This window comes from Streptomyces sp. NBC_01006 (assembly GCF_045162725.1).
Lineage (GTDB): Bacteria > Actinomycetota > Actinomycetes > Streptomycetales > Streptomycetaceae > Streptomyces.
In genome coordinates, this window is the sequence record NZ_CP108700.1 from 6,034,110 (window position 1) to 6,956,855 (window position 922,746).

752 protein-coding genes, 4 tRNA genes, 11 pseudogenes and 4 riboswitches (2 of these 771 running past the window's edge) are annotated in these 922,746 nt (G+C 72.0%); of the genes and pseudogenes, 433 read left to right on the forward strand and 334 right to left on the reverse strand.

What is annotated here, in order from left to right; all coding sequences use genetic code 11:
- From OG509_RS27725 to hflX, 5 genes are all read left to right on the forward strand, one after another.
- On the forward strand, positions 1-360 hold the 3' portion of the coding sequence (locus OG509_RS27725) for a hypothetical protein (RefSeq protein WP_406187704.1). Its footprint begins 177 nt before the window's first position; only the last 360 of its 537 coding nucleotides appear in the window; its start codon lies beyond the left edge, outside the window; its stop codon occupies positions 358-360.
- Between the two features lie 67 nt (positions 361-427).
- Complete coding sequence (gene dapF / locus OG509_RS27730) at positions 428-1,303, forward strand: diaminopimelate epimerase (RefSeq protein ID WP_389013382.1); 876 nt, start codon at positions 428-430, stop codon at positions 1,301-1,303.
- Between the two features lie 140 nt (positions 1,304-1,443).
- Entirely contained in the window at positions 1,444-3,528 is a 2,085-nt protein-coding gene (locus OG509_RS27735; protein WP_406185229.1) for a RelA/SpoT family protein, read from the forward strand.
- Between the two features lie 118 nt (positions 3,529-3,646).
- A complete protein-coding gene (locus OG509_RS27740; protein WP_406187705.1) occupies positions 3,647-5,092 on the forward strand; it encodes a M1 family metallopeptidase in 1,446 nt (481 codons plus the stop codon).
- Between the two features lie 169 nt (positions 5,093-5,261).
- Positions 5,262-6,767 (forward strand): GTPase HflX, encoded by a 1,506-nt coding sequence (gene hflX, locus OG509_RS27745; RefSeq protein ID WP_406185230.1) that lies wholly within the window; start codon positions 5,262-5,264, stop codon positions 6,765-6,767.
- Positions 6,768-6,880: 113 nt separating this feature from the next.
- On the opposite strand, the gene OG509_RS27750 is transcribed toward hflX, so the two are convergent.
- Complete coding sequence (locus OG509_RS27750; protein WP_406185231.1) at positions 6,881-8,059, reverse strand: hypothetical protein; 1,179 nt, start codon at positions 8,057-8,059, stop codon at positions 6,881-6,883.
- Positions 8,060-8,378: 319 nt separating this feature from the next.
- Between OG509_RS27750 and OG509_RS27755 the strand changes: the two genes are divergently transcribed.
- The 5 genes from OG509_RS27755 to OG509_RS27775 all read left to right on the forward strand — a co-directional run bounded on the left by OG509_RS27755 (position 8,379) and on the right by OG509_RS27775 (position 16,421).
- Entirely contained in the window at positions 8,379-9,743 is a 1,365-nt protein-coding gene (locus OG509_RS27755) for a diaminobutyrate--2-oxoglutarate transaminase family protein (RefSeq protein WP_406185232.1), read from the forward strand.
- Positions 9,744-9,759: 16 nt separating this feature from the next.
- On the forward strand, positions 9,760-11,715 hold the full coding sequence (locus OG509_RS27760; RefSeq protein WP_406185234.1) for an IucA/IucC family protein: 1,956 nt from the start codon (positions 9,760-9,762) through the stop codon (positions 11,713-11,715).
- A gap of 6 nt (positions 11,716-11,721) precedes the next feature.
- A complete protein-coding gene (locus OG509_RS27765; protein ID WP_406185235.1) occupies positions 11,722-12,435 on the forward strand; it encodes a GNAT family N-acetyltransferase in 714 nt (237 codons plus the stop codon).
- Positions 12,436-12,517: 82 nt separating this feature from the next.
- On the forward strand, positions 12,518-14,398 hold the full coding sequence (locus tag OG509_RS27770) for an IucA/IucC family protein (RefSeq protein ID WP_406185236.1): 1,881 nt from the start codon (positions 12,518-12,520) through the stop codon (positions 14,396-14,398).
- Positions 14,399-14,450: 52 nt separating this feature from the next.
- Complete coding sequence (locus tag OG509_RS27775) at positions 14,451-16,421, forward strand: ATP-dependent DNA helicase (protein WP_406185237.1); 1,971 nt, start codon at positions 14,451-14,453, stop codon at positions 16,419-16,421.
- A 152-nt stretch (positions 16,422-16,573) separates the two neighbouring features.
- Here OG509_RS27775 and lexA read toward each other — a convergent pair whose 3' ends face one another.
- Positions 16,574-17,365 carry a transcriptional repressor LexA gene (gene lexA / locus OG509_RS27780; protein ID WP_406185239.1) on the reverse strand — a complete coding sequence of 264 codons (792 nt, stop codon included), beginning with the start codon at positions 17,363-17,365 and terminating at the stop codon, positions 16,574-16,576.
- Between the two features lie 473 nt (positions 17,366-17,838).
- Here lexA and nrdR point away from each other — a divergent pair, with 473 nt between their 5' ends.
- The 7 genes from nrdR to OG509_RS27815 all read left to right on the forward strand — a co-directional run bounded on the left by nrdR (position 17,839) and on the right by OG509_RS27815 (position 26,403).
- Positions 17,839-18,351: a transcriptional regulator NrdR gene (gene nrdR / locus OG509_RS27785; RefSeq protein ID WP_030154281.1), complete on the forward strand. Its 513-nt coding sequence runs from the start codon at positions 17,839-17,841 to the stop codon at positions 18,349-18,351.
- Positions 18,352-18,483: 132 nt separating this feature from the next.
- Positions 18,484-21,372, forward strand: a complete 2,889-nt coding sequence (locus OG509_RS27790) for a vitamin B12-dependent ribonucleotide reductase (protein WP_406185241.1) — start codon at positions 18,484-18,486, stop codon at positions 21,370-21,372.
- 114 nt (positions 21,373-21,486) lie between these two features.
- Positions 21,487-22,338, forward strand: coding sequence for an arylamine N-acetyltransferase (locus OG509_RS27795; protein WP_406185242.1), 852 nt, complete (start codon positions 21,487-21,489; stop codon positions 22,336-22,338).
- 32 nt (positions 22,339-22,370) lie between these two features.
- On the forward strand, positions 22,371-22,976 hold the full coding sequence (locus OG509_RS27800) for a YdbC family protein (RefSeq protein WP_383502104.1): 606 nt from the start codon (positions 22,371-22,373) through the stop codon (positions 22,974-22,976).
- A 72-nt stretch (positions 22,977-23,048) separates the two neighbouring features.
- The gene (locus tag OG509_RS27805) at positions 23,049-23,708 is read left to right on the forward strand and encodes a histidine phosphatase family protein (RefSeq protein ID WP_385588713.1); all 660 of its coding nucleotides are present in this window, start codon (positions 23,049-23,051) and stop codon (positions 23,706-23,708) included.
- A gap of 11 nt (positions 23,709-23,719) precedes the next feature.
- A complete protein-coding gene (locus tag OG509_RS27810; protein WP_387286671.1) occupies positions 23,720-24,637 on the forward strand; it encodes an ADP-ribosylglycohydrolase family protein in 918 nt (305 codons plus the stop codon).
- 158 nt (positions 24,638-24,795) lie between these two features.
- Entirely contained in the window at positions 24,796-26,403 is a 1,608-nt protein-coding gene (locus OG509_RS27815; protein WP_406185243.1) for a DUF4173 domain-containing protein, read from the forward strand.
- Positions 26,404-26,478: 75 nt separating this feature from the next.
- Here OG509_RS27815 and OG509_RS27820 read toward each other — a convergent pair whose 3' ends face one another.
- Positions 26,479-28,032, reverse strand: a complete 1,554-nt coding sequence (locus tag OG509_RS27820; protein WP_406185244.1) for an MFS transporter — start codon at positions 28,030-28,032, stop codon at positions 26,479-26,481.
- Positions 28,033-28,174: 142 nt separating this feature from the next.
- On the opposite strand from OG509_RS27820, the gene OG509_RS27825 reads away from it, so the two are divergent.
- The 3 genes from OG509_RS27825 (at position 28,175) to OG509_RS27835 (ending at position 30,270) form a co-directional block, all read left to right on the forward strand.
- On the forward strand, positions 28,175-28,777 hold the full coding sequence (locus tag OG509_RS27825) for a TetR/AcrR family transcriptional regulator (protein WP_406185245.1): 603 nt from the start codon (positions 28,175-28,177) through the stop codon (positions 28,775-28,777).
- Between the two features lie 69 nt (positions 28,778-28,846).
- Positions 28,847-29,557 (forward strand): ribonuclease HII, encoded by a 711-nt coding sequence (locus tag OG509_RS27830; protein WP_406185246.1) that lies wholly within the window; start codon positions 28,847-28,849, stop codon positions 29,555-29,557.
- 59 nt (positions 29,558-29,616) lie between these two features.
- Positions 29,617-30,270, forward strand: a complete 654-nt coding sequence (locus tag OG509_RS27835; protein ID WP_406185247.1) for a hypothetical protein — start codon at positions 29,617-29,619, stop codon at positions 30,268-30,270.
- Positions 30,271-30,458: 188 nt separating this feature from the next.
- Here the strand turns inward: OG509_RS27835 and OG509_RS27840 are convergent, their stop codons facing one another.
- Positions 30,459-31,091: a hypothetical protein gene (locus tag OG509_RS27840; protein ID WP_406185248.1), complete on the reverse strand. Its 633-nt coding sequence runs from the start codon at positions 31,089-31,091 to the stop codon at positions 30,459-30,461.
- Between the two features lie 369 nt (positions 31,092-31,460).
- On the opposite strand from OG509_RS27840, the gene OG509_RS27845 reads away from it, so the two are divergent.
- Positions 31,461-33,620: a RecQ family ATP-dependent DNA helicase gene (locus OG509_RS27845; RefSeq protein WP_406185249.1), complete on the forward strand. Its 2,160-nt coding sequence runs from the start codon at positions 31,461-31,463 to the stop codon at positions 33,618-33,620.
- A gap of 33 nt (positions 33,621-33,653) precedes the next feature.
- Here OG509_RS27845 and OG509_RS27850 read toward each other — a convergent pair whose 3' ends face one another.
- The 9 genes from OG509_RS27850 to OG509_RS27890 are packed head-to-tail and all read right to left on the reverse strand — an operon-like array spanning position 33,654 to position 46,913.
- Positions 33,654-38,693: a hypothetical protein gene (locus OG509_RS27850; protein WP_406185250.1), complete on the reverse strand. Its 5,040-nt coding sequence runs from the start codon at positions 38,691-38,693 to the stop codon at positions 33,654-33,656.
- Between the two features lie 14 nt (positions 38,694-38,707).
- The gene (locus OG509_RS27855) at positions 38,708-40,015 is read right to left on the reverse strand and encodes an NADase-type glycan-binding domain-containing protein (RefSeq protein WP_406185252.1); all 1,308 of its coding nucleotides are present in this window, start codon (positions 40,013-40,015) and stop codon (positions 38,708-38,710) included.
- Positions 40,012-40,575, reverse strand: coding sequence for a phage tail protein (locus tag OG509_RS27860; RefSeq protein WP_406185253.1), 564 nt, complete (start codon positions 40,573-40,575; stop codon positions 40,012-40,014). Before OG509_RS27860 ends, OG509_RS27855 begins: the two co-directional genes overlap by 4 nt.
- Positions 40,572-42,530, reverse strand: coding sequence for a putative baseplate assembly protein (locus OG509_RS27865; RefSeq protein WP_406185254.1), 1,959 nt, complete (start codon positions 42,528-42,530; stop codon positions 40,572-40,574). The genes OG509_RS27860 and OG509_RS27865 overlap by 4 nt, the downstream gene beginning before the upstream one ends.
- Positions 42,530-43,024 carry a GPW/gp25 family protein gene (locus OG509_RS27870; protein WP_406185255.1) on the reverse strand — a complete coding sequence of 165 codons (495 nt, stop codon included), beginning with the start codon at positions 43,022-43,024 and terminating at the stop codon, positions 42,530-42,532. Before OG509_RS27870 ends, OG509_RS27865 begins: the two co-directional genes overlap by 1 nt.
- 37 nt (positions 43,025-43,061) lie before the next feature.
- A complete protein-coding gene (locus OG509_RS27875) occupies positions 43,062-44,966 on the reverse strand; it encodes a VgrG-related protein (RefSeq protein ID WP_406185256.1) in 1,905 nt (634 codons plus the stop codon).
- On the reverse strand, positions 44,966-45,697 hold the full coding sequence (locus OG509_RS27880; RefSeq protein ID WP_406185257.1) for a LysM peptidoglycan-binding domain-containing protein: 732 nt from the start codon (positions 45,695-45,697) through the stop codon (positions 44,966-44,968). The genes OG509_RS27875 and OG509_RS27880 overlap by 1 nt, the downstream gene beginning before the upstream one ends.
- A 16-nt stretch (positions 45,698-45,713) precedes the next feature.
- Complete coding sequence (locus tag OG509_RS27885) at positions 45,714-46,139, reverse strand: phage tail protein (RefSeq protein WP_385584931.1); 426 nt, start codon at positions 46,137-46,139, stop codon at positions 45,714-45,716.
- Between the two features lie 36 nt (positions 46,140-46,175).
- Complete coding sequence (locus tag OG509_RS27890) at positions 46,176-46,913, reverse strand: extensin (RefSeq protein WP_406185258.1); 738 nt, start codon at positions 46,911-46,913, stop codon at positions 46,176-46,178.
- Between the two features lie 391 nt (positions 46,914-47,304).
- On the opposite strand from OG509_RS27890, the gene OG509_RS27895 reads away from it, so the two are divergent.
- Together OG509_RS27895 and OG509_RS27900 are read left to right on the forward strand one after the other, a co-directional pair.
- Entirely contained in the window at positions 47,305-47,523 is a 219-nt protein-coding gene (locus OG509_RS27895; protein WP_406185259.1) for a hypothetical protein, read from the forward strand.
- Between the two features lie 1,344 nt (positions 47,524-48,867).
- The gene (locus OG509_RS27900) at positions 48,868-49,395 is read left to right on the forward strand and encodes a hypothetical protein (protein WP_406185260.1); all 528 of its coding nucleotides are present in this window, start codon (positions 48,868-48,870) and stop codon (positions 49,393-49,395) included.
- Between the two features lie 168 nt (positions 49,396-49,563).
- On the opposite strand, the gene OG509_RS27905 is transcribed toward OG509_RS27900, so the two are convergent.
- From OG509_RS27905 to OG509_RS27920, 4 genes are all read right to left on the reverse strand, one after another.
- Positions 49,564-49,722 (reverse strand): DUF6760 family protein, encoded by a 159-nt coding sequence (locus OG509_RS27905; protein WP_385584940.1) that lies wholly within the window; start codon positions 49,720-49,722, stop codon positions 49,564-49,566.
- Positions 49,719-50,234 carry a hypothetical protein gene (locus OG509_RS27910; protein ID WP_406185261.1) on the reverse strand — a complete coding sequence of 172 codons (516 nt, stop codon included), beginning with the start codon at positions 50,232-50,234 and terminating at the stop codon, positions 49,719-49,721. Before OG509_RS27910 ends, OG509_RS27905 begins: the two co-directional genes overlap by 4 nt.
- Complete coding sequence (locus OG509_RS27915) at positions 50,234-50,677, reverse strand: phage tail protein (RefSeq protein WP_385584945.1); 444 nt, start codon at positions 50,675-50,677, stop codon at positions 50,234-50,236. The genes OG509_RS27910 and OG509_RS27915 overlap by 1 nt, the downstream gene beginning before the upstream one ends.
- 70 nt (positions 50,678-50,747) lie before the next feature.
- Complete coding sequence (locus tag OG509_RS27920; RefSeq protein ID WP_406185262.1) at positions 50,748-52,334, reverse strand: phage tail sheath subtilisin-like domain-containing protein; 1,587 nt, start codon at positions 52,332-52,334, stop codon at positions 50,748-50,750.
- A gap of 169 nt (positions 52,335-52,503) precedes the next feature.
- Between OG509_RS27920 and OG509_RS27925 the strand changes: the two genes are divergently transcribed.
- Complete coding sequence (locus OG509_RS27925) at positions 52,504-53,949, forward strand: RICIN domain-containing protein (RefSeq protein ID WP_406185263.1); 1,446 nt, start codon at positions 52,504-52,506, stop codon at positions 53,947-53,949.
- Positions 53,950-54,033: 84 nt separating this feature from the next.
- On the opposite strand, the gene OG509_RS27930 is transcribed toward OG509_RS27925, so the two are convergent.
- The 3 genes from OG509_RS27930 to OG509_RS27940 all read right to left on the reverse strand — a co-directional run bounded on the left by OG509_RS27930 (position 54,034) and on the right by OG509_RS27940 (position 57,576).
- Complete coding sequence (locus tag OG509_RS27930; protein ID WP_406185264.1) at positions 54,034-56,055, reverse strand: ATP-binding protein; 2,022 nt, start codon at positions 56,053-56,055, stop codon at positions 54,034-54,036.
- On the reverse strand, positions 56,052-56,732 hold the full coding sequence (locus tag OG509_RS27935) for a DUF4255 domain-containing protein (protein WP_406185265.1): 681 nt from the start codon (positions 56,730-56,732) through the stop codon (positions 56,052-56,054). The genes OG509_RS27930 and OG509_RS27935 overlap by 4 nt, the downstream gene beginning before the upstream one ends.
- Before the next feature lie 229 nt (positions 56,733-56,961).
- A complete protein-coding gene (locus OG509_RS27940) occupies positions 56,962-57,576 on the reverse strand; it encodes a response regulator transcription factor (RefSeq protein WP_406187706.1) in 615 nt (204 codons plus the stop codon).
- A gap of 317 nt (positions 57,577-57,893) precedes the next feature.
- Between OG509_RS27940 and OG509_RS27945 the strand changes: the two genes are divergently transcribed.
- The 8 genes from OG509_RS27945 (at position 57,894) to OG509_RS27980 (ending at position 71,168) form a co-directional block, all read left to right on the forward strand.
- Positions 57,894-60,776, forward strand: coding sequence for an AAA family ATPase (locus tag OG509_RS27945; protein ID WP_406185266.1), 2,883 nt, complete (start codon positions 57,894-57,896; stop codon positions 60,774-60,776).
- A gap of 153 nt (positions 60,777-60,929) precedes the next feature.
- Positions 60,930-62,192 carry a DUF4192 domain-containing protein gene (locus OG509_RS27950; RefSeq protein WP_406185267.1) on the forward strand — a complete coding sequence of 421 codons (1,263 nt, stop codon included), beginning with the start codon at positions 60,930-60,932 and terminating at the stop codon, positions 62,190-62,192.
- A 233-nt stretch (positions 62,193-62,425) separates the two neighbouring features.
- The gene (locus OG509_RS27955; RefSeq protein WP_406185268.1) at positions 62,426-64,393 is read left to right on the forward strand and encodes a glycogen debranching N-terminal domain-containing protein; all 1,968 of its coding nucleotides are present in this window, start codon (positions 62,426-62,428) and stop codon (positions 64,391-64,393) included.
- 69 nt (positions 64,394-64,462) lie between these two features.
- The gene (locus OG509_RS27960; protein ID WP_385584969.1) at positions 64,463-65,209 is read left to right on the forward strand and encodes an NUDIX domain-containing protein; all 747 of its coding nucleotides are present in this window, start codon (positions 64,463-64,465) and stop codon (positions 65,207-65,209) included.
- A gap of 116 nt (positions 65,210-65,325) precedes the next feature.
- Positions 65,326-67,101: an ATP-binding cassette domain-containing protein gene (locus tag OG509_RS27965; RefSeq protein WP_406185269.1), complete on the forward strand. Its 1,776-nt coding sequence runs from the start codon at positions 65,326-65,328 to the stop codon at positions 67,099-67,101.
- Between the two features lie 151 nt (positions 67,102-67,252).
- A complete protein-coding gene (locus OG509_RS27970; protein WP_406185270.1) occupies positions 67,253-68,194 on the forward strand; it encodes a FadR/GntR family transcriptional regulator in 942 nt (313 codons plus the stop codon).
- Between the two features lie 267 nt (positions 68,195-68,461).
- Positions 68,462-70,045 carry an RNA polymerase sigma factor gene (locus OG509_RS27975; RefSeq protein WP_406185271.1) on the forward strand — a complete coding sequence of 528 codons (1,584 nt, stop codon included), beginning with the start codon at positions 68,462-68,464 and terminating at the stop codon, positions 70,043-70,045.
- Between the two features lie 142 nt (positions 70,046-70,187).
- Positions 70,188-71,168 carry a serine protease gene (locus OG509_RS27980; RefSeq protein WP_406185272.1) on the forward strand — a complete coding sequence of 327 codons (981 nt, stop codon included), beginning with the start codon at positions 70,188-70,190 and terminating at the stop codon, positions 71,166-71,168.
- A gap of 109 nt (positions 71,169-71,277) precedes the next feature.
- On the opposite strand, the gene OG509_RS27985 is transcribed toward OG509_RS27980, so the two are convergent.
- Complete coding sequence (locus tag OG509_RS27985) at positions 71,278-71,511, reverse strand: hypothetical protein (RefSeq protein WP_030154305.1); 234 nt, start codon at positions 71,509-71,511, stop codon at positions 71,278-71,280.
- 444 nt (positions 71,512-71,955) lie between these two features.
- Between OG509_RS27985 and OG509_RS27990 the strand changes: the two genes are divergently transcribed.
- The 3 genes from OG509_RS27990 (at position 71,956) to OG509_RS28000 (ending at position 76,313) form a co-directional block, all read left to right on the forward strand.
- On the forward strand, positions 71,956-74,076 hold the full coding sequence (locus OG509_RS27990; protein ID WP_406185273.1) for a type IIA DNA topoisomerase subunit B: 2,121 nt from the start codon (positions 71,956-71,958) through the stop codon (positions 74,074-74,076).
- A 150-nt stretch (positions 74,077-74,226) separates the two neighbouring features.
- Positions 74,227-74,724 carry a DUF485 domain-containing protein gene (locus OG509_RS27995; protein WP_406185274.1) on the forward strand — a complete coding sequence of 166 codons (498 nt, stop codon included), beginning with the start codon at positions 74,227-74,229 and terminating at the stop codon, positions 74,722-74,724.
- A complete protein-coding gene (locus OG509_RS28000) occupies positions 74,721-76,313 on the forward strand; it encodes a cation acetate symporter (RefSeq protein WP_406185275.1) in 1,593 nt (530 codons plus the stop codon). The genes OG509_RS27995 and OG509_RS28000 overlap by 4 nt, the downstream gene beginning before the upstream one ends.
- A gap of 26 nt (positions 76,314-76,339) precedes the next feature.
- Here the strand turns inward: OG509_RS28000 and OG509_RS28005 are convergent, their stop codons facing one another.
- Both OG509_RS28005 and OG509_RS28010 read right to left on the reverse strand, forming a co-directional pair.
- Entirely contained in the window at positions 76,340-77,047 is a 708-nt protein-coding gene (locus OG509_RS28005) for a response regulator (protein ID WP_406185276.1), read from the reverse strand.
- Positions 77,044-78,660 (reverse strand): ATP-binding protein, encoded by a 1,617-nt coding sequence (locus OG509_RS28010; protein ID WP_406185278.1) that lies wholly within the window; start codon positions 78,658-78,660, stop codon positions 77,044-77,046. The genes OG509_RS28005 and OG509_RS28010 overlap by 4 nt, the downstream gene beginning before the upstream one ends.
- 215 nt (positions 78,661-78,875) lie before the next feature.
- Between OG509_RS28010 and OG509_RS28015 the strand changes: the two genes are divergently transcribed.
- The 6 genes from OG509_RS28015 (at position 78,876) to OG509_RS28040 (ending at position 89,396) form a co-directional block, all read left to right on the forward strand.
- Positions 78,876-83,165, forward strand: coding sequence for a discoidin domain-containing protein (locus OG509_RS28015; protein WP_406185279.1), 4,290 nt, complete (start codon positions 78,876-78,878; stop codon positions 83,163-83,165).
- A 102-nt stretch (positions 83,166-83,267) separates the two neighbouring features.
- On the forward strand, positions 83,268-84,278 hold the full coding sequence (locus OG509_RS28020; protein WP_406185281.1) for a LacI family DNA-binding transcriptional regulator: 1,011 nt from the start codon (positions 83,268-83,270) through the stop codon (positions 84,276-84,278).
- A 202-nt stretch (positions 84,279-84,480) separates the two neighbouring features.
- Positions 84,481-85,881: an ABC transporter substrate-binding protein gene (locus tag OG509_RS28025; protein WP_406185283.1), complete on the forward strand. Its 1,401-nt coding sequence runs from the start codon at positions 84,481-84,483 to the stop codon at positions 85,879-85,881.
- Between the two features lie 12 nt (positions 85,882-85,893).
- A complete protein-coding gene (locus tag OG509_RS28030) occupies positions 85,894-86,823 on the forward strand; it encodes a carbohydrate ABC transporter permease (RefSeq protein WP_406185285.1) in 930 nt (309 codons plus the stop codon).
- Positions 86,824-86,837: 14 nt separating this feature from the next.
- On the forward strand, positions 86,838-87,713 hold the full coding sequence (locus OG509_RS28035; RefSeq protein WP_406185287.1) for a carbohydrate ABC transporter permease: 876 nt from the start codon (positions 86,838-86,840) through the stop codon (positions 87,711-87,713).
- Between the two features lie 66 nt (positions 87,714-87,779).
- Positions 87,780-89,396, forward strand: a complete 1,617-nt coding sequence (locus OG509_RS28040) for a glycoside hydrolase family 13 protein (RefSeq protein WP_406185288.1) — start codon at positions 87,780-87,782, stop codon at positions 89,394-89,396.
- Positions 89,397-89,444: 48 nt separating this feature from the next.
- On the opposite strand, the gene OG509_RS28045 is transcribed toward OG509_RS28040, so the two are convergent.
- Positions 89,445-90,686 carry a citrate/2-methylcitrate synthase gene (locus OG509_RS28045; protein WP_406185290.1) on the reverse strand — a complete coding sequence of 414 codons (1,242 nt, stop codon included), beginning with the start codon at positions 90,684-90,686 and terminating at the stop codon, positions 89,445-89,447.
- A 55-nt stretch (positions 90,687-90,741) separates the two neighbouring features.
- On the opposite strand from OG509_RS28045, the gene OG509_RS28050 reads away from it, so the two are divergent.
- Both OG509_RS28050 and OG509_RS28055 read left to right on the forward strand, forming a co-directional pair.
- Positions 90,742-91,908 carry a citrate synthase/methylcitrate synthase gene (locus tag OG509_RS28050; protein WP_406187707.1) on the forward strand — a complete coding sequence of 389 codons (1,167 nt, stop codon included), beginning with the start codon at positions 90,742-90,744 and terminating at the stop codon, positions 91,906-91,908.
- A 14-nt stretch (positions 91,909-91,922) separates the two neighbouring features.
- Positions 91,923-93,119, forward strand: a complete 1,197-nt coding sequence (locus OG509_RS28055) for a CobW family GTP-binding protein (RefSeq protein ID WP_406185292.1) — start codon at positions 91,923-91,925, stop codon at positions 93,117-93,119.
- A gap of 17 nt (positions 93,120-93,136) precedes the next feature.
- Here the strand turns inward: OG509_RS28055 and OG509_RS28060 are convergent, their stop codons facing one another.
- Positions 93,137-95,227: a restriction endonuclease gene (locus OG509_RS28060; RefSeq protein WP_406185293.1), complete on the reverse strand. Its 2,091-nt coding sequence runs from the start codon at positions 95,225-95,227 to the stop codon at positions 93,137-93,139.
- Between the two features lie 100 nt (positions 95,228-95,327).
- Positions 95,328-97,784 carry a DNA topoisomerase (ATP-hydrolyzing) subunit A gene (locus OG509_RS28065; protein WP_406185294.1) on the reverse strand — a complete coding sequence of 819 codons (2,457 nt, stop codon included), beginning with the start codon at positions 97,782-97,784 and terminating at the stop codon, positions 95,328-95,330.
- A 251-nt stretch (positions 97,785-98,035) separates the two neighbouring features.
- Between OG509_RS28065 and OG509_RS28070 the strand changes: the two genes are divergently transcribed.
- The 4 genes from OG509_RS28070 to OG509_RS28085 all read left to right on the forward strand — a co-directional run bounded on the left by OG509_RS28070 (position 98,036) and on the right by OG509_RS28085 (position 102,755).
- Positions 98,036-99,394, forward strand: a complete 1,359-nt coding sequence (locus OG509_RS28070) for a M16 family metallopeptidase (RefSeq protein WP_385585022.1) — start codon at positions 98,036-98,038, stop codon at positions 99,392-99,394.
- A 20-nt stretch (positions 99,395-99,414) separates the two neighbouring features.
- On the forward strand, positions 99,415-100,782 hold the full coding sequence (locus OG509_RS28075; protein ID WP_406187708.1) for a M16 family metallopeptidase: 1,368 nt from the start codon (positions 99,415-99,417) through the stop codon (positions 100,780-100,782).
- Positions 100,783-100,966: 184 nt separating this feature from the next.
- A riboswitch (cyclic di-AMP (ydaO/yuaA leader) is annotated at positions 100,967-101,126 on the forward strand.
- A gap of 12 nt (positions 101,127-101,138) precedes the next feature.
- On the forward strand, positions 101,139-101,933 hold the full coding sequence (locus OG509_RS28080; RefSeq protein WP_406185295.1) for a M23 family metallopeptidase: 795 nt from the start codon (positions 101,139-101,141) through the stop codon (positions 101,931-101,933).
- Between the two features lie 156 nt (positions 101,934-102,089).
- The gene (locus tag OG509_RS28085) at positions 102,090-102,755 is read left to right on the forward strand and encodes a GntR family transcriptional regulator (protein WP_406185296.1); all 666 of its coding nucleotides are present in this window, start codon (positions 102,090-102,092) and stop codon (positions 102,753-102,755) included.
- Positions 102,756-102,939: 184 nt separating this feature from the next.
- On the opposite strand, the gene OG509_RS28090 is transcribed toward OG509_RS28085, so the two are convergent.
- On the reverse strand, positions 102,940-103,221 hold the full coding sequence (locus OG509_RS28090; protein ID WP_030859537.1) for an HPr family phosphocarrier protein: 282 nt from the start codon (positions 103,219-103,221) through the stop codon (positions 102,940-102,942).
- Between the two features lie 184 nt (positions 103,222-103,405).
- Here OG509_RS28090 and OG509_RS28095 point away from each other — a divergent pair, with 184 nt between their 5' ends.
- From OG509_RS28095 to OG509_RS28110, 4 genes are all read left to right on the forward strand, one after another.
- Positions 103,406-106,192, forward strand: a complete 2,787-nt coding sequence (locus tag OG509_RS28095; protein WP_406185297.1) for a GNAT family N-acetyltransferase — start codon at positions 103,406-103,408, stop codon at positions 106,190-106,192.
- Positions 106,193-106,265: 73 nt separating this feature from the next.
- Positions 106,266-106,862, forward strand: a complete 597-nt coding sequence (locus OG509_RS28100; protein WP_030154328.1) for a DUF5998 family protein — start codon at positions 106,266-106,268, stop codon at positions 106,860-106,862.
- Entirely contained in the window at positions 106,862-108,064 is a 1,203-nt protein-coding gene (locus tag OG509_RS28105) for an alkaline phosphatase family protein (RefSeq protein ID WP_406185298.1), read from the forward strand. Before OG509_RS28100 ends, OG509_RS28105 begins: the two co-directional genes overlap by 1 nt.
- Before the next feature lie 63 nt (positions 108,065-108,127).
- On the forward strand, positions 108,128-108,778 hold the full coding sequence (locus OG509_RS28110) for a thymidine kinase (RefSeq protein WP_385585036.1): 651 nt from the start codon (positions 108,128-108,130) through the stop codon (positions 108,776-108,778).
- Between the two features lie 12 nt (positions 108,779-108,790).
- Here the strand turns inward: OG509_RS28110 and OG509_RS28115 are convergent, their stop codons facing one another.
- On the reverse strand, positions 108,791-109,588 hold the full coding sequence (locus tag OG509_RS28115; protein ID WP_406185299.1) for a VOC family protein: 798 nt from the start codon (positions 109,586-109,588) through the stop codon (positions 108,791-108,793).
- Positions 109,589-109,763: 175 nt separating this feature from the next.
- Between OG509_RS28115 and OG509_RS28120 the strand changes: the two genes are divergently transcribed.
- Positions 109,764-110,618 carry a sulfurtransferase gene (locus OG509_RS28120; protein ID WP_406185301.1) on the forward strand — a complete coding sequence of 285 codons (855 nt, stop codon included), beginning with the start codon at positions 109,764-109,766 and terminating at the stop codon, positions 110,616-110,618.
- Between the two features lie 53 nt (positions 110,619-110,671).
- On the opposite strand, the gene sepH is transcribed toward OG509_RS28120, so the two are convergent.
- Complete coding sequence (sepH, locus tag OG509_RS28125; RefSeq protein WP_406185302.1) at positions 110,672-111,700, reverse strand: septation protein SepH; 1,029 nt, start codon at positions 111,698-111,700, stop codon at positions 110,672-110,674.
- A gap of 537 nt (positions 111,701-112,237) precedes the next feature.
- On the opposite strand from sepH, the gene OG509_RS28130 reads away from it, so the two are divergent.
- Positions 112,238-113,065, forward strand: coding sequence for a hypothetical protein (locus tag OG509_RS28130; protein WP_406185303.1), 828 nt, complete (start codon positions 112,238-112,240; stop codon positions 113,063-113,065).
- Between the two features lie 7 nt (positions 113,066-113,072).
- Here the strand turns inward: OG509_RS28130 and OG509_RS28135 are convergent, their stop codons facing one another.
- Together OG509_RS28135 and OG509_RS28140 are read right to left on the reverse strand one after the other, a co-directional pair.
- Positions 113,073-114,410 (reverse strand): D-arabinono-1,4-lactone oxidase, encoded by a 1,338-nt coding sequence (locus tag OG509_RS28135; protein WP_406185304.1) that lies wholly within the window; start codon positions 114,408-114,410, stop codon positions 113,073-113,075.
- Positions 114,361-115,617, reverse strand: a complete 1,257-nt coding sequence (locus OG509_RS28140) for an MFS transporter (RefSeq protein WP_406185305.1) — start codon at positions 115,615-115,617, stop codon at positions 114,361-114,363. Before OG509_RS28140 ends, OG509_RS28135 begins: the two co-directional genes overlap by 50 nt.
- Positions 115,618-115,838: 221 nt before the next feature.
- Here OG509_RS28140 and OG509_RS28145 point away from each other — a divergent pair, with 221 nt between their 5' ends.
- On the forward strand, positions 115,839-117,008 hold the full coding sequence (locus OG509_RS28145; protein ID WP_406185306.1) for a ferrochelatase: 1,170 nt from the start codon (positions 115,839-115,841) through the stop codon (positions 117,006-117,008).
- Between the two features lie 12 nt (positions 117,009-117,020).
- The gene (locus OG509_RS28150) at positions 117,021-117,824 is read left to right on the forward strand and encodes an inositol monophosphatase family protein (protein ID WP_406185307.1); all 804 of its coding nucleotides are present in this window, start codon (positions 117,021-117,023) and stop codon (positions 117,822-117,824) included.
- Positions 117,825-117,914: 90 nt separating this feature from the next.
- Here OG509_RS28150 and OG509_RS28155 read toward each other — a convergent pair whose 3' ends face one another.
- Positions 117,915-118,088 carry a hypothetical protein gene (locus tag OG509_RS28155; RefSeq protein WP_199809186.1) on the reverse strand — a complete coding sequence of 58 codons (174 nt, stop codon included), beginning with the start codon at positions 118,086-118,088 and terminating at the stop codon, positions 117,915-117,917.
- Between the two features lie 244 nt (positions 118,089-118,332).
- Between OG509_RS28155 and OG509_RS28160 the strand changes: the two genes are divergently transcribed.
- The 4 genes from OG509_RS28160 (at position 118,333) to OG509_RS28175 (ending at position 121,849) form a co-directional block, all read left to right on the forward strand.
- Positions 118,333-118,986: a response regulator transcription factor gene (locus OG509_RS28160; RefSeq protein WP_030154340.1), complete on the forward strand. Its 654-nt coding sequence runs from the start codon at positions 118,333-118,335 to the stop codon at positions 118,984-118,986.
- A 5-nt stretch (positions 118,987-118,991) separates the two neighbouring features.
- The gene (locus OG509_RS28165) at positions 118,992-120,236 is read left to right on the forward strand and encodes a sensor histidine kinase (RefSeq protein ID WP_406185309.1); all 1,245 of its coding nucleotides are present in this window, start codon (positions 118,992-118,994) and stop codon (positions 120,234-120,236) included.
- Between the two features lie 383 nt (positions 120,237-120,619).
- Positions 120,620-120,916: a DUF4193 domain-containing protein gene (locus OG509_RS28170; RefSeq protein ID WP_030154344.1), complete on the forward strand. Its 297-nt coding sequence runs from the start codon at positions 120,620-120,622 to the stop codon at positions 120,914-120,916.
- Positions 120,917-120,928: 12 nt separating this feature from the next.
- The gene (locus OG509_RS28175) at positions 120,929-121,849 is read left to right on the forward strand and encodes a hypothetical protein (RefSeq protein WP_406185310.1); all 921 of its coding nucleotides are present in this window, start codon (positions 120,929-120,931) and stop codon (positions 121,847-121,849) included.
- A gap of 32 nt (positions 121,850-121,881) precedes the next feature.
- On the opposite strand, the gene OG509_RS28180 is transcribed toward OG509_RS28175, so the two are convergent.
- Entirely contained in the window at positions 121,882-122,337 is a 456-nt protein-coding gene (locus OG509_RS28180) for a DUF3093 domain-containing protein (RefSeq protein WP_385582292.1), read from the reverse strand.
- A 58-nt stretch (positions 122,338-122,395) separates the two neighbouring features.
- Here OG509_RS28180 and OG509_RS28185 point away from each other — a divergent pair, with 58 nt between their 5' ends.
- From OG509_RS28185 to OG509_RS28215, 7 genes are all read left to right on the forward strand, one after another.
- The gene (locus OG509_RS28185) at positions 122,396-122,980 is read left to right on the forward strand and encodes a PaaI family thioesterase (RefSeq protein WP_030154350.1); all 585 of its coding nucleotides are present in this window, start codon (positions 122,396-122,398) and stop codon (positions 122,978-122,980) included.
- Complete coding sequence (dut, locus tag OG509_RS28190) at positions 122,980-123,516, forward strand: dUTP diphosphatase (RefSeq protein WP_030859505.1); 537 nt, start codon at positions 122,980-122,982, stop codon at positions 123,514-123,516. The genes OG509_RS28185 and dut overlap by 1 nt, the downstream gene beginning before the upstream one ends.
- A 1-nt stretch (position 123,517) precedes the next feature.
- Positions 123,518-124,297, forward strand: a complete 780-nt coding sequence (locus OG509_RS28195) for a DUF3710 domain-containing protein (protein WP_030154354.1) — start codon at positions 123,518-123,520, stop codon at positions 124,295-124,297.
- A 182-nt stretch (positions 124,298-124,479) separates the two neighbouring features.
- Positions 124,480-127,086, forward strand: coding sequence for a DUF4118 domain-containing protein (locus tag OG509_RS28200; protein ID WP_406185311.1), 2,607 nt, complete (start codon positions 124,480-124,482; stop codon positions 127,084-127,086).
- Positions 127,083-127,769, forward strand: coding sequence for a response regulator (locus OG509_RS28205; RefSeq protein WP_406185312.1), 687 nt, complete (start codon positions 127,083-127,085; stop codon positions 127,767-127,769). Before OG509_RS28200 ends, OG509_RS28205 begins: the two co-directional genes overlap by 4 nt.
- 24 nt (positions 127,770-127,793) lie before the next feature.
- Positions 127,794-128,213, forward strand: a complete 420-nt coding sequence (locus tag OG509_RS28210) for an OB-fold nucleic acid binding domain-containing protein (RefSeq protein ID WP_078621928.1) — start codon at positions 127,794-127,796, stop codon at positions 128,211-128,213.
- A gap of 3 nt (positions 128,214-128,216) precedes the next feature.
- A complete protein-coding gene (locus tag OG509_RS28215) occupies positions 128,217-128,951 on the forward strand; it encodes a DUF3159 domain-containing protein (protein WP_406185313.1) in 735 nt (244 codons plus the stop codon).
- A 65-nt stretch (positions 128,952-129,016) separates the two neighbouring features.
- Here OG509_RS28215 and OG509_RS28220 read toward each other — a convergent pair whose 3' ends face one another.
- Together OG509_RS28220 and OG509_RS28225 are read right to left on the reverse strand one after the other, a co-directional pair.
- Positions 129,017-129,679 (reverse strand): TrkA family potassium uptake protein, encoded by a 663-nt coding sequence (locus OG509_RS28220; RefSeq protein WP_053691455.1) that lies wholly within the window; start codon positions 129,677-129,679, stop codon positions 129,017-129,019.
- Positions 129,676-130,344 (reverse strand): potassium channel family protein, encoded by a 669-nt coding sequence (locus tag OG509_RS28225; protein ID WP_385582280.1) that lies wholly within the window; start codon positions 130,342-130,344, stop codon positions 129,676-129,678. The genes OG509_RS28220 and OG509_RS28225 overlap by 4 nt, the downstream gene beginning before the upstream one ends.
- A 198-nt stretch (positions 130,345-130,542) precedes the next feature.
- On the opposite strand from OG509_RS28225, the gene OG509_RS28230 reads away from it, so the two are divergent.
- The 5 genes from OG509_RS28230 to OG509_RS28250 all read left to right on the forward strand — a co-directional run bounded on the left by OG509_RS28230 (position 130,543) and on the right by OG509_RS28250 (position 137,923).
- Positions 130,543-132,591 carry an APC family permease gene (locus tag OG509_RS28230; RefSeq protein WP_406185315.1) on the forward strand — a complete coding sequence of 683 codons (2,049 nt, stop codon included), beginning with the start codon at positions 130,543-130,545 and terminating at the stop codon, positions 132,589-132,591.
- Positions 132,592-132,708: 117 nt separating this feature from the next.
- Positions 132,709-134,040: a class I SAM-dependent RNA methyltransferase gene (locus tag OG509_RS28235; protein ID WP_406185316.1), complete on the forward strand. Its 1,332-nt coding sequence runs from the start codon at positions 132,709-132,711 to the stop codon at positions 134,038-134,040.
- Positions 134,041-135,197: 1,157 nt separating this feature from the next.
- Complete coding sequence (locus OG509_RS28240) at positions 135,198-135,803, forward strand: hypothetical protein (RefSeq protein WP_406185317.1); 606 nt, start codon at positions 135,198-135,200, stop codon at positions 135,801-135,803.
- A gap of 312 nt (positions 135,804-136,115) precedes the next feature.
- Complete coding sequence (locus tag OG509_RS28245) at positions 136,116-136,973, forward strand: papain-like cysteine protease family protein (RefSeq protein WP_406185319.1); 858 nt, start codon at positions 136,116-136,118, stop codon at positions 136,971-136,973.
- A gap of 14 nt (positions 136,974-136,987) precedes the next feature.
- A complete protein-coding gene (locus tag OG509_RS28250; protein WP_406185320.1) occupies positions 136,988-137,923 on the forward strand; it encodes a hypothetical protein in 936 nt (311 codons plus the stop codon).
- Positions 137,924-138,042: 119 nt separating this feature from the next.
- On the opposite strand, the gene OG509_RS28255 is transcribed toward OG509_RS28250, so the two are convergent.
- Positions 138,043-139,008, reverse strand: coding sequence for a LysR family transcriptional regulator (locus OG509_RS28255; RefSeq protein WP_406185321.1), 966 nt, complete (start codon positions 139,006-139,008; stop codon positions 138,043-138,045).
- 101 nt (positions 139,009-139,109) lie between these two features.
- On the opposite strand from OG509_RS28255, the gene OG509_RS28260 reads away from it, so the two are divergent.
- Positions 139,110-140,300: a M6 family metalloprotease domain-containing protein gene (locus OG509_RS28260; protein WP_406185322.1), complete on the forward strand. Its 1,191-nt coding sequence runs from the start codon at positions 139,110-139,112 to the stop codon at positions 140,298-140,300.
- Between the two features lie 66 nt (positions 140,301-140,366).
- Here OG509_RS28260 and OG509_RS28265 read toward each other — a convergent pair whose 3' ends face one another.
- Entirely contained in the window at positions 140,367-142,121 is a 1,755-nt protein-coding gene (locus OG509_RS28265; protein WP_406185323.1) for an ABC transporter substrate-binding protein, read from the reverse strand.
- A 206-nt stretch (positions 142,122-142,327) separates the two neighbouring features.
- On the opposite strand from OG509_RS28265, the gene OG509_RS28270 reads away from it, so the two are divergent.
- The 8 genes and pseudogenes from OG509_RS28270 to OG509_RS28305 form a co-directional block, all read left to right on the forward strand.
- Complete coding sequence (locus OG509_RS28270; protein ID WP_406185325.1) at positions 142,328-143,593, forward strand: alpha/beta fold hydrolase; 1,266 nt, start codon at positions 142,328-142,330, stop codon at positions 143,591-143,593.
- 69 nt (positions 143,594-143,662) lie between these two features.
- Positions 143,663-144,841, forward strand: a complete 1,179-nt coding sequence (locus OG509_RS28275) for a M6 family metalloprotease domain-containing protein (protein WP_406185327.1) — start codon at positions 143,663-143,665, stop codon at positions 144,839-144,841.
- 311 nt (positions 144,842-145,152) lie between these two features.
- Positions 145,153-145,803, forward strand: coding sequence for a hypothetical protein (locus tag OG509_RS28280; RefSeq protein WP_406185329.1), 651 nt, complete (start codon positions 145,153-145,155; stop codon positions 145,801-145,803).
- An 11-nt stretch (positions 145,804-145,814) separates the two neighbouring features.
- Positions 145,815-148,565: a TIR domain-containing protein gene (locus tag OG509_RS28285; RefSeq protein WP_406185331.1), complete on the forward strand. Its 2,751-nt coding sequence runs from the start codon at positions 145,815-145,817 to the stop codon at positions 148,563-148,565.
- A gap of 57 nt (positions 148,566-148,622) precedes the next feature.
- Positions 148,623-149,405 (forward strand): hypothetical protein, encoded by a 783-nt coding sequence (locus OG509_RS28290; protein WP_406185333.1) that lies wholly within the window; start codon positions 148,623-148,625, stop codon positions 149,403-149,405.
- A gap of 38 nt (positions 149,406-149,443) precedes the next feature.
- Positions 149,444-152,254: a TIR domain-containing protein gene (locus tag OG509_RS28295; RefSeq protein ID WP_406185334.1), complete on the forward strand. Its 2,811-nt coding sequence runs from the start codon at positions 149,444-149,446 to the stop codon at positions 152,252-152,254.
- A gap of 154 nt (positions 152,255-152,408) precedes the next feature.
- The gene (locus OG509_RS28300; RefSeq protein WP_365919554.1) at positions 152,409-152,969 is read left to right on the forward strand and encodes a hypothetical protein; all 561 of its coding nucleotides are present in this window, start codon (positions 152,409-152,411) and stop codon (positions 152,967-152,969) included.
- 151 nt (positions 152,970-153,120) lie between these two features.
- Positions 153,121-153,865: pseudogene (locus OG509_RS28305) on the forward strand (AMP-binding protein); the annotation flags it as partial.
- 945 nt (positions 153,866-154,810) lie between these two features.
- Here OG509_RS28305 and OG509_RS28310 read toward each other — a convergent pair.
- From OG509_RS28310 to OG509_RS28320, 3 genes are all read right to left on the reverse strand, one after another.
- Complete coding sequence (locus OG509_RS28310; RefSeq protein ID WP_406185336.1) at positions 154,811-160,291, reverse strand: Ig-like domain repeat protein; 5,481 nt, start codon at positions 160,289-160,291, stop codon at positions 154,811-154,813.
- A gap of 676 nt (positions 160,292-160,967) precedes the next feature.
- Positions 160,968-161,123 carry a hypothetical protein gene (locus OG509_RS28315; RefSeq protein ID WP_327278994.1) on the reverse strand — a complete coding sequence of 52 codons (156 nt, stop codon included), beginning with the start codon at positions 161,121-161,123 and terminating at the stop codon, positions 160,968-160,970.
- Between the two features lie 188 nt (positions 161,124-161,311).
- A complete protein-coding gene (locus tag OG509_RS28320; RefSeq protein ID WP_406185338.1) occupies positions 161,312-161,599 on the reverse strand; it encodes a hypothetical protein in 288 nt (95 codons plus the stop codon).
- Between the two features lie 419 nt (positions 161,600-162,018).
- Here OG509_RS28320 and OG509_RS28325 point away from each other — a divergent pair, with 419 nt between their 5' ends.
- The 4 genes from OG509_RS28325 to OG509_RS28340 all read left to right on the forward strand — a co-directional run bounded on the left by OG509_RS28325 (position 162,019) and on the right by OG509_RS28340 (position 168,880).
- The gene (locus tag OG509_RS28325) at positions 162,019-162,300 is read left to right on the forward strand and encodes a hypothetical protein (RefSeq protein WP_406185339.1); all 282 of its coding nucleotides are present in this window, start codon (positions 162,019-162,021) and stop codon (positions 162,298-162,300) included.
- A 601-nt stretch (positions 162,301-162,901) separates the two neighbouring features.
- Positions 162,902-163,963, forward strand: a complete 1,062-nt coding sequence (locus OG509_RS28330; RefSeq protein ID WP_406185340.1) for a hypothetical protein — start codon at positions 162,902-162,904, stop codon at positions 163,961-163,963.
- Positions 163,964-164,434: 471 nt separating this feature from the next.
- Positions 164,435-167,236 carry an AAA domain-containing protein gene (locus OG509_RS28335; RefSeq protein WP_406185341.1) on the forward strand — a complete coding sequence of 934 codons (2,802 nt, stop codon included), beginning with the start codon at positions 164,435-164,437 and terminating at the stop codon, positions 167,234-167,236.
- 48 nt (positions 167,237-167,284) lie between these two features.
- On the forward strand, positions 167,285-168,880 hold the full coding sequence (locus OG509_RS28340; protein WP_406185342.1) for an NnrS multi-domain protein: 1,596 nt from the start codon (positions 167,285-167,287) through the stop codon (positions 168,878-168,880).
- Between the two features lie 521 nt (positions 168,881-169,401).
- Here the strand turns inward: OG509_RS28340 and OG509_RS28345 are convergent.
- From OG509_RS28345 to OG509_RS28360, 4 genes are all read right to left on the reverse strand, one after another.
- Positions 169,402-171,615 carry a protein kinase domain-containing protein gene (locus OG509_RS28345; RefSeq protein ID WP_406185344.1) on the reverse strand — a complete coding sequence of 738 codons (2,214 nt, stop codon included), beginning with the start codon at positions 171,613-171,615 and terminating at the stop codon, positions 169,402-169,404.
- Between the two features lie 5 nt (positions 171,616-171,620).
- Positions 171,621-172,571, reverse strand: a complete 951-nt coding sequence (locus OG509_RS28350; RefSeq protein ID WP_406185346.1) for a serine/threonine protein kinase — start codon at positions 172,569-172,571, stop codon at positions 171,621-171,623.
- 61 nt (positions 172,572-172,632) lie between these two features.
- Positions 172,633-174,738 (reverse strand): serine/threonine-protein kinase, encoded by a 2,106-nt coding sequence (locus OG509_RS28355; RefSeq protein ID WP_406185347.1) that lies wholly within the window; start codon positions 174,736-174,738, stop codon positions 172,633-172,635.
- 51 nt (positions 174,739-174,789) lie between these two features.
- Positions 174,790-175,239: an Lrp/AsnC family transcriptional regulator gene (locus OG509_RS28360; protein ID WP_030154387.1), complete on the reverse strand. Its 450-nt coding sequence runs from the start codon at positions 175,237-175,239 to the stop codon at positions 174,790-174,792.
- Positions 175,240-175,370: 131 nt separating this feature from the next.
- Between OG509_RS28360 and OG509_RS28365 the strand changes: the two genes are divergently transcribed.
- Positions 175,371-176,372 carry an asparaginase gene (locus tag OG509_RS28365; protein ID WP_406185349.1) on the forward strand — a complete coding sequence of 334 codons (1,002 nt, stop codon included), beginning with the start codon at positions 175,371-175,373 and terminating at the stop codon, positions 176,370-176,372.
- 40 nt (positions 176,373-176,412) lie between these two features.
- Here OG509_RS28365 and meaB read toward each other — a convergent pair whose 3' ends face one another.
- From meaB to OG509_RS28380, 3 genes are read right to left on the reverse strand one after another with little or no spacing between them, the layout of a single operon-like run.
- Positions 176,413-177,396, reverse strand: a complete 984-nt coding sequence (meaB, locus tag OG509_RS28370; protein WP_406185350.1) for a methylmalonyl Co-A mutase-associated GTPase MeaB — start codon at positions 177,394-177,396, stop codon at positions 176,413-176,415.
- A gap of 10 nt (positions 177,397-177,406) precedes the next feature.
- A complete protein-coding gene (gene scpA / locus OG509_RS28375; RefSeq protein WP_406185351.1) occupies positions 177,407-179,593 on the reverse strand; it encodes a methylmalonyl-CoA mutase in 2,187 nt (728 codons plus the stop codon).
- On the reverse strand, positions 179,590-181,485 hold the full coding sequence (locus tag OG509_RS28380) for a methylmalonyl-CoA mutase family protein (RefSeq protein ID WP_406185352.1): 1,896 nt from the start codon (positions 181,483-181,485) through the stop codon (positions 179,590-179,592). Before OG509_RS28380 ends, scpA begins: the two co-directional genes overlap by 4 nt.
- Positions 181,486-182,458: 973 nt before the next feature.
- Between OG509_RS28380 and OG509_RS28385 the strand changes: the two genes are divergently transcribed.
- From OG509_RS28385 to OG509_RS28410, 6 genes are all read left to right on the forward strand, one after another.
- A complete protein-coding gene (locus OG509_RS28385) occupies positions 182,459-183,394 on the forward strand; it encodes a TauD/TfdA dioxygenase family protein (RefSeq protein ID WP_406185353.1) in 936 nt (311 codons plus the stop codon).
- 81 nt (positions 183,395-183,475) lie between these two features.
- A complete protein-coding gene (ssuE, locus tag OG509_RS28390; RefSeq protein WP_406185354.1) occupies positions 183,476-184,039 on the forward strand; it encodes an NADPH-dependent FMN reductase in 564 nt (187 codons plus the stop codon).
- A gap of 40 nt (positions 184,040-184,079) precedes the next feature.
- Positions 184,080-185,111, forward strand: a complete 1,032-nt coding sequence (locus OG509_RS28395) for an ABC transporter substrate-binding protein (RefSeq protein WP_406185355.1) — start codon at positions 184,080-184,082, stop codon at positions 185,109-185,111.
- 5 nt (positions 185,112-185,116) lie between these two features.
- Positions 185,117-185,977 carry an ABC transporter ATP-binding protein gene (locus OG509_RS28400; protein WP_406185356.1) on the forward strand — a complete coding sequence of 287 codons (861 nt, stop codon included), beginning with the start codon at positions 185,117-185,119 and terminating at the stop codon, positions 185,975-185,977.
- Positions 185,974-186,978 carry an ABC transporter permease gene (locus OG509_RS28405; protein WP_406185357.1) on the forward strand — a complete coding sequence of 335 codons (1,005 nt, stop codon included), beginning with the start codon at positions 185,974-185,976 and terminating at the stop codon, positions 186,976-186,978. Before OG509_RS28400 ends, OG509_RS28405 begins: the two co-directional genes overlap by 4 nt.
- A gap of 32 nt (positions 186,979-187,010) precedes the next feature.
- Positions 187,011-188,357, forward strand: coding sequence for an LLM class flavin-dependent oxidoreductase (locus OG509_RS28410; protein ID WP_406185359.1), 1,347 nt, complete (start codon positions 187,011-187,013; stop codon positions 188,355-188,357).
- A gap of 47 nt (positions 188,358-188,404) precedes the next feature.
- Here the strand turns inward: OG509_RS28410 and OG509_RS28415 are convergent, their stop codons facing one another.
- Positions 188,405-189,325, reverse strand: coding sequence for an NADP-dependent oxidoreductase (locus OG509_RS28415; RefSeq protein WP_406185360.1), 921 nt, complete (start codon positions 189,323-189,325; stop codon positions 188,405-188,407).
- A gap of 48 nt (positions 189,326-189,373) precedes the next feature.
- Positions 189,374-190,087 carry a DUF2470 domain-containing protein gene (locus OG509_RS28420; protein ID WP_406185362.1) on the reverse strand — a complete coding sequence of 238 codons (714 nt, stop codon included), beginning with the start codon at positions 190,085-190,087 and terminating at the stop codon, positions 189,374-189,376.
- A 163-nt stretch (positions 190,088-190,250) separates the two neighbouring features.
- Here OG509_RS28420 and OG509_RS28425 point away from each other — a divergent pair, with 163 nt between their 5' ends.
- The 4 genes from OG509_RS28425 (at position 190,251) to OG509_RS28440 (ending at position 192,986) form a co-directional block, all read left to right on the forward strand.
- A complete protein-coding gene (locus tag OG509_RS28425) occupies positions 190,251-190,646 on the forward strand; it encodes a cell division protein SepF (RefSeq protein WP_053691438.1) in 396 nt (131 codons plus the stop codon).
- A 67-nt stretch (positions 190,647-190,713) separates the two neighbouring features.
- Entirely contained in the window at positions 190,714-191,985 is a 1,272-nt protein-coding gene (locus OG509_RS28430) for an ATP-binding protein (protein WP_406185363.1), read from the forward strand.
- Positions 191,982-192,377, forward strand: a complete 396-nt coding sequence (locus OG509_RS28435; protein ID WP_406185365.1) for a nucleotide pyrophosphohydrolase — start codon at positions 191,982-191,984, stop codon at positions 192,375-192,377. The genes OG509_RS28430 and OG509_RS28435 overlap by 4 nt, the downstream gene beginning before the upstream one ends.
- A 123-nt stretch (positions 192,378-192,500) precedes the next feature.
- Positions 192,501-192,986 (forward strand): DUF6099 family protein, encoded by a 486-nt coding sequence (locus tag OG509_RS28440; RefSeq protein ID WP_406185366.1) that lies wholly within the window; start codon positions 192,501-192,503, stop codon positions 192,984-192,986.
- Positions 192,987-193,060: 74 nt separating this feature from the next.
- Here the strand turns inward: OG509_RS28440 and OG509_RS28445 are convergent, their stop codons facing one another.
- A complete protein-coding gene (locus OG509_RS28445) occupies positions 193,061-193,327 on the reverse strand; it encodes a hypothetical protein (protein WP_406185367.1) in 267 nt (88 codons plus the stop codon).
- Between the two features lie 203 nt (positions 193,328-193,530).
- Between OG509_RS28445 and OG509_RS28450 the strand changes: the two genes are divergently transcribed.
- Positions 193,531-194,454 (forward strand): LLM class F420-dependent oxidoreductase, encoded by a 924-nt coding sequence (locus tag OG509_RS28450; RefSeq protein WP_406185368.1) that lies wholly within the window; start codon positions 193,531-193,533, stop codon positions 194,452-194,454.
- Positions 194,455-194,470: 16 nt separating this feature from the next.
- Positions 194,471-195,409 (forward strand): homocysteine S-methyltransferase, encoded by a 939-nt coding sequence (gene mmuM, locus OG509_RS28455; RefSeq protein WP_406185369.1) that lies wholly within the window; start codon positions 194,471-194,473, stop codon positions 195,407-195,409.
- Here the strand turns inward: mmuM and OG509_RS28460 are convergent.
- Positions 195,388-195,792 (reverse strand): hypothetical protein, encoded by a 405-nt coding sequence (locus OG509_RS28460; RefSeq protein ID WP_406185370.1) that lies wholly within the window; start codon positions 195,790-195,792, stop codon positions 195,388-195,390. The two genes, mmuM and OG509_RS28460, sit on opposite strands and share 22 nt — an antisense overlap.
- Positions 195,793-195,992: 200 nt before the next feature.
- Here OG509_RS28460 and OG509_RS28465 point away from each other — a divergent pair, with 200 nt between their 5' ends.
- The 5 genes from OG509_RS28465 (at position 195,993) to argF (ending at position 203,145) form a co-directional block, all read left to right on the forward strand.
- Positions 195,993-197,480 carry a 3' terminal RNA ribose 2'-O-methyltransferase Hen1 gene (locus OG509_RS28465; RefSeq protein WP_406185372.1) on the forward strand — a complete coding sequence of 496 codons (1,488 nt, stop codon included), beginning with the start codon at positions 195,993-195,995 and terminating at the stop codon, positions 197,478-197,480.
- On the forward strand, positions 197,477-200,062 hold the full coding sequence (locus tag OG509_RS28470) for a polynucleotide kinase-phosphatase (RefSeq protein WP_406185373.1): 2,586 nt from the start codon (positions 197,477-197,479) through the stop codon (positions 200,060-200,062). Before OG509_RS28465 ends, OG509_RS28470 begins: the two co-directional genes overlap by 4 nt.
- A gap of 197 nt (positions 200,063-200,259) precedes the next feature.
- Entirely contained in the window at positions 200,260-200,727 is a 468-nt protein-coding gene (locus OG509_RS28475; protein WP_406185375.1) for a hypothetical protein, read from the forward strand.
- A gap of 101 nt (positions 200,728-200,828) precedes the next feature.
- On the forward strand, positions 200,829-202,055 hold the full coding sequence (locus tag OG509_RS28480; protein WP_385582170.1) for an arginine deiminase: 1,227 nt from the start codon (positions 200,829-200,831) through the stop codon (positions 202,053-202,055).
- Between the two features lie 76 nt (positions 202,056-202,131).
- Positions 202,132-203,145 carry an ornithine carbamoyltransferase gene (gene argF, locus OG509_RS28485; protein ID WP_406185376.1) on the forward strand — a complete coding sequence of 338 codons (1,014 nt, stop codon included), beginning with the start codon at positions 202,132-202,134 and terminating at the stop codon, positions 203,143-203,145.
- A 10-nt stretch (positions 203,146-203,155) separates the two neighbouring features.
- On the opposite strand, the gene OG509_RS28490 is transcribed toward argF, so the two are convergent.
- Complete coding sequence (locus tag OG509_RS28490; protein WP_406185377.1) at positions 203,156-203,590, reverse strand: ATP-binding protein; 435 nt, start codon at positions 203,588-203,590, stop codon at positions 203,156-203,158.
- 184 nt (positions 203,591-203,774) lie between these two features.
- Here OG509_RS28490 and OG509_RS28495 point away from each other — a divergent pair, with 184 nt between their 5' ends.
- Both OG509_RS28495 and OG509_RS28500 read left to right on the forward strand, forming a co-directional pair.
- Positions 203,775-204,602, forward strand: a complete 828-nt coding sequence (locus OG509_RS28495; RefSeq protein ID WP_406185378.1) for an enoyl-CoA hydratase family protein — start codon at positions 203,775-203,777, stop codon at positions 204,600-204,602.
- Positions 204,603-204,606: 4 nt separating this feature from the next.
- Complete coding sequence (locus tag OG509_RS28500) at positions 204,607-206,865, forward strand: bifunctional salicylyl-CoA 5-hydroxylase/oxidoreductase (protein ID WP_406185379.1); 2,259 nt, start codon at positions 204,607-204,609, stop codon at positions 206,863-206,865.
- A gap of 7 nt (positions 206,866-206,872) precedes the next feature.
- On the opposite strand, the gene OG509_RS28505 is transcribed toward OG509_RS28500, so the two are convergent.
- From OG509_RS28505 to OG509_RS28520, 4 genes are all read right to left on the reverse strand, one after another.
- A complete protein-coding gene (locus OG509_RS28505) occupies positions 206,873-207,712 on the reverse strand; it encodes a GNAT family N-acetyltransferase (protein WP_406185380.1) in 840 nt (279 codons plus the stop codon).
- 41 nt (positions 207,713-207,753) lie between these two features.
- Positions 207,754-208,137 (reverse strand): hypothetical protein, encoded by a 384-nt coding sequence (locus OG509_RS28510; RefSeq protein WP_406185381.1) that lies wholly within the window; start codon positions 208,135-208,137, stop codon positions 207,754-207,756.
- Positions 208,138-208,269: 132 nt separating this feature from the next.
- Positions 208,270-209,076, reverse strand: a complete 807-nt coding sequence (locus OG509_RS28515) for a PaaX family transcriptional regulator C-terminal domain-containing protein (RefSeq protein ID WP_406185382.1) — start codon at positions 209,074-209,076, stop codon at positions 208,270-208,272.
- A complete protein-coding gene (locus OG509_RS28520) occupies positions 209,046-210,890 on the reverse strand; it encodes an AMP-binding protein (RefSeq protein WP_406185383.1) in 1,845 nt (614 codons plus the stop codon). Before OG509_RS28520 ends, OG509_RS28515 begins: the two co-directional genes overlap by 31 nt.
- A 139-nt stretch (positions 210,891-211,029) precedes the next feature.
- On the opposite strand from OG509_RS28520, the gene OG509_RS28525 reads away from it, so the two are divergent.
- The 3 genes from OG509_RS28525 (at position 211,030) to OG509_RS28535 (ending at position 213,250) form a co-directional block, all read left to right on the forward strand.
- The gene (locus OG509_RS28525; RefSeq protein WP_406185384.1) at positions 211,030-212,196 is read left to right on the forward strand and encodes an acyl-CoA dehydrogenase family protein; all 1,167 of its coding nucleotides are present in this window, start codon (positions 211,030-211,032) and stop codon (positions 212,194-212,196) included.
- Positions 212,193-212,618: a RidA family protein gene (locus OG509_RS28530; protein WP_406185385.1), complete on the forward strand. Its 426-nt coding sequence runs from the start codon at positions 212,193-212,195 to the stop codon at positions 212,616-212,618. The genes OG509_RS28525 and OG509_RS28530 overlap by 4 nt, the downstream gene beginning before the upstream one ends.
- Before the next feature lie 89 nt (positions 212,619-212,707).
- Positions 212,708-213,250 carry a hypothetical protein gene (locus OG509_RS28535; RefSeq protein WP_406185386.1) on the forward strand — a complete coding sequence of 181 codons (543 nt, stop codon included), beginning with the start codon at positions 212,708-212,710 and terminating at the stop codon, positions 213,248-213,250.
- A 91-nt stretch (positions 213,251-213,341) separates the two neighbouring features.
- Here OG509_RS28535 and OG509_RS28540 read toward each other — a convergent pair whose 3' ends face one another.
- From OG509_RS28540 to OG509_RS28550, 3 genes are all read right to left on the reverse strand, one after another.
- Positions 213,342-214,259, reverse strand: coding sequence for a helix-turn-helix domain-containing protein (locus tag OG509_RS28540; RefSeq protein WP_406185387.1), 918 nt, complete (start codon positions 214,257-214,259; stop codon positions 213,342-213,344).
- A 165-nt stretch (positions 214,260-214,424) separates the two neighbouring features.
- The gene (locus OG509_RS28545) at positions 214,425-215,501 is read right to left on the reverse strand and encodes an N-acetylmuramoyl-L-alanine amidase (protein ID WP_406185388.1); all 1,077 of its coding nucleotides are present in this window, start codon (positions 215,499-215,501) and stop codon (positions 214,425-214,427) included.
- Positions 215,502-215,638: 137 nt separating this feature from the next.
- On the reverse strand, positions 215,639-219,739 hold the full coding sequence (locus tag OG509_RS28550; RefSeq protein ID WP_406185389.1) for a NocE: 4,101 nt from the start codon (positions 219,737-219,739) through the stop codon (positions 215,639-215,641).
- Positions 219,740-220,234: 495 nt separating this feature from the next.
- Between OG509_RS28550 and OG509_RS28555 the strand changes: the two genes are divergently transcribed.
- Positions 220,235-220,651 (forward strand): peptidoglycan-binding protein, encoded by a 417-nt coding sequence (locus OG509_RS28555; protein WP_406185390.1) that lies wholly within the window; start codon positions 220,235-220,237, stop codon positions 220,649-220,651.
- Positions 220,652-220,685: 34 nt separating this feature from the next.
- A complete protein-coding gene (locus OG509_RS28560; RefSeq protein WP_406185392.1) occupies positions 220,686-221,138 on the forward strand; it encodes a peptidoglycan-binding protein in 453 nt (150 codons plus the stop codon).
- 66 nt (positions 221,139-221,204) lie between these two features.
- On the opposite strand, the gene OG509_RS28565 is transcribed toward OG509_RS28560, so the two are convergent.
- Complete coding sequence (locus OG509_RS28565) at positions 221,205-222,575, reverse strand: aminopeptidase P family protein (protein ID WP_406185393.1); 1,371 nt, start codon at positions 222,573-222,575, stop codon at positions 221,205-221,207.
- A gap of 201 nt (positions 222,576-222,776) precedes the next feature.
- On the opposite strand from OG509_RS28565, the gene OG509_RS28570 reads away from it, so the two are divergent.
- From OG509_RS28570 to OG509_RS28645, 16 genes are all read left to right on the forward strand, one after another.
- Positions 222,777-225,176, forward strand: a complete 2,400-nt coding sequence (locus tag OG509_RS28570) for a collagenase (RefSeq protein ID WP_406185395.1) — start codon at positions 222,777-222,779, stop codon at positions 225,174-225,176.
- A 91-nt stretch (positions 225,177-225,267) separates the two neighbouring features.
- The gene (locus tag OG509_RS28575; protein ID WP_406185397.1) at positions 225,268-226,419 is read left to right on the forward strand and encodes an NAD(P)/FAD-dependent oxidoreductase; all 1,152 of its coding nucleotides are present in this window, start codon (positions 225,268-225,270) and stop codon (positions 226,417-226,419) included.
- A gap of 178 nt (positions 226,420-226,597) precedes the next feature.
- Entirely contained in the window at positions 226,598-226,912 is a 315-nt protein-coding gene (locus tag OG509_RS28580; protein WP_406185399.1) for a (2Fe-2S)-binding protein, read from the forward strand.
- Positions 226,893-228,296, forward strand: coding sequence for an NAD(P)/FAD-dependent oxidoreductase (locus OG509_RS28585; RefSeq protein ID WP_406185400.1), 1,404 nt, complete (start codon positions 226,893-226,895; stop codon positions 228,294-228,296). The genes OG509_RS28580 and OG509_RS28585 overlap by 20 nt, the downstream gene beginning before the upstream one ends.
- A gap of 75 nt (positions 228,297-228,371) precedes the next feature.
- Complete coding sequence (locus OG509_RS28590) at positions 228,372-229,304, forward strand: dihydrodipicolinate synthase family protein (protein ID WP_385590797.1); 933 nt, start codon at positions 228,372-228,374, stop codon at positions 229,302-229,304.
- A 29-nt stretch (positions 229,305-229,333) separates the two neighbouring features.
- Entirely contained in the window at positions 229,334-230,338 is a 1,005-nt protein-coding gene (locus OG509_RS28595; protein ID WP_406185402.1) for a proline racemase family protein, read from the forward strand.
- Positions 230,335-231,381 carry a proline racemase family protein gene (locus tag OG509_RS28600; RefSeq protein ID WP_406185403.1) on the forward strand — a complete coding sequence of 349 codons (1,047 nt, stop codon included), beginning with the start codon at positions 230,335-230,337 and terminating at the stop codon, positions 231,379-231,381. Before OG509_RS28595 ends, OG509_RS28600 begins: the two co-directional genes overlap by 4 nt.
- Positions 231,378-232,340 (forward strand): ornithine cyclodeaminase family protein, encoded by a 963-nt coding sequence (locus OG509_RS28605; protein ID WP_406185405.1) that lies wholly within the window; start codon positions 231,378-231,380, stop codon positions 232,338-232,340. The genes OG509_RS28600 and OG509_RS28605 overlap by 4 nt, the downstream gene beginning before the upstream one ends.
- A gap of 56 nt (positions 232,341-232,396) precedes the next feature.
- Positions 232,397-233,107 (forward strand): GntR family transcriptional regulator, encoded by a 711-nt coding sequence (locus tag OG509_RS28610; RefSeq protein WP_406185406.1) that lies wholly within the window; start codon positions 232,397-232,399, stop codon positions 233,105-233,107.
- Between the two features lie 147 nt (positions 233,108-233,254).
- Positions 233,255-233,983, forward strand: coding sequence for a hypothetical protein (locus OG509_RS28615; RefSeq protein WP_406185408.1), 729 nt, complete (start codon positions 233,255-233,257; stop codon positions 233,981-233,983).
- Between the two features lie 268 nt (positions 233,984-234,251).
- Entirely contained in the window at positions 234,252-235,994 is a 1,743-nt protein-coding gene (locus OG509_RS28620; RefSeq protein ID WP_406185409.1) for an ABC transporter substrate-binding protein, read from the forward strand.
- A gap of 22 nt (positions 235,995-236,016) precedes the next feature.
- Positions 236,017-236,970 (forward strand): ABC transporter permease, encoded by a 954-nt coding sequence (locus tag OG509_RS28625; RefSeq protein WP_406185411.1) that lies wholly within the window; start codon positions 236,017-236,019, stop codon positions 236,968-236,970.
- Positions 236,967-237,953, forward strand: coding sequence for an ABC transporter permease (locus OG509_RS28630; RefSeq protein ID WP_134070376.1), 987 nt, complete (start codon positions 236,967-236,969; stop codon positions 237,951-237,953). The genes OG509_RS28625 and OG509_RS28630 overlap by 4 nt, the downstream gene beginning before the upstream one ends.
- The gene (locus OG509_RS28635; protein WP_406185412.1) at positions 237,953-239,041 is read left to right on the forward strand and encodes an ABC transporter ATP-binding protein; all 1,089 of its coding nucleotides are present in this window, start codon (positions 237,953-237,955) and stop codon (positions 239,039-239,041) included. The genes OG509_RS28630 and OG509_RS28635 overlap by 1 nt, the downstream gene beginning before the upstream one ends.
- On the forward strand, positions 239,038-240,060 hold the full coding sequence (locus tag OG509_RS28640; RefSeq protein ID WP_406185413.1) for an ABC transporter ATP-binding protein: 1,023 nt from the start codon (positions 239,038-239,040) through the stop codon (positions 240,058-240,060). Before OG509_RS28635 ends, OG509_RS28640 begins: the two co-directional genes overlap by 4 nt.
- A 130-nt stretch (positions 240,061-240,190) precedes the next feature.
- Positions 240,191-240,850 carry an HAD family hydrolase gene (locus tag OG509_RS28645; protein WP_406185414.1) on the forward strand — a complete coding sequence of 220 codons (660 nt, stop codon included), beginning with the start codon at positions 240,191-240,193 and terminating at the stop codon, positions 240,848-240,850.
- Here OG509_RS28645 and OG509_RS28650 read toward each other — a convergent pair.
- Positions 240,847-242,931, reverse strand: coding sequence for a prolyl oligopeptidase family serine peptidase (locus OG509_RS28650; protein ID WP_406185415.1), 2,085 nt, complete (start codon positions 242,929-242,931; stop codon positions 240,847-240,849). The two genes, OG509_RS28645 and OG509_RS28650, sit on opposite strands and share 4 nt — an antisense overlap.
- A gap of 96 nt (positions 242,932-243,027) precedes the next feature.
- On the opposite strand from OG509_RS28650, the gene OG509_RS28655 reads away from it, so the two are divergent.
- A complete protein-coding gene (locus OG509_RS28655; protein ID WP_406185416.1) occupies positions 243,028-244,575 on the forward strand; it encodes an MFS transporter in 1,548 nt (515 codons plus the stop codon).
- Positions 244,576-244,636: 61 nt separating this feature from the next.
- Here the strand turns inward: OG509_RS28655 and OG509_RS28660 are convergent, their stop codons facing one another.
- The 4 genes from OG509_RS28660 to OG509_RS28675 all read right to left on the reverse strand — a co-directional run bounded on the left by OG509_RS28660 (position 244,637) and on the right by OG509_RS28675 (position 250,566).
- Positions 244,637-246,037 (reverse strand): cytochrome P450, encoded by a 1,401-nt coding sequence (locus OG509_RS28660; RefSeq protein ID WP_406185417.1) that lies wholly within the window; start codon positions 246,035-246,037, stop codon positions 244,637-244,639.
- Between the two features lie 122 nt (positions 246,038-246,159).
- Entirely contained in the window at positions 246,160-246,774 is a 615-nt protein-coding gene (locus OG509_RS28665; protein ID WP_406185418.1) for an excalibur calcium-binding domain-containing protein, read from the reverse strand.
- 200 nt (positions 246,775-246,974) lie between these two features.
- Positions 246,975-248,504, reverse strand: coding sequence for a helix-turn-helix domain-containing protein (locus OG509_RS28670; RefSeq protein ID WP_385587957.1), 1,530 nt, complete (start codon positions 248,502-248,504; stop codon positions 246,975-246,977).
- 145 nt (positions 248,505-248,649) lie between these two features.
- Complete coding sequence (locus tag OG509_RS28675; RefSeq protein ID WP_406185420.1) at positions 248,650-250,566, reverse strand: amidohydrolase; 1,917 nt, start codon at positions 250,564-250,566, stop codon at positions 248,650-248,652.
- Between the two features lie 105 nt (positions 250,567-250,671).
- Between OG509_RS28675 and OG509_RS28680 the strand changes: the two genes are divergently transcribed.
- From OG509_RS28680 to OG509_RS28700, 5 genes are all read left to right on the forward strand, one after another.
- The gene (locus OG509_RS28680; RefSeq protein ID WP_406185422.1) at positions 250,672-251,700 is read left to right on the forward strand and encodes a LacI family DNA-binding transcriptional regulator; all 1,029 of its coding nucleotides are present in this window, start codon (positions 250,672-250,674) and stop codon (positions 251,698-251,700) included.
- Positions 251,701-251,899: 199 nt separating this feature from the next.
- Positions 251,900-254,614, forward strand: a complete 2,715-nt coding sequence (acnA, locus tag OG509_RS28685) for an aconitate hydratase AcnA (protein ID WP_406185423.1) — start codon at positions 251,900-251,902, stop codon at positions 254,612-254,614.
- Positions 254,615-254,918: 304 nt separating this feature from the next.
- Entirely contained in the window at positions 254,919-256,346 is a 1,428-nt protein-coding gene (gene ngcE / locus OG509_RS28690; RefSeq protein ID WP_389592186.1) for an N-acetylglucosamine/diacetylchitobiose ABC transporter substrate-binding protein, read from the forward strand.
- 19 nt (positions 256,347-256,365) lie between these two features.
- The gene (locus OG509_RS28695; protein ID WP_406185424.1) at positions 256,366-257,310 is read left to right on the forward strand and encodes a carbohydrate ABC transporter permease; all 945 of its coding nucleotides are present in this window, start codon (positions 256,366-256,368) and stop codon (positions 257,308-257,310) included.
- Positions 257,311-257,323: 13 nt separating this feature from the next.
- Positions 257,324-258,271, forward strand: a complete 948-nt coding sequence (locus OG509_RS28700) for a carbohydrate ABC transporter permease (RefSeq protein WP_406185425.1) — start codon at positions 257,324-257,326, stop codon at positions 258,269-258,271.
- On the opposite strand, the gene OG509_RS28705 is transcribed toward OG509_RS28700, so the two are convergent.
- The gene (locus OG509_RS28705) at positions 258,264-258,989 is read right to left on the reverse strand and encodes an MgtC/SapB family protein (RefSeq protein ID WP_406185427.1); all 726 of its coding nucleotides are present in this window, start codon (positions 258,987-258,989) and stop codon (positions 258,264-258,266) included. The two genes, OG509_RS28700 and OG509_RS28705, sit on opposite strands and share 8 nt — an antisense overlap.
- A gap of 44 nt (positions 258,990-259,033) precedes the next feature.
- Complete coding sequence (gene mgtA / locus OG509_RS28710) at positions 259,034-261,778, reverse strand: magnesium-translocating P-type ATPase (RefSeq protein ID WP_406185429.1); 2,745 nt, start codon at positions 261,776-261,778, stop codon at positions 259,034-259,036.
- Positions 261,779-262,385: 607 nt separating this feature from the next.
- Here mgtA and OG509_RS28715 point away from each other — a divergent pair.
- The 6 genes from OG509_RS28715 (at position 262,386) to OG509_RS28740 (ending at position 270,893) form a co-directional block, all read left to right on the forward strand.
- On the forward strand, positions 262,386-263,588 hold the full coding sequence (locus OG509_RS28715) for an ROK family transcriptional regulator (RefSeq protein ID WP_030154513.1): 1,203 nt from the start codon (positions 262,386-262,388) through the stop codon (positions 263,586-263,588).
- 117 nt (positions 263,589-263,705) lie between these two features.
- On the forward strand, positions 263,706-264,821 hold the full coding sequence (locus OG509_RS28720) for a substrate-binding domain-containing protein (RefSeq protein ID WP_403737880.1): 1,116 nt from the start codon (positions 263,706-263,708) through the stop codon (positions 264,819-264,821).
- A 228-nt stretch (positions 264,822-265,049) separates the two neighbouring features.
- Positions 265,050-265,838 (forward strand): ATP-binding cassette domain-containing protein, encoded by a 789-nt coding sequence (locus OG509_RS28725; RefSeq protein ID WP_053691510.1) that lies wholly within the window; start codon positions 265,050-265,052, stop codon positions 265,836-265,838.
- Positions 265,839-265,867: 29 nt separating this feature from the next.
- Positions 265,868-267,127: a sugar ABC transporter permease gene (locus OG509_RS28730; RefSeq protein WP_406187709.1), complete on the forward strand. Its 1,260-nt coding sequence runs from the start codon at positions 265,868-265,870 to the stop codon at positions 267,125-267,127.
- Between the two features lie 241 nt (positions 267,128-267,368).
- Complete coding sequence (dxs, locus tag OG509_RS28735) at positions 267,369-269,285, forward strand: 1-deoxy-D-xylulose-5-phosphate synthase (protein WP_406185431.1); 1,917 nt, start codon at positions 267,369-267,371, stop codon at positions 269,283-269,285.
- Positions 269,286-269,396: 111 nt separating this feature from the next.
- Complete coding sequence (locus tag OG509_RS28740) at positions 269,397-270,893, forward strand: amino acid permease (RefSeq protein WP_406185433.1); 1,497 nt, start codon at positions 269,397-269,399, stop codon at positions 270,891-270,893.
- Positions 270,894-270,959: 66 nt separating this feature from the next.
- On the opposite strand, the gene OG509_RS28745 is transcribed toward OG509_RS28740, so the two are convergent.
- On the reverse strand, positions 270,960-272,024 hold the full coding sequence (locus OG509_RS28745) for an LCP family protein (RefSeq protein ID WP_406185434.1): 1,065 nt from the start codon (positions 272,022-272,024) through the stop codon (positions 270,960-270,962).
- A gap of 125 nt (positions 272,025-272,149) precedes the next feature.
- On the opposite strand from OG509_RS28745, the gene OG509_RS28750 reads away from it, so the two are divergent.
- Positions 272,150-273,295: a hypothetical protein gene (locus OG509_RS28750; RefSeq protein ID WP_406185435.1), complete on the forward strand. Its 1,146-nt coding sequence runs from the start codon at positions 272,150-272,152 to the stop codon at positions 273,293-273,295.
- A gap of 16 nt (positions 273,296-273,311) precedes the next feature.
- Here the strand turns inward: OG509_RS28750 and OG509_RS28755 are convergent, their stop codons facing one another.
- The 8 genes from OG509_RS28755 to OG509_RS28790 form a co-directional block, all read right to left on the reverse strand.
- The gene (locus OG509_RS28755) at positions 273,312-274,913 is read right to left on the reverse strand and encodes a glycosyltransferase family 2 protein (RefSeq protein WP_406185437.1); all 1,602 of its coding nucleotides are present in this window, start codon (positions 274,911-274,913) and stop codon (positions 273,312-273,314) included.
- Between the two features lie 16 nt (positions 274,914-274,929).
- Positions 274,930-275,730 carry an Ig-like domain-containing protein gene (locus OG509_RS28760; RefSeq protein ID WP_406185438.1) on the reverse strand — a complete coding sequence of 267 codons (801 nt, stop codon included), beginning with the start codon at positions 275,728-275,730 and terminating at the stop codon, positions 274,930-274,932.
- Entirely contained in the window at positions 275,727-276,551 is an 825-nt protein-coding gene (locus OG509_RS28765; RefSeq protein ID WP_406185439.1) for a rhamnogalacturonan acetylesterase, read from the reverse strand. The genes OG509_RS28760 and OG509_RS28765 overlap by 4 nt, the downstream gene beginning before the upstream one ends.
- 2 nt (positions 276,552-276,553) lie before the next feature.
- A complete protein-coding gene (locus tag OG509_RS28770) occupies positions 276,554-278,059 on the reverse strand; it encodes an SDR family NAD(P)-dependent oxidoreductase (RefSeq protein WP_406185440.1) in 1,506 nt (501 codons plus the stop codon).
- 126 nt (positions 278,060-278,185) lie between these two features.
- Positions 278,186-280,180 carry a hypothetical protein gene (locus tag OG509_RS28775; protein ID WP_406185442.1) on the reverse strand — a complete coding sequence of 665 codons (1,995 nt, stop codon included), beginning with the start codon at positions 280,178-280,180 and terminating at the stop codon, positions 278,186-278,188.
- A 109-nt stretch (positions 280,181-280,289) separates the two neighbouring features.
- Positions 280,290-281,345: a signaling protein gene (locus tag OG509_RS28780; RefSeq protein WP_406185443.1), complete on the reverse strand. Its 1,056-nt coding sequence runs from the start codon at positions 281,343-281,345 to the stop codon at positions 280,290-280,292.
- A 124-nt stretch (positions 281,346-281,469) separates the two neighbouring features.
- Positions 281,470-283,599: a 3-hydroxyacyl-CoA dehydrogenase NAD-binding domain-containing protein gene (locus OG509_RS28785; protein ID WP_406185444.1), complete on the reverse strand. Its 2,130-nt coding sequence runs from the start codon at positions 283,597-283,599 to the stop codon at positions 281,470-281,472.
- Positions 283,596-284,822 (reverse strand): thiolase family protein, encoded by a 1,227-nt coding sequence (locus tag OG509_RS28790; RefSeq protein ID WP_406185446.1) that lies wholly within the window; start codon positions 284,820-284,822, stop codon positions 283,596-283,598. Before OG509_RS28790 ends, OG509_RS28785 begins: the two co-directional genes overlap by 4 nt.
- 331 nt (positions 284,823-285,153) lie before the next feature.
- Here OG509_RS28790 and OG509_RS28795 point away from each other — a divergent pair, with 331 nt between their 5' ends.
- Complete coding sequence (locus OG509_RS28795) at positions 285,154-286,329, forward strand: alpha/beta fold hydrolase (protein ID WP_406185447.1); 1,176 nt, start codon at positions 285,154-285,156, stop codon at positions 286,327-286,329.
- A gap of 33 nt (positions 286,330-286,362) precedes the next feature.
- On the opposite strand, the gene OG509_RS28800 is transcribed toward OG509_RS28795, so the two are convergent.
- The 3 genes from OG509_RS28800 to OG509_RS28810 all read right to left on the reverse strand — a co-directional run bounded on the left by OG509_RS28800 (position 286,363) and on the right by OG509_RS28810 (position 289,383).
- Positions 286,363-287,634, reverse strand: a complete 1,272-nt coding sequence (locus OG509_RS28800) for an HRDC domain-containing protein (RefSeq protein ID WP_406185448.1) — start codon at positions 287,632-287,634, stop codon at positions 286,363-286,365.
- A gap of 125 nt (positions 287,635-287,759) precedes the next feature.
- The gene (locus OG509_RS28805; protein WP_007267191.1) at positions 287,760-288,422 is read right to left on the reverse strand and encodes a response regulator transcription factor; all 663 of its coding nucleotides are present in this window, start codon (positions 288,420-288,422) and stop codon (positions 287,760-287,762) included.
- A 304-nt stretch (positions 288,423-288,726) separates the two neighbouring features.
- Positions 288,727-289,383, reverse strand: a complete 657-nt coding sequence (locus OG509_RS28810) for a DUF3000 domain-containing protein (RefSeq protein ID WP_406185449.1) — start codon at positions 289,381-289,383, stop codon at positions 288,727-288,729.
- Positions 289,384-289,474: 91 nt separating this feature from the next.
- Between OG509_RS28810 and hemE the strand changes: the two genes are divergently transcribed.
- Positions 289,475-290,578 carry a uroporphyrinogen decarboxylase gene (hemE, locus tag OG509_RS28815; RefSeq protein ID WP_406185450.1) on the forward strand — a complete coding sequence of 368 codons (1,104 nt, stop codon included), beginning with the start codon at positions 289,475-289,477 and terminating at the stop codon, positions 290,576-290,578.
- 21 nt (positions 290,579-290,599) lie between these two features.
- Here the strand turns inward: hemE and OG509_RS28820 are convergent, their stop codons facing one another.
- Together OG509_RS28820 and OG509_RS28825 are read right to left on the reverse strand one after the other, a co-directional pair.
- Complete coding sequence (locus OG509_RS28820) at positions 290,600-292,006, reverse strand: FAD-dependent oxidoreductase (protein WP_406185452.1); 1,407 nt, start codon at positions 292,004-292,006, stop codon at positions 290,600-290,602.
- A 71-nt stretch (positions 292,007-292,077) separates the two neighbouring features.
- Positions 292,078-293,088: a DUF4349 domain-containing protein gene (locus OG509_RS28825; protein ID WP_406185453.1), complete on the reverse strand. Its 1,011-nt coding sequence runs from the start codon at positions 293,086-293,088 to the stop codon at positions 292,078-292,080.
- A 179-nt stretch (positions 293,089-293,267) separates the two neighbouring features.
- Between OG509_RS28825 and hemG the strand changes: the two genes are divergently transcribed.
- Both hemG and hemQ read left to right on the forward strand, forming a co-directional pair.
- The gene (gene hemG, locus OG509_RS28830) at positions 293,268-294,722 is read left to right on the forward strand and encodes a protoporphyrinogen oxidase (RefSeq protein WP_406187711.1); all 1,455 of its coding nucleotides are present in this window, start codon (positions 293,268-293,270) and stop codon (positions 294,720-294,722) included.
- A 47-nt stretch (positions 294,723-294,769) separates the two neighbouring features.
- The gene (hemQ, locus tag OG509_RS28835) at positions 294,770-295,483 is read left to right on the forward strand and encodes a hydrogen peroxide-dependent heme synthase (RefSeq protein WP_385587880.1); all 714 of its coding nucleotides are present in this window, start codon (positions 294,770-294,772) and stop codon (positions 295,481-295,483) included.
- A gap of 131 nt (positions 295,484-295,614) precedes the next feature.
- On the opposite strand, the gene OG509_RS28840 is transcribed toward hemQ, so the two are convergent.
- The 5 genes from OG509_RS28840 to OG509_RS28860 form a co-directional block, all read right to left on the reverse strand.
- The gene (locus OG509_RS28840; RefSeq protein ID WP_406185455.1) at positions 295,615-297,342 is read right to left on the reverse strand and encodes an alpha/beta hydrolase; all 1,728 of its coding nucleotides are present in this window, start codon (positions 297,340-297,342) and stop codon (positions 295,615-295,617) included.
- Positions 297,343-297,439: 97 nt separating this feature from the next.
- Positions 297,440-298,201, reverse strand: a complete 762-nt coding sequence (locus tag OG509_RS28845) for a TIGR04222 domain-containing membrane protein (protein WP_406187712.1) — start codon at positions 298,199-298,201, stop codon at positions 297,440-297,442.
- A gap of 32 nt (positions 298,202-298,233) precedes the next feature.
- Positions 298,234-299,313, reverse strand: a complete 1,080-nt coding sequence (locus OG509_RS28850) for a TIGR04222 domain-containing membrane protein (RefSeq protein ID WP_406185457.1) — start codon at positions 299,311-299,313, stop codon at positions 298,234-298,236.
- Positions 299,310-300,608: a DUF692 domain-containing protein gene (locus OG509_RS28855; RefSeq protein WP_406185458.1), complete on the reverse strand. Its 1,299-nt coding sequence runs from the start codon at positions 300,606-300,608 to the stop codon at positions 299,310-299,312. The genes OG509_RS28850 and OG509_RS28855 overlap by 4 nt, the downstream gene beginning before the upstream one ends.
- Positions 300,609-300,738: 130 nt before the next feature.
- Entirely contained in the window at positions 300,739-301,518 is a 780-nt protein-coding gene (locus OG509_RS28860; RefSeq protein WP_406185460.1) for an aminoacyl-tRNA hydrolase, read from the reverse strand.
- A gap of 71 nt (positions 301,519-301,589) precedes the next feature.
- Here OG509_RS28860 and OG509_RS28865 point away from each other — a divergent pair, with 71 nt between their 5' ends.
- From OG509_RS28865 to OG509_RS28880, 4 genes are read left to right on the forward strand one after another with little or no spacing between them, the layout of a single operon-like run.
- On the forward strand, positions 301,590-302,264 hold the full coding sequence (locus OG509_RS28865) for an AIM24 family protein (protein WP_406185461.1): 675 nt from the start codon (positions 301,590-301,592) through the stop codon (positions 302,262-302,264).
- Positions 302,261-303,076: an ATP-binding cassette domain-containing protein gene (locus tag OG509_RS28870; protein WP_406187713.1), complete on the forward strand. Its 816-nt coding sequence runs from the start codon at positions 302,261-302,263 to the stop codon at positions 303,074-303,076. The genes OG509_RS28865 and OG509_RS28870 overlap by 4 nt, the downstream gene beginning before the upstream one ends.
- Positions 303,073-303,732: an ABC transporter gene (locus tag OG509_RS28875; protein ID WP_406185462.1), complete on the forward strand. Its 660-nt coding sequence runs from the start codon at positions 303,073-303,075 to the stop codon at positions 303,730-303,732. The genes OG509_RS28870 and OG509_RS28875 overlap by 4 nt, the downstream gene beginning before the upstream one ends.
- A 14-nt stretch (positions 303,733-303,746) precedes the next feature.
- Positions 303,747-303,947 (forward strand): hypothetical protein, encoded by a 201-nt coding sequence (locus OG509_RS28880; RefSeq protein ID WP_030154567.1) that lies wholly within the window; start codon positions 303,747-303,749, stop codon positions 303,945-303,947.
- A gap of 23 nt (positions 303,948-303,970) precedes the next feature.
- Here the strand turns inward: OG509_RS28880 and OG509_RS28885 are convergent, their stop codons facing one another.
- The 5 genes from OG509_RS28885 to zapE all read right to left on the reverse strand — a co-directional run bounded on the left by OG509_RS28885 (position 303,971) and on the right by zapE (position 308,953).
- Positions 303,971-304,897: a polysaccharide deacetylase family protein gene (locus OG509_RS28885; protein ID WP_406185464.1), complete on the reverse strand. Its 927-nt coding sequence runs from the start codon at positions 304,895-304,897 to the stop codon at positions 303,971-303,973.
- Positions 304,898-304,981: 84 nt separating this feature from the next.
- Positions 304,982-305,812: a PPK2 family polyphosphate kinase gene (locus tag OG509_RS28890; protein ID WP_406187714.1), complete on the reverse strand. Its 831-nt coding sequence runs from the start codon at positions 305,810-305,812 to the stop codon at positions 304,982-304,984.
- A gap of 149 nt (positions 305,813-305,961) precedes the next feature.
- The gene (locus OG509_RS28895) at positions 305,962-307,302 is read right to left on the reverse strand and encodes an alkaline phosphatase PhoX (RefSeq protein WP_406185466.1); all 1,341 of its coding nucleotides are present in this window, start codon (positions 307,300-307,302) and stop codon (positions 305,962-305,964) included.
- A gap of 88 nt (positions 307,303-307,390) precedes the next feature.
- Positions 307,391-307,816 carry an OsmC family protein gene (locus OG509_RS28900; protein ID WP_385585194.1) on the reverse strand — a complete coding sequence of 142 codons (426 nt, stop codon included), beginning with the start codon at positions 307,814-307,816 and terminating at the stop codon, positions 307,391-307,393.
- 72 nt (positions 307,817-307,888) lie between these two features.
- Positions 307,889-308,953, reverse strand: coding sequence for a cell division protein ZapE (gene zapE / locus OG509_RS28905; RefSeq protein ID WP_406187715.1), 1,065 nt, complete (start codon positions 308,951-308,953; stop codon positions 307,889-307,891).
- A gap of 84 nt (positions 308,954-309,037) precedes the next feature.
- On the opposite strand from zapE, the gene OG509_RS28910 reads away from it, so the two are divergent.
- The 4 genes from OG509_RS28910 to msrB all read left to right on the forward strand — a co-directional run bounded on the left by OG509_RS28910 (position 309,038) and on the right by msrB (position 312,391).
- Positions 309,038-309,832 (forward strand): pyrimidine reductase family protein, encoded by a 795-nt coding sequence (locus OG509_RS28910; RefSeq protein WP_406185467.1) that lies wholly within the window; start codon positions 309,038-309,040, stop codon positions 309,830-309,832.
- Positions 309,833-309,980: 148 nt separating this feature from the next.
- On the forward strand, positions 309,981-310,448 hold the full coding sequence (locus OG509_RS28915; RefSeq protein WP_406185468.1) for an indole-3-glycerol phosphate synthase: 468 nt from the start codon (positions 309,981-309,983) through the stop codon (positions 310,446-310,448).
- A gap of 116 nt (positions 310,449-310,564) precedes the next feature.
- On the forward strand, positions 310,565-311,962 hold the full coding sequence (gene murC, locus OG509_RS28920) for a UDP-N-acetylmuramate--L-alanine ligase (RefSeq protein WP_406185469.1): 1,398 nt from the start codon (positions 310,565-310,567) through the stop codon (positions 311,960-311,962).
- 21 nt (positions 311,963-311,983) lie between these two features.
- Entirely contained in the window at positions 311,984-312,391 is a 408-nt protein-coding gene (gene msrB / locus OG509_RS28925) for a peptide-methionine (R)-S-oxide reductase MsrB (protein ID WP_406185471.1), read from the forward strand.
- Positions 312,392-312,440: 49 nt separating this feature from the next.
- Here the strand turns inward: msrB and OG509_RS28930 are convergent, their stop codons facing one another.
- The 4 genes from OG509_RS28930 to OG509_RS28945 all read right to left on the reverse strand — a co-directional run bounded on the left by OG509_RS28930 (position 312,441) and on the right by OG509_RS28945 (position 315,295).
- Positions 312,441-313,037 (reverse strand): hypothetical protein, encoded by a 597-nt coding sequence (locus tag OG509_RS28930; protein ID WP_406185473.1) that lies wholly within the window; start codon positions 313,035-313,037, stop codon positions 312,441-312,443.
- The gene (locus OG509_RS28935; protein WP_406185474.1) at positions 313,034-314,077 is read right to left on the reverse strand and encodes an AAA family ATPase; all 1,044 of its coding nucleotides are present in this window, start codon (positions 314,075-314,077) and stop codon (positions 313,034-313,036) included. Before OG509_RS28935 ends, OG509_RS28930 begins: the two co-directional genes overlap by 4 nt.
- Before the next feature lie 139 nt (positions 314,078-314,216).
- Complete coding sequence (locus OG509_RS28940) at positions 314,217-314,663, reverse strand: response regulator transcription factor (protein WP_406185475.1); 447 nt, start codon at positions 314,661-314,663, stop codon at positions 314,217-314,219.
- Positions 314,660-315,295, reverse strand: a complete 636-nt coding sequence (locus OG509_RS28945; RefSeq protein WP_406185476.1) for a LuxR C-terminal-related transcriptional regulator — start codon at positions 315,293-315,295, stop codon at positions 314,660-314,662. The genes OG509_RS28940 and OG509_RS28945 overlap by 4 nt, the downstream gene beginning before the upstream one ends.
- A 320-nt stretch (positions 315,296-315,615) precedes the next feature.
- Between OG509_RS28945 and OG509_RS28950 the strand changes: the two genes are divergently transcribed.
- The 3 genes from OG509_RS28950 (at position 315,616) to OG509_RS28960 (ending at position 322,296) form a co-directional block, all read left to right on the forward strand.
- The gene (locus OG509_RS28950; protein ID WP_406185477.1) at positions 315,616-318,960 is read left to right on the forward strand and encodes a type 2 lanthipeptide synthetase LanM family protein; all 3,345 of its coding nucleotides are present in this window, start codon (positions 315,616-315,618) and stop codon (positions 318,958-318,960) included.
- Between the two features lie 80 nt (positions 318,961-319,040).
- Positions 319,041-319,268, forward strand: coding sequence for a hypothetical protein (locus OG509_RS28955; RefSeq protein ID WP_406185478.1), 228 nt, complete (start codon positions 319,041-319,043; stop codon positions 319,266-319,268).
- A 109-nt stretch (positions 319,269-319,377) separates the two neighbouring features.
- Complete coding sequence (locus OG509_RS28960; RefSeq protein WP_406185479.1) at positions 319,378-322,296, forward strand: helix-turn-helix transcriptional regulator; 2,919 nt, start codon at positions 319,378-319,380, stop codon at positions 322,294-322,296.
- A 32-nt stretch (positions 322,297-322,328) separates the two neighbouring features.
- On the opposite strand, the gene OG509_RS28965 is transcribed toward OG509_RS28960, so the two are convergent.
- From OG509_RS28965 to OG509_RS29005, 9 genes are all read right to left on the reverse strand, one after another.
- Positions 322,329-323,609 (reverse strand): MFS transporter, encoded by a 1,281-nt coding sequence (locus tag OG509_RS28965; protein ID WP_406185481.1) that lies wholly within the window; start codon positions 323,607-323,609, stop codon positions 322,329-322,331.
- A 31-nt stretch (positions 323,610-323,640) separates the two neighbouring features.
- Positions 323,641-325,008 (reverse strand): cytochrome P450, encoded by a 1,368-nt coding sequence (locus OG509_RS28970; protein ID WP_406185482.1) that lies wholly within the window; start codon positions 325,006-325,008, stop codon positions 323,641-323,643.
- Positions 325,005-332,330 (reverse strand): amino acid adenylation domain-containing protein, encoded by a 7,326-nt coding sequence (locus tag OG509_RS28975; protein ID WP_406185483.1) that lies wholly within the window; start codon positions 332,328-332,330, stop codon positions 325,005-325,007. The genes OG509_RS28970 and OG509_RS28975 overlap by 4 nt, the downstream gene beginning before the upstream one ends.
- Positions 332,331-332,382: 52 nt before the next feature.
- Positions 332,383-338,736, reverse strand: coding sequence for an amino acid adenylation domain-containing protein (locus OG509_RS28980; RefSeq protein ID WP_406185484.1), 6,354 nt, complete (start codon positions 338,734-338,736; stop codon positions 332,383-332,385).
- A gap of 188 nt (positions 338,737-338,924) precedes the next feature.
- Positions 338,925-341,225, reverse strand: a complete 2,301-nt coding sequence (locus tag OG509_RS28985) for a lantibiotic dehydratase (RefSeq protein WP_406185486.1) — start codon at positions 341,223-341,225, stop codon at positions 338,925-338,927.
- Positions 341,226-341,235: 10 nt separating this feature from the next.
- Positions 341,236-341,517, reverse strand: coding sequence for an acyl carrier protein (locus OG509_RS28990; protein ID WP_385585154.1), 282 nt, complete (start codon positions 341,515-341,517; stop codon positions 341,236-341,238).
- An 83-nt stretch (positions 341,518-341,600) separates the two neighbouring features.
- Positions 341,601-342,704, reverse strand: coding sequence for a threonine/serine dehydratase (locus OG509_RS28995; protein ID WP_406185488.1), 1,104 nt, complete (start codon positions 342,702-342,704; stop codon positions 341,601-341,603).
- Positions 342,701-344,218 (reverse strand): amino acid adenylation domain-containing protein, encoded by a 1,518-nt coding sequence (locus OG509_RS29000; protein ID WP_406185490.1) that lies wholly within the window; start codon positions 344,216-344,218, stop codon positions 342,701-342,703. The genes OG509_RS28995 and OG509_RS29000 overlap by 4 nt, the downstream gene beginning before the upstream one ends.
- Complete coding sequence (locus OG509_RS29005) at positions 344,218-346,569, reverse strand: lantibiotic dehydratase (protein ID WP_406185491.1); 2,352 nt, start codon at positions 346,567-346,569, stop codon at positions 344,218-344,220. Before OG509_RS29005 ends, OG509_RS29000 begins: the two co-directional genes overlap by 1 nt.
- 234 nt (positions 346,570-346,803) lie before the next feature.
- On the opposite strand from OG509_RS29005, the gene OG509_RS29010 reads away from it, so the two are divergent.
- From OG509_RS29010 to OG509_RS29040, 7 genes are all read left to right on the forward strand, one after another.
- On the forward strand, positions 346,804-347,007 hold the full coding sequence (locus tag OG509_RS29010; protein WP_387283286.1) for an MbtH family protein: 204 nt from the start codon (positions 346,804-346,806) through the stop codon (positions 347,005-347,007).
- Positions 347,008-347,192: 185 nt separating this feature from the next.
- A complete protein-coding gene (locus OG509_RS29015; protein ID WP_406185492.1) occupies positions 347,193-347,624 on the forward strand; it encodes an SseB family protein in 432 nt (143 codons plus the stop codon).
- Positions 347,624-348,187 (forward strand): hypothetical protein, encoded by a 564-nt coding sequence (locus tag OG509_RS29020; protein WP_406185494.1) that lies wholly within the window; start codon positions 347,624-347,626, stop codon positions 348,185-348,187. The genes OG509_RS29015 and OG509_RS29020 overlap by 1 nt, the downstream gene beginning before the upstream one ends.
- The gene (locus OG509_RS29025; RefSeq protein WP_406185495.1) at positions 348,187-352,911 is read left to right on the forward strand and encodes a putative T7SS-secreted protein; all 4,725 of its coding nucleotides are present in this window, start codon (positions 348,187-348,189) and stop codon (positions 352,909-352,911) included. The genes OG509_RS29020 and OG509_RS29025 overlap by 1 nt, the downstream gene beginning before the upstream one ends.
- An 11-nt stretch (positions 352,912-352,922) precedes the next feature.
- Entirely contained in the window at positions 352,923-353,678 is a 756-nt protein-coding gene (locus tag OG509_RS29030) for a hypothetical protein (protein WP_406185496.1), read from the forward strand.
- A 157-nt stretch (positions 353,679-353,835) separates the two neighbouring features.
- Entirely contained in the window at positions 353,836-355,290 is a 1,455-nt protein-coding gene (locus OG509_RS29035) for a hypothetical protein (protein ID WP_406185498.1), read from the forward strand.
- 29 nt (positions 355,291-355,319) lie between these two features.
- Positions 355,320-355,646 (forward strand): hypothetical protein, encoded by a 327-nt coding sequence (locus tag OG509_RS29040; RefSeq protein WP_406185500.1) that lies wholly within the window; start codon positions 355,320-355,322, stop codon positions 355,644-355,646.
- A gap of 13 nt (positions 355,647-355,659) precedes the next feature.
- Here the strand turns inward: OG509_RS29040 and OG509_RS29045 are convergent, their stop codons facing one another.
- From OG509_RS29045 to OG509_RS29080, 8 genes are all read right to left on the reverse strand, one after another.
- Positions 355,660-356,991, reverse strand: a complete 1,332-nt coding sequence (locus OG509_RS29045; protein WP_406185501.1) for a protein kinase domain-containing protein — start codon at positions 356,989-356,991, stop codon at positions 355,660-355,662.
- Positions 356,988-357,950 carry a PP2C family serine/threonine-protein phosphatase gene (locus OG509_RS29050; protein WP_406185503.1) on the reverse strand — a complete coding sequence of 321 codons (963 nt, stop codon included), beginning with the start codon at positions 357,948-357,950 and terminating at the stop codon, positions 356,988-356,990. The genes OG509_RS29045 and OG509_RS29050 overlap by 4 nt, the downstream gene beginning before the upstream one ends.
- Positions 357,951-358,045: 95 nt before the next feature.
- The gene (locus tag OG509_RS29055; RefSeq protein ID WP_385585200.1) at positions 358,046-358,708 is read right to left on the reverse strand and encodes a tellurium resistance protein; all 663 of its coding nucleotides are present in this window, start codon (positions 358,706-358,708) and stop codon (positions 358,046-358,048) included.
- Positions 358,709-358,744: 36 nt separating this feature from the next.
- Positions 358,745-358,873 carry a hypothetical protein gene (locus OG509_RS29060; RefSeq protein WP_406185504.1) on the reverse strand — a complete coding sequence of 43 codons (129 nt, stop codon included), beginning with the start codon at positions 358,871-358,873 and terminating at the stop codon, positions 358,745-358,747.
- A gap of 54 nt (positions 358,874-358,927) precedes the next feature.
- Positions 358,928-360,646, reverse strand: coding sequence for a hypothetical protein (locus tag OG509_RS29065; protein ID WP_406185506.1), 1,719 nt, complete (start codon positions 360,644-360,646; stop codon positions 358,928-358,930).
- Positions 360,643-363,228: a GTPase-associated protein 1-related protein gene (locus OG509_RS29070; RefSeq protein WP_406185508.1), complete on the reverse strand. Its 2,586-nt coding sequence runs from the start codon at positions 363,226-363,228 to the stop codon at positions 360,643-360,645. Before OG509_RS29070 ends, OG509_RS29065 begins: the two co-directional genes overlap by 4 nt.
- Positions 363,225-364,532: a hypothetical protein gene (locus OG509_RS29075; RefSeq protein ID WP_406185509.1), complete on the reverse strand. Its 1,308-nt coding sequence runs from the start codon at positions 364,530-364,532 to the stop codon at positions 363,225-363,227. The genes OG509_RS29070 and OG509_RS29075 overlap by 4 nt, the downstream gene beginning before the upstream one ends.
- A gap of 1 nt (position 364,533) precedes the next feature.
- The gene (locus OG509_RS29080) at positions 364,534-366,672 is read right to left on the reverse strand and encodes a hypothetical protein (protein ID WP_406185510.1); all 2,139 of its coding nucleotides are present in this window, start codon (positions 366,670-366,672) and stop codon (positions 364,534-364,536) included.
- Between the two features lie 314 nt (positions 366,673-366,986).
- Between OG509_RS29080 and OG509_RS29085 the strand changes: the two genes are divergently transcribed.
- Positions 366,987-369,047: a phosphocholine-specific phospholipase C gene (locus OG509_RS29085; protein WP_406185512.1), complete on the forward strand. Its 2,061-nt coding sequence runs from the start codon at positions 366,987-366,989 to the stop codon at positions 369,045-369,047.
- Here OG509_RS29085 and OG509_RS29090 read toward each other — a convergent pair.
- Positions 369,034-369,768 (reverse strand): hypothetical protein, encoded by a 735-nt coding sequence (locus OG509_RS29090; RefSeq protein WP_406185514.1) that lies wholly within the window; start codon positions 369,766-369,768, stop codon positions 369,034-369,036. The genes OG509_RS29085 and OG509_RS29090 overlap by 14 nt on opposite strands.
- Positions 369,769-369,838: 70 nt before the next feature.
- On the opposite strand from OG509_RS29090, the gene OG509_RS29095 reads away from it, so the two are divergent.
- Complete coding sequence (locus OG509_RS29095; RefSeq protein WP_406185515.1) at positions 369,839-370,594, forward strand: alpha/beta fold hydrolase; 756 nt, start codon at positions 369,839-369,841, stop codon at positions 370,592-370,594.
- Positions 370,595-370,656: 62 nt separating this feature from the next.
- Here the strand turns inward: OG509_RS29095 and OG509_RS29100 are convergent.
- Both OG509_RS29100 and OG509_RS29105 read right to left on the reverse strand, forming a co-directional pair.
- Positions 370,657-370,729 (reverse strand) — tRNA-His (locus OG509_RS29100).
- 163 nt (positions 370,730-370,892) lie between these two features.
- Positions 370,893-371,411: a hypothetical protein gene (locus tag OG509_RS29105; protein ID WP_406185516.1), complete on the reverse strand. Its 519-nt coding sequence runs from the start codon at positions 371,409-371,411 to the stop codon at positions 370,893-370,895.
- A gap of 204 nt (positions 371,412-371,615) precedes the next feature.
- Here OG509_RS29105 and OG509_RS29110 point away from each other — a divergent pair, with 204 nt between their 5' ends.
- A complete protein-coding gene (locus OG509_RS29110) occupies positions 371,616-372,767 on the forward strand; it encodes an aminopeptidase P family protein (protein WP_406185517.1) in 1,152 nt (383 codons plus the stop codon).
- Positions 372,768-372,777: 10 nt separating this feature from the next.
- Here OG509_RS29110 and OG509_RS29115 read toward each other — a convergent pair whose 3' ends face one another.
- Complete coding sequence (locus OG509_RS29115; RefSeq protein WP_406185518.1) at positions 372,778-373,554, reverse strand: class I SAM-dependent methyltransferase; 777 nt, start codon at positions 373,552-373,554, stop codon at positions 372,778-372,780.
- Positions 373,555-373,565: 11 nt separating this feature from the next.
- Positions 373,566-375,320 carry a malto-oligosyltrehalose trehalohydrolase gene (gene treZ / locus OG509_RS29120; RefSeq protein ID WP_406185519.1) on the reverse strand — a complete coding sequence of 585 codons (1,755 nt, stop codon included), beginning with the start codon at positions 375,318-375,320 and terminating at the stop codon, positions 373,566-373,568.
- Between the two features lie 112 nt (positions 375,321-375,432).
- Between treZ and OG509_RS29125 the strand changes: the two genes are divergently transcribed.
- Positions 375,433-375,996 carry a DUF1707 and FHA domain-containing protein gene (locus OG509_RS29125; RefSeq protein ID WP_406185521.1) on the forward strand — a complete coding sequence of 188 codons (564 nt, stop codon included), beginning with the start codon at positions 375,433-375,435 and terminating at the stop codon, positions 375,994-375,996.
- A gap of 43 nt (positions 375,997-376,039) precedes the next feature.
- Positions 376,040-376,552, forward strand: a complete 513-nt coding sequence (locus tag OG509_RS29130) for a GNAT family N-acetyltransferase (RefSeq protein WP_406185522.1) — start codon at positions 376,040-376,042, stop codon at positions 376,550-376,552.
- On the opposite strand, the gene OG509_RS29135 is transcribed toward OG509_RS29130, so the two are convergent.
- Complete coding sequence (locus OG509_RS29135; protein ID WP_406185524.1) at positions 376,542-377,900, reverse strand: M14 family zinc carboxypeptidase; 1,359 nt, start codon at positions 377,898-377,900, stop codon at positions 376,542-376,544. The two genes, OG509_RS29130 and OG509_RS29135, sit on opposite strands and share 11 nt — an antisense overlap.
- A gap of 84 nt (positions 377,901-377,984) precedes the next feature.
- Complete coding sequence (treY, locus tag OG509_RS29140) at positions 377,985-380,330, reverse strand: malto-oligosyltrehalose synthase (protein WP_406185526.1); 2,346 nt, start codon at positions 380,328-380,330, stop codon at positions 377,985-377,987.
- A gap of 82 nt (positions 380,331-380,412) precedes the next feature.
- Between treY and OG509_RS29145 the strand changes: the two genes are divergently transcribed.
- Positions 380,413-381,744 (forward strand): MFS transporter, encoded by a 1,332-nt coding sequence (locus OG509_RS29145; protein WP_406185527.1) that lies wholly within the window; start codon positions 380,413-380,415, stop codon positions 381,742-381,744.
- Here the strand turns inward: OG509_RS29145 and glgX are convergent.
- Positions 381,729-383,843, reverse strand: a complete 2,115-nt coding sequence (gene glgX / locus OG509_RS29150) for a glycogen debranching protein GlgX (protein ID WP_406185528.1) — start codon at positions 383,841-383,843, stop codon at positions 381,729-381,731. The two genes, OG509_RS29145 and glgX, sit on opposite strands and share 16 nt — an antisense overlap.
- 318 nt (positions 383,844-384,161) lie before the next feature.
- Here glgX and OG509_RS29155 point away from each other — a divergent pair, with 318 nt between their 5' ends.
- Positions 384,162-385,484 (forward strand): SAV2148 family HEPN domain-containing protein, encoded by a 1,323-nt coding sequence (locus tag OG509_RS29155; protein ID WP_406185530.1) that lies wholly within the window; start codon positions 384,162-384,164, stop codon positions 385,482-385,484.
- Between the two features lie 90 nt (positions 385,485-385,574).
- Positions 385,575-386,300: a 3'-5' exonuclease gene (locus tag OG509_RS29160; RefSeq protein ID WP_406185531.1), complete on the forward strand. Its 726-nt coding sequence runs from the start codon at positions 385,575-385,577 to the stop codon at positions 386,298-386,300.
- A gap of 67 nt (positions 386,301-386,367) precedes the next feature.
- Here OG509_RS29160 and OG509_RS29165 read toward each other — a convergent pair whose 3' ends face one another.
- The 4 genes from OG509_RS29165 to OG509_RS29180 form a co-directional block, all read right to left on the reverse strand.
- Positions 386,368-387,906 (reverse strand): hypothetical protein, encoded by a 1,539-nt coding sequence (locus OG509_RS29165; RefSeq protein WP_406185533.1) that lies wholly within the window; start codon positions 387,904-387,906, stop codon positions 386,368-386,370.
- Positions 387,903-389,918, reverse strand: a complete 2,016-nt coding sequence (locus OG509_RS29170) for a hypothetical protein (RefSeq protein WP_406185534.1) — start codon at positions 389,916-389,918, stop codon at positions 387,903-387,905. The genes OG509_RS29165 and OG509_RS29170 overlap by 4 nt, the downstream gene beginning before the upstream one ends.
- A gap of 271 nt (positions 389,919-390,189) precedes the next feature.
- Complete coding sequence (locus OG509_RS29175) at positions 390,190-390,813, reverse strand: hypothetical protein (RefSeq protein ID WP_406185535.1); 624 nt, start codon at positions 390,811-390,813, stop codon at positions 390,190-390,192.
- 74 nt (positions 390,814-390,887) lie between these two features.
- Positions 390,888-391,748, reverse strand: a complete 861-nt coding sequence (locus OG509_RS29180; protein WP_406185536.1) for a phosphotransferase enzyme family protein — start codon at positions 391,746-391,748, stop codon at positions 390,888-390,890.
- Between the two features lie 72 nt (positions 391,749-391,820).
- Between OG509_RS29180 and mgt the strand changes: the two are divergent.
- Both mgt and OG509_RS29190 read left to right on the forward strand, forming a co-directional pair.
- Positions 391,821-393,115 (forward strand): annotated as a pseudogene (gene mgt, locus OG509_RS29185) (macrolide-inactivating glycosyltransferase).
- The gene (locus OG509_RS29190) at positions 393,112-393,663 is read left to right on the forward strand and encodes a DUF1697 domain-containing protein (protein ID WP_406185537.1); all 552 of its coding nucleotides are present in this window, start codon (positions 393,112-393,114) and stop codon (positions 393,661-393,663) included. The pseudogene mgt and the gene OG509_RS29190 overlap by 4 nt, the downstream one beginning before the upstream one ends.
- A 2-nt stretch (positions 393,664-393,665) precedes the next feature.
- Here OG509_RS29190 and OG509_RS29195 read toward each other — a convergent pair whose 3' ends face one another.
- Positions 393,666-394,514: an aldo/keto reductase gene (locus OG509_RS29195; RefSeq protein WP_406185538.1), complete on the reverse strand. Its 849-nt coding sequence runs from the start codon at positions 394,512-394,514 to the stop codon at positions 393,666-393,668.
- A gap of 45 nt (positions 394,515-394,559) precedes the next feature.
- Between OG509_RS29195 and OG509_RS29200 the strand changes: the two genes are divergently transcribed.
- Positions 394,560-395,561 carry a ketopantoate reductase family protein gene (locus tag OG509_RS29200; RefSeq protein WP_406185539.1) on the forward strand — a complete coding sequence of 334 codons (1,002 nt, stop codon included), beginning with the start codon at positions 394,560-394,562 and terminating at the stop codon, positions 395,559-395,561.
- Between the two features lie 253 nt (positions 395,562-395,814).
- Here OG509_RS29200 and OG509_RS29205 read toward each other — a convergent pair whose 3' ends face one another.
- The 14 genes from OG509_RS29205 to OG509_RS29270 form a co-directional block, all read right to left on the reverse strand.
- Entirely contained in the window at positions 395,815-396,615 is an 801-nt protein-coding gene (locus OG509_RS29205; protein WP_406185540.1) for a sirohydrochlorin chelatase, read from the reverse strand.
- 8 nt (positions 396,616-396,623) lie between these two features.
- Positions 396,624-397,508, reverse strand: a complete 885-nt coding sequence (locus OG509_RS29210; RefSeq protein WP_406185541.1) for an ABC transporter permease — start codon at positions 397,506-397,508, stop codon at positions 396,624-396,626.
- Complete coding sequence (locus OG509_RS29215; protein WP_406185542.1) at positions 397,495-398,286, reverse strand: ABC transporter ATP-binding protein; 792 nt, start codon at positions 398,284-398,286, stop codon at positions 397,495-397,497. The genes OG509_RS29210 and OG509_RS29215 overlap by 14 nt, the downstream gene beginning before the upstream one ends.
- Before the next feature lie 34 nt (positions 398,287-398,320).
- On the reverse strand, positions 398,321-399,463 hold the full coding sequence (locus OG509_RS29220; protein ID WP_406185543.1) for an aliphatic sulfonate ABC transporter substrate-binding protein: 1,143 nt from the start codon (positions 399,461-399,463) through the stop codon (positions 398,321-398,323).
- 212 nt (positions 399,464-399,675) lie between these two features.
- On the reverse strand, positions 399,676-401,034 hold the full coding sequence (locus tag OG509_RS29225; RefSeq protein WP_406185544.1) for a sulfate adenylyltransferase subunit 1: 1,359 nt from the start codon (positions 401,032-401,034) through the stop codon (positions 399,676-399,678).
- Between the two features lie 2 nt (positions 401,035-401,036).
- On the reverse strand, positions 401,037-401,990 hold the full coding sequence (cysD, locus tag OG509_RS29230; protein WP_406185546.1) for a sulfate adenylyltransferase subunit CysD: 954 nt from the start codon (positions 401,988-401,990) through the stop codon (positions 401,037-401,039).
- Positions 401,987-402,532, reverse strand: coding sequence for an adenylyl-sulfate kinase (gene cysC / locus OG509_RS29235; RefSeq protein WP_406185547.1), 546 nt, complete (start codon positions 402,530-402,532; stop codon positions 401,987-401,989). The genes cysD and cysC overlap by 4 nt, the downstream gene beginning before the upstream one ends.
- 35 nt (positions 402,533-402,567) lie before the next feature.
- Positions 402,568-403,296, reverse strand: a complete 729-nt coding sequence (locus OG509_RS29240) for a phosphoadenylyl-sulfate reductase (RefSeq protein ID WP_406185548.1) — start codon at positions 403,294-403,296, stop codon at positions 402,568-402,570.
- Complete coding sequence (locus tag OG509_RS29245) at positions 403,293-403,472, reverse strand: hypothetical protein (RefSeq protein WP_406185549.1); 180 nt, start codon at positions 403,470-403,472, stop codon at positions 403,293-403,295. Before OG509_RS29245 ends, OG509_RS29240 begins: the two co-directional genes overlap by 4 nt.
- Entirely contained in the window at positions 403,469-405,178 is a 1,710-nt protein-coding gene (locus tag OG509_RS29250; RefSeq protein WP_406185551.1) for a nitrite/sulfite reductase, read from the reverse strand. The genes OG509_RS29245 and OG509_RS29250 overlap by 4 nt, the downstream gene beginning before the upstream one ends.
- Before the next feature lie 229 nt (positions 405,179-405,407).
- Positions 405,408-405,491 carry a putative leader peptide gene (locus tag OG509_RS29255; protein WP_351782709.1) on the reverse strand — a complete coding sequence of 28 codons (84 nt, stop codon included), beginning with the start codon at positions 405,489-405,491 and terminating at the stop codon, positions 405,408-405,410.
- Between the two features lie 165 nt (positions 405,492-405,656).
- Positions 405,657-406,220, reverse strand: a complete 564-nt coding sequence (locus OG509_RS29260) for a GNAT family N-acetyltransferase (RefSeq protein WP_406185552.1) — start codon at positions 406,218-406,220, stop codon at positions 405,657-405,659.
- Positions 406,221-406,225: 5 nt separating this feature from the next.
- Positions 406,226-407,491, reverse strand: coding sequence for a GAF domain-containing protein (locus OG509_RS29265; protein ID WP_406187716.1), 1,266 nt, complete (start codon positions 407,489-407,491; stop codon positions 406,226-406,228).
- A 377-nt stretch (positions 407,492-407,868) separates the two neighbouring features.
- Positions 407,869-409,524, reverse strand: a complete 1,656-nt coding sequence (locus OG509_RS29270) for an acyl-CoA dehydrogenase family protein (protein WP_406185553.1) — start codon at positions 409,522-409,524, stop codon at positions 407,869-407,871.
- 17 nt (positions 409,525-409,541) lie between these two features.
- Here OG509_RS29270 and OG509_RS29275 point away from each other — a divergent pair, with 17 nt between their 5' ends.
- On the forward strand, positions 409,542-410,675 hold the full coding sequence (locus OG509_RS29275; protein ID WP_387291553.1) for a YihY/virulence factor BrkB family protein: 1,134 nt from the start codon (positions 409,542-409,544) through the stop codon (positions 410,673-410,675).
- Positions 410,676-410,713: 38 nt separating this feature from the next.
- Positions 410,714-411,475: a helix-turn-helix domain-containing protein gene (locus OG509_RS29280; RefSeq protein ID WP_406185554.1), complete on the forward strand. Its 762-nt coding sequence runs from the start codon at positions 410,714-410,716 to the stop codon at positions 411,473-411,475.
- On the opposite strand, the gene OG509_RS29285 is transcribed toward OG509_RS29280, so the two are convergent.
- The gene (locus OG509_RS29285) at positions 411,412-411,831 is read right to left on the reverse strand and encodes a VOC family protein (RefSeq protein ID WP_406185555.1); all 420 of its coding nucleotides are present in this window, start codon (positions 411,829-411,831) and stop codon (positions 411,412-411,414) included. The genes OG509_RS29280 and OG509_RS29285 overlap by 64 nt on opposite strands.
- 311 nt (positions 411,832-412,142) lie before the next feature.
- On the opposite strand from OG509_RS29285, the gene rsgA reads away from it, so the two are divergent.
- Complete coding sequence (gene rsgA / locus OG509_RS29290) at positions 412,143-413,264, forward strand: ribosome small subunit-dependent GTPase A (protein ID WP_406185556.1); 1,122 nt, start codon at positions 412,143-412,145, stop codon at positions 413,262-413,264.
- A 152-nt stretch (positions 413,265-413,416) separates the two neighbouring features.
- Here rsgA and OG509_RS29295 read toward each other — a convergent pair whose 3' ends face one another.
- The 3 genes from OG509_RS29295 to OG509_RS29305 all read right to left on the reverse strand — a co-directional run bounded on the left by OG509_RS29295 (position 413,417) and on the right by OG509_RS29305 (position 415,422).
- Entirely contained in the window at positions 413,417-413,800 is a 384-nt protein-coding gene (locus OG509_RS29295; protein ID WP_406185557.1) for a PPOX class F420-dependent oxidoreductase, read from the reverse strand.
- Between the two features lie 105 nt (positions 413,801-413,905).
- The gene (locus OG509_RS29300) at positions 413,906-414,388 is read right to left on the reverse strand and encodes a DUF456 domain-containing protein (protein ID WP_406185559.1); all 483 of its coding nucleotides are present in this window, start codon (positions 414,386-414,388) and stop codon (positions 413,906-413,908) included.
- A gap of 56 nt (positions 414,389-414,444) precedes the next feature.
- Positions 414,445-415,422 carry a helix-turn-helix domain-containing protein gene (locus OG509_RS29305; RefSeq protein ID WP_406187718.1) on the reverse strand — a complete coding sequence of 326 codons (978 nt, stop codon included), beginning with the start codon at positions 415,420-415,422 and terminating at the stop codon, positions 414,445-414,447.
- 199 nt (positions 415,423-415,621) lie between these two features.
- Between OG509_RS29305 and OG509_RS29310 the strand changes: the two genes are divergently transcribed.
- From OG509_RS29310 to OG509_RS29325, 4 genes are all read left to right on the forward strand, one after another.
- Positions 415,622-419,398, forward strand: coding sequence for a S8 family peptidase (locus tag OG509_RS29310; protein ID WP_406185560.1), 3,777 nt, complete (start codon positions 415,622-415,624; stop codon positions 419,396-419,398).
- A gap of 104 nt (positions 419,399-419,502) precedes the next feature.
- Positions 419,503-421,173 carry a protein phosphatase 2C domain-containing protein gene (locus OG509_RS29315; RefSeq protein WP_406185561.1) on the forward strand — a complete coding sequence of 557 codons (1,671 nt, stop codon included), beginning with the start codon at positions 419,503-419,505 and terminating at the stop codon, positions 421,171-421,173.
- 61 nt (positions 421,174-421,234) lie between these two features.
- On the forward strand, positions 421,235-422,977 hold the full coding sequence (locus OG509_RS29320) for a pyruvate dehydrogenase (RefSeq protein WP_406185562.1): 1,743 nt from the start codon (positions 421,235-421,237) through the stop codon (positions 422,975-422,977).
- Between the two features lie 175 nt (positions 422,978-423,152).
- Positions 423,153-423,623: an ATP-binding protein gene (locus OG509_RS29325; protein WP_406185564.1), complete on the forward strand. Its 471-nt coding sequence runs from the start codon at positions 423,153-423,155 to the stop codon at positions 423,621-423,623.
- 39 nt (positions 423,624-423,662) lie between these two features.
- On the opposite strand, the gene OG509_RS29330 is transcribed toward OG509_RS29325, so the two are convergent.
- A complete protein-coding gene (locus OG509_RS29330) occupies positions 423,663-424,724 on the reverse strand; it encodes a DUF2637 domain-containing protein (protein WP_387285567.1) in 1,062 nt (353 codons plus the stop codon).
- A 204-nt stretch (positions 424,725-424,928) separates the two neighbouring features.
- The gene (locus OG509_RS29335) at positions 424,929-425,780 is read right to left on the reverse strand and encodes a (2Fe-2S)-binding protein (RefSeq protein WP_406185565.1); all 852 of its coding nucleotides are present in this window, start codon (positions 425,778-425,780) and stop codon (positions 424,929-424,931) included.
- 99 nt (positions 425,781-425,879) lie between these two features.
- On the opposite strand from OG509_RS29335, the gene OG509_RS29340 reads away from it, so the two are divergent.
- Positions 425,880-426,602 (forward strand): GntR family transcriptional regulator, encoded by a 723-nt coding sequence (locus OG509_RS29340; protein ID WP_406187719.1) that lies wholly within the window; start codon positions 425,880-425,882, stop codon positions 426,600-426,602.
- A gap of 64 nt (positions 426,603-426,666) precedes the next feature.
- On the opposite strand, the gene OG509_RS29345 is transcribed toward OG509_RS29340, so the two are convergent.
- Entirely contained in the window at positions 426,667-427,455 is a 789-nt protein-coding gene (locus OG509_RS29345) for a hypothetical protein (protein ID WP_406185566.1), read from the reverse strand.
- Between the two features lie 176 nt (positions 427,456-427,631).
- Positions 427,632-429,311 carry a PucR family transcriptional regulator gene (locus OG509_RS29350; protein ID WP_406185568.1) on the reverse strand — a complete coding sequence of 560 codons (1,680 nt, stop codon included), beginning with the start codon at positions 429,309-429,311 and terminating at the stop codon, positions 427,632-427,634.
- A 255-nt stretch (positions 429,312-429,566) separates the two neighbouring features.
- Here OG509_RS29350 and OG509_RS29355 point away from each other — a divergent pair, with 255 nt between their 5' ends.
- The 7 genes from OG509_RS29355 (at position 429,567) to OG509_RS29385 (ending at position 439,234) form a co-directional block, all read left to right on the forward strand.
- On the forward strand, positions 429,567-430,463 hold the full coding sequence (locus OG509_RS29355; RefSeq protein ID WP_030858075.1) for a xanthine dehydrogenase family protein subunit M: 897 nt from the start codon (positions 429,567-429,569) through the stop codon (positions 430,461-430,463).
- A 2-nt stretch (positions 430,464-430,465) separates the two neighbouring features.
- Positions 430,466-431,071: a (2Fe-2S)-binding protein gene (locus OG509_RS29360; protein ID WP_406185570.1), complete on the forward strand. Its 606-nt coding sequence runs from the start codon at positions 430,466-430,468 to the stop codon at positions 431,069-431,071.
- 2 nt (positions 431,072-431,073) lie between these two features.
- A complete protein-coding gene (gene pucD, locus OG509_RS29365) occupies positions 431,074-433,479 on the forward strand; it encodes a xanthine dehydrogenase subunit D (protein WP_406185572.1) in 2,406 nt (801 codons plus the stop codon).
- Between the two features lie 368 nt (positions 433,480-433,847).
- Positions 433,848-435,311 carry an NCS2 family permease gene (locus OG509_RS29370; protein ID WP_406185573.1) on the forward strand — a complete coding sequence of 488 codons (1,464 nt, stop codon included), beginning with the start codon at positions 433,848-433,850 and terminating at the stop codon, positions 435,309-435,311.
- Positions 435,312-435,385: 74 nt separating this feature from the next.
- Complete coding sequence (locus OG509_RS29375; RefSeq protein ID WP_406185575.1) at positions 435,386-436,549, forward strand: XdhC family protein; 1,164 nt, start codon at positions 435,386-435,388, stop codon at positions 436,547-436,549.
- Positions 436,550-436,673: 124 nt separating this feature from the next.
- A complete protein-coding gene (locus OG509_RS29380; protein ID WP_406185576.1) occupies positions 436,674-437,933 on the forward strand; it encodes a YncE family protein in 1,260 nt (419 codons plus the stop codon).
- Positions 437,934-438,001: 68 nt separating this feature from the next.
- The gene (locus OG509_RS29385; RefSeq protein WP_406185577.1) at positions 438,002-439,234 is read left to right on the forward strand and encodes a GNAT family N-acetyltransferase; all 1,233 of its coding nucleotides are present in this window, start codon (positions 438,002-438,004) and stop codon (positions 439,232-439,234) included.
- A gap of 52 nt (positions 439,235-439,286) precedes the next feature.
- Here the strand turns inward: OG509_RS29385 and OG509_RS29390 are convergent, their stop codons facing one another.
- A complete protein-coding gene (locus OG509_RS29390) occupies positions 439,287-441,518 on the reverse strand; it encodes a germacradienol/geosmin synthase (protein ID WP_406185579.1) in 2,232 nt (743 codons plus the stop codon).
- Between the two features lie 277 nt (positions 441,519-441,795).
- Positions 441,796-445,740: an FG-GAP-like repeat-containing protein gene (locus tag OG509_RS29395; protein ID WP_406185581.1), complete on the reverse strand. Its 3,945-nt coding sequence runs from the start codon at positions 445,738-445,740 to the stop codon at positions 441,796-441,798.
- Between the two features lie 458 nt (positions 445,741-446,198).
- Between OG509_RS29395 and OG509_RS29400 the strand changes: the two genes are divergently transcribed.
- Positions 446,199-452,444 (forward strand): RHS repeat-associated core domain-containing protein, encoded by a 6,246-nt coding sequence (locus tag OG509_RS29400; RefSeq protein WP_406185582.1) that lies wholly within the window; start codon positions 446,199-446,201, stop codon positions 452,442-452,444.
- A gap of 22 nt (positions 452,445-452,466) precedes the next feature.
- Positions 452,467-452,745: a hypothetical protein gene (locus OG509_RS29405; protein WP_406185584.1), complete on the forward strand. Its 279-nt coding sequence runs from the start codon at positions 452,467-452,469 to the stop codon at positions 452,743-452,745.
- Between the two features lie 89 nt (positions 452,746-452,834).
- Here OG509_RS29405 and cobN read toward each other — a convergent pair whose 3' ends face one another.
- Complete coding sequence (gene cobN, locus OG509_RS29410; protein ID WP_406185585.1) at positions 452,835-456,446, reverse strand: cobaltochelatase subunit CobN; 3,612 nt, start codon at positions 456,444-456,446, stop codon at positions 452,835-452,837.
- A 32-nt stretch (positions 456,447-456,478) separates the two neighbouring features.
- Positions 456,479-456,617: riboswitch (cobalamin riboswitch) on the reverse strand.
- Positions 456,618-456,756: 139 nt separating this feature from the next.
- Between cobN and cobG the strand changes: the two genes are divergently transcribed.
- The 3 genes from cobG to OG509_RS29425 are packed head-to-tail and all read left to right on the forward strand — an operon-like array spanning position 456,757 to position 460,273.
- Positions 456,757-458,127: a precorrin-3B synthase gene (cobG, locus tag OG509_RS29415; protein WP_406185586.1), complete on the forward strand. Its 1,371-nt coding sequence runs from the start codon at positions 456,757-456,759 to the stop codon at positions 458,125-458,127.
- Positions 458,124-458,771 carry a precorrin-8X methylmutase gene (locus OG509_RS29420; protein WP_385587236.1) on the forward strand — a complete coding sequence of 216 codons (648 nt, stop codon included), beginning with the start codon at positions 458,124-458,126 and terminating at the stop codon, positions 458,769-458,771. Before cobG ends, OG509_RS29420 begins: the two co-directional genes overlap by 4 nt.
- Positions 458,768-460,273 (forward strand): precorrin-2 C(20)-methyltransferase, encoded by a 1,506-nt coding sequence (locus tag OG509_RS29425; RefSeq protein ID WP_406185587.1) that lies wholly within the window; start codon positions 458,768-458,770, stop codon positions 460,271-460,273. Before OG509_RS29420 ends, OG509_RS29425 begins: the two co-directional genes overlap by 4 nt.
- Positions 460,274-460,295: 22 nt before the next feature.
- On the opposite strand, the gene OG509_RS29430 is transcribed toward OG509_RS29425, so the two are convergent.
- From OG509_RS29430 to cbiE, 4 genes are read right to left on the reverse strand one after another with little or no spacing between them, the layout of a single operon-like run.
- Complete coding sequence (locus tag OG509_RS29430) at positions 460,296-460,997, reverse strand: hypothetical protein (RefSeq protein WP_406185588.1); 702 nt, start codon at positions 460,995-460,997, stop codon at positions 460,296-460,298.
- Positions 460,998-461,041: 44 nt separating this feature from the next.
- Positions 461,042-461,800: a cobalt-precorrin-6A reductase gene (locus tag OG509_RS29435; protein WP_406185589.1), complete on the reverse strand. Its 759-nt coding sequence runs from the start codon at positions 461,798-461,800 to the stop codon at positions 461,042-461,044.
- A complete protein-coding gene (gene cobM, locus OG509_RS29440; protein ID WP_387285545.1) occupies positions 461,790-462,539 on the reverse strand; it encodes a precorrin-4 C(11)-methyltransferase in 750 nt (249 codons plus the stop codon). Before cobM ends, OG509_RS29435 begins: the two co-directional genes overlap by 11 nt.
- Entirely contained in the window at positions 462,536-463,840 is a 1,305-nt protein-coding gene (gene cbiE, locus OG509_RS29445; RefSeq protein ID WP_406185590.1) for a precorrin-6y C5,15-methyltransferase (decarboxylating) subunit CbiE, read from the reverse strand. Before cbiE ends, cobM begins: the two co-directional genes overlap by 4 nt.
- A 160-nt stretch (positions 463,841-464,000) precedes the next feature.
- On the opposite strand from cbiE, the gene OG509_RS29450 reads away from it, so the two are divergent.
- Together OG509_RS29450 and OG509_RS29455 are read left to right on the forward strand one after the other, a co-directional pair.
- The gene (locus OG509_RS29450; protein WP_406185591.1) at positions 464,001-464,933 is read left to right on the forward strand and encodes an oxidoreductase; all 933 of its coding nucleotides are present in this window, start codon (positions 464,001-464,003) and stop codon (positions 464,931-464,933) included.
- Between the two features lie 164 nt (positions 464,934-465,097).
- Positions 465,098-466,504 carry an NAD(P)/FAD-dependent oxidoreductase gene (locus tag OG509_RS29455; protein WP_406185592.1) on the forward strand — a complete coding sequence of 469 codons (1,407 nt, stop codon included), beginning with the start codon at positions 465,098-465,100 and terminating at the stop codon, positions 466,502-466,504.
- A gap of 23 nt (positions 466,505-466,527) precedes the next feature.
- Here the strand turns inward: OG509_RS29455 and OG509_RS29460 are convergent, their stop codons facing one another.
- The gene (locus tag OG509_RS29460; protein WP_406185594.1) at positions 466,528-467,511 is read right to left on the reverse strand and encodes a trypsin-like serine peptidase; all 984 of its coding nucleotides are present in this window, start codon (positions 467,509-467,511) and stop codon (positions 466,528-466,530) included.
- 211 nt (positions 467,512-467,722) lie between these two features.
- Here OG509_RS29460 and OG509_RS29465 point away from each other — a divergent pair, with 211 nt between their 5' ends.
- The 6 genes from OG509_RS29465 to OG509_RS29490 all read left to right on the forward strand — a co-directional run bounded on the left by OG509_RS29465 (position 467,723) and on the right by OG509_RS29490 (position 473,108).
- The gene (locus OG509_RS29465; protein WP_406185595.1) at positions 467,723-468,760 is read left to right on the forward strand and encodes a phosphatidylinositol-specific phospholipase C domain-containing protein; all 1,038 of its coding nucleotides are present in this window, start codon (positions 467,723-467,725) and stop codon (positions 468,758-468,760) included.
- A gap of 46 nt (positions 468,761-468,806) precedes the next feature.
- Complete coding sequence (gene tsaD, locus OG509_RS29470; RefSeq protein WP_406185596.1) at positions 468,807-469,871, forward strand: tRNA (adenosine(37)-N6)-threonylcarbamoyltransferase complex transferase subunit TsaD; 1,065 nt, start codon at positions 468,807-468,809, stop codon at positions 469,869-469,871.
- An 88-nt stretch (positions 469,872-469,959) separates the two neighbouring features.
- A complete protein-coding gene (locus tag OG509_RS29475; RefSeq protein WP_406185597.1) occupies positions 469,960-470,628 on the forward strand; it encodes an O-methyltransferase in 669 nt (222 codons plus the stop codon).
- Between the two features lie 59 nt (positions 470,629-470,687).
- Positions 470,688-471,461, forward strand: coding sequence for a tyrosine-protein phosphatase (locus tag OG509_RS29480; protein WP_406185598.1), 774 nt, complete (start codon positions 470,688-470,690; stop codon positions 471,459-471,461).
- Positions 471,462-471,588: 127 nt separating this feature from the next.
- On the forward strand, positions 471,589-472,425 hold the full coding sequence (locus OG509_RS29485; protein ID WP_406185600.1) for a serine protease: 837 nt from the start codon (positions 471,589-471,591) through the stop codon (positions 472,423-472,425).
- A gap of 89 nt (positions 472,426-472,514) precedes the next feature.
- Complete coding sequence (locus tag OG509_RS29490; RefSeq protein WP_406185601.1) at positions 472,515-473,108, forward strand: DUF421 domain-containing protein; 594 nt, start codon at positions 472,515-472,517, stop codon at positions 473,106-473,108.
- Between the two features lie 82 nt (positions 473,109-473,190).
- On the opposite strand, the pseudogene OG509_RS29495 reads toward OG509_RS29490, so the two are convergent.
- The 5 genes and pseudogenes from OG509_RS29495 to OG509_RS29515 form a co-directional block, all read right to left on the reverse strand.
- A pseudogene (locus OG509_RS29495) lies at positions 473,191-473,403 on the reverse strand (CorA family divalent cation transporter); the annotation flags it as partial.
- Positions 473,404-474,105: 702 nt separating this feature from the next.
- Positions 474,106-474,374 (reverse strand): annotated as a pseudogene (locus tag OG509_RS29500) (acyl-CoA dehydrogenase family protein); the annotation flags it as partial.
- A gap of 126 nt (positions 474,375-474,500) precedes the next feature.
- Complete coding sequence (locus tag OG509_RS29505; protein ID WP_266634479.1) at positions 474,501-474,935, reverse strand: hypothetical protein; 435 nt, start codon at positions 474,933-474,935, stop codon at positions 474,501-474,503.
- A 10-nt stretch (positions 474,936-474,945) separates the two neighbouring features.
- Positions 474,946-479,238 (reverse strand): DUF6531 domain-containing protein, encoded by a 4,293-nt coding sequence (locus tag OG509_RS29510; protein WP_406185602.1) that lies wholly within the window; start codon positions 479,236-479,238, stop codon positions 474,946-474,948.
- A complete protein-coding gene (locus tag OG509_RS29515) occupies positions 479,235-479,603 on the reverse strand; it encodes a hypothetical protein (protein ID WP_327361258.1) in 369 nt (122 codons plus the stop codon). Before OG509_RS29515 ends, OG509_RS29510 begins: the two co-directional genes overlap by 4 nt.
- An 834-nt stretch (positions 479,604-480,437) precedes the next feature.
- Between OG509_RS29515 and OG509_RS29520 the strand changes: the two are divergent.
- A pseudogene (locus OG509_RS29520) lies at positions 480,438-480,545 on the forward strand (IS5/IS1182 family transposase); the annotation flags it as partial.
- A gap of 304 nt (positions 480,546-480,849) precedes the next feature.
- Here the strand turns inward: OG509_RS29520 and OG509_RS29525 are convergent.
- From OG509_RS29525 to OG509_RS29555, 7 genes and pseudogenes are all read right to left on the reverse strand, one after another.
- A pseudogene (locus OG509_RS29525) lies at positions 480,850-481,035 on the reverse strand (CorA family divalent cation transporter); the annotation flags it as partial.
- Between the two features lie 286 nt (positions 481,036-481,321).
- A complete protein-coding gene (locus OG509_RS29530; RefSeq protein ID WP_406185603.1) occupies positions 481,322-482,566 on the reverse strand; it encodes an SWIM zinc finger family protein in 1,245 nt (414 codons plus the stop codon).
- Positions 482,563-485,382, reverse strand: a complete 2,820-nt coding sequence (locus OG509_RS29535) for a DEAD/DEAH box helicase (RefSeq protein WP_406185604.1) — start codon at positions 485,380-485,382, stop codon at positions 482,563-482,565. The genes OG509_RS29530 and OG509_RS29535 overlap by 4 nt, the downstream gene beginning before the upstream one ends.
- A gap of 127 nt (positions 485,383-485,509) precedes the next feature.
- Entirely contained in the window at positions 485,510-487,753 is a 2,244-nt protein-coding gene (locus OG509_RS29540; RefSeq protein ID WP_406185605.1) for an IS1096 element passenger TnpR family protein, read from the reverse strand.
- Positions 487,754-488,079: 326 nt separating this feature from the next.
- The gene (locus OG509_RS29545; RefSeq protein WP_266662339.1) at positions 488,080-488,748 is read right to left on the reverse strand and encodes a nucleotidyl transferase AbiEii/AbiGii toxin family protein; all 669 of its coding nucleotides are present in this window, start codon (positions 488,746-488,748) and stop codon (positions 488,080-488,082) included.
- A 5-nt stretch (positions 488,749-488,753) separates the two neighbouring features.
- Positions 488,754-489,146, reverse strand: coding sequence for a hypothetical protein (locus tag OG509_RS29550; protein WP_406185607.1), 393 nt, complete (start codon positions 489,144-489,146; stop codon positions 488,754-488,756).
- A 360-nt stretch (positions 489,147-489,506) separates the two neighbouring features.
- A complete protein-coding gene (locus OG509_RS29555) occupies positions 489,507-490,679 on the reverse strand; it encodes a magnesium and cobalt transport protein CorA (protein ID WP_406185608.1) in 1,173 nt (390 codons plus the stop codon).
- 146 nt (positions 490,680-490,825) lie between these two features.
- Between OG509_RS29555 and OG509_RS29560 the strand changes: the two genes are divergently transcribed.
- Both OG509_RS29560 and OG509_RS29565 read left to right on the forward strand, forming a co-directional pair.
- Complete coding sequence (locus tag OG509_RS29560; RefSeq protein ID WP_406185609.1) at positions 490,826-491,923, forward strand: winged helix DNA-binding domain-containing protein; 1,098 nt, start codon at positions 490,826-490,828, stop codon at positions 491,921-491,923.
- A 45-nt stretch (positions 491,924-491,968) separates the two neighbouring features.
- On the forward strand, positions 491,969-493,651 hold the full coding sequence (locus OG509_RS29565) for an AMP-binding protein (RefSeq protein WP_406185610.1): 1,683 nt from the start codon (positions 491,969-491,971) through the stop codon (positions 493,649-493,651).
- An 82-nt stretch (positions 493,652-493,733) separates the two neighbouring features.
- Here the strand turns inward: OG509_RS29565 and OG509_RS29570 are convergent, their stop codons facing one another.
- Positions 493,734-494,225, reverse strand: a complete 492-nt coding sequence (locus OG509_RS29570) for a glutathione peroxidase (RefSeq protein WP_385587304.1) — start codon at positions 494,223-494,225, stop codon at positions 493,734-493,736.
- Between the two features lie 116 nt (positions 494,226-494,341).
- Positions 494,342-495,187, reverse strand: coding sequence for a hypothetical protein (locus OG509_RS29575; protein WP_406185611.1), 846 nt, complete (start codon positions 495,185-495,187; stop codon positions 494,342-494,344).
- Between the two features lie 292 nt (positions 495,188-495,479).
- Here OG509_RS29575 and gcl point away from each other — a divergent pair, with 292 nt between their 5' ends.
- Positions 495,480-497,267 (forward strand): glyoxylate carboligase, encoded by a 1,788-nt coding sequence (gene gcl, locus OG509_RS29580; RefSeq protein WP_387285507.1) that lies wholly within the window; start codon positions 495,480-495,482, stop codon positions 497,265-497,267.
- Between the two features lie 112 nt (positions 497,268-497,379).
- The gene (locus tag OG509_RS29585) at positions 497,380-498,009 is read left to right on the forward strand and encodes an ATP-binding protein (RefSeq protein ID WP_406185612.1); all 630 of its coding nucleotides are present in this window, start codon (positions 497,380-497,382) and stop codon (positions 498,007-498,009) included.
- A gap of 423 nt (positions 498,010-498,432) precedes the next feature.
- Here the strand turns inward: OG509_RS29585 and OG509_RS29590 are convergent, their stop codons facing one another.
- The 3 genes from OG509_RS29590 to OG509_RS29600 all read right to left on the reverse strand — a co-directional run bounded on the left by OG509_RS29590 (position 498,433) and on the right by OG509_RS29600 (position 501,982).
- Positions 498,433-499,890, reverse strand: coding sequence for a catalase (locus tag OG509_RS29590; protein WP_030155314.1), 1,458 nt, complete (start codon positions 499,888-499,890; stop codon positions 498,433-498,435).
- Between the two features lie 283 nt (positions 499,891-500,173).
- Complete coding sequence (locus OG509_RS29595; RefSeq protein ID WP_406185613.1) at positions 500,174-501,073, reverse strand: 2-hydroxy-3-oxopropionate reductase; 900 nt, start codon at positions 501,071-501,073, stop codon at positions 500,174-500,176.
- Positions 501,074-501,148: 75 nt separating this feature from the next.
- On the reverse strand, positions 501,149-501,982 hold the full coding sequence (locus OG509_RS29600) for a TIM barrel protein (protein ID WP_406185614.1): 834 nt from the start codon (positions 501,980-501,982) through the stop codon (positions 501,149-501,151).
- Between the two features lie 181 nt (positions 501,983-502,163).
- Between OG509_RS29600 and OG509_RS29605 the strand changes: the two genes are divergently transcribed.
- The 7 genes from OG509_RS29605 (at position 502,164) to OG509_RS29635 (ending at position 508,098) form a co-directional block, all read left to right on the forward strand.
- Positions 502,164-502,415 carry a thiamine-binding protein gene (locus OG509_RS29605; protein WP_078621981.1) on the forward strand — a complete coding sequence of 84 codons (252 nt, stop codon included), beginning with the start codon at positions 502,164-502,166 and terminating at the stop codon, positions 502,413-502,415.
- The gene (locus OG509_RS29610; protein ID WP_387285499.1) at positions 502,412-502,795 is read left to right on the forward strand and encodes a helix-turn-helix domain-containing protein; all 384 of its coding nucleotides are present in this window, start codon (positions 502,412-502,414) and stop codon (positions 502,793-502,795) included. The genes OG509_RS29605 and OG509_RS29610 overlap by 4 nt, the downstream gene beginning before the upstream one ends.
- Before the next feature lie 154 nt (positions 502,796-502,949).
- Positions 502,950-503,468, forward strand: coding sequence for a 2-oxo-4-hydroxy-4-carboxy-5-ureidoimidazoline decarboxylase (gene uraD, locus OG509_RS29615; RefSeq protein WP_406185615.1), 519 nt, complete (start codon positions 502,950-502,952; stop codon positions 503,466-503,468).
- A gap of 2 nt (positions 503,469-503,470) precedes the next feature.
- Entirely contained in the window at positions 503,471-503,875 is a 405-nt protein-coding gene (uraH, locus tag OG509_RS29620; protein WP_406185617.1) for a hydroxyisourate hydrolase, read from the forward strand.
- 1 nt (position 503,876) lies between these two features.
- Positions 503,877-504,800, forward strand: coding sequence for a factor-independent urate hydroxylase (gene pucL, locus OG509_RS29625; RefSeq protein ID WP_385587329.1), 924 nt, complete (start codon positions 503,877-503,879; stop codon positions 504,798-504,800).
- 193 nt (positions 504,801-504,993) lie between these two features.
- Entirely contained in the window at positions 504,994-506,397 is a 1,404-nt protein-coding gene (locus OG509_RS29630) for an 8-oxoguanine deaminase (RefSeq protein WP_406185618.1), read from the forward strand.
- A 315-nt stretch (positions 506,398-506,712) separates the two neighbouring features.
- A complete protein-coding gene (locus tag OG509_RS29635; protein WP_406185620.1) occupies positions 506,713-508,098 on the forward strand; it encodes a nucleobase:cation symporter-2 family protein in 1,386 nt (461 codons plus the stop codon).
- Between the two features lie 94 nt (positions 508,099-508,192).
- Here the strand turns inward: OG509_RS29635 and OG509_RS29640 are convergent, their stop codons facing one another.
- Together OG509_RS29640 and OG509_RS29645 are read right to left on the reverse strand one after the other, a co-directional pair.
- Positions 508,193-508,807, reverse strand: coding sequence for a 3'-5' exoribonuclease domain-containing protein (locus OG509_RS29640; RefSeq protein ID WP_406185621.1), 615 nt, complete (start codon positions 508,805-508,807; stop codon positions 508,193-508,195).
- A gap of 64 nt (positions 508,808-508,871) precedes the next feature.
- Positions 508,872-509,696 (reverse strand): SDR family NAD(P)-dependent oxidoreductase, encoded by an 825-nt coding sequence (locus OG509_RS29645; protein WP_406185623.1) that lies wholly within the window; start codon positions 509,694-509,696, stop codon positions 508,872-508,874.
- Between the two features lie 96 nt (positions 509,697-509,792).
- Here OG509_RS29645 and OG509_RS29650 point away from each other — a divergent pair, with 96 nt between their 5' ends.
- On the forward strand, positions 509,793-510,407 hold the full coding sequence (locus tag OG509_RS29650) for a TetR family transcriptional regulator (protein WP_406185624.1): 615 nt from the start codon (positions 509,793-509,795) through the stop codon (positions 510,405-510,407).
- A gap of 58 nt (positions 510,408-510,465) precedes the next feature.
- On the opposite strand, the gene OG509_RS29655 is transcribed toward OG509_RS29650, so the two are convergent.
- From OG509_RS29655 to OG509_RS29670, 4 genes are all read right to left on the reverse strand, one after another.
- Complete coding sequence (locus tag OG509_RS29655; protein ID WP_406185625.1) at positions 510,466-511,656, reverse strand: GDSL-type esterase/lipase family protein; 1,191 nt, start codon at positions 511,654-511,656, stop codon at positions 510,466-510,468.
- Between the two features lie 266 nt (positions 511,657-511,922).
- A complete protein-coding gene (gene aceB, locus OG509_RS29660) occupies positions 511,923-513,551 on the reverse strand; it encodes a malate synthase A (protein ID WP_406185626.1) in 1,629 nt (542 codons plus the stop codon).
- A 273-nt stretch (positions 513,552-513,824) separates the two neighbouring features.
- On the reverse strand, positions 513,825-514,448 hold the full coding sequence (locus OG509_RS29665) for an NTP transferase domain-containing protein (RefSeq protein ID WP_406185628.1): 624 nt from the start codon (positions 514,446-514,448) through the stop codon (positions 513,825-513,827).
- Positions 514,403-514,624 (reverse strand): hypothetical protein, encoded by a 222-nt coding sequence (locus tag OG509_RS29670; protein ID WP_406185630.1) that lies wholly within the window; start codon positions 514,622-514,624, stop codon positions 514,403-514,405. The genes OG509_RS29665 and OG509_RS29670 overlap by 46 nt, the downstream gene beginning before the upstream one ends.
- Positions 514,625-514,711: 87 nt before the next feature.
- On the opposite strand from OG509_RS29670, the gene OG509_RS29675 reads away from it, so the two are divergent.
- Positions 514,712-516,199 (forward strand): PLP-dependent aminotransferase family protein, encoded by a 1,488-nt coding sequence (locus OG509_RS29675; protein ID WP_406185631.1) that lies wholly within the window; start codon positions 514,712-514,714, stop codon positions 516,197-516,199.
- 38 nt (positions 516,200-516,237) lie between these two features.
- Here OG509_RS29675 and OG509_RS29680 read toward each other — a convergent pair whose 3' ends face one another.
- The 3 genes from OG509_RS29680 to OG509_RS29690 form a co-directional block, all read right to left on the reverse strand.
- Positions 516,238-516,741, reverse strand: coding sequence for a hypothetical protein (locus tag OG509_RS29680; RefSeq protein ID WP_406185633.1), 504 nt, complete (start codon positions 516,739-516,741; stop codon positions 516,238-516,240).
- 162 nt (positions 516,742-516,903) lie between these two features.
- Complete coding sequence (locus tag OG509_RS29685) at positions 516,904-517,533, reverse strand: response regulator transcription factor (RefSeq protein ID WP_053786679.1); 630 nt, start codon at positions 517,531-517,533, stop codon at positions 516,904-516,906.
- On the reverse strand, positions 517,530-518,750 hold the full coding sequence (locus tag OG509_RS29690) for a sensor histidine kinase (RefSeq protein ID WP_406185636.1): 1,221 nt from the start codon (positions 518,748-518,750) through the stop codon (positions 517,530-517,532). The genes OG509_RS29685 and OG509_RS29690 overlap by 4 nt, the downstream gene beginning before the upstream one ends.
- 134 nt (positions 518,751-518,884) lie before the next feature.
- On the opposite strand from OG509_RS29690, the gene OG509_RS29695 reads away from it, so the two are divergent.
- Both OG509_RS29695 and OG509_RS29700 read left to right on the forward strand, forming a co-directional pair.
- A complete protein-coding gene (locus OG509_RS29695) occupies positions 518,885-519,973 on the forward strand; it encodes an ABC transporter permease (RefSeq protein WP_406185638.1) in 1,089 nt (362 codons plus the stop codon).
- Positions 519,970-520,665, forward strand: coding sequence for an ABC transporter ATP-binding protein (locus tag OG509_RS29700; protein WP_406185640.1), 696 nt, complete (start codon positions 519,970-519,972; stop codon positions 520,663-520,665). The genes OG509_RS29695 and OG509_RS29700 overlap by 4 nt, the downstream gene beginning before the upstream one ends.
- Before the next feature lie 79 nt (positions 520,666-520,744).
- Here the strand turns inward: OG509_RS29700 and OG509_RS29705 are convergent, their stop codons facing one another.
- Positions 520,745-521,548, reverse strand: a complete 804-nt coding sequence (locus tag OG509_RS29705; protein WP_406185641.1) for an IclR family transcriptional regulator — start codon at positions 521,546-521,548, stop codon at positions 520,745-520,747.
- Between the two features lie 329 nt (positions 521,549-521,877).
- On the opposite strand from OG509_RS29705, the gene allB reads away from it, so the two are divergent.
- Positions 521,878-523,218 carry an allantoinase AllB gene (gene allB / locus OG509_RS29710; protein ID WP_406185643.1) on the forward strand — a complete coding sequence of 447 codons (1,341 nt, stop codon included), beginning with the start codon at positions 521,878-521,880 and terminating at the stop codon, positions 523,216-523,218.
- A gap of 3 nt (positions 523,219-523,221) precedes the next feature.
- Positions 523,222-524,334, forward strand: a complete 1,113-nt coding sequence (alc, locus tag OG509_RS29715; RefSeq protein ID WP_406185645.1) for an allantoicase — start codon at positions 523,222-523,224, stop codon at positions 524,332-524,334.
- A gap of 71 nt (positions 524,335-524,405) precedes the next feature.
- Here alc and OG509_RS29720 read toward each other — a convergent pair whose 3' ends face one another.
- The gene (locus OG509_RS29720; RefSeq protein ID WP_406185647.1) at positions 524,406-525,143 is read right to left on the reverse strand and encodes a 3-oxoacyl-ACP reductase family protein; all 738 of its coding nucleotides are present in this window, start codon (positions 525,141-525,143) and stop codon (positions 524,406-524,408) included.
- Between the two features lie 175 nt (positions 525,144-525,318).
- Between OG509_RS29720 and OG509_RS29725 the strand changes: the two genes are divergently transcribed.
- The 3 genes from OG509_RS29725 to OG509_RS29735 all read left to right on the forward strand — a co-directional run bounded on the left by OG509_RS29725 (position 525,319) and on the right by OG509_RS29735 (position 528,291).
- Positions 525,319-525,939, forward strand: a complete 621-nt coding sequence (locus tag OG509_RS29725) for a dihydrofolate reductase family protein (protein ID WP_406185648.1) — start codon at positions 525,319-525,321, stop codon at positions 525,937-525,939.
- Between the two features lie 151 nt (positions 525,940-526,090).
- On the forward strand, positions 526,091-527,008 hold the full coding sequence (locus OG509_RS29730; protein WP_406185650.1) for a DMT family transporter: 918 nt from the start codon (positions 526,091-526,093) through the stop codon (positions 527,006-527,008).
- A gap of 89 nt (positions 527,009-527,097) precedes the next feature.
- On the forward strand, positions 527,098-528,291 hold the full coding sequence (locus OG509_RS29735; RefSeq protein ID WP_406185652.1) for a cytochrome P450: 1,194 nt from the start codon (positions 527,098-527,100) through the stop codon (positions 528,289-528,291).
- Positions 528,292-528,342: 51 nt separating this feature from the next.
- On the opposite strand, the gene OG509_RS29740 is transcribed toward OG509_RS29735, so the two are convergent.
- Positions 528,343-529,347 (reverse strand): Gfo/Idh/MocA family oxidoreductase, encoded by a 1,005-nt coding sequence (locus OG509_RS29740; RefSeq protein WP_403727792.1) that lies wholly within the window; start codon positions 529,345-529,347, stop codon positions 528,343-528,345.
- Positions 529,348-529,567: 220 nt separating this feature from the next.
- On the opposite strand from OG509_RS29740, the gene OG509_RS29745 reads away from it, so the two are divergent.
- The 12 genes from OG509_RS29745 to OG509_RS29800 all read left to right on the forward strand — a co-directional run bounded on the left by OG509_RS29745 (position 529,568) and on the right by OG509_RS29800 (position 539,636).
- Positions 529,568-530,548: a sugar ABC transporter substrate-binding protein gene (locus OG509_RS29745; protein WP_385590913.1), complete on the forward strand. Its 981-nt coding sequence runs from the start codon at positions 529,568-529,570 to the stop codon at positions 530,546-530,548.
- Entirely contained in the window at positions 530,545-531,576 is a 1,032-nt protein-coding gene (locus tag OG509_RS29750; protein WP_030155264.1) for an ABC transporter permease, read from the forward strand. Before OG509_RS29745 ends, OG509_RS29750 begins: the two co-directional genes overlap by 4 nt.
- Positions 531,576-532,454 (forward strand): ATP-binding cassette domain-containing protein, encoded by an 879-nt coding sequence (locus tag OG509_RS29755; protein ID WP_406185654.1) that lies wholly within the window; start codon positions 531,576-531,578, stop codon positions 532,452-532,454. Before OG509_RS29750 ends, OG509_RS29755 begins: the two co-directional genes overlap by 1 nt.
- A 15-nt stretch (positions 532,455-532,469) precedes the next feature.
- A complete protein-coding gene (locus OG509_RS29760) occupies positions 532,470-533,714 on the forward strand; it encodes an ROK family glucokinase (RefSeq protein WP_406185655.1) in 1,245 nt (414 codons plus the stop codon).
- An 11-nt stretch (positions 533,715-533,725) separates the two neighbouring features.
- On the forward strand, positions 533,726-534,298 hold the full coding sequence (locus OG509_RS29765; RefSeq protein WP_385590919.1) for a hypothetical protein: 573 nt from the start codon (positions 533,726-533,728) through the stop codon (positions 534,296-534,298).
- A gap of 18 nt (positions 534,299-534,316) precedes the next feature.
- On the forward strand, positions 534,317-534,949 hold the full coding sequence (locus tag OG509_RS29770; protein WP_406185656.1) for an MBL fold metallo-hydrolase: 633 nt from the start codon (positions 534,317-534,319) through the stop codon (positions 534,947-534,949).
- A gap of 30 nt (positions 534,950-534,979) precedes the next feature.
- On the forward strand, positions 534,980-535,765 hold the full coding sequence (locus tag OG509_RS29775) for an exodeoxyribonuclease III (protein WP_406185657.1): 786 nt from the start codon (positions 534,980-534,982) through the stop codon (positions 535,763-535,765).
- Positions 535,766-535,852: 87 nt separating this feature from the next.
- A complete protein-coding gene (locus OG509_RS29780; protein WP_134070037.1) occupies positions 535,853-536,293 on the forward strand; it encodes a DUF6278 family protein in 441 nt (146 codons plus the stop codon).
- Positions 536,294-536,400: 107 nt separating this feature from the next.
- A complete protein-coding gene (locus OG509_RS29785; protein ID WP_134070034.1) occupies positions 536,401-537,144 on the forward strand; it encodes an amino acid ABC transporter ATP-binding protein in 744 nt (247 codons plus the stop codon).
- Positions 537,145-537,154: 10 nt separating this feature from the next.
- Complete coding sequence (locus tag OG509_RS29790) at positions 537,155-538,093, forward strand: glutamate ABC transporter substrate-binding protein (protein WP_406185659.1); 939 nt, start codon at positions 537,155-537,157, stop codon at positions 538,091-538,093.
- A gap of 17 nt (positions 538,094-538,110) precedes the next feature.
- Positions 538,111-538,755, forward strand: coding sequence for an amino acid ABC transporter permease (locus OG509_RS29795; protein WP_406185660.1), 645 nt, complete (start codon positions 538,111-538,113; stop codon positions 538,753-538,755).
- On the forward strand, positions 538,752-539,636 hold the full coding sequence (locus OG509_RS29800) for an amino acid ABC transporter permease (RefSeq protein WP_406185662.1): 885 nt from the start codon (positions 538,752-538,754) through the stop codon (positions 539,634-539,636). Before OG509_RS29795 ends, OG509_RS29800 begins: the two co-directional genes overlap by 4 nt.
- A gap of 36 nt (positions 539,637-539,672) precedes the next feature.
- Here the strand turns inward: OG509_RS29800 and OG509_RS29805 are convergent, their stop codons facing one another.
- Together OG509_RS29805 and OG509_RS29810 are read right to left on the reverse strand one after the other, a co-directional pair.
- Positions 539,673-541,271, reverse strand: coding sequence for a CocE/NonD family hydrolase (locus OG509_RS29805; RefSeq protein ID WP_406185664.1), 1,599 nt, complete (start codon positions 541,269-541,271; stop codon positions 539,673-539,675).
- A gap of 121 nt (positions 541,272-541,392) precedes the next feature.
- Positions 541,393-542,622: an Ig-like domain-containing protein gene (locus OG509_RS29810; protein ID WP_406185665.1), complete on the reverse strand. Its 1,230-nt coding sequence runs from the start codon at positions 542,620-542,622 to the stop codon at positions 541,393-541,395.
- Between the two features lie 286 nt (positions 542,623-542,908).
- Between OG509_RS29810 and OG509_RS29815 the strand changes: the two genes are divergently transcribed.
- The 6 genes from OG509_RS29815 to OG509_RS29840 are packed head-to-tail and all read left to right on the forward strand — an operon-like array spanning position 542,909 to position 549,671.
- A complete protein-coding gene (locus tag OG509_RS29815; RefSeq protein ID WP_406185667.1) occupies positions 542,909-544,009 on the forward strand; it encodes a lipid II:glycine glycyltransferase FemX in 1,101 nt (366 codons plus the stop codon).
- The gene (murJ, locus tag OG509_RS29820) at positions 544,006-545,685 is read left to right on the forward strand and encodes a murein biosynthesis integral membrane protein MurJ (protein ID WP_406185668.1); all 1,680 of its coding nucleotides are present in this window, start codon (positions 544,006-544,008) and stop codon (positions 545,683-545,685) included. Before OG509_RS29815 ends, murJ begins: the two co-directional genes overlap by 4 nt.
- Positions 545,686-545,723: 38 nt before the next feature.
- A complete protein-coding gene (locus OG509_RS29825; protein ID WP_387291817.1) occupies positions 545,724-546,407 on the forward strand; it encodes a response regulator in 684 nt (227 codons plus the stop codon).
- Positions 546,404-547,846: an ATP-binding protein gene (locus OG509_RS29830; protein ID WP_406185669.1), complete on the forward strand. Its 1,443-nt coding sequence runs from the start codon at positions 546,404-546,406 to the stop codon at positions 547,844-547,846. The genes OG509_RS29825 and OG509_RS29830 overlap by 4 nt, the downstream gene beginning before the upstream one ends.
- Positions 547,843-548,355 carry a hypothetical protein gene (locus tag OG509_RS29835; RefSeq protein ID WP_406185670.1) on the forward strand — a complete coding sequence of 171 codons (513 nt, stop codon included), beginning with the start codon at positions 547,843-547,845 and terminating at the stop codon, positions 548,353-548,355. The genes OG509_RS29830 and OG509_RS29835 overlap by 4 nt, the downstream gene beginning before the upstream one ends.
- 44 nt (positions 548,356-548,399) lie before the next feature.
- On the forward strand, positions 548,400-549,671 hold the full coding sequence (locus OG509_RS29840) for a cytochrome P450 (RefSeq protein WP_406185671.1): 1,272 nt from the start codon (positions 548,400-548,402) through the stop codon (positions 549,669-549,671).
- Here the strand turns inward: OG509_RS29840 and OG509_RS29845 are convergent.
- The gene (locus OG509_RS29845) at positions 549,631-550,356 is read right to left on the reverse strand and encodes a hypothetical protein (RefSeq protein WP_406185673.1); all 726 of its coding nucleotides are present in this window, start codon (positions 550,354-550,356) and stop codon (positions 549,631-549,633) included. The genes OG509_RS29840 and OG509_RS29845 overlap by 41 nt on opposite strands.
- Positions 550,357-550,458: 102 nt before the next feature.
- On the opposite strand from OG509_RS29845, the gene ggt reads away from it, so the two are divergent.
- A complete protein-coding gene (ggt, locus tag OG509_RS29850; protein ID WP_406185675.1) occupies positions 550,459-552,255 on the forward strand; it encodes a gamma-glutamyltransferase in 1,797 nt (598 codons plus the stop codon).
- Between the two features lie 15 nt (positions 552,256-552,270).
- Here ggt and map read toward each other — a convergent pair whose 3' ends face one another.
- Positions 552,271-553,038 (reverse strand): type I methionyl aminopeptidase, encoded by a 768-nt coding sequence (gene map, locus OG509_RS29855; RefSeq protein WP_406185677.1) that lies wholly within the window; start codon positions 553,036-553,038, stop codon positions 552,271-552,273.
- 64 nt (positions 553,039-553,102) lie between these two features.
- Between map and OG509_RS29860 the strand changes: the two genes are divergently transcribed.
- From OG509_RS29860 to OG509_RS29895, 8 genes are all read left to right on the forward strand, one after another.
- The gene (locus tag OG509_RS29860) at positions 553,103-553,354 is read left to right on the forward strand and encodes a helix-turn-helix domain-containing protein (protein WP_030155225.1); all 252 of its coding nucleotides are present in this window, start codon (positions 553,103-553,105) and stop codon (positions 553,352-553,354) included.
- A 315-nt stretch (positions 553,355-553,669) separates the two neighbouring features.
- Positions 553,670-554,050 (forward strand): PPOX class F420-dependent oxidoreductase, encoded by a 381-nt coding sequence (locus tag OG509_RS29865; RefSeq protein ID WP_387292805.1) that lies wholly within the window; start codon positions 553,670-553,672, stop codon positions 554,048-554,050.
- 46 nt (positions 554,051-554,096) lie between these two features.
- Entirely contained in the window at positions 554,097-555,674 is a 1,578-nt protein-coding gene (locus tag OG509_RS29870) for a hypothetical protein (RefSeq protein ID WP_406185679.1), read from the forward strand.
- A gap of 151 nt (positions 555,675-555,825) precedes the next feature.
- Positions 555,826-556,668 carry a nitrilase-related carbon-nitrogen hydrolase gene (locus OG509_RS29875; RefSeq protein WP_406185681.1) on the forward strand — a complete coding sequence of 281 codons (843 nt, stop codon included), beginning with the start codon at positions 555,826-555,828 and terminating at the stop codon, positions 556,666-556,668.
- Positions 556,665-557,960, forward strand: coding sequence for an aspartate aminotransferase family protein (locus tag OG509_RS29880; protein ID WP_406185683.1), 1,296 nt, complete (start codon positions 556,665-556,667; stop codon positions 557,958-557,960). Before OG509_RS29875 ends, OG509_RS29880 begins: the two co-directional genes overlap by 4 nt.
- A gap of 16 nt (positions 557,961-557,976) precedes the next feature.
- Entirely contained in the window at positions 557,977-559,377 is a 1,401-nt protein-coding gene (gene hydA, locus OG509_RS29885; protein WP_406185685.1) for a dihydropyrimidinase, read from the forward strand.
- A gap of 9 nt (positions 559,378-559,386) precedes the next feature.
- On the forward strand, positions 559,387-560,388 hold the full coding sequence (locus OG509_RS29890; RefSeq protein WP_406185686.1) for a TIGR03842 family LLM class F420-dependent oxidoreductase: 1,002 nt from the start codon (positions 559,387-559,389) through the stop codon (positions 560,386-560,388).
- Between the two features lie 35 nt (positions 560,389-560,423).
- Positions 560,424-561,926 (forward strand): NCS1 family nucleobase:cation symporter-1, encoded by a 1,503-nt coding sequence (locus OG509_RS29895; RefSeq protein ID WP_406185687.1) that lies wholly within the window; start codon positions 560,424-560,426, stop codon positions 561,924-561,926.
- On the opposite strand, the gene OG509_RS29900 is transcribed toward OG509_RS29895, so the two are convergent.
- Positions 561,895-562,371, reverse strand: coding sequence for a hypothetical protein (locus OG509_RS29900; protein WP_406185689.1), 477 nt, complete (start codon positions 562,369-562,371; stop codon positions 561,895-561,897). The two genes, OG509_RS29895 and OG509_RS29900, sit on opposite strands and share 32 nt — an antisense overlap.
- Positions 562,372-562,502: 131 nt before the next feature.
- Between OG509_RS29900 and OG509_RS29905 the strand changes: the two genes are divergently transcribed.
- From OG509_RS29905 to recQ, 4 genes are all read left to right on the forward strand, one after another.
- A complete protein-coding gene (locus OG509_RS29905; protein ID WP_406185690.1) occupies positions 562,503-563,327 on the forward strand; it encodes an inositol monophosphatase family protein in 825 nt (274 codons plus the stop codon).
- 97 nt (positions 563,328-563,424) lie between these two features.
- Complete coding sequence (locus OG509_RS29910; protein ID WP_406185691.1) at positions 563,425-564,843, forward strand: phytoene desaturase family protein; 1,419 nt, start codon at positions 563,425-563,427, stop codon at positions 564,841-564,843.
- Positions 564,843-565,355: an O-acetyl-ADP-ribose deacetylase gene (locus OG509_RS29915; protein WP_385591397.1), complete on the forward strand. Its 513-nt coding sequence runs from the start codon at positions 564,843-564,845 to the stop codon at positions 565,353-565,355. Before OG509_RS29910 ends, OG509_RS29915 begins: the two co-directional genes overlap by 1 nt.
- 75 nt (positions 565,356-565,430) lie before the next feature.
- Complete coding sequence (gene recQ / locus OG509_RS29920; protein ID WP_406185692.1) at positions 565,431-567,509, forward strand: DNA helicase RecQ; 2,079 nt, start codon at positions 565,431-565,433, stop codon at positions 567,507-567,509.
- 34 nt (positions 567,510-567,543) lie between these two features.
- Here recQ and OG509_RS29925 read toward each other — a convergent pair whose 3' ends face one another.
- A complete protein-coding gene (locus OG509_RS29925; protein WP_406185693.1) occupies positions 567,544-567,912 on the reverse strand; it encodes a hypothetical protein in 369 nt (122 codons plus the stop codon).
- Positions 567,913-567,920: 8 nt separating this feature from the next.
- Here OG509_RS29925 and OG509_RS29930 point away from each other — a divergent pair, with 8 nt between their 5' ends.
- From OG509_RS29930 to OG509_RS29945, 4 genes are all read left to right on the forward strand, one after another.
- On the forward strand, positions 567,921-568,481 hold the full coding sequence (locus OG509_RS29930; RefSeq protein WP_406185694.1) for a hypothetical protein: 561 nt from the start codon (positions 567,921-567,923) through the stop codon (positions 568,479-568,481).
- A 92-nt stretch (positions 568,482-568,573) separates the two neighbouring features.
- Complete coding sequence (locus tag OG509_RS29935) at positions 568,574-569,368, forward strand: BTAD domain-containing putative transcriptional regulator (RefSeq protein ID WP_406185695.1); 795 nt, start codon at positions 568,574-568,576, stop codon at positions 569,366-569,368.
- A 20-nt stretch (positions 569,369-569,388) separates the two neighbouring features.
- On the forward strand, positions 569,389-572,592 hold the full coding sequence (locus tag OG509_RS29940) for a DUF3376 domain-containing protein (protein ID WP_406185697.1): 3,204 nt from the start codon (positions 569,389-569,391) through the stop codon (positions 572,590-572,592).
- A 74-nt stretch (positions 572,593-572,666) separates the two neighbouring features.
- Positions 572,667-574,733: a SpoIIE family protein phosphatase gene (locus tag OG509_RS29945; protein ID WP_406185699.1), complete on the forward strand. Its 2,067-nt coding sequence runs from the start codon at positions 572,667-572,669 to the stop codon at positions 574,731-574,733.
- Between the two features lie 99 nt (positions 574,734-574,832).
- On the opposite strand, the gene OG509_RS29950 is transcribed toward OG509_RS29945, so the two are convergent.
- Entirely contained in the window at positions 574,833-577,631 is a 2,799-nt protein-coding gene (locus OG509_RS29950) for a SpoIIE family protein phosphatase (RefSeq protein WP_406185701.1), read from the reverse strand.
- An 18-nt stretch (positions 577,632-577,649) separates the two neighbouring features.
- The gene (locus tag OG509_RS29955; protein ID WP_406185702.1) at positions 577,650-578,627 is read right to left on the reverse strand and encodes a GlxA family transcriptional regulator; all 978 of its coding nucleotides are present in this window, start codon (positions 578,625-578,627) and stop codon (positions 577,650-577,652) included.
- 81 nt (positions 578,628-578,708) lie between these two features.
- On the opposite strand from OG509_RS29955, the gene OG509_RS29960 reads away from it, so the two are divergent.
- Complete coding sequence (locus OG509_RS29960; protein WP_406185703.1) at positions 578,709-579,320, forward strand: cysteine hydrolase family protein; 612 nt, start codon at positions 578,709-578,711, stop codon at positions 579,318-579,320.
- Here the strand turns inward: OG509_RS29960 and OG509_RS29965 are convergent.
- Together OG509_RS29965 and OG509_RS29970 are read right to left on the reverse strand one after the other, a co-directional pair.
- Positions 579,275-579,778 (reverse strand): GNAT family N-acetyltransferase, encoded by a 504-nt coding sequence (locus OG509_RS29965; RefSeq protein ID WP_406185704.1) that lies wholly within the window; start codon positions 579,776-579,778, stop codon positions 579,275-579,277. The two genes, OG509_RS29960 and OG509_RS29965, sit on opposite strands and share 46 nt — an antisense overlap.
- A 163-nt stretch (positions 579,779-579,941) precedes the next feature.
- The gene (locus tag OG509_RS29970; RefSeq protein WP_406185706.1) at positions 579,942-581,090 is read right to left on the reverse strand and encodes a glycerate kinase; all 1,149 of its coding nucleotides are present in this window, start codon (positions 581,088-581,090) and stop codon (positions 579,942-579,944) included.
- Positions 581,091-581,246: 156 nt separating this feature from the next.
- On the opposite strand from OG509_RS29970, the pseudogene OG509_RS29975 reads away from it, so the two are divergent.
- The 3 genes and pseudogenes from OG509_RS29975 to OG509_RS29985 form a co-directional block, all read left to right on the forward strand.
- Positions 581,247-582,494: pseudogene (locus OG509_RS29975) on the forward strand (BCCT family transporter); the annotation flags it as partial.
- Positions 582,495-582,526: 32 nt separating this feature from the next.
- Entirely contained in the window at positions 582,527-583,027 is a 501-nt protein-coding gene (locus tag OG509_RS29980) for an NUDIX domain-containing protein (RefSeq protein ID WP_406185707.1), read from the forward strand.
- Between the two features lie 35 nt (positions 583,028-583,062).
- A complete protein-coding gene (locus tag OG509_RS29985) occupies positions 583,063-583,491 on the forward strand; it encodes a hypothetical protein (protein ID WP_403727897.1) in 429 nt (142 codons plus the stop codon).
- A 31-nt stretch (positions 583,492-583,522) separates the two neighbouring features.
- Here OG509_RS29985 and OG509_RS29990 read toward each other — a convergent pair whose 3' ends face one another.
- The 11 genes from OG509_RS29990 to OG509_RS30040 all read right to left on the reverse strand — a co-directional run bounded on the left by OG509_RS29990 (position 583,523) and on the right by OG509_RS30040 (position 596,790).
- Entirely contained in the window at positions 583,523-584,020 is a 498-nt protein-coding gene (locus OG509_RS29990) for a methylated-DNA--[protein]-cysteine S-methyltransferase (protein ID WP_406185708.1), read from the reverse strand.
- Positions 584,021-584,035: 15 nt separating this feature from the next.
- Positions 584,036-585,517, reverse strand: a complete 1,482-nt coding sequence (locus OG509_RS29995; protein ID WP_406185710.1) for an AlkA N-terminal domain-containing protein — start codon at positions 585,515-585,517, stop codon at positions 584,036-584,038.
- A gap of 211 nt (positions 585,518-585,728) precedes the next feature.
- Positions 585,729-586,553 carry a CDP-diacylglycerol--serine O-phosphatidyltransferase gene (gene pssA, locus OG509_RS30000; RefSeq protein ID WP_406187720.1) on the reverse strand — a complete coding sequence of 275 codons (825 nt, stop codon included), beginning with the start codon at positions 586,551-586,553 and terminating at the stop codon, positions 585,729-585,731.
- A gap of 34 nt (positions 586,554-586,587) precedes the next feature.
- Positions 586,588-587,244, reverse strand: a complete 657-nt coding sequence (locus OG509_RS30005; protein WP_030868027.1) for a phosphatidylserine decarboxylase — start codon at positions 587,242-587,244, stop codon at positions 586,588-586,590.
- A 186-nt stretch (positions 587,245-587,430) separates the two neighbouring features.
- Positions 587,431-588,636 (reverse strand): acyl-CoA dehydrogenase family protein, encoded by a 1,206-nt coding sequence (locus OG509_RS30010; protein ID WP_406185712.1) that lies wholly within the window; start codon positions 588,634-588,636, stop codon positions 587,431-587,433.
- 2 nt (positions 588,637-588,638) lie between these two features.
- The gene (locus OG509_RS30015; RefSeq protein WP_327361187.1) at positions 588,639-589,151 is read right to left on the reverse strand and encodes a MaoC family dehydratase; all 513 of its coding nucleotides are present in this window, start codon (positions 589,149-589,151) and stop codon (positions 588,639-588,641) included.
- A 16-nt stretch (positions 589,152-589,167) separates the two neighbouring features.
- A complete protein-coding gene (locus OG509_RS30020; protein WP_385585911.1) occupies positions 589,168-590,142 on the reverse strand; it encodes an HpcH/HpaI aldolase/citrate lyase family protein in 975 nt (324 codons plus the stop codon).
- Complete coding sequence (locus OG509_RS30025; RefSeq protein ID WP_406185713.1) at positions 590,139-592,190, reverse strand: protein meaA; 2,052 nt, start codon at positions 592,188-592,190, stop codon at positions 590,139-590,141. Before OG509_RS30025 ends, OG509_RS30020 begins: the two co-directional genes overlap by 4 nt.
- A 31-nt stretch (positions 592,191-592,221) precedes the next feature.
- Positions 592,222-593,559: a crotonyl-CoA carboxylase/reductase gene (gene ccrA / locus OG509_RS30030; protein ID WP_406185715.1), complete on the reverse strand. Its 1,338-nt coding sequence runs from the start codon at positions 593,557-593,559 to the stop codon at positions 592,222-592,224.
- A gap of 401 nt (positions 593,560-593,960) precedes the next feature.
- Complete coding sequence (locus tag OG509_RS30035; protein ID WP_406185717.1) at positions 593,961-594,788, reverse strand: TetR family transcriptional regulator; 828 nt, start codon at positions 594,786-594,788, stop codon at positions 593,961-593,963.
- Positions 594,789-594,975: 187 nt separating this feature from the next.
- On the reverse strand, positions 594,976-596,790 hold the full coding sequence (locus OG509_RS30040) for a 3-hydroxyacyl-CoA dehydrogenase family protein (protein ID WP_406185718.1): 1,815 nt from the start codon (positions 596,788-596,790) through the stop codon (positions 594,976-594,978).
- A gap of 370 nt (positions 596,791-597,160) precedes the next feature.
- Between OG509_RS30040 and OG509_RS30045 the strand changes: the two genes are divergently transcribed.
- Entirely contained in the window at positions 597,161-597,748 is a 588-nt protein-coding gene (locus tag OG509_RS30045; protein WP_406185719.1) for an adenylosuccinate lyase, read from the forward strand.
- Between the two features lie 23 nt (positions 597,749-597,771).
- On the opposite strand, the gene OG509_RS30050 is transcribed toward OG509_RS30045, so the two are convergent.
- The 3 genes and pseudogenes from OG509_RS30050 to OG509_RS30060 form a co-directional block, all read right to left on the reverse strand.
- Complete coding sequence (locus OG509_RS30050; protein ID WP_406185720.1) at positions 597,772-599,172, reverse strand: acyltransferase family protein; 1,401 nt, start codon at positions 599,170-599,172, stop codon at positions 597,772-597,774.
- A 108-nt stretch (positions 599,173-599,280) separates the two neighbouring features.
- Complete coding sequence (locus OG509_RS30055; RefSeq protein WP_406185721.1) at positions 599,281-600,873, reverse strand: alpha/beta hydrolase; 1,593 nt, start codon at positions 600,871-600,873, stop codon at positions 599,281-599,283.
- A gap of 112 nt (positions 600,874-600,985) precedes the next feature.
- A pseudogene (locus OG509_RS30060) lies at positions 600,986-601,633 on the reverse strand (radical SAM protein); the annotation flags it as partial.
- Between the two features lie 41 nt (positions 601,634-601,674).
- On the opposite strand from OG509_RS30060, the gene OG509_RS30065 reads away from it, so the two are divergent.
- The gene (locus OG509_RS30065; protein WP_406185722.1) at positions 601,675-603,321 is read left to right on the forward strand and encodes a recombinase family protein; all 1,647 of its coding nucleotides are present in this window, start codon (positions 601,675-601,677) and stop codon (positions 603,319-603,321) included.
- 237 nt (positions 603,322-603,558) lie between these two features.
- Here the strand turns inward: OG509_RS30065 and OG509_RS30070 are convergent, their stop codons facing one another.
- The 3 genes from OG509_RS30070 to OG509_RS30080 are packed head-to-tail and all read right to left on the reverse strand — an operon-like array spanning position 603,559 to position 605,167.
- A complete protein-coding gene (locus OG509_RS30070) occupies positions 603,559-604,404 on the reverse strand; it encodes a helix-turn-helix domain-containing protein (protein ID WP_406185723.1) in 846 nt (281 codons plus the stop codon).
- Positions 604,405-604,425: 21 nt separating this feature from the next.
- The gene (locus OG509_RS30075) at positions 604,426-604,941 is read right to left on the reverse strand and encodes a DUF6879 family protein (protein ID WP_406185724.1); all 516 of its coding nucleotides are present in this window, start codon (positions 604,939-604,941) and stop codon (positions 604,426-604,428) included.
- Positions 604,913-605,167 carry a hypothetical protein gene (locus tag OG509_RS30080; RefSeq protein WP_388095565.1) on the reverse strand — a complete coding sequence of 85 codons (255 nt, stop codon included), beginning with the start codon at positions 605,165-605,167 and terminating at the stop codon, positions 604,913-604,915. Before OG509_RS30080 ends, OG509_RS30075 begins: the two co-directional genes overlap by 29 nt.
- Positions 605,168-605,840: 673 nt before the next feature.
- Here OG509_RS30080 and OG509_RS30085 point away from each other — a divergent pair.
- On the forward strand, positions 605,841-605,984 hold the full coding sequence (locus OG509_RS30085) for a hypothetical protein (RefSeq protein WP_199917921.1): 144 nt from the start codon (positions 605,841-605,843) through the stop codon (positions 605,982-605,984).
- 5 nt (positions 605,985-605,989) lie between these two features.
- Entirely contained in the window at positions 605,990-607,159 is a 1,170-nt protein-coding gene (locus OG509_RS30090; RefSeq protein WP_406185725.1) for a protein-L-isoaspartate(D-aspartate) O-methyltransferase, read from the forward strand.
- A gap of 87 nt (positions 607,160-607,246) precedes the next feature.
- Here the strand turns inward: OG509_RS30090 and OG509_RS30095 are convergent.
- Positions 607,247-607,666, reverse strand: a pseudogene (locus tag OG509_RS30095) (radical SAM protein); the annotation flags it as partial.
- Positions 607,667-607,868: 202 nt separating this feature from the next.
- On the opposite strand from OG509_RS30095, the gene OG509_RS30100 reads away from it, so the two are divergent.
- The 4 genes from OG509_RS30100 (at position 607,869) to OG509_RS30115 (ending at position 612,812) form a co-directional block, all read left to right on the forward strand.
- A complete protein-coding gene (locus OG509_RS30100; protein WP_053689660.1) occupies positions 607,869-608,312 on the forward strand; it encodes an SRPBCC family protein in 444 nt (147 codons plus the stop codon).
- Between the two features lie 242 nt (positions 608,313-608,554).
- The gene (locus OG509_RS30105) at positions 608,555-609,388 is read left to right on the forward strand and encodes a M55 family metallopeptidase (protein ID WP_406185726.1); all 834 of its coding nucleotides are present in this window, start codon (positions 608,555-608,557) and stop codon (positions 609,386-609,388) included.
- Positions 609,381-610,730, forward strand: coding sequence for a M20/M25/M40 family metallo-hydrolase (locus OG509_RS30110; protein WP_406185727.1), 1,350 nt, complete (start codon positions 609,381-609,383; stop codon positions 610,728-610,730). The genes OG509_RS30105 and OG509_RS30110 overlap by 8 nt, the downstream gene beginning before the upstream one ends.
- 27 nt (positions 610,731-610,757) lie before the next feature.
- A complete protein-coding gene (locus tag OG509_RS30115) occupies positions 610,758-612,812 on the forward strand; it encodes a prolyl oligopeptidase family serine peptidase (RefSeq protein WP_406185728.1) in 2,055 nt (684 codons plus the stop codon).
- Here OG509_RS30115 and OG509_RS30120 read toward each other — a convergent pair.
- Positions 612,809-614,125, reverse strand: a complete 1,317-nt coding sequence (locus OG509_RS30120; RefSeq protein WP_406185729.1) for a serine hydrolase domain-containing protein — start codon at positions 614,123-614,125, stop codon at positions 612,809-612,811. The genes OG509_RS30115 and OG509_RS30120 overlap by 4 nt on opposite strands.
- A gap of 100 nt (positions 614,126-614,225) precedes the next feature.
- Positions 614,226-614,972, reverse strand: coding sequence for a hypothetical protein (locus OG509_RS30125; RefSeq protein ID WP_406187721.1), 747 nt, complete (start codon positions 614,970-614,972; stop codon positions 614,226-614,228).
- 11 nt (positions 614,973-614,983) lie between these two features.
- Between OG509_RS30125 and OG509_RS30130 the strand changes: the two genes are divergently transcribed.
- Positions 614,984-615,541: a GNAT family N-acetyltransferase gene (locus OG509_RS30130; RefSeq protein ID WP_406185730.1), complete on the forward strand. Its 558-nt coding sequence runs from the start codon at positions 614,984-614,986 to the stop codon at positions 615,539-615,541.
- Positions 615,542-615,630: 89 nt separating this feature from the next.
- Positions 615,631-617,625 carry a DUF5107 domain-containing protein gene (locus OG509_RS30135; RefSeq protein ID WP_406185731.1) on the forward strand — a complete coding sequence of 665 codons (1,995 nt, stop codon included), beginning with the start codon at positions 615,631-615,633 and terminating at the stop codon, positions 617,623-617,625.
- Between the two features lie 53 nt (positions 617,626-617,678).
- Here the strand turns inward: OG509_RS30135 and OG509_RS30140 are convergent, their stop codons facing one another.
- Positions 617,679-618,506: a methyltransferase domain-containing protein gene (locus OG509_RS30140; protein WP_406185733.1), complete on the reverse strand. Its 828-nt coding sequence runs from the start codon at positions 618,504-618,506 to the stop codon at positions 617,679-617,681.
- Between the two features lie 194 nt (positions 618,507-618,700).
- Between OG509_RS30140 and OG509_RS30145 the strand changes: the two genes are divergently transcribed.
- The 3 genes from OG509_RS30145 to OG509_RS30155 all read left to right on the forward strand — a co-directional run bounded on the left by OG509_RS30145 (position 618,701) and on the right by OG509_RS30155 (position 621,826).
- The gene (locus tag OG509_RS30145) at positions 618,701-619,273 is read left to right on the forward strand and encodes a TIGR03086 family metal-binding protein (RefSeq protein WP_406185734.1); all 573 of its coding nucleotides are present in this window, start codon (positions 618,701-618,703) and stop codon (positions 619,271-619,273) included.
- A 123-nt stretch (positions 619,274-619,396) separates the two neighbouring features.
- A complete protein-coding gene (locus tag OG509_RS30150) occupies positions 619,397-620,614 on the forward strand; it encodes an aminotransferase class I/II-fold pyridoxal phosphate-dependent enzyme (protein ID WP_406185735.1) in 1,218 nt (405 codons plus the stop codon).
- 57 nt (positions 620,615-620,671) lie between these two features.
- Positions 620,672-621,826, forward strand: a complete 1,155-nt coding sequence (locus OG509_RS30155; protein ID WP_406185736.1) for an MBL fold metallo-hydrolase — start codon at positions 620,672-620,674, stop codon at positions 621,824-621,826.
- A 90-nt stretch (positions 621,827-621,916) separates the two neighbouring features.
- On the opposite strand, the gene OG509_RS30160 is transcribed toward OG509_RS30155, so the two are convergent.
- Entirely contained in the window at positions 621,917-622,861 is a 945-nt protein-coding gene (locus tag OG509_RS30160) for an alpha/beta hydrolase family protein (protein WP_406185737.1), read from the reverse strand.
- Between the two features lie 162 nt (positions 622,862-623,023).
- Between OG509_RS30160 and OG509_RS30165 the strand changes: the two genes are divergently transcribed.
- Entirely contained in the window at positions 623,024-623,608 is a 585-nt protein-coding gene (locus OG509_RS30165) for a TetR/AcrR family transcriptional regulator (protein ID WP_406185738.1), read from the forward strand.
- 27 nt (positions 623,609-623,635) lie between these two features.
- On the opposite strand, the gene OG509_RS30170 is transcribed toward OG509_RS30165, so the two are convergent.
- Both OG509_RS30170 and OG509_RS30175 read right to left on the reverse strand, forming a co-directional pair.
- Positions 623,636-624,247 carry a DedA family protein gene (locus tag OG509_RS30170; RefSeq protein WP_406187722.1) on the reverse strand — a complete coding sequence of 204 codons (612 nt, stop codon included), beginning with the start codon at positions 624,245-624,247 and terminating at the stop codon, positions 623,636-623,638.
- 47 nt (positions 624,248-624,294) lie between these two features.
- Entirely contained in the window at positions 624,295-625,071 is a 777-nt protein-coding gene (locus OG509_RS30175; RefSeq protein ID WP_385585854.1) for an MBL fold metallo-hydrolase, read from the reverse strand.
- A 113-nt stretch (positions 625,072-625,184) separates the two neighbouring features.
- On the opposite strand from OG509_RS30175, the gene OG509_RS30180 reads away from it, so the two are divergent.
- The 6 genes from OG509_RS30180 to OG509_RS30205 all read left to right on the forward strand — a co-directional run bounded on the left by OG509_RS30180 (position 625,185) and on the right by OG509_RS30205 (position 632,916).
- Positions 625,185-625,589 (forward strand): hypothetical protein, encoded by a 405-nt coding sequence (locus OG509_RS30180; protein ID WP_406185740.1) that lies wholly within the window; start codon positions 625,185-625,187, stop codon positions 625,587-625,589.
- A 174-nt stretch (positions 625,590-625,763) separates the two neighbouring features.
- Positions 625,764-627,941 (forward strand): phage holin family protein, encoded by a 2,178-nt coding sequence (locus OG509_RS30185; protein ID WP_406185741.1) that lies wholly within the window; start codon positions 625,764-625,766, stop codon positions 627,939-627,941.
- 76 nt (positions 627,942-628,017) lie between these two features.
- Entirely contained in the window at positions 628,018-629,445 is a 1,428-nt protein-coding gene (locus OG509_RS30190; protein WP_406185743.1) for an amino acid permease, read from the forward strand.
- Positions 629,446-629,498: 53 nt separating this feature from the next.
- Positions 629,499-629,939, forward strand: a complete 441-nt coding sequence (locus tag OG509_RS30195) for an SRPBCC family protein (protein WP_406185745.1) — start codon at positions 629,499-629,501, stop codon at positions 629,937-629,939.
- A gap of 104 nt (positions 629,940-630,043) precedes the next feature.
- The gene (locus OG509_RS30200; RefSeq protein WP_406185747.1) at positions 630,044-631,105 is read left to right on the forward strand and encodes an ATP-binding protein; all 1,062 of its coding nucleotides are present in this window, start codon (positions 630,044-630,046) and stop codon (positions 631,103-631,105) included.
- The gene (locus OG509_RS30205; RefSeq protein WP_406185749.1) at positions 631,102-632,916 is read left to right on the forward strand and encodes a DUF2201 family putative metallopeptidase; all 1,815 of its coding nucleotides are present in this window, start codon (positions 631,102-631,104) and stop codon (positions 632,914-632,916) included. Before OG509_RS30200 ends, OG509_RS30205 begins: the two co-directional genes overlap by 4 nt.
- An 8-nt stretch (positions 632,917-632,924) precedes the next feature.
- On the opposite strand, the gene OG509_RS30210 is transcribed toward OG509_RS30205, so the two are convergent.
- Together OG509_RS30210 and OG509_RS30215 are read right to left on the reverse strand one after the other, a co-directional pair.
- The gene (locus tag OG509_RS30210; RefSeq protein ID WP_406185751.1) at positions 632,925-634,517 is read right to left on the reverse strand and encodes an RNA polymerase sigma factor; all 1,593 of its coding nucleotides are present in this window, start codon (positions 634,515-634,517) and stop codon (positions 632,925-632,927) included.
- A gap of 226 nt (positions 634,518-634,743) precedes the next feature.
- Entirely contained in the window at positions 634,744-635,505 is a 762-nt protein-coding gene (locus OG509_RS30215) for a methyltransferase domain-containing protein (RefSeq protein ID WP_406185752.1), read from the reverse strand.
- A 108-nt stretch (positions 635,506-635,613) separates the two neighbouring features.
- A riboswitch (ZMP/ZTP riboswitch) is annotated at positions 635,614-635,711 on the forward strand.
- Between the two features lie 93 nt (positions 635,712-635,804).
- Here OG509_RS30215 and OG509_RS30220 point away from each other — a divergent pair.
- Both OG509_RS30220 and OG509_RS30225 read left to right on the forward strand, forming a co-directional pair.
- Positions 635,805-636,650 (forward strand): bifunctional 5,10-methylenetetrahydrofolate dehydrogenase/5,10-methenyltetrahydrofolate cyclohydrolase, encoded by an 846-nt coding sequence (locus OG509_RS30220; protein WP_385588819.1) that lies wholly within the window; start codon positions 635,805-635,807, stop codon positions 636,648-636,650.
- Between the two features lie 210 nt (positions 636,651-636,860).
- Entirely contained in the window at positions 636,861-638,114 is a 1,254-nt protein-coding gene (locus OG509_RS30225; protein WP_406185754.1) for an NADH:flavin oxidoreductase/NADH oxidase family protein, read from the forward strand.
- Between the two features lie 54 nt (positions 638,115-638,168).
- Here OG509_RS30225 and OG509_RS30230 read toward each other — a convergent pair whose 3' ends face one another.
- The 4 genes from OG509_RS30230 to OG509_RS30245 form a co-directional block, all read right to left on the reverse strand.
- On the reverse strand, positions 638,169-639,329 hold the full coding sequence (locus OG509_RS30230) for an MAB_1171c family putative transporter (protein ID WP_406185755.1): 1,161 nt from the start codon (positions 639,327-639,329) through the stop codon (positions 638,169-638,171).
- Positions 639,326-640,768, reverse strand: a complete 1,443-nt coding sequence (locus tag OG509_RS30235; RefSeq protein WP_406185756.1) for an NAD(P)/FAD-dependent oxidoreductase — start codon at positions 640,766-640,768, stop codon at positions 639,326-639,328. The genes OG509_RS30230 and OG509_RS30235 overlap by 4 nt, the downstream gene beginning before the upstream one ends.
- A 110-nt stretch (positions 640,769-640,878) precedes the next feature.
- Positions 640,879-641,442: a toxin-antitoxin system, toxin component gene (locus OG509_RS30240; RefSeq protein WP_406185758.1), complete on the reverse strand. Its 564-nt coding sequence runs from the start codon at positions 641,440-641,442 to the stop codon at positions 640,879-640,881.
- Positions 641,439-642,458 carry a hypothetical protein gene (locus OG509_RS30245; RefSeq protein WP_406185759.1) on the reverse strand — a complete coding sequence of 340 codons (1,020 nt, stop codon included), beginning with the start codon at positions 642,456-642,458 and terminating at the stop codon, positions 641,439-641,441. The genes OG509_RS30240 and OG509_RS30245 overlap by 4 nt, the downstream gene beginning before the upstream one ends.
- A gap of 294 nt (positions 642,459-642,752) precedes the next feature.
- On the opposite strand from OG509_RS30245, the gene OG509_RS30250 reads away from it, so the two are divergent.
- The gene (locus OG509_RS30250) at positions 642,753-643,178 is read left to right on the forward strand and encodes a hypothetical protein (protein ID WP_406185760.1); all 426 of its coding nucleotides are present in this window, start codon (positions 642,753-642,755) and stop codon (positions 643,176-643,178) included.
- Here OG509_RS30250 and OG509_RS30255 read toward each other — a convergent pair.
- Together OG509_RS30255 and OG509_RS30260 are read right to left on the reverse strand one after the other, a co-directional pair.
- Positions 643,164-643,997 carry a helix-turn-helix domain-containing protein gene (locus tag OG509_RS30255; RefSeq protein WP_406185761.1) on the reverse strand — a complete coding sequence of 278 codons (834 nt, stop codon included), beginning with the start codon at positions 643,995-643,997 and terminating at the stop codon, positions 643,164-643,166. The two genes, OG509_RS30250 and OG509_RS30255, sit on opposite strands and share 15 nt — an antisense overlap.
- 36 nt (positions 643,998-644,033) lie before the next feature.
- Entirely contained in the window at positions 644,034-645,815 is a 1,782-nt protein-coding gene (locus tag OG509_RS30260; protein ID WP_406185763.1) for an FAD-dependent oxidoreductase, read from the reverse strand.
- A 213-nt stretch (positions 645,816-646,028) separates the two neighbouring features.
- On the opposite strand from OG509_RS30260, the gene OG509_RS30265 reads away from it, so the two are divergent.
- Positions 646,029-646,334: a 4a-hydroxytetrahydrobiopterin dehydratase gene (locus OG509_RS30265; RefSeq protein WP_385588755.1), complete on the forward strand. Its 306-nt coding sequence runs from the start codon at positions 646,029-646,031 to the stop codon at positions 646,332-646,334.
- Positions 646,335-646,384: 50 nt separating this feature from the next.
- On the opposite strand, the gene OG509_RS30270 is transcribed toward OG509_RS30265, so the two are convergent.
- The 9 genes from OG509_RS30270 to OG509_RS30310 all read right to left on the reverse strand — a co-directional run bounded on the left by OG509_RS30270 (position 646,385) and on the right by OG509_RS30310 (position 657,266).
- Complete coding sequence (locus OG509_RS30270; protein WP_406185765.1) at positions 646,385-646,810, reverse strand: RICIN domain-containing protein; 426 nt, start codon at positions 646,808-646,810, stop codon at positions 646,385-646,387.
- 7 nt (positions 646,811-646,817) lie between these two features.
- Positions 646,818-647,666 carry an aldo/keto reductase gene (locus OG509_RS30275; protein ID WP_406185766.1) on the reverse strand — a complete coding sequence of 283 codons (849 nt, stop codon included), beginning with the start codon at positions 647,664-647,666 and terminating at the stop codon, positions 646,818-646,820.
- Positions 647,667-647,807: 141 nt separating this feature from the next.
- Positions 647,808-648,584 carry an ABC transporter ATP-binding protein gene (locus OG509_RS30280; protein WP_406185767.1) on the reverse strand — a complete coding sequence of 259 codons (777 nt, stop codon included), beginning with the start codon at positions 648,582-648,584 and terminating at the stop codon, positions 647,808-647,810.
- Complete coding sequence (locus OG509_RS30285; RefSeq protein ID WP_406185768.1) at positions 648,581-651,370, reverse strand: ABC transporter permease subunit; 2,790 nt, start codon at positions 651,368-651,370, stop codon at positions 648,581-648,583. Before OG509_RS30285 ends, OG509_RS30280 begins: the two co-directional genes overlap by 4 nt.
- A gap of 10 nt (positions 651,371-651,380) precedes the next feature.
- The gene (locus tag OG509_RS30290) at positions 651,381-652,655 is read right to left on the reverse strand and encodes an ABC transporter substrate-binding protein (protein WP_406185769.1); all 1,275 of its coding nucleotides are present in this window, start codon (positions 652,653-652,655) and stop codon (positions 651,381-651,383) included.
- Between the two features lie 113 nt (positions 652,656-652,768).
- Entirely contained in the window at positions 652,769-654,592 is a 1,824-nt protein-coding gene (locus tag OG509_RS30295; protein ID WP_406185770.1) for an AMP-dependent synthetase/ligase, read from the reverse strand.
- A 211-nt stretch (positions 654,593-654,803) separates the two neighbouring features.
- Entirely contained in the window at positions 654,804-656,498 is a 1,695-nt protein-coding gene (locus OG509_RS30300; RefSeq protein WP_406185771.1) for a protein kinase domain-containing protein, read from the reverse strand.
- Between the two features lie 74 nt (positions 656,499-656,572).
- Positions 656,573-656,660 (reverse strand) — tRNA-Leu (locus OG509_RS30305).
- A 144-nt stretch (positions 656,661-656,804) separates the two neighbouring features.
- On the reverse strand, positions 656,805-657,266 hold the full coding sequence (locus OG509_RS30310; RefSeq protein WP_406185773.1) for a hypothetical protein: 462 nt from the start codon (positions 657,264-657,266) through the stop codon (positions 656,805-656,807).
- A gap of 209 nt (positions 657,267-657,475) precedes the next feature.
- On the opposite strand from OG509_RS30310, the gene OG509_RS30315 reads away from it, so the two are divergent.
- Positions 657,476-658,666 carry a low temperature requirement protein A gene (locus tag OG509_RS30315; protein WP_406185774.1) on the forward strand — a complete coding sequence of 397 codons (1,191 nt, stop codon included), beginning with the start codon at positions 657,476-657,478 and terminating at the stop codon, positions 658,664-658,666.
- Here the strand turns inward: OG509_RS30315 and OG509_RS30320 are convergent.
- A complete protein-coding gene (locus OG509_RS30320; RefSeq protein ID WP_387288149.1) occupies positions 658,650-659,591 on the reverse strand; it encodes a beta-ketoacyl-ACP synthase III in 942 nt (313 codons plus the stop codon). The genes OG509_RS30315 and OG509_RS30320 overlap by 17 nt on opposite strands.
- Before the next feature lie 220 nt (positions 659,592-659,811).
- On the opposite strand from OG509_RS30320, the gene fdhD reads away from it, so the two are divergent.
- Positions 659,812-660,648 carry a formate dehydrogenase accessory sulfurtransferase FdhD gene (fdhD, locus tag OG509_RS30325; RefSeq protein WP_406185776.1) on the forward strand — a complete coding sequence of 279 codons (837 nt, stop codon included), beginning with the start codon at positions 659,812-659,814 and terminating at the stop codon, positions 660,646-660,648.
- A 58-nt stretch (positions 660,649-660,706) separates the two neighbouring features.
- Here the strand turns inward: fdhD and OG509_RS30330 are convergent, their stop codons facing one another.
- Entirely contained in the window at positions 660,707-661,144 is a 438-nt protein-coding gene (locus OG509_RS30330) for a (2Fe-2S) ferredoxin domain-containing protein (RefSeq protein ID WP_406185778.1), read from the reverse strand.
- Between the two features lie 9 nt (positions 661,145-661,153).
- Positions 661,154-662,206: a bile acid:sodium symporter family protein gene (locus tag OG509_RS30335; RefSeq protein ID WP_406185780.1), complete on the reverse strand. Its 1,053-nt coding sequence runs from the start codon at positions 662,204-662,206 to the stop codon at positions 661,154-661,156.
- 138 nt (positions 662,207-662,344) lie between these two features.
- On the opposite strand from OG509_RS30335, the gene OG509_RS30340 reads away from it, so the two are divergent.
- Positions 662,345-663,196, forward strand: coding sequence for a LysR family transcriptional regulator (locus OG509_RS30340; protein ID WP_406187723.1), 852 nt, complete (start codon positions 662,345-662,347; stop codon positions 663,194-663,196).
- A gap of 525 nt (positions 663,197-663,721) precedes the next feature.
- Here OG509_RS30340 and OG509_RS30345 read toward each other — a convergent pair.
- Both OG509_RS30345 and OG509_RS30350 read right to left on the reverse strand, forming a co-directional pair.
- Positions 663,722-664,441 (reverse strand): annotated as a pseudogene (locus OG509_RS30345) (IclR family transcriptional regulator C-terminal domain-containing protein); the annotation flags it as partial.
- 773 nt (positions 664,442-665,214) lie between these two features.
- Positions 665,215-665,871 (reverse strand): RNA polymerase sigma factor, encoded by a 657-nt coding sequence (locus OG509_RS30350; RefSeq protein WP_406185781.1) that lies wholly within the window; start codon positions 665,869-665,871, stop codon positions 665,215-665,217.
- A gap of 551 nt (positions 665,872-666,422) precedes the next feature.
- Between OG509_RS30350 and metG the strand changes: the two genes are divergently transcribed.
- Complete coding sequence (metG, locus tag OG509_RS30355) at positions 666,423-668,138, forward strand: methionine--tRNA ligase (RefSeq protein ID WP_385588782.1); 1,716 nt, start codon at positions 666,423-666,425, stop codon at positions 668,136-668,138.
- Positions 668,139-668,296: 158 nt separating this feature from the next.
- Positions 668,297-669,541 (forward strand): glycosyltransferase 87 family protein, encoded by a 1,245-nt coding sequence (locus OG509_RS30360; RefSeq protein WP_406185782.1) that lies wholly within the window; start codon positions 668,297-668,299, stop codon positions 669,539-669,541.
- On the opposite strand, the gene OG509_RS30365 is transcribed toward OG509_RS30360, so the two are convergent.
- Together OG509_RS30365 and OG509_RS30370 are read right to left on the reverse strand one after the other, a co-directional pair.
- A complete protein-coding gene (locus OG509_RS30365; RefSeq protein WP_406185783.1) occupies positions 669,459-670,127 on the reverse strand; it encodes a response regulator in 669 nt (222 codons plus the stop codon). The genes OG509_RS30360 and OG509_RS30365 overlap by 83 nt on opposite strands.
- Positions 670,115-671,440 (reverse strand): sensor histidine kinase, encoded by a 1,326-nt coding sequence (locus OG509_RS30370; RefSeq protein WP_406187724.1) that lies wholly within the window; start codon positions 671,438-671,440, stop codon positions 670,115-670,117. The genes OG509_RS30365 and OG509_RS30370 overlap by 13 nt, the downstream gene beginning before the upstream one ends.
- A gap of 271 nt (positions 671,441-671,711) precedes the next feature.
- Between OG509_RS30370 and OG509_RS30375 the strand changes: the two genes are divergently transcribed.
- Positions 671,712-672,296: a hypothetical protein gene (locus tag OG509_RS30375; RefSeq protein ID WP_406185784.1), complete on the forward strand. Its 585-nt coding sequence runs from the start codon at positions 671,712-671,714 to the stop codon at positions 672,294-672,296.
- A gap of 114 nt (positions 672,297-672,410) precedes the next feature.
- The gene (locus OG509_RS30380) at positions 672,411-673,190 is read left to right on the forward strand and encodes a hypothetical protein (RefSeq protein WP_406185786.1); all 780 of its coding nucleotides are present in this window, start codon (positions 672,411-672,413) and stop codon (positions 673,188-673,190) included.
- A 29-nt stretch (positions 673,191-673,219) separates the two neighbouring features.
- Here the strand turns inward: OG509_RS30380 and OG509_RS30385 are convergent, their stop codons facing one another.
- The 3 genes from OG509_RS30385 to OG509_RS30395 all read right to left on the reverse strand — a co-directional run bounded on the left by OG509_RS30385 (position 673,220) and on the right by OG509_RS30395 (position 675,695).
- Positions 673,220-674,407: an MAB_1171c family putative transporter gene (locus tag OG509_RS30385; protein ID WP_406185787.1), complete on the reverse strand. Its 1,188-nt coding sequence runs from the start codon at positions 674,405-674,407 to the stop codon at positions 673,220-673,222.
- Complete coding sequence (locus tag OG509_RS30390) at positions 674,404-674,961, reverse strand: toxin-antitoxin system, toxin component (protein ID WP_119094920.1); 558 nt, start codon at positions 674,959-674,961, stop codon at positions 674,404-674,406. The genes OG509_RS30385 and OG509_RS30390 overlap by 4 nt, the downstream gene beginning before the upstream one ends.
- A 68-nt stretch (positions 674,962-675,029) precedes the next feature.
- Positions 675,030-675,695, reverse strand: coding sequence for a helix-turn-helix domain-containing protein (locus tag OG509_RS30395; protein ID WP_406185788.1), 666 nt, complete (start codon positions 675,693-675,695; stop codon positions 675,030-675,032).
- Between the two features lie 336 nt (positions 675,696-676,031).
- Between OG509_RS30395 and OG509_RS30400 the strand changes: the two genes are divergently transcribed.
- The 3 genes from OG509_RS30400 to OG509_RS30410 all read left to right on the forward strand — a co-directional run bounded on the left by OG509_RS30400 (position 676,032) and on the right by OG509_RS30410 (position 680,558).
- Positions 676,032-676,904, forward strand: a complete 873-nt coding sequence (locus OG509_RS30400; RefSeq protein WP_406185790.1) for a helix-turn-helix domain-containing protein — start codon at positions 676,032-676,034, stop codon at positions 676,902-676,904.
- Between the two features lie 132 nt (positions 676,905-677,036).
- On the forward strand, positions 677,037-678,392 hold the full coding sequence (locus OG509_RS30405) for a 6-phospho-beta-glucosidase (protein WP_406185791.1): 1,356 nt from the start codon (positions 677,037-677,039) through the stop codon (positions 678,390-678,392).
- Positions 678,393-678,443: 51 nt separating this feature from the next.
- Positions 678,444-680,558, forward strand: a complete 2,115-nt coding sequence (locus OG509_RS30410) for an MDR family MFS transporter (RefSeq protein WP_406185792.1) — start codon at positions 678,444-678,446, stop codon at positions 680,556-680,558.
- Between the two features lie 13 nt (positions 680,559-680,571).
- On the opposite strand, the gene OG509_RS30415 is transcribed toward OG509_RS30410, so the two are convergent.
- Both OG509_RS30415 and OG509_RS30420 read right to left on the reverse strand, forming a co-directional pair.
- Positions 680,572-680,832: a hypothetical protein gene (locus OG509_RS30415; protein WP_406185794.1), complete on the reverse strand. Its 261-nt coding sequence runs from the start codon at positions 680,830-680,832 to the stop codon at positions 680,572-680,574.
- A complete protein-coding gene (locus OG509_RS30420; RefSeq protein WP_406185795.1) occupies positions 680,819-681,091 on the reverse strand; it encodes a DUF6400 family protein in 273 nt (90 codons plus the stop codon). Before OG509_RS30420 ends, OG509_RS30415 begins: the two co-directional genes overlap by 14 nt.
- 147 nt (positions 681,092-681,238) lie before the next feature.
- On the opposite strand from OG509_RS30420, the gene OG509_RS30425 reads away from it, so the two are divergent.
- From OG509_RS30425 to OG509_RS30435, 3 genes are all read left to right on the forward strand, one after another.
- Positions 681,239-682,249, forward strand: coding sequence for an NAD(P)/FAD-dependent oxidoreductase (locus tag OG509_RS30425; protein WP_406185796.1), 1,011 nt, complete (start codon positions 681,239-681,241; stop codon positions 682,247-682,249).
- A gap of 104 nt (positions 682,250-682,353) precedes the next feature.
- Positions 682,354-683,781, forward strand: a complete 1,428-nt coding sequence (locus OG509_RS30430) for an NAD(P)/FAD-dependent oxidoreductase (RefSeq protein ID WP_406185797.1) — start codon at positions 682,354-682,356, stop codon at positions 683,779-683,781.
- 1,019 nt (positions 683,782-684,800) lie between these two features.
- Positions 684,801-684,971 carry a hypothetical protein gene (locus OG509_RS30435; protein WP_376571079.1) on the forward strand — a complete coding sequence of 57 codons (171 nt, stop codon included), beginning with the start codon at positions 684,801-684,803 and terminating at the stop codon, positions 684,969-684,971.
- 129 nt (positions 684,972-685,100) lie between these two features.
- Here OG509_RS30435 and OG509_RS30440 read toward each other — a convergent pair whose 3' ends face one another.
- From OG509_RS30440 to OG509_RS30475, 8 genes are all read right to left on the reverse strand, one after another.
- Entirely contained in the window at positions 685,101-685,565 is a 465-nt protein-coding gene (locus OG509_RS30440) for a hypothetical protein (RefSeq protein ID WP_406185798.1), read from the reverse strand.
- 80 nt (positions 685,566-685,645) lie between these two features.
- Positions 685,646-685,870: a DUF397 domain-containing protein gene (locus OG509_RS30445; RefSeq protein ID WP_406185799.1), complete on the reverse strand. Its 225-nt coding sequence runs from the start codon at positions 685,868-685,870 to the stop codon at positions 685,646-685,648.
- 51 nt (positions 685,871-685,921) lie between these two features.
- On the reverse strand, positions 685,922-686,077 hold the full coding sequence (locus OG509_RS30450; RefSeq protein WP_406185801.1) for a hypothetical protein: 156 nt from the start codon (positions 686,075-686,077) through the stop codon (positions 685,922-685,924).
- Between the two features lie 68 nt (positions 686,078-686,145).
- Positions 686,146-686,361, reverse strand: coding sequence for a hypothetical protein (locus OG509_RS30455; RefSeq protein ID WP_406185803.1), 216 nt, complete (start codon positions 686,359-686,361; stop codon positions 686,146-686,148).
- Positions 686,362-686,426: 65 nt separating this feature from the next.
- On the reverse strand, positions 686,427-687,257 hold the full coding sequence (locus OG509_RS30460; RefSeq protein WP_406185804.1) for a helix-turn-helix domain-containing protein: 831 nt from the start codon (positions 687,255-687,257) through the stop codon (positions 686,427-686,429).
- Positions 687,254-687,775: a DUF6879 family protein gene (locus OG509_RS30465; protein ID WP_406185805.1), complete on the reverse strand. Its 522-nt coding sequence runs from the start codon at positions 687,773-687,775 to the stop codon at positions 687,254-687,256. The genes OG509_RS30460 and OG509_RS30465 overlap by 4 nt, the downstream gene beginning before the upstream one ends.
- Entirely contained in the window at positions 687,762-687,953 is a 192-nt protein-coding gene (locus OG509_RS30470; protein ID WP_406185806.1) for a hypothetical protein, read from the reverse strand. The genes OG509_RS30465 and OG509_RS30470 overlap by 14 nt, the downstream gene beginning before the upstream one ends.
- 109 nt (positions 687,954-688,062) lie before the next feature.
- Positions 688,063-689,154, reverse strand: coding sequence for an ATP-dependent DNA ligase (locus tag OG509_RS30475; RefSeq protein ID WP_406185807.1), 1,092 nt, complete (start codon positions 689,152-689,154; stop codon positions 688,063-688,065).
- A 75-nt stretch (positions 689,155-689,229) separates the two neighbouring features.
- On the opposite strand from OG509_RS30475, the gene ligD reads away from it, so the two are divergent.
- From ligD to OG509_RS30490, 3 genes are all read left to right on the forward strand, one after another.
- Entirely contained in the window at positions 689,230-690,249 is a 1,020-nt protein-coding gene (gene ligD, locus OG509_RS30480) for a non-homologous end-joining DNA ligase (RefSeq protein WP_406185808.1), read from the forward strand.
- Positions 690,250-690,305: 56 nt separating this feature from the next.
- Entirely contained in the window at positions 690,306-691,100 is a 795-nt protein-coding gene (locus OG509_RS30485) for a VOC family protein (protein ID WP_406185809.1), read from the forward strand.
- 76 nt (positions 691,101-691,176) lie between these two features.
- Positions 691,177-691,422 carry a WhiB family transcriptional regulator gene (locus OG509_RS30490; RefSeq protein WP_030162223.1) on the forward strand — a complete coding sequence of 82 codons (246 nt, stop codon included), beginning with the start codon at positions 691,177-691,179 and terminating at the stop codon, positions 691,420-691,422.
- A 127-nt stretch (positions 691,423-691,549) separates the two neighbouring features.
- On the opposite strand, the gene OG509_RS30495 is transcribed toward OG509_RS30490, so the two are convergent.
- The 4 genes from OG509_RS30495 to OG509_RS30510 form a co-directional block, all read right to left on the reverse strand.
- Positions 691,550-692,521, reverse strand: coding sequence for an acyl-ACP desaturase (locus OG509_RS30495; protein ID WP_406185811.1), 972 nt, complete (start codon positions 692,519-692,521; stop codon positions 691,550-691,552).
- Between the two features lie 227 nt (positions 692,522-692,748).
- On the reverse strand, positions 692,749-694,389 hold the full coding sequence (locus tag OG509_RS30500; protein ID WP_406185812.1) for an ABC-F family ATP-binding cassette domain-containing protein: 1,641 nt from the start codon (positions 694,387-694,389) through the stop codon (positions 692,749-692,751).
- 220 nt (positions 694,390-694,609) lie between these two features.
- Entirely contained in the window at positions 694,610-695,026 is a 417-nt protein-coding gene (locus tag OG509_RS30505) for an SsgA family sporulation/cell division regulator (protein ID WP_406185813.1), read from the reverse strand.
- Between the two features lie 178 nt (positions 695,027-695,204).
- Positions 695,205-695,621: a (4Fe-4S)-binding protein gene (locus tag OG509_RS30510; RefSeq protein ID WP_406185814.1), complete on the reverse strand. Its 417-nt coding sequence runs from the start codon at positions 695,619-695,621 to the stop codon at positions 695,205-695,207.
- Between the two features lie 95 nt (positions 695,622-695,716).
- On the opposite strand from OG509_RS30510, the gene OG509_RS30515 reads away from it, so the two are divergent.
- Entirely contained in the window at positions 695,717-696,784 is a 1,068-nt protein-coding gene (locus tag OG509_RS30515) for a WD40/YVTN/BNR-like repeat-containing protein (RefSeq protein ID WP_406185815.1), read from the forward strand.
- 526 nt (positions 696,785-697,310) lie between these two features.
- On the forward strand, positions 697,311-697,847 hold the full coding sequence (locus tag OG509_RS30520) for a DoxX family protein (protein WP_406185817.1): 537 nt from the start codon (positions 697,311-697,313) through the stop codon (positions 697,845-697,847).
- 533 nt (positions 697,848-698,380) lie between these two features.
- On the opposite strand, the gene OG509_RS30525 is transcribed toward OG509_RS30520, so the two are convergent.
- On the reverse strand, positions 698,381-698,680 hold the full coding sequence (locus OG509_RS30525; protein ID WP_406185818.1) for a YciI family protein: 300 nt from the start codon (positions 698,678-698,680) through the stop codon (positions 698,381-698,383).
- A 26-nt stretch (positions 698,681-698,706) separates the two neighbouring features.
- Here OG509_RS30525 and OG509_RS30530 point away from each other — a divergent pair, with 26 nt between their 5' ends.
- Positions 698,707-699,384, forward strand: a complete 678-nt coding sequence (locus OG509_RS30530; protein ID WP_406185819.1) for an endonuclease V — start codon at positions 698,707-698,709, stop codon at positions 699,382-699,384.
- Between the two features lie 12 nt (positions 699,385-699,396).
- Here OG509_RS30530 and OG509_RS30535 read toward each other — a convergent pair whose 3' ends face one another.
- On the reverse strand, positions 699,397-700,551 hold the full coding sequence (locus tag OG509_RS30535; protein ID WP_406185820.1) for a saccharopine dehydrogenase family protein: 1,155 nt from the start codon (positions 700,549-700,551) through the stop codon (positions 699,397-699,399).
- A gap of 236 nt (positions 700,552-700,787) precedes the next feature.
- On the reverse strand, positions 700,788-702,401 hold the full coding sequence (locus tag OG509_RS30540) for a hypothetical protein (RefSeq protein ID WP_406185821.1): 1,614 nt from the start codon (positions 702,399-702,401) through the stop codon (positions 700,788-700,790).
- A gap of 419 nt (positions 702,402-702,820) precedes the next feature.
- Here OG509_RS30540 and OG509_RS30545 point away from each other — a divergent pair.
- The 6 genes and pseudogenes from OG509_RS30545 to OG509_RS30570 all read left to right on the forward strand — a co-directional run.
- Positions 702,821-703,195, forward strand: a pseudogene (locus OG509_RS30545) (MmcQ/YjbR family DNA-binding protein); the annotation flags it as partial.
- 185 nt (positions 703,196-703,380) lie between these two features.
- A complete protein-coding gene (locus tag OG509_RS30550; protein WP_406185823.1) occupies positions 703,381-704,538 on the forward strand; it encodes a CaiB/BaiF CoA transferase family protein in 1,158 nt (385 codons plus the stop codon).
- Positions 704,538-705,563 carry an LLM class F420-dependent oxidoreductase gene (locus OG509_RS30555; RefSeq protein WP_406185825.1) on the forward strand — a complete coding sequence of 342 codons (1,026 nt, stop codon included), beginning with the start codon at positions 704,538-704,540 and terminating at the stop codon, positions 705,561-705,563. Before OG509_RS30550 ends, OG509_RS30555 begins: the two co-directional genes overlap by 1 nt.
- Positions 705,564-705,572: 9 nt before the next feature.
- The gene (locus OG509_RS30560; protein WP_406185826.1) at positions 705,573-706,715 is read left to right on the forward strand and encodes an acyl-CoA dehydrogenase family protein; all 1,143 of its coding nucleotides are present in this window, start codon (positions 705,573-705,575) and stop codon (positions 706,713-706,715) included.
- A gap of 66 nt (positions 706,716-706,781) precedes the next feature.
- On the forward strand, positions 706,782-707,996 hold the full coding sequence (locus tag OG509_RS30565) for an acetyl-CoA C-acetyltransferase (RefSeq protein ID WP_387282406.1): 1,215 nt from the start codon (positions 706,782-706,784) through the stop codon (positions 707,994-707,996).
- Between the two features lie 53 nt (positions 707,997-708,049).
- A complete protein-coding gene (locus OG509_RS30570) occupies positions 708,050-710,221 on the forward strand; it encodes a 3-hydroxyacyl-CoA dehydrogenase NAD-binding domain-containing protein (protein ID WP_406185828.1) in 2,172 nt (723 codons plus the stop codon).
- Positions 710,222-710,276: 55 nt separating this feature from the next.
- Here the strand turns inward: OG509_RS30570 and OG509_RS30575 are convergent, their stop codons facing one another.
- Complete coding sequence (locus tag OG509_RS30575) at positions 710,277-711,014, reverse strand: MerR family transcriptional regulator (RefSeq protein WP_385580693.1); 738 nt, start codon at positions 711,012-711,014, stop codon at positions 710,277-710,279.
- A gap of 85 nt (positions 711,015-711,099) precedes the next feature.
- Between OG509_RS30575 and OG509_RS30580 the strand changes: the two genes are divergently transcribed.
- Both OG509_RS30580 and OG509_RS30585 read left to right on the forward strand, forming a co-directional pair.
- On the forward strand, positions 711,100-712,950 hold the full coding sequence (locus OG509_RS30580; protein WP_406185830.1) for an AMP-dependent synthetase/ligase: 1,851 nt from the start codon (positions 711,100-711,102) through the stop codon (positions 712,948-712,950).
- Between the two features lie 55 nt (positions 712,951-713,005).
- The gene (locus OG509_RS30585; protein ID WP_406185831.1) at positions 713,006-714,658 is read left to right on the forward strand and encodes a bifunctional aspartate transaminase/aspartate 4-decarboxylase; all 1,653 of its coding nucleotides are present in this window, start codon (positions 713,006-713,008) and stop codon (positions 714,656-714,658) included.
- Positions 714,659-714,783: 125 nt separating this feature from the next.
- On the opposite strand, the gene OG509_RS30590 is transcribed toward OG509_RS30585, so the two are convergent.
- A complete protein-coding gene (locus tag OG509_RS30590) occupies positions 714,784-717,237 on the reverse strand; it encodes a Tex family protein (protein ID WP_406185833.1) in 2,454 nt (817 codons plus the stop codon).
- Between the two features lie 139 nt (positions 717,238-717,376).
- Positions 717,377-718,240 (reverse strand): SCO6745 family protein, encoded by an 864-nt coding sequence (locus OG509_RS30595; RefSeq protein WP_406185834.1) that lies wholly within the window; start codon positions 718,238-718,240, stop codon positions 717,377-717,379.
- A 93-nt stretch (positions 718,241-718,333) separates the two neighbouring features.
- On the opposite strand from OG509_RS30595, the gene OG509_RS30600 reads away from it, so the two are divergent.
- Positions 718,334-718,804 (forward strand): hypothetical protein, encoded by a 471-nt coding sequence (locus tag OG509_RS30600; RefSeq protein ID WP_406185836.1) that lies wholly within the window; start codon positions 718,334-718,336, stop codon positions 718,802-718,804.
- A 265-nt stretch (positions 718,805-719,069) separates the two neighbouring features.
- Positions 719,070-720,575 carry a M1 family metallopeptidase gene (locus OG509_RS30605; RefSeq protein WP_406185837.1) on the forward strand — a complete coding sequence of 502 codons (1,506 nt, stop codon included), beginning with the start codon at positions 719,070-719,072 and terminating at the stop codon, positions 720,573-720,575.
- Between the two features lie 39 nt (positions 720,576-720,614).
- On the opposite strand, the gene OG509_RS30610 is transcribed toward OG509_RS30605, so the two are convergent.
- Positions 720,615-721,508, reverse strand: a complete 894-nt coding sequence (locus OG509_RS30610) for an oxygenase MpaB family protein (protein WP_406185838.1) — start codon at positions 721,506-721,508, stop codon at positions 720,615-720,617.
- A gap of 152 nt (positions 721,509-721,660) precedes the next feature.
- Between OG509_RS30610 and sph the strand changes: the two genes are divergently transcribed.
- On the forward strand, positions 721,661-722,650 hold the full coding sequence (gene sph / locus OG509_RS30615; RefSeq protein ID WP_406185840.1) for a sphingomyelin phosphodiesterase: 990 nt from the start codon (positions 721,661-721,663) through the stop codon (positions 722,648-722,650).
- 102 nt (positions 722,651-722,752) lie between these two features.
- Here sph and OG509_RS30620 read toward each other — a convergent pair whose 3' ends face one another.
- On the reverse strand, positions 722,753-723,286 hold the full coding sequence (locus OG509_RS30620) for a flavoprotein (protein ID WP_406185842.1): 534 nt from the start codon (positions 723,284-723,286) through the stop codon (positions 722,753-722,755).
- A 114-nt stretch (positions 723,287-723,400) separates the two neighbouring features.
- Between OG509_RS30620 and OG509_RS30625 the strand changes: the two genes are divergently transcribed.
- From OG509_RS30625 to OG509_RS30665, 9 genes are all read left to right on the forward strand, one after another.
- Positions 723,401-724,576: a helix-turn-helix domain-containing protein gene (locus OG509_RS30625; RefSeq protein WP_406185843.1), complete on the forward strand. Its 1,176-nt coding sequence runs from the start codon at positions 723,401-723,403 to the stop codon at positions 724,574-724,576.
- A gap of 82 nt (positions 724,577-724,658) precedes the next feature.
- Positions 724,659-724,877, forward strand: a complete 219-nt coding sequence (locus OG509_RS30630) for a hypothetical protein (protein ID WP_406185845.1) — start codon at positions 724,659-724,661, stop codon at positions 724,875-724,877.
- Between the two features lie 320 nt (positions 724,878-725,197).
- The gene (locus OG509_RS30635) at positions 725,198-725,725 is read left to right on the forward strand and encodes a glycine-rich domain-containing protein (protein WP_406185846.1); all 528 of its coding nucleotides are present in this window, start codon (positions 725,198-725,200) and stop codon (positions 725,723-725,725) included.
- Positions 725,726-725,739: 14 nt separating this feature from the next.
- A complete protein-coding gene (locus OG509_RS30640) occupies positions 725,740-725,871 on the forward strand; it encodes a hypothetical protein (RefSeq protein ID WP_406185848.1) in 132 nt (43 codons plus the stop codon).
- A 631-nt stretch (positions 725,872-726,502) separates the two neighbouring features.
- Positions 726,503-726,889: a hypothetical protein gene (locus OG509_RS30645; protein ID WP_406185850.1), complete on the forward strand. Its 387-nt coding sequence runs from the start codon at positions 726,503-726,505 to the stop codon at positions 726,887-726,889.
- Between the two features lie 23 nt (positions 726,890-726,912).
- Positions 726,913-727,317, forward strand: coding sequence for a hypothetical protein (locus OG509_RS30650; protein WP_406185852.1), 405 nt, complete (start codon positions 726,913-726,915; stop codon positions 727,315-727,317).
- A 205-nt stretch (positions 727,318-727,522) separates the two neighbouring features.
- The gene (locus tag OG509_RS30655; RefSeq protein WP_053689234.1) at positions 727,523-728,026 is read left to right on the forward strand and encodes a hypothetical protein; all 504 of its coding nucleotides are present in this window, start codon (positions 727,523-727,525) and stop codon (positions 728,024-728,026) included.
- Entirely contained in the window at positions 728,013-729,227 is a 1,215-nt protein-coding gene (locus OG509_RS30660; RefSeq protein WP_406185853.1) for an MAB_1171c family putative transporter, read from the forward strand. Before OG509_RS30655 ends, OG509_RS30660 begins: the two co-directional genes overlap by 14 nt.
- A gap of 15 nt (positions 729,228-729,242) precedes the next feature.
- The gene (locus OG509_RS30665) at positions 729,243-730,013 is read left to right on the forward strand and encodes an SDR family NAD(P)-dependent oxidoreductase (protein ID WP_387282383.1); all 771 of its coding nucleotides are present in this window, start codon (positions 729,243-729,245) and stop codon (positions 730,011-730,013) included.
- Between the two features lie 17 nt (positions 730,014-730,030).
- Here OG509_RS30665 and OG509_RS30670 read toward each other — a convergent pair whose 3' ends face one another.
- Positions 730,031-731,668, reverse strand: a complete 1,638-nt coding sequence (locus tag OG509_RS30670) for an ABC-F family ATP-binding cassette domain-containing protein (protein WP_406185854.1) — start codon at positions 731,666-731,668, stop codon at positions 730,031-730,033.
- Between the two features lie 93 nt (positions 731,669-731,761).
- Between OG509_RS30670 and OG509_RS30675 the strand changes: the two genes are divergently transcribed.
- Together OG509_RS30675 and OG509_RS30680 are read left to right on the forward strand one after the other, a co-directional pair.
- Entirely contained in the window at positions 731,762-732,733 is a 972-nt protein-coding gene (locus OG509_RS30675; RefSeq protein WP_406185856.1) for a GlxA family transcriptional regulator, read from the forward strand.
- A gap of 79 nt (positions 732,734-732,812) precedes the next feature.
- Complete coding sequence (locus OG509_RS30680) at positions 732,813-733,451, forward strand: DJ-1/PfpI family protein (protein WP_406185858.1); 639 nt, start codon at positions 732,813-732,815, stop codon at positions 733,449-733,451.
- Here the strand turns inward: OG509_RS30680 and OG509_RS30685 are convergent.
- Positions 733,426-734,208 carry an enoyl-CoA hydratase/isomerase family protein gene (locus OG509_RS30685; protein ID WP_406185860.1) on the reverse strand — a complete coding sequence of 261 codons (783 nt, stop codon included), beginning with the start codon at positions 734,206-734,208 and terminating at the stop codon, positions 733,426-733,428. The two genes, OG509_RS30680 and OG509_RS30685, sit on opposite strands and share 26 nt — an antisense overlap.
- A gap of 302 nt (positions 734,209-734,510) precedes the next feature.
- On the opposite strand from OG509_RS30685, the gene OG509_RS30690 reads away from it, so the two are divergent.
- Positions 734,511-734,999: an ATP-binding protein gene (locus OG509_RS30690; protein WP_051696465.1), complete on the forward strand. Its 489-nt coding sequence runs from the start codon at positions 734,511-734,513 to the stop codon at positions 734,997-734,999.
- Between the two features lie 13 nt (positions 735,000-735,012).
- Here OG509_RS30690 and idi read toward each other — a convergent pair whose 3' ends face one another.
- Complete coding sequence (gene idi, locus OG509_RS30695; RefSeq protein ID WP_385580742.1) at positions 735,013-735,612, reverse strand: isopentenyl-diphosphate Delta-isomerase; 600 nt, start codon at positions 735,610-735,612, stop codon at positions 735,013-735,015.
- Positions 735,613-735,929: 317 nt separating this feature from the next.
- Between idi and OG509_RS30700 the strand changes: the two genes are divergently transcribed.
- The 15 genes from OG509_RS30700 to OG509_RS30770 all read left to right on the forward strand — a co-directional run bounded on the left by OG509_RS30700 (position 735,930) and on the right by OG509_RS30770 (position 753,065).
- Positions 735,930-737,702 (forward strand): DUF5941 domain-containing protein, encoded by a 1,773-nt coding sequence (locus OG509_RS30700; protein WP_406187725.1) that lies wholly within the window; start codon positions 735,930-735,932, stop codon positions 737,700-737,702.
- Positions 737,699-738,451, forward strand: a complete 753-nt coding sequence (locus tag OG509_RS30705) for a sugar phosphate nucleotidyltransferase (protein WP_406185861.1) — start codon at positions 737,699-737,701, stop codon at positions 738,449-738,451. The genes OG509_RS30700 and OG509_RS30705 overlap by 4 nt, the downstream gene beginning before the upstream one ends.
- Positions 738,439-739,500: an iron-containing alcohol dehydrogenase family protein gene (locus OG509_RS30710; protein WP_053689224.1), complete on the forward strand. Its 1,062-nt coding sequence runs from the start codon at positions 738,439-738,441 to the stop codon at positions 739,498-739,500. Before OG509_RS30705 ends, OG509_RS30710 begins: the two co-directional genes overlap by 13 nt.
- Complete coding sequence (locus tag OG509_RS30715; RefSeq protein WP_385580751.1) at positions 739,478-740,257, forward strand: CDP-alcohol phosphatidyltransferase family protein; 780 nt, start codon at positions 739,478-739,480, stop codon at positions 740,255-740,257. Before OG509_RS30710 ends, OG509_RS30715 begins: the two co-directional genes overlap by 23 nt.
- A gap of 8 nt (positions 740,258-740,265) precedes the next feature.
- A complete protein-coding gene (locus OG509_RS30720; protein WP_385580923.1) occupies positions 740,266-741,147 on the forward strand; it encodes a glycosyltransferase family 2 protein in 882 nt (293 codons plus the stop codon).
- 130 nt (positions 741,148-741,277) lie between these two features.
- Positions 741,278-742,213 (forward strand): ABC transporter permease, encoded by a 936-nt coding sequence (locus OG509_RS30725; protein WP_385580754.1) that lies wholly within the window; start codon positions 741,278-741,280, stop codon positions 742,211-742,213.
- Positions 742,206-742,988: an ABC transporter ATP-binding protein gene (locus tag OG509_RS30730; RefSeq protein ID WP_385580757.1), complete on the forward strand. Its 783-nt coding sequence runs from the start codon at positions 742,206-742,208 to the stop codon at positions 742,986-742,988. The genes OG509_RS30725 and OG509_RS30730 overlap by 8 nt, the downstream gene beginning before the upstream one ends.
- Positions 742,989-743,331: 343 nt before the next feature.
- Entirely contained in the window at positions 743,332-744,267 is a 936-nt protein-coding gene (gene hpnC / locus OG509_RS30735) for a squalene synthase HpnC (RefSeq protein ID WP_406187726.1), read from the forward strand.
- Positions 744,264-745,235 (forward strand): presqualene diphosphate synthase HpnD, encoded by a 972-nt coding sequence (gene hpnD / locus OG509_RS30740; protein ID WP_406185862.1) that lies wholly within the window; start codon positions 744,264-744,266, stop codon positions 745,233-745,235. The genes hpnC and hpnD overlap by 4 nt, the downstream gene beginning before the upstream one ends.
- Before the next feature lie 109 nt (positions 745,236-745,344).
- Positions 745,345-746,724 (forward strand): hydroxysqualene dehydroxylase HpnE, encoded by a 1,380-nt coding sequence (gene hpnE, locus OG509_RS30745; protein WP_406185863.1) that lies wholly within the window; start codon positions 745,345-745,347, stop codon positions 746,722-746,724.
- Positions 746,725-746,774: 50 nt separating this feature from the next.
- Entirely contained in the window at positions 746,775-747,875 is a 1,101-nt protein-coding gene (locus OG509_RS30750) for a polyprenyl synthetase family protein (RefSeq protein WP_406185864.1), read from the forward strand.
- A 117-nt stretch (positions 747,876-747,992) separates the two neighbouring features.
- Positions 747,993-749,963, forward strand: coding sequence for a squalene--hopene cyclase (gene shc, locus OG509_RS30755; RefSeq protein WP_406185865.1), 1,971 nt, complete (start codon positions 747,993-747,995; stop codon positions 749,961-749,963).
- A complete protein-coding gene (locus tag OG509_RS30760; protein ID WP_406185867.1) occupies positions 749,963-750,652 on the forward strand; it encodes a 1-hydroxy-2-methyl-2-butenyl 4-diphosphate reductase in 690 nt (229 codons plus the stop codon). Before shc ends, OG509_RS30760 begins: the two co-directional genes overlap by 1 nt.
- 5 nt (positions 750,653-750,657) lie before the next feature.
- A complete protein-coding gene (gene hpnH / locus OG509_RS30765) occupies positions 750,658-751,686 on the forward strand; it encodes an adenosyl-hopene transferase HpnH (protein WP_406185868.1) in 1,029 nt (342 codons plus the stop codon).
- The gene (locus tag OG509_RS30770; RefSeq protein WP_406185869.1) at positions 751,683-753,065 is read left to right on the forward strand and encodes an aspartate aminotransferase family protein; all 1,383 of its coding nucleotides are present in this window, start codon (positions 751,683-751,685) and stop codon (positions 753,063-753,065) included. The genes hpnH and OG509_RS30770 overlap by 4 nt, the downstream gene beginning before the upstream one ends.
- A gap of 27 nt (positions 753,066-753,092) precedes the next feature.
- On the opposite strand, the gene OG509_RS30775 is transcribed toward OG509_RS30770, so the two are convergent.
- On the reverse strand, positions 753,093-753,911 hold the full coding sequence (locus tag OG509_RS30775; protein WP_406185871.1) for a tyrosine-protein phosphatase: 819 nt from the start codon (positions 753,909-753,911) through the stop codon (positions 753,093-753,095).
- A 278-nt stretch (positions 753,912-754,189) separates the two neighbouring features.
- A riboswitch (cyclic di-AMP (ydaO/yuaA leader) is annotated at positions 754,190-754,398 on the forward strand.
- 4 nt (positions 754,399-754,402) lie between these two features.
- On the opposite strand from OG509_RS30775, the gene OG509_RS30780 reads away from it, so the two are divergent.
- The 9 genes from OG509_RS30780 to OG509_RS30820 all read left to right on the forward strand — a co-directional run bounded on the left by OG509_RS30780 (position 754,403) and on the right by OG509_RS30820 (position 762,317).
- Entirely contained in the window at positions 754,403-755,401 is a 999-nt protein-coding gene (locus OG509_RS30780; protein ID WP_406185872.1) for a peptidoglycan DD-metalloendopeptidase family protein, read from the forward strand.
- Between the two features lie 166 nt (positions 755,402-755,567).
- Positions 755,568-756,353: an SGNH/GDSL hydrolase family protein gene (locus OG509_RS30785; protein WP_385580785.1), complete on the forward strand. Its 786-nt coding sequence runs from the start codon at positions 755,568-755,570 to the stop codon at positions 756,351-756,353.
- Between the two features lie 174 nt (positions 756,354-756,527).
- Positions 756,528-757,727 carry an MBL fold metallo-hydrolase gene (locus tag OG509_RS30790; RefSeq protein ID WP_406185873.1) on the forward strand — a complete coding sequence of 400 codons (1,200 nt, stop codon included), beginning with the start codon at positions 756,528-756,530 and terminating at the stop codon, positions 757,725-757,727.
- A gap of 239 nt (positions 757,728-757,966) precedes the next feature.
- Positions 757,967-759,832 carry a sensor histidine kinase gene (locus OG509_RS30795; RefSeq protein ID WP_406185874.1) on the forward strand — a complete coding sequence of 622 codons (1,866 nt, stop codon included), beginning with the start codon at positions 757,967-757,969 and terminating at the stop codon, positions 759,830-759,832.
- A 35-nt stretch (positions 759,833-759,867) separates the two neighbouring features.
- Positions 759,868-760,296, forward strand: coding sequence for a roadblock/LC7 domain-containing protein (locus OG509_RS30800; RefSeq protein WP_030159759.1), 429 nt, complete (start codon positions 759,868-759,870; stop codon positions 760,294-760,296).
- Between the two features lie 23 nt (positions 760,297-760,319).
- Entirely contained in the window at positions 760,320-760,709 is a 390-nt protein-coding gene (locus OG509_RS30805; RefSeq protein WP_134074289.1) for a DUF742 domain-containing protein, read from the forward strand.
- Positions 760,687-761,328: a GTP-binding protein gene (locus OG509_RS30810; protein WP_406185875.1), complete on the forward strand. Its 642-nt coding sequence runs from the start codon at positions 760,687-760,689 to the stop codon at positions 761,326-761,328. Before OG509_RS30805 ends, OG509_RS30810 begins: the two co-directional genes overlap by 23 nt.
- Positions 761,325-761,876 carry a GAF domain-containing protein gene (locus OG509_RS30815; RefSeq protein WP_030159755.1) on the forward strand — a complete coding sequence of 184 codons (552 nt, stop codon included), beginning with the start codon at positions 761,325-761,327 and terminating at the stop codon, positions 761,874-761,876. Before OG509_RS30810 ends, OG509_RS30815 begins: the two co-directional genes overlap by 4 nt.
- A gap of 84 nt (positions 761,877-761,960) precedes the next feature.
- Positions 761,961-762,317: an MmcQ/YjbR family DNA-binding protein gene (locus OG509_RS30820; RefSeq protein ID WP_406185876.1), complete on the forward strand. Its 357-nt coding sequence runs from the start codon at positions 761,961-761,963 to the stop codon at positions 762,315-762,317.
- Here OG509_RS30820 and OG509_RS30825 read toward each other — a convergent pair.
- Together OG509_RS30825 and OG509_RS30830 are read right to left on the reverse strand one after the other, a co-directional pair.
- On the reverse strand, positions 762,314-763,222 hold the full coding sequence (locus OG509_RS30825) for a transketolase family protein (protein ID WP_406185877.1): 909 nt from the start codon (positions 763,220-763,222) through the stop codon (positions 762,314-762,316). The genes OG509_RS30820 and OG509_RS30825 overlap by 4 nt on opposite strands.
- Positions 763,223-763,234: 12 nt before the next feature.
- Positions 763,235-763,936, reverse strand: a complete 702-nt coding sequence (locus OG509_RS30830) for a transketolase (RefSeq protein ID WP_406185878.1) — start codon at positions 763,934-763,936, stop codon at positions 763,235-763,237.
- 138 nt (positions 763,937-764,074) lie between these two features.
- Here OG509_RS30830 and OG509_RS30835 point away from each other — a divergent pair.
- A tRNA-Pro gene (locus tag OG509_RS30835) sits at positions 764,075-764,151 on the forward strand.
- Between the two features lie 28 nt (positions 764,152-764,179).
- Here the strand turns inward: OG509_RS30835 and OG509_RS30840 are convergent.
- The 4 genes from OG509_RS30840 to OG509_RS30855 form a co-directional block, all read right to left on the reverse strand.
- A complete protein-coding gene (locus OG509_RS30840; protein WP_406185879.1) occupies positions 764,180-765,376 on the reverse strand; it encodes a tyrosine-type recombinase/integrase in 1,197 nt (398 codons plus the stop codon).
- A 95-nt stretch (positions 765,377-765,471) separates the two neighbouring features.
- A protein-coding gene (locus OG509_RS30845) for an IS3 family transposase (protein WP_406185881.1) occupies positions 765,472-766,634 on the reverse strand; the annotation gives its coding sequence in 2 pieces (ribosomal slippage) (positions 765,472-766,347 and positions 766,350-766,634; 1,161 coding nt in all).
- A gap of 264 nt (positions 766,635-766,898) precedes the next feature.
- Complete coding sequence (locus tag OG509_RS30850) at positions 766,899-767,399, reverse strand: Scr1 family TA system antitoxin-like transcriptional regulator (RefSeq protein WP_406185882.1); 501 nt, start codon at positions 767,397-767,399, stop codon at positions 766,899-766,901.
- A complete protein-coding gene (locus tag OG509_RS30855) occupies positions 767,396-768,061 on the reverse strand; it encodes a DUF6879 family protein (RefSeq protein WP_406185883.1) in 666 nt (221 codons plus the stop codon). The genes OG509_RS30850 and OG509_RS30855 overlap by 4 nt, the downstream gene beginning before the upstream one ends.
- Positions 768,062-768,682: 621 nt before the next feature.
- Here OG509_RS30855 and OG509_RS30860 point away from each other — a divergent pair.
- A complete protein-coding gene (locus tag OG509_RS30860; RefSeq protein WP_406185884.1) occupies positions 768,683-770,149 on the forward strand; it encodes a hypothetical protein in 1,467 nt (488 codons plus the stop codon).
- Between the two features lie 31 nt (positions 770,150-770,180).
- On the forward strand, positions 770,181-770,888 hold the full coding sequence (locus tag OG509_RS30865; RefSeq protein ID WP_406185885.1) for a hypothetical protein: 708 nt from the start codon (positions 770,181-770,183) through the stop codon (positions 770,886-770,888).
- Positions 770,889-770,930: 42 nt separating this feature from the next.
- Here OG509_RS30865 and OG509_RS30870 read toward each other — a convergent pair whose 3' ends face one another.
- The 6 genes from OG509_RS30870 to OG509_RS30895 all read right to left on the reverse strand — a co-directional run bounded on the left by OG509_RS30870 (position 770,931) and on the right by OG509_RS30895 (position 777,605).
- The gene (locus OG509_RS30870; RefSeq protein WP_406185886.1) at positions 770,931-772,049 is read right to left on the reverse strand and encodes a DUF3644 domain-containing protein; all 1,119 of its coding nucleotides are present in this window, start codon (positions 772,047-772,049) and stop codon (positions 770,931-770,933) included.
- Between the two features lie 291 nt (positions 772,050-772,340).
- Positions 772,341-773,210, reverse strand: a complete 870-nt coding sequence (locus tag OG509_RS30875) for a hypothetical protein (RefSeq protein ID WP_406185887.1) — start codon at positions 773,208-773,210, stop codon at positions 772,341-772,343.
- A 486-nt stretch (positions 773,211-773,696) separates the two neighbouring features.
- Positions 773,697-773,912 (reverse strand): DUF6243 family protein, encoded by a 216-nt coding sequence (locus OG509_RS30880; protein WP_406185888.1) that lies wholly within the window; start codon positions 773,910-773,912, stop codon positions 773,697-773,699.
- A gap of 217 nt (positions 773,913-774,129) precedes the next feature.
- Complete coding sequence (locus OG509_RS30885; RefSeq protein ID WP_406185889.1) at positions 774,130-775,140, reverse strand: TauD/TfdA family dioxygenase; 1,011 nt, start codon at positions 775,138-775,140, stop codon at positions 774,130-774,132.
- Between the two features lie 41 nt (positions 775,141-775,181).
- Positions 775,182-776,225: a hypothetical protein gene (locus tag OG509_RS30890; RefSeq protein ID WP_406185891.1), complete on the reverse strand. Its 1,044-nt coding sequence runs from the start codon at positions 776,223-776,225 to the stop codon at positions 775,182-775,184.
- 237 nt (positions 776,226-776,462) lie between these two features.
- Positions 776,463-777,605: a methyltransferase domain-containing protein gene (locus OG509_RS30895; protein ID WP_406185893.1), complete on the reverse strand. Its 1,143-nt coding sequence runs from the start codon at positions 777,603-777,605 to the stop codon at positions 776,463-776,465.
- Positions 777,606-777,753: 148 nt separating this feature from the next.
- On the opposite strand from OG509_RS30895, the gene OG509_RS30900 reads away from it, so the two are divergent.
- The gene (locus OG509_RS30900; protein WP_406185894.1) at positions 777,754-778,284 is read left to right on the forward strand and encodes an EF-hand domain-containing protein; all 531 of its coding nucleotides are present in this window, start codon (positions 777,754-777,756) and stop codon (positions 778,282-778,284) included.
- Between the two features lie 54 nt (positions 778,285-778,338).
- On the opposite strand, the gene OG509_RS30905 is transcribed toward OG509_RS30900, so the two are convergent.
- On the reverse strand, positions 778,339-778,932 hold the full coding sequence (locus OG509_RS30905; RefSeq protein ID WP_406185895.1) for a TetR/AcrR family transcriptional regulator: 594 nt from the start codon (positions 778,930-778,932) through the stop codon (positions 778,339-778,341).
- Between the two features lie 91 nt (positions 778,933-779,023).
- Between OG509_RS30905 and OG509_RS30910 the strand changes: the two genes are divergently transcribed.
- A complete protein-coding gene (locus OG509_RS30910; RefSeq protein WP_406185896.1) occupies positions 779,024-780,238 on the forward strand; it encodes an alpha/beta hydrolase family protein in 1,215 nt (404 codons plus the stop codon).
- Here OG509_RS30910 and OG509_RS30915 read toward each other — a convergent pair.
- The 4 genes from OG509_RS30915 to OG509_RS30930 all read right to left on the reverse strand — a co-directional run bounded on the left by OG509_RS30915 (position 780,235) and on the right by OG509_RS30930 (position 782,469).
- Complete coding sequence (locus OG509_RS30915; RefSeq protein ID WP_406185897.1) at positions 780,235-780,600, reverse strand: nuclear transport factor 2 family protein; 366 nt, start codon at positions 780,598-780,600, stop codon at positions 780,235-780,237. The two genes, OG509_RS30910 and OG509_RS30915, sit on opposite strands and share 4 nt — an antisense overlap.
- A 21-nt stretch (positions 780,601-780,621) precedes the next feature.
- The gene (locus tag OG509_RS30920; RefSeq protein WP_406185898.1) at positions 780,622-781,197 is read right to left on the reverse strand and encodes an NADPH-dependent FMN reductase; all 576 of its coding nucleotides are present in this window, start codon (positions 781,195-781,197) and stop codon (positions 780,622-780,624) included.
- A gap of 50 nt (positions 781,198-781,247) precedes the next feature.
- Positions 781,248-781,715 carry an ester cyclase gene (locus tag OG509_RS30925; protein WP_406185899.1) on the reverse strand — a complete coding sequence of 156 codons (468 nt, stop codon included), beginning with the start codon at positions 781,713-781,715 and terminating at the stop codon, positions 781,248-781,250.
- Between the two features lie 100 nt (positions 781,716-781,815).
- Positions 781,816-782,469, reverse strand: a complete 654-nt coding sequence (locus OG509_RS30930; protein ID WP_406185900.1) for a TetR/AcrR family transcriptional regulator — start codon at positions 782,467-782,469, stop codon at positions 781,816-781,818.
- Between the two features lie 146 nt (positions 782,470-782,615).
- Between OG509_RS30930 and OG509_RS30935 the strand changes: the two genes are divergently transcribed.
- Together OG509_RS30935 and OG509_RS30940 are read left to right on the forward strand one after the other, a co-directional pair.
- Positions 782,616-782,717 carry a hypothetical protein gene (locus OG509_RS30935; protein ID WP_406187727.1) on the forward strand — a complete coding sequence of 34 codons (102 nt, stop codon included), beginning with the start codon at positions 782,616-782,618 and terminating at the stop codon, positions 782,715-782,717.
- Positions 782,718-782,836: 119 nt separating this feature from the next.
- Complete coding sequence (locus OG509_RS30940) at positions 782,837-784,672, forward strand: glycoside hydrolase family 15 protein (RefSeq protein WP_406185901.1); 1,836 nt, start codon at positions 782,837-782,839, stop codon at positions 784,670-784,672.
- Between the two features lie 20 nt (positions 784,673-784,692).
- Here OG509_RS30940 and OG509_RS30945 read toward each other — a convergent pair whose 3' ends face one another.
- Positions 784,693-785,256: a MarR family winged helix-turn-helix transcriptional regulator gene (locus OG509_RS30945; RefSeq protein WP_406185902.1), complete on the reverse strand. Its 564-nt coding sequence runs from the start codon at positions 785,254-785,256 to the stop codon at positions 784,693-784,695.
- A gap of 121 nt (positions 785,257-785,377) precedes the next feature.
- On the opposite strand from OG509_RS30945, the gene OG509_RS30950 reads away from it, so the two are divergent.
- From OG509_RS30950 to OG509_RS30960, 3 genes are all read left to right on the forward strand, one after another.
- Positions 785,378-785,953: an NADPH-dependent FMN reductase gene (locus OG509_RS30950; RefSeq protein ID WP_406185903.1), complete on the forward strand. Its 576-nt coding sequence runs from the start codon at positions 785,378-785,380 to the stop codon at positions 785,951-785,953.
- A gap of 112 nt (positions 785,954-786,065) precedes the next feature.
- Entirely contained in the window at positions 786,066-786,494 is a 429-nt protein-coding gene (locus tag OG509_RS30955; protein ID WP_406185904.1) for a nitroreductase family deazaflavin-dependent oxidoreductase, read from the forward strand.
- A 42-nt stretch (positions 786,495-786,536) separates the two neighbouring features.
- Entirely contained in the window at positions 786,537-787,460 is a 924-nt protein-coding gene (locus OG509_RS30960; RefSeq protein ID WP_406185905.1) for an NADP-dependent oxidoreductase, read from the forward strand.
- On the opposite strand, the gene OG509_RS30965 is transcribed toward OG509_RS30960, so the two are convergent.
- On the reverse strand, positions 787,457-789,058 hold the full coding sequence (locus OG509_RS30965; protein WP_406187728.1) for a CocE/NonD family hydrolase: 1,602 nt from the start codon (positions 789,056-789,058) through the stop codon (positions 787,457-787,459). The genes OG509_RS30960 and OG509_RS30965 overlap by 4 nt on opposite strands.
- A gap of 175 nt (positions 789,059-789,233) precedes the next feature.
- Between OG509_RS30965 and OG509_RS30970 the strand changes: the two genes are divergently transcribed.
- The 5 genes from OG509_RS30970 (at position 789,234) to OG509_RS30990 (ending at position 796,751) form a co-directional block, all read left to right on the forward strand.
- The gene (locus OG509_RS30970) at positions 789,234-789,950 is read left to right on the forward strand and encodes a TetR/AcrR family transcriptional regulator C-terminal domain-containing protein (RefSeq protein WP_406185906.1); all 717 of its coding nucleotides are present in this window, start codon (positions 789,234-789,236) and stop codon (positions 789,948-789,950) included.
- A 438-nt stretch (positions 789,951-790,388) separates the two neighbouring features.
- Positions 790,389-790,607: a hypothetical protein gene (locus OG509_RS30975; protein ID WP_053689200.1), complete on the forward strand. Its 219-nt coding sequence runs from the start codon at positions 790,389-790,391 to the stop codon at positions 790,605-790,607.
- A 150-nt stretch (positions 790,608-790,757) separates the two neighbouring features.
- A complete protein-coding gene (locus tag OG509_RS30980) occupies positions 790,758-791,564 on the forward strand; it encodes an HlyD family efflux transporter periplasmic adaptor subunit (RefSeq protein WP_385580878.1) in 807 nt (268 codons plus the stop codon).
- Positions 791,561-793,786 (forward strand): NHLP family bacteriocin export ABC transporter peptidase/permease/ATPase subunit, encoded by a 2,226-nt coding sequence (locus OG509_RS30985; RefSeq protein ID WP_406185907.1) that lies wholly within the window; start codon positions 791,561-791,563, stop codon positions 793,784-793,786. The genes OG509_RS30980 and OG509_RS30985 overlap by 4 nt, the downstream gene beginning before the upstream one ends.
- 1 nt (position 793,787) lies before the next feature.
- The gene (locus OG509_RS30990) at positions 793,788-796,751 is read left to right on the forward strand and encodes an NHLP bacteriocin export ABC transporter permease/ATPase subunit (protein ID WP_406185908.1); all 2,964 of its coding nucleotides are present in this window, start codon (positions 793,788-793,790) and stop codon (positions 796,749-796,751) included.
- A gap of 15 nt (positions 796,752-796,766) precedes the next feature.
- Here OG509_RS30990 and OG509_RS30995 read toward each other — a convergent pair whose 3' ends face one another.
- Positions 796,767-797,462 carry a YitT family protein gene (locus OG509_RS30995; protein WP_406185909.1) on the reverse strand — a complete coding sequence of 232 codons (696 nt, stop codon included), beginning with the start codon at positions 797,460-797,462 and terminating at the stop codon, positions 796,767-796,769.
- 257 nt (positions 797,463-797,719) lie between these two features.
- Here OG509_RS30995 and OG509_RS31000 point away from each other — a divergent pair, with 257 nt between their 5' ends.
- Positions 797,720-799,516, forward strand: a complete 1,797-nt coding sequence (locus OG509_RS31000; protein WP_406185910.1) for a VanW family protein — start codon at positions 797,720-797,722, stop codon at positions 799,514-799,516.
- Positions 799,517-799,544: 28 nt separating this feature from the next.
- Here the strand turns inward: OG509_RS31000 and OG509_RS31005 are convergent, their stop codons facing one another.
- Both OG509_RS31005 and OG509_RS31010 read right to left on the reverse strand, forming a co-directional pair.
- A complete protein-coding gene (locus OG509_RS31005; RefSeq protein WP_406185911.1) occupies positions 799,545-799,766 on the reverse strand; it encodes an acyl-CoA carboxylase epsilon subunit in 222 nt (73 codons plus the stop codon).
- On the reverse strand, positions 799,763-801,037 hold the full coding sequence (locus tag OG509_RS31010) for a cytochrome P450 (RefSeq protein WP_406185912.1): 1,275 nt from the start codon (positions 801,035-801,037) through the stop codon (positions 799,763-799,765). Before OG509_RS31010 ends, OG509_RS31005 begins: the two co-directional genes overlap by 4 nt.
- A 204-nt stretch (positions 801,038-801,241) precedes the next feature.
- On the opposite strand from OG509_RS31010, the gene OG509_RS31015 reads away from it, so the two are divergent.
- Genes OG509_RS31015 through OG509_RS31030 form a run of 4 tightly spaced genes read left to right on the forward strand, consistent with a single transcriptional unit; the run spans position 801,242 to position 805,030 of the window.
- Entirely contained in the window at positions 801,242-802,303 is a 1,062-nt protein-coding gene (locus OG509_RS31015; protein ID WP_406185913.1) for a type III polyketide synthase, read from the forward strand.
- A 16-nt stretch (positions 802,304-802,319) separates the two neighbouring features.
- Positions 802,320-803,537, forward strand: a complete 1,218-nt coding sequence (locus tag OG509_RS31020; protein WP_406185914.1) for a cytochrome P450 — start codon at positions 802,320-802,322, stop codon at positions 803,535-803,537.
- On the forward strand, positions 803,534-804,070 hold the full coding sequence (locus tag OG509_RS31025) for a cupin domain-containing protein (RefSeq protein WP_030159701.1): 537 nt from the start codon (positions 803,534-803,536) through the stop codon (positions 804,068-804,070). The genes OG509_RS31020 and OG509_RS31025 overlap by 4 nt, the downstream gene beginning before the upstream one ends.
- 51 nt (positions 804,071-804,121) lie before the next feature.
- Positions 804,122-805,030 (forward strand): hypothetical protein, encoded by a 909-nt coding sequence (locus tag OG509_RS31030; protein WP_406185915.1) that lies wholly within the window; start codon positions 804,122-804,124, stop codon positions 805,028-805,030.
- On the opposite strand, the gene OG509_RS31035 is transcribed toward OG509_RS31030, so the two are convergent.
- From OG509_RS31035 to OG509_RS31045, 3 genes are all read right to left on the reverse strand, one after another.
- A complete protein-coding gene (locus OG509_RS31035) occupies positions 805,019-806,536 on the reverse strand; it encodes an MFS transporter (RefSeq protein ID WP_406185916.1) in 1,518 nt (505 codons plus the stop codon). The genes OG509_RS31030 and OG509_RS31035 overlap by 12 nt on opposite strands.
- A 154-nt stretch (positions 806,537-806,690) precedes the next feature.
- Positions 806,691-807,830 (reverse strand): NUDIX hydrolase, encoded by a 1,140-nt coding sequence (locus OG509_RS31040; protein ID WP_406185917.1) that lies wholly within the window; start codon positions 807,828-807,830, stop codon positions 806,691-806,693.
- Between the two features lie 76 nt (positions 807,831-807,906).
- The gene (locus OG509_RS31045; RefSeq protein WP_406185918.1) at positions 807,907-808,530 is read right to left on the reverse strand and encodes a LysE/ArgO family amino acid transporter; all 624 of its coding nucleotides are present in this window, start codon (positions 808,528-808,530) and stop codon (positions 807,907-807,909) included.
- Between the two features lie 69 nt (positions 808,531-808,599).
- On the opposite strand from OG509_RS31045, the gene OG509_RS31050 reads away from it, so the two are divergent.
- From OG509_RS31050 to OG509_RS31085, 8 genes are all read left to right on the forward strand, one after another.
- Positions 808,600-809,556, forward strand: coding sequence for a LysR family transcriptional regulator ArgP (locus OG509_RS31050; RefSeq protein ID WP_406185919.1), 957 nt, complete (start codon positions 808,600-808,602; stop codon positions 809,554-809,556).
- Positions 809,557-809,585: 29 nt separating this feature from the next.
- Positions 809,586-809,978 (forward strand): molybdopterin-binding protein, encoded by a 393-nt coding sequence (locus OG509_RS31055; protein WP_406185920.1) that lies wholly within the window; start codon positions 809,586-809,588, stop codon positions 809,976-809,978.
- Positions 809,979-810,043: 65 nt separating this feature from the next.
- Positions 810,044-811,126: a magnesium/cobalt transporter CorA gene (gene corA, locus OG509_RS31060; protein ID WP_406185921.1), complete on the forward strand. Its 1,083-nt coding sequence runs from the start codon at positions 810,044-810,046 to the stop codon at positions 811,124-811,126.
- Between the two features lie 183 nt (positions 811,127-811,309).
- A complete protein-coding gene (locus OG509_RS31065) occupies positions 811,310-812,092 on the forward strand; it encodes a chitosanase (protein ID WP_406187729.1) in 783 nt (260 codons plus the stop codon).
- 431 nt (positions 812,093-812,523) lie between these two features.
- Positions 812,524-812,877 carry a DUF805 domain-containing protein gene (locus OG509_RS31070; protein ID WP_406185922.1) on the forward strand — a complete coding sequence of 118 codons (354 nt, stop codon included), beginning with the start codon at positions 812,524-812,526 and terminating at the stop codon, positions 812,875-812,877.
- A 225-nt stretch (positions 812,878-813,102) separates the two neighbouring features.
- Entirely contained in the window at positions 813,103-815,322 is a 2,220-nt protein-coding gene (locus OG509_RS31075) for an NADP-dependent isocitrate dehydrogenase (RefSeq protein WP_406185923.1), read from the forward strand.
- 12 nt (positions 815,323-815,334) lie between these two features.
- On the forward strand, positions 815,335-815,679 hold the full coding sequence (locus OG509_RS31080) for a GNAT family N-acetyltransferase (RefSeq protein ID WP_406185924.1): 345 nt from the start codon (positions 815,335-815,337) through the stop codon (positions 815,677-815,679).
- A 70-nt stretch (positions 815,680-815,749) separates the two neighbouring features.
- The gene (locus OG509_RS31085; RefSeq protein ID WP_406185925.1) at positions 815,750-816,220 is read left to right on the forward strand and encodes a hypothetical protein; all 471 of its coding nucleotides are present in this window, start codon (positions 815,750-815,752) and stop codon (positions 816,218-816,220) included.
- A 28-nt stretch (positions 816,221-816,248) separates the two neighbouring features.
- Here OG509_RS31085 and OG509_RS31090 read toward each other — a convergent pair whose 3' ends face one another.
- On the reverse strand, positions 816,249-816,707 hold the full coding sequence (locus tag OG509_RS31090; protein WP_406185926.1) for a hypothetical protein: 459 nt from the start codon (positions 816,705-816,707) through the stop codon (positions 816,249-816,251).
- Between the two features lie 193 nt (positions 816,708-816,900).
- Between OG509_RS31090 and OG509_RS31095 the strand changes: the two genes are divergently transcribed.
- Entirely contained in the window at positions 816,901-817,836 is a 936-nt protein-coding gene (locus OG509_RS31095) for a cation diffusion facilitator family transporter (protein ID WP_406185927.1), read from the forward strand.
- 12 nt (positions 817,837-817,848) lie between these two features.
- Here OG509_RS31095 and OG509_RS31100 read toward each other — a convergent pair whose 3' ends face one another.
- Entirely contained in the window at positions 817,849-820,065 is a 2,217-nt protein-coding gene (locus OG509_RS31100) for a germacradienol/geosmin synthase (RefSeq protein WP_406185928.1), read from the reverse strand.
- Between the two features lie 12 nt (positions 820,066-820,077).
- Positions 820,078-821,490 carry a family 2B encapsulin nanocompartment shell protein gene (locus OG509_RS31105; RefSeq protein ID WP_406185929.1) on the reverse strand — a complete coding sequence of 471 codons (1,413 nt, stop codon included), beginning with the start codon at positions 821,488-821,490 and terminating at the stop codon, positions 820,078-820,080.
- A 327-nt stretch (positions 821,491-821,817) separates the two neighbouring features.
- On the opposite strand from OG509_RS31105, the gene OG509_RS31110 reads away from it, so the two are divergent.
- The 7 genes from OG509_RS31110 to OG509_RS31140 all read left to right on the forward strand — a co-directional run bounded on the left by OG509_RS31110 (position 821,818) and on the right by OG509_RS31140 (position 832,300).
- On the forward strand, positions 821,818-823,155 hold the full coding sequence (locus OG509_RS31110) for a hypothetical protein (RefSeq protein ID WP_406185930.1): 1,338 nt from the start codon (positions 821,818-821,820) through the stop codon (positions 823,153-823,155).
- Between the two features lie 116 nt (positions 823,156-823,271).
- The gene (locus OG509_RS31115; RefSeq protein ID WP_406185931.1) at positions 823,272-824,600 is read left to right on the forward strand and encodes a family 2 encapsulin nanocompartment cargo protein terpene cyclase; all 1,329 of its coding nucleotides are present in this window, start codon (positions 823,272-823,274) and stop codon (positions 824,598-824,600) included.
- Positions 824,597-826,015, forward strand: a complete 1,419-nt coding sequence (locus OG509_RS31120; protein WP_406185932.1) for a family 2B encapsulin nanocompartment shell protein — start codon at positions 824,597-824,599, stop codon at positions 826,013-826,015. The genes OG509_RS31115 and OG509_RS31120 overlap by 4 nt, the downstream gene beginning before the upstream one ends.
- Before the next feature lie 80 nt (positions 826,016-826,095).
- The gene (locus OG509_RS31125) at positions 826,096-827,772 is read left to right on the forward strand and encodes an endo-1,3-alpha-glucanase family glycosylhydrolase (RefSeq protein ID WP_406185933.1); all 1,677 of its coding nucleotides are present in this window, start codon (positions 826,096-826,098) and stop codon (positions 827,770-827,772) included.
- A 78-nt stretch (positions 827,773-827,850) separates the two neighbouring features.
- Positions 827,851-829,413, forward strand: a complete 1,563-nt coding sequence (locus OG509_RS31130) for an alpha/beta fold hydrolase (protein WP_406185934.1) — start codon at positions 827,851-827,853, stop codon at positions 829,411-829,413.
- A gap of 78 nt (positions 829,414-829,491) precedes the next feature.
- Positions 829,492-831,036, forward strand: coding sequence for an alpha/beta fold hydrolase (locus OG509_RS31135; RefSeq protein ID WP_406187730.1), 1,545 nt, complete (start codon positions 829,492-829,494; stop codon positions 831,034-831,036).
- Between the two features lie 103 nt (positions 831,037-831,139).
- Complete coding sequence (locus OG509_RS31140; RefSeq protein ID WP_406185935.1) at positions 831,140-832,300, forward strand: aminotransferase class V-fold PLP-dependent enzyme; 1,161 nt, start codon at positions 831,140-831,142, stop codon at positions 832,298-832,300.
- A gap of 17 nt (positions 832,301-832,317) precedes the next feature.
- On the opposite strand, the gene cobF is transcribed toward OG509_RS31140, so the two are convergent.
- Complete coding sequence (gene cobF / locus OG509_RS31145) at positions 832,318-833,070, reverse strand: precorrin-6A synthase (deacetylating) (RefSeq protein WP_376014441.1); 753 nt, start codon at positions 833,068-833,070, stop codon at positions 832,318-832,320.
- A gap of 18 nt (positions 833,071-833,088) precedes the next feature.
- On the opposite strand from cobF, the gene OG509_RS31150 reads away from it, so the two are divergent.
- Genes OG509_RS31150 through OG509_RS31165 form a run of 4 tightly spaced genes read left to right on the forward strand, consistent with a single transcriptional unit; the run spans position 833,089 to position 836,367 of the window.
- Positions 833,089-833,844 (forward strand): (Fe-S)-binding protein, encoded by a 756-nt coding sequence (locus OG509_RS31150; protein WP_406185936.1) that lies wholly within the window; start codon positions 833,089-833,091, stop codon positions 833,842-833,844.
- Positions 833,841-835,334 carry a lactate utilization protein B gene (locus OG509_RS31155; RefSeq protein WP_406185937.1) on the forward strand — a complete coding sequence of 498 codons (1,494 nt, stop codon included), beginning with the start codon at positions 833,841-833,843 and terminating at the stop codon, positions 835,332-835,334. The genes OG509_RS31150 and OG509_RS31155 overlap by 4 nt, the downstream gene beginning before the upstream one ends.
- Positions 835,331-835,972 (forward strand): lactate utilization protein C, encoded by a 642-nt coding sequence (locus tag OG509_RS31160; protein ID WP_406185938.1) that lies wholly within the window; start codon positions 835,331-835,333, stop codon positions 835,970-835,972. The genes OG509_RS31155 and OG509_RS31160 overlap by 4 nt, the downstream gene beginning before the upstream one ends.
- Positions 835,973-835,977: 5 nt before the next feature.
- On the forward strand, positions 835,978-836,367 hold the full coding sequence (locus OG509_RS31165) for a VOC family protein (protein ID WP_387282342.1): 390 nt from the start codon (positions 835,978-835,980) through the stop codon (positions 836,365-836,367).
- Positions 836,368-836,398: 31 nt separating this feature from the next.
- Here OG509_RS31165 and OG509_RS31170 read toward each other — a convergent pair whose 3' ends face one another.
- Positions 836,399-836,917 (reverse strand): DUF309 domain-containing protein, encoded by a 519-nt coding sequence (locus tag OG509_RS31170; protein ID WP_406185939.1) that lies wholly within the window; start codon positions 836,915-836,917, stop codon positions 836,399-836,401.
- A gap of 108 nt (positions 836,918-837,025) precedes the next feature.
- Here OG509_RS31170 and OG509_RS31175 point away from each other — a divergent pair.
- The 9 genes from OG509_RS31175 (at position 837,026) to OG509_RS31215 (ending at position 844,017) form a co-directional block, all read left to right on the forward strand.
- Positions 837,026-837,102, forward strand: a tRNA-Pro gene (locus OG509_RS31175).
- Positions 837,103-837,450: 348 nt separating this feature from the next.
- A complete protein-coding gene (locus OG509_RS31180; RefSeq protein ID WP_406185940.1) occupies positions 837,451-838,056 on the forward strand; it encodes a (2Fe-2S)-binding protein in 606 nt (201 codons plus the stop codon).
- Complete coding sequence (locus tag OG509_RS31185) at positions 838,049-838,327, forward strand: FAD binding domain-containing protein (protein ID WP_406185941.1); 279 nt, start codon at positions 838,049-838,051, stop codon at positions 838,325-838,327. The genes OG509_RS31180 and OG509_RS31185 overlap by 8 nt, the downstream gene beginning before the upstream one ends.
- A gap of 5 nt (positions 838,328-838,332) precedes the next feature.
- The gene (locus tag OG509_RS31190; protein WP_406185942.1) at positions 838,333-839,256 is read left to right on the forward strand and encodes a xanthine dehydrogenase family protein molybdopterin-binding subunit; all 924 of its coding nucleotides are present in this window, start codon (positions 838,333-838,335) and stop codon (positions 839,254-839,256) included.
- A gap of 329 nt (positions 839,257-839,585) precedes the next feature.
- Complete coding sequence (locus OG509_RS31195) at positions 839,586-841,271, forward strand: sensor histidine kinase (RefSeq protein WP_406185943.1); 1,686 nt, start codon at positions 839,586-839,588, stop codon at positions 841,269-841,271.
- Positions 841,268-841,675: a roadblock/LC7 domain-containing protein gene (locus tag OG509_RS31200; RefSeq protein ID WP_366102036.1), complete on the forward strand. Its 408-nt coding sequence runs from the start codon at positions 841,268-841,270 to the stop codon at positions 841,673-841,675. The genes OG509_RS31195 and OG509_RS31200 overlap by 4 nt, the downstream gene beginning before the upstream one ends.
- On the forward strand, positions 841,672-842,031 hold the full coding sequence (locus tag OG509_RS31205) for a DUF742 domain-containing protein (protein ID WP_387282336.1): 360 nt from the start codon (positions 841,672-841,674) through the stop codon (positions 842,029-842,031). Before OG509_RS31200 ends, OG509_RS31205 begins: the two co-directional genes overlap by 4 nt.
- Positions 842,012-842,632 carry a GTP-binding protein gene (locus OG509_RS31210; RefSeq protein WP_406185944.1) on the forward strand — a complete coding sequence of 207 codons (621 nt, stop codon included), beginning with the start codon at positions 842,012-842,014 and terminating at the stop codon, positions 842,630-842,632. The genes OG509_RS31205 and OG509_RS31210 overlap by 20 nt, the downstream gene beginning before the upstream one ends.
- Complete coding sequence (locus tag OG509_RS31215) at positions 842,629-844,017, forward strand: cytochrome P450 (RefSeq protein ID WP_406185946.1); 1,389 nt, start codon at positions 842,629-842,631, stop codon at positions 844,015-844,017. Before OG509_RS31210 ends, OG509_RS31215 begins: the two co-directional genes overlap by 4 nt.
- Before the next feature lie 46 nt (positions 844,018-844,063).
- On the opposite strand, the gene OG509_RS31220 is transcribed toward OG509_RS31215, so the two are convergent.
- From OG509_RS31220 to OG509_RS31230, 3 genes are all read right to left on the reverse strand, one after another.
- The gene (locus OG509_RS31220) at positions 844,064-845,182 is read right to left on the reverse strand and encodes a hypothetical protein (RefSeq protein ID WP_406185948.1); all 1,119 of its coding nucleotides are present in this window, start codon (positions 845,180-845,182) and stop codon (positions 844,064-844,066) included.
- A gap of 3 nt (positions 845,183-845,185) precedes the next feature.
- Entirely contained in the window at positions 845,186-846,097 is a 912-nt protein-coding gene (locus tag OG509_RS31225) for an SAM-dependent methyltransferase (RefSeq protein ID WP_406185950.1), read from the reverse strand.
- A 204-nt stretch (positions 846,098-846,301) separates the two neighbouring features.
- The gene (locus OG509_RS31230) at positions 846,302-846,901 is read right to left on the reverse strand and encodes a hydrolase (RefSeq protein ID WP_406185951.1); all 600 of its coding nucleotides are present in this window, start codon (positions 846,899-846,901) and stop codon (positions 846,302-846,304) included.
- A gap of 129 nt (positions 846,902-847,030) precedes the next feature.
- On the opposite strand from OG509_RS31230, the gene OG509_RS31235 reads away from it, so the two are divergent.
- Positions 847,031-847,585, forward strand: a complete 555-nt coding sequence (locus OG509_RS31235; protein WP_406185952.1) for a DUF6434 domain-containing protein — start codon at positions 847,031-847,033, stop codon at positions 847,583-847,585.
- A gap of 37 nt (positions 847,586-847,622) precedes the next feature.
- Here OG509_RS31235 and OG509_RS31240 read toward each other — a convergent pair whose 3' ends face one another.
- Complete coding sequence (locus OG509_RS31240; RefSeq protein ID WP_406187731.1) at positions 847,623-848,717, reverse strand: MFS transporter; 1,095 nt, start codon at positions 848,715-848,717, stop codon at positions 847,623-847,625.
- A gap of 153 nt (positions 848,718-848,870) precedes the next feature.
- On the opposite strand from OG509_RS31240, the gene OG509_RS31245 reads away from it, so the two are divergent.
- Positions 848,871-849,626, forward strand: coding sequence for an AraC family transcriptional regulator (locus OG509_RS31245; protein ID WP_406185953.1), 756 nt, complete (start codon positions 848,871-848,873; stop codon positions 849,624-849,626).
- 2 nt (positions 849,627-849,628) lie between these two features.
- On the opposite strand, the gene OG509_RS31250 is transcribed toward OG509_RS31245, so the two are convergent.
- Complete coding sequence (locus tag OG509_RS31250; RefSeq protein WP_406185955.1) at positions 849,629-850,198, reverse strand: dihydrofolate reductase family protein; 570 nt, start codon at positions 850,196-850,198, stop codon at positions 849,629-849,631.
- A gap of 60 nt (positions 850,199-850,258) precedes the next feature.
- On the opposite strand from OG509_RS31250, the gene OG509_RS31255 reads away from it, so the two are divergent.
- Entirely contained in the window at positions 850,259-851,281 is a 1,023-nt protein-coding gene (locus tag OG509_RS31255) for an enoyl-CoA hydratase/isomerase family protein (RefSeq protein WP_406187732.1), read from the forward strand.
- A 33-nt stretch (positions 851,282-851,314) separates the two neighbouring features.
- Here the strand turns inward: OG509_RS31255 and OG509_RS31260 are convergent, their stop codons facing one another.
- The gene (locus OG509_RS31260; protein ID WP_406185956.1) at positions 851,315-852,238 is read right to left on the reverse strand and encodes an SDR family oxidoreductase; all 924 of its coding nucleotides are present in this window, start codon (positions 852,236-852,238) and stop codon (positions 851,315-851,317) included.
- A 167-nt stretch (positions 852,239-852,405) separates the two neighbouring features.
- On the opposite strand from OG509_RS31260, the gene OG509_RS31265 reads away from it, so the two are divergent.
- Entirely contained in the window at positions 852,406-853,185 is a 780-nt protein-coding gene (locus OG509_RS31265) for a hypothetical protein (RefSeq protein ID WP_406185957.1), read from the forward strand.
- 115 nt (positions 853,186-853,300) lie between these two features.
- Positions 853,301-854,551: a cytochrome P450 gene (locus tag OG509_RS31270; RefSeq protein ID WP_406185958.1), complete on the forward strand. Its 1,251-nt coding sequence runs from the start codon at positions 853,301-853,303 to the stop codon at positions 854,549-854,551.
- 4 nt (positions 854,552-854,555) lie between these two features.
- On the opposite strand, the gene OG509_RS31275 is transcribed toward OG509_RS31270, so the two are convergent.
- The 5 genes from OG509_RS31275 to OG509_RS31295 form a co-directional block, all read right to left on the reverse strand.
- A complete protein-coding gene (locus OG509_RS31275; protein ID WP_406185959.1) occupies positions 854,556-855,629 on the reverse strand; it encodes an alpha/beta hydrolase in 1,074 nt (357 codons plus the stop codon).
- A 46-nt stretch (positions 855,630-855,675) separates the two neighbouring features.
- Positions 855,676-857,286: a molybdopterin-dependent oxidoreductase gene (locus OG509_RS31280; protein WP_406185961.1), complete on the reverse strand. Its 1,611-nt coding sequence runs from the start codon at positions 857,284-857,286 to the stop codon at positions 855,676-855,678.
- A 177-nt stretch (positions 857,287-857,463) separates the two neighbouring features.
- Positions 857,464-857,775 (reverse strand): hypothetical protein, encoded by a 312-nt coding sequence (locus OG509_RS31285; protein WP_406185963.1) that lies wholly within the window; start codon positions 857,773-857,775, stop codon positions 857,464-857,466.
- 228 nt (positions 857,776-858,003) lie between these two features.
- A complete protein-coding gene (locus tag OG509_RS31290) occupies positions 858,004-860,283 on the reverse strand; it encodes an alpha-N-acetylglucosaminidase (protein WP_406185964.1) in 2,280 nt (759 codons plus the stop codon).
- 34 nt (positions 860,284-860,317) lie between these two features.
- On the reverse strand, positions 860,318-862,000 hold the full coding sequence (locus OG509_RS31295) for a ricin-type beta-trefoil lectin domain protein (RefSeq protein WP_406185966.1): 1,683 nt from the start codon (positions 861,998-862,000) through the stop codon (positions 860,318-860,320).
- A gap of 178 nt (positions 862,001-862,178) precedes the next feature.
- Between OG509_RS31295 and OG509_RS31300 the strand changes: the two genes are divergently transcribed.
- Together OG509_RS31300 and OG509_RS31305 are read left to right on the forward strand one after the other, a co-directional pair.
- Positions 862,179-862,820 carry a TetR/AcrR family transcriptional regulator gene (locus tag OG509_RS31300; RefSeq protein WP_406185968.1) on the forward strand — a complete coding sequence of 214 codons (642 nt, stop codon included), beginning with the start codon at positions 862,179-862,181 and terminating at the stop codon, positions 862,818-862,820.
- Between the two features lie 33 nt (positions 862,821-862,853).
- Positions 862,854-863,798 carry a serine/threonine dehydratase gene (locus tag OG509_RS31305; protein ID WP_406185969.1) on the forward strand — a complete coding sequence of 315 codons (945 nt, stop codon included), beginning with the start codon at positions 862,854-862,856 and terminating at the stop codon, positions 863,796-863,798.
- On the opposite strand, the gene OG509_RS31310 is transcribed toward OG509_RS31305, so the two are convergent.
- On the reverse strand, positions 863,795-864,247 hold the full coding sequence (locus OG509_RS31310) for a universal stress protein (protein WP_406185970.1): 453 nt from the start codon (positions 864,245-864,247) through the stop codon (positions 863,795-863,797). The genes OG509_RS31305 and OG509_RS31310 overlap by 4 nt on opposite strands.
- A gap of 194 nt (positions 864,248-864,441) precedes the next feature.
- Between OG509_RS31310 and OG509_RS31315 the strand changes: the two genes are divergently transcribed.
- From OG509_RS31315 to OG509_RS31335, 5 genes are all read left to right on the forward strand, one after another.
- Positions 864,442-864,801, forward strand: coding sequence for a hypothetical protein (locus OG509_RS31315; RefSeq protein WP_406185972.1), 360 nt, complete (start codon positions 864,442-864,444; stop codon positions 864,799-864,801).
- Positions 864,802-865,337: 536 nt separating this feature from the next.
- On the forward strand, positions 865,338-866,672 hold the full coding sequence (locus OG509_RS31320) for an ABC transporter substrate-binding protein (protein WP_406185973.1): 1,335 nt from the start codon (positions 865,338-865,340) through the stop codon (positions 866,670-866,672).
- Positions 866,669-867,619, forward strand: coding sequence for a carbohydrate ABC transporter permease (locus OG509_RS31325; protein WP_406185974.1), 951 nt, complete (start codon positions 866,669-866,671; stop codon positions 867,617-867,619). Before OG509_RS31320 ends, OG509_RS31325 begins: the two co-directional genes overlap by 4 nt.
- A complete protein-coding gene (locus tag OG509_RS31330) occupies positions 867,616-868,449 on the forward strand; it encodes a carbohydrate ABC transporter permease (protein WP_406185975.1) in 834 nt (277 codons plus the stop codon). The genes OG509_RS31325 and OG509_RS31330 overlap by 4 nt, the downstream gene beginning before the upstream one ends.
- 87 nt (positions 868,450-868,536) lie before the next feature.
- On the forward strand, positions 868,537-871,563 hold the full coding sequence (locus tag OG509_RS31335) for an alpha-mannosidase (protein WP_406185976.1): 3,027 nt from the start codon (positions 868,537-868,539) through the stop codon (positions 871,561-871,563).
- An 81-nt stretch (positions 871,564-871,644) separates the two neighbouring features.
- On the opposite strand, the gene OG509_RS31340 is transcribed toward OG509_RS31335, so the two are convergent.
- Positions 871,645-872,331 (reverse strand): alpha/beta fold hydrolase, encoded by a 687-nt coding sequence (locus OG509_RS31340; RefSeq protein WP_406185977.1) that lies wholly within the window; start codon positions 872,329-872,331, stop codon positions 871,645-871,647.
- 163 nt (positions 872,332-872,494) lie between these two features.
- Here OG509_RS31340 and OG509_RS31345 point away from each other — a divergent pair, with 163 nt between their 5' ends.
- From OG509_RS31345 to OG509_RS31360, 4 genes are read left to right on the forward strand one after another with little or no spacing between them, the layout of a single operon-like run.
- Positions 872,495-874,519, forward strand: coding sequence for an FAD-dependent oxidoreductase (locus OG509_RS31345; protein WP_406185978.1), 2,025 nt, complete (start codon positions 872,495-872,497; stop codon positions 874,517-874,519).
- Positions 874,520-874,537: 18 nt separating this feature from the next.
- Positions 874,538-875,392 carry an alpha/beta fold hydrolase gene (locus OG509_RS31350; protein WP_406185979.1) on the forward strand — a complete coding sequence of 285 codons (855 nt, stop codon included), beginning with the start codon at positions 874,538-874,540 and terminating at the stop codon, positions 875,390-875,392.
- 41 nt (positions 875,393-875,433) lie between these two features.
- Complete coding sequence (locus OG509_RS31355) at positions 875,434-875,847, forward strand: PaaI family thioesterase (protein WP_406185981.1); 414 nt, start codon at positions 875,434-875,436, stop codon at positions 875,845-875,847.
- A gap of 5 nt (positions 875,848-875,852) precedes the next feature.
- Entirely contained in the window at positions 875,853-877,157 is a 1,305-nt protein-coding gene (locus tag OG509_RS31360; protein WP_406185982.1) for an MFS transporter, read from the forward strand.
- Here OG509_RS31360 and OG509_RS31365 read toward each other — a convergent pair.
- Complete coding sequence (locus tag OG509_RS31365; protein ID WP_406185984.1) at positions 877,126-878,055, reverse strand: SDR family oxidoreductase; 930 nt, start codon at positions 878,053-878,055, stop codon at positions 877,126-877,128. The genes OG509_RS31360 and OG509_RS31365 overlap by 32 nt on opposite strands.
- Before the next feature lie 133 nt (positions 878,056-878,188).
- On the opposite strand from OG509_RS31365, the gene OG509_RS31370 reads away from it, so the two are divergent.
- Complete coding sequence (locus OG509_RS31370) at positions 878,189-878,896, forward strand: TetR family transcriptional regulator (RefSeq protein ID WP_406187733.1); 708 nt, start codon at positions 878,189-878,191, stop codon at positions 878,894-878,896.
- Between the two features lie 50 nt (positions 878,897-878,946).
- Positions 878,947-879,390 (forward strand): SRPBCC family protein, encoded by a 444-nt coding sequence (locus OG509_RS31375; RefSeq protein WP_406185985.1) that lies wholly within the window; start codon positions 878,947-878,949, stop codon positions 879,388-879,390.
- Between the two features lie 22 nt (positions 879,391-879,412).
- On the opposite strand, the gene OG509_RS31380 is transcribed toward OG509_RS31375, so the two are convergent.
- Together OG509_RS31380 and OG509_RS31385 are read right to left on the reverse strand one after the other, a co-directional pair.
- Complete coding sequence (locus tag OG509_RS31380; protein ID WP_406187734.1) at positions 879,413-880,966, reverse strand: alpha/beta hydrolase; 1,554 nt, start codon at positions 880,964-880,966, stop codon at positions 879,413-879,415.
- A 181-nt stretch (positions 880,967-881,147) separates the two neighbouring features.
- Positions 881,148-882,266 (reverse strand): PP2C family protein-serine/threonine phosphatase, encoded by a 1,119-nt coding sequence (locus tag OG509_RS31385; RefSeq protein ID WP_406185986.1) that lies wholly within the window; start codon positions 882,264-882,266, stop codon positions 881,148-881,150.
- A 206-nt stretch (positions 882,267-882,472) separates the two neighbouring features.
- Between OG509_RS31385 and OG509_RS31390 the strand changes: the two genes are divergently transcribed.
- The 4 genes from OG509_RS31390 (at position 882,473) to OG509_RS31405 (ending at position 887,998) form a co-directional block, all read left to right on the forward strand.
- Positions 882,473-884,608 (forward strand): SpoIIE family protein phosphatase, encoded by a 2,136-nt coding sequence (locus OG509_RS31390; protein ID WP_406185987.1) that lies wholly within the window; start codon positions 882,473-882,475, stop codon positions 884,606-884,608.
- A 250-nt stretch (positions 884,609-884,858) separates the two neighbouring features.
- Positions 884,859-885,524, forward strand: coding sequence for a DUF4142 domain-containing protein (locus OG509_RS31395; protein ID WP_406185988.1), 666 nt, complete (start codon positions 884,859-884,861; stop codon positions 885,522-885,524).
- A 9-nt stretch (positions 885,525-885,533) separates the two neighbouring features.
- Positions 885,534-886,961, forward strand: a complete 1,428-nt coding sequence (locus tag OG509_RS31400; RefSeq protein WP_406185989.1) for a DUF1996 domain-containing protein — start codon at positions 885,534-885,536, stop codon at positions 886,959-886,961.
- 155 nt (positions 886,962-887,116) lie between these two features.
- The gene (locus OG509_RS31405; protein ID WP_406185990.1) at positions 887,117-887,998 is read left to right on the forward strand and encodes an RNA polymerase sigma factor; all 882 of its coding nucleotides are present in this window, start codon (positions 887,117-887,119) and stop codon (positions 887,996-887,998) included.
- 152 nt (positions 887,999-888,150) lie between these two features.
- Here OG509_RS31405 and OG509_RS31410 read toward each other — a convergent pair whose 3' ends face one another.
- A complete protein-coding gene (locus tag OG509_RS31410; RefSeq protein WP_406185991.1) occupies positions 888,151-889,380 on the reverse strand; it encodes a PucR family transcriptional regulator in 1,230 nt (409 codons plus the stop codon).
- Positions 889,381-889,840: 460 nt separating this feature from the next.
- On the opposite strand from OG509_RS31410, the gene OG509_RS31415 reads away from it, so the two are divergent.
- From OG509_RS31415 to fusA, 5 genes are all read left to right on the forward strand, one after another.
- Complete coding sequence (locus OG509_RS31415) at positions 889,841-891,025, forward strand: hypothetical protein (RefSeq protein ID WP_406185993.1); 1,185 nt, start codon at positions 889,841-889,843, stop codon at positions 891,023-891,025.
- Positions 891,022-892,470 carry an NADH-ubiquinone oxidoreductase-F iron-sulfur binding region domain-containing protein gene (locus tag OG509_RS31420; RefSeq protein ID WP_406185994.1) on the forward strand — a complete coding sequence of 483 codons (1,449 nt, stop codon included), beginning with the start codon at positions 891,022-891,024 and terminating at the stop codon, positions 892,468-892,470. Before OG509_RS31415 ends, OG509_RS31420 begins: the two co-directional genes overlap by 4 nt.
- Before the next feature lie 154 nt (positions 892,471-892,624).
- The gene (locus tag OG509_RS31425) at positions 892,625-893,668 is read left to right on the forward strand and encodes an SCO0930 family lipoprotein (RefSeq protein ID WP_406187735.1); all 1,044 of its coding nucleotides are present in this window, start codon (positions 892,625-892,627) and stop codon (positions 893,666-893,668) included.
- Between the two features lie 57 nt (positions 893,669-893,725).
- Entirely contained in the window at positions 893,726-894,259 is a 534-nt protein-coding gene (locus tag OG509_RS31430) for a hypothetical protein (RefSeq protein WP_406185995.1), read from the forward strand.
- Between the two features lie 372 nt (positions 894,260-894,631).
- Positions 894,632-896,713, forward strand: coding sequence for an elongation factor G (fusA, locus tag OG509_RS31435; protein WP_406185996.1), 2,082 nt, complete (start codon positions 894,632-894,634; stop codon positions 896,711-896,713).
- A 54-nt stretch (positions 896,714-896,767) separates the two neighbouring features.
- Here the strand turns inward: fusA and OG509_RS31440 are convergent, their stop codons facing one another.
- The 3 genes from OG509_RS31440 to OG509_RS31450 form a co-directional block, all read right to left on the reverse strand.
- Positions 896,768-899,218 (reverse strand): SpoIIE family protein phosphatase, encoded by a 2,451-nt coding sequence (locus OG509_RS31440; protein WP_406185997.1) that lies wholly within the window; start codon positions 899,216-899,218, stop codon positions 896,768-896,770.
- A 158-nt stretch (positions 899,219-899,376) separates the two neighbouring features.
- Complete coding sequence (locus OG509_RS31445) at positions 899,377-900,522, reverse strand: ABC transporter substrate-binding protein (protein ID WP_406185999.1); 1,146 nt, start codon at positions 900,520-900,522, stop codon at positions 899,377-899,379.
- Positions 900,523-900,644: 122 nt separating this feature from the next.
- Positions 900,645-903,488: a SpoIIE family protein phosphatase gene (locus tag OG509_RS31450; protein WP_406186001.1), complete on the reverse strand. Its 2,844-nt coding sequence runs from the start codon at positions 903,486-903,488 to the stop codon at positions 900,645-900,647.
- 205 nt (positions 903,489-903,693) lie between these two features.
- Here OG509_RS31450 and OG509_RS31455 point away from each other — a divergent pair, with 205 nt between their 5' ends.
- The gene (locus OG509_RS31455; RefSeq protein WP_406186002.1) at positions 903,694-904,935 is read left to right on the forward strand and encodes a PP2C family protein-serine/threonine phosphatase; all 1,242 of its coding nucleotides are present in this window, start codon (positions 903,694-903,696) and stop codon (positions 904,933-904,935) included.
- A 150-nt stretch (positions 904,936-905,085) separates the two neighbouring features.
- Entirely contained in the window at positions 905,086-906,552 is a 1,467-nt protein-coding gene (locus tag OG509_RS31460; RefSeq protein WP_406186003.1) for an APC family permease, read from the forward strand.
- 170 nt (positions 906,553-906,722) lie between these two features.
- Here OG509_RS31460 and OG509_RS31465 read toward each other — a convergent pair whose 3' ends face one another.
- A complete protein-coding gene (locus OG509_RS31465) occupies positions 906,723-906,875 on the reverse strand; it encodes an ATP-binding cassette domain-containing protein (RefSeq protein ID WP_406186004.1) in 153 nt (50 codons plus the stop codon).
- A gap of 516 nt (positions 906,876-907,391) precedes the next feature.
- On the opposite strand from OG509_RS31465, the gene OG509_RS31470 reads away from it, so the two are divergent.
- Positions 907,392-908,477 carry a hypothetical protein gene (locus OG509_RS31470; RefSeq protein ID WP_406186005.1) on the forward strand — a complete coding sequence of 362 codons (1,086 nt, stop codon included), beginning with the start codon at positions 907,392-907,394 and terminating at the stop codon, positions 908,475-908,477.
- Positions 908,478-908,550: 73 nt separating this feature from the next.
- Here the strand turns inward: OG509_RS31470 and OG509_RS31475 are convergent, their stop codons facing one another.
- The 11 genes from OG509_RS31475 to OG509_RS31525 form a co-directional block, all read right to left on the reverse strand.
- Complete coding sequence (locus tag OG509_RS31475; protein ID WP_406186006.1) at positions 908,551-909,996, reverse strand: cytochrome P450; 1,446 nt, start codon at positions 909,994-909,996, stop codon at positions 908,551-908,553.
- Entirely contained in the window at positions 909,993-910,616 is a 624-nt protein-coding gene (locus OG509_RS31480) for a GTP-binding protein (protein ID WP_406186007.1), read from the reverse strand. Before OG509_RS31480 ends, OG509_RS31475 begins: the two co-directional genes overlap by 4 nt.
- Positions 910,597-910,911: a DUF742 domain-containing protein gene (locus tag OG509_RS31485; protein ID WP_406186009.1), complete on the reverse strand. Its 315-nt coding sequence runs from the start codon at positions 910,909-910,911 to the stop codon at positions 910,597-910,599. The genes OG509_RS31480 and OG509_RS31485 overlap by 20 nt, the downstream gene beginning before the upstream one ends.
- 38 nt (positions 910,912-910,949) lie before the next feature.
- Entirely contained in the window at positions 910,950-911,339 is a 390-nt protein-coding gene (locus tag OG509_RS31490) for a roadblock/LC7 domain-containing protein (protein WP_406186011.1), read from the reverse strand.
- A 20-nt stretch (positions 911,340-911,359) separates the two neighbouring features.
- Positions 911,360-913,003 (reverse strand): sensor histidine kinase, encoded by a 1,644-nt coding sequence (locus tag OG509_RS31495; protein ID WP_406186012.1) that lies wholly within the window; start codon positions 913,001-913,003, stop codon positions 911,360-911,362.
- Positions 913,004-913,635: 632 nt separating this feature from the next.
- Positions 913,636-914,079 carry a hypothetical protein gene (locus tag OG509_RS31500; protein ID WP_406186013.1) on the reverse strand — a complete coding sequence of 148 codons (444 nt, stop codon included), beginning with the start codon at positions 914,077-914,079 and terminating at the stop codon, positions 913,636-913,638.
- Between the two features lie 116 nt (positions 914,080-914,195).
- Entirely contained in the window at positions 914,196-914,561 is a 366-nt protein-coding gene (locus OG509_RS31505; RefSeq protein ID WP_406186014.1) for a hypothetical protein, read from the reverse strand.
- A 219-nt stretch (positions 914,562-914,780) separates the two neighbouring features.
- Positions 914,781-915,173, reverse strand: coding sequence for a hypothetical protein (locus OG509_RS31510; protein ID WP_406186015.1), 393 nt, complete (start codon positions 915,171-915,173; stop codon positions 914,781-914,783).
- A 200-nt stretch (positions 915,174-915,373) separates the two neighbouring features.
- Complete coding sequence (locus OG509_RS31515; RefSeq protein ID WP_406186016.1) at positions 915,374-915,964, reverse strand: hypothetical protein; 591 nt, start codon at positions 915,962-915,964, stop codon at positions 915,374-915,376.
- Positions 915,965-915,980: 16 nt separating this feature from the next.
- The gene (gene htpX, locus OG509_RS31520; protein ID WP_406186017.1) at positions 915,981-916,895 is read right to left on the reverse strand and encodes a zinc metalloprotease HtpX; all 915 of its coding nucleotides are present in this window, start codon (positions 916,893-916,895) and stop codon (positions 915,981-915,983) included.
- 114 nt (positions 916,896-917,009) lie between these two features.
- Positions 917,010-917,369 carry a hypothetical protein gene (locus OG509_RS31525; protein WP_406186018.1) on the reverse strand — a complete coding sequence of 120 codons (360 nt, stop codon included), beginning with the start codon at positions 917,367-917,369 and terminating at the stop codon, positions 917,010-917,012.
- Between the two features lie 293 nt (positions 917,370-917,662).
- Between OG509_RS31525 and OG509_RS31530 the strand changes: the two genes are divergently transcribed.
- Together OG509_RS31530 and OG509_RS31535 are read left to right on the forward strand one after the other, a co-directional pair.
- The gene (locus OG509_RS31530) at positions 917,663-918,748 is read left to right on the forward strand and encodes an S-(hydroxymethyl)mycothiol dehydrogenase (protein WP_406186019.1); all 1,086 of its coding nucleotides are present in this window, start codon (positions 917,663-917,665) and stop codon (positions 918,746-918,748) included.
- Positions 918,748-919,380, forward strand: coding sequence for an MBL fold metallo-hydrolase (locus tag OG509_RS31535; RefSeq protein WP_406186020.1), 633 nt, complete (start codon positions 918,748-918,750; stop codon positions 919,378-919,380). Before OG509_RS31530 ends, OG509_RS31535 begins: the two co-directional genes overlap by 1 nt.
- 48 nt (positions 919,381-919,428) lie before the next feature.
- Here OG509_RS31535 and OG509_RS31540 read toward each other — a convergent pair whose 3' ends face one another.
- Positions 919,429-919,887 carry a hypothetical protein gene (locus OG509_RS31540; protein WP_406186021.1) on the reverse strand — a complete coding sequence of 153 codons (459 nt, stop codon included), beginning with the start codon at positions 919,885-919,887 and terminating at the stop codon, positions 919,429-919,431.
- 154 nt (positions 919,888-920,041) lie between these two features.
- Here OG509_RS31540 and OG509_RS31545 point away from each other — a divergent pair, with 154 nt between their 5' ends.
- The 3 genes from OG509_RS31545 to OG509_RS31555 form a co-directional block, all read left to right on the forward strand.
- Positions 920,042-920,401, forward strand: a complete 360-nt coding sequence (locus OG509_RS31545) for a bifunctional 3-phenylpropionate/cinnamic acid dioxygenase ferredoxin subunit (RefSeq protein WP_406186022.1) — start codon at positions 920,042-920,044, stop codon at positions 920,399-920,401.
- Positions 920,398-921,564, forward strand: coding sequence for an NAD(P)/FAD-dependent oxidoreductase (locus OG509_RS31550; protein WP_406186023.1), 1,167 nt, complete (start codon positions 920,398-920,400; stop codon positions 921,562-921,564). Before OG509_RS31545 ends, OG509_RS31550 begins: the two co-directional genes overlap by 4 nt.
- A 103-nt stretch (positions 921,565-921,667) precedes the next feature.
- Positions 921,668-922,746, forward strand: the 5' portion of a protein-coding gene (locus tag OG509_RS31555; RefSeq protein WP_406186024.1) for an aromatic ring-hydroxylating dioxygenase subunit alpha. Its footprint extends 55 nt past the window's final position; 1,079 of the gene's 1,134 nt are visible here — the first part of the coding sequence; it begins with the start codon at positions 921,668-921,670; the stop codon falls past the right edge of the window.

Consider the following 922,746-nt stretch of genomic DNA (forward strand, 5'->3'; position numbering starts at 1 on the left):
GAGGCGGAGGCCGCCGCCGGTCCCGAGTTCGAGGTCGAGCTGCGCCCGCAGCGCCGTCTGCGCATCTGGCAGATCGCCCCGATCGTGATGCTGGCCGCCGCCGGCTCCCTGATGTTCGCCTTCCCCCTCGCCTTCGAGTTCGGCGACGGCGGAGCCGTGGTCGCCATGCTCGGCTTCCTCATCTGCTCCTGCGCCGGCGGCTGGGGGATGATGGCCGCCCGCCGCGTCGGCCACACCTGGCCCGGGCTCCCGCCCCGGGGCAGCGGCCGCCGCCCCGACTGGCGCATGGCCGCGCTGTACGCCCTGGTCGCTCTGGCCGTCGTGGCCCTGGCCGTGTACCGGGTCGCGCGGCTGCGCTAGCCGCCCGGCCGCGGCCCCCCGCGGGGCGCCGCCGACCTGCCCGAACGCCGCTCGGTACCATGGGCGCGTGACGCAGACGAGCCTCTCCTTCCTCAAGGGCCACGGCACCGAGAACGACTTCGTGATCGTTCCGGATCCGGACAACGCCGTCGAGCTGCCCGCGACCGCCGTCGCGAAGCTGTGCGACCGGCGCGCCGGCATCGGCGCGGACGGGGTGCTGCACGTGGTCCGGTCGGCCGCACACCCCGAGGCCGCGCACCTGGCCGACGAGGCCGAGTGGTTCATGGACTACCGCAACAGCGACGGCTCCGTCGCCGAGATGTGCGGCAACGGCGTCCGCGTCTTCGCCCGCTACCTCCAGTACGCCGGCCACGTCGAGCCCGGCGACCTCGCCGTCGCCACCCGCGGCGGCGTCAAGCGGGTGCACCTCGACAAGAGCGGCGACGTGACGGTCTCCATGGGCCGCGCCGTCCTCCCCGAGGAGCAGGTCACCGTGAGCGTCGGCGAGCGCGCCTGGCCCGCCCGCAACGTCAACATGGGGAACCCGCACGCCGTCGCGTTCGTTGACAGCCTGGACCACGCCGGAAAGCTGCTCGACCCGCCCCCGTTCAGCCCGGCCGAGGTCTACCCGACGGGTGTCAACGTGGAGTTCGTCGTCGACCGCGGCCCCCGGCACGTCGCCATGCGCGTCCACGAGCGCGGCTCCGGCGAGACCCGCTCCTGCGGCACGGGCGCCTGCGCCGTCGCCGTGGCAGCCATCCGCCGCGACGGCGCCGACCCGGCCGTCACCGGCGAGCCCGTCACGTACACCGTCGACCTCCCCGGCGGCACCCTCGTCATCACCGAACACCCCGACGGGCAGATCGACATGACGGGACCTGCCGTCATCGTCGCCGCGGGCGAGTTTGACGCGGCCTGGCTCACCGAAACGGCTTTCGGCTGAGGCTTCCCTCTAATGGGTGATCCGTTTCACGCTGAGCGAGAGGCGGACTGCGCCACGTGGTGGGGTCGGTAGCATCAGGCACCGGCCCTGAGGGCTCACCCCATGCCCGCCACCGCCGGTCGAAGCCGCCGGAGGTGCCCATGAGTGCAGAGGCCACGAACCCCGAAGCACGCCCCGACGCGCGCCCTGAACTCCGCAGACGAGGCCGAACCCGCCTTGACCTGCGACGACTCGGGCGCGCGGCCCTTCTCGGACCCACATCCCGAGACCGGCTCCCCGACGCCATCGGCCACGTCGCCGAGGCGCACCGCGCCCACCACCCGGATGCGGACCTTTCCCTCCTGCGCCGCGCGTACGTGCTCGCGGAGTCCTCGCACCGCGGCCAGATGCGGAAAAGCGGTGAGCCGTACATCACACATCCGCTCGCCGTCACCCTGATCCTCGCCGAACTCGGCGCCGAGACCACCACTTTGACGGCCTCTCTGCTCCACGACACGGTCGAGGACACCGAGGTGACCCTCGATCAGGTCCGCGCGGAATTCGGCGACGAGGTCTGCTTCATCGTGGACGGAGTCACCAAGGTCGAGAAGATCGACTACGGGGCCGCCGCCGAGCCCGAGACCTTCCGCAAGATGCTCGTCGCCACCGGCAACGACGTCCGCGTCATGTCCATCAAACTCGCCGACCGGCTGCACAACATGCGCACCCTCGGCGTGATGCGCCCCGAGAAACAGGCGCGCATCGCCAAGGTCACCCGCGACGTCCTCATCCCGCTCGCCGAACGGCTCGGCGTACAGGCCCTCAAGACCGAGCTGGAAGACCTCGTCTTCGCGATCCTGCACCCCGAGGAGTACGAGCACACCCGCGCGCTCATCGCGGCCCACGCCGGGGAGCGCGACCCGCTGCCCGCCATCGCCGAGTCCGTACGCGCCGTACTGCGGGAGGCCGGGATCGCCGCCGAGGTGGTCGTACGCCCCCGGCACTTCGTCTCCGTCCACCGGATCGCCCTCAAACGCGGCGAGCTGCGCGGCTCCGACTTCGGCCGCATCCTCGTCCTCGTCGGCGAGAACGCCGACTGCTACGCCGTGCTGGGCGAGCTGCACACCTGCTTCACACCGGTCGTCTCGGAGTTCAAGGACTTCATCGCCGCCCCGAAGTTCAACCTCTACCAGTCGCTGCACACCGCCGTCGCCACGCCCGAGGGGTACGTGGCCGAAGTCATCGTCCGCACCCGGCAGATGCACCGGGTCGCCGAGGCCGGGGTCGTCGCCCTCGGCAATCCGTACACCACCGTCCCGGCCGCCGAGACCGCCCCCGACTGCGACGAGGAGCGGGTCGACCCGACCCGGCCCGGCTGGCTCTCGCGCCTCCTCGACTGGCAGCAGTCCGCGCCCGACCCCGACACCTTCTGGAGCGTGCTGCGCGCAGAGCTGGCACAGGACCGGGAGATCACCGTGTTCCGGGCCGACGGAGGGACGCTCGGCCTGCCTGCCGGGGCCAGCTGTATCGACGCCGCCTACGCGCAGCACGGCGAGGCGGCCCACGGTTGTATCGGCGCCCGCGTCAACGGGCGCCTCACCTCCCTGTCCTCCCGGCTGTCCGACGGGGACACCGTCCAGCTGCTGCTCGCCCAGGACGCCTCGTCGGGGCCCGCCGCCGACTGGCTTGAGCACGCCAGGACCCCGGCCGCCCGGATCGCCATCGGCAGCTGGCTCCAGGCGCACCCCGACACCGTGAAGCCCGCCGCCACGCCCGCCCGGGCACCGCTGTCCGTGGTCGGCGCCCGGGGCGGCGGCGGCAATGCCGTCGCCGACCTGCCGGACGCCACCGTGCGGCTGGCCGGCTGCTGCACGCCCGTGCCGCCGGACGCCGTGGCCGGGTTCGTCGTACGGGGCGGGGCCGTCACCGTCCACCGCATCCACTGCGCGGCGGTGGCCCAGATGCGCGCGCTCGGGCGGACCTCCGTCGCCGTGCACTGGCGGGCCACGGCGGACTGCCGGGTCACACTGCTCGCTGAATCGTTCGGCCGCCCGCACCTCCTGGCCGACCTGACCGAGGCCATCGCCCGCGAAGGGGTCGAAGTGGTCTCCGCGACCGTGGAACCGCCCGTCGAGCAGCGGGTCCGGCACACGTACACCCTGCAACTGCCCGACGCGACAGGGCTGCCGGCCCTGATGCGGGCGATGCGCGACGTGCCGGGGGTCTACGACGTGCGCCGGGCCTAGGCCGTAGGCCCGTCTCCGCGGCCCCAGGCCCGAGCGCGCGGCCGCGGAAGGTCCCGTTCGGGTGGAACCGTCGCGCGCCGTACGCGGCGGCGCGGCGGGCGCTGGTAAGCGGTGGGGGATGCAGCTCTCCTCCCCGCGCCTGCGCGCCGCCCTGCTGGCCGCGGCCTCCCTGACCCTCGTCGCCGCCGTGCTGCCCCCGCCGAAGCCGCTGGGCATCGGCGACAGGCTGTTCCCGGAGCTCGGGAACCCCGGGTACGACGTCCTCTCGTACGACCTGTCCTTCACGTACAAGGACAACAAGAGCCCGCTCGACGCGGTCACCGTCATCGACGCCCGGGCGCTGGAGCCGCTGGAGCGGATCAACCTCGACTTCAGCCACGGCACGGTGGCGTCGGCCCGGGTCAACGGCGAGCCGGCGCACTTCGAGAGCGCCGGGGAGGACCTCGTGCTCACGCCGGCCCGCCCGGTCGCGGCGAACGTACCGCTCCACATCGAGATCCGGCACACCAGCGATCCGCGCGGCATCGCCGACGGAGGCTGGCTGGCCACCGAGGACGGGCTGGCCATGGCCAACCAGGCCGATGCCGCCCACCGGGTCTTCCCGTGCAACGACCACCCGGCCGACAAGGCGTACTTCACCTTCCGGATCACCGCCCCGGCCGGTCTGACCGCCGTGGCCAACGGGGTGGCGGGCGCCCTCCCGGCCCCCCGGGCCGCGGGCGCGACCACCTGGACGTACCGCACCCTGCACCCGATGGCCACCGAGCTCGCGCAGGTCTCCATCGGCGACTCGGCCGTGGTGGAGGCCACCGGTCCGCAGGGGCTGCCGCTGCGCAGCGTGGTCCCGGCCGCCGACCGGGGGCGCCTGGAGCCCTGGCTGAAGAAGACCGCCGGGCACGTCCAGTGGATGGAGGCGCGCGTCGGCCGCTACCCCTTCGAGAACTACGGGGTGCTGATCGCCAAGGCGAAGACCGGATTCGAGCTGGAGACGCAGACCCTCTCGCTCTTCGAGAACGGCCTGTTCTCGGGGACCGGCTACCCCGCGTGGTACGTCGAGTCCGTGATGGTCCACGAGCTGGCCCACCAGTGGTTCGGCGACAGCGTCACCCCGCGGACCTGGTCCGACCTGTGGCTCAACGAGGGCCACGCCACCTGGTACGAGGCCCTGTACGCGGACGGCCTCGGCAAATACTCCATGGAGCGGCGCATGCGCGAGGCGTACCAGCGCTCCGACCAGTGGCGGGCGGCCGGAGGGCCCCCGGCCGCACCGAAGGCCCCCGCCCCCGGGGAGAAGGTCGGGCTGTTCCGGCCGGCGGTCTACGACGGGGCCGCGCTGGCGCTGTACGCGCTGCGGCAGGAGATCGGCGAGAAGGCCTTCGACCGCGTCGAGCGGCGCTGGGTGGCGGAGCACAAGGACGCGACCGCCGGCACGGAGGACTTCGTACGCCTGGCCTCGGAGGTGGCAGGACGGGACATGACGGCCTTCCTGAACCCGTGGCTGTACGGGAAGACGACCCCGGCGATGCCCGGGCACCCGGAGTGGGGCGGGCCGAAAAGGGTGTGACCGCCGGGGAGCGGGCATGTCACCATCGACAGGGCCGATCGACGGAGCCGCGGACCGGGGGAATCTCCCGGCGATGTGACACGTTGGACGTGACAGTGTGAGAGTCACTGTTACGCCTGGCCACGGCCATGCGTGACACGACCGCATTCGATTTCGACGTAAGGATCCAATGACCTCCTCTTCTTCCCCTTCCCAGGACGCGCGGGACGCACGGGACGTGCCGGACTCGCAGAGCTTCACCGAGAGCCTTCGGGCCGACGCCCTGATGGAAGAGGACGTCGCCTGGAGCCACGAGGTCGACGGAGACCGGGACGGTGAGCAGTTCGAGCGTTCCGAGCGCGCGGCGCTGCGCCGCGTGGTCGGCCTCTCCACCGAGCTCGAAGACGTCACCGAGGTCGAGTACCGGCAGCTGCGCCTGGAGCGCGTCGTGCTGGTGGGTGTCTGGACCTCCGGAACGGTGCAGGACGCCGAGAACTCCCTCGCGGAGCTCGCCGCCCTCGCCGAGACGGCGGGCGCCCTCGTACTCGACGGTGTGATCCAGCGCCGTGACAAGCCGGACCCGGCCACCTTCATCGGCTCGGGCAAGGCCCGCGAACTGCGCGACATCGTGCTGGAGAGCGGAGCCGACACCGTCGTCTGCGACGGCGAGCTCAGCCCCGGCCAGCTCATCGCCCTCGAAGACGTCGTCAAGGTCAAGGTGGTCGACCGGACCGCCCTGATCCTCGACATCTTCGCCCAGCACGCCAAGTCCCGAGAGGGCAAGGCGCAGGTCGCCCTCGCGCAGATGCAGTACATGCTGCCGCGTCTGCGCGGCTGGGGTCAGTCGCTGTCCCGGCAGATGGGTGGCGGCGGCGGTGGCGGCATGGCCACCCGAGGCCCCGGTGAGACCAAGATCGAGACGGACCGGCGCCGGATCCGCGAGAAGATGGCGAAGATGCGCCGGGAGATCGCGGAGATGAAGACCGGCCGCGACATCAAGCGGCAGGAGCGGCGCCGCAACAAGGTGCCCTCGGTCGCCATCGCCGGCTACACCAACGCCGGCAAGTCCTCGCTGCTCAACCGCCTCACGGGCGCGGGCGTGCTGGTGGAGAACGCGCTGTTCGCCACCCTCGACCCGACCGTGCGCCGGGCCGAGACCCCGTCCGGCCGGATCTACACCCTGGCCGATACGGTCGGCTTCGTCCGGCACCTGCCCCACCACCTGGTCGAGGCCTTCCGCTCCACGATGGAGGAGGTCGGCGACTCCGACCTCATCCTGCACATCGTGGACGGCTCGCACCCGGCCCCGGAGGAGCAGCTGGCGGCCGTCCGCGAGGTCATCCGCGAGGTCGGCGCGGTCAACGTGCCCGAGATCGTGGTGATCAACAAGGCCGACGCCGCGGACCCGCTCGTACTGCAGCGGCTGCTGCGCATCGAGCGGCACTCCATCGCCGTCTCGGCGCGCACGGGACAGGGCATCGCGGAGCTCCTCGGGCTCATCGACTCCGAGCTGCCGCGGCCCGAGGTCGAGGTCGAGGCGCTGGTGCCGTACACGCGCGGCTCTCTGGTGGCCCGGGCCCACGCCGAGGGCGAGGTGATCTCCGAGGAGCACACCCCGGATGGCACCTTGCTGAAGGTGCGGGTCCATCAGGAACTGGCGTCCGACCTGGCGCCGTACGTGCCGGCGAAGCGGTAACGGGCAACCGGATACGAGGCGGAGGGCCCCCTGCGGTGCAGGGGGCCCTCCGTTTTCCCGTACGTTCCCGTACGTTCCCGTACGTTCCCGTACGTTCCCGTACGCGGACGGGACTACTTGAACTTGGCGCTCACGGCGTCGAAGATCCCCTTGGCCTCCGGGCCCAGCCGGGGTCCGGCCAGCCAGCCCGCCTTGGCGGGGCCGATCGAGGTGTTCGACACCAGCGCCGGCTTGCCGTCACTGCCCGCGGCCACCCAGCCGCCGCCGGAGGAGCCACCGGTCATCGTGCAGCCGATCCGGTACATCACCGGGGTGTTCGCGGCCAGCGACAGCCGGCCGGGCTTGTCGGTGCACTGGAAGGCCTTCTGGCCGTCGAACGGGGCCGCCGCCGGGTAGCCGGTCGCCGTGATCCCCGCGACCTTCGGCACCGCCGGGGCGTTGAACTCCACCGGGAGCGCCGCACCGACGGTCTCCTCCAGGGACTTCCCGGTGCTCTTCTCCGGGGTCACGTGCAGGACCGCGAAGTCGTACGGGGCGCCCGCGCCACCGGTCGGACCGCCGTTCGCGATCCACTGGTCCGAGGTCTGCGCCCAGTCGCTCCACCACACGCCGTACGGGGCCACCTGCTCGCGCGGGGCGCCCTTGAGCTGGGCGGCCGGCTTGCCCGCGTTGTTGTACGACGGGACGAAGGCGATGTTGCGGTACCAGCCGCCGGACTTGCCCGCGTGCACGCAGTGGCCGGCCGTCCAGACCATGTTGGACTTGCCCGGGTGGGCCGGGTCCTTCACCACGGTCGCCGAGCAGACCATGGAGCCCTCGGGGCCGTCGAAGAACACCTTGCCGGATACGGGAACGCTGGTGTGGTAGGGCGCGTTGGCGGCCTTGGCCTGCACCGGAGCCGGGGTCGGGTCCGTGACGCCCTGGTCCTTGCCGGCGTCGGGGTCGACGGCCGGGGTCTGCGGGGTCTTGTCGGCCTCACGCATCCGGTCCGGGTCCCAGAGGTCCTCGATGATCGGGTTGACGTAGTCGCCCGCCTCGCGGAGCCAGTCCTCCTGCTTCCAGTTCTTCCACGCACCCCCCTTCCACTTGTCCAGGTCGAAGCCGTGCTGCTTGAGCCTCTCCTTGAGCTGGTCCGGGATCTTGATGGTCCCGTCGGCCTCGGTGGGGAGGCTCGCCGCCACGGTCGGCTTGGCGTCGCCGCCGGCCTCCCCGTCGCCGGGTCCGCAGGCCGCGGCGGTCATGGTGAGTGCCGCCGCGCACAGGATCGCGGTGACCGGTCGGTTCGGGCGCATGTCGTGAATCCCCCTGGTGATTCCGGGTGTCAGACGCGGTGCAGTTGAAGTACTCGGGACACGCGGGGTGCGTGTCCCGAGTTCAGCACCCCACTATGCCGCTGCCGTTGGGGACGGCACAGCCCGGGGCCGCGGTTCCGGAACCGGGGGACACAGCGAAGTCCGCGCGAATTCGGGGCGAAGTTCCGGCGGGACAAGGATCTTGCGGCCACCCGTGATCCGCCGCCGCCACCGTCGTTGGAACGTACGGGGGATGGGGGCGGCGTTCATGTTCGAGGCGCAATCCGATGGAGCACTCCGTGCGGGAGGTCCGAGAGTCGTGGCTTTGACCGAGCAGGGCGCGGCTGCCGCGCAGGTACCGCCTCAGGGAACTCGGGCAGTGGGGCACGGCGGGGTGGAGGGCATCCTGCGCCGGCAGGCGATGCGGGAGTCCGCCGCCCGGACGTACGCGCGCTCGCTGCCCATCGTCCCGGTGCGCGCCCGGGGGCTGACCATCGAGGGCGCCGACGGGCGGCGTTACCTGGACTGCCTCTCCGGGGCCGGCACCCTCGCCCTGGGGCACAACCACCCCGTGGTGCTCGAAGCCGTACGGGGCGTCCTCGACTCCGGAGCCCCGCTGCACGTCCTGGACCTCGCGACCCCGGTCAAGGACGCCTTCACCACGGAGCTGTTCGCCTGCCTCCCGCCGGCCCTGGCCGCCGACGCCCGCATCCAGTTCTGCGGGCCCGCCGGCACGGACGCGGTCGAGGCCGCGCTCAAGCTGGTCCGGACCGCCACCGGGCGCTCGGGGCTGCTGGCCTTCACGGGGGCCTACCACGGGATGACCGCCGGGGCCCTGGGCGCCTCGGGCGGAGCGCCGGACGTACGGGTGACCCGGCTGCCGTTCCCGCAGGACTTCCGCTGCCCGTTCGGGGTCGGCGGCCCCGAGGGCGCGCGGCTCGGGGCCCGTTGGACCGAGAGCCTGCTGGACGACCCCAAGGGCGGGGTGCCCTCGCCCGCGGCGATGATCGTAGAGCCGGTGCAGGGCGAGGGCGGGGTCTTCCCGGCCCCCGACGCATGGCTGCGCAGGATGCGCGAGATCACCGAGGCCCGGGGGATCCCGCTGATCGCGGACGAGGTGCAGACGGGCGTGGGCCGTACCGGCGCCTTCTGGGGCGTCGACCACGCCGGGGTGGTGCCGGACGTGATGGTCCTGTCCAAGGCGATCGGCGGCAGCCTCCCGCTGGCGGTGATCGTGTACCGGTCGGGCCTGGACGTCTGGGCACCGGGAGCCCACGCCGGCACGTTCCGGGGCAACCAGCTGGCGATGGCGGCCGGGGCGGCGACCCTGGCGTACGTACGGAAGAACCGTCTCGCCGAGCGCGCCGGGGCCCTGGGCGAGCGGATGCTGACCGCCCTGCGCGACCTCGCCTCCGCGCACCCCTGCATCGGGGACGTCCGGGGCCGCGGTCTGATGATCGGCATCGAACTCGTCGACCCGGACACCGGGGCCCCGGCGCCGACCCTCGCCGCTGCGGTCCGCCAGGAGTGTCTGAACCGCGGCCTGATCGTCGAACTCGGAGGCAGGGGCGCCGGCGTGGTCCGGCTGCTGCCCCCGCTGACCCTGACCGACGACCAGGCCGCGGCGGTCCTGGACCGCCTGGCCGACGCCATCCCCGCCGCCGCCTCCCACCACGCCCACTGACCACGAGGACCCCGCCATGCCTGAAGGCCCCCACTCCGCCCCGACCGTCGCCCCCGGCACCCCGACGCCGGCGATCGCCGCAGCCACCCCGTGGCCCACCCCCGCCCCCGCCCCAGGGCCCGGCGTTCCGGGCAGAACCGGCAGCCCCGACGCCCGGGGCGGCGGGGGTGGCGGCGTGCTGCGGCAGCTGGACGTCGTGCCGCGAGCCCGGGTCGGCACCGGGGCCGGGGCGTCGGCCGAGGTGCTGGACCATCCCGATCCGGGCATCGCCGCCGAGGGCGCCGCCGTGGAGAACCTGTTGCGGTGCTGGCTTCGGGAGAGCGGGATCGGGCGCTCCGGCGGGGCTGTCGGGAGCGTGCTGCGCATCCCCCTCCCCGCATCCGGGGCCGCCCTGACCGTCGGCGTCCGGTACTGGTCCGCCACCGGCTGGCACCGCTTCGGCCCCGCCCGGCTCGAAGGCGCGTCCGCCCACGCCCCCGCCCTGGACGCCGTCACCCTCGCCTCGCTGCTGGCCCGCGAGGGCGACTCCCAGGGCCGCGGCGGCGCCGACCTCGTCGGCCGGGTCTCCGACTCGGTACGCCGCACCGCGGAGTTCATCGCCGACCGGCGCCAACGGCCCACCCCGCCCGAACCCGTCTCCGGTGACCTCTTCCTCACCGCCGAACAGTCCCTCCTCCTCGGCCACCCCCTTCAGCCGGACCCGAAGAGCCGCCAAGGACTCTCCGAGGCCGAGATCCGCCGCTACTCACCCGAACTCCACGGCTCCTTCCCCCTGCACTGGCTCGCCGTCGCCCCCTCCGCCCTCGCCACCGACTCCGCCTGGACCGAACGCGGCCGCCCCGTCTCCGCCGCCCGGCTCCTCGGCCGGCTCACCCCCGGGCTCCCGCTGCCCGACGGTACGACCCCCCTTCCCCTGCACCCCTGGCAGGCCCGGGACCTGCTCCAGCGCCCCGCCGTCGCCGCCCTCCGCGACGCGGAACTCCTGCACGACCTGGGCCCGTTCGGCGAGCCCTGGCACCCCACCTCCTCCGTCCGCACCGTCCACCGCCCCGGCGCTCCCGCCATGCTCAAGCTCTCCCTGGGCCTGCGCATCACCAACTCCCGCCGCGAGAACCTCCGCAAGGAACTCCACCGCGGCGTCGAGGTGCACCGGCTGCTCCGCACCGGCCTCGCGGAACAGTGGCGGGCGGCCCACCCCGGCTTCGACATCGTGCGCGACCCCGCCTGGATCGCCGTCGACGCCCCGGACGGCACCCCCGTCCCCGGACTCGACACCGTGCTCCGACACAACCCCTTCCGCTCCCACGACGACGCCGTCTGCGTCGCCGCACTCACCTCGCCCCGCCCCTGGCCGGGCCGGACCACCATGCGTTCCCGGCTCGCCGAGACCGTCGCCCGGCTCGCCGCCGCCACCGGGCGCCCGACGGCCGCCGTCGCCGCCGAGTGGTTCCTGCGCTACCTCGACCAGATCGTCCTGCCGATCCTGGCCTTCGACGCGCTCGCCGGAATCGCCCTCGAAGCGCACCAGCAGAACACCCTGGTCCTCCTCGACCCGGCCGGCTGGCCGGTCGGCGGCCGCTACCGCGACAACCAGGGCTACTACTTCCGCGCCTCCCACCGTGCGGAACTGGAGCGCCGGCTCCCCGGTATCGGCAGCGCCAGCGACACCTTCGTCTCCGACGCCGTCACCGACGAACGCTTCACCTACTACCTCGGCATCAACAACGTGCTCGGCCTCATCGGCGCCTTCGGATCCCAGCGACTCGCCGACGAACGCGTCCTGCTCGCCGCATTCCGCCGCTTCCTCGGCAAGGCCCGCGGACTCGGACCGCTCCCCGCACGGCTGCTCGACTCACCCACCCTGCGCTGCAAGGCGAACCTGCTCACCCGCCTGGGCGGCCTCGACGAGCTCGTCGGCCCCGTGGACTCCCAGTCTGTCTACGTCACCATCGCCAACCCCCTCCACGATTGAGTGCCGATGCCCTCCACCGACACGTCCCCCTACGCGTCCACCGCGACCGCCACGGCCACCGTCACGGCCACCGGCGCCCTCGACTCCGCCACCGCCCGCATCCCCGGACGGCGGCTCACCGCCCGGCTGCTGCCGCTGCTCGCCGAGGCCGAACTGCTCGACTCACCGGTCGGCTGGGGCGCCGCCGCCACCCCGGCCGGTGCCTTCCGCCTCGAACCCGTACGCCCGGGCCGCGACCTGGAGCTGCTGACCGGCTGGATGAACGACCCCGAGGTGGCCGCGTACTGGGAGCTCGCCGGCCCCGCCGCCGTCACCGCCGCCCACGTACGGTCCCAGCTCGACGGGAACGGCCACAGCATCCCCTGCCTCGGCCTCCTCGACGGCACGCCGATGAGCTACTGGGAGATCTACCGGGCCGACCTCGACCCGCTCTCCCGCCACTACCCGGCGCGCCCCCACGACACGGGTATCCACCTGCTCATCGGGGACGGCACGAACCGCGGCCGCGGTCTGGGCACCGTCCTGCTCCGCGCCGTCGCCAACCTGGTGCTCGACAACCGCCCGCGCTGCACCCGCGTCATCGCCGAACCGGACATCCGCAACACCCCCTCCGTATCAGCCTTCCTCAACTCCGGATTCCGCTGTTCCGCGGAGATCGACCTCCCCGGGAAGCGGGCCGCGCTGATGATTCGCGAGCGGGCCCTGCGCAATCTCATCTGATCCATCCGACCCTCCCCGTTCACGCCTCACCCTTCGAAAACTCTGCGTCACGCAGCAAAGTTCCCGATCCCCGAGGAGTCCCGTGCCGAATTTCCCCGCCACCCCCGACTCCGCCGGCCCCCATCTCTCGGAAGCTTCCGTTCCGCCGCCCCCCCAGCACCCCTGCACGCCCCCCGAACTCACCACCGTGACCTGGGAGTCCGCCGCCCGCCGGCTGCTCGCCAAGATGCTGGCCGAGTTCGCCTACGAGGAGATCATCAGCCCCCTCCGGGCCCCCGCCCCGGCGACCGCCGCCGGCGACGCCTGGCAGCTGACCCTCGACGACGGCAGCAGCCTCGGCTTCCGGGCCCGCCGCCGCGCGTACGGCAGCTGGCACGTAGCCCACGACACCATCACGCTCACCCCGCCGCCGCCCTCCACGGAGCCCCCGACCGCCTTCGGGGACCCGTACGCCTTCCTGATCCGCACCCGCACCCTCCTCGGCCTCGACGGCTCCACCCTCGGGCACCTCGTCCGCGAGCTCAGCGCCACCCTCGCCGCCGACGCCCGCATCGACCACACCGCGCTCACCGCCGACGTCCTCGCCGATCTCGACCACGCCGAGCTCGAAGGCCACCAGACCGGCCACCCCTGGCTCGTCCTCAACAAGGGCCGCTTAGGACTGTCCGCCGCGGACACCGCCGCCTGGGCACCCGAGGCCCGCACCCGCCAGCGGCTGCCCTGGCTCGCCGCCCACAGCTCCCTCGCGGCCTACCGCGGCACGGCCGGCCTGGAAGACCCGGCCCGCCTCTACGCCCAGGAGCTCGACCCCGTCACCCGAGCCGCCTTCGACCAGACCCTGCGCGCCCGCGGCCTCGACCCGCTCGGCTACCTCTACCTCCCGGTCCACCCCTGGCAGTGGGACGAGATCGTGCTCCCCCTCTTCGCCCCGGCCCTGGCCTCGGGCGCCCTGGTCCCGCTCCCCGCCGACCCCGACTTACGCATCCCGCAGCAGTCCATCCGCACCTTCCTCAACCTCACCCGCCCCGACCGGCACAGCGTCAAGCTGCCGCTCTCCGTCTTCAACACCCTCGTCTGGCGCGGCCTGCCCTCCGACCGCTGCGCCGCCGCCCCCGCCGTCACCGCCTGGATCCGCTCCCTGCACGACGCAGACCCCTTCCTCCGCGAGGAATGCCGCGTGGTCCTCCTCGGCGAGGTCGCCTCGGTCACCGTCCGCCACCCCGTCTACGACGAGCTCCCCGAGGCCCCCTACCAGTACAAGGAACTCCTCGGGGCGATCTGGCGCGAGCCCCTGACCAGCCGGCTCGCCCCCGGTGAGCGGGCCCGTACGCTCGCCTCCCTCCTCCACGTCGACCCGCGCGGCCGGTCCTTCACCGCCGAGCTCGTCGCCCGGTCCGGGATAGCCCCGACCCGCTGGCTGCAGCGGCTCTTCGCCGCCCTGCTGCCCCCGCTGCTCCACTTCCTCTACCGCTACGGCACCGTCTTCTCCCCGCACGGCGAGAACGCCACCGTGATCTTCGACGAGCACGAGGTCCCGGTCGGGATCGCCCTGAAGGACTTCGCGGACGAGATCAACATCTGCCGGGAGCCGCTGCCCGAGCTGGAGTCCGTGCCCGCCGAGGTGCGTGCCGCGCTGCGCGACAAGCCCGCGGACTTCCTGCCCCAGTACATCCACTCCGGTCTCTTCGTCGGCGTCTTCCGCTACCTCTCCGCCCTGTGCGAGGACCGCCTCGGCGTCCCCGAGGAGGAGTTCTGGTCCCTCGTACGGGCGGAGATCCTGCGCCACCAGGCCCGCTTCCCCGAGCTCAAGGAGCGCCACGAGCTCTTCGACCTGCTCGGCGAGCGGATCGGGCGGCTCTGCCTGAACCGGAACCGGCTGTACGAGGACGGCTACCGCGACCGCTCCGACCGCCCGCACGCGGTGGAGTACGGCACCGTGCCCAACCCCCTGTACCGGCCGTGAACCAACGTCGTGGCGGTCCCTGTCGGTGGCGCCCCGTAGGGTTGTCATTGCTATGACGAAGCCCTCCCTCCCCGACCTGCTGCACGCCGCCGTATCCGCCGTCGGCGGCACGGAGCGGCCCGGCCAGGTGGCCATGGCCGAAGCCGTCGCCGAAGCGATCGACGACAACACGCACCGCCTGATCCAGGCCGGCACCGGCACCGGAAAGTCCCTCGGCTACCTGGTGCCGGCTCTCGCGCACGGCGAGCGCGTGGTCGTGGCCACCGCCACCCTCGCCCTCCAGCGGCAGCTCGTCGAGCGCGACCTGCCCCGGACGGTGGACGCGCTGCATCCGCAGCTCCGACGCCGCCCGCAGTTCGCCATGCTCAAGGGCCGCTCCAACTACCTGTGCCTGCACCGGTTGCACGAGGGCGCGCCGCAGGACGAGGAGGAGGGCCTCTTCGACCAGTTCGAGGCGGCCGCCCCGACCAGCAAGCTCGGCCAGGACCTGCTGCGCCTGCGCGACTGGGCGGACGAGACCGAGACCGGCGACCGGGACGACCTGACGCCCGGCGTCTCGGACAAGGCCTGGTCGCAGATCTCCGTCTCGTCCCGGGAGTGCCTGGGCGCGACGAAGTGCGCGTACGGCGCCGAGTGCTTCGCCGAGGCCGCCCGCGAGCGGGCCAAGCTCGCCGACGTCGTCGTCACCAACCACGCGCTGCTGGCCATCGACGCCATCGAGGGCGCCCCGGTGCTGCCGCAGCACGAGGTGCTGATCGTGGACGAGGCGCACGAGCTGGTCTCCCGGGTGACCGGTGTCGCCACCGGCGAGCTCACCCCGGGCCAGGTCAACCGTGCCGTGAAGCGCGCGGCCAAGCTGGTCGACGAGAAGACCGCGGATTCGCTCCAGACCGCGTCCGAGTCGTTCGAGCGGGTCATGGAGCTGGCCCTTCCGGGCCGGCTGGAGGAGGTCCCCGAGGACCTCGGGTACGCGCTGGCGGCCTTGCGGGACGCTGCTCGCAACGTCATCTCGGCGATCGGCGCGACCCGCGACAAGTCCGTCCACGACGAGGACGCCGTCCGCAAGCAGGCGCTGGCCGCGGTGGAGAGCGTCCACGGGGTGGCCGAGCGGATCCTGCTCGGCTCCGAGTACGACGTCGTCTGGTACGAGCGGCACGACCGGTTCGGGGCCACGCTGCGGGTCGCCCCGCTCTCGGTGTCCGGGCTGCTGCGCGAGAAGCTGTTCGAGGACCGCTCGGTGGTCCTGACCTCGGCGACCCTCAAGCTGGGCGGCGATTTCAACGGGGTCGCGGCCTCGCTGGGCCTGTCCCCCGAAGGGGTCGAGGGGGAGGACGCCCCGGTCTGGAAGGGCCTGGACGTCGGCTCGCCGTTCGACTACCCCAAGCAGGGGATCCTGTACGTCGCGAAGCACCTGGCCACGCCGGGCCGGGAGGGCACCCGCGGCGACATGATGGACGAGCTCGCCGAGCTGATCGAGGCGGCCGGCGGCCGCACCCTCGGTCTGTTCTCCTCCATGCGGGGCGCCAAGGCCGCTGCCGAGGAGCTGCGCGGCCGGCTCGACAACCCGATCCTGCTCCAGGGCGAGGAGACGCTGGGCGAGCTGATCAAGGCGTTCGCGGCGGATCCGAAGACCTGCCTGTTCGGGACGCTGTCGCTCTGGCAGGGCGTGGACGTGCCGGGCCCCAGCTGCCAGCTCGTGGTGATGGACCGCATCCCGTTCCCGCGCCCGGACGATCCGCTGATGAGCGCCCGGCAGAAGTCGGTCGAGGAGCACGGCGGCAACGGCTTCATGGCCGTCGCGGCCACGCATGCGGCGCTGCTGATGGCCCAGGGCGCGGGCCGGCTCGTACGGGCCACCGGCGACCGGGGTGTCGTCGCGGTGCTGGACCCCCGGCTGGCCACGGCCCGGTACGGGAGCTTCCTGCGGGCCACGCTGCCGGACTTCTGGTACACCACGGACCGCAACCAGGCCCGCCGCTCGCTGGCCGCGATCGACGCTGCCGCTCACGCTGACGGCAAGTAGTTCCCGGGAGCACGAGCGGCGACCATCGATTGAGCAACACAAGCAGCGAGCAACCACGTCCGCGAGAGCGGCGGCGGTTTAGCCGCAAAAAATGAAACAACCCCCGGGACCGGCGCAGTGGGTCCCGGGGGCTGGCTAGGAAGCGACGAGGGTCAGATCCGGCGCAGTACCGCGACGACCTTGCCGAGGATGGTCGCCTCGTCGCCGGGGATCGGCTGATAGGCGGCGTTGTGCGGGAGCAGCCAGACGTGCCCGTCCTCGCGCTTGAAGCGCTTGACGGTGGCCTCTCCGTCGAGCATCGCGGCCACGATGTCGCCGTTCTCCGCGACCGGCTGGCGGCGGACCGTGACCCAGTCGCCGTCGCAGATGGCGGCCTCGATCATCGAGTCGCCGACGACCTTGAGGACGAAGAGCTCGCCGTCGCCGACGAGCTGGCGGGGGAGCGGGAACACGTCCTCCACCGACTCCTCGGCGAGGATCGGGCCGCCTGCCGCGATCCGGCCGACCAGGGGGACGTACGAGGCGGCGGGCTTGCCCGTGGTGTCCGTGGGCTGCGAGCTGGGCTGGTCGGAGCCGCGGACCTCGTACGCCCGGGGGCGGTGCGGGTCCCGGCGCAGGAAGCCCTTGCGCTCCAGGGCCATCAGCTGGTGGGCGACGGACGAGGTGCTGGACAGGCCGACCGCCTGGCCGATCTCCCGCATCGACGGCGGGTAGCCGCGCCGCTGCACCGAGTCGCGAATGACCTCGATGACCCTGCGCTGCCGGTCCGTGAGCCCGGAGCTGTCGGCGCGGATGCCTGGAGGTCGGCCTGGCAGCGAGCGCGCGGGGCGCGAGGGCTCCCCCTCCGGGTTCAGACTTGCGTCGTTCATGGGATGCACCGGCTCGAGTCGGCTCTGGGAGCGGTTCTGGGCAGTGATGGTGGCACTGTCTGCGGTGGTGGTCACGTCGGCGGCCCCTCTCGAAATGTTCTCCCTAGCTGGACAACGGTAGTAGCTTTCGAAAGGTTGCGCCAAACACACGTTCGAGTGAAAAAACGCGGATCGTCCAACCTGGGCACATCGAGGGGTGTATGGACGATCGGTCCGCCCGAACGCGGGTTCGGTCCGGCGTCCGCTGTTTACGGTACCCTTCCCGGTCGGATCGCCACCTTCCGGTCCTGTGCCCAGTGTGGCACCGGGAACGGCTCCTTCCGGGCGCCGCGCGCAGCGACACGCGGAGCGAAGTAAATCCACCACAACCCAAGATCTAGTGGTTGGATGAGCGCTGCCGCCCAGAAGTTGTGGTCCCCGGTCCGCCGAGGTCCTCGGCATCGCATATGCTGGTGGCTGCTTCGCGAGCCCCCGACAGAGACCCGTCTCGGTCGTTCAGGGGCCTCGCGAGGTGATTCTGTCGTGCCAAGAGGGAGGGTGAGGGAACCATGCACTGCCCCTTCTGCAGGCACCCCGACAGCCGCGTCGTCGACAGCCGCACCACGGACGACGGCACGTCGATCCGTCGGCGCCGTCAGTGCCCCGACTGCTCCCGTCGTTTCACGACGGTGGAGACGGCCTCGCTGATGGTGATCAAGCGCAGCGGGGTGACCGAACCCTTCAGCCGTACCAAGGTCATCTCCGGCGTGCGCAAGGCGTGCCAGGGACGGCCGGTCACCGAGGACGCCCTCGCCAAGCTCGGCCAGCGGGTCGAGGAGGCGGTGCGCGCCACCGGAAGCGCCGAGCTGACCACCCACGACGTGGGTCTGGCCATACTCGGCCCGTTGCAGGAGCTCGACCTGGTCGCGTACCTGCGGTTCGCGTCCGTTTACAAGGCGTTCGACACGCTCGAAGACTTCGAGACCGCCATCGCGGAACTCCGCGTGCCGCGGCCTCACCCCCAAGAGTGCGAGCCCGGGGGGACCGCTCCGGTCCCCGTGCCCGCCTCCGCCGCCGACTGACCGGGCGGCCGCAGCGCAGCGCGGCCGCAGCCCGGGACAGCCAGGCGAAGAAACGTAGATACAAGACAGGCCGTGCCGCGGAATAACGCTGGCACTTTAGGGCGTTTTTGCCCGCATATGGGAGGAAGCGGCATGACAGAGACGGCGAGCGGCTCGGCACGAGGTTCCCGCGCCAAGGGGACCAAGACTGCCAAGAGCGGCCTTCGGATCGAGCGCATCCACACCACCCCCGGCGTGCACCCGTACGACGAGGTGAGCTGGGAGCGCCGTGACGTCGTCATGACCAACTGGCGCGACGGCTCGGTGAACTTCGAGCAGCGTGGCGTCGAGTTCCCCGACTTCTGGTCGGTGAACGCGGTCAACATCGTCACCAGCAAGTACTTCCGCGGCGCGGTCGGCACCGCGCAGCGCGAGACCGGTCTCAAGCAGCTCATCGACCGCATCGTGAAGACCTACACGAAGGCCGGCGAGGACTACGACTACTTCGCGTCCCCCGCCGACGCGGAGATCTTCGAGCACGAGCTGACCTACGCCCTCCTGCACCAGATCTTCAGCTTCAACTCCCCGGTGTGGTTCAACGTCGGCACGCCCCAGCCGCAGCAGGTCTCCGCCTGCTTCATCCTCGCCGTCGACGACTCCATGGAGTCGATCCTCGACTGGTACAAGGAAGAGGGCATGATCTTCAAGGGCGGCTCCGGCGCCGGCCTGAACCTCTCCCGCATCCGCTCCTCCAAGGAGCTCCTCTCCTCCGGCGGCAACGCCTCCGGTCCGGTCTCCTTCATGCGGGGCGCCGACGCGTCCGCCGGAACGATCAAGTCGGGCGGCGCCACCCGCCGCGCGGCCAAGATGGTCGTCCTGGACGTGGACCACCCGGACGTCGAGGACTTCATCGCCACCAAGGTGAAGGAAGAGGAGAAGATCCGCGCCCTGCGCGACGCGGGCTTCGACATGGACCTGGGCGGCGACGACATCACGTCCGTCCAATACCAGAACGCCAACAACTCCGTCCGCGTGAACGACGAGTTCATGACGGCCGTCGAGAACGGCACCGAGTTCGGCCTGCGCGCCCGCATGACCGGCGAGGTCATCGAGAAGGTCGACGCCAAGGCGCTCTTCCGCAAGCTGGCCGAGGCCGCGTGGGCCTGCGCCGACCCGGGCATCCAGTACGACGGTGTGATCAACAACTGGCACACCTGCCCCGAGTCCGGCCGCATCACCGCGTCGAACCCGTGCAGCGAGTACATGCACCTGGACAACACGTCCTGCAACCTCGCCTCGCTGAACCTGATGAAGTTCCTGAACGACGACGGCAAGGGCGACCAGTCCTTCGACGCCGAGCGCTTCGCCAAGGTCGTCGAGCTCGTCATCACCGCGATGGACATCTCCATCTGCTTCGCGGACTTCCCGACGCAGAAGATCGGCGAGAACACCCGCGCCTTCCGCCAGCTCGGCATCGGCTACGCCAACCTCGGCGCCCTGCTGATGGCGACCGGCCACGCGTACGACTCGGACGGCGGCCGCACCCTCGCCGCGTCGATCACCTCGCTGATGACCGGCACCGCGTACAAGCGCTCCGCCGAGCTGGCCGCCATCGTCGGCCCGTACGACGGCTACGCCCGCAACGCCGAGGCGCACAAGCGCGTCATGAAGCAGCACGCCGACGCCAACGCCGTTGCGCCGCGCACCGAGGACCTGGACAACTCGATCTGGGCCGCGGCCACCGAGGCCTGGCAGGACGTCCTGCGCCTCGGCGAGAAGAACGGCTTCCGCAACTCCCAGGCCTCCGTCCTCGCACCGACCGGCACCATCGGTCTCGCGATGTCCTGCGACACCACCGGTGTCGAGCCGGACCTGGCCCTGGTCAAGTTCAAGAAGCTCGTCGGCGGCGGCTCGATGCAGATCGTCAACGGCACCGTCCCGCAGGCCCTGCGCCGCCTGGGCTACCAGGAGGAGCAGATCGAGGCGATCGTCGCCCACATCGCCGAGCACGGCGTGGTCGTCGACGCCCCGGGCCTGAAGACCGAGCACTACTCGGTGTTCGACTGCGCCATGGGAGAGCGTTCCATCTCCGCGATGGGCCACGTCCGGATGATGGCCGCGATCCAGCCCTGGATCTCCGGCGCGATCTCGAAGACGGTCAACATGCCGGAGACGGCGACCGTCGAGGAGATCGAGGAGATCTACTTCGAGGCGTGGAAGATGGGCGTCAAGGCGCTCGCGATCTACCGCGACAACTGCAAGGTCGGCCAGCCCCTCTCCGCGAAGAAGAAGGAAGCGGAGAAGGAGGAGGTCACCGCCAAGGCGGAGGACACCATCCGCGCGGCGGTCGAGAAGGTCATCGAGTACCGCCCGGTCCGCAAGCGCCTCCCCAAGGGCCGCCCGGGCATCACCACCTCCTTCACGGTCGGTGGCGCCGAGGGCTACATGACCGCGAACTCCTACCCGGACGACGGTCTGGGCGAGGTCTTCCTGAAGATGTCCAAGCAGGGTTCGACCCTCGCGGGCATGATGGACGCCTTCTCGATCGCCGTCTCGGTCGGTCTGCAGTACGGCGTCCCGCTGGAGACGTACGTCTCGAAGTTCACGAACATGCGCTTCGAGCCGGCCGGCATGACGGACGACCCGGACGTGCGGATGGCGCAGTCGATCGTCGACTACATCTTCCGCCGCCTGGCGCTGGACTTCCTGCCCTTCGAGACCCGCTCGGCGCTCGGCATCCACACGGCCGAGGAGCGTCAGCGCCACCTGGACACCGGCTCGTACGAGCCGCTCGAGGACGACCTCGACACGGAGTCCCTGGCCCAGTCGGCCCCGCTGGCCGCCGTTCCGGCGGCCCCGAAGCCGGTCGCGGTCGTCGAGATCCAGGCCCCGAGGACGGCGCACTCCAACGCCGAACTCGTCGAGATGCAGCTCGGCGTCTCCGCCGACGCCCCGCTCTGCTTCTCGTGCGGTACGAAGATGCAGCGCGCCGGCTCCTGCTACATCTGCGAGGGCTGCGGCTCGACCAGCGGCTGCAGCTGACGCCGGGCGTAGCCTGGGCAGGTAGCTGAACAGCAGTACACGAAGGGGACCGGCCGCAGGCCGGTCCCCTTTCGTCGACGGGTTTCTCGAACGGGAGCCGGGAGCGGGGGAGACATGTGGAGCGGTGAGCAGCTGGATCTGGACGCCTATCTGGTGCGGATCGGGTACGACGGACCGGTCGGGGAGGACGGGGAACTCCGGGCGGACCTCGAGACGTTGTACGCAGTGCACAGGGCCCACGTCGGTGCCATCACCTTCGAGAACCTGGACGTGCTGCTCGGCCGCCCCGTCGAGCTGGGCGTCAAGGCCCTGGAGGACAAGCTCGTGCACGGCCGCCGCGGCGGCTACTGCTACGAGCAGAACTCGCTGCTGGCCGCCGCCCTGGAGCGGATCGGCTTCGAGGTCTCCGGGCGCGGCGCCCGCAACCGCACCCGCGGGGACACCCTGCTCGCGGTGACGCACGCCGTCCTCGTCGTCACCGTCGAGGGTGAACCCTGGCTGTGCGACGCCGGGTTCGGCCACCAGGGCCCGCGCGAGCCCGTCCCGCTCGCGCGGCCCGGAGCCGAAGTGGTGCAGGGGGAGTGGACGTACGCCGTCCGCGAGGAGGACGAGGGGATCCTCGCGCTGTCCATACTGCGCGAGGGCATCTGGCGGGACCTGTACGCGTTCTCCCCGCAGCGCTACCACCCCGTCGACTACGTCCTGCTCAACCACTACAGCTCCTCCCACCCACGCTCCGTCTTCGTCGGGCGGATCGTCGTCCAGCACCCGGGCGACGGCGTCCACCACCCCGTTCGCCGGGCGCTCGTGGGGCGGGAGCTCACACAGCTGTACGCCGACGGGCGGGTCGAGCGGCGTTCCGTGGACCCCGACGAGCTGCTCCCGCTGCTCGACCGGGAGTTCGGGCTTCGACTGTCCGGGCGGGATGCGGAGGAACTGGTGCGGATCAACCGCGCTGAGGACTGACCGGGACCTCGCCGGGCCCGTACGATGGCGCGGTGCTGGTCAAGTGGATTCGCTGCACGGTGACGGACCGACGCGGGTTCGAGCGCGGGCAGCGCAAATGGGCGGGGCTGCCTGGCGAGCCGGGATTCCGGGGACAGGGCGGCGGTTGGAGCCGGGGGCGGCAGGGGGTCGCGCATGTTTTCGCGTTCTGGGAGAGCCGTTCCTTCTACGACTCCTTCATGGCCCGCTCGCACGATCGGCTGGCCGCGTCCCAGACCGGGACTTACACGAACGCGCGGGTCACGCTCTTCGACCACCGCTTCGACGTGAAGACCGGCTTCGAGCCGCGCTTCACCGACGCGGACGTCGTGCGGGTGGCCCACACCCGGGTGCGGGAGGGCCGCGTGGACCACTTCGCCCTCATGCAGGAGAAGGTGTGGAACCCGGCGATGGCCGGCTCACCCGGAATGATCCGGGGCCTGTTCGGGGAGGCGCCGGGCCGGGAGTTCCTGGTGCTCTCGATGTGGCATGCCGCCGCCGAGCACGGCAAATACCGGCAGGAGCGGGTCGAGCGGCTCTCGCTGCGCGCCCAGACCGAGGCCGACGTGGAAGCCCTGACCGGAGACGTCGTCGACCTCGAACCGACCTGGACGGTATGACCGTACGACGATCGGCGGGCCGACCGGCGAGCCCGGATGTCCGGCCCGCCGGCCGCCGCATAGGGTCGGGGGATGGCACGACCACGGCGCATCGTCCTTGTCCGGCACGGGGAATCGGAGGGCAATGCCGATGACACGGTGTACGAACGGGAACCCGACCACGCCCTGAGGCTGACCGGCCAGGGCCGCGAGCAGGCGGCGGAGGCCGGCGTACGGCTGCGCGAGCTGTTCGGGGACGAGGCCATCAGCGCGTACGTCTCCCCCTACCGCCGCACCCTCCAGACCTTCCGGGAGCTGCGGCTGGACCCGGCGCGGGTCCGGATGCGCGAGGAGCCGAGGCTGCGCGAGCAGGACTGGGGGAATTGGCAGGACCGGGACGACGTACGGCTGCAGAAGGCGTACCGCGACGCGTACGGGCACTTCTTCTACCGCTTCGCGCAGGGGGAGTCCGGCGCGGACGTGTACGACCGGGTCGGGTCCTTCCTGGAGAGCCTCTACCGGAGCTTCGAGGCCCCGGACCACCCGCCGAACGTGCTGCTGGTGACGCACGGGCTGACCATGCGGCTCTTCTGCATGCGCTGGTTCCACTGGTCGGTGGCGGAGTTCGAGGCCCTGTCCAACCCGGGGAACGGAGAATTCCGGGTGCTCCTGCTGGGTCCGGACGGCCGCTACCGCATGGACCGCCCGTTTGAGAGGTGGACCACACCGGAGCCTTATGACCTGGACGGCTAAACTGACGCGGGATGACCGCTGACTCCGTTTCCGAACTGCGCTACACACGCGCCATGGCCAGCCTCCGCGGGCTGGCCCTGGGTGACGCCCTGGGCTCCCAGTACTTCGTCCCCGTGAACTACCCCCTCCTCAAGCGCCGCGAGCTGCCCGCCGGCACCGGGGCCTGGCAGTGGACCGACGACACCGAGATGGCCTGCTCGGTGGTCGCCGTCCTCGCCGCGCACGGGCGCATCGACCAGGACGCCCTGGCAAGCTCCTTCGCCCACCACCACGACTTCGACCGCGGCTACGGGCCCGCCGTCAACCGGATGCTCCGCCTCGTCCGGGAGGGCGAGGACTGGCGCACGCTGGCCGCCGAACTGTTCAACGGGCAGGGCTCGTGGGGCAACGGCGCGGCCATGCGGATCGCGCCGCTGGGTGCTTGGTACGCCGACGATCCGGAGCAGGCCACGCACCAGGCGGAGATCTCCGCCTACACCACGCACCAGCACCGCGAGGCGGTGTGCGGGGCGATGGCCGTCGCGGCGGCCGCCGCACTGGCGGCGGATCCGGCCGGTCCGCCGAAGGCCGGGGACCTGCTGGACGGGGTGATCGCGCTGGTGCCTCGCAGTGCCGTGGGCGCGGGGCTGCGACGGGCGCGGGACATGCTGGACTACGGGGACGCGACGACCGTCGCGGCGGTGCTGGGCTGTGGGCGGCGTACGAGCGCGCACGACACCGTGCCGTTCGCCCTGTGGTCGGCGGCGCGATCCCTGGACGACTACGAGCGGGCGTTCTGGACCACCGCGCAGGTGGGCGGGGACGTGGACACGACCTGCGCCATCGTCGGCGGGGTGCTGGGCGCGCGCGGAGACGCGGTGCTGCCCGCCGCCTGGCTGGCCCGTACGGAAGCCCTCCCGGCCTGGCTGCCGGAGACGGCGGCCCACTAGGGTCTTCCCGCGGCCGGGCGACACGGCCCGTTGCGATTGTCACGGTCCTGCCACAGGCGCCTTCCTGTCGGGCTGAACCCGCACGTCACGGGCCTAACCTGGCCGCGCTGCCGCCTCCGTCGTGACGACGCGGCCGGCCGACAGGGGAGGGGAACCCGATGCCAGAGGACAGCGACGGCGCGCCCGGTGCGGGGGCGCCGCCCGGGTGGGAGCCCAAGGCGTGGCAGGCCTATCAAGTCCGCCGGCAGCGGGCCACGTCCGGGGCCTGGTCCATCGCACCGCTCGCGTGGGCCGAGGCCGCCCGCCCCGCCCGGGCCGCACCCGTACCCACCGCCGTCCTGCTCGCCGCCGTGGCGGCCGGCCTCGCCTCTGGCCTGTTCCTCGGCGACGGCCTGGGCCCCGGGCTGCTGATCGCCGTCGTGCCCGCCATGGCCGGTGCGTACCTCGCCGCCCGGGCAGCCCGGCGTCGCGCGCGGCCCTGGAGCGTGGCCTGGGCGGTCGGCTGCGCCGCCCTCCTCGCCGTACCCGCGCTGCGCGACGCGGGCTGGCCCGCCACCCTGGCACTGCTCGCCGCCGTCCTGCTCGGCGCGCTGGCCCTGCACGGCAGCCGCACCTGGCCCGGCGTGCTGCTCAGCCCGCTCGGCTTCGTCGACTCCACCGTGCTCGGGATCCGCTGGGCCTGGAGCGGCCTGCGCTCGCGCGGCAGCGGGGTGGACCGCGCCCGCTGGCTGCCCGTGGCCAAGGCCGCCGCCGTGGCCCTCGTCCTGCTGGTGCTCTTCGGCACCCTGTTCGCCTCCGCCGACGCGGCCTTCGCCGACCTGCTGGACGGGCTCACCCCGGAGATCTCCCTCGGCGACGGACCGGTGCGCTTCGTCCTCTTCCTGCTCGGAGCCGTACTCGCGCTCACCGCCGCCCGCGCCGCCGCCGCGCCCTCGCGCTGGGACCGGATCCGGATCGCGCCCGGAAGGCCGCGCTCCCGCGTCGAATGGGCCCTTCCGCTCATCGTGCTCGACCTGCTCTTCGCCGGCTTCAACGCCGTCCAGCTGGCCGTCCTGTTCGGTGGCTACGACAAGGTCCTGGAGAGCTCCGGGCTCACCTACGCCGAGTACGCCCGGCAGGGTTTCTGGCAGCTGCTCTGGGCCACCCTGCTCACCCTCGTCGTGATCGCGCTCGCCCTGCGCTGGGCCCCGCGGGCCGGAGCCGGAGACCGGCGGTTCGTCCGCGTCGTCCTCGGCACGCTGTGCGCGCTGACCCTGGTCGTGGTCGCCTCCGCGCTGCGCCGGATGGACCTGTACGTGGACGCGTACGGGCTGACCCGGCTGCGCGTGTCGGTGGCCGCGATGGAGCTCTGGCTCGGGCTGGTGATCGTACTGATCATGGCCGCGGGCGTGTTCGGCTCCCGCATGCTGCCGCGCGCGGTCGCGGCCGCCGCGGCCGCCGCCGTCCTGGCCTTCGGGCTGCTGTCCCCGGACGGGCTGGTCGCCGAGAAGAACGTGGCTCGCTTCGAGCAGACCGGCAAGCTCGACCTGGCCTACTTCCAGTCCCTGTCGGCCGACGCCGTGCCCGCGCTGGACCGGCTGCCCGAACCCCGCCGCTCCTGCGCGCTGCGCGGGATCAACAACGAGCTGGCGAGCCGCGGCCAGGTGCCCTGGTACGCGATGAGCCTCGGCGAGTACCGGGCCCGGCAGATCCTGCGCGAGCGCCCGGTGACGGCCTCGTACGAGGTGTGCCGGAGCCTGGGCACCTTCCACAGCCGCATCGAGTAGCGGTCGGCGACGTACGGGGACCCCGGCGCGGGAGGTGGCGCCGTGCCGGGGTCCCCGTACGAAGCGCCGCACGGCTCAGGCCGCCGGACCTGCCTCCGCTGCGGCGCCGTTCAGGGCCTCCAGGTCGCTCTTGCGCACCCGGATCACCAGCAGCGCGGTGGCCAGGGCGAGTCCGGCCATGGCGACGGCCGCGACGAACGCGGTGGAGATGCCCTGGGTGAGGACGATGTCCCCCCAGGGGTCGGCCATCCGCTTGGTCTCGTTGAACGCCGCCAGCTGGTCGGGATCCGCGTGTTCCATGAAGTCCGGCATCTGCTTCGCGCCCTCGTCGCGGCTGGCCGTGCCGAAGACGGTCACCAGGATCGACAGGCCGAGCGAGCCGCCCACCTGCTGGCTGGCGTTGAGCAGCCCGGAGGCCGCGCCCGCCTCGCGCTGGGCGACCCCGGAGACGGCGGTGAGGGTGAGGGTCACGAAGTTCAGGCCCATGCCGAAGCCGAAGAGCAGCATCGGCCCGAGGACCCCGGAGACGTACGAGCTGTCGGTGCGGATGAAGGTCAGCCAGGACAGGCCGATGCCGGTGAGGGCGGATCCGGTGACCATGAACGGCTTGGGGCCGAAGCGGGGCAGGAAGCGCTGAGAGAGCCCGGCGGCGGTCACGATCGCGACCGTCACGGGCAGGAAGCCGAGCCCGGACTGGATGGGGGAGAAGCCCAGCACGTTCTGTACGAACTGGACGATGAAGAAGAACATCCCGAACATCGCGGCGGCGAGGCCGAGCATGATCAGGTAGGTGCCGGCGCGGTTGCGGTCGGCGAACATCCGCAGCGGGATGATCGGCTCGTGGGCCCGCGACTCGATGGCCACGAAGAGCGTGAGCAGGACGACGGCCGTGGCGAAGGAGACGAGGGTGCCGCCGTCGCGCCAGCCGTCCTCGGAGGCGCGGATGAACCCGTAGACGAGCGAGGCCATGCCGCCGGTGGAAGTGAGGGCCCCCGCGATGTCGAAGCGGCCCGGGTGGCGCTCGGACTCGGTGATGTAGAGCGGGGCGAGCACGGCGATCAGCAGGCCGATCGGCACGTTGACGAAGAGCACCCAGCGCCAGTCGAGCCACTCTGTCAGCATCCCGCCGGCCAGCAGGCCGATCGCGCCGCCGCCCGCGGAGACGGCGGCGAACACGCCGAACGCGCGGTTGCGCTCGGGGCCTTCGGCGAACGTCGTGGTGATCAGGGCGAGCGAGGTCGGTGAGGCGATCGCGCCGCCGACGCCCTGGAGGGCGCGGGCGGCCAGCAGTTGCCAGGGCTCCTGGGCGAAGCCGCCGAGCAGCGAGGCCAGGGTGAAGACGAGGATGCCGGTCAGGAATACGCGGCGCCGGCCGAGGATGTCGCCGGCCCGGCCGCCGAGCAGCAGGAGGCCGCCGAAGGCCAGGGTGTAGGCGCTGATCACCCAGGACAGGTCGGTGGTGGAGAAGGAGAGGGCGGTCTGGATGTGCGGGAGCGCGATGTTCACGATCGTCGCGTCGAGAACGACCATGAGCTGACAGGCGGCGATGACCGCGAGTGCCACGCCGGGCCGCCCTTCCCGGCGGGCCGCGCCCGGTATCCGGGGCGTGGCGAGTGGAGAGCTTTTCACCGAGGATCCCCCCATAGTGAAATAGTGAACGGAGCCGTTCACTGCGGCACCACCGTAGGAGCCCCCGGTTAGTGAACGCAACCGTTCACTAAGGCTGAAAATGCGTGCGAGGGCCGCGTGGGTCGGTCGGAGGTGGAGGTTGATGGTGGGTTCCCGCTGGTCGGTGACGTCGCCGGGCCGCAGGCGCGGTCCGGAACTCGAACGGGCGATTCTCGACGCGGCGTTGGAGCAGCTGAGCACGGTCGGCTGGAACGGGCTCACCATGGAGGGCGTCGCGGCCTGCGCGCACACCGGCAAGGCGGCGGTGTACCGGCGGTGGCCCTCGAAGGCCGACCTGGTGGCCGAGGTGCTGCGGGCGGGGCTGCCGCCGATCGGGGAGATCGCCGACGGCGGATCGGTCCGGGGCGACCTCCTCCGGTTGTGTGTGCGGATGCGTGACGTGATGGAGTCGCGCGCCGGTCAGGCGCTGCGAGCAGTCCTTCACGAATGCGACCACACCCATGCGGGCCGGTTCCATGACGTGGTCCGGGCCGGGCTGCACGAGCCCGCCCACCGCTTGATCAGGGAGCTTGTGCAGCGCGGGATCGAGCGGGGCGACGTGCGGCCGGACGCGGCGAGTCCGTTCGTCGCCGACGTCATTCCGGCCATGATGATGTACCGCGCGAAGGTGTGCGGGAGCGAATGGGTGGATGCGGACATCACGGAAATGATCGATCAGGTGATGGTGCCGCTGCTCAGGGCGTGAGACGCCGTACGGACTCCACCCGGGGCGGGGTGTGCAGGCGGCGCGGGGCGGCGTAACCTTGCTGGCGCCATGCCGTACGAAGCACCCACCCACACCGTCGAACGCTCCCTCCGTGCAACCACCGGCGCCAAGGTCATCGCCGGGGTCGACGAAGTCGGACGAGGGGCCTGGGCCGGTCCCGTCACCGTGTGCGCGGCGATCACCGGTCTGCGCCGGCCGCCCGCAGGTCTCACCGACTCCAAACTGCTCACCCAGAAACGACGCGACGCGCTCCTCGACGTCCTGGAGGACTGGGTCACCGCGTACGCGCTGGGGCACGCCTCCCCCGAGGAGATCGACGCACTCGGGATGACGGCCGCCCTGCGGCTCGCCGCGGAGCGCGCCCTGGAGGCGCTGCCCGTGCGGCCCGACGCGGTCATCCTCGACGGCAAGCACGACTATCTCGGCCCGCCCTGGCGGGTCCGTACGGTCATCAAGGGCGACCAGTCCTGCGTCGCCGTCGCCGCGGCGTCGGTGATCGCCAAGGTCAGGCGCGACCGGATGATGGCCGAGCTCGGCCAACAGGGCGGCGGATGTGCGGAGTTCGCCTTCGGCGACAACGCCGGATATCCCTCGCCGGTGCACCGGGCCGCGCTCGAACAGCTGGGGCCCACCCCGTACCACCGGCTCTCGTGGTCGTACCTCGACGGGCTGCCCAAGTGGCGCCACCTCAAGAAGGTGCGGCGCAGCGAGGAAGCGACGGAACTGGAAAACGGAGGCCAACTCGGCTTCGATTTCTGATCGCACCCACGTGCCACCCACCGGTACGTTTCGTACCGGTGTTTGATAGACATCAACTCATGCCTCTCACCCCCGAGGAGCCTCAGATTCACGAGAGTGCCCAGGGTCCCCGCGTCACGCCGGCCGCGAGCCGCACCGCGCAGACCCCCCGCCCCGTACCTGGTCCGCGTCCCGCCGCCGTTCCGCGGCCCGGGCGCCCCGGTCCCTCCCCCGCGGCGGCGAGCCGTACGGGCGGGGCTCCCAGGCCCGCACCGCCCGCGCAGCGTGCGCCGCAGGCCACCCCTGGACCCGTAGCCCCCACCGCACCGTCCGTCTCCGCGGCGGTGCCCCAGATCCAGCTGATCCCGGCCTCCGCCGAGGGTGCGCTGGACGCGGCCGAAGAGGCCGTCGACCTGCTGCTCGACACCGGGCGCGGGCCCGGCGACATCCTGGTGCTCACCACCGGCGACCCGCACCCGTGGGCCGCGCACGAGCTGTCCTTCGGCGAGGCCGCGTACTGGGCCCTGCACGACGCCGGGGACGACGTCTTCTACGCGGACGCGGCGCAGGCCGAGCGCGCCGCGGGCCGTCCCGTCGTGGTCTTCGCGGCCAACGGCGGACCGGCCGGGGCGACCGCCGCCGCTCTGCCGACCGCGCTCGCGCGGGCGGGTGCGCTGCTGATCGTGTGCGGCGACCCGCAGCAGATCAACTCCGTGCTGGGCACGGGCGTCTGACGCCCCGTACCCGGCGCGGGCAAGGGGCGGGGCCGGTCGGACCGGCCCCGCTGAAGCCCGAGGCCTGACCTGCCGTACGCCCGATCCAGGGTGTACGGCCGCGAGGGCTGCCCGCGGGTGGGCCTGCGTACGGGTGCGGCCCGCGGGCGGGCTTCGGCGTAAGGCGGGCCCCGGCGCGCCGCGGGCCCTCAGCGCGCGGCGGTACGGCGCCGCAGCACCTCGGTCGTGCCACCGCCGGTGCGCAAGGCCAACGGGGGGAATTCGGCCACGGTGTCACCGAGGCGCTCGGGCCGCGAGTCGGAGCTGGGATGCCGGCCGCCCCGGCCCTCGCCCAGCACCTGCCAGCCGCCGCGGGTCAGCGTGATGTACGCGCCGCAGCGCAGCCCGTGCAGGGTGCAGGCGTCCCGCAGCCCCCACATCCAGGCGCCGTCCTCCTCGGTCCACCGCTCGTCGCCCTCGCGGCAGTACAGCAGCACCGCGGTCCGCACCGGGGTCCGGCGCCGCAGGTCGTGCGGGATGACCCGGCGCAGCGCGGCGAGCAGGGCGTTGCGGTACTCCCAGCCGTCGGCCGAGGCCGAGCGCCGGGTGAAGGAGGCGCTCGCGACGAGCCGCTCCTCGGGGCCGAGCACGGCGATCACCGCGGTCGAGGGCGCCGGGCCGTGCCGGGAGTGCAGCCCGTGGACGACCTCGCGCGGATTGCGCAGCAGGGGGATGCCCGCCGCAGTCCATTCGGCGGGTTCCACCAGTCTGCCGTGCCGGCTGGCGCCGCCGGCTGTCGTTGTCAGTGACGACGTCGAGGGCGGGGCGAATCCGAAGGCCACGGTCCTCCCTTCGGGTACACGCCCGCAGACGGGCACAGCTGTCGTACGGGCGCGCCGCGGCGAGGCCCAGGAAGAGCGCCGTCGAGCCGGGCGGGAGCAGCCCAATTCTCGCGTGGCCCGTGAGCATGCGGCAACGAGCAATTGGCGCCGCCGACCGGAATTCGCCGGTATGCCGTTCATATCCTTGCCCAGTCAGGGCGAAGATGACTCATTCGACTACGACTGAAGCCCCAGTACCAGCGGAAACACCCCTTCGAGGGCCGGGTCGAGGCCGGGTGGAGCGCCCGTCCGACCCGTGGACCGTCCGCGACGATCTTCTCACGCTGGGTGAATTGGCCGATTGTCCGTGCCATCCGGTTGCATGGGGGCATGGACAACCTGGAGCTCCGCACCGAAGCCGATGCCATCCTCGCTGAGCTCGTCGGCGCCCCGGGGAGCGGGGCGCGGCTGCGGGAGGACCAGTGGCAGGCCGTGGCCGCCCTGGTGGAGGAGCGCCGGCGGGCCCTGGTGGTGCAGCGCACCGGCTGGGGCAAGTCGGCGGTGTACTTCGTCGCCACCGCGCTGCTGCGCCGGCGCGGCTCCGGCCCCACGGTGATCATCTCGCCGCTGCTGGCGCTGATGCGCAACCAGGTCGAGGCGGCGGCCCGGGCCGGCATTCAGGCCCGCACCATCAACTCGGCCAACACGGAGGAGTGGGACGCCATCTACGGGGAGGTCGAGCGCGGGGAGACCGACGTGCTCCTCGTCAGCCCCGAACGCCTCAATTCCGTGGACTTCCGCGAGCAGGTGCTGCCCAAGCTCGCGGCCACGACCGGTCTGCTCGTGGTCGACGAGGCCCACTGCATCTCCGACTGGGGCCACGACTTCCGCCCCGACTACCGTCGGTTGCGGGCCATGCTCGCCGAGCTCGCCCCCGGCGTCCCGGTCCTGGCCACCACCGCGACCGCCAACGCCCGGGTCACCGCGGACGTGGCGGAGCAGCTGGGCACGGGGGCCGGCGAGGCCTTGGTGCTGCGCGGCCCGCTGGACCGGGAGAGCCTGCGCCTGGGCGTGGTGGAGCTGCCGGACGCCGCGCACCGGCTGGCCTGGCTCGCCGAGCACCTGGACGAGCTGCCCGGCTCGGGGATCATCTACACGCTGACGGTGGCCGCGGCCGAGGAAGCCGCCGCCTTCCTGCGCCAGCGCGGCTTCCCGGTGGCCTCGTACACGGGCAAGACGGAGAACGCCGACCGCCTGCAGGCCGAGGACGACCTCCAGGCGAACCGGGTCAAGGCGCTGGTCGCCACCTCGGCGCTGGGCATGGGCTTCGACAAGCCCGACCTGGGCTTCGTGATCCACCTCGGCTCGCCGTCCTCGCCGATCGCGTACTACCAGCAGGTCGGCCGCGCCGGGCGAGGCGTGGAGCACGCCGAGGTCCTGCTGCTGCCGGGCAAGGAGGACGAGGCCATCTGGCGCTACTTCGCCGATACCGCCTTCCCGCCCGAAGCCCAGGTACGGCAGACCCTGTCGGCCCTCGCCGACGCCGGACGGCCGCTGTCCGTGCCCGCGCTGGAAGCGGCCGTGGAGCTCCGGCGCACCCGGCTGGAGACGATGCTCAAGGTGCTCGACGTCGACGGAGCCGTCAAGCGGGTCAAGGGCGGCTGGAGTTCCACCGGCCGGGAGTGGACGTACGACGCCGAGCGGTACGCCTGGGTCGCCCGCCAGCGGGCCGCCGAGCAGCAGGCCATGCGCGACTACGTGAGCACGTCCGGGTGCCGGATGGAGTTCCTGCGCCGGCAGCTGGACGACGAGGGGGCGGCCCCGTGCGGCCGGTGCGACAACTGCGCGGGCGTCTGGGCCGACTCCTCCGTGTCGGCGGAGACCCTGACCGGCGCGGCGAAGGAACTGGAGCGCCCGGGGGTGGAGGTGGAGCCGCGCCGGATGTGGCCGACCGGCATGGCGGCCCTGGGCGTCAACGTCAAGGGACGCATCCCGGCCGGGGAGCAGTGCTCCACCGGGCGGGCCCTGGGCCGGCTCTCGGACATCGGCTGGGGCAACCGGCTGCGCCCGCTGCTCGCCGAGAACGCCCCCGACGGGCCGGTCCCCGAAGACGTCCTGCACGCCGCGGTGGCCGTCCTCGCCGACTGGGCGCGCTCCGCGGGCGGCTGGGCACCCGGTGTCCCGGACGCCTCCGACCGGCCCGTGGGCGTCGTCGCCGTGCCGTCCCTCGCCCGTCCGCAGCTCGTCGGCTCCCTCGCGGAGGGGATCGCGAGCATCGGCCGCCTCCCGTACCTGGGCACCCTGACGTACACCGGGCCGGACGGCGCGCACGCGGCGCGGCGCAGCAACTCCGCCCAGCGGCTCAGGGCGCTGTCCGGCTCCTTCGCCGTCTCCGAGGAACTGGCCGCCGCCTTGGCGCAGTCGCCCGGGCCCGTCCTCCTCGTGGACGACTACTCCGACTCCGGTTGGACCCTGGCGGTCGCCGCCCGACTGCTCCGCCGGGCGGGCAGCGGCCAGGTGCTCCCGCTGATCCTCGCGACGGCCGGCTGACCGGCAGCGCGCGGCGGATCCGGCCGCGCCCTCCTACGTGGCGGCGGGTGGGGGTGCGGCCGGGGTCAGGTGGTGTCCGGGGTCCTGGAGGCGGTCGCCCTGGGCGGCCAGCATGCGGCGGACCACGGGCTCCGGCATGCGGATGACCACGGGCTGCGAGAGGGTCGCCTCCCGTACCGCCGTGGCCGCGGCGCCCAGCTTCCCGGTGAGCCTGTTCGTCACGGTGGCCACCACGGTGACGTCCACCGTGAACTGGACCAGGACCGCCTTCATCTTCGGCTTGTGCAGCGGCAGCGAGCCGGCGGAGTTCGCCGAAGCGTCGGCCGCGCCGCCCGACCCGCCCCCGTTGGCCAACAGCTGGTTGAGCCGGAACTCGTTCGCGTTGAGCAGCCCCGCGCCGAGCAGCGGGCGGGCCGCCCTGCTGTCGTCGGAGGAGCTCTGGCCGTCCTTCTGGCTCGGGCGCGGCGCCTCCAGATGACTCTGGCCCACCGTCTCGAAGGTCATCTTGTCGCCGAGGCCCAGCACCTGCCCGTCGCGCAGCCGCGTGTGCACGGAGGCCCGCAGGTCCTGGCCCTGCGGGCCGGAGGCGTGGACCGGCGGCAGATCGGCGCCGGAGGCGGTGAGCAGCGGCAGCGCGGCGATCATCCACTCGGTGGACACCGCCTCGTCCAGGGCGTACGCGGCGGCCTGCCCCGGGGTGCGGAACCGATGGCCGCCGCCCGCCTCCTTGACGGCTGCACTCACCAACTTCCTGACGTCATGGGCACCTGTGAAACCGTTGACCTGCGCCTCCAGCGGGAGCTTCACACCGGCATCCCGCCAGGCGTCGAGCCGGACCGCGCCGCCGCCGGCGCCGGCGGCGGCGGGTGGAGCGACGAGGGGCGCCGCCGGGACCGGCCGCACGCGGGAGAGCGCCTCCAGGTCCTTGCGCAGGATGCGGTGGGTCAGCGTCAGGCTGTTCATCTGGGAGAAAGCCAACCGGGTGTCACCCTTGTACAGTTCGAGCTTCGCCCGGATCGGCAGGTTCATCTTCGCCGACTTCGCGGAGCTGTCCGCCACGGACTTCATGCCGAGCTGGCCGCGGTTCACGGCGCCGCTGCGCCGCGAGTTGCCGGTCGCGTAGCCGAGGCCGCCCGCACCGCCCAGACTCTTCGGCTGCCCGGCGCCGCCGTCCGGTCTGGCCGATCCGCCGAGGATGCCCTCGATCCCGGCGACGGAGGCCTTGTCGTGGGAGTTGGCCTGCTGTGAGACGGCCGAGGTGATGTACTCCATGTCGCGGCCGTCGTTCGCGTCCTGCGCGTACGCGCCGTCGCCCGTGCGTTCGATCTTGAACACCGCCCAGTACGGGGTGTTGCGGCCGTCGAACAGTTCGACGGTGACGCCGCCGTCCATGGCGCTGGACAGGAGCCCGGCCGAACCGTCCCGGTCCAGGACGCGCAGCAGCCGCTGCACGTTGTCGTTGCGGTCCTTGAGCTGGCGCCGGGGCAGCAGGTGGTGGACGAGGTCCGGGTGCGTGCCCCCGGCGAGGCTCGTGCGCAGCTTCTCCAGCAGCGGGACGAAGTCCGGCAGGTCCTCGATCATGCCGAAACCGAGGGCGCGGTCCTTGCCGAGCACCGGGGGCGGAGCGCTCGCGGTGGCGGCTGCCGATGCCGATGCCGACGCGGACGAACCGGCGGCCGGTACCGGTTTCCGCTTGCGCACCTGTTCCCGTATCCGCGGCGGCAGCTGTGCCTCCGTCAGCCAGACTCCCGCCGCGGCGGGCAACGTCGTGGCGGCCTTCGCGGTGCACGAACCGCGGGCGGTGACGCCCACCTCCGCGACCATGTTGACCAGCACGTCGCACTGGACCAGGTACAGCGGGGCCTTCTTCGGGGTGTGGGCGTTGCGCTCGACCGTGCCGGACACGGTGAAGGCCTCCGCGTCGCCCTCGCTCGTGGTGCCGGACACCGCCAGGCCCTGGCCGGCCCGCCACTGGGGGCCGGTCTCCGAGCCGGTGACGCCGAACTGCACGGTGTTGGTGGTGACCTTGCCCCGCTGCCCGCCGGACTGGTGGCCGCCGAGTACGAAGGTCTCGGTGCCCGGGCCCGCGCCCTTGTGCAGCAGCCTCGGGTTGGCCAGGGCCAGCCGGGTGCCGACGGCGCCGTTCAGGCCTGCGAGGCGCCGCGGATAGCGAAGGTTCTTCACCACCCAGCCGGAGGACGCGGCCTGCCGCAGGGCGCCCTGGATCGCCCGCTCGCCGAACCGCTCCTCGATCGCCAGCCGCGGCGCGAGCCCCTCCGTCGCCAGCGCCGGGTCCTCGCGTACGTCCTTGTTGCCGGCGGCGGCCCGGGACAGCAGCCGCAGGGCGAGGGCCCGGATCGGCTCCCCGTCGAGGGTCTCGACCAGCTGCCAGTCCCGCAGCGGTTCGCCGACGGACGCCCGCAGGGTCAGCGTGGCCAGGTCGCCGATGCCCTCGGCCTTGACGGCGTGCTCCTTGGCGCCGGGCTGCGCCCGCCGGACCGAGGCGATCGAGTCGATCCGGTCCTTCCCCGCCCGGTCCACCGTGAACTCGGTCGGCGTGAGCAGCCGTACCCCCTGCTCCCTGAGGTCCAAGGACGCCACCGATTTGGGGTCCGGGACCGACTGGCCCGGAGTGCCGGGCGTGAGGCTCCGGGCCAGCTTGCGGGGCCGGGAGGTCATGGTGACGTCCACGTCCAGCTTCAGGGCCGCCTCGAAGGCGCTCGCCGTGTCGGAGCCGTTGGAGACGATGTCCGTACGGCCCGTGGGTCCCGCCTGGTTGCGGCGGGTGCCGATGCCGTGCCGCTCGTAGCGGGCCGAAGCCGACAGCGCGCCGGGGACGAGCCGGGCCTGGCCGAGGACCAGTCCGCCGAGCGAGCGCGAACTGCTGCGACCGCTCTGCGAATTGCTGGTGACACCGGCGTGGCTGCGCACCGACCAGTCCTTGATGTCGCCGGCATAGGCGGTGTCGCTGAGCGCGCCCTTGACCCGCAGCTGTACGTCGTGCGCGTGCAGGCTGGTCTTGCGGCGAAGCCGCACCCGGATGCCGGTGGACAGCAACTGGTCTTTGTTGATGCGGAGGTTGGTCTCCGACAGCGTGGTCATCAGCTCGCGGTAGTTGCGCCGCTGGGCCTCGGACTCCGCGCGGCCGGTGTTCTCGGCGGGCGCGGTGGCGCCGAAGGCGGGGAGGTAGCCGGCCAGGCTCGGGTCGGTGGTGAACAGGTCGAGCACGGCCCGCAGCATGGGCCGGGTGTCGAGCCGGCTGAGCGCGACGTTGGCTCCCTTGCCGCCGAAGGGGAGGTGGCGCTCGACGTCCACCTCGTTGCCGTCCGCGTCGGTCTGCGTCGGCTTCTTGACGAACTCCCCGGCCGTCATTCCCGGCGGCAGCGGCAGCCCGAACTCCTTCGCCTCGTCGGCCCGCAGGCTGATCCACACGTTCATCGAGTGCCCGGCTTCGCGGGCTCCCGGGCGCCGGGCCGTCTCGGGCGAGAGCGGGCCGATACCCACCGCGATGAACGACACCTGCCCGTAGTAGAGCGCCTTCTCGCCGCGGACCTCCGCGCCCTGCCGGCTGGAGACGGTCTGCTCGGTCACGGTGAAGCGCGCCTTGCGGGCGGCCGCGACCGGCATGGCGGTGCCCCGGACGACGGCGGCGCTCGGCGTCGCCCCGAACCCGACCGCCGGGCCCAGTCCGCCTTGGAAGGCCCGCCCCTTGCCCGCGCCCTCGGTGACCGAGGTCTGGGCCTGCTGGTGGGTGCGCAGCTGGGTCTTGCCCGTCCCCCAGGCGGGCGCGAGATCCGTGATCAGGGCGCGCAGGCGGTAGGCGGAGGCCGTTCTGCCGTCCTTGGCGTACAGGTCCTCACTGACCACGCCGTCGCGCAGCAGCCGGGGCAGATCCTCCAGGACGGTCGCCGTGGACGTCGCCTCGAACAGCCGGCCGCGGCCGGGCGCGCCGGGTGCGGTGACCGAGGGGTGCAGGACGGAGGCGACCGCGTCGAAGAGTCCGCCGCCGCCCTCGTGCGGGGCGGTGTTGTCGCTGACGGCGACGGCGGCCAGGGAGTCCGAGTGGTGGACGCGGCGGACCGTGGTCGGGTTCAGGGGCGTGAGCGGCAGGGGCCCGCGGCCGGTGCCCACCGGGACGAGGTGCTCGGTCGGCACCCGCTGGGTGAGCGTGCCGAGGCGTTTGTCGGGCCGCCGGGCCCGCGCGTCGCCGTGCTTCTTGACCCGTACCTCGTACTGCACCGTGCGCGGCACCTCGACGGAGCCCTTGTCGCTGCGCAGCACGCGGGGTTCGGCCACGTTCTTCTGGTGGCGGGACTCGCGGGACGACTGCCAGGGCTGTGCGTTGGCGGTGGCGGCCGGGCCGAACCACACCCCCGGCGCGACCGGCCCGAGCCCGAAGGCCACGCCTCCGACGCCCTTGCTCGCGTTCCCGCCGCCGGTGCTGCTCGCGGCGGCGGCGGTGTTGTGCTGGACGTCGACCTTGGTGTCCTTGCCCTCCGGGTGCTCCAGTTCGCTCTGCGGCTGCCCGCCGCCGGCCGGTAAGGCGGCGGCCGCGGGGTTGCGCTTGAAGGTGGGCGGGCGGTCGCCGGCGGCCCGGCCGATGCGGACGGTGACGTCGTACCACTCGTCGCCCGCCTTGCCCTGGACGGCGAACGCGCGGCCGGCCCCGAAGAAGCTCTCCGGACGTCCGATCAGCTCGGCGTGGATGTCGGCTACGGCGCCGTCGCCGTGCCCGACCTGCGAGGCGATCGTGTTGCGTACGAAGACGTGGTCCGTCAGCCCGTACGCCGTGGAGAGCCCGCCCGCCTCCAGTGCCATCAGGTACGGGGGCAGTTCGAATTCCGGGTCGGCAGCCGCCCCGGCGGAGGGCTGCTGCTGTGCCGCAGGCCCGGCGGCACCCCCGTACCGGGCCTGGTGCATGGCCTGCGTGAAGGCCGCGTTGCCCGCGTGCTGCCGGAAGCGGGCCAGGGTGTCGGCATCGGGTACGGGACGCCGGGTGGGGCGCGCCGGTCCGGGGGGCGGCTGCTGCACGCCGCCGGTCCGGCCCTCGCGGGTCTGTCGCGGAGTCTTCACGGGCACAACCCTCGCTACTGGGATCGGCTGCTGTTCGACGGGCCGAAGAACTCGATCTCGGCTATGGCGACCTGCTTGTCGGGGGCGGCGGCGTAGGCCGAGCGCAGGACGAACCGCACGGCGGTCACGTTGCCGGCCCGGAAGGTACGGCGCTGCCCGCCCGCGGCCTGGTCGAGGGTGAGGACGCGGGTGGCCGTCCTGCCGTCGGAGGTGGTGATCACGGCCTCGACGCGGCGCGGGAGGGCCGACTGGGAGAGCTTGTCGGCGCGCGTGGAGACCCCGGGGGTGATGATGACGTCGAGCAGCCGGGTGGGCCGGTCGAAGCGGGCCTCGACCCATTCCCCCGCGCCGGACTGGCTGATGCCCGGGCCCCACCAGGTGTTGTTCAGCTTGTCGAAGGCGAGCTGGGGGTCGTTCCCCGGGTACGCGTGCGATGCCTCGACGCTGTCCGGTCCGACCGGTGTCCGCTTGGCGAAGTGGTCGCGGACGGCGTTGACGGCGGTGTCCGCGTTCACGACGGCGGCGATCAGCAGGGTCAGTACCAGCGCCCAGAGCGCCCAGGTCATGAGGTACCCGAAGCCGCGGCGCAGGCGCGGGCGGTCGCCGGCCCAAGGGGTCTCCCGGTTGCGGAAGTCCAGCACGCGGCGCCACCAGGGACGCCGCCCGGGAACCGCGGGGCTGCCGGCCAGCGGCATGGCGCACACGCCGCAGAAGTGCCGGTCGGGCCGGTTGGGCGTGGCGCACCAGGGGCAGGGCGGGCCGCCTTCGACGCCCGTCTCCCGGCCCGGGGTACGGACCTGCGGGCGGTCCGCGACCGAGCGGCCCGGCAGTACGGGCGCCACGGACGGCGGCACCGCCTCCCGGGGCTCGGGATCGGCGACCGGCACGAGCAGGGACCTGGCCCGGGTGGACGCGTCGTCGGCGGCGGGGGCGACGGCCGCGGTGAGCATCGAGGAGGTGGCGGCGGTCTCCACTCCTTCGGTACCGCCCGACTCGGTCCTGCCCGATTCGGTACCGCCCGACTCGGTACCTCCCGGCTCGGCGGGCCCGGATCCGGAGGTGCCCGGGCCCTCGGCGGATGCGCCGCGCGGCGCGGGGGCCGGCTGCGCGGTGTCCGCGGCGGCCTCCGCGGCGGGAGCCGGGTCGCGGGCGACCGCCTCGCCACCGGCCGCCTCGCTCATCGCGCCCGCGCGGTCGGCCCAGCCCAGCACCGCGCCGCAGGAGTCGCAGAACGACTGATCGGGTTCCGCCCGGGTGCCGCACTCGGCGCAGTGCGCGGCCCTGTCGCTCCGCGCACCGGGGACGGGGGTCTGGCTGGTCATCTCTCGGGGTTCCTTTCCGCGGCGGTCACCTTGACCGCGTAGGGCATGTGGGCGGGGCGGGCCGCCGCCACGAGGCTGTCGAGCCGCTGCTCGTCCGCGGAGGTCGGATCGGGCAGCCGCAGCGTGACGTGCAGCCGCGGGCGGCGTTCCCCGGGGACCGGGCCGAGCGGCCGGGCGTTCCAGTCGGCGGCCCCGCTCTCGCTGATCTCCGGTTCCACCCCGAAGGCCAGCCGGATCGCCTCGGCCAGCCCGCGCCGGGTGCCCCGTACGCGGTGCAGGTACGCGGCGGCCGACACGGCGGCACGCAGCCGGTCCTCCGGTTCCGCCCCATCGGTCTCGGCGCCGACCCAGTCGCCCAGCCAGCGGGTGAAGTCCACCGGGGCCAGCGACGGGGTGAAGTACGAGTCCAGGCAGTCCAGGACGTTCAGGATCGGGGCGAGGACCTCGTCCAGCCCGGCGACGAAGTGCTGCGCCAGCTCGTCCTCGGCGAAGACCGCGGGCAGCATCGCGCCGAGCGGCGCGGAGGACCTCAGCCCGTCGACGGACCCCCTCGCGCTCATGCGTCGTCCCCGATCACGCGCACCCGGTGGTCGAAGGAGAACACCAGCGCGGCCGGTTCGAGGTCGATCCGGTCCGTCGCCTCGCCGCGTTTGCCGGTCAGCGGGTCCGCCGGGTGCAGCAGGACCTCGTCGACCAGCTCCACGCCGGGCACGCGCTGCAGCACCGCGTAGATCTCGCCCGCCTGGACCCGGCGGCCGAACGGCCAGCCCGTGCCCTCGGCGCCGCCGGTCAGCGGGTCGAGGTGGCGGTGGACGGCGTCGTGCGCCGTGCGCCGCACCCGGTCGGTGTCCACGCCGCGGAAGGCGTGCACGGTGGCGACGACGGTGACGCCCTGGTAGAACGGCGGGCCCACCGCCAGCCGCGTCCCGATCAGCCTGCGCTCGTCGAGGTGCCGGGTGATCCGCCGCAACAGGGCGTCACCGGGGACCAGTTGCTCGAAGCGCAGCCGCCCGCCCGGATCCGGTACCGCCTGCGGGACGACCAGCACCCGTACCGCGTACGCCCCGTGCTCGCTCTCCTCGCCCTCCAGGCAGGCGATCCGGGCGGTCTCGGGGGCGGCGCGGCGCGCCAGCTCCTCGTAGTCGCGCAGGGTCACCGCACGCTCCTGGGCGCGCAGCGTGATCGGCGCCCGGGTCTTGGCCTCCTCCACCGTCTCGCCGTCGACCCCGCCGCGCGCCGCCTCCCGGTTGACGACCTCGGAGACGTACGGGACGGAGTTGCGCAGCACCTGCACGGCGCCGCGCGCCACGTTCCCGGCCCGGCCGCCGCCGATGCGGTAGCGGCGGGCCCGCAGGACCGCGCCCTGCGGGGGCACCGCCCCGTACTGCCGCAGGGCGCCGTCCGGTTCCCGTACCGCCGGGCCGAAGGCGAGCTCCCCGGTCGCGGCGTCGAGCGTGACGTGCCGGTCGCGCGGGCCGGAGGCGGCGAAGTGGGGCACGACGTGCCAGTCGCGCCAGCCGTCGTCCTCGGCGCTCTGCAGCAGCACCGACGGGTCGTCGCCGACCACGGGCGCGTTCGCCAGCCGCAGCCGCTGGCCGGGCAGTCCGGAGGACTCGCCGAGGGCCTCGTCGTACACGGTCTCGGCGTGCACCACGCCGGTGGTGCCGCCGATGGTGAACGCCTCGGCGGACCGCACGGTCGGCGAGGTGGTGTAGAAGGGCTGCCCGGACAGCGGTTCGGTGACCCGGCAGCGCAGCCAGCCGGCCTCCCGCCCGCCGGTGCGGGACAGCGCGTGCCCGCCGGGGACGTGCAGCACGGCCTCGCCGGGCCGGTTGAGGCCGCCGGTGCCGTCCCGGTCGACCTCGCAGGCGGCCCAGCCGTCCTCGGTCCACGCTTCCCACACCAGCGGCGGCTGCCGCGGGTCCACGCCGACACCGTCGACCCGGCTGTCCAAGGCCAGCGCCACCGCGCAGTGCGGTACGGCGGCACTCAGCCCGAGCAGCATGCAGTCGCCGGGCCGCGGGGCCTCGGCGAAGCACATCACGTCCTTGTCCTCGGTGAGGTCGGCGGTCATGTCGGTGACGGCCTCGCCCCGGCGCTGCACCATGAGGTGGAGCAACTCGCACGGAACGACGTTCAGTTCCCGCTCGGTGGCGAAGACGACCGCCTCCTCGCTCTCCGTGCGCTGGGTGGCGACCTCGGTGCCGGCGGGCAGCAGCACCGGTTCCTCCTGCGGCGCGGAGAGCCAGAACGTGACGTCCGTACGGGCCGCCGACGGCGGGAAGAGCTGGATGCCGACCAGGTCGAGGAAGGCCAGGTGGTTCTTCTCCGGGACGCGGTTCAGCCGGTAGACGATCTGGTCGGCCATGTGCGCGACCGTCTCCACGAGCGTGACGCCGGGGTCGGAGACGTTGTGGTCCGTCCACTCCGGGGCGCGCTGCTGGATGTAGCGCTTGGCGTCGTCGACGAACTGCTGGAAGCGGCGGTCGTCGAGGTTCGGGGAAGGCAGTGCCATCAGCTTTCGCTTTCCAGAGAGGTGCCTGAGGTGCCCGAGGTGCCTGAGATACCTGAGGCGTACGAGGTCGCCGCGGCGGACGGGTCACCCTCGCCGGGCTCGTCGTGGGACGGGATGACGTAGAACGGGAAGACGAGGCTGCGCGGGTTGTTGGTGCCGCGGATGGCGTAGCGGACGTCGATGAAGAGCACGCCCTGGTCCGTGCCCGCGGTCACGTCGACGTCGGTCACCTCGATCCGGGGCTCCCAGCGGTCGAGGCTGACGTACACCTCGTGCTGGATGCGGCCCGCAGTGGCCTCGTTGACCGGCGCGAACACCAGGTCGTGGATGGCGCAGCCGAATTCGGGCCGCATCGGCCGCTCGCCCGGCGCGGTGGCCAGCACCAGCCGGATGGCCTCCTCGATCTCCCGCTCCCCGCTGACCAGGGCGATGCCTCCGGTCGGCCCGATGCGCAGGGGGAACGCCCAGCCGGACCCGACGAACTGCTCGGCCATCAGCAGACCACCTGCCTTCTCCTTCTCGACACGGACTTCACGGGATCGGGTACGGCTTGCTGTTGACCAGCACCGCGCCCTGCAGCATGAGCGAGGCGGCCCGGATGCCCACGTTCGCGGCGGCGCTGACCTGGATCGTCCCGGCCGCGTTGATCGTCGCCGCGCCCGCCGCACTGAGGCTGAGGGCGCCCAGCGCGTTGACGTTGACCGCCCCGCCGAGCGACCTGACGCTGACCAGCCCGCTGCCCTGGATGTTGAGCGGCCCCCCGCTCTTGATGGTCAGCATCCGGCGCGCGCTCAGCGTGAGGTCCGTGCCCGCCTCCACCGACACCGACGTGCCGCCCGAGATGGTGACGGACCCCTTGCTGTCCACCGTGATCTCGGTCCTGGTGCGGTCGAGGTTGATGGTGAGCCGGTCGTTGCCCGAGGCGATGCGAACGCCCTGCTTGCGGGCGCCGGTCGTCTGGCTGAGCAGGTCCACCCGGTTGCCGTCCCGGTCGGACAGCGTGTGCCGGATCGCCTTCTTCTTCAGCCCGTCGTGCAGCGGTACGTCCTTGACCGGGGTCGGCACGTCCCGGCCGTTGTAGAGGCCGCCGATGACGAACGGATGGTCCAGGGCCCCGCGGTCGAAGGCCACCAGCACCTCGTCGCCCACGTCCAGCGGGAAGATCCCGCCCCCGCCCTTGCCGCCCAGTTGCACGGTACGGGTCCAGTCGCTGACGTAGGTGTCGTCCAGCCACGGGAACCGCAGCTTCACCCGGCCCTGCTTCAGGGGGTCCTGTACGTCGGTGACCAGGGCGTTGGCCACACTCGGCAGCCTCGGCGCGGCGGCGCCGCCACCGCTGGAGGCCAGCCCGTACAGGGAGCGCCACTGCCGGCCGCTGACGGTGATCCAGGTCTGGTAGTGGCTGTCGTCGCCGAAGACGTGCCGGACGGACGTCACCGTGTACTTGCCCTCGAAAGGGGTGCCCACGTCCCTGAGCGTGACCGGCACACCGGGGCGCAGCTTCGGATTGCCGCGCACCGTGACCTCCAGCTCGGCGAAGGAGGAGGTGATGTCCTCGGCGAGGGAGTCGGCGGCGAACTTGACCTCGGACTGGCGGTCGTACGGGGTCTCCGTCTCCACCAGCTTCCCGGGCTTGAACGCCGAGGCCGCCTGCCCCGGGGTGGTGCCGATGGAGACGGCCGAGGTGCCGGTCGTGGGCGCCAGCGCGGTGAGCGGCCGCTTCGTGGTGACGTCCCAGCCGCGCGATTCGACCTTGCCGATCTGGTCCGCGGAGGTGACGGCGGCCCGGCAGCGCAGCACGTCCTGGCCGGCGTGCAGCACGAACGGGCTCTTCTCGCCGTCGGTGCTCGTCGGTGGCGCGCCGGCCGCCGGGACCGGCCGGACGAACTGGAACGTGCCCTTCGAGTCCAGCGACATCACCATCCCGTTCTCGTCGGCGAGCCGGGACAGGAAGTCCCAGTCGGTGACGTTCGACTGGCTGATGAACTCGTAGACGGTCTTGGTGGCCTGGACCCTGCCCAGCGGGATGCCGCTCTGCCCGGCCAGCTTGCGGGCGATGTCGGCGGCGGTCTGATTGCGGTACGCGGCGACCCGGCGCTGGCGCATCAGCCGGTGGCCCAGGTCGTAGCCGCGGATCACGGTGAACGTGCCGGTGCCGTCGTAGTCGGTCTCCATGCCGGTCACCTCGCCGGTGAGCAGCGGCGACGCCGCGCCCTTGCCGGCCGCGACGGGCGCGATGACCACCTTCGTACCGAACTTGACCTTCAGCTCGCCGAGCAGCAGCCCGTGCGGATCGCGGAACGTGAGCCGGAACGCGCCGGGCACCCCGGCCCCGAGGTCGACCCAGGCACCGACGAGATCGTCGGCGACGTGGTCGGGGAGCTTGGCGCCGCCGATCGAGACGTGGACGACGTTGGAGAAGGACGCCTGCACCATCAGTGACCACCCACTTCCTCGGCCGCCGGAAGGATTACTTCCGTGCCGGTCCTCAGCCGCGACGGGTCGTCGATGCCGTTGGCCTGCGCGATCGCCCGCCACACGTTCGCGTCCCCGTACTCCCGCCAGGCCAGCGACTGCAGCGTGTCGCCCGCGACGACCCGGTGCACGCGCTGCGCCGTGAGCGCGCCGGAGGTCGGGTTCTGTCCCTTGGTCTTGCTGGGGATCTCGTGCAGCCGCACCTGGCAGGTGGCCCGGATCGGCACACCCGTCGTACTGAACAGCGAGTAGGCGGCGTCCACGGAGGAGACGTACGCCGTGAAGCGGGCGGTGGAGAAGGAACCCCACTGGAAGACCACCCAGGGGGTGGAGGGCTGCTTGGCGGCGATGCTCTTCGCGGTCACCTCGCAGCAGGAGAAGAGGGACTCCACCTTCTTCAGTACGGAGTTGGCGCCCGGCCGGCCGGAGGAGTCCAGGAAGATCTCCACCGTCATCTCCCGGGGCTCCGGTCCCATGAACTCCGGTACGGCGCCGTCGCGCACCGCTGCGGTCGGGGTGGCCTTCCACTGCGCGCGCCGGCTGAGCGAGAGCTGGGACGGGTTGAACGCGAACGTGAAGTTCTTGATCAGCGCGCCCGGTGTGGTGCTCTGGCCGATCGGCGGCTCGTGAATCGCGAGCGAGGCGCGCACGAGGCTCTTGCCCGCGCCGCCCTTTCCTCCCTTGGCTGCCATGTGGTGTCGTCCCCCCTCAGTCCGTGAACCCGTGGTGCGTGATCTCCAGAACCTCCGTGGCCACGGCCGGGCTGTTCGGGTCGAGCGACGGGCCCTGCCAGCTGACCGGCAGTACGTCGATCAGCCCCCAGCGGGCCACCTCGGAACCGTCGGCGCGCAGCGCGGCGATCTGGGCGGTGGGGCGGGTGACGCCCGTGGTCACGGAGGAGATCCAGGCCGCGACCTTGGCGGTGTCGGGGGTCAGGGGCCGGGTCAGCCGGATGTTGGAGAAGGTCACCCGGGACGGGAGCTGCCAGACGAACCCGTTGTTGCCGCCCTCGTGGCGCTGTTCGATCTCCACCGTGGAGGAGAGTCCCTCGCACCCGTTGAAGTAGCCGAGGCTTTCGCCGTCGATGGTGAGGGTGAAGAAGATCGTGGAGCCCGGGTCGAGATCGCGGGGCATCGGGTGGGCCTTTCTGGGGTGCTGCCGGGTAGTGGGTCAGTGGCGCGGGTCGCGGAGCTTGCCGATGCGCTCCCGGTCGAGCCGGAACTCGGTACGGAGCTGTCGGGTGATCCGGCTGATGAGCCGGTGGGTGAGCTCGTCGAGCTGGAACTCGGTCAGGGAACGGGGGTTGAAGGCGGCGTCGGGGACGGGGGTGTGTGCATGCGTCGGGTGTGCCGCGTGTGGCGTATGTGCCGTGGGCGTGTTGTGGGTCGTGAGTTCGGCGGCGCGCTGGACGGTGCGGGGAGGCGGCGGTGGCGGGGACTGGGGTGTATGAGGCACGGGGGGCCGGGGTGGCACGGGAGGGGTCGCCGAGAACCGCTGCACCGGCACGACGACGGGCGGGGCGGGCTGTGCCTTCGGCGCGGCGACGGGCAGGGGGGAGCGCTGCACGGGAGGGCGCGTCGCCGCTGCCGTAGCGGCCGGGCCCGTCCGGGGGTCCGGGGCGGCGAGGCGCTGGACGGCGAGCGGTCGTACGGGGGTGCCGGTGGCCGTCCGCTGGACGGCAGGAGCGATGGGGGTGGCAGCGGTACCGGTACCGCGGTGCAGCGGCACGGCCGCCCTCGCCTGCGGATGGGGGGAGCGGACGCGCTGCGCCGTGGACGGCAGGGCGGATGTCAGTGCCCGCGCGGGAGCGAGCGCCCGTACGGGAAGGGCCGCGGGCGGCCCGTCCGCGGCGCGCCGGGTAGCGGGAGGTACGACGGCACGCTGGACGGCCGGAACCGGCCCGGGCACGCCGACACCGCCACCGGTGAGGGGCCTGCTGCCCGTCCGCTGCGCGGGGCTCCGCTGGATCGGGGCTGACTGGCCGGCCGGAGGCGCATTCCGGGGGACCGTGACGCCGGCGGACCGGGCGGGGGGCGACAGGGGAGCCACGGGCGTGGTGGTCGGGGCGGCGGATATCGGTGCACCGAGCCCCGGTCGCTGATTTTTGTACGTGAATGCTTCGCCGGTCGGCATCGGGCTCGGCCGAACTCCCGCCGGGGCCGACTGTCGAACCGCATCGGGGGAACGCCGCTGGATCGGAGCCGTCTTGTCGGCCGAGGGCACGACGATGTCGGCGGACCGGGCAGGCGGCGCTACGGGAACCACGGGCCCGGCCGGGACCGGGCCCGCGGATATGGGTGTGCCGAGTCCGGCTCGCCGAGCCGTGTCGGGCGTCCTCCGCTGGACGGGGGTCGCCGGACCGGCTGCGGGCGCGGTGGCTCCCGTCCGCCGCAGCGGGGTGTTCCGGGACGCGGACGGGTCGGCGGAGTGGCTCGGTGCCGGGCCGGCGGACACGGGCATGCCCGATCCCGAGTGCAGCGGCCTGTCGGCAGAGCTCCGCTGGACCGGGGTCGCCTGACCGGCCGATGGCGTGCTCGGGGAGATGCCGGTGCTCCGCTGAGCCGGGTTGCCTCGGGTGACGGACCCGTCGGGAGAGCGAGCCGGAGTCACAGCGGGGGAAACGGGCATCCCCGCCCCCGGCCGCGGCGCCCGGTCGGCGGCACTCCGCTGAACCGGTGCTGTCTGGCCGGCCGATGGCGTGCCCGGAGACAGGGACACACCGGCAACGGGAGCTGGTCCCGCACCAGGGGTCGGAGCTGCGGGCCGGGTCGGTCCCGTTCGCGGTGTTCCGGCGGCAGCGCTCCGCTGGATCGAGGCGCTCCGGGGCACGGCCCCGTCGGTGGCGCTCCGCTGAACCGGCGTCGCCTGACCGGCCGATGGCGTGCCCGGGGTCGGGGAGACGCCGGCAGTCCGTACCGGGCGCGGACCGCTGGACGCGGCTGCTGCGGGGGGCTGCCCCTGGACGGGGGCCGCCTGGGCGGCCGACGCCGTGTTCCCGGGCGGGGATGCGGCGGCAGCCGGTGCCGGGCGCGGGCACGGGCCGGGAGCGGGCGCCTGGCCCGCGCCCGGGGTGGGGGTGTGCTGCGCCTTGTCGGCAGCGCTGCGCTGAAGAGGGGTTGCTTGAGCGGCCGACGGAGTGCTCCCCGAGCCCGCAGCCGCGGCCGTGCTCCCGGTCGGGGCTTGCCGCGTACCGTCGGCGGTGCTCCGCCGAACCGGCGTCGTCTGACCGGCTGATGGCGTGCTCGGAGTCGGGGAGGCGCCGGTGGCCCGTGCCGGGCGCGGGCCGCTGGAGGGCTCCCGGCTCGGGCCGGACGCGGACGGTGAGGGGCGTTGGCGCTGGCGCGGATCGGCGGAGTGCGTTTGGCCCGCACTCGGGGTCGTGGGCAGGGTCCTGTCGGCGGCGCTCCGCCGAACCGGCGTCGCCTGAGGGGCCGACGGTGCGTCGGCAGCCGGTACCTGGATCGCGCCCTGGGCGGGGGCTTGCCGCGTACCGTCGGCGGTGCTCCGTTGAACCGGCGTCGCCTGAGGGGCCGACGGTGCGTCGGCAGCCGGTACCTGGATCGCGCCCTGGGCGGGGGCTTGCCGCGTACCGTCGGCGGTGCTCCGCTGAACCGGAGTCGCCTGAGGGGCCGACGGTGCGCCGGCAGGCGGTGCCTGGATCGCACCCGGGGTCGGGGCTTGCCGCGTACCTTCGGCGGCGCTCCGTTGAACCGGCGTCGCCCGACCGGCCGATGGCGCACCCGGAGACGGGTACACGTCGGCAGCCGGTGCCGGGCGCGGGCTCGCGGAGAGCGCTTGGCCCGCACTCGGGGTCGTGTGCCGCGTACCTTCGGCGGTGCTCCGCTGGATGCGGGGTGGCTGGGTGGGCGATGGCGTGCCCGGGGACGGGGACGCGTCGGCGGCCCGCGCCGGAGCCGGGCGCGGGCCGCCGCCCGAGGACTCCCGGGTCGGACTCGCGGCCGGCGCACCCGACGCGGGGGATGCGGCGGTGGCGGCCGCCGCATCGGGCGACGGCACGCGGGGTGCCGCCGGAAGGGCCCGCCGCTGCACCGCGGGGGTGTGCGGGGACCTGGTCAGGGAGGTCGGCCGGGTGGGTGCCTGCCTGACCGGGGTCACACCGACCCCCGCCGGCCGGAACACCGCAGGCCCCTCGGAGCCCCCGGCGCCCTGGTCCCCGTACGACACGACGGGCAGGGTGAGCGACGGCAGTTCGAGCCCGGAGCCGGGTCGCGCCGACGCGTTGAGCATCCCCTTGACCAGCCCGCCCGGCGCACCGTCGAGCACGGCGTGCGACAGGTTCCCCCGGAAGGAAGGGTTCTGCCACGTGCTCAGGCGTCCGCCGAACCCGGCGTCCGCGACGGGACCGGCCGCGCCGGCGGTCACGCGCTGAATCGGGGGCAGCGCGGACCACCCGGCGGGCCGGACCCCTGCGGACCCGGGCCGGACCACCCCGGCTGCCGAATCGGCACCCGCCCCGGCATCCGGCTCCGGCGCCACCGCCCCCTGCCCGCGGCCGCCCGTCAGACCACCCATCAGCCTGCCAAGAAGTCCCATGCCCTCACCCCTCCGCCGCGGCACGGGTGACGAACCCGGCGATCTGCTCGGTGTACCGGCGGCGGTCACGGTGTTCGAGGTCCAGGATCTCTTCCTGGCTCCAGTGGAAGTGGTAGGCGATGTACGCGATCTCCTCGTGCAGACGGTCGTTCGCGTACGTCACGATTCCCCCAGGCGGCTCCCGCCGAGTTCGACCTCGAACGGCTGCTCGCAGTGGGGACAGGTCACGCCCGCCCGGGTGTGCCCCTCGGCGTTGATCTGCCGGTAGAAGTCCTGCAGGAACGCCAGGTCGGAGGCGAACATGTTCTCCACCACCCCGTCGTGCACCAGCGGCAGGCTGCCCAGCCGGGTGATGACCCGGCCGAGCAGCACCACCGACAGATAGGCGGGGTTCTCCTGCACCCGCATGTCCCGCAGCGGGATCAGCTCGTCCCGGGCGGTCGCGAGCCGCATCGTGCCGTCCCGGTGCACGGCTCCGGCTTCGTCGACGTATCCGCGGGGCAGTTCGAAGGAGAACTCCGTGCGCAACGGCTGGGCCGCCGGGGCGGCGGCCGGAGCTGCCGCCTGCGGCCCCGGTACCGCAGCCCCGGCCTCCGCCGTGGCGTTGCCGCCCGCGTCGCCCGCGTCGCCCGCGGCCACCGCCACCGCGCCCGCCCTGAGAGCCGTACGGCGCATTATTCGATGACCAGTTCTTCGAACGTGATGGTCACGGTCTCGGTGAGCGCGGCGGCCTCGCCCGCCTTCACCGTGCTGGTGTCGACCTTGCTGCACCACGCGTTGCGCATGTTGTACCGCTTGATCGGATTGTCCTGGTAGTCCATCACCATGATCGTGGCGTTCTTGCGGGCGCTGCCCATGTTGCCCGCGACGGACTCGCTGATCCACTGGTTGAAGGCGGCGGACTGCGTCATACCGCGGACGACGGTGCAGACGCCGGCCTTCTTCACGCCCGGCAGCTTCTTCGTCACGGCCTTGCCCTGCGAGGAGACCTGCTGGTACTCGATGACGTCCTGTTCGAGGCTCAGGCCGCTGACCTCCGCGAGGTACTCGACCATCACGCCGTCGATCTGGAGGCCGAAATTATGTGAGGTGAGGGCGTCACCCGGCTGAAGACTCATGTGTGTTCCGTCTTTCTAAGAGGTGTTGACGGGTACGAAGAGGCGGAGGGGGAGTCGGACGAAGGGGGGGCTACTCCTCCAGCTCACCGCTGCCGCTGGAGAACTGGGCCAGCCGGAAGATCACGAACTCGGCCGGCTTGACCGGCGCGATGCCGATCTCGCAGATGACGCGCCCGAGGTCCACCGACTCCGGCGGGTTGGTCTCCTCGTTGCACTTGACGTAGTACGCCTCTTCGGGCCGGGCGCCGAACAGGGCTCCGTTGCGCCACTCGTTGACGAGGAAGGCCGACACGTTGCGCCGGATCCGCGCCCACAGGTGGTGGTCGTTCGGCTCGAACACCACCCACTGGGTGCCGATCAGGATCGACTCCTCCAGGTAGTTGAAGTAGCGGCGTACGTTCAGGTAGCGCCAGGCCGGGTCGGAGGACATGGTGCGGGCCCCCCAGACGCGGATGCCGCGGCCCGGGAAGGCGCGGATGCAGTTGACGCCGATCGGGTTGAGCAGGTCCTGCTCGCCGCGGGTGATCTGGAGCTCCAGGTCCACCGCGCCGCGTACGACCTCGTTGGCGGGCGCCTTGTGCACGCCGCGCTCGGAGTCGTTGCGGGCCCAGATGCCGGCGATGTGACCGCTCGGTGGGATCAGCCGCGACTGGCCGCTGGCCGGATCGAAGGCCTTGATCCAGGGGTAGTACAGGGCCGCGTACTTGGAGTCGTAGCCCGCGGTCTCCTGCCGCCAGACGCGGATCTGGCGGGCGTTCATACCGGGCGGCGGGTCGATGACGGCGACGCGGTCGCCCATCAGCTCGCAGTGCGCGATCAGCCCGAGCTGCACGGCCTTGACGGCCTCCAGGTCGATCGCGCCGCGCTGGTAGGCGGACATCAGGTCGGGAACCGCGACCATCGAGATCTCGTCGACGGCCTCCAGGCCGCCGAAGCCGGTGCGGTCGGCGGAGTCGCCGAGGTACTGGGCGGGGCCGGGGTGGGAGGCGTCCGCTCCGGACGGGACGGCCGGCACGGGGGCCTGGGCCGGGGCCGCCAGCGCCACCGTCTGGTTCTCGGGGCGCGCCAGCTGCCCGGCGGGGGCCGACTCCTGCAGGGTGATGAGCTTGGAGTGCTCCTTGACCTGCGTCACGACGTAGTTGCGGCCGCCCTTCTTGGCGGTCACGTCGAACGTCTCGGCGACCTTGTCGCCGTCCTTGACGATCAGCTTGAACCGCTCGGGCGGACCGTCACCCTCAGGATCGGCGACCTCCACGCGCAGGGAGCCGGGCGCGGCGGCGGCCACCGTGAAGGTGCCGAGCTGCTTCGGCTCGCCGGGCGGCAGCGCGGCGGGGGCCGCGGCGCCCTTCACCGCGGCGGCGGGGGAGGCGGAATCGGCGGACGCGCCCGCGGTGGCGCCGCCGACCCGGACGACGTAGGCGGCCGAACCGCCGTTGTTGAAGAAGCCGTAGACGCTGTGCGCCAGGTAGTACCCGTCGGTGAAGTCACCGAAGGATGCGACGTACTGGGTCCAGTTGGTCACCAGAGTCGGCTCGTTCAGCGGGCCGGTCGGCGCGAGACCGACGAAGGCGGCCACGGAGGTACCCACCCCCTCGATGGGGCGGGAGCCGCTGGCCACCTCCTCGACATATACGCCCGGCGACAGGTAGGACGGCATGCTCTGCTCTCCTCGGGGTACGAGACAGTTGCCTCTACCCTCGGCCGCGAGCCGGTCCGGCGTAACGGCCTCGGGTGCCTGTTCGAGGGCAGCGCTGTTGCCCGCGCGGGCAGGGAAGGCTGCCTCGCGGCCTCTGACCGGCCGCCGGGGGCCGTCGTAGCGTCGTGGCGTGAGCCTTTGGACTTCTTTGGAGCCTGCCTCCGCGACCGTGGATCCCGGCAGCAGTACCACCGTTCGGCTGCGGCTGCGCAACACCGGCGACGTCGTCGACGAGTACCGCTTCGAGCCGGTCGGCGCCATCGCCCCGTGGACCATCGTGGAGCCGGCCACGCTCCGGCTGTATCCGGGGACCACGGGCACGGTGGAGCTGACGTTCTCGCCGCCGCGCACCCCCGACGCGACCGCCGGGCCGAACCCGTACGCCGTGCGCATCACGCCGACCGAGCACCCCGAGGCGGTCACCGTCCCCGAGGGCAACCTCACCATCACGCCGTTCAGCGAGATGCGCACGGAACTGGTGCCGCCCACCGTCAAGGGCCGCTTCCGTGGCCGCCCCAGGCTTGCCGTCGACAACATCGGCAATACGACGCTCACCGCGTCCATCAGCGGCAGCGACAACGGCGATCAGCTGTCGTACGACATCACCCCGAGCAACGTCCAGATCGCTCCGGGCCGCGCCGCGTTCGTGAAGGCGAAGCTCAAGCCACGCGAGATCATCTGGTTCGGCTCGAAGCAGCAGCGGCCGTACACGCTGGCCGTGCACCGGTCGGGGACGGCCCCGGTGGACGTCGAAGGCAGGTACGTCCAGCGCGGGTTCCTGCCCGGCTGGCTCGCCACCTTCCTCGGCATACTCCTGGCCCTGGTCGTCACGTTCGTCATGCTCTGGATCGCGTACAAGCCCCAGGTGCGCAGCTCGGCGGTGGAGAAGCTCCAGGAGGCCGCCGCGACCACGCTCCCGTCGCCGGGCCCGAGCCTGGCCCCGCCGCCCGTCGAGCCCGCCGCTCCCTCCGCGGCCCCGGGCGGCGACCCGATGCCGTCCAAGGCTCCGGAGGGCGGCGCAGGGGGAGGCGGGGGTGGGGGAGGAGGGGCGCCGCAGCCCCCCGCGAAGAAGCCCGAGCCGCACTCCGTGAACAACATCCTGCTCCGGCTCCGGGAGGCCAAGGCGTGCGCCGACGTCCCGGGCCGCGCCGCGGCCGAACGCGGCGCCCCCGTCAACACGGGCACCTGCAACCCGAGCCCCGACGAGAACGAGCGGTGGAACCTCCAACTGATCGACCCCAAGGCGGGTCCCGGAGGCACGGCCCTCTTCCTGATCCGCGCGGTCAAGGGCGGGCTCTGCATGGACCTTCCGGGGCTGGGCGCCAAACCCACCCACACCCCGGTGTCCACGTACGGCTGCAACAGCAAGACCGACAACCAGCTGTGGTGGCTGGAGAAGCAGGACAGCGACACCTACTGGATCCGCAACGCCTCCAGCAACAACACCTGCCTGGACAAGGCGCGCACGGGCAGCGCGCCGCTGCGGCTCGTGGTCCACGACTGCGTCAAGGGCGAGACCCAGAACTGGCAGCTCGTCAACCCCATCTCGCCGAACTGGCAGATCGTCCACCCGTGAACATCCCGTACGGGGGAAACCCCGGTGCCCCGGCAGTCATCGACCGCCGGGGCACCGGGGTTTCCAGCCGTACGACGGCTGCTGCTACCAGCCACCCTCGCCCGGCACCAGGCGGCCCGCCTTGCGGTATTCGCGGCGGGCCCCGTCCAGCAGATCGGCGGTGGTGACGGCCTCGCCCCGGCCGGCCGCGGCGTACGCGGCGGTGACGACGGCGCTGCGGATCGAACCGCCCGCCAGCTCGAAGTCGCGGGCGCACGCGCCGGGATCGGTGCCGTCCGCGCACGGCACGCGGGCCAGCGCGTGCCGCCACAGCGCGAGGCGCTGCGGCGCGTCGGGGAACGGGAAGTCGATCACGAGGTCCAGCCGCCGGGTGAACGCCTCGTCGATGTTGGCCCGCAGATTGGTGGTGAGCAGCGCGATGCCGTCGAAGGACTCCAGGCGCTGGAGCAGGTAGGCGCTCTCCATGTTGGCGTAGCGGTCGTGCGAGTCCTTGACCTCGGAGCGCTTGCCGAAGACCGCGTCGGCCTCGTCGAACAGGAGCACGGCGTCGGTCCGGCCCGCCTCGGTGAAGATCCGCTCCAGGTTCTTCTCGGTCTCGCCCACGTACTTGTCGACGACCGAGGAGAGCTGGACGACGTAGAGGTCGAGGCCCAGTTCGGCGGCGACGACCTCGGCCGACAGGGTCTTTCCGGTACCGGAGTCGCCGGCGAAGAGCCCCAGGACGCCACGGCCCCGGCCGCCGCCGGCGCTGAGCCGCCAGTCGCCGAGGACCCGGTCGCGGTGGCGGGCGCGCAGCGCGAGTTCGTGCAGCTGGGCCAGCGGTTTGTCCGGCAGGACGAGGTCCTCCCAGCCGACGTCGGGCCGGATCCGGCGGGCATGGCGCTCCAGGCCGGAAGCGGACTGCTGACGGGCGGCCAGCCGCAGATGGGCGGCGGTCGGCGGGGTGCCGTCGAAGGCGGCGAGCTCCCGTGCTGCGCGCGCGGCCCGGACGATCCGGTCGGCGCCGAGGTGGTACGGGGCCACGGTCGCCGCCAGGTCGAAGCCCGGCGCCTCGCCGAGCGCGGCCGACCAGGCCGCCTCGGCCCCCGCCGGCAGCCGGGGCGCCTCCAGGACCAGCGGGTCCCGGTCGCACCACTGGGGGTCGTAGGGCCGCTCGCCGATGAACAGCACGGGGACGTCCGCCTCGGCCAGCCCCCGGATCAGCGGGCCCGCCTCGTCCGGCACCTGCGACACGACGAGCGCGCAGCCGCGCAGCCGGGCCTCGCGCAGGAGCTCGGGGTACGGTACGTCGCCGCTCGGGGAGCTGACGTGCAGGGCGTCGAAACCGGCCGCGCACAGGGCGGACGCGGCGACGGCCAGCCCGTCCCCCTCGCGGAGTTCGCGCAGGTAGACGGTGAGCGGGGCGGCCGCCAGCAGCCGCTCGGCGAGCCTGCGGGTGAAGTCCTCGTCGTACGGTCCCGAGGGCGTGGCGAGCGGGCGTGCGTGCCGGGCGAGCGCGGCGTCCGGAGCGTCGTCGCCGAGCAGGTGGGCGACCAACCGGTCCGGGACGCGCAGCGTGCGGCTGAGGAAGGGGCGTTCGGGCTCCTCCACTTCGACCAGGCCGAGCGCGCACAGCGGCGCCGACGGATGGAACCTGGCCCGCGCCCACGCCAGGTGGACGGGGAGTCCGCACAGGTCGAGCGCGAGGCCGGTGGTGGCCCGGCGCCGGCTGACGTCGTCGTTCAGGTAGCCGTACAGCGGCTCGAAGGTGCGGTCGACGTCGGGCGCGAGGGCGACGAGGAGCAGGCAGGTGTCCAGCTCGGTGAGTCCGTGCCGGTGCGCGAGCCGAGCCAGCCGGTCGCCGCCCTCCGGCGCCGTGGCCCCGTGCGGGGACCGCTGCGCCGCCTCCGGCTCCGGGGGCTGGGGGTACGGATCCGGCGCCGCGGAGTCCAGCAGGTGCCGTACGGCGTCGATGGAGAGGTACAGCCCCCGCAGCGGGTCGGCGGCGGTGGGATCGGCGGCGCTGCGCTGCTCGACCAGCAGCGCGACGCGCTCGCGGACCCGGTCCAGCCGTGCGAGGAGCGCGGGGGCCGCGTCCGCAGTGGGGTCGGAGGCGTTCGGGGTCATCGCGGCTCACCTGCGACGGCGGTGCGCGCAGCCGCCGCAGCCGCCGCCGCGGCAGCCGCAGCGTGCCGTGGCTGGTGCCGCCGCTCCGGAGAGTCCCCCAGGCTGCCGTCGATCGCCCGTACGCGCACCGCGCCCTCCGTGACCGGCGGGCCGACGTCGTACTCGGGGTACGCGGGGAACGGCGCGGTCACCACCAGGTCCAGGGACGGCTTGAGCTCACCGCCGAGGGCGGACCAGATCTCGGCGAGGGAGCGCGACTCGGTCTGGATGCCGGCGACCGTGATGGGTACCGAAAGTCCCAACGCGCCTAGTGACCCCGGAAGTTCCTCGGCTGGCAGGATCTCGCGGGGCAGCAGGGTGGCCAGTACGGCGGAGAGCAGCCGGTGTTCGTCCTTGGGCTGTTTGGTCCAGGCCGTGACGAGATAGGACAGCCGGAACCAACGGGGAGGCTGGCGGCGCTTGAGGACGGCTCCGCGGTCGTCACTGACCGGGACCGTGCCGCGGTGGCGCCGGTTCACGTCCTCGCGGATGTCGTACAGATAGGCGTTGACGGCGGTCGCGTTGCGCCTGGCGGACCAGTCGCGGGTCGGGGCGTCGAAGGAGACGTCGATGCCGGAACCGGCCAGCGCGCCACCGGTCAGCAGCCGTTCGAGGACTTCGTCCACCTCGTGGATCATCGTCGTGCTCCCGCCTTGCCTGAGGTGCCGCCGCCTGCCGTGATCGCCGGACGGGCCCCGTCGAATTCTTCTTCCGGTCGCTCGCGGCCCGCAAGCACTCGGGGGCGGACCCCGGCGTCCGGACGGCCCTGGGCCGTTGCCCCCGGGGGCAGGTGCAGCCGGCAGCCATGCGCAGCGGTCAGTCGCATGCAGGGGTCTGGCACATGCAGGGGTCTGGCACATGCAGCGGTCAGATGTAGCCCTCGCGGAGGGCGTAGGCCACGGCATGCGCCCGGTTGCGCAGGTGCAGACGGGTGGTCAGCCCGTGCATGACGTTCTTGACGGTGCGTTCGGAGTACGAGAGCTTGTCGGCTATCTCGGCGGTGTCCAGCCCCTCCGCGATCAGCCGCAGGACGTCCGCCTCGCGCGCCGTCAGCCCCGTCACGGGCGCGCCGCTCCGTCCGGCGGCGGAGCGCTGGAGCATGCGCACCTGGCCGAGCAGCCGCCCGAGCAGGTCGGTGGGGAGGTCGCCGTCGCCCCGTGAGGCCGCGAGCACGGCCTGGAGCAGACGGTGCGTGGTGGCCTCGTGGCGCCAGACGACGGCCCCGACACCGCACTCGATGACATCGAGGAGTTCGGCCTCCCGCACGGTGTTCACCACGAGGACGGCTCGGGTGCCTTCGCCCCGAACCAGTCTGCGCAGCCGCGCGAACGTGGTCTCGTCCGGTGTTTCGGCGATCAGCACCGCCACGGTCCCGGGTCCGGTCTCCGCCTCGTCGCGGAGGTCGATCACGGGATGCTGTCGCAGTTGGCTGACTGCCCCCGCCCGGGAGATCGGATCCGGCGCGTGGACCACGACGCGGATCCGGTGTCCCGGAACCGCCGCCGCGCCGTCAGCCGTCCGGGTCGTGCCGGCCGTCGTCCCGGTCGTTCCAGTTGTCCCGGCCGTCGTCCCGGCCGTCCCGGCGACCCGGGCGACCCCGGCCGATCCGGTCTTTGCGGTCACGAATGTGGTGGTCAAGTGGTCCCCTAGGTCGGCGTGGCGCCTGCCCGCGTTGTGAGTTGCGTGACAGACGGACAGGCATCACGCTCGCGTACTTGCGGTCCGTCGGACAATCGTGGAGAACCACGAGCCACACCACGGGGCCGACCACTAGACATCCACGACATCGGGAGTCAGCCATGTCCGCCACGTCGGTACCGGGAGCGCTCTACGAGCGCCAAGAGGCCATGGCGATGGTCGCCGCCGAGGCCGAGCGTGCCCGGTCCGGCTCCGGTGGCCTGGTGTTGCTGAAGGGGACCACGGGCAGCGGCCGCACCGCGCTCCTGGAGGCGGTCGGTGAGCAGGCGGCGGCGCACGGCATGTGGGTGCTGCGGGCCCGCTGTTCATCCGGGCCCGTCACCCCGTTCGCTGCCGTTAAGCAGCTGTTCGATGACGGACCGGAATTGGCGTGCCCCACGGCGGAACCGCCGGACGAAGCCGACTCCACGGCCGCGATCCACCGCGAACGGGCCGCCTGGCTGTGGCGCGCACTGCTCGAATGGACCGAAGAGGCCCCGCTGTTCCTGGCCGTGGACGACGTCCAGCTCGCCGACCCCCTCTCGCGCGGCTGGCTCGTCGAAGCCGCGCGGCTGGTGGAACGGCTGCCGGTGCTGCTCGTGGCGACCGAGCGCAGCCAGTACGACGTCGAACCGCCCGCGCCGGGCCTCGCCCACGCGCTCCCGCCCCGCCTCGTCCGCACCCACACCCTGACCCCGCTGAGCCCGGGCGGGGCGGCGGAGCTGGTCCGTTCGGTGGCCGGCGCGGTGGCCTCCCCCGCATGGGTGGACGACGTGGTGCGGGCCGGCGCGGGCAATCCGTTGCTGCTGCACGCCCTGCTGGACGACCTCGGGGCCCAGGCCCCGGGCCTTGCCGCTGCCCCGGCGGTGCCGGACACCTGCGCCGCGCTGTATCCGGGCGCCTACCCGGCCGCCGTCTCGTGGTGGCTGGAGAGCGCGGGGAGCTCCACGGTCGACGTCGCCCGCGCGCTCGCCGTGGTGAGCGACGGCCGTGGCGGCGGTCATGGCGGCGGCCGTGACAGGGACGGCGGCGGGGACCGTGGCGAGGACCGCCACCCGGAAGCCCACGAGGACGGCCACGCCGGGCTGCTCGCCGACATGACGGGCGCCGACGGAGCCCGGGCCCACGGCTGGCTCACCGCCATGACCCGCCTGGGGCTGCTGCGCCCGGACCCGGACGGCCGCCCCGGCTACGCCCATCCGCTGCTGCGGGACGCCGTGGTGAGCGGCTGGTCCGGTGACCGGAGAAAGGCGGCCCACGGCAGGGCGGCCGAGGTGATGCTGCGCCGCGGCGCGGGCGCGGAGGCCGTGGCCGGACAGCTGCTGCGGGCGCCCGCGCCCTTCGGGACCTGGGCCGCCGATGTCCTGCTCGACGCCGCGGCCCGTGCGGTCGGGGCGGGCCGGACCGAGGACGCCGCGGGCTTCCTGCGCCGCGTGCTGGACGAGGAGATGGCGCCCGCCCGCCGGGCCGCGGTCCTCAGCGAACTGGGCTCTCTGGAATTCACCGGCGGCCGGTCGGCGGCCGGCCTGCCCCGGCTGGCCGAGGCCGTGCAGGTGGCGGACACGCCCACGGACCGGGTGCGTTCGGCGATGGTGCTCGGTACGGCACTGGCCGGACGGGGCGAGGTACGGGCTGCCGTGGGCGTACTGCGCTCCCTGGAGGAGCAGCTGACGGACCACCGGGACCTCGCGCGCACGCTGTGGTCCGCCTCGGCACTGCTGTCGGACCACGATCAGGCGCTGCGGCGCGAGGTGTACGGCCGGCTGCGCGAGACGTCCGCGCGCTCGCCCGGCCTGGTCGGCACGGCCGGGCAGGCGCTGCTGGCGCGGTACGAGGCGACGGCCGGCCTGCTCTCGGCCCGGGCGGCGATGGAACGCGTCCGGGCCTTGCTGGAGGCCCCGGCCGACCCGCTTGCGGAAACGATCCTGTTGGGCACGTCCGCAGCCGTGGCCCTGTGGGCCGACGAACTGGACGAGGCCGAGCGCCTGGCCGAACGGGCTCTTGCCGGGCAGCGCACCGTGCTGCTGCATCCCATGCGCGCGGAGCTGCTGAACGTACGGGCCGACCTCGCCGCCGTACGCGGCGGTTATGCCACATGGCTCGCGGAGCCCGATGTGCGGCAGGTTCTCCAAGCCGTCGGCGACGTGCGCCCGCCGATGAGCGAGGCTGCCGCCGCTGTCCTGGCGCTGGTGGAGACCGGCCGAACGGAGCAGGCCGCGGCGCTCGCGGAGCGCAGCGACCCGAGGGACGCGCCCGACTCCGGGGAACTGCCCCGCTTCCTGTACGCCCGCGGCCACCTGCGTGCCGCGTGCGGCGATCCGGCCGGTGCGCTCGACGACTTCCTGGAGTGCGGGCGGCGCCAGGCGGAACGGGACGTCGTCGGCCCGGTCGTCACTCCGTGGCGGAGCGCCGCAGCCGAATGCCGGCTGGCCCTGGGCCGGCCGGAGGAGGCCTTGGCCCTGACCCACGAGGAGCTGCGGCTGGCCACGGTCTGGAACACGCCGCGCCTGGTGGGGCGTTGTCTGCGCGTCCTGGGCACGGCGACGGGCGGTCTGCGCGGCCTCGGGCTGGCCGAGGAGGCGGTACGGCTGCTGCGGGACACTCCGGCCGAGACGGAACTGATCCCGGCGCTGATCGCGCAGGGACGGCAGCTCGTCGCCGCCGGAGACCGGGCACGGGCCCGCGATCCGCTGCGGGAGGCGGCCGAACGGGCCGAGCGCATCGGTGCGGTCCGCCTGCGTGCAGCGGCAGAACACGTGCTGCGTGAGGGCGGTGCCCGCCGCGCCGCGACGCCGTACACCGGCCCGGCCGCGCTGACCGGCAGTGAGCGGCGCATCGCGGAACTCGCCGCGGGCGGCCGGACGAACTCCGAGATCGGCGAGCTCCTGCACCTCGCCCGGCGTACCGTCGAAACCCACCTCACCAACGCCTACCGCAAGCTCGGCATCCGCCGGCGCGCGGAACTCCCGGCGGCCCTGGACCGGCTGCCGGTCGGCGGGAAGTAGGGCGTGGCGGATGTGACGGATGTGTGTTCATGCCCCCATGGAACCCGATCGCTCTGACACCGAGTCAAGGGCGTCCCGAACCTGTGGATGTTGAACGATCAAGAGTTATCCACAGGGCTTTCGGGATCTGATCGTCCGCGGGACCGTCGGGGCATGACGAACGAACGCGAATCACGCACCCCGTCCGACCGGCCCGCCATCAACCCGTCCGGTCCCGCCCTCGACCCTCGGATCACCCTGCGCAGCCCGGCCGAACTGGCCGACGCGCTGCCCTACATGCTCGGCTTCCATCCGACCGACTCCCTGGTCATGGTCACCGTGCACGGCGAGGGCGGGCGCTTCGGCGGCCGGCTCCGCGTCGGCATCCCCACGGCCCCGGCCGAATGGGAGGACACCGCCCGGCAGGTCGCCGACTGCCTGGTCCGGGGCAGCGAGCGGCGCGGTGCCAAGCCCGACGGCATCGTCGTCTTCCTCTGCCAGGACCCGGCGGACGGCGAGAGCGGCCAGCGGGTCATGACCCGGCTGCGGCCGCTGGCCCAGCGCATCCGGCTGGCCTGCGGCGCCCTCGACGTGCCCGTGATGGAGGCGCTCTGCATCTCCGCCGGCCGGTACTGGTCCTACTGCTGTCCCGATGAGCGCTGCTGCCCCGCCGAGGGCAGCCCGCTGGCCGCGACCGGCGCCTCCGTGATGGCGGCGACCGCGACCTTCGCCGGACTCCAGGTCCGGGGCTCCCTCCGGGAGATCGAGGGCCGGCTGGTACCCCTGCGCGGGGGTGCGGCGGTGGAGATGGAGCGGGCCCTGGACCGGGCGGCTGCCGTCCTCGTGCCCAAGATCCTCGACGGGGCCACCCGGGAGGAGGTCGGCGCGGAGACGGTCACGCTGGCCCGCACGCTGATGCAGCGGATGACCCTCGCCCCGCCCGTGGACGGCGGACCGGAAGCCGACGACTGGGACGACGCGCTGCTCGGCCACGACGAGGCCGCCACCGTGATCCTCGGCCTCCAGGACCGCGAGATCCGGGACGTCGCCGCCGAGTGGATGGAGGACGAGGAGGCGGCCCCCGCCCTGCGGCTGTGGCGGGCGCTCGCCCGCCGCTGCGTCGGGGCGTACGGCGAGCACGCGGCGGCCCCGCTCACCCTCGCCGGCTGGGTCTCGTGGTCCACCGGGGACGAGCCGACGGCCCGGATCGCCCTGGGGCTGGCCCTGCGGGCCGACGCCGACTACCGCTTCGCCCAACTGCTCCACCACGCCTGCAACGAGGGCATCGACCCGGAGGGGCTGCGGGCCTGCCTGCGGGAGGAGCGGCGGCGCCGGGAACCGCGCCGCAAGCGCGCCGCGGCCACAACCCGCCCTCCGGGTCGCCGGGAAGCGCAGCCCCGCCGGGAGCCCCGCCGCACCGCGGGGAGCGACCAGTGAGCCCGGACCGGGGCCGGGGCGCGCGGAGTTCCGTGCGGCGCATCCGGGACGCCGCCGTCACCACCCTGCGGCGCAGGCTCCGTCACCGGCGCGGCCCAGTACGGGCGCTGCCGCCACCGGGGCCCGTGACCCGGGCGGGGGCGGGGCCGTTCAGCTGGAGGGTGGCGGGGGCCCGGCCGCGCCGCCGCCCAGCGAAACAGGCCGGAGCGCAGACAGCCCAGACAAGGCGACCCATGGCCCACTCCGTACCGCCCGCCCGCAGGACCGAGTTGCCGCCCGTGCACGGCACCGTCATCTGCGTCGCCGCGCCCTGCCTGGTCATCTCGCCGGAGCACGGCCAGCTGACCGGGCGGGGGATCGACGGGATCTACCGCTCCGGGCGCAGGCTGCTCTCCCGCTGCGTGCTCCGGATCGGCGGCCGGGACCCGGTCGCCGTCCAGGGGCGCAGCCTCGGCTCCGACCGGGCCTCCTTCACCGCGACCATCCGTACCGGGGCCGACGCGGGGCCCGATCCCGACATCGGGGTGGAGCGGGTCCGGCACGCGGACGGCACCGAGCGGATCACGGTGCGCAGTTTCACGGCCCGGCCGCTGCGCCTGCCCGTGGAGCTGCTGCTCGGCACCGACCTGGCCGAGCTGGCCGCGGTGGCCGCAGGCCGGGCCGGGCCCGAACTGCCGGCCGGGGTGCATGCCGCCGGGCTGCGCTGGAGCAGCGGTGAGGCGCAGGCCATCACGACCGCCGAGCCGGCCCCGGACGACGCCCTCGCCTCGGCGGGGCTGCTGCGCTGGCAGCTAGAACTGGGGCCCGGCGAGTCCCGCACCATCGAGCTGCGGACCACGCAGGACCGCATTTCACGGGCCCCTGCCGGGCAGGTGGCCAACCCGCTGGCCGGCGCCCGCGCCGAGGGGGACGACCCGAGGGTCGAAACCTGGTTCCGCCGCAGTGTGGAGGACCTCGGCGCGCTGCTGATGCGGGATCGCGAGGAGCCGGGCGACGCCTTCCTCGCCGCCGGGGTGCCGTGGCGGCTCGGGCTGGCCCCGGCGGAGTCCCTCTGGGCCGCCAGGATGGCGCTCCCGCTCGGCACCGGGCTCGCGGCGGCCACCCTGCGCACCCTGGCCCGGACCCAGACCGGCGGCCGGGGCCCCGACGCCGGGAAGATCCCGGGGCCGCTGCGCGGGGCGGGTCCGCAGCTGCCGCCCGGGTGCACCGGCACCGAGGCGACCCTCGCCTTCCCGGCGGTGCTAGCCGAGGCCCGGCGCTGGGGGCTGCCCAAGGAGGAGGTGGCCCGGCTCCTCCCGGCGGCCGAGCGGTGCCTGGACTGGCTGCGCGGAGCCCTGGGGCCGGACGGCTTCCTGGCCGATCCCGATCCCGGGCCGCGGCGCTGCGAGACCCAGGCCCACGCCCATCGGGCCGCGCTGCTCGGGGCCGACCTGCTCGCCGGATGCGGGCGGCCCGGCGCCGAAGAGTGGCGGGAGTGGGCGGCCGCACTCCGCAAGCGGTTCCGGGACGGGTTCTGGATCGACGGCCCGGACGGCGGCCGGCCCGCCGCGGCCCTGCACCCCGACGGGCGGCCGCTGCCCCGGCTGACGGGAGCCGCCGCCCACCTCCTGGACACCGGCCTGCTGGGTGGCGGCCGCCTCGCCCCCGGGTTGCTGGACCGGGTCCGCACGGAGCAGCTCGCCCGCCTCCTCGGCGCCCCCGCCATGGATTCCGGCTGGGGGCTGCGGAGCATGGCGTCCCGGGAGCCGGGCCACAACCCCTTCGGCCACCGCTCCGGCGCGGTGCGGGCGTACGAGAGCGCCGTGGCGGTCGCCGGGCTGGCCCAGGCCGGCTTCGAGAAGGAGGCCGCCGGTCTGCTGCGGGGTCTGCTGGACGCCGCGGAGAGCTTCGGGTACCGGCTGCCGGAGATGTACGCCGCCGAGCAGCGCACCGCGGGCAGCGCGCCGCTCCCGCACCCGGCGGCCTGCCGCCCCGCCGCGGTGGCCGCGGCCGCCGGGGTGCACGCGCTGACCGCCCTCGCCGGGCTCCGCCCCGACGCCCCCGCGGGCACGGTCGCCGTCGTCCCGCTGCCCGGCGCTCCCCTCGGCGCCCTGCGCTTCTGTGACCTGCGGGTCTCGGGAGAACCGTTCGCCGTCCGGATCAGCCGGCTCGGCCTCGGCATGGTGGAGGAGGCAGCCGATGCGCTCCAACTGGGCGGGTAGCCTCGCGACCGCTGCTTCCGGGATGACCAAAGCTCTGTTTATCGTCAGGCAGACGACTATGATCGCGGCATGTCGCCCTACGACCCGTCGGCCTATCCGCCCTTCGCTGTCACCGTCGACCTGGTCGTGCTCACCGTGCGGCGTCACGCGCTCTGTGCGCTGGTCGTCCGGCGAGGTGAGCAGCCTTTCCAGGGACGCTGGGCCCTGCCCGGCGGTTTCGTCCGCGGAGACGAGGACCTGGCCGCCGCCGCGGCCCGCGAGCTCTCCGAGGAAACGGGTCTGTGCGCGCACGACCCGGCCGAGCCTGGCGCGGACAACGGGGCGCACCTCGAACAGCTCGCCACCTACGGGGATCCGAAGCGCGATCCGCGCATGCGCGTCGTCAGCGTCGCGCATCTGGTCCTGGCTCCGGACCTGCCCGCCCCCCGGGCGGGCGGAGATGCCAACAGCGCGCGCTGGGCCCCCGTCGACGAACTCCTGGCCGTCTCGGACCAGGCGGCCGCGGGGCTCGCCTTCGACCACGCCCGGATCCTCGCCGACGGCGTGGAGCGGGCTCGCTCCAAGATCGAGTACTCCTCACTGGCCACGGCGTTCTGCCCGCCCGCCTTCACCGTCGGCGAGCTGCGCCGGGTCTACGAGGCCGTATGGGGCGTGGCTCTCGACCCGCGCAACTTCCACCGCAAGGTCACCGGGACCCCCGGGTTCCTGGTCCCGGCCGGGGGGACGACGACCCGTCAGGGCGGCCGGCCCGCCCAGCTGTTCCGGGCCGGCGGGGCGAACCTGCTCAACCCGCCGATGCTGCGCCCCGAAGTCTGACGGGTCGACACGGACGCGAACGCGCCCCGGCTACCCCGAAAATCGGACATATCGCGTTATCTTGTTTGCGGTACTCACAATGCCGCAGAGCGGTCTCACCCCCCGCGAGAGAAGCGATGCTCCAGGCCATCGGACTCACCAGCACACCCCGTCGAGACCTCCCGCCCCTGGTGGACGACCTCACGCTCGAGGCCCGCCCGGGAACCGTGACCGCCCTCCTCGGCGAACCGGGATCGGGCAAGACCACCGCACTGCGGCTCATGCTCGAACTCGAACCGGGCCGCGGCGTCACCTACTTCCGCGGCCGCCCGCTGCACCGGATCCCGTATCCCGGCCGTGAGGTCGGGGTGCTGCTCGGCGATGTGCCCGGCAATCCGTCGCGGACCGTCCTGAGCCAGCTGCGGATGCTGTGCGCCGCCGCCGGAGTGCCGGCCTCCCGGGCCGACATCATGCTGGAGGTCGTCGGCATCGCGGGCCTGCGCGACCAGCGGCTCGGCTCGCTCTCGCTCGGCATGGAGCGCCGGGTCGCGATGGCCGCGGCCCTGCTCGCCGACCCGTGCACGCTGCTCCTCGACGAGCCCGCCGCCGGACTCTCGCCCCGCGAACGAGGCTGGCTCCACGGGCTGCTGCGCGGACACGCCTCCCTCGGTGGCGCGGTGCTCTTCACCACCGACGACGCCAAGGAGGCCGCCCGCAGTGCGGACCGGGTCGTCAGCATCGCGGCGGGCCGGCTCGTCGCCGACCAGGACGCGGCCGAGTTCGCCCGTACCCGGCTGCGGCCGCGGGTCGCCGTACGCAGCCCGTACGCCGCCCGGCTGGCCGACGTGCTCGGCCGGGAGGCCCGGGCCGCCCAGCGTGCGGTGGAGATCGTAGAGGAGAGCGGCAGCCGCCTGTCGGTGTACGGCAGCAGCTGCGCGGAGGTGGGCGAGGCGGCGTTCCGGCACGGCGTGCTGGTCCACCAGCTCGCCGACGAGACCGGGGACGCCGGCGCGCCGTGCCCGCCCGTACCGCCCGTGCCGCAGGCGCGCACCGAGCCGGGCGGCGCGGCCCCGGCGCATCCGGCCACCGCCGCCACCGCGGCCCCCCGCAGTGCGCGGCCGGGCTCCACGGTGCGCCGGGTGGGCGGACCGCTGCGGCCGCTGCGCTACGAGCTGTGCCGGGCCTTCGGGACGGCCACACCCCTCCTCACCGCGGCCGTCGTCGTCGCCGTCTCCGCCCTCACCGCCCTGGTGCTGGCCCGGGCCGGCGGCACCCCGCAGAACCGGCTGCTCGCCGCCTGGCCGGAGCTGCTGCCCCTGCCCCCCGCCGCCCTCGGCGCCGGACTGCTCGGCGCCCTGGCCTTCGGCGAGGAGTACCGCTACCCCGCGCTCGCCGCCGACCGCGGCACCGTGCCGCGCCGCCTGGGCCTGCTCGCCGCCAAGCTCGTGGTCTGCGCCGCCCTCGCCCTGGCCTTCGGCGCCCTTACGGTCACCGCCGACGCCGCCGCCCTGAAGCTCGTCTTCGACCGCGGCCCGCTGCGCTCCCCCGGGGAATGGCTCTCCCCGGCCGTGAGTTGGGTCGGGCTGCTCGTCGGCTGCGCCTGGGCCGGGGTCCTGGCCTCCGGTGTCTTCCGGTCGGCGGTCGCGGGCCTGGCCGCCGTGCTCGCCGTACCGGTCATCGTCGTCCCGCTCGTACGCAAGGCGCTGGACGGGCCCTCCGCGTACGCGGCGAGCGGGCTCGCGGCCCGGCTGCGCGGCCTGGCCTGGGCGCAGTGGCCCCCGGAGGCGGACCGCCTGGTCCTGGGCGCCCTGCGGGTGATGGCCCAACCCGTCGGTACGGCGCTGCTGTTGTCGCTGATGGTCCTGTTGTGCGCCTATGGGTTCACAGGACTGCGCAGCCGCGTCCGTTGGTAAAGGACCGTTGGTGATCGCTGCGGTACCGGAGAAAGTCTGAACGGGACCGATCCCGTCCGCATCACGCGAACCAGACCACAACTCCCCGCAAAGAGCCCGGTTCTTTACGATAAGTCGTCAATTGCGTAGGTGGCACCGATCACCCTTTCGTGTGCTTTTCACCAAAGACCTCAAGGGTCATCCGGGCACGGCCGACAAAGGATTCGTGAGTACCCTTGCGCACACCATGATGACCACCGCCCGCCATGCCGACTCCGGCCTCGCCGGCCCGGGCGAACTCGACCGCTACCCCTACGCGGAGGCCTCCGGGACCGACCGCGTCGCAGTACCCCACTGGGACGGCGCCGACGTCGAGTTGAGCCGGGTCGGCCGCCGCGCGGCAGGCAGCCGCGGCCGCGGACTGCACGGCCAACTCGTCCAGCAGCTCGGCCAGATGATCGTCTCCGGCGACCTCGGCGCAGACCGCCCCCTGGTCCCGGAGGAGATCGGCCAGCGCTTCGAGGTCTCCCGCACCGTGGTCCGCGAATCGCTGCGCGTGCTGGAGGCCAAGGGCCTCGTCAGCGCCCGCCCCAACGTCGGCACCCGCGTCCGGCCGGTCGCCGACTGGAACCTGCTCGACCCCGACATCATCGAGTGGCGCGCCTTCGGCCCCCAGCGCGACGACCAGCGCCGCGAGCTCAACGAGCTCCGCTGGACCATCGAACCCCTCGCCGCCCGCCTCGCCGCCGGCCACGGGCGCCCGGACATCCAGCAGCGCCTCGCCGACATGGTCGAGATCATGGGCCACGCCCTCGGCCAGGGCGACGCGATCACCTTCGCGCGCGCCGACAACGAGTTCCACGCGCTCCTCATCCAGGTCGCGGGCAACCGCATGCTGGAGCACCTCTCCGGCATCGTCTCCTCGGCCCTCCAGGTCTCCGGCAGCCCCGTCACCGCCTGCGACCGCCCGAGCGAGACGTGCGTCGCGCACCACGCGCGCATCGTCGAGGCCCTCGCGGCCGGCGACGCCGTGGGTGCCGAGAACGCCATGCGCCAGCTCCTGACGGTGCACCCGGAGGTCGAGCGCGTGGTCCCCGCCCCGCGCGAGCACTGACGCGCGGACGGACGGCGGCGCGGGCGCCGGGGCGGTCGGGAGGCCGGGGTGTGACTCGGGCCACGAAGATTGGGCGTAACACTCCGCGAGGTCGAGCGATGACCTAGAGAGGTGATGGCCGACGGAGGGAAGACAGCAGCCCTTGCGGGTGCTGTGCAGCTCCCCGGCCCCTGCCCGCGCCCCCGGCCCATCCCCCGTCGGTGGTCGTCGGCTCCGGTCCAGCACCATCCGGCCGGGGTCGGAAGCCGTTCCCATCGTTCCGAGAGGTTGTTCGTGTCGGCCAGCACATCCCGTACGCTCCCGCCGGAGATCGCCGATTCCGAGTCTGTGATGGCGCTCATCGAGCGGGGCAAGGCCGAGGGGCAGATCGCCGGCGATGACGTGCGTCGGGCCTTCGAGGCTGACCAGATTCCTGCGACCCAGTGGAAGAATGTTCTGCGCAGCCTCAACCAGATCCTCGAGGAAGAGGGTGTGACGCTGATGGTCAGTGCCGCGGAGTCGCCCAAGCGCACCACCCGCAAGAGCGTCGCAGCGAAGACCCCGGCCAAGCGGACGGCCACGAAGACCGTCGCGGCGAAGACGACGGCCGCGCGGACCGTCGCCGCCGCGGCACCCGCGGCCGAGACGGTGGACCCGGAGCAGCCCGTGGACGCTCCCGCGGAGGAGCCCGGAACCGAGCCCGCCGCGAAGAAGGCCGCGGCGAAGAAGACTGCGGCCAAGAAGGCGGCCCCCGCCAAGAAGACCGCCGCGAAGAAGACGGCGGCGAAGAAGACCGCCGCCAAGAAGGACGCCGACGAGGCCGGCGACGAGGAGACCTCCGAGGAGGGCCCCGGCGCCGCCAAGGCGGAGGCCGAAGAGGAGGAGGACGGCGGCGAGAGCAAGGGCTTCGTCATCTCCGACGACGAGGACGACGCCCCGGCCCAGCAGGTCGCCGTGGCCGGCGCCACCGCCGACCCCGTCAAGGACTACCTCAAGCAGATCGGCAAGGTCCCCCTCCTCAACGCCGAGCAGGAGGTCGAGCTCGCCAAGCGCATCGAGGCGGGCCTGTTCGCCGAGGACAAGCTGGCCAACTCCGACAAGCTGGCGCCCAAGCTCAAGCGCGAGCTGGAGATCATCGCCGAGGACGGCCGCCGCGCCAAGAACCACCTGCTGGAGGCCAACCTCCGCCTCGTGGTCTCCCTCGCCAAGCGCTACACCGGCCGCGGCATGCTCTTCCTGGACCTGATCCAGGAGGGCAACCTGGGCCTGATCCGCGCGGTCGAGAAGTTCGACTACACCAAGGGCTACAAGTTCTCCACGTACGCGACCTGGTGGATCCGCCAGGCGATCACGCGTGCCATGGCCGACCAGGCCCGCACCATCCGCATCCCGGTGCACATGGTCGAGGTCATCAACAAGCTCGCCCGCGTGCAGCGCCAGATGCTCCAGGACCTGGGCCGCGAGCCCACCCCGGAGGAGCTGGCCAAGGAACTCGACATGACCCCCGAGAAGGTCATCGAGGTCCAGAAGTACGGCCGCGAGCCGATCTCCCTGCACACGCCGCTCGGCGAGGACGGCGACAGCGAGTTCGGCGACCTCATCGAGGACTCCGAGGCGGTCGTCCCGGCCGACGCCGTGAGCTTCACGCTCCTGCAGGAGCAGCTGCACTCGGTGCTCGACACGCTGAGCGAGCGCGAGGCCGGCGTGGTCTCGATGCGCTTCGGCCTCACCGACGGCCAGCCGAAGACCCTCGACGAGATCGGCAAGGTCTACGGCGTCACGCGCGAGCGGATCCGCCAGATCGAGTCCAAGACGATGTCGAAGCTGCGCCACCCGTCGCGCTCCCAGGTCCTGCGCGACTACCTGGACTGATCACCGGACCGGCCGGGCCCGAGGCGATCGGGCCGGGGGCCGTACGGAAGTGGCTGTACGGAGGTGGCCGTGCGCGGGTGCGCACGGCCACTTGGCGTCCCACTCTGGGTGGAGTCATGCACACTCAGAGTCAGGAGGCCTCATGCGTCGTCCCTTTGCCCGTGCTCTGGCGGGCGCGCTGACCCTGGTGGCGGGAGCGGCCGCGGCGCCGCTGGCCCAGGCGCCGCACGCAGCCGCGGACAGTGTGGTGATCGGCGGGAAGCCGGTGAAGGCGGCCGACAGCCCGTGGGTGGTGGCGCTCGCCAGCCGTGACCGGTTCGGGGGTACGCGGGGAGGCCAGTTCTGCGGGGGTGTCCTCGTGGGCCCGACCAAGGTGCTGACCGCGGCACACTGCCTGGGCCGCCAGGTGCTGGGCGGCCCCGTGGAGTCCGTCCCCGACTTCCGGGTGATCACCGGGCGTACGGAGCTGCGGGCGGCCGAGGGCCGCGAGATCGCGATCCGCTCGGCCCGGGTGAACCCGGCGTACGACGTCCGCAGCAATGCCGGGGACCTCGCCGTGCTGGAGCTGGCCGAGGCCGTGCCCGCGCACTACGTGCTCCCCATGGCCGAGGCGGGGCATCCCGGCTACGCGGCGGGCGGCGAGGCGACCGTGTACGGCTGGGGCGACACGAGCGGATTCGGCGACTACGCGTACGCGCTGCGCGCCGCGCGCGTGACGGTGCTGGCGGACGAGGTCTGCCGGCGCGCCTACCCGGGAGACGCCGAGGGGAAGTACCGGCCGGAGTCCATGGTGTGCGCGGGACACCGCGACGGCGGCCGGGACGCCTGCCAGGGGGACAGCGGCGGGCCGCTGGTCGCCCAGGGCAAGCTCATCGGGCTCGTGTCCTGGGGGCGCGGCTGCGGGCGGCCGGACAGTCCGGGGGTCTACACGAAGATCGCGCCGCTCACCGGCTTCGTGACGGCCCCGGAGGCGGCCCCGCGGCGAAGCGACGGCCACGACATCGCGTGGGGTGCCGAACGGGCCTCCGGACCGGCTGCACGGCCCGTACGGGGGCAGGCGGCGGCGGAGACGCAGGGCGCCGCGGGAGCGCCCGGGGCGAAGCACCGGCCCGGGGGCCGCTAGCCGCGCCGCTCCGGACATGAGGACGGGCGGCACCCCTGGGTCTCAGGGGTGCCGCCCGTCGACCGGCCTGGCCGGTCCTGGCTCGTCGGATGCGAGGTATAGGCCTGTGTCAGCGGTCCTCGGTGTCGGCATTGGCCGTCGGAGCGGACGTGAGCCGCTCGGTCTCATCCTGTATATCCGCGGCGATCTTCTTGAGTTCCGGCTCGAACTTACGCCCGTGGTGGGCGCAGAACAGCAGTTCACCGCCGCTCAGCAGGACGACGCGCAGATATGCCTGGGCGCCGCAACGGTCGCATCGGTCAGCGGCCGTCAGCGGGGTCGCGGGTGTCAGAACAGTAGTCACGTCGCCTCTTCTCTAGCTCGACGAGCTGTCGTACCAGGGTCAACATCCAACCAGGCCGAAAACGTTCCCGCTCGCGGCTTTTCCTCGAAACTTCCTTCCGAAGCTGGCCGGCTGCTGCCGGTTGGCGGCGAAGGAGCCGTATTGCGTTGCTTTACGGTTTCGCGTTGTCAGTCGTTCGCTTGTAGCAGTTCCGTCCTCCCCGGCTGAGTGCCGGTTGTTCATGAGGACGTGCCCGAACCCTAAATGGTTCATGCCTGGAAGGGAACGTGATGTTTGCTTCACTCGACCGGGGGATCGAACACCCGTGCGGTCCTGCACTAGGCTGATGAAGGCGCGAGGGTGGCGTTGCATCGGCTCTACCAGGCCTCGGTACCCTTCGACGGGCAACCGAGCCACCCTGCGCCCGACGGGCCAGAAAAAGAAATTCAGCGAGGAGCGAACTGCGTGACCGCCGACACGTCCGTGCCTTCCAGCGCGCTGCTGTCCGGAGCAGACCGGGACGCCTCCAACTACACCGCGCGGCACCTGCTCGTCCTCGAAGGCCTCGAGGCCGTCCGCAAGCGCCCCGGCATGTATATCGGTTCCACCGACTCCCGAGGCCTCATGCACTGCCTCTGGGAGATCATCGACAACGCCGTGGACGAGGCCCTGGGGGGCTACTGCGACCACATCGAGGTGATCCTCCACGAGGACGCCTCGGTCGAGGTCCGCGACAACGGCCGCGGCATCCCCGTCGACGTCGAGCCCAAGACCGGGCTGTCCGGCGTCGAGGTCGTCATGACCAAGCTGCACGCCGGCGGCAAGTTCGGCGGCGGCTCGTACGCGGCCTCCGGCGGCCTGCACGGCGTCGGCGCCTCCGTGGTCAACGCCCTCTCCGCCCGGCTGGACGTCGAGGTGGACCGCAACAGCTCCACCCACGGGATCAGCTTCCGCCGCGGCGTCCCGGGGATGTTCACCGAGCAGGGCCCCGACAGCCCGTTCGACCCCGCCAACGGCCTGCGCAAGGTCAAGCGCGTCGCCAAGGGCAAGACCGGCACCCGGGTCCGCTACTGGGCCGACCGGCAGATCTTCCTCAAGGACGCCCGGCTCTCCCTGGACACGCTCTACCAGCGCGCTCGGCAGACCGCCTTCCTCGTCCCCGGCCTGACCATCGTCGTCCGCGACGAGCGCGCCATCGACGGGTCCGGCAAGACGGAGGAGACCTTCCGCTTCGACGGGGGCATCAGCGAGTTCTGCGAGTACCTCGGGCAGGACAAGGCCGTCTGCGACGTGCTGCGCCTGACCGGCCAGGGCACCTTCAAGGAGACCGTCCCCGTCCTCGACGAGCGCGGCCACATGACCCCCACCGAGGTCACGCGCGAGCTCGGCGTGGACATCGCCCTGCGCTGGGGCACCGGGTACGAGACCCAGGTCAAGTCCTTCGTCAACATCATCGCCACGCCCAAGGGCGGCACCCACATCACCGGCTTCGAGCGCTCCGTCGCCAAGACGGTGAACGAGGTGCTCCGCTCGGCGAAGCTGCTCCGCGTCGCCGAGGACGACGTGGTCAAGGACGACGCGATGGAGGGCATGACGGCGGTCGTCACCGTCCGGCTGGCCGAGCCGCAGTTCGAGGGCCAGACCAAGGAGGTGCTCGGCACCTCGGCGGCCGCCCGGATCGTCGCGGCCGTGGTCGCCAAGGAGCTCAAGGCCTTCCTGACCAGCACGAAGCGCGACGACAAGCAGCAGGCCCGCGCCGTGATGGAGAAGATCGTCGCGGCCGCCCGGACCCGGATCGCCGCCCGCCAGCACAAGGAGGCGCAGCGCCGCAAGACCGCGCTGGAGACCTCCTCGCTGCCCGCGAAGCTGGCCGACTGCCGCAGTGACGACGTGGAGCGCAGCGAGCTCTTCATCGTCGAGGGCGACTCCGCGCTCGGCACCGCCAAGCTCGCGCGGAACTCGGAATTCCAGGCGCTCCTGCCGATCCGCGGCAAGATCCTGAACGTCCAGAAGTCGTCGGTCTCGGACATGCTCAAGAACGCCGAGTGCGGCGCGATCATCCAGGTCATAGGGGCCGGCTCGGGCCGGACCTTCGACATCGACGCCGCGCGGTACGGCAAGATCGTCCTGCTCGTCGACGCCGATGTCGACGGCGCGCACATCCGCTGCCTGCTGCTCACGCTCTTCCAGCGGTACATGCGGCCGATGGTCGAGGCGGGCCGGGTGTTCGCCGCGGTGCCGCCGCTGCACCGGATCGAGCTCGTCCAGCCCAAGAAGGGCCAGGACAAGTACGTCTACACGTATTCGGACAACGAGCTGCGCCAGACCCTGCTCGAATTCCAGCGCAAGAACGTCCGCTACAAGGATTCGATCCAGCGCTACAAGGGCCTCGGCGAGATGGACGCGGACCAGCTGGCGGAGACCACGATGGACCCCCGGTTCCGCACGCTGCGCCGGATCAACATCGGGGACCTGGACTCCGCCGAGCAGGTCTTCGACCTGCTGATGGGCAACGAGGTGGCGCCGCGCAAGGAGTTCATCACAAGCTCCGCGGCGACCCTGGACCGCTCGCGCATCGACGCCTGACCGGCGGGCGCACCGGCACCACGGCACACCGGTGCTCTTCGCTCCATCACCTGTTGGAGTGAAGAGCACCGGGACACCAGTCCGGAAAACGTCCATACCGCACATCCTTATAAGCACGCGGCCAATGCGGCAGCGGACAAGGAGAGTTCGGTGGACAAGCACGAAGGTCCCGAAGCCGGAACGATCCGGCTCGACGACCCCTGGTACGACGCGCTCGCCGTCGGCTGGGGGGAGGGCGAGGGCGGGGATCCGCCGCCCCCGCGTCCGGCCGCCGGAGGCCGGGCCGAGCCCGGAGCGTCCGACATCTACCGCGAAGTGCAGCGCAGCGCCGCCTTCCAGGAGGTCCGCAGCCGCTACCGCGGGTTCGTCGTCCCCGCGACCGCCGGATTCCTCCTCTGGTACGTCGCCTACGTGGTCGCGGCGACCATGGCGCCCGGCATCATGGCCCGCCCCGTGGTCGGCGCCGTCAACGTGGCCCTGCTGGCGGGCCTCGGCCAGTTCCTCAGCACCTTCCTGCTGACCTGGGCGTACGCCCGGCACGCGCGGCTGCGCCGGGACCGGGCCGCACTCGACCTGCGCTGGACGGTCTTCGAGCAGGAGCGCGACCAGGAGCGCAACCGCAACCAGAGCCGGGGGGCCGGCCGGTGACCACCGAACACCAGACGCTCGCCCTGATCCTGTTCAGCCTCTTCATCGCGGTCACCCTGGGCATCACCACCTGGGTCAGCCGCAACCGGCACGGCTCCGCCGAGGAGTTCTACGCCGGCGGGCGGCTGTTCTCCCCGATGGAGAACGGTTTCGCCATTGCCGGCGACTACATGTCCGCCGCCTCCTTCCTCGGCATCTCCGGCCTGATCGCGCTCTTCGGTTACGACGGCCTGCTGTACTCGGTGGGCTTCCTCGTCGCCTGGCTCGTCGTGCTCTTCCTCGTCGCCGAACTGGTCCGCAACTGCGGGCGCTTCACCCTCGCGGACGTGGTCGCGGCCCGGATGAGCGAGCGGCCCGTACGGATCGCCGCCGGCGCCTCCTCCGTCACCGTCTCGGTGCTGTACCTCGTCGCACAGATGGTCGGCGCGGGCAGCCTGGTGGGCCTGCTGCTCGGAGATTCGGGCACCGCTGCCCGGACGCTGACCGTGATCGGGGTCGGCGCGCTGATGGTGGTCTACGTGTCCTTCGGCGGCATGCGGGCCACCACCTGGATCCAGATCGTGAAGGCCGTGCTGCTCATGGGCGGGGCCGTCACCCTCACCGTGCTCGTACTGCTGCGCTTCCACGGGGACTTCGGCCAGCTGCTCACCAGCGCCGCCGAGCGCAGCGGGCACGGGCGGCGGTTCCTGAGCCCGGGGCTCAAGTACGGCGCCGACTGGACTTCCCGCTTCGACTTCATGAGCCTCGGCCTCGCGCTGGTCCTCGGGACGGCCGGGCTGCCGCACATCCTGTCGCGCTTCTACACGGTGCCGACGGCGCGGGCGGCGCGCCGGTCGGTGGTGTGGGCGATCGCGCTGATCGGCGGCTTCTACCTGATGACCATCGTGCTCGGGTTCGGGGCGGCCGCGCTGCTGGGCCCGGACCAGGTGCGGGCCTCCAACGCCTCGGGGAACACGGCGGTCCCGCTGCTCGCGGCCTTCCTGGGCGGCGGGGCGGAGTCGACCGGGGGAGCGGTGCTGTTCGCGTTCGTGGCGGCGATCGCCTTCGCCACGATCCTGGCCGTGGTCGCCGGGATCACGCTGGCCTCCTCGGCCTCGGTGGCGCACGATCTGTACGCCTCGCTCAAGCGCCGCCACGCGCGCCAGCGCAGCGAGGTCGCCGTGGCCCGGGTCGCGGCCGTAGGGATCGGGGCGGTGGCGATCGCCCTGGGGCTGCTCGCCCAGGACCTGAACGTGGCCTTCCTGGTGGGGCTGGCCTTCGCGGTGGCGGCCTCGGCCAATCTGCCGGTGCTGCTGTACTCGCTGTTCTGGGGGGCGTTCACCACGCGCGGCGCGGTCTGGTCGGTGTACGGGGGCCTGGTTCCCGCGGTGGTGCTGGTCGTCCTGTCGCCGGTGGTCTCCGGCAGCCCGGACTCCCTCTTCCCGGGCGTGAGCTTCCAGTTCTTCCCCCTGCAGAACCCGGGCCTGGTCTCGATCCCGCTGGGCTTCCTGGCCGGCTGGATGGGCACGGTGACCTCGGCCGAGGATCCGGACGAGGCGAAGTACGCGGAGACGGAGGTCCGTTCCCTGACCGGTGCCGGGGCCGTCTGAGCGCGGCTCCCGTCCCCGGCCGCCGGTCACGCGCTCTCGGACGGGAGCCAGGAGTAGCGGTGTTCCGGGCGGCCCGTCTCGCCGTAGCGCAGGGCCAGGGTGACCCGGCCGGTGCGCTCCAGGAGCTTCAGGTAGCGCTGGGCGGTCTGGCGGCTGATGCCGGCGCGGTCGGCGATCTGCTGGGTGGAGAGCGGGCCTTCGGCGCAGAGCAGGACCTGGCGGACGAGCTCGGCGGTGGTGGCGGAGTGCCCCTTGGGCAGCTCGTTCGGGGACCCGGCCGCGGCGAGGGCGCCGAAGATCCGGTCCACCTCCGCCTGTTCGGCCTCGCCGCCCGTCTCCAGGGTGCGGCGCAGGGAGGCGTACGCCTCCAGCCGGGTGCGCAGACCCGCGAAGGTGAAGGGTTTGACCAGGTACTGGAGGGCGCCGAGGCGCATGGCGGACTGGACGGTGGCCAGGTCGCGGGCTGCGGTGACCATGATCACGTCGGTGCGGTGGCCGAGCTGGCGCAGTCGGCGGACCAGGTCCAGGCCGTTCTCGTCCGGGAGGTAGTGGTCGAGCAGGATCAGGTCCACGGCGTGGGTGTCCAGGCAGGCCAGGGCCTCGGCGGCCGAATGGGCCTGGGCGACGACGCGGAAGCCGGGAACCTTCGCCACGTAGGCCGCGTTGATCCGGGCAACACGCATGTCGTCGTCGACGACCAATACGTGAATGTCGTGGATCGGGGTCTGGTTCATCGCAGGGCCTCCGGGAGTACGACGGAGAACTCCGCCCCTCCGTCCGCTGCCTCGCCGGCCCGGGCCGTGCCGCCCTGGCGCTCCGCGAGGCGGCGTACGAGCGCGAGACCGAGCCCGCGCTCGCGGTGGGCCTTGGGCTGCTTGGTCGACCAGCCCTCGGTGAAGATCTCCTCGCGGCGGGCGGCCGGGACGCCGGGGCCGCTGTCCCGTACCCGCAGGATCGCCGTACGGCCTTCGGCGCGCAGCTCGACCTCGACCAGGGGCGCGGCGGAGCCCGCCGCCGCGTCCAGGGCGTTGTCCACCAGGTTGCCCGTGATGGTGACGAGCCCGCCGGGGTCGACGAGGCTGTCGGGGAGGAAGGTGGCGTCGGCGAGCCGCAGTGGGACGCCGCGTTCGGCCGCGACGGTCGCCTTGCCCACCAGGAGTGCGGCCAGCAGCGGGTCGTGGACCTTCTCGGTGACCTGTTCGGCGGTCGTGCGGTGCACTCCGACGACCTCGGTGACGAACTCCACCGCCTCCTCGTGCAGGCCCAGCTCCAGCAAGCCGAGGAGGGTGTGGAGGCGGTTGGCGTGCTCGTGGTCCTGCGCGCGCAGGGCGTCGATCAGGCCCTTGGTGGAGTCGAGCTCGCGGCCGAGGTGCTCCAGCTCGGTGCGGTCGCGCAGGGTGGCGACGGCGCCGCCGTCCTCGGTGGGCATCCGGTTGGCGACCAGCACCCGGGGGCCCTGGACGGTGACCAGATCGCGGCCGGTGACGCGGCCGGCGAGGACGTCGGTGGTGCGGCCGGCGCCCAGTACGTCGTCCAGCGGGCGCCCGGCGACAGTGGCGGCCGTGTCGGGGGCGAGGCCCAGCAGCCGGGCGGCCTCGTCGTTGACCAGCCTGACCCGGCCCTCGCGGTCGAGGGCGATCACGCCCTCGCGGATGGAGTGCAGCATCGCCTCGCGCTCGGCGAGCATTCCGGCGATATCGGAGAAGGCCAGGTCTCGGGTCTGCCGCTGGATCCGGCGGGACAGCAGGTAGGCGGCGAGCGCGCCCGCCGCGAGGGCGCCGCCCGCGTAGGCGAGCAGGCCCGGGATGGCGCCGAGCAGCCGGTCGTGGACGCTGTCGTAGGCGATGCCGACGGAGACGGCGCCGACGATCTCCCCGTCGGCCGCGATGAGCGGGACCTTGCCGCGGGCGGAGCGGCCGAGGGTGCCCTCGTCGATCTCCATGACCTCGCGGCCCGCGAGGGCGTCGCTCGGGTCGGTGGAGACGGGCAGTCCGATCCGGTCGGTGCCGGGGTGCGAGCGGCGGATGCCGTCCAGGTCCATGACGACCACGTACTCGGCGCCCGTGGCGCGGCGGATCCGCTCGGCCGAGGCCTGCACCGGGCTGTCGGCCGTCGGCCCGGAGTCGAGGAGGTCGGCGGCCAGTGACGGGTCCGCCGCCGCGCTCTGGGCGATGGCCAGGGCGCGCCGCATGGCCTGGTCGTCGAGCTGCGCGCCGAGCGGGGCCAGGAAGAGCCCGGTGGCCAGCACGACGACCCCGGCGGCGATGGCCAGCTGGGTCAGCAGGATCTGCGAGACGGCCCGTCTGGGCAGCCCGAGGCGCCGAGCGCTCATGTGGAGGAACCGCATGACCAGCAACGGTAGGTCGCCTTCGGCCGAAGCGGAATTTCCCGTGTCTACGCAAATGGCTTGCGTTATTTGCGTCCAGCTTGCGCAAGTGATGACGGCGTAAATCTGCGGTCAGAGCAGTAGACGACTCGGCAAAGCTCTGCAACTCTCGCACGGCACGACGCAAATTCCTATCTCACCTGGTTCAGAAAACTCATGCCGAGGGACGAGGACATATGAGAAGGCTCCACTGGAGAGGACGGGCGCTGGCCGCCCTGACCGCCACGGCCCTGCTGATGCTGGGATGGCCGGCCCTGACCGCCGAGGCCGTCGGCGGCCCGAGCATCGCGGCGGGCCGCCCCGCCGCGGCGAGCAGCAGCAACGGCGCCTACACGGCCGCCAACGCCACCGACGGCAACCAGTCCACGTATTGGGAGAGCGCCGGCGGCGCCCTCCCGCAATGGGTGCAGACCGACCTCGGCGCCACCGCCCGCGTCGACCGGGTGGTGCTCAAGCTGCCCGCGGCCTGGGAGAGCCGCAACCAGACCCTGTCCGTCCAGGGCAGCGCCGACGGCACCGCCTTCACCACCCTGGTCAGCTCGGCGACGTACGCCTTCGGCCAGGGCAGCGGGAACACGGTCACGATCACCTTCCCGGCAGCCCAGACCCGGTACGTCCGGATCGACATCACCGCGAACACCGGCTGGCAGGCGGCCCAGCTCTCCGAGCTGGAGGTACGCGCCGCCGGCGAGTCCTCGGCCAACCTGGCCCTCGGCAAGACCCTGACCGCCAGCAGCAGCACCCAGACCTACCTCCCGCCCAACGCCAACGACGCCAACACCGCCAGCTACTGGGAGAGCGCCAACAACGCGCTGCCCCAGTGGCTCCAGGCCGACCTCGGCGCCTCCCTCCGCGTGGACCGCGTGGTGCTGCGGCTGCCCGAGGGCTGGGGCGCCCGCACCCAGACCCTGGAACTCCAGGGCAGTGCCAACGGCACCGACTTCACCGACCTGACCGCGTCCAAGACGTACGCGTTCGACCCGTCGAGCGCCAACGCGGTGACCATCACCTTCGACGCCGCCACCACCCGCCACCTGCGGGTCCTGATCTCGGCGAACTCCGTACAGCCCGGCGGACAGATATCCGAGCTGGAGATCTACGGGCCGCAGACGGGGGACACCCAGCCCCCGACCGCCCCCGCCGAGCTCGCCTACACCGAGCCCGCGACCGGCCAGATCAAGCTCACCTGGAAGGCCGCCACCGACAACACGGCCGTCACCGGCTACGACGTGTACGCGAACAACCAGCTGCGCACCAGCGCGGCCGGCGACGTCACCACCTACACCGACACCCAGCCCACCGGCACCAGCGTCACCTACCGTGTCCGGGCCAGGGACGCGGCCGGCAACCAGTCGCCCGACAGCAACAGCGTGACCCGCGCCGCGGACACCGGGGACAACCAGCCACCCACCGCCCCCGGCGCCCTGACCTTCACCGAGCCAGCTGCCGACCAGGTCAAACTGGCCTGGCAGGCCTCCACCGACAACACCGGCGTCACCGGCTACGAGGTGTACGCGAACAACGTGCTGCGCACGACGGTGGCCGGCAGCGCCACCACCTACACCGACACCCAGCCGGCCGACGCCACCGTCAGCTACTTCGTGCGCGCCAAGGACGCGGCGGGCAACCGCTCCGGCGACAGCAACACCGTGACCCGCAACGGCACCGGAGGCGGCGGCTCCAACCTGTCCGTCGGCAAACCGATCACCGGCTCCTCCGTGATCCACACCTTCGTCGCGGAGAACGCCAACGACAACAGCACCTCCACCTACTGGGAGGGCGCGGCCGGGGCCTACCCGAGCACCCTCACGGTCAAGCTCGGCGCCAACGCCGACGTCGACCGGCTGGTCCTCAAGCTCAACCCGGACAGCAGCTGGGGCACCCGCACCCAGAACATCCAGGTCCTGGGCCGGGAGCAGAGCGCCCCGGGCGCGACGGGCCTGGTCGCGGCCAAGGACTACGTCTTCGATCCGGCGTCCGGCGCGAACACCGTCACCATCCGGCTGCACGCCCGCGTCGCGGACGTGCAGCTCCGCTTCGCCTCCAACACCGGGGCCTCCAACGGCCAGATCGCCGAGTTCCAGGTCATCGGCGTGCCCGCGCCCAACCCCGACCTGGAGGTCACCGGCCTGAGCGCCAGTCCGGCGGCCCCCGTCGAATCGGACTCCGTCACGCTGTCCGCCACCGTCCGCAACAGCGGCCCGGCCCCGGCGGCCGCCACGGCCGTCACCTTCAAGCTCGGCGGCAGCCCGGTGGGCACGGTGAACGTGCCCGCCCTGGCCGCGGGGGCCACGGCCACCGTCACCGCCGGCATCGGCGCGCGTGACGCCGGCACCTACCCGCTGAGCGCGATCGTCGACGAGGCGAACACGGTCATCGAGCAGAACGACACCAACAACACCTTCACCGGCTCCCCGCTGGTGATCCGCCCGGTCGACAGCTCCGACCTGGTCGCCTCCGCCGTGAGCTGGTCCCCGAGCGCCCCGTCCGCGGGCCGGCCGGTCGACTTCACCGTCACCGTCCGGAACCAGGGCACCATCGCGGCAGCCCCCGGCGCGCACGGTGTCACGCTCACCCTCCAGGACGCGGCCGGCGCCACCGTCCGTACGCTCACCGGCTCCTTCAGCGGCGCTCTGGCACCCGGCGCCTCGACCGCCCCGATCGCGCTCGGCAACTGGTCGGCCGCGAACGGCAAGTACACGGTCAAGGCGGTCCTCGCCGACGACGCCAACGAACTCCCGGTCAAGCGCGCGAACAACACCTCCACCAAGCCCCTCTTCGTGGGCCGCGGGGCGAACATGCCCTTCGAGATGTACGAGGCGGAGGACGCGGCGGTCGGCGGCGGTGCCACCGTCGTCGGCCCCAACCGCACCATCGGCGACATCGCGGGCGAGGCCTCCGGCCGCAAGGCCGTCAACCTCGACGCGACGGGCGAGTACGTCGAGTTCACCACCCGCGCCGCCACCAACACCCTGGTCACCCGCTTCTCGATCCCGGACGCCCCGGGCGGCGGCGGCATCGACTCCACCATCGACGTCTACGTCAACGGCACCTTCAAGAAGGCCCTGCCGCTGACCTCGAAGTACGCCTGGCTGTACGGAGCCGAGGCCTCCCCGGGCAACTCCCCGGGCTCGGGTGCCCCGCGGCACATCTACGACGAGGCCAACCTGCTGCTGGGCGAGACCGTCCCCGCGGGCAGCAGGATCCGCCTCCAGAAGGACGCGGCCAACACCACCGGCTATGCGATCGACTTCGTCAGCCTGGAGCAGGCCGCCGTCACGCCGAACCCGGACCCGGCGACGTACACCGTCCCCGCCGGATTCACCCACCAGGACGTGCAGAACGCCCTGGACAAGGTCCGCATGGACACCACCGGCAAGCTCGCCGGCGTCTACCTGCCGCCCGGCGAGTACGAGACGGCGAGCAAGTTCCAGGTGTACGGCAAGGCCGTCCAGGTGCTCGGCGCCGGACCCTGGTTCACCCGCTTCCACGCCCCGGCCACGCAGGACAACACGGATGTCGGCTGGCGCGTGGAAGCCAGCGCCAAGGGCTCTTCCTTCGCGGGATTCGCCTACTTCGGCAACTACACGTCACGCATCGACGGCCCCGGCAAGGTGTTCGACTTCTCCGACGTCACCGACATCACCATCGACAACATCTGGAACGAGCACACCGTGTGCCTCTACTGGGGCGCCAACACGGACCGCATCACCATCAAGAACGCCCGGATCCGCGACACGTTCGCCGACGGCATCAACATGACCAACGGCAGCACGGACAACCTCGTGTCCAACAACGAGGCGCGGTCCACGGGTGACGACAGCTTCGCGCTGTTCTCCGCGATCGACGCGGGCGGCGCGGACATGAAGGACAACCTGTACGAGAACCTGACCGCGATCCTGACCTGGCGCGCGGCCGGTGTCGCCGTCTACGGCGGCTACGACAACACCTTCCGCAACATCCACATCGCCGACACCCTCGTCTATTCGGGCGTCACCGTCAGCTCGCTGGACTTCGGGTACCCGATGAACGGATTCGGCACCGATCCGACGACCTTCGAGAACGTCTCGATCGTCCGGTCGGGCGGCCATTTCTGGGGCGCGCAGACGTTCCCCGGGATCTGGCTGTTCTCGGCCTCGAAGGTGTTCCAGGGCATCAGGATCAACAACGTCGACATCGTCGATCCGACGTACAGCGGCATCATGTTCCAGACGCAGTACGTCGGCGGCCAGCCGGTCAACCCGATCAAGGACACCGTCCTGAAGGACATCACCATCACCGGGGCGAAGAAGAGCGGCGACGCCTTCGACGCCAAGTCCGGCTTCGGGCTCTGGGCGAACGAGATGCCCGAGGCGGGGCAGGGTCCGGCGGTCGGTGAGGTCACCATCCACAACCTGAAGACGAGCGACAACGCCGTGGACGTACGGAACGCGACCTCGACGTTCAGGATCAACCAACTGCCGTAGCCCGGCAGCGCGGAGACGGGCGGTGGGGCGCCTCCGGGGTACTCCCGGGGGCGCCCCACCTCCCCGCAAGCGACTTGCATTTCTTGCGCTACTCTTGCGCGCATGACGCGACGACTTGCTCAAGTGGCGAAGAAGGTGGGAGTCAGCGAGGCAACGGTCAGCCGAGTGCTCAACGGCAAGCCGGGCGTCTCGGAGGCCACCCGCCAGTCCGTGCTCACCGCCCTCGACGTCCTCGGCTACGAGCGGCCCACGCAGCTGCGCGGCGAGCGGGCCCGGCTGGTCGGGCTCGTGCTGCCGGAGCTGCAGAATCCGATCTTCCCCGCGTTCGCCGAGGTCATCGGCGGCGCGCTGGCCCAGCAGGGGCTGACCCCGGTGCTGTGCACGCAGACCACCGGCGGGGTCTCCGAGGCCGACTACGTCGAGCTCCTCCTCCAGCAGCAGGTGTCCGGCGTCGTCTTCGCCGGCGGCCTCTTCGCGCAGGCCGACGCCCCGCACGCGCACTACCGGCTGCTGTCCGACCGCAAGGTCCCGGTGGTACTCATCAACGCCTCCATAGAGGACCTCGGCTTCCCCTGCGTGGCCTGCGACGACGCCGTCGCCGTCGAACAGGCCTGGCGCCACCTGGCCTCCCTGGGGCACGAGCGCATCGGCCTGGTGCTGGGCCCGCCCGACCACATCCCCTCCCTGCGCAAGCTGACGGCCGCCCAGGCGGTCGCCGCCGCGGCCGGCACCGAACTGCCGCCCGCCCACGTGGAGCGGGCGCTGTTCTCGCTGGAGGGGGGCCACGCGGCCGCCTCCCGGCTGCTCGACCGGGGAGTCACCGGCATCATCTGCGCCAGCGACCCGCTCGCGCTGGGCGCCGTACGGGCGGCCCGCCGCCGGGGGCTCGCCGTGCCCCGGGAGGTCTCCGTGGTCGGCTACGACGACTCGGCGTTCATGAACTGCACCGAGCCCCCGCTCACCACCGTCCGCCAGCCCATCGAGGCCATGGGCCGGGCGGCCGTCGAGCTGCTCACCGCGCAGATCCAGGGCGCCGCCGTGCAGCCCGGCGAACTGCTCTTCGAGCCCGAACTGGTGGTCCGCGGCTCCACCGCACAGGCCCCGCGCACGTAGTCCCGTACCGGCTCCGCCCGTACGGCGAAGGGCTCCGGAACGTCCCCTGGACGGTTCGGAGCCCTTTGTGCTTCCCGTGTCCGGCATCGCGCTGTCAATCTCTTACGGAATCTGCGCGAGATATTGCGTCCATCTGTGGGTGGTGGTTGAGTGTGCCGCGCTCGCCCCACGCCTCCTGTCCGATGCTCGAAGGGGACCACCGATGAGAACCAGCCTCCGCCGCAGCACCGCGGCCGCCCTTGTCTCCGCCCTCGCCGTCACCGCCCTCGCGGCCTGCGGTACGAGCAGCAGCGGCGACGGCAAGTCGGCGCAGCCGAGAGGCGGTTCCGCCGCCGACGCCGCCCCGCTCGACCCGAAGACGAAGGTCACCCTCTCCATCGACTGCATGCCGCCGGCGGCCAAGGCGGCCGAGCTCAAGGAGTGGAAGGAGGACGTTGCGGAGTTCAACAAGACGTACCCGAACGTCACGATCGAGGGCCGTTCCACCCCCGGCCAGTGCCTGGAGCCCCCGCGCTTCACCGCGATGCTCAAGGCCAAGTCCCAGCCGGACGTGTTCTACGCGTACTTCACCGACCTCCAGCAGGTCCTCGACAACGACGGCGCCGAGGACATCTCCGCCTACGTCACCCCGCAGTCGGTGCCCGCGGTCGACGACATCGACAAGAACGTCCTGGGCGTCCTCAAGCGGGACGGCAAGCTCTACGGTCTCCCCACCAGCAACTACACGATGGGCCTGCTGGTCAACCGCAAGCTCTTCCAGCAGGCGGGCCTGAACCCCGACACCCCGCCGCGCACCTGGGACGAGGTCCGGGCGGCGGCCAAGAAGATCGCGTCCCTCGGCAACGGCACCGCCGGCTACGGCGAGTACAGCGTCGAGAACACCGGAGGCTGGCACTTCACGGCCGCCATGTACGGCCTCGGCGGCGACATCGTCGGCGCCGACGGCAGGGCCGCCTTCGACAACCCCACCGGAAAGCAGATCGTCGACAACCTCCACGCCATGCGCTGGGAGGACGAGAGCATGGGCAAGACCCAGCTGCTCAAGTGGGGTGACCTGCAGAAGCAGATGGCCTCGGACAAGCTCGGCATGTTCCTCGCCGCGCCCGACGACATCACGTACATGGTCCAGCAGCTCGGCGCGAAGTACGAGAACTTCGGCATGGGCCCGCTCCCCGGCGGCGCGGCCACCCTGGCCGGCGGAAACGGGTACATGATCAAGAAGGGCAGCTCGCCCGACAAGATCAAGGCCGCCGTCGCCTGGCTGAACTTCAAGACCCTCGCGGTCGGCAAGGGTCAGTTTCGGTACGACCGTTCCAAGGCCGACGGCCTTCCGGTCGGCCTCCCGCAGCCCGCGTTCTTCACCGGCGCGAGCAAGTCGAAGGACGACGAGCTGAAGGCCGCGAGCGCCACCATGCCCGTCGCCAACTTCAAGTCCTTCCTGGACAACCCGGTACCCGGCAAGGCGGAGCCGAAGAAGGCCCAGGAGGTCTACAAGGTGCTCGACAAGGTGATGTCCGGGGTGCTCACCGACAAGGACGCCGACGCCGGGCAGCTCCTCGCCGAGGCGGAGAAAGCGGTCAACCAGCTGCTGGCGAACCAATAGGAGCGAGCGGCGATGTCGGCTCCCACCACCCTTCCCGAGGGCCGCGCCGCGCGCGCGGCTTCGAAGGAGGAGTTCCGCCGGGCGTTCAAGCGGAACCTCACGGCCCACGGATTCCTGATCGGCGCCGTCCTCTGCTTCTCCTTCTTCTCCTGGTACCCGATGGTCCGGGAGTTCCTGCTGGCCTTCCAGAAGACGGAGGGCGGCACCACCCGATGGGTCGGCTGGGACAACTTCCGCCACGTCTTCCAGGACCCGGGCTTCTGGCAGGCCTGGCGCAACACCCTGCTCTTCACCGGGCTCGCCCTGGTCCTCGGCTTCCTCCTCCCCTTCGTGGTCGCCGTCGTCCTCAACGAGTTCCGGCACGCCCAGGGCTATCTGCGCCTGCTGGTCTACCTGCCCGTGATGATGCCGCCGGTGGCCTCGGTCCTGCTGTTCAAGTACTTCTACGACCCCGGATACGGCCTTTTCAACAGGGCCCTGGAATTTCTGCACCTGCCGGCGCAAGACTGGCTGCAATCCAGCGACACCGCCATGCTGTCCGTCGTCATCGCGTCGACCTGGATGAACATGGGCGCCGCGACCCTGATCTACCTGGCCGCCCTCCAGGGCATCCCCGGCGAGCTGTACGAGGCCGCCGAACTGGACGGCGCCGGACTGCTGCGCAAGATCTGGCACGTCACCGTCCCGCAGACCAAGCTCATCCTCTCGCTCATGCTGCTGATGCAGATCATCGCGACGATGCAGGTGTTCACCGAACCGTTCCTGCTGACCGGCGGCGCCGGCCCCGAGGGTTCGACCACCACTGTCGTCGTCCTCATCTACCAGTACGCCTTCAGCTTCAACCAGTACGGCGGCGCCGCGGCCCTGGGACTGTGCCTGCTCGTCCTGCTCGCTGGCTTCTCCGCCCTGTACGTCCGCCTCAGCCGCGACAACGAGAGCTGACAGGAGCCCCTTCCATGGCAGAGCGCACACTGATATCCCCCGCGCAGCTGGGCCGCACCCGGGGGAAGATCCTCTACTGGACCGTCCTCGCCGTGGTGGTCATCGTCTTCACCGCCGTCTTCCTCGGCCCCCTCTACTGGATGGTGGCGGGCGGCCTCAAGAGCACCGAGGAGTTCGCCCGCCTCCCGCCCACCCTGGTGCCCCACTCCGCGCACACCGCGAACTACACGGCCGCATGGAAGGTCATGGACCTCGCCAAGCTGCTGTTCAACACCCTCTACTACGCCTTCGGAGCCCTCGCCTTCCAGCTCGTCCTCGACGTCGGCGCCGCCTACTCGCTGTCCAGGCTGCGCCCCGTCCTCGGCAAGGCGGTCCTCGGCATGATGCTGGCGACCCTGATGATCCCGGCCACCGTCCTCGTCGTACCGCAGTACCTCACGGTCCTCGACGTACCGCTCATCCAGCGGAACCTGCTCAACTCGCCCTGGGTCATCTGGCTGCCGTCCGTCACCAACGCCTTCAACATCTTCCTGCTGAAGCGGTTCTTCGACTCCATCCCGCAGGAGATCCTCGACGCCGCATCCATCGACGGGGCGAGCGCCCTGCGCACCCTGCGCTCCGTGGTCCTGCCGATGTCCCGGCCCGTCCTCGGCGTCGTGTCGATCTTCGCGATCGTCGGCGTCTGGAAGGACTTCCTCTGGCCGATGCTCACCCTCCCCGACCCGGCGCTGCAGACCCTCAACGTCGGCATCTACTCGCTGTCCACCGGAGTGCCCGAGAACCACCTGATCGCCGCCCTCGCAATGGCCTCCGCGCCCACGCTCCTCGTCTTCCTGGTCTTCCAGCGCAACATCGTGAGCGGTCTGACAGCGGGCTCCCTCAAGGGCTGACCACCGAGGGCCGAGCGCAGCGCCCCGCACCGCCACGACCGGCCGCCCCCTGTGAAAGGACCCCCCGTGGCTGACCTCCCCCTGCCCGCAGACGCCGCCGACTGGTGGCGCACGGCCGCCATCTACCAGGTGTACGTTCGCAGCTTCGCCGACGGCGACGGGGACGGCACCGGCGATCTCGCGGGCGTCCGGGCCCGCCTCCCGTACCTCGCCGAACTGGGCGTGGACGCCCTCTGGTTCACCCCCTGGTACCTCTCCCCGCTCGCCGACGGCGGCTACGACGTCGCCGACTACCGCACCATCGACCCCGCCTTCGGAACCCTCGCCGAGGCCGAGAAGCTCATCGCCGAGGCCCGCGCGCTGGGCCTGCGCACCATCGTCGACATCGTGCCCAACCACGTCTCCGACCAGCACGCCTGGTTCCGCGCCGCGCTCGCCGCCGGCCCCGGCAGCCCCGAGCGCGAGCTCTTCCACTTCCGGCCCGGCCGCGGCGAAAGCGGCGAACTGCCGCCGGGGGACTGGCCCTCGCAGTTCAACGGCGCCGCCACCTGGACGCGCGTGCCCGACGGGGAGTGGTACCTGCACCTGTTCACCCCGCAGCAGCCCGACCTCAACTGGGACCACCCCGCCGTGCGCCAGGAGCACGAGGACGTGCTGCGGTTCTGGTTCGAACGCGGCGTGTCCGGCGTACGGATCGACTCCGCGGCCCTGCTCGCCAAGGACCCGGCCCTGCCCGACCTGGCGGGCCGCCCGCCCGAGCCCTGGCCGCCCGGGACCGGTGAGGTCCACCCGTACATCGACCGTGACGACCTGCACACCATCTACCGCTCGTGGCGCGCGATCGCCGACGCCTACGGAGCCGTCTTCGTCGGCGAGGTCTGGCTTCCCGACTCCGAGCGCTTCGCCCGCTACCTGCGCCCCGACGAGCTGCACACCGCCTTCAACTTCTCCTTCCTCAGCTGCCCGTGGGACGCCGGCCGGCTGCGCACCTCCATCGAGGAGACCCTCGCCGAGCACGCCCCGGTCGGCGCCCCGGCCACCTGGGTGCTGTGCAACCACGACGTGACCCGTACCGTCACCCGCTACGGGCGCGCCGATACCGGCTTCGACTTCGCCGCCAAGGCCTTCGGCACCCCCACCGACCCGGCCCTCGGCACCCGGCGGGCGCGCGCCGCGGCCCTGCTGACGCTCGCCCTGCCCGGCGCCGTGTACGTCTACCAGGGGGAGGAACTGGGCCTGCCGGAAGCCGACATCCCGATCGGCCGGATCCAGGACCCCATGCACTTCCGCTCCGGTGGCACCGACCCGGGGCGGGACGGCTGCCGGGTCCCGCTGCCGTGGACCGCGCAGCCGTGGCACGACCCCTGGCTGCCGCAGCCCGAGGACTGGGGCACGTATGCCGCGGACCGCCAGGACGGCGACCCGGACTCGATGCTCACCCTCTACCGGACCGCCCTCGGGCTGCGCCGCGCGGCCGGCGGCTTCGGCGGCGGCTCGCTCGCGTGGCTGCCCGCGCCGCCCGGGGTGCTGGCCTTCGCCCGCCCCGACGGGCTGGTCTGCGTGGTCAACCTGTCCGGCGGGCCGATCCCGCTGCCGGCGCATTCGAGCCTCCTGCTGAGCAGTTCCGCCCTGGCCGGGGCGGGGCTGCTCCCGCAGGACACGGTGGTCTGGCTGCGGACCTGACCCCGCGGTCGGACCGCCGGCGCGGGCCGGCGCGCGTCACGGCACGCGTTACGGCATCGGCTGTGGCGGGCGGGGCCCCACGTACTGGCCGCTCGGGCGCATCCGGAGCGGCCGCTCCTGGTACTCCTCCAGCGCGTGCGCCATCCAGCCCGCCGTCCGGGACACCGCGAACACCGTCTCCCCGGCCTCCGCGGACATCCCGCAGGACACCGTCAGCACCGCCAGCGCCAGGTCCACATTGGCGTGCAGCCCGTCCCGCCGGGCCGCCGCCGTCGCGACGACCTCCCGGGCGGCCGCCAGTGCCGGTCCCGCCTGTGGCACGCCCTCCAGCCGGGCGAACAGCGCCGTGGCCCGCGGGTCCTCGCCCTCGTACAGCCGGTGCCCGAGCCCCGGAACCCGCCGTCCCGCCCGCAGGTGGTCCGCGACCACCGGAGCGGCACCGCCCCGCTCCAGCGCCTCCACCAGCATCCGGTGCGCGAGCCGTCCGGCCGCACCGTGCAGCGGCCCTTCGAGCGCGCCGAGACCGGCCGAGACCGCCGCGTACGGATGGGCCCGCGCCGACGCCGCCACCCGTACGGCCAGGGTCGAGGCGGCCAGGTCGTGGTCGATGAGCAGGGTGAGGGCCAGGTCCAGCGTGGCCAGCGCGTCCGGATCCGGCTCACGCGCCGTCAGCCGGGTCCACAGCTGCCGGGCCAGCCGGCCGTCCCCGCGCCAGCCGGGCGGGCTCACCTCGGGCAGCGCGCCGACCAGCGTCGGGATCAGGCAGCGCGCGGAGCCCAGTACGGCCTCCGCGGACAGGTCGAAGCGCAGCGGATCCGCCACCGCGGCAGCAGCCGTGGCCACCCGCAGCCGGTCGATCGGGCCGCTGTGCTCGGGCAGCGCCGCCACCGCGCGCCGGGCGGCGGCCAGCGCCTGCGGGGGAGCCGTGAACCGTGCGCCGCGCGGCAGCGTCCCGGTCCAGAGCCACTCGGCGACCTCCTCGTAGGGGTAGCGCGACGCCAGCTCGACGGCGTCCACGCCCCGGAAGTAGTACCGGTCGGGCTCGATGAGCGTGAGCGAGGTGCGTACGGAGAGCTCCGCGCCCGGGGGCGGAGCAGCTTCGCGCCGGCTGCGCAGGGCCAGGGCCTCCACCTCGCGCGCGTCGAAGCTGCTGCCGCGGCCGACCGGGTCGCGGCGGCTGGTGAGCTGGCCGCGGCTGACGTACGCGTACACGGTCGCCGGTTTCACCCCCAGCAGTTCCGCCGCCTGCCGGGTGCTGAGCCGGCGCTCGCCGTCCGCCTGGTCGTTCATGACATCCACCCTACATATATTGATTCAATCAACATTGACAAGGATTCAATCCATGATGGATGGTCGATCCATGAACACCACTGTCGATGTGCCCCGCGGTCTCGCGGGAGTCGTGGTCACCGAGACCGAACTCGGTGACGTCCGAGGCCGCGAGGGCTTCTACCACTACCGCCAGTACTCGGCCGTCGAGCTCGCCGCGAGCCGCAGCTTCGAGGACGTGTGGCACCTGATGTTCCGCGGCGCCCTCCCGGCGGACGCCGCCGAGCGAGCCGCGTTCGCCGCCGAGATCGCCCCACTGCGGCGGCTGCCCGACGCGGTACAGAGCGCCCTGCCCGCCCTCGCCCGGGCCACCGCGCTCTCCGGCCCGCTCGCCGGGCTGCGGACAGCACTCTCGCTGCTCGGCGCCTCCGCCGGGTTCCGCCCCGTGTACGACATCGACCCCGGGCGGCGGGCCGCCGACGCAATGGCCGCCTGCGCCGCCGTACCGACCCTGCTCACCGCGCTGCACCGGCTGGGGCAGGGCCTGGAGCCGGTCGAGCCGCGCGCGGACCTCCCGTACGCCGCCAACTACCTGTACATGCTCACCGGTCAGGAACCCGACCCGGTCAAGGCGCGAGCCGTCGAGCAGTACCTGATCTCCACGATCGACCACGGTTTCAACGCCTCGACCTTCACCGCCCGCGTGATCGCCTCCACCGGCGCCGACGTCGCCGCCGCCCTCACCGGCGCGATCGGCGCGCTCTCCGGCCCGCTCCACGGCGGCGCGCCCAGCCGGGCCCTGGACACCCTGGACGCCATCGGCACGGCGGACCGCATCGAACCGTGGATCCGCGAGCGCGTGCTCGCCGGGGACCGGATCATGGGCTTCGGGCACCCCGTGTACCGGACCGAGGACCCGCGTTCGCGGATGCTGCGGGACATCGCGCTCCGCTTCGGCGGCCCGCTCGTGGACTTCGCCGTGGAGGTGGAGCGGCGCGTCGAGGAGATCCTCGCCGAGCTCAAGCCGGGGCGGGAGCTGCACACCAACGTGGAGTTCTACGCCGGCGTGGTCATGGAGCTGTGCGGCCTGCCGCGCGAGATGTTCACCCCGACCTTCTGCGCGGCCCGCGTGGTCGGCTGGAGCGCGAACATCCTCGAACAGGCCGCCGATTCGAAGATCATCCGTCCGGCCGCCCGGTACGTGGGCCCGAACCCGCCCGAGCCGGTTCCGGCGCTCGGCTGACTACGATCGGCCGTGTGAACAGCAGTCAGCCCGCCCAGCCGCCCATCCAGCCGATCCCCGTCCAGCCGATCCCCGTCCTCGTGTTGTCCGGATTCCTCGGATCCGGCAAGACCACGCTGCTCAACCACCTCCTCGGGAACCGCGCAGGCACCCGGATCGGCGTCGTCGTCAACGACTTCGGCTCGATCGAGATCGACGCGATGGCCGTGGCGGGCCAAGTCGGCGACTCCATGGTCTCGCTCGGCGGCGGCTGCCTGTGCTGCGAGGTCGACGGCAGCGAGCTGGACGCGTACCTGGAGAAGCTCTCGGCGCCCGTCCACCGGATCGACGTGATCGTCATCGAGGCGAGCGGGCTGGCCGAGCCCCAGGAGATGATCCGGATGCTGGTGGCCGGCGAGAATCCGGCGATCCGGTACGGCGGGCTGGTCCAGGTCGTGGACGCGGCGGAGTTCGACGCGACCCGGGCCAAGCACCCGGAGACCGACCGCCACCTGGCCGTCGCGGACCTGGTGGTGCTGAACAAGACCGACCGGGTGGAGCCGGCCGGCCTCACCCGGATCCAGGCCGAGCTGGGCACGCTCTGCCCCGGCACACCCGTGGTGGCCGCCGACCACGGCCGGATCGACCCGGAGCTGCTCTTCGACCGGCGGCCGTGGACCGAGACCCAGGGCCAGCTGTCCTTCGAGGACCTGATCTCGCAGGCGAGGGACGCCGCCGAGGCAGACCCCGAGGCCCACGGCGCCGCCCACGAGGACCACACCGGGCACGCCCACACGGTCTACGAGAGCACGGAGTTCGTGTCCGAGCAGGCCCTGAACCCGCGCCGGTTCATCGACTTCCTCGACCGCCGCCCGGCCGGGCTGTACCGGATCAAGGGCTACGTCCACTTCGGCGTCCCCGGCCACGAGGAGCGCTACGAGGTCCACGCCGTCGGCCGCTTCCTCCGCTTCGTGCCGGGCCCCTGGGGACGAGGGGAGCCGCGCCGGAGCCAGCTGGTCCTGATCGGCGCCGGTACGGACGGCCCCGCCCTGCTCCGCGAGCTGGAGGCCTGCCGCGAACCGGCCCCGCAGCACGCGCCGCCGGAGAGCATGTGGGGCGTCCTGCGCTACGTCGACCGCCCGGCGCAGCCGGACGCGGAACCCGAGCCGGAGCCGGAGCCGGAGCCGTACGACCTCGACTCGTACGGCGATCCCGACCCCGAAGACCTATAGGTGGGCCGCGGCCGCCGTCAGGCGACCTCGACCCCGTACTCGCTCAGCAGGTCCTCCAGACCGCCGCGATAGCCCTTGCCGCCGATCACGAAGTCCCAGTCGCCGTTGGAACGGCGCCGGAAGGAGCCGAGGACCAGCGCGGTCTCCCCGGCGCGCCCGTCGGAGACGTCCAGCCGGCCGAGTTCCTCGCCACCCGCGGACAGCAGGCGGATGTGGGCGTCGGTGAACCCGGCGAGGTCCGCGTGCGGATCGACCTCCGGGTCGATCGCGGCCACGAGGACCAGCCGGTCGGCGGGCTCGGGCAGGGCGTCGAAGGAGACCTCCAGCGCCGCCTTGTCGGGTGCCGCGTGCGCGCGGGCCCGGACCGAACCGTCCGGGGTCCGCGGGTTGTTGAAGAACACGAAGTGCTCCTCGCTCAGCACCCGGTTGCCCGTGCAGACGAGGGCGCACACGTCCAGCGCGACCGACCCCGACCAGGACATGCCGAGCACGTTGTGGTCCGCCGGAGGCGCGGCGGGCTCCGGTTCGGGCGCGCGCCGCGCCGGACCGCCGCCCAGCCGCCCGCGCAGTCCGTACTGGTGCAGCAGCTCGACGAGATCCGCCCCGGGAACCAACTCCAGCGGCTTGCCGTTGGCAAAGGTGTACGACCCGGGCCCGAAGGACGCGGTGGTGACGAGCACCCCCTTGTTCGCCCCCTTGTCCTGGACCGTGCCGTACAGATCACGCACGGCCGTCGGCGGCACCGTGTTCCGGTAGCGCTTTACCTGCACCACGATCCGCCCGCCCCGGATCGGTGCCGGGTCCAGCGCCTCCACGTCCACCCCGCCGTCGCCCGACCGTTGCGTGGTCACCGCCTCCATGCCCATCGCCCGGAACAACTCGGCGACCAGGTTCTCGAAGGCGATCGGATCCATCACGAAGAGGTCCGGCTCGTCCTCGTCCGCGTCGCCCGCCTGCCCGCCGTGGCTGACGACCCCTCCGCCGACCTCGTCCGGCCGGCGCCCGGGGCGCACCGCCGTCAGCTGGTCGGGCCGCGTCGACAACTGCCCGCCCAGTCCCGAGACCAGACAGTCCACGGCGCTGACCTGCTCCAGGCGCAGCCCCGCGAACGCGCTCCGCGCCGCCGGCACCGTGGACAGGACGAACCGCGCCTCCTGCCCCGTCGCCGGATCGTGGCAGTCCACGAACCCGTTGACCACGACCGAGTCCAGTACGCCGAACTCGTCCGCCGCGTAAAGCTCGCGCACCACCAGCAGCATGCACTGCGCCAGCAGGTCCCGGTACAGCGCCCGGCGCTCCGTCACCGGGCGGGGCTTCACCTTGTCCTGGTCCGTGCTCGGCAGGTACTGCACCGACCTGGCCTCCGGCACCACCGCGTACCCGGGGAGCTCCCAGTCCAGCACCAGCTGGCGCGCCGCCGGGTCGTAGGCGGCCGCGACCTGCCTCGGCAGCGCCTCGGGCCAGGCCGTCGAGGCGTACAGGGCCGCCGAGAAGTACTCCACCGCCGCCTCCGCGTCGTCCGTGCGCAGGGCGGCGGCCAGCTCGGTGAGGCCGCTGTTGTGCGCCCGTACCCCGGCGAGCTGCCCGGCCGCCCACCGGTCGTACTGCTGCCGGTACGCGGCCAGCTGCTGCTGCCGCTGCGCCTCCGCGGCGCTCGCGGCCTGCCAGGCCTCGGTGTACCGGGCGTGGGCCTCCCGCTCCGCCTGCGCCCGGTGGCTGGATCCGAGCGTCCAGCCGCTGCTCTGCTGCTGGAACTGGTCGATCCGCGGCATCGGCACAGGATGCGCCAGGGCCCCGGGGTTGAAGGGTTCCAGCTGCTCGGGCCGGGCCAGGGCGGATATCCGGAACGCCGGTGCCCGGCAGCCCTCGACCAGCAGGCCCTTGAGGGCGTCGACCTCGGCGTCGATCTGCGCGGTCCGCCGCAGGGCCTCGGCCTCGCGGTACTGCCGGTGGCTGCGATTCGCGTCGCGTTCGTGGGTCCGCTGCCGGTCCCGTTCGTACGCCAGCAGACGGCGCTCGGCCTCCCGCTGCTGGATCACCTGCGTCTGCTGCTGCCGGCGCTGGGCCTCGGCCCAGTCCCCGATCAATCCGCCCGGCCGACGACTCATCAGCTGTGTACTCCCCCCACCAACACCCAGAGGGAAAACACTAGTCGGCATTCGGGTGGTACGTCCCCCCGGTCGCACCACCCGAATGCCGCCGTACGTCCTACAGCGCGCCCCCCGCCAGAGCGGCGACGACCGCGGGCAGCGCGGCCCCCGATCCGTCGCGGCGCGGGTCCACGGGCGGCAGTTCGGCCGGGCTGCCGTTCGCCGCGGCCGCGCGGACCGGTGCGTTGCCGGCCCAGGCCAGCACCAGCAGGTCCTCGCCCTTCAGGAACCGCTGGCAGCGCACGCCGCCGGTGGCCCGGCCCTTGCGCGGGTACTGGTCGAACGGGGTGAGCTTCCCGGACAGCATCGAGTCGTCCAGCGTCCCGTGCGAGCCCGCCACCGTGAACACCACGGCGTCGCGCGCCGGGTCCACCGCCGAGAAGTGGATCACCTTGGCGTCGTCGGAGAGCTTGATGCCCGCCATACCGCCCGCCGGGCGGCCCTGCGGGCGCACCTGGCCCGCCGGGTAGCGCAGCAACTGGGCGTCGTCGGTGAGGAAGACCAGGTCCTCCTCGCCCGTGCGCAGTTCGACCGCGCCGACGATCCGGTCGCCCTCCTTGAGGGTGATGACCTCCAGCTCGTCCTTGTTCGCCGGGTAGTCCGGCACGACGCGCTTGACCACGCCCTGCTCGGTGCCCAGGGCCAGGCCCTGCGAGGACTCGTCCAGCGAGGTCAGGCAGATCACCTTCTCGTCCGCCTCCAGCCCGGAGAGGAACTCCGAGACCGGGGCGCCGCCCGCCAGGTTCGGCGCGGCGTGGGTGTCCGGCAGCTGCGGCAGGTCGATCACCGCGAGCCGCAGCAGCCGCCCGTAAGAGGTGACCACGCCGACGTCGGCCCGGGCGGTCGCGGCCACCTGCGAGACGATCAGGTCGTGCTTCGCGCGGGACCCGCCCTCCTCCTCCGGCAGCGGGTCGCCGTTGGCGGTGCGCGCCAGCAGGCCCGTCGAGGACAGCAGGACCCGGCACGGGTCGTCCGCGACCTCCAGCGGAACCGCGGCGACGGCCGTGCCCGCCGACTCCAGCAGGACCGTACGGCGCTCGGTGCCGAACTTCTTCGCGACCGAGGCCAGTTCCGTGGAGACCAGCTTGCGCAGCTCCGTGTCCGACTCCAGGATCCCGGTCAGCTCGTCGATCTCGCCCGTCAGCCGGTCGCGCTCGGACTCCAGCTCGATCCGGTCGAAGCGGGTGAGCCGGCGCAGCGGGGTGTCCAGGATGTACTGGGTCTGGATCTCGCTCAGCGAGAAGCGCTCGATCAGCCGCTCCTTCGCCTGCGCCGAGTTGTCGCTGTCCCGGATGATCCGGATGACCTCGTCGATGTCGACCAGGGCCACCAGCAGACCCTCGACCAGGTGCAGCCGGTCGCGCCGCTTGGTGCGGCGGAACTCGCTGCGCCGCCGCACGACCTCGAAGCGGTGGTCGAGGTAGACCTCCAGCAGCTCCTTGAGGCCCAGGGTCAGCGGCTGGCCGTCGACCAGCGCGACGTTGTTGATGCCGAAGGACTCCTCCATCGGCGTCAGCTTGTACAGCTGCTCCAGGACGGCCTCCGGGTGGAAGCCGTTCTTGATCTCGATGACCAGGCGCAGGCCGTGCGAGCGGTCGGTGAGGTCCTTGACGTCCGCGATGCCCTGGAGCTTCTTGGAGCCGACCAGGTCCTTGATCTTCGCGATGACCTTCTCGGGGCCGACCGTGAAGGGCAGTTCCGTGACGACCAGGCCCTTGCGGCGCGCCGTCACGTTCTCCACGGCCACCGTCGCGCGGATCTTGAACGTGCCGCGGCCGTTCTCGTAGGCGTCCTTGATGCCCGAGAGGCCCACGATCCGCCCGCCCGTGGGCAGGTCCGGACCCGGCACGAAGCGCATCAGCGCCTCCAGGTCCGCCTGCGGGTAGCGGATCAGGTGGCGGGCGGCCGCGATGACCTCGCCCAGGTTGTGCGGGGGCATGTTGGTGGCCATGCCGACCGCGATCCCGGAGGCGCCGTTGACCAGCAGGTTCGGGTACGCCGCGGGCAGCGCGACCGGTTCCTGCTCCTGGCCGTCGTAGTTGGCGGTGAAATCGACGGTGTCCTCGTCGATCGACTCCGTCATCAGTGACGTGGCGTCCGCCATCTTGCACTCGGTGTAACGCATCGCGGCCGGCGGGTCGTCGTTGCCGAGCGAACCGAAGTTGCCGTGGCCGTCGACCAGCGGCAGCCGCATCGAGAAGGGCTGGGCCATGCGCACGAGGGCGTCGTAGATCGACGCGTCTCCGTGCGGGTGCAGCTTGCCCATGACCTCGCCGACGACGCGGGCGCACTTCACATAGCCGCGGTCGGGGCGCAGGCCCATCTCGTTCATCTGGTAGACGATGCGCCGGTGTACCGGCTTCATGCCGTCCCGGGCGTCGGGCAGGGCGCGGGAGTAGATCACCGAGTACGCGTACTCGAGGAAGGAGCCCTGCATTTCGTCGACGACGTCGATGTCGAGGATCTTCTCCTCGAAATCCTCCGGCGGCGGGGTCTTCGTGCTGCGGCGGGCCATCGCTGCGCGGCTCCTTAACCAAGAAAGAAAGTGTGCTGGGGGTCTGGCGGCTGGTCTGATCGGCGTTGACGGGGTTGTCGCGGACCATTGTGGCCCGAGGCACCGACAACGCCGACTCCGACCCTGGGGTCACCCCCGGACGGAGGCGTGGGTGAGTGTGAGTCGGGAACTTCTCCGGTCCCCGACGCGCTTGCATACAGTGGCAGGTCTGACGGAAAAATCTGCATCGCGATCGAAGGGACCACATGCCCATGGGTCACACGGCCACAGCCCAGGCCGGCTCCGGCGGCCTGACAGCGACCGAGCACCGGCTGGCCAACGGCCTGCGCGTGGTGCTCTCCGAGGATCACCTGACCCCGGTCGCCGCGGTCTGCCTCTGGTACGACGTCGGCTCGCGCCACGAAGTCAAGGGGCGGACCGGCCTGGCTCACCTCTTCGAGCACCTGATGTTCCAGGGCTCGGCGAGCGTACCCGGCAACGGGCACTTCGAGCTGGTCCAGGGGGCCGGCGGTTCGCTCAACGGCACCACCAGCTTCGAGCGCACCAACTACTTCGAGACCATGCCGACCCACCAGCTGGAACTCGCGCTCTGGCTGGAAGCCGACCGGATGGGCTCGCTGCTGGCCGCCCTGGACGACGAGTCCATGGAGAACCAGCGCGACGTCGTCAAGAACGAGCGCCGCCAGCGGTACGACAACGTCCCGTACGGCACGGCCTTCGAGAAGCTGACCGCCCTCGCCTACCCCGAGGGCCACCCGTACCACCACACCCCGATCGGCTCCATGGCCGACCTGGACGCGGCCTCCCTGGAGGACGCCCGCGCCTTCTTCCGTACGTACTACGCGCCCAACAACGCGGTGCTGTCGGTCGTCGGCGACATCGACCCCGAGCAGACGCTCGCCTGGGTCGAGAAGTACTTCGGCACCATCCCCGGGCACGACGGCAAGCAGCCGCCGCGCGACGGCTCGCTGCCCGAGATCATGGGCAGCGAGCTGCGCGAGGAGATCGTCGAGGAGGTCCCGGCCCGTGCGCTGATGGCCGCCTACCGGCTCCCGCACGACGGCACCCGCGAGTGCGACGCCGCCGACGTGGCGCTGACCGTGCTGGGCGGAGGCGAGTCCTCCCGGCTCCACAACCGCCTGGTGCGGCGCGACCAGAGCGCCGTCGCGGCCGGCTTCGGCATGCTGCGGCTCGCCGGTGCGCCCTCGCTGGGCTGGCTGGACGTGAAGACCTCCAGCGGCGTCGAGGTGCCCGCCATCGAGGCGGCCGTCGACGAGGAGCTCGCGCGGTTCGCCGCCGAGGGCCCGACCGCCGAGGAGATGGAGCGCGCCCAGGCGCAGCTGGAGCGCGAGTGGCTGGACCGGCTGAGCACGGTGGCCGGGCGCGCCGACGAACTGTGCCGCTTCGCGGTGCTGTTCGGCGACCCGCAGCTGGCGCTCAGCGCGGTCGGGCGCGTCCTCGACATCACCGCGGAGGAGGTGCAGGCCGTGGCCGCGGCCCGACTGCGCCCCGACAACCGCGCGGTGCTGGTGTACGAGCCGCTCCCGGCAGAAGCCGGCGAGAACGGTGAGAGCGACGAGAACGACGAGAACGAAGGGGCGGAGCAGTGAGCGACACCGCAGCCGTCACGATGACCTTCCACCCGCAGCCCCAGGCCGGCCAGGCCCGGCCGTGGGCCTTCCCGGCCCCCGAGCGCGGCTCGCTGCCCAACGGCCTGACCGTGCTGCGCTGCCACCGGCCCGGTCAGCAGGTCGTCGCCGTCGAGGTCAACCTCGCCGCCCCGCTGGACGCCGAGCCGCAGGGCCTGGACGGCGTGGCGACCATCATGGCCCGCGCGTTGTCCGAGGGCACCGACAAGCACTCCGCCGAGGAGTTCGCGGCCGAGCTGGAGCGCTGCGGCGCCACGCTCGACGCGCACGCCGACCACCCGGGCCTGCGGGTCTCCCTGGAGGTCCCGGCCTCCCGGCTGGCCAAGGCCCTGAGCCTGCTCGCCGAGGCGCTGCGCGCACCCGCCTTCGCCGACAGCGAGGTCGACCGGCTGGTGCGCAACCGGCTCGACGAGATCCCGCACGAGCTGGCCAACCCGCAGCGCCGGGCCGCCAAGGAGCTCTCCAGGCAGCTCTTCCCGCCGACCCTGCGGATGTCCCGGCCGCGCCAGGGCACCGAGGAGACGGTCGCCCGGATCGACTCCGCGGCCGTACGCGCCTTCTACGAGGCCCACGTACGCCCCGCCACCGCCACCGCGGTGGTCGTCGGCGACCTGACCGGGATCGACCTGGACGCCGTCCTGGGGGACACCCTGGGCACCTGGACCGGCAACTCCGCCGAGCCCCTCCCGGTCCCGCCGGTCACCGCCGACGACACCGGCCGCGTGGTCATCGTGGACCGGCCCGGCGCGGTCCAGACGCAGCTGCTCATCGGCCGGATCGGGCCGGACCGGCACGACCGGGTCTGGGCGGCGCAGGTGCTCGGCACGTACTGCCTGGGCGGCACCCTCACCTCGCGCCTGGACAAGGTGCTGCGCGAGGAGAAGGGCTACACGTACGGCGTGCGCGCCTTCGGCCAGGTGCTGCGCTCCACGGCCGACGGCAAGGGCGCCTCGATGCTCGCCATCAGCGGCTCCGTGGACACCCCCAACACCGGCCCGGCGCTCGAAGACCTCTGGAAGGTGCTCCGCACCCTGGCGGAGGGCGGCCTGACCGACGCCGAACGGGACGTGGCGGTGCAGAACTTGGTGGGCGTGGCCCCGCTGAAGTTCGAGACGGCCGCGGCCGTCGCCGGCACGCTCGCCGACCAGGTCGAGCAGGAGCTTCCGGACGACTACCAGGCGCAGTTGTACGCGCAGCTGGCCCAAACGGGCACGGTGGAGGCGACTTCGGCCGTCCTGGCCGCCTTCCCGGTGGACCGCCTGGTCACGGTCCTGGTGGGCGACGCCGCGCAGATCGAGGAGCCGGTGCGGGCGCTCGGGATCGGTGAGGTCACCGTCGTCACCAACTGACGGACATTCCAAGGGGCTCCGGCGGCTTGTCCGCCGGGGCCCCTTTTGTCTGTTTCGTGAAGAGGTTGCTCGTATGGGGTGTGGCGTATGCAACAAAAACGCGTGTCTGTTTGGCGATTGACTGATGATCCGCCTAGCGTCGGCCGTGCTGTCCGTCAGTTGTACGCGCCGCATCCGCGGCACCGGGCAGCGATCGCCGAGTCCCCGTCAGGCGCGAGCCTGGGGAGCCGGGGACCCACATGTGTCCCTGGGGTGAATCGGACCGCCTCGTCAGAGGGGGCCCGTAGGAGACCTTCCTGCTCCGAACCCGTCAGCTAACCCGGTAGGCGAGAAGGAAGGAAAGGATCAACCCCTTCATGGCGTTTGGCAGTCGTGCCGCCGGTAAGCACCGTGGTTCCAGTCGTCTGAGCCGCAAGACCGCCGGTTACGCCGGCATAGCCGCCCTCGCCACCACCGGTGTCGTCGGCTCCCTCGCAGGCCCGGCGTTCGCCGCGACGGACAAGGCCCCCTCCATGGAGGACACCGGCCTGAACGCCGTCGTGACGGCCGAGGACCTCCCGGGCCAGATCGAGGCCCAGGCCGACGCCCAGGAGCACGCGGCCGAGGCCGCGGCCCTCAAGGCGAAGGCGGAGGCCGACGCGAAGGCGCGCGCCGCCGAGGCCAAGCAGAAGGCCGAGGAGAAGGCGAAGGCCGAGCGCGACGCCGCCGAGCGCGCCGCCCGCGAGGAGGAGCGCAAGCGCCTCAACACCTTCGTCGCCCCCGTCGACGAGTCCTACATCAGCACCCAGTGGCACGCTGGCGGCGGCATGTGGTCCTCCGGCAGCCACACCGGCATCGACTTCCACGCGGCCTCCGGCACCACGGTGCACGCGGTCGGCATCGGCACCGTGGTCGAGGCCGGCTGGGGCGGCGCGTACGGCAACAACGTCGTCATCAAGCACGCCGACGGCACGTACACGCAGTACGGCCACATGTCCTCGCTGAGCGTCTCCGTCGGCGACCAGGTCACCGCCGGCCAGCAGATCGGCCTGTCGGGCTCCACCGGCAACTCCAGCGGCCCGCACCTGCACTTCGAGGCCCGTACCGGCGCCCAGTACGGCTCGGACATCGACCCGGTCGCGTACCTGCGCCAGCACGGCGTCAACGTCTGACCCGCAGCACTTCACCGAAGGCCCCGGCTCCCCGAGCCGGGGCCTTCGTGTTGGCCGTAAACATCTGCCATTCCCGCCCGCGCTCGGAATTTATCGCCCGGTGCAATAGAGTCCCCGTACGACAGTCGGCATTCGGTAATAGGCGGAGGTCCGGACTTGCGTATTCCTGCGCACGCGGTATGCACGGCAATCCGCGAAGACATCGTCTCCGGGGTCTTCGAGCCGGGCGCCCGGCTGACGGAGGAACAGCTGGCCCGCCGGTACGGGGTCTCCCGCGTCCCCGTCCGCGAGGCACTGCGGACCCTGGAGTCCGAGGGCTTCGTCACCACCCGGCGGCACGCGGGCGCCTGCGTCGCGGAGCCCACCGAGCAGGAGGCGGCCGATCTCCTGGAGCTGCGGCTGCTGCTGGAGCCGCTGGCGGCCGCGCGCGCAGCCCGGCGGCGTACCGAGGGCCACCTCAAGGTACTGCGCGGGCTGGTCAGGCTCGGCCAGGAGCGGGCCAGGCGGGGCCAGGGGGAGGACCTGCGGTCCCTGGGCGGCTGGTTCCACGAGACCCTCGCCCAGGCCTCCGGCAGCCCCGGGCTGATCGTGCTGCTCACGCAGATGCGGCACAAGGTCGCCTGGATGTACGCCGTGGAGGCGCCGGCCCGACCGGTGGACTCGTGGGCGGAGCACGGCGCGATCGTGGACGCGGTCGCCCGAGGGGACGCCGAGCGGGCCCGGGCGCTGACCGCGATCCACGCGGACCGCGCGGCCGGGGCGCACCGGCTGCGGGTGAGGACTTCGCAACATGCCGTAAACACGGCGAGCGGTCCGCATTAACAAAAGCCGCGTATTAAAGAGTGAGGGCCGCGGCTGAATTCGCGCGGTATGGGATCTCGTCCTGCGCGTGTGCGATGAATTCCCGAAAAGGCTCACCCGGCTCCGGGAGAACGAAGAAGCCGCGGCCACCGGATTACCGGTGGTGGCCGCGGCTTCTTCGTGTGCTCGGGGTGAACCCGAAGGGTCAGACGGTCTCGGGGAGCTCGTCGAGACCCTCGGCGACCAGCTTCGCGAGGCGGTCCAGCGCCGCCTCGGCGCCCTCGGCGTCGGACGCCAGGACGATCTCCTCGCCGCCCTGCGCACCCAGGCCCAGCACCGCGAGCATGGACGCGGCGTTGACGGGGTTCCCGTCGGCCTTCGCGATGGTCACCGGGACGCCGGAAGCGGTCGTCGCGCGGACGAAGATCGAGGCGGGACGAGCGTGCAGGCCCTCGGCCCAGCCGACGTTGACGCGGCGCTCTGCCATGGTGATGCCCTTCAGGTTCTTACGGTTGTCTAGACCAGTCTCTCACGACGCCCCTCATGCTCAGACCGACCTTCGGCCCGGATCCACCGCCGTTCGACCTACCCCAGCTTGCACTGGTTTGCCCATGCCTGCCGCGTGCGCCGCGCAGGGGCGATTCGGCCAGTCCTGGCCTTAAGATCGCCGCATGACCACCGCGTCGGACCCTTCGTACCCGGCCCACTGGGAAGCGGACGTCGTCCTGCGCGACGGCGGCACCGCCCGGATCCGGCCGATCACCACGGAGGACGCGGGCCGGCTGGTCAGCTTCTACGAGCAGGTCTCCGACGAGTCGAAGTACTACCGCTTCTTCGCGCCCTACCCGCGGCTCTCCGCCCGTGACGTGCACCGCTTCACCCACCACGACTACGTGGACCGGGTCGGCCTCGCGGCGACCATCGGCGAGGAGTTCATCGGCACCGTCCGCTACGACCGGATCGGCCCCGACGGTCGACCCGCCTCCGCCCCCGCCGACGAGGCCGAGGTCGCCTTCCTCGTCCAGGACGCCCACCAGGGCCGCGGGGTCGCCTCCGCGCTCCTCGAACACATCGGCGCGGTCGCCCGCGAGCGGGGCATCCGCCGGTTCGCGGCCGAGGTGCTGCCCGCCAACAACAAGATGATCAAGGTGTTCAAGGACGCCGGATACGAGCAGAAGCGCAGCTTCGAGGACGGCTCCGTTCACCTCACCCTCGACCTCGAACCCACCGCCGAGTCCCTGGCCGTGCAGCGCGCCCGCGAGCAGCGCGCCGAGGCACGCTCCGTGCAGCGGCTGCTGACCCCCCGCTCCGTGGCCGTCATCGGAGTCAGCCGCTCCGGCGGGGGCGTCGGCGCGGCGGCCCTGCGCAACCTGCGCGACAGCGGCTTCCGCGGCCACCTCTACGCCGTGAACGAGGCCGCCACCACCGATCTGCTGGACGGCGTACGGGCCTACCGTGCGCTCGGCGCCGTCGACGCCCCCGTCGACCTCGCCGTGATCGCGGTCCCCGCCGAGCGGGTCCCCGAGGCCGTCGCCGCCTGCGGCGAACACGGGGTGCAGGGGCTCGTGGTGCTCTCCGCCGGGTACGGGGAGAGCGGCGCTGCCGGGCTCGACCGGCAGCGCGAACTGGTGCGCCAGGTGCGCTCGTACGGGATGCGGCTCATCGGGCCGAACGCGTACGGCGTGATCAACACCGCCCCAGAGGTCGGGCTCAACGCCTCCCTGACCCCGGCGCCCGCCCCGATGCGGGGCCGCATCGGGCTGTTCACCCAGTCCGGGGCGATCGGCATCTCGCTGCTCTCCGCACTGCTGCGGCGGGGCGAGGGGCTGTCGTCCTTCGTCTCGGCGGGGAACCGGGCGGACGTCTCGGGGAACGACATCCTCCAGTACTGGTACGAGGACGAGGCCACCGACGTCGCGCTGATGTACCTCGAAACCCTCGGCAACCCGCGGAAGTTCACCCGGCTCGCGCGCCGGACGGCCGCCGTGAAGCCGGTGGTCGTCGCGAGGGGCGGCCGCCACACCCCGGCGGGGCACGTGGTCCCCGGGACCAGGCTGCCGGACGCCACGGTCTCGGCCCTGCTGCGGCAGGCGGGGGTGATCCGGGTCGACACGGTGACGGAGCTGGTGGACGTCGGGCTGCTGCTGGCCTCGCAGCCGCTGCCGGCCGGGCCGCGCGTGGCGATCCTCGGGAACTCGGAGTCGCTCGGTGTCCTCACGTACGACGCCTGCCTCGCCCAGGGGCTGCGGCCCGGGGCCCCGCAGGACCTGACGACGGCGGCGACGCCGGTGGACTTCCGGGCGGCGCTGGGCACGGCGCTGGGCTCCGCCGAGAACGACGCGGTGATCGTCACCGTGATCCCGTGGGTGAACGAGCAGGAGCCGCAGGACGACCTGGCCGAGGCCCTGCGGGACGCGGTGGCCGCCCATCCCGGCAAGCCGGTGGCGGTGGTCCACGTGGAACTGGCGGAGCTCGTCGACGCCCTGTCCCCGGCGGGGCTGGGCGCGGCTCCCGCGACGGGAACGGGGGCGCTGCCCCCGCGCCGCCGCCGCCGCACGGACGAGGACGAGGGCGGATTCGCCGGACCGGAGTTGCGGATTCCGGCGTATCCGGCCGCCGAGCGGGCCGTACGGGCCGTCGCCGAGGCCGTCCGGTACGGGCAGTGGCGGCGGGCCAACGCCGACGCCGGGCAGGTTCCCGAGTACGAGGACATCGACGAGGCCGCGGCCGCCGCCCGGCTCGCCGAGCTCCTGGCCGACGTGGGCGACGGCGTGCTCACCCTCACCGAGCCCGACGCCGCCGCACTGCTCGCCCACTACGGGATCCGGGTGCTCCCCACCCTGCCGGCGCCCAGCGCCGACGCCGCGGTCCGGGCCGCCCGGAGCCTGGGCTACCCGGTCGCCCTCAAGACCACCGCCCCGCACCTGCGCCACCGCGCCGACCTCGGCGGCGTACGCCTCGACCTCGGAGGCGAGGCCGACCTGCGCCGCTCGTACGAGGAGCTCACCGACCTCCTCGGCACCCCCGACGAGCTGCTCCCCGTCGTCCAGGCCATGGTGCCCCGCGGGGTCGACACCGTCGTGCGGTCCGTGATCGACCCCGCCGCGGGCGCCGTCCTCTCCTTCGGGCTCGCCGGCGTCGCCTCCGAGCTGCTCGGCGACACCGCCCACCGCCTCGTCCCCGCCACCGACCGGGACGCCGCCGGGCTGATCCGATCCATCCGGACCGCACCCCTCCTCTTCGGCTGGCGCGGCAGCGACCCCGTCGACACCCCCGCTCTCGAAGAGCTCCTGCTGCGGCTGTCCCGGCTCGTCGACGACCACCCCGAAGTGGTGGGCGTCACGCTCGAACCCGTCGTCGTCGCCACCGAGGGCCTGTCCGTGCTCAGCGCCGCCGTCCGCGTTGCTCACCCGCCGGCCCGCACCGATCTCGGTCCCCGGACGCTCCCCAGCTACTGACCGGCCCGGCAACCTCGGGAAGACGAGTCCTTGGGCGCCCGGGGTGCCCCGTACGGGCCTTAGGATGGACCTCATGGCGAAATCCGGTACGACGACCCAGGGGCTGCGCACGGCGATCGAGCGCAGCGGCTACTACCCGGCCCTCGTGGCCGAGGCCGTGGAGGCCGCGGTGGGCGGCGAGCCGGTCTCGTCGTACCTGGTCCACCAGGAGACGACCTTCGACTCCAACGAGGTGCGCCGGCACGTCACCGTCCTGGTCCTGACCGGCAACCGCTTCATCGTGAGCCACACCGACGAGCAGGCCGCCGACGCCGGGTCGCCGTCCCCGTACGCGACCACCTCCACCGAGTCCGTCAAGATCGGCGCGATCTCCTCCGTGGTGCTCAGCCGCGTCGTCGCCAACCCCGAGTCGTACACGCCAGGCACCCTGCCCCGCGAGGTCGTCCTGACCATCGGCTGGGGCGCGGTCTCCCGGATCGACCTGGAGCCCGCCGCCTGCGGCGACCCGAACTGCGACTCCGACCACGGCTACACCGGCAACTCCACCGCCGACGACCTCAGCCTGCGCGTCAGCGAGGCCGGCGACGGCCCGGAGGCGGTCCGCCAGACCCTCGTCTTCGCGCAGGCACTCTCCGAAGCGACCGCGGCGACCTCCGCCTCCGCCCGCTGATGTCCTACTCCGCACCGTCGAACTGGGACGAGCCGGAGCTGCTGGACCTCACCGGCGCCCCCGTCCCGGAGTACGGCACCGGCTCGCTCGCCGACCTGCTGCCGACCCTCGTGGCAGGCCAGGGCGTCCCCGGGTTCACCGCCGCGATCCCCGAGCTCACGCCGGCCGACCGGAACTGTGTGTTCCTGGTGGACGGCATGGGCTGGGAGCAGATCAAGGCCCACCCCGACGAGGCCCCGTACCTGACCTCCCTCCTCGGCAGCTCGCGCGGCGGCACCGGCCGCCCGATCACGGCGGGCTTCCCGGCGACCACCGCCACCTCGCTGGCCTCCGTCGGCACCGGCCTGCCGCCCGCCCGGCACGGCCTGCCCGGCTACACCGTGCGCAACCCGGCCACCGGCGAGCTGATGAACCAGCTCCGCTGGCACCCCTGGACCCCGCCGAAGCCCTGGCAGCCGTACCCGACCGTCTTCCAGCAGGCCGACAAGGCGGGGGTGGCGACGGCGCAGGTGTCCTCGCCCGCCTTCCAGACCACCCCGCTCACCAAGGTCGCGCTGAGCGGCGGCACCTTCCTCGGCCGGATGACCGGCGAGGAGCGGATGGACCTCGCGGCCGAGCGGCTCGCGGCCGGCGACCGCTCGCTGGTGTACACGTACTACAGCGAGCTCGACGGGGCCGGCCACCGGCACGGCGTGAACTCCGACGCCTGGCGCGGCCAGCTGATGTACGTCGACCGGCTGGTGCAGCGGCTCGCCGAACAACTCCCGCCGCGCACCGCGCTGTACGTGACCGCCGACCACGGCATGGTGGACGTCCCGTTCGACGAGGACTCGCGGATCGACTACGACGAGGACTGGGAGCTGGGCGCGGGCGTGGCCCTGCTCGGCGGCGAGGGCCGGGCCCGGCACGTGTACGCCGTCCCGGGCGCCGAGGCCGACGTCCTGACCGTGTGGCGCGAGGTACTGGGCGACCGGTTCTGGATCGCGAGCCGCGAAGAGGCCCTGGAACTGGGCTGGTTCGGGCCGCCGGGGGAGTGCGACGAGCGCGTGCTCGGCCGGATCGGCGACGTGATCGCCGCCGCGTACACCGATGCCGCGATCACCGCGTCCGTCAACGAGCCCAACGAATCGGCGCTCGCCGGAATGCACGGCTCCATGACGGCGGCCGAGCAACTGGTCCCGCTGCTCGAAATCCGCACCTGAGACAGCCCGACCCGCCCGTACACCCCTCCCGCTGACCACGACCCGAAAGGTCCCGCTCCTTCCATGCCTGAATTGGTGTTTTTCTCCGGCACGATGGACTGCGGGAAGAGTACGTTGGCGCTCCAGATCGGCCACAACCGGTCGGCCCGCGGCCTGCAGGGCGTGATCTTCACGCGCGACGACCGCGCGGGCGAGGGCAAGCTCTCCTCGCGCCTCGGCCTCGTGACCGAGGCCGTCGAGGCACGCCCGGGCATGGACCTGTACGGGTACCTGGTGGGCCAGATGTCGAAGGGCGCCAAGGTCGACTACGTCATCGTGGACGAGGCGCAGTTCCTCGACCCCGACCAGATCGACCAGCTGGCGCGCGTCGTGGACGACCTGGACCTGGACGTCTTCGCCTTCGGCATCACCACGGACTTCCGCACCAAGCTCTTCCCCGGCTCGCAGCGCCTGATCGAGCTGGCGGACCGGATCGAGACCCTCCAGGTGGAGGCGATGTGCTGGTGCGGCGCCCGCGCCACCCACAACGCCCGCACGGTGGGCGGGGAGATGGTCGTGGAGGGCGAGCAGGTCGTCGTCGGTGACGTCAACCGGTCGTCGGAGGAGGTCGGTTACGAGGTGCTGTGCCGCCGCCACCACCGCCGCCGCATGACGAGCGCCGCGGCCCACGCCGGCGCGCTCTCCCCGGACGTCCTCCCGGTCAACCACGGCTGAGCGCCCCGGGGGTCAGCGGCCGTTCGCGGGCCGCGACTCCACCAGCGTGAACACCGCGCCCTCCGGGTCGGTGACCGTGGACACCCTGCCGGTCAGCCCCTCGCGGGGTGGCTGGATGACGCGCCCGCCCAGCCGGTGGACCCGGGCCGCGGCCGTGTCGGCGTCCTCCACCTCGAAGTACGTCATCCAGTGCGGGCCCCGGTCGTGCGGGAGCGAGCGCCCGACCCCGTGCACGGCGGCGACCGGGCGTCCGTCCAGCAACAGCGTCACGTAGTCGAAGTCGGAGGTGGCCGTGGCGTGCGTCTCGGCCTCGTGGCCGAAGACGTGCTCGTAGAACTTGCCGACGGTCGACGTGTCCTGTGTGACCAGCTCGGCCCAGACCGGGGTGCCGGGGACGCCGGACACCCGGGTCCCGATGTGCTCCTCGGCCTGCCAGATCCCGAAGATCGCCCCCAGCGGGTCGGAGCAGATCGCCACCCGCCCCTCGCCGCCCGCGTCCAGCGGGCCCACCGCGACCGTGCCGCCGCAGGAGCGGATCGTCTCGGCCGTCGAGTCCGCGTCGTCGGTGGCGAAGTACGTGGTCCAGGCGACCGGAAGATGCCGGTCCGGCGGCATCTCGCCGATGCCGGCCACCTCCTGGCCGTCGAGCAGGGCGCGGACGTACGGGCCGAAGGGCTGTGGGCCGGGCTCGTACTCCCAGCGGAACAGGTCGGTGTAGAAGGCCTCGGTGGTCCCGAGGCCGTGCACCATCAGGCTCGACCAGCACGGCGTGCCGGGCGGGCGCCGCGTTTCTTCCGGTTCCTCTGTCATGTCAGCCGTCTCCTCCGTCGTCGCTCATGTCGGACCAGATGCTTCCACTACCGCGGGTCCGGCGCGCCTCGACCGGCCGGGTTTCGCCGACGCGGGGAGAGATGACCGAATCGATGCGGCCTGTCGATGTCGGGCTTGTTAAACGGGCTGTGGAGCGGGGAGGAAGATGGACCGCATGACTGCGAACTCTGCGCCCCCTGTGATCATTTCCGCCGCCGAACTGATGGACGATCTGGCCGGTTCCCGGCCGCCGGCGCTGCTCGACGTCCGCTGGCAGCTGGGCGGTCCGAACCTGCGCTCCGCGTACGAGGCCGGCCACCTGCCGGGGGCGGTGTACGTGGACCTCGACCGCGAACTGGCAGGTCCGCCGGGAGCGGGCGGGCGCCACCCGCTGCCGCAGCCGGAGGAGTTCGGGGCGGTGATGCGCCGCGCCGGGGTCTCGGCGGACGCGCCGGTGGTCGTGTACGACGGGGGTCTCGGCTGGGCCGCGGCACGCGCCTGGTGGCTGTTGCGCTGGACGGGTCACACGGACGTACGGGTGCTGGACGGGGGACTGGCCGCGTGGACGGCGGCGGGCGGGCCGGTGACGGCCGACGCCGTCACCGTTACGGAGGGCGATTTCAAGCCAAACGCGGGGGCGCTGGGGCTGCTGGACGCGGACGCCGCGGCGGCGCTCGCGCGCAGCGGGATCCTGCTGGACGCACGGGCGGGGGAGCGGTACCGGGGAGAGATCGAGCCGATCGACCCGGTCGGCGGGCACATTCCGGGAGCGGTGTCGGCGCCGACGACGGAGAACGTGGGCGCGGACGGGAAGTTCCTCGCGGCGCAGGCGCTGCGGGCACGGTTCGCCGGGCTGGGTGCCTCGGGCGGGGCGCCGGTCGGGGTGTACTGCGGTTCGGGGGTCTCGGGGGCGCACGAGGTGCTCGCGCTGGCGGTGGCGGGGATTCCGGCCGCCCTGTACGCGGGCAGCTGGTCGGAATGGTCCGCGGACCCGGCCCGGCCCGTGGCCACGGGCCCGGACCCGCAGTAGCGGGGGCCGCGCCCGGGCCGGCCCTGCGGCCCGGGCGGGAGCCGCCGCCCGGGCTATTCCTGTTTCTTGCGGCGGGTGCCGAAGACGATCTCGTCCCAGCTCGGGACCGCCGCGCGGCGGCCCGGCCGGACGCCGTCGGCCTCCGCCTGGCGGTCCGTGGTGCCCGTCAGGCGGTCGCGGTGACCCGCCACCGTGCGCGGCATCAGGACGTCCGCGTATGCGGCTCCGGCTCCGGCGCTCGCCGAGGCCGCCGGGGGCTCCTCCGCCTCCGGCTCCTCCTCCTCCGGGGGCTCGGGGCGTTCCGGGACCACCAGGTCGCCGCGGAAGCTCGGTACGGCCTCCAACAGGCTCGTCAGGGTGTCCCGTTCCTCCTCCGGCTCCGGCGCGGGCGCCGCGTTGCTGGCCGTTCGCTCCAACTGGCGGTCCAGTGCCCGGTCCAGCGGCCGGTCCCGCGGCAGCCGCGCGATCCTCGGCACGAACGGGAAGCTCGGCTCCGGCGTCGCCGGCAGGTCGTCCGCCTCGCCGATCAGCGAGCGGGCCTCGTCGTCCACGGCCACGACCAGCCGGCGCGGCGGGTCGTACGTCCAACTGGCCGAGTGCGGTTCGCCCGCGACCCGGTAGACCAGCAGGACCTCCCAGGTGCCGTCGTCGCGGCGCCAGGAGTCCCACTGCACGGACTCCTTCTCGGCGCCGCGCAGCGTCAGCCGCTCCTGCACGGCCTCGCCGAGCTGGGGTCCGGTGTTCTCTCCGGGGCGGCGTACGGGTGTCTTGCGGGCGCGCTCCGCCATGAACGCGCGCTCGGCCAGCACCGGGCCCTCGAAGCGGCGTACGCGGTCGACGGGGATGCCGGCGAGTTGAGCGACCTCCTCAGCGGAGGCGCCGGCCCGTATACGGGCCTGGATGTCACGGGGGCGGAGGTGGCTCTCCACCTCGATCTCGATCTGGTTCAGGCGCGCGCGGTCGTTGCGCACGGCAGCCCGCAGCCGCTCGTCGATCGGAAGCGTGTACTCCGTGCTGTCCGCAGCCTTGAGCACCAGTCGTGTGCCGTCATTTGAGACGGCCACGACACGCAGTTCGGGCATGGGGACCTCCCGGGTGGTGCCTGCCGACGTCACGTGCGTCGCTGCTTCCGCTAGTCGAGTGTGGCCTGCCCGGGTGCAGCCTGCCACAACCTTGCCGAGTTCAACCGGCGTGTCGGGCATGCGCCCTTGATCGCCGTTATGGCACGGTTACCTGTTGGGCACACACAGTGACCGAGAGGTTACTGTGCGCATCAGGAAAGCGTGCAATTCCGCGGCATCACCGGTCTCGAGTGCCGTTTCTCCATCAGTCGGCCCCCTCTCCCGAGTCCGGACATCCGTAAGGAAGGACGGCCCCAGGGCTCGCCACAGTACTCCATTCGGGCCACCTGGGTGGACCGCCGCGCCGCCGAAGTTGTCGTGGGCGGCGGGAGTTGGGCTGCCCCGAATCGGGCGGGACCTGCGCCCGCGCCCGATTTCGCGTGTCTTGCTTCACAGAATCCCCAGAAACGGAACTATCCGTTTCGCTCAACGGTCAGTAACTGCTGAGAGCGGTGAAGCGCGAGGCGTCGCGAGAGGCAGAACACACAGGGGATGAGGATGGGTCAGAAGGCCACGCCCGAGGTCGAACCGAGCTCCGTCACGGACGGGGCGGGCGGGGCAGAAGGCGCGGAAGGCGTAGCGAAGAAGCTCGATCTGAGCGTGGCCCAGATCGCGGGCTCCTCCCTCGCCACCGTCGCCGCGGCCCTGCTCGCCTCGAAGCTGGGCGTCTACGGGACCATCCTCGGCGCCGGCGTGGTCAGCGTGGTCGCCACCGCGGGCGGCCCCGTCATCCAGCACCTCTTCAAGCGCACCGGCGACCAGCTGCGCGAGAGCGCCCGCCCCAGGGCCCGTCAGGTCCCGCTGCCCGGCGGGGAGAAAGCGCCCGACGGCACCCTGCTGCTCCGTGCGGTCCCGCCCCCCGAGGAGTTCGGCGCGGCCACCGTCCACGGCACCCGCGTACGGGGCTGGAAGCGGACCGCGGTGGCCTCGGGCGCGGCCTTCGCCATCGCGCTCGGCGGCCTCGGGGCGTACGAGGCCTTCTCCGGCACGGCGATCAGCCAGGGCGGCGGAACCATCTGGTCCGGCGGTACGCGCAAGGTGGGCGACGAGCAGCCGGCCGACCCGGGCAAGACGCCCGGCACCGGCGGGAAGGGCGGGGCGACCCCGGAGTCCGGTGCCTCCCCGAGCCCTTCGGCTCCGCACGGTGGCCGGGGCCCGAGCCCGAGTCCGAGCCCCGACCCGTCGTCCCCGGACCCCTCCGACTCCGGCGGCCCGGCGCCGAGTCCGAGCCCGCCGACGCCGAGCCGAACGCCCACGCCCACCCCGACCCCGACGCCCACACCCACGCCGACCCCGAGCGCCAAGGGGCAGCAGCAGGCTCCCTGAGCCGGGGCTACTCGCCCAGGACCCGGCGCAGGTAGTCGTTGCCGAACAGCCGGTCCGGGTCCAGCCGGTCCCGCAGCGCGGTGAACTCGCCGAAGCGCGGGTAGACGCCGGCGAAGTACTCCGCGTCCCGCGTGTGCACCTTGCCCCAGTGCGGCCGCCCGCCGTGCGCGGTGAAGATCCGCTCGGCGGCCGTGAAGTAGGCCTGGTACGGCGTGCCCCTGTACATGTGCACCGCGATGTACGCCGTCTCGCGCCCCGAGGCCGTCGACAGCGCGATGTCGTCCGCCGGAGCCGTCCGCACCTCCACCGGGAAGCTGATGCGCAGCCCGGAGCGGTCGACCATCGACTTGAGCTCCCGCAGCGCCTCGACCACCCGCTCGCGCGGGAGGGCGTACTCCATCTCCACGAACCGCACCCGGCGCGGGCTGGTGAACACCTTGTACGGGATGTCCGTGTAGGTGCGCGCGGACAGGGCGCGGCTGGCGATCCGGGCGATGGAGGGGATGGCCGCCGGGACGGCGCGGCCGAGGGAGTTGACGGCCTGGAAGACGCCGTTGGACAGCAGTTCGTCCTCGACCCAGGCGCTCACGGCTCCGGGCGGGGCGGCGGGGCCCTGGCTTCGGTTGTTGCGCTTGGTGTTGCAGTTGCCGGTGTGCGGGAACCAGTAGAACTCGAAGTGCTCGTTCTCCGCGAAGTGCTGCTCGAACTCGGCGGTCACCCGGTCGAAGCCCATGGGCTCCTCACGGGCGGTCAGGAAGAAGACCGGCTCCACGGCGAGGGTGATCGCGGTGACGATGCCCAGGGCGCCGATGCCGATGCGGGCGGCCGCGAAGACGGCGCGTTCCTCGTCGTCTCCCTTCTCGGAGCAGTTCAGCAGCCGGCCGTCCGCCGTGACCAGCTCCAGGCCGCGGATCTGGGCGGCGATGGAGGCCGAGTCCCGGCCGGTGCCGTGGGTTCCGGTGCTGGTGGCGCCGGAGACGGTCTGCTCCATGATGTCGCCCATGTTGGTGAGCGAGAGGCCCTCCCGGGCCAGGGCCACGTTCAGGTCCCTGAGCACCGTGCCGGCGGCCACCGTCACGGTGCCGGCGGTCCGGTCGATCTCCCGGATCCCGGCCAGCGCCTGCGGACGTATGAGCACCCCGTCGGTCGCGGCGGCCGCGGTGAAGGAGTGGCCGGTGCCGACCGCCTTCACCTTCAGCCCGTCCTCGGCGGCCCGGCGCACCGCCTCCTGAAGCTCCCCGACCGAGGCCGGGGTCACGACGCGGGCGGGCGTGGCCGTGACGTTGCCCGCCCAGTTATGCCACGCGGTCGCCCTGCTGTGCTGCCTTGCTGTCGCCGTCCCCATCGGTTGCTGGCTCCTCCCCTTGCGCCGGCTTCGCCAGCCGGCGGTATCCCGCGAACGCAACCGCCGCCGCGGCCACTCCCGACGAGATGGAGACGACGTACCCGCTGCGCGCCCCGGACGCGTCGATGACCAGTCCGGTCACCGACGAGCCGACCGCGACGCCGACCGCGAGGCCGGTGCTGATCCAGGTCATGCCCTCGGTCAGCTTCGCGCGTGGTACGTGCGCCTCGATCAGGGCCATCGTGGTGATCATCGTGGGAGCGATGGCGAGGCCCGAGACGAAGAGCGCCACGGCCAGAAACGGAAGGTTCCCGGCCAGTAGGAGGGGGATCATACTCACGGCCATCGCACATACGCCCAGTACCCAACGGCGTTCGCTCTTGCCCTTGAGGTGGAGAAGGCCGAAGACGATGCCCGCGAGGCAGGATCCGAACGCCCAGACGGCCAGGACGAGGCTCGCCGCGGACTTGTGGCCCTGCTCCTCGGCGAAGGCCAGCGTGGACACGTCGATGGAGCCGAAGATCGCGCCGGTCGCCACGAAGGTCGCCGTCAGCACCTGGAGTCCGGGGGAGCGCAGGGCCGAGGTGCGGTCCCCGTGCTGCTCGCGCGGGTGCGGCTCGGGCTCGGTGGAGCGCTGCGCGGTGAGCAGCCAGACCCCGACGAGCAGGCAGAGGGCGGCGATCAGCGGGCCGGCCTCGGGGAACCAGGTGGTGGACAGGCCGATGGCGATGATCGGGCCGAAGATGAAGCAGACCTCGTCCACGACGGACTCGAAGGAGTACGCGGTGTGCAGTTCGCGCGGGGAGTCCCGGTAGATCACGGTCCACCGGGCGCGGACCATCGAGCCGACGCTCGGAACGCAGCCCGCCACGGCCGCGCAGACGAAGAGGGTCCAGTCCGGCCACCCGTTGGCGGCGGCCGCCAGCAGGACGGCGACCGAGGCCACGCAGATGAGGGTGGCGGGCCGCAGCACCCGCCGCTGCCCGTACTGGTCCACCAGGCGGGACACCTGGGGGCCGATGAACGCGGCGGCCAGGGCGAGGGTGCCGGTGAGGGCGCTCGCCATGGCGTAGCGGCCGGTGATCTCGGAGATCATCGTCAGGATGCCGACGCCGACCATGGATATGGGCAGGCGGCCTATGAGGCCTGCGGCGCTGAACCCCAGGGTGCCGGGGGCCGCGAATATCGCGCGGTAGGGACTGGGCAAGGTGCCCTCCGTAAGGGACGTCATTGGCCCATACAGGTTACGACCGCCGACAAGGCACCCGCACGGGGAGAATCCGGACCAGGGCCCGGACCGGGACCAGGACCCGGACCCGGGATCGGGATCGAGGGCCGGGAACTTAGGGTTACCTTACTCGTGTCGCGGCCCGGTCGCGCCGCCGGGCCGGTTCCCGGGCGCGGACGCCGGGTGGCAGGATTCGAACCATGTCAGACCAGCTCCGCGCCGCCGCCTCGTCCCCGGCCGAAGGCCTCGCCGCCCCGTACGACGCCCTCCTGCTGCTCTCCTTCGGCGGTCCCGAAGGGCCCGACGACGTCGTGCCGTTCCTGGAGAACGTCACGCGCGGGCGCGGCATCCCGCGCGAGCGGCTCAAGGAGGTCGGGCAGCACTACTTCGGCTTCGGCGGGGTCAGCCCGATCAACGGGCAGAACCGCGAGCTGCTGGACGCCCTGCGCAAGGACTTCGCCGAGCACGGGCTGGACCTGCCCGTCTACTGGGGCAACCGGAACTGGGCCCCGTACCTCACCGACGTGATGCGGGAGATGGCCGCCGACGGGCGCCGCCGCATCGCGGTGCTCGCGACCAGCGCGTACGCCTCGTACTCGGGCTGCCGGCAGTACCGCGAGAACCTCGCGGACGCGCTGGCGGCGCTGGTGGAGGAGGGCGTCGCCGAGCTGCCGAAGGTCGACAAGCTGCGGCACTACTTCAACCACCCCGGATTCGTGCAGCCGATGATCGACGGGGTGCTCGCCGCGCTGGAGACGCTGCCGCAGGAGGTGCGCGCCGGCGCGCACCTGGCCTTCACCACCCATTCGATCCCCACCGCGGCCGCCGACACCTCCGGCCCGGTCGAGGAGCACACCCCCGGCGGCGGGGGCGGGGCGTACGTCAGGCAGCACCTGGACGTCGCGCAGGTGATCGCGGACGCGGTCCGGGCCGAGACGGGCACCGAGCTGCCCTGGGAGCTCGTCTACCAGTCGCGCAGCGGCGCCGCGCACATCCCGTGGCTGGAGCCGGACATCTGCGACCACCTGGAGGCGCTGCACGAGGCCGGGGCGCCGGCGGTGGTGATGGTGCCGATCGGGTTCGTCTCGGACCACATGGAGGTCCTGTACGACCTCGACACGGAGGCCACGGCGAAGGCCGCCGAGCTCGGGCTGCCGATCGCCCGGTCGGCGACCGTCGGGGCCGACCCGCGGTTCGCGGCCGCGGTCCGGGAGCTGGTGCTGGAGCGCGCCGCCGCGGAGCGGGGCGAGCCGGTGCAGCGGTGCGCGCTGGGGCTGCTCGGGCCCGGCCACGATCTGTGCGCGGTGGGCTGCTGCCCGGCGCGCGGGCCCCGGCCGGCGGCCGCGGGTGTCGACAGCCCGTACGCCTAGGAAAGGGCGAGCGTGATCTCCGAAGAGCTGAAGGCCGAACTGCTGGACGTGGGGCTGGACGTCGCCCGGCAGGCCGGGGAGCTGCTGCGGGACGGCCGGCCGGCCGATCTCGCGGTGGCGGCGACGAAGAGCAGCCCGATCGACGTGGTGACCGAGATGGACATCGCGGCGGAGAAGCTGATCACCGGGATCCTCGCGCGGCGGCGGCCCGAGGACGGGCTGTTGGGCGAGGAGGGCGCGGACGTCCCCGGGACCAGCGGGGTGCGGTGGGTCGTGGACCCGCTGGACGGCACCGTCAACTACCTGTACGGGCTGCCGAGCTGGAGCGTGTCGATCGCCGCCGAGTACGAGGGCACGACCGTGGTCGGGGTCGTGGCGGCGCCGATGCGGCGCGAGACGTACCACGCGGTACGCGGGGGCGGGGCCTGGCTGGGCGGGGTCCGCCTCGCCTGCCGGGCGGCGGCCCCGCTGGACCAGGCGCTGGTCGGGACCGGGTTCGCCTACCTCCAGGCGCGCAAGGAGCAGCAGGCGGAGGTGGCCCGGCGGGTGATCCCCCGGGTACGGGACATCCGGCGGGGCGGCTCGGCGGCGCTGGACCTCAGCGACGTGGCCGCCGGGCGGCTGGACGCGTACTACGAGCGCGGGCTGAACCCCTGGGACCTGGCCGCGGGCGAGCTGATCGCCCGGGAGGCCGGGGCGCTCACGGGCGGGCGGCCCGGGCAGCCGGCCTCGGGGGAGCTGGCGCTGGCCGCCACGCCGGCGGTGTTCTCCTCGCTCCAGCCGCTGCTGGAGGAGGCCGGGGCCTGGCACGACTGACGACTGCGCCCCTGGACACGGGAGCCCCGGCATGAGGGAACCCCGGCGCCCGCACTGCGGCCGCCGGGGTTCTGGCTGGACTGGAGGTTGTCAGCAGGCGGAGACGGAGACCGGTACGCCGTGTTCGGCGGCGAGGCGCTGGAGATCTTCCAGTTCCGCCTGCTCCACTTCCACGAGGAAGTCGTCGCCCGTCTCACGGGCCTGCTCAAGGTCCGACTGCGTGGCCCGGATGCGCTGCAGGAGACCCGCGGTGAATGCGTCCATGGTGGGTTCGCCCCCTCTTCGTGGGTCGGCGGCGGCACGTGGCAGTCCGCCGTCAGGGAGTGGTTGGGGTGTGCTGTCGTCCTCCCCGGCACCCTGGGCCCAGAAACCTCGGGAGGCGAGGGAATCCTCACTTCCGGCCCTCGCGGGCCGTGGAGGGGCGCCTTACAGCCGGTTTACGGCTGAAACGGGCAGGATGGACGACGCAATACACGTGTGCCCTCAGGGCTCGATGGAAGGAAACGACGTGCGCGTACTCGTCGTCGAGGACGAGCAGCTGCTCGCCGATGCGGTGGCCACCGGGCTGCGCCGGGAGGCCATGGCCGTGGACGTCGTGTACGACGGCGCCGCGGCCCTGGAGCGCGTCGGGGTGAACGACTACGACGTGGTCGTGCTCGACCGGGACCTCCCCCTCGTGCACGGTGACGACGTCTGCCGGAAGATCGTCGAGCTCGGCATGCCCACCCGCGTGCTGATGCTGACGGCGTCCGGTGATGTGAGCGACCGGGTGGAAGGCCTGGAGCTGGGTGCGGACGACTACCTGCCCAAGCCCTTCGCGTTCAGCGAGCTGACCGCCCGCGTGCGCGCCCTGGGGCGGCGTACCACCGTCGCCCTGCCCCCCGTACTGGAGCGGGCCGGGATCAAGCTGGATCCGAACCGGCGCGAGGTGTTCCGTGAGGGCAGGGAGGTGCAGCTGGCGCCCAAGGAGTTCGCAGTGCTGGAGGTTCTCATGCGGAGCGAGGGGACCGTCGTCTCCGCCGAGCAGCTGCTGGAGAAGGCATGGGACGAGAACACCGACCCGTTCACGAACGTGGTGCGGGTGACGGTCATGACCCTGCGGCGCAAGCTGGGGGAGCCGCCGGTCATCGTGACCGTGCCTGGCTCCGGCTACCGGATCTGACGCGGGTGGCGGCGACCCCGGCACCGCCAACGGTGCCGCCGAGACCGACCTGGGACCCCGGCCAGCCCGAGGGTCCCTTCCCTTGGCTGCGGCCGACCATCCGCATACGCCTCACGCTGCTGTACGGCGGGATGTTCCTGATCGCCGGCATCCTGCTGCTGTCGATCATCTACCTGCTGGCGGCCCAGGCCCTGCGCGAGGGCAACGGACTGCCCTTCAAGATCGTGGGTGGCACGGACATCCAGGTCACCAGCACCTGCCCGGGTGTGGTCGGCAAGGGCCAGAAGTACGAGCAGTTCAACGACGTGATCAACACCTGCATCCTGGAGCAGCGCCGGCACGCGCTGGACGACCTGCTCAGCCGGTCGCTGATGGCCCTGCTCGGTCTCAGCATCATCGCCTTCGCCTTCGGCTACGCGATGGCCGGCCGGGTGCTCTCGCCGCTGGGCAAGATCACCCGGACCGCCCGCCGGGTGGTCGGCTCCGACCTGACCCGGCGGATCGAGCTGGACGGGCCGGAGGACGAGCTCAAGGAGCTCGCCGACACCTTCGACGAGATGCTCGACCGGCTGGAGCGGGCCTTCACCGCCCAGCAGCGGTTCGTCGCGAACGCCTCGCACGAGCTGCGCACACCGCTGGCGATCAACCGGACGCTGCTGGAGGTGCACCTGTCGGACCCGGGTGCGCCGGTGGAGCTCCAGCAGCTGGGCAAGACGCTGCTGGCCACCAACGAACGCAGCGAGCAGCTGGTCGAGGGCCTGTTGCTGCTGGCCCGCAGCGACAACCAGATAGTCGAGCGCAAACCCGTGGACCTGGCGGAGGTCGCCTCGCGCGCCATCGACCAGGCGCGCGGGGAGGCCGCGGCGAAGGGCGTGGAGATCCGCGGCGAGCGGGCACTGGCCGTGGTCCAGGGCAACGGCGTCCTGCTGGAGCGGATCGCGCTCAACCTGGTGCAGAACGCCGTCCGGTACAACGTGCCGGAGGACGGCTGGGTGGAGGTCACCACCGAGTCCCAGCACGGCCAGGCGATCCTCGTGGTTTCGAACACGGGTCCCGTGGTTCCCGCGTACGAGGTGGACAACCTCTTCGAGCCCTTCAGGCGGCTGCGTACGGAGCGCACGGGCAGTGACAAGGGTGTGGGGCTCGGTCTGTCGATCGCGCGCTCTGTGGCCCGTGCGCACGGCGGGCGGATCTCGGCGACGCCGCGCGAGGGCGGTGGCCTCGTGATGCGTGTCACTTTGCCCCTGTGAGTCCCCGACCGCTTGTTCGCTCTTGGCTGAATGATGAGGGGGTGGAGAGAGTGGCGCCTGTGTGATCGATCACATTGTCGAGTGTTGGGTCATGTGCGTTCGGTGACCCCAAAGGGGGTCGGAAAGCCCGGGAAGTCCGGGTTTCCCGCCCCTCGAACGGCGGGAAATACACGGGGTGGCGTTTGTGCAAGACGGCCCCCGGACCGTGTACGGTCCCGGTCGTCATCCCAGCCAATCGCTCCTTCAGGTGTGCGGCTGGGTGTCGATTGAGTAACAGACCTTGATGTGAGGCAAAATCTCCGCCTCAGGTCGGGCACAAGTCCGGCCTCTCGCGCGTTACGTGCGCTGAGACACCGCTAAATCCCAGAGGGGGAGAGCGAACAATGGCAACGGACTACGACACCCCACGCAAGACCGACGACGACGTCGACAACGACAGCATTGAAGAGCTGAAGGCCCGACGCAACGAGAAGTCGTCTTCCAGCGTCGACGTCGACGACTTCGACGCGGCGGAGGGCATGGAGCTCCCCGGCGCAGACCTCTCCAACGAGGAACTGGCCGTTCGGGTGCTGCCCAAGCAGGCCGATGAGTTCACCTGCATGAGCTGCTTCCTGGTGCACCACCGCAGCCAGCTGGCACGCGAGAAGAACGGTCAGCCGATCTGCCGCGACTGCGACTGAGAGGCGTCGGCCGTGACCGGCTCGACACCGTTTCGGAAGCGGCGCTTCCGAAAAGCTGGTGATCCGGTGGAGGCGCAAGAGGCGGCCACGGGCCCGGAAACGGGCCCAGCAGCCTCCGGCGTACCTGCCGTGTCGTCCGGCACCGCCGCGGCGGTGCCGTCGGCAGCAGAGTCCGGCGAGGGAGCCCGGCGCAGGTCCGGGGCTCGTCGGCTGCAGGCCGTCAAGAGCGGTGTGCGCAAGGGCGGCGAACATGTCAGGGCCGCCGTCCAGCACGTCGCGGACCGCATCATCGAGAACGCACCGCGCGTTCCGGTTCGGGACCTCGCGACCCTGCGCGCGCAGTTCCCGGGCCTCGGTCCCGATCAGCTTGCCGACAAGCTGATCGCGGGCGCCGCGTACGGCACCTCCACGGTGGGCGCGGGCATCGGAGCCGCGGCCATGCTGCCGGTGCCGCCCGCGATCCCCGCCGAACTGGCCGCGGAGATCACCGGGGTCGCCGCCATCGAGCTGAAGCTCGTCGCGGAGCTCCACGAGGTGTACGGCCAGCGGCCGGCCGGGAACCTCAGGGAACGCAGCCTCGCCTACCTGACCGCGTGGACGGAGGAGCGCGGGGTGGACCTGACCAAGCCGACGACGCTGAACATCGCGCTCGGCGGTCAGATGAAGCGCGAACTGCGCCAACAGATCGTGAAGCGGACGTTCCGCAACCTGCCGAACCTGCTGCCGTTCATGGTGGGCGCCACCGTCGGGGCGGTCATGAACCGCCGCGACACCCTCAAACTCGCCGAGAAGGTCCGTGCCGACCTGCGGAGCCAGGCCGTGGCCTGGGACTCACTGCCGCAGCTCCCGCCCCTTGAGCAGCCCTCCCAGCCCCTTCCCGAGGCCATCAGGGAGGCCCTCGAAGCCCAGCCCGGCGACTGGCCCCCGGCCTGACACCCGGCCCGGCGCCCGCGGAGCGCGGACGATCAGCCCTTGGCCGCCCGGATCGCCGAGACCAGAGCCTGCGGCTCGCGGGTGGAGACGTACGCGTACGGAGTCGGGTCCTCGGGGTCGGTGATCGGGATGCGCACCGCCGTCGGGACGTAGCTGCGCAGGAGCATGAAGGCGCGCGTGTCCGCCTTGTACGTGCGCCAGGCGCGCGCCTCCTCCGGGTCCAGCACCTCGGGCTCGCCCAGGGCCGCCACCGGGATCCGTGCCTCACCGGCCGCCAGCGCACCGTTGACCACGCGCACGCGCGCGGAGCCGTACGAACTCACCAGCAGCCCCGCCAGCGCGGTGCCCCCGACCAGCCCGGCCAGCAGCGGCAGCGTGCCCAGCGGCAGCAGCATCAGCGCGCAGGCCAGCCCGATGAGTACGGCGATGGCCCACCAGGAGCGGGGGGCGGTCAGACGTTCGTCGTGGTGCGCGGGAGAGAGCTGCATAGCGCCAAGCCTGCCACGAGGCGACCGGCGGGTAGCGGCGCGGGTAAGGTCTGCGCCTGTGAGTGGACGAAACACAGCGTTGACGCCCCCGGCCGATGCCGCCGCACCGGTCCGGCACCCCGACGCCCCGGCACCCGGAGAGCTGCTCGGTGCGCACTACGGGCACTGCTTCGGCTGCGGCGAGGGCCAGCCCCACGGACTCCACCTGGAGGCCCGTGCCGGGGAGGGCGTCCGCGTCAGCGCCGAGTTCACCGTCAAGCCCGCGCACCAGGGTGCCCCCGGCCTCGCCCACGGCGGCGTGCTCGCCACCGCGCTCGACGAGACGCTGGGCTCCCTGAACTGGCTGCTGCGGGTCATCGCGGTGACGGGACGGCTGGAGACCGACTTCGTGCGGCCCGTGCCCGTGGGCACCGTGCTGTACCTGGAGGCCGAGGTGACCGCCGTCGCCGGGCGCAAGATCTACTCCACCGCGGTCGGCCGGATAGGCGGGCCCGAGGGGCCGGTCGCCGTGCGCGCGGACGCGCTCTTCATCGAGGTGAAGGTCGATCACTTCATCGACAACGGTCGGCCCGAGGAGATCCGGGCGGCTATGTCCGACCCGGACCAGGTCAGGCGCACACGCGCCTTCGAGGTGAACCCCTGATGTCTGAGAACAACCACGCCCCGGTCGACGTGCTCATCAAGCGTGTCGACCCCGAGGTGCCCCTGCCCGCGTACGGCCACCCCGGCGACGCCGGCTGCGACCTGGTGACCACCGAGGCGGCCGTGCTGGAGCCCGGCGAGCGCACCGTACTGCCCACGGGGGTATCCATCGCCCTGCCCGACGGGTACGCGGCGTTCGTGCACCCGCGCTCCGGCCTGGCCGCCCGCTGCGGGCTCGCGCTCGTGAATGCCCCGGGGACGGTGGATGCCGGGTACCGTGGGGAGATCAAGGTGATCGTGGTCAATCTCGACCCGCGCGAGAGCGTCCGGTTCGAGCGCTTCGACCGCATTGCCCAGCTGGTTGTCCAGAGGGTCGAGAAGGTGCGCTTCCACGAGGTGGCGGAACTTCCCGGCTCGGCGCGGGCCGAGGGGGGTTTCGGCTCCACCGGCGGTCATGCGGCCGTGGCCGGATCCGGCGCTGGTCAGCAGGGTGGGAATGGCTACGCTTCGGTCGTATCCGACCGGGAAGGACAGTGACGTGTTCGGACGTCGCAAGAAGAACGACTCCGCCAAGGACGGCGGCGCGGCCGAGCAGGTCGTGGACGGCGTGGCTGCCGATGAGCAGGACGGCGGCGAGGAGCTCGACTCCGCGCCCCGCAGGGTGAATCTGCCGCCGGCCCCGCGGCCCGACGGCCCCTGGGACGTCTCCGAGGTGCCCGGTGCACCCGAGGAGGGTCGCGTCGACCTGGGCGGCATTCTCGTACCGGGTGTCGAGGGCATGGAGCTGCGCGTCGAGGTCGCCGGTGACGCGATCGTCGCCGCGACGGTCGTCCTCGGCGACAGCGCCGTACAGCTGCAGGCCTTCGCGGCGCCCAAGAAGGAAGGCATCTGGGGCGAGGTCCGCGACGAGATCGCCACGGGCATCACCCAGCAGGGCGGCATCATCGACGAGGTCGAGGGTCCGCTGGGCTGGGAGCTGCGCGCCCAGGTGCCCGTACCGATGCCCGACGGCCAGACCGGCGCTCAGCTGGTGCGCTTCGTCGGCGTCGACGGCCCGCGCTGGTTCCTGCGCGGCGTCATCTCCGGCCAGGGCGCGGTGCGCCCCGAGTCGGCGGGCGTGCTGGAGCAGATCTTCCGCGAGACCGTCATCGTGCGCGGCGACGGCCCGATGGCTCCGCGCGACCCGATCGTGCTGAAGCTGCCGAACGACGCCCAGATGGTGCCGGACGGCGTGCAGACCGAGGACCAGGAGGGCTCCCGCTTCTCCGGCGGCATGGGCCAGCTGGAGCAGGGTCCGACGATCACCGAGGTCCGCTGACCCGGCGGATCCCCGGCGACGCCTGTCAGGCGACTGTTTTCGGCCGCGGGCCGTACTCCTTCGGGGTACGGCCCGCTGTCGTACCCGCGGGGTGCCGGTCCCGGGTGTCAGGGATCCGTCAGGGATGGGCGGACGGGCCCCGAAAGTGCGTGATCGGCGGAAACGTCCCGGAGAATGGGCGCATGGGACGCGGCAAGCTACGGATCTACCTCGGCGCGGCACCCGGTGTGGGCAAGACGTACGCGATGCTGTCCGAGGCCCACCGCCGGGTGGAGCGGGGTGCCGATTGCGTCGTCGGCTTCGTCGAGCACCACGGGCGGCCGCGCACCGAGGTGATGCTGCACGGGCTGGAACAGGTCCCGCGCAAGGAGCTCTCGTACCGGGGTGCCGGCTTCACCGAGATGGACGTGGACGCCGTACTGGCGAGGCGGCCCGCGATCGCGCTCGTGGACGAGCTCGCGCACACCAACGTGCCGGGCTCGCGCAATGCCAAGCGCTGGCAGGACGTCGAGGAGCTGCTGCGGGCGGGCATCGACGTGGTGTCCACCGTGAACATCCAGCACCTGGAGTCGCTCGGCGACGTGGTGGAGTCGATCACCGGGGTGCGGCAGCGGGAGACCGTGCCGGACGAGGTGGTGCGGCGGGCCGACCAGATCGAGCTCGTCGACATGTCCCCGCAGGCCCTGCGCCGGCGGATGGCGCACGGGAACATCTACCAGTCCGACAAGGTCGACGCGGCCCTGTCCAACTACTTCCGGCCCGGCAACCTCACCGCCCTGCGCGAGCTGGCGCTGCTGTGGGTGGCCGACCGGGCCGACGAGTACCTCCAGCAGTACCGGGGCGAGCACAACATCCGCTCCACCTGGCAGGCCCGCGAGCGGATCGTCGTCGGGCTCACGGGCGGGCCCGAGGGCCGTACGCTCATCCGCCGCGCCTCCCGGATGGCCGCGAAGGGCTCGGGCAGCGAGATCCTCGCCGTCTACATCGCCCGCAGCGACGGGCTGACCGCGGCCTCGCCGAAGGAGCTCGCGGTCCAGCGGACGCTGGTCGAAGACCTTGGCGGAACGTTTCACCATGTGATCGGCGACAACATCCCCGACGCGCTGCTCGAATTCGCCCGCGGGGTCAACGCCACCCAGATCGTGCTCGGCTCCAGCCGCCGCAAGGCCTGGCAGTACGTCTTCGGCCCCGGCGTCGGCGCCACCGTGGCCCGTGACTCGGGGCCCGACCTCGACGTGCACATCGTCACGCACGAGGAGGTCGCCCGGGGCCGCGGGCTGCCGGTGGTCCGCTCCGCGGCCCGGCTCGGCAGGCCCCGGATCATCGCCGGCTGGGTCGTCGGGATCGCCTTCCCGGCCCTGCTGGCCGTCCTGCTCACGCACGTGAACGCCGACCCGGGCCTCGCCAACGAGATGCTGCTGTTCCTCTCGCTGACCGTGGCCGCAGCCCTGCTGGGCGGGCTCTGGCCGGCGCTGGCCTCGGCCGCCTTCGGCTCGCTGCTGCTGAACTACTTCTTCGCCCCGCCCGTCCACCGGTTCACCATCTCCGACCCGAAGAACATCGTGGCCATCGCCGTCTTCTTCGGGGTGGCGGTCTCCGTGGCCTCCGTCGTGGACCTGGCCGCCCGGCGCACCCACCAGGCCGCCCGGCTCCGCGCCGAGTCCGAGATCCTCTCCTTCCTGGCCGGCAGCGTGCTGCGCGGCGAGACCACGCTGGACGCGCTGCTGGAACGGGTGCGCGAGACCTTCGCCATGGAGTCCGTGGCCCTGCTGGAGCGCACGAGCGACGTCGAGCCCTGGAAGCGGGCCGGCAGCGTCGGCCCGCACCCGGTCGACCGGCCCGAGGAAGCCGATGTGGACATGCCCATCGGGGACCACATGGCGCTGGCCCTGTCCGGCCGGGTGCTGCCCGCCGAGGACCGCCGCGTGCTCGGCGCCTTCGCCGCCCAGGCCGCCGTGGTCCTGGACCGGCAGCGCCTGGTCGGGGAGGCCGAGGAGGCCCGCCGACTGGCGGAGGGCAACCGGATCCGGACCGCGCTGCTGGCCGCCGTCAGCCATGACCTCCGTACGCCGCTGGCCTCCATCAAGGCCTCGGTGTCCTCCCTGCGCTCCGACGACGTGGACTGGTCCGAGGAGGACCGGGCCGAGCTCCTCGAAGGCATCGAGGACGGCGCCGACCGGCTCGACCACCTGGTGGGCAACCTGCTCGACATGTCCCGGCTGCAGACCGGCACCGTGACCCCGCTGATCCGGGAGATCGACCTCGACGAGGTGGTCCCGATGGCACTGGGCGGCGTACCGGAGGACTGCGTGGTGCTGGACATCCCGGAGACGCTGCCGATGGTGGCGGTGGACCCCGGGCTGCTGGAGCGGACCGTGGCCAACGTGGTGGAGAACGCCGTCAAGTACAGCCCGGCCGACGAGCGGGTGCTGGTCCGGGCGAGCTACCTGGGCGACCGGGTCGAGGTACGCGTCGTGGACCGGGGGCCCGGGGTGCCCGACGAGGCCAAGGACCGGATCTTCGCCCCCTTCCAGCGGCACGGGGACGCCCCGCGCGGCGCCGGGGTGGGCCTTGGCCTCGCGGTGGCCCGGGGCTTCGCCGAGGCCATGGACGGCACCCTGGCGGCCGAGGACACCCCCGGTGGCGGACTGACCATGGTGCTGACACTGCGCGCCGCGACGGGCGACAGTGGACCGGAGCACGCCGCGGTGCACGGCGGCCTCGCCGCCGCCGACGGCACCGACCTCATCGATCTCGACCCCATACGACAGAAAGCAGGACCTCAATGACCCGGGTGCTCGTGGTGGACGACGAGCCGCAGATCGTCCGAGCCCTCGTGATCAACCTGAAGGCGCGCAAGTACGAGGTCGACGCCGCGGCGGACGGGGCCCAGGCCCTGGAGCTCGCGGCGGCCCGCCACCCCGACGTGGTCGTCCTCGACCTGGGCCTGCCCGACATGGACGGCGTCGAGGTGATCAAGGGCCTGCGCGGCTGGACCCGGGTGCCGATCCTGGTCCTCTCGGCCCGGCACAGCTCCGACGAGAAGGTCGAGGCGCTGGACGCCGGGGCCGACGACTACGTCACCAAGCCCTTCGGCATGGACGAGCTGCTGGCGCGGCTGCGCGCCGCCGTCCGCCGGGCCGAGCCGGGCTCGGGCTCCGGCGAGGACGAGATGATCGTGGAGACCGACGGCTTCACGGTGGACCTGGCCGCCAAGAAGGCCGTGCGCGAGGGGCGCGACGTACGGCTCACGCCCACCGAGTGGCACCTGCTGGAGGTGCTGGTCCGCAACGGGGGCAAGCTGGTGAGCCAGAAGCAGCTCCTGCAGGAGGTCTGGGGGCCCTCGTACGGCACCGAGACGAACTACCTGCGGGTCTACATGGCCCAGCTGCGGCGCAAGCTGGAGGCCGACCCTTCGCATCCGCGGCACTTCATCACGGAACCGGGCATGGGATACCGCTTCGAGAGGTAGTGCGGGCGCCGGTACGCTTCCTGTATGAGTGCTGAACCGCGTCCCGAGAAGTCCGTCAAGCCGGTCAGGCCGGCGGGCCGGTTCCGGCGGATGATAGAGCGGCTGTCGACCTCGCAGGAGGAGCTGCATTCGGCGGAACTGCAGGAGGCAGCAGAAGCCGCGGGGTGCACGCGGATCTGCGACTCCCACGACCGCCAGATAGTCAAGGTGACGGGAACCCTGCGTACCGTCACCCTCCGGCCGCGCGCCGGGGTGCCCGCCCTGGAGGCGGAGCTCTTCGACGGCTCGGCGGCGCTGGACGTGGTCTGGCTCGGACGTCGCTCGATCGTGGGAATCGAACCGGGGCGACGCATGATCGCCTCCGGGCGGATCGCGATGAGCCACGGCCGCCGGGTCCTCTTCAATCCGAAGTACGAACTCCGACCGCTCGGACAGGAGCACTAGCCGGTGACGTCACTCGACAAACCGATCACCCCGGATCCCGCGGGCGAACCGTCCGCGGACCAGAAGGCCGTCACGCAGGCGGCGCTCTTCGACGCCTTCGGAGGCGTGCGGGGCACCGTGGAGACGATGCTCCCCGGCCTGCTCTTCGTCATGATCTACACGATCAACAAGGACGTGAAGATGTCCGCCTTCGCGGCGGGCGCGGTCGCGGTCCTGCTCGTGATCGTGCGGTTGCTGCGCAAGGACACCGTCAAGCACGCGTTCAGCGGGGTCTTCGGCGTGGGCGTCGGCGTGGCCTTCGCCCTGTTCACCGGTACCGCCAAGGGCTTCTACCTGCCCGGCATGATCTACGGCGCCGGGCTGGGCGTGGCCTTCACGCTGTCCGCGCTGGTCGGGTTCCCGCTGCTGGGCGTGATCCTGGGGCCGGTGTTCAAGGAGAACCTGTCCTGGCGGACGCGCAACCCCGGGCGGAAGAAGGCGTACACCAAGGCCAGTCTGGCCTGGGGGCTCATCTTCCTGGCGAAGTACGCGATCCTCTTCCCGCTGTACTGGTGGGGGGACGCGACGCAGCTGGGCTGGGTGCTGATCGCCCTGAAGCTGCCGCCGATGGTGCTCGCGGTGTACTTCACGTGGGTGTTCCTGGCGAAGGCGCCGCCGCCGATCGACGTGATCGCGGAGTGGGAGGCCGAGGAGGCCGCGGAGAAGGCCCGCAAGACCCAGGCCAAGCACGCGAAGTGACGTAGTGCCCACGTGAAGGGGGCGGGCAGCCGACCGGCTGCCCGCCCCCTTCACGTGCACGTCCGTCAGTGGCGGGCCTGGAGGAGGTCCTCCAGCTGTTCCTCGCGGGCCTGGGCGGCCACGAAGAGCAGTTCGTCGCCCGGCTCCAGGGTCTCCTCGGCGTGCGGGGTCAGGACCCGGTTGCCGCGGATGATCGTGACCAGCGAGGTGTCCTCGGGCCAGGTGATCTCGCTGATCTGGGTGCCGGCGACCGAGGAGTCGGCGGGCAGGGTCAGCTCGACGAGGTTGGCGTCGCCGTGGCTGAAGCGGAGCAGCCGCACCAGGTCGCCGACGCTGACGGCCTCCTCGACCAGAGCCGACATCAGACGCGGCGTGGAGACCGCGACGTCGACGCCCCAGGACTCGTTGAAGAGCCACTCGTTCTTCGGGTTGTTGACCCGCGCCACGACCCGGGGGACCCCGTACTCGGTCTTGGCGAGCAGGGAGACGACCAGGTTGACCTTGTCGTCGCCCGTGGCCGCGATGACCACGTTGCAGCGCTGCAGCGCGGCCTCGTCGAGCGAGGTGATCTCGCAGGCGTCGGCCAGCAGCCACTCGGCCTGCGGCACGCGCTCCACGGAGATGGCGGTCGGCGCCTTGTCGACGAGGAGCACCTCGTGCCCGTTCTCCAGCAGCTCGCCCGCGATGGAACGGCCCACCGCGCCGGCTCCGGCGATCGCGACCCTCATGCGTGTGCCTCCTCGGGGCCCTCGGCGAAGGACGCCTCGACCTTGTCGATCTCGTCCGTACGCATCATCACGTGGACGAGGTCGCCCTCCTGCAGCACCGTCTGGGACGTCGGCAGCATGGCCTCGCCCAGTCGGGTGAGGAACGCCACGCGGACGCCGGTCTCCTCCTGCAGCTGGCTGACCTTGTGCCCGATCCAGGCGGCGGAGGTGTGCACCTCGGCGAGCTGGACCCCGCCGCTCGGGTCGCGCCACAGGGGCTCGGCCCCGGACGGCAGCAGCCGGCGCAGCATCTGGTCGGCGGTCCACCGTACGGTCGCGACGGTGGGGATGCCCAGGCGCTGGTAGACCTCGGCGCGCTTGGGGTCGTAGATGCGGGCGGCGACGTTCTCGACACCGAACATCTCGCGTGCCACGCGGGCGGCGATGATGTTGGAATTGTCACCACTGCTGACCGCCGCGAAAGCGCCCGCTTCCTCGATCCCGGCCTCGCGCAGCGTGTCCTGGTCGAAGCCGACCCCGGTGACGCGGCGCCCGCCGAATCCGGCTCCCAGCCGGCGGAATGCGGTGGGGTCCTGGTCGACGACAGCGACCGTATGCCCCTGCTGTTCCAAGGTCTGCGCGAGGGCGGAGCCCACTCTTCCGCAGCCCATAATGACGATGTGCACGGCCGTCCTTCCGGCTGTCAGCGCTCGCTGGTTCCCAGCCTCATTGCATGCTCTGGCTTCACAGGGTCTCAGACCACGGCCCAAGCTACACACGGGCGGTCCCCTATGGGGTCTCTTGCGGTGCACTCGGGCTCTCCTAGACCGGCTTATGGGGGAGGGGGTTCGTCAGGCCGATTTCGAACGCTTACGATCCTCTGCGTGTCCAAACTGACCGACGTGCCCAAACGGATCCTGATCGGCCGGGCGCTGCGCAGCGACCGCCTCGGAGAAACTTTCCTCCCCAAGCGGATCGCCCTCCCCGTCTTCGCGTCCGACCCGCTCTCCTCGGTGGCATATGCCCCCGGCGAAGTTTTGCTGGTCCTGTCGATCGCGGGTGTGTCGGCGTACCGCTTCAGCCCGTGGATCGCCGTCGCGGTCGTCGTGCTGATGTTCACCGTGGTCGCCTCCTACCGGCAGAACGTCCACGCCTACCCCAGCGGCGGCGGCGACTACGAGGTGGCCAACACCAACCTAGGGCCCAAAGCCGGCCTCACTGTCGCGAGCGCCCTGCTCGTCGACTACGTGCTGACCGTCGCCGTGTCGATCGCCTCGGGCGTCGAGAACCTTGGCTCGGCCATCCCGTTCGTCGTCGAGCACAAAGTGCTCTGCGCAATTGGGATGATCATGCTGCTCACGCTGCTGAATCTGCGTGGCATGAAGGAATCCGGCAAGCTCTTCGCGATTCCGACCTATGTCTTCGTCGCCGGTGTATTCATCATGATCGCGTGGGGTGCCTGGCGCGGCATCGTCCTCGGCGAGACCATGAAAGCCCCGACCGCCGATTTCGAGATCAAGGCGGAACACCAGGGTCTGGCCGGGTTCGCCCTGGTCTTCCTCCTGCTGCGGGCCTTCTCCTCCGGATGCGCTGCCCTGACCGGCGTCGAGGCGATCAGCAATGGCGTGCCCGCCTTCCGCAAGCCCAAGAGCAAGAACGCGGCGACCACCCTGGCCCTGATGGGCGCCCTCGCCGTGACCATGTTCTGCGGCATCATCGGCCTGGCCATGGCCACCGACGTCAGGATGGCCGAGAAGCCCGCTACGGACCTGCTGGTCAACGGCACCCCGGTCGGCCCCGAGTACGTCCAGAACCCGGTGATCTCCCAGGTGGCCGAGGCGGTCTTCGGTGACGGCTCGTTCCTCTTCGTCCTGCTGGCCGCGGCCACCGCACTCGTGCTGTTCCTTGCGGCCAACACCGCGTACAACGGCTTCCCGCTGCTCGGCTCGATCCTCGCCCAGGACCGCTACCTGCCGCGCCAACTGCACACGCGCGGCGACCGGCTCGCCTTCTCCAACGGCATCGTGCTGCTCGCCGGCGCGGCCGCGCTGCTGACCTGGCTGTACGGGGCCGACTCGACGAAGCTGATCCAGCTCTACATCGTCGGCGTCTTCGTCTCCTTCACGCTCAGCCAGACCGGCATGGTCCGCCACTGGAACCGCCACCTGAAGGCAGAGAGCGACCCAGCCAAGCGGCGCCACATGATCCGCTCCCGCGCGATCAACACCTTCGGCGCCTTCTTCACCGGCCTCGTGCTGGTCGTCGTGCTGGCCACCAAGTTCACCCACGGCGCCTGGGTCGCCCTGCTCGGCATGGTGATCTTCTACGGCACGATGACGGCGATCCGTAAGCACTACGACCGGGTTGCCGTCGAGATCGCCGCCGCGGAGGAGCGCCCCGACGAGTACGTGAGGCCTTCACGCGTGCACTCCGTCGTCCTGGTGTCCAAGCTCCACAAGCCCACGCTGCGTGCCCTCGCCTACGCCAAGCTGCTGCACTCCAACCGGCTCGAGGCGCTCAGCGTCAACGTGGACGAGGAGGAGACCAAGGCCCTCAAGGCGGAGTGGGAGCGGCGCGGGATCAACGTCCCCCTCAAGATCCTCGACTCGCCGTACCGCGAGATCACCCGCCCCGTGGTGGAGTACGTGAAGGGGCTGCGCAGCGAGAACCCGCGCGACGCCGTGAGCGTGTACATCCCGGAGTACGTCGTCGGCCGCTGGTACGAGCACCTGCTGCACAACCAGAGCGCGCTGCGGCTCAAGGGCCGCCTGCTCTTCACCCCCGGCGTGATGGTCACCTCGGTGCCCTACCAGCTGCGGTCCTCGGAGCTCGCGAAGAGGCGGGCCAAGAAGCGGCAGGACTGGAACGCCCCGGGCGCGGTGCGCCGCGGACCGGTGGACACCCCGCGCCCGAAGGACCGCGCGGGGAAGTAGGACCGCGCAGCAGCACGCAGCACTGCGGAGGGCATGGCAGAGGGCCGGACGAGATCCACGTAAACTGGTGGGTCGGTCGTCCGGCCGTTCCCATTTATGTTTTGGAGTCTCCCCACCATGACCGAGCAGAACGAGAATCAGTCACTGGTCGGGGAGGAGTACGAGGTCGAGGTCGGCCCCGTCGCACACGGCGGCCACTGCATCGCCCGGACGTCCGACGGCCGCGTCCTCTTCGTCCGCCACACCCTGCCCGGCGAGAAGGTCGTCGCACGCGTCACCGAGGGCGAGGCGGACTCCCGCTTCCTGCGCGCCGACGCGATCACCGTCCTCGACGCCTCCAAGGACCGGGTCGAGGCCCCGTGCCCGTACGCCGGCCCCGGCAAGTGCGGCGGCTGCGACTGGCAGCACGCCAAGCCGGGCGCCCAGCGCCGGCTCAAGGGCGAGGTCGTCGCCGAGCAGCTGCTGCGGCTCGCCGGGCTCACCCCGGAGGAGGCCGGCTGGGACGGCACGGTCATGCCGGCCGAGGGCGACAAGCTGCCGGCCGGGCAGGTCCCGCAGTGGCGCACCCGCGTCCAGTACGCGATCGACGAGGACGGGCGCGCGGGTCTGCGCAAGCACCGCTCGCACGACATCGAGCCGGTCGACCACTGCATGATCGCGGCGCCGGGCGTCAGCGAGCTGGGCATCGAGAAGCAGGACTGGCCCCAGATGGCCACGGTCGAGGCGATCGCCGCGACCGGCTCCCAGGACCGCCAGGTCGTCCTGACCCCGCGCCCGGGCGGCCGCCTCCCGCTGGTCGAGCTGGACAAGCCGGTCTCGGTCCTGCGGGTCGAGGAGAAGGACGGCGGGGTCCACCGGGTCCACGGCCGCCCCTTCGTACGGGAGCGCGCGGACGGCCGTACGTACCGCGTCGGCATGGGCGGCTTCTGGCAGGTCCACCCGCAGGCCGCCGACACCCTGATCAAGGCCGTCATGCAGGGCCTGATGCCGCGCAAGGGCGAGATGGCCCTCGACCTCTACTGCGGCGTCGGCATCTTCGCGGGCGCCCTGGCCGAACGCCTGGGCGAGACGGGCGCGGTGCTCGGCATCGAGTCCACGAAGCGCGCGGTCGAGGACGCCCGGCACAACCTGGCGGACTTCCCCCGGGTCCGCATCGAGCAGGGCAAGGTCGAGTCGGTCCTCCCGAAGACCGGCATCACCGAGTGCGACCTGGTCGTCCTGGACCCGCCGCGCGCGGGCGCGGGCAAGCAGACGGTCCGCCACGTGGCGGGCCTCTCCGCCCGCCGCATCGCATACGTGGCCTGCGACCCGGCAGCCCTGGCCCGCGACCTCGCCTACTTCAAGGAAGCCGGCTACAAGCCCCGCACCCTCCGAGCCTTCGACCTCTTCCCGATGACCCACCATGTTGAGTGCGTGGCGATCCTTGAACCCACGGCAAAGGGTGCCTGACCTGCATTTTTGTCGAGTGTGCGTTATGTGCGCCACGTGCGTTACGGGCGATATCTTGACGCAGATCTGACGCAGATCTGACGCACGTGACGCACGTCTGACGCACGCGCGACGCACGATCGGCTCCTCTCCTGATGGGGCGTCATGCATGAAAAGCCGCCTTCCCTACCGGGTGCCGAGCCTGGTGGGGAAGGCGGCTTTTCGTCTGCAGGGCGGTGCGGCAGGTGTTCCTAGCTCCCGTTCACGCTCCGTAGTTGACCAAGGGTTTCGGTCCCCTTTGGAAATAGACCCGAAGCCGTTCGTGTTGGGGGAGGCCGACGATGGGGGGTGTCGGCGCTGAGGCTGTTCAGCACGAAGGGCGGCGTAACGGAGGTTTCGCCGAGATTGGCCGAGGAAGAGGCTGAGGTGCAGGGCCTTCTTCGGCGGGCTGAGCCGCTGCTGCGGATGAGCTACGAAGCTGTCTGAGCGGCTTTGCTCGGCTGCTCGCTGATGGCGGGTGGTTTTTGAGGTTGTCATAGTGGTTCGGCGTTAGGCGTCGTCGTCGTGGCGCGATGTCAGGAAGGGCGGCGGTGTCCTTCAATGATGCGAAGAAGGCCGGATTTCCGAAGTCACCCACCGACTGATCGGTGGCTGCGGGGGAGCGCGGCTGTAGGCCGGCAACCGTGCGAACGCGATGTTCGGTGCGTTGGTGCACGCCTCCAAGGGGTGGGTGGTCACCTTAGGTGCCGCACGGATCGGGGCTCGTAACCGAGGAGAGTGTCGGCTTGCCGGTGCCGAGTGAGGGTGCGGGCGACGCCCAGAGATAACCGCTCGTAACAGGGGGAACTCGTCCGGTGGTATTTAGGTGAATCGCTGACTGAATTTCCGTCAGCAAGCCTCGCCCGGTTATCTCGATTCCATAACGACATCGCCGAAATGGCCTGGACCTATCCGTACCTACCCGGGTAACTCCCCTGCTTTCGAAGCTACTTGATAGATCATCAGATTCGGCCCCAAGGTAACAGTCAGATATCTAGAAGCCCATTCCTGTTTGTCCGAATTCTCCACCGTGCCCGTCTGGCAGGCTTCCGTGCACCCACTCCTCCGTCCCAGAATTTGAGGTGCGCATGACGGTCTACCGTCGAGAGAAAGGTGAACAGCGGCGCACGCCCCGCCGGTTGATACTCCTCACCACCGCCATGGCTTCGGCCGCGGGGTTAGCGGGGGGCATCGCCTACTTCGGGCTCGGCGACAACACCCAGGCAGAAACCGCCGCTCAGGCGGACGCAGCCGCGGACGTCCTCACACCGGCCGCCGCTCCGGCCCGTGACGCGGAGCCTGCACCCATCGCGGACGCGCCCGCCAACGACGCGAGGCGCGGCATGGTCTACGACGGCCTCAAGGCCGCGCCGAAGGGCGACAAGTGCGTCGGCGTCTACCGCCCGGAAGCCGGGCTGTGGAGCCACGGTCCCGACGCCCCGCCGAAGGGCGTCGACATCAAGGCCGGCGTCGCCCCCGTCGTCAAGACGAAGGCCGTGGCTTCCGATCCGGCCCGCCCGGAGGCCGGCGAAGTGGCTGCCGCCGAAGTCAGCGGGCGTCCTCAGGACGCGCCCGCCGCCGACGCGGTATCCGCCAAGGCCCCGGCGTCGGAGGCCCCGGACCCCGCCGGCGGCAGCGGCAAGGCCACGGCCGCCGGGCCCGCCGGGCAGACCGTCCAGTGCGACGGCGACGCGGCACCGGCAACCGCGTCCAGGTCGTCTACGGCGGTCCAGAAGGTCGCCTGACCTTCGACCGTCTGATCAACCGCCGGCGGACGGCCATGTTCCCCCTGCGGCCGTCCACCGGCTCCCTCACAGCACCACACCTCCACCGCCCCACAGCGGTGGCAGCACCTCGCATCCCCGCCGCACCAGGGAGCACCACAACGATGCGTACCGGCCGTGAATTTCCTGCGCCGTTCCGTTCAGTGCCAGCGGGCTGACTGACCATCACCTGACGGTGCCGCCGCCGAGCCAGGCGCCCTTCGGCATCTGTCGCGCAGACCGGACGATCCGGCTGCCGGGCAAGCAAGTTCCCGCATTTTCAGATCAAGGAGCATGATGCACAAACGTCGCGCGTCCCGCCGCAAGAAAGCGTTGATAGCCGCGGTCACCGCCGCACTCTCCGGCGGTCTGCTGTTCGGCTTCGGTGCGCTTGCCCAAGCCGATGTGGTCAGCGGCACGGTCATCGGCGGGCAGGGCAACTACAACTCCGTCAACCACCGGGCCAAGCCGTCCCTCTCGGCCCAGGTGAACGGCTCCTCGAAGGTAGGCGACAGGATCCAGATGTCCTGCCGGACCACCGGCGACACCGTGGAGAACAACCCGCGGTGGATCTACACCGGCTCGTACTACATCGCTGACGCCTTCATCAAGGAGAACACCACGGCCCTGCCGGTCTGCGGTTCGAGCCCGAACCCCACCCCTCCCCCCACGACCGCGAAGACGCTCAAGATCGACATGCAGAAGCAGGTCAGGACCCAGTGGTGCTGGGACGCCTCCGGCGTGACCATCGCCAAACACTGGGGCCGCTCCGTCAGCCAGGAGCAGTTCTGCCAACTCGCCGCCCAGGGCTCCTGGGTGGACTGCAACAACCAGCCCGCGACGCTGGAAGACATGGCCAACGGCCTGGCCAGACTGGGGCTGAGCAACAGCGGCCGCAGCCTGTATCGCAACGCCTCGTTCAGCGAGTCGGTCGCCGAGATAGCCGCAGGCCGGCCGTTCGCCGTCCGGATCGGCTGGCGCACCGGCGGTGGTCACATGAACGTCATCTACGGCTACGACAGCGCCACCAACATGGTCGCGGTCGGGGACCCGTGGCAGACCACCCAGACCTACACCTGGTGGAACCACGCCACATACGTGAACAACAACTCGTTCCAGTGGACCCACTCCCGCATCGGGATCCAGGGCTGAGGAGAAGGCCGACCATGCAGATCACGCGCCACACCAAGCACACGGCAGTCCGGGCCGCCGTCCTCGCCACGGCCGCGCTCGTCGCCGCCCTGAGCGGAATCGTTCCTGCGCAGGCCGCGGAGGGCGACGGCATCGCGGGCTACCCGTCCGCCCAGCAGGCCGTCCGGAGCGACCAACTCCGCGACACGGTCTCCCGCTTCCTGGTTTCGGCCCGGCAGCACGGCACGGGCCCCGGCGCGGACGGCGGCACCCGCGGCAACGCGCCCGCCGCGGTCGCCGCGCCGCCCGGGTTCGATCTCAAGGACCCGGTGCCGATGTTCGAGATCAGCCCCGAGTTCGTGACCGGCAAGGCCCAGGCGACCCCGCAGACCGCGATCCGGCTCTCCTACCTGGCCTCCCGGGTGACCGCCTCCGACGGCAAGAACGCCGCTGTACTGCTCGCACCCAAGGGGAACACCCCTACCACCGGAAGCGGCCCGCAGAACGTCGGCGCCGAGGGCTGGCAGCTGGCCGGCATCCGGGACGGGGACGCCGAGGTCGGCTTCGCCGAGCGCGGCACTCCGCAGGCCCGTACCTTCACCGAGCCGCAGATCCACGCCTGGTACCGGCTCACCGCCGAAGGCATGGTCGAGCCGCTCAACGAGGAGGCGAACAGCGGCCTCGGCGGAAAGCGCGGCGTTACCCTCGCCGCCTACCAGAAGCTGGTCACCAGCCGCTACGGCGACAAGATGCCCGGCTCGGAGTACGACCGCAAGGGCCTGGCCGGCGGGTACGCCGGCCTCGTGGAGGAACAGTCGGAACAGGTCGCCGCCGCGTCCGGGACACCGGCGGCCGAGGCGTCCTGGCAGCCGCTCTCCGCCACCGCCACCGCCACCGCGGCCGCAGCGCTGGCGGCGATCGGCGGTGCGGTGGTGTACGTGCGCCGCCGGCAGACGGCGGGCCTCCGCTGACCCGACCCTATGGGGGTCGGGCCCCCTCCGTGCGCAGCCTCCCCCTGCCCCTTTGCCGCGCGGGTGATGACCGCAGCGACAGCCGCCCGGCAGGTGGCGAAGGATGCCTGACCTGCTGTTTATGCGGAGGGCTGGGCCAGGGCCGGGTGGCGGCGGCGCCAGTCCGCGTAGACCGGGCTGGCGGTGCAGGTCTCCAGGTAGCCGGCCGCCACCGTGCGCAAGAGGTCGGCGGCGTGTGAGGCCAGCGGGCCGTCACGCTGCCAGGCCAGGACGTGGCGGTACCAGAGCGGGTTTCCCACGAGGGGGCGGACGGCGACGCCGGGGGTTTCCGCGAAGGTGGCCTGGCAGAGGCTGACGGCCAGGCCCGCGCGGACCAGTTCGATCAGCTGGCGCCCCTCGGCCTCGTGCGGGGCGGAGGGACGTCGGCCGGCCAGCGCGGACACCGAGGACCAGTACTCGCGGGTGCGGTCGCCGTCGGGCCGGGGCATCGCCCAGTCGTGATCGGCGAGTTCGGTCAGGGACACGGCCTCCTGGCCGGCCAGTGGGTGGGTCGCGGGCAGCAGGGCGAAGACGGGTTCGGTGACCAGGGGGGTGAGGACCACCCCGTCGCGGGTCGGCAGGACCTGCTCGGGGTGGTCGCCGAGGACCGCCGCCTCCAGGCGGCCGGCGGCGAGGTCGTCCAGGAGCGTGACGGGGGAGTAGTGGCACCGGGACGTCACCTCGGCGTCGGGCAGCAACGTCCCTATGGCCAGCACGAGGTGGCCGATGAGGGGAGCACCGACCGATCCGACGCGGACCCGGTCCGGGGACGCCAAGTGGCGGGCCGCGCGGGCGGTGTCGGCGAGGAGCGCGTCGATGCCCGGCAGGACGGCGTGGGCCCGGGCCAGCACCAGCTCACCGAAGGCCGTGGGCGTGGCTCCGGCCCGCCGCCGGTCGAAGAGCACACCGCCGAGCATCGACTCGATGCGACGCAACTGTGTGCTGAGGCCCGGCTGGGTCATGGACAGCGAGGCGGCGGCCCGGGTGAGGCTGCCGGCCTCGGCGATCGCGCACACCACCCGCAGGTGCCGTACCTCCAGTTCCATGCCGCGCATGTTATGGAGCGGCGACAGCTTTCGGACAGGAGTGGGATCCCGTCAGGCTTATGTGAAATGTCACACACCATTTAGGGGAAGGTTGCGCGTCCATGAGACCCATCCATCGGCCGACGGCATCGCGCGGGGCGCTGTTGCCCGCCCTGGCCGCCGCACTGCTGCTCCTCCTGCTGGGAGCGCCACCCGCCGGCGCCGCAGACAGCCCGTCGGCCTGCGCCCTGCGCGGTAGCACCGGCTGGACGGACGAGGGGCACGACACGGACTACTCGGTGTTCCGGCGCCCCGTCGGGACCGTCAAGGTCGCCATGGTCTTCGTGGACTTCCCGGACGCGCCGGCCACCGAGGCCCCGAGCGAAGACTCGGCGCAGATCACGCCCGGGGCGGACTGGCTGTGGTACGCCTCGTACGGCAGGACCTGGCTTTCGATCGACCAGCATCAGCGGTGGGTGCGCATGCCGCGCCCCTCCACGGACTACGGCTTCGCGCGCGGTCTGACCCACGAGACGCACGAGGCGTACGTCAAGGATGCAGTGGCGGCCGCCGATCGGTACGTGGACTTCTCCGGGTACGACATGGTGTACGTCGTGCCGACCCGCAACGCGGCGGCGATCTCCTTCACACCCACGTACGTGTACGAGCCGGGCACGGCGGGTGTGGTGGCCGACGGCCGCCGGGTCAAGTGGGCGGTGACCTTCGGCCAGGACATGTGGCACTGGGGTGCCAAGCTGGTCGCCCACGAGACCGCGCACGCCTTCGGGTTGCCCGACTTGTACGCCTTCGAGGCGGGCAGCGACGCCCACCGCTTCATCGGCGGTTGGGACGTGATGGGCCTGATCGGCGGCCGTGGGTCGCAGTTCTTCGCCTGGCACTCCTGGAAGCTCGGCTGGACCGGGGACGGCCAGGTCGTGTGCCGGGCGACGAAGGGCAGCGACACCGTGTACCTCACTGCGGTCGAGTACGGCAGCGGTACCAAAATGGCGGTGATCCGCACCGGCCCCACGACCGCGTACGTCGTCGAGTCCAGGCGCGGGATCCAGGCGGACGCGAGCTCCTGCTCGACCGGCGCCCTGATCTACAGGGTGGACGCCTCCGTGCGGACCGGCGAGGGGCCGGTCAGGGTGATGGACGCCAAGCCGGCCGCCGCACCCGTCGGCGGCTGCCGCCCGCTGGACGACGCCCCGTTCTGGGCCGGCGAGTCGTTCACCGACGCGGCGGCCGGGGTACGGGTCGACGTGCTCGCCGCCGACGGCTACGGCGAGACCGTACGCATCACGAAGTCGTAGGAGCGTACCCGTGTCAGTGCCCCGACTCCGCGAGCGATCCCCGGGGCGGTGGCATGGGATCTCACATCAGTTTCCGCTCGTACCGGGGTCCTTGAGCCCGATCGTGGCGTAGTCGAGCTGGCCGCCGAAGGACGTGTGCCCGAAGGCGCCGGCGATGTTGGTGCCGACCAGCAGCGGCATGCGCTCGATGACGGCGGGCGCCGTCGGGGCCTTGGCGAGGATCTCCCCGTCCAGCTGCCGCCACGCCGTGTTGGCCTGCGCGGCGTCGGTCATGCCGGCGATCTCGTCCATCCGCTTCATCGTCGGCTCGTCACGGAAGAGCGAGTGATTGCCGGAGTTCCCCTTCTCCTTGATGTAGCGGCCGTCGAAGAGGAAGGGGAGGAAGGTGGAGCCGGAGGGATAGTCGGGGCACCAGCCGGTGTAGACGAGGTCGCTGCGGTTCTTGGTGTCACCGATGGTGTCGTAGAAGGCCGACGGGTCGACGGCGTCGATCGTGACCTTGATCCCCGCTCGGCCCAGGGACTGCTGGATCGCCTCGGCGACCCCCTTGTCCCCGTTGGAGACGGTGATGGTCGTCGTGAACCCGTCCGGCTTGCCCGCCTCCCGCAGGAGCTGTTTCGCCTTCTCCACGTCACCCGTGGCCGGGATCCCCAGCGTGTCGGGCTGCTTGCCGCCGAAGAGCGAGCCGGGCATGAGCGCGGTGGTGGGGTCGTTGAGGGCAGGGCCCCCCGAGGCGGTCAGCACCGCCTCGCGGTCCAGGGCGTACTGCACGGCCTGCCGGGCCTTGACGTTGTCGAACGGGGCCCGGCCGGTGTGCATCTGCACCATCTCGGTGCAGTTGGTGGACTCGGCCAGCAGTCGCGCCCTGACGTCGGCCTTGGTGAGCACCTTGGGGGCGCTCTCCGGTCGGAGCTTGCCCCAGGAGACCGCGGAGGCGTCCACGCCGTCCGAGGCGATGAGCCGGTCGTCGACCTGGTTGGCCCTCAGCCCCATCACCACGACCAGCTTGTCCGGGTACGCCTTGCGTACGGTGTCCGTCGCCGGGTCCCAGTGGGGGTTGCGTACCAGCACCAGCCGCTTGTCCCGGTCGTACGACTCGATCTTGTACGGGCCCGATGAGAACGGGCGGCTGTCGTACTGGGGGCCCTTGTCCTGGACCCGGGGCACCGGGGCGAAAGTGGGCAGGACGGTGGCGTTGGGGAACTCCGCGAAGGGCTTGCGGAGTTCAAAGACGATCGTGTGGTCGTCGGGGGTCTTGACGGAGTCGAGGTGCTGCCCCTGGGCGGGGCCCCGGTAGCCTTCGGCGCCGGCCAGGTAGCGGGCGGCGTAGTCCGGGCCGCCAGGCAGGTCGGGGGAGAAGGACCGCTCCACGTTGTACTTGACGTCCTGCGCGGTGATCGGGGTGCCGTCCTCGTACGTGAGGCCCTTCTTGAGCTTGAACGTCCAGGTCCTGGCGCCGTTGGAGGAGACTCCGAGGTCCTCGGCGAGGTCGGGGGCCAGCTCTCCGCCCTTGGCGCCCGGTTCCGCCTTGTACGTCACCAGGGTGCGGTAGAGCAGCCGCGTGCCGAAGTCCACGTCGCCGATCACCCAGTTGCGCGCCGGGTCGAGGTGGGTGAAGTCCTGGTTGGACAGGACGGTCAGCGTGCCGCCCTTCTGCGGAGTGCCGCCGACTGTGGCCCCCGCGTTGGCGAGTGCGGGGTTCTTCGAGTCCTTGTCCTGCCGGCTGTTACCAGAGTGGGTGCCGTTGGAACAGCCGGCCATGCCGAGTGTGACGGTCGCCGCCAAGGCCGTGGCAACGGCGTGGAGAGTGCGCTTGTTCATCAGTGGTCACTCCGTGAACAGTCGGGCAGCCAGGAGGCTGGAATGTGACCGATAACATAGTTATGTGAAATGGCACCCACAATTGTCGCGTCTCCATAGCGCGGAGTTATGGGTAAGTGGGGGCTCCACGGCCACCGGTGGCCGCGTCACGCTGTCGTGCAATGTCACATGTCTCCATGCGGCCATGCGGGCCGCGAAAGGGCCCCATGAACCCTGCGTACGCGACCGCCGACCATGTCTTCACCGTCCCCCTGGACCACGCGGCCCCGCACGGTCCGACCATCCAGATCTTTGCCCGGGAGGTCACCGACGCGCGCCAAGCAGGTCGGCAACTGCCCTGGCTGCTCTATCTGCAGGGCGGACCCGGCGGCAAGTCACCCCGCCCGTCGGCCGGTTCGCCCGGCTGGCTGCCCGAGGCCCTCAAAACCCACCGGGTCCTCCTCCTCGATCAGCGCGGCACGGGCCGTTCCACCCCCGTCACCGCCCGCGCGGCCTCACGCTTCGCCTCACCGGCCGGGCTGGCCGACCATCTCGGGCACTTCCGCGCCGACTCGATCGTCGCGGACGCCGAACTGATCCGCCGGCAGCTGTGCGGCGACCAGTCCTGGGAGACCCTCGGCCAGAGCTACGGCGGCTTCGTCACCCTCACCTATCTCTCCCAGGCGCCCGAAGGGCTGCGGGCCTGCTATGTGACGGGCGGCCTGCCCGGCATCTCGGCCACCGCCGAAGACGTCTACGCCCGCACCTACCCCCGGGTGCGGGACCGCGTCCTCGACTTCTACGCCCGCTACCCTGACGACGCCGACCGGCTGCGCGAGATCGCCCGCCTCCTGGCCGCCACCGATGTGCGCCTGCCCGACGGAGACCGGCTCACCCCCCACCGCATGCGTACGCTCGGCCTCGCCCTCGGCATGGGGGACGGCTTCGAACGCATCCACTGGCTGCTCGACGAATCCCTCGACGCGGAAGCGAAGCCGACCGACACGTTCCTGCACCAGGTGATGACGCTGACCGGCTTCACCGACAACCCGCTCTTCGCCGTCATGCAGGAGACCCTGTACGGCCAGGGTGCGGGGCCGACCGGCTGGGCGGCGTCCCGGGCCATGGCGGCGTTCCCCGAGTTCGCCGACGACGCCGACCCCCTCCTGCTCACCGGAGAAATGATCTACCCCTGGATGTTCCGCGAGATCAAGGGCCTGCGCCCCTTCGCCGACGCGGCCGATGTGCTCGCCGAACGCTCGGAATGGCCACCGCTGTACGACCCGCACCGCCTCGCCGCCAACCGGGTCCCGCTCGCCGCCCTCGTCTACCACGACGACATGTACGTGGACGCCGGGCTCTCCCTGCGTACCGCGCGCGAGGTCGGTGCCACCCGGGTATGGGTCACCAACGAATGGGAGCACGACGGCGTCACTGCCTCCGGCGGCCGCGTGCTGTCCCGTCTGATGGACCTGGCCGCGGGTCGCGCGTAGCCCCCGGTACCTCCGAGCAGCACTCCTCGTACCCCCTCGCCCCCTCAACCTGCCTCCGACGGGAGAGACATGATCACCCCGCCCCGCCGCCTGCGGCCCCTCGCCGCGGCAGTCGCCCTCACCTCCTGCCTGTCCGCCCCCGCAGCGGCAGCCACCGCCAGCTCGCCGCCCTCCGCCGCTGGCTGCGCCCTCCCCGGCCGGACCGGCTGGACGGACGAGGGCCACGACACCGACCGGACCCAGTTCCAGCCCGCCACCGGGACCCGCCGCGTCCTCACGCTGTTCGTGGACTTCCCCGACGCCCCGGCCACCGACTCCACCGAGCCGTACGCCGCTCACCTCGCCCCGGCCGCCGACTGGATGGGCCGCGCCAGCTACGGCCGTCTGCGACTGGAGAACACCCCGCTGCACCGCTGGATCCGGATGCCCGCAGACTCCACCTCCTACGGCTTCGCGCGCGGCCTCACCTTCGAGGCCCACGAGAAGTACGTCCGCGACGCGATCACGGCCGCCGACCCGTACGCGGACTTCTCCCGCTACGACATGGTCTACGTCGTCCCCGCCAAGGCGGCGACCGCCATCCCCTTCTCCCCGACCTACCTCTACGACCCGGCCGCGCCCGGCATCACCGCCGACGGCACCCGCCTGAAGTGGGCCGTCACCTTCGGCCAGGACATGTGGCGCTGGGGCCACAAGGTCGCAGCCCACGAGACCGCCCACACCTTCGGTCTGCCTGACCTGTACTCCTTCACTGGCGCCACCCACCAATACGTGGGCGGCTGGGACCTCATGGGCAACATCGCCGGCCACGCCCCGCAGTACCTCGGCTGGCACTCCTGGAAGCTCGGCTGGACCCGCGACGACCAGGTCGCGTGCCTGCCCGCGTCCGGTCGCCGAACGGTGCGGCTGACCCCGGTGGAACGGCCCGGCGGAACCAAGATCGCCGTGCTGCGCACCGGTGAGACGACGGCATACGTAGCGGAATCCCGCCGTGCCGAGGGCAATGACGCGGCCGCCTGCTCCACCGGCGTCCTCATATACAAGGTCGACTCCGCCGCCCGCACCGGCGAGGGCCCGGTACGGATCATGGACGCGACCCCGGCCACGACCCCGCCCACCGGGTGCACACCGCTGGACCTGGCCGCGTACGCACCCGGACAGAGTTTCACCGACCCCGCGACCGGCGTGCGCATCGACGTCCTCGCGGGCGGACGGACGGGAGACACGGTGCGGCTGAGCAAGGAGTGACTCCGGTCCGGGTGGGCCGCCGTCCACCTGATTCCCGATGACCCATCATGTCGAGTGCGTCGCGATCCTTGAGCCGACTGGAAAGGGATGCCGGCCCCTGCAGTTCGAGGGCCCAGGATCGCGACGCGGTGGTTCCGGTTCCGGATGGTCGGGTTTCGCGGAAGCCGTCCCGTGCAAGGCATGCGCCTGGATACCATTCGGCCCTGCTTCCCAGTCGATCAGTCTTGTTCCGGCACAGGGGGAATGCCATGCCTCCCAGTACGCAACGGCCTTTACGTCGGCGGTTACCGCGGTGCACGCGCGGCTCGGCCGTGCAGCGGATCGCGGTTCTGGTCCCGGCTCTGGTGCTGGTGTTCGTCAGCGGGTGCACGGACGGCACGGACGCGGACGGCAAGAGCACACGCGGCACGAACGGATCGACCCGGTCGGCAACGCCCTCCCCCGCCTCGTTCCCCTCCGTTCCGCCGGAAGCCGCTCACTGCCCGGGTACGGTCCTCGATCACCGGGACATCAGCCATCCCGACCTCGGGGCGGTCCGCGTATTCCTGATCCGGCGGACCGGTTCCGGCGCTCCCACCGGATGCGTCGCGTCCGTCACCGGCAGCGGCAACGCACTGGCATCCATCGACGTGGACATCTACGAGAACGACCTGCATTTCGCCTCGCCGGAATCCGACGCCACCAAGAACACCTTCGTGATCTACAACCCCGGACGCTATGACGGGGTACTGGTGCTCGTACCCGCCAAGGACGGGTTCGAGGACGTCAGGTGGACCGACCCGGACATCCACTACAGCGGCGGCAGGCACGCCTTCTACCACGCACGGCTCGCCGGCCCCGGCGCAGACGGCCGGTACACGATCGTCCAGTCCCAGAACTCGTGCAACCCCAGCTGTGCCGAAGGCGCCACCTCGAACATCACGCTGCACTGGAACGGCCACGAATACCTGCCGACCGGATGAGGACGTGGCACATGGCCCGCCGCCGGCGGCTCAGGACCGAACTCGGGTACGGCGCCTTTCTCTCCTACAGCGGGGAGCACGACCGGGGATGGCTGCCGCATCTGCGGCGGGCGATCGAAAAGCAGTCCCGCCCCTGGTACAAGCCGCCTCGGATCAGGGTGTTCCTCGATGACAGCAGCATTTCGATCGGGCCCGACCTCGGGGGAAAGATCGAGGCCGGCCTCGCCCGCTCGGACTGGCTCGTGGTCATGGCGTCACCGGAGGCGAAGGCCTCCGAGTGGGTCGACCGGGAAATCGAATGGTGGTTGAGGCACAAGTCGGTTGACACCATCCTGCTCCTCGTGACCGCGGGGCTGTTGGTATGGGACGAGCAGCGCGGCGACTGGGATCCGGAACTCTCGACGGCGCTGCCCGCCCGCCTGTTGGGACGGTTCACGCAGCAACCCGTCTGGAAATCCCTGGCCCTGCGCCCACCCGGGAACGGGAACGGCACCGGTCCCGTGCCGGACGTGGACGGCGTCGCACTCGGTATCGCATCCGTCGTACGCGGCCTCGCGGAGGAGGACCTCAGGTCGGAGGGCATCCGCGACACCCGGCGCAACCTGCGGACGGCCAGGATCACCGCGGCCGTACTCGGCTTGCTCCTCCTGGTCGCCAGTACGGTGTCCGTCGTCGCGCTGATCGCGCGGGCCGAGGCGGCCCGCCAGCGGGACCACGCCGTGGCCCAGCAGTTGATCGGCCAGAGTTCCTTCCTCGCGACCCGTGACCCGTTCGGCGCCCGGCTGAAGGCGTTGGCGGCATGGCGCATCGATCCCACCCCGGAATCCCGCCTCGCCATGCTCAACGCCGCCGCCAACCCGGCATCCGGACTACTCGCCCATTCCTGGCCCGTGGAATCGGTGGCTTTCAGCCCGGACGGCAAGACCATCGCCACCGGGAGCGACGACGGCCTCGTACGGCTCTGGGACGCGGCCACGCAGCGGAAGATCGGGGACGCCTACATCGGGCACCACCTGGCCGTCACCTCGGTGGCCTTCGGACCGGGTGGCGAGACCCTGATCAGCTCGGGCTCCGACGGCACGGCCCGGCTCTGGAGCATCGCCGACCACAAGCAGATCGGTGACGCTTTCGATGCCCGGGCCGGGATGCTCTCTTCGGCCGCCCTCAGCCCGGACGGAAAGACCCTCGTCCTGGTGGGCGACGGCGCCTCCGGGGCCGTACAGGTGTGGGACGTGGCGACGCACCGCCGGATCGGCGGTCCGCTGGGAGGTCGCTCCTATGGCACTGGCCCAGTGGCTTTCAGCCCCGACGGAAAGACCTTCGCGACCGGCATTGGCCATGAGGTACAGCTCTGGGACACCGACTCCCGTGCGCCCGCCGGCAAGGCACTGACGATGGGCGACTACGGGATCTCGTCCGTCTCCTTCAGCGGTGACGGCCGTACCATCGCCGCCTCCGACACCGACGGCAACGTCCAGCTCTGGGAGACCGCCACCCGGGCCCCGATCGGGAAGCCGTTCACCGCCGATGTCCGATGGGTCGACTCGGTGGCCTTCAGCCCCGACGATGCGGTGTTCGCCGCCTCGTACGCCGACGGCAGCGTGCGGCTCTGGGACATCGCGGGGCACACCCAGGTGGGAGCTCCGCTCACCGGCCACATCAGCAACGCCCGGGCCGTGGCCTTCAGCCCGGACGGTTCGACCCTGGCCAGTGCGAGCGAGGACACCACGGTCCGGCTGTGGGACGTCCGCGCACAACGGCAGATCGGCACATCGATCGGTACCGGGGCCCAGGGGGCGACGGAGTTCAGCCCTCGTGGGCATGTCCTCGCCCTGGGGGGATCCGCCTCCACGGTGCGCTTCTGGGACATCGCCTCACGTCGCCAAATCGGTGAGCCGCTGGTCTCCCGCGACGTGGACACGGGTTCTCCCTTCGCCCTCAGCCCCGATGGCACCGTGCTTGCGACCACCTCGTTCGCAAGCAACTACGACGTGACGCTCTGGGACATCACGACGCACCGCCGCATCGGCGAGCCACTGCCCGCCGGCGACGGCAACATCCGTGCGATGGCTTTCAGTCCCGACGGCAAGAGCTTCGCCACGTCCGGCGGAAACTCGGTGCGCCTCTGGGATCTGGCGACGCACGGCCAGATCGGCAAGGAACTCGCCGTCAGCTCGTGGAGACTCGACTTCAGCCCTGACGGCCGCACCCTCGCCACCAACACCGATGACGACACCGTGGCCCTCTGGGACGTCGCCACGCAGCGCCGGATCGGCGAGACGCCCCCGAGCCACACGGCACAGATCAACGCGGTCACCTTCAGCCCTGACGGCACGATCCTGGCGACCGCGAGCCGCGACAGTACCGTCCGGCTCTGGAACGTGGCCACGCGCGAACAGATCGGGGAGCCGCTGACCGGGCACCGCGGCGGCGTGACGTCCGTCGCCTTCAGTCCGAACGGGAGGACGCTGGTCACCGGCAGCATGGATCACACGGTCAGGCTCTGGGACGTCACCACCAGGCAGCAGATCGGCGCCCCGCTCGAAGGGCACAGCGCCGACGTCACCGGTGTGGGATTCGGTCCCGCCGGCAAGACGATCGCCGCTTGGGGCAAGGAGGACACGCTACGGCTGTGGGACGTCGAGCCGACGGTGGACCCGGTGGACTCGCTGTGCCGGTGGGCGAGGGGCGCCTTCGATGCCGGCCGGTGGCGCGAATATGTACCCGCAGGCCCCGCTTTCCGGCCGCTCTGTCCGCGTTGACCCCTCGGGGGCTATGTTCTTCCTACAGCGGAGCACGACGGGGGAACGGACGAGACGATGAGCGACCAATTAGCGCAATCCAGGACCCGGTTCGCGGGTGGGAGGCGCATCCTCGACAGCACCCTGCTCCGGCTCGTCGCGGCCACGGCCGTCGGCGCGCTCACGGGACTCGTCCTCTTCAGCCTCACCCAGGTGACCAACCGCAGCCTCTTCGTCATCACGGGCGCCGTCGCGGGTGCGATGGCCGTCCTGGTCGTGCAGTGGTATCAGCGCACGGCACGCCTCACCGAGGTCAAGGTCTCCGTCCCCCAGCTGAGCGAGCTCACGTTCGCCGTCAACAACGACTCCCGCCAGGTCGCCTGGCAGATGTTCGTCGAAACGGTGACCCGCGTGTCCACGCAGCCCCTGGCAAGCGACGAGGGAGTCGTCCGGGAAGCGCTCACCTCCATGTACGGGCTGTTCGCGACGACGCGCGAGACCCTCAAGACCGCCCGCCCCTCGGCCCCCGTTCCCGGCGGGCAGACGGTCGAGTACCTGGCGATCACCATGCTGAACCGCGAGTTGAGGCCGTTCCTATCCCAATGGCACCCCCGGCTACGGGAGTTCGAGCAGGCCCATCCTGACGGCCCGGAGTCCGGCTGGGCCGACAACGCCGCCTGCCGGGCGGAGTTGCAGCGGGTGCAGCGTGACATCCACGCCTACGCGGTGGGCTTCGCCCGCCTGGCCGGTGTACGGGAAGCCGAGTCGATGATCGGCCGGGTTCCCGCACCTCGTGCCCCAGACGACCGGTCCGAGAGGAGCGCCAGTCCCTCGGCGGACAGCACCCGGCGCCCGCGCTGAACGCCCCGGAGGCCACGGGCGGCGGCACCGCCACGGGCGTGGAGCGTGAGGCCGGGGAGCCGACCGGATACGACGCCTTCATCTCCTACAGCCACAGTTGGGACAGGAAGCTCACCAAGGCCTTCCAGAGCCGATTACAGACCTTCAACCGGCCCTGGTACAGGTCGAGAAGCCTCAAGCTGTTCCGCGACGAGACCAACCTGGCGGCAAGCCCCCATCTGTGGCGCGAGATCGAGCGGGGACTCACCGGGTCCCGGTGGCTCGTACTGATGGCCAGCCCGGCCGCCGCAGCTTCCCCCTGGGTCCGCAAGGAGATCCGCTGGTGGCTGACCCACCGGTCGGCGGACACGCTCCTCATCGCCTGGACCGACGGAACACTCGTCTGGGACGACTCACGGACGTCGTTCGACTGGTCGAGGACCGACGCCCTCCCGCGCGAGGAGATGGACGGCGTCTTCGGCCAGCAGCCCCGCTGGGTCGACCTGCGCTGGCTGCACGGTCCGGAGCAGACCGGTGCGGCCGACCCGCGGTTGATCGAGTGTCTGGCGGAGTTCGCGGCGCCGATCACGGGCAGGTCCAAGGACGAGGTGATCGGCGACCACGTACGCCAGCACCGCCGGACGGTGCGCCTGGTGTGGTCTACCGTCGCCGTGCTCACCGCTCTGCTCCTGGTCGCGATCGCCGGGGGCGTCACGGCGTACCAGCAGCGCAACGCCGCTCGGTCCCAGGCCCTGATCGCGCAGTCCCGCCAGCTCGTCGCGGAGGCTTCGTCGATCAGCGACACCCAGCCCGACCTGGCCCGCCAACTGCTGGTCCAAGCCTACCGGCTCGCTCCGACCGCCGAGGCGGCCGGAGCTCTCGTCGGCAGCCGCAGCCTTCCCCGCGTCATCGACGGGATCGGCGCTCCTCGCGGGGTCGCGTGCAGCAGCGGGGGGCTCCTCGCCGTGGCCGATGACCGGGTACGGCTCTACGATCTGGCCACCGGCGCACTCCGCGCCTCACTGGAGGAGCTGGACAGCAGCGTCGCCGCCGTCGCGTTCAGCCCGGACGGACGACTCCTGGCGATCGGCGACGCCGACGGCGGGGTCCGACTGCTTGACGTGACGTCAGCGGACAAGCCCAGGACTGTGGCGGTCGTGGCCGCGGCGGAGGGCAGCACGAAGGAACTCGTGTTCACCCCCGCCGGCAGGCTCCTCGTCCTGACCGCCACGGGCGGGTCCGTACTCGACATCGAGGACCCAGCCCGCCCCCGTTCCCTGGGGTCCCTGCCCCCCGAGACGATCGCGGCCGGTCCCACGGGCTCGCTGGTCCTCACGGAGTCGCATGAAGACCTCTCGCTCGGACTGTGGACCCCGTCCGACTCGGCCCGATCGAGCCGGGTCGCCGCCCTCGTCCCTCCGTCCGACCGTGCGCTCGTCACCAACGCCCGCGCCGCGTTCAGCGCGAACGGCCACCTTCTGGCGGTCGGCGGTGCGGACAACCGGGTGCGGCTGTGGGACGTCGCCGACCCCACCCGGCCGGCGATCCGCTCGGATCTGCACACGCAGGGGCGCGACGGCGTCAGCAGCCTGGAGTTCTCCTCGGACGGGACCGTCCTGGCCCTGGGCGGCCGCGACGGAGTGATCACCCTGTGGGATGTTGCCGACCCCTTCCGCCCCCACTCCGGTGCGCGCCTGACCGGCTACCCCGGATTCGCGTCCGTTTCCGGCATCGCCTTCGGCCCTGACGGGCAGACCCTGGCATCCATCGCGAGCGACCGGGAGCGGCGGACGTCGGCAAGGGTGTGGGCCGTGTCGGGCTACGACAGGACCTCCACCCTCACGATCCTGCCGACGGAGGGAACGTTCCTTCCCTCCTTCAGTCCTGACAGCCGGCTGCTGGCCGCGGGCGGAGAGCCGACCACCGTGTGGAGGATGGACGACAAGCCGGGACCCCGCCTCGCCGCCACCGTCGAATCCTTCAATGCCGGCGGTCAGGCTGCGGCGTTCGGCCGGGACGGCCGCACCCTGTTCTCCGGTCTGCCCGTGGTCGCGTGGGACATGACCGACCCGGCGGCTCCGCGGAAGGTGACCCCACAGGCCACGCGTGCGGACGGTGGTACGGGCATCGGCGTGAACCCCGTGCTTCCGCTGCTGGCGACGGGGACAGGGCCGCATTCCCGTTCACCCGTGCCCTTGGGAACCGTGCAGCTGTGGGACGTAGGCGACCGGACACGGCCCGTGCTCGTCGACACCCTCGGGGGTGCCGCGGTCGGCCGCCAGAGCATCTCGTTCAGCCCGGACGGCGGACTCCTGGCGGCGCCGACCGACGAAGGAGGCGTACGGCTGTGGAACATCGCCGAGAACACCCGACCCACGGCCGCGGGAATCATCGACGTGGCGGGGGCGCAGGCCACCGCATTGGCCTTCGCCCCCGACAATCGCACCCTGCTCGTTGGCGACGACAGCGGGGCGATCACCACCTGGGACGTCTCACGTCCCGCGCGGCCGTTGCGCAGGGGCAGTGCCGCCCCGCACGCCGGCCAGATCAGCGGACTCACCCATCACCCCGACGGCGCGCTCGCGGCCGGCGCCGCGGAGGACGGGCGCATCCGGCTGTGGGACACGAGCGACCCGGACCACCTCGTGGAGATCGCCTCGCTCGCCACCGGCGGCCTGTACCCGCAGGCGTCCCTCGCGTTCAGCCCGGACGGCAGTCTCCTCGCGGCCAGCGGCGACCGGGGCACGCGGCTGTGGAGCGTGGACCCGGCCGCGATCCTGCGGCGGTTGTGCTCGGAGTCCTCCCGCATCACCCGCGACCAGTGGAACCAGTACCTCCCCGACCAGCGGTACGACCCGCCGTGCGCCTGAGCGCACGAGAACGGAGGACACGATGACAAGCGGCTTACGGCGCGGAACCACCTCGTCCCTCGCGCTGCTCACGCTTCTCCTGCTCATCGGCGCGTGCGGCTCACCCCGCCCGGCTCCGCCCGTCCCACCCCTCACTCCCTCGTCCGTCGCCCCGGTGCCCGACTCCCCCTCGCCCTCCCCTTCATCCTCGCCGGCTCAGGGCCCGGTGCTCGTCGGCCCGGCGCCGGCCGATCTCCATGATGTGGATTGGTCGAAGACCCCTGTTCCGGGCGAGTTCTGCGGCGTCCCGGGACTCGTCACGCTCGACGCCGAGGGCAACGCCACCGCGACGTCCCGAACGTGGGGCACCGTGCGCATCCGACGGGGGACCAGGGTCGCGTACGGCGACACGGACGGTGACCAGCGCGACGAGGCGGCCGTCTACATGGGGTGTGATGACAACGGGTCGACGATGAACGGACAACTCGTCGCCGCATACGTCGTGTTCACGCATCAGGGGAACGGCCTCGCCGCGCTCGGTGCGATCACGCCGCAGCAGAAGTCGGCCCTGTACATCACCGCGCTCGTCGGACTGGAATTCGCGCCCGGCCGTATCACCGCGCACGAGCGTTGGTACCGCCAGACCGACGCCCACTGCTGTCCCAGCGGAAACGCCGATACCGTCTGGACACGGGAAGGGGACCGCCTGACGCCGGGAGCACCCCGTGTCGTCTGATCGGGCCTCCGCAGGCGGCCCCGGCCGGGGCCCCTCCTCCGCCGGGTCCTGGCGCACCTCCCTGGGGAGGTCTTGTGGAGGTCTTCGCACGGTGATCAACCCTGGTGAGGTGTGGGGTAGCGTCGCCGCGCTGCGCGGAGAGGAGCGGGGCATGCGCGAGATCACCGTCCCACCAGTCGTTGCTGCGGCGCCCGTCGGCGGGCTCGCCGACGCCGTGTTCCACCATGCCCAGGAGGATCCCGGCCGGGTGGTGCTCGGGCGCAAGACCGACGGGGTCTGGCGGGACGTGACGTCCGGGGAGCTCGCCGCCGAGGTGCTCGCGCTGGCGAAGGGGCTGCTGGCCCAGGGGATCCGGTTCGGGGAGCGGGTCGCCGTCATGTCCCGGACCCGGTACGAGTGGACCCTGTTCGACTTCGCCCTGTGGGCGATCGGCGCCCAGCCGGTCCCCGTCTACCCGACCTCCTCCGTCGAGCAGGTGCACTGGATCCTCCAGGACTCCGACTGCACCGCCTGCGTCGTCGAGGACGAGGACCAGGCCATGACCGTCGGGTCCGTCATCGAGCGGCTCCCGCACCTGCGGCGGCTGTGGCAGCTCGACGCCGGGGCCGTCGAGGCGCTCGTCGCGGACGGCCACGGGGTCGCCGAGGACCTGGTGCACCGGCACCGACGCCGTCGCCACCGTGATATGCACCTCGGGGACCACCGGGCGCCCCAAGGGCTGCGTGCTCACCCACGGCAATTTCATGTACGAGGCCGACACGATGGTGGCCCGCTGGGAGTCCGTCTTCCAGGCCGGGCCGGGGGAGCAGCCCTCCACCCTGTTGTTCCTGCCGCTCGCCCACGTCTTCGGGCGGATGGTGGAGGTGGCGGCCGTCCGGGCGCGGGTCAAGCTCGGGCGTCTGCGCCTCGCGGATGACCCGCTCGTACATCAGCAGTACATCGGCGTCGTCGGCCAGGTCGTATTCGTAGTGCGGGCCCCAGTCCAGGTGCCGGGGCAGGACCACGAGGCCGTCCGCCGGCCCGCTCTGCTCCGCGAGCGAGCCAGGCAGGGTGTACGGCCGAAGCTGTGCGTACCTGCTGCTCATGCTCACCGGCATGCCCGAAACCGGGGCCCTGCGGTACGCATACCCGCGAGGGCGGCGCTCCCGGGAGCCCGCCGAGGCAGGGCACGTGGCACGCCCGCCTCCGCGTTCCCAGCATCTGACCTGGCTGGGCCCGGGGCGTTTCGCCTCCCGCGAGCGCTGGCGATCAAGATCCCATCCCTGCTGGATGGGCGCGGCAGCCACACGCGTGAGGCGGAGTGAGCGTCTCGGCCAGAGTCCTGGTCAGGCCGGCGTGGCTCTCCGCGCGGTGTCCCCATTCGCGCCCGAGTCCGTTCCTGGGCGGCTTGAGGCCCTCTTTGCCGGGCGACAAGAGGCGGCGCAGAGCGTCAGCGCGCCGCACATAGCGCCCACTCTGCACGTAACGCACACGGGCAGCGTGTCCAATTTGCGCCTTGCACGCCTCTGACCTGCGGGTTTCTTTGACGTGTTTTTGATAGATCTTATTTCGATGACCCACCGCGACGACGCCTGACTGCGGATCCGCGGATCAACGCGGCCCCTTGCCGTCGCGGTTGGTCAGCCGGACAGGAGGCGGGACACCGCAACCGTGCGCTGCCGGCGCAGGGAGACCCGCGCAGCGGGCCGGGGCGACGCCGAGTCCCTCGTCGGCGCCGCCCCGGTTCATCTGCAAGTACCACGTGTGTCTTCACGGTCGTCGGCTGACCGGGGCGGCGACCCCGCCTCGGTCAGCCGGCTCCGCCCCGGCCCGTGGCTCCCGGAGCGGCGACCGGCGTGCCGTCAGGGAAGGAGCGGGAAGAGGACGGGTGTCAGTGGCGCCGACACGGAGGACGAGGCGTAGCAGCTCGTCCCCGCGAAGGACGCGGTGTAGCTCGTCGCCGTGATCACCGTGCTGGGAACCGTCAGCATCGGCGGGGCCAGTGTCGCCACCCCACTGGCGTTGGTGAGCGCGGTCCCGAGGACGATGGGCACGGGCAGCGTGTTCGCCTTGAAGGTGACCAGCTGTCCCGCGAGCGGAGCGGCACTGGAGGTGACCTTGAGCGTGGCGCTCATCGACGGGATGACGAACGTGCCGTTCGTCCGCAGGCGGATCTGCGCGGGGGCAGCCGTCAGCGTCGTGGGAGCCGGGGTCACGGTCAGGTTCGCCGCGGCGGCGGAGGGACTGTGGCAGGGGCCTCCGTTGTAGACGGCCGTGACCGTGCCGCTGGAGCCTGCGGTGGTGGTGACGCAGGCCTTGCCGCTCGCGTTGAGCGCCACGGTCTGGCTGAAGCCGCCGGGACCGCTGAAGGTCACCGTCCCGGTGGGGGTGCCGCTGCCCGGCGCGTTGGTCGTGACTGTGGCGCAGAACGTCACCGGCTGGCCGCAGACCGCGGGGTTGGGGGTGATGGTGAGCGCGGTCGTGGTCTGGGCGTTGTTCACGGTCACGCCCGCCGTGCCCGTCGACGGCGTGAAGCATCCGTTGCCGTTGTAGACGGCCGTGACCGTGCCGCTGGTGAGGCTGCTGGTGGTGACGCATGCCGTGCCGCCGGCGTTCAGTGGCACTGTCGTGTTCAGTCCGGCCCCGGTGAAGGTGATGGTTCCGGTGGGGGTGCCGCTGCCGGGTGCCACTGCGGTGACGGTGGCGCATACGGTTACGGTCTGGCCGCATACCGAGGGGTTGGGGTTCACCGACACGGTGGTGGTGCTGGCTGCCTGGTTGACCGTCACCGGTGCGGTGCCGGTCGATGAGGAGAGGCATCCGTTGCCGTTGTAGACGGCCGTGACCGTGCCGCTGGTGAGGCTGCTGGTGGTGACGCATGCCGTGCCGCCGGCGTTCAGTGGCACTGTCGTGTTCAGTCCGGCCCCGGTGAAGGTGATGGTTCCGGTGGGGGTGCCGCTGCCGGGTGCCACTGCGGTGACGGTGGCGCATACGGTTACGGTCTGTCCGCATACCGAGGGGTTGGGGTTCACCGACACGGTGGTGGTGCTGGCTGCCTGGTTGACCGTCACCGGTGCGGTGCCGGTCGATGAGGAGAGGCATCCGTTGCCGTTGTAGACGGCCGTGACCGTGCCGCTGGTGAGGCTGCTGGTGGTGACGCATGCCGTGCCGCCGGCGTTCAGTGGCACTGTCGTGTTCAGTCCGGCCCCGGTGAAGGTGACGGTTCCGGTGGGGGTGCCGCTGCCGGGTGCCACTGCGGTGACGGTGGCGCATACGGTTACGGTCTGTCCGCATACCGAGGGGTTGGGGTTCACCGACACGGTGGTGGTGCTGGCTGCCGGGTTGACCGTCACGTCGAAGGTCCCGGTCGAGTCCGCGAAGCAGGAGTCACCGTTGTAGGTGGCCGAGTAGGTGCCGCTGGTGAGGCTGCTGGTGGTCAGGCATGCCGTGCCGCCCGTGTCCAGCGCCAGTGTCACGTTGAGTCCGCCGGGGCCGGTGAAGGTGATGGTTCCGGTGGGGGTGCCGCTGCCGGGTGCCACTGCGGTGACGGTGGCGCACACGGTTACGGTCTGGCCGCATACCGAGGGGTTGGGGTCCACCGACACCGACACCGTGCTGGCTGCCTGGTTGACGGTCACCGGTGCGGTGCCGGTCGACGGTGTGAAGCATCCGTCGCCGTTGTAGACGGCTGTGACCGTGCCGGTTTCCAGCGTGGTCGTGGTGACGCATGCTGTGCCGTCGGGGTTCAGTGGCACCGTGGTGTTCAGTCCGGCCCCGGTGAAGGTGATGGTTCCGGTGGGGGTGCCGCTGCCGGGTGCCACTGCGGTGACGGTGGCGCATACGGTTACGGTCTGGCCGCATACCGAGGGGTTGGGGTCGACCGTTACCGACACTGCGCTCGACGCCTGGTTGACGGTCACCACTGCGGTGCCGGTCGATGAGGAGAGGCATCCGTCGCCGTTGTAGACGGCTGTGACCGTGCCGGTTTCCAGCGTGGTCGTGGTGACGCATGCCGTGCCGCCGGCGTTCAGTGGCACTGTCGTGTTCAGTCCGGCCCCGGTGAAGGTGATGGTTCCGGTGGGGGTGCCGCTGCCGGGTGCCACTGCGGTGACGGTGGCGCACACGGTTACGGTCTGGCCACATACCGAGGGGTTGGGGTTCACCGACACGGTGGTGGTGCTGGCTGCCGGGTTGACCGTCACGTCGAAGGTCCCGGTCGAGCCGGTGAAACACGTGTCCCCGCTGTAGACGGCCGTGACGGTGCCGGTTTCCAGCGTGGTGGTGGTGACGCATGCGGTGCCGCCCGCGTCCAGTGGCACCGTCTCGTTGAGTCCGCCGGGACCGGTGAAGGTGATGGTTCCGGTGGGGGTGCCGCTGCCGGGTGCCACTGCGGTGACGGTGGCGCACACGGTCACGGACTCGCCGCATACCGAAGGGTTGGGGTCCACCGACACCGACACCGTGCTCGACGCCGGATTGACCGTCACGTCGAAGGTCCCGGTCGAGTCCGCGAAGCAGGAGTCACCGTTGTAGGTGGCCGAGTAGGTGCCGCTGGTGAGGCTGCTGGTGGTCAGGCATGCCGTGCCGCCCGTGTCCAGCGCCAGTGTCACGTTGAGTCCGCCGGGGCCGGTGAAGGTGATGGTTCCGGTGGGGGTGCCGCTGCCGGGTGCCACTGCGGTGACGGTGGCGCACACGGTTACGGTCTGGCCGCATACCGAGGGGTTGGGGTCCACCGACACCGACACCGTGCTGGCTGCCGGGTTGACCGTCACGTCGAAGGTCCCGGTCGAGCCGGTGAAACACGTGTCCCCGCTGTAGACGGCCGTGACCGTGCCGGTTTCCAGCGTGGTGGTGGTGACGCATGCGGTGCCGTCGGGGTTCAGTGGCACGGTTTCGTTGAGTCCGCCGGGGCCGGTGAAGGTGATGGTTCCGGTGGGGGTGCCGCTGCCGGGTGCCACTGCGGTGACCGTGGCGCACACGGTCACGGACTCGCCGCATACCGACGGGTTGGGGTCTAGCGACACCGACACCGTGCTGGCTGCCGGGTTGACCGTCACGTCCAGTGAGCCTGTCGACGGCAGGAAGCAGGTATCGCCCGTATAGGTGACGGTGACCGTGCCGGTTTCCAGGGTGGTGGTGGTGACGCATGCTGTGCCGTCGGGGTTCAGTGGCACGGTTTCGTTGAGTCCGCCGGGGCCGGTGAAGGTGATGGTTCCGGTGGGGGTGCCGCTGCCGGGTGCCACTGCGGTGACGGTGGCGCACACGGTTACGGTCTGGCCGCATACCGACGGGTTGGGGTCCACCGACACCGACACCGCACTGGTCGCCGAATTGACCGCCACATCCGCGGTGCCGGTCGACGGCGTGAAGCATCCGTCGCCGTTGTAGACGGCTGTGACGGTGCCGGTTTCCAGCACGGTCGTGGTGACGCATGCTGTGCCGCCCGCGTCCAGTGGCACCGTCTCGTTGAGTCCGCCGGCCCCGGTGAAGGTGACGGTTCCGGTGGGGGTGCCGCTGCCCGGTGCCACTGCGGTGACGGTGGCGCACACGGTTACGGTCTGGCCGCATACCGACGGGTTGGGGTCCACCGACACGGTGGTGGTGCTGGCTGCCTGGTTGACCGTCACCGGTGCGGTGCCGGTCGATGAGGAGAGGCATCCGTTGCCGTTGTAGACGGCTGTGACGGTGCCGGTTTCCAGCGTGGTCGTGGTGATGCACGCCGTGCCGCCCGTGTCCAGTGGCACGGTTTCGTTGAGTCCGCCGGGGCCGGTGAAGGTGATGGTTCCGGTGGGGGTGCCGCTGCCGGGTGCCACTGCGGTGACGGTGGCGCATACGGTTACGGTCTGGCCGCATACCGACGGGTTGGGGTCCACCGACACGGTGGTGGTGCTGGCTGCCGGGTTGACCGTCACGTCGAAGGTCCCGGTCGAGCCGGTGAAACACGTGTCCCCGCTGTAGGTGACGGTGACGGTGCCGGTTTCCAGCGTGGTCGTGGTAACGCATGCTGTGCCGTCGGGGTTCAGCGGCACGGTTTCGTTGAGTCCGCCGGGGCCGGTGAAGGTGATGGTTCCGGTGGGGGTGCCGCTGCCGGGTGCCACTGCGGTGACGGTGGCGCACACGGTTACGGTCTGGCCGCATACCGAAGGGTTGGGGTCCACCGACACCGACACCGTGCTCGACGCCTGGTTGACCGTCACGTCGAAGGTCCCGGTCGAGCCGGTGAAACACGTGTCCCCGCTGTAGGTGACGGTGACGGTGCCGGTTTCCAGCGTGGTCGTGGTGACGCATGCTGTGCCGTCGGGGTTCAGTGGCACCGTCTCGTTGAGTCCGCCGGGGCCGGTGAAGGTGATGGTTCCGGTGGGGGTGCCGCTGCCGGGTGCCACTGCGGTGACGGTGGCGCACACGGTTACGGTCTGGCCGCATACCGAAGGGTTGGGGTCCACAGACACCGACACCGTGCTGGCTGCCGGGTTGACCGTCACGTCGAAGGTCCCGGTCGCGCTTGCGTAGCACTCGTCGCCGCCGTAGGTGACGGTGACCGTGCCGGTTTCCAGCACGGTGGTGGTGACGCACGCCATGCCGCCCGCGTCCAGCGACACCGTCTCGTTGAGCCCGCCGGGACCGGCGAAGGTCACCGAGCCCGACGGGTTGCCGACGCCCGACGAGACCGGCGCCACGGTGACACAGAGCGTCACCGTCTCACCGCACACCGACGGGTTGGGGTCCACCGAGACGTCGACCGAGACGGGCGCTTGGTTGACGACGTGGAGCGTCAGGGGGGAGTTCGACCCGTCGAAGTCCGCGTCGCCGGTGTAGAAGGCGGCTGCCTGGTGGAAGCCGACGTCCAGGTTGCTGATGCTGACCTGTGCCTGCCCGTTCACGTCCACGGGGGCGGACAGCACCGGACCGTCGTCGCTGACGATGAAGGACACCAGCCCGGTGGGGGTTCCCGCGCCCGGCGGAATGGGGGTCACCTGGGCGGTGAAGGTCACCGTCTCGCCGCAGACCGAGGGTTCGGGGTCGAAGAACAGCGTGGTGGTGGTGTTCGCGAGAGTGACCTCCTGGGTGTCCGCTCCCGTGGACGGGTCGTACTCTGCGTCGCCCGAGTAGTCGGCCTCCACCCCGTGGAGACCGACCTCCAGATCGCTGGTCGTGTACTGTGCTTGGCCGCTCGTGTCGAGCGGCACCGTCGTGACGGACACGCCGTCGACGACGAACTCGACGCTGCCGGTCAGGGTGGGGCCGCCGGCGAGTTCCGGCTGGACGGTGGCGGTGAAGGTGACCGCCTGGCCGAAGACGGATGGATCCGGTGCAGAGGTCACGGTGGTGATCGAACTGGCCATGGTATGGCTCCCTTTCGGATGACCCACGAAAGCAGACGATTTCCTTCACCCGTATGGCGGAGCGTGGAACGCACGCGGAAAACCTGGTGCGGCGTTCTGGAAGGAGCCCTTAGTCCACGCGGAGTCGGGGCGCATCACCTGCTGATATCAGCAGTAGGCATTCCGGGTGGGGTCTTGGGCTAGACGGGTGAAGGGAATACCACTCGTTCGGCTCAGCGCACCCAGGCGCGCGAGAGATGCTAAACCCGAATTGCGCGGCGCCTTGGTGCACTCTTCCAAGAGTGAAAGGCTTCCTTTTGCGCCGTCTTCCAGGGTGTTCTCAACCGGGCGTGCCGGGCGTACTCGCGCTCCTGAGACATTCTGGCGGACTCGCGGCCGAAAGGAAAGGATTCAGCACCGAGATGAACTGCGGTATTCCTCCGCGGTATCCGGAATTTTCGGGGGTGTCACGGCCCGCCGCAGCCCCTCGGTGCACCGGCTGTCCGGTACGTCGAGGGGCTGTCGGTGGGGGCGTCACCCTTCCGGCGTCCGCCGGAGTGGGGGCGGGATGCCCACCGGAGCCTGCGCCGCGTCACCTGCGCGGTGGTGCGGTGCGGCGTATGGCCGGTACATGCCCGTGATGCCCTGCGGGTGCGCGTCCACGGGAGCCGACCGCTTCCTGGTGCCGGCAGGGGCTCTACGGGCGGACCGCCGTGATGGAACCGCCCCCACCCGCCCTCCTGTTGGCGGCGTCGGCCTCCTGTCGCGTGGGGTAGTCGCGCGTGACTCCGTTGGGGAGGACCAGCCGGTAGACGAGCGTGGACCGCCCGGCGCGTCCGCAGTTGCATGCCATGGTCTTCCTCCTTCTGTTCGGCCGCTCCGGCGGCCGGTCAAGGGGGAGGGTCCGGGGAACTCCGAGGCAGGGCGAGTCCCCGGCCCGTTCCCTCTGCCTTTTATCCCCGGGCATCGCACGGTGACACTCACCGCCATATAGTCATATTATCTGTGGCGCTGATAAAGAAGATTCTCCTGACATGACTGTCAGTCAAGCCAGTTGGCTGCCAGGCCGGTGAGGTAGGAAAGGGTGAGTGTCATGGCGCCCATCTGGAACCACGTTTCCCCTCCGACCCAGTGGGCGAGCGTGGTGACGGCGGCCGCAACCCAGATACTGGCGCACCATCCGCAGGTGATCAGATATGCCGGGTGGGAGTCTTCGCCGAAATGGTCGGCGACCCGGGAGCGAAACCCCGCAGCGAGGGCGTCCTTGGTGATGAATCGCGTGACGCGACAGACTGTGCCGAGCGACAGGAGGAAGATCAGCGCACTCATGGAATTCATCGTAGGGTTTCCACTTCCTGTTCCTCTCGCGTTTCCTCGAATACGCCGGGAGGGTTGGAGCGGCGGGGAATGCCGGGAATGCCGGGGAATGCCAGGGAATGCCGGGGTGCCCCGCGGTGCCCGCGGGGTCGGCGGTGCCCGTGGAACGGGGCCCTGGGCCCGACGCCGTTCCGTCGGCGCGGGCTCGTCGGCGTTCACCCGGCACCTACGGAGCCCGGCGCGGGCGCGCCGCACTTGTGTTCTGCACGGTGAGGTGGGCGAAGGGGCTGTACCCGTCCGGTCGAGGCTCCGGGGCGCTGGCGCTGGCGCTGGCGCTGGCGCTGGCGGTCAACGCCACCCGTTGTCCCGACAGGCACGCAGACGGGGGCGAGAGCTCTTGGCTGACTTGCACCTGTCCACGCAACCGCCCCATGCTTACTGGCCACTTCCTCTGCGACCAGGAGGATGCGTCTCAGCCTGCTTTCGCGACCCGTGTCCTCGGCAGCGCCCAGGTCCTCGACGACGGCACCCCGCAGGCCAACGGCACCCTGGCCGGCATCCGAGCGCTGACCGGCTTCCCCGACGGCACGGGCGCCGAATGGCGCCAGACGGCCCCGGTCGCCTTCGAGCAAGAGCCACTGCGTGCGCATCCAGCGCTTGACGCGGAGCGTGGAGGCTTCTACTACCCGGACAGCGACCGGAATCTCCAGTAAGAGATGAACCGCATGGCAAGCTTGGATCGCTATGCGGAGCTGAACCGAGGCGTCGGTACCGAGCGGCGGCTGACCTCAGCCCCAGTTGGATCAAGCCATGCCACCCGCGCTCCTTACTGCCGCACACGTCGAAAATGATCCACGGCATGTACTTCTCCAGGCGCCAGTTCGAATCTCTCCGGCATGACGCGCGACTGAAGGACGGCAGAGGCGGCGCCGTCCGCTTCGGCTACAAGTATGTGCCGGGATACCTGGACAACACGCTCTTCACGCGGCTTGTCGAGACAGGACAGATCGGAAGGACTGGGACGAGTACCGACCTGGTCCGTCAGCAGGTCATTCGTAGTTTCCGGGGCGAGCGAAGTCTCGTGCCGGCTGCTCTGAGTGGCGACGAACCGCCCCAGGCTCAGCGCAACGCCCAAGGTCGTGGGGAACGTTGAATCCCACCTGCTCATGTCGGTGCGGCTCTGGCGGGATGGGGGTCATAGTTCCCGGTGGGCATCTCCACGACCTGGAGGGAGCGGTACGGGAACTCCGGTCCCGGATCGGGTGGTGCGGCGAACCGGCTCTCTGGTCCTGGAACGCCAGGGTCTGGGAGGAGATGCTGCTGTGGTGGTGGCGCCGGAAGCAGCCCCGTACGGGGGATCAGGTACGGGACTTCGCGGGATGGCGGGCGCGCTGGTCGGCGGACATTCCGTGGAACGGCGAGATTGACGGGCCCGAGGAGGCACCGCACCGGCACGGCCGGGGGCTCGTGACGCCCGCCGAGTTCTTCGCAGGCGAACCGGAGCCGCTGAGACTCCTGGCGCAGGCCGTTCTCAACGGATCGGACACCGCCGCCAAGGTCCAGGACTCCGTGCTGCTCCGCGAGGAGCACCTCCAGGGCGCAGGTCACCTGGAGTGGCTGGCCGAGCAGCAAGCCCGAGTCGAACAGCTTGAGGTGTGGCGCCGGAGACAGCAGCAGGAGGGATCCGAGGCCACTCGGGCTTTCCTCGCCGAGCTGTCCGAGGCCGGCAAGCGCTACATGTCGCTCGTGCTTCAGCCGGTGATCGATGCGCTCTCCGCGTGCGAGCGGGCCCTGCTGGCCGACAGCAGGCATGGTGCCCGCCGATCGGCCGCCGACTACCTGGAAGCGTTTCTCGACTCACAGGAGCAGCCCGATGAGGAGGAGTGGGACGACACGCGGCTGAGCCCGGACGTTCAGCGGCTGGCGCGGGAAGGCAGTCGGCAGGGCGAAGTGACGTGGCGTGAGATGTCCGGCACGGTCCCAGTCTGGTACCACATCGTCACCTCCAGGGAGGAGAGAGCGGCGGCGCTGGCCTACTCGGGGAAGCCCACCCACTCCGTCGTCCGGGTCGTGACGGGTGAGGAGACACCGAGCGAGCCCTCTGGTCTCTTCGACGACCCCTGGGCCGAGACCGAGGAGTGGTATCCCGAGCCTGGACCCGACCAAGTTCAAGGGCACCGGCTACCGGCAGGGAGTCGCCGACGGGCGGTACGCGGACATCGGCAGTCCGGCCTTCGGCGAGGGGGACTGGTTCGTGTAACTCGGGCAGGGGGTTTGGTCACTGGCCGTTCGCGAACGGTGTGGGGCGGAGGAGACCTTGGCCCACACCGTTTTGCCCCCGGGCGGATACGGTCGGAAACGGCAGTACAGCCTTGACTCCGCGTCGGATTCCACGTCAGTGAGCTGCATCAACGGTATATGGACCTGCCGGCATCGTTCCCTGCCATGACTGGCGGCACGTAACTCCGGCCACTGCTTGGCCGGTGGTGTCCGATGCTCGTCCGGCGGCAGCAGACTCACGTACATTTTCCGGACCTGTGGGTCGATCTTGGGGGAGCGGTACACATGACCGGTGCGGGGCGTCCTTATCCCGTAGAAGAGTTCCTGGCGGCGGTACGTGCCGAGATTCTCGCGGAGCACCGGAATGAGGCGGAGGGCGCTGTGAAGGTCGCCCTCTCCAAAGGGCGGCTTCTTTCGCACTCAGGGGGGACCCGCGAGTATCTCTTCGATTGCCGTACTTGGAACGACGGCCTGGACGGTGTTCCCGTGCTTGCGCGGCCGTCACGTTCCAGGAAGGCCTGGAACCCTGCCGAGGCCTCTCGCGCTCCGGACGGGACCGTACGGCTCGTGACGGAAGCCGATCTCGGGGCCGCGCCCGCCCAGATCCAGATCCGCAAGGACGACTCGGCCAACTGGGCCGCCCTGGCAGAGCGTCTGGAGACCGTCGGTCACCAGGACAGTCCCGTCGACGCCGAGCACGCGGGCTGGCTGGTCGGCCGGGGCACCCCCCGTTCCGGCCGTGCAGAGAACCCGGGGCAGTGGGTGGCGAACTGGGCAGGGCTTCAGCTCAACCCGCGCCAGCGTGACGCCGTCGCGCACGCACTCGCCAGTGAAGTGCTGTTCCTGTGGGGGCCGCCCGGCACAGGCAAGACCGATGTCGTCGGCCACATTGTCGAGGGCAGTTTCCGCCAGGGACTCAGGGTCCTCTTCCTGGCTCCGACGAACGTCGCGGTGGACCAGGCACTCGAGCGGATGTGTTCACTGCTGGAGCACGAGGCGGGCTTCACCGAGGGGATCGTCCAGCGGGCCGGGAGCATCGTCCTGCCGTCACTGCGCAGCCGCTACGGAGACCAGGTCGACCCGGGCCGGATTGCCGTCCTGCTCGTGGAGAGCATCGACCGGCAGATCAGCACGGCTACCGACCAGCTCAAGGGCGCCAGGGCGGCGCTGGCCCTGCACGACAGGGTCCGGGACCTGGAGTCGGACCTGGCCACCGCCACAGCAGAACTGGCCGAGGCCGGCCGTAACCATGCCGCAGGATCCCGGACGGCGCTGGCCGCGGATGCCGCGGCTGCGCAGCTGCGGTTGGCAATCGACAAAGTCGGGTTGCCGACCGGACTCTTCGCGGACCGCAAAGCCGCGAAACTGCGTGACCTCCGCTCTGCTCTGGAGGACGAAGAGATCCGTGCGAGGCAGGCCAGGGAGGCCGTCGTGAGCGCGGCCCGTCGCCACAAGGCCGCAGACCAGCAGGCGGCCGAAGCCCGACGTGCCCTCCCGGCTGCCCACGCCGCAATCATGGGGATTCCGCCCAGGCAGGCCGTAGCCGAATCTGCCGCCTCGCTTCAGGAGCGACTCGACGAGCTCGGCCGGAAACGCAAACGCATCCATGACGAGGTCCGGTCCCGTTGCCGGGTGCTCGGAGCGACGGTGGCCAAGGCCGTCCAGTCGCGGAAGCTGCTCGACGAGATCGACGTCGTGGTGATCGACGAAGCCGGAATGGTCAACCTGCCGTCGGCCTGGTTCGCTGCCGGCCTCGCCCGCAAGCGGGTGATCGTGGCGGGGGACTTCCGCCAGTTGCCCGCTGTGACCAAGGGCGACGGAGACCGGGAGGCGAGCGAGGAGGAGCGTGCCCACTCCCGGGAGTGGACAGCGCGGGACGCCTTCCACGCCGCCGGTCTCGTCGACCCTTCCGGGCGGGTCCGCCAGGACCCGCGCCTGGTGGCGCTCGACACCCAGTACCGGATGCGGGAGCCGATCTGCGCGGTCGTGAACGAGGTGGCCTACCCGGACGCACCGCTCAAGACAGGGCGCGGAAACACCAGCCGTCTGCCGTTCGCTCCGCTCATCGATTCCCCGGTGATCCTGATCGACACCTCCGGCCGCCGGATTGCCGGTGGCGGCCGCAAGCCCCATATGACGAACGCCGTCCACGCCGCAGTCATCCACGAGCTCGTCCGGGGACTCCAGTACGAGGGCGTCCTGCCCGGCCGCAAGTGGCAGGAGGTCCCCGAAGGGGAACGGGCGACCGACCGGCTCGCCGTCATCTCTCCGTACCGTGAGCAGGTCAAGGCGCTCAAGAGCAGCCTGGCCCACCGGTTCGGGGAGGACTACGACGGCCTGGTCGACACCGTCCACCGGTTCCAGGGCAGCCAGCGCCCCGTCGTGCTCCTCGATACGGTGGCGGGCGCAGGCAAGGACCCCGGCTTCTTCTACAGCGGAACAGGGCTGTCCTCGCAGACCTGCCGCCTCCTCAACGTCGCCCTGAGCCGCGCCCAGGACCACTTGGTCGTGGTGGCGGACGTCGCCTTCCTGCGCAAGCACCTGGCCCCGCACAGCGAGGCCCTGGCGATGGTCGACCACCTGGAGGCGCACGCGCAGACCGTCTCCGCCGACCAGCTGATCCCGATCCTCGACGCCGGCCAGCTGGCCAATTTGTCGGAGGAGGAGTTGGCCCGGCCCGCCTTCTTCGAACACAGCGAGGTCGCGGCCGCGGTCGAGTGGGACGTGGAACGGGCCCGGCGCAGCATAGAGCTGTACTCGGCCTTCATGGACCGGTACCCGGTTCGCCGGTGGGCAAGGATGCTCGGCCTGCGGACGGCTGCCGGGATCCAGGTCACGGTCTTCACCCGCCCGCCGGAAGAGCAGCAGGACCCTTCCCGTGTGGTGCGGCACCGGGAGTTCGTGCATCAGTTGGAGGCCGTCGGCTGTCAGGTCGAGTTCCGCGACCGCATGCACGAGAAGGTCCTCATCCTGGACGGTTCGGTCCTGTGGCACGGTTCGAAGAACCTGCTCGCGAACATCGGGCCGACGGACCTGATGATGCGCTACACCGACCCGGCCTCGTGCGACCGAGTGCGGCGGCTGATGGAGCGCACCCGCATGGAACGCCCGGCGCGTGCACCGTGGCGCCCGGCCGAGCCGGCCGAATCGGCCGCTCCGGCCCCTGAGGTACCGGCCCAGCGAACGGAGCCGACCGACAAGGTGTACCCGGGCTTGGTCCGGGACGGCCGTCTGTACCTCAAAGTCCCGTACGAGCAGAAGGACGATGCGAAGCGCCTGCTCAGGGCCCAGTGGGACAAGGCCGCCGGTCACTGGTGGGTCGACGCGGCCCGGGTCACCCGGGAACAGGCGGCGCGCTGGCTGCCGTAGCCGCTGCGCAGCCTGCTGGACCCTGTAGCGGGGTGGGAGGGGGAGCTGATGCCGGGTAAGCGTTACGACCAGCGCGTACTGATGCTGGTGGAGGTTCGGGGTGAGCAACGAGACTGGGACGAGGCGGAGCGGGCATTCGAGCAGCAGGGCTGGCCGGTCGTCACTTCCTTCGCCCGGGGCGAGGGCGCGTCGCTGGGTGTCCTGAGGGGGGACGCCTCGGCACGGCTGTACTCCGTCGAGGTGCGGTTCTTCGGAGCCCGTAACCGGCGCACCGAGCAGGCGGCCGCCTGGCGGGTACAGAGGCTCGCACGGGCGGCCAAGCTGGAGATGTATGCCAGGCGCAGTGAGCTGATGGACCGGGACCGGGAGCAGCTGACCGGCTGGCGGGCGCACACGGTGGCCCACAGGCCGCGCCAGGCACCCGTTCCGAGGCCGCTGACGTTGACGGGACGACTGCGCCGCGCCGCCGTGGTGGCATGTGCCCGATTCACGGAGAGGCGCGGCTGGCACGACATCGGCATGGTGGTGACGGGCACGGCCTCGGAGGCCCGTCGGCTTTCTCGTATGGACCTGCCCGGCGGTTCCGCCCCCGAGGCCGTTATCGATGTAAGGCCGAGCTACGGCAGCGAGCGCAGGCACATCGTGACGCGCCGAGAGGAGGACCATCACCGTCGTACGTCTCGCGTCGTGGCCTGGACGCTCGCCATGACCTTCTGCGCGGTGGTCGCCCGGCAGCAGAGTGGTGTGCGGACGTGGGTGTGGGTGGGCGCCGCGGCGATGTGCTTTCTCTGGGGCGCTCGATTGGCGCATGGCATGTTCGCGGCCGGGGGCCGCGTGGGGAGCCTCCTCATGTGGGGTGCGACGGCCTCCTTCCTCCTTGCCGTCGCCTTCGGCGCGGACATGGGGAACGAGAGAGGCTGGACCCCGGCACAGATGCTGTCGGTCTTCGCCGTCACGGCGACGGCGGGAGGGATCTGGCTGTTGGTCCGCCAGTGGACGTGGGGCGAATGGCTCGCCTGGGCAGCGCCGCTGGTGTTCGCGCTTGTCGTGTCGTGCGTGGTGGCCTCTGGATCGGTGCTGCACGCGCTGTACGCGGACAGCCTTGACCTCACACCCGATGACCTCGATGTCCCCGCGATCTGGCAGGCCGCTTCGGCGGTGAAGCTCTTGAGCCTGCTGAGCTTCACCCTCTTCGTACCGGCCGTGTGGGGCATCGCGAAGCACGTGCACGCACCGTTCGTCAGCCCCATCGAGCGGCTCGGTGTCCCGTTGTACGTAGTCACTCAGGCAGCGGTGTTGGTGGTGTGCGGGGTCTGGGCGTTGGACTCGGCAGGGAACGCGGTGAAGGCCCTTCGTACGGCCGCGGTGCAGAAGGCAGAACTGCCCTCGTACTTCGGGGTCGAGCCGGAATGGATGTGCGTGGAGCCGACCGTCCCCGCGGCGAAACTGAGCAGCCGGGGCGGCATCCTCAGTCCCGAGCGGCCGTATGTCTCGTTCGGGGAGGCCGGAGGCACGGTGTCGCTGTGGGACGAGCCGGCAGGCAAGGCTCTCCAGATGCCGGTCGAACAGGTACGCCTCGTCCCGGCGGTGGATGGCCGGGCCCGGTGCACGTACTCTTACGCGACCCTGTCCAAGGCGGACTGACCTGCATCAGTCCAAGAGGCCCACGTCGGGCTCGAGGAACGCCATTTGGCCTCCGACCAGGGGCTGCTCCGGCCTCTTGGCAGCCAGGAGAGGGCTAGGCTACCCGGGGTGGCGGCCGTCCCCGAGCTCCGCCGCGATGGTGACGGAGTACCCCTCCAGGGCTCGCTCCTCACCGAGGGGCGAGCGGATCCTGCCGGGAGACAGCCACGGTCCCGGTCAGCCCGTGCTTGACGAGCTCGAGAAACTGGCTGTTGCTCAAGTGCCGGTCGGCTTAGTCGTAGCCGAGGTGCCTGCCACGTCCTGGCCCTTGAGTGCAGCCGTCCTGGAGGCGTAGATGGTCGAGGAACTCCGCGAACCGGGATCCTTCCTCTGGTCGTGGGTGTACCTGGCTAGACCTGCGCAATCCACCAAGGGCGGCGCACATCTGGCCGTGACGCTCGTTTGACGCTCCTGGCACCTGCGGCTCGCTCCTGGAGCCGAAAGGCTCGGTCTGACCTGCGGTTCCTGCAGTTTCGGCGGGGTCAGTCGGTCGGGAGGGACGTCATTCTGCTCTTTTCGCGGATGTGCAGGCGGGTGCCGGACGGGTCCGCCGTGAGGGCGGCCGCCTTGGTCTCGTAGCGCCAGACCGGGCGGCGGGTGCGGAGGTCGACGGCTCGGACGCCCAGGGTGTCCAGGGTGTAGACGTGGTTCGGCGTGGCCACCGGGGCCACGTCGCGGTTGGGCGTGGACTCCGCGGCGGACTTCTTCGTGGTGGCCTCGCGCCAGCGTTCCGTTCCGGTGCGGGAGTCCAGGGCGACGATGCCGTGGGTGCCCTCGACGGCGTAGACCACGCCGCCCCGGACCGTCGGGATGCCGTAGCGGCGTTCGCCCATGACCGGGCCCACGTCGCGGCCCTCGCCGAAGGACCAGGCGGGTTTGCCGTCCGAGAGGCGCAGGGCCTGGACCGTGGCCGCGCCGAGGTAGACGTGGTCGTCGTCCGTGGCCGGCTGGTCCGGGGTCGCGCCCGGCGCCGCCAGGGTCGTGGACCAGCGTTCGGTGCCGTTCGCCGCGTCGTGGAGGGAGACCCGCAGGTCACCGCCGACTTCGGCCTGCTGCCACAGCAGCACCCCGCCGCGTACGACCTTGAGCCGGACCAAGGCCGGATGCTCCACCCTTACCTGGTACGCGGTGGGGCCCGCCGCCGGCTGCCGCCACAGCTCCTTGCCGGAGGTCAGGCTCCCGGCCACCACCGACCACTGCTCGGCGCCCGCGGATTTCGCGTGCAGGAACACCGTGTCCCCGCTCGCGCCCAGGATCTGGGTCAGGGGGTGGGTACCGTCGTACGCGGGCAGGCGCAGGCGTGGTGGCGCCTCTTCGCCGGGTTCCACGTACTGCAGGGGCAGGACGGAGACCGCCACCGCCTTGTCGGGTGCGGTGCCGGTGTCCCGCTTCCCGAGCCCGTACAGGACCTTCCCGTCGGTGCCCACCCGCCAGCGGTTCGCGTACCCGAGGAAATCCGTCTCGCTCGTGCCGGTCCGGGCGTCGACGGCCGCGACCGTGATCCCCATGGCCGCGACCAGGGCATCGCCCACGAACAGGGGCTCGGGGCGGGTCAGGGGGATCGTCGCATCGACCCACCACAGCGGCTCGGGCGGCGGCTGGAGGGCGGGGTTCTTCTTCGCCGCCTTGTCCGGGCGGCTGCTGCGCCAGGCCCACCAGCCGCCGCCCGCAGCCAGTGCGGTCCCGGCCGCCACCGCGCCGCCGCTCAGGGCCAGGAACCGGCGCCGCGACATGCCGGTCCGCGCCTCAACGGCGGTCTCGGGCTCCTCGGCGGGCGCCGCGAGCCGGGGCGGCGGCGCCTGCCACACCGCCGCGGCGCGCCGGGCGATGTCCGCGAGGACCGGCTGCGGCAGCCCGTCGGCGAAGTCGGCCGCCTCGCCGGGGGAGAGGAGCTGGGCCAGCTCGTCGGTGCCCGGCCGCAGCGAAGGGTCCTTGCTCAGGCAGCGGGCCAGCAGCGGGGCCAGCCCGGCCGGTACGCCGCCGAGGTCGGGCTCCGCGTACCGCACCCGGTAGAGGAGGTCGGCGGCTTGGCCGCCGCCGAACGGGCCGTGCCCGGTGGCCGCGAAGACCAGGACGCCCGCCAGCGCGAACACATCGCCGGCAGGGGTGTGGTCGAGGTCGCCGGCCTGCTCGGGCGACATGAAGGCGGGGGTGCCGGCCGCGGCCCCGGTGCTGGTCAGCCGTTCGTCGCCGAGGGCTCGCGCGATGCCGAAGTCGATGACCTTCGGCCCGGTGGCGGTGACCATGATGTTGGAGGGCTTGAGGTCGCGGTGCACCACGTCCGAGCGGTGCAACTGGCCCAGGGCCCGGGCGAGATCGGCGCCCAGCGACCGGACCGACGCCTCCGGCAGCGGACCGCCGAGGCGGACCGCCTCGTCCAGCTGCGGGCCGATCACGTACTCGGTCGCCAGCCACGGTGTCGGCGCCAGCGGGTCGGCGTCGAACACGCGTGCCCCGTACCGGTCGCCGATGACCCGTGCCGCGTCCGACTCCAGCCGGAACCGGGTGCGGAAGGCGGTGTCGGCGGCGATCCGGGTGTGCACGGTCTTGAGCGCGACCGTACGGCCGCCCGCCGAACGGGCCAGGTAGACCGTGCCCATCCCGCCGCTGCCGAGCCGGGCCAGCAGCCGGTGGTCACCGAGGTGCACCGGGTCGTCGTGCGTGAGGGGTGCGAGCGGGGAGGGAAGGGGAGGCATCGGGGTCAGTGCACTTTCCGGGGTGGCGCGGGTGATGTGAACGGCTGTTGCACCGGGGGGAGTTCCGTGGCGAGAAGCCACGCGGACTGGGCGGCGAGCGCGGCGACGATCCGGCCCGGCAGCACGACCGGGGGAGCGGCGCCGTCCAGGGCGCTCACGGGCCCGGGGGGCGATGGCAGCCGCGGGTCCGGGACTCGCGCCGGTGCGGACAGCCCGCGCAGCAGCTCCCCGGCCGACCGGGGCCGGTCCGCGGGATCGCGTGCCAGGCACGCCCCGACCAAACTACGCAGCCCGGGCGGCAGTTCGCCCTGCTCGGGCACCGTGTGGCCGGTCGACGCGTAAGCCAGTACGGACCCCAGCGCGAAGACGTCCCCGCCCGGCCCGGGGGCTGCGCCCGAGGCCTGTTCCGGAGCCAGGCAGCCTGGGTCGAGCCCCGGCAGCCCGGCCGGGCCAACCCCCTCGGGAGTGGCGGCCCGCACGGCGCCGAAGCACGACAGCACCGGCCCGCCGGGAGTGACCAGCACGGCGGCCGGCGACAGCCCCGCGTGCGCCACCCCCTGGGCGTGCGCGGCGGCGAGCCCCTCCGCGAGGACGGCGCCGAGCCCGCGTACGACGTCCTCGGGCAGCGGACCGCCGTGGACGGCGAGCACCGCCGGCAGCGGCAGCATCGGCGTGTACGGGGCCGCGTACCAGGGGAAGCCGGCCGTGCCGCCGACCTCGGCGACGGCGAGGAACCGCGGCAGCCGCAGCCGCCGGGCGCCCTCGGCCTCGACCGCCCACCGGGAGGGATCCGCACCGACCCTCGGCACGCCGACGAGGACCGTGCGCTCCCCGTCGGCGCTTCGCGCGAGGTACCGGCGTTCGGGGACGGAGCGCTCGGCGGATGCGGCGTCGAGACGCGCAAGGGTCGTGAACGGCCCGATCTGCGGTGGGTCGTCCTGCCGTAGGCGTTCCATGTGCGCGGTCTCCAGGTTCGGTTGCTCGGCCCGAGGCCCGAGCTCCGAGCCTAGGTGATCGTCAGTCCACGGCCGGCAGGGCGGTCAGTTTCCCGCTGTTGACGGTGAACAGGCGGTTTCCGGCGCCGGCCATCGCCCAGACCCCGCGCGACTCGGGCGACCAGGTCCAGTACCGCTTGCCGACGAAGGCGGAGTACGCCGAGACGCCCTGCCCCTCACCCTCCACGGCGAAGACCGTACGGGCCTGCACCACCGGGGGGACGTGCGGCAGGGGGCCGTGGACGGCGCTGCCGTACGGGATGGGCAAACCGGTCGCGAGCCGTGCCTGGCTCATCGCCGTGCCGTCCATGGCCCACAGGCTCTCGCCGTACTGGACCGGCGGCCCCCAGCCGCCGCTGTCCTCCTTCGGGGGCTCCTTCGCGTCGGTCGGGTCCCAGAGCTCGGTGCCCGTCCGGATGTTCAGCCCCTTCAGGGTCCGGCCGCCGAGGTACACCGCATCCCCCACGACGAGCGGCTGCACGGCGGACCGCGCCTGGCTGACGACCTCCCAGATGGGGGCGCCCGACGCGGTGTCGACCGCGAAGACGGTGCCGTACGCGCCGCAGACCACGAGCCGGTCCGGGCCGGCCGCCGCCCGTGCACCGGGCGCGGCCTTGGAACCGGGCGCCCGTAGGGCGTTCTGCTCCAGCGGCACGGTCCAGCGGACCTTGCGGGTGCCGGTGTCCACGGCGCGCAGCCGCCCGTCCCGGGTCACCAGGTACACGGCCGACGCATCCGCGGCCAGGATGCGGTTGGTGTCGGCGGGGACCGTCCACAGCCGCTTGCTGGTGGAGGCCTCGAAGCACAGCAGCCCCCCGCCGGGACCGCCGGTGACGAACCGGTTGCCGGGCAGGGCGACCAGTCCGGCCGCGGGGACGGTGCCGGGCAGGCGCCACTTCTCCTTGCCGTCGGCCGTCAGCCGGGCCGCCAGCCCGCCCTCCTTCGCGGCGAAGATGACCACGTCGAGGAGCGGGAGCGGGCTGGTGACCACACCGTCCACGGGCTGCGCCGCCACCGGAAGCGGCCCCCACAGGGGGTTCGGGGGCGTGCCGGACTGTGTGGAGAGCGGGGACAGGGGCTGCGCGTTGTGGGCCGTGCCCGGCGGGGGCAGCGGGTCGTCGCGCATCACCCACCAGGCGCCCGCCGCGCCGCCGGTGGCGGCCAGCGCGCCGCCGACCGCCAGGGAGGCGCGCAGTACCCGCCTGCGGGACGGGCCGGCTCCGGGTTCCTGCCCGATCGCCGTGGCGGCCTGCCGTTCGGCCTCGCTGCCGCGGCGCGCGATGTCCTGGGCGAGTGACCCCGTACGCCAGACGCGGTCCGCTCCGCGCGGCGGTGCGAAGGCGGCCGCGATCTGCTCGGGGGTCGGGCGCCGGGTGGGGTCCTTGGCGAGACAGGGCGCTATCAGGTGCCGCAACTCATCCGGTACGTCGGTGAGTTCGGGCTCTCCGTGTACGACCTCGTACTGCACGGCGGCCACGTGCGTCCCATCGAATGTGCGCTGTCCGGTCGCCGCGTACGCGAGCACCGCGCCCAGCGAGAAGACGTCCGCGGCAGGACCCGCGCGTCGGCCGAGCACCTGCTCGGGGGCGCCGTAGCCGGGGGTGACCGGGACCTGGCCGGTGGTGGTGAGTGTCATCCCGTGCTCGGGGCGGGCGATGCCGAAGTCGATGACGCGCGGCCCGCCCGAGGTGAGCACGATATTGGCCGGCTTCAGGTCCCGGTGGACCAGTCCCGCGGCGTGGATCTCACGCAGGGTGGTGGCGAGGGAGGCGGCGAGCGCGCGAACCGCGTCGGCGCCGAACGCTCCGTACCGGCGGACGGCCTCGTCGAGGGTGGGCCCGGACAGGAACTCGGTCGCGATCCAGGGCCGGTTGCCGTCCTCGCTCATCGCGTTGAGGACGCGGGCGATGCCGGAGCTGGTGACGGCCTGCGCGGTGTGTGCCTCGCGGACGAACCGCTGGGCGAGGTTCGGGTCGTGCGCGAGCTCCGGCAGCAGCACCTTGACCGCCGCCGTCCTGCCGCCGTCGTCCCGCCCGAAGTAGACCTTGCCCATGCCGCCGGCGCCGAGGACGCCGAGGAGTCGGTACGGGCCGAGCCGGACCGGGTCTCCGGTGCCGAGGGGTTCCATGGGGTGCCGCTTCCTTCGCTGGGGCCGGTACGTCTGGGGTCGAGCTCAGCGCTAGACCGGCAGGCCCGTCGGTTCCTTGATGCGCTTCATGATGATCTGGGAGTTGACCTCCGTGACGCCGGAGAGGGCCGTCAGTTTTTCGATCCAGAGGCGTTCGTACGCGCGGAGGTCCGCGACCGCGATGCGTAGGAGGCAGCCGGGGCTGCCGAAGAGGCGGTAGGCCTCGATGACGTCGGGGATGTCCTGGAGGGCGGCCTCGAAGGCCTCGACGGCGGCGCGGTCGCGGCGCACCTCGACCGAGACCAGGACCTCGAAGCCGCGGCCGACCGCCTCGGGGGCGATCACCGCGCGGTAGCCCTGGATCACCCCGTCCTGTTCGAGCTGGCGTACGCGGCGCATGCAGGGGGAGGGAGTCAAGCCGACACGCTGGGCCAGTTCCTGGTTGCTGAGGCGGCCGTCGGCCTGGAGCTCACGCAAGATTTCGCGGTCAATGGCATCCATGGAGCAATTATCCATCAGCCGATGTGAATGGGTTGGGTGAAACTGGCAATCGCGTTGCGCCCAGATCTCACTATCATTGCCAGCTCAGCACATCTGTACGAGGTATCACCCGTACGCGAGGAAGGGTGGCCATGGGACGGATCGTCGTCATCAGCACCGGCGGCACGATAGCCAGCCGCTGGCAGGGTTCCGGTTTTGCGGCCGACGCCGACGGGCGTGAGGTCATGGCCACCGCGCCGCTGCCCGAGGACATCACCGTCGAGGTGGTGGACCTGTTCAGCGTGAACAGCCCCCGGCTGACCACCGCCCACCAGCTCACCCTGCTGCGCACCGTGCACGAGGTGCTCGCCGATCCGGGCGTGGACGGCATCGTCGTCACGCACGGCACCGACACCCTGGAGGAGTCGGCGTTCCTCGTCGACCTGCACCACCACGACCCGCGCACCGTGGTGTTCACCGGCGCGCAGCGCCCGATGGGCACGGCCGACGGGGACGGCCCGGGCAACCTCTACGACGCCCTGCTCACCGCGGCGAACACCCGGGGGCTCGGCGTGCTGATCGCCTTCGGCGGGCGGGTGCACGCGGCCCGCGGCACGGTGAAGACCCAGGCCGTGGCGCTGGACGCCTTCGCCGACCCCTCGAAGGAACTGCTCGGGAAGATCGGCTTCGGCAAGGTCACCGTGCTGCGCACCCCGCAGCGCCCCGAGCCGCTGCCGCTGCCGGCGATGCCGGAGCTGCCGCCGCGGGTGGACGTCGTGATGCACCACGCCGACGGGGACCCGGTACTGCTGAACGCCGCGCTCGCGGCGGGGGCCCGGGGCATCGTCCTGATCGGCACCGGCGCGGGGAACGCGACGCCGGAGATCGTGGACGCGGTGAAGGGTGCCGTCGCGCGGGGCGTGCTGGTGGCGCTGACCACGCGGGTCCCGGCCGGCCCGGTCACCGAGATCTACACGCACGGCGGCGCCGTCGACCTCGTGGCGGCGGGGGCGGTCCCGACGGGCACCCTCCGCGCCGGCCAGGCCCGCATCGCGGTCCTCTCGGCCCTGCTGGCCACCACGGACCCGGCGGAGCAGACCCGCGTCCTGGCCCGCGCGCTGGGCACCCAGGACGCGGCCCTGATCGAAGCCTGATCGAAGCCCGGCCCGCTCCGGCCACCCCTGACGCGTACGGTCAGTCGGCGAACGCCGACAGGATGCGGTCCGCCGCCGAAGTGGGGGTGACCGCGCCCGCTCGGACCGCCGCTTCCAGTCCAGGGGCCACGTCGCGGACCGCCGGGTTTCCGCGCAGGCGTTCCAGGAGCTCCTCGCGGACCATCGCCCAGGTCCACTCCACCTGCTGATCGGCCCGCTTGGCCGCCAGCCGGCCGCCCGCGTCCAGCAGTCGGCGGTGCTGTTCCAGGCGGTTCCACACCTCGTCCAGGCCCGCCGACTCCCGCGCGCTGCACGTGAGTACGGGCGGGGTCCAGGCCGCGTCGGCCGGGTGCATCAGGCGCAGGGCGCCCGACAGCTCCCGCGCCGCCGCCTTCGCGTCGCGCTCGTGCGGGCCGTCCGCCTTGTTCACCGCGAGGACGTCCGCCAGCTCCAGGACGCCCTTCTTGATGCCCTGCAGCTGATCCCCCGTACGGGCCAGGGAGAGCAGGAGGAAGGAGTCCACCATTCCGGCGACCGTCGTCTCCGACTGGCCCACGCCCACCGTTTCGACGAGGACCACGTCGTAGCCCGCCGCCTCCATCACGATCATGGACTCGCGAGTCGCCTTCGCCACCCCGCCCAGCGTGCCCGCCGAGGGCGACGGGCGGACGAACGCCGCCGGGTCCACCGCCAGCCGCTCCATCCTCGTCTTGTCGCCCAGGATCGAGCCGCCCGTGCGGGTGGAGGAAGGGTCCACCGCCAGCACCGCCACCCGGTGGCCCAGCCCCGTCAGCATCGTGCCGAACGCGTCGATGAACGTGGACTTGCCGACCCCCGGCACCCCGCTGATCCCGATCCGGCGCGCCCGCCCCGTGTGGGGGAGCAGTTCCGTCAACAGCTGCTGCGCCAGGGCACGATGAGCGGGCAGGGTGGACTCGACGAGGGTGATGGCGCGCGCGATGAACGCGCGCTTCCCGTCGAGGACTCCCTTCGCGTAGGCCTCGATCTCGATCTTCGGAGGCATCGGCCGCGCCCTACAGCTCGTGGCCCAGATCCGCGGCCAGCCGCGTCACCAGGTCGTGGGCCGCGTCCGGGATCACCGTGCCGGGCGGGAACACCGCCGCCGCGCCCATCTCCAGCAGCGTCGGCACGTCGGCCGGCGGGATCACCCCGCCCACCACGATCATGATGTCCTCGCGCCCCTCCTCCGCCAACTGCTCGCGCAGCGCCGGTACGAGGGTCAGGTGACCGGCCGCCAGCGACGACACGCCCACCACGTGGACGTCCGCCTCGACGGCCTGGCGGGCCACCTCCGCCGGGGTCTGGAACAGCGGGCCGACGTCCACGTCGAAGCCCAGGTCGGCGAAGGCGGTCGCGATCACCTTCTGGCCGCGGTCGTGCCCGTCCTGGCCCATCTTGGCGACCAGGACACGCGGACGGCGGCCCTCCGCCTCCTCGAACCGGTCGACCAGCGCACGCGTGCGCTCCACGTTCGGGGACTCGCCTGCCTCGGTGCGGTACACACCCGAGATCGTACGGATCTGGCTCGCGTGCCGCCCGTACACCTTCTCCAGTGCGTCCGAGATCTCACCCACCGTGGCCTTGGCGCGCGCCGCGTCCACCGCCAGCGCGAGCAGGTTGCCGTCGCCGCGCTCGGCCGCGTTCGTCAGCGCCCGCAGGGTGTCCTGCGTGACCGCCTCGTCGCGCTCCTCGCGCAGCCGCCGCAGCTTCTCGATCTGCTGCGTGCGCACGGAGGAGTTGTCGACCTTGAGCACGTCGATCTGCTCGTCGTTCTCCACCCGGTACTTGTTCACGCCGATCACCGGCTGGCGCCCCGAGTCGATCCGCGCCTGCGTGCGGGCCGCGGCCTCCTCCACGCGCAGCTTCGGGATGCCCGCGTCGATGGCCTGCGCCATGCCGCCGGCCGCCTCGACCTCCTGGATGTGCTGCCAGGCCCGGCGCGCCAGGTCGTACGTCAGCTTCTCGACGTACGCGCTGCCGCCCCACGGGTCGATCGACCGGCAGGTGCCCGACTCCTGCTGGAGCAGCAGCTGGGTGTTGCGGGCGATGCGCGCCGAGAAGTCCGTCGGCAGCGCGAGCGCCTCGTCGAGGGCGTTGGTGTGCAGCGACTGGGTGTGCCCCTGGGTCGCCGCCATCGCCTCGATGCACGTGCGCGTGACGTTGTTGAACACGTCCTGCGCCGTCAGCGACCAGCCCGAGGTCTGCGAATGCGTCCGCAGCGAGAGCGACTTGGCGTTCTTCGGGTCGAACTGCTTGACGAGCCGCGCCCACAGCAGGCGGGCGGCGCGCAGCTTCGCGACCTCCATGAAGAAGTTCATGCCGATCGCCCAGAAGAACGACAGGCGCGGCGCGAAGGCGTCCACGTCCAGCCCGACCGCCTGCCCGGCGCGCAGGTACTCCACACCGTCGGCGAGGGTGTACGCGAGCTCCAGATCGGCCGTCGCCCCGGCCTCCTGGATGTGGTACCCGGAGATCGAGATGGAGTTGTACCGCGGCATGTTCTGCGAGGTGAACGCGAAGATGTCCGAGATGATCCGCATCGAGGGCTTGGGCGGATAGATGTAGGTGTTGCGGACCATGAACTCTTTGAGGATGTCGTTCTGGATGGTCCCGGCGAGCTTGTCGGGGGAGACGCCCTGCTCCTCCGCCGCCACGATGTAGAGGGCGAGGACCGGCAGCACCGCGCCGTTCATCGTCATCGACACCGTCATCTTGTCCAGCGGAATGCCGTCGAACAGCTGCCGCATGTCGTAGATCGAGTCGATCGCCACGCCCGCCATGCCGACGTCACCCGTGACGCGCGGGTGGTCGCTGTCGTAGCCGCGGTGCGTGGGCAGGTCGAAGGCGATCGACAGGCCCTTCTGCCCGGCCGCGAGGTTGCGGCGGTAGAAGGCGTTCGACTCCTCGGCCGTGGAGAAACCGGCGTACTGACGGATCGTCCAGGGCTGGTTGACGTACATGGTCGGGTACGGGCCGCGCAGGTACGGGGCCACGCCCGGGTAGGTCCGGAGGAAGTCCAGCCCCTCCAGGTCCCGGCCCGTGTACAGCGGCTTCACGCCGATGCCCTCGGGGGTCTCCCACAGCAGGTCGCCGGCGGCGGTCCCGGTGGACTCCTTCACCGCGGCGCGCCACTGGTCCTCGGACCCGGCTGCGGCGGCGCCGCCGTCCAGCGCGAGGGCGGAGAAATCGGGGATGCTCACAGGGAGACTCCCATCCGGTCGAGTACGGAGGACAGTACGGCGACCGCGTCGCAGCCCGCGAAGACGTACTCGTCCACGGCGCCGGCCGCGGTACCGGGCTTGCCCGCGAGGAACACGGTCGTCGCACCGGCCGTGCGCAGGGCCGCGGCCACCGCCTCGGCCTGCTCCTCGTACAGCGGATCGCTGGAGCACAGCACGGCCATGCCGTCCGCGCCGCTCGCGGCGTAGGCCTCGGCGGCCGTCGCCGGGTCCACCGACACGGGGTCGTGGACCGGCTCGACGCCGCCCGCCTGGAACAGGTTCGCGGCGAAGGTGGCGCGCGCGGTGTGCGCCGCCGCAGGTCCCAGCGCGGCGAGGAAGATGCGCGGACGGTTCCCCGTCGCGGCCAGGTGCGCGTCGCTGCGGGCGCGCAGCGCCTCGTACGCCTCGTCACGCCGTACGCGCGGCAGCCCGCCCGTGGGGCCCGCCGGAGCGGGCTCGCGCTGGACGGGCTTCTCCGAGAGCAGCGGGAACTCGCTGACGCCCGTGATGGGTTCACGGCGCTTGGCGAGCCGCTTGGAGCGCTCGGCCCAGGTGGCGGCCAGCCGGTCGGCGACCAGTCCGGAGCGCAGGGCGGCGGCCAGGCCGCCGGCCTTCTCGATCGTCTGGAAGAACTCCCAGGCGGCGTGCGCGAGTTCGTCGGTGAGCTGCTCCACGTAGTACGAGCCGCCGGCCGGGTCGATGACGCGGGCCAGGTGCGACTCCTCCAGCAGGATGGTGGAGGTGTTGCGGGCGATGCGGCGCGCGAAGGCGTCCGGCAGGCCCAGCTCGTGGTCGAAGGGGAGCACGGTGACCGAGTCGGCCCCGCCGACGCCCGCCGCCATGCAGGCGACGGTGGTGCGCAGCATGTTCACCCACGGGTCGCGGCGGGTCATCATCACGGGCGAGGTGACGGCGTGCTGGCGCTGGGCGCCCGCGTCGGGGGCCCCGCAGGCCTCGGCGATCCGGGCCCACAGACGGCGCGCGGCACGGAACTTCGCGATGGTGAGGAACTGGTCGGCGGTCGCGGCGTAGCGGAAGTCGAGCTGGCCGAGGGCGGCGTCGACGCCGAGGCCCTCGGCGGCGGGGGCACCCTCTGCGGAGGCACCCTCCGTGAGGGCGCGCAGGTACGCGACGCCGGTGGCCAGCGACAGGCCGAGCTCCTCGGCGGCCGAGCCGCCGGCCTCGTGGTACGGCAGCGCGTCGACGAGGAGGGCGCGTACGCCGGGCCAGTGCGCGGCAGCCTCCCGGGCGAGGCCGACGGCGCCGGCGAGGTCGACGACTTCACCCGTACGGGCCTCATGGCCGAGCGGGTCGGCGCCGAGGTTCGCGCGGGCGGCCTCGGGGGCCACCTGCCGCTCGGCGTACAGACGCAGCAAGGCGCGGCCGGCGTCGGCGTATTCGGCTCCGGCGTCGAGGGAGACGGGAGCCAGGTCGAGGTAGACGCCGTCGAGGGCGCGGGGGAGCGCGTCGACGGGGAGCCCGCCGGGGCCGCCGCCCAGGGACAGCCAGAGTGAGGTGACCCCGTTCTCGAGGTCGGTGAGAACGGCCTCGTTCACCCGTACGGGGTCATTTCCGACGTACCGCTGACGTACGTCCCAGCCGGCGGCGGCGCCACCGGCGGGGCTGCCGCCCCGTACGAACGGCGCGAACCCGGGGAACCCGGTCTCGTCGGCCGCATCGGGCGCGGTGTACAGCGGGCGGGTGATGAGCCCGTCTTCGAGTTTCGTGGACAACGCGTCTTCTGCGGCTTCGCCGGATACGTCCTTGCCGGACTTGCGTAGAACGCCCTCTACCAGGCGCTGCCACTGCTCATGCGTCGCGTCAGGGAACTCGGCGGCCAAGGAGAGCCCGTCATCAGGCAGGACCGTCATGGCTCGAATGCTAGGGGGGTGGCCTTGTGAACGACTATAACCACCGGATGTGATCTCCCCCTCTCATCTGAGACGGGCGGGGTCACGAAAGAGCGTCCCGAGCAGCGGCGCAGCGCGCAGGCGGGGGAGTCCGGCGGACTCCGGTACCGCTGCTGTCCGGCGGGCCGAGTCGGTGCGTGCGACGCCCGGCGGGGCCGGCGCCGGGCGGGGCGTCTTCGGCCCCGAGGGCGTGCGGCCGGTGGGTGCGTGGCGGTCGCGTTGCGGGGGCGTGAAATCCGGCCACGGTTTTCGGCCGTTCGAGGGGCGATGGGTGGTGCCTACAGGAGCGGTCGAAACACCAGGTCAGAGGTGGTGCGCCGAGGTGGGTGGGGGATCCGGTCAGGGTTTGTTTCGGCGTGTCCGGCGGGGCTTGACCCGTCCCGGAGTTGCTGCCAGGCTCCGAGCCATGTCCGCGTTCGAGCTTCTCGCCCCGCGGTTCCACACCCCCGGCTCCTGTACCGCGCCGGGTGCGTGTCCGGGCCGCTGTCAGGCCCCGCGCCGCGCCTGAGCGCCGCCCCGGGTCCTGCCCGATGACCGTTCGGCCTCCCGCCGGACCGGCCATCGGTCCCACTGCGACCCGCCGCGGCCCGGCTCCCGGCCGGCTCCTCCGCGGTCGGCCGGTCAGCCCCCGGCCGTCCGCCTTCCGGCCTCAGGCCGGTTCGGCCCGGCCAACCGGCCCGAACCCCGCTCGGCCTCCGGCCAACCAGCCTCCGGCCACCTGACCGAAGGCCGACGACCCGGCCCCAGGTCGACCCGTTCGGCGGCCCCGGCGGCCGTCTCGCGGTCACATGCCCAGCACCCCCCTGTCCCGTGGACCGTCGGCAAGCCCTGCCCGCAGGCGGACCTTCCCCTCCGGCCGGCGCCCCGTACCCGCTCCGCGTCCGGTCGCGGCCTTGCGGCCGTCCGCTGTCGAAACCAACCCGAGGGAGTTCCCATGAGCACCGCCACCCGCACCCAGCCCGTCGTCACCCGGATCGGTGGCCGGATCGGCGCCGAGATCGGGGGTGTGCGACTCGGGGGTGGGCTTCCGGACGAGGTCGTCGCCGAGGTCCGGGCCGCCCTCCTCGCCCACAAGGTCGTCTTCTTCCGCGACCAGTACCACCTCGACGAGGCCGGCCACGAAGCCTTCGCCCAACTGCTCGGCACCCCCGTCGCCCACCCCACCGTGCCCTCCGCCGACGGCCGTTACGCGCTCGGCATCGACTCCCACCACGGCGCCCGCGCCAACCAGTGGCACACCGACGTCACCTTCGTCCCCGCCTACCCCGCCTTCTCCATCCTCCGCGCCGTCACCATCCCCCCGTACGGCGGCGACACCCTCTGGGCCAACACCGCCGCCGCGTACGCCCACCTCCCCGAGCCGCTCCGCGTCCTCGCCGACGGCCTGCGCGCCGTCCACACCAACGAGTACGACTACGCCGCCCTCAAGCCCGACGCGCTCCCCGAGGCCCTCGCCCAGTACCGCGAGGTGTTCACGTCCACGAAGTTCCGCACCGAGCACCCCGTCGTCCGCGTCCACCCCGAGACCGGCGAACGCACGCTGCTCCTCGGCAACTTCGTCCAGTGGATCGACGGCCTGACCGGTCAGGACTCCCGTGCGCTGGTCGACCTCTTCCAGTCGCACATCGAGCGTCCCGAGAACACCGTCCGCTGGCAGTGGCGGGCCGGCGACGTCGCGATCTGGGACAACCGGGCCACCCAGCACTACGGCGTCGACGACTCCGACGACCACGAGCGCACCCTGCGCCGCGTGACGGTCGACGGCGACGTACCCGTCGGGCCGGACGGGGTCCCGTCCCGCCTGATCAGCCCGGAGACCGTCCCCGACCCGTCCTTCGGCATCCCGTCGGGCGCGTCCGCCACCGCCTGACCCGACCGGCCCGACCGGCCCTGATCCGACCGGCCCGGCCGGCCCCGCCCGCCCCGCCCGTACGACGCCCCAGGAGGCACCGTGCCCACCCTGCTCGCCCTCACCGGCAGCCCCTCCCCGCACTCCCGTACCGCCGTCGTCGCCGACCACGTGCTGCGCCGGCTCGCCCACGCCGGGTTCGACACCGCCCACCTCGCCGTACGGGAGCTGCCCGCCGCCGACCTCCTCTCCGCCCGCCGCGGGGAGCCCGAGATCCGCCGGGCCCTCGAAGCCGTCGCGGAGGCCGACGGGATCATCGTCGCGACCCCCGTCTACAAGGCCTCGTACACCGGCCTGCTCAAGGCCTTCCTCGATCTGCTCCCACAGGACGGGCTGGCCGGGAAGACGGTCCTGCCGATCGCCACCGGCGGCAGCCTCGCCCACGTACTGACCCTCGACTACGCCCTGCGCCCGGTGCTCGCCGAGCTCGGAGCCCGGCACGTCACCGCCGGCCGGTTCGTCCTGGACTCCTCCGTGGAGCGCGGGGCCGGCCCCAGCCGGCTGCGGCCCGAGGCGGAGCTGGACCTCTTCCAGGCCGTCGACGAGTTCGCCGAGGCGCTGAACGCCCGAGCCTCCACCGCCCCCTTCGCGACGACCGCCCCGTAACGGCCCCGAAACCACCGATTCCCGAACAAGGACCCCCTCCATGCCCGCAGCCCTCGCTTCCACCTCCACCACCCGACGCCAGTTCCTCACCCTGCTCGGCATCTCGGCGGCCGCGGTGAGCTGCGGTACGGCCACCGCCACCGGCGGATCCGCCAAGCAGGTCACGTCCCTCAAGTACCAGGGAGCCGTCGGTGCCGTCCTGCTCCCCGAACTCGCCGCGGACCTCGGCTACCTGGGCGGCCTGACCCTCGACTGGGTCGGCAACACCATCAGCGGCCCCCAGGACATCCAGTCCGCGGCCACCGGCCAGACCCATTTCGGCGGAGCCTTCAACGGCGCGATCGTCAAACTCGCCGCGAGCAAGGCCCAGATCCAGTCGGTCATCTCCTACTACGGCTCCGACAAGGACACCTACCTCGGCTACTACGTCCTGGAGGACAGCCCGATCCGCTCGCCCCGCGACCTGATCGGCAAGAAGGTCGGCATGAACACCCTGGGCGCCCATGCCCAGGCCCTGCTGGACATCCACCTGGAGCGCAACGGCGTCTCCAAGGCCGACTCCGCGAAGGTCGAGTCCCTCGTGGTCCCGCCCGTCAACACCGAACAGGCGCTGCGCCAGAAGCAGATCGAGGTCGGGGTGCTCAGCGGCGTCCTGCGGGACAAGGCCCTCGCCACCGGCGGCATCCGCCCGCTGTTCAAGGACTTCGAGCTGCTGGGCGCCTTCAGCGCCGGGTCGTACGTGATGACCCGGCGGTTCATCAAGGAGAACCCCGACACCGTACGGACCTTCACGACCGGTGTGGCCAAGGCCATCGAGTGGTCCCGGACCACCCCGCGCGAGGAGGTCATCGCCCGGATGACGGAGATCGTCAAGAAGCGCGGCCGCAACGAGGACACCTCCACCCTCCAGTACTGGCGCTCGTTCGGGGTGGCCGAGGCCGGCGGCCGGATCGCCGACAAGGAGTTCCAGCTGTGGATCGACTGGCTCGGTGAGCGCGGCGAGATCAAGAAGGGCCAGCTGACCCCCGCCGACCTGTACACGAACGAGTTCAACGACCAGGGGAAGGGCTGAGCACCATGGCGAAGATCGTGTTCGAGTCCGTGACGAAGACCTTCCCGAGGAAGCAGGCCAAGGGCAGGAGGGCCGGAGGCAGGAGGGCCGGGGCCCTCGGCGACGGCGGCAGCTTCACCGCCCTCGACGGCGTGGACCTGGAGATCGGGGCCGGGGAGTTCGTGGTGGTCGTCGGCCCCAGCGGCTGCGGCAAGTCCACCCTCCTCGACCTGCTGGGAGGCCTGACCCGGCCCACCTCCGGCCGGATCCTGCTCGACGGCGAGCCGGTCACCGGGCCCGGCCTGGACCGGGGCATCGTCTTCCAGCAGTACGCCCTGCTGCCCTGGCGCACCGCGCTCGGCAACATCGAGTTCGGGCTGGAGGCGACCGGCGTCCCCCGCCGTGAACGCGCGGAGCGGGCCAGGGAGTTCCTGGACCTCGTCGGCCTCACCGGCTTCGAGGACCGCCACCCGCACGAGCTGTCCGGAGGGATGCGCCAGCGCGTGGCCATCGCCCGGTCCCTCGCCTACGACCCGGACGTCCTGCTGATGGACGAGCCGTTCGCCGCGCTCGACGCGCAGACCCGTGAATCCCTCCAGGACGAGCTGCGCCGCATCTGGCAGCGGACCGGCAAGACCGTCGTGTTCATCACGCACGGGATCGAGGAGGCCGTGTACCTCGGGCAGCGGGTGGCCGTGATGACCTCGCGCCCCGGCCGGATCAAGGAGGCCGTCCCCGTCTCCTTCGGCGACCGGGCCACCGGCGCCGGCGGGGAGGAGCTGCGCTCCAGCCCGGAATTCGCCCGCTACCGCCACGAGATCTGGACCCTGCTCCACGACGAGGTGGCCCGCGCCCAGCAACTGGAGAAGGAGGAGGCCACCGTATGAGCACCGGAACCGATACGAAGAGCACCGCGGCCGAGGCGGATCCCGAGAGCGGGGTGCGCACCGGCGAGCCCGCGCTCGTACGCGAACCCGCGCCGGTACGGGAACCGGAGGCGGTACGCGAACCGGAGGCGGTACGGGAACCCGCACCGGCCCCGCCCGCCCCGTCGACCTCCGCGCCGTCGACCCCTGCCCCACCGGCCCCCGCCCCGTCTCCGGCCGTCCCGCGCGCCTTGCGCGCCGTCGCCCGGTGGCTGCGCGCGGCCGCCCTCCGCTCGGCGGCGATCGTCGCCCTGCTCGCGGTCTGGGAGGCGGCGCCCCGGCTCGGACTGGTGGACTCCACCTTCCTCCCGCCGGTCAGCGAGGTCGCCGCGGCCTGGTGGGAACTGGCGGGCAACGGCCAGCTCGCCGAGCACACGCAGGCCAGCCTGGTCCGCTCCTTCGGCGGCTTCGGCATCGCCGTCGTCGTCGCGGTCCCGCTCGGCCTGCTGATCGGCTGGTACCGCCCCGTCGCGGTGCTGCTCGGCCCGCTGCTGGAGGTGTTCCGCAACACCGCTGCCCTCGCGCTGCTGCCGGTGTTCGTCCTGCTGCTCGGCATCGGGGAGACCTCGAAGGTCTCCATCGTCGTCTACGCCTGCGTCTGGCCGATCCTGCTGAACACCATCAGCGCCGTCGGCAACGCCGATCCGACCCTGGTCAGACTCGCCCGGTCCATGGACCTGTCCACGCCGAGGCTGTTCCAGAAGGTGATCCTGCCGGCCTCCGTACCGGCCGTCTTCACCGGTATCCGGCTGGCCGGCGCCGTCTCGATCCTCGTCCTCGTGGCCGCCGAGATGATCGGCGCCAAGGCGGGTCTCGGCTACCTGATCAACGCCTCGCAGTTCAACTTCGCGATCCCGGAGATGTACGCGGGCATCGTCACCATCTCGGCCATCGGCGTCGCCTTCAACCAGCTCCTCATCACCGTCGAACGCCGCCTCAGCCTCTGGCGCGTCCCCGCCTGACACCCGTCTCTCCCACCCCGAGGAACACCACCATGACCGCTCGCCGAACCCTCCACCTCAACGCGTTCCTCATGAACGCCGGGCACCACGACGCCGCCTGGCGGCATCCCGACAGCAGTCCCGAGCGGGTCACCGACCTGCGCTACTTCCAGGACCTGGCGCGGACCGCCGAGCGGGGGCGGCTCGACTCGATCTTCTTCGCGGACGGGCTCGCCCTCTGGGGCAAGGCCCGCTACAACGCACTCGGCGGATTCGAGCCGCTCACCCTGCTCTCCGCCATCGCCGCCGTCACCGAGCACATCGGGCTCATCGCCACCGTTTCCACCACCTTCAACGAGCCGTTCCACCTCGCCCGCAAGTTCGCCTCCCTCGACCACATCAGCAACGGCCGTGCCGGCTGGAACATCGTCACCTCCGGCACCGTCGACGAGGCCCGCAACTTCGGCCAGGACGAGCACCTCGAACACGGCCTCCGTTACGACCGCGCCCGTGAGTTCCTCGACGTGGCCACCAAGCTCTGGGACAGCTGGGAGGACGACGCGATCGTCCTCGACAAGGAGCGCGGCATCTACGCCGACACCGACAAGCTCCACCCCGCCGCGCACCGCGGTACGTACTTCGGCGTCGCCGGCCCGCTCAACGTGCCCCGCTCCCCGCAGGGCCACCCGCTGCTCGTGCAGGCCGGCTCCTCCGAGGACGGCAAGGAGTTCGCCGCGCAGTACGCCGAGGCCGTCTTCACCGCCCAGCAGACCCTCGCCGACGGGCAGACCTTCTACAAGGACCTCAAGTCGCGCCTCGCGAAGTACGGCCGGGCCGAGTCCGACCTGCTCGTCCTGCCCGGCATCGCCCCCGTCATCGGCTCCACCGAGGCCGAGGCCAAGGCCCTGGAGCAGCAGCTCACCGACCTCCAGGTGCCGGAGTACGGGCTCGCCCAGCTCTCCGGCATGCTCGGCACCGACCTGACCGGCCTGCCCCTCGACGGCCCGCTGCCCGAGCTTCCCGAGGAGCGGGACATCAACGGCAACAAGAGCCGCTTCACCCTCGTCGCCGAGCTGGCCCGCCGCGACGGCCTCAGCCTGCGCGACCTGATCGCCCGCCTCGGCGCCGGCCGCGGCCACCGCGTCTTCGCCGGCACGCCCGAGCAGATCGCAGACCAGCTGGAGGAGTGGTTCACCCAGGGCGCCGCCGACGGGTTCAACGTCATGGCGCCCGTGCTGCCGACCGGCCTCACCGACTTCGTCGACCACGTCGTGCCGATCCTGCAGCGGCGCGGCCTGTTCCGCACCGAGTACACGGGGGCGACCCTGCGCGAGAACTACGGCCTCGCGCGCCCGGCGAACCGGTACGCGCAGGCCGCCACCGCCGCTGCCGCCGGCTGAGTCCGCGGGCCGCCGGAGTCTCGTACTCCGGCGGCCGTCGTGTGTGGTCAGACGGTGAGGACGATCTTGCCGCGGGTGCGGCCCGCCGCGCTGAGCTCCCAGGCCTTCGCGGCCTCGGCGAGCGGCAGCGCGTGCTCCACGTTGACCGTGAGCCTGCCCGCGTCGGCGAGTTCCGCCAGGAACGTCAGGTCGGTCGTGTCCGGGCGCACCCACAGCTGGTGCGCGCCCTTGGCGGCGGCCTCGTAATCGGCGATGGAGACCACCCGGCCGCGCTCCGTGACGAGCGACTGGAGGATTTCGACCGCGCCGTCCCCGAAGAAGTCCAGCCCGGCGTCGATGCCTTCGGGGGCGAGCGCGCGGATCCGGTCCGCCAGGCCCTCCCCGTACAGGACGGGTTCGGCGCCGAGCGAGCGCAGGTAGTCGTGGTTGTGCGCGCCGGCCGTGCCGATGACGCGCAGGCCGAGTGCGACGGCGATCTGCACGCCGAAGGAGCCGGTGCCGCCCGCCGCGGAGTGGATGACGACGGTCTCGCCGGCCTTGAGGCCCACGCGGGTGAGGGACTGGTACGCGGTGAGGCCGGCCAGCGGGAGGCCCGCGGCCTGCTCGAAGGTCAGCTCGCGCGGCTTGCGGGCCAGCGTCCGGACGGGGGCCGCGACGAGTTCGGCGTAGGTGCCGAGCTCGACCCATTCCTTGCGGACGTATCCGTACACCTCGTCGCCGACGGCGTAGTCGAAGGTGTCGGGGCCGACGGCCTCGACGACGCCGGCCACGTCCCAGCCGGGTATGACGGGGTAGCGGACTTCGAGGATCGGGTCGAGGTATCCGGCGGCGAGCTTCCAGTCGACCGGGTTGACGCCGGCGGCCTTGACCCGCACCAGCACCTCGCCGGGGCCGACCTTGGGCTGCGGTACGTCAACGAGCTTGAGGTTCTGGGAAGTTCCGTATGCGTCGTACGTGATTGCCTTCATGATCGTCCCCAACGGGACCCCGGGTGGAGCTATTCCCGTACGGACGCCTCAGGCGGGCAGGCTGTTGCGGTGCGAGCGCCGCCGGGCCGCGCTGAACAGGGCCTGGATCTGCACCCCGGACTGCTCGACGTCGTCCAGCGGAGAGGGGAACGGCAGCCGTACGTCGTGGTGGCCGCGGCGCAGTTCGAGGCGCAGGGTGATCCCGTACCGGTCCATGGCGAGCGGCAGCACGCGGTCGGTCGCGGCGGTGGGCAGCGGCCGGACCAGGCGCAGGAGGAGCGTGACGAGCTCGGCGTGGTCGTCGAGGAGGTGCGTGAGCATGCCGGCCTCGAACGGGGCGAGGGGGTCGGGGCAGGCCGCGTCGAGCTCTTCGAGGCCGACGTACGTGCGGCCCTCGGCGGTCTCCAGGACGGCCCGGCCGAATTCCATGCAGGTGGAGTCGGCGCCTTCGTCCGTATAAGGGGTGAGCAGGCGGCCGGTGATCGTGACGCGGGCGCGCACCCGGTCCCGTACGGGGGTGGGGGCGATGTCGGTGAACTCCAGCCGGATCGACGGCCGGTACTCGGACTCGCCGCCGGGTTCGGCGGGGTGCAGGTGCAGCCGGCCCATCGGGTCCGACCCGTCGAGGTGGCGGATCTCGCTGCTCAGCCCGTCGGTGACCACGGTCATGGAGTGGGCGGCGGCCAGGATCGACCGGACCCGCTCGGCATCGGCGGGCCGGCCGGCGGCCGGGGTGGCGGGGGCAGCACCGGACATGCGCATGCGGGATCTCTCCATCGTCCTGGGCAAGTGACTTAGGTATGCCTAACCTAACCTATTCGCTTCTGCGGGAGTACCCCGTGTCGCTCGTGTCGTTGTTGGGCTGAACGGGTGAAACGCGAGAGGATGGGGGGATGCACATGAAGCGCACGGCCGAGGCGGCCCGGTGAGCAGGTACGACGTCACGGACGAACAGTGGGAGGGGCTCGCGCAGGTGGTCCCCCTGCGCAGTCGCAACGAGTGGCCCTCCCGGGTGGACCACCGCACGATCCCCACGGCGCCGGGGGCGTCCGCGGCGGAGCAGCGGCGCTTCGTCGTGATCCGGGTCCAGGTCTTCGCCGACGCGCGGGAGGTGGCCGAGTACCTGATCGCGCAGATCCCGGTGCTGCTCGACCTCACCGGCGCGGACAGTGAAGTGGCCAAGCGGATCCTCGACTTCAGCAGTGGGGTGGTCTTCGGGCTGGGCAGCGGGATGCACCGGGTCGACCGGAACGTCTTCCTGCTGGCGCCCGTCGGGACCGAGGTCGAGGGGATCGCGGCCGCCGCCGTCCCCCGATCGTAGGAAGGTCGCCAGGGCGGAACGGTTCGCCGTGCCCACCGGGGGCCCGGCGGCCCGTACCGTCCGGCGCATGGACGCCACCATGAACGCCGCAGCCTTGGACCCGGACGCGCCGGGGGTCCCGGCCCCCGCCCGCGTCGCGTTATCCGCCGCGCCTGCCGACGATGCGCTCCCGCCCACCGCCGTGCCGGTGGACCGTGCGCTTCCGCCCGCCGTCGTGCACCATCGGCCCGTCGTCACCGAGTTGCGGCTCTCCGCGTTCGGGAGGCACCGCGGCGCCGTCTTCGCGCTGGAGCCCGTGACCTTCCTCGCCGGGCCCAGCGGCAGCGGCAAGTCCCAGGTCCTGGCCGCCTACGAGGCCCTGGCCGGGCTCGGGGCCGGGGCCACCCTGGAGGAGGCGTTCCCCCATCCGCGGGCCCGGATCCCCGACGGGGCCCTGCCCGACGGCCAGGGGCGGCGCGGCTTCCGCATCGGCTGCACCGTCGACGGACCCGCCGGGCCGGTCCGCCTCGACCTCGCCGTACAGGCCGAGCCCACGCTCCGGATCGTCGGCGAACGGCTCGCGGTGGACGGGCAGATCCTGCTCGGCACCGCCCTGCGCGACCCCGGCCGGAGCTCCGTGCAGGCCTCTTGGCTGACCGGCGGAGCCGTCGGTGTCACCCGGGCCCCGCTACCCGACGACCGGCTCGGCACCGCCCTCCTCCCGCTGCGCGTCGCCGGTTCCACGGCCGGGCAGCGCCAGGTGCTCGCGGCGGCCGAGCAGGTGGTGGTGGCGTTGCGCTCGGTGTTCCCCTGTGACCCGCGCCCCGACCGGATGCGCGCACCCGTCCCGCCGGGCGAGGGCCGGCTGCTCGGCGACTGCGCCAACCTGGCCGACGTGCTGCGCCGGACCCGCCACGAATGCGGCACCCGCCACGCGCTGCTCGCCGCGGCGGCGCGGACCGGCTGCGCGGGCCCGGTGGAGGGGCTGGACGTACGGGCTCCCGCGCACGGCCCGGTCACGGCGGTGCTGGACCGCGGCCGCGCCGGACCCGCCACGGAACTGGGCCGGCTCGGCGCGGGCGAGCTCCGCTTCCTCGCGCTGGCGCTGGTCCTGCTGACCGGCCCGGGGGTGCTCGCCATGGACCCGGCCGCCGAGCTGCTCTCCGCCCGGCAGGCGCTGACCGTCCTCGCCGACGGCTTCGACCGCGATCTGGACCGGCGGCAGAGCGCCGAACTGCTGCGGCTGGCCCTGCTCTCCTGTGGTCGCGGTCATGTGCGGCTGCTCGCGGCGGTGGGGGAGGGGGCGGCCGCGGCCGCCCGCGTGACCCCGGGGGTGACGGTGGTAGACCTGACGCCATGAGCGATGAGCAGGACGTACAGCACGGGGACGAGCCGCAGCCGCCCGAGCGGCTGCACCAACTCCAGCGGCGGCTGGCCGAGTTCGCCGCCGCGCGCGGCTGGGAGCCGTACCACACGCCCAAGAACCTGGCCGTGGCGCTGAGCGTGGAAGCGTCCGAACTGGTCGAAATCTTCCAGTGGCTGACCCCGGAACAGTCGGCGAAGGTCATGGAGAAGCCGGAAAGCGCGCACCGCGTGGCCGATGAGGTGGCCGACGTACTGGCGTATCTGCTGCAATTCTGTGAGGTTCTCGGGGTGGATGTGCTGGATGCGCTCGCCGCGAAGATCGAGAGGAACGAGCTCCGCTTCCCGGTGGCAGGGCCTCCGACATCGAATTGTCACTCTTCGGAGTGATGGCGTCGTCCACAACCATGTTTGTGTCCACAGATTTCCGAATACCCCTGGCTTTACTGGCCCATTGCCCTCACTCTGGGTAGTGGTGAGAACGGCGGATGTCGTGCGGACGGGGGACGGCATATGGATGCGGTACGGCTCATCGCGGCCGGCCGGCACGCGCTGGCGCAGAGCGGGGCGGCGATGGACATCGTGGGCGAGGCCTGGCAGGCCCAGGCGCTCGCACAGGGGATCGGGAGCTGGCTGGCGGTCACGGGGCCGCCGGAGCTGAGATCGGAGGCACGGGGACTGGGTGAAGCGGGGGGCAGAGGCTGCGGGGTGCTCGACAGAGCGGCCCTGGGCGGAGAGGGCAGCGCGCCCGACTATCCGCCGAGAGCCGCGCAGCTGACCGGGGTGGCGGATGTCCGCCAGGCCCTGCTCGGACTGCAGGCGCTGCTCGGCGAAGTGGGGATAGCCCTGGTCGGGGTGGCCTGCGCGACGGACGACGAGGGCCTGTACTGGCAGTGCATAGAGTCCATAGACGCGGCCGACGAATCGAGCGACCGGGTCCGGGGCGTCCTGCGCAGGCTGACGGTCCGCGAACGGGGGTCCGCCTCCGGCGTGGCCTGACGGGGGAGCGGTGCGAGCGGAATCGGGGTCCCGCCGCGCGCGACGGGACCCGCACGGTCATCCGACCGGCACGGTCAGTACGACCGGTAGGGCGGGTGCTCGCCGTCGGGGGTGCGGCTGCCCGGGGTCGGCGGCGTGCCGGGGGCGCGGTCCGTGGAGGACTGGAGGTCGGCGTCGAGCTGCGACAGGTCGGCGTTCAGCGCCGCCATCAGCTCTTCCATCTGCTGGAGCAGGCCCTTCGGCGCGCCGCCCTGGGCGGCCGCCGCAGGCTCCTGACGTGCATGGTCGTATGCAGCCTGTCCGGTCTGTCCGGTGTGCTCGGGCACGGACTCGTGGGACATGGCGGCCTCCTCGGCCCTGGCCCTTCCGAGGCGGAAGGGGGCGGTGGACGCGTCGGCGAAAGGCCGCCGGTGCGCGGGCCGGGCGGTCCGGCTCCGTCCGAGCCAACGATCCCCATCCGGGCTGGTCACTGGCCGGGTCGGGGGTGGCCCGTCCGGTTGACGCAGATTCACCCTGCCGGGGTGGGCGAGGCAGGATGGGAGTCATGGATCTCCGTATTTTCACCGAGCCCCAGCAGGGCGCGAGCTACGACACCCTCCTGACCGTCGCCAAGGCCACCGAGGACCTGGGCTTCGACGCGTTCTTCCGATCGGACCACTATCTGAAGATGGGTTCGGCGGATGGCCTGCCGGGGCCCACCGACGCCTGGATCACCCTCGCGGGCCTGGCCCGGGAGACGCGGCGGATCCGGCTCGGCACGCTGATGACGGCCGGGACCTTCCGGCTGCCCGGAGTGCTCGCCATCCAGGTGGCGCAGGTCGACCAGATGTCCGGCGGCCGGGTCGAACTTGGCCTGGGCGCGGGCTGGTTCGAGGAGGAGCACAAGGCGTACGGCATCCCGTTCCCGGCGGAGCGGATGGCCCGGCTGGAGGAACAGCTGGCCATCGTCACCGGCCTGTGGGCGACCGAGCCCGGCGCCACGTTCGACTACGCCGGCACCCACTACCAGGTGGAGAAGTCCCCGGCCCTGCCCAAGCCGGCCCAGGCCAAGGTGCCCGTGCTCATCGGCGGCCACGGCGCGAAGCGCACCCCGCGCCTCGCCGCCCGGTACGCGGACGAGTTCAACATGCCGTTCGCGTCGATCGCGGACAGCGAGCGGCAGTTCGGCCGGGTGCGCCGGGCTGCCGAGGAGGCCGGGCGCGGGGCCGGCGACCTCGTCTACTCCAACGCCCTGGTGGTGTGCGTCGGCAGGGACGACGCCGAGGTCGCCCGCCGGGCCGCCGCCATCGGGCGGGACGTGGACGAGCTCAAGGCCAACGGCCTGGCCGGCTCCCCGGCGGAGGTGGTGGAGAAGATCGGCTCCTACGCGGCCGTCGGCAGCTCCCGCGTCTACCTCCAGCTGCTCGACCTCGACGACCTGGACCACCTGGAGCTGATCTCGGCCCAGGTGCTGTCCCAGCTCGGCTGAGGGAGGCGCAGGAACCGTGCCGCGCGCGTCCGGTCCGCTCGCCGAAGCCCTGGCCCACAGGGTCGTGCTCCTGGACGGCGGGCTGAGCAACCAGCTCGCCGACCAGGGCTGCGACCTGTCCGGCGGGCTCTGGTCGGGCCGGGTGCTCGCCGAGGGCCCGGACCAGGTGGAGGCCGCCCACGCGGCCTACGCCCGGGCCGGGGCCGAGGTGCTGATCACCGCCAGCTACCAGGTCGGGTACGAGGCCTTCGCCGCGCACGGCCACGACCGGGCCGAGACCACCGCCCTGCTGCACCGCAGCGTCGCGCTGGCCGCCCGGGCGGCCGAGGCCGCCGACCACGAGGTCTGGGTCGCCGCCTCGGTCGGCCCGTACGGCGCGGTGCTCGCGGACGGCTCCGAGTACCGCGGGCGGTACGGGCTGAGCGTGCGCGAGCTCGCCGCCTTCCACCGCCCCCGTATCGAAGCGCTGCTCGCGGCGGGTGCCGACGTCCTGGCGCTGGAGACCATCCCGGACGCCGAGGAGGCCGAAGCCGTCCTCCGCGTACTCGCCGGAACGGGCGCGTCCGCCTGGCTGAGCTACACCGTGGCCGGCGCCCGCACCCGCGCCGGTCAGCCCCTCCCCGAGGCCTTCGCCCTCGCGGCCGGGGCACCGGAGATCATCGCGGTCGGCGTCAACTGCTGCGACCCGGCGGACGTGCTCCCCGCCCTGGAGGCGGCTGCCTCCGTCACCGCCACACCGCTCCTGGCCTACCCCAACGACGGCTCCGTCTGGGACGCGCCCACCGCCACCTGGCACGCCCCGACCCCCCACCCCGCCCCCTGGCCCGTCGAGGCCTGGCGCACCGCGGGCGCCCGCCTGATCGGCGGCTGCTGCCGCATCGGCCCGCCCGACATCGCCGAACTGGCCGCGGGGATTCAGGGGAACGGGACCGGTCATTGGCGCCAGCGGGGCTGACCGGGACCCTTGCAGGTGTAGGAGACCCCCTTCTTGCTGACGCCGGTCGCCCCGGCCGGCGAGCAGAACGCCCCGGGCGTCACGGTGCCCGCGCCCCCGCCGCCGCTGTCAGACCCACCGGAGGTGGAAGACCCACCGGAGGTGGAAGAACCACCCGAGGACGAACCCCCGGATGCGGCTCCGCCGGAAGACGATCCGCCCGATGCGGTGCTGCCGGAGTCGTCGTCATGCGTCGGCACCGGCTCCGGGTGGAGCCGGGTGTTCGGCGCACTCGGGCAGGCGGTCCCGGGGGACGCGAGCTTCAGGGAGGCGGTGGTGGTACCGGGGGCGCTGATCTCCTTGCCCTCTTCGGGCTCCTGGAAGCAGACGACCCAGTCGTCCACGGCGGCCCGCAGGGTGACGTCCGTGAACGCTGCGACGGGGCTGCTGCGGCACGCAGAACGACGTGTTGCGGGGACCGCACAGCGGCCGCCGCGCGGGCGTCGGGCACTTGCCCGGATCGGGATCCGCGGGCTGGGCGAGGGGCGGTGGAGGGGAGAAATCCAGTGGCCGCCGGCAGCGGGCTGCGTCCATGCTGAGCTGCATGTTCCTGACGATCTCCACCACTGGCAGTGCCGAGCACCCGGCTACCGACCTGGGCTTTTTGCTGCACAAGCACCCTGGGAAGGTGCAGGCGTTCTCCACCTCCCACGGCGTGGCCCACGTGTTCTATCCCGAAGCCGCGCAAGAGCGGTGTACGGCGGCGCTGCTGCTGGAGGTGGATCCCGTCGCGCTCGTGCGGCGCGGGCAGGGCAAGGGGCGTGGCGGGGCGCCCGACGCCGCGCTCGCGCAGTACGTCAACGACCGCCCGTACGCGGCCTCCTCGCTGCTCGCCGTCGCGCTCAGTTCCGTCTTCCGCAGCGCCCTGGCCGCCAAGTGCGCCGCCCGGCCCGAGCTGCCGGAGCAGGCGCGTCCGCTGCGGATCGAGATACCGGCGCTGCCCGCGCGCGGCGGGGCGGAGCTCGTCCACCGGCTGTTCGATCCGCTCGGCTGGGACCTCGTACAGGCCGAACCCGTACCGCTCGACGAGCAGTTCCCCGAGTGGGGGGACTCCCGGTACGTACGGCTCGTCCTGGAGGGTGAGCTGCGGCTCGCCGACGCCCTGCGGCAGCTCTACGTCCTGCTGCCCGTGCTCGACGACGCCAAGCACTACTGGGTCGCGCCCGACGAGGTCGACAAGCTGCTGCGCGCCGGGGACGGCTGGCTCGCCGCGCACCCCGAGAACGGACTCATCAGCGCGCGTTACCTCGCCCGCCACAAACGGCTGACCCGCGACGCCATGGAGCGGTTGGAGCTGCTGCGTCTGGCCGAGGCCGACGGCAGTGAGGTCGAGGAGCTCGACAACGCCGTGGAGGAGACCGACGAAAGGCCGCTGCCGCTCGCCGTGCGGCGCCGCGAGGCGATCCTCGCCGCGCTGCGCGCCGCCGGTGCGGCCCGGGTCCTGGACCTCGGTTGCGGACAGGGCCAGTTGGTGCAGGCCCTCCTCAAGGAGCCGGCCTTCACCGAGATCGTCGGTGTCGACGTGTCCATGCGGGCCCTCGGCATGGCGGCCAGGCGGCTGCACCTGGAGCGGATGGGGGAGCGGCAGAGCAGCCGCGTCCGGCTGCTCCAGGGCTCGCTCGCGTACACCGACAAGCGGCTGGCCGGTTACGACGCGGCCGTGCTCAGCGAGGTCATCGAGCACCTGGACCTGCCGCGGCTGCCGGCCTTGGAGTACGCGGTGTTCGGCGCGGCCCGCCCCCGTACGGTCCTCGTCACCACCCCCAACGTCGAATACAACGTCCGCTGGGAGACCCTGCCCGCCGGGCACGTCCGGCACGGCGACCACCGCTTCGAGTGGAACCGCGAGGAGTTCCGCGGCTGGGCCGCCTCCGTGGCCGGCCGCCACGGGTACGAGGTCGCCTTCGTACCCGTCGGTGACGACGACCCCGAGGTGGGGCCGCCCACCCAGATGGCCGTCTTCACCCGGATCCAGACCGACACCGCCACCGTTACCGACACCGCCACCGCAAAGGAGGGAGAGGCCGCATGACCAGTACCGGCAACCGCGTACTTCCCGTCACCGATCTGTCCCTCGTCGTCCTGATCGGGGCCACCGGATCCGGGAAGTCCACCTTCGCCCGCAGGCACTTCAAGCCCACCGAGGTCATCTCCTCCGACTACTGCCGGGGCCTCGTCGCCGACGACGAGAACGACCAGAGCGCGAGCCGGGACGCCTTCGAGGTCCTCCACTACATCGCCGGCAAGCGCCTCGCGGCCGGCCGGCTGACCGTCGTCGACGCCACCAGCGTGCAGGCCGAGGCCCGCCGGCAGCTGGTCCAGCTGGCCCGCGAGCACGACGTACTGCCCATCGCCATCGTCCTCGACATGCCCGAGGAGGTCTGCGCCGAACGCAACGCCACCCGCCCCGACCGGGCCGGGCTGCCCCGCGCCGTCATCCAGCGGCACCGCCGCGACCTGCGCCGCTCGCTGCGCGGACTGGAGCGCGAGGGTTTCCGCAAGGTGCACGTGCTGCGCACCCCGGCGGAGGCGGAGGCCGCCGAGGTGGTGCTGGAGAAGAGGTTCAACGACCTCACCCACCTCACCGGCCCCTTCGACATCATCGGTGACATCCACGGCTGTTCCTCCGAGCTGGAGACCCTGCTCGGCAAGCTCGGGTACGAGGACGGCGTCCACCCGGAGGGCCGCACCGCCGTGTTCGTCGGCGACCTCGTCGACCGCGGCCCGGACAGCCCCGGCGTCCTGCGCCGGGTGATGGGCATGGTCGGCTCCGGCAACGCCCTGTGCGTGCCCGGGAACCACGAGAACAAGCTCGGCCGCTACCTCAAGGGCTCCAAGGTCCAGCAGACCCACGGGCTCGCCGAGACGATCGAGCAGCTCGGCCGCGAGCCGGAGGAGTTCGTCCAGGAGGTACGGGAGTTCATCCGCGGCCTCGTCAGCCACTACGTGCTCGACGGCGGCAAGCTGGTGGTCTGCCACGCCGGCCTGCCCGAGAAGTACCACGGGCGCACCTCCGGCCGGGTCCGCTCGCACGCCCTGTACGGGGAGACCACCGGCGAGACCGACGAGTTCGGCCTGCCCGTGCGCTATCCGTGGGCCGAGGAGTACCGCGGCAAGGCGGTCGTGGTCTACGGCCACACCCCGGTCCCGAACACCGCCTGGATCAACAACACCATCTGCCTGGACACGGGCGCGGTCTTCGGCGGGAAGATGACCGCCCTGCGCTGGCCCGAGCGCGAACTGGTCGACGTGCCGGCCGAGAAGGTCTGGTACGAGCCGGTCAGGCCGCTCGCCACCGAGGCGCCGGGCGGCCACGACGGCCGGCCGCTCGACCTGGCCGACGTGCACGGGCGCCGGATCGTCGAGACCCGGCACCTGGGCAACGTCACCGTGCGCGAGGAGAACGCGGCGGCGGCCCTGGAGGTCATGAGCCGCTTCGCGGTGGACCCGCGGCTGGTCCCGTACCTGCCGCCGACCATGGCGCCCACCGCCACCTCCCAGGAGGACGGCTATCTGGAGCACCCGGCCGAGGCCTTCGCCCAGTACCGCAAGGACGGCATCGCCCAGGTCGTCTGCGAGGAGAAGCACATGGGCTCCCGTGCCACCGTCCTCGTCTGCAAGGACGCCGAGGCGGCCCGTGCGCGCTTCGGGGTTGGGGGTACCTCCCACGCCGAAGGCAGTGGGGGAGGGCCGACCGGTTCCGTCTACACCCGTACCGGACGGCCCTTCTTCCAGGACCCCGAGGTCACCGAGGAGGTCCTCACCCGGCTCCGCGGCGCCATCACCGACGCGGGCCTGTGGGAGGAACTGGCCACCGACTGGCTGCTGCTGGACGGGGAGCTGCTGCCCTGGTCGCTGAAGTCCACCGGCCTGCTGCGCAACCAGTACGCCGCCGTCGGCGCGGCCTCCCGCGCCGTCTTCCCGGACGCCCTCGCCTCCCTGGCCGCGGCCTCCGGGCGGGGCATCGACACCGGCGACCTGCTCGCCCGCCAGCGGGACCGGGCCGCCGACGCCGAGCGGTTCACCGACGCCTACCGGCGCTACTGCTGGACCACCGACGGGCTGGACGGCGTACGGTTCGCGCCGTTCCAGCTGCTGGCGGCGGCCGGGCGCTCGCTGGCCGCCGTACCGCACGACGAGCAGCTGTTCTGGCTGGACCGGCTGGTTGAAGCGGATGACCCCGACAAACCAGCCGGCACCGGACTGCTGCGCCGCACCGGCCGGATCCTGGTCGACACCGCCGACGAGGACTCCGTACGGGCGGGCACCGACTGGTGGCTGGAGCTGACGGCCGCGGGCGGGGAGGGCATGGTGGTCAAGCCGCTCCAGGCGTACGCCCGGGACGGCAAGGGCCGGCTGGTCCAGCCCGGGGTCAAGGTGCGCGGGCGCGAGTACCTGCGGATCATCTACGGTCCGGAGTACACGCGTCCGGAGCAGCTGGAGAAGCTGCGCCGGCGGTTCCTGGGGCACAAGCGCTCGCTGGCGCTGCGCGAGTACGCGCTCGGGCTGGAGGCCCTGGACCGGCTGGCGGGCGAGGAGCCGCTGTGGCGGGTGCACGAGGCGGTCTTCGCGGTGCTCGCCCTCGAATCGGAGCCGGTCGACCCCCGGTTGTGAGTGGGGGACGGTACGCGGAGCCGTAAAGGTGAGGCCCCTGTACGGCCCCGAATTAGGTCGTATGGGGGAACTTTCCCGGAGAACGCCGGGAAAACCACCGGCGGGATCGTTCATCCAGGGCAGCGGAATGTCCGCGACCCTGGAAGGACGGAACGTCACCTATGAAGATGACCGCGCGCGGAAGCATTGCGGCACTCATGACCTGTATGGCCGCGGCCGGCGCGGCCACCCCGGCCGTGGCCGACTCGGTGCCGGTGGGTGTCCCCCTGGACGCCGTGAAGACCACACTGGGCGTGGACACCCCGCGCGTGGCCACCGCGGTCCCGGTGCCCGTCGTCGGCGCGCCGGAGGCCCCCCGCCACCACACCGGTGATCTGCTCCCCAGCCCGCTCCTCCCGTCGATGCCGATCACCACCCAGCTCGGCAGCACCCTGGTCGGTGCGCCGGTGCCGAACCTGCTCGGCGACCCGAAGACCGACGGCGAGGGCTCGCTGGAGTCCCCGGCCACCGATGTGGTCACCCGCACCCCCGGTGCGGTCGTCGGCGCCCCGCTGACGATGCCGGACGGCAGCAACTACGGCATCCCGAACCTGACCACCCCCAAGCTGGGCCTGACCGCCCCGGAGCTGATCGGGGCCCCGTCGGCGCTCCTCGGTCTGCGCTGATCCCGGCCGGCGCCGCCGGGACCGCGGGGGATGCCGGCTGCGCCGCGTCTCCTGAGCGAACGCCACGTCAAAAAGCCGTCCGGTCTGCGAACGTGTATGCCATGGGATTCCATGTCGACTCCGAGACCGGGCGGCTTCGCCGCGTCATCCTCCACCGGCCCGATCTGGAGCTGAAGCGGCTCACGCCGAGCAACAAGGACGCGCTGCTCTTCGACGACGTGCTGTGGGTGCGCCGGGCCCGCCAGGAGCACGACGGCTTCGCGGACGTCCTGCGCGACCGCGGCGTGGAGGTGCACCTCTTCGGCGACCTGCTGTGCGAGGCCCTGGAGATTCCGGAGGCCCGACACCTCGTACTGGACCGGGTGTTCGACGAGAAGGAGTACGGTCCGCTCGCCACCGACCACCTGCGCGCGGTCTTCGACCAGCTGCCGGTGACCGGGCTGGCCGAGGCGCTGGTCGGCGGGATGACCAAGCGCGAGTACCTGGAGCGGCACGCGGAGCCGGTGTCGGTCCGTTTCCACGCCATGGAGCTGGACGACTTCCTGCTGGGGCCGCTGCCGAACCATCTGTTCACCCGGGACACCTCCGCCTGGATCTACGACGGGGTGTCCATCAACGCCATGCGCTGGCCGGCCCGGCAGCGGGAGACGGTGCACTTCGAGGCGATCTACAAGCACCACCCGCTCTTCACCTCCTCCGGCGCCTTCCACTACTGGTCGCAGGGGCAGGCGGACTACCCCTCGACCATCGAGGGCGGGGACGTCCTCGTCATCGGCAACGGCGCGGTGCTGATCGGGATGAGCGAGCGGACCACGCCGCAGGCGGTGGAGATGCTCGCGCGGGGGCTGTTCGCGGCCGGGTCGGCGACCACCATCGTGGCGCTGGACATGCCCAAGCGGCGGGCCTTCATGCACCTGGACACGGTGATGACGATGGTGGACGGAGATACGTTCACTCAGTACGCGGGCCTCGGCATGCTGCGCTCCTACACGATCGAGCCGGGGGAGGGCCTGCAGGAGCTGAAGGTGACCGACCACCCGCCGGAGCACATGCACCGGGCGATCGCCGCCGCGCTCGGGCTGGACTCGATCCGGGTGCTGACCGCGACGCAGGACGTGCACGCGGCGGAGCGCGAGCAGTGGGACGACGGCTGCAACGTGCTGGCCGTGGAGCCGGGGGTGGTGGTGGCGTACGAGCGGAACGTGACGACCAACACCCACCTGCGTAAAGAGGGCATCGAGGTCATCGAGATCCCGGGCAGCGAGCTGGGGCGGGGGCGGGGCGGGCCGCGGTGCATGAGCTGCCCGGTGGAGCGGGATCCGGTCTGAGACCCTCTGTATATCAATGCAGGGGATCGTATAGACTTCCAGCATCCCCTGTCAGCGCGACCCTTGGAGTGTCCCCATGGCCACCGACCTCGTCGGCCGCAGTTTCCTCAAGGAGCTCGATTTTTCCGCCGCCGAGTTCCGCGGCCTGATCGAGCTCGCGGCCGACCTCAAGGCGGCCAAGAAGGCCGGGGCCGAGCAGCGCCGCCTCCAGGGCAGGAACATCGCGCTGATCTTCGAGAAGACCTCGACGCGCACCCGCTGTGCGTTCGAGGTCGCCGCCGCCGACCAGGGTGCGCACACCACCTACCTCGACCCGGCCAGCTCCCAGATCGGCCACAAGGAGTCGGTCAAGGACACGGCGCGGGTGCTGGGCCGGATGTTCGACGGCATCGAGTACCGGGGCGACAGCCAGGAGGCCGTCGAGGCGCTCGCCGCCCACTCCGGCGTGCCGGTGTTCAACGGCCTCACCGACGACTGGCACCCCACTCAGATGCTGGCCGACGTGCTCACCATGACCGAGCACTGCACCAAGCCGCTGGAGCGCATCGTCTTCGCCTACCTCGGGGACGCCCGCTTCAACATGGGGAACTCGTACCTGGTCACCGGCGCGCTGCTCGGCATGGACGTACGCATCGTCGCGCCGAAGGCCTACTGGCCGGCCGAGTCCGTGGTGTCGCAGGCGCGCGAGCTCGCGGCCGCCAGCGGGGCCCGGATCACGCTGACGGAGGAGGTCGCCGGAGGGGTGGCCCAGGCGGACTTCGTCGCCACCGACGTGTGGGTCTCCATGGGCGAGCCCAAGGAGGTCTGGGACGAGCGGATCGCCGCCCTGGCCCCGTACGCCGTCACGATGGACGTGCTGCGCGCGAGCGGCAACCCGGACGTGAAGTTCCTGCACTGTCTGCCGGCCTTCCACGACCTGGGCACCAAGGTCGGCCGGGAGATCCACGAGCGGCACGGGCTGGACTCGCTGGAGGTGACGGAGGAGGTGTTCGAATCCGCGCACTCCGTCGTCTTCGACGAGGCCGAGAACCGGCTGCACACCATCAAGGCCGTGCTCGTCGCGACCCTCGCCGGACCGGTCGCAGGTTAGTCCCGCATAGTCATGCGGGCCGCGCGGCCAGGGTGAACCAGACGGCCTTCCCGTCCGCCGTCGGGCGGTGGCCGCAGGCCGAGCTCAGGGCGCGGATCAGTGGCAGCCCGCGGCCGTGCTCCTGCCACGGGTCGGGGAACAGGGTGTCCGCGCGGGCGGCCGGGGCGCCGACCGCGCCGAGAGTGCCGGGCGGTCGCGGATCGCCGTCGTGGACCTCGACCTGGCAGCCGTTCGCCAACAGCTCCACGACCAGCTCGATCGGGGCCTCCCCGGCGGTGTGCTCCACGGCATTGGCGACCAGCTCCGCGGTCAGCAGCTCCGCCGTATCGCTGTCGGCGTGCACGACGGGGGTGTCGGTGAGCGCCGTACGGACGAGGGCGCGGGCCAGCGGCACCGCGGCCGTCGTGCGGGGCAGCGGGATCCGCCAGGCGGAGACGTCGGGCATGCGGGACCGTCCGTTCCGGTAGCAGGGGCGAGGTGGGCGTGGGGGACGTGGGGCGGGGCGAGCGGCGGAGGGGGAACTTCCACTTTCAACGATACGGAGTGCCGTTTCGATCCCGCAGGGCACCCCTCACCCATGTGTCGCGTTTCTGTGACGGCAGTCACGATGCAGTGATACCGTCGATCGTGTGAGCCCCTTCATCGGTTCCACAGCAGCGACCGAACGGTGGCGCCACCTGCGGGTGACCCGGCAGGACGGCGTGGCCACCGTCACCCTCGACCGCCCCGAGAAACTCAACGCCCTCACCTTCGGCGCCTACGCCGACCTGCGCGACCTGCTCGCCGAGCTCTCCCGCGAGCGGACCGTACGCGCCCTCGTCCTCGGCGGCGAGGGGCGCGGCTTCTGCTCCGGCGGGGACGTCGACGAGATCATCGGCGCCACCCTCGCCATGGACACGGCCCAGCTCCTCGACTTCAACCGGATGACCGGCCAGGTGGTGCGGGCCATCCGCGAATGCCCCTTCCCGGTCATCGCGGCCGTGCACGGGGTCGCCGCCGGCGCCGGCGCCGTCCTCGCCCTCGCCGCGGACTTCCGGATCGCCGACCCCACCGCCCGCTTCGCGTTCCTCTTCACCCGCGTCGGCCTCTCCGGCGGGGACATGGGCGCCGCGTACCTGCTGCCCCGCGTCGTCGGCCTCGGCCACGCCACCCGGCTGCTGATGCTCGGAGAGCCCGTACGCGCGCCGGAGGCCGAGCGCATCGGCCTGCTCAGCGAGGTCACCGAGGAGGGCAAGGCCGGCCTGCGGGCCGCCGAACTCGCCGCGCACCTCGCCGCCGGCCCGGCCCTCGCGTACGCGCAGACCAAGGCACTGCTGACCGCCGAACTCGACATGCCGCTGGCCGCGTCGGTCGAGCTCGACGCCAATACCCAGGCCCTGCTGATGAACGGCCAGGACTACGCCGAGTTCCACGCCGCCTTCACCACGAAGCGGCCCCCGGAGTGGAAGGGCAGGTAGCGCCATGCCGGCAGGCAGCGCATTGCGGGTCGCCGTCGTCGGCGGCGGGCCCGGGGGCCTGTACGCCGCCGCGCTGCTGGCCCGCCAGGGCCACACGGCCGAGGTCTGGGAGCGGGGCGCCCCCGAGGACACCTTCGGCTTCGGCGTGGTGCTCTCCGACGAGACCCTGGGCGGCATCGAACAGGCCGACACCGCGGTCTACGCCGCCCTCGGCGCCGAGTTCGTGCGCTGGGACGACATCGACATCGTGCACCGGGGGCGGCTGCTGACCTCCGGCGGCCACGGCTTCGCCGCCCTCGGCCGGCGCAGGCTGCTGGAGATCCTCCACGAGCGCTGCGCCGGACTCGGGGTCAGGCTCCGCTTCCGCACCCCGGCGCCGCCCGCCGCGGTCCTGGCGGCCTCGTACGACCTGGTCGTCGCGGCCGACGGGGTGCACAGCGCGACCCGCCAGAGCGGCGCCGCGCACTTCCGCCCGACGCTGACGAGCGGGCACTGCCGGTACATCTGGCTCGCCGCCGACTTCGCCTTCGACGCGTTCCGCTTCGAGATCGCGGAGACCGAGCACGGGGTCATGCAGCTGCACGCGTATCCGTACTCCGCGGACGCCTCCACCGTGATCGTGGAGATGCACGAGACGGTGTGGCGGGCCGCCGGTTTCGACCTGTGCGACGAGGCCGAATCGGCCGCCCGCTGCGCCAAGATCTTCGGCGAGGCCCTGCGCGGGCGCCCGCTGCACGGCAACCGCTCGGCGTGGACCGAGTTCCGTACGGTCGTCAACGAGCGGTGGTCGCACGGCAACGTCGTCCTGCTCGGCGACGCGGCGCACACCGCGCACTTCTCCATCGGCTCGGGCACCAAGCTGGCGGTGGAGGACGCCCTCGCACTCGCCGAAGCGATGGAGGCGGAGCCGGACGTACCCGCCGCCCTCGCCGCGTACGAGGCCGCCCGGCGCCCGGCGGTGGCCTCGACCCAGCGGGCCGCCGCCGCCAGCATGCGGTGGTTCGAGGAGATCGCCGGGTACGTGGACCAGCCCGCCCGGCAGTTCGCCTTCAACCTGCTCACCCGCAGCCGCCGGGTGACCCACGACAACCTGCGGCTGCGCGACGAGCGGTTCACCCGGGCCGTGGAGCGGGACTTCGGCTGCCCGGACGAGCACACCCCGCCGATGTTCACACCGCTGAAACTGCGCGGGCTGACCCTGCGCAACCGGGTGGTGGTCTCCCCGATGGACATGTACTGCGCGCAGGACGACGACGGGATGCCGGGGGACTTCCACCTGGTGCACCTGGGCGCGCGGGCCCTCGGCGGAGCCGCCCTGGTGATGACCGAGATGGTCTGCGTGTCCCCGGAGGGCCGGATCACCCCCGGCTGCACCGGCCTGTACACGGCCGAGCAGGCGGCGGCCTGGACCCGGATCGCGGACTTCGTGCACACCTCCGCGCCCGGCACCGCGCTCGGCGTCCAGCTCGGCCACTCGGGTCGAAAGGGCTCGACGCGGCGGATGTGGGAGGGCATGGACGACCCCCTCCCGGAGGGCAACTGGCCGCTGGTCGCCGCCTCCGAACTGCCCTACCGGCCGGGCGTCTCGGCCGTCCCGCGCGCGCTGACGGCGGCGGACCTCGCGTCGATCCGCTCCGATTTCGCGGCCGCCGCCGTACGGGCCGCCGGCTGCGGCTTCGACCTGCTGGAACTGCACTGCGCCCACGGCTACCTGCTGTCCGGCTTCCTGTCCCCGCTCACCAACCACCGTTCGGACGCCTACGGCGGGCCCCTGGAGAACCGGCTCCGCTTCCCGCTGGAGGTCTTCGACGCGGTCCGCGCCGTCTGGCCCGCCGACCGGCCGATGACCGTGCGCATCTCGGCCACCGACTGGGCCCCCGGCGGCACTTCCGCCCAGGACGCGGTGGACATCGCGGCCGCCTTCGCCGCGCACGGCGCCGACGCCATCGACGTGTCGACCGGCCAGGTGGTGGCGGACGAGCGCCCCGAGTACGGGCGCTCGTACCAGACCCCGTACGCGGACCGGATCCGGGGCGCGCTGGGCGTCCCGGTCATCGCCGTCGGCGCCGTCTCCTCCTGGGACGACGTGAACTCCCTGCTGCTGGCCGGCCGCGCCGACCTCTGCGCCGTCGGCCGCCCCCACCTGTACGACCCGCACTGGACCCTGCACGCGGCCGCCGACCAGTCCTACGAGGGCCCGGCCGCGCCCTGGCCCGCTCCCTACCGCGCCGGCAGCCGCAAACCCCCGACCGGGCGCGGCTGAGTGAGGCTCACAGCGCGGCCACCTCGATGCGGTCCTCCACCGGGGTATAGCCGAGGCGCTGGTAGACGCCGTTGCTGGTCGGGTCGGCCAGGTCCGTGAAGAGCAGCACCTGCGAGGCGCCGGCCGCGTACGCCGCCTCGCTGACCGCGTGCGTGACCCCGGCCGCGTACCCGCGGCCGCGCAGCTCCGGCGGGGTGTAGACCGGGCCGATGCGGGAGGCCGAGCCGATCGCGCGGAAGAACCCGGCCATCGACACCGGCATGCCGGCGTCCTCCCAGAGCAGCATGCCCCCGTACGAGAGCCGGTCGCGCAGGAAGGCTTCGGAGGGGCCGCCCGGCTGCCCGGTCTCCCGCTTGAAGGCCCCGGCCCAGTCCAGCAGCAGCGGCAGGTCGGCCGCGGTGGCGGTCCGGGCCCGCCCGGCCGGGGCGGGGTCCGGGGCGAGCAGTCCGGCGAGCCGGTACAGCCGGTTCTCCTCGGTGACCTCGCTCGGCCTGCCCCAGGCCGCGGCCAGCGCCTGCGCGTCGCGGCGCCGGGCGTTCAGCACGTCGACCCCGGCGAGCAGCGGCTCGGTGGCGAGCGCGGCCCCCAGCTCGCGCACGGCCTGTCCGGGCAGGGCCCCGATCAGCAGCGGGTACGGCGGGGTGCGGAGCAGGGCGCCGGCGACGCCCCCGTCGGCCCCGGTCCACCAGCCGAAGAAGGGCTCGGCGGATCCGTAGGCGCCCGTGCCGCGCCGCTCCAGCGCGTCGAGCACGGTCAGCAGGATGGTGTTGGCGACGGGCTCGGCGGCCACGGCCGGCCCCGCCGCGGCCCGATAGGCCGCCAGGTCATGGGTGAACGTCCACGTCATGGCTCATGATGGCGCCGGATCGTTTCCCCGCGCACCGGCTTTTACGAGGGCAGCCAGGCCGGCCACCACGGCGGCACGTTGTCGGGCCCGCACAGCCCCGAATGCCCGGGGTAGCCGTCCAGGGTGCCCGTGACCGCGAAGTACCAGACCACCACCGCGGCCAAGGCGGCCAGGATCGGCACGGCCCGCACCGACAAGGGCAGGCGGCGGGTGAGCAGGGCGAGGACCAGCGCGAGCAGCGCGCAGCCCGGTACGAGGAACAGCATCTCGAAGTTCAACTCGAACTTCCCGCCCGCCTCCCAGCCCGCGTCGCAGTACGCGCGGGCGTTGGCGGCGAGCCTGGAGGCCGTGAACCCGGCCACGGCACCCACCAGCGCCGCTCCGGCCAGCTGCAGGCGGGCGGCCGTCCGCCCGGGCGGTGTCACGGGCGTCTGGTACCAGGTCTGCGGCTGGGGCTGGGGCTGCGGCGGGTACGAAGGCCGCCGCGGGGTCGGGAGCGGTGGCGGCGGAGGAAGATCACGATGTGTCACACCACCTCGTGACGCGGCACCCGTCGCCTACGGTTCCACGAACCCCTCCCCGATGTCCCGCAGCCGGTCGTGCAGTTCGGTGAAGACCGCCGCCGCGCGGTCGCCCGGCCAGTCCGCGGGCAGCAGCTCCCGCGGCAGTCCCGGGTCGGCGTACGGGAGGCGCCGCCAGGTGTCCAGGGCGAGCAGGTAGCCGCGGTAGGCCTCCTCCGCGGTGGGGGCCGGGCCCGACTGCAGGGCGCGCAGCACCGGCTCGTGCAGATCGAGGAACTCCTCGTGCTGCTTGGCCAGCGAGGTCAGGTCCCACCACCGGGCCACCGCCTCGGCGGTCGGGGCGAAGCCGAGGTGGCCGCCGCGGAACAGCTCCACGTACGCCGTCAGGTGCAGCCGGTCCAGGGTGTGCCCGGTCTCCTCGTACAGGTGGGCCGGCGCGATCCACACCCCCGGAGCCACCGCCCCGAAGCCGAGGCGGGCGAGGCGCGAGCGCAGCAGGTGCCGCTTGTTCCGCTCCTGCTCCGGTACGGAGAACACCGCCAGCAGCCATTCCCCCGCCGGGTGGGCACCGCGCTCCCCGTAGATCCGCCGGTCGCCGTCGTCCAGCAGCTGCCGGGCCTCCGCGGAGAGCTCGTACCCCGCCGAGCCGTCCGCGGCGCGCGCGGGCAGCAGGAAGCCGCGCCGCTTCAGCCGGGACACCGACGAGCGGACCGACGGGGCGTCCACCCCGGCCGCGCCCAGCAGGCGGACCAGCGCGGACACCGGGACCGGACCCTCGAAGGCCCGCCCGTAGGCGCCGTAGAACGTGACGATCAGGGATCGCGGGGTGTGCTGCTCGACCACGGGCCTACTGTAGGGGGCGTCGTGCCGGTCGGCCCGGGCTCGCGGCGTCTGGCGCCGCGCCTCGCGGCGTTCTCGTCGGTCGCCGACGTCCCCCAGCTACCGCTGGGAGGTGCCCCCACCGCGGCGACTCCCTCCTCGGCCTTGCGATCCGCGGCGCCAGACGCCGCTCCCTGATCCGGGCTGACCGGCACGACGCCCCCTTCATCGCGCAGCCGGAACCGCTGCAGTTTCCCGGTCGCCGTCCGGGGGAGGGCCGGGAGGAAGACGAAGGCGCGCGGGCACTTGTACGGGGCCAGCTCCGCCCGCATGAACGCGCGCAGATCCTCCTCGGCCAGCGTCGCGCCCGCCCGCGCGACGGCGTACGCCACCACGATCTGCCCGCGTCGCTCGTCCGGGCGGCCCACCACCGCGGCCTCCACCACGTCCGGGTGGCGCATCAGGGCTTCCTCCACCTCCGGGCCCGCGATGTTGTAGCCGGCCGAGACGATCATGTCGTCGGCCCGGGCGACGTACCGGAAGTAGCCCTCCGGATCGCGGACGTAGGTGTCCCCGGTCAGGTTCCAGCCGTCCCGTACGTACTCCTCCTGCCGCGGATCCGCCAGATACCGGCAGCCCACCGGGCCGCGTACGGCCAGCAGCCCGGGCTCGTTGTCCGCGACCGGCCGGCCGGAGGCGTCCACCACCCGGGCCTGCCAGCCCGGCACCACGCGGCCGGTCGTCCCGGGGCGGATGTCCTCGTCGGCCGCCGAGATGAAGATGTGCAGCAGCTCGGTGGCGCCGATGCCGTTGATGATCCGCAGTCCGGTGCGCTCGTACCAGGCCTGCCAGGTGGCCGCCGGGAGGTTCTCGCCCGCCGAGACGCAGCGGCGCAGCGCGGACAGGTCGTAGGTGCCCACGTCGTAGGGGCCCAGCTCGTCCAGCATCGTCCGGTACGCGGTGGGCGCGGTGAACAGCACGGTGACCCGGTGCTCGGCGAGGGCGGGCAGCAGCCGGCGCGGGACCGCCTGGTCGAGCAGCAGCGCGGAGGCGCCCGCGCGCAGCGGGAAGACGACCAGGCCGCCGAGGCCGAAGGTGAAGCCGAGCGGCGGACTGCCCGCGAAGACGTCGTCGGGGCGGGGGCGCAGGACGCTGCGGGAGAAGGTGTCGGCGACGGAGAGCAGATCGCGGTGGAAGTGCATGCAGCCCTTGGGCCGGCCGGTGGTGCCCGAGGTGAAGGCGATCAGCGCCACGTCGTCGGCGGAGGTCTCGACGGCGGGGAACGGGGCCGGGTGCCGGTCGGCCAGCCGCAGCAGATCGTCCGCCCCCTCACCGCCGTACGGGGTGATCCGCAGGCCGGGCACCTCGGCCTTGGCCAGGTCGTCCAGCACGCCCACGTGGCACAGCGCGTGCTGCACCCGGGCCATCGCGCAGACCGTGGCCAGCTCCTGCGTCCGCTGCTGGGCGAGTACGGTCACGGCCACCGCGCCCGCCTTCATCACCGCCAGCCAGCAGGCGGCGAGCCAGGGGCCGGTGGGGCCGCGCAGGAGCACCCGGTTCCCCGGGACCACGCCGAGGTCGGACGTGAGCACGTGGGCGATGCGGTCCACGCGCCCCCGCAGCCCGCCGTACGACCACACCTCGCCGGCGGCGCTGCGGAAGGCGGGGCGGTCGGGCCCGAACCGGTCGATGGTGGCGTCGAGCAGCTCGGCGCCGCAGTTGAGCCGGTCCGGGTAGGCCAGTTCGGGGAGCTCGAAGAGGAGCCGCGGCCAGGCGTGCGGCGGCGGCAGATGGTCGCGCGCGAAGGTGTCGGCGTGGGCGGAAGGCTTGAGCTCCAAGGCGGGTTCGCCCCCTTGCAACGACAGCGGCTCCCCGGGTGGGGGACCGAAGTGGCGGAGCAGGCCGTACGGGTGCGCTCTGAGCGTATCGTGATGGTGACGGCAGTCAACAGGACGCGATAGAACCGGGGATGTTCGGATGAACGGATTCGCGCTCGGGGCGGAACAAGAGGAGTGGTGCGGGCAATTGCGCGCACTGGCGGCGGACCGGCTGCGGCCGCTGGCCGACAAGGGGGAGCCGGGAAGGGTCAACCGCCCGCTGCTCGCGGCGCTGGGCGAGCTGGGCCTGCTGGAGCGGGTCTTCACCTCGGGGGCGCTGGAACTGTGCCTGCTGCGCGAATCCCTCGCGTACGGGTGCACGGAGGCGGAGACGGCCCTGGCCCTGCAAGGCCTCGGGGCCCATCCGGTGCTCAGCTCGGGCACACCGGAGCAGCGGGCGCGCTGGCTGCCGGAGGTACGGGCCGGGCGGGCGGTGGCGGCCTTCGCGCTGAGCGAGCCGGGGGCGGGCTCGGACGCGGCGGCGCTGGCGCTGGAGGCCGTACGGGACCCCGGGAGCAAGGCGGACGCGGACGCGTACCGGGGCGCGGACGGGGGCGGGGGTGGGGGCGGCGGCTGGCGGCTCAGCGGCGAGAAATGCTGGATCTCCAACGCCCCCGAGGCGGACTTCTACACGGTGTTCGCCCGCACGGGCGAGGGCCCGGCCGCCAAGGGGGTCACCGCCTTCCTGGTCCCGGCCGACCGCCCGGGGCTCTCGGGCGAGCCCCTGGACATGCTCTCCCCGCATCCGATCGGCCGGCTGTCCTTCGACGGGGTCCCGGTCGGCCCGCAGGACCTGCTCGGCGAGCCCGGGCGGGGGTTCCGGGTGGCGATGGACACCCTGAACCGGTTCCGGCCGAGCGTGGGCGCCTTCGCCGTGGGAATGGCCCGGGCCGCCCTGGACGCGACCCTGGCGTACACGGCGGCGCGGCGCGCGTTCGGCGGGGTACTGGGCGACCTCCAGGCGGTGGGCCACCGGGTGGCCGAGATGGCCACCCGTACCGAGGCCGCCCGGCTCCTGGTCTACGCGGCGGCGGGGGCGTACGACGCCGGCTCGCCGGACGTCCCCCGCCGGTCGGCGATGGCGAAACTGCTCGCGACGGAGACGGCCCAGTACGTGGTGGACCACGCGGTCCAGCTGCACGGGGCCGTCGCCCTCCAGCGCGGCCACCTGCTGGAACACCTGTACCGGGAGGTCCGGGCCCCGAGGATCTACGAGGGCGCCAGCGAGGTGCAGCGCACGATCATCGCGAAGGAGCTCTACCGGTGAGTGTCGAGCGGATCAATCCGGCGGAGCTCTCCCCGCCGGCGGGTTTCTCCCACGCCGTGGCCGCCAGCGGCTCCCGGCTGGTCTTCCTGGCGGGCCAGACCGCGCTCGACGCCGAGGGCAAGGTGGTGGGGGACACCCTGCCCGAGCAGTTCGAGCGCGCCCTGGGCAACCTCCTGACGGCCCTCGCCGCGTCCGGGGGCGCCCCGGCGGACCTGGCCCGGGTGACCGTGTACACGGTCGACGTGGAGGCGTACCGCATCCATGCGCCCGAACTCGGCCGCATCTGGCGCCGTCTGGCCGGGCGCGACTACCCGGCCATGGCGGTCATCGGGGTCGTCCGGCTCTGGGACGAGCCCGCGCTGGTCGAACTGGACGGTATCGCCGTAGTCGGAACGGCCCAATCCGAGTTGCCGGATCGCTGACCAGGTGGTTTTGACAGCGGAGCAGAGAGGGGTGAGGGTTGAAATGACCTTTTTGTAAGGAATGTCTCAATCCACGGAGGTGCATGGTCATGCGCCGTGTGATCACCGCGACGGTCGTGGCAGGAGCCGCGGGCCTCGCGCTCGGCCTGATGCCTGTCGGCGGGGCGGTTGCCGCGGGTCTTCCCCAGACCCAGCAGAACAACTCGGGATGGTGCTCCGGCGACTGGCGCGGGAACAACAACTGGCGCGACTGCTGCGACTCCTCCCGCTGGAGCAACTGGAACGACCGCCCGAGCTGGTGCTGGGACAACGACTCGTGGAACAACGGCCGTCACGACAACGCCAACTGGAACGACAACTGGAACAACGGCCGTTGGAACGACAGCCGCTCCAACCATGACAACCGCAACGACAACAACTGGAACGGCGGCCACGACAACGGCTGGAGCGACAACGGATCCGGCCGCGGCCACGACGGCGGCGGTGGCGGCGATGGCGGTGGCGGAGGCTACGGCGGCGGTGGCAGTGGTGGCGGCGATGGCGGTGGCGGCGGCTACGGCGGCGGTGGTGGCGGCAACGGCGGTGGCGGAGGAGGCAACGGTGGCGGCGGAGGCGGTGGCGGCGGCCACTGACCCCCCCGTCAGTATCCAGGTGAGCGGGCCGGTGCTGCCGTGAGCCGGCAGCACCGGTGCCCGCCCCTCCCCGAAGCGTCCCGTGACCGGGTCAGGGTTTGATCGCACCCAGCGGGGAGCACTCCTGCTCCTTCTGGCTGGGAATCGCCCCGCAGATCGTGATGGTCTCCCACGTCGCGTCCGGGGTGACGGCCAGCATCCGCGTGTAGGTGTCGTGTTCCATCCGGATCGTGGCCTCGTCGGACGAACTGCGCTTGTCCTTGATCATGACCGTGTCCCCGATGTTGCCGTTCTCGACCCGCCCCCACACCGCCTGACAGGCCTCGCTGTAGCGCAGTTGGATGCTCATGCCGCGCAAGAAGGTCTGGCGCACCGTGATCGCGTCCCACTGGCAGTCCTCCGCCTGCGGCTCACGGCGCATGCAGGTGTCGCTCTTGCAGCCGACCTTGACCGGCCCGCTCGGGCGGGTCTGCGCGGGAGTTGCGGCGGGCGAGCCCGTCGCCCCGGCGGTGGGGCCCTGGGCGGTGCCCGCGCCGGCCGGTTCGATGAGGAAGACCGTCAGCAGGCTGCCCAGCAGAGCGCCCGCCAGGACACCGGCCGCCGTGCGCAGGATCCGGGGCCAGGCGAACCGCTGTACCGCAGTGCCTTCTTCCGATTCCGGCGCACCCGGTGTCGCCACCGGGGAGGCCGAAGGTGCCGGCCCCGGGCGTTCCGCAGTCCGGACCGCGGCCTCCTCCGCCGGCGCCTCGTCGCGTACGACGGCCAGTTCGAGCAGTGCGAGCAGCGGCTCGGGATCCGCCCCGGCCGCAGCCGCGAACTCCTCGACCGCGATACGGGTCGGCACCTGCTTGCCGTTGAGGAAACGCTCCCAGGAGGAGCGGCTGTAGTGCGTTTTGTCCGCCAAGCGGTTGTAGCTCAGCTGCGATGCGTCCTTGATCCGGCGCATTTCGGCGAAGAGGTCGGCTCTCGGAGCGTCCCCGCCGCCGGCCGTCCCTGATCCCCCTGCCATCAGGTGAGTCCCCCCATTTCGTGCTCAATTCCGTCCCCCCGGCCTTAGGCCGCGGGGAACAGTATCAGCCACAAAGTGGCGTGCTCATGACTGTGCCCCCCGGGAGCGAACTCCCGGGGGGTGCAGGTCAATACAGGGTTCTCGCCGTACCTGCCGGTACGGACGTCAGGCGAGCAGCCGGCTCCAGGTCCGCGCGTCCACGACGCCGTCCTGCGGCAGCGCGCGCGCACTCTGGAACGCCGCCACCCGGGCCGCGGTACCGGGCCCGAACATCCCGTCCGCCGTCGTCGGGAAACCGAGGGCCGCCAGCCGGCTCTGCACCGCCTTCACCGCCTCCCCGGCCGCGCCCTGCGCCACCGGCGCGCACAACTGGTTCCAGGTCTGGTTCCCCGCGACCCCGTCGATGCCGGCCCCGATCTGCTTCTGGAACGCGCGCAGCGCGCCCTCGGTCGCCGGCCCGAAGGAGCCGTCCGGCGTGATGGCCGCCCCGCGCTGGACCAGCAGGCACTGCAGGACGCGAACGCGCTCGTTCACGTCGCCCGTACGCAGCAGCGGCCACACCGGAGCCGTCGCGTCGCCGCCGGTCCGGGCCGCCACGTCCGCGCGCAGCTGCGGCAGCAGGGCGTAGAGGCGGTCGCCGGGGCACTGGGTGTTGTTGAAGTCCCGGTGCCCGTAGATCTGGTACGGCTGGAGCCCGTACTGGAGGCAGATGCGGGCGCAGAGGCCGACGAGCGCCGCGTACTGATCGGCGCGGGGCTCTTCGGTGGTGTACGTGCCCTCGTTCTCGATGCCGATGGCCACCGTGTTCTGGCCGGTGCAGTGCGCGGCCTCGACGATCTGCGCACCGCTGTCCAGCGCGGCCAGGCTCCCGTGCCGGCCCTCGGTGACGAACGCGCCCCGGCTGACGGTGAAGTGCTGCCCGGTGTCGATCCAGCCCTCCGTGTCCATCTGGTACGTCTGCATCGCGCGGGCCAGCGCGAAGGCGCGGTCCTGCCCGTACTCGGCCACGTTGGCGGTCGCCGTGTGGTGCACGATGATCTTCTGCGGCCGGGCCGCCAGCACCTTCACCGGGCTCTTCGGCGCCCGCGCGCCCCAGGCCTCGCAGCCGGACACCGGCGGGCCGTCGGCGGCCCGCGCCCGTCCGGCCGCCGTGCCCAGCGCGGTCAGTGCCGCCCCCAGGGACAGCGCCCCGGCCAGCAGGGTGCGTCGGCGGAGCAGCGGTCGTGCCGTCGGCGTGGTCATGTGAATCCGTTTCATCGAGAAGTCGCAGGTGAACGCTAGGAATTGAAAGGCGCCGGGACAAGCCGACAGGCCGTCCCGACGTCCCGTGCCGTCCCACGGGACCGTGGGACGGCACGGGACGGCCGTTCATCGGCAGGTCACTGCATGGTGCGCAGGGTCTGTTCGAGCGCATCGGCGTAGTGCCGGGCGCCGGCGATCTTCGGGTGGAACGACTGGGCCGAGGTACCGACCTTGATCACGTTGGTGTCGAGGAGCATCCCGGTGTCGCTCTCGACCAGGTCCGTGACGACGCCGTGGACCGTCTCGGGCGATCCGCAGACGGCCTGGCCCTTGAAGGCCTCCTTGGGGTTCGAGAACCACACCTTGACCCCCTGGCCCTGCGCGTCCTTGGCCGCCCCGGCCATCTCCTGGAGCAGGGTCTCGCCGACGGAGTTCAGCCAGGGGCCCTCCAGCGTGCTGATCGTCGCGAGGCAGTTCCCGTCCTTCTCCAGCAGCGGCGGGTAGCCCATCAGCACGATCCTGGCCTGTGGCGCCCGCGCCTGGATGGCCTTCAGGGTCTTCACGATCTGAGGGCGCACCAGGTTCTTGATGCGGTCGGGGACGTAGGCCGACAGTGGTCCCGTCTTCTTGCCCGTCTTGTCTCCGTTGACGTCGACGTCGTCGATCGAATCGGCCTGGCAGAACTCGGAGGTGACCAGGCACGAGAAGAAGATGGGCGTGAAGAGCGTGTCGTTGCCGCCGATGGAGATGGTCACCAGCGTGGTGTTCTGGTCGAGGTAGCCCTGGTCCAGCTGGGGGAGTTCGCCGTACTCCGTCTTGCCGCCGCCGTCCGCCTTGCTGAGGACGTTGTACGTCCGGGCGCCGGAGCAGGCGATCAGGTGGTAGTCCATCGACGGGTCGCGGGCATCGGCGAGCGCGCCGATCGAGGTGGCGGAGCCGGGCAGAGCGGCCTGCCGGGACCAGGCCTTCGTGGAGCGGTGGCAGGCGTCGCGGGTGGCGCCGTTCGCGATGTCCCGGTAATTGGTCTCCTTGTAGTAGTCGGCTCCGCCGGAGACGGACGCGCCCTCGCCGGAGGAATACGAGTCGCCGAGGGCGACGACGGAGTTGGCGGGCTTGCCGGGCAGCGGCTGGAAGGCCGCCGCGTCCCAGGCCACGTCCTCCGTGCCGTTGCCGCCGTCGGCGTGCGTGCTCAGCGAGACCTTCGGGGTGCCGGTGAAGTGGAACGCGCCCAGGTCCACCCAGCGGTTCTCCCGGGTGCGCTGCGGCACCACCCGTACGGGGCTGGTCGAATCCGTCCCGTACACCGTGTACTTGGCCTGCCGGGTCTGCGCGCCGTGGTCCGGCATGTGCACCATCACCCGGGCCCAGCCACTGCCGCCGATGTTCTGGCCCAGCGTCCACGTACCGGTGGTCAGCAGCCGGCCGCCGTCCTTGTCGGCCGTGTCACGGGTGTGCGAGAACCAGAAGTGGCCGCCGTAGCCGCCGCCGATCTGGTGCATGTCGATCTTCCCGGGATACGTGCCGTTCCACAGGGTGAAGTCGAAGCCGAAGGTCCCCGCCGAGGCGACCGCGCCGCAACTGCGGGCGTCCGATCCGGCCGGCCGGGTGCCGTTCGGGAGGTCGTCGACGATCAGCGAACCGGCCGGCAGACCGCTGCTGCACCGCGGCGGATAGGAGGAGTCCTCGTCCGGCTGCTCCGGGTAGGTGGCGTCGAACCGGTGTATCGCCTGGCCGCACTGGCCCCGGTCGCAGTCCACGTACTTCACCGGCTGGTGGTACCAGCAGTGCAGGTCCGCGCGGGTGCAGGCGCCGAGCCCCGGCTCGTTCTTGTCGTTCGGGCCGATCTTGGCGGGGTCGCACTCGTTGGAGGAGTTGCAGAACAGGCCCTCCGGCGGGTGCAGACCGCCGGTCCGGAAGGTCGGGTCCGACCACCAGGCCTGGCGGTACGCGACCCCCATCGTGCCGGGCTTGAACATCGCCGAGAGCGGCCGGGCCGCCCAGCCCATCACCTTCTCCTGGTACGGCCAGTCCTGCGGGTGGGAAGCCTGGGAGTAGTCGTCCGTGAAGTTGGGCGACTCCAGGAAGGGGGTGCGGTTGGCCTTCCACAGCGGGTTGGCCGGGTTGTTGGTCCAGCCGACTCCCCACGTGCCGCTGTTCTTCGCCGCGTCGGCCTGCGGGTAGAAGCCCGCGTTGTACGCCCACAGGGCGAAGGCCCAGTTCTCGATGTACTGCGGCTTGCCGTTGTTGACGGTCAGACCGGCGTCGCGAGTCTGGTTCCACTTCTCGGCGAGCTTGTCGGCGCCGGCGGCGATGTTCGCCGTGTAGTCGAGGGCCGCGGCCTCCTGCTGCACGGTCGACATGGTGGGCTGGTCGTGACCGGGCAGGCGCATCCCGTCGGTGATCTGCGTGATGCCGTAACCGCAGTCGGCCTTGGACCAGTTGACCGCCCACGGATCACCCTGGGCGCCGTTGGGCGCGTAGTCGATGCCGTAGTAGTTGCCGATCAGCGGATTGCCCGTGGCACCCGGGACGACGTACCGGCCGGCCTGCCACATGTTGGATTCCTGAGCGGTGACGCCCAGCAGGATCTGCGCCGGGATGTGCCACTCGTCGGCCTTGTCGACATGGCCGTTGGGGTCGCCGCTCAGCACCCGCAGCGGGAAGAGGAGCTGCGGGTTGTAGCCCGCCATGCCCGTGCCCTTCCAGTTGGGCGGCCGGTTGACGTGCTGGTTCAGGCCCATGATCACGGCCTGGTCCACGGCCCACTCGACCTGGCGGGGCGTGGGCTGGAAGGCCTGCTTGCGCACGTCCCCGCGCGGTACGGCGCAGGTGCGCTCCGCCTCGACGGGGTCGTGCGGCGAGGGGGCGGCCGCCGCCGCGGCGCCGGAGACGGCGGCGGCCGCGAACGGGGTCTTCCGCGCGCTCTGCGGGGCGATCGGCCCCTGGGGAGCGCCGGCCGGCCCGGCCGCGGAGCGCAGGGCGGGCGAGGGGGCCCGCCCGTCGGCGAGCCGGGCCGGGGCCACGGCCTCGGCGCCGGGAGTGGCCTCCAGCTCGACGCTCTTGCCGGTGCCGAGCACCTTGACCTGGTTGACGACGGTGCGCTCGGTGGCGGCCTCTTCGGCCCGGACCGGGCTGCCGTCCTGGCTGTGGGCCCAGCGGCTGGTGACCGCCGACTGCCCGCGGGCGCTCATCACCGCGCCCTTGACGAGGCCGCCGGGGTTGTGCACGTGCGCGGGCAGCTTGCCCTTGCTCTCGGCCCTGCCGGTGACGAAGACCTCGCCGGAGGGCGACCCGGCCACGTCCAGGGCGTCGAGCTGCCCGGAGGCGACCAGCCGCGGTTCGGCCTTGCCGTTCCCGGCCGAGCGGACCGCGGCGGCGTCGACGTGCTTGACCTTGCCGACCGCCTTCGGGCCCGCGTCCGGCCCGCCGGGTCCGTCCAGGAAGGTGATGCCGCCGGCCGCGTCCCGGGTGATCTGGAACGGGACCCGGTCCGCCTCGGCTATCGGACGCCGGCCGCCTTCCTTACCGATACGGACCAGCTGCGGGCCCTCGGCCGCGACGATCTCGCCGCCGCCGTAGGGGATCGCGGACGTGACCTGGCCGGTCAGCTTCAGCGGGGCCGACGTGCGGCCGGCCTTCGCGTCGACGGTGATCAGCCGGGTGGCATTCTCCTTCGCCCCGTCGTCACTGAACTGGGAGAGCACCGCCGTCTCGCCCTCGCCGCAGCCGGGAGAGAAGTACGACAGGGAGGCCTGCACCGGCAGCTTCGTCACCTTGCCGGTGGTCAGCTCGACCACGGCCGTGAACGCGCCGCGCGTCATCAGCTCCGGCTTGTTGGTGAACGTACGGGGCGCGTACGCCACGACCGCGCGCTCGCCGGAGGCGGTGACGCACGCGTTGCCGATCCAGGTGTCGGTGTCGAATCCCGGCTCGGCGAGGGTGGCCGCGGTCTTCCAGGGGTAGCCGGCCTTCGCGTCGGCGACCAGCACGTGGAAACCGGAGGCGTCCCCGGACGTGGTCCATGCCCGGTCCGAGGCACCGCCGACCACCTTGGCCCGGTCGCCGGGCGGGACGGCGGTGGGGTGCTGGTCGGCGACCGGTGCCGACGGGCTCTGCCCGGTGGCAGCGGCCGGAGCGGGCGGCGCCGCCTGGGCGGGCACCGCGAGCGGCGCCATCAGGGCCATCGCCGTGGTGAGCAGCACGGCGACGGCCGACGGCCGTCGTCTGTGTCGTTTCAAGGGCCTTCTCTTCCGTGACGTCCGCACCGGGGCGCCATGGGGCGACATGAGACGACGCGGGGCGTCGCGGGCATGGGCCGGCCTCGGCGGGGGAGCGGGGAGGGAGGACGGGCACAGCGGGCCGCATGAGGCCCGGGACCGTCCGACGCGAGCAATCTAGGTGCCGCGCAAGGCCGTTCGGGGCCGGAACCTTCTCCTGGGCGTCCCGTGCGGAGCCCGGCCCGCGGGACGGGAACACCGTCCCGGGCGGGGGGACGGGACGGGGTCCTCCCGGGACGGGCGGCCCGTCCCGGGCCGGTTCGCGGGACTCCTCCCCGCCGGCCACGGGTTACGGCCCGGCGAGAGCGTCCGACGGGCCGTCCGGGACTTCCCGGAGACGGACGGGACACCGGGACGTGGCCGTGACCGGCCTAGTGTTCCGGTTGTCCGGCGGCGCCCAGTCGAGCCCGTCCGGAACCGATCCCCGCCCCGCTCCTCACGGAAAGCCGGTTCGCCATGCTCAAGAAGACCGCCTCACGGGCCGCCGCCCTCGCCGCCGCTGCCGCCCTGACCGTCCTCACCCTCTCCGGTACGGCACAGGCCCGGCAGGGCGCCCCGTACATCGGATACGGCAAGACGAACAACACGCACGCGGTGTGGTGCGTGCAGCACCAGCTGAACTACGCCTTCGCGCACAACTGGACCGGGCGCCCCTGGCACGGGCAGATCGGCGAGGACGGCAGGTTCGGCCCCCAGACGGACGAGGCGATCCGCTTCTTCCAGAGCGTGATGTTCGTGCCCAGCGAGGTCGACGGGGTCGTCGGCCCGAGCACCGGCTACGCGCTCCTGTGGGAGGGCGACCCGTACTACGGCTACAACGACAAGGTCACCAACGCCGGTTACTGCAACGAGTACCTCCCCAGCACCGTCTGACCTCCCCGCCTCCCCACCCTCTCCGGAGACTTCGATGAAGCGCACCCTGGCCTCGCTCGGCGCGGCCGCCGTCCTCGCCGCCAGTCTGCTGACCACCGGCGCGACGACCGCGTCCGCGGCCATGCCGACCTGCACGGGCGCCAACACGTACGGCGACGCCGTCGGCTACACCGTCCGGATCCCCACCGATCACGAGGACGGCTCGAACTTCTGCGCGATGCGGCGCGGCGCCTCGGGCAACGGAGTCATGGCCCTGCAGTGGACCATGCACTGGTGCTACGGCCAGATCAACCTCGCCAAGGACGGCGAGTTCGGGCCGGCCACCGAGGCCGCCCTGAAGAAGGTCCAGGCCTCCGAAGGCCTCGTCGCGGACGGTGTGTACGGCCCGAACACCCGCGACCGGATCAAGCACCACTGGGAGATCTGGGACCGCGGCGAGTTCCGCTGCCTGCGCATGTCCCAGGCCCCCGGTCCGCTGCAGGACTGATCCCGGGGAGGCGGTCGCGGGACCCGGCCGGCCGGGCATCCACTCCCACGGGGGTGGGGCGGATGCTCAGCCGGCCAGCAGGTTCCCCATCCACTCCTCGATCCCCGCCACCGTGCGGGGCAGGGCGCCCGACATCAGTCGGGCGCCCGTCGCCGTGATGACCAGGTCGTCCTCGATGCGCACGCCGATGCCCCGCAGCTCCGGCGGCAGGGTCTCGTCGTCCGGCTGCAGGTACAGACCCGGCTCGACCGTCAGCACCTGGCCCTCCTCCAGGACCCCGTCCAGGTAGGTCTCCGCGCGCGCCTTCGCGCAGTCGTGGACGTCCAGCCCCAGCATGTGGCCGCTGCTGCACAGCGTGTACCGCCGGTGCAGATCCCCCCGCGCGTCCTTCAGGACGCCCCACTCCGCCAGACCCTCCGCGATCACCCGCATCCCGGCCCGGTGGAAGTCCCGGAAGCTCGCGCCCGGGCGCAGCGCCGCCATGCCCGCGTCCTGCGCCGCCAGCACCAGCTCGTACACCTGCCGCTGGACGGGGGAGAAGCGCCCCGACAGCGGGAGGGTGCGCGTGATGTCCGCCGTGTAGAGGCTGTCGGTCTCCACGCCCGCGTCCAGCAGCAGCAGATCGCCGCGGTCGAGCCGGCCGTCGTTGCGGATCCAGTGCAGGACGCACGCGTGCGCGCCCGACGCCGCGATCGTGTCGTACCCGGTGCCGTTTCCCTCCGCCCGGGCGCGCAGGCCGAAGACCCCCTCGATCCACCGCTCGCCGCGCGGGTGCGCCAGTGCGCGCGGCAGCGCCCGTACGACGTCCTCGAACCCGGCGGTGGTGTGGTCGACGGCGAGCTGGAGCTGCCCGACCTCCCAGGCGTCCTTCACCAGGCGCAACTCGGAGAGGGCGGCGGCCAGTTCGGTGTCGGTCGCGGCGTTGCGGCCGGCCGGGGAGCCGAGCTCGTCCAGGTGGGCGCAGCGCAGGCCGGTCAGGCGCTCGGCCTCGGCCAGGTCGGGGCGGCGGCCGACCCAGAACTCCCCGTACCGGCGGTCCCGGTAGAACTCCTCGTTGCCGTCGGCGCGCGGGGAGCGGGGGCGCAGGTACAGCACGGGCTCGTGGCCGTGCGGGCCCGAGGGCTCCAGCACCAGGACGTGGCCCACCTGGTCCTCGCCGGTCAGCCCGGTCAGCCAGGCGTACGCGCTGTGCGGGCGGAAGCGGTGGTCGCAGTCGTTGGAGCGGACCTTGAGCTCGCCGGCCGGGATGATCAGCCGCTCGCCGGGGAAGCGCGCCGAGAGGCGCTCGCGCCGGACCGGGGTGACCTCGTACGCGGGGACCCGCGCGGTGTCAGGGAGGGGTGAAGGCGCCCAGTCGGCGGCCATGAAGCGGGACAACTCCGGTGATACCGGCAGGTCGTGGCTGCCGATGTTGAGGCGGGAGGGGGTGTCGGCCATCGGGGCTCCCTCAAGAAGATGCGAACTGGTGGGCGCACAGGTCTTGTCAGTGCAATTTCACATTACTATGTTACAGCTCACACCGCGGCACGTTAATCCCCGTCAAACGCCGTGTGACGCAGGGCAGTTCAGGCATTTCACGTATCACGCACCACCTCGCGCACCACTTCCCCCACCTCCCCTCCCCACCAGGAGTCCTCGGTGTCTCAGCACAGAGCTGTGCGTACGTCCCTCCTCTCCGCCGCGGTCGCGGTGACGCTGCTGGCCTCCGCCGGCCAGGCCGTGTCCCAGACCGCGGACCGGGCTCCCGCGGCCGCCCCCGCCCCGGCCGCCGTGCCCGGCACCTTCACCTCCGGAGCGCCCGCCGCGAACCCGTTCGACGAGGTCGAGCACCGCGCCTCGCCCAAGGAGGCCGCGCCGGCGACGGCCCAGGCTCCCGGCGGGATCGCCGCCGACGGACGCGTCCCCGGGGCCGCCCCGGCCGCCGCCCAGGCCGCGCGCCTCACCGAGCGCAGCGAGAAGAGCCGCGAGCGCGCCGCCGCCCAGGCAGCGCCCACCGCGCAGAGCGTCGCCGCCGGCGTCCCCTGCACCCTCGACGGGATCACGGGCCTCAGCCCCGAGCAGTTCGCCGACTTCCTGGCCGACCCGGCCGTCACCGCCGACGGCTGTCTGCGCGGGCTGATCTGGACCTGGGACGCCCGCCTCGCGCCCGTCATGGACGACGCGCACGTCCAGGCCGTCTCCCGCCGGATATCCGGCCTGGCCGCCGCCCACGACGGCCGTAACTCCTCGCACCTGGAGGAGCTGTTCACGTACCTGCACGCGGCCATCTACCACGACTTCTCCCGCGAGGAGATCGACCTCACCGACGCCGCGACCGCCGATGCCATGAGCCGGGCCGTCACCGACTTCGGCAACGCCGCGCGCACCTTCGACGTCACCGCCTCCAACGCCCGGACCCTGCGTGAGGCCCTCTACGCCACCGGCCCCGGCATGCGCCAGACCCAGCTCGGACTGATCAAGAAGGTCCTGGCCACCCTGGACGCCTCGCACCCCGCCACCAGCGGCGACGCGAACTGGGGCGGCGCGGCCCTCGCCGCCCTCACCGTCAACTACCTCGGCGTGTACCCGGGCAACCAGGACGCCGCCTTCCACGCCGCCGCCAAGGCCGACCCCGCCTACCGGGCCGCCTTCAAGGCCTTCGCCGGATACACCCACCTCAAGGGCACCACCAACGCGTGGGTGGTCCGCGACGCGCTCGGCGAGTACGGCCGCTTCGGCCAGATCGAGGGCCTCCAGGACCAGACCGCCGCCGACCTCGGCGCCCTCCTGGAGCCGGTCAAGGGCGCGTGGGGCAACGGCAGCGAGCCCTGGGCCAAGATCGTCTCCTGGCTGAACACCTACAACGCGTGCAAGCAGTACGGGGTGTGCAAGGAGGACATCGAGAAGATGCTCTTCCCGAACACGTACACCTACGACAACGGCGCCATCAAGGTCCGCACGGCCCTCGACCGGGCCACCGTCGACCAGCTCTACTACGCGAGCAAGCAGGTCAAGACGCAGTTCCACCGCGTCCTCGGCACCGACCAGCCGCTGGCCGGCGACCCCAACACCACTCTGAACATCGTGCTGTACGCCTCCCGCGCCGACTACGTGACCTACCAGACGATGCTGTACGGCTACGGCACCGAGAACGGCGGCATGTACATCGAGAACGGCGCCACGTTCTACACCTACCAGCGGCGCGTCCCGCAGGACTCCTCCCTCACCCTCGAAGAGCTCTTCCGGCACGAGTACACGCACTACCTCAACGGCCGTTTCGCCGTCCCCGGGTTCTTCGGCGAGGGCCCCTGGTACGAGGGCGACCGTACGACCGCCATGGACGAGGGCACCGCCGAGTTCTTCGACGGCGCCACCCGGGACAACGGCATCGCCGTCCGCAAGTCCCTGGTCAAGGGCATCATCAACGACACCGCCGGCGGCGGCCCGCGGATGACGGTCGAGCAACTGCTCAACGCCACGTACGACGGCGACGGCTTCCGCTTCTACAACTACGCGGGCACCTTCTTCGAGTTCCTGTGGACCGAGAAGCCCTCGCTGCTGCGCGAGATGTACACCCACCTGCGGGCCAACGACGTGGCCGGGTACGACGCCTGGCGCCACCGGATGGGCGCGGACTCCTACCTCCAGCGCGACTACAACCGCTTCCTGGACGCGCAGATCGCCAAGGTCGACCAGCTCTACGTGCCGAACACCAGCTTCACGCCCAACGACCGACTGCGCGACGCGGCGCTGGGATCCGTGAAGTCGTCCTTCGCGACCGCCACCTACAACACCCCGGACTGCGTGGAGAACGGGGACCCGGGCAAGCGCCGCTTCACCTGTACCGGCCGGATCAGCGCGAACCTGAAGGACTGGCGCAGCGACGACCAGAACTTCAAGGACATGTCGGAGACGGTGGACTACTTCATCCTCGACCGGGCGGGCGCGGCCTCCAACAACCTGGCCGACATGAACTGCTCCTTCAGCCCTGTGGAGATCTGGACCGACCACAAGGCGGGGACGTCGAGTTACAGCTGCGAGGGCCCGCTGCGCAGCTGATCCGGCGCCGGCGGCCGGTCCTGTTTCCAACGGGGGGCGGGACCGGCCGCCGGACCTAGGCACCTACTAAAGAATGTGACATATTACTGCCGTGCCCAAGAGACATCCCCTGGACGTCGTGATCATCGGCGCCGGCGTCGTCGGTGCCGCGATCGCGTACTACGCGGCCCGCGCCGGACTCTCCGTGGCCGTCGTCGACCGCGGCCCCGTCGTGGGCGGCACGACGGGGGCCGGGGAAGGCAACCTGCTCGTCTCCGACAAGGAGGCGGGCCCGGAGCTCGACCTGGCCCTGCTGTCGGCCGGCCTGTGGCGCGAACTCGCCGCCGTCCTCCCGCAGGAGATCGAGTACGAGGCCAAGGGCGGGCTCGTCGTCGCCCCGGACGAGGCTTCGCTGGGAGCGCTGCGGGACTTCGCCGAAGGCCAGCGCGCCGCCGGGGTCGAAGCCGTCGAGGCGGGGCCCCGAGACCTCCGCGAGCTGGAGCCCCATCTGGCCCCGGGTCCGGTCGGCGGCTTCCTGTACCCGCAGGACGCCCAGGTCCAGCCGGCCCAGGCGGCGGCGAGGCTGCTGGCCGCGTCGGGGGCTTCGGTGCACCTCGGCGAGGAGGTGACGGGGATCCTCACGGGGCCCGGGGGCGTCCGCGGGGTCCGCACCCGCGGCGGTGAACTCCTCGCCCCGGCCGTGGTGAACGCGGCCGGAACCTGGGGCGGGCGCATCGCGGAACTGGCCGGGGTGTCCCTCCCGGTGCTTCCGCGCCGCGGGTTCGTCCTGGTGACGGAGCCGCTGCCGAGGGTGGTCCGGCACAAGGTCTACGCCGCGGACTACATCGCCGACGTGGCGAGCGGCTCGGCGGCACTCCAGTCCTCGGCGGTGGTGGAGGGGACGCCGGCGGGGCCGGTGCTGATCGGGGCGACCCGGGAGCGGGTGGGCTTCGACCGGAGCCTGTCGGTGGAGGCCCTGCGCCGCCTCGCCGCGCAGGCGGCGGCGCTCTTCCCCGTCCTGGCGGACGTCCGGGTGCTCCGCACCTACCACGGCTTCCGCCCCTACCTCCCGGACCACCTCCCGGCGATCGGCCCGGACCCCCGGCTCCCGGGCCTCCTGCACGCCTGCGGCCACGAGGGAGCCGGCATCGGCCTCGCCCCGGCCACCGGAGTCCTGATCACCGCCGCCCTGACGGGGTCGCAACCCCCGCTCCCCCTGGACCCGTTCCACCCGGCCCGCTTCGACGAGGACCGGGCCCGATGACCGCCCGATCCCAGCTCCGCCGGCGTTTGAAGCGCGGGGTCCGGGGCGGAGTCCCCGGGGGCACCCCCAGCGGTAGCTGGGGGAGACACGGAGAAAGGGCGGGGCGGGGAGAAGGCCCGCGCAGCGGCAACCGGTACCGCCCCGCCACCTGCACCACGCCGCCCAAGGAGACCCCCCGATGAGCCCGACCCCCCGCACCCTCGTCGGCGGAGCCCCCTCGGCGACGTACGTCCTGCGCTTCGACGGCCGCGAGCTCACGGCCCAGGCGGGCCAGAGCATCGCCGCCGTGCTCTGGGGCGCCGGGATCCTCGCCTGGCGGTCCACCCGCCAAGGCGGCGCCCCGCGCGGAGCGTTCTGCGGGATCGGCAGCTGCTACGACTGCCTCGTCACCGTCAACGGCCGCCCCAACCAGCGCGCCTGCCTCGTCCCCGCCCGCCCCGGGGACACCGTCACCACCCAGGAGGGAACCGGCCATGCCGAGCTCGGCGTCTGACACCGCCCCGCCCGACCTCGCGATCGTCGGTGCCGGCCCCGCCGGGCTGGCCGCCGCCGTCACGGCCGCCGGCCTCGGGCTCCGGGTCACCCTCCTCGACGCGGGGGAGCGCCCCGGCGGCCAGTACTACCGCCACCCCGCGCCGGGGCTCGGGGCGGACCGTCCCGAAGCCCTGCACCACGGGTGGGCCGCCTTCGCCTCGCGCGAAGCCGCCCTGCGCGCCCACGCGTCGGCCGGCCGGATCACGTACCTGCCGGCCCACCACGTCTGGGCCGTGGTCCCGGACGGCGGCCGCGGCTGGACGCTGCACGCCGTCGCCGGCCTTGAGGAGGCGGCCGCCACCCTGCACGCCCGGGCCGTGCTCCTGGCCACCGGGTCGTACGAGCGGCAACTGCCCTTCCCCGGCTGGACCCTGCCCGGGGTGGTCGGGGCCGGCGGGGCCCAGGCCATGCTCAAGAGCGGGCTCGTACTGCCGGGCAAGCGCGTGGTGGTCGCCGGGAGCGGCCCGCTGCTGCTCGCCGTCGCCGGCTCCCTCTCCGCCGCCGGGGCCCGGGTGCCGGCCGTGGTCGAGGCCGCCGCGTACACCGCGTACGCCGGCCACCTCCCCGCCCTGCTCCGCAACCCCGGCAAGCTCGCCGAGGCCGCCACGTACGGCAGCGCCCTCCTGCACCGCCACATCCGCCTCCTCACCCGGCACGCCGTGACCGAGGCCCACGGCGCCGACCGGGTCGAGGCCGTCACCGTGGCCCGCCTGGACCGGGACTGGCGGCCCGTGCCCGGCACCGCCCGCCGGATCCCCTGCGACGCCCTCGCCGTCGGCCACGGGCTCGTCCCGCAGCTGGAGCTGGCGACCGGCCTGGGCTGCGCCACCCGCCCGGCCGCCGACGGCACCGTCGCCCTGGCGCTGGACGCCGAGCAGCGGACCTCGGTCCCCGGGATCTGGTCCGCGGGCGAGACCGGCGGCATCGGCGGCGCCCAACTGGCGCTCCTCGAAGGGGAGATCGCCGCCCACGCGATCGCCGGCCGGCCCGCGCCCACCGCCCTCGCCCGCCGCCGCGCCCGGCTGCGCGTCTTCGCCGAGGCCATGGGCGCCGCCCACCGCCCCGGCGAAGGCTGGACCGGCTGGCTGCGCGACGACACCGACGTGTGCCGCTGCGAGGAGGTTCCGGCCGGGCGGATCCGCGAGGCCGTCGCCGACCTCGGCGCGCGGGACGCCCGTACGGTCAAACTCCTCACCCGCTCCGGAATGGGCTGGTGCCAGGGCCGCATGTGCGGACCGGCCGTCGCTGCCCTCGCCGGCGACGGGCCCGCGGCCGACCGGCGGCCCCTGTCCTGCCCGGTCCCGCTGCGCCACCTCGCGGAACTGCCCCCGGCGGACGGCTGATCGGGCGGCCCGGACCCTTGTGGCCGCCTCACACCCACTAGTAAAATGTCACACACCACTCTAGGGAGCTCTCTCATGACCGACGCGCACACCCCCGCGCCCACCACCGGTACGGACACCCGCACCCGCCCCTGGCACGGCATCATGGTCGCCACCGCGCTGCCGCTGCGCGAGGACCTCACCGTCGACCACGACGCCTACGCCGAACACGTGGCCTGGCTCATCGCCAACGGCTGCGACGGCGTGGTCCCCAACGGCTCCCTCGGGGAGTACCAGACCCTGACCGACGAGGAGCGGGCCCGCGTGGTCCGTACCGCCGTCGAGGCCGCCGGCGACGGCGCCCGCGTCATGCCCGGCGTCGCCGCCTACGGCAGCGCCGAGGCCCGCCGCTGGGCCGACCAGGCCGCCGAGGCCGGGGCCGGCTCCGTACTCCTGCTGCCCCCCAACGCCTTCCGGGCCGACGAGGCGACCGTACGCGCCCACTACGCCGACGTCGCCCGCGCCGGGCTGCCCGTCGTCGCGTACAACAACCCCATCGACACCAAGGTGGACCTGACCCCCGGCCTGCTCGCCCGCCTGCACGGCGACGGCAGCATCGTCGCCGTCAAGGAGTTCAGCGGGGACGTCCGCCGGGCGTACGAGATCGCCGAACTCGCCCCGGGCCTCGACCTGCTCATCGGCGCCGACGACGTCCTCCTCGAACTCGCCCTCGCCGGCGCGGTCGGCTGGATCGCCGGCTACCCCAACGCCCTGCCGCGCTCCTGCGCCGAGCTCTACCGGGCCGCCGTCGCCGGGGACCTCGCCACCGCGCTGCCGCTGTACAAGTCCCTGCACTCACTGCTGCGCTGGGACTCCAAGACCGAGTTCGTCCAGGCCATCAAGCTCTCCATGGACCTCGCGGGACGCCCCGGCGGCGCCACCCGCCCGCCCCGCTTCCCGCTCACCGGGGAGACCGAGGCGGCCGTCCGCGCCGCCACCGAGAAGGCCCTCGCCGAGGGCCACAACTAGTCCCCCCGGGGGACCGGAAGGGCACTGGAATGCGTACGCGCCACATCTACCACGCGGTGGACTCGCACACCGAGGGCATGCCGACCCGGGTGATCACCGGAGGCGTCGGGGTGATCCCCGGCGCCACCATGGCCGAGAAACGGCTCCACTTCATCGAGCACCTGGACCACGTCCGGACCCTGCTCATGTACGAGCCGCGCGGGCACTCCGCGATGAGCGGCGCCATCCTGCAGCCCCCCACCCGCCCCGACGCCGACTTCGGCGTGCTGTACATCGAGGTGTCGGGCCTGCTGCCCATGTGCGGGCACGGGACCATCGGGGTCGCGACCGTCCTGGTCGAGACGGGCATGGTGGAGGTCGTCGAGCCGGTCACCACCGTCCGGCTCGACACCCCGGCCGGGCTGGTGAGCGTGGACGTCCGGGTCGAGGACGGGGCGGCCACCGCCGTCACCCTCACCAACGTCCCCTCCTTCTGCGTCGGACTCGACCTCAAGGCCGAGGTCCCCGGCTTCGGCACGGTCACCTACGACCTCGCCTACGGCGGGAACTTCTACGCCTTCGTCGAACTCGACGCCCTCGGCCTCCCCTTCGACCGGGAGCGCAAGGACGAACTGCTCGCCGCCGGACTCGCCGTCATGGACGCGATCAACGCCTCCGGCGACCGGCCCGTCCACCCCGAGAACCCCACCATCTCCGGGGTCAAACACGTCTACCTCGCCGCCCCCGGCTCCGACGCCCGCCGCTCCCGGCACGCCATGGCCATCCACCCGGGCTGGTTCGACCGCTCGCCCTGCGGTACGGGGACCAGCGCGCGCATGGCCCAGCTGCACGCCCGAAGCCTCCTCGGGCTCGGCGCGGACTTCGTCAACGAGTCCTTCATCGGGACGGAGTTCACCGGCCGACTGGTCGGGGAGACCACGGTCGGCGGGTTCCCGGCCGTCGTCCCCACCGTCACCGGGCGGGCGTGGATCACCGGCACCGCCCAGTACTTCCTCGACCCGTCCGACCCCTTCCCCGCGGGGTTCCTGCTGTGACCGCCGAGGCCGCTGTCGTACGGACCGTGGACTACCACACCGCCGGGGAGCCGTTCCGGATCGTCGACACCGCCGCGGCCGGCCTGCCGCCCGTACCCGGGGACACCGTCGCCGAGCGCTGCTCCACCGCCATCGGCCCCGGGGGGTCCGGGACGGCTCCGCGTCGCAGCCCGCTGGACGACGTACGCCGGCTCCTCGTGCAGGAGCCGCGCGGGCACGCCGGGATGTACGGCGGGTTCGTCGTGCCCCCGGACGACGACGGGGCCCACCTCGGCGTGCTGTTCTGGCACAAGGACGGCTACTCCACCGCCTGTGGCCACGGCACGATGGCCCTCGGCGTCTGGGCCGTGGACACCGGCCGGGTCGCCGCGCCGGACGACGGGGACGCGCAGGTACGGATCGACGTGCCGTCGGGGCGGGTCGCCGCGACCGTGCACCGCGCCGGCGGCCGGACCACCGGGGTCACCTTCCGCAACGTCCCGGCCCGGGTCGGCGCCCGCAAGGTGCCGGTGGCGACCACCCTGGGCCTGGCGGAGGTGGACATCGCGCACGCCGGAGCCTGCTACGCGTCCGTCGCCGCCCGGGACCTCGGCCTGGAGGTCACCCGGGCCGCCCTGCCCGAACTGGTCCGCGCCGGGCAGGAGATCAGGGCCGCACTGGCCGCACACCCCGGGACCTGGCACCCCGAGGGTCCGCTGCTCTCCGGGGTCTACGGGGTGATCCTCCACGAGGAGCTGCCCGGCACCCCCTTCGGGCCGCACCAGCGCAACGTCACCGTGTTCGCCGACGGGCAGATCGACCGCTCGCCCTGCGGCTCGGGCACCTCTGCGCGGCTCGCGCTGCTCGCGGAGGACGGCCGGATCGGGCCGGGCGAGGACCTGCTCCACGAGTCGGTGACGGGCACGGTGTTCACGGGCCGGGTGGTGCCGGTGGGATCCCTCGACGGTCTGGTCACGGAGGTCACCGGGACGGCCTACCGCACCGGCGAGCACGCCTTCGTCCGCGAGCCGCAGGACCCCCTCGGCGCGGGATTCCTGCTGTGATCCCGCAGTTCGACGCCGCGGAGACGGCCACACTGCTCACCCCGGCCGCGGCCGCCGACGCGCTGGCCGACGTACTGCGGGCCGGGCTGGACCCGGAGTCCTGCCCACAGCGCTCGGCGCTGGCCGTACCCGGCGGCGGCGAGCTGCTGCTGATGCCGGCCGCGGCGGGGGCGTACGCCGGGGTGAAGATCGCCGGCGTGGCGCCCGGCAATCCGGCCCTCGGGCTCCCTCGCATCACCGGCTCGTACCTGCTGCTGGACGGCCCGACGCTGCGCCCGCTGGCCCTGTTCGACGGCGCGGCGCTGACCGCCCTGCGCACCCCGGCGGTCTCGGCGCTCGCCCTGCGGTACCTGGCGCCGGCCGGGCGGGCCCTGCGGCTGGTGCTCTTCGGCGCCGGCCCGCAGGCGCACGGGCACCTCGAAGCGGTGCGGGAGGTACGGGAGTTGGCGGGGGTGGTGGTCGTGGGCCGCGACCCGAGGGCCGCGCAGCGGCTGGCGGCGCACGCCCGCGCCCTGGGGGCGGCGGCCCGTACGGGCACCCCGGCGGACGTGGCGGACGCGGACCTGGTGCTGTGCTGCACCACGGCCCGCGAACCCCTCTTCGACGGGCGGCTGGTGGCCCCGGGAGCGACGGTCGTGGCGGTCGGCTCGCACGAGCCGGACGCCCGGGAGACCGACACCGCGCTGGTGCGGCGGGCCGCGGTGTACGTGGAGTCGCGGGCGGCGGCGCTGCGGGAGGCGGGGGACCTGCTGGTGCCGGAGGCGGAGGGGGCGATCGGGCCCGGTCATATCAACGGCACCCTGGCCGACCTGGTGGCGGGCCGGATGCCGGTGGCCGGGCCCCCGAGTTGTCCACAGCTCTTCAAGAGCGTGGGCATGGCCTGGGAAGATCTCGCTGTGGCGGTGGCGATGTATCGCGCCGCAGGAGACACCACCGCTCGGAGATCAAGCGCAACGTGACATTGTACGCTGTCCTCTGCACTCGGTGGTGCAAAGCCGGTTCGGAGGAAGAGCAAATGGGTGACCTGAAGCAGCACAGTCTCATCAAGGCCCAGGAACGGCTCCGCGACCAGGTCGGCCACGCCCTTCGAGCAGCCCTGATAGCGGGTGAACTGCGCCCCGGCAGCGTCTACTCGGCGCCCGGCCTGGCCGCCGAACTCGGGGTCTCCGCCACGCCCGTCCGCGAGGCGATGCTCGACCTGGCCCGCGAGGGCCTGGTGGAACCCGTACGCAACAAGGGCTTCCGGATCACCGAGGTCAGCGAGCGCGACCTGGACCAGTACACCGAGCTGCGCACGATGATCGAGGTGCCGACCATCGGCCGGATCACGAAGATCGCCACGGCGGAGCAGCTGGAGGCGCTGCGGCCCGTCGCCGAGGAGATCGTCACCAGCGCCCGCGAGCACAACCTCATCGGCTACCTGGAGGCGGACCGCCGCTTCCACCTCTCCCTGCTGGCCCTGGCCGGCAACGACCGGCTGGTGGAGACGGTGGGCGACCTGCGCAAGCGCTCGCGGCTGTACGGGCTGACGGGCCTGGACGAGGCCGGAAAGCTGGTCTCCTCCGCCGAGGAGCACATCGAGCTGCTGGACCTGATGATCGCCGGCGACGCGGAGGCGGCGGAGGCCTGCATGGTCCGCCACCTCGGCCACGTCCGCTCCCTCTGGGCCCAGGGCCGCGACGAGCCGGTCGGCCGTACGCCGGGAGGCCTCGGCTCGGGCATCTAGCGCTGCTGGACCGGTGACGGGGAGGGTGCGCCGGGCGGGTGGACCTCGTGATGCCTGCGGGTGACGGCTGCGAACGGAGGTTGTTCCCACCCGGAATCCGTCTATCAACACAGAGTCCTGTGCACCGAGCGATGGGTTGTGCCTGTGTTGAAGACTGCGTTTCGAATCGCTTCCGCCACCGTCCTGGTCACCGTCTCGTTGGCGTTCGGCTCACCCGCCGGCGCCGCGGCGGATCCGTACCCGGGGACCCCGCAGCAGATCCGTGATACCGGCCCCTGCGGCCCGACCGGCGGCTACCGTGTGTCGGAGTGGATGCAGACCACGACGGACCCCTCGATCCGGGCGGACGTGGACCTCGCCGCGGTGCGCGAGGCCTGGTACTGGCGGCACGACGTGAACACGCTGTGGCGCGGCGACTCCCGGGCCCCCCAAGAGATCTTCGCCAGCGGCTTCGAGCCGCGGGGCATGAACCTCATCCCGCTGTCGCAGTGGATCATCGGGGGCGCCCAACAGCCGGACGCCGCGCACGTGAGCACCACGTGTGAGCGGTGGGTGGCGCAGGAATTCGCCACGGGGAGCGGGGACGGCTGGGTGTACGCGATCCAGGCTCCCGGCGGGATCGACATCAACGCCACCGCACGGCAGACCGGCCTCGTGTCGACCTTCCTGTGGAACAAGGAGATCGACTTCCCCGGCGGCGTCGAAGGCAGGTTCATCGAGGGAGCCTGCAAGTACCACCTCGTCGGCCGGGACCCGCAGACGAACGACCGCATCTACCAGAACCTCGGCTGTGTGACGAACAGCAACTTCCATCCGGTTCCGAGCAAGGACAAGGGCAAGGGCAAGGAAAAGCAAACGGCCGGTTCGCCGCATTGAGCTGATCCCCGGCGGGAGCGGGTGACGCTCCGCCGTTCGTCGTGACGCGCAGCGCCAGGTGGTGACGGGATGACGACCGTCGACCGCCTGGCGCTGCGCGTCGTCGGGCAGTCGCCGCACTCGGGCTGTCCGACGGCTTCGACTCCCGTTCGAGGGGCCGGATTTGGGCACGGCTGGATAACGGCGGCGCCAACCTCTTGTCAGTGCAATTTCACATTACTATGTTACCGGTCACATCATAGAGCGCGGCCCTTCACTGGAGTGACCCATGACCAAGCGCACCCAACTCGCCCTCGCCACCGCCCTCGTGGCGGCACTCGCACTCGGCGCCTCGGGATGCTCCGACCCCAAGAAGGGCTCCACCGGCGCCGGCGCGGGCAACCCCGCCGCCGCCAACGACGGCAAGATCCTCGGCGGGAGCCCGGTCAAGGGCGGGACCCTGACCGTCCTGTCCAACCAGGACTTCGCCCACCTCGACCCCGCCCGCAACTGGGTCATGCCGGCCATGGACTTCGGCACCCGCCTCCTCTACCGCACGCTCGTCACCTTCAAGGCCGAGCCCGGCAAGGCCGGCAGCGAGCTCGTCCCCGACCTCGCCACCGACCTCGGCACCCCCTCCAACGGCGGCAAGACCTGGACCTTCACCCTCAAGGAGGGTGTGAAGTACGAGGACGGCTCACCCGTCAAGGCGCAGGACATCAAGTACAACGTCGAGCGCTCCTTCGCCCCCGACCTCACCGGCGGCCCCGACTACGCCGCCCAGTACCTGGCCGGCGGCGAGGGCTACAAGGGGCCGCTTCAGGGGCAGCACCTCGACTCCGTCAAGACCCCCGACGACCGCACCATCGTCTTCGAACTGAAGCGCCCGGTCGCCGAGTTCTCCGCCACCGCCACCCTCCCCACCTTCGCCCCGGTCCCGCAGTCCCAGGAGAAGGGCACCCAGTACGACGCCCGCCCGTTCTCCTCCGGCCCGTACAAGATCGAGTCGTACGACCGCGACAAGAAGCTCGTCCTCGTCCGCAACGAGCACTGGGACCCGAAGACCGACACCGTCAGAAGGGCCTACCCCGACAAGTTCGTCGTGGTCATGGGACTCAAGGGCGGCCAGATCGACGACCGGATCATCGCCGGCGAGGGCGCCGACGCCTCCGCCGTCCAGTACATGGACATGCGCCCCGAGAGCGCCCCCAAGGTGCTGCCGAAGCCGGAGGTCAAGGCGCGCCTGCTCGCCGAGTCCCAGGGCTGCACCGAGATGCTCTCCTTGAACAACTCCCGGGCGCCCTTCAACGATCCCAAGGTCCGCGAGGCCATGCAGTACGCCCTCGACAAGGAGGCGGTGATCACCGCGGGCGGCGGCCCGGCCCTCAACGAGATCGCCACCGCCTACCTGCCCCCGGCGCTCTCCGGCGGCAAGCAGGCCGACGCCCTGAAGATCGCCCCGGCCGGAGACCCGGCCAAGGCCAAGGAACTCCTCAAGGCCGCGGGCAAGGAGTCCCTGAAGGTCTCCCTCGCCGTCTCCACCGGCGACAAGGGCAAGGCCGAGGCCATCCAGCAGGGCCTGTCCCGCGTGGGCATCGAGGTCGTCGTCGACACCATCGACCCGGGCGCGTACTACGACGTCATCGGCGACCTCTCCACCACGCCCGACATGACCCTCGCCGGCTGGTGCCCCGACTACCCCTCCGGCTCCACCTGGATCCCCTTCGTCTTCGACGGACGCACCATCAAGGAGAAGGGCAACCAGGGCAACACCAGCCAGTTCCGCGACGAGGCCACCATGAAGCGGATCGACGAGATCAACGCCATGGCCGACGCCAAGCAGGCCAACCAGGCCTGGATCGACCTCGACGCCGAGATCATGAAGAAGTCCCCGGCCGTCCCGGTCCTCCTGGAGCGCAAGCCGCTGCTCGTCGGCCCCAACATCGCGGGCGCCTACGGCCACCCCGTGTGGACCGGCACCGTCGACTACGGGACCGTCGGCCTCAAGGACCCCTCGAAGAGCCAGGGCTGAGGGATACGGAGCCCCCGACACCATGACCACCACCGTCCCCGGCGCCGCCGAGGCCGGGCCCGCGGCGGCCCCGGCCACCGGCAGCAGCCCCTGGCAGCTCGCCCGGCGGGAGCTCCGCCGCCGCCCCGCCGTCCGCGTCAGCCTCTGCGTCGTGCTCCTCTTCGTGCTGATGGCCGTCACCGCGCCCTGGCTGGGCGCGCTCGGCGGCTGGTCCCCCGAGGAGTTCGACAAGTCCGCCATCGACCCCTATCTCGGCGGCCAGCCCCTCGGCTCCCTCGGCGGGATCAGCCCCGAGCACTGGCTCGGCGTCGAACCCGTCACCGGCCGCGACCTGTTCGCCCGCGTCGTCCACGGCGCCCAGGTCTCCCTCCTCATCGCCTTCGCCGCCACCGCCATCGTCGTCATCGCGGGCACCGCCGCCGGGATCGCCGCCGGCTACTTCGGCGGCCGCACCGACACGGTCCTGTCCCGCCTGATGGACCTGACCATGTCCTTCCCCTCCCTCATCTTCATGATCGCGATGCTGTCGGTGGCCAAGGACGTCAACCGGATCGTGCTCATGACCGCCGTCATCGGCCTCTTCGGCTGGCCCGGCGTCGCCCGCGTCGTCCGCGGCCAGACCCTCTCCCTCAAACACCGCGAGTACGTGGACGCCGCCCGCGTCGGCGGCGCCGGCTCCTGGCGGATCCTGACCCGCGACATCCTCCCGGGAGTTTCCGGCCCGGTCATCGCCTACACCACCCTGCTCATCCCCGGCATGATCAGCACCGAGGCCGCGCTCAGCTACCTCGGCGTGGGCGTCCGCCCGCCGACCCCGTCCTGGGGCCAGATGATCGCCGAGTCCGTCGCCTTCTACGAGACCGACCCCATGTACTTCGTCATCCCGAGCACCTTCCTCTTCCTCGCGGTACTCGCCTTCACCCTGCTCGGCGACGCTCTGCGCGACATCCTCGACCCGAGGGGCGGCCGCGCGTGATCCTCTACCTCGCGCGCCGGCTGCTCGCCCTCGCGGGCGTTCTGCTCGCCATCGCCGCCGTCACCTTCCTCATCTTCTACGTCCTGCCCACCGACCCGGCCGCGGCCGCCTGCGGCAAGACCTGCAGCGCCGAACGGCTGGCCGACGTACGGGAGTACCTCGGCCTGGACCAGCCGGTGTGGCGGCAGTTCGCCGACTTCCTCACCGGCATCTTCACCGGCCGCACCCTCGGCACCGGCCAGTACGCCGTCCAGTGCGACTTCCCGTGCCTGGGCTACTCGTACGAGAACTCCCTGCCCGTGTGGGACCTGCTGATGGACCGCCTCCCAGTCTCCGCCTCCCTCGCCGTCGGCGCCGCCGCGCTGTGGCTGCTGCTCGGCCTCGGCGCCGGGGTCACCGCCGCCCTGCGCAAGGACACCGCCACCGACAAGGCCCTGATGGTCGGCGCCGTCGCCGCCGCCTCGCTGCCCGTCTACTTCACCTCCGTGATGCTCATCTACGGGGTCATCCGGGTCGCCGGGCTCCTGCCCTACCCCACCTACCAGGCCTTCACCGACAACCCGCTCGCCTGGGCGGCCAACCTGCTGCTGCCGTGGACCGCGCTCGCCCTGCTGTACGCGGCCATGTACGCCCGCCAGAGCCGCGGCTCGATGATCGAGGCGATGGCCGAGCCGTACATCCGTACCGCCCGCGCCAAGGGCATGCCCGAGCGCACGGTCGTCGTCAAGCACGGCCTGCGCTCCGGGATGACCCCGATCCTCACCATCTTCGGCATGGACCTCGGCGGGCTGCTCGCCGGCGCCGTCATCACCGAGTCCATCTTCGGACTCCCGGGCATCGGGCGGCTGTTCTACGGGGCCCTGGTCAGCTCGGACCAGCCGGTGGTCCTCGGGGTCACGCTGCTCGCCGCCTTCTTCATCGTCGTCGCCAACCTCGTCGTCGACCTCCTGTACGCCGTCATCGACCCGAGGGTGAGGTACTGATGGCCGTTCTCCCCGGCGCCCCGCGCCCCGATGCCCCGCTCCTCGAAGTACGCGACCTGCACGTCACCTTCGCCACCCCGCACGGCCCCGTACGGGCCGTCGACTCGCTCGGCTTCACCGTCGAGGCCGGGCGCACCCTCGGCATCGTCGGCGAATCCGGATCCGGCAAGTCCGTCACCTCGCTCGCCGTCATGGGCCTGCACCGGGGCGCCGAGGTCGGCGGCTCCATCGCCCTCGCCGGGCAGGAGCTCACGGGCATGTCCGAGAAGGAGCTGTCCCGGCTCCGCGGCCGGAAGATGGCCATGATCTTCCAGGACCCGCTGTCCAGCCTGCACCCCTACTACACGGTCGGCGAGCAGATCGCCGAGCACTTCCGCGTGCACTTCAAGGCGGGCCGGGCCGCCGCGCGCAAGCGGGCAGTCGACATGCTCGGCGAGGTCGGCATCCCGGATCCGGCCCGTCGGGTCGGGGAGTACCCGCACCAGTTCTCCGGCGGCATGCGCCAGCGCGTCATGATCGCCATGGCCCTGGCCTGCGAACCCGATCTGCTGATCGCCGACGAGCCCACCACGGCCCTCGACGTGACCGTGCAGGCGCAGATCCTGGAGCTCATCGCCCGGCTCCAGCAGGAGCGCGGCCTGGGCGTCGTGATGATCACCCACGACCTGGGGGTCGTCGCCCGCGTCGCCCACGAGGTACTGGTCATGTACGGCGGCCGGGCCGCCGAACAGGCCGGGGTCGACGAGCTGTTCGCCGATCCGGCGCATCCGTACACCCGGGGCCTGCTCGACTCGCTGCCCCGGCTGGACGACGCCGACGACGATCCGCTGCGGGCGATCCCCGGCTCCCCGCCCTCCCTGCTCACGCTCGCCCCGGGGTGCGCGTTCGCCCCGCGCTGCGCGGTCGCGGCCGCCGGCACCGGGGCGGAGCGGGAGCGCTGCACGGGCGAACGGCCCGAGCTCCTGCCGTACGGCGGCCCCGGCCGGCTGGCCGCCTGCCATGTCGCGGGGCGTACGGCACCGGCCGCCGGCGCCGCGACCGTTGCCGCGGCCGGTGCCGCCGCGACCGAATCGGAGGTGTCCCGATGAGTACGCTCGTACCCGCCCCGGCGCCCGGGCCGGCCGCCCCGGACCGGACCCCGCCGGCGCTGCTCTCCGTGCGCGACCTGACCATGGCCTTCCCCGGCAGACGCGCCGCGTCCGGGCGCCGGGGGGCGCCCGTGCGCGCCGTCGACGGGGTCTCCTTCGACCTCGCGGCGGGCGAAACCCTCGGCCTGGTCGGGGAGTCGGGCTGCGGGAAGTCCACCACCGGCCGGATGCTGGTCCGGCTGCTGGAACCCACCTCCGGCAGCATCACGTTCGACGGACGGGACATCACGAGGCTGTCGCAGCGCGCGCTCCGCCCGCACCGGCGCCACCTCCAGATGGTCTTCCAGGATCCGCACTCCTCCCTCAACCCCCGCCAGACGGTGGCCCGGATCATCTCCGACCCGCTGCTCGTGCAGGGCTGGTCGGCCTCCGACGCGCGCCGCCGGGCGGCCGAGCTGATGGACCTGGTCGGGCTGATCCCGGAGCACATCGACCGCTACCCGCACGAGTTCTCCGGCGGCCAGGCCCAGCGCATCGGTATCGCCCGCTCGCTGGCCACCAGCCCGCGGCTGGTCGTCGCCGACGAGCCGGTCTCCGCCCTCGACGTCTCCGTCCAGGCGCAGATCGTCAACCTGATGGAACGGCTGCGCCGCGAACTGGGTCTGGCGTACTTGTTCATCGCGCACGACCTGTCCGTGGTGAAACGGGTCAGCGACCGGGTCGCCGTCATGTACCTCGGCCGGATCGTCGAGATCGGCGCGAAGCGCGCCCTGTACGAGAACCCCCAGCACCCGTACACCCGGGCGCTGCTCTCCGCCGTACCGCTGCCGGACCCGGCGGCCGAGCGGCGGCGCGAGCGGATCGTGCTGCACGGCGACCTGCCGAACCCGTCCGATCCGCCCCCGGGCTGCACCTTCCACCCGCGCTGCCCGAAGGCGCAGGACGTCTGCCGCACGGACCGCCCGCTGCTGCGGATCGCCGCCTCCCGCGAGGTGGCCTGCCACTTCCCCGGTGACTGACGGGGATCCAGGGGAAGAAGGAGGAGGGCCCCGGCGCCGACACGATCGGCTCCGGGGCCCTCCGTCGTCCGAGCCGGCCGAGGGGAGCCCCGCGGCGGACCACCGTCCGGGCTGATGGCATGATCACGGCGTGACCAGCGAAATCACCCGGCCGGGCCCCGCGAAGTTCGTCCTCTTCGACGTCGACGGCACGTTGATCGACGCGGTGGCGAACCAGCGCCGGGTCTGGGCGACGTGGGCGGCGCGGTACGGACTCGACCCCGACGCGGTCCACCGCGTGGCGCTGCGGACCCGTCCCATGGAGACCTTCGCCGAGGTGGCGCCCGGGCAGGACCCGCAGGCCTGCCTGTCCGCGCTGCACGAACTGGAGGACGAAGACGTCCGCTCCGGCGCCTATGCCGCCTTCCCCGGTGCGCCGGAGCTGCTGTCCGGCCTGCCCTCAGGATGCTGGGCGCTGGTGACCTCGAACTACGAGCACCGGGTGCGCGGGCGGTTCGCCCGGACCGGACTGCCGGTGCCGGGCGTACTCGTGGACGCGGCCGCCGTCGCCGAGGGCAAGCCCTCGCCGGTCCCCTACCTGCTGGCCGCGGAGCGCCTCGGTGCCAGGCCGCAGGACTGCCTGGTCATCGAGGACGCGCCGTCCGGCGTCGAGTCCGGGCTGCGGGCCGGCATGACCGTGTGGGGGGTCAACACACCGGCCCCGGTGGACGGGGTGCACCGCCACTTCGCGAGCCTGCACGAGGCGGCGCCCGCGATCCTCGCCTTCGCGGCGGGGACGTCCGCCTCTTAGGCCAGCTCGCGGCGGAAGAACTCCAGCTCCAGCGCCGTGATCTTCTCGCGGGTTCCGTTCGGGGTCATGTGCGTGACGCCGGGGAGGGCCAGGAGCTGGTGGGGACGGCCCGCGTCGGTCAGTGCCTGCGAGAGCCGCAGGGTGTGCGAGGGGTGGACGTTGTCGTCGGCCAGGCCCGTGATCAGCAGCAGCGGCCGGGCCAGGTGCGGGGCGTCGGGGATCAGGGAGTCCCGCTCGTAGACGTCCGGGTGGTCCTGGGGCAGGCCCAGGTACCGCTCGGTGTACGCCGTGTCGTACTGGCGGAAGTCGGTCGGCGCGGCCCCGGCCGCCGCGGCGTGGAAGACGTCCGGGCGGCGCAGCACCGCCATCGCGGAGAGGTAGCCGCCGTACGACCAGCCGCGCACCCCGACCCGGCCGAGGTCCAGGTCGCCGTGGCGGGCGGCGAGTGCGTGCAGGGCCGCGACCTGGTCGTCCAGGGTGACCTCGGAGAACCCGCGGTACATGGCGTGGGTGAAGGCGGGCGAGACGTACGGGGTCCCGCGGTTGTCGACGGTCACCACCGCGAAGCCCCGGTCGGCCCACCACTGGCGCTGCTGCCAGCGGCGCGGCTCGGCGGACACGTCCTGGTAGCCGGGGCCGCCGTAGCTGTCCATCAGCACGGGCAGCCGCCGGCCGGGGACATGGCCGCGGGGGAGTACGAGCGCGGTGGGGATGCCGTGCTCGGTCACCCGCTCCAGCACCGGGGCCACGCGGTAGGGCAGCGGCGCGGACAGGTCGCCGGGTACGAACGCGCGCCCGTCGGCGGTGCGTACGCCGTGCCGGATCCCGGCGGCGTCTGCGCTGGTCAGGAGCAGCGTCCCGGCCGAGGCCCGAACGCTGTGCACGCCGGGTCCGTCGGCGAGCGGGGTCAGCTCCCCGGTGTCGGGGTCGAGGAGCAGCACCTGCTGCTCGGCGGGGTCGCGCTGCCCGGCCTCGATCAGCAGCCGGCCCTGGTGGACCCCGGCCACCCGGCGGACCTGGATCCCGTTCCCGGTCAGCAGTTCCCCGTCGAGGGCGAGGCCGCGGGCGGCGCCGCCCGGAGTGTCGGCGGCGGTGAGCATCCGCCCGTCGGCGAGCCGGGCCGGGGTGCCGGGCAGCAGCGGGTCGACCCAGTGGGGGTGCACGGTACGTGACAGCTCCCGGGTACGGCCGGTGGCCGGGTCGGCGGTGAGCAGCAGTACGTTCTGCTGGAGCCGGTCCTGGACGGTCAGCAGGATCTCCGTCCGCGACTCCCAGTCGGCGTCGGAGACGTACGGGTACGCCGCCGCGTCCCAGTCGAGCCGTACCGGGGCGCCGTCCGGGTGGAGCACCCACAGCTGGACCCCGGCGTTGGGCCCGCCCGCCTCGGGGTACGCGAAGTCCTCGGCCGGGAGCTCGGGGTGCGCGGGATCGGTGAAGTGGCGCCGCTGGAGGGCGGATTCGTCCACGCGGGCGGCCAGCAGGGTCCGGCCGTCGGGGGACCACCAGTGGCCCCGGTCCCGGCCCAGCTCCTCGGCGGCGGCGAACTCCGCGAGTCCCCAGCGGGCTCCGTCGGCGGGGCTGATCCGGCCGCCGGGGGAGGTGTGCAGGGCGTCGCCGGTGACGTACGCGGTGCGGGAGCCGTCGGCGTTGAGGCGGGGATCGAGGGCGGGCCCGGCGGCCGGGATCTCCTCGGGCGGCTGCCCGTTCCTCTTGCCGGACCCCTCGCCGAGCCCCTCGTAACCCACCCGGTACAGCCGCCCGTACAGCGGGAACACCGCGCTGCGGCCGTCCCCGGAGAGCGCGTACGAGCCGATCCCGGCGGCTACGAGCCGGGTCCGCTCCCGCAGCCGGCGTTCGGCGGCCGGCAGGGCGCCGGGCTCGGGGGACAGCTCGCGGGGGTCGGCGAGCCGGGTCTCGGCGCCGGTGGCGGTGTCCAGGACCCAGAGGCTGTCGAAGGCGTCGGTGGGGCCGGTGGAGCGGAGGAACCAGAGCAGCCGGCCGTCGTCCCCGAAGGAGAACGCGCGCGGGGCGCCGTACGTGAAGCGGCCGGTGCTCGCGGAGAGCCTGAGGAAATCATCCATGATCGGAGTGTGTCATGTGAAATGGCACACTGTATATGTCATGCAGCCTAGGCCATTCGAGTGGTGTACCCCCCGCTCCAGGTTTAGCGTCGAAAGGTGGATGGGAACGCAACGCCGACCAGCAACGAGACCGACGGCAAGGTCCGAGGTAGTGGCAACGGGCTCGCGCTGTTCGTCATCGCGTCCTGCCAGCTCATGGTCGTTCTCGACATCACCATCGTGAACATCGCGCTCCCGCACATCCAGACGGCCCTCGGCTTCTCCACCGAGAGCCTGTCCTGGGTCGTCAACGCGTACACCCTCACCTTCGGCGGACTGCTCCTGCTCGGCGGACGCACCGGCGACATCCTCGGCCGCAAGCGCGTGTTCATCTCCGGCGTGCTGCTCTTCGGCCTGGCCTCGATGCTGGGCGGACTCGCACAGAACGAGGGCCAGCTGATGGGCGCCCGGGCCCTGCAGGGCGTCGGCGCCGCCATCGCCTCCCCGACCGCGCTGGCACTGATCTCCACCACCTTCCGTGAAGGCCCGGCCCGCAACCGGGCGTTCGGCGTGTTCGCCGCCGTCTCGGCGGGCGGCGGCGCGATCGGACTGCTGGCCGGCGGCATCCTCGTCGAATGGCTCAGCTGGCGCTGGGTCCTCTTCGTCAACGTCCCGATCGCCCTGGCCATCGCCTTCATGGCCAGGCGGGTCATCCACGAGTCCGAACGCCACCCCGGACACTTCGACCTCGCCGGTGCACTGCTGTCCACCCTGGGCATGGTCGCGCTCGTCTACGGCTTCATCCGCGCCGCCGAGGAGGGCTGGACCGACCCGATCACCCTCGGTTCCTTCGGGGCGGCCGTGGTCCTGCTCCTGCTGTTCTTCCTCAACGAGCGGCGTTCGGCACAGCCGATCACGCCGCTGCACATGTTCGCCGACCGCAACCGGGCCGGGTCCTACGGGATCATGCTCTTCCTCGCCTGCGCGATGTTCGGCATGTTCTTCTTCCTGACCCTGTTCGTGCAGAACGTTCTGGGGTTCAGCCCGCTGGAAGCGGGCCTCGCCTTCCTGCCGGTGAGCGTCGTCATCGCCGTCGGCGCGGGCGTCACCTCCCAGCTGCTGCCGAAGCTCGGGCCGAAACCCTTCATGGTGACGGGCGCGCTGTGCTCGGCGGCCGGCCTGGCCTGGCTGACGCAGACCGACATCCACTCCACGTACCTCGGCAGCATCCTGGGTCCGATGCTCGTGTTCAGCCTCGGCATGGGCATGCAGTTCGTCTCGCTGACCCTGATGGCCCTGTCCAACGTCGCCGACCGGGAGTCGGGCGCGGCCTCCGGACTGCTCAACACGACGCAGCAGGTGGGCGGCTCGCTGGGCCTGTCCATCCTGGTCACCGTGTTCGGCACGGCCAGCCGCAACGAGGCCCACGACCAGGTCCCGGCCTTCCTGAGCCAGGCCGATCAGGCCCAGAAGGCCATGTTCCTGCGCACCGGCCAGCTGCCGGACCCGTGGGGCGACCAGGTGCTCACCTCCGGCGTGAGCGCCGCGTTCGTCGTCGCGGCCTGCTTCGCCCTGATCGCGGCGGTCATCGCGCTGTTCGCGATCCAGGTCCGGCCCTCGGACCTGGAACGCCTCAAGGGCAACCACACGCCGGCGGCCGTCTAGCGGGTCATCGGTCAGCAGACCATCGGTCAGAGGGGCATCGGTCAGCGGGTCACTCAGCGGGTCACTCGGTCACGTCCCGGATGCGGCAGCGGATCGGGCCGTCCGCCCGCAGCGTGATTCCGGCGCTGACCGGGACCTCGGTGTCCACGGCCTCGAACTCGTGGCTCCGCAGGATCATCGCCAGCGCGATCACCGACTCCAGCATCGAGAAGTGCTGCCCGATGCAGGCGCGCGGGCCGCCACCGAACGGGAACCAGGCGTAACGGGGGCGGCCGGCCTCCGCCTCCGGGGTGAAGCGGTCCGGGTCGAAGCGGTCCGGGTCCGGCCAGTAGCGGGGATGGCGGTGCGTCACCCACGGGGCCAGGATCACGTCCGCGCCCGCCGGGATGACCAGGCCCCCGACCTCGGTGGCCGCGACCGAGCTGCGGCCGATCACCGGGGCCGCCGGGTAGAGCCGCATCGCCTCCTTGAGGACCTGCGTGAGGTACGGCAGCCGGTCGAGGTCGGCGGCCTCCGGCGTACGGTCGTCCAGGACGCGGGAGACCTCCTCGCGGGCCCTCGCCTGCTGCTCGGGGTGGCGGGCCAGCAGGTGCAGGGAGAAGGCGAGCGAGGTGGCGGTCGTCTCGTGCCCGGCGAGCAGGAAGATCAGCACCTGGTCGCGCAGTTCGGCGGCGTCGAACTCCCCGTCGTCCGTGCTGGAGGCGGCGGCGAGCAGGCTCAGCAGGTCCTCGCCGGGGCCCGAACCGGCGGCCGTATCGCCACCGCGCCGCGCGGCGATGATGGTGTCGCACGCCGCGTACAGCTCGTCCATCGCGGCGGCGGCCCGCTTGTTGCCCGGAGTGGGCCAGTTGCGCGGGATGTTGGCGGGGGAGTACCCGCGGCGCAGCACGTACTCCGTGATGACCGGAAAGCACCGGTCGACGACGTCGACGGTGGTCTCCACGTCGGTGCCGAAGAGGATGCGGGCGACCGCGCGCAGGGCGAGCCGCATCATCTCCTCGCCGACGTCGACCACCGCGCCCGGAGCCTGCTCCCAGCCCGCGAGGACGGCCCGGGTCTCGGCGGCGACGGCTCCCGCGTAGCCGTCCACCCGGCGCTTGGTGAACAGCGGCTGGACGAGCCGCCGCTGACGCAGGTAGTCCTCGTCCTGGCTGGTCAGCAGGCCGTTCCCGAAGGAGTCCCGGAGCTCCTGGTAGAAGGTGTTGTCCTTGCGGAAGTTGGCGGACTCCGCGGCCAGGACCTGCTGCGCGCCCTCGGCGGAGAAGACGCCGTAGAGCTCGGCGCGCAGCCCGGGCGGCCCGGCGGTGATCCGTACGACGTCGCCGTGCCGCTGCTGGGCACGCAGATACGTCCCGAGCGAGTCCGATTTCAGGTCGAAGAGGGAACCGAGCAGCGGGACCCCCGCGAGCGCGGGAACCTCCGTACCACCGGTTTTGCCGTCCGTCCGTGTTCCCACTGCCATGGCCGCCCCCTCGACACCGTACCGACGGGCCCGATTCTGCACGTCCGACGGCCGCCACGCCGAGGAGGCCGCCTGCCGACCGGCTGAATCCAGCCGGTCGGCAGGCGCCCCCGTGCGAACGGCTACTTGTCGCAGGCGATGCCGTCCTTGTCCCGGTCGAGGGCCTCGCGGTACCCAGGCCGGCCGCGCCGCATGGGCGCCGCTCCTGCGGCCTTGGCCTCGGCGCAGGTCTTGTAGTACGCGCCGCTCCCCGCACCGCTGGCGCCTCCGTCGCCGCCGGTGGAGCCGCCGTCGGTCGGGGGCGAGGTCTTCGGCTTCGGCGGGGCGGGAGTCGGGCTCGCCGCCGGGGCCTTGGAGGGGGCGAGGGCGGCGCCGGCCTTGTCCGGGCAGGGCCGGCCGGGCGCGACGAGGGAGAGCTCGACGGTGGACGCCGGCTCCACGGGGACCCCGGCCGCCGGGGTCTGGAAGCAGACGGCCCAGGCCGTGTGGTCCGCGGCCAGCGGCACGTCGGAGTAGGCGCTGCGCGCCTCGACGGGCTTGGAGACCAGCTTCTTCGCAGCGCCCTCGGCGTCGGCGAACTTCTGCCCGACCAGCGAGGGCATCGCGGGCGTACTGGGCGAGGGCGAGGGCGAGGGCGTGGCGGCGGCAGCGCTGCTCACCCCCGCCGGGCCCTTCTTCGGCGCCGGATCCTCGCACCCACTCCCGAGCACGACCACCACCCCCACGACCGCTGCCACGGCAAACCTCCGACGGTGGAACATGGATGACCCCCCGAGATCAACACTCTGCGGAACCGCCGCATCGTACGCGCGCCACCCACCCCGCACGAACCCCTTTCACGCCAACTCCCCGGCGGCTCCGGCAGCACACGCCGAAACCCCGCCGCTCCCGCGGGGCGGGAGGACGGCGGGGCTTCGGCGTGCGAGCCGGGCGCGGGCTAGATGTCGCGGAAGATTTCGATCTGGGCGCCCACCGAGTTGAGGCGTTCCGCCAGTTCTTCGTAGCCGCGGTTGATGACGTAGACGTTGCGCAGGACCGAGGTGCCCTCCGCCGCCATCATCGCCAGGAGGACGACCACCGCGGGGCGCAGGGCCGGCGGGCACATCATCTCCGCCGCGCGCCAGCGCGTCGGGCCCTCGACCAGGACGCGGTGGGGGTCAAGGAGTTGGAGGCGGCCGCCGAGGCGGTTGAGGTCCGTCAGGTAGATGGCCCGGTTGTCGTACACCCAGTCGTGGATCAGCGTCTGGCCCTGGGCCGAGGCCGCGATGGCCGCGAAGAAGGGGACGTTGTCGATGTTCAGCCCGGGGAACGGCATCGGGTGGATCTTGTCGATCGGGGCTTCGAGCTTCGAGGGGCGGACCGTCAGGTCGACCAGGCGGGTACGGCCGTTGTCCGCCGTGTACTCCGCCGAGCGGTCGTGGTCGAGGCCCATCTCCTCCAGTACCGCGAGCTCGATCTCCATGAACTCGATCGGGACCCGGCGGATCGTCAGCTCCGACTCCGTGACCACCGCGGCGGCGACCAGGCTCATCGCCTCGACCGGATCCTCGGAGGGGGAGTAGTCCACGTCCACGTCGATGTTCGGGATGCCGTGGACGGTCAGCGTCGTCGTGCCGATGCCGTCCACGCGTACGCCGAGCGCCTCCAGGAAGAAGCACAGGTCCTGGACCATGTAGTTGGAGGAGGCGTTGCGGATGACGGTGGCGCCGTCGTGCCGGGCGGCGGCCAGCAGCGCGTTCTCGGTGACCGTGTCCCCGCGCTCGGTCAGCACGATCGGGCGGCCGGGGGAGACCCCCGCCTCGACCTTCGCGTGGTAGATGCCCTCGGTCGCGGTGATGTCCAGGCCGAAGCGGCGCAGCGCGATCATGTGCGGCTCGATGGTGCGGGTACCGAGGTCGCAGCCGCCGGCGTACGGCAGGCGGAACTGGTCCATCCGGTGCAGCAGCGGGCCCAGGAACATGATGATGCTCCGGGTGCGCCGGGCCGCGTCCGCGTCCATGGCGTCCATGTCGAGGCGGACCGGCGGGACGATCTCCAGGTCCACGCCCTCGTTGATCCAGCGGGTGCGGACACCGATGGAGTTCAGGACTTCGAGGAGCCGGTAGACCTCCTCGATGCGGGCGACCCGGCGCAGCACCGTACGGCCCTTGTTGAGCAGCGAGGCGCACAGCAGCGCCACGCAGGCGTTCTTGCTCGTCTTGACGTCGATGGCGCCGGACAGCCGGCGGCCGCCGACGACCCGCAGATGCATCGGGCCGGCGTAGCCAAGAGAGACGATCTCGCTGTCGAGAGCTTCACCGATTCGGGCGATCATCTCAAGGCTGATGTTCTGGTTGCCGCGCTCGATCCGGTTCACGGCGCTCTGGCTGGTGCCCAGTGCGTCCGCGAGTTGACTCTGCGTCCAGCCCCGGTGCTGACGGGCGTCACGGATGAGCTTGCCGATGCGTACGAGGTAGTCGTCTGCCATGGGTGCACCGTATCTCAGATATGAGATGCCCCCTGCGTCGGGTGTGGCAGACGGGTGTTACCGACCGTCAGATGCTCGGCGTGTCGCTTCCACCCGTCTCCCAACGCATCGCTCCAATTATGGACATCCACCTCATTATGCAGATTTAGTGGCCGCACGCGTGGTGGCGGCCGCCGTGCACCGCCGCGTACGCCGCCGGGCGCGGTCCGGACCCCGTGCGGGCCGCCCGGGCCGCCGCGGCGCGGCCCGCCGCCGAGTCCGCGTCGTGCACCACCCGGCCGCCGACCAGGGTCATCCGTACGCCCGTCCCGCTGATGTCGGCCACCGGACAGCGGGTCACATCCCGGTCCAGCAGCACCAGGTCCGCCGCCTTGCCCGGCTCCACCGTCCCCGTCAGCCCCTCCTGCCTCAGCTGCCACGCCGTCCCGGCCGTGTGCATCCGCAGCACCGAGTTCCGGCTCAGCCCCTCCAGCTCCCGGTACAGCTCGCCCGTCCCGTACGCGCCCTGCCGGTCGATCGCGGTCCGCAGCTGGTTCCACACCTGGAGCGCGTCCACCGGCCAGTCCGAGCCGCCGGTCAGGCGGGCCCCCGCCCGCTCCAGGCTGCGCGCCGGGTACATCCACCGGTGGCGCTCCGGACCGATGTACGGGAGCAGCGCGTCCATCGTCCAGGTGTCCTGCGCCGCCCACTGGAGCTGCATGCACGCCGCGACGCCCAGCTGCGCGAACCGCCGCAGATCCGCCGGGTCCACGATCTGCAGGTGGGCGATCGCGTTGCGCGCGTCCCGCTGCCCGGTCACCCGGCGGGCGTACGCGTATCCGTCCAAAGCGGTCCGTACCGCCCGGTCTCCGAGCCCGTGGGCGTGCAGCTGCCAGCCGGCCTTGTTGAACGCCGCCGTCAGCCGGCCGTAGTCGGCCGCCGAGGTGTACAGCTCGCCCCGGTTCGCCGTCGGCTTCCCGTTCCCGTCCAGGTACGGCTCCAGCAGCGCGGCCGTCTGCGCCGGGTACTCGATGACCCCGTCCAGGAACACCTTGACCATCCCGAACCGCAGGCCCCGTACCCCCTCGAACTCCCTGCGCAGCCCGCGCGCGTACGCCAGCGCGGCGGCCGGGTCCTTGGTCTGCCCGGCGTCGAGCCGGATCGCCGGCACGATCCGCTGCGGCAGCTTCCCCGCCGCCGCCAGGGCCTGGTAGAGCTCCAGCTCGTGCCGCCCGACCAGCGCGTCCATCATCGTGGTGACCCCGGACGCCGCCGCCAGCTCCAGCACCTTCGCGCAGGCCGCGACCAGTTCGGCCCGGGAGGGCTCCGGGATGTGCCGCTTCACCAGGTCCTGCGCGTCGTCCTTCAGGACCCCCGTCGGCTGCCCGTCCGGCCCCTTCACGATCCGGCCGCCGACCGGGTCCGGGGTGGCCGCCGTGATCCCGGCGATGTCCAGGGCCCGCCGGTTCGCCCAGAGGTTGTGCCCGTCGCCGCCGACCAGCGCGACCGGTCTACGGGTCGCCAGCGCGTCCAGCATCGAGTGGTGCGGCACGCTCCCGGTCGGCAGCAGCCCGACCGGATTCCAGTCCTCCACCACCAGCCAGCGGTCCGGCTCCGCGTCCGCGCCCCCGGTGTCGGCGAGGAAGCCGGCCAGCAGCTCCCGCAGCTCGGGCAGCGTGGTCTCCGCCCCCTCCAGCGAGGGCCGCAGGGACCGGTCGCCGGCGCCCAGCGGGTGCACGTGGCCGTCGTGGATGCCGCTCATCACGGTGTTCTCGCGCGCGTCGACGACCTCGGTGTCCCGCCCGACGTGCCGGCGCACCGCCGAACCGCTCCCGGTGGCCAGGACCTTCCCGTCCCGCCCGACCGCGACCGCCTCCACCGGGGCCCCGCCGCCCGTGGTCCCGGTGAACACCCGGGCGTTGTGGATCACCAGGGCGGCCGAGCCGCGCCCGCCGGAGGCGGTGGCCGAGGCCGAGGCCGCGGCCGCGGGCCCCGCGCCCAGCAGTCCGGCCGCACCCGCCGCCCCGACGGCCCCGAGAAGGCCCCGCCGGGACAGGGAGGAAGAGAAGGAAGAAGAGGTCATGGCCACTCCAAAACGTCGGTGTGGCCAGGACACTGTTTGATTAACCCCTTAACCAGAACCCGCCGCGGCCGACGAAATCCGCACCGCCGTCCGTACGATGACCCCGTGCCCGGCCCCGGACCGACCATCGCCGACATCGCGCGCGCCGCGGAGGTCTCCACCGCGACCGTCTCCCACGCGCTGGGCGGCACCGGCCGCGTCGGCGAGTCCACCCGCCGCCGGGTCCGCGAGGTGGCGGCCGCCCTCGGCTACAGCGCCCGCCGCGGCCCCCGCACCCGTACGCTCGGCCTCGCCGTCACCACGTACGCGGGCTCGGCCTGGAACTACGTGGAGATCGCCTACTTCTCCCGGCTGCTGACCGCCGCCACCGCGGCCGCCCACGCCCGCGGCTACGCCCTCACCCTGCTGCCCGCCGACCGCGGCGCGGAGCCGCTGTGGCACACCCTCGCCGTCGACGGGATGCTGCTCCTCGACAGCCCGGCCGGCGATCCGGTGCTCCGCGCCCTGCGGGCCCGCGGCCTGCCGGTGGTCTTCGACGGCCGGCCCCCGGACCCGCGGCCCGGGGACGTGTGGGTGGACAACGACCACGAGGCCACCACCCGCGAGGTCCTCGACCACCTCGCGGCCGCCGGGGCCACCCGGATCGCGCTGCACTCCGCGTACGGCCGCGAGTACTACACCGGGGCCGTCACCTTGGCCTACACCCGCTGGTGCGCCGAGCGCGGGGCGCAGCCGCTGGTGGTCCCCTTCGACCCCGAGGACGCCCCGGGCCACGCCTTCGATCCCGTGTTCGCCGGCCCCGGCCGCCCCCGCCCCGACGCCGTGTACTGCGTGTACGACCCGGGCGGCCGCCAGGTGCTGGCCGCCGCCGCCCGGCACGGGCTGCGGATACCGCACGAGCTGCTGCTCGTCTGCGCGAGCGAGGACCCCTCGTACGCGGCGGGCGACCCGCCGGTGAGCACCGTGACCCTGCGCCCGGAGGTGATCGGGGAGAGCGCCGTCGCCGCACTGGTCGCGCTGCTGGAATCCCCGGAGGCGGCAGTGCCCGGCCAGCTGACCGTCCCGGCCGCACTGACCGTACGTACGTCGTCGCGTACGCCTCCGCGCGCGGCCGCGGGCAGGTCTTCGCTGTGATCTGGCCCATGCCGTGCATGACCAGGGCGCGGCAATGCACTAGAGTTATCTCGACATCGAGATATCTGCCGAAGGCGTACCGCAGCCGCCCCTGCTGGTAAGGCTCACCTAACTTAGCCTTACCTTAGCGGATTGGCCGCAGGGCGTGGCGGCAGGATTGCGGTAAAACGCGCGAATTTCATGCATGAAGGAGACTGTCGTGTCGGCGAACAGCTTCGACGCCCGCAGCACGCTGCAGGTGGGCGACGAGTCGTACGAGATCTTCCGGCTGGACAAGGTTGAGGGCGCTGCCCGCCTTCCCTACAGCCTGAAGGTGCTGCTGGAGAACCTGCTCCGCACCGAGGACGGCGCGAACATCACCGCCGACCACATCCGGTCGCTCGGCAACTGGGACTCGCAGGCCCAGCCCAGCGAGGAGATCCAGTTCACGCCGGCCCGCGTGATCATGCAGGACTTCACCGGCGTCCCCTGCGTCGTCGACCTCGCCACCATGCGTGAGGCCGTGAAGGCCCTCGGCGGCGACCCGGCGAAGATCAACCCGCTCTCGCCCGCCGAGATGGTCATCGACCACTCGGTCATCGCCGACAAGTTCGGCACGAAGGACGCCTTCGCGCAGAACGTCGAGCTGGAGTACGGCCGCAACAAGGAGCGCTACCAGTTCCTGCGCTGGGGCCAGACGGCCTTCGACGACTTCAAGGTCGTCCCCCCGGGCACCGGCATCGTCCACCAGGTCAACATCGAGCACCTGGCCCGTACCGTCATGGTCCGGGGTGGCCAGGCGTACCCCGACACCCTCGTCGGCACCGACTCGCACACCACCATGGTCAACGGCCTGGGCGTGCTGGGCTGGGGCGTCGGCGGCATCGAGGCCGAGGCCGCGATGCTCGGCCAGCCGGTCTCCATGCTGATCCCGCGCGTCGTCGGCTTCAAGCTGACCGGCGAGCTGCCCACCGGCACCACCGCCACCGACCTCGTGCTGACCATCACCGAGATGCTCCGCAAGCACGGCGTCGTCGGCAAGTTCGTCGAGTTCTACGGTGAGGGCGTCGCCGCCACCTCCCTCGCGAACCGCGCCACCATCGGCAACATGTCGCCGGAGTTCGGCTCGACCGCCGCGATCTTCCCGATCGACGACGAGACGCTGAAGTACCTGCGCCTGACGGGCCGCGACGCCCAGCAGGTCGCCCTGGTCGAGGCGTACGCCAAGGAGCAGGGTCTGTGGCTGGACCCGGCCGCCGAGCCGGACTTCTCCGAGAAGCTGGAGCTCGACCTCTCCACGGTCGTCCCCTCCATCGCCGGTCCGAAGCGCCCGCAGGACCGCATCGTCCTCGCGAACGCCTCCCAGCAGTTCGCCCTGGACGTGCGCAACTACGTCGAGGACGACGACGAGGCGGGCAAGGAGTCCTTCCCGGCGTCCGACGCCCCGGCCGCCTCCAACGGCGTGCCGACCCGCCCGACCCGGGTCACCCTGGCCGACGGCACCTCCTTCGAGATCGACCACGGCGCCGTCACCGTCGCCGCGATCACCTCCTGCACCAACACCTCGAACCCCTACGTCATGGTCGCCGCGGCGCTCGTGGCCAAGAAGGCGGTCGAGAAGGGCCTGTCCCGCAAGCCGTGGGTCAAGACCACCCTGGCCCCGGGCTCGAAGGTCGTCACCGACTACTTCGACAAGGCCGGCCTGACCCCGTACCTGGACAAGATGGGCTTCAACCTCGTCGGGTACGGCTGCACCACCTGCATCGGCAACTCCGGTCCGCTGGACGAGGAGATCTCGAAGGCGATCAACGAGCACGACCTCGCGGTCACCTCGGTGCTCTCCGGCAACCGCAACTTCGAGGGCCGGATCAACCCCGACGTCAAGATGAACTACCTGGCCTCCCCGCCGCTGGTCGTCGCGTACGCCATCGCGGGCTCCATGAAGGTGGACATCACCAAGGACGCCATCGGCACCGACACCGAGGGCAAGCCGGTCTTCCTCGCGGACATCTGGCCCTCCGAGGCCGAGGTCAACGACGTCGTGGCGAACGCCATCGGCGAGGACATGTTCAGCAAGTCCTACCAGGACGTCTTCGCGGGCGACGCCCAGTGGCAGGCGCTGTCGATCCCGACCGGCAACACCTTCGAGTGGGACCCGCAGTCCACCTACGTCCGCAAGCCCCCTTACTTCGAGGGCATGACGATGGAGACCACCCCGGTCTCCGACATCGCCGGCGCGCGCGTGCTGGCGAAGCTGGGCGACTCGGTCACCACCGACCACATCTCCCCGGCCGGTGCGATCAAGGCCGACACCCCGGCCGGCAAGTACCTCACCGAGCACGGTGTCGAGCGCCGCGACTTCAACTCGTACGGTTCCCGCCGCGGCAACCACGAGGTCATGATCCGCGGTACGTTCGCCAACATCCGCCTGCGCAACCAGATCGCGCCGGGCACCGAGGGCGGCTTCACCCGCGACTTCACCGTCGAGGGCGCGCCGGTCGCGTTCATCTACGACGCCTCCCAGAACTACCAGGCCGCCGGCATCCCGCTGGTCATCCTGGCGGGCAAGGAGTACGGCTCGGGCTCGTCCCGCGACTGGGCCGCCAAGGGCACCGCGCTGCTCGGAGTCAAGGCCGTCATCGCCGAGTCCTACGAGCGCATCCACCGCTCGAACCTGATCGGCATGGGCGTGCTCCCGCTGCAGTTCCCGGAGGGCGCCTCGGCGGCCGCGCTGGGCCTCACCGGCGAGGAGACCTTCTCCTTCACCGGTGTGGAGGAGCTGAACAACGGCACCACCCCGCGCACCGTCAAGGTCACCACCGACACCGGTGTGGAGTTCGACGCGGTCGTCCGCATCGACACCCCCGGTGAGGCGGACTACTACCGCAACGGCGGCATCATGCAGTACGTGCTCCGGAACCTGATCCGCGGCTAGTCACCGCTGAGCACATCGGCACCAAAGGGCCGTATCCCCGTTAAGGGGGTACGGCCCTTCCGTTTTGCCGGGCAGGGTCCAGGTTTCGGGGAGGTCTCAACTCGGAAAAGCTGACGGACATCCGTGTGCATGATCTTGCTCACACGAGCGGAAGTGGACTATACCTGTGCCCGTCCGGATCACCGCGGTACGAGCGGCTCGGGACCGGGGGATGGACGGGGGACCTGCGGTGATGTCCGCATGCACGGCAACCGCCGTGATTTCCGGCCTCCTTCACACTTCTGACGAAGGCGAGGACATGAGCATGGGATCCACTGGTGAGGGACTCGGGCGCCGTGATCTGATCAAGCGCTCCGCGGCACTCGGACTGATCACGGTGCCGACGATGAGCTTCCTGTCCGCCTGCGCCTCCGGCGGTGGGGACGGCTCGACGAAGGGCCCGGACAAGGGGGTCGTGTCCAAGGAGAACCCCTTCGGTGTCGCCAAGGGCGGCAAGCTCGACGTCGTCGTCTTCAAGGGCGGGTTCGGCGACGACTACGCGAAGGCCTGGGAGGCCGCCTTCGACAAGAAGTGGGGTACCACCAGCTCCCACCTCGGCACCCAGGAGATCACCGCCAAGCTCCAGCCGCGCTTCAACGGCGGCAACCCGCCGGACGTCATCGACGACTCGGGCGCCCAGCAGATCAAGCTGGACGTGCTCGCCAAGGGCGGCCAGCTCGCCGACCTCACCGCCGTGCTCGACGCGCCCTCGCTTGACGACCCGGCCAAGAAGGTGCGCGACACCCTGGTCGAGGGCGCCTACGAACAGGGCCTGCAGGGCGGCAAGTACGTCGTGCTGAAGTACGTGTACGCCGTGTTCGGCTTCTGGTACTCCGGCAAGCTCTTCAAGGAGAAGGGCTGGGCGCCGCCGAAGACCTGGGACGAGTTCCTGGCCGTCTGTACCAAGGCCAAGGAGGCGGGCATCGGCGGCCTCGCCCACCAGGGCAAGTACCCGTACTACATCAACGTCGTCATCATGGACCTGATCGCCAAGAAGGGCGGTCTGGAGGCCATGAAGGCGATCGACAACCTGGAGCCGAACGCCTTCGAGGGCAACGCGGCCGCCCTCGCCGCCGTCGAGGCGGTCTACGAGGTGGTCGAGAAGGGCCTGCTGATGCCGGGCACCAACGGTCTCACCCACACGGAGTCCCAGACCGCCTGGAACCAGTACAAGGCCGCCTTCATCCCCTCCGGTTCCTGGCTGGAGAACGAGCAGCTGAAGCAGACCCCGGAGGACTTCGACATGAAGTTCCTGCCGATGCCGCTGCTCGCCGACAGCAAGCTGCCCTTCGAGGCCATCCGGGCCGGCGTCGACGAGCCCTTCATCGTCCCGGAGAAGGCGGCCAACAAGGCCGCGGGCTTCGAGTTCCTCCGCTCGATGCTGTCCCGGGAGTGGGCGACGATCTTCGCCCAGCAGGCCAACTCGCTCACCGTGGTGAAGGACGGCGTGGACCCGAGCGTCAAGCTGCGGCCGGGCACCCAGTCGGCGGTGGAGGCGCTCAAGGCGGCGGGCGGCAACACCTTCGCCTACCGCTACCCCGACTGGTACAGCGAGATGGACACCGAGATCCAGAATGCGTCCAATGAGCTGATGGCCCAGCGGATTCAGCCAAAGGAGTGGATCAAGAGGGCCCAGGCTGCGGTAGACAAGGCGGCGAAGGACCCGAACGCCAAGAACAACCACCGCAGCTGACACCGCAGGGACGGACACCATGAGCCATGTAGCCCAGGGGAGAGGGAAGGGCGGTTTCATCGCCGGCTTCCTCCTCGCGCCCCTCGCGCTGTACCTGACCTTCGTCATCTGGCCGTACGTACAGACGTTCGGGTACTCCTTCACCAACTGGAGCGGCCAGTCACCGACGTTCGACTTCGTCGGCCTGGACAACTACTCGGCATTGCTGAACGACGAGGTCTTCCGCGGCGCACTCTGGCACAACCTGCTGCTCTTGGTGTTCGTCCCGGTGATCACCATCCTGCTCGCCCTCTTCTTCGCCTTCATGGTGAACGCGGGAGGGCGCAGCGGGGCCGGCGGAGTGCAGGGCGTCAGCGGCTCGCGCTTCTACAAGATCATCTACTTCTTCCCGCAGGTCCTCTCCCTGGCCATCCTCGCCGTGCTCTTCGGCGCGATTTACCGCAGTGACGAGGGCGGCCTGCTCAACGGCTTCCTCACCAAGATCGGCCTGATCGACGCACAGCACCCCGTCGAATGGCTCAACGAGCCCAACCTCGTCCTCTGGTGCCTGCTGTTCATCGTCGTCTGGCACGGCGTCGGCTTCTACCTCGTCCTGTTCTCCGCGGCCATGCAGTCCGTCCCCAAGGACATCTACGAGGCCGCGCTGCTCGACGGCGCCGGGCGCGCCCAGACCTTCTTCAGGGTCACCCTGCCCCTGCTGTGGGATTCTGTGCAGACCGCCGCGGTCTATCTGGGCATCGCCGCGATGGACATGTTCGTCCTGGTGTCGACCATGACCTCACAACAGTTCGGCGGCGGCCCCGACCACCACAGCGAGGTCATGGCGACGGTCCTGATGCGCAACTTCCTGTACTTCGGCAAGAGCGGCTACGCCTGCGCCATGGGCGTGGTCATGCTCGTCCTGACCATGATCCTCTCCGTCATCACGCTGCGCGCCACCCGCCGCGAGCGCATCGAGTTCTGAGAGGAGTGCCACGATGACTGCAGAGTCCACAGTGATCAAGGCTCCGGGCGAAGCGGCCGCGGAGCGGTCCGGCGGGCCCGGACGGACCAAGGAGCGGGACAAGGGGCGGGACAAGCGCGGCTCCGAGGGCACGGTCCTCAACGTCTTCTCGCACGGATTCCTCGCCATCTGGGCGATAATGATCGTGCTGCCCCTGATCTGGCTCGCGCTCGGTGCCTTCAAGACCGACGCGCAGATCGGCGGCTCGGCCCTGAGCTGGCCCTCCAACTGGCACTTCGACGCCTTCGCGCGGGCCTGGACCAAGGGCATCGGCGACTACTTCGCCAACACGCTGATCGTGCTCGTCTTCTCGGTCCCGCTGACCATGCTGCTCGGCTCGATGGCCGCGTACGTACTGGCCCGCTATCCCTTCCGGGGCAACCGGGTCGTCTACTACTTCTTCGTCAGCGGGGCGATGTTCCCCGTCTTCCTGGCGCTCGTCCCGCTCTTCTTCATGGTCAAGCGCTTCGACATGCTGAACACCTACCAGGGCCTGATCCTGGTCTACGTCGCCTACTCGATGCCGTTCACCGTCTTCTTCATGCACTCCTTCTTCCGGACGCTGCCGACGGCGATCTACGAGGCGGCGGTCATCGACGGGGCCTCCGACACCCGGATCTTCTTCCAGGTGATGGTGCCGATGGCCAAGCCCGGCCTGATCAGCGTCGGGATATTCAATGTCCTGGGCCAGTGGAACCAGTACATCCTGCCCGCCGTGCTGATGCAGCCGCAGACGACCGGAGACCCCGAGCGCTACATGCTCACCCAGGGCCTCATCCAGCTCCAGTACCAGATGGGCTACGAGACGGACCTGCCGGTGCTGTTCGCCGGCGCCACCATCGCGATCATCCCGATGCTGGCGGTCTACCTCTCCTTCCAGCGCCAGATCCAGGCCGGCCTGACCTCCGCCACCCTCAAGTAGCGGAGTCGGGCACGACCGACCAGCTGACCGCCGAGACGGACGGGTCGAGCGAGAGGTTGCTGACCGCTTCCTCCAGCATCCGGCCCCCCGCCGCCCCCTCGGCGGTCAGCAGCGCCGCCACCGTCACCAGGCCGGCCTTCGGGCCGTCCTGGCTGCGGATCGAGCGCAGCGTGTAGCCGGGCCGGCCGAGCGCGTCGACCAGCCGGTGGCGGATGTGAGCCTCCTCCGCCTCCAGGCACACGGCCTCGAAGTGGAAGTCGGTGGCCACCTCCGCCCCGCCGCGCGGTTCGCGGTCCAGGCGCCGGCCCAGCGGGCGCAGCAGGAGGTTGGCTCCCACCACGCCCGCCGTGCCGAAGGCCGCCAGGACGAACATCCCGGTGCCGGCCAGGCAGCCCACGGCCGCCGAACACCACAGGGTGGCGGCCGTGTTCAGGCCCCGTACGCTCAGCCCGTCGCGCATGATCACGCCGGCGCCGAGGAAGCCGATGCCCGACACGATCTGGGCGGCGACGCGGGGGCCGTCGTACTGGACCTCCGAGACGGCGCCGATGAACCCGTACTGCGAGAGCAGCACGAACAGCGCCGCCCCGCCCGCCACCAGGGCGTTCGTCCGCAGTCCGGCCATCCGGGCACGCCACTGCCGTTCCAGGCCGATCGCCGCTCCGAAGCCGAGCGCGGCGGCGAGGTGTCCGGCCATCTCCCATTCGTTGAGCAGCATCGGCTTCTCCCCTCCTCTGTCCTCTTGCGGTCTTCTGCCGGGCGTTACAGCCAGGTGCCGAACTTGCGGATGTACAGGGTCTTCAGGAGCTGAGTGAGCGTGCAGTACGCCAGCAGTACGCCGATCAGCCACGGGAAGTAGCTCGCCGGCAGGGCCACGAAGCCCAGCGAGGCGGCCAGCGGCGAGAAGGGCAGGTACAGCCCGGTCAGCACCGCGAGGACGGTCATCACCATCACCGGCCAGGAGGCACGGGACTGGATGAAGGGGATCTTCCGGGTGCGGATCATGTGGACGATCAGGGTCTGCGAGAGCAGGCCCTCGATGAACCAGCCGGACTGGAACAGCGCCTGGTGCGCCTCGCTGTTGGCCGCGAACACGTTCCACATGATCACGAACATCGCGATGTCGAAGATCGAGCTGATCGGGCCGATGCAGACCATGAACCGGCCGATGCCCTTGGCGTCCCAGTTGCGGGGCCCCCGCAAGTACTCCTCGTCCATCCGGTCCCACGGCGTCGCCAGCTGCGCGATGTCGTAGACCAGGTTCTGCACCAGCAGCATGATCGCGACCATCGGCTGGAACGGGATGAACGCGCTCGCCACCAGGACCGAGAAGACGTTGCCGAAGTTCGACGACGCCGTCATCTTGATGTACTTGATGGTGTTGCCGAACGTGGTCCGGCCCTGGATCACGCCCTGCTCCAGGACGGTCAGGTCCTTCTCCAGCAGGATGATGTCCGCCGACTCCTTGGCGATGTCGACCGCGGTGTCGACGGAGATGCCGACATCGGCGTCGCGCAGCGCGGCGGCGTCGTTGATGCCGTCCCCGAGGAAGCCGACGGTGTGCCCGTCGGCCTGCAGGGCCCGTACGATCCGGGCCTTCTGGACCGGGTTGACCTTGGCGAAGACCGTCGTACGGGCGGCCAGCGCGCGCAGCGCCGTGTCGTCGAGGGCGTCGATCTCGGTGCCGAGCACCACGTGCCCGACGTCGACCCCGACGTCCGCGCAGACCCGGGCGGCCACGAGGTCGTTGTCGCCGGTGACGACCTTTACCGTGATGCCCTTGTCGGCCAGGGCCTGCAGGGCCCGGGCGGCGTCGGCCTTCGGCGGGTCGAGGAAGGCGAGGAAGCCGACCAGGGTCAGCTGCTCCTCGTCCGCGACGGAGTAGGTCTCGCGCGGGGTGCCCATGGTGCGGGTGGCGACGGCGAGGACGCGCAGGCCCCGGCGGTTGTTGTCCTCGGCGATGCGGGTGACGTGGCTGCGCAGCCGCTCGGTGAGTTCGACCTTCTCACCGCGGTCCCGCACGTGGGTGCAGAGGTCCAGGACCTCCTCGACCGCGCCCTTGGTGATCATGACGTGCTCGGGGCGGCCGAGGTCGCCGACGATGCTGTTGCGGTCCAGGACCACGGACATCCGGCGGCGGGCGAAGTCGAAGGGGATCTCGTCGACCATCGAGAACCGTGCGTCGACGACAACCTCCTCGGCCTCGTCCACCCGGTTGATGACCGCCTGGTCCATCAGGTTCTTCAGGCCGGTCTGGAAGTGGGAGTTGAGGTACCCGTACTCCAGGACCTCGTTGTCCTCGTCGCCGTGCACGTCCAGGTAGCGGTCCAGGACGATCCGGTCCTCGGTGAGGGTGCCGGTCTTGTCCGTGCAGAGCACGTCCATGGCGCCCAGGTTCTGGATCGCGCCCAGCCGCTTGACGACGACCTTGCGCCGGGACATGGCGACCGCGCCGCGCGCCAGGTTGGCGGAGACGACCATCGGCAGCATCTCGGGGGTCAGGCCGACGGCGACGGCGATGCCGAAGAGGAAGGCCTCGTCCCAGTCGCCCTTGGTCAGGCCGTTGATCGCGAACACGACCGGGACCATGACCAGCATGAAACGGATCAGCAGGAAGCTGACCTTGCGCACGCCGTTGTCGAAGTTGGTCTGCGGGCGCTCGCCGACCAGCGAGCCGGCCATCGAACCGAAGTAGGTGTCGGCGCCGGTGGCGACGACCACGCCGGTGGCGGTGCCGGAGGTGACCGAAGTCCCCATCAGACAGAGGTTGTCGGCCTCGACCGGGTCGGTGGTCTCTCCCCCTCGCTCCGCTGGGGGGACCCCCAGGCCGAGGTCCTCGGATCGAGTGTCGGCCTTGGCCACCGGCAGGGACTCGCCGGACAGCGCGGCCTGGCCGACCATCAGGTCCTTGGAGGTGATGAGCCGCAGGTCGGCCGGGATCAGGTCGCCGGCCGCCAGCTTCACCACGTCGCCAGGGACCACCCGGTCCATGGGCACCTCGAAGGTGGTGGGCGCCGAACCGCTGCCGGCCCGGCGCTGCACCGCGCAGGTGGTGGTGACGAGCTGCTTCAGCGCGTCGGCGGCCCGGCCGGAGCGGAACTCCTGCCAGAAGCGCAGCAGCCCGCTGATCCCCACCATCACGGAGAGGATGACGACGCCGGGATCGGCCGGGTCCTGCCACCACATGACGGCGGCGAGGAAGACGAGGACTCCGATGAAGGGGTTCCAGAACGCCTTCGCCAGCTGCACCCACCAGCGCGGGGCGCGCTCGTGAGCGACGACGTTGGCCCCGTGCCGCTCCAGGCGCAGGGCCGCCTCGGCGTGGGTGAGGCCGCTGCGGGTGGCGCTGAGCTCCTGGAGGACGGTGGCGCCCGGGCGGGCGCTGAATCCGGAGAGCCGCTCGCCGGCGAGCCGGGTACGGCTCTCCAGCTCGGCGGCCTTGCGCTCGCGGCGGCCCCTGCCCGGCGGGGCGAGCTTGGTGGGGGTACGGGGGGTGAGCATGGTCATGACGAATACCTCCCTCCACTGCGTCCGGGCAGCGCGAAGCCGCACGGTCACGTGGAGTGATCATGGGTCGGCGCAGGGCGGCGCGAAACGCCGCCGGGCACGCCGAGGGGCATGGATGACGCACGCCCGGCGGAAGCGCCGGGGCATGCGGAAGGGAAGGGAGGGGGAGAAAGAAAGAAGGAATGCAGAACCGCACGGGGCGGCGGCGTGCGCCGCAGCCGCACCGCGGTGTACCGCGGCCGTGCGTACTCAGGGAAAGATCAGCCGATCAGGTCAGCCGACGAGAGCGCTGCAAAGACTTCGATCGGGACTCATCCCGAACACCTCCTTGCGTAGCGCCGTCATTACGAGGCACCCGATCCGGCCGGAAAAGCCGCAGAGAACCGGTTGCCTCAGCGACCGTAACACGATCCAGAGGGATGTCTCTCATACTTATGACCGGTACTGACCGATTCGTTCTGCGTCAGCCTCTTGACGTCTGGAGGGCCAAAGGCTCGACTTAAGGTTCACAAGTTGGAGAGACGCCGGGGTCTCGGAGCACCAAGCCGCGACCGCCGGCTCGGGGGGCGACGGTCAACCGTCGCTAATGGGCAGGAGTGGATGAGTCGTGCAGACTCCCGGATCGCAGTCTTCACTGCACCGCGCGAATCTCGAACGGGTCGTGCGGGCGGTGCGGCTCGCGGGTTCGCTGACCCAGGCGGAGATCGCCCGGTCCACCGGACTGTCGGCGGCCACGGTCTCCAACATCGTCCGCGAGCTCAAGGACGGTGGGACCGTCGAGGTCACGGACACCTCGGCCGGCGGCCGGCGGGCGCGCAGCGTCTCGCTCAGCGGTGACGCGGGCATCGTGATCGGCGTGGACTTCGGCCACACCCACCTGCGGGTGGCCGTCGGCAACCTCGCCCACCAGGTCCTGGCCGAGGAATCCGCCCCGCTGGACGTGGACGCCTCCTGGGCGGACGGCTTCGACCGGGCGGAAGCCCTGGTCGGAGAGCTGATCGCGGGCATCGGGGTGGGCCTGGAGAAGGTCATCGGCGTCGGGCTCGGCGTCCCCGGCCCCATCGACGTGGAGTCCGGGACCCTGGGCTCCACCGCGATCCTGCCGGGCTGGGCCGGGATCAACCCGCGCCAGGAGCTCTCGCAACGCCTCGGCGTGCCCGTGTACGTGGACAACGATGCCAACCTCGGAGCGCTCGGGGAGCTGGTGTGGGGGAGCGGCCGGGGGGTCAAGGACCTCGCGTACATCAAGGTCGCGAGCGGTGTCGGCGCCGGCCTCGTGATCAACGGTCAGATCTACCGGGGGCCCGGCGGCACCGCCGGCGAGATCGGGCACATCACCCTGGACGAGTCCGGGCCGGTCTGCCGCTGCGGCAACCGCGGCTGCCTGGAGACCTTCGCGGCGGCCCGGTACGTCCTGCCGCTGCTGCAGAGCACGCACGGGCCCGAGCTCACCATGGAGCGGGTGGTCGAACTGGCCCGGGAGGGCGACCCCGGCTGCCGCCGGGTGATCGCCGACGTGGGCCGCCATGTGGGTAGTGGTGTCGCGAACCTGTGCAACGTCCTCAATCCGAGCCGCGTGGTGCTCGGTGGTTCGCTGGCGGAGGCCGGTGAACTGATCCTGGCCCCCATACGTGAGTCCGTGGGGAGGTACGCGATCCCCAGTGCGGCACGCCAACTGTCCGTGCTCACCGGGTCGTTGGGCGGCCGGGCCGAGGTGCTGGGCGCACTGGCCCTGGTGCTGAGCGAGATGGGCGATTCGACCCTTCTGGCCGGTTCGCCGACCCTCAAGCTCTTGCCTTCAGTTAGATAACGGATGGCACCGTTGTCATCTCGTTAAGGATTCACTCCTTGACGGCAAACTGCGGCCGAGGTTGACTCACGTCCACCTCGGCCGCAACGTTGCGGCCTCGTCAGGGAGGTTCAGGAAATGAACACGCGTATGCGCAGAGCCGCCGTTGCCGTAGCCGCCACCGCCATGGCCGCTTCCCTTGCCGCCTGTGGCAGCGCCAAGGAGGCCGGCGAGAAGCCGAAGGAGTCCGGCTCCGCCGCCGCGGGTGGCGCGATCAAGATCGGTCTGCTCCTGCCGGAGAACCAGACCGCGCGTTACGAGAAGTTCGACAAGCCGCTCTTCGAGAAGAAGGTCGCCGAACTCACCGGCGGCAAGGCCGAGGTGGTCTACGCCAACGCCAAGCAGGACGCGACCACGCAGAACTCCCAGGTCGACACCATGATCACCAACAAGGTGAAGGTCCTGGTCGTCGACGCGGTGGACTCCAAGGCCATCGCCGGCTCGGTCAAGAAGGCCAAGGAGGCGGGCATCCCCGTCGTGGCCTACGACCGCCTCGCCGAGGGTCCGATCGACGCGTACACCTCCTTCGACAACGAAGAGGTCGGCAAGGTCCAGGGCAAGGCCCTGCTGGAGGCCCTGGGCGACAAGGCCGGCTCCGGCGAGATCGTCATGATGAACGGTTCGGTCACCGACCCGAACGCCGCCCTCTTCAAGAAGGGTGCGCACTCCGTCCTCGATGGCAAGGTGACCATCGGCAAGGAGTACGACACCAAGGAGTGGAAGCCGGAGAACGCCAACACCAACATGGCGGGTGCGATCTCCGCGATCGGCAAGGACAAGATCGTCGGCGTCTACTCCGCCAATGACGGCATGGCCGGCGGCATCATCACCGCCCTCAAGGCGGCCGGCATGAACCCGCTGCCCCCGGTCACCGGCCAGGACGCGGAACTCGCCGGCGTGCAGCGCATCGTCGCGGGCGAGCAGTTCATGAGCGTCTACAAGCCGTACGCCCCCGAGGCCGAGGCCGCCGCGAAGATGGCCGTCGCCCTCGCCAAGGGCGAGAAGCTGGACGGTGTCACCACCTCCACCGTCGACAGCCCCACCACCAAGGGCGTCCCCTCGGTCCTGGTCCCCGTCGTCTCGCTGACGAAGAGCAACATCAAGGACACTGTCATCAAGGACGGTGTCTACACGGCCGACGAGATCTGCACCGACAAGTACGCGGCCGCCTGCGCCACCCTCGGCCTGAAGTAGGCCCCCCGGGCCTGACCCAGGTCCTCCGGGCCTGACCCAGGCCCCGTCGTCCCCCCGACCGGAGGCCCGCCCCCGCGGCCTTCGGTCCACCGGGACCCCCGCGCCTGCCCGGCGCCCCGCCCCTTCTTTCCCCGCCACCCGCGGGGCGCCGGGCAGAAACGATTCCCCCACCCCACCCCGCTCCTGCACTTACTGCACGACATCCCCGCCGGTCAGGCGGCGAAGGAGATGGTTCATGTGTCCGCTGCGCCCGTGCTGGCGTTGCGAGGGGTCTCGAAGCGATTCGGTGCCGTCCAGGCGCTCACCGATGTAGAGCTCGAGATCCATTCCGGCGAGGTGGTCGCCCTGGTCGGCGACAACGGCGCCGGCAAGTCCACGCTCGTCAAGACGATCGCCGGCGTCCACCCCATCGATGACGGAGTCATCGAGTGGGAAGGCAAGCCGGTCTCGATCAGCAAGCCCCATGACGCCCAGAACCTGGGCATCGCGACGGTCTACCAGGACCTCGCGCTGTGCGACAACATCGATGTCGTCGGCAACCTGTTCCTGGGCCGCGAGCTCAAGCGCCGCGGTGTCCTGGACGAGGTGGAGATGGAGCGCCGCGCCCGCGAGCTCCTGACCACCCTGTCCATCCGGATCCCCAGTGTCCGCATCCCCATCGCCTCGCTCTCCGGCGGTCAGCGCCAGACCGTGGCGATCGCCCGTTCGATGCTCGGCGAGCCCAAGCTGGTCATCCTCGACGAGCCCACGGCGGCCCTCGGCGTCGAGCAGACCGCACAGGTCCTCGACCTGGTGGAGCGGCTGCGCGAGCGCGGCCACGCCGTCATCCTCATCAGCCACAACATGGCCGATGTGAAGGCCGTCGCCGACAAGGTGGCGGTCCTGCGGCTGGGCCGCAACAACGGCGTCTTCAACGTCAAGGACACGTCGCAGGAAGAGATCATCTCCGCCATCACGGGTGCCACGGACAACGCCGTGACCCGTCGTGCGGCCCGTACCGGGGAGGCTCAGAAGTGAGCACCGAACACCACACCTCGGCGGAAGAGGTGGCCCAGCTGGCCAACCCCGCCGCCCCGGCGGACGCCATTCCCGCGGTGGACCCGCGCCTGCTCGTGCGCGAGCAGGGCCTGTCCGGCTACCTGAGCGAGTTCGGCCGCAAGATGAAGGCCGGCGACCTGGGCTCCGTCCCGGTCGTCATCGGCCTGGTCATCATCTGGGCCATCTTCCAGGGGCTGAACTCGAACTTCCTGTCCCCGGAGAACCTCACCAACATCGCGATCACGATGGTCGCCACCGGCATGATGGCCGTGGGCATCATCTTCGTGCTCCTGCTCGGCGAGATCGACCTTTCGGTCGGCTCCGTCAGCGGTGTTTCGGGCGCGATCTTCGCCGTCCTGGCCGTGACCCACGGGGTCAACCAGTGGGTGGCGATCCTGGCCGCGGTCGCCGGCGGCGCCCTGATCGGCTCGATCCACGGCTTCTTCTTCGCCAGGATCGGCGCACCGGCCTTCGCGGTCACCCTGTCGGGCCTGCTCTTCTGGTCCGGCGCCATGCTGCAGATCCTCGGCAGCAACGGCACGATCAACATCGACCCCGACGGTCCGGTGGGCCAGCTCACCACGTACTTCTTCACGGACGTGGCGGCCGGCTACGGCCTCGCCGCGGTCGCGGTGATCGGGTACTTCCTGGCCAGCTTCTTCGACAACCGCCGCCGCGAGGCCGCGGGGGTCCCGTCCCGCCCGATGAGCGAGATCGCCCTGCGCACGGGCCTGCTGGCCCTGTTCACCTTCGGTCCCGCCGCGGTGTTCAACCAGTACAAGGGCCTTCCGCTCGCGGTGGTGCTCTTCGTGCTGGTCCTGGTCGGCACGGACTTCCTCCTGCGCCGTACCTCGTTCGGCCGCAACGTCTTCGCGCTCGGCGGCAGCGTCGAGGCCTCCCGGCGCGCGGGCATCAACGTCACCGGGATCCGCATCGCGGTCTTCGCCATCGCGGGCACCTTCGCCGCAATCGGCGGGCTCTTCTGGGCCTCCAAGATCGCGGCGGCCAACCAGAGCGCCGGCGCCGGCGACCTGCTGATGAACGTGATCGCGGCGGCCGTGATCGGCGGCACCAGCCTCTTCGGCGGCCGGGGCCGCACCTGGAACGCCCTCCTCGGTGTCATGGTCATCACCTCGATCCAGTACGGTCTGGCTCTCCAGGGCATCGCCACCCCGATCCAGTACATGATCACCGGTGCGGTGCTGCTGGCCACCGTGGTGATCGACTCGGTCACCCGCAAGACCCAGAAGACGGCCGGACGCGCCTGACACCGCGCCCGATGCGGTAAGAACGGTCACAGTGCCCGGTGCCACTTCGTGTGGCGCCGGGCACCCGTGCGTACATATGTGCGTGCGACTGTGCGGGTATACGCCCGTTTGGGATGTGTGACCTCGCGGTCGCGTGTACATGTATGACAAAGGTGTGACCCGCCAGGGACCGCCCGATGACTGCCGCCGCGAGCGGAACATTAGACTCGACAGACCAGCAAGCAACTGCAAGGAGGCACGGGTGCTGCTGACCCGCATCAAGGGACCGCGCGATCTGGACCGGCTCAGCCAGGAGGAGCTCGACCAGCTCGCCGCCGAGATCAGGTCCTTCCTCGTCGACGCCGTCTCCAAGACCGGCGGGCACCTCGGCCCCAACCTCGGGGTGGTCGAACTGACGATCGCCCTGCACCGGGTCTTCGACTCGCCCAAGGACAAGGTCCTCTTCGACACCGGCCACCAGGCCTACGTCCACAAGCTGCTCACGGGCCGCCAGGACTTCGCCGGCCTGCGCACCAAGAACGGCCTGTCGGGCTACCCCTCGCGCGCCGAGTCCGACCACGACGTGATCGAGAACTCGCACGCCTCCACCGTGCTCGGCTGGGCCGACGGTCTGGCCAAGGCCAACGAGGTGCTGGGCCGCGAGGACCACCACGTCGCCGCCGTCATCGGCGACGGCGCGCTGACCGGCGGCATGGCCTGGGAGGCGCTGAACAACATCGCCGCCGCCAAGGACCGCCCGCTGGTCATCGTCGTCAACGACAACGAGCGCTCGTACGGCCCCACCATCGGCGGCCTCGCGAACCACCTGGCCACCCTGCGCACCACGGACGGCTACGAGCGCTTCCTGGCCCGCGGCAAGGAGCTCCTGGAGCGCACCCCGGTCGTCGGGAAGCCGCTCTTCGAGACCCTGCACGGCGCCAAGAAGGGTCTCAAGGACTTCATCGCCCCGCAGGGCATGTTCGAGGACCTGGGCCTGAAGTACATCGGCCCCATCGACGGCCACGACATCGAGGCCCTGGAGTCCGCCCTGACGCGTGCCAAGCGCTTCAGCGGCCCGGTCATCGTGCACTGCCTCACCCAGAAGGGCCGCGGCTACACCCCGGCCCTGGAGCACGAGGCGGACCGCTTCCACGCGGTCGGCGTGATCCACCCGGACACCGGCCTGCCCGTCAAGACCGCGGCCGCCAGCTGGACCTCCGTCTTCGCCGACGAGATGGTCAAGCTCGGCCACGAGCGCGCGGACATCGTCGGCATCACCGCCGCCATGCTCCACCCGGTCGGCCTCAACAAGTTCGCCGAGGCCTTCCCGGACCGGATCTACGACGTGGGCATCGCCGAGCAGCACGGCGCCACTTCGGCGGCCGGCCTCGCCACCGGCGGGGTCCACCCGGTCTTCGCGGTGTACGCGACCTTCCTCAACCGCGCCTTCGACCAGGTCCTGATGGACGTCGCCCTGCACAAGTGCGGGGTCACCTTCGTCCTGGACCGCGCCGGTGTCACCGGCGACGACGGCGCCTCCCACAACGGCATGTGGGACATGTCGATCCTCCAGGTCGTCCCCGGCCTGCGCCTCGCCGCACCGCGCGACGCCGAGCAGCTGCGCGCCCAGCTCCGCGAGGCCGTCGAGGTCAAGGACGCCCCGACCGTCGTGCGCTACTCAAAGGGCGTCGTCGGCCCGGCCGTCCCGGCCGTCGGCCGGATCGGCGGCATGGACGTACTGCGCGCCCCGGCCCCCGAGGTCACCCGTCCGGACGTACTGCTCGTCTCGGTCGGCGCGCTCGCCCCGATGTGCCTGGAGATCGCCGACCTGCTCGACAAGCAGGGCATCTCCACGACCGTCGTCGACCCCCGCTGGGTCAAGCCCGTGGACGAGGCCCTGGCCCCGCTCGCGGACCGGCACCGCGTGGTCGTCACCGTCGAGGACAACGGCCGCACCGGCGGTGTGGGCTCCGCCGTGGCGCAGGCGCTGCGCGACGCGGGCGTTGACGTACCGCTGCGCGATTTCGGTATCCCGCAGCGCTTCCTCGACCACGCCCTGCGCAAGGAGATCATGGCCGAGATCGGCCTGACCGCCCCGGACATCGCCCGCCAGGTCACCGGTCTGGTGGCGAAGCTGGACGGGCGCTACGACAGCGAGCCGGCCGCCGCGGTCGACTAGTCGACTGTTCGACCTAAACGCGCGGTTGCACGTCACGGGCCGGGAGATCACCCTGGGAGGGTGGGCCTCCCGGCCCGTTCGTGTGCGTCGTCACCTGTCGGAGGTGCGTCGGTGAGCAAGGACCTGAACAGCGTCTTCCGCACCAAGACGGTCGAGCAGTCCATCCGCGACACGGAGGAGCCGGAACACGCGCTCCGCAAGTCGCTCTCCGCCTGGGACCTGACGGTTTTCGGTGTCGGCGTCATCATCGGCACCGGCATCTTCGTCCTCACGGGCATCGCGGCCCGGAACAACGCCGGGCCCGCCACCTCCCTGGCCTTCGTCGCGGCGGGCATCGTCTGCGCACTCGCGGCCCTCTGCTACGCCGAATTCGCGTCCACCGTGCCGGTGGCCGGATCGGCGTACACCTTCTCGTACGCCTCGATCGGTGAGCTGCCCGCCTGGATCATCGGCTGGGACCTGGTGCTGGAGTTCGCGCTCGGCACGGCGGTCGTGGCGGTCGGCTGGTCCGGGTACGTGCGTCACCTGATGCACACCAACCTGGGCTGGGACCTGCCAACGGCGCTGGCAGGACCGGACGCGGGAGGCAGCTTCGACCTGCTGGCCTTCCTGCTGGTCCTGGTGCTGACCGCGATCCTGGTCGTCGGGACGAAGCTCTCGGCGCGGATCACCGCGGTCGTGGTCGCCATCAAGGTCTTCGTGGTCCTGCTGGTCATCGTCGCGGGCCTGTTCTTCATCAAGGCCGACAACTACTCGCCGTTCATCCCTCCGGCCCAGCCGCAGGAGGCAGGCAACGGCCTGCACGCGCCACTGGTCCAGCTGATGTTCGGGTACGCGCCCACCAACTTCGGTGTCATGGGCATCTTCACCGCGGCCTCCCTCATCTTCTTCGCGTTCATCGGCTTCGACGTCGTGGCCACCGCCGCCGAGGAGACCAAGAACCCCCAGCGGGACATGCCGCGCGGCATCCTCGGCTCGCTGCTGATCTGCACCGTGCTCTACGTCGCCGTGACGCTGGTGGTCACCGGCATGCAGAAGTACTCGGAGATGTCACCGACGGCGCCACTGGCCGAAGCCTTCAAGTCGGTGAACCAGCCCTTCTTCTCCGGCGCCATCAGTCTCGGCGCGGCCGTCGGCCTGATCACCGTGTGCATGATCCTGCTGCTCGGCCAGACCCGCGTGTTCTTCGCGATGAGCCGTGACGGACTGCTGCCGCGCGTCTTCTCCGTCACCCACCCCAAGTACCGCACCCCCTACCGGGCGACCCTGCTGCTCGGCGGGATCATCGCCATCGTCGCGGGCTTCACCAGCCTGGAGAAGCTCGCGGAACTGGTCAACATCGGCACCCTGTTCGCCTTCGTGCTCGTCGCCCTCGGCGTGATCATCCTGCGCAAGACCCGCCCCGACCTGCACCGGGCCTTCCGCACCCCCTGGGTGCCGGTGATCCCGATCATCTCGATCGCGGCCTCGCTCTGGCTGATGCTCAACCTGCCGGCCGAGACCTGGATCCGATTCGGCGTCTGGATGGCGATCGGCATCGTCGTCTACTTCGCCTACGGACGCTCGCACAGCCGCCTCGGCAAGGTCGGCGCCGAAGCGGAGTTCTAGCGGTGGAACGACGGAAGCCGGCCGTACGGGTCACCCGTACGGCCGGCTTCCGCGTGCGCGGGCCCGTCAGCCCTTGGCGGGGGAGTCCTTGGCCTCCGCCGGGATCTTCCGGTCGGCGCGCAGGGCCTCCCACAACAGGTCCGCCTGCGGCTGCGCCACGATCACGCGGTTCGGGTCCACCTTGTCGTAGGCGACCGGGAGCATGATCGTCTCCATGGTGTCCGGGTCCACGCCCTTCATGCTCTGCGCGAAATCGGCCAGGGAGGTGAGGGAGGCCAGGTCGGAGTCGGTGGTCAGCGACTTGGTGCCGGCGTCGGCCAGCTTGTAGAGCCGGGCCGGGTTGCCGAGCGCGTCCTGCTTCTTGATCTCCGACAGCATCGCCATCATGAACTGCTGCTGGAGGCCTATGCGCCCGAGGTCGCTGCCGTCGCCGTAGCCGTAGCGGGTACGGACGAACTTGAGCGAGTCGGCGCCGTTCAGCCGGTGCGTGCCCGCGTCGAGCTTGAGCCCGCCCTTGGCCCCGCTCATCGGCTTGTCCAGGGTGACGGTGACCCCGCCGAGGGCGTCCACCAGGCCCTTGAACCCGGCGAAGTCGACCTCGACGAAGTGGTCCACGCGGATCCCGGACATCTGCTCCACGGTCTTGACCACGCAGGCCGGACCGGCCAGCGAGTAGACCGAGTTGAACATGACCCGGTTCGCCGCCTTGACGGTCTTGCCGTCGGCGTCCTTGCATTCGGGCCGGCTGATCAGGGTGTCGCGCGGGATGCTCACCGCGGTGGCCTTGGACCGGCCCTCGGGTATGTGCACCAGCATGGCGGTGTCCGAGCGGGCGCCGCTCACGTCGCCGTGGTCGAGGTCCGCGTTGGCCCCGGCGCGCGAGTCGGAGCCCAGTACGAGGACGTTCTGCGCGCCCGCGACGACCTTCTTCGGGCGGTTGTCACCGATGGCCTGGTCGAGGTCGACGCTGTCGATGTTGCCGTTCAGGTGGCTGTACGCCCACCAGCCCGTGCCACCGGCGGCGAGGATGAGCAGGGCCACCGTCAGCAGCACGATCCGCAGGGCACGCCCGCCGCCGCGCCGCCGCCTGCGCCGGGAGGAAGGAGAGCTGGCAGAGGGCAGGTCGGTCATTGAGGCAGGGCCCTTCTATTATCGATGGGGTGCATCATAAGACACACTTTCGAGTGGCTGGTTCTTTCCGGTGAAGAGCCGGGCCGGTTGAGCAGGACATTCTCGGCAGAAGGGTGAAGAGCGGCGTGGTCCGAGGCAAAAGCGGAAGCCGGGGCGCCACTTCCGTCCGCGCGGCGCAGGACGCACCCCCGGGCGGACCAGGTCCCCGCCGGTCCTCGCCACCGGCCGGAAACTGGCTGTTCAAAGGGAGCGACGGCCGTCTGACGGCCTACGCCTGCACCCCGCACGGCCTGGTGCGCTGGACCGAGGCCGCGGCGCCCCGCACCGGCTGGACCGGCCCGGACGCGTTCGAGGTCGAGGGCTGGACGGGTACCGCCGCGATGGCGCAGAGCCGCGAGGGGTACGTGCACTTCGTCGCCCTGCGGGCCGCCCAGGACGGCTCGGGGCGGCCGGAAATCATCGTCTCCACCCAGTTCCAGCCGGGCCGCCCCATGACCGAGTGGCACAGCCTCGGCACCCCCGGGCTGCGCGGCGGCCCCACCGACGACCGGCTCGCCGGCCCGCCGCGCATCGCCGTCAACCAGCGCTCCGGATCCACGCACGTCCTCGTCTCGATGCGCCACGGCGGCGTCCTGCGCCGCAGCCGCAACGCGGAGGGCGCGTGGGGCGGTTGGAAGCAGGTGGCCCCGGAGCCGTACGGGAGCGGGGTGACCCCGCTGATGCCCGCCGGCGGGCAGCTGGAGATGCTCGTCCTCGGGCCGGCCGGCGCGGACCGGTGGTCGGGAATCGGCCAGGGCCGCTTCGCGCTCGCGGACCGCATCCCCACCCCGGTCGTCCCCGGCACCCCCGCCGTCTGCGAGACGGGCCCGCGCCGGGTGACGTACTTCTGGCGCTACCCGGGCGACGGCTCGCTCGTCGCCTGGCGGGCCGCCCGACAGGGCGTCCAGGGCGGCCTGATGGGCCTCGGCGGCGCGGGCGGCCGCGGAGCCCCGGGCGTCGTACGGGCCGACCTCGGCGGCTACGACTGCACGGTTCTCGCGCAGACCGGCGCGGAGGGCGACATCGAAGTCACCGCCTACGTCACCGAGAACGAGGCCTACGGCACCTGGTGGGCCTCCCTCGGCGGGCACGGTGCGTACGCCCCCCAGGTGGCCGTGGACGCGGCGGGCCGCCTCGTCGTGGCCGCCTTCGACGCGGACGGCGCACTGATCTGCACCCGCCAGGACACCACCCAGCAGGGGCTCGTGTTCGGCCCCTGGGAGGCCGCCTGAGGCCTGGCGCCCGGCCTCAGGCCTGCCGCGGCAGCGGCGTGCGCCGGGACACCTCGATGCTGAGGCCGCCGGACTCCGTGTAGTACGGGGTGGCCGCCAGCTCCATGCCCCGCGCATCGGGCGCCGACCCGATCGGCACCGGCATCCGGGCGGTCGTGTCCAGATCGGCGGAGCGCTTCGGCCCGAGCCGCACCTCCTGCGTCACGCCCTCGAAGCCGACCGCGAGGTACAGGTCCCAGGTGCCGGGCTCCAGCGGCCAGCCGCCGGAGGTCTGCGCCAGGTTGACCCGGGCCGAGAACCGGCCCATGGCCCGGGGCTTGCCCTTGGCATTGGTCAGAGTGTCGTCCCGGCGGGCCGTCACCGCGTAGCTCTCCTGCACGCCGCTCGTCCGCTCCCGCAGCACCACCCGGGTGGTGCGGTCCTTCGTCGACAACTGTTCGTAGAACGCGAAGCCGTCCAGCGTCAGCATCGGTCCCTCCCACCGGGCCTTCTGAAGCTGGTGGGTGACCGTCATATCGCCCGTGATGTCGAACAGCTCGTCCGGCAGGGACACCTGCGGGTCGCGGAAGAAGGGCAGCGTCGTGAACACCCGCCCGTCCTCCACCGTCTTGCGCACCGCCGGCCGGTCCTTGTCCGCCTCGAAGGCGGCCATCCGCTGCGCCTCGGCGAAGCGGCCCTGCGCCAGCAGGGCGAACCGTACGGCCACCATGCGCGGCAGCAGCGCCAGCGCGCCGGGGGAGGCCTGGGTCCGCAGCACCTCGGCCGCGGCCCACAGCGCCTGGTCCCGCTCCGCCGGGTCGGTGGCGGACAGCAGCGCGGCCGCGGTCGCCTTGCCGAGCTCCACCTCCAGGTGCCGTGACTGGAGCCTGTCCCGGCGCGGCCCCTCGGGCAGCTGCGAGGCGACCAGCGCCAGCATGCGGGAGGCCAGGGCGACCCGGTCCGGCAGCGTCGCCCGCCCCGCCGGCGAGGGGCCCTTGACCACGCAGGGCGCGTCGCCGACGACCGAGACGTTGTCCGCCCCGATGAGGGCGCGGGCCGTGAAGGCCTGGTCGTCGCCGACCAGCATGTCGGTGGGGAACGCCAGCCCGCGGCGCTGCAGCAGGCTGGTGCGGAACAGCTTGTCCGGGGTCAGCGACCAGTAGACGCGCGAGGCGTACAGATCGGTGTAGGCCTGGTTCTTGCGGAACATCGAGGTCTCGACCGTGTGCCGGCCGGAGCTCTCCAGCTTGCCCAGTACGACGTCGGCCTCGTAGGCGTCGGCCGCCGAGACCATCCGCTCCAGCGCGTCGGGCGCCAGCCGGTCGGTGGCGTCCAGGAAGATGACGTACCGTCCGCGCACCTGGCTCAGCGCCCAGTTGCGGGCCCCGGCCGCGCTCAGCCCCGGCGAGACCTGCCCCGCGCGGACGAAGGCGGGGTACTGGTGGGCCGCCCGCGCCAGCACGGACCCGCTCTCGTCCGTCGACCCGTCGTCGACGCCGATGACCTCCAGCCGGTCCGTGCCGATGGACTGCACGAGGACGGAGGCCAGGCAGGCGTCGAGCGCGGCGGCCTGGTTGTATACCCGGACGGCGACCGTCACGTCCTTGACGTCGGTGGCCCCGACGACGGCGGTGTTCATGATGGGGGGATCCTCGTCAGTTCTGCGGAGCGGCGCGGCGGGGCCACGGCATCTCCCCGGTGAGTTCGGGCCATTGCCAAGGGCGCGGCGTGCTGTCCGCCGGATGCTGCGGGAAGGCGCCCGGGATGTGCTCCAAGGAGCCCACGAAGACGTTCACGTGCGAGGTCAGCTGCCCGGCCGCGGCGGCGCCCACCGTGTACTCGAACCGGTCGTAGCCGGTGAAACCGGGGGCGGGCGCGTACGTGACCCAGCCGTCCGGCGAGAGCTGCGCCCTGCCTCCCCGCGGCTGCGTCACGGAGACGGCGGTGCTGCCCGCCGGGGCCGCCGAGAGCACGTTGACCGTGCCCGGCGCTCCCGGTGCGGTCATGAGCCGCAGCCCGCGCGCGGTGGCCGGCCGCAGTGGCAGGGGCTCGGCGGCGAGCTTCCCCGTACGCACGAGCTTGCGGCCCGAGGCGTCCGGGATGCCCACGGCCATCCGGGCCCGGATGCTGCGCGCCGTGGCCGAGTCACCGACGCGCAGGTGCAGCACCCCCGTCGTCTGCTCCCCGGCGTCCGCGCGGGCCCGGAACCAGCGCTGGCGGGGGAAGTACTCCAGCCCCTGCACGCCGACGATCTCGCCGACGGCGGTCAGCGGCTCCTCCGGCAGGTACGCGCAACCGCGCGAGGCGCCCTGATCGGGCGCCACGGACAGGCCGAACTGGACGGTCTCGCCCGGGGACACGCCCCGTCGCGGGTCGGCCGAGGTGTACAGGGCCGCGTACACGGTGCCCAGTGACGGGGTGTCGCCGACGGCCTGTCCGCGGAGGAGGAGGTTCACGCGCCGGACTCCTTGCGTGCGGGGGGCTCGGAGACCCGGGACTTCGTACGGTGCGAGAACGTCTCCTCGTCCAGCCAGCCCATCTCCTCGTAGGAGAACCGGCGGCGGTCGAGGTCGCGGACCCACGGGTAGGGGACGACGGCCTGCTCGGCGAGGCTGCGCGCGACGAACCGGGCGCACTCGATCGCGCCCTCCGCGCGCAGGTGCACGTTGTCCCCGTCCTGGACCTTCTCCAGCAGCGGCTCACCGGGCCGGAGATGGGTGAAGACGAGCTTGGACGACTCCGGCCCGAGCTCCTCCCACCACTGCAGGCTCTGGCCGTACAGGTCGACGACGGGTACGTGCTCGTCCTCGGCCAGCTGCCGGGCCGCGAGCGGGTAGTCGCCCAGCGAACGGGCTGCGTTGCCGTGCCCGTCCATGCGGCGTCGCTCGTGCGGCAGCACGATCACCGGGTGGGCCTGGCGCTCGCGCGCGCCGTGGACGTACGCGGCCATGTGCTCCTGATAGGTGGAGAACGGCTCGGTGTGCAGACCCGGGTCCGTCTTCCCCTCTTCCTGGCCGAACGCGACGAGCAGGTGGTCACCAGGCTCCAGGCGGTCCAGGACCCACTGGAGTCGCCCGTCCTCGCGGAAGCTCTTCGAGCTCGCCCGGGCGCGGGCACAGTTGACGACCTCGACCGCATCGGTGAGGAAGAGGGGCAGGGCCTGGGCCCAGCCCGCCATCGGCAGGTAGCTGTACGGCCGGGTGACCGCCACGGAGTCGCCGGCCACGAAGATCCTTCGCGGCGCCGGCGGCTGCTGCTGTCCGGGTGCGTACGTCACGCCTAGACCCCCTGGTCCTCCGTGGTCTGGATCAGCACGGACGCCAGCGCCGCCTCGAAGCCGGAGCGCTGCGCCGGGGTCGTGGTCGGGTCCTGCTTGCGTACGTCGATGACGTGGCCGGTCATCTCGGAGAGGAGTACGTCCAGGGAGGTCAGGGCGACCGACTCGGACGTGAGCAGCGACGCCGTGGGCTCCTGGCCGAACGCCTTGGTGCGCATCGGGGTGGCCGTGCGCTCCGGGTTCACGCAGTTGACGCGGATGCCGTCCTCGGCCCACTCGTCGGCCAGCGCCTGGGTCAGGTTGACCATGGCGGCCTTGGTCGAGGAGTACAGGCTGTACTCGGCGCGGCCGCGGGTGTAGCTGCTGGAGGTGAAGAGCAGCAGCTGGCCCTGGGTCTCGCTGAGGTACTTGTACGACGTCCGGGCGATGTTGACGGGCGCGAGGTAGTTGACGTCGAGCGCTTCGCGGATCGTCTCGTTGTCGGTCTCGTCGAGGCGGCCGACGCGCAGCACGCCCGCGGTGTTGACGACGTAGTCGATGCGGCCGGTCTCGGCGTAGGCGCCCGCCAGGGCCTCCTCGACGTGGTCGAGGTTCTCGACGTGCGTGCCGGTGGTGGAGCGGCCCAGGGCGAAGACGCGGGCGCCGAAGCCCTCGGCGATGCGGGAGATGTCGGCGCCGATGCCGTACGAGCCGCCGAAGACCACCATCGTCTTGCCGGCCAGCTGCTCGCGGTACGCGGCCTCGCCGGCCTGGGCCGGCGCGGCGTGGGAGGCGAGCTGGAAGAGCTTGTCGGCGATGAACACGTCGACGGGCTGGGTGACCTTCATGTTGTAGTCGTCGCCGGTGACGATGTGGACCGGGACGTGGGGCAGGTACTTGACGACGACGGAGCAGTCGTCGGTGGCCTGGAAGAAGGGGTCCGCGGCCGCCCGCTCGTACGCGGCGCGGATCGTGGAGAGCCGGAAGCCCTGCGGGGTCTGGCCGCGGCGCAGCCGGGAGCGGTCGGGGACCTCGGTGATGAACTCGCCGTCGTTGCCGTGGGTACGGGTCACGATGACGGTGTCGGAGGACGGGATGGCGACGTCGACGGCCTGGTAGCGCTCCAGGGACTCGACGCATTCGCGCACCACGCGCTGCGAGAGCAGCGGGCGGACCGCGTCGTGGAACAGGAGGTTGCAGTCCTCGCCCTCTCCGAGCCCGGCGGCCGCGGCGTCGATGGCGATCCGGGTGGTCTCGCTGCGGGTCGAGCCGCCGGCCAGGACCCGGGTGACCTTGCCCAGCTTGGCCCGCTCCACGATGCGGCGGGCGTCCTCCACGTACGCGGGCGTCATGAGGAGGATCACCTCGTCGACGTCCGGCGCGTTCTCGAAGACGTGGAGCGTGTGCTCCAGGATCGGCTTTCCGGCGATCTTGAGCAGCTGCTTCGGTATTTCGAGCCCGATGCGCTGGCCGGTGCCACCCGCGAGAACGACGGCGACGGTGCGGTGGGGGACAGGTCTGGAGGACAAGGCTCCTTCTTCCTGAGTGAGGGGTGCGGCACGGCGGTGGTGCGGGGCGGTGCGGGGCGGTGCGAGTGGTGCGGGGCGGCGGTCGGTGGACGGGCGGTGCGACGCGGATGCCCGGGGGAGGCCCTCCTACACGGGGTGGGGGACCTGCTCCGGGTATTCGATGGGGAAGTCGCGCAGCCCCCGCCGGTAGAGGTTGTTGGCGGCCGCGTTGAAGCGGACGATCGAGGGCGGGTACTCCTCGCCCAGGAGGTATTCCTTCAGCTGTTCGCGGTAGGGCGCCATGACGTCCTCGCGCGGGTTCAGCGTCGCCTCGATGGCCTCGGCCAGGCCGTTGCAGTCGCCGTCGAGCAGGTAGGAGGCGTACGCCGTCCGCTGCTCGTTGCGGAACTGGTCGTCGGGCAGGCCGTCGAGGTTGAAGATGGCGTACGGCTTCAGGGTCGCGACGAAGTCGGAGACGACGCTGGACATGTCACCGATGAGCAGGTCGGACTGGTTGAAGCAGTCGTACAGGGCCGGGATCCGCTCGGTCACCACGTGGTGCGCGGCGTCGGGGACGGCGTTCCAGTACAGGGCCCCCGCCTGGTTGCGGCTGCGCCGGATGCGCGCGGTCCGCTCCTCCTCGGTGAGGTCCGGGTACTTGGAGCGGACGCCGCGCTCGGAGAGGTCGGCGATGCGCTGGTCGATCCGGGCGAGCTTCTTGGCGGCGGCCTTGGAGTCGGTGAGGTTGCGGCCGAAGCGCCGGGCGTTGTCCTCTTCGAGGAGGGCGATGACGCGGCGGTGCGCGGCGGCGGCCTCGGCGGAGCGCGAACCGGTGAGCGGGTGCGGCTTGTAGATGATGCGGATGTCGCGCTCGTAGTCGAGCAGCGCCTTGATCAGCTTCTCGCCGGCCGGGATGACCGAGGTGTAGCAGGCGTCGTCGGTCCAGCCCTCCCAGGTGGGGGCGTAGATGACCGTGGGGACGGGGGCGGCGACCTTGCCGGTCCAGCGGTGCAGGGGCATCAGCTGGGGGCGGCCGACCTCGACGATCTGGTGATGCGAGACGGCGTGCTTGATGCGCTCGTAGCGGTCGCGGCCGGCGCGGCCGGCCACCCAGATCTCGTCGAAGACCTTGCTGACCCGGTTGCTGCTCGCGAGCTTGTCGCTGTCGCCGTGGCCGATGAAGACGTGCTTGACCTCGGCGCGCTGGAGCATGTGGACGTTCTTGCCCGCGTTGCCGGGGTAGAGGGCGACCCGGAGTTCGTTCATCTCGATACGGGCGAGGTTGTCCGCCTTCGGGATGCAGATGACGGGGACCGAGGTCGCGTCCAGGTAGCGCAGGGTGGCCCGCTCGCGCAGCACGATGATGGGCCGCAGCTCCAGTGCCTCCAGCGACTCCAGCCACATGTTCACCTGGTACATGAAGTCTTTGGAGACGGCCGCGAAGGTGAAGTAGAGCGCCACCTGGGGTCGGTATTCGGCCAGCTGGTGGTTGAGCTCCTCGATGGCCTCGTCGGTGGTGGGGAGCTTGAGCGCGTTGCGCGCGTCGGGCACCAGCACCAGCAGCGAGAAGTAGGCGAGGAAGACGGTGATGATCATGCCGTACGTGACGAAGCGCCAGTCGTCCGTGGAGATGGTGGCGAGGGCGCCGGCCACCAGCGGGATGTCCAGGTGCAGTGTCTTGCGGACGTGCTTGTTCATCAGGAACGGGTGCGGCATGCGGCGGATGCCGAGCGCCTCCAGGTCCAGTCCGCGCGTGGTGAACGGCAGTTCGTTGCGCATCTTGCGGACGTGCTTGAGGAGCGCGCCGTACGCGAGCTGCAGGATGAACAGCAGGAGCAGGCCGATGGTGGTCATCTGCGCCACGAACGACTCGATGTCGGCGATGGCCCCGCACAGGCCGAGCAGCAGGAACTGACGGATGAGGAAGCGCATCGTCAGGCCGAAGCGCGAGTCGCGCAGCTTCTCCAGCGTCGGCGACTCGGTGTTGTGGAGCATCAGGTCGGCCACGTAGCTGAGCGCGGCGCAGCCGGCGAACAGGGGGAGGGAGACGAACGCTACGGCGACCAGCATCCCGACGAAGCTGAGGATGAGCCCGGAAGTGATCAGAACGCCGAGCGCGGCGCGCAGCCGCTTGGAGCCCATCGTGCGGTTCCTCCCCCGTGGAGGTATAAGGATTCTGTGAAGTGTCGCAGTAGTATAAGCAGCAACATTGACGGCTCAGGAACGCAGGGTTAACCAAGGGCCAATGCCGTCAGGCCGTGAAGCGATACAACGCCAGCTCACGCCGGTCCTGCGTCTTCACGGAAAAGCCGACGCACAATGCCGGCCGTCCGCCGGCCATGGCGACCGCGATTCCCTCCGGCTCCCGGTACACCAGATCCGGTGCCACGGTCACGTGATGACGGCCTTGCGCCTTCCCCGTGCGTACGTCAATTACGGACACATACGTATTTCCGCCGGACTTCCGAGGATTGTCCCCGTCCTTGCCGGTGTACGGGCCACCGGTCAGCACGTAGACGTGGTCCCCGTACAGCGCGCAGCCCTGGAACCACTCCTCCTGCTTGACCTGCACCCCGGCCTTGAGGACCTGGGCGGCGGCGAAGCGCCCGGCCAGGAAATCCGCCATCCCGTACACCGAGAACCGGTGCACGCCGCCCTCCTCGTGGCTCACCAGCACCCGCTGGCCGGGCAGGTCGAGCGCGGGGGAGACGTCGGTGGACCCCGGAACCGGGTCGAAATGGCGGACGGAGTCGTCCGCACTGTCGAGGACCGAGCCGTCCTTGAACGGGACCCGGACCACGGTGCGCCCGTAGCCGCTCTCGGCGTCGGCGCGGCCCTCCACCCATATGTACGTACGCTGGCCCGTCGGCTCGACGCCGCAGGAAATTCCGTGGCCGAAGCCGCGCAGATACATATGCCCGAGCGTTTTCCCCGAACTGCTCAGCCGGGTCAGGCACATATCGCCGGAGGTCTTCCGATCGCGCGAGTCGACCGGGTCCTCCTCACCGTCGAGCCGGATACCGTTCTCGACGGTCTGCAGTACGTAGACCTGCCCGTTCGTATCGTCGAACGCGAACGACTGCGGGCCCGTCGTATTGAACAGCGGAGTCTGAGCGAGCAGTTGCGTACCGGTCCGCATATCGAACGCACCGGCCGTCGGGCCCGCGGCGACCGGGCCCGCGTCGTCCTGCCCGTCGGCCCCGGCGCGCAGCGCCCAGGACAGACCGCCCACCGTGAGGCCGGCGGCCACCGCACCGCCCGCGAACAGCAGGTTCCGGCGGCTGAAATGTGTCGTGCCATCCGCCATGGACCGCATTCTGCCAGCCCGGACGGGAGGCTTCCGCGCCGGGCCCCCGCCTCGTCCCGTCGAACGGCGGACGCCCGCCCCCCGAGAGGGGGACGGGCGTCCGGGGCGTTCAGGTGCGGCGGCCTCAGACCGGGACGCTCGCCAGACCCGGGGCGAGGAACTTCTTGCCGTTCACGCGCTCCGAGACACCCTCGCGGTCCAGGTACGGCGTGATACCGCCCAGGTGGAAGGGCCAGCCGGCGCCCGTGATGAGGCAGAGGTCGATGTCCTGGGCCTCGGCCACGACACCCTCCTCCAGCATCAGGCCGATCTCCTGCGCCACCGCGTCCAGGACGCGGTCGCGGACCTGCTCCTCGGTCAGGACGACATCGCCCTGCACCAGGAGCGCGGCGACCTCGGGGTCCAGCTCCGGCTTGCCGGAATCGTAGACGTAGAAGCCGCGCTTGCCGGCCTTGACCACGGCCGCCAGGTTCGGGGAGACGGTGAAGCGCTCCGGGAAGGCGCGGTTCAGGGTCTCGGAGACGTGCAGACCGATCGCCGGGCCCACGAGCTCCAGCAGCACCAGCGGGGACATCGGCAGGCCGAGCGGCTCGATGGCCTTCTCCGCCGTGACGACCGGGGTGCCCTCGTCGATGACGTTCTGGATCTCGCCCATGAAGCGGGTCAGGATGCGGTTCACGACGAACGCCGGGGCGTCCTTGGTGAGGACCGCGGTCTTCTTCAGCTTCTTGGCGACACCGAAGGCCGTGGCCAGCGAGGCGTCGTCGGTCTGCTCACCGCGGACGATCTCCAGCAGCGGGAGGATCGCGACCGGGTTGAAGAAGTGGAAGCCGACCACGCGCTCCGGGTGCTGGAGCTTCGAGGCCATCTCCGACACCGACAGCGAGGAGGTGTTGGTGGCGAGGATCGCGTGCGCCGGGGCGACCGCCTCGACCTCCGCGAACACCTTCTGCTTGACGGACATCTCCTCGAACACGGCCTCGATGATGAAGTCCGCGTCCGCGAAGCCCTCGGCCTTGTCCAGGACACCGCTCACCAGGGCGGTCAGGCGGTTGGCCTTGTCCTGGTTGATGCGGCCCTTGCCGAGCAGCTTCTGGATCTCGGCGTGGACGTAGCCCACGCCCTTGTCCACGCGCTCCTGGTCGATGTCGGTGAGGACCACCGGCACCTCCAGGCGGCGCAGGAAGAGCAGCGCCAGCTGCGAGGCCATCAGACCCGCACCGACGACGCCGACCTTGGTGACCGGACGGGCCAGCGACTTGTCCGGGGCACCGGCCGGGCGCTTGGCGCGCTTCTGGACCAGGTTGAAGGCGTAGATGCCGGAGCGCAGCTCGCCGCCCATGATGAGGTCGGCCAGGGCCGTGTCCTCGGCGTCGAAGCCGGCCTGGAGGTCCCCGTCCTTGGCCGCGGCGATGATGTCCAGCGCGCGGTAGGCGGCCGGAGCGGCGCCGTGCACCTTGGAGTCCGCGATGAAGCGGCCCTTGGCGACGGCCGCGTCCCAGGCCTCGCCGCGGTCGATCTCGGCGCGGACGACCTCGGTGGTGCCGTTCAGGACGTTCGCGGTCCACAGGAGCGACTGCTCCAGGAAGTCCGCGCCCTCGAACAGCGCGTCGGCGATGCCCAGGTCGAAGACCTGCTTGCCGCGCAGCTGCTTGTTCTGGTTGAGCGAGTTCTCGATGATCACCGAGACCGCGCGCTCCGCGCCGATCAGGTTCGGCAGCAGGGCGCAGCCGCCCCAGCCCGGAACCAGGCCGAGGAAGACCTCGGGGAGCGAGAAGGCCGGGATGGCCTTGGAGACGGTGCGGTAGGTGCAGTGCAGACCGACCTCGACACCGCCGCCCATCGCCGCGCCGTTGTAGTACGCGAAGGTGGGGACGGCCAGCGCCGACAGGCGCTTGAACACGTCGTGGCCGCCCTTGCCGATGGCGAGCGCCTCGTCGTGCTGCTTCAGCAGCTCGACACCCTTGAGGTCGGCGCCGACCGCGAAGATGAACGGCTTGCCGGTGATGCCCGCACCGACGATGGAGCCCGCGAGGGCCTCCTGCTCGACCTGGTCGATCGCCGCGTTCAGGTTGGCGAGGGACTGCGGGCCGAAGGTGGTCGGCTTGGTGTGGTCGAAGCCGTTGTCCAGCGTGACGAGCGCGAAGCGCCCGGCGCCGAACGGCAGGTCCAGGTGGCGGACGTGCGCGGACGTGACGACCTCGTCCGGGAACAGCTCGGCCGCGCCCTTCAGGAGCTCAGCGGTGGTGCTCACTTGGAGTCTCCCTCGGCGTTGAAGTTCGGGTTCTCCCAGATGACCGTGGCGCCCATGCCGAAGCCGACGCACATGGTGGTCAGGCCGTAGCGGACCTGCGGCTGCTCCTCGAACTGGCGGGCCAGCTGCGTCATCAGACGGACGCCGGAGGAGGCCAGCGGGTGGCCGAACGCGATCGCGCCGCCGTACTGGTTGACGCGGGCGTCGTCGTCGGCGATGCCGTAGTGCTCCAGGAAGGCGAGGACCTGGACCGCGAACGCCTCGTTGATCTCGAACAGGCCTATGTCCTCGATGGACAGGCCGGCCTGGGCGAGGGCCTTCTCGGTGGCCGGGATCGGGCCGTAGCCCATGACCTCCGGCTCGACACCCGCGAAGGAGTACGAGACGAGGCGCATCTTGACCGGGAGGTTGTTCTCGCGGGCGAAGTCCTCGGACGCGATGATCGCGGCAGTGGCACCGTCGTTGAGACCGGCGGCGTTGCCCGCGGTGACCCGGCCGTGCGTACGGAACGGGGTCTTCAGGCCGGCCAGGTTCTCCAGCGTGGTGCCCGGGCGCATCGGCTCGTCGGTGGTGACCAGGCCCCAGCCGGTCTCGCCGGCGGCCTCGTTGGTGTTGCGCACCGAGATCGGGACCAGGTCCTGCTGGATCTTGCCGTCGGCGTACGCCTTGGCGGCCTTCTCCTGCGAGCGCACGGCGTACTCGTCGGCGCGGAGCTTGGTGATCGTCGGGTACCGGTCGTGCAGGTTCTCGGCGGTCATGCCCATGAACAGGGCGGACTCGTCGACCAGCTTCTCGGAGACGAAGCGCGGGTTCGGGTCGACGCCCTCGCCCATGGGGTGGCGGCCCATGTGCTCGACACCGCCGGCGAGGGCGACGTCGTACGCACCGAAGGCCACGCCGCCCGCGACGGCGGTCACGGCGGTGAGCGCACCGGCGCACATGCGGTCGATGGAGTAGCCCGGGACGGACTGCGGGAGGCCCGCGAGGATGCCGGCCGTGCGGCCCAGCGTGAGGCCCTGGTCGCCGATCTGCGTGGTCGCGGCGATGGCGACCTCGTCGATCTTCTTGGGGTCCAGGTCCGGGTTGCGGCGCAGCAGCTCCCGGATCGCCTTCACGACGAGGTCGTCGGCGCGGGTCCCGTTGTAGATGCCCTTCGGGCCCGCCTTGCCGAACGGGGTGCGGACGCCGTCGACGAAGACGACGTCCCTGACGGTACGAGGCACGTTGGCTCTCCTCCAGGTGCGGGTGTGCACTGCTGCGCGGCGGCGGTCGGCATCTGCTGCTGAGCGCCCGCTCACCCGGTCATGCTACTTGCCGGTAACCGGCATGCACACCCCCTCCGGGAGGAGCGGCGAACGTCACACCGGCCGACGCCGCGTGAGCCCCCTCGCGCCCTGCCGTGCGCCCGGCCGATCGGCACGGCCCGGGCTACCCGAACGGGTCGGACACCCGGCCCCCACGGCCGCGTCGACGGCGCCGGACGGGGGCGCCTCCGGATCCTGGCACGGTCCCGGGCGCCTGCCCCGGACCGGAACGACGGAACGGAGCACCGCCATGGCGGCGCCTACCCTCAAGAACCATTTCGTGGAGCACAAATCGACCATCCCGGCGAACGCCGGCGAGCTCGTCAAGATCCACGTGCGGGAGCGCGACGGCACGCACACGGGCCCGCGCAGGCCGGTCCTGATGCTGCACGGCAGGAGCGTCCCCGCCATGGCCGGCTTCGACCTGCAGTACAAGAAGTACAGCTGGGCGGAGGAGCTGGCGAAGACGGGCTTCGACGTCTTCGTGATGGAGCTCCAGGGCTCCGGGCTGTCGACCCGTCCGATGATGGACGACCACAAGAACGTCAGCCCCGCGCCCGCACAGCGGGCACTCCTCGTGCCGCACCCGAACGCGAGCGCGTACACGGGCCCGGTGAGCTACGCCGCCCAGCTGAACAACTCCCAGAGCGACTGGGACGAGGTCGACAGGGTGGTCGACTTCATCCTCGCGGAGACCGGCGCCTCCCAGGTCGACCTCATCGGCTGGTCGGCGGCCGCCCAGCAGTTCGGGCCCTACGCCATCCAGCACCCCGGCAAGGTCCGCAGCCTCTTCCTGCTGGCGCCGATCTTCCCGCCGCAGGGCAGGGCGAGCGCGCCCGGAACCGACTTCGGCGCACCGGTGCCGCTGCCGGTGTCCAAGCCGGAGGCGGCGTTCGGCTACCCGATGACCGTCGGAACGAAGAGCGGCCTCGACGTGTCGTGGCAGAAGGACCTGAAGTGCCCCGGCCAGCGCGAGGACAAGATGGTCGACGAGGTCTGGAAGGCGATCATGGCCGTCGACCCGGTCGGTGCCACCTGGGGAGGACCCGCGGGGCCCCCGGAGGGGCTCAACCGCATCCGGAACTCGTACTGGTGGGGCTGGAACTCCAAAACCGTGCCGCTGTACAACGTCCTCGGCGGGACGGTTCCCGTATGCATCGTGTACGGGGAGCACGACTCGATCGTGAACACCGCGCCGGACCTGGGTCTGCTGTACTTCTCGGTCCCCGAGCTCTACAAGGCCATCCCCGGGCCGAAGAAGCTGATGCTCCGGATCGCCTGCGCGGGGCACCAGGCGCCCTGGGAGCGCGTGGCGAACGACATCCACACCATGTCCGAGCACTGGCTCAAGCAGGGCAAGGTCGAGGGAGCGAGCTCCGGGAGCTACTACAGGGACGAGGACGGGGCCCTCACTCCCCTGGAGTGAGGGCCCCGCTCCCGATTCCGGCAGGCCGGACGGTCAGGCGGTCACGGCGAGGGCCGTGACCAGTGCCGGCGTCACCTGTTCGATCTGCCACGGGCGGGCGCCGTAGCCCGCGAGGGCCTGCGCCACTGCCTCGGGCTCCAGCCGCTGCGGCGGCTCCCAGCACAGCCGGCGGACCGTGTCCGGGGTGATCAGGTTCTCCTGGGGCAGGTTCAGCCCCTCCGCGAGCGCCGAGACGGCGGTCCGCGCCGCCGCCAGCCGTGCCGCGGCCGCCGGGTCCTTGTCCGCCCAGGAACGCGGCGGCGGCGGACCGGCCGGGGTCGCGCCCGGCTGCGGCAGCTCGTTCTCGGACAGGGCCTTCGCCCGGTCGACGGCCGCCATCCACTGCTCCAGCTGGCGCCGGCCCATCCGCTGCCCGTACCCGGGCAGGGCCGACAGCGCGTGTACGTTCGCCGGCAGCGCGAGGGCGGCCTCGACGATCGCGGCGTCCCCCAGCACCTTGCCGGGCGACACGTCACGCCGCTGGGCGATCCGGTCCCGGGACTCCCACAGCTCCCGTACGACGGCCATCTGCCGGCGCCGGCGCACCTTGTGCATGCCGGACGTACGGCGCCACGGATCCTTGCGCGGCGGCGCGGGCGGGGCGGCTGCGATGGCGTCGAACTCCTGCCGGGCCCATTCCAGCTTGCCCTGCCGGTCCAGTTCCTTCTCCAGCGCGTCCCGCAGGTCCACCAGCAGTTCCACGTCGAGCGCGGCGTAGCGCAGCCACGGCTCGGGGAGGGGGCGGGTGGACCAGTCGACGGCGGAGTGGCCCTTCTCCAGCGCGTAGCCGAGCACGCTCTCGACCATCGCGCCCAGCCCGACCCGGGGGAAGCCGGCGAGGCGGCCGGCCAGCTCGGTGTCGAACAGGGAGGTGGGCACCATGCCTATTTCGCGCAGGCACGGCAGGTCCTGGGTGGCGGCGTGCAGGATCCACTCGGTACCGGACAGGGCCTCGCCCAGTGCGGACAGGTCGGGGCAGCCGACCGGGTCGATCAGCGCGGATCCTGCGCCCTCGCGGCGCAGCTGCACCAGATAGGCGCGCTGGCCGTAGCGGTATCCGGAGGCGCGCTCGGCGTCGACGGCCACGGGTCCGGTGCCCGCGGCGAAGGCCGCGACCACCCGGGCGAGGGCGTCCTCGTCGGCAACCACCGGAGGGATCCCCTCGCGGGGCTCGAGCAACGGAATCGGCGCCTTTTCGACGTCGTCCGGGGGGCCGCCCCCGGTGGTGGTGCGCAGGTCTGCTGCGGTCTCTTGGGCGTCGGTCACCGCTCAAGGGTATCCGTGGATACGGCGCACCCGTCGCCGGAACGTTCCGTCGACGGGCGCGGGGCACGGGCTCGGGCGTTTCCCCGGCTTCTCCGAGAGTTTCCCCGGGGTCCGCCGGGCGGGTGTCAGTGGATGATCCCGGTCCGCAGGGCGACGGCGACCATACCGGCGCGGTCGCCGGTGCCCAGCTTGCGGGCGATCCGGGCGAGGTGGGACTTGACGGTCAGGGCGGACAGGCCCATCGAGACGCCGATGGCCTTGTTGGACTGGCCCTCCGCGACGAGGCGCAGGACCTCGACCTCGCGGCCGGAGAGCTCGCGGTAGCCGCCCGGGTGGCTCGGGGCACCCGGGGGGCGGCGGTGCATACGGGCGGCGGCGGCACCGATGGGGGCGGCGCCGGGCCGGGTGGGGAGCCCGATGTTGGTCCGCGTGCCGGTGACGACGTAGCCCTTCACGCCGCCCGCGAGGGCGTTGCGCACGGCACCGATGTCGTCGGCGGCGGACAGGGCCAGGCCGTTCGGCCAGCCGGCGGCCCGCGTCTCGGAGAGCAGGGTGAGACCGGAACCGTCGGGCAGGTGTACGTCGGCCACGCAGATGTCGCGCGGGCTGCCGACGCGGGGGCGGGCCTCCGCGATGGACGACGCCTCGATCACGTCACGTACTCCGAGGGCCCACAGATGGCGGGTCACGGTGGAACGGACGCGCGGGTCGGCCACGACGACCATGGCCGTCGGCTTGTTCGGGCGGTAGGCGACCAGGCTTGCGGGCTGCTCGAGAAGAACGGACACCTAGGCCTCCTGGGGGAGTGGCGGGACGGCCGGCTCGGGGAAGGAAGCCGGTGCGAACCGTGCGGATGGTCACTGACTCCTTCGGCACGTCACCCGCCCGGCTTTAGGGAATGATCACGATTTGGTGAGTAACAATTCGGGCAATTCGGACGCACGATCGATCATCGGGTGATCAGAAGCCCACAACGGCTGCCCGGTTCCGACACCGCGCCGCCGACGCTCGATCGGCCGTTCTACGGGGCGCAGTGCATTCGGCGGCTTCGGCGGGAAGCGATCACACGCGTGCCGCCGCACGGGGGCACGGCTACGGGTGGTGCGGGCCGCGCCGCTGTGGCAGGGACACCACGCCCGTCCCCGAGTCCGTCGGCCCGACCGGCGGCAGCCCCGCGATCTGGCAGAGCAGCTCGCACCACGCCGACAGGTGCGCCGAGGTGTCCGGGACCCCGCCGACGCCCTCGCGCGGCGTCCACGAGGCCCTGATCTCGATCTGCGTGGCCGGCCGCCGCTCCGAGAGCCCGCCGAAGTAGTGCGAGCTCGCCATGGTCACGGTCCCGCTCGCCTCCCCGTACGCCAGGCCGCGCGCCTCCAGCGCCCCCGTCAGCCAGGACCAGCACACCTCGGGGAGGAGGGGGTCGGCGGCCATCTCGGGCTCCAGCTCGGCACGTACGAGCGTCACCAGGCGAAACGTTCCGTGCCAGGCCTCGTGCCCGGACGGATCGTGGAGCAGGATGAGCCGGCCGTCCGCCAGATCGTCCTCGCCGTCGACGACCGCGGCCTCCAGGGCGTAGGCGTGCGGGGCCAGGCGCTGGGGCGGTCTGGTGGGGTCGATCTCGATCCCCGGACGCAGGCGCGCCCTCTTCAAGCCGTCGACCGCGTGTCGGAACGGGAGCGGGACGGAGCTCTCCTTCGCGCTGTCCACACCGTCAGCGCCATCTGAAAATCGTCCCTGAGCCGCAGCCATGCGGGGAAGACTAGGCGGAACGAGCGTCCGTGCGGCGCAGGGACACCCGCGCCGGGCCGGGCACTTCTTCATACGTGCGAAGATTTGGCGCGTGAGCGCCAACGACCTTCCCCTCGCGCACGGCTCCGCCGGCGCCGGGGAGACCCCTCTCAAGGGCCAGCCGAGTCAGACGTACGATTCCGCCTTCCTGAAGGCGTGCCGGCGGGAGCCGGTGCCGCACACCCCGGTGTGGTTCATGCGGCAGGCCGGGCGCTCGCTCCCCGAGTACCGCAAGGTGCGCCAGGGGACCCAGATGCTGGAGTCGTGCATGCGGCCCGACCTGGTCACGGAGATCACGCTCCAGCCGGTCCGCCGCCACAACGTCGACGCGGCGATCTTCTTCTCCGACATCGTGGTCCCGCTCAAGGCCATCGGCGTCGACCTGGACATCAAGCCGGGCGTCGGCCCCGTCGTCGCCCAGCCGATCCGCCGCCGCGAGGACCTCGCACAGCTGCGCGACCTCACCCCGGAGGACGTCTCGTACGTCACCGAGGCGATCGGCATGCTCACGGGTGAACTCGGCTCCACGCCGTTGATCGGTTTCGCGGGTGCGCCTTTCACCCTCGCGAGCTACCTGGTCGAGGGCGGCCCGTCGAAGAACCACGAGCACACCAAGGCCCTGATGTACGGCGACCCGGAGCTCTGGGCCGACCTGCTGGACCGCCTCGCGGACATCACCTCCGCCTTCCTGAAGGTCCAGATCGAGGCGGGCGCCTCCGCGATCCAGCTCTTCGACTCCTGGGTCGGCGCGCTGGCCCCCGCGGACTACCGCCGCTCGGTGATGCCGGCGTCGGCGAAGGTCCTGGAGTCCGTCGCCTCGTACGGTGTCCCGCGCATCCACTTCGGCGTGGGCACGGGCGAGCTGCTCGGCCTGATGGGCGAGGCCGGCGCGGACGTCATGGGCGTCGACTACCGGGTCGCGCTGGACGAGGCCGCCCGCCGGGTCGGCCCCGGCAAGGCGCTCCAGGGCAACCTGGACCCGGCGGTGCTCTTCTCCACCGAGGAGGCCGTACGGACGAAGACGGACGAGGTCCTCGCGGCCGCCTCCGGCCTGGAGGGCCACATCTTCAACCTCGGCCACGGCGTCCTCCCCACCACCCCCCCGGACGCGCTGACCCGCCTGGTCGACTACGTCCACACGAAGACGGCTCGCTAGCCAGGCACGGCCCAGGGGTCCCTACCCCGCCGCCCGCACCGCCGAGACGGCCTTGCGGGCGGCCACCAGGACGGGGTCCCAGACCGGGGAGAACGGCGGGGCGTAGCCCAGGTCAAGGGATACGACCTGGTCCACCGTCATACCGGCCGTCAAGGCCACCGCCGCGATGTCCACCCGCTTCGCGGAGCCCGCTCCGCCGACGATCTGGACGCCCAGGAGCCGGCCCGTGCGGAGTTCCGCCAGCATCTTCACGGTCATGTCCGCGGCCGTCGGGTAGTAGCCCGCCGTCGTCGTCGAGTTGATCGTCGCCGTCACGAAGCGCAGCCCCGCCGCCAGGGCGTCGCGCTCGCGCAGGCCCGTACGGGCGATCTCCAGGTCGCAGACCTTGCTCACCGCCGTGCCGACCACTCCCGGGAACGTGGCGTAGCCGCCGCCCACGCCAGAACCGATCACCTGGCCGTGCTTGTTGGCGTGCGTGCCCAGCGGGATGTGCCGCATGCGCCCCGCCACCAGGTCCAGGACCTCCACGCAGTCGCCGCCCGACCAGATGTTCTCGTGGCCCCGGACCCGCATCGACAGGTCCGTCAGGATGCCGCCCGACTCGCCGAGCGGCAGCCCCGCCGCGCGGGCCAGGGCCGTACGGGGCTCCACGCCGATGCCGAGCACGACCACGTCCGCCGGGTACTCGTCCCCCGCCGCCGTGGCCACCGCGCGGACCGCGCCCTGATCCTCCGTGAGGATCTTCGTCACCTCGGCGCCCGACACCGTCCGGATCCCCATCCGGTTCATCGCGGAGTGCACCAGAGCGCCCATGTCCGGGTCCAGCGTGGCCATCGGCTGCGCTCCGCGGTGCAGGACCGTGACCTCGTACCCGCGCGCGACCAGCGCCTCCGCCATCTCCACGCCGATGTAGCCGGCGCCGACGACGACCGCCCTGCGGCCCTGCGTACCCTCCGTCCGCTCCAGCCCCTCGGTGAGTTCCAGAGAAGCCATGAGGCGCTGGCCGTCGTCCAGCGTCTGGACCCCGTGCACCCCGTGCGCGCCGATCCCGGGCAGCCGGGGCCGGACCGGCCGGGCGCCCGTGGCCAGGACGAGCTTGTCGTAGCCCGTCCAGGCCTCGGATCCGGAGTCCAGATCGCGGGTGCGGACCCGGCCCCCGGTCAGGTCGAGCTCCACCACCTCCGTGCGCATGCGCAGGTCGATGTCCCGGGCGCGGTGCTCCTCGGGCGTACGGGCGATCAGATCGTCCCGGCCGGGGACCTGGCCGCCGATCCAGTACGGGATCCCGCACGCGGAGTACGAGGTGAAGTGCCCGCGCTCGAAGGCCGTGATCTCCAGCTCCGCCGGGCCCTTGAGCCGCCGGGCCTGTGACGCGGCGGACATCCCCGCCGCGTCCCCGCCGACCACCACCAGTCGTTCCGTCGCCATCGTCCGCCCCGTTCTCCGTACTCCGCGCGTACCGCAGTCTCTGGGGAACACGCTACGGGCGGAACGTGCGTTCAGTCGGAGGCCTCCGTCGTTTCCGTCGAGTCGGCGGGCCGCGCCGCCGGGATCCTCGTCGGCGTCAGGCCCGTCTTCGCCTTCGCCGGGCGCAGCCGCCGGTACGCGCGCAGGCACAGCAGCACCAGCGCGGCCGTCACCGCGAAGGGCAGCACCGCGGCGACCGCCAGGGCCACGTAGCGCACGATCGTCGTGAAGACGTTCCAACCGCCGCGCAGGGCGGACATGAAGGAGGGATCCTCGTCCTTCTTCTCCGCCGGCTTCGGGGCCGGTTCCGAGACCTCCATCGTGATCGTGCCCATCGAGGTCTGGTCCTTCAGTGCCGTCTGCTGCGCGAGCAGCGACTCCAGGTCCGACTGGCGCTTGCTCAGCTCGCTCTCCAGCATCACCACGTCACCGAGCGCGGTGGCCTTGTCCATCATGTCCCGCACCCGGGCCACGCTCGCCTGCTGCGATCTGACCCGGCTGTCGACGTCCGCGACCTTCTCCGTGACGTCCTGCGCCTCGACCTTGCGGCTGAGCAGCCTGCCGCTGCCCTCCATGGCGCCGAGCACCGCGTCGAAGCGGTCGCCCGGCACGCGCAGGGTCAGCGTCGAGGTCATCCGGCCGTCCTCGCCGCGTTTGGTCGACTCGTTGCCCACGTACCCGCCGGCGCCCTCCGCCGCCGTACGGGCCGCCGCCAGGGCCCTCTGCGCGTCCGCCGTCTCCAGGGCGAGCGTGGCCGTACGGATGACGTGCGGGCGTACGGCGGCCGGCTGCTGCCCGTTCTTGGAGGCATCGGAGCCTGTGGACCCGGCGGCGGCCGGGGGAGCGGCCGCCGCCCCCGGCTTGCCCTGGGCCGCGCCCTCCGGGGCGCGGACCACGGCCTTGTCGGCCGAGGCCGAGCCGGCGCCGTCCTGGCCGGCGCCGCACCCGGTGAGCGCGAGCGCCCCGGCCAGGGACAGGCCGGCCAGAACGGCCGCGCCGCGGTGGCGTACAGCGGTGCCTCTGCTGCTGCGGATGGTGCGCATCGGTGGTCCCCCCGACTATCGGCTGATGTCGCCGTTGTGGCGTACGCCGGTGTGACGTACAGGGTCCCGCCGCGGGTTTCGCTCCGGCGGTCCCGGGCCGATCCCGATGCGGTCACGGTCCGGCCTCGGTGATCGTCCGCCGAACGGTCTGAGACGATGTGTCCATGCACGAAGCGGACATGCGTACGGACGGGCGTACGGACGGCACGGCGGCTGGAGTCCCGCCCCGCCACGTCGTCGTCATCGGCGGCGGCATCGCCGGCCTCGCCGCGGCCCACCGGCTGCTCGCCGACGGCCTGCGCGTCACGCTCCTGGAGGCCGGGCCACGCCTCGGCGGCAAGCTGCTCGCCGGCGAACTCGCCGGCGCCCCCGTCGACCTCGGCGCCGAATCCGTGCTCGCCCGCCGCCCCGAAGCCCTGGAGCTGGCCCGGGCCGTGGGCCTCGCCGAAGCCCTCCAGCCGCCCGCCACCGCCACCGCCCACCTGTGGACCCGCGGGGCGCTGCGGCCCATGCCGCGCGGGCACGTCATGGGCGTCCCCGGCGATCTGGCACCGCTCGCCGCCTCCGGGGTGCTCTCCGCCGAGGGCCTGGCCCGCATCGAAGCCGAACGCGAACTGCCGCCCACCGAGATCGGCGAGGACGTCGCCGTCGGCGAGTACGTGGCCGCCCGCCTCGGTCGCGAGGTCGTCGACCGCCTGGTGGAGCCCCTCCTCGGCGGGGTCTACGCCGGCAACGCCTACCGCATCTCCATGCGCGCCGCGGTTCCGCAGCTCTTCGAGGCCGCCCGTACGCACGCCTCGCTGGGCGAGGGCGTACGCGAACTCCAGCAGCGGGCGGCCGCACAGCAGCCCCAGCAGGCCGGGCGCCCCGTCTTCGCCGGCATCGACGGCGGCATCGGACGGCTCCCGCAGGCCGTGGCCGAGGCCTGCCGGGCGGCCGGGGCGCGGATCAGCACCGGTACCCCGGTGCGCGAGCTCCTCCGTACGGCCGGAGGCTGGAGGGTCGTCACCGACGCGGAGGCCGTCGACGCCGACGCCGTGGTCCTGGCCGTACCGGCCGGGCCCGCCGCCCGGCTGCTGGACGGGCTCGCGCCGGCCGCGGCCGCCGAGCTGCGGACCGTCGAGTACGCCTCCATGGCCCTGGTGACGATGGCCTTCCGCCGCTCCGAGCTGCCCGCGGCCATCACCGACGGCGGCGCCAGCGGATTCCTCGTACCGCCCGTCGACGGGCGGACCATCAAGGCCTCCACCTTCTCCAGCAACAAGTGGGCCTGGGCCGGCGCCGACCCCGAGCTCTTCCTGCTGCGCACCTCGGTCGGCCGGTACGGCGACGAGGGCGATCTGGGGCGCGAGGACTCCGAGCTGGTCGACGTCTCGCTGCGCGACCTCGGCGAGGCCGTGGGCCTCGCGGCCCGCCCGGTCGCCTCCACCGTCACCCGCTGGGACGGCGGGCTGCCGCAGTACCCGGTCGGCCACCTCGCCCGCGTGGACCGGATCCGCGGCGCCGTCGCGGCCCTGCCGGGCCTCGCCGTGTGCGGCGCGCTCTACGACGGCGTGGGCATCCCGGCGTGCATCGCCAGCGCCGCCAGGGCCGCCGACGTGGTGAAGGCCATGTTTGCCGGGGTTTGCGCGTAAGGCACCCCTGGCACCGACCACTGATCAGCACACGGGACAATGGACACATGACTGCACCAGAGAAGATTCCCAACGCGGGGAAGAAGGCGAAGGACCTCAACGAGGTCATCCGCTACACCCTGTGGTCCGTCTTCAAGCTGAAGGACGTCCTGCCCGAGGACCGCGCCGGCTACGCCGACGAGGTCCAGGAGCTGTTCGACCAGCTGGCCGCCAAGGACATCACCGTCCGCGGCACCTATGACGTCTCCGGCCTGCGCGCCGACGCGGACGTCATGATCTGGTGGCACGCCGAGACCTCGGACGAACTGCAGACCGCGTACAACCTGTTCCGCCGCACCAAGCTCGGCCGCGCGCTGGAGCCGGTGTGGTCGAACATGGCCCTGCACCGCCCGGCCGAGTTCAACAAGTCGCACATCCCGGCCTTCCTGGCCGACGAGGTCGCGCGCGACTACGTCAGCGTCTACCCGTTCGTGCGCTCGTACGACTGGTACCTGCTGCCCGACGAGGACCGCCGCCGCATGCTCGCGGACCACGGCAAGATGGCCCGCGGCTACCCTGACGTCCGGGCCAACACCGTCGCGTCCTTCTCGCTGGGCGACTACGAGTGGATGCTGGCCTTCGAGGCCGACGAGCTGTACCGCATCGTCGACCTCATGCGTCACCTGCGCGCCTCCGAGGCCCGTATGCACGTCCGTGAAGAAGTGCCCTTCTACACCGGACGCCGCAAGTCCGTCGCCGATCTGGTGGCCGGACTCGCCTGATACCTCCCCTGGGGGGAAGGAACCGGAAGACTGCTCTCTTGACTGGGGAGCGGCCTCCGGTGGATCGGGAGGCTGGTCCGGATGACGGCCTGACCCCCGAAACGACGCAGCCGGAGACCCCGCCCGGAAGTTCAGACGACTGGCGGCAGCAGAGCCCTGGGTACCTTCCCGGGGCCTCTTGCTGCCCGGTCGTCCAGCGACACCGGTGCGGGCTCCGGATGCGGCGCACATGTGACACGCCACCCTGAGGTGTCACCCGTCAGCAAGTACCGCTCCACGTGACGGTCCACGCAGTCATTGCGTCCGCCGACCACTCCGTGGGAGCCGGCCCCCTCCTCCGTGACCAGCGCGGCCTCGGCGCCGAGCCGCCGCTGCAGCTCCAGCGCCCCCGGGTACGGAGTGGCCCCGTCCCGCTCCGCCGCGACGATCAGCGTGCGGGGGAGCGCCGCCGGCTGCGCGCCGCCCCGTACCGGCTGCTCGCCCACCCCCACCGGCTGCTGCCGCTCGTGGACCGGCCAGTACGCGCACGGCAGGTTCAGGAAGGCGTTGGCCCAGGTCTCGAAGGGCGCCCGGCGGGCCAGTTCCGTGTTGTCGCGGTCCCAGGTCTCCCACTCGGCGGGCCAGGCGGCGTCGTTGCACAGCACCGCCGTGTACACCGCCCGCGCGTTCTCGCGCGCGGCCGCCGACTCCGGGTCCGGGCGGGCCTGTTCGGCCAGCGGGCCGGGATCGCCGGCCAGGAAGGCACTGAGCGCGGCCGCCCGCTCCGGCCAGACGTCGTCGTAGTACGCCACCTGGAGGAAGGCGGCCTGGAGCTCGCCGGTCCCGACCGCTCCGCCCGCCGGGGTGCGCGCCACCGCCTCCCGTACGCGCTCGTAGCTCGCCTGCACCGCCTCCGGGGTGGCGCCGAGCCGGTACGTGGAGTGGTGCCGGGCGGCCCAGGCGCGGAAGTCGTACCAGCGCTTCTCGAACCCCGGGGCCTGGTCGAGGTTGTTGACGTACCAGATGCGGCGCGGGTCGGGGTTGACCGCGGAGTCGAGGACCATCCGGCGGACGTGGGCGGGGTGGAGGGTGGCGTAGACCGCGCCCAGGTAGGTGCCGTACGAGGCGCCGAGGAAGGTCAGCTTCTCCTCGCCGAGCGCGGCGCGCAGCACGTGCAGGTCGCGGACGTTGTCGAGCGTCGAGTGGTACGGGAGGGCCGCGCCGGCCCGCTGCGCGCAGCCGCGGGCGTAGGCCCGGGCGGCGGCGACGCGCTGCTGCTTGTACGCGGCGGAGGGATCCGCCGGGACCTGGGTCGGGCCCTTCGCGCGGCCGGCGGGATCCTCGCAGGACAGCGGCGCGGAGCGGCCGACTCCGCGCGGGGCGTAGCCGACGAGGTCGTAGGCGGCGCCGATGCGCTCCCACTCGGGGAGCGCGGCGACGAGCGGGAAGAACATCCCGGAGGCGCCGGGGCCGCCGGGGTTGTAGAGGAGCGCGCCCTGCCGCACCGCGCCGCCGCGCCGGGTCGCGGCGACCCGGCTGACGGTGAGCGGGATCTGCGGCCCGTCGGGCCGCGCGTAATCGAGCGGCACCCGCAGGGTCGCGCACCGAACGGGCGAGGGCAGCTCCTCGACGGCCGGACACGCCCGGAAGTCCAGCCCACCGGTGCCTGCGGCCGCCCCGGCGGCTCGGGCCGCGACGAGTTCCGCGCCCGCGTTCGCGGCGGCTTCCCTTGCCGCGTGGCCCGCGTGGCCCGCGCGCGCCGCGCGGCCGGTGACGTCCGGGCCGGGGGTGGTCGCGTGGGCGCGGGGGTTCGGGATGCACAGGGTGAGGGAGAGGACCGCCGCGGCGACTCCGCAGCGGGCGAGTGGACTCAGCACCATGAGCCGCCTTCATCTCTTCGGATGAAGTGATCAGACGCTCTGGGCGGGGTGCTTGTACAGGACCGCCGACCGGTGTCGGGCGCAATCCCCCCGTTGCCTAGGCGAGTGCCGCCCGTAGGGCGGGATCCGTCAGCACGCGGACGCCGCGCAGCGCCACCGCCGTGAGGGAGTCCCCCTCGTCGCGCTCCCGGTCCAGCGCGACGAGCAGCCGCTGCCCGGCCGGGGAGGCCCACGCGGAGTACGGGTACGTCTCGAAGCGGGTGATGGCCAGGCACCCCAGCGTGAGCAGCAGCGGCAGTGCGAACCAGCACAGGATCACCGCCGCGGTGGTCCCGTCCGCCGGAACGCACAGGGCGGCCGCCGCCAGCGCGGCCACCAGTGCGGCGGCCCGGCGCACGGCCCGGACCCCGCCGGCCACACCGCTGCGGGCGGCGGCCGGCAGTGCGAGCCCCGCCGCGTCGAGCCGGTCCGCGAGGGCCCGTACGGCCTCGTCCCGGGCGGCGGCGCTCCGTACGGCGGCCACCGGAGCCTGCCCGTCCGGCCCGAGCGCGCCGAGCACGGACCGCTCGTGCGGATCCCGCCCCACCGGGTCGACGACGGTCGCCCAGCCGGTGTGGGCCAGCAGCAGCCGGCGCCCGCGCTGCATGGAGAGCAGCGTAAGTTCGGCGACCCGCCGGGGGCCGCCGGCGAGATAGGCGGCCTCGTACAGGTTGAGTTCGTCATGGCGGCGGCCGGCGCCCGCAGCGCCGTCGGGCGGTGCGGGTGCCGCCACCGTGGCCAGGGCGGCGGCCCTCAGCAGGAGGGCGCACGACGCCAGCACCCCTGCCCAGGCCATCAGGAGGAGCAGGACCCAGAACATGGCTGATTCCCACGAGGTGTAGAAGTGCCCGGTCAGGAACTGCTGCTGCCGCAGCTCGAACCGGACGAACTGCTGCAACTCGAACTGCTGCTGGAGCAACTGGAACCACTGGAGCAACTGGAGCCGCTGGAACAACTCGAACCACTGGAGCAGCTGGAGCCGCCCCCGGAGCAACTGGAACCGCTGTTTCCGCAGCTGCCGGAGGAGGAGCCGCCGTCACTGCTCGCGCACCATACGACGGGCAGGACCTCGGCGGAAGACCCGCAGTAGACACCCGAGGACGAGGACGCGGATGAGGAAGAAGACGACGAGGTGGACGACGGCGCACCGCGCCGCGCGCTGCGCGCCTGGGCCGCCGCCAGCCGGGTACCGCGCACGGCCGGCACCAACTGCCCCCGCAGGTAGGGGTCCCGCAGCCCCCGCAGCCCGTACAGGGCCGTCTGCACGTGCGGGGTCTGGTCGTTCATGTAGTGCGTACGGATCTCGCGCAGCGCGGCCCGCCCCGCCGGGGTGAGCCGCTGCCGGGCCCGGGCGGCGAGGACGCATCCCATGACGATCCCGCCCAGCAGCGCCGGGAGCACCTTGAAGACGAACGGCACCTGAGGGCCGGACTGGAGCGCCAGTGCGACGAACGTGAGGGGGAGCGAGGCCACCAGCCACACCGCGCACACCACGACCTGGGCCAGGCCCCAGCGCCGCCACCGCCGCCCGGAACCGGGCACGGCGAGCAGCCCGCGGGCGGCGAGCGCGTCGCCGGTCTCCTGGACGGCGGGGTCGAGCATGGCGGCGTAGCGCACCTGGTAGAGCCAGCCCGACGGCGCCTGCCGCAGGGCTTCGAACACGGCCCGCTCGGCGATGTCGCCCGCCCGCGCCCCGGTCCGCAGCGCCACGATCCCCGGACCGCCGACCACGAGCCGGCCGTCGCCGAGCAGCGAGACGAGCGCGCTGTCCACGACCGCGCCGGGGCCGCCGGCCATGAACGCGGCCTCGGACAGGTCGTGCAGGCGCGGCGCCGGAAGGACCGGCCGCGGCCGGGAGCGCCGTACGCCGAGGAACAGCAGGAGGGTGGAGACGATGACGCCGACCCAGATCGCGAAGGCGAGGACGTTCATGCCGCACGCCCCACGAGCGTCCGGGCCCAGCGCACGATCCGGCGCGGCGGCCGCGCCCCGACCCGGTCCTGCCACCAGGAGGTGAGCCGGCGCCGGTCGGCGGGGTCGGCGGGCAGGTCCCGGATCAGCAGGTGCTCGGCGAAGTCGAGGGCGTCCCTCCGGTATCCGGCGGTCATGGGCCGGTTGCGGGCGTACGCGAGGAAGGCCTCGCGGTACGTGCCCTCACCGCCCAGGATCCCGGGCAGCTCGGGCGCCAGCTTCGCGACGACCCCGGCCCGCTTGGCGGCCAGCGCCCGCGACTGCACCCGTACGCGCTGCCGGTCGAATCCCTCGGGCACGGGAGTCCCCGCCACGAGCGCCGACAACAGCGCGGCCTGCTCCACCCCGACGCTCGTCCGGGCCCGCTCATCCGGCCCCGCGGGCGTTCGAGGCGCCGGCGGGAGGGCCAGGCGAACGGGGGAGGGGCGGGCAGCGGACACCTCGGGGCCCACCACCCCCCGGATGACGGCGAGTTCCCCGGCCAGCTCGGCCTCGGCCGGAAAGTCGTCGTCCCGCTCCAGCAGCACACCGGGAGGGGCGACCCGCTTCCGCAGCTCCGCCAGGATGTCCAGCACCACCGCCGGCACCGGATGCGCATGCGTGTCGTGCCACACCCCGTCCCGCTCCACGCCCCCGGCGACATGCACGTACGCCAGCGCCTCCAGCGGGATCGCGTCCAGCACGGCGAACGGGTCCTCGCCCCGGTTCACCCGGTTCGTGTGCAGGTTGGCGACGTCGATCAGCAGCCGCACCCCCGTCCGCTCCACCAGCTCCGTCAGGAACTGCCCCTCCGTCAGCTCCTCCCCGGGCCACGAGACCAGTGCGGCGATGTTCTCCAGGGCCAGCGGCACCGGCAGCGCGTCCTGCGCGATCCGGACGTTCTCGCACAGCACGTCCAGGGCGTCCCGCGTCCGCTGCACCGGCAGCAGGTGCCCCGCCTCCAGCGCCGGCGAGGCCGTCCGTACGAACGCGATGTGCTCGGTGACCAGCGGCGCCCCCAGCGCCACCGCCCGCTCCCCGAGGGCGGCCAGCTTCGCGGCGTCGGGCCGCTCGGCGCCGCCGAGGCCCAGCGAGACCCCGTGCGGTACGACGCGCACCCCGCGCTCGCGCAGCCGCAGCAGCGAGGCGGGCAGGTGGCCGGGGCAGATGTTCTCGGCCACCACCTCGACCCAGTCCAGGCCCGGCAGCCGCTCCACCGCGTCAGCGATCTCCGGCCGCCATCCGATGCCCACCCCCAGGTGCGCCATGGTCTTCATGTCCCCTCGCCCCCTCTCATCGGTCGTGTGCCGATGTGATGGCCCCGACGCAGTCGCGCCAATCGCGGAGAGGGACGTTCAGAGCAACATTTGAGGTTCCCGGCCAGCCCCGTCAGTCGCGTCAGTCGCGTCAGCCCGTCACACCGCCACCCAGCCGGGCACGCAGTGACGGGTGGTCGGAGACCACTGTTGCCGAGCCGGGTGCGATCTCGGTGAATCCGGCGTCCCGGACCACCGGCAGCCCGCTCCCGCTGAGCTCGGCCCACCGCTCGCGCGGGGCCGTCCGTACGGCCAGCCGGAAACCGGAATCCTGCCAGGCGGTGCGCTCGGCGCCGGTCAGCTCCCACCAGGCCAGCTGCGCGGCGTGCCCGGCCTGGGCCATCGCCTTGCCGGCGGACATCTCCAGGTCCGGGTTGAGCCACAGCACCGGAATCCCGGGCGCGGCCGCGGCGACCGGCTCCGGGTCGTCCAGGTCGGTCCCCGAGACCTGGAGCTTCGCGAGCTCCTTGGGCCAGCCGTCCAACGGCACCGGCGGGAAGACCCGTACCTCCGCCGTGTCACCGTGCACCGTGACACCGGGCAGGGTCCCGGCCTTGCGCCACTCCGCCCCACGCGCCCGCCGCACCACCTTCCGGATCCGCGCGTCCTGCCAGTCCCGGACCGCCCCGGCCCACTCGCCCTCGCCGTCCCCCTCGCCCTGCGCCCGTTCGTCGGTCAGCAGGACCAGCACGGCCCGGGCCGCCGTCTCCAGCGCGTCCGTCCGGGCGGGCGGCTGCGCCTTCTCGATCCGCACGACCAGCGGCAGCACGAACTGCGGCGCCTCGTCGCGCGCGATGCGCTCCTGCCGGAACGGGCTGTCCGCCCCCACCGCAGGTACGTCTGAAGTGTGGTTCTGGTGCTGGCTGCTCATCCCGCCAAGGATGCCAGGCTCCGCCTTCAGGATGACGCTGAGGGGGCCCCGGCCGGGCGAGGATCGAGCTCATGAAGAGCGACCTTTTCGCGTCCGAGAACCTGGCCCAGCCCGCCGCGGCTCCGGGCATGACCCTGCAGAACGCCAAATCCGTGAAGTACACCGTCAACGGTGAAATGATCGCCCGCCAGGGCTCGATGGTCGCCTTCCGGGGGAACCTGCAGTTCGAGCGCAAGGGCCAGGGCATAGGCGGCATGCTCAAGCGCGCCGTCACCGGCGAGGGCCTCGCGCTGATGTCCGTACGCGGGCAGGGCGAGGCTTGGTTCGCGCACCAGGCCGGCCACTGCTTCATCATCGACTTCGAGCCCGGCGACTCCCTGACGATCAACGGCCGCAACGTGCTCTGCTTCGACCCGACGCTCGCCTACGAGATAAAGATGGTGAAGGGCGGCGGCATGACCGGCGGCGGCCTCTTCAACAGCCTCTTCACCGGTACCGGGAAGCTCGCCCTGGTCTGCGACGGCCACCCGATCATCATCCCGGTCACGGCGCAGAACCCCGTGTACGTGGACACCGACGCGGTGGTCGGCTGGAGCGCCCAGCTGGAGACGGGCCTGCACCGCTCCCAGTCGGTCGGCTCGATGATCCGAGGCGGCTCCGGCGAGGCCGTCCAGCTGATGCTGCGCGGCGAGGGCTTCGTCATCGTCCGCCCCAGCGAGCTGACCGAGACGGCGGCGGCCCACTGAAACTCACTGGTGTGGGCCGCCGCTACGGTTTGCGGCGGCCCTGGGTGCTGCGCGGGGTCGCGTTGGACCTGCCGCCCGGCGTGCTCGTCCGTATCGAAGGCCGCAACGGCGGCGGAAAGTCCACCCTGCTGCGGATCATCGCGGGGATCGACACCCCGTCCGAGGGGCGGATCACGGGGCGGCCGCGCCGCACGGCGTACGTGCCCGAGCGCTTCCCGGCAGCGCTGCCGCTGACCGCGACGGCCTACCTGACCCACATGGGCCGGGTGCACGGCCTCGCGCGCTCGCAGGCGGCGGACCGGGCGGCCCACTGGCTGGCGCGGTTCGGGGCCGCCGCCTACGTGCACACCCCGCTGGCCGAACTCTCCAAGGGCAGCAGCCAGAAGGTGGCCGTCGCCCAGGCGCTGCTGGCCGAGCCCGGGCTGCTCGTCCTCGACGAGGCCTGGACCGGGCTCGACACCGCCGCCCGCGCCGAGCTGGACCGGGCCGTCGCCGAGCGGACCGCCGCCGGGGGCACCGTGGTCTTCGTCGACCACGACCCGGCGCGGCTCGCCGGTGCGGCCGACGCGCACCACCGGGTCGAGGGGGCCGCGCTGGTTCCCGCACGGGAGCCGGCCGACGCGGGGGCGTACGTACGGATCGAGGCCGCCGGGCCGCCGGGCGCCGAGCCGCCCCCGGGGCTGGCCGCCGCGCCCGCGCCCGGCGGGGGCCTGCTGCTGACGGTGCCCGCCGCCCGCTCCGACGCGGTGCTGCGCGAACTGCTCACCGCGCCCGCGCCCTGGCACATCCGCGCCGTGGAGGAACTGCCGTGACCGGCTTGCTGCGTTACCAGAGCGCGCTGCTGCTGCGCTCCCAGCGGTGGATCGCCCCGCTCCTCCTGTACGCGGCCTTCCTGGCCGCCGGGGTGCGGCCGGGCGACCCGCTGCTGGACTCGCTGGGCTTCGCGGCCGCCGGGCTGGTGCCGATCACGGCCTGGCTGGTCCGGGTCTGCGTGACCAACGAGCCCGACGCCGCCCGCGACTGCGCGGCCGCCGCGGCCGGTCCCGTACGGGTGCACGCGGCGGCTCTGCTCACCGCGCTGGGCGGGGCGCTGCTCGCGGGGGCCGTGGGCACGGCGGCCGTGCTGCTGATCGGTGACTCCGGCCGGGCGGAACACGTGGAACCGGAGCCTGCCGCCGTGGCCGGGGTGCTGGCGGCCCTCGCGTGTGCGCTGACCGGCGCGGCCGTGGGGGCGCTGTGCAGCAGGCCGCTGCTGCGCTCGACGGGGGTCGCGGTGCTGGCGGGCGGCCTGGGCTCCCTGCTGGCCTGGGGCGTGTCCGGCTCCCCGGCGCGCAGCGCGGTGACCGCGCTGGTGGAGGGTTCCCGGGCGCACGCCGTGACGCTGCCGGTTGCGCCCTTCGCGGGGGCGCTGGTGCTGGCCTGCGGGGCCGGTGCCGTGGCCTGCCTCGTCAGCACGCGGCGGGGCTGAGTACGCTCGGAGGCATGGACGAAGTGGACGCGCCGGCCGGAACCGAGTCGTACTGCCCAGCCCCGGCGGCGCCCGCCGGGCGGGTGGCCGGGCCGCCGTACGCGGACTGTGTGGAGTGCGGCAAGCCCACCGAGTACGGGGTCGCGACCCCGGGCCGGGTGCTCTGCCCGGTGTGCGAGTGGCAGGACGCGCAGCGCTCGGCCTGCTCCGGCTGAGGCCGCGCCACCGCCCCCCCGGCCTACTTCCCGATGAGCTCGGAGACCTTGACGAAGCGGTAGCCGCGCTTGCGCAGCTCCGGGACGATCTTCTGGATGGCCTCCTCGGTGACGGGGGCCGCGCTGCGCGTGCAGTGCATGACCGCCACCGAGCCCGGCTTCACCCCGGTGAGGACCTGCTCGGCCACCGCGTCCGGATCCTTGGCGAAGGCGTCCCCGCTGACCACGTCCCACTGGACGGCCGTGACCTTGGCCGTGGAGATGGCCCGCAGCGCCTGGTCGTCGTAGCAGCCGCCGGGGAAGCGGAAGTACGGGACGGTGTTGACCGCGCCGGCCGTACGGAAAGCGGCGGAGGCCCGGTCCACATCGGCCCGGGCGGCGGCCGCGTCGAGCGCGGGGAGCCCGTAGCAGGGGGACGTGAAGGCGTGGTGGCTGTACGAGTGGTTCGCGATCTCGAAGTTCGGGTCGGTGCCGATGGCCTTGGCCTGGTCCGGGTACTCCTCGGCCCAGCGGCCGGTCATGAAGATCGTCGAGGGCACCTTGAGCGTGCGCAGGGTCGCGATGAGCTGGGGGTTGTCGAAGTGCTCCCCGCCTGCGGCGCGCGGCCCCTGATCGGAGGTCATATCGGCGTCGAAGGTCAGCGCGACGGTCTTGTCGGTCTGCTGCTTCGCCCGTTCGAAGACCGGGGTCAGGCCGTTCGGGCCGGGCGCCAGGGTCGGGGCCTTGGCGGGCGGCGGGGCTGCGGCCGGGGAGGAGCCGGCCGCCTGCGGGGCGGCGGCCGAGGCGCCGGAGGACGGCGGAGCGGAGGCCCCGGGGGTGCCCATACGGGCGGCCTGGTTGCCGGAGCCGGAGCCGGAGGTGCCGCTGCCGCCCCCGCATCCGGCGAGGGCGGTGCAGAGAGCGGCACTGAGGGCGGCCGCGACCGCCACATTGCGCACAGAAAGGGTCACGGACGCAAAATATATGACCATCTGCCAAGCGGACCGCAGCGGCGCCGGGGCAGGCATACGAATCGCCCGCCCGTGTGACGGGCATCAGGTCCGCAGCAGCCGCCTGCGGCCCTCCTCCACGTCGAAACCGGCCGCGGGATAGCGCGGATCCAGCTCCTCCAGATGCTCCAGGAGCAGCTTGCTGATCGCCCAGTTGCGGTACCACTTCCGCTCCGCGGGGACGACGTACCAGGGCGCGGCGTCGATGGAGCAGCGCTGCAGGGCCAACTCGTAGGCGTGCCGGTACTCGGGCCACAGGCCGCGCTCGTCGATGTCGCCCGGGTCGAACTTCCAGTGCTTGTCGGGGTTGTCGAGCCGCTCCAGCAGCCGCTTGCGCTGCTCCTCGTAGCCGATGTGGAGGAAGATCTTCACCAGGGTGACGCCGTCGTCCGCGAGGGACTGCTCGAAGCGGTTGATCTGGGCGTAGCGGCGGTTCAGCTGACTGCGCGACACCAGCTCGCGGACGCGGGCGATGAGGACGTCCTCGTAGTGCGAGCGGTCGAAGATGCCGATCTCACCCGGTACGGGCAGGGCCTTCCTGATGCGCCAGAGGAAGGGGTGCCCCAGCTCCTCCTGCGTGGGCGCCTTGAACGACCGGATCCGGCAGCCGGAGGGGTTGAACAGGCCGATCACGTGCTTCACCGTGCCGCCCTTGCCGCTGGTGTCCATGCCCTGCAGGACGAGCAGGACGCGGCGGCGGTCGCCCGCGGTGCTCGCCGCGTACATCCGTTCCTGGAGGGAGGCCAGCGGTTCGGCCAGCTGCGCGGTGGCGGCGAGACCGGCGGCCTTGCCGGCCGGGCCGGCGGGGGCCGCGGCGGGGTCGAAGGCGCCGAGGTCGAGGCGTTCACCGGCGGGGGCGCGCAGCAGCGGGCGCAGGGGGGTGTCCTTCTTCTTGTCGTTCTTGTCGTTCTTGTCGTTCTTGTTCTTCTTGCTCTCCTTGGCCACCGCCGCCACCTACCCCGATCCGGTCGATTCCTCCGATCCTCCGTCACGTCGGACGGAGTCGCGAGGGCACGGCCGCCGGGTCAGTGCCAGGGGCCCGTCACGGCGAAGGTGGTCCCCGGGGTGTAGGCGTTGACGTACATCGTCCGGCCGTCGGGGGAGAAGGTGACCCCGGCGAACTCGCCCCACTCCGGGGCCCCGGGCCGGCCGATGTCGTCGGCGTTGCGGGCCATCGGGTAGACCTCGCCGCCCGGCGTGATGCCGAAGACGTACTGGGCCCCGCCGCCGTCCTCGCACACCATCAGGCCGCCGTCCGGGGCCAGGCAGATGTTGTCGGGGGAGTCCCCGGGCAGCTGGATGTCGGTGGCCGGGCCGAAGAGCACGTCCAGGCGGATCGTGGAGCGCCGCGGGTCGTGGAACCAGACCTGCCCGTGGTGGTCGGCGGGCGCGCCTTCGAGGCGGCGGGCGTAGCTGGAGACGAAGTGGACGCCGCCGTCGCCCCAGTAGCAGCCCTCCAGCTTCTGGGCGTGGGTGATCCCGCCCGGCCCGAAGTCCTGGAACCGGATGGGGGTCCCGGCCGCCGAGGGGTCCGGTACGGGGACCCACTCGACCGCGAACTCGGCGCCGGGCTCGTCCACGACGGAGAGGTCGGCCAGTCCCGGGACGCGCATGGCGTGGAGGGCGCCCCCGGCGCGCAGGGAGCCGGGGCCGGCGAGGGGCTGCGCGGGCAGGAACCGGTAGAAGAGCCCGAAGGGCTCGATGAAGGCGTCCTCGGTCTCGTAGACGGTCCCGCGGTACGGGTCGACGGCGACGGCCTCGTGCGCGAAGCGGCCCATCGCGGTGAGCGGGACGGCGCCGGAGCGGTGCGGGTCGGCGGGGTCGACCTCGAAGACGTAGCCGTGGTCCTTGGTGTAACCGGAGGTCCCGGCGCGGTCCTCGGTCTCCTCGCAGCTGAGCCAGGTGTTCCAGGGGGTACGGCCGCCCGCGCAGTTGACGGCCGTGCCGGCGAGGGCGACGCGCTCGGCGGTGACGCCGCCGCCGGGGTCGAGGTCGAGCAGGGTGCAGCCGCCGAGGGCGTGGGGATCGTACGTGAGGCCGTCTACGGCGGGGACGCGGAGGGCGGCGGTGGTGCGGTTCTCGTGGTTGCGGACGAGACGGACACGGCCGGAGCCCGCGTCGAAGGCGGCCATGCCGTCGCAGTTGGCCGGTACGGGCCCTTCGCCGGAGCGGAGGGGGTCGCCGGCGCGGGAGAGCACGCGGTAGCGGAAGCCGGCGGGGAGATCGAGGAGCCCGTGGGGGTCGGGGAGCAGCGGGCCGTACCCCTGGCGGGGCGGCGGGAGGGCGCGGGAGCTGCCGGCGAAGAGGGAGCCGAGGGCTCCGCTGAAGGCGACTCCGGTGAGCAGGGTGCGGCGGGTGACGGACATCGGCGGCTCCCGGGGCGAGGGGGGTGACGGGCCCGTGTTACCACGTGCCCCGGCCCCCCTCCCCCGAACGCGCCGAGCTCGAAGACTGTTAGATCAGCTCCGCGCTCAGGGTGATCGTCGTACCCGTCAGGGCCTGGCTGACCGGGCAGTTCTTCTTCGCGTCCTCGGCCGCGGCGGCGAAGCCCTCGGCGTCCAGGCCGGGGACCTCGGCGCGCACCGTCAGGTGGATGCCGGTGATGCCCTCGCCCGGCTGGAAGGTCACGTCGGCCTTGGTCTCCACCCGGGTGGGCGGGGTGCCGGCGCCGTCGAGGCCGTGCGAGAGGGCCATCGAGTAGCAGCTGGAGTGCGCGGCGGCGATCAGCTCTTCCGGGCTGGTCTTGCCGTTCGCGGCCTCGGCGCGCGAGGGCCAGGAGACGTCGAACGAACCCCGACCCGAGGAGTCGAGGGTGACGACGCCGGAACCCTTGAGCAGGTTGCCTTCCCAGTCGGTGTGCGCGGTACGCGTGGTGGCCATCGTGGATCCCTTCGGAGGAAGTGGGGAACTGCCGGACCGTCCCGCTGACGGGTCGGGCCGGCGTCCCCAAACCTACTGGGACACCAGGGGTTTCGCGTCGCGTGCCAGTGCGGTGAGCCTTGAGATGGCCCGGAAGTACTTCTTGCGGTAGCCGCCGTTCAGCATTTCTTCACTGAACAGCCGGTCGAAGGGGACTCCCGACGCCAGGACCGGTATCTCCCGGTCGTACAGCCGGTCCGCCAGGACCACGAGCCGCAGCGCCGTCGACTGGTCCGGGACCGGTCCGACGCCGGTCAGGCAGACCGCCGATATGCCGTCCGTGAGGGCGCCGTACCGGCTGGGGTGGACCCGGGCCAAGTGCTCCAGCAGACCCGGGAAGTCGTCGAGGCTCGCGCCCTCGGTCGCGTACGCGGCCTTCGTCACCTGCTCGTCCGAGAACGGAGCCGGCGCCTCCGGCAGGCCGCGGTGGCGGTAGTCCTGGCCGTCGATGCGCAGCGGGCGGAAGTGCGCCGAGAGGCCCTGGATCTCGCGCAGGAAGTCCGCGGCGGCGAACCGGCCCTCGCCGAGCTTGCCGGGCAGGGTGTTGGAGGTGGCGGCCAGCGCCACGCCCTGCTCGACCAGCCGGCTCAGCAGCGAGGAGACGAGGACCGTGTCGCCCGGGTCGTCCAGTTCGAACTCGTCGATGCACAGGAGGCGGTGGCCGCCCAGGGTCTGGACCGTCTGCTGGAAGCCGAGCGCGCCGACCAGGTTGGTCAGTTCCACGAAGGTGCCGAAGGCCTTGAGCGCGGGCTCGGCCGGGGTGGCGTGCCAGAGGGAGGCCAGCAGGTGCGTCTTGCCGACGCCGTAGCCGCCGTCGAGGTAGACCCCGCGCGGGGCGGTGGACACCGGGGCCTTCTTCGCGAACCAGCGGCGCTTGCCGCCGCCGCTCGCGTGGGATCCGCCCAGCCCGGCGGCGAAGCCGCTGAGCACGGTGACGGCCTCGGACTGGCTCGGCTGACCGGGGTCCGGGTCGTACGTGTCGAAGCGCACCGAGTCGAATCGCGGCGGCGGCACCATCTCGGCCACCAGCCGCTCGGCGGGCACCCGCGGCTCGCGGGCGCACAGGGCCTGCGGGCCGGCGTCGGCCGGGTCGGCTATCGGGGGTCGCCCGTAGGTGGATCCGGAGGTGGAGAGTGATGTTGACACAGCTCTTAACTCTACGGGGCGTGGCACACTGCACCGATGCGACGCCTGTTCCCTGTGACCGATCAGACATCGGCCGACCAGACATCAGCCTCCGCGGACCGCAGTGACCGCGAGTGGTCGCTGGACGAGCTGGCGGAGGCGTACGCGTACCCCGCGTTCGGCCCGGAGGGCCACTGGCTGCGCGCCAACATGGTCTCCACCCTGGACGGCGCGGCCCAGCACGACGGGCGCTCGCAGCCGATCTCCAGCGAGACCGACATGCGGATCTTCGGCACCCTGCGGGCGCTGGCCGACGTGGTGGTCGTCGGCGCCGAAACGGTTCGCCAGGAGGGGTACCGCCCGGCCCGGGCCCGGGAGGCCTTCGCGGCCCGGCGCGCGGCCGCCGGGCAGGGCCCCGCGCCCGCCATCGCGGTGGTCACGGCCAGCCTGGACCTGGACTTCTCCCTGCCGCTGTTCACCTCCCCCCTGGTGCCGACCCTCGTGGTGACCGGCGCGGCCGCACCCGCCGAACGGGTGGCGGCGGCCGCCGCGGCCGGGGCCGAGGTCGTACTTGCGGGCGACGGAGCGGCCGTGGATCCGGCCCGGATCGTGACGGAGCTCGCCGCCCGGGGGCTGCGCCGCCAGCTCACGGAGGGCGGGCCCCGGCTGCTGGGGCAGTTCGTGGCCGCCGACGCCCTGGACGAGCTGTGCCTGACGATCTCGCCGATGCTGGCCGCGGGCGGGGCCCAGCGCATCTCCGGAGGGCCCCCCGTGGCCGTCCCGCACCGGCTGGCGCCCGCCTCCCTACTGGAAGAGGCCGGGTTCCTCTACACGAGCTACCGTCGGATCTGACAAGGGGCGGAATTTGTTGTTCCGCTTAGCTTCCGGTGGGCACATACCTGGGCAGATAGATCCACGCAGGGCCCCGTGTGAGAGCGGGGCAGGATGGTTTCCGCAGGGGCCGGCCGACCGGCCCCGGCCCATGAAGGAGAGGGCGTCCGTGTTCACGAGCGTATTGATGATCGAGCAGCCGCTGACCAGCGTCGACGTGGACTTCGTCACCAGCCTCCACGGGGACGACCCGGTCTCCTTCCTCGTCCTCATGCAGCCCCGGGGCGACCAGGACCGGCTGCTGCGCGCCATCGACGACGTGGCACTCGGCGAGCTCCCCGAGGCGCTCCGCGAGGCCGACGTACCCGAGGGTCACGCCGCCCGCGGCCCGGCCGAGCAGGCCCTCGTCCTCTCCCTGGAGGCCCTGCGCAAGAAGGGCGCCAAGGCCAGCGGGCAGATCATCGAGGACCACCCGCTCGACAAACTCAAGGAAGTCGTGGAGGAGTCGAACGCCGACGAGGTGATCGTCCTGACCGCCCCGCACTTCGTCGAGGAGTTCTTCCACCGCGACTGGGCCTCCCGCGCGCGCCACAAGGTCGGGGTTCCGGTGCTCAAGCTCTTCGCCCACAACGAATAGGCTGGCGTCCGACACACGCGCCGGGGCGACGGGCGGGACGACAGTCCGCACGCCGCACCCCGCCGCCAATCGACCCGTACCACTCCGTACCGACCCGCACCCTGGGGAGATCCCGTATGACGCCGCCCGGCCTGCCGAACGCCATGGAACGTCCGCACTTCATCGGCATCGGCGGCGCCGGGATGTCCGGCATCGCGAAGATCCTCGCCCAGCGCGGCGCGCAGGTCGCCGGCAGTGACGCCAAGGACTCCGAGACCGCCCAGGCGCTGCGCGCCCACGGCGCGACGGTCCACATCGGGCACGCGGCCGAGCACCTCGCCTCCGACGCCACCTGCGTCGTCGTCTCCAGCGCCATCCGCGCCGACAACCCGGAGCTGGCGCGCGCCGCCGAGCTCGGCGTCCCCGTCGTGCACCGCTCCGACGCCCTGGCCGGCCTGATGGACGGCCTGCGGCCGATCGCGGTCGCCGGTACGCACGGCAAGACCACCACCACCTCGATGCTGGCGGTGTCCCTGTCGGCCCTGGGCCTGGACCCCTCGTACGCCATCGGCGGGGACCTGGACGCCCCCGGCTCCAACGCCCACCACGGCGAGGGCGACATCTTCGTGGCGGAGGCGGACGAGAGCGACCGCAGCTTCCACAAGTACACCCCGCAGGTCGCGATCATCCTCAACGCGGAGCTCGACCACCACGCGAACTACGCGTCGATGGACGAGATCTACGAGTCCTTCGAGACCTTCGTCGGCAAGATCGTGCCCGGCGGCACCCTGGTCGTCGCCCACGGCCAGGAGGGCGCAGCCGAGATCGCCGCCCGGGTCCGCGGCACCGAGGACCTCGACGTCGTCACGTACGGCGAGGAGGAGGGCGCCGACGTCCGGATCACGAAGATCACCCCGCGCGGTCTGAGCAGCGAGGTCACCGTGGTCATCGACGGCCGGATGCTCACCTTCACCGTCTCCGTGCCCGGCCGCCACTACGCGCACAACGCCGTCGCCGCGCTCGCCGCCGGCGTCGCCCTCGGCATCCCGGTGCACAACCTGGCCTCCGCCCTCGGCAAGTACACCGGCGTCAAGCGCCGCCTCCAGCTCAAGGGCGAGGCCTCGGGCGTGCAGGTCATCGACTCCTACGCGCACCACCCGACCGAGATGACCGCCGACCTGGAGGCCATCCGCGGCGCCGCCGGGGACTCCCGCATCCTGGTCGTCTTCCAGCCGCACCTCTTCTCCCGCACCCAGGAGCTGGGCAAGGAGATGGGCCAGGCCCTCGCCCTCGCCGACTCCGCCGTGGTCCTCGACATCTACCCGGCCCGCGAGGACCCGATCCCCGGCATCACCAGCGAGATCATCATCGCGGCCGCCCGCAGCGCCGGCGCCGACGTCACCGCCGAGCACGACAAGGCCGAGGTCGCCGACGTCATCGCGGGAATGGCGAAGCCCGGTGATCTCGTTCTCACCATGGGCGCGGGCGACGTCACGGACCTCGGTCCGGCGATCCTCGCCCGCCTGACGGACTGAGAACGAGGGAGCGGGAGAGTCATGTCGTACGAGGTCGAGAAGACGGACGAGCAGTGGCAGGCGGAGCTGACGCCGGCCGAGTACCAGGTGCTGCGCCTGGCCGGCACCGAGCCGGCCTTCCGCGGTGAGTACACCGACACCAAGACGGAGGGCGTCTACTCCTGTCGCGCCTGCGGCTCCGAGCTCTTCCGCTCCACCGAGAAGTTCGAGTCGCACTGCGGCTGGCCGTCCTTCTTCGACCCGAAGGACTCCGACGCCGTCGAGCTGAAGGCGGACGTCTCGCACGGAATGGTCCGCACCGAGGTCCTCTGCGCGAAGTGCGGCTCCCACCTCGGGCACGTGTTCGAGGGCGAGGGCTACCCCACCCCCACCGACCAGCGCTACTGCATCAACTCCATCTCGCTCCGGCTGACCCCCGACGAGGGCTGACACCGACGAGGACGGGCACCGCCGGGCTCGGCCCCGCCCGGGTCGCGGTTCACCCCGCGCCGCGGGGCTGGATCAGGCCGAGGTCCGCGAACATCCCGCGGCACCAGGCCAGGGCGGTGTCCAGGTCGCGCCACTGCGGATCGTCGGGCTCCAGGTAGGGGAAGACGTACGGGTCGGTGATCCCGTCGGGCAGGTCCGACGGGCGGCACGGCTGGGGGATGCCGTACTGGGCGGCCTTCAACAGGGCTGCGGTCTCGGCGTCCCCGCCGTCCCACACCGCGAACCACAGCCGGCGCAGCATGGCCGGGTGGGCGACCGCGAAGATCAGCCGGCCGACGTCGAGGGGCTCACCGGACGAGATCACCCGGGCCACCGCGGAGCACGGCCCGGCGTCCCGCCGCACCCGGGCCGTGAACCCCGACCAGATCTCCACCCCGTGCCCGGCCTCGACGATGGCCGCGCACAGGGCCGCCAGCGCCAGCCCCCGGTTGCGGATCCGGTCGTGGGGCGTGGTGTGGTCGTACACGGACGGGATCAGGAAGGTCACCACCTTCCCCTGCCGCGAGACGCGCCGGGGCACCGAGTCCACCATGCACTCCGGTTCCCCGGCGAGGTAGGCGCCGATGTCCACCTCGCTGCCGGTCACGTCCCACACCGGCTCCAGCGAGACGACGGGCGTCCCCAGACCGGCCCGCTCCCACAGGGCGCCGACGGTGATCTCCTGCTCCTGGAGCGGGACGTGCCATCCGTCGACCGCCAGCCGCAGCGCCTCCAGTCGATCGGCACGTCGATCACCGTGAACCGGTCGAGCGTGGCGGTGTCCAGTGCCTGCCGTCCGACGTACTGGTGGTCGCCGCCGTGGCCGTACGTATTGGCCGTCGCGATCAGCAGGAAGTCCTCGTGGGCTTTGACCATGCCGTCGGCGAAGGCGCAGGTGCGCAGGGCGAGGGCCTGGTTCAGCTCGCCGAGCAGGCCCGGATGGCCGTTGTCGAGTTCGTCGAGCAGCATCACGCCGCCGTGCTCGAACGCCCGGCGGAACGGGGTGTCGTGGCAGTGGCCGTGCGCGTCGAAGTAGCCGAACACCTTGCTCATGGGGGTGGTCGGCCCCAGCGAGAGGGCCTGGAGTTCGAGGCCGAGGGCCTGCGCCGCGTGCGTGGCCATCATCGACTTGCCGGTGCCGGCGGGCCCGACGAGGAGTACGTGGCACCGCGCGTGCAGCGCGAGCAGCAGTTCGGGGAGCACCCGGTGGGTGTCCGCTTCGAGTTCGACGGTGGGCCGGGCCGGGAGCGTCACGTGGACGACGGGCGGGGTGAAGTCGGCGAGGACCTTCGCCACTTCCTCGTGCACGGTACGGACGAACTCCGGCCGCGCGTCCAGCACCGCGTCGCGCGAGGCCTGCGCGGCGAGGGCGCGGACCGCGCTCTCGTCCTTGTCGCGGCGGGTGGCGAGCACGGCTTCGACCGCGCGGAGGGCGGCGCGGGCCACGGCCCGCTCCTGGGACTCGCCGGCGGCCTTCTTCGCCGCCTCGGCGGCGAGTAAGCCGGTCTTCTCCGTCACTTCCCGTACGAGGTCGGCCCGTTCGCGTTCGAGGGCGGCGCGGACGGCCCGGGACACCGAGGCCTCCTCCCACCGTACGAAGACGTCGTGGGCGACCTGGTTCGCCATCTTCTCCACTTCGGTTCTCATGGTGGCCCGCAACCCTGTCTCCTCCACGACCGCGGCGACGTGCGGCACGGGTGGCCCCGCGGGGCCGTGCCGCAGGATCCGGGAGGAGCCGCCCGGGGGGACGCGCGGCAGTCCGGCCGCGGTTCCGTGTAGGAGACCGCTAGATGAGGCTGTGGCGGACGGCACAGGCGACGGCGTGGGCCCGGTTGCGGGCCTGGAGGCGGGACATGAGCTCGTAGATCACGTTCTTGATCGTGTGCTCCGAGCAGGACAGGGTGCGGGCGATCACCGCGTTTCCGTGGCCCTCCGCCATCAGCGTGAGCACCGCGGTCTGGCGGGCCGTGAGCCGGGGGGCGTCCGGCGGGGCCGCCGCGGAGCGGGCGGCGGGAGCGCTCGCGGAGGCGACACCGGTGGTGGCGGAGGCGGCCGCTCCGGCGGAGGTGGCCGCGCCGAGCAGGCGGACCAGGGCCGGGTAGGGCATCCGGCCGTCCCCGGCCTGGCGCAGCAGGCTCAGCCGGTCCGGGGCCGCGGGGATCCGTACGGGTGCGATCTCGCGGGTCTCGTACGTCTCGTACATCTCGCGTGTCAGTTCGGCGACGGCGCTCACAGCAGGCCCACCCGCATCGCGTAGGCGACCGCGTGCGCGCGGTTGCGCAGCCGGAACCGCTGGGTGATGTCGTGGACGACGCTCGTGACGGTCCGCGGCGAGTAACACAGCTGCTTGGCTATCTCGTTCGTTTCGTGGCCGTCGGCGACCAGCCGCAGCACACTGCGTTCCCGGTCGCTCAGGCCCGCCGCCGCCCACGGGTCCGTGCCCCCGTCGGAGCCGCTGCCCGTGCGGCCGCCGGCGCCGGAGCGCTCCAGCAGCCGGTCCAGGAGGTCCGGCGGCAGAGTGCAGTCGCCGCGGGAGGCGGCCAGTACGGCGCGCGAGAGGCGGGTGACGTCCGCCTCGCGGCGGCGCAGCAGCCCTCGGGCGCCGGCCGCGATGGCGTGCAGGGCGCCGTCGGGCGCCAACTCGCCCGCCACCAGGACCACATCGGGGCGGGCCGGGGTGTCGCGGACGGTGCGCAGGACGTCGAGCTCGGGCCGGCCGACCTGGTCCACGGTCATGACCACGACCCGCGGGGCCTCGCCCGGGGCGGTCAGGGACACCTCGGGGCAGGCGAACAGGGTGCTCTTGGTTCCGGCTTCCAGTACGGGGTCGAATGCGACGACGTCTACAGGGACGGGTACTCCCACCAGGTCCTCCGATGATCATCCGCCGGCCGGGGTGCCGGACAGGGCGGAAGGGGCACTGCACACAGGCTGCGGGTCGGGGACCGGGTGCGGCATCGGGCCCCGGCCCCCACATTTGCGCGGGAGCGCCCGCGCAGGCCCGGATCCTGCGCGGACAGGTCTCCGAGCCGCCCGCGACCTGCCGGAACCCGTACGCCGCGGCCCTCCTCCCGGCCGCCGCACCGCCCCGCACACCGGGCCCGCGGCCCCCATGGGGGCGGTCCCACGGAATATGGGGGATCGGCCCCCATGTGCGCGCCCCCGCACTCTGCGAGTTTTCTCCTGTGACTGACACCGCCACCACCGCCGAAGAATCCCAGGTCGGCGGCCTGGCCCCCTCCTGGTGGGCCCGGGCCCTGAACCTGCGGGAGCGGCTCGCCGCCCCGGGTACCCCGGTACCCGCACCGGCCGACGCCCCCCACAGCCGACCGGCATCCTGGTCCCTGGGGGACACGGACGGCTTCGCGGCCCGGCTGGCGAGCCTGGGAACCACGGAGGGCGTGGCGTACGCCCTCGCGGCGGAGGCCCCCGGCCGGCTGGCCGCCCGTACGGCCGAGCCGCAGTGGGCCCGCTCCATCGAGCGGATGGTGGCGAAGGCCCCGGTCGAACTCCCCGCCGAGAGCCCCGACAAGACCCTCGTCGAGGCCCCCGCCGAGCTCCCCGCCGAGAGCCCCGACAAGACCCTCGTCGAGGCCCCCGCCGAGCTCCCCGCGGCGGCGGACGCGGACGGCGCCGCGGTGTTCCTGCCCGCGCTGCGCCCCCTGATCGACTCCGCCTGGGCCGAGGCGGCCGCCCGCCTCGACCTCGCCGACGGCGAACTCGCCGCCGTACGGGCCGCCTTCGAGGAGCGGCTCGGCGACCGGCTGATCCGCCAGTCCGCCCGCACCCTGGTCCGCGAACTCCACCGGGCCCGTACCGGAGGCCTGTTGGCGGGGCAGAACCCGCGGGAGCGGTTCGCGGACTTCCTCGCCCGGCTCGGCACCCGGCAGGGCCTCGCGGAGCTGTTCACCCGCTACCCGGTGCTGGCGCGGATGCTCGGCCAGGCCTGCGGCCACGCGGCCTCGGCCACGGCGGAGCTGTTCGAGCGCTTCACCGCCGACCGCCCGGAGATCGTCGCGGGCCTGCTGCACGGCACCGACCCGGGCGCCCTCGTACGGGTGGACCTCGGCCGGGGCGACGTCCACCAGGGCAACCGGTCCGTGGCCCTGCTGCGCTTCGCCGACGGCGCGACCGTCGTCTACAAGCCCCGGCCGCTCGACCAGCACGTACTGCTGGACCAGGCGGTCGGCTGGGCCAACGCCAAGGTGGCCGGCCTGGGCCTGAGGACCCCGCGCTCGGTGCGCGGCGAGGGCTACGGCTGGCTGGAGTTCATCGAGCACGGCTGGTGCGCCTCGCCCACCGAACTGGACCGGTTCTACCGGCGCCAGGGCGCGCTGCTCGCCCTGCTCTACGCGGTCGACGGCGTGGACATGCACTACGAGAACGTCATCGCCTGCGGTGACCAGCCGGTGCTGGTGGACGCCGAGACCCTGCTCCACGCCGGCCTGCCGGCGGCCGTGACCTGCGGCTCCGACCCGGCGGCCGACGCCCTGGCCGCCTCGGTGTACCGCACCTGCCTGCTGCCGAGCCTGCTGATCGGCGAGAACGGCGCCATGGACATCTCGGCCCTCGGCGGCGGGGACGGCGGCTCGTACCCCAGCGACGGACTGCGCTGGGAGGCGGCCGGAACGGACGAGATGCGGCTGCTGCGCGCCCCGGTGGCCACCGAGGCCGGGCAGAACCGGCCGGGCCCGCAGGGCAGGACGGCCGGCCACGCCGTCCACCGCGCGGCGTTACTGGAGGGTTTCCGGGCCGGGTACGACGCGATCACCGAGCACCGGGCCGAACTGCTCGGCACCGAGACGGTCGGCGGAGAGGACGAGGACGAGGGCGAGGGCGACGGTGGGCTGCTGGCCCGCTGGGCGACCAGCCCGGGGCGTCTGATCGCCCGCTCGACCCGCCTCTACACCACCCTGCTGGACGAGTCCACCCACCCCGACCTGCTGCACGACGCGCTGACCCGGGACACCGTACTCGCCGTGCTCTGGACGGAATCCGAGCATGATCCGGCGCGGCAGCGGCTGATCGAGGACGAGATCGCCGACCTGTGGTCCGGGGACGTACCGCTCTTCTTCCACCACCCCTCGGACACCGCGCTGCGGACCTCCCGGGGCACCCGCATCGACGGGGTGCTGCCGGCCCCGAGCCTGGGCGCCGCCCGCGCCAAGATCGCGGCCATGGGGGAGGTGGACCGCCACGACCAGGAGTGGATCATCTCGGCGACGCTCGCCGTCACCGGGGCCAACCTCAGCGTCGGCGGCCCCCGTTCGACCCTGGCCGGCCCCGCCGCGCCGGTCGTCGTACCGGAGCCCTCCCGGCTGCTGGCCGCGGCCTGCGGGATCGCCGACGAGATCGCGGCCCGGGCGGTGCACGGCGGCGACCGCGTCAACTGGCTCGGCCTGGAGCAGGTGTCCGGCGAGCACTGGGCCGTCCTGCCGATGGGCGGCGGGCTCGCCCAGGGCTACTGCGGAGTGGCGCTCTTCCTGGCCCAGCTCGGCGCCCTGACCGGGGCCGAGCGGTACACCGCGCTGGCCCGGCAGGCCGTACGGCCGCTGCCCGCGCTGCTCGCCACGCTCGCCGCCGACCCCGGGCTGGGGGCCGCGGTGGGACCCGGCGCCCTGCACGGGATCGGCGGCATCGTCTACACGGCGGCCCGGCTGGCCCCGCTGCTCGGCGAGGGTGAGGGTGAGGGCGAGGGCTTGGGTGACTGCCTGCCCGACGCGCTCGCCGCCCTGGAACGCGCTGCCCTGGCCGACACCGGGGACGGCGCCGGGGAAGGCGCCGACGGGCCGGCCGATCTGGCCGACGGCCTCGCCGGAGCCCTGGCCGCCGCGGTCGCCGCGCAGCGCACGTACGGGTCGGTGGCGCAGGGCGTGGCCCGGCGGCTGGCCGACCGGCTGCTGGTCCGGGCCGAGAAGGGCCTCGCCGGACAGCGCCCCGCGGCCCCCGGCTTCGCCCACGGCGACGCCGGCATCGGCTGGGCCCTGCTGCGCTACGCCGCCGCCCTGGAGGAGGCGGGGGAGTCGGGGGCCGCGTACGCCCGGACCGGCGCCGCCCTGCTGCGCCCGGCGCTGGACGAAGCCCTGCTCCGCCCCGCGGACCTCGGCTGGCACACGGGCCTCGCGGGCACCGCGTTGGCCGCCGCAGACGTACTCGGCTCCGGCGTACGCGGCTCCGGCGCGCTCGGGGCCGCCGGGCAGCCGGTCCCCGCGGCGGAACTCGACCGGTGCGCCGCCCTGTTGGGTGCGCCCAGCGCATCACCCGACCTCAGCCTGCACCGCGGCGCCCTCGGATCCCTGGAACTGCTGGGCGTGCTCGCCGGACAGGGCCACGACGGGGCCCGATCCGCCCTCGGCCACCGCGCCGGGGAGGTTCTCGGCCGACTGGAGGATCACGGCGAGCGCTGCGGCACCCCCGACCACGTTCCGTCCCCCGGTTTCCTCACGGGGCTCTCCGGCATCGGGTACGCCCTGCTCAGGCTGGGCTTCCCGGAGCGCGTCCCGTCCGTCCTGCTCCTCGAACCCGCATAGCGCACCCCGTACTTCGGCACGTCAGCACGGCAGCACTGAGCACCACTCCCCATCAGGCATCGAGAAAGGTACTCACGACCATGCAGAAGACCCAGGTCAACGCCCAGTCCATCGCCGCCGACGAGGCCGCCGCCACGGCCGCCGCCGAGGCGCGGACCGAGGACCCGGCCGGCGGGATCACCCTGTCGGGACGGAACAAGGCGTGCGCCCGGGCCCGTGCTCTGGCCGGTGTGGTGCTCACCAGCGGCATCGTCATCACCCTGACCTCGATCGACACGAGCGTCTCGGCCCCCAACGTCACCTGGTAGCCGCGTGTCCGATCTTCTCCGGATCTCTCCCGGATCTTCACCCCGCCCCTGTTCGAAACGGCCAACTTTCGTCGCACAATCGGCCGATCCCATGAACTAGATTGCGGACATGCGTTCCCGTTCGCGGTACATCGTCGGTCGTGACCCGCAACTGCGCGAGATCAAGCAGGCACTGACCGACGCGGGTGAAGGCCGCGGCGGGGTCGTCTTCCTGGTGGGCGAGGCCGGGATCGGGAAATCCAGGCTCGCCGCCGAAGCCGTGGGCATGGCCTTCGGCATGGGCATGCGGGCCCTGCGCGGCCGGAGCAGCACCACCGGCCCCACCGTCCCTTTCCGGCCACTCACCGAAGCGCTCATGTCGCTCTTCCGCAGCGGCGAACCCCTGGACGACCTGCCGCTGGGCCCCTACCGGCCCGCGCTCGGCAGGATCATCCCGGACTGGAGCAGCGACGCCCAGAACAACAGTTCCATGGTCATCCTCGGCGAGGCCGTCCTGCGGCTGCTCATCGCCACCGGCAAGGAGCACGGCCAGCTCCTGCTCCTGGAGGACCTGCACGACGCCGACCCCGAGACGCTCGCGGTCGTCGAATACCTCGTGGACAACCTGGAGTACACCAACGTGGTGCTCCTGGCCACCATCCGTACGGAGCCCTGCGACGCGCTCGACATGGCCGACTCGGCCCGCCGGCGCGGCGTGGGGACCGTACTGGAACTCGCCCCGCTCACCCGCCCCGAGGTCGGCGCGGTCATCGCCGCCCAGCTGGACACCGAACCCGAACTCGTCCCGCAGGCGGCCCTGGACCGGCTCTGGGACGACAGTGCCGGCAGCCCCTTCCTCGTCGAGGAACTGCTCCAGGGCATGATCGGCAGCGGCGCCCTCGTCCGTTTCGAGGACGGCTGGAGGGTCGTCGGCGACCTGCGCAGCGACGTGTCCACCGCCCTCGCCCGGGGCATCCTGCGCCGCATCGACCGGCTCGGCCCGCAGGGGCTGACCCTGCTCTCCGCGGCCGCCGTGATCGGCCGCCGCTTCCCGCTGACGGTGCTCCAGCGGATGACGGGCATCGACGACCGCGGGCTGCTCAGCCACCTGCACGCCGGCGTCGCCGCCCAGCTCGTCGTCCCCGACGAACCCGCCCCCGACTGGTACGCGTTCCGCCACTCGCTCACCGCCGAGGCCCTGCACACCCAGCTCACACCGGGCAACCGGGCGCAGATGTCAGGCCGCGCCGCCGACGCGGTGCAGGCGCTCTACCCCGACCTCGAAGGCGACTGGTGCCCCCTGGTCGCGGAGCTGCGCTCCCAGGCGGGCGACGACGCCGAGGCCGGGCGCCTGTTCACCGACGCCGGGCTGCGGGCCCTGGCGGCCGGGGGGATCGGCTCCGCGATCACCCTGCTCAGCCGCGCCGAACGGCTGCTCGCCGCCAGCCAGGACCCGGCCGGGCGCACCGACGCCCTGGAGGCCCTGCTCCCCGCGCTCGCCGAAGCCGGGGACTTCGCCCGCGCCTTCGGCTTCGCGGAGAACCTGCACACCCTGGGCGGCAGCGGACTCGGCGCCACCCGGCTCGCCGCGCTGCACACCCGGCTCGCCAAGGTGGCGCACACCGCGGGTCGCTGGGAGGACGGCAACAGACAGATAGCCCAGGCCAGATCCCTCCTGGGCGCCCATCCCGACGAGTGCACCACCGCCTCGATCGACGTGACCGCCGCCTACCTCGCGCTCGACACCCCCGGCCAGGACCGCACCCAACTGGCCGAGAAGCTCGGCAACTCGGCCCTCCAGGCGGCCCAGCGCCACGGCCTGGCCACCGTCGCCTGCCAGTCCCTGGAACTCCTCGCCACCCTCGCCCGCGAACGGGACTTCGACGAGGCCACCGCCCTGCTGGAATCGGCCCTGCAGACCGCCGAACAGCACCAGCTCCCGCTCCAGCGCATGTACGCGCTGACCCGGATCGGCGGCAACTACTGGCTCACCGAGGGCGCCACCGCCCCCCTCATGGCCGCCCGGAGCGAGGCCCAGCGGCTCGGCTCGGCCAACATCGTCTACACCATCGACGGCATCATGATCCTGGACGCCGTCCTGCGGGCCGAGTTCACCGCCGCGCAGCGGTCCGCCGAGGAGTGCCTGGCCGTCGTACAGCGCCTGCGGCTGGCCCCGGCCACCCGGTACGTCCTGATGGCGCGGGCCGCGCTGGCCGCCCACCGGGGCGACCGGCCCGCGATGGAGAGCGCCCTCGCGACCTTCGCGGAGTGGGACGGGGCCGGCTCCCAGGAGGAACCGCTGACCCTGGGCCTCGCCCGGGCCTTCTGCGCGCTGATGGAGGAGCACCGGCCCGGCGCCGTCGCCGAACTGCGGGCCGTCGCCGACCTGGAGGACGCCAACCCCAGTACGTACTACCTCAGCGGGCGGTACGGCATCGGGCTGCTCCTGGACGTGCTGACGGGGGAGGCCGACCGCGCCGCGTACGAGGAGATCGCCGCCACCGCACCCGGCCGGATGCGCTGGAACCGGCAGTTCGTCCTGTTCGCCGGCGCCGTCCTGCTGGGCCGCGAACGCCGTCCCGAGGAGGCCGCCGCGGCCGTGGCCGAGGCCCTGCGCGTCGCCGCCCCGTACGCCACCGCCCTCCACCTGGGCCTGAGGCTGATCGCCGACGCGGCGTACGAGGACGGCTGGGGCGAGCCGGTGGCCTGGCTGCGCCAGGCCGAGGAGCACTTCCACCAGGGCGGCGTGGCCACGGTCGCCAATGCCTGCCGCGCGGCCCTGCGCCGGATGGGCGCCCCGGGCCGGCAGCGCCGTACGGGGTCGAGCACGATCCCGGACGTCCTGCGCACGCAGGGCGTCACGGTCCGCGAGTACGAGGTCTTCCGGCTCCTCGCGGAACGGCTGGGCAACAAGGACATCGCAGACCGCCTCTACATCTCGCCGCGTACGGTCGAGAAGCACATCGCGGCCCTCGGCACCAAGACGGGCCGCACCAACCGGGCCGCGCTCTGCGAACTCTCGGCGTCCCTGGAGGCATCGGCGCCCTGAGGCACCTGCGCCCGATGCACCGGCCCGCCCGGTCACCGCATCTCGCGGACCGTGCGCGAGCTGAGGATGCCGATCGCCGTCACCGCCAGGACCGCCGCCGAGACGGCGAACATCGGGGCGGTGCCCGACTGCGCCAGGGCTCCGCAGACGATCAGGGAGAGCGGGGCGACCGCGTAGCCGATCACCATGTCCACCGAGATCACCCGGCTCAGCACCGAGCCGTCGATCGTGCGCTGGATCCAGCTGAGGCCGAAGACCCCCTGGAAGCCCATCCCGAAACCCATCGCCAGCACCGTCGCGAGAGCCCCCGCGGTGTTGCCGACGAGGCCGAGCAGGCCCGTGCCGATCGCGAGCCAGCCCGCCAGCGCGGCGATCAGCAGGCCGATCCGGGGCCGGCTGCTCACGGCGCCGCCGACCAGGGTGCCCAGCATCGCCCCGCCGGCCAGCGCGCCGTTGAGCAGGCCCAGGGTGGCCGAGCCGCCGTGCAGGTCGACCTTGGCCAGGGTGGCGAAGCCGACGGTGAACGGCCCCGCCTGGCAGAAGGTCACCGCCGCGTCGACGGCCAGGATCGTACGGATCCGCGGGTCCTCGAAGGCGTACCGCAGCCCGGCGCGGATCCGGGCGCCCAGCGAGACCTCGGCCTTCGGCGGACCCGCGCTCCCGGCCGGTCCGGCCGCCGCCGGGCCCTCCCCCCCGGCGACGGGGCGGGGCAGCGGGCGGATCCCCGCGACGCACAGGCCGCAGAGCGCGAAGCACACCCCGTCGACGAGGAAGGCGATGGGGGCGTTGGAGAAGGCCACCACCATGCCGCCGACGGCCGGCCCGAGCACGGCCGCCACCTTGGTGCCGACGGCGAGCAGGGCGTTGGCCGGGGCGAGCTGCTCCCTGTCCACCACCGATGGCAGGATCGACGCCCGGGCCGGCTGGAAGAACGCGTCGACCGCGCCGAAGGCAGCGGCGGCGCAGCACAGCATCCACAGCGTCAGGGATCCGGCCAGGCCGGCCAGGCCCACGCCCGCCATCAGGGCGGCCCGGGCCCAGCTGGAGAGCTTCATCAGGGTCCGCGAGGACCACTTGTCGCTGAGGGAGCCGCCGACCAGGGTCAGCAGCGCCCGCGGCACCGCCTGGAAGGCGAGGACGTAGCCGAGGGCCAGCGTGGACTGCGTGAGACCGAGCGTGATCCAGGAGAAGGCGATGTAGCTGAACCCGTCGCCGAGCAGGGACAGGGACTGCCCGAGCCAGAGAAGCCGGAACGACGGCAGCCGGGCGGGGGCGCTCAGCCGCTCCCGCGCGTCCACCAGGGTGGAAGCCATGAACGAATCCCCTTCGTAGGGCCGGCGGTGGTCAGTAGCGGACGGGCAGGGCCGTCAGCGCGCGGTTGAGGAGGGAGGGCTGCCAGGTGTGCTGCCGGCCGAGCAGTTCCAGCCCCGGGTACTCGCGGACGAGTACGTCGACCACCGCGCCCGCCACCAGCCGGGCGAAGGCCGCCCCGATGCAGAAGTGCGCGCCGAAGCCGAACCCGAGGTGCGAGGCGCTGCCGCGCCGGACGTTGAACTCGTCCGGGTCGGGGAAGCGGGCCGGGTCGCGGTTGGCGGCCGCCGTGACCAGGAACAGCCGGTCCTCGGCGCGGACGGAGCGCCCGTCGAGGTCGAAGTCCCGGGCGGCGGTGCGGATCGACATCTTCGAGGGGCCGTCGAAGCGCATGGCCTCCTCGACCGCCATCGACACCAGGGCCGGGTCCTGGCGTACGGCGGCCAGCTGCTCGGGGTGCTCCAGCAGGGCGAGTACGGCGTTGACGATGAGGTTGCTGGTGGTCTCGCCGCCGGCGAAGGCCATCTGCGTCAGCATCCCGACGAACTCCTCCTCGCTGACCGACTTCCCGATCTGGCCGCCCGCCAGCACGGCGCTGATCAGGTCGTCCTTGGGGTCGGCGCGGCGCTGTTTCACCAGGTCGGCGAGGTAGTCGTCCAGGTTGACCAGGGACTGGAGCGAGGTGCGGTACTCGCGCTCCTCCTGCGCGGCCCCGAGGACGAGGTCGCCCACCCGGGCGTTCCAGTACCAGAAGGACGGGCCGTGCGCCTGGGGGACGCCCAGCCAGCGGGCGAAGACGAGGGCGGGCAGCGGCCGGGCGATGTCGGCGACCAGGTCCCCGATCCGGCCGGGGACGGCGCGCCGGGTGAGCATGGCGCGGGTGGCGCGCTCGACGAAGGCCCGGTAGCGGCCGATCGAGCGGGCCGCGAACTGCTCCTGGAACACCTGGCGCAGCCGCCGGTGCTGCGGGGCGTCGTTGAACACCATCCATCGGGACAGGATCCCGAAGGCCCGCTCGGCGTCCTCGCGGGCGCCCTCCGGCACGGCGTCCATCAGCGGGCGCACCCGCTCGGCGGAGACGGCGGGGGCGCGCAGGCAGTGCATCAGCTGGGCGTGCCCGGTGACGAGCCAGGCCCGGTGCATGGCGGACCAGTACACGGGGTCGTGGTCGCGCAGGGAGTTGAGGTACCCGTACGGGTCCGCGTTGACGGCGGGGTCGAGGAGGTACCGCTCGGTGAAGGCGGCCGCCGGGGCCGACGGGCGCGTACGGGTCACCGCGGCCGGCGGGGTGGTCTGCGGGGCGGCCGGCGGGGCGGTCCGCCCGGTGATCGGGCACACCAGCGGGGACATGTCCGCGGTCGCAGTCGTGTTCGTGTCGGTGTTCGTGGTCAGGACGGTCATCGGCGTGCCTCCGACTGGATCCGGCCGAGCACAGCAGCGGTCTTGTGCATCAGCCGTTCGGACATCATGGACATGTGGTCGCCTTCGGTGACGTGGACGGTCAGCCCGCCGAGCGCGATCTCGCGCCAGCGCTCGACGTAGGTGCGGAAGTCCACGTCCAGCCCGGGCATCGGTTCGCCGTCGGGCAGTTCCGCGGCCGCGCTGCCCACCAGGAGGTGGACGTGGCCGGGGTAGGGGCGCAGTACGTAGTCGGACAGGGCGGTCAGCAGCGAGTGCCAGACCTCGATGGGGGCCTGCTCCACCAGGGCCGCCTCGCCGGGGCTCATACCGGCCCCCAGCAGCAGGGCGGTGAGCTCGGCCACGGCCGCGTCCCGCTCCGGGGACGGCGGCAGCGTACGGACGCGGTCGCGCATCCGGAGCCCCCGCTCCATGTCCCGGCCGACCGCGGCGAGGCGTTCGCCGGCCGCCGGGTGGGGCAGGTGCGGCTCGATCAGCGTCAGCGGTGCGACGGTGTGACCGGCCTCGTGCAACTGGGTGGCCATCTCCAGGGCGATGTTGGCGCCCATGGACCAGCCCAGCAGGTCGTGCGGGCCGTGCCCGCCGTGGGCCGCGATCTCGGCGGCGTAGTTGGCCGCGATCCCGGCGATCGTGGTCGGGTCCACCCCGCCGAGCAGGCCGCGGGCCTGGAAGGCACGGACCGGCTGACCGGGCGGGAGGGCCCGGGCGAGCGGCACGTACCAGGCGCCGCTGCCGCCGCTGGGGTGTACGCACCACAGCGGGACGCCGTCGCCCTCGCGCAGGCGGACCTCCGAGGTGACGGCCGTGGCGCCGGGAGAAGTCTCCGCGGCCCCAGCCGCTTGCGTGGCGCGGGCGGCGAGCCGGGCGATCGTGGGCAGTTCGAGCAGGTCCCGTACGGAGACGCTCAGCCCGCGGGCGGCGGCCTGCGCGGCGACCCGGACGGTGGAGAGCGAACTGCCCCCGAGGGCGAAGAAGTCGTCGTGGACACCGACCTGCTCGATGCCGAGGACCGTGCGCCACACCTCGGCGAGCACCACCTCGGCCGGCGTGCCCGGGGCGGCGTAGTCGGTGGCGCTGCCCAGCCGGTCGGCCGAGGGCAGCGGCAGGGCCTTCTTGTCGACCTTGCCGCTGCTGTTGACCGGCATCGCGTCGAGGAAGACGAACCGCGCGGGGACCATGTACGCGGGCACCTTGGCCCGCAGCGCCAGGCGGAAGGGCTCCACGACGGGTTCCACGCCCGCCTCGGGCACCACGTACGCCACCAGCGCGGGCTCCGGCAGGTCCCGCCGCAGCAGGACCACCGCCTGCTGCACCTCGGGCAGTTCCCGCAGCCCGTGCTCGATCTCGCCGAGCTCGATGCGGAATCCGCGCAGCTTGACCTGGCTGTCGCGGCGGCCCAGGACCTCCACGGCGCCGTCGGGCAGCTGGACGCCGATGTCCCCGGTGCGGCACAGCCGGCCGCCGGGGGCGCCGTACGGGTCGGGGACGAACGCGGCGGCGGTCAGGTCGGGGCGGTTCACATAGCCCCGGCCGATGGCCCGCCCGCCGAGGTAGACCTCGCCCTGCACCCCGACGGGAACCGGCTGGAGGTCCTCGTCGAGCACGTAGACCTGGGTGTTGCGCATCGGCCAGCCGATCGGCGGGCGCTTGCAGTCGGGCCGCAGGAGGGTGGAGACGGACCACACGGCCGTCTCGGTGAGCCCGTAGACGTTGTAGAACCGCCGTCCGCGCGCCCACTTCTGGGCCAGTTCGGCCGGGCAGGCCTCACCGGCGACCTGGAGGATCCGGATCGCGGGGAAGCGGTCCTCGCCGAGGGCCGCGAGGGCGCTCGGGGCCAGCATCGCGACGGTGATCCCGTAGTCGAGCAGGGTGCCTGCGAGGTCGGCGCCCGCGCGCAGCGCCTCCCTGGGCGGTGTGCACAGCTGGGCGCCGTTCGCCAGGGCCCAGGTCAGGTCCATGATGGAGACGTCGAAGCTGAGGGAGGCGAACTGGAGCACCCGGTCGGCGGGGGTCACGGGGAACAGGTCGCGCTGTCCCTCCAGCATGTTGGTGAGGCTGCGGTGCTGGATGGTGACGCCCTTGGGCGTGCCCGTGGAGCCCGAGGTGTAGAGGATGTAGGCCGCGTTGTCCGCGGTGACGGCGGGCTCCGCAGCCGGGACCTCGACGGGCGCCGCCCAGGTCGCCGGATCGTCCACGACCAGGGTCGGGCCGTCGAACGGCACCGTCCCCAGCAGCGAGGACTGGGTGATCAGTACCGGCATTCCGCTGTCCCGGGCGATGAACTCCAGCCGGTCGGCGGGGTGCTGCGACTCCAGCGGCAGGAACGCCCCGCCCGCGCGGAGCACGCCGAGCACGGCCCGGACCATCTCCGGACCCCGGTCGAGGCAGATCCCGACGGGCACCTCCGGACCGACCCCGAGCGCACGCAGCCGGTTCGCCAACTCACGTACGGAAGCATCCAGTTCGGCGTACGTGACCTCCTGCTCGCCCTGCCGGACGGCCACGGCGCCGGGCGTGAGCACGGCGTGCTCGGCCACGCACTCGTGGAACATCAGCGAGGTGTTCGGCAGCTCGGGGCCGCGGCCCCACTCCTCCAGCGCCCGCATCCGCGCCTCGCCGGCCAGCGTCGGCGCCGTGACCGGGGCCTCGGGCCGCGCGGTCATCGCCTTCAGCACCCCGCACATCAGGTCGGCGAGCTGCTCGGCGGTGGCCGGGGCCAGGTAGTCCGGGTCCACGTCGAGGGTGAAGGACTCCACGCTCGCGTTGAGCATCAGCGGGAACGCCGTACGGGCGATCTCCAGCGAGTCGTCCCAGCTGTCCCCGGACAGCCGGTGGAAGTTGACGTAGTTGAAGAGGGTGTCCGCCAGGCTCGGCTCGCCCGGCCGCAGCTGCGCGAGGCGGGCCAGCGGCACCCTGCGGTACGGGAGCATCTCCTGCTCGGCGGCGAACGCCGCCTTCAGGTACTCCAGCCAGCTGCCCCGGGGCCGCCGGACGCCGAACGGCACGGTGTTGAGGAACAGCCCGCGCATCCGGTCGGCGCCGGGCACCTCGGGCCGGCCGTTGGTGACCAGGCCGACCGAGTGCCCCTCGGCGGAGCCGTCGCGCTCGGCGAACAGGCTCATGGTGTGGTGGAACGCGGAGAGCAGGACGGTACGGCGGGGCACCCCGGCCAGCCGGGCCAGCCGGCCGATCGGCTCGGCGAGGGCCGCGTAGGAACGGCGCACCTCGTGCACGAACTGCCCGCCGTCGGCGGCCTCCGTACCGCGCCGGGTGAACCGGATCGGGCTCAGTTCGCCCAGCGCCGAGCGCCAGTACTCCAAGCCCTCCTCGTCGACGAGCGCGGCCCGCTCCAGTGCGACGTACTCGGCGTACGGGGGCGCCGCCGGCAGCTGCGGGGTCCGGCCCTGCGCCACGGCCTGGCGGTGCAGGTCGAGCAGGTCCGCGATCAGCGAGGTCAGGCTCCAGCCGTCGAGCACCACGTGGCAGTCGGTGAGCGTGAGCCGCAGCTCCCGGTCGGTGAGCCGGTGCAGGTGGATGCGGACCAGCGGCGGGGCCGCCAGGTCGAAGCGCCGGGCGAACTCCGCGTCGACGTAGCCCCGTACGGACGCCCACTGCTCCTCGTGGGGCAGACCGCGCAGATCGCTGTAGCCGACCGGGAGTTCGGCTGCGGCGTGCACCAGCTGGAGCGGCTCGGAGAAGGAGACCAGGTCGATGGAGGACCGCAGGATGCTGTGGCCCCGTACGACGGTGTCCACCGCCGTCTGGAAGGCGGCAAGGTCGAAGCCCTCCGGCACGGTGATCTTGAGGTCGGTGACGTTGTGGTAGGCGCCGCGGCTCGGATCGGCCAGCATCTCGTGCAGCATGCCGGCCTGGAGCATGGTCAGCGGGTACGCGTCGTCGAGGCCCTGCGGGAGCCGGGCCGCGTCGGCCGGGTCGAGCTGGGAGAAGGGCTCCACGGGCGCGGGGCCGGTGTCCTCGGGGCCTTGCGTCGCCAGCGCGGCGAGGTCGCCCAGGGTGCGGGCCCGGAAGAGGTCCGGGACGCTGAGGCCGAGTCCCGCGGTGCGGGCCTGCCCGATCACGCGCAGGGCCAGCATCGAGTCGCCGCCCAGGTCGAAGAAGTTCGCCGTACGGCTGATCCGCTCGGCGCCCAGCACGTCCGACCAGATGCGGGCCAGCGCCTCCTCGGCCGGACCGGCCGGCGGGACGTGTCCGGCGGGCGCACCGGCCCCCTCGACGGCCACCGCCACCAGGGACTTGCGGTCCACCTTGCCGTTGGCGGTGATCGGCAGCTTCGGGTGCCGGACGAACAGCGCGGGCACCATGTACTCGGGCAGCGTCAGGCGCAGCCGGTCGCGCAGGTCCGGCGCGTCCAGGGGCCGGCCCTCGGTCAGCACCACGTGCGCGACCAGGCGGGCCCCGCCGTGCGCGTCGGGCCGGGCCACCACCGCGGCGTCCCTTACGCCGGGCAGGGCGCGCAGCGCGGTCTCGATCTCGCCGGGCTCGATGCGGAAGCCGCGGATCTTCACCTGGTGGTCGGCCCGGCCGGCGTACGCCAACTGCCCGTCGGGCAGCACCCGTACCAGGTCGCCGGTGCGGTACATACGGGTCCCGGCCGGACCGAACGGGTCGAGGGGGAAACGCTCGGCGGACAGCTCCGGCCGGTTGCGGTAGCCGCGGGCGACGCCGCCGCCGGCCACGTACAGCTCACCCACCGTGCCGTGCGGCACCAGGCGGCCCGACCGGTCCAGGACGTAGCCGTGCTGGCCGGCCAGGGGGCGGCCGATCGGCGAGTACACGGGGGAGACCGTGTCCTCCTCGGTGATCAGCCGGTACGTGACGTGCACGGTCGTCTCGGTGATCCCGTACATGTTCACCAGTGCGGGCCGCTCGCCCTCGGGCACGGCGAACCAGTCGCGGTAGTCACGGGCGTCGAAGGCGTCACCGCCGAAGACCACCGTGCGCAGCGCGAGAGCGCCGAACTCCTCGCCCTGTTGGGCCAGATGGGCCCGCAGCCCCTTGAAGGCGGCCGGGGTCTGGTTGAGCACGGTCACGCGCTCGTCGCGCAGGACGGCGTGGACGGCGGCGGGGTCGCGGACCTCGTCCTCGGTCAGCACCACCACCCGGCCGCCGGAGGTCAGCGGGGCCCACAGCTCCCAGACGGAGAAGTCGAACGCGGGGGAGTGCAGGAGCGTCCACACGTCGTCGGCGCCGAAGACGAAGTGGTGGTCGGCGGCGCCGAGCAGCCAGGCCAGGTTTCCGTGGGTGATCTCGACGCCCTTGGGCTGCCCGGTCGATCCGGAGGTGTAGATGACGTACGCGAGCGTCTGCGGCCCGGGGGCGGCGCAGTGCAGCTCCTCTGTCTCGTCGGAGGTGTCGTCGGCGGGCCCTTCGGTGGCTTCGTCCAGCGGGATCAGGCCCACCGGCAGCCCCTCCACCGCGGCGCGGCCGACGGCGTCGGCGACCACCCACTCCACCCCCGCGTCCTCGACGGTGAACTCCCGCCGGGCCCGCGGGTGGGCCGGGTCCAGCGGCAGGTACGCCGCGCCAGCCCGCCAGACGCCGAGCAGTGCGACGGCCAGGTCGACCGAGCGGCCCAGGCAGACGCCGACCAGGGACTCCGGGCCGATGCCCGCGGCCCGCAGCCGCCGGGCCAGGGCCAGCGAGGCCGCGTCGAGTTCGGCGTACGTCAGGCTGCGGCCACCGCCGGAGACGGCCGCGGCGGTGGGGGCCAGCCGGATCCGCTCGGCCAGGCGCTCCATCGCGAGCCGGGGGGCCGGCTCGGGTGCGGCGCCCGCCGGCAGGCGGTTCGCCGGGCCGTCGGGGCCGAGCAGCGCGGCCCGCTCGTCCGCACCGAGCAGGTCGGCCATGCCGAGCGGCACGTCCGGGGCCTCGGCGAAGGCCCGCAGCACCGCGACGGTGTGCTCGGCCAGCCGGGCCACGGACGCCGCGTCGAACAGGTCGGGGCGGTAGACGAACTGGAGGCGGATGCGGTCCGCGTCCTCGCTGACGTCCAGCGTCAGGTCGAACTTCGCGGTGGTGAGGTCGATGGGGAAGGCCGTCCCCAGCGCCCCGCCGAGGGCGTACGCACCTTGCCGCGCGCCGGCGGAGTGCGAGAACAGCACCTGGAACAGGGGGTTGCGCGACAGGTCCCGCTCGGGGCTCAGCTCGTCGACGACCCGCTCGAACGGCAGGCTCTGGTGGGACAGGGCGCCCAGGACGCTCTCCCGGGTCCGGGCGAGGAGCTGCGCCGAGGTCGGGTCGCCCGACAGGTCGGTGCGGATCACCAGGGTGTTCACGAAGAACCCGACCAGCTGCTCGATCTCCGGGCGCTCCCGGTTGGCGACGACGGTGCCGATCGCGATGTCGTCCTGGCCGCTGTGGAAGGCGAGCGCCGCCTGGAAGGCCGCCATCAGGGTCATGTACGAGGTGGTGTCGGCCCGGCGGCCGAGCTCGGCCAGGGCCGCCGTCAGCGCCTCGGGGAGCTCGACCGTGTGCACGGCGCCGACGCAGGTGCGGACGGCGGGCCGCGGGTGGTCGGTGGGCAGTTCGAGCGGGGTCAGGCCGGCCAGCGCCGTACGCCAGTGCTCCAGGTCCGCGCTCTCGTCGGCGCCGCGCTGCCAGTGCGCGTAGTCGGTGTACTCGACCGGCGGCCGGCCGGGCTGCGGGGCCCGGCCCTGGGTTCTGGCGCGGTAGCAGGCGCTCAGGTCACCGGTCAGGATGTCCAGCGACCAGCCGTCCGAGACGATGTGGTGCATGGCCAGGACGAGTACGTGGTCCTCGGCGGCGATCCGCAGCAGGGTCGCCCGGAACGGGGGCGCGGCGGCCAGGTCGAAGGGGCGCAGCGCCACCTCCCGTACGGCCTCGGCGATCGCCCCGGGGCCGCCCTCACGGACCGCCGGGGGCAGGTCGACCACGTCGAGGCCGGCCGCGGCGTCGGCGGGGAGCACGCGCTGGGCGGGCACGCCGTCCTCGTGGGAGAACACCACCCGCAGCTGCTCGTGGCGGGCGACGAGGTCCTCGATCGCGGCGCTCAGCGCGGCCACCTCCAGGGGGCCGGTGAACCGCCAGGCGGCGGGCATCAGGTACTCGACGCCGCCGGGGTCGAGCTGGTCGAGGAAGTACAGGCGCTGCTGGGCGGCGGACAGGGGGGACTGCGCGGGACGCGGGTCGAGGCGGGGGATCCCCGCGGGCGCGGCGGCGGCCTTGCCGCGCAGGCGCATTTCGAGGAGGCGGCGGGCCGCCGGGGAGAGACCGCCGGGCGTCGCGGAAGCGGTGGTGGAGGGTTCGACCTGTGCAGTGGTCATCGCAAGTGCCGTCCAATCAAGGCTGGGTTCGGGGCTCGGATCGCGGCGGCGATCAGAAGTCGGAGGTCAGGGACAGGTCGATCTCGTCGTCGCTCATCGAGGAGATCTGGTCGATGAGCTGTCGTTCCACTTCGACGGCGAGCAGTTCGACCGTCGGGTGGTCGAACAGGTCGCGTACCTGGATCGGGCAGTCGAAGGCGGTGCGCAGGCGGGAAGCGGCCGCCACGGCGCGCAGCGAGTGGCCGCCGAGGGCGAAGAAGTCCTCCCGGATCCCGACCTCGGGCAGGCCCAGGACCTCGGCCCAGATCTGGGCCGTCACCACCTCGGTCGGGGTGCGCGGCGCCACGGACGCGGCCGGCGCGGGCAGCTCGGGATCGGGCAGGGCGGCGGTGTCCACCTTGCCCTGCACGGTCCGGGGCAGGGCATCGAGCAGGACGAACGCGGCGGGCACCATGTAACCGGGCAGCAGGGTCCGGCACCAGGCGGCCAGCGCCTCGGCGTCCGGCCCCCGGTCCTGGCCGGCCACGTAGCCGACGAGGGCGCGCTCGCCCCGCAGTTCCCGGACCAGGACGGTCGCGGCGTGCACGTCCGGGTGCTGTTCCAGGACGGCCTCCACCTCGCCGAGTTCGATGCGGAAGCCGCGGATCTTGACCTGGTCGTCGGTGCGGCCGAGGAACTCCAGTTCCCCGGTGGGCAGTCGGCGGACCAGGTCGCCGGTGCGGTAGAGGCGTCCGCCGTCTTCGCCGTACGGGTCGGGCATGAACTTCTGGGCGGTGAGGGCCGGTTGCCCGAGGTAGCCGCGGGCCAGCTCCGGGCCGCCGATCAGCAGCTCGCCCGGTACCCCGACGGGGACCGGCCGGTCGAGCGCGTCCACGACGTACGCCCGGCGGGAGCCCAGCGGCCGGCCGATCGCCACCCGGCCCTGGACGGGCGCGGTCACGGTGTGGGCGGTGGCCGAGATGACCGCCTCGGTCGGGCCGTACGTGTTGACGACGGGCACGTCCGGCAGGTGGGCGAACCACCGGGCCAGCGGCGCCGAGGGCAGCGCCTCGCCGCCGGTGACCAGCAGCCGCAGGCCCTTGAGGTCCCCGGCGACCGTGTCGAGGCGGGCGACGATCTCCTCCCAGTAGGCGGGGGTGGCCTCCATGACCGTGATGTCCCGGGTGCGGACGGCCTCGGCGAGCTCCTCCACCGACCACACCTCGTCGGGGCGGACCACCACCGAGGCTCCCGCGCCGAGGGCGGGCAGCACCTGCTCCAGCGAGGCGTCGAAGGAGAAGGAGGCGAAGGCGAGGACGCGGTCGTCGGCCGTGATGCCGAACAGCTCGCGGGCCGCGGCGGTGTGGGCGCCCAGCGCGTGGTGCTCCACGCCGACGGCCTTGGGGCGGCCGGTGGAGCCCGAGGTGAAGATGACGTACGCGAGGTCCTCGGGAGCGGGGGTGTGGTGCGGTGCGTCCGGGTCGGGCACGACGGCGTCGACGGGGACGGTCCGCGGTCCGAGCGCGGCGGCCAGCGCGTGGGTCGAGGCGTCGCTGAAGACGCTGTGCACGCCAGCCTCGGCGCACATGAACCGCAGCCGGTCCTCGGGCAGCCGGGGGTCGAGCGGTACGTAGACCCCGCCCGCCCGCCAGATCGCGGCCATCGCGGCGACCGAGCGGATGCCACGGCGCAGGCACACGCCGACCGGCGTGCCCGGCCGTACCCCGGAGGCCGCGAGAGCCCGGGCCAGCCCGCCCGTGAGCCCGTCCAGTTCGCCGTACGTCAGGCTCTCGTCCCCGCAGAGCAGGGCCACGGCGTCCGGCGCGCCCGCCACGGTGAACGGAGCCGCCACCGGGGCGGCCGCAGCGGAGCCCGCCGTCCCGGCCAGCTCCGCGTACTCGGCAGGCGTCAGCAGCTCCAACCGGCCCACGGCCTGCTCCGGATCGGCCACCACCGACTCCAGCACCCGGCCCACGTGCCCGGCGAACCGGGTGACCGTGGCGGCGTCGAAGAGGTCGCTCGCGTACTCCACGTTCAGTGCGAAGCGGTCGGGATAGAGCAGGAAGGTGGCGGTCAGGTCGAACTTGGCCGAACCCCACGGCAGGACGAAGTGCTCCACGTCGAGCCCCTCGACCCGGGGCCCGCCGGCGGCGCTCTCCTGTACGTCGAACATCACCTGGAACAGGGGGTTGCGGGACGGGTCCCGCTCGGGCCGCAGCTGTTCCACCAGCCGCTCGAACGGCACCTCCTGGTGGTCGAAGGCCCCGAGCACCGACTCGCGGACCCGGCCCAGGAACTCCGTGAACGAGGGCTCTCCGGACAGGTTCCCGCGCAACACCACCGTGTTCACCAGCAGCCCCACCAGCCGCTCCAGCTCCAGCTGTCCGCGGCCCGCGACCGGGGTGCCCACCGCCACGTCCGTCTGCCTCGACCAGCGGCCCAGCACGATCTGCACCACGGCCAGCAGCACCGTGAACCGGGTCACCCCGTGCCGCCGGGCCAGCTCGCCGAGCGCGGCCTCCAGCTCCTTCGGCAGGTCGATCTCGACCGCGCCGCCCCGCCCCGACCAGCCCGCCGGGCGCGGCCGGTCCGTCGGCAGTTCCAGTACGGGCACGCCGGCCAGGGCCTCCTCCCAGTACGCCAGCTGCCGCTCCAGCACCTCGCCGGCCATCCGGTCGCGCTGCCAGACCGCGAAGTCCCCGTACTGGATGGGGACGGGTGGCAGTTCGGCCGGGCGTCCGGCCACCCGGGCGGCGTAGGACTCCGCGAGCTCGCCGATGATCACGTCCTTGGACCAGCCGTCGGTCGCCGCGTGGTGGAAGGCGATGACGGCCACGTGGTCCTTGGGGTCCAGCTCCCACACCCCCGCCCGCAGCAGCGGCGGCCCGGCCAGGTCGAAGCGGCGGGTGGCGTACGGGACGGCCACGGCGCGCAGCCGCTCCAGCCGTACGGCCTCGTCGTCCCCGGGCGGGGCCGACTGCCACACCAGCGGTACGCGGACCGCGTCGACCACCCGCTGCGCGGGCCGGCCGTCCACCTCGACCAGGGCGGTGCGCAGCGCCTCGTGCCGGGCCACCACCTCGTCGAGGGCGCCCTGCCAGGCATCGCGGTCGAGCCCGCCCCGCATCCGCCACGAGAACCAGAGCACGTACTCGTCGCCGACGTCGGACATGCGGTCCAGGAACCACATCCGCTCCTGCGCGAAGGACAGCGGCAGCGGTCCCGAGCGGTCCACCGGGACCACGGTGGCGGCGCCCGCCTGCCGGGCCGCGGCCACCAGCGGGCCGAACTCGCGGATGCGGGGGTTCTCGAACAGGGTGCGCAGCTCCACCTCGCGGCCGAGCCGCTCGGCGATCCTGGAGACGGCCATGGTGGCGAGCAGGGAGTGGCCGCCCAGGTCGAAGAACCCGTCGTCGATGCCGACCCGGTCGACGCCCAGGACCTCCGCCCAGATGTCGGCGACGACCTGCTCGGTGGCGTCGCGCGGCGCGATGAACTCGGCGCCGCCCGCGGCCGCCCGGTCCCGCTCCGCCCGCTCCCCGTCCGGCCGGGCGGCGGGCAGGGCGGCCCGGTCGAGCTTGCCCGAGGCGTTCACGGGCAGCGCGTCCAGCGCCACGAAGTCCGCGGGCACCGCGTAGTGCGGCAGCCGGCCGGCGCAGAAGGAGCGCAGTACGGCGGGCTCCACCGGGTGGTCGGAGCCGGCCACCACGTACCCGGTCAGGGTCTTGCCGCCCTGGGCGTCCGCGCCGACGGCCACCGCGGCGGCCACCACCCCGGGGCACTCGCCCAGGGCCGCCTCCACCTCGCCGAGTTCGATGCGGAAGCCGCGGATCTTGACCTGGTCGTCGGTGCGGCCGAGGAACTCTAGCTCCCCGGTGGGCAGTCGGCGGACCAGGTCGCCGGTGCGGTAGAGGCGTCCGCCGTCCTCGCCGTACGGGTCGGGCATGAACTTCTGGGCGGTGAGGGCCGGTTGGCCGAGGTAGCCGCGGGCCAGCTCCGGGCCGCCGATCAGCAGCTCGCCCGGCTCGCCGACCGGCACGAGCTCGTCGTGCGCGTCGACCACGTACACCCGGCGGGAGCCCAGCGGCCGCCCGATGGGCACCCGGCCGGAGTTCCCGGCCGCGCCGATCTCGTGCGTGGTGGCGGTCACGGTGGTCTCGGTCGGGCCGTACGCGTTGAGCACCCGTACGTGCGCCGCCCGCGCCTGCCAGGCGGCCAGCGCCGCGGCCGGGACGGACTCCCCGCCGAGGACCAGCAGGCGCAGCGAAGCGAGGGAGGCGGCGGTGCGGTCGGTGAGCGAGAAGGCCAGCTCGGTCCAGTACGTCGGCGGCAGGTTCAGCATGGTGATCGCGTACCGCTCGACCACCAGGGGGATCTGCGCGGGCAGCCACTGCTCGTCCGGCCGGACCACCAGGGTGGCCCCGCAGCCGAGCGCGGTCAGCAGCTGGTCCAGCGAGGCGTCGAACGAGAAGGACGAGAAGGCGAGCACCCGGTCCCGGGAGGTGATCCCGAACTCCTCGCGGGCGGCGGCGACGTGCGCGTCGATCGCGCCGTGCTCGATGCCGACGGCCTTCGGGCGGCCGGTGGAGCCCGAGGTGAAGATGACGTACGCGAGGTCCCGCGGGTCGGGGGCGTGGTGCGGGGCGCCCGCGTCGGATCCCGCGTCCTCCACCCGCAGCACCTGCGGGCCGAGCGCGCCGGCCAGTTCCGCGGTCGCGGCATCGGCGAGGACGCACGTCAGCCCGGCCTCCTCGGCCATGAACCGCAGCCGCTCCTCGGGGAGCGCCGGATCCAGCGGTACGTAGACCCCGCCGGCCCGCCAGATCGCGGTCATCGCGACAACGGACCGGACCCCGCGCTGCACGCACACGCCGACCGGGGTCCCCGGGCCGACGCCCGCCGCGCGCAGGGCGGTGGCCAGACCGCCGCCGAGGGCGTCCAGCTCGCGGTAGCGCAGGATCTTCTCCCCGCACACCAGGGCCACCGCGTTCGGCTCGCCCGCCACGGTGAACGGCGCCGCGGCCGGCGCGGGGCGCCCCGAGCCCGCCATCTCGACCAGGCGGGCCCGCTCCTTGCCGGGCAACGGCTCCAGGCGCCCGGCGAGTTCGGCCAGCGGGGTCTGCGGCGAGGCCGTCACCGCGCGCAGCAGCTGCACGTACCCCTCGGTGAAGCGGACCATCGAGCTCCGGTCGAACAGGGCGGTGGAGAACTGGAGCCGCGCCGCGATGTCGCCGTTGGCGCGCAGGCTCAGGTCGAGGAACACGTCCAGCGGGGTGCCCGTCAGCGGGGTCCGCACCAGGCCGACGTCCAGATCGTCCAGGCGGGCCGCCGAGGGGACGGTGTTCAGCAGGGTGAAGGAGGCCTGCGCCAGCGGGTGGCGGGACAGGTCGCGCTCGGTGACCACCTCGCCGACCACCCGGTCGAACGGCGCCTCGGAGTGCGAGAAGTCCCGCAGCGCCCCCGACCGCACCCGGCCCAGCAGCGCGGCGAAGGTCGGATCGCCCGACAGATCGGTGCGCAGCACGATCGTGTTCACGAACGGGCCGATCAGACCGGCCACTTCGGCGCGCCCCCGGTCGGCCAGGGTGGTGCACACGGCGATGTCGGAGCGGCCGGAGTAGCGGCCGAGCAGGGCCTGGTACACCGCGAGCAGCAGCATGTAGCGGGTCGCCCGCTGCTCGCGGGCCACCCGGTCCACCTCGGCGACCAGTTCGGCCGGCAGCTCGAAGCGGACCACGTCGCCGGAGCCGTCCCAGAACGCGGGCCGCGGCCGGTCGGCGGGCAGCGCGAGCGGGGGGACCCCGGCCAGCCGCTCGCGCCAGTACCCGAGCAGCCGCTCCATCCGCGGCCCGCTCAGGCGCTCGGCCTCGGTCCGGGCGACATCGGTGTACTGCAGCGGCGGCGCGTCCACGGCCTCGCCCCGGTAGCCGGCGTCCAGTTCGCGCAGCAGCACGTCCCAGGACCAGCCGTCCACCGCGATGTGGTGGACCACCAGGAGCAGCACGTGCTCGTCGGGCCCGATGCGGGCGAGCACGGCCCGCACCGGGTGCTCCTTGGCCAGGTCCAGCGGACGCGCCAGCTCCCGGTCGAACAGCTCCTCGGTGCTGCCCGCCTCCGTCCGCGCCAGCCGGGTGCGGCCCGCCGGGTCCACCACGGGTACGGGCTCCCCGTCGACGGCCGTGAAGCGGGTGCGCAGCACCTCGTGCCGGTCCACGATGCCGGCCAGCGAGCGCTCCAGGGCCGCGGCGTCGAGGGCGCCGCGGATGCGCAGGGCCAGCGGGAGCAGGGACTCGGCGGAGCCTCCGGTGAGCTGGTCGAGGAACCACAGCCTCCGCTGCGCGAACGACACTCCGTCACCGTCACGTACGACGTCGCCGGCTTCGCTGCCGTGCCTCGCCGGTCCGCCGTGCGCTGCGACAACCTTCACTGTGGGCCTCCAAGCGGTGTTTTCCTCAACACTGCTGTCTGCGGAGATCCGTCAGTAGGGAAGAAGACGCAGCCGCGCACGCAGCCGCCGGGGGGTAGAACGCGCAACGGCGGCCCCGCACGGCCTGTTGCTCTGCCGTGCGCGCCGCCGGTACGCGTCGCTCCGTAGGTGTGGCCGTGCAGGTTCCGTCAGCCCTCGTCCACCGCCACGAAGCGCAGCTCGGAGGTGTAGGCCTCGCCCCGGTCGTCGGTCAGCCAGGCCTGTTCGGGGCTCGGCAGCATCTCGGTGAACACGGCCCGGCCCTCGGGCTCCTTGCGGGCCATCCTGCGGACCGCCTTGGCGAGGATGTTGACGTAGACCGGGCTGTCGAAGTCCACGTAGAACGGCCGGGTCTCGGTCGGCAGCACGACGAACACGAACCGCGGCAGTTCGCGCCGCTCCCGCCACTGCCGGGCCCGTACGAACCGGCGGGCCTCGTCCTTCTCCTCGGCGAAGTCCATGTCGGACGGCGGCAGCCGCCAGGTCTCGCGGGCCACCACCAGCCGGTCCACGGTGACCCGGGGGGAGTGGTCCGCCCCGTCGGGCAGGATCTGGAACAAGTCCATCGCCAGGGTGGTCAGGACGTGCGAGAACACGTCCACCGCGGGGAACTCGGACCCGTCGGGCAGCACCACCGCCAGCTCGCCGTCCGCCCGCTCGGTCACCGCCACGTCGGCGCTGAGCACCGTACGGGGCCGGCCCGGGTCGGCGGTGAAGTCGACGAGGGCGACGTAGTAGTCCTCGGGGCGGACCAGGACCTGCCGGGTCCGCGCGGAGAGCCGGGAGCGGTGCTCCTTGGGCAGCAGCGGCATCAGCCGGGGACCGGGGTGGTCCCGGCCGGTGAGCCCGAGCAGCTCCTCGGCGTCCGGGTGCTGGTTGACGAAGAGAGAGGAGCCCAAGGTGTTGGCGGCGACGTGCAGTTCGCCGAGGACCAGCTCGAAGTCGCCGCGGGCCACCGCCTGTTCACCGGAGGCGGCGATCATGATGTCGGGGCTGAGGTAGCGGGCGGCGGTCCAGCCGCCTCCCGGGCCGCCGAACTGCTCGGCGACGGGCCCCGCGACGGCCTCCAGCGGCAGCCTGACCCGGCGGGTGCCCGGCGGCGGCGCCAGGATCGTGTCCCAGCGCCTGCGGAACTCCTGCTGGAGCTCGCCGGACTCGGCGCGGGCGGCGCCGTGCAGGATCGGCATGCAGGCGAACCAGAACGCGGCCAGGTCGACCGGGCCCTGCCCGGCCAGCCGGCGGTACACCTCCCGCGCCCGGGCCATCACGGCGTCGGCGAGCCGTGCGGTGAGCCAGCCGGCGCTGGTCAGCAGCGGATCCAGCGGGGCGAGGGCCTCGTGCACGGTCCGCCCGAGGGCGGCGGTCGCCGCCCGCCGGCAGTCGGAGTACACCAGGGCCCGGCAGGGCGCCGTACCGGCCGCCTTCTCGCGGACGGCGGCGGTCTCGGTCAGCGCGACGAACTCGCCCTCCAGCTCCGTCAGCGCGGCCACCAGCGCCTCGGGCCCGTCCGCCTCGGCCACCCGGTCCCGGCCCCGCTCCAGTGTGTCCAGGGCGGCCAGGGCGGGCTCGCGCAGCTCCGCGTCCCCGACCCGGTGCAGCCAGGCCCGCAGGTGCCGCTCGGGGCGGGCGTCGGCGGGCACCTCCAGCTTCCACACCACCCACCGGCGGGCGACCAGGTCGGCCAGGACGGCGGACACGTCCACGCCCGGCAGCGCGGTGCGGATCTCCCGCGCGGAGCGTACGCCGTCGCAGAGCGCGAGCACCGCGCGCCCCTCCTCGCCGAGGGCCTGGCGCGGCCGGCCCGGCACCGTCACGTCCGTCCCGGACTGGCGGACGAACGGAACGCGCCGGGGCGCCACCCACTCCCGTACCGCCGGATCGGTGTCGATCCGCGCGGCGAGGGCGTCGATGGCCCAGCTGGCGAAGTACACCTCCGATCCGGCGATCAGGCCGGTTCCGGGGTCGACGCGGATCGCCTCCGCGGCGCCGGCGGAGAGGTCCCAGCGGCCCCATCCGACCGGGCCGAAGAACCCGATGGTGTCGTTCTTGACGCAGAACCGCTGCCAGTAGTGGGCCACCAGCTCCTCGCGCTGGCGGGGCATGCTGGTGCGGCCCGCCGCGGTCGGCGTCCAGTTCAGGAAGGGCGTGATCCCGGAGGCGAGCACCGGGCGGTTCTGCCAGGCCACCGCCTCCCGGAAGGCGGGCATCCGGGCGATGTCCTGGAGCGTGTGCGCCGTCTCCACCTGGGCCTCGGCGAACAGGGCGGTGAACTCCCCCCACCGCTCACCGGCCAGGGCGGCCGGGCCCTCGCCGGGATCGAACTTGTCGGCGGCCGAGGCCAGCCCGTCCGGGGCCAGCCGCAGCACGCCCCCGGCCGGAAAACCCGCTCCGCGCAGGGCGAACTGGTCCCACAGCCGCCAGCGGCCGCCGGGTACGTAGGTGTCCGTCATGACCGGCCCCTCATGCCTGGACGAAGTCGGCGTGGACGACATCGGCGAGGTCCGCGGGCGAGGGGTAGGCGAAGACCAGTGCCACCGGGACCTCTGCCCCGAGGGCCTCTTCGAGCCGTGCGGTGATCCGGAAAGCGGTCAGCGAATCGCCGCCCCACTCGTAGAAGTCGCTCTGCTCGTCGAGGTCGGCGACCCCCAGGGTCTCGCGGTAGATGGAGACGACCAGCTCGGTCAGGGCGGTGGAGGTCAGCTGCGCGGTCAGGTTCGCGGTCTCGTTCACGGTCATGGTCATTGGTTCTCCTCCAGGAGCGGACGGGTGGTGTGGGTGGCGTGGGTGATGCGGGTCGTGCCTGTGGTCCAGGTGGTTCAAGTGGTTCAAGTGGTGCAGTGGGTACGGGAAGGGGTGGCTGCCGCGGCGGTCGCCATCAGCGCCGTCTTGGTGTTGCCGCCCGAGACGACGGCGACCGAGCACCCGGTGCCGCGGCCCGCGCGGATCGCCCCGGCCAGCGCGACCGCGCCGGACGGCTCGGCCTCCAACCCGCGCCGGCGCAGCAGCGCGGCCGCGGCGAGGATCTGCGCGTCGGTCACGGTGACCAGGTCGTCGACCCGGTCCCGGACGATCGGATACGGCACCGCCCCGGGCTGCTGCCCGCGCAGACCGTCGGCGACGGTGTCACCGGGCGCCAGCCGTACGGGGTGCCCCGCGGCCAGGGACCGGGCGTAGCGGGGGGTGCCGGCGGGCTCGACGCCCACCACCCGCACCGGGTGCCCGTACGCGGCGAGGCACACCCCGGCGAGCAGCCCGCCCCCGCCGGTCGGCACGTACACGGTCTCGGTGTCGGGCGCCTCGGCGAGGATCTCCAGACCGACCGTGCCCTGCCCGGCGACCACCAGTTCGTGGTCGGAGGAGGGGATGAACACCGCGCCCGTCTCCTCGGCCAGCTCCCGCGCCCGGGCGTCGCGCTCGGCGACCCCGCCCGGTACGCGGACCGTACGCCCCCCGAGGGCCTTGATCACGGCGATCTTGGCGGGATGCGCCCCGCCGGCCAGCACCACGGTCACCTCGGCGCCGAGCGGGGCGGCCAGCCGGGCCAGCGCGATGCCGTGGTTCCCGGAGGAGCCGGTCACGATCCTGCGGGCGCCCAGCGCCAGGACGGCGTTGGCGGCCCCGCGCAGCTTGAACGACCCGCTGTACTGGAGGTGTTCGGCCTTCAGCAGCAGTCCCCGGCCGGTCCGGCGGAGCTCGGGCCCGGCCGGCCCCGCCAGCAGCGGGGTCCTCCGTACGTGGCCGGCGATCCGCGCCGCCGCGGCCTCCACGTCGGCCCGGCCGAGCGGGATGCCCAGAGCAGGCGCGGCGTGCGCGGCGGGAGTGGCGGGTGCGGCCGATGCGGCCAGCGCCCTGGGTGTCATGGGCGCGCGCGGTCCGGGCAGTGCGATGGACGTCCGGGGTGCGCGCGGCGCGCTCGGTGCGGTGGTCATGGCCGGCCTCCGGTCTGCGACAGGGCACGGCGGTCGGCCTTCCCGCCGCGGGTGGTGGGAAGTTCGGCCAGCCGCGCGAACCGGCGCGGCATCAGATGCGGCGGCAGCGTGGCGCCCAGGTGGGCACGGAGCGCCGCGTCCTTCACGTCCGCCAGGTCCCCGGTGACGTGCGCGATCAGGAACACCCGCCCCTGCGCGTCGGTGTCGGGGGTGACGACCGCCCCCGTGACCCCGGGATGGGCCAGCAGCGCGCCCTCCACCTCGGCCGGGTCCACCCGGTAGCCGCGGATCTTGACCTGGCGGTCCCGGCGCCCCAGGTACTCCAGCCCGTTCGGGCCCAGGATCGCGAGGTCGCCCGTCCGGTACATCCGCGCGCCGGGCGGCCCGAGCGGGTCGGGTACGAAGCACTCGGCCGTACGGGCGGGCCGCCCGCGGTAGCCGCGGGCCACCCCGGCCCCGCCGATGCAGACCTCCCCGACGCAGCCGTCGGGCACCGGCGACAGCCCGGCGTCCAGCAGCCGGACCACGACCCCGTCGATCGGCGTGCCCACGATGTCGGTCAGGACGTCCGGCTCGGCCGGCACGGCGTAGCGGGTCGAGGTCATCGTGCACTCGGTGGGCCCGTACTGGTTGACCAGCGCGCCCGGCACCAGGGCCCGGCCGCCGGCGGTCAGGAACGGCCGCAGCGATTCACCGCTGGACACCACCACCCGTACCCCGGCCGGCAGTCGGTCCGCGTCCGGCTGCCCGGCCAGGAAGGCCAGGAAGGACGGCGTCACGCTCAGCAGCGCGGTCACCGCGTGCTCCCGTACGGCGGCGCCGAACTCCTCGGGCCGCAGCAGCGCCGAACGCGGCACCACGACCAGCCGTCCGCCCGCCAGCAGCGGGGCGAAGGTGTCCCGCAGGGAGGCGTCGTAGCCCAGCGGGGCCACCTGGAGCGCCACCGTGTCCGGCCCGAGGCCGTAGTCGCGGGCCACGAAGCGCAAGTACGAGTCCAGCCCGGCGTGTTCGACCAGGACGGCGCTGGGCTCGCCGGTGCTCCCGGAGGTGTGGCTGACGTACGCGAGGGCCCGCCCGCCGAGCGGCCCGCCGGGCCCGGGGTCCTCCTCGGCCAGGCTCCCCGGACAGTCGATCAGTACGGGGGTCCCCGGGATCGGCAGGTCGAGCCCGCCGGCGAGGGCCGAGGAGGTCAGCAGCATGTCGGCGCCGCCGCTGCGGACCAGCGCCGCCAGCCGGGCCGGCGGCTGCTCGGGGTCGAGGCTGAGGAAGGCCGCCCCCGAGCGGACCACCGCGGCCGGTGCGACCACGGCGTCCACCCCGCGCTCCACGGCCACCGCGCACACCGTCTCGGGCCGGGCACCCCGGGCCCGCAGCACCGCCGCCACCGCGTCGATGCGGGCGGTGAGCTCCCCGTACGTCACCTCGCGGGCCGGGGTGGTCACCGCGATCCGGCCGGGGTCGAGGGCGGCGTGCGCGGCGATGTCGTCGACGAAGGTCCGCGCGAAGGTCGGCATCACGCGCTCCCGTCCGCGGCGGGCTCCGGCGCGGGCCGCGAGACGTCGGTGACGGTCTGGTCGACGGCTACGAAGCGCAGCTCCGAGGTGAACGTGGCGCCCTGGTCGTCGGTCAGCCAGGCCTGCTCCGGCGTCGGCAGCATCTCGCTGACCTTCAGCTTGGCCCCGGGGTCCTTGCGGGCCAGCCGGCGCGCGGCCTTCGCCAGGATGGTCAGATACACCGGGCTGTCGAAGTCCACGTAGAACGGCCGGGGTTCGGTCGGCGAGACCACGAACACGAAGCGGGGCAGATCGTGTTCCTGCCTCCAGTGCCGGGCCCTGACGTACCGCTTGGCCTCGGACTTCTCGTCGGCGAAGGCGAGTTCGGACGCCGGAAAGGCCCACGTCTCGCGCGCCACCACCATCTTGTCGATGCTGATGCGCGGGGTGTGGTCGCCGTCGGGGCGCAGGGTGAACCGGTCCATGACGCGCTGCGTCAGGGTGTTCGCGTACACGTCGAGCAGGTCGAACGCGGCCCCGTCGGGCAGTACCGCCATCAGCAGGCCGTCGCGGTCCTCCACGGTCACGTCGGCGCACAAGGCGGTGCGCGGGCGGTGCGGGTCTCCGGTGTCGTCGACCAGAGAGACGTAGTAGTCCTGCGGCCGGTCCAGCGAAGGCCTGCTGCGCGTCGACCACTTGAGCGGCAGCTCCTTGGGCAGCATCGGCAGCAGCCGCGGCCCGGGGAAGTCGCGGGTGGTCTCCGCGATCAGCTCCTCGCGGTCGGGGTGCTGGTGGACGAAGAGCGAGGCGCCCATCGTGTTGAGCGCGCTGTGCATCTCGCCCAGCACCATCTCGAAGTCCCCGCGGGCCACCGCGTCCGCGCTGTCGGCGAGCAGCAGCACGTCCGGGCTGAAGTAGCGGGCCAGCGACCAGCCCGCGCCGGGCTCGTCGAACTCCTCGCGCACCCGATCCGCGATGTCCGCCGAGGAGACCCGGACCCGGCGCGCCCCCTCGGGCACGGCCAGGATCCGCGCCCATTTCGCGCGCAGCTCGGCCTGGACGGCGTCGAGGTCGCGGCCCGCCTCCGGGTACGGGGAGGGCAGGCAGCCCAGCCACATCGCCCCCAGGTCCACCGGGCCGGCCGCGCGCAGCCGCTCGTACACCTCGCGGAGCCGGGGCCGGACCCGCTCGGCGAACCGGTTCGTCATCCAGCGCGCCGCGGTCAGGCACTGCGCGAGCGGGGTCAGCTCGTCCAGCAGGGCGGTGCCGAGGGTGGCCGTCGCCGCGCGCCGGGCGTCGGAGTACACGAGACCCCGGCACGGTGCGGTCCGCTCGCCCTTCGAACGCTGGGCGTCGGTGGCGGTCAGCGCCGCGAAGTCCGCCTCCAGGGCGCCGATCGCCGAGGTCAGCGCCTCGGCGTCGAGGCCGGCCGCCTGGACGGCGTCCCGCCCGCGCTCCAGGACGGCCAGCTTCTCCAGGGCCGGCTCCCGCAGGGCCGGATCGCCGATCCGCTCCAGGACGGCGCGCAGTTCCCGCTCCGGGTAGGTGCCGGTCGGCACGTCGAGGCGCCAGTGCACCCACCGCTTGGCGACCAGCCACTGCACCGCCTCGGTCGCTTCCGCCACCGGGATCCCCAGCGCCTCGGCGATCGCGGCCGCCGGCCGGGTCCCGTCGCACAGGTCCAGTACGGCGCGGGCGCTCTCGCCGATGGGCTGCGGCGGCCGGCCCGGCAGGTGCACGGACAGGCCCTCGGCCCGTACGAAGGACACCCGGCGCGGCGGTATCCACGCCCGCAGCGCGGGGTCGGCGTTCAGCGACTTGGCGAGGGCGTCGATGGCCCAACTGGCGAAGTAGACCCGCGAGTCGGCGAGGAACCCGCCGGTGCCGGGGTCGACCTCCACCCCGTCCGTGGCGAGGTCCCAGCGTCCCCACCCGACCGGCCCGAAGAAACCGATGGTGTCGTTCTTGACGCAGAACCGCTGCCAGTAGTGGGCGACGAGCTCCTCGCGCTGGCGGGGCATGCTGGTCCGGCTCGCGGCGGTCGGCGTCCAGTTCAGGAACGGGGCGATGCCGGTGCGCAGTACGGCGGGGTTCTGCCAGGCCACGGCGGCCCGGAAGCGCGGCGAGGCGGCGATCTCCTGGAGCAGTTCGGCGGTGCCGACGGCGCCGGTGTCGAAGGCCCCGGTGAACGCCTCCCAGTCCGGGCCGGCGAGGACGTCGCCCGGAGCGAACTTGTCGGCGGACAGGGCGAGTCCGGGCGGGGCCATGCGCAGGACCCCCTCGGCCGGGAAACCCGGACCGCGGAGTGCGAAGTGCTCCCACAACCGCCACCCGCCGGTGGGCAGGTGCACGATCTCTGGGGTGTCCGACATGGCGGAGCTCCTTCCAGCCTGATGGGGTGACGTGGCCGGCGGCGCTGTACCTCACGGTCGCCACCCTGGCTGCCCCGAACACTGCCGCCGCGCCCCCCGGCGCCACCAGGGAAGGAGCGGCAGCACCGACCGCCGGTCCTTCTGCGCGTTTGTCCCTATGGCGCCCCGTCCCGGCGCGGCACGCTGTGACCCATCACGGAACAGCCGAACAAAGCGAAGGGGAGGGCCGGACCGATGACCGAGACGGACGAGAGCGGCTACCGGGTCGTGCGCAACGACGAGGAGCAGTACTCCATCTGGCGTGCGGACCGGGAGCTCCCGGCGGGCTGGCAGGCCGAGGGCACGCAGGGCACCCGGCAGGAGTGCCTGGACCACATCGCCGCGGTGTGGACGGACATGCGCCCGCTGAGCCTGCGCCGCCGCATGGCGGCATCCTGAACGGGGCCATGAACGCCGGTCGGCGTGGCTGAGCCGCGGGGGAACGGAGCCCCGCCGACCGGTGCACCCCCTACGGGGCACACAGCCCTCTCCAGCCCGGCCCCGGGTCGCCCGGCGGGCCGTTTTGGCGTTCCCGGTACTGTTTGCTTCCGCGCACATGGATCATGCGGAGGGGGCGCACCGGCATGGGACTGACCGAAGAGATAGCCGATTTGCGGGAAGGCCGGGGGGATCCGGGGCGTCTGGTGGGCGAGTTCCGCCGCGCCACGCTGCTCGTTCCGGTCACCGGCGACGCCGGTGCCGGGGACGGTGCCGGTGATGCCGCCGGTGGTCTGATGTCGGCCGTGTCGGGCGGGATCCGCTGGTTCTACGCGTTCACCGACGAGGAGGCGCTGTTCCGGTTCGCCCGGGCCCGCGGGGAGGACGGCCAGGAGTGGCCGTACCTGGCGCTCCTCGGCGCGCGGCTGGTCGATGCGGTCGTTCCGCAGGTCGACGGGCCGGCCGGGGTGGCGGTGAACGTGGCGGACGCGGACGGCTCGATGCTCTTCCCGCCGGTCAAGGGGATCGTCCCCGATGCCTGCGCCGTCGACATCGCCGCCGACGGGGCGGTGGCCTGATGGCGGGCGACGGGGACCTGGAGGTCTCGCCGGCGGCGGTCGCATCGATCCAGATCGGTCTGCGGGCGGCGATAGCGGAATTGAGGGAGTCCGGCGATGCGGCCGGAGCCTCGCAGGGGGCGGGTTTCGAGAACCTGTCGATGACGGGCATGGAGACCGGGCACGCGGGACTGGCCAAGGACTTCGAGGACTTCTGCGAGCGCTGGGAGTGGGGCGTGCGCGCCCTGATCCAGGACGCCTCCACCCTGGCCGCGGACCTCGGCATCGCCGCGGGGACGATGTGGGAGGAGGACCAGTACATCCAGGGCGCGTTCAAGGTGGCCGCGAACGCCACGTACGGCAATCCGCACGCCACCGAGGACGAGATCGAGCAGAAGTCCTGGGGCGACATCTTCAGCGCGGACGTCTACAAGCCGGACTACAGCGCCGAGTCCTTCGAGAAGGGCGCGCAGGACATCAAGCAGACCTGGTCGGACACCAAGGACACGGTGACCTCCAACGGCAAGATCGGGTCGTTGAAGGACCTGCTGGACCAGGCGAAGGGCGACGGGGGCGGTAACTGATGGGCTGGCGGGACTACATACCGGACTCGATCGAGGACAAGGTCGAGCACGGGGTCGAGAAGGTCGGCGACGCCGTCGAGTGGGCCGGCGACAAGACGGCCGACCTGGCGGAGGAGGTCGGCCTCGACGACGCGGGCGACTGGATCCGGGAGAAGAGCCGCTCGGCCGCCAACCGGCTCGGCGCGGACGTGGAGGAACTCGAACTCGGCCAGACCGACGACCCGGAGAAGCTGGTCTACGGCAGCCCTTCGAAGATCCGCGAGCAGGTCGCCCACCTCAACGACTTCAGGAAGGCCTTCGAATCCGTCGGCAACGGCCTGAAGAGCCTCACCCGGCCCGACGGGCTCAAGGGCGAGACCGCCGGGGCGTTCCGCGATTCCGTCGCGAAGGAGCCGGCGCGCTGGTTCAATGCCGCCTCCGCCTTCGAGAAGGCCGCCGACACCATGGGCCGCTTCGCCGAAACCGTCGAATGGGCGCAGGGCAAGGCCAAGGAGGCCCTGGAGGACTACAACAAGGCGAAGAAGGCCTCCGAGGACGCCCGCACCGCCCACAACAAGCTCGTCAAGGAATACAACGACGCCTACGACGCCAAGAAGGAACCCCTGCCGCCCCGCCCGGGGCGCGACTACGACGACCCGGGCAAGGCGATGGTCACCGCCGCGCAGGACAAGCTCGACGAGGCCCGCAAGCAGCGCAACGAGGTCGCCGAGAACCTCCGCACCGCCATCAAGGCGGCCCGGGACGCCGCCCCGCCGAAGCCCTCGTACACCGAGCAGCTCGGCGACGGCCTGGACTATCTGGACCTCGCCACCACCCACCTGCTCGGCGGCGTCGTCAAGGGCACGGCGGGCATCGCCAACTTCGCCCGTGCGCTCAACCCGATGGACCCCTACAACCTCACCCACCCCGCCGAGTACCTCACCAGCCTGAACTCGACGGCCGCGGGCCTGGTCACCATGGCCAACGACCCGTGGGGCGCGGGCAAGCAGATGCTCGACGAGTTCATGAAGGACCCCTCCGAGGGCATCGGCAAGCTCCTTCCCGAACTCGTCGGCTCCAAGGGCCTCGGCTCCCTCAAGAAGCTGGGGACGGCCGCCAGGCACCTCGACGACATCAAGGGTCCGAAGGTGCGCGAGCGGGTGGAGGGGGACCCCGACGGCACCCACAACACCACGGACGGCGACCGCAAGAAGGGCGGCGACCCGGTGGACCTCGCCACGGGCCGGATGTTCCTGCCGCAGACCGACTTCGAGCTGCCGGGCATCCTGCCGCTGGTCTTCACCCGCCGCACCGAATCCGGCCTCCCGGTCGGGCGCTTCCTCGGACCGGCCTGGACGTCCACGGTCGACGAGCGGCTGGAGATCGACGAGGCAGGCGTCATCCACGTCACCGCCGAGGGCCTCCTGATCGCGTACCCGCACCCGGCCCCCGGTGTGCCCACCCGGCCGGACAAGGGCAGGGCGCGTACCGAGCTGGCCCGCGGGGCCGACGGCGACTACACGGTCACCGAGCCCGACAGCGGCCTGGTCTTCCACTTCACCGCCCCGTCCGGCAGCGAACCGGGCGGCGACGGCGAGGCCTGGCTCTCAGCCATCACCGAACGCAACGGCCACACCATCACCGTCGACCGTGACGAGGACGGCCTGCCGCTGGCCCTGGTGCACTCGGCGGGCCACCGGGTGAACGTGTCCGTCACCGACGGCCTGATCACCGGCCTGTCCCTGGCCGGCGCGGGCGAGGCCGGCGCGGACCTGCCCCTGATGGGCTACGGCTATGAGGACGGCAACCTCACCGCGGCCATCAAGCCCTCGGGCGCCACCACCACCTTCGTCTACGACGACCGCCGCCGCGTCATCGCCTGGATCGACTCCAACGCAAGCCGCTACGACTACGTCTACGACGATCGCGACCGCGTCGTGGCGGAGGGCGGCGAGGCCGGCCACATCCAGCTCACCTTCACGTACACCGACCCGGACCCCGGGACGGGCCAGTACACCACCACCCTGACCACCCCCGACGGGCATGCGACCCGTCACGTGTTCGGCCCCGGCTGCAAGATCCTGGCGATCACCGACCCGCTCGGCCACACCACCCGCTTCACCCACGACCCGCGGGGCAACCTGCTGTCCCGCACCGACCCGCTGGGACTCACGACGGTCTTCTCGTACGACGAGGACGGCCGCGCCGTCCGGGCCATCCGCCCGGATGGGAGCGAACTGCGCACCGTGCGCGGCCGGTTCGGTCTGCCCGTGGAAGTCTTCGCGCCGGACGGCGCACGCATGCTCCACGAGTTCGACGAACGCGGCAACCGCACGGCGGTCACCGACCCGGTCGGCGCCACCACCCGCTACACCTACGACCACGCCGCCCGCCTCACCTCGCTCACCGACGCCACCGGGGCCACCACCCACGTGGTGTGCGATACGGCAGGACTGCCCGTCGAGGTGACCGACCCGGCCGGCGCCGTGACACGCACCGAGCGGGACGCCCTCGGCAGGCCGGTCCGCATCACCGATCCGGTGGGCGGCGTCACCCGCCTGGAATGGGACGCCGACGGGCAGCTCGCCCGGCGCACCGGACCCGACGGCGCCACCGAGACGTGGACCTACGACGGCGAGGGCAACCTGCTCGCCCGCACCGACGCGTCCGGCGGGGTCACGCGCTTCGAGTACACCCACTGCGACCTGCCGGTCTCCCGCACCGGACCCGACGGCGCACGCTACGAGTTCGAGCACGACTCCTCGCTGCGCCTGACCCGCGTCACCAATCCGCAGGGGCTGACCTGGACCTACGAGTACGACGCCGCCGACAACATCGTCTCCGAGACCGACTTCGACGGCCGCACCCTCACCTACCGGCTGGACGCCGCGGGCCGGCTGGCCGCCCGCGTCGACGCCCTCGGCGGGACCATCGCGTTCGAGCGCGACCAGCTCGGCCAGGCGATCGTCAAGGACGTCGAGGGCCGGGTGACGAACTACACCTACGACCGCGCCGGACGCCTGCTGGAGGCGGCCGGACCGGACGGGGAACTGCGCTACCAGTACGACCGCCGCGGACGCACCAAGACCGAACTGGTCGACGGCCGGTCCGTCAGCTACGCCTACGACGCCGTGGGCCGGCGCACGCGACGCACCACACCCACCGGACACGTCACCTCCTACGCGTACGGAGCCGACGGACAGGCCCATCGCCTCACCACGGGCGGCCACCGCGTCGAGTTCACCCACGACGCCGCCGGCCGTGAACTGGCCCGCGTCTTCGGTGACGCGGTCACCGTGACCTCCGCCTGGGACGAGGCCGGACGACTCTCCGAGCAGCACATATCCGCCGGCGGGCGCGCCGTGAACAGCCGTGCCTACGCCTACCGCACCGACGGCCATCTGACATCCGTCGCGGACCGGCTGGCGGGCACCCGCACCTTCGACCTCGACCCGGCGGGCCGGGTCACGGCAGTCCACGCCCAGGGCTGGACGGAGCGGTACGCGTACGACGACGCGGGCAACCAGACCTCGGGGACCTGGCCGGACCAGCACCCGGGCGGCGAGGCCACCGGATCGCGCACATACACGGGCACCAGCCTCACCCGCGCCGGAAACGTCCGTTTCGAGTACGACGCCCTCGGCCGGGTCACCCTGCGGCAGAAGACCCGGCTCTCGCGCAAGCCCGACACCTGGCGCTACACGTGGGACACGGAGAACCGCCTCACCTCCGTCACCACCCCCGACGGGACGCGGTGGAGGTACCGCTACGACCCGCTCGGCCGCCGCATCGCGAAGCAGCGCCTGGCCGCCGACGGCGAGAGCGTGGCCGAGGAGGTCCGGTTCGCCTGGGACGGCCTGACCCTGTGCGAACAGACCAGCCACCAGCCGGACCGGCCGAACACGGTCGCCCTCACCTGGGACCACCGCGGAGGCGTCCCCCTGGCCCAGACCGAGCGCATCCTCACGGCCGACGACCGCCAGGAGGAGATCGACCGCCGGTTCTTCGCCATCGCCACGGACCTCATCGGTACCCCCACCGAACTGATCGACGAGTCCGGCGACATCGCCTGGCGCTCCCGGGCCACCTTGTGGGGCACCACCGCCTGGTCACGCGACAGCAGCACCTACACCCCGCTCCGCTTCCCCGGCCAGTACTACGACCCCGAGACGGGTCTTCACTACAACCTGTTCCGCCACTACGACCCCGAAACCGGCCGCTACACCTCCCCGGACCCCCTCGGCCTGGCCCCCGCCCCGAACCCCGTCGCGTACGTGGGCAACCCGCACAGCGGGTGCGACCCATTGGGCCTCATGCCCAAGTACACGAAGGAGGAGAAGGCCCAGAAGCGGATCGACAAGGTTGTCGACGACGTTATCGCCCGGGCGGAGGACGGAGGGTTCAAGAAGCACAACGACTACCACGGCGACAAGATGCACGGCTTCAGCGACGAGCGGGTCACGGAGATCCTGAAGAACCCGGATGCGGTGTACCAATCGACGGGCCAGGCGGGAAGGTTCATGTTCCGGCAGGGTGAGGACGTCGTCGTGGTCGACGGAATCGGCAACACTCAAGGCCAGGCCATCACGGCATACGGGCCGTCGGGGATCAAGGGCGACTCGGGAGCGACGGCGCTCGGCGGGAAACCCACGGACCCCCACCCGCCGATTACCCACGAGGACATCGTGGAGGGCAAGATTCCCAGCAAGAATGGCTATATGGCCCCGGCCAAGCAGATCAGGTGAGGCAGCTCACGATGAAATTGGAATTCGACGGCGAATGGCGCGCGACGGTGACGGACGAGCCGATGCGCATCACGCCCCGCTTCACTGGTGACGCCTCCGTCGACATCGCGCCCTTCGAGAATGTGGCGGAGCGTGAGCGCTTCCTCGCGGACACCTTCGGCAGCCAGGAGGTGCTGTGGGACGCGCCCGACGTCCTCCGGTTCGACACGGAAAGCCGCGAGCTGGTCGCGGCGCAGTTCCACTGGCCGGAGGAGTCCGCCTCCGCCGCGGAGGCCGCCCGCCTTCCCCTCCTGCCCGAAGTACGCCCGGGCGGGCTTCGCGCCGATGAGGCCCGCGACTTCCGGCACGAGAGGTGCTCGGTGCTGTGCCGGACCCCAGGGGACGCTGTGCTCACCGGCCTGCGCGACCTCGATGTGCTGGACGAGCCGCTGGATGCCCGTATCGGCATCGCACCCGATGTCGCCCTCCTGGTCCAGCGCGGCGCCGTCGTCGGCTGGAGTCTCACCGATCCCGCGCGGTATCTGACCAGCAGCTTCGTCGACCCTGATCCGGGCCCGCCGTCCCCCGCCACCCGCCGCCTGCTCACCGAGTGCCTGGACCTGGTCACCACGCCGGTGGTCGAGGACGTGGTGGACGGCGCACCGGCTGCCCTGGCCCGGCTGCGGGCTGCCGACGAGGCCCTGCGCGCGCAGCGCGAGGACCGGCACCGGGCCGACGCCCTGCTCCAGCTGATCGCCACCTATGTGGAGGACTACGGGAACCGGTGACACGCGACGCCCGGTTCGCGCGCGAGTTCCGACGGCCGCTGATCGGGTGCAATCGGGGGACAGCCGCGGCGCGTTTCCGTAGGGTGGCGGGGACATGGGGGAGGGGTACGTGGGGGGACGGCAGTTACCGGCGCTCGCGCAGTATCGGACCGATGCCGTGACGCGGCATCTGTGTGCGGGCGCGCATCTGGACGAGGGCTTCGCCCGGCACGTGGACGTGGAGCTCACCGAAGACGGGCTGCGCGCCACCGGCCTCTCCCTCGGCATCGACCTGGTGGCGCTGGCCCGGCACGGGCGCGCCGCCGTGCGGCGGATCGACGTACGGGACCTGCGGCTGGCCTGGATCTGCGGGGTCGGGGTGTGGGTAGCCGTGCCCGTGCTGTTGTACGCGCTGGTCAGTGGGCTCGGGGGGCTGGCCGGCGCGGCCGCCGGGCTCGTCGTGACCGCGTACGCGAGCGCCTGGTGGCTGGTCCACCAAGCCGAGAGCCGGGCCCGTACGGCCGCGCTCACCGTGGAGCACGGCACGGAGCGCCCCGCCGACCTGGCCCCGGCCGTCGAACCCGACGTGGAGCAGCGGCTGTTGGAGCAGAAGCGGGCCAACGTGGTCCCGTACACGGCGAGTGCCGAGCGCACCAACCCCTTCGTCGGCAGCGGCTCCAAGCTCAAGGAGATGGTCTGGCAGCCCATCGACGTCAGCCGGCCGGCCGACGATCCGGCCGGCAACGGCGCCAAACTGCCCATCAAGCCCTTCGACGCGGTCGACCTGCACACCTACGTGGCCCGCGAGATGGAGCGCATCGCCGGACTCAAGGGCCTCCAGGTCCGCAACCGGCTCTACGTCATAGGCAATCACGTGCCGTACGTGGGCGCGGAACTGCTGCCGGACCGCCTGAAGCGGCCCCTCGCCCAGATCCCCAAGCAGCTCGTCCAGGCGGGCCTGATGCAGTCCGGCGCCGGCATGCGCACCTACCTCAGCCTGGTCCGGGCCGGTGAGGGCGGCCGTGCCATCGTCTCCATGCACCTGCGCGCCCGCCTCCACCACCCCAGCCTCACCTGGGAGGTGTCGGCGTACGGCATCCCCCCGCTCCAGGACCGCTTCGACCGGGTGAACCGGCTGCCGGTGGACGGGTTCGAGCGCTGGTGGAGCCTGGTCGCCCACGCCACCCGCGCCGCCGGGCCCACGCTGCTCGGCGCCGCCTCACGGATCTCCCGCCGCTCCTCCGATCGGCGCCGGCGCGCCCGCGCCCTGGAGAAGGTACGGCGCGAGATCGACAAGCGGCACATGCTGTACGACTACGGCGCCGTGGACAGCATCCGCGAACGGGTCGCGGACTGGGGCCAGTTGGGCTACACCGAGCGCACCGACTCCCAGGACTTCCTCCAGCGCCTCCAGCAGGGCGTGCTGATAGCGACCGAGCGGTTCCTGAAGGACCACAACGTCGACACCAGCTCCTACGACCAGGCGCAGCAGGTCATCAACACCCACACCTACACCTTCCAGGGCAGCGTGCAGGCCGGTGTCATCGGCGACAACGGAACCGTCAACCACCACGGCGGACCGGGCGCGTCGCCCGGCGGACCCCAGGGCGGCCAGGGCCGCGGCGCGCCCTGACCCCAAGACCAGCGGAAGCAGGAGAGCGAATGGGCACCTTCAACTTCAACAGGGACGTCAACGCCGGCATCATCGGCGACAACGGCACCATCAACATCGGGCAGCAGGACACCGCCGCCGAGACCCTGCGGCTGGCCGCCGAACTCGCCCAGTGGCTCCGCGACCAGGGCGCGGCCCCGAGCCGCATCGAGGCGGCGGAGGTCCTGCGCGGTGAACTGGACCGGGCCGCGCAGGAGCGGCGCGCCGCCGAGCCGGGGGTGATCCGCCGCTCGCTGGAGACCATCACCCTCGGTCTCGGAGCCGGCAGCGGCGGCCTCGCCCTCGCCCAGGAGATCAGCCGGCTCCTGGGCAACTGACCTCCTCAGGCCCCTACTTCGCCCGTACGACGGCCCGCGCGCCGCCGAAGTCCAGCTCCAGGCCCGAGCGCAGCGGCACGGTCTGGCCCGGGTCGATCCGCTGGGTGGAGCCGTCGGCGCGGGTTCCCGTCCACGTCGAGGCCGACCGGTTCGCCAATCCGAACCGGCCCGGCTTCTGCGGGTGTTCGGTCAGCAGCGCGACCAGCGTCCCGTCGCCGTAGTCGTGCCGGGCCGGCTCCGGGGCCAGGTGGTGCGCCTGCACCCGCGAGGAACGGTGCAGCAGGATGTGGTGCTCGGTGCGCGGCGGGGGCGTGGTCAGCACCAGCCGCGGCGGCAGCACCAGCGTGCTCCCGCAGCCCCAGCAGGTGCCCGGATCGGCGGACCGGGGCTCGGTCATGTTCTGCCGCCCGCACTGCACGCACTCCACGACCGCGTCGAGCACCGCCCGCAGCGTGTCCCGCCACTGCGACTCCCGTACCCGCGTCGTCGGATCGTGCAGGCCCGCGGTGAAGTTCTTGGTGAACAGCTCCCGCAGGGAGTCCGGGGCCGCCGCCCACGTGGCCAGTACGGTCGCCTGCTCGGTCGGGTCGGGCGCGTTGGACCGGTCCTGCGGGTCGAAGACGAACAGCGGCTGCTTCCCGTACAGCTTGCGCTCCGCCACCTCGTCGAGGCAGTGGATCGCCAACTCGCGTCTTCCCTTGAGCGGGTGATGGTTCATCAGGAACATGAACAGCAGCACCGACAGGGAGTGCAGGTCGCTCTGCGTGCCGGGGGCCACCCCCGGGTCGCCGCGCACCAGCTCGGGCGCCATGAACTCCATGGTCCCCGAGATGCCGGTGCTGTCGCCCTCCACCACCGCGTTGTCGTTGTCGCAGACGAGCACGTCGCCGGTGGCCGGGTCGAAGAAGATGTTGCCCCAGGAGATGTCCCGGTACGCGATCCCGCGCGAGTGCAGGGCCTGGTACGCCTCGACCGTGTACAGGCAGGCCTTCAGCAGGGCCCGCGTCGAGGTGCGCAGCTGGCGCCGGAACAGCAGGGGCAGGCCCTTGAACCGGTCCGGGCGGATGTCCATCAGGTACCCGAACCCGCCGCGCCCGTCGGCCACGAAGTCCAGGGGCCACAGGAAGCGGTCGTCGTCGAAGCCGCGGCCCACGAGCTGGCGGACGATGCCCTCCTGCGCGGGGGTCGCGCAGGCCGGGTAGTACCACTTGAGCGCCTGGTACCCGGCGGGTGTCCGCACCCGGTAGACCTCCCCCTGCCCGCCGGCCCCGAGCAGGTCGAACACCTCCACGCCCAGACCGCTGTCGGTCGTCAGCAGGGTCCCGCTGTCGAGCATGCCGCTCATTCGTCTCTCCCGTGAGGGTCGGTCGGTGGTGCCGGGTTGATCAGTGGTGCCGGGTCGGTGACCGGGGGTCCGGCGGGGTCGGTGGCCGGGGCCGCCTCCGGCGCCACGGCCGGTTCAGGAGCCGGCGTGGCGCCCCGGTGCCAGGCGGCCACCAGGGTGGTGTCGTCCCCCGAGTGCTGGGAGGCCCTGGCCAGCCACTGCGGGAGGACGGCCCGTACGGTGTCCGCGCCCTCCGCCGACAGTCGCTCGTCCAGCCCGGCCATGAACTGCAGGAACCCCCGGTCCGAGGCGAAGCTCTTCGACAGCCCGTCGGTGGAGACCGCGACCAGCCGGGGCGCCCGCCAGGGGGCCGTCACCGGCGCCCAGTGCGTCCGTACGCGCAGCCACGCCTCCGGGGTGCACAGCGACTCCGTCTCGTCCCCCAGGTCCGCCTCGGCGGGCGCCAGCGGTACGGTCACCCGCCCGTCCTCGTCCACCACCGTCAGCTCGCCGTCGCCGAGCTGCCAGGCCGCGAACACCCGGGGGGTGAGCACCGCGCCGACGAGCGTGCTCCCGTACAGCAGCACCTTGTGTTCCTCGGACAGGCCCGGCTCCTCGTGGGAGCTGGTCCGCGCCCAGTTGCCGAGCACCTTCTCCCGCCAGGCGCTGACCAGTTGGCGGGGGAAGGCGTGCTCGGCGTAGTGCATCAGCCAGGCCAGGCTCGGCGGCCGCTCGTCGCCGCGCGGCTGGGCGAGCGCCCCGAACCGCCGGGCCTCCTCGACGAAGAGGTCCACGGCGAAGCGGGAGCCCAGATGGCTGCGGGCGTGCGCAGCCGAGCCGTGGCCGTCGGCCACCGCCATGATCAGCGGTTCCTCGGCCGTGCCGCGCCCCTGGACCTCGCAGTAGTCCTGGTTGCGGGCCTTGTTCACGCCCTGGACGCTCTGGAGGAGCGTGGCCCACAGCGGCACGGACGCCGGCACGTACGGCGACCCGTGTGGCGACCCGTGTGGCGGCACCGGCGGCACCGGCGGTACGGACGGTGGTACGGGTGGTGGTTCCGGTGACACGGGCCCGCTCACCACACGTCGTCATCGTCGTCGTCGAGCACCGGCGGGGCGTACGGCGGCTGCTTCGACAGCGGGTCCGTCGCCCCCGCCACCATCTGCGAGGCCGCCTTGACCGCCGCCGTCGAGGCCCAGCGGATCGCCGCCGCCAGCTGCTTGGGGCTGTTCGCGTCCAGTGGCTGGAGCTCCGGATTGCCGAGGAACTCCTGGAGCACGGTGCGGTCGGCGTCCGTGCCGATCGCGATGGCCACCCGTACGGCCTTGCGTCCCCACGGGGTCGCGTCCACCGCCCGCAGCCCCGCCTTCCAGTCGTCCGTCGGTACCCCGTCGGAGACCAGCGCCAGCACCGGCTTCAGCGCCCGCTGCGGCATCGGCGGGGTGTCCAGCTCCCGGGCCACCATGTGGAGCGCCTCGCCCAGGTTGGTCATGCCGTCCACCTGGACGTCCTGCCAGGTGAAGTTCTCCACCGGCACCGGGTCCTGGTGGTGCCACCGGGCCGTGGTGGAGAACGTCATGGTGCGCAGCAGCAGTTGGGCCGCCGGATTGTCCTGCGCCACCGAGCGCATCTCCGGAACGGCTTCTCTGATCGCGTAGTTGAGCTGGCCGATCTTCTCGCCCTGCATCGAGTACGAGCAGTCGAGCAGCCAGATGAAGTGGACGGGCCGGTTCGCCATCGGCCCGCCGGGGATGTCACTCACCGCTAATCTCCTTCAACTCCCGAGCCATTGCGGTACGTACCGCACGAGTGCCGCCACCCCGGCGGCCGCCGTCATTAAGACCGCCGCCACGAACAGGATCAGCATCAGCAGCCGCCCCCGTGCGATCTGCGGTGTCACCATGGGCAGTTGCTCCTCTCAGTGACCCTTGGAATCTAGCCTTTGCCCCGCCCCACGTCACAGGCTTGATCGATCCGGCGAGTTCGGGTCGGCCGGATCGCCGGGGTGCGTGGGGCCGGCCGCGCCGGTACGGCCGCGTGGCCGCGGCAGCCGGGGCGGCCGGGGGACGCGGGGCCGCCGGGTCGCGGCCGACCGGCCGCCGACCCGTAGGCCCGTCCGCGACAGCAGCCACAGCACCGGCTCCGCCGCCCGTCGCTGCTCGGACACCATGGCGCCCGCCCCGGTGGCGGCGTGGGCGCTGACCGCCCAGTAGCGGGCCGCCGCGAAATCGTGGTCCAAGGTGCGGACCAGCCCGTCCAGACCGATCTCGCCCAGCCAGGCGTCGACCGGCCCCTCCGGCCGCGGCAGCGAGCTCAGCCGGTCCAGTACGTCCCGCTTGGTCACCACCACCGCCACCCCCAGGCGCCCCCGCCGGCCGCCGAGGCCCTGGAGCTCCCCGGCGAACGCCGCGTACGTGTCCACCGGCCCGAGGTCGGCGGGCCGGGCCGCCACCGCGAGCCTCCCGTCGCCCTCGCGCAGGGCGCGCCGTACGCCGGGCGCGGCCAGCACGTCCGCGACCAGCACCACCCCGTCGGCGTGCGCGAGGTACTGCTGGAGCCGGGTGGTGGCCGCGTCGCGCAGCGATTCGCCCATCGGGTCGTACAGGTACAGCAGCCGCCGGCGCTTGAGCGGGCCGCGCCCGCGCCCGACGAGCAGCATCAGGGCACGGGGCTGCCCGCCCTGCGTCTTGAGCGCCCACCCCGACGTCTCCAGCTGCCGGCCCAGGGTGTTGGCCTCGCGCCGGTCGGCGATCGAGGCGAACTCGACGGTGAGCGCCGACTCGTGCGACCAGGAGCGCAGTCCGTCGAGCATGGCCGCCATCAGCATGGTCTTGCCGGCGGAGGTGCCCCCGATCAGCGGCAGGTGCACCACCCGCGTCGTGCCCACGGCTTCCGGAAGCTCCTGATCGCAGTGCGGGCAGCGCAGGGCGAGCCGCCGCCTCCCGGCCAGGGCGGTGGTCGGCAGTGCCCGCCCGCACCGGCAGACGTGCCGCAGTGCCCCGAACCGGCCGGGCCGCAGCTCGCGGTGGGCGGCCCCGCAACCCGGGCACAGGTGCACGGCGAGCGGGAACGGCCGGTAGCAGCCCGGGTACGGGCACTTCATGCGGATGCCGCGGGCCAGCTTCCACAGCCGCTCCGCGCTCCGCCCGCCCACCACCCCGGCCAGCGCCACGCCCCGCACCAGCAGCAGCTGGGCGGCGAACGCCACCGCGATGCCGAGGAGCAGGGTGGAGGCGAGCAGCGCCGACAGCAGCGCGGCCAGCGCCGTCGCCGGGGCGAGCAGCCGCAGGACGAGCCGGCCGAAGACGTTCTCGGCGCGCTCCCCGGTCGAGGCGTTGCGCCCGGTCAGCAGCCGGCGGCGGACGAGCTCGTCGAGCCAGTGGTGCACCAGCAGGTACCGCACGGTGTGCGCGGCCGCCCGTGAGGCGGCCGCCGCGTCGATCCACATCTGCCGGTCCCAGTAGGCCGGTTGTGCCGGTTCCGGGCCCGGGTACGGGGAGACCCGCGGGTCGGGGGTACCGGGGGTGCGCGGCGTGAACGCGGTGGCGGCCGCCCCCAGGGCCAGTGCCAGGAACCGCCACAGCCCGTACCCGAGGCAGACGAGAACCCCGATCGCCACCGTGGCCCACCCGAAGGTCTTCGCGATGACCGCCAGGTCCAAGCTGTCGGAGATCACGGCCGCCTCCCGTCGTCGGCGGATCCGCCGGATCCGCCGGATCCGCCCGGGTCACCGGGCGCGATGGGTCCACCGGACCCGCCCCGCAGCGGCGGGTTGCCGGGCGCGCTCTTGGCGCCGCGCCGGCCGGAGCCGCCGAAACGGTCGCGCAGCCGCCCGAAGGCGCCGGGCCGCTGCCAGCCGCGGAACTCCTCCGACCAGCGGCCGCCCAGCCGGGCCAGGGCCTCCTCCAGCGCGGCGAGCTGCGGCGCCGGCAGGCCCCGTACGACCGGACGCAGCACGCCGTCGAGGAGATCGGCGCGGGTCTCCTGCCATGCCGGGCCCGCCTGGGGCTGCGAGTTCCAGGCGGCGAAGCACTCCGCCGCGTACCGGGGGTCGAGCCTCAGCCGGTCCGCGACCCGCGGCTGCCGGGCGGCCCGGCGGTACGCCGCCAGCAGCTCGGCGTCGTTGCTCTCGATCAGGGCCCGCAGCTCGCTGTCGGGCCGGTCATCGGCGAGGAGGTGGGCGGCCACCGCCGCGTACGCGTGCTCCCGCGCCGTCGGCGTCGGACCCGCCGTGCCCAGGGCCAGGGCCTGGCGGACCCAGCCCGGGCCGATCTCCCGGGCCCGCAGGTTCCGGGCCAGCTCCAGCAGCAGCAGCGAAGCCCGCAGCGAGGTCGGGAGTTCCGTCGGGTAACGGCGCAGCAGCTCCACCGCCAGCGCCTCCGCGTCCCGGTCGCCGGCCGGGGCGCAGACGGCCGCCCGCGCGAGCAACTCCCAGGTGCCGGCCTCCCGGTGGGCCTGCTCGCCCAGTGCGGACAGGGCCAGCCAGGCCTCGCCCGCGGTCGGCGGCTCCGCGCCCCACACCAGCCGCATCGCCGTCCGCAGCACCAGCGGATCCTCCTCCAGCGAGGTGCCGGAGTGCTCCACGAGCCGGGTCAGCGCCTTCATCCGGTCCCCGGCCGCCGCCGCGGGAGCCTGCGCGCACATCCGCAGATGCGGCAGCGCCCCGGTCCCGGTCGGCCGCAGCGGGGTCAGCGCGAACAGCCGGGCCCCCGCGGCCGGATCGCCCGCCGCGAGCCCGTCGAGCCGGTCGAGTACGAGCTCCCGCAGCCGCGGCAGCTCCGCCAGCGCGGCCCCTACCGCCTCCCCGTACGCCGACTCGGGATCGGCGATCAGGGCCTGCGCCAACTGCCGTGCCACATCGGGCAGGAGGGCCTCGGCGTCCACGCCGAGCTCCGCGGAGACCCGCAACAGCCCGACCCGGTCGGCCGCTTCGCGCGACGGGTCGGTGAGCGCCGCCCGCAGCTCCGGTTCCAGCTCGGCCGCCAGCCGCATCCGGGCGGGCTCGCCCAGCAGCCCGGCGGGCGGTGCGGAGCCGCCCGAGCGGACCGCCCCGGCCAGCGCCAGCTCCACCAGCGGCTCGCTCACCTCCGGGGGCGCCCAGCCGGCCAGGGCCGACAGCAGCCGCCCGCTCGCGGCGGCCTCCTCGGGCCCCCGGTCCTCGGCCGGACGGGCCAGCGCCCGGGCCAGCGCGTGCAGTTGTACGTCGTCCAGGGCGGCCCGGTGTCCGGCCGCCCAGTCGGCGGCCGCGGCCCGGCCCGCCGAGTCCAGGCCGACGCCGGCGGCGAGCGCGAGCGCGGCCAGCGGCCCCGCCTCGTACGGCCCGTACGGACCCGAGGGCTCGTACGGTCCCGACGTCCCCGACGTCCCCGACGTCCCGGGCGGTCCGCCGGGCGGTCCGGGCAGCCGCCGGACGTGCGCGAACAGCTCCTGCCGCTGCGCCTGCCAGATCCGCGCGGCGGTCTGCGCCCAGGGATCGGGGGCCGGGTCGGGCGCCGCCGCGCGGGCGGCGTCGTACACCCGGTAGCGGTGCTCCTGTCCGGCGAGGCCCAGGCCGTCCTCCGGCACCACGCCGATGATCTGCTGCCGGGCGAGCTGCGGCCGCCGGGTGTACGTGGTGAAGGTGAGCCACTGCCCCCGCCGGTGCGGCAGCACGCTGCAGGCCAGCATGATCCACCAGGCCACGGCCTCGCTGTCCCGCTCCACCAGCACCAGCTGCGGGGCCGCCGGATCCTCGGCGAGCCGCCGTACGTCGGCGAAGAACCCGGCGAGCCAGCGCCCCCGGGCGGCCACGAAGGCCGCCAGCGCCCCGAGGTCCAGCGGGCCGGGGGCGGGCACCGAGGCCAGCGGCGGCACCGGCGCCCCGGCCGGCGGCGAGTCGGCCGCCCACTGCGGGGAGCCCCAGGCGGTGATCGGCAGCTGCCCCCCGGCGGGCCGGTCAGCGTCGGCGGGCTGCGGCAGATGGACCGCGTGGGCGTGGAAATTGCCCCAGCGGCCGCTGTAGTCGGCGCCCGTGTACACGGAGCGGGCCAGCAGCCGGCTGCCGTCGGAGAGCACGTTCAGGCTCAAGGCCTGCGGGAATGCGGCCAGTTGATCCGCGCTCGGGCGCGGCGGCGCGTCCCGGGGCGGCTCGTAGCCGATCAGCTGCTCGGCCTCGCGCAGCAGCGAGGCGGGCACGCCGGGGCTGACGGCGGTGAACCGGAAGCCCGAGCCGTCCGGGCCCGGCGGTGCCGAGGTGTAGTGCAGTTGCGCGAGGTTCACGCCTCTCCTCCCGAACCGTGACGCCGGCCCTCGGTCCCGCTCACCGCGGCGACCGTACGGCGCCCCGCGCCCCCGCCGGTCCCGGAGCGCGGCAGCAGCCCGCCCAGTCCCAGCAGCCACAGCAGCGGGTCCTCGACCCGCAGCGGCTGCGGCCCCGATTTGGGGGCGTCGGCCGGGGCGTGCGCGGGCGGCGGGGAACCCAGCGCCGAGAGCCCGAACAGCGACAGCTGCGCGAAGTCCCGGTCCAGCTGCCGGAACAGCGCCCCCGAGTCCCAGCCGTCGAGCAGCCCCCGCATCTCCTCGTGCACCGCCAGCCGGTCCTCGTCGTCCACCGCGCCGCCCGCGTGCTCGGCATTGCGGCGCAGCGGGGAGTGCGGCCCCACCAGCGAGAACAGGGAGTCCGTCTTGGTCACCGCCACCGCCACGGGCGTGGTGACCCGGCCGCGCGAGGAGCCCCGCCCGTGGGCCCGCAGCTGCGCCGCGAGGTCCGCCGCGATCTGCTGCGGCGGGGTCTCCACCGTGGGCAGCGGAAGGTCCGCGTCCACCGGCAGCTGGTCCCGTACGGCCCGCATCTGGAGCGGGTCCACCAGCAGGATGATCCCGTCGGCGGCCGCCAGGTAGTGCGTGTAGCGGTCCATGGCCTCGGCGCTGCCCAGGTCCTCGCCCGCCGCGTCGAAGAACACCAGCGCGGTGTGCCGGCTGCCGTCCCCGCGCAGCCGGCGGCGCAGCGGCAGGCTCAGCCGGTACAGCAGCGGGTCGTTGAAGCCGAGCGCCGCGGGTCTGGTCGCCTCGGGCAGCCGCAGCCGGTCGTACAGGTCCTCGGCCATCTCCCGGTCCCGGCGCTGGGTTTCGCCGCCCATCGCCGTGATGGAAGCCCCGTACGCCCGGCCCACCCGGTTGCGCAGTTCGTTGATCAGCACCGAGACGTACGTGCTCTTGCCGGACGCCTTGGGGCCCAGCAGGGCGATGATCCGGGTGTCCTGGTCGGTGTAGTCGCTCGGGAAGTCGCTGTGGCAGCGCAGGCAGACCCGGACCGGGGTGGAGACCCCGCAGTGCGGGCAGTCCGCGCGGGTGCCCCCACCACTGACGAGACGGCCGGCGAGGCCGCGCGGGGCGGTGAAGACCGGCCCGCGCATCTTGAGTGCGGGCGGCACGCTCGGGCCCATGAACTCCGCCCACGTCTCGTCGAGTTCGGCGGTGCACGGTTTGCCGCCGCGTACGCCGGTGGCGGACATCTGGCAGCGGAACGGCAGCCGGGCGGCGGCCGAGCGGTCGAAGCAGTAGGGGCAGACGACGGAGGTCATGTCAGCGGACCACCAGGGAGGTGAGGGAGGGCTCGTCGAGCCGGACGGAGGCGGCACGGCCGCCGAGCAGGAAACCGCGTACGGCGTACGGGCCGCCGCCGGGCGGGTGGGGGAGGATCTCGCGCTCGACGGTTCCCGAGACCGCGAGCTCGGCGCCGGTCACCCGGCACAACTCGGCGCCGTCGGAGGGCCGGTGGGGCCGTGGCCCGCCACCGCCCGCTCCGGAGACGAGGACGAAGTCGGGCAGCCCGGAGCCCGGGTCCCCGCCGGGGGAGAGCAGGCTCACCCGGAGCACGGCGGGACCGCGCCGCAGCATCCGGCGCGGCCCGGGCAGGAGCCGGTACGCGATGGCCACGTCGGCCGGGAGGGCCACCTGCCCGGAGCCCTGCGGGGCGGCGGCGACCGCGTGCGCGCTGCGCGGGGCGGCGTACGCGGTGACGCGGACGGCGCCGGGGCCGACGGGCAGCTCCAGCCCCTCCCGCAGGAACACGGCCCGTACGACGGGGTGTTCGACGGGCTCGCCCCCGGACTCGGGGGTGACCGCGACGGTGACCCGGCCGGCGCCGTCGGGCCAGTCGAAGCTGACCTTGGCCCGCCCGGCGGAGGTCCGCCGGACCGTGAGCCCGCAGACCGCCTCCGGGGCCTCGACCGCCACGCCGGGCCCGGCCAGCGCCCGCTCGCCGAGGACCGCGACGGCGCTGACGGTGGCCAGCGTGCCGGGCGGCGGCTGCGCGATCCCGGCGGAGTCCACCCAGGCCAGCGCCGCCGGCAGCGCGGAGGCGGGCAGCTCGGCACCCTCCGCGGGAGCCGGCCCCGGCCACTGCACGAACCGTACGTCGCCCCCGGCGCCCCCCGCCCACCGCAGCTCCAGCCCACCGGCGCCGCGGGCGGCCGCCCTGAGCCCGGCCACCGGCTCGGGCCAGGGGTGCACGGTGACGGCGGCCTCGACCCCGCCGGACAGCACCTCACCCCCCGCCCCCGCGTACCGGCACCGCACCCGCACCACGTAGCCACCGGGCTCCAGCCCGCCGGCCCGCACGCGCTCCCGGCCGGACCCGGCCGTGCCCGAGCCCGCCGGGGCTGCTGCGCCCGGGGCGCCGAGGTCCGTGGTGCGTCCTTCGGGGTCGGTCAGGGTCACCCGTACCCCGGCCGCGCCGGGTGGGCGCAGCCAGGCCGCCTCGATGCGGGCGCGGCCGTCGGTGAGGCGCAGCTCCGTCACCTCGGGGGCCACCAGCAGCGGGGCGCTGATCAGCGGGGTGCCGCCGTCGCCGGGGAGGGCCACGTACCGCACCTCCCGGCCGAGCGGGGCCCGCCCGTCCGTCAGCGGCCCCGCGCCGAGCGGTCCCGGTACCTCCGGGAGCGGCGTGGTGACCGGCTCGCGCCGGGTCAGCCGGACCACCCGCCAGATCCCGTCCGGGTCGGCGCCGGGCGGTCCGGTCAGGGCCACCCCGCCGGGTATCGGCCGTGCCTCCAGCGGCCCGGGGTCCCCCTCGGCCGGCCGGTGGGTGCGGACCAGGCCGCGCACCGCGCGCGGGCAGTCCCAGGCCAGCCGGGCCGCCCGCCCGTACGCCGCCGCGGCCTGCTCCCGGTCCTGCCGGTCCTCGTGGGCGCGGGCCTCGTCCAGCAGGGCGTCCGCGGACCGTACCCGCTCGGCCAGCGCCGCCAGCCGTCCCGCCAGGAGCGGGTCCCCGCCGGCGGCGCCGCGCGGCAGTACGGCGGCGCTCCGGGCGGCGGCGCGCACCCGCCCGGCCAGCCACGCGTCCTCCAGCCCCTCGGCGGCGGCCCGCTGGGCCGGATCCAGCCGGGGGCTCGCGGCGGCGGCGTGCACCAGGGCCGCCGCCTCGTCGGGGTCGACCCCGAACCCGGCGGCCGTGTCCGGCAGATCCCCCCGGGGATGGTCGTGCAGCAGCCGCACCAGCTGGTACAGCAGGATCCGCCGCAGCGCGGCCGGATCCCGCTCCTGGATCCCGGCCAGCCGGTCCAGTAACGCGCGGGCCCCGTCCTCCGAATCGCCACGGGCGGCCCGCAGCCCCCGCAGCGCCTCGGCGCCCACATGGCGCCGGCGCCCCGGACCCTCGACCGCGAAGATCCCGTCGAGCACCCGGAACCGGCCTCCGGCCGGAACCAGTAATTCGCCCAAGTGACGTAAGCCCAGAGCCTGTTGCGCGAAGACGAGTTCCCCGTACCGTGCCTCCAGCGGAGCGGCCGGCAGGCCGGAAAGCGCGCGGGACCGCCCCAGGGCATGCCCGAACTCGGTCCCCGCCATCTGCTCCGCACCCCCCGTGCAGTGTGTTTCGGAGGTCATTCCAGCAGATGTGAGGAGCGTCCGGGAGGTCTTTCCGTTCTCCGGCTGTACCGCGGCGTGTCACGAACTGATCTCCGTCCGGTACCCCGGGACCGCTCTCCTTGGGGCGCCCCTCGACATCCCCCTCACCCGCAGAGGTCGTCAATCCCATGGCTGAACTCAATCGCCGCAGGTTCCTGCAGATCGCGGGCGGAACCGCCGCTGCCGCGATGCTGAACGAGAGCATCGCGCGCGCGGCGGCCATTCCGGCCCAGGGCACCACCGGCACCATCCAGGACATCGAGCACATCGTGGTCCTCATGCAGGAGAACCGGTCCTTCGACCAGTACTTCGGCTCGATGAAGGGCGTACGGGGCTTCGGCGACCCGCGTCCCGTCCTCCAGGACAACGGCAAGTCCGTCTTCTACCAGTCCAACGGGACGAAGGACATCCTTCCCTTCAACCCGCAGGTCAACGACCTGGGCATGAAGTTCGTCGAGGGCCTCAACCACGACTGGGCCGGCGGCCACGCCGCGTACAACAACGGCAAGTACGACAAGTGGGTCCCGGCCAAGACGGCCACGACCATGGCGTACATGACGCGGAACGACATCCCGTTCCACTACGCGCTCGCCGACGCCTTCACGGTCTGCGACGCCTACCACTGCTCCTTCATCGGCGCGACCGACCCGAACCGCTACTACATGTGGACGGGCCACACGGGCAACGACGGCAGCGGCGGCGGCCCGGTCCTCGGCAACCAGGAGGCCGGCTACGGCTGGAAGACCTACCCGGAGCGCCTGGAGGCCGCCGGGGTCTCCTGGAAGATCTACCAGGACATCGGCGACGGCCTGAACGCCGCCGGCGGCTGGGGCTGGATCAGCGACTCCTTCCGCGGCAACTACGGCGACAACTCGCTGCTGTACTTCAACAGCTACCGGGGCGCCGCGCCGGGCAGCCCCCTGTACGAGAAGGCCCGTACGGGCACCAACGCCAAGGCGGGCGAGGGCTACTTCGACAAGCTGCGCGCCGACGTCGTGAACGGCACGCTGCCCCAGGTCTCCTGGATAGCCGCGCCCGAGGCCTTCAGCGAGCACCCGAACTGGCCGGTCAACTTCGGTGCCTGGTACATCTCGCAGGTCCTGGACGCGCTGACCGCCAACCCGGCGGTGTGGGCGAAGACGGCGTTCTTCATCACCTACGACGAGAACGACGGCTTCTTCGACCACGTCGTCCCGCCGTACCCGCCGGCCTCCGCCGCGTGGGGCCTGTCCACGGCCGACGTCACCCGCGACCTGTACGCCGGGAGCGCCGGCTACGCGGCCGGCCCGTACGGCCTCGGCCCGCGCGTCCCGATGATCGTGGTCTCCCCGTGGAGCAAGGGCGGCTACGTCTGCTCCGAGACCTTCGACCACACCTCGGTGATCCGGTTCATGGAGAAGCGCTTCGGCGTGCAGGAGCCCAACATCTCGCCGTGGCGCCGCGCGGTGTGCGGTGACCTGACCTCGGCGTTCGACTTCACGAAGGCCGACGCGTCGCCGGCGGCCCTGCCCTCCACGGCGGGCTACGTCCCGCCGGACCACAACGCCCACCCGTCCTACCACCCGGTCCCGCCGGCGACGGGCACCCTGCCCAAGCAGGAGGCGGGCGGCAAGCCGACGCGCGCGCTGGGCTACGTCCCGTACGCGGACGGCAGGGCCACCACCTCCACCGGCCAGTTCACGCTGACCTTCTCCTCCGGCCCGACCCTCGGCGCGCACTTCCACAGCACCTCGGGCAACCGGACGGACGGCCCCTGGCCTTACACGGTGGAGGCGGGCAAGACCCTCTCGGACACCTGGAGCACCAGCAGCTCCACCGGCAACCAGATCAACCTGACGGTCTGGGGCCCGAACGGGTTCCTGCGCACCTGGAAGGGCCCGGCGAAGAAGACCGGTCCGGAGGTCACGGCCCGCCACGACGCCGCCACCGGCAACCTGAAGCTGACGCTGGCCAACTCCGCCGCGGCGGCGGTCGACCTCACGGTGACCAACGCCTACGGCGGTGCGACCCAGACCCTCCGGGTCACGGCGGGCGGCACGGCCACGTACACGGCGGACCTGTCCGCGACCGGCCGCTGGTACGACGTGAAGGTCACCTCCAGCGCGGACACCACCTTCCTCCGCCGCTTCGCGGGCCACGTCGAAACGGGGGCCCCGGGCCTCTCCGACCCGGCGATCAAGACCGTCTGACGCGGTCGTCCGGTGCGCGCAGCAGCCGCCGCTCCAGGACCGGGAGGTCCGCGGGGCGGTGGCTGCGCGCGTGCCGGAGCAGGAGGTCGCGGGCGGTGTCCGGGACGCGGCGGCGCTTGGGGTGGCGGGTGGTGAACTCGTCCCTCGCGAAGAACCGCACGGCCCCGTCCAGGCCGCCGCGGTCGGTTTCCCGTACCGCCCAGGCCAGTTCCGCCGTAGGTGCGTCGGCGAGCAGCCGCACCGGCGCTTCGACGGCCAGGACCGAGGCGGCGTCCGCCTCCTGCGGCCTGTGCGCGCCGAGCCAGGAGAAGACCAGGGCGAGCGGTACCCCGGGGCGGTCCGGTTCCTCTCCCCGCGCCACGGCGCCGGCGTACGCGCGCAGTCGCGCGGGCGCGGCCTGCGCCCAACGGGAGCGGTGCCGGGCCGCAATCCCCTCCGTGGCGGCGGGGTCGAGGAGGTGCGCCAGGGGCTCCGCACGGGACAGGTCCACGGTCCGTACGGACTGCCCGCCCGCCTCGTACAGCGTCACGCGGCCGTCGTGGCCGAGGCACATGCACTCGAAGGGTCCACCGGAGCCGGTGTCCTGCGGCCACGCGGCGAGCAGCTCCCGGATGTCGCCCGGGTCGCGGATCTCGTACTCCGCAGGGTGGTGGGGGAACGGCTGTCCGGCCGTCGGGCCGGTGCTGACGACGGCGCGCACCGCGCGGGATGTCGGCTTCACGGTGTGATCGTAGATCCGATGGGCAGAACGTACGGCGTCCGGCTCAGCCCCCGCCACCGAGGGAGAACGCATGGCCATCGCCCACCGCAGGATCGGCACCGGCCCCGTCCGCGTCATCGTGCTGCACGACTGGTTCGGTACCTCCGCCAACTGGGGCTCCGTACTGGACTACTTCGACCCCGAAGGGTTCTCGTACGTCTTCCTCGACTACCGCGGCTACGGCGACCGCAGGGACGTCACCGGCCGCTACACCCTCCCCGAGATCGCCGACGACGTCCTCGCGCTCGCCGACGAGATCGGCTGGGACACCTTCTCCCTCATGGGCCATTCCATGGGCGGCAAGGCGATGCAGCAGGTCCTGGTCCGGGCCCCCGAGCGGATCGAGAAGCTGATCGGGATCAACCCGGTCCCCGCCGCCCCGTACGAGATGGACGACGCGACCCACGCCCTCTTCCACGGCGCCGCCGACAGTGCCGGGAACCGGCGGACCATCCTCGACCTCGTCACCGGCCACCGCGCGAGCCGCCACTGGCTGGACCGGATGATCGCGCACTCCCTCGACGTCTCCCGGCCGGAGGCCTTCGCCGCCTACCTCGCGAGCTGGCAGCCGCTGGACCTGTCCGCCGCCGTGAAGGGCAGCACCGTCCCGGTGCTGGTCCTCGTGGGGGAGCACGACCTCGCCCTCACCCCCGATGTGATGCGGGCCACCTGGCAGGTCTCGTACCCCAACTGCCGCGTCCACCCCCTGCCCGGCGCCGGGCACTACCCGCCGCACGAGACCCCGGTCGGCTTCGTCGCGGCGGTGGAGGCGTTCCTCCGGGGGTAACGGGAGGCGGACGCAAAAAACCCCTGGGGGTACGAGGAGACCTCGTACCCCCAGGGGGTCAGGGTGAGTGACGGGACTTGAACCCGCGGCCACCTGGACCACAACCAGGTGCTCTACCAACTGAGCTACACCCACCACGAAGGGCGGTGGACCGCCCGTTCGATGTGCATGCACAGCATAGCTGATCAGGAGGGTCATCCCGCCACGCGTTATCCGGCCGCGGCGTGTGCGGAGCCGGCCGGCCCGCTGGCCGCGTCGCACCGGGACGGGGCCCCGGAGGCGGCCTCCCGGAGCCGGATCAGTGCTTCAGCGCGGCCTTGGTGGCCACGAGGACCAGTCCGAGGACGAGGTTGACGACCCCCTCGGTGGCCAGCTGGCCGCGGGTGGCACCGGCGCGGGCGGCACCGAGGCACGCCCAGGCGACCTGCTGGGCCACTGCCACGCCCATGGCGAGCCACGCCGTCCCCACGTAGTCCAGCCCGAGGAGGCCACTGACGGCGACGGCGGCGGCGGGCAGGGCGGCGGCCTCGACGATGGGCCATTCGTGGACGGCGACGCGGCGGATCTCCCGCCGGCTCCAGGGCTCGCCCACCAGCCGCTCCCCTGCCAGCTCGGCGTATACGTGCGTGGCCCAGAACACCAGACCCGTCACGATCAGGAGAACCACGAGCTGAACCCGTGGGTACTCGCCGGCCGTGCCGGCGGTGGCCACCACGGAGGTGGCGAGGAGGGAGCCGTAGACGGCCCCGGCGGAGTCGGTCCGGCGTACGCGCTGTGGCCTGCTGCGGCCCGCGGACCGGCCACTGGGGATGCTCACCCTCCCACGATAGGGAGCCCGCGCCCCGCCACCCCCCGGCCACGCCGAAGGCCCGCCCGCCCCGCCCCGCTCACCGCCCCCCGCCCCGCTCACCGCCCCCCGCCCCGCTCACCGCCCCCCGCCCCGCTCACCGCCCGCCCCGCCCGCCTCACCGCGTCCGGGTAACCACTCGCGCGCGGCCCGGGGCGGCGGGAGGATCGCCCCATGGACTTCGAACGCGACCCCGACCTCGACGCCGGCCTCGAACCCGATCCGTTCACGCACGCCGACTACGCCGCCCGGATGGCCGCCGCTGCCCAGAGCGCCGCCGATGCCGGACTGGCCGGCCTGCTCATCGCCCCCGGGCCCGATCTCGCCCACCTCACCGGCTACCGGCCCGTCGACACCGAGCGGCTGACCCTGCTCGTGCTCGCCGCCGGGCAGGACCCCGTACTCGTCGTGCCCGCCCTGGAGGCCCCCGACGCCGCCAAGGCCCCCGGGGCGCCCGCGCTGACCCTGCGCGACTGGGCCGACGGGAAGAACCCGTACGGCGTCACCGCGCCGCTCCTCGACGTCGGCGGCCGGTTCGGGGTCAGTGACAACACCTGGGCGCTGCATCTGCTGGGCCTCCAGCGGGAGTTGCCGACCACCTCGTACGCCGCGCTCACCGACGTCCTGCCGATGCTCCGCGCGGTCAAGGACCAGCGGGAGCTGGAGCGGCTCGCGGCGGCCGGCGCGGCCGCCGACGCCGCGTACGCGCAGATCCTGGGGGTCCCCTTCGCCGGCCGGCGGGAGACCGAGATCGCGGCCGAGCTGGCCGCGCTGCTGCGCGAACACGGCCACTCCCAGGTGGACTTCACGGTCGTCGGCTCCGGGCCCAACGGGGCGAACCCGCACCACGAGGCGGGCGAGCGGACCATCGCGCACGGCGACATGGTGGTCCTGGACTTCGGCGGGCTCAAGCACGGCTACGGCTCCGACATCTCCCGCACCGTCCACGTCGGCGAGCCGAGCGCCGAGGAGCAGCGCGTCCACGACATCGTCCGCGAGGCCCAGCAGGCCGCCTCCGCGGTCGTCCGCCCGGGCATCGCCTGCCAGGACGTGGACCGGGCGGCCCGCGCGGTGATCACCGAGTTCGGCTACGGCGACCGGTTCATCCACCGCACGGGCCACGGCATCGGCGTGACCACCCACGAACCCCCGTACATGGTCGAGGGCGAGGAGCAGCCGCTGGTTCCCGGGATGTGCTTCTCCGTGGAACCGGGCATCTACCTGCCCGGCCGCTTCGGAGTGCGCATCGAGGACATCGTGACGGTCACCGAGGACGGCGGCCGCAGCCTCAACAACGCCCCGCGCGAGCTGGCCGTCGTGCAGTGAGCCTGATCCCTCACGCCTCCCCGGCGACGACCAGGCGGTAGCCGTAGTCCACGCTCTCCTGCCCGAGCAGGTGGGCGTGGCGCCGCTCCCAGGCCCCGGAGGCCAGATCGGCGCGCAGCCGCTCCATCGCCGGCTCCACGACGGAGGCCGGGAGCGTCGCGAAGGTCGAGCTGGCCGCCCGCACGACCGGGTCGAGATAGGCCTCCGGTCGGCGCCAGTAGGCGGTCTGCAAACCGTCCGTGAAATCGTGCGGGATCGGGAACGGCAGCACGGTGTGCGCGTCCATCGCCTCGACCACCTCGGCCAGGGGCGTGAACCGGGACGCGTCCAACTCCCGGATCTCCGGCAGGTATTCCTCCACCACCCACAGCTCGGGCCGGTGCTCCGGATCCCAGGTGAAGACGGCCTGGCGGCGCGAGACCCGGCGCAGCTCGCCGAGCCCGCGGTGCAGATCGGGCCAGTGGTGCACGGTCAGCACCGCCATGGCGGCGTCGAACGCGCCGTCCGTGAACGGCAGTTCCTCCGCCCCCGCCTTCACCTTGCGCGGACCGGGATGCTGGTCGAGCATCACCTGGGACGGGTCGACGGCGGTGACCTCGGCGTCCTCCGGCTCGTACGAGCCCGCCCCGGCACCGACGTTGACGACGGTGCGCGCGCCGCCCAGCGCCTGCCGGATCAGCGCGCCCAGCCGGGGATCGGGCCGCCGTACCTGCTTGTAGCCGATCCCTATGCGGTCGTACGCGGCCGCCGGCCCCGGTCCGTTCTGTTCTTCCCGTACCTGTTCCATGGAGGGGAAGGCTACGGTCCCAGCAGCACCGCCGACTCCGGCGGGACGTGCACGCGGCCGTCCGGGCCCGGGTGTTCCACCGGGTCCCAGGCCGCCAGGACGCGGACCCCGTTGCGGCCCAGGGCGATCGTCACCGGGTCGGGGGACAGGTTGACCGCCACCCGTACGTCGCCCCGCCGGAAGGTCATCCAGCGGCGCTCCTCGTCGTACGCCACGCGCACCGCCGCCAGGTCCGGATCGCGCAGGTCCGGGTGGGTGCGCCGGAGCGTGATCAGGGTCCGGTACCAGGCCAGCAGGCGGTCGTGCGGGGCGCGCTCCGGCTCCGCCCAGTCCAGGCAGGAGCGGTCCCGGGTGGCCGGGTCCTGCGGGTCCGGGATCTCCTCGGCCTTCCAGCCGTGCGCCGCGAACTCCCGGCGCCGGCCGCTGCGTACGGCCTCGGCGAGCTCCGGGTCACCGTGGTCGGTGAAGTACTGCCACGGCGTGCCCGCGGCCCACTCCTCGCCCATGAAGAGCATCGGCACGAACGGCCCGGTCAGCGCCAGCGCCGCACCGCAGGCCAGCAGCCCGGGGGAGAGCGAGGCCGCGAGCCGGTCGCCGAGCGCCCGGTTGCCGATCTGGTCGTGGGTCTGCGTGTAGCCGAGGAAGCGGTGCGCGGCGGTCCGGCGCCGGTCCACCGGGCGGCCGTGGCTGCGGCCCCGGAACGAGGACCAGGTCCCGTCGTGGAAGAACGCCCGGGTCATGGTCTTGGCCAGGGCGGCGAGCGGCGCCTGGGCGAAATCGGCGTAGTACGCCTGGGACTCGCCGGTCAGCGCACAGTGCAGGGCGTGGTGGAAGTCGTCGTTCCACTGCGCGTGCAGGCCCAGCCCCCCGGCCCCGCGCGGGGTCGTGGTGCGCGGATCGCACCGGTCGGACTCGGCGATCAGGAACAGCGGGCGGCCGGACTCGGCGGCGAGCTCGTCGACCGCCGCGGACAGCTCCTCCAGGAAGGTCAGCGCCCGCCCGTCCGCGAGCGCGTGCACGGCGTCCAGCCGCAGCCCGTCGATCCGGTAGTCCCGCAGCCAGGCCAGGGCGCTGCCCAGCAGGTACGCGCGCACCTCGTCGGAGCCGGCCGCGTCCAGGTTGACCGCCGCGCCCCACGGGGTGTGGTGGGTGTCCGTGAAGTACGGGCCGAAGGCGGGGAGGTGGTTGCCGGAGGGGCCCAGGTGGTTGTGGACCACGTCCAGCACCACCCCGAGCCCGGCCGCGTGCGCCGCGTCCACGAACCGGGCCAGCCCGGCCGGGCCGCCGTACGGCTCGTGCACTGCCCACGGCGCGACCCCGTCGTACCCCCAGCCGTGCCGGCCGGGGAAGGGGCAGACCGGCATCAGCTCCACGTGCGTGACCCCGAGCGCGGTGAGGTGCCCGAGGCGGGCGGCGGCCGCGTCGAAGGTGCCCTCGGGGGTGAAGGTGCCGATGTGCAGCTCGTACAGGACCGCCTCCTGGAGCCGCGTGCCGGGCGCCGGCGCCTGCGGGGCGAGCGGCTCGAAATCCACCACCGCCGAGAGGCCGTCGGGCCCGTCCGGCAGCCGCCGCCCGCGCGGGTCGGGCCGTACGTGCTCCTCCCCGGGCGCCACGCCCAGCAGGAACCCGTACCGGTCCCCGTCGGCGGCCGGGGCCTCGGCGGTCCACCAGCCGGAACGGTCCGGATCGCGTGCCATTTCGTACGTCGCCTCGCGGAGCCGCAGCGCGACCCGGTCTGTCAGCGGTGCCCACACCTCGAACTGCACGGACGGTTCCCCTCGTCTGCGGCGGTACCCGGAACGTGTGCCGGGTCCATCATCGCGCGGACGGCCGGAGGAGTTCTGGACACTCCGGCCCTGACGGGCCGACAATCACCCTGTGACGTCGAGTTTCGAGTTCCCCGCCTTCCCGGTACCGCGCCTGTCCGACGCGGAGCGCGACCGGGCGCTGGAGCAGCTCCGCGAGGGTGCGGCCCTCGGGAAGCTGTCCCACGACACGTTCCTGCGCCGTATGGAACTCGCCCTCGTCGCCCGCCGCTCGGAGGACCTCGCGGTCCTCACCGCCGACCTCGGCAGCCGCGCGGGCGGCGAAGGCCCCTGGACCCGGCGCGTCTTCGCCTGGGTGGGCCGCGCCTCGGCCGTGACCGTCGGGGTCCGGCGGGCCTGGACCGCCGAGCGGCTGCCGAAGCTGCTGCTGCCGCACCCGAGCGCCCGGTCCCTGCGGATCGGCCGCGACCCCGGGAACGGGCTGCGGCTCACCGACGAGACGGTCTCCCGGGTCCACGCCGAGCTCGGGATGCGCGACGGGGTGTGGGTGCTCACGGACCTCGGCTCCTCCAACGGCACCACGGTCAACGGCCGCCGGGTGACGGGCTCGGTGGTGGTCCGGGACGGGGACCAGATCGGCTTCGGCCGGATGAACTTCCGGCTCTCGTCCAGCTGACCCGCCCGTCGCGGGGAGCGCATCGGGCCTGATGATGGTGGTCATGGAAGCCGAAGACCCCCAGGAACACCGGCCCGTCGTGCGCGCCGCGCGCCCCGAGGACCTGCCCCGCCTCGTCGAGCTCGTCCACGAGCACGTCGCCTACGAGAAGTCCGCGCCCCGGTCCCCGGACCTCGCCGGCCGGCTCGGTCCGCAGCTGTTCGCCGACGGCGCCCGGCTGTGGGTGCTGCTGGCCGAGGCCCCGGACGGATCGGTGGCCGGATACGCCGCCTGCTCGGCCGAGTTCGCGTTCTGGGACGCCCGGCACTACCTCCACATGGACTGCCTCTACCTCGCCGAGGAGGCCCGCGGCCACGGCCTCGGCGCAGCCCTGATGGACGGGGTGGCGGACCTCGCCCGCGAGCTCGGCCTCGACCAGGTCCAGTGGCAGACCCCGGACTGGAACGAGGGCGCGATCCGCTTCTACGACCGGCTCGGCGCCGCCGGCGCGCCCAAGCGCCGCTACTCCCTGTCCGTGCCGCCGCCCGGGAAGCCGGCGGCCGCAGCTACGCACTGACCGTCCCGTCGGGTTCGTCCAGCCTGCCGGCTCCGCCCGGTCCGTCCATCCCCTCCGGCCCGTCCGGGTCGTCCAGCCCCTCCGTCACGAGCCGCTCGTACGCCGCCAGGACCGTACGGGTCTGGTGCTCGACCTGGGTGGCCACCGGGATCCGGCGCGCCCGGAACCGGGCGGCGAACTCCTCGCACCAGCCGGTGACGAGCCGGTCCAGCCCCGGGGCCGCCGGGTGGCCCTGGGCCCGGAGCACCCGCAGCAGCATCGCGGCGGCGCGCAGCGACAGCCGCCGCCCGAAGGCGTCGATGCTGCCGATCGAGGCCGCCGTGGCCTCGGCGGGGGCTCCGGCGCCCGTCCACTCCACGGTGATCCGGGGGATCAGCGCGAGCGTCCAGTCCACGGCGCGCAGCAGCGCGTCGGCGTCGGCGGCAGGGGCGGCCGCGGCGGGCTCCGGCACCCGGTCCCGTACCCGGGCCACCAGCGCGGCGTCCGCGGCGAGCCGCCCCGCCAGGATCCGCAGGGCGCCGCGCGGATCCGGGTGCGGGGCGGGGTCGTCCACCAGGTCCGAGGCCCACATGGGGACTTCGACGATGGCCGTGGTGCCGGCGTACCGGTGGGCGTGGTACCAGGTGCTGAGCCGGGTGTCCTCCGGGTGGAACGCCCCGCCCGGGTCGGCCCCGGGCTGCGGCATCACGAAGATCCCGGGCCCGGGGGAGGGCCAGCCGGCCGCGTCCGAGGCCCCGGTCTCCACCGGGATCCGCAGCTCGGCGGCCGATTTGGCGAACGGTTCCGCAAGGCCGGGTATGTCCCGCGTGAGCTGCACCCAGGAGCCGCCGAGGTCGGTGCCGTGCAGGGAGACCTGGAGCACGGGCCGCAGCTCGTCGATGAGGGCGGTCAGGGCCAGGGTCTCGGGCGGCAGCCGGTCCGGAGGCAGTAAAGACGGCGCCCACTCGGGCTGCTCCGGACCGGGGGGCCGAAAGAAGTTCCGGTGGTAGTCGAGCAGCGAGTGGGGGCGGGGCGTGCGGTGCAGGGCCGCCCCGTCGGGATCGGCGCAGAGCAGGAAGTGCCAGCCGCGGCCGGCGCGGAGCGCCGGGTCGTGCAGGACGCGCCGGGCGAGGGCGAGCGCGGTGGCACCGCCGACGGGCTCGTTGGCGTGGGCCCCGGCGACGACGAGCACGCCCGCGCCCCGCGGGCGGCCGCTCGGCTCGACGGAGAGCAGCCACAGGGGCAGGCCGCCCCGGGAGGTGCCGGCCTGGCGGAGCCGGACCGGGCCGGGGTACTCGTCCGCCAGCGCGCGGGCGGCCAGCGCAAGTTCGGATGGTGTGGGGTAGCACATGTCACGGAGGAGGGTCACGTCTGATGCAATGCCCGCCGCGCACGCCCCCTACTGCTCCGCGCGCCCCACACTTCCCGGAAACCCCTGGCCAACGCCTTGCCGCTACACCCCCGCCTCCGCCCCCGGCGCCGGGCCCGCCTCCGCTCCCGGGCCCGGCCCGCCCTCGCGCAGCAGGAGGGCCACCGGCCGCGCCGAGAGGAGCTCCGCGAGCCGCACCTCGCCCTCGTACGAGGCCCCGTCCAGCAGCGCCGTCCACCGCCCCGGCGGGAGGGCCAGGGCGGTGTCCCGCCAGCCACCGGCCCCGGCCAGCCGGTGCGAGAGCCGGGTGGCCGCCGCGACGAGCCCGGCCGGGCGGGCGAAGGCCAGGCAGTGCTCCGCCGCCGGGCCCCGGGCCGGCAGCGGGGTGTACCCGGTGAACAGCTCGGGCCGCCCGCGCCGCAGCCGCAGCAGGGCGGCCGTCAGCGCGAGCTTCTCCTCCGCCTGCCCCTGCGGCAGCGCCCCCGCGTCCAGCCGGGCCAGGGCCTCGTGCGGGAACCGGGCCGGGCGCCGGTTGTCCGGATCGACGAGGGCCCGGTACTCCGTCTCGGCGCCCTGGTAGACCTCCGGGACCCCGGGCATCGCCAGGTGCAGCAGCGTCATGCCGAGCAGGTTCGCCCGGGCCGCCGCGGCCAGCCCGGCGGGCAGCTCCGGGTCCGGTGCGCAGGCCGAGACGGCGGCCTCGTACGCCGGGTCCTGGTCGGTCCAGCTGGTGTGCAGGGCGGCCTCCCGGACGGCCTTGAGGAGCGCCTGTCCGAGGCGCTCGGCGCGCTCGGGGACCTCCCCGAGGCCGAGCGCCGTCTGCCGGGCCACCCAGGCCAGCTGGGGATCGGGCCCGACGGGCCGGCCCATCGCCCCGGGGGCCTGGGAGAGCGCGGAGATCCGGGCCCGGACGTCCGCGCTGCGCTTGGTGTCGTGCGTGGACAGCACCGTCCCGGAGCGGGGCCAGTCCCGGTCGAGCTCGGCGCAGTACGCGTGGAACTCCTCGGGGGGGAGCGCCGGTTGGCCCGGATCCCCGCCGACCTCCGTGGCCGACAGCAGCGGGGCGTGCCGGTAGAAGGCCCGGTCCTCCAGCGACTTGGCCCGCAGCGCCGCCGAGGTCTGGGCGAAGCGCGCCGCGAACTCCGGATCGCCCAGTACGAGGTCCCGTACGCCGGCCACCGCTCCGGGGCCGGCCGGCGCGGCGGCCTCCGCCAGGGCCTGCGGGTCGAGCTCCGGCTCGCCGGGGTAGGGCCGGTAGACCGGATAGGCGATCAGCAACTCCCGTACACCTGCGGCCAGTTCTGCTCCGGCGGCCCGCTCCAGCGCCGCCAGCTCGGCCGCCAGGTCGCCGGTCAGCACCTCCCGCGCGCACGCCCGGGCCGTCTGCTCCCAGTCCGCGCCCCCGGTGAACTCGGCGTACCGGCGGCCCAGTTCTGCGGCCCCGGCCGGGTCGGTGAACACCCCGTCCACCCGGTGCAGGGCGTCGTACCCGGTGGTCCCCGCCACCGGCCAGCCGGGCGGCAGCCGTTCGTGGCGGGCCAGGATCTTCTCCACCACCACCCAGCAGCCCCCGCCCACGGCCGTCCGCAGCCGCCGCAGGTACCCTTCCGGGTCCGCCAGCCCGTCCACGTGGTCGATCCGCAGTCCCTCGGCCACCCCGTCCCGCACCAGCTCCAGCACCTTCGCGTGCGTCGCCGCGAACACCTCCGGGTCCTCCACCCGGACCCCGATCAGCTCCGAAATGGTGAAGAACCGGCGGTAGTTGAGCTCGGTGCGGGCCGCGCGCCACCAGGCCGGCCGGTACCACTGCGCGGCCAGCAGCTCCGGCAGCGCCAGCCCCTCCGTCCCCTCGCGCAGCGGGAACTCCAGCTCCCCGTGGCGCAGCACCGCGCCGTCCCGGTCGACCGTGAACGCGTCCGGCTCGGGCGGCCCGGGGAGCACCGGCAGCAGCACCTGGCCGCCGCCCGCCTCCCAGTCGATGTCGAACCAGCGCGCGTACGGGGACCCCGGCCCCTCCCGCAGCACCTCCCACAGGGGCCCGTTCAGCCGGAGGGGAGCCGGCACCGCCATGTGGTTCGGGACGATGTCCAGCACCAGACCGAGCCCGTGCCCCCGGGCGGCCGCGGCCAGGGCACGCAGCCCCGGCTCCCCGCCGAGCTCGGCCCGTACCCGGGTGTGGTCGGTGACGTCGTACCCGTGCGCCGAACCGGGGACCGCCTCCAGAACCGGCGAGAGGTGCAGGTGGGAGACCCCGAGCGAGGCCAGGTACGGTACGACCGCCGCGGCCGCCGCGAACGGGAACTCCGGCCGGAGCTGGAGCCGGTAGGTCGAAGTCGGGGGCGGGGCCGGAGTCGGGGCCGTGGATGACGCCGGAGTGACGGCTGTCAGAACATCAGATTCCGTTTGGATGCGCTCATACGGCTGGCTCATGAGAACGTACGTACCCACCTTCCCGGATTCCGTGCCATTACCCAATGCATCCGGGTGACTGCATCGGGTTAGCGTTGATCAAGTGGCCGGAACCGTCAACACCTATCGAAGAGTCATCGCCCTGACCGGGCCCCTCCTCCCGCTCCTCTCCTTCCTCGCGCGACTGCCCGTCGCGATGTCCCAGTTCGGGAGTGTGCTGCTGGTCGCCGAGACCAGCGGATCGCTCGCCACCGCCGGCATCGTCGGCGGCACCCTCTCCGCCGGACAGGTGGTCTTCGGGCCCGTCCTGGGCCGGCTCGCCGACCGGTACGGACAGCGGCCCGTGGTGCTGGCCGCCGCCGCGGTCAACGCGGTCGCCACCGCGGCGCTGGTCGCCGGGGCGCTCGGCGGCCTCGCGACCGCCCCGCTCGCCGCGATCGGCGCCGTCACCGGGGCCTCCGTACCGCTGATCGGGCCGCTCGCCCGGACCCGCTCCGTGGCCCTCGCCCACCGTGCCGAGGCCGACGAGGGCGTGGTGGCCGCCGTCCACTCGCTCGAAGGCACCCTGGACGAGGTCTCCTTCGTCTTGGGGCCGGCCCTCGTCGGACTCGCCGCGCTCGTCGCGCACCCCGCGATCGCCCTCGGCGGGGCCGCCGCCCTCGTCGCCGTCTTCGCCACCGCCTTCGCCCTGCACCCGACCGCCGCCGTCACGGCCGGGGCGGGCCCGAAGGCGGGCCCCGGCGCCGGTACCGGCGCCGCCCCGCGCCCCGCCCGCCACCCGCGCGTCGTCTACGCCGTACGGGGCTCCCTGCTCCTCCAGGGCGCCATGTTCGGCGCCTGCCAGGCCGGAATCGCCGCCCTTACCGCTCGTCTGGGCGTCCCCGGCCAGGCGGGCATCGTGTACGCCGCGATGGGTGTGGTCAGCGCCGCCGTGGGCCTCGCGCTCGGCGCGCTGCCCGCCCGCATCGGGCTGCGGGTGCGCTGGCGGGCGGCCACCGCCGCCGCGCTGGTGCTCTCCGTACCGCTGCTCTTCACCCACACCCTGTGGCCGCTGTACGCGGTCGTCACGGTGCTCGGGGCCGCGTACGCCCCGCACCTGATCACCGCCTTCGCGCTCACCGAACGGGTCGTGGAGACGGCCCGGCTCGCCGAGGCGACGGCCTTCGCCGCCAGCTCGCTCGTGGCCGGGCAGGCCGCCGCGCTCGCCGCCTCCGGGCGGCTCGCCGAGTGGTACGGGCCCGCCGGGGCCTTCGCGGTCGCCGTCGGGGCGGCCGCACTGTCCCTGCTCCTCGCCCTGAAGACCCGGGTGCCGGCCGCCAGGGCGCACCCCGCCGCGCCGAAGGTCTTCATCCCGGCGCAGCAGACCGCCTCCCCGGAGGTGACGGGCACGCCGGGGGCCGCCGCGTCCGGCGGCTCCTCCTACGCCGGGCGCTGAAGCACCACCAGACACCGCCCCGTCAGCGCCACCCGGTCCCCGGCCGCGAACTGCGGTCCGGTGCCGGGTGGCAGTACGTCCGGCCGTGCCGTGTCCACGACGAGCCGCCACTGCGCGCCGTGCCCGGCCGGGATGGTGAACTCCTGCGGATCGGCGCCCGCGTTGAACATCAGGAGGAACGAGTCGTCGGTGATCCGCTCCCCGCGCGAGCCGGGCTCGGAGATCGCCTCCCCGTTGAGGAACACCGTCAGCGAGCGCGCGTGCTGCGCCTGCCAGTCGCGGGCCCGCATCGGCTCCCCGTGCGGGGTGAACCAGGCGATGTCGGAGAGATCGTCGTTGGTCCCCTCCACCGGCCGGCCGTGGAAGAACCGGCGCCGCCGGAAGACCGGGTGGTCGCGCCGCAGCCACACCATCCGCCGGGTGAACTCCAGCAGGGCGGGGGCCGGTTTGCCCGGCTCCGGCCAGTTCACCCAGGACAGCTCGTTGTCCTGGCAGTACGCGTTGTTGTTGCCGCCCTGCGAGCGGGCGAACTCGTCGCCGTGGCTGAGCATCGGCACGCCCTGCGAAAGCATCAGCGTGGCCGTGAAGTTGCGCATCTGGCGCTCGCGCAGCTCCAGGACCTCCGGTTCCTCCGTCGGCCCCTCCACCCCGCAGTTCCAGGACCGGTTGTGGGTCTCCCCGTCCCGATTGCCCTCGCGGTTCGCCTCGTTGTGCTTCTCGTCGTACGAGACAAGGTCGTGCAACGTGAAACCGTCGTGGCAGGTGGTGAAGTTGATGGAGGCCAGCGGGCGGCGTCCGTCGTCCTGGTAGAGATCCGAGGAACCGGTCAGCCGTCCCGCGAACTCCGCGAGCGTGCGCGGCTGCCCGCGCCACAAGTCCCGTACGGTGTCCCGGTACTTGCCGTTCCACTCGGTCCACAGCGGCGGGAAGTTGCCCACCTGGTAGCCGCCCTCGCCCAGGTCCCAGGGCTCCGCGATCAGCTTCACCTGGCTCACCACCGGATCCTGCTGGACCAGGTCGAAGAACGAGGACAGCCGGTCCACCTCGTGGAACTGCCGGGCGAGGGTGGCGGCGAGGTCGAAGCGGAAGCCGTCCACGTGCATCTCGGTGACCCAGTAGCGCAGCGAGTCCATGATCAGCTGGAGCACGTGCGGGGAGCGCATCAGCAGCGAGTTCCCCGTCCCCGTGGTGTCCATGTAGTGCCGGGGATCGTCCGCGAGCCGGTAGTACGAGGAGTTGTCGAGCCCGCGGAACGACAGGGTCGGGCCCAGGTGGTTGCCCTCGGCGGTGTGGTTGTAGACCACGTCGAGGATGACCTCGATCCCCGCCTCGTGCAGGGCCCGTACCGCCGACTTGAACTCCAGCACCTGCTGGCCGCGGTCACCGGAGGCGTAGCCGTTGTGCGGCGCGAAGAAGCCGATCGTGTTGTAGCCCCAGTAGTTGCTGAGCCCGTCGTCGACCAGCCGGTGGTCGTTGACGTACTGATGTACGGGCATCAGCTCCAGCGCCGTCACCCCCAGCTTGGTGAGGTGCCCGATGACCGCCGGATGGGCGAGGGCCCCGTACGTACCGCGCAGCTCCTCGGGCAGGTCGGGATGACGCATGGTCAGACCCTTGACGTGGGCCTCGTACAGCACGGTGTGGTGGTACTCGTGGCGCGGCGGGCGGTCGTTGGCCCAGTCGAAGTACGGATTCACCACGACCGAACTCATCGTGTGCGGGGCCGAGTCGAGGTCGTTGCGCGAATCGGGCCGGCCGAAGTGGTAGCCGTACACCTCCTCGCCCCAGTCGACGCTCCCGGCGATGGCCCGCGCGTACGGGTCCAGCAGCAGCTTGGCCGCGTTGCAGCGCTGCCCGCGCTCGGGCTCGTACGGGCCGTGCACGCGGAAGCCGTAGCGCTGCCCGGGCATCACCCCGGGCAGGTAGGCGTGGCGTACGAAGGCGTCGGTCTCGCGCAGTTCGACCGCCGTCTCCGAGCCGTCCTCGTGGAGCAGGCACAGCTCGATGCGTCGGGCGGCCTCGGAGTAGACCGCGAAATTGGTGCCGGCGCCGTCGTACGTGGCACCGAGCGGATACGCCTGTCCCGGCCAGACCTGCATGGATACGGTTCTTCCCCTCGTTCCCCCGACTGGCGGGCTGATGTCTCGGTGCCGTCTCGGTGCCGATCCGGCGTGGACCGCGTCTCTGCCAGATCTTCCCCGAAAGTGGGCCCGCACGCGGGGACTTGGGATGCTCCTACCGGGTGACCCGGAGAGCTGATATGCGGGTCAGCGGACTATGCGTGCATCCGATAATGGGTCAACGGAGCACCCGTGTACGGTCCGTCGGACCGCATCGGGCTGCATCGGGAGCCGAGCTCGGAGTACCCTTCCGTGATCACTGGAGACGGGCGTCCAGACGCAGAAGGCGGTGCACGGGTGAGCTCGGGAGGTCTGGAGCTGCCCCCTGGTGACAACGGTCACGAGGGCGGCCCGGCGGACGCCCCAGGAGGTGCACCCGGTGGTGCGCCCGGCGGGGTGTCGGGTGGGGTGTCCGGCGGGGTGTCGGGCGGGGCGCCCACGGGGGTGCCGGCCGGGGCGGTGTCGCTGGCCCCGACGGCGGCCGGGGGCGTGCGGGCCGGCGCCGAGCTGGACTGGGGCGCGGACGCGTGGAGCGAGGTCCGCACCCGCGCGCAGCGGGCCGGGCGGGCCTACATCTGGCTGAACCTGATCGAACAGCGGCTGCGCGCCGTCGTCGGCGCGGTGCTGCGGCCGATCTACGAGCCCGTGCACGGCGGGGACGACTGGGTGGTCGCGGCCGCCGGGCCCGCCGGGCAGGAGTGGGTGCAGCGGGCCGTCGCGGTCCGCGAGGTCAGCCGGCGCAAGGGCTACCTCCTGGACCCGGCCGACGACAACGTGCTGAGCTTCCTGACGCTCCCGCAGCTGCGGGAGCTCATTGTCCAGCACTGGCCGTGCTTCGAGCCGTACTTCGACGACCGGCGGGAGATCGAGCTGGCGCTCGACGAGCTGGAGGTCACCCGGAACGTGGTCTCCCGCAACCGGGCCCTGTCGCGGGCGGTGCTGGAGCAGGCGGAGCGGGCCTCGGCGCGGCTCCTGGAGGTGCTGGGCGGCGGCGCGGGCTCCCCGGCGGCGGACCGGCTGCCGATCGACGCGGTCGAGGACCTGGTGGGCGACCGGTACGCGGACGTCATCTCGGTCCACCCGGACCGGGTGCGGCTGCAGCGCCAGCTCCCGGCGGAGGACCTGTTCGGGGGCGCCCGGCGGCTCGACGCCATCGGCATAGGGCTCAACCTGCTGGTGCAGAACTTCTCGGGCCGAAGACTCGTGCGCCTGACGGAGGCCGGCTGCCGGGTCCGGCTGCTGTTCCTGAACCCCGCCAGCAGCGCCGTGAAGCGGCGCGAGCGGGAGCTGGGCCTGCGCAAGGGCGAGCTGAGCCGCTCGGTGGAAATGAACATCCTGCACGTGCGCCGGGTGCGGGCGGGGCTGCGGGATCCCTCGCGGTTCGAGATCCACGTCTTCGACGAGACGCCCCGCTTCACCGCGTACCTGGTGGAGGGGGAGACCTCGGGCATCGCGGTGGTGCAGTCGTACCTGCGCCGGGCGCGCGGCATGGAGGCTCCGGTGCTGGTCCTGCGGGGCGGCGGGACCCGCGGCCCGGCGCGGGACGCGGAGCACGGGCTGTTCCCGACGTACCGCGAGGAATTCGAGTCGATCTGGGAGGACTCCCGCCCGGTGTCCTGACTGTCAGTGCCCCGTGGCAGGCTGAAAGTCATTGACCGAAGGCGTACGGGGAGCACGGGGGAGGGACACGGGGTGGAGGACCGGCACGGCATGGGGGACTGGCACGGCGGTGTGCTGATCGGATTCGACCTGGAGACGACCGGCACGGAGCCGGGGGAGTCGCGGATCGTGACGGCTGCGGTCGTCGAGGTACGGGCGGGCGAGGTGCGCGATCGGCGCGGCTGGCTCGCGGACCCCGGGATACCGATCCCCGAGGGCGCCTCGGCGATCCACGGGATCAGCACGGAGCGGGCCGTGGCGGAGGGCCGCCCGGCGCGGGAGGTCGCGGACGGGGTGGCGCGGGCTCTCGTGGAGCACTGGCGCGGGGGCGCGGTGGTCGTCGCGTACAACGCGGCCTTCGACCTGACGCTGTTGACGGCCGAGCTGGCCCGGCACGGGCTGCCCTCGCTGGCCGAGCGGCTGGGCGGGACGGAGACCGGGCCGGTGGTGGACCCGCTGACCATCGACCGGGCCGTGGACCGCTACCGGCGCGGCAAGCGGACGCTGGAGGCGGTGTGCGGGGTGTACGGGGTCACCCTGGACTCCGCGCACGACGCGGGCGCCGACGCGCTGGCCGCGGTGCAGGTGGCCCGCGCGATAGCCGCCCGCCACCCGCAGGTGGCGGCGCTCACCCCGGCCGCCCTCCACGCCCGCCAGGGCGCCTGGCACGAACGCTGGGCCCGCGACTTCCAGTCCTACCTCCGCCGCCAGGGCACCCCGGACGCGGTGATCGACACGGCGTGGCCGCTGCGCAGCCTGCTGCCGGCCACGGCCTGAGGGCCGGGGCCGGCCACGGCCTTCCGGTCGTACGCGCCCGACGTACCGGACGGGCGCGCCACCGGCTTCAGCTGGGGATGGAGCAGTTGGCGTCGGGGGCGCGGCCGGCGGGCCACGCGATGCCGTCGAAGACGGCGGTCTTGGTGGCCGGGTCGAGGTGGACCATGGAAACGGTCTTGTCGTACGGATTGCCGTACTGGTCCAGGCAGATCCAGCCACTGGCCCCCTCGACCCGGTTGTTGCCGTGCAGCCGCAGCCAGCTGTCGGCGACCTCGGAGAGGGAGGGCATCTTCACGCTGCCCACCGCGTCGTTGCGGATGCCCGCGACAGCGGTGGAGACCGCGTCGTAGGTGATGATGACGCGGCCGTCGGAGAGGTCGGCGGGGCCGATCGAGTCCGGCTCCTTGGTCGCGAACTTCTGGACCAGGTCGGACAGCTCCTTCAGCGCGGCCTTGGAGCCGCCGGTCGCCGCCGTGCTGCTCTCCCCCCAGGCACCGGGGTGGGCCAGGGCCGCGTAGCGCAGGGTGATTCCGGCGCCCTTGGTGAGGGCGTCCCAGTGGTCGTCGAACTTCTCGTCGACCGTCAGGGTGGAGGCGTGCGAGCCGCTGATGACGGTGTAGTGCTTGTTGCAGGTCCGGTTGCCCAGCTCGACGAGGAACTGGCGCAGCTGCACCGGACGGCCGGCGAAGTAGACGGTCTTCGCGGCGGAGGCGCAGATGTCCGGCACCATCTGGTGGAAGTCGTTGGCGAGGTTGGCCTCGTCGTTGAAGTCGGGCGGCGACCGGAAGGTCTCCGGGGCGTTGGGCGCTCCCTTGGCGAGCTTCTCGAAGGTCTGGCGCAGGCTGGTCAGGTAGTTGTCGCCCTCGCGGATGTCCTCGACGACCAGTGTCTCTTCGGGCTTGATGTCCGATCCGTACGAGGCGAGGGCGTTGGCCTGGTCGGTGTTGCCGGGGGCGACCCGGGCGAGCCCCGGGTAGCGGTGCGGGTCGGCCGCGGTGTTCTTGATGTCGTCCGCGGTCATGGGACCCGCGACGACCGGAATGCCCTTCTCCCGAGTGAGATAGCGGACGGCCTCCTCGGTCTCGGTGATGCTGATGTTGATGCCGGCGACGGCCCGCAGGTTCTGCTTCTCGTCGGCCGCGGCCCGCGCCAGCTGGTCGGCGACCGTACGCCACTCCTTGTAGCCCCGGCCGGGGTTGGCGAGCACCAGCCGGATGGGCGGCTGCTTGTTGTTGGCCTGGTGGTTCGCGCGGTACTGGGCCAGGTAGGCGCCCTGGACCTGCTCGACGTACTCCCGCCGCTCGGCGGGGGCGTCGGAGACCATGGGGATCATCAGGGCGATGGTGGCCGGGGACTTGCCGGCGACACTGTCGTTCTCCGCCTTGATGTGTTCGGTGACCTGTTTCAGCGACGGGTGGAAGACATAGCTGCCGTCGGTGACGCCGACACACTCGTGCCGGGCGCCGCGCTGCGCCACGCCGGGGGCGCAGGCCGGGTCCTCGGCGAGCCACCGGTCGTAGGCGAGGTAGCCGCCGCTTCCCAGGACGACTGCGAGGGCGACGATCAGCAGGGCGCGGTTCAGCGGTCCGGCGGGCCAGAGTGTCACGGGCGACTCTCTCCGTAGTTGGGCAGGTCGGGTGCCTGGATCCAGTGGTTCAGGAGGTTCGGCCACTCCTCGAACGCCCGGTAGAAGACCTCCTGGGGGCCGACGGGGCTGTTCTGGGCCAGGGTGAGCAGCTGAAGTCTGACGCTGTTGATCTTCTGCTGGTCGGGGGGTGCGAGCGGATGCGACTGCAGCCACAGGTCGAGTACGAGGCGCTCCACGGCCTGGCGCACGGGGTCGCCCGCAGCCGTGTGGAGGTCGTCCCCGGCCGGGTCGCCCGGTGGGTGCGGCGCGGCACAGACCAGGTTGAGGGCGGCGAGCCAGCCGGGCGCGTCCTGCCCGGCCAGGCGGCGGTGCAGGGCGCGGACGACGAGGTCGATCTCGCCGATCGCGAGCGAGTGGTGCAGGTGGCGGGCATCGTGCGGCTCGGCGGCGTCCGTGGGGTACAGGAGGCGCAGCCGCCGGTGTCTGCCCGTCCACTCCACGGCCCCGGGCGGCCCTCCGCTGCGGGTGCGGAGGTCGTGCACGAGCAGGGCGCGCAGGGTGGGATCACCGACGAAGGGCCCACCGGTACCCGGCCAGCGGCGGTGGCTCCAACCGCCCTGCCGCAACAGGCTCCTGGTCTCCGCGACGGGCACGACGGCGGCCCCCTCCACGAGGCTTCCGTCAGGGCGGCGCGGCACGTAGTCGGTGTTCAGCGTGTGGGCGGCCGCGTCGTCGAGGGCCGGGGTGTAGTGGGCGAGTCGCGCCCGGGCCTCCCCGCCCGGGGTCAGGAGCCGGAGCAGCCGTTCGTACACGGGCAGCGTCGGCTCGTCGGCGAGTGGCAGGTCGAGCAGCCTGCCGTGCTCGAAGGGCTCCGGGGAGGCGATCCGCCGTTCGGCGGCAAGGACCAGGGGGTGGGCGATCCCGGCGCGTCCGGAGCTGAGCCGGTGGATCATGTGGGCCGCTTCGGGCTTCGCCCGGCCGCCTCCGAGCATCTCCTTGACCTCGTCGAGGTCGAGCTGCGCCAGCGGCAGCCTCAGTACCCAGCCGGCCGCCGTCTGCGGCCGGTCCTGGCGCCAGAACGGGCCCGCCGCACTCCTCGTCGACGGGGCGACGCCCTCGTGGTCGGGCACGGCCGGCTCCTGTGCGAGGGCGGTCACGACGACGCCGGGGCGCGTTCTCGCGGGCTCCTCGTGCCAGACGGCGGTCAGTGCGTCCATGACCGTCCGGCCCAGCGGAGTGTGGCAGTTGTCCAGGAGCAGCAGCGGGCGCGGCACACGGTTCTTCAGGCGCATCCAGGTGTACTGGTCCGCCATGTCCTCCAGGAGGGCGGCCACCAGGTGCCGCTCCGCGTCCCGGCGGTCGTCCTCGTCGCCGCGGAAGCACATGGCGAGCTCGGTCAACTGGGCGTACCCGTCACCCTGAGGGCCGACCCGCCGCCCCGTCCACCAGCTCAGACCGTGCTTGTTGGCACGCGGGCCGAACAGTTCGGTGGTCACGATGTCGATGAGCGGCGCGACCAGCTCGCCCACCCCGGGACCCATCCCCGCCGCGGCGGCCGCGGTGGCCTGTCCGATCCAGCCCGCCACCCGCTGGTTGCGCTCCTGGAGGTCGGGCTGGCTCTCCCGGAGCAGCCCCGCGAGGAGGCGGCGGGCGGCCGCCAGCTCGGCCGGCTGGACGGCCCCGTACTGCCAGCTCGTGACCGCGAGCAGTCCTTGGGTGAGCCGCGGAAAGGACGGCTTCCAGCCGAACTCGCTCGGCTTCCGGCTCAGCCGGTCCATCAGGTAGAAGAGCAGGTCGGAGGTGCGCGAGGCGTTCGCCGTGGTGGCGTCGGCCGAGGAGGCCAGCCCCGGCTGGCCGAAGTCCGCCGCGCCGAGGTCCGCGTACGCCTGCGGCAGGCGCTGCGCGTACCGGTGCGATAACTCCTTCAGAAGCGCGGTCTTGCCGGTGAGCCGCCCGCCGCAGCACTCGATCAGCAGCGGACTCCCGCCCGGTATCCGCAGCCGGGCGGCGCCCCGGGACTCGAGCCCCACCAATGAAGGCACGACGGCATCGAGCACCGCCGCCCGTCCGTACAACGTCACGTGACCCCCCAGCCGTTCGGCTCGAACCACCGCCGCGATGGATGGAGCGTAAGCGGACGACCGCATAGCGCCACAGGTATATGACGAAGCCGCACTTCTCGGTTACGCATTCGTGACTCACGGTGGAGGGAACGCCCCATTGACCCCTTGTGTCGCCCCTTCGGTCCCGCAGGCACCCCCAGGCGCAGGACGAACCCCCCGAGGCGAGAAGAGGGGGACCCTAGGGCCACTCCCCGCGGTACTCGATGTGCAGGTCACGGTTGGCGGGATCGCCGTACACGGACCTGCAGTAGTGCCTGCCCCCGTGGTTGAACGCCTGGCCGGGACCCTCGCGCGCGAGGCCGGCGAACACCGCGGCCGCCTCCCGGAACGTCCGGGTGCTGCCGGTCATGAACAGCGTCTCGCTGTGGATTTCCTGGTGGAACCGGTCCCGGTTCTCCCGTTGGTGCCGGGCGGACGCCTCGGGCTCCGCGTCGGGGTCGGGCAGGTCCACGGTGCGCGGCCGTCCGCGGCCCAGTCGGCTGCGCAGCTCCTTCCACCGGGACGGGGCGAACTGCAGGGAGTGGTGCAGCAGGACCAGGTCGAGCGGGCGCTGCGCGCCCGTGGCCGCGTCCGGCCCGTCCTTCGCGTTGGCCCGGATCGGCAGGTGCACCAGCGATCGGGGTGACGTGGCCGCGAGGGCCCACAACCCCGCCGTGAGGTGCGCGGCTTCCTGGTCGAACCAGCCGTTCAGGTACCAGGGGTCGTCGAAGAGCACCGCGTGGGCCGGGGGCCGGGCCGGGCGGATGACCTTGAACTCCGTCGCGCCCAGACGGGCGGTGTGGATCGTGGTGTGCAGTCTCATATGCGTTCTTTGATACGGGACGGCGAGGCGCGGTGCCGGACGCCGCGAGCCCGGCCTGCTCCGTAAGACACCCCCTAGAAGGCGTGCCAGCGGGTTTCCGGGTCGGCGGTGCGCAGGGAGGTGACGCGGCGGCGGAATTCGGTCAGGGCCTTCGGGTTGGTCGGGGCGTGTTGGGCCACCCAGGCGCAGCTGGCCGTTTCGCGGGCGCCGCGCAGTACCGCGCAGCCCTCCCAGTCGCGTACGTCCCAGCCGTACGCCGTCACGAAGGCCTCGTACGCCTGCGCCGGCAGGCCGTACCGGTCGCGGGAGAGGGCCATCACCACCAGGTCGTGCTCGCGCAGATCGGCCGAGACGGTCTCCAGGTCCACCAGGACCGGCCCGTCCGGGCCCACGTGGACGTTGCGGGGCAGGGCGTCGCCGTGGATCGGGCCCGGCGGCAGATGCGGGGTCAGCGCGGCCACCTCGTCGGCGTAGGCGTCGCGCCGGGCCCGCAGGTACGCGGCGTCGGCCGGATCGACGGCCTCGCCGGCCAGCCGGAGCCAGCGCTCGACCCCGCCCAGCAGGTCCCGCGCGGGCAGCGCGAACGGCGCCGCCGGGAGGGCGTGGATCTGCCGCAGCAGCGCCGCCAGGTCCTCGGGTCCTGCCGGGCGGACCGGGTCCGGGAGGCGGTGCCACACCGTCACCGGGTGCCCCGTCACCAGCCGCGCATTCGGCTCGGCGGCGCGGACGGCCGGGACTCCGGCCTGTTCGAGCCAGCCCGCCACCGCGAGCTCCCGCTCGGCCCGCTCCAGCAGCGCCGCCTCCCGGCCGACCTTCACCACCAGGTCGCCGGCCGCGAACACCGCGTTCTCGCCCAGCGCCAGCAGCGCGGGCGGCCCGGCCGGTCCCGTCAGGCCCGCCGCCGTCAGTACGTCCCTGGCCTGCGCCTCGTCCATGCCGTGTCTCTCCGCGTCCGGATCTTCGTGGATCCGCCAAGTCTCGCACCCCGAACCGCGGCTGGCCGGAAAATCGCGTTGTACGAGACGTATCGTCTCGTTACGCTCGATCCATGACCTCAGCCAAGCCCGCACACATCGCCATGTTCTCCATCGCCGCCCACGGGCACGTGAACCCGAGCATCGAAGTGATCCGGGAACTCGTCGCCCGCGGCCACCGCGTCAGCTACGCCATCCCCGCCTCCTTCGCCGAGAAGATCGCGGAGACCGGCGCCACTCCGGTGATCTGGAACTCCACCCTCCCCACGGACGACGAGCCCGAAGCCTGGGGCACCGAGCTCATCGACAACATCGAGCCGTTCCTGAACGACGCCATCCAGGCCCTGCCGCAGCTCGTGGCCGCCTTCGAGGGCGACGAGCCCGACCTCGTGCTCCACGACATCACCTCCTACCCGGCACGCGTCCTCGCCCACCGCTGGGGCGTGCCCGCCGTCTCCCTCTCCCCGAACCTGGTCGCCTGGGCCGGGTACGAGGAGGAGGTCGGCGAGCCGATGGCGGCCGGACTGCGCGCCTCCGAGCGCGGGCGGGCGTACTACGCCCGCTTCCGCGCCTGGCTCGACGAGAACGGCATCGAAGAGGACAGCGACTCCTTCGCGGGCCGGCCGCGCCGCAGCATCGTGCTCATCCCGCGCGTCCTCCAGCCCCACGCCGACCGCGTCGACGAGTCCGTCCACACCTTCGTCGGCGCCTGCCAGGGCGACCGCAGCGCCGCCCAGGGCACCTGGGAGCGCCCGGCCGCGGCCGCCGGGAAGAAGGTGCTGCTGGTCTCCCTCGGCTCCACCTTCACCAAGCAGCCCGCCTTCTACCGCGCCTGCATCGAGGCCTTCGGCGACCTCCCCGACTGGCACGTCGTCCTCCAGATCGGCAAGTTCACCGACGAGGCCGAACTCGGCCAGGTCCCCGCCAACGTGGAGGTCCACCGCTGGGTTCCCCAGCTGGACATCCTGCGCCGGGCCGACGCCTTCATCACCCACGCGGGCGCCGGCGGCAGCCAGGAAGGCCTCGCCACCGGCACCCCCATGGTCGCCGTCCCTCAGGCCGTCGACCAGTTCGGCAACGCCGACATGCTCCAGGGCTTGGGCGTCGCCCGGCACGTCCCCATGGAGGAGGCCGACGCCCGCACCCTGCGGGAGACCGTCCGCGCACTCGTAGAGGACCCCGAGGTCGCCGCCCGCGCCGAGGCGATCCGCGCGGCGATGGCCACCGAGGGCGGTACGCGAGCGGCCGCCGACCTCATCGAGGCCGAACTGGCCGAACTGGCCGCACTGACCGCATTGTCGGTGCGTCGCCCTATCGTTCGGTCATGACCACGAAGAAGTACGCGGCACTGCTGCGCGGAATCAATGTCGGCGGGGCCAAGAAGGTCCCGATGGCCGAGCTGCGCGAGGTCCTGGCGGACCTCGGCCTCACCGAAGTGCAGACGTACCTCCAGAGCGGCAACGCCGTCTTCACGAGCCCGGAGGAGGACCAGGCCGCCCTGGCCCGGTCGCTGGAGCGGGCCATCGAGGCCCGCTTCGGCTTCACCGTGGCCTGCCTGGTGGTCGACGGGGAGTACCTGCGCGCCGTCGCCGAGGCCTGCCCCTTCCCGGCCGCCGAGCTGGAGGGCAAGCAGCTGCACGCCACCTTCCTCTCCGCGCAGCCCGCCGAGGAGCGGTTCGCCGCGATCGACGGGCCCGCGTACCTCCCGGAGGAGTACCGGATCGGCGACCGGGTGGTCTACCTCTACGCCCCGGACGGCCTGGGCCGCTCCAAACTGGGCGAGGCGCTCCACAAGCCCGCCGTCTTCAAGGGCATCGACGCGACGAGCCGCAACTGGAACACCGTCGTCAAGCTCGTCGAGCTCACGGCCGACTGACGCTACGCGCCGAGCGCGTCGAGGACCGCCAGCTCCCCGGGCGTCAGCCGGACGGTCGCCGCGTCCAGGTTCTCGGCCAGGTGGGCCAGGGACCCGGTCCCCGGCGTGGGACACAGCACCGGCGACCGGTGCAGCAGCCAGGCCAGCGCGATCTGCCCCGGCCCCGCCCGGTGCTCGGTGGCCACGGCGGTCACCGCGGCCGCGCTCTCGCGCGTCAGGGCGCCGCTGCCCAGGGGGTAGTACGGGAGGAACGCGAGCCCCCGCGCCTCGCACAGCGCGAGCACCTCCGCCGAGGACCGGTCCATCATGTTGTACGGATTCTGCACGGCGGCGACCGGGACGATCTCCAGCGCCTGCCGCAGCTGTTCGGCGGTCACCGTGTCCAGGCCGATGTGCCGGATCTTGCCCTCCGAGCGCAACTCCGCCAGCGCGCCCAGCTGTTCCGCCACCGGAACCTCCGGATCGAAGCGGTGCAGCTGGTAGAGGCCGATACTCTCCACCCGCAGCCGCCGCAGGCTCGCCTCGCACATCGCCCGCAGCTGCTCGGGCCGCCCCGCGACGTGCCACCGGTCGGGGCCGGTGCGCACCACCCCGCCCTTCGTCGCTACGACGAGCCGCTCCCCGTACGGGTGCAGGGCCTCGGCGATCAGCTCCTCGGCCAGGTCGGGCCCGTAGTTGTCGGCGGTGTCGATGAGCGTGACACCGCGCTCGACGGCGGTGAGCAGCAGGGCCCGGGCCTCGGCGCGGCTGCCGCGCGGGCCCCAGTAGCCGGGGCCGACCAGGCCGCCCGTACCGAGGCCGAGCCGCCGCACGGGGAGTTCTCCGCCGAGAAGGAACACGTCGTCCACCATGCCCCGACGGTAACGCAGGGCGCCGGATGTGCCAGGCTCCTGGCCATGCGTTACATCATCATCGGCGCCGGGGCGATCGGCGCGACCATCGGCGGCCGGCTGACGGAGGCGGGCGCCGAGGTGGTCCTCGTCGCGCGCGGCGCGCACGCGGAGGCCCTCACGGCGGACGGGCTGCGGCTCACCACGGCGGACGGGGCCCGGGTGCACCGGATCCCCGTGGTCACGGGACCGGCGGAACTCGGTGAACTGCGGCCGGACGACGTCCTGTTGCTGACCGTGAAGACCCAGGACGCGATCGCCGCGCTCGACGCGTGGGGCGACGCGGAGGTGGCGGGCGGCGGTACGGCGGCGCAGCGCCTGCCGGTGCTGTGCGCCCAGAACGGGGTGGAGAGCGAGCGGCTGGCGCTGCGCCGCTTCGCCCGCGTGTACGGGGTCTGCGTCTGGCTGCCCGCCACCTTCCTGGAGCCGGGCGTGGTCTCCGCGCTGTGCGCGCCGCTGACGGGCATCCTGCACATCGGACTCGCGGCCGGGGGCGCGGACGCGCGGGCCCGGCGGATCGCGGCCGACCTGGAGAGGTCCGGCTTCGAGGCGCCGGTCGTCGAGGACGTCATGCGGTGGAAGTACGCGAAGCTGCTGGGGAACCTGGGCAACGCGGTCCAGGCGACGACGGGCCCCGAACCGCACCCGGCCAAGACGGCCCTGCTGCTGCGCGCGCGGCAGGAGGGACGGGCGGCGCTCGGGGCGGCGGGGATCGCCTACGCCTCCGAAGCGGAACAGGCGGCGGCCCGAGACGGCAAGGTCGACCAGCCGCCCGGCGTGCGCGGCGGCTCCTCCTGGCAGTCCCTGCGCCGGGGCACCGGCTCCATCGAGGCGGACTACCTCAACGGCGAGATCTCCCTGCTGGGCCGCCTCCACGGGGTCCCGACCCCGGTGAACGACACCCTCCGCCACGCGGCGAACATCTTCGCCCGCGAAGGCCTCCCGCCGGGCGCTATGTCGATCGAGGACCTGACGGCCCTGGCCGACGAGGCGGCGGCCAGAGCCTAGGTCGTGTCGTCAGAACGTGCGGTCGCTGCGCCAGGTCGCCTGGCTGGACGGGTTGTTCATGTCGTAGGTGGTGCCGAAGAGCCGGCGGTCCGGACCGAGGGAGCCCGTGTAACGGCGTTCGCGGGGGCGGTGAGACTCGCCCCCGCGACGGACAGGATCAGGGCGGCGACGGACGTGGTGAGGAGCTCGTGCGTACGGCGTGACATGGACCCGTGATCCACGGACGCGAGCCCTGGATTCACCCGAACGAGAATCAGGCCGCGGCGAGGAGGGGCACGCCGCGCGACGCCGTGTCGTAGCGGCGCAGGAGCAGGCGGGCCAGCTCGGGGGCCGCGCCGAGGACATCGGCCACCAGGTCCGCCCCGGCGGATTCCGCGCCCGCGGCGATACGGTCCGGCAGTCGCCCGGGGGCGATGACGTACGGGGCCACCGCCACCCGGCGCACGCCCTCGGCGCGCAGGGCCCGTACGGCGTCCTCCGTACGGGGCAGGCAGGCGGAGGCGAACGCAGGCCGCACGGCGCACCAACCGGTGTGCCGCCACTCCCGCGCGATTTCAGCGATCACTGCGATCGCCTCCGGGTCGGAGGAACCGGCGGACGCGAGCACCACACCGGTGGTGGCGCGGTCCGCCGGGGTGAGGCCCGCTTCCGCGAGCCGGCGCTCCAGGGCGCCGACCAGCAGCGGGGACGGGCCGAGGACGTCCGCGATCCGGACCGAGAGGTCCGGCAGGCGGGACGTGGCCTCGGCCAGCACCGCGGGTATGTCGGACTTCGCATGGAACGCCCGGGTCAGGAGCAGCGGGAGGGCCACGATCTCCCGTACGCCGGAGCGGTACAGGGCGGAGGTCACCTGCGCCACGGTCGGGGTGTCGAAGTCCAGGAAGGCCGTCTCCACCCGCAGCCCCGGCCGCAGCGACCGTACCCGCCCGGTGAGGGCGTGCACGGTCGCCGCGTGGCGCGGGTCGCGGCTGCCGTGGGCGATGACCAGCAGGACGGGAGCGCCGGCGGGGCCGGTGGCGGGGCGGGCGCCGGTGGCGCGGAACACGGAACGCATGGCGCGACTCAGCTCTTGACCAGTAGGCCGCGGCTGCGCAGGACCCGGCGTTCGACGGGGCTGAAGATGAGGAGGTCGATGGCGATGCCGACGACGAGGATCAGGATGATGGCGAGGAAGACGCCGGGGAGGTCGATGTTGTTGCGGCCGTTTTCGAGGAGTTGGCCCAGGCCCAGGCCGAGGTCGGGGGAGCTGGCGATGATTTCGGCGGCCATGAGGGAGCGCCAGGAGAAGGCCCAGCCCTGTTTGAGGCCGGCGAGGTAGCCGGGGAGGGCGGCGGGCATGATCACGTGGCGGGCGCCGCGCAGGCCGGTGGCGCCGAGGGTGCGGCCGGCGCGGAGGTGGAGCGGGGGGATCTGGTCGATGCCGGAGACGAGGCCGTTGGCGATGGAGGGGACGGCGCCGAGGAGGATGACGGTGTACATCATGGCGTCGTTGAGGCCGAACCAGAGGACGGCGGGGGGTACCCAGGCGACGGAGGGCAGGGATTGCAGGCCTTGGAGGATGGGGCCGATCGCGGCGCGGACGAATGTGACGCGGGCGACGAGCAGTCCGAGGGGGGTGCCGATGGCCAGGGCGAGGAGGAAGCCGAGCAGGCCGCGGGAGACGCTGGTCCAGATGACTTCGAGCAGGGTGCCCTTGAGCCACATGTCGGAAAGGCTGTCCCAGACCGCGGACAGGGCGGGGAGCTTGGTCTCGTCGGTGACCTTGGCCGTCACGAGGATCTGCCAGACCAGCAGGACGAGGCCGATGGCGATGAACGGCGGGAGGACCTTCTTGACGAGGACCTCACGGGTCGGGGTGCGGTGGGTCTGGACGGCGTCGAGGGCGTCCAGGCCGGCTTCCAGGCCGGCGAGGTCGTCCGTCTTCGGCTTCGTTTCAGTGCTGGCCATGGCGGCGGATCTCCCCACGCAGGTGTTCGGTGATCTCGATGGACAGTTCGGCGACGTCCGCGTCTTCGATGCGGCGTGGCTGGGGGATGTCGACGGTCCATTCCTTGGCGATTCGGCCGGGGCGTGAGGAGAGCAGGACCACGCGCTGGGCGAGGCGGACGGCCTCGCGCACGTTGTGGGTGACGAAGAGGACGGAGACGTCGGTCTCGGCCCAGATGCGGGTCAGTTCACCGTGCAGCACGTCACGCGTGATGGCGTCGAGGGCGGCGAACGGTTCGTCCATCAGCAGGAGGCGGCTGTCCTGGGCGAGGGCCCGGGCCAGGGCGACGCGCTGGCGCATGCCGCCGGACAGTTCGTGGACGCGTTTGCGGTGGGCGCCGCCGAGCCGGACCAGCTCCAGGAGCCGTTCGGCTTCGGGCTTGCGGTCGGCTTTGGCGACCCCGCGCAGGCGCAGGGCGAGTTCGATGTTCTTGCCCGCGGTCAGCCACGGGAACAGGGCGTGTTCCTGGAACATGAGCGCGGGCCGGCCGCTGGTCTCGATGGTGCCGGCGGTGGGTTTGTCGAGTCCGGCGACCAGGTTGAGCAGGGTGGATTTGCCGCATCCCGAGGCTCCCAGGATGGTGACGAACTCGCCGGGTGCGACATCGAGGCTGATGTCGTCCAGGACGAGCTGCGGTCCGGCCGGGCCGGAGAAGGACTTCGAGACGTGAGCGATGCGGGCGGCGTGCGTCTGCTCCGCGATCGCGGTCTCGGCAGCCTTGGCGAGTGTGGTGGCCATGGTCGTCACCTCCTGGGGTAGCTGAACTACGGGCTTACTTGGTACCGAGGCCGGCGTCGGAGACCTCGGGCTTGCCGGCGGCCTTGAGGACCTTGTTCAGGAGCGTCAGGTCGTAGATCCCGGCGAGGTCGGGCTGTTCGATGAGCTTGGCCTTGACCGCCCAGTCGGACTCGGTCTTCAGGGTGGTGGCCAGCGGGTCGTCGGTGACCAGGATGTTCTTCCACGCCGGGTCGATGATCTTCGCGTCGAGCGGCTTGCCGCCGTCGGCTTCCAGCTTCGCGTTGGCGGAGGCCTTCGCCTTGTCGGGGTTGGCGTTGATCCACTCGTTCGTCTTCACCGTGCCGGCCAGTACGGCCTCGACGACGTCCGGGTGTTCCTTGAGGAACTTCTGCGACACGATGATGTTCGTGATCACGAACTTCTTGCCGGGCCACAGGTCGGTCTCGTCGAGGAGGACCGAGGCGCCGTCGGAGACCAGCTTGGAGGCGGTCGGCTCGGGCACCCAGGCGCCGTCGATCGAGCCCTGCTTGAAGGCGTCGGGGGTCACCTTGTTGTCCGTGCGGACGACGGAGACATCGCCCTTGCCGGACTCCGGGTCGACCTTCCAGCCCTTCTCCGCGATCCAGTTGAGGAAGGCGACGTCCTGGGTGTTCCCCTTCTGCGGGGTGGCGATCTTCTTGCCCTTGAGGTCGTCCAGGGTCTTGATCTTGTCCGGGTTCACGACGAGCTTGACGCCGCCGGAGGCCGAGCCGGAGATGATCCGCAGGTTGCTGCTCTTGGACTTGACGTAGCCGTTGATCGCCGGGGAGGGGCCGATGAAGCCGATGTCGAGAGAGCCGCCGTTGAGGGCCTCGATCTCGGAGGGGCCGGCGTTGAAGGTCTGTGGCTTGATCGCGGTGGCGCCCAATTCCTTCTGGATCAGGCCCTCCTGCAGGCCGACCAGCGCGGTGGCGTGCGTCAGGTTCGGGAAGTACCCGATACGGACCTCCGACGCGGAAAGCTTCTTGTCGCCGTCAGCGGCGGCGGCAGCCTTCTTGTCCTCCGGCTTTTCGGCCTGGGAACCGTAGCCGCAGGAGGCGAGCACGCCGATCAGCAGCGGCAGGGCGGCAGCGGCGGCAACGCCGCGGCGAACGCCGGAACGGGAAAGCGGGGTACGGGTGTTACCGGTGGCAGGCACGGGAGGGCTTCCTCTCGTAGCGTCATCTCATGACGCACGTCTTCGTCTGTGCAGCAAGGACAGGTACAGCTCGTGGGGGGTGCGGGCGCGCAGGCAGTGCGCGTACGTCATCGCGCACATCGCGCCACTCCTCCCTGGCCGCTGCCCAGGCGGCCGCTGCCTACGCGGCCGCCTTCCTTGGCGAAAGTGGAGTAGATGTCCGAGGGCATGGGCTAGAAGTCCCAGCCTTCGTCATCCGCCTGGACGGTCGTCCGGGCCTGGGAGGCGAAGGACTCGCCGGCCATGCCCGCCGCCAGGGTCGTGCCGTCGGCCGGGTCGATGAGCAGGAAGGACCCGGTACGGCGGGAGTCGGCGTACGCGTCGAGCGCGAGCGGCTCGGCGGTCCGTACGACGACGCGGCCGATGTCGTTGGCCACCAGCTGCCCGGGGTTCGGGTGCTGGGACAGGTCGTCCAGGGTCAGCCGCGAGGGGATCTCCTTGACGATGGCCTTGACCGTGCGCGTGGTGTGCTTGAGCAGCACGCGCGCACCGACGGCAAGCGGCTGGTCCGCGACGTGGCAGACGGTCGCGATGACGTCCTGCGTGGTGGCGGGCGGGTTCGCGGACGGCGCGATCAGGTCGCCGCGCGAGATGTCGATGTCGTCGGCGAGACGGACCGTCACCGACTGCGGGGCCCACGCGATGTCCACCGCTGTGCTCGATCCAAAACCGGTACCCAGGGCGTCGATGCCCTCGATGACCGAGGTGCGCCCCGACGGCAGGACGGTGACGGCCTCGCCGACGCGCAGCACGCCGGAGGCGATCTGGCCCGCGTAGCCGCGGTAGTCGGGGTGCTCGGCCGTCTGCGGGCGGATCACGTACTGCACCGGGAAACGCGCCGGGCAGGCGGTGAGGTCGTGGCTGACCGGGACGGTCTCCAGGTGCTCCAGCACGGTCGGGCCGCCGTACCAGTCCATGTTGGCGGAGGGCTCGACCACGTTGTCCCCGGCGAGCGCCGAGATCGGGATCGCGGTGATCTCCGGGACGCCCAGGTCGGAGGCGTACGCGGTGAACTCCTCGGCGATCTTCGCGAAGACCTGCTCCTCGTAGCCCACGAGGTCCATCTTGTTGACGGCCAGCACCACGTGCGGCACGCGCAGCAGGGCCGCGACGGCGGCGTGCCGGCGGGTCTGCTCGATGACGCCGTTGCGGGCGTCGACCAGGACCACGGCCAGGTCGGCGGTGGAGGCGCCGGTGACCATGTTGCGGGTGTACTGCACGTGGCCGGGGGTGTCGGCGAGGATGAACCGGCGCCGGGCGGTGGCGAAGTAGCGGTACGCGACGTCGATGGTGATGCCCTGCTCGCGCTCGGCCCGCAGGCCGTCGGTCAGCAGTGCCAGGTCCGGGGCGTCCTGACCGCGCTGGGCGGAGACGGCCTCCACGGCCTCAAGCTGGTCCGTCAGGACCGACTTGGAGTCGTGCAGCAGCCGCCCGACCAGCGTGGACTTGCCGTCGTCGACGGAACCGGCGGTCGCGAAGCGCAGCAGCGTCGTCGTCGAGACGTCGGCGAACTGCTCGGTGGTGGAGGTCATGGCTAGAAGTACCCTTCGCGCTTGCGGTCTTCCATCGCGGCCTCGGACATCTTGTCGTCGGCGCGGGTCGCACCCCGCTCGGTGAGCCGGGAGGCGGCGATCTCGGTGATCACGGCGTCCAGTGTGGTGGCGTCGGAGTCGACGGCACCGGTGCAGGACATGTCACCGACGGTGCGGTAGCGGATGAGGCGCGTCTCGGGAGTCTCGCCCTCCTTCGGCCCGCCCCACTCGCCGGCCGTCAGCCACATGCCGTTGCGCTTGAACACCTCGCGTTCGTGGGCGAAGTAGATCTGGGGCAGTTCGATGTTCTCGCGGGCGATGTACTGCCAGACGTCCAGTTCGGTCCAGTTGGAGAGCGGGAAGACGCGGACGTGCTCGCCGGGTGCGTGGCGGCCGTTGTAGAGCTGCCACAGTTCGGGGCGCTGGCGGCGGGGGTCCCACTGGGAGAACTCGTCGCGCAGGGAGAAGACGCGTTCCTTGGCGCGGGCCTTCTCCTCGTCGCGGCGCCCGCCGCCGAAGACGGCGTCGAACTTCAGGCGCTGGATCGCCTCCGTGAGCGGCACGGTCTGGAGCGGGTTGCGGACCCCGTCGGGGCGTTCGCGGAGCTTGCCGGCGTCGATGTACTCCTGGACGGAGGCCACGTGCAGGCGCAGGTTGTGCCGGGCCACGGCGCGGTCGCGGTAGTCGAGGACCTCGGGGAAGTTGTGCCCGGTGTCGACGTGCAGCAGCGTGAAGGGCACCGGCGCGGGCGCGAAGGCCTTGAGCGCCAGGTGCAGCATGACGATGGAGTCCTTGCCGCCGGAGAAGAGGATCACCGGCCTCTCGAACTCGCCCGCCACCTCACGGAAGATGTGCACGGCCTCCGATTCGAGGGCGTCGAGGTGCGACAGCGCGTAGGGCGCGGAGCCCAGGGAATCGTCCGCAGCCTCGTGGACGTGTGCGACGGTGGCCGTCATGCCAGACCCCTCTCGGTGAGCAGCGCGTGCAGGGCCGAAGCCGACTCCTGCACGGTCTGCGTGTGCGACTCGATGCGCAGGTCCGGGGAGTCCGGAGCCTCGTACGGGTCGTCGACGCCGGTCAGACCGGAGATCTCGCCCGCCGCCTGCTTGGCGTACAGGCCCTTCACGTCACGCTCGGAGCAGACCTCGACCGGGGTGGCCACGTGGACCTCCAGGTACGAGGTGCCCTCGGCGGCGTGCCGCTTGCGGACGGCCTCGCGGCTGTCCGCGAACGGCGCGATCACCGGTACGAGCGCCTTGACGCCGTTGCTCGCGAGGAGTCCGGCGACGAATCCGATCCGCTGCACGTTGGTGTGGCGGTCCTCCCGGGTGAAGCCCAGGCCGGCGGAGAGGAACTCGCGGATCTCGTCGCCGTCGAGGACCTCCACGCGGTGCCCCTCGGCGCGCAGCCGCTCGGCCAGCGCGTAGGCGATGGTGGTCTTGCCCGCGCTCGGCAGCCCGGTCAGCCACACGGTGGCGCCCTGGTCGCTCACGCTCATCTGCTGTGTCTCCGTAAGTTCTGTGCTGTCCGTCATCAGCCGTGCAGTCCGCACTCGGTCTTGGCCCGGCCGGCCCAGCGGCCGGCGCGCGCATCCTCGCCCTCCGCCACGCGGCGGGTGCAGGGGGCACAGCCGACGGAGGCGTAGCCGTCCATCAGCAGCGGGTTGGTCAGGACCCCGTGCTCGGCGACGTAGGCGTCGACCTCGTCCTGGGTCCAGCGGGCGATCGGGGAGATCTTGACCTTCTGCCGCTTCTCGTCCCAGCCGACCACCGGGGTGTTCGCCCGGGTGGGGGACTCGTCGCGGCGCAGGCCCGTCGCCCATGCGTCGTACGCGGTCAGGCCCTCTTCCAGCGGCTTGACCTTGCGCAGCGCGCAGCACAGGTCGGGGTCGCGGTCGTGCAGCTTCGGGCCGTACTCCGCGTCCTGCTCGGCGACCGTCCGGCGCGGGGTGAGGGTGATGACGTTGACGTCCATCACGGCCTCGACCGCGTCGCGGGTGCCGATGGTCTCCTCGAAGTGGTAGCCGGTGTCGAGGAAGACCACGTCCACGCCGGGGAAGGCGCGGGAGGCGAGGTGGGCGACCACCGCGTCCTCCATGGAGGAGGTGACGCAGAACTTCTTGCCGAAGGTGTCGGCCGCCCAGCGCAGGATCTCCAGCGGGGACGCGTCCTCCAGGTCGCGCCCGGCCTGCTCGGCAACGCTCTTGAGAGACTCGGTCTCAGGGTTGCCGTCCTTGAGACGGGCGTCTTGAGTCGTGGTCATATCTCGTCCCCTCCCACGGTGTCGGACCGGACACCCCGGGCCAGCAGCCCGAGGTACTTCAGCTGGAAGGCCCGGTTGCAGGACCTGCACTCCCAGGCGCCGTGACCCGCCTCGTTCGGAAACAGGTCCTCGTCGCCGCAGTACGGGCAGTAGAACGGGGCCGCGCGCTCGCTCACGAGAGGTCCTCGTCCTTCGCACGGGTCACCCAGGCGGCGAAGCGCTCGCCGTCCTCGCGCTGCTCCTCGAAGCGCGTGACGACCCGCTCGACGTAGTCGGGCAGACCGGCCGAGGTGACCTTGAGGCCGCGGACCTTGCGGCCGAAGCCGGCCTCCAGGCCGAGCGCGCCCCCCAGGTGGACCTGGTAGCCCTCGACCTGGTTGCCGTCGTCGTCGAGGACCAGCTGGCCCTTGAGACCGATGTCCGCCACCTGGATACGGGCGCAGGCGTTCGGGCAACCGTTGATGTTGATGGTCAGCGGCTCCGCGAACTGCGGCAGGCGGCGCTCCAGTTCGTCGATGAGCGAGGCGCCGCGCGCCTTCGTCTCGACGATGGCCAGCTTGCAGAACTCGATGCCGGTGCAGGCCATCGTGCCGCGGCGGAACGGGGACGGCTTGACCCGCAGGTCCAGCGCCTCCAGCGCGGCGACGACGGAGTCGACCTTGTCCGCCTCGATGTCGAGGACGATCATCTTCTGCTCGGCGGTGGTGCGCAGGCGGCCGGAGCCGTGCTGCGCGGCGACGTCCGCGATCTTGGTGAGGGTGGCGCCGTCCACGCGGCCGACGCGGGGCGCGAAGCCGACGTAGAAGCGGCCGTCCTGCTGCTGGTGGACGCCGACGTGGTCGCGCCACTGGCCGCTGGGCTGCTCGGGCGCGGGGCCGTCGGTCAGCTTGCGCCGCAGGTACTCGTCCTCCAGGACCTGGCGGAACTTGGCCGGGCCCCAGTCGGCGACGAGGAACTTCAGCCGGGCGCGGGTGCGCAGGCGGCGGTAGCCGTAGTCGCGGAAGATCGAGATGACGCCCTCGTAGACGTCCGGGACCTCGTCGAGCGAGACCCAGGTGCCCAGGCGCACGCCCAGCTTGGGGTTGGTGGAGAGGCCGCCGCCCACCCAGACGTCGAAGCCGGGGCCGTGCTCGGGGTGGTTCACGCCCACGAAGGCGATGTCGTTGATCTCGTGCGCCACGTCGAGCAGCGGCGAGCCGGAGATCGCGGACTTGAACTTGCGGGGCAGGTTGGAGAAGTCCGGGTTGCCCACGATGCGGCGGTAGATCTCGTCGATGGCGGGGGTGCCGTCGATGATCTCGTCCTGGGCGATGCCGGCGACGGGCGAGCCGAGGATGACGCGGGGCGTGTCACCGCAGGCCTCGGTGGTGGAGAGGCCGACGGCCTCCAGGCGGCGCCAGATCTCCGGGACGTCCTCGATCCGGATCCAGTGGTACTGCACGTTCTGCCGGTCGGTGAGGTCGGCGGTGCCGCGCGCGAACTCCTGCGAGATCTCGCCGATGACGCGGAGCTGCTCGGTGGTCAGCCGGCCGCCGTCGATGCGGACGCGCAGCATGAAGTACTTGTCGTCCAGCTCCTCCGGCGCCAGGATCGCGGTCTTGCCGCCGTCGATCCCGGGCTTGCGCTGGGTGTAGAGACCCCACCAGCGCATGCGGCCGCGCAGGTCGTTGGGGTCGATCGAGTCGAAGCCCGTCTTGGAGTAGATCGTCTCAATGCGTGTCCGCACGTTGAGACCGTCGTCGTCCTTCTTGAACTGCTCGTTGCCGTTGAGGGGGGTGTGGTGTCCGACGGCCCACTGACCCTCGCCGCGGTGGCGGCCGGTCTTGCGGCGCGCGGCGGCTGCGGGAGCTGCGGCTGCGGGCGTTTCGGGGGTGGCGGCCATGGCGGTACGTCCTTCTTCGGCGGCTCGATGCAAGGGCAGGGGAGGGGCGGCGAGTGCCCCTGTTCATCAGCCCTGCCGCTGAGCAGGTGCGGCCGATCGCCGCCCGATTTTCCGGTTGTGCCGGTGGTCAGGGCGGTGTTCTGCCTTCAGGGGACTGCGGGCTGCGGCACCCCCGCGACGACGGTGTGCGGGGCGCTGTGCCGGGGCTGCGCGGCGGTGGCTGGTTCCGTCAGCGCGCCGAACAGATGGCACTGGACATGCGGCCGAGGTCGACGTGCCGCCGACTCACCAAGGCAATTCCAGCTCCATTCATGGCGGAAGCGTGTCATGTGCCGATTGGAGGAGTCCACTACTGTCCATTATTCGGACGATGTAGTCCCGTATCCCGAGATGATGTGACGCCGGTCACGCGGCGGAGGGGCGCAGGATCCGGCCGCCGGCCCCCCCCCGCCCACGCCACCCGCCGCCCGGCGGAGCGCTACGCGCCCGGCCAGGGGCCGGGGGTCGCGGCGCTCTCCTTCTCTTCCGTCTCCGTCTTGAAGAGCTTGAAGCCGCGGCGCAGATAGTTGTCCATCGCCGTCGGGCCGTCCTGGCTGCACGTGTGGAGCCAGACCCGCGTCGTCGCCTCGCGCCCCGGCCAGCGGTCCGCCAGGGACCAGGCCGCGTCGACGCCCAGCGTCAGCAGGTGGCCCCCGATACGGCGGCCGCGGAAGTCCGGGAGCAACCCGAAGTACATGATCTCCACCACGCCGTCGTCCTGCGGGTCGAGCTCCACGTACCCCGCCGGCGTGCCGTTCTCGTACGCCACCCACGTCTCCACGCCGGGACGGCCCAGCTGCTCCACCCACTGCGCCCGGGTCAGGGACAGCCGGTCCGTCCAGTGGATGTCACCGCCCACCGAGGCGTACAGGAAGCGGCTGAACTCCGGCGAGGGGACCTCCGCCCGCCGGACGCTGATCTCAGGACCCGGGACGGCCGCCCGGACCAGATCCTGCGGCGAGGCCATTTCCAGGGACCACGTGGTGAGTGTGATGGTGCTCATGCAGGTCAGGGAATCATGCCCGCCCCCGCACGGCCCAGCCGGGCCCTGATCACCGCCGGCGCCGTCGAGTGCGGCAGCAGCGCCGCCGGGTCCTCGGGGCGGATCAGCTCCACCTCCACGTCGTCCGCGAAGCGGTACGGGCGGTGGGTCAGCACCCCGCCCAGGTGCCGCCGTACCCGGGACAGCTCCGCCCGCACCGTCACCGTCCGTGTCGGATCCCCGAACAGCTCCGCCGCCAGCTCCGCCGCCGACCGCCCCCGCGGGCTCTCCGCCAGCAGGAAGAGCAGCTCCGCGTGGCGCGGGCTCAGCTCCTGGGACCAGCTCCCGGCCGCCCCGTACACCCTCGCCGACCACACCCGCGGACGGCTCAGGTCCAGGACGACCCGGCTCGCCGCCGCGGTCGTGCCCGGCGCCTCCGCGACGCGCAGCAGCCAGCCGCCCGGCAGCGGCTCCACCACGCAGTCCCCGAGCTGCGCCACCCACACCCGGCCCGGCCCGAACCCCTTCGGCAGTGCGATCCGGCCCGCCGGGGCCAGCCCCGTCACCGCCGCCGTCCAGCCGTGCGGGTCCACCGCCAGGGCCTGCCCCGGCAGCCGGGCCAGCAGCGGCGACGCGACCGCCCGCAGCCGCTCCAGCGACTCCAGGTGCCGGATCCGCAGCTCCCGCTCCGCGAGGCGGGCCACCGAGCTCACCCACGCCAGCGTGGCCGGGTGCATCGTGGCCAGCGGCCCGCTGACGTCCACCACTCCCAGCAGCCGCCCGTCCCGCGGGTCCCGCACCGGCGCCCCCGCGCAGGTCCAGTCGTGGTGGCTGGAGACGAAGTGCTCCGCCGAGAACACCTGGACGGGCTGGCGGGCCACCAGAGCCGTACCCACGCCGTTCGTGCCGACCACCGCCTCGTCCCAGTCGGCGCCCACCGTGAACCCGAGCCGGTCCGCCTTGCGCAGGATCGAGGAGGCCCCCTCCCGCCACAGCAGCCGCCCCTCCGCGTCGGCGACGACCATGATGTGCAGCGCCGCGTCCAGCGCCGGCAGCAGCCCCTCGCGCAGCACCGGCAGGATCTCCCGCAGCGGCGAGACCTGCCGCCGCTCCTCCGTCTCGGCTGCCGACAGCATCCGCGAGCGCGCGTCCCGGTCCGGGTGCACACCGCCGGCCAGCATCCGGCGCCAGGACTCGGCGATCTCCGGGCGGGGCTCCGCCGGCGGCCGGTCCCCGGCCAGCGCCGCCGCCCGCACCCCCTTGAGCAGACGCGCGGCCTCCCGCGCGTCCATGGCCGAGATGCGTGCCACATCGACCGTGCTGTCTGCGGTGTAGGCCACCGGAACCTCCCCGTGCGGAACGAAACGCAGAGAACGCAGAGAACGCAGAGAACTCAGAGAACGCCAGAGAACGCAGAGAACTTCAGAGAACGCCGAGAACTCAGAGGACTCAGAGGGTTGCAACGGTATGCAACTCTCGCCAAGTCCCGGTCACCCGACCGAAACTGTCCGGACGTCGCCTCGCGGCGTGACAGCTCCTCCTCGGGGCTTTCGGATCAGGGGTGGTGCCGAGTCGGCGCGGCGCCACCCCTGCTCCTGGTCAACGGGCCCGGATCCCGGCTCGGATCCTGCTCGGACCTGTTTGGGGACAGGTCCCGGAGTCCCGGAACCTAGCCCGCGATCCGCGCCCGTTCGACCAGCGCGCCCAGATGCAGGCTGTGCGGCAGCGTGCCGAAGGCCGCGCCCCAGTCACCTCCCAGGCGCGAGGCGCAGAACGCGTCCGCCACCTCCGGCGGCGCCCAGCGCACCAGCAGCGATCCCTGCAGCACCAGGGCGATGCGCTCCACCACCCGGCGCGCCCGGGCCTCGATGCCCTCCAGGTCCGCGAGCTCCGTCAGCAGCCCCTTGATGGCCGAATCCAGCCGGTGGTCGGCGCCGCGCGCCTGCCCCACCTCCGTGAGGAGCGCGTTCAGCGCCAGCGGCTCCCGCTGCAGCGCCCGCAGCACGTCCAGGGCCTGTACGTTGCCCGAGCCCTCCCAGATCGAGTTCAGCGGGGACTCGCGCAGCAGCCTCGGCAGCCCGGACTCCTCGACGTAGCCGTTGCCGCCCAGACATTCCAGGGCCTCCGCCACCATCGGCGTACACCGCTTGGTCACCCAGTACTTCGCGGCGGGCACCGCGATGCGCAGGAAGGCCCGCTCCTGCTCCGTCCCGGCGTCGTACGCGGCCGCGAGGCGCAGCCCCAGCGTCGTCGCCGCCTCCGACTCCAGCGCGAGGTCGGCCAGCACGTTGCGCATCAGCGGCTGCTCGATGAGCCGTGCTCCGAAAGCAGAGCGGTGCTCCGCATGGTGCACGGCCTGCGTCAGCGCCTGCCGCATCAGCGCCGCCGAGCCCAGCACGCAGTCCAGCCGGGTCGCCGCGACCATCCCGATGATGGTCCGCACCCCCCGCCCCTCCTCGCCGACCCGCCGCGCCCACGTCCCGTCGAACTCCACCTCGGCCGACGCGTTCGACCGGTTGCCCAGCTTGTCCTTCAGCCGCTGGATCGCGAACACGTTGCGCGTACCGTCCGGCAGCGCCCGCGGCACCAGGAAGCACGTCAGGCCGTCCGTTCCGGAGGACGATGCCTGCGCCAGCACCAGGAACCCGTCCGACATCGGCGCCGAGCAGAACCACTTGTGCCCCGTCAGCAGGTACTCGCCCGCCGCGTCCAGCGGCTTCGCCACCGTCGTGTTCGCCCGTACGTCGCTGCCGCCCTGCTTCTCCGTCATCCCCATGCCGAACAGCACCCCGGCCTTCTGCCCGGCCGGCCGCAGCCCCTCCTCGTACGCGTGCGAGGTCAGCCGCGGCTCCCATTCGGCGGCCAGTTCCGGATCCGTCCGCAGCGCCGGTACCGCCGCATGGGTCATCGACACGGGGCAGCCGTGCCCCGCCTCGGCCTGCGACCACACGAAGAACCCGGCCGCGCGGCGCAGATGCCCGGCCGGCCGGCCCCACGCGTCGGTCAGCCCGGCGCTCACCGCGTGCCCGAGCAGCCGGTGCCAGGCCGGATGGAACTCCACCTCGTCGATCCGGTTGCCGTACCGGTCGTGCGTACGCAGTTTCGGCGGGTTCTCGTTCGCCTGCGCACCCCACCTCTGAGCCTGCGCCGAGCCCGCCGCCCGCCCCAGTTCCGCGAGCTCCTCCCGCACCTCGCCGAGGAGTTCGGGCGCCGAGGCCGACAGGTGCCGCTCCACGCCCTCCCGCAGCGCCCGGTCGGTGCCGTAGACGTCGTAGCCCACGAGGGGAGGGGCCTGGTTGGTGACTGTGTGGGTGGTGGCTGCCATGCGGATACCGTAAGGACGTGCAGCCAGCAAAAGAAACACCCGAGCGGGTCCACGAGCGGGTCCCCGGGCGACTCCACCGGGCCCGTGCCCTGTACCGCAACGTCTCCAAGCGCAAGATGGCGTGGCTGCTGCTGAAGGACACCGTCAATTCGTGCATCGAGTACCGGATCCTCGGCCTGGCCGCCGAGGCGGCGTTCTTCACGCTGCTCTCGCTGCCGCCGCTGTTCCTGGGCCTCCTGGGCCTCCTCGGGTACGTGGACGGCTGGACGGGCGGCACGTTCGTGGCCTCCATCGAGGAGAACATCCTCAACGCCGTCGGCACGGTCCTCTCCGACCGGGGCGTCAACGACATCGCGAAACCGATGCTCGACGACGTCACCAAAGCGGGCCGCCCGGACCTGATCTCCCTCGGCTTCGCCTTCGCCCTCTGGTCGGGCTCGCGGGCCGTCAACGTCTTCATCGACACCATCACCGTGATGTACGGGCTCGACGGCCAGCGCGGCATCGTCAAGACCCGGCTGCTCTCTTTCCTGCTGTACGTGGTCGCCCTGGTGATCGGCGCCGTCGTGCTGCCGCTGATGGTGGCGGGGCCCGACGCGGTGGTCCGCTGGGTGCCCTGGAGCACCGAGGTGATCGCGGTCCTCTACTGGCCGATCGTCACCCTGCTGTCCATCGCCTTCCTGACCACGCTCTACCACGTGTCCGTACCCGTGCGCTCCCCGTGGATCGAGGACGTCCCGGGCGCGCTCGTGGCCCTCGCCATGTGGGTGCTGGGCTCGTTCCTGCTGCGGATCTACCTCACGAACACCGTCGAGGGCCCGACCATCTACGGCTCGCTGGCCGCGCCCGTCGCCGTCCTGCTGTGGATCGGCGTGTCCGCCTTCGCCGTGCTCGTCGGCGCGGCGGTGAACGCCGCCATCGACCGCGTCTGGCCGTCCGTGGCCACCGCGGCGGCCCGCGAGGCCAACGAGCGGGCCCGCGAGGCGCAGGCCGCGCAGCTGATCGCGCGCGCCGCCGCGTGGCGGGCCCTCGCCGAGGGCGAGTCGGAGGACGACGAGGAGGGGGACGGCGAGATGCCCTCGGAGTTCCCGGAGCGCTGGTCGAAGTTCCTGCCGCCCGAGGACTACTCGGCCCGGCTGCGCAAGCACTGACGGTCACGGAACGGGGGTCGCGGCGTAGCGTGGCGGCTGTGTACGAGGAGCGGCCGTCCCCGCTGGTGCCCGGCGCGATCGTCTGGCGGCGCACCGCAGCCCCCGGAGCCCCCGGCGGGCCCGTACTGCCCGACGGCTGCATGGACCTGCTGTGGGTCGGCGGGCGGCTGCTGGTCGCCGGCCCCGACACCGGGCCGCACCCCGCCGGGGAGGTGCCGGGCGGAACCCGCGGCCCCGTGTCGGGGCTGAGGTTCGCCCCCGGCACGGCGCCCGCGCTGCTCGGCGTACCGGCGTACGAGCTGCGTGACCGGCGGGTCGAGCTCGCCGACCTCTGGCCGGGTCCGGAAGCGCGGGAGCTCGCCGAGCGGATGAGCGCGTACGAGGACCCCGGCTCGGGGCTGGAGCGGCTGGCCCGCGGCCGCGCGGCGCGGAGCAAGCCCCCCGACCCCCTCGCCGCACGGGTGGCGGCCGGGCTTCGCGCGGGGGAGTCCGTGGCCGCCGTGGCGGAGGCCGTCGGCCTCGGGGAGCGCCAGCTGCACCGGCGTTCGCTCGACGCCTTCGGCTACGGACCCCGCACGCTCGGGCGCGTGCTGCGCCTGCAGCGGGCGCTGGAGCTGGTGCGGCGGGGGCTGCCGCAGGCCGAGGTGGCCCACCGGGCCGGGTACGCCGACCAGGCCCACCTCACCCGCGAGGTGCGGGCGCTGGCCGGGACCACCCCGGGGGCCTACGCGGCGGCCTACGCCCCGGCGGCGGCGAACAGGGAGACGCCGCAGCCGTCCGGGTCGAGCACGACGGCGTAGCGCTGCCCCCAGAAGGCGTCCCAGGGCTCCAGATGGCCCTTGTACCCGGCGTCCGTCAGCTCGGCGTACACCGCGTCCACCTCGGCGGGGGACTCGCACAGGAATGCGAGCCCCAGCCGGTCGCCCCCGGCGGGGCGGGTCCAGGACGGGTCGAAGGAGCGGATCACCTCCTCCGTGTCCCAGCCGATCCGCAGCCCGCCGGTCAGGACGGCCTCCACGTGCGGCTGATCCTCCGCCCCGGCCGGGATGTCGAGGCCGAGACGGCGGTAGAAGGCGAGCGAGGCGGCCATGTCGGAGACGACGAGGCCGATCATGTCGAGTCGGGGAGTCGTTCGGGGAGTCGTTCGGTGAGTCATGCGGCCAGGCTAGGAGCGGGCCGGTCCGCCGGTCTTGAACGAATCGGACATGCGCCCGCCGAAGTGGCCGGAAAAAGAATTGGCGTGCGCCGGAGCGCACTTGCTACGGTGATCGAGTTCCCGCCGATCCGCGCGGAACCGACCAGTACGTGCATGACCCGGAGGTGAGTTCATTGATGACTGTCGTCACGCAGGGCGCCGCCCGCACTCAGAAGACCATCAATGTCACTTCCGTGGTCTCCGGCTGACCTCACACCTCTTCGCGCGCCGCTGAGCGCGCGCTGCCGGGGCCACCCTGTGAAGGGTTCCCCTTGTCTTTCTCTTCTGCTCGTCTTTCTTCCTCCACCTCTTCTGCGTACGCGTCCGCCCTCGCCCCCTTCGGCTGGGACGAGGCGTGGGAGGCCGAGTTCGCCCCGTACACCGGGCAGGGCCTGGTGCCCGGCCGTGTGGTGCGGGTGGACCGCGGCCAGTGCGACGTCATGACGGCCGACGGCATCGTCCACGCCGACACCGCCTTCGTCACCCCGCACGACCCGCTCCGCGTCATCTGCACCGGTGACTGGGCCGCCGTCGAGGCGGCCGGCAACCCCCGGTACGTCAAGACGTACCTGCCGCGCCGGACCGCCTTCGTACGCTCCACCTCCTCGAAGCGGTCCGAGGGGCAGATCCTCGCCGCCAACGTCGACCACGCGATCATCGCGGTCTCCCTGGCCGTCGAGCTGGACCTCGGCCGCATCGAGCGCTTCCTGGCCCTCGCCTGGGAGTCGGGGGCGCAGCCGTTGGTCGTCCTGACCAAGGCCGACCTCGTACCGGACCCGGTGACGCTCGCGCACCTGGTCCAGGACGTGGAGACCACGGCGCCGGGCGTCGGCGTCCTCACCGTCTCCTCCCACACCGGGGAGGGCACGGACGTCCTGGCGGCGGTCGTCGCCGGCGGTACGAGCGTGCTGCTCGGCATCTCGGGCGCGGGCAAGTCCACCCTGGCGAACGCGCTGCTCGGCGCCGACGTCATGGAGGTCCAGGCCACGCGCGACGCGGACGGCAAGGGCCGGCACACGACGACCACCCGCAACCTGCTGGCACTGCCCGGCGGCGGCGTCCTCATCGACACGCCCGGACTGCGGGGCGTCGGCCTGTGGGACGCCGGGACCGGGGTCGGCCAGGTCTTCTCGGAGATCGAGGAGTACGCGGCCGACTGCCGCTTCCACGACTGCGCGCACGAGGCCGAGCCGGGATGCGCGGTACTCGAAGCGCTGGAGAGCGGCGAACTGCCGGAGCGGCGCCTGGAGAGCTACCGCAAGCTGCTCCGCGAGAACCAGCGGATCGTCGCCAAGACGGACGCCAGGCTCCGCAACGAGATCCGCCGGGACTGGCGGATCAAGTCGGCCGAGGGCCGGGCCAATTACGCGGCGAAGCGCAACGGTCGCTACTGAGACCGGTCACGGACGCCTGCCCCCTCCCCCGAGGAGGGCAGGCGTCCGGGCTCCCGCCCCGGGCCGGGCGTCCGAGCCCGCGGGCCTACGGGCCTCCAGGCGTCCGGGCCCGCGGGCCTACGGGCCTCCGGGCCTCCGGGCCTCGACCCAGGTCAGTCGTCGTCGTCCAGGCCCCAGGCGAACACCCGCTCCGGGTGGATCCGGATCACCTCCGGGCTGAAGTGCGGGCCCAGCGCGTGCGGGCCCACCTCCAGCGTGGCGCGCCCGCGGATCTCGACCCCGCGGACCCTCCACGGCCGGGTGCTCGCCAGATCGTCCACCACGAGGGCGAGCCGCGGGTTGTTCCCGAGGTTCCGCCACTTCTTCGTCGACCCCATGGCCATGCGGCCCACCAGGACCGTTCCGTCCTCCTGCGGGAAGAACCCCACCGGGTTCGCCTGCGGCTGCCCGGCCGCGTCCACCGTCGCCAGCCGCCCCAGCCGCTGTGCACGGAGGTACGCCAGCTGCGCCTCGCTGAAACCCTTGAACTCCGTCATGGCACCCAGCCTCGCAGCGCCCCGCACCACCCGCATCAGGCCTCCGGCGTACCAGACGTAGACCCATGGCCCTACGTCCTGCCGGGCCCTGCCGAGCCGCCCGAGTCAGCCCGCGACCACCGCACCGAGCCAGGCGCCCGCGACCATCAGGCACGCGAGCAGTTCCACCAGCACGCTCGTGCCCACCGCCCGCATCACCGCCCGTACCGAGGCCCAGGCCTCGCCGTGCGTGCCCAGCCGCAGCCGCTCGCACAGGTAGACGCCCCCCACGAACCCCGCAGCCGCCCCGAGCACCGGCACCACGACGAAGCCGAGCAGTGCGCCCGCGCCCGCGTACACCGCCATCCGGCGGGTGACCCCCACCCCGCGCAGCCGCCGCGGCGGCAGCTGCCACTCGACCACCTGGACCACCAGCAGCAGGGCCGTCGCCGAGACCAGCAGGGACCACGCGAGCGTCGACCGCTCGTGCAGCGCCCACCACAGCACCCCCGCCCAGACCAGCCAGCTCCCCGGAACACCCGGGACCAGCACCCCGACCACCCCGAGCAGCAGCACCAGCCCCACCAGGAGCAGCTGCGGCAGATCCATGCGCTCAGCCTGACCGACGGGGGCCCATCGGGCCACCCAGCCACGGGGCCGCCCGGCTACCGGGCCACCCAGCCCCTTTCGTACGCGTGCCAGCCCAGCTGGAGCCGCGTCGTGACCCCCGACAGCTCCATCAGGCCCTTGACCCGCCGCTGCACCGTCCGCAGCCCCAGCTCCAGGTGCTTCGCCACGCTCGCGTCCGTCATCCCGGCCAGCAGCAGCGTCAGGATCTCCAGGTCCGTGGTGTCGGGCACGCCCCCCGACTCCTCCGCCGCGCCCGTCGACCCCAGCCGCAGCGGCAGCGCCTCCCGCCACACCGCCTCGAAGAGGCCCATCAGGGACTCCAGCAGCCCCGACGCGTGCACCACCAGCGCCGCCGGATCCGCCCCGCGTGCCGTCAGCGGGACCATCGCCAGGGACCGGTCCGCGATCACCAGCTTCGTCGGGACGTCCCCCGTCACCCGGACCTGTTCGCCCCGGGCGAGCGCCGTCGACGCCTCCCTGATCCCCGTCGGCAGGGTCAGTACCTCCCGCTCGATCACGACCCGGTACGCCACGCCCCGTACGGCGGCCCGCTCCTCCGCCTCGTTCTCCATCCCGGTGACCACCTGCGGCCGGCCGCTGACCAGGGCGCACACCTCCTCCGCCGCGCCCAGCTGGAGCTGGTGGAAGCGGTGCGCCACCGCGCTCGCGCCCGTCACCACCTCCACCAGGTCGTGCACCGCCGGCTCGGCGGCCTCCGCCCGGTACTCCTGTGCCAGCAGCGCCGCCGTCAGCTCCGCCTGCTCCAGCTCGTGCCGCTGCTGCGTCAGCAGCGCCCCCAGCGCCACCCCCGGCGGGGCCGCCACCCAGCGCCCCGGCCGGGTCGAGGACTGCGCCGCCAGCCCGTGCCGCTCCAGATGCCGCAGGGCCCGCTCGGTCTGCGGCACCGGCAGCGTCAGCCGGTGCGCGAGGTCGGGCACCTCCGCCGCCCCCAGCGCCACCAGCGCGCGGTACGCCGACTCCTGGCCCTCGTCCAGGCCTATCGCGTTCAGCAACCGGTCCACCCACCCTCTCCACGGCGCTCCTGGCGGGAAGCGGCCACGGCGCAAACCCGCCGCGGACATCATCGCCGCATCACCCGCCGCTCTGCCAAGGTGACGCCACCGCAGCACCAACATCCGCCGGTCAGAAGCCACTTGCGGGCAGCTTTGCCGTGCAATGCAGCAGTTGGCCGGAATTCACCTGGGGAGAGCGATGCGCCCGATATCGCGTACGGCGGTGGGAGCGGCCACCGCGGCCGTCCTGGCCGTCACCGCCATCGGCCCGTCGGCGGCACAGCCGAGCGACGGAGCGCCTGGAGCAACGGGGACGAGACCGATCGCGGGGAGCGAAGCGGCCGGAAAGCAGCCCACGGTCCCGGTCACCGTGACCCTGGTCACCGGCGACCGGATCCTGGTCTCCACCGACCCTGCCGGGCGCACTGCCGCCACCGCGATGCCGCGCGAGGACGGCTCGCAGCCGCTCGTGCAGACCCGCCAGAACGGCAAGGACCTCTACGTCTACCCCGAGAGCGCGGTCAAGGCCCTCGCCGCCGGCCGGGTCGACCAGGAGCTCTTCAACGTCACCGGCCTGATCCGGCAGGGCTACGACGACGCCCGCACCAAGAAGCTCCCGCTCATCGCGGTCTACGACGGCTCCGCCGACCTGGCGCGCAGCGCACCCCCGGCCCCGCGCGGAGCCGAGCGCTCCCTCGTCCTCGGCTCCATCGGCGCCGTCGCCCTCGCCGCCGACAAGCAGCAGGCCGCCGCCTTCTGGGCGGACGTCACCGACACCCGCTCCCGCGCCGCCGGCGGGCTGAAGAAGCTGTGGCTCGACGGCAAGGTCCAGGCGAACCTGGAACGGTCCACCAAGCAGGTCAATGCCCCCGCCGCCTGGGCGGCCGGGTACGACGGCAAGGGCACCAAGGTAGCCGTCCTCGACACCGGCACCGACCTGGAGCACCCCGACCTCAAGGGCCGCGTCGCCGCGTCGAAGAACTTCACCGACTCCGACACCGACGCGGACCGCCAGGGCCACGGCACCCACACCATCTCCACCGTCGGCGGCTCCGGAGCCGAGAGCGGCGGCGCCAAGAAGGGCGTCGCGCCGGGCACCGCACTGCTCAGCGGCAAGGTGCTCAACGACCAGGGCTACGGCCTCGATTCGTGGATCATCGCCGGTATGGAGTGGGCCGTCGAGAGCAAGGCCGACGTGGTCTCCATGAGCCTCGGCGACCCCTCGCAGACCACCTGCGACGACCCCATGTCGGCCGCCGCCGAGCGGCTCGCGCAGAGCAGCGGCACCCTCTTCGTGATCGCCGCCGGCAACTCCGGCCCCGGCAACAACACGGTCTCCTCGCCCGGTTGCGCGCCCAGCGTGCTGACCGTCGGCGCCGTGGACCGCGACGACACCACGGCCTCCTTCTCCAGCCGCGGCCCCGCCGGACTCCAGCACACCCTCAAGCCCGAGATCGCCGCCCCCGGCGTCGGGATCTCCGCCGCCGCCATGGGCGGCCGCGGGGTGTACGCGTACCAGTCCATGTCCGGTACGTCGATGGCCACCCCGCACGTCGCCGGCGCCGCCGCGATCGTCAAACAGCGCCACCCCGACTGGACCGCCCAGCAGGTCAAGGCTGCCCTCGTCGGTTCCGCGAACTCCGCCGTCTCCGGGGACGTGCGCCAGACCGGCGGCGGCCGCCTCGACGTCAAGGCCGCCGTCGACACCACCGTGACCGGCGCCCCCGCCGTGCAGGGCGGCTCGTACCCTTGGCCGCAGGAGCGCGGCGACCGGACGAGCGTCGAGATCCCGTACACCAACAGCGCCGCCCGGCCCGTCACCCTGAACCTCGCCGTCGAGAAGGTCACCGGCAACGACGGCTCGGCCGTCCGCAGCCGGATCGCGGGCCTGGACCGCCGTACGGTGACCGTCCCGGCCGGGGCCACCGTCAAGGTGCCGCTCGCCCTCGACCCGGCGGCCCGGCTGGAGCGCTCCCAGTACGGGGACGTCACCGGGCGCGTCGTCGCCACCGCGGACGGCGTGCACGTCTCCACGCCCTTCTCGCTCTACGTGGAGCCGGAGACCGTCACCCTGCGCGTCAAGCTGATCGACCGCGCGGGCAAGCCCGCCGCCGGACCCTCCTCCCTCGACGTCATCGGCACCGACGACGCCAGCGGGGAGCGCCGCTTCAACGAAGGCGCCGCGGACCAGGTCTACCGGGTGCGCCCGGGCTCGTACTTCCTCTCCGCCTTCGTCGGCACGCCCGACGCCGGCGACGGGGCCACGCTGTACGACTCCCTCACCTACCTGGGCCGCCCCCAGGTGGAGGTCAAGAAGGACACCGTGATCGTGCTGGACGCCCGCAAGGCCGCCCGGCTCTCGATCGCCACCGACCGGCCCGCCGAGGCCCGCAACACCACCCTCGCCTTCTCCCGGTACTGGGACGGGTCCTGGCTGCACGCGGGCACCGCGATGGGCGGACGGACGATCCGCGGTTACTACGCCTCGGTCGAAGGCCGGGCGCACGAAGGCGAGTTCGAGTTCGGCAGCTACTGGCGCGCGGCCGCGCCGCTGATCTCCCAGCTGAAGGTCGCCGGCCCCGGCGGCCCGGCGCTGCACCCGATCACCGCCTCCACGGGCAGCGACAACCTCGACGGAACGGGAAGCGCGCCGCTGGTCAACGCGGGTGCCGGTACGCCGGAGGAGCTCGCCGCGGCGGGAGCCAAGGGCGCGATCGTCCTGGTCAAGGCGGAGGCCGGCTCGCTGTACGAGGTCGCGAACAACGCCAGGGCGGCCGGGGCCAAGGCCGTCCTCGCCTTCCGCGACGCCCCAGGCCGCTGGGTCGGCTTCACCGGCTACGCGGGCGGCTCGCTCCCGGCGCTGACCATCGAGCAGCCGGAGGCGAAGGCGCTGCTGGCGCGGCTCGCGGCCGGCAAGGTCACGCTGGACTGGAAGGGCAGCGCGAAGAGCCCGTACGTCTACAACCTGGCGCAGGTGGAGAAGGGCCCGGTGCAGGGCGACCGGACCTACCGGGTGCGCGACCGCGACCTCGGGTCCGTCGAGTCCACCTACCACGCGATGGGCGTGGCCGCCGACTTCACCGACCTGACCGGCGCCTACCGGCCGCTGGGCAACGCCGTGTACTTCGGCGGCCTGGACACGGTCGCCGTGCCGGGCAGGCGCACCGAGTTCTACTCCGCAGGGGACACGGCCTGGGACCACATGGTCTCCAGCAGCTTCCCCTGGGGCGAGTTCATGACCGACCAGCAGCGCACGTACACCAAGGGCGGCAAGCGCAGCGAGAGTTGGTACGACGGGGTCATCGGCCCGGTCGCCGGCCGCGACCTCGCGGGCCGGCCGCAGCTGGCCGCCGAGCGGCAGGGCAACCTGATCGGCTTCGCCTCCGCGATGTGGGGGGACAGCGGGCACTACGCGCAGCCGGGCTCCTTCGGGGACGTCGGCGGGCTGGTCCTGAAGCGGGGCGGCGAGCAGATCGGCGACAGCTGGTACCCGTCGGGGGTCTTCGAGGTCCCGGCCGAGGAGGCCACGTACGAACTGACGCAGCAGATCGAGAAGTTCGGCGCCCCGGCGCGGACCTGGCAGCGCTCGCAGGCGGTGGCGACGACCTGGACCTTCCGGTCGAAGCAGGACCCGGCGCAGTACTCGCAGGCCCTCCCGATCCTGTTCCCGTCGATCTCGATCCCGGCGGACGGCATGAAGACGCTGCCGGCGGCGAACGGGCAGACGATCGGGCTGGGGGTCACGGGGCACGCGGGGTACGTCCCGGGGGCGCTGAAGTCGGTGAAGCTGGCGTACTCGTACGACGGTGAGCACTGGACTCAGGCGGCTGTCGCCGAGCGCAGCGGGCGCTGGTCGGCGGTCGTGGACCACGCCGGCGCCGAGGCCGGCCGGCAGGTTTCGCTGAAGGTGGAGCTCAGCGACACGAACGGCGCGACCGTCACCCAGACGGTCGTGCGGGCGTACGACATCCGGTAGGTCGTACGAGAGATACGAAAAGGGGTCCACCGGGCGGCGGCCCGATGGACCCCTTTTCGCGTATTCGGCGTTTTCTGCCGCTCAGGGGGGCCAAGAATGAGCCCATGAGTCAGCAGGGCGCGGACGACTGGTGGCAGAAGCTGTACGAAACCCCGGACCCGGACCCGGCCCCCACCCCGGACCCGGCCGACACCCTGGAATCCCGTTTCCACTCGGCGTCGTCCGTCACCACCCGGGTCCCACCCCAGGGTCCGCCCGGGCCACCGCCGGTGGCGCCGCCGGGCCCCCTGCCGCAGGATCCCGTGCCGCCCGGGCACGGCGTGCTGCCGAGGCCGCGTCGGGAGGCCGGACCGGAGTCGGCGCCGCCGCCGCGGGACCCCCGGGAACCCGGGACGACGGGATACGGCCTGGGCAGTGTGACCGTGCCGCCGGCCCTCCCCGAGGCGCCGCCCGAACTGCCGGCCTGGCGCTGGGGCGCCCCACCCGAGCCCCCGGCCCCGGAAACACCCCCCGAGCGGACCCCCGACGGGGACACCGGTACGCAACCCTGGCCCGTCGCCGGAGCGGATCTGGCCGCCGGCCCCTGGCCCGCCCAGGGTCCCGGCACGGCCGATGCCGCCGAACCCGAACCCGAACCCGAGCCCGAACCCGAACCCGAGCCCGGCTCCGGCTCCGGCCCGGGAGCCTGGCCGGTCCACGAGCCTTCGCCCGGGTTCGACTCCGTGCCGGATCCGCGCTCCGGTGCGGAGCCGCCGGCCCCGTGGGAAGCCCCCGGTGCCGGGCAGGCCGGTGCCCGGCCGCAGGGCCCGGCCGGGTCAGGGGCTCCGGTTGCCGGTGAGCCCTGGTCCGGTGCGGGTACCGGTGCCGGTGGGGAGGCGGAGGTGTGGGGCGGGGAGCGGCCCATCGTGGAGTTCCTCGGGGATCGGGCGCCCACCTATGCCGCCGAGCCCGGGGCGCTGCCCCTGGCCGATCCGGCGGCGCTCGAAGAGCTCGTGCCCGACACCGTGCTCGAAGGGGCCCGGCACGGGGCGTACACCCTGCGCGCCGCCTCCGTGCGCGGGGACTCCGCCCGGTTCCGCGGCGAGGCTCGGCGGGACTTCCTGCTGACCGCCCGCTTCGGCACCGGCGACGACGCCCTCGTCCTCGTCGCCCTCGCCGGAGGTGACCGCGCCGCGCCCGGAGCCGCCGAAGCCGCCGCCGAGCTGTGCCGGTGGATCGCCTCGGCCGTCGGCCGGAGCCGGGAGCGGCTGGCCGACGACATCCGCGCCGGCCGGCGCGACGCCCTGCGCTCGGGGCTCCAGCGGCTCACCGACCGGGGGTACGGGCGCCTGCGCGCCCACGCCGCCGAGCTCGGCCTCCCGGAGGACGCGTACACCGCCGGCCTGCGCGTCCTGCTGCTCCCCATCGACCCCGAGTGCAAGACCCGGATCTCCTTCGGCTGGGGCGCCGGCGGCCTGTTCCGGCTCCGGGGCGGGGCCTGGGAGGACCTGGAGCCGCAGCCGCAGCAGCAGCCGGACTCGGACTCAGACCCGGCCGAGACAGCCGCGGACGGGTTCCGGTTCCGCGCAGCCGTGGCCCAGCCCCGCGACACCCTGCTCCTGTGCTCCGGCGGGCTCGCCGACCCCATGCGCGAGGAGGGCCTGCTTTCGGCCGAACTCGCGGCCCGCTGGGCCGGCGCCGAGCCCCCCGGCCTCGCCGCTTTCCTCGCGGACACCCAGCTCCGCCTCAAGGGCTACGCCGACGACCGGACAGCCGCCGCCGTCTGGGAGGCGTAACCGCGCAGAATGTGGATGGATGGACGGGCGTACCCGGCGGGCAACGAAAGGGCGCCTCTCCATGGGCAAGCAGAACGTGGCCGAGCAGTTCGTCGACATCCTCGTACGCGCCGGCGTGCGCCGGATGTACGGAGTCGTCGGCGACAGCCTGAACCCCGTCGTCGACGCCATCCGCCGGACCGACGGCATCGAGTGGATCCAGGTCCGGCACGAGGAGACCGCCGCCTTCGCCGCCGGGGCCGAGGCCCAGATCACCGGCAGGCTCGCCGCCTGCGCGGGCTCCTGCGGCCCCGGAAACCTGCACCTGATCAACGGCCTCTACGACGCCCACCGCTCGATGGCCCCGGTCCTCGCGCTCGCCTCCCACATCCCCTCCGGCGAGATCGGACTCGGCTACTTCCAGGAGACCCACCCCGACCGGCTGTTCACCGAGTGCAGCCACTACAACGAGCTGATCTCCAACCCGCAGCAGATGCCCCGCGTGCTCCAGAGCGCGATCCAGCACGCCATCGGCCGCAGCGGCGTCGGCGTGGTCGCGCTGCCCGGCGACATCGCCTCCCTCCCGGCCCCGGAGAAGAGCATCGAGCACGCGCTCGTGACCGCGCGGCCGACCGTACGCCCCGGCGACGGGGAGATCGAGAAGCTGGTCCGGCTGATCGACGAGGCCGACAAGGTCACCCTGTTCTGCGGCAGTGGCACCGCCGGGGCCCACGCCGAGGTCATGGAGTTCGCGGGCCGGGTCAAGGCGCCCGTCGGGCACGCCTTGCGCGGCAAGGAGTGGATCCAGTACGACAATCCGTACGACGTCGGCATGAGCGGGCTGCTCGGCTACGGCGCCGCCTACGAGGCCACGCACGAGTGCGATCTGCTGATCCTGCTCGGCACGGACTTCCCGTACAACGCCTTCCTGCCCGACGACGTGAAGATCGTCCAGGTGGACATCCGCCCCGAACACCTGGGCCGCCGATCACAGTTGGACCTCGGAGTCTGGGGGGACGTACGGGAGACCCTGCGCGCCCTGAATACCCGGGTCCAGGCCAAGGCGGACCGCCGGTTCCTGGACCGGATGCTGAAGAAGCACGCGGACGCCCTGGAAGGAGTGGTGAAGGCGTACACCCGCAAGGTGGAGAAGCACACCCCGATCCACCCCGAGTACGTGGCCTCCGTCGTCGACGAACTCGCGGACGAGGACGCCGTGTTCACTGTCGACACGGGCATGTGCAACGTGTGGGCGGCGCGCTATCTTTCCCCGAACGGCAAGCGGCGCATCATCGGTTCCTTCAGCCACGGCTCCATGGCCAACGCCCTCCCGCAGGCCATCGGCGCACAGTTCACCGACCGCGGCCGTCAAGTGGTGTCGATGTCGGGCGACGGCGGTTTCTCGATGCTGATGGGAGATTTCCTCACCCTGGTGCAGTACGACCTGCCCGTCAAAGTGGTCCTCTTCAACAACTCATCGCTCGGAATGGTCGAGTTGGAGATGCTGGTTTCCGGCCTTCCTTCGTACGGAACGACCAACCACAACCCGGATTTCGCGGCGATCGCCCGCGCGGCGGGCGCGTTCGGGGTCCGCGTCGAGAAGCCCAAGCAGCTCGCAGGGGCTTTGAGGGACGCGTTCCGGCACAAGGGACCCGCATTGGTGGACGTGGTGACCGATCCCAACGCCTTGTCCATTCCACCCAGGATCAGCGCCGAGATGGTGACAGGGTTCGCACTTTCCGCCAGCAAGATCGTGCTGGACGGTGGCGTGGGAAGGATGATCCAGATGGCTCGATCCAATCTGCGCAACGTGCCGCGCCCGTAAGCCCGCAGGAGTGCGGATTGCCCCGGCGGGCATGCATCCCCGTAGACCAGTTCGAGATCCACGGGAACTTTTGCGGGGGAGGGACATCGCCGTGCGGGTGGGGGCGAAGACCGGGAAGCAGTGGAGGAGAGGGCGGCCCGAACCGCGTGAACCGTCCGTCGAGGACGGGAGAGCGGTGGACGCGGTCGAGATCACCCGAAGCATACGCCGGGCGGATCTCAAGGCGGTGGGCGAAGTGCGCCGGGCGTTACGGGAGTTGATGCGCCACCGGTGTCCGTCCGACACCGCGGAGGTGGCGGAGCTGCTGATCACCGAGCTCGTCACCAACGCCCTCGTCCACACCGACCAGGGCGCGGAGGTGTCCGCGAGGTTCGCCGCGGACCGGCTGAGGGTGGAGGTCCGGGACTACGTCACGCGCCGGCCCCGGCCGTACGTACCGACCGCCGACGACGGTACGCACGGCCGCGGACTGATGCTGGTGCAGGCCCTCGCCGACGCCTGGGGCGTGGACGCGCTCGTCCAGGCCGGCGGCAAGGTGGTCTGGTTCGAGCTGGACGGCGCCCTCGGCGGCCGGGCCTACGGCGGTGCCTACGACAGCGTGTACGACGGCGTGTACGACGGTGCGTACGACGGAGGGCCCGCCTGACCGGCGGGCCCTCCGGGGTCGGTCCTGCGCGCGCAGCCGTCAGCCGAACTGCTGCTCCAGGTCCTTGAGTTTGCGTTCGAGGGAGTCGAGGCGGGGGATCGTCTGGGTGTCGTCCTCTGCGGTGAGGTCCACCGTCCGGGTCCCGGTCACCTCAGCGATCTCGGGTCCGTGCACGGCCTGCAGGGAGGGCCTGCGGCGCGGGGTGGGCAGCTGTCCCGTTTCCGCTATGGCCGGCTCCGCGCCGACCGGCGCGGAGCCCGATCCGGGGGCCAGCCCCGGTACGTCGACCTGGCGGGCGCGGGAGCGTCCGAACGCCCGGTTCTGCCGGCCCAGGGCCTTGATGCGGGCCCGGTCCAGCCGGTTCTGGTCGCGCCGGCGGTGGCGGTCCTGCTCCCGCTCGCGCTTGTCCTCGCGTACCTCGTCGACGGCCTCGTCGAGGGTGCGGACCCCTTCCAGCAGCATGAGGGACCAGGCGCCGAAGGTCTCCCGGGGGGCCCGCAGCCAGCGGACCATCCGGATCTGCGGCAACGGCCTCGGGATCAGGCCCTGTTCGCGCAGCGCGGCCCGGCGGGTCTGCTTGAGGGCGCGGTCGAATAGGACGGCGGCCGAGAGCGACATCCCGGAGAAGAACTGCGGAGCCCCGTCGTGTCCGGCGCCGCGCGGCGCGTGCACCCAGTTGAACCAGGCGGCCGCGCCCGCGAACAGCCAGACCAGCATGCGGGAGCCGAGGGCCGCGTCACCGTGGCTCGCCTCGCGGACGGCGAGCACCGAGCAGAACATGGCGGCGCCGTCGAGGCCGAAGGGGACCAGGTACTCCCAGCCCCCGGAGAGGTTCAGGTTCTGCCGGCCGAAGCCGACCAGTCCGTGGAACGAGAGCGCGGCGGCGACCGCCGCGCAGCAGAACAGCAGGACGTAGGAGGCGGTTCCGTAGACGGCTTCCTTGCGCCGCCGCCGCTCTTCGCTGCGCTCCCAGGTGTCTTCGGCCGCGGCCTTGTCGCCTTCCCGCTTGCCCCGGGCCAGTACCGCAACTGCCGCAAGTACGCCCAGGATCAGCAGGCTGCCGGGCAGCAGCCAGTCCAGCGATATGTCGGTCAGTCTCATGCGGATGTCCCTTGCCTCTGCCTCGCGTGTGCGGCCTTCCGGGAGCCATGGTGACGCAGGAGATCGGCCCGGCATGCGTGTTTCGGGGCAAGTGGACGCCATCGGGGGCCGGGGCCCGCCGGATAGGGTGTTGTAGCTCGAACTACCGCTCGGACGACCAAAGTTGCGTTCGATTATGGTCAGTCGTACGAGTGGGTTGAGGGGTCAGGCGGCAGCCGTGAGGCGGACGATGCGGTCCGCGTCGCAGGTGCGGGGACAGGTGGTGCAGGTGTCCTCGGGCCGGATCGTGTAGAAGAGGCAGCAGCTGGCCCGGTCCCGGGTGGGCAGCTGCTCGCCGCGCGGGCCTTCGAGCGTGCGGAACGCCGCGCCGGCGGTGTACGGGGCCGTCCGGCCGGGCAGCAGCGCCGCCAGCTCGGCCATGGCCCGGTGCTCCTCGTCCACGAGCTTCCCGAGGTGCCAGACGCCGGAGACGATCTCGTCGGTCACCATGCCCCACAGGGCGCGGCGGCCGCGCCGCATGCGCGGGCCGAAGCCCTCCAGCATCGGTTCGAGGTGGTGGGCCACCGCAGCCCGTACCTCGGCGCGCAGCGCCTCCTCGTCGGGCACGACACGGGCCCCGGGGAGAGCGGCCGCGGGGTCGTCCGGCAGGCAGGAGAAGGACTCGACGCGCAGGCTCATGCGCCCCTGGGTCCGGTGGAACGCCACGTCCCGCGCCGACAGGCGGGGCACCCGGCGGTCGAGGAACCAGGGGGCCGTGATGAGCAGGCACGCGGGCCACGCGTACCGGTGCAGCCCGAAGGTGGCCACCACGTCGGGGCGGGCCTGGCGGCCGTAGTCCCGCAGGACCTGGGCGTCGTCCCAGGCGAGGTAGCCGTCCACCTCGGCCCCGCCGGCCGCGAGCGCGTCCGCGCCGATCCACCCCACACCGCGAGGGGCGGGCTCGTGCGCCGCGCGCTCGACGACCTGGAGACGGTCGTACGCCTGCGACAGGCGTGCGTACGCGTCCGCCACCGGAGAGCCGGTCGGGGGCGGGGCGACGACGGAGCTGTCGGGCATGGCGGGACCACCGATTCGCACGGTCGGAAGCAACAGAGGTAAGGCTTACCTTATCTGATCTAGGGCGGCCGTACCAGCACCTGCGGGACCGATTCGCCTATTCTCTGGAGGCGCAGGTCAGGTCGAGACCCCGAGGAGGACCGAGTGCACGAGGCGGCCCACGGCAGGGCGGCGGCGCTGGTCCCGGCGCAGAAGGTGCTGCGGCACTCGGTGCGCGGCCAGGTGCTGGACGCGCTGCGCGCGGCGCTCGTCGACGGGGAGCTGGTACCGGGGGAGATCTACTCCGGGCCGGCCCTGGGGGAGCGCTTCGGGGTCTCCGCGACGCCCGTGCGCGAGGCGATGCAGCAGCTGGCGCTGGAGGGCGCGGTGGAATGCCTCCCGAACCGGGGCTTCCGGGTGCTGTCGCGTACGCCGCGGACCCTGGCGGAACTGGCGGAGGTGCGGGCGCTGCTGGAGGTACCGGTGATGCTGGGACTGGCCCGTACGGTCCCGGCGCGGGCCTGGGCGGCGCTGAGGCCGACTGCGGCCGCAGCGGCCGAGGCCGCTGAGGCCGGCGACCTGGCGGGGTACGCGGACGCGGACCGGGCCTTCCACCGGGAGGCGCTCTCCCTGGGCGGGAACGAGCAGCTGGTCGCGGTGGCGCAGGAACTCCACCGCAGGTCCCAGTGGCCCCTCCCGGGGGCCCCGCGGACCCGCCGGGCGGAGCTCGTCGCGGACGCGGCGGAGCACACGGCCCTCCTGGAGGCCCTGATCGCGGGCGACCTCCCGTTGGTCGAACCCCTGCTCCGCGCCCACTTCGCCGCCCGCTTCAGCACCCGCTGAGCGGGGAGCCGACGGGCGCCGACGGGAGCCGACGGGAGCCGACGGGCGTCGCCGGGCGCCGCCCTCACACGCCGGCGGGGCTGGGCTTGTCCGGGTGGAGCTGATCGGCCAGCCAGGTGGGGATGCCGCCCAGGAGGTGGAACAGGCGGCGGGCCTCCGCGCGCAGGCGGGCCGCCTCCGGCTCCGGCTCGGCCTCGGCCAGTGCCGCCAGCGCGGGGGCCGTACCGATCAGGAAGCCGAGGTCCTCCCGGATGCGCAGGGACTCCGCGAAGCCCTTGCGGGCCTCCGCCACCTCCCCGTCGCGCAGGGACAGCGCCGCGAGGTGGCGCCAGGTGAAGGACAGCAGCAGCGTGTCCCCGTGCGCCAGCGCCCCGGCATGGGCCCGGTGGTACGCGGGACGGGCCGACTGCGGGGCGTCCGCGAGGTGCTCCGCGACCAGCCCCCGCCGGAAGTCCAGCAGCGGGCGCGTCCGGGACCCGGGGGACAGCAGCGCGGCCGCCCGGCCCAGGGCGGAGCGGGCCTCGTCCGAGCGGTCGCGGACCCCGAGCACGGTCGCCGCGTACGCCAGCTGCCCCCGCTCGCAGGCCGCCGCGCCCCGCTCGTCGTCGTCCTGGGCCACCGCCTCCGCGACCCGCAGCGCGTCCTCCGCCTCCGCCCAGCCCTGCCCGGTGAACAGGCACCGCTCGACCAGCAGCGCGGTCCGCTGCACGGCCGCGCCGGCGTCGTGCAGGTGGGGCGTCAGCAGGGCTGCCGCGTCGGTCCAACAGCCGCGCGAGCGCAGCCGCCATATCGCCCGCTGGAGGGGGTCGTCTCCCCCGGTAGTTCCGGCACCGGACATGGCGGTATCCGCCACATTGCCCTCCCCAAAGCAACCAAGCAGCACGTCGTTGAGCCCTGGGGCGAAATGAGAGCACGGATCGGAGCCTTCGGCCAAGGGGTCGGGTGAACTCTTTCACAAAGTCCGGACGACGTGTCAGGCGCATGGTCGTCACCGCCCGGCCGTGCGGGGGCGACCCCGGCCGGATCCGCTCAGCTCATCCGCAGTGCCAGGAAGAAGTCGAGCTTGTCCTCCAGCCGCGAGAGGTCACGCCCCGTCAACTGCTCGATTCGCCCGACCCGGTACCGCAGCGTGTTGACGTGCAGGTGCAGCCGCGTCGCGCAGCGCGTCCACGAACCGTCGCAGTCCAAGAACGCCTCCAGCGTCGGGATGAGCTCCGCGCGGTGGCGGCGGTCGTAGTCCCGCAGCGGGTCCAGCAGGCGCGCCGTGAAGGCGCGGCGCACGTCGTCCGGGACGAACGGCAGCAGCAGCACGTGCGAGGCCAGCTCGTGGTGGCCCGCCGCGCAGACCCGGCCCGGGCGCGCCGCGGCGACCCGGCGGGCGTGCCGGGCCTCCTCCAGCGCCCCGCGCAGCCCCTCCGCCGAGTGCACGGCGGCGCTGACGCCGAGGGTGAGCCGGCCGTCGTCGGCGAGACCCGCCTGCAGGGGCTCCCGTACCGCGGAGAGCAACTCGTCGGCGTGCAGGGCGCGGTCCGGGCCCTTCTCCTCGCCGGGCTCCGCGGCGAGCGCGGGCAGCGGTACGAGGGCGATGGCCTCGTCACCCGCGTGGGCCACGGCGATCCGGTCCGAGGGCTCGGGCCCGGAGACGGACGGGTCGACCAGGATCTCCTCCAGCAGTGACTGGGCCACCGGGCCGCCGGGGATGTCCCCGCCGTCCCAGTCGACCCGGGCCACGACGACCTGCCAGTGCGGGGCGGTGCCCAGCCCGGGCAGCAGCACGGGGGCCGCGACCCGCAGGCGGGCGGCGATCTCGGCGGGCGGGGCGCCCGTCTGGACCAGCTCCAGCACCTCCTGGGCGAGGCGGCGGCGCACCGTGCGGGCCGCGTCGCGCCGGTCGCGCTCGACGGCGATCAGCTGGGTCACGCCCTGGAGCAGGTCGAGCCGCTCGGCGGGCCAGTCCCCGGCGTCCGCCTCGACGGCCAGCAGCCAGTCCGAGAGCACGCTTTCCCGCACGTCACGGGCCCCGGGGCCGCCCGGGCCCCGGCCCGCTCCCCTGATCGGGAAGAGGGAGTAGGTAATACCCTGGATGGAGATCCGGTGCGGGCCCCTGCGCCCGGTGCGGACCGCCGCCAGGTGCTCGCCGGCCAGGGTCGCACAGACGCCCGGTGCCAGCGGTTCTCCCGCGCCGGCGATCTGCCGCCCCGTGGGGGACAGCACCCAGGCGCGCAGATCGAGGTCGGTGGTGAGCAGATCGAGCACCACGTCGGGTCCACCGCCCGCGGGGCCCGACGTCATCAGGCGGCGGTGCCGGTCCACGACCGCCGCGAGATCGCCCGCGCGCTCACCGGAGACCTGCCGCACCACGTACTCGGTAATCGTGGCGAATGCAACGTCTTCGTTCACGGCGAACAACGGCAGCCGGTTGCGCCGACAGGCTGAAACGAGATCGTCGGGGATGTCCCCCAGCTCCGCCTCGCCGGCCGCGAGGCCGGCGACGCCCGCACTCGCGAGGATTCGTACGAACGGCTCGGAGTCGGCCGAATTTCTTCGCCAGGCCAGGCCGGTGAGGACGAGTTCGCCCCCCGTGAGGTATCGGCTGGGATCCCGTAGGTCGGTCGTCATGACGCCGCGGACCGTCCGGTCGAGTTCGTCCTCGCCGCCCAGCAGCCGCAGCCCCAGCGCCTCGGTTTCCAGCAGTGCGCGCAGCCGCATGGTGTCGCCGCCGATCTGTCTCGAATGTTGCCGTTGGAAATCGGGCAGGTCGTTGCATCCTGCCTTTCATACGAATCTACAAGACGAGGGAGGCCGCCAGCCAACTCCTTCATGGTTTCGGTGACTGCACCCGAAGGACGCACGGCTTGTGTACTGACTCCACACCGCGTTAACAGCACGTGAACGACCAGTCGAGGGCCCCCCGGGCCTCCTGGCTTGAAGTGAACGACACGATGAAGAAGAAGAGAGCCGCACATGGACTTCCTTCGCCCCGCCAGCTGGGAGGAGGCGCTCGCCGCTAAGGCCGAGTACCCCACAGCTGTGCCGATTGCGGGTGGCACCGACATCATGGTCGAGATCAACTTCGACCACCGTCGGCCGGAGTACCTCCTGGACCTGAACCGCATCGGTCTGCTGCGGGAGTGGGAGGTCGGCGAGGACGTGGTCCGGCTGGGCGCCTCCGTTCCGTACACGCAGATCATGGAGAACCTCCGGACGGAGCTCCCGGGTCTCGCGCTCGCCTCGCACACGGTCGCGTCCCCGCAGATCCGCAACCGCGGCGGCGTCGGCGGCAACCTCGGTTGCGCCTCGCCGGCCGGCGACTCCCACCCCGCGCTGCTCGCGGCGGGTGCCGAGGTCGAGGTGGAGTCCGTACGCGGTTCCCGCCTGATCCCGATCGACGAGTTCTACACCGGCGTGAAGCGCAACGCGCTCGCCGCCGACGAGCTCATCAAGACCGTCCACGTGAAGAAGGCGGACGGTCCCCAGCAGTACTCCAAGGTCGGCTCCCGCAACGCGATGGTCATCGCCGTCTGCGCGTTCGGTCTGGCGCTGCACCCCGAGACCCGCACGGTCCGTACGGGCATCGGATCGGCCGCGCCGACCCCGATCCGTGCGAAAGCCGCCGAGGAGTTCTTGAACGCCGCGCTCGAAGAGGGCGGTTTCTGGGAGTCCCGCAAGGTCATCACCCCGTCGATCGCCAAGCAGTTCGGTGACCTCGCCACCGGCGCGGCCAACCCGATCGACGACGTCCGCGGCACGGCGAAGTACCGCCGTCACGCGGTCGGCATCATGGCTCGCCGCCAGCTCGTCTGGACCTGGGAGCAGTACCGCGGAACCGGCCACGGCCGCTCGCTCGAAGGGGCTGCGTAATCATGCGCGTCAATTTCACTGTCAACGGCCGTCAGCAGGAAGCCGACGACGTCTGGGAGGGCGAGTCCCTTCTCTACGTGCTGCGCGAGCGGCTCGGCCTGCCGGGCTCGAAGAACGCCTGTGAGCAGGGCGAGTGCGGTTCCTGCACCGTCCGTCTCGACGGCGTGCCGGTCTGTTCCTGTCTGGTGGCCGCCGGCCAGGTCGAGGGTCGCGACGTCGTGACCGTCGAGGGTCTGGCGGAGTTCGCCAAGCAGCGAGAGGAGCACGGCCACGGCGGTGCGTGCGCCACCGGCGGCGGTTGCGGCAGCAAGGGCGTGTCCCTGGACGCGGCCAAGCAGTGGCAGTCCAAGCCCGGCGACTCCCAGACCGGCGAGGGCGTGGAGCTCTCCAACATCCAGCAGGCGTTCATCGACGCCGGCGCCGTGCAGTGCGGTTTCTGCACCCCCGGTCTGCTGGTGCAGGCCGACGCGCTGCTCGAACAGAACAGCGACCCGTCCGACCAGGACATCCGTGAGGCCCTGTCCGGCAACCTCTGCCGCTGCACGGGCTACGAGAAGATCCTCGACGCGGTCCGCCTGGCGGCCGCCCGTCAGGGAGAGGCGGTCTGACCATGGCTCAGAACACCCGCACGGTACCGGCCGGCACGCCGACCAACGTCACCCAGAAGCACAACAAGGGCGGCATCGGCGAGTCCACGCTCCGCCCGGACGGCACCCTCAAGGTCACCGGCGAGTTCGCGTACTCCTCGGACATGTGGCACGAGGACATGCTCTGGGGCCAGACCCTGCGCAGCACCGTCGCCCACGCCGAGATCGCCTCGATCGACATCTCCGAGGCCCTCGCGATGCCGGGCGTCTACTCGGTGCTCACGTACGACGACCTGCCGGCCGAGATGAAGAACTACGGCCTGGAGATCCAGGACACCCCGGTCCTGGCCAACGGCCGGGTGCGCCACCACGGTGAGCCGGTCGCCCTCGTGGCCGCCGACCACCCGGAGACCGCCCGCCGCGCGGCCGCCAAGATCAAGATCGACTACCGGGAGCTGCCGGTCGTCACGGACGAGGCCTCCGCCCTCGCCGCGGACGCTCCGCTGATCCACCCGGGCCGCGACGACCACCACTCCGGTCACGTCCCGCACCCGAACATCGTGCACCGTCAGCCGATCATCCGCGGCAACGTGGAAGAGGCCCGCAAGCGCGCCGACGTCATCGTCGAGGGCGAGTACACCTTCGGCATGCAGGACCAGGCCTTCCTCGGTCCGGAGTCCGGCCTCGCCGTACCCGCCGAGGACGGCGGTGTCGACCTCTACGTCGCCACCCAGTGGCTGCACTCGGACCTCAAGCAGATCGCCCCGGTCCTCGGTCTCCCCGAGGAGAAGGTCCGCATGACGCTCTCGGGCGTCGGCGGTGCCTTCGGCGGCCGCGAGGACATCTCGATGCAGATCCACGCCTGCCTCCTGGCCCTGGCCACGAACAAGCCGGTCAAGATCGTCTACAACCGGTTCGAGTCCTTCTTCGGCCACGTGCACCGCCACCCGGCGAAGCTGTACTACGAGCACGGCGCCACCAAGGACGGCAAGCTCACGCACATGAAGTGCAAGATCGTCCTGGACGGCGGCGCGTACGCGTCCGCTTCCCCGGCGGTCGTGGGCAACGCCTCCTCGCTGTCGGTCGGCCCGTACGTCCTGGAGGACGTCGACATCGAGGCGATCGCGCTCTACACGAACAACCCGCCCTGTGGCGCGATGCGCGGGTTCGGCGCCGTCCAGGCCTGCTTCGCGTACGAGGCCCAGATGGACAAGCTCGCGGCGAAGCTGGGCATGGACCCGGTCGAGTTCCGCCAGCTGAACGCCATGGAGATGGGCACGATCATGCCCACCGGCCAGGTCGTGGACTCCCCGGCGCCCGTCGCCGAGCTGCTGCGCCGGGTCAAGGCCCGTCCGCTGCCGCCGGAGCGCCAGTGGGAGACCGCCGGCGAGGGCGCGGACGTCCGCGCACTGCCCGGCGGCCTCTCCAACACCACCCACGGCGAGGGCGTCGTACGCGGTGTCGGCTACGCGGTCGGCATCAAGAACGTCGGCTTCTCCGAGGGCTTCGACGACTACTCCACCGCCCGCGTGCGCCTGGAGGTCATCAACGGCGAGCCCGTCGCGATGGTCCACACGGCCATGGCGGAGGTCGGCCAGGGCGGTGTCACCGTCCACGCGCAGATCGCCCGTACGGAGCTGGGCGTCACGCAGGTGACCATCCACCCGGCCGACACGCAGGTCGGCTCCGCCGGTTCCACGTCCGCCTCGCGGCAGACGTACATGACCGGCGGCGCCGTGAAGAACACCTGCGAGGCCGTCCGCGAGGCCGTCCTGGAGATCGGCCGCCGCAAGAACGGGTCCTACCATCCCGCGTGGGCGACCGCCGAGCTGCTCCTCGAAGGCGGCAAGGTCGTCACCGACGGCGGAGAGGTCCTCGCGGACCTCGCCGACATCCTGGAGGGAGAGGACGCGATCGACCTGGAGCTGGAGTTCCGGCACCGGCCGACCGTCGCCTTCGACCTGAAGACCGGCCAGGGCGACGGCCACGTCCAGTACACGTTCGCCGCCCACCGCGCGGTGGTCGAGGTGGACACCGAGCTCGGCCTGGTCAAGGTCGTCGAGCTGGCGACCGCGCAGGACGTCGGCAAGGCCCTGAACATGCTCTCCGTGGTCGGCCAGATCCAGGGTGGCACCACCCAGGGCCTGGGCGTCGCGATCATGGAGGAGATCATCGTGGACCCGAAGACCGCGAAGGTGCGCAACCCCTCCTTCACGGACTACCTGATCCCGACCATCCTCGACACCCCGACCATCCCGGTCGACGTCCTGGAGCTCGCCGACCCGAACGCGCCGTACGGCCTTCGCGGTATGGGCGAGGCCCCCACCCTGTCGTCCACCCCGGCCGTCATCGCGGCGATCCGGGCGGCGACCGGTCTGGAGATCAACAAGACGCCGATCCGTCCGGAAGCCCTCACCGGCACCCTCTAGGACGGCCTGGTCCGGGGGCCGCGAGGCCCCCGGACCCCCACAGACTCTCCGGGCGGTGTGACACCGGGAACGTCACACTTCCTGTCGCACCGCCCGGAGCCAGAAGTCCGGAGTACGAAAAGACCGCACCGCTCGCGGTCCGTCCCACCGGCAGTACCCCCACGAAACACCCGGTGGCCCCGGCACCCCGGAGCCGCCACCAGCACCACACCAGTACCGCAGAACCCCCGCAGTACCCGCAGTACACGCAGTGCATTTCGCGTCGCCTCGGGCCGTCACCCCGGGTCGTGCAGCCAAACGGCATTTCCCAAATCCCGCGTCTCCAATCTCCATGCGGGTGCCCCTTTGAACCTTGGGAGTTAGGCACCATGACCCAGTCGTCTGTAGAGCCCAAGACCAGCGCGGAAGAGGCCGGCGACGGCTCTCGCAATCCCGCCGGGCGTTCTTGGCTCGACCGGTACTTTCACATCACCCACAGAGGTTCCAACGTCGGCAATGAGATTCGTGGCGGAGTCACGACCTTCATGGCCATGGCGTACATCCTCTTGCTCAACCCGCTGATCCTCTCCGGCAAGGACGTCGCCGGAGACACCTTGAGCCAGAAGGCTCTCATCACCGCCACGGCCTTCGCCGCGGCCCTGACCACGCTGCTCATGGGCTTCGTCGGCAAGGTCCCGCTGGCCCTGGCCGCGGGCCTGTCGGTCTCCGGCGTGCTCTCCTCGCAGGTCGTCCCCCAGATGACCTGGCCGCAGGCCATGGGCATGTGCGTGATGTACGGCGTCGTGATCTGTCTCCTGGTCGTCACCGGCCTCCGCGAGATGATCATGAACGCCATCCCCCTCGCGCTCAAGCACGCGATCACCATGGGCATCGGCATGTTCGTCGCCCTGATCGGGCTCGTGAAGGCCGGCTTCGTCGGCAACGGCGGGGAGTTCGCTCCGCCGGTCCAGCTCGGCCCGGTCGGCCAGCTCGCCGGGTGGCCCGTCCTGATCTTCTGCATCACCCTGCTGACCATCTTCATGCTGCAGGCCCGCAAGGTCCGCGGGGCGATCCTCATCGGCATCGTCAGCGGAACCGTGATCGCCGCGATCGTCAACGCCGTCGCCGACGTCGACGCCAAGGCCTGGCGCAACGGCCCGCCCACCCTGAACGGCTCCGCCGTCTCGATGCCGGACTTCTCGCTCTTCGGCGAGGTCTCCTTCGGTGGCTGGGGCGAGGTCGGGGCCATGACGGTCGGCATGATCGTATTCACCCTCGTGCTCGCCGGCTTCTTCGACGCGATGGCCACCATCATCGGCGTCGGCACCGAGGCCAAGCTGGCCGACGACAAGGGCCGCATGCCGGGCCTGTCGAAGGCGCTGTTCATCGACGGTGCCGGCGGTGCCATCGGCGGCCTGGCCGGCGGTTCCGGCCAGACCGTGTTCGTCGAGTCCGCCACCGGCGTCGGCGAGGGAGCCCGTACGGGCCTCGCCTCCATCGTCACCGGCCTCTTCTTCGCCGCCTGCCTCTTCTTCACCCCGATCACGCAGATCGTCCCGGGTGAGGTCGCCTCCGCGGCCCTGGTCGTGATCGGCGCGATGATGATGCAGAACGCCCGCCACGTGGACTGGGCCGACAGCGCGACCGCCATCCCGGTCTTCCTGACCGTGGCGATCATGCCCTTCACGTACTCGATCACCGCGGGTGTCGCCGCCGGTGTGATCTCCTACGTGGCCATCAAGATCGCACAGGGCAAGGCCCGCGAGATCGGTGCCTTCATGTGGGCACTGACCGTGATCTTCGTGATCTTCTTCGCGGAGCACCCCATCGAGGCATGGCTCGGGGTGAAGTAAGGCGGGGCCGGTGATCCGGCCCTGACCCTCCACGCATCCGATACTGGTAACCGAACCCCTCCGAGGAGGCCGCAATGCTGGACATCGCCGAAGAACTGAACCGGTGGGTCGAGCAGGGACGTGACTTCGCCGTCGCCACCGTGGTGGCGGTCGGCGGGAGTGCGCCCCGGCAGCCCGGAGCCGCACTCGCCGTCGACAGCGAGGGCACGGCCATCGGATCGGTCTCCGGCGGATGCGTGGAGGGCGCGGTGTACGAGCTGTGCCGGCAGGCGCTGGAGGACGGCGAGACCGTCCGGGAGCGCTTCGGGTACAGCGACGACGATGCCTTCGCCGTGGGCCTGACCTGCGGCGGGATCATCGACATCCTCATCACCCCGGTGCCGGTGGGATCCCCCGCGCGGGAGGTGTTCGCGGCCGCGCTGGCGGCGGCCTCCCGCGGGGAGGCCGCGGCGGTGGCCCGGATCGCGGAAGGTCCGGCCGAGCTCCTGGGCCGCGCCGTGCTCGTCCGGGGCGAGGGCGGCCACGAGGGCGGTTTCGGGGGCCACCCCGAGCTGGACCGCACCATCGCCGAAGAGGCCCGCGCCATGCTCGACGCCGGCCGCACGGGCGTACTGGAGATCGGCGCCGACGGCCGGCTCTGCGGAGAGCCGCTGAAGGTGCTCGTCGAGTCCAGCGTCCCGCCGCCGCGGATGATCGTCTTCGGCGCGATCGACTTCGCGTCCGCCCTGGTGCGGATCGGCAAATTCCTCGGCTACCACGTGACCCTGTGTGACGCCCGGCCCGTTTTCGCGACGAAGAACCGTTTCCCCGAGGCGGACGAGATCGTCGTCGAATGGCCGCACCGCTACCTGGAGGCCCAGTCCTCGGCGGGCTCGGTCGACGGCCGGACCGTCCTGTGCGTGCTCACCCACGATGCCAAGTTCGACGTGCCGCTCCTGGAGCTGGCCCTCAAACTGCCCGTCGCCTACGTCGGCGCCATGGGCTCCCGCCGCACCCACGAGGACCGCAACAAGCGGCTCAGGGACGTCGGCGTGACCGAGCTGGAGCTGGCCCGGCTGCGCTCCCCGATCGGCCTCGACCTCGGCGCCCGCTCGCCGGAGGAGACCGCGCTGTCCATCGCCGCCGAGATCGTCGCGAACCGCCGCGGCGGTTCGGGCGCGGCCCTCACCGGGGCGCACATACCGATCCACCCGGACACCTCGAAGTCCGTGATCGGCAGGATCGGCTCGGTCGCCTGAAGGGCGGCGCCGGAAAGGCGCTGGAGGACGACTTGGGGCGTGACCCCGTGGGGGTTGCGCCCTTTCGCCGTCCCGCCTATTTTACCGGCCGGTAACAGCGCCTTTCTTTAACGGAGTTGAGCGGATGTCCCGGACCGTACGCACCGCCCGCACCGCCCACACCCTCGCACGTACGCTCCTCGCCGGCTCCGTGCTGGCCGCCGCCGCGCTCGTGGCGGGGCCCGCGGCGGCCGTCGGCCCCGGCGTCCGCGAGGTGCTGTTCGTCGGGAACAACTGGGAGGGCACCGCCGATGTGCTCGCCTCCACCGGCGACCTCGCGAAGGTCGGCCGGCTCAACATGATCCCCGACAAGGAGGAGCGGCTCCGGGAGATCTACCTCAACCCGATCAAGCTCGCCTTCTTCCTCGGCATCCGGGGCGGCGCGGGCGAGGGCCACGACCAGTTCGTCGACGACATGTACACCACCCCGGACGGCTCCGCCGTGGTCGCCTCCCGCCCCAGCTTCGCCGACGTCGTCTCGATCGACGTGCGCACGGGCCGGATCAACTGGCGCTTCCCCGTATCCGGCTTCCGCTCCGACCACATGGCGGTCTCGCCGGACGGCACCCGGGTCGCGGTCTCCGCCTCCACCGCCAACACCGTGCACGTCCTCGACATCGCCACCGGCCGGCAGCTCGGCTCCTTCCCGACCGGCGACAAGCCGCACGAGAACACCTTCAGCCGGGACGGCCGCTTCCTGTGGAACAGCTCCATCGGGGACGTGACCTCCGCCCTGGACGCGCCGTGGCTGGACTGGACGAAGGGCGACCGGAAGATCACCGTCGTCGACGCGCAGACCTTCCGCACCGTCCGGGTGATCGACATGCGCGAGCGGCTGGACGCCTTCGGCCGCTCGGACCTGTCCGACGCCGTCCGGCCGATGTCCTTCAGCCCCGACGAGTCGAAGCTCTACTTCCAGGTGTCCTTCTTCAACGGGGTCGTCGAGTACGACGTGGCCGCCGACCGGATCACCCGGATCAAGGAACTTCCCCGCAATCCCGCCACCAACACGGACCGCACCACCTGGGTCAACGACTCCCGCCACCACGGCATGTCCATGAGCCCGGACGGAACCAAGCTCTGCGTCGCGGGCACCATGGACGACTACGCCACCGTCGTGGACCGCGCCTCCCTCACCGAGGGGCCGCTGGTGCCCGCCGACAAGCCGTACTGGGCCACCGTCGACGGGGACGGCACGGCGTGCGTGATCTCCGAGAGCGGCGCCGACCGGGTCACCGCCATCGACTTCGCCACCGGGACCAAGCGGGTCTCCGTCCCCGTCGGCGACCACCCGCAGCGCGTCCGTCTCGGCCACGTCCCGACGGGCTGGACGGGGCCGCAGTAGCGGTGCCCGTCGGCCATCCCGGCCTTTATGGGGTGACCGGTCCGCGATGACCGATTAGTCTCCCGATCATGGTGGACATCCGTGAGGTACCCGAAGCCGACATCGACCGCGCTCTGGAGCTCGCGTACCTGGTCTTCCACGACCGGCCCGAACCGGAGGGCCGCGAACGCCACCACGCCCTCCTGCGCCACTGCGCACGCCTCGGGGCCTACGACGGGGACGCGCTGGTCGGGTTCATGGCCGCGCACGACTTCCGGCTCTCGGTGCCCGGGGCGGATCTGCGCTGCCCCGGGCTCACCTTCGTCAGCGTCGCCCCCACCCACCGTCGCCGCGGCGTGCTCACCGCGCTGATGGACGAGCAGCTGCGGCGCACGGGGGCCGCGGGCAGCGCGATCGCCGCCCTGTGGGCTTCCGAATCCGCCATCTACGGCCGCTTCGGCTACGGCTGCGCCACCCAGGGCGCCACCATCGAGATCGACTCGACGCGGCCGCTGGCCCTGCGCATCGCCCCGGACCCGCGCCCGCTGCGACTGGTCGCCCCCGAGGACGCGCTCGGGGTGATCGGGCCGTACCACGAGGCCGCCCGCGCCGGGCGGGCCGGCCGCCCGACCCGCGACGCCGAGCGCTGGAACGAGTCGTGGCTCTGCGAACAGGACGAGGAGGACGAGGAGTTGGGCCCGCCCCGGATCATCGTCCTCGGGGATCCGGGCGAGCCGATCGCGGGGTACGTGCTCTACCGCACGAAGCACGAGGGCGACGGCGGCCCCGCCCGCAGCCCCGGCCTGGTCCGCGTCGACGAACTGGAGGCGGACACCCCGGCGGTGGCCGCCGCCCTGTGGGACTGCCTGGCCGGCCTCGACCTCACCGGCAAGGTCTCCGCGTGGGGCCGGCCGCTGGACGACCCGCTGCTCCGGTTCGCCGCCGACCGGGACCAGGTCAGGGTCACCGAGCAGTTCCCGGCGCTCTGGCTGCGCCTGGTCGACGTACCGGCGGCGCTGGCCCGGCGGTCCTGGGCCGCGCCGGTGGAGCTGGTGCTGGAGGTGGCCGACGTGCGGCTGCCCGCGAACGCGGGGCGGTACCGGCTCAAGGCGGGGCCGGGCGGGGCGACCTGCGAGCGCGCCGCGGCCCCCGCCGACCTGGAGCTCGACGTACGGGACCTCGCGGCCTGCTACCTGGGCGGGACCCGGGTCGCCGAGCTGGTCGCCGCCGGGCTGGTGGCCGAGCGGACCCCCGGCGCGGCGGCGGCCCTGGACACGGCCCTGCACACCCCCCTGCTGCCGCACACGGCGGACGAGTTCTGAGGGGAGGCGCGCCGGGCCGCGGACCGGCAAGGTCGGGCGGGATCAGGCTGGATCAGGCGGGCAGTGAGATCCGGGCCGCCGCCATGCCGAACGAGGAGCTCCGGCCGAGCTGTGCCCCCGGGGCCCGGTCGTCGGTCTTCGGGTGCAGGTCCTCGTCACGGTAACGGCTCACGCTCTGGTGCCAGTTGAGGACCGCGGCCATCCAGTCCTCCAACTCCCGTACGTACGCGTCGAGCGAGGCCCGCGCCTCCTGTCCGAGGCCGTAGTCCTCGTACAGCACCGGCAGTTGGTGGTCGCGGATGTGCTCGAACTCCTTCGTGCGCTGCACCATCAGGTCGGCGACGATCGCAAACGCCTGCGGGTAGTCGATGTCGAAGAAGTTCTGGGTGACGAGGACGTGGTTGTGCACCTCGCCCTCGACCTCGATCTCCTTCTGGTACGAGAAGAGGTCGTTGGTGATGCACCCGACGTCCGCCGCCGCGCTCTCCAGCGAGCGCATCACCCCGTCCCGGTAGACCTCGGGCGGGACACCGTCGCCCTCGTGGCCGAACTTGGCCAGGAACATCGTCAGGTACGAGCCGAACGTGAAGCGGCGCATCTCGGCGTAGTCGACCGGGTCCGGAATCCGGTTCATGACGGCGTTGCCGATCTCCCAGACCCAGCTGTCCAGCATCCCGATGACGTGCCCGCGAAACTCCGCGCGCATCACGGAGCTCATCCCCGCGACGGTCCGGGCCCAGAGGTCCTTCAGGCTCCGCTCCATCGCGGTGACCGGCTCCGGGGCCTCGGCCGGGTCGACCGGGATCATGGAGATCAGCCGGTCCGTCGTCACCCGGGCCGCGCCGGGGGACTTCGATCCGGCGAACACCTTGGGGTAGTAGTCGTCCGCATAGGTGCCCCAGGCCAGCCACTGCGCGCTCAGGCACAGGGCCTCGGCGGTGGCGTCGGGGTCGATGCCCGCCGAGCACAGGGCGAAGTCCATACGGACCAGCTTGTCCTCGTCCCAGATGTCGGAGCCGGGATCGCCGGGCTGCGGCCGGAGCAGGCCCATCTCCCGGCACCAGAGCACCAGTTCGCGGCGGGCCAGGTCCAGGTGCCGGCTGAGGGTGAGGGGAAAGGGCATGTAGAAGTCGGGCAGCAGCGAAGGGCCCACCTTCCGGAACGGGACGTGCGTGAAGCTGCGGCGGCGCATCTCCATGGCGCGGGGGTTGAACAGCGAGCGCAGGTCGAGGGCGGCGGTGCCCCGCCCGCTGGGCAGGAAGGGCAGGGTGAGCGGGGTCGCGCCCGCCGCCTTGGCCTCCCCGTTCATGTAGCGGCTGGAGACCATGTGCCACTCGTGGCCGCCGGACTGCCAGTCCTGCAGGCCCTTCGCGTACGCGAGTACGGACGCCATCTCGACGGGGTCGAGGCCGTGCTGGGCGGCGAGCCCGGGGACCTCGGCGAGGGCCGTGTACTCGAACTGCTGGAGCCGCGAGGTCAGCAGGTCGTTCGACAGGTCGGCGGCCTCCTGGGTGGTGCAGTCCAGAAAGGTCTCCAGAACCAGGATGGCGTTGGAGAGTTCGCCCTCCTGCTCCACCTCGCGCTGGTACGAGAAGATGTCGTTGCGGATGTGCACCGCGTCGGAGAAGGCGTCGCGGAGCACTTCGAGCGGGCGCGCGTGCGCCACCCGGGCCGGCACCTCGGCGGACACGTACTCGATCAGCCCGGCCGACCAGGGGGCGCCGCCGACCTTGCGGCGCATCTCGATGTACTCCAGCGGGTTGGCCACGCGGCCGATGTTGATGTTGTGGAGCTCCCACATCGACTCGTTGAGGAGGTTCCGCGTCGACTCGGAGAACCGTTCCCTCCAGTCCATCGACATCGCGGGCACGGTGCGCGACCACAGGTCCTTCAGGCCCGCCTCGACCGGGTTCGCCGGCTCGGGGAACCCGTCGGCGAGGTCCATCGGCATGAAGGCTGCGAGCCCGTCGAGGTACTTCTTGGCGCCCTCGCGGTCCTGGGTGCGCTTGTAGACCTCCAGGAAGTGATCGTCGAAGAAGAAGACCCACACGTACCAGTCGGTGACCAGGTCCAGCGCGTCGCCGCCGCAGTCGGGGTGGGTGTACGAGCACAGCAGCGCGTAGTCGTGGGAGTCGAGGTCCCGCTCGTCCCAGACGCCGGACCCCTCCAGCATCCCGAAGCCGCGGGCCCACTGCTTGGTGTGCGCTCGCGCGGCCTCCAGGTGGGGGTTCAGGCGGGCCGGATACGGCACATAGAAATCCGGCAGTTGAAACGGCTGTGTCACGGCGGGCTGGACCTTTCCGTCCGAGGGCGCGGGGGCCCTTGCCTGCGGCCCCCCGCACGAGATCAGCAGCCCTCTACCCCTGCCGTCGCCGGGACAAGGAAGAGTTCACCGCTTCAGGTGACGGATGCCCCGTTCCGGGACGCGGGTGCCTCGTGGGGGATAAGTGCCCGGTCCCGCCGTACCGCCCTACCGCCCTACGGCCGTACGCGTGCGGCGCATGGCTGAGGGGTGAGGCCCCGGAGACGGGACCTCACCCCTCGATGTTCACGGTCGTGCGTCAGAGGACGACGTCGTAGCCGTTCCAGCCGTTGCCGATCAGGATGCGGCCCTGGTTCGGCAGGAAGTCGTAGAGCTCCCCGTTGTTCAGGACGCCGACGTGCTCCGCAGCGCCGTCGCTGTTGAGGTCGGTCGGGTACGGGGTCCATCCGCCGACCCACCAGCCGTTGCCCTCGAAGGTCCGGGCGCCGAAGGAGATCTTCCCGTCAGCGCCGGTGGCGTTGGGGAAGAGGTACACGTCTCCCTGGTCGGTGCGGCCCACGATGTCGATCTTGCTGTCCCCGTTCATGTCGGCGTACCGCAGCGTCTCCCAGCCGCCGGGCCAGAAGCCGTTGCCGATGAACGTGCGTGGACTGAGCGTGCTGGTGCCGGTTCCGCCGGCTCCCGGGTAGACCCACAGGTCCGCATTCCCGTCGCGAGCGAAGACGTCGGTGCGACCGTCGAGGTTGACGTCACCGAAGCCCAGGTCGTAGCCGTTCCAGCCGACACCGATCAGGTAGCGGGGAGCGAATGCGTTGGTCTCGGTACCGTTACCCGGGAAGAGGTAGAGGTCGCCCTCCTTGGTGCGGCCGACGATGTCGGTGCGGCCGTCGTTGTTGAGGTCGGCGGTGTAGAGGTTCGTCCAGTAGTCGCGCCAGAACCCGTTGCCGATGAAGTAGCGGGCGCCGAGCGTGCCGGTGCCGCTCCCGCCGGTCCCCTTGTAGATCCACGCGTCGCCCTGGGCGTCGCGGGCGAGGACGTCGGTGAAACCGTCGCCGTTGTAGTCGGGCCGGCTCTGCGAGCCGCTCGTCCACAGGCTCTGGCCGGAGGCGTTGTAGATCACGAGCACACCGCGGCTCTGCACCACGGCGTAGGAGTACGGGGTGTTGGTCTTGCTGCTCCACAGGGCGGTGGTGCCGTCGGCGGCGTAGACGACGAAGTTTCCGTCGTTCTGCATACGGGCCAGGGCGCCGTTGTGGCCGCCGGTGTTCGTTGCCCAGATCTGCTTGTTGTCCTTGGTGGTCAGGACCAGGTTGCCGTCGGCCCGCATGACGAGCTTGGAGTTGCCGGAAGGGAACTCCTCGCCCGAGGCCAGGGTGGTGCCCGCCGGGATCTTCGCGCCGGGCACGCCGTCGATCTGGTACTGGGCGGAGAAGCCCGTGACGGTGCCGCCGGAGGCGAGTCCGTTCCACCCGACGACCGTGTTGTCGGCCTGACGGGCCCACAGGTCGCTTACGCCGTCACCGGAGACGTCGCCCACCGAGCCGATCTGCGGGAAGGCGGCCTGGGTGACGCCGCTGCCGATCTTGGTACGGGTCTGGGTGCCCCACGTGGCGAGGTCGACGCTCTGGCCGTCCGTGCCCTTCTTGCCGTAGGTGCGCAGGATGTCGCCGGTGGCGTTGTCCCGGAGCCAGAGGTCGGGAACCTTGTCCCCGTTGACGTCGCCGGGGGCGACGACCGTGTACTTGTCCCAGTCGGTGTTGCCGACGAGCACCGGCTCCCCGTTGCCGTCGAGGGTGCCGAAGACGCTGCCGTAGTACGCCCAGAGCTGCTTGCCCTGCTTGACCAGCAGATCGGGCGTGCCGTCCCCGTTGAGGTCGCCGGGCGCGAGGACCTGCTCGGCGTTGTACCAGTGGTCGTCACCGTTCCAGTCCGGACCGTAGTCGCATCCGGCGCCGGGGTTCTTCACGGGGCACGCCACCGTCATCTCGACGGGGTTGTCCGCGCCGCCCTGGCCGTTGTTGGCGTAGGCGAAGAGCTTCTTGGCCGTCATCCCGGCCGGCTGTTCGAGGGAGACGAGGTCGTTGTACCCGTCACCGTCCCAGTCCCCGAGCGTGTCGAGCCGGGCCCCGTTGAAGTTCTTGCCGGCCCTGGTCGCGGCGGTGAACTTGCCGTTGCCCTGGCCGGCGTAGGTCAGGAGGTTGCCGAAGGAGTCGTTGCTCCAGATGTCGCGGTTCCCGTCGCCGTTGAGGTCTCCGGGAGTGTCCAGGGCCGCCGAGCGGGCGGCGTAGAAGAGGTATGCCGTGGTGTCGGAGCGGTTGCCGGCCGCGTCCTGGCTGAAGGCGTAGACGAAGTGCGGGCCGGCGCCGGGCGGGGTGAGCTGGACGTCGACCGAGGCACCGGGGGCCACGGTGGCGCTCTTGAGCTCGGGGTTCCAGTCGGTGTAGTACCCGTACCAGGTCGCGTCCTTCACGCCGTTGGCGGCGAGGGTGAACGAGCCGGGCGTACGGGCCTTGCCGGTTCCGGCGGGCCAGCCGCTCTTCCCGTCGGGGAAGAGGGTCGAGCTGATCTTCGGTGCCTTGGCCGGCCGGGTGCGGTCGACCGAGAACTTGCAGGTCTGCGACCAGGCGGAAGCGGCGTTGTCCTGGTCGGTCGCGCGGACCTTCCAGGTGTAGTCGCCGTCGGGCAGGCTGGTGTCAGGGACGTTCCACGTGGCGACCTTGCCGTTGTTGGCGGGGAGCGTCTGTGTGGCGACCGGTGTGCTCTGGCCGGCCTTGAAGATCTGGTACTCGGCGCTCAGGTTTCCGGCGTCGGGGTCCGAGATCGTCGAGTAGAGACCGATCGTGGTGTTGCCGATCTTTCCGCCCTCGACGCAGGGCACCCAGGGCGAAGTGCCCGGATCGGCGGGGGTCCGGGGCGGGTTGTTGTACTCCGTCTCCAGGGTGATCGTCTTCGGGTCGAAGCGCTTCCACTGGTACTGGTCGCTCTCGTTGGACGCGTACAGGCCCAGCGTCACGCTGGACCAGCCCTTGGACGCGGACTCCTTGGCGGCCGCGGTGGCGTCGAACTCGAGGTTGCCGGCGCCGCAGTCGGGGCGGCCCTTCGCGGCGGAGACGGTCGCCAGCTTGCTGCCCTTGCCGGGCTGGCTGTTCCAGGTGGTCGCGGAGGAGATGGGGCCGGTGGTCCACAGCTCCACGGGAGTGGGCGTGCAGGACCAGGACCACGTCTCCTTGATGCGGAACGTCGACTTGGTGACCTGGGCGCCCTTGAGGTTGGCGGTGTCGAGCTGGAAGAAGGAGCGCGACAGCCCGTTCGTCTCGCTCTCGTAGCCGACGCGGACGTCCTGCTTGGTGTTCCAGTACGAGTTCTTCGGCCAGCTCCGGTACGCCCAGGCCCAGTTCTGGCGCTCGCCCCAGGCGACCGAGGGGTCGATGAACACGGGGTACTTCGTGGCCGCGCCGGTCAGGAGGGCCTGGTCGGGCTTGATCTCCAGGTTGCCACCGGTCACGGCGGTGGGCATCTGCGCGTCCTTGGCCCCGGACGGGGTCACGAAGGCGTCGGCGGGCGCGGCGGGTTCGCCGCCGTCCGCCGCGGCGGCGAGCGAACGGGCTGCCGTCTTGGCCTGCGGAGCGGCGGCGGCACCGGTCGTGGTGGAGTCCCACATCATGGGTGCGGACGCGGTGAACACGGTCTGGCCCGCGGGGTTGACGGCGCTCAGCAGGCCGGTGGTGGCATTGCCGGAAACGTTGAGGCCCACGGTGTCGAGCTTGAACTTCAGGGTGGCGAGGTCGGGGTGCTTGGCGGCCTCGGCCGTCTTGACGACCAGCAGCTCCGAGAAGCCCTCGACGTCGGCCTTCAGCTGCAGGTCCACGTCCGGCAGCACGTTGGCGTAGGTGGCCACGTTCGCGGCCAGAGTCGGCTTGGGCAGGGCCTTCGGCCAGGTCAGCGACAGCGTGCGGCCGTCCTTGACCCCGGTCAGCAGGGGCCCGGTGCCGCCGCCGGAGAAGGTGATGTTGACCGCCGACGCCTTCGGGGCCACGGTGCCGTCCGCCGCGAACTGCAGCGTCGGATCGGTCGCCACCCACGCGCCGGCCCGCCGCACGCGCACCGTCGTCCCGTACCGCTTGACGGTCCACTTGCCCGTCGGCAGCGCCCAGGTGTCCGAGGTCTCGGTGCGCGCGGAAGTCAGCTCGTAGGGCTGGCCCGTTTCCTTGGCCTTGGCGAGCGCGAAGTCGGCTGCGCTCATAGAGCCCTCGGCAACCGGATCCGTTGCGGCGGCGGCGGTGGTCGGGGGCTGTATTACGGCCAATCCGGTGGCGACAATTCCGCTTATCAGGGCCACGGAAATGGCCCTCGAAATCCCCCGCCCGCCCGGCGCACCGGAGAGGGTCTCTTTTCTTCTCACGCACACTCCAACTGTTGGATATTCCGGGCCAACTCTACGCGAGGCGCCGACATCCAAACGCTCTGACCTGCAGCTTTTATGTCAATCTTAGATGACCTGTCCTCATTGGTCCGCAAGATCCACTTTGCAGCAATTGCTGCGGTCGAAGGCCCTATGGAAGCCGTCAACGAGGGCCCGGATTGGTGAATTCGCCCTGTTAGTCTGCGCCGGTAAATTGTTATGAATGGTTGGGGTGGGGTGTGAGAAAATCTCGCATGCGAGGGCTTTCTGTGGCGTTGGCCGCAGCAGTCCTCTCAGGCATGCTCCCTGGCGCTGTTGCCGTAGCGGACAGCAAATCGGGGCCTTCGCTGCCGGAGCTGAAGCAGCCGAAGGCGGTGCCGGTCAAGCCGGTCCGTGCGGGTGGGGCGAAGAAGGCCGATGACGCGGCGACGCCGTGGAAGGCTCCGAAGGTCTCCTGGCCGGCCGCGGGTTCGGCGGAGGTGGACCTTTCCTCGGCCTCGGGTCCGGTCTCGAAGTCGTTCCTCGCCGGTGCGGCGCAGGCTCCGGCCGTCGGTTCGGGCTCGCAGCAGGCGGGCAAGCTCCCGGTGGCGGTGTACGTGGCTCCGGGCAAGGCGGCCGAGGCGCCGTCGAAGGTGAAGGTCTCCGTCGCCGGCAAGGACGCGGCGCGCAAGGCGGGCGTCGACGGCGTACTGCTGTCGGTGGGCCGCTCGGACGGCTCCGTGCGGTCCGCGTCGGCGAAGGTCGAGGTGGACTACAACTCCTTCCGGGGTGCCTACGGCGGCGACTACGCCTCCCGCCTGCACCTGGTGGAGCTCCCGGCCTGTGCGCTGACCACTCCCGATCGCGCGGAGTGTCGTACGCAGAAACCGTTGCAGACGCAGAACGACACGCGCGCGGGCAAGCTGTCCGCGCAGGTCACCACGGCGGGTGCCACGGCACCTTCGGCGAAGTCGGGCCAGTCGGCGATGTCGGCCGCCGCGAGCGGCGGTGCGACCGTACTCGCCGCGACGGCGGGCGATGCCGGTCCGACGGGTGACTACAAGGCGACGTCCTTGCAGCCGTCCGGTTCCTGGTCCTCCGGCGGTTCGAGCGGTGGCTTCAACTGGTCGTACAACGTCAGCGTTCCCGCTGTGCCCGGCGGGCAGGCGCCTCAGATCGGGCTGGCTTACAGCTCGCAGTCGGTCGACGGCCGGATGAGTGCGTCGAACAGCCAGGCTTCGTGGATCGGTGACGGCTGGAACTGGGAGCCGGGGTTCATCGAGCGCAGGTACAAGGCGTGCAACGACGACAAGACCGGCGGCACCAACACCACCAAGGTGGGTGACCAGTGCTGGTTCAACGACAACGCCACCATGTCCCTGGGCGGCAAGTCGACCGAGCTCGTGTACGAGCAGGGCAAGGGCTGGCACCCGGCCACCGACTCGGGTGAGAAGGTCGAGAAGCTCACCGGCGCCAACAACGGTGACAACGACGGTGAGCACTGGAAGATCACCACGACCGACGGCACCCAGTACTTCTTCGGTCTGAACCGCCTCCCGGGCTGGAAGGACGCGTCGACGCCGACGACGAACTCCGCCTGGACGGTCCCGGTGTTCGGCAACCAGGCGGGCGAGCCCTGCTACAACGCCTCCTTCGCGTCCGCGTGGTGCCAGCAGGCCTGGCGCTGGCAGCTTGACTACGTGGTCGCTCCCGGCGGGGCCGCGATGGCGTACTACTGGAAGACCGAGACGAACAACTACGGCCGCAACGTGTCGGAGACCACCGGCAAGGCCACGGTCACCCCGTACATCCGCGGCGGCTGGCTGGACCACATCGACTACGGCCTGCGCTCCGACTCGGTCTACTCGGCCAAGGCGATGGGCCAGGTCACCTTCGACGTCAACGAGCGCTGCCTGACCGGCTGCGGCACCTTCGACGAGACGAATTCCAAGAACTGGCCGGATGCGCCGTTCGACCTGTTCTGCAAGGACGGGTCGACCGAGTGCAAGGGCCAGTGGTCGCCGACGTTCTGGTCGCGCAAGCGTCTGACCGGCATCAACACCAAGGTCCTGACCGGTGGTGCGTACCAGGACGTCGACTCCTGGACCCTGGACCAGAACTTCCCGCCGGCGGGCGACGGCATCTCCACCCCGCTGTGGCTGAAGTCCATCACCCGCACCGGCAAGGCGGGCGCCGCCACGGACACCCCGCTTCCCCCGGTCACCTTCACCGGTGAGCAGCGCCCGAACCGGGTGGATGCCACCGGTGACGGTCTCGCGCCGTACATCCGGCTGCGGATGTCCCAGGTGAACACCGAGAGCGGTGGCACCATCGGTGTCACCTACTCCCAGCCCGAGTGCACCCCTTCGACCCTGCCGAAGCCGGACGGGACGAACACGACTCGCTGCTACCCGGTCAAGTGGGCCTGGGAGGGTGACACCTCGAAGGTCGACTGGTTCAACACCTACGTGGTGTCCCAGATCGTCGAGGGCGACAACCTCGCCTCCACCCCGGACAAGGTGACCTCCTACACCTATGTGGGCGGAGCAGCCTGGGACAAGGACACCAGCGAGTTCACCAAGCCTGAGGACCGCGTGCACTCCGTCGCCCGCGGCTATGAGCTCGTGCAGACGCGAACCGGCGCCGCAAGCGACCCCAAGACGCTCTCCGAGACCCGCTACTTCCGTGGCCTGGACGGCAAGGACGTCAAGGACTCCGCAGGTGTCGCGGTCACGGACCGGCCCGAGTTCGCCGGGATGGTCCGCGAGTCGGCCACGTACGAGGGCGACGACACCGCCAAGCTGGTGACTGCCACTTCCAAGTCGCCCTGGCGCTCGGACCTCGTGGCCAAGCGCGTCCGTTCGGGCCTGCCCGACCTCGTCTCCTACAAGACGGGAACGGAGAAGGAAGCCACCCGTACCACCGTCACCGGTGGTACGCGCACGACCGAGACCTCCCGTCACTTCGACGAGTACGGCATGGTCGACTGGGAGTCCTCGACCGGCGACACGGCCAAGGCGGGTGACGAGACCTGCACCACGACCACGTACGCGCGCAACACCGCGACCTGGACGCTGGACAAGCACAGCCGCGTCGAGACGGTGGGTGTGCCCTGCGGTACGGCCGCCGGCCGTCCCGCCGACGTGATCGCCGACACCCGTACCTACTTCGACAACGGCGCGCTCGGCACCGTTCCCGGTTCGGGCCTGGTGACGAAGACCGAGAAGATCAACGGCAAGGGCGACGGCTACGACGCCGTCTCCACCGTCCCGTCCACATGCGGCGCTGCCAAGAACGAGCTCTGCTACGACGCCTACGGTCGGGCGCTCGCCACAGCTGACGCCTACGGCAAGGTCACCACGACGGCCTACACCCCGGCCGCGGGCGAGGTGCCGGCCTCGATGACGGTGACGAACCCCCTGGGTCACACCACGGCGTCGGACCTCGACCCGCTGCACGCGCAGCCGACGAAGGTGACCGACCCCAACGGCAAGGTGACCAGCACGGAGTACGACGCTCTCGGGCGGGTGGCAAAGGTCTGGCTCCCGAACTGGACGGCCGCCGACAACCCGAACAGCCCGAGCCGTGTCTTCGAGTACACGGTCCGAAATGACGGCCCGAGCGTCGTGACCTCCAAGACGCTGACGCACGACTACAAGTACTCCATCGTCTACTCCATCAGGGACGGCCTGCTCCGCGAGCGCCAGACGCAGACGCAGTCCCCCGACCTGACCGGACGTCTGGTCACGGAGACGTTCTACGACACCCGCGGCCTGGCCTGGCGCAACTCCGGCACCTACTACGCCGACGGTCCGCCTTCAGCCGATCTGGTCACGGGACAGGAGCTCAACTACCCGGCCTCCACCGACACCGTCTTCGACGGCGCCGGCCGGACGACCGCGGTGATCTCCAAGAAGTTCGGCACCGAGACCAAGCGCGCCACCACCAGCTACACCGGTGACACCACCACGGTGATCCCGCCCCAGGGCGGAACGGCGACCACCACGGTCGTCGACGCGCTGGGCCGCACCACCGAGGTCAAGCAGTACACCAACGCCGCGCGCACGACCTCGCAGTCGACGCTGTACACCTTCAACACGCTCGGCCGTCTTGCCCAGGTCACCGACCCGGCCAACGCGAAGTGGACGTACACCTACGACGTCCGCGGCCGCCGGATCGAGGACAGCGACCCGGACAAGGGCGTCACCAAGAGCAACTACGACGCCGGCGACCGGGCAAGCGACGTCACCGATGCCCGCGGCATCACCGTGCACACCGACTACGACGACCTCGGCCGCCCCACCACGGTGAAGCAGGGCGCCACGATCCTGACCGCGCAGGTCTACGACACGGTCGCCAAGGGCCAGGTGACGAAGTCCACGCGCTACGTGGACGGCAAGGCGTACGAGTCGGAAGTCCTCCTCTACAACAGCCTCTACCAGCCCCTCACCACGAAGGTGACCATCCCCTCCACCCCCGACACCGGGGCGCTGGCCGGCACCTACCAGTGGACGAACACCTACAACATCACCGGTCAGATCCTGACGACCAAGCAGCCGGCCATGGGCGACCTGCCCGCCGAGACGGTAGGCAGCACCTACAAGTCGGTCTCGGGCCTGCTCAACAACATGGCCGCCGGCAGCAGCCGCCTCGTCTCGGCGATGACCTACGACCACTACGGCCGTAGCACCCGCCAGGAACTCGGGGCCATCGGCCAGCGCCTGTACCGCTCCACCGAGTACGACGAGCACACCGGCGCGATCAGCCGCGCCTACACCGACCGCGACCTCGCACCCCAGCGGATCGAGGACACCAAATACACCAACGACCCCGCGGGCAACCTGACCTCCATCGCCACCGCGTACGGCCAGGACGCCGCCCGCACCACCGACACCCAGTGCGTCAACCTCGACGCGCTGCGCCGCATCACCCAGGCATGGACCAACAACGGCGAGACCTGTGCCGCCACCCCGTCGACGTCCGTCATCGGCGGCGAGGACCCGTACTGGACCACGTACACCTACGACGCGGTCGGCAACCGCAAGACCGAGACCAAGCACAAGACGGCCTCGGGCCCGACCGCCGACACCATCCGCACATACGCTGCGCCGACCGTCGGGAAGCACGACCTCACCAAGGTCACGCAAACCGGCACCGACCCCCACGACGAGACCTTCACCTACGACGAGACCGGCAACACCAAGACCCGCAAGAGCGGCACCGGTGAAACCCAGTACCTCGACTGGGACGTCGAAGGACACCTGAAGACCCTCAACCAGGGCACCTCCAGTAACTCCTTCCTCTATGACGCGGCCGGCCAGCGCCTGCTCCGCAAGGACACCAAGAGCACCACGCTCTACCTTCCGGGCGGCAACGAACTCCACCTGGACAAGGCCGGAAAGGTCACCGGCACCCGCTACTACGACGGCGTCGCCATGCGTGAGGGCGGCAAGCTCACCTTCACCCTCACCGACCACCACGGCACCGGCACCACCCAGATCACCGCGGACGCCACCCAGGCCGTGACCCGCCGCAAGACCGGGCTCTTCGGCGAGACCCGCGGCACCCAGCCCACCGGCTGGACGGGCGACAAGGGCTTCGTCGGCGGAACCAAGGACGCCGACACCGGCCTCACCCACATCGGCGCTCGCGACTACGATCCCCTGACCGGGCGGTTCATCTCCGTCGACCCGATCATGGACCTGAAGGACTCGCAGCAGCTCCACGGCTACACCTACTCGAACCAGAACCCCTTCACGTTCTGGGACCCCACCGGCAAGCAACTCGAAGAGTGCGCCAGCGGCATGTACAAGTGCCACAACGGCAACGACCCGTACGACTACGGAAACCGCTACGAGACCATAGTGGAATCCGTCGGCGGAACCCTCGACCCGGAGTACGTTCGCCTGAAGCACTATGGGTGCGCGAACTCCGCTTGCCGCAGCTCGGGCAGTTCGGGCAGCTCACGCAGCTCAGGGCGGACGGGCGGCTCCACCGGTTCCGGCAACGGCACCCAGGCACCGCCTCCGCCCCCGCCCCCGGTGGTGGTGCTTGCGGCTTCCGAGCCGCATCCGCAGAGCGACAACCGCAGCCTGTGGGAGAAGACGAAGGACTGGTTCGGCGACAAGTGGGACAAGTACACGCTGCCCGTCGAGGCGAATGACACCAGCGGGGCATGCCTGAGCGGCTCGCTCGGGATCGGCGGAGGTGTCACGGCCTCGGTCTGTCTGATCGGAACCAGCCGGCCCGACGGCAAGACCGAGTACGGTGTGAGTTTCAGCAAGGGCACTGAAGCCCCTTCCGTGGGGGCAAATCTGCAGCTTTCGGGTATGCGCAGCAATGCGACGGACTTCGAGCAGCTGCGAGGTGACGGCTGGGGCGGCAGCCTGACGGCGTCCTACGGACTGTCGCTCTCGACGGCCCATGAACGCTCGATCGGCTCCAGGAACATCAGGAACGAGCCCGTAGGAACCACCAGTTTCAGCGCGGGTATCGGTGTCGGTGCGGAGGTCGGCCTCAGCCAGACCTACGGCACCAGGATCGGGCACCTGTTCACCCTGGACTGAAGGTGAAAGTAAAGTGGCACATATGACAGATGAGGCTCACGTGGTGATGACCACAGCAGGACGGGTGTCTTCCGAGGCGAGCGTGCCCTCCATCATTTTCATGGCACTGTTCGCGGCGCTCGGATTCCTGCTGGCACTCAATGTCAAGGGAATCGCAGACCGGTTCAACGACCTGGTGGCCACCGTGACGTTTGGCATGTTTGACGCCCATCAGACCGGTGTGTACCGCATTGTCGGTGCGGGCCTGGCGCTGCTCGGGTGCATCGGGGTCGCGGTCGAGGTGGCCGTCGGGCTCGGCTGACGCGGCGGGGGCATAGCCTCCCGGCCAAGAAGAAGACCGTCCTCCTCACCCTTCAGTGGTGAGGAGGACGGCCTGCGTTTCGGACGCGACTACTCCGAGTCGGCCTCCAGGTTGCCTTCCGTGTCCAGGTAGACCTGGCGGAGGGATTCGAGGATCTGGGGGTCCGGCTTTTCCCACATGCCGCGGGACTCGGCCTCCAGGAGGCGTTCCGCGATGCCGTGCAGGGCCCAGGGGTTGGCCTCCTCCAGGAAGGCGCGGTTCTCCGGGTCCAGGACGTACGTCTCCGTCAGCTTGTCGTACATCCAGTCCGCCACCACGCCCGTCGTGGCGTCGTAGCCGAAGAGGTAGTCCACCGTCGCCGCCAGCTCGAAGGCGCCCTTGTAGCCGTGGCGGCGCATCGCCTCGATCCACTTCGGGTTCACCACGCGGGCCCGGAAGACGCGGGACGTCTCCTCCACCAGCGTGCGGGTCTTGACCGTCTCCGGGCGGGTCGAGTCGCCGATGTACGCCTCCGGGGCCGTGCCGCGCAGGGCGCGGACCGTGGCCACCATGCCGCCGTGGTACTGGAAGTAGTCGTCCGAGTCGGCGATGTCGTGCTCGCGGGTGTCCGTGTTCTTCGCGGCCACCGTGATCCGCTTGTACGCCGTCTCCATCTCGGCGCGGGCCGGGCGGCCCTCCAGGCCGCGGCCGTACGCGTAGCCGCCCCAGACCGTGTAGACCTCCGCGAGGTCGGCGTCCGTACGCCAGTCGCGGGAGTCGATCAGCTGGAGGATGCCGGCGCCGTACGTGCCCGGGCGCGAGCCGAAGATACGGGTCGTCGCGCGGCGCTCGTCGCCGTGGACGGCCAGGTCGGCTTGCGCGTGGGCCCGGACGTAGTTCTGGTCCGCGGGCTCGTCCAGGCTCGCCGCCAGCCGGACCGCGTCGTCCAGCAGGCCGATGACGTGCGGGAACGCGTCCCGGAAGAAGCCCGAGATGCGGAGGGTGACGTCGATCCGGGGGCGGGCGAGTTCCGCGAGGGGGATCGCTTCGAGCCCCGTGACGCGGCGCGAGGCCTCGTCCCAGACCGGGCGGACGCCGAGCAGGGCGAGGGCCTCGGCGACGTCGTCGCCGGAGGTGCGCATCGCGCTCGTGCCCCACAGGGACAGGCCCACGGAGGCCGGCCACTCGCCGTTGTCCGTGCGGTAGCGGGTGAGGAGGGAGTCGGCCAGGGCCTGGCCCGTCTCCCACGCGAGGCGGGAGGGGACGGCCTTCGGGTCCACGGAGTAGAAGTTCCGGCCCGTGGGGAGGACGTTCACCAGGCCCCGGAGGGGGGAGCCCGAGGGGCCCGCCGGGACGAAGCGGCCGTCCAGGGCGCTCACCACGTGCGCGATCTCGTCCGTCGTGCCGGCCAGCCGCGGGACGACCTCGCGCGCCGCGAAGTCCAGTACGGCCGCCACGTCCGCCGAGTGACCGGCCGCGACCGAAGCCACCGCCTCCGGCGCCCAGTTCGCGTCCTCCATCGCCTGCACCAGCGCGCGGGCCGTCTCCTCCGCCTCGTCGGCGGTCGTCCGGGTGGCCGCGGACTCGTCGAGGCCGAGCGCCTCGCGCAGGCCGGGCAGGGCCGTCGTACCGCCCCAGATCTGGCGGGCGCGCAGGATCGCGAGGACCAGGTTGACCCGGGCCTCGCCGGTCGGCGCGCCGCCCAGGACGTGCAGGCCGTCGCGGATCTGGGCGTCCTTGACCTCGCACAGCCAGCCGTCGACGTGCAGCAGGAAGTCGTCGAAGCCGTCGTCGTCCGGGCGCTCCGCCAGACCCAGGTCGTGGTCGAGCTTCGCGGCCTGGATCAGCGTCCAGATCTGCGCGCGGATGGCCGGCAGCTTCGCCGGGTCCATCGCGGAGATCTGCGCGTACTCGTCGAGGTGCTGCTCCAGGCGCGCGATGTCGCCGTACGACTCCGCGCGAGCCATCGGCGGCACCAGGTGGTCGACCAGGGTGGCGTGCACGCGGCGCTTGGCCTGGGTGCCCTCGCCCGGGTCGTTGACCAGGAAGGGGTAGATGAGGGGGAGATCGCCGAGCGTGGCGTCCGGCGCGCAGGCAGCGGACAGGCCGGCGTTCTTGCCCGGCAGCCACTCCAGATTGCCGTGCTTGCCCAGGTGGATCATCGCGTCGGCGCCGAAGCCGCCGTCCTCCGCGCGCGCCTGGATCCAGCGGTACGCGGCCAGGTAGTGGTGCGAGGGCGGCAGGTCCGGGTCGTGGTAGATCGCGATCGGGTTCTCGCCGAAGCCGCGCGGCGGCTGGATCAGGATGAGCAGGTTCCCGCGGCGCAGGGCCGCGAGGACGATGTCGCCCTCCGGGTTGGCCGAGCGGTCCACGAACATGTTGCCCGGGGCCTCGCCCCAGTGCTGCTCCACGCTGCCGCGCAGCTCGGCCGGGAGCTCGGCGAACCACCGCTTGTAGTCGGCGGCCGGGATCCGGACCGGGTTGCGGGCCAGCTGCTCCTCGGTCAGCCAGTCCTGGTCGTGGCCACCGGCCTCGATCAGGGCGCGGATCAGCTCGTCGCCGTCGCCGGAGACCAGGCCCGGGATGTCCTCGACGGGGCCGAAGTCGTAACCGCCCGCGATGAGGGTGCGCAGCAGTTCCACGGCGCTGGCCGGGGTGTCGAGGCCGACCGCGTTGCCGATGCGGGAGTGCTTGGTCGGGTACGCGGAGAGGACGAGCGCGACCTTCTTGTCGCGGCGCGCGATGTGCCGCAGCCGGGCGTGCCGCACCGCGATGCCGGCGACGCGGGCGGCGCGCTCGGGGTCGGCCACGTACGCCGGCAGCCCGTCCTCGTCGAACTCCTTGAAGGAGAACGGGACGGTGATCAGGCGGCCGTCGAACTCGGGCACGGCGACCTGCGTCGCGGCGTCGAGCGGGGACAGGCCCTCGTCGTTCTCCTCCCAGGCGCTGCGCGAGCCGGTCAGGCACAGGGCCTGGAGGATCGGGACGCCGAGCGCGGCGAGCGCGCCCGCGTCCCAGGACTCGTCGTCGCCGCCGGCCGAGGCCGTGGCGGGCTTGGTGCCGCCCGCCGCCAGGACCGTGGTGACGATCGCGTCCGCCGACTCCAGCTCGGCGATCAGCTCCGGCTCGGGGCTGCGCAGGGAGGACACGTACAGCGGTACGGGCGTACCGCCGGTCTCCACGATCGCGTCGCACAGGGCGTGCACGAAGGCGGTGTTGCCGCTCATCTGGTGGGCGCGGTAGTAGAGCACCGCGATGCGCGGGCCGTACGGGCGCACCGGGGTGCGCTCCAGCGGGCCCCAGGTGGGCGCGGCGGCGGGCGGCTCGAAGCCGTGGCCGGTGAGCAGCACGGTGTCGGAGAGGAAGCGGGCCAGCTGGTCGAGGTTGGCGGGGCCGCCGTGCGCGAGGTAGCCGTGCGCCTCGGCCGCGATTCCGATCGGGACCGTCGAGGCCTCCATCAGCTGCGCGTCCGGGGCCTGTTCGCCGGTGAGGACGACCACCGGGCGGGTCTGCGCCGGCGCCAGGAGCAGGTCGAGGCCGTCCTGCCAGGCGCGCAGGCCGCCGAGGAGGCGTACGACGACCAGGTCGACGCCGTCGAGCAGGGCGGGGAGGTCGTCGAGGGGAAGGCGGGAGGGGTTCGCGAACCGGTACGGCACGGGGCCGTCCGCGGCGGCGCGGGCGCTGAGCAGATCGGTGTCGGACGTCGACAGCAGCAGGATCATGCGGCGGCATGCCTTCCTCGGGGTTTCCGCGCCCCGGGCAGTGTGGACAGCGGGAGTTCCTGACTCACCCGGCGGATCGCTCCGCAGGGTTCACAGTGGCGGGACCGCGCCGGATTCGCACCGGGCTTCCTCCCAGCGGGCCACGTGGCTCCGCCGGTGGTCATCTTAGGTGGCCTTCTCCCTGGCCGGGAGTGGGGGTGGCCCGCGCCCTGGGAGCGGATCCGGGCAGGTCGGGCGGAGGGTGGGGCGGAAGGGGCGGGTGGTGACGGACACAGGTCGGGGTCGGTGAATCGTGGGTATGCTCGCCGCCATGCCGCCCCAGCCCCCTTCCGCCGCACCGCGGGACGAACCGGTCATACGTGACCGCGGTGACGCCTGTCCCGGTGCGCTGCGGCTGCACGCGGCGGACGACGGGCACCTGGCCCGGATCCGGATACCCGGCGGGATGCTCGACGCGGAAGCGGCCCTGCTGCTGGCCGATGCGGCGGACCGGCTCGGCGACGGGCACATCGACCTCACCTCGCGCGGCAACGCGCAGCTGCGCGGGCTCGGCGCGAGCTGCGGCGGCGAACTGCAGACCGTGCTCGTGCGCGCCGGGCTGCTGCCCGCCCCCACCCACGAGCGGGTCCGCAACATCGTCGCCTCGCCGCTGACCGGCCTGGACCGGCGCGGTCTGCCCGACGTGGCGCCCTGGGCCCGGGAGCTGGACCGGCTGCTGTGCGCGAGCGAGCCGGCCGCCGGGCTGTCCGGGCGCTTCCTGTTCGCCCTCGACGACGGCCGCGGGGACGTGACCTCGCTCGCCGCCGATGTGAACCTGGCCGCCGTCCGGGACGGGGGCCGGGCCCTGCTGTGGACGGCCGGCGCGGCGGACGCCCTGCTCGTGGCCGCCGCCGATGCGCCGAGGGCCGCGCTGGTGGCCGCCTCGTACTTCCTCGACGCCGTCCGCCAGGCCGGTACCCGGGCCTGGCGGGTCTCCGAGCTGCCTGCCGAACAGGCTCTCCGTTCCGATGAGTTGGGCGCTCGGCTGGCCGCCGCCGGGGTCTCGGCCTCCGTGGTACGGGGCCGCGCCGCCCTGCGCGGACCGGCCCCCGAACCGGGCGTGGTCCAGGGCCCGGGCGGCGACGCCGCGCTCAGCGTGTTCGCGCCGCTGGGCCGTCTGACCACCGCGCAGTGGCGCAGGCTGGCCGGCCTCACGGGCCGTCTCCGCCTGACCCCCTGGCGCGGGATCGTCGTCCCCGGCCTGCCCGCCCACGCCGCCGAGGGCGCACTCGCCGCCCTCGCCGAGGCCGGGCTCGTGACCGGCCCCGAGGATCCCTGGCGGTCCGTCACCGCCTGTACGGGGCGGCCCGGTTGCGCGAAATCCCTGGCGGACGTACGCGCCGACGCGCGTGCCGTCGTGGCGCAGCAGGCGGAGGCCGAGGCCCAAGGCGAGGCGCAGGCCCAAGCCGAGGCGCAGACGCACGCGCAGGCGACCCGCCCGCTGCCCGTGCACTGGTCCGGCTGCGAACGCCGGTGCGGGCACCCCCGCGGCACCGCCTGGGCGGACGTGGTCGCCACCGCCGACGGGTACGACCTGTCCGCGGCCGGCAGCGCCCCGCGCCGCGGTCTCCCGCCCTCCGAACTTCCCGCGGCCCTCGCGGCCGTACGCCGCACCACCTCCCACGACGCAGCGAAGAAATGAGCGAGTACACAGTGTTCGAGTACGAGAAGGACGGCGCGGCGATCTACCGCCAGTCCTTTGCCACGATCCGCGCCGAGGCGGACCTCTCCGGGCTGCCCGCCTCCGTCGCCCAGGTCGCGGTGCGCATGATCCACGCCTGCGGAATGACCGACCTGCCCCGGGACCTCGGCTACACCCCGGACGTCGTGCTCCGCGCGCGGGCCGCGCTGAACGCGGGCGCGCCGATCCTCTGCGACGTGCAGATGGTCGCCAGCGGCGTCACCCGCAAGCGGCTGCCCGCAGGAAACGAGGTGATCTGCACCCTCTCCGACCCCGCCGTGCCGGCCCTCGCCGCCCGGATGGGCACCACGCGTAGCGCCGCCGCCCTCGAAGTCTGGCGCGACCGCGGCCTGTTGGAGGGCTCCGTGATCGCCGTCGGCAACGCGCCGACCGCGCTGTTCCGGCTGCTGGAGATGATCGAGGAGGGTGCCCCGCGCCCCGCCGCCGTCATCGGCGTCCCGGTCGGCTTCATCGGCGCCGCAGAGTCCAAGGACGCGCTCGCCGCCCACGCCTCCGGGCTCGACCACCTGATCGTGCGCGGCCGTCGTGGCGGCAGCGCCATCGCGGCCGCCGCCGTCAACGCGATCGCGAGCGAGGAAGAATGAGCACGGGAACGACCTCCGGAAAGCTGTACGGCGTCGGGCTCGGCCCCGGCGACCCCTCCCTGATGACGCTGCGGGCCGTCGAGGTGATCGCCGAGGCGCAGGTCGTCGCGTACCACAGCGCCCGCCACGGCCGCTCGATCGCCCGCTCGATCGCCGCGAAGCACCTGCGCTCCGACCACATCGAGGAGCCGCTGGTCTATCCGGTCACCACCGAGACCACCGACCACCCCGGCGGCTACCAGGGGGCGATGGAGGAGTTCTACGAGGCGTCCGCCGCCCGGCTGGCCGCGCACCTCGACGCCGGCCGGACCGTCGCCGTGCTCGCCGAGGGGGACCCGCTCTTCTACGGCTCGTACATGCACATGCACAAGCGGCTCGCCGACCGGTACGAGGCCGAGGTGATCCCCGGTGTGACCTCGGTGAGCGCCGCCGCGGCCCGCCTCGGCACCCCGCTCGTCGAGGGCGAGGAGGTGCTGACGATCCTGCCCGGCACCCTGCCGGAGGAGGAGCTCACCGCCCGCCTCGCCGCCACCGACTCGGCGGTCGTGATGAAGCTCGGCCGCACCTTCCCCGCCGTACGCCGGGCCATGGAGGGCAGCGGCCGGCTGGCGGAGGCCCGGTACGTGGAGCGCGCCACCATGGCGGGGGAGCGGACCGGCGTCCTCGCCGACACCGACCCCGACAGCGTCCCGTACTTCGCCGTCGCCGTGGTGCCCAGCCGCATCGGCAACCCGGGCAGCGTGCCGTCCGGCCCCGGCGAGGTCGTGGTCGTCGGCACCGGACCGGCCGGGCCGCTCTGGCTCACCCCCGAGACGCGGCGGGCGCTGGCCGACGCCGAGGTGCTCGTCGGGTACACCACGTACCTGGACCGGGTCCCCGCGAAGCCGGGCCAGGTACGGCACGGCTCCGACAACAAGGTCGAGTCGGAGCGCGCCGAGTTCGCGCTCGACCTCGCCCGCCGCGGAAAGCGCGTGGCCGTGGTCTCCGGCGGAGACCCGGGCGTGTTCGCCATGGCCACCGCCGTGCTGGAGGTCGCCGGGCAGCCGGAGTACAAGGACGTGCCCGTACGGGTCCTGCCGGGGGTGACCGCCGCCAACGCGGCGGCCGCCGCGGCCGGGGCCCCGCTCGGCCACGACTACGCCACCATCTCCCTGTCGGACCGGCTCAAGCCGTGGGAGGTCATCGCGGAGCGGCTGCGTGCCGCCGCGGCGGCGGACCTGGTGCTCGCCCTGTACAACCCGGGCTCGCGCAGCCGGACCTGGCAGGTGGCCCAGGCCAAGGAGCTGCTGCTGGAGCTGCGTTCGGAGCGGACCCCGGTGGTCGTCGCGCGGGACGTGGGCGGCCCGGAGCAGTCGGTCCGCGTCCTCCCGCTCGGCGAACTGGAGCCGTCCGAGGTGGACATGCGCACGATCCTGCTGATCGGCTCCTCGCAGACCCAGGTCACGGAGCGCCCGGACGGCTCCCGCGTGACCTGGACCCCGCGCCGCTACCCGGAGGCCTGACCGGCGGGCCGGGCGGCCCTCCTCAGCACTGCCAGAGGAACGCCGCCCGGCCGCAGGGCGCGCAGGCGTACGCATAGGCGCTGCCGGAGCCGAAGTTGGGGGCGGTGAGGGGGTCAGGACCCTCCTCCAGCCGGGCGACGAACTCCATCGGGCGGCCGCAGCCCGTGCAGTCGGGCGTCTCGTCGTTCTGGAGCCAGTCGGGGGTGCCGCCGAGCTGTCCGAGGACGTGGCCCTTCGGGCGCCCGCTCCGCTCGGACCAGGCCTTGGAGGCGGTCCGGTACTCCGGCTCGGCCACGGTCACCCGCTCGACGGTACGGACCGCCCCGAGCTGCCGAACGTCCTCGTCCTCGTCCTCGTCTTCGTCCTCGTCTTCGTATTCGTCCTCGTATTCCTGGTCCTCGTCCTGGTCCTCGTCCTCGGCGGTGGGGAGGGCGGGCAGCGGTACCGGCACCAGCCCGGTCGGCGGGAAGAGGTAGGCCCTGTTGCCGCCGGACGTTGCGCTCCACTCCTCGCAACTGCCCGGATCGTTCGCGCACATGAAGACGGCGAGGACCCCGCGCCCGCCGTCGAGGACTATGTGCGCGATGAACTGGAGCGGCCCCGAACAGGTCGTACAAGTGGGCCACCGCGTGCCGGCGGGTGCCAGCGGAAGGCCGCCGACGCGGGTGACCGGGGCATCGGGTGCGGCGGAGCCGCTGTGGATCAGCAGAGTGGTGGTGCTCATGCCGACGAGAGTAGGAGACCCCTCGGACAACGGCCGGGCGGGGTCTACCCGTGGGTTCCCGCGAGCCACTCCAGGGCCGCCTGCGGGCACTCCGCCTCCGCAACGCCCTCCGGGGCAGGGGGCCTGCGGACCACCAGGACCGGGATGCCGGCCTCGCGGGCCGCGGTGAGCTTGGGGGCGGTCGCGGAGCCGCCGCTGTCCTTCGTGACCAGCACGTCGATCCGGTGCCGGGCCAGCAGCTCCCGCTCGCCCTCCAGGGTGAACGGCCCCCGGGCGAGCAGGACTTCGAGCCGCGGCGGCACGGGCGCGTCCGGCGGGTCCACCGAGCGCACCAGGAACCAGGTGTCGGCCAGGTGCGCGAACGTGTGCAGGCCCATGCGGCCGGTGGTCAGGAAGGCCCGGCCACCGAGTTCGGGCAGCCGTACGGATGCCTCGGCGAGCGAGTCGGCGAAGTGCCAGTCGTCCCCGGGGCCGGGGGACCAGCCGGGGCGGCGCAGCGCGAGCAACGGGACCCCCGTGAACGCCTGCGCCTCGGAGGCGTGGAAGCTCATCCGCTCCGCGAACGGGTGGGTGGCGTCGACCACGTGCGTCACGTCGTGGGCGACGATCCAGCCCGCGAGCCCGGTGACCCCGCCGAAGCCGCCGATCCGCACCTCGCCGGGCGGCAGCGCGGGCGAGGACACCCGGCCCGCGAGCGAGGTGGTCACGCGGTACGAGGGATCCCCGGCCAGCGCCTCCGCGAGGCGGCGGGCCTCCGTCGTACCGCCCAGGATCAGGACGTGGCGGGGCGGATCAGCAGACATGCCGGTCGCGCTCGGGGGAGTACAGGTGGCTGTCGCGGAACTGCTCGGCGCCGAGCGTACGGCCCACCACGATGACCGCGGTGCGGACCAGGCCCGCCTCCTTCACCTGGGCGGCGATGTCGGCCAGCGTGCCGCGCAGGATCAGCTCGTCGGGGCGGCTGGCCATCGCCACCACCGCCACCGGGCACTTGGCCCCGTAATGCGGCAGCAGTTCGTCGACGACCCGGTCCACGTAGCGCGTGGCCAGGTGCAGCACCAGCAGCGCGCCGCTGCGGCCGAGCGTGGCCAGGTCCTCGCCCGGCGGCATGGGCGTGGCCTGCTGGGCGATCCGGGTCAGGATCACGGTCTGGCCGACGGTGGGGACCGTCAGCTCCCGCTTCAGCGCGGCCGCCGCCGCGGCGAACGCCGGGACACCGGGCACCACTTCGTACGGGATGCCGGCCGCGTCGAGCCGCCGCATCTGCTCCGCGACCGCGCTGAAGATCGACGGGTCGCCCGAGTGGAGCCGCGCGACGTCCTCGCCCGCGGCGTGGGCCCGTACGCACTCGGCGATGATCTCGTCGAGGTTCAGCTGCGAGGTGTCGACCAGGCGGGCGTCCGGCGGGCACTCGGCCAGCAGTTCGCGCGGGACCAGGCTGCCCGCGTACAGGCAGACCGGTGCGGCGGCCAGCGTCCGGGCACCGCGCACCGTGATCAGGTCGGCGGCGCCGGGGCCCGCGCCGATGAAGTACACGGTCATGTCGTCTCCTGGTCCTTTTCGTTCTGTTCGTGCGCTGCTGGTGTGGGGTGGTCCGTCCGCGGCCAGGGCTTCGTCACGGACCACTGGGTGACCGGCATCGCCTGCCGCCAGCCCGTGAAACCGCCGACCGCCGCCGCGTGCGCGACGGCCAGCTTGACCAGGTCGCCGCCGTGGCGCCGGTAGCGCTCGGTGAGCACCGCCTCCGACTCCAGGGTCACGGTGTTGACGACCAGCCGGCCGCCGGGGGCCAGTGCCTCCCAGGCCGCGTCCAGCAGCCCCGGCGCGGTCAGCCCGCCGCCGATGAACACCGCGTCGGGGGTGGGGAGCCCGGCCAGGGCCTCGGGTGCGGCGCCGGTGACCACGCGCAGTCCCGGGACGCCGAGCGCCGCCGCGTTGCGGGTGATGCGGGCCGCCCGCTCCGGGACGCGCTCCACGGCCACCGCCCGGCAGGAGGGGTGCGTCCGCATCCACTCGATGCCGATGGAGCCTGAGCCGCCGCCGATGTCCCACAGCAACTCGCCGGGGGCCGGGGCGAGGGCGCACAGGGTCGCGGCCCGGACGTGGCGCTTGGTGAGCTGGCCGTCGTGCTCGTACGCGGTGTCGGGCAGGCCGGGGGTCGCGCCGAGCCGCGGGACGGCGCTGCGGCGGTCTCGGCGGCAGTCCACGGCCACCACGTTGAGGGGGTCGCCGGGGGCGTGGTCCCAGCTCTGGGCCCGTCCCTCGTACATGTCCTCGCGCTCGGAGCCGAGCTGTTCCAGCACCCGCATCCGGCTCGGGCCGAAGCCCCGCTCTCGAAGCAGAGCGGCGATCTCGTTCGGGGTCGCTGCTCCGGCGCTGAGCACCAGCACCCGCCGCCCCTCGTAGAGCGCGGCCGCGAGCCGGGCCACCGGGCGGCCGACCACCGTGACCACCTCGGTGTCCTCCACCGGCCACCCCAGGCGGGCGCACGCGTACGAGACCGAGGAGGGGTGCGGGTGGACCCGCAGGGCGTCCGGCCCGAGCTCCTCGGCCAGAGCCCGGCCGATCCCGTAGAACATGGGGTCGCCGCTGGCCAGCACCGCGATCCGGCGGCCCGCGTGCTCGGCCATCAGCTTCGGCACGGCGGGCCGCAGCGGGCTCGGCCAGGCCACCCGCTCGCCGGCGCAGTCGCCGGCCGGCAGCAGATCCAGCTGGCGCGGCCCGCCGATCAGCACCTCGGCCCCGGTCAGCGCGGACCGCGCGGCGGCGGTGAGCCCGGCCCAGCCGTCGGCGCCGAGGCCGACGACCGAGACGGGTAGGGGGAGCGGCGGTGCGGAGCTCACTGCGCGGTACCTCGGGAACGGGAAGGGGAGCGGGCGGACGGACCCGCAGCCTACTGGCCGGGGGACCGGCCCCCGGCTCCACCCCCGCGAAGGGGGAGGTCTACCCTCGGTAACCCCATGGTGACCGCACCGTGCAACCCACCGTCGCGAGGGAGCTCACATGCCTGGCTGGAACGCCGAGAACATCCCCGACCAGAGCGGCCGCACCGCCGTCGTCACGGGCGCCAACAGCGGTATCGGCTACGTCGCCGCCCGCGAGCTCGCCCGGCGCGGGGCCGATGTGGTGCTGGCCTGCCGCAGCTCGGCGCGCGGCAGGGCCGCGGTGGTCCGGCTGCGCGCCGAAGTCCCGGGCTCCGAGGTGGAGTTCATGCCACTGGACCTGGCCGACCTGGCCTCCATACGGGAGTTCGCCCACGCCCACGGGCAGCGCCGCCGCTCCCTCGACCTGCTCGTGAACAACGCCGGCGTGATGGCGCTGCCGTACGGGCGGACCGCCGACGGGTTCGAGACCCAGTTCGGGGTCAACCACCTCGGCCACTTCGCGCTGACCGGACTGCTCATGCCGCAGCTGCTCGCCGCGGCCCCCGGGGCCCGGATCGTCACCGTCTCCAGCGGGTTCCACGCACTGGGCGACGTGGACCACGACGACCTCAACTCCGAGCACGGCTACCGGCGCTGGATCGCGTACGGCCGCTCCAAGACCGCGGGCCTCCTCTTCACGCACGAGCTGGCCCGCAGGCTCGAAGCCGCCGGCTCCGGGATCGTCGCGGCCGCCGCGCACCCCGGCTACGCCTCGACCAACCTGCACGCCGGGGCCTCGCGGCAGGAGGGCCACCGGCCCATGTCGCGGCTGATGGGCCTCGGCGCCGCCGTCCTCGCCCAGTCCGCCGCCTCCGGCGCGCTGCCCACGCTGTACGCGGCCACCGCGCCGGGGGTGCGGTCCGACGCGTTCTTCGGGCCGCGGCTCGGCTGGCGCGGGGCGCCCGTCCCCTCCTGGCGGGCGAAGTGGACCCTGGACGACGCGTCCGGCGAACGGCTCTGGGCGGCCTCGGAGAAGCTGACCTCCGTCCCGTACGGGTTCCTCGCGAGCTGACCGGCCGCGTGACCGGGCGGCGTAACCGGCCGCGTGACCGGACACCCCCAGGGGGTCTCGGTACGGGCGCCCCTCCGTGAGCCCCCCGTCCGCCCCCGGGGTGCCTCGGGGCGCCCCGGGCGGGACCTGATCCGGCGCGCGGCCGGCGCGGGAGACTCGGCGCCATGGACGACGACACGGACAACCACCCAGAAGCCCACGATCACGCGGTGGTCCTCGGCGCAGGCCTGGCGGGGCTGCTGGCGGCGCGGGCACTCGCCCAGCGGTTCGCGCGCGTGACCGTGGTGGAACGGGACGAACTGCCGGACACCGGACCGGCCTTCCGGCCCGGTGTGCCGCAGTCCCGGCACGTGCACGTGCTGTGGTCGCGGGGCCTGGACCTGATGGAGGGGCTGTTGCCCGGGGTCACCCGCGAGCTGCTGGCGGCCGGGGCGTCCCTGATGGAGACGCCCCGGGACTTCCTGTGGCTGAGCCCGGCCGACTGGTTCCACCCGGTTCCCGGGTCCCGGATCCTGATCGGCAGCCGGGAGCTGATCGACTGGACGGTCCGCCGGGAGGTGCTGCGGGACGAGCGCATCCGGGTCCGCTCCGGCGCGACGGCGACCGGGCTCGTCGCCGGGCCCGACGGCCGCTCGGTCACCGGTGTACGGCTGCGCGAGGGGGACCCGCTGCCGGCCCGCTTCGTGGTCGACGCGACCGGGCGGACCTCCCGGGCCCCGGCCTGGCTCGCCGCCCTCGGCCACCCGGCCCCGGCGACCACCCGCTACGACTCACACCTCTGCTACTCCAGCCGCTACTACGAGGTCCCGCCGGATCCGGCACGCCGCTGGCAGGGGATCTACGTCCAGGGCCGCCCCGAAAGTCCGCGCGGCGGCGTACTGGTGCCCCTCGACGACGGCCGCTGGCTGGTGACGCTGACCGGCAACGGCGAACACGCCCCGCCGACCGGGGAGGAGGAGTTCCTCGACTTCACCCGGAGCCTGCGCAGCCCCGTGCTGTACGACGCCATCCGCGATGCCAAACCCCTCTCCACGCCGACGGGTTACCGCAACACCGCCAACGAATGGCGGCACTTCGAGCGCCTCGACCGCTGGCCGGCCGGGTTCGTCGTCCTCGGCGACGCCGTCTGCCGGGTCAACCCCGTGTACGGGCAGGGGATGACGGTGGCCGCCCTCGCGGCGGACGCACTGGCCGGCGCCATCCGGGGCCTGGCCCCCCGGGAGATCGCCGCGGCCGCCCGCCGGATCCAGCGGCGTACGGCCGCAGCCTCCGACATGGCCTGGCAGATCGCCACCAGCGAGGACATGCGGTACCCGGAGACCGAGGGGCCGCCGCCCGACCGGGCGACCAAGGTCCTCCAGGCCTACATGTCCCGGGTGATCGTGGGCGCCAACGCCGACCCGGAGATCTCCCGGCCCTTCTTCGGCGTGCTGTCGCTGGCGGTCTCGCCGAACGTCCTGCTGAGCCCGGGCACGGTGATCCGGGTCCTGTCCAAGTGGCGGCTGCCGACGGCCCCGGAGACGGCCGACTACCCGCCGCACCACAAGGCCCCGGCGGACTCGGGGTCGTAGGGAGCCGTTCGGGTCCGGGCCGTCTAGCGGGCCGCCACGGCACGCTCGTACACGGCGCGTACCCCCTCGTCGAACAGGCTGCTGTACGAGGTCTTCTCGTCGCCGCCCCCGTCGCGGCCGCCGACCACCCCGATCAGGGTGTGCGCGTCGGTCAGCACCGGACCACCGCTCGTGCCGTCGGGTACGTCCGCGCAATCCAGCCGCAACTGCGTGGGCCCGTCGGCACGGGCGGTGTTGAAGCACTCCACGGGGTACTCGGTGTCGTTCGGATAGCCCACGACCCGGGCCGGAGCGGGCAGTTCGGGCCCGAACCGGATCGTCTGCGCCCCGGCGGCGTCCTCCAGGCGCTCGCCGGGGTGGCCCGGTCGGCGCATGCGGAGGAAGGCCACGTCGTAGTCGGGGTCCTGGTCATCGATCCAGCGGGGGTCCACGTCGATCCGGGTGGGCACCCAGACCCCGTACGGGGCCTTGCCGTCCCGGTAGCCGGGGGCGAAGGCGAGGTTCGTACGGAAGCCGAAGACGCCGCGGTACACGCAGTGGGCGGCGGTGGCGACGAGGTCGCCGCCGGGGGAGTGGACCACGCTCGCCGAGCAGTGGTGGTCCTGGTCCGCGTCCTCACCGGGGGAGAACAGCGCTCCGATCGCGGGCTCCGCGGCAGCGGGCCGCGCGACCAGCGGGTCGGAGGGCTGCCAGCCGCCCGACCGCCAGTGCACGCCGGCCGGGGGGCCGACCGTGCCCTGCGCGGCCGGGCCCGGGGCGGCGGGATCCGGGGACGCCGGGGACGCCGGCGGGGCCTCCCGCGCCGGGCCGTCGAGTACGGCCGCCGCCGCGCGGTCGGCCTGCTCGGCGTCCTGTACGTAGCTCCCCTCGGCGGAATCCCCGTCCGCCAGGTACGCCGCCACGCCGTGCAGCTTCCACAGGAGTCCGGCGCACCCCATCAGCACGGCGCAGCCGACGCCGACGAGCAGGCAGACCCGTACGGCCCGCCCGCGAACCCTGGTGAACATGTGGTACTCCCGCCCGGAAAATGCCGACCGGCGTCCCGGTCGGCTCCCTGTTCGACGGACGGCGTGACGACGCCAGTTCCTGGTCGGAACGTGTCCGTCCTCACAGCCGGGACGCCCGTCATCCCCCGTCCTTCCGCCCTTCACCCAACTCGCCTACTCTCCGGCCGAGTTGAGACATAGCGCACCGACTGGGCGGACAGGAGCCGAAAGCATGGGAATGCGGAACCGGATGGCGGGCGCGGTGACGGCGGGCCTGGCGGCCCTGGCCTTCGTACTCGGTACGGCGCCGGCGGGGGCCGCCGCCGACCTCCCGTACGCGGGATCGACCGGCGTCGGCGTGCACAACGCGTACGAAAAGGCCAAGTACCCGTACTTCGCGGACGCGCTCGACTCGGGCGCCGCGATGCTGGAACTCGACGTGTGGACCAACTTCTTCGGCAGCTCCTGGCGGGTCGCCCACGACAACCCCTTCGGCAACGACAACAACTGCGAGAACGCCACCAGCCCCGCCCAGCTGCGCACCAAGTCCCGCAACCAGAACCTCGCGGGCTGCCTCTCCGACATCCGCAGCTGGCACGACGCCCACCCCGGCCACCGCCCGGTCGTCCTCAAGCTGGAGCTCAAGGACGGCTTCGCCGCCAACCTCGGGCGCGGCCCGGCCGAGCTGGACGCGCTGCTGAACTCGAAGCTCGGCGACGCCGTCTACCGCCCCGGCCAGCTCGCCGCCGGCCACCCCGACCTGGACACCGCCGCCCGGGCCGGCGCCTGGCCGAGCCGCGCCGCGATGGCCGGGAAGTTCCTGGTGGAGCTGATCCCCGGCACGCTGGAGGAGGGCAACGCCGGCGACACCCTGTGGACCGACCGCGAGTACGCCCAGTACCTGCGTTCCCTCGCCGCCGCGGGCCGGCTCGGCCAGGCCGCCGCCTTCCCCGCCGTGCACCGGGCCGAGGCCGGCGACCCGCGCGCCCGGTACGCCGACGCCTCGCTGCGCCCCTGGTTCGTGGTCTTCGACGGGGACGCGAGCGCGTACGCGGGCGGCTCGATCGACACCGCCTGGTACGACCGCAACCACTACCTCCTCATCGCCACCGACGCGCACAACGTGGCGCCCGCCATCGACGGGGTGCACCCGACGGAGGCCCAGGCCCGGGACCGGGTCGGCCTGATGGCGGCGCACCACGCGTCCATCGCCTCGGCGGACTGGTACCCGCTGCCGTCGGTGCTGGCCACGGTCGTCCCGCGCGGCTAGTACCCTTATTGCGAACTATTCGCAATAAGGGTCGGGTGCGGGTCTGATGGCTGCTTCTCCGGTGGTGCTCGGCATCGAGTCCTCCTGCGACGAGACGGGCGCGGGCATCGTGCGGGGCGGCCGGCTCCTCGCGCACGTCGTCGCGTCGAGCATGGACGAGCACGCCCGCTTCGGCGGGGTCGTCCCCGAGATCGCGGCCCGCGCCCACCTGCACGCCTTCAACCCGGTGGTCCGCCAGGCCCTCGACCGGGCCGGACTGCGCGCCGACCAGCTCGACGCCGTGGCCGTCACCACCGGCCCCGGCCTCTCCGGCGCACTCCAGGTCGGACTGGCCGGGGCCAAGAGCCTCGCGTACGCACTGGACGTACCGCTGTACGGGGTCCACCACCTGGCCGGGCACGTCGCCGCCGACACCCTGGAGCACGGGCCGCTGCCCGAACCCTGCGTGGTGCTGATCGTCTCGGGCGGGCACACCTCGCTGCTGCTCGTACGGGACCTCGTGCGCGAGCCGATCCTGCACCTCGGGGACACCCTGGACGACGCGGCGGGGGAGTGCTTCGACAAGGTGGCCCGGGTGTTCGGCCTGCCGTACCCGGGCGGGCCGGCCATCGACCGGGCGGCGCGGGGCGGCGACCCGGGGGCGGTCCCGTTCCCGCGTCCGCTGACCGGCGGGCCGCGCGCGCAGGACCCGTACGCGTACTCCTTCTCCTTCTCGGGGCTCAAGACGGCCGCGGCCCGCTGGGCCGAGGGCCACCGGCAGCGCGGGGAGCGGCTGCCGGTCGCCGACGGCGCGGCCTCGCTCCAGGAGGCGGTGGCCGACGTACTGACCCGCAAGGCGGTCGCGGCCTGCGCGGCGTACGACGTGAAGACGCTGGTGGTGGTCGGCGGGGTGGCGGCCAACTCGCGCGTCCGGGCCCTGGCGGAACGGCGCTGCGCCTCGGCGGGAATCGAACTGCGGGTGCCGCCGATGACGTTGTGCACGGACAACGGCGCGATGATCGCGGCGATCGGCGACCTCCTGGTCCGCGCGGACGCGCCCCCCGCCCCGCTCACCCTCACGATCGACCCGTCGGCCCCGCTGGAGTACGCGGCCCTCCACCCGACGGCCTGACGGCCCGGCCGGGGCGTTTCCGCTCCGGGCCGCCGTCGTTGGGCAGTCCCGAAGGCGTACACACGGGACTCGCGAAGGGGCGTACGGCATGGACAGGGACGTCGACGAAGTGAAGACGGTGCACCTCACCCACGAGGTGTACGAGTACCTCGTCGCGCAGGCCGAGCCCCCGAGCCGGGTCCAGGAGGAGCTCGTCGAGCGGACCCGCGCGCTCGGGCGCGCGGCGCAGATGCAGGTCCCGCACGAGCAGGGCGTCTTCCTCACCCTGCTGGGCAAGATGGTCGGCGCCCGCCGGATCGTCGAGGTCGGCACCTTCACCGGCTACTCCACGCTGGCGCTGGCCGCGGGCCTGGTCTCCGGTGGGCGGGTCCTGACCTGCGACGTCTCCGAGGAGTGGACGTCGATCGCGCAGGAGGCCTGGAAGGCGGCCGGGGTCGACGACCGGATCGAGCTCGTGATCGCCCCGGCACTGGAGACGCTCCGCGCGCTCCCGCAGGACCTGGTGATCGACATGGTGTTCCTGGACGCCGACAAGCCCGGCTACCGCGCGTACTGGGACGAGCTCGTGCCGCGCCTGCGGCCCGGCGGGCTGATCCTCGCCGACAACGTCCTGTACGGGGGAGAGGCGGTGGACGCCGGAGCCCGGGGGAACGCCCTGGCCATCCGGGAGTTCAACGCGCACGTGCGCGCCGACGGGCGCATGGAGTCGGTGATGCTCCCGATCGCGGACGGGCTCACGCTCGCGCGCAAGCGCTGAGGGTTCTGAGGGCGGATCCGGCATCCTGGGGCACTCGACCGCATGACGAGGAGCCCCAGTTGCCTGCCGATCCGACCGCGCACCGCCCGCACCAACCGCCCCACCCGCACCGCCGCCACGTCGACTTCGACCGCCTGCACAACTTCCGCGACCTGGGCGGCTACCGCTCCGCCGACGGCCGTACCGTCGCCTGGGGCGCGCTCTACCGGTCCGACTCCCTGGGCAAACTCACGGGAGCCGACTGGGACCGCTTCCTCGGCCTCGGCATACGCACGGTCATCGACCTGCGCTACCCCTGGGAGATCGAGGCCAAGGGGCGGATCCCCGAGCCCGAGCGGTTCACGTACGCCAACCTCAGCATCGAGCACCGCCCGTACGACCAGGCCGCGATCGACCCCGGCATCGACCCCTGGCGGTACCTGGCCGACCGCTTCGCCGAGGTGACCGAGGACGGCGTGGAGGAGATCCGCGGGGCCATCGAGCTCATCGCCGCCGGTCCCGGTCCGACGGTCTTCCACTGCACCTCCGGCAAGGACCGCACCGGCCTGATCGCCGCTTTCGTCCTGACCCTCCTCGACGTGTCCGAGGAAGAGATCCTGGCCGATTTCGCTCTCACCGAGCTGGCCACCGCCCGCCTCACGGCCGACTGGCACGCCGCCAACCCGGGCCGCACCATGCGCTGGCCCTCGTACGGACGCGCCCCGGCCGAGATCCTGTCCCTCGTCCTCGCCGACCTGACCACGCGCTACGGCTCCGCGGCGAACTACCTCGCCACACGCGTCGGAATCACGCCGGCGACGGTGGCCCGGCTCCGGGACCGCCTCCTGCGCTGACGCGTCTCCTGAACCAGAAAACCGCCAACTCTGGCCACATCCTTGCCTGTTGATGCGGGTGTCCCAACAATGCACATGACAACCGGAGGATCTTCGGTTGCATCGTCATTCAGAGGGGAACCCCCACATGCGCAAGCCTCTCGTCGGCGCCGTGCTCTCGCTGCTCCTGATAGGAGCGGCGGCAGCACCGGCCGTGGCCTCGACACCCCAGGACAAGGCGGCGCCGGCCGTCGCCGTGAACTACGCGGGGACGGTCGCGCTCAGCAACTGCTCCGGTTCCGTCGTCCGCGTCCCCGGCTCCCAGCCGAACGACCCCGCGCTCGTGCTCTCCAACGGGCACTGCATCGAGACCGGTTTCCCGGGGCCGGGCGAGGTCGTCAAGGACCAGTCGTCCAGCCGCTCGTTCTCGCTGCTGGGCGCCTCGGGCTCGCGCGTGGCGACGCTGCGGGCCAGCAAGATCGCGTACGCGACGATGACCGACACGGACATCTCGATCTACCAGCTGACCAAGACGTACGCCCAGATCCAGAGCCAGTACGGCATCGCCGCACTCACCCTGAACGACGCCCGCCCGGTGCAGGGCACTGCGATCAAGGTCGTGTCGGGGTACTGGAAGCGGACCTACAGCTGCAACGTGGACGGGTTCGCGTACCGCCTCAAGGAGGGCGAGTGGACCTGGAAGGACTCGGTCCGCTACACCTCGTCCTGTAACACGATCGGCGGCACCTCGGGCTCCCCGGTGATCGACACGACGACGGGCAAGGTCGTCGCGGTCAACAACACGGGCAACGAGGACGGGCAGCGCTGCACGGAGAACAACCCGTGCGAGGTGGACGAGGCCGGCAACGTCACGGTCCGCCAGGGCATCAACTACGCCCAGGAGACGTACATCATCGTCCCGTGCATCGGCGCGGGCAACAAGATCGACCTGACCCGCGCAGGCTGCACCCTGCCGATGCCGTAACGCAGAAGGCCGCCCGCCCGCCCGGCCGGGGCGGGCGGCTACGGCGGGTCGGTGACGCCGTGCATGCCGGATGTGCCAGCGTGGACGGGATGCATTCCGCCCAAGACGCCCTCACCCCCTTCCTGCACGGTGACATCCCGTACCTGGAGAAGGCGATCCGCACCATCGGGGTCTACGTACTGATCCTGGTGCTGCTCCGGATCGTCGGCAAACGCCAACTCGCGCAGCTCAGCACCTTCGACCTGGTGGTGATGCTGCTGCTGGCCAACGTCGTGCAGAACGCCGTGATCGGCCCGGACAACTCGGTCGTCGGAGCGGCCTTCGGGGCCGCCGTACTACTCGGGGTGAACACCGTTGTGGTCCGGGCGGCCGCCCGCTACGAATGGCTGGGCCGCCTCCTGGAGGGCGGTCCCACCACCCTGGCCCGCGACGGCCACTGGCTCACCCGGGTGATCCGCCGCAACGGCCTGCGCCGCGCAGACCTGGACGCGGCGGTCCGCCACCAGGGCGGCGACGACGTCACGGAAACCACGGAGGTCACCCTGGAACCGGGCGGCGCCCTGGTGGTCCAACTGGCGGAAGCGAACCAATCCGCAGACAAGTCCGACATCGCCGCCCTGAAAGCCGCCCTGACCACCCTGACCCACAAGGTCGACGCCCTGTCCCCCCGCAACGACGTGTGAAACCAGGCGCGTACGAAGGAAACGGCCGTCGCAGCGACGGGCGGGGGGCGCAGCCGTATCGTCCAGGCCATCGGCCAGGAGGTCAACTACCCGGGCGGTCAAGGCACAAGCGGAAGTCCTGCCCCCCGAGGCCCGCAGCATCCGCTACCACGCCGGCCGCATCGTCGAGGAGGATCGTGAAGGGGTAGCCCGCGGCCCAGTGGAGTTCCGGCATGGTCTCGAAGTTTATGCCGTAGATGGTGCCGACCAGGGTGGGGGCGAAGAGGATGGCGGCCCACGAGGAGATCTTCTTGACGTCGTCGCCCTCACACCGCTGACCTGCGGGAACCGACTGGTGAGTTCCTCTGACCTGCGGATATCCGCCTTTCCGGCCCTTTCACCCTGCTGCCCGTTTGTGCAGCCGATCCTCCCCAGCCGCTCCCCAAGGGGCCTTCGTTCTCCCCAGATTCTCCCCAGCCGAGGCTGCTTCGGAAGGAGGATCTCTGCAGACCAGGAGCGTGATCCGATGTCGGAACGTGCGCACGCCAGGCCGGCAGCCGCAGGTCCGGCCAGTGAGGGGTTGTCCCGGCGAGGCGATCTGCGTTTCCGCCGGTGAGACGATAGCCGGAGATTGTGGTGGTCGGCTCGACCGTGCTGTGGTGACCAGTGGTGGTGTGAGAGCAACCGCCGTGGAGGGGTACGTCCAGGATGGCACGCGCGGCGATCGGGGAGCAGGGAAGGGCACGAGGCAGGCAGCTACTGCCGCTCGCCACGTCCGAAGCGGTGGGGTGGGCTGCCGGGTTGCTGGCCGACGGCTGGGCGGCGGTGTTCCTGCCCCAGGAGCTCGCACGGCACGGCTGCCTGCCGCTGTGGCGGCCCATTGAAGTGTTCCCCGCACCCCACGCCGAACCGCCGGCCGGTACGGAGGGGGCGGGCGGTCGAATGGGTGCTGCCGTACGGCCGGTCGGTGCGCCGCCGCGCCGCCGTGGGCCCTGCTTGCCGTCGAACACGACGCCTCTTACCTGGACTCCTTAGGCAGGTTGAGCGCACGCTCGGCGATGATGTCCGCTGGTTCTCGTTCGAACCGCCGTAGATCGTGTCGGCGCGGGTGAACAGGAAGAGCCGCTGCTCCTCGTCGAGTCCGAGCTCGTACGGCAGCCCGGGCTTCCTGCCCCGCCACCCGGCCGAGGACGCCGCACCGCGGACCTCCACCGCCAGCTCGCCGAGCAGCCGATGCCGGCCGTCCCACAGCAGCTTCGCGACGCTCGGGGCCCCCGGATCGTCCGTCGCGGCCACCGGCACCCTGGTGGCCGTCCTCTGACCTTCCCCGGCGCCCGACAACCAGCGCGACCCCGTCCGGCCATCAGGCCGGCCGGGGTCTTGGCACGCCCCGTAGCCCTGACTCCTGGCCGGTCAGGCTTGCGTGAAGCTCACGAGCGGGCCGTCCTCGGTGTCCGTTGCCTGCACGTCGAAGCGTCTGCCCGGAAATGCCCTCTCAAGGGAAAGGCGCCAAGCGGCCGCGATGTCCTGAGCCAGGGTGAAGGCATTGGCCCAGGATTCGTCGTCATCGATGTCTAGGTACAGCCACAGCCTGAACTGATTCAGGGTGGCCTCGATGGAGGCGACGTCCCCCCGCAGCTCGCTGTGCCACCTGACGAAGTTGTCGGGGTCGTACGAGCGGTCCCACAGGACACAGCCCTCCACCTCGACGAATTTCGGCAAGAACACACGTGACAGTGCGATCCACTCGGCCAGCCCGACGGACTGGGAGAGGAAGTCCAGGTAGTCCGCGGCCCCGCCCGAGGCCTCCGTCCACGTTCTGAGCGTCGGATCTTTCAAGGGGTCCATGCAACATTCCTCATTGCGGCAATTCGTCAGGCCTGGCGGGCCTTGGCATTTTATCCCACGTAAGGAAAACTTGCCCTGTTTTGGGATGTACGTTCTTGTGGGTCTCCAGTACGTGAGGTGCTGGTACCCCGCCGTGCGGCTTGGAGTCGGGATCCACGTCGACGCGCTTCAGCGGGAGCCCGTCCTCGTCGTAGACCGCGTAGGCGGTCACGCTCCCATCCTCCTTGCGACGTACCAGCACTTCGCCCGGATTCGCCGACTTGGGGAAACGCCCGCTGTGGGGGGTTGCGGTCGAGAGGTCGATTCCGCAGTTGGGCGCCAGGCCGAGCGGATCCGTCCAACCAAGCGCGTTGAGGACGTAGGCGTGGTGATTGACGGCCGGTTCCAGGCCCAGCGGGTCCGGGCTGATGTACCGGGCGTTCTCTGGGTCGTAATAGCGGAAGTAGTTGTAATGCAAGCCGGTTTCCTCATCCGCGTACTGGCCTGGGAACCGGAGGGGGCAGTCCACGGACGCTATGTCCGTGGCGGAGGGGAAGACGACGCCCCACAGCGTGGTGCGCCGCTGCCAGGCAAGGCCCCCCTCAGGAGTGACGAGTTCGCTCGGGGTTCCGACAGCGTCCGTGACGACGGCATGGAAGCGAGTGGTGCAGTCGGTGGAGGTGTCCTGGGCCAGTTTGGTCAGCAGTGATGCGCCTTGTTCCCGGACTAGCGGCTTGTGGTCGGTCTGGGTGAGCGGGCGATGGGTGCCGGGGGCGTAGTCCCAGGTGGTGACCTGACCGTCGGACCTCTGCCGTTCGGCCAGGCGTATGTCATCCCAGGTGAAGTCCGTGCGGTCGGCGGTCGAACCGTCGTCTGCCAGGCGCTGCTTGGATATTCGGCGGCCCAGCGGGTCGTACGTGTACTGCCAGCGCTCACCGGCCGGTGTCACCGCCTCGGTCAGGCGGTCTTCCGCGTTCCAGGCGTACATCCAGACCAGCTGTTGCCCGTTGAGGAGCTTATGGGTCTTGCGGATCAGGCGGCCCTGGGCGTCGTGTTCGTACGCTGTGCGGCCGGCACTGCGGATGAGGGTGCCTGTGAATTTGCGGTCGCCGGCGGTTACCTGGGCGGGGGCGGGGGCGGGGGCGGGGGCGGGGGCGGGGGCGGTGGCGTGGGTGAGGTTGCCTGCTGCGTCGTAGGCGTATGTCTCAGTCCAGCCGTGGGCTCGGACTCCCGTGACGCGACCGATACCGTCGAGATCGAACTGTCGGGTTCCCGAGGTCAGTTCGCGGATCTCGGTGAGATAGCCGTCCTCGCGATAAGCGTACGTGCGGTGCTGGAGTAGGCGGTCGGTCTCGTTCGAACGGTCCGAAAGAGTCTGCTCGATGAGGCGGTGGGTGACGTCCCAGGTCTGGGTGAGCCTGACGCCGTCGCCGAGGCGGCGCTCGGTCTCGCGGCCCGCGGCGTCGTACGCGAAGGTCAGCGAGCCGGCTTCGGTGCCGAATCCAGCCGGGCGGCCTGTCGGGTCGTAGGTCCAGTGCGAGCTAAGCCCGGACGGGGTGGTTCGCCGGATGACACGGCCGAGGGCGTCGTACGCGTAGGCGGTCGTGCGCCCATTGACGATTTCCGTCAGCGTACGACCGAGCGCATCCCGCTGGATGGAGACCTCCGCGTCCGCGTTGGCCGTGTGGATCAGATCGCCGGATGCGCCGTAGGCGTACGTGGTGACGTTGCCCCCGGCGGAGTGCTGCTCGATGACGCGGCCCAGCTCGTCCCTGGTGAAGCTCAGCTTTTCGCCCGCGCCGTTCGTGCGGGATGTCAGAGCGCCCGACGCGTCGTGCGTGTACGTCAGCGTCCGGCCGTTGAAGTCGGTCTCCGTGACCAGTCGGCCGGCTTCGTCGTACGCGTACGTCCAGGTCAGCCCCTGCGGGTTGGTGACTTCGGTCAGTCGGAGCTCGGTGTCGTACGCGAAGGCGTATGCCGTTCCGTCCGGGTCTGTGCGGGTGGCGGGTACGTCGAAGTGCGTGGCGGTGTGGCGGGTGACGTTGCCTGCGGGGTCGGTGTGGGTGAGCGGGTTGCCCTCGCCGTCCCAGGTCCAGGACTCCCGGCTGCCGTCCGCATGCTCGCGCCACGTCGGCTTGCCTTCGGTCGACCAGCCCATGCGGGTGGTCCCGCCCAGTGGGTCGACCACTTGGACGACACGGCCGAAGGAGTCGCGGCGTGCCACCGTGGTGTGTCCGAGTTCATCGGTGACGGCGACGGGCAGCCCGGCCGCGTCCGGTGTGACTCTGCGGGTATGGCCCAGGGCGTCGGTGACAGTGACCAGGTGGCCCGACTCATCGTAGGCACAGTGCGTTTCGGCGCCGAGCGGGTCGGTCGTGGTGACCAGGTTGCCGAGCTCGTCGTAGGTGTGGTGCCAGGTCGCACCACCGGGTTCGACGACCTCGACCGGCCGGCCGAGCGCGTTGTACGTGGCCCGGGCGACGGTCTGGTCCGGCAGGGTGACTGCGGTGAGGTTGTCGGCTTCGTCATAGGTGTAGCGCGTCGTACGGCCCTGCGGGTCGGTGACCGAGACGGGTTTGTCGCCCCGCTGTGTCCACTGCGTGCGGGTGGTGTGGCCGAGCGGATCGGTCTCCTCGACGACCATGCCCGCGGAGTTGTACCGGTGGGTGGAGCGGCGGCCGAGGGAGTCGGTGTAGGTGGTGGTGTGCGCCGTGTCGTCGTAGGCGAGGGTGCCGGAGAGGAAGCCGTCGCTGCCCTCGGTGCGCTCGACTCGGCCGCGGGTGTCGTAGAAGTACGCGAACGAAGTGCCGTTGCGGTCGGTCCAGGAGGTGACCCGTCTCTCGGCGTCGTACGTGAAACGCAGTGGTTCGTCGCTGGAGTTGATGACCTCGGTGAGGTTGCCCGCCCCGTCGTAGCCGTACCGCATCACAACCGTACCGGCGTCCTCGCCCGGTGACGGCTCGTACCGCGACGGGGCCTGGTCCAACAGGCGCAGGGCGGTGATGCGCGGCCCCTGGGTGTCGACGGCGATGTAGTAGCCGCCGGAGTGGCGGAGCGCGGTGGGGATGCCGTCGGGCGTGCGCTCGATGTCGATGCGAGCGCCGTTGCGGTCGTGCCAGCTGTCCAGGGGGAGGTGGAAGACACCAAAGCTGTCGGAAGGGAGGGGGGTACTGAAGGTGCGGACGACTCCGGAGTCCGGGTCGGTGATGGTCATGACGCCGTCGGGCTTGCCGTCCCATTTCAGCGGCCAGCGGGCGCCCTTGACGGGCAGGGCTGGCTCGCCGGGCTGAGGAACGGGGTAGACCAGGCGCATGCCGTCCGAGGCGGCGAACACCACCCCTTCCCCGTCGATCTGAAGGCACTCGTCCAGGGTGGAGACCCAGGTGGGGCCGAAGCACACCCCACCGCGGTACGAGGACAGGTGGGTGCGCTCGAAGACCAGGGGGAGGTCGGCGGGGAGCGTGAGGTCGGTCTGCGTCATCAGCATGGCGCCGGTCGCCACGTCGATCGGCTCTCCGACGCACGGAGTGCTCTTGCACTGCCGGGCCGCAGGACCGAGTTCGACCAGGTCGGGGCGGAGCGTCGGCGGCCGCAGCATCAGAGGCACCTCGGTCTTGGTGAACAGGCTCCCCTCGATGCCGGCCTTCGTGACACCACCGGCGGCGCCGAACGCCCCGCCGTAGATCATGCCGTCCTTTGCCGCGGCATTGATCTCGTCGAGGCTGAATCCCTTCTGCATGCCGGTGGCGATCTTCAGGGGCTGGGCGACCGCGAGGTCGATGGTCACCGACTCCATGCTTCCGAAGGCCGCCGCGACCAGCGTGCCGGCGGCGATTTCGGCGACGGTGGTGGTGACGGCGACGCCCATGGTGGCGCCGAATTCGATGAGGGCCTCGGTGGCCAGGGCGGCAGCACCCGCGGCAGCACCCGCGGTCACGAAGGCCAGCGCGATGCCACCCACGATGATCGCGGCATCGATGCCGATCTGCGTCCAGAGTTTGTTGATGGCGTCGTCGACGGCCTTGGCGAACTTGTCCAGTGCCTCGGCCATCTGGCGGGCCGCCTCGGCGAGGTCGCTGAGCCAGCCCGCGTCGTTGCCCTTGGCGTACCTCCCCCAGAAGGTCCCGAACGCCTCTATCGCCTCACCCGTGTTGTTGGTGATCAGGGAAGAGGCCGCGTTGTTGACGGGCGTACGTACATCGGCGACGGCGTCGGCGAAGGTCCGCCAGGCATCGGCGGCGTGCCGCAGGGTGCCGGAATTGGCATCCGGCCACCACAGGCCCAGCTTGAGCAGGAGGTCCTTGGCCTCGTCCTCAATGCTCACTTGTCGCCCCTGTCGTGGCCTTCGCCGTCCTTCGACAGCACTTTCGTGAACATCCCGGCGATCAGCTCGTCGTTGTCGACGTGCCCGTCCGCCATGTCGGTCATCGCCTCGTGAATGCTGACCAGACCGAGGACGAGGGTGCCGGCCGCCTTCTCGATGGCCTTCTGCTGGGGGCTGTAGGCGTCGCCGAATGCCTTGCCCTGCTCGTCATCTCCCCACGGCTTACCGAGCCCGTCGAGGGCGGTGACGAGCGTCGTGAGCGCTTTGCTCAAGTTCTGGCCCTGCGTGTGGAAGACCGGCGCCGTCAACTTGATATCGGCCGTACTGATGTCCAGAACCTTGCCGCTGTCGTTGCCGTCACCCACGCGTGATGCCTCCCCCGATACCGAACACGAATCGCAATCCTAACTTGACACTGTCGAGGGTCTTGCAGTTGTCGACGTCAGTCGCTGGCGGTGCGTCAGGACTTTGGCCGCTGGATTTCGTGCTGGTCCAGGAAGTTCCGGAATGCGGTTGGTGGCCGTGGCGGGGATGCTTTCGCCGGTCGACGGGAGGCCGCTGAGTCTCCCGATGTTCACGGCGAAGGTCGTGAGGACGTGCTGCAGGTGGGCCTTCGGCTGTCTCCGGCAGCGGCGTATGCCGTGCCCATGGGCGAACTCGTTGACGGTGCCCTTCACTCGGAGCGGACCGCGTAGCGGGCCCGCCAGTTGGGCGTCTGCTGCTCGGCCCGGACTCGGATCTGTAGGTCTCGGAGTTCGCGCGGGCGAAGCCGACGTTCCGGATGCTTGGTGCACCGGGTGCGGACCGGGCGGGGCCGGCGCTGCCCTTGGTGAACCGTGCCGTGATCAGCGGCGCCGCGGTGGGCGAGGAGGTCGGGTAGGGGCCGTGCGATCCCTTGCTGACCTGGCGCTGGGGGCAGGTCAGCTGGCAGCAGTCGAAGTCGATGTGGAAGTCGTCCCGGCTGAAGCCCTCGTTCTGGCGGTGCTGACGGATGGGGTTGCCCGGCAGCTGGCCGCGACGCCCCAGCCGGGAATGGATGCCGGGCAGAGCCCGGGCGTCGTACGTGGTGGCCGGGGTCGTGGCCACATCCGTGATCGCGCACGTGTCATCGGGGGTGCAGGCCAGGTTCCGCTGTGCACCGCCATAGCCAGCCACTACGCCCGCCGGGCTGAGCGCGTGGAGTTCACCGGCTTGGTCCTATGGCAGTCCCCAAGGGCTGGCGCCTGCTCCGGAAACTCCGCTGCAGTACCAACTGGATCACCGACATCGTCAGGGCCGTCATCGTTCTTCATCACGCATCAGCGTGAGGATGGAAAGGCTCACTGTCTGTGATGCGCCGCAGGGTCGGCGGGCTCTGTAAGGGGCGCTGAACAGGAAGCCCGGCGGGCTCGTTGCGGCGGGCGCAAGGCGCTGACTCCCATTCGGTTCTCCCCGGATTCTCCCCAGAGCTTGCCGACGCCCAAAAATGGCTGGTCACGGGCTTGTCGGGGACAAGGTGAGGAGATCACCCGCATCTATTCTCCCCAGGGACTCCCCAGGGCTGCTTCTGAGTCGATCTGTGAGTGATGCGAGAGCAAAGTGCGAAGGAGAGCTGAGCGGGATGTGAGGAGTCTAGAGCCAGTCCCGCCGCTTGAAAATCACGTACAAACTCACGCAAACCACGCCCATGAGGCAGATCGCAAGGGGGTATCCGAAGCTCCAACCCAACTCCGGCATGTACTCGAAGTTCATGCCGTAGATGGTTCCCACCAGCGTGGGTGCAGAGAGGATGGCGGCCCAGGAGGAGATCTTCTTGAAGATGTCGTCCTCAACGCGTTGACCTGCGCAGATCGCTGTGTGAGGCGTGCTGACCTGCGGCGTTGCATGTTTCCGACGCTTTCATGGTGAGGCCGAATTGTGCGGTCGATTCTCCCCAGCCGCTCCCCAGCGCTGCTTCATTCTCCCCAGATTCTCCCCAGCCGCAGCGGGTTCTCGACGGTGCTTCCGCTGGTGAGACGGCCCTCCTGGAGCTTGCTGAGCCGCTTCGCACAGTCGAGGCGGCGGCGTGTGGGCCGAGGAGGCGATTCACGGGCTGTCGTACGTGTCACCTCTCGGCCTCCTGCCAGACGGAGGTGAGCGCCGTGACGGGGTCGCTGTCGGCCGGTCCTGCCGGCCACCAGTCGCCGTCGTCATCCTGGAGGTAGGGGTACCAGCGGGCGTCAGGGCCCAGGCGCAGCTGGACGCCGTGGTCGGTGAGAGTGAGGCGGTTGCGCCAGGCCCTGAGGGCGGCCGGGGCGGTGGTCATTTCGGTGAGGGCCCCGGTCAGGGCGCTGCGGGCGGCTGTCATCGCCGTCGGGTCGGGGGTGTAGGGCTGTTCAGCGACGGTGATGCCGGTTGGGCCGCCATACCGCCAGGCGCGGGTCAGGCGGGCGAACGCGGTCGGTCTGGCACCGGTGTTCTGGATGAGGTGGTGGAACCACTCGGGTCCGCAGTTGCTCGCGGCGATCCGTGCCGCGTCCTCGCGCTGGGTCAGGTGCAGGCTGGTGGAGTCGCCCGTGAGCAGCCGGGCAGCGCGTGCGGCGGTGTCCGTCATGAGGCGTTCGAGGTCCGTGGTGGACAGACCGGTGCCGGGTGGCGGGGCGGCGGGCAGTGCGGCGGTGTGGGGGGCCGGTTCGGGGAGATCTGGAAGGGGTGGAGTGTGTTCGGCCAGGGCGGCCCAGGCCGCGTAGGCGCCGACGGCCGGGAGGCCGGCCGGCGCCGGTGGGGTGGAGGTCGCTTGGGCGGCCGTACGGCGGGCGCGCAGCTGGGCGAGGACCTCCTCCCGTCCGCGGCCGCGCAGGGCGAACACCACGAAGGGGTCGGCGTCGATGGTGGAGGCGGTGGCGTAGCAGAGTGCGGCGGCGTGTTTGCAGGGGTAGCCCCAGTCGGGGCAGGAGCATTCGGGGTCGAGTTCGGTGGGCTGCGGGAGCAGGGGGACACCGGCGTGGCGGGCGTCGTCGACGAGTTCGGCGGGCATCTCGCCGTCGAGGAGTGCGGCGAGATGCCCGGCCCGGGCTGCGATGGTGTCGAGGAGGGTGTCCCACTGGGCGTCGGTGAGGACGGGCAGGTGGACGGTGGAGCGGTAGGGGCGGGGCCTGCTGCCCTGGACGGCGGCTTTGACCTGGCCGGGGGCGATGGTGGTCGGGCCCACCATGCCCTGGCGGGCGTAGGTGCGTCCGCGGGACAGGCGCCCCGAGTCCATGGTGGAGTCCTCCAGGCCCGTCACCCATGCCTGGCCCCACCAGGTCTCGGCGAAGGCACGCCTGCCGCGGGCGGGCGTGCGGCGCGGGCCGGGGATCGAAGGGCTCATTCCTGCCCCCCCAGGGCGACGAGTTCGGCGAGATCGGCGTCGGACAGTTCGGTCAGAGCGGCCTCACCGGAGCCGACCACGGCGTCGGCGAGCGCGCGCTTGGATTCGAGAAGCTTCGACACCTTGTCCTCCACGGTTCCCTCCGCGAGGAGTTTGTGGACCTGTACGGGCTTGTCCTGGCCGATGCGGTAGGCGCGGTCGGTGGCCTGGTCCTCGACCGCCGGGTTCCACCAGCGGTCGTAGTGCACGACATGGGTGGCACGGGTGAGGTTCAGGCCGGTGCCCGCGGCCTTCAGGGAGAGCAGGAATACCGGCACCTCGCCGCGCTGGAAGCGGTCCACCATCTCCTCGCGCGCGTTGACGGGGGTGCCGCCGTGCAGGAGGAGGGTGGGGACGCCTCGTTCCGCGAGGTGCTTCTCCAGCAGGTTCGCCATCTGCCTGTACTGGGTGAAGACCAACACCGACTCGCGTTCGGCGGTGATGGTATCGACCAGTTCGTCGAGCAACGCCAGTTTGCCGGAGCGGCCGTGCAGCGGTGTGGACTGGCGCAGGTACTGCGCGGGGTGGTTGCAGATCTGCTTCAGCGCGGTGAGGAGCTTCAGGATCAGGCCGCGGCGGGCGATGCCCTCGGCTTCGGCGATCTTCGCCATGGTTTCGCGGACCACAGCCTCGTACAGGCTTGCCTGTTCGGCCGTCAGCGGCACGACGCGGTCGGTCTCGGTCTTGGCGGGCAGTTCGGGCGCGATGCCCGGGTCGGACTTCCTGCGGCGAAGCAGGAAGGGCCGCACGAGACGAGACAAACGCTCAGCGGCCCGCGGGTCCTCGCCCGACTCGATCGCGCGGGCGTGGCGGTCGCGGAACACGGCGAGTGGTCCGAGGAGTCCGGGGGTGGTCCAGTCGAGGAGCGCCCACAGTTCGGAGAGGTTGTTCTCCACGGGGGTGCCGGTGAGGGCGACGCGGGCGCGGGTGGGCACGGCGCGCAGCTCGCGGGCGGTGACGGCGTACGGGTTCTTGACGTGCTGGGCCTCGTCCGCGGCGATCAGCGACCAGGCGTTCTCGGCGAGGGTCTCCCGGTCGCGGCGCAGGACTCCGTAGGTGACCAGGACGATCTCGTCGTCGGCGAGGTCCTTCAGGTGGCGGTCGCCGCCGTGGTAGCGGCGCACGGGGGTGGAAGGCGCGAACCTGGCTGCCTCGCGCTGCCAGTTGCCGAGCAGCGAGGCGGGGCAGACGACGAGTGTGGGGCCCGCGGTGGCGGGGTCGGTCTGGCGGTGCAGGTGCAGAGCGAGCAGGGTGATGGTCTTGCCCAGGCCCATGTCGTCGGCGAGACAGCCGCCGAGACCGAGCTCGCACATCTCGGCCAGCCAGGCGAGGCCCCGTTTCTGGTAGTCGCGCAGCGTGGCATTCAGTGCGGTGGGCTGCGGGGTGGGGGTGCGGGATTCGGGGTCGCGGATACGGGCGACGAGGTCGCCGAGCGCACCGACCGCCGTGCAGCGAAAGGTCTCCCCGTCCCGCTCCGCTTCGCCGGTCAGCGCAGCGCCCAGCGCCTCCATGGGAGTGAGCGGTTCCATCCGGCGGCGCTTGGCGCGGGCCACCAGCTTCGGGTCGGCGACCACCCACTGGTCGCGCAGCCGGACGAGGGGGCGGCGCGTCTCCGCGAGGGCGTCCATCTCGGCCTCGGTGAGCGGGTCTCCGCCGAGCGAGAGCTGCCAGCGGAAGTCGAGCAGGGTGCCGGCGTCGAGCATGCCGCCCGCGCTGGAGCCGGGCGCGGTGCGTTGCCCGATCTCCGCGGTCGCGGTGAATGCCTTGACGAGCTCGCGCGGCCAGTGCACGTCGACACCGGCGGCGCGCAGGGTGTCGGTGGCGTCGCCCAGCAGGTCGAAGGCTTCGTCGTCGGTCAGCCGCAGCCGGTCCGGAGCAGCGTCCTTCAGCAGCCGGTCGAGCGGTGGCCAGACGCGGGCGCCGCGGCGCAGTGCGAGCAGCGTCTCGGTTTCGGCGCGCGGGCCGAGCAGGCGCTCGGTCTCGGCCGGCTCGCTCCACAGCTGTGCGGCCTCCACGACGAGCGCCGGATCCGCAGCGGTGTGCAGCTGGAGGACGGCCCGGAAGTGCCGGCGGCGTCCCTCGGGTACGTCGACCCGCAGCGAGACTCGGACGTCGGCGGTGAACGCGGCAGCGGTCTCCTCGGCCCACTCGTGCAGGGTGGGCACGGCACGCGTCTCGCGCCAGGCGTACGGCAGGGCTCCCATGGCGAGCGGAGCGGCGGGGGTGCGGACCAGGGCGTCGGCGACCGCGTCGCAGAACCGGCGCACCAGCGCGGCCGGTTCGGCGATCCGCAGCGGGGCAGGACCTGGCTCCGGCAGGCAGTGGCCGTGGGGCGGGAAGGCGGCGGCGAGGGCGTCCAGCGTCCGACGCTGGGCCGCGTTGAGGGGGCCCGCCTGCCAGGTGTCGTAGCCGTCGGGGGTGAGGGCCGGGTGAAGACGGCCGTCGGCGAGCAGCCGGAGCGCGAATCGGGCGGCGGTCTGCCAGGCGGCGGCGGACGGGTGCGGTGGCTGTGCCCCAGACAGCGCGGCGACAGCGAGGGCGACGGGCAGCGCGTAACCCTCCGCCTTGCGCCGTCTGACCGAGCGGCCGTGCGGCAAGACGAGCTCCGCCGCCTCGGTCTCGATGCCAGCGGGTGCCGTGCCCTTGGCGGCGGCTGCCCCGGCGGGCTGCCAGAGCAGCAACCGGCCGAGGCGGGACGGCTCGCCGGGCAGGAATACCGCCGCCCAGCCGTCGTCGAGCAGGCTCCGGGCCCAGGCAGCCGACTCCGGTGTGGCCAATGGCGGCAGGCTACTCGTGCCTGTGCCCTGCTCCCGTACGAGGACTCGTGCCACTCGCTTTTCGCCTCACCATCGTCCAGGCGGTCTTCACCGCGTCTTCGTCCACCAGCAGGGTCCGACCCCGCCGTCACCGGCGGGAGTGGGCCTTGTTTGCCGCGGTACGCATGCGCTTGGCCAGCCGCTTGTCGACGCCGCGCAAGCCCTCGCCCAGTTCGGCGAGCACCTGGGCGGTGGCTGGGTGCTCCACTCGCCACAGCTCGTCCACCCGCTGTTCGAGCGACTCCGGCGCCGTGTTCCAGTTCTCCAGGAAGCCCCGGGTCAGCTCCTCCCTCTCCTGAGCACCGGCGAGGATCGACAGTCCGTCGATGAGCAGCCACAGTTCCGACTGCTCCGCCCGCGCCGGGTCCACGTCTGCTTCTGCCCCGAGGCGTGCGCCCAGGGTCGCGGTGGCCACCTGGCGGCACCCCTCGGCGTCGGAGTCCGCTGCCTTGCGCAGCACGCGCAGCGCCCGCGGGTCGTCGAGGTCGGCCAGCACCAGTTGGGCCACGGCGCGCTTCGCCGCTGCCTCGCAGCCGTCTCCCACGCATGCGTCGAGCAGCCCTACCGCGGCATCCGTCGCCGAACGGTGTGCCAGCCACCCTTCGACCTCCCGGCGCATCTCCTCGGGGGAGTAGCCCAGGAGCCCCTGGAGCAGAGCGTCGGCGTCCGCTTCGGCGTACTCACCGAGCAGCGGCGCGGGCACACCGCACTCCATCAGGTACGCGCGGAGCCCGTAGCGGCCGAGTGGGGTGAGCCGCATGCGGTGCCCGCGCTGGTCGTCCCACGACCGGTCCGACGCCGCCGTCGAGGTTCCCGAACCGCCGCCCAGCTCCTGTCCGACCAGGGCGTTCTGGAGTGTGCGCAGATTCTCCTCGGCCGAATCGACGCCGTCACCGGGCTCGTACTCCACCGCGCCCAGCAGGGCGAGCCCTTCGCCGAGTCCCTGGAAGGACGCCGCGAACAGCGCCTGGAAGAGATCGAACTCCGGCCCGTTCTCGCCCACCTCGCGGGCCTTCGCACGCAGGCCGTCGACATCCACCCAGGCGTCGTCCGGGGCGTCGTACAGCAGGCCGACCAGTCCGTCGGCGATCTCGGCCGTCAGCTCGCCCAGCTCACCGTGCCACCCGTCCAGCACCCCCGTCTCACCGATCTCCTCCAGCAGATCGCCCATCGTGGCGGCCCAGAACTCCAGGAGGCCCTCACCGGTGAAGTCGGTTGCCGCGCCACCCCACGCGCGGCCCCCGCTGACCGTGATCAACCCGCCGTCCACGGCGAGCCACCACGGATCATCGAGAACGGCCACGTCCTTGGCGCTGCGCAGCGACTTCAACGCACGAGCCCGCGCGACGGCATCGGCATACGGCGAGTCGTCGCCGGCCAGCTTCCACAGCTGGAGCTCCTCGACGGCCGCACGGGCGAGCGCGGGCCGAAGCACCCGGCCGGCGGTGACCTGCCGTCCCTCGCGGCACCAGGCGGCGAGCCGCAGCGCAGCGTCGAAGAGCGGAACACCCCGCACGGCAGCGAAAAGGTCCTCCCGCGGAGCCAGAGTCACCGGGCGCAGCACAGGCACATCCTCAGCCGGTCCGTCGACTCCGGCATCGACCGGACCGCCCACCCCGCACTGCCCGCAGGTACACAACGCCACGTCCTCGGCGGTCAGCCGACGGACACCGCCGCGCCCGACCCCATCACCGGTCGGCGGCTTCGCTTTGCCGGACACCGTGTCCGGCGTCAGCCGGGCCAGCCGCGCGGTGATCCCGTCCCGGTCGAAGGCCGCCGGATCGTATCCGGCCGCCCGCAGCTCGGCGACAAGCTCACCGTGCGGGCCATCCCCGGCCCCGCCCGGGGTGTCGAGGAACTCCAGCACCTCGGCCAGCCCCCACACGCCGCCGATGTCCTCGGCCGGTACGTCGGCGCGACGCCCGCCGACGCAGCGCACCGCCCGCTCCGCGCCGACCGGGCGCGGCAGTGTCTTCTCCAGCGTGATCCCGTGCTCCCAGTCGTCGCCGAAGTCGTAGACGTAGCGCAGCCGTGCCTTCTCCTCGGCCAGCACGTCGCCGAGCGCGGTGGCGTCCTCGTCGCCGACCTCGTGGCCGAAGCCGAGATCGATGCCGGTGAGTCGGGCCGCCTCGCCGTACCCTCGGCCGAACTCGTCGGTGAAGAGATGCAGATGGCCACCCTGCCATCCGAAGGCGACCTGGATGGCGTCGTGCAGCGTCCCGAGCGAAGCATCGGACGGCAGCACGAGGCGCCGCCACAGGGGCGGTCTTGTGCCGTGCAGCACGATCTTCAGCTGGAGATCGGACGGGGCCGTCTTCCCGTCTCGCCGCATCTGCTGCTCCTACCGCACCGGTGCCACTCGAACGGCCCCATCATGGCGCTGCCGGTGTGCCGATCTCAAACCCGGTTGCGGCGGCCACCGTCCTTCTGGGAACACACGGTCCCGACGCCGCCCGATGCGGACATCCTCTGCCCTCGCGACCTTTCGCAGGGCGGCACATGTGCTCGGGAGCGCATGGCCCTACCGGCCACGGCTGTCGCAGCCCTCGACATGTGCGGACGCGGCGCGATGCCGGGTTTCGTAGCCCGTCCGGTGTCTGAAGTTCTTGGGGCTGGTCGGTCTTGTCGGCAGGCAGATGCGGTCTCGTCCGGATTCGATCAGTCGATGTCCGGATCACCGGACTCTTCGAGGAGTCGGGCCGCGAGGTCATCGGCCCACTCCACGGCCCAGGTACGAAGAGCGGCGATGGTGGTCTCATCCAGGCCGTAGGCCCCGAAGGCTTCGTCGTCAGTCCACTCGGCGCCCGTGAGGTTCGCCTGCAAGTCCTCGCGCTCGAAGCGGCCACGGGCGTGGCGGCGGCCGAACTCCTCGAGTTCAGAGTTCGTCCAGCGGCGGGAGGCAGCGAACACGTCGATCAGGTCGCGGGGCGCTCCGCGGTCGGCGAGGGCGCGAACCTTGGTCCCGATCACGTCCTCCTCCGCGAGGACGGGCCCGTACGGGCTCTGGGAGACGGGCCGCCAGAAGATTTCCTTCAGGATGTCGACTTCACAGTCCTGCCCGGTGACCGGGTCGGTCACGGTGAAGCGAGCGGACAGCGGGGCAGTTTCCAGCGCCTGCACTTTCCAGCCCCGGGCCTCGAGGCCGCGACAGACTGCGGCCGCGATGTCGGCCATGGGCGCCGGGTTCTCGGTGGCGACATCGAGGTCCTGGCTGGGACGGTTCACGAGGCGGTGCGCCCTCACGGCATACCCGCCGGTGAGGACCAAGGGATACGGCGAGCCGAGGGCGATCACATCCGCCAGGAGCCGCGTGTGCAGCTCCGGCATGTCCGTCACGCGGCTGCCCGGGTGCGGGAGGCGAGCTGGGGAAAGGCGTCCTCCCACACGGTGCGCACGGTGCGACCGACGAGCGTGCGCAGCACGGGCCACAGCTGGAGGAGTAGATCCTGATTGAGGTAGAGGGGCAGGTCGTCCTGCAGGCCCTCGTGCAGGACGGTGCGGTACAGGCCCACGCGCTGGCGAGGTTTGCCCAGGTCGTACGAGGTCATCCCGGACCAGGCCAGGTGCAGCGGCAGCTCTACGACACCGTGCGCCGGCCCGTGCAGCTCGTCCAGCGATTCCGGCAGACGGCGCCGGAACTTCTCCTGGTACAACGCGAGGTCCTCGGCTTCCGCGCCGGAGAGCTCCCTCGGCGCGGGTGCAGGATGCTGTGGGCTGGAGGACATGCCTCCATTATGGCGGCCGCGGGCCGTGATGCGCGGGCCTGCGCCCAAAGTGAGCCAGGTGTGGCTCCGTGTCGATGTCACTTTCTGTGATCAGTTGCGCGTGCAGCAAGGGCGCCGCGAGATGTTGAGCACGAAGAGGCGAAGCCGCGGATACAGGACGTGGATCGCCAGTCGATTCTCCCCGGATTCTCCCCAACGCCTACAGGAGGGTAAAAGTCCTGGTCAGGGCCTTGCTGGAGGCAGGTAGACGAGATCACCCGCATCTATTCCCCCCAGAGACCCCCCACGGCCGCTTCTGGGCCGATCTACGAGTGATGCGAAAGCGAAGTGCGAAGGATGACTGAGCGTCACGCGAGGGGCTTAGAGCCAGTCCCGTCGCTTGAAAATCACGTACAAACTGATGCAAACCATCCCCATGAGGCAGATCGCAAGGGGGTATCCGAAGGTCCAGCCCAACTCAGGCATGGTCTCGAAGTTCATGCCGTAGATGGTTCCCACGAGTGTGGGTGCAAACAGGATGGCGGCCCAGGAGGAGATCTTCTTGATCTCCTCGTTCTGTTCGAAGCCGGCTTCGGCCAGGGCTCGCATTTCGGCGTTCTGTTGTTGGGAGACCAGGGTGGCGTTGACCGTCAGGATTTCGGTCAGGGCCTGGCGGAAGCCGTCCACGCGTTCGCTGGTGTGGGTGACGTGGTCGGCCACGTCGCGGAGGTAGCGCTGGAGTTCCTCGTCCGTGCCGTACTTCGCGAAGCCCGCCATCAGGGCGTGGAGCATGCCGACCAGGGGGCGGGTGGCGCGTTGGAACTCGACCGTTTCGCGGGAGAGTTCGTAGATGCGGCGGGAGACCTCCGGGTCGCCGCGGAAGACCTCCGTCTCGATCTCGTCCATGTCGTTCTGGACGCCCGCGACGACCGGGGCGTAGCCGTCGACCACCGCGTCGAGGATCGCGTACAGGGCGGCCTCGGGGCCGAGGGACAGGAGCTCCGGGGTCTCCTCCATGCGGCGGCGGACCGCGGAGAGGTCGGGGGCGGCGCCGTGGCGGACCGTGATCAGGAAGTCCGGGCCGACGAAGATGTGCAGCTCGCCGAACTCGACCTCCTCCGGGGCGTCGAGGTAGCGAGCCGCGCGCAGGACGACGAAGAGGGTGTCGCCGTAGCGCTCCAGCTTGGGGCGCTGGTGGGCTTCCAGGGCGTCCTCCACGGCGAGCTCGTGGAGGTTGAACTCGGCGGCGAGGGAGTGGAGCTCCGGCTCGGTGGGGCGGTGCAGGCCGATCCAGGCCATGCCGTCGGGCTGGTCGCGCAGTCGGCGGAAGGTTTCCGCGAGGGTCGCGGGGGAGGCGATGCGCCGGCCGTCGCGGTAGACGGCGGAGTCGATCACGCTGCGGTGGTCCGGGGGAGCCGCCGGCGCCGGTGCGGGCTCCGGGCCGGCCGGCGGGGAAGCGGGGGGCCTGGCCGGCGGGGGCGCGGGGCGGCGCCACCCGGTGCGCTTCCCGGACGGTGCGGGGCGGCGGTGGCGGTGGTCCGGGCGCTCCGGCATCGCAGGTCAGCTCCCCAGTCGGCATCTTTCCTTCGGTGAGAGGAAGGATATCGGAAGGATATTGGTGGTTCTGGGCCGCTCTGACCCTTCTCATTCCCTTCTCATTGCGGACAGTCTCCGTCCGGAAGTACCGGTAGCTTGCCGGTATGGGCTCCGTACTCGACACCCGTTCACTGAACCGTGCCACGCTCGCGCGCCAGCTGCTTCTCAGCCGCGCCGCACTGTCCGCCGAGGACGCCGTCACGCACCTGCTCGGACTCCAGGCGCAGAACGTGAAGCCGCCGTACTTCCAGCTGCACGCCCGGCTCGCCGGATTCCGGCCCTCCGCGCTCGCGGAGCTGATGGAGACCCGCAAGGTGGTCCGGATGGTCACCATGCGGTCCACCATCCACACCCACACCGCGCACGACGCGCTGACCCTGCGCCCGCTGGTCCAGGCCGCCCGCGACCGGGAGGTCAACGCCTTCCGCAAAGGGCTCGTCGGGGTGGACCTGGAGCGGCTCCGTGAGCTCGCCCGGGCCTTCGTCGAGGCCGAGCCCCGCACGATGGGCGAGATCCGCGAGGAGCTGCTGCGGCACTGGCCGGACGCCGATCCGCAGTCCCTGTCCGTCGCCGCGCGGTGCCGGCTGCCGCTCGTCCAGGTCACGCCGCGCGGGGTCTGGGGGCGCAGCGGGCAGGTACGGCTCACCACCCTGCAGCAGTGGATCGGCCACTCCCCGGACGAAGCGCCGCCGGCGCATGCCGTCGACGATGTCGTCCTGCGCTACCTCGGTGCCTTCGGGCCCGCCTCCGTCAAGGACATGCAGACCTGGGCCGGGCTCACCCGGCTGCGGGACGCCTTCGAGCGGCTGCGCCCCCGGCTCGCCGTCTTCCGTGACGAGAACGGAGTCGAGCTGTTCGACCTGCCCGACGCGCCCCGACCCGACGCCTCCACCCCGGCACCGCCCCGCTTCCTCCCGGAGTTCGACAACCTGCTGCTCTCCCACGCCGACCGGACCCGCATGATCGCCCCCGAGCTCAAGGGGCGCACCTGGACGGGGAACCAGTCCCACCGCACCCTCCTCGTGGACGGCTTCGTCGCCGGGCTGTGGCACTGGGAGGAGGCATCGCTCACCGTCGAGCTCTTCGGCAAGGTCTCGAAGGCGGAGAAGGAGCACATCGTCGCCGAAGGGGAGCGTGTCATCGCCGAGATGTCCGAGACCGCCGGCCCCGGACACGTGCGCTTCGGGTCAATCCACGGCTGACGCCGCTCTGGTGGGGCGCACCGGCGGCACGGCACGATGCCTTCCATGACGCACAACACCGGCGCCACCGCCGAGTTCCTGGCCGCACGCGACTACCTGCTCGAACGCCGCGGGGACTACGAAGCCGCCCACGCCGGATTCACCTGGCCCCGCCCCGAGCGCTTCAACTGGGCCCTGGACTGGTTCGACCACATCGCCACCGGCAACGCCGCCGACGCCCTGCGCATCGTCGAGGAGGACGGCACCAGCCGGTCCGTCTCCTTCGGGGAGCTGTCCGTACGGTCGTCCTCCGCCGCCAACTGGCTGCGCGACCAGGGCGTCGCGGCCGGCGACCGGGTCCTGGTCATGCTCGGCAACCAGCGCGAGCTGTGGGAGGTCATGCTCGGCGCGATGAAGCTGCGCGCCGTCGTCATCCCCGCCACCCCCCTCCTCGGTGCGGCGGACCTGCGCGACCGCATCGAGCGGGGCAACGTACGGCACGTCATCGTGCGCGCCGACGACACCGGCAAGTTCGACGAGGTCCCCGGCGCCTACACCCGGATCGCCGCCGGAGCCGACGTACCCACCGGATGGCGGCGGCTGGAGGACATGTACGCGGCCGACGCCCACTTCAGTCCGGACGGCGAGACCCTGGCCACCGACCCGCTGATGCTGTACTTCACCTCCGGCACCACCGCCCGCCCCAAGCTCGTCGAGCACACGCACGCCTCGTACCCCATCGGGCACCTCTCCACCATGTACTGGCTCGGGCTGCGCCCCGGCGACGTGCACCTCAACATCGCCTCGCCCGGCTGGGCCAAGCACGCCTGGTCCAACCTCTTCGCCCCGTGGAACGCCGGCGCCACCGTCTTCGTCCACAACTACACGCGCTTCGACGCCGAGCGTCTGATGGCGGAGATGGACCGGCACGGCGTGACGACGTTCTGCGCCCCGCCCACCGTGTGGCGGATGCTGATCCAGTCCGACCTCACCACGCTCCGCACCCCTCCCCGTGAGGCCGTCGCCGCGGGCGAGCCGCTCAACCCCGAGGTCATCGAGAAGGTCCGCGAGGCCTGGGGCGTCACCATCCGCGACGGCTTCGGCCAGACCGAGACCACCCTCCAGGTCGGCAACTTCCCGGGGGCCGCGGTCAAGCCCGGCTCGATGGGGCGTCCTGCGCCCGGGTACGAGATCGTGCTGCTCGACCCCGTCACCGGCAAGGAGTCCCCGGACGAGGGCGAGCTCTGCGTGGACCTGCGCCCCCGGCCCGCCGGGGTGATGACCGGCTACCGGGACGACCCCGAGCGCACCGCCGAGGCCATGGCGGACGGGCTCTACCGCACCGGCGACATCGCCTCGCGCGACGACGCCGGGTACCTCACCTATGTCGGGCGTTCGGACGACGTCTTCAAGGCCTCCGACTACAAGATCAGCCCGTTCGAGCTGGAGAGCGCACTGCTCGAACACGAGGCCGTCGCCGAAGCCGCCGTGGTCCCGGCCCCCGACCCGCTGCGCCTCGCCGTGCCGAAGGCATACATCGCGCTCGCCGCCGGCTGGGAGCCCGGGCCGGAGACGGCCCGGGCGCTGTTCGCGCACTCCCGCGCCGTGCTCTCCCCGTACAAGCGGATCCGCCGCATCGAGTTCGCGGAGCTCCCGAAGACCGTGTCCGGCAAGATCCGCCGCGTGGAGCTGCGGGAGCTCACCGCGGCCGGGTCGGGCGCCGAGTACGACGAGGCCGAGCTCGGCTGAGCAGCTCGTACGGATACCGCAGGGGCGGGCCGACCGTACGGCCGGCCCGCCCCTGTACGTCGGGTACGTCCTGTACGTCCGGTCAGGCCGGCAGCTGCGCCTCGATCGCGGCGATGACCTCGGGGGCCTCGGGCTCGACGCTCGGCCGGAAGCGCGCCACGACCTCACCGGCGGGGGAGATCAGGAACTTCTCGAAGTTCCACTGGATGTCGGCGCCCGCCTCGCCGTCGGCGTACGAGGTCTTCACCAGCTCCGTGTACAGCGGGTGCCGGTTCTCGCCGTTGACCTCGGTCTTCTCCAGCATCGGGAACGTCACGCCGAAGCCGGCCGCGCAGAAGGTCGCGATGTCGTCGGCGGTGCCGGGCTCCTGCCCGCCGAACTGGTTGCAGGGCACGCCGATGACGGTGAAGCCCTTCTCCTCGTACGTGAACTGGAGCCGGGCCAGTCCCGAGTACTGCGGGGTGAGACCGCACTGCGAGGCGGTGTTCACCAGCAGGATCGCCTTGCCCTTGTGGGCCGCCAGGCTGGTGGGCTCGTCGGACAGGGTGGTCAGCGGGATGTCGTACAGGCTCATCGGGCTCTCCTCGGCACAGATACGGATACGTCTTCCGCCATGTGCTCCGAGCCTACGTCCTGTCCCCGCGGCCCGATCGGCCCGGTCGACATGGTCGGCGACGGCCCCCGGCGGCCCTACGCCCCCGTGCCCACCAGGGTGTCCGCCGGATCGTTGACCGGTTGCGGCATGCCCGTGAGGTCCATGACGAACAGCGGTATCCCGAGGTCGTCCGCGCGGGAGCGGGCGTCCTGCGTGTACCCGGCCAGCGAGAAGTAGACGCTGGTCGCGGAGGCCGTCAGCCCGTTCAGCCAGACGCACTCCACGGCCCGCAGCCCGGCCGGCGCGGTGGTCGGGTCCACCTGCGCCACCAGTCCGGGGGCCCGCAGGTCCACGGCCGCCGAGGGGATGGGCCGGCCGTCGGGCTGGCGGACGTCCTGGAAGCCGAGCCACCGCAGGTACAGCGCGGCCGTGGCCACCGCGTCCCGGGCGGTACGGATGGTCACCGGGCGGAAAGCGGGCCGCTGCGCGGGAGCCGCCGCAGGCCGGCCGGGAGCGCCGGGTGCCCCGGGTCCGGCCGGCCCGTGGCCGCCGGAGCCGTCCGACCCCGCCCGCGCCTGCCCCCGTAGGTCTTCCTCTGCCTCTCCCCGTACGCCGGGACGCGGACGCAGCCCGTCCCGTACGCCGCCACCCGGCGCGGACTCGGGCTCCACCAGCTGCACCGGATGCACCGGGATCCGCACCACCGTCCCGCACGACGTGCAGCCCAGCTCCGGATGCGGCCACTCGCTCACCCGCCCGCAGGCCGTGCAGCGCACCGCCACCCAGGTGTCCGACCAGGTCCGGTGCGTCAGCGGCAGGGGCGGCGCCGCCAGGTCCAGCGGCGGGGCCACCGGACTCCCGCAGGCGCAGGGGAAGACCGGGGCGGCGTAGTCGTTCTCGCGCAGGCACGCCGGGCAGCGCACCGGTACCGCTTCCGCCATGAGTACTGCCCCTCCGTCGCTCTGCGTAGGCCCATGCTCCACCACCGGCCACCACCGGGGCGAGGGTGCCCTCGATTTTCCGCTGATATTCCGCCGCGTCCCGGTGGTTCGTACAAGTCGCTTGCGTGACACGCGGCTTTTGGTGTGTTCCGGGGTCCTGAAGCTCCTTGACGTGCCGGGACTCGCCGCTTAGCTTGTTCCGTATAGCAGAACATAACTTCCGTATTGCGGAAACACTCTGGAATCCGGAAGCAGTCTGGCCGCCTGACCGCCTGACCCGCAGGAGAACTCGATGCCTCGTATGACAGCCGCCGCCGCTGCAGTGGAGATCCTCAAGCTCGAGGGTGTCGAACAAGCGTTCGGCGTCCCCGGTGCTGCGATCAACCCGTTCTACCGCGAGCTCAAGAACGTGGGCGGCATCGCGCACACGCTGGCCCGCCACGTCGAGGGCGCCTCGCACATGGCCGAGGGGTACACCCGTGCCAAGGCGGGCAACATCGGCGTCTGCATCGGCACCTCGGGCCCGGCCGGCACTGACATGATCACCGGTCTGTACTCGGCCATCGCGGACTCGATCCCGATCCTGTGCATCACCGGTCAGGCTCCGGTCTCGAAGCTCCACAAGGAGGACTTCCAGGCCGTCGACATCGCCTCGATCGCCAAGCCGGTCACCAAGGCCGCGACCACAGTCCTGGAGGCCGCGCAGGTCCCCGGCGTGTTCCAGCAGGCCTTCCACCTGATGCGCTCCGGCCGTCCGGGCCCGGTCCTGATCGACCTCCCGATCGACGTCCAGCTGACCGAGATCGAGTTCGACCCGGAGACCTACCAGCCCCTGCCGGTCTACAAGCCGCAGGCGTCCCGCGCCCAGGCCGTCAAGGCCCTGCAGTTCCTGCTGGAGTCCGAGCGTCCGTTGATCGTCGCCGGTGGTGGCATCATCAACGCCGACGCCACCGACCTGCTGGTCGAGTTCGCCGAGCTGACCGGCGTCCCGGTCATCTCCACCCTCATGGGCTGGGGCACCATCCCGGACGACCACGAGCTGGCCGCCGGCATGGTCGGCGTCCAGACCGCGCACCGCTACGGCAACGCGACCTTCCTGGAGTCGGACTTCGTCTTCGGTATCGGCAACCGCTGGGCCAACCGTCACACCGGTTACAACCTGGACGCCTACACCAAGGGCCGCAAGTTCGTCCACGTCGACATCGAGCCGACCCAGCTCGGCAAGATCTTCGCCCCGGACTTCGGCATCGCCTCGGACGCCAAGGCCGCGCTGGAGCTCTTCATCGAGGTCGCCAAGGAGCTCAAGGCCGAGGGCAAGCTGCCGGACTTCTCCGCCTGGGCCGCCTCCGCGCAGGAGCGCAAGGCCACCCTGCAGCGCCGTACGCACTTCGACAACATCCCCCTGAAGCCGCAGCGCGTCTACGAGGAGATGAACAAGGCCTTCGGCCCGGAGACGCGTTACGTCACCACCATCGGGCTCTCCCAGATCGCGGCCGCGCAGTTCCTGCACGTCTACCGCCCGCGCAACTGGATCAACTGCGGCCAGGCCGGTCCGCTCGGCTGGACCATCCCGGCCGCGATCGGTGCCGCCACCGCGGACCCGCAGACCCCGATCGTCGCGCTCTCGGGCGACTACGACTTCCAGTTCATGATCGAGGAGCTGGCGGTCGCCGCCCAGCACAAGGTCCCCTACGTCCACGTCCTCGTGAACAACGCCTACCTGGGCCTGATCCGCCAGGCGCAGGGCGGCCTGGGCATCAACTTCGAGGTCAACCTCGAGTTCGAGAACATCAACACCCCCGAGCTGGGCGTCTACGGCGTCGACCACGTCAAGGTCGCCGAGGGTCTGGGCGTCAAGGCCATCCGCGTCACCGACCCGGACAAGCTGGGCGAGGCCTTCGAGGAGGCCAAGAAGCTCGCCGCCGAGTACAGCGTCCCGGTGGTCGTCGAGGCCATCCTGGAGCGCATCACCAACATCTCGATGAGCAAGACCGTCGACATGAGCGACGTCACCGAGTTCGAGGAGCTCGCGACCGAGCCGGGCCACGCCCCGACCGCGATCCGCCCGCTGTCCGTCTGATCGCCTGATCGCCTGACGACTGCGGTACGAAGCGGCCCCCGTCCCTCCACGAGGAGGAACGGGGGCCGCTCTGCGTCGTCCGACGGGGACAGCGGGTCGGCATACTGCTCCGATGGACAGATCAACGGCCTCCTGGCGCAACACGACGCACGACTGGGCACGTTCCGTGGACACCGACCACCTCGGCCGTATCCGTCAGGACCAGGCCGTGTTCGCCCCTGGCGGCCTTCCCCACCTGCTGCTCGAAGTCGTCGCGTACGCGGCCGACGAGGCGGAGTGCACCGGCGCAGGGCGTTGTACGGTCACGCTCCACGCCGACGGCTCGGTGTCCGTGGCGGACGAGGGCCGGGGCACCGACACCCGCCTCGACGACGACGGCCGGCCGGTGAAGAAGCCGATCATGGCCACGAAGGACCTCCGGTTCTTCGACCACCCCGAGGCGCAGATCCTTCCGGACGGGCATCCGCGGCGCGGTATGTCCGTCGTGGCGGCGCTGAGCGAGTGGCTCGTCCACACCAACCGCCGCGCGGGCGGAGCCTGGGTCCAGCGCTACGAACACGGCGTTCCCACCACCGACCTGACACCGATCGCCGACGCCGGCGCTACCGGTACGACCGTCCACTTCCGCCCCGCCGAGTCCCTGCGCGCAGCGGGCGGCGCACCGACCGCCGACGAACTGGCCGCTCTCGCGAACGCGTGGCCGTACCTGTCCGTGGAGATCGACGACCACCGCGCCGCCTGATCGCACGCATGGCAACACGCATGGCGATACACATGACAAAGCGCCGAGTCACGGGACCGTCCGTGACTCGGCGCTTTGAGTGTGACCGCCCGACGGTGCGAGGCTGGCGCGACAGGACATTCGCGCCGCCGGGCGGAGTATGGCGGCTCATATACAGGGGGCTCTGTGCGTGACCCCCTATATATAAGGAGAAGGAAGGTGGGAGGAGCGGCTGGGACCGCGACGGGCGGTGACGAGAGCTCCGGCGTCGTCTCCCTCAGGTCAAGAGACGGGCCTCGGCACCCATTACCACCGCACTGGCTCACTCGCCCGTCGCGGCCCTCGTCCGGCCCTTACCGCGTACCACCCCTCATCCGGGTCCGCGGTTCGGGCTCGGCACCCGGGACCTGACCTCCCGCCAGGTCCCCGGTGCAGCTGTGTGGCTCAGGCGTCGCGCAGGGCGCGGACGGCCTCCTCGACACGGCGGCCGTAGTCGGCGTCCGCGGCGTGGAAGTGAGCCAGGTTCTTCTCGATGACGTCCTCAAGGGTGACCTGAGACAGGCCGCCGGCGATGTTCGCCACCAGACGCTGCTTCTCGGCCTCCGACATCAGGCGGTAGAGCTCACCGGCCTGGAAGAAGTCGTCGTCCTTGGTGTGGGCCGGGGCCTCGTGGGTGCCCGTGTAGCCGGATACGGCCTTCGGGGCGCCGAGCGCGAGCCCGGTCTCGGCGGGGCCCTGGTACGAGTTGGGCTCGTAGTTCTTGTCGTGGCGCGAGCCGTTGCGCAGCGCCATGACGCCGTCGCGGCCGTAGTTCTCGGCCTTCGTCGCCTTCGGGGCGTTGACCGGCAGCACGGTGTGGTTCACACCGAGGCGGTAACGCTGGGCGTCGGCGTACGCGAAGAGGCGGCCCTGGAGCATCTTGTCCGGCGAGGCGGTGATGCCGGGGACGAAGTTGTTCGGGGAGAAGGCGGACTGCTCGACCTCGGCGAAGACGTTGTCCGGGTTGCGGTCGAGGACCAGGCGGCCCACGCGCTGCAGCGGGTAGTCGCTGTGCGGCCACACCTTGGTGAGGTCGAACGGGTTGAAGCGGTAGTCCGCGGCCTCGGCGGCCGGCATGATCTGGACGTACAGGGTCCAGCTCGGGTTCACACCGCGCTCGATCGCCTGGAGCAGGTCGGTCTGGTGCGAGTTGGCGTCCTTGCCGACGAGCTCGGCGGCCTGCTCGCCCGACAGGCAGCGTATGCCCTGGTTCGTCTTGAAGTGGTACTTGACGAAGAAGGCCTCGCCCTGCTCGTTCGTCCACTGGTAGGTGTGCGAGCCGTAGCCGTTCATGTGACGGTACGAGGCCGGGATGCCGCGGTCACCCATCAGCCAGGTGATCTGGTGCGTCGCCTCGGGGGCGTGCGCCCAGAAGTCCCAGACGTTGTCCGGCTCCTGCTTGCCCGTGAAGGGGTCGCGCTTCTGGGAGTGGATGAAGTCGGGGAACTTGATCGGGTCCTTGATGAAGAACACCGGGGTGTTGTTGCCGACGAGGTCGTAGTTGCCCTCTTCGGTGTAGAACTTCAGCGCGAAGCCGCGCGGGTCGCGGACCGCGTCCGCGCCACCGAGGGAGTCGGCGACGGTGGAGAAGCGCAGGAAGGTCTCGGTCTTCTTGCCGACCGTGTTGAGGAACGCGGCGCTGGTGTACGCGGTGACGTCGTCGGTCACCTCGAAGTGGCCGTACGCGGCCGAGCCGCGGGCGTGCACCACGCGCTCCGGGATGCGCTCGCGGTTGAAGCGGGCCAGCTTCTCCAGGAGCTGCTGGTCCTGGATCAGGAGCGGGCCACCGACGCCGGCGGTGGCGGAGTTCTGGTTGTCGGCGACCGGGGCGCCGGACTCGGTCGTCAGCGTGCGCTTCGACATGGTGACCTTCCGTACGGGAAACCTGCTGACGGAAAGCGTCTTCCGTCATGCGGAACAGCCTAATTTCAGGCCGAACGCAGCGTCAACAGTTTGTTGAACAAAGATGGAGAGAGGTGATCCGGACGGTGCCGGCGCTTGGGCGCGACAGGACAGGTGTCAGCACCGGCACCATCCGGAAACTCAGAGCCCCTGCGAGAGGGGAAGCCCCCTGCGAGAGGGGAAGCCCTCTGCGAGAGGGGAAGCCCTCTGCGAGAGGGGAAGCCCCCTATGAGAGGGGAGGCGCTCAGATCTGGGCGCCGGAGAGGCGCTCGACCGCGCGGAGCAGCGCCGAGTGGTCCAGGCCGCCGTCACCCTGGGCGCGCAGCGAGGCGACCAGCTGGGCGACGACCGCGCCGACCGGGAGGGCCGCACCGACGTTGCGGGCGGCGTCGGTGACGATGCCCATGTCCTTGTGGTGCAGGTCGATCCGGAAGCCGGGCTTGAAGTCGCGGTTCAGGAAGTTGTCCTTCTTGCGGGTCAGGACCGTGGAGCCGGCCAGACCGCCGTTGAGGACGTCCAGGGCGGCGTTCAGGTCCACGCCGGACTTCTCCAGGAAGACCACGGCCTCGGCGCACGCCTGGATGTTCACCGCGACGATGAGCTGGTTGGCGGCCTTCACCGTCTGGCCGGAGCCGTGCGGACCGCAGAGCACGATGGTCTTGCCGAGGGCTTCGAGGATCGGCAGGGCGGCGTCGAAGTCGGCCCGCTCGCCACCCACCATGATCGACAGCACGGCCTCGATGGCGCCGGCCTCGCCGCCGGACACCGGGGCGTCGATGACGCGGATGCCCTTCTCGGCGGCGTTCTTGGCGAGGTCGACCGAGGTCTGCGGGGTGATCGACGACATGTCGATGATCAGCGCGCCGGACTTCGCGTTCTCCAGGATGCCGTTCTCGCCGTACGAGATGGCCTCGACCTGCGGGGAGGCGGGCACCATTGTGATGATCACGTCGGCGTCCTTGACGGCCTCGGCGATCGAGCCGGCGGCGGCGCCGCCCGCGGCGGCCAGGCGGTCGAGCTTGTCCTGCTCCAGCGTGAAGCCGGTGACCGGGTAGCCGGCCTTCAGGAGGTTCTCGGCCATGGGGGAGCCCATGATTCCGAGCCCGATCCAGGCGATCGACGGGAGCGCAGTGGGGTTGCTCATGATGAGGGTCCTTCTCTTAATGCTTCGTACGAAAAGTGCGTGAGGTGCCTGGCTGATCGCCCGGACTTGGTCCGCCTACTTGGCGGCGCGGGCCTCGGCCGGCAGCCACGCGAAGGAGGCGGCGGCGTCGGCAGCCTTGTACTCCAGGCCTACGTAGCCCGCGTATCCGGCCTTCCTCAGCTGGTCGAGCAGCTCCTCCAAGGGCAGCTCGCCGGTGCCGGGGGCACCGCGTCCCGGCTTGTCCGCGATCTGGACGTGGCCGGTCTTGGCGGCGTACTTTTCGATGACCTCGGAGAGGTCCTCATCGTTCATCGCCAGGTGGTACAGGTCGAGCAGGAACTTGGCGTTGCCGAGGCCGGTGGCCTCGTTCACCTTGTCCACGACCTCGATGCCGGCCGGGGCGCTCACCAGCGGGTAGAGCGGCGACTCGGGCTTGTTGAGGGTCTCGATCAGCAGGATCGCGCCGACGCGGTCCGCGGCCCGGGCCGCCACGACCAGGTTCTCCAGGGCGAGCTCGTCCTGGACGGCCGGGTCCACACCCTCGACCCGGTTGCCGTAGAGGGCGTTGAGTGCCTTGCAGCCCACCGACGCGGCGAAGTCCGCTGCCACGTTGATGTTGGCTTTGAAGCGGTCCGACTCCTCACCGGGTACCGAGACCGCACCGCGGTCCGGGCCCGGCAGCCGGCCGGCGTAGAAGTTCAGGCCCACCAGCTGGGTGCCGGCGTCCTCAAGAGCTTTCTTGAGGGCGTCGAGCTCCTCCTGAGCGGGGGTGGGGGTCTCGATCCAGGGCCACCACAGCTCGACCGCGGTGAAGCCCGCCGCGGCGGCTGCCGCGGGACGCTCCAGAAGCGGGAGTTCCGTGAAGAGGATCGAAAGGTTCACATCGAAGCGCTGGTCCGTGTATCCCATGAGGGGTGTGCGCTCCTTCCGTATTGCGGAAGTTAGTTTCTGCTTGATGGAAGACTGCATGGGCTTCTGCGTGGATGTCAAGCCCGGACTGCCGAAAAAGAGTGCCCGCCCGTCGCCCGACCACCGCCCCTCACGGAGGCGCGTTCGCGCCGCCGCTTCTCATCCGGGTAGCTTGACCAGCGTGCGATTGAGAGTGGAGTTCACGACCGAGCCCTTCGATCTCGAAGAGGCCCCCGCCCACGCCGTGGCCGCTCGCGAGGTCATCCAGAAGGCCCAGCTGGACGCCGTCGACGTGGGCCCGTTCGGCAATACCGCCGAGGGCGACGCCGACGCGGTGCTGACCGCGGTGGCCGCGCTGCTGCGCGACTCGCTGGAGTCCGGGGCCACCCGCGTCTCGCTCCAGGTCAACGTGATCGGGGAGGACACCCCATGACCGAGCCCCGCGACCACCCGTTCGTCACCGCGGTCAAGCCGCTGGTGGACGCGATGGGCGGCGAGCTGATGGATCCGGCCCTGGCGCAGCCCGACGACGTCGTGCTCAGCTGGGAGGGCCAGGACCTGCTGGCCGTACGGCTGCCCCAGCTGTCCGACTCGCTGGACCACATCCTGGCGGCGCTGGAGCGCCGGCACGGCGTACCGTTGTCACAGCTCGACCGGAAGTCCAAGCAGGACGTCGTGCGGATACTGGAGGCGCGCGGCGCCTTCTCCGTGCGGCACGGCGTGGAGACGGTCGCGGGCGCCCTGGGCGTAAGCCGTTTCACGGTCTACAACTACTTGAACAGGGAAAACGCCAGTAAAGGCAACCAACCGTGAAACCCTCCTGACGCATGGTGACGAGCCGCCGCCCAATTCATCCGGGCGGCGGCTTTTGTGTACGGGAAGTTTCAACAAAGTGTTGACGCCGTGTTGTCGAGGGCGTTAGCTATGCGCAGCCCGTCAAAGCAACAACAGGCCACGGAGGCCTACCGTGACTTCGAGTCCGACCCCGGGTCTCACCCGGTTCAACGCCTTGGACGACAGCGCGGCCGCGGCCGAGCTGCACGAGGTGTGCGCCAGTTCGGCATGGGGGAGCAAGCTGCTCGCCCAGCGCCCCTTCGCCGGCGCCGACTCCCTGTTCTCCGCGAACGAGGCCGCCATGGCCGAGCTCACCGCCGAGGACCTGGCCGAAGCGATGGCAGGCCACGCGCCGATCGGCCGGCCGAAGCCGGGAGACCCGACCTCCGCCCGCGAGCAGCGCGGTATGGCCGGTGCCTCGGAGGAGCTAAAGAACGAACTCCTCGAACTGAACCTGACGTACCAGGAGAAGTTCGGCCACGTCTTCCTCATCTGCGCCACCGGTGCGACCGGTGAGTTCATGCGGGACGCGGTCAAGGTCCGGATCGACAACTCGCCGGAGCGGGAGCGGGAAATCGCCCGCGGCGAGCTCGTCAAGATCAACAAGATCCGCCTTACCCGCCTCGTCGAACTCGCAGAAGAAGGAGCGTGAGCATGAGCACCGAGACCACAGCGTCGGTGTCCACGCACATCCTGGACACCAGCATCGGCCGCCCCGCCGAGGGCGTCGCCATCTCCCTGTCGGCCCGTACGGGTCTGGACGGCGAGTGGGCGGCCCTGGGCGGCTCCGCCACCGATGCGGACGGGCGATGCAAGGATCTGCCGGCGCTGCCGGAGGGCACCACCCACGTACGTCTCGACTTCGAGACCGAGACGTACTTCTTTAGTAAGCACAGTTCCAAGAAGCAAGCCGAGGCGCAGCAGGACGCCCCCCGCGTAAGGGACAGCGGTGCGTTCTTCCCCGAGGTCACCATCACCTTCGCGGTGAACCCGGGCGAGCACTACCACGTACCGCTGCTGCTCAACCCGTTCGGCTACTCCGTTTACCGAGGGAGCTAGCATGGCCACGATTCTGGGCCAGAACCAGTACGGCAAAGCAGAGAACCGCGTCGTCAAGATCACGCGGGACGGCGACACCCACCACATCAAGGACCTGAACGTCTCGGTCGCCCTCTCCGGCGACATGGACGACGTCCACTACTCCGGCTCGAACGCCAACGTCCTGCCGACGGACACCACCAAGAACACGGTGTACGCGTTCGCCAAGGAGTACGGCATCGAGTCCGCCGAGCAGTTCGGCATCCACCTGGCCCGCTGGTTCGTGAACAGCCAGGAGCCGATCCAGCGTGCGCGCATCCGGATCGAGGAATACGCCTGGGACCGGATCGCGACCTCGGACGCCAACTCCAAGTTCATCGGCTCCGACGAGGTCAACCACTCCTTCGTCCGCAAGGGCATGGAGACCCGCGTCACCCAGATCACGTACGACGGCCAGAACTGGGAGGTCATCTCCGGCCTCAAGGACCTGATCGTCATGAACTCCACGAACTCCGAGTTCTGGGGTTATGTGAAGGACAAGTACACGACCCTCCAGGAGGCGTACGACCGCATCCTGGCCACCCAGGTGTCGGGTCGCTGGCGCTTCAACTGGACCGACGACGAGCAGCGGATGCCCAACTGGGAGAAGTCGTACGCCGAGACCAAGAAGCACATGCTTCAGGCCTTCGCCGAGACCTACTCCCTCTCGCTGCAGCAGACCCTGTACCAGATGGGCTCGCGCATCATCAACCACCGTTCGGAGATCGACGAGGTCCGCTTCTCGCTCCCGAACAAGCACCACTTCCTCGTCGACCTGGAGCCCTTCGGCCTCAAGAACGACAACGAGGTCTACTTCGCCGCGGACCGTCCGTACGGTCTGATCGAGGCCACGATCCTGCGGGACGGCGTTGACGCCCGCATCCCCGTGGACATGACCAACCTCTGAGCGCGGCACGCGCGTCCCGGGGCCCCGCAGTGGCCCCGGGACCGCACGACACGCCCCCCCCACTTCCTGAATCGGCACCCGGACGCAACACACGGGGCGACAGTACTGTCAGCTGTCAGGCCCCCGGCTCCGGCACTCAAATCCCCTGGGTTTTGCCGTGCCCGCACCGCCACTGAAAGCACGAGGAAGTCCCATGGCAGCATCGGCAGCCCAGGACGGCGCAGTAGAGCGCATCGTCATCGAGAACTGCGCGATCGCAACCGTTGACGCCAACGACACCGAGTACGCCTCGGGTCACATCGTCATCGCCGGCAACAAGATCGAGTCCATCGGTGCGGGCAGGGCCCCCGAGAACCTCGACAACGTCGTCCGCCGCATCGACGGCACCGGGCACCTCGTGACTCCCGGTCTGGTCAACACGCACCACCACTTCTACCAGTGGATCACGCGTGGCCTGGCCACCGACCACAACCTCTTCAACTGGCTCGTCGCGCTGTACCCGACGTGGGCGCGCATCGACGAGCAGATGGCGTACACGGCCGCCCAGGGCTCCCTCGCCGCGATGGCCCGCGGTGGTGTCACCACCGCGATGGACCACCACTACGTGTACCCGAAGGGTGCCGGCGACCTCTCCGGCTCGATCATCCGGGCCGCGTCCGAGATGGGCGTCCGCTTCACCCTCGCCCGCGGTTCGATGGACCGCAGCGAGAAGGACGGCGGTCTGCCGCCGGACCACGCGGTCGAGACCCTCGAAGGTGCGCTCGCCGACACCGAGGCGACGGTGAAGAAGTTCCACGACGCCTCCTTCGACGCGATGACCCAGGTCGCCGTCGCCCCCTGCTCCCCCTTCTCGGTCTCCACCGAGCTGCTGAAGCAGGGCGCCGAGCTGGCCCGCCGCCTCGGTGTGCGCATGCACACGCACGGGAGCGAGACCGTCGAGGAGGAGAAGTTCTGCCACGAGCTCTTCGGCATGGGCCCGACCGACTACTTCGAGTCGACCGGCTGGCTCGGCGAGGACGTGTGGATGGCGCACAGCGTCCACATGAACGACTCCGACATCGCCGCGTTCGCCCGTACCAAGACCGGTGTCGCGCACTGCCCGTCCTCCAACGCCCGTCTGGCCGCCGGCATCGCCCGCGTCCCGGACATGCTGGCCGCCGGCGTACCGGTCGGCCTCGGTGTGGACGGCACCGCCTCCAACGAGTCCGGTGAGCTGCACACCGAGCTGCGCAACGCGCTGCTGATCAACCGGCTGAACCCGGTCCACCGCGAGCGCGCCCTGAACGCGCGCCAGGCCCTGCGCCTCGGTACGTACGGCGGCGCGCAGGTCCTCGGCCGCGCCGAGAACATCGGTTCGCTGGAGGCCGGCAAGTGCGCCGACCTGGTGCTCTGGAACATCAGCACCTTCCTGCACTCCTCGATCGCCGACCCGGTCACCGCGCTGGTCTTCGGTGCGGCCGCCCCGGTGACGGCGTCGTTCGTCAACGGCAAGCAGATCGTCGAGAACAACCGACTCCTCTTCGCCGACGAGGACGCCATCGCGGTGTCCACCCGCGAAGAGGCCCAGCGCCTCGCGCGCATCACCGCGCAGGGCTGATCCCCTCGGAGTCCGGCCGGGGGGGACGGCCCCCGGCCGGTCGTCGCGGACCCGAGCGGGGTCCGCGGCAGCCGTTCCCGGGAAGCGCCCGAGGTTTTCCGAGGGCGTTCCCGGGGCGGTGACTCGTGCCACTCCTTCGCTTACTTCGCTGGAACGGTTTGGGCGAATCGTTTCCGCGCCTCTTGGGACAAGAGCGAGCACCACCCACAACACCCCCACCACCCATAACTCAATACAGGCTCGACTCGCACAGCTTTCGCACCACCTCCAAGACACCCACGTCCCTGCAGACGTGTTACCCGACCGGAGGAAGCCGTGGCACTCACGCCCAGGTTTCGCAAAGATGCAGTCGCAGTACCGGAGGAGAAGCACCCGGTCGACGAGACCCTGCCTCCTCTGAAGATGTTCACGAGCGGCCTCCAGCACGTGGCCGCCATGTACGCGGGTGTAGTCGCCCCGCCCATGATCGTCGGCCCTGCCGTCGGACTCTCCGCCACCGAGACCGCGTTCCTGATGGGCGCCTCGCTCTTCACCGCCGGCCTCGCCACCCTCCTCCAGACCCTCGGTTTCTGGAAGATCGGCGCCAAACTCCCCTTCGTCAACGGCGTTTCGTTCGCCGGTGTGACCCCGATGATCGCCATAGGCAAGGGGGAGGGCGCGGACGCCATCCCCGTCATCTTCGGCGCGATCATCGTCGCCGGGGTCGTCGGCTTCTTCGCCGCCCCGTACTTCGGGAAGCTGGTCCGCTTCTTCCCGCCGGTCGTCACCGGTACGGTCATCACCCTGATCGGCGTGTCCCTGCTGCCGGTGGCCTTCAACTGGTCGCAGGGCGGCAACCGCACCGCCACCGACTACGGCTCGATGCAGAACATCGGCATGGCCGCCGTCACCCTCGTCATCGTGCTGCTGATGCGCAAGTTCCTGCGCGGCTTCCTCCAGCAGATCTCGATCCTGCTCGGCCTGGTGGCGGGCACGCTGATCGCGCTCCCGCTGGGGATGACCAGCTTCGACGCCGTCAAGAACGCCTCGCTGGTGGGCTTCCCGACCCCGTTCCACTTCGGCGCCCCGCAGTTCCAGGTCGCCGCCATCGTCTCCATGTGCATCGTGATGCTGGTGTGCATGACCGAGTCCACCGCCGACATCCTGGCGCTGGGCAAGATCGTCGGACGGCCGGCGGACGCGAGGACCATCGAGGGCGGACTGCGCGCGGACACGCTCGGCAGCGCGATCAGCCCGCTGTTCAACGGCTTCATGTGCAGCGCCTTCGCGCAGAACATCGGGCTCGTGGCGATGACCAAGGTGCGCAGCCGGTTCGTCGTCGCCGCGGGCGGCGGCATCCTGATCCTGCTGGGCCTGTGCCCGATGGCGGCCTCCGTCATCGGCGTGGTCCCACTGCCGGTGCTCGGCGGGGCCGGCATCGTCCTGTTCGGCTCGGTCGCGGCCAGCGGGATCCAGACCCTGGCGGGCGCGGCCATGGAGAAGGGCGAGAACGCCCTGATCGTCGCCGCCTCGGTCGGCATCGGCCTGATCCCGATCGCGGCGCCGGAGTTCTACCACGCGTTCCCGAAGGACCTGCTGGTCGTCCTGGACTCCGGCATCAGCACCGGCTGCGTGGTGGCCATCGTGCTCAACCTGGCCTTCAACCACTTCGGCGCCCAGCGGGCCTCGGCGTCCGCGCCGGAACCGGTCCCGGTGCACTGACCCGGCCCGTCCGGGCCGCCCACGGCGGTGCGTACGCCACCCACTGCGGGCGTGGCGTACGCACCGCCGCGCCGTTCCCGCCCGGGCGGGGGCGTCAGCCGGCGCTATCGGCGGCCGGGGGCGTCCAGAGCATGAGGTTGCTCATCAGCTCCGCCTGCTCGATGGCGTCGGTCAGGGCGTGGTGGGTGTGCGGGCGGGGGGAGAGCAGTTCGCGCGGCATCCGGCCCTTGACCGCCGCGCGCAGCGGGACCCGCGCCTTCGTCGCGTACAGGGTCTTCATGTCGAGGCAGCCAGAGTGCCCGAAGGGGCTCTCGCCGCCGAAGCTCATCAAGTACCAGTACAGGAAGGTCCAGTCGAAGGAGGCCGGGTACCCGCACATCACGGGCTGTGCCCCGGCGCCGACGGAGACCTCCCGTACCCACGCGCGGAACTCCGCCATGGCCGCCGCCGGTTCGGCGCCCTCGCGGAGCAGCCGATCCCGGTCGAGGCCGCTGACGGCGAGCGCCTCGGGTACGTACTGGTCGCTGATCGGGCGGAGTTCGCGGTAGAAGGTGTGCCGCTCGGGGTCGGCGGCCGTATACGAAGCGCCGTCCTGCCGCCCCGCGACGGCGGCCCCGAAGCTGATCATCGAGTACGGGCCGGGGACCGGGCCGTCGGCCTCGATGTCGACGGAGATGTAGAGGCTGGGGCGTGCGCTGCGGGCCGGCATGAGCGGGATCATGCCAGCCCGCGCCGCTCCGCTCATCCGAATTCCCGGCGCTGGGAGACGCGGCCTAAGCCGGGGTCCGGGGGGAGGACATCCGGTCCACCATCCGTACGACCGTGCGGCGGCTCGCGAGCCGTCCGCTGAAGGCCATGATGCGGTTCATGGATCCGGAGATCACGCTCGGCGGCGGGTTCCTGCGGTCCAGCGCCTTCAGCGCGGTGCGCACGACCTCCGCGGAGGTCTGCATCTTGGTGCCGCTGGCGGCGTCCTCCGTGCCGACCACATCGAAGAACTCCGTCTTCGTCGCGCCGGGCGACAGCGCCAGGACGCGCAGCCCGGTGCCCCGGGACTCCTGCCAGAGGGCCTCGGTGAAACTGAGGACGAAGGCCTTGCTGGCGCCGTAGACGGCCATGTTCGGGACGGGCTGGTAGCCGGCCATGCTGGCGACGTTGACCAGGACGCCGTCGCCGCGGCTGCGCAGCGGGCCGATGAAGGCGCGGCTGATGTCGACGACGGCCATCACGTCGAGGCCCACTTCCTGGCGGAGCCGCTTGGGATCCTCGTCGTGGAAGCGCCCGTACGTGCCGAAGCCGGCGTTGTTGATGACGCTGGACACCGTGATCCCGCGCCGCTCGACCTCGGCGGCCAGCAGGTCACCGCATCCCTCGACGGACAGGTCCATGGCGACCGCCTCGACCGTGACGCCGTGCGCCGCCGACAGCTGCCCGGCGAGCTCCTTCAGGCGGTCCTCCCGGCGCGCGACGAGCACGAGGTCGGATCCTCGCGCGGCGAGCTGGCGGGCGAACTCGGCGCCCAGGCCGGAGCTGGCGCCGGTGATCAGGGTGGTCCGGCCTCGGTAGTCGACCGCGTTCACAGTGGTTCTCCTGCCCATGGATGACATCGTCTGGTATCACTGTATGCCCGCTTGGCAGTGACTGCCAGCCGGGCAGCAGGGGCAAGGTTGGCGGCCCGCCTATATGCTGGTCGGATGGGGACAACCGCAACGCAGCCGAGCCTGTGGGACCGCTCCCGGCAGGCCGTGGTCGCGAGCATCTTCGACACGGCCATGCGGCTCTTCGCCGAGCAGGGGTACGAGGCCACGACCATCGCGCAGATCGCCAAGGAGGCGGGCATCTCCCAGCGGTCGCTGTTCCGGTACTTCGGTACCAAGGAGGACATCGTCTGCGGTGATCAGGAGGAGCTGGGCGAGCTGCTGCGCGCGACGGTGGAGGCCCAGCCCGCCGCCGCCACCCCGTGGGAGGCCCTGCGCGCCGGTTTCGAGGCGCTCATGGAGGCGCACGGCGAACCCGGGCAGCTGCTGGAGATCACGGCGCTGATATTCGACACCCCGCCGCTGCGCGCCCGCTACACGCAGAAGCGGCTGCGCTGGCAGGAGATGGTCCTGCCCGCCGTCACGGCCCGGATGGCCGCCGGGAAGGGCTCGGGCCCGGGCCGGGGCCCGGTCTCCGAGCTGCGCGCCGCGGCGGTCACCGCCACCGTCTTCGCCTGCGTGGACGCCGCGACCGAGGCCTGGGTCCGCGGCGGCGGCAGCGCCGACCTGGCGGCCCTCTACGACGAGGCACTGGCCGCCGTCCGCGGCTGATCCGGAAAGGGGCGCCCGCGGAAGTCTCCGCACGCGCCCCGAACCCGGAACGTGCGAATCAGGGGGCGGACGTCAGGAACATGCCCGTGTGGTCGGCTCCGGCGGTGTTCTTGCAGCTGGACGCGGAGTTCGCGGGCTGGGCGACGGCGAGGTTCAGGCAGCGCCCGACCGCCAGCTGGCCGAAGTAGTTCGGGTGCATGGACTCCTGGACCGGCCCCTGCGTCTCGCTGCTGTCGATCCAGCGTGCCCACTCGCTCGTCTTCGCCGACGCGGGCGCCGTGCTGCTCACCAGCTTGCTGGCCTTCGCGCACACCTCACGGCCCTGCATCATGTCCCGCAGGTCCAGGAACTGCACGCCCTTCGCGGCGGCAACTCCCTTGAGGCGACCCGCGATCTGCGGCACGAGCGAGTCGCGCGCCCAGTCCGAGTCCTGGTTCCAGAACGGGCAGCCGCCGGTGTTGAGGCGGCTCCAGTCGCTCTGCGTGTACCGGTTCTCCGCGCCGCGCGGGATCGGCGACGGGTAGGACTGGAGCACGATCCGGTACGAGGAGTCGGTGTACCCGGCGGCCCGCATCACGGCGCGGATCTCGTCCACCGACTTGCCGACGTTGGCCATGACCGCGTCCATCTTCTGGTCGACCCCGTACTGCTGGTCGTCGTAGCAGTACGAGCCCCACAGGACGAAGTCGAGGGCGCAGTCCTTGATGATGTCGGCGAAGCCGAGGTCGTTTCCGCCGATGGACAGGGCGATGACCTTGACGTTGTTTGCCGCGGCCACGGCGGCGAGCTGATCGGCCTGCGGGGCCTCGCCCTTGTAGACCACGCCGCCGTTCGAGGCGCGGAAGACGTTCTCGGAAGTGGCCCCGGAGCAGGCCAGGTTCACGGCGACGTCGGCGATCGACCCGGCGCTCTTGACCTCGGCGGAGTCGGAGCGGTGGCACCCATCGGCGGTGCTCCCGTACACCTTGGCGGGGTCGTAGGTGTTCCCGGAGACCCAGGCGCGGTCGGTCCCGGTGCGATTCCCGCTGTTGGTCAGGCTGTTGCCCTTCCAGCGGCCGGCTTCGCCGGAGATGTAGCTGTCGCCCATGGACACCACGGCGGTGGGCCCGGTCCCGGGACTGGCCACGGAGGTCCCGGCGGAGCCGGCGACCAGAGCGCCGGCGGCGAGCGGCAGAACCATCCCGACCCCGGCGAGCCGTCGCACTCGTCTACGGGTCCGGTCCTTGCTGGCGTTGCGGAATCCGATCACGGCGGAACTCCTGCGGTCGGCCATGCCCAAGCCGAAGAGAACTCCGGTGCATGGCTGGGAAAGTGGGGGTACCGCCGGCCGGTGGCATCGGAAAGGTGACACGGCGCGCGTTGTTACCGCTAGGTACAGGAAAGTTACGATGGAGTAACAACCGACCGGTCGTTCGGGCCGTCAACGTTCCGCTTCCGTGGCCGAGTTCCGCAAACACCTCCGCCCCCGAGGCCTGGGGCCTGGGGGGCGGAGGTGGGGTTCGGCTGCTGTGCGGGTCAGCCGACCAGTTGGTCGTAGGCCGGGAGGGTGAGGAAGTCCGCGTAGTCCGCGTCCAGGGAGACCTGGAGGAGGAGGTCGTGGGCCTGCTGCCACTTTCCGGCCGCGAAGGCCTCCTCGCCGATCTCGGCGCGGATCGCGGTCAGTTCCTCGGCGGCGATCGCGCGGGTGAGGTCGGCGGTGGCCGTCACGGGCTCGCCGTCGTGCTCGAAGACGACGCCCGCGTTGATCCACTGCCAGATCTGCGAGCGGGAGATCTCGGCGGTGGCCGCGTCCTCCATCAGACCGAAGATGCCGACCGCGCCCAGGCCGCGCAGCCAGGCCTCGATGTAGCGGATGCCGACCTGGACGGCGTTGCGCAGGCCCTCGTACGTCGGCTTCGCGTCCAGCGAGTCGATCGCGATGAGCTCGCCCGGGGCCACCGAGACGTCCTCGCGCAGCCGGCCCTTCTGGTTCGGCTTCTCGCCGAGGACCGCGTCGAAGGAGGCCATCGCGATCGGCACCAGGTCGGGGTGGGCGACCCAGGAGCCGTCGAAGCCGTCGCCCGCCTCGCGGTCCTTGTCGGCCTTGACCTTCTCGAACGCGATCCGGTTGGCCTCGGCGTCCTTGCGGGACGGGATGAAGGCCGCCATGCCGCCGATGGCGTGCGCGCCGCGCTTGTGGCAGGTGCGGACCAGGAGTTCGGTGTACGCCCGCATGAACGGGGCGGTCATCGTCACCGCGTTGCGGTCCGGGAGGACGAACTTCTCGCCGCCGTCGCGGAAGTTCTTCACGATCGAGAACAGGTAGTCCCAGCGGCCCGCGTTCAGGCCCGCCGCGTGGTCGCGCAGCTCGTAGAGGATCTCCTCCATCTCGTACGCGGCCGTGATGGTCTCGATCAGGACGGTCGCGCGGACCGTGCCCTGCGGGATGCCGACGTAGTCCTGCGAGAAGACGAAGATCTCGTTCCAGAGGCGCGCCTCCAGGTGCGACTCCGTCTTCGGCAGGTAGAAGTACGGGCCCTTGCCGAGCTCGATGAGGCGCTTGGCGTTGTGGAAGAAGTACAGGCCGAAGTCGACCAGCGCACCGGGGACCGGGCGGCCCTCGACCTGGAGGTGGCGCTCCTCCAGGTGCCAGCCGCGCGGGCGCATCACGACGGTCGCCAGCTGCTCGGCCGGCTTGAGGGCGTACGACTTGCCCGTGCGCGGGTCCGTGAAGTCGATGCGGCGCTCGTAGGCGTCGATGAGGTTGAGCTGGCCGGTGACGACGTTCTCCCAGGTGGGGGCGGAGGCGTCCTCGAAGTCGGCGAGCCAGACCTTGGCGCCCGAGTTCAGGGCGTTGACGGTCATCTTGCGGTCGGTCGGACCGGTGATCTCCACACGGCGGTCGTTCAGCGCGGCCGGCGCCGGCGCGACCTTCCACTCGCCCTCGCGGACCTGTGCGGTGTCCGGGAGGAAGTCGAGGTGGGAGGTGCGGGCGATTTCGGCGCGGCGCTCACCGCGGCGGGCGAGGAGCTCGTCACGGCGGGGCGTGAACCGCCGGTGGAGCTCGGCCACGAACGCGAGGGCCGCCTCGGTCAGGACTTCGTCCTGCCGGGGCAGGGGCTCGGCGTCGACGATGGCCAGCGATGACGGCGCTGGTGCGGACATATCTGTCACTCCTTCAGCGGCGGTGCCTGGCGGCCGCGGGGAATGCTCGCGCAGGACGGCACGCAGTGCCGTCGGGTGTGGAGAGTTCCGGGATACGGTCGCGGGCGCCGTCTGGGGGTTCAGGGCGCTTCTGACCAGTGGATAGTAATTTCCTTATGGTGGAAGTTCAATGGTTTGTTGATGTCGAGATTCTCTGAGTCGACAGAGTCCTGCGCCCGGTGGCCCTCAGTGCCACCTTCGTCACTGCCCGCTCAACTGCCCCTGGGCCGCCGCTCAAGCGAGTCGTGCCAGGTCGGGCGGGGTGTCGATGTCGAAGGCCTCGGCGATGTCCCCGCACTCCACCAGCGTGAGCTCGTCCGCGTGATCTGTCAGGTGCACCCGCGCGCCCTTGTCGCCCGTGGCCGTCGCCGCGATGTCCGCCCAGCGGTCCGCGCCGAAGAGCACCGGATGCCCGCGCTCCCCGCCGTACGCCGCCGCCACCAGGCTCGCGGGGGAGCGGTACGCCTCCCGGACCCGGGCCACGGCCGCCGGCCCGATCCCCGGCTGGTCCACCAGCGAGACGAGGGCCGCGCGGGCGCCCGTACCGGCGAGCGAGGCGAGGCCGACGCGCAGGGACGAGCCCATGCCCTCCGCCCAGTCGGGGTTGTCCACGACCACGCAGCCGGTCAGGTCCGCCCGGTCGCGGACCTCGGCTGCGCAGGCACCGAGCACCACGTGGAGCGGACCGCAGCCCGCCTCGCGCAGCACCCGTACCGCGTTCTCGACCAGCGGGCGGCCGCGGTACGGGAGCAGGGCCTTGGGGCGCCCGCCCAGGCGGCGGCCGCCGCCCGCGGCGAGGAGCAGGCCCGCGATCACCGGGCTCGGGCTTGCGGGTGCGTGCGCGTCGTTGGCTGCCATGTCAGCGATTCTCGCTCCTGCGGGTCCGTGCGCGGCCGCCGCCTCAGGAGGCGCCGTACGGCGGCCAGGGCGGGCCCGAGGCGCAGCGGCTCGGAGATCCGGTGCTCGGCGGCGGCCACCAGGGCGCGTTCGTCGCGGTCGGTCAGGTGGCTCGGCGGGGTCAGCGGGGTCGGCACGGGCGGTCTCCTTGCCAATCGGGGGCCAATACCGCGAGTCTGGACCTCGATTGGTCTGGTCGGCAGAGCCAATCAGGGGAGGTTGGCATGGCAAACGGGCGAGTCGTCCGGACGGCGGACAGAACCCTCGGCAGTCGCCAGCTCGCAGCGCTGCTGCCCTCCGAGGTGCTGGCCCGCCCCGGCTACCGGTCCCTCGCCGACGCCGTGCGGACGCTGATCCTCGACGGCCGGATCGCCCTGCACGTACGGCTGCCCGCCGAGCGCGAGCTCGCCGAGGCGCTCGGCGCCAGCCGGGCCACCGTCACCGGGGCCTACGACCTGCTGCGCGAGAGCGGCTACGTCCGCAGCCGGCGCGGCTCCGGCACCTGGACCGAGCTCCCCGAGGGCCACGGCCCGGTCGGCGCGCACCTGCTGGCCGGCTCCGGCGGCTACCTGTCCGACGGGGAACCCGGGATCGACCTGGCCATCGCCGCCCTCGGCGCCCCGGAGGACAGCCTCACCGAGGCCCTCGCCCGGGCCGCGGCCCGGCTGCCCGAGCTCGCCCGGACCCCCGGCTACCACCCCTTCGGGCTGCCCGACCTGCGCGGTGCCATCGCCGAGCGGTTCACCCGGCGCGGGCTTGCGACCCGCCCCGAGCAGATCCTGGTCACGGCCGGCGCCCAGCAGGCGTTCTCGCTGGTCGTGAGCCTGCTGTGCGGGCCCGGGGACCGGGTGGTGACCGAGAACCCCACGTACGCGAACGCCCTCGACGCGCTGCGGCAGGCGCGGCTGCGCACCGGGTCGATCGCCGTCTCCGACGCGGGCTGGGACATGGAGATCGCCGAGTCCACGCTGCGGCAGACCGTGCCGAGGCTGGCGTACGTGATCCCGGACTTCCACAATCCGACGGGCCTGCTGATGCCCCAGGAGCAGCGGCTGCGGCTGCTGGCCGCGACGCGGCGGACCGGTACGTGGCTGGTGGTCGACGAGACCATCGCCGACATCGCCCTGGACGTACCGGCGCCGGCGCCGCTGGCCTCGCTGGCGCCGAGGGGCGGGGCGGAGCACGTGGTGACGATCGGCTCGCTCAGCAAGACGCACTGGGGCGGGCTGCGGGTGGGGTGGGTCCGGGCCGCCGCGAAGATGATCACGGAGCTGACGGCGGTGAAGGTGGCCGCGGACATGACGGGGTCGGTACTGGACCAGCTGGTGGCGCTGCCGCTGCTGGAGGGGCTGGAGCGGACGCTGCCGGCGCGACTCGCGCAGTTGCGGGGGCAGCGGGAGGCGCTGGAGCGGGCGCTGGAGCGGCACACTCCGGAGTGGTCGTGGGAGCGGGGGCCGGGAGGGCTGTCGCTGTGGGTGGATCTGGGGGAGCCGGTGAGCTCGGCGCTGGCGGAGCGGGCCGGCGCCTGCGGCGTGCACATCGGGCGGGGGGCGCGGTTCGGGGTGGATCCGGGGACGTTCGAGCACCGGCTGCGGATTCCGTACACGCTGGCCGCCGATCGCCTGGACGAGGCGGTACGGCGCCTTGCGGCGACCTTCCACGACGGGGTTCCGCTGGCTCCGGCGGTGGAGCGGCCGCACTGGGTCGCCTAGGGAGTCCCGCCAGCCGGAAGGGACTTTGACGACACGGCCTAGGCGGCCCGGGCCGGGTTGCGGACGGCGCGGAAGTAGACGTTGGCCGCCGGACGGAACATCAGGAACACAGCCGTGAGGACGGCAGCCACGTGGACGGCCCGGCTGGCGCCGAAGACCAGGTCGAGGGCGTCGGCCCCTTGGAGCGCAACCGCCGTCGACCCGCCGTCCAGGAGGTACCCGAGGGGCTGGGCGACCATGGAGGCAGTGCCGAGGACGCCGAGGCCGATGGCGAGGGTGATCCGGGCCCAGCGGGTTCCGGTGCGCATCCGGCGGGCGATGAGGACGGCGGCGGTGAACACGGTGAGGCGGACGGCGAGCCCGACGCCGATCTCGGCGGCCGAGCCGGTCCCGTCGGCCGCCATGCGGCCGACGGCGAGGGCGGTTTCCAAGGCGCCGGCCGCGACCGCGGTGAGCCACAGGGCGTAGGCGGTGCGGACGGCCGACGGCGGGGCGGTCGGGCCCGGCGTGGCGGTGGGGGCAGGCCTGGCGGTGGTGTGCACGAGGACTCGCTCTCTGGTCGGGAGTCGGTACGCCCCATGCTTCCGGGCCGGTATACCGGGCACCCGCCTGCCGCCCGGTGTGTCCGCGCGGGGGGTAGCCCCACCCTGCGGGGTATCCCCGGGGGAGCGCTGTCTCCCGGCGAGCGCCGGCACCCGCGGCGGCTACGGGGTGCGGATCAGGCGGCGGGTGGCGGCCGTGGCCACCGCCGAGGTGCGGGAGTCGACGCCGAGCTTGGCGTAGATGTGGACCAGGTGGGATTTGACCGTGGCCTGGCTCAGGAAGAGCTTCTTCGAGATCTGCTGGTTCGACAGGCCGTCCGCGACCAGCTGGAGCACTTCCAGCTCCCGCTTCGTCAGTGCCTCCGCCGGCGTCCGCATGCGGTCCATCAGGCGCAGGGCCACCGCCGGGGCCAGCGCCGACTGGCCCGCCGCCGCCGTGCGGACCGCCGCCGCCAGCTCCTCCGGCGGGGCGTCCTTCAGCAGGTAGCCCGAGGCGCCCGCCTCCACCGCCGCCAGGATGTCCGCGTCCGTGTCGTACGTGGTCAGCACCAGGACCCGGGGCGCCCCGGGCCGGGCCGTGATCGCCGCCGTCGCCGCCGAGCCGTGCATGCCCGTACCGAACTGGAGGTCCATCAGGACCACGTCCACCGGCTCGGAGGCGGCCAGTTCCACCGCCCGCTCGGCGGTGGCGGCCTCCGCGACCACCGCGAAGTCCGGCTCGGTGTCCAGCACCGCGCGCAGCCCGGCCCGGACCACCGGGTGGTCGTCGGCCAGCAGCAGGCGGATCGTCATGAGGATGCCTCCAGGGGCAGCGGCAGGGTGACGGCCACGGCGGTGCCCTGGCCCGGCGCGGACTCCACGGTGAACAGCCCGCCCAGTGTCTCGGCCCGCGAGCGCATCGCGGGCAGCCCGAACCCGCCCTCGCCGGAGGGCGCCGAGGAGGGGTCGAAGCCGCTCCCGTCGTCGACGATGTCCAGCGTCACCGAGGCGTCCATGAAGGTCAGGGTGATCTCGGCGCGGTCCGCGCGGGCGTGCCGGACGACGTTGGCCAGCGCCGACTGGGCGATGCGGAGCAGGGCGACCTCGTACGGGGTGGGCAGGACCCGGGGCGGGCCGCTCAGGCAGAACCGGACCCGCGGCCCCGGCGCGGCCGTGCACAGCCGCTCCAGCGCGGCGGCGAGGGACCCGTGCTCCAGGTCGGGCGGGGTGAGCGCCCGTACGAACCGACGTGCCTCCGCGAGGTTCTCCTGGGCGGCCTCCCGGGCCTGCGCTATGTGCGCGAGGGCTGCCGCCCGGGGGTCGGCGGGGCCGACCTCGGCGAGGGAACGTTCCGCCGCGCGGAGCAGGAGCTGGATCGAGGACAGGCCCTGGGCCAGGGTGTCGTGGATTTCGCGGGCCAGGCGTTCCCGCTCCGCAAGGATCCCGGCGTTCCGCTCGGCCGCGGCCAGTTCGGCCCGGGTGGCGATGAGCTCCTCGATCAGCTCGCGGCGGCGCTCGCTCTCGCGGTACAGCGCCTGGTAGCCCAGTACGGTCGCCACCGCGACGGCCCCGCCGAGCAGCGGCCCGAGGAAGGCCCCCGGCGAGACCGCACTGCTCTGCGCGTGCGCCAGGAAGCCGCCGATCGCCGCGCACGCCGTCACCGCGACGGCCGCGATGCCCCAGCGCAGCCGCAGCAGGTGCAGCTCCAGGAAGTACAGCGGGAACGCGATCCACAGCCCGTCGGGGGAGAGGACCAGCAGCCCCGCCCAGGCCGCGCCCAGCCCGGCCAGCCACACCGCCCCGGCGCGCGGCGAGCGGCGCACCGCGGGCGCCAGTACGCCCCCCGCGTACACCGTGGCCAGCACCGCGCAGGCGGCCACCACCCAGCCGGCTTCCGGTGCGGAGTCGGTGACGGCCCGCCCGGCGGCCAGCGCGAGCAGCCCGAACAGCAGCGCGTGCAGGCACAGGCGCAGTACGCGCGAGACGGGGGTGAGGGGGCGCGGAGCGGGGGATTCAGGAGCAGTGGCCATGGCCCGACCAGCGTAAGCGCGGGTCGGCGGGGCCCGGTCAATCGAAAGTTTGATGTCCGGATGCGTCGTTCGATACCAGGATCGCTACCGTGGCGCGATGCCTTGTGTCCACGCGGAAGACCAGGGTGGGGATCATGTTCGTCGCATGGAGAGATCTACGGTTCGCGAAGGGCCGCTTCGCCCTCATGGGCTCGGTCGTACTGCTGATCACGCTGCTGGTCGGCCTGCTGTCCGGGCTCACCGCCGGCCTGGCCCGGGAGAACATCTCGGCCGTCACCGGACTGCCCGCCGGCCACCTCGCCTTCGCCGCGCCCGCCGCGGACCAGAAGGTGTCCTTCACCAACTCCCAGGTGTCCGAGAAGGCCTGGCAGGCCTGGCGGGCGCAGCCCGCGGTGAAGTCCGCCGAGCCGCTCGGCATCCGCACCACCAACGCGTCGGCGGGCGCCCGCACCGCCGCGGTCTCCGTCTTCGGGGTCGATCCGGCCGGCCCCCTCCCGCCGCGCGGCAGCGGCCTCGCCCAGGGGCAGGTGGTCCTCACCGAGAAGGCCGCCAAGGAGCTCGGCGGCCTGGGCGCGGGCGGCAAGCTGAAGATCGGCCCGCTGGAACTGACCGTGGCCGCCGTCTCCGGCACCGCCGCCTACAGCCACACCCCGGTCGTCTGGATGGACCTGAACGACTGGCAGCGCATCGGCAACCCCGGCACCTCCATCGACACCCTCGCCACCGTGATCGCGCTCGACACCTCCGGGTCGGCGGACCTCGCCGCCGGCGACGAGGCGGCCGGCACGAAGGCGCAGACCATCGACCAGGCACTCGGCGCCATAGGGTCCTACCAGGCCGAGAACGGCTCGCTCCAGCTCATGCGCGGCTTCCTCTTCGCCATCTCGGCCCTGGTCATAGGGGCCTTCTTCACCGTGTGGACGATCCAGCGCAGCGGTGACATCGCCGTACTGAAGGCACTGGGCGCCTCCACCCCGTACCTGCTGAAGGACGCCCTCGGCCAGGCCGTCGTCATGCTCGCGATCGGCACCGGGCTCGGTACGGCGCTCGCCGCCGGGTTCGGCGCGCTGATCAGCGGGGGCAACGTCCCCTTCGTCCTCGACACGGCGACCGTGCTGGCGCCCGCCGCGATCATGATCGCGCTCGGCGCGCTGGGCGCGGCCCTGTCCATCCGGCGGATCACCGCCGTCGACCCCCTGACCGCCCTCGGGAGCGCCCGATGACCCTGCTCGTGCACGACGTCACGCTCACCTACCCGGACGGCGAGAGCCGGCTCACCGCCCTCGACCGGGTCCGCCTGGAGGTGCCCCCGGGCACCCTGACCGCGGTGATCGGGCCCTCCGGCTCGGGCAAGTCCAGCCTGCTGGCCGTCGCCGCCACCCTGGTCACCCCGGACTCCGGGCAGGTGGTGGTGGCCGGCCAGGACACCGCCCGGCTGAGCGCGGCCGAGAAGTCGGCCCTGCGCCGTGAGAAGATCGGCATCGTCTTCCAGCAGCCGAACCTGCTGGCCTCGCTCACCGCCGCCGAGCAGCTCCAGGTGATGGCCCACCTCTCGGGCCGCCCCTCGCGGGCGCTGCGCCGCCGGGCGCTGGAACTGCTGGACGCGGTGGGGCTGGCCGACAAGGCCGACAAGCGGCCCCACCAGCTCTCCGGCGGCCAGCGCCAGCGGGTCAACATCGCCCGCGCCCTGATGAACGAGCCGGCCGTGCTCCTGGTCGACGAGCCGACGAGCGCCCTGGACCACGAGCGCGGGGCGGCCGTCCTCGACCTGCTGGTCACGCTGACCCGCGAGCGCTCCACCGCGACCGTGCTGGTCACCCACGACCACGCCCACCTGGAGCGGATGGACCGGACGGCGACGATGGCGGACGGCCGTCTGACGGACTCCGAGTCCGAGACGGTCCCGGCGGCCTGAGCGCCCGCGCCCGTATGTACGCCAAGGCCCCGGCCCCCTCTGCTGCGAGGGGGCCGGGGCCTTCACGTGCGTACGGGGCCTACGCGGGGCTCTGGCTCTGCAGCGCCACCGACAGCTCGGCCGCGACGTTCTGCAGGATCGGCACGAAGGACTCGGCCACGGCCTCGGTCACCCGGCCCGCCGGACCCGAGATGGAGATCGCGGCGGCGGTCGGCGAGTTCGGCACCGACACGGCCAGGCAGCGGACTCCTATCTCCTGCTCGTTGTCGTCGACCGCGTAGCCCACCTTGCGGACCTGCTCCAGGGCCTCCAGGAAGCCCTCGGGCGTGGTGATGGTCTTCTCGGTCGCGGCCGGCATCCCGGTGCGCGCCAGCAGCGCCCGTACCTCGTCGGCGGGCGTGTACGCGAGCAGCGCCTTGCCCACGCCGGTGGAGTGCGGCAGCACCCGGCGGCCGACCTCGGTGAACATGCGCATGGAGTGCTTGGACGGCACCTGGGCGACGTAGACGATCTCGTCCCCGTCGAGCAGGGCCATGTTGGCCGTCTCGCCGGTCTCCTCGACCAGGCGGGCGAGGTACGGCCGCGCCCAGGTCCCCAGCAGGCGCGACGCGGACTCGCCGAGGCGGATCAGGCGGGGGCCGAGGGAGTACCGTCGATTGGGCTGCTGCCGGACGTAGCCGCATGCCACCAGGGTGCGCATGAGGCGGTGGATGGTGGGCAGCGGCAGACCGCTGGCGGTGGAGAGCTCGCTGAGGCCGACCTCGCCCCCGGCATCGGCCATGCGTTCAAGCAGATCGAAGGCGCGCTCAAGGGACTGAACGCCACCGCTGGCGGCGGTGGGCTTCGCGGAAGCGTCGGTGGTGCTGGCGCTGGACGTCGGCACGGCGCGGTCCTTTCGGTGCTGGCAGGCAAGGAAGCAGCCTACCGGTCGGTCGGCGTCGGCCCTAGAGCCGGGTCGAAGCCGTCCCCGCCGGTCAGAGGGGGTTTGTCCGGGTCGCGGACCTCCTCGGGAAGTTACCCGTCCGCCCCCCGGTGGCGGTAGCTACATTCTGGATAGTGAAATCTTAATTCCATCCTGTGGAAACATCCAATTGCGGCAGCGGTGTGTCGGTGCTCTGTCCGGCCGCTCTTGACGGGCCCCGGATCGGCGGCGAGACTCCGTCAACAGAACGTTGAATTTCGCTCTGTGGAAGTAGATGGGGAGGTTCCGGCGTGTCCGACGACGTGGAACTGGTACTGCGCTCGACTCGCGTCATCACCCCCGAGGGGACGCGCGCCGCTTCGGTCGCCGTCGCCGCCGGGAAGATCGTCGCCGTACTGCCGCACGACGCCGAGGTACCGGCCGGCGCCCGGTTCGAGGACTTCGGCGACGACGTCCTGCTCCCCGGCCTGGTCGACACCCACGTGCACGTGAACGACCCGGGCCGCACCGAGTGGGAGGGCTTCTGGACCGCCACCCGCGCCGCCGCGGCCGGGGGCGTCACCACGATCCTCGACATGCCCCTCAACTCCCTGCCGCCGACCACCACGGTCGACAACCTCCGCGTCAAGCAGGAGGTCGCCCGGACCAAGGCGCACGTGGACGTCGGCTTCTGGGGCGGTGCGCTGCCGGACAACGTCAAGGACCTGCGCCCGCTGCACGACGCCGGCGTCTACGGCTTCAAGTGCTTCCTGTCGCCCTCCGGCGTCGACGAGTTCCCCGAGCTCGACCAGGAGCAGCTGGCCACCTCCCTCGCCGAGATCACCGGCTTCGGCGGCCTGATGATCGTGCACGCCGAGGACCCGCACCACCTGGACTCCGCTCCGGTCGTGCCCGGCCCCAAGTACGCCGACTTCCTCGCGTCCCGCCCGCGCGACGCCGAGAACACCGCGATCGGGAACCTGATCGCCCAGGCGAAGCGGCTGAACGCGCGGGTCCACGTCCTGCACCTGTCCTCCTCCGACGCGCTGCCGCTGATCGCCGCCGCCAAGGCGGAGGGCGTCAAGATCACCGTCGAGTCGTGTCCGCACTACCTCACCCTCACGGCCGAGGAAGTACCCGACGGCGCCAGCGAGTTCAAGTGCTGCCCGCCCATCCGCGAGGCCGCCAACCAGGACCTGCTGTGGGACGCGCTCGCCGACGGCACCATCGACTGCATCGTCTCCGACCACTCGCCCTCCACGGCGGACCTGAAGACGGACGACTTCGCCACCGCGTGGGGCGGCATCTCCTCCCTCCAGCTCGGGCTGCCGGCCATCTGGACCGAGGCCCGCCGCCGCGGACGCACCCTTGAAGACGTCGTGCGCTGGATGTCGGCCGCACCGGCCGCGCTCGCGGGCCTCGCCGACAAGGGCGCGATCGAGGCCGGCCGCGACGCCGACTTCGCCGTGCTGGCCCCCGAAGAGACCTTCACCGTGGATCCCGCGGAACTGCACCACCGCAACCGGGTCACGGCGTACGCGGGCAAGACCCTGCACGGCGTCGTGAAGTCCACCTGGCTGCGCGGTACGCAGATCGCCGACCACGGCACCCCGACCGAGCCCACGGGCCGACTCCTCGAAAGGCAGAACTGACCAGTGGCGATTGAATCCTTCACCGGTAACGCGAACCCGTACGGGGGCGGCGACCCGTACGCCGACTACCGCACCGCGGACTTCCCGTTCACCCAGCACGCGAACCTCGCCGCGCGTCAGCTCGGCGCGGGCGTCCTCGCCGCCAACGACGAGTTCTTCGCCCAGCGCGAGAACCTGCTCGTCGAGGAGGCCGCGCACTTCGACCCCGAGCACTTCGGCCACAAGGGCAAGGTCATGGACGGCTGGGAGACCCGCCGCCGGCGCGGCGTCTCGGCCGGGCAGCCCTGGCCGACCGCCGAGGACCACGACTGGGCGCTGATCCGCCTCGGCGCCCCCGGCGTCATCCGCGGCATCGTCGTCGACACCGCCCACTTCCGCGGCAACATGCCGCAGGCCGTCTCGGTGGAGGCCACCTCCGTCGAGGGCTCCCCGACCGCGCAGGAGCTCCTCTCCGACGGCGTGAAGTGGACGACCCTCGTACCGCGCACCCCCGTCGGCGGCCACGCGGCCAACGGCTTCGAGGTCGACGTGGAGCAGCGCTTCACGCACCTGCGCCTGAACCAGCACCCGGACGGCGGCATCGCCCGCCTGCGCGTGTACGGCGAGGTCCGCCCCGACCCGAAGTGGCTCGCCGCGCTCGGCACGTTCGACGTGGTCGCCCTGGAGAACGGGGGCTCCGTCCAGGACGCCTCCAACCGCTTCTACTCCCCGCCGACCAACACCATCAACCCGGGCCGCTCCCGCAAGATGGACGACGGCTGGGAGACCGCCCGCCGCCGCGACAACGGCAACGACTGGATCCGCTACCAGCTGGTGGCCGACTCCGAGATCCGCGCCGTCGAGATCGACACCGCCTACCTCAAGGGCAACTCGGCTGGCTGGGCCTCGCTGTCCGTCAAGTCCGGCGAGGAGGGCGAGTGGACGGAGTTCCTGCCGCGCACCCGCCTGCAGCCCGACACCAACCACCGCTTCGTTCTGGACACCCCGGCGGTCGGCACCCACGTCCGCATCGACATCTTCCCGGACGGCGGCTTCTCCCGCCTGCGCCTGTACGGCTCGCTGACGGAGGCCGGCGCGGCCGCGCTGACCGCCCGCCACCAGGAGCTGGGCGGCTGACGCCGACCGGTTCCCCGTGACCGCCCCGGGGGCCGACACCCCCGGGGCTACGCCGCGTGGCCGCCGGACGGCTACGCGGCGTGGCCGCCGTCCACCGCGAACTCGGCGCCCGTCACAAAGCCGGCGTCCGGGCCCGCGAGGAATGACACCAGTCCCGCCACCTCCTGTGCGGTGCCGAAGCGCCCGAGGGCCGTCAGCGCACTCTGCGCGGCGGCGTGGGGGCCGTCCGCCGGGTTCATGTCGGTGTCCACCGGGCCCGGGTGCACGAGGTTCGCGGTGATGCCGCGCCCGCCGAGCTCCCGCGCCAGCGCCTTGTTCAGGCCGGTCAGCGCGGCCTTGCTCATCGCGTACAGGGTGCCGCCCGGGCCGGGTACCCGCGCGGCCATGCAGCTGCCGATGGTGATGATCCGTCCGCCGGGGCCCATGCGGGCGGCCGCGGCCTGCGTGGTCAGGAACACGCCGCGCACGTTGACCGCCAGTACCCGGTCCACATCGGCCGGGGTCAGGGTGTCCAGCGGCCCGAGTACGCCGACGCCGGCGTTGTTGACCAGGGTGTCGATCCGCCCCAGGCCCCGTACGGTCTCCGCAACCGCGGCGACGGCCTGCGCCGGGTCGCCCGCGTCGGCCCGGACCGCCAGGGCGCGCCGGCCGAGCGCCTCGATCCTGGCCACGACCTCGGCCGCGGCCTGCGCGCCGTGGACGTACGTGAGGGCGACGTCGGCCCCGTCCTGCGCCAGTCGCAGGGCGGTGGCCGCCCCGATGCCTCGGCTGCCGCCGGTCACCAGTGCCACCGTGCCCGTGCTGCTCATGGTCTTCTCCCCGCTCTCGTCCGACAAGTCGTTGCGGGTTCAATGAAACGAGCGGCGAGGGGCGGGCGCTGGCGGGAATCGGACGTCGCGTTCGTGCGCGTCGCCCCGATGAGTTCCGGGGCGCCCGGGAGTCTGAACACGTGCAGCAGACACCGGACACAAGGAGCGCAGAACCATGGGCAAGCTGACCCTCACCACCTTCGTGACCCTCGACGGCGTCATGCAGGCCCCCGGCGGCCCGGAAGAGGACCCCAGCGGCGGGTTCGCGTACGGCGGCTGGCTGGTGCCGTTCAGCGACGAGGGCATGGGGGTGTTCATGAACGAGGTGTTCGACCGGGCCGGGGCCTTCCTGCTCGGGCGCCGCACGTACGAGATCTTCGCCGACTACTGGCCGAAGGTGACCGACCCCGCGCACCCGATCGCGACCCGGCTCAACGGGCTGCCGAAGTACGTCGCCTCGACCACGCTCAAGGAACCGGCCTGGGCCGGGACCACGGTCATCGACGGCGAACACCTCCAGGCCGAGATCATGCGGGTCAAGGACGCACTGGAGGGGAGCCGGGAACTCCAGGTGCACGGCAGCGGGGCGCTGGCCCAGTGGCTGCTGGTGCGGGACCTCGTGGACGAGCTGAACCTGCTGGTGTTCCCCGTCTTCCTGGGCGCCGGGCAGCGGCTGTTCCCCACGGGCGGGCTGCCGACGGCCTACGAGCTGGCCGCGTCTCGCACGACGCCGAACGGCACGGCCATCCTCACCTACCGTCCGACGGGCCGGGCCACCTTCGGCACCTTCGTCTGACCCGGCCACCGCCCACCGGGGCCCGGGCGGGCGGGCCCCGGGCGGGCCCCGGTGAAACCGTTCGACCGCCATGATCGGCTCCGGTACGGTGAGCCGCGCCCGAGGGAGCCGCCGAAGTCTCCACCCGCTTCACGCCGATGGAGAGTCCCTGGTGAGCTCGCCCGCCCTGCTCGCACGCACCGCAGCCCCCCGCCGCGCCTGGCTCGCCGACCTGCCCGTCCTGGCCGTCGCCGTCGTCTGGGGCGGCAGCTATCTCGCGGCCAAGGGCATCACCACGGCCCACACCGTGATCGCCGTCCTCGTCCTGCGCTTCGCGCTCGTACTGCCCGTACTGGCCGTCGCCGGGTGGCAGCGGCTGCGGGCGCTCACCGCCCGGCAGCTGTCCGGCGCGGGCCTGCTGGGCCTCGTACTCGGCGGGATCTTCCTGCTGGAGACGTACGGTGTCGTCCACACCTCCGCCACCAACGCCGGGCTGATCATCAGCCTGACCATGATCTTCACCCCGCTCGCCGAGGCCGCCGTACGCCGCGAGGCCCCCTCGGGAGCCTTCCTCGCGGGCGCCGCGGCCTCCGTCGCAGGCGTCGTCCTGCTCACCCAGGGCGCCGGGTTCACCGTCCCCGGCGCCGGCGACCTGCTCATCCTCGGCGCGGCCCTCGCCCGTACCCTGCACGTCCTGCTGATGGCGCGGATCAAGTCCGTGCAGGACGCCGACTCGCTGTCGCTGACCACCGTGCAACTCGGCGGCGCCGTCCTCGTCTTCGCCGTACTGGCCGCCGTACCCGGCACCGGCGACAGCCCCTGGGCGACGGCCGCCGCCTTCGGGCCCGCCGAATGGGCGGGGCTCGCCTTCCTCTCCGTCCTCTGCACGCTCTTCGCCTTCTTCGTGCAGATGTGGGCCGTACGCCGCTCCTCGCCCTCCCGCGTCAGCCTGCTGCTCGGCACCGAACCCCTGTGGGCGGCCGCCGCGGGCATCGCCGTCGGCGGCGAACACCTCGGCCCGGCCGGGTTCGCGGGCGCCGCGCTCGTCCTCGGCGGCACCGCCTGGGGCCGTCGTGCCGTGGCCGGATGACCTCGTACGACCTCGACAGTCGTCCAATGTCGGACGCGTGACCGGAAATCGATGGTCCCAGCACCGAGCGGTCACATTAATCTGACCGCATGCCACAACCGGACATCAGCGTGAACGACGCCGACTTCCACGCAGACCCGTACTCCTTCTACGCCCGGCTGCGCGCCGCGGGCCCGGTGCACCAGGTCGAGGTCACCGCCGCCGAGTACGCGCCCACGTTCCTGGTCGTCGGGTACGAAGAGTCCCGCCGGGCCCTCAACCACCCGGGTCTGCTGAAGAACTGGACCGCCGACGAGGTCCTGCCGGGCATCGCGACCACCCCCGCCAACAGCAACATGCTGGAGGCCGACCCGCCGCACCACACCCGGCTGCGCCGCATGGTCGCCCGCGAGTTCACCCTGCGCCGCGTGCAGGCCATGCGCCCCCGCGTCCAGCGGATCACCGACGAACTGCTCGACGCGATGGCCGCCCGCCCGCGGCGCACGGCCGACCTGGTCAAGGCCCTCGCCTTCCCGCTGCCCATGACCGTCATCGGCGAACTCCTCGGCGTCCCCGACCTGGACCGCGAGCGCTTCAGTCACTGGTCCAAGGAGGTCCTCGCGCCCACCTCCGTGACGCCGAGCACCACCGCGCACCAGAAGCTCGGCGACTACCTCGCGGAGCTCGTCGAGGCCAAGGCCGAGCACCCCGGCGAGGACCTGCTCAGCGCCCTCATCCGGACCCGCGACGAGGACGGCGACGCGCTGTCGCCCGACGAGCTGATCGGCATGGCCTTCCTGCTGCTGATCGCCGGCCACGAGACCACCGTCAACCTCATATCCAACGGCACGCGCGCCCTGCTGGCCCACCCGGACCAACTGGCCGCCCTGCGCGCCGACTACGACGGCCTGCTCGACGGCGCCATCGAGGAGATGCTCCGCTACGACGGCCCGGTGCAGAACACCACCTACCGCTACGCCCGCGAGGACATGGAGCTCGGCGGCGCCGCCATCCCGGCCGGGGCCACCGTCCTCGTATCGCTGGCCGGAGCGGACCGCGACCCCGGGCGGTACGAGGCCCCCGACGCGTTCGACATCCGGCGCGCCCCGCAGGGCCACCTCGCCTTCGGGCACGGGCTGCACTTCTGCATCGGCGCCCCGCTCGCCCGCATGGAGGGCCGCATCGCGCTGCGCGGCCTGCTGGAGCGCTTCCCGGACCTGGCCGAGGACCCGGCCGAGGAGGCCCCGACGTACATCGGGGGCAGTCTGATCCGCGGCGTGACCCGGCTCCCGGTGCGCTGGTAGCCGCCGCCCGTGGCCGATTCCGTACAGCCCCCGCCCGGGTCCCCGGCGCCCCTACAGGTCCGGGAGCTCCGCCATCCGGACCTGGCGCCGCTCCCGCCGCGACAGCTCGCACGCCTCCGCGATCCGCAGCGCGGCCAGCGCCTCCCGGCCGTCGCACGGGTTGGGGCCCTCGCCGCGCACCAGCCGGACGAAGGCCGCCAGCTCCGCCTCGTACGCGGGGGCGAACCGCTCCAGGAAGCCCGTCCAGGGCTTGCTCGCCGGGGGCGGGCCGTGCGGTTCGGTCGAGGCGATCGGCGTACGGTCGTCCAGCCCGGAGGAGACCTGGTCGAGATCCCCGGCCAGCTCCATCCGCACGTCGTACCCGGCGCCGTTGCAGCGGGTGCCCGTACAGGTGGCCAGGGTCCCGTCGTCCAGGGTGAGGACGGCGACGGCGGTATCCACGTCGCCGAGCTCGCGGAAGACCGCCGGACCCGCGTCGGAGCCCGTCGCGTACACCTCGGTCACCTCGTGCCCGGTCACCCAGCGGACCATGTCGAAGTCGTGCACCAGGCAGTCCCGGTACAGACCCCCCGACGTCGCCAGGTACGCGGCGGGCGGCGGCGCCGGATCGGCGGTCATCGTCCGTACGGTGTGCAGCCGGCCCAGGGCTCCGGAGCGCACCAGCTCCCGGGCGGTGCGGCAGCCCGCGTCGAAGCGGCGCATGAAGCCCAGCTGGAGCACCCCGTCCGCGGCGCCCACCTCGCGCAGCACGGCCAGCGTCCGGGCGAGATCGGTGGCCAGGGGCTTCTCGCAGAACACCGGGAGCCCGCCGCGGACCGCCCGCAGGACCAGCTCGGCGTGCCCGTCGGTGGAGCAGGCCACGACCACGGCGTCCACGCCCCAGGTGAAGACCTGCTCCACGGACGGGGCGGCGGTCGCCCCCAGCCGGTCGGCGAGGCGCGCCGCCCGCGCGGGATCGGCGTCGGCGAGCAGCAGCGAGCCGGCGTCCGGGTGGCGGGCCAGTGCCGCCGCGTGGAAGGAGCCGATCCGGCCCGTTCCGATCACCCCGATGCGCATGCAATCAACCTGACCCCCTCACCGGGGGCTGTCAATCCGCCCGACAGCACCCGTATGGCCCAGATGGGCTCGAAGGACCCGATGACCGCACATGGTCCACTGTGGCGGATACTGAGCGGCTGGAACCGTAATGACCGCTTTGACAGCAGCGGACCGCACAAGACACAGGACGAGGGAAGGGCACGCAGACGTGGCTAGGGTTGGGACAGGGGTACGCGTCGTGGGCGCTGTGCTCGCGGCGGTACTGGGAGCCTCCCTCGTGGGCTGCAGCAGCACGGGCGGCAAGCGCGCCGAGGAGCGGGCGAAGGCCGCCCAGGCGGGCCGGCCCGCCGTGTCCACCCCGCGCTGGACCTTCGCGATGGTCACGCACGCGGGAGACGGCGACACCTTCTGGGACATCGTCCAGAAGGGTGCCAAGGAGGCCGCGGCGAAGGACAACATCAACTTCGTCTATGCCCACGACGACCAGGCTCAGCAGCAGGCCCAGTTCGTGCAGAACGCCATCGACCAGAAGGTCGACGGGATCGTGGTGAGCCTGGCCAAGCCCGAGGCGCTCAAGGACGTCATCGGCAAGGCGGTCAAGGCCGGAATCCCGGTGATCACGGTCAACTCCGGATCCGCGCAGTCCGCCGAGTACGGCGCCCTCACCCACATCGGCCAGGACGAGCAGATCGCCGGTGAGGCGGTCGGCACCGAGCTGACCAAGCGCGGCAGGAAGAAGGCCGTCTGCGTCCTGCACGAGCAGGGCAACGTCGGCCACGAGCAGCGCTGCGCCGGGGCGAAGAAGACGTTCGGCGGAACGATGGAGAACCTGTACGTCGAGGGCACCAACATGCCCTCCGTCCAGGCGGCCATTCAGGCGAAGCTCCAGGCCGACCCGTCGGTCGACGCGATCGTCACCCTCGGAGCCCCCTTCGCCCCGACGGCGGTCAAGGCGAAGGACGCGGCGGGCAGCAAGGCCGAGGTGGACACCTTCGACCTCAACGCCTCCGTGGCCCGCGACCTCAAGTCCGGCGCCCTCGGCTTCGCCGTCGACCAGCAGCCCTACCTCCAGGGCTACGAGGCCATCGACCTGCTCTGGCTGTACCGCTACAACGCGAACGTGCTCGGCGGCGGCGGCCCCGTGCTGACCGGCCCGCAGATCGTGACCGCCGACGAGGCGGGCAAGCTGGAGGAGTTCATCAAGCGGGGCAGCCGATGAGCACGGCAACGGCCGTCGACGAGCGGCTCGCCCCCACCTCGCTGGTCCGCAAGCTGCTCGGCCGCCCCGAGCTCGGCGCGGTCGTCGGCGCGGCCGCCGTCTTCGTCTTCTTCTCCATCGCCGCCCCCAGCTTCCTGCAGGCCTCCAGCCTGAGCACGATCCTGTACTCGGCCTCCACCATCGGGATCATGGCCTGCCCGGTGGCCCTGCTGATGATCGGCGGCGAGTTCGACCTCTCCGCCGGCGTCATGGTCACCACCTCGGCGCTGGTCAGCTCGATGTTCAGCTACCAGATGACCGCCAACGTGTGGGTGGGCGTCGGGGTGTCCCTGCTGGTCACCCTGGCCATCGGCTTCTTCAACGGGTTCATGCTGACCCGTACCAAGCTGCCGAGCTTCATCATCACGCTCGGCACCTTCCTGATGCTGACCGGCCTGAACCTCGGCTTCACCAAGCTGATCAGCGGCTCCGTCTCGACGAAGACCATCGCCGACATGGAGGGCTTCGACTCCGCCCGCGCGCTCTTCGCCTCGCAGTGGAACGTCGGCTCGGTCACGCTCAAGGTCACCATCCTGTGGTGGCTGGCCCTGGTCGCCGTCGCCACCTGGATCCTGCTGCGCACCCGCGCCGGCAACTGGATCTTCGCGGTCGGCGGCGGGGCGGACGCGGCCCGCGCGACCGGCGTCCCCGTCGTCAAGACCCGGATCGGCCTCTACATGGGCGTGGCCCTGTGCGCCTGGATCTCCGGGCAGCACATCCTGTTCTCGTTCGACGTGGTTCAGTCGGGCGAGGGCGTCGGCAACGAGTTCCTGTACATCATCGCGGCCGTCATCGGCGGCTGCCTGATGACCGGCGGCTACGGCTCCGCCATCGGCTCGGCCGTCGGCGCCTTCATCTTCGGCATGACCAGCAACGGCATCGTGTACGCCCAGTGGAACCCGGACTGGTTCAAGTTCTTCCTCGGCGCGATGCTCCTGCTGGCGACGCTGCTCAACGCATGGGTCCGCAAGCGGGCGGAGGCGAAGTGATGACCGAGACCGTGTCCGCGACCCCGTACGAGAAGTCCTCGGCGCCGGCGCTCGTGAAGATGACCGACGTCAGCAAGTTCTACGGCAACATCCGGGCCCTCCAGGGGGTCTCCCTGGAGGTGCACGCCGGCGAGATCACCTGCGTCCTCGGCGACAACGGCGCCGGCAAGTCCACCCTCATCAAGATCATCGCGGGGCTGCACCGGCACGACGCCGGCCGCTTCGAGATCGAGGGCGAGGAGACCGCGCTCGCCAACCCGCGCGCCGCCCTCGACCACGGCATCGCCACCGTCTACCAGGACCTGGCCGTCGTCCCGCTCATGCCCGTCTGGCGGAACTTCTTCCTCGGCTCCGAGCCCACGAAGGGCCGCGGCCCCTTCCGCCGCCTCGACGTGGAGTTCATGCGCGAGACCACCCGCGCCGAGCTGCTGCGCATGGGCATCGACCTGCGCGACGTGGACCAGCCGATCGGCACCCTGTCCGGCGGCGAGCGGCAGTGCGTGGCCATCGCCCGCGCCGTCTACTTCGGGGCGAAGGTCCTCGTCCTCGACGAGCCGACCGCCGCCCTCGGCGTCAAGCAGTCCGGCGTGGTCCTCAAGTACGTCGCCGCGGCCCGCGACGCGGGCCTCGGTGTGGTCCTGATCACCCACAACCCGCACCACGCCTACCTGGTCGGCGACCGGTTCGTGCTGCTCAAGCGCGGCACGATGGCCGGCAGCCACACCCGTGACTCGATCACCCTGGACGAGCTCACCCGGCAGATGGCGGGCGGCTCCGAGCTGGACGAGCTGAGCCACGAACTGGAGCGGGTGGCAGAATCAGGACCGGACCACCCGTCCGGAGCAGCCGGTCCGGCGTCCGGAACCACCGCACCCTGAGGACGACACGACTCGATGAGCACGTACCGGGACTTCACGCTCACCCACCGGGGGTCGGCGCGAGGCACCGTCCTGCGGACCATCGGGACCCGTGAGCGCCGGTCGCACCTGACCGCCCCGCGCGTCCCGACCGTCGGCATCGACATCGGCGGCACCAAGGTGATGGCCGGCGTCGTCGACGCCGACGGGGTCATCCTGGAGAAGATCCGCACCGAGACCCCCGACAAGTCCAAGAGCCCCAAGGTCGTCGAGGACACCATCGTCGAGCTGGTGCTCGACCTGTCCGACCGGCACGACGTGCACGCCGTGGGCATCGGCGCGGCCGGCTGGGTCGACGCCGACCGCTCCCGGGTGCTCTTCGCACCCCACCTGGCCTGGCGCGACGAGCCGCTGCGCGACGCGCTCCAGTCCCGGCTCGCGGTCCCGGTCATGGTGGACAACGACGCCAACACCGCCGCCTGGGCGGAATGGCGCTTCGGCGCCGGGCGCGGCGAGGACCACCTGGTCATGATCACGCTCGGCACCGGCATCGGCGGCGCGATCCTCGAAGGCGGCCAGGTCAAGCGCGGCCGCTTCGGGGTCGCCGGCGAGTTCGGCCACATGCAGGTCGTCCCCGGCGGCCACCGCTGCCCGTGCGGCAACCGCGGCTGCTGGGAGCAGTACAGCTCCGGCAACGCCCTGGTCCGCGAGGCCCGCGAGCTGGCCGCGGCCGACTCCCCGGTCGCGCACGAGATCATCGCCCGGGTCGGCGGCAACGTATCGGAGATCACCGGGCCGCTCATCACCGAGCTGGCCCGCGAGGGCGACGCCATGTGCGTCGAGCTCCTGGAGGACATCGGCCAGTGGCTCGGCGTCGGCATCGCCAACCTCGCCGCCGCCCTCGACCCCTCCTGCTTCGTCATCGGCGGCGGCGTCAGCGCCGCCGACGACCTGCTGATCGGCCCGGCCCGGGACGCCTTCCGGCGCCACCTCACCGGCCGCGGCTACCGCCCCGAGGCCCGTATCGCCAAGGCCCAGCTCGGCCCCGAGGCCGGCATGGTCGGGGCCGCCGACCTGGCCCGGCTCGTCGCCCGCCGCTTCCGCCGCGCCACGCGCCGGCGCGTCGAGCGGTACGAGCGCTACGCGCAGTGGGGCCTGATCGACTCCCCGGCCACCGCGGAGCGCAAGGCCGCGGACCTCAAGGCAGCGGAACTCAAGGCCGCCGAGGCCGAGGCCGCGGACACGAAGCCCGCGGACCTGGGGGACGGGGACGCGCAGTGACACCGCCCTCCGTGCCCCGCCAGGCGCCCGCCCCCGACGAGGGCGGCACGCCGCACCCGGCGGAGGACCGCAAGCACGTCGTCCGGCGCCGCTGGATCACCGCGATCATCATCCTGCTGCTGGTCGGCGTGCCCGCGGGCTACCTCGCCGTATCCGCCCAGCAGAGCCGCGAGAGCGGCCGCGACAAGGCCGCCAAGGTCGGCGCGACCAAGGTGCGCCCCGGCTGGCCCTCCAAGGTGCAGCGCAGCATCTACGAGGTGCCGATCCCGCCGAAGGCCTGGCGGGTCGGGTTCCTGGAGACCAACAACTGGCGCACCAGCCGCCTGTACGTGCAGTTCGCCGTCACCCCCGCCGACCTGGACACCTTCCTGGCCGATGTCGGCACCAGCCGGTCCGAGCTGACCCGAGAGGTCTCCGTCGGGGCGCACGACGCCGCGATCGCGGGCTGGAGCTGGGGCCCGAACAACGCCTGGTACGGCACCACCCTGGAGCAGCCGAACCCGCGCCCCACCCGGGACGTCACGGTCGACCTCACGGACCCGGCCAAGCCGAGGGTCTACGTGGTGTCCACGGCGACCCCGTAGCGTCGCTAGCCTGCTGCCATGAAGCTCACCAAGCGGCTGCACTCCTGTGTCCAACTGGAGAAGGACGGGCGCGTGCTCGTCATCGACCCGGGCGTCTTCAGCGAGCCCGACGCGGGGCTCGGGGCGGACGTCCTGCTCGTCACCCACGAGCACCCCGACCACTTCGACGAGGGCCGGCTGCGCGCCGCCCTCGACGCCGACCCGGCGGCCGAGCTCTGGACGCTGCGCAGCGTCGCGGAGCGGCTGGCCCCCGCCTATCCGGGCCGGGTGCACACGGTCGGCCACGGGGACGCATTCAGCGCCGCCGGCTTCGAGGTCCAGGTCCACGGCGAGCTGCACGCGGTGATCCACCCGGACATCCCGCGGGTCACCAATGTCGGCTACCTCGTGGAGGGTTCGCTCTTCCACCCCGGTGACGCGCTGACCGTCCCCGAGGCGCCCGTGGACACCCTGATGCTCCCGGTGCACGCACCCTGGAACAAGATCGCCGAGGTGATCGACTACCTGCGCGAGGTCAAGCCGCGCCGGGCCATCGACATCCACGACGCGTACCTCTCGGACATCGCCCGGCCGATCTACGACAACGTCCTCGCGGCCCTGGGCGGCACCGACCACGGGCGGCTCGCCGCCGGGGACGCCGCGCAACTGTGACTGTCGGTGCCGGGCGGTAGGTTGGACGGCATGCGTATCGCCACGTTCAACGTCAACTCGATCACCGCCCGGCTGCCCCGTCTGTTGGCCTGGCTGGAGAGCTCCGCCACCGATGTCGTGTGCATCCAGGAGACCAAGTGCTCCGAGGAGCAGTTCCCGCACGAGCAGCTGCGCGAGCTGGGCTACGAGTCGGCCGTCAACGCCACCGGCAGGTGGAACGGGGTGGCCCTGATCTCCAAGGTCGGCCTGGAGGACGTGGTCAAGGGCCTGCCCGGCGGGCCCGACTACGAGGGCGTCGAGGAGCCCCGGGCGATCTCCGCCACCTGCGGCGGGGTGCGCCTGTGGTCGGTGTACGTGCCGAACGGGCGCGAGGTCGAGCACGACCACTACGGGTACAAGCTGGACTGGTTCCGCGCGCTGACCACCGCCGTCGCCGAAGACGCGGCCGGCCCGCGCCCGTTCGCGGTGCTCGGCGACTACAACGTGGCCCCGACCGACGAGGACGTGTACGACCCGGCGGTCTTCGCGGGTCTGACCCACGTGACCCCCGCCGAGCGCGCCGCCCTGGAGGCACTGCGTGCCGCGGGGCTCTCCGATGTGGTGCCGCGCCCGCTCAAGTACGACCGGCCGTACACGTACTGGGACTACCGCCAGCTCGCCTTCCCCAAGAACCGGGGCATGCGCATCGACCTGGTCTACGGGAACGAGCCCTTCACCAAGGCCGTCACCGACACCTACGTCGACCGCGAGGAGCGCAAGGGCAAGGGCGCCTCGGACCACGCGCCGGTGGTCGTGGACCTGACGCCGGACGCCTAGGCCGTGTCCGGCCCCCTAGCCTGCCGCGGCGGACGGATCCCGCGCGCCCTGTGGCCAGCGCGGGGTCCTGGTGCCAGGCTGGGCGGTATGAACATCCCCTTCCTGGACAACTGGCTGAACCGGCACGAAACGGAACGGGGTGCGGGGCTCGCCGCCGCCCTCGCGGACGACCCCGAGGGCGTCAACGAGTTGTTCTCGGAATGCGAGATGCTGCGCGTCCACGCGCGCGCGGCCGGGCTGGAACTCGACGAGAGCCCGGCCTCGTTGGAGGCGCTCGACCAGCTGATGCCCCGCTGGCGCCGGGACCCCGAGGTCGTGCCCTGGCTCGGCAACGACGCGGGCTTCTACCTCGGCACGGTGATCATCCGGACCAAGCTGGGCGCCGCCTGGCAGGTCTGGCCCAACGGCCAGCCGGTGATCCGCCTGGCCTCGGGCCGCGAGCTGAACGTGGTGGAGTCGGGGGTGTCCTGGGCGATGACCGGCTCCCCGGAACTCTCCCAGGCGTACGCCGAAGCCTCCGAAGGCTGACCCGATTGAGCTTTATGTCGCCTTTAGGCGTGTCGATCGGAAGTGCCCTTCCGCCGCTGGATAGTTTGCGCTGACCTCGAGACTCCGACAGGTGGGCAGGGCAGCGCATGGCCGTCGATCCGTTGATCGAGCTGCGGGACGTCAACAAGCACTACGGGGCGTTGCACGTCCTCCAGGACATCAACCTCACCGTCGGCCGCGGGGAGGTGGTGGTGGTCATCGGCCCGTCCGGTTCCGGGAAGTCGACCCTGTGCCGGACCATCAACCGCCTGGAGACCATCGAGTCGGGAACGATCCTGCTCGACGGCAAGCCGCTGCCCGACGAGGGCAAGGAGCTGGCCGCCCTCCGCGCCGACGTGGGCATGGTCTTCCAGTCCTTCAACCTCTTCGCGCACAAGACCGTCCTCGCCAACGTCTCGCTCGCGCAGGTCAAGGTCAGGAAGCGCAAGAGGGACGAGGCCGACAAGCGCTCCCGCGAGCTGCTGGGCCGCGTGGGCCTCGCCGACCAGGCCCCGAAGTACCCCGCCCAGCTCTCCGGCGGCCAGCAGCAGCGGGTCGCGATCGCCCGGGCCCTCGCCATGAACCCCAAGGCCCTCCTCTTCGACGAGCCCACCTCGGCCCTGGACCCGGAGATGATCAACGAGGTGCTGGAGGTCATGCGCCAGCTCGCCGCCGACGGCATGACCATGGTCGTGGTCACACACGAGATGGGCTTCGCCCGGTCCGCCGCCAACCGCGTCGTGTTCATGGCCGACGGCAGGATCGTCGAGGACCGCACACCGGAGGAGTTCTTCACCGCCCCGGAGAGCGAGCGGGCCAGGGACTTCCTCTCCAAGATCCTCAAGCACTGAGGGCGGGCCGATGAAACGCACCCACGGCGCGCTCCCGCGCGCCCGCCTCCTTCTCCTGCCGCTCCTGCTCGCCGCCGCCCTGCTGGCCCTCCTCGCCGGCTGCGGCAAGGAGGGCAGCCCTCCGGTCAAGGGCCCGCAGCCCGAGGACCTGCCGGTGTACAAGGTCGCGACCGGCTTCCAACTGCCGCAGTCCGGTACCTGGGAGCGCGCCAAGCGGCGCGGCCGCCTCGTGGTCGGCGTCAAGGAGGACCAGCCGTACCTGGGCGAGAAGGACCCCGCGAGCGGCCGCTACTCCGGTTTCGACGTCGAGATCGCCAAGATGATGGCGGCCTCGCTCGGCTTCGACCCCAAGACGACCGAGTTCAAGACGATCGCCTCCGCCAACCGCGAGACGGCCCTCCAGAACGGCCAGATCGACTACTACGTCGGCACCTACACGATCAACGACAACCGCAAGAAGCAGGTCGGGTTCGCCGGCCCGTACTTCATGGCCGGCCAGTCCCTGCTCGTGCGCAAGAACGAGAAGGAGATCAAGGGGCCCGGCGACCTCGCGGGCAAGAAGGTCTGCTCCGCCGCCGGATCCACCCCCTACCAGCGGCTCAAGCGGGAGTACCCGCAGGCGGTCCTGGTCGCGTACGACACGTACTCGGTCTGCGTGGACAACCTCCTGACCTACCAGGTCGACGCCGTCTCCACCGACGACTCCATCCTCCTCGGCTACGCGGCCAAGGTCCCCGAAGAGCTCAAGGTCGTCGGCGAGCCCTTCTCCAAGGAGCCCTACGGCATCGGCGTACCGCGCAGCGACAACGCCCTGCGCTTCGCCCTCGACGACGCCTTGGAGGAGCAGGAGAAGAACGGGAACTGGAAGAAGGCGTACGAGGCCACGCTCGGCCTGTCCGGCGTACCCGCCCCGAAGCCGCCCGCCATCGACCGCTACCCGGCGAGCTGAGGGGAGAGCCCACCACCATGGACGTACTCACGCAGAACTTCCCGCTCTACTGGAAGGGTTTCCTCGGGACCGTCGAACTCACGGTCTACGCCTCGATCCTCGCCCTGGTCCTCGGCTTCGTCATGGCCTCCTTCCGCGTCGCGCCCGTCGGCTCCTTCCGGGTCTTCGGCACGGTCTGGGTCACCGTGCTCCGCAACACCCCGCTCACCCTGCTCTTCTTCGCCGTGCTGCTGGGCCTGCCGCGGTTCGGGCTGGTCCTGCCCTTCCAGGTGTTCGCGGTCCTCGCACTGGGCTGCTACACCTCGGCCTTCATCTGCGAGGTACTGCGCTCGGGCATCAACACCGTGCCCAAGGGCCAGGGCGAGGCCTCCCGGAGCCTCGGCATGAGCTTCACCCAGACCCTGGGCTCGGTGGTGCTGCCGCAGGCCTTCCGCAGCGTCATCCCGCCCATCGGCTCCACGCTGATCGCCCTCGCCAAGAACTCGGCGATCGCCGGCGCCTTCAGCGTCACCGAGCTGCTGGGCACGTACAAGACCCTCAACGAGCTGGGCTACAACATCATCTGGACCTTCGTCTGGATCGCCGTCGGCTACCTGATCATCACCTTGTCCATCAGCGCGCTCTTCAACGTGCTGGAGAAGCGCTGGGGGATCACCCGATGACCGCGCACGCGCTCCACGGGGACACGGAGTCCACCGCCCTCTACGACCTGCCCGGCCCGCGCACCCGGCGCCGGCACTTCCTCTACGGGATCGCCTCCACGGTGGTGATCCTCGGACTGCTCGCCTGGATCCTCTACCTCCTCTTCGACACCGACCAGTTCACCGCAGACAAGTGGAGCCCCTTCACGTACAAGGGCATCCAGGAACTGCTGCTCAAGGGGCTGGGGAACACCCTCAAGGCCTTCCTGTACGCCTCGGTGTTCTCTTTCGTCCTCGGCGCGGTGCTCGCGGCCGGGCGGCTCTCCGTGCACCGGCCGGTGCACTGGGCGGCCACCTTGTGCGTGGAGTTCTTCCGGGCCATGCCGGTACTGGTGATGATCTTCTTCATCTTCGTCGCCCTGAAGGTCCAGCCGCTGCCGGCGCTGGTGGCGGGGCTGACCCTGTACAACGGCTCGGTGCTCGCCGAGGTCTTCCGTACGGGCATCAACTCCGTCGACCGCGGCCAGCGCGAGGCGGCGTACGCGCTCGGCATGCGCAAGACCCAGGTGACGACGTTCGTGCTCGCCCCGCAGGCGCTCCGGGCGATGCTGCCCGCCATCATCAGCCAGCTGGTGGTGGCCCTGAAGGACACCTCGCTCGGCTACCTGATCACGTACGAGGAGTTCCTGCACGCCGGCAAGCTGATCGCCTCGAACCTCGACTACGACCTGCCGTTCATCCCCGTCGTGATGATCATCTCCCCGATCTACATCGGGATGTGCATGCTGCTCTCCTGGTTCGCCGGCTGGGTGGCGCGGTTCGAGCGGCGCAGTCTGAAGACCGAGGCCGTCGAGGTCGTCGAGGCCGATCCCGGAACGGTGCTGCCGGGCACTCAACGGTAGCTCCGAAGAGCCGCCCCGCCCGGCAGCAGCCGCAGATCACTGCTCGCGCAGCGGCACCGAGACGTACGAGGGATCGGTGCGCGGCGAGGAGAAGGTCAGCTGTGCGCCGGTGGGGTTGTGCTCGATGTAAAGGGGGTCGACGGTGTCGATCACGAGGGCGAGCCGGTGGCCCTCGGGCACGTCGTAGGCGGTGGAGTACAGCTCCAGGTCCACGCCGAAGGACTGGCCCCGGGGCTTGCCGTGGAAGGTGTACGGGGCGTGGCTCACCAGCTTGCCGATGCCGAGCGGGCCGACGTCGTAGAGGTACGCGACGAACGTGCCGTCCGAGGCGGTGGGGGTGACGGTGGTGTGCAGCTTCACCGTGCCGCGGATGCGGCGCTCCGCCTCGTGGCGCGGGGACTGCCAGACGGCGGCGAAGGCGCGGGGGAGGAGCGGGACGGAGGCGGTCGGTGGCGCCTTGACGAACTGGTCCAGGATGCTGGAGAGGAAGATGACGCCGCCGTCGGCGCCCGAGTCGACGCCCGCGAAGAGGTGCTCGCTGTCGGAGAGCGGGAGCGTTTCGGTGCCTGCGGAGCCGACCGACTTCCAGCCGGCGTAGCCCTCGTAGCCTTCGTCGCTGCGGGACTTGATCTGCACCGGGGCCTCGGTGTCCACGCCGTTGCGCTCGCCCTTGAGGTAGCGGTCGAACCAGCGGTGGGCATTGGTCCAGGTGTCGTTGGGCAGCCCGAGCAGGCCGGTGCCCTCGGCGGTGGCGTGGTCGCCGGGCCGGAACTCCAGGGGCTTGGGGCCGGTCAGCTTCTCGAAGAAGGCCGCGTACTGGTTGGGCGGGAAGATGGTGTCGCCCCAGGCGTTGCCCAGCATGATCGCGGCGCCGTTGGCGTTGATCTCGTCGATCTGCTCCGCGGCCGAGCGCTTCCTGCCCCACTCGATCATCTGCGGCTCCCGGTCCAGCCGGGAGCCCAGGAAGTCGCCGAGGATCTGCTGGAGTTCGGGGCCCGGGCGGCCGGTGAGGTAGCCGGCGCCGCCGAGCATCGCGGCGGCCTGGAGGTGCTGGGTGCGGCCCGAGTAGATCGACTCGATGATGTCGGCCCAGCCGCTGAGCGCGACGACGGCCTTGATCCGGGGGTCGTGCGCCGAGGCCAGCAGGCTGATGCCCGCGCCGTACGAGACCCCGCCCAGGCCGATGTGGTCGGCGTCGGCGGGGGTGTTGGCCAGCGCCCAGTCGATGACGGCGGAGACGTCGGCGGTGTCGGGCGGGCCCGCCACCTCGATCCGGCCACCGGAGAGCCAGAAGCCGCGGGAGGTGTAGCTGACGACGACGTAGCCGTCGTCGGCGAGCTTCTTGGCCTGCGCGACGTATTCGATCTGCGGCATGCCCCAGCTGGTGGGCAGCACGATGAGCGGGTACGTGCGGCCGGTCTGCGCGTCGGCCGGGGCGAAGACATTGCCCTTGAGGGTGATGCCTCCTGAGCCGGGGATGTCGTGGAAGCTGAGGTCGGACGAGGCCGACGGAGCCGCTGCCGCGGCGGGGGTGGGTGCCGCCTGGGCCTGGTGGGGGGCCAGGCCCAGGGCGGTTGCCGCCAGTACGGCCGCCACGGCGGCCGCGGTGCTGGTGGTGCGGGCGGTGCGGACCATCGATCGCTCCTCGCGTGCGCCGGTGTCAAAGTGACCCGACGGTAATGCGAGGGGCTTACCGGAGGTAACCCGCCGGTAAGTTACGCGGTGGTAACGATTGAACGAGTGTCAAGTGCGCGGATCAGCCGTTCTGGGGCGTGGCGCCCGCGCCGCCCGCCAGGGCGCTCTTGGCCTTCCACTCGTCCCAGGACAGGTTCCACTCGCCGTATCCGTTGCCGATGTCGGCCTTGCCCTTGGAGCCGTCGCCGGTGACCTCGACCAGGTCGCCCACCTGGGCCTCGGCGAACAGCGCCTTCGCGTCGGAGTCGCTCATGCCCACGCAGCCGGAACTGGTGTTGGCGCGGCCGAAGTTGCCCGTGTTCCACGGCGCGGCGTGGATGTACATGCCCGACCAGGTCACCCGCATCGAGTAGTCGACCATCTTGTCGTAGGAGTCGCCCAGGCCCACCGTCTGGGAGTCCATCCGGATGGTGCCCTCCTTGGTCATCAGCACCATCTTCCCGGACCATGAGGCCTTCTGGCCGCCGGGCGTCCCCGCCGAGACCGGGATCGTCTTCACGGCCTCGCCGTCCTCGGTCACCGTCATCTTGTGCGTGTCGAGGTTCACCTGGAGCCGGCGGTCCTTGCCGATCTTGAACTCGGTGTTGTAGTCCTTGACGAACATCCCGCCGCCCTGGCCCGAGTCCACCCCGTTGAGGTTCATCTCGACCTTCACGTCGGTGCCGGACTTCCAGTACTCCTTCGGCCGCCAGTCCACCCGGTCGTTGCCGGTGTAGTCCTTGAACCAGCCCCAGGAGCCCTCGGTGTTGTTCGAGGTCGTGACCTTCAGGTGCTTCTCGACCTCGGCCTTGTTCTTCACCGGGTTGTCGAAGACGATCGAGACCGGCTGGGCGATGCCCACCACCGGGTTGGCCTTGCCCGGGTTGATGGTGACCTTGTTCACCTTGTCCGCGGCGGCCGTCTTGAACTGGGCGTTCGCGCTCTGGCTGTCGGTGTTCTGCGCCTCGATCCTGTAGTCCGTGCCCGGCGAGGCGTTGCGCTCGGAGGTCCAGGTCTTGCCGTCGTCGGCTATCTTCCCGGGCAGTTCGCCGCCCTTGCCGTCGGACACCTTCACCAGGGCCAGCTTCCCCTCGGTGAGGGTCACCTTCACCGGCTCGCCGGGCTTGGCCTGATCGCCCGTGAGGTTCACGGATATCGCCATGTCCGGCTTCTTCTTCGCGTCCGCAGTGCCGGAAGCGCCCGCGCTCCCGCTTCCGCCCGAGCCGCCGCAGGCGGTCAGCGCGGCGGCCATGAGTGCGGTCCCGGCCAGCATGGCGTGGCGACTGCGTGCGGTACGGCGTGTGCGGCTCAACGAAAACCCCTCCAAGTAATGATCGTTCGCAAATGGAGATGCGGACGGCACGACTTTAGGTTGCACAATCCGCCGAAAAGATCGGACTTTCGGTTGTGACGTGGACCGCAGCGAAACGGTCATCGTCCGGTCACAATCGCCGCGCACGTCGGTCACGGGTCCCTGTGAGAGTCCTGTGTGTCCCGCATCCCCGGACGTACAGGAAGGCCGATTCACCGTGTGCGCACTGCTCGTGACCCCCGCCCAGCGACACCAGTACCCGGAGCGGGAGCTGAGTGTGCGTCCGATGTCCGTACCGGAATACCAGGGCTTCCTTTCGCGGAACCGGAACGCGAGCTTTCTCCAGTACCCGTCCTGGGCCGAGGTAAAGGACCTTTGGCGCTCGGAAAGGGTCGGATGGCACTACCCCGACGGGCAAATAGCCGGTGCCGGGCTGGTCCTCTACCGCCAATTCCCCGGCACCCGCAAATACTTCGCGTACCTCCCCGAAGGCCCGGTCGCCGACTGGTCCGACCCGCACATCGACCGATGGCTGGACCCCCTCAAGCGGCATCTGCGCGCGGCCGGCGCCTTCGCCGTCCGCATGGGGCCCACGCCCGCCTACCGCCGCTGGGACGCCGCCGCCGTCAAGTCCGCCACCGGAGCGGGCCGGCAGGTCTCCGACGTGCTCGCCACCGAGGTCGACCCGGTCGGCGCCGCCCTCGCCGACCGGCTGCGCACCCGCGGCTGGAAGCGCTGCGGCGGTGAGGACGACGGCGACGCCCAGCCCCGCCACGTCTTCCGCGTACCACTCGCAGGCCGCTCCCGCGACGAGTTGTGGTCCGGCCTCAACCAGGAGTGGCGGCGCAACGTCCGCAAGGCCGAGAAGGCAGGCGTACAGACCGTCCTCGGCACCGCCGCCGACCTGCCCGAGTTCTACCGGCTGCTGCGCATCACCGAGGAGCGCGACGGCTTCCGGCTCGGCCGCTCGCTCGCGTACTACCAGCAGCAGTACGAGGTCCTCAACGCCGAGGCGCCCGGCCGGATGCGCCTCTACCTGGGCATCCACCAGGGCGAGATCCTCGCCGCACACACCATGATCGTGGCCGGGAACCGGGTTTGGTACCAGACCGGCGCCTCCGCCGACCACCGCCGCGAGGTCCGCCCCAGCAACGCGCTCCAGTGGCGGATGATGTGCGACGCCCACGACCTCGGAGCCGACGAATACGACATGCGCGGGGTACCCTCCACCCTTGACCCCGACGAACGTTCTTTCGGGCTGCTGCGCTGGAAGCTCGGCACCGGCGGGCAGGTCGTCGAAACGCTCGGCGAGTGGGAGACCCCCATGGACGGATACGCCAACACGGCGCTCCACAAGGCATTCCAGGCCTACCTGGCCCGCCGGTGACCACCACCGACACCAGACCGGCCACCGGCCCCTCCGCCGAAGGCGCCGCCGACGCGGCACCGGGGAAGAGCTCGGTGCTGCGCAGCGGCGCCCTCATGGCGGCGGGCTCGATCGTCTCCCGCGCCACCGGATTCGTCCGCTCCGCCGTCGTCGTCGCCGCGCTCGGCACCGGGCTGCTCGGCGACAGCTACGCCGTCTCCAACACCGTCCCGAACATCCTCTACATGCTGCTCATCGGCGGCGCGCTCAACGCGGTCTTCGTACCGGAGCTTGTCCGGGCCGCGAAGGAGCACCAGGACGGCGGGGCCGCCTACACCGACCGGCTGCTCACCGCCTGCACCGCGGCGCTCGTCGCACTGACGGCCGTCGCCGTGCTGGCCGCGCCGCTGATCGTCTCCGCTTACACCCCGTACACCGGCGGCCAGGCGAGCACCACCGTTGCCCTGGCCCGGTACTGCCTGCCGCAGATCCTCTTCTACGGGCTGTTCACCCTGCTCGGCCAGGTGCTGAACGCCCGCGGCCGGTTCGGCGCGATGATGTGGACCCCGGTCCTCAACAACATCGTGATCATCGGCGTCTTCGGGCTCTTCCTGTACCTCTCCCACGACGCGCCGGATGGCCTGACGGCCGGCGAGACCCGCCTCCTGGGCCTCGGCACCACCGCCGGCATCGTCATCCAGGCCCTCGCGCTGGTCCCCTCGCTGCGCGCCGCCCGCTTCCGCTGGCGCCCCCGCTTCGACTGGCGCGGCCAGGGCCTCGCCCGCCCGCTGCGCAACGCGGGCTGGCTGGTCATGCTCGTGCTCACCAACCAGATCAGCTACTGGGTGGTGACCCGGCTCTCCACCACCACGGGCCGGCACGCCGTAGAGGCCGGTCTTGCCGGCGGCGCCGGATACACCGCCTACAGCAACGCCTACCAGCTGTGGATCGTCCCGCAGGGCATCATCACCGTCTCCCTCGTGACCGCCCTGATGCCCCGGATGAGTTCCGCCGCCGCAGACGGAGACCTCGGCGCGGTCCGCCGCGACGTGTCGTACGCGCTGCGCTCCAGCGCCGCCCTCGTGGTTCCCGCCGCCGCCCTCTTCACGGCCCTCGCCCCCTGGGTGATGGGCGGTGTCTTCGGGTACGGGCGCACCGGCGCCGCCGACATCGAGGTGATGGCCGGCATGCTCATGGCCTTCGCACCGGGACTGATCGCCTTCTCCGGCCAGTACGTCCTCTCGCGCGGGTTCTATGCCCTCTCCGACACCCGGACCCCGTTCTTCCTGAACCTCGTCATCGCCGGCCTGTGGGCCGCGCTGTCGGTCGCGGCGTACCTGCTGCTGCCCCCGCGCTGGGCGGTCACCGGCATGGCCGGCGCCTACTCCGTCGCCCTGTTCGCGGGCCTCGCGGTGACCGCGTACACCCTCGCGCGGCGGCTCGGCCCGCGCACGGGGACCCGTACGCAGCGCCGCGCCACCGCGGTCCGCACCCACCTGCGGCTGCTGGCCGCCTGCCTGCCCGGGGCCGCCGCCGCTTACGCGGCCGCCCGGGCCGCCGAGGGCCTCGGCGACTTCGCCGCCGTCGGCGCGGGAACCGCCGCGCTCGCGCTCGTCGTCGTCCTCCTCGCCAAGCCGCTCGGCCTCACCGAAATCACCGACCTGCTGGACTCCCTGCGGCGCAAGACCAGCCGTTAGCGGGAGATGAAGCCCCGAACCACTTGGACACTGACCCGATGCCACGCGTACTGCTGATCGAGGACGACCCTTCCATCCGCGAAGGAGTGGGCCTCGGCCTGCGCCGACGCGGCCACGAGGTGAGCGCCGCCGAAACCGGCGAGGCGGGCCTCGCGCTGATGGGGACCTTCCTTCCGGAGCTGGTCCTGCTCGACCTCATGCTGCCCGGGATGAACGGCGTGCAGGTGTGCCGCCGCATCCGCGAGACCAGCCAGCTCCCGATCATCATGCTGACCGCCCGCGGCGACGACTTCGACATAGTCGTCGGCCTCGAAGCCGGCGCCGACGACTACATCGTCAAGCCCGCCCGCACCGAGGTCATCGAGGCCCGCATCAAGGCCGTGCTGCGCCGCCTCGGCGCCCCGGCGGGCAGCCGCCCCGAGGTCGAGTTCCACGGCGAGCTCGCCATCGACCGGGCCGGACTGACCGTCGCCAAGAACGGCGAGCGCGTCCCCCTCGCCCCCAGCGAGATCAAACTCCTGTTGCACCTGTCCGCCTCGCCCGAGCAGGTCTTCTCCCGCCAGCAGCTCCTGGAGTACGTCTGGGACCACAGCTACCACGCCGACGCCCGGCTCGTGGACGCTTGCGTACGGCGGCTGCGCACCAAGGTCGAGGACCCCGACGGCAGCCCCCGCTACATCCAGACCGTGCGGGGCTTCGGCTACCGCTTCGGCCCGCTGTGAGGCGCATCGCGCCGCTCGGGCTGCGCACCCGGCTGATCGCGGCCTTCCTGCTGGTCGCCGCGATCAGCGCGGTGACCACGGCCACGCTGACCTACCAGCAGGCCCGCACGGCCGTCCTCAAGCAGAGCCAGGACACCGCGGTCAGCACCCTGCGCGACCAGGTCGAGAACCTGCCCCTCGATCTGCCGCTGGACCAGGCGCAGCTCCAGCGCATCGTCACCGACCTGGGGAAGAGGGGCAAGCCGAACCCCTGGAACGTCTTCGGCGAGTACGGCACCCTGCGGGCCTCCAGCACCAGCGCGCCCACCTCCACCGTGGTCACCGAGGAGCTCCGCCGCCAGCTGACGGCCCATCCGCACGCCGCCTTCCAACGGGTGACCGACCCCTCGGGCACCCCGTACCTCGCCGTCGGCATGTCGGCCGTCTGGCTCCACAACGACGTCCGGGAACCCACCGGCCTGGTCATCTTCGCGACGATGCGCCTGGCGACCGAGGGGAAGACGGTCGACGCCATGGTCGAGGCCGCCAAGCGCGGCGCCGTCCCCGGCCTCGCCATCGCGGTCATCCCCGCCCTGCTCGCCGCGCGCAGCGTGCTGCGCCCCGTACGCGACATGCGCCGGGCCGCCCAGCGGCTCGGCCGCGGCCGCCTCGACACGCGGATCGAGGTCCGCGGCTCGGACGAGCTCGCCGGACTCGCCCGCACCTTCAACGAGACGGCCGTCGCACTCGAACAGTCGGTGAACGAACTGCGGGAGGCCGAGGTCCGGGCCCGCCGCTTCGCCTCCGACGTCTCCCACGAACTGCGTACCCCGCTGGCCGGGATGCTCGCCGTCACCGAGGTCCTGGACGAGGAGGCCGAACGCCTCGACCGCGACACGGCGTCCGCCCTGCGGCTGGTCAGCGCCGAGACCGGCAAGCTCGCCGTCCTCGTCGAGGACCTCATGGAGATCTCCCGCTTCGACGCCCGCGCGGCCGAGCTCAACCTCGACGACGTGGACGTGGCCGAGGCCGTGCGCAAGACCGTCGAGCGCCGCCACTGGGACGACGAGCGGGTGGTCATGGACCTGCCGCGGCAGGTCCGCGCCCGGCTCGACCCGCGCCGCTTCGACGTGGTCCTCGCCAACCTCGTCGGCAACGCCCTCAAGCACGGCGGCGCCCCGGTCCGCGTCGGCGTGCGCACGGGGGAGCGGCCCGACGGCCCCCGGCTGCTGATCGAAGTCGCCGACAGCGGGCCCGGTATCGCCCCCGAGGTGCTGCCGCACATCTTCGACCGGTTCTTCAAGGCCGACGCCGCCCGTACCCGGTCCGCGGGCAGCGGCCTCGGCCTCGCCATCACCCTGGAGAACGTCCGGCTGCACGGTGGCACCCTGCACGCCGCGAACGGCCCCGCCCGGGGAGCGGTGTTCACGCTCGACATGCCCCTGGAGGCAGACGCATGACCCGGCGGATGCGGACGGCCGTGGCCGCCGTCGCGGCCCTGCTGCCGGGCGCACTGCTGCTCAACGGCTGCGGGATCAAGCCCACCGGGGTCATCGAGAGCGGAGCCGCCGCGAAGGTGGTCGTGCCCGGGCCCGGGGCGAAGGGGACGGTGTACTTCGTGGCCTCCGACGGGCGGCTATTCCCCGTACCCGACCGGCACCAGCCCTCGACGTCGGAGAGTTCGCTCCTCATACAACTGCTCATCGGCCCCACCGAGACGGAGAGGGCCGCGGGCCTGGAGACCCGGCTGCCCGCGCTGGACATCAAGAATCAGGGCGCCAGCGCCGGGACGAAGATGCTGTCGGACGACACCATCGGGGTCGGCGTGCCGTTCAAGGTCTCCACCCTCTCCGAGACGGCCCGCCGGCAGCTGGTGTGCACGGTGGCCTCCACCGATCCGAAGTACCAGGTGGTCCTGCTCGGCCCGGACGCCGACATCGGCCCAGCCCGCTGCGACCTCGGCAGCTGATCCTCCCCTTGCGGCTGGGCCGGTGCGCCCGCCACCGTGGCCCCATGGACCCCGCCGCGTACGTGCCCGACGTGTTCGACCCCCGGATCTACGGCGCCGGGATCCCGTACGAGAGCTACCGGCTGCTGCGCGAGCACCACCCGGTGGCCCGGCAGGAGGAGCCGGAGATCGCCGGCTGGCCCGCAGGCCCCGGATTCCGGGCGGTCACCCGGCACGCCGACGTGGTCCGGGTGCTGCGCGACCACACCACGTACTCCTCCTGGCTGGGCGCCACCCAGATCCGCGATCCAGACCCGGCGGACCTGCCGTTCCTGCGGCGCACCATGCTCAACCAGGATCCGCGGCGCGGTGCGGGCGACCACGGGCGGCTGCGCCGGCTGGTCTCCCGCGCCTTCACCCCCGCCCGCGTCGACGCCTTCGCCGGCCGGGTCCGCGAGCGGGCCCGTACGCTGCTGGCCGCCGCCCGGGACGGCGCCGAGGACGGCGCCGCCGACCTGGTCCGCACGGTCACCGACGAGTACGCGCTGCTCAACCTGACCGACCTGCTGGGCGTTCCGGCCGCCGACCGGGGCCTGCTGCTGGAGTGGACCGTACGGGTCATCGGCTACCAGGATCCCGAGGACGCGCCCGCGCCCCGGCTCGGCCCCGACGGCGAGCCCCTCGACCCGCGCTCCCCGGCCCTGCTCGGCGAGATGTTCTCGTACGCCCGGGAACTGGCCGCCCACAAGCGCGCGCACCCCGGCGACGACGTGATGACCGCGCTCGCCGAGGCCGGACTGGACCCGGCCGAGCTGGAGATGTTCTTCTTCCTGCTCACCGTCGCGGGCAACGACACCGTACGCAGCGCAGCCCCCGGTGGCCTGCTGGCCCTGGCCGGTGACCCGGACGCGTACCGGCAGCTCGCCGACGGCCGGGTCCCGGTGCACACCGCGGTCGACGAACTGCTGCGCGTCCACCCGCCGGTGCTCAGCTTCCGCCGCACCGCCGCCGTCGACACCGAGCTCGCCGGGCAGCCGATCCGCGCCGGGGACAAGGTGGTGGTCTTCCACGCCTCCGCCAACCACGACGAGCGCGTCTTCACCGACCCCGGGCGCCTCGACCTCGGCCGGACGCCCAACCCGCACGTCTCCTTCGGCGACGGACCGCACGTCTGCCTCGGCGCCCACTTCGCCCGGCTCCAGCTGCGCGTGCTCTACGAGGAGTGGCGCGCGGCCATGCCGGCCCCCGAACTCGCGGGCGAGCCACGGCGGTTGGTGTCGAACTTCATCAACGGGATCACGCGGCTGCCGCTGCGGGTGTCCGGGCCTGCCGGGTGACGTCCGCCAGCAGTTCGACCACGTCCGGGCCGTAGGCATCGGAGTTGTTGACCTTCAGCACCACGCAGAAGGAGTCCCCGCGGTAGCGGCGCGCCAGGTCTTGGTGGTGGCGCGCCAGGAAGCGGGCGCCCGCCTGGTTGCTGATCGCGGTCTGCCCGGAGACCAGGAACACCGGGCGGCTGCCCGGCCCGGTCGTCAGCCGGGCCAGCAGCACGTGGTCGATCTGGCCCTTCTGCCAGCGGTACGTCTCCTCGCCGACCCGGATCGCACCGCGGTCCGGACCCGGTTCGGTCGACAGGTCGACCCGGATGCCCGGCAGCATGGACGCCAGATGGGCCGCCGTCCGCGCGTTGGACACCGGGCCGCCCACGCAGAACTCGGCGCGCTCCCCGAAGCCCTGGCGGACGGAGTCGTGGGAGACGATCTGGAGATTGGCCCCGCAGTCCTTGATCAGGGCGGATATCTCCAGCAGCGCGAAGGCGTCGTTGCGGTGCACCGACCCCTCCGTACCGCCCATCTGCCGGTTGACCACGAAAAGGCAGTCGGAGCCGGTGGGCAGGCCGAAGAAGGCCTGCTTGCGGCGCAGCGTACGGCGCCACAGGTAGGTCCGGGTGAACCAGCCGAAGCCGCCGCTGATCGCGGTGGCCGCCACCCCGAGCACGATGTTGCGCACGTCGTCGTTCATGCGGCGGATGGTAGCCGTCCCCGCGCGCTCCTGACGTGGGGGGTGCGGTGAAGTTACAGTGCGGGACCTGGCTCTGACCGGCCGTCGACTGGGAGGTTCGGGATGCGTCGTCCCGCCGTTCGTCCGTTAGCGCTCGTCGCCCTCGCCGGGGCGCTCGTCTCCACCGGGGCCGCCGCCCCGCCCACCGCCCCCGCCCCGCCCAAGGTGCCCGTCGCCGCCGGGTACGGCGGTGCCGTCGCGAGCGTCGACGCCGACGCCTCGGCCGCGGGCATCGCCGTCCTGCGCTCCGGCGGCAACGCCGTGGACGCGGCCGTCGCCACCGCCGCCGCGCTCGGGGTCACCGAGCCCTACTCCGCCGGCATCGGCGGAGGCGGCTACTTCGTCTACTACGACGCCGACTCCCGCCGGGTGCAGACCATCGACGGCCGCGAGACCGCGCCCGCGACGGCGACGGAGGGCCTGTTCCAGGAGAACGGCGTCCCCATCCCCTTCGAGCAGGGCCAGACCAGCGGCCGCAGCGTCGGCGTCCCCGGCACCCCGGCCACCTGGAAGAGCGCCCTGGACGCCTGGGGCAGCCGCTCCCTCGGCCAGCTCCTGAAGCCCGCCGAGAAACTGGCGCGCGACGGGTTCACGGTCGATACGACGTTCCGGGCCCAGACCGAGCTCAACCGGGACCGCTTCAAGGACTTCCCGGACACCGCGAAGCTGTTCCTGCCCGGCGGGGACCTCCCGGTGGTCGGCTCCACCTTCAAGAACCCCGACCTGGCCGCCACGTACGCCGAACTCGGCCGCAAGGGCACCGGGGCGCTCTACCGGGGTCCGATCGGCGAGGACATCGTCCGGGCCGTCCGTAAACCCCCCGTGGACCCGGCTGCCACCCGGATCGTCCGCTCCGGCGACCTGAGCACCGGCGACCTGCGCGCGTACGGGACCAAGCGGCAGGCCCCGACGCAGGTGGGCTACCGGGGCCTCGACGTGTACGGCATCGCGCCGTCCTCCTCGGGCGGCACCACCGTCGGCGAGGCGCTCAACATCCTTGAGCGCACCGACCTGTCGAAGCTGTCCGAGACCCAGTACCTGCACCGGTTCATCGAGGCCTCGCGGATCTCCTTCGCCGACCGAGGCCGCTGGGTCGGCGACCCGGCCGCCGAGGACGTGCCGACGCGGGAACTGCTCTCGCAGCGGTTCGCCGACTCGCGCGGCTGCCTGATCGCCCCGGACCGTACGCTGACCAGCCCGCTGGCCCCCGGCGATCCGCGCCACCCGGCGGCCTGCGGCGGCTCCGGCCAGGCCGCCCCGACCACGTACGAGGGGGAGAACACCACGCACCTGACGGTCGCCGACCGCTGGGGCAACGTCGTCTCGTACACCCTGACCATCGAGTCCACCGGCGGTAGCGCGATCACCGTCCCGGGCCGCGGGTTCCTCCTCAACAACGAGCTGACCGACTTCTCCTTCGCCCCGGCGGCCCCCGGGGTCCCGGACCCGAACCTGCCCGGCCCCGGCAAGCGGCCGCGCTCGTCCATGTCCCCGACCATCGTGCTGGAGCACGGGCGGCCGGTGCTCGCGGTGGGTTCCCCGGGCGGCGCCACCATCATCACCACCGTCCTGCAGACCCTGATCGGGCATCTGGACCGGGGCCTTCCGCTGGTCGACGCCATCGCGGCGCCGCGGGCCAGCCAGCGCAACCAGACCACCACCGAGCTGGAGCCGGGCCTGTGGAACAGTCCGCTGCGTGCCGAGCTGGAGGCGCTGGGCCAGGCCTTCCGGCAGAACCCGGAGATCGGCGCGGCGACCGGGGTCCAGCGGCTCCCGGACGGGCGCTGGCTGGCCGCGGCCGAGACCACCCGGCGGGGCGGGGGCTCGGCGATGGTGGTCCACCCGTACGGGAAGCCGTAGGGCAAGGCCCAGGGCTCAGAGGGCGGTGAGGATCCTCGGGCCGTCGGCGGTGATCGCGACCGTGTGCTCCGTGTGCGCGGCGCGGCTGCCGTCGAGGGTCCGCAGGGTCCAGCCGTCCGCGTCGCACCGGTAGTGGTCCCCGCCGCCCGCGATCAGCATCGGCTCGATCGCGAGGACCATGCCGGGGCGCAGCTGCATACCGCGCCCCGGCCGGCCCTCGTTGGGCACGCCCGGGTCCTCGTGCATGCTGCGGCCCACGCCGTGGCCGCCGAAGTCCTCCATGATCCCGTACCCGGCGGAGCGGCAGACCGTGCCGATGGCGTACGCGATGTCGCCGATCCGGTTGCCCGGCCGCGCGGCGGCGATGCCGGCCGCGAGGGCCGCCTCGGCGGTCTCGATCAGCCGCACGTCGGCGGGGCGGGGCCGGCCGACGGTGAAGCTGATCGCCGCGTCCCCGACCCAGCCGCCCAGCTTCGCCCCGCAGTCGATGCTGACCAGGTCCCCGTCGCGGAGCCGGTAGCCGTCGGGGATGCCGTGCACGATCGCGTCGTTGACCGAGGCGCAGATCACCCCGGGGAAGGGCACCGGCGCGAAGTGCGGCCGGTAGCCGAGGAACGGCGAGCTCGCGCCGGCCTCGGCCAGTACCGCGCGGGCCGCCTCGTCCAGGTCCAGCAGGGACACCCCGACCCGCGCCGCCTGCCGTGCGGCGGCCAGGGCGTGGGCGACGACCCGGCCCGGGGCGCGCATCGCGTTGATCGATTCTTCTGTCTTCAGTTCCACCATGCCAATAACTATACCGGTATAACTTTAACGGGATAGTTATTGGGGGAAGCGGTAGGATGGGGGCATGGTCCGTACCCCTCTCACCCCCGAAGAGCGCGAGCGCGGCGAGCGCCTCGGCGCGTTGCTGCGCGAGGCCCGCGGTGTCCGCAGCATGGTCGAGGTCGCGGCGAGCGCCGGGCTGTCCGCCGAAACCCTCCGCAAGATCGAGACCGGCCGCGCGCCGACCCCGGCCTTCTTCACCGTGGCCGCCCTCGCCGAGGCGCTCGGGCTGTCCCTGGACGATGTGCTGCGCCGCTGCGCGTTCGTGCCGGCCTGATCGGTAAGCCGCCTCCTCGGTCTGACGCTCCGTCGGGGCCGCCCGAAGTCCTGCCGGGTCGCGGACCTGCGGTTCCTTTAGGGCGGGGCCGGCGGGCCGAACGGCCCAATCGGCGGTGGGGGCGGGCGGGAGCGGGGCAAGCGTGAAGGCGTGTCGACCTCGAACGCTTCCCAACGACTCGGTTTCGCACTCCTCGGCGCCCTGCTGGCGGCCGGTCTGCTGCTTGCCGCGTGCCCGGCGCCGGAGGGCCGGGCGTCCGCCGGGGTTCCGGATCCGCGGCCTGCCGCGCCCCGGGGGCCGTCGTAGGCTCCGGGGATGACTCTCGACGAGCTGAACCAGGGCAAGTACGTCAGCCTCACCACGTTCCGCAAGGACGGCACGCCCGTCGCGACGCCGGTGTGGGCCGTGGCCGACGGGGGCGAGCTGTACGTGTGGACGCGCAGCGACTCCTGGAAGGTGAAGCGGATCCGCAACAACGGGCGGGTCACGGTCCGTGCCTGCGACGTGCGGGGGCGGGTCGCCGAGGGGGCGGCCGAGCTGGAGGGCGAGGCGCGGTTGCTGGACGAGGCGGGGCTGACGCGGGTGCGGAAGCTGATGTCGCGGAAGTACACGTGGCAGTTCTGGGCCGTGGACGTGCCGGCCGCGTTGGTCCGGCGCGGGAAGCGTCCGCACACCGCGATCGCCGTCAAGCTTTGAGACTCCCGTAGCCCGCCCGTAACACCGGTGAGATGCAATGCGGGGCATGGAGACCGCGACTTCGCAGGCGATCGGTCAACTCTCGGGCTACTTGCGCGGGTTGATGCAGAGACTCGATCCGGGGACGGGGTGGTACGGGGAGTTCCTGCGCCGGGATCCGCAGGGCCTGCGGGCCTGCCTGGACGGGGCCGCGATGCCGCCGTGGGACGTGGTGGAGTCGCTGCTCGGCGACCTCGCGGGGATCAGGGGCGCCGAGCTCGCGGCGCGGGAGCGGGAGTACGCGGCCCGGCTGCGCACCGCGGCGGTCGCGGTGTGGGACAGGCTGCCGGGCGGCGCGGAGGAGCTGCGGACCCTGCTGGCGGCGGCCACCGACCAGCGCTCCGTCTCGGAGGCGGCGGCCCGCACCCTGACGGCCCGCCTGGCCGCGGCTCCGGACCCGGCGGAGGCGGAGACCCTGACCCGGGAACTGGCCTGGATCCAGGACGACACCGCCAGGGCCGCCTCCCGCCACGAAGACCTCATGACCCGCCTCAGGGCCCTGGAGGCCCCGGCCCACCCGGCGCCGTCCCGTCCGGACCCCGCCCCGCCCGAGCCGGGGTGGTCCGGCGGCCCGGCGCCCGCCGGGGCCGAACCGCCGGCCGGGGCGTGGGCCGGGGTGGGGGAGGGCGGGCCGGTGTCCGAGGTGCCGCGGCAGCGGCAGGCGGGGGAGGTGCGGACCGAGCCGCCCGTCGGACGGGCCGAGGGCCGGTGGCTGCGCGGGGCGCGGCGGGCCGGCGGGGCCCGGTACGCGGGCGCCCCGGCCCCGGCCCCCGTACCCTTCACCCCACCGCCCGGCCACCCGGCCGAGGCCGCCGCCGCACCCCGCGGCGCCCGGTTCGCCCACTCCGAGCCCGAGCCCGACCCCGAGCCTCACCCCGCAGCCGAGCCTCACCCCGCAGCCGAGCCCCCCGCTCCCCGCCGGTCCCGCTCCGGAACGATCGGCCGCCCCCGCTTCACCCCACCCGAGCCGGAGCACCTCGCCCCGGCGGAGCCGGAGAGCCGGCCCGCCGCCCCCGGGTGGGATTTACAGGCCGACGCGCCCGCGGCGTACGGGCCACGCCCCGGCGGGATCGCCGCGGTGATCGGGGAGTTGCTGGGGCTGCGGGCCCAGGAGCGGGGCGGAGAGGCCCACGCGCTGCTGTGCGAGGCCGCCGCGTGGCCCGCCGCGTGGCTGCCCGGGCTCGCCGAAGAGCTGGTCCGCGCCGGGCTCGGGGCGGACTGGGCCACGCTGCTCTGGGAGGCGGCCTCGCTCCCGCCCGAGCGGCTCGCCGCAGCGGCCGCGGCCCTCGGCCAAGCCGGCCGGCACGCCGACTGTGAGGCCCTGCTGCGCCAGGGCGCGGCCCGCCCCGCCGCCGAGATCGCCGACGCCGCCCTGGCCCTGGCCGGGGACGGCCGGACCCGCGAGGCCGACGCCCTGCTCGGCGCCTTCGTCAAGGTCCGTACCGCCGAGGAGGCGGTCCGCCTGGCCCGCCGTGATCCGCAGTGGTTCACCCCCCGGCTGCTCAGGGCAGCCGAGGCCCTCTCCGGCACGCACCACCGTGACCTCGTACACGCCCTGCGGGTTGCGAAACCGCCCGTCCAATGAGCGGATTCGACCATCCGTTGTCATTACTTGATCGACTCACCCAACCGCGCACGGCGGTCTTGCCCCGCGGTGTGACGCGGCCTACGTTCTACTCCCTACGCACACCGTCTACGTGCGTAGAACTCGGCGTTCCCGTCGCGAGGAGCAGCTCATGGCCCAAGTCGTCCGCGCCGCACTCGTCCAGGCCACCTGGACCGGAGACACCGAGTCGATGATCGCCAAGCACGAGGAGCACGCCCGGCGGGCCGCCGCCGACGGCGCCAAGATCATCGGCTTCCAGGAAGTGTTCAACGCCCCCTACTTCTGCCAGGTCCAGGAACCCGAGCACTACCGCTGGGCCGAGCCCGTCCCCGACGGCCCCACCGTCCAGCGGATGCAGGCGCTCGCCCGCGAGACCGGCATGGTCATCGTCGTACCGGTCTTCGAGCTGGAGTCCGAGGGCTTCTACTACAACACCGCCGCCGTCATCGACGCCGACGGCAGTTACCTCGGCAAGTACCGCAAACACCACATCCCCCAGGTCAAGGGCTTCTGGGAGAAGTACTACTTCCGCCCGGGCAACCTCGGCTGGCCCGTCTTCGACACCGCCGTCGGCCGCATCGGCGTCTACATCTGCTACGACCGCCACTTCCCCGAGGGCTGGCGCGCGCTGGGCCTGGCCGGAGCCCAGCTCGTCTTCAACCCGTCCGCCACCTCCCGAAGCCTGTCCTCCTACCTCTGGCAGCTGGAACAGCCCGCCGCCGCCGTCGCCAACGAGTACTTCATCGCCGCGATCAACCGCGTCGGCCAGGAGGAGTACGGCGACAACGACTTCTACGGCACCAGCTACTTCGTCGACCCCCGCGGCCAGTTCGTCGGCGAGACCGCCAGCGGCAAGGAGGAGGAACTCCTCGTCCGCGACCTCGACTTCGACCTGATCAAGCAGGTCCGCGACCAGTGGGCCTTCTACCGCGACCGCCGTCCCGACGCCTACGGAGGGCTCGTTCAGCCGTGACCAACCCGATCCCCCTGCACAGCCGCCACCAGGCCGTACTGCCCGACTGGCTCGCGCTCTACTACGACCGCCCCATCGAGCTCACGCACGGCGAGGGCCGCCACGTCTGGGACGCCGACGGCAACCGCTACCTCGACTTCTTCGGCGGCATCCTCACCACGATGACCGCGCACGCCCTGCCCGAGGTCACCAAGGCCGTCTCCGAACAGGCCGGACGGCTCATCCACTCCTCCACCCTGTACCTCAACCGCCCGATGATCGAGCTGGCCGAGCGGATCGCCGCCCTGTCCGGCATCCCCGAGGCGCGGGTCTTCTTCACCACCTCCGGCACCGAGGCCAACGACACCGCCCTGCTGCTGGCGACGGCGTACCGCCGCTCCAACCAGATCCTGGCGATGCGCAACAGCTACCACGGCCGGTCCTTCTCGACCGTCTCCATCACCGGCAACCGCGGCTGGTCCCCGACCAGCCTCTCGCCGCTCCAGACGTACTACGTCCACGGCGCCGTCCGCACCCGCGGCCCCTTCGCGCACCTCGACGACACCGCCTTCACCGCGGCCGCCGTCGCCGACCTCGAAGACGTGCTCGGCCAGGCCCGCGGCGGAGTCGCCGCCCTGATCGCCGAGCCGATCCAGGGCGTCGGCGGGTTCACCGCCCCGCCCGACGGGCTGTACGGGGCCTTCCGCGAGGTCCTCGACCGGCACGGCATCCTCTGGATCAGCGACGAGGTGCAGACCGGCTGGGGCCGCACCGGCGACAACTTCTGGGGCTGGCAGGCCCACGGCCGCAGCGGCCCGCCGGACATCCTCACCTTCGCCAAGGGCATCGGCAACGGCATGTCCATCGGCGGGGTCGTGGCCCGCGCCGAGATCATGAACTGCATCGACACCAACTCCATCTCCACCTTCGGCGGCTCCCCGGTGACCATGGCGGCCGGCGTCGCCAACCTCGCGTACCTGCTGGAGCACGATCTCCAGGGCAACGCCCGCCGCGTCGGCGGACTGCTCCTGGAGCGGCTGCGCGCCATCGCCGCCACCGTGCCCGCCGTACGGGAGGTCCGCGGCCGGGGCCTGATGGCCGGCCTGGAGCTGACGAAGCCCGGCACCGACGAGGCCGACCCGGGCGCGGCCGCCGCCGTACTGGAGGCCGCCCGTGAAGGCGGCCTGCTGATCGGCAAGGGCGGCGGGCACGACACCAGCGTGCTGCGCATCGCGCCGCCGCTCTCCCTCACCGTCGCCGAGGCGGAAGAGGGCGCCGAGATCCTCGAACGGGCCCTGCACAGCATCGTGTGACCGGAAGGCGCCGCACATGTCCATCCGCACCCTCATCCGCGGCGGCCTCGTCATCACGGCCGCCGACGAGCTCCACGCCGACGTCCTGGTCGAGGACGGCCGCGTCGCCGCCCTCGCGGCCCACGGCTCGGCCGCCGCCGAAGCCTGGACGGCCGACCGTACGATCGACGCGAGCGGGAAGTACGTCATCCCCGGCGGGGTCGACGCCCACACCCACATGGAGCTGCCCTTCGGCGGGACCGCCGCCTCGGACACCTTCGAGACCGGAACCCGGGCCGCCGCCTGGGGCGGCACCACCACCATCGTCGACTTCGCCGTGCAGAGCATGGGCCAGGCGCTGCGCCAGGGGCTCGACACCTGGTACGACAAGGCCGACGGCAACTGCTCCATCGACTACGCCTTCCACATGATCCTCTCGGACGTCAACGAGGGGACCCTGAAGGAGATGGACCACCTGATCGGGGAGGGCGTCACCTCCTTCAAGCTGTTCATGGCCTACCCCGGGGTCTTCTACAGCGACGACGGGCAGATCCTGCGCGCCATGCAGCGGGCCTCCGGCAACGGCGGGCTGATCATGATGCACGCCGAGAACGGCATCGCGATCGACGTGCTCGTCGAACAGGCCCTGGCCCGGGGCGAGACCGACCCGCGCCACCACGGCGAGGTCCGCAAGGTCCTCCTCGAAGCGGAGGCCACCCACCGGGCGATCCAGCTCGCGCGCGTGGCCGGATCCCCGCTGTACGTGGTCCACGTCTCGGCGGAGGAGGCGCTGGCCGAGCTCGCCGCCGCCCGCGACAAGGGCCTGCCGGTGTTCGGCGAGACCTGCCCGCAGTACCTGTTCCTGTCCACCGACAACCTCGAAGAGCCGGATTTCCAGGGCGCCAAGTACGTCTGCTCCACCCCGCTGCGGCCGAAGGAGCACCAGGCCGCCCTCTGGCGGGGGCTGCGGACCAACGACCTCCAGGTGGTCTCCACCGACCACTGCCCGTTCTGCTTCCGGGGCCAGAAGGAGCTCGGCCGCGGCGACTTCTCCAAGATCCCGAACGGGCTGCCGGGGGTGGAGAACCGGATGGACCTCCTCCACCAGGCCGTCCTGGACGGACACATCAGCCGCCGCCGCTGGATCGAGATCGCCTGCGCGAGCCCGGCCCGCATGTTCGGCATCTACCCGCAGAAGGGCACCATCGCGCCGGGCTCCGACGCCGACATCGTCCTCTATGATCCGCACGCCGAGCAGGTCATCTCCGCCGAGACGCACCACATGAACGTGGACTACTCGGCGTACGAGGGCAAGCGGATCACCGGACGCGTCGACACCGTGCTCTCCCGCGGCGAACTCGTCATCGACCGGCGCGAGTACACGGGCCGGGCCGGCCACGGAGTGTACATCCCCCGCTCCACCTGCCAGTACCTCTAAGGAGCCGTGATGGACTTCGGCCTCGTCCTCCAGACCGACCCGCCCGCCTCCCGGGTCGTCAGCCTCATGAAGCGCGCCGAGCGCAACGGCTTCCGCTACGGCTGGACCTTCGACTCGGCGGTCCTGTGGCAGGAACCCTTCGTCATCTACAGCCAGATCCTCGCGAACACGCAGAAGCTGCACATCGGGCCGATGGTCACCAACCCCGGCACCCGCACCTGGGAGGTCACCGCCTCCACCTTCGCCACCCTCAACGACATGTACGGCAACCGCACCGTGTGCGGGATCGGCCGCGGAGACTCGGCGATGCGGGTCGCCGGGCGCAAACCGAACACCCTGGCCCGGCTGGGGGAGGCCATCGACGTCATCCGGGACCTCGCCGAGGGCCGGGAGGCCGAGGTCGACGGCAATCCGCTGCGGCTCCCGTGGGTGCGGGACGGGAAGCTCCCCGTCTGGATGGCCGCGTACGGGCCGAAGGCGCTCGCCCTGGCCGGCGAGAAGGCGGACGGGTTCATCCTCCAGCTCGCCGACCCCTACCTCACCGAGTGGATGGTCGGCTCCGTCCGGCAGGCCGCCGAACGGGCCGGGCGCGACCCGGACGCGCTCACCATCTGCGTCGCGGCGCCGGCGTACGTCGGCGAGGACCTGGCCCACGCCCGCGACCAGTGCCGCTGGTTCGGCGGGATGGTCGGCAACCACGTCGCCGATCTCGTCGGCCGCTACGGAGAACACTCCGGCATGGTGCCGGACGCCCTCACCGAGTACATCAAGGCCCGCGAGGGGTACGACTACAGCCACCACGGCCGCGCCGGGAACCCGTCCGCCGACTTCGTGCCCGACGAGATCGTGGACCGCTTCTGCCTGCTCGGCCCGCCCGAGGCCCACATCGAGAAGCTGCGGACCCTGCGCGACCTGGGCGTCGACCAGTTCGCCGTGTACGACATGCACGACGCACAGGAGGCCACCATCGACGCGTACGGGCAGCACGTCATCCCGGCGCTCGGATCCTGACCGAGATCCCCACCGACCCGAAGGGGCGTGCGCACATGCCGGACCACCCGATAGGCGCCACCGGGGACCGCGTCGAGCTCGCCCCCGGCGAGGTCCCCTCCGACGGCCGCTTCGCCAACCCCGACCTGCTCCCCGTACCGGTCGCGGACCGGCGCTGGACCACGTACAACTTCACGGCCCTGTGGGTCGGCATGGCGCACAACATCCCCTCCTGGCTGCTCGCCTCCGGGCTGGTGGCCCTGGGGATGGACTGGAAACAGGCCGTCTTCACCATCGCGCTGGCCAACATCATCGTGCTGGGGCCGATGCTGCTCACCGGGCACGCCGGCCCCAAGTACGGGATCCCGTTCCCGGTGCTGGCCCGGGCCTCCTTCGGGATGCGCGGGGCCAATCTGGCCGCGCTGATCCGGGCGGCCGTGGCCTGCGCCTGGTTCGGGATCCAGACCTGGATCGGCGGGTCCGGGATCTACGTCCTGCTCGGCAAGATCTTCGGCGGCTGGGCGGGAGCCGCGGAGATCGGCGGCGAGCCGTGGCCGCTGTGGCTGTGCTTCGCCCTCTTCTGGGTCCTCGAACTCGCCATCATCTACCGGGGGATGGAGGCCCTGCGGCGGTTCGAGAACTGGGCCGCGCCCTTCGTCATCGTCGGCGCGCTGGCCCTGCTCGTGTGGATCGGGGTGAAGGCGGGCGGCTTCGGCGAACTGCTCGACCAGCCCTCGCGGCTCGGCTGGGGCGCGGAGTTCTGGACGGTCTTCTTCCCCGCCCTCATGGGGATGATCGCCTTCTGGTCCACCCTCTCGCTCAACATCCCGGACTTCACGCGCTTCGGCGCCGGGCAGCGCTCCCAGATCCTCGGACAGACGCTCGGGCTGCCGACGACGATGACCCTCTTCGCGCTGCTGTCGGTGTTCGTCACCTCCGGCTCGGAGGCGGTGTACGGGGCCCCGATCTGGGACCCGGTGGAGCTGGTCGCCAAGACCGACAGCGTCTTCGGGCTGCTCTACGCCCTGGTCACGGTGCTCGTCGCGACGATCTCGGTGAACATCGCGGCCAACGTGGTCTCCCCGGCGTACGACCTGTCCAACCTGGCGCCCCGCCTGATCGACTTCCGCAGGGGCGCCCTGATCACGGGGGTCGTCGGCGTACTGATGATGCCGTGGAAGCTGACCTCCACCCCCGAGCTGTACATCTTCACCTGGCTCGGCCTGGTCGGCGGCCTGCTCGGCACGGTCGCCGGCATCCTCATCGCGGACTACTGGATCGTGCGGCGCACCCGGCTGTCGCTGCCCGACCTCTACCGGGCGGGCGGACCGTACTGGTACACGGGCGGCTGGAACATCCGGGCGCTGGCGGCCTTCGCGGTCGGCGGTGTGCTGGCCATCGGCGGCTCGCACTCGGCCCCCGGCAAGGGCCCCTTCCCCGAGGAAGGCCTGATCCCCTTCCTGAAGCCGCTCGCGGACTACGGCTGGGCGGTGGGCCTGGCGGCGTCCATGCTGCTCTACACGGCGCTCATGAACCGCCGACACCCCGCCCGCTCCTGACGCTCCGGCCCGGCGGATCCACCGCCTCGGCGAAGCGGAGGTCGAGGACGATCTCCTGCCACGTGCAGCAGTCGGCGGCCTCGACGGCGACCTCCGCGCCGCATCCGGCGCACGCGAGGTTCGGCCCGTCGGTGCCCATGGGCCCGCAACAGCCGATCCGCCGCCGCTCGATCGGCTCGACCCCGCGGATGTCCCCGGGGCTCACCACCACGGCCGTCCCCGGCCCGCGCGGCGCACTGCCCTGCGGACGCCCCTTCGGCGCGGGGCCCCAGGAGAACCGGTGCGGCTCCGGGTCGTAGGCGTACGTCCCGGGCGCCATCCGCGGCGGACACGGCTCGACGGGCGCCTCGTACGGGGCCCACGTCACGCTCTCCGGAGGGATCGGCACCTCCCGCACCGTGGTGGTCAGCTCGGTCCGGCAGCGCACACAGCGAAATACGGTCACCGCGCCATCGTCCGTCACGGGCCCGGCCCGCCGCATTGCCTTTCCCCGCGGCACCTGCAGTCCATCTGGAGGCCGTCTGGTGTACGTGACGACCGGTGGGGTTTGTCAGTCCGGCGTGGTGTGATGGGGGCATGATCGAAGAGTTCCTGGCCCGAGACCTGTCCGCAGTGGAAGAAGCGATCCGCAAGGCGGCGGCGGTCGAGATCATGCCGAGATTCCGGCAGCTCGCCGACCACGAGGTCGACCAGAAGACCGGTCCCCACGATCTGGTGACCGTCGCCGACCGCAAGGCCGAAGAGCACCTCACGGCCTCCCTGACGCACCTGCTGCCCGGCTCCGCCGTCGTCGGCGAGGAGGCGGTCCACGCCGATCCGACCGTGTACGGGGCGCTGCGCGCCGACGCGCCGGTCTGGATCGTCGACCCGGTGGACGGCACCCGGCAGTTCGTCGCCGGCGACGCGGCGTTCTGCACCCTGGTCGCCCTGGCCCACCGCGGCGAGATCCTCGCCTCCTGGACCTTCGCCCCGGCGCTGGAGGAGCTGGCGACCGCCGTGCGCGGGCAGGGCGCGTACGTCAACGGCGAGCGGATCCACAGCGGTTCGCCGGAGCCCGGCGCCGACCTGCGGATCGCGATGGCCCACCCGCTGTACACCTCCGACGAGGACAAGGCGACCCTGTCCCGGCTGGATGTGCCCGGGGTCGCGGCCCGGCCCTGCGGCTCCGCGGGGCTGGAGTACCTGAAGGTGGCCCGCGGCGAGATGGACGGCCTCGCCTTCACCTGGCCCTCGGCGTGGGACCACGCGGCCGGACTGCTGCTGGTCGCCGAGGCGGGCGGCGCGCAGAGCACCGTCGCCGGGGTCCCGTTCCGGGTGGACCGGGACAACGATCTGCCGTTCGCCGTGGGCCGCGACGAGGCCACCGCCATCCGGATCCGCGAGCTGCTGCGCGGCGCGTGAGCCGTTTCGTGCGGTCCGGCCGGGCGCGGGCGGGGACCCGTACGGACGGGGCGAATATCCTGGGAGCGCAGCCGCCGCCGGACGAAGGAGTCTCAAGGTGCCGTCGATTCTCGATGCGGTCGTGGTGGGGGCGGGGCCCAACGGGCTGACGGCCGCCGTCGAGCTGGCCCGGCGCGGCTTCTCGGTGGCCGTGTTCGAGGCCGGGGAGACGGTCGGCGGCGGGGCCCGCACCGAGGAGCTCACCCTCCCGGGCTTCCGGCACGACCCCTGCTCGGCCGTGCACCCGCTCGGCATCGGCTCGCCGGTCTTCTCCACCATGCCGCTGAAGCGGTACGGGCTGGAGTGGCTGCACGCCCCGCTGCCCATGGCGCACCCCTTCGACGACGGCACGGCCGCCGTGCTCTCCCGCTCCGTCTCCGAGACGGCGGCCTCCCTCGGACCGCGCGACGCCGGCACGTACCGGCGGCTGGTGCAGCCCTTCCTCGGTAAATGGGACACCCTGGTCCGGGACTTCATGTCCCTGCCCTCGACCGCCCTGCCCCGGGACCCGCTCACCCTGGCCCGCTTCGGGCTCGCCGGACTGCCGCCCTCCACCTGGCTGCTGAACCGGTTCCACGAGGAGCGGGCGCGGGCGCTGTTCGCCGGGCTCGTCGCGCACGTCATCGCCCCGCTGGGCGGGTTCGCCACGAGCGCCGTCGGCCTGGTCTTCGCCCTCGCCGCGCACGCCGGCGGCTGGCCCATGCCGCGCGGCGGCTCGCAGTCCATCTCGGACGCCCTCGCCGGGTACCTGCGCGACCTCGGCGGCACGGTCCACACCGGTTTCGAGGTCAAACGCCTCGACGACCTGCCGCCGGCCCGGGCGTACGTCTTCGACACCTCGCCGACCGCGCTGGCCCGGATCGCCCGGCTGGGGCGCGCGTACGACGGCTACAAGTACGGCGCCGCCGCCTTCAAGCTCGACTACGCCCTCTCCGGCCCCGTGCCCTGGACCGCCGAGGCCCCGCGCCGGGCCGGCACCGTCCAGATCGGCCCGCGCGCCCGAGACATCGACGCCGCCCTCCAGCTGGCCACCGGCGGGCGAGCCCCCCGCAACCCCTTCCTGATCACCGCCCAGCCCAGCCTGGTGGACCCCGGCCGGGCGCCCGAGGGCAAGCACGTGTTCTGGGCGTACGGGCACGTCCCCGCGGGCTGGGGCGGCGACCTCACCGACGCCGTCGAGCGGCAGATCGAGCGCTTCGCCCCCGGCTTCCGCGACCTGGTGCTGGCCCGCGCCACGGCCGGACCGCCGGAGCTGGCCGCCCGCAACCCCAACTACGTCGGCGGCGACATCGCCTGCGGCGCGGCCTCCGGGATCCAGCTGCTGCTGCGGCCCAAGCTGTCCCTGTTCCCGTACTCGACGGCCCACCCGGCCGTGTTCCTCTGCTCCTCCGCCACCCCGCCCGGCCCCGGAGTGCACGGCATGTCCGGGCACAACGCGGCCAAGGCGGTCTGGCGCCACCTGCGAAAGGCCCGCTGATGGTGCGCATCACCCTGGTCCAGGGCGACATCACCGCAGAGCACGCGGACGCGATCGTCAACGCGGCGAACTCCTCGCTGCTGGGCGGCGGGGGAGTGGACGGCGCCATCCACCGGCGCGGCGGCCCCGAGATCCTGGACGCCTGCCGGGCGCTGCGCGCCTCCCGGTACGGCAAGGGCCTGCCGACGGGCCGGGCCGTGGCCACGACGGCGGGCCGACTCCCGGCCGAGTGGGTGATCCACACGGTGGGCCCGGTCTGGTCCCGGGACGAGGACCGCTCGGCGCTGCTGGCCTCCTGCTACCGCGAGTCCCTGCGGGTCGCGGCCGAGCTGGGGGCCCGTACGGTCGCCTTCCCGGCGATCTCCACCGGCATCTTCGGCTGGCCGATGGACGACGGCGCCCGCATCGCCGTGGAGACGGCCCGGGCGGCCGCCGCGGCGCCCGTGGAGGAGGTCCGCTTCGTCCTCTTCGACGAGAAGGCGTACGCGGCCTTCGAGGCGGCCCTGGGGTAGGAGTCGTCCGGCCCCGGGCCGGCGGATCCGGCAGATGTGGGCGGGGGTGTCGGTGGGGGTCGATAGGCTTCTGGGATGAGCCTTGTCGACGCCCCCACCGAGACCCCCGATGCCCTTGAGGTGCTGCACCGCGTCTTCGGATACGACTCCTTCCGCGGCGAGCAGCAGCAGATCATCGAGCACGTGGCCGGCGGCGGCGACGCGCTGGTCCTGATGCCCACGGGCGGCGGCAAATCGCTCTGCTACCAGATCCCGGCACTGGTGAGAGCCGGTACGGGCGTGGTGATCTCGCCGCTGATCGCGCTCATGCAGGACCAGGTGGACGCCCTGACCGCCCTCGGGGTGCGGGCCGGGTTCCTCAACTCGACCCAGGACCCCTACGAGCGGCAGGCCGTCGAGCAGGCCTTCCTCGCCGGTGAGCTGGACCTGCTGTACCTGGCGCCGGAGCGGCTGCGCACCGAGGGCACCCAGCGGCTGCTCGACCGGGGCACGGTGTCGCTCTTCGCGATCGACGAGGCGCACTGCGTCGCCCAGTGGGGCCACGACTTCCGGCCCGACTACCTGGCGCTGTCGATGCTGCACGAGCGCTGGCCCAAGGTGCCGCGGATCGCGCTGACGGCGACGGCCACCGAGGCCACGCACGCCGAGATCGCGGCCCGGCTGGGCCTGGCGGAGCGCGAAGCGCGTCACTTCGTGGCCAGCTTCGACCGGCCCAACATCCAGTACCGGATCGCCCCGAAGAACAACCCGACCCGGCAGCTGCTGGAGCTGATCCGCACCGAGCACGACGGGGACGCCGGAGTCGTCTACTGCCTGTCGCGGGCCTCCGTGGAGAAGACCGCCGCCTTCCTGGTGGAGCACGGCATCGACGCGGTCGCGTACCACGCGGGCATGGATTCCCGTACGCGCGCGGCGAACCAGGCGCGCTTCCTGCGGGAGGACGGGGTCGTGGTGGTGGCCACGATCGCGTTCGGCATGGGCATCGACAAGCCGGACGTGCGGTTCGTGGCCCACCTGGACCTGCCGAAGTCGGTCGAGGGCTACTACCAGGAGACCGGCCGCGCCGGGCGCGACGGGGAGCCGGCCACGGCCTGGCTCGCGTACGGACTCCAGGACGTGGTGCAGCAGCGCAAGATGATCGAGGGCTCCGAGGGCGACGAGGCGCACCGCCGCTCCCTGGCCGCGCACCTCGACGCGATGCTCGCGCTGTGCGAGACGGTCGAGTGCCGCCGGGTGCGGCTGCTCGCGTACTTCGGGCAGGCGGCCGCCGGGCCGTGCGGCAACTGCGACACCTGCCTGACCCCGGCCGAGTCCTGGGACGGCACGGTGGCCGCGCAGAAGCTGATGTCCACGGTGTGGCGGCTGGCCAAGGAGCGGCGGCAGAAGTTCGGCGCCGGCCAGATCATCGACATCCTCCAGGGCAAGAAGACGGCCAAGGTCATCCAGTTCGACCACGACGGGCTGTCGGTGTTCGGGATCGGCGCGGACCTGAGCACCGCGGAATGGCGCGGGGTCGTACGGCAGCTGCTGGCCTCGGGGCTGCTGGCGGTCGAGGGGGACTACGGGACGCTGGTGCTCACGGACGCCAGCGGCGAGGTGCTGGGCGGGCGCCGCAGCGTGCCGATGCGCAAGGAGGCCGCGCCGGCCCCCGCGGCCCGCAAGTCCTCCGGATCGGGCTCCGGCTCCGGGAAGGCCGGGCGGGTCCCGGTCGACCTGCCGGCGGCGGCCGTGCCGGTGTTCGAGGCCCTGCGCGCCTGGCGGGCCGCGACCGCCAAGGAGCAGGGCGTGCCGGCGTACGTGGTCTTCCACGACGCGACGCTGCGGGAGGTCGCGACCCGGCTGCCCGGCACGGTGGAGGAGCTGGGCACGATCAGCGGCGTCGGCGAGGCCAAGCTGGCCAAGTACGCCGAGGGGATCCTGGCCGCGCTGGCCGGGACGGGCGCCACCGGGACGGGGGCCACCGAGTCGGGCGCAACCCCGGCCCCGGTCCCGGCGCCCGCGGCCCCGGTCCCGGCGCCCGCGGCCCCGGCCCCGGCGCCCGCGGCCCCGGTCCCGTCGCGGGCTGCGGCGCCGGAGCCCCCGGCCCCGCACACCGACGAGGAACCGCCCTTCGACTTCGACGACACGGACCCGCCCTGGGACGACTGGGAGTAGGCCGAACCGCGGGCCGGGAGGAGGTACGGCAGGGTCAGGCCGCGTCGGCGGCGCGGTCCTCGTCCGGATCCTCCTCCTCGGCCCCGTCGGGGTGCGCCGTGCACGGCGGGCACAGCCGGGTGTACTCCGCCATCACCTCCTCGACCGTCTCCTTCCGCTTGCGCTCGCACGCCGCCTTCCGGGTCTCCTCCTTGCACAGCAGCTCGGCGCGGGCGCCCTCCAGTACGGCGATCGCCTGCCAGCCCTTGAGCACGCACAGCAGGGCCTTGCACAGGCAGTCGACGAACTCGCAGACGCCCGCGAACCCCCGCCAGGCCTCCGCGCTACGGCGGAGCAGCACCAGCAGCCGCGCCGGCCCGCCGCGACCGGGCCGCGGCCCCGCCGCAGCGGTACTGGCAGTCACGGCTCGGCATGCGGCCCTGGGACGCGTACACCGCCCAAATCCTCCAGTTCCAGGACCAGTTGGCGCAGGTGCTGGGCGCCGCGCAGCCGCCCGCCGCCGATCTGGGGCCGCTGCTGGAGCAGTTGGCCCTCATCGGCGAAGAGCAGTTCCTCAAGAGCCACACCAAGGACCAGCTGGGCCGGGAGGTGGCCCGGCTCGTCACGGGCATCGGCGAGGGCGCCCTGATCCGGCCGGCGCAGGCCGGGCCGGGCCCGTACACCCTGCAGGAGCTGGGCATTTCGGAACTCCCGCCCGCCGGGTACCTGCCGTTCACCCCCGAGCCGGAGCCGAGCGCCGCCCCCGCCGGGATCCGGGCGCTCCTGGGTCCGCAGGTGGACCTGAGGTACTGCTCCTGCACGCTCGCCGATGTCGCCCAGGCGGTGCAGGAGGCGCAGCACCGGGACCGCATCCGGCTCGACGAGCCCGTCGGCGTGGACATCCTGCTGCCCGTCGGCGACGGGGAGGCGCCGGTCGGGGACTGGGTCGCGTTCGTCAGGAGGGAGCAGCGACACTGCTGCAACCCCGGGTGACTGCTACCGAATGAAATCATAGCACTCGGTGACTGATCGGTGACGGTGCGCGCATAGCATATGCGTCGGACTTCTATGCAGGAGGACCGCCTATGAACCAGCAGTTCCTCACGTCACCGGTCCGCGTCCCAGGGCAGGGGGAGCCACCGGCCCTCCATCTCCTGGGCGGCCCGCGCGTCATCCATCAGGGGAGATGGCTGGACGTGCCCGAAGGGGGCAAGCGGCTCCTGGCGTTCGTCGCGCTCAACGGCGGCCGGGTCGAGCGCCGGCACGCCGCGGGGGCGCTGTGGCCGTCCGGCGACGACCTGCGGGCGGCGGGGAACCTGCGGTCCGCGCTCTGGCGGCTCAAGGCCGCCGGCATCGACCTGCTCGACTCCGACAAGTGCTCGCTCGCGATGCGCGAGCACACGGTGGTGGACCTGTACGTCCTGTACGGCTGGGCCGGGCGGCTCATCGGCGGCACCGCCACCACCCAGGACCTGTCGGCGCTGAAATGGCGTACCGACGCGCTCGACCTGCTGCCGGGCTGGTACGACGACTGGGTGCTGCTGGAGCGCGAACGGGTCCGCCAGCGGCTGCTGCACGCGCTGGAGGCGCTGAGCCGCGAGCTGGCCCGCGTCGGCCGGCACGCCGAGGCGGTGGAGTCGGCCCTGCTCGCGGTCAGCGCCGAACCGCTGCGGGAGAGCGCCCAGCGGGCCCTGATCGAGGCCCACTTGGCGGAGGGCAATCTCATCGAGGCCATGCGCGCGTACGACACCTACCGTGACCTCGCCACACGCGAACTCGGGGTGGAACCGGGATGCGAACTCTCCGGCCTGATACGGAAATTCTGCCGCTCGGCCACCCGCTCCCGCGAGGTGGTGGCCGCCCGGGTGCGCCGCGCCTGATCCGGGGTCAAGCTGGTGGCATGAGCGACGACCGGCCGGGTCGGCGCAGCACCGAACTGCGCCTGGCCCTCGCGATGCGCGGCGGGGTCAGCCTCGCCGTATGGATGGGCGGGGCCTGTTGCGAGACGGCGGCGCTGCGCGCGGGAGCGGACCGGAAGACCCTCGGCCCGGAAGCGGGCCTCTATACGGGGCTGCTGCACATGTGCGAGTACGAGGACGTCGACATCGACGTCCTCGCCGGGACCAGCGCCGGGGGGCTCAACGGTGTGCTGCTGGCCTGCCACCTCGTGTACGGGATGCCGTTCGGTCCGGGCGTACGGGACGCGTGGCTGCGCCTGGGCGACCTCGAAGGGCTGCTGCGCCGCTCGACGCCGTTCCACGTACCGGCCTCGCTGATGTGCGGCGACGAGGTCTTCTACCAGGAGCTGCGCGGCTCGCTGGCCGAGCTCCTGGGGCAGGCCCCGAAGGACTGGGAACCCCCGGCCTCGCTGCGGCTGATCCTGACCGCCACCCGGCTGCGCCCGCGCCGGGACCGGGTGCGGCCCACCCTCGGCCGACCGCTCCTGGTCGGCCGCTCGAACGCCTACTTCCGCTTCCGCCACCGCACCTCCCTGACGGACTTCCCCGTCGACGTCACCGGTGTGGCCCGGGAGGCGGCGCTGAACCGGCTGGCCTACGCGGCCCGTGCCTCGTCCTCGTTCCCGGGAGCCTTCGAACCGGCCCGGGTCTACGTCGACAACGCCCCGCAGCCGGTGGAGAATCCGCCCCGGGTGGACATGCGCGGAGTCTGCAGCGAGACCGGCTACCCCGACGAGAACCTGAACGGCTGCGCCGAGGTCATGGACGGCGGGCTGCTGGACAACATCCCCGTCGCCTGGGCCGTACGGGCTCTCGCCGGGGCCCCGGTGGCCGCCAAGGCCGACCGTTGGCTGCTCTTCCTCCAGCCCGTGCCGCCGCTCCCGCCGCCTCCCGAGCCGGGGACCAGCCGGCGCGTGACCCGGCTGGTCCGGACGGCCGTGAAATCCCTGACGGTGAAGACCGGCGCCGAGTCCCTGCGCGACGACGACCTGGAACTGCACGCCGCCGAAGCCGCGGCCCAGCGCAAGCAGGCCGCCGCCGGGGTGCTTCCGCCGACCCTCGCCGAGCTCAAGGACACCGCCACGGCCCGGCAGCACGCGTACGCCGACCGGGCCGGCGCCGCGGAGGCACTGCGGCTCATCCGGCTCCTGGAGGATCCGGCGGAGGTGACCGGCCCGGACGCGCTGCCGCTGCCCGCGGGCCCGGGGCCGCTGGAGGCGCTGGACGAGTGCGCGGGGGCGGGCTCGGCGGTCCTCTTCGCCCGGCTGCGCAAGGCGTCGGGCGGCCTGGCGGTGGCACCCGGGGAGCTCCCCGAACCGGGGACCTCGCCGCTGGCCCTGGCGCGCACCGTACGACTGCTCATGGACTGGCTGGAGGCGTACGAGTCCCACCCCGGGCCGGTGCCCGCGGAGCTGGTGGAGGGGTACCGGTGGCGGCTGTTCGCCTGCCGCTCCGCCGTCGCCACGCTGACCGCCGCCCGGGACCGGCTCCTGCTCGACCGCTACCGGAGCGCCCTCTCCACGGGGCTGCTCCCGAGGGATGCCACGGCCCCCTTCGGCGAGGCGACGCGGCTGCTGGGCGGCCTCATTCCGGCCGGGCCCCTGCCCGGGGACACGCCCAGGCAGTGGGAGACCTGGGCGGCGAACCTCGCGACGGCCGTGACCGGCGGATCGCTGCCGCCGGCCCCGCCCGGACCCGACCCGGCGGCGGAGGTGCCGGAGGGCTTCGGACGGCTGTGGGGCCGGCTGGCGGAACTGGCCGGGGAGATGGGTCTGGACCTGGTCCCCGACGTCGAGGGCTACGAAGCCCTCCACGCGGCCGCGCGCGGCGCCGGCCCGATGACCGGTGCGCTCGCGTACGTCGAGGTGCTGCTCGGCCCGCTGCGCCCGGACCCGCTGGCCGAGGCCCCCGACATCGGCTTCCACGCCGTCTCGGCCGCGAACACCAGCTGGGCCACTCGCAGGGTGCTGGAGAAGGTGGACCAGAACTCCCCGACGGACCTGGTCCGGGCCAAGCTCAGCGGCAACCAGCTCAACAACTTCGCCGCGTTCCTCAGCGCCCGCTGGCGGATGAGCGACTGGACCTGGGGCCGCCTCGACGGGGCCGCCTCCCTCGTGTCGGTCGTCGCCACAGACGAGCGCCTGCGGCACGCGTTCGGCGAGACCAGGACCGGCGACGACAGGGCACTCGGTGAGAAGATCGCCGAGCTGACCGGACTCGGCCCGGTGTTCCTGGAGCACTGGGCGCAGAACGTCGTCACCAACGGGGACATGGACCCTTACGACCGGACACGGGACGTGCTCACCGCCGTACGCCAGCACGAGATCCTGCGGGAGGAGCTGCCGTTCCTCGCCGAACTGAACCGCAAGGGCTTCCGGGGCGGCAACAAGCCCCCGGACCCCCCGCTGAACCCGCCCGCCCTGGCCTCACCGGCCGAGTTCGACGCCGCGCTGGAGTCCTTCGGCGAGATCGGCAGGGAGGAGGTCGGACAGCTCATCCGGGCGCGGGACCCACGCCGGGCGGCCCTGCGGACCGGGCTCCTCGCCTGGCCCGCCCTCCAGCCCACCGGCAGGGCCGGGGCCCGCATGGTGCAGGGCGTCCTCGGCGTGCTGAAGCCCCTGGTCTACCTCCCGCCCCTGGTCGGGGTGGTGGCCCCGCCGTGGGGTCTGATCGCGGCCGTGCTCCTGTGGACGGGCATCTCCTTCTCCACCGGGCAGGGGTCCTCACTCCTCGCCCACGTCCCGGTCTGCCTGTACGCCATGATCGCCCTGGCGGCGCTGGTCCGGCAGCGGTTCCGGCCGCCCGGGCTGCGCATCCCCCTCCTCGTGCTCGCGCTGGCCGGTCCGCCCGTCGCCCTCTGGCGGCTGCGCGGCCTGCACACCCCGAACCCGGGCGACGGCTGGCGCACCCTGATCGTGGGGGCCTGCTTCGCCCTCGCCGCCGCTGCCGTGCTGTACGTCGGCACCGACCGCTGGCTGCTGCTGCCGGGGGCGGCCGCGGTCGCGGGAGCCATCGCCGCCCTCGTCCAGTTCGGCCGCCCGCCGCTCGGCGGCTGGTGGGCCGCCCTCGCCCTGTACGCCGTCCTGTTCTGGATCACCTTCGTCCTGCCCTGGCTGTATCCGAAGCCGCGGACCGGACCGACCTGACGCAGCGCCCCGTGCCGACGGCTCGGATAGGGTGAATCGGTAGGAATCGGACCCCCCGGGGTGAGGTCGGTGCGGTGGACACATACCAGTCGACGAGCGAAGTCCCGGATCAGCCGGCCGCGGCCGTCGGGTACGCGGGCGTGCTCAGCGAGCTGCTGCCGATCGCGCTGTGGCGGGAGGACGCCGACGGAATCATCGTCGAATGGTCGCTCGCCGCCCAGGACCTGCTCGGCCACCGCCCCGAGGACATCCTGGGCCTCCCCGGCGCCTCCGTACTCGTCCCCGAGCCCAACCACGCGCTCGCCGACGACCTGACCCGGCGGGTCCAGGCGGGCGAGACGGTGGTCGGCACCCTCCCCGTGCGCCACCGCGACGGGCACCGCGTCACCATGGAGATGTGGATCGTCCCCGCCGCCGACCCGCAGGGCCGCACCGGGGCCATGCTGATCGCCGTGGAGACCTCCGAGGTCCTGCGCATGCGGGACTCGCTCGCCGCCCTCCAGAGCCTGTTCACCCAGTCGCCCATCGGCCTCGCCACCCTCGGCCCCGACCTGCGCTTCCTGCGCGTCAACGACGCCCTGGCCCGGATGAACGGCGTCCCGGCCGCCGAGCACGTCGGCAAACGGCTCACCGAGGTCGTCCCCGGAGTCAACGCCTCCGCGCTCGAAGCGACCATGCGGCAGGTCCTGGAGCGGGGCACCGCCGTCGTCGACGTCCGCCGCACCGGCCGGACCCCGGCCGACCCCGAGCACGACCACACCTGGTCCTGCTCCTACGCCCCCCTCCTCGACGGCTCCGGCCGCCCGCTCGGCGTGATCGCCTCCCTCATCGACATCACCGACAGCCAGCAGGCCCAGGGCGAGGCCGAGCGGGCCCGCCGCCGCTTCGCCGTCCTCGCCGAGGCCGGGACCCGCATCGGCACCACCCTCGACCTCAGCCAGACCGCCCGGGAGATCGTCGGGGTCCTCGTACCCCAGCTGGCCGACTCGGCCGACGTACAGCTGCTGGAGACCGTCCTCGCCCCCGACGACGCGGCGGCCACCCACGAGGGCGTGCTCCGCCGCATCGCCGTCGAGTTCCCCGACCCCGAGGCCCCCACCGCCCGGCTGGCACCCGGCCAGACCTTCCAGATCCCGCCCGACTCCGTCTACGAACGGGTCATCGCCGAGGGCCGGGCCATGAACCTGTACCGGTCCGACGTCCACGCGCTGCTCCCCGACCCGCGCGCCGCCGAGCTGCGCGACTACCTCGCCACCCTCGGCTCCGCCCGGCTGATCCCGCTCCTCGCCCGCGGCACCGTGCTCGGCGCGGTCACCGTGACCCGGACGAGCGACCGCGAGCCCTTCGACGAACAGGACGGCGTACTCATCGACGAGGTGGTCGCCCGCGCGGCCCTCAACATCGACAACGCCCGGATGTACACCAACCAGCGGCGCGCCGCCCTGACCCTCCAGCGCAGCCTCAGCAACAGCGCCCTCCCCGAGGTCACCGGCCTGGAGCTGACCGGCCGCTACCTGCCCGCCAGCGACCACGACGTCGGCGGCGACTGGTACGACGTCATCCAGCTGCCCGGCGGGCGCACCGGTCTGGTCATCGGCGACGTCATGGGCCACGGCATCCACGCCGCCGCCGTCATGGGACAGCTGCGCACCGCCGTACGCACCCTCGCCCGCCACGACGTCTCCCCGACCAGGCTGCTCCGCTCGCTCGACGAGGCCGTCGCCGACCTGGGCGAGGACGAGATGGCCACCTGCGTCTACGCCGTCCACGACCCGGCCACGGGCGGCTGCGTCATCGCCCGCGCCGGCCACCCGCCGCCGGCCGTGGTCACGGCCGGCGGGGAGGTCACCTTCCTCGACGGCCCGCCCGGCACCCCGCTGGGCACGGGCGGGCAGGAGTTCCGTACCGAGGAGGTCGACCTGCCGCTCGGGTGCCTGCTCGTGCTGTACACCGACGGGCTCATCGAGTCCCGCGACCGCGACCTCGACCAGGGCATGGCCCAGCTCGGACGGGTGCTGCGGGACGCCGGGCAGCCTCTGGACGCGCTGTGCGACGACATCCTGGCGCGGCTGCTGCCCGAGGCCCCGCAGGACGACGTGGCGGTCCTGCTGGCCCGTACGACGCCCGCCCGGGGCCGCTGACGCCTCGGTGGCCCGGGCTCGGTGGGGCCCCGGGCTCGGTGGGGCCCGGGCCGCCGAGCGGTCAGCGGTCCCGGGCGAATCGTTACGCCGAGGGCCAGGTCACCAGCCCATGTCCTCCAGCGCCTCCAGGTCCGGTACGGGCGGGGCCGGCTCCGGACCCCCGGTCAGCGGCAGCTCGGCCCAGATGACCTTGCCGCGCTGGGTGTAGCGGGTGCCCCAGCGCTCGGCGTACTGCGCGACCAGGAACAGGCCGCGGCCGCCCTCGTCGGTGGTGGCCGCGTACCGCAGGTGCGGCGAGGTGCTGCTGCCGTCGGAGATCTCGCAGATGAGGCTGCGGTCGCGCAGTATCCGCACCCGGATGGGTGCGTTCCCGTACCGGATGGCGTTGGTGACGAGCTCGCTGAGGATGAGCTCGGCCGTGAACGCGATGTCCCCCAGACCCCAGGCGGCCAGCTGCGCCGAGCCCGCGCCCCGCACCCGCGAGACCGCCGCCGGATCGGGCGGCACCTCCCACTCGGCGATCCGGTCCGCCTCCAGCCGCCGGGTGTCGGCGACCAGCAGGGCGATGTCGTCGCTCGGCGCCGGGAACAGCAGCGCGGCCAGTAGGTCGGCACAGGCCTGGTCGGGGCTGCGGCCGGGGCGCGAGAGCGTCTCGGCCAGCATGCCGAGGCCGGTGTCGAAATCCCGGTCGCGGTCCTCCAGCAAGCCGTCCGTGAACATCACGAGCCGGCTCGACTCCGGCAGCCGCAGCTCCACGGCCTCGAAGGGCATGCCGCCCACCCCGAGCGGCAGCCCGGTGGGCAGCTGCGGGAACTCCACGGTGCCGTCCGGCCTCACCAGGGCCGGTCCCGGGTGCCCGGCGCTCGCCATCGCACAGACCCCGGAGACCGGGTCGTACACCGCGTACAGGCAGGTGGCGCCGGTGACGCCGGCCGTCTCGCCCGCCCCCTCCGCGGGGTCCCCGGCGCCCCCGGACTCGTTCTGGTCGATCCGGTGGATCAGCTCGTCCAGGTGCCCGAGCAGTTCGTCCGGGGGCATGTCCAGGGAGGAGAAGTTGTGCACGGCGGTGCGCAGCCGGCCCATCGTGGCCGCCGCGTGCACCCCGTGCCCGACGACGTCGCCGACGACCAGCGCCACCCGGGCGCCGGCGAGCGGGATCACGTCGAACCAGTCCCCGCCCACCCCGGCCTTCGCGGGCAGGTACCGGAAGGCCACTTCCACGGCGGTCTGGTCCGGCAGCACCCGGGGCAGCAGGCTCCGCTGGAGGGCCACGGCCGTCGCGTGCTCCCGGGTGTAGCGGCGGGCGTTGTCGATGGAGACGGCCGCCCGGGCCCCCAGCTCCTCCGCGAACGACAGGTCCTCCTCGTCGAAGGCCTCCGGGGTGTCGGCGGCCCGCCAGAAGTTCGCCATGCCGAGGACCACCCCGCGGGCCTGCAGCGGCACCGAGATCAGCGAGTGCAGCCCGTACTCCAGGGCCTGGCGGGTGCCGGCCTCGTCCTGGGCCCGCCAGCCCATCGCGGCGTTCAGATCGGGCGCGAGCACCGCGTGCCCGGCGTCCAGGGCCGCCGCCATCGGCGCCGTCGGCACCACGAACCGGATGATGTCGCCGACCGGCTGCAGCGGCTGGTCGGTGCGCACCCCGCTCATCGCCGCCCGGAGCATCTCCGTGTAGGCGCCGGCGGCCCGCGAGGGCTCCTCGCCCTTCAGCACCGGCTCCAGCAGCTCCACCGTCACGAAGTCGGCGAACCGGGGGACGGCCACCTCCGAGAGCTCCTCGGCGGTCCGCGCCACGTCCAGTGTGCTGCCGATCCGCACCCCCGCGTCGTACAGCAGCTGGAGCCGCTCCCGGGCCACCTCGGCACGGCCGGAGAGCGCGGCGAGCTCGGTGGTGTCGCGCAGGGTCATGACGCTGCCGGACGGGTGCCCTCCGTACGGCTTGGTCGGACGGACGTTGACGGCCAGGAGCCGGTCGCCGGCCAGGTGCACCTCGTCCGTGGCGACCCGCCCGGACACCAGCAGGGAGGTGGTCCGCGGATCGAGGCCGAGTTCGCTCACGTGGCGCTGCTCGGCGTCGGGCGGCAGGTTCAGCAGCCGCCGGGCCTCGTCGTTGGCGAGCAGCAGCCGCTGGTCGTCGCCGATGATCAGGACGCCCTCGCGCACCGCGTGCAGGACGGCCTCGTGGTGCTCGTTCATCCGGGCCATGTCGGCCTCGCCGAGGCCCCGGGTCTGGCGCCGCAGCCGCCGGCTGACCAGGGCGGCGCCGCCCGTGCCGAGCAGCAGCGCGCCGGCCGCCGCGCCGAGCAGCAGCGGCAGCTGGGAGGCGACCGTGTCGGAGACGGTGGCGACCTCGATGCCGGTGCCGACCAGGCCGACGACCTTGCCGCTCGCGTCCCGTACGGGGACCACGGCGCGGACCGCGTCGCTCGGCGAGCCCGTGAACACCTCGGTGAAGGAGTGCCCGGCCACGGCACGCGAGAGGTCGCCGGTGGCCCGCTTGCCGATCAGGTCCGGCCGGGAGTCGGTGTAGCGCAGCCCGTCGGGCGTCATCACGGCGATGAAGTCGACGCCCGCGGCCCGCCGCGCGGCCTCGGCCAGGGGTTGCAGCTCGGCCGTCGGATTCGGGGATCTCAGGGCGGCGGGGAGACCGGGGGCGTGGGCGAAGGCCTCGGCGGCCGCCAGCGAGCGGTGGCGCGCGTCGCGCTGGGTGCCGTACCGCTCCTGGAACACGAGGGCGAGCGCGGCCGCGGTGATCAGCAGGACGACGATGAACGCCATGAGCGCGAAGACCTGACCGGCGACACTGCGGGCGCTCCTGGATCGGCGCGCGAGCAGGCCCGGGTCCCGCCCGGTCGGCTGCCGGGGCGGGGATCCCCTGGGTCGACCCAAACGTCCGGTCATGAGCCATTTCTAACACCGTCACCGCGATTTGGGCGGGGCTGCCGATGTGGCGGCCGCCGCGCTGCGGTACGCACGGGGGCTGAGGCCGACGTACGAGGCGAAATGCTGGCGGAAGGTGACCTCGCTGGCGAAACCCGCCCGCCGGGCCACTTCCGGCACCGGGTGGTCGGTGCGCTCCAGCAGCTTGCGGGCCGCGTCCAGGCGGTGGCCGAGGAGCCAGCGGTGCGGGGTGGTGCCGGTCGCGGCGACGAAATGGCGGGCGAAGGAGCGAGGCGACATCCCGGCCCAGCGGGCCAGCGTGGTCACGGACAGCGGTTCGTGCAGATGGCGCAGGGCCCGCTCCCGTACGGCCGCCAGGGCCTCGGCGGTCCGGTCCGCCGCCGGGGTGGGCCGGTCCAGGTACTGGGCGTGGTCGCCGGTGCGGAACGGCCCGGTCACCATGGACCGGGCGATGGCGGCGGCGGTCTCCGCGCCGTGGGCCTGCCGTACGAGGTGCAGGCAGAGGTCGATCCCGGAGGCCACCCCGGCGGAGGTCCACAGCCCGGCGTCCTCCACGTACAGCGGGGCGTCCTCGACCAGTACGGACGGGTGGCGCGCGGCGAGCTGCGGAGCCAGCGACCAGTGGGTCACGGCCCGGCGGCCGGCCAGCAGCCCCGCCTCGGCGAGGATGAACGCCCCGGCGCACAGCGCGGCCACCGCAATGCCCCGGGCGTGCGCCTCCCGCAGGGCGGCGAGGACCGGCCCGGGCGTCGGGTCGGACGGCTCGGCCAGCGCCGGTACGACCACGAGATCGGCCTCGGCGAGCCAGTCGAGCCCCCGGTCGGGGGCCAGGGTCAGCCCGCCGGGCAGCGCGATCGGGTCGGCGTCGACGGCGCACCGGCGCAGCTCGAAGCGGGGGACGCCCAGCCGGCTGCGGTCGGGGCCCCAGACCTCGGTGATGACGGCGAGGTCGAAACTGCGGATGCCGGGCTGGACGACGATGGCGACACGATGCATGCTGCCATCCTGGCAGGATCTCATCGGTTCGGGTCCCGCTTGCCGCTGTCGGCGGCCCGTCCCGCCGCAGACCATGAAGCCATGACGAAGAACGAGATCGAACTCGCCCCGAACGCTGCTCTGCTGGTCATCGACGTACAGAAGGGCTTCGACGACGCGTCGTACTGGGGCCCGCGCAACAACCCGGCCGCCGAGGCCAACATCGCCGCCCTGATGGACGCCTGGCAGCACTCCGGCCGCCCGGTGGTCCTGGTCCAGCACGCCTCGCGGACCCCCGGCTCGGTCCTGGCCGCCGACCGGCCCGGCCACGCCTTCAAGGACTTCGTGGCGGACCGCGCGGGGAAGGAGTCCCTGCTGATCACCAAGACGGTGAACTCCTCCTTCTACGGCACCCCCGACCTGGCAGCGTGGCTCACCGCCGAGGGCATCGGCCAGCTGGTGGTGTCCGGGATCCAGACCAACATGTGCGTCGAGACCACCGCGCGGATGGCCGGCAACCTCGGCTACGACGTCCTCGTCCCGCTCGACGCCACCCACACCTTCGACCTCGCAGGCCCCGAAGGACTCCGCCTGACGGCCGACCAGCTGGCCACCGCCACCGCCGTCAACCTCCAGGGCGGCGGCTTCGCCCGCGTGGTGAGCACGGCTCAGCTGCTCGCCGCCTCCGGCTCCCCGACCCAGGTCACCCCGTAGTACCGCAGCCGCTCGTCCTCCCCGACGAGCCGCATCCCGGCCGCGGCCATGACCCGGTGCGAGGCGGCGTTCTCCCGGCCGGCGTCGCCCGCCGCCCCGGTCGCCCCGTACGCGCGGGCATGGCCGAGCAGCGCCCGCAGGGCCTCGGCGGCGTAGCCGCGGCCGCGGGCCGCCGGGATCAGCCCGTAACCGACGGTCACCACCCCGGCCGCGTCGGCCGGGCCGTGGAAGCCCGCACCGCCGATCGTCAGCCCGTCGGCGCGCCTGCGGATCTCGTACGCGCCGAACGGCGCCGGATCCCCGCTCTCGGCCAGCACCCGCAGATATCGCCGCGCCCCGGCCCGGTCCCCGTCGTCCGGATACCCGTCCCCCCAGCGGCACCCGCTCCCCGGCACCCCCGAGAGCACCGCCCGGGCCCGCTCCGCGTCCAGGGGCACCAGCACGATCCGTTCGCTCACCAGTTGATCCATGCCCCAGGGACTACCACCCCGGCCGCCCGCCCCGCACGTGGTTTGCGGCCCCACGCGCGGGCGGGCCGGACCGGGAGGCCGGGGAACGCCGAGGCCCGGCGCCCCCGCTGGGGGGTGCCGGGCCCGGATCGTGTCGTCGGTGGACCGGAGGTCAGAGGACGTCGGCGGCGATGTTCTGCGCGACCTGCTCCAGCAGGGGACCCGCGTTCGGGATGGACTTGGCCGGGTCGGGCTCCAGGTCCGTCAGCGGGTACGCCTTGCGGATGCCCGCCGCCTCCAGGGCCTCCTGGCCCAGCAGCAGACGGCCGCAGACCGCCATGACCGGCTTGCCCGCCGCGCGCGCGGCGGCCGCGACACCGGCCGGGGCCTTGCCGTGCAGGGTCTGCTCGTCCAGCGAGCCCTCACCGGTGATCACCAGCGTGGCCCGCTCCAGCGCCGGCGCGAAGCCCAGCACCTCCAGCATCAGCTCGATCCCGGGCCGGAACGACGCGCCGAGCAGCAGCGCCCCGTACCCGATGCCGCCCGCGCCACCCGCACCCGGGGCGGCGGCCAGCCGGCCGGCCTTCTCGCCGATCGACTTCTCCAGCACCACCGCGAAGTGCGCCAGCGCCGAGTCCAGCGCTGCCACGTCCTCGGGCGACGCCCCCTTCTGCGGGCCGTAGACCGCGGGCGCGCCCTTCGGGCCCGTCAGCGGGTTGTCCACGTCGCTGGCCAGGACGAAGTCGACCTCCGCGAAGCGCGGGTCGATCCCGGACAGGTCCGCGGACGCCAGCGCGGCGAGCGCGCCGCCGCCCGGACCGACCGCTTCACCGTTCGCGTCCAGGAACACCGCACCCAGCGCGGCCAGCATCCCCGCACCGCCGTCGGTGGTGGCGCTGCCGCCCACGCCGAAGACGATCGAGCGCGCGCCCGCGTCCAGCGCGGCCTTGAGCAGCTCTCCCGAGCCGTACGTGGTCGCCGTCAGCGGGGCGAACACACCCGCCGGCAGCAGCTGGAGCCCGGAGGCCTCCGCCATCTCGACCACGGCGGTGCCCTCGCGCAGCGCGAAAGCGGCCGTGACCTGCTCGCCGAGCGGTCCGGTGACCCGTACCTCCCGGCGCTCGAACCCGGCCGCCACGGCGGCCGCGACCGTACCGTCGCCGCCGTCCGCGACGGGGAGGGTCTCGATCTCCACGTCCGGTACGGCCCTGCGAAGGCCGGCCGTCACCCGCTCCGCGACCTGAACGGCCGTGAGCGAGCCCTTGAATTTGTCCGCGGCGATGAGCACGCGCGCGGTCTCAGTTACTGCTCCGTCCGTCACCTTGCTAATCCCTTGCTATCGAACAGTGCAGTCGCGCCCCCATGAGCGTATCCGGAGGATCCTCCTATGCCCATGGGTGGCCTGGGTCACACGCGGCGTGCCATCCCCCTAAATAGGTATATACGCCTGGATAGTGTGGCCGCATGAGCGCGGATTCACTGGACGCTCACCCCGTGGGCGATCTACGGCATCGCCGGCCTCGCCCTCGCCTACGCCACCTTCCGCAAGGGCCGCGGCAACCGGCTCAGCGCCGCCTTCGTCCCGCTGATGGGGGAGGAGCGCGCCAACGGCCGGCCCGGCAGGGCCATCGACCTGCTCGCCGTCTTCGCCACCGTCTTCGGCACCGCGACCAGCCTCGGCCTCGGCGCGCTCCAGGTCGCCGAGGGGCTCCACATCACGGCCGGGATCGAGGACTCCACCGGCGTCGAGCTGATCATCATCGCCTCGCTCTCCGCTGCCTTCGTGCTCTCCGCCTTCTCCGGCCTGCACAAGGGCGTGAAATGGCTGAGCACGATCAACATCGTGCTCGCCGCCGCGCTGATGTTCTTCGTCTTCCTCCTCGGTCCGACCGTCTACATCCTCGACGTGATCCCCGCCAGCGTCGGCAGCTACCTGCACGAACTGCTGCCCTTGGCCACCAGCACCGGCGCCTTCACCGACAGCGCCTGGCTCGGCACGTGGACGATCTTCTACTGGGCGTGGTGGCTGTCCTGGGCGCCGTTCGTCGGCACCTTCATCGCCCGCATCTCGCACGGGCGCACCATCCGCGAGTTCCTGATCGGCGTCCTGCTCGTGCCCAGCGGCGCCACGGTGGTCTGGTTCTGCGTGATGGGCGGCACCGCGATCCGCCTCGATTCCACCGGCGCCGCCGATCTCGCCGTCAAGGTCAAGGACGGGGCCGAGGCCTCCCTGTTCGCCATGCTGGACGCGCTCCCGCTGGGCACCGTCACCTCGTACGTGGCCATGGCCCTGGTCATGACGTACTTCGTCACCAGCGCCGACTCGGCCTCCCTGGTGATGGGCTCGCTCACCAGCCGCGGCTCGCTGAACCCGCCCGTCTGGCTCGTCGTCACCTGGGGCGTGCTGATGGCTGGGGTGGCGGCCGTACTCCTGGTCGCGGGCGGCCTCAAATCCCTCCAGACCGCCACCATCCTGGTCGCGCTGCCCTTCGTGATCGTCATGCTGCTGCTCTGCTGGGCGCTGGTGAAGGAGCTCCGCGAGGACCCCGGCGCCGGCCCCGCCCGCCACCACGCCCTGCACGGGGTCCGCGACGCGGTCACGGCGATGGTCGGCGACGCCCTCACCGAAGCGGGCCCCACCCGCCACCCGCACCTGCGCCGCCTGGCCGACCCCACCCGCCGGGACCGCAAGACCCCACCCCCGCCGGACACCCCGGAGGCGTGAGCCCGGTGGGGCGGCTGGGTAGGGTTGGCGACGTGACCACCACCGATGACTACGCCACGTACATCGCGAGCCTGCCCCGGGTGCTGGCCGGGGCCGCCGCGCTCTACCGGGACGCCGACGGTCGGGTGCTGCTCGTCGAGCCCAACTACCGTGAGGGCTGGGCCCTGCCGGGCGGCACCGTCGAATCGGACCTCGGCGAGTCCCCGCGGGCGGCCGCCCGCCGCGAGAGCGCCGAGGAGATCGGCCTGGACCTGCCCCTCGGCCGGCTGCTCGCCGTCGACTGGACGCTCGGCGAGGGCCGTCCGCCGCTGGTCGCGTACCTCTACGACGGTGGCGTGCTCGGCGCGGGGCAGCTCGCCTCGATCAAACTCCAGGAAGACGAACTGCTCTCCTGGCGGCTGGTCGAGCCCGCCGAACTCGCCGCGTACCTCCCCGGATCGCTCGGCCGCCGCACCCAAGAGGCCTACCGGGTCCTGGAGTCCGGCGAGGGCACCGCGGAGCTGGAGAACGGCAGCCGCCCGGTCTCCTCGTGACACCGGGCTTACTTCGAGCAGGACAGAATCATCTGATGATCAAGATGTACGCCTGGCCCAGCACCGCCGACGGGCCCGACGCCCTCCCCATGGTCCACTTCACCACCGAGCAGCAGGAGGGCGGCGAGGTCACCCCCGAGGGGACGCCGGTGTGGCTGTTCGACACCGCGATACGCGAGGGCGGTTGGGCCTCGTTCACCGACTTCGAGGGCTGGTCCGCCCCCGCCGCCGGCTGGCAGGCCTTCTACCGCCGCGAGGACGACCTCCTCGCCGTCACCGGCCCGGGCGCCTGCGAGGGCTGGTACCAGGGCAACCTCGGCGCCGACGCCGACTGGGTGGAGGCGGCCACCGCCCAGCAGAGCGTGGTCCTGCTCGCCGCCCCCGTCCAGCACCCCTCGCTGTACGCCTACGCGGTGGAGGCCGGCGCGGGGTTCGCCCTGCTCGTCCCCCTGGCGATGGTCTGATCCACGGCGGTCTGATCTACAGCGGTCTGATCTACAGCGCCGTCGCGCCGGCCTCGAAGGCCAGCAGCCGCACCTTGCGCTCGACGCCGCCGCCGTAGCCGGTCATGCTCCCCGAGGCACCGATCACCCGGTGGCACGGGACGATGATGCTGACCGGGTTCTTCCCGTTGGCCAGGCCCACCGCGCGCGAGGCGCTCGGCTTGCCGAGCCTGGCCGCGAGCTCCCCGTACGACCAGGTCTCGCCGTACGGGATCCGTACCAGCTGGTCCCACACGCTGCGCTGGAACGCGGTGCCCTCCAGCCGGACGGGCACGTCGAACTCGGTGAGCTCCCCGGCGAAGTACGCGGCCAGCTGCCGCACGACCTCGGGGAAGGGCTCCTCGGTCGCGGCGACCCGCTCCCCGAAGGACTCCTCGGCCGGCCGGTGCCGCTGCCCGGTCATGTACAGGCCGCTGAGGACGCCGTCCGAGGCGACCAAGGTGAGCGGGCCGTACGGGCTCTCGACGTCGGTGTGCTGCTTGGTGTTCATGACGGAACGCACTCCTCAGAGGGGCAGGTGGTTGATGGGGTGGGCATCGGTGGCCCACAGGTACTGCACGGCGTACGCGCGCCAGGGCCGCCAGCCGGCCGCCCGGGCGGTGAGCGCCGCGGGCGTGGACGGCAGCCCGAGCTCCTTCGCGGCCCGCCGGACCCCGAGGTCGGACGGCAGGAAGGCGTCGGGATCGCCCAGCGCCCGCATCGCGATCACCTCGGTGGTCCACGGGCCGAACCCGGGCAGCGCGTTCAGCCGCGCCCGGGCCGCCTCCCAGTCGCTGTCGATGCCGAGCGGGAGCGAGCCGTCGGCCAGCGCCCCGACGAGGGTGGTGAGGGTGGTGCGCCGGCTCGCCGGGAGGGCCAGGGACTGCGGGTCCAAGGCGGCCAGCGCCTGGGGCGAGGGGAACAGGTGGGTCAGCCCGCCCTCGGGATCGGGATCGGCCACCGGCTCCCCGTACGAGGCGACCAGCCGGGCCGCGTGCGTACGGGCCGCCGCCGTGGACACCTGCTGACCGAGCACGGCCCGTACGGCGAACTCCGCCGCGTCGACCGTACGCGGCACCCGGCGTCCCGGGGCCTTGTCCACGAGCGGGGCCAGCAGCCGGTCGGCGCGCAGCTGCTCGTCGACGGCCTCGGGATCGGCGTCGAGGTCGAGCATCCAGCGGCAGCGGCTGATGGCGATGGTGAGGTCGCGCAGGTCGGTGAGGGCCAGCTGGCAGCCGATGTGGTCGGGCCGCGGGCTGAGCGCGACGACCCCGGTGCCGTACGGGAGCCGCAGCGTCCGGCGGTAGGCGCCGGCCCGCCACTCCTCGACGCCGGGGACGGCGGTGGCGGCGAGGTGGCCGAAGAGGTTGTCGGGGTTGAGCGGGGCCCGGTACGGCAGGCGCAGGCTGATCGTCCCGGGCACCTTGGGGACGTGCCGGTTCGCCTTCTCGGCCCGCAGGCGCAGCTCGCCGGGGGCGAGGGCGAAGACCTCGCGGACGGTCTCGTTGAAGGTCCGGATGGAGGAGAACCCGGCGGCGAAGGCGATGTCGCCCATCGGCAGCTCGGAGGTCTCGATCAGCAGCCGGGCGGTCTGGGCGCGCTGGGCCCGGGCGAGGGCGAGGGGCCCGGCGCCGAGCTCGGCGTTCAGCTGCCGCTCCACCTGGCGCGTGGAGTACCCCAGCCGCACTGCCAGCCCCGGGACGCCCTCGCGGTCCACGACGCCGTCCTGGATGAGCCGCATGGCCCGGGCGACGGCGTCGGCCCGGGCGTTCCACTCGGGGGAGCCGGGGGAGGTGTCGGGCCGGCAGCGCTTGCAGGCCCGGAACCCGGCCTGCTGGCAGGCGGCGGCGCTCGGCAGGAAGGTCATGTTCTCGACCTTGGGGGGCACCGCGGGGCAGCTGGGCCGGCAGTAGATGCCGGTGGTCCGCACGGCGGTGAAGAACCATCCGTCGAAGCGGGCGTCCTTCGACTGCACGGCCCTCACGCAGCGGTCGGTGTCGGTGTACATGGCTCCAGCATCCCGGCCCAGCCCCTGCCGGGCTGGCGGTTTTCCGACATCAAGCGTAGCCCTCCGGGGGTGGGACCCGGGGCGGCGTCGGCGCCGGTTGGGCGGGGCCCGGGGTCTTCGAGGGGGCCGGCCGCCTCCGCAGTACCCGTGCACGGGGAAGGGCCCCCGGTGCCTCATCGGCATCGGGGGCCCTTCGGGTACCGCGTCCGCTCTACGGGAGCTGCGACGCCGCCCGCGCCTCGCGGCGGTTGTTGCGGAAGGTGTTCGCGCGACGGGTCGTCGCGAACAGCGGGATGGTCGCCGCCATGGCGATCTGGAGCGCGCAGCCCGCCTGGAGCAGTGCCTGACCGCCCGGGGCGTCGAACGCCCAGGCCGCCAGCAGGCCCATGGCCCCGACGATCCAGCTCAGCATCGCGACCGCGAGGACACCCCGCGGCTTCGGGTACTCGACCCGGCTCACCATCAGCCAGGCCACCCCGATGATCGCCAGCAGCGTCGGGACGAACGGCAGCTCCAGCAGCACGATCGAGACGACCGTCAGCGCGCCGAAGGGGCTCGGCATGCCCTGGAACATGCCGTCCTTCATGGTCACGCAGCTGAATCTCGCGAGTCTGAGCACCACGGCCAGCAGCACCACGATCGCGGCCAGCGCGGACATCTTCTGCACCGCGTCGTCGGCCACCATGCCGTAGACGAGCACGAAGTACGCCGGCGCCAGTCCGAAGCTGATCAGGTCGGACAGGTTGTCCAGCTCGGCGCCCATCGGCGAGCTGCGCAGCTTGCGGGCCACGATGCCGTCGAAGAGGTCGAAGACCGCCGCGAGCAGCATCAGTATCACCGCCGTCGCGGCGCTGTTGCGGGCCATGCCCGACTCTCCGCTGCCGGTGAGGTGCGGGATGAGGATCCCGGTGGTGGTGAAGTACACCGCCATGAATCCGCACGTCGCGTTGCCGAGGGTGAGGGTGTCCGCTATCGACAGCCGCAGCGAGAGCGGCATGTCGTCCTCGGCGGACTCCTCCTCCGCGGCCTCGGGCACCCAGCCACCCGACGGTGTGGTGGGAGTCTCAGGGTCAGTCACGGTCAATTCGGGTCACCCCCGCGGTGGTGGCCTGTCCGACCTCGACCGCGACCTCGACACCCTCGGGGAGGTAGATGTCGACGCGGGAGCCGAAGCGGATCAGACCGATGCGTTCGCCCTGCTCCACCTTGGTACCGGCCGGCAGGTACGGGACGATGCGGCGTGCGACGGCGCCTGCGATCTGCACCATCTCGATGTCGCCGAGCTCGGTGTCGAAGTGCCAGACAACGCGCTCGTTGTTCTCGCTCTCCTTGTTGAACGCCGGGACGAACCCGCCCGGGATGTGCTCCACGGACGTCACCGTGCCCGCGAGGGGCGCGCGGTTGACGTGGACGTTCAGGGGGCTCATGAAGATCGCGACCCGGGTCCGTCCGTCCTTCCACGGCATGATGCTCTGCACCACACCGTCGGCGGGCGAGATGACCCGGCCCTGCGTGATCTCACGCTCGGGGTCGCGGAAGAACCACAGCATGCCCGCCGCGAGAGCGGTGGTGGGCACGGCCACCGCGGCCCAGCGGCCGGACTTGCGGGCCCGGGTGAGGCTGAGCGCAGCGGTGGCGACGGTCGGCAGGAGCCACGGCGATGCTCCGCGTGCGAGACGTCCACCGAGGATGCCGACGCGAGGTGCAGAGGTTTGGCTGTGGGGCATGGATGACCTTCGTAGCGGGTGATTGCCGCGCCGCAAACAGGGGGACGGGACGGCGGCTTTACTGGAATGCTATCGGTTGCACGCAACAACTGGGCAAGCCAGAAGCCGAGTCGATGGCCGCCAGCCAGTGACTGCCAGTGATTCTTTTGCGACGAACCCATGGAGGATCCGCCGCAAAAGGGACTTTCAGCCCTGGAGTCGGTACTCCTCGAGCAGGCGTCGACCGATGATCATTTTCTGGATCTCGGCCGTACCTTCACCGATCAGCAGCATCGGTGCCTCCCTGTAGAGGCGCTCGATCTCGTACTCCTTCGAGAATCCGTAGCCGCCATGGATGCGGAAGGCGTCCTCGACTACCTCCTTGCAGTATTCGGAGGCGAGGTACTTCGCCATCCCTGCCTCGAGGTCGTTTCGTTCCCCGGAGTCCTTTTTGCGTGCTGCATTAACCATCATCGCATGGGCGGCCTCGACCTTGGTAGCCATCTCGGCCAGCTTGAACTGGATGGCCTGGTGTTCCGCGATCGCCTTACCGAAAGTATGACGTTGCTGGGCATAAGAGACACCCAGCTCGAACGCACGCTGCGCGACGCCGCAGCCACGCGCCGCCACGTTCACGCGGCCGACCTCGACCCCGTCCATCATTTGGTAAAACCCTCGGCCCGTCTGGCCTCCGAGGACCCGATTGGCCGGAATGCGCAGTCCGTCCATGATCAGCTCGGTGGTGTCGACACCCTTGTAGCCCATCTTGTCGATCTTGCCCGGGATGGTCAGGCCCGGACGGACCTCACCGAAGCCCGGCTCCTTCTCGACGAGGAAGGTCGTCATCGACTTGTGCGGGGCCGTGCCCTCGGGGTGTCCTTCGTCACTGCGGACCAGCACGGCCACCAGCGTCGAGGAGCCGCCGTTCGTCAGCCACATCTTCTGGCCGTTCAGGACGTACTCCTCGCCGTCCTTCACCGCCTTGGACGTGATGGCCGACACATCGGAGCCCAGCCCCGGCTCGGACATCGAGAACGCGCCGCGCACCTCGCCCAGCGCCATGCGGGGCAGGAAGTGGTCCTTCTGCTCCTGGGTGCCGTGCTGCTTGAGCATGTACGCCACGATGAAGTGGGTGTTGATGATGCCCGAGACGGACATCCAGCCCCGCGCTATCTCCTCCACGCACAGCGCGTAGGTGAGCAGCGACTCACCCAGGCCGCCGTACTCCTCCGGAATCATCAGGCCGAAGAGGCCGAGTTCCTTGAGGCTGTCGACGATCTGCTGCGGGTACTCGTCACGGTGTTCGAGCTCGGTCGCGACCGGGATGATCTCCTTGTCGACGAACTCCCGGACGGTCTTGAGGATCTCCCGCTGGACGTCGGTCAGCCCGGCGGTCTGGGCGAGTCGGGCCATGGCTACTTCCCCTGTTCCTTCAGCGTGGGGCGGCCGGGCTGCTCGCCGCCGCGCTCCTTGATGTACGTCTCCGTCGGGACCATCACCTTGCGCCTGAAGACGCAGACGAGGGTGCCGTCCTGCTTGTAGCCCTTGGTCTCCACGTAGACGATCCCGCGGTCGTTCTTCGACTTGGACGGGGTCTTGTCGAGGACCGTGGTCTCGCCGTAGACGGTGTCGCCGTGGAAGGTCGGCGCCACGTGCCGCAGCGACTCGATCTCCAGGTTGGCGATGGCCTTCCCGGAGACGTCCGGCACGGACATGCCGAGCAGCAGCGAGTAGATGTAGTTGCCCACGACCACGTTCTTGCCGAAGTCGGTCGTGTTCTCGGCGTAATTGCTGTCCATGTGGAGCGGGTGGTGATTCATGGTCAGCAGACAGAAGAGGTGGTCGTCGTACTCCGTGACCGTCTTCCCGGGCCAGTGCTTGTAGACGGCCCCGACCTCGAACTCCTCGTACGTGCGTCCGAACTGCATGGTGCTCAGGGCCCTTCTAGTTGGCGGGGATCTCGAACTTGGACGTGCGCTGCATGCCCGCGGCCCGGCCCTTGCCGGCGATGACGAGGGCCATCTTGCGGCTGGCCTCGTCGATCATCTCGTCGCCGAGCATGGCCGAGCCCTTCTTGCCGCCGGCCTCGGAGGTGCACCACTCGTAGGCGTCCAGGATCAGCTCGGCGTGGTCGTAGTCCGCCTGGGAGGGCGAGAAGACCTCGTTGGCCGCCTCGACCTGGCCCGGGTGCAGCACCCACTTGCCGTCGAAGCCGAGGGCCGCGGCGCGCCCGGCGACCTCGCGGTACCCGTCGACGTTCTTGATCTGGAGGTAGGGGCCGTCGATCGCCTGCAGGTTGTTCGCCCGTGCGGCCATGAGGATCTTCATCAGGATGTAGTGGTAGGCGTCCGCCGGGTAGCCGGGCGGCTGCTCGCCCACGACCAGGGACTTCATGTTGATGGAGGCCATGAAGTCGGCCGGCCCGAAGATGATCGTCTCCACGCGCTGGGAGGCCTGCGCGATCGCGTTGACGTTGTTGAGGCCCTGGGCGTTCTCGATCTGCGCCTCGATGCCGATCTTGCCGACCTCGAAGCCCATCGTCTTCTCGATCTGCGTCAGCAGCAGGTCCAGCGCCACGATCTGCTGGGCGTCCTGGACCTTCGGCAGCATGATGCAGTCGAGGTTCTGGCCCGCGCCCTCGACGACCGTGACGACGTCCCGGTACGTCCAGTGGGTGGTCCAGTCGTTGACGCGCACGACCCGGGTCTTGCCGGTCCAGTCGCCCTCGTTCAGGAACTTGACGATGGTGTGGCGGGCCTCGGGCTTGGCGAGGGGCGCACAGGCGTCCTCCAGGTCGAGGAAGACCTGGTCGGCCGGCAGGCCCTGGGCCTTCTCCAGGAAGCGCGGGTTCGAGCCCGGCACCGCGAGGCAGGAGCGGCGCGGCCGAAGGCGGTTCACGGGAGACGTGGGCGTGGTCATGCGGGGACCTCCAGAGGGTCGAGCTTGTTCGCTTTCCGGATCTCGTCGACGATACGGCCGATGATCTCCGTGATACCGAAGTCCTTGGGTGTGAAGACGGCGGCCACTCCGGCTGCCTTGAGGGCGATGGCATCGGCGTTCGGAATGATGCCGCCGAGGACGACCGGGATGTCACCCGCCCCCGCCGTACGGAGGCGTTCCAGCACGTCCGGCACGAGCGCGCTGTGCGAGCCGGACAGGATGGACAGTCCCACGCAGTGCACGTCCTCGGCCAGCGCCGCGGAGGAGATCTCCTCGGGCGTCAGCCGGATGCCCTGGTAGACCACCTCGAATCCGGCGTCGCGGGCCCGTACGGCGATCTGCTCGGCGCCGTTGGAGTGCCCGTCCAGGCCGGGCTTGCCCACCAGCAGGCGCAGTCGGCCGGAGCCCAGGTCCTCGGCGGTCCGGGCGACCTTCTCGCGGACGAGGGCCATCGGGGTGCCCTCCTCGGCGGTGACCGCCACCGGGGCCGAGGAGACCCCGGTCGGGGCGCGGAACTCGCCGAACACCTCGCGCAGGGCGTTCGCCCACTCGCCGGTGGTGACACCGGCCCGGGCGCACTCCAGGGTGGCCTCCATCAGGTTCTCGGTCCCGGCCGCGGCATCCTTGAGCCGGTCCAGGGCCTGCATCACCGTAGGGAAGACGAACGGGTCGCCGTTCCCCTGCCGGTCCGAGGACTCCTGCCGCTCGGCCCGCCAGCGGACGATCCGCTCCACGGTCAGCGCCTCGACGGCCGGGTCGACCGTCATGATGGCGCCGTCCAGGTCGGCCGTCAGCGGGTTCTCCTCGGTCTGCTCGAAGCAGTTGACGCCGACGATCTTGTCCTCGCCGGCCTCGATCCGGGCGCGCCGCTCGGCGTGCGAGGAGACCAGCTGGGACTTCAGGTACCCGGACTCGACGGCGGCCATCGCGCCGCCCATCTCCTGGATCCGGTCGATCTCGGCCAGGCAGTCGACGACCAGGGAGTCGACTTTGGCCTCGATGACGTGGGATCCGGCGAAGATGTCCTCGTACTCCAGCAGGTCGCTCTCGTGCGCCAGGACCTGCTGGATGCGCAGCGACCACTGCTGGTCCCAGGGCCGGGGCAGACCCAGCGCCTCGTTCCAGGCCGGCAGCTGCACGGCGCGGGCCCGGGCGTCCTTGGAGAGGGTGACCGCGAGCATCTCCAGCACGATGCGCTGGACGTTGTTCTCCGGCTGCGCCTCGGTCAGGCCGAGGGAGTTGACCTGGACGCCGTACCGGAAGCGGCGCTGCTTGGCGTTCTCGATGCCGTAGCGCTCGCGGGTGACCTGGTCCCAGATGCGGCCGAAGGCGCGCATCTTGCACATCTCCTCGATGAAGCGGACGCCCGCGTTCACGAAGAACGAGATACGGGCGACCACTTCGCCGAAACGATCCTCCGGGACCTGGCCCGAGTCGCGCACCGAGTCCAGCACGGCGATCGCCGTCGACATCGCGTACGAGATCTCCTGGACCGGGGTGGCCCCGGCCTCCTGGAGGTGGTACGAGCAGATGTTGATCGGGTTCCACTTCGGGATGTGGTTGACCGTGTACGCGATCATGTCCGTCGTCAGACGGAGCGAGGGCCCGGGCGGGAAGACGTGCGTCCCGCGCGAGAGGTACTCCTTGACGATGTCGTTCTGGGTGGTGCCCTGGAGCTGGGCGATGTCCGCGCCCTGCTCCTCGGCGGCCACCTGGTAGAGCGCCAGCAGCCACATGGCGGTGGCGTTGATCGTCATCGAGGTGTTCATCTGCTCCAGGGGGATGTCCTGGAACAGCCGTCGCATGTCGCCCAGATGGGAGACCGGGACCCCGACCCGGCCCACCTCGCCGCGGGCGAGGATGTGGTCGGGGTCGTAGCCGGTCTGCGTCGGGAGGTCGAACGCGACCGACAGGCCGGTCTGGCCCTTGGCGAGGTTGCGGCGGTACAGCTCGTTGGACGCCTCGGCCGTGGAGTGGCCGGCGTACGTCCGCATGAGCCACGGACGGTCTTTCTGGCGCTCTGTCATCTCAGGCTGTCCCTCTGGGCCCTCGGACGTCTCAGACGTTGCGGAAGCGGTTGATGGCGTCGATGTGCTGGGCGCGGAGTTCGTGGTCGCGCACGCCCAGGCCCTCCTCGGGGGCGAGCGCGAGGACGCCGACCTTGCCCTGGTGCAGGTTGCGGTGGACGTCGTACGCGGCCTGGCCGGTCTCCTCCAGGGAGTAGACCTTGGACAGCGTGGGGTGGATCTTGCCCTTGGCGACCAGGCGGTTGGCCTCCCACGCCTCGCGGTAGTTCGCGAAGTGAGAGCCGACGATCCGCTTGAGCGACATCCACAGGTAGCGGTTGTCGTACTCGTGGTTGTAGCCCGAGGTCGAGGCGCAGGTGACGATCGTGCCGCCCTTGCGGGTGACGTACACGGAGGCGCCGAAGGTCTCGCGGCCCGGGTGCTCGAAGACGATGTCCACGTCCTCGCCGCCGGTCAGCTCGCGGATGCGCTTGCCGAAGCGCTTCCACTCCTTGGGGTCCTGGGTGTGCTCGTCCTTCCAGAACTTGTAGCCCTCGGCGCTGCGGTCGATGATCGCGGTCGCGCCCATCGCGCGGCAGATGTCCGCCTTCTGCGCGCTGGAGACCACGCAGATCGGGTTGGCGCCGCCGGCCAGCGCGAACTGGGTGGCGTACGAGCCGAGGCCGCCGCTGGCGCCCCAGATCAGGACGTTGTCGCCCTGCTTCATGCCGGCGCCGTTGCGGGAGACCAGCTGGCGGTAGGCGGTGGAGTTGACCAGGCCGGGGGAGGCGGCCTCCTCCCAGCTCAGGTGGCCGGGCTTCGGCATCAGCTGGTTGGACTTGACGAGGGCGATCTCCGCCAGGCCGCCGAAGTTGGTCTCGAAGCCCCAGATGCGCTGCTCGGGGTCGAGCATCGTGTCGTTGTGGCCGTCGGAGGACTCCAGCTCGACCGAGAGGCAGTGCGCGACGACCTCGTCGCCGGGCTTCCAGGCGTTGACGCCGGGGCCGGTGCGCAGGACGACGCCCGCGAGGTCCGAGCCGATGACGTGGTACGGGAGGTCGTGGCGCTTGGTGAGCTCGCTGAGCTTTCCGTACCGCTCCAGGAAGCTGAAGGTGGACACGGGCTCGAAGATCGAGGTCCACACGGAGTTGTAGTTGACCGACGAGGCCATGACGGCCACCAGGGCCTCGCCCGGGCCGAGCTCCGGCACCGGGACGTGGTCGAGGTGCAGGGACTTGCGCGGGTCCTTCTCACGGGTGGTGAGCCCCGCGAACATCTCCGCCTCGTCCTTGTGCACGGTGATCGCGCGGTACGAGTCGGGGAGCGGCAGGGCCGCGAAGTCGGCGGCCGTAGCGGCCTGCGACTGGATCGCGTCCAGGATGTCCTTCACGGTGTGCCTCCGGCGAGCGCTGAGGGTGCGCTGAGGGATACGCGGGTGCGTGGAACGGGTGTGGTGTGGGTGGTGCTGCGGTGCTGCGAATGCCGTCGGTCCGGCGGAGCTGTGGTGCTGGCGCGATGCCCGTGGTGGGGCGTGCGCGCGGCCTGGTGACGCAGGCATCCGGGGCGCGGCTCGTGCCGAGTGGGCGTGGACCGCGGGGACATCCGGACGAGATTCAACGTATGGCACCCCGTGTCACTCAGCAAGGCACCGCGTGCCAAATCTTTCTCTCATTTGCCTATTGACCTGCGCAGATGAGCGATGATCGATCAGAGTTACCGGTGAGTAGGGGCAAGTCGGACAAACGAAAGCGGCCGCCCCCGGAACGGGAGCGGCCGCTGTGACGTGCGTGACTACTGCTTGTTTCTCAGTGCCTCTTCGATGGTCCGCATGACCTCGTCGAGCGGGGCGTCCGTACGGGCCACCGCCACCAGCACCTCGCCCTGCGTACGGACCTCCGCCGGCGCGGCCGGGGCCGGGGCCGGCGCGGTGCTCAGGGTGCGGCCCGCGCCGATCCCCGTGCCGAAGGTCTTCCGTACGATCGAGAAGGCGTGGTCCAGCTGCGCCTCCACGTCCCCCTGGCCCCCCGCCCGCAGCCAGCGCCGCAGCACGTGGTTGTGGGCCGTCACCACCGCCGAGGCGGCCACCTCCGCCAGCAGCGGGTCGTCATTGCCGTCGTGGTGGTCGGTCTCGTCGAAATGGGCCAGCAGATAGCGCGTGAACAGCCGCTCGTACCGGGCCACCGAGGCGATCTCCCGCTCCCGCAGCGCCGGCACCTCGCGGGTCAGCCGGTAGCGCTCCACGGACACCGCCGGCGACGCGGCGTACATCTTCATGACTTCCTTGATCCCGCGGCACACCGTGTCGAGCGGGTGCTCGTGCGCCGGGGCCACGTCCAGCACCGCCTCGGCCCTGGTCAGGGTGTCGTCGTGGTCCGGGAAGATCGCCTCTTCCTTGGACCGGAAGTGCCGGAAGAAGGTCCGGCGCGCCACCCCCGCCGTCGCGGCGATCTCGTCGACCGTCGTCGCCTCGTACCCCTTGGTCGCGAACAGCTCCATGGCGGCGGCGGCGAGCTCGCGGCGCATCTTGAGACGCTGGGCGGCCGCCTTGGTGCCGGCCGGGCTCTCCGTGCTGTCGGAGGCCGTGGCGGAGCGGGACGAGGTCTTGGCGGGCTGGGACATAGAGCGAAAGTACTTCATTTGCGCGGGGGCGCGCGCCTGAGGGGGGTGGTGCAGGGATGGATGCGGGGGAGGGCCGGCACTGGGCACACAGTGCTCGTCGGGAGGGTTCGCCTGCCGTGAGGGTGCGGCAGGCCCGAGCAACCCTCCCCACGCATCCGGCTCTGGGGGCACCTGGCCGGGGCGCTGGTTACCGGCGGGCGTACTCACGGAATCCGCGGCCGGTCTTGCGGCCCAGGCAGCCCGCCGCCACCAGATGCTCCAGCAGCGGGGACGGGGCCAGGCCGGGGTCGCGGAACTCCTTGTGGAGCACTTTCTCGATCGCCAGCGAGACGTCCAGGCCGACGACGTCGAGGAGCTCGAAGGGCCCCATCGGGTAGCCGCCGCCCAGCTTCATCGCCGCGTCGATGTCGTCGAGGCTCGCATAGTGCTGCTCGACCATCTTCACGGCGTTGTTCAAGTACGGGAACAGCAGCGCGTTCACGATGAAGCCGGCCCGGTCCCCGCAGTCCACCGGGTGCTTGCGCACCTTGACGCAGATCTCGCGGACCGTGGCGTGCACGTCGTCGGAGGTCAGGACGGTCCGGACCACCTCGACCAGCTTCATCGCCGGAGCCGGGTTGAAGAAGTGCATGCCGATCACGTCCTGCGGACGCGAGGTCGCGCGGGCGATCGCGATCACCGGCAGCGAGGAGGTCGTGGTGGCCAGCACCGCGCCCGGCCTGCAGACCTTGTCGAGGGCGGCGAACAGCTCCTGCTTGACCGCCAGGTCCTCGGCGACGGCCTCCACGGCCAGGTCCACGTCGGCGAAGGCGTCGAGCGAGCCGGCCGGGCTGATCCGCTCCAGCGTCTGCGCCGCGTTCTCCTCGGTCAGCTTGCCCTTGGACACCGCACGGTCCAAGGACTTGCCGATCGCGGCCTTCGCGGCGGCCGCCTTCTCCTGGCTGCGGGCGGCGAGCACCACCGCGAAGCCGGCCTGCGCGAAGACCTGCGCGATACCGCTCGCCATGGTGCCGGAGCCGGCCACGCCGACCTTCGTGACCGGGCGGCCCTCGCCGAGCCGGGCCCCGTCCAGCGGGGTCTGCGCGTCGCGGACGATCGTGGAGCTGCCCGGCTCGGCGTACGTGTAGAAGCCGCGCCCGGACTTCTGCCCGGTCAGGCCGGCCTCGGCGAGGTGGCCCAGGATCGGGGCCGGGGCGTGCAGCCGGTCGCCCGAGGAGGCGTACATGGCCTCCAGGACGGTCCGGGCGGTGTCCACGCCGATCAGGTCGAGCAGGGCGAGCGGGCCCATGGGCAGACCGCAGCCGAGCCGCATCGCCGCGTCGATGTCCTCGCGGGAGGCGTACTTCGACTCGTACATCGCGGCGGCCTGGTTGAGGTACCCGAAGAGCAGGCCGTCCGCGACGAAGCCGGGGCGGTCGCCGACGGAGACGGGCTCCTTGCCGAGCTCGCGGGCCAGCGCGGTGACCGCCTCGACGGCCGGCGGGGCGGTGAGGACGCTGGAGACCACCTCGACCAGCTTCATCGCGGGGGCCGGGTTGAAGAAGTGCAGGCCGAGGACGCGCTCGGGGCGCTGCGACTCGGCGGCGAGCCGGGTCACCGAGAGGGCGTTGGTGCCGGTGGCCAGGATCGTGTCGGGGCGCACGATCGCGTCGAGCTCGCGGAAGAGGCGCTGCTTGAGCTCGTAGCTCTCCGGGACGACCTCGATGACGAGGTCGGCGTCGGCGGCGGCGGTCAGCTCGGTGAAGGTGCGGAAGCGGGCGAGCACGCCCTCCCGCTCCTGCTCGGTGAGGCGCTCGCGGGCCACCGAGCGGGCCGTGGCGGCCGCGAGGGCGGCGGTGGCCCGGCGGGTGGCGGCGTCGCTGATGTCGATGCCGATGACCTCGCGGCCGGCCTGGGCGAGGACCTCGGCGATGCCGGTGCCCATGGTGCCGAGGCCGATGACGGCGATGGTCTGGAAGGCGGACTGGCCGGTGGACTGACTGGACGTGGACGGAAGGTCCATCGCGGGACTCCAGTGGAAGAGGGTGACGACTGAGGGGGCCGCACGGCGCACGACGCGCGGCGGAAGATCCGGCCCGTGAGAAAGCACGGGGCGGAGAACGGCGGACCCTGTCCCGGGGCCGTGCCGTACACGAAAGGCAGCAGAGGTAGCTGATGCACGTGAGTCGTGGGAGCTACCGAACCGACTGATACGGGGCGGCTGCGTCACCAGGCCGGCCTCGTACGTTGAAAGGAGCGTAACCCGCGGGTAACTGCCGCGCCAGAGCACGGAGATGTGACCTGTACCGCCCAAATGTACCGATCATCGATCATCGATCAGCCATCTGCGGAAACCCGGCGTGGCGGCGGCCGCGCCGCCCTAGGGTGGCCGGGTGAACGACGTGCTGGAGCGCCTGCGGACGGAAGCCGGGCAGTACGGGGAGTCCGGCGCGTCCGGAGGGTCCTCGCGGTACGAGGAACTGCTCGCGGCGGACCCCGACGCGCTGGCCGCCTCCCTGACCTCCGCGGGCCTGCCCCTGTGGGCCCGCGAACTGGCCGCGTACCGCCTCGGCCTGGCCGGCGACCGGCGGGCCTTCGAGCCGCTGGTGCTGCTCCTCAACCACCGGGACCCGCCGCGCTGCGCGGCCGCCGCCGAGGCGCTAGCCGCCCTCGGCGACCCGCGCACCGCCCGCGCGGCGGCGGCCCTGGCCACCAACACCCTGCGCACGGCCTACGCCCTGCAGCCCGTACGGCTCCTCACGACCCTGCGAGCCCCCGAATCGGCGCCGGTCCTGATGGCCACGCTGTCGCGGCTGCTGTCCCCGCACGAGCCGTACTGGAGGGTGGCCCTGGCCTGTGTCGAGGGCCTCGGCACCCTCGCCGACCCGCGCGCCCGCGAGGTTCTCACCCGCGCCCAGTCCCACCCCCGCCTCGCGCTGGCGGCAACGGCGGCCCTGCGCAAACTACGCAGACCGCGCTGACGCCGCTGCCCCCGCTGACCTGATCAGCCGGAGGCCGAGGCCTTCCCGCCCGGTGCCTGGGCGGCCACGGGCTCGCGGCCCGCGGCGCCTTCCGGCTGCCGGCCCAGGACCGCATCGGGCGCGGCGGCCACGGTGGGCGCGGCGGCCGGGCGGCGGCGGTCCGCCGCCTGCAGGACCCGCTTGCCCAGGCGCTGCGCCGGAAGCTCGACCAGGCGGTACATCAGGTGGCTCGCGGCCAGCAGCACGGTGAGGAAGATCGCCGTCCAGGCGATCTTCCCGAGCGTCGACTCCGGCATCGGCGGAACCCCAAGCGGCGGGCCGACCGTGCGCAGCAGCGGGAAGTGCAGCAGGTACATCGAGAAGCTGATCGCGCCGAGCCAGGTCAGCGGCTTCGGGAAGCGCCGCCCCCGCAGCAGGAAGCAGAGGCCGAACAGGACCCAGGCCGCGAGGTACGAGAGCGACCAGGCCTTCCAGCCCGAGGTCCAGGTGCTCTCCTGGACCCCGTTCCGGTTGTACAGCCACCCGACGAGCACGCCCGCGGCGACCACGAACCCGCAGGCGAGCAGAGCCGGGACCCGTCCGAGCCCGCCGTGCTGCGCCCGGTACACGGCGGTGCCGGCGAACATGGTCGCGAAGATCATCAAGGTCTCGAACGCGACGGCCCGGCTGTTCAGCGTGATGAGTACCAGGCCGAGTCCGCCGAGCAGGAGCGCCCCCGCCGCGGTCGCCTTCCGGTTGCCGCTGAGCACGCCCCAGAAGCCCACGAGGACGATCGGCGTGACGATGAGCAGGAGCAGCCGGACCGAGCCGAGCCCCGTCAGCAGCAGTTGGGGGGCGAGGGCCGTGCCGATCGCGAGCGCGGCGCCGGCGAAGGCCACCGCGATCGGGGCGCTGTGCCGGTGCAGGCCCCGGGTGAACAGGGCGGTGACGAAGAAGTAGAAGACCATCTCGTAGCAGAGCGTCCAGGTGACGTTCATGCCGTTGATGACGCCGAGCATGTCCTGGAGCATCAGGCCGTTCGCGACCAGCGAGGCGAGGTTGTCGCCGGTGCGCAGCAGCGCGACCGAGCCGTCCCCGGCCGGGAGCATCATGATCGCGGCGACGAAGGCGACGATGACGGCCGGGTAGATCCGGAAGAGCCGGCCGATCCAGAAGCCGCGGACGTCGCCCCGGCGCTCCAGGGAGGCCGGGATGATGTAGCCGCTCACGATGAAGAAGAGCATGACCCCGAACACACCGAGGTCGAAGTTGCGCCAGACCACCCCGCCGAAGGGCAGCATCCGCAGCACGTCGAAGTGGTGCAGGACCACGACCAGGGCGGCTATGCCGCGCAGTGCGTCCAGCCAGCCGAGCCGGGCGCCGGCGGCGGAGCCCGCGGCCGCGGCGGCCTTCCGTCGGGCGAGCGGGGATATCAGCTTCTTCACCGCAGGGACCCTAGCTCATGTCCGCGCGTCCCGTCCCCGTTCACCGAGGTGCCGGGGACGGGACGCGCGAGCTGCCGCAAACCGGTACATACGGCAGCGGTTTGCTCCTTACCCGCGGAAGCCCAGGAGGCCGTGGAGGGCCGTGCCGCCGGCGGTCGGGGGGACCGCGCGGGTGGAGGTGGTCGGCTTCGGGGCCGGCTGGGCGGGGCAGGTGGCGTCCGAGGCCTGGCCCGTCCGCAGGTACGCCGCCACCTTCTCGTCCAGGCACTTGTTGCCGCTGAGCGCGACCCCGTGGTTGCCGCCGCCCTCCTCGACCACCAGCGCCGAGCCCTTCAGCTTCCCCTTCATGCTCAGCGCACCCTCGAACGGGGTCGCCGCGTCCTCCGTCGCCTGGAGCAGCAGGGCCGGCGGGAGGCTTGCGTTGCTCACGTCCGGCGCCGCCAGCGGCTCCGTCCGCCAGAACGCGCACGGGGCGTTGTACCAGGCGTTGTTCCAGGTCATGAACGGAGCCTTCGCGTGGGTGCGCCACATGTCCGCACGCCACTGGTTCCAGTCCTTCGGCCAGGCCGAGTCCCGGCACTGGACCGCCGTGTACACGCTGTAGCCGTTGCTCGCGGACGGCTCCACCGCCCCGAACCGCTCGTACGCCGCCACCAGCGGCTTCGGGTCCTTCGCCACCTCGTACGCCGAGAACGCCTCGGCGAGGACCGGCCAGTAGCCGTTGTAGTAGCCGCCCGGCATGTACGTGTCCTCCAGTTCCGCCGGGCCCACCTTGCCGCCCGCCGGGGTCCCGCGCAGGGCGTCCCGCATCGCGTACCAGCGCTCCTCGACCCCCGCCGGGTCGGTGCCCAGCCGGTACTTCTCGTCGTACTGGGCCACCCAGGCCAGGAAGGACTTGTGCCGGGCGTCGAAGGCCTGGTCCTGCGCGAGGTTGTCCTCGTACCAGACCCCGCCCGGGTCGACCACCGAGTCCAGGACCAGGCGGTGCACCCGGTCCGGGTGGAGTTTGGCGTACACCGCGCCCAGGTAGGTCCCGTACGAGTAGCCGAAGTAGCTGAGCTTCGCCGCGCCCAGGGCCCCGCGCAGCACCTCGATGTCGCGGGCGGCGGAAACGGTGCCGATGTACGGGAGCACGTCCGCGTGCTTGGTCTGGCAGGACTCGGCGAAGGACTTCACCCGGTCCAGGTTGGCCTGCTCGGTCTGCGCGTCTAGCGGTACGGAGTCCGGGCGTACGGGGGTGAAGTGGCCGGGCCCGCAGTCGAGGGTGGGCTCGCTCTTGCCGACGCCGCGGGGGTCGAAGCCGATCACGTCGTACTGGGCGGCCACGTCCTTCGGCAGCGCGGACGCGATGAACCCGGCCAGGGCCCGGCCGCTGCCGCCCGGCCCGCCGGGGTTGACCAGGAGCGGGCCCTGCGAGGTGGCGGCGGTGTGCGGGACCCGGGTCAGGGCCAGGGAGATCTGCCGCCCGGCCGGGTGGTCGTGGTCGAGCGGGACCTTGAGGGAGGCGCACTGCAGCGTCGGATAGCGCGGGGTCGCACAGCCGGTCCAGCGCAGCGCGGCGGGCGCGGCGACCGGTGCGGCGCCCGCCGGCGCGGCGCCCGCCGGGCTCGTGACGACGGCGGCCACGGTCGCGGTGGCGACCGACAACAGGACGGCGGCGCGCTTCGTCAGTGGGCCGCGCTTCTTCGCAGGGTGCAGCATGGGGCCTCCCAGCCGAGGGTTCTGGGCGGAATCGTCCCGGAAACCACGCCCGGAAGGCGGGATTGGGCCGCTGATTGGCCCGATGTGATGAGCCTTCAGGGGCCGTACGAGGTCACAGGAGGCTGAGCTGGACCGGATCGGCGGGCGCGGCCCCGGCCGGGCGTTCGGGGACGGGGACCGCGCGGGCCGCGCCCCGTCGGGAGGGGCCGATGCCGAATTCGGCGGCGAGTTCGTGGACTTGCCGGGTGATCCGGCGCTGGTACCAGGTGGGTGCGTACGAGCCGCCCGCGTACATCCGCTCGTACCGTTCGACGAGGTGGGGGTGGTGAGCCTCCAGCCACGCCGTGAACCACTCGCGGGCGCCCGGCCGCAGATGGAGTACCAGGGGTGTCACGGAGGTCGCCCCGGACTCGGCGACGGCCCGGACGGTGGCCCGCAGCTGCTCGGGCGAGTCCCCGAGGAAGGGGATCACCGGGGCCATCAGCACCCCGCACTCGATCCCGGCGTCGGTGAGGGCGCGTACGGCTCCCAGCCGGGCGGCGGGGGAGGGCGTGCCGGGCTCGACGGTCCGCCACAGGGCGGTGTCGGTGAAGCCGACGGAGACGGAGATGCCGACCTCGGCCACCTCGGCGGCCCGCCGCAGGAGCGGGAGGTCGCGCAGGATCAGCGTCCCCTTGGTCAGGATGGAGAAGGGGTTGGCCCGCTCATGCAGGGCCTCGATGATCCCGGGCATCAGCCGGTAGCGGCCCTCAGTAAGTTGCACACTTCCCTAAGTGGCTCTGACGTGCAAATATGCCCGCCATGAGCACCCAGACGGACGACACAGGCCACCTCATCGACTTGGTGTGCCGGAAGAGTCAGGCGGTCAAGAGCAAGACCGGCCGCCGCGAAATCTCGGTCAGCGCACAGGAGGCCCGAGGCCGCAAGACGGCCGAACTGCTTGGCCTGACGGTTCGCCATGTATGGCGTGAGGTTGGATCGGCCTCCCGCTTTCGCCGGTCCAAGAAGGTCCCCAAGCAGGATCTCGCTCTACAGGCTCTGGACCGAGGTGAAATCGGTGCGCTGTGGGTCTTCCGCCTGGACCGATGGACGCGCCGGGGTGCCGGTGCCATTCTCTCGATCGTAGAGCCCGCAGACGGCCGTCCCCGCCGGTTGCTGGTCGACAACGGCGACGCGGACAACCCCGGAATCGGACTCGACAGTTCGAACCCCCGTGACCGTTCGGAACTCATCCGGCGCGCTGAGGATGCTCGCGAGGAAACCGAGGTGCTGAGCGAGCGGGTGAGGAACACCAAGACGTTCCAGCTCGAAAACGGCGAGTGGCTCAGCGGGGTCGCTCCCTATGGTCTGCGCGTCGTCATGGTCTCTGCCTTCGATGAGGATGGCGAGGAGATAGAGGAGCGGAAGCTACAGCGCGACCCGGAGACGTCCGCTGGTATCCCGGGCGAGCCTCACGTGACCAAGATGGAGATTGCCCGCTTGGTCACGTACGAATGGCCTGTAGCGAGGGTGACCAAACGAGAGATGGCGCGCCGTCTGAATGATCGCGCTGTTCCGTCACCTAGCGGGGGAAATTGGGCGTTCAGCACCGTGGCAAACATGATCGGCAACCCCGCGTATGCCGGGTGGCAGATCACTGGACGCTCGGACAACAGGTCACGGCGAATGCTGTACCTGAATGAAGATGGCGAAAAGGTAAGTGTGATGGTCGGCCCTGCACTGCTTGCCGAGGAGGAGTACAACGAGGCCCAGGCAGCCTCGCGCGGTAGCGGCCCCCCGGCCGACGCCGAGTCATGGAAACCAAAGCATCTGCTCACTGACCTACTCGAATGCTCTGGGTGCAATTCGTCCATGCCCAGCGCCGGAACCTCCTACGCCTGCTGGCGCTCCCGTGCTGGCGGCGTGTGCCCAGCGCCCGCGAGTGCAGCCGCACACAGCGCTGAGGAGTACGTATTTCAGTTTTGGTCCTCCCGTCTGCACGCCAGCGATCCGGAAGACCCTCTGCTGGCAATCGTGGCGGCCCGCTGGGCAGCCAGGAAGGACCCGCAGGCATCCGAGGAGGAGCAGACCGCTAGGGCCGCTCTGGCGGACGCTGAGCGAGTCCTCTCCCGCCTGTGGCAGGACCGGCGGGCTGGTCTCTTTGACGGCCCCTCTGAGCGGTTCTTCGCCCCCCAACTGTCCGAGGCCAACGCGGCAGTTACAGCAGCCCAAAAGGCCCTTGACGGCATTAGCGGAACTGGGCCGGTAGACATCTCGTTCCTGTTGGAACTGGAGGACCAGCGGGAAGCGTGGGAAGCAGCGGACCTTCCGCTGAAACGCGACCTCTTGAGGCTGGCAATCCGACGTATCCGAGTGCATCGGGCGCCCAAACGAGGAGTCCAGTTCGACGGAGACTCGCGTATGGAGATCAACTGGCTTGACGAGCCCGCATGGGAGACGGCTGCATAAGACCGATCAGGGCCCCGTTCGGAGAGATCCGGGCGGGCCCTTTGCTGTACGGCCCAGCAAGCAGCAGCGCTTCAGTTTTGCCATGCCCGTATGTTACCCCCGCCCGCCTGCTGACCCGACGTACGTTGACATATGAAAACTGCCCCTACCGCCGGCTCGGAGAGGGGGGCTTGCTGACCTGCGACTTTTCTAGCCGGGGTCTATGTGGGCGCGTGCGCTGCCGCGAACCGAAGGGCCTCAGCCTAGGGCGTTAATTGCCGATGTGATGAGTGTGCGGGCAGTCGATCCGTAGAAGGCAACCTCTGCCAGGTTCCCAAAAGCCTTGAGGTACAGTGCCACGTCGCTCGGCTGAGTCTCCTTGATAGCGGCCGAAAGAGTTTCCACGTGGACGCGCTGGCCATCAAAAATGGTGAACGTCTCCAATGGCCATGCTTGCCGAGGCGCTGTGAACGGAATGATTCCCAGCGAGATTGAAGGCAGCGCCATCACCGACAATAGATGACCTAGCTGAGCAGCCATTGTTTCGGCGCTGCCGATGCGATACCGCAAGACTGATTCTTCAACCAGCACGGCAAACCGGTGGTCGCCTTCGCGGATTACATGTGATCTGTTCACGCGCGCTGTCACAGCGTCCGACACGTCGTCGGGGGTCCCGCGAAACCGCGCAATGGAGGTCAGCAAGGCAGTTGCGTAACCGGGAGTCTGAAAAAAGCCGGGCACCACATTGGAACAATAGACGTGGAACTGCTGTGTCTGCTCGTAGAGCGGTACGCCCGACTCTTGAAGCCGCCGGAGCCCTGTTCGTTGCAGCCGCTTCCACTGGACGTACATGGAATCCGCTTGCCGGTTGGCGGCGATCAAGTCATCGGCATTTCCCGGCGTGCCGCACGCTTTGCACCAAGCCTTTATGTCGGCGTCGCTGGGAGGTGTCTTTGCGTGCTCAATCCGCGATGACTTGGACTCACTCCACCCGCACCGGACAGCCAACTCACGGCCCGTGATTCCCGCGTCGAGCCTGATTTCCCGCAGCCGAGCAGCTAGGGATTCCCTGGCTTCCTGGGCTTTGGACGAAGGGGATGTCATGAGTTGGCTGTCCGATTGCTCTTAGATCTTGTATTCGCGGTGCGGGATGGCTCGCTGCCAGATCTCTTCGAATGCATTGACGCAGAGCTTCAGCATGCCGGCGTCAGTGCTCAGTTCATCCGTGACGTGACTGCCGTCTCCGGCGAAGTGGTGGAAGCGGATTAGGTTTCCGTCGAAGAGCCAGAAATCATGGGCGGGTACCAGGGAGCCAGTTGCCTGACTACGGGGCAGCCAGCGCACATCTTCGCCAGCAATGACGTTGGCCTGCGTGACGTAGTGCTCCCAGCGGATGTATTCACTGACAGGCTCTGAGATCACGCGGGCGCGACGGATGGCCACACCACGGGCTACGGCATCCGCAATGGTCTGGTGGAACGGATGCCACCAGGATTCGCGGTCGTCCCAGTTAACGCGTTCCCCGCGCTGCCACGCTTCTAGCCGAGGATTGGTGCCGTAGTCATCCCGCATTTCCAAATGGAGGGCGGACTCACGGGTGTTGGCCAGCAGTTCACTGAACGGCGGAACGCTCGACGGCATCGCACGCTTCCCTGATCATCGGCACCATGCGCGCCGGAATCCTGATGACTTCCTCGCTGTCCGGAATTGCTCCCTTGGCCGGACTACTCGCCTCACAGGTCGCGCGGAGTTCAGCGCCAGCCTTCCAGCCCTGCAACACCAGTTCTCCCGACTCTTCATCAGCCCAGACGGTAGGGCAGTGTTCAAGGTCGGTGTTCGGGTCGATCCCAACGAACCGTAGCGCCATGACAGCCTCTCTCCGTTGCGGTTTGCCTGAACTTGCATGGCCCATCCTCCCGTTGCTGCGTGAGCAGTCAAGAGCACCTGCGCTGAAATGGCGTGCAAGCTCATGCAAGTTGATGGAGCCCCGGACGGGCTGCCTTTTAGCGTCGCCATCACCACGACTTCACCGAGGGGACGGCGGGACATGGCGGCAATGACCGAGACCGACGCAAGCCAGCGGGAGTACACGACTTTCGCCCCCTCCGGGGAGACGTGCCCAGCATGCCGGAAGCCGATCAAGAGCCTTGAGCGTTGCCGCCGGGGTGAGGTCGAACGGCGGTCTGCCGGTCCGGCCGTGGTCTATCGGCACATCGACTGTGACGACCCGCAGGGGCTCAAGCGGTGACGGCCCCAGGGACTCTCCAGAGGGCTGGTGGACCGAGCGGGGCGGAGCGCTGGACGTGCGATCCGGAGTCGTCTACTTCCCGCCCGGCAGCAACCCGCCCCCATCTCCCTTCCGTGGCGAGGAGGCGTGAGGGCCGCGCGCGGCTTGGTGGTAGGTCTCGCCTTCGCTGCGTGGGTCTACGTCGTCGCCGTCATCGTGGCCCGAGGCTGGGCCGCCTAACCCAGACTCCCGCCCCGCCAGGGCGGGCCAGCAAGTGCAAGCCCCCACACCATCACGAGTTGAGGAGTAGCAGATGCCCAAGCACGGTGGCGGTACCGGAAGCGGTCAGGGCGGTAGCCAGCAGGACGACAGCAGCAGCGGGGCCAAGCACGGCGGGGGCGGCTCGGACGAGGGCGGCAACACGTCGGATGGCTCGGGCCCCACCACGGGTAAGTAGGCGCTGTGACGACACGCACGGAGGAGGTGGGCCCTTCGGGGCTCGCCTCTGCCCTCGTTTCTTCAGGCGCGCTGCAATCCGGCTGGCTGCCGACGTTCAAGGCCGTACCCCGGGACCTGTTCGTCCCCGACCGCATCTGGCCGGGCATCGCGGACGGCACCCGGCAGAACCCTGTAGTGGACCGAACCAAGGACCCGCACGCGTGGTTTACAGCGGTGTACTCGGACATCCCGCTGACCACACAGTGGGACGACGGTAGCCACACCGGGGACGGCTTGGGGAAGACGCCTTCCAGCTCCAGTTCGCAGCCTCACATGGTGTTCTCGATGCTGGCCGATCTCGACGTGAGGGACGAGCACCTCATCCTTGAGATCGGGACGGGCACAGGCTGGAACTCGGGCCTGCTCGCCCACCGACTCGGCGGGGAGAACGTCGTCTCCATCGAGTTCGATGCCGACGTGGCGAAGGGGGCCAGGGAGAACCATCGCGCCGCTGGAATGTCCCCGCTGGTCATCGTCGGAGACGGCCGGCTGGGGTACCCAGGTCGAGCCCCGTACGACCGGATCATCGCCACGTGCTCGGTCGGACAGGTCCCTTGGGCATGGGTCGACCAGACACGCTCCGGCGGGGTGATCGTGGCCCCGTGGGGGACGCGGTACGGCGGGGAGGCTATCGCCCGGTTGATCGTGGATGGCAGGACGGCGAGCGGGCGCTTCACACGCTCCAGTGCGTTCATGCGTCTACGGCAGCAGCGCCCGAACCGGCCCCCTCATGACACCTACCTCAAGGGGCAGGCATGGCCCGCCGACGGCGACAGGAGCACCACCGTGCTTTCCCCCGCTGAGGTCGGTGGGTGGGTGGAACAGTTCGCCATTGGGCTCCAAATGCCGGAGGCGTTCTGGTCCGTGGAGCGCTACGACGACGGTACGTACACGCTGTGGACGTACAGCACGGACACCACGTCGTGGGCGTCGGTTGACTACGAGCCGGGGGCCGAGTCCTTCGAGGTCGTGCAGTCCGGCCCACGAAGGCTGTGGGACGAGACGGAAGCCGCCTACGTCTGGTGGGAGGGGCAGGGGCGGCCCGGGTTCGATCGGTTCGGTTTGACGGTGGACAGCGACGGGGAACGGGCCTGGCTCGACTCCCCGGACCACCCCGTCCCAGAAGTGGGCTGACATCCCCCTGAAACGCCCCGTCCGTGTGCCTCCACCGAGCGCATGGCGGGGCGATCTGGTGTTTACGCAGGTCAGGTCCACTTTGGGGAGTGAGCAACTGCCCTCGGCGCGCTGGTAGCAGTCGACGTTGGTGCCCATGGCGATGTGCGCGCCGGTCCACCGGCTCGACGCGAGTTCGCGGCGCAGCAGCTCGGGGGCGTTGGTCTTGACGACGATCTGCGAGTCGAAGCCGATGCCGGTGTCGAGGTCGAGGTAGCTGTGGGTCTTGCGTGCGAAGCAGTACACGCAGGCGTGGCTGCAGCCCCTGTACGGGTTGACCGTCCACTCGAACGGCATGCGCGAGGCGCCGGGCACCCGGTTGAGGATCGAGCGGGCGCGGACCTCGTGGAAGGTGATCCCGCGGAACTCGGGGGTGTCGAAGGTCCGCGTGACGACGGAGGCGGCCCTGAAGAGCGCTCCCGACGCATCGGGGGCTCCGGGCCCGCCCGTCAGATTGTCCCAGCGCATGAGCGCCTCCCTCGGTGTCTCGCCCCGAGAATAGAACAAACGTTCCCATGATCGTGCGGGGTCGCCGTCCGGGAGGAGTACGCCGCCGGGCAGGACGCCGGGACGCCCGCCCGCGCTGCCGCCTCCGGCCCCGGATTTGGGCGCTTGCCCCGGAGGTGGTTGGCTTGCCGCGACGACGGACACAACTGCTGGAGGAACAGCTATGGCGCAGGTCGAGGCCACCACGGAGCGGATCATCGCGGCCGACGCGGAGACCGTGTTCGACGCGCTGGCGGACTACACCGGGACCCGGGGGAAGCTGCTGCCCGAGCACTTCAGCGAGTACGAGGTGCGCGAGGGTGGCGACGGCGAGGGCACCCTCGTCCACTGGAAGCTCCAGGCCACCAGCAAGCGCGTACGCGACTGCCTGCTGGAGGTCACCGAGCCGACCGACGGCCAGCTCGTGGAGAAGGACCGCAACTCCACCATGGTCACCACCTGGGTCGTCACCCCGGCCGGCGAGGGCAAGTCCAAAGCCGTGGTCACCACCGTCTGGAACGGCGCCGGCGGCATCGGCGGCTTCTTCGAGCGCACCTTCGCCCCCAAGGGCCTCGGCCGGATCTACGACACCCTGCTGGCCAACCTGGCCGCCGAAGTCGAGGGCTGAGCAAGGCGGTTGCCTTGCCGCGGCACTGCCGCCGCCGACGGCGCCGGGCGGCTCACCGGTTCGGGTGGATTTCCCGGCCGATGTGAGCCCCCGGCCCGGGCGTGCCCCCGGGCCGGAGCGGGCCCGCGCGGCTAGGCTGGAACCCTGCGCGCGAGCGGCGTGGAGGCCTGCGCGGACGTCCTCGTCCGTGTCGGCCGCCCTGCGAGGACGCGCCGTGCGCAGCCGACCGCCCGGGGGGCCCGATGAAGATCCTCGTCTCCGCCGACATGGAAGGCGCCACGGGCGTCACCTGGCCCGCCGACGTCCTGCCCGGCACCCCCCAGTGGGAGCGCTGCCGCCCCATGTTCACCTCCGACGTGAACGCGGCCGTCCTCGGCTTCCTCGACGGCGGCGCCGACCAGGTCCTCATCAACGAGGCCCACTGGACCATGCGCAACCTGCTGCTCGAACAGCTCGACGAGCGGGCCGAGATGCTCACCGGCCGCCACAAGTCCCTCTCCATGGTCGAGGGCGTCCAGCACGGCGACGTCGACGGCGTCGCGTTCGTCGGCTACCACACCGGCGCCGGCTCCGAGGGAGTCCTCGCCCACACCTACCTCGCCAACTCCATCACCGGCGTCTGGCTGAACGGGACCCGCGCGAGCGAGGGGCTGCTCAACGCGCAGGTCGTCGCCGAGTACGGAGTGCCCGTCATCCTCGTCACCGGCGACGACCTGACCTGCGCCGACGCCGACGGCTACGCGCCGGACGCGCTGAAGGTCGCCGTCAAGGACCACGTCTCCCGCTACGCCGCCGTCTGCCGCACCCCGGCCCGTACCGCCGCCGACATCCGGGCCGCCGCCAAGGAGGCCGCGGCCCTCGCCGTACGCCGGGATCCCGTGCGCGGGGGCCCGTACACCGTGGAGCTGGAGTTCGACGCCGCGCACCTGGCGATGGCCGCCACCGTCGTCCCGGGCGCCGAACGCTTCGGGGAACGCAGGGTCGCGTACACCAGCGAGACGATGTACGAGGGGATCCGGACCTTCAAGGCGGTCACGACGGTCGTCTCGGCAGCCGTGGAGGAGCAGTATGGCTGACATGCCCGCAGTCACCCAGGAGTCCCCGGTCGACCAGGTCGCGCTCGACGAAGCCGTCGCGTTCACCTCCGGCCTGATCCGCATCGACACCACGAACCGGGGCGGCGGCGACTGTCGCGAGCGCCCCGCCGCCGAGTACGTCGCCGAGCGGCTCGCGGCGGCCGGCCCGGAGCCGGTCCTGCTGGAGCGCACGCCCGGCCGCACCAACGTGGTGGCCCGGATCGAGGGCACCGACCCCGGCGCCGAGGCCCTCCTCGTCCACGGCCACCTCGACGTGGTCCCCGCCGAGGCCGCCGACTGGAGCGTGGACCCCTTCTCCGGGGAGATCCGCGACGGGGTGGTCTGGGGCCGCGGCGCCGTCGACATGAAGAACATGGACGCGATGGTGCTGGCCGTCGTACGGGCCTGGGCGCGGGCCGGCGTCAAACCCCGCCGGGACATCGTGATCGCCTACACCGCCGACGAGGAGGACAGCGCGGTCGACGGCTCGGGATTCCTCGCCGACCAGTACGCGCACCTCTTCGAGGGCTGTACGGAGGGCCTGAGCGAATCCGGCGCCTTCACCGTGTACAACGGCCCCGGCCAGGCCCTCTACCCGATCGCGGCCGGTGAACGCGGCACCGCCTGGCTGAAGTTGACCGCCCACGGCACGGCGGGCCACGGCTCCAAGCCCAACCGGGCCAATGCCGTCAGCCGGCTCGCCGGCGCCGTGGCCCGGATCGGCGAGTACCGCTGGCCCGTCCGGCTCACCGGTACGGTCGCCGCCTGCATCACACAACTCGCGGCCCTCCAGGGCCTGTCGGTCGACCCGGGTGCCCGCGACTTCGACCTCGACGCGGTCCTCGGCAAGCTCGGCCCGGCCGGACTCCTCGTCGAGGCGACCGTGCGCAACAGCTCCAACCCGACGATGTTCAGCGGCGGTTACAAGCTCAACGTCATCCCGGGCACGGCCACCGCGTACGTGGACGGCCGGATGCTGCCCGGCACCGAGGCGGAGTTCATCGCCACCCTCGACGAGCTCACCGGCCCCGACGTCACCTGGGAGTTCCACCACCGCGAGGTGGCCCTCGAAGCCCCCGTGGACGGGCGGACGTTCGGGATCCTGCGCGAGTCGGTGGAACGCTTCGACCCCGACGGGCACGTGGTGCCGTTCTGCATGGCGGGCGGCACCGACGCCAAGCAGTTCTCCCGGCTCGGGATCACCGGATACGGCTTCTCCCCGCTCAAGCTGCCGCCCGGCTTCGACTACTGGTCCCTCTTCCACGGCGTGGACGAGCGGGTCCCCGTCGACGCCCTGCACTTCGGCGTACGCGTCCTCGACCACGCCCTGCGGACCCTGTGATGGTGACCCTGTGATGGTGAGCCGGTGATGGCGGTGCCGACCGGGCCCTACGGCAGCTGGCCCTCGCCCCTCGACGCGGCCGCCGCCGCCTCGCTCGACGGGCGGCCCGAGTACGTGGGCACCGTCGGCCCCGAGGTGTGGTGGACCGCGCCCCGCCCGGCCGAGGGCGGCCGCCGCACCCTGGTGCGCCGGCCCGCCGACGGCGGCCCCGAAGCCTCGGTGCTGCCGGCCCCGTGGAACGTCCGCAGCCGGGTCACCGAGTACGGCGGCCGACCCTGGGCGGGCACCGAACGGCCTTCGGGTGGGCCCCTGTTGGTGTTCGTCCACTTCGCCGACCAGCGGATGTACGCGTACGAGCCCGACGCGCCCGGCGGCGGCTGCGCCCCGCGGCCCCTGACCCCGCTCTCCGCGGTCGGAGGCGGACTGCGCTGGGCGGATCCCGTCCTGCGCGACGGCGAAGTCTGGTGCGTGCTGGAGGAGTTCACCGGGCCCGCGCCGACCGATGTACGCCGGGTGCTGGCCGCCGTACCGCTGGACGGATCGGCCGCCGAGGACCGGTCGCTCGTACGCGAACTCACCGACGACCGGCACCGGTTCACCACCGGACCCCGGCTGTCCCCCGACGGACTGCAGGCGGCCTGGCTGGTGTGGGACCACCCCCGGATGCCGTGGGACGGCACCGAGGTACGGCTCGCCGAGGTCAAGCCCGACGGGACGCTGACCGGGGTCCGCACCGTACTCGGCGGCCCCGAGGAGTCCGTGGCCCAGGTGGAGTGGACCTCCGGCGGGGACCTCCTCGCCGTGAGCGACCGCAGTGGCTGGTGGAACCCGTACCGGGTGGATCCGGCGACCGGCGAGGCCGTCAACCTCTGCCCGCGCGAGGAGGAGTTCGGCGGCCCCCTGTGGAAACCCGGGCTGAGCTGGCTGGCCCCGCTCCCCGGCGGCACCTCCCGGGCGGAAGGCCCCGGAGGCGGGCTCGTCGCCGTGCTGCACGGCCAGGGCTCCTCCGTGCTCGGTGTCCTCGACCCGGAGAGCGGCGATCTGGTGGACGCCGCCGGACCGTGGACGGCCTGGCAGCCGACCCTCGCCGCGTACGGCAACCGCGTCTACGGGGTCGCGGCCAGCCCGCGCAGCGCCTACGAGGTCGTGGAGCTCGACGTCGAGAGCGGGCACGCGCGGGTGGTCGGCGCGGCCGGGGTGGACCCGGTGGACCCCTCGTACTACCCCGAACCGCAGAGCCGGACCTTCCTCGGCCCCGGCGGGCGGGAGATCCACGCCCACATCTACCCGCCGCACCACCCCGCGCGCCGCGCCCCCGCCGACGAACTCCCCCCGTACGTGGTGTGGGCGCACGGCGGCCCCACCGACCACGTACCGCCCGTACTCGACCTGCACATCGCGTACTTCACCTCGCGCGGCATCGGTGTGGCCGAGGTGAACTACGGCGGCTCCAGCGGCTACGGGCGCGCCTACCGGGAGCGGCTGCGCGAGCAGTGGGGCGTCGTCGACGTGGAGGACTGCGCGGCGGTGGCCCGGGCCCTGGCCGCCGAGGGCACCGCGGACCGGGCCCGGCTCGCCATCCGCGGCGGCAGCGCGGGCGGCTGGACGGCGGCGGCCTCGCTGGCGGCCACCGACCTGTACGCCTGCGGGACGGTCATCTACCCCGTGCTGGACCTGCTGGGCTTCGCGGAGGAGACCCACGACCTGGAGTCCCACTACATCGACGGCCTGGCCGGACCCCCGCAGACCCTGGCCGTACGGTGCCGCGAACGCTCGCCGCTGGCCCGGGCCGGGCGGATCACCGCACCTTTCGTACTGCTGCAGGGACTTCAGGACCCGATCTGCCCGCCGGCCCAGGCGGAGCGGTTCCTGGCCGCGCTGCGGGGGCGGCCGGTGCCGCACGCGTACGTCGCCTTCGAGGGCGAGGGCCACGGGTTCCGGCGGGCGGAGACCATGGTCCGCGCGCTGGAGGCGGAACTCTCCCTGTACGCCCAGGTGTTCGGCATCGAGCGGACGGACGTTCCGCGCCTGGTCCTGGGGCCGAGCCCGGCCGCCGTCGCCGAAGAGCCTGAAGAGCCCTAGCCCGTCGGGAGGTTGAGCCCCGTGTAGATCTGGTTGAGCACGGTGGGCAGCAGGGCCTGGGCGGTGGTGCGCCCGTCCGGGGACAGGGTCAGGTTCGTCCAGATCACGAGCGTGACGTCGTTGACCGGGTCGTGGCCGATGAAGGAGTTGTAGCCCGGGAGTTCACCGCCGTGGTAGTACATCGCGGAGTTCGGGCCGAAGCGCTGGTAGGCGATGCCGTAGCCGTACTTCTGGCCGTCGGGCGCGGCCGGGTCCTCGGCCTGCGGGCCGCGGAGCCACTGCTGTTGGGATGCGGGGTCCAGAACCTTGCCCGTCACCAGGGACCGGATCCAGGTGGCCAGGTCGTCGGCGGTGGAGACGGCCCCGCCGGCGGCGGTGGCGTAGGAGGGGTTCTGCCGGGTGTAGTCGACGGGCCGGAGCTTCCCCGACTGCGCCGCCGCGCGCATCGCGGCGGGGTACGGGTCGTCGGCCAGGGCGTAGACCGAACCGCCGTACATGTAGCCGTGCGCGGCGGGCTCGGGCAGGGACCGGTCGTCGGCGGCCGGGAGCAGCGTCCCCTTCATCCCCAGCGGGGTGAACAGCCGGTCCCGGAACTGCTGGGCCAGGGGCCGGCCGCCGGCCTTCTCGGCGACCAGGCCCAGCAGGGCGTAATTCGTGTTGGAGTACTCGTAGGACGCGTCGGGCGCGAAGTTCGGCGGGTGCCGGAAGGCGATGGCCAGGATCTGCTGCGGGGTCCAGGCCTTGCCGGGGTCGGCGTCCAGCGTCGCCGAGAGTTCGGGGGTGTTGGTGTAGTTGTAGAGCCCGCTGCGCATCTTCAGCAGGTCGGCCAGGGTGATGTGCTCGCCGTTCGGCACCCCCGGGACGTACGCGGACACCGGGTCGTTCAGCCGGAGCTTGCCGTCCTGGGCGAGGAGCATGATCAGTGCTGCCGTCATGGTCTTGGTGTTGGACGCGATCCGGAAGTGGTCGTTCGTGCCCGGCGGTCTCGCCTTGCCCAGCTCCGACGTGCCGACGACGGCCCGGTAGGTGCCCTGCGGGGTGCGCAGCAGCACGACCGCGCCGGGCACCATCAGCTTCTTCGCCGCGCGCTCGACGGTGGTCTGGAAGGCGGCCGGCTCGATCGGCTTCAGGGGCGGCGGGATACGGGTGGGGGCGGGAGCCGTCATCGTCGCCGCGGGAACGGGCGTGGGCGACGGGTCGGCGCGTGCCGTGGCGGCGGCCGCCGCGCCGGGCGCAATACCGCCCCCCGCGATCAGGAGGGCGACGCAGGGCGTCAGCAAGACCGTACGCCGACGTGCTCGGGAGGTCCTCATGCACTCACCCCAGCCCGATTTGGGTGGAAAAGCCCAATTTTAACAGCGAGGCCGGGGGCGGGCCGTGCCGGGCCCGCCCCCGGCCGCCCGCCGGGCCGCCCTACGCCGTGTGCAGCCAGACGCGGAGCGGGCCCAGCGGGGTGAAACCGTGGCGGAGGGCCGTGTCCAGGTCGTCCCCGGACTCGTAGCCGACGACAGGGAGGCCGGGCCAGAGGTCCGCGACCGCCGCGAGGGCGCCCGCCCAGGCCTCGTCGTCGGGGGTGCCGTCCGCCGTGAAGACGTTGGAGAGGCCGACGACCGAGCCCGTACGGTTGGCGGCGGCCCCGGCGAGGATGCGCCCGTCGGCCGCCCGTCCGGCGAGGAAGGCGATCTCCGGCGCGAGCAGCCCCGGGTGGAACAGGCCGGCGCTCTCCCCGCCGCCCCACGCCGCCTCCCAGGCGGCCAGTTCCCCGGCGTCGGCGACGCGGGCCCAGGTCAGGGCGGGGGAGGACCCGGCCGCAGCCGACGCCGCCGGAGCGTCCCCAGGCCGGTGGATCCACTCGGCGCCGAACAGCACCTCGAAGCCCGCCGGAGCCAGATCCAGCGCGGCGAAGCTGTCCTTGACCGAGCAGCCGGGGGACTCGGTGTCCATGCCGGCCAGCAGCGCGTCCGCCGAGGCCTCCCGGGTCAGGGTCACGCCGTCGGGGTAGTACATCGGGGTGCGGCGCGCGCTGGTCCACGCGTCGGCCGCGAACGCGCCGCCGCCGCTGACCGCCGCGCACCACTCGGCGTTGTTGTGTACCGCCGCGCGCAGCAGTTCTTCGGTGTTCAGGTCGATGATCACGCGGAGAAGGGTGCCACAGCTCATAACCTGGGCGGATGTCATTTTCCGCGTACCTCCGCGAGGGGGAGCACGTCGGGCTGCGGCCCTTCCGGCTCGCCGACGGCCCCGAGTTCACCGCACGCGTGCACGAGAGCCGCCACCTGCACCACCCCTGGCTGTCCCCACCGGCGACGATCGAGGAGTACGAGGCGTACGCGACCCCGCTCATCGAGGGCGCCGACCGGGTGGGATTCCTGGTCTGCGAGCGCGGGACCGGGGCCATCGCGGGCTTCGTCAACATCAACAACGTCGTCCACGGGGCCTTCGACTGCGGTGCTCTCGGCTACGGAGCCTTCGCGCACGCCGCCGGGCGGGGCCTGTTCCGGGAGGCGCTGGGGCTCGTCGTGGCGCAGGCCTTCGCCCCCGAGGACGAGGGCGGCCTGGGGCTGCACCGGCTGGAGGCCAACATCCAGCCGGGCAACGCGGCCTCCCTCGCACTGGTCCGCGGGGCCGGGTTCCGCCAGGAGGGGTTCTCGCCGGACTTCCTCTTCGTCGACGGGGCCTGGCGCGACCACGAACGCTGGGCGATCACCGCCGGCATGCCCGGCGCGTAGCGCTCCGGCCAGGGCTTTGCGTAATCCTGACCGGTGGTGATCCGCGGAACCCCTGTGCACCGGCCGCCCCTGCGTGTTCCATTTCCTGCATGGCCACCACCGTCCGCCGCGCCGTACTGAACCTGCCCGCAGCCCCGTTGGGCCCCGAGAACCCCCTGCCCGTCCTGGGCGCGCCCGCCGACGCGCACACGCTCGACGACCTCCCCCAGCTACCGCTGGGAGGTGCCCCCAGGCGCGAGGGGCTGCCCCGCGACATGGCCCGGCAGATCGGGTACGAGCCGCTGCGCTCGCTGCTGCCCGTACGACTGCGGGACGGGTACCAACGGCGCAGGCAGGACCGCGAGTTCGAAGCCGTCGTCATCGAGAACGCGCACCTGCGGGTCACCGTGCTGCCCGGGCTCGGCGGACGCGTCCACTCACTCGTGCACGTGCCCACCGGCCGTGAGCTCCTCTACCGCAACCCGGTGTTCCAGCCCGCCAACTTCGCCCTCAACGGCGCCTGGTTCTCGGGCGGCATCGAGTGGAACATCGGCGCCACCGGCCACACCACCCTCTCCTGCGCCCCGCTGCACGCCGCACTCGTACCGGGGCCCGACGGGGGCGTGATGGTGCGGCTCTGGGAGTGGGAGCGGCTGCGCGACCTGCCGTTCCAGGTGGACCTGTGGCTGCCGCAGGACTCGGAGTTCCTGTACGTCGGCGTCCGCGTCCGCAATCCGCACGAAAGGGCCGTCCCCGTGTACTGGTGGTCCAACATCGCCGTCCCGGAGGACCCCGGCACCCGCGTGCTCGCCCCCGCCGACGAGGCCTGGCACTTCGGGTACGAGCGCGCGCTGCGCCGGATCCCCGTACCGCGGTGGGAGGGCGAGGACCGTACGTACCCGCTGCGCAGCGAGTACCCGGCCGACTTCTTCTACGAGGTCCCGGACGGGGCCCGGCCGTGGATCGCCTCGCTGGACGCCGAGGGGCGCGGGCTCGTCCAGACCTCCACGGGCCGGCTGCGCGGCCGCAAGCTGTTCGTCTGGGGCTCGGGGGAGGGCGGCCGGCGCTGGCAGGAGTGGCTGACCGAGCCCGGCACCGGCGGCTACGCCGAGATCCAGGCCGGCCTCGCCCGGACCCAGCTGGAGCACGTACGGCTGGAGGCCGGGGCGGAGTTCAGCTGGCTGGAGGCGTACGGACCGCTGGCCGCGGACCCGGGACCGGTGCACGGCCCCGACTGGGCGGCGGCCCGGTCCGCCGCGGAGACGGCCCTGGCGGGCGCCCTGCCCGCGGAGCGGGTCGAGGAGGCGTACGAGGCGTGGCGCGGGTCCGCCGACACCGAGCCCGGGGAGCGGCTGGCGGAGGGCTCGGGGTGGGGCGCGCTGGAGGTGCTGTGCGGCGGGCACAAGCTGCCCGGCACCCCCTTCCCTGAATCGGGGCTCGGCGAGGCCCAGGCGCCCTGGCTGGAACTGTGGCGCACCGGTGTCTTCCCCGCCCCGCGGCGGGTGGCGCCGCCGGGGCCCAGCCTGGTCGCCCCGCACTGGCGGGACATGCTGGAGACGGCCCCGGCGGATCCGCTGACCGAGTACCACCTCGGCGTGGCCCAGTGGCGCGCGGGCGATGTGGCGCAGGCGGTGCGCAGTTGGGAGCGCGGGCTGGCGCTGGCGCCCTCGCGCTGGCCGCTGCTGCGCTGCCTGGCGGTGGCGGACGCACTGGCCGGCGACCCGGCGCGGGCGGCGCAGCGGTACGCCGAGGCCTTCGAGGACCTGGCCGAGGAGAGCCGGGGCGGCGAGCCGTGGACGGCCGCGGAGTCGGCGCTGGGGCGGGAGGCGATGACGACGCTGCTGGCGGCCGGTCGTCTGCCGGCGGCGCGGGCGGTGTGGGACCGGCTGCGGCCGGCGCTCCGCGAGGAGGGGCGGTTCCGTCTGCTGGCCGCGCGGCTGCTGGCGGCGGAGGGGCACGTGGGCGCGGCCCGCCGGGTGTTCGAGGACGGCTTCGAACTCCCGGACCTGCGCGAGGGCGATGAGATCCTGTCGGAGGTCTGGTCCCGCATAACGCACCGGCCGCTCCCCGCGTCGTACAACTTCCGCATGCGCCCGCCGACGTAGAGCCGCCCGCGGGGCCCGGGCCGCGTGGCCCGCCCGCGGGGCCCGGGCCCGGCTCAGGCCCGGGCCAGGATTTCGCCGTTCAGGACCGAGAACCAGGCGTCCGGGGACGCGCCCCAGCGGTGCCAGGCCTCGGCGGCGGCGGCCAAGTCGGCCGGGGTGGCGTGGCCGGCGTCCGTCGCGAGGGACGCGTACGCCGAGGCCGTCGTACGGTCCGCCCACAGGGAGGACCACCACGAGGTCTCCTCGGCGGTGGCGTAGCACCAGGCCGTCGCCGACGAGGCGACCTCCGTGAACCCCGCCGCCCTCGCCCACGACAGCAGGCGGCGTCCGGCGTCCGGTTCGCCGCCGTTCGCCCGGGCCACCCGGCGGTACAGGCCCAGCCACTCGTCCAGACCCGGTTCGGCCGGGTACCAGGTCATCGCCGCGTAGTCGGCGTCCCGGGCGGCCACGATCCCGGCCGGCCGGCACACCCGCCGCATCTCGCGCAGGGCCCGGACCGGGTCGCCGACGTGCTGGAGCACCTGGTGGGCGTGGACCACGTCGAAGGAGTCGTCCGGGAAGTCCAGCGCGTGGACGTCCGCGGTGGCGAACGTGATCGCGTCGGCCAGGCCGCGCTCCCGCACGTACTCCGCGGCCTGCTCCAGGACGTCCCGCGCCGCGTCGACCGCCGTGACCCGGCCGCCCGGCGCGACCAGTTCCGCCAGGTCCGCCGTGATCGTCCCCGGACCGCAGCCCACGTCCAGGACCGACATCCCGGGCCGCAGCTCGCCGATCAGGTACGCCGCCGAGTTCGCGGCGGTGCGCCAGCGGTGCGAGCGCAGTACGGATTCGTGGTGCCCGTGCGTGTAGACGGCGGTTTCCTTCGTCTCCTCGGTACCCATGAGCCGACTCCTCCTCGTCGTCGAAGCGATGTGATCACCGTAGGGGATCAGTTCGGTGGATGAGATATGCGTTTTGACATGTGGACATCACCCTTGCGTGGGAAGGGGAGTGGGCGGGTCGGTGGCAGGGGGAGGGAGGCGCGAGGACAGTGGGCTCCAGAGATCCGGCCCCCTGGCAGAGGACGGTGAGAGCCATGCCGGACACGCTGCTCGAACAGCACGCCGAGGCCCTGCGGCTCTTCGGAGAGCGGGTGCGCGCCATCGAGGACGGCCAATGGGGCGCCCCGACCCCCTGTACGGAATGGACCGTCCGCGACCTGGTCAACCACGTCACCGGCGAACAGCTCTGGATCCCGCCGATGCTCACCGACGGGCGCACCATCGAGGAGATCGGCGACGCGCTCTCCGGCGACGTGCTCGGCGAGGACCCGGCGGGCGCCTGGGAGCGGGCGTCGGGCGCCGCGCACGCCGCGTTCACCGCGCCCGGGGCGCTGGACCGCACGGTCAGACTCTCGTACGGGCCCGCGCTGGGCCGGGCGTACTGCGCGGAGCTGACCGCCGACTGCGTCGTGCACACCTGGGACCTCTCGCGGGGCATCGGCGCCGACGACCGGCTCCCGGACGGGCTGGTCGAGTTCGCCCTCAAGGAGGTCATGCCGTACGCCGACGGGCTCGCCGCCAGCGGCTTGTTCGCCGCGCCCCTGGACGTGCCGGCGGGTGCGAACGCCCAGACCCGGCTGCTGGCCCTGGTGGGCAGGAAGGGCTGAGCCCTCCGCCGCCCGCCGGGGGACGACAACAGGCGTACCCCCGTGAACCGCCGTATAAAGGGCATGGCTGATCGGGTCGGCGGTAGGCGTACGGAACGGGGAAGGCGGGGCGAGGTGTCCGGGATGCAGCGCACGGCGGAGGGCCGCGGTCCGGTCCGCTACGGGCCGCCCGCGCCCCAGCCCGGCCTGCCCGTGCTCCCCGAGCTCACCGCCGTGATCGCCGCGGCCGCCGAGCGGTCCGCCCCCGAACCCCCGGGCGGCGGGCAGCCCGTACGCGAGGCCGCCTGCCGGCACTGGGGGCGGCGCGGGCTGCCCACCGCGCCGGAGAACGTGGCCGCCGGGCCCGGCGCGCCCGCCCTGCTGCTGGCACTGCTCGGCGCGTACGGGGGCGACGTGATGCTGCCCCGACCCTGTCCCGCATGGTGGACCCCGCAGGTCCGGCTGCTGGGACGGCGGGCCTACCACGTGCCGACCCCGGCCGAGTGCGGCGGCATCCCGGACCCGTACGCCCTGCTGGAGACCGTACGGAGGGTGCGCGCCGAGGGCGGCGACCCGCGCGTGCTGCTGCTGTCGGTGGCCGACGACCCGACGGCGACCGTGCCCCCGCCCGAGATGCTGCGCGAGGCCTGCGAGGCCGCAGGGGACGCCGGATTGTTCGTCGTCAGCGACGAGAGCTGGCGCGACACCGTCCACCGGCCGCACGAGACCCTCGTCCTGAGCCCGGCCGAGATGCTGCCCGACCAGGCCGCCGTACTCCTCGACCTGTCCGGGGCGCTGCTGCCCGCCGGGTGGCCGGCGGCCGTGGTCCGCTTCCCGGGCACCCCGCGCGGCACCTGGCTGCGGGCCCGCACCCTCGACATCCTCACCGCGACCGGGGCCATGGTCGCGGGGCCGGTCGCCGGGGCCGCGGCGTACGCGCTCGACGAACCGGACGCCGTCACCGGGCGCGCCTACGCCGCGGCGGCGCTGCACGGGGTGGTCGCCGCCGCGGCCCACCGTGAGCTGCTGGCCGTGGGCGCGCTCGCCCGGCCGCCGCAGGCCGGGCGCCACCTGTACGCCGACCTGACCCCGCTGCGCGCCGGGCTGGCCCGGCAGGGGGTCCGCGACGCGATGGAACTGGAGGACTACCTGGGCGGCCGGCTCGGCGCGCCCACCCCGGGCGGGCAGCGCTTCGCCGACGAGCTGGGCGCGCTGCGGGTCCGCCTGTCGACGGGCCCGCTGCTCGGCGCCACCCCGGAGGAGCGGCTCGCCGCGCTCACCGCACGCGACCCCCTCGGCCTCCCGCACGTACGGGGCTCCCTGGACCTCCTCGGATCGGTCCTGGCCGCACTGAGCTCCTGACTTCCCTACTTCCGCCCGACGCGACGAGCCCGCTGTGCGGTGAACGGAGAGCTCTTGATGAGGGATCAGACGGAAACCCCCGCACCCCCGGGCCCCGCGCCCACCGACCCCTCGCCCACCGACCCCTCGCCCACCGAACTCGCGCCCGCCGACCTCGCCCACGCCGCCCTGCCCGCCGCGGTCCGCCCGGCGGGCACCGGCCGGCGCCGAGCGGCGCCGCGGCCGTTGGGGGAGGTGCGCAGCTGGCCGCGCTCCTTCGCCGATCGGCTGACCACGCCGCTGCCCGGGCTGCGGGCCTTCGCCCGCCTCGCGCGCGAGGGCGCGTTCCGGCCCGGCCCCGACGGGCTGCGCGGCATCCCCGACCTCCCGTACGCCCCCGCCCCGCTGCCCGCGGCCGGCCCCGGGACGCTCTGCGCCACCTGGGCGGGCCACGCCAGCTGGGTGCTGCGGATCGGTGGGCTGACCGTACTGACCGACCCCGTCTGGTCGCGGCGCATCCTCGGCACCCCGGCGCGGATGACCCCGGTCGGCGTGTGCTGGGAGGAGCTGCCGCCGGTGGACGCGGTGGTGATCAGCCACAACCACTACGACCACCTCGACGCCCCCACCCTCAAGCGGCTGCCCCGGCACACCCCGCTCTTCGTCCCGGCCGGCCTGGCCCGCTGGTGCCGGCGCCGCGGGTTCAGCCGGGTCACCGAGCTCGACTGGTGGGAGTGCGCGGAACTGGGCGGCGTACGGTTCGACTTCGTCCCGGCGCACCACTGGTCGAAGCGGTCGCTGCTCGACACGTGCCGGACGCTGTGGGGTGGATGGGTGCTGAGCGATGTGCGGTCCGCCGAGACGCCGACGCCGGGGAAGGTGTACTTCGCGGGGGACACCGGATACGGGCACTGGTTCGGGGAGATCGGGCGGCGCCATCCGGGGATCGACCTGGCGCTGCTGCCGATCGGGGCGTACGCGCCGAGGTGGTGGCTGAGGGATGTCCACGCCGATCCGGAGGAGGCCGTTCAGGCCTGCCGGGACGTGGGGGCGCGGCGGATGGCGCCGATGCACTGGGGCACGTTCGTGCTGTCGGCGGAGCCCGTGACGGAGCCGCTGGAGCGGGTCCGGGCGGCATGGGCCCGGGCCGGGCTGTCCCGGGAGGACCTCTGGGACCTCCCGATCGGCGGTTCGCGCGCGCTGCGACCCTCGGGGTCCGCCGTCACCGGGTGACGCGCTCGTCGGCGAGCCGGCGGGCGACGCGGTGGGGGCGGGGCGCTGCTCAGAAGCCGAGACCTCCGGTAGCGAGGATCATGGCCCGCCCTACTTGCTCCGCAGGCTGCCGAGCGCGTCGGGGTCGTTCTCCAGGGCGGTGGCCGCCGACTTCCAGCCGGTGTCCCCGGGGGAGAGGGCGCTGCGCAGGAAGGCCGTGGTGAGCCGCTGGATCAGGGCGACGCGCGCGGGGCTCTCGTCGGTCGTCTCGGCGACCTCGTATCCGGGGATGCCGCCGAGCGAGTGCTCCGCGCCGAAGAGGGTGAGCAGGCTCTTGTCCGCCGGGCTGTGGGTGTAGGGGTCGGTGAACCAGTCCGGTCCGCGGGTGGAGAGCGCGGAGTCGTCGTTGTCGCCGGCGACGACGAGGGCCGGAGTCGTCATGGTGCCGAAGGACGGGTTCATGAAGGGCAGGTTCTCGGCGGCGAACGGGGTGAGGGTGTCGCCCAGGCCGGGCAGGGCGAGCAGTACGCCCGCCGTGACGCGGGGGTCGGACATGTCCTCGCCGGGAACGCCGTCGGCGTCCAGGACGCGCGCGCCGAGGAGCGTACTGGCGCTCTGCGCTCCCCAGGAGTGCCCGGCCACGGCGATACGGCTGTGGTCGACGCGGCCGCCGAGGCCGGGTACGGAGGCTTCCAGGACGTCGAGCCCGTCCAGTACCTGCTTGAGGTCTTCGACGCGGATCCGCCAGATCCGCGGCGTACGCGGGTCCTCGTGCGGAATGCCGAGCGTCCGGGAGTCGAGGTGGGTGGGCTGGACGACCACGAAGCCCTCGGCGGCCCAGTGGTCCGCGAGCGGGGCGTAGCCGTTCATCGACCAGCCGAAGCCGTGCGAGAAGACGATGACGGGCAGATCGCCGCCGGTGGCGGGGGCGGACACGCGGACCTGGAGGTCCTCACCGCGGCCCCTCGGGGCGGGCAGGACGACCGGCTTGGCGGATACCACCGCGGTGGGCGCACCCGCGGACCGCGGCGCGCTCACGGAGTTCGGGTCGGACATGGAAGTGCCTTCCTTCGGGTGTCTTCGCATGCGCGGTCCGGTGCGGGCGGCCTGGCAGGCGGCACGCCGGTCTGCCATCATGGGCCGAACCGGAACCTTGCTCCGCTAACGATACGGAGCGCTGTTCCGCTTTGCAAGGTCGGTGAGGGAAGGAGTGCCGCGGTGAGCGACAGCGGCCAGAACGCGGGCGGCGCGGCCAAGCGCAAGGACGCCCGGCGCAACCAGCAGACCCTGCTGGACGCGGCGGCGGCGGTCTTCGTCACCTCGGGCGTCGAGGCGCCCGTACGGGACATCGCGGCCAAGGCCGGCGTCGGCATGGGCACGATCTACCGGCACTTCCCCACCCGGGCGGACCTCGTCATCGCCGTCTACCGCCACCAGGTCGAGGCCTGCGCCGAGGCCGGACCTGCCCTGCTGGCGGCCGGCCCCACCCCCCACGCCGCCCTCGGGCAGTGGGTGCGGCTCTTCGTCGACTTCCTGGTCACCAAGCACGGGCTCGCGGCAGCGATGCAGGCCGACAACACCGGCTTCGAGGCACTGCACGCCTATTTCCTCGACCGCCTCCTGCCGGTCTGCACCGAGCTCCTCGACGCCGCCGTCGCGGCGGGCGAGATCCGCGCCGACCTCACCGCGTACCAATTCATGCGCGGCATCGGAAACCTCTGCATCGGCGCCGAGACCGACTCCCGCTACGACGCACGCCGACTGGTCGAACTCCTCGTCGCGGGACTGCGCCAACAGCGCTGACCCGGACGGCCACCGGGCCGGGGTGCGTCACCGGCTCCGCAGCCGGCGCCATACCGGCGGCGCCCCGCTGATCAGCAGGGTCACGGCCACCGCCAACGCCACGCCCTTCCACGGCTCCGAGAACAGGGAGCCGCCCAGGATCCCGATCAGGCAGTACGTCGCCGCCCAGGCGAGGCAGGCCGGGGCGTCGCCGCGGGCGAAGCGGCGCAGCGGGAGCCGGGCCAGCAGGCAGGCCAGCATCACCGGGATCCGGCCCGCCGGGACCAGCCGGGAGACCACCAGGACCAGTACCCCGTGCTCGTCCAGCTTCCGCTGCGCCTGGGCCAGCCGCTCGGGCGTCGCCCGCCCCCGCAGCGCCTCCAGCCACCGAGAGCCACCCCGGGACCGCACCCCGCGCTGCCCCAGCCAGTAGAGGGCCAGGTCCCCGGCGAACGCGGCCACCGCCGCCACGCCGAACACCAGCAACACCCCGAACGGAAGCGACTGCTGGTGGAACGCCACCACCGCCGCCGTGCTCACCAGCGCCCCCGTCGGGATCACCGGTACCAGCGCCCCCAGCGCCACCAGCAGGAACAGCGCCGGGTACCCCACCGCCCGCCGGGTCGTCTCCGGCGGCACCTGGCCGACCGCCACCGCCACCCCGAGCCCGAGCCCGTGCCCGAAGCCGTGCCCGAGCCCGTGCCCCGTCACGGCAGCCGCACCCGTTCGCCGTGGCCGGGCACCCGTACCGTCACCTTCGGTGCCAGCTGCCGGGCCCGCCGTACGAACTCCTCGCCCGGCGAATGGAATTCGTGTGGCCGCACCGCGTCCAGCCCGATCGGCCAGTACGTCCCGTAGTGCACTGGCACCGCCGCCGCCGGCGCCAGTTCGGCCAGCGCCCGCGCCGCCCCGCCCGGATCCAGATGCCCCGGCCCCAGGTACGGGCCCCAGCCGCCGACCGGCAGCAGGGCCACGTCCACCGGCCCGACCTCCTCGGCCATCGCCGCGAACAGCCCGGTGTCACCGGCGAAGTACGTTCGCGCCGAGCCCTGGACCACGTACCCGAGCGCCGGCGCGAGCCGCGGCCCGAACGGCAGCCGCCGCCCGTCGTGCCGAGCGCTGACCGCCCGGACCCGTACGCCCGCCCGTACGCCGACCTCGTCGCCCGGGACCACCTCCGTGACGGGCAGCCCGCGCGCCGCCGCGACCCGCGCGAGCCCCGGCACGGCCCGGCGCGCCCCGCGGGGCACCAGCAGGCGGGTCCCGGGCGCCAGCCGGGCCAGCGAGGGCAGGTGCAGATGGTCGGCATGGAGGTGTGACACCAGCACCACGTCCGCCTCGGCCGCCTCCGGCGGGGGCAGCGCCCCGCGCCGCCGCCGCAGATGCGCGAGCCGCCGGGCGAACAGCGGGTCCGTCAGCAGCCGCACCCCGGAGTCCTCGACCGTGCACGTGGCATGGCCCCACCAGGTGATCTCCACCGGCACCCGGCCTCCCGTCGCTCGTGCGTACCCCTTGGATCCTGCCCCGCCGATGCGGGCCGAACCGATGGCCGCCACCCCCTCCTCCCGGGCGGCGGATCGGAGTAGGGTCGGGCGGCATGGATGAGCTGCGCGTGGCCGCTATCGCCAGCCTGGCCCCGCTCGAGGATCTGGACACCGACCCCTTCGCCGTCGACACCCGCAGTCAGCAGGCCATGTGCGCACGCTGGGCGGCCGACCAGGGCTACGTCGTGACGAGGACGCTGCTGTTCTACGGACTGCGCGCCAACCACTGCGGGCTCTGGTGCGACGTGGAGGCCGGGCAGGTCGACCTGTTCGTCGCCCCCAACCGCCGGGTCCTGGCCCGCGCGCTGCGCTCCGTAGAGGAGTTCACCGCCGAGTGCGAGCGGCGCGGCGTACGGCTGGAGACCGCCGGGCTCGCCGAGCCGCAGTACACCTCCGCCATGAAGGCCGAGGTGCACCGCCGCCTGTCCATGCCGACCGCCGGCTACGACGGCACGTAGCCGTAGCCGTAGCCCGACGCCGCGCCAGCGCCCCGCGCTCCCGGTCGGCACGGTTCGTACCTCCGTGCGCCACCCCTGGCACCCGGCCGGGCCCGCCGCCCTGTGCGACGCTGGATGGTGCGGCCGGGACCGCGGGCGGGGCGCGGATCCGGGGGAGACACGAGGCGGTACGGCGTGTGGCGAGGACGGTGGCGGACCCTGGGCAGCGCCCTGGTACGGGTGCTCCTCGTCTGGGCGGTGTCCACCCTCACGATGCTCGCGCTGGCCGGCGTCCTCCCCGACTTCCGGCTCCAGTCCGGCGACGGCGACAGCGTCACCGAGATCGGGCTGACCGCAGCCTGGGGCGCAGGCGCCTTCGGCCTGCTGAGCGCGCTGGTGTGGCCGGTGCTGGTCCGGGCGCTGCTGCTGGTGCCCGCCCTGGTGCTCGGCCTGCTCGTCTTCTTCCTCAACGGCTCGCTGCTGCTGCTCGCCCTCAGCCTGATCCCCTCCGGGCGCGGCGAAGTCGCCCCGGAGACCGCCGTGGTGGTGGCCGCCGTCATGTCCGCCGTCGCCTCCGCGACCTCGACCGCGCTCGCCGTACGCGACGACGAGGCGTACCGGCGCCGGCTCTACCGGCTCGCCGACCGGCGCCGCCGCCGTACGCGGCACAAGGGCACGCCCGGCGCCGGTCCGGCCGCCCCCGGCCTGGTCTTCCTCCAGCTCGACGGCGTCGGGTACGAGACGCTGCGCCGCGCGGCGGGCAGCGGCCTGATGCCCACGGTGGCCGGCTGGCTGGACGGCAGCCACCGCATCACGGCCTGGCGCACCGACTGGTCCAGCCAGACCGGCGCGAGCCAGCTCGGCATCCTGCACGGGTCCACCTTCGACGTGCCCGCCTTCCGCTGGTACGAGAAGGACACCGGCGAGGTGATGGTCTGCAACCGGCCCACCAGCGCCGCCGAACTACAGCGCCGCGCCATCGCCCGCACCGGCGACGGCGGGCTGCTCACCCTCGACGGGGCGAGCCGGGGCAACCTGTTCAGCGGTGGCGCCGACCAACTGGCGCTTGTGCTGTCGGTCTCGGCGCGGCGGGGCCGGGCGAACCGTTCCCGCGCGGGCTACTTCGCGTACTTCTGCGACCCGGCCAACGCCGTCCGCACCGCGCTTTCCTTCGTCGCCGAGGTCGCCCGGGAGATCGGCCAGTCGCTGCGGGCCCGGCTGCGGGGTGATCGGCCGCGGGTGGCCCGCGGCGGGCTGTACCCGCTGATCCGCGCCTTCGCGACGGTCGTCGAACGGGACGTCGTCGTGGCGGCGGTGATCGGCGACATGCTCGCGGGGCGCGCCGCGATCTACGCGGACCTGGTCGCCTACGACGAGGTCGCCCACCATTCGGGCCCGCAGGGCCGGGACACCGACCGGGTGCTGGCCCGGCTCGACCGGAGCCTCGCGCTGATCGCCCGCGTCGCCGAGCACGCACCCCGGGAGTACCGGATCGTGCTGCTCTCGGACCACGGCCAGAGCCCGGGGGAGACCTTCCTGGGCCGGTACGGGCTGACCCTGAAGGACCTGGTCCGCGCGGGCTGCGGACTGCCGGTCTCCCGCCGGGCCGGCCGGACCCACAGCGGCGCCGAGGCCCGCGCGGCGGTGCTCGCGGCCCTGCACCGGCCGGTGGAGGAGGGCGTGGAGGCCCACCCGGAGCGGGGTCCGGACCCGGTGGTGCTGGCCTCGGGCAACCTCGGGCTGATCTCCTTCCCGGACCTGCCGGGACGGGCCTCGCGGGAGCGGATCGAGCGGGCTTACCCGGCCCTGCTGGGGACCCTGGCCAACCATCCGGGCATCGGGTTCCTGCTGGTGGACGGGGAGGTACTGGGCCCGGGCGGGACGGTGGCCCGCCTCGACGAGCCCGGCGCGGCGGAGGAGCTGCTGGCCCGGTTCGGGCCGGGCGCGGCGCGGGCGGTCCGGCGGACCGACGCCTTCCCGCACGTGGCCGACGTCATGGTGAACTCGGCGTACGACCCGCTCACGGGGTCGGTGCACGCCTTCGAGGAGCAGATCGGCTCGCACGGCGGCCTGGGCGGGGAGCAGGGGCACCCGTTCCTGATGTGGCCGACGGAGCTGTCGGAGCCGGACCCGGAACGGGACTCGGAGCCGGACCCGGAGCGGGAGCCGGACCTGGTGGGCGCGGAGGCGGTGCACGAGGTGCTGCGGCGCTGGCTGCGGGAGGCGGACGGCCCCCAGGTGCCGGTGGCTCCGCCGGTGGCCGGGTCGGCGGCGGACCCCGCGGGGCGGCCGGTGGAGGAACCCCCGCCCGGGGGCGGAAACGGCGGAAGCCTTCCTTCCGCAGGGGTGCCCGCGCGGGACGAAATCCGCTGATTTTGTGGCGCCTGCGCGCTGGACAACCATGTGTTGACCCTGCCCAGCATGTGAGACATCCAGAGGCGCACCACCGATGACCAGCACCGCAACCCTGCCCGCCGAGGCCGCCGCACCCCCGGAGGCCGCCGCACCCCCCGAGCAGGGCCCGGGCCCCCACGCCCGGCGCTTCGGCCTCCCGATCGCGACCTGCTTGGTCATGGGCAACATCATCGGCGGCGGGATCTTCCTGTTGCCCGCCTCGGTGGCGCCCTTCGGCACGATCAGCCTGGTCGCCTTCGGCGTGCTCACCGCCGGCGCGATCGCCCTCGCCCTGGTCTTCGGCAGGCTCTCGCAGCGGCTCCCGCAGACGGGTGGCCCGTACGTCTACGCCCGCGCCGCGTTCGGCGACTTCGCCGGGTTCCTCGCGGCCTGGAGCTACTGGATCACCGCCTGGGTCTCGAACGCGGCCCTCGCGGTCGCGGCCGTCGGCTACCTGACCGTGCTCTTCCCGGCCATCGGCGAGCACAAGGCGGCGATGTGCCTGGCCGCCCTCACCGTGCAGTGGCTCCCGGCGCTCGCCAACCTGGCCGGCACCCGGTACGTCGGCGCCGTCCAACTGGTCGCCACCGTGCTGAAGTTCGCCCCGCTGCTGCTGGTCGCCGTCGGCGGGCTGTTCTTCTTCGACCCGGCGAACCTCGGCCCCTTCCAGGCCACCGACCAGAGCCCCGTCGGCGCGGTCTCCGCCGCCGCGGCGATCCTCCTCTTCAGCTACCTCGGCGTGGAGTCCGCCGCCGTCAGCGCCGGCGAGGTCCGCGACCCCGCCCGCAACGTCGGCCGGGCCACGATCCTGGGCACCGCCGGCGCGGCCGCCGTCTACCTGCTCAGCACCCTCTCCGTCTTCGGACTGGTCCCCCACGACAAGCTGGTCGCCTCCCAGGCCCCGTTCACCGACGCCGTCAACGCCATGTTCTCGGTGGACGGAGGGGCCTCCGTGGACGGAGGGGCCGGCGGCACCTGGGGCGGCACCCTCGTCGCCTGCGCGGCCGTGATCTCGATGCTCGGCGCCCTCAACGGCTGGACCCTGCTCAGCGCGCAGACCCCGTACGCCGCCGCCCGCGACGGGCTCTTCCCGAAGGTCTTCGAGAAGAAGAAGCGGGGCGTACCGGTGGTCGGCGTGATCGTCACCGTCGTCCTGGCCTCCGGCCTGACGATCTACAACTACACGGCGGGCTCGGACGGGGTCTTCGAGATCCTCGTCCTGGTCACCACGTTCACGGCGACCGTCCCGTACCTGCTCTCCACCGCCGCGCAGATCTACTTCCTGCTCTCCGGGCAGTCCGAGCGCGTCCACCGCGGCCGCCTGGTCCGCGACGGGATCCTCGCCGGCCTGGCCTTCGGCTTCTCGATGTGGCTGGTCGCCGGCTCCGGCTACGCGGCCGTCTACCAGGGCGTCCTGTTCCTCTTCGCCGGTGTCCTCGTCTACGCCGCGATGTCCGCCCGCAAGCACCGGGCCACCGCCTGACCTGCGCGGTAGTTTGGAATGAGAGGACAAGCAGGGGGCACTAAGGGGTCGCCATGTCCGCGATCAGAGAAAGCATCGAGATTTCCCGCAGTCCCGAAGACGTCTTCGACTACGTGACGGACCCCACGCACCTGCCGGAGTGGCAGGACAGCGCCGTCTCCGCCCGCCCGCTCGACGGCGGACCCCTCCACGTCGGCTCGAAGGTCGTGATCACGCGGCGCATGGGCAGGCGGGAGTTCCCCATGGCCATGGAGGTCACGGAGCTCGACAAGCCGCGCAGCTGGCACATCCAAGGAGTCGGCGGACCCGTGCGCGGCGACGTGCGCGGCACCATCGAGTCCCTCGACGGCGGAAAGCGCTCGCGCGTGACCCTCGACCTCGACTTCGAGGGCCACGGCATCGGCCGGGTGATCGCCCCGCTCCTCGTCAAGCCGTACGCCCGCAAGGAGATGCCGCGCAACGAGGAGAAGCTGAAGAACCTCCTGGAGAACTGAGAGAACCGGCACCCCCGCCGACGGCGGAAAAACCGGGTGCTTCGGGGTACGCGGTGCGCCCACACTGGGCGCGCCACGTACCCCACCCCTGAGGACCGCTTCTCGTGCAGGCCGCCGTCACCGTCACCCCCGCCCAGATCCCCGAACTGCTGCTGGGCCTCGCCACCGTGCGGCCCGTGTTCCTCTGGGGGGCACCCGGAATCGGAAAGTCCTCGCTGGTACGGAAGTTCGCCGACTCCCTCGGCCTGGAGTGCGTGAGCCTGCTCGGCACGCAGCTCGCGCCCGAGGACCTGATCGGCGTACCACAGATCCGCGACGGCCGGTCCGTCTTCTGCCCGCCCGAGGCCATCGCCCGCGACGAGCCGTACTGCCTGTTCCTCGACGAGCTCAACGCCGCGACCCCGGACGTCCAGAAGGCCTTCTACTCCCTCATCCTCGACCGCCGGATCGGCAGTTACGAGCTCCCCGCCGGCTCCATCGTCATCGGCGCAGGCAACCGGGCCACCGACAACGCGCTGGCCCGGCCCATCGCCTCCGCGCTGGTCAACCGGCTCACCCACGTCCACCTCCAGGCGTCCGCGGCCGACTGGCTCGTGTGGGCCGGGGAGAACGGCATCCACCCCTGGATCACCGACCACCTCACCGACCGCCCCGACCACCTGTGGTCGCAGCCGCCCAAGACCGAGGAGCCCTTCTCCACCCCCCGCTCCTGGCACATGCTCTCCGACGCCCTGCACTCCTTCGGGGCCGGCCTCGACGAGCAGACCCTGAAGGTGATCGCGCACGGCACCCTCACCCCCGCGCACGCCGTCGCCTTCTGCGGCTACGCGAAGATCGTCCGCCACACCTTCGGCATCGAGGCGATCATGAAGGGCGACGCGGGGTGGCCGCGCCGCCTGGAGGACCGGGACCTGCTGTACTACCTCGCCGAGGCCTTCCGGGGCCGCCTGCTCAAGGAACTTCCGGCGCAGAAAGAGCACGTCTCGCCCGCCCTGCGGCAGTCCGCCTACCGCTTCAAGGCGCTGCTCGTGCAGCTCGCCGAGATCTCCGTCGAGGTCGCCCAGACCGTCATCGCCGACGACGCCGACGGCCTGCCCGTGCTGCCCGGCTGGTTCCTCGTCGAGGCTGCCCGGGACATGCCGCGCCTCGTCGAGGCCCGCCGGTGAGCGGCGCCCGCGCCCGCAGCAAGGAGGCCCGGCCGGACCCGGCCACCGAGGCCTACGCCGCGGGGCTCCTGCTGGTGAAGCGGAATCCGGCCTTCGCCGCCCTGGAGGTCGAGTTCTGCCGCCGCAAGAACTGTCGGCTGTGCCCGGACGAGGGGCTCGCCGCCGTCGACTCCAACGGCCATGTGCACGCCCACCCCACCCGCCGGGCCGAGCCTGCCGAGTGGGCCTGGGCCCTGGCCCACTGCCTCCTGCACCTGGGCTTCGGCCACGTCCCGGCCGCCGACGACAAACACCGGGCCCAGCCGGACCCGTACGACCTGGCCGCCCGCTGCGTGGTGGTCAACCGCTTCCTGCTGACCTTCCCGGCGGGCCGGACCCCGGACCACCTCCCGGCCGCCTACCCCGGAGGGGACGAGGAGCAGCTCGCCGCCCGCTGGCGGCGCGACGGCATCCCGCCCGGCCTCGACCTCTGCGGGACTGCGGGCCGAGAGCCGGACCAGTGGCTGCTGCACTGGCACAAGTCGAGCTTCCATCGCGTGCCCGACTGGCAGACCGCCTTCGCGCACGCCCTGACCCGCAGCGTCTCCGCCGCCATGGACGTGGCGGGCGGCCGCCGCGACCGGACCACCGGCGAGCGCCTGGCGCAGCGCCCCTGGGACCGGGCGCTGAATTGGTTCGTCTCCTCCTACCCGCTGCTCGGCGGACTCGCGGCCGGCCTGACCGTCGTCGCCGACGCCGAGCTGGCCCGTGCCCAGGACATCGCCATCGCGGCGGTCAGCGCCGCCGCCGGGGAGATCTACATCAACCCGCTGCGCACCTTCGACGACGAGGAGTGGCGGTTCATCCTGGCCCACGAGATGCTGCACGCCGCCCTGCGGCACGGCGAGCGCCGCGGCGCCCGCGACCCCTTCCTGCACAACGTCGCCGCGGACTACGTCGTCAACGGCTGGCTGGTGGAGATGCGGGTCGGCGCCATGCCCGAGGGCCTGCTTTACGACCAGGAGCTCCGGGGGCTCTCGGTCGAGGAGGTCTACGACCGGATCACCACGGACCTGCGCCGGATGCGCCGGCTCGCCACCCCGCGCGGCAAGGGCGCCGGGGACATCCTCGGCGGGCCGCTGCCGCACGGGGAGCCGCGCCCGTACGCCGACCTCGACGACTTCTACCGGCGGGGCCTGGTCCACGGCTTCGACCTGCACGTGTACGGGGAGCGCGGACTGCTGCCGGCCGGGCTGGTCCAGGAGATCCGGGCGCTGGCGCACCCGCCGGTGCCGTGGGACGCCCGGCTGGCCCGCTGGTTCGACGAGTACGTGCCGCGGCCCGAGCCCGTACGTTCCTACGCCCGCCCGGCCCGCCGCCAGGCGTCCACCCCGGACATCCCGCGCGCGGGCCGGTGGTTCCCGCCCGAGGAGGTGGCCCGCTGCACCTTCGGCGTGGTCCTGGACACCTCGGGCTCCATGGACAGCGGCCTGCTCGGCAAGGCGCTGGGCGCCATCGCCTCGTACGCGGAAGCCCGCGACGTACCCGCCGCCCGCGTCGTCTTCTGCGACGCGGCGCCGTACGACGCGGGCTATCTGCCGCCCACGGAGATCGCCGGGCGGGTGAAGGTCCGGGGCCGGGGCGGCACCGAGCTGCAGCCGGGCATCGATCTGCTGCTCCGGGCGGAGGACTTCCCGCCCGGGGCCCCGGTCCTCGTGATCACGGACGGCTGGTGCGACACCCTGCGGATCCGGCGCGAGCACGCCTTCCTGATCCCGCAGGGTGCCTCCCTGCCGTTCACGCCACGAGGGCCGGTCTTCCGACTGACCTGACCGACGGTTTAGTCGAGGTAGTCGCGCAGCACCTGCGAACGCGACGGGTGGCGCAGCTTCGACATGGTCTTGGACTCGATCTGGCGGATGCGCTCACGGGTGACCCCGTACACGCGGCCGATCTCGTCCAGGGTCTTCGGCTGGCCGTCGTTCAGGCCGTAGCGCATCGAGACGACGCCCGCCTCGCGCTCCGAGAGCGTGCCCAGGATCGACTGGAGCTGCTCCTGGAGGAACGTGAACGACACCGCGTCGGCCGGCACGACCGCCTCGGAGTCCTCGATGAGGTCACCGAACTCGCTGTCGCCCTCCTCACCCAGCGGGGTGTGCAGGGAGATCGGCTCGCGGCCGTACTTCTGGACCTCGATGACCTTCTCGGGGGTCATGTCGAGTTCCTTGCCCAGCTCTTCCGGAGTGGGCTCCCGGCCGAGGTCCTGGAGCATCTGGCGCTGGACGCGCGCCAGCTTGTTGATGATCTCGACCATGTGGACGGGGATGCGGATGGTGCGCGACTGGTCGGCCATGGCACGCGTGATCGCCTGCCGGATCCACCAGGTCGCGTACGTGGAGAACTTGAAGCCCTTGGTGTAGTCGAACTTCTCCACGGCGCGGATCAGGCCGACGTTGCCCTCCTGGATCAGGTCCAGGAAGAGCATGCCGCGGCCCGTGTAGCGCTTGGCCAGCGAGACCACGAGGCGGAGGTTGGCCTCCAGCAGGTGGTTCTTGGCGCGGCGCCCGTCCTCGACGAGGATCTCCAGCTCGCGCTTGAACGCGGGCTTGTGGTCCTCCTCCTCTTCGAGCTTGTACTCGGAGAACAGACCCGCCTCGATGCGCTTGGCGAGCTCGACCTCCTGCTCGGCGTTGAGGAGCGGCACCTTGCCGATCAGCTTCAGGTAGTCCTTGACGGGGTCGGCGGTGGCACCGGCCACCATGACCGTCTGCGCCGGGGCGTCGTCCTCGTCGTCGTCGGACAGGACGAAGCCCTGGGTGCCGCCGGCCTTGGGAGCCTCCTCCTCGGCCTCGTCGACGAGGTCCTCGGCTGCCCAGTCCTCGCCCTCGGCGGCCGGGGTCTCGCCCTCGTCGGCGTCCTTGGCGCTGGTCTTCTTGGCCGCGGCGGCGGTCTTCTTCACCGCGGTCTTCTTCGCGGCGGTCTTCTTGACCGTCCGCTTCTTCGGCTCGGCGACGGCGTCGGCCGTCACCTCGTCCTCGGTGGCCGCGGCCGGCGAAGCGGATATCGCCGCCGCGGTGGCGGTGGCCGCGCTGGTGGCCGAGGCCTTGCGCGCGCCGATGGGGCGCGGCGCGGCGGCCGCCTTCTTGGTCACGGTGCGGGCAGGCGCGGCGGCCGCCTTGCGGGGCTTCTTCGCGGCGGCCTTCGTGGCGGGGGCGGCGCTGACGTGCAGCGCGACACCCTCCTCGTCCAGGACCTGGTTCAGGCTGCGCAGGACCCGCTTCCACTGGTCCACCGGGATGCGGCCGGCCTCGAAGGCCTGGCGCACGTCGTCACCGTTGATGTGACCCTGCTCGCGGCCGCGCTCGACGAGCGCGACGAGGGCCTCCGATTCGGCGATCTCCGGAGGGAACGTACGGGACGGGCTGAGCGACACAAGGAGCCTCTCGTTGCGAACAGATAGGGAGTGGGCGGGACATCATCGCGCGGACTCGGGAAACAGACCCGAGGGGGGTCTGTATTCCGGGGCCGCGCGAGGACACCTGTCGGTTCATCGCATGCCCGAGTCGATTCGTTACGCGCTGAATTGAGTGACCTGCGCCACGCTGTGGGCGCGCAACCATTCGGCCGTGGATCCGTCCGCGCCCGATCCGCCCCTCACGTCAGCCCGTTTTGCGGGCCTCGATGAGGAAACGGGCGGTGTGGGCCACGAACGGGCCGTCACGTTCGATCCGTTCGTGGAGCTCGCGCAACCGGTCCCGGTACTGCCCGACCGTGAAGCCGGGCACCATCCAGATCACCTTCCGGAGAAAGTAGATCACGGCTCCGATGTCGTGGAACTCCGTACGCAGTCTCTCGGAGCGGAGATCCACCACTTCGAGGCCGGCCTCGGCGGCGTCGGCGACCGCGTCGTCAGGGTGCCGGGAGCGGCGGATCTCCTCCGGCTGGGGCCCGAGGAAGTACTCGACGAGCTCGAAGACGCTCGCCGGCCCGACCTGCTGCGAGAGGTAGGTACCGCCCGGGCGCAGGACCCGTGCGATCTCCTCCCACCAGATGGTCACCGGATGCCGGCTCGCGACCAGCTCGAAGGCCTCGCCGCCGAACGGTAGCGGCGGCTCGTCGGCGTCCGCGACCACGACCGCGCCCAGCGGGTGCAGGAGGCGGGTGGCCTTGTCGATGTTCGGCGGCCAGGACTCGGTGGCGGCCGTCAGCGGGGGCAGCGGCCCGGCCCCGGCGAGCACCTCACCGCCGCCGGTCTGGATGTCGAGGGCGGAGCCGACCCGGGCGAGGCGTTCGCCGAGCAGCCGCTGGTAGCCCCAGGAGGGGCGCTGCTCGGTGGCCCGGCCGTCGAGCCAGGAGAAGTCCCAGCCGTCGACCGAAACGGACTCGGCTTCCGCGACGAGGTGGTCGAAAGTGCGCGTCATGTCTCGATCGTCCCAGGCGCGGCGCCGGTGATCCACCGGTTTGACCGGATCCCGTACAACGAGGGCCGCCGCGGACCACCGCACACGCGGGCGGGGTCCATTAGAGTGGAGGCGGGCCGTGACTGGCGTTCGGGTGGATCACCACCGGGGAGCGGCCCGGCGTACGTTCGCACGTACGTCTCCTGCCGCGCGCCTGGGCGAACCGCGAACCCGCGAACCGCGATCCGCAGCGACGCTCAGGAGACCCCGTGACGACTGCCCAGACCGACACTGTCACTGCCGCCGGCCGCGCCCGGCTGATGGACGGCACCGCCCTCGCCCGCCGCATCTCGGAGCAGACCGCCGCCCTCGCGGCGAAGATCACCGAGCGCACCGGCACCGCTCCCTGCCTCGCGACCGTACTGGTCGGCGAGGACCCGGCGTCCGTGACGTACGTGAAGATGAAGCAGAACCGTTGCGCCAAGGCCGGGATCACCTCCCGCCACGTGGAGCTGCCGGCCGAGACCACCACCGAGGAGCTCGTCGCCGCCCTCACCGCCCTCTCCGAGGACCCGGAGATCAGCGGCATCCTGCTCCAGCACCCGGTTCCGCACCACATCGACGAGCGCGCCGCCTTCGAGGCCATCGCCCCGGGCAAGGACGTCGACGGCGTCACCATGCACTCCTTCGCCGCCATGGGCTTCGGGCTGCCGGGCTTCGTGTCCTGCACCCCCGGCGGCATCATGCGGCTCCTCGCCGCGTACGACGTGGACCTGACCGGCAAGCACGCCGTGGTCGTCGGGCGCAGCGCGATCCTGGGCAAGCCGGCCGGCATGCTGCTGCTGGAGCAGAACGCCACCGTCACCTACTGCCACTCCCGCACCGTGGACCTGCCCTCGATCGTGCGCCAGGCCGACGTGCTGGTCGCCGCCGTGGGCAAGGCCGAGTTCATCCGCGGCGAGGACATCAAGCCGGGCGCCGTGGTCCTGGACGCCGGCTACAACGAGGGCAACGTCGGCGACGTCCACTTCGAGTCGGCCGCCGCCCGCGCCTCGCTGATCACCCCGGTCCCCGGCGGCGTCGGCCCGATGACCATCGCCGTCCTGCTGGAGCAGACCGTGCAGGCGGCCGCCGCCCAGGCCGGGCTGGAGCTCGCGGACCTCTGACCGCCGCGTTGCACCCCGCGTACGGGAACGCCCCCGTGCGGGAACGCCCCCGTAGGGGAAACGCCCCGGGCCCATCGGCCCGGGGCGTTCCGCGTTCCGGGGTGTCCGGAATCTTGTGGCCGGAGCCTGACGGGCGCCCGGGAGCGGGCGGTATCTTTTGCGCCGGGGCGCGCGATGACACGTGCAACACGTTTCCTGGGGAGACTGCTGATGGACCTGTTCACGCCACTGGAGCTGCCGGGCGGTGCCACCCTGCCGAACCGCCTGGCGAAGGCGGCCATGGAGGAGAGCCTCGCCGGGTCCGGCCAGCTGCCGGACGAGCGCATCGAGCGCCTCTACCGCCGCTGGGCGCGGGGCGGCGCCGGACTCCTGATCACCGGGAACGTGATGGTCGACCGCCGGGCGCTGACCGCGCCGGGCACCATCGTCCTCGACGCCCGCTCCCCCCTCGCCCCCTTCCGCCGCTGGGCCGAGGCCGCGTCCGGCGGCGGCGGCCGGGTCTGGATGCAGATCAACCACCCGGGCCGGCAGGTCGGCTCCGAGATGCCCGGCACGGCCTGGGCGCCCTCCGACATAGGAGTGAGCCTCGGCAAGCACACCAAACGCTTCGCCCGCCCCACCGCGATGACCGAGGCCGACATCGAGGCCACCGTCGCCCGGTTCGCGGTCACGGCCCGGCGGGCCGAGGAGGCCGGCTTCGACGGGGTGCAGATCCACGCCGCCCACGGCTACCTGATCAGCCAGTTCCTCTCCCCGCTGGTCAACCGGCGCACCGACCGGTGGGGCGGCAGCCTGGAGAACCGGGTCCGGCTGCTCACCGAGGTCGTCCGGGCGGTCCGCGCGCAGGTCGGCCCCGGCTTCGCGGTCGGCGTCAAGCTCAACACCGCCGACTTCCAGCGCGGCGGCTTCGACACCGAGGACGCGGCGCAGGTCCTCGCGGCCCTCGGCGGCCTCGGCGTCGACCTGGTCGAACTGTCCGGCGGCAGCGTCGAGAGCCCCGCGACCCTGGGGCGCACCGCCGACCTGCGGACCCTCGGGCGGGAGGCGTACTTCCTCTCCTTCGCCGAGCAGTTCCTGGACGCGGCCCCGATGCCGCTGATGCTGACCGGCGGGATAGGCCGGCAGGAGACCGCGCAGAAGGTCCTGGCGCGCGGGGTGTCCGTCGTCGGGCTGGCCTCGGCGCTGGCGTTCCGCCCCGACCTGCCGGCCCGCTGGCGCGCCGGGGAGGACGTACGGGTGACCGTGGAGCAGCTGCGGTGGAAGGACCGGGACCTGGCCGGCGCCGGGCTGCTGGCCTTCGTGCGGTTCCAGCTGCACCGGCTGGCGCGCGGGCTGGAGCCGCGCCCGGAGGCCTCCCCGCGGGCCACGTTCGCCCTCGACCAGCTCCAGCACTGGCGCCGGGTGCGGGCGTACGGGGCCTGGCTCGCCCGCAATCCCGAGCCCGAGGACGCCCTCGTCGGTTGAGGCCGCGCTGGCGGCCGCGCCGGTGCCCGGCCGCCGGCGCGGCCGGCCGCGCGTTCAGAGCGCCGCCGGGTCCCGCCGTACGGCCGCCACGATGGGGGAGGTGCGGAACTCCCGGGCCAGTGCGGCCAGGGGCCGGGAGTCCAGCCGGTACGGCTCGGGCAGCCCCTGGTCGGCCGCGGCCGCCTCCCGGCGCCGGCAGGCCGCGGCGAGCATGGCCGCGTCGGCCACGACCGAGGCCCGCGACTCGCACATGCCCTGGCCGAGGGCGGCCTCGTACGCGACGCCCCGTACGGCCGGGTCGAACCAGCTGGCCAGGGCCAGGATCCCGTCGTCGATCACCGATTCGCGGTGGATCAGCCGGATCCCGATCGGCGACCACCAGGTCAGCGGCACCGTCGTCACGCTCGACGCGGCGAAGCCGCGCAGCGCCTTCCACAGCGGGTGCAGCCGCCGGTACCTGCTGAAGTCCCGCCAGGCCGCCGAGCCGCCGACCAGCGGGACGATGAACCCCGAGCCCACCATCAGGGCGGCGGCGGAGGCGAACGGCGGGGCCACGTACGTGGACAGGCCGTCCCAGTCGCGGCCCGCCCAGCGGGCGCCCACCGCCGCCCACTTCGTGACCAGGTAGCCCAAGTCCAGCGCCCCGCCGAGCACGATCAGGGCCAGTCCGGTGCGCAGCGGGCGCAGCGAGGGACGGACGCGCAGCAGCCACTTCCAGCACAGCAGGGTCAGCGTCGAACTGCCCACGGTGTGCGCGAGCAGGTAGCAGACGATCATCTCGCGCAGCCAGGGCGTGTTCGCGTAGTACGTGTCCAGGTCGCGCAGGCGCTCCACGGGCGCGTCGCCGATGGTGAACAGGACGACGATGAGCAGCGTGACCGCGCCGAACACGGCCACCGTCAGCCGGGTGGCCCGGCGTACGACGGCGGGCGGGCCGCCGCCCCACTGCAGGACCAGGACGATGCACGACCCCGAGAACGCGGTCAGCACGCTGTACACCAGCGGGGCCGAGAAGTTGACGATGCCGGTGAGCCGGTTGACCGCGGAGATCGTCGGCGGCGCCGCCAGGAACATGACGAGGCAGCCGACGACGAGCAGGGTGCAGACGGCCCGCATGAGCGGCTGGTCCCAGCCCCGGCGCAGGGTCGGCGCCTTGATCAGCAGCGCCAGGATCATCACCGACCCGGGAACGTAGAGGATGAGACCGTCGTTCATCGCGCCTGACCGACGGGACCCACGGGATCGACCGGGCCGGACCCCTGGTCGAGCCCCGAGACGGCCCGCTCCGCCGCGGTCAGCGGCGGCGCCTTCAGCGCACCCCGGTCCGAGGCGCGCAGCACGCGCCAGACCACCGAGGGGCGCAGCCAGTACGCGGGCGTCCTGCTCATGGTGATGACCTGGAGGAACGCGGCGGTCAGCGCCTCCCGGGTGGTGGCCCCGGTCATCAGCCGGTTGACGTACGCGTTGAGCAGCCCGATACCGGCCCGCGGCTTCATGCCGGTGGCCCCCGGATACAGGATGTCCTGCGAGGTGGCCAGCTCCCAGGCGGTGGACACCTGCGGGACGAGCGCGCGCTGCGCCTCGCGGCCGAAGGAGGGATGGGCGAGGCCCTGGGTGCGCAGCAGGGTCCGTACGGCCAGCAGCCCCTGCGCGGCGACGGTCATGCCCTGCCCGTACAGGGGGTTGAAGGTGGCGACGGAGTCGCCGACGGCGAAGAACCCGTCGGGCAGGTCCGCCTTCTCGAAGTAGACCCGGCGGTTGGCGGTGCCCTGGGTGACGGCTATGTCGGTCAGGGGCTTCCTGCCGTCGAGGAGATCGCCGACGATCGGGTCGCGCAGGCCCTTGGCGAACGGGATGAACCGGTCGGGGTCGCCGGTGGGCTGGCCTCCGCGGGTGCCGGACAGGGTGGCCTGCCACTGGCCGTTCTCGATGGGGACGATCGTCGCGGTCTGGCCGGGTACGTACACCCGCGGATCGGACTGCACGTTGACGATGGGGAAGCCCATCTCGTGGGCCCCGGCGGGGGCTTCGAAGATCCGGGTCGCGTACACCAGGCCGGAGTCGACCTGAGCCTGTCTGATCCCGCCGACCCCCAGCTCCTGGAGCCAGGCCCGGGCCCGGGAGCCGCGCCCGCTCGCGTCGACGACGAGGTCGGCGGTCACCAGCCGGTTCTGCTCCCCGGGGGTGTCGACACGGACGCCGGTGACGCGGGCCGCCGTGCCCTCCAGGGCCCGTACGCGGCTCTGCTGGAGCGTGGTGACACCGCGCAGGCCGGTCACCCGGGCACGGACCACCGCGTCGAGGAGGTCGCGGCTGCACGAGATGTTGAACTGCTTCTCCCCGCAGCGCGGGATCCAGCCCTGGGCGGTCATGGTGACCAGGTCGGTGGGCAGGCTGCGGCGGATCGCGCCGGCCGCCGTCCACGCCTCGGTGATGCCCGGCAGTATCTTCTCGATGGCGCGCGCCCCGCCCGACCACATGACGTGGACGTGCCGGGCCTGCGGGAGCCCGCGCCGCGGCGCCGGGCTGTCGGGCAGCGTGTCGGCGTCGATGATCGTGACCGTCGCGTGCTCGGCGAGCACGGCCGCCGCGAGCAGGCCGGCCATGCTGCCGCCGATGACGACGGCGTGGCGGGGCGGGGAGGACTGGGTCATCGTGGTGCTCTCTGTCGGGGCCGTGCGGGGGCAACGGCGCGCGTGAGGTGCGTCGGGAGGGGGAGGCGCCGGTCACCGGGGCGTCATCGGTACGCCGCGGGGGCGTGCACTCAACGGCCCCAGCCGAGCGAGGTCTTGATGCGCTCGATCGCCTCGGGGAACCGCTCCTCGCGGGGCTCCGGCAAGTACGCCTTGAGGACTTGGCCGAGGTACAGGCCGAAGGTCTCGGCCCGGATCTCCGCCGGATCCTCCCGGTCGGCGCGAGCGGCCGCCTGCCGGACCACGCTGCCCAGTCCGGTCTCCGAGTGCAGCAGCTCCGCGAGGTCGCCCCGGTCTCCGGTGAGCCGGGCCGCCACGGCCATGCCCGGGCCGTGGCTGTCGCAGGTGCCCTCCTCCAGGTGCCATAACTCGTGGCAGGCGATCACGAGTTGGTGCTCGGGCCGGGTGCGCTCCTCGATGACGAGCAGGTCGCGCTCCTCCATCTCCAGCCACAGCCCGCTGGCCGTATCGGGTGGGAATCCGGCGAACCGGAACTCCACCGGCCGGCCGCCGCGCCTGCGGGCGTACGCGGCGCACAGGCTCCCGATGATCTCGGCGGCATCTGCCGGCCGCGCCAAACGCGCTTCCGCCAGCAGATCTCCGCCGAGTTTCCGCATGGTCCGTGTGGTCCTCATGGCGCTCCCCCCTCGGCAGCCTTCCGGTCGTCCGGTACCGCCGTGCGGCCCGCGCTCTCGCGTGTCAGCTGTCCCTCGCGTGCCAGCAGGTCGTCGAGGTGGTCGGCCAGCGACTTCCAGCCCGCCGGGGAGAGCCGCCCGGCGCGCGTGACGATGCTCCGTACATCGTGCGCCCGCAGGACGGCCAGCATCGGGTTCTCCGTGCAGCGTTCGGCGGATTCCAGCTCCTGCTCGATCCCGGCGAGGGCGGTGGCGAGCGCCTCGGTGTCGTCGGCCAGCAGGAAGCCGCCGTCGACCCCGTAGAAGCGCTGGATCCCGGCGGCCGCCGCGAGGTTGGGCAGGCCCTCGCCGCGCGCGAGGCGGGTCAGCGACTGCCCCGACGCGTAGAAGGAATGGGCTATGGCGGCGAGGGAGTGGGCCTGGCCGTCCGCGCGCGGCCGGGTGCGCCGCAGGTGCTCGAACCGCCGGCGGACCTGCTCCTTCAGCGGCAGCCGGGGCGGTGCGCCGTCGAGGGTGAGCCGGATGTCCTGCGGGTCCATGCCCGTCAGGTACGAGAGGTGCCCGAGGTCCGCCGAGGAGCCGGCGCGGGTGGTGGCGAGGGCGTGTTCCACGGCGCACTGGCTGTCGGCGAGGAGGAAGCCGGCGTAGACCCCGAAGAACCGCTGCACGCCTGCGGCGTGGCCCAGCCGGGGCAGTCCGGTGCCCGCGTTGAGGGGGCCGAGGGAGGCGCCGGGCGCCTGGAAGTCCTCCGCGATGGCGGCCAGCGACCACTCCCGGCCGTGCTTGTCACGGCGGGTGGCCCGCAGCCGCAGGAAGCGCCGGTGCACCCGCAGGCACAGGGGCACTTCGGGTGCGGTCCCGGCCACGACCTGCGGGATGCGCGCCGGATCGACCCCGCACAGCCGGCTCAGCCGCTCCGGGCACAGCACCTCGGCCGGATCCCTGCCGCTCCGCTCGGCCAGTGCCGCGACTCGGGCCCAGGTGGAGGCCAGATCGGGTCGGTCGGCGGCTGGCACCGTGAGGTTCTCCGTATGTCGAGAGGACGTTCGAGAGCTTCGGCTGGGTGCAGCGTAGCCCTCCGCCCGGCACCGAAACAGGAGAATCCCAACGTTTCTTGCGATGTGAGTCAAAGAAGGTTGGCACGCCACGCGCCGCCACGCCGACCTCAACCGGCATGACCTGGGAGGTAATCGACCGGGGCGGGGGGCGGCGGCACAGTGGGAGCAGCGGGTTCCGGAGCCGCGCACTCGGCCCCGGGGCCCGTCTCCCGACTCCCCGCGCCCACGACTCCCGACGGAGGCTGATCCGCCATGTCCGCGACCCTGCTCGGCAGCATCGCCCGCACCACCGTCCCGCAGACCGCGCTGCGCCGCTTCCTCGCCCTCGACGGCGTGGTCACCGCCGGGAACGGCCTCGCGTACGCCGCCTTCGGCGCCCCGCTCGGCCGGCTGCTCGGAGTCGGGCAGGGTGCCCTGCTCGGACTCGGCCTGTTCCTGACCCTCTACGGGGCCGGCGTCGGCACGCTGGCCTCCCGCCGCCGGCCGCCGGTCCTCGCGGTGAAGTTCGTCATCGAGGCCAACTGGGCCTGGGCGGCCCTCAGCCTTGTCTCGCTCCCTCTCTGGGACGCCCCCACCACCGCCGGACTGGTGTGGATCCCGGCCCAGGCCCTCGTCGTCGCCGCATTCGCCTGCGTCCAGCGGCTGGCGCTGCGGGCGGGCGCCTCAGGGCCCCAGTGAACGCAGGTACTTCGCCGTCGCCGCGTCGGCCGGGAGCAGCGTCTCGATGGCCAGCTCGGCGACGGTCACGTCCATCGGCGTGTTGAACGTCGCGATCGAGGACACGAAGGAGAGCAGGTGCCCGTCGTGCTCGATCAGCAGCGGCAGCGCGATGTACGCGGCGCCCCCACCGGGCTCGGGCTCGGCGCCGGCGGCGACCACGGCGGCGACCCCGGCCCCGGCGTCCTGCGGTCCGGCTCCGGCGGGATACCCGGACACCTCCTCGTACAGCGCGCGCAGCGGCGCCGAGCGCGACAGTGCGATCTGCCGCTCCATCTGGGCCAACAGGTGCCCGCGCCACTCCCGGAGGTTGCGGATCCGCGGGGCCAGGCCCTCCGGGTGCAAGGTGATCCGCATGGCGTTCAGCGGCGGGACCAGCAGGTGCTCGGGCAGCGCTTCGAGCAGCATCGCGATGCCGCGGTTGGCCGCGACGACGTCGTACGTGGCGTCCACGATCAGCGCCGGATACGGCTCGTAGCCGGTCAGCAGCCGCTCCAGGCCCTCGCGCAGCGTCCCCATCGACGGGTCGTCCAGCGGGGTCTGCGCGTAGTGCGGGGCGTAACCCGCCGCGAGCAGCAGCGTGTTGCGCTCGCGGACCGGCACGTCGAGGTGGTCCGCGAGCCGCAGGACCATCTCCTTGCTCGGCCGGGACCGGCCGGTCTCGATGAAGCTGATGTGCCGGGACGAGGAGTCGGCGCGGCCCGCCAGCTCCAGCTGGCTGATGCCGCGCCGCTCCCGCCAGGTGCGCAGCAGGGCTCCGACGGACGGGGTCGAGGTCATGCGCACGACGTTAGCCGAGCGGGCCCGCGCCGCGGCTCAGCCCAGGTCGAAGACGTTGCGCAGGCCGAGCCGGTACCGCCACAGGTCGTGCCGCCTGAAGGACTCCACCTCCGGGGCCCGGTACATCGGCAGGACCGCGCACCGCTGGGCCGTCGAACCATCGTGCTCCAGCAGGGCGTTGACGGCGGCCCGGGCCGAGGCGTTGGCGCCCTCCATCGTCGCGAGGTCGATGCCGACGGCCACGTAGTCCCCGCTGAGGAAGAAGTTGGGGATGCGGGTGTCCGCGCTCGGCCGGTTGTGGAAGGTGCCGGTGGGGTGGATCAGCAGCTGGTCCTGGTTGGTCGGGTTCGGGGTACCGAGCCCGTCCACCCCCGGGTCCAGGAACCACGAGTGCAGGGTGCGGTCCGTCAGCAGGGTCTTCCCGGTGTCGTTGAGGGAGGCCTTCAGCTGCGCCCACACCTCGCGGGCGACCTCGTCGCGGGTGCACTGCTTGGCCGTCTTCCCGTACAGGATCCCCGGCTTGTCCCAGTCCGAGATGTCCACCGACAGGCAGTCCACCGCCACCCCGTCCCCGTAGTCGGCCGGAAAATCGCGGGCCGGCCAGTGCTCGGCCTGCTGGATCGCCGTCAACGACCAGGGCGAGTCGATGCAGTTGAGGTGACCGTGGACGAGGGGCGCGCGCTCGGTGAGATAGAACTGGATGCCGGTCATCCAGTCGGTCTCCAGCCGGTCGCAGCGGCCCAGCATCGGGTCCGCGGCGCGCAGTCCGGCACTCCAGGAGCGCCGTGCGTGTTCGACCGGCAGTGCGCTGACGTAGTGGTCGGCGGTGACGGTCTGCCGGACCCCGGCCGGGTCCAGGACACCGACCCCGCTCACCCGGCCGTTCCCGTACTGCACCTCCTGCACCGTCCAGCCGATCCTGAACTCCACGCCGAGCATGTGCAGATGGGCCTCCCAGGGGTCGATCCAGGCCTCGTTCGTCGGCAGGTTGAGGATCCGGTCCGGCGGCCCGTCCGCACCGCGTCCCAGCGCGTTGAAGACGAAGGCCTCGCCCAGGGTGCCGACGGTGCGGGTGGAGGCCTCCTCGGCCTTGGTCGCGACGATGTTGCGGGTGATGCCGACGGCGAGGATGCGCTGGTACTCGTCCGACATCTGCGCGGCCCGTACGAACTCCCACCAGGGGGTGTTCTCCCAGACCTCGTCGCGGCGCTCGTCGCAGCTGGTGAGGAAGACCAGCACGCGGTCGACGAAGTACGCGGTCTCGTGCGGCGGCAGCCTGACCAGCGACTGGAGGATGCCGGTGAGGGCGCGGCGGATCTCGTCGGGCGTCAGCGAGGTGGGGGAGTGGCCGGGCCAGGGGATGGGGGCGCGCAGGTCCTCGCGCCCGGCGGCCCGGGCGAACATCATCTCGGGCGGGGCGACGAGGTTGTCCCACACGCCGTGGGCGTTGCCGGGGAACGGGATGCGCCGCATGGTGTCCGGCAGGTTGTGGTAGATGCCCGGGATGAAGCGGAAGCCGTGCTCGGCGGGCAGCGGCCGGCGGCCGCCGCGGGCGCTGCCGGGGACGTCCATGCTGCGGGCCTTGCCGCCGAGCGCGCGGCGCTCGTACACGGTGACGGCGTAGCCGCGCTCGGCGAGTTCGTGGGCGGCGGTGAGTCCGGCGACCCCGCCGCCGAGGACGGCGACCCGGCGGCCGGCGGCCTGGGCGTGGGCGGGGGTGGGGGCGGCCAGGGCCCCGGTGGCTCCCAGTGCCCCGGCGGTGGCCGCCGCTCCCGCGCCCGCGATGAACGTACGTCTCGAACTGCCCGTGCGCGTCATGAGGAAGCCCCTTCGTCCGGACGTGTTCGTCCAGCAAGACGTTACCGGCGGTAACAGTCACGTCCGGCGCAGGAGCTTAAGGGCGGCACCCTCGACCCGGAAGGCGCGGAAGTACCCGCACGCACTATGGCGCGAAACCTTCCCTCCGGCGGGCGCTGTGGGAACCTTGACTCCACGTCAGAAGTCGGGTCCGAACGGTGAAGGAGCATGCCGATGGCAGACGAACCGCTTTCGCAGAAGGAGATCGAGGACCGGTTGCGGGAGCTCCCCGGCTGGGCGTTCGAGGACGACCGGATCAACCGCACGTACCGGCTGGGCACCCACTTCGCGGCGAGCGCCCTCGTCGCCCACATCGCCGCGGTCCAGGAGGAGTTGAACCACCACTCCGATCTGACCCTCGGCTACAACACGGTCCGGCTGTCCGTGAACACGCACAGCGCGGGCGACGCCGTCACCGGCGCCGACTTCGCGCTCGCCGAACGCGTCGAGGCCCTCGCCCCCGCACACGGCGCGAGCTGACACGAGCGGTCACGAGCGGACACGTCCGCGCGGTCCGGTCCCCCACCTCCTCAGACGGGATCGAGCCGCCACCACTGGACGGGGGAGTCGGTGTCCTCGCACTGGCGGGCCCGGCCCTCCTCGTCCGCCTCCAGCGGCAGGCCGCTGATACAGGCGATCAGGGACACCACCCCGGGATCGTCGAGATGCTCCTCGACGATCCACTCCTGCGCCCCGAACGCGTTCGCCCGCCACACCTGGACCCGGGTGCCGCTCTCCGTCGACGCGTTCGCGACGTCCAGCCGCTTGTCGTTGTGGACGCTGACGATGTGCACGATCCCGCCGCCGCTGTGGACCGGCGAGATCCGCCACTGCCGGGCCGCCGGCGGCGCGGGCGGGCCGTCCGGGCCCACCCCCACCCGGGTACTGCCCTCCAGCTGGAGCAGCAGGCCGCTGGCGACGTTCCGGATCCGGTAGACCCCGTCGGGCAGGTTCATCCGCGGCTCAGATGTCGAAGACGGCCGGGTCCGGCCCGATCCGCCCGGCCGAGGGACCCCGGCCCAGCGCGTCCAGCGAGGCGAGATCGGCGGAGTCCAGCTCGAAGCCGAACACGTCCAGGTTCTCCCGGATCCGCGCCGGGGTCACCGACTTCGGGATCACGACGTTCCCGAGCTGCAGGTGCCAGCGCAGCACCACCTGGGCGGGGGAGCGCCCGTGCCGGGCGGCGGTCTCGACGACCGCCGGGAGCGTCAGCAGCTCCTTGCCCTGGCCGAGCGGGGACCAGGCCTCGGTGGCGATGCCGAGCTTCGAGTGCAGGGCGCGCAGCTCGGCCTGCGGGAAGAGCGGGTGCAGCTCGACCTGGTTCACGGCCGGGACCAGCGCGCTCTCGGTGCCGAGCCGCTCCAGGTCGGCGGGGCGGAAGTTCGACACGCCGACGGAGCGGGCGCGGCCGCTCTCCGCGATCTCCTCGAACGCCTTCCAGATGGTGAGGAAGTCGTCGCGCATCGGGCGCGGCCAGTGGATCAGGTACAGGTCGAGGTGGTCGAGGCCCAGCTTGGCGAGGGAGCGGTCGAGCGCGCGCAGCACGTCGTCGCGCTGCCAGGTCCGGGAGCGGTCGTTCCACAGCTTGGTGGTGACGAACAGCTCCTCGCGCGGCACCCCGGAGGCGGCGATCGCCCGGCCGGTGCCCGCCTCGTTGCGGTAGGCGGCCGCCGTGTCGATGCTCCGGTACCCCGCCTCCAGCGCGGCCCCGACCGCCTGCGCGGCCTCGGAGTCCGGGACCTGGAAGACGCCGTACCCGAGCTGGGGCATGAGCGTGCCGTTGTTCAGCCGGATGGCGGGGACGTCGTTCACGTCTGGCTGTTCCCTCGGTTCGGCGGGCTGGGGCGTACGGGTGTACGGGCCTACGGGGCGTGCAGGCGGACGAGGGGTGAGATCCGGCCGCCGCGGCGAGCGTATTCCGGCCAGAGCGGCGCACGCGGACCGGACACACCGTCAGGACGCCCCCAGATAGGCCTCGCGGACCAGCGGATCGGACCGGATCCCGGCCGGTGAGCCCTCGGCTAGGACGCTTCCGAGGTCCAGGACCACCACCCGCGTGCAGAGCTCCATGACGAACGCCACGTCGTGCTCCACCAGCAGCACCGCGCACCCCTCCTCCTCGGCCAGCCGGCGGACGACCCCCGCGAGCTGCCCGCGCTCGGGCGCCGAGAGACCGGACGCGGGCTCGTCCAGCAGCAGCACGCGCGGCGGGTCGGCCACCGCGCGGGCCAGCTCGACCATGCGGGCCTGCCCGACCGGCAGCCCGCCCGCGTACGCCGCCCCCAGCGCGCCGATCCCGCAGGACGCCAGCACCCGCTCGCCGCGCGCCCGTCGCTCCCGCTCCCGACGGCGCCGCGTCGGCGCCCCGAGGAGGTCGGCGGCGAGCCCGCCCCCGCCGCCGCGCCACTCCTGCGCGACCAGCAGGTTCTCGGCCACGCTGAGCTGCCCGAACAGCTGCTGCCGCTGGAACGTCCGGCGCATCCCGTGCCGGGCCCGCCAGACCGGGGAGCGGCGGGTGATGTCCGCCCCGTCGAGCAGCATCCGCCCCAGGTCGGGCCGCCGGATCCCGGACAGGACGTCGAACAGGGTGGTCTTCCCGGCCCCGTTGGGTCCGATCAGCCCGCACACCTCCCCGGCCCGGACCCCGAGGTCCACCCCGCTCAGTGCCTTCACGCCACCGAACCGGACGCTGATGCCGGAACCCTCCAGTACGTACGGCGCCGCCGTCATGTCGCCCTCCCCAGGTAGGCCGCGGTGAGCCGGTCGGCCTCCACCTCGGCGCGCGGCCCGCACCAGGTGACCCGGCCCCGGGAGAGGTACGCGACGGTGTCGGCGACCCCGAGGATCCCGGCGGCCTTCTCCTCGACCAGCAGCAGCGCGGTCCCGGCGTCCCGGAGCTCGGTGAGCAGCGCGTACACCTCCTGCACCACCCTCGGGGCCAGCCCCATCGACGGCTCGTCGGCGATCAACACCTCGGGCGGCCGCTGCAGCAGCGGAGCGAGGGCCAGCATCTGCTGCTCCCCACCGGACAGGGCCCCGGCAGCCACCCCCCGCCGCTCGGCGAGCCGGGGGAAGCGGTCGTAGACGCAGGTCCGCGCGTCCGCCTCGCGGAGGTACAGCGCGAGGTTCTCCTCGACGGTCAGCGCCGGGAAGATCCCCCGCCCCTCGGGGGCCAGCAGCACCCCGCTGCGGGCCCGCCACACGGGCCCGTCACGGGTCGCGTCCCGCCCCCGTACGAGGACCGCTCCGTCCTCGGCGGGCAGGAGTCCGGCGGCCACCCGGCAGGCGGTGCTCTTCCCGGCCCCGTTCGGCCCGAGCACGACGAGGATCTCCCCCTTCCGGACGGCGAGATCGACCCCGTGCAGTACGAGCCCGCCGTCGTACCCGGCGGTGACCCCGCGCAGCTCCAGGGCGGGCCGGGCGGGGCCGTGCCCGGCGTCCGAGGCGCGGGGGCCCGGGGGCAGAGCCCCCACAAGGGGCCCGGAAAGCCCCGCAGGCCCCGGCTCCCGCTCCGGCCCCGTCCCGGCAGGCCCCGTACCCCCGCCGGAGGCTCCGGCACCCCCGCCGGCGGTACCCGTACCCCCGCCGACGGCCCTGACCCGCCGCCTCGCCCACCGCACCGGAACCGCGGCGCAATACCCGTCCGGATCGTTGGCCAAGGCCAACCCCGCCAGCCCGAACAGGATCACCGGCAGGTGCGCGGACTGCGTCACGTAGTCCGCCAGGAGCCGCGGGGCCACCGCGAAGACCACCCCCGCCACCACCGCGTACTGCGGCCGCCGGACCCCCGCCGCCACCACCACCGCCAGCCAGACCAGCCCCGTCATGGCCGTGAAGTCCGTCGCCGTGATCCGGGTGTTGTACGAAGCGACCAGCACGCCCCCGAACCCCGCCAGCCCCGCCGACACCGTGAACAGCAGCAGCTTCGTCCGCAGTACGGACACCCCCGAGGCCATCGCCGCCGCCGGCGCCGACCGCACGGCCAGCATCGCCCGCCCCGACGGGGAGTTCCGCAGCGCGCTCAGCCCGGCCCCGCACAGCGCGACGACCACCACCAGCGCCACCCCCAACGCCCGGTCGTCGCCGAGATCCACCGGCCCGAACACCGGCCGCGGAACGGACCACCCGGAGTCCCCGTTCCGCAGCCACCGCATCTGGAACAGCACCTGGTCCGCGAGGAACGCCAGCGCCAGCGTCGCCAGGGCCAGCGTCCGCCCGCCCAGCCGCAGCGCCGGCAGCGCGACCAGCGCCCCGAGCACCGCCGCCACGCACGTGCCCACCGCCAGCGCCGCCACGAACGGCCAGCCCCGGCTCATCAGCAGCCCCGCCACCAGCGCGGCCCCGGTCACGAACGTGCCCTGCGCGAGCGAGACCATCGCCCCGAGCCCGGTCACCACGGTGAAGGACATGAACACCAGCCCGAGGGCCAGCCCTTGTGCGAGCAGCCCGCTCCAGAACGGCGTGGTCACGGTGTAGAAGGCCACGCCCAACGCCCCGGCGGCCACCGCCCACACCCCCCACCGGCGCCCCCACGAAGCCCCCGCCAGATGGTCCGCGGGAGCCGTGTCCGGGCCGCCCGCGTCCCCTGCCGCAGTCCCCGCCGTCCGCCCCCGCCGGGCCAGTACCAGCAGCCCGCCGAACAGGATCAGGAACGGCACCGCCGTCCGGAACCCGGTGATCCCCTCGGCGAACGAGGCGTACCCGGCCACCAGGTTCTGCAGCACCCCCGGCCCCAGCCCACCCGCGAACGCGAGCGGTACGGACGCGAACCGCCCGATCACCGCCGCCGTCGCCGAGACGAACAGGAACAGGGTGAAGTCGTGCGCCGACAGCCCCAGCAGCGGCGTCGCCAGCACCCCCGCCAGCCCCGCCAGCGCGGACGAGATCATCCAGGCCACCGAGGACAGCCGGTCGGCGCTGATCCCGCGCAGCTCGGTCAGCGAGCGGTTGTCGACGGCCGCCCGCAGCTGCAGCCCCAGCCGCGTGTGCCCCATCAGCACCCACAGGCCCACCGCGACCACCGCCGTCACCACCCACGTGATCAGCTGGTCGGAGTCGATGCCCACCCCGTCGAGCAGCTGCCAGCTCCGGGCCGGGCTCGGCCCCACCCCCGGCAGCCCGAACTGGTTCTCGGCGGGTTTCACCGGCGCGCCCGCGTCCCCCAGCAGCTCCACGGCCCACAGCCCGGCCGCAGGCAGGGCCACCAGCAGCCCGATCGTGGCCACGATCTGCGCCGTCTCGCCGACCCGCGCGAGCCGCCGGAACATCAGCCGGTCCAGTCCCCACCCGAGCCCTGGGGCCAGTACGCACACCACCAGCAGGGCCGCCCGGACCGCCGGCCAGCCCAGCCCGGAGTGCAGCTCGTAGAAGGTCAGCGCGCACAGGTAGGCGGTGGCCCCGTGCGCGAAGTTGAACAGCCCGGACGCCGAGTACGACAGCACCAGCCCGGTGGCCAGCAGTGCGTACAGGGCGCCGGAGACCAGACCGCTCAGCACGAAGACGAGCAGATCTCCCATGCCGTCGCCCCTACTTGAAGGGGATGGGCTGACGGCACGAGAAGGGTACGGAGACCTCGTACGCCCCGCCGCGCAGCTGGACCAGCGCCCCGCAGCCGAAGCTGTCCTTCTGCCCCTTGGGCTCCGAGCGGTCGCCGACGAGCGTGCCGGTGTCGGAGAAGCCCTGCGCGGCGGCCTGGAAGGACTCGACGGTCAGCTCCTTGCCCGCCTTCTGCGCGATGGAGACGAACAGGTCGGCCGACATGTAGCCGGTCAGTGTGTGCATGCTGATCGGCACGTCCTGCCCGCCCGAGGCCGCCTTGATGTCGGCCTTGAACCGGTCCATCTTCGGGTCCGCCGACTCGAACGGCTGGAACTGCAGCAGGACGTGCACCCCGTCGAGGGCCTGCTTGGTGGCGTCCTTGGCGAGCAGTCCGGGGTCGTAGTCGGTCGGGTCGGAGAGCAGTCCCTGATAGCCGCTGCGCTTGAGCGCGGTGAACAGGCCGATGTTGTTCGGGGTCTGCATGACCGAGACGACGGCGTCGGGCGCCTTGCCGTCGTTGCTCTGAAGGATCTCCTTCACGTACGCCGACCAGTCGCTCGGCACCGCCGTCGCGGGTACGGAGGCCTTGGCGTAGGCGACCTTGAACCCGGCGGCGGCGAAGCCCTGCTGGAAGGTGCGGATGCCGAACTTCCCGGCGTCGCTGTCGTTGGCGATGACCGCGACGGACTTGCCCTGCGCGCCGCCGAGGAGCTGGCCGATGCCTTCGGGCCAGGTCTGGTTGAGGGTGCCGCCGGGGGAGGGGACCAGGCAGCCGTTGAACCCGTAGATGTACTTGGGCCCGCAGAAGGAGGGCAGAGTGCCCCAGCCGAAGGTGGGGACCTTCTCCTGTTCCAGGAAGTCGGCGCCCGAGAAGGTGACCGAGCTCATCGGGGCGACCGCGAAGACCTTGTCCTGCTGGACGAGTTTGCGGGCGGCGGCCATGTTCTTGCCGGGGTCCTGCCCGTCGTCCTCCGCGCCCAGGTAGTCGATCTTGCGTCCGTTGATCCCGCCCTCGGCGTTGGCCCTCAGGTACCGGGCCTTCGCGCCGAGGTCGGTGTCCTTCTTGCTGTACCCGCCGGCGGAGGTCATGGAGACGATCCCGCCGACCTTGATCGAGTCGGCGGTCACGCCGCGGGAGTTCCCGGCGGACCCGGGCTTGCCGGGGGAGGCGCTGCCGGAGGTGCTGTTGGAGGCGGAGTTGCAGGCGGATACGAGCGCGAGCGCCGCCGCCGCGGCGGCCAGGGTGCGGATCGGTCGCAGCATGTGTGGGATCCCCTCCGGTCGGAATCCCCGCATTCTGTGGGCGACCTGACGACTCGTCAATATCGCTGACGAGAAGAGATGACGGATCGTCGGCTAGTGGTGGAGGGGACCCGTCAGGGCTGGTAGAGGGCCGCCACCTCTTGCGCGTACGCCTTCTCGATCGCCCGCCGCTTCAGCTTCAACGAGGGCGTCAGCAGCCCGCGTTCCTCCGTGAACTGCTCCGCCAGCACCCGGAAGGTGCGGATCGCCTCGGCCTGCGAGACCAGCGTGTTCGCGGCCACCACCGCCCGCCGCACCTCCGCCGTCAGATCCGGGTCGTGGATCAGCTGGGCCGCCGGCAGCTGCGGACGCCCGCGCATCGACAGCCAGTGCGCGATCCCCTCCATGTCCAGCGTGAGCAGGGCGGCCACGTACGGCCGGTCGTTGCCGACCAGTACGCACTGCGCGACCAGCGGATGTGAACGCACCCGCTCCTCCAGGGCGGTCGGGGAGACGCTCTTGCCGTTGGAGGTCACCAGGATCTCCTTCTTGCGCCCGGTGATCGTGAGGTACCCGTCCTCGTCCAGGCGCCCCAGGTCCCCGGTCGCCAGCCAGCCGTCCCGCAGCACCGCCTCCGTGGAGCGCGGGTCGTTCAGGTACCCGGCGAACACATGGTTCCCGTGCAGCCACACCTCCCCGTCGTCGGCGATGTGCACCGTACTGCCCGGGATCGGCCGGCCCACCGTGCCGTACTTCGTCGCGCCCGGCGGGTTCGCGGTGGCCGCCGCGCTGGACTCGGTCAGGCCGTAGCCCTCGAACACCGTGATCCCGGCCCCGTCGAAGAACAGCCCGAGGCGGCGCGACATCGCCGACCCGCCCGACATGGCGTGCCGCACCCGGCCGCCCATCGCCTCGCGGACCTTCCCGTACACCAGCTTCTCGAAGAGCTGGTGTTCCATGCGCAGCCCCGCCGAGGGGCCCGGCCCGGTCCCGAACGCCTTCTGCTCGCGCGCCTCCGCGTACCGTACGGCCGTCTCGACCGCCCGGTCGAAGGGACCCGTACGACCCTCCGCCTCCGCCTTGCGGCGGGCCGCCGCGAAGACCTTCTCGAAGACGTACGGGACCCCCAGCACGAACGTCGGCCGGAACGCGGCGAGGTCCGGCAGCAACTCGGCCGCCGCCAGCACCGGCTGGTGCCCCAGCTTGACCCGCGCCCGGACGGCCGCCACCTCCACCATCCGCCCGAAGACGTGGGCGAGCGGCAGGAACAACAGGGTGGAGGGCTGCTCCCCCGGCCCCGCCTGGAAGACGGACTCCCAGCGGGCCACCATCGTGTCGGCCTCGTACATGAAATTGCCGTGCGTGAGCACGCAGCCCTTGGGGCGCCCGGTGGTCCCCGAGGTGTAGATGACGGTGGCGACGGCGTCGGGGGTGACCGCGGCGCGGTGCCGGTGCACCAGGTCCTCCGCGACCCCGTGGCCGTCCGCGACGAGCGCGTCGACGGCCCCGGCGTCGAGCTGCCACAGCCGCCGCAGGTGCGGGAGCCGCTCGATGACGGACCCGACGGTCATGGCCTGGTCCTCGTCCTCGACGACGCAGGCGGTGCAGTCGGAGTCCAGGAGGATCCAGTGCACCTGCTCGACGGAGGAGGTCGGGTAGACGGGCACGGGCTGGGCGCCGATCGCCCACAGGGCGAAGTCGAACAGGGTCCACTCGTACCGGGTCCGGGACATGACGGCGACCCGCTCCCCGAACCGGATCCCCTGGGCCAGCAGCCCCTTCGCCAGCGCGAGCACCTCGGCGGCGAGCTCCCCGGAGGTCACGTCCCGCCAGACCCCGTCGGTCTTGCGCCCGAGCACCACCCGGCCGGGATCCTCCTGGGCATGGTGGAACACGGCGTCGGCGAGCCCGCCGACGGGCGCCGCAGCAACGACTGGTGGGACGGTGATCTCGCGCATGCCCCGCTCCTCTCCGCGCAGCGCGGCGACGCTACCCCACACCTCACCAGGGTTGATCACCGAGCGAAGACCTCCACAAGACCTCCCCAGGGAGGTGTGCAGGCCCGGGGATAGGGAAACTCCCCGCCCCGCCACCCCGGAAACACCGAACGCCGCCCCGATCCCGCGCCGGGCGGGACGCGGCGGCGCGCGTACACGGGTACGAGGCGGCTCAGTTCGGCGCGAAGGAGTCCAGCGCCGCGTCGAAGTGGCTCCGCGCCTCCGGGAGCCGGCCGACGGGCGCGGACACCCAGACGTCGTACATGCGCCCGTTCTCCTCCCAGCAGACGTCGAAGGTGTGCCGGGCGCCTTCGGCGGCGGTGAAGCCGTTCCAGGTGAACTCCCACAGGGCGGCGGGCAGTCCGTTGTGCGTGGTCGGTACGACCGAGCCGTCTCGGTAGCCGGGGTTGGTGGCCGGGCCGCTCGCGTGCGAGAGCCGCATGACGGTGACCGGCCCTTCGGAGGCCGCGGGCTTCGCCTTGACGCCGATCCGGAAGGCCCCGTCCGGGGACACGTAGAAGACCCGCTGGTCGTCGGTGCTGCGCTGGAAGCCGTTCGGTACGGCCAGGCTGAAGCCCTCGGCGTCGGACACCGTCCGGTACCCGGCGGGCGCGGGCTTGGCGCCGGCGCCAAGTGCGGAGACGGACGAAGGGGAAGGGGAAGGGGAAGGGGAAGGGGAAGGGGAAGGGGAAGGGGAAGGGGAAGGGGAAGAGGGGGTCCGGGCCGGGGCGGACGCGGTGGCGGGCGCCGACTCCCGTGCGCCGTCCGCCGACCGCTCGCCGAACTGGGAGGTGACGGCCACGGCGCCGGCGACCGCGACGGCGAACAGCGCGGCGATCAGCCCCGCCCGGAGAGCGGGCCGGGTCCGCCGCGCCGGGGCGGACGGCGGTACGACGTGCTCGGTGGGCGAGTGGCCGCCCGCGGCGCCGGGGCCGCCGGGGCCGCCCGCGCCGGACGCGGTCCCGGTCGCCGAGGCGCTCTCCGTGGCCGGCCCGGGCGCCCGGTCGGCCACGGCGGGGACCGCTCCGGTGCTCACGTAGGCCGACAGCAGCCGCTCCGCCTCAGCCGCTTCCATCCGCCGCTCCGGAAGGCGTTCCAGCAGGCCGCGGATGACCGGGGTCAGCGGCCCCGCCTGCGCCGGCGGCCGGATCTCGGCGTACACGACGGCATGCAGCACCCCGCCGAGCGAATCACGGTGGAACGGTGACTTCCCGGTCAGCGCCGCGCACAGCAGGACCCCGAGCGACCACAGGTCGGATGCGGGGCCCGCGGCCGCTCCCTGCATCCGCTCGGGCGAGGTGTACTCGGGAGAGCCGACGAGCGCGCCGGTCTCGCTGATGGTGGTGGACCCGGCGAGCCGCGCGATGCCGAAGTCGGTGAGCACGACCCGCCCCGTCCCCGCCTCCAGGAGCACGTTGGCCGGCTTGACGTCCCGGTGGAGCACCCCGCGGGCGTGCGCCGCGCGCAGGGCGCCGAGCAGGGCCAGCCCCGTCCGTGCGGTCTCGGCGGGACCCAGCGGCCCCTCGGCGGCGAGCCGGTCGGCCAGCGAGCCGCCCTCGACGAGTTCCATGACGATGTGGGGGCGCCCGTCGTGCTCCACGACGTCGTGCACCACCACCACGTGCGGATGCCTGACCTGCGCGACGGTCCGGGCCTCCCGCAGGGCGCCCTTGGCCTCCGTGCCCCCGTCGACATGGAGCTCCTTGACGGCGACGAGACGCCCGAGGAGCTCGTCGGAGGCCTGCCAGACGGTCCCCATACCGCCGCGCCCCAACCGCCTCTCCAGGCGGTACCGTCCGGCGATCACGATGCTGCGGTCCGGCCCGTCGTGCGACACGTTGCTTCCCCTCCGACCCCGTGCGCCCATGATGCCGCACCACCGGATCCCCGGCGAACAAGCACCGGAAACGCAAAAGAACCCCACCGAAGTGGGGTTCCTGCTGGTGTCCGAGGGGGGACTTGAACCCCCACGCCCGATAAAGGGCACTAGCACCTCAAGCTAGCGCGTCTGCCATTCCGCCACCCGGACCAGGTGGTCGGCCCCGGTTTCCCGCGGCGACAAGGACAACAATAGCAAAGGATCGGCGTGCTTCCGACCAGGTATTCGGGCCGGGCCGCTCGCTGACCTGCACGCATGTCCCCGGCGGGTCAGCGAGACCCCGCGTCTCGCGGGTCAGCGGGCCGATTCGGCGTGCCCGGCCCTCAGCCAGTCGTCGTTGTGCTGCCACGCGTAGAGGGTGGTGCCGTCCATGTACGCGTAGTAGAGGCCGCAGCGCGCGGTGGCCTTCGCCCGGGCGTCCTTCGGGAACCAGTCCTCCTCGAGCGGGACCTGCTGCGCCCTCGGCCGCGGCTCGGTCGTGCACTCGGCCGGGAGCCGGTCGTCCGGCAGGGTCGCCTTCAGGAGCCGATCACCGCCGGTCGTCCGCATCGCGTACCGCACCGACTCCGCCTCGTCCGCCAGCCAGCGCGGGACCGAGGCCCGGGCCGACTTCGCCTCGGCCCCCGTCGCGTACGCGTTCGTCTCCCGGTGGCGGTTCCCGTACCAGTCGGCCGCGGCCGGGAGGGCGACGACGATCGCGAGCCCCACGGCCGAGAGGACTGCGGCGGTGGTCAGGATGACGGACCTGCGGATCATGGGGCTTTCGCTTCCCTCGGCGACTGGCTTGCGGTGTTCCTCATCCTCCGCCCCCGCCCGGGGCGGCGCGTCCTTCCGCCGGGCGGGATCCGCGTACATCTCAGGTCGTACGGCCCGCGCGGCGACCCGGATGCCGATACCCGCTGGACACCGGGGGCGGCGAGGCGGTCGGATGAGCGCCGCAGGTCCGCGTCCAGGGGGAGTCACGCATGGAAACGCCGCACCGCGTCAGCACGTTGGAGCTCTTCTTCGACCTCGTCTTCGTCTTCACCATCACCCAGCTGACGGTGCTGCTCGCGGACGACATCAGCTTCCGCGGCGCCGGCCAGGTGCTGGTGATCTTCACCGTGCTGTTCTGGATGTACGGGGGCTACGCGCACCTGACCAACCAGGTGCCGCCCGACCGCACCGTGCGCAGGGTGCTGCTGATCCTGGCCATGGGGGCGTTCCTGGTGTGTGCGCTGGCGGTGCCGACCGCCTTCGGGGCCGGCGGAGTCGCCTTCGGGCTGGGGTACGTGTTCGTCGTCCTCGTGCACAGCGCCCTGTACACGCAGGCCCACGGCTCCGGAGTGCTCTGGTTCGCACTGCCCAACCTGCTGTGCGCGCTGTCGGTGCTGGCAGCCGGGTTCTTCGACGGGCCGCCCGCCTGGGGGCTGTGGATGCTCGCCCTGCTGATCCAGTTCGTCGTTCCACAGCTGGTGCAGAGAGTGGCGGCGAGCGGGGCGGAGCCCGCCGAGGCCCCGTCAGCGGTGACGACGGTCAGCGACCAGCTCGGCGGGATGAGCGCGGAGCACCTCGTGGAGCGGCACGGACTGCTGCTGATCATCGTCTTCGGCGAGTCCGTGATCGCGATCGGCATCGGGACCGGCTCGCTGCCCCTGTCCGTGGGGATCGCCGGGGGTGCCTTCCTCGCGCTCGCCATCGCGTCGGCGCTGTGGTGGATGTACTTCGTCCGTGACGAGGGCCGGGCCGAGGAGGTCTTCGCCGAGACGGCCCCGGAGAAGCGTTTCAAGCTGGCGATGCTCGCCTACTACTACGCCTTCCTGCCCATGCTGCTCGGGATCGCCGCCTTCGCGGCCGGCGTCAAGAAGACCATCGGGCACCTGGGCGAGCACCTGCACACCGGCCCCGCGCTCGCCCTCGCCGGCGGGGTCGCCGTCTACCTGGCCGGGGACCTGGCCTTCCGGGCCGTGCTCGGGATCGGCCCGGCCCGCTTCCGGGCGGCGGCGACGGTGCTCGTACTGGCCACGGTCCCGCTCGGCGCGGCCACCGCCGGGCTCTGGCAGCTGCTCGCGCTGGTCGTCGTACTCCTGTGCGCGCTGGTGGCCGAGGCCCGCTGGGCCCCGGCCGCCCCGGCCGCCTCGGCGGAACGTACGGGAACGGCTACGGGCAGCGGATGACCTGGCCCGCGTACGAGAGGTTGCCGCCGAAGCCGAAGAGGAGGACCGGGGCGCCGGTGGGGATCTCCCCGCGCTGGACCAGCTTCGAGAGGGCCATCGGGATGCTCGCGGCCGAGGTGTTGCCGGAGTCCACGACATCGCGGGCGACGACCGCGTTCACGGCGCCGATCTTGGCGGCGAGCGGTTCGATGATCCGCAGGTTCGCCTGGTGCAGGACGACGGCGGCCAGCTCCTCGGGGGCGATCCCGGCCTTCTCGCACACCTTGCGCGCGAGCGCCGGGAGCTGGCTGGTGGTCCAGCGGTAGACGGACTGGCCCTCCTGGGCGAAGACCGGCGGGGAGCCCTCGATACGGACCGCGTGGCCCATCTCCGGGACCGAACCCCACAGGACCGGGCCGATGCCGGGCTCCTCGCATGCCTCGACCACGGCCGCGCCCGCGCCGTCGCCGGTCAGCACGCAGGTGGTCCGGTCGGTCCAGTCGGTGATCTCGGTCATCTTGTCGGCGCCGATGACCAGCGCGCGGGTGGCCGAGCCGGCCCGGATCGCGTGGTCGGCGGTGGCCAGGGCGTGGGTGAAGCCCGAGCAGACGACGTTGAGGTCCATGACGGCCGGGCTGCCGCCCATGCCCAGCTTGGCTGCCACGCGGGCGGCCATGTTGGGCGAACGGTCGATCGCGGTGGACGTGGCCACCAGGACGAGGTCGATGTCGTCGGGGGTCAGCCCGGCACCGGCCAGCGCCTTGCCCGCGGCGTGGAAGGCCAGCTCGTCCACCGGTTCGTCGGGGCCCGCCATGTGCCGGGTCTTGATGCCGACCCGGGAGCGGATCCACTCGTCGTTGGTGTCGACCATCGCCGCGAGGTCCTCGTTGGTGATCACTTTCGCGGGCTGGTAGTGCCCTAGCGCCACCACGCGTGAACCGGTCATGGGCGGGGTCTCCCTAATGCTGACGTCAGGATCACCCAGCTTGACCTGCTACTGGTGGGTACAGGTGCACGTGACCCAACAGGATTACCGCCCCTGAATTTGGAGATTCCGGAGGATCTTCCTGCCGGGAGCGCCGTGCGACGGCGATCCGCGAGAATGGGCTCGTCAGCTGCACGACGGAGTGCGCGACGAGGAAGAAAGAACGGGCGGGCTGATCACCATGGGACGGGTCACCGAGCGCCGTCGTGTCATCCGGGTGCGTAACGGGGAGGCCGGGGTCCGCCCGGACACGCTGGTCGCCGAGGAGCCGCTGGAGATACGGCTGAACGGCAAGCCGCTGGCCATCACCATGCGCACCCCCGGCGACGATTTCGCGCTGGCCGTGGGCTTCCTGGTGAGCGAGGGCGTGCTCGGCTCCGCGTCGGACGTACGGGCCGTGACCTACTGCGAGGGGGCCACGGAGGACGGCTCGAACACCTACAACGTGGTCAACGTGCAGCTCGCGCCCGGCGTTCCGCTGCCCGACATCACGCTCGAACGCAACGTCTACACCACCTCCTCCTGCGGCCTGTGCGGAAAGGCCAGCCTGGACGCGGTGCGCACGGCGACCCGCTTCCCGCTCCGGCGGAGCGCGGACGACGACGCCGTACGGATTCCCGCGCAGCTCCTCGGCGAGCTGCCGGACCGGCTCCGCGCGGCGCAGAAGGTCTTCGACCGCACCGGCGGGCTGCACGCGGCGGGGCTGTTCTCGCCGGACGGCCGGCTGCTGGACGTACGGGAGGACGTCGGCCGGCACAACGCCGTGGACAAGATCGTCGGCCGGGCGTTCCAGGCCGGCCGCCTCCCGCTGGAGGGCGCGGTCCTGCTGGTGTCGGGCCGGGCCTCGTTCGAGCTCGCGCAGAAGGCCGTGATGGCGGGCATACCGGTCCTGGCCGCCGTCTCGGCCCCGTCCTCGCTGGCCGTGGACCTGGCCCTGGAGTCAGGCCTGACGCTGGTCGGCTTCCTGCGCGGGCCGAACATGAACATCTACGCGGGCGAGGAGCGGATCACCTTGTAGCGGTCCGTCGGTCCGTCGGTCCGTCGGCACAGTGGCCCGGCGGTCCGCCCGCCCCGGGTCAGCGGCTCCGGCGGGCGCGTCCCCTGGCCTTGGACCCGGTCTGCGGCTCGGGCTTCGGCGGGTCGATGCGGTGGAGGTCCAGGGTCGCCGGGATCGGCGTGACGCCCGGACCGCCGGATTCCGCCCACGCGATGACCTCGTCGGTCGCGGTGTCGTCCAGCGCCCAGCCGAACCAGGCCGCGCGGGCGCCCCGGCGGCGCGCCTCGGTGGTGGGCTGGACCACGATGACATTGGCCTGGGCGCACGGCCCGAGGCAGTCGCTCGTACGGACAGCCAGCCGGCCCTCCGACGCCGCCGCGGCCTCCCGCAGCCGGGCCAGCTGACCGGCGTGGTCCGAGCCGGGGTTCTTGCGGGGGTCCCCGCAGCAGCAGCCGCGGCAGACCACCAGGGTGCAGGGGCGTTCGGCGTGGGCGGCGAGAGGGCGTATCCAGGTCACCGCCGCACGCTACCGGGCCTGCGGTGCGGGGTGTTGAAGCGCCGACGAGACCTCCACCACATGGCCGGCGGGCAGTTCGGCGCCCGCCGCCGGCTTGGCGTCCAGGGCCCGCCGCCGCGCCAGTACCGCGCACACCATCAGCTGCATCTGGTGGAACAGCATCAACGGCAGCACCGCGAGGCCGGCCTGGGCCCCGAACAGCACGCTGGCCATGGGCAGTCCGGCCGCGAGGCTCTTCTTCGACCCCGCGAACTGGATCGCGATCCGGTCCGCCCGGTCGAACCCGAGCCGCTTCGCCCCGTACCAGCTGACCAGCAGCATGAGGGTCAGCAGTACGGCCTCCACCGCCATCAGCGCGCCCAGCCGCGCGGCGCTGACCTGGTGCCAGACCCCGGCGACCATGCCCGCGCCGAAGGCGGTGTACACGACGAGCAGGATCGAGCCGCGGTCGACGTACCCGAGGACCCTCTTGTTGCGGACCAGGAAGCCACCGACCCAGCGGCGCAGGAACTGCCCCAGCAGGAACGGCAGCAGGAGCTGGAGGACGATCTTGAGGAGGGAGTCCAGGGAGAACCCGCCCGCGCTGCCGCCCAGCAGGCCGGCGGCGAGGAGCGGGGTGAGGACGATGCCGGCGAGGCTGGAGAAGGAGCCCGCGCAGATCGCCGCGGGCACGTTGCCGCGCGCGATCGAGGTGAAGGCGATCGAGGACTGGATCGTCGAGGGGACGAGGCAGAGGAAGAGCAGACCGCTGTAGAGCGGGGGCGTGAGGACGGTGGGGACCAGACCCCGGACGGCCAGGCCGAGCAGCGGGAAGAGTACGAACGTACAGGCCAGCACGGTGAGGTGGAGCCGCCAGTGGCGCAGGCCGTCGAGGGCCTCACGGGTGGAGAGCCGGGCGCCGTAGAGGAAGAAGAGCAGGGCCACGGCCCCGGTGGACGCGCCCTCGGCTACGGAGGCGGCCGGGCCGCGGGCCGGCAGCAGGGCGGCGACGGCGACGGTGCCGAGGAGGGTCAGGATCCACGGGTCCAGAGGCAGCCGGGCGGGTATCTGCGGGCGGCGCATGTACGGGGCTCTCCGATGGGTGGCGCGGCTGGGGCCCCCTCATCGTCGCGGGTGCGGCGGTGATCGGGAAACCTGCACACCACGCTTACTGTCATCTCGTTCCGTGATGACAGTGGCACCATGGCAGACATGGGAGCCATGTACGACCCGATCCAGCTGCGCACCTTCCTCACCGTGGCGCAGACGCTCAGCTTCACGCAGGCCGCGGGCAGGCTGGGCGTACGGCAGTCCACGGTCAGCCAGCACGTGCGGCGGCTGGAGGAGGCGACGGGCCGGCCGCTCTTCCTGCGCGACACGCACAGCGTGGAGCTCACGGAGGACGGCGAGGCGCTGCTGGGCTTCGCCCGGACCATCCTGGAGGCCCACGAGCGGGCGGCGGCCTATTTCACCGGGACCCGGCTGCGGGGGCGGCTGCGGTTCGGGGCGTCGGAGGACTTCGTGCTGACCCGGCTGCCGGAGATCCTGGAGGGCTTCCGGCACGAGCACCCCGAGGTGGATCTGGAGCTGTCGGTCGAGCTGTCCGGGACCCTGCACGAACGGCTCGACGCGGGGCGGCTCGACCTCGTCCTCGCGAAGCGGCGCGGTCCGGAGGACGAGCGGGGCCGGCTGGTGTGGCGGGACCGGATGGTGTGGATCGGGGCGGAGGGGCTGCGAGTGGACCCGGACCGGCCCGTTCCGCTGATCGTCTTCCCGCCGCCGGGGATCACCCGGGCCCGGGCGCTGGAGGTGCTGGAGCGGAACGGGCGGGGCTGGCGGATCGCCTGTACGAGCGGCAGCCTGAGCGGGCTGGTCGCGGCGGCCCGGGCCGGGCTGGGGGTGATGGCCCACACCCGTGGGCTCATCCCGCCGGGGCTGGTGCGGGTGGCGGGGCTGCCGGACCTCGGATCGGTGGAGTTCGCACTGCTGCGGGGCGGGCGGAGCTCGCCGCCGGCGGAGGCACTGGCCTCAGCGATCCTCTCGGGCGCGGACCGCCTGACCCGCCCCGCCTGACCGCCGGTCGGCTACCCCAGGGGGCATCGCAGTTCCGGACCGGAGCGGTTCGGGCAACAGGTCACCAGGGCGACCGAATGGAAGAGTGTGCCGTTCAGATAGTGCCCCAGCGACACGTCCCCGTCCCAGGCGAGCCGCTCCACCGCCGCGGTCACCATGAGGGGGGCTTCGTTCGGGGGCGCGCTCCGGCGGTGGGGCGGGCGGTGGTCAGGTGCTCAGGACCACCAGGCCCTCGGCCGTGCGCAGGGTGCCCGGGGTGAGGGGGGCGAAGGTGAGGGGGAGGGACAGGCGGGGTGGGTCGGATTCCGGCAGGGGGTCGAAGAAGTACGCCGCCTTCGATGCCGTGTCGCTGACCAGGTGGGGGTCGGCCGGCGAGGCCGTGGGGCGGGTCAGCGGGGTGCGGAACAGCATGCGCAGGTGGCGCAGGGTCTCCGGGGTGACCCCGGACGGGTGCGGCGCGGGTGCGGTGGTCGGGGCGGCGGGGTCGTCCGCCGCGGCTGGGGCGTCCGGCGGGATGGCCCCCGACAGCAGCAGCGCCAGGAGCACCGGGACGGCCTTGCGGCGCAGGGCCTCCGTCGCCTCGTGCAGCCGGTGGGCGTGCGTCGCGGGCAGCGACAGGGCGAGGCTCCCGGCGGCGTCGCCGGTCGCGATCGGGACCGCCGAGCACACCACGCCGGGGGAGTACTCGCGCAGGTCGAACACCGGCGCCCCCGGAGCCACCGAGTCGAGGGCGGTGAACAGGACCCGGCTGTCGGTGATCGTCTGCGGGGTGAGCCGGGCCGGCCGGTACCGGGCGACATGGTCGCGGCGCCGGTCGGCATCGAGCTGGGTCAGCAGGCACTTGCCGACCGCGCTGGCGTGCGCGGCGGCCTTGAAGTCCACCCACTCCTGCACCGGCGGCGCCCCCGGCCCGTCCGCCATCTGCGTGATCCTGACCTCCCCCTCGGCGTACCGGCTCAGGTACACCGCCGCGCCCGCGCTGTCCCGGGCCAGGGCCAGCGTGCGCTGGAGCTGGCCCGCGAGCCCCCCGGCGCCGGCCGCGGCGAGCCGGTCGAGGGCGGGCCCGCGCGCGAAGACGCCCGCGCCCGGCCGGTACGCGTACTCCTCCTCGCACAGCATCGCCAGCAGCGGCCGCAGCTCCGCCTCGGCCAGGCCGGACTCCCGCCGCAACTGGGCGGCCCGTACCCCCAGCGGATGCTTTTCGAGGACCCGTACGACGGCCAGCGCGCGCCGCGCCTGCGCCATGGCCTCGCTCGTACCCGGGGAACGGACCGGCCCGGACACCGCTGCCACGCGCTGCCGCGGCACGGACCGCTCCGGCTCCGCCGCCACCGGGGGCGTCGGCCGGAACGCGGCCAGCACCGACGGCAGTCCGGGCCTGGGCAGCGGCACCGGGCCCAGATCGGGATCGTCGAGCTGGTCGACGTACCGCAGCACGGTGGCCTGCGCGCACAGCCGGACCTCGCGCAGATCGCGCCGGCCGTTCGGCCGGTAGCCGCGCCGGCCCAGTTCGCGCGCCCAGAACCGGGCGTCGTGGTGCTCGCCGCGCCGGGAGTGGTCGAGGAAGAGGCAGTACGCGGCCGACGCGGTCCGCGCCCGCCCGGAACCGGCCGCGAACTGCCACCAGAAGCGGGCGCCCTCGCGCAGTCCGGCCAGGTGCAGCAGGCAGCCGAAGACCACGGCCCCGGCCAGATCGGTGTGCCCGCTCTCGGTGAAGGCCGTGAGGTGCGCCTCCGCCTTCGGGCCGCACACGGCGGCCAGGCAGACGGCCTTGAGGTCGCGCCGGGCCCGCTCGGAGTCGAGCGGGCAGTCCCGCGCGGGATCGCTCCACCCGTACGCGGCCCGGCGGCGCGCGGGCGCCGCGGCGGCCCGACCCCGGGAGGCGCGCAGCAGCCGGGCCTCGGCCGCGCCCAGATCGTAGTGCGGGTACCGGTCGCGAACGCCGGCCCGGGTCAGGAACTCGGCCAGGGAGCGGCGGCCGGCCTCGCCGCCGCGCTCCTCCTTGCCCTCGCGGCGCCTCATGACTCGGGTGATTCGGCTGGGTCGGCCGGGTCGGCGGGGTCGGCGCCCTGCGCCGGGTCGGCCGGTCCTGCGGAGGCGTCGAGCATGCGCGCGAGCCGGCGGTGGGCCTGGCCGAGCTGCGAGCGGACGGTGGCCTCGTCGACGCCCATCACGGACGCGGCTTCCCCGGGGGTGCACTGGAGCCCGTAGCGCAGCAGCACGGCGTCGCGCTGGCGCTCGGCGAGCCGGGAGACGGCGGAGTAGAAGCGGATGGTGTCGGTCAGCACCTCGCACTGCTGATCGGCCCGGGCCTCCTTGAGGGCGGCCTCGAAGGCGCTGATGTCCATCGGTTCGGGCGCGGTCGGTTCGGGCGGCCAGGTGCCGCGCGCTCCGCGCCGCTGCTGCCGGTCGACCAGCCGCTGCTTGAGGATGGTCCAGGCGTAGGCATCGAGCCGGTCCATGTGGAGCATGCGTAACCACTCGTTCATGATCGAGTCGAATGCGGCGTCCACCGCGTCCTCGGCAGCCGCGTCGGAGCCCAGCTGCAGGTACGCGAAACGCATGTACGAGGGCCGCCGGTTGGCGTGGAAGGCCCAGTACGACAGGCGTGCCGTCGGGTCCCACTGGCTCATGGGCGTCGGCCGCGGCCGTCGGCTGGGCAGTGGCAGTCCCACGGCCCCACCGGACTCCTCTGGTCCGCCATCGCTCACCGTTCCACCTCACCTCGTCCCCTGTGCGCGGACAGCCTGGCAGTGCGGGCGCACCCGGGGAGCGCAGAAGAGAGACGTCGAGAGATTACGTTCGGTGATGATCGGCCGATGACCGACTTCGACCACGCGCGCGCCCAGTCCGTGCGTACGCATATGCCGGGGCCAAGCCGGGCCGCCATGCACCGGCGTACGCCTCGCGGACGACCGGTCACACGCCAGGCGACCGCCCGGTGACCGGCCGGGACGGCGACCGCGGGGTCCGCCGCGGCGGACCCCGCCGCCCGAACCGCGGACACCGGTCCGCGGTGATCCGGTCCGGCTGTAGCATGGGCGCATTGCGAGGGCCGTGACGCAGAGGTCACCACCCTCGCTTTTGCGTTACACCCACCGAACACCCACCGACGTCCACCCCACGAAAATGCGGCACGTGGCCTTTCGGCGGTTCGATACGATGAACCGCATCACAATCCGTCACGTCACGTTGTCACCGCATATATGAAATGGAGCATCCGAGGATGGCTCGACACCTGATCACCAGCGCGCTTCCCTACATCAACGGGATCAAGCACCTGGGCAACATGGTCGGGTCGATGCTTCCGGCGGATGTGTACTCCCGGTACCTCCGCCAGCGCGGCCACGACGTCCTCTACATCTGCGCCACCGACGAGCACGGCACCCCCGCCGAGCTCGCCGCGAAGGAGGCCGGCCTCTCGGTCGCCGAGTTCTGCGCGCAGGCCCACGACGCCCAGAAGGCGGTCTACGACGGCTTCGAGCTGTCCTTCGACTACTTCGGCCGCAGCTCCTCGCAGCAGAACGCCGAGATCACCCAGCACTTCGCGCGGCAGCTGCAGAAGAACGGGTTCATCGAGGAGCGCGCGATCCGGCAGGTCTACTCGCCGGTCGACGGCCGCTTCCTGCCGGACCGCTACGTCGAGGGCACCTGTCCGCACTGCGGCTACGACAAGGCCCGCGGCGACCAGTGCGAGAACTGCACCCGCGTCCTGGACCCCACGGACCTGATCGAGCCCCGCTCGGCGATCTCCGGCTCCACCGAGCTGGAGGTCCGCGAGACCAAGCACCTCTTCCTCCTCCAGTCCAAGCTGCAGCACGAGGTCGAGGCCTGGGTCGCGGAGCACGAGGAGGAGTGGCCGCAGCTGGCCTCCTCCATCGCCCGCAAGTGGCTGACCGAGGGCCTGCACGACCGCGCCATCACCCGCGACCTGGACTGGGGCGTGCCGGTACCGGCCGACACCTGGCCCGAACTGGCCGCCGACGGCAAGGTCTTCTACGTCTGGTTCGACGCGCCGATCGAGTACATCGCCTCCACCAAGGAGTGGGCGGACGCCGACCCGGCCAACCGCGACCACAAGGCCTGGTGGTACGAGGCCGAGGACGTGCGGTACACGCAGTTCATGGCCAAGGACAACGTCCCGTTCCACACGGTGATGTTCCCGGCCACCGAGATCGGCACCCGCGAGCCGTGGAAGAAGGTCGACTACGTCAAGGCCTTCAACTGGCTGACGTACTACGGCGGCAAGTTCTCCACCTCGCAGAAGCGCGGCGTCTTCACCGACCAGGCGCTGGAGATCCTCCCGGCCGACTTCTGGCGCTACTTCCTCATCGCCAACGCCCCCGAGTCCGACGACTCGTCCTTCACGTGGGAGCACTTCACCACCACGGTCAACAAGGACCTCGGCGGCACCCTCGGAAACTTCGTCAACCGCGTGCTGACCTTCTCCCGCAAGAAGTTCGGCGACGAGGTCCCGGCCGGCAGCCCGGCCGGCGAGGTCGAGGCCAAGCTGGGCGAGCAGATCGCCGAGCTGCTGGCCGAGTACGAGGGCCACATGGACTCCCTCCAGTACCGCAAGGCCGCGGCCGCGCTGCGCGCCCTGTGGTCCGCCGGCAACGCCTACCTCGACGAGAAGGCCCCCTGGCTGGAGGTCAAGACCGACCTGGACGGCGCGGCGCTCACGCTGCGCACCGCGATGAACCTGATCCACCTCTACTCGGTGGTCTCGGAGCCGTTCATCCCGGCCTCGGCGCGCACCATGCGCTCCTCGTTCGCGCTGGCCGACGACACGGCGACGTGGATCACCCCGGAGCAGGCCAAGTCGCTGGACGCGGTCCCGGCGGGTACGCCGTTCACCGTGCCGCCGGTGCTCTTCGCGCGGATCGCCGAGGAGGACCTGGAGTCCTACCGCGAGCGCTTCGGCGGCACCGAAACCGCCTGACCCTCCCTGCCAGGACCAAGGGGCGCGACCTTCCGGGGTCGCGCCCCTTCGCCGTACCCCGTCCCCGTTCGCGGGCACGCCGGGGTAGGGAAAACCCGACCGTGAAGTGTCCACCTGGATGGGCAGACCCGGCCCGGTCGCGCGGCTGGAATGGGCCCATGACCCCTTCCCCTTCCGTGTGCCGGACCGCCGGCTGGCTGGCAGCGGCCGCCTGGGCGCTGTCCTTTCCGCTCGTGTCCTCGCTGGGGCCGCACCGGCTGTGGGGCTGCTGCGCGGCCGTCGGCTACCTGTGCGCCGCGGCTCTCGACTCCCGCAGGCCGCGCGCCGCCGCCGTCGCCGCCCTGACGGGCGCGATCGCCGTCCCCCTGCTGTGGCTCGTGCTGGGCGGGCAGGGCCAGTCGGAGGTGATGGTCATCGAACGCTCCGGCCGGCTGCTGCTGGAGACCGGGCGGATGTACGTGGACCGGCCCGCGGGAGTGGCGGAGTACACCCCGTACCTGCCGGCCATGGCGGTCTTCGGCATCCCGCACGCCGTGCTGGGCGGCCCGCTGGGCGATGCCCGGCTCTGGTGCGCGGCCGCGCTGTTCGGCGGCATGTGGGCCGGGCGCCGGCTGCTGGGCGGGCCGCGCTCCCCGTGGCTGCCGCTGCTGGTGGCCTCGCCGGTGGTGGCCCTGCCGCTGGCGGTGAGCGGGGTGGACCTTCCGCTGGCCGGGCTGCTCTGCCTGGCGCTGGCGGCCGCGGGGGCCGGGCGGCCGGTCCTGGCCGGAGCGGTGCTCGCCGGAGCCTGCGCGCTCAAGTGGACGGCGCTGCCCGCGGTGGCCGTGGCGGTCGCGCTGCTCGCAGCCTGCCGCAGCCGGGGTGCGGCGCTGCGCTGCGCACTGGTGGCCTTGCTGGGCTCGGCCGGGCTGATCCTGCCCAGTGCGCTGCTCCAGCCGGCGGAGCTGTGGCGGCAGGTGTTCGCGTTCCCGACCGGACGGGCCGAGGCCCCGACCCCGGCGAGCAGCCCGCTGCCCGGGCATCTGCTGGCCGGACTGGGCTCGTGGGGCTGGTACCTGACGGTGGTCCTGCTCGCGGTGGGCGCCCTCGCGGTGGCGGTCTCCCTGCTGGTGCGCCCGCCGCGCACGGTGGTGGCGGCCGCCGACCGCCTCGCGACGGGTCTCGTCCTGGCCTTCGCGCTCGCCCCGGCGGGCCGCTTCGGATACCTCGCGCTGCCGGTGCTCCTGTCGGTCTGGGCCCGGTCGGTGGCGTTGCCGTCTCCCCGTGGCCGCTCCCTCATCGTGGCCGGCTCCGCGGGCCGCAATGCGCAAGGGGTTCAGCCGGTCAGCCCTCCGCGCCCCGCAGATGGGCCAGCACCGCGAGGACGCGCCGGTTTCCCCCGGCCGGGTCGAGGTCCAGCTTCATGAAGATGCTGCTCGCGTGTTTCACGACGGCGGCCTCGGTGACGAACAGCCGGGCCGCCAGGGCCTGGTTGTTGAGGCCCTCGGCCATCAGGGCCAGCACCTCGCGTTCGCGCGGGGTGAGCCGGGCGAGCGGTCGGTCCGCCGCCTGCCGCCCCAGCAGGACCCGGACGACCTCGGGGTCGATGACCGTCTGGCCCGCGGCGACCCGTTCGAGGGCGTCGAGGAACTCCGTCACCTCTCCGACCCGGTCCTTGAGCAGGTAGCCCAGCCCGGCCGGACCGCCCGCCGCCGAACCGGCCGTGAGCAGCTGGGTCGCGTACGCCGTGGCGACGTACTGCGAGAGCACGAGGACCGGCAACGAGCCGTCCCGGGAGCGCAGTTCGAGGGCGGCGCGCAGGCCTTCGTCGCGGAAACCGGGCGGCATCCGGACGTCGGTGACGACGGCATCCGGCCGTTCGGCCTCCACCGCCCGTACCAGTGCGTCGCCGTCGCCGACGGCGGCGAGGACCTGGTGGCCTCCTCGGGTGAGGAGTTCCGTCAGCCCGGCGCGCAGCAGGACCGAGTCCTCCGCGAGGATCAGCCGGAGCACGGCACCTCCACCCGGAGTTCGGTCGGACCGCCCACCGGACTGGACACCACCAGCCTGCCCTGCAACATCGCCACCCTGTCCGCGAGACCTGCCAGGCCCGCACCCGCGCCGGGATCCGCCCCGCCGCGGCCGTCGTCGGTGACGGAGAGAGTCAGCCGGCCCCCGTCGACCTTACCGGCGATCCCGATGCGGGAGGCGCCACTGTGCTTGGCCGCGTTGGCCAGGGCCTCGGTGACGGTGAAGTACACCGTGATCTCCACCGGTTCGGGCAGCCGCGGCACGTCCAGGTCGACGGTCACCGGCACGGGATGGCGCAGCGCGACCTCCGTCACGGCCGCCGCGAGCCCGTGGTCGGTGAGCACCTGCGGATGGATCCCCCGTACGAGGTCCCGCAGTTGCTCCAGTGCCCGGCGCGCCTCACCGCGGCCCCGGGTCACCAGCGCGGCCGCGTCGGCGGCCTGCGGCACGCGGCGCAGCTCCAGCTCGGCGAGGCCGAGGGTCATACTGAGGGCGACCAGCTGCTGCTGCGCCCCGTCGTGCAAGTCGCGTTCGATGCGCCGCCGTTCGGCCTCGAACGCATCCACGAGACGTACCCGGGAGCGGGTCAGCTCCAGCATCCGGGGGTCCTCCTCGCGTGCTCCGAGCAGCAGGCGCGCGGTCTTCACCTGCGCCCCCGCGAGCAGCCCGCCCGCGTAAGCGGCCAGCACGAGCCCGACCAGTCCGACGGCGGTGCCGCCCAGGGCTTCCAGCGGGCCGGAGACGGCCCTGCCGGGGATCAGCATCACGGTCTCGGGGGCGAGGGCCCACACGACGACCGGGCTCGCCACGAGCATCAGCGAGAAGGCGAGCAGGGTGACGACGCCGAAGCCGGCCGCCCCGAACGCCGGGCCGAGCAGGGCGGCGTACCCGAGCTCCCGCCACGTGGCCCGCTCGCGCAGCCGGGTCCGCAGCCAGGCGGCCGGACCGGCCCCCGCGAGCGAGGTGTGCGGATCGGACACCGGGACCGGCTCCACCCCCCGCAGCCGCCACCGCTCCAGGGCGCCGAGCGGCACACCGCCGGCGACGGCGCCGAGCAGCAGGAGCAGCCCTACCCCGGCCACCGCCAGCAGCACACCCAGCCCGACGAGCACCGCCAGCGCGAGCAGGACCACGTACCCGAGGACCGTCCCGCTGCCGAGGTACGCCCAGCAGCGCCACGGCCACCAGGAGGCGAGGAAGCGGACCGGCCTCTTCAGTGCTGTCCAGACGGCGACGGGCGGTTCGGCGCCCTGCGGTTCGTCGTGCGGCCCCTCAAGGGCGGCGGCTTCGGACATGCGGGACATGCGGCCAGCCTAGGGGGTGTCCGACGGGTCAGGGCCGGGCCCCCGGGGGAGGGCCGGCTGCCCACACGGCGTCAGATCGTGGCGTCGAGGCCCCAGGTTCATGCAGCCGCTCGCGTTCCGGCGGCCGGTGCACAGGGGTGCACTCTCGGCGCCGATGGCTTGAAGTCGTCCTTCCGCCGAAGATCTTGACGCGTCTGCGGCGTATCGAAGGGGCGTTGTGATCGTTTCTTCAGCCGAAACCCTCACAACGGGAGGACGCGCGGTGACGGCTTGGCAGTACCTCGCCGGAGCGGGCATGGTGGCGGCGCTGTGCCCGCTGTACGGGCATGTGGCCGTCGCGGACGACGGCACCGGACCCGTCCCCCTCCGCGGCCACGGGGCCCGGCTGGACGTCTGCGTTCCGGCCGGGCAGCCGCGGCCGCCCGCCGCCGTCCCCCCGGCCGCCGCGCCGCCCGCGGTCCGGCCTCCCGTACGGGTGCTCGTGCCCGGCGCCGAGCGGCCGACCGTGCACCACCCGGGGCGGGGGCCCGCGCCGGCTGCCACGGCGCCCGGGGCGGAGCCGCCCGGGCCGACGGCGAAGGCCGGGGCCGGGGAGCCGCAGCCCGCGCCACCCGCGCCGGATCCCGAGGCCGTTGCCGAGCCGGCGCCGGCCCAAGTGCCTGCCCCGCCCCGGGCCGCAGCCGCGGCCGCGCCCGCCGGCGCCTTCCACGTGCGCCCGTACCACTCGATCGCCCTGGAGCGGCGCGGCCCGGGCGGCATGTCCACCGTGATGGTCATGGTCGTCGTCACCACCCCGGCCGTGCTCGCCGCCGCCGCGCTGCGGCCGCGCTCCAAGAGCCGTCGCTGAGTCCGACCACCCCTGCACCGACCCACAGACCCACCGACCCACAGACCCACCGACCCACCGACCCACAGACCCACCGATCCACCGATCCACCGATCCACCAACGGGAGAACCCTCGTGTCCGAATGGCTGGTCCTGGCCGTCGCCATGGCGCTCGTCTGCGCCCTCGTCCTCGCCTGCACCGCGCTCCGGCACCGCCGGGTCGCGGAGGACGAGGACACCAGCGAAACCCCCGACGTCATCGAGTACATGACGATGATGGTGGGCGTGGTCTACGCGATCGTGCTCGGCCTGGCCATCGCCGGCGTCTGGGAGGCGCGCGGCGCCGCCGAGGACAGCGTGCGCCGCGAGGCCCAGTCGCTGTACGAGGTCACCCAGCGCGCCGACGTCTACCCGACCCCCGTCCGCGACCGGATCCGCGGCGAGGTCGACGCGTACGTCTCCCACACCGTCGCCGTGGACTGGCCGCTGCTCACCTCCGGCCAGGGCGCCTCGTCCCAGGGCGCCGACCTGCTCGGCAAGCTGCGCACCGACGTGACCCACCAGAGCCCGGCGAACGAGCTCCAGGCGCAGGCCTACCAGCCGCTGCTGGACCACATCGCGGCCGCCGACGACGCCCGGCACTCGCGTATGCAGGCTGACGAGTCCACCCTGCCGAGCGTGGTGTGGTTCGGGCTGCTGGTCGGCGGATTGGTCACGGTGGGGCTGATCTTCACCCTGCAGATCCGCCGGTCGGGGCGGGAGCTGCTGCTGGCGGGGTTGTTCAGCGCGCTGATCGTGTTCCTGCTGTTCATGGTGTGGAGCTTCGACGCACCCTACGGCCGGGACGGAATCGAGTCCGCGGGCCCGTTCCAGGACCTGTTCCCGAAGGTGGCGCTGGCCGCAGCCGAGCGCTGACCCCCTGATGCCGCCGGCGGGCCGCCGGCTCAGGCCGGTCCGCTCCCCGACAGCGCCACCTGCCGCCGTACGGCCGCCACCACCGGCGAATGCCGCAGCGCGTGCGAGATCCGTACGAGGTCGCGCGGCCCTCCGAGGGTGTCGAGGACGCTCTCGTCGCTCGCCCCGATGACCGCGCCCTCGGGGTCCGCCGAGCGGGCCTGGACGGCGGCCGCGACCATCGCCGCGTCGGCGACCGCCCGCGCCGTCTCCTCCTTCGCCCCCGCCGCGAGGGCCCGCGCGTACGCGTCCTCGCGGCGGCCGGGGTCGAAGTACGGGCCGAGGTGCAGGAATCCGTCGTGGATGTCCGACTCGCGCTGGATCACCCGCAGTTCCGCCGGGGCCCACCAGGACATCTGCACGCAGGGCGTGCCGCTGGGGGCACCGATCTGCACCTCGTGCCAGAGCGCGCCGAGGCGCCGGTACGTCGTCCAGGTCTGCCAGCTGTCGGACAGCCGCTGGCACAGCAGGGGCAGGACGAAGCCGATCGCGCTGATCAGCGCGCCGACGGAGGCGAGCGGCGGGGCGATGTAGGTGCTCAGGTCGTCGAGGTCGTGGCCGAGCCAGCGGGCGACGACCGCGGAGATCTTGGTGGCGTCGTAGCTGAGGTTGAAGACGTAGCCCGAGACGATGATCATCAGGCCGATCCGCAGCCAGCCGTGCACCTGGAGGGACCAGCGCCAGCACATGGCCACCATCACGACGGCCGCCACCAGGTGCGCCGTCAGGTAGAGGGCGATCATCTGCTGGATGTAAGGGGTGTTGGCGTAGTACGTGTCGAAGTCGCGCAGCCGCTCGACCGGGGTGTGGCCGAGCGCGAAGAGCACCACCAGCACCACGACGACCCCGCCGTAGCCGATCATCCAGCGGCGCGAGATGCGCCGGGTCACTTCGGGCGGGCCACCGCGCCAGTTCACGATGAGCACCAGGCAGGCGGCGCTGAACAGGGTGATCAGGCAGTAGACGAGCGGGGCGGAGACGTTGGTGATGCCGGTCCACTCGTTGACCGCCTCGATGGTGGGCGGAGCGGCGAAGGTGAACACCGACCCGGCCAGGACCAGCAGGGCGCAGACCGACCGCAGGAGCGGGTCGCGCCAGTTGTGCCGTAGCGCCGGCAGCTTGAAGGCGAGTGAGACCGCCAGGGCGGCTGCCGGTATGTAGTAGTCCTGGCCGTTCAACGGTCGTTCCTGTGCCCCCGGTATCCGAGCGAGGCCTCGATGCGGCCCGCCAACTGATCACGCTGTGCGGGCGCCCGATGGCTCGCGGACCCGGCGAGCCAGGTCCTGCACCGGCTGCCCAGCAGTAAACCGAACGTCTCCGCCTCGGTCTCCTCCGAGACGTCGGCGCGCGTGCGCGCGGCGACGCTCCGGACGGTCTCGCCGAGGTCGGCCCCGTCGGACAGCAGCCGGGCGGCGACGGCGGCTCCGTCGACGTGGTGGCTGCAGTGGCCGGCCTTCATGTGCCACAGCTCGTGGCCCAGGATGACCAGCTGGTGGTCGGGTGCCGTGCGTTCCTCGATGACCACCAGATCGCGGTCCGCCATGTCGAGCCACAGGCCGCTGGCCGTCCCCGGCGGGAACGAGGCCATCCGGAAGTCCACCCGGCGGCCGCGGTGTCTGCTCATGCCCTCGCAGAGGGCGGCGTAGAGGTCCACGGGTTCCACGGGCGCGGTCAGCCGGAGCCCGGCCACCAGTTCGCCGCACAACCGGCGCTGCTCTCTGCCTATGCTCACCGTTCTCCCCGTCGGCGCGGATCCGGATCAGGACTCAAGGATTCAGACCCAGACTCTCGACTGGGTCATCATTCATTCGGTTTGACGCTTTCGAGAAGCATGTCCAGCCATTCGGTCACCTTGTCCCGGTGTTTGTCGCTGGGCAGTTGGGCCGCGCGCCAGGCGATGCCGCGGACACCGTGGTTCTGCAGGAGTCTTGCCAGCGGATCGCCGGTCGAAGCCGCCGGGGCGGGTACGGTTTCGCGCGCGCGGCCCGCGTAGTCCTGGAGCAGCTGCTGCTCGGTCCGCTGGAGGGCGTCGGTGAGGGCCTCGGCGTCGTGCGCGGTGAGGAAGCCGGCGTGGACGCCGAAGAAGCGCTGGATCGCGTCGCAGTGCTCCATGGTGGGCCGGCGGTCGCCGTTGATCAGGGCGCCCGCCTGCTGGCGCGACATGCCGGCGCCGTCCGCGATCTCCTGCTGCGTGTAGCGGCGTCCGTTCGGTTTCAGCCGGGTGCGCCGGAGCAGGTCGAGGCGCTGGAGGAAGCGCGTCTGCAGGCAGGGCTCGACGGCGGGCCGGCCGTCCAGCAGGGACCTGACCACGTCGGCGGGTACGCCGGAGGCCTCGGAGAGGCGACGCAGGTCGAAGACCTTGTTCAGGTCGTGGCCCATCTTGCCCGCGAGTTCGGCGACGCGCGTGACGGTGGCTGCCAGGGGCGCGTTGGCCACCGCGACGGGAGCCGGGAAGCCGTCTGTCACCAGTGGTTCTCCTAGATCGCGGCGGGGTCGGTACGGGCACATGGTCGGCTTTTGGAATCTAGCCGAGGAGCCGCCGCAGGGCCAGAACTTGCCACAGCTGTGGCGGGAATGAGCTGTCAAGAGGCTGGAATTGCCACGATAGTTGACACTCGAATGAAGTCGGTAGCAGGATCGCCAGAGGAAATTGAAGATCCAGACCGTGAAGAGGGGGAGCTCTCGGTGCCACATCTCGCAGCGGTGGGCCCGTCCGATGGGCTTGCCCGAGCCGGTGAGGAGCGCCTTGCGGGCGAAGAGTCCGCACGCGGCGCAGTGCGGTCGGAGCGACGCAAGGAGATTTTGCGCCAGCGGCGCGAGGAACTGGGCCTGAGCCAGGAGGACCTCGCCGCCCGGCTGCGCATCAGCGTCCGCGCCTACGGCAACTGGGAACGCGGCCTGGTCAAGGAATGGACCGACCGCAAACTGCTCGCCCTGGCCGAGGCCTTGGAGATGAGCGAGCGGCAGTGCTTCTGGCTCTTCCGCGTCATGGTCGACCGGGACCCGCCGCCGACCTGGCGCGCGGCCGAGGAGAGCCGTCTGCCCCAGGACCCCGCCCAGCGCGACTACCTGTGCGACTACGCGGCGCTCATGGAGGCCGTGCCGTACCCGAGCTTCCTGGTGGACCACCGCTGGGACGTGGCGCTGACCAACTCGGCGTTCGACAAGCTCTTCCAGTCGGTGCGCCCGCATCCGACCGCCCTGCCGGACGACAACTTCCTGCGCTTCGTGCTGTTCCACCCGGACGCCGCGGCCGTACTGGAGGACCACGAACCGGCCTGGTGCGTACCGCTGCTGGCCCAGTTCGCCGGCGCGCTCGCCGCGGCCCCGGACGACGAGGGCCTGAGCAGCATCCGCCAGGAGGTGGCCCGCGATCCGTTCATGGAGGCGGCCTACCGCTACGGGGTGCCGCACTGGCTGAGCACCCACGGGGCGGATGCCGCCGAGCGCGACGGGGCCGTGCGGACCGTCCGCCACTGGGACCCGCGCTGGGGCCACGTACGCTGCCGGATGGTGGCCGAATCCAGCCGGATGCTCGACGGGATGGGCCTCACCCGGATCACCATGATCCTGTCGACCCCGCAGGTCGCGGAGACCGGCCCGGTCCGGGGCGGCGCGACCGCCCCGCTCCACCAGGGTCCCCGGCTGCGCGCCGTGCCGTCGCTGGAGGACTAGCCCCCGGGACTACCCCCAGGACCGGCTCCCGCGGGGGACACTGGAGGCCTCCATCACGGGTCGATCGCGTGCCGCGGATCGGATGCCACGGATCGTGGCACCGATCGTGGCACGGGCGAAGGGCGGTAGGGCGTGCGGCTGACCATCCTCGGCGGGGGCGGATTCCGGGTTCCGCTCGTCTACGGTGCACTCCTCGGCGACCATGCCGAGGGCCGGATCTCCCACGTGACCCTGTACGACGAGGACCCCGCCCGGCTCCGCGCCATGGCCCGGGTGCTCGCGGACCAGGCGGCCGCCTCCGGAGTGCCCGACGCCCCGGCCGTCACCGCCACCGGGGACCTCGACGAGGCCCTGCGCGGGGCCGACTTCGTCTTCTCCGCCATCCGCGTCGGCGGTCTCGAAGGGCGCGCCGCCGACGAGCGGGTCGCGCTGGCCGAGGGCGTGCTGGGCCAGGAGACGGTCGGCGCGGGCGGGATCGCGTACGGCCTGCGGACGGTGCCGGTCGCCCGGGAGATCGCCCGCCGGGTGGCCCGTATCGCCCCCGAGGCCTGGGTCATCAACTTCACCAACCCGGCCGGGCTGGTCACCGAGGCCATGGCCGAGCAGCTCGGCGACCGGGTGATCGGGATCTGCGACTCCCCGGTGGGGCTCGGCCGGCGCATCGCCCGGCTGCTCGGCGCCCGCCCCGAGGAGGCCTGGATCGACTACGTCGGCCTCAACCACCTGGGCTGGGTCCGCGGGCTGCGCATCGGCGGCCGCGACGAACTGCCGCGGCTGCTGGCCGACACCGAGGCGCTGGAGTCCTTCGAGGAGGGCCGGCTGTTCGGGGCCGAGTGGCTGCGCTCGCTCGGCGCGATCCCGAACGAGTACCTGCACTACTACTACTTCAACCGTGACACCGTACGGGCCTACACGGAGGCCAAGCAGACCCGCGGGGCGTTCCTGCGCGACCAGCAGCGCGGGTTCTACGCCGAGGCGGGCCGGGCGGACCAGGAGCCCGGGGCGGCGCTGGCCGCCTGGGACCGGACCCGGGCCGAGCGGGAGGCCACGTACATGGCCGAGAACCGCGAGGCGGCGGGCATGGGCGAGCGCGACGAGAGCGATCTGGAGTCCGGCGGGTACGAGAAGGTGGCGCTCGCGCTGATGCGGGCCATCGCGCGGGACGAGCGGGCCACGCTGATCCTCAACGTGCCGGGCCGCGGCGTGCTGTCCGTACTCGACGCGCAGGCGGTCATCGAGGTGCCGTGCCTGGTCGACGCGAACGGGGCGCACCCGGTGGCCGTGGACCCGCTGCCGCTGCACGCTGTGGGCCTGGTGACCTCCGTCAAGGCGGTCGAGCGGGAGGTGCTCGCGGCCGCCGCGAGCGGCTCCCGGGCGGACGCGGTCAAGGCCTTCGCGCTGCACCCGCTGGTGGACTCGGTCGGGGTGGCCCGGCGGCTGCTGGAGGGGTACGCGGCCGAGCACCCGGGCCTGGCCTACCTGCGCTGATCCCTCCCCGGCCGGCCCGCCGGGCGGGGTCCTCCGTACGGCCCAGTGGGCATGCGGCGCGGCGGGGGCGCTGTGAGAGTGCGAGATGTGACCACTGCCCCCGCCGAAGCCGCAGCCGCGCCCGCAGCGGCGGCGCCTCCCGTGCTCGACCGGCGGCGGCGCAACGTCGTCTTCGGCACGATCATGCTGGGGGTGCTGCTCGCGGCCCTGGACCAGACGATCGTCGGCACCGCGCTGCCCACGATCGTGGCGGATCTCGGCGGCGGCCAGCACATGTCGTGGGTGGTGACCTCGTACCTGCTCGCGGAGACCGTCGCGACGGTGCTCGTGGGCAAGTTCGGTGACCTCTTCGGCCGGAAACTGATCTTCCAGATCTCGGCGATCATCTTCATCACCGGCTCGTTCCTGTGCGGCCTGGCGAGCAACATGTCCCTGCTCATCCTGTGGCGGGGAGTCCAGGGCATCGGCGCCGGCGGCCTCATGGTCACCGCCATGGCCCTGATCGCCGACGTGATCCCGCTGCGCGAACGGGGCAAGTACCAGGGCGCGATCGGAGCCGTCTTCGGGGTCGCGACCGTCATCGGACCGCTGCTCGGCGGGCTGTTCACCGACCACCTCAGCTGGCGCTGGGCGTTCTACGTGAACGTCCCGATCGCGATCCTGGTGGTCGTCGCGGCGGCCCGGACGATCCCCTCGGTCCGAGCGGCCGGGGGCACCCGCATCGACTACCTGGGCATCGCCCTGGTCGCCGTCGGCTCCAGCGCCCTGATCCTGGCCACCAGCTGGGGCGGGAACGAGTACGCCTGGGGCTCCGCGGCGATCATCGGGCTGTTCGTGCTCGGCGTACTGGCCCTGGCGCTGTTCTGCCTGGTCGAGACGCGGGCGGCGGAACCGATGCTGCCGATGCGGCTGTTCGGGAACCCGGTCTTCACGATCTGCTCGGTGCTCAGCTTCGTGGTCGGCTTCGCCATGCTCGGCGCGATGATCTTCCTGCCGACGTACCTGCAGTTCGTGGACGGGGATTCGGCCACGGTCTCGGGCGTACGGACCCTGCCGCTGGTGATCGGCCTGCTGATCGCGTCCGTCTTCAGCGGCAACGTCACCAGCAAGACCGGGCGGTACCGGATCTTCCCCATCGTCGGCTGCCTGGTGATGGGGATCGGGCTGTACCTGCTGTCGCGGATGGGCCCGGGCACCAGCGCCTGGCTGGAATCGCTGTACATGTTCGTGCTCGGTGTCGGGATCGGCCTGTGCATGCAGGTCCTGACGATCGCCGTGCAGAACACCGTGGACTACGCCGACCTCGGCACCGCCACATCAGGTGTCACGTTCTTCCGTACGCTCGGCAGCTCGTTCGGCACCGCCGTGTTCGGGACCATCTACGCCAACACCCTGGGCCCCGCGCTGGAGAAGGCCGTCGCGGAGGCCGCCCGGGCCACCGGGGCCGATCCGGAGCAGCTGGCGAAGGCGGCCCAGAGCCCCCAGGGCGTCCACGCGCTCGAACCGGCGGCGGCCGCCCCGATCGTCGAGGCCTACGCGCACGCGCTGCACACGGTGTTCCTGTGGACGGTGCCGGTGGCCGGGATCGGCTTCGTCGTCGCGCTCTTCCTCAAGGAGGTCCGGCTGCGCGACAGCGCCCGCGCGGCGTCGACGGACATGGGCGACGGCTTCGCCTCACCGGCCACGGCCTCCGGCGATTCGGCCAAACTGCTGGAGCTGGCGGTCGGGAAGCTCGTACGGAACATGGGGCCGGAGACGGCGCGGGCGATCGTGAACGCCTCCGACACCCGGCTGGACATCGCGGGTGCGTGGGCGGTGATGCAGGTGGAGATCACGACCCGTACGGTCGGCCACGCCAGCCTCGGGCTCATCGCCTCGCGCCGCGCCCTGCCGCCGGAGGTGCTGGTTCCGGTCTTCGACCGGATGGAGCAGGAGGGGTACCTGACCCGCGAGGGAGCCTTCTTCACGCTCACGCCGGCGGGGCAGCGGGAGGCGGCGACCCTCTCGAAGGCGTGGGGGGACTGGCTCGGCGGCGAGCTGGAGAAGGACCGCGGCCGCCCGCGGAGCGAGGAACTCCGGGCGGCGGCCGACGCGATCGCGAAGCGGCTGCTCGTGGAGGACCTGAGCGAGGGCTACTTCGGACAGAAGGCCCCGGCGGGGCTGTGACCCGGGACCGCGCTCACGGTCCGGCCGACCGGCCGCCGGTGATGCGGCTCCACAGGGAACGCGTGGCGCCGAAGCCGCTCTCGTGCACCCAGACGTGGGTGCAGGACGGGCACTGCAGGTGCAGCAGGCTGCCGGTGTTGGTGAGCAGGTAGCGCCAGTGCGAGGAGCACGTGCGCCGCTCCTCGCAGGGCGCACAGCCGCGGGCGTCGGCGCAGCTCGGGCAGGCCACCCAGGCGCGTCGCCCGGGGTCCGCCTGCGGGTCAAGCGGCAGCATGGCCGTCCCCGCGCGGGGCGAGCACGCCGGCGGCGACCAAGCCGTCGTAGACGCGCTGCTGCTCGGCGTCGAGGCCGGAGTACAGCAGGTCGTACGCCGCCTCCTCACCGCGCAGAACCTCGATCGGGTCCCAGTCGGGGCCGAGGGCGGCCATGACCTGGGCCCGCCGGAGGACCTCCTGAGCGGTGAGGTCGACGGTGAAGTCGACCAGCTCGGGGGTGCCCGGTTCGGTGGGGGGTGTGGGGTGGTGTGAGGCCATACGTCTGAACTTAGGTATGCCTTCCTTCCTCTGGCAAGAGGGGGTGGGAGATGTCACAGCCGCCGGTCGTTCGGTCTGGTCACCGTCCATTTGCCGGTTCGGCAACAGGGTTTGCCAAGCGGGTGGGCGGGCCACACCCTCGGCGGTATGGACAACGCAAGGGACAACACGCTGACCAGCTCTTTCGACGTGGTGGTCGTGGGCGGCGGGACCGCCGGACTCGCCGGGGCGCTGACCCTGGCCCGGGCCCGCCGTTCGCTGCTGGTGCTCGATTCCGGCAGCCCCCGCAACGCCCCCGCCGCCCACCTGCACGGATACCTGGGCCGGGACGGGGCGAGTCCGGCGGAGCTGCTGGCCGTGGGGCGGGCCGAGGTCACCGGGTACGGGGGCGAGATCCGTTCGGGGGCGGCCGGCACCGCGCTCGCCGCCGACCGGCTGCCCGGCGGCGGCTTCCTCGTCCGGTGCGCCGACGGGTCCGCGGTCCGGGCCGGCCGGCTGCTGATCGCCACCGGGCTGGTGGACGAGCTGCCGGAGCTGCCGGGGCTCCGGGAGCGCTGGGGGCGGGACGTGCTGCACTGCCCGTACTGCCACGGCTGGGAGGTCCGCGACGAGCCGGTCGCGGTGCTGGCCACCGGCCCGCTCGCCGTGCACCAGGCGCAGATGTGGCGGAACTGGACCGACCGCGTGACCCTGCTGACCCACACCCGGCGCCTCACCGACGAGGAGCGGGAGCTGCTGTCCGCACTCGGCGTCGCGGTGGCGGAGGGCGAGGTGACCGGCCTCGACATCGCCGACGACCGGCTGGCCGGGGTGGTCCTGGCCGGTGGTGCGGCCGTGGCGTGCACGGCGCTCGTGGTGGCCCCGAGGTTCACCGCCCGGGCCGGGGTGGCGGCCAGCCTCGGGCTGCCGGTCGCCACCGTGGAGCGGGACGGAGCGGCGATCGGCACCTGCCTGGAGGCCGATCCGGCGAGCGGGGCCACCGCACTGCGCGGCGTGTGGGCCGCCGGGAACGTGGCCGGCCCCATGGAGCAGCTGGCCGGGGCGGCCGCGGCCGGGGTCCGCGCGGCCGCGGCGATCAACACCGACCTGATCGAGGAGGAGGGCCGGCGGGCCCTCGACGCCCACCGCGCGGCCGGCCGGAGCGCGGGCGGGGCATAGCCCGTCGGACAGGTGTGCGGGTTTCGGCCAGGGCGGGTCCGTGCAGGCTCTGAGCGGTCTGATCTTCGTACCGTTCATCGGCTCAGAGGCTCGGGGGGCTTGTAATGGCACATGTGCTGGTCATCGGCGGAGGTGTCGGAGGGCTGGCGACCGCGCTGCTCGCGGCGCGGTACGGACACACCACCGAACTCTTCGAACGCGATACGCGCGCACCCGGTGCCGCGCTCGACCGGGACTTCTTCGGATGGCACCGGCCGGGCGTCCCGCAAGCCGCCCAGCCGCACGCCCTGCTCGGCGCGGCCCGTACCGTCCTGCGGCGGGAACTGCCCGACGTCCACGCGGAGATGCTGCGGCTCGGGGCCCGCGAGCGGCACGAGCTGGACTGGTTCGACGTACGCCCGCCGGAGCGGCCCGGCGACGAGGACCTGGTGATGCTCCAGGCCCGGCGCATCGTGCTGGAGAGCGCTCTGGCCACCGCGCTGCGCGCGGAACCGGGGGCCGTCATGCACCACGGGGAGCCGGTGACCGGCCTGTTGGCCGAGCCGAGCGGCTCCGCCGTACGCGTGCGGGGCGTGACCACGCAGGCCGGTGCGTACGCGGGGGACCTCGTCGTGGACGCGGGCGGGCGGCGCGGCGGCGTCGAGCGACTGCTGCCCGCGGCGGGCTGCCGGCCGGCCGTCGTGGAACGGCACCGCACGGGGCTGGCGTACTTCTGCCGCTGGTACCGGCTGCCGGAGGGGATGGAGGAGGGGCCGCGCCGGCCCTGGGCGGTGACCGGCGGCGCCTTCGCCGGGTGCGCGGTCTTCCCGGCCGACAACCGGCTGTTCGCCGTGACCCTGTTCGTCCACACCCGGGACACCACCCGCTCCGCGCTGCGCGATCCCGCCGTGTTCGAGGCCGCCGCGCGCGCCTTTCCGCCCGGCGCGGCCTGGCTGGGCCTGGGCGCCGAACCGCTGTCGGGCGTACTGGCCACGGCGAGCCTGGACAACCGGTGGAGCGCGCTGGTGGACGAGCGGGGGCCGGTGGCGACCGGACTGGTGCCGGTCGGGGACGCGATCGCGCACACCAACCCGACGCTGGGGCAGGGCACCTCGCTGGCGCTGTGGGCCGCGAGCCGGGTGGCCCGTACGGCGCACCAGGACGCGGGGTCGGCACGGTTCGCCGCCGCGTACCACGCGTGGGCCGTGCGGACCCTGAAGCCGTGGTTCGACTTCCAGGTGGTGGCGGACGCGGCCATCGGCGAGCGGTTCGCGACGCGGGCCGGGCGGCGGACGGACTCGGCGCGCGTGGTGGCCGCGCTGTTCGAGTGCGCACTGGAGGACCCGGAGGTGATGCGGGCCCGGGCGCGGGTGCGGCACCTGGCCGAGCCGCCGGAGCGGGCGTACGCGGACCCGCAGGTGCGGGCGCGGGTGGAGCGCTGGCTGGCGGCCCGGCCCGGGTACGCGCCGCACGCGGTGGGGCCGGACCGGGAGGAGTGGGAGAGGCTGGTCTACGACCCGGCGGTCGGGCCGAGGACATCGGCGAGGTCGTAGCCGACGACCTCTTCGAGCGACTCCTTCGACGGCCAGGAAAAGGATGTACAGGGCGTAGCCGCGAGGCATCGCGGGGTCCTGGTGGAGATCGCGCGTGCAGTACGAGCGTGAGTGCCCGCTCGCCGGAGGCAGAAGCGAGGCTTGTGCGGACGGATCGAAGCCCGCGCCGGATGGGTGGCGGGCATGAGCGGACACAAGTGGGGAAACCGTTCTGGGCCCGCCCGGGAGACTGGCCCTCGGCCGTCCGCAAGGCACTGTGGTCCCGAGACCACGGCTTGTGCCGGCACATCCGGTACGACACTGGCCTACCGTGCTACCTGCCAGATGACGCCGTGGACCACATCAAGCCCATGTCCCAGGGAGGGCGCAGCATCGCGGCCAACGGGCAGGTTCTGTGTCGCTACCACCATGCGGAGAAGACCGGGCATGAGGCTGCTGCGGGCAAGCGGAAGGCTGTCAGCCACCGTCGGCGGCCGGTGAAGAAGCACCCAGGCGCGCTGTAAACGACGAAGCGCCGGCTTCCCTGCGAGGGAGGTCGGGGCCTTTCTCTCTGGGTTCAGCCCTGCCGGCTGTTGTGATCGAACGTCGGAGTGGGCCCAACACCCTTATTGATCAGGGCTGTTGTCATGCAGCGTGCGGGCGTAGTAGCTTGTAAACGCTCTTGTGATTCCGCTCGAACCATGTGCTAGTCGGCGTCTCGCCGTGTCGGCATGCTAGAGGGTTGATCAAGATCGAAACGAGCGACCTGCAGCAAGACTTCGTTCGGGGCGCGCTGTCTCCGAACGCCTTCCGTGGTGGTGACACACCACGGCAGCCCGCACCCTCTTTACCCTTGGGGCATTCAAGGTCATCACGACCTCAACGAACACCACTCGCCGACCACGGCGGGGGGCGCAGCTCGCGGGCGGCTGTGTTTTCTGGCAGACACTTCCGTCTGTCTTCGTTGAGGTTTTCGTGCCCTGGCACGCCCTCTCGAAGGCGACGGCCTTACCGTCCTTGGAGGGGCGATGTGGGCCGTTATGCAAGAGCTTGCCATCACGGGGCCGAACGCGCTGCTCGCGTTCTTCGCCCTCCTGGTGTTCATGTTCCTGGCCGCGCTCGTGATCGCTCTGCGAAACGCCGAGCCTGGCCATCGACCCGAGATCATTCGGGCTCTGGCTGAGCTCATGGCGTTTTGGAAAAAGCGATGAGAGCCCACAGGTAGGGAGCATGACCACCCCGCAACGTTGCGGGGTGGTCTGCTTCGAGTTGAAGCTCCAGCGGAGGTGCCGACGGCGCGGTGACCTGCGATGTTCTGGGAGGGTCATTCTCAACTCGTTCTAGTTCAGCGGGCAGGACAACCCTGGTTCGGCACGGTTGGGGGAGCAGGTCACCAGGGCGACGGAGTGGAACACGGTGCCGCTGAGGTAGTGGCCGAGGGACACGTCCCCACCCCACGTCAACCGCTCCACGGCGGCTCTCGCCAGGACCACTAGGCGGGTTACGTCCCGCTCCGCTTCTGTGGCGAACCGCGGTGCGAACTCTGCGAGTTGGAGCCCCAGCCATTCGCCGGCCTCCTTCGGCTCCTCCCAGGTTCCTCGGATCGTTGAGGGCGGCTTCATCAGCCAGTGGGCTGTCTGGATCGGCGGTATGCCGGTCACGGGGAACTCGGCTACAGCCTGCCGGTATCGGTCGATGACCTCTTGCGGGCTTCCAGCAGTCGGAGGTTCCCCCGGGGGGCGCCGAACGCCTTCCTTGTCGAACTCCTTCTTCTCCCCGAGCCATGCGTAGCCGTGGTGGTGCACTGCTGCTCCGTTCCTAGGGATGGCGACGGCCCCGCCCGTCGGCGTGAGGGCAGGGCCGTCATTTCAGGTGGTGCTGTGGGCTACGCGGAGAGGTCGAAGCGCGAGGGGTCGATGCCCGCCGCGTCCAGCTCCGCCGTGGTGAAGCGCAGCGGCTCCGCGTCCGGCCGCTTGCTGTCACCCAGGGCCCACGCGTCGGGGCCGATCTTGGCGAGGGTTACGCAGGCCTCGCCGTCCGGGTGGGTGTTGCCTCCGCACGCCTTCGAGAAGGCGGCTGTGTCGATGTTGAGCGCGTACAGGTCGGTCATCGTGGCCCTTCCTGATCTGCTTGACGGCCGTACGAGGCCGTCTCCCGCCCCTCAGTGGGCGGAAGTCTCCGTGACGCTCATGGCCTCGGCTATCTGCTCCACCACGTCGGCGGGCAACATCCCCAGGTGCACGTACGGGAGGCCGTTGTAGGTGACCGTGGGCCGTATGCCGCTCCACGCCGACTCGGGGACACCGAGAGAGGCCAAGGCTGCCCGTATCGGTTCTGAGGCGTTGGTGGCCATCGCTCTGCCATTTCGCCAGGTCTGCATTTCCATCAGACGGCCACGGCCTTCGTCGTCGGGCACGTCTCGGCGTGCCGGTAGACGACGGCGGGCGACCCCGACGTGCGGTCGATGGTTCCCCGACGGACGGGTTCGAGCGGCTTGACGGTGCGCATGCAGGCGGAGCACTTGTGTCCGGGTGCGTAGGTCAGGTACTCCCAGGCGTCCTGGTCGTACTCCGGGGCCTCTGCCTTCTTGCTCTTCGCCATGTCGCACCCCTCGCGGTCGCCGTCGCTGCGTCGGCAGCAATAGTGACCAGGGCCGAAGGACGTTCCTAGCCTGTTTCCTGTTCCGTCAAGAATCCGTCCCGGAGGCTCTCGACGAGGCTCCGCATCACGTCACCGGACAAGGCCGCCTGCTCGAACCCTTCGAACTTTCGGACGTACATCTCTACGTCCCGCGGGTCGGTTACGACTATCTCGGCGTGGACGGTCTCGACCGTCACCGTCCGATCGTCTCGGATGACGAAGGCGTGGTTCGCGATGTCCGTCTGCGGGGCGGAGAGCGGCACGACCCTGATGTCCACGTGAGCCAAGCGAGACATGGAGACGATCCGGTCGAGCTGTGCAGCCATCATTTGCGGCGGGACGATCCGCCAGCGGAGCACGGGTTCGGTGATGACGAAGCGGAGCTTCTTCGTGCCGTCGAACAGCACAGCCTGACGCTCAAGCCTTCCGCTGATCGTGCGGGTAAGAGCGTCTTCGCTCAAGTTGTGGCGCCGGAGGATGGCCCGGATGTACTCGGGCGTCTGGAGCAGCCCAGGTACCAGGGCGGGCTGGAACAGCCGCAGGACGGCCATCTGAGCTTCAAGGGCCTTCGCTGCCTGCTGACCCTTGTGGATGCCGGCTCGCTTGAGGAGTCGCCACGCGGTGGCTTCAGTGGTCGCGGCACGGGCCGCTTCCGTGTACTCGGCCTTGATGGCGTCAGAGACGCCTATGGCGGTGAGGATGCGTTCAACGTCCGTTGTGCTCGGCAGAAGGTTGGCATTCTCGATCTTGGAGAGCTTGGACGGAGACATGAGGGCGCTACGGGCGACCGCTTTGGCTTCCTTCCCGGACGCCTCTCGCAGTGCCCGCAGCGCGGCCCCGAGCTGTGCTTTGTTCACTCGCCGTACTTGGCCCACCAGTCGGTGAACGGCTCCGCGTGGGCGAGTGCCGTTTCCCGGTAGGCGACGTAAGCGGCGGCCTCGTCCTGCGGCAGAACGTCAGCGCCGAGGAACCCCCCGGCATCGTCGTACCGCATGACGGCCGTGTCCTTGGAGTCGAAGAGCCAGAAGTCCGGAGCGGCTTCGAGAGGGTTAGGCGCGTCCGTCACGTCGAGGATGAAGAACTCTTCCCCGCCGGTCATGTTCGTCCGGTAGCCCCAGCCCAGTTCGAAGCGGAGGTACTTTGTGAGCGGGCGCCTGAGGATGTGCACGCGGTACACCCGCTTGCCCGCGTTGGTCAGGTCCCGGAGCTCGTTGACCCAACCAACGTTATAGCCCTCCGGCTGCTCCTGGCCGGCCTGGAACACCCGATAGGCGTCCACGTTCCCCGAGCCGCTGTAGTCGTCGAGGGTCTCCAGACGGAACGCCTCGCGCTCGAAGTCGTCGAAGAGATCTCCGAGGGTCCTAGATGAGGCCATCGGCGATGGCCTTCTTGATCAGCTCGACGGGGATCTCCACGAGGGTTTCGTGAGCGGGAATCTTGAGTCCGTGGTCGGTGGGCGTCTCACCCTGGACGAGGAACGTGCCCCTGTCGGTCGCGTAGATCGTCGGGCAGTCCTTGATGTCACAGGTGCTGATCAGCTTGGTCACCTTCATGGCTTCCGGTTCCCCTCTCCCGCGCGGCGGAGTGCTGCGTTCGATGCTCCCGAGTCGATGACCTCAGGGTCAAGCGATCACAGTTGAGAGAACGGGAAACCGGCCGTGTCTAGGTGTGCTTGATGCCCAGCACCTCGTCCAGGTCGTAGCCCACCACTTCCTCAAGCTGGTCGTAGGTGCAGCTCTCGGGGGTGCGGTCGGGCCGCCAGCGGCGCCAACGGGCCGTGTGCCGGAACCTCCCACCTTCGCCGCCATCTACGCTGTTGGTAAGGGTGTCGTACGCGACCTCGCAGACGCGCTCGGGGCGCAGCGGCACCCAGGAGAGGTCCTTCTTGCCGGTCCAGCGGCTCTGCGCGCCGGGCAGCCGGGCGCTCTCGTGCGCGGACTCCTCGGCCCAGGCGGCCCAGGGGTGCCCGGTGGTGTCGTCCATGCGCAGCGGTGCGAGCTCGTCCACCAGCTCGGCGCGGCGCTTCATCGGGAAGGCGGCGCAGACCCCCACGTGCTGGAGGGCGCCGTGGGCGTCGTACAGGCCCAGGAGCAGCGATCCGACAATCGGACCGCTCTTGTGGAAACGGAAACCCGCGATGACGGCGTCGGCCGTACGCTCGTGCTTGATCTTGAACATGAGACGGGCATCGGGCCGGTAGGGGAGATCGAGCGGTTTGGCGACCACCCCGTCGAGCCCGGCGCCCTCGAACCGCTCGAACCACTCCTGCGCGAGCGCGGGGTCGGTGGTCGCGGGCGCGAGGTGAACGGGGGGCCGAGCGGTGGACAGGGCTTCGGTGAGGGCGTTGCGGCGGTCGGCGAGCGGGATGTCGAGGAGCCCCTCGTCGCCGAGCGCGAGCAGATCGAAGGCGACGAAGCTGGCGGGGGTCGTCCGCGCCAGCATGTCGACACGGGACTGCGCGGGATGGATCCGCTCGGTCAGCCGGTCGAAGTCCAGCCGCCCGCCGTGAACGATGACGATCTCGCCGTCCACCACGCAGCGGGCCGGCAGGTTGTCCTTCAGCGCGGTCACCAGCTCGGGAAAGTACCGGGTCAGGGTCTTGCCGGTGCGGCTGCCGATCTCCACCTCGTCGCCGTCGCGGTGCACGATGGCCCGGAAGCCGTCCCATTTGGCCTCGTACTGCATGCCCGGTGGGATCTTGGCCACCGACTTGGCGAGCATCGGCTTCACGGGCGGCATCACGGGCAGATCCATGTCTTAGATTCTGCGGTGGTACGTCCCCGCCCGCCCGGTATGCGCACCAGGCGGGGGCCGCCTACCGTGGCGCACATGGGTGCATCCGGTAATGCCATCGAGCTGGACGCGGGCGGGCGCACCGTGCGGCTGTCCAGCCCGGACAAGGTCTACTTCCCCGAGCGCGGCCTGACGAAGCTGGACGTGGCGCAGTACTACCTGTCGGTGGCCGACGGGATCACGCGCGCCCTGCGCAACCGGCCCACCACCCTGGAGCGCTACCCCGAAGGGGTGGAGGGCGAGTCCTTCTTCCAGAAGCGGGCCCCGAAGAACCTGCCCGACTGGATCCCGACCGCCCACATCGAGTTCCCCAGCGGGCGGACGGCCGACGAGATCTGCCCGACCGAGCCGGCCGCCGTGCTGTGGGCCGCCAACCTGGGCTGCCTCACCTTCCACCCCTGGCCGGTGCGGCGCGAGGACACCGACCGTCCCGACGAACTGCGCATCGACCTGGACCCGCAGCCGGGCACCGACTACCACCACGCGGTGATCTGCGCCCACGAACTGCGCGACGTACTGGAGGACCTGGGCCTGCGCGGCTGGCCCAAGACCTCCGGCGGGCGCGGTCTGCACGTCTTCGTCCCGATCGAACCGCGCTGGACCTTCACCGAGGTCCGGCGCTGCGCGATCGCGATCGGCCGCGAGCTGGAACAGCGGATGCCCGGCAAGGTCACCACGGCGTGGTGGAAGGAGGAGCGCGGCGAGCGGATCTTCGTCGACTACAACCAGACCGCCCGCGACCGCACGATCGCCTCCGCGTACTCCGTACGCCCGCGCCCGCACGCCCCCGTCTCGGCCCCGCTGCGCTGGGACGAGATCGACTCGGCCGAGCCCCGCGACTTCGACATCATCACGATGCTGGCGCGCTACGCCGAGCTCGGGGACCTGCACGCGGACATGGACGACCACGCCTTCACCCTGGACGCGGCCCTGGAACTGGCCGAGCGCCACGAACACGACCACGGCCTGGGCGACATGCCCTACCCGCCGGACTATCCGAAGATGCCGGGCGAACCCAAGCGCGTCCAGCCGAGCCGGGCGAAGCACGAGGACTGAGCGCACTGTCGGTGGCGGGTGCCATGCTCGTAGGGAGGACGGAAGGAGTACGGGTCATGCTCACGACGGACTACACGAACGGCTCACCGAACTGGGTCGACCTCGGCACGCCCGACCTCGACGGCGCCGCCGGGTTCTACACCGGACTGTTCGGCTGGGACTACCGGCCGGGCGGAGAGGAAGCCGGCGGATACGCGATGTTCCAGCTCGACGGCAGGACGGTGGCCGGTGGCATGGCCGTCGCGCCGGAGGAGGTCCGCTCGGCCTGGACGCTGTACTTCCAGAGCCCCGACGCGGACGCCACGGCGGCTGCCGTGGTCAAGGCGGGCGGCACGGTGGCGGTCGAACCCAGGGACGTCATGGGCCTCGGCCGGATGGCGATCTTCGCCGACCCGGCGGGGGTCACGTTCTCGATCTGGCAGCCGGGCAGGATCGAAGGCCTCGGCGCGGTGACCGACGTCGGCACCCTGTGCTGGAGCGAGCTGTACACGGGCGATGTGCCGGCGGCCGCCGCCTTCTACGGCTCGGTCTTCGGGTGGGAGATCAGCGAGATGCCCTTCGAGGGTGGCTCGTACACCGTGGTCAAGGCGGCGGGCGCCTCCGACGAGGCGGCCTTCGGCGGCCTGGTCCCGATCGGGGCCGACCCGGTGGAGGACGCCGAACGCCCCTACTGGACCCCGTACTTCGAGGTCGCCGACTGCGACGTGACGGCGGCCAGGGCGGAGGAGTCGGGCGGCAAGGTCCGGCTGTCCCCGGTGTCCATGGAGGGCGTCGGCCGCTTCGCGAAGCTGGCGGACCCCTACGGCGCGCGGTTCGCGGTCATCGCCAGCGCCCCCGCGCCCGGGGCGTGAGGGCGCTGGCCGGCCGTGAAGCGGTGTTGATCAGGCGTTGATCGGACGTCCATCGGCGGCGATGAGTATCTCCGGCATGTCGATGAACACCGCCACCACCACCGCAGCACCCGCCTGGTACGACCTCGCCCTCTGCGCCCAGACGGGCCCGGGCTTCTTCTTCCCGGAGCCCGGCTCGTCCCTGCGGGACGCGAAGCGGCTGTGCGGGGCCTGTGAGGGCCGCGCGGCATGCCTGGAGTACGCCCTGGCCAACGACGAGCGATTCGGCGTCTGGGGCGGCCTCTCGGAGTCGGAGCGCCTCGCCCTGCGCCCGCGCGGCTGACCGGGCTCGACACGGCCGGGCAGCGCCGGACGCCCCCGCGAAACGCGAAACCCTGGCAGGGCGGGGGCCATGCCAGGGTTTCGAGGCGTTGCGGGGCGCTCTGGGGCTCTGGGGCGCTCTGCGGCGGTCAGGCCTTGCGGGCCGCGATGCGCGCCGCGCGGGCGGCCAGGCGCTCGTCGAACTTGCGGGCCTCGGAGTCCAGGCCGTTCATGAAGAGCCCGAGCTCCTCCTGGGCCTTCTGGCCCTCCGGGCCGAGACCGTCGATGTCCATGATCTTCAGGAAGCGGATCACCGGGCTCAGCACGTCGTCGTGGTGGATCCGCAGGTTGTAGACCCCGCCGATCGCCATCTGCGCGGCCATCCGCTCAAAGCCGGGCATGCCGTGTCCGGGCATCCGGAAGTTGACCACGACGTCCCGCACGGCCTGCATCGTCAGGTCCGGGGCGAGCTCGAAGGCCGAGCCCAGCAGGTTGCGGTAGAAGATCATGTGCAGGTTCTCGTCCTGCGCGATACGGGCCAGCATCCGGTCGCAGACCGGGTCACCGGACTGGTGGCCGGTGTTGCGGTGCGAGATGCGGGTCGCGAGCTCCTGGAAGGCCACGTACGCCACCGAGTGCAGCATCGAGTGCCGGTTGTCGGACTCGAAGCCCTCCGACATGTGCTGCATGCGGAACGCTTCCAGCTTGTCCGGGTCCACGGCGCGCGAGGCCAGCAGGTAGTCGCGCATCACGATGCCGTGGCGGCCCTCCTCGGCCGTCCAGCGGTGCACCCAGGTGCCCCAGGCGCCGTTGCGGCCGAAGAGCGTGGCGATCTCGTGGTGGTAGCTGGGGAGGTTGTCCTCGGTCAGCAGGTTCACGACCAGCGCGATCTTGCCGATGTCGGTGACCTTGGACTGCTCCGGCTCCCAGGCCTCGCCGTCCTCGAAGAAGCCCGGGAAGTTCCGGCCGTCGCTCCACGGGACGTACTCGTGGGGCATCCAGTCCTTGGTGACCTTCAGATGGCGGTTGAGTTCCTTCTCGACCACCTCTTCCAGCGCGTACAGCAGCTTGGCGTCGGTCCACGCCTCCGAGCTGCCGAGGTGGGGAGAGGTGATTGTCACGGGTGCTCCTGAGGACAAAGCGAAATACCTACGGTTCCGTAGCCTACGAATCCGTAGGTTAAGCGGAGCGTGAGGACCAGCCAAGCCCCAGGCGTTCATATGACCGATTACATCCCGTTATCTGTGCAGTTTGAGGGCGCGCTGGAAGGGCCCGACGGAGCGAAAGTCGCCCCGGCAGGTGGCCCGCGACACCCGCCTTGACGGCGGGCATCGCGGCTGGCGCGGAGTCACTCGTGCCAGAGGGCCTCGCGCACCTCCTCGGCCGTGGTCGGCTTCAGCTCGCCGTCGAGCAGCAGCCAGCGGGTGATCCCGATCGACTCCAGGAACGGCACGTCGTGGCTGGCCACCAGCAGTGCGCCCTCGTACGACCCCAGCGCGTCCGTGAGCTGCCGTACGCTCGCCAGGTCCAGGTTGTTCGTCGGCTCGTCCAGCATCAGCAGCTGCGGAGCCGGCTCCGCCAGCAGCAGCGCCGCCAGCGCCGCCCGGAACCGCTCGCCGCCCGACAGGGTGCCGGCCGGCCGGTCCGCCCGGGCGCCCCGGAACAGGAAGTGCGCGAGCCGCGCCCGGATCAGGTTGTTCGAGGCCTGCGGGGCGAAGCGGGCCACGTTCTCCACTACCGACCGGCTCTCGTCGAGCACGTCCAGCCGCTGCGGCAGGAACCGCGTCGGCACGTGCGTGACCGCCTCACCGGACGCCGGGGCGAGCGCGCCTGCGATCGTGCGCAGCAGGGTCGTCTTGCCGCTGCCGTTGCGGCCCACGAGCGCGATCCGCTCCGGACCGCGCAGCTCCCACTCGCCCGCGGCCCGGGCCCCGTGCGCCAGGTGCACGTTGCTCAGGGTCAGCACCCGGCGCCCCGGCGGGACCTGGGTGGCGGGCAGCTCGATCCGGACCTCGTCGTCGTCCCGGACCGCCTCCGCCGCCTGGTCCAGCCGCTCCTTCGCCTGCGCCAGCTTCTCGGTGTGCAGGATGCGGTGCTTGCCGGCCGACTCCTGCGCCGCGCGCTTGCGGGCACCCATGACGATCTTCGGCTCGCGCTTCGTGTCGTACATCTTCTGGCCGTACCGCTTGCGCCGCGCCAACTTCAGGTGAGCGTCGGACAGTTCCCGCTTCTGCCGCTGCACGTCGGCCTCCGCGACCCGGACCATCCGCTCGGCCACGTCCTGTTCGGCGGCGAGCTGCTCCTCGTACGCCGTGAAGTTCCCTCCGTACCAGCGGACTTCGCCGTCGTGCAGGTCGGCGATCTGGTCGACCCGCTCCAGCAGCTCCCGGTCGTGGCTGACCAGCAGCAGTACCCCGGACCAGGATTCGACCGCCGCGTACAGCCGGCGCCGGGCCCGCAGGTCCAGGTTGTTCGTCGGCTCGTCCAGCAGCAGGACGTCGGGACGGGCGAGCAGCAGGGCGGCGAGGCGCAGCAACACGCATTCTCCGCCCGACAGTTCACCGACCGTACGGTCCAGGCCGATCCGGGCGAGCCCGAGCTGGTCCAGGGTGGCCAGGGCCCGTTCCTCGACGTCCCAGTCGTCGCCGACCGCGGCGAAGTTCGCCTCGGTGGCCTCGCCCGCCTCTATGGCGTGCAGGGCGGTACGGACGGTGTGGATGCCGAGCGCCTCGTCCACGCGCAGGGCGGTGTCGAGGGTGACGCTCTGCGGGAGGTGTCCGACGGTGCCGGCCACGGACAACTGGCCGTCAGACGGCGTCAGTTCACCCGCGATGAGCTTCAGCAGGGTGGACTTCCCGCAGCCGTTGAGCCCGATCAGGCCGGTACGGCCGGGGCCGACGACCAGCTGGAAGTCCTCGAAGGCGGGAGTGCCGTCGGGCCAGTCGAAGGACAGGGTGGAGCAGGTGATGAATGCAGGGGTATGGCTCATGGAGGCCTCCAGGTTGCGTGAGTGGTACGTGCAACGCGGGGAGACAGCCGACGGTGGGATCCGATGGCGGATCGGTGGGATCGGTGGGATCGGTCGGTGTCTCGGACCTCAGAAGAGCAATGTCCTGCTCCGTTTCGACGGCAGTGGGGCGTCGACGAAGCTACGGGCGGCCGGAGCCGCCCGCAATCGAATTAACCGCGGGAGGGGGCGAGGCCGGGTTTCAGCGCGGATCGCGCATCAGCTCGGCCAGGCTGTGGTCCATGTCGAGGTACAGGTGCTCCAGACCCGGCGGCACGACCGCCGCCGCCCGCTCCAGGAACCGGTGCAGCTCGGCCGTCAGCATCAGTACGATCGCCACGCCCTCGGGGGCGTGGAACTCGATCGTGGTCCGGTCGATGTCGTACGGCCGCACCCGCACGTCGCCGCACCCCGTCGGGCGGTCGAGCCCCGATTCGAGGAGCTCGCGGGCGAAGGTCCACGAAACCTCGACGCCCTCCAGGGTGGCGGGAGCGGGGAAGGCCATGCGCACGGCGAAGGGATCGCCACGGTCGTAGCAGAGCGTGACGGGTACGGTCTCGACCTTCGGGGCGGTGGCGACCAGACGGGCCTGCACGGCCTGCTCGATAACAGTGATCAAGGCTCGCTCCCTTGCGGCGGATCTGCTGCCGGGCGTGGGGTGAAGCCCGGCAACCGGATAGACGCCGGAATCGGCAAATCCGTGCATGCGAACTGACGTGAGCTGTGTCACCGATTGGCTGGAACGCGTCCGTTTGATCGCACAGAGTGACGAGGGGAGGGGCGTGGGTGAAGGGGCCTCAGTCGCTGCCGCACGCCCCGGAGTGGTCGCAGAACGGCTGGTTCCCGCTCACTCCACAGGCGCAAAGCATCGCCCTGGTCTCCCGTCGGACGGTCCCTTCGGGGGTCGTCACGCGCAGATCGCCGCGCATCACGAGCTGGCCGGCGGGCGACCGTACGACCGTGGTCGGCCGGTCCGGCTCCTCGGCCGGCCCGTCGTCGGCGAGCCGGTACTGGAGCGCGCCCGAGGGGCACCGGCGGATCACCTCGGCGACCCGCTCCGGCTCGGCGCCGTCCGGCTGCACCCATGGACGCTTCCCCGAGTCGAACGCCTCGGGGAGGCCGCGCACGCATTCGGCGGCGTGCAGGCACCGCCCGGTGTCGTAGGTGACGGTGATGCGCTTGCCGTCGTAGGCCTTGGGTTCCTTGGATGGCATGGCCTCAGCGTAGGAACGCGGCGGCGCGGACGCACCCTGGACGCCGAATCCGGTGTGCATTAGCTTCCGGCGCCATGAGACTTCTTGGAGTTGGCATGTGCGCGGCGGCTCTGGCGGTGGGCCTGCTGGCCGCCCCCGCGCACGCGGAGGGCCAGGACGACGTGCAGGGCTTACGGGACGGGCGCGCGGGCTGGGCGTTGAAGGACACCGGCAAGGACGCCCGGTTCCGCGGGCTGGCGGCGGTCAGCCGCTCCACGGCCTGGGTGGCCGGCTCCAAGGGCACGGTGCTGCGCACGGTGGACGGCGGCCGCAGTTGGCGTGACGTCTCACCGCCGGGCGCGGTCGCGGAGGGCCTGGAGCTGCGCGACATCGAGGCCTTCGACGCGCGGCGCGCGGTGGCCCTGTCCATCGGGGAGGGCGAGGCTTCGCGGGTGCTGCGCACCGAGGACGGCGGCGCCACCTGGACCGAGGCCTTCCGCAACCCCGACCCGCGGGCCTTCTACGACTGCCTCACCTTCTTCGACTCCCGCCACGGGCTGGCCATGAGCGACCCGGTGGACGGCAAGTTCCGGATCCTGTCGACGGACGACGGCGGCCGCAACTGGGCGGTGCTGCCGAGTACGGGGATGCCGGACGCCCTGCAGGGCGAGGCGGGCTTCGCGGCCAGTGGCCAGTGCCTGGTGAAGGCCGGGTCGCGCGACGTCTGGCTGGCCACGGGCGGCGGCGCGGTCGCCCGGATCCTGCACTCGGCGGACCGAGGACGCACCTGGCGGATCGCCGAGTCGGGCATCCCGGCGGGAGACCCGGCCAAGGGGGTCTTCGCCCTGGCCTTCCGCGACCGTACGACGGGCCTCGCGGTCGGCGGCGACTACCGCACCGGCGAAGCCTCCCCGCGGGCAGCCGCGGTATCGGCGGACGCGGGCCGCACCTGGCACCCGGCTTCGACCCCGCCACCCGCCTACCGCTCGGGCGCGGCCTGGCTCCCGCACCTGCGCACCGCAGCCCTGGCGGTGGGCCCGACGGGCACGGACGTGACGACGGACGGGGGCAGGACGTGGCGGGCACTGGCCGAGGGCTCGTTCGACACGGTCGACTGCGCGGACGACGGCGGCTGCTGGGCGGCGGGGGAGAAGGGCAGGGTGGGGAGGCTGGAGGGGGCTTGAGGGGAAGCTGAGTACGGGGGGTCGGGAGACGTCGGTCGGGGTGCCGGGGTCGGGCTCCCCTGGTTCGGGGTCGGTGGTGTGTCCGGGGGCGTCCCGTCAGTCCACTGTCCTTCCGTGTCGGGTCGGTCCGTCAAGGGCGCTCACTTCGTTCGCGTCGCTACGCGATGGCCTTCGGCCACCCTTGGCCGACCGCCCCGCCCCGGAATGCCATAAGACTGCCGGGAAGCCCCCGAAGGAATGGCCGGGAGGATACCGACCAGGAGCGGCCCCGTCGGAGATGCTGAACCGCGCCCCCTGCCGTCCGGAGTTCTCCTCCCGGGACCACCGAGCCCAACCGGTAACGGGGGCGCGTCAGATCGCTACGTGCTCCTCTCGTCATGGCGTCCGACGACCGTCTGGGGCTGGGCGCGGTTGTTCTGCGGCCGAACGGGTCGACGATGGGGGCCGACGACGTTGCGGCCGGGTCAATGCAACGGAGCGTCATAGGGTGGCCGTCGCTCGCAGGCGACGGAAGAAACGGACGTTCATGGCGTACGAACTACGGGACCGCGCGATCTTTGGTACCACGTCCGCAACCACCGCCACCCACGACGTCGGCCTGCTCGTGCTCCGGCTCGTCGTCGGCCTCACCATGGTCGGCCACGGCACGCAGAAGCTCTTCGGCTGGTTCAGCGGCCCCGGTTTCACCGCCACCGGCAAGGGTTTCTCGATGAGCGGCTATCCCGCCGGGAAGGCCATGGCCGCCATCGCCGGTCTCTCCGAGACCCTGGGTGGCCTGGGTCTCGCCCTCGGCCTGCTCACTCCGCTCGCCGGCGCGGCCCTGACCGGAACCTTCATCAACATCCTGGCCGTTCGGGGCTTGAGCGCCTTCTTCGCCCCCAAGGGCGTGGAACTCGAGTCCGTGCTCTTCGCGGGCGTCATCGCCCTCACGCTCACCGGACCGGGCCGCTTCTCCGTCGACCACTTCCTCCCCGTCCTAAGCGAATCGCGACCCCGCTACTCCATTCTCGGACTGGTGCTGGGAGCCGTAGCGGGATTGGTCGTCCTTCTCATCCGTGACTGACCCACCTCCGTCCCGCCGCTCGCCAAATCAGCACGAACGACCCGCAGTCGCGTCGTCGCGGATTTCGTCCCGGTCGTGGGCGGCCTATGTCCAGCCAAGACGGTCGCCGGACGCCATGCCGAGAGGAGCGCGTAGCGATCCGCCGCGAACTGGCACGGCATCGTCATCTCGTCGCTGTCCGGTGCAGGTTGGCCCTCCCCGCGCCCCGTTACCGGCCGGGCTTGGTGGTTCCGGGGAGTGGGGTACGGGGTCACAGGGAAGCCCTGGTAGGCATCTCCGACGGGGCCGCTCCTGGTCGGTATCCTCCCGGCCATTCCTTCGGGGGCTTCCCGGCAGTCTTATGGCGTTCCGGGGCGGGGCGGTCGGCCAAGGGTGGCCGAAGGCCATCGCGTAGCGACGCGAACGAAGTGAGCGCCCTTGACGGACCGACCCGACACGGAAGGACAGTGGACTGACGGGACGCCCCCGGACACCCCACCGACCCCGAACCAGGGGGTCCCGACCCCGGCACCCCGACCGACGTCTCCCGACCCCTAAGCCCCCGGGTTCTCCCGTACCGTCGCCAGGTCCGACGACGTCTTCGTCGCGATGAACTCCGTGATGCGGTACTCGCAGACGCCGGCCACCGTGAAGGGGTCCTCTGCCGCGATGCGCTCGACCTCCGCGCGGGAGACGCCCGCCGCGATGATGATGCCGCCCTCGCGCGGGACCTTGCGGCCCGAGGCGAGGAAGACGCCCGAGGCGTAGTAGCCGTCCAGCCACGCGATGTGGGCGTCCAGCTCGTCTTCGACGGCTTCGATGGGTGCGGTGTACGAGAGCTCCATGACGAACATGATCGTCAGGCTACTCTCGCACCATCATGACGAGTGTGAAGACCCCCGCCGATGAGGCCGAGGCCCGGGCGATACAGGACGAACTGCGTAAGAGTGTGGTGCTCGACGAGGCCGGCCCACCACCCGGGCGCGGGCTGGTCGCGGGCGTGGACGTCGCCTACGACGACGAGCGCGACCTGGTCGCCGCCGCGGCCGTCGTCCTCGACGCCGCCACCCTGGAGGTCGTCGAGGAGGCGACCGCCGTCGGGCACGTCAGCTTCCCGTACGTGCCCGGGCTCCTCGCCTTCCGGGAGCTGCCCACCGTGCTCGCCGCGCTCGACTCCCTCACCGCCGCCCCCGACCTGGTCGTCTGCGACGGCTACGGGCTCGCCCACCCCCGCGGCTTCGGCCTGGCCTGCCACCTCGGGGTCGTCACGGGACTGCCGAGCATGGGCGTCGCGAAGAACCCCTTCACGTTCACGTACGAGGAGCCGGGGGACCGGCGCGGCGACGCGGCCCCGCTGGTCGCGGCCGACGGCGCCGTCGTCGGGCGGGCGCTGCGCACGCAGGACGGGATCAAGCCGGTGTACGTCTCCGTGGGCCACCGGATCTCGCTCGACACCGCCTGCGCCCACGCGCTCGCGCTGAGCCCGCGCTTCCGGATCCCCGAGTCCACCCGGCACGCCGACTCCCTCTGCCGACGGGCCCTGCGCGAAGCCTCCTGACCACCGGTCGGTTCAGCGAGCCGAGGCCACCCGGAACCGGATCCCCGCCTTCTGGAGCCGGTCCAGCAGGGCGTCGCCCATCGCCACCGCCGTGGTGAGCTGGCCGGCCCGCTCCGGCAGGGCGTCGTACGCGAGGCACAGCGCCGACTCCGCCAGCATCTTGGCGGTCTCCCCGTAGCCCGGGTCGCCGCCCGAGACCTCGGTGAACACCCGGCTGCCGCCGCCCTCGCCCACGAAGCGGACCGTGAACCAGCTGCGCGCCCGCCGCTCCGCGTCCGGGCCCTGGCCCGCCTCCCAGCGGCTCATCAGCCACCGCCGCGCCGCCGGGAGCTGCGCCAGGGCCACCGCCCCGCCGACCGCCGCCGCACCGCCCACGGCTACCGGGAGGTGCTTGACCGAGGCGTACTGCCGATAGCGGAAGTCCGGCCCGTACCGCTCCAGCGCGGCCGCCGAGCGGGTCACGACCCGGTGGTCCAGGGTCGGCAGCGGCAGCGCCCACGTGCCGGTCTCCCGGCTGAACCGCGGCGCGCCCAGGGGGCTTCGTACGCGGCGCCCCGGCAGCCGGGGCTCGTGGAGGCGGCGCACCTGCGCCGCGGCCAGGGTCTGCGGTCCGCGGCCCATGGCGGTCAGGGCGGAGGCCAGGGTTCCGCCGGAGAAGGTCGCGTTGGAGCGCATGAACCCGTCCACCCGGAGCGGGACGCCCTCCGGCAGCTGCCCCACCGTGAAGTACGCGCCGAGGTCGGCCGGGATCGAGTCGAAGCCGCAGGCGTGCACGAGCCGCGCGCCGGTCTCCCGGGCCCGGGCGTCGTGCTCGACGTACATCCGGTCGACGAACTCCGGCTCGCCGGTGAGGTCCACGTAGTCCGTGCCCGCCGCGGCGCAGGCGGCGACCAGCTCCGCTCCGTACAGGACGTACGGTCCGACGGTCGTGGCCAGGACCCGGGTGGAGGCGGCCAGTTCCCGTACGGCCCGCGCGTCCCCGGCGTCCGCGCGCAGCAGGGGCAGCGAGGCGCAGCCGGGGTCGAGTGCGGTCAGCCGCTCGCGCAGCCGCTCCAGCTTCCCGAGGTCGCGCCCCGCGAGGGCCCACCGGCAGTCGGCCGGGGCGTGCGCGGCGAGGTACTCGGCGGTGAGGGCCCCGACGAACCCGGTCGCCCCGAAGAGCACCACGTCGTAGGAACGTTCCCGGCCCCGGCCCCGGCCCCGATCCCGATCCCGGTCCCGATCCCGGTCCCGTTCGTGTTCCGCAACCCCGTCAGCCCGCCGAACCTCTTCGTCCATCACGGCTCCTCCCACTCCTGTCGGTGGCTGAGGCTAACGCGCGCGCCCCGAACGCAGAACAGCGCCCCGGAGGCGGCCTGGGCGGCCGTTCCGGGGCGCTTGCGAGCGGCGCGGGGCGCCGCGCCTCAGTTCTCCTGGTACATGCCGAAGATGTCGACGATGAGGTCGGTGTCGCCGTCGCTCTGGTTCCAGAAGTCGACGACGCCGGTGGAGCCGGTGCTCGCCTGTACCAAGTTCGGGACGGTCTTGCCGGTCGTCCAGTTCAGGGTGGAGGAGCCGGGCGGGTTCGGCAGGCTCGCCGTGCCCTGGTCGTAGGCGTACTGCGTGTTCGGGTCGGGGGCGACGGCGAGGAACCCGCTGTCCTTGGTGTTGGTCACCGTGGTGTTCAGCACGAAGCCGGTGACGCCGTCACCGGGCGAGGACATCTCCGCGTGGATGAAGTCGCGTCCACCCAGGGGGCCGTGGACCGGGCTCTCGGTGTCGCGGGTGTCGAGCATGCGCATCGGCATGAACGGCACGTAGGAGCCCTTGCTCTGCGGGCTGTAGTAGCCGACGACGTCGACGATGACGTCGGCCGGGTTCCAGCCGCCGTTGCGGAGGCTGATCTTGCCGTCGGGGCCGACGGGGACGATCACCGAGTTGGCGATGGTCTGGCCCGTCGTGAAGTTCACGTTCGAGGCGGTCGGGGCCGGCTGCCCGCTCGGGTAGACGGTCAGGTGGCCGTCGCTCTTCGGGCCCGTGACGGTCACGTTGAGCGCGACGGCGGTGACGCCGGAGGCAGGCACCTTGCCGAGGCCGGTGATCTGGGTGCTGAAGGACCCGTAGCCGGCGAGCTGGCCCTTGGCGGTGCCGGTGCCGCTGCGGGTGTCGACGAAGCGCTGCGGCGCCAGCGGGGTGTAGCCGCTGGAGGCGGTCTGCGTGAAGTAGCCGGTGACGTCGGCGATGAGGTCGACCGACTCCCAGCCGCCGTTGTACAGGTTGACGTAGCCGTTCTCGCCGACCGGCACGATGACCAGGTTCGGGACGGTCTGGCCGGGAACGAAGTTGACGTTCGAGGTGCTCGGCTTGTCGTCGCCGTCGGCGAAGGCGGTGACGTGGCCGCCGCTGGTGGTGCCGGTGACGGTGACGTTGAGGACGACCGCGGTCACGCCGGCCGGGATGGAGCCGTTTCCGCCGATCTTCAGGTGCGCCGAGCTGTACGGGGCCACCTTGGCGGCCTTGGCGGCGCCGGTGCCGTTGCGGGTGTCCAGGAGGCGGGTCGGGCCGTACGGGGTGTAGTCCGAACCCTCGGTCGTGAAGGCCACCTCGTTGGTGACCGCGGTGTTGGCGGCCTTGTCCGTCACGGTGACCTTGACGGTGTAGGTGCCGAGCTCCGCGTAGGTGTGCTCCGACTCCACGACCTGCGTGCCGGAGGCGGAGGCGGTGGTGACGGCCCCGTCGCCCCAGGCGATGCTGACGTCGAGCGGGGTGGCCGCGCTGGTGATGGAGCTGTCCACGACGATCCCGTGGGCGCTGACGGCGAACGCGTCCAGGCCGACCGCGAGGGTCGGGTTGGCGGCGCCGGCGGTCTCCGTCATGGGAGCGGCCGCGAGCTTGCTCGTGGGGGCCGGAGCGCTCTGCCGGATCGACCGGTTCGCCGGGCTGGAGAACTTGGTGGTGTCCTTCAGCCCGTCCTGGGCCAGGTCGGGCTTGCTGATGCCCTGGGCATCGCCGGAGTCCGCACCGGCCGCGTGGGCCATGCCCGGTATGAGAGAAATGCCGGCCGCGAAGACGGCCGCAGATGCTGCGAGTCGGCGGTAGGACACCGAGCCCCCTATGTTCCGTGAGCCCTTGGCCAGGGCTGAAAGCTCGCTCAGATTACATAGCTTCTGTCCTTCCGCTTAAGGCCCCCCGCCTTAATTTCGCGCGCCTGCGGGAACGGCCTCGGAACCGGCCTAAAAATCGTCTCCCGACTGCTGTGATCAGGGGTTTTGTGTTCTCTCATCAGTTGTCCGGGTAGGCCCCGAAAAGGTCGATGGCGGGGCCGATGTCGCCGTCGTTCCGGTTCCGGTAATCGATGGCGCGGGTGAGGAGTCCCCGGCCCGTGTCAGGGGGCGGCGCTAGCGTGGGGAGGGACTGTCCGTGCGGGCGCGTGTGCGCTGTGGTGAGGGAGGCGTCGATGAAGGCTGCGGTGCGCAAGTGGGAGGCGGTGCGGGAGTTCGCCCGGGGGCTGCCGGAGGCCGTGATGGAGTTTCCCTGGGGGCCCGAGGACTGCGTCGTGAAGGTCAACAAGAAGATCTTCGTGTTCCTGGGCAGCGTCGACGGCCCGCGGTCGCCCGGGTTCTCCGTGAAGCTCAAGGACGAGGCGCTGCACGGCCACGCCATGACCGCGCCGGGCGCGGAGCCGACCGGGTACGGGCTGGGGAGGGCCGGCTGGGTCTCCGTGCCGTTGGGGGAGAAGGGGGCGCCGCCCCTCGACGTGCTGTGCGAGTGGGTGGAGGAGAGCTATCGCACGGTCGCCCTCAAGCGCCACCTGAAGGAACTCGACGGGCGGCTCGACACGAGCCCCGGCACGAGCTCCGACGCGAGCCTCGCCACAAGCCCCGACGCGCGAAACGCGTCAACCGGCTAAGCGGTTGCTCTTGTGCTGAGTGGAGCGCGTTCCTAGCATCACTGGTGTTACATCAGTTGTGTCACACAATGGCGCGCGCCACGGATGCTACGGATGCTGGGGGCTCGATGGCAGTGACAGGGAACGGGAACGTGCCCGGCAGGCCCGGCGGCGGCCCGCTCGCGGGCGTGCGCGTCGTCGAACTGGCGGGCATCGGCCCGGGCCCGTTCGCCGCCATGCTCCTCGCCGACCTGGGGGCCGACGTCGTACGGGTGGACCGGCCCGGCGGTGGCGGGCTCGCGGTCAACCCCGCGTACGACGTCACCAACCGCGGCAAACGCTCCGTCCTGGTCGACCTGAAGTCCGCCGAGGGCCCCGCCCGCGTGCTGGACCTCGTCGAGCGGGCCGACGTGCTGATCGAGGGCTTCCGACCCGGCGTCGCCGAGCGGCTCGGCGTCGGACCCGCCGACTGCCACGCCCGCAACCCCAAGCTCGTCTACGGCCGGATGACCGGCTGGGGCCAGGACGGCCCGCTCGCGCACACCGCCGGGCACGACATCGCGTACATCGCCGTCACCGGCGCCCTCGGCATGATCGGGAATCCGGGCGAGGCGCCGGCCGTCCCCGCCAACCTCGTCGGGGACTACGCGGGCGGCTCGCTCTACCTCGTCATCGGCGTGCTCGCGGCCCTCCAGCACGCCCGCACCCCCGGCGGCGCCGGCCAGGTGGTCGACGCGGCCATCGTCGACGGCACCGCCCACCTCACCGCCATGATCCACGGCATGATGGCGGCCGGCGGCTGGCAGGACCGGCGCGGGGCCAACCTCCTCGACGGCGGCTGCCCGTTCTACGGCACGTACGAGACCTCCGACGGCGGGTACATGGCGGTCGGCGCCCTGGAGCAGCAGTTCTACGACACCTTCGTCGAACTGCTCGGCATCAAGGACCAGGCCCCGGCCCGCAAGGACCTGGCCCGCTGGGACGAGCTCCGCGAGGCCGTCGCCGCCCGCTTCAAGTCCCGTACGCGCCAGGAGTGGACGGCGGTGTTCGAGGGTTCCGACGCCTGCGTGGCGCCCGTGCTCTCCCTGCGCGAGGCGCCGCAGCACCCGCACCTCGCCGCCCGTGCCACCTTCACCGACTTCGGCGGGATCACCCAGCCCGCCCCCGCGCCCCGGTTCTCGGCCACCCCCGCCGCTGTCACCGCGGGCCCCGCCCTGCCGGGCGCGCACACCGAATCCGTGGCCCGCGACTGGGACGTACCGGTCCTGCTCCCGAAAGAGGTCTGATGGAACTGTCCATGATGCTCGACTACGCCGGGGACCCGCGCCGGGCCGCCGACGAGGCGGCGGCGCTGGAGGCGGCCGGGCTCGACGCCGTGTGGGTCGCCGAGGCCTGGGGCTTCGACTCCCCGACGATCATGGGCTACCTCGCCGCCCGCACAGAGCGGATGAAGATCGGCTCGGCCATCCTCAACGTCTACTCGCGCACCCCGGCCCTCGTCGCCCAGACGGCCGCCGGACTCGACGCGCTCTCCGGAGGTCGGGCGCTGCTCGGCCTCGGCGCCTCCGGCCCGCAGGTGGTCGAGGGCTGGCACGGGAAGCCGTACGACAAACCGATCGGCCGGACCCGCGAGACCGTCGAGCTGTGCCGCCGGATCTGGCGCCGCGAGACGATCGATCACCACGGCATCACCGACATGCCGCTGCCGCCCGAGAAGGGCGGCCGGCACGGCAAGCCGCTGAAGATCCTCACCCGGCCGGTCCGCGAAGCGGTCCCCGTCTACATCGCCTCGCTCGGTCCCGCCAACGTACGGATGACCGCCGAGATCGCCGACGGCTGGCTGCCCACGCTGTTCCTCCCCGAGAAGGCCCACGCGGTGTGGGGGAGCGCCCTCGCCGAGGGCGCGGCCCTGCGCGACCCGGAGCTCGGGCCGCTGCAGACCGTGGCCGGCGGGCTGCTCGCGATCGGCGAGGACGCCGCCGCCGTACGGGACCTCGCGCGTCCGCAGATCGCGCTGTACGTCGGCGGGATGGGCGCGGTCGGCAAGAACTTCTACAACGACCTCGCCGTCGCCTACGGGTACGGGGAGGAGGCCCGGAAGATCCAGGAGCTCTACCTCTCCGGCCGCAAGCGCGATGCGGCGGCCGCCGTACCGGACGAGTTCTGCGAGCTCATGACGCTGTGCGGGCCGGAGGGCTACGTACGCGAGCGGGTCGAGGCCTTCCGGGAGGCGGGCGTCAGCATGCTCAACGTCACACCCGTCGGAGCCGAGCCGGCCCGGCTGATCGAAACCGTCAAGAGCTGGCTCTAGGGGGCCCCGATGCAACGCCGCATCTTCGACGCCGACCACGAGGCGTTCCGTGAAACGGTCCGCACCTTCCTCACCAAGGAGGTGCTGCCGCACTACGAGCAGTGGGAGAAGGACGGGATCGTCAGCCGCGAGGCCTGGCGGGCCGCCGGCCGGCAGGGCCTGCTGGGCCTGGCCGTCCCGGAGGAGTACGGGGGCGGCGGGAACACCGACTTCCGCTACGCCGCCGTGATCGCGGAGGAGTTCACCCGGGCGGGCGCGGCCGGGCTCGCGATCGGCCTGCACAACGACATCATCGGCCCGTACCTGACCTCGCTCGCCACCGAGGAGCAGAAGCGGCGCTGGCTGCCCGGCTTCTGCTCCGGCGAGACCATCACCGCCATCGCCATGACCGAGCCGGGTGCGGGCTCGGACCTCCAGGGGATCCGGACCAGCGCCGAGGACCGGGGCGACCACTGGGTGCTCAACGGCTCCAAGACCTTCATCTCCAACGGCATCCTGGCCGACCTGGTGATCGTGGTCGCGAAGACCACCCCCGAGGGCGGGGCGCACGGCCTGTCGCTGCTCGTGGTCGAGCGGGGCACGGAGGGCTTCGAGCGCGGCCGCAACCTCGACAAGATCGGCCAGAAGGCGCAGGACACCGCCGAGCTGTTCTTCCACGACGTACGCGTCCCCAAGGAGAACCTGCTCGGCGAGCTGAACGGCGCCTTCGTCCACCTGATGACCAATCTCGCGCAGGAGCGGATGGGCATCGCGATGGCCGGCATCGCCGCCGCCGAGCACCTGCTGGAGATCACCACGACGTACGTGAAGGAGCGCGAGGCTTTCGGGCGGCCGCTCTCCAAGCTCCAGCACATCCGCTTCGAGATAGCGGAGATGGCCACCGAGTGCGCCGTCACCCGCACCTTCCTGGACCGCTGCATCGTCGACCACTCCAACGGCGAGCTGGACCACGTGCACGCCTCGATGGCCAAGTGGTGGGCGACCGAACTCCAGAAGCGGGTCGCCGACCGCTGCCTGCAACTGCACGGCGGGTACGGCTACATGAGCGAATACCCGGTCGCCCGGGCCTTCACCGACGGCCGCATACAGACCATCTACGGCGGCACGACCGAGATCATGAAAGAGATCATCGGCCGCTCCCTCCTCGGTTAGGGGGTGTCCGGCGGATCAGGGCCGGACACCCCCTAACGCACGACCTCTCCCCGAAAGGCTTTGACAGTGAGCACCGAAGCGTACGTATACGACGCGATCCGCACGCCCCGCGGCCGCGGCAAGGCCAACGGCGCCCTGCACGGCACCAAGCCGATCGACCTGGTCGTCGGCCTCATCAACGCCCTGCGCGAGCGCAACCCCGGCCTGGACCCCGCCACCATCGACGACATCGTCCTCGGCGTCGTCGGCCCGGTCGGCGACCAGGGCTCCGACATCGCCCGGATCGCGGCCATCGCCGCAGGACTCCCGGACACGGTGGCCGGCGTACAGGAGAACCGCTTCTGTGCCTCCGGCCTGGAGGCCGTCAACATGGCCGCCGCCAAGGTCCGCTCCGGCTGGGAGGACCTCGTCCTCGCGGGCGGCGTGGAGTCCATGTCCCGCGTCCCCATGGCCTCCGACGGCGGCGCCTGGTTCAACGACCCGATGACCAACTGGGACACCGGCTTCGTCCCGCAGGGCATCGGCGCCGACCTCATCGCCACCATCGAGGGCTTCTCCCGGCGCGACGTCGACGAGTACGCCGCCCTCTCCCAGGAGCGCGCGGCCACCGCCATCAAGGAGGGCCGCTTCGCGAAGTCCGTCGTCCCGGTCACCGACCGCAACGGCCTGGTCGTCCTGGACCAGGAGGAGTTCGTCCGCCCCGGCACCACCGCCGACACCCTCGCGAAGCTCAAGCCGTCCTTCGCGGACATCGGCGACCTCGGCGGCTTCGACGCCGTCGCCCTGCAGAAGTACCACTGGATCGAGAAGATCGACCACGTGCACCACGCGGGCAACTCCTCCGGCATCGTCGACGGCGCCTCGCTCGTCGCCATCGGCACCCGCGAGGCGGGTGAGCGCAACGGTCTGGCGCCCCGCGCCCGCATCGTCTCGGCCGCCGTCTCCGGCTCCGAGCCCACCATCATGCTCACCGGCCCCGCCCCGGCCACCCGCAAGGCCCTCGCCAAGGCCGGCCTGACCATCGACGACATCGATCTGATCGAGATGAACGAGGCCTTCGCCGGCGTCGTCCTGCGCTTCGTCAAGGACATGGGCGTCTCCCTCGACAAGGTCAACGTCAACGGCGGCTCCATCGCCCTCGGCCACCCGCTCGGCGCCACCGGCGCGATGCTGCTCGGCACCGTCATCGACGAACTGGAGCGCCAGGACAAGCGCTACGGGCTCGTCACCCTCTGCGTCGGCGGCGGCATGGGCGTCGCCACCATCGTCGAGCGCCTCTGAACCGCGTCCTGTATCCCCCAGACCTCCTCTCTGACACGGAAGTAGCGAGAAACATGAGCGAGTCCACCACGATCCGCTGGGAACAGGACGAGACCGGCGTCGTCACCCTGATCCTCGACGACCCGGGCCAGTCCGCCAACACGATGAACCAGGCCTTCAAGGACTCCATCGCGCGCGTAGCCGACCGCGCCGAGGCCGAGAAGGACTCCATCCGCGGCATCATCTACACCTCCGCCAAGAAGACCTTCTTCGCGGGCGGCGACCTCAAGGACATGATCCGGCTGCGCCCCGAGGACGCGGGCCTCGCCTTCGAGACCGGCACCGCCATCAAGCGCTCGCTGCGCCGCATCGAGACCCTCGGCAAGCCGGTCGTCGCGGCCATCAACGGTGCGGCCCTCGGCGGCGGTTACGAGATCTGCCTCGCCTCCCACCACCGCATCGCCCTCGACGCCCCCGGCTCCAAGATCGGCCTGCCCGAGGTCACCCTCGGTCTGCTCCCGGCTGGCGGCGGTGTCACCCGTACGGTGCGCCTCATGGGCATCGCCGACGCGCTGCTCAAGGTCCTGCTCCAGGGCACCCAGTACAACCCGCAGCGCGCCCTCGACAACGGCCTCGTCCACGAACTGGCCGCCACCCCCGAGGAGATGCTGGCCAAGGCCCACGCCTTCATCGACGCCAACCCCGAGTCGAAGCAGCCCTGGGACGTCCCCGGCTACCGGATCCCGGGCGGCACCCCGTCGAACCCGAAGTTCGCGGCCAACCTCCCGGCCTTCCCGGCCAACCTCAAGAAGCAGCTGAACGGGGCCCCGTACCCGGCCCCGCGCAACATCCTGGCCTGCGCCGTCGAGGGCGCGCAGGTGGACTTCGAGACCGCGCTGACCATCGAGGCCCGCTACTTCACCGAGCTGGTCACCGGGCAGACCGCCAAGAACATGATCCAGGCGTTCTTCTTCGACCTCCAGGCCGTCAACGCCGGCCGCAGCCGCCCGCAGGGCGTCGCGCCCCGCAAGGTCACCAAGGTCGCCGTCCTCGGCGCCGGCATGATGGGCGCGGGCATCGCGTACTCCTGCGCCCGCGCGGGCATCGAGGTGGTGCTGAAGGACGTCACCGCCGAGGCCGCCGCGAAGGGCAAGGCGTACTCCGAGAAGCTGCTCGACAAGGCCGTCTCCCGAGGCCGCAGCACCGAGGCCCAGCGCGCCGAGCTGCTCGCCCGGATCACGCCGACCGCCGAAGCCGCCGACCTGGCCGGCTGCGACGCCGTCATCGAGGCCGTCTTCGAGGACACCTCCCTCAAGCACAAGGTGTTCCAGGAGATCCAGGACGTCATCGCCCCCGACGCGCTGCTCTGCTCCAACACCTCCACGCTGCCCATCACGGGCCTCGCGGAAGGGGTTTCGCGCCCCGAGGACTTCATCGGACTGCACTTCTTCTCGCCCGTCGACAAGATGCCGCTCGTGGAGATCATCAAGGGGGAGCGCACCGGCGACGAGGCCATCGCCCGCGCCTTCGACCTCGTACGGCAGATCAACAAGACCCCGATCGTCGTCAACGACTCGCGCGGCTTCTTCACCTCGCGCGTCATCGGCCAGTTCATCAACGAGGGCGTGGCGATGGTCGGCGAGGGCGTGGAGCCCGCCTCCATCGAGCAGGCCGCGGCCCAGGCCGGCTACCCGGCCAAGGTGCTCTCCCTGATGGACGAGCTCACCCTCACCCTCCCGCGCAAGATCCGCAACGAGACCCGCAAGGCCTTCGAGGCCGAGGGCCGCTCGTGGAGCGCGCACCCCGCGGACATGGTCATCGACCGGATGGTCGACGAGTTCGGCCGCCCCGGCCGCAGCGGCGGGGCCGGTTTCTACGAGTACGACGAGAGCGGCAAGCGCGCCGGCATCTGGCCGGGCCTGCGCGAGCACTTCGCGAAGCCGGACGCGGACATCCCGTTCGAGGACATGAAGGAGCGGATGCTGTTCTCCGAGGCCCTGGACACCGTCCGCTGCCTCGACGAGGGAGTCCTGACCTCGATCGCCGACGCCAACATCGGCTCCATCATGGGCATCGGCTTCCCGGCCTGGACCGGCGGCGTGATCCAGTACATCAACGGCTACGAGGGCGGTCTGGCGGGCTTCGTCGCCCGCTCCCGTGAGCTGGCCGACCAGTACGGCGAGCGGTTCACCCCGCCGGCCTCGCTCGTCGCGAAGGCCGAGCGCGGCGAGACGTACGCAGACTGACCCGCGCCGAACCAGTAGGACCCGTAGCACCCGCAGCACCCGCCGCGGGCGGCGTTCACTCGGAGTCGGCGGACTCCGAGACGAACGCCGCCCGTAGTTCCTCCTTCAGCGACCGCTGGAACGCGGTCACCAGCGCCTGCACCACCATCGGCTGCATGTGCGCGGACAGCGCCTTCATCGACTCCACCCGCTCGGGATCGCTCTCGCCCCGGGTGAACGGCCCCCACACCTCGTCCCGGAAGAGCGCCGTCAGCTCGTGCGCCGCCGTCCGCGCGTGCTCCAGCAGCACCTTGCGCGCCACCAGGATCGTCTCGTGCGCGATCGGCACGTCCAGCAGAGCGACCCCCAGCCGCAGCAGGCCGACGTCCACCCGGAAGTCCTCCCCGGCCGGTGCCAGCACGTCCATCGCCGTCAGCCGCCGGACGTCGGCGTCCGACAGGCTCCGCCCCGCCCGCTTCTCCAGCTCCTCCCGCGACACCTCCTGCGGCGCGTCCGGAGCCCAACTGGACACCATCGCGCGGTGGATCGCCAGGTCGTGCGCGCTCAGGTCGTCGGGCAGCGCGTCCAGATAGCGCTCGATGGCGGACAAGGTCATGCCCTGGTGCTGGAGTTCCTCGATCAGCGCCAGCCGGGACAGGTGTTCCGGCCCGTAGTGCCCCACCCGACGAGGGCCGATCACGGGAGGGGGCAAAAGCCCGCGCGTGCTGTAGAAACGAACGGTGCGCACGGTGACGCCCGCCCTGGCCGCCAGCTCGTCGACGGTGAGCATCGGCTCGGGTGCCTGGTCGGCCATCGTCTGCGCCTCGCTCTCTGCTCCACAGCTTGGGTTCAACAGTATTGCTGTCGCACCAACGATGTGAAACGGCCAGGAGCTGCCCATGACCATGAAACTGCGACTGCCCGGACGACCCGAAGAGCTCACGATCCCCGCCCTGCTGGCGCGCAACGCCGCCGAGTACGGCGCTCTCCCCGCCCTCTCCTGGCGCGAGGGCGACGGCTGGACGACCCTCGACTGGACCGAGGTCCGCCGCAAGGTCGCCGTCCTCGCCTCCGGATATGCCGCCCTCGGCATAGAACGCGGCGAACACGTCCTGATCATGATGGGCAACCGCCCCGAGCACTGGCTGAGCGACCTCGCCCTCGTCCACCTCGGCGCCGTCCCCGTCACCGTGTACGGGACCTCCGCGCCCGAGCAGATCGCCCACATCGCCCGGCACAGCCGGGCCCGGGTCGCCGTCCTCGAAGGCGCCCGCGAGCTGGCCCGCTGGGAACCGCTGCTCGCCGACGCCCAGGTGCCCCTGGAGCGGCTGGTCGTGGCCGAGGCCGCCGAGGCGGGTCCGCACCGTACGTACGGCTCCCTGCACGCGAGCGGCGCCCGTACGCACCGCCCCGACGCCTTCGAGAAGGCCTGGCGGGAGACCCGCCCCGAGGACCCGCTGACCGTCGTCTACACCTCCGGCACCACCGGCGACCCCAAGGGCGTGCGGCTGACCCACCGCAACATCATGCTCCAGGCCGTCCGCATCGACGGGCGCACGGAGCTGCCCGAGCACGCCGAGCACATCTGCTACCTGCCGTTCGCGCACATCGCCGAGCGGATCCTCGGCATCTACCTGCCGCTGCTGCGGGCCGCGCACGTCCGGCTCGTCGCCGACCCGGCCGCCGTGGGGGCCGCCGTACGCGAGCTGCACCCGGTGCAGTTCTTCGGGGTGCCCCGGGTCTGGGAGAAGCTCGCCGCGTCCGTACGAGCGGTGCTCGCGCAGCTTCCGGCGGCCCAGCGGGAGTCCATCGAGGCCGCGAACGAGCTCGCCCGCGCCCGGGCCGGCCACCGGGAGCGCGGCGAGCGGATCCCGGCCGCGCTCGAAGCCTCGTACGCCCGGGCGAAGGAGCAGGTGCTGGACCCGCTGCTGGGCCTGGCCGGGCTGGACCGGCTGGAGTGGACGGCCAGCGCCACCGCGCCCATGCCCATCGACGTGGTCAGGTTCTGGGCGGGCTGGGGGATCACCATCATGGACGCCTGGGGGCTCACCGAGACCTCGGGCGTGTGCACGATCAACAGCCCGGACGGCTTCCGGCTGGGCTCGGTGGGGCGGCCGATCGAGGGGCTGGAGCTGCGGCTCGCCGAGGACGGGGAGGTCCTCACACGGGGCGCGACCGTCTTCGCCGGCTACCTGCGGCCCGACGGGTCGGTGGAGAGCGCGCACGACGCCGAGGGCTGGTTCCCGACCGGGGACGTCGGCCGGCTCGACGAGGACGGGTTCCTCTGGCTGACCGACCGCAAGAAGGAACTCATCATCACCTCGAACGGCAAGAACGTCTCGCCGGCCCTGGTGGAGAACACCGTCAAGGAGCATCCGCTGATCGGCCAGGCCCTGGTGCACGGCGACGGCCGCTCCTACCTCGTCGCCCTGCTGGTACTGGACGGGGAGGTGGCCCCGGCGTGGGCGGCGGCCCGCGGCATCGAGGCCGGCTCGCTCGCCGGGCTCGCGGAGCACCCGGCCGTCCGGGAGGAGATCGCCGCCGCGGTCGAGGCGGCCAACGCCCGGCTCAACCGGACCGAGCAGATCAAGCGGTACCGGCTGCTGACGCAGGAGTGGGGCCCCGCGTCCGGGGAGCTCACCCCGTCGCTGAAACTGCGCCGCCGGGTGGTCCGGGAGAAGTACGGCGCCCTCATCGACGCGCTGTACGCCGACCCGTACGAGGATCCGGGCCGGGCCGGGGCGCAGTAGCCCGGATGGCCCCGTCCGGTGGGCGCGCGGGCGCCCGCCGGACGAGGCTGGGAAGATGCCGGAGACGCGTTTCAGCCGCGAGGAGATCCAGTCCCTCGCACGGCTCGGCCCGTTCGAGCTGAAGGACAGGTTCATCCAGCTCGCCCAGGCGGCCCAGGCCGACCGGCCGGGCCAGAAGGACACCACCGCCCGCGCCATGCTGAACGCGGGCCGCGGCAACCCCAACTGGATCGCGACCGGCCCCCGCGAGGCCTTCCACGCCCTCGGCTACTTCGCCCTCGACGAGTCCCGGCGCGTGTGGACCGCCGACCACCTCGGCGGGATGCCGGAGCGCCGCGGGATCGGGAAGCGGTTCGACTCCTGGATCCGCCGCCACCCGGAGCTGCCCGGCACCGAGCTGCTCTCCGCGTGCGTCGCGTACGCCCTGTCGCGGTGGGGGTTCGACGAGGACGCCCTCGTGCACGAGCTGGCCGACGCCGTGATCGGCGACAACTACCCGGTACCGGACCGGATGCTGGTGCACGCCGAGCAGATCGTCCGCGGCTACCTCGACTTCGAGATCTTCGGCGAACGGCCGGCCGTGGACCGCCTGTCGCTGTTCGCCACCGAGGGCGGCACGGCCGCGATGTGCTACGTCTTCGACTCGCTCGTCCAGAACGGGATCCTCCACAAGGGCGACAAGATCGCCCTGATGACCCCGGCGTTCGCCCCGTACGTCGAGATCCCCGGGCTCGACACCTTCGAGTTCGAGGTGGTCGAGGTCAGCGCGAGCCTGTTCGCCGAGACGGGCGTGCGCCAGTGGCGCTACCCGCCGGAGGAGGTCGCCAAGCTGGCCGACCCGGAGGTCAAGCTGGTCTGCCTGGTCAATCCGAGCAACCCGCCCTCGCTCGCGCTGAGCGACCGGGTGGCGGGGCAGATCAAGGAGATCGTGGCCACCGCCAACCCGAGCCTGCTGATCGTCACGGACGACGTGTACGGCACGTTCGTGCCCGGCTTCCGCTCGCTCGCCGCCGAACTGCCGCGCAACACGCTGCTGGTGTACTCGTACTCCAAGCACTACGGGGCGACCGGCTGGCGGCTCGGCGTCATCGGCCTGCACGACGACAACGTCATCGACGAGATGATCGCGGACCTCCCGCGGGAGGAGAAGGAGCGGCTCGCCCGGCGGTACGGTTCGCTCAGCCCGGAGCCGGCGGGGATCCGGTTCATCGACCGGATGGTGGCGGACTCCCGCTCGGTGGCGCTGGGCCACACGGCGGGGCTCTCCCCGCCGCAGCAGGCGCTGATGGTGCTCTTCTCGCTGTTCGACCTGCTGGAGGAGGGCCAGGCGTACAAGGAGCGCATCCGCGGGATCGTCCGGAGGCGGCTCGGCCTGCTGCTGGAGGGCGCCGGAATGAAGATCGCCGAGGACGACCGGCGGGCCGGGTACTACGTCGAACTCGACCTGCTGGCGGAGGCGGAACGGGTCCACGGCAAGGAGTTCGCGCAGTTCCTGGAGAAGAACTACGAGCCCGTCGACCCCCTGTTCCGCCTCGCGGAACAGACCTCGGTGGTGCTGCTGAACGGCGGCGGCTTCGACGGCCCGCAGTGGTCGGTCCGGGTCTCCCTGGCCAACCTCGACGACCTCGACTACCTCAAGGTCGGCCACCACCTGAGAGAGATCTTCCAGGAGTACGCGACGGAATGGCAGCGCGCGCGGGCGGACTAGCGCCGCCGGCACGTCCCTGCGGGTGCCCGCCGTACGGCGGGCACCCGCGGGCCTTCGACAAGACCGCCACCATCCACCTCGCCGCCGGCTTCAACCGGTCAGCAAGGTGATCCCGAGGAAACCGCCTAGCGCTTGCGGCGCTCCTCGGGGGCGCCGGTGAGGCCGGCGCGGCGCAGGGCGTCAGCCATCGCGCTGTTGGCCGGGGCCGGGGAGGCGTTGCCGCCCTGGCGCTGCCCTCCCTGGCGCTGGCCGCCGCCGCCCTGACCCCGGCCCTGGCCGCCCTGGCCCTGTCCCTGGCCGCTCTGGCCGCCGCCGCGCTGCTGCGGGGGACGGCCGCCGCCGCGCCGCTCCTGACGCTCCTGGCGGTCCTCGCGCTGGCGGGGAGCGCCGCCCGCCGGGCGGTCGGCCTCGTCCTCCAGCCGCAGCGTCAGCGAGATCCGCTTGCGCGGGATGTCCACGTCCAGGACCTTCACCCGGACGATGTCGCCCGGCTTGACCACGTCACGCGGGTCCTTGACGAAGTTCTTCGACAGCGCCGAGACGTGGGCCAGCCCGTCCTGGTGGACGCCGATGTCGATGAAGGCGCCGAACGCGGCCACGTTCGTGACCACGCCCTCCAGGATCATCCCGGGCGCCAGGTCGCCGATCTTCTCGACGCCCTCCTTGAAGGTGGCCGTCTTGAACGCGGGTCGCGGGTCGCGGCCCGGCTTCTCCAGCTCGCGCAGGATGTCCGTCACGGTCGGCAGGCCGAAGGCCTCGGTGACGAACTGCTCCGGCCGCAGCGAGCGCAGCACGCCGGTGTTGCCGATCAGCGCCGCCACGTCGCTGCCGGCCGTCTTGGCCATCCCCCGGACCAGCGGGTACGACTCGGGGTGCACGCTGGAGAGGTCCAGCGGGTCGTCCCCGCCGCGGATCCGCAGGAATCCCGCGCACTGCTCGTACGCCTTCGGGCCGAGCCGTGCCACGTCCTTGAGCGCCTTGCGGCTGCGGAAGGGGCCGTTGTTGTCGCGGTGGGCCACGATGTTCTCGGCGAGCCCGCCGCTGATGCCCGACACCCGCGAGAGCAGCGGAGCGGAGGCGGTGTTGACGTCCACGCCGACGCCGTTCACGCAGTCCTCGACCACCGCGTCGAGCGAGCGCGAGAGCTTCACCTCGGAGAGGTCGTGCTGGTACTGGCCGACGCCGATCGACTTGGGGTCGATCTTGACGAGCTCGGCGAGCGGGTCCTGGAGGCGGCGGGCGATGGACACCGCGCCGCGCAGCGACACGTCCATGTCCGGCAGTTCCTGCGAGGCGAACGCGGAGGCCGAGTACACGGAGGCGCCGGCCTCGGACACCATCACCTTGGTGAGCCCCAGCTCGGGGTGGCGGGTGATCAGGTCCCCGGCGAGCTTGTCGGTCTCGCGCGAGGCCGTGCCGTTGCCGATGGCGACCAGCTCGACCGCGTGCTCCTTGGCGAGGCGGGCCAGCTTGGCGAGGGACTCGTCCCACTTGTTGGCCGGCACGTGCGGGTAGATCACGTCCGTGGCCACGACCTTGCCGGTGGCGTCCACGACGGCGACCTTCACACCGGTGCGGAAGCCCGGGTCGAGGCCGAGCGTCGCCCGGGTGCCGGCGGGCGCCGCGAGCAGCAGGTCGCGCAGGTTGGAGGCGAAGACCCGTACGGCCTCGTCCTCGGCGGCCTGGCGCAACCGCATCCGCAGGTCGATGCCGAGGTGCACCTGGATCTTCGTACGCCAGGCCCAGCGGACGGTGTCGGCCAGCCACTTGTCGCCGGGGCGGCCGCGGTCGTTCACTCCGAAGCGGCGGGCGACCATGCCCTCGTACGTGGACGGGCCGGGGGTCTCGCTCGGCGCCTCCGGCTCCAGGGTGAGGTCGAGGACGTCCTCCTTCTCCCCGCGCAGCATGGCGAGGACGCGGTGCGAGGGCAGCGCGGTCAAGGGCTCGGCGAAGTCGAAGTAGTCGGCGAACTTGGCGCCCGCCTCCTCCTTGCCCTCGCGGACCTTCGCGGCGAGCCGGCCGCGACCCCACATGCGCTCGCGCAGCTCGCCGATCAGGTCGGCGTCCTCACCGAAGCGCTCGGTCAGGATGGCGCGGGCGCCCTCCAGGGCCGCGGCCGGATCGGCGACGCCCTTGTCGGCGTCGACGAACGCGGCCGCGGCGGCGGCCGGTTCCACCGACGGGTCGGCCAGCAGGCCGTCGGCGAGCGGCTCCAGGCCGGCCTCACGGGCGATCTGCGCCTTGGTGCGCCGCTTGGGCTTGAACGGGAGGTAGATGTCCTCCAGCCGGGCCTTGGTGTCGGCCGCGTTGATCCGGGCCTCCAGCTCGGCGTCGAGCTTGCCCTGCTCCCGTACGGAGTCCAGGATCGCCGCGCGCCGGTCCTCCAGCTCGCGCAGATACCGCAGCCGCTCCTCAAGGGTGCGCAGCTGGGCGTCGTCGAGCATCTCGGTCGCTTCCTTGCGGTAGCGCGCGATGAACGGCACGGTGGAGCCGCCGTCGAGCAGCTCGACGGCGGCCTTGACCTGCCGCTCCCGTACGCCGAGCTCCTCGGCGATCCTGCCTTCGATGGACATCGTCACGATCGGGTCCCGCCTGCCTTCGTTTGCACTGGAAGGCTGCCAATTGTGGCAGGTGGCGGTGACGGCGTCCGGGAGCCCCGCGCCCGGCCCTGTACCCGGTCCCGCGGCCGGTCCTGTGCCGGTCCCGCGCCCGGCCCCGTCAGGCCTTGCCGAAGGCGTCCGCGGGGAAGGCGCCGGCGGTGACGGCCTTGACGACGAATCCGCCGCCCAGCTCGGCCAGCCGGGCCAGGCCCTCGGCGCCGAGGTGCTCGTACGGGGCCGCGTCGAGGCGGTCGGTGTCGGCTTCGAGGCGCTCGCGTACGGCCGCGCCCTCCTCGGTGAGCTCGCCGTCGGCGTCGAGGATCCCGCGCTCGTGCAGCCGGTCGGCGGCGGCGTCGAGGTCGGACTGCTCCCAACCGCGGATGGTCTTGATCCACTTCGGGGTCATGCCGCGGCCGGTGGCGGTGTGGCTGACCAGGGCCTCCAGCGGGTCCAGTCCGGCGAGCAGCAGGGCGGCGAGATGGCCGTCGCCGCGGTGTTCGCGCAGCAGGGTGGTGGCGTACCAGAGGCGCAGGTGCGGCTCCTCGGGTACGGGGAGGTCGGCGTGGGCGGCGTAGAGGGGCCGGGCGTGCCGGGTGCAGCCCTCGGTGGCGCGCAGGGCGAGGTCGGCGGTCTCGGCGAGCTCGGGGGATTCGATCGCCTCCTCGCCGAGCAGTCGGCGCAGGGTGCTGTCGGCGGCGCGCAGCCGGGCGTCGAGGGCCTGTTCGGGGGTGATGGTGTCCCAGACGGCGGGCAGGTGCCGGGCGACGAAGTCGTGGCGGTAGTTGTAGAAGGTGGCGGTGACCGTGCCGGGCCCGACGGCGCCCATGGCGGCGGACCGGGAGGCGAGGTTCACGGCGGGCCGCTCGGTGACCCCGAGGGCGGCGAACTCCTTGCCCAGGTCGGGAGAGAAGTAGATGGTGGCATGCAGCGGGTTGATCGCTGCGTGCCAACAGTGACGGGCGGCGCGCGGAGGAATCGTCATGCCGTCAGATTACCGACCGCTCAGTATGTCGGGTAGACCGAGTCCCGGCCGCCATGCATATGATCGAGCCGAAACCAACGGGGAGGCGTGAACATGTCAGGAGACAGCGGCCAGGTGTCGGACCTTCAGGTCGGCATGCGCTTGAACCACGTGCCGGTCGAACCGAGCGGACCGACGGCTCCGGCGGGACCGGCTGCGCCCGGTACGCCGAAGGGCCCGATGGGCCCGTTCGTCCCGGGCGGCCCCGGGGACTTCGCATCGACGCCGGCGCAGAAGAAGGCCGCGGCGAACACGATCGAGACCGAGCTGGAGCCCAACACCAAGAAGGCCGCGGAGTACGCGGACGCCGACACCGGCACGGCCCAGAAGGGCTTCGACGGCTGGGAGACGGCCGCCGGCCTGAAGAAGGTGGCGGACACCTGGGACCAGCAGGTGAAGACCCTGATGGGCCGTCTGGCGGCGGAGAAGACCAGCCTGCGCGGCGCGTCGGGCCTCTTCACCAGCAACGACACCGGCCTCGGCACCCAGTTCCTGGCGACCAAATCGAAGCTGAACGGTCTCTAGGGTCTCTTTCACCGCCTCTCGCGCATCCGGGCGACATCCGGTTTCCGGCCTTCTTCCGCCGTCCCCACGGCGGAGGAAGGCCGTTCGCGTACCCGAACGCGGCTCTTCGGGGCGGTGGGCCCCCGGTCCGGCCCCCGGCCTGTGACGGCCGAATGGCGATCGTGTGACACCGGGAGCCATGGACATGACGTAGGGGGCCGGGCGTGAATACGGTCGGACGACAAGCCGTTGAACAGAACCGTCTCCCTACCACTTGGAGCTCTTCGTGCACCGCAAAGTCATCGCCCCGAGCGTGCTCGCCGCCTCCCTCCTGCTGGTGATCCCGGCCTCGGCGGCGAGTTCGGTCCAAGGGGCCCCGGGTATCGGCGATCCCTACTACCCGGCCAGCGGCAACAGCGGATACGACGTGTCCCACTACGACCTGCGCCTGCAGTACCAGCCGAAGACGGACCTGCTGGAGGGCACCGCCACCCTCCTGACCACCGCCAAGCAGGACCTCTCCCGCTTCAACCTGGACTTCGGCCTGAAGGTCGGCGAGATCCGGGTCAACGGCGCCAAGGCGAAGTTCGCCACGTCCGGGGAGCACGAGCTGGAGGTGACCCCCGCCCAGCCGCTGAAGAAGGACACGCCGGCCACGGTCGTCGTCAAGTACGCCGGAAAGCCCTCGGAGTTCAAGATCGACGGCTGGTCGGCCTGGCAGCGCACCCCGGACGGCGGCGTCGCCGCACAGGAGCCCGACTCGGCCGTCTGGTGGTTCCCGAGCAACGACCACCCGCTCGACAAGGCCACCTTCGACATCTCGGTCAACGTCCCCGACGGCACCCAGGCCATCAGCAACGGCGTGCTCCAGTCGCAGAGCTCCCGGCTCGGCTGGACCCGGTACAACTGGCGCTCGAACAAGCCGCAGGCCACGTACCTCGCCACCCTCGCCATCGGCAAGTTCGACGTCACCACCGACAAGACGGCGAGCGGTCTGCCGATCCTCAACGCGTACAGCAAGGACCTCGGCGACAACGCGGGCGCGGCGCGCGCGAGCGTGGAGCGGACCGGCGAGGTCGCCGAATGGCTGGAGGGGGTCTTCGGGCCGTATCCCTTCAACGCCCTGGGCGGGTACGTGCCCAATGTGCCGTCGAGCTTCGCGCTGGAGACGCAGACCCGGCCGTTCTACAGCCCGAAGCAGTTCGCGAACGGTGCGAACGTCTCGGTGGTCGTGCACGAGCTGGCCCACCAGTGGTACGGGGACAGCGTCTCCGTCGACGGCTGGAAGGACATCTGGATCAACGAGGGCTTCGCCCGCTACAGCCAGTGGCTGTGGTCGGAGAAGGAGGGCGAGGGCACCGCGCAGGAGCTCGCCGACTGGGCGTACGGGCTGCGCGCGGCGGACGACCCGTTCTGGCAGGTCAAGCCGGGTGACCCGGGCCCGGACAACCAGTTCCACGGGGCCGTGTACGACCGCGGTGCGATCGCCCTGCAGGCGCTGCGCAACGAGGTCGGCGACGAGAAGTTCTTCAAGATCCTCAAGGGCTGGCCGACCGAGCGGGCCTACGGGAACGCCAAGGTCGGGGACTTCGTCCGGTACGCGGAGAAGGTGTCGAACAAGCCGCTGGCGCAGCTGTTCGAGACCTGGCTGTACACCCCGGGCAAGCCGGCCTTCGCCCCGCCGGCCGCCGCGGCCCCGGCCGCCCGGTCCCTCAAGGCCCCCGCCGCGAAGCAGGTGGAGCCGAAGTCCTGGAAGAAGATCGCCGAGACGAACACGATCCACGAGCACTGAGACGCGCAGCGCGTACGCGGCTCCGCGCGCCGGCGCCCCTCAGGGGGTGCCGGCGCGCCACCGGGCCCGGGCCGCGCGCGCGATGGGCAGGTAGCGCAGGCGCTCCGGCAGCAGCGGTACGAGGAGCCGTACAGCCGTGCTGAACCGCCGGAGCCTGCGCTCCTGGGCCGGGCTCCACTCCAGCCCGATGGCGGCGCGGGCCTCGGGCGGCATGTACCCGACGGTCACGAAGGCCCGGAAGCGCAGGAACGCCGCCCGCAGCACCGGCCAGGTGAGCCGCAGCAGCAGCCGCACCGGCAGGGAGCCGCCCTCGGGCCTCGGCAGCGGCACGTCGGTGGCGATCAGCTCGCGGGCGACCTTGGTCGGCTCGATCTCCTCGGCCAGCATCCGGCGGTAGTAGACCCAGTACTCCTCGATGCTCCCGGGCATGTCCCGGTCGCGTATGCCGAGGATCCGGCCCACCTGGAGCCACTCCCGGTACAGCTGGCGCTCCTGCGCGGGGGTGAAGCGGCGCAGCAGGTACCGCCCGGCGTACAGGTAGATCGGGAAGCCGGTGGCGTGCACCCAGGAGTAGCAGGCGGGGTCGAGGGAGTGGTAGCGCCGCCCCCGGGTGTCGATGCCCTGGATCTCCTTGTGCAGGCGGCGCACCCGGCGGCCCTCCTCGGCGGCCTCCGCCCCGCCGTACACCCACAGCTGGACGGAGCGCAGGGAGCGCTCGCCGCGCCCCCAGGGGTCGGTGCGGAAGACCGAGTGCTCGTCGACGCCGGCGCCGATCGCGGGGTGGGCGACCTGCATGGTGAAGGCGGCGGGCAGCATCAGCAGGGCCCGGACGTCGCCGGAGATGGTCCAGAGCACCCCGCCGGGGGCCGGCGGCTCGGGATCGGGGCGGCGCGCGGCCGTCGGTCCGGGTGCGGGGAGCTCTGTTCCGTTCATGGTTCCAGTATGCGAGTGCCGGGGTTCCCGGTGGCGAGCGCCAGACGTCCCGCTCCCGGACAGAAAGTCTTGTCACGGGTGTTACCCAGAGGTAACCGCGGCTGCTTGGATGACGGAGTCGATCTCCCCCCTGCAGGAATGATGGAGACCTCATGCTGCACACCAAGCTCAGCCGCAACCGCGCCGCCGCCACGGCCGTTGCGGCGATCGCCGTCGGCGCACTGGCCGCCACCAGTGCGCCGGCCGCCTCGGCCGCGGAGAGCGCCGCGGCCCCGCGGCTCAGCGTCCTCACGTACAACACGTTCCTGATGAGCAAGAACCTCTACCCCAACTGGGGTCAGGACCACCGGGCTTCGGAGATCCCCAAGGCGTCCTTCTTCCAGGGCCACGACGTGGTCGTGCTCCAGGAGGCCTTCGACAACGGCGCCTCGGACGCGCTGAAGTCCAACGCCTCGGCGCAGTACCCGTACCAGACCCCGATCGTCGGCCGCAGCAAGAACGGCTGGGACGCCACGGGCGGCGCGTACTCCTCGACCACCCCCGAGGACGGCGGCGTCACGATCCTCAGCAAGTGGCCGATCGTCCGCAAGGAGCAGGTCGTCTACAAGGACGCCTGCGGCGCCGACTGGTGGTCCAACAAGGGCTTCGCCTACGTCGTGCTGAACGTCAACGGAACCAAGGTCCACGTGGTCGGCACCCACGCCCAGTCCACCGACCCGGGCTGCGGCTCCGGCGAGGCGGCGGACATGCGCGCCCGCCAGTTCAAGGCGATAGACGCCTTCCTGGACGGCAAGAACATCCCGGCGGGCGAGCAGGTCATCGTCGCCGGTGACATGAACGTCGACTCGCGCTCCCCCGAGTTCGCGTCCATGCTCGCCAACGCCGACCTGGCCGACTCCGACTCGCGCACGGGCCACCCGTACTCGTTCGACACCGCGCTGAACTCCATCGCGAACTACCGCTACCCGACGGACCCGCGCGAGGACCTGGACTACGTCCTCTACCGCAAGGGCAACGCGCGCCCGGCGGGCTGGGAGAACAACGTGGTCAAGGAGGAGTCGGCGCCCTGGACCGTCTCCAGCTGGGGCACCTCGTACACGTACACCAACCTCTCCGACCACTACCCGCTGATCGGCCGCTAGTTCGCGGGGCACGTCACCGCACAGTCCAGCGCGGGGACGCACAACGCCCCTTCTCGGCCCAGGGCCGGGAGGGGGCGTTTTTTCGTGCTGTCCGGGGGACGGCTACCGACGGTCCTCGTCGACGGCGTCCAGCGCTGCACCCCAAGGATACGGGCGCTTCTCGCCCGGGGCGTTCGGCTCGAACCCGCCCGGCCCGTACAGCACGCGGACCCCGGCCCCGCGCAGCGTCTCCAGCGACGACGGGAACTGCGGGTGCTCGGCATACGCGCTGTTCACGCAGGGCATCGTCGACAGCGGGATGCCCTTGCCGATGGCCTCGGCAACGAACCCGACCAACCATGTACCGGTGATCCCGAGCGCCCACGAGTTCAGCGTGTTCATCGTCGCCGGGGCCACGAGCACCGCGTCCGCAGGCGGCCACACGTCCGGGTGACCGGGGCGCTTGTACCGGTAGCGCACCGGGTGACCGGTCAGAGCGGCCAGCCCGTCGAGGCTGTCCTCCAGCCAGTCGGCGGCCGCCGGCGTCAGGCCGAGGCACACGTCCCAGCCGCGTCCCTGTGCCTCCTCGATCACGCCGGCGATCTCGAAGACGGGCGGGGCGGCAGAGCAGAGCAGGTACAGCGTCCTCGTCGTCATGGCTCCCGAGCCTATGCAATCGCTTCCGATCCGTGCGGAGTCGGGGGCGAGGGCAGAGCGAGTGCTCTGTGCGCGGGTACCGTCCATGATGACGAGTCTTGGACGGAGACCAGTATGTCCGCATCTGACGATGACCGCACCGGATCTCGGATCCAGGAGCAGCGGCGGCTCGCTCGCCTGACGCAGCGCGAGCTCGCCGACAGGATCCCGTACAGTCTCAGCCTCTTGAGCCAGGTCGAATGCGGGGCGCGCCCCGCGACTCCCGGCTTCGTGGCGGCCGTGGCGCAGGCGCTCAGGGTGGATGCGGCCCAGCTGACAGGACCCCCTGCCGTGACATCACTGCCACCTGATCGGCTGGTGGCGCTGGTCGCTCCGATCCGGGAGGCCCTCGACCGGTACGACCTCGGCCCGCACCCCGACCTTCCCGCCGTCCGGCCGGTGCCGGAGCTGATCGCCGCAGCGGACGCCTTGTGTCAGCGGGTGCGGGCCACCCACCTGCGCGCGGCGGCCAAGGCGCTGCCGGCCCTCATCCTGGAGCTGACGCACACCGCGTGGACGGAGCCGTCAACGCCGGTGTGGCGGGCCCTCGCCTCGGCCTACCGGACCGCACACGACGTGGCGCTCAAGCTCGATCACCCGGACCTCGCCCGCGTCGCCCTGGACCGGATGGGCTGGGCCGCCTCCCGGGCCTCCGATCCCTGCATCGAAGCGGTGCAACGCTACAAGCGGGCCACCCTGTGGCGCTGCGCCACGTCCACGCCGCTGATCCTGTCGGGCCAGAGCCTGCTCGCGGGGGACGCGAGCCGCGAGGCGCTCGCAGTGACCGGCCAACTCCACCTCGGCATGGCCACCGTGGCCGCGAAGACCGAGGACGCCACCGCCGTTGAGACGCACCTGGCGGCGGCCCGGGAGCTGGCGGACCGGGTGGGGGGCGAGGCCGGTGACGTGCACTGGCTGTCCTTCGGGCGGGTGAACGTGCGGCTGCACGAGCTCGGCGCTTCGATCGCGATGCGGCAGTTCGACGACGCGCTCGGCCGGGCTCGCACCCTGAAGCTGCCGACGTCGACGCTGACCTCGCGGCGTGCCCGCTACCTCGTGGACCGGGCGCTCGTGGAGATGGAAGCGGGCTCCGCGAAGACGTCGCTGAAGTTCCTGGCCCAGGCGCGGCAGGTGGCGCCGGAGCAGACGCGGCATCTTCCGGGTACCCGGACCACGATCCGCGGGTTGGTGCACATGTCGCGGCGGGCGCCCGACGGTCTCGGGGGGATGGCCCGCTGGATCGGGCTGTAGCACTCACAAATCTGTGAGTGTTGGTGCTCTGCCGGGGCGTCAGGCTGGTGTCACCACCCGCTGACGACGGTAGGGAGCCGCCATGAGCAGCACGGATGGTGGGACTGTCACCATTCCCCACGCGCTGATGCACCAGCAGGTCCGTGAGTCCTCGACAGGCCGCAGGGGCACGCTGATGGACGTGATCAGCCAGAGTCTCGGCTTCACCGATGGCGAGCACCGCTACGCCGAGGTGGCTTACGTACGGGGCCCCGACGGACTGGAGTTCACGGCCGACCCGGGTTCCCTGGAGCGGGCATGAGTGCCGCGGGCCAGGTCTGCGCGCGCTGCCAGCGCGTGATCCGTAGCGGCGGGCAGAAGTTCATTCCGCATTCCGGGTCCGGGGCCCGTCCGACGGTCTGGTCGCACGACATCCGAGACCCGTCGTGCCGGCCCAGGGCCACAAGCGACGACGAGTGACCGAGCGCGTGCGTCAGCTCCTATACGTCGCAATCACGCTCGGCATCCTCGCCGTGATCGTCGTCAGCACCCACTGACCCCGCCCCGGCGTCCGCCCATTTCCCCCCGGCGGCGCACGGGGCGGGTACCTCGCACCATCGGAATCTCACCGAGGAGCAACCCATGACATCGCCCTCTCCTGCGTGCAGCACCGGCCCCACGCCGCCCCCGCCGCCCTGCACCGGCACCACGGCCACCGTCCTGTCCCCGCGGGCGCTGCTGTCCGACGCCCAGTTCAACGGCGTCATGCACACGGTCCTCGACGGCAACCCGGGCATGGAGCCGGAGATGGCCGGCCGCATCGTCGTCGAGGCAATCGCGTTCCTCGCCACTGCGGCGAAGAGCACGACGTCTCTGGTCCCGTCCCGCGTGGTTGACGAGGGCTGGCACGCGCTCATTCTGCACACCGGCCTGTACCAGGGCCTGTGCTTCAGGCTGGGTGGCTTCATCCACCACGTGCCCGAGCGCCCGGATCCGGGGCGACGGTCGCAGTCGAGCGTCGAGCGGACGGTCGCAGCGATGGAGGCGGCCGGGTACACCCCGGATCGCGATCTGTGGCGGGGCCCGGAGGACACCACCGTGTCGGTCGCGGCGGACTGCCAGCACTCGGATGACGGGGGCACGATCATCATCACGCCCAAGCCGAAGTAGGTAGGCTCCGCGCCATGACTGAGTGGATCGACCCCCGGTACGAGGACGTCGTCGCCGAGCTGCACGAGCACGAGCGGACGGGTTGGCGCGAGCTTCAACAGCCGGTCCGCGGGTTCATCGTGCCGGAGCCCGGCGACATCGACTGACCGCACCGCACTCCAGCCCCGGCCGGGTTTCCGGTCGGGGCCACTCACGGACGAGGTACTTGAACGCGATCGCGTCCATATGCCCCGGGGAGCAGTGGGTCGACTTCCTGCAGATCGTCAACTCCGAGTCTCCGCACGGGAAATATGGGATTCTGCGATCCCAGACCTTCCACCTGCGGGGAGTGGCACATACGGATGAAGCAATGGCTGGCCGAACGGGGCGTCCACTATCTGTTCCTGCTCTTCTCCGCCGCCCTCGGTGTGGCCGTCGCCGTCGTCTCCGTGTGGGCGGACGGGGCCACCGGGGCCGACAAACAGCGCTGGGCCCTCATAGCCGGCGTAGCCGCCTGCGGTGTCGTCCTGATCACCCACTTCGAGAAGCGGTTCGCGGAGAACGGTGAGAAGCGGGCCAAGGAGTACGCCAGCCAGACGAACGCGGAGGTCACGAAGCTCTACTCCAGCACGCTGGGCCCTCTGAGCGACAAGATCAGGGACCTGGCCGTGCTCTATGCGGACAAGGCCCGGGTTCCGTCCCCCTTGCCGCAGCAGACGGTCGACGATCTCAAGGACATGCGCAAGGACATCCTCGACCAGGGTCCTGGCCGGAGCGGTCGACCTCACCGCCCCGCCGTTGGAGCCGAGACTCCTGCCGCGGGCGCGGTGCAGTTTCTACCTGTACGACGCCGCCACGGACGGCTTCACCCTGGAGGGGACCTTTCCCGGGTACCGGCCGCCCAGGCCCGTCATCGACCCCGTCGGCGCGGCGCACATGAAGAACGAGATCCTCGGCGGCACCGGAACGACCTTCAGGATCGACGGCAAGCTCGTGACGCAGTCCTATCTCATCCCCGGGGGAACGGGATACGAGGCGGTCATCGCCGTCCCGGTGATCCACGGCACCGAGAAGATGGGCGTACTCTCCGTCGACGCGCCCCGCTTCGCCGACCTCGTCGACCGGCACGTCCCGCTCATGGAATCGCTGGCCGGCATCCTCGCGGCTTCGTACGCACTGAAGTAAGCCGGAGTAAGGGAGGCTTCTCGATGGCATCGTCGAGCGCACCGGGCGAAGGTCGCGTGCCGCGCGAGCGGCCCGACGAGCCTTCCATGCCCCCGCACCTGGAGGGCGTGAGCCCCGAGAACTGGCAGTTGCTGCAGGAGCACGAACGCGTCCGCCGAGAGGCCCTCGACGTGGCACGCCGTCAGGTGGAGGCCGAGCTGGCCCGCCCCCGCGAGCGGAACCTGTCGAACCTCGGCGTCACCGTCGTCGCGTCGGTCGCGTTCGGCATCATCTCCGTCGCCCTGTTCACCATGGGGCTCGGGCCGTGGAGCCTCCTGGTGCTGGCCCTGCTGGTACCGGCGGTCCTGCTGGCCGTAGGCTACGGCATGCTGGTGCTCAGCATCCGGCCGCGCACGCCGGAATCGGGGGACTCCGGGATGGCCGAATAGGCACCCCACCTGGGCACACACCTTGCGAACTCCCGTACAAGATCTGTAGGCATGGCGGAACGCCCGTTCGCCGAGTGGCGAACGGGCTTCCGTTTCTCCCCTCAGGACCCCACTCCCAGAGGCCGCCTTGAAGGCACAGGACGCCATGCCCACGCCCACGCACGCCTACCGACGCTGCCCGCGAAAGGGTCCGAAGAGGGATCACATGCCCCACTCGCAACCCAGCCTCCGTAAACGGTGCGAGAAGATTCTCGGCCATCTGGATCTGACACATCCCTTCTCCATCGAAGGGCTGTGCAACCGGATCGCCGAGCAGCGGGGCCGCCCCATCCACCTCCACCCGCTTCCCAAGGAGGCGGCGGAATCCGGGGTCTGCGGGCTGTGGGTGGGCACCGACAGCGTCGACTTCGTCTTCTACGAGGCACAGACCACCGCGCTGCACCGCGAGCACATCGTGCTCCACGAGCTCGGGCACATCCTGTTCGGCCACAACTCCCTGGAGGCCGAGGACAACGACGGCCAGGTCCCGGTCGTCCTCGGGCGCACCAACTACACCACCAGCCAGGAGCAGGAGGCGGAAATGCTGGCCAGCATGATCCGCATCCGCACGACGGGCCCCTGCCCGCAGTCGGCCGCCGCACCCCGCGGCACCCTCGCCTGGCTGGAATCCGCCATGGGCTACGGGCGGGGGAGCCATGGACGCCGCTGACCTCACCGCCTTCGGCGACTCGCTCGCCGTGCCCAGCGTCGTCTGCCTCTGGATCGCGGTCCTGCTGCGCGCCCCCGCCGCCCTGCGCTCCCCGCAGCAGCGCGGGCTGTGGCTCGCCGTCGCCACCGCCGCCGCCGCGATGACCCTGAACCTCCCGGACGTCGTCACGTACGCGATGCGCGACCCGGACTACGCGCACACCGTCGGCCTCGTCCGCAACCTGATCGGCGTGCTCTCCGCGGGCACCGTGCTCTACTTCGTCGCCGCCGCCACCCGCGGCCGGGCCCTCCAACTCGCCTCCTGGGTGGGCACGGTGGTCTGGCTGACCACCCTCGTGGTGCTGGACACGGCCGCCCCCGCGCACACCGCGCACACCATCCCGCCGCAGGGCGATCCGGTGCCCTCCCTCGCCTACTGGCTGTTCCTGATCTCCGCGCACCTCGTCGCCAACATCACCTGCGTCTCCCTCTGCTGGCGCTACAGCCGGCGCACCGAGAGCCGGGGACTGGCCGCCGGGCTGCGGCTGTTCGGCCTCGGCACCGCGCTCGCCGGCCTGTTCTGGTTCGTGTACCTGCTCAAGGCCCTGTTCGCCAGCACCTGGGCGATGCCCGCCCTGCCGCTGATGATGAACCTGCACGGACTGCTGCGGGCCGCCGCGATCCTCGTGCCCACCCTGTTCACGCTGCGCCGCACGAGCGCCGACGTCGCCACCGCCTGGCGGCTCTGGCCGCTCTGGCACGACCTGGTCCAGGCCGTCCCGCACGTCGCCCTCACCAAGCCGCGGGCCGGCCGGGTCGTGGAGCTGCTGTGGCCGCCCGTCCCGCGCAACCTGCTGGTGTACCGCAAGGTGATCGAGACCCGCGACGCGATCCTGATCCTCGGCGAGTACGTCGCTCCGGGCGCCTGGGAGCTCGCCCGCACCCATGTCACCGGGCACGGGATCCCCGAGCAGCGGCGCACCGCGGCCGCACTGGCCTGCGTACTGAAGGAGGCGCGGCAGGCGAAGCTCGCCGGACTGCCCGGGCAGCCGGAGGAGGACGCGGCGTGGGAGCTGCCCGCCGCGATGCAGACCTCCGCCGAGGGCGGCGACCTCGACGACGAGGCCCGGTTCCTGGTCGACGTGGCCCAGGCCTACGGATCGCCGTCGACCACGGACTTCACCCCGCAGGGCCCGACCCCGCAGCGCCCGCACACCCCGTAAGGAAGTGACCCTCTCTTGACCACCGTTCTGATCACCGGGGCCAGTGCCGGACTCGGCGCCGCCTTCGCCCGCGGCTTCGCGGCCAAGGGCTGCGAGCTCGTCCTGGTCGCCCGGGACAAGGACCGCCTCGAAGCCGTGGCCCGGGAGCTCGGCCGGGAGTTCGGTACGGCCAGCGAGGTGCTGCCCGCCGATCTGCTGGACCCGGCGGACTGCACGGCCGTCGCCGAGCGGCTCGCCGACCGGGACCGGCCCGTGGACATCCTGGTCAACAACGCGGGCTTCGGGCTCCCCGCACCGTTCCCGTACAGCCCGGTCGAGGACGAGGAGCGGCTGCTCGACCTGCTGGTGAGGGTCCCGCTGCGGCTCACCCACGCCATGCTGCCGGGGCTGCGCGCACGCCGCCGGGGCGCGGTGGTGAACGTCTCCTCGGTGGCCGGGCTGCTGCCGACCGGGACGTACGGGGCCGCCAAGGCCTGGGTCACCGCGTTCAGCGAGTCCCTGCGGGTGGACATGGCGCCGTACGGGGTCAGGGTCCTGGCGGTGGTCCCGGGGTTCACCCGCACCGAGTTCCAGGCGCGCGCCGGGATGGACGTCAGCTCCCTGCGCGAGGCGGTGTGGCTGGAGCCCGAGGCCGTGGTGGCCAAGGCCCTGCGGGACCTGGCCCTGCGCCGGCCGGTGAGCATCACCGGCCGGCGCTACCAGGCGTACGCGCTCGCCGTCCGGCACCTGCCGCGCGGCTTCGTGGCCGCCAGGCTCGCGCGTAAACGGCACGCGCCCGAGCAGTAGCGGCCGAAAGGCACGGCCTAGAGCTCGGTGACCTTGCCGTTCGCGACCTCCAGGCGGCGGGTCACGTGCACCGCGTCCAGCATCCGGCGGTCGTGGGTGACCAGCAGCAGCGTGCCCTCGTACGCGTCCAGGGCCGCCTCCAGCTGTTCGATCGCCGCGAGGTCCAGGTGGTTCGTGGGCTCGTCGAGCACCAGCAGGTTCACCCCGCGGCCCTGGAGCAGCGCCAGGGCCGCCCGGGTGCGCTCGCCGGGGGAGAGCGTGGCCGCGGGACGCAGTACGTGCGCCGCCTTCAGGCCGAACTTGGCCAGCAGGGTCCGCACTTCGGCCGGCTCGGTCTCCGGGACCGCCGCGCAGAAGGCCTCCAGCAGCGGCTCGTCCCCGAGGAAGAGCCCGCGCGCCTGGTCCACCTCGCCGACCAGCACGCCCGAACCGAGCGTGGCCGCACCGGAGTCGGGCGCCAGCCGGCCGAGGAGGACGGCGAGGAGCGTGGACTTGCCCGCGCCGTTGGCGCCGGTGATCGCCACCCGGTCCGCCCAGTCGATCTGCAGGCTGGCCGGGCCGAAGGAGAAGTCCCCGCGCCGCACTGACGCCTCGTTCAGGGTGGCGACGACCGAGCCGGAGCGCGGCGCCGCCGCGATCTCCATGCGCAGCTCCCACTCCTTGCGGGGCTCGTCGACGACTTCGAGCCGCTCGATGGCGCGCTGCGTCTGACGGGCCTTGGAGGCCTGCTTCTCGCTCGCCTCGCTGCGGAACTTCTTGCCGATCTTGTCGTTGTCCGTGGCCTTGCGGCGGGCGTTCTTGACGCCCTTGTCCATCCAGCCGCGCTGCATCTGGGCCCGGCCTTCGAGCGCCGAGCGCTTGTCCGCGTACTCGTCGTACTCCTCGCGGGCGTGCATACGGGCCCGCTCGCGCTCCTCCAGATAGGCGTCGTAGCCGCCGCCGTAGAGGTTGATCTGCTGCTGCGCCAGGTCGAGTTCGAGGACCTTGGTGACGGTCCGGGTCAGGAACTCGCGGTCGTGGCTGATCACGACGGTGCCCGCGCGCAGGCCCTTCACGAACTGCTCCAGGCGCTCCAGACCCTCCAGGTCCAGGTCGTTGGTCGGCTCGTCGAGCAGGAAGACGTCGTAGCGGGACAGCAGCAGCGAGGCGAGGCCGGCGCGGGCCGCCTGGCCGCCGGACAGCGCGGTCATCGGCAGGTCCAGGCTGACGGCCAGCCCGAGCTCGTCGGCGACCTCCTGGGCCCGCTCGTCGAGGTCGGCGCCGCCGAGGTTCAGCCACTGGTCCAGGGTCGTCGCGTACGCGTCGTCCGCGCCCGGGGTCCCGTCGACCAGGCCCTGGGTCGCCGCGTCCAGCGCCGCCTGGGCGGCGGCGACGCCCGTACGCCGGGCCAGGAAGTCCCGTACGGACTCCTCGGGGCGCCGCTCCGGCTCCTGGGGCAGATGGCCGACCGCGGCGGTGGGCGGGGAGAGCCGCAGCTCACCGGTCTCGGGCGTGTCCAGGCCGGCGAGCAGGCGCAGCAGGGTGGATTTTCCGGCGCCGTTGACGCCGACGAGGCCGATGACGTCGCCGGGGGCGACGACGAGGTCGAGATCGGCGAAGAGCGTGCGCTCACCGTGCGCGGCGGTGAGGTTCTTGGCGACGAGGGTTGCAGTCATGGTCCGTCGATCCTATCCGCGCGGCAGGTCATGGCCGTAAAGGTGGGATGAGCGTCATTGCGGCCACCGGCGGCCGCGTCACACCATGGGGTCATGTCGTTGCGAAACGTGCTCGTCGTCCTCTACGACGGCCTGCAGAGCCTGGACGTGACCGGCCCCGTGGAGGTGTTCGCCGCGGTCGGCCGCTTCCCTGAGCGGGCGCGGGCCGGGTACGCGATCCGTACGGTCTCTCCCGGCGGGGCGCCCGTGAGGACGAACAGCGGGCTCACTCTGGTGCCGGACGGGGACCTGGAGAGCGCTCGGCCCGGTGCGGGCACCACGCTGCTGGTGCCGGGCGGCCAGTACCGGGGGGACTTCGAGCCCCGGCTGACCGAGTGGCTGCGCGCCTACGGGGGTGGCGCGGAGCGGCTGGTGTCCGTCTGTACGGGCGGGCTGCTGCTGGCCGAGGCCGGGCTGCTGGACGGGCGGCGGGCCACGACGCACTGGTACGTGTGCGAGCAGATGGCCCGGGACTACCCGACGGTGACCGTCGAACCGGACCCGATCTACGTACGGGACGGCCCGGTGGCCACCTCGGCGGGGGTCACGGCCGGGATCGACCTCGCCCTGGCGCTGGTGGAGGAGGACCACGGGAGGGAGCTGGCGCTGCGCATCGCGCGGCACCTGGTGGTGTTCCTGCGCAGGCCCGGCAATCAGGCGCAGTTCAGCGCGCAGCTGGCGGCGCAGACCGCGCAACGGGAGCCGTTGCGCGAGGTACAGCAGTGGATCACCGAGCATCCGGGTGCGGACCTGGGCGTGGAGGCCCTGGCGGCGCGCGCCCGGCTCTCGCCGCGGCATTTCGCCCGGGCCTTCCAGGCGGAGACGGGGGTCACGCCCGGCCGCTACGTGGAGCGCGTACGGGTCGAGCACGCGCGGCGCCTCCTGGAGGACACGGGGGACGGGGTCGCCCAGATCTCCCGGGCCTGCGGCTACGGCACCCCGGAGGCGCTGCGCCGGGCCTTCGTGAAAACCCTGGGCCAGCCCCCGGCCGAGTACCGCCGCCGCTTCGGTCCCGACCCCGCGTAGCCGCCCCGATACCTCAACGCCCCGATTCCTCACCGCCCGGACTCTTCACCACCCCGACTCCCACCACTCCGGAGGAAACATGCAGATCGCCGTACTGCTCTACGACCGGTTCACCGCGCTCGACGCCATCGGCCCCTTCGACACCCTCGGGCGGCTGCCCGACGCCGAGGTCGTGTTCGTCTCGCAGCGGCCCGGGCCGGTACGGACCGACAGCGGGGCGCTCGCGCTCGTCGCCGACAAGGGGCTCGACGAGGTGACCCGGCCCGACATCGTCGTCGTACCCGGCGGGCCGCACCCCGAGCTGGAGATGGAGAACCCGGCCGTCGTCGACTGGCTGCGCACCGTCGACGCCACCACCACCTGGACCACCTCCGTCTGCACCGGCTCGCTCCTGCTGGCCGCCGCCGGGCTGCTCAAGGGGCGGCGCGCCGCCAGCCACTGGCTCTACCTGGACCGGCTGCCCGCCTTCGGCGCCGAGCCCACCGGCGAGCGCGTCGTGTACGACGGGAAGTACGTCACCGCCGCCGGGGTGTCCTCCGGCATCGACATGGGCCTCGGCCTCCTCGGCCGGATCGCCGGAGACGAGTACGCCCAGACGATCCAGCTGATGACCGAGTACGACCCGCAGCCGCCCTACGACGCCGGCTCGCCGGACAAGGCCCCGGCGGAGATCGTGGCGCGGCTGCGCGGGCTCAGCGCCCGCCAGGACCTCTCGTAGCGTCCCCGGCGGTCCAGCCGAACGACGGCGTACGGCGTCCCAGGAACGCGGCGACACCCTCCGCGGTGTCGCCGCTCGCGGCCGCCTGCTGCGCCCAGTACGCGTCCCGGTCCGTCCGCCCGTCGGCGAACTCCTTGGCCGCCGCCTGCGTCAGCCGGGAGCGGGTGCTCAGGACGCGGGCGAAGTCCGCCACGCGCTTGTCCAGTTGCCCGGCCGGCAGCAGCTCGTTCAGGAAGCCGGCCCGCAGCGCGTGCTCCGCGTCGATCAACTCCGCCGAGAAGAGCAGGTACTTGGCCACCGCCGGGCCGACCAGCGCGGCCAGCCGGCGGGTCGAGGACGCGGGGTAGACGATGCCCAGCTTCGCCGGGGTCACCCCGAACGACGCCCCCTCCTCCGCGAAGCGCAGGTCACAGGCCGCCGCCAGCTGGCTGCCGCCGCCCACGCAGAATCCGCGGACCGCCGCGAGCGTCGGCTTCGGGAAGGCGGCCAGGGCCTCCTCCGCCGCCACGGCCAGTGCCTGCGGGTCCTCGTCCCCGGCCAGCGAGGAGATGTCGGCCCCCGCGCAGAAGGTCGGTCCGGCCCCGGTCAGGACGAGCACCCGTACGGCCGGATCGGCCGCGAGCCCGTCCAGTACCTCCGGGAGCGCCCGCCACATCGCCGCGGTCATGGCGTTGCGCTTGGCGGGATGCGAGATGACGACCGTGGCGACCCCGTCGGCGACGGTGTGCAGGAGGGCTGCTTCCTGGGCTGCGTCCATGCGCCGGATGCTATCCCGGTCGGCCGATCCTGTGATCAAGGGGAGGTTCTACGCCGGCTTCGCCACGCTGACCACCATGTTCCTCATCGGCGGGCTGTTCCGGCCGGTCGGCGGTCCGGGGAGCGAGGCCGGGAAAGGTCCCACAGAAGACCAGGAACGGTCGCACAACTGACGCTGTCATACGCCAACGGTCAGAAAGCGTCCGATTGACGCTGACTTCTGGTCAGAGGTCCGGTCCGGACCAGTCCGCTCCCCACTCTTGACGCGTGGAGACGATCGAGCGTGAAGACGGGGGCCGGAAGATGGATGTCAGCGGGAGCGTCCCGCCAGCCAAGGAGGGGGAGCCGGCCGCCCCGGCCGACCCCCTCGCCTACGAAGGCGTGTGGCGGTTCACCGTGCCCGCTGTAGAAGAATCCGTTCCGCAGGCCCGCAGGGCCGTCCGCGACCTGCTGGGCCGCCAGGGCGTGCCCGCCGACCGGGACCTCGTGTACTCGCTGCTGCTGATCGTCTCCGAACTGGTGACGAACTCGGTCCGGCACGCGGCCCTGCTCTCGCCGGAGGTCGCGGTCGAGGTCGCCATCGGCCGGGACTGGGTACGGGTGGCGGTCGAGGACAACCACCCGTACCGCCCCAAGGCGCTGGAGGCGGATTTCGGCCAGACCGGCGGCCGGGGCCTGCTCCTGGTGCGCGAGGTCACACGGGAGTCCGGCGGGGTCTGCGACGTCGAGCACACCTCGACGGGCGGCAAGGTCATCTGGGCGGCCCTGCCGCTCGCCGCACCCGCGGTCTGAGACGGCGTACGGGCTACCAGCCCGCGGCATCCCCGGTCAGTTCGCGGATCGCGGGCCGGGCCGCGTCCAGCACGGTCATGAACCAGGCGGAGAACGGAACCTCGGCATGCCGCTTGGCCAGCTCCTCGGCGGTCACGAACGCGGTGTCCCCGACCTCCTCCGGATCCGGCCGCAGCTGCGACTGCGCAAGTCCCACGAAAAGGTGGTTGTACTCCTGCTCCACCAGACCCGACGCGGGGTCCGGGTGGTTGTAGCGCACGGTTCCCGCCTCCGCGAGCAGCGAGGGCGACAGGCCCAGCTCCTCGTGGGTCCGCCGGGCCGCCGCCGCGAACGGCGACTCCCCGGGATAGGGGTGACCGCAGCAGGTGTTCGACCAGACGCCGGGGGAGTGGTACTTCCCGAGGGCCCGCTGCTGGAGCAGCAGGCGGCCCTGCTCGTCGAAGAGGAACACGGAGAAGGCCCGGTGCAGCAGACCGGGCGCCTGATGGGCGGAGAGCTTCTCCGCCGTGCCGATGGTGTTGCCGGACTCATCGACCAGTTCGAGCATGATCGGTTCCTGAGTGCCGGTGCCGGGGGACGCGGTGTTCGCGGCGGTGGCTGGTGTGGTCGGCATACCCATCCTTCGCTTCGGACTTCGACCTTCAGTCTGCCGTACAAAAGAGGCTTGTCCCCACTTCGGCCATCCGCGCATGTCCGCCCGCGCAGCGTGGTAAGCGGCGGTGGCGGAGCACCCGTGCTCCCCGGGTTTGTGGTATCTCACCGCGATCGTCAATGATGATCGCGCCGGGGCCCCAAGCCCCGGAATCTTCGGCTTATCGGAGAGTAAACGGGTGGTGAACCCCCGCTTCCATCGATCCGATAGCCTCTGCCGACGTGCCGCCGCCCCCACAGGGGCGCCCGTCCAGTGTTCGCTGCAAGGAGTGAGTCCGTCTGTCGACCGTCATCCTCACCGGCCTGCCGGTCCCCGGATCACCGCTCGCCGACGAGCTGCGCTCCCTCGGCTTCGACGTCCGCCCGGCCGCCGGTCCTGAAGCGACCGCCGAGGTGCTGGCCGGCGTACCCGCCGACCAGCGCGTCGCCGTCGTCGACAGCGCCTTCGTCGGGCACGTCCACGCCCTGCGGCTCGCGCTGACCGACCCGCGCTTCGACGCCTGCGGCGTGACCGGCGCCTTCGCGGTCCAGTCGGGTGCCCGCGCGACCCTGGACAAGGCCGCGGCCCTCCCGGCGGAGGGTGACGGCCCGTACGCGGACCGGCTCGCCGCCGCCGTCGAGGCCGCCGGGACCCCCGTCCACCGCCCCGAGCTCGGCACCCTGGTCGCCGCGGTCCCCGCCACCGACGCCGAGCGCGCCGCGGCGGACGCCGCCGTGGCCGCCGTGGACGACGAGGCCGTACGGCTGCGCACCGCCGTGAAGTCCCGCGACGGGTTCTTCACCACCTTCTTCATCAGCCCGTACTCGCGCTACATCGCCCGCTGGTGCGCGCGCCGCGGCCTGACCCCGAACCAGGTCACCACCGCCTCCCTGATCACCGCGCTGATCGCGGCCGCCTGCGCCGCCACCGGCGAGCGCGGCGGCTACATCGCGGCCGGTGTGCTGCTCCTCGTCTCCTTCGTCCTGGACTGCACGGACGGGCAGCTCGCCCGCTACTCGCTCCAGTACTCGACGATGGGCGCCTGGCTCGACGCCACCTTCGACCGCGCGAAGGAGTACTCCTTCTACGCGGGCCTCGCGCTGGGCGCGGCCAGGAACGGCGACGACGTGTGGGCCCTCGCGCTCGGCGCGATGATCCTCATGACCTGCCGCCACGTCGTGGACTTCGCCTTCAACGAGGCCAACCACGACGCCACGGCGAACACCAGCCCCACGGCCGCCCTGTCCGACAAGCTCGACAGCGTCGGCTGGACGGTCTGGGTCCGGCGGATGATCATCCTGCCGATCGGCGAGCGCTGGGCCATGATCGCGGTGCTCACCGCGGCCACCACCCCCCGGATCGTCTTCTACGCCCTGCTCATCGGCTGCACCTTCGGCGCCCTCTACACCACCGCCGGCCGGGTGCTGCGCTCGCTGACCCGCAAGGCCGTCCGTACCGACCGGGCCGCCCAGGCGCTGGCCGACCTCGCCGACTCCGGCCCGCTGGCATCGATCGGCACGGGCCTGGCCAAGGGGCGGCCCGTCGCCCCGCTGGCGATGGCCCTGATCGGCTCCGTCCTCGTCATCGGCGGGGCCGCGCTGAGGCCGTACGGCACCGTCGCACTGATCGGGTCCGCGGTGTTCTACGTCATAGCCGCCGGTGCGGCGGTCTCCCGCCCGCTCAAGGGGGCGCTGGACTGGCTCATCCCGCCGGTGTTCCGCTGCGCCGAGTACGTGACCGTGCTGGCGCTCGCTGTGCGTGCCGACGTCCCCGGGGCCCTTCCGGCCGCATTCGGACTGGTCGCGGCGGTCGCCTACCATCACTACGACACGGTCTACCGCATCCGCGGCGGCTCGGGCGCGCCGCCCAGGTGGCTGGTGTGGACGATCGGCGGGCAGGACGGCCGGGTCCTGCTGGCCGTGGTCCTGGCCGCGGTCCTGCCCCGTGACACGTTCCCCGTCGCGCTCACGGCCCTGGCCGTGTTCGTGGCACTGGTGGTGCTCGTGGAGAGCATCCGCTTCTGGGTCTCCTCCGGGGCACCCGCCGTACATGACGAAGGAGAACCAGCATGATCGGCCTTGTACTCGCTGCCGGTGCCGGACGCCGCCTGCGTCCCTACACCGACACCCTGCCCAAGGCCCTCGTGCCCGTCGGCCCCGAAGGCGCCGAGGACAGCCTGACCGTGCTGGACCTCACCCTCGGCAACTTCGCCGAGGTCGGCCTCACCGAGGTCGCGATCGTCGTCGGCTACCGCAAGGAGGCCGTGTACGAGCGCCGCGAGGCCCTGGAGGCCAAGTACGGGGTCAAGATCACGCTGATCGACAACGACAAGGCCGAGGAGTGGAACAACGCCTACTCCCTGTGGTGCGCCCGTGACGTCCTGAAGCAGGGTGTGATCCTCGCCAACGGCGACACCGTCCACCCGGTCTCCGTCGAGCGGACCCTGCTCGACGCCCGCGGCAACGGCCAGAAGATCATCCTCGCCCTCGACGCGGTCAAGAGCCTGGCCGACGAGGAGATGAAGGTCGTCGTCGACGGCGCCAAGGGCGTGCAGAAGATCACGAAGCTGATGGAGCCGTCCGACGCCACGGGCGAGTACATCGGCGTCACCCTCATCGAGCCGGAGGCCGCCGAGGCCCTCGCCGCGGCGCTGAAGACCACCTTCGAGCGCGACCCCGACCTGTACTACGAGGACGGCTACCAGCAGCTCGTCAACGACGGCTTCGTCATCGACGTGGCCCCCATCGGCGACGTCAAGTGGGTCGAGATCGACAACCACGACGACCTCGCCAAGGGCCGGACGATCGCATGCCAGTACTGACGAGGCTCATCCCCTCCCCGGTCGTCGTCGACATCAGCCGCGGCGCCATGGACGACCTGGCCGGCCTCCTGGCCGACCAGCGGATCTCGGCGTCCGGCAAGCTGGCGATCGCGATCAGCGGCGGCTCCGGCCAGCTGCTCCGCTCCAAGCTGGAGCCCGTACTGCCGCACGCCGACTGGTACCCGGTCGCCGACGGCACCATCGACTCCGCCGTCAAGCTGGCCGACGACATAAAGGGCCGTCGCTACGACGCCGTCGTCGGCCTGGGCGGCGGCAAGATCATCGACGTGGCGAAGTACGCCGCGGCGCGGGTCGGGCTGCCCATGGTGGCCGTCGCCACCAACCTGGCGCACGACGGCATCTGCTCGCCCGTGGCCACGCTGGACAACGACAACGGGCGCGGCTCCTACGGCGTGCCCACGCCGATCGCGATGGTCATCGACCTCGACGTGATCCGCGACGCCCCGGTGCGGTTCGTACGCTCCGGCATCGGCGACGCGCTCTCCAACATCTCGGCCATCGCCGACTGGGAGCTCTCGCACAAGATCACCGGGGAGCCCGTGGACGGCCTGGCCGCCGCCATGGCCCGTACGGCCGGCGAGGCCGTCCTGCGCCACCCCGGCGGCTGCGGCGACGACACGTTCCTCACCGTGCTCGCCGAGGCCCTGGTGCTCACCGGCATCGCCATGTCGATCAGCGGGGACACCCGGCCGGCGTCCGGCGCCTGCCACGAGATCAGCCACGCCTTCGACCTGCTCTACCCGGGGCGCTCCGCGCTCCACGGCGAGCAGGTCGGCCTCGGCGCCGCCTTCGCGATGTTCCTGCGCGGCGCCGACGAGCAGGCCGGGCTGTTCGTCGAGTCACTGCGCGGCCACGGACTGCCCGTGCTGCCCGCCGAGATCGGGTTCAGCGTGGACGAGTTCGTCGCGGCCGTCGAGTACGCCCCCCAGACCCGTCCGGGACGCTTCACGATCCTGGAGCACCTCAATCTGTCCGCAGCCGAGATCAGGGACGCTTACGCCGACTATGCCAAGACCATCCGTAGCTGAACTCCGGCCCGTCGTTCACCCGCCGGGCGTCAAGGACCGGCGCAGTGGCGAGCACTGGGGCGGTCGCCTGTACATGCGCGAGATCTCCCTGCGCATCACCCGCGTCCTGGTGAACACCAAGGTCACGCCCAACCAGCTGACCTACGTGATGACCCTCGCCGGTGTCCTGGCCGCCCCGGCCCTGCTCGTGCCGGGCATCCTGGGCGCCGTCCTCGGCGTGGTCGCGGTCCAGATGTACCTGCTGCTCGACTGCGTCGACGGTGAGGTCGCCCGCTGGAAGAAGCAGTTCTCCCTCTCCGGGGTGTACCTGGACCGCGTCGGCGCCTACCTGTGCGACGCGGCGGTCCTCGTCGGCTTCGGCCTGCGCGCCTCGGACCTGTGGGGCACCGGCCGGATCGACTGGCTGTGGGCTTTCCTGGGCACCCTCGCGGCCCTCGGCGCCATCCTGATCAAGGCCGAGACCGACCTGGTCGGCGTCGCCCGGCACCAGACGGGCAAGGAGCCCGTCGCCGAGGCCGCCGCCGAGCCGCGCTCCTCCGGCATGGCGCTCGCCCGCCGGGCCGCGTCCGCGCTCAAGTTCCACCGGCTCGTCCTCGGCATCGAGGCCTCGCTGCTCATCCTGCTGCTGGCGATTCTGGACCAGATGCGGGGCGACCTGTTCTTCACGCGGCTCGGCGTCGCCGTGCTCGCCGGCATCGCGATGCTCCAGACGGTGCTGCACCTGGTGTCGATCCTGGCCTCCAGCAGGCTCAAGTGACGACGCCGATGCGGCTGGGCGCCGTGATCATCACCATGGGCAACCGCCCCGACGAGCTCAAGGCGCTCCTCGACTCGGTGGCCCGCCAGGAGGGCGACCCGGTCGAGGTCGTCGTCGTGGGCCAGGGCGTCCAGGTCACCGGGCTGGAAGGTCTGCTGCCGGGTCTGCGCACCGTCGAGCTGCCCGAGAACCTGGGCATCCCCGGCGGCCGCAACGTCGGCATCGAGGCCTTCGGCCCCGGCGGCAGCGAGGTCGACGCCCTGCTCTTCCTCGACGACGACGGGCTGCTGGAGCGCACCGACACCGCCGAGCTGTGCCGGCAGGCCTTCGCGGAGGACCCCCGGCTCGGGATCGTCAGCTTCCGGATCGCCGATCCGGAGTCCGGCGAGACCCAGCGCCGGCACGTGCCCCGGTTGCGCGCCTCGGACCCGATGCGCTCCTCCCGCGTGACCACCTTCCTGGGCGGCGCCAACGCCGTCCGCACGTCGGTGTTCAAGCAGGTCGGAGAGTTGCCGGGGGAGTTCTTCTACGCGCACGAGGAGACCGATCTGGCCTGGCGGGCGCTCGACGCAGGGTGGCTGATCGACTACCGGGCGGACATGGTGCTCCTGCACCCGACGACCGCCCCCTCCCGGCACGCCGTCTACCACCGTATGGTTGCCCGTAACCGGGTGTGGCTCGCCCGCCGTAACCTGCCCGCTCCGCTGGTCCCGGTCTACCTGGGCGTCTGGCTCCTGCTGACGCTCCTGCGCAGGCCCTCGGCGCCGGCGCTCAAGGCCTGGTTCGGTGGGTTCAAAGAGGGATGGACCACCCCCTGCGGTCCCCGGCGCCCCATGAAGTGGCGTACGGTCTGGCGGCTGACCCGGCTGGGCCGACCGCCTGTCATCTGACACGCTCGCGTCTGAGAACATGACGCGGTCACGGAACATACGTGATCACGGAACATGCACGTTCTCGGGCCGAGCGCCCCAGGCCCGATGCCACCTTCTGCCGCATCTTGAAGACGGAAAGTTTCAACTTGTGAGTGACACAACCCAGGATGGCGCCCTCGCCACGAGCAAGCCGCCGTCCGAAGACGCGGGGCTGACCCCGGCGGAGCTCGCCAGGAAGTACGGCCTGTCCGTCAGCGGTGCCCGGCCGACCCTGGCCGAGTACGTGCGGCAGCTGTGGGACCGGCGCCACTTCATCATGGCGTTCTCCCGGGCCAAGCTGATGGCCCAGTACAGCGAGGCGAGGCTCGGCCAGATCTGGCAGGTGGCCACCCCGCTGCTCAACGCGCTGGTGTACTACCTGATCTTCGGCCTGATCCTGAACGCGGGCCGGGGCATGGAGAAGGGGGTCTACATCCCCTTCCTGGTGACGGGCATCTTCGTCTTCACCTTCACCCAGAGCTCGCTGATGGCGGGAGTCCGGGCCATCCCCGGAAACCTCGGCCTGGTCCGCGCCCTGCACTTCCCGCGGGCCTCCCTGCCGATCTCCTTCTCGATGCAGCAGCTCCAGCAGCTGCTGTACTCGATGATCGTCGTGGTGGTCGTCACGGTCGGCTTCGGCAACTACCCGAGGCTGTCGTGGCTGCTGGTCATCCCGACCCTGGCGCTCCAGTTCGTCTTCAACACCGGCCTCGCGCTGGTCTTCGGGCGAATGGGTTCCAAGACCCCCGACCTCGCGCAGCTGATGCCGTTCATCACGCGTACGTGGATGTACGCCTCGGGCGTCATGTTCTCGATCAGCGGGGCGCTCAAGGAGCGGGACGTGCCCGCGTGGGTCTCGGACGTGCTCCAGTGGAACCCCGCGGCGATCTACATGGACCTGGTCCGGTTCGCGCTGATCGACGACTACGGCCCGGAGAACCTGCCGCCGCACGTCTGGGCCTTCGCCGTCGGCTGGGCCGTCGTGATCGGCCTCGGCGGTTTCGTGTACTTCTGGAAGGCTGAGGAGCGTTACGGCCGTGGCTGAGAACTACCGGGGCGACGTCCCCACCGTCATCGCCGACGACGTGCACATCGTCTACCGCGTCAACACCGGCAGCTCCGGCAGGGGCAGCGCCACCGCCGCGCTGAGCAAGATAATGCGCCGGGGCAAGGGCGATGCGCCGGGCGTGCGCCGGGTCCACGCCGTGCGCGGCGTCTCCTTCACGGCGTACCGCGGCGAGGCCATCGGCGTCATCGGCTCCAACGGCTCCGGCAAGTCCACCCTGCTGCGTGCCATCGCGGGGCTGCTGCCCTGCGAGTCCGGCAAGGTCTACACCGACGGCCAGCCCTCGCTGCTGGGTGTCAACGCCGCGCTGATGAACGACCTCACCGGTGAGCGCAACGTGGTCCTCGGCGGTCTCGCGATGGGAATGAGCCGCGAGCAGATCCGGGAGCGCTACGACGACATCGTCGACTTCTCGGGCATCAACGACAAGGGCGATTTCATCTCCCTTCCGATGCGCACGTACTCCTCCGGTATGGCGGCGCGCCTGCGCTTTTCCATTGCCGCGGCCAAGGACCACGACGTCCTGATGATCGACGAGGCCCTGGCCACCGGTGACCGGAAGTTCCAGGTGCGTTCCGAGGAGCGCATCCGCGAACTGCGCAAGCACGCCGGAACCGTTTTCCTGGTGAGCCACAACAACAAGTCCATCCGCGACACCTGCAGCCGCGTGCTGTGGCTGGAGAAGGGTGAGCTGCTGATGGACGGGCCCACCGAGGAAGTCGTCTCGGCCTACGAGAAGGCGACCAGCGCCTGACCGCGGTCTTCGCCGGCCCCCGTCGCTCCGAGCGGTGGGGGCTTCGGCATGTCCGGGGCGCCCGGGGCCGACATTCGGTAGCGGAGTGAATACCCGAGAGGCTGCCGCGGCGTTGTACAGCGTAAGCTGGAGCAGTCCTGAATCACGCCAGAGGGGACGATTCCCCGCAGGTGAACGGCCTGGGGTACCCCGGGGAAAGTCCGGCGGCGTGTCCGAAATAGGATGTATTGGGTCGGCAGTGTAGAACGGGAGACGTGACGGCAATGGCTACGGGAATTCTCCGGCCCCCAGGCATTACGGCCGTCCCCCGCGCGGGCGGCGGGCGGTGACCGCCGGGCACGGTATCCGGCCACACCGGGACGCGGCCCCCACAGCCCCCGACGCCCGAGCCCACGCGTACGCCACCCTCGGCAAGGCGCGCGAGGAGAACTTCCCCGTCGCCCCGTCCTTCCTCCCGCGCGCCTGGCGCGACGGCCTCATGGCGGTGTACGGGTACGCCCGCCTGGTCGACGACATCGGCGACGGCGACCTCGCCCCCGGCGGACACGACGCCGTACTCCTCGGCCTCGACCCGGCCGCGGCGGACGAACCGCTCGCCATGCTCGACGCCCTCGAAGCCGACCTGCAGCGCGTCTTCGGCGGCTCCGGCGGCGGGCCGCGCCACCCCCTCCTGCAGGCGCTGCGGCCCGTGGTCCGCGCCCACGGCCTCACCCCCGAGCCCTTCCTCGGGCTCATCGAGGCCAACCGCCAGGACCAGCGCGTCAAGCGCTACGAGACGTACGGCGAACTCCTCGCGTACTGCGAGCTGTCCGCGAACCCCGTCGGCCGCCTCGTGCTGTCCCTCACCGGCACCAGCACCCCCGAGCGGATCCGCCGCTCCGACGCCGTCTGCACCGCCCTGCAGATCGTCGAACACGTACAGGACGTCACGGAGGACCTCGGCCGCGACCGGATCTACCTCCCGGCCGAGGACATGCGCCGCTTCCGCGTGGCCGAAACCGACCTCAAGGCCCACCGCGCCGGCGCCTCCGTGCGCTCCCTGGTCGCGTTCGAAGCCGAACGCGCCCGGGACCTGCTGAATGAAGGCACCCCGCTCGTGGGTAGCGTGCACGGCAGGCTCCGGCTGCTGCTCGCGGGCTTCGTGGGAGGAGGGCGTGCCGCCCTGCGAGCCGTCACCGCCGCCGGCTTCGACGTACTTCCCGGCCCGCCCAAGCCCACCAGGAGCGGCCTGCTCCGCGAGGTGGCCGCCGTCCTGCGCACAGCGCCGAGAAAGGGGTGAGCCCGACCGTGGAGGGTTCCGCACACACGTCCGCACCGTCCGCAGCGGTCCTGGCGGCGTACAGCTACTGCGAGGCCATCACCGGTTCCCAGGCGCGCAACTTCGCGTACGGCATCCGGCTGCTGCCCTCCGACAAGCGGCAGGCGATGTCCGCTCTGTACGCGTTCTCCCGGCGCGTCGACGACATCGGCGACGGCACGCTCGCCCCCGAGGCCAAGTTCGTCCGGCTGGAGGAGACCCGCGCCCTCCTCGGCCGGATCCGGGCCGAGGAGATCGACGAGGACGACACCGACCCGGTCGCCGTCGCCCTCTCCCACGCCGCCGGCCGCTTCCCGATCCCGCTCGGCGGCCTCGACGAGCTCATCGACGGCGTCCTCATGGACGTCCGCGGCGAGACCTACGAGACCTGGGACGACCTCAAGGCCTACTGCCGCTGCGTGGCCGGAGCCATCGGGCGGCTCTCCCTCGGCGTGTTCGGAACCGTGCACACCGGCGGCCTCGGCGCCGCCGACGCCGCGCGGGCCGGCGAGTACGCCGACACCCTCGGCCTCGCCCTCCAGCTCACCAACATCCTGCGCGACGTCCGCGAGGACGCCGCCAACGGACGCACCTACCTGCCGGCCGAGGACCTCGCCAAGTTCGGCTGCTCGGACGGGTTCGGAAGCGACCGGATGCCCGCCGGGGCCGACTTCGCCGGGCTCGTCCACCACGAAGTGCGGCGCGCCCGGGCCCTGTTCGTCGAGGGCTACCGGCTGCTGCCCATGCTCGACCGGCGCAGCGGCGCCTGCGTCGCCGCCATGGCCGGCATCTACCGGCGCCTGCTCGACCGCATCGAGCGCGAGCCCGAGGCCGTGCTCCGCGGCCGCGTCTCGCTGCCCCCGCACGAGAAGGCGTACGTCGCCGTGCGCGGCCTGTCCGGCCTCGACGCCCGGACCATCTCCCGCCAGAGCACGCGGAGGCGCGCGTGATCCGGCCGACGCCCCCGCCCGCCGCGCCCCTCACGGCGGACGCAACCTCCTTCCGTACGGCCGCGTCCCTCCAGGCGTGCGCCGCAGGGCACGGCACCCGGGAGGGCTCATGAACGGCAGCGACGACCGCGCCGTCGTCATCGGCGGCGGGCTCGCCGGAGTGAGCGCCGCGCTCGAACTCGCCGACGCGGGCCTCAAGGTCACCCTGCTCGAAGGCCGCCCCCGGCTCGGCGGGCTCGCCTTCTCCTTCAAGCGCGGCGACCTCACCGTCGACAACGGCCAGCACGTCTACCTGCGCTGCTGCACCGCCTACCGGTGGTTCCTCGACCGCGTCGAGGGCGCCGCCCTCGCCCCCGTCCAGGACCGGCTCGACGTACCCGTACTCGACGTCGCCCACCCCGCCGGCCCCCGCCTGGGCCGGCTGCGCCGCAGCGCCCTGCCCGTACCCCTGCACCTGGCGGGCTCCCTCGCCCGCTACCCGCACCTCTCGCTCGCCGAGCGGGTGAGCGTCGGCCGCGCCGCCCTCGCGCTGCGCCGGCTCGACCCCGCCGACCCGGCGCTGGACGGCCTGGACTTCGCGACCTGGCTCGGCCGCTACGGCCAGAGCCCGCGCACCATCGAGGCCCTCTGGGACCTCGTCGGCATCGCCACCCTCAACGCCACCGCCGGACAGTCCTCGCTGGGCCTGGCCGCCATGGTCTTCAAGACCGGCCTGCTCTCCGAGAACGGCGCCGCCGACATCGGCTGGGCCACCGTCCCGCTCGGCGACCTGCACGACACCCTCGCCCGCAAGCAACTCGACGCGGCCGGCGTACGCACCGAGCTGCGCACCCGCGTCACCTGCATCTCCCGTATCCAGGACGGGAACTGGCGGGTCGACACCGAGAGCGGGTCCCTCGACGCCGGCACCGTCGTCCTCGCCGTCCCGCAACGCGAGGCGCACGCACTGCTGCCGCCCGGAGCCCTGGCCGACCCCGACAAGCTCCTCGACATCGGCACCGCGCCCATCCTCAACGTTCACGTCGTCTACGACCGCAAGGTGCTCAAGCAGCCCTTCTTCGCCGCACTCGGCTCCCCGGTCCAGTGGGTCTTCGACCGCACCGACGCCTCCGGGCTGCCCGACGGCGGCCAGTACCTGGCGCTGTCCCAGTCGGCCGCCCAGGACGACATCGACGAGCCCGTCTCGGTGCTGCGCGCCAAGTACCTGCCCGAGCTGGAACGGCTGCTGCCGGCCGCGCGCGGCGCCAAGGTACGGGACTTCTTCGTGACCCGGGAGCGGACCGCCACGTTCGCCCCCACCCCCGGCGTCGGCCGGCTGCGCCCCGGGGCGCGGACCGACACGCCGGGCCTCTACCTCGCCGGTGCGTGGACCGCCACCGGTTGGCCCGCGACCATGGAGGGCGCTGTCCGCAGCGGACTGAGCGCGGCGCACGCCGCACTCGCCGCACTCGGCCGCCACCGGGAGCACCCCCTGCAGGAGGCGGCATGACGACCACCAGCACGACCGCAGCAACACGTACAGGACACAGAGGAGAGCCAGTGAACCCGGGGAATCCGGCTGTCGAGAACACGGACGCCGGCAACGGCGCAGCCGGCGGGGGCGTCGAGAAGGCGGACACGCTCGCACTCCTGGAGCGCGGCCGCGCGCTGTCGACCCCCGTGCTCCGCGCCGCGGTCGACCGGCTCGCGGCGCCCATGGACACCGTCGCCGCGTACCACTTCGGCTGGATCGACGCCCAGGGCAACGCGGCGGACGGCGACGGCGGCAAGGCCGTGCGCCCCGCCCTCGCGCTGCTCTCCGCGGAGGCCGCGGGGGCCGCGGCCGAGGTCGGCATCCCGGGCGCCGTGGCCGTCGAGCTCGTCCACAACTTCTCGCTGCTCCACGACGACCTGATGGACGGCGACGAGCAGCGCCGCCACCGCGACACGGTGTGGAAGGTGCACGGCCCGGCGCTGGCGATCCTGGTCGGCGACGCGCTGTTCGCCCTAGCCAACGAGGTCCTGCTGGAACTCGGCACCGCCGAGGCCGGCCGCGCCGCGCGCCGCCTGACCACAGCCAGCCGCAAGCTCATCGACGGCCAGGCCCAGGACATCTCCTACGAGCACCGCGAGCGCGTCAGCGTCGAGGAGTGCCTGGAGATGGAGGGCAACAAGACCGGCGCCCTGCTCGCCTGCGCGGTCTCCATCGGCGCCGTGCTCGGCGGCGCGGACGACCGTACGGCCGACAAGCTGGAGGAGTACGGCTACCACCTCGGCCTCGCCTTCCAGGCCGTCGACGACCTCCTCGGCATCTGGGGCGACCCGGAGGCCACCGGCAAGCAGACCTGGAGCGACCTGCGCCAGCGCAAGAAGTCCCTGCCGGTCGTCGCCGCCCTCGCGGCGGGCGGACCCGCCTGCGAGGAGCTCGCCGAGCTGCTCGCCGCCGACGCCAAGAGCAACGACTTCGAGAACTTCTCGGAGGAGGAGTTCGCGGCGCGCGCCGCGCTCATCGAGGCCGCGGGCGGCCGCGAGTGGACCGCCGAGGAGGCGCGCCGCCAGCACGCGATCGCCATCCGCGCCCTGGACGACGTGGACATGCCGCAGCGGGTGCGCGAACAGCTCGTCGCGCTCGCCGACTTCGTCGTCGTGCGCAAGAGGTGACCGCCACCCGAGCAGGGATATGACTCGCGAGTCGCCGGCCGGCGCCGCCTGACAGCAGCGCCCGGCCGACGGCATACCCCAGCACAGCAGAGGACCACTGCCACGTAAGGGGAAGCCATGACAGCGACGACCGACGGCGCCGGTACCCCCGGCGCCGACCCGGCTGACACCGCGCCCGCGCCCGGGCCCGCCCACCTGCGGGGGGCCCAGGAGGCCGCCGCGCGGGCGACCCGGCACCTGCTGGCCCGCCAGGACGCGGCCGGCTGGTGGAAGGGCGACCTGGAGACCAACGTCACCATGGACGCCGAGGACCTTCTGCTGCGGCAGTTCCTCGGGATCCGGGACGAGCCCACCACGCAGGCCGCAGCCCTCTTCATCCGCGGCGAACAGGGCGCGGACGGCACCTGGGCCACCTTCCACGGCGGACCGCCCGAACTCTCCGCCACCATCGAGGCGTACGTCGCCCTGCGGCTCGCCGGCGACGCGCCGGACGCCCCGCACATGGCCCTCGCCTCGGCCTGGATCCGGGCCCACGGCGGCATCGCCGCCGCCCGCGTCTTCACCCGGATCTGGCTGGCCCTCTTCGGCTGGTGGAGCTGGGACCACCTGCCCGAACTCCCGCCCGAGCTGGTCTTCCTGCCGCCGTGGGTGCCGCTGAACATCTACGACTTCGGCTGCTGGGCCCGCCAGACCATCGTCCCGCTGACCGTGGTCTCCGCGAAGCGGCCCGTCCGCCCGGCCCCGTTCGCCCTCGACGAGCTGCACACCGACGCGCGGCGCCCGTACCCCGTCGCCGAGCGCCCGGCCCCGCTGGCCAGTTGGGAGGGTGCCTTCCAGCGGATGGACAAGGCCCTGCACGTCTACCGCAGGTTCGCCCCGCGCCGGCTGCGCAAGGCCGCGATGGACTCCGCCGCCCGCTGGATCATCGAGCGGCAGGAGAACGACGGCTGCTGGGGCGGGATCCAGCCACCCGCCGTGTACTCCGTCATCGCCCTGCACCTCCTCGGGTACGACCTCGCCCACCCGGTGATGCGGGCGGGGCTGGAGTCCCTGGACCGGTTCGCGGTGTGGCGCGAGGACGGTGCCCGGATGATCGAGGCCTGCCAGTCCCCGGTCTGGGACACCTGCCTCGCCGCCATCGCCCTGGCCGACGCGGGCCTGGCGCCCGACCACCCGGCCCTGGTGAAGGCCGCCGACTGGATGCTCGGCGAGGAGATCGTCCGCACCGGCGACTGGGCGGTGCGCCGGCCCGGACTTGCCCCGGGCGGCTGGGCGTTCGAGTTCCACAACGACACCTACCCCGACATCGACGACACCGCCGAGGTGGTGCTCGCGCTGCGCCGGATCAGGCACCCGGAGCCGGCCCGGGTCGAGGCGGCCATCGCCCGCGGGGTGTCCTGGAACCTGGGGATGCAGTCGAAGAACGGTGCCTGGGGCGCCTTCGACGCCGACAACACCAGCCCCTTCCCGAACCGGCTGCCGTTCTGCGACTTCGGCGAGGTCATCGACCCGCCGTCGGCCGACGTCACCGCACACGTGGTGGAGATGCTCGCCGTCGAGGGCAAGGCCGCCGACCCGCGGACCCGGCGCGGCATCGCCTGGCTGCTCGCCGAACAGGAGCCCACCGGCGCCTGGTTCGGCCGCTGGGGCACCAACTACGTGTACGGGACCGGGTCGGTGGTCCCGGCCCTGACCGCCGCGGGCCTGGCTCCGGCGCATCCCGCGATCCGGCGGGCCGTGCGCTGGCTGGAATCCGTACAGAACGAGGACGGCGGGTGGGGCGAGGACCAGCGCTCGTACAAGGACCCGCAGTGGGCCGGGAAGGGGGCCTCGACCCCCTCGCAGACGGCGTGGGCGCTGATGGCTCTGCTCTCGGCGGGGGAGCGGGACGGCAAGGCCGTCCTGCGCGGCATCGCCTACCTGGTGGAGACCCAGCGCGGGGACGGCTCCTGGGACGAGCCGTACTTCACCGGTACCGGGTTCCCGTGGGACTTCTCCATCAACTACCACCTGTACCGGCAGGTGTTCCCGCTCACCGCGCTCGGCCGCTACCTGTACGGGGAACCCTTCGCGCCCGGGGAGGCCTGATGGCCGGCGCCGCCCGGGCCGGCGGACCCGTACCGTCCGAGCCGCCCGCACCGCTGCTGGTCGCCTGCGCGCTGCGCATCGAGCAGGCGGCCCTGCGCAGCGGCGGCGGCCGCGGCGCAGCCCGGCCCGAACCGGGCTACGCCGTGCTCCGTACGGGCATGGGCCCGCGCGCAGCCGAGCGGGCCGTCGGCCGGGCGCTCGCCGAGCCCGGGCTGCGCCGGTCCCCGGTCCTGGCCACCGGGTTCTGCGCCGGGCTGGTCCCCGGCATGAGCCCCGGCGACCTGGTCGTCGCCGAGGAGACCCGGGATCCGCGGGGCACCGTCACGTGCGCCGGCACCGCCCTGCTCGCCGAGGCACTGGCCCGGGCCGCTCCCGGCCGGACCGTGCACACCGGCGCACTGACCGGATCCGACCATGTCGTCCGCGGCCAGGAGCGCGCCGAGCTGCGCGCCACCGGTGCCATCGCGGTCGACATGGAGTCCGCGGCCACCCTGTGGACGGCCACCCGGGCCGCCGCGGATGGCTGGAACCGTCCGGTTGCGGCCGTCCGGGTGATCGTGGACGCTCCGGAGCATGAGCTCGTCCGCATCGGCACGTTCCGCGGTGGAATATCGGCCTTCCGCGTATTGCGTGCCGTACTGCCCGCGTTTTATGACTGGCACCGTTCTTTGCTGCTCCCCAGGAGGTGAGCCAGATGGCCATGCCGCTGCGACAGTCCATCAGGGTCGGAACGTATCTTCTCGAACAGAAGCTCCGCAAGCGTGAGAAGTTCCCGCTGATCGTCGAGCTGGAACCGCTCTACGCCTGCAATCTGGCGTGCGAGGGGTGCGGGAAGATCCAGCACCCGGCGGGCGTGCTCAAGCAGCGCATGCCGGTGGCCCAGGCGGTCGGCGCCGTCCTGGAGTCCGGCGCGCCGATGGTGTCCATCGCGGGCGGCGAGCCCCTGATGCACCCGCAGATCCACGAGATCGTCCGGCAGTTGGTGGCGAAGCGGAAGTACGTGTTCCTGTGCACCAACGCGATGCTGCTGCGCAAGAAGATCGAGAAGTTCACCCCGTCCCCGTACTTCGCCTTCGCGGTGCACATCGACGGACTGCGTGAACGCCACGACGAGTCCGTGGCCAAGGAAGGCGTCTTCGACGAGGCGGTCGCCGCCATCAAGGAGGCGAAGAGGCGCGGGTTCCGGGTCACCACCAACTCCACCTTCTTCAACACCGACACCCCGCAGACGATCATCGAGGTGCTCAACTACCTCAATGACGACCTCAAGGTCGACGAAATGATGATCTCGCCCGCCTACGCCTACGAAAAGGCCCCCGACCAGGAGCACTTCCTGGGGGTCGAGCAGACCCGGGAACTCTTCAGGAAGGCGTTCGCGGGCGGAAACCGGCGGCGCTGGCGGCTCAACCACTCCCCGCTGTTCCTGGACTTCCTGGAGGGCAAGGTGGATTTCCCCTGCACCGCCTGGGCCATTCCGAATTACTCCCTCTTCGGCTGGCAGCGCCCCTGCTATCTGATGAGCGACGGGTACGTGCCCACGTACCGGGAACTGATCGAGGAAACCGACTGGAGCAAGTACGGCCGCGGAAAGGACCCGCGCTGCGCGAACTGCATGGCGCACTGCGGCTACGAGCCCACCGCCGTCCTCGCCACCATGGGCTCCCTCAAGGAATCCCTGCGCGCCGCCCGTGAGACGGTCTCGGGGAACCGGGAGAAGCCGTGACCGGTTTCGACCTCCGCGCCCTGCTGGACGAGCGGGGCGCGGAACGGTACGAGCTCCACGCGCGCCACCTCAACCACCAGCTGCCCCGGATGCTGCACACGATCGGCTTCGACAAGGTCTACGTACGGGCCGAGGGCGCGCACTTCTGGGACGCCGAGGGCAACGACTACCTGGACATGCTGGCCGGGTTCGGGGTGATGGGCCTGGGCCGGCACCACCCGGTGGTCCGCCGGGCCCTGCACGACGTCCTGGACGCGCAGCTCGCCGATCTGACCCGCTTCGACTGCCAGCCGCTGCCCGGGCTGCTGGCCGAGAAGCTGCTCTCGTACAGCCCGCACCTGGACCGGGTCTTCTTCGGCAACAGCGGCACCGAGGCGGTGGAGACGGCCCTCAAGTTCGCCCGGTACGCAACGGGGCGGACCAGGGTCCTCTACTGCGACCACGCCTTCCACGGGCTGACCACGGGCTCGCTGTCGGTCAACGGGGAGGGCGGCTTCCGGGACGGCTTCGCGCCGCTGCTGCCCGATACGAAGATCCCCCTCGGGGACCTGGCCGCCCTGGAGCGGGAGCTGAAGCGGGGCGACGTCGCCGCCTTCGTCGTCGAACCGATCCAGGGCAAGGGCGTGCTCGCGGCCCCGCCCGGATTCCTGCGCGCGGCGCAGGAGCTGCTGCACCGGCACAAGGCCCTGCTGATCGCGGACGAGGTGCAGACGGGCCTCGGCCGGACCGGCGATTTCTACGCGTACCAGCACGAGCCGGGCGTGGAGCCGGACCTGGTGTGCGTGGCCAAGGCCCTTTCGGGCGGCTACGTGCCGGTGGGCGCGACCCTGGGCAAGGACTGGATCTTCAAACGCGTCTACTCGTCCATGGACCGGGTGCTGGTGCACTCCGCCAGCTTCGGCTCCAACGCGCAGGCGATGGCGGCCGGGCTGGCGGTGCTCTCCGTCATGGAGGACGAGTCGGTGGTCGCGAACGCGCGCGCGATGGGCGACCTGCTGCGCGGGCGGCTCGCCGCGCTCGTGGACGAGTACGAGCTGCTCCACGACGTGCGCGGGCGCGGCCTGATGATCGGGATCGAGTTCGGGCGGCCGTCCTCGCTCGGGCTGCGCAGCCGGTGGGCCATGCTCCAGGCGGCCCGCAAGGGGCTCTTCGCGCAGATGGTCGTGGTGCCGCTGCTGCAGAAGCACCGGATCCTGACACAGGTGTCGGGCGACCATCTGGAGGTCATCAAGCTCATCCCGCCGCTGATCGTGGACGAGGGGGACGTGGACCGGTTCGTCGGGGCCTTCCGCGAGGTCATGGACGAGGCGCACGGCGGGGGCGCCCTGATGTGGGACTTCGGCAGGACGCTGGTGAAGCAGGCCGTCGGCGGCGGCTGACGGCCTGCTCCTCTTCGCGGGGGCGGCTCAGTCGAGCAGCCGGTCCCGCAGCCGGCCGAGGGTCTCGGGCGTGAGCCCCAGGCCCTCGGCGAGGTACCGGTCGACCCCGCCCCAGTGCTGGTCGATGGTGTCGAAGGCTCCCGTCAGGTACTCGGCGCGGGCGTCGAAGAGCGGCGCGAGCAGCTCCATCACCTCGGGGGAGCGGGCCTCGGGCGCTTCGCTGCCGCGGCGCACCCGGTATCGGCGGTGCGGGGCGTTGGACTCCAGGTAGTCCGCCACGATCGCCTCGCGCTCGACGCCCAGCGCGAGCAGGGTGACGGCGATCGACAGGCCGGCCCGGTCCTTGCCGGCCGCGCAGTGCATGAGCGCAGGGACGCTGTCCTCGGCGAGGGCGTGCACGACCCGGCTGTGCTCGGCGGTGCGGTTCTCGATCATCGCGCGGTACGAGTTGGCCATCCGCTCGGCGGCCTTCCCCCCGCCGAGGAGTCCGCGGAGCTGTTCGACGCCGCCGTCGCGGACCATCTTCCAGAACTCCTTGCCGTCGGCCGGATCCGACAGCGGGATGTTGACGTTCCGTACTCCGGGGAGCTCGACGTCGGGCCCCTCCAGGGCGTGGTCGGCGGCGTTGCGGAAGTCGAAGACGGTGTGCAGGCCGAGCGATGCGAGGAATTCTGCATCGGTTTCGGTGGCATGTGCCAGATGTCCGCTACGGAACAGTTTTCCCGGCTTGACCGTCCGCCCGTCGGTGGTCGGGAGGCCGCCCACGTCACGGAAGTTGCGCACTTCCGCGAGCTCGGGCTCCGGTACGGGCTCCGTCCGCGGGGGCCGGGGTATCTGCTGGGTCACGGGAACTCCTCCGCATCGTCGTGGTCTGTCCGAATTGCACTGCTTGGGACCAACTTGCCATAACCGGAGGCGAGATCGGGCGCGGCCCCGTGAGCCAGATCATACGGTGACCGTGAGTGCCTGATCGTCGAAGCGGAATGGCCCGGCCGGGGCGGTTGTCGGCGCCGGGGAATTGACGGAGGGTGACCGGAATTCCGGCGGATTCCGGCTTCTGTGAATCCGTCAGGAAATTCGTGGCTTGTTCGGTGCGGCTCAACTCGATTACCTTCGCGATCGATCCGGATGGACCGCCGAATCCTGCCGCCGTCCGGAAACCGCACCCGACTATTCACGCGCGCGGCAGGAGCGGGGGAACCAGGTAGGCCGCTGTTCCCGATCATTCGCATCGGAGCAGCTCGGGGTGAAGCCGTCCATGTTCTGTTCATGTACGGCCGGACATCTCCAGTCCGAACCCGACAGCTCACCTCGCAGGCGACGGAGAGGAATTCGCCATGCCTGCAAAGGGTAAGCACCGACGTCCCAAGTCCCGTTCCATGGCGCGCGGCTTCGCCGTCGCGGGCACCGGCGGTGCGGCCCTCGCGCTGCCGCTGCTGGGCGCGGCCGGCGCCCACGCGGCCGGCGCCCCGGCCGCCGCACCCGCAGCGGCTCCCGTGCAGGCACCGCAGCTTCCGGCGGCGCTCCAGGCCGCGCCCGCCGCCGCCGAGCAGGGCTCGCCGGCCACTTCGGCCGTCTACACGGTCGTGCCGGGTGACTACCTCTCCAAGATCGCCCAGGACCGCCACCTCTCGGGCGGCTGGCAGCGGCTGTACGCCGACAACCGCGAGGCCGTCGGCGCCGACCCCTCGCTGATCCACCCCGGGCTGAAGCTGACCCTCGACGCGAAGGGCGAGGCGGCCCCGGCTCCCGCGGAGAAGGCGGCCCCGGCCCCGGCGAAGAAGTCCTCGGACTCGGGTGCGGACTCGGCCTCGGACGCCAAGGGCTCCACGGATGCCAAGGGCGCCGCGGACGCCGCGCCGGCCCCCGCCGCCGCGCCCGCCAAGAAGAACACCGCCGCCAAGCCCGCCGCCGGTACGGTCAGCGCCGCCGGTTTCGTCGCCCCCGTCAGCGGTGGCGGGATCTCCACCCAGTACAAGACCCCAGGCGCCATGTGGTCCAGCGGTTACCACACCGGTGTCGACTTCATCGCGAGCTCCGGCACCACCGTCCGCGCCGTCGGCGCGGGCACCGTGGTCTCCGCCGGCTGGGGCGGCGCGTACGGCAACGAGGTCGTCATCCGGCACGCGGACGGCAAGTACTCCCAGTACGGCCACCTGTCCCAGCTCTCCGTCTCGGTCGGCCAGAGCGTCACCGGCGGCCAGACCATCGGCCTCTCCGGCTCCACCGGCAACTCGACCGGCCCGCACCTGCACTTCGAGATCCGCACCGGGCCGTCCTACGGCTCGGACATCGACCCGCTGGCCTACCTCCGCTCGAAGGGTGTGAGCATCTGACGGCTTCCGCCGTCGGAGAGGCAGCCGGACACGTGAGGCCGGGACCCGAGGGGGGTCCCGGCCTCACGCGCTGTTATTCCGTACCGACCGGGTGGTATAGATCACGGTCCGTCAACCCCTGCCTACGGTGGCGTAGGTCACGTGCCGGGGTGAAGGATGTGTTCTCGTGGCAGCGACGAAGACGACACTCAAGACCATCGGCTCGTACGCGGCGATCGGGGACAGCTTCACCGAGGGTGTGGGGGACCCGGGGCCCGGGGAGACCTTTCTCGGCTGGGCGGACCGGCTGGCCGTACTCCTGGCCGATCAGCGCGAGGAAAACGAATTCAGGTACGCGAACCTGGCCGTGCGGGGGCGCCTCCTCGACCAGATCGTGGCCGAACAGGTCCCCCGGGCCAAGGAGCTCGCACCCGACCTGGTGAGCTTCTGCGCGGGCGGCAACGACATCATCCGGCCCGGCAGCGACCCGGACGACGTGGCGGAGCGGTTCGAGGCGGCGGTCGCCGACCTCACCGGAGCCGTCGGACAGGTCATGATCACCACGGGCTTCGACACCCGCGGTGTTCCGGTCCTCAAGCACCTCCGGGGCAAGGTGGCGACGTACAGCGCGCACGTGCGCGCCATCGCCGACCGCTACGACTGCCCGGTGCTCGACCTCTGGTCGCTGAAGTCCGTACAGGACCGGCGGGCTTGGGACGACGACCGGCTGCACCTGTCGCCCGAGGGGCACACCCGGGTCGCGCTGCGCGCCGCCCAGGTACTGGGGCTGGAGGTGCCGGCCGATCCCGACCAGCCGTGGCCGCCGCAACAGCCGCGCGGGTCGGTGGACGTGACCCGGGACAACATCCAGTGGGCGCGGGAGTACCTCGTGCCCTGGATCGGGCGGCGGCTGCGCGGGGAGTCCTCCGGGGACCACGTGGAGGCGAAGCGTCCGGACCTGCTGCCGTTGTAGGGCGGCGGGCGGCGGGGCGGACGCGAGGGGGAAGGGGCGGAGGAGGGGGAAGGGGAGGGTGCGAGAACGCAGGCGCGCGGCGGAATCCTTCGGGGCCGGTGCGCGTTGGGATGGTGGTAGACCGGTATTCCGCACGGCCTCACGACCATCCGCCCCACCCTCCCAGGAGGCGCTTTGACCGGCTCCCGTCCCCTGCGTCCTCGGCTGCGCGCCCTGAGGCCCGAAGCCTTCGGCGCGGATCCGTCCGGCGCCCGCCTGGAGCGGATCCGGCGCTCGCCGAACTTCGCCGACGGCGTCTTCCGGAACCCGGTCGGGGCCCGGACCAGGCCCTCCGGCTCCATGATGGAGTTCGCCAAGATCTACTTCCACAAGGAGCAGCGGACCCGGCGCAATCCGGGCGCGCCGATCCCGGTGTACCCGACGACGCTCGCCGAGCTGGCGAAACCGCCGGTGAGCGGGTTGCGCCTGACCTGGATGGGGCACTCGGGCGTACTCGCGGAGATCGACGGGCGGCGGGTGCTGTTCGACCCGGTGTGGGGTGAGCGGTGCTCGCCGTTCCCGTTCGCCGGGCCCAAGCGGCTGCACCCCGTCCCCGTACCGCTGGCCTCGCTGGGACCGGTCGACGCCGTGGTGATCTCGCACGACCACTACGACCACCTCGACCTGCCGACCATCAAGGAGCTGGCCGGGACGGACACGGTCTTCGCCGTGCCGCTCGGCGTCGGCGCGCACCTGGAGCGCTGGGGCGTGTCCCCGGACCGGCTGCGCGAGCTCGACTGGAACGAGGCCACCGAGATCGCGGGGCTCTCGCTGACGGCGACCCCGGCGCGGCACTTCTGCGGGCGCGGCCTGCGCAACCAGCAGAACACCCTGTGGGCCTCGTGGGTGGTCGCGGGCGACGAGCACCGCATCTTCCACAGCGGTGACACGGGGTACTTCCCCGGGTTCGCGGAGATCGGCGCCGCGCACGGCCCCTTCGACGCCACGATGATCCAGATCGGTGCGTACTCGGAGTACTGGCCCGACATCCACATGACCCCCGAGGAGGGCATGCAGGCCCACCTCGACCTCCAGGGCGGGATCCCCCACGGCACGATGCTGCCGATCCACTGGGGCACCTTCAACCTGGCGCTGCACCCGTGGGACGAGCCGGGCGAGGGCACCGTGGCCGCCTCCGAGGCCACCGGGGCGGCCATCGCGCTGCCGATCCCGGGCCAGCCGTTCGAGCCGGGCGACGCGGCCGCCCCGAGCGAGCCGTGGTGGCGCCCGTTCGTGGCCTCGGCCCCGCCCGCCCCGGCGACGCCGCCCCGCCCGGTCGCGACCACCCGGCCCCCGGCAGCGGCGCACGAGGAACCGGAGGCCGTCGGCTCGTAGGGGTTGCTTCCGGGGCTGGGGGGTGTGCGTCTCGTACGGTCCTTGCGAACGTGCGCCCCCGGCGGATTCGGGCTGTCGTACGAGCGCTCCATCGGGAGCGGGAAGCACCCGGGCGAAGTTCCCCAACTGGCTGTCAGAGGCGGGATTGTGCGGTCTAGCGTGGGTATCCGGTGATCAACACTGTGATCCACACCGGGCCCCGGAACCCTGGGGGCCCGGGCCCCACGTAGAGGACGCCGATGTCCGGACTCCGCGCCGCCCGCCACGCCCCGTCGAGACACGCCGTCACCGGTCCCGGCCGGCAGATACGGCCTCAGCTGGTCCGCGCCGCCCTGCTGCCCACGCTCGCCGCCGGGCTCAGCGGCGCCGCCGCGGTGATCTTCACGCTGCAGCTCGGCGGGGGCGCGGGGGCGCGGGACGCACGGCTCTGGCCGGTCCTGGCGGGCTGCGCCCTGCTCGTCATCGGCGCGCTGGCTGCCGCCCTGCTCGGAGCCCAGCGCTCCGCCAAGGCCGTCCGGGACCGCTGCGAGGCCCTGCGCCGCTCCAGCGTGCGCGGACGCCAGGAGCTGCGGACCGCCGCCGAGCGGCTGGAACGGGGTGAGCCGCCGGTCCGCCCGGTCCGCGGCGGACCGACGGAGCCGCCGCCCGGCACCGACCCGGCCCGCGTCGACGAGTTCTGGCTGCTCTCCCAGGAGCTGCGCGGCGCCCGCGAGCACGCGCACACGACCCTCGTACGGCTGGCCGGCCCGGCCGCGCCGTCCGACAGCGACCGCAAGGTCGAGGTCTTCGTCAACCTCGCGCGCCGGCTCCAGTCCCTCGTGCACCGGGAGATCTCGCTGCTCGACGAGCTGGAGGACACGGTCGAGGATCCCGACCTCCTCAAGGAGCTCTTCCACGTCGACCACCTCGCCACCCGGATCCGCCGCCACGCCGAGAACCTGGCCGTGCTCGGCGGCGCCGCCTCGCGGCGCCAGTGGACCCGGCCCATCGACCTGAGCGAGGTGCTGCGCTCCTCCGTCGCGGAGGTCGAGCAGTACACGCGGGTCAAGGTGGTGCCCCCGGCGGGCGGCACCGTACGCGGCCACGCCGTCGCCGACGTCGTGCACCTGCTGGCCGAACTGGTCGAGAACGCCACGGTGTTCTCCGCCCCCGACACCGACGTGGTGGTGCGCGCCGAGCGGGTCACCGCGGGCATCGCCGTCGAGGTGGAGGACCGCGGGCTGGGCCTGCCGGCCGCGGAGCAGCACCGGATGAACGCCCTGCTCGTCGACCCCGACCAGATCAGCGTCCGGCACCTGCTGGCGGACGGGCGGATCGGCCTGTTCGTGGTGTCGGCGCTGGCCCGGCGGCACGGGATCGCCGTCGAGCTCAAGTCCAACATCTACGGCGGCGTGCTCGCGGTGCTGGTGCTGCCGCAGGAGCTGCTGGGGGCGGAGGCGCCGAGCGCCGCCGATGCGCTCGGGGGCTCCCGGGCCACGTCGTGGGGGACCGGGGACGGGGGCGCCGGCCTGCCTCCGCTGGAGCCCGTACGGGTGGCAGTACCGCAGCCGCAGCCGAAGCCGGAACCACCGCTTCGCCGGGAGCCGGAGCCGGCGGCACCGACCTGGGCGGCGCCGCCCGCGCCGCGCCCGCAGACGCGTGCGCGGCCGCGGTCGGCGTGGCACGAGACGGATCGCCGGGAGCCGTGGGAGGCGCCGGCCGTCGAGACGACCCTGGACCTGGCCTTCGACCTGGGGCTGGACGTGACCTCGCCGGGCCGGACGCCGGGCCGGACCACGGGCGCGACTCCGGGCGAGGGAGCGGCCGTACGGTCGCCCGCGCGGCCGGTCGTACGGGAGCCGGCACCTCCGGCGCCCGTGCCCGCCCCCGCCCCCGTGCCGGTGGCCCTGCCGACCATGGCGGTGGTCTCCGTACCGGCCGCCCGGACGGATCCCGACCGGCCGGCCCTGCCCCGCCGCCGGGCCCAGCACCACCTCGCCCCGCAGCTGCGGGACGCCCCCGCCCCGCGACCGGCCGACACACCCGAACAACCCGTGCACGACCCGGGCCTGATGGCCGCCTTCCAACGGGGCTTCGGCCTCGCCCAGTCGGAGAACCAGCCATGACCCCGACCTCTCACCTCAGCAAGGAGCGCACCACCATGGGCGGCGAAGCGGCGACGAAGACCAGTCGGCTCTCGGACCTCGACTGGCTGCTCAGCGGCCTGGTCCAGCGGGTCCCCTACACGCGCAGCGCGGTCCTCCTCACCGCCGACGGTCTCGTCACCTGCGTCCACGGCCTCGACAACGACAGCGCCGACCACCTGGCGGCCCTGGCCTCCGGGCTCTACTCGCTCGGGCGGAGCGCCGGATCCCGCTTCGGGGACGGCGCGGAGGTCCGGCAGGTGGTGGTCGAGCTCGACACCGCGCTCGTGTTCGTGTCGGCCGCCGGGGCGGGCACCTGCCTCGCGGTCCTGGCCGACCGGGAGGCCGACGCGGGCGTACTCGGCTACGAGATGGCGATGCTGGTCAAGAGCGTCCGACCGTACCTGGCGGCCCCGCCGCGGCGGCCCGTCGGCGACCCGGAGTGATGCGCGCCCGCGCCACGTACGGCATGGGAGCTCCGAGGGACACGCCCTGGCTCGACGATTCGGCGGGCCGGGTGATGCGCCCGTACACCGCCAGCGGCGGGCGGACCCGCCCGGCCGCCGCACTCGACCTGCTGTCCCTGGTGACCGCTACGGGGGTGCGGCCGCGCGGGCCGCTCGGCGCGGAGCACACGCTGGCGCTGCGCCTGTGCGCGGGCTCCGCGGCCGTCACCGTCGCCGAGGTGGCCGGACAGCTGCGGCTGCCGGCGGTGGTGGTGAAGGTGCTGTTGTCCGATCTGATGGAATTCGGGGCCGTCACGGCGCAGGCGCCGCGGTTCCCGGGCGGCGGATACGTCGCCGCCGACGACCAGAACCTGCTCCGGGCGGTGCTCGATGGCCTACGCCGACGACTGTGACACCCGCCTCGCCCCCGCCCTGCCCGCGACGCTGAAGATCCTGGTCGCGGGCGGGTTCGGGGCGGGCAAGACGACCTTCGTGGGCGCGGTGAGCGAGATCGAGCCGCTGTGCACGGAGGAGCTGCTCAGCGGGCTGAGCGAGGGCCCCGACCCGCTCGACGGGGTCGAGGCGAAGACGTGCACGACCGTCGCGCTCGACTTCGGCCGGCTCACCCTGGACGAGCGGCACGTCCTGTACCTCTTCGGTACGCCGGGGCAGCAGCGCTTCTGGTTCCTGTGGGAGGAGCTGTGCGCGGGCGCGCTCGGCGCGGTGGTGCTCGCGGACACGCGCCGGCTCGCCGACTGCTTCCCGGCCGTCGACTTCTTCGAGCGGCGCGGCATCGGGTTCATCGTCGCCGTCAACGAGTTCGACGAGGGCCACCGCTACACCGCCGACGAGGTCCGGGAGGCCGTGGGGCTCGGGCCCGAGGTGCCCGTCGTACGGTGCGACGCGCGGCTGACCAGCTCGGGGACGGGGGCGCTGGCCGCCCTGGTCCACCACTTGCTCTTCACGGCGGCGACGGAAAAGTCAGACAAGTCAGCGAAGTCATGGGATGGGGATGGGGGGAAACCGAGATGACGTACTACGAATCGACCGGACACCTGCTGCTCACGCCGGTGGACCGGGAGGCGCCCGCGCGCGCCGTCCGGCTGCGCGAACTGGGCCTGGGGGAGCGGGCGGACACGGAGCTCGACGCCTTCGCCCGGCAGATCGCCGAGGTACTGGCGGCCCCGTACGCAGGGGTCAACTTCGTCGGTGAGGAGCGGCAGTTCTTCGCCGGGCTGCACCACGCGCCGGACGCCCCGGCGAGCGGGTATCCGGCGCGGGTGCTGCCGCGGGACCACGGGTACTGCCCGCACGTGGTGGTGCGGCGCCGGGCGCTGGTGCTGGAGGACGTACGGGACTTCGCGCGCTTCGCGGGCAACGCGGTGGTGGACGAGAGCGGGGTCCGGTCATACGTGGGCGCACCGCTGATCGACCGTACGGGGGCCGTCCTGGGCACGGTCTGCGCGGTCGACGTGGAACCCCGCCGCTGGGGCCTGAAAGGCCTGGCCACGGCCAAATCCCTGGCGGCGGACCTCCTGGAGATCATCCACGCCCGCGAAGACACCCTCCGCACCGGCTGAGCCCCCGTCCGGGGGCGGTTGTCAGTGCCGGCCGCTACGGTCGACGACATCAGCCCGACCGGTGGTGGGGAGAGGAGTCGCGCGATGGCCGTGACCGCCGAGGACGTGCGTACGACCGCGCTGTCGCTGCCCGACAGCAGCGAGAAGCTCGCGTGGGGCATGCCCACGTTCCGGGTGGGCGGGAAGATATTCGCCGCGCTCGGCGAGGACGACGCCTCGATCGGGGTGAAGTGCCCGAAGGAGGACCGCGCGGAGCTGATCGCCGCCGAGCCGGAGAAGTTCTTCGTCCGGGAGGGACACGACGACAACTACGCCTGGCTCCGGGTCCGGCTGGCGGCGCTGGAGGGCGCCGCCGAGCTGCGCGCGATCCTGATCGACTCCTGGCTCCAGGCGGCCCCCAAACGCCTGGCCGCGGCCCACCCGGAACTGGACGCTCGCTAGCGCGGCTGGACGAAGGCGCCGATCCGCTCGCGGAGGGAGTGCGGGTCGAGGCCGTGCGCGGCGGTGTGCTCCTCGATCGTCCCGTAGCGGCGGAGCTCGGCGCGGCCGACGCCGAGCCCGAGGATCCGGTGCGGGACCTCCGCCAGGGCCTGCGCCGCGGCCGCCGTGGAGGTGCCGGCCAGGTACGGCTCGACGAGGACCACGTCGGCCGTGCCCCGGCCGACGGCCCCGCGCAGGGCCGCGTCGTCGAACGGCCGCACGGTGGTGGCGTACAGCACGGTCACGTCCAGCCCCTCCGTCGCCGCGAGCACGTTGTCCAGCAGCGGGCCGACGGCGACGACGACGGCGGCGCCGGGACCCGCCTCCCGTACGGTCAGGAAGCCCGCGCCGTCCACCGGGCGCGGGGCGGCGTTCGACTGCTGCGAGAGGCGTACGTAGACCTTGTCGTCCCCTGCGGCGTAGGCGTGGCGCAGCAGCGCCTCGGCCTCGTCCGGATGCCCCGGCACGTGGACCGTCCAGCCGTCGAGGGTGTCCATCAGCGCCACGTCCCCCGGTGCCATGTGCGTGAGCCCGCCGGCCGGCCAGTCGTAGCTGGCGCTCGCGCTGACCAGGACCCCGCCCGTGCCCTGGTGCCCGAAGTCCAGCTTGACCTGCTCGAACGGCCGCTCCACCAGGAAGCTGGCGAAGGTGTGCACGATCGGCCGCAGCCCGGTCAGGGCCAGCCCGCCGCCGACCCCGATCAGCAACTGCTCCCTGATCCCGACGTTGATCACCCGCTCCGGATGGCGCTGCCGGCCGGGCCGGAACCCGTCCATGGTGATCTCGGCGAGCACGAGCGCCAGCCTCGGATCCTCGTCGAGCGCCCGCGAAGTGACGGAGACGAACCGCTCCCGCATGTTGTCCACGACCGAACCCCTCTACTGCTTCTTCTCGACACGGGCGATGACGGCGTGGGGCCGGCCCGGATGCGGTGTGGTGAAGGCGGCGTGCAGCGCCGCGTGGTCCCGGCCGTCGACGGTCTCCGCCGACCAGCCGGCGGCCTCGAAGCGGGAGGCGATCCCGCCGCGCCAGCCGTGGGTCGCGGAGTCGTTGTCGATCACGACGGTGTGCAGCCGCTCCAGCCCGGCGGCGCCGGCGTAGGCGATGGCCTCGTGGTTGCTGCCCTCGTCGAGCTCCGCGTCTCCGATCAGCACCCACACCGCCGGCTCGTCCAGCCCCTGCGCCCGCAGCCCGAGCGCACTGCCGACGGCGAGCGGCAGCCCGTGCCCGAGGGAGCCGCTGCCGATCTCCACTCCGGGGATCAGCGTGCGGTCCGGGTGGTGCCCGAGGGGCGAGTCGTACGAGCCGAAACCGCCCAGCCAGTCCACCGGGAAGAACCCCTTGGCGGCGAGTACGGCGTAGTACGCCATCGGCCCGTGCCCCTTGGAGAGCAGGAACCGGTCCCGCCCGGCCTCCTCGGCCGACTCGGGCTCCACGCGCAGCACCCGGTCGTAGAGCACCCACAGCACGTCGAGCGTGGAGTGAGCGGCGGGCCCGTGCTTCTCGGCCCCGGTCATGAGCGCGATGAGCCGGCCCAGATCCTCGTAGCGGAACCCCGTGTCCGCGGTTGCCTGTGTCATGCACCGATCGTGCAACCTCAAGTCCGCTTGAGGTCAAGGCCGCCCCCGACCCCGCGAAAGGTGCGCGCGACCACCCCACGAAGTGCGGTATTGTTCTCCTGCGCGTTCGGCCAGGGAAAACCCCAGGTCAGCGGGTATCGGGACGTGGCGCAGCTTGGTAGCGCACTTGACTGGGGGTCAAGGGGTCGCAGGTTCAAATCCTGTCGTCCCGACCATGCTTCATGCAGGTCGGAGGCCGTTCTCTCACACATGAGAGGACGGCCTTTTCCGTGCCCGGAGTCCTGGTGGTCGCAGTGTGGTCGCACGCCCGCTTTGGGGTTGGTTGGCGGTGGGGTGGAGGCCGGGCGGGGTGGGGGAGCGGAGCCGGTGGAGGGTTTCGCGGAGGTTCTGGATGTGGTCGCGTGGTGGTCGCAGCCGTTCCAGCCAGGCGCGTCGGTCGTTTCGTTTCTGCGCCTGGGTGAGGGTGTGGTCGATGGTGTCGACGGCTTCGCGGGCGGCTTGTTGGGTGAGGTGGCTGTAGACGTTGGCGGTGGTCGACAGGGTGGAGTGCCGCAGCGTCTTGGAGACCACAGTGAGTGGGATGCCGGCGGTGATGGTGATCGTGGCGGCCAGGTGCCGCAGGTCGTGAACGGTGATGCGGGGAACGCCAGCTTCATTGGACAGCTTCCGGAGCCGGTCGAGTACGCCCTGAGGGCGAAGTGGCCGGCCGTCGGGTCTGCAGAACACGAGTCCGGCGAACCGATCATTGGGATCGCCACGGGAGTGGGTTCTTGACTGGGCCCGATGTTGGAGTGCGGTGGCGACGCGGGGTGAGATGGCGACCCAGTTCTTGCTGGCGCGGGTCTTCGGGCTGGTGATGACGAGGTGGTTGTTGTCGATTGCCGAGAGGGTGCAGCGGACGTAGAGAACCCGTTCGGTCAGGTAGACGTCGTCCCAGTGCAGACCGAGGGCCTCTCCTTTGCGCATGCCGGTGCCGATGAGGAACTCGAACAGGTCGGCCATGTCCGGGTCTGTCTGATGGCAGTGCTGGAGGAAGCGGACGGCCTCGTCCGCGGTCCAGATCCGTCGCTCGGGCGATGGTGGCCGGTGAAGTGCTGGGGGGCTGGCTGGGTTGTGGGGGAGGCGGTGTTGGCGGAAGGCGTCACCGAGGGCGCTGGAGAGGGTGGCCAGGCAGCGGTAGAGGGTGGTCTTGCCGCGGCCGGTGGCGAGCTCGCCGGTGACGAAGGCGGCGATGTGACGGTGTCCGAGCTCGTCCAGCTTGAGGGTGCCGAAGGCGGGGACGAGGTCGTTGTGGACGTAGTCCCGGTATCGCGCCATGGTGGTCGGCTTGAGTACGAGAGCCTTGGCGGCGAGCCAGGCGGTCAGGTAGTCGGCGACGCTCTGGTTCGGGTCGGCGTTGAACCCTTGCGATATGTGCGGCGGCCGAGGCGGCCCACCCAAGCGGTGGCCCGTCGGTCTTGCGTGGCCGAGCAATCGCCCGACGCTCGACGTCCGCAACCGGATGGGTCTGGTGCAGGTTCGGGTGACAGGTTCGGTCACGCGGCCTGGAGGGCCGGTGTGGTCATGACGGTCTCGAATTCGACAGGGGTCAGCCGGCCGAGTGCGGCTTGTCTGCGGCGTCGGTGGTAGGTCCTCTCGATCCAGGTGACGATCGCGATCCGCAGTTCCTCGCGTGTGGTCCAGCTGCGGCGGTCGAGCACGTTTTTCTGCAGCAGGCTGAAGAAGGACTCCATGGCCGCGTTGTCGCCGGCTGCCCCGACTCTCCCTATCGATCCGGCCATCCGGTGGCGGTCGAGCGCCCGGACGAATTTCCGGGACCGGAACTGCGATCCGCGATCGCTGTGCAGGATGCACCCGTCGACGTGTCCACGCCGGGCCACGGCGTTGTCCAGGGCGGTCACCGCCAGGCGGGACTTCATCCGTACGTCGATGGAGTAGCCCACGATCCTGTTGCTGAAGACATCCTTGATCGCGCAGAGATACAGCTTGCCGTCGCCGGTGGCATGTTCGGTGATGTCGGCGAGCCACAACCGGTTCGGGCCGGCCGCGGTGAAGTTGCGGCTCACGAGATCATCGTGCACCGGCGGGCCGGCCTTCTTGCCCCGGCCGCGTTTCTTGCCGAACACGCTCCACCAGCGGTTCTCCCGGCAGATCCGCCACGCGGTCCGGTCCGCCATCCGGGCCCCGGCATCGCGTGCTTCGTCAGCCAGGAACCGGTAACCGAACTCCGGGTCCTCGCGGTGAGCGTCGAAGAGCGCGTTCGCGCGATACGCCTCAGCGAGGACGGCGTCGGCCACCGGCTTGTCGAGCCAGCGGTAGTACGGCTGTCTGGCGAGCTTGAGCACCCGGCACGTCACCGAGACGGGCGTTCCGTCCGCGGCCAGCTCTTTCACGAGCGGGTAGATCCTTTTCCCGGCAGATGCGCCTGCGACAGATAGGCCGCGGCCCGGCGCAGGACCTCGTTCTCCTGCTCCAGCAGCTTGATCCGCCGACGTGCCTCCCGCAGTTCCGCGTTCTCCTGGCTGGTGGTCCCGGCCTTGGTCCCGTCATCGATGTCCGCCCGGCGCATCCATTTCCACAACGTCATCGGGTGGACCCCGAAGTCGGTGGCGACCTGCTCGACCGTCACACCCGGGCCACGGTTCCGCGCGACCCGCACGACGTCCTGGCGGAACTCTTCCGGATAGGGCTTGGGCACAGCGACATCCTTCCCACCTGCCCTACAGGGCAAGCCACTTCAGATGTCACCCGATCGTGCGGCAGACCCGATAGAGGCCGTAGGCGACATTCACCTGGCCGGGAGTCAAGCCCTCCCCTGCGAACCGCAAGTCGATCGTGCCTGCGAGCGCCTGGTCGGCGCCTACCCGGATGCCGAAAGCGCGGAGTGGCCCGGCAGTGTCCCACTGTTCCCAGCAGTGCTGGAAGTACTCTTCAACGCCCTCGCGCGTGCCGGGGCCGCCGTTCAGCCAGCGAACCAGCAGCTCATCACCTCTTGGCGACGCATGCGCGCTCGTACGGCGTCCTCAACGTCCCGGGGAGAGCGGCGCAACTGAGCGGAGTGCGTGAAGAGATGACGGGCATAGTCCGCGGTCTGGAAGATGCCCGGGATGACTGAGGTCTCATACACCCGGATGACCTGAGCTCGCTGCTCCTCAGCAAGAGCAGCATCCTGGACGGCCTTGTGACCGCCGGCCAGCTGGCGTCGCCATGAGCGGTAGTGCGTCTCAAGCCGGCGGAGGTGGTTCTTCAGCTCAGGGAGAGCGTCGGTGAAACCTGTCGTCTCAGCCCAAGCTGCAAGGTCGGCGATCGATACGGTCTGCTTGCCGGTCTCAAGCTTGGAGATCTCGGAGTGGGCCCAGCCAAGGCGGGTTGGCAACTCCCGGTGGGTGAGGTGTGCCTCGGTGCGCAGTTCGCGCAGGCGCGCACCGAGGGCCTCTCTGGCTCGCTGAAAATCCGTACTCACACAGCGGAAGGTACTTGAGCGACGAACTCCCGGTAGGGGATGGCGTAGTGCCAGGCAGCATCGCGGACTTGGCAGTAACGCAGCACATGAGCCGGGTCTTCGATCAGCTCCAGGCCAACGGGCTCGTCACCTTCATAGTGGAAGAGGGCAACGTATCGGCTGTCAAAGAGCCAGAAGTCCTCAGCGGGCAAGGCTGCTTCCTCGGCCTTGGCCCGGCGTAGGTAACGGACGTCCTCGCCAGCCTCAAGAGCGGCCGGGACACCGGTGAGTCCGCATCTCTGGTAGGTCGTTGGCGGATCATCGATGAGGCGAACCCGCTCGACTCGCTTGCCCGCGCCGGTTTGCCTCCGCATGTTCACGAGCCCGTCAGGACTGAGTGACACCGTGGAGTGCTCGTGGTCTGAGTCCTTCTGGAGGAAGACGATTCCCTCGTCCTCGACCCGGGGAAGCATGCCGCCGAACAGCTCGATGCGAGCACCTTTGGTGGTGATACGGGAGACGCCACTCTCGGGGAAGGTGTCCAAGCTTAAAAAGGTGCTGTCGCTTTGAACCTGGAAGTGCTGACCCTGCCCGTAGGCGGGATCGGTCACGTCTTGGGCGTTGGTGCCTAACGCCTTGGCGACGGCTTCCCCGTCAAATCTCTGTCCTGCTCGTTCTGTCATATGAGGACGGATTATATCGAGCAGGGACGAGGAAAGATGTGAGGGAGATTACGCGATTTCCTGGATTCTATCGCTCAACGCGAATTGCTCCAAAGAACCCCAATGGATTCTCGAACTCCGGGTATGGCCACTGTCGCTGTTCCTTTGGCGGCTTGCGATCATTTCGTGACCGCCACGCCTGGAGCATCCTGGGGGATATATTGTATTGAGCCGCAGTCGCCTTAAGTTCTGGAGAATAGGTCTCCGAATCGGAAGTGCCTTGGGAGGCGCTGGATTCAATAGCCTCATCAGCTTCTGAGAATGAATGAACTTCGGAACTAACGCCCCTTCGTCCAGCCGGGCTTTGCGGGTTGACCATGAATACCACCACCACAATTGAACCCACTGAAGGCATATTTTCCGCCCCCTTGCTTTCCGCTGACACCTCCTGTTGTGATGAACCGCTTCCCCCCCATACACCCCATATCGTAACACTCTGTAGTCGGGGGTGCAATAGGGAATGCTGACGGTACCCACCATTCGCGTGAAAAAGTAGCCCATCCGGCCTATCGTGCGCAGTCCTCGCGTGCTGGCCAGTCGTGGAGAGGGGAGGAAACCCTCCCCACGTGACAGGAGTGTCCAATGTGTGAGGGGAAAGAGGAAGGGAACGCCAACGGCTTCGGCCAGTTCAACGAGGAAGACGCGGAGAGCGTGGCGATCGCTCTACTCGACGACCTCGATTGGCGTGTGCGTGCAGTGGAAAGAATCGATCTCACGAGTGCCAGCTGGTCGGACCGTAAACGCTCCATCCATGCCAAGCCGCTCAGGTCGTGGCTACCTCCATCGATCAAGGAGGGTGCCGCAAAAGAGAAACGAGTCTATCTGCCGATCGGAAATTTCCCCAAGGGCCCTTTGCTTGATTTCAGTGTAACAGTGGCCGACAGGCAAGGTTATCTACTGACGCGCAAGGAGCATGCTGATATCCACGTCCATTACATGCAACTGCTCGCCGCGGAAGCGGGTGTACCAATGGATGCGGCACAGCTGGACCCTTTGCTGTCGGCGATCTTCAGCTTTGCTACGAGTCCTTGGCAAGACTTCCTGGTGCCCGAGAGTGAAGCTCCATCGCCAGATGTGCTGGAAATCCTTATTTGCAACTACCTGAACAAAGGGACAATCCCGGGCTGGCGGAAAGGTCCCATCGATATTGAGATGGTCAGGGAGTGGAGTGCCGCTCTAAGCGAAACGCGTAAACTGGTCACGGATCGTGTTCCGTCAAATTTGAGCAGCGTTACGGAAAATCCGCTTCTGATTTTGCCGTACGTGGAGATCGTTGACGTGTCGAACTCGGGTAGGGTGCTGAATCTTTTCGAGACGCTTAACAGGTTCCTTGTGGAAGTTTCCAAAAAGGCGGAAACCGTCGAAGCGGCGAAGAAGCTAGTGCAACTCTATGCTGTAAGTGGTAGCCATTGGAATGCCATCGCTGAATGCACTGTCCCTCTAGATGAGCCGTTTATGATCAAGACCTGGGAACGGCGAGGGCTTCTGACCGAAAGAGCTCGGAGATCTGCAAAGCAGCAGCTAGTGCTCTTCCGGGACGCTCAATCCAATCATGTAAGCGTTCGAGTATCCGACGCGAATGTGGAGCTTGTTGCGTCCAAAGTGACGGTTCTCGATGAAGGCCGCACGCCGCTTGGTCGCTCAACTGATTTCAAACGGGCAACACCGGATCTACTGGCCTTTTACGACGGAAACCCCGGCAGGCCAGAGCGGATTTTGCTAGACCTTCCCTTGAAATCGAGTCACTCGGCGACGGTAAGCCGATTCGTCATCCTCGTTCTTACGGCGTCTGCGCTCCTAGCGTTCTGCTTCTTCCTTTTTCACTGGGCTGGTGCCGGCGGAAAAGAGACTATGACGGGAGCAGATATCGCCGTCATCCTGATCCCGGCGGCCCTTGCTGCCTCGCTGCTACTTGTCCGAGAAACGTCAACCCTAAGTACCGAAGTCAACAAGTACTGGGCAATGGTTGTTGGTGTGATTCTCCTCGTCCTATGGATCTCAGCGTTGATTGCCTACGGCGTCAACGGTATTGACTGGGGCTCATCCTGAACCAACTCCACCGTCTGAATGGGAGGCAGTGATGGCGCAAACGGAAACTGAAAAGCATGAGGTTCTCGATCGTGACTTGGCTAGTGTCGTCAAAATCCTAGCTGGTGTCTTCGTTGCAATCGCAGGTGCTAGCGCAGCCTTCGGACTCTCGCAGCACTCCCTGTTGGTAGCGGTAAACAACGAGATTGGTCTGTTCGTCGGCGTCGCAGCCCTTGCGCTACTAGCAGTCGGCCTCAGTGTCGTCACACTGTTCTTCAAGAACGACAAAAAGGGGAACATTAAGCAGGTTGTTCTTCTGAGTATCGGCGTAGCTGCGTACCTTGCAGCACTGGTTCTCGCGATCTGGGGAGTGGCAGGCTATGCAACGGGCCATGGTCGACCCAACATCACAAACGTATCGGTCGTTCCTGGATCACCGGCGAAAGTAAATTTCACCGTTCACGCTGACGGCGTCAAGGGGAATCAGATGCTCATCGTCGAAGCCGAAGCGTTCAATGAAAAGGTGCCGATCAAGGGCAACCCGTTGTACCGGACGGTGCTTCACGCTGATGACAACGGTGACATCGAGCAAAAAGTTGAGTTTGTGATGGCGAAGGGTGACGCCACGCACCTTACTATCCAGGCGTTCCCCGACCACGGGTACAAAGATGGCCCGGACTGCGAGTCGGGTGAAAGCTCAGACAAGCTCGGCTGCGCAACGGTGGTTCTTCCCCCATCCACTCCTGCCCCGAAACAGTAATAGAGGTGGGTGGTGCTTGGAGATCGGAAAATGCTCGATGCCTCAAGCGCTCTTGGATTCGGGGTTCGCCTCGATCATCTCCGGGCATTTGCTTACCTGCCTCGGCAACTCGGTCACGTTTTTCATCCGCGGATCCTTCCCAAAGAAGGCACGGTACTTCGTGACGGTGCCGATCTCCTTGACGATCAGCTTCACCCACGCCGGCGTGTAGGCGTAACTCTTGAACGTCTCGTTATATACGCAGTACCGGGCGTCAGTGTCGTACGGGTCGGCGGACGACGTGGGAGGCCGCACTCCAAGTCGTCGCCACATCTGCGTGTGCTCGGGTTGGACATGAAACTCAAAGGGCACGAGCGCTTCAACCTGGCAGGCAACCTGCCTGGGTAGGAGCTTGTCCTTGTCTGCTACCTCGACGTGCCGATCTCTAACGATGACGGTTCCCTGCCGGCCCGCCTCGACCATGATCCTGCGCTCGTCATCGCTCAGTTCGTCGAGCCTGACGAAGTTGATCGCCAGGTCAGCGTCCGTCTTGGAGCCAATGATGGGCACCAAGCGCACCCGATAGTCGTACTTCACGTCGTCACGCACAGCCGGGTCGATTGCAGCCTCAAACTTTGCTACCAGATCACGGGTAGGCTTCGGCAGTTTCGCCGCTACCATCCGAATCTGTTCGCGTCCTTCAGCAGTCAGGGCCTGGAGAGAGACAGGGAATCGGAGGCGCTCAGAAAGGCTGTACGCAACGCCAAAGTGGGAGACCAACTCTTGCTCGTAGTTCATGACGAGCGCCTGGGCCTTGCCCCCCGTCACGATCTTCAGCCCGTGCTCATACCGGTGCTCCACCTTGTTGCGTAGAGCTACGAAGAGTTCGGCGTTCAGACGAACGGGGTCGGCAGAGTTGGGATACCGCTGCCTCAAGCAGCGTTCAAGATCCCATGCCTTCGGCTCTCCATCGATCAACTGGTACTTGCCGGTCTTGGGATCCGTGTAGTGGTACTCGATCTTGTCCTTGTAGAACTCCGCATGCAGCAGGTAGTGCCACGCCTTGTGCATGTGGGTGAGGAAGTCGCTGTAGTTGCCACTTGAGCAGTTCCACTCATCGACTGCCTTGAGCGCGTGCCGCTGCGACTCCATGAGCATGTGGTGCCAACGGGCTTTTGCCATGTGCTACATCCTTCGTCCAGCAGAAGGATCACACTCAGGATCAACCACAGACAAGCAAGATTTCCAAATTGCCCAGATGATCGGAACGGCGCAAGATCATAAGTCGGGCAGTGCACTGGCATAGGGCACTTCGCCAGGGCGCAGGCGGCGTGATACCTCTCAGCGGGCATGTAGGTCGATGAAGCAAGCGCTTCGCGCTCCATGACAAAGTGCCGGTTGCCGTCGTACCCGGCCTCTGGGGCCTCCTGGTGCCCTCAGGTGGTGATCAGTAGCTGGTTGCTGGCTCAGCGCTCACTCTGAACCGGAAAAGATCTTGGACACCGGCAAGTAGCAGTGTCCCGTCTGGCTGGCATGGCCCTTCTTGCGCTCCAGGAGGTCGTCCAGCCTGATGCGCTGGTCGAGAACGGCCATGAAGTCGCTGCCGTCCATCGTGATGAAGGGCGTGCTATAGCTGTAGACGGCCAGGGCATACACGTCGAGCTCCCTGCGGCCGATGGCCTCCTTCCACCACTTGGCTTCGAGCACGTAGTGGTCCGTGTTGAAGGAGAAGGCACCATCGATCTGTTCATGATCGAGGCTGTAGGACGCCCGCGGCTCCAGGTCGTACAGCGCAAACAGTTCGTTGATGAAGCCCTCAAAGGCGGTTCCCCGCTTGTGTGGGTCGCCGGCCGAGTGCATCACGAGAAACTGTTGCTTGAGCTCCTCGTGTGAATGGGCGAACGCCCGGCCATCTTGCGCCTTCTTGACGCTCTCCGTGATGGCAGCGGCATGCGCTTCGTGCTCCTGGATGACCTCTTGCTGCTTGGCCGTCCAGCGACGCAACTCCGTCACGGCCGCCGCGGCCTTGGCCACCATGTCGTCGCCATCTACCTGGTTCAGCAGGTTCGGGAAGGTATCCATGGCGGTGATGTCGAGCATCAGCGCGATGGTCAGATCGAGGTAGCGAGCTTCGTTGGCTCGCAGGAGGTTGACCACCTGGCCGGACACTTCACGTTTGGTGGCCCCGAAGTCCAGCCGTGCCAACAGCTCGCTGTGGTCTTGCAGCATCCCTCGGAGGTACAGCTCAAACGGCTTCTTGTTCCAGAAGATCAGCGTCAGGGCCTCAACGAGAGCCAGGTACGCGCTGGGGTTAACCGTCTTCTTGCGAGCACCGTTGTGCATCCGTCCCCCTCCTGCGGGCCACCACTCAAGGTCACCGGGAAGTAACGGTAGCGCGGCGCAGGCTGATGATCTGCCCCTACGAGCAGATTCGATGCGCCGGTCCGCGATGCCACTGGAGGGCCCTGTAGATCAACGAGGCATGCGCAACACTGCGGATGATCAAGTAGCCGATCGGCGCGCACGCCGGCTTCCTAGAAGCCCAGGTGCCCTTGTGGGGCACACCAGAACCGAGCCCTGGCGTATCACCGATTTGTCACGCACCCCAACCCGCACACCGGGACACATGTCTCTGACCTGGATGTTTGGTCGACTCTGCGGACTGGACGGACGGTGGGGACTGGGTGTCAGCCACTGGGGGTCAAGGGGTCGCAGGTTCAAATCCTGTCGTCCCGACCAGCGTTTACGCAGGTCGGAGGCCGTTCTCTCATACGTGGGAGAACGGCCTTTTCCATGCCCCGTGCTGTGCCGCCCTGAGGCGGCGGTGCGTCAGTTCTGTGCGGTGTCGTCGTCCGCCTGCACGGCGCCGTCGGCTGCGGCTGCCTTCTCGCGCATCTTGCGCACCAGCTCCGCCTTCTGGTCGGCGGCACCCTGGCGGTCGAGGTTGCGGTGCGGGCCGTTGTTCTGCCGTTCGGCGCGGGACAGCCTCTTGCGCTGGCCGCCGCCTTGGCCCACGGGGTTGTTGATGTTCTTGCTCACGGTCATGGGTTCTCCCGGTAATGATGTGAAGTGATCTACGGATTATCGGTGGGGGACGGGCGGCGACGTCGAAGGACGTCAGCAGGGGCCCATCACGCCCTCACTCGTAAATCGGCCTCTGGAAGAACATGACAAAGACGGTACCCGGTTCCGTCGGCCCCGCTCACCAACCCTTTCGCAGCGGGCTGGTCCGCGGCCGGCCCCGAGGCGACGATGTGGCTGGTCAGCGGGCGAGTACGTGGCCGTCCTGGGGGCGGTGGTCGCGGGAGCGGCGCAGGTCGGTGGTGACGTAGGTGCGTTGCAGCCAGCGGTCTGCGCCGTCGTACCGAGGGTGGAAGGCGGTGCGGCCGTGCACGGTGACGCGGTTGTCGATGACGACCAGGTCGCCGGGTGTCAGGCGCAGGGTGCGGGCGGTCGCCTCGCAGGCGCGGCCGAATTCGGCCAGCGCCGCTGCCGCCCGAGGGGTGAGCGGGGTGGTCACGAGTTGGGCCATGCGGATGTCGGGATCCTCGACCGCTCCCGACAGCACCGGTCGGGGCTGGACATCGGACTCGGTCGCGGCGGCGTCGGGGCCGAAGGAGGGTGGCGGTGTGGTGATGAACTCCGCTGCGAACAGGGCCTGGCGGTCGGCCGGAGTGAGGAGCGGCAGTGCTTGGCGGATGCCGGCGACGCGCATGCCCGCGATCCGGTCGTGGTCGGCACGCAGGCACAGGAAGACCACATAGTCGGGTGGGTGGGGGTGGAAGCCGTTCTCGGTGTGGAAGGACAGCGGCACCGATCCGGCGTTGCCGTGGAAGGTCTCCTGCCCGGGCACGGGCACGACGTCCTGCACGAGGGCGCCGGATTTCTCCGCCAGGTAGGCGAGGGGCTCGCCGAGCCCGCATGCCACCATGGTGAGCACCGCCGCCGAGACGGTGGCCCGGCGCTGGACCGAGCCGGGTACGGTCGGTGTCGCGGGCAGGGCCCCTTGATCGACGGGCAGGCCGCGGATCACCAAGGTGCCGTGCGGGCCGGAATGCCTTCTGAACCGGCGTACCTCACGGCGCAGCAGTGGCGGAAGGTCTTCCCAGGCGTCCCGGGCCCGGGCCACCCACTCGGGGCTGTCGACCTGGTCGTGCCCGCGGGTGCACAGGGTGCGGGCCAGCCGCTCGCACGTGCCGGCATCCGCCGTATCCAGCTCCCGGTCTGCGGCGAGGACGGTGCTTCGGGTGGTGTCGGGCGTCGTCTCGGGCATCGGGGTCTCCTGCCGTGGGAGTGGGCGGCGGACGCGCGGACTCACGAGTGGCGCAGGCCGGCCACGGCGTCGGCGACGTAGTGGTCCCCGAATCGCATCAGCGAGGCGTACTGGGCTGCGCGGCGATGGCGCATGAGCCGTAGTTCGGCGACCGCGTTGTCGGGGCCTTCGGGCTTCTGGGCGATGGAACGACGCAGATGCACCATCGAGTACGCGAGGGTGACGTGCCGTTCACCGTCCACGATGTCGGCTTCCAGGAGAGCGCCCCGTGCCTCGGCCAGCTCCGGGGCGCGGGCTGCCAAGTGCTCGTAGGAATCGGGAACCACGGACAGCAGGTCCTTCATCGCCGCCCGGAACAGCTTGTATCCGCGATGTTGGCGCCCGCTCAACGGGACGTCCACCGACGGAGGCGCCATGGTGTGGCGTATCGCCGCCATGTAGTAGTCGGCCGGGACCGTACTGGCGTGGGCCATCGCCGCGGGGAAGCCGCGCACGTACGCCGTCGCATCGGCCAGCCGCGTGAGCGCGACGTCACTGTCGCCGTGCCGCAGATGGTGGGTGGCGTCGGCCACGGCGACTGCGGCGCAGACGTTGAACAGGACATGGACCTGGTGACCGATGAGCCACCGGGCACTCCACACGCTCTCCAACGACGATCCCGCACCGGCCTCGGGGACGGCCACCGGCGGGACGGGGTCAGGGTCGGCGCCTGGCGCCGCGCCGGTGAGGTCGAGCACCGACTGCCGCATCCCGGTGACCTCCAGCGCCAGGTCGGAACCCGACAGCGGAGCATCACAGAGGTCTTCCAGACCGCGGTGGATGACCATGACACCGTGCAGGGCAGCCTGCTGATCCGTCAGTTCCCCCTCACGGACCCGGAAGTACGACTGACTGGTCGACTCCGCCGGCAGTTCCTCACCGACCTGGGCCGGAGCCAGATCTGACAGCGCGGCCGCCAACTCGCCGGTGATCGTGGCGGCCTGCCGTAGCGCGAGGCTGCGCTCGGCAGGTCTGGCATGGCTCGACACCCCGGCGAGCACGCGCGCGGTCCGCTTCGCCTCGGCATCGACCCGTGGGCCCAGCACCGGGACGGGCCGCCCGCCTCGGGGCTCTCGGAAGACAGCGACAGCAGGATGACCGGCAACCGGTGATAAGCCCATGGTGGAAGTACTTCGCCACGAACACTCCACACGAAACCTGATCCGCAAGACCATTCGTGTTCTACCAGCTGGCGTGGAGCCCCACGGGTCGGCGCAGGATCAGGCTGGCCGGGCGGGGCGCCGGTGTCGTGGCGGTGAGCGTGAGGCCGGGCAGTACGCGGGTCAGCGCTGCCAGGGCGTGGTGGGCGACGAGGAGCGTGTACTGGGCACCGGGGCAGTAGTGGATGCCGGCTCCGAAGGCGAGGGTGGGGGCGCGTCGGTGCGCCGATGGTCGAAGGAGTCGAAGGAGTCGAAGGAGTCGAGGGAGCGGTGGGCATGTGTTTCACGGGCCCCGTCGTGCCCGGCCGAGTGCATGAGCAGCAGGAGGCGGGCGCCCCGAGGGAGATCGGTGCCGGCGAGGGTCAGGGGGCGGGTGGTGGTGCGGAGCCAGCCGATCAGGGGCGGGTCCAGGCGCAGGGTCTCCTCGATGGCCGCCGGTGTTTCGTCAGGGTGCCGGACGAGCCGGAGGTAGCCGTCCCCGGACAGGAGGTGCTGCAGGGCGGTGGTGACGAGGAGGGCGAGGGTCTCGGCGTTGGTGGTGAGGACCTCCATGAGCGTGGAGGCGATCTCGGCATCGGTCAGCGGTACGCCCTCCTGATGGCGGTAGGCGATCCACGCGGTGGTGAGGTCGTCCTGCGGCCGGCTGCGCCGCTGAGCGACCAGGTCGGCGCACAGTTGCCACAGGTCCACGATCTCCAGGCCGGCCCCGCGCAGCAGTCTCCCGTACGTCTCGGCCGGGTAGCTGGTGCAGCGGATGGTCTGGCCCGTCCACTGGATCTCCTCGTCCTCGGCGTCGAAGGGCACCGTCGCGAAGACGAAGAGCCCGCCCGGCGCGAGCCAGTCGGCGATGCGCGCGAGCGTGGCGTCGAGGTCCGCCCGCGGCATCTGCAGCAGCGGGAAGAACGCGGTGACGGCGTCCCACTGCCCGGGAGTCTCGGGCAGTGTGCGGACGTCGGCTCGTTCGAACAGGGCGGCCGGGACCTGGGTGCGCGCGAGGTCGACCATCGTGGCGGACACGTCGTAGCCGGTCACCCGGTGCACGGCCGCCGCGATCAGGTCCGCGGTCGGGCGGCCGGTGCCGGAGCCGATGTCCATCACCCTCGCCCGCTCGGGCAGCCGGGCCAGCAGCCAGTCGATGGCGGCCAGTTGTTCGGGAGGGCGAGCATACGTTTCCTCGTACGCCTTGCCGAGGATGTCGAACGGCCGCGCGGCCCGTTCGGAGGATTCGTCACCCTGCAGGGGGGACGTCGTGACCTGCGTCGTCATGGCGGAGGATCTCATTCCGGATCTGGTGATCAAGGGGCGAGCGCGACACTGCACTCCGCAGTCGACCCAGTACCAACCGTAGTGAGCCGGACTGCGCCCCGGCGCACTACGGCGCACTCGTCCTCGCATCCGAGCGGAGAACCTCCTCGTGACCAGCCGCTACGACCGCACCTTCGACCTCCTCGACGCCAACGCCAACGGGGTCCTCGAAGAGAAGGACTTCACCACCCTCGCAGAAAGGATTGCGCAGGCCGCCGGAGTCGTGTCTTCGGCCAAGGAAGAAGCGCTGCTGAAGGAGTGGCGGCGCTGCTGGACCATCCTGCGCGAGCACGCCGACACCGACTTCGACGGCGTGATCAGCCGCGACGAGTTCCGTCGGGCGATGGCCGGGGCCTACGGCGGCCGCGCCGGACTCCAGGAGCGGCTCGCCCCCGGGCTGGCGGCCGAGTTCGCCGCCATGGACGGCGACGACGACGGCATCGCCACTGTCGAGCAGTTCGAGGCGTTGCTCCTGGCCTTCGGGCTGGAGCCGGTGCAGGCACGTGCCGCCCGCGCGATCCTCGACACCGACGGCGACGGCCGCATCACGCGCGAGGAGTACCTCAACGGCTGGACCGACTTCCTCCTCGGCGGCGACTCGGGCAGCCCTGTCGGAGCCCTGCCGGGCGAGTCGGCCTGACGTCCGGATCGAACGCACATGGGGGCCCTGCTCGGCAGGGCCCCCTCTCCGCCCTCAGGTCGGCTGCGGCGTGGCCGTACCGCCGAGGAGGCGGTCCACGAGGAGTTCCGGGTAGCCGGAGGCCGGCGGGTCGATGCCGAAGATCGCCCGCAGGTAGAGCGGTGCGACGAGCTGGTCGAGGATCTGGTCGAGCGGCGGCGGCACCTCGCCGCGGGCGGCGGCGCGGTCGCGGATGCGCTCGATCGCGCCGATGCGGCGCTCGAACTGCTGCGCGCGCTCCCCCTGCGCCGTGGCGCTGCCCGGCATCGACAGGGCGACGGCGCGGATGAGCAGTCGCCCTTCGGGCGTACGGATGCTCGCGACTCCCGATTCGGCCCACGCCGTCAGATCGCCGCGCAGGGTACCGGTGTCGGCCAGGGGCCAGTCCCGTTCGAGGCGGGTGACGACCACGTCGGCCAGGAGCGCCTCCCGGCTGCCCCAGCGCCGGTAGACGCTGGTGTGGTTCACCCCGGCACGCTGCGCGACCGCGGGGATGGTCAGATCCGCCCCCTCGGGGTCGGAGAGCAGGTCGATGACGGCCTGGTGGACGGCCGAGCGGACCTGTTCGGGGCTCTTGCGCAGGCGCGGGGCCGGTTGTTTCGAAGTCACTCCCACATCGTAAGCACAACTATTTGCTTAATCGCGCCCACCGGGTCTACAGTCCTGCCGTACGCACAGATCTGTGCTTAAGGAGAGTGTGATGAAACCGCTGCTGTTCCCCGACAACCCCCAGTTCTGGTACGAGACCCTGCGCTCGATGAGCCACATCGCCTACGGCGGCGCCGACTTCGGCGAGGTCGTCTCCACCGCCGAGCGCATCAAGGAAGGCGACTACGACAGCTGGCACGAGGAGTGGACGGCGACCGCCGACCGGGTGGCCGCCGAAGCCCAGCGGGCCCTGGAGGCGGGCCACGCCATCAGCGCCCGGGACGGATTCCTGCGCGCCTCGAACTACTATCGTTCGGCGGAGTTCTTCCAGCACGGCCACCCGTGCGACCCCCGCCACGACCACGCCTACGATCGCAGCGTGGCCTGCTTCCAGGCCGCGGCCGCGCTCCACACCCCGCGCATCGAACCGGTCCGCATCCCCTACGAGGACACCACCCTCCCCGGCTACCTCTACCGGGCCGACGACACCGGCACCCCCCGCCCGACCCTGATCATGCACAGCGGTTTCGACGGCACCGCCGAGGAACTCCACTTCAGCGGCGCGCTGGCCGCCGTGGAGCGCGGGTACACCGTCCTGACCTTCGACGGCCCGGGGCAGCCCGGCCCCCGCCACCACCAGGGCCTGGTCTTCCGCCCGGACTGGGAGAACGTCATCACCCCGGTCATCGATTTCGCCGAAACCCTCCCCGAGGTCGACAACAGCCGCATCGCACTCCTCGGGAGCAGCATGGGCGGCGTACTCGCCCCCAGGGCGGCCGCGTTCGAGCACCGCCTCGCCGCCCTGATCGCCGTCGACGGCGTCTACGACCTCGGCCAGATATCCACCCGCCACATTCCCGGCGACCGCGACGAGGCCGAACGGCTCCTGCGCGCGGACTCCGCCCCCGAACTCGACGCACGCTTCGAGCAGATCACGACCCAGGACGCCACCGCACGCTGGGCGATCAACCACGGCATGTACGTGATGGGCGTCGAAACCCCCCGGGCCTTCAGCGCCTCCTACCTCGACTACACCCTTGACGGCGGCATCGCCGAGCTGATCCAGTGCCCCACCCTCGTGTGCGACGCCGCCGAGGACGAGTTCTTCAAGGGCCAGCCCGAGCAGCTCTACGAGCACCTGACCTGCCCCAAGACCCTGATGCTGTTCACCGCCGAGGAAGGCGCCGGCGCTCACTGCCACCCCGGCGCCATGCGCCTGGCCCTCGCCCGCATCTACGACTGGCTCGACACCACCCTCGCGGCCTAGGGGGTGTCCGTGACGATCGTGTAGAGCTCGATGATGACGCCGTCCCTGGTGCGGGCGATGTCCATGCCGCTGATCAGCGGCGGTTGACCGTCGGCCGGGCCGTACCGGAAACCGAGGTGGCCGATGTCGTCGAGCTCCGACGCCGCGCCCGCGGGTCGGAAGACCCAGTCCGGGGTCTCGGCGAGCAACTCGGTGGCGCGGCGCGTGAAGTCCGCGCGCCCACGGTTGATGCGGTCCGGTTCGTGCCACACCACGTCTTCGGCGTAGTTCTCGGCGATGACCGCGGCCCGGCGATCCGGGTCGGGTTCGTTGAACACCTCAAGGAGGTTGACTCGCATCAGATCGGCGGCAGATCTGGTCATGGTGGAGTCCGTTCGTGTGGGTCAGTTCGCGACGGCCGGGGCCGTCCGTAGCGGGGCGAGAGCCGAGGTCCAGGCGATGACCTGGTCGAGCATGGTGTTCAGCGCATGGAGGTTGTGGTCGCCGGGCTTGAAGACGCTGAAGTTCTCGAATTCGGTGTGCAGGGAGAGCGTGACTTGCTGGCGTACGTCGGCCATCTGGAGTTCGGCGGCGACCAGGCGTAGTTGTTCGGCGGAGCGTGCGCCGCCGGCGGCCCCGTAGGAGACCAGGCCGAGGGCCTTGTTGTTCCACTCGGCGTAGAGGTAGTCCAGGGCGTTCTTCAGCACGCCGGGGACGCCGTGGTTGTACTCGGGGGTGACGATGACGAATCCGTCGTACGAGGCGATGGCCCGGGCCCAGCGCCGGGTGTGCTCGTTCTCGTACTGGCCGAAGGACGGCGGCATCGGCTCGTCGAGGTGGGGGAGGGGGTGGTCGCGCAGGTCGAGCAGCTCGAAGGCGGCGTCGGTCCGGCGCGAGGCGTGGTCGAGGACCCAGCGCGCCACCTGGTCTCCGACACGGTTGGGCCGCGTACTGCCGAGGATGATGCCGATGGTGGGCATGGTTGGCCTGCCTCTCCGTAGTGCCCTGCGTGTGCGCTCGGGCGGTTCGGTCAGCTCGGTACGGCGGTCGACGCCGTGACGGCGGAGGCGAAGTCGGGCTGCACGCCGAGCTGGGCGAGCATGATGCTGAGCCCGACGTAGCAGTTGAACTCCTTGATCTTCCCGTTCTCCACGTACCAGAAGTCGGCGGTGGGGATGTTGAGCTTCGCGCCGGTCGGCCGGATGGTGCCGGCGGGTGTTTCGAACGGGCCGGTGAAGGTGCCCTGGATCGTCAGCTCGACGGTGACGATGTTGCCCATGACGTGGAATCGGTGCAGTTCGCGGTGTACGTCGGGGGCGAGTGCTCCCATGAAGGCGACCAGGTCGCCAAGGTGCTCACCGCGGTAGCTCTCGCCGGCGACGACGTTGTTGAAGACGCCGTCCTCGGCGAACAGGTCATTGAAGCCCTGTACGTCCAGGACGCTGCCCTCGGCTGCTCGGTACGCCGCCCGGACCACGGTTTCCGCGTCGGTGCTCATGGTGCCCTCCCGTGTTGAGAGAATCCATTCAAACCTTTGATTTAAATTGTGAGGAGGGAGCGGCCGTCTTGTCAAGCAAGCGATTGAAATCATCGCGCGCTTACCGGACTCCTTGAAGCGCCCCGGCCACCACGGGGATGAGCATCCGCTCCACCCGCTCGGCGGGCTCGGCGCCCAGCTCGGCCCCGATGGGTGCCACCGCGAGCCAGTTCAGCATCCCGGCCGCACAGCGGACACGGAAGACGAGCTCCCGCTCGTCGACCTCGGGAAGGTTCGCCGCCAGTACCCGCACCGCCTGCCGTCGGGCCTGCTCGAACTTCCCGGCCAGTCTCTCCCACCCTTCGGGCGGATCGATCCCCACCCGCGCCACGGTCCGTATCACGGCGAGATCCGGCCCCCCGGCCACGAGGGCGCTCAGCATCGGCCGCGCGAAGGCCTCGGCCAGCTCGCTCAGCGTCGCGCTTCCCGGCAGAGCGTCGAGCTCCCGGATCTGCGCGTCCAGGTACCGCTCCAGCGCGTGCTCGATCGCCACATCACACAGCGCCTTCAGCGATCCGAAGTGGTAACTCACCGCGGCGACGTTGGCTCCGGCGCTCTGGGTGATCTCGCGGAGGGTCACCCCTTCCTGTCCCCGCTGTGCGAGCAGCTCAAGGGTAGCCGCCAGCAGATCGTCCCGCGTTCGCTGACCGGCCTCGCGGCGAAGGTCCGTTTTCTCTGGCCTCACGATAGAACTCAAGCGACTGCTTGACTTCATTGTCAAGTGCTCGCCCGAACCTTGACCTTGCCGCGACGTCTGGCGCCTGGGCGCGCAGGCGATGAAGGACGCCTTCCCCGACCTGAAGATCGAAGTCCGCGTTCCAGCAGATCGGGGCCACGGGCCGGCAGGTCGGCTTCGGAAGCATCGAGGTCTACCGCATCGAGGGCGACAAGATCGCCGAGGAGTGGGTCGCCCCGGACCTGATCAGCCTCATGCGGCAGATCGCGCCCGCCGCCGATCACTGACCCGGGCCGGCCCGCGATGAGGAGGGTTCTCGGCCTCGTCGGACCCCGCTTCGAGTACCGGTCTAGCATGAGAGCGAGGCTTCATCTCCAGGCCCGGGCCGCAGCGGCAGGAGGCCGGTATGGCGTTCGGCACGACTGGTTTCGAGCAGGCGGACGGCTGCCGCTACACCCCGATCTCCGAACACGGCCTGATCGGCGACCTTCGTACCACCGCCCTGGTCGGCACGGACGGCACCATCGACTGGTACTGCTGCCCGCGCTTCGATGCGCCCAGCGTGTTCGGGGCCATCCTCGACGCCGACCGGGGCGGGTCGTTCCAGTTGGCCGCCGAGGTCCCGACCCGCACCAGGCAGTTCTACTTCCCCGACACGAACGTCCTGATCACGCGGTTCTTCGCCGCGGACGGGGTGGCGGAGATACAGGACTTCATGCCCGTGGTCGACGAGTCGCGCGAGGCGGCCCGCCACCGGCTGATCCGGCGGGTGATCTGCGTCCGCGGAACCCTCCCCTTCAGGGCGCGGATCGCCCCCCGCTTCGGCTACGGCACCGAGGCGCACACCACGCACCTCGAAGGCCACGTGGCGGTGTTCCGCTCCCCGTCACTGACGCTCGCGCTGAACGCCACCGCACCCCTGGAGAGCGACGGCCTGGACGTGTGGTCGCACTTCAAGCTCCTTCAGGGCGAGTCCCACGTGTTCGCCCTCGACCGGATCGGCGACGACGTCCCGCCCCGGTCGTGTCCGCGCGCCGAGGCGCAGGAGCAGGCCGAGGCGACCGTCCGCTACTGGCGCCACTGGCTGGCCCGTTCGCGCTACCACGGGCGGTGGCGGGAGATGGTGAACCGCTCCGCGCTGGTGCTGAAGCTGCTCACCTACGCGCCGACCGGTGCGATCGTCGCCGCACCGACCACGAGCCTGCCCGAGCAGATCGGCGGCGCGCGCAACTGGGACTACCGCTATGTCTGGGTCCGCGACGCCGCCTTCTGCGTCTACGCGATGCTGCGCCTGGGGTTCACCTCGGAGGCCGAGGCGTTCATGGGGTTCCTCTCCGAGCGGGGCATCCTGCGGGGCACGGGGGAGAGCGGCCCGTTGCAGATCATGTACGGCATCGACGGGCGCACCGACCTGCCCGAGTACGAACTTCCGCACCTGGAGGGATACCTCGGCTCCGCACCGGTCCGGGTGGGCAACGCCGCCACCGGCCAGCTCCAGCTGGACATCTACGGTGCGCTGATCGACTCGATCTACCTCTACGACAAGTGGGGGCAGCCGATCAGCAGTGACCGCTGGGACGAGGTCGGTGCCGTGGTGGACTGGCTCTGCGAGCACTGGGACCAGCCCGACGAGGGAATCTGGGAGACCCGCGCGGGCCGGCGGAACTTCGTGTACTCGCGGCTGATGTGCTGGGTGGCGCTGGAGCGCGCGATGCGCATGGCGAACCGCCGCGGTCTGCCGGCGGACCTGACCCGCTGGGGGGAATCCCGGGACGCGATCTACCGGCAGATCATGCGGCGCGGCTGGTCGGCGCAGCGGGGCGCGTTCGTCCAGGCCCTGGACGGCGGTGAGCTGGACGCCTCGCTGCTGATGATGCCGATGGCCAAGTTCGTCTCGCCCACCGACCCCAAGTGGCTCTCCACACTGGACGCCCTCACCGCGGACCTGGTCTCCGACTCGCTGGTCTACCGCTACGACCCGACCGCCAGCCCGGACGGCCTGCACGGCCCCGAGGGCACCTTCTCGATCTGCTCCTTCTGGTACGTGGAGGCGCTCGCCCGCGCCGGCCGGCTGGAGGAGGCCAGGCTCGCCTTCGAGAAGATGCTCACCTACGCCAACCACCTCGGTCTGTTCGCCGAGGAGATCGGCCCGACCGGAGAACAGCTGGGCAACTTCCCCCAGGCCTTCACCCACCTCTCCCTGATCAGCGCCGCCTTCAACCTCGACCGCGCGCTGGGCTGACGCGCCATCACCAGGTGGGTTCAGGACCCGGGTTCGGTGACGTCGCACGGGTCGGGGGTGACATCGCAGGGGGCGGCGGTCAAGTCCATGTCCCGGACGTCGCAGGCGATCCGGCCGAGCAGGGTCCGGAACGCCTGGCGCTCATGCTCATCGAGCGACTCAAGGAGCCGGTCCTCGGCTTCCCGTACCTGCCGCTGCAGGTCCCGGAGGGTGTCGACACCCAGGGCGGTGGCGACGATCCTGCGCTGGCGCCGATCGGCGGGGTTGAGCCGGCGCTCGACCAGGCCGGCCGTGACGAGGTCGTCGATCAGGTAGGTCATCACCGTGCGGTCGATCCCCAGGTACGTGGCCAGGGCGAGCTGATTCTGCTGGTCACCTCGGACGACGACGGCGAGCGTCTGGTAGCCGCGGGCGCCCTGCGGGACGTCACCGAGGACCGACGCGACGACGGTCCCGTACGCGCGCATCAGGACGAGGAGGGAGAGGCCGAAGTCCCCCGCGACGTCGACACCGTCGGCGACCGGCGGCGTCGCCGTGATCGGCGCAATCGGCGTGATCGGCGTGATCGGTGTCCCGGCGCTCATGACAGGAATGATACGCGCCCATACATTGTTGGACAGATCATCTGCGCGACATACGATCTATCAGACAGCGCACTTCTGCGCACTTGCGCGACGAAGCGCCGCAGATGAGAAGGCAACCGTCATGCTCAAGATCGGCATCATCCTCGGCAGCACCCGCCCCAACCGCAACGGCGAACAGGTCGCGAAGTGGGTGCTCGACACCGCCTCGCGCCGCGACGACGCCACGTTCGAGCTCATCGACCTCCGCGACCACCCCCTGCCGCACCTCGACGAGCCGCTGTCACCCATGCTCGGCCAGTACCAGCACGAGCACACCAGGCAATGGGCTGCCAAGATCGCGTCGTTCGACGGGTTCGTCATCGTGACACCCGAGTACAACCACGGCATCCCAGGCGTACTGAAGAACGCCATCGACTTCCTCTACGCCGAGTGGAACAACAAAGCGGTCGGCTTCGTGTCCTACGGCGGGGTCGGCGGTGTCCGTGCCGTCGAGCACCTGCGTGCGGTCGCCGCCGAGCTCCGGATGGCCGACGTACGCCAGCAGGTGGCACTCTCGATGATCACCGAATTCGAGAACTTCAGCGTCTTCAAGCCCGGCGCCCACAACCTGTCCGCCCTGGACACGATGCTCGACCAGGTCATCGCCTGGAGCGCCGCGCTCGCACCGCTGCGCATGGCCTCGGCCGCCGCAGTCTGAGCCGCCCGCCGGGCTCTGTTCACCCATTTGCGGCGCCGGTGATGCCTCCTCACCTGCCTGGTGGAAGGGATCACCGGGCCCGCCTCGGCCCCGAAGCAACCAGGAGTCAGACATGAGCGAAGAACTCGACCGGAACGCGCAGACCATCGCAGAGTTCCGGGCGAACGAGGGCAGGGTCGGCGGGATCTTCGAGGGCGCTCCGCTGGTCATCGTCCATCACCGCGGCCGCAAGAGCGGGCAGGAGCACGTCAGCCCGATGATGTACCTCGCGCACGACACCGATCCGGACATCGTCTACGTGTTCGCGAGCAAGGGCGGAGCACCCACGAATCCGGATTGGTACCGCAACCTGACCGCCGCCGGTGAGGGCACCATCGAACGCGGCACCGCGACCTACCAGGTGACCGTCCACGAACTGACCGGCGCCGAACGCGACCGCATCTACGACGAGCAGGCGCGGCGTTACCCCGGCTTCGCCGAGTACGCCCGCAAGACTGCCGGAATCCGCGTCATTCCCGTCCTCGAACTCCGGCGGGCGTAGCCCACACCCCTGTCAGCTTCAGCGAGTCGAAGGAGAGAGACCATGCCCAAGGCGGTCAGGTACGACGAATTCGGCGGGATCGACGTCTTGCGGGTCGAAGAGGTGGAACGCCCGGTGCCCGGGGACGGGCAGGTCCTCGTACGCGTGAAAGCGGCCGGAACCAACCCCGGTGAGGGGCTCATCCGCACGGGGGCATTGGCGGACGTGTTCCCGTCGACGTTCCCGTCCGGGCAGGGCAGCGACCTCGCCGGGGTCATCGAGGAGGTCGGCGCCGGGGTTGCCGGATACTCGGTCGGCGACGAGGTGATCGGATTCAGCCAGAAGCGGTCCTCCCAGGCCGAGCTGGTCCTGGTCGAGGCCGGTGACCTCACGCGAAAGCCGGAGAAGGTCTCATGGGAGGTGGCCGGCAGCCTGTACGTCGTCGGCGTGACCGCGGTGGGGGCGGTACGCGCCGTCCAGCTCAAGGAGGGCGAGACCGTCGTCGTCTCCGGAGCCGCCGGGGGAGTCGGCTCGCTCGCCGTCCAGCTCGCGCGCCGTGCCGGGGCCACGGTCATCGGCCTGGCGAGCGAGAGCAACCACGCGTGGCTGCAGAGCCACGGGGTGATCCCGGTCGCCTACGGCGAGGGCGTCGCGGACCGCATCAGGGCCGCCGCGCCCAGCGGCGTGGACGCCTTGGTCGACACCTTCGGCGACGGGTACGTCGAGCTCGCCCTCGCCCTCGGCGTAGCGACCGATCGGATCGACACCATCGCCGATTTCGCGGCGGCCGAGAAGTACGGGGTGAAGACCGACGGCGGGATCGAGGCCGGGCCGGGCGCCGAGCTGCTCGCCGAGCTCGCCGGCCTGATCGCCGACGGACACCTGGAGGTGCCGATCGCGAAGGTCTACCCGCTGGCGCAAGTCCGCGAGGCCTACACCGAGCTCGAACGCCGCCACACCCACGGCAAGATCGTCCTCAGGCCCTAGGGAGTGTCCGTCGCGAGTAGCAAGGCCGAGTCCGCGTGGAGCGTGATGTGTACCGGTGTGAAGGTGGTGGCGTCCACCCGTGACTCACCGGTGCCGGGATTGCGGGCGTAGCGCGGGTGGGCACCTCCGCTGATCTGCCAGCGTATGCGGTGGCCGACGGCGAAGCGGTGGGCGGTGGAGCTCATCGGCACGGTGATCTGCGACGGCTCCCGCCCCTCCGTCCGCAGGCGGCCCAGCCCGTCGCAGATGTTGACGGAGCGGCCCTGTGCGTCCACGTCGCACAGGCGGGTGAAGACGTCGGCGTGACCGGTGTCCGTGGAGATGCTCAAGCGGGCGGAGACGGGGCCCAGGATGTCCAGCGGCTCGGTCAGCGGGGGGCTGGTGAAGATGAGGACGTCGCTCCGGGCCTCCAGGGTGCTGTTGTCCCGCGGACCGGCGGTACGGGAGAGGAGGGGGCCGCCGAGGGAGGGGGTCGGGTCCTGCGGGTCGTAGCGGAAGGACGCCAGGGGCGCGGAGTCCGTGGGGGCCTCCTCGGTGAGATGCCCCTGCGGGGTGGGGAACCGCGGCTTGACGTCCGTGGCCGGAGGCCAGTCGCCGAGGTCCCGCCAGGCGTTCTCGCCGCCGACGTGCACGCGCACCCTCGTGGGGCGCAGGCCCGAGGGGTCGGCGTCGAGGTGGGCGCGCAGCCAGGCGAGGCTTTCGGCGAACACCTCGGGCCAGCCCTGTTGCAGGGCGGAGGTATGGGTCCACGGGCCGACGAGCAGGGCGGTCTCGCAGCCGCCCGCACGCAGCCGGTCGTACTGCTCGAAGGTCTGGTCGGCCAGGACGTCGTGCCATCCGGTGATCAGCGCCGTGGGCACGCGCAGTCGCTCCGCCGACTGCGCCGACGACGCGCCCTGCCAGTAGGCGTCCTCGGCGTCCGGGTGCGTCATCACGTCGTCCAGCCAGGGCGGCGGTTCGCTCCCGAGGGCTGACACGTGCGCCCCGCGCAGCGGCTTCGCGGTGGTGACCTCGCGCAGTCGGCGCTGCAGGCGCAGAGTCGCCTTCAGGAACGGTCCCATGCCCTGGTGCTGGTAGGTCATGCCCACGCCGACGGCGAGGGCGGTTTCCAGGTGCAGCGCACCGCCCCTGTGGAACAGGGCATGGGGATCGTGCAGGCCCACCTGCACCACCATCGCCTTCAGTTCCGGCGGCGGGTCCAGGGCGAGCGCCCACTGTACGTAGCCCAGGTAGCTGGGGCCGACGGTGCCCAGCGTTCCGTCGAACCAGGGTTGTTCGCGCAGCCAGGACACCGTGGCCGCGCCGTCGGCGGCTTCGTTGCGCCACAGGTCGAACGTACCCCCGGAACCGCCGGTGCCGCGGCAGCTCTGCAGGACCACGTGGAAGCCCTGTTCGGCGAAGAGCAGGCCGTACATGGGGGACCAGGGCAGGCCCCTGCCGTACGGCGAGCGCACCAGGAGGGTGGGGAAGTCGCCCTCGGCGCGCGGGAAGTAGTGGTCCGTGATCAGCGGGCTGCCGTCGGCGGCCGGCACCACCAGCCCGGGCTCCCACCCGACCTCGTGCAGTTTGGCCGGGAGGCGGCGCCAGGTCGCCCTCATCATCCGTGTGGACAGTGGCGGTTTCCCGGCAGGCGGTGCCCAGGTCGGCCTCGACACAGGACCGTGCGTGGGTGACGTCATCGTTGCCCTCCTTGATTTCCGTACACTGTACGAGAATAGGGCATGCTTGACTGGGCCGGCACAGGGCCGTCGATCAAGGAGAGGGGCGTGGGCCGTGTCCCGCGAAGAAAGTGCCGGCGGCCCGGGCGTCGACCCCCAGCAGCTCTGGCTGGGCTCCGACCAGCCCCGCAGGGGCCGCAAGCCCGCCTACAGCCGAGAGGTGATCACCGCGGCGGCCGTCGCCCTGGCGGACGCGGAAGGGCTCGAAGCGGTCACCATGCGGAAGGTCGCCGCGCAGGTCGGAGCCGGCGTCATGTCGCTCTACAGCTACGCCCCCGACAAGGAGACGCTGCTGAACCTGATGGTCGACCACGTCAGCGGCGAACTGCCGACCGCGCACCCGCTCACCGGTGACTGGCGCGCCGACCTGAAGGCGATCGCACGCCTCCAGCGCGCTCACATGCTGCGGCACCCCTGGCTGCCCGCCGCCCTGACCACCCGCCGCGTCCCCGGACCCCATGCCCTGGCCTTCCTGGAACGCGCGCTCGTCGCCCTGCGGCCTGCCGGACTGGACGGTGCGGCGAAGCTGGAAATCTTCGCCCAGCTCACGGCGTTCGTGGCCGGGCACGTCGCCTACGAGATCGCGCAGGCCGCAACCTCGCACTCACCCGACCGGGCCGCAGCCGAAGCCCGCTACCTCGCCGCCGTCGCGGCAGACGGCCGGCACCCGGAACTCGCCGAAGCCCTCGCCGCGCCCGGAGGTCCCCTCGCCCCGGACGCCACCTTCACCCGGTTCCTGAACCGCCTGGTCGACGGCCTCGACGCCGACTGATCCCGTAGGCCGTCACGGGCGGCAGGTCGCCGACCGGTCGACCTCATCCGGCATCCAGCCTTACGGAGCGTTGCCGCTCCATGGCGTTGTGTGGCTCCCGAAAATCTTCACCCGGTGAAAGTGGAGGGGATGCCTCCCATTGCATTCCTCCTCGGTGCCGACGGAGGGATGGGGGAGTTTGAGCCGATTTGGACATGCAGGGTCGCGCGCCGCCTTTCTTTGTTACGCGATCTTGTGGAGAACCCGTGGCGATCCGCCGAATCAATCGGAAAGCCCCTCGGGCGAATGGCCATATCGCTTGATCGAGGCCGTCAACACGGTTCGCCCGGTCGCCTGTTCGCGTGCTTACATCTGGCCTCGGAAGTGGTCGGAACCGCCTTGTCGCGGAACGGCCACGCCATTTGAGAAACAATCAGACGACTGAAGGGTGCGCACATCATGCGTAACGACATCGAGACCCGTGAGATCGCCGACGACGAACTGGACGCGGTTTCCGGCGGTGTCAGCATCTCCGGTGGGCTTCTCGGCGGTGTGACCGGCGACGTCTTCCACGTCCTGAACACGGTGACCTCGCTCCAGACGGTCCAGGGCGTGCAGGCCCTGCCCGGCCAGGTCGAGGGCATCGTCGGCGTTCGCGCCGGTGTCGCCGGCCTCTGAGCCGAGCCGGTACATCAGGGCGCGTGAGCCCCGGGACGTACGCGTTCCGGGGTTCACGGGTGCCCATGGCCGCGTGCGTGCGCGGGCCCGTCGCCGTGCCCGTGCGCGTGCCCGCGTCGTGAAATGCATTCGAAGGACAGGTCGCTGGTCGTGCAGTTCCGTCAAAAGGCGCTCTCCAGGCTGCAATCGCCCGAAGAACTCGATCTGCCCGTACGGTTCGCGCGCCCGCAGGGGCGATTCGTTCTCGCCGTCACCGCCCTCGTCATGGCCGCCGCGAGTTTCTGGGCATTCACCGGATCTGTTTCCTCCAAGCTGAGCGCCCCCGGCATCCTCACCCGGGCCGAAGGCAGTTATCTGCTCCAGAGCCCGTACTCCGGACAGGTCACCGCCGTGCTCGCCAAGGAGGGCCAGAAGCTCTCCCCCGGCGCACCCCTGCTCCAGCTCGCCACCGAGCAGGGCGACCGGACCGTACGCGTCGTGGCCGGCGGGCGGGTGACGAGCCTGGCCGCCAAGACGGGTGCCGTCGTGACGACCGGTGCGGACCTTGCCGTCCTGGAGCGCCTGGGCGGCGCGGACGACCCGCTGGTCGCCGTGGTCTACGTGCCCGGCGCCGGCGGTGCGGAGATCCGCGTCGGGGCCGCCGTCGACCTGGACGTCCAGTCCGCCCCCCGGCAGCGGTTCGGCGTGTTGCGCGGGCGCGTCAAGGAAGTCGGGCGTACGCCCCAGACGCAGGAGCAGATCGCCGGCTTCCTCGGCGACGCCCGCCTCGCCGCCCAGTTCGCCCGCCAGGGCAATCCCGTCGCGGTGCTCGTACAGCTCGAACGTTCCTCCGCGACCACCTCCGGCTACCGGTGGTCCACCGCGGGCGGGCCCCCGTACGCCCTCGACTCCACGACGCCGCTCACCGGAGCCGTCCACCTCCCCGCACAGCGCCCCGTCGATTGGCTGCTCCCGTGACCACCCCGCCGCAGGCCCACCGAGTTCCCTCCCGCGGCCGACCGCGCCGACCCCGCCGCCCGCCGCGGCCCGTACGCACCCCCACCGTGCTCCAGATGGAGGCGGTGGAGTGCGGGGCCGCCGCGCTGGCCATGGTCCTCGGCCACCACGGCCGTTTCGTACCCCTCGAAGAGCTGCGCATCGCCTGCGGGGTGTCGCGGGACGGCTCCCGCGCCGGGAACCTGCTCAAGGCCGCCCGCGGTTACGGGCTGACCGCCAAGGGCATGCAGATGGACCTGGCCGCGCTCGCCCGCCTGAGCCCGCCGGCCATCCTCTTCTGGGAGTTCAACCACTACGTCGTCTACGAGGGCACGGGCCGACGCCTCGGCCGCCGGGGCGCGTACCTCAACGACCCCGCCAAGGGGCGGCGGTTCGTCCCCATGGAGGAGTTCGACACCGCCTTCACCGGCATCGCGCTCGTCTTCGAACCCGGCCCGCGCTTCCGCCGAACCGGCCGCAGGCAATCCGTGATGAGCGCCATGCCGGCCCGCCTGCGCGGCACCTCGGGCACCATGCTCGCCGCCGTGCTATCCAGCCTCCTCCTGGTGGCCGTCGGCGCGACGGTGCCCGCGCTGAGCCGTACGTACATCGACATGTTCCTCATCGGCGAGCAGACCTCCCTGCTGGGCGTGCTGTTCGCCGCGATGGCGGCGGCCCTGGTGCTCACGGCCGTACTCACCTGGCTGCAGCAGGCCAATCTGCTGCGCGGACGCGTCATCTCCTCCACGCTCGGCAGCGCCCGCTTCCTGCGCCACCTGCTCCGGCTTCCGGTCGCCTTCTACACCCAGCGCAACCCGGCCGACCTCGTCCAGCGCCTCCAGTCCAACGACGCGGTCGCCGAGACGCTCGCCCGGGACCTGGCCGCCGCGGGCGTGGACGCCGTGGTGGTCGTGCTCTACGCGGTCCTGCTGTGGACGTACGATCCGCAACTCACCGCCGTCGGGGTGCTCATCGCCCTGCTCAACCTCGTGGCCCTGCGGATCGTGATGCGGCTGAGGGCCACGGGCACGCAGAAGCTGCGCGCCGAGAGCGCCCGGCTCACCAACACCTCGTACAGCGGCCTCCAGCTCATCGAGACGATGAAGGCCACCGGCGGGGAGAACGCCTTCTTCCGGCGCTGGGCAGGCCAGCACGCCGTCACCCTCGACGTGCAGCAGCGGCTCGGCGTCCCCAGCGCCTGGCTGGCCGTCGTCGCGCCCACGCTCGCCGCGCTCAACAGCGCACTGATCCTTATGATCGGCGGCCTGCGGGCGGTGGAGGGGCACCTCACGGTCGGCCTGCTGGTCGCCTTCCAGGCCCTCGTGACCAGCTTCACCGCACCGATCACCCGCCTGGGCGGCGTGGCCGGAAGGATCCAGGACTTCGCCGCCGACGTCGCCCGCCTCAAGGACGTCGAGGACTTCCCCGTCGACCCGCTGTACGTGCGGCACGCGCGCGGCGAGAGCCCGGCCGGCACCCGCCGCCTCAAGGGCCATCTGGAGCTGGACGGCATCACCTTCGGCTACAGCCCGCTGGACGCTCCGCTGCTGAAGGACGTCTCGCTCGCCGTCGGCCCCGGGCAGCAGATCGCGCTCGTCGGCGGCTCCGGGAGCGCCAAGTCCACCGTCTCCCGGCTGATTTCCGGCCTCTACACCCCGTGGGAGGGAGCCATCCGAATCGACGGGATGCGGATGGAGGACATCCCGCGCGGCGCGCTGGCCGCCTCCGTCTCCTTCGTGGACCAGGACGTCTTCCTCTTCGAGGGCACCGTCCGCGACAACGTCGCGCTGTGGGACCCCTCCATCCCGGACGAGGCCGTCGTCGCCGCCCTCCAGGACGCCGCCGTGTACGAGGTGGTGGCGCGCCGGGCCGGCGGCATCCACGGCCGCGTCGAGCAGGACGGGCGCAATTTCTCCGGCGGCCAGCGCCAGCGCCTGGAGATCGCCCGCGCCCTCGTGCGCCGCCCCAGCGTCATGATCCTGGACGAGGTGACCAGCGCCCTCGACGCGGCGACCGAGCGGATCGTCATCGACAACCTGCGGCGCCGCGGTTGCGCCTGTGTGGTGATTGCCCACCGGCTGAGCACCGTACGCGACAGCGACGAGATCGTCGTGCTCGACCGGGGCACGGTCGTGGAGCGCGGCCGGCACGAGCAACTGCTCGCCGCGCGGGGCGCGTACGCGGCACTGGTCAAGGAGCACTGACGTGGCGACCTCGCAACAGGCCCATCAGCCCCACCCCGTATCGGATCCCGTCGTCGCGGCGCTCGGCGGGCTGGGATCGGCCGTCGACTGCACGGGCCTGCGCAGCCTGTCCCTGGAGGGGCCGCTCGTACTGTGGCTCGTCGTCCAGGGCGAGCTGGACCTATTCGCCGTCGATGCCGCGCAGGCGGGCCACTGGCATTTCCTCGGCCGGCTGGAGTCGGGCGCGCTGCTCCTCGGCCCGGTCGACGGCCCCGCGCACACGCTGACCGGGCGCCCGCTGCAAGGCTGTGTACTGCGCCGCATCGAGCTGCAGGAGTTGAACCGGCCCGCGTACGGCGGATCCTGGGGCGGGCACGGCGAGTACGGAGCGTACGGCCAGTACGGCCAGTACGGCGAGTACGGGGCGTACGGCGAGTACGGCGAGTACGGAGATCACGCCGACCCGTGGCAGGCCGCGCCCAGCCCCCTGGAGGACGCCTTCGCCCGCGGCATCGGCCGCGGTCTGCGCGTGCTCTACCAGGCACCGCTGGAAGGCGGCCCCGACACCGCCGCCAGCGGCGGGGCCGACGAGGACATCCTGTGGATGCAGGTCCCGCCGGGGAGCGTGCGGTACGGCGCCGTGTACGAGGCCCACGCATCGTACGAGGGCGCGGGCACGGCCGGCACGCTCCTCGTCGACGAAGCCGTGTGGCAGGGCATGGTCGACCGGCAGTACCGGCTGCTCTGCGCCCTGGACCGCCGCATCGAGCAGGATGAGCGCGCCCACGCGGACCGCACCGCGGCCGGCATCGAGGCCGGAGAGGCCGCCCGTACCCAGGCGGACCGCGCCCTGCTCGCCTCCATCGGCCGCCCCCGCCGGGGCTCCCGCCGTGCCGCCGGCGACGATGCGACCTTCGCCGTGTGCCGCCTGGTGGCCGCCGAAGCCGGCATCGCCCTCACCGAGCCCACGGGCGCGGACGCGGCCCCCGCCTCCGCCTCCTCCGGCGTCTCCGCGCGGACGGACCCGATCGAACGCATCGCCCTCGCCTCCCGCATCCGCACCCGCCCCGTCAGGCTCGGCGGCCGCTGGTGGCGGGAGTACGGCGGCCCGCTGGCCGGGCGGCGCGCCGACGACGGAACCCCCGTCGCGCTGCTCTGGCGGCGCGGCCGGTACGAGGCCGTCGACCCGGCCACCGGCGCCCGTGAGCGCATCCGCCAGGCCAACGCGGCCGCCTTCGCACCGGCCGCCGTCATGTTCTACCGCCCGCTGCCCGACCGGAAGCCGGGCCTGCTGCACCTGATGCGCTTCAGCGTGCGCGGCAGCGGCCAGGACCTGCGCAGCCTGGTCCTGGGCGGGCTCGGAGCCGTCGGCCTCGGCGCGCTCGTCCCCGTGGCCACCGGTCGGGTGCTCGGCACGTACGTACCGCACGCCGAGGACAGCCTCATCGTGCAGACCGCGCTGGCGCTCATCGCGACCAGCGTGGTCTCGGCCGCCTTCATGCTGCTCCAGAACGTCTCCGTGCTGCGGATGGAGGGCCGCATCGAGGCCACCTTGCAACCGGCCGTCTGGGACCGGCTGTTGCGACTGCCGGTGACCTTCTTCGCCGGCCGCTCCACCGGGGAACTCGCCGCCGCTGCCATGGGCATCAGCTCCATCCGCAGCGTGCTGTCCGGCATCGTCCCGGTGTCGCTGCAGGCCGGCACCGTCGGCGCGATGAACCTCGTACTGCTGCTCGTCTACAGCGTGCCGCTGGCGCTGGCGGCGCTCGCCATGCTGCTCGGCGTCGCCGTCGTCTTCCTGGGCCTGGGGCTCTGGCAGCTCCGCTACCAGCGCCGGCTGATCCGGCTCGGCAACAAGCTCGACAACCAGGCGTTCCAGACCCTGCGCGGACTGCCCAAGCTGCGCGTGGCCGCGGCCGAGAGCTTCGCGTACGCCGCCTGGGCGCGGGAGTTCGCCCGTACCCGCGAACTGCACCAGCGCATCGGCCGGATCAAGAACGTCCTCACCGTCCTCAACGCGGTCTATCTGCCGCTCTGTACGCTCGTGATGTTCATGCTGCTGGCCGGACCGGCCCGGGGCAGCATGTCCGCAGCCGAGTTCCTCACCTTCAGCACCGCCGTGACGATGATGCTGTCCTCGGCCACCCAGCTGACCGGCGTCCTGCTCTCGGCAGCCGCCGTGCAGCCGATGTTCGAGCTGGTCAAGCCGCTGCTCCAGGAGGCCCCCGAGGTACGTGCCGCCGGCATCCGGCCGGGCGAGCTCAGCGGCGCCGTCGAGGTGCAGAACCTCTCGTACCGGTACGCCGACGACGGCCCGCTCGTCCTGGACGACGTGTCGTTCGCGGTACGGCCGGGGGAGTTCGTCGCGGTCGTCGGCGCCAGCGGCTGCGGCAAGTCAACCCTGCTGCGCATGCTCATCGGCTTCGACCGGCCGGCTTCCGGCAGCGTGCGGTACGACGGACAGGACCTGGCCGCACTCGACCAGGCGGCCGTGCGCCGCCAGTGCGGGGTCGTCCTCCAGAACGCGCAGCCGTTCTCCGGGTCGATCCTCGACTGCATCCGCGGCTCCGGTACGTACTCCCTCGAAGAGGCGGCGGAGGCCGCCGCGCTGGCGGGCCTCGCCGAGGACATCAAGGCGATGCCGATGGGCCTGCACACCGTGCTGTCCGACGGGGGCGGCACCGTATCGGGCGGGCAGCGCCAGCGGCTGATGATCGCCCAGGCCCTCATCGGCAAGCCGCGCATCCTGTTCCTGGACGAGGCGACCAGCGCGCTGGACAACGAGGCCCAGCGCGTGGTCATCGAGTCCACCCGGGCCCTGCGCGCCACCCGCATCGTGATCGCCCACCGGCTGTCCACCGTCATGGACGCCGACCGGGTGATCGTCATGGCGGACGGCCGGATCGCCCAGCAGGGCCCGCCCGCCGAGCTGCTCGCCGATCCGGCGGGCCCGTTCCACGAGCTGGTCCGCCGCCAGGTCGGGTGAGCCCGGAGGAGACCGTCAGCCTTGAGCCGGGGCCGGGGCAGGGGTCTGCGTATCGGACTGATGGTCCGAATGGTCCGACGCGGCCACGGCCGGGGACCCGGCCGCCGCCGGGAGGGCGAAGACGCGGAGGAAGAGCTGCGAGAGCGGGCCGATGGCCAGGGCGTACGCCACCGTGCCCACGCCGGCCGTGCCGCCCAGCAGGACTCCGGCCGCCAGGACCGTGAGCTCGATGCCGGTACGGACCAGCCGCAGCGAGCGCCCGGTCCGCCGGTGCAGCCCGGTCATGAGGCCGTCGCGCGGGCCGGGCCCGAAGCACGCGGCGATGTAGAGGCCGGTCGCGACCCCGTTGAGGACGATGCCCGCCGTCAGCAGGGCGGCCTGCGCGAGCGTGCCGCGCACGTCCGGCAGCACCGCGAGCGTGGCGTCCATGGTCAGGCCGACGGCGAACACGTTGGAGACGGTCCCGAGCCCGGGCCGCTGCCGCAACGGCACCCACAGCAGCAGGACCAGCGCCCCGACGGCCACCGAGACCGTGCCGATGCTCCACCCCGTGCGCTCGGCGAGCCCCTGGTGGAAGACGTCCCACGGGTCCAGTCCCAGCCCGGCGCGGACCAGGAACGCCGAGCTCGCGCCGTAGAGCGCGAGCCCGACGTAGAGCTGCAGGAGCCGACGGGGCAGACGTCGCGCGGGGCGGACGGGGGCGAGGGACACCGGTGGAGCCTTTCGGGGGAGCCAAAGACCGACAGGTCTTACCGTGTGGCATCCCCTGAACGGCCCAACAGGGCCAATCCGAACCAAGTGGCCTTACTTTCGCCGATTCATTCCGGCGGCGCCTCAGCGCGTCCCGCCTCGTGAGAACTGGCACATTTTCGACCCGTTTAGTCCGAATTGGTGAATGCTGGTTTCCGGGCCGCGACCATCCAGACGCGCCCCCACCAGCGCCACCGGCACCGGAAGAGACGAGAGACATGCGACGCGTACACCGCCTGACGGTCAACCGGCGGACAGCCCTGCCCCTCGTCGGCGGAGCCGCCGTCCTCGGCTTCGGCGGCCTCTACCTCACCGGTCTGGCCGTGGCGGGTGACGCCATCGCCGACGGCACCCACGTACGGGGTGTCGACATCGGCGGCATGAGCCGTACGGAGGCCAGGACCGCGCTCGACCGCACGCTCGGCCCCGCCGCGGCCGCCCCGATCGAGCTGCGGATCGGCGACCGCGCCGAGCAGGCCGCCCCCGCCGCCTTCGGCCTGTCGCTGGACACCGCCGCCACCGTCGAGCGCGCCGCACAGACCGGATCCGACCCCTTCACCGTGATCGGCCGCCTCCTCACCCCGGCCGAGAACCGGGACGTGGAGCCCGTGGTCCGTACGGACGGCCCCACGAGCACCGCCGAGGTCGACCGGATCACCGCCGCCGGCCGGGAGGCCCGCGACGGCGACATCACCTTCGAGGGCGGCACGGCCCGGGCCACCGCCCCCGTGACCGGTGTCTCCGTACGGGCCGACCAGGCGGCCGACACCGTACGCGCCGCCTACCTGCGCCCCCAGGGCGGGCCGGTCGCCCTCCCCGTGGACCAGAAGCCGCCCGCCGTGGGACAGCAGGAGACCGCTCGGGCCCTGAAGGAGTTCGCCCAGCCCGCGATGTCCGGCCCGGTCACGCTCAAGGTGGCCGGAAAGACGGTCACCCTCACCCCCGCCGTGCTCGGCAAGCACCTGTCGGTCGAGCCCGACGCACAGGGCCGGCTGGTCCCGAAGCTCGACGCCCAGGGGCTGCTGGCCGAGCCCGCCGTCGCCCGGCAGGTCGCCGCGGCCACCAGCACCTCCCGCGGGGCCACCTTCGGCGTGGACTCCACCGGCCGCGCGGTCGTGGTCCAGGACGGGCGCTCCGGGGTGCAGGTCACCGAGAAGGCCTTCGCCGACGCCGTCGTCCCGCTGCTGACGCGCACCGGCGCCGCCCGTACGGGGGAGGTCGCCGTGACGACGGTCCACCCGCGCCTGACCGCGGAGAACGCACAGAGCCTCGGCATCAAGGAGAAGATGTCCTCCTTCACGGTCAAGTTCCCGGCCGCGCCGTACCGCACCACCAACATCGGGCGGGCCGTCGAGCTGATCAACGGCTCCGTCGTGCTGCCGGGCGAGACGTGGAGCTTCAACAAGACGGTCGGCGAGCGGACCAAGGAGAACGGCTTCGTCGACGGCATCATGATCAACGACGGCCAGTTCGTGAAGTCCCCCGGCGGCGGTGTCTCGGCGGTCGCGACGACCATGTACAACGCCATGTTCTTCGCGGGCGTCCACCCGCTGGAGCACGGGGCCCACTCGTTCTACATCGAGCGCTATCCCGAGGGCCGCGAGGCCACCGTCGCCTGGGGCACCCTCGACCTGCGCTGGAAGAACGACTCCGGCCACGCGATCTACGTCCAGGCCGAGTCCACCGACACCTCGGTGACCATCAGTCTGCTCGGCACGAAGAAGTACGAGGAGATACGCGCGACCCAGGGCCCGCGGACGAACACCACCCCGCCGGCCAAGCGCACGGGCTCCGGGCCGACCTGTGAGGTGCAGACCCCGCTGGAGGGCTTCGACGTGGCCGTCGACCGGATCTTCGTCCAGGGCGGGCAGGAGGTCAAGCGGGAGACCTACAAGACGCACTACACCCCGCGCGACGAGGTCACCTGCGATCCGCAGACTCCGCAGACCCCCGCGGCCCCGAGCCCCTCGGCGGCCCCGACGGGCCCGGCCGCCACGCAGCCGGGCCGCGCCTGAAGCCCGGGGTCTTGTCCGGCGACACTCCCTAGACGAACCCGGCAGGCGGGCGCGCCCGCCAGGAGTGGGCGGGACAGTGCACGACCGACGCCATGTTCCGGTCCCAGTGGGCCCGGTGGCGGCGGGTGGAGTGGGGCGCGCACGACACGGCGGCCGTGCGCGCCAGTATGAGCAGGGCGGCCGTGAGGGCCGCCAGTTCTATGTGGTCCGGGGTGCCCCGGACCACCCTGATCCGGTGCCGGCGTATCACCAGGTCACCGGCAGGGTCTTGGGCCCCCGGATCAGCGCCCCGGCCTGCCATTCGAGCTGCTCGGGCGGTACGGCCAAGGCGAGGCGCGGATAGCGTTCGATCAGCGTGGTGATGATGATCTCGGACTCCATACGGGCCAGCATCGAGCCCACGCAGTGGTGGGGCCCGTTGCCGAAGGCCATGTGGGCGATGGGCCCGCGGTCGAAGTCCAGCGCGTCCGGGTTCGGGAAGACCTCGGGATCGCGGTTGGCCGCGAGGTACGAGGAGTAGACCGTGTCCCCGGCCTTGATCGTGACGCCGGCGATGTCCACGTCCCGCGTCGCGATCCGCGGCAGACCGACCCCGCTGCGGTGCGGGATGAACCGCAGCAGCTCGTCGACGGCCTGGGGGATCATCTCCGGCTCCCTGCGCAGCCGTTCGTGGTGCTCCGGATGGGTGAGCAGGGCGTACACCATGTTCGCGCTGTTGTTGCGGACGGCGTGCGCACCGCTCACGAGGATCGCGGTGGCGATGGAGACCGCCTCCGGCTCGGTGATCTCACCGGCGTCGGCGGCCCCGGCGAGGACCCCGGCGAGGTCGTCGCTCTGCTTCTCCCGCCGCATGGCCAGCAGGGCGACCACGCATTCGCGCACCGTCTTCAGGGCGTCGGTGCTCTTGTCGGGGGACGGGCCCGGGGTCATGATCACGTTCGCCCAGGAGGTCATGTCCTTGCGCATGTCCTGCGGCATTCCCAGCAGGTCGGCGACGGCCGCGAGCGGGAACGGGCCGTGCAGGTGCTCGACGAGGTCCGCCGGCGAACCGTGCCGCTCCATCTCGTCCAGGAGGCCGTCGGCCGTCCCCTGCACGGTCGGCCGCAGCTTCTGCATGCTCTTGCCGGTGAACGCCCGGGCGACCACGCGGCGCATGTCGTTCAGGCGCGGCGGGTCGGCGTAGTTCATCGACGCCTGCTGCGAGGCGATCGCGTGCGGGGAGGAGGCGGTGATCGTCCGGCCGACCAGTTCGGAACGGCTGAAGCGCGGGTCGGTGGTCGCCGCCTTCACATCGGCGTAGCGCGCCATCAGCCAGGCGGTGCCCTGGCCGAACGGCAGCCGGATCCGGGTGGCCCGTTTGTCCCGCAGGCGGTCGTGCAGGAACGGGTCGAAGTCCAGCGCCTCGAAGTCGTCCAGGTTCCAGCAGTGCACCGGTTCGCCCGAGGCCGGGTCCATCTCCGGGGCCGACTCCGGGTCCATCTCCGGGTCCGGCCTGAGGGCGGTTTGCGGGTCTGACGTCATGGTTCATCTCCCTGCGTGGATGTCACCCCCCAAGGCACGATTCCGCGGGAAATCGGCACAGCCATCCCTTCCCTCTCGTCGCACGCTCCGCTGCCTCCACGGCGCAGCGTCACCGGATTGGCTCATGTCACCAACGCCGTAGTCCCGCGCGCGCTTCCGGCGGAGGTCGATGAGGCTGTGTCAGACACGAAAGGAGAGCCACCCATGGCGACTCTGTGCAGGCCAACGGTGTGCGTGCCCGAGCACGTGATCACGATGGAGCAGACCCTCGATCTGTGCCGGTCCGTGCACGCGGACCATCCGCAGCTCGACCTGGCGCTGCGCCTGATCCGCAACACCGGCGTCGCGAAGCGGCACATCGTGCGCCCCATCGAGGAGACGCTCAAGCACCCCGGTTTCGAATCGCGCAACGCCGTGTACGAGACCGAGGCCAAGGCGCGGGTCCCCGCGGTGGTGCGGCAGGCGCTGGAGGACGCGCAGCTGCGGGCCCAGGACATCGACATGATCATCTACGTGTCGTGCACGGGCTTCATGATGCCCTCGCTGACCGCGTGGATGATCAACGCGATGGGCTTCCGGACGGACACCAAACAGCTCCCCATCGCCCAGCTGGGCTGTGCGGCGGGCGGCGCGGCGGTCAACCGGGCCCACGACTTCTGCACCGCCTACCCCGAGGCGAACGCGCTGATCGTGTCCTGCGAGTTCTGCTCGCTCTGCTACCAGCCCAGCGACCTGGAGGTCGGCAACCTGCTCTCGAACGGCCTGTTCGGCGACGGAGTGGGCGCCGCCGTCGTCCGCGGCCGGGGCGGAACCGGCATGGAACTGCACCGCAACAGCTCGTACATCATCCCCCAGACGGAGGACTGGATCATGTACGACGTCAAGTCCACCGGGTTCCACTTCAAGCTCGACCGGCGGGTCCCGGGGACCATGGAACCGCTCGCGCCCTCCCTCAAGGACCTGGCCAAGCTCCATGGGTGGGACGCGGCCGCGCTGGATTTCTACATCATCCACGCAGGTGGGCCGCGCATCTTGGACGACCTCAGCAAGTACCTCGGTGTGGCACCCGAGGCATTCCGCTTCAGTCGGGCCACACTGACCGAGTACGGCAACATCGCCAGCGCCGTCGTCCTGGACGCACTGCGCCGACTGTTCGACGAGAACGGCACCGCTGACGCCGCGCGGGGCCTGCTGGCCGGTTTCGGCCCGGGCATCACCGCAGAGATCTCACTGGGCAGCTGGACCTCGGGACGAGGGACCGGGTGAGGGAGGAATCCGAAGAATGCTGAAGGACGGCCCCGCAACCGCAAGGCCACCCATCACGCACTGGCCCACCCCGGCACTGGACGGGGTCGACTTCGACCCCGTCCTCGCCGAACTGATGCAAGCGGGTCCGATCACCCGGATCCGCATGCCCAACGGAAGCGGGTGGGCCTGGCTCGTCTGCCGGTTCGACGACGTGCGCATGGTGGCCAACGATCCCCGGTTCAGCCGCAAGCTGGTCGCGGAACACGATGTCACCCGACTGGCCCCGCACTTCATCCCCGCGCCGGGTGCGGTCGGGTTCGAGGACCCGCCCGACCACACCCGGCTGCGGCGCACCGTCGCCGCGGCCTTCACCACCCCCGGGGTGGAGCGCCTGCGCACCCGCGCGAAGGAGATGCTCGATGCCCTCGTCGACGGGATCCTGCGCGACGGCCCGCCCGCGGACCTGACCGAGCGCCTGCTGGCGCCCTTCCCGCTCGCCGTCGTGTGCGAGCTGATGGGCGTCCCGGAGGAAGACCGGCCCATGGTCCACGAATGGACCACCCTGATCCTCTCCTCGGCCCAGGGCGTCGAACGCAGCGAGCAGGCGAAGAACGACATGTGCGCCTACCTGGGCGGGCGCATGCGCACCGGGGAAGTGGCCGGTGGCGACAGCGTCATCGGGCTCCTCGTCAAGGCCGTCGAGGCCGGCGAGGTCACCGCCGAGGAGGCGACCGGCCTCGCCCTGCTCATCCAGATCGGGGGCGAGGCCGTCACCAACAACGTGGGCAACATGGTCTACATCCTGCTCACCCGGCCGGACCTGATGGACCGGATGCGCAGGGAGCCGGGCCTGCGGCCCTCGGCCATCAACGAGCTGCTGCGCTACATCCCGCACCGCAACGCGGTCGGGCTCTCGCGGATCGCCCTGGAGGACGTCACCGTGGCGGGCCAGCTCATCCGGGCGGGCGAGGCGATCTACGTCTCGTACCTCGCGGCCAACCGCGACCCGGAGGTCTTCCCCGACCCCGAGGAACTGCAGCTGGAGCGCAGCCCCAACCCGCACGTCTCCTTCGGGTACGGACCCCACTTCTGTCCCGGGAACATGCTGGCCCGTCTCGAATCCGAGCTGATGGTGGACGCCCTGCTCGACCGCTTCGCGGACCTGCGCTTCAGCGTCCCCGTCGGCGAGCTGCGCTGGCGGCCCGGGGCCCTCATCCGCGGGCCCGAAGGTCTGCCCGTGACCTGGTCATGACCGCGCACGTCGCCCGCGACGGGCTGCTCGTGCCACCGGGTCACGGCCGCAAGCTGCACACCGAGGCCCAGCAGGTCACGTTCAAGGTCACCGGGGAGCACTCCGCGGTGGCCTCCAGCTTCGAGGTCGTCGTACCGCCCGGGTTCGACGTCGGGGCGCACCTGCACACCCGGAGCGAAGAGCTGTTCTACGTCCTGGAGGGTGAACTCGACGTCATGGCCTTCGAGCCTCGCGTCCGTTCCGGGGACGACTGGCGACACTGGGAGTCGCTCGACGGACGCCAGGTCGTCCGTGCCACGCCAGGAACCGTCATCGTGGTTCCGCCCGGTTGTCCGCACGCCTTCGCGAACCCCACCGGCGAACCGGCCCGGATGTTCTTCCAGGCCTCCCCGCCCCCCGATCACGAGCGGTACTTCGAGGAGCTCCTCGACCTGCTCGACACGAGCGCCACCCCGGATCCCGCCGCTATCCACGCACTCCGGAAGCGCTACGACATCGAACAGCTCACGCCGCTGCGCCACGAGCTGTCCTGACCACCACCGCGACACCCCTCACCCAAACGCACACCATTCTCGGGAGACTTCATGCTGCGCACGCGCCGCAAACTTCGCACCGCCACGTACGTCCTGGCGACCGTGATCGCCGCCAGTGCCTCGATCGCCGCGGCCCCGGCACGGGCCGCCCACTCCCTGCCGTCCTACTGGTGCTACCTCAACGGTGTCGAGGTGAGGTCCGGTCTGACGGTGGTCAGAGGCACGGGGGGCGTCGACACGATCCTGTGCGAGAACGACGTCGAGAACGTCATCATCGACGGCGGCGGCGGCAACGACAACATCCGCGTCAAGGGCATGCTGATCGACTCCCAGGTGCTCGGCGGCGAAGGCGACGACACGCTCCAGGTCAACAACCTCGCCCCGAAGAACGGCAACGCGTCGGTGCGCGGTGGCCTCGGCAACGACACCATCATCACCGCGCTCGTCGTGGGCACGGCCGACCACGGGGCCAGCGTCTACGGCGACCACGGCGACGACAAGATCACCACGGGCAGCGTGATGGGCCAGCCCGGCGAGTACGAGCGCGGCGGCGGCCAGGTCTTCGGCAACGACGGCAGCGACCTGATCCGCACCGGCAACGTCGACCTCGGCGGCCGGGTCCTCGGCGGCAGCGAGAACGACATCATCGAGCCCAAGTCGGTGGGCGCGGAGTCCGCGGGCATCGTCCAGGGCGGTCCCGGCAACGACACGGTCCGGGGTCTGAACGACACGGTCCTGACCATCGGACCGGGCTACGGCCAGGTCGACGGCGGGATCGGGACCAACTCCTGCCGGGTGAAGCACTTCTCGACCGGCGACCGGGTCCGTAGCACGCTGTCCAACTGCCCGTCCAGCGAAGCGGGCCCGGCGACCCCGTCGGCCCCCGCTTCACCGGCCGCTCCCGCGACCCCGGCCAAGCCGGCGGCCCCCGCGGCCTCCGGCGGCCACTCACCGCGCTGACGGGCGGCGGCCCCCGGGCGCGCCGTGCCGGCGCTCCACGGACAGGCCGCCGGGCAGCATGAACAGGGTCAGCACCGCGCCGACGGCGAAGATCACCGCCGCTGCCGTGAAGACCGTGTGGTAACCCTCCAGGGCAGCCCGCGCCGCCAGTTCCGGCGTGGGCTGCCGGCCCGCCAGCGAGCGGGCGATGGCTCCGGCGGCAAGGGTGCTCATGAGCGCCGTGCCGACGGAGCCGCCCGTCTGCCGCATGGCGTTGACCGTCGCGGAGCCGACGCCCGCGTCCCGCGGGTCGATGCCGGCCGTGCCGAGGTTCATGGCGGCCGCCGTGATCAGGCCCATGCCCAGACCCGTTGCCACCTGGCCCGGCAGTACGTCGACCAGGTAGGGGCCGGTCGCCGTCGCGTTCGTCATCCAGGCCATTCCGCATGCCGAGAGCAGCATGCCGGTGACGATGCGCGGGCGTCCGCCGACCCGGCCGAGCAGCCCCATGTTGCTGCCGATCGCGCCGATCATCGTGCAGCCGGACATCGGCATGAAGGCCAGGCCGGTCTGGGCCGGGCTGTAGCCGCGGGCGTGCTGGAGGTAGTACGTCAGGAACAGGAACACCCCGAACATGCCGACCCCGGTGATGAACACGGCGATCAGCGCCGCGCCCCGGACCCGGTCGAGCACGATCCGCAGCGGCAGCAGCGGGTGCGCGCTGCGGCGCTGCCACCACACGAACCCGGTGAGCAGCAGGGCGGCCATGACGAGGAAGCCCAGGGTGCGGACGGACTGCCAGCCGTGGGAGCCGGCCGTGGCGAGCCCGTAGACCAGGCAGAACAGCCCGGACGAGGCGAGCACCGTGCCCGGCAGGTCGAGCTTGGGCGGGGTGGTCGGCGCCGAACGCCCGAGCAGCAGCACACCGCCGGTGACGGCGACGGCGGCGAACAGCAGGTTCACGTACATCGTCGAGCGCCAGCTCAGGTGCTCGGTGAGGAAACCGCCCAGCAGCAGCCCCACGGCGCCCCCGGACGCGGCGAGCGAGCCGAACACGCCGAAGGCCTTGGCGCGCTCGGCGGGTGCGGAGAACGTGGTGGTCAGCAGCGAGAGCGCGGCCGGAGCCAGCAGCGCCGCGAACACCCCTTGCAGGGCGCGGGCCGTGACGAGGACCCCGAAGGTGGCCGCCGCGCCGCCGAGGGCGGAGGCCGCCGCGAAGCCGATCTGCCCGATGAGGAAGGCCCGGCGCCGCCCGAACTTGTCGGCCAGCCGCCCGCCGAGCAGCAGGAGACTGCCGAAGGTGATCGCGTACGCGGTCACCACCCACTGCCGCTGGCCGTCGGAGAATCCGAGGTCGGCCTGGGCGGAGGGCAGGGCGATGTTCACGATGGTGGCGTCGAGGACGACCATGAGCTGGGCGAGGCCGATGACGCCCAAGATCCACCAGCGGCGCGGATCGGGCGGCGCCGCGGCGTCGGGGGCGGCGGAAGCGGTGCTGGTTCCGGGACGGGTCGGCTCTGCGGACATGGTGGCGCTCTCCATGGGTTCCGCGCGTTCTCGCCGGTGAGAGGGCGTACGCGTATGCGTGGACTGTCTGCTTCGACGATGCGTGAGACGGCCCTGTCACCCGCGCGCCACGCCATGACGCCGTCCGGATGGACCAGTGGAGCGTTCGTTTCTCCTACCCTTTCCCCTTCTTCTTCTTGTTCTTTTCGCGCGGGGCGTCGACCGGGCGGCCGGCGTGGAGCTCCAGTGGGCCCGTGCCCTCGCGCCGGGCGCGCAGGCAGGCCTCGATCTGGCGGCGCAGGGAGGGTTTGACCAGGGCGCGCAGCTCACCGGCGGGCACCGCCCGCCAGCTCAGCAGCTCGAAGGGGGCGAGCCGGATCCGGGCCAGGGTGGCGGCGTCCAGCACCCCGCCGTCGTAGAGGAAGCGGATGCGGGCCGGATAGCCGGGCTTGTGGGCCCAGTTGACGCCGAGCAGCCGGCCCGGTGCGAGGTCGAGGCCGAGTTCCTCGTGCACCTCCCGGCGGGCGGCGGCGCGCGGGGTCTCACCCAGGTCGCTGTCGATCCCGCCGCCCGGCAGGTTCCAGCGCCCGGACCTGTCGTAGGAGGGCTCCACCAGCAGGATCCGGCCCGTGGCGTCGGTGAACAGCACGCTGGCCGCGGTGATCGCCTTGGGGCGGGCGGCCCGGTGGCTCGCGGCGTCGAAGGACCCGGTGTGTTCCAGGGCCGTACGCCGCTCCGGGTCCAGGCCGGCCGGGGAGCCGGGCTGCGGCACGCCGTCGACCAGATGCGCGAGGGAGCCGGCGTACAGGGCGGCCAGGGCGGCGCGCAGCCGGGGCGCGAGCCGGGCGGGCAGCACCGCGTACGCCTCCTCCGGCGCGAGCCAGCGGGCCGGGGAGGCCTCGCCGTCCGGGAGGGAGAGCCCGCGGGCCTGCTTCGGCGAGAGCGGCCCGACCAGGTGGACGTGGGCGATGAGGGAGCGGCCGAGGGAGCCGGGCCGCCGCGAGTCCACGGCGAGCAGCCGGCCCACCGGTACGGACAGGCCCAGCTCCGCCTCCAGCTCCCGGGCCAGCGCCTCCTCCGGGGTCTCGGTGTCCTCGACGGTGCTGCCCGGAAGCTCCGCCTCCGCCCGGTACGAGGGCGCCAGTACGAGGACCCGCCCGGCGGAGTCCAGCACGATCGCGGTGGCGGCGACGAGCGGGGACGGCCGGGCGGCGTAGTACAGGCGCACCTCGTCGGGGGAGGGGCCACCGGAGGGCCCGTCGGGCGGCTGGCCGTACTGCGGGTCGGACGGGCGGTCGGACGGGCGGTCGGGCAATGCGGACTCCCCATGTCTGGTCGTGCCACCGTACGGGGCGGATCCGCACCCCGCCCGGGCCCGCGGCGCTCGCCGGTCAGGCCCGGGCCAGGAGCATCCCGCCCATCGTGACCATGGTCGCCGCGACGAGCCCGTCCAGCACCCGCCAGGCCGCCGGGCGAGCCAGCGGGCCGCTCAGCAGCCGGGCGCCGTAGCCGAGGGTGCCGAACCAGATCAGGCTGGCCAGCCCGGCCCCGATGCCGAAGGCCCAGCGCAGGTCCCCGCGGTCGGCGGCGAGGGAGCCGAGCAGCAGGACGGTGTCCAGGTAGACGTGCGGGTTGAGCCAGGTCATGGCCAGGCAGGTCAGCACGGCCCGGCGGCGGGACCCGGCGGTGGCCCCCTCGGCGCCCAGGGCGGCGCCGGGGGTGGGCCGCAGCACCCGGCGGGCGGCGAGGAATCCGTAGCAGATCAGGAATCCGCCGCCGGCGATGGCGACCGCGGTCAGGGCGGCCGGCCAGGCGGTGACGAAGGCGCCGACCCCGGCGACGCCGAGGGCGATGAGGAGCGCGTCGGAGACGGCGCAGATCGCGACCACGGCGAGGACGGCGTGCCGGCGCACCCCCTGCCGCAGGACGAAGGCGTTCTGCGCGCCGATGGCGACGATGAGGGAGAGTCCGGTGCCGAAGCCGGCGAGTGCCGCCGCGATGATGCCGTGTGTCATGTCTCCGACCGTAGGCAGCGGCGTGGTTTCAGTACAGCTAAAGATTTTTACGTACCCTTAGCGTTCGTGATGGACGAGCTACCCCTGGACCAGGTGCGGACCCTGCTCGCCGTGGTCGACGAGGGCACCTTCGACGCGGCGGCCGCGGCCCTGCACGTGACCCCGTCCGCCGTGAGCCAGCGGGTCAAGGCGCTGGAGCAGCGGACCGGGCGGGTGCTGCTGATGCGCACGAAGCCGGTACGGGCGACCGAGTCCGGGCAGGTGGTGGTCCGGTTCGCCCGGCAGCTGGCCCGGCTGGAGCGGGACGCGCGCGCCGAGCTCGGCATGGCGCAGGAGTCGGGAGGCCCGGTGCGGCTGCCGATCGCCGTCAACGCCGACTCCCTCGCCACCTGGTTCCTGCCGGCGCTCACGCGGGTGCCGCAGGATCCGCCGGTCTTCTTCGAACTGCACCGGGAGGACGAGGGGCATACGACGGCCCTGCTGCGGGAGGGCCAGGTGATGGCGGCGGTCACCTCCTCGCCGGACCCGGTGGCGGGGTGCACCGTACGCGGGCTGGGGCTGGCCCGGTACCTGGCGGTGGCGAGCCCCGGGTTCGCGGCCCGGTACCTGGCCGGGGGCCTCGAACGGGGCCTGCGGGAGGCTCCGGTGATCGTCTTCGACCGGCGGGACGAGCTCCAGGACGTGTTCGTACGGTCGCTGACCGGCGATCAGGACGCCGGGGCCGGGCCGCTGCGCCACCACGTACCGACCTCGGAGGGGTTCTGCGACGCGGTGGCGGCCGGGCTGGGCTGGGGACTGGTGCCGGAGCCCCAGTCGGAGCCGCTGCTGCGTGCGGGCAGGCTGGAGCTGCTGGCGCCGCGGCGGCCGATGGACGTGCCGCTGTACTGGCAGCAGTGGAAACTCGACTCCCCGGCGCTGTCGACGGTGGCGGAGGTGGTCGCGGCCGCGGCGGCCGAGGCCCTCCGCCGGGACGGGACCCTCCGTCAGGACGGGACCCGGCACCCGGTGGGCCGGGGTCGGTCCTGATCGCTGCGGACACCCCCTAAGCTGCGGGTATGGAGTCCTACACGATCGGCCAGGCCGCCCGGCTGCTCGGCGTGAGCGTCGACACGGCCCGACGCTGGGCCGACGCCGAGCGGTTCCCCACCCGGCGCGAGGGCACGCGGCGGATGGTGGACGGGCCGGACCTGGCCGCGTTCTGCGTACAGGCCGCCCAGGAGGCCGGCGAGGGCGAGGACGCCCCCTACACCTCGGCGCGCAACGCCTTCCCGGGCATCGTCACCGCCGTGAAGCTCGGCACGGTCGATGCCCAGGTCGAGATCCAGGCCGGCCCGCACCGCGTCGTGTCGCTCCTGACCCGGGAAGCGGTGGAGGAGCTCGGCCTGGAGGTCGGCGCGCGGGCGGTGGCCCGGGTGAAGTCGACGAGCGTCTTCATCGACAGGGTCTGACGGGGCCGATCGGCGGCGGTGGCAGACTGGCCGCTGATCCGCCGAAGGGGAGTACCTCGTTGTCCATGTTCAGCAACCTGCGCCGGGCCGTGCGTCGCGGCTACCGGCGCGCCGTCGACCTCAGCCACCCGTCCCGCTCCCCGCTCGGAAGCGCGGTGGTCAACTGCGTGGTCTACGTCGACGGCGCACGGCAGGACGGCTGCGCCGAGGTGGAGGAAGCGCTGCGGCGGGTCCGCAAGACGGGTGACGGGTTCGTCTGGATCGGCCTCCACGAACCGACGAAGGAGGAGCTCGCCGGGCTCGCCGAGTTGTTCGGCCTGCACCCGCTCGCCGTCGAGGACGCGGTGACCGCGCACCAGCGCCCCAAGGTGGAGCGGTTCGACGACATACTCTTCTCCGTCTTCAAGACGGTGCGCTACGTGGAGCACGAGGAGCTCACCGCGACCAGCGAGGTCGTGGAGACCGGCGAGCTGATGGCGTTCACCGGCGACGACTTCGTCATCACCATCCGGCACGGCGGCCACGGCACGCTGGGCCCGGTCCGCGAGAGCCTGGAAGCGGCGCCGGACCAACTGGCCAAGGGGCCGGCCTCGGTTCTGCACGCCATCGCCGACCACGTCGTCGACGACTACGTGGCCGTCACGGACGCGGTGCAGAGCGACATCGACGCCGTCGAGACCGCGGTGTTCAGCGAGTACGGCGGCCGGGGCGACGCGGGCCGGATCTACCAGCTCAAGCGCGAACTGCTGGAGCTGCGCCGGGCGGTGGCCCCGCTCAGCCGCCCGCTCCAGCACCTGGCCACGCAGCCGATTCCGGTGATCCCGGCGGAGGTCCGCGCCTACTTCCGGGACGTCTCCGACCACCTGACCCGGGCCACCGACCAGATCAACGCGTACGACGCACTGCTCGACTCCATCCTCCAGGCGCACCTCGCGCAGGTGACCGTCGCGCAGAACGAGGACATGCGCAAGATCACGGCGTGGGCGGCCATCGTCGCCGTGCCCACCATGGTCTGCGGGGTCTACGGCATGAACTTCGACAACATGCCCGAGCTGCACTGGACGTACGGCTACCCGATCGTGGTCGGCGTCATGGCCCTCGCCTGCTTCGCCATCCACCGCGGCTTCCGCCGCAACGGCTGGCTCTGACTCCCAGCAGTCCTACAACACACATGGCGCACACGGGTATTGAGCTGTCGCGACCTCTGGTAGTAAAGTTTCCTAACGAAGTCGCTCAAGCCTCAACTTCCCCATGGAGGACTTGTGTTCGCCCCCCACCGCAAGAAAATCGCCATCAGCGCCCTGCTCGGCGGCGCGCTCCTCGCCGTACCGGTGACCGCCCACGCGACGGCGGCGCCCGCGTCCACGTCCGCATCCGCGTCCCCCGCCGCGGCATCGGCGAAGGCCGTCGGCCTCGACGACCCGGCGAAGAAGGACATCGCCATGCAGATCGTGTCCAGTGCGGAGAACTCCTCCCTGGACTGGAAGGCGCAGTACAAGTACATCGAGGACATAGGCGACGAACGCGGCTACACGGCCGGGATCATCGGCTTCTGTTCCGGCACCGGCGACATGCTCGACCTCGTCGAGTACTACACCGACGTCAAGCCGGACAATGTGCTCGCCAAGTACCTCCCGGCCCTGCGGAAGGTCAACGGCACCGACTCGCACAAGGGCCTCGACCCGAACTTCACCAAGGACTGGGCGAAGGCGGCCCAGGACGGCGAGTTCAAGAAGGCCCAGGACCACGAGCGTGACCGGGTCTACTTCAACCCCGCCGTCAAGCAGGGCAAGTCCGACGGGGTCGGCACGCTCGGCCAGTTCATGTACTACGACGCCATCGTCATGCACGGCGACGGCGACGACTCCACCAGCTTCCGCAACATCCGCAAGCGGGCCCTGTCCAAGGCCAAGCCCCCGGCCCAGGGCGGGAACGAGACCGCCTGGCTGAACGCCTTCCTCGACGCCCGCGTCTGGGCGATGAAGCAGGAAGAGGCGCACAGCGACACGAGCCGTGTCGACACCGCGCAGCGGGTCTTCCTCAAGAAGGGCAACCTGAACCTCAACACCCCGCTCGACTGGAAGGTCTACGGGGACCCGTTCCACATCGGCTGAACCGGTCGGTGAGTTCACGGTGAGTGCAGGGTGAGTTCGCGGCGTCCCGTGCCGACCCCAGGGTCCGGAGCGGGACGCCGTTCGCGCACGTGACAGAGGCTGACAGGGTCGCGGAGCCGTAACGATGTGGGCGCGGATGGACGTGCTCCGCCGGGGGTGAGGGCGTACGAGGGTTGCCGCCGAGCGGCACAGGAGACACGTGCGCATCACGAATCGGTCCCTATCACCCCTGTTTCGTCACCCCGTGTGACCCGGCACGATCAGCGGGTTCCAAGTGGCCGCCGGGGCCCGTGATTTTGACCGGTGAACCCTGGAAAAGCGGTGATTCCGGCGTGTTGTGAACTGGCTTGACCGCCACATAAGCGGGGCATAAGTTCTGCCTCGGCTTGCTCCAGCAGGACGGGCCGACGAACCGTCCTCAGGGGGGACTCATGAATTACTACACCGACGTCCTGAAGAAGTACGCCGTGTTCTCCGGCCGCGCCCGCCGCCAGGAGTTCTGGATGTTCATCGTGTTCAACTTCGCCGTCTCGATCGTCATCGGGATCATCGACACCGTCATCGGCGCCAACAGCATCCTCTCCGGCCTCTACAGTCTGGCGGTCCTGCTGCCGGTCCTCGGTCTCGCGGCCCGTCGCCTGCACGACACGGACAAGTCCGCCTGGTGGCTCCTGCTGTACCTGATCCCCGTCCTCGGCTGGATCGTCCTGATCGTCTTCTGGGCCACCGAGGGCAACGCCCAGCCCAACCAGTACGGCCCGAACCCGAAGGCCGTCCACGCCTGAGCAGGCTCGCACGCCTGATCGCCTGAGCGCCTCCCGCGGCTGGAAACAGCCGCGGGGCGGCGCTCTCGCCGTTTGCGGGGCCCGGCGGGGCCCCGGCCGGCCGAGGGTGACGCGCGTCTCCCCGGGACTCGGGCAGGGGGCTGTCCTGACCGGTCCGATCACGAGATATCTTGATGTCGAGCAATGTTGCAGACGAGAGACGCAGACTGTGGAGCGGAGCATCCGGTGACTGACTCGACCATCATCTACACGCACACTGACGAGGCCCCGGCCCTCGCGACGTATTCCTTCCTGCCTGTGATCCAGGCCTACGCGTCGACGGCCGGTGTGAATGTCGAGACCCGTGACATCTCCCTGGCCGGTCGGATCATCGCCAGCTTCCCCGAGTACCTGGAAGAGGGTCAGCGGATCGCGGACGCCCTCGCCGAGCTCGGCGAACTGGCGAAGACCCCGGGCGCCAACATCATCAAGCTGCCCAACGTCTCGGCCTCGATCCCGCAGCTGAAGGCCGCGGTCGCCGAGCTCCAGGGCCAGGGTTACGCGCTCCCGGACTACCCGGACGACCCGAAGACCGACGAGGAGCGCGAGAACCGCGCCCGTTACGACAAGATCAAGGGCAGCGCCGTCAACCCGGTCCTGCGCGAGGGCAACTCCGACCGCCGCGCCCCCGCCTCGGTCAAGAACTACGCCAAGGCCCACCCGCACCGCATGGGCGCCTGGACCTCCGAGTCGAAGACGAACGTCGCCACCATGGGCGCCGAGGACTTCCGTTCCACCGAGAAGTCCGCGGTCATCGGCGAGGACGGCGTGCTGCACATCGAGCACGTCGCCGCCGACGGCACCGTCACCGTGCTCCGCCCGTGCGTACCGGTCCTCACCGGCGAGGTCGTGGACGCGTCCGTCCTGCACGTCGACGCGCTGCGCACCTTCCTGAACGACCAGATCGAGCGCGCCAAGGCCGAGGACGTCCTGTTCTCCGTGCACCTGAAGGCCACGATGATGAAGGTCTCCGACCCGATCATCTTCGGCCACGTGGTCCGCGCCTTCTTCCCGAAGACCTTCGCCCGCTACGGCGAGACCCTGGCCGCCGCCGGCCTGTCCCCGAACGACGGCCTCGGCACCATCCTGAACGGCCTGGGCGCGCTGCCCGACGCCGACGCGATCAAGGCCTCCTTCGACGCCGAGATCGCCGAGGGCCCGGCCCTCGCGATGGTCGACTCGGACAAGGGCATCACCAACCTGCACGTCCCGTCCGACGTCATCGTCGACGCCTCCATGCCGGCCATGATCCGCACCTCCGGCCACATGTGGGGCCCGGACGGCAACGAGGCCGACACCCTGGCCGTCCTCCCGGACAGCAGCTACGCGGGCGTCTACCAGGTCGTCATCGACGACTGCCGCGCGCACGGCGCCTTCGACCCGTCCACGATGGGCTCGGTGCCGAACGTCGGCCTCATGGCCCAGAAGGCCGAGGAGTACGGCAGCCACGACAAGACCTTCGAGATCGCCGCCGCGGGCACCGTCCGCGTCGTCGACGCCGAGGGCAAGGTCGTCCTGGAGCAGCAGGTCGCCAAGGGCGACATCTTCCGCGCCTGCCAGACCAAGGACGCGCCGATCCAGGACTGGGTCAAGCTCGCCGTCACCCGCGCCCGCGCCACCGGTGTCCCGGCCGTCTTCTGGCTCGACGAGGGCCGCGCGCACGACGCGCAGCTGATCGCCAAGGTCAAGACGTACCTCGCCGACCACGACACCGACGGTCTCACCATCGAGATCCTCTCCCCGGTCGAGGCCACCAAGTACTCCCTGGAGCGCATCCGCCGCGGCGAGGACACCATCTCGGTGACCGGCAACGTGCTGCGCGACTACCTGACCGACCTCTTCCCGATCCTGGAGCTGGGCACCAGCGCCAAGATGCTGTCGGTCGTCCCGCTCATGAACGGCGGCGGCCTCTTCGAGACCGGCGCCGGCGGCTCCGCCCCGAAGCACGTCCAGCAGCTGGTCAAGGAGAACTACCTGCGCTGGGACTCCCTCGGTGAGTTCCTCGCGCTGGCCGTCTCCTTCGAGCACCTCGCGACCACCACCGGCAACGCCCGCGCCCAGGTGCTGGCCGACACCCTGGACCGCGCGACCGGCACCTTCCTCAACGAGGACAAGTCGCCGAGCCGCAAGCTGGGCGGCATCGACAACCGCGGCAGCCACTTCTACCTCGCCCTGTACTGGGCGCAGGAGCTGGCCAAGCAGACCGACGACGCCGAGCTGGCCACCGCGTTCGAGGCGCTCGCCAAGACGCTGGCCGAGCAGGAGCAGACCATCGTCGGCGAGCTCATCGCCGTCCAGGGCTCCCCGGCCGACATCGGCGGGTACTACCAGCCCGACGCCGCGAAGGCCTCGGCGGTCATGCGGCCGTCCGCGACCTTCAACCAGGCGATCGCGACCCTCGCCTGAGGTCAGGTCGTCTTGATCGATTCCGCCCCGGTCGGCTGCTGCCGACCGGGGCGGACCCGTATGCGGCCGCCCGCGCGCGCCGAAGCCGGGCCGTGGCGTCCGATAACCCCGAGCACCGGCCACTCCCCGTACGAGCCGTCCGCCCCGTCCGACACCGCGTCGTTCTTCTCGGTGGTCGAGGCCGGCTCCGGATCGCTCGCCGACAACGCCGCCATGATCGGCGCCGCGTCCCGCGCGGGCTTCACCCTGGAAGGAACCCTCCGGCGCTCCGCCTGGTTGGCGGGGGCCTTCGTCGACGAGGTCATCCTCGGGCTGCCGGTGGAGGAGTGGAAGCGGGGGGCCGAACCGCGCCAGTGACCGTCGGCGTGCCCTGGCGCCCCTGGGGCGGGTGCGTTAGCGTGCCGCCGGGGATCTGGGGGGAGTTCGGGTGGCGCGTCGCAAGAACACGTTCCGCGTCCGGGTGGCCGCCGTGCTCGCCGCCGTCGCGGCCAAGACGATCGGCGCGCGCCCCCGGCCGGGCGAGGTCTGGCTGGCCATGGTGCCGCTGCGCGAGGACCCCGAGCAGCGGCTGCGGCACTACTGCGTGGTGCTGGAGACCGGCTCGGGCGCGGCCCGGGTCGCCCAGATCACCAGCAAGGACAAGGACGGCCGGCGCGACCACATCCGGATCCCGAACCACGGCTGGGACGAGTTCTCGGGCCGCTCCCACTGGGTGGAGATCGGCCGCGAACCCCGTGTGGTGCCCTACCGCAGGTTCCTCAAGTTCCGGCCGCAGGGCCCCTGCCCGGACGCCGTCTGGTCCGAGCTCCAGGCCCGCCGCCCGGCGGCCGTCCGTACGGCCGCGGCGGCCGCGGGGGCGCCCCTGCTGAAGCGGATCCTGCGCAAGTACCGGGGCTGACGGGACCGCTCGCGCGTCCGGCCCCCGGTCAGAGCCGGTGGACCCGTTCCCCCTCGAAGCCCAGCGGGGACCGGCCCGCCGCCAGGATCCGCAGCCCCGGGGCCGCCGTGAGCAGGCGCCGCAGCCAGGCCAGCGCCTCCGGCGCGAGGTGCTCGGTGCCGTCCAGGACGAGCAGCATGTCCCGCTCCGCGAGCCACGAGACGGGGCCCGTCATCCCGTAGGGCAGGAACGGCATGCCCGGTACGCAGCCCAGCGCGGCCGTCAGCTCGCGTACGCCGAAGGGCCGGCCCATCGTGACGACGGCCGCGCCGTCGCAGAAATTGGACGCCAGCCGCTCGGCGATCTCCCGCACCAGCCGGCTCCGCGGCTCCCGGAACCGCCCCGTGATCGTCAGCACCCGTCCCCGCCGGACGGCGGTCAGCAGCCGCGACAGCTCGTCGGATGTCGCCGGCAGCGTGCCGGCCCGGCCCGAATCCCTCATCGGCACGATGCCCCCCATTGCATGCGTGTCCCATGCGCGGCCAAGGGTTCTTTCGAGCCGCGTAGCGATGATTATGCGCCAGTTCTGCCGGAAGGCCAGGGGAATGTCGGATTCCGGATAAGTTGTACACACGACATGCTTTTGTCCATTCGCCCAGGTGGGGGCCGATGGCGGGCAGGAGCGGCCACCTTGTGCTCGGATGGTGATCATGGGCCATGACCACGGAGCTCCCTCGGCGGCCGCCGGCACCGTCAGCGGGACGTTCCGCGCCCGCCTGCTCTGGACCATCGGCATCAGCGTCACGATCACCGTGATCCAGGTCGTGGGCTCCCTGCTCTCCGGCAGCCTCGCCCTCCTCGCCGACGCCGCGCACAGCCTCACCGACGCCGTCGGGGTCTCCCTCGCGCTCGGCGCGGTCACCCTCGCCCAGCGTGCCCCGACCCCCCGCCGCACCTTCGGCTTCTACCGGGTCGAGATCTTCTCGGCCGTCCTGAACGCCCTGCTCCTCCTCGGCATCTTCGTCTGGGTCCTCTACACCGCCATCCGCCGCTTCAGCGAACCCGTCGAGGTCAAGGGCGGGCTGATGTTCGGCGTCGCCGTGGTGGGCCTGGCCGCCAACGGCGTCGGCCTGTGGCTGCTGCGCGACGCCAAGGAGCACAGCCTCAACCTGCGCGGCGCCTACCTGGAGGTGCTCGGCGACGCCCTCGGCTCCATCGCCGTCATCATCGGCGGCCTGGTCATCCTGCTCACCGGCTGGGAGGCCGCCGACCCCATCGCCTCCATCGTCATCGGCCTGCTCATCGTCCCGCGCGCGTTGGGGATGCTGAGCGAAGCCGCCCACGTCCTGCTGGAGGCCACCCCGCAGGACATGGACCTGGCCGACGTACGGCGCCACCTCCTGCAGGAGCCAGGCGTACTGGCCGTGCACGATCTGCACGCCTGGACCGTCACCTCCGGCATGCCCGTGCTCACCGCGCACGTCGTGGTCACCGCCGAGACCCTGCGCGGCGAGGACCACGGGAAGCTGCTGGCCCGGCTCCAGGCCTGCGTGGGCGACCACTTCGACGTGGCCCACTCCACCCTCCAGCTGGAACCGGAGGGGCACACCGAGGACGTGCGGGTCCTGCACGCGTGACCGCGGGCGCCGTCACCCCCACCAGGCCCGGTGCGGAGCCCGGGGCAGTGCGCCGGGCATGGCCGCCACCACCGCCCCGGTCCGCCGTGCGTGGTGCCGTTTCAGGTCCTCCTCGCGGTAGCGCCGGGTCTGCGCGTGCCAGGTGGCGATCCCGGCCATCCACTGCTTGAGCTCCTCCGCGTACCGGTCCAGCGCGGCCCGCGCCGCCGCGTCCAGCCCGAAGTCCCGGTACATCGCCGGGAACTCGTTGGCCAGTACGTGCTCGAACTGCTTCATCCGCGAGGTCATCAGGTCGTTCACGACCCCGAGCGCCGTCGGGTAGTCGCAGCCGAAGAAGGTCTCCGTCACGACCAGCATGTTGAGCAGCTCACCCTCGTACTCCACCTCCTTCTGGTACGAGTACACGTCGTTCATCAGTGCCGAGCAGTCGAAGGCGGCCGCCTCCAGCGACTGCATCGCCGCACTCTCGTACACGGCCTCCGGTACGACGTCCATGTGCGCCATCCGGGCCAGCGAGGCCGTCATCGGCGAGCCGAAGGTCACCCGGCGCATCTCCAGGTAGTCCACCGGGTCGGGTACCCGGTGGGCCGCCTGGTTCTCCACCTCCCACAGCCAGCCGTCGAGCACCGAGTCCATCGCCGCCCGGAACATGCGCCGCCCGGCCGGGGCCATCGGGGTGATCGTGCGCAGCCAGACGTCGGCGAGCCCCCGTTCCATCGCGTTCACCGGGGGAGGGGTGGGCGCCTGCGGCTCCAGCGGCATGAGGGCGCGCAGCCGGGCGTCCTGGGCGCTGGCCCCGGCCAGGTCGCGGGTGGCGCCGAAGCGCAGCGGATAGAGGTCGTCCGCGTACGTGCCCCAGCTCAGCCAGGCCGCGCTGACGTCCAGGTCGGCGGCCGAGGCCTTCGGGTCGATGCCCGCCGAGCACAGCGCGAAGTCGAAGTCGACGGCCTTCTCCTCCCACCACAGGCCCTCGTCGAACATCCCCATCGCGCGGTTCCACTCCACCAGCCGCCCGCGGGCGCCCTCCAGGTGCGGGTTGAGCCGGTTCGCGTACGGCAGGTAGAACTCCGGGATCACCGACGGGCCCACCGGGTGCGGGGCGCGGCTGTGCCGGCGGCGCCGGTCCGCGCCTCCGGTGATCCCCAGCAGCGCCTTGAGGGCGGAGGCCGCGCCGCCCAGCCCCGGGGGCCCGGAGGGCAGCCCGGCCCGCCGGTTCATGTAGCGGCTGGAGCGCAGGTGCCACTCGTGGCCGCCGGACTGCCAGTCCTGGAGCCCGCGCGCGTACGTGAGCACCGCGACGACCTGCTCCGGGGCCAGGCCGGTCCGTACGAACATCGGGGGCAGCTCGGCGAAGAAGGTGTGCTCGAACTGCTGGAGCCGGGAGGTCAGGAGCCGGTTCAGCTGGTCGGCCGCCTCCTGGGTGGTGCACCCGAAGAACGTCTCCAGCACCAGCACCCCGTTGCTGAGTTCGCCCTCCTGGCCGACCTCGCGCTCGTAACTGAACAGGTCGTTGCGGAAATGGACCGAGTCCGCGAAACAGTCGCGCAGCACGCGCAGCGGCCGTTCGCCGGAGACGGCGGCGGGTACCTCGGCGCCCACCGCGTGCTCGATGAGCCCCGCAGACCAGGGTGCCCCGCCGACCTTGCGGCGCTGTTCCACGTACTCGACCGGATTGGCGACCCGGCCGATGCTGATGTTGTCGAGCTCCCACAGGGACTCCACGAGGAGATTGCGGGTGCTGAGGGAGAAACGGGCGATCCAGTCCGGCGAATGCCCGGGGACGGTACGGGCCCACAGGTCGGCGAGCCCCGCCTCGACCGGGTTGCCGGGCTCGGGGCTGCGCGCCCCCGCCCCGTGTGCGGGTGGGGCGTCGGGCATGAACAGGGCCAGGCGCTCCAGCGCGGTGCGCCCGCCCTCCCGGTCGCCACGCCGCTTGAAGACCTCCAGGAACCAGTCGTCGAAGAAGAACACCCACACGTACCAGTCGGTGACCAGCGAGAGCATCGGGGCATCGCATTCGGGATGGGTGTAGGCGCACAGCAGCGCGTAGTCGTGGGCCTCCAGGTCGGCCCGGTCCCAGACGCCGGAGCCCTCCAGCATGCCCATGGAGCGGGCCCAGTCGAGGGCGTGGGCGCGGGCGCGGGCCAGGTGGGGGTTGAGGCGGGCGGGGTGCGGGACGTAGAACTCGGGCAGTTCGAAGGGCTGCGCGCTCCCTGTGTTGCTGCTCATCGGCCGCCGCCCTCAGTCCTCGAAGCGCGAGATCTCTACGTTCTCCAGCACCCCGACGGCGTCGGGAACCAGGATCGCCGCCGAGTAGTAGGCGGTGACCAGGTAGGAGACGATCGCCTGCTCGTTGATGCTCATGAAGCGGACGGACAGCCCCGGCTGGTACTCGTCCGGCAGGCCCAGCTGGTGGAGTCCGATGACCCCCTCGTTGTCCTCGCCGGTGCGCATGACGAGGATCGAGCTGGTCCGCTCCTTCGTGATCGGGATCTTGTTGCAGGGCAGCAGCGGCACCCCCCGCCAGGCGGGCATCATGTGCCCCTCGAACTCGACGGAGGCCGGGTACAGGCCGCGCCGGCTGCACTCGCGGCCGAACGCGGCGATCGTGCGCGGGTGCGCGAGGAAGTACTGGGAGCCGCGCCGCCGGCTGAGCAGGTCGTCCATGTCGTCGGGGGTGGGCGGGCCGGTGCGGGCGTAGATCCGCTGCTCGTACTCGGCGTTGTGCAGCAGCCCGAACTCCGGGTGGTTGACCAGCTCGCTCTCCTGGCGCTCCTTGAGGGCCTCGATGGTCAGGCGCAGCTGCTGCTCCGACTGGTTCATCGGCTGGTTGTAGAGGTCGGCCACGCGCGTGTGCACGCGCAGCACGGTCTGGGCGACGCTCAGCTCGTACTCGCGGGGGCTCAGGTCGTAGTCGACGTACGTGCCGGGCAGCATGACCTCGCCGGTGTGGCCGGCCGAAAGGTCCACGGCCTCGCTGCCCTTGCGGCCGACCCGCTCCGCCTCCAGGTAGGCCTCGGCGTGCCGGCGCAGGGCGGGGGAGCGGTTCAGCGCCTCGTCCCAGTTGCCGCGGTTGTACGTCATGGTCACGACGTCGGTCTGGGCCCGGGCGGTGAACTCCCAGCGGGCGTCCGGCAGCGGGTGGTGGCCGAAGTGGTCGCCGTCGCTGAGGACGCCGAGGCTCGCCTCCTCCCCGTACGCGCTCTCGCCGAGCCGCTCGATGCGGCCGTGGGCGATCAGGTAGATCTTGTCGACGGGCTCGCCGCGGCGGACGATCACGTCGCCCTTGCGGAACTCCTCCTTGACGAACCGGTCCGCGATCGACTTGACGACGGCGTCGTCGGGGAAGTGCCGCAGCATGCCGAGCTCGCGCAGCATGGGCGGGATGACCCGCAGTTCGGATCCGGTCTTGACGAAGCTGATGCGCCCGTCGCCGAGGGTGTAGCTGACCGTGCGGTTGACGCGGTACGTGCCGCCGCTGGTCTGGACCCACGGCAGGATCTTCAGCAGCCAGCGGGAGCTGATGCCCTGCATCTGCGGGGCGGACTTGGTGGTGGTGGCCAGGTTCCGCGCCGCGTCGGTACTGAGGCTCTGGCGGGCGGAGCGGGTCTGCGGTGCGGCGGCGCCGGCTTCGGTCGTCGGGTCGACAGACATGACGGAACGTCCTCTCGGTCGGTCTTCCTCGGTCGGTCTTCCTTGGCCGGCCTTCCTCGGCCGGCCGGTCTTCCTGGCTCCGGATGCGGCGTCGGTGGCGGTCGCGTTCGTCGTGCACGGGGTTGATCGGAAGGAGCGGCCCCGCTTGTGCGTGATCCGCTGTGCTCCCGCACGCCACGCACACGCGGTGTGACCGGGGGCCACCGTGTGCACACGTCTTAGTTAGAGGCAGGGCGGCCCCACCGGGTACACGGGCCCCTGTCCCACCCTGTTGAATCTCCGACCGTGTTGAAACGCTGGACACACGTACGAGTTGGGCGGTTCTGGATGGCGAAGCGTGACCCCAACGGACGACTCCGCACCCTCCTCACCGAAGCCCGCTGGAGCGGGCAGGACTTCGCACGGGCCGTCAACGGCGTCGCAGCCGAGGCCGGCCTCACCCTGAGCTACGACCGGACCTCCGTCTCCCACTGGCTCGCGGGCACCAAACCGCCCGCGCACGTCGTCGCCCTCGCTGCCGAGGCCCTGAGCCGGCGCACCCGGCGCCGGATCGACGCCGCCGACACCGGGCTCGCCCGGCCGTCCGCCGCACCGCGCGGGCGGGAACGCTCCGCGGGCGGTAGCGGCCTCATCCCCGCCACGGGCGCCCAACTGCCGGACAACGGGCTGGACTTCGGGGTCGGCGCCTTCGGCGAGGTTCCCGTGTACTCCTCGGCCTGGCGGCCGCCGGAGGGGCAGCACCCCGGTCCGGAGGCGACGGGCGCGCGCGCCGGGGTACGGATAGGGCAGGACCACGTACAGGCCGCCGAGGCGGTGCTCCCGGTCTTCCGCAACGCCGACATGATGTTCGGCAGCGGCCTCGCCCGGCCCGCCCTGACCGCCTACCTCGCCACCACCGTCGCCCCCTGGCTGCACGCCGACGCGCCGCCCTCCGTACGCCACCGGCTGCTGGGCGCCACCTCCCGGCTCGCCTACACCGCCGGGTTCCTGTGCTTCGACAGCAACCAGCACGGGGTGGCCCAGGCCTACTACCGGGCGGCGCTGCGGCTGGGCCGGGAAGCGGGCGATCCGCAGTGCCACGCACCCGTGCTGCGGGCGATGAGCGTGCAGGCCCACCACCTCGGCCACCGCATGCAGGCGCTGGAGCTCGCCCAGGCGGCCGCGCGGGAGGCGGGGCGGCTGCCGACGCTCCAAGCGGCCTTCGTCACCGGGCAGTTGGCGGTGGCGGAGGCCGCCTGCGGGGACCGGCGGGCCGCGGTCTCCCATCTGGCCGGCGCGCAGCGGCTGTTGGAGCGCTCGGAAGGGCAGAGCGCGCCGATCGGCGACTACCACCAGGCCGCGCTGTGCCACCAGGAGGCGGAGGCGCTGGCCGCGCTGGGTGACGGCCGGGGCGCCATCGCCGCGCTCGGCGCCTCGCTGCGCCACCGCCCGGCGGCGGAGCGCCGGGCCCGGGCCGTCACCGCGGCCCGGCTCGCCGAACTCCACCTGGGCCAAGGGCACCTGGAGCGGGCCTGCGCCGCCTGGCACGAGGTACTGGACGTCGTACCGCAGCTGGAATCGGCCCGGGTCTCCGACGCGCTGCGCCGGATGCGGGGGCGGCTGCGGGCGGTCCGCGCCAGCGGGGTCGTACGGCCGCTGCTGGAGCGGGTGGCGGCGGGAACGTAGCGGGAGCGGGACCTCCCGTCGCACATCCGTGCAGAGCTTCAACCGCGCGGGATTTTCAACAGGGCCGCCGCCGGTACGGCTACCGGGACGCCCGGCCCGCAACGCACTGTCGTGCCATGCAGAAGCATCCGCCCGCTGCCTACCCCGCCCACCCGCCCGACCCGTCCGACCTGTCCCGCGCCCCCGACCCTTCCGTTCCACCGGCCCCTCCCGTCCCGTCCCGTGCGGCGCTGCTGGCCCGGCTGCGCGGGGGTCCGGGCGGACCCGGCACCAGCACCCTGCGCATCCGGCCCGTCCTCCCGGCCCCGGCCCCGGCGGCCGTACCCGCTCCGCGCCCCGCCTCCGTACCGGACAGCCCGTCGGTCACCCCGTCCGCCGTTGCGGCGGCCGCCCCCGCGGCGCCCGGCGGTTCCCGGGGGAACCCCGCCGTCCCCGAGCTGTACTGCCCGCCCCCGCAGCGTGACGACCCGGCCCTCGCGGAGGCGGTCGAGGACCGGCTCGTCGCCTGGGCCGAGGAGACCGGGATCTACGCCGGGCGGCCGGCCGACGTACGGGCGCTCGCGATGGGCCGCTACACCATGCTCACGTACGCCCACGTCGAGGACCCGGACCGGCTGCTCGCCCCCGCCAAATGCACCCTCGCCCAATGGGCCACCGACGACTACTACTGCGACGACGAGAGCGCCGGCGCCGTCCCCCTCCGGATCGCCACCCACCTGTCCCAGGCCCTGGCCGCCATCGACCCGGCCCACCTCCCGGCCACCTACGCACCCCTGCTGGAGCAGGCCATGTGCGCCGACCCGGTCCTCGTCGCGCTGCGCTCCGGCACCGAGCACCTGTCCCGGTACGCCACCCGCTCCCAGCTCACCCGCTACCGGCACGAGATGGCCGCGCTGTTCTCCGGATACACCGCCGAGGCGGGCTGGCGGGTCTCCGGACGCACCCCGCCCGTCTGGGAGTTCCTCGCCGTCCGCCAGGACAACAGCTTCATGCCCACGATGGTCATGCTCGACCCGGCCGGCGGCTACGAGCTCCCCGTCGAGGCGTACGCCGACCCGCGCGTGCGGGGCGCGGTCCTCAAGGCCGCCTCCGCCAGCGTCATCGTCAACGACCTCTACTCCATGCACCGCGAAGACGAGAGCGCCGCCGTCAACTACAACCTGCCCGCCCTGATCGAGGCCGAGGAGGGCTGCTCGCGCGCCGAGGCGGTGCGCCGCTCCGCCGACCTCCACGACGAGCTCGTCCACGCCTTCGAGGAGGAGTCGGCCCTCCTCGCCGCGGCCGGATTCCCGCCGCTGGTCCGCTTCCTGGCCGACGTATGGGCCTGGCTCGGCGGAAACCTCGAATGGCACCGCACCAGCGCCCGCTACAACCCGGCCGGCCGGGCCACGGCCCTGGACAGCACCCGGACACCCGGCCCGACCCACGGAGGGACCACGGCATGACCACCCCCGAAGCCCCCACCCCCGAGGCCGAAGCGGCGGCCCGGCAGGCCGCCCTCAGCACCGCGGCCGCCCGTAACCTCGCGACCACCACCAAGTCCGTGCCCCAGATGCAGGGCATCAGCTCCCGCTGGCTGACGCGCGTCCTGCCCTGGGTCGACGTCAGCGCCGGCACCTACCGCGTCAACCGGCGCCTGAGCCACGCCGTGGGCCGGGGCAGGGTCTCCTTCGTCCAGACCGGCGCCGACGACGTACGGATCCTCGCCCCCACCCTGAGCGAACTCCCCACCCTCAAGGGCTTCCCGGACCAGGAGGTCTTCGCCGACCTCGCCGCGCGGTTCGTCAAACGCGACCTGCGCGCCGGCGACACCCTCGTCGAGGAGGGCGCGCCCGTGGAGGAGGTCTTCATCATCGCCCACGGCCGCCTGGAGAAGCGGGCCCAGGGCAAGTACGGGGCGATCGACGTCCTCGGCGTCGTCGCCGACGGCGACCAGCTCGGCGACGACGCCCTCGGCCGTCCCGAACCGCGCTGGGACTACTCCGTACGGGCCGCGACCGCCGGCACCGTGATGGTGCTGCGCTGGCGCGCCATCCAGGAGGTCCTGGAGCGCTCCGCCGCCCTGCGCACCCACCTCGAACAGTACGTGGAGAGCGGCCGCCGCCCGGTCAACCGGCGCGGCGAGGCCGACATCGAGCTCGCCTCCGGCCACGCGGGCGAGGCCCTGCTCCCCGCCACCTTCGTCGACTACGACCTCAGCCCGCGCGAGTACGAACTCTCCCTCGCCCAGACCGTCCTGCAGATCCACACCCGCGTCGCCGACCTCTACAACGACCCGATGAACCAGTTCGAGCAGCAACTGCGGCTGACCATCGAGGCGTTGCGCGAGCGCCAGGAGTGGGAGCTGGTCAACAACCGGGAGTTCGGGCTGCTCCACAACGCCGCGTACGACCAGCGCGTCAACACCTGGTCCGGGCCGCCGACCCCCGACGACCTCGACGAGCTGGTCACCATGCGCCGCGGCACGAAGGTGCTGCTCGCCCACCCCAAGGCCATCGCCGCCTTCTTCCGCGAGTGCAACAAGCGCGGGCTGATCCTCGGCAACGTCGAGGTGCAGGGCAAGTCCGTGCCCGCCTGGCGCGGGATCCCGCTGCTGCCCTGCGGCAAGATCCCGGTCGTCGGCGGCCACACCAGCTCGATCCTCGCGCTGCGCACCGGTGAGGAGCAGGAGGGCGTCATCGGCCTGCGCCCGACCGCGATCCCCGAGGAGTACGAACCCGGCCTGAACGTCCGCTACATGGGCATCGACCAGCGCTCGATCATGTCCTACCTGGTCAGCGCCTACTACTCGGCGGCCGTCCTCGTCCCCGACGCCCTCGGGATCCTGGAGAACGTGGACATCGCGGCCCCCCGCTCCTGACGGTTGTCCGGGAGCCGCCGATCGGCTGTACTGCTCTGCAGTCCCGTACCCGGGGCGCCGTGCAGGGGAGGGCACCCACGATGAGTTCACACCGCCGCCGTCCGGGCTTCCGGGGCCGGCCGCTGCTGACTCTGCTTGCCGCCGCCTTCCTGCTCGTCGGCGTCTGCACCGCCGCCGGCATCGCCTGGGACCCGTTCACGGCCGACGCCCGCCAAGACGCCGCGTCCGCTCCCGCCATCGGCACGCCCTGGGCCGCCGGGCCCGACACGGGTACGGGGGGCCCGGCACCCGGCGCCACCGGCCAGGCCCCGACCGCACCCGGCCGGAGCCCGGGCGGCACGGACCAGGGCACCGGCAGCGCCCCGGGCGCCGGGGAGGCCGTAGGCGGGCGGCCCGCCGGAGCCCTGCCGTTCGACCTGCCCGGGCCGGCCGCCCTGCGCACCGGCGGCGCGGGCAGGAAGCTGGTGTTCGCGCACTACTTCACCCCGTACCCCCTCTCGCTGGACAACGCGAGCGCCGACGCCGACTACTACACCCGCAACTACCTGAACCCGGCCGGGGAGAACGGCAAGCACGAGCGGTACGGCGGCCTGCTGCGCGACCGGCCGCTGCCCGTCCAGCCCCGGGGCGGCAACTGGGAACTCGCCAACCTGGAGCAGGAGGTGCGCACCGCCCGCGCCGCGGGCCTCGACGGGTTCACCCTCGACATGCTGTCCCTGTCCGGGCAGAACCGGGACCGCGCCCAGCTCCTGATGGAGGCCGCCCACACCGTCGACCCCGCCTTCAAGATCATGCTGATGCCGGACATGACCTCGCTGAACACCGATGACCCCGGCGTGCTCGCCGACGCCGTCGCGGCCCTGGGCAAGGCCCCCGCCGCGCACCGCCTCGGCGACGGCCGGCTCGTCGTCTCCCCCTTCAAGGCCGAGGCCAAGAGCGTCGCCTGGTGGACGCAGGTCCTCGACCTCCTCAGGACCCGGCACGGCATCAGCACCGCCTTCGTCCCGACGTTCCTCGACTTCGACGCCAACAACGCACGGTTCGCGCCGATCAGTCACGGCTTCTCCGAGTGGGGCAGCCGCAGCTACGTCGGCCAGGAGAGCGCCACCCGCGACGTGCAGCGGGCCCACGGCATGGGCAAGATCTGGATGCAGCCCGTGTCGGTCCAGGACGCCCGCCCCAACCAGGGCGTCTACGACGAGGCCGGCAACACCGCCACCCTGCGCTCCACCTGGACGCACGCCATCGACGACGGCGCCGACTGGGTGCAGCTCACGACCTGGAACGACTACTCCGAGGGCAGCCAGTTCGCGCCCTCGCTGCACAACGGCCACGCCTACCTGGACCTCTCCTCGTACTACCTGACCAAGTTCAAGACGGGCAGCTGGCCGAAGATCGTCCGCGACACGCTGTACGTCTCCGCCCGCACCCAGTTCGCCGGCGCGGACCCCACCGGCGCCCAGTCGCTGGTGATGTCCCTGCGCAAGGGCAGCGCCGCGCCCCGCGACACGGTGGAGGTGCTCAGCTTCCTCACGGCCCCGGCGACCGTCCGTACGGTGGTGGGCGCGGCCGAGGACACCCACGAGGCCCCGGCCGGCATCCACTGCGAACTGCTCCCGCTGCGCCCGGGCACCAGCTTCGCGGCGGTGGTACGCGACGGGAAGGCCGCCGCGGAGGTGAAACTGCCCTACGCGGCGGACCGCACGGTGCAGGTCCAGGACCTGCAGTATTACGCCGTCACCAGCGGGCGGGACTGAGGCCCGCTCTCCCAGCGTGTGCGCGGCCGAGCACCGGCCGGTACCGTCCAAGAAGGGGCGGTACAGGAACGAGAGCACATGGCCAAGCACCGTTTGCACCGTTTCAGCGCGGCCGCCGCGGCGGGTCTGGTCTGCCTGGCGGCGATCGGCACGACACAGAGCAGCGCCGCCGCGTCGCCACAGGCCCCGTCCACCGGGCCCGGCCCGAGCGCCGCGCCGCGGTTCGTGCCCGGCCCCTGCCCGAAGACGCCCGAGCCGATCGAGGCATTGAGCGGCGCGCGGTGCGGCTACCTGGAGGTCCCCGAGAACCGCTCCCGCCCCGGCGGCCGGACCATCAAACTGGCCGTGGCGGTCATTCCGGCCGTCAAGTCGGCGAAGCCGGCACAGGACCCCGTGGTGTTCATGGCGGGCGGCCCGGGTGCCGACACGTTCGACGACATCCCGTTCCTGATCGACTCCGGCCTGAACAAGGACCGCGAACTGATCATCATGGCCCAGCGCGGCAACCTCTACGACAAGCCGAACCTCGCCTGCCCGGAGGTCGACCGGTTCAACGCGCAGGCCGTGGGCCTGGGATATGACGCGAAGCAGGCGGAGCAGATCCTGCTGAAGGCGGTGAAGGACTGCCGGGCCCGCCTGACGGCCGAAGGCGTCGATCTGAGCGCCTACAACAGCACCGAGAACGCCGCGGACTTCGCCGACCTGCGGGGCGCGCTGGGCATCCCGCGGTGGAACGTCTACGGCTACTCCTACGGCAGCAACCTGGCCCTCACGTACCTGCGGCTGCACCCCGAGGGAATCCGGGCGGTGGCGATCGACTCGATCGCACCTCCCCAGATCATGACCCTGCCGTGGGGATGGTCCAGCGCCGCCGAGGGGATCCACAATATCTTCGAGGCGTGCGCGGCGCAGCCCGCCTGCAAGGACCGGTACCCGGACCTCCCCCGTCTCCTGACGGAGCAGGTGCGCAAGCTGGAGGCCCACCCCCTGACACTGAACGTCACGCCGCCGAACGGCGGAAAGCCGGTCAAGACCGTTCTCGACGGGGGCGCGCTGCTGAACCTGATCGTCGCCCTCACCCCCCGGCCCAAGGACATCCCGGCGGCGCTCGACGAACTCAGCCGCGGGAACCCGGAGCGCTTCGCGCAGGCCCGCGCGGCCGGCTCGGTCCAGAAGGTCGGCGACTTCGCACACGGTCTGACGAACTCGGTCGCGTGCAGCGAGTGGGCTCCGGGGTACTCGGAATCCGACGTGCTGAAGGCCGGGCGCAAGGCCTTCCCCGGATGGCCGGACACGGTCCTGGCCCAGGTGCCGCAACTGCCCTTCCAGTACCCGGTGTGCGGGATCTGGAACGTTCCGGACCGCGCGTCCGTCCATCGGGTACCCACGTTCAGCTCGGTGCCGGCACTCGTCGTCTCCGGCACGTTCGACGTGAAGACCGGGGCGAGCTGGGCGAAGGGCGTGGCCCGCGACCTGTCCCGCTCGACTGCCGTTCAGGTCCCCGGAATCGGCCACTGGGTGGTCCCGCAGTCACCTTGTGCGCAGCGCGTGCTGGCCTCGTTCCTCGCCCGGCCGACCGCGCCCGACACCGCTTGCGTGGACGATGTGCGGCCCGAACCGTTCACGATCGTCCCGAAGTGACCGGGAGGCCCGATGACACGTCAGCAAGCGCCCCGTCGTGACCGCACCGTACGACGACTGCGGGCCGCGTCGGCGGGCATGGCGACCGGTCTCCTCGTCACCGGTCTGCTCGTGGCGCCCGCTCAGGCGCGCTCCCGCACCGATACCAGTACCGGCCCCGAAGCGCCGATCGGCACGGCCGCCCGGACGGTGGGTGACGCCCGCTTCGAACCGGGCCCCTGCCCGAAGACGCCGGAACCGATCGAGGCGCTCGAAGGGGCCCGCTGCGGAACGCTCACGGTGCCCGAGAACCGTGCCGAGCCCGGCGGCCGGACGATCAGACTCGGTGTCGCGATCGTGCCCGCCGCCACCGACAAGCCGAAGCCCGACCCCATCGTGTGGCTCGCGGGCGGACCCGGCGACGACGCCGTGGGCGAGGCGAAGATGGCGATCGACGGCGGCCTCAACCGCGACCGTGACGTGATCTTCATGTCCCAGCGCGGTACCTACTCGGCCGACCCGACGGCCCTCTGCCCCAACATCGACGAGTTCAACGCACGCGCCGTCGGACTCGTCTACGACGCTCCGTCCACCGAACGCCTGCACGTCGAGGCCACGAAGGCCTGCCGTGACCAACTGGCGGCCCGCGGGATCGACCTCGGCGCCTACAACGACACCGAGAGCGCCGCCGACTACGAGGACCTGCGCGCCGCACTGGGCATCAAGCAGTGGAACCTGTACGGGATCTCCTACGGCACCCACCTCGCGCTGGTCTACATGCGCCTGCACCCGAAGGGGCTGCGCTCGGTGGGCATCGACGGCATCCTGCCGCCCTCCAGGGCCGGCTCGGCGGCGACCTGGAGCAGCGCCAGGCAGGGATTCGACGGCCTGTTCAAGGCCTGCGCGGAGCAGCCGGCGTGCAACAAGCGCTATCCGAACCTGTCGGCCACCTTCGACCGGCTCGTCCGCCAACTCGAAGCCAAGCCGGTCACCACCACCGTCACGCTCCCCGGCAGCGACAAGCCGGTGAAGGTCGTACTGGACGGCGGAGCCTTGGTGAACTGGATGACCTCCGCCACCCACGTCGCGCCCCAGGTGCCCCGCGCCCTCGACGAACTGGCGCACGGCAAGCCGCAGCGGATCGCCCAGCAGTGGGCGGGCGGCAAGCTCAGCCCCCAGGCCGTCGGAAGGGTCGCGCACGGGCTCGTCTACGGCGTCTTCTGCAGCGAGTGGACACCGTACGAGAGCCAGGCCGAAGCGCTCAAGGGCGGGCAGGACGCCTTCCCGACCTTCCCCCGCTCGGTACAGGCCCAGGCTCCGCAGCTGACCTTCCTCCGTCCGGACTGCGCCGTCTGGAACGTCTCCGCGGCCCCGCCCTCCATCCGGGACGCCACGCGCGGCGACATCCCGACCCTCGCCCTGTCGGGCGGCTTCGACTCCCAGACCGGGGCGGACAACGGGCCGTACGTCGCCCGTACGCTGGGCAAGGCCAAGGTCGTCACGGTCCCGTACGAGCCGCACGTGGTCTTCGCCACCTCGAAGTGCGCCCAGGAGATCGCCGTCTCGTTCTTCGACGATCCGGCCGCGCCGAAGACCGCATGCCTGAGCAGCCTCAAGCCCCCGCAGTTCGAGATCGGGCCCTGACCGCGGCGAAACCGGCACGGGCGGCTGACCGGGGGCCCACTGGGCCGGGGCGGCGCGGGGAGCGATGATGCGGGGGACTGCCGCGCCGCACCCCGGAGGTCCCATGAACCAGCCGACGCCGATACGCCCCGCCGGGCTCCCCGCCGAGTTCCCCGGCGGGAGGGCCCTCTTCCGGCTCGATCCCGCCGTCTCCCACCTGAACCACGGGTCGTTCGGCGCCGTGCCGGTCCCCGTACAGGAGGCCCAGGCCGCCTTGCGCGAGGAGGCGCACGCCGATCCCGACGCCTTCTTCATCGACGCCCCCGACCGGATCGCCGGAGCGCGGGCCCGTGTCGCCCGGCACCTCGGCGCCGACCCCGACGGCATCGCCTTCATCGCCAACGCCACCGAGGGCGCCAACCTCGCGCTCGACGCCGTCCCCTTCGCCGACGGCGACGAGATCCTGGTCACCGACCACGGATACGGCACCGTCGTCGCGGCCGCCGCCCGCCGCGCCCCGATCACCACCGTCGCCCTGGATCCGTACCTGCCCGACGAGGACGCCGTACGCGAGACCGTGCTGGCCGGGCTGACGCCCCGTACCAGGGTGGTGGTGCTCGACCACATCAGCTCGCCCACGGCCCGGCTCATCGCCTCGCCCCGGCTGCTCGCCGACCTCGCCGCCCGCGGGATCACCACCCTCGTGGACGGGGCGCACGCCCCGGGCATGGTCGCGGACCCGCTCGTCGGGGGCGCCGACTTCTGGTTCGGCAACCTGCACAAATGGGGGTACGCCCCCTCCGGCAGCGCCGTCCTCGCCGTCGCCCCCGTCCACCGCGGCCGGGTCCGGGCGCTGGTCCCCTCCTGGGAGGACGCGCACGGGTTCCCCCGCTCCGTCGAGAACCGGGCCACCGCCGACTACACCGGCTGGCTCGCCGCCCCCGAGGGCCTGGACCTCCTCGACCGGCTCGACGCCGCGAAGGTACGGGCCCACAACGCCGCCCTCGTCGCCCACGGCGCGGCCCTGCTCGCCGAGATCCCCGGGCTCACCCCGCTCCCGTACACCGAGGGGCTGGCCATGCGCGCCCTGCGGCTGCCGGCCGGCACCGCCGAGACCCAGGAGGGTGCGCGGGCCCTGCGCGAGCGGATCGCGGCGGATCTGGGCATCCGGGTGCTGGTCTGGGCGTGGCCGGGCGGCGGCGGCATCCGCATCTGCGGGCAGGTCTACAACCGGCCCGAGGAGTACGAACGCCTCGCCGCCGGACTCCCGGCCCTGCTGGGCTGAGCGGGCTCGGGCCGTGTCTAGCCGCGCCGGAGCAGGTACGTGTCCATGATCCAGCCCTTGCGGGCGCGGGCCTCGGTCCGGAGCTCCTCGATCCGGCCGGCGACCTCCGCCAGCTTCCCCGAGACCAGGATCTCGTCCGGGGTGCCGACGTAGGCCCCCCAGTAGATGAAGAGGTCCTGGTCGAGGTGGGCCGTGAAGGCGTGCCGCGCGTCCAGCATCACCACCACGTCGTCCACGTCCTGCGGCCAGCCCTCGGCCAGCCGCCGCCCGGTGGTGATCTGGACCGGCCGGCCCACCCGGTTCAGGTTGGTCCGGTGCCGGGCCAGCAGCGCGGAGACGCTGCTGATGCCCGGCACGACCTCGTGCTCGAACGCCACCCGGCCCCGCTCCAGCACCTCGTCGAGGATGGCGAGGGTGGAGTCGTACAACGAGGGGTCGCCCCAGACCAGGAACGCGCCGGTCTCGCCGTCCGCCAGGTCCTCGGCGACGAACCGCTCGAAGATCTCGGCCCGCGCGCTGCGCCAGCCGTCCACGGTCGGGGCGTACTCGGCCGGGGTCCGGTCCCGGTCCGGGTCGCGGCCCTCCACCAGCCGGTGGCCGGGGCGGGCGTGCGCGTCGAGCATCGCGCGCCGCAGCCCGGTCAGATCCGCCTTCTCCTCCCCCTTCTCCAGGATGAGGAATGCGTCCGCCGCGCCGATCGCCTTGACCGCCTGGAGGGTCAGGTGGTCCGGGTCGCCCGCGCCTATGCCGATCACTGAGAACTTCTTCACGCCGCTATTCTGCCCGTCATGCGTGCCGCCCTGTTCGTCACCTGCGTCAACGACGCGCTGTACCCGCGGACCGGCATCGCCGTCGTGCGCCTGCTGGAGCGGCTCGGCGTCGGCGTGGACTTCCCGGCGGCCCAGAGCTGCTGCGGGCAGCCGCAGTACAACACCGGTTACCGGCGCGAGAGCGAACCGCTGCTGCGGCGCACCGCCGAGGCCTTCGCGGGACACCCGTACGTGGTCACCCCGTCGGGTTCCTGCGCGGCGATGGTCCGTACCCACTACCCGCGCATCGGCCGGCAGGCGCAGCAGGAGGGGCGGGGCTCCGAGCTCGCGGCGCTGGCCGAGGACCTCGTACCGCGCGTCCTTGAGCTGACCGAGTTCCTGGTGGACGTCCTGGGGGTGACCGACGTGGGCGCGTACTTCCCGCACACCGTCACCTACCACCCCTCGTGCCACGGCCTGCGGGGGCTCGGTCTGGGGGACCGCCCGCGGCGGCTGCTCGCCGCCGTGAAGGGGCTGGACCTGGTCGAGCTGCCCGGAGCCGAGGAGTGCTGCGGCTTCGGCGGCACCTTCGCCGTGAAGAACCCGGACGTGTCGGCGGCCATGGGCACCGACAAGATCGGCAACGCGGTCGGGACGGGCGCGGACGTGCTCTGCGGGGCCGACAACTCCTGCCTGGCCCACCTCGACGGGATCCTGCGCCGCCGGGGAGACGCGATGCGGGCCCTGCACCTCGCCGAGATCCTGGCCTCGACGGAGGAGGAACCGCTGCGATGACGGGCACGTTCATGGGGATGCCGGCCTTCCCGGACGCGGCGCGCGAGGCCGTCGCAGACCCGGTGCTGCGCGCCAACCTGCGCCGCGCCACCCACACGATCCGCGACAAACGGGCCCGGGCCGTCGCCGAGCTGGCCGACTGGGACCGGCTGCGCGCGGCGGGCAAGGCCGTCAAGGACCACACCCTGCGCCACCTCGACCGCTACCTGCTCCAGCTGGAGGAGTCGGTGACGGCGGCGGGCGGCACCGTCCACTGGGCCGTCGACGCGGACGAGGCCAACCGGATCGTCACCGGGCTGGTGCTGGCCACCGGCGAGCGGGAAGTGGTCAAGGTCAAGTCCATGGCCACCCAGGAGATCGGCCTCAACGAGGCCCTCGAAGCCGCCGGGATCGCCGCGTACGAGACGGACCTGGCCGAGCTCATCGTCCAGCTCGGCCACGACCGGCCCTCCCACATCCTGGTCCCGGCCATCCACCGCAACCGGGCCGAGATCCGGGACGTCTTCGCGGCGGAGATGGGCCACTGGGGCCGCCCCGCCCCCGACGGGCTCGGCGACGACCCGCGCGAGCTCGCCGAGGCCGCCCGCCTCCACCTGCGCGAGAAGTTCCTGCGCGCCAAGGTCGGGGTCTCCGGAGCCAACTTCATGGTCGCCGAGACGGGCACGATGGTCGTCTTCGAGTCCGAGGGCAACGGCCGCATGTGCCTGACGCTGCCCGAAACCCTGATCTCGGTGGTGGGCATCGAGAAGGTGGTCCCCACCTTCCGGGACCTGGAGATCTTCCTCCAGACGCTGCCGCGCTCCTCCACGGCCGAGCGGATGAACCCGTACACGACGATGTGGACCGGGCTGGGCCCATCGAAAGGGGCGGCCGGCGACGGCCCCTCCGCCTTCCACCTCGTCCTGCTCGACAACGGCCGCACCGACACCCTCGCCGACCCGGTCGGCCGCCAGGCCCTGCGCTGCATCCGCTGCTCCGCCTGCCTCAACGTCTGCCCGGTCTACGAACGCGCCGGCGGCCACGCGTACGGCTCCGTCTACCCCGGTCCGATCGGCGCCATCCTCAGCCCCCAACTACGGGGCACCGGCAGTGAGATCGACGCCTCGCTGCCGTACGCCTCCACCCTGTGCGGGGCCTGCTACGAGGTCTGCCCGGTCGCCATCGACATCCCGGAGGTCCTGGTCCACCTGCGCGAGAGGGTGGCCCAGGGCGGCCCGGTGACCCGCGAGGGCATCCGCGTACGGATCCTGCCGGCCCGGGGGCACGCGGCCGAGCGGGCCGCGATGCGGGCCGCCCGGCTGCTCCTGGACCGCCCGGGCGCGCTGCGCGCGGGGGAGCGGCTGCTGGCCCGGGCCCGGCGGCTGCGGCCGCGCCGGCTGCCGGGGCCCGGGCGGGCGTGGACGGACAGCCGGGAGCTGCCGGAGCTCCCGGCGGAGCCGTTCCGGGACTGGTGGGCGCGGGAGCGGGGAGCAGGGGGAGGGACGGCATGAGCAGCAGGGACCGCATCCTGGGCCGGATCCGCCGCGCGACGGCGGACGGCGCCTCCGACCCGGCCGTCCCCCGGGACTACCTCCGGGTCCACGGCGCCCGTACCCCGGCCGCGACGGCCGACCTCCTCGCCGCGAACCTCGCGGAGTACCGCGCGAAGGTGCACCGCACGGACGGCGCCGGGATCGCCCCGCTCCTCGCACGGCTGCTGGCCGAGCGCGGCGCCCGGACGGTCCTCGTCCCGCCCGGCCTGCCTCCGTACTGGCTGTCGGCGGCGCACCCGGTCCGCGTCCACCACGACCGCACGGAGTCCACCCCGTACGAACTGGACGCGGTGGACGGCGTGGTGACCGGCTGCGCCCTGGCGATCGCCGAGACCGGCACGATCGTCCTCGACGGCGGCTCCGGGCAGGGCCGGCGCCGCATCACCCTGATCCCGGACCACCACATCTGCGTGGTCCGGGTCCCGGACCAGGTGGTGGACTCGGTCCCGCAGGCCCTTCCCCGGCTGGACCCGACGCGGCCGCTGACCTGGATCTCCGGACCCTCCGCCACCAGCGACATCGAACTCGACCGGGTGGAGGGTGTGCACGGCCCGCGCACCCTGGAGGTGGTCCTGCTGACCGGACCAGCAGAATGAGTGCCATGCCCGCATACATCGCGCTCACCGTCATCGTCGTCCACGACTACGACGAGGCCATCGACTTCTACACCCGCGCCCTCGGCTTCAACCTCGTCGAGGACACCGCGCGCCCGGACGGCTCCCGCTGGGTCGTGGTCCGCCCGGATGGCGCAACCGAGGCGGCGCTGCTGCTGGCACGCGCCAAGGACGAGGCCCAGAGCTCCCGCGTCGGCGACCAGACGGGCGGCCGGGTCGGCTTCTTCCTCTACACCGACGACTTCGCCCGGGACCACACCCGGATGACGGCGGAGGGCGTCCGCTTCCTGGAGGAGCCGCGCCACGAGGCGTACGGCTCGGTGGCGGTCTTCGAGGACCTCTACGGCAACCGCTGGGACCTTCTGGAGCCCGCGTAGGCCCGGTCCGGTCCGGCCCGGCCCCGCTGCCTCAGGCGGGGCCGGGCCGGTCCGGCCGGAACGCGAGCCGCGGAGCCCGGGCCGCCGCGTCGACCGCCCGCCCCTCGTCCACCCGCAGGGCCAACTCCCGGGCCCAGCGGACCAGCCCGGGTACGTCGATCCCGTACGGACCCCCGCCCCGGGCGGAGGCCGTCTCCGGCCCGGCCAGGGCGAGTGCTTCGGCGCCCCGGCGCAGCAGGCGGGCCCCGCCGACGGCGTTCCCGCGCGCGGCGTGCGTGAGCCCGACCGCCAGCTGCGCGAGGGCCCGCCACAGCGGGGCCTCGGCCTCGGGCCCGGACTTCCACGCGTCCTCGAACACCTCGTGCGCATGGAACGGCATCCCGGCGTCCAGCAGCCGCTGCGCCTCGGCCACCGTCTCGGCGGGCGTCCGTACGACCCCCTCGGGCTGCCGCTCCACGCCTGGCTCCCCGTACGCCAGCGGCCGCCCCAGCCCGTCCCGCGGCCGCGCGCTGCGCGCCCGCCCCTCACCGTCCCGATCCCGTGCGTTCACCCCGCCATCCTCCCTGCCACCGGAAACCCGTGCATGCGCACCCCTCTACGTGGGGTAATGTTCTGCATGTGCCGCCGGGACGAGGGAAACCCCAGCTCAACGGCACAACGGGACGTGGCGCAGCTTGGTAGCGCACTTGACTGGGGGTCAAGGGGTCGCAGGTTCAAATCCTGTCGTCCCGACCATGCGATAAGCAGGTCGGAGGCCGTTCTCTCATTGATGAGAGGACGGCCTTTCGTGCGTCCGGAACCCGGTCCGGCCCGGGCGGTCGGCCGTCGGGTCGGCAGAATCGGCAGAAGCCGGGTTCGGCGAACGGATCGTCAGGATCTCCGTGTGTGCAGGGCATTGCGAACGTCGACGCGTCCCCCGGGGTGATCGTCCGGCTGGGCGCCCCGGTCTCCGCTGCTGCAGTGAGTGGCGGTTTCATCTCTCTGTGTGTTCACGCGGTGGTCGAGTGCGTCCCCCGTGCTCTGCTTGAGGCGCGCGGTCGGCGGCGCGGACCCTGAGGTCCCGGTCACCGAAAGGCGGGGGTCATGCCAGGTGGGTTCGGCGGCGCGTCCGCCGTGGGCCGGCGGCGTTTCCTGGTGATGTCGACGGCGGCCGTGGCGCTGCCCGTGCCGGTTTCCGCGTGTGCGTCCGGCGATGCCCAGGGACTGGCCCCGGCGGGCGCCGGGACGACGTCGACGGTCGGGCTGACCGTGAACGGGAAGCGGCGGTCCGCGGTGGTGGACAACAGGACGTCGCTCCTCGACCTGCTGCGGGAGCACCTGGGGCTGCCCGGCACGAAGAAGGGCTGCGACCAGGGGGCCTGCGGGGCGTGCACGGTCCTGGTGGACGATCGCCGGGTGAACTCCTGCCTCGCGTTCGCCGTCATGCACGACGGCGCGCGGGTCACCACGATCGAGGGACTCGCGCGCGGCGGCCGACTGCACCCCCTCCAGCAGGCGTTCATCGACCACGACGGGCTGCAGTGCGGGTACTGCACGCCGGGCCAGATCGTCTCGGGGGTGGCCTGCATCGAGGAAGGGCACACCCGCTCCCGGGAGGAGATCCGCGAGTGGATGAGCGGCAACCTCTGCCGCTGCGGCGCCTACACGAACATCGTCACGGCGATCGAGCAGACGGCGAAGGGTGCGTGAATCCGGCGTGTACCCCTTCGCCTTCAGCAAGCCGGCGACCGAGAGCGCCGCGCTGGCCGCCGGGGCCGAAGGCGGCCGCTACATCGCGGGCGGCACCACACTGGTCGACCTGATGCGCGAGACCGTCGAACGCCCGACCCGCGTGGTCGACATCAACGCTCTCCCGTACCGGGGCATCGCCGTGTCCTCCGAAGGCCTACGGGTGGGCGCCCTGGTCCGGATGGCTGAACTCGCCGCGCACCCGGGCGTACGGTCCCAGTACCCCTGTTGATCGGCATGGGCGTGGCCACCGCCTCGTATCACGACAACCGCCGCCAGGTCGGCTCGCGCGCCCGGGTCGACGCGGACGGGACGGCCACGGTGGCGACGGCGACCAGCGACATGGGACCGGGCACGACGACCTCCGTCATGCAGGTCGCCGCGGACGCGCTCGGCCTGCCCGCGCGGCAGGTCACCTTCCGGCTGGGGGACTCGGCGTACCCCCTCGCTCCGCCGCACGCCGGCGCCACCACCATGGCGAGCGTGGGGTCCGCGGCCCACACCTCGTGCACCGCCCTGCGGAACAAGTTCATCGGCATGGCAGTGGCCGACCCCGCCTCGCCCCTGTACCGGGCCGATCCCGCCGAGGTGGTGGTCCGTGACGGCCGGCTCGGCTCCGGGAAGAGCAGCGCCGCCGACAGCTATCGCGAGATCCTGCGCCGCGCCGGCCTGCCCGGCCTGGAGGCCACCGCCACCTGGGGGCCCGGCGACGCCGACGAGAGGATCTCCAGTTACGGCTACGGCGCCGTCTTCGCCGAGGTGTCGGTCGATCCGCTCCTCGGGCTCGTCCGGATCCGCCGGATGTTCGCGGCGTACGACGTGGGCCGCGTGATCAGCCCCGAACTGGCCCACAGCCAGGCCGTCGGAGGCATGGTGGGCGGGATCGGGATGGCCTTGCTGGAGGGCACGGTCACGGACCATCGTGACGGCCGGATCGTCAACGCGAGCCTGGCCGACTACCTGGTCCCGGTCAACGCCGACGTTCCCGAACTGGACGCCGCGTTCATCGACACCGAGGACCCCCTGGCGGATCCCATCGGGGTCAAGGGGGTGGGGGAGATCACCATCGTGGGAGTCCCGGCCGCCATCGGGAACGCGGTGTTCAACGCCTCCGGCAAACGGTTGACGGACCTGCCCATCAGGCTTGAGGCGCTGCTCTGAGCGGCCCCGGGCGCCCCCGGGGGACGAGGACGAGAGGCTACCGCAGGTAGCTCCGGCCATGAGCTCCGACCGGGGCGGGATCCGGCCGTTCTGTCGGCTCCGGCTCACGGAGGCGGGTGGGGTGCTGAGGCGGGTTCGGGCTGTGGTGGCGCGGGGCTCGGGGTGGGTGCGGCCGAAGTGATGCACCTGCGGGTTTCAGCCATATTTCGAAGCGTCAACCTCCCAGCTCCGTCCGGATCATGACCTGCTGTCAAGGGCCCTGCACATAGACGCTAAGATTCCGGGCCGTTGTCATATGATCATTCGCTTTCGATCGTTTGAGGGTTCTGATGGTTCGCGTGGGATCGTCGCCCGGAAGTCCAGGGCCCACCTCACCCGTCGTTTGGGCGCTGCCCGCCCTGCTGACCGCCGCCGTCGCGGCGTTCGCCGTGGTGCAGGTGTCCGCACCTGCCCGCACCCCCGTCGCCTGGGTGGGAGCCGTCGCCTTCGTGGCCGTCGCGCTCTCCTGCGGTGAGGCCGTCCGGCGCGGCAAGGCGGTCGCCTCGCTGCGGGCGACGGTCGCCGCGCAGGAGGCGGCCCTGCACCGGCAGCAGGCCGAGACCGTACGACTCGCGCAGGAGCTGCTGCCCGATGTCGTGGAACGGCTGCGCAAGGGCGAGTTCCCCGAGGAGGTGCTCGCCTCCCTGGAGGAGCTCGACACCCACGGGCCCGGCCTGACGCAGGAGTTCAGGGCGGCGCACCAGGCCGTGCTGCGCTCGGTGCTCGACGCCGTCGTCGCCGAGGAGGACCTGCGCGACTCCGCGCAGCGCGCCTTCGTCAACATCGCCCGCCGCGTTCAGGCCATCGTGCACCAACAGGCCCAGGAACTGCGGGAGATGGAGGACCGGCACGGCCGCAGCCCCAAGGTCTTCGGTGACCTGCTGCGGCTCGACCACGGCACGGCGCTCATCGGCCGCCTCGCCGACTCCATCGCCGTGCTCGGCGGGGCCCGGCCCGGCCGCCAGTGGAGCAAGGCCGTCCCGCTGTACAGCGTGCTGCGCGGCGCCATGTCGCGGATCATCGACTACCAGCGCGTGGAACTGCACTCCGTCTCGCAGGTCGCCGTCGTCGGCCCCGCCGTCGAACCGCTCATCCACGCGCTCGCCGAGCTGCTGGACAACGCGACCCGCTACTCCCCGCCGCAGACCAGGGTCCACCTGACCGCCGTCGACGTGAACTCGGGCATCGCCGTCGAGATCGAGGACGGCGGCGTGAGCATGAGCGAGGAGGCCCGCAAGCGGGCCGAGCGCATGCTCCGCCAGGCCCAGCAGGGCATCGACCTCACCGACCTCGGTGAGACCCCGCGCCTGGGCCTCGCCGTGGTCGGCCGGCTCGCGCAGGCGTACGACTTCCAGGTCTCGCTGCGCGCGTCGGCGTACGGCGGCGTACGCGCCGTACTGATCATCCCGCAGTCGCTCATCACCACGGCCGCCGCCGCGACCGGCGTCGCCCACGGCATCGGCACCGCCTCGGGCCCCCGTGCCGCCCTGCCGCCCGCCGCCGGCGCGACCAACGCCGGGCCCGGGACCACCGCCGCGTACGGGGCCCAGGACGTACGGCCGGAGCCGCCGCGCCCGGTCACCGGCCCCCGGACGCCGGCCGCACCCGACGAGGTACCCGCCGTGACCGAGCGGACCCCGGGCGGCCTGCCGCAGCGCCGCCGCAAGACCCGCGCCGTGGCACCCGAGGCGCCCGCGGCCGCGGGCGGCGCCGGCACGGGCACCGGAGACCGGATCGTGGCGGCGGCCGAGGCGGCCGCCGACCGTGCCGGGCACGGGTACGCGCAGGAGACCGACTACGCGTACGGATCCGGACGCGCGCCGGAGCCGCAGCCCGAGGTGCAGCCCGGGATGTGGCTGGCCGCCTTCCAGGGCGGCCTGTCGGGGGACAGCCAGACCGCCGCGACCCGGAGCGGCGCAGCAAGCCAGAACACGGATGCCTCGCCGGCCTCGGCGAGCAAGGGGGAACAGCCATGAGCCAGCAGCAGACCAATATGGACTGGATGCTCAAGGACCTGGCCGAGGGCGTCCCGCAGACCCGCCACGTCATCGTCCTGTCCGCGGACGGCCTGCGCATGGCGCAGTACGGGGCGGAGACCGACACCGCGGACCGGCTCGCCGCCGCCTGCGCCGGCCTGCAGAGCCTCGCCGGCGCCGTCGCCACCGAACTCCCGGGCAGCAGAGGGCGGATGAGGCTCGTCGTCATCGAGATGGACGGCGGCTTCTTCTACCTCATGGCGGCCGGGGCCGGCGCCTTCCTCGCGGTACTGGCCGACGAAGGCGTCGACGCCGGTCTGATGGGCCAGCGGATGCGCGACCTCGTCGCCCGGATCGGAGAACACCTGAGCAGCCCGCCGCGCCGCGACGGGCAGCCGGCGTGAGCAACCCGGGCGGGGACTGGGAGGACGGCACTCCCGAGCGGCTGTACGTGATCACCGGCGGCCGGAGCGGCGATTTAGACCCAGGCCACCTCGACCTCGTCACGCTGATCATCGCCAAGTCGGGGCCCAGGCCCGGGATGCAGCCGGAGCACGCGGCGATCATGCGGCTGTGCCAGTCGCCGCTCTCGCTGGCCGAGATCTCCGCGTATCTCGGCCTGCCGGTGAGCGTGGTCACCGTACTCCTCGGTGACCTGCTCGCCGCCAACCTCGTGCTCTCCCGCCCACCCGTCGCCCCCGCCAAACTCCCGGACCTGGCACTGATTGAGGCAGTCATCGATGGACTTCGAAAGCTCTGACCGGGCCACCGTGCCCCGGCGCGAGGACGCGCTGCCGGCCACGGCCGCCGCCGCAGTCAAGGTGGTGATCGTCGGCGGCTTCGGGGTCGGCAAGACGACCCTGGTCGGCTCGGTCAGCGAGATCCGGCCGCTCACCACCGAGGAGACGATGACCCAGGCAGGGGTCGGCGTCGACGACACGGCGGGGGTGGAGCGCAAGACCTCCACCACCGTGGCCATGGACTTCGGCCGCATCAGCATCAACGAGGAGCTGGTGCTGTACCTGTTCGGCACCCCCGGCCAGGAGCGCTTCTGGTTCCTGTGGCGCGGCCTGTTCGAGGGCGCGCTCGGCGCGGTGGTCCTGGTCGACACCCGCAGGCTGGAGGTCAGCTTCGACGTGATCGGCCGGCTGGAGGAGCGCGGGGTGCCGTTCGTGGTCGCCGTCAACTCCTTCCCCGACGCGCCCGAGCACCCCCTGGAGGAGCTGCGCACCGCCCTCGACCTGCCCGCGTCGGTACCGCTCGTCTTCTGTGATGCCCGCCGGCGCGACTCCAGCCGCGACGTCCTGATGACGCTGATGCGCTACCTGCACTCCCTCGCCGCGACCCCGGAGGCATCGTGAGCACCACCCCCACCCACCAGCCGGGTCCGGCCGCCCCGCCCCCCGGCTGCCCCGCCCACCGGCTCTACGGCGCCGAGGCCGAGGCCGACCCCATGGGCCTGTACGAGAAGCTGCGCGCCGAGCACGGCGCGGTGGCCCCCGTACTCGTCCACGGCGACCTCCCGGCCTGGCTGGTACTGGGCCACCGGGAGAACCTGGACGTGGCGCGCACCCCGTCCCGGTTCACCCGTGACCCGCGCCACTGGCGGGACCAGCAGGAGGGCAACGTCCCCCTGGACCACCCGCTGACCCCGATGACCGCCTGGCAGCCCGTGTGCCACTTCGTCGACGGCGTCGAGCACGAGCGGCTGCGCGGGGCGATCACCGAGTCGCTGGAACGCTTCGACCGCCGCGGTGTGCGCCGGTACGTGAAGCGCTTCGCCGACCAGCTGATCGACGCCTTCGCCCAGTCCGGGAGGGCCGACCTGGTCGCGGACTTCGCCGAGCCGCTGCCGATGCTGGTGATGACCCAGCTCGTCGGAGCGCCGGAGTCCTACGGACCGCGCCTCGTCGAGGCCGCCCGCGACATGATCCGGGGCACCGAGACGGCCCTCGCCAGCAACGAGTACGTCGTGGTCACCCTGCGGGACCTGGTCGCGGCCAAACGGGAGCTGCCCGGCCGGGACTTCACCACCTGGCTGCTGGAGCACCACACCGCGCTCGGCGACGAGGAGATCGTGGAGCACCTGCGGCTGGTGCTGATCGCCGCGTTCGAGACGACCGCCAACCTGATCGCGAACACCGTGCGCATGGTCCTCACGGACCGACGCTTCCGCGCGAACCTCTCCGGCGGGCACATGACGCTGCCGGACGCGCTGGAGCAGGTCCTGTGGGACGAGCCCCCGCTCATGACGGTCCTCGGGCGCTGGGCCACCGGCGACACGGAGCTGGCCGGAACGCCGATCAAGGCCGGGGACATGCTGCTGCTCGGGCTGGGGGCCGCGAACCTCGACCCCGAGATCCGGCCCGACGCGACCCTGCCCGTCCACGGCAACCGCTCGCACCTGGCCTTCAGCAGCGGCCCGCACGAGTGCCCCGGAGCGGACATCGGCCGGGCCATCGCGGACACCGGCATCGACACCCTGCTGACCCGGCTGCCCGACCTGGAGCTGGCCGTCGCCGAGGACCAGCTCCAGTGGAACTCCTCGCTGATGTCCCGTCACCTGGTGGCCCTCCCCGTACGGTTCTCCCCGCGCGGCAGCACCGTCACCGGCTCCACGCCGGTGCCAGGCGCCGCCCGGTCGGCCGCACAGCCGCCCCGTACGGCCCCGCAAGCCGCCCCCGTCGCCGGGGAGCGGCCGGCGGGCCGGGGCTCCTGGTGGGCCCGCCTGCGCGGCCGCCGCTGACCGCGGCGAACTCGGCGGCGCCCGGCGGAGCCCGGCGCCGCCGCCCTCAGCGCGAGGAGTCGTCGAGCTGCTGCCACCACCAGGCGAGTGCCGGGATCGGCAGCGGCTCGATGCTCGGGTCGCTGGGGGCATCACTCCAGGTGATGTCGAACGAAGCCCCCTCGACGGGAAGCGCGTTGCGGTTGCGCGGACTGGCGTAGCGCAGCGCCCCGTTGTGGTACGCGGTGTCCCCCGAGACCCAGTGCTCCACCGAGACGAGGTGGCGCGCGAGCTGCTCGTCGGCGCCCCGCGCCAGCTGCTCGCGCAGCCGGCGGAACAGCGTCACCGACCGGTCCCGCAGCGCGTACACGGCGGGCAGCGCCTCGGCGGGCGTACAGCCGTGCTCCCGGGCCAGTACGTTGAGCAGATTCTGCTCCAGCGGCTCCTGGTGGTCGTCCTTGTTGTACGAGAACACGTCGTTGTCGCAGGCGACGATGAACCCGGCGGCGTCCGTCAGTGCCTGGACGGGCGCGGAGTACAGGACCTCGCCCGGTACGTGGATCCCGTTCGCCACATCGCACCAGGTGAGCAGGAACCGGGTCGCGCCGACCGAGATGCGGGTCGAAGCGAAGTCGTTGAGGCCGGGCATGATGCCCTGCTCCTCCGTCGCCGTCCGCGCGGCTGCGCCGAAGATCCAGTCCCGCAGGCCCTCGGTGAGGCGGTGGAGCTGCTCGGGGGTGAGCATCTCCCGGGTGCGCGCCACCAGGTCGTCCAGCGCGGCCGTGTACGGTCCGGGCGGCAGCAGGCCGGAGCCGGGCACCTCCAGGGTGCGGATCATCCGCGCTCCGTGGTCGGCGACGGCCGCCGTGCGCGCGGGTCCGGTGCCGGAGTCCTGCCAGTCGTCGGCGGCGAAGGCCCAGTAACACCACTGGGAGAAGAGCAGCATGGGCTCCACATCGCCGTAGGGGACGATCCGGCTGACCATGTCGGCGCTGCGCGTGGCCAGTCCCCAGGCGCGCTCGGTGGCGTCGGGGTAGAGGCCGAAGGAGTCGATCCAGGCGACGGACCGCTCTTCGAGCTCGGCCGCCTTGGGGTGGATCAGATCCCTCTCGAACGGCCAGTAGAAGGGCGGCAGCGGCCAGCCGATGCGGGAGGGGCGGGTGTTGTCGCCGTAGGCGGGGGGCATCGGTCAGCTGCCCCCGCCCAGACGGAACATCAGCAGCCGTGTCTCCAGGGCGTGGTCGCGCCAGATGCGGAACAGCTTCCCGTGCGTGATGGTGGACTCCTGGAGCCGTTCGCGCGACCAGGCGGACCGGGCGCCGGAGCTCTCGACGCAGTCCAGCTCGGCGGTGTTCCAGGCCATGGACTGCACCCAGAACTCGGCGACCCGGTCGGTGACGTCCTCGTCCTGCTCCAGCTCGAAGCCGGCCGCCTCGGCGGCGGTGAGGTACTCGGTGAGGGTGCCCAGGCGGGTCTTGTAGTAGCCGTCGATGAACTCGGTCCACTCGGGCCGGCAGATGAAGTGCTCCTGGATACCGAACCAGCCGCCCGGCTTCAGGGACTTGGCCACGACCTGGAAGAGCCGCTCGCGGTCCATGTAGCCGGAACTCTCGTTGGCGTAGGCGGCGTCGTACTTCCGGTCGGCCGTGAAGGCGTGCACGTCGGCCAGGAGGGGGGTGACGCGGTCGCCGACTCCGGCCTGACGGGCGAAGTCCTGGATCACGGGTATGTGATCGGCCGCGACGGTGAGCCCGGTGACCGTCGCACCGTGCTCCTGGGCCCAGTAGAGCGACCCGCCGCCGACACCGCAGCCGATGTCGAGGACGCTGCCGGGCGGGGTGGCGTACGCGCCCCAACTGCGGGCCGCGTGCTCGACGATGGCTTCCTGGGACTCCACGATGCGGCGCTTGAGCACGCGCTGGGAGACGGTGGTGTTCGGCGTCGCGCCCGGGCCGAAGAGGCCCATGTGGAAGTGGACCCTGGGTCCCGGTCCGTACTTGTGGAGGATGTCCGCGGTCTTGCGGCTGTAATAGAGCGGCACTTGGCTCTCGTCGAACTCCTGGCCACCAGCGGGGGTCTGGATGACAAGGTTCCTGTCCATCGATTCTCCGGTCCTGCGGTCGCGTGGGGGTGTTTTATCGGCCGCCCCACTCTGCCCGTAAGTGATCGATAAAAGTCATCAGTCACTCGGGTGATGAGCATAACCACAGCTGAAACGGCAACAATTCCGGCCATTTGATGTCACGTCAGGTGTCGGCCGCCCGGTTAAGCGGAATACATGCCGCAGCGTCAGGCGGAATGCGGGTCAGGCGGCGTCGAGGGCGGCGACGATCTCGGCGGTCGTGCTGACCCTGCCGATGCGCGGGAAGATCTTGCCGAACGAGTGGGCGTGGGACGCGGAGTCGGTGTCGGCGGTGGCGTCCTCGGCGAAGACCAGCGCGTAGCTGTGCTCCCAAGCCGTGCGGGCGGTGGACTCGACGCCGACGCTGGTGGAGATTCCGGCCAGGACGATCCGGTGGATGCCGCGGCGGCGCAGCTGGAGGTCGAGCTCGGTCCCGGTGAAGGCGCCCCAGTGGCGCTTGGTCACCACGACGTCGCCGAGGGCGGCGAGGGCGGCCGGGATCTGCGAGAACGCGGCGGGCGGGGCGGTGGCCGGGCCCGGGCGGTCCACGTCGGCGGTGGGCAGGTCGCCGCCGTCGGGCGACCAGGCGACCCTGACCAGCACCACGGGCAGCCTGTGGGCGCGGAACGCCTCGGCGAGCAGGATGCCGTTCGCGAGGACCTCGGCGGCGGGCCGGGTGGTCGGCAGGGCCAGGATGCCCTGCTGGAGGTCGATCAGGACCAGGGCGGTGCCCTCGTCGAGGGCCAGGGGCGAGTGGTCGGTGCGGTCGGCTGCGGCGGTCATCCGGGCTCCCTGCGGTCGTTGCGGGATTCACTCTCCCGCCCATGAAACCCGGACCGCGCGCCGTCGGTGTTCCGGTCCGCGCCGAACAGCGTGGCGGCCACGTGATGGACCGCCTCTTAGAATAGGAACATGAGTGCGAATATCGAGGAAACTCGGCCCGCCCCGACTCCGGCACTGACCGGGGCGGAATTGCTGCGCTGGTACTGGACACTGGCCGAACTGTCGCAACTCGCCCGGAAGATGGGCCTTCCTGCCAGTGGCGGCAAGGTGGCGCTCACGGCCCGGCTGGCCGCCGCACTCGACGGGATCCGGCCGCCGGAGCCGGTCCGCGCCCCGCGCCGGGGCGGGCGCCGGCTCGCGGCCCCCGTCGACGGCGACACCGTGATCCCGGAGGGCCAGCGGTGCAGTCAGGTCCTCAGGGCTTTCTTCGTCGGCGAGATCGGGCCGGGCTTCCACTTCGACGCCTTCATGCGGGAGTACGTGGCCGGGCGGGCGGGACACACCCTCGCCGAGGCCGTCGCCCACTGGCACGCCACCCGCGCCCGGGCGGCAGAACCCCAGGAGGTCGCCGCCCAGTTCGAGTTCAACCGGTTCCTGCGCGACTGGCACGAGCGTCACCCCGAGGGCACCCGGCAGCAGGCCCTGGCCGCCTGGCGGGCGCACAGGGCCCTCCCGAAGGACTGACCGCCGCCAGGCCGCCCGGACGCCCGGCCGCGTCGGCTCACGCGCCCGGTGCGGGCTCCGGCAGGCGCCGGGCCAGGGTCCAGGCCAGCAGGGGGAGGGCGGCGAGGGGGAGCAGGGCCGTCCGTACGGAGGTGGCGTCCGCGAGGGCGCCGATGACGGGGCTGGCCAGCCCGCCGACGCTGACCGTCAGGCCGAGGGTGACCCCGCCGGCCGTCCCCATGCGGGTCGGCAGGTAGTCCTGGCCCAGCGTGACCTGGAGCGAGAACGGCACGTACAGCGCGGCGGCCGCCAGCGCCGCGCAGACGTACACCAGGGGGAGGGGCAGCCACAGCACGCCCGCGACGGCGGGAGCGGCCGCCGCGTACGCCCGGCTGACGGTGGTGGTCCGGCCCCAGCGGGCGGCCAGCCGGCCGCCCAGCAGGGTGCCGCCCGCGCTGCCCGCGAACAGGGCGAACAGGGCCACCGTCCCGGCGGTCACACCGCCGCCGCGCTCGCGCACGTACAGGGCGATGAACGTGCTCAGTCCGATGAACGCGACGGACCGGACGACCACCACGAGGGAGAGCCGCAGGAACGCCCGCCGGTCCTCGGGCCCGGGCGTCCCGGCGGACGGAGCCGCCGCCGGTCCACCCGCCCCGTCCCGCGCCGGCCGGGGGAGGTTCAGTACGACGCCCAGCGCGGCCGGGAGGGTCAGCAGCCACCAGCCCGCCGGTCCGGGCACCGACAGGGCCAGGGCGACGAGCAGCGGTGCGCACGCGAAGCCGATGTTGCCGCCGAGCGCGAACCAGCTCATCGCCGTGTGCCCGGGGCCGCCCGCGCCGGTGCGGACCAGCCGCGCGGCCGCCGGGTGGTAGGCGGCCACACCCAGCCCGGACAGGGCCACGGCGGCGACGGTGGCCGGATATCCGGCGTCCGCGCCGACGAGGGCGATGCCCAGCCCGGCGGCGGCCGTGCTCAGCGGGATCAGCCACGGCATCGCCCGGCGGTCGGCCAGCGCCCCGAACAGCGGCTGGACCACGGAGGACAGCAGGGAGGCGGCCAGCACGATCCCGGAGGCGGCGGCGTAGCCGTAGGCGCGCTCGGAGACCAGGAAGGGGACGAGCGCGGCGACGGCGCCCTGGTAGACGTCCACGCAGGAATGGCCGGCCGCGTAGGCGGCCGTGCGGCGGCGCCTTACGGGACGCGTCCCCGTTGCGGCGGGCGGCTCGGAAGCGGTCTTCGATGAGTTCACCGTTCGACGATCGCCGGTGCCGCGGGCGGCCCGCTTCCGATAAATTGCCGGGTGATGCAGAAAATCCGCCACACCCCCCGGGCCGCGACGAGCATCCGCGCGCTCGACACACACGTCGGGATCGACCCGCACCGGCACGACGACCACCAGATCGCCTACGCCGGTTCCGGAGTGCTGTCCATCACCACCGACGCCGGCACCTGGGTGGCCCCCACCACCCGAGCCCTGTGGATCCCGGCCGGGACGGTGCACGAGCACCGCGCGTACGGGCGCAGCGACCTGCACTCCGTCGGCCTGCCGACCCGCCTCAACCCGCTGTCCCTGGACACCCCCGCCGTGATCGCCGTGGGACCGCTGCTGCGGGAGCTGATCCTGGCCTATACGCGGGCCCCCGAGGACGACGGCCCCGAGCGGAGCCGGATGCTCGGAGTCCTGCTCGACCAGCTGCGCGCCGCGCCCCTGCAGCCCCTGCACCTGCCCGCGCCCGCCGACCCCCGACTGGCGGCCGTGTGCGCCCTGCTGCACGCCGATCCGGCGGACTCCCGCGGGCTGGCGGCGCTGGGCGCGGCCGCCGGCGCCGGGGCGGGCGAGCGGACCCTGAGCCGCCTCTTCCGCTCCGAACTCGGCATGACCTTCCCGCAGTGGCGCACCCAGCTGCGCCTGCACCAAGCGCTGCGGCTGCTGGCCGTCGGCACCCCGGTCACCGCCGTCGCGCACCGCTGCGGCTGGTCCTCCGCGAGCGCCTTCATCGACGTCTTCCGCCGCGCCTTCGGCCACACCCCCGGGACCCACCCCGGCCGGCTTCCCTGAACCTACGGGCGCCCGTACCGGAGCTGGACGACGCCGTTGCCGAAGGTGTGGGTGCCCTCCAGCCGCAGCGGCACCAGCCCGCCGTCGGCGGGCGGGAACAGCGCTCTGCCGCGGCCGATGCGCACCGGGTGCACGAAGATCCGGTACGCGTCCACCAGATCGTGGCGCAGGAAGGCGGCAGCGAGATCGGCCCCGCCCACGACCAGGTCGCCTCCCGGGGCGGCCTTGAGCGCGGCGACCTCCGCCGGTACGACGTCCCGCACGAGGGTGGAGTTCCAGCCGAGGTCGGCGTCCGGCAGCGTGCGCGAGTACACGTACTTCGGCATGTCCCGCCAGATGCCGGCGAACTCGGCCTCCGGGGCGGAGGCGGCCGGGTCGGCATCGGCGGTCGGCCAGTACGCGGCCATCAGCTCGTGCGTGACCCGGCCGGACAGGAATCCGCCCAGCGGGCGGATCTCGTCGTTCATGTACTGGTGCAGTTCCTCGTCGACCCGGTGCCAGGAGATGTCCCCGTCCGGGCCCTCGAAGCAGCCGTCCAGGGACACCTGCATCATCAGGATGATCTTCCGCATGCCGATGCACGCTACATACTGGCCGGTGTGAAGACCGAAGACGGCGCAGACGACACGGCCCTGTTCACCACGGAGGGCCACACCGGGGTGATCACCCTCAACCGCCCCAGGGCCCTCAATGCCCTCACCCACCCCATGGTGTTGCGGATCGCCGAGGCGCTGACCGCCTGGGAGCGGGACCCTGCCGTCGTCCAGGTCCTCATCCGCGGCGCCGGCGAGCGCGGGCTGTGCGCCGGCGGGGACATCCGGGCCATCCACGACGACGCGAAGGCCGGCGGCGACGCCTCCGAGGGCTTCTGGCGCGACGAGTACCGGCTGAACGCGCGGATCGCCCGCTACCCGAAGCCCTACGTGGCCCTCATGGACGGCATCGTCATGGGCGGCGGCGTCGGCGTCTCCGCCCACGGCAGCGTGCGCGTCGTCACCGAACGCTCCCGCGTCGCCATGCCCGAGACCGGCATCGGCTTCGTCCCCGACGTGGGCGGTACCCACCTCCTGGCCCGCGCCCCGGGGGAGCTCGGCACCCACCTGGCCCTGACCGGGACGGCCGTGGGCGCGGCCGACGCGCTGCTGTGCGGGCTCGCCGACCACTTCGTACCCGCCGCCCGGCTGCCGGAGCTGACCGCCGCGCTCGCCGAGGCACCGGCGCGCGAGGTTTCAGCGCGCTTCGCGCAGCGGACCGCGCCGGGCGAACTGGCCGGGTGGCGCGCCTGGATCGACCGCTGCTACGCCGCCGAAACCGTCGAGGAGATCGTCGAGCGGCTGCTGGCCGAGGGGGATCCGGCCGCCAAGGAGGCCGCCGAGACGATCCTGGCCAAGTCCCCGACCTCGCTCAAGGTCACCCTGACCGCTCTCCGCCGGGCCCGGCGGCTCGGCTCCCTGGAGCGGGTGCTGGAGCAGGAGTTCCGCGTCTCCTGCCACGCCCTGCGCGCGCCCGACCTGGTGGAGGGCATACGGGCGCAGGTCGTCGACAAGGACCGCAACCCCCGTTGGTCCCCGCCCGCGCTGGCCGAGGTCACCGGCGCGGACGTGGAGCGGTTCTTCGCCCCGCTCGGGGAGGCCCGCGAACTCCGGCTGCCCTGAGGGCCGTCAGAGAGCAGGGGGCGGCCGGCCCGGTCAGCGGTAGCCGGTCACGTCGGCCGGGAGGCCCGGGTCCTGGACCTCGACCAGGTACCGCCAGGCGTCCGGCCGGCTGCCGTCGAGGTCCGTGAACCCGTACGCGCGGGCCAGCTGCGCGCTGGAGAGCGACTGCCCGTTCCAGCGCGCCACCTCCGGGTCCGCGGCGAGCGCGGCGACGCCCCGCCCGACGTACGAGGGGGTCTCGGAGATGGCGAAGTGCGGCATCTGCTCCAGCGCCTCTCGCCAGTTCGCCTCGGTCACCCCGAAGTTGTCGAGCATCATCTCCGAGCGCAGCCAGCCCGGCGTCAGCGCCACTGCCGTCGCCCCGCGCGGCCCCAGCTCGTGCCCGAGCGCGAACGCCATCCGCAGGACCGCCGACTTGGCGAGGTCGTAGAAGAACGAGACGCGGTAGTTGGCCGCGTTGTACTCGGCCGTGCCGTCCGTCATCTCCACCACCAGCCCGCCCGGCTCGCGCAGCAGCAGCGGCAGGGCGAAATGGCTCGTGATGGCATGGGTGTCCACCGCGAGCCGCAGGATGCGCAGCCCGTTGTCCAGGTCGTGCTCCCACACCGTGCTGTCCCACTCGAACAGCCGCTCGCCGCCCCAGATGTCGTTCACCAGCACGTCCAGGCGCCCCTGCTCGGCGCCGATCCGCCCGACCAGCGCCTCCACCTGCGCCGGCACGAGGTGGTCCGCGACCACCGCGATGCCCTGCCCGCCCGCCGCCGTGACCAGCTCCGCCGTCTCCTCGACGGTCTCCGGCCGGTCGTACTCCGAACGGCTGCCGCGCGTACTGCGGCCCGTCACGTACACCGTCGCGCCCTGCGCGCCGAGCTCGACCGCGGTGCCCCGGCCCGCGCCCCGCGTCGCCCCGGCCACCAGGGCGACCTTGCCTTCGAGGGGCCGCCGCTCTTCCGCCATGCCCCGACCCTACGCCGCGACCTCCCGCCGGGCACGCCGGCACGGGCGCGCGGACGGCCCGCGCCGGTGGCCGGATCGGCGCCCTTACGAGGCCGGCGCACGAATGGGTACGACTGGTCCCGAGATCCGCCCGAGAACCGCCCGTGACCCTCGGAGGCGTACGCCCGATGACCACTGCCGGCATGACGAGCTTCGACGAGATCTACGGACTGCCCGACCCGCGGGGATACTTCGGCCGACTGGGCCCGTACGCCTACCAGACCCCGGGCCACGCCCAGCCGGTGTTCCGCGCCCTGGCCGGCCAACTCGCCCCGGCGCGGCGGACGGTGCTCGACCTGTGCTGCTCGTACGGGATCAACACCGCGCTCCTCAACCACGACGTCACCCTCGACGAGCTGTACGCGCGCTACACCTCGCCGAAGGCGGTCGAGCTGGCCACCTCCGAACTCGCCGACCGGGACCGCGAGTTCTATGCCGCCCGGCGCCGACCCGACGCCGTGCGGGCCGTCGGCATCGACGTGTCGGGCCCCGCCCTGGAGTACGCGGTGGCCGTCGGACTGCTCGACGAGGGCCACTGCGTGGACCTGGAGGCCGAAGAGCCGGGGGAGCGGCTGCGGCGCTCCGCCGCCGGCACCGGCCTGATCACCATCACCGGCGGCACGAGCTTCCTCACCGGACGCACCTTCGCCCGCCTGCTCACCGCCGCCGGCCGCCCCGTGCCGGTGGCCGCCTACGTCCTGCGCACCCACGACTACCGGCCGATCTCCCACTGCCTGGAGTCGTACGGACTCACCGTCGAGAGGTCCACCGCCACCCAGCCGCAGCGGCGCTTCACCGACCCCGCCGAGCAGCAGCGGGCGGTGGCCGCCGTCACCGCGCTCGGCGAGGATCCGGCCGGCAAGGAGTCGGCGGGGTACTTCCACACCCGGCTGCACCTGGCCCGCTGACCCCTCCCGGCACCCGCCGCCCGAGCGCCCGTGGAACGGACTTGTCCAACCCGGCCTCCAGGCCGCACTGTTGCCCGAGATTCGTCCACTCGCCCAGACGGTCAGGAGACCCGGCTTGTCACCCGACAGCGCACCCGCACCCGCGCCCGCGTACGCCATCGACCCCGCCGGCGGCTGCCCGCACGCCCTCAACGCCCGGCTGCGCGCCCAGGGCGCCGTGGCGGACGTCGTCCTGCCCGGCGGGGTGCCCGGAGCCGTCGTCCTCGGACACGAGGCGCTGAAGGAGTTCCTCGCCCATCCCGACGCGGCCAAGGACGCCCGGCACTTCCCCGCCCTGCACGACGGCACCATCCCGCCCGACTGGCCGCTGCGGGTGTTCGCCAACGCCCAGGGCATGCACACCGCCGACGGCGCCGACCACCGCAGGCTGCGCTCCCTGGTCGGCAACGCCTTCACCGCCCGCCAGGTGGAGCGGCTGCGGCCGCGCATCGAGGAGCTGACCACCGGACTGCTCGACGACCTCGCCGAGGCGGCCGCCGAAGCCCCCGACGGGGTCGTGGACCTGCGCTCCCGCTTCGCGCTTCCGCTGCCGATGAGCGTCATCTGCGAGCTGCTCGGCGTGGATCCCGAGCACCGGGACCGGCTGCACCACCTGTCCCACACGGTGATCATCGCCACCGACACCACCCCCGCCGAGGTGATGGCCGCCGTACGGGAGCTCGTCGAGCTGATGGGCACGATCGCCGGCGCCCGCCGGGAAACCCCCGGCGAGGACCTGACCAGCGCGCTGATCGCCGCCCGCGAGGACGACGGCGACCGGCTCAGCGAGGCCGAACTCATCGGCACCATGCGCCTGATGCTGGTCGCGGGACACGAGACCACCCTCAACCTGATCGGCAACGCCGTCCGCGCCCTGTGCACCCACCGCGACCAGCTCGCCCTGGTCCAGGAGTCCAAGGCCACCTGGTCCGACGTGGTGGACGAGACCCTGCGCTGGGACGCACCGGTCAGCTGGTTCCCGTTCCGCTACGCCGCCCGTGACCTCACCGTCGACGGGACCGTGATCCCGCAGGGCACCCCGGTCCTCGCCGCCTACACCTCGGCCGGTCGCGACGAGGCCTTCCACGGCCCGGACGCCGACCGCTTCGACCTCACCCGCCGCGGCGCCGCCCGCCACCTCTCGTTCGGGCACGGCGCGCACTACTGCGTGGGCGCCCCGCTCGCCCGCCTGGAGGCCACCATCGCCCTGGAGCGGCTCTTCACCCGCTTCCCCGATCTCGACCTCGCCGTCCCCGAGCCCGAACTCCCGTACCTGCACAGCTTCATCGGCAACAGCGTCGAATCCCTCCCCGTCCGGCTGGCGTAGACCATCAGCCGCGGCCGTCGCCGGGCGGCGAGAGCTCCGTGCTCAGCCAGCCCAGCGCGTCCGCGTACATCGCCGTCCAGGTCTGGAAGTTGTGGCCGCCGGACGGGCGGACCAGGGTCTTCACCCGGACCCCGCTGCCCGCCGCGGCCCGGCTGAAGGCCTCCAGCTGCGCCGGCGGGCTGTCCTTGTCCTGCGCGGAGGTGGCCAGGAACAGCCCGACGTCGGCCCGCTTGGCCTGCCGGACCAGCCACAGCGGGCTGTTGCGCTCGCGCAGCACCGGATCGGCCAGGACCCCCGGATCCCCGCCCAGTGGATCCGGGTCCAGGGCCGCCCCCGCCCGGAACACCCTCGGGTACTGCAACGGCAGTTTGACCGCGCAGAACGCCCCCGTCGAGACCCCCATCAGCCCCCAGCCCTTCGGCTCGCGCAGCGTACGGAAGTTCTTCGCGACCAGGTCCGTCACGTCCTCCGCGAGCCAGCTGGCCACCTTCCGCGTCGGCGTGTTGCTGCAGTCGGTGTTCACCCCGCCCGGGTAGACGTCCGGGATCACCACGATGAACGGGAGCGCCGCGCCCAGCCGGACCAGCTGGTCCAGCGTCTCCGGCATGCCGCCCAGGTCGATCCAGGTCCGCGGCGAGCCCGGATACCCGTGCAGCAGCATCAGCACCGGGAACCGGGTCTTCTCCGCACCCGGCGCCCAGTACTCGGGCGGCGTCCACACGATCACCTGCCCGGCCAGTTTCGAATGCGAGCCGCGGAAATAGGTGCTCTGCGTACCGTCCCCGCCCTGGGTGAACTTGGCCCGGCCCAGCGGCGGCCCCGTCATCGCCGAGGAGTTCTGCGCGTTCTCCGTGCCCAGCAGGTCGTTCCACGAGGAGTAGAGCCCGTAGCTGCCGTTGATCCACGCCGCGATCACCGCGATGGACGTCAGCTGGCACAGCGCGATCATCAGCACCCGCACGGGCCAGCGCACCCACCCCGGCCCGGGGATCCGGTTCCACAGCAGCAGCGCGGCGAGCATCGCGAGCACGGTGACGGCGATGAGGGTGACGAGGAACGACGTACTGGTCAGCTCCACGAGGGCCGGCTCCTGACGTGCGGGTCGGTTTCCCAGGATGTCCGCATCATGCCTTCCTCCCGGGTCCCGGCCGGACACGCACCGACACCGAGTGCCACCCGGTCGCCCCGTCGGGGACGGTCCCCCTGCGCTCACCCGTCTGGACGGCGCCCGTACCGTCCGTGGCACGGACCTCCAGCGTGTGCTGCCCGGGACTCGCCTCCCACAACCACACCCACTCCCGCCAGGTGTCATTGCCGTCCGCCGCCCCGAGCCGGGCCTCCTGCCACGGCCCCGCGTCCACCCGTACCTCCACCCGGGCGATCCCCCGGTGCTGCGCCCACGCCACCCCCGCCACCGCCACCCGTCCCTCCTGCGGCCCGGCGGACGGGCGCGGGGTGTCGATCCGGGACTGCGTCTTGACCGGGCCCTGCTGCGCCCAGGACCGGCGCACCCAGTACGCGTCGTACGCCGCGAAGGTCGTCAGCCGCAGCTCGGTCAGCCACTTGCACGCCGAGACGTACCCGTACAGGCCCGGTACGACCATCCGTACGGGAAAGCCGTGCGCGAAGGGCAGCGGCTCGCCGTTCATTCCGACGGCCAGCAGCGCCTCCCGGCCGTCCATCACCGCCTCGACGGGCGTGCCGATCGTCATCCCGTCCACCGAGCGCGCCACGAGCTGGTCCGCCGGCCCGCCCTGCGAGGGCGGCCGGACCCCCGCCTCGCGCAGCAGGTCGGCCAGGCGCACGCCGAGCCAGCGGGCATTGCCCGCGTACGGGCCCCCGACCTCGTTCGACACGCAGCAGAGGGTGATGTCGTGCTCGACGAGCGGGCGGGCCAGCAGCTCGTGCAGCCCGAATTCGAGCGGGGTGGACACGCCCTCGCCGTGGACGCGCAGCCGCCAGGTGTCCGCGTCCACCCGGGGGACGACCAGCGCGGTGTCCACGCGGTAGAAATCCCGGTTGGGCGTCAGGAAGGGGGAGATCCCGGGCACCGGCAGCTGCGCGCCGGGCGGTACGGGCGGCGCGGGCACGGCCGGCTGCGGCAGGACCAGGTCCGCCCGCGAGGCCGTGGCCCCGGCCGATCCGTACGCGCCGAGCCGCCGCCCCGCGTACCCGATCCCCGCCGAGGCCACGAGGGCCGCGCCGACCAGCCGCCCGAAGCCGCGCCGGTCCATCGACCAGGCCCCGCCCGGCGGCGCGCCCACCGGCCGGGGCGTGGTCAACGCGCGGACCAGCAGGTACAGCACCCCGGCCGCGCCCAGCCCGCCGACCAGCGACGGGAGCGCGTCGTGCCAGGTCGCCTCGGGCCGGCTGAGCGCGGCCACCGCCCCGACCAGCCCGAAACAGCCCGCGAGCGCGATCCCGGCGGGCAGGTGCCGTACGGCGAGCACCCCGGCCAGGGCGGCCACCGCACCCAGGACGAGGACGATCCCGAGCGCCAGCAGCAGTTTGTCGGCGGTGCCGAACTCGCGGATCGCCCATTCCTTGACGCCCACCGGCGTACGGTCGACCACGGCTCCGCCGACCGCGGTGACCGGGGAGGCCTCCGGCCGGACGGCCGCCGCGGCCAGCTCCGCCAGGGCCAGTCCGGCGCAGGCGGCGACCAGCCCGCAGACGGCGCCGCCCAGGACGCGGCGGCGCCGCCGCCCGGGGTCCGTCTTCACACGGGTCGTCATGAGCAAGTCACCGTCCGCGTCACCGTTCGAGTCACCGTCCGCGAGGCCGTCCGCCGGGAAGCCGGCGGTTTCCAGTGTGACTCCGACCAGGGCGGACCCGCGTCCGCCCGCGCCCGTTCGGGTCAGTGCACGGGCGTCGGTGCCGGCGGCACCCGGCGGGGGGTGCGCGGCGAGCCGTCATGCACGGGGGTGGCCCTCGGAGGCGACCCGCTCCGCGGCCCGCCGGGCCATGGTCTCCAGGTGGTCCTCCGCTCCCGCGCCCGGCCGGCGGGCGGCCAGCTCGCCGCGCTTGCGCAGTTCCACGACCCCGTCGGTGAGCAGTTCCCGCGGATCGGAGCGGCGCGGTACGTCCTGGGCCGGCTCGGCGGGCTGGAGTAACCGGTCGAGCGTGGGCTGTTCGAGCTGTTCGAGCTCTGCGTGGTGTGCGTGCTGTGCGTGCTGCGCCGACTGCCCGGGCTGTCCGGGGCGCTCGTGTCCGGTCTGGGACATGCTCGGTGCACTCCTGCTGGCGTCGGGCCGCGTGACGGCGTCGGAAGGGGCGGCCGCCGGATGTTCCGACGGCCGCCCCTGGTGGTCGTTCCGAGCCAGTCAACCCAGTGCGCCTTGCGAGCGTCGAACCACCTGAGAGGCTCTCCCTCGCACGGGTAGTGGGATTCCCACGGGCGGGTGATGGTCGGCGCATCGTCCGATCGCCGCCGTCCCGGGTGGTGTAGGGGGTCAGCGGGCGGGCCCCTCCGAGGACTTCAGTGCCGCCGCGATGTCCGTCGCCAGGGTGTACGGATCCCCGCTCGGTCCGTCCGCCCCGCTCGGGTGCCGCGTGGTGCGCCGGGCCCACTCCTCCTCGAAGGCGTGCCAGTCGATCTCCCGGGGCGCCGCCCGCCGGACCAGGGACTCCTCCAGCGTCTCGAAGTACGTCGCCCAGCGGGGCGCGTACAGCTCCCCGATCAAGCCGCTCCATTCGCGGTTCGCGTAGTCGTGCAGGAAACCGCCCTCGCTGGTGCTGCGCCGGCCCCACACGCTCAGGATCGAGCGGGCGTCGTACTCGTACAGGTCCTGCTCGGCCTCGTCCGCACCCCAGGAGCGGGCCGCCGACAGCCAGTCCCCGAGCAGGAAGCTCGGGTCGGAGCCGGTGACGGCGTCCAACTGCCGCTCCCCGTCCGCCCATTCGGCCGTCAGTGCGCGGAACCGGGTCAGGTCCTTGGCCTCGTACGCCGCCTTGATCTTCGGCAGCAGCACCCGCGAGTGGTTGGCGAGGGCCTGCCGGGCGGTGTCCACCAGGTCGAAGCGGTAGGCGCTGGAGCCGCGGAGCTTCGGATCCACCTTGAGCAAGTGGTCCAGGGCCCGGCGCACCCCGTCGGCCGGGTAGCGCATCGACTTGGGGCTCCAGTACGCCGCCCCCACCGCGGTCAGGCTCGGCCGGGCGGTGAACAGGCTGTCCTGGGACTCCGACCACAGACCCGAGGAAGTGCTGTACGGGCCCGTGCGCAGCTCCTCCCAGGCGGCCGCCGCCTCCTTGTCGGGCCGCCCGTAGCGGCGGCCCGCGAAATCGGCGAACCACTTGCGCTGGTCGATCGGCCCGGGCTCCCAGGCGAGATCGGTGAACAGGTCGAAGGCGGCCGGGTTGGTGCCGGTGGCCTCCGGCAGGTACGCGATGCCCTTCAGGGCGCTGTTGGACTTGGCCCGCCAGGAGCCGAACCGGTCGATCCACACGGAGGTGTTCGCGCCGATCGTGGTGTGCCCGCCGAAGTTGTAGATCGTGCCCATCGCGTACGGGGCCCCGCCCCAGCGCGTCTCGCGGTCCAGGCGGTTGTACCGGTCGGACAGCCCGTCCAGGATCAGCAGCTTCGAGGTGTCCACCCCGGCGAGCAGCTCCGCCTTCGGACTGTCCTGCCACCCCAGCACCGCCCACATCGCCCCCGGGTGCGCGGCGTGCAGCGCCTTCTGGACGGCCCCCGCGGCCGCCTTCACGTCGACGGTGCCCACCGTCCCGCCCTCGTGCAGCGGGCTCATCCGGTACATGCCGCTGTCCCCGAACACGGCGCGCTGCTCCGCGTAGTACGCGGCGGCCAGCTTCCCGAACACCGGGGAGGTCGGGTCCAGCCAGTCGGGCCGGTCGAAGCCCGCCCAGTCGCCCTGCGCCACCGTCTTCGCGCCTGCGTTGCGGGTGGCGAACCCCGGCGGCACCGTACCGAAGTAGCCGGGCAGCACCGGGGTCATGCCGAGCCCGCGCAGCTGCTCGGCGATCCGCCCGCCGAGCTCGGCTCGCTCCTGCATCAGCCGCTCGGAGACCGGTCCGCCGAAGCCGCTCAGGTTCTGCAGCAGCCACCAGCTCTGGTGTCCGGGGCCGGGGATCCACTCGCGCAGTTCGGCGGCGGAGTAGCCGAAGCCCTGGAGCGCGCGGTAGTACGGGTACTCGGCGCCGGCCTGGACGAACACCTCGTTGATGCCGTGCAGGGCGAGGAGGTCGATCTGCCGCTGGTGCTGCTCGAAGGTGCGGTACGCGCCCGAGTAGCCGTCGTCGGTGTCGTTGAGGGCGTACCGGTGCGGGACGAGCGCACTGCGGGTGACCGGCGCGGGCACGGCGGGCAGCCGCGCGGGCAGCATCCCGATGCTCTCGCCGGGCCAGCCGATGTCGGCCCCGGCGACGTGCTGGAGGTACCAGCCGACGCCGGTGAGCAGGATGGCCCCGGTGGAGCCGCGTACGGTGATCGCGCCGGCCGACCCGGACACGGTGAACCGGTCGGCCCCGGCTGCCGGGTCGGGCACGAGGGTGAACTGGTCGGCGTGGCGCGGCAGCAGCCGCTCCAGCGCGTCCCGCGCCGGCCCGACGTCGAAGGCGCGGGGTACCGCTGCGGGCGCACGGCCTCGTACGAGGCCCCCGTCGACCGGGCCGGCCAGTGCGGGGGAGCCGGCGCCGAGCAGGGCCACCAGGGTGGCGAGGGCGACCCGGCGGCGCAGCTGCGCGCGCCGCCGGATCCGGGAAGTGGAGTTCGTCATCCGATGAGTCACCGATCCGTGCTCTGGTCCGAGGTCAGACGGGCAGGGACCAGGCCTGGTCGACGCGGTGGTCGCCGCAGTCGGTCAGGCGCAGCCGCTCGGCCGGGGCGTCCGGGGTCGCGGCCGCGGCGGGGGCCGTCAGGCACAGGCCGCTGACGTCCTCGACCAGCGCGCCGTCCCGCCGGTGCGTCCACCGCCGGCCCGGCTCACCGGGCGCGCAGCCGGCCAGTTCGACGACGCCGTTCTCGCCCGCCGACAGGCACTTGCCGGTCAGGCGTACGCTCGCCTCGGGCCCGAGCACCCAGCGCTGGTCGGCGGCCGCGGTGCACGGCGCCAGGACCACCGCGCCCACCCCGGTGGTGTTGACCCCGTCCGCGCACTGGGCGCCGTTCCCGGTGATCTGCCCGGTCGGCACGGCGTCGCCGCACCCCTCGTGCGGGGTGAGCCGGAAGACCGCCGTGTCGTGCGCGGCCACCTTCCCGGTCAGGGAGGTCGAGACCTCGCTGCTCCTGCCGCTCCACAGGTCCTTGGCATCGACCGTGCAGGAGTACAGCCCGATGTCGGTGAGCGGTACGGAGATGTCCCGCGCGCTGCCGGACCGGTTGAGCACGGCGACGGCGCGGTCACCGCCCGCCAGCGGCCGGGCCAGCACCTCGAAGGTGGCGTTGGCGGAGAGCACCGCGCCCTGGCGGCCCATCGGGTCCTGGTCCAGCGCGATCAGGTCGGTGTTGCCCAGGGCGGCCAGCCCGGCCGGGGTGAGCTTGGAGACGTCGGAGGACAGGATGAACGGGGCCGCCATCATCGCCCACAGCCCCACCTGGCTGCGGCTCTCGGCCTCGGTGAGACCGGGGGCGCCCGCGATCAGGAAGTCGGGGTCGTTCCAGTTGCCGGGGCCCGCGTACCGGCCGAGCCAGCGGTTGTAGCCGTAGTTGCCGAGCACCGAGCTCCACCGGGAGGTCGCGGGCGCGGCGGCGTTGTAGACCTTGATGTCCTTGCCCTCGCGCCACAGCTGGCCGGTCTCCCCGACCCAGCCGAGGACCTTGTGCCAGTCGGAGCCGCCCCACTCGCCCTGCTGGAAGTAGGCGGGGGCCGAGGCGGAGAGCACCATGTCGCGGCCGCTTCTGCGCAGGGCCTCTGCGACGGCGTTGTACGCGTCGCGGTACGCCTGCTCCTTCGTCTGCTCGGGCGGCACCCACAGGTTGCAGCCGTCCATCTTGACGTAGTCGACCTTCCACGACGCGAACTGCCGCGCGTCCTGGGCGTAGTGGTCCGGGCCGCCGCCGTCGGGCGAGCCGCTGCCGGGGTAGCGCTCGCAGGTGAGGGAGCCGGCGTCCTCGTAGATGCCGAACTTCAGGCCCTTGGCGTGCAGATGCTCGCCGAGCCAGGCCATGCCGTGCGGGAACTTCTGCGTGTCGACGACCAGGTTGCCGTCCGCGTCCCGGCTCCTGGTCATCCAGCAGTCGTCGACCGTCACCGTGTCATAGCCCTTGGCCGCGAGGCCGCTGGAGACGAGTGCGTCGGCGTTCGCGACCACCTTGGCCTCGTCGATGTCGCACATGTAGTGCGCCCAGTTGTTCCAGCCCATGGGCGGGGTGAGCGCGAGCGGGGCGTCCGAGGTCGCGTGGGGCTCGGCCGCCGCGGGGGCGGGGGCGAGGCAGAAGGCGAGCAGGGCGGCCGCGGTCAGGCAGGGGAGCGACGCACGCAGGCGAGGCGGCACGGAGACTCCTTGAGGTGGGGCTGCAGTGCGCTCAGTGCAGCGGTGCGACTACCCACTGTCAACATAAGTCGACGGTTATGGCTCAATGACCAGCAATATGGCCGTAGTCGACGTCACACGATCGGGGAGGGGCAGAGGCGATACGTCGTCTGTTACAGCGTCTGTTACGGTGTATCTCATGCCGAGGAGATCAGCAGCCCTGGACCGTGCGACGCCCGAGGCGATCGCCGTCGCCGCCCTGCGCCTGATCGACGAGGAGGGGCCGAACGCGCTGAGCTTCCGGGCCCTCGCCGACCGGCTGGAGGTCTCCCACGCCACCGTGCAGCGCCGCTGCACCGACCTCGCCGGGCTCCTCGACCTCTGCACCGAGCACCTCGCCGGCCGCCTACCCGAGATCCCGGCCGGGACCGCTTGGGCGGAGGCCACCGAGCTGCGGTTCACCGCGCTGTACCGGCTGCTCGTCGCGCACCCCGGGCTGCTGATGCTCCGCGGCGGCCGCCCCTGGCTCGGCCGCCAGCTGCTGGCCCGGCTGGTCGAGCCCGCGCTCGCCGACAGCGTGGCCGCCGGGATGACCGCCGCCGAGGCGATGACCGCGTACCGCCGCATGTACCTGCTCACCCTCGGCAGCGCCGCCTTCGTGGACCACCGGGATCCGGCCGGAGCCACCGCCGCCTCGCGGGCGGCCCTGGCCGCGCTGGATCCGGAGGTGTTCCCCGTGCTCGCGGGCGGGCTGGCCGACGTGCTGCCCGCCCTGACCGACCACGAGGTGTACTACGGCGCCCTGCGCCAGCTGATCGAGGCCAACCGGCCCGCCGCCTGAAGCCGCCCGAAGCCGCCCGAAGGAGACCCCGTCATGGAACAGCAGCTCGACTACGCCGCCGTACGCGCCGCCGCCGACCGGATAGCCGGATCGGTCCGCCCCGTCGCCGTCGTACCCGCGGCCGAGGGCCTCTGGTACGCGCTGGAGTACCTCCAGCACACCGGGTCCTTCAAGGCTCGCGGCGCCCGTAATTTCCTGGCCGCCCACCGTGACGCCGGCACCCTCCCGGACGCGGGCGTCACCATCGCCTCCGGCGGCAACGCGGGCCTCGCCTGCGCCTGGGCGGCCCGTGCGCAGTCCGTCCGCGCCACCGTGTTCCTGCCGGCCAACGCGCCGCGCGTGAAGGTGGAGCGGCTGCGCGGGTACGGGGCCGAGGTCCGGCTCGTCGGCGACCGGTACGCCGAAGCGCTGGCCGCGTGCGAGGAGTTCGCTGCGCAGAGCGGCGCGCTGAGCAGCCATGCGTACGACCACCCGCTGATCGCGGCGGGCGCGGGCACGCTGCTGGACGAGATCCGGGCCGGGCTGCCGGGTCTGGACACCGTGGTCGTCGCGGTGGGCGGCGGCGGGCTGTTCGCGGGGGTCGCGGCCGCGGCGCGCGAGCACGGCGTACGGGTGATCGCGGCCGAGCCGGAGAACTGCCGGGCCCTGAACGCGGCCCTGGAGGCGGGCCGGATCGTCGACGTGGCCGTGGACTCGGTCGCCGCCGACTCGCTGGGCGCCACCCGGGTCTCGGCGGCCGCGCTGGCCGCCGCGCAGGAGAAGAACGTACGGTCCGTCCTGGTCCCGGACCCGGCGATCACGGCGGCCCGGCGCGCGCTGTGGGAGGAGCACCGGATCGTGGTGGAGACGGGGGCGGCCACGGCCCTGGCGGCCGTACGGACCGTTCCGCAGCCGCTGGGCGAGCGCGTGGCCGTCATCCTGTGCGGCGCGAACACCGACCCCGGGGACCTGACGGCCCCGGACGGGGCGTCGTCCTAGTCGTCGTCCTCGCCCTCGCGGACCACGACCACCGTGCTCGCCGCGTACTGCACCACCTGCTGGCTCACCGAGCCGAGCAGGGCGCCCTTGAAGCCGCCGTATCCCCGGGTGCCGACCACCGTCAGATCCGCCTCCTTGGAGGCGTCCACCAGTACCTGGGCCGGCGAGCCCTGTTCGACCCGGCGGAAGACGGGGACGCCGGGTGAGGCGCCGACGGCCGCGGCCACGGTGTCCGCGAGGCGATTGCGGGCCGTCTCCTCGGCGCCGACCAGCTCGTCCGGGGTGCCGGTGCCCACGGCGAACGGGCTGGTGTTCCACTGCCAGCTCATGACGGCGTGCACCCGGCCGCCGATGGCTTTGGCCTGGGCGACGGCCCAGCGCAGGGCTTCCTTGGAGTGGTTCGAACCGTCCACGCCGACGACGATCAGAGGCTCGATGGTCTCACTCACGGTGGTTTCCTCTCGTTTCATCCGAATCGTCCGTACTCGGCCTCTTGTATACACGGATGAAGGGGTCCGACCTCGAACGGCGACGATCGTTGCGGGCGCCGAAGACTTTGGAGGACAGCGCGCGGTGCCGGTGGCTTGCGAAGGTCTGATTGTCAGGAGATCGGCAAGGTTCGGCAAGGTACGGAGGAACGGACGTGGCACAGCGCAAGGGCTGTCTGATCGGCTGCGGGGTGGCGCTGGTGCTCGGCATCGCAGCCGTCGGAGCCCTCCTCTTCGGCGTCGGGAAGGTGGTGGACGCGGCGGGCAAGACGATGCTCGAACCCGGCGTCTACCAGTCCGTGAACGTCGGCGACCCGCAGGACGCGGTCCGCGCGAAGATGCCGTCCGGGGAGAGCTTCATCAAGGGCGCCCTGAAGTCGAGCGGCCCGGCCGAACCCGAGGGCAGCGTCTGCTCCTGGTACATGTCCGCCGCGGACACCGAGGGGGAGACGGTGTACCGCTTCTGCTTCAAGGACGGAAAACTCGCCGAAAAAGTCGAGTACCGGATGAAGTAGGCGGAGCGGCGGCCGCCCGGCGAACCCGGCCGGGTCACCCTCTCCGCCAAGTCCCGCGGCTCCGAACGGGCCTGCGCCGCGGTGCGGTGCGGGTGGCGGTCGGCGTGGCAGGTTCTGCCCCTGCGGCCTCCGACCGAGCGAGTCGGTGCTCTGGCTGCTGAGCTACACGCCGTTTGGCTCGAAGCCGGCCATCCGAGGCGCACGTGTGCAACGGGGTTTTGGGCGGGTGCGAGGTAAAGCGCATTAGTGCGCGGCCTGTTGGGCCGCCGATAAGGAGTCAACATCCGGCGCCGGCGGGGGTGTTGTTATGGAATCGATATCACCTTGCGGAGGCTCCGAACTAAAGCGCATTAGTCCTGGTCGTCGCGGTGTTGACTGCGCCCCTTTCATCTGCCTGCACGCCTTCCCTCGCGATTCGGGACCCACCGGTACCCGCCCATCGGGACTTCGGCCGCATTGACGCGATCTGGATTTGGGGTCAGCGTGGGCTGCGCGCTCCGGCAGTGAGGCCGGAACTCCCCCCGAAGGTGGCGACGATGACCCGTTCGAACGCGACCCGTACAGCCATCGCCACGCTCGTGGCCGGCACGTTCCTCTCGGTCTCCGCCTGCGGAGTCAGCGGCGGCGCCGCGGACGTGCCGGAGGGCAAGAAGACCGGCAAGGTCGCCGGCGAGATCACCTTCCGCACCCTCCAGCTCAAGCCCAAGTTCACGGCGTACGTACAAGGCGTCATCGACGCCTTCGAGAAGAAGTACCCCGAGGCGAAGGTCAGATGGGAGGACGTCCCCGGTGACGGCTACAACGAGAAGCTCGTCGCCGACGCCCAGGCCGGCGCCCTCCCCGACGTGGTCAACCTCTCCACCGACTCCTTCCAGCTCCTCGGCGACCGCGGCCTGCTCGCCGACGTGGCCAAGCTCGATCCCGAGGTCGCCAAGGAGTACGTCCCCGGGTCCTGGGAGCAGTTCAAGCTCCCGGGGAAGGGCGACGGCGTGTACGCGTATCCCTGGTACGTGACCCCGGAGATCCTCACGTACAACAAGGAGCTGTTCGAGAAGTCCGGCCTGGACCCGGCGCAGCCGCCGACCAGCGTCGAGCAGTTCTTCGACTACGCCGACAAGATCGCCGCCACGTCCGGCGGCCGGTACTCGGCCTTCATGGCCGATCCCAAGGGCCGCCTGCCCGGGGACTGGCAGAAGATGGGCGTACCGATCCTGAACGAGCAGCAGGATCGTTTCGTCTTCGACGCCCCCAAGGCCGTCGAGTGGGTCCGGCGGATGAAGGACCTGTACGCCAAGGGCGCGATGCCCAAGGAGTCCCTCCTCAAGTCGGACGACATCAACCAGCTGTACGGCGGCGGCAAGCTCGTCTTCGGTCCCGGCTCCCCGGGCTTCGTCAAGGACATCAAGCAGAACGCCCCGCAGATCTACGCCGGCACCCAGGTCGCGGGGGCCGTCACCGGCAAGCTCGGCCACATAGGCATCTACGCCCAGTCGCTCGGCATCAAGAAGGACACCAAGCACCTCGACGCGGCGACCGAGTTCGCCAAGTGGGTCACCAACGGCCCCAACCAGGTGGAGTTCTCGAAGAACGCGACCATCTACCCGTCCAACGCCCAGGGCCTGGCCGATCCGCGCTTCGCCGACCGGGGCGACGGCAAGGACGCCGAGACGGTCGCCCGCGCGGTCGGCGCCGAGCAGCTCAAGAGTGCGGCACTCGACGCCAACACCCCGGTCCAGTGGACCAACCAGGTCGGTGACGCGGTCGTACGCGAGATGCAGAAGGCGATCCAGGGCGAGCAGGACCCGCAGACGGCCGTACGCAAGGCCCAGGAGGAGGCGAACCAGCTGCTCGCCAAGTCGGCGCAGAAATGACGCCACGCCCGGCCCGTTCCGCCGGACGGCGCCGCAGGGCCGCCCTCGCGGCGATGGAGGCCGAGACCGGGCTGGTCCACCGCAGGTGGTGGACCCCCTACCTCTTCCTCGCCCCCGGCCTGGTGATGGTGGCCCTGTTCAGCCTCTGGCCGTTCGTCAACACCGTCATCCTGTCGCTCACCGACGCCGAGATCCTGCGCGGCGGCACCTTCGTCGGCTTCGACAACTACACCCGCGCCTTCGCCGACCCCGACTTCTGGACCGCCACCGGCAACAGCGTGCTGTACCTGGTCGTCGTCGTACCGTGCCTGGTCTTCCTCCCGCTCGCCCTCGCCGTGCTCGTCCAGGCGAAGATCCCCGGCATCGGGTTCTTCCGCTCCGCCTTCTACACCCCGGTGATCGCCTCCGCCGTGGTCGTCGGCCTGATCTGGCAGTGGGTGCTGCGCAGCGACGGGCTCGTCAACACCGTCTTCCGGAAGCTGAGCATCGTCTCGGAGCCGATCCCGTTCCTGACCGACAGCACCATGCTGTTGGTCTCCGCCATGATCGTGACCGTGTGGAAGGGCCTCGGCTACTACATGGTGTTCTACCTCGCCGCGCTCGGGAACGTGTCGCCGTCGCTCCACGAAGCGGCGGCGCTCGACGGCGCCGGCGCCGTCCGGCGCTTCTTCAGCATCACCGTCCCCCAGGTGAAGCCGATGATGCTGCTGGTCGGCACGCTCTCCGCCATCTCCGCGCTGCGGGTCTTCACCGAGATCTACATCCTGGGCGGCGAGAGCGGCGGCCCCGGTGGCGGCGCCCGCACCCTGCCCTTCCTCATCCGGCAGGTCGGCCTCGGCTTCTCCGGCGAGACCGGCTACGCCTCCGCCATCTCGATCCTGCTGTTCCTGCTGACCCTGGTCTTCAGCCTGCTGGGCCGCCGCCTGTCGAAGGGGGACGAGAATTGAGCACCACCGCGCCCCGCCGGCGGATCGGGCTCGCCGCCCGGTACGCCACGCTGGTCCTGATGCTCGTCGTGATGCTCGGGCCGATCGTCTGGCAGTTCCTGACCTCGATCCGCGGCCGCACCGAGAACGTGTACGACGGCGTGCTGCCCGCGCGGCCCACCCTCGACAACTACCTCCTCGTCGCCGACTCCTTCCCGCTGCTCCACTACGTCGGCAACACGCTGGTGGTGGCCGCCCTCGCGATCACCTCGAACATGCTGTTCGCGGCGATGGGCGGGTACGCCCTCTCCCGGGCCGGGTGGAAGGGCCGCAAGTCCGTCTTCACGGTGCTGGTGGCCACGCTCATGTTCCCCTTCGAGTCCGTGATGATCTCGATGTTCCTGACCGTGCGCGAGATGGGCCTGGTCGACACCCTCGTCGGCGTGTGGCTGCCCGGAGCGGTCTCCGTCCTCAACATCATGGTCATGCGCTCGGCCTTCCTCGCCGTGCCCAAGGAGGTGGAGGAGTCCGCCGTCCTGGACGGCGCCAACGAGTGGACCCGGTTCACCCGGCTCTTCCTCCCCGCCGCCAAGGGAGCCCTGGCCGTCGTCTGCATCACCAGCTTCATGGGCGCCTGGGACGATTTCCTCTGGCCCCTGCTGGTCCTCACCAACAGCGACCACTACACCCTCCAGCTCGGCCTGAAGACCCTGGCCGGCGCCACCACCACCAACGACCAGAGGATCATCGCCGCCGGCGCGATGGCGGCGCTCCTGCCGATGATGCTGCTCTTCTTCGCCCTCCAGCGCTTCTTCTTCAAGGGAGTGGGCGAGGGAGCCGTCAAGACCTGAGTCCCGCCGCACACGACCTGCCGTGACACGACCCGCCGTCACACGTCCTGCCGTCATACGACCCCTCCCTCCCTTGGAGCAGCCGTCATGCACGACGACCGCAGCATCACCGAACACCGCCTGCGCCGGGTCCTCAAGGAGCGCATCAAGCCCGCCGTCCACTCCCGCCCGGTCCCGCTGACGATCGGGCGCTGGGAGGCGCCGGGCGAGCCCGTGCCGGTCGCCGAGGGCCTGGCGGCCCCGTACGGGCCCTGCGCGATCGGCGAGACGTGGGGCCCGGCCTGGGGCACCACCTGGTTCAAGGTGACCGGGACCGTCCCGGCCGACTGGGCGGGCCGTACGGTCGAGGCCGTCCTCGACCTCGGCTTCGACCGGATGATGCCCGGCTTCCAGTGCGAGGGACTCGTCCACCGGGCGGACGGCAGCGAGGTCAAGGCGCTGAACCCGTACAACGACTGGGTGCGCGTCGCCGACTCGGCGGCCGGCGGCGAGCAGGTCGAGTGGTACGTGGAGGCCGCCTCGAACCCCGTCCTGGTCGACCACTCGGCCACGTACGAGGGGGACCGGCAGACCAGCGGCGACCAGCCCCTCTACCGGCTCGCCCGGATGGAACTCGCCGTCTTCGAGACCGAGGTCTGGGAGCTCGTACAGGACCTGGAGGTCCTCTACGACCTGATGACGCAGCTCGGCGAGGCCGAGGCCCGCCGGTACGAGATCCTGCGCGCCATCGACGCCGCCCTCGACGCGGTGGACCTCGGCGACGTCCCCGGAACGGCGGCCGCCGCCCGCTCCCGCCTGACCGCGGTGCTCGCCGCCCCCGCCCATGCCTCCGCGCACCGGATCAGCGCCGTCGGGCACGCCCACATCGACTCTGCCTGGCTGTGGCCGCTGCGCGAGACGGTCCGCAAGGTCTCCCGGACCACGTCCAACATGGTCAGCCTGATGGACACGCATCCCGAGTTCGTCTTCGCCATGTCGCAGGCGCAGCAGCTGGACTGGATCAAGACCCACCGGCCCGAGCTCTTCGAGCGGATCAAGAAGAAGATCGCGGACGGGCAGTTCGTGCCGGTCGGCGGCATGTGGGTGGAGTCCGACACCAACATGGTCGGCGGTGAGGCGATGGCCCGTCAGTTCCTGTACGGGAAGAAGTTCTTCCTGGACGAGTTCGGCATCGAGACCCACAACGTCTGGCTGCCCGACTCCTTCGGGTACACCGCCGCGATGCCGCAGATCGTGAAGCTGTCCGGCTCGAAATGGTTCCTGACGCAGAAGATCTGCTGGTCGCAGGTGAACGAGTTCCCGCACCACACCTTCTGGTGGGAGGGCATCGACGGCACCCGCGTCTTCACCCACTTCCCGCCCGTCGACACGTACAACAGCGACCTCGGCGGCGCCCAGTTGGCGCACGCGGCGGGCAACTACCGGGAGAAGGGCCGGGGTTCGCGCTCCCTGGTCCCCTTCGGCTGGGGTGACGGCGGCGGCGGTCCCACCCGGGAGCACCTGGCCCGGGCCAGGCGGCAGCGGGACCTCGAAGGCTCCCCGCGCGTGGAGATCGAGCGGCCCGACGCGTTCTTCGAGAAGGCGCACGCCGAGTACGCGGACGCGCCCGTCTGGACCGGCGAGCTGTACCTGGAGCTGCACCGCGGCACGTACACCTCGCAGGCCAAGACCAAGCAGGGCAACCGGCACAGCGAATCGCTGCTGCGCGAGGCCGAGTTGTGGGCGGCGACCGCCGCGGTCCGGGTGCCGGGGTACGGGTATCCGTACGAGGACCTGGAGCGGATCTGGAAGACCGTGCTGCTCCACCAGTTCCACGACATCCTCCCCGGATCGTCCATCGCCTGGGTGCACCGCGAGGCGCGCGCGACGTACGCCCGGGTTCGCGAGGAGCTGCGCGGGATCACGCTGGCCGCGCAGCTGGCCCTGGCCGGGGAGGGCGCCGCGGAGCTGGTCTTCAACTGTGCCCCGCACGCCCGGCGCGGCATCCCGGCGGGCGGCGCGGGGCTGCCGGAGGCGGCGGGGCACCAGCCGGTCACCGTGGAGGAGCGGCACGGCGGCGGGCACGTCGTGGCCAACGGGCGGCTGCTGGTGGAGATCGACGGCCGCGGGCTGATCGTGTCGGCGTACGACCTGGAGGCGCGCCGGGAGGCGGTGGCCCCGGGGCGGGCCGCGAACCTGCTCCAGATCCACCCCGACTTCCCGAACATGTGGGACGCGTGGGACATCGACGCGTTCTACCGCAACAGCGTGAGCGACCTGGTGGAGCTGGACGCGCTGGAGGTGGTGGAGGCCGGCCCGGACGCGGTGACCGTCCGGGTCTCCCGCTCCTTCGGCCGCTCGGCGGCGGTCCAGTCGATCACGCTGAGGGCGGGGGCGAAGACGGTGGACATGGTCACGGAGGTGGACTGGCACGAGACGGAGAAGTTCCTGAAGGCCGCGTTCCCGCTGGACGTGAAGGCCGAACGGTCCGCCTCGGAGACCCAGTTCGGGCACGTGTACCGCGCGACCCACACCAACACCTCCTGGGAGGCCGCCAAGTTCGAGATCTGCGCGCACCGGTGGATCCACGTGGAGGAGCCGGGGTGGGGTACGGCGATCCTCAACGACTCCACGTACGGCCACGACGTGACCCGCGACGTGCGCCCGGACGGGGGCCAGACGACGACGGTCCGCCTCTCCCTGCTCCGGGCCCCGCGCTATCCGGACCCGGAGACCGACCAGGGCGCCCACATCCTGCGGTTCTCGCTGGCGCCGGGCGCGGAGATCGCGGACGCGGTGCGCGAGGGCCACGCGCTGAACCTGCCGGAGCGGGTGGTCCACGGGGCGGCCCCGGTCGCCCCGCTGCTCGCACTGGACAACGACGCGGTGGTGGTCGAGGCGGTCAAACTGGCCGAGGACCGCAGCGGTGACGTGGTCGTCCGCCTCTACGAATCCCGCGGAGGCCGCGCGACGGCGTCCCTGAAGGCGGATTTCCGCATCGCGGAGGCGACGGAGACCGACCTCCTGGAACGCCCCCTGCCGGGCCCGGCGGTCGCCGCGCCGACGGCGGACGGCACGGTGGCCCTCACCCTGCGCCCGTTCCAGATCCTCACGATCCGCCTGCACCGCCCGTGACCCCCGCCCGCCCAGCCCCGGCCGGCCCCTCCCGGGCGCCGGGGCTCCGGCGGTGGCGGGCGGCTCACTGCGCTCCGCGCGTCACGGGGAGAGGAAGGCCGAGACGGTTGCCGTGAACTCCTCGGGTGCCGTCGCGTGGATCAGGTGGCCGTGCGGGAGGGTGATCAGGCGGGCCTTCGGGATGCAGGCGGCGATCTCGTCGAAGGAGGCCGCCGCGAGGTGGCTCGTGGGGCCGCCGTAGATGACGAGGGTGTCGGCGGTGATCCGCTCCAGTGCGGCCGACCACGCCGGATCCGGCCCGTCGAGCTCCGGCCTGACGGCGAGCACCATCGCCCAGTCGAAGTCGAGCTCCCCTTCGGGCCGTACGGGGGCGGCGGACGTGCGGGGCAGCGGCGCGGGGGCGTCCTCCAGGACGAGCCGGCCGACCCGGTGCGGCTGCTCCGCCGCGACCAGGTACGCGACCACGCCGCCCAGCGAATGCCCGACCAGGTCGATCCGGCCCAGCCCCAGGGCGTCGAGGAAGCCCAGGACGTCGTCCCGCATCAGCTCCACCGAGTACCGCGCCGGCCACTCGCTCAGGCCGTGCCCGCGCAGGTCGAGGGCGTAGACCCGGCGCTCGCGCGCGAGCGCGTCCCGTACGAGGGCCCAGTCCTCGGCGCGCTCGCCCAGTGCGTGCAGCAGCACCACGGGCGGGGCGTCGTCCCCGGCGCCGGCCTCCTGGTACGCCAGGCGGACTCCGTTCACGGTCAGGGTGAGGTGTTCTGCCATCCGGCCGAGCGTACGGGCCGGCGCACGCGGCGGCGTGGACGGGGTCGCCCCCCCCCCCCCCGCCGCGGGCGTGAACTCCGCCACTTGGTTATGCACCTAGTTGCACAATCGGGCCCTCCTCGCTAGAACAGGTTCATCACCCCCGCGCGAGGAGGCGCCCCACATGAGTTCCCAGAGCCGGTACCCGAACCTGCTGAGCCCCCTGGACCTCGGCTTCACCACGCTGCCGAACCGCGTGATCATGGGGTCGATGCACACCGGCCTCGAAGAGCACCAGGGCGGCTTCGAGCGGCTCGCCGCCTTCTACGCCGAGCGCGCCCGCGGCGGCGCCGGCCTGATCGTCACCGGCGGCATCGCCCCGAACGACGCCGGCCGCCCCTTCGAGGGGGGATCCCGCCTCACCACCGAGGACGAGGCCGCCGAGCACCGGGTGATCACCGAGGCCGTGCACGCCGAGGGCGGGAAGATCGCGATGCAGATCCTCCACTTCGGCCGCTACGCCTACCACAAGGACCTGGTCGCCCCCACCGCCCTCCAGGCCCCCATCAGCCCCTTCGTCCCGAACGAGCTCAGTGACATCGAGGTCGAGCGCACCGTCGAGGACTTCGTCCGTGCCGCCCGCCTCGCCAAGCTCGCCGGCTACGACGGCGTCGAGATCATGGGCTCCGAGGGCTACCTGATCAACGAGTTCATCGCCGCCGCGACCAACAAGCGCACCGACCGCTGGGGCGGCGCGTACGAGAACCGCATGCGCTTCCCGCTGGAGATCGTCCGGCGCACCCGCGCGGCCGTCGGCGAGGACTTCATCCTCATCTACCGCCTCTCCATGCTCGACCTGATCCCCGGCGGCTCCACCCTCGACGAGGTAGTCCGCCTCGCCAAGGAGATCGAGGCGGCCGGCGCCACCATCATCAACACCGGCATCGGCTGGCACGAGGCCCGCATCCCCACCATCGCCACCTCCGTCCCGCGCGGCGCCTACACCTGGGTCACAAAGCGGCTGATGGGCGCGGTCTCCGTCCCGCTCGTCACCAGCAACCGCATCAACACCCCGGAGATCGCCGAGGAGCTGCTCGCCGACGGCCGCGCCGACCTCGTCTCGCTGGCCCGCCCCTTCCTCGCCGACGCCGACTTCGTCGCCAAGGCCGCGGCCGGCCGCTCCGAGACCATCAACACCTGCATCGGCTGCAACCAGGCCTGCCTCGACCACACCTTCAGCGGCAAGATCACCAGCTGCCTGGTCAACCCGCGCGCCTGCCACGAGACCGAACTCGTCCTCTCGCCCACGCAGTTGAAAAAGCGCGTCGCCGTCGTCGGCGCCGGCCCGGCCGGCCTCGCCTGCGCCGTCTCCGCCGCCGAGCGCGGCCACGCCGTCACCCTCTTCGAGGCCTCCGGCCACATCGGCGGACAGCTCGACATCGCCCGCCGCATCCCGGGCAAGGAGGAGTTCGAGGAGACCATCCGCTACTTCGGCACCCAGCTCGCCGCCCGCGCGGTCGACGTCCGGCTGAACACCCGCGCCGACGTCGATACCCTCCAGGGCTACGACGAGGTCGTCGTCGCCACCGGCGTCACCCCCCGCACCCCCGACATCGAGGGCGTGGAGCGCGCCAATGTCGTCAGCTACCTCGACGTGCTGCGCGATGGCGCCCCTGTCGGCGAGCGCGTGGCCGTCGTCGGCGCCGGCGGCATCGGCTTCGACGTCGCCGAGTTCCTCACGGACAGCGGCGAGGGTGCCTCCCTGGACCCCGAGACGTACTTCCGCCACTGGGGCGTCGACACCGCGTACTCCGGCCCCGGCGGGCTCACCGCCCCCGAGCGGCCCGCGCCCCCGCGCCAGGTCCACCTCCTCCAGCGCAAGACCACCAAGGTCGGCGCCGGCCTCGGCACCACCACCGGCTGGATCCACCGCGCGGAGCTCAAGCACCGCGGCGTGGTCTCCGTCGCGGGCGCCACGTACGACCGGATCGACGACGAGGGCCTGCACATCACCGTCGGCGGCGAGCAGCGGCTCGTCCCCGCCGACACGGTGGTGCTCTGCACCGGCCAGGAGCCGCGCCGAGACCTGTACGAGGCCCTGCTCGCGGCCGGCGGCCGGCCGCACCTCATCGGTGGCGCGGATGTGGCCGCCGAGCTGGACGCCAAGCGGGCGATCCGCCAGGGTACGGAACTGGCAGCGACCCTCTGACCCGGTTCGGGAGTCACGATGTTCACGTTCGACAGCAGCGACGGCACCACCGTGACCGTGCACACGTGGCTCCCCGGACCGGCCGGCCCCGATCCGCGGGCGATCGTCCTGATCGCCCACGGCATGGGTGAACACGCCCTGCGGTACGCCCCGTTGGCCGGCGAGCTGGCCGAGCGCGGCTACGCCGTCTACGCGCCCGACCACCGGGGCCACGGCCTGACGATGCACGCCGGGCCCGGCGTGCTCGGCGAGAACGGCTGGCAGCTGCTGGTCGACGATCTCGCCGCGCTCTCGGAGACGGTGCGCGGACTGCACCCCGGCCTACCGCTGGTGCTGCTCGGCCACAGCCTCGGCTCCTTCGCCGCGCAGCACTACCTGCTCGACTGGCCGGAGCACGCCGACGCCGTCGCCCTGTACGGCACCACCGCCGTGGACCGGATGTTCCTGCGGGTCGCGGAGGCCGGCGCGGATCCGCTCGTCGCCTTCAACGCGCCGTTCGAGCCCGCCCGTACGCCCGCGGACTGGCTCAGCCGGGACGAGGCCCAGGTCGACGCCTACCTCGCCGACCCGCTCTGCGGTTTCGCGCTCGACGACCGGGCCATGGGGGAGCTGTACCAGGCCGCCTCGACCCGGTTCCACGACCCGGCGGGCGCGCCGCTCGCCGTTCCGCTCTATGTCGCCGTCGGCTCGGCGGACCCGCTCAACTACGGGCTGGAGCTCAGCGATCTGGTGGTCGAGCGCTACCGCGCGGCCGGCCACCCGGACGTCGAGTACCGCACGTACGAGGACGCCCGCCACGAGCTGTTCAACGAGACGGACCGGGGCGAGGTCGTCGCCGACCTGCTGGCGTGGCTGGAACGCGTGCTGCACTGAAAGGTGTTGTGGCGGCCGGGGCGGGCCGCCACAATCTGCGGGTGACCTTGACACCCGCAGACGCAGACAAGATCCTCGCCGACAACTTCGCCCCCTGGGTGCTCGCCCTCGGGCTGACCGTCCAGGAGACGGGCGAGCGGCACGCCGTACTGCGGCTGCCCTGGTCCGAGGCGCTGGCCCGGGACGGCGGCGGCCTGTCCGGGCAGGCCCTGATGGCGGCCGCCGACACCGCCACCGTCATCGCGATCTCCGCGGCGCGCGGGGCGTACGGGCCGATGACCACGGTCCAGCAGTCGACCAGCTTCCAGCGGCCGGTGATCGGCGCGGACGTGCTGATCGGGGTCCGGGTGACCAAGCTCGGCAAGCGCATGGCCTTCGCCGACATCACGATGACCCCCGAGGGCGCCGAGGAGCCGTCCGCGACGGCGTCGACGGTCTACGCCCTGCTGGGCTGAGCGGGGTGACGGCCCCGATCGACCACCCCTCGCTCTGGCGCAACCGCGACTTCAACGTCTTCTGGCTCGGCCAGGCGCTGTCCGTCCTCGGCGGGTCGATCTCGCTGCTCGCGCTGCCCCTGCTGGTCTACGACGCCACCGGGTCCTTGGTCCAGATGGGCCTGATCACGGTCATCTCGGGGGTCGGCGCCATCACGACCGGTCTGTTCGCCGGGTACGTGGTGGACCGGACGGACCGGCGCCGCCTGATGATCACCTGCGATCTCGTACGGGCGCTGCTGCTGGGCGCGGTCCCGTTCATCTGGCTGGCCGGGCCGCGGATCTGGGTGCTGTACGTACTGACGGCGCTGGTCACCGCCTTGAAGACACTGTTCGACGTGGCGTACGTGACGGCGGTGCCGAACCTGGTCCGCGCCGAGGACCTGATCGCCGCCAACGGGCGGCTGACGGCGGCCTTCGCCTTCGGGACCCTGTGCGGGCCGGCCGCGGCCGGGTTCATCGCCGCCGGGGTCGGCCCGGACTGGGCCCTGGGGGTGGACGGGGCGACCTTCCTGGTCTCGGCCGCGAGCCTGCGGTGGGTGACCTTCGGGCGCCAGGGGGCCGGCGGGTCGCCTGCCGCGGAGCCGGGCGCCTCCGGGGCCGGCAGGCTGCGCGAGATGTTCGCCGAGGGATTCCGCTTCCTGTGGGCCCATTCCCTGCTGCGGCCGCTGACCGTGCTGCTCACGCTGCTGACCTTCGTCACCATGGGCGCCACCGACCTGCTGGTCTTCCGGATCCAGAACGATCTGCGGCTGGGCGCGGCCACCGTCGGCTACGTCATCGCCGTGAGCGGGCTGGGTGTCGTCGCCGCGGCCTTCGCCGCCGCGCCGCTGCGCCGGACCTTCGGGTTCGGCGCCTGCTGGCTGGGCTCGACCGCCCTGATCGGCGTGTCGGTGGCGGGGATCGGTGTCAGCCGTAGCCTGCCGGTGATCGCCGTACTGGCCGCCGTGTTCATGTTCGGGCTGACCCTCGGCGCGGTCTGCTCCCTGACCCTGCGCCAGGAGGTGACCCCGGATCCGCTGCTCGGGCGGGTCACCTCCGCCTTCTGGACCGTGCACAACGCCTCGGGTCCGGTGGGCGCGGCCGCCCTGACGGTGCTGGCTGCCCGGCACGGGGTCCCGGTGGTCAGCGTGGCCGCCGGGGTGTTCTGCCTGGCCATCGTCGGGGCGGGGCTGCTGACGCCGCTGCGGGGCAGCCGGGCCGGCGGCGCCCCGGCGCGGGACGCGGCGCGCGGTGCGTTCAGCGGGCCGCGGCGGTCGTCACGCCGGTGAGGCGCTCCGCCTCGGCCCAGAGCCGGGCGTTCGCCGTACGGTCCAGGGCGCGGCGGGTGATGCGGGCCGGCGCCGTCGGGCCGACCAGCCCGAACCGGCGGCCCGGGCCGTAGTAGCCGCCCGCGGCCGCGTCCGGGCTGGTCGCGGCGTACAGCAGCGGTTCGGCGCCCTGGCCGACCTCCTGCTTGGGGAGGAAGTCCAGCTTGCTCATCGCGCTTCGCAGCCGGGAGGGCTTGTCGCCGCCGAGGCTGGCCCCGGCCGTCTGGAGGTTGGTCTTGGTGTATCCGGGGTGCGCGGCGGTGCTGCGCAGCGGCCAGTCGCGCTCGGCCGCGAGATCGGCCAGGTGCCGGGCCATCATCAGGTCGGCCAGCTTGGAGTGTGCGTACGAGAGCATCGGGCTGTAGCGCCGCCGCTCCCACTGGAGGTCGGCGAAATCGATCCGGGCGATGTTGGCGGCGGCGCTGCTCATGGTCGCCACGCGCGGCGCGGGCGCGGCGAGCAGCGCCGGGAGCAGCCGTACGGTCAGGGCCAGCGGGCCGAGGAAGTTGCTGCCCAGCTGGAGTTCGAACCCGTCGGCGGTGGTCATCCGGGTCGGCGGTGCCATCACCCCGGCGTTGTTGACCAGCAGGTCTAGGGGGACGCCGTCGGTGAGCAGCCCGTCGGCGAAGGCGGCGACCGAGGCGAGGTCGGCCAGGTCGATCCGGCGTACCTCCAGCTGGGCGTGCGGGTGGCGGGCCAGGATCTCGGCGCGGGCCTGCTCGCCCTTGGCGGGCGTACGGACGGCCAGTACGACCCGGGCACCCGCCTCGGCGAGCCGGCGCGCGGCTTCCTTGCCGGTGCCGCTGTTGGCGCCGGTGACGACGGCGAGCTTTCCGGACTGGTCGGGGACGGCGTACATGGGGATGCTCCTCGGAAGGGAAGGCGATCGACAACAGACCGGCGGTCTGTTGTCGATCGCCTTCCCTTCCGAAAATAGCAGACCGCTGGTCTGATAACAACAGACCGCAGGTCTGTAAGCTGTGTGGGTGACTCTGCCCAAGAACTTCCAACGCGCCCGCAGCGAGGAGCAGCGCGCCGCGCGCCGCCAGGCGATCCTCGACACGGCCGCTTCGATGCTCACGGAGATGCCCGTGGCGCAGGTGAGCCTGAACGAGCTCGCCCGCCGGGTGGGACTGGCCAAGTCCAATGTGCTGCGCTATTTCGAGTCCCGCGAGGACGTCCTGCTGGAACTCCTCGACGTCCGCTCCCGCGAGCTCGTCGCGCACCTCGACGGCGCCCTCGCCGAGGCCGTCGACGGAGCCCCGCCGGCCGAGCGGGCGGACCGGCTCGCGGGCTGTGTCGCCCGGGCCCTGGCCGAGCGCCCCGTCCTGTGCGATCTGATCAGCGCCCAGGCCGCCGTACTGGAACGGAACGTCTCGCCGCAGGTCGCCGTGCAGTACAAGCGGGCCACCATCGCCAATGTGCAGGCGCTGGCCGGCCGTATCACCGCGCACCTGCCGGAACTGCGGGCGGAGGATGCCTTCCGCTTCATCGCGAGCACGATCATGTTCACCGGCGCCGTATGGCCGCATGCCCACCCGTCCGCCGCGATGCTCGCCGCGTACGAGGCGGACCCGGCCCTGGCCGCGCTGCGGATGGATTTCGGCGCCACGCTGCGCGAGACGCTGGAAGTCATGCTGTCCGGGCTGCTGGCGCGCGCGGCGGGCACGGCGGGCGCGGCAGGCGCGGCGCGCGCATAGGGTGCGGGTCTGCGATCGTGGATCGCGGGGAAGCGTACGGAGGAGCAGTCATGTCCGGACAGTTCGAGTCGACCGTCGAGATCGACCGGCCCGTCGGGGAGGTCTTCGCCTATCTCGCCGACGGCCGCAACGACCCGCAATTCAGCCCGAGGGTCCAGGAGATCGGCAGGACCCCCGACGGTCCGACCGGTGTGGGCACGGTCTTCCGCAGCACGGTGAAGGACGCCGGGATGAAGACCGGCCGCGAGTTCCGGATCACCGGGTTCGAGCCGCAGCGGCTGATCCGCTGGACGGAGCAGAGCAAGAACCTGGTCACGGCCGACGGCGGGTACGACTTCGAAGCCCTCCCGGGCGACCGAACCCGGGTCCGCATCTTCAACACCCTCGAAGGACACGGACTCGGCAAGCTGCTGGTGGGCTTCGCACTGGGCGCGGCCCGCAAGGACGCGCCCGACTTCGGCCGCCGGATCAAGGCCGCCGTCGAGGCGTCCTGATCGGCGGCCGAAGCCTACGGGGTCAGAACCTCCGGTCGGTGATGACCGGGAAGCGCTGAGGCGACTGCGGGGCGATCTCGGAGCGGCGCTCCTGCGCCCCCGGGGTCGTCCGGCAGGTCACGTCCTGGGCGGGCAGCTCGCCCGTCGCCAGGTAGGAGTTGACCGTGGCGTTGGCGCAGGAGTTCGGGTCGGAGAGGTACACGCCGTGGCCCTCACCACCCATCGCGAGCACCATCCGCGAGCCCTTCAGCGCCTTGTGCAGGCCCTGGCCGCTGACCAGCGGGGTCTGGGAGTCCCACTCGTTCTGCACGGTCAGCACGTTGGTCTTCGTCTTCATCGCCGTCGCCGGCTCGATCGGCCGCTGCCAGTACGCGCACGGCTTGATGTTGGAGGCGTAGTCCCCGTAGAGCGGGTACTCGGCCTTGTCCTTCACGGCCTCCCGCTCGTACTGCTCCGGGTAGCGGGGCCATTCCGTGTCACCGCACACCACGGACCAGAAGACGGCCGTGCCGTTGTCCGACGCCGGCTCGGCGGTCGGCTTCAGCAGCTTCCGCTGTGACTCGGTCAGCCGGACGGGCTTGCCGTCGGCCGCGTCCTTCAGCGCCTTGACCAGGGGGGCCGCCTGCGAGGGGTAGAAGAAGAGGGCCCGCGCGGTGCGGATGTCATCGCCCGTGAGCTTCGTGCCCTCGTACTCGATCGGTTGCTGGTTCGCCCGGGCCACGAGGTCCCAGAAGGTCTTCGAGACCGCGTCCGGGGTGTCGCCGAGCCCGTAGTCGGCCGAGCGCTCGGCCGTCCACTGCGTCCACCGCTTGAAGGCGGGCTCCGCCTCCGTCGCCCACACCTGGATCATGCCCCGCCAGATGCGCTGCGGGTCCACGCCGCTGTCCAGCACGAAGCGGTCGCTGCGGCTGGGGAACATCTGCGTGTACACCGCACCCAGGTACGTCCCGTACGAGTAGCCGACGTAACTGATCTTCTTCTCGCCCAGCGCGGCGCGGATCGCGTCCATGTCGCGCGCCGTGTTGCGGGTGGTGACGAACGGCAGGATCGAGCCGGACTTCTCGCGGCACTTCTCCGCGACCGTACGTGCCCAGGCCACGTCCGCCGGGAACGTCTCCTCCTTGTACGGCCGGTCGAAATTCTGCTCGGCGCCGGTCAGCCCGCAGGTGATGGGCGTGGACGCGCCGACTCCGCGCGGGTCGAAGCCGATCAGGTCGTACTGGTCGCGCACGTCCTTCGGCATCAACTCGTTCATCATCAGCGGCAGATCGAGTCCCCCGCCGCCCGGGCCGCCCGGGTTGAGCAGCATGGCGCCGTGCCGCTTGGCCGGGTTCTCGCTCTTGATCCGCGATATCGCGAGGTCGATCGTGCGGCCCTGCGGGCGCCGGTAGTCGAGCGGGACCTTGATCGTCGCGCACTCGTACGACGCGGGCTGATCGGTGCTGCAGCGCTGCCACGCCGGCTTCTGCGGGGTGTACTCCGCGGCCGGGGCCGCGGAGGCCTGCGTGGCGGAGAGCAGCGGGACGGTGGTCGCGATGAGACCGGCGGCGGCGAGCATGGGTGCGAGGCGTTTCATGTTCACGAAGAGCCGTTTCCTTCCGTGAATGCGATGGCCTCACCACCCTGTTGTACGAAGGCCCCCGGGCGAATCATCCCGAAGGGCCGGTCGGTATGGGTCTCACGAACGAGCTCAAATCCGGACAACTGGCCGACACGCCAAAGGAACTGATGTCACGACCCGGACGCGACCGGAAGGGTCAGGCGCCACCGGTGACGCGCTCGATGACCACCATCGCCGCGTCGTCGCCCAGGCTGCCGCCCGGGGAGTGCGCCAGCAGGTCCTTGCAGAGGTGGCGCAGGAGCGCGTCCGGGCCGTCCCCCGGCCAGTCGGCGGCGCGCTCCTGCAGCGGGTAGAAGGTGCCCTCGGCGTCGCGGGCCTCGATGACGCCGTCCGTGTAGAGCAGGATCACGTCGCCCGGCTCGAAGGGGAAGGACTGCGGGGCGAAGCCGGTGTCCACGTACTGCGTCAGGCCCAGCGGCGGCGCCGGGTGGTCCACCTCAAGGGGGATGACCCGTCCTCCTCGCAGCAGCAGCGGCGGAGGGTGCCCGCAGCTGATGAGCCGTACGGTCATCTCCCGATCGGGGATGTCCAGTACCGCCGCCGTGGTGAACGCCTCGCCGGGTTCGCCGGCCGGCTCGCCCGTGCCGTCCGGGTCCGCGGCCACGGCGGCCTCCAGGTAGGCGACCAGCGTCGGCAGGTCCGCCTCCTGGTGGGCGGCGGCCCGGAACGCGCCGAGGACCAGGGCGGCGTCCCCGACCGCCTCCAGGCCCTTGCCGCGGACGTCGCCGATGATCAGCCGGGTGCCGTTCGGGGTGCGGGTGGCGGCGTACAGGTCCCCGCCGATCTGGGCCTCGGCCTCCGCGGCCAGGTAGACGGAGGCCAGGCGCAGCGGGCCCATCCGGTCCCGCAGCGGCCGCAGGACCACCTCCTGGGCGGCCTCGGCGACCGAGCGCAGCTGCGTCAGCTGCTTCTCGTGGACCTCGCGCAGGTGTGCGAAGACGGTGACGAAGATCGAGATCAGGACCAGCGCAATGATCTGGAAGGTGTGGTTCAGGTCGGTGGCGGTGGTCCGCACCACGGCGACCGTCACCTGGGCCGCGACGGCCACCGCGCCGACGAACCCCGTCATCCACGGACCGGCGAAGGAGGCGGTGACGGCCGGGGCCGCGACCAGGAACGGCCCCAGGTGGACATCGGGCGGCGCCAGGACGTCGACCACCGTGACGGCCGCGATCAGCGCGAAGGGAACCGCCAGCAGGGGCAGGCGCGGTTCGCCGACGTGGCGAAGGCTCGGATGCGGCGGCCGGGGGTCCATGACTCCTGAATACACCGCGCGTATTGTTCCCGCGCACCGGCCGCGCACCGCCTGCGCTCCGTCGTACGGCCGTATCGGAGGGCGGCTGTGCTGCCGGTCCGGGGGAGTGGAGAGAGGATGGGAGCACCCCGGGCGCGGACCCGGGCGAGCAGACCGAGCAGGCCGATGCACCGCCCTGCGGCAGTGGACGGGAAGGAGCGGCCGGCATGAGTACGGCGGACGCCTTCCCGGCCGACCCGGAACCGGCGCGCCCGGGCCCCCCGGCCGAGCCGGCCGCCCCGGAACCCTCCGTGGACCCCGCCACCGGGCCCGGTCTCCTCGACGTGCTCGGCGTCGCGGCGGTGGTCCTCGACACCGAGGGGCGGATCGCGCTGTGGAGCCCGCAGGCCGAGGAGCTGTTCGGCTACACCGCCGGCGAGGCGCTCGGCCGTCTCGCGGCCGAGCTGCTCGTCGACGAACAGAACCTGGCGATGGTCCTCTCCCTCTTCGAAGAGGTGATGGCCGGCCGGGGCGAGTGGGCCGGGGCGTTCCCCGTACGGCACAAGGACGGCAGCACCCGCATGGCGGAATTCCGCAACATGCGGCTGGAGGACGCCGACGGGCGGCTCTACGCCCTCGGCATCGCCTCCGACCAGGCGACCGTGCGGCGCGTGGAACGCGACCTGGCCCTGTCGCTGCGGCTGGTCGCGCAGGCCCCGATCGGCCTGGCCGTCCTGGACACCGAGCTGCGCTACGTCCTGGTCAACCCGGCCCTGGAACGGATCAACGGACTGCCCGCCGCCGGACACATGGGCCGCCACCTCCACGAGGTCCTGCCGCACCTGGACGCGGAGTCCATCGAGTCGGCCATGCGCGAGGTCCTGTCCACCGGCCGGCCGCAGTTGAACCGGTTCACCACCGGCCGTACGCCCGCGGACCCCGATCAGGACCACGCCTGGTCGCTCTCCGTCTACCGGCTGGAGGACCCGGCCGGGCGGCCGCTCGGCGTCGCCGCCTCCGTCGTCGACGTCACCGAACAGCACAAGACCTCGATGGCCGTCGCCCTGGCCCGCCAGCGGCTCGCCCTGATCGCCGACGCCTCCGTACGCATCGGCACCACCCTCGACCTCTGGGTCACCGCGCGCGAGCTCGGCGACATCGCCGTGCCGCAGCTCGCCGACCTCGCCACGGTCGACGTCCTCGACGCCGTCCTGACGGGCGACCACCCGCCCGGGGCCCCGACGGACGAGACCGTGCAGTTCCGCGCCCTCGCCGTCAAGGCGGCCCGTCCGACCCCCGCCACCCTCGCGGCCGACCCGGTCGGCTCGATCGCCCGGTACGACACCACCCGGGTGGTCACCCAGTGCGTACGGGCCGCCCGCCCCGTGCTCGTGGCGGAGGTCACCGAGGTCGAACTGCCCAGCGTCGCCCGGGACGCCGACGCTGCCAAGCTCCTCGCAGCAGCCGGGCTCCACTCGTACCTGGCGGTACCGCTGATCGCCCGCGGCGAGGTCATCGGCGCCCTCGGCCTCCAACGCACCGACAATCCGCTCCCGTTCGACCACGACGACATCCTGCTCGCCAGCGAGCTCGCGGCGCGCGCCGCCGTATGCATCGACAACGCCCGCTGGTACCAGAAGCAGCGCCGCGCCGCCCTCGCCCTCCAGCGCCACCTGCTGCCCCACCACCCCACCCCCACCCCGGGCCTGGAGATCGCCTTCCGCTACCAGCCCGCCGAGGCGGCCGGCGAGGTCGGCGGGGACTGGTTCGACGTCATCCCGCTGCCCGACGACAAGACCGCCCTGGTGGTCGGCGACGTCATGGGCAGCGGGATCAACGCCGCCGCCACCATGGGCCAACTGCGCACCGCCGCCCGCACGCTGGCGGAGCTCGACCTCGACCCCGCCACCGTCCTGACCCGGCTCGACCACACCGCCACCGGACTCGGGCACACCATGGCCACCTGCGTGATCGCCGTGTACGACCCGCACCGCAACCGGTGCCGCATCGCGACCGCAGGCCACCTGCCGCCCGTACGGACGAGCCCCGGGCGGCCGCCCGAGCTCCTCGACCTGCCGACCGGCGCGCCCCTCGGGGTCGGCGGCGTGCCCTTCGAGGCCACCGCGCTGGACCTGGACGTCGGCGACCAGCTCGTCCTGTACACCGACGGGCTCGTCGAAACCCGCGACCAGGACATCGACATCCGTCTGCGGGCGCTCACGGCCCTGCTCGACGACCCCGCCCGTCCCCTTGAGGAGACCTGCGACCTGCTGCTGGCCGAACTGCGCCAGCCGGACGGCCGCGACGACGTGGCCCTGCTCGTGGCCCGCACTCGGCCCATGACCGAGGAGCCCAAGCGCTAGCGCTCGCGAACGGTACCAGCCTTTCGGGGCGTTGCCCGGATGTTTGTCCATTCGTGATGGTCCTTCCAAACAGGCACCACAACTGGCACTAGCGTCCCGAGGCACCCGGGGAGCGCGGATGCATTGGACACGGGCAACTGCCGGAGCCCGAGCCGCCGCAGCCCCCTCCCGGTCCACGCAGCAAGGAGGCACAGTGCTGTCTTTCCGTCGGTCGGCCGTCGGCAGCATGTCGGTGGCATCGAGACACGTGATGGCAACCGGCGTCGTCATCGGCGCCCTCGCCTTCACCCTGATCGCGTTGCTGATCCCCGTGCAGAAATTCGGCGGGGCGAACGCCGCAGCCGCCACCGCCCCGGCGGCCGACGACGACGGCGGCGGGATCCAGAGCACGGCCTTCGGGCCGCTCACCCCCCAAGACCGGGACTTCGTCCGCAAGGTGCGGCTCGCCGGCCTGTGGGAGCTGCCCGCAGGGCGGCAGGCCATGCAGCGCGGCACCCGGCCCGCCATCCGCACCGCCGGGATGCATCTCGTCGAAGGCCACACCGAACTGGACCGCAGGGTCCTGGAGGTGGGGCAGGCCCTCGGCATGGAGCTCCCCAGTCAGCCCAGCGCGCAGCAGCAGGGGTGGCTCGACCAGCTGGAGAAGGCCCAAGGCCCCCAGTACGAGCAGCTGTTCACCCAGCTGCTGCGCAGGGCGCACGGCAAGGTGTTCCAGCTGGTGGCACAAATCCGCGCGCAGACCCGCAATTCCATGGTCCGGGCCCTGGCCACGGACGCCAACACCACCGTCCTGGACCACATCACGGTCCTGGAGGCCAGCGGGCTCGTCGACTTCGACGGCCTCGCGGACGCCCCGCCGGGCACCCCCTCCGCGCCCGCCCCCGCCTCCTCCACCCTTTCCCGACCGACGAAGTGAAGTGATCGCATGAGCCAAAAGGGCCACAAACGCCGACTGCGGCCGAAGCACAAGGCCATCGCCGTGATGTCCGCCCTGGTCCTGGGCGGCGGCGGGGTCGTGATCGTCGAACAGGGAGCCTTCGCGGGGCAGGATTCCCGTACGGCTCCCGTGACCGCCACCATCGACTGCCCGGACGTCGGCGACAAGCTGCAGAACGTCCCCGACCAGGCCCGCGGCGAGGTCGACAAGAACCTCGCGCAGCTCGACACCCAGGTCGCCGACGCCTACAAGCAGCTCTCCTCCGGCCAGGCCAAGGACAAGGCCCTGCTGGGCGGGCTGAAGCAGCAGCGGGACAAGACCATCACCGACCTGTCCGGAGCGCTCGGGAAGGCGGGCCAGAAGCCCGCCGGACTGCAAGGGCTCAGCGCGTGCGTGATGAAGGAGGCGGCGGCCGCCGACCCGGCGGACGAGCCGGCCCTCGCGAACGGCGCCGACGGCGCAGCCGCGAAGCAGGGCGCACCCCAGCAACAGCAACAGCAGCAACAGCAACAGCAGCAGCAACAGCAGGCCAAGGGCGGCCCGGCGCGCAGTGACTTCGTCGCCATCGGCAACGTGAAGCCCAACGTGAAGAAGCCCGCGGCCCGCGGCGGCGCCTCCACAGGATCCTTCGCCGTGCAGTGCGGGACCAACAAGGAGAACCACTTCAACCCGGACAACGTCATCGTCGCCCCCGGTGTGAGCAACGGCGCCCACCACATGCACGACTACGTCGGGAACAAGACCACCGACGCCTTCTCCACGAACAACAGCCTCGCCCAGTCCGGGACCACCTGCACCAACGGCGACCAGTCGGCGTACTACTGGCCGGTGCTGCGGCTGCGCGACGGCAAGGCGGAGAAGGACGCCAAGGCGCCCGGCGGCGGCCAGGACGCCAACGTCGGCACGATCCTGAAGCCGAAGCAGGTGACCATCGATTTCAAGGGCAGCCCCGTCAGCAAGGTCACGGCGATGCCCCGCTTCATGCGGATCATCACCGGTGACGCCAAGGCCCTCACCAACGGCAACGCCAACGCGAACGCGTCCTGGAGCTGCACCGGCTTCGAGAACCGCCAGCTGAAGGACAAGTACCCGGTGTGCCCCAAGGGCAGTGACGTCGTCCGGACGTTCAACTTCCAGAGCTGCTGGGACGGCAAGAACATCGACAGCGCCAACCACCGCACCCACGTGGCCTTCGCCGACAACAACGGCAACTGCAAGAAGGGCTTCAAGGCGATCCCGCAGCTGGTGCAGCGGATCGTCTACAGCGTGCCGCCCGGCTCCCGGTTCGCCGTGGACAGCTTCCCCGAGCAGCTCCACAAGCCGGTGACCGACCACGGCGACTTCATCAACGTCATGTCGAACGGCCTGATGGCCGGCGCGGTGCGCTGCATCAACGACGGGCGCGCCTGCCGCTGAGAACCTCGGGGCGACGCCGCCCTCCCACCTCCCCCCGCGTCGCTCCGAGAGCGGTGCCGGTCCGAAGCCGACTTCGGGCCGGCACCGCCTACGCGTTTGTGCCACCGCCCGAAGGGGCCTGCGCAAGGGCCCTGAGAACCAATACGAGGAGTGCCATGTCCGGCTCTCGTCACACCACCCCTCCCGAACCCGAACCCGAACCCGAACCCGAACCCGAACCCGAACCCGGACCCGAATCCGGACCCGAATCCGGTCCCGATTCCGGTCCTGAGCCCCTGGACGGGGAGCTCATACGGCGGCTCAGGGCGGCCTACGCCGCCGGCGACGGCGATCCGGCCGTCTGCGAGATCCTCTACCGGCGGCACAGTGCCGCCGCTTTCGCATGTGCGCGCCGCTGCTCCCGGTCCCCGCAGGACGCCGAGGACCTGGTCTCGGAGGCGTTCATCCGTACGCTCCAGGCCGTCCGCTCCGGAGCCGGACCGCGGGACGACTGGCGTCCGTACCTCCTGTCGGTGGTCCGCCGCACGGCCGTCGAGTGGCGGGCCTGCGCCGGCCGGACCGTCCTGACGGCCGACATCGAGGCCTGGTGCCGGCCCGGTCCCGACGGGGACGATCCGCAGCGCCGGCTGCTGGACAGCGAGGACCGCCGGCTCGTCGCCCGCTCCTTCCAGGCCCTGCCCGAACGCTGGAAGGCCGTCCTCTGGCACACCCTCGTCGAGGACGACTGCCCGCACCCCGTCCCCCTGCTGCTCGGCATCACCCCGAGCGCGGTGACCTCGCTGGCCTTCCGTGCCCGCGAGGGGCTGCGCGAGGCGTACCTGCGGGCCCATCTGGACACGGCCGCCGACGACCGGTGCCGCCACTACGGCAGCCTGCTCGGGGCGGTGATCCGGCGCCGCGGGACCAGGCCCCGCGGCCGCGGTCTCGCCCGGCACCTGGCGGCCTGCCGGTCCTGCTCCCGTGCGTACGCCGAACTGCTGGACCTCAACGCCGCGCTGCGGGCCGGGGCGGCGTCCGCCGCACTCGCGAGCCTGTAGGCAGGTGGCACGCGGCGGCCCCGGTCCCTCTCCGCTCCGCGGGGGCGGGGGAGGGGACCGGGGCCGAATCCGTATATACGGGGGGAGGGTTGGGGGTTGGGGGTTGGGGGGTTTCGAGGGGTTGAGGGTTCGGGGGCCGGGGGGCCTGGGGGTTACAGGCCGTTGACGCGGGCCATGCGCCCGACACCCAGCGGCCGGAAGTCGGTGGTGGCGACGCGCACCTTGCGGCCGACCCGCGAGTTCGCGCGGCGTACCTGGGCCATCAAGCGGCGGCTGCGCAGGGCCATTTCGAGCTCGAACCGGGTCCGCGGATCGCGCAGGCCGGGGCCGAAGAGCTTTTCGAGCTGCCGCATGCGGTAGCGCACGGTCTGGGGGTGCACGCTCAGTGCCTTGGCGGCCTCGGGGGCACCGCCGCCCTCAAGCCAGGCCAGAAGGGTCACTTCGAGCCGTTCGCTCTGGCGGGGGGTCAGGTTGGCCAGCGGCCGCAGCCAGCGTGCGGCCAGCGCGTGCGCCAGGGGCTCGTCCTGGAGCAGCAGAAGGGTGGAGAGGTGATCGTCGACGAAGAGGGCCCGCGCCTCCAGGCCGGGGCGGTTGGGGGTGAGGGCCAGCAGTCGCAGTGCCCAGCGCAGGGAGGAAGCGGTGTCGCGGGGGGCGACGGGGTGGCCCACGGCGGCGAACCGGCCGCGCAGCAGGGCCTCCAGCGAGGCGCGGGTCTCCGGGTCCGGGCTCGGGACCAGCAGACAGGGCTGGCCGCCGACCATGCCGGCGAGTCCGTCGTCCAGGACGGCCGCCAACTGCTGGGTCTCGCCCGGGGTGGCGAGGGCGATGGCGCGTATCTCGGCCGGGAGTGGCCATCCGGCCGCGGCGGCCAGTTCGGCGAGCGCGATTTCAGCCATGGGCATGTCACTGGTAAGGGCGGAAAACAGCTCACGCCGCGCCCGTTCGGAACGGGTACCGAGCCCCTCGCGGGGGACGACCGTCAGGGGGGCCAACTGCCCTCGCTGGCGGGGGACCCGGATGCCGGCCGGCGGACCGCGGTGTTCTTCATCCTCTTCCTCCTCCTCCTCTTCTTCCAGGCCTGGGTGGCCGTGCTCGGCCGCGTAGTCCTCCTCTTCCTCATCCTCGTCGGGGTGGGCGTGTTCCGCGGTCTTGTCCCGCTGTTGCGGCGCGGGTTCGCGGTACCCGAGGGCGGTGAGCAGGGCCACTTCGAGCCGCTGTCTGACCACCTCCTCGTCGAGGTCGTCGACGAGGGCGGAGAACCCGGGGAGCTCCTCCCTCAGCTCCTCCACCATCCCAGCGGTCAGCGCGGGGAGTTCCCGTCGCAGGACCCGGGTCCATTCGCCTCGGGGACGAGCCCAGATGCGGTTCAGAAGTTCGCACATTGTTACCTCGTTCATGCCGGGGTACGGCCTGCCCCGTGGGAGGGTGACAAGCCTGTCGAGGCAGTCTCCGTCCCCCCTCTGCGCCAGTGCGGACGGGGGAGTTGAGCACCTCGTACACCCTCCAGGAGAGTGCCATCCACTTGCAGTCCCGCGGCTTTGCCTGAGTTTTGCCGTCGGGGAGGTGTGGTGGCGGACAAGGCGTCACTCCCGTTGCCACCGCACCGTTGGAAGGGAATCTTCCGGGGACGTCTGGTGTGACGATGCCACGCGCGCCAGAACTTGTCACGATTAGATAAATACTGTGGAGGCGTTGCGAAGGTCCACGATGCTTCTGCACTCCGGCCCCAGCTTCCGGTCGGTGGGACCTCATCTCCCGCCCGCCGCGGAGCAGTTCCGTCGACTACCCCGGGCGCCGAGTGCGCGGTGGAGTGCCTCGGGCCTGGGCGTATGGGAGAACTACATGCCCCTGTCCCCAGCCCGTACGCCCCGCTCACACCGGGCCCGCCGCACCAGACGCCATGCCGGCGTGGCCGCTGCCGCGGCCGCCGGCCGGCGGGCCGTGCGGCGGCCGCCCCTGCTGTCCCCCGCCGGAGGAGTGCGCCCAGCCACCCTCGTGGTCGGCGCCCTCACGGGCCTGCTCGCCCTGTCCGTGGCGGCCCGGGCGGGCGCCCTGAGCCGCTTCTGGGAATTCCTCGACTTCGGGGCGGGCGTCCTCTCGCTCGTCTCGCTCACCTCCGCCGTCCTGTGGGGCCTCGCGGCCACGGACCGTACAGTCCTCACCTCCGGGCACCGGCTGGTCGCCCAGGCGGCGCACCGCGGCCTCGCCGTGGCGGGGCTGGGCTTCCTGCTCCTGCACATCTGGGTCAAGGTCGCCCAGTCGGAGACGGGGATCGCCTCCGCGTTCCTGCCGTTCACGGACCAGGACCAGCCGGTGCTCATCGGCCTCGGCACCCTGGCCGGATACCTCTTCGTATCCGTCGCGGTCTCCGGCGCGGTCCGCAGCGCCTTCGCCACCAAGGGCCGCTCCGCGTGGTGGCGGGCCCTGCACATCGGCGCGTACCCGGCGTGGGGCGCTTCCCTGGTGCACGGGCTCAAGGCCGGCCGTCCCGCCAGCGGCTGGGTGACCGTCTCGTACGCGCTCTGCCTGCTCGGGGTCGCCGTCGTGCTCGCCGTACGGCTCCGGGCGAGGCTGCTCGCCACGCCCGTACGTGCGGTGGCCGCCTCGGCGGGCACCGCCCAGGGCGCGCCGCCCCGGCCCAAGAAGCCGCCGCAGCGGTTCGTCCGGCAGCCCGCGGAATGGGCCGCCGAGCGGCTGACGGCGCGGCTGGCCCGGCAGTCGGACCGGCGCTCGGTCGGGCAGCAGCCCGACCCGGCCACCGCACCAACGGGGGCCGCCTTCGTGCCCTCGCCCCGGCAGGCCCTGGAGCCCACGACCGAGATCATCCCGCCTTACGGCACGACGCCGTACGCGCCGTCGTACGGCACCGATGCGTACGGCACCGATGCGTACGGTACCGATGCGTACGGCACCGATGCGTACGGCACCGAGTCGTACGACACGGTGGTCATCCCCAGCGGCATAGGGGCAGGTCCTGGAACGGACCGGCCCGGTGGGTCGTTCGGCGGGATGCGGGGCCGTCAGTGACCTCGATCGTCGATCCCGCCCTCGGGTGCGTCGGCCAGCCCAGGCTGCTGGCCGGACTCGATGTGCTGCCGCGGCTCGACCGCGCCAACCACTCGGTGGTGCACGGCCCGCTGCCGCAGTACACCTCGGGCGATCTCGTGGAGCTCGCCGAGGGCATCGACCTGCGGGGCCGCGGGGGAGCGGGCTTTCCGTTCGCCCGCAAGCTCAAAGCGGTCATCCGGTCCGCCCGTACCAAGGAGGGGCGGACCGCCGTCGTGGTGAACGGCACCGAGGGGGAGCCGAGCTGCCTCAAGGATGCCGCCATGCTGCTGCACTCCCCTCACCTGGTGCTCGACGGAGCCCTGTTGGCGGCCGACGCGATCGGCGCCGAGGAGGTCGCCATCGGGGTGACCAGGGACGACGTGGAGCAGTCCCTGCGGGCCGCCGTTGCCGAGCGCGGTGTGGCCGGCAGCCGCCTGCGCGTCGGCAGGCTTCCCGAGCGCTTCGTCTCGGGAGAGGGGACCTCCCTCGTGAACGGCCTCAACGGGGGGGCCGCCGTCCCGAACGGGCAGAAGGTCCGGACCAGTGAGCGGGGTTTGAGCGGACTGCCGACCCTGCTGTCCAACACCGAGACGTACGCCCAGCTCGCCGTCGCGGCCAGGCTCGGGGTGCCGGGCTTCCGCTCGGTCGGCCTGGAGAGCGAGCCGGGCACCGTCATGTTGACGATCAGCGGTTCCACGGTCGTCGAGGCGCCGCTCGGGACGTCCCTGGCGTATGTCCTGGAGCTGTGCGGCTCCTCCCCGGGCCAGGGCGTCCTGGTCGGCGGGTACCACGGCAAATGGCTGACGCCGGCGGCGGCGCGGACCGCCCTGCTCTCCCGGGAGTCGCTGTCCTCGCTCAAGGCCACGCTGGGGGCGGGTGCGGTCCTCCCGCTGCCCGAGGACACCTGTCCGGCCGGCGAAGTGGCCCGCGTGATGCGCTGGATGGCGGACGAGACCGCCGGCCAGTGCGGCCCGTGCGTCAGAGGTCTGCCCTCGCTCGCCGATGCCGTGGACGCTCTGGTGGGCGGGGGAGGCCGGGCCGCCCTGGAGGCGGTCGAGGCGCGGATGCGGGGTGTGCTGCGGCGCGGTGCGTGCAGCCATCCCGACGGAACCTCGGCCTTCATGGCCTCCGCGCTCGCCGTCTTCCCCGACGAGATGCGCGACCACGCCCTGGGCAGCGGCTGCGGACGCCGTGTGCTCGGGGCGCTTCCCCTGCCGGAGGACGAGAACCCCGAACGGCTCGTCGTGGACTGGACGCTGTGCAAGGGCCACGGGCTCTGCGTGGACGTGCTGCCCGACGTGGTGCGGCTGGACCGGGACGGCTATCCCGCCGAGGCCGTCATGTCGGTCCCCGGAAGGCTGCGTCCGATGGCGCTGCGCGCGGTACGGCGCTGCCCCGCGCTCGCGCTGCGCATTCAGGAATGAGCCCGCGGTAAACGGCTGCCGGCGGCGGGAGTTCAGGGGTTAGCGCGATCTGATAAATTCCCGCTCATTCGAATTCGGTGAACCCGTCAGGCCTTATGAATAAGGCAGTAGACGAACCCCCCGGGTTCAACCCGAAGGAGTGATCGTGAACAAGATGCGTCGTATCTCATCGGTCGGATCGGTGGCCGCGGTTCTGCTGCTGGCGGCAGGCTGCGGAAGCAGCGACAATGGCGCCGCGCGCAATGTGAATTCCGTCCAGCCGGCGGGTGCGGGCAAGGCCCTCGGAGGCGCGTACGACACGGGCTACGGAGCGGGCGGCTACGGGTCGGACGCCGCCGCCGGCTCCGGGTCGGGCTCGGACGTCGGATCGGGCTCCGGCTCCGGTTCCGGCAAGGCCGGGTCGGCGGGGCAGCTGTCCGTACGGGAGATCGCGAACGTGGGCAGCGTGGTCACCGACAGCGCCGGGATGGCCCTCTACCGCTTCGACAAGGACACGCCGCAGCCCCCCAAGTCCAACTGCGAAGGGGACTGCGCCACGACGTGGCCGGCGGTCCCGGCGGACGACGCCTCGGCCGCCGCCGGCATCGACGCGGCCCTCCTCGGCTCCGTCGCCCGGGCCGACGGCAGCAAGCAGCTGACCCTCGGCGGCTGGCCCGTGTACCGCTACGCGAAGGACACGAAGGCGGGCGAGGCGAAGGGCGAGGGCGTCGGCGGGACCTGGCACGCACTGGCGCCGGACGGCAAGAAGGCGATCGACAAGAAACAGAAGGCGGACGGCAATAACGGAACGGGAATGGAAATGGGGGCGGGAATGGGAGGCATGGACATGAAGAAGGATGCGCAACTGTCCGTCGCCGACAACGAGAAACTCGGCAAGATCCTGGTGGACGGGCAGTGGCGCACGCTCTACCGATTCGACAAGGACAGCGCGTGGCCCATGAAGTTCGGCTGCCTCGGCGCCTGCCTGGATACGTGGAAGCCCGCCCCGGCCGTCGACAAGGCGAAGGCCGAGGGAATTTCCGGCAAGCTGGTCGGATCGGTGAAGCGGCCCGACGGCAGCGAGCAGCTGACGATCGACTGCTGGCCGGTCTACACGTTCACCGGGGACACCGCGCCCGGCCAGGCGAACGGGCACAACAAGCAGGGGCTCTGGTTCGCGGTAACCGCCGAGGGCAAGAAGGTCCCGCCGACGGCGTAGCGCTCGCTGCCGCCCCCGATCCGCCCCGTTCCACCCGAACCCTGTGAGGCGTCAGCCATGCCCCGTTCACCCCGTCCCGCCGCTTCCGCCGCCGCTGCCGCGCTGCTCGCGATGCTGCTGTGCGGCGGCTGCGCCGCCCGGGTGGCAGCCGGTCCGCAGGCTCCGCCCGACCCGAGCTCGTCCCCCGCCGCGGCCTCGGCCGCCCGCCCCGCCCCGCTCCAGGCGATCGCCGACGCCCTCGGCTGTACGCCCGAGATCACGGTCGACGCGGAGGAACTCCGGGAAGGGGCTTGCGGGTCGGGCCAGGAGGGCTTCCGGATGGCCACCTTCACCAGCGAGCAGGGCCGCAAGACCTGGCTGACCGAGGCCCAGATGTACGGCGGCACGTACCTCGTCGGCCCCACCTGGGTCATCACGGCGGCCTCCGCCGAGGTCCTGGCCGGAGCCCACACCCGCCTCGGCGGAACGATCGAAACCGTCTCCGGCCACGGCTCCTCCCCCCACGACGCGTCTCACGACCCCGCGCACGACGCCTCCCCCGACACCTCCCACGCCGGCGGGCACGACTCCCCAAGTCCCGCCGCGTCCTGAGGGGGCGTCCGGCCCGGCCCGCAGTCTTAATTGCGGTGCCGGGCCGCTGCCGTGTCCCTACACTCGCTCTCATGCCGCCACGGGACGTGGTGCGCACTTCGTCGACGAGAGGGGAGCCGGGCCGTGTGTCACCGCATCGCCGTGTTCGTTCCCCGGTCCCGGTACGACGTGATCCTGGTGTCTCCGTCCTCCCGATGACGGCTGCGCGGCCGCCATCGGATGTCCGCGACGACTGACAAACCCTTCCCTGGTACGTCTTCGCACGCCCTGGTGCGTGCTGGTACGCCCTGACGCGCCCCGATGCGCCCGGGTACGTCCTTCGTCCGGAAATCGCGCCGCCCTCTTCTCGACCTTCCAGAAAGACCCCGGGCCATGCGCACCCACCTGAACACCTCGACCACCGTCCGCAATCTCGGCATCCTCGCGCACGTCGACGCCGGCAAGACCACCGTCACCGAGCGGATCCTCTACGCCACCGGAGCCACCCACAAACGCGGCGAGGTCCACAACGGCACGACCGTCACCGACTACGACCCCCAGGAGCGCGACCGTGGCATCACCATCTTCGCCGCCGCCGTCAGCTGTACGTGGGACGGCCACCACGTCAACCTGATCGACACACCGGGACACGTCGACTTCTCCGACGAAGTCGAGCGCTCCCTGCGCGTACTCGACGGAGCGGTCGCGGTGTTCGACGCGGTCGCGGGCGTCGAACCGCAGAGCGAGTCGGTATGGCGGCAGGCCGACCGACACGGCGTGCCGCGCCTCGTGTTCGTCAACAAGATGGACCGCGTCGGTGCGGACCTCGACCGGGCGGTCGCGTCCGTACAGGATCGGCTCCACGTCGCCGCGCTCGTCGTCCACCTGCCCATCGGGCGGGAGGACGGATTCCGCGGGACGGTGGACCTCGTCCGCATGCGGGCGCTGGTCTGGGGCGCCACGCCCGACTCGTTCGCGGTGGGTCCCGTACCAGATGACCTGTACGAGGAGGCGCGCGGCCGCCGCCGAGTGCTGGAGGAGCGGGTCGCGGAACTCCACCCGGCCGCCCTGGAGGAGTACTGCGCCACCTCGGCGCTCTCCACCGCCACGCTGATCACGGCGCTGCGCGACCTGACGCGGAGCGGCGAAGGCGTCGTCGTGCTCTGCGGCTCGGCCTACCGCAACCGCGGGATCGAGCCGCTGCTGGACGCCGTCGTGTCGTACCTCCCCTCGCCGGTGGACATGCCGCCCGTACGGGGAACCCATGGCGCGGCGGTGGAGGAACGGGCCGCCGACCCGGCGGCGCCGTTCGCCGCGCTGGCCTTCAAGGTGAACGCGACGGCGACGGGACGGCTGACCTGCCTGCGGGTCTATTCGGGAACGATGAGGAAGGGGGACACCGTGCTGGACGCGGGCACCGGCCGGACCGAGCGGATCGGACGGATCCTGCGCGTCCAGGCCGACCGCCACGCCGAGGTGGACCGGGCCGTGGCCGGGGACATCGTCGCGGTGGTCGGTCTCAAGGCCACCCGCGCCGGGTCCACGCTGTGCGCACCGCAGGCACCGCTCGTCCTGGAGCCGCCGAGGGCCGCCGCACCGGTGGTGTCCGTGGCGGTCGAGGCGGGCAGCAGCGCCGAGACGGGCCGGCTGTCCGCCGCGCTGGCCCGGCTGGTCGAGGAGGACCCGTCGCTGGTGGTGCGGACGGATCCCGAGACGGGCCAGACGGTCCTGTCGGGAATGGGCGAGCTGCACCTGGAGGTCGCGGTGGAGAAGATCCGCCGCAGCCACGGGCTGCGGATCGGCGTGGGCCGCCCGCGGGTGGCCTACCGGGAGACCGTCGTGCGCGGGGTGTCGGGGCTGGTGTACCGGCACGTCAAGCAGGACGGCGGCGCGGGCCAGTTCGCCCATGTGGTCCTCGACGTCGAGCCCCTGGCACCGGATGCGGAACAGGCGGCCGGCGACGGCGTGTTCGAGTTCCGGTCGGCGGTCGTCGGCGGACGGGTGCCGCAGGAGTACGCCCGCGCCGTGGAGGCGGGCTGCCGCGACGCGCTCGCCGAGGGCCCCCTCGGCGGGCATCCGGTGACCGGGCTCCGCGTCACCCTGACCGACGGGGCGACGCACTCCAAGGACTCCTCGGAGATGGCGTTCCGGGCGGCGGGCCGGTTCGCGCTGCGCGAGGCCCTGCGCGCCGCCGCGATGGAGCTGCTGGAACCGGTGGCCGAGATCGTGGTGACCGTACCCGACGACGCCGTCGGCGGGGTGCTGGGTGACCTGGCCGCCCGGCGCGGACGGGTCTCGGGCTCGGCCGGGCGCTCCGGGACCACGGCGGTCACCGCCACCGTGCCGCTGGCCGAGCTGTTCGGCTACGCGTCCCGGCTGCGCAGCCGCACCCAGGGCCGGGGCACGTTCACCACCCGGCCCGCGGGCTACGCCCCCGTACCGGTGGCGGCGTACCAGCAGGCCCTGTCGGGCTAGTGCGCACGCCCGTACCCCCGGCCGCCCCGGCGGCCGGGGGTACGGGCGCAGCCGTCAGCCGGTGGAGGAGGAGGCGGCGTCCGCCTCTTCCAGGAACCCCTCGGGGAAGGGCTGTTCGGCCCAGATGGTCTTGCCGCGGGCGTGGTAGCGGGTGCCCCAGAGCTGGGCCAGCTGCGCCACCATGAACAGCCCGCGCCCTCCCTCGTCGGTCTCCTCCGCGCGCCGTACGTGCGGGGAGGTGCTGCTGCCGTCCGAGACCTCGCAGATCAGCTCGCGGTCGCGGATCATCCGCAGCTGGATCGGCTCGCTGCCGTACCGGATGGCATTGGTGACCAGTTCGCTGACCACCAGCTCCGTGGTGAACTCCAGCTCGTCCAGGCCCCATACGGCCAGCTGCCGCGTCGCGAGCGTACGGGCGCGGGCCACGACCTCGGGCTCGGCCGGCAGGTCCCATGTGATGTGGTGCTCGGCCGGCAGCTCGTGCAGGCGCACCATCAGCACCGCCACGTCGTTCTGCGGCAGCACCGGGAGCAGCCGGCCGATCACCGCGTCGCAGGCCTGGTCGAGCCCGTTCGGCGGGGTGAGCGCGACGCCCGAGAGCGCCTCCGGAAGCCGTTCGAGGCCGAGGTCCACGTCCCGGTCGGGCGCCGCGACCAGGCCGTGGCTGAAGAGCACCAGTACGTCCCCGTCGTCCAGCGTCATCTCGGCGCTCTCGAACGGCGATCCGCCGAGACCGAGGGGAGGCCCGGCCGGCAGGGTCACGATGGCGGGCTCCCCGCCCAACGGCGCGAGTACGGGCGGCGGATGGCCCGCGCACGCCACGGCAAGCTGCCGCGTGATCGGGTCGAAGACGGCGTACACACAGGTCGTCCCGGCCGCACCGCCGCGGCGCGACCCGCTGGTCTCGTCCTGGCCGTGTTCGTCCACGAACCGGTGGATCTGGTCGTCCATGTACGAGAGCAGCTCGTCGGGGGAGAGGTCGAGGTCCGCGAGGGTCCGTACGGCGGTCCGCAGCCGGCCCATGGTCACCGCCGCGTTCAGGCCGCGCCCCTGCGCGTCGCCCACCACCAGCGCCACCCGCGCGCCCGACAGCGGGATCACGTCGTACCAGGCCCCGCCCAGCTCCGCCTGCCCGTGCGCGGGCAGGTAGCGCGTCACCGCCTCCAACGCGCCGAGCACCGGCAGACGTTGGGGGAGCAGGCCGCGCCGCAGGGCCAGGGCCGCCGTCCGCTCGCGCGTGTAGCGGCTCGCGTTGTCGATGCACACCGCCGCGCGCGCCGCGATCTCCTCTGCCAGCAGGACGTCGTCCGGCTCGAACCCGTGGGCGCGCGCGTGGCGTACGAAGACGGCGGCGCCGAGCACCGCGCCGCGGGCGGACATCGGTACGAGCAGCCAGGAGTGGACTCCGTACGAACGGACCCGCTCGGCCTGCGGGGGGTCGACCGGGGCGAGCTCCGCGATCAGCTCCTCGCCCGTCAGCAGCAGAGGTTCGCCGCTGGCCATGGCCCGGGTGAAGAGGGAGCCCGGCCCGGTGGTGAAAGGGTCGGGGTCGCCCGTCGCGACCGCCGCCTTCACCGGACTTCCGGGTACGGAGGAAGTCGCCGCGCGCAGCAGGGTCACGGCCTCGCCCACCGGGCCGACGAGCGGCTCCTCGCCGCCGAGGACCGGGGCGGGCAGGTCGACGTAGGCGTGGTCGGCGAACTCCGGCACGGCCACCTCGACGAGCTCCTGCGCGGTGCGCAGCACGTCCAGCGTGGTGCCGATGCGCGTGCTCGCGTCGTTGACCAGCGCCAACCGCTCGCGCGCCCGGGCCCGTTCGGTCACGTCGGCCACCGTGTGCGCGAGGGCGATCAGCTCGCCGGAGCTGCTGCGCAGCGGGAGGATGGTCTCGGACCAGACGTGCTGCCGGTCGGGATCGCCGCGCAGCAGGCCCCGTACCTCGGTCTGGACCAGGGCCTCACCGGTCTCCAGGACATGGCGCTGGCGTGCTTCGAGGGCCGCCATGTCCAGCAGGTCGGGCGGTGCCACCTCGGACATGGTGCGCCCGACGAACTCCTCGTTCTCGAAGCCCGCGCCGCGCCGCAGCGCGTCGTTCTGCGCGATGAAGCGCAGCTGCGTGTCGAACACGTCGATGAGGAAAGGGGACTCGGTGAACAGTCCCCTGATCAGTGCCTCGCTGAGCTCGCGCCGCTGGGTGGCGTCGGTATCGGTCGCCTGGATCAGCCACTGCCGCTCCCCGGCCGTGGACATCATGGGCCGCGCGTGGAGCGCCACCTCGACCCCGCGCCCGCTCCGATGGCGCAGTACCGCGTGCCCGAGCTCGGAACGCGCGAGCAGCAGATCCGCCCCGCGCCATCCGTGCACCTCCCGGGCGGCGTACCCGAGCAGCCGCTCCGCCCCCGGCCCCCAGCCGATGACCACGCCGCGCGCGTCGAGCAGGGCGTACGTCTCGTCGCCCGGTTCCGCAACCACGCCGGAGGCATCGTGGAACACCGGGTCGTGCATCACTGCGCCCCACTTCCCGATCCGCGGAACGACTCTCTGCGTACTGATCCGATTATCGCTCTGCGTCACCACTTGTGCAGCCTGGGTCGAGCCCCACCGGAATCTGGAGATTCGTACAGGTCAGAGCTGTGGTGGCCGGGCCGGGGCCGCCCCCGCCCTCAGCCGGAGACGGCCTTGGCCCAGCCCCGGTTGACGGTCTCCCTCGCCTTCTCCGTCTGTGCCTCCGTCGGAAACGTCGGGGTGCCCTCCACCGTCGGCAGTTTCTCCGCGGCGGCCTTGTCGAGGGTGCCGTCCTTCTTCATGGCGTCCATGAGGACGGGGCGCGCATAGGCGCCGAGCCGGATGTTCTGGCCCTCCGGGCTGAAGAGGTACTCCTGCCACAGACGTGCCGCCGCGGGGTGCGGGGCGTCCTTGTTCACCCCGCTCGCGTAGTACTCGGCGAAGCTGCCGTCGAAGGGGATGGAGGTGCGCCAGTCGACGTCCGCGCCCTTCTCGCGGAATTCGTCGGCGTATCCGAGGTTGAGGAAGTCCCAGTCGATGCTGATCGGGGTCTGGCCCTTCGCGATCGTGTCCGCCGTGGACGGAACCGGGTTGAAGTTGCCGTTCTTGGTGAGCTCGGCGAAGAAGTCGATACCGGGCTGGATGTCGTCGAAGGAACCGCCGTTCGCCAGGGCCGCCGCATACACGCCGGCGAAGGCGGAGCCGGACTTGGTGGGGTCCCCGTTGAGCGCGACCTGACCCTTGTACTCGGGCTTGCGCAGATCGGCGAAGGTCGAGGGGCAGGTCTTGACGCGCTTGGCGTCACAGCCGATCGAGACGTAGCCGCCGTAGTTGTTGTACCAGCGGGCCTGCGGGTCCTTCTGTTCCTCGGGGATCTGGTCGTACGCGGCGACCTTGTACGGAGCGAGCAGGCCCTGCCGGGCCGCGGAGTGCGCGAACGAGCCCCCCACGTCGATCACGTCGGGGGCGCGGCCTTCGCCCCTGTGCTCCTTCAGGGCGTTGACCTCGTCCTGGCTGGTGCCCTCCGGGTTCTCCGTCGTGACCTTGATCCCGTACTCCTTCTCGAAGCCGTCGACCAGCGCGCCGTAGTTGGCCCAGTCCCGCGGGAGCGCGATCGTGTTGAGCGAGCCCTCCTTCTTGGCCGCCGCGGTCAGTGCCGCCATGCCTCCGGCGTCCTCCGCGGAGGTGGCCACCGCGGGTGGTCTCGGCGCGGCGGGGGGCTCGTCCGCGCAGCCACCGAGGGGCGCCGCCGCGAGGGCCAGGCAGGCGGCGACGGAGACGGTCCGGAGGCGGGGTGCGGACACAAAGGCTCCATAACGGGCGGTCGCGTACTGATCGAGGCCAGCGTACGTTCGGCGGCCTCGGCGGCGCAGTCCCGGACGGTGGTGTCCGCCGTCTTCCCCGCGACTGCCGTAGCGGCGCGTTCTCAGACCCCCTCGTCGTCCCATCCGGCCAGGAGGGCCTCCCCGAGATCCGCCCCGGGAGCGGCTACCCCGCCGTGGAGGGCCTGCTCGCTCCAGATGATCTTGCCGCGGGCGGTGTAGCGGGTGCCCCAGCGCTCGGCGAACTGCGCGACGAGGAACAGACCGCGGCCGCCCTCGTCGGTGGCGTCGGCCCGGCGCATGTGCGGGGAGGTGCTGGACCCGTCGGAGACCTCGCAGACCAGACTGCGGTCGTACAGCAGCCTCACCCGGATGGGCTCGGTGCCGTAACGGATGGCGTTGGTGATCAGCTCGCTGAGGATGAGCTCGGTGGTGAAGGCGATGTCCTCCAGGCCCCAGTCCGCCAGCCGGCGGGCGCAGGCGTTGCGTACCGGGGACACCGCCGCGGGGTCGGGGGCGACGTCCCACTCGGCGATCCGCGCGGGGTCCAGCAGGCGGGTGCGGGCCACCAGCAGGGCGACGTCGTCGCTGGGCCTGGTGGGCAGCATCGCGTCGATCACCACGGTGCAGGTTTCCTCCGGGGTGCGGGCGGGCCCGGCCAGGGCGGTGCGCAGCGCTGCCAGGCCCGCGTCCGGATCGCGGTCCCGGCTCTCGATCAGCCCGTCGGTGAAGAGTGCCAGCCGGGAGCCTTCGGGCAGGGTCACCGTCACGGTCTCGATCGGCATACCCGCACCCAGGCCCAGCGGCGGGGAGACGGGCACCTCGGGGAAGGACACGGTTCCGTCGGGGCGGACCAGGGCGGGGCCCGGATGCCCGGTGGTGGCGGCGGTCACCTGCCCCGAGACGGGATCGTAGATGGCGCACAGGCAGGTGGCTCCGGTGATCCCCTGCCACTCCTGCTCGTCGGTGTCGATGTGGGCGACCAGCTCGTCCAGGTGGCTCAGGAGTTCGTCCGGGGGCAGGTCGAGGGTGGAGAAGTTGTACACGGCGGTGCGCAGGCGGCCCATGGTGGCGGCGGCGTGCAGACCGTGGCCGACGACGTCGCCGACCACCAGGGCCACCCGGGCGCCCGGCAGCGGGATGACATCGAACCAGTCACCGCCCACCCCGGCCCGGGCGGGCAGATAACGGTGCGCGACCTCGACGGCGGACTGCTCGGGTACGCCCCGGGGCAGCAGGCTGCGCTGCAGGGTGACGGCCATGTTGTGCTCGCGGGTGTAGCGGCGGGCATTGTCGACGGACAGTGCCGCCCGGGCGGTCAGCTCCTCGGCGAAGGACACGTCCTCCTCGCCGAACGGAGGGGAGTCCTGCCCCCGCCAGTAGCCGGCCATGCCCAGCACCACGCCCCGGGCCCGCAGGGGCACGACGATCAGGGAGTGGAAGCCGCGGTCCAGGATCTGTACGGCGTTGGCCTGGTTCTGGGACCGCCAGTGGCGGGTGGCGCGCAGGTCCGCCTCCAGGACGGCATGGCCGCCGGCCAGCGCGGCGGCCATGGGACCGGCGGGAGCGAACCGGATCAGCTCGCCGACGGGGGAGAGCGGGTGGTCGCCCCGAAGACCGGCGACGGCCGTACGGCGCATGCCGGTGATCACTTCGGGCGGCTCCTCGCCGCGCAGCACCGGGTCCAGCAGGTCGACCGTGACCACGTCGGCGAACCGCGGGACCGCCACCTCCGCCAGTTCCACCGCGGTGCGCTCCACGTTCAGCGTCGTTCCGACCTGCACCCCCGCGTCGTAGAGCAGCTTCAGCCGCTCGCGGGCCACCTCGGCCCTGCCGGTGAGTGCCCGCAGCTCGGTGGTGTCCCGCAGCGTGACGACGGTCCCGGCCTGCCCGTAGGGGTCGGTGGGCCGGATGTTCACCGCCAGCAGCCGGTCGGCCGCCATGTGCAGCTCGTCGGTCGCGGAACGGCCCGATGCGATCGAATCGGCGATCCCCTCCTCCAGACCCAGGTCCGTGACGGGGAGTCCCTCCGCGTTCACCGGCAGATCCAGCAGCCGCCGCGCCTCGTCATTGGCCAGCAGCAGCCGTCCGCCGCCACCGACGATCAGTACGCCTTCCCGCACCGCGTGCAGCACCGCGTCGTGGTGCTCGTACATCCTCGTCATCTCGGCCGGCCCCAGGCCATGGGTCCGGCGCAGCAGCCGACGGCTCACCAGAGCGGTCCCGCCCGCGGACAGGGCGAGCACCGCGGCCGCGGTGCCGAGGACGACCGGCAGCTGACGGTTCACCATGCTCTGGACGTTCTGGACCGTGACCGGGGAGGAGACGACGGCGATGACGCGGCCGCCGGCGTCCTTGACGGGGACCACCGAGACCACCGACCGCCCCAGGGACCCTTCGAACGTCTCGGTGAAGGACTTGCCGGCCGCCGCCCCGGCGAAGGGGCCGACGACGCGCTTCCCGATCTGCCGCGGGTCACTGTGGGCGACGGTGACCCCGTCGAGCGTGTACACGTTGATGCCGTCGACCCCGGCGATCTTCCGGGCCGCCTGGGCGCTCGGCTGGAGCACCGCGCTCGGATGGGGGCTGCGCAGGGCCGCGACGATCCCCGGGGATTCCGCGAACGTTCCGGCGGCGGCGAGCGTACGGTGCCGGGCGTCCAGCATGGCGTAGCTCCGGGCCTGCACCACGAGGGCCACCACCGCGGCGACCACCAGGAGCACCACGACGGCCAGCTGCAGGAGGAACACCTCGCCGGCCACGCTCCGCGCGCTCAGCAGGGAGGACAGACGCTGCGGCTTTTCCCTGGGGGGCTGGGCGTGTTCCTGCTGCTCGTCCTGCTCGTGCTGCTCCTGGTGGTGTCCTGAGCGGGGACGCGAAGGGGGCGGGGAAGTGCTCGTGGTAGAGCGGAGCAGCCAACGCCGGAAGGGTCCCAGGAGGTTGCTCATAGTCCATTCTCTAACCTCTGCGGGCCGTCGGCAGCGGGGAGCGAGCCCGGCGGACATCACTCAGGGTGGCCATCGCTGCCCGACTGCGAGATCGGCGTTGCGGCAGAGGCCCGGGTTGACCAGTGGGCATGATGTGCGCGGTGTGCGGTGCGCGTTACACCCGGTGAGTTTCCCGAGGCAGCGGGACGAAGGGATGCGATCAGCGATGACCGAAGGAGGGCGGAAGCCGAGCACGTTCCGGGTGGACCGGTCCGAGGGGTTCGGTGAGCGGTTGCTGGGTGTGCTGCTGGACCGGGCGCACGAGATGCCGCCGCAGTTGATCGCCCCGCTCGTCGCGGAGGAGGTGGCCAGGGTCGGCGGCCGGGACCTCTCGATCCTCTTGCAGGACTACGAACAGATGCTGCTGGTGCCGCTGCCGAGCAGGCGGCTGACGGTCGGCGACCCCGAACCGATCGAGGACTCCCCGGCCGGAGAGTCGTTCCTGAACCGCAGAACGGTGGAGGTGACGCAGGGCGGCAGCGTGCGGATGTACCTGCCGATGCTGGACGGCAGCGACCAGGTCGGGGTCATGGCCGTCACCCTGGACAGCGTCGACGACGACGACCGGCGGCTGCTGCGCAGACTCGCCGGTCTGGTCGCCGACATGATCGTCACCAAGGACGCCTATACCGATCTGTTCTTCCAGGCCCGCCGCCGCGCCCCGATGAGCGTGGCCGCCGAGATCCAGTGGTCGCTGCTGCCTCCGCTCTCGATGACCGTTCCGCAGGTGGAGGTGGCCGGAATCCTGGAGCCCGCGTACAAGGTGGCCGGAGACAGTTTCGACTACGCCCTCAACGGCGACATCCTGCACGTGGCCATGATCGACGCGATGGGCCACGGCCTGGACGCGGCGACCATGGCGACGGTGGCCATCGGCGCCTATCGCCACTCGCGACGGGCCGACACCGGTCTGTCCGAGGTGTACGCGTTCATGGACCGGGCCATCAACGAGCAGTTCGGCCACGAACACTTCGTCACCGCGCAGATGATGCGTCTGAACATCGCCACGGGCCGGCTGCAATGGGTCAACGCGGGTCACCCGGCGCCGCTGCTGATCCGTGACCGCGCCGTGGTGGACCGGCTGGAGAGCCCGACCACCTTGCCGGTCGGCTTCGGCGGTGAGCAGCCGGTGGTCAGCGAGCGGATGCTGCAGCGCGGGGACCGGCTGCTGTGTTTCACCGACGGCCTGATCGAGGAACACCAGGCCGGCGGGGAGCAGTTCGGCGAGGAGCAACTCATCGAGTGGACCAACCGCGTCGTCCGTGACCACACGGGGGTGCGGCCGGTGGTGCGGGCCCTCTCCCACGCCCTGAAGCAGGAGCGGGGCGGCGTCACCAGCGACGACGCGACGATCTTCCTCATCGAGTGGCGCGGCGGCGACGCCGACCATCTCGCCACCCTCGACTGAGCCGGCAGCCCCCGCCGGCCCGCGCCTCTCTTGACGGAATAAGTAAACGTTCTTAACTTTATCGCGTCCGGGTGCGCCGCAGTGCGCCCTGACCTCGGGACGCATGCCGCCACGCCCTGCCCCGCCCCACCTCAGTTCAGGGAGTCCACCATGTCCGGATCGCCACCCGCGAGAGGCGGCTTCGTCCGCCGCGTCGGCCTGTTCCAGGCCACCGCCATCAACATGAGCCAGATGTGCGGCATCGGACCGTTCGTCACGATCCCCCTGATGGTCGCGGCCTTCGGTGGCCCGCAGGCCGTCGTCGGCTTCCTCGCCGGCGCGATCCTCGCCCTCGCCGACGGCCTCGTCTGGGCCGAGCTCGGCGCATCGATGCCCGGGTCGGGCGGCAGCTACGTATACCTGCGCCAGGCGTTCCAGTACCGCACGGGCCGGCTCATGCCGTTCCTCTTCGTGTGGACCGCCATGCTGTTCATCCCGCTGATCATGTCCACCGGCGTCGTCGGCTTCGTCCAGTACCTCGGCTACCTCGTACCCGACCTCGGGCAGACCGGCGGCGACCTCGTCGGGCTGGGCGTGATCGCGCTGGTGGTCCTGCTGCTGTGGCGCGGCATCGAGCACATCGCGAAGATCACCGCCGTGATGTGGGCCGTCATGATCGCCGCCGTCACCCTGGTGATCATCGCCGCTGCCACGCACTTCAGCGTCGACCTGGCCTTCAGCTACCCCGAGGGCGCCTTCTCCTTCACCAGCAGCACCTTCTGGATCGGCTTCGCCGGCGGCCTGACCATCGGCATCTACGACTACCTCGGCTACAACACCACCGCCTACATGGGCGCCGAGATCAAGGATCCGGGGCGCACCGTCCCGCGCTCGATCATCTTCTCCATCATCGGCATCATGGCCATCTACCTGCTGCTCCAGATCGGCTCGCTGGGCGTGCTCGACTGGCACCGGATGCTGGACCCGAAGGACATCGCGTCGACCTCCGTGGCCTCCGCGGTCCTGGAGGAGACCTGGGGCAAGGGCGCCGCCCAGGTGGTGACCGTACTCATCCTCGTCACCGCCTTCGCCTCCGTCTTCACCGGACTGCTGGGCGGCTCCCGGGTGCCCTACGACGCCGCCCGCGAGCGGGTGTTCTTCCGGCCGTACGCCAAGCTCCACGTGAAGCACCGGTTCCCGGTCCTGGGTCTGGCCACGATGGGTGTGGTCACGGCGGTCGGCTTCCTCATCGGCCGCCACACCGACCTCGTCACCCTGATCCAGCTGTTGACCACGGTGATGGTCCTGGTGCAGGCGCTCGCGCAGATCCTGGCGCTGAGCGTGCTCCGCAAGCGCCAGCCGACGCTGAAGCGGCCGTACCGGATGTGGCTCTATCCGCTGCCCAGCGTGATCGCCCTCGTCGGCTGGCTGGTCATCTACGGCTACGCCGACAAGAACACCCCGGGCCGTCACCCGATCGAATGGTCCCTGGCCTGGCTCGCCCTCGGCGCCGTCGCCTTCCTGGTGTGGGCGAACGCCGAGAAGGTCTGGCCGCTCGGCCCCCGCGAGATCGACGAGGAGTATCTGGACGTCGCCAAGACCGAGCGGGCCGGCCCCGTCGGGGTCACCGAGCGCTGACCGGGGCGGGCGACCGGCCGGCGGGGCGCGGACGCGCCCGCCCCCGTCGCCGTCCCCGGCCTCCTGAGGCGGGACCGCCCCGCCGACTCCGGGCAGTGGTGGGCGACGGCGTCGCGCACCGATCCGGCGGTCAGGTACGCGTCTTGCGGGACGAGGCCCAGCCGGCGCCGCTACGCCGTCGTATCGAGCGCGCGCACGTCCGCACCGTCCACCCGGACCGCGCCGGGGGCCCTGTCGTAGAACCGGGCGATCAGCTTCACGAGCGTCGACTTGCTCGCATCCGTCCCGCCAACGAAGGCTACGGTCTGGCTCGCCGGGACCACCAGGTCGAGGCCGCGGATCGCCTCGGGACCGCCCGCCCGTGCTCGCGGACTGACGATCGTTGGTTGATCATGGCTAGCTTTGGGATCGAATTTGAGCCAAGTTGACCCGGAAGGATCGCTCCATTCCGCGCAAACCGTCCTCAATCGCAGGCCGAGGGCGGCTACGCGGGGTTGCGGATTGGCCGGGGCGGGCGCACGTTTTGGTGCACCAAAGGGTGGGAACGGTTCGGCGTCCGTCCCCGTCTCGGCAGTGGATCGTCAGCCGATAGGCCGTCTCGGAGGGAGAAGCCATGCCCCAGGAACCGACATTCGCGATGCTCGTCCAGTCCCTGATCAAGGGGTGTGACCCGGACGCGCCAGAGACCCGCCACGGGTTGATCTCGAGCTCGTGACGGGGCGTCACCGGTTCGCATTGCGCGATGTTCGGGACTCCGGTGGTCTGCTCGCCGTGCTCGCGCAGGGCGCGCCGGGGCGACACGCAGCACCGATGCCCGCCGGAAGGGAAGCAGGGATCTCATGACAGTGCAGGCCATCAAGCTGCCCATACTGCGGATGCCGTACCCGGTGCGGGTGAACCCGTACCTCCTGGCCCTGCGTCAGGAGGCCGAGACGTGGGCGCGAGAGATGGGCATGCTGGACAGCGACGAAGCGTCGTCGGCTCGCCGGGCGATCTGGAACTCGTCCCAGTTCCACGCCATGGCCGTCGACCAGCTAACCGCCTGGGCCCTTCCTGACGCCTCATTCACCGACCTCCGGCTCAATCACCGGTTCAACCTCTGGGCTCTGGCCTGGGACGACTACTTCGCCTCCGCCTTCAAACGGACGGGCGACCTCACAGGTGCAAAAGCCTTCACCGCCCGCCTCCATGCCTTCTTGCCGTCGGAGCCGGGCGCTCGGTTGCCGGAGCCGACCAATGCCGTCGAAAGGGGCATGGCCGACCTCCAGCAACGACTGTTCCCCCCGAGAATGGCGCACTGGCAGCGGGGACTCAACCGTGCCCTGGCGAGGTACGTCGACGCGGGAGTTCAAGAACTGGCCAACAGCCGCGCCGGGCGTGTCCCGGACCTCATAGAGTATGCCCAGTTCCGCCGTGAAAGCTTTGCCGCCTATAGCGCCCCGTATTCCGTCGAACTCTCCACTGGTGCACGGGTCCCTGAGCAAATCCGGCAGAGCCGAGCCTTCTGTGCATTGCTCGACGCCTTCATGGACTACATGGGAATGGCGAACGACATCGCTTCCTATCAACGGGAAATCCATGACGAACACGACGTCAACAACCTCGTCATAGTCCTCCAGACATCCCTGCGCATCACCGTCCAGGAGGCGATGCATGCGGCCGCCGATCTGGTGACCGCACGACTGCGCCACTTCGAGCACCTCACGCGGAGCGAACTGCCCCCGGTCGTCCGGCGAGCCGGTTTGAACCACGACGAACGGAACGAGCTGCAGGAGTGGCTCCGGGGAGCTTGCAGTTTCCTGTCCGGCATCCATGCGTGGTACACCGGAGCGCCGCGCTACGCCTCCGCAGACGGTCCGTTCCCTGCCGACTCAGGAGTCACGCCCGACGGTACGAGCCCACGGTTGGTGCCCGCCCGGCTGTGAGGAGGCTGCCTTCCCGGGCCGTCCGGCAGCCTCCTCGGCTGTAGTGCTCGGCTCTTGAGGTGAGCTGCGAGGGCTACAGCCTCCGCAGAAACTGCTTGAGTCGCGCTCGCCACGAGGTGCGGGGCTCGGTCGGGCGCAACAATTCCGGTTCGGACAGCGGCCATTGGGGCGCAGCCGGCATTCCGGTACTCGGCGGGGGCGCGGCCGGCAGCGGTGGCAGCACATCATGGGCTTCCGGACTGCGGGACGCGAACTTCACCGGTAGCGCCGTCAGATGCCGTGACCATGTGGAGGAGCGCCAGGTGAGCTCTTCTTCGGGCACGGCCAGGCTGATGTCGGGAAGCCGGGTGAGCAGGATGTCGATGCCGGTGTCGGCGATGACACGGCCGATGTCCTGGCCGGGGCACTCATGGGCGCCGGCGCTGAAGGACAGGTGCGCGCGGTTGTGGTGCACCCGTGTCGAGGGTTCCGGGCGGACCGCCCGATCGACGTTCCCGGCGGCCAGGCCCAACAGGAGCATGTCTCCCGCCTTGATCTCCTGTCCTCCGAGGGAGGTGTCACCGGTAGCCCAGCGGCCCGGGCACACCATCAGCGGTGGCTCGTCCCAGAGCACTTGCTCCACTGCTTCCGGCAAGGTCATCTGTCCGCCGGCCAGCGACCCGCGGAACCGCGGGTCGGTGACCACCATCCGCAGCACGTTGGACATGAGGTTGGCGGTCGTCTCATAGCCCGCGAGCAGGATGAGACGCAGGTGGTGTTGCACCTCCTCGTCCGTGAGGCCTGCCGGGTGGGCCATCAGTACGGATGCGATGTCCTGCCCGGGCAGGGCGCGCTTGGCGACGACAAGCTGCTCAAGGGTCTCCAGCACGTAGGCGTTGCTCGCGAGCGACGTTTCGGTGCCCTTGAAGAGGTCCCGGGCGGCGTGCACGAGCTTGGGACCGTACTCGTCCGGCATTCCGAGCATGTGGGTGAGAACGAGCATGGGCAGGTGCTCGGTGAACTGGCCGACCAGCTCCGCGTTGCCCATCGCGCAGAACTCGTCGACCAGCTGGTGCGCGAAGCGGGTGATGCGGCGGCGGATTCCGCGTTGGTCGAACTGGTCGAGGCCGGCGGTGACCGCGCCGCGCAGACGCTGGTGGTCTTCGCCGTCCGCACATACGCAGTCGGGTCGCCAGCCGATCATCGGAACCAGCGGCGAGGTGGCGGCGTCGATCTCGCCGCTCTTCCAGCCGTGCCAGGTGCGGGGGTCGCGGGAGAACTGGGTGGAGCGGCTGGCCACATCACGGTTCTCGAGGTACCCCAGGACGAGCCAGGCCCGTACGTCCCCGTCGAGCAGGACGGGGGCCACCGGGCCGTGGACGGCACGCAACTTTTCGTACAGACCCATGGGGTCGGTCTCGGCAGCGGCGCCCCAGAGCCGGGTCACCGCATCGCGTCCCGTGGCGGTGTGGGCCGGGCAACCCGGGGGCGGGGTGAGCCCTGGTTCCGTGGTGGTGTGGTCAGTGGGTGGGACGGTCATACGGACTCCTGAGCGGCGGCGAGGGTGCACAGGTAGCCCATCAGCGAGAGCAGCGCGTCCCGGCTGGACGACCGGTCGCGTGCGTCACAGGTGATGATGGGCACCGATTCGTTGAGCGCCAGAGCGGTGCGCAGGGCTGGTAACGGGTGCTGCGGCGCCTCGGGGAAGGTGTTGACGGCCACGACGAAGGGGACGCGGCGGTCTTCCAGACGGGTGATGATCTCGAAACAGACTTCGATCCTCCGCGTGTCGACGAGGACCACGGCACCGAGCGCGCCTTCGAAGATGCCGTTCCAGAGGAACCAGAAGCGCTCCTGTCCCGGCGTGCCGAAGAGGTAGAGGATCAGCTCCTCGTTGATGCTGATGCGGCCGAAGTCCAGGGCAACGGTCGTGGTGTTCTTGCCTTCCGCGCCGGGATTGTGGTCGATCCCGACGCCGGCCTGAGTCATGGTTTCTTCGGTGGTCAGGGGCGGGATCTCGCTCACCGCCCCGACCATGGTCGTCTTGCCCACCCCGAAGCCGCCGACAACGACGATCTTGACTCCCCTGGCGCCGTGCGGCAGCAGCACGTCCGAGCGTCGGGGGCCGGCGGCGAGTGCGTCAGAGCCTGCGTAGTCCATGGATCACCGCCTCCAGAAGGCCAAGTTCGGGGACCGCTGCGACAGGAACGGGTGCAGTGGCCTCAACTCGCTCGTGGTCCACGAGCTTGGAGAGCAGCACCGTGATGACGCTGAACGGCAGGCTGAGATACGCGGAGATCTCGGCCACCGACAGCGGGTATTGACACATGGCGAGAATGGCCGCCTGCTCGGGCTGCATTCCCGGTTCGGGTGCGGACCTCGATGCGACGAGGGTGACCAGGTCGAAGGCTTTGGCCGAGGAACCCGGGCCACCGGAGATGACATAGAGCGGCACGGGACTGCCTTCGTCCCATGCGTCCTGGTTCTGTGACGTCACATCGCCTGCCCGATGTCCTCACGAGGTGGGCTGGTCATGTGTTGACCGATCCGGAACACCAGCGTACGCATGCGGTCGCCCAGCAACCCTGCGTCCACCTCCTCGTCGGCCAGCACCGCGAGATAGGCCCCGGGTCCGGCCGCCATGAGGGAGAAGTATCCGCCGTCGACTTCGATCCCGACCATGTGGGTCGAGCCGTTTCCGTGCGGGAACTTTTGGGCGATGGCCTTCGCCAGGCTTTGGATGCCCGAGCAGGCAGCAGCGATCGCGTCAGCGGTGTCGGGCTCCGTGTTCGCTTGGCCGATGCACAGACCGTCCGACGACAACACGACCACGTGACGCACGTACGGGACGCTGGTTGCAAGCTCCTTGAGCATCCAGTCCATGTTGGGCAGTGGCGGCACGGTTACTCACCCTCGTCTGATGGCTCGCTGGTTTGGATGGAAGGGCCCGTGATCGGTCTCTTTTCGCCGTTGAACGCCTCCCACATCAGGCCCGGCTGCCGGGATGCGCCGGCTGCTCCCGGGGTGGCGGCCGGAGCGGCCGGGGGGTGAGGGGACGTGCGGACGACCGGCGTCGGGACGGGCGATTCGCGTCGCCGTTGCGGCAGTGCGTTGATTGCCTGTTCGACCTCGACGGAATCTGCTGCGGCAACGCGCGTCGTCGTCGGCGGCTTCGGCACGGCCGGTGCGCCCGTGGGCCTCGGCGTGAACTGCTGTACTTTCGGGGCAGGCAGCTGAACCGTGGTGATCAGGCGCCGCGGAACGAGCACGACGGCCCGCACTCCTCCGTACGCGGAGGTGCGCAAGTCGACGTCGAGGCCGTTCTCGCGGGCCAGCCGGCTGACGACGGGCAGGCCGAGCTGTGTCGCCTCGCCCAGGTCGGCCAGATCGATGCCGGATGATGCCTGAGCCATGACGCGATCGATGCGCTGGCGGACCTCTTCGGTGAGCCCGACCCCACGATCCTCGATCTCGATCGCGATACCGGAGGGCACCTCGTTCGCGGTCACCTCGACCGGGGCGTGCGGCGGCGAGAAGGTCGTGGCGTTGTCGAGCAACTCGGCGAGCAGGTGGATCAGCGGCTCGGCTCCCTGGCCGATCACGGCCACCTCTGTCACCGACTGCAGCTTCACGCGGGGATAGTCCACGATGCGTGACATGGCCCCTCGCACGACATCGTAGAGCGGGATCGCTTTCGACCACTGGCGCCCTGGCCGGGCATCACCCAGTACCGCGATGCTGGCCGCAAGGCGCCCGATGAGGGCATTGCGATGGTCGATGTCCTGCAGGCCATGGGAGACCACTACATCCGTACCATGCAGGATCTGCATGTCGCGCAGGTCCTTGGCGAGTTGGTGCACGATCGCCTGGACCCGCCGGGCGATCGCCACCAGTGCCCGCTGCGACGAGTCCCGGGTGCGTTCCTCGGCATCCACGGCTTCCAGGAGCGTCCGCAGAGCTGCCCGGAGCGCTTCGGCGAACTCGCTGTCGAGATGGTCCCCGAACGGGACGGACTGCAGGATCTCCGAAACGGGCTCACCCTTCTGCAGGCGGGCGACAGCTGCGGGGAGGAGCTCTTCGGCGAGCCATACAGTGGTGGCCCGCTGATCGGACAAGCGCGCGAACAGTGCGGTCTCGCGTTGCGCGTAGTACCGCTGTACCTCGGCATTCGCCCGCGCGTAGCGGGCCTGCTCCGCCGAGCGCGCCCGGCGGGCCGTCTCAGCCGAAGTGATGGCTGTCAGGACGACCGCGACGAGGCCGCACCAGGCAACTGGCGTGCGTATCTGTGCGGAAACACAGATCAGCGCTACGACGCAGGCCCCAGCCAGGACACCAGTGGGGATTAGCCATGCCGGAGCCACTGCACGCGGCAGCGCTCTAGGGGTTGAACCTGCACGAACCATCGAAGGGTCCCTAAACAGTCTGGAATTGGTCGATTGGGCGTGATGCGGTGCGCCGACAGGAACGGTCGGGACTTCGCTCGGACGAGCAAAGATGTTCCAATTGGTGCGCCCGACGGGCCGGTTCGAGATCGCATCGGTGGTCATGCCTCTCTGTGGACAGGCTCCGTCTGCGCGCAATGCGACGTTCGACTCGCGGTGAGTCCAGAGCAACACGCGGGGCGAGCATAGTCAGTTCGGGTACGCCAGGTGGCCTTGACCGGAATGGAAATCTCCGTTGATCAATCTGGATCCACAGTTGATCGATAACCACCATGACGCACGCTGCAAATGCATGGAATCGACTGCATCCAGCAGCTTGCTGTCCACGGCGTCCAGCTCCGGCCTCCGTGCGAACCGCTGTAGGCTCCGGGCATGTCCTTGACCTGCGGGAAGCAGGCAGGGAGCAGACATGTCGGGAGTATTCGCATGCTTCGTACCATGTTCAAGTCCAGCACCTGACATGTGGACGTTTTTGCAGGTCAGCGCCGTGCTGTCGGGGTCCAGGTCAGCAAGTGGTCAGCATCGGGCCCGATCATGTCCCGCCGTTGCTGACCTCGGTGACGGCAGTGGGCGAATCTTGACGGTCTCCCGTTACTCCTCGTTGAACACTGCGTCGAGGGCACTGACCAGCACTTCCGCCTCGGTTGAGCGGAATGAGAGAGCAGGACCGCTCCTTCGAGGCTGTGCCCGGGTCGGCCGCTGGCCGCCCGGGCACTCGGGTAACCGGTTCCGGACTTCTACTCCATGAACCGGAAGGACCATGCCTGGCGTCGGTTGTTGACGTCGAGCGGCCTCAGGGCGACACGGGGCGGGAAGATCCGCAGCAGGCTGAGGTCCAGGGCCAGCTCCTCTCCGTCGACGGGGCCTCCGGGGACGACGACGTGGAAGGAGTGCGGCTCCGCGCTCTGATAGAGCGCCCACTCGCGCGGATCGGGGTACCCGACCACCGGCTTGTTCATCTCCGGGTCGCCGTCGTAGGAGAGATAGGTTCCGCCGCGGAGGTTGCGGATCGTGCAGTTGCCGTTGCTGAGCGACTCCAGCTGCCACTCCTGCTCACCGGGGTTGCCGGTGGGCGGCAGCAGGAAGACGGGTGTCTTCGGCTCCGACGCCCCTCCTTCCAGCGTGAGGAGCTGCTCGGGGGGACGGCTGATCGTGTAGAGGCCGTTCGGTACGGGTGCCAAGGCCGGCTCCGCTTCTGACGCGCGGCGCCCGCGCGGGGTCGCCGCTGATCTTTTGGGCTGACGGATCCCTTCCCCGCCAACGCGCGACAAAGGTCGGAAACGCTCTGCGTCACCCTTCAGGAGGACAACGTCCTCGGTCGGGTGGCACCCTCCGTGGGGATCCAGCGGAGGTAGACGCTCAGCGCGTCGGCCGGTTGCCCGTCGCGGATGCAGTCGGCCAGGGCAAGCCACTGCCGCTGGTCGGCGTGGCCGTCGATGGGGGCCTGCCAGGCAGGATGGAGGTCGTTGTCGTCCATCAGGGCGTCGACCAGGAGGGAGCCGCAGCACCCCTTCTTGGGTTGGGTGACGGCCTTCAGTACCTCCGGGGCACCCGTGCGTTCGATGCTTTCCCAGGTTCCGACCGCACTCGCTGCCGTACGCAGATGCTGGTAGGCGGCAAGCGAGGGACGGGCACCCAGCAGATCCCGGCGGACCGCGACCACGTCGGCCAGACGGGTCGGCCCGCTCGTAGCGCTCGCAGAGGAAGGCGAGTGCGTTCACGCTGTCCCCGTCGGCCTTCAGGAGGCACTCCATGAGGTACTTCTCCGTCCACCTCCGTGGGTTGGCTCGCCAGGCGGCCACTACCCATGCGCGTGCAGGGGCCAGCCCCGAGTCACCGAGCACCTCCCGGTAGTCGAAGAGGTCGATGTCGGCGGCGTCGTTCACCTCGCTCGGCAGGTACCGCACCAGCCACTCGGCGGTCTCCAGCGGGTCGGGCCCGGCAGTCCGGCAGGCCTCCAGATGGGCTTCGGCCAGCCGGTGGCGACGTCCCCGATCAGACTGTTTGAGTCGTCGATCTCGCCGTACGTGCGCCCCAGAGCCTGGAGAGCCTCACGGGCAAGCTCCACCGCGTCCGCCGACCGGCCGTTCACCGTCAGTGCTCGCAGTGCGGTCACGGCCTCTGCCGCCTGCCGATCGTGGGCGTGGGCGTCGGCGTACTCGACGTAGTCGTAGCGGGCGAAGGGGCGGGTGTCGAGGAGACTCAGGATGCGCTCCCGGACGATGCCGGTGTCCTCGCCGGCGGCGGCCGCCCGCAACTCCAGGCGGCGCCGCACATCGCGGTCAGCCCACCGTGCTGTTCATGCGGTCGTCCGTGCGTACTTCTTCGAGCGCTGTCATCAGAGCCGGGGGGACGGCTTCGCGAGAAGCTCGCCTGGATCAGGTCATCGTCACGCGTAGCAGGCCGACATCGCCGCATCCCCGGTCGTGATGGTCGCGGGTGGTTCAGGCGAGGAGAAGGCGAACAGGCGACGCCTCAGCCGATCCCCGGCGCGCCCCACACCGGGAACCAGCGGCCCAAGTCGGGTTCGACCCTCAGGTCGTCCGCGAGCAGCGCCCTGGTCTGGAGCTCCAATGCGTTGTCACGCCTCCCGGCCGTTCCGGGAAGTGGCGCGAAGGGGTAGAAGGTGCCGCGCTTGTAGAGGTAGACCAGAGCCATCGTGCGCTGTCCCGCGGCCTCGCGGAAGCCGATCAGGGAGCAGAGCAGCTGCGGGCCGAAGCCGGCCTCCTGGAGGAGGGTGTTGACGGCGTGCAGGTCGTTTACCAGTGCGGGCAGGTCGTCGGCGGGCCGGCGGGCGAGGAGCCAGGTGTAGCCGTACGCGTCCTGGCTGAACTCGACCGGTATGCCGCCGCGGCCGGTATCGGCGTCGAGCAGCTCCCGTACCTCCTCCTGGAGCCCGGCGAAGGCGCCGCCCTCGACGCTGGCGAAGCACACCGAGCCGACGCCGGTCGGAGCGAAACCGGCAGCCGCCTGGAGGGTGATCGCCGCGCCCGGCAGGCCGAAGAGTTGGTCGAGGTCAGGGCGTACCGGCTTGCTGCGGCCGAGGATGGTGTCGAGGAGTCCCACAGGAAGTACCTCTTGTTCAGGGTCGGCCGAGCTGCGCCGAGACCTTGCCCAGTCGGTCCAGCCGTTCCTCCAGCGTCGGGTGGGAGGAGAGCAGCCTGCCCAGGCTCTCCTGGGACGAGAACGCGGGCGCGAACCAGAACGCGTTGAACGGCTCCGCCTTGCGCAGATCCCGGCTCGGAATCCTCGCCATCTCCCCGGTCACCTTGGTGAGCGCGGAGGCAAGCGCCGACGGACGGCCGGTCAGCAATGCGGCCGCTCGGTCGGCGGACAGCTCGCGGTAGCGGGACAGCAGCCGGGTCAGCAGGAAGCTGATCACGTAGACCACGGCGCTGACCAGGGGTATCAGGAGTGCCACGACGGCGGCGTTGCTGTCGCGGCTGTCGCGGCCGAGTCCGCTGTACAGCGCGATGCGGGTCATCACTCCTGACAGGACACCGAGGAACGACGCGATGGTCATCACCGCGACATCGCGATGGGCGACGTGCGACAGCTCGTGCGCGAGTACGCCCTCCAGCTCCTCCGGCTCCAGACGGCGGAGCAGGCCGGTGGTGACGCAGACCAGCGCGGTGCGCTCGCCCCGGCCGGTGGCGAACGCGTTCGGCACATCGCTGTCGGCGATCGCCACGCGCGGCTTGGGCATGTCGGCGAGCGCGCAGACGCGGTCCACGGCGCCGTGCAGCTCGGGCGCCTGCTCGGGGGTGACCTCACGGGCACCCATGCTGAAGGCCGCGATCCGGTCGCTGAACCAGAACTGCGCGATGAACAGACCGCCCGCGACCACCAGGATGACGGGCCACGAGCCCCGGAGCAGGGCCAGCAGCACGCCGACGAAGACGACGTAGAGCAGCCCGATCAGGAACATGGTCATCACCATGCGGGTGGTGAGTCCCTTGTCCGGGACGTAGCGGGAATGAGACCGGGTCCCAGGCATCTGATCACCCTCCAGGCGGAGCGCCGGCACCGCGCTCCTCATCATCGATTGTGCCGCTTTCTCCCTTCGGACAACCCGCTGTGCCGCGCATGGCCCGGACAGGCCCCGCGGCGCTCAGGACGGCGTCCCCGCGTCCGTGTAGCGGAACAGGGCGCCCACACCTTCCCGCAGCGGCAAGTCGTCCTGCGGTACGACGACCAGTTCGGCTCCGGTGCCCACCAGGGCCCGCACCAGGGCCTCGTCGGCCAGGCCCTCGGATGCGGCTCCGTGCAGTGCTCGCCGGCCGATGAACATGTCCGCGATCTCCCGGTCGTGCGCGGCCATCCGGCCGTGGAAGAGACTGTTCAGCTGCGGCTCCAGGAGCGCGCGCCCGGTGCCCGTCGGCGTCGGTCCCGTCACGCGTACGATCCGGCGCCACAGCCCACCTGGCAGGCGGCGGACCAGGACGTTGCCTGCCCAGTCGTCCCCGCCCACGACAATCCGTTCGCCGCGCGAGCCGGACTACGCCGCGCGTCCGCGGTGCACGTCCGCCTTCGTCCTCGCCTTGTGCCCGCAGCCGCGGATGGGCTCGGCGGTTCAAGTGCTGCGGGCCATGCGTTGCCCGTCCCCGCCGCGAGGATGCAGTCGCCCAAACAATCCGGCCGGGTCTGACGCGCAGAATTCTTGACTGACGTTCGGGCCTCTACGATGCTGATGTTGCGGTCCATGCGATGCGTGCCGTAATGAGCAACACATCTCTCCGGGTTCAGATCAGTCGAGGAGTGGCCATGGCTCACCAGGTCCGTGCTGTTGTCGCGAGGGAGAAGGGCGCTCCCGTCACTCTGGAAACGATCAACGTGCCCGACCCCGGCGCGGGCGAGGCGCTGGTGAAGGTCGAGACCTGCGGGGTCTGCCACACGGATCTGCACTATCGCGACGGCGGCATCAACGACGACTTCCCCTTCCTGCTCGGCCACGAGGCCGCGGGCATCGTGGAAGCGGTCGGCGAGGGCGTGACGGACGTGGTGCCGGGCGACTTCGTGATCCTCAACTGGCGGGCGGTGTGCGGCCAGTGCCGGGCCTGTCTGCGTGGCCGCCCCTGGTACTGCTTCAACACCCACAACGCGAAGCAGAAGATGACCCTCCTCGACGGCACCGAGCTGTCCCCGGCTCTCGGCATCGGCGCCTTCGCCGAGAAGACCCTGGTGGCGGCCGGGCAGTGCACGAAGGTCGATCCCGCCGCGTCGGCGGCGGTGGCCGGACTGCTGGGCTGCGGGGTGATGGCGGGCATCGGCGCCGCGATCAACACCGGGGGCGTCGGGCGTGGCGACAGCGTTGCCGTCATAGGCTGTGGCGGGGTCGGCGACGCTGCGATCGCCGGATCGCGGCTGGCCGGCGCCGCGAAGATCATCGCGGTGGACATCGACCAGCGGAAGCTCGAAACCGCGAGCAAGCTGGGGGCCACCCACACCGTCAATTCCCAGGAGACGGACCCGGTCGAGGTGATCCGCGGGCTGACCGGCGGATTCGGCGCGGACGTGGTCATCGAGGCGGTCGGCCGCCCGGAGACGTACCGGCAGGCGTTCTATGCCCGCGACCTGGCCGGCGCGGTGGTGCTGGTCGGTGTCCCGACGCCCGACATGACGCTGGAGCTGCCGCTCCTCGACGTCTTCGGGCGCGGCGGCGCACTCAAGTCCAGCTGGTACGGGGACTGCCTGCCCAGTCGCGACTTTCCCATGCTGATCGACCTTTACCTGCAGGGTCGGCTGGACCTGGATGCGTTCGTCAGCGAGACCATCGCGCTGGACGAGGTCGAGAAGGCCTTCGAGCGGATGCACCACGGCGAGGTGCTGCGCTCGGTCGTGGTGCTGTGATGGCCGACGTGCGTATCGAACACCTGGTCACCAGCGGGACGTTCAGCCTGGACGGCGGCACGTGGGACGTCGACAACAACGTTTGGATCGTCGGTGACGACCACGAGGCGATCGTCATCGACGCCGCGCACGACGCCGAGGCGATCGCCGCCGCGCTCGGCGGTCGTACCCTCCGGGCGATTGTGTGCACCCATGCACACAACGACCACATCGACGCCGCCCCGGCGCTCGCCGACCGGACCGGCGCGCCGATCCTGCTGCACGGTGACGACCTGCCGCTGTGGAAGCAAACCCACCCGGAGCGGTCGCCGGACGGCGAACTGGCGGATGGTCAGGTGGTGTCGGTGGCGGGCACCGAGCTCACGGTGCTGCACACGCCCGGGCATGCACCGGGCGCGGTCTGCTTCTACGCGCCGGAGCTCGGGACGGTTTTCACCGGCGACACGCTGTTCGCCGGTGGGCCCGGCGCGACCGGGCGATCCTTCTCCCACTTCCCGACGATCATCGACTCCATCCGGGACCGGCTGCTGAGCCTTCCGGCGCAGACGGTGGTCCGTACGGGGCACGGCGACGCGACGACCGTCGGCGACGAGGCGCCGCACGTGGAGGAGTGGATCGCGCGGGGCCATTGACGGGCACGGGCACGGGGGCTCGCCCCCGCCCCGGCAGCCCGCCGGGTGTCAGCCGCCGATTTCCGCCGGTTCCACCACCACCCGGCTTCGCCCGGCGTGGACGGTTTCGCCCGCGGACTTCTGCTTGGCGGACCGCTTCTCCTTCTCTGCCTCCAGCCTGTCGGTGTACGACTGCGTGCGGTGGTGAGGCGGTCGGTCGCCGGTTCGCGGAGCAGCGTCGTGACGCCGATGACGTTCTGCCGCGGGATGCCGAGGCCGTACTTCGGGTCCGACACGACCATCCGTACGAGTTCCTCGCGGGCGGCGGTCATCACGTGGGACACGGATGCCGTGCACCGCACCTTCAGGGCGGATCGGCTCCCGCTGCGCCGGGTAGATGCGAGGCGGGTTCACGGTGCTGTCCACCGGCGTGCCGTCGTCGACGTGGGTGACCGGGATCGGCTTGCCGTACGCGAACAACTCGTCCACGTACGGCTTGAGGTCGCCGAGTGTCAGACCCGAGAACACCTCAGGTGGCGGGCCTGCCGCGTCAAGGCTCGCGACCCCCTTCTTCGGCTGCCCCGCTGTCCCGATCGGATCCTTGACAAGGTATGGGGCCCCCTCCAGACTGACGTTGCGTACATCGCAATCCGTTTCGCTATACGCACCGAGGTGTCCTTTGATGATTCCCGTGTGCCGCCTCGCGGATCTGCCGCGAGGCGAGGCCTATCGGCTCGAAATCGACCCGCCCGTCGCGGTGTTCCACACCGAGGACGGCGAGGTGCTGGCCATCGACGACACCTGCACGCACCAGGACGCCTCGCTCGCGGACGGCTGGCTGGAAGGGTGCGAGGTCGAATGCCCGCTGCACGCCTCCAAGTTCGACCTGCGGACCGGGGCCGTCGACGCTCCGCCGGCCAGGCTGCCCGTCCGGACCCACCACGTGGTCGTCGAGGGTGGAATGATCTACGTACAGCCGTCCGAGGCCGCGCCCAACCTGCCTCCCTGTGTCACGGCACGGCTCGCCGGAGGTCCCGCGTGAGGACCGTGGCCGTGGTGGGCGCCTCGCTGGCCGGACTGTCGGCGGCGCGTTCGCTGCGGAAGCAGGGATACGGTGGGCGGCTGGTCCTGATCGGCGGCGAGCCGCACCGGCCGTACGACAGGCCGCCTCTGTCGAAGGAATACCTCGCTGGTGGCATGGGTGAGGCGGACCTCTCGCTGGAGGCGGACGGCGAGGATCTCGGCGCCGAGTGGCTGCTCGGCGTACGGGCCACCGGGCTTGACCGCGGCGACCGCTCGGTGCGCCTTGCCGACGGCCGTGCGGTACGGGCCGACGGCATCGTCATCGCCACCGGTGCGGCGGCCCGCACCCTGCCCGGGAGCGACGGTCTGGCCGGTGTTCACACACTGCGTACCCTGGACGACGCTCGGGCCCTGCGGGCCGACCTCGCCCGCGGCGGGCGGCTGGTCGTCATCGGCGGCGGATTCATCGGCGCCGAGGTGGCCTCGACCGCGTACCGGCTCGGTCTCGACGTGACGGTCGTCGAAGTGGCGCCGACTCCGCTTGCCGGACCGCTCGGTGAGACCATGGGCGGCATCGTCTCCTCGCTCCACGCGGACCACGGCGTACGGCTGCTGTGCGGCACAGGGGTCGAACGGCTCAGCGGGGCCGGCGGCCGAGTGGACGCGGTCCTGCTGGCGGACGGCCGCCGGCTTCCGGCGGACACGGTCGTCGTCGGTGTGGGTGCCCGCCCGTGCGTCGAATGGCTCGAAGGCTCCGGCATCGTGCTGGAGAACGGCGTCCGGTGCGGCGTCGACGGCCGCACCAGCCTGGCCGGTGTCGTCGCGGTCGGCGACTGCGCCTCCTGGTACGACCCGGCCTCCGGGGCCCACCGCAGGGTCGAGCACTGGACCGGCGCCCAGGAACGGCCGACCGCGGCCGTCGCAACGCTGCTCTCCGGGGGCACGGCGGCACCGGCGGCGCCCAGGCCACCGTACTTCTGGTCCGACCAGTACGGCGTGCGTATCCAGTTCGTCGGGCACGTCGCAGGGTCCGACAGCGTCACTGTCGAGGAGGGAGCTACGGACGACCGCAGCTTCCTCGCCGTCTACCGGAGCGCCGGACACCCGGTCGCCGTGCTCGGGATGGACCAGCCGCGGCTGTTCACCCGCTGGCGCAAGCAGCTCGCCACGGCGAGGTCTTGACGCCGCCGGTCTCGCACCGCATGCTGCGGGCGTTGCCTGCGGTTGCGTATTGCACATTGCGTTGCTTGTCACACAACGACGTTTTTCCCGCGAGGAGTGCCCTGTGACCTCGACCAGCCTGCCGGACAGCCTGATCGCCACTCTCCCCGGCTCCTGCTACACCGATCCCGGGATCTTCGCCCAGGAGCAGGAGCACATCTTCGAGACGATGTGGTTCTGCGTCGCGCGCTCCTCGGAGCTTGCCAAGCCGGGTGCCTTCAAGACCGTGGACGTGGGCCGCGAGAGCATCCTCGTCACCCGCTCGCGCGACGAATCCATTCGCGCCTTCTTCAACGTCTGCAGGCACCGCGGCGCCAAGCTCTGCACCGAGGGGGCCGGCGAGGTCAAGCGGGCCTTCCAGTGCCCGTACCACGCCTGGACGTACGACCTGAACGGCAAGCTGGTCGCCGCGCCCAACCTCACCAGGATGCCGGACGTCGGCCGTACCGAGTACGGCCTGGTGGGCGTGCGGGTACGCGAATGGCTCGGGTACGTCTGGGTCTGCCTGGCCGAGAATCCGCCTTCCTTCGAGGACCAGGTCATCGGCGCGGTCCGCACCCGGCTGGGCGACGTGGAGTCCATCGAGCACTACGACATGGCGAACCTCGAGGTCGGCAGGCGGATCGTCTACGACGTCAAGGCGAACTGGAAGCTCATCATCGAGAACTTCATGGAGTGCTACCACTGCGCCACCATCCACCCCGAACTCACCGAGGTGCTCCCCGAATTCGCGGACGGCTACGCCGCGCAGTACTACGTCGGTCACGGCGCCGAATTCGGCACGGACATCAAGGGCTTCACGGTCGACGGCTCGGAGGGGCTCGATCGCATCCCGACCGTCACCGAGGGCCAGGACCGCCGCTACTACGCGATCACCATCAAGCCCCAGGTCTTCATCAACCTCGTGCCCGACCATGTGATCTTCCATCGGATGTACCCGGTCGCCGCGGACCGCACGATCGTCGAGTGCGACTGGCTGTATCTGAAGGACGTCGTGCGCGGCGGCAAGGACGTCAGCCGCTCCGTCGAGCTCTTCGACCGGGTCAACCGGCAGGACTTCGACGCCTGCGAGCGCTGCCAGCCGGCGATGAGCTCGCGCCTGTACGCCAAGGGTGGTGTCCTGGTGCCCAGCGAGCACCACAT

Coding starts and splice junctions, on each gene's coding strand:
- OG509_RS27735 (WP_406185229.1), top strand. CDS start 1,444: ATGAGTGCAGAGGCCACGAACCCCGAAGCACGCCCCGACGCGCGCCCT.
- OG509_RS27740 (WP_406187705.1), top strand. CDS start 3,647: ATGCAGCTCTCCTCCCCGCGCCTGCGCGCCGCCCTGCTGGCCGCGGCC.
- hflX (WP_406185230.1), top strand. CDS start 5,262: ATGACCTCCTCTTCTTCCCCTTCCCAGGACGCGCGGGACGCACGGGAC.
- OG509_RS27750 (WP_406185231.1), bottom strand. CDS start 8,059: ATGCGCCCGAACCGACCGGTCACCGCGATCCTGTGCGCGGCGGCACTC.
- OG509_RS27760 (WP_406185234.1), top strand. CDS start 9,760: ATGCCTGAAGGCCCCCACTCCGCCCCGACCGTCGCCCCCGGCACCCCG.
- OG509_RS27765 (WP_406185235.1), top strand. CDS start 11,722: ATGCCCTCCACCGACACGTCCCCCTACGCGTCCACCGCGACCGCCACG.
- OG509_RS27775 (WP_406185237.1), top strand. CDS start 14,451: ATGACGAAGCCCTCCCTCCCCGACCTGCTGCACGCCGCCGTATCCGCC.
- nrdR (WP_030154281.1), top strand. CDS start 17,839: ATGCACTGCCCCTTCTGCAGGCACCCCGACAGCCGCGTCGTCGACAGC.
- OG509_RS27790 (WP_406185241.1), top strand. CDS start 18,484: ATGACAGAGACGGCGAGCGGCTCGGCACGAGGTTCCCGCGCCAAGGGG.
- OG509_RS27795 (WP_406185242.1), top strand. CDS start 21,487: ATGTGGAGCGGTGAGCAGCTGGATCTGGACGCCTATCTGGTGCGGATC.
- OG509_RS27805 (WP_385588713.1), top strand. CDS start 23,049: ATGGCACGACCACGGCGCATCGTCCTTGTCCGGCACGGGGAATCGGAG.
- OG509_RS27810 (WP_387286671.1), top strand. CDS start 23,720: ATGACCGCTGACTCCGTTTCCGAACTGCGCTACACACGCGCCATGGCC.
- OG509_RS27815 (WP_406185243.1), top strand. CDS start 24,796: ATGCCAGAGGACAGCGACGGCGCGCCCGGTGCGGGGGCGCCGCCCGGG.
- OG509_RS27825 (WP_406185245.1), top strand. CDS start 28,175: ATGGTGGGTTCCCGCTGGTCGGTGACGTCGCCGGGCCGCAGGCGCGGT.
- OG509_RS27830 (WP_406185246.1), top strand. CDS start 28,847: ATGCCGTACGAAGCACCCACCCACACCGTCGAACGCTCCCTCCGTGCA.
- OG509_RS27835 (WP_406185247.1), top strand. CDS start 29,617: ATGCCTCTCACCCCCGAGGAGCCTCAGATTCACGAGAGTGCCCAGGGT.
- OG509_RS27845 (WP_406185249.1), top strand. CDS start 31,461: ATGGACAACCTGGAGCTCCGCACCGAAGCCGATGCCATCCTCGCTGAG.
- OG509_RS27855 (WP_406185252.1), bottom strand. CDS start 40,015: ATGACCAGCCAGACCCCCGTCCCCGGTGCGCGGAGCGACAGGGCCGCG.
- OG509_RS27860 (WP_406185253.1), bottom strand. CDS start 40,575: ATGAGCGCGAGGGGGTCCGTCGACGGGCTGAGGTCCTCCGCGCCGCTC.
- OG509_RS27865 (WP_406185254.1), bottom strand. CDS start 42,530: ATGGCACTGCCTTCCCCGAACCTCGACGACCGCCGCTTCCAGCAGTTC.
- OG509_RS27870 (WP_406185255.1), bottom strand. CDS start 43,024: ATGGCCGAGCAGTTCGTCGGGTCCGGCTGGGCGTTCCCCCTGCGCATC.
- OG509_RS27875 (WP_406185256.1), bottom strand. CDS start 44,966: ATGGTGCAGGCGTCCTTCTCCAACGTCGTCCACGTCTCGATCGGCGGC.
- OG509_RS27880 (WP_406185257.1), bottom strand. CDS start 45,697: ATGGCAGCCAAGGGAGGAAAGGGCGGCGCGGGCAAGAGCCTCGTGCGC.
- OG509_RS27885 (WP_385584931.1), bottom strand. CDS start 46,139: ATGCCCCGCGATCTCGACCCGGGCTCCACGATCTTCTTCACCCTCACC.
- OG509_RS27910 (WP_406185261.1), bottom strand. CDS start 50,234: ATGCGCCGTACGGCTCTCAGGGCGGGCGCGGTGGCGGTGGCCGCGGGC.
- OG509_RS27915 (WP_385584945.1), bottom strand. CDS start 50,677: ATGAGTCTTCAGCCGGGTGACGCCCTCACCTCACATAATTTCGGCCTC.
- OG509_RS27920 (WP_406185262.1), bottom strand. CDS start 52,334: ATGCCGTCCTACCTGTCGCCGGGCGTATATGTCGAGGAGGTGGCCAGC.
- OG509_RS27930 (WP_406185264.1), bottom strand. CDS start 56,055: ATGACCCCGAACGCCTCCGACCCCACTGCGGACGCGGCCCCCGCGCTC.
- OG509_RS27935 (WP_406185265.1), bottom strand. CDS start 56,732: ATGATCCACGAGGTGGACGAAGTCCTCGAACGGCTGCTGACCGGTGGC.
- OG509_RS27945 (WP_406185266.1), top strand. CDS start 57,894: ATGTCCGCCACGTCGGTACCGGGAGCGCTCTACGAGCGCCAAGAGGCC.
- OG509_RS27950 (WP_406185267.1), top strand. CDS start 60,930: ATGACGAACGAACGCGAATCACGCACCCCGTCCGACCGGCCCGCCATC.
- OG509_RS27955 (WP_406185268.1), top strand. CDS start 62,426: ATGGCCCACTCCGTACCGCCCGCCCGCAGGACCGAGTTGCCGCCCGTG.
- OG509_RS27960 (WP_385584969.1), top strand. CDS start 64,463: ATGTCGCCCTACGACCCGTCGGCCTATCCGCCCTTCGCTGTCACCGTC.
- OG509_RS27965 (WP_406185269.1), top strand. CDS start 65,326: ATGCTCCAGGCCATCGGACTCACCAGCACACCCCGTCGAGACCTCCCG.
- OG509_RS27980 (WP_406185272.1), top strand. CDS start 70,188: ATGCGTCGTCCCTTTGCCCGTGCTCTGGCGGGCGCGCTGACCCTGGTG.
- OG509_RS28005 (WP_406185276.1), bottom strand. CDS start 77,047: ATGAACCAGACCCCGATCCACGACATTCACGTATTGGTCGTCGACGAC.
- OG509_RS28010 (WP_406185278.1), bottom strand. CDS start 78,660: ATGCGGTTCCTCCACATGAGCGCTCGGCGCCTCGGGCTGCCCAGACGG.
- OG509_RS28015 (WP_406185279.1), top strand. CDS start 78,876: ATGAGAAGGCTCCACTGGAGAGGACGGGCGCTGGCCGCCCTGACCGCC.
- OG509_RS28020 (WP_406185281.1), top strand. CDS start 83,268: ATGACGCGACGACTTGCTCAAGTGGCGAAGAAGGTGGGAGTCAGCGAG.
- OG509_RS28025 (WP_406185283.1), top strand. CDS start 84,481: ATGAGAACCAGCCTCCGCCGCAGCACCGCGGCCGCCCTTGTCTCCGCC.
- OG509_RS28030 (WP_406185285.1), top strand. CDS start 85,894: ATGTCGGCTCCCACCACCCTTCCCGAGGGCCGCGCCGCGCGCGCGGCT.
- OG509_RS28035 (WP_406185287.1), top strand. CDS start 86,838: ATGGCAGAGCGCACACTGATATCCCCCGCGCAGCTGGGCCGCACCCGG.
- OG509_RS28045 (WP_406185290.1), bottom strand. CDS start 90,686: ATGAACGACCAGGCGGACGGCGAGCGCCGGCTCAGCACCCGGCAGGCG.
- OG509_RS28050 (WP_406187707.1), top strand. CDS start 90,742: ATGGATGGTCGATCCATGAACACCACTGTCGATGTGCCCCGCGGTCTC.
- OG509_RS28060 (WP_406185293.1), bottom strand. CDS start 95,227: ATGAGTCGTCGGCCGGGCGGATTGATCGGGGACTGGGCCGAGGCCCAG.
- OG509_RS28065 (WP_406185294.1), bottom strand. CDS start 97,784: ATGGCCCGCCGCAGCACGAAGACCCCGCCGCCGGAGGATTTCGAGGAG.
- OG509_RS28070 (WP_385585022.1), top strand. CDS start 98,036: ATGGGTCACACGGCCACAGCCCAGGCCGGCTCCGGCGGCCTGACAGCG.
- OG509_RS28075 (WP_406187708.1), top strand. CDS start 99,415: ATGACCTTCCACCCGCAGCCCCAGGCCGGCCAGGCCCGGCCGTGGGCC.
- OG509_RS28080 (WP_406185295.1), top strand. CDS start 101,139: ATGGCGTTTGGCAGTCGTGCCGCCGGTAAGCACCGTGGTTCCAGTCGT.
- OG509_RS28090 (WP_030859537.1), bottom strand. CDS start 103,221: ATGGCAGAGCGCCGCGTCAACGTCGGCTGGGCCGAGGGCCTGCACGCT.
- OG509_RS28095 (WP_406185297.1), top strand. CDS start 103,406: ATGACCACCGCGTCGGACCCTTCGTACCCGGCCCACTGGGAAGCGGAC.
- OG509_RS28100 (WP_030154328.1), top strand. CDS start 106,266: ATGGCGAAATCCGGTACGACGACCCAGGGGCTGCGCACGGCGATCGAG.
- OG509_RS28105 (WP_406185298.1), top strand. CDS start 106,862: ATGTCCTACTCCGCACCGTCGAACTGGGACGAGCCGGAGCTGCTGGAC.
- OG509_RS28110 (WP_385585036.1), top strand. CDS start 108,128: ATGCCTGAATTGGTGTTTTTCTCCGGCACGATGGACTGCGGGAAGAGT.
- OG509_RS28115 (WP_406185299.1), bottom strand. CDS start 109,588: ATGACAGAGGAACCGGAAGAAACGCGGCGCCCGCCCGGCACGCCGTGC.
- OG509_RS28120 (WP_406185301.1), top strand. CDS start 109,764: ATGACTGCGAACTCTGCGCCCCCTGTGATCATTTCCGCCGCCGAACTG.
- sepH (WP_406185302.1), bottom strand. CDS start 111,700: ATGCCCGAACTGCGTGTCGTGGCCGTCTCAAATGACGGCACACGACTG.
- OG509_RS28130 (WP_406185303.1), top strand. CDS start 112,238: ATGGGTCAGAAGGCCACGCCCGAGGTCGAACCGAGCTCCGTCACGGAC.
- OG509_RS28135 (WP_406185304.1), bottom strand. CDS start 114,410: ATGGGGACGGCGACAGCAAGGCAGCACAGCAGGGCGACCGCGTGGCAT.
- OG509_RS28145 (WP_406185306.1), top strand. CDS start 115,839: ATGTCAGACCAGCTCCGCGCCGCCGCCTCGTCCCCGGCCGAAGGCCTC.
- OG509_RS28155 (WP_199809186.1), bottom strand. CDS start 118,088: ATGGACGCATTCACCGCGGGTCTCCTGCAGCGCATCCGGGCCACGCAG.
- OG509_RS28170 (WP_030154344.1), top strand. CDS start 120,620: ATGGCAACGGACTACGACACCCCACGCAAGACCGACGACGACGTCGAC.
- OG509_RS28180 (WP_385582292.1), bottom strand. CDS start 122,337: ATGCAGCTCTCTCCCGCGCACCACGACGAACGTCTGACCGCCCCCCGC.
- dut (WP_030859505.1), top strand. CDS start 122,980: ATGTCTGAGAACAACCACGCCCCGGTCGACGTGCTCATCAAGCGTGTC.
- OG509_RS28200 (WP_406185311.1), top strand. CDS start 124,480: ATGGGACGCGGCAAGCTACGGATCTACCTCGGCGCGGCACCCGGTGTG.
- OG509_RS28205 (WP_406185312.1), top strand. CDS start 127,083: ATGACCCGGGTGCTCGTGGTGGACGACGAGCCGCAGATCGTCCGAGCC.
- OG509_RS28210 (WP_078621928.1), top strand. CDS start 127,794: ATGAGTGCTGAACCGCGTCCCGAGAAGTCCGTCAAGCCGGTCAGGCCG.
- OG509_RS28220 (WP_053691455.1), bottom strand. CDS start 129,679: ATGAGGGTCGCGATCGCCGGAGCCGGCGCGGTGGGCCGTTCCATCGCG.
- OG509_RS28235 (WP_406185316.1), top strand. CDS start 132,709: ATGACCGAGCAGAACGAGAATCAGTCACTGGTCGGGGAGGAGTACGAG.
- OG509_RS28245 (WP_406185319.1), top strand. CDS start 136,116: ATGATGCACAAACGTCGCGCGTCCCGCCGCAAGAAAGCGTTGATAGCC.
- OG509_RS28250 (WP_406185320.1), top strand. CDS start 136,988: ATGCAGATCACGCGCCACACCAAGCACACGGCAGTCCGGGCCGCCGTC.
- OG509_RS28255 (WP_406185321.1), bottom strand. CDS start 139,008: ATGGAACTGGAGGTACGGCACCTGCGGGTGGTGTGCGCGATCGCCGAG.
- OG509_RS28260 (WP_406185322.1), top strand. CDS start 139,110: ATGAGACCCATCCATCGGCCGACGGCATCGCGCGGGGCGCTGTTGCCC.
- OG509_RS28265 (WP_406185323.1), bottom strand. CDS start 142,121: ATGAACAAGCGCACTCTCCACGCCGTTGCCACGGCCTTGGCGGCGACC.
- OG509_RS28270 (WP_406185325.1), top strand. CDS start 142,328: ATGAACCCTGCGTACGCGACCGCCGACCATGTCTTCACCGTCCCCCTG.
- OG509_RS28275 (WP_406185327.1), top strand. CDS start 143,663: ATGATCACCCCGCCCCGCCGCCTGCGGCCCCTCGCCGCGGCAGTCGCC.
- OG509_RS28285 (WP_406185331.1), top strand. CDS start 145,815: ATGGCCCGCCGCCGGCGGCTCAGGACCGAACTCGGGTACGGCGCCTTT.
- OG509_RS28290 (WP_406185333.1), top strand. CDS start 148,623: ATGAGCGACCAATTAGCGCAATCCAGGACCCGGTTCGCGGGTGGGAGG.
- OG509_RS28310 (WP_406185336.1), bottom strand. CDS start 160,291: ATGGCCAGTTCGATCACCACCGTGACCTCTGCACCGGATCCATCCGTC.
- OG509_RS28315 (WP_327278994.1), bottom strand. CDS start 161,123: ATGGCATGCAACTGCGGACGCGCCGGGCGGTCCACGCTCGTCTACCGG.
- OG509_RS28320 (WP_406185338.1), bottom strand. CDS start 161,599: ATGAGTGCGCTGATCTTCCTCCTGTCGCTCGGCACAGTCTGTCGCGTC.
- OG509_RS28325 (WP_406185339.1), top strand. CDS start 162,019: ATGCTTACTGGCCACTTCCTCTGCGACCAGGAGGATGCGTCTCAGCCT.
- OG509_RS28330 (WP_406185340.1), top strand. CDS start 162,902: ATGCTGCTGTGGTGGTGGCGCCGGAAGCAGCCCCGTACGGGGGATCAG.
- OG509_RS28340 (WP_406185342.1), top strand. CDS start 167,285: ATGCCGGGTAAGCGTTACGACCAGCGCGTACTGATGCTGGTGGAGGTT.
- OG509_RS28345 (WP_406185344.1), bottom strand. CDS start 171,615: ATGCCTCCCCTTCCCTCCCCGCTCGCACCCCTCACGCACGACGACCCG.
- OG509_RS28350 (WP_406185346.1), bottom strand. CDS start 172,571: ATGGAACGCCTACGGCAGGACGACCCACCGCAGATCGGGCCGTTCACG.
- OG509_RS28355 (WP_406185347.1), bottom strand. CDS start 174,738: ATGGAACCCCTCGGCACCGGAGACCCGGTCCGGCTCGGCCCGTACCGA.
- OG509_RS28360 (WP_030154387.1), bottom strand. CDS start 175,239: ATGGATGCCATTGACCGCGAAATCTTGCGTGAGCTCCAGGCCGACGGC.
- OG509_RS28365 (WP_406185349.1), top strand. CDS start 175,371: ATGGGACGGATCGTCGTCATCAGCACCGGCGGCACGATAGCCAGCCGC.
- meaB (WP_406185350.1), bottom strand. CDS start 177,396: ATGCCTCCGAAGATCGAGATCGAGGCCTACGCGAAGGGAGTCCTCGAC.
- OG509_RS28380 (WP_406185352.1), bottom strand. CDS start 181,485: ATGACGGTCCTGCCTGATGACGGGCTCTCCTTGGCCGCCGAGTTCCCT.
- OG509_RS28385 (WP_406185353.1), top strand. CDS start 182,459: ATGAGCACCGCCACCCGCACCCAGCCCGTCGTCACCCGGATCGGTGGC.
- OG509_RS28395 (WP_406185355.1), top strand. CDS start 184,080: ATGCCCGCAGCCCTCGCTTCCACCTCCACCACCCGACGCCAGTTCCTC.
- OG509_RS28400 (WP_406185356.1), top strand. CDS start 185,117: ATGGCGAAGATCGTGTTCGAGTCCGTGACGAAGACCTTCCCGAGGAAG.
- OG509_RS28405 (WP_406185357.1), top strand. CDS start 185,974: ATGAGCACCGGAACCGATACGAAGAGCACCGCGGCCGAGGCGGATCCC.
- OG509_RS28410 (WP_406185359.1), top strand. CDS start 187,011: ATGACCGCTCGCCGAACCCTCCACCTCAACGCGTTCCTCATGAACGCC.
- OG509_RS28415 (WP_406185360.1), bottom strand. CDS start 189,325: ATGAAGGCAATCACGTACGACGCATACGGAACTTCCCAGAACCTCAAG.
- OG509_RS28420 (WP_406185362.1), bottom strand. CDS start 190,087: ATGCGCATGTCCGGTGCTGCCCCCGCCACCCCGGCCGCCGGCCGGCCC.
- OG509_RS28430 (WP_406185363.1), top strand. CDS start 190,714: ATGGACGCCACCATGAACGCCGCAGCCTTGGACCCGGACGCGCCGGGG.
- OG509_RS28435 (WP_406185365.1), top strand. CDS start 191,982: ATGAGCGATGAGCAGGACGTACAGCACGGGGACGAGCCGCAGCCGCCC.
- OG509_RS28440 (WP_406185366.1), top strand. CDS start 192,501: ATGGATGCGGTACGGCTCATCGCGGCCGGCCGGCACGCGCTGGCGCAG.
- OG509_RS28445 (WP_406185367.1), bottom strand. CDS start 193,327: ATGTCCCACGAGTCCGTGCCCGAGCACACCGGACAGACCGGACAGGCT.
- OG509_RS28450 (WP_406185368.1), top strand. CDS start 193,531: ATGGATCTCCGTATTTTCACCGAGCCCCAGCAGGGCGCGAGCTACGAC.
- OG509_RS28465 (WP_406185372.1), top strand. CDS start 195,993: ATGTTCCTGACGATCTCCACCACTGGCAGTGCCGAGCACCCGGCTACC.
- OG509_RS28470 (WP_406185373.1), top strand. CDS start 197,477: ATGACCAGTACCGGCAACCGCGTACTTCCCGTCACCGATCTGTCCCTC.
- OG509_RS28475 (WP_406185375.1), top strand. CDS start 200,260: ATGACCTGTATGGCCGCGGCCGGCGCGGCCACCCCGGCCGTGGCCGAC.
- OG509_RS28480 (WP_385582170.1), top strand. CDS start 200,829: ATGGGATTCCATGTCGACTCCGAGACCGGGCGGCTTCGCCGCGTCATC.
- argF (WP_406185376.1), top strand. CDS start 202,132: ATGGCCACCGACCTCGTCGGCCGCAGTTTCCTCAAGGAGCTCGATTTT.
- OG509_RS28490 (WP_406185377.1), bottom strand. CDS start 203,590: ATGCCCGACGTCTCCGCCTGGCGGATCCCGCTGCCCCGCACGACGGCC.
- OG509_RS28500 (WP_406185379.1), top strand. CDS start 204,607: ATGCCGGCAGGCAGCGCATTGCGGGTCGCCGTCGTCGGCGGCGGGCCC.
- OG509_RS28505 (WP_406185380.1), bottom strand. CDS start 207,712: ATGACGTGGACGTTCACCCATGACCTGGCGGCCTATCGGGCCGCGGCG.
- OG509_RS28525 (WP_406185384.1), top strand. CDS start 211,030: ATGAACGGATTCGCGCTCGGGGCGGAACAAGAGGAGTGGTGCGGGCAA.
- OG509_RS28535 (WP_406185386.1), top strand. CDS start 212,708: ATGCGCCGTGTGATCACCGCGACGGTCGTGGCAGGAGCCGCGGGCCTC.
- OG509_RS28540 (WP_406185387.1), bottom strand. CDS start 214,259: ATGGCAGGGGGATCAGGGACGGCCGGCGGCGGGGACGCTCCGAGAGCC.
- OG509_RS28545 (WP_406185388.1), bottom strand. CDS start 215,501: ATGACCACGCCGACGGCACGACCGCTGCTCCGCCGACGCACCCTGCTG.
- OG509_RS28555 (WP_406185390.1), top strand. CDS start 220,235: ATGCTCAAGAAGACCGCCTCACGGGCCGCCGCCCTCGCCGCCGCTGCC.
- OG509_RS28560 (WP_406185392.1), top strand. CDS start 220,686: ATGAAGCGCACCCTGGCCTCGCTCGGCGCGGCCGCCGTCCTCGCCGCC.
- OG509_RS28565 (WP_406185393.1), bottom strand. CDS start 222,575: ATGGCCGACACCCCCTCCCGCCTCAACATCGGCAGCCACGACCTGCCG.
- OG509_RS28580 (WP_406185399.1), top strand. CDS start 226,598: ATGAGCCCGACCCCCCGCACCCTCGTCGGCGGAGCCCCCTCGGCGACG.
- OG509_RS28585 (WP_406185400.1), top strand. CDS start 226,893: ATGCCGAGCTCGGCGTCTGACACCGCCCCGCCCGACCTCGCGATCGTC.
- OG509_RS28590 (WP_385590797.1), top strand. CDS start 228,372: ATGACCGACGCGCACACCCCCGCGCCCACCACCGGTACGGACACCCGC.
- OG509_RS28595 (WP_406185402.1), top strand. CDS start 229,334: ATGCGTACGCGCCACATCTACCACGCGGTGGACTCGCACACCGAGGGC.
- OG509_RS28610 (WP_406185406.1), top strand. CDS start 232,397: ATGGGTGACCTGAAGCAGCACAGTCTCATCAAGGCCCAGGAACGGCTC.
- OG509_RS28620 (WP_406185409.1), top strand. CDS start 234,252: ATGACCAAGCGCACCCAACTCGCCCTCGCCACCGCCCTCGTGGCGGCA.
- OG509_RS28625 (WP_406185411.1), top strand. CDS start 236,017: ATGACCACCACCGTCCCCGGCGCCGCCGAGGCCGGGCCCGCGGCGGCC.
- OG509_RS28635 (WP_406185412.1), top strand. CDS start 237,953: ATGGCCGTTCTCCCCGGCGCCCCGCGCCCCGATGCCCCGCTCCTCGAA.
- OG509_RS28640 (WP_406185413.1), top strand. CDS start 239,038: ATGAGTACGCTCGTACCCGCCCCGGCGCCCGGGCCGGCCGCCCCGGAC.
- OG509_RS28650 (WP_406185415.1), bottom strand. CDS start 242,931: ATGGATGATTTCCTCAGGCTCTCCGCGAGCACCGGCCGCTTCACGTAC.
- OG509_RS28660 (WP_406185417.1), bottom strand. CDS start 246,037: ATGGCAGTGGGAACACGGACGGACGGCAAAACCGGTGGTACGGAGGTT.
- OG509_RS28670 (WP_385587957.1), bottom strand. CDS start 248,504: ATGGCAGACGACTACCTCGTACGCATCGGCAAGCTCATCCGTGACGCC.
- OG509_RS28675 (WP_406185420.1), bottom strand. CDS start 250,566: ATGACCTCTTCTTCCTTCTCTTCCTCCCTGTCCCGGCGGGGCCTTCTC.
- ngcE (WP_389592186.1), top strand. CDS start 254,919: ATGGGATCCACTGGTGAGGGACTCGGGCGCCGTGATCTGATCAAGCGC.
- OG509_RS28695 (WP_406185424.1), top strand. CDS start 256,366: ATGAGCCATGTAGCCCAGGGGAGAGGGAAGGGCGGTTTCATCGCCGGC.
- OG509_RS28700 (WP_406185425.1), top strand. CDS start 257,324: ATGACTGCAGAGTCCACAGTGATCAAGGCTCCGGGCGAAGCGGCCGCG.
- OG509_RS28705 (WP_406185427.1), bottom strand. CDS start 258,989: ATGCTGCTCAACGAATGGGAGATGGCCGGACACCTCGCCGCCGCGCTC.
- mgtA (WP_406185429.1), bottom strand. CDS start 261,778: ATGACCATGCTCACCCCCCGTACCCCCACCAAGCTCGCCCCGCCGGGC.
- OG509_RS28720 (WP_403737880.1), top strand. CDS start 263,706: ATGAACACGCGTATGCGCAGAGCCGCCGTTGCCGTAGCCGCCACCGCC.
- OG509_RS28725 (WP_053691510.1), top strand. CDS start 265,050: ATGGTTCATGTGTCCGCTGCGCCCGTGCTGGCGTTGCGAGGGGTCTCG.
- OG509_RS28745 (WP_406185434.1), bottom strand. CDS start 272,024: ATGACCGACCTGCCCTCTGCCAGCTCTCCTTCCTCCCGGCGCAGGCGG.
- OG509_RS28755 (WP_406185437.1), bottom strand. CDS start 274,913: ATGAACACCGCCGTCGTCGGGGCCACCGACGTCAAGGACGTGACGGTC.
- OG509_RS28775 (WP_406185442.1), bottom strand. CDS start 280,180: ATGGGCTCCAAGCGGCTGCGCGCCGCGCTCGGCGTTCTGATCACTTCC.
- OG509_RS28780 (WP_406185443.1), bottom strand. CDS start 281,345: ATGGCGGATGGCACGACACATTTCAGCCGCCGGAACCTGCTGTTCGCG.
- OG509_RS28795 (WP_406185447.1), top strand. CDS start 285,154: ATGGCGGCGCCTACCCTCAAGAACCATTTCGTGGAGCACAAATCGACC.
- OG509_RS28810 (WP_406185449.1), bottom strand. CDS start 289,383: ATGGCTGCGGCTCAGGGACGATTTTCAGATGGCGCTGACGGTGTGGAC.
- OG509_RS28820 (WP_406185452.1), bottom strand. CDS start 292,006: ATGGCGACGGAACGACTGGTGGTGGTCGGCGGGGACGCGGCGGGGATG.
- OG509_RS28825 (WP_406185453.1), bottom strand. CDS start 293,088: ATGCGCACCATCCGCAGCAGCAGAGGCACCGCTGTACGCCACCGCGGC.
- hemG (WP_406187711.1), top strand. CDS start 293,268: ATGCGTACGGACGGGCGTACGGACGGCACGGCGGCTGGAGTCCCGCCC.
- hemQ (WP_385587880.1), top strand. CDS start 294,770: ATGACTGCACCAGAGAAGATTCCCAACGCGGGGAAGAAGGCGAAGGAC.
- OG509_RS28840 (WP_406185455.1), bottom strand. CDS start 297,342: ATGGTGCTGAGTCCACTCGCCCGCTGCGGAGTCGCCGCGGCGGTCCTC.
- OG509_RS28845 (WP_406187712.1), bottom strand. CDS start 298,201: ATGTTCTGGGTCCTGCTCCTCCTGATGGCCTGGGCAGGGGTGCTGGCG.
- OG509_RS28850 (WP_406185457.1), bottom strand. CDS start 299,313: ATGAACGTCCTCGCCTTCGCGATCTGGGTCGGCGTCATCGTCTCCACC.
- OG509_RS28855 (WP_406185458.1), bottom strand. CDS start 300,608: ATGAAGACCATGGCGCACCTGGGGGTGGGCATCGGATGGCGGCCGGAG.
- OG509_RS28860 (WP_406185460.1), bottom strand. CDS start 301,518: ATGAGCAGCCAGCACCAGAACCACACTTCAGACGTACCTGCGGTGGGG.
- OG509_RS28865 (WP_406185461.1), top strand. CDS start 301,590: ATGAAGAGCGACCTTTTCGCGTCCGAGAACCTGGCCCAGCCCGCCGCG.
- OG509_RS28880 (WP_030154567.1), top strand. CDS start 303,747: ATGGACGAAGTGGACGCGCCGGCCGGAACCGAGTCGTACTGCCCAGCC.
- OG509_RS28895 (WP_406185466.1), bottom strand. CDS start 307,302: ATGTCCGTCACCCGCCGCACCCTGCTCACCGGAGTCGCCTTCAGCGGA.
- OG509_RS28900 (WP_385585194.1), bottom strand. CDS start 307,816: ATGGCCACCACGCGTACCGCGCACACCGACTGGGAAGGCAACCTGCTC.
- OG509_RS28910 (WP_406185467.1), top strand. CDS start 309,038: ATGCGACGCCTGTTCCCTGTGACCGATCAGACATCGGCCGACCAGACA.
- murC (WP_406185469.1), top strand. CDS start 310,565: ATGACGCCGCCCGGCCTGCCGAACGCCATGGAACGTCCGCACTTCATC.
- msrB (WP_406185471.1), top strand. CDS start 311,984: ATGTCGTACGAGGTCGAGAAGACGGACGAGCAGTGGCAGGCGGAGCTG.
- OG509_RS28935 (WP_406185474.1), bottom strand. CDS start 314,077: ATGAGAACCGAAGTGGAGAAGATGGCGAACCAGGTCGCCCACGACGTC.
- OG509_RS28955 (WP_406185478.1), top strand. CDS start 319,041: ATGCAGAAGACCCAGGTCAACGCCCAGTCCATCGCCGCCGACGAGGCC.
- OG509_RS28960 (WP_406185479.1), top strand. CDS start 319,378: ATGCGTTCCCGTTCGCGGTACATCGTCGGTCGTGACCCGCAACTGCGC.
- OG509_RS28965 (WP_406185481.1), bottom strand. CDS start 323,609: ATGGCTTCCACCCTGGTGGACGCGCGGGAGCGGCTGAGCGCCCCCGCC.
- OG509_RS28970 (WP_406185482.1), bottom strand. CDS start 325,008: ATGACCGTCCTGACCACGAACACCGACACGAACACGACTGCGACCGCG.
- OG509_RS28975 (WP_406185483.1), bottom strand. CDS start 332,330: ATGACCACTGCACAGGTCGAACCCTCCACCACCGCTTCCGCGACGCCC.
- OG509_RS28985 (WP_406185486.1), bottom strand. CDS start 341,225: ATGACGGACACCTACGTACCCGGCGGCCGCTGGCGGCTGTGGGACCAG.
- OG509_RS28990 (WP_385585154.1), bottom strand. CDS start 341,517: ATGACCATGACCGTGAACGAGACCGCGAACCTGACCGCGCAGCTGACC.
- OG509_RS28995 (WP_406185488.1), bottom strand. CDS start 342,704: ATGACCACCGCACCGAGCGCGCCGCGCGCACCCCGGACGTCCATCGCA.
- OG509_RS29000 (WP_406185490.1), bottom strand. CDS start 344,218: ATGCCGACCTTCGCGCGGACCTTCGTCGACGACATCGCCGCGCACGCC.
- OG509_RS29005 (WP_406185491.1), bottom strand. CDS start 346,569: ATGTCGGACACCCCAGAGATCGTGCACCTGCCCACCGGCGGGTGGCGG.
- OG509_RS29010 (WP_387283286.1), top strand. CDS start 346,804: ATGACCGAGACGGACGAGAGCGGCTACCGGGTCGTGCGCAACGACGAG.
- OG509_RS29015 (WP_406185492.1), top strand. CDS start 347,193: ATGGGACTGACCGAAGAGATAGCCGATTTGCGGGAAGGCCGGGGGGAT.
- OG509_RS29020 (WP_406185494.1), top strand. CDS start 347,624: ATGGCGGGCGACGGGGACCTGGAGGTCTCGCCGGCGGCGGTCGCATCG.
- OG509_RS29025 (WP_406185495.1), top strand. CDS start 348,187: ATGGGCTGGCGGGACTACATACCGGACTCGATCGAGGACAAGGTCGAG.
- OG509_RS29030 (WP_406185496.1), top strand. CDS start 352,923: ATGAAATTGGAATTCGACGGCGAATGGCGCGCGACGGTGACGGACGAG.
- OG509_RS29040 (WP_406185500.1), top strand. CDS start 355,320: ATGGGCACCTTCAACTTCAACAGGGACGTCAACGCCGGCATCATCGGC.
- OG509_RS29045 (WP_406185501.1), bottom strand. CDS start 356,991: ATGAGCGGCATGCTCGACAGCGGGACCCTGCTGACGACCGACAGCGGT.
- OG509_RS29055 (WP_385585200.1), bottom strand. CDS start 358,708: ATGGCGAACCGGCCCGTCCACTTCATCTGGCTGCTCGACTGCTCGTAC.
- OG509_RS29060 (WP_406185504.1), bottom strand. CDS start 358,873: ATGGTGACACCGCAGATCGCACGGGGGCGGCTGCTGATGCTGATCCTG.
- OG509_RS29075 (WP_406185509.1), bottom strand. CDS start 364,532: ATGACCTCCGTCGTCTGCCCCTACTGCTTCGACCGCTCGGCCGCCGCC.
- OG509_RS29085 (WP_406185512.1), top strand. CDS start 366,987: ATGGCTGAACTCAATCGCCGCAGGTTCCTGCAGATCGCGGGCGGAACC.
- OG509_RS29095 (WP_406185515.1), top strand. CDS start 369,839: ATGGCCATCGCCCACCGCAGGATCGGCACCGGCCCCGTCCGCGTCATC.
- OG509_RS29110 (WP_406185517.1), top strand. CDS start 371,616: ATGGACTTCGAACGCGACCCCGACCTCGACGCCGGCCTCGAACCCGAT.
- OG509_RS29115 (WP_406185518.1), bottom strand. CDS start 373,554: ATGGAACAGGTACGGGAAGAACAGAACGGACCGGGGCCGGCGGCCGCG.
- OG509_RS29130 (WP_406185522.1), top strand. CDS start 376,040: ATGGAAGCCGAAGACCCCCAGGAACACCGGCCCGTCGTGCGCGCCGCG.
- treY (WP_406185526.1), bottom strand. CDS start 380,330: ATGAGCCAGCCGTATGAGCGCATCCAAACGGAATCTGATGTTCTGACA.
- glgX (WP_406185528.1), bottom strand. CDS start 383,843: ATGCAGGTCTGGCCGGGACAGGCGTATCCGCTCGGTGCCACGTACGAC.
- OG509_RS29160 (WP_406185531.1), top strand. CDS start 385,575: ATGGGGGACTGGCACGGCGGTGTGCTGATCGGATTCGACCTGGAGACG.
- OG509_RS29175 (WP_406185535.1), bottom strand. CDS start 390,813: ATGAGACTGCACACCACGATCCACACCGCCCGTCTGGGCGCGACGGAG.
- OG509_RS29180 (WP_406185536.1), bottom strand. CDS start 391,748: ATGGACGAGGCGCAGGCCAGGGACGTACTGACGGCGGCGGGCCTGACG.
- OG509_RS29190 (WP_406185537.1), top strand. CDS start 393,112: ATGACCACGAAGAAGTACGCGGCACTGCTGCGCGGAATCAATGTCGGC.
- OG509_RS29195 (WP_406185538.1), bottom strand. CDS start 394,514: ATGGTGGACGACGTGTTCCTTCTCGGCGGAGAACTCCCCGTGCGGCGG.
- OG509_RS29200 (WP_406185539.1), top strand. CDS start 394,560: ATGCGTTACATCATCATCGGCGCCGGGGCGATCGGCGCGACCATCGGC.
- OG509_RS29205 (WP_406185540.1), bottom strand. CDS start 396,615: ATGCGTTCCGTGTTCCGCGCCACCGGCGCCCGCCCCGCCACCGGCCCC.
- OG509_RS29210 (WP_406185541.1), bottom strand. CDS start 397,508: ATGGCCAGCACTGAAACGAAGCCGAAGACGGACGACCTCGCCGGCCTG.
- OG509_RS29215 (WP_406185542.1), bottom strand. CDS start 398,286: ATGGCCACCACACTCGCCAAGGCTGCCGAGACCGCGATCGCGGAGCAG.
- OG509_RS29225 (WP_406185544.1), bottom strand. CDS start 401,034: ATGACCTCCACCACCGAGCAGTTCGCCGACGTCTCGACGACGACGCTG.
- cysD (WP_406185546.1), bottom strand. CDS start 401,990: ATGACGGCCACCGTCGCACACGTCCACGAGGCTGCGGACGATTCCCTG.
- cysC (WP_406185547.1), bottom strand. CDS start 402,532: ATGAGCGTGAGCGACCAGGGCGCCACCGTGTGGCTGACCGGGCTGCCG.
- OG509_RS29240 (WP_406185548.1), bottom strand. CDS start 403,296: ATGACCACGACTCAAGACGCCCGTCTCAAGGACGGCAACCCTGAGACC.
- OG509_RS29250 (WP_406185551.1), bottom strand. CDS start 405,178: ATGGCCGCCACCCCCGAAACGCCCGCAGCCGCAGCTCCCGCAGCCGCC.
- OG509_RS29255 (WP_351782709.1), bottom strand. CDS start 405,491: ATGAATGGAGCTGGAATTGCCTTGGTGAGTCGGCGGCACGTCGACCTC.
- OG509_RS29260 (WP_406185552.1), bottom strand. CDS start 406,220: ATGAGCACCATCACACTCACCACGTGGTCCCTGGAAATGGCCTCGCCG.
- OG509_RS29265 (WP_406187716.1), bottom strand. CDS start 407,491: ATGGACGCGCGGGAGGCCGCGCGTCTGCTCAAGGGGGTGCGGGCGGCG.
- OG509_RS29270 (WP_406185553.1), bottom strand. CDS start 409,524: ATGGCAGCCACCACCCACACAGTCACCAACCAGGCCCCTCCCCTCGTG.
- OG509_RS29285 (WP_406185555.1), bottom strand. CDS start 411,831: ATGACTCACCGAACGACTCCCCGAACGACTCCCCGACTCGACATGATC.
- OG509_RS29295 (WP_406185557.1), bottom strand. CDS start 413,800: ATGACGGAGTTCAAGGGTTTCAGCGAGGCGCAGCTGGCGTACCTCCGT.
- OG509_RS29300 (WP_406185559.1), bottom strand. CDS start 414,388: ATGGATCTGCCGCAGCTGCTCCTGGTGGGGCTGGTGCTGCTGCTCGGG.
- OG509_RS29310 (WP_406185560.1), top strand. CDS start 415,622: ATGCGCCCGATATCGCGTACGGCGGTGGGAGCGGCCACCGCGGCCGTC.
- OG509_RS29315 (WP_406185561.1), top strand. CDS start 419,503: ATGAGTCAGCAGGGCGCGGACGACTGGTGGCAGAAGCTGTACGAAACC.
- OG509_RS29320 (WP_406185562.1), top strand. CDS start 421,235: ATGGGCAAGCAGAACGTGGCCGAGCAGTTCGTCGACATCCTCGTACGC.
- OG509_RS29330 (WP_387285567.1), bottom strand. CDS start 424,724: ATGAGACTGACCGACATATCGCTGGACTGGCTGCTGCCCGGCAGCCTG.
- OG509_RS29335 (WP_406185565.1), bottom strand. CDS start 425,780: ATGCCCGACAGCTCCGTCGTCGCCCCGCCCCCGACCGGCTCTCCGGTG.
- OG509_RS29350 (WP_406185568.1), bottom strand. CDS start 429,311: ATGCGGCTGCGCGCACTGCTGGAAACCGAGGCGCTGGGGCTGCGGCTG.
- OG509_RS29355 (WP_030858075.1), top strand. CDS start 429,567: ATGGACTTCCTTCGCCCCGCCAGCTGGGAGGAGGCGCTCGCCGCTAAG.
- OG509_RS29360 (WP_406185570.1), top strand. CDS start 430,466: ATGCGCGTCAATTTCACTGTCAACGGCCGTCAGCAGGAAGCCGACGAC.
- pucD (WP_406185572.1), top strand. CDS start 431,074: ATGGCTCAGAACACCCGCACGGTACCGGCCGGCACGCCGACCAACGTC.
- OG509_RS29370 (WP_406185573.1), top strand. CDS start 433,848: ATGACCCAGTCGTCTGTAGAGCCCAAGACCAGCGCGGAAGAGGCCGGC.
- OG509_RS29375 (WP_406185575.1), top strand. CDS start 435,386: ATGCTGGACATCGCCGAAGAACTGAACCGGTGGGTCGAGCAGGGACGT.
- OG509_RS29380 (WP_406185576.1), top strand. CDS start 436,674: ATGTCCCGGACCGTACGCACCGCCCGCACCGCCCACACCCTCGCACGT.
- OG509_RS29385 (WP_406185577.1), top strand. CDS start 438,002: ATGGTGGACATCCGTGAGGTACCCGAAGCCGACATCGACCGCGCTCTG.
- OG509_RS29395 (WP_406185581.1), bottom strand. CDS start 445,740: ATGAGCGCAGCCGACTTCGCGCTCGCCAAGGCCAAGGAAACGGGCCAG.
- OG509_RS29400 (WP_406185582.1), top strand. CDS start 446,199: ATGCTCCCTGGCGCTGTTGCCGTAGCGGACAGCAAATCGGGGCCTTCG.
- OG509_RS29405 (WP_406185584.1), top strand. CDS start 452,467: ATGACAGATGAGGCTCACGTGGTGATGACCACAGCAGGACGGGTGTCT.
- cobN (WP_406185585.1), bottom strand. CDS start 456,446: ATGATCCTGCTGCTGTCGACGTCCGACACCGATCTGCTCAGCGCCCGC.
- cobG (WP_406185586.1), top strand. CDS start 456,757: ATGCCGCCCCAGCCCCCTTCCGCCGCACCGCGGGACGAACCGGTCATA.
- OG509_RS29420 (WP_385587236.1), top strand. CDS start 458,124: ATGAGCGAGTACACAGTGTTCGAGTACGAGAAGGACGGCGCGGCGATC.
- OG509_RS29425 (WP_406185587.1), top strand. CDS start 458,768: ATGAGCACGGGAACGACCTCCGGAAAGCTGTACGGCGTCGGGCTCGGC.
- OG509_RS29430 (WP_406185588.1), bottom strand. CDS start 460,997: ATGAGCACCACCACTCTGCTGATCCACAGCGGCTCCGCCGCACCCGAT.
- OG509_RS29435 (WP_406185589.1), bottom strand. CDS start 461,800: ATGTCTGCTGATCCGCCCCGCCACGTCCTGATCCTGGGCGGTACGACG.
- cobM (WP_387285545.1), bottom strand. CDS start 462,539: ATGACCGTGTACTTCATCGGCGCGGGCCCCGGCGCCGCCGACCTGATC.
- OG509_RS29450 (WP_406185591.1), top strand. CDS start 464,001: ATGCCTGGCTGGAACGCCGAGAACATCCCCGACCAGAGCGGCCGCACC.
- OG509_RS29455 (WP_406185592.1), top strand. CDS start 465,098: ATGGACGACGACACGGACAACCACCCAGAAGCCCACGATCACGCGGTG.
- OG509_RS29460 (WP_406185594.1), bottom strand. CDS start 467,511: ATGTTCACCAGGGTTCGCGGGCGGGCCGTACGGGTCTGCCTGCTCGTC.
- OG509_RS29465 (WP_406185595.1), top strand. CDS start 467,723: ATGGGAATGCGGAACCGGATGGCGGGCGCGGTGACGGCGGGCCTGGCG.
- tsaD (WP_406185596.1), top strand. CDS start 468,807: ATGGCTGCTTCTCCGGTGGTGCTCGGCATCGAGTCCTCCTGCGACGAG.
- OG509_RS29475 (WP_406185597.1), top strand. CDS start 469,960: ATGGACAGGGACGTCGACGAAGTGAAGACGGTGCACCTCACCCACGAG.
- OG509_RS29485 (WP_406185600.1), top strand. CDS start 471,589: ATGCGCAAGCCTCTCGTCGGCGCCGTGCTCTCGCTGCTCCTGATAGGA.
- OG509_RS29490 (WP_406185601.1), top strand. CDS start 472,515: ATGCATTCCGCCCAAGACGCCCTCACCCCCTTCCTGCACGGTGACATC.
- OG509_RS29505 (WP_266634479.1), bottom strand. CDS start 474,935: ATGGACCCCTTGAAAGATCCGACGCTCAGAACGTGGACGGAGGCCTCG.
- OG509_RS29530 (WP_406185603.1), bottom strand. CDS start 482,566: ATGAGCCCTTCGATCCCCGGCCCGCGCCGCACGCCCGCCCGCGGCAGG.
- OG509_RS29540 (WP_406185605.1), bottom strand. CDS start 487,753: ATGCGGCGAGACGGGAAGACGGCCCCGTCCGATCTCCAGCTGAAGATC.
- OG509_RS29545 (WP_266662339.1), bottom strand. CDS start 488,748: ATGCCGGAGCTGCACACGCGGCTCCTGGCGGATGTGATCGCCCTCGGC.
- OG509_RS29550 (WP_406185607.1), bottom strand. CDS start 489,146: ATGTCCTCCAGCCCACAGCATCCTGCACCCGCGCCGAGGGAGCTCTCC.
- OG509_RS29555 (WP_406185608.1), bottom strand. CDS start 490,679: ATGCCGGAGCGCCCGGACCACCGCCACCGCCGCCCCGCACCGTCCGGG.
- OG509_RS29560 (WP_406185609.1), top strand. CDS start 490,826: ATGGGCTCCGTACTCGACACCCGTTCACTGAACCGTGCCACGCTCGCG.
- OG509_RS29565 (WP_406185610.1), top strand. CDS start 491,969: ATGACGCACAACACCGGCGCCACCGCCGAGTTCCTGGCCGCACGCGAC.
- OG509_RS29570 (WP_385587304.1), bottom strand. CDS start 494,225: ATGAGCCTGTACGACATCCCGCTGACCACCCTGTCCGACGAGCCCACC.
- OG509_RS29575 (WP_406185611.1), bottom strand. CDS start 495,187: ATGGCGGAAGCGGTACCGGTGCGCTGCCCGGCGTGCCTGCGCGAGAAC.
- gcl (WP_387285507.1), top strand. CDS start 495,480: ATGCCTCGTATGACAGCCGCCGCCGCTGCAGTGGAGATCCTCAAGCTC.
- OG509_RS29585 (WP_406185612.1), top strand. CDS start 497,380: ATGGACAGATCAACGGCCTCCTGGCGCAACACGACGCACGACTGGGCA.
- OG509_RS29590 (WP_030155314.1), bottom strand. CDS start 499,890: ATGTCGAAGCGCACGCTGACGACCGAGTCCGGCGCCCCGGTCGCCGAC.
- OG509_RS29595 (WP_406185613.1), bottom strand. CDS start 501,073: ATGAGCAACCCCACTGCGCTCCCGTCGATCGCCTGGATCGGGCTCGGA.
- OG509_RS29600 (WP_406185614.1), bottom strand. CDS start 501,982: ATGGGATACACGGACCAGCGCTTCGATGTGAACCTTTCGATCCTCTTC.
- OG509_RS29610 (WP_387285499.1), top strand. CDS start 502,412: ATGACCGAGCCCCGCGACCACCCGTTCGTCACCGCGGTCAAGCCGCTG.
- uraH (WP_406185617.1), top strand. CDS start 503,471: ATGAGCACCGAGACCACAGCGTCGGTGTCCACGCACATCCTGGACACC.
- pucL (WP_385587329.1), top strand. CDS start 503,877: ATGGCCACGATTCTGGGCCAGAACCAGTACGGCAAAGCAGAGAACCGC.
- OG509_RS29630 (WP_406185618.1), top strand. CDS start 504,994: ATGGCAGCATCGGCAGCCCAGGACGGCGCAGTAGAGCGCATCGTCATC.
- OG509_RS29640 (WP_406185621.1), bottom strand. CDS start 508,807: ATGCCGGCCCGCAGCGCACGCCCCAGCCTCTACATCTCCGTCGACATC.
- OG509_RS29645 (WP_406185623.1), bottom strand. CDS start 509,696: ATGGGCAGGAGAACCACTGTGAACGCGGTCGACTACCGAGGCCGGACC.
- OG509_RS29650 (WP_406185624.1), top strand. CDS start 509,793: ATGGGGACAACCGCAACGCAGCCGAGCCTGTGGGACCGCTCCCGGCAG.
- aceB (WP_406185626.1), bottom strand. CDS start 513,551: ATGTCCGCACCAGCGCCGTCATCGCTGGCCATCGTCGACGCCGAGCCC.
- OG509_RS29665 (WP_406185628.1), bottom strand. CDS start 514,448: ATGGCAGCCAACGACGCGCACGCACCCGCAAGCCCGAGCCCGGTGATC.
- OG509_RS29675 (WP_406185631.1), top strand. CDS start 514,712: ATGGCAAACGGGCGAGTCGTCCGGACGGCGGACAGAACCCTCGGCAGT.
- OG509_RS29685 (WP_053786679.1), bottom strand. CDS start 517,533: ATGACGATCCGCCTGCTGCTGGCCGACGACCACCCGGTGGTCCGGGCC.
- OG509_RS29690 (WP_406185636.1), bottom strand. CDS start 518,750: ATGGCCACTGCTCCTGAATCCCCCGCTCCGCGCCCCCTCACCCCCGTC.
- OG509_RS29695 (WP_406185638.1), top strand. CDS start 518,885: ATGTTCGTCGCATGGAGAGATCTACGGTTCGCGAAGGGCCGCTTCGCC.
- OG509_RS29700 (WP_406185640.1), top strand. CDS start 519,970: ATGACCCTGCTCGTGCACGACGTCACGCTCACCTACCCGGACGGCGAG.
- OG509_RS29720 (WP_406185647.1), bottom strand. CDS start 525,143: ATGAGCAGCACGGGCACGGTGGCACTGGTGACCGGCGGCAGCCGAGGC.
- OG509_RS29725 (WP_406185648.1), top strand. CDS start 525,319: ATGGGCAAGCTGACCCTCACCACCTTCGTGACCCTCGACGGCGTCATG.
- OG509_RS29735 (WP_406185652.1), top strand. CDS start 527,098: ATGCCACAACCGGACATCAGCGTGAACGACGCCGACTTCCACGCAGAC.
- OG509_RS29740 (WP_403727792.1), bottom strand. CDS start 529,347: ATGCGCATCGGGGTGATCGGAACGGGCCGGATCGGCTCCTTCCACGCG.
- OG509_RS29750 (WP_030155264.1), top strand. CDS start 530,545: ATGAGCACGGCAACGGCCGTCGACGAGCGGCTCGCCCCCACCTCGCTG.
- OG509_RS29755 (WP_406185654.1), top strand. CDS start 531,576: ATGACCGAGACCGTGTCCGCGACCCCGTACGAGAAGTCCTCGGCGCCG.
- OG509_RS29760 (WP_406185655.1), top strand. CDS start 532,470: ATGAGCACGTACCGGGACTTCACGCTCACCCACCGGGGGTCGGCGCGA.
- OG509_RS29770 (WP_406185656.1), top strand. CDS start 534,317: ATGAAGCTCACCAAGCGGCTGCACTCCTGTGTCCAACTGGAGAAGGAC.
- OG509_RS29775 (WP_406185657.1), top strand. CDS start 534,980: ATGCGTATCGCCACGTTCAACGTCAACTCGATCACCGCCCGGCTGCCC.
- OG509_RS29780 (WP_134070037.1), top strand. CDS start 535,853: ATGAACATCCCCTTCCTGGACAACTGGCTGAACCGGCACGAAACGGAA.
- OG509_RS29785 (WP_134070034.1), top strand. CDS start 536,401: ATGGCCGTCGATCCGTTGATCGAGCTGCGGGACGTCAACAAGCACTAC.
- OG509_RS29790 (WP_406185659.1), top strand. CDS start 537,155: ATGAAACGCACCCACGGCGCGCTCCCGCGCGCCCGCCTCCTTCTCCTG.
- OG509_RS29795 (WP_406185660.1), top strand. CDS start 538,111: ATGGACGTACTCACGCAGAACTTCCCGCTCTACTGGAAGGGTTTCCTC.
- OG509_RS29800 (WP_406185662.1), top strand. CDS start 538,752: ATGACCGCGCACGCGCTCCACGGGGACACGGAGTCCACCGCCCTCTAC.
- OG509_RS29805 (WP_406185664.1), bottom strand. CDS start 541,271: ATGGTCCGCACCGCCCGCACCACCAGCACCGCGGCCGCCGTGGCGGCC.
- OG509_RS29815 (WP_406185667.1), top strand. CDS start 542,909: ATGTCCGTACCGGAATACCAGGGCTTCCTTTCGCGGAACCGGAACGCG.
- OG509_RS29825 (WP_387291817.1), top strand. CDS start 545,724: ATGCCACGCGTACTGCTGATCGAGGACGACCCTTCCATCCGCGAAGGA.
- OG509_RS29835 (WP_406185670.1), top strand. CDS start 547,843: ATGACCCGGCGGATGCGGACGGCCGTGGCCGCCGTCGCGGCCCTGCTG.
- OG509_RS29840 (WP_406185671.1), top strand. CDS start 548,400: ATGGACCCCGCCGCGTACGTGCCCGACGTGTTCGACCCCCGGATCTAC.
- OG509_RS29845 (WP_406185673.1), bottom strand. CDS start 550,356: ATGAACGACGACGTGCGCAACATCGTGCTCGGGGTGGCGGCCACCGCG.
- ggt (WP_406185675.1), top strand. CDS start 550,459: ATGCGTCGTCCCGCCGTTCGTCCGTTAGCGCTCGTCGCCCTCGCCGGG.
- map (WP_406185677.1), bottom strand. CDS start 553,038: ATGGTGGAACTGAAGACAGAAGAATCGATCAACGCGATGCGCGCCCCG.
- OG509_RS29860 (WP_030155225.1), top strand. CDS start 553,103: ATGGTCCGTACCCCTCTCACCCCCGAAGAGCGCGAGCGCGGCGAGCGC.
- OG509_RS29865 (WP_387292805.1), top strand. CDS start 553,670: ATGACTCTCGACGAGCTGAACCAGGGCAAGTACGTCAGCCTCACCACG.
- OG509_RS29870 (WP_406185679.1), top strand. CDS start 554,097: ATGGAGACCGCGACTTCGCAGGCGATCGGTCAACTCTCGGGCTACTTG.
- OG509_RS29875 (WP_406185681.1), top strand. CDS start 555,826: ATGGCCCAAGTCGTCCGCGCCGCACTCGTCCAGGCCACCTGGACCGGA.
- hydA (WP_406185685.1), top strand. CDS start 557,977: ATGTCCATCCGCACCCTCATCCGCGGCGGCCTCGTCATCACGGCCGCC.
- OG509_RS29890 (WP_406185686.1), top strand. CDS start 559,387: ATGGACTTCGGCCTCGTCCTCCAGACCGACCCGCCCGCCTCCCGGGTC.
- OG509_RS29895 (WP_406185687.1), top strand. CDS start 560,424: ATGCCGGACCACCCGATAGGCGCCACCGGGGACCGCGTCGAGCTCGCC.
- OG509_RS29905 (WP_406185690.1), top strand. CDS start 562,503: ATGATCGAAGAGTTCCTGGCCCGAGACCTGTCCGCAGTGGAAGAAGCG.
- OG509_RS29915 (WP_385591397.1), top strand. CDS start 564,843: ATGGTGCGCATCACCCTGGTCCAGGGCGACATCACCGCAGAGCACGCG.
- recQ (WP_406185692.1), top strand. CDS start 565,431: ATGAGCCTTGTCGACGCCCCCACCGAGACCCCCGATGCCCTTGAGGTG.
- OG509_RS29930 (WP_406185694.1), top strand. CDS start 567,921: ATGCGGCCCTGGGACGCGTACACCGCCCAAATCCTCCAGTTCCAGGAC.
- OG509_RS29935 (WP_406185695.1), top strand. CDS start 568,574: ATGAACCAGCAGTTCCTCACGTCACCGGTCCGCGTCCCAGGGCAGGGG.
- OG509_RS29940 (WP_406185697.1), top strand. CDS start 569,389: ATGAGCGACGACCGGCCGGGTCGGCGCAGCACCGAACTGCGCCTGGCC.
- OG509_RS29950 (WP_406185701.1), bottom strand. CDS start 577,631: ATGACCGGACGTTTGGGTCGACCCAGGGGATCCCCGCCCCGGCAGCCG.
- OG509_RS29955 (WP_406185702.1), bottom strand. CDS start 578,627: ATGCATCGTGTCGCCATCGTCGTCCAGCCCGGCATCCGCAGTTTCGAC.
- OG509_RS29960 (WP_406185703.1), top strand. CDS start 578,709: ATGACGAAGAACGAGATCGAACTCGCCCCGAACGCTGCTCTGCTGGTC.
- OG509_RS29985 (WP_403727897.1), top strand. CDS start 583,063: ATGATCAAGATGTACGCCTGGCCCAGCACCGCCGACGGGCCCGACGCC.
- OG509_RS29990 (WP_406185708.1), bottom strand. CDS start 584,020: ATGAACACCAAGCAGCACACCGACGTCGAGAGCCCGTACGGCCCGCTC.
- OG509_RS29995 (WP_406185710.1), bottom strand. CDS start 585,517: ATGTACACCGACACCGACCGCTGCGTGAGGGCCGTGCAGTCGAAGGAC.
- OG509_RS30005 (WP_030868027.1), bottom strand. CDS start 587,244: ATGCCCCACAGCCAAACCTCTGCACCTCGCGTCGGCATCCTCGGTGGA.
- OG509_RS30010 (WP_406185712.1), bottom strand. CDS start 588,636: ATGGCCCGACTCGCCCAGACCGCCGGGCTGACCGACGTCCAGCGGGAG.
- OG509_RS30015 (WP_327361187.1), bottom strand. CDS start 589,151: ATGCAGTTCGGACGCACGTACGAGGAGTTCGAGGTCGGGGCCGTCTAC.
- OG509_RS30020 (WP_385585911.1), bottom strand. CDS start 590,142: ATGACCACGCCCACGTCTCCCGTGAACCGCCTTCGGCCGCGCCGCTCC.
- OG509_RS30025 (WP_406185713.1), bottom strand. CDS start 592,190: ATGACAGAGCGCCAGAAAGACCGTCCGTGGCTCATGCGGACGTACGCC.
- OG509_RS30035 (WP_406185717.1), bottom strand. CDS start 594,788: ATGTCCCAGCCCGCCAAGACCTCGTCCCGCTCCGCCACGGCCTCCGAC.
- OG509_RS30040 (WP_406185718.1), bottom strand. CDS start 596,790: ATGGACCTTCCGTCCACGTCCAGTCAGTCCACCGGCCAGTCCGCCTTC.
- OG509_RS30055 (WP_406185721.1), bottom strand. CDS start 600,873: ATGCTGCACCCTGCGAAGAAGCGCGGCCCACTGACGAAGCGCGCCGCC.
- OG509_RS30065 (WP_406185722.1), top strand. CDS start 601,675: ATGAGCACCCAGACGGACGACACAGGCCACCTCATCGACTTGGTGTGC.
- OG509_RS30070 (WP_406185723.1), bottom strand. CDS start 604,404: ATGACATCCCCTTCGTCCAAAGCCCAGGAAGCCAGGGAATCCCTAGCT.
- OG509_RS30075 (WP_406185724.1), bottom strand. CDS start 604,941: ATGCCGTCGAGCGTTCCGCCGTTCAGTGAACTGCTGGCCAACACCCGT.
- OG509_RS30080 (WP_388095565.1), bottom strand. CDS start 605,167: ATGGCGCTACGGTTCGTTGGGATCGACCCGAACACCGACCTTGAACAC.
- OG509_RS30085 (WP_199917921.1), top strand. CDS start 605,841: ATGCCCAAGCACGGTGGCGGTACCGGAAGCGGTCAGGGCGGTAGCCAG.
- OG509_RS30100 (WP_053689660.1), top strand. CDS start 607,869: ATGGCGCAGGTCGAGGCCACCACGGAGCGGATCATCGCGGCCGACGCG.
- OG509_RS30105 (WP_406185726.1), top strand. CDS start 608,555: ATGAAGATCCTCGTCTCCGCCGACATGGAAGGCGCCACGGGCGTCACC.
- OG509_RS30110 (WP_406185727.1), top strand. CDS start 609,381: ATGGCTGACATGCCCGCAGTCACCCAGGAGTCCCCGGTCGACCAGGTC.
- OG509_RS30115 (WP_406185728.1), top strand. CDS start 610,758: ATGGCGGTGCCGACCGGGCCCTACGGCAGCTGGCCCTCGCCCCTCGAC.
- OG509_RS30120 (WP_406185729.1), bottom strand. CDS start 614,125: ATGAGGACCTCCCGAGCACGTCGGCGTACGGTCTTGCTGACGCCCTGC.
- OG509_RS30125 (WP_406187721.1), bottom strand. CDS start 614,972: ATGAGCTGTGGCACCCTTCTCCGCGTGATCATCGACCTGAACACCGAA.
- OG509_RS30130 (WP_406185730.1), top strand. CDS start 614,984: ATGTCATTTTCCGCGTACCTCCGCGAGGGGGAGCACGTCGGGCTGCGG.
- OG509_RS30135 (WP_406185731.1), top strand. CDS start 615,631: ATGGCCACCACCGTCCGCCGCGCCGTACTGAACCTGCCCGCAGCCCCG.
- OG509_RS30140 (WP_406185733.1), bottom strand. CDS start 618,506: ATGGGTACCGAGGAGACGAAGGAAACCGCCGTCTACACGCACGGGCAC.
- OG509_RS30145 (WP_406185734.1), top strand. CDS start 618,701: ATGCCGGACACGCTGCTCGAACAGCACGCCGAGGCCCTGCGGCTCTTC.
- OG509_RS30150 (WP_406185735.1), top strand. CDS start 619,397: ATGCAGCGCACGGCGGAGGGCCGCGGTCCGGTCCGCTACGGGCCGCCC.
- OG509_RS30155 (WP_406185736.1), top strand. CDS start 620,672: ATGAGGGATCAGACGGAAACCCCCGCACCCCCGGGCCCCGCGCCCACC.
- OG509_RS30160 (WP_406185737.1), bottom strand. CDS start 622,861: ATGTCCGACCCGAACTCCGTGAGCGCGCCGCGGTCCGCGGGTGCGCCC.
- OG509_RS30180 (WP_406185740.1), top strand. CDS start 625,185: ATGGATGAGCTGCGCGTGGCCGCTATCGCCAGCCTGGCCCCGCTCGAG.
- OG509_RS30190 (WP_406185743.1), top strand. CDS start 628,018: ATGACCAGCACCGCAACCCTGCCCGCCGAGGCCGCCGCACCCCCGGAG.
- OG509_RS30195 (WP_406185745.1), top strand. CDS start 629,499: ATGTCCGCGATCAGAGAAAGCATCGAGATTTCCCGCAGTCCCGAAGAC.
- OG509_RS30215 (WP_406185752.1), bottom strand. CDS start 635,505: ATGACGCGCACTTTCGACCACCTCGTCGCGGAAGCCGAGTCCGTTTCG.
- OG509_RS30220 (WP_385588819.1), top strand. CDS start 635,805: ATGGACGGCACCGCCCTCGCCCGCCGCATCTCGGAGCAGACCGCCGCC.
- OG509_RS30225 (WP_406185754.1), top strand. CDS start 636,861: ATGGACCTGTTCACGCCACTGGAGCTGCCGGGCGGTGCCACCCTGCCG.
- OG509_RS30230 (WP_406185755.1), bottom strand. CDS start 639,329: ATGAACGACGGTCTCATCCTCTACGTTCCCGGGTCGGTGATGATCCTG.
- OG509_RS30235 (WP_406185756.1), bottom strand. CDS start 640,768: ATGACCCAGTCCTCCCCGCCCCGCCACGCCGTCGTCATCGGCGGCAGC.
- OG509_RS30240 (WP_406185758.1), bottom strand. CDS start 641,442: ATGAGGACCACACGGACCATGCGGAAACTCGGCGGAGATCTGCTGGCG.
- OG509_RS30250 (WP_406185760.1), top strand. CDS start 642,753: ATGTCCGCGACCCTGCTCGGCAGCATCGCCCGCACCACCGTCCCGCAG.
- OG509_RS30255 (WP_406185761.1), bottom strand. CDS start 643,997: ATGACCTCGACCCCGTCCGTCGGAGCCCTGCTGCGCACCTGGCGGGAG.
- OG509_RS30260 (WP_406185763.1), bottom strand. CDS start 645,815: ATGACGCGCACGGGCAGTTCGAGACGTACGTTCATCGCGGGCGCGGGA.
- OG509_RS30265 (WP_385588755.1), top strand. CDS start 646,029: ATGGCAGACGAACCGCTTTCGCAGAAGGAGATCGAGGACCGGTTGCGG.
- OG509_RS30270 (WP_406185765.1), bottom strand. CDS start 646,810: ATGAACCTGCCCGACGGGGTCTACCGGATCCGGAACGTCGCCAGCGGC.
- OG509_RS30280 (WP_406185767.1), bottom strand. CDS start 648,584: ATGACGGCGGCGCCGTACGTACTGGAGGGTTCCGGCATCAGCGTCCGG.
- OG509_RS30285 (WP_406185768.1), bottom strand. CDS start 651,370: ATGGGAGATCTGCTCGTCTTCGTGCTGAGCGGTCTGGTCTCCGGCGCC.
- OG509_RS30290 (WP_406185769.1), bottom strand. CDS start 652,655: ATGCTGCGACCGATCCGCACCCTGGCCGCCGCGGCGGCGGCGCTCGCG.
- OG509_RS30295 (WP_406185770.1), bottom strand. CDS start 654,592: ATGCGCGAGATCACCGTCCCACCAGTCGTTGCTGCGGCGCCCGTCGGC.
- OG509_RS30300 (WP_406185771.1), bottom strand. CDS start 656,498: ATGGGCGCACGGGGTCGGAGGGGAAGCAACGTGTCGCACGACGGGCCG.
- OG509_RS30310 (WP_406185773.1), bottom strand. CDS start 657,266: ATGATCCGCAGGTCCGTCATCCTGACCACCGCCGCAGTCCTCTCGGCC.
- OG509_RS30315 (WP_406185774.1), top strand. CDS start 657,476: ATGGAAACGCCGCACCGCGTCAGCACGTTGGAGCTCTTCTTCGACCTC.
- OG509_RS30320 (WP_387288149.1), bottom strand. CDS start 659,591: ATGACCGGTTCACGCGTGGTGGCGCTAGGGCACTACCAGCCCGCGAAA.
- fdhD (WP_406185776.1), top strand. CDS start 659,812: ATGGGACGGGTCACCGAGCGCCGTCGTGTCATCCGGGTGCGTAACGGG.
- OG509_RS30335 (WP_406185780.1), bottom strand. CDS start 662,206: ATGCGCCGCCCGCAGATACCCGCCCGGCTGCCTCTGGACCCGTGGATC.
- OG509_RS30340 (WP_406187723.1), top strand. CDS start 662,345: ATGTACGACCCGATCCAGCTGCGCACCTTCCTCACCGTGGCGCAGACG.
- metG (WP_385588782.1), top strand. CDS start 666,423: ATGGCTCGACACCTGATCACCAGCGCGCTTCCCTACATCAACGGGATC.
- OG509_RS30360 (WP_406185782.1), top strand. CDS start 668,297: ATGACCCCTTCCCCTTCCGTGTGCCGGACCGCCGGCTGGCTGGCAGCG.
- OG509_RS30370 (WP_406187724.1), bottom strand. CDS start 671,440: ATGTCCGAAGCCGCCGCCCTTGAGGGGCCGCACGACGAACCGCAGGGC.
- OG509_RS30410 (WP_406185792.1), top strand. CDS start 678,444: ATGCGGCGCGGCGGGGGCGCTGTGAGAGTGCGAGATGTGACCACTGCC.
- OG509_RS30415 (WP_406185794.1), bottom strand. CDS start 680,832: ATGCTGCCGCTTGACCCGCAGGCGGACCCCGGGCGACGCGCCTGGGTG.
- OG509_RS30420 (WP_406185795.1), bottom strand. CDS start 681,091: ATGGCCTCACACCACCCCACACCCCCCACCGAACCGGGCACCCCCGAG.
- OG509_RS30425 (WP_406185796.1), top strand. CDS start 681,239: ATGGACAACGCAAGGGACAACACGCTGACCAGCTCTTTCGACGTGGTG.
- OG509_RS30430 (WP_406185797.1), top strand. CDS start 682,354: ATGGCACATGTGCTGGTCATCGGCGGAGGTGTCGGAGGGCTGGCGACC.
- OG509_RS30435 (WP_376571079.1), top strand. CDS start 684,801: ATGCAAGAGCTTGCCATCACGGGGCCGAACGCGCTGCTCGCGTTCTTC.
- OG509_RS30445 (WP_406185799.1), bottom strand. CDS start 685,870: ATGACCGACCTGTACGCGCTCAACATCGACACAGCCGCCTTCTCGAAG.
- OG509_RS30455 (WP_406185803.1), bottom strand. CDS start 686,361: ATGGCGAAGAGCAAGAAGGCAGAGGCCCCGGAGTACGACCAGGACGCC.
- OG509_RS30465 (WP_406185805.1), bottom strand. CDS start 687,775: ATGGCCTCATCTAGGACCCTCGGAGATCTCTTCGACGACTTCGAGCGC.
- OG509_RS30470 (WP_406185806.1), bottom strand. CDS start 687,953: ATGAAGGTGACCAAGCTGATCAGCACCTGTGACATCAAGGACTGCCCG.
- OG509_RS30475 (WP_406185807.1), bottom strand. CDS start 689,154: ATGGATCTGCCCGTGATGCCGCCCGTGAAGCCGATGCTCGCCAAGTCG.
- ligD (WP_406185808.1), top strand. CDS start 689,230: ATGGGTGCATCCGGTAATGCCATCGAGCTGGACGCGGGCGGGCGCACC.
- OG509_RS30485 (WP_406185809.1), top strand. CDS start 690,306: ATGCTCACGACGGACTACACGAACGGCTCACCGAACTGGGTCGACCTC.
- OG509_RS30490 (WP_030162223.1), top strand. CDS start 691,177: ATGTCGATGAACACCGCCACCACCACCGCAGCACCCGCCTGGTACGAC.
- OG509_RS30500 (WP_406185812.1), bottom strand. CDS start 694,389: ATGAGCCATACCCCTGCATTCATCACCTGCTCCACCCTGTCCTTCGAC.
- OG509_RS30510 (WP_406185814.1), bottom strand. CDS start 695,621: ATGCCATCCAAGGAACCCAAGGCCTACGACGGCAAGCGCATCACCGTC.
- OG509_RS30515 (WP_406185815.1), top strand. CDS start 695,717: ATGTGCGCGGCGGCTCTGGCGGTGGGCCTGCTGGCCGCCCCCGCGCAC.
- OG509_RS30520 (WP_406185817.1), top strand. CDS start 697,311: ATGGCGTACGAACTACGGGACCGCGCGATCTTTGGTACCACGTCCGCA.
- OG509_RS30525 (WP_406185818.1), bottom strand. CDS start 698,680: ATGTTCGTCATGGAGCTCTCGTACACCGCACCCATCGAAGCCGTCGAA.
- OG509_RS30530 (WP_406185819.1), top strand. CDS start 698,707: ATGACGAGTGTGAAGACCCCCGCCGATGAGGCCGAGGCCCGGGCGATA.
- OG509_RS30540 (WP_406185821.1), bottom strand. CDS start 702,401: ATGGCCCACGCGGCCGGTGCGGACTCCGGCGATGCCCAGGGCATCAGC.
- OG509_RS30550 (WP_406185823.1), top strand. CDS start 703,381: ATGGCAGTGACAGGGAACGGGAACGTGCCCGGCAGGCCCGGCGGCGGC.
- OG509_RS30555 (WP_406185825.1), top strand. CDS start 704,538: ATGGAACTGTCCATGATGCTCGACTACGCCGGGGACCCGCGCCGGGCC.
- OG509_RS30560 (WP_406185826.1), top strand. CDS start 705,573: ATGCAACGCCGCATCTTCGACGCCGACCACGAGGCGTTCCGTGAAACG.
- OG509_RS30570 (WP_406185828.1), top strand. CDS start 708,050: ATGAGCGAGTCCACCACGATCCGCTGGGAACAGGACGAGACCGGCGTC.
- OG509_RS30575 (WP_385580693.1), bottom strand. CDS start 711,014: ATGGCCGACCAGGCACCCGAGCCGATGCTCACCGTCGACGAGCTGGCG.
- OG509_RS30580 (WP_406185830.1), top strand. CDS start 711,100: ATGACCATGAAACTGCGACTGCCCGGACGACCCGAAGAGCTCACGATC.
- OG509_RS30585 (WP_406185831.1), top strand. CDS start 713,006: ATGCCGGAGACGCGTTTCAGCCGCGAGGAGATCCAGTCCCTCGCACGG.
- OG509_RS30595 (WP_406185834.1), bottom strand. CDS start 718,240: ATGACGATTCCTCCGCGCGCCGCCCGTCACTGTTGGCACGCAGCGATC.
- OG509_RS30600 (WP_406185836.1), top strand. CDS start 718,334: ATGTCAGGAGACAGCGGCCAGGTGTCGGACCTTCAGGTCGGCATGCGC.
- OG509_RS30610 (WP_406185838.1), bottom strand. CDS start 721,508: ATGAACGGAACAGAGCTCCCCGCACCCGGACCGACGGCCGCGCGCCGC.
- sph (WP_406185840.1), top strand. CDS start 721,661: ATGCTGCACACCAAGCTCAGCCGCAACCGCGCCGCCGCCACGGCCGTT.
- OG509_RS30620 (WP_406185842.1), bottom strand. CDS start 723,286: ATGACGACGAGGACGCTGTACCTGCTCTGCTCTGCCGCCCCGCCCGTC.
- OG509_RS30625 (WP_406185843.1), top strand. CDS start 723,401: ATGTCCGCATCTGACGATGACCGCACCGGATCTCGGATCCAGGAGCAG.
- OG509_RS30630 (WP_406185845.1), top strand. CDS start 724,659: ATGAGCAGCACGGATGGTGGGACTGTCACCATTCCCCACGCGCTGATG.
- OG509_RS30635 (WP_406185846.1), top strand. CDS start 725,198: ATGACATCGCCCTCTCCTGCGTGCAGCACCGGCCCCACGCCGCCCCCG.
- OG509_RS30640 (WP_406185848.1), top strand. CDS start 725,740: ATGACTGAGTGGATCGACCCCCGGTACGAGGACGTCGTCGCCGAGCTG.
- OG509_RS30650 (WP_406185852.1), top strand. CDS start 726,913: ATGGCATCGTCGAGCGCACCGGGCGAAGGTCGCGTGCCGCGCGAGCGG.
- OG509_RS30655 (WP_053689234.1), top strand. CDS start 727,523: ATGCCCCACTCGCAACCCAGCCTCCGTAAACGGTGCGAGAAGATTCTC.
- OG509_RS30660 (WP_406185853.1), top strand. CDS start 728,013: ATGGACGCCGCTGACCTCACCGCCTTCGGCGACTCGCTCGCCGTGCCC.
- OG509_RS30670 (WP_406185854.1), bottom strand. CDS start 731,668: ATGACTGCAACCCTCGTCGCCAAGAACCTCACCGCCGCGCACGGTGAG.
- OG509_RS30675 (WP_406185856.1), top strand. CDS start 731,762: ATGTCGTTGCGAAACGTGCTCGTCGTCCTCTACGACGGCCTGCAGAGC.
- OG509_RS30680 (WP_406185858.1), top strand. CDS start 732,813: ATGCAGATCGCCGTACTGCTCTACGACCGGTTCACCGCGCTCGACGCC.
- OG509_RS30685 (WP_406185860.1), bottom strand. CDS start 734,208: ATGGACGCAGCCCAGGAAGCAGCCCTCCTGCACACCGTCGCCGACGGG.
- OG509_RS30690 (WP_051696465.1), top strand. CDS start 734,511: ATGGATGTCAGCGGGAGCGTCCCGCCAGCCAAGGAGGGGGAGCCGGCC.
- idi (WP_385580742.1), bottom strand. CDS start 735,612: ATGCCGACCACACCAGCCACCGCCGCGAACACCGCGTCCCCCGGCACC.
- OG509_RS30705 (WP_406185861.1), top strand. CDS start 737,699: ATGATCGGCCTTGTACTCGCTGCCGGTGCCGGACGCCGCCTGCGTCCC.
- OG509_RS30710 (WP_053689224.1), top strand. CDS start 738,439: ATGCCAGTACTGACGAGGCTCATCCCCTCCCCGGTCGTCGTCGACATC.
- OG509_RS30715 (WP_385580751.1), top strand. CDS start 739,478: ATGCCAAGACCATCCGTAGCTGAACTCCGGCCCGTCGTTCACCCGCCG.
- OG509_RS30720 (WP_385580923.1), top strand. CDS start 740,266: ATGCGGCTGGGCGCCGTGATCATCACCATGGGCAACCGCCCCGACGAG.
- hpnE (WP_406185863.1), top strand. CDS start 745,345: ATGAACGGCAGCGACGACCGCGCCGTCGTCATCGGCGGCGGGCTCGCC.
- shc (WP_406185865.1), top strand. CDS start 747,993: ATGACAGCGACGACCGACGGCGCCGGTACCCCCGGCGCCGACCCGGCT.
- OG509_RS30760 (WP_406185867.1), top strand. CDS start 749,963: ATGGCCGGCGCCGCCCGGGCCGGCGGACCCGTACCGTCCGAGCCGCCC.
- hpnH (WP_406185868.1), top strand. CDS start 750,658: ATGGCCATGCCGCTGCGACAGTCCATCAGGGTCGGAACGTATCTTCTC.
- OG509_RS30780 (WP_406185872.1), top strand. CDS start 754,403: ATGCCTGCAAAGGGTAAGCACCGACGTCCCAAGTCCCGTTCCATGGCG.
- OG509_RS30795 (WP_406185874.1), top strand. CDS start 757,967: ATGTCCGGACTCCGCGCCGCCCGCCACGCCCCGTCGAGACACGCCGTC.
- OG509_RS30800 (WP_030159759.1), top strand. CDS start 759,868: ATGGGCGGCGAAGCGGCGACGAAGACCAGTCGGCTCTCGGACCTCGAC.
- OG509_RS30805 (WP_134074289.1), top strand. CDS start 760,320: ATGGGAGCTCCGAGGGACACGCCCTGGCTCGACGATTCGGCGGGCCGG.
- OG509_RS30810 (WP_406185875.1), top strand. CDS start 760,687: ATGGCCTACGCCGACGACTGTGACACCCGCCTCGCCCCCGCCCTGCCC.
- OG509_RS30815 (WP_030159755.1), top strand. CDS start 761,325: ATGACGTACTACGAATCGACCGGACACCTGCTGCTCACGCCGGTGGAC.
- OG509_RS30820 (WP_406185876.1), top strand. CDS start 761,961: ATGGCCGTGACCGCCGAGGACGTGCGTACGACCGCGCTGTCGCTGCCC.
- OG509_RS30830 (WP_406185878.1), bottom strand. CDS start 763,936: ATGACACAGGCAACCGCGGACACGGGGTTCCGCTACGAGGATCTGGGC.
- OG509_RS30855 (WP_406185883.1), bottom strand. CDS start 768,061: ATGACAGAACGAGCAGGACAGAGATTTGACGGGGAAGCCGTCGCCAAG.
- OG509_RS30860 (WP_406185884.1), top strand. CDS start 768,683: ATGTGTGAGGGGAAAGAGGAAGGGAACGCCAACGGCTTCGGCCAGTTC.
- OG509_RS30865 (WP_406185885.1), top strand. CDS start 770,181: ATGGCGCAAACGGAAACTGAAAAGCATGAGGTTCTCGATCGTGACTTG.
- OG509_RS30870 (WP_406185886.1), bottom strand. CDS start 772,049: ATGGCAAAAGCCCGTTGGCACCACATGCTCATGGAGTCGCAGCGGCAC.
- OG509_RS30875 (WP_406185887.1), bottom strand. CDS start 773,210: ATGCACAACGGTGCTCGCAAGAAGACGGTTAACCCCAGCGCGTACCTG.
- OG509_RS30880 (WP_406185888.1), bottom strand. CDS start 773,912: ATGACCGTGAGCAAGAACATCAACAACCCCGTGGGCCAAGGCGGCGGC.
- OG509_RS30885 (WP_406185889.1), bottom strand. CDS start 775,140: ATGCCCGAGACGACGCCCGACACCACCCGAAGCACCGTCCTCGCCGCA.
- OG509_RS30895 (WP_406185893.1), bottom strand. CDS start 777,605: ATGACGACGCAGGTCACGACGTCCCCCCTGCAGGGTGACGAATCCTCC.
- OG509_RS30910 (WP_406185896.1), top strand. CDS start 779,024: ATGAAACCGCTGCTGTTCCCCGACAACCCCCAGTTCTGGTACGAGACC.
- OG509_RS30915 (WP_406185897.1), bottom strand. CDS start 780,600: ATGACCAGATCTGCCGCCGATCTGATGCGAGTCAACCTCCTTGAGGTG.
- OG509_RS30920 (WP_406185898.1), bottom strand. CDS start 781,197: ATGCCCACCATCGGCATCATCCTCGGCAGTACGCGGCCCAACCGTGTC.
- OG509_RS30925 (WP_406185899.1), bottom strand. CDS start 781,715: ATGAGCACCGACGCGGAAACCGTGGTCCGGGCGGCGTACCGAGCAGCC.
- OG509_RS30930 (WP_406185900.1), bottom strand. CDS start 782,469: ATGAAGTCAAGCAGTCGCTTGAGTTCTATCGTGAGGCCAGAGAAAACG.
- OG509_RS30940 (WP_406185901.1), top strand. CDS start 782,837: ATGGCGTTCGGCACGACTGGTTTCGAGCAGGCGGACGGCTGCCGCTAC.
- OG509_RS30945 (WP_406185902.1), bottom strand. CDS start 785,256: ATGAGCGCCGGGACACCGATCACGCCGATCACGCCGATTGCGCCGATC.
- OG509_RS30950 (WP_406185903.1), top strand. CDS start 785,378: ATGCTCAAGATCGGCATCATCCTCGGCAGCACCCGCCCCAACCGCAAC.
- OG509_RS30955 (WP_406185904.1), top strand. CDS start 786,066: ATGAGCGAAGAACTCGACCGGAACGCGCAGACCATCGCAGAGTTCCGG.
- OG509_RS30960 (WP_406185905.1), top strand. CDS start 786,537: ATGCCCAAGGCGGTCAGGTACGACGAATTCGGCGGGATCGACGTCTTG.
- OG509_RS30965 (WP_406187728.1), bottom strand. CDS start 789,058: ATGAGGGCGACCTGGCGCCGCCTCCCGGCCAAACTGCACGAGGTCGGG.
- OG509_RS30975 (WP_053689200.1), top strand. CDS start 790,389: ATGCGTAACGACATCGAGACCCGTGAGATCGCCGACGACGAACTGGAC.
- OG509_RS31000 (WP_406185910.1), top strand. CDS start 797,720: ATGCGACGCGTACACCGCCTGACGGTCAACCGGCGGACAGCCCTGCCC.
- OG509_RS31010 (WP_406185912.1), bottom strand. CDS start 801,037: ATGACGTCAGACCCGCAAACCGCCCTCAGGCCGGACCCGGAGATGGAC.
- OG509_RS31015 (WP_406185913.1), top strand. CDS start 801,242: ATGGCGACTCTGTGCAGGCCAACGGTGTGCGTGCCCGAGCACGTGATC.
- OG509_RS31020 (WP_406185914.1), top strand. CDS start 802,320: ATGCTGAAGGACGGCCCCGCAACCGCAAGGCCACCCATCACGCACTGG.
- OG509_RS31025 (WP_030159701.1), top strand. CDS start 803,534: ATGACCGCGCACGTCGCCCGCGACGGGCTGCTCGTGCCACCGGGTCAC.
- OG509_RS31030 (WP_406185915.1), top strand. CDS start 804,122: ATGCTGCGCACGCGCCGCAAACTTCGCACCGCCACGTACGTCCTGGCG.
- OG509_RS31035 (WP_406185916.1), bottom strand. CDS start 806,536: ATGTCCGCAGAGCCGACCCGTCCCGGAACCAGCACCGCTTCCGCCGCC.
- OG509_RS31045 (WP_406185918.1), bottom strand. CDS start 808,530: ATGACACACGGCATCATCGCGGCGGCACTCGCCGGCTTCGGCACCGGA.
- OG509_RS31050 (WP_406185919.1), top strand. CDS start 808,600: ATGGACGAGCTACCCCTGGACCAGGTGCGGACCCTGCTCGCCGTGGTC.
- OG509_RS31055 (WP_406185920.1), top strand. CDS start 809,586: ATGGAGTCCTACACGATCGGCCAGGCCGCCCGGCTGCTCGGCGTGAGC.
- corA (WP_406185921.1), top strand. CDS start 810,044: ATGTTCAGCAACCTGCGCCGGGCCGTGCGTCGCGGCTACCGGCGCGCC.
- OG509_RS31070 (WP_406185922.1), top strand. CDS start 812,524: ATGAATTACTACACCGACGTCCTGAAGAAGTACGCCGTGTTCTCCGGC.
- OG509_RS31095 (WP_406185927.1), top strand. CDS start 816,901: ATGGTGATCATGGGCCATGACCACGGAGCTCCCTCGGCGGCCGCCGGC.
- OG509_RS31100 (WP_406185928.1), bottom strand. CDS start 820,065: ATGAGCAGCAACACAGGGAGCGCGCAGCCCTTCGAACTGCCCGAGTTC.
- OG509_RS31105 (WP_406185929.1), bottom strand. CDS start 821,490: ATGTCTGTCGACCCGACGACCGAAGCCGGCGCCGCCGCACCGCAGACC.
- OG509_RS31110 (WP_406185930.1), top strand. CDS start 821,818: ATGGCGAAGCGTGACCCCAACGGACGACTCCGCACCCTCCTCACCGAA.
- OG509_RS31115 (WP_406185931.1), top strand. CDS start 823,272: ATGCAGAAGCATCCGCCCGCTGCCTACCCCGCCCACCCGCCCGACCCG.
- OG509_RS31120 (WP_406185932.1), top strand. CDS start 824,597: ATGACCACCCCCGAAGCCCCCACCCCCGAGGCCGAAGCGGCGGCCCGG.
- OG509_RS31125 (WP_406185933.1), top strand. CDS start 826,096: ATGAGTTCACACCGCCGCCGTCCGGGCTTCCGGGGCCGGCCGCTGCTG.
- OG509_RS31130 (WP_406185934.1), top strand. CDS start 827,851: ATGGCCAAGCACCGTTTGCACCGTTTCAGCGCGGCCGCCGCGGCGGGT.
- OG509_RS31135 (WP_406187730.1), top strand. CDS start 829,492: ATGGCGACCGGTCTCCTCGTCACCGGTCTGCTCGTGGCGCCCGCTCAG.
- OG509_RS31140 (WP_406185935.1), top strand. CDS start 831,140: ATGAACCAGCCGACGCCGATACGCCCCGCCGGGCTCCCCGCCGAGTTC.
- OG509_RS31150 (WP_406185936.1), top strand. CDS start 833,089: ATGCGTGCCGCCCTGTTCGTCACCTGCGTCAACGACGCGCTGTACCCG.
- OG509_RS31155 (WP_406185937.1), top strand. CDS start 833,841: ATGACGGGCACGTTCATGGGGATGCCGGCCTTCCCGGACGCGGCGCGC.
- OG509_RS31160 (WP_406185938.1), top strand. CDS start 835,331: ATGAGCAGCAGGGACCGCATCCTGGGCCGGATCCGCCGCGCGACGGCG.
- OG509_RS31165 (WP_387282342.1), top strand. CDS start 835,978: ATGCCCGCATACATCGCGCTCACCGTCATCGTCGTCCACGACTACGAC.
- OG509_RS31180 (WP_406185940.1), top strand. CDS start 837,451: ATGCCAGGTGGGTTCGGCGGCGCGTCCGCCGTGGGCCGGCGGCGTTTC.
- OG509_RS31190 (WP_406185942.1), top strand. CDS start 838,333: ATGGGCGTGGCCACCGCCTCGTATCACGACAACCGCCGCCAGGTCGGC.
- OG509_RS31195 (WP_406185943.1), top strand. CDS start 839,586: ATGGTTCGCGTGGGATCGTCGCCCGGAAGTCCAGGGCCCACCTCACCC.
- OG509_RS31200 (WP_366102036.1), top strand. CDS start 841,268: ATGAGCCAGCAGCAGACCAATATGGACTGGATGCTCAAGGACCTGGCC.
- OG509_RS31210 (WP_406185944.1), top strand. CDS start 842,012: ATGGACTTCGAAAGCTCTGACCGGGCCACCGTGCCCCGGCGCGAGGAC.
- OG509_RS31220 (WP_406185948.1), bottom strand. CDS start 845,182: ATGCCCCCCGCCTACGGCGACAACACCCGCCCCTCCCGCATCGGCTGG.
- OG509_RS31225 (WP_406185950.1), bottom strand. CDS start 846,097: ATGGACAGGAACCTTGTCATCCAGACCCCCGCTGGTGGCCAGGAGTTC.
- OG509_RS31230 (WP_406185951.1), bottom strand. CDS start 846,901: ATGACCGCCGCAGCCGACCGCACCGACCACTCGCCCCTGGCCCTCGAC.
- OG509_RS31235 (WP_406185952.1), top strand. CDS start 847,031: ATGAGTGCGAATATCGAGGAAACTCGGCCCGCCCCGACTCCGGCACTG.
- OG509_RS31245 (WP_406185953.1), top strand. CDS start 848,871: ATGCAGAAAATCCGCCACACCCCCCGGGCCGCGACGAGCATCCGCGCG.
- OG509_RS31250 (WP_406185955.1), bottom strand. CDS start 850,198: ATGCGGAAGATCATCCTGATGATGCAGGTGTCCCTGGACGGCTGCTTC.
- OG509_RS31260 (WP_406185956.1), bottom strand. CDS start 852,238: ATGGCGGAAGAGCGGCGGCCCCTCGAAGGCAAGGTCGCCCTGGTGGCC.
- OG509_RS31265 (WP_406185957.1), top strand. CDS start 852,406: ATGACCACTGCCGGCATGACGAGCTTCGACGAGATCTACGGACTGCCC.
- OG509_RS31280 (WP_406185961.1), bottom strand. CDS start 857,286: ATGACGACCCGTGTGAAGACGGACCCCGGGCGGCGGCGCCGCCGCGTC.
- OG509_RS31285 (WP_406185963.1), bottom strand. CDS start 857,775: ATGTCCCAGACCGGACACGAGCGCCCCGGACAGCCCGGGCAGTCGGCG.
- OG509_RS31290 (WP_406185964.1), bottom strand. CDS start 860,283: ATGACGAACTCCACTTCCCGGATCCGGCGGCGCGCGCAGCTGCGCCGC.
- OG509_RS31300 (WP_406185968.1), top strand. CDS start 862,179: ATGCCGAGGAGATCAGCAGCCCTGGACCGTGCGACGCCCGAGGCGATC.
- OG509_RS31305 (WP_406185969.1), top strand. CDS start 862,854: ATGGAACAGCAGCTCGACTACGCCGCCGTACGCGCCGCCGCCGACCGG.
- OG509_RS31320 (WP_406185973.1), top strand. CDS start 865,338: ATGACCCGTTCGAACGCGACCCGTACAGCCATCGCCACGCTCGTGGCC.
- OG509_RS31325 (WP_406185974.1), top strand. CDS start 866,669: ATGACGCCACGCCCGGCCCGTTCCGCCGGACGGCGCCGCAGGGCCGCC.
- OG509_RS31335 (WP_406185976.1), top strand. CDS start 868,537: ATGCACGACGACCGCAGCATCACCGAACACCGCCTGCGCCGGGTCCTC.
- OG509_RS31340 (WP_406185977.1), bottom strand. CDS start 872,331: ATGGCAGAACACCTCACCCTGACCGTGAACGGAGTCCGCCTGGCGTAC.
- OG509_RS31345 (WP_406185978.1), top strand. CDS start 872,495: ATGAGTTCCCAGAGCCGGTACCCGAACCTGCTGAGCCCCCTGGACCTC.
- OG509_RS31350 (WP_406185979.1), top strand. CDS start 874,538: ATGTTCACGTTCGACAGCAGCGACGGCACCACCGTGACCGTGCACACG.
- OG509_RS31365 (WP_406185984.1), bottom strand. CDS start 878,055: ATGTACGCCGTCCCCGACCAGTCCGGAAAGCTCGCCGTCGTCACCGGC.
- OG509_RS31375 (WP_406185985.1), top strand. CDS start 878,947: ATGTCCGGACAGTTCGAGTCGACCGTCGAGATCGACCGGCCCGTCGGG.
- OG509_RS31380 (WP_406187734.1), bottom strand. CDS start 880,966: ATGAAACGCCTCGCACCCATGCTCGCCGCCGCCGGTCTCATCGCGACC.
- OG509_RS31385 (WP_406185986.1), bottom strand. CDS start 882,266: ATGGACCCCCGGCCGCCGCATCCGAGCCTTCGCCACGTCGGCGAACCG.
- OG509_RS31390 (WP_406185987.1), top strand. CDS start 882,473: ATGAGTACGGCGGACGCCTTCCCGGCCGACCCGGAACCGGCGCGCCCG.
- OG509_RS31395 (WP_406185988.1), top strand. CDS start 884,859: ATGGCAACCGGCGTCGTCATCGGCGCCCTCGCCTTCACCCTGATCGCG.
- OG509_RS31400 (WP_406185989.1), top strand. CDS start 885,534: ATGAGCCAAAAGGGCCACAAACGCCGACTGCGGCCGAAGCACAAGGCC.
- OG509_RS31405 (WP_406185990.1), top strand. CDS start 887,117: ATGTCCGGCTCTCGTCACACCACCCCTCCCGAACCCGAACCCGAACCC.
- OG509_RS31410 (WP_406185991.1), bottom strand. CDS start 889,380: ATGTGCGAACTTCTGAACCGCATCTGGGCTCGTCCCCGAGGCGAATGG.
- OG509_RS31415 (WP_406185993.1), top strand. CDS start 889,841: ATGCCCCTGTCCCCAGCCCGTACGCCCCGCTCACACCGGGCCCGCCGC.
- OG509_RS31425 (WP_406187735.1), top strand. CDS start 892,625: ATGCGTCGTATCTCATCGGTCGGATCGGTGGCCGCGGTTCTGCTGCTG.
- OG509_RS31430 (WP_406185995.1), top strand. CDS start 893,726: ATGCCCCGTTCACCCCGTCCCGCCGCTTCCGCCGCCGCTGCCGCGCTG.
- fusA (WP_406185996.1), top strand. CDS start 894,632: ATGCGCACCCACCTGAACACCTCGACCACCGTCCGCAATCTCGGCATC.
- OG509_RS31440 (WP_406185997.1), bottom strand. CDS start 899,218: ATGCACGACCCGGTGTTCCACGATGCCTCCGGCGTGGTTGCGGAACCG.
- OG509_RS31450 (WP_406186001.1), bottom strand. CDS start 903,488: ATGAGCAACCTCCTGGGACCCTTCCGGCGTTGGCTGCTCCGCTCTACC.
- OG509_RS31455 (WP_406186002.1), top strand. CDS start 903,694: ATGACCGAAGGAGGGCGGAAGCCGAGCACGTTCCGGGTGGACCGGTCC.
- OG509_RS31460 (WP_406186003.1), top strand. CDS start 905,086: ATGTCCGGATCGCCACCCGCGAGAGGCGGCTTCGTCCGCCGCGTCGGC.
- OG509_RS31470 (WP_406186005.1), top strand. CDS start 907,392: ATGACAGTGCAGGCCATCAAGCTGCCCATACTGCGGATGCCGTACCCG.
- OG509_RS31475 (WP_406186006.1), bottom strand. CDS start 909,996: ATGACCGTCCCACCCACTGACCACACCACCACGGAACCAGGGCTCACC.
- OG509_RS31480 (WP_406186007.1), bottom strand. CDS start 910,616: ATGGACTACGCAGGCTCTGACGCACTCGCCGCCGGCCCCCGACGCTCG.
- OG509_RS31490 (WP_406186011.1), bottom strand. CDS start 911,339: ATGGACTGGATGCTCAAGGAGCTTGCAACCAGCGTCCCGTACGTGCGT.
- OG509_RS31495 (WP_406186012.1), bottom strand. CDS start 913,003: ATGACCACCGATGCGATCTCGAACCGGCCCGTCGGGCGCACCAATTGG.
- htpX (WP_406186017.1), bottom strand. CDS start 916,895: ATGCCTGGGACCCGGTCTCATTCCCGCTACGTCCCGGACAAGGGACTC.
- OG509_RS31530 (WP_406186019.1), top strand. CDS start 917,663: ATGGCTCACCAGGTCCGTGCTGTTGTCGCGAGGGAGAAGGGCGCTCCC.
- OG509_RS31535 (WP_406186020.1), top strand. CDS start 918,748: ATGGCCGACGTGCGTATCGAACACCTGGTCACCAGCGGGACGTTCAGC.
- OG509_RS31545 (WP_406186022.1), top strand. CDS start 920,042: ATGATTCCCGTGTGCCGCCTCGCGGATCTGCCGCGAGGCGAGGCCTAT.